The 909813-nt window shown below is 71.7% G+C and carries 850 protein-coding genes, 4 tRNA genes, 1 other RNA gene, 5 pseudogenes and 2 riboswitches (2 of these 862 running past the window's edge); of the genes and pseudogenes, 517 read left to right on the plus strand and 343 right to left on the minus strand.

Going from position 1 to position 909813, the window contains the following annotated elements; all coding sequences use genetic code 11:
- Together AC0NZQ_RS12645 and AC0NZQ_RS12650 are read right to left on the minus strand one after the other, a co-directional pair.
- On the minus strand, positions 1–167 hold the beginning of the coding sequence (locus AC0NZQ_RS12645; protein WP_474530197.1) for an Ig-like domain repeat protein. 2902 nt of this gene lie to the left of the window's left edge; the window shows 167 of its 3069 coding nt (coding positions 1–167); the start codon lies at positions 165–167; its stop codon lies off the left edge, out of view.
- 123 nt (positions 168–290) lie between these two features.
- Positions 291–911, minus strand: coding sequence for a TetR/AcrR family transcriptional regulator (locus tag AC0NZQ_RS12650; protein WP_474530198.1), 621 nt, complete (start codon positions 909–911; stop codon positions 291–293).
- A gap of 121 nt (positions 912–1032) precedes the next feature.
- On the opposite strand from AC0NZQ_RS12650, the gene AC0NZQ_RS12655 reads away from it, so the two are divergent.
- Complete coding sequence (locus tag AC0NZQ_RS12655) at positions 1033–2622, plus strand: serine/threonine-protein kinase (protein WP_474530200.1); 1590 nt, start codon at positions 1033–1035, stop codon at positions 2620–2622.
- Between the two features lies 1 nt (position 2623).
- On the opposite strand, the gene AC0NZQ_RS12660 is transcribed toward AC0NZQ_RS12655, so the two are convergent.
- Entirely contained in the window at positions 2624–3268 is a 645-nt protein-coding gene (locus tag AC0NZQ_RS12660) for a M15 family metallopeptidase (protein WP_474531386.1), read from the minus strand.
- Between the two features lie 179 nt (positions 3269–3447).
- Here AC0NZQ_RS12660 and AC0NZQ_RS12665 point away from each other — a divergent pair, with 179 nt between their 5' ends.
- Entirely contained in the window at positions 3448–3918 is a 471-nt protein-coding gene (locus AC0NZQ_RS12665; protein ID WP_474530202.1) for a hypothetical protein, read from the plus strand.
- Here the strand turns inward: AC0NZQ_RS12665 and AC0NZQ_RS12670 are convergent.
- Positions 3915–5489, minus strand: coding sequence for a long-chain-fatty-acid--CoA ligase (locus AC0NZQ_RS12670; RefSeq protein WP_474530203.1), 1575 nt, complete (start codon positions 5487–5489; stop codon positions 3915–3917). The genes AC0NZQ_RS12665 and AC0NZQ_RS12670 overlap by 4 nt on opposite strands.
- 55 nt (positions 5490–5544) lie before the next feature.
- Here AC0NZQ_RS12670 and AC0NZQ_RS12675 point away from each other — a divergent pair, with 55 nt between their 5' ends.
- Together AC0NZQ_RS12675 and AC0NZQ_RS12680 are read left to right on the plus strand one after the other, a co-directional pair.
- Positions 5545–6372 (plus strand): PIG-L family deacetylase, encoded by an 828-nt coding sequence (locus AC0NZQ_RS12675; RefSeq protein ID WP_474530205.1) that lies wholly within the window; start codon positions 5545–5547, stop codon positions 6370–6372.
- Positions 6373–6486: 114 nt separating this feature from the next.
- On the plus strand, positions 6487–7824 hold the full coding sequence (locus AC0NZQ_RS12680; protein WP_474530206.1) for an HNH endonuclease signature motif containing protein: 1338 nt from the start codon (positions 6487–6489) through the stop codon (positions 7822–7824).
- A 2-nt stretch (positions 7825–7826) separates the two neighbouring features.
- On the opposite strand, the gene AC0NZQ_RS12685 is transcribed toward AC0NZQ_RS12680, so the two are convergent.
- Positions 7827–8420 (minus strand): DinB family protein, encoded by a 594-nt coding sequence (locus tag AC0NZQ_RS12685; protein WP_474530207.1) that lies wholly within the window; start codon positions 8418–8420, stop codon positions 7827–7829.
- A 52-nt stretch (positions 8421–8472) separates the two neighbouring features.
- On the opposite strand from AC0NZQ_RS12685, the gene AC0NZQ_RS12690 reads away from it, so the two are divergent.
- From AC0NZQ_RS12690 to AC0NZQ_RS12740, 11 genes are all read left to right on the plus strand, one after another.
- The gene (locus tag AC0NZQ_RS12690; RefSeq protein WP_474530208.1) at positions 8473–9309 is read left to right on the plus strand and encodes an acyl-CoA thioesterase; all 837 of its coding nucleotides are present in this window, start codon (positions 8473–8475) and stop codon (positions 9307–9309) included.
- A gap of 30 nt (positions 9310–9339) precedes the next feature.
- Complete coding sequence (locus tag AC0NZQ_RS12695; RefSeq protein ID WP_474530209.1) at positions 9340–10596, plus strand: alpha/beta hydrolase fold domain-containing protein; 1257 nt, start codon at positions 9340–9342, stop codon at positions 10594–10596.
- A 64-nt stretch (positions 10597–10660) separates the two neighbouring features.
- Positions 10661–11452 (plus strand): Abi-alpha family protein, encoded by a 792-nt coding sequence (locus tag AC0NZQ_RS12700; protein ID WP_474530211.1) that lies wholly within the window; start codon positions 10661–10663, stop codon positions 11450–11452.
- Positions 11449–11916, plus strand: a complete 468-nt coding sequence (locus AC0NZQ_RS12705) for a MaoC family dehydratase (RefSeq protein ID WP_474530212.1) — start codon at positions 11449–11451, stop codon at positions 11914–11916. Before AC0NZQ_RS12700 ends, AC0NZQ_RS12705 begins: the two co-directional genes overlap by 4 nt.
- A gap of 50 nt (positions 11917–11966) precedes the next feature.
- Positions 11967–12563, plus strand: coding sequence for a SigE family RNA polymerase sigma factor (locus tag AC0NZQ_RS12710; protein ID WP_474530213.1), 597 nt, complete (start codon positions 11967–11969; stop codon positions 12561–12563).
- Positions 12560–13105 (plus strand): hypothetical protein, encoded by a 546-nt coding sequence (locus tag AC0NZQ_RS12715; protein WP_474530214.1) that lies wholly within the window; start codon positions 12560–12562, stop codon positions 13103–13105. The genes AC0NZQ_RS12710 and AC0NZQ_RS12715 overlap by 4 nt, the downstream gene beginning before the upstream one ends.
- Before the next feature lie 110 nt (positions 13106–13215).
- The gene (locus AC0NZQ_RS12720) at positions 13216–13671 is read left to right on the plus strand and encodes a hypothetical protein (protein ID WP_474530215.1); all 456 of its coding nucleotides are present in this window, start codon (positions 13216–13218) and stop codon (positions 13669–13671) included.
- Positions 13668–14339 carry a class F sortase gene (locus AC0NZQ_RS12725; protein ID WP_474530216.1) on the plus strand — a complete coding sequence of 224 codons (672 nt, stop codon included), beginning with the start codon at positions 13668–13670 and terminating at the stop codon, positions 14337–14339. The genes AC0NZQ_RS12720 and AC0NZQ_RS12725 overlap by 4 nt, the downstream gene beginning before the upstream one ends.
- A gap of 111 nt (positions 14340–14450) precedes the next feature.
- Entirely contained in the window at positions 14451–16175 is a 1725-nt protein-coding gene (locus AC0NZQ_RS12730) for a PAS domain-containing protein (protein WP_474530217.1), read from the plus strand.
- A 71-nt stretch (positions 16176–16246) separates the two neighbouring features.
- Positions 16247–16702: a MaoC family dehydratase gene (locus AC0NZQ_RS12735; protein ID WP_474530218.1), complete on the plus strand. Its 456-nt coding sequence runs from the start codon at positions 16247–16249 to the stop codon at positions 16700–16702.
- Positions 16703–16747: 45 nt separating this feature from the next.
- Complete coding sequence (locus AC0NZQ_RS12740; RefSeq protein ID WP_474530219.1) at positions 16748–17755, plus strand: hypothetical protein; 1008 nt, start codon at positions 16748–16750, stop codon at positions 17753–17755.
- Between the two features lie 7 nt (positions 17756–17762).
- Here AC0NZQ_RS12740 and AC0NZQ_RS12745 read toward each other — a convergent pair whose 3' ends face one another.
- On the minus strand, positions 17763–18269 hold the full coding sequence (locus AC0NZQ_RS12745) for a flavin reductase family protein (RefSeq protein ID WP_474530220.1): 507 nt from the start codon (positions 18267–18269) through the stop codon (positions 17763–17765).
- A 100-nt stretch (positions 18270–18369) separates the two neighbouring features.
- On the opposite strand from AC0NZQ_RS12745, the gene AC0NZQ_RS12750 reads away from it, so the two are divergent.
- Both AC0NZQ_RS12750 and AC0NZQ_RS12755 read left to right on the plus strand, forming a co-directional pair.
- A complete protein-coding gene (locus tag AC0NZQ_RS12750; protein ID WP_474530221.1) occupies positions 18370–18576 on the plus strand; it encodes a hypothetical protein in 207 nt (68 codons plus the stop codon).
- Between the two features lie 7 nt (positions 18577–18583).
- Complete coding sequence (locus AC0NZQ_RS12755) at positions 18584–18976, plus strand: HNH endonuclease (protein WP_474530222.1); 393 nt, start codon at positions 18584–18586, stop codon at positions 18974–18976.
- 38 nt (positions 18977–19014) lie between these two features.
- Here the strand turns inward: AC0NZQ_RS12755 and AC0NZQ_RS12760 are convergent, their stop codons facing one another.
- From AC0NZQ_RS12760 to AC0NZQ_RS12775, 4 genes are all read right to left on the minus strand, one after another.
- On the minus strand, positions 19015–19995 hold the full coding sequence (locus AC0NZQ_RS12760; protein WP_474530223.1) for an NAD-dependent epimerase/dehydratase family protein: 981 nt from the start codon (positions 19993–19995) through the stop codon (positions 19015–19017).
- 28 nt (positions 19996–20023) lie between these two features.
- A complete protein-coding gene (locus AC0NZQ_RS12765; RefSeq protein WP_474530224.1) occupies positions 20024–20497 on the minus strand; it encodes a cupin domain-containing protein in 474 nt (157 codons plus the stop codon).
- Positions 20498–20533: 36 nt separating this feature from the next.
- Positions 20534–21013 carry an RrF2 family transcriptional regulator gene (locus AC0NZQ_RS12770; protein WP_474530225.1) on the minus strand — a complete coding sequence of 160 codons (480 nt, stop codon included), beginning with the start codon at positions 21011–21013 and terminating at the stop codon, positions 20534–20536.
- Between the two features lie 69 nt (positions 21014–21082).
- Complete coding sequence (locus AC0NZQ_RS12775; RefSeq protein ID WP_474530226.1) at positions 21083–22366, minus strand: DUF1906 domain-containing protein; 1284 nt, start codon at positions 22364–22366, stop codon at positions 21083–21085.
- A gap of 321 nt (positions 22367–22687) precedes the next feature.
- On the opposite strand from AC0NZQ_RS12775, the gene AC0NZQ_RS12780 reads away from it, so the two are divergent.
- Positions 22688–23137 carry a hypothetical protein gene (locus AC0NZQ_RS12780; protein WP_474530227.1) on the plus strand — a complete coding sequence of 150 codons (450 nt, stop codon included), beginning with the start codon at positions 22688–22690 and terminating at the stop codon, positions 23135–23137.
- Positions 23138–23151: 14 nt separating this feature from the next.
- Entirely contained in the window at positions 23152–23361 is a 210-nt protein-coding gene (locus tag AC0NZQ_RS12785; protein ID WP_474530228.1) for a hypothetical protein, read from the plus strand.
- Between the two features lie 62 nt (positions 23362–23423).
- Here AC0NZQ_RS12785 and AC0NZQ_RS12790 read toward each other — a convergent pair whose 3' ends face one another.
- Complete coding sequence (locus AC0NZQ_RS12790) at positions 23424–26879, minus strand: bifunctional proline dehydrogenase/L-glutamate gamma-semialdehyde dehydrogenase (RefSeq protein WP_474530229.1); 3456 nt, start codon at positions 26877–26879, stop codon at positions 23424–23426.
- 89 nt (positions 26880–26968) lie between these two features.
- Between AC0NZQ_RS12790 and AC0NZQ_RS12795 the strand changes: the two genes are divergently transcribed.
- Complete coding sequence (locus AC0NZQ_RS12795) at positions 26969–27874, plus strand: LysR substrate-binding domain-containing protein (protein WP_474531387.1); 906 nt, start codon at positions 26969–26971, stop codon at positions 27872–27874.
- On the opposite strand, the gene AC0NZQ_RS12800 is transcribed toward AC0NZQ_RS12795, so the two are convergent.
- Positions 27871–28113, minus strand: a complete 243-nt coding sequence (locus tag AC0NZQ_RS12800) for a hypothetical protein (RefSeq protein ID WP_474530230.1) — start codon at positions 28111–28113, stop codon at positions 27871–27873. The genes AC0NZQ_RS12795 and AC0NZQ_RS12800 overlap by 4 nt on opposite strands.
- A 151-nt stretch (positions 28114–28264) precedes the next feature.
- Between AC0NZQ_RS12800 and AC0NZQ_RS12805 the strand changes: the two genes are divergently transcribed.
- The 5 genes from AC0NZQ_RS12805 to AC0NZQ_RS12825 all read left to right on the plus strand — a co-directional run bounded on the left by AC0NZQ_RS12805 (position 28265) and on the right by AC0NZQ_RS12825 (position 30915).
- Positions 28265–28459 (plus strand): ferredoxin, encoded by a 195-nt coding sequence (locus AC0NZQ_RS12805; RefSeq protein ID WP_474530231.1) that lies wholly within the window; start codon positions 28265–28267, stop codon positions 28457–28459.
- 1 nt (position 28460) lies between these two features.
- Positions 28461–29414: a glucosyl-3-phosphoglycerate synthase gene (locus tag AC0NZQ_RS12810; RefSeq protein WP_474530232.1), complete on the plus strand. Its 954-nt coding sequence runs from the start codon at positions 28461–28463 to the stop codon at positions 29412–29414.
- Positions 29408–30271, plus strand: a complete 864-nt coding sequence (gene folP, locus AC0NZQ_RS12815) for a dihydropteroate synthase (RefSeq protein ID WP_474530233.1) — start codon at positions 29408–29410, stop codon at positions 30269–30271. The genes AC0NZQ_RS12810 and folP overlap by 7 nt, the downstream gene beginning before the upstream one ends.
- 67 nt (positions 30272–30338) lie before the next feature.
- Complete coding sequence (locus AC0NZQ_RS12820) at positions 30339–30527, plus strand: helix-turn-helix transcriptional regulator (protein WP_474530235.1); 189 nt, start codon at positions 30339–30341, stop codon at positions 30525–30527.
- Positions 30520–30915, plus strand: a complete 396-nt coding sequence (locus AC0NZQ_RS12825; protein ID WP_474530236.1) for a DUF2178 domain-containing protein — start codon at positions 30520–30522, stop codon at positions 30913–30915. Before AC0NZQ_RS12820 ends, AC0NZQ_RS12825 begins: the two co-directional genes overlap by 8 nt.
- A gap of 13 nt (positions 30916–30928) precedes the next feature.
- Here the strand turns inward: AC0NZQ_RS12825 and AC0NZQ_RS12830 are convergent, their stop codons facing one another.
- Entirely contained in the window at positions 30929–31723 is a 795-nt protein-coding gene (locus tag AC0NZQ_RS12830; RefSeq protein ID WP_474530237.1) for an Fpg/Nei family DNA glycosylase, read from the minus strand.
- A 119-nt stretch (positions 31724–31842) separates the two neighbouring features.
- Between AC0NZQ_RS12830 and AC0NZQ_RS12835 the strand changes: the two genes are divergently transcribed.
- The 7 genes from AC0NZQ_RS12835 (at position 31843) to AC0NZQ_RS12865 (ending at position 38989) form a co-directional block, all read left to right on the plus strand.
- Positions 31843–31916: transfer RNA gene (locus AC0NZQ_RS12835), tRNA-Pro, on the plus strand.
- A gap of 225 nt (positions 31917–32141) precedes the next feature.
- The gene (locus tag AC0NZQ_RS12840; RefSeq protein WP_474530238.1) at positions 32142–32588 is read left to right on the plus strand and encodes a GNAT family N-acetyltransferase; all 447 of its coding nucleotides are present in this window, start codon (positions 32142–32144) and stop codon (positions 32586–32588) included.
- A gap of 119 nt (positions 32589–32707) precedes the next feature.
- Positions 32708–34069 (plus strand): trigger factor, encoded by a 1362-nt coding sequence (tig, locus tag AC0NZQ_RS12845; RefSeq protein WP_474530239.1) that lies wholly within the window; start codon positions 32708–32710, stop codon positions 34067–34069.
- Positions 34070–34212: 143 nt separating this feature from the next.
- Positions 34213–34791: an ATP-dependent Clp protease proteolytic subunit gene (locus AC0NZQ_RS12850; RefSeq protein ID WP_474531388.1), complete on the plus strand. Its 579-nt coding sequence runs from the start codon at positions 34213–34215 to the stop codon at positions 34789–34791.
- Between the two features lie 23 nt (positions 34792–34814).
- Positions 34815–35471, plus strand: coding sequence for an ATP-dependent Clp protease proteolytic subunit (locus AC0NZQ_RS12855; protein WP_474530240.1), 657 nt, complete (start codon positions 34815–34817; stop codon positions 35469–35471).
- 181 nt (positions 35472–35652) lie between these two features.
- Positions 35653–36939 carry an ATP-dependent Clp protease ATP-binding subunit ClpX gene (gene clpX, locus AC0NZQ_RS12860; protein WP_474530241.1) on the plus strand — a complete coding sequence of 429 codons (1287 nt, stop codon included), beginning with the start codon at positions 35653–35655 and terminating at the stop codon, positions 36937–36939.
- A gap of 106 nt (positions 36940–37045) precedes the next feature.
- Positions 37046–38989, plus strand: coding sequence for a M3 family metallopeptidase (locus AC0NZQ_RS12865; protein WP_474530242.1), 1944 nt, complete (start codon positions 37046–37048; stop codon positions 38987–38989).
- Positions 38990–39066: 77 nt separating this feature from the next.
- On the opposite strand, the gene AC0NZQ_RS12870 is transcribed toward AC0NZQ_RS12865, so the two are convergent.
- The 4 genes from AC0NZQ_RS12870 to AC0NZQ_RS12885 all read right to left on the minus strand — a co-directional run bounded on the left by AC0NZQ_RS12870 (position 39067) and on the right by AC0NZQ_RS12885 (position 43053).
- Positions 39067–40164 (minus strand): transglycosylase SLT domain-containing protein, encoded by a 1098-nt coding sequence (locus AC0NZQ_RS12870; RefSeq protein ID WP_474530243.1) that lies wholly within the window; start codon positions 40162–40164, stop codon positions 39067–39069.
- 14 nt (positions 40165–40178) lie between these two features.
- Entirely contained in the window at positions 40179–41399 is a 1221-nt protein-coding gene (locus tag AC0NZQ_RS12875) for a CHAP domain-containing protein (RefSeq protein ID WP_474530244.1), read from the minus strand.
- Positions 41400–41608: 209 nt separating this feature from the next.
- Positions 41609–41866 (minus strand): hypothetical protein, encoded by a 258-nt coding sequence (locus AC0NZQ_RS12880; RefSeq protein ID WP_474530245.1) that lies wholly within the window; start codon positions 41864–41866, stop codon positions 41609–41611.
- Positions 41867–42063: 197 nt separating this feature from the next.
- Entirely contained in the window at positions 42064–43053 is a 990-nt protein-coding gene (locus AC0NZQ_RS12885) for a helix-turn-helix transcriptional regulator (protein ID WP_474530246.1), read from the minus strand.
- A gap of 89 nt (positions 43054–43142) precedes the next feature.
- On the opposite strand from AC0NZQ_RS12885, the gene AC0NZQ_RS12890 reads away from it, so the two are divergent.
- The 13 genes from AC0NZQ_RS12890 to AC0NZQ_RS12950 all read left to right on the plus strand — a co-directional run bounded on the left by AC0NZQ_RS12890 (position 43143) and on the right by AC0NZQ_RS12950 (position 57051).
- Positions 43143–45734 carry a valine--tRNA ligase gene (locus tag AC0NZQ_RS12890; protein WP_474530247.1) on the plus strand — a complete coding sequence of 864 codons (2592 nt, stop codon included), beginning with the start codon at positions 43143–43145 and terminating at the stop codon, positions 45732–45734.
- 58 nt (positions 45735–45792) lie between these two features.
- Entirely contained in the window at positions 45793–47079 is a 1287-nt protein-coding gene (locus AC0NZQ_RS12895; RefSeq protein ID WP_474530248.1) for a PepSY-associated TM helix domain-containing protein, read from the plus strand.
- On the plus strand, positions 47076–47435 hold the full coding sequence (locus AC0NZQ_RS12900; RefSeq protein ID WP_474530249.1) for a hypothetical protein: 360 nt from the start codon (positions 47076–47078) through the stop codon (positions 47433–47435). The genes AC0NZQ_RS12895 and AC0NZQ_RS12900 overlap by 4 nt, the downstream gene beginning before the upstream one ends.
- Positions 47432–47887 (plus strand): hypothetical protein, encoded by a 456-nt coding sequence (locus tag AC0NZQ_RS12905; protein ID WP_474530250.1) that lies wholly within the window; start codon positions 47432–47434, stop codon positions 47885–47887. The genes AC0NZQ_RS12900 and AC0NZQ_RS12905 overlap by 4 nt, the downstream gene beginning before the upstream one ends.
- Positions 47888–47898: 11 nt before the next feature.
- A complete protein-coding gene (locus AC0NZQ_RS12910; RefSeq protein WP_474530251.1) occupies positions 47899–49260 on the plus strand; it encodes a bifunctional folylpolyglutamate synthase/dihydrofolate synthase in 1362 nt (453 codons plus the stop codon).
- Between the two features lie 37 nt (positions 49261–49297).
- Positions 49298–49720 carry a DUF4233 domain-containing protein gene (locus tag AC0NZQ_RS12915; protein ID WP_474530252.1) on the plus strand — a complete coding sequence of 141 codons (423 nt, stop codon included), beginning with the start codon at positions 49298–49300 and terminating at the stop codon, positions 49718–49720.
- A 46-nt stretch (positions 49721–49766) separates the two neighbouring features.
- Positions 49767–50198: a nucleoside-diphosphate kinase gene (ndk, locus tag AC0NZQ_RS12920; RefSeq protein ID WP_474530253.1), complete on the plus strand. Its 432-nt coding sequence runs from the start codon at positions 49767–49769 to the stop codon at positions 50196–50198.
- A gap of 184 nt (positions 50199–50382) precedes the next feature.
- The gene (gene mreB, locus AC0NZQ_RS12925) at positions 50383–51399 is read left to right on the plus strand and encodes a rod shape-determining protein MreB (RefSeq protein ID WP_474531389.1); all 1017 of its coding nucleotides are present in this window, start codon (positions 50383–50385) and stop codon (positions 51397–51399) included.
- A gap of 6 nt (positions 51400–51405) precedes the next feature.
- Positions 51406–52353: a rod shape-determining protein MreC gene (gene mreC, locus AC0NZQ_RS12930; RefSeq protein ID WP_474530254.1), complete on the plus strand. Its 948-nt coding sequence runs from the start codon at positions 51406–51408 to the stop codon at positions 52351–52353.
- On the plus strand, positions 52350–52883 hold the full coding sequence (locus AC0NZQ_RS12935) for a hypothetical protein (RefSeq protein WP_474530255.1): 534 nt from the start codon (positions 52350–52352) through the stop codon (positions 52881–52883). Before mreC ends, AC0NZQ_RS12935 begins: the two co-directional genes overlap by 4 nt.
- Complete coding sequence (locus tag AC0NZQ_RS12940) at positions 52828–55002, plus strand: penicillin-binding transpeptidase domain-containing protein (protein ID WP_474530256.1); 2175 nt, start codon at positions 52828–52830, stop codon at positions 55000–55002. Before AC0NZQ_RS12935 ends, AC0NZQ_RS12940 begins: the two co-directional genes overlap by 56 nt.
- Positions 54999–56249 (plus strand): FtsW/RodA/SpoVE family cell cycle protein, encoded by a 1251-nt coding sequence (locus AC0NZQ_RS12945; protein ID WP_474530257.1) that lies wholly within the window; start codon positions 54999–55001, stop codon positions 56247–56249. The genes AC0NZQ_RS12940 and AC0NZQ_RS12945 overlap by 4 nt, the downstream gene beginning before the upstream one ends.
- A 136-nt stretch (positions 56250–56385) precedes the next feature.
- Complete coding sequence (locus tag AC0NZQ_RS12950) at positions 56386–57051, plus strand: hypothetical protein (protein ID WP_474530258.1); 666 nt, start codon at positions 56386–56388, stop codon at positions 57049–57051.
- Positions 57052–57055: 4 nt separating this feature from the next.
- Here AC0NZQ_RS12950 and AC0NZQ_RS12955 read toward each other — a convergent pair whose 3' ends face one another.
- Positions 57056–57949 carry an EamA family transporter gene (locus AC0NZQ_RS12955; RefSeq protein WP_474530259.1) on the minus strand — a complete coding sequence of 298 codons (894 nt, stop codon included), beginning with the start codon at positions 57947–57949 and terminating at the stop codon, positions 57056–57058.
- A 93-nt stretch (positions 57950–58042) separates the two neighbouring features.
- Here AC0NZQ_RS12955 and AC0NZQ_RS12960 point away from each other — a divergent pair, with 93 nt between their 5' ends.
- The 7 genes from AC0NZQ_RS12960 (at position 58043) to AC0NZQ_RS12990 (ending at position 67789) form a co-directional block, all read left to right on the plus strand.
- Entirely contained in the window at positions 58043–59449 is a 1407-nt protein-coding gene (locus tag AC0NZQ_RS12960; protein WP_474530260.1) for a M1 family metallopeptidase, read from the plus strand.
- A 25-nt stretch (positions 59450–59474) separates the two neighbouring features.
- Positions 59475–60884: a M1 family metallopeptidase gene (locus AC0NZQ_RS12965; RefSeq protein WP_474530261.1), complete on the plus strand. Its 1410-nt coding sequence runs from the start codon at positions 59475–59477 to the stop codon at positions 60882–60884.
- Between the two features lie 21 nt (positions 60885–60905).
- Positions 60906–62819, plus strand: a complete 1914-nt coding sequence (locus AC0NZQ_RS12970) for a TIGR03960 family B12-binding radical SAM protein (RefSeq protein ID WP_474530262.1) — start codon at positions 60906–60908, stop codon at positions 62817–62819.
- A 178-nt stretch (positions 62820–62997) separates the two neighbouring features.
- On the plus strand, positions 62998–63267 hold the full coding sequence (locus AC0NZQ_RS12975; protein ID WP_474530263.1) for a metal-sensitive transcriptional regulator: 270 nt from the start codon (positions 62998–63000) through the stop codon (positions 63265–63267).
- Between the two features lie 79 nt (positions 63268–63346).
- Positions 63347–65560 (plus strand): MMPL family transporter, encoded by a 2214-nt coding sequence (locus AC0NZQ_RS12980; protein ID WP_474530264.1) that lies wholly within the window; start codon positions 63347–63349, stop codon positions 65558–65560.
- Between the two features lie 26 nt (positions 65561–65586).
- The gene (locus tag AC0NZQ_RS12985; protein WP_474530265.1) at positions 65587–66054 is read left to right on the plus strand and encodes a DUF302 domain-containing protein; all 468 of its coding nucleotides are present in this window, start codon (positions 65587–65589) and stop codon (positions 66052–66054) included.
- Positions 66055–66292: 238 nt separating this feature from the next.
- Positions 66293–67789 carry an alpha-L-arabinofuranosidase B gene (locus tag AC0NZQ_RS12990; RefSeq protein ID WP_474531390.1) on the plus strand — a complete coding sequence of 499 codons (1497 nt, stop codon included), beginning with the start codon at positions 66293–66295 and terminating at the stop codon, positions 67787–67789.
- 74 nt (positions 67790–67863) lie between these two features.
- Here the strand turns inward: AC0NZQ_RS12990 and AC0NZQ_RS12995 are convergent, their stop codons facing one another.
- Complete coding sequence (locus AC0NZQ_RS12995) at positions 67864–70515, minus strand: MSCRAMM family protein (RefSeq protein WP_474530266.1); 2652 nt, start codon at positions 70513–70515, stop codon at positions 67864–67866.
- A gap of 127 nt (positions 70516–70642) precedes the next feature.
- On the opposite strand from AC0NZQ_RS12995, the gene AC0NZQ_RS13000 reads away from it, so the two are divergent.
- From AC0NZQ_RS13000 to AC0NZQ_RS13035, 8 genes are all read left to right on the plus strand, one after another.
- Complete coding sequence (locus tag AC0NZQ_RS13000; protein WP_474530267.1) at positions 70643–71449, plus strand: TIGR03936 family radical SAM-associated protein; 807 nt, start codon at positions 70643–70645, stop codon at positions 71447–71449.
- Between the two features lie 174 nt (positions 71450–71623).
- Positions 71624–74662, plus strand: a complete 3039-nt coding sequence (locus AC0NZQ_RS13005; RefSeq protein ID WP_474530268.1) for a translation initiation factor IF-2 N-terminal domain-containing protein — start codon at positions 71624–71626, stop codon at positions 74660–74662.
- A 121-nt stretch (positions 74663–74783) separates the two neighbouring features.
- Positions 74784–75095, plus strand: coding sequence for a 50S ribosomal protein L21 (rplU, locus tag AC0NZQ_RS13010; RefSeq protein WP_474531391.1), 312 nt, complete (start codon positions 74784–74786; stop codon positions 75093–75095).
- A gap of 12 nt (positions 75096–75107) precedes the next feature.
- Positions 75108–75353, plus strand: a complete 246-nt coding sequence (gene rpmA / locus AC0NZQ_RS13015) for a 50S ribosomal protein L27 (protein ID WP_474530269.1) — start codon at positions 75108–75110, stop codon at positions 75351–75353.
- 79 nt (positions 75354–75432) lie between these two features.
- Positions 75433–76932, plus strand: coding sequence for a GTPase ObgE (obgE, locus tag AC0NZQ_RS13020; RefSeq protein ID WP_474530270.1), 1500 nt, complete (start codon positions 75433–75435; stop codon positions 76930–76932).
- The gene (gene proB, locus AC0NZQ_RS13025; RefSeq protein WP_474530271.1) at positions 76929–78020 is read left to right on the plus strand and encodes a glutamate 5-kinase; all 1092 of its coding nucleotides are present in this window, start codon (positions 76929–76931) and stop codon (positions 78018–78020) included. Before obgE ends, proB begins: the two co-directional genes overlap by 4 nt.
- Positions 78021–78058: 38 nt before the next feature.
- Positions 78059–78331, plus strand: coding sequence for a LapA family protein (locus tag AC0NZQ_RS13030; protein ID WP_474530272.1), 273 nt, complete (start codon positions 78059–78061; stop codon positions 78329–78331).
- 20 nt (positions 78332–78351) lie between these two features.
- Complete coding sequence (locus tag AC0NZQ_RS13035; protein ID WP_474530273.1) at positions 78352–79611, plus strand: glutamate-5-semialdehyde dehydrogenase; 1260 nt, start codon at positions 78352–78354, stop codon at positions 79609–79611.
- A 38-nt stretch (positions 79612–79649) separates the two neighbouring features.
- Here AC0NZQ_RS13035 and AC0NZQ_RS13040 read toward each other — a convergent pair whose 3' ends face one another.
- Together AC0NZQ_RS13040 and AC0NZQ_RS13045 are read right to left on the minus strand one after the other, a co-directional pair.
- Positions 79650–80279, minus strand: coding sequence for a superoxide dismutase (locus AC0NZQ_RS13040; RefSeq protein WP_474530274.1), 630 nt, complete (start codon positions 80277–80279; stop codon positions 79650–79652).
- A 90-nt stretch (positions 80280–80369) separates the two neighbouring features.
- Positions 80370–81584, minus strand: a complete 1215-nt coding sequence (locus AC0NZQ_RS13045; protein WP_474530275.1) for an MFS transporter — start codon at positions 81582–81584, stop codon at positions 80370–80372.
- Between the two features lie 63 nt (positions 81585–81647).
- Here AC0NZQ_RS13045 and AC0NZQ_RS13050 point away from each other — a divergent pair, with 63 nt between their 5' ends.
- On the plus strand, positions 81648–82556 hold the full coding sequence (locus tag AC0NZQ_RS13050; protein ID WP_474530276.1) for a LysR family transcriptional regulator: 909 nt from the start codon (positions 81648–81650) through the stop codon (positions 82554–82556).
- 55 nt (positions 82557–82611) lie between these two features.
- Entirely contained in the window at positions 82612–83595 is a 984-nt protein-coding gene (locus AC0NZQ_RS13055; RefSeq protein ID WP_474530277.1) for a sulfotransferase family protein, read from the plus strand.
- On the opposite strand, the gene AC0NZQ_RS13060 is transcribed toward AC0NZQ_RS13055, so the two are convergent.
- Complete coding sequence (locus AC0NZQ_RS13060; protein WP_474530278.1) at positions 83511–84425, minus strand: hypothetical protein; 915 nt, start codon at positions 84423–84425, stop codon at positions 83511–83513. The genes AC0NZQ_RS13055 and AC0NZQ_RS13060 overlap by 85 nt on opposite strands.
- A gap of 102 nt (positions 84426–84527) precedes the next feature.
- On the opposite strand from AC0NZQ_RS13060, the gene AC0NZQ_RS13065 reads away from it, so the two are divergent.
- From AC0NZQ_RS13065 to AC0NZQ_RS13085, 5 genes are all read left to right on the plus strand, one after another.
- The gene (locus tag AC0NZQ_RS13065) at positions 84528–85010 is read left to right on the plus strand and encodes an OsmC family protein (protein WP_474530279.1); all 483 of its coding nucleotides are present in this window, start codon (positions 84528–84530) and stop codon (positions 85008–85010) included.
- 149 nt (positions 85011–85159) lie between these two features.
- A complete protein-coding gene (locus AC0NZQ_RS13070; protein ID WP_474530280.1) occupies positions 85160–87172 on the plus strand; it encodes an SDR family oxidoreductase in 2013 nt (670 codons plus the stop codon).
- Positions 87173–87252: 80 nt separating this feature from the next.
- Positions 87253–89112, plus strand: a complete 1860-nt coding sequence (locus AC0NZQ_RS13075; protein WP_474530281.1) for a MinD/ParA family ATP-binding protein — start codon at positions 87253–87255, stop codon at positions 89110–89112.
- Between the two features lie 36 nt (positions 89113–89148).
- Positions 89149–90831 carry a signal peptide peptidase SppA gene (sppA, locus tag AC0NZQ_RS13080; RefSeq protein ID WP_474530282.1) on the plus strand — a complete coding sequence of 561 codons (1683 nt, stop codon included), beginning with the start codon at positions 89149–89151 and terminating at the stop codon, positions 90829–90831.
- Positions 90828–91265: a DUF5313 family protein gene (locus tag AC0NZQ_RS13085; RefSeq protein ID WP_474530283.1), complete on the plus strand. Its 438-nt coding sequence runs from the start codon at positions 90828–90830 to the stop codon at positions 91263–91265. Before sppA ends, AC0NZQ_RS13085 begins: the two co-directional genes overlap by 4 nt.
- Before the next feature lie 48 nt (positions 91266–91313).
- Here the strand turns inward: AC0NZQ_RS13085 and AC0NZQ_RS13090 are convergent, their stop codons facing one another.
- Both AC0NZQ_RS13090 and AC0NZQ_RS13095 read right to left on the minus strand, forming a co-directional pair.
- Positions 91314–91706: a hypothetical protein gene (locus AC0NZQ_RS13090; RefSeq protein ID WP_474530284.1), complete on the minus strand. Its 393-nt coding sequence runs from the start codon at positions 91704–91706 to the stop codon at positions 91314–91316.
- A gap of 68 nt (positions 91707–91774) precedes the next feature.
- Entirely contained in the window at positions 91775–91939 is a 165-nt protein-coding gene (locus tag AC0NZQ_RS13095; protein WP_474530285.1) for a hypothetical protein, read from the minus strand.
- 491 nt (positions 91940–92430) lie between these two features.
- On the opposite strand from AC0NZQ_RS13095, the gene AC0NZQ_RS13100 reads away from it, so the two are divergent.
- Complete coding sequence (locus tag AC0NZQ_RS13100; protein ID WP_474530286.1) at positions 92431–95079, plus strand: SpoIIE family protein phosphatase; 2649 nt, start codon at positions 92431–92433, stop codon at positions 95077–95079.
- On the opposite strand, the gene AC0NZQ_RS13105 is transcribed toward AC0NZQ_RS13100, so the two are convergent.
- The 8 genes from AC0NZQ_RS13105 to sfnG are packed head-to-tail and all read right to left on the minus strand — an operon-like array spanning position 95030 to position 101802.
- Positions 95030–95881, minus strand: coding sequence for a glutathione S-transferase C-terminal domain-containing protein (locus AC0NZQ_RS13105; protein WP_474530287.1), 852 nt, complete (start codon positions 95879–95881; stop codon positions 95030–95032). The two genes, AC0NZQ_RS13100 and AC0NZQ_RS13105, sit on opposite strands and share 50 nt — an antisense overlap.
- Positions 95878–96351, minus strand: coding sequence for a flavin reductase family protein (locus tag AC0NZQ_RS13110; protein WP_474530288.1), 474 nt, complete (start codon positions 96349–96351; stop codon positions 95878–95880). The genes AC0NZQ_RS13105 and AC0NZQ_RS13110 overlap by 4 nt, the downstream gene beginning before the upstream one ends.
- Positions 96348–96836 (minus strand): NADPH-dependent FMN reductase, encoded by a 489-nt coding sequence (locus AC0NZQ_RS13115; RefSeq protein WP_474530289.1) that lies wholly within the window; start codon positions 96834–96836, stop codon positions 96348–96350. Before AC0NZQ_RS13115 ends, AC0NZQ_RS13110 begins: the two co-directional genes overlap by 4 nt.
- A complete protein-coding gene (locus tag AC0NZQ_RS13120) occupies positions 96833–98002 on the minus strand; it encodes an LLM class flavin-dependent oxidoreductase (protein WP_474530290.1) in 1170 nt (389 codons plus the stop codon). Before AC0NZQ_RS13120 ends, AC0NZQ_RS13115 begins: the two co-directional genes overlap by 4 nt.
- 17 nt (positions 98003–98019) lie before the next feature.
- The gene (locus AC0NZQ_RS13125; protein ID WP_474530291.1) at positions 98020–99237 is read right to left on the minus strand and encodes an SfnB family sulfur acquisition oxidoreductase; all 1218 of its coding nucleotides are present in this window, start codon (positions 99235–99237) and stop codon (positions 98020–98022) included.
- Positions 99238–99296: 59 nt separating this feature from the next.
- Entirely contained in the window at positions 99297–100556 is a 1260-nt protein-coding gene (locus AC0NZQ_RS13130) for an acyl-CoA dehydrogenase family protein (protein WP_474530292.1), read from the minus strand.
- Positions 100557–100597: 41 nt separating this feature from the next.
- On the minus strand, positions 100598–100672 hold the full coding sequence (locus tag AC0NZQ_RS13135; protein ID WP_474531392.1) for a putative leader peptide: 75 nt from the start codon (positions 100670–100672) through the stop codon (positions 100598–100600).
- Positions 100669–101802 (minus strand): dimethylsulfone monooxygenase SfnG, encoded by a 1134-nt coding sequence (gene sfnG / locus AC0NZQ_RS13140; RefSeq protein ID WP_474530293.1) that lies wholly within the window; start codon positions 101800–101802, stop codon positions 100669–100671. Before sfnG ends, AC0NZQ_RS13135 begins: the two co-directional genes overlap by 4 nt.
- 155 nt (positions 101803–101957) lie before the next feature.
- On the opposite strand from sfnG, the gene AC0NZQ_RS13145 reads away from it, so the two are divergent.
- The 4 genes from AC0NZQ_RS13145 to AC0NZQ_RS13160 all read left to right on the plus strand — a co-directional run bounded on the left by AC0NZQ_RS13145 (position 101958) and on the right by AC0NZQ_RS13160 (position 106807).
- Positions 101958–102950, plus strand: a complete 993-nt coding sequence (locus tag AC0NZQ_RS13145) for a LysR family transcriptional regulator (RefSeq protein WP_474530294.1) — start codon at positions 101958–101960, stop codon at positions 102948–102950.
- Between the two features lie 74 nt (positions 102951–103024).
- Entirely contained in the window at positions 103025–104341 is a 1317-nt protein-coding gene (locus AC0NZQ_RS13150; RefSeq protein WP_474530295.1) for a L,D-transpeptidase, read from the plus strand.
- Between the two features lie 53 nt (positions 104342–104394).
- Positions 104395–105297 (plus strand): polyphosphate kinase 2, encoded by a 903-nt coding sequence (ppk2, locus tag AC0NZQ_RS13155; protein ID WP_474530296.1) that lies wholly within the window; start codon positions 104395–104397, stop codon positions 105295–105297.
- Positions 105298–105325: 28 nt separating this feature from the next.
- Entirely contained in the window at positions 105326–106807 is a 1482-nt protein-coding gene (locus AC0NZQ_RS13160; protein WP_474530297.1) for an MFS transporter, read from the plus strand.
- A gap of 23 nt (positions 106808–106830) precedes the next feature.
- On the opposite strand, the gene AC0NZQ_RS13165 is transcribed toward AC0NZQ_RS13160, so the two are convergent.
- Both AC0NZQ_RS13165 and AC0NZQ_RS13170 read right to left on the minus strand, forming a co-directional pair.
- Positions 106831–110502 carry a helicase-related protein gene (locus AC0NZQ_RS13165; protein WP_474530298.1) on the minus strand — a complete coding sequence of 1224 codons (3672 nt, stop codon included), beginning with the start codon at positions 110500–110502 and terminating at the stop codon, positions 106831–106833.
- Between the two features lie 352 nt (positions 110503–110854).
- Positions 110855–112180, minus strand: coding sequence for a cytochrome P450 (locus tag AC0NZQ_RS13170; protein WP_474530299.1), 1326 nt, complete (start codon positions 112178–112180; stop codon positions 110855–110857).
- Between the two features lie 88 nt (positions 112181–112268).
- Between AC0NZQ_RS13170 and AC0NZQ_RS13175 the strand changes: the two genes are divergently transcribed.
- The 10 genes from AC0NZQ_RS13175 (at position 112269) to AC0NZQ_RS13220 (ending at position 129772) form a co-directional block, all read left to right on the plus strand.
- Complete coding sequence (locus AC0NZQ_RS13175) at positions 112269–113723, plus strand: glutamate synthase subunit beta (RefSeq protein ID WP_474530300.1); 1455 nt, start codon at positions 112269–112271, stop codon at positions 113721–113723.
- 42 nt (positions 113724–113765) lie between these two features.
- Positions 113766–114548, plus strand: coding sequence for a siderophore-interacting protein (locus tag AC0NZQ_RS13180; protein ID WP_474530301.1), 783 nt, complete (start codon positions 113766–113768; stop codon positions 114546–114548).
- A 17-nt stretch (positions 114549–114565) separates the two neighbouring features.
- Positions 114566–115144 carry a nicotinate-nucleotide adenylyltransferase gene (nadD, locus tag AC0NZQ_RS13185; RefSeq protein ID WP_474530302.1) on the plus strand — a complete coding sequence of 193 codons (579 nt, stop codon included), beginning with the start codon at positions 114566–114568 and terminating at the stop codon, positions 115142–115144.
- Between the two features lie 36 nt (positions 115145–115180).
- On the plus strand, positions 115181–115585 hold the full coding sequence (rsfS, locus tag AC0NZQ_RS13190) for a ribosome silencing factor (RefSeq protein ID WP_474530303.1): 405 nt from the start codon (positions 115181–115183) through the stop codon (positions 115583–115585).
- Entirely contained in the window at positions 115582–116253 is a 672-nt protein-coding gene (locus AC0NZQ_RS13195) for a histidine phosphatase family protein (RefSeq protein ID WP_474530304.1), read from the plus strand. Before rsfS ends, AC0NZQ_RS13195 begins: the two co-directional genes overlap by 4 nt.
- 479 nt (positions 116254–116732) lie before the next feature.
- Positions 116733–119591, plus strand: a complete 2859-nt coding sequence (gene leuS / locus AC0NZQ_RS13200) for a leucine--tRNA ligase (RefSeq protein WP_474530306.1) — start codon at positions 116733–116735, stop codon at positions 119589–119591.
- Positions 119592–119594: 3 nt separating this feature from the next.
- A complete protein-coding gene (locus AC0NZQ_RS13205) occupies positions 119595–120449 on the plus strand; it encodes a DegV family protein (RefSeq protein ID WP_474530307.1) in 855 nt (284 codons plus the stop codon).
- A 152-nt stretch (positions 120450–120601) separates the two neighbouring features.
- Positions 120602–121558, plus strand: a complete 957-nt coding sequence (locus tag AC0NZQ_RS13210; protein ID WP_474530311.1) for a ComEA family DNA-binding protein — start codon at positions 120602–120604, stop codon at positions 121556–121558.
- 578 nt (positions 121559–122136) lie between these two features.
- Complete coding sequence (locus tag AC0NZQ_RS13215) at positions 122137–127734, plus strand: RHS repeat-associated core domain-containing protein (protein ID WP_474530313.1); 5598 nt, start codon at positions 122137–122139, stop codon at positions 127732–127734.
- A gap of 872 nt (positions 127735–128606) precedes the next feature.
- Positions 128607–129772 (plus strand): IS3 family transposase gene (locus AC0NZQ_RS13220; RefSeq protein WP_474530315.1). Its coding sequence is split into 2 segments (ribosomal slippage): positions 128607–128880 and positions 128880–129772, totalling 1167 coding nucleotides; the frame shifts between segments, so codons are not numbered across the junction.
- Here AC0NZQ_RS13220 and AC0NZQ_RS13225 read toward each other — a convergent pair.
- From AC0NZQ_RS13225 to AC0NZQ_RS13235, 3 genes are all read right to left on the minus strand, one after another.
- A complete protein-coding gene (locus AC0NZQ_RS13225; protein ID WP_474530316.1) occupies positions 129773–130903 on the minus strand; it encodes a tyrosine-type recombinase/integrase in 1131 nt (376 codons plus the stop codon). It lies immediately after the preceding gene.
- A gap of 68 nt (positions 130904–130971) precedes the next feature.
- Positions 130972–131202 carry a helix-turn-helix domain-containing protein gene (locus tag AC0NZQ_RS13230; RefSeq protein WP_474530317.1) on the minus strand — a complete coding sequence of 77 codons (231 nt, stop codon included), beginning with the start codon at positions 131200–131202 and terminating at the stop codon, positions 130972–130974.
- Positions 131203–131248: 46 nt separating this feature from the next.
- The gene (locus AC0NZQ_RS13235; protein WP_474530319.1) at positions 131249–131434 is read right to left on the minus strand and encodes a transcriptional regulator; all 186 of its coding nucleotides are present in this window, start codon (positions 131432–131434) and stop codon (positions 131249–131251) included.
- A gap of 275 nt (positions 131435–131709) precedes the next feature.
- Here AC0NZQ_RS13235 and AC0NZQ_RS13240 point away from each other — a divergent pair, with 275 nt between their 5' ends.
- Positions 131710–134238 (plus strand): ComEC/Rec2 family competence protein, encoded by a 2529-nt coding sequence (locus AC0NZQ_RS13240; RefSeq protein ID WP_474530320.1) that lies wholly within the window; start codon positions 131710–131712, stop codon positions 134236–134238.
- Positions 134133–135104, plus strand: a complete 972-nt coding sequence (gene holA, locus AC0NZQ_RS13245; protein WP_474531393.1) for a DNA polymerase III subunit delta — start codon at positions 134133–134135, stop codon at positions 135102–135104. Before AC0NZQ_RS13240 ends, holA begins: the two co-directional genes overlap by 106 nt.
- 290 nt (positions 135105–135394) lie before the next feature.
- Here holA and rpsT read toward each other — a convergent pair whose 3' ends face one another.
- From rpsT to AC0NZQ_RS13265, 4 genes are all read right to left on the minus strand, one after another.
- Complete coding sequence (rpsT, locus tag AC0NZQ_RS13250; protein WP_474530321.1) at positions 135395–135655, minus strand: 30S ribosomal protein S20; 261 nt, start codon at positions 135653–135655, stop codon at positions 135395–135397.
- Positions 135656–135804: 149 nt separating this feature from the next.
- Positions 135805–136182 (minus strand): hypothetical protein, encoded by a 378-nt coding sequence (locus AC0NZQ_RS13255; RefSeq protein WP_474530322.1) that lies wholly within the window; start codon positions 136180–136182, stop codon positions 135805–135807.
- Positions 136183–136312: 130 nt separating this feature from the next.
- A complete protein-coding gene (locus AC0NZQ_RS13260) occupies positions 136313–137305 on the minus strand; it encodes a ribose-phosphate diphosphokinase (protein ID WP_474530323.1) in 993 nt (330 codons plus the stop codon).
- Between the two features lie 9 nt (positions 137306–137314).
- Positions 137315–138790 carry an ankyrin repeat domain-containing protein gene (locus AC0NZQ_RS13265; protein WP_474530324.1) on the minus strand — a complete coding sequence of 492 codons (1476 nt, stop codon included), beginning with the start codon at positions 138788–138790 and terminating at the stop codon, positions 137315–137317.
- A gap of 152 nt (positions 138791–138942) precedes the next feature.
- On the opposite strand from AC0NZQ_RS13265, the gene lepA reads away from it, so the two are divergent.
- Genes lepA through AC0NZQ_RS13280 form a run of 3 tightly spaced genes read left to right on the plus strand, consistent with a single transcriptional unit; the run spans position 138943 to position 142546 of the window.
- Positions 138943–140781, plus strand: a complete 1839-nt coding sequence (gene lepA, locus AC0NZQ_RS13270) for a translation elongation factor 4 (RefSeq protein ID WP_474530325.1) — start codon at positions 138943–138945, stop codon at positions 140779–140781.
- Positions 140782–141762: an endonuclease/exonuclease/phosphatase family protein gene (locus tag AC0NZQ_RS13275; RefSeq protein ID WP_474530326.1), complete on the plus strand. Its 981-nt coding sequence runs from the start codon at positions 140782–140784 to the stop codon at positions 141760–141762.
- Between the two features lie 10 nt (positions 141763–141772).
- Positions 141773–142546 carry a hypothetical protein gene (locus tag AC0NZQ_RS13280; protein WP_474530327.1) on the plus strand — a complete coding sequence of 258 codons (774 nt, stop codon included), beginning with the start codon at positions 141773–141775 and terminating at the stop codon, positions 142544–142546.
- 66 nt (positions 142547–142612) lie between these two features.
- On the opposite strand, the gene AC0NZQ_RS13285 is transcribed toward AC0NZQ_RS13280, so the two are convergent.
- The 6 genes from AC0NZQ_RS13285 to AC0NZQ_RS13310 form a co-directional block, all read right to left on the minus strand.
- Positions 142613–143077 carry a YbaB/EbfC family nucleoid-associated protein gene (locus AC0NZQ_RS13285; protein ID WP_474530328.1) on the minus strand — a complete coding sequence of 155 codons (465 nt, stop codon included), beginning with the start codon at positions 143075–143077 and terminating at the stop codon, positions 142613–142615.
- The gene (locus tag AC0NZQ_RS13290; protein WP_474530329.1) at positions 143074–144213 is read right to left on the minus strand and encodes a hypothetical protein; all 1140 of its coding nucleotides are present in this window, start codon (positions 144211–144213) and stop codon (positions 143074–143076) included. The genes AC0NZQ_RS13285 and AC0NZQ_RS13290 overlap by 4 nt, the downstream gene beginning before the upstream one ends.
- 3 nt (positions 144214–144216) lie before the next feature.
- Positions 144217–144516 (minus strand): hypothetical protein, encoded by a 300-nt coding sequence (locus AC0NZQ_RS13295; RefSeq protein ID WP_474530330.1) that lies wholly within the window; start codon positions 144514–144516, stop codon positions 144217–144219.
- Between the two features lie 109 nt (positions 144517–144625).
- Positions 144626–145594 carry a zinc-binding dehydrogenase gene (locus tag AC0NZQ_RS13300; RefSeq protein WP_474530331.1) on the minus strand — a complete coding sequence of 323 codons (969 nt, stop codon included), beginning with the start codon at positions 145592–145594 and terminating at the stop codon, positions 144626–144628.
- Between the two features lie 20 nt (positions 145595–145614).
- Complete coding sequence (locus AC0NZQ_RS13305) at positions 145615–145881, minus strand: DUF6295 family protein (protein WP_474530332.1); 267 nt, start codon at positions 145879–145881, stop codon at positions 145615–145617.
- Positions 145881–146618 carry a dienelactone hydrolase family protein gene (locus tag AC0NZQ_RS13310; RefSeq protein ID WP_474530333.1) on the minus strand — a complete coding sequence of 246 codons (738 nt, stop codon included), beginning with the start codon at positions 146616–146618 and terminating at the stop codon, positions 145881–145883. Before AC0NZQ_RS13310 ends, AC0NZQ_RS13305 begins: the two co-directional genes overlap by 1 nt.
- A 32-nt stretch (positions 146619–146650) precedes the next feature.
- Between AC0NZQ_RS13310 and AC0NZQ_RS13315 the strand changes: the two genes are divergently transcribed.
- Both AC0NZQ_RS13315 and hemW read left to right on the plus strand, forming a co-directional pair.
- Positions 146651–146788 (plus strand): hypothetical protein, encoded by a 138-nt coding sequence (locus tag AC0NZQ_RS13315; RefSeq protein ID WP_474530334.1) that lies wholly within the window; start codon positions 146651–146653, stop codon positions 146786–146788.
- Positions 146789–146850: 62 nt separating this feature from the next.
- Positions 146851–148089 (plus strand): radical SAM family heme chaperone HemW, encoded by a 1239-nt coding sequence (hemW, locus tag AC0NZQ_RS13320; protein WP_474530336.1) that lies wholly within the window; start codon positions 146851–146853, stop codon positions 148087–148089.
- Here hemW and AC0NZQ_RS13325 read toward each other — a convergent pair.
- Positions 148067–148603: an ATP-binding protein gene (locus tag AC0NZQ_RS13325; RefSeq protein WP_474530337.1), complete on the minus strand. Its 537-nt coding sequence runs from the start codon at positions 148601–148603 to the stop codon at positions 148067–148069. The two genes, hemW and AC0NZQ_RS13325, sit on opposite strands and share 23 nt — an antisense overlap.
- 16 nt (positions 148604–148619) lie before the next feature.
- Positions 148620–148949 (minus strand): type II toxin-antitoxin system VapB family antitoxin, encoded by a 330-nt coding sequence (locus AC0NZQ_RS13330; protein WP_474530338.1) that lies wholly within the window; start codon positions 148947–148949, stop codon positions 148620–148622.
- 55 nt (positions 148950–149004) lie between these two features.
- Between AC0NZQ_RS13330 and hrcA the strand changes: the two genes are divergently transcribed.
- The 15 genes from hrcA to AC0NZQ_RS13405 all read left to right on the plus strand — a co-directional run bounded on the left by hrcA (position 149005) and on the right by AC0NZQ_RS13405 (position 163776).
- Positions 149005–150027, plus strand: coding sequence for a heat-inducible transcriptional repressor HrcA (gene hrcA, locus AC0NZQ_RS13335; RefSeq protein ID WP_474530339.1), 1023 nt, complete (start codon positions 149005–149007; stop codon positions 150025–150027).
- An 84-nt stretch (positions 150028–150111) separates the two neighbouring features.
- Positions 150112–151254, plus strand: coding sequence for a molecular chaperone DnaJ (gene dnaJ, locus AC0NZQ_RS13340; protein ID WP_474530340.1), 1143 nt, complete (start codon positions 150112–150114; stop codon positions 151252–151254).
- Positions 151255–151266: 12 nt separating this feature from the next.
- A complete protein-coding gene (locus AC0NZQ_RS13345) occupies positions 151267–152007 on the plus strand; it encodes a 16S rRNA (uracil(1498)-N(3))-methyltransferase (protein ID WP_474530341.1) in 741 nt (246 codons plus the stop codon).
- Between the two features lie 98 nt (positions 152008–152105).
- Entirely contained in the window at positions 152106–153101 is a 996-nt protein-coding gene (locus AC0NZQ_RS13350) for an iron-containing redox enzyme family protein (RefSeq protein ID WP_474530342.1), read from the plus strand.
- Positions 153098–153319 carry a CDGSH iron-sulfur domain-containing protein gene (locus AC0NZQ_RS13355; RefSeq protein WP_474530343.1) on the plus strand — a complete coding sequence of 74 codons (222 nt, stop codon included), beginning with the start codon at positions 153098–153100 and terminating at the stop codon, positions 153317–153319. The genes AC0NZQ_RS13350 and AC0NZQ_RS13355 overlap by 4 nt, the downstream gene beginning before the upstream one ends.
- Complete coding sequence (locus AC0NZQ_RS13360) at positions 153316–153939, plus strand: RsmD family RNA methyltransferase (protein WP_474530344.1); 624 nt, start codon at positions 153316–153318, stop codon at positions 153937–153939. Before AC0NZQ_RS13355 ends, AC0NZQ_RS13360 begins: the two co-directional genes overlap by 4 nt.
- A gap of 103 nt (positions 153940–154042) precedes the next feature.
- A complete protein-coding gene (locus AC0NZQ_RS13365; RefSeq protein WP_474530345.1) occupies positions 154043–155761 on the plus strand; it encodes a S8 family serine peptidase in 1719 nt (572 codons plus the stop codon).
- A 620-nt stretch (positions 155762–156381) separates the two neighbouring features.
- Entirely contained in the window at positions 156382–158313 is a 1932-nt protein-coding gene (locus tag AC0NZQ_RS13370; RefSeq protein WP_474531394.1) for a putative bifunctional diguanylate cyclase/phosphodiesterase, read from the plus strand.
- Positions 158314–158353: 40 nt separating this feature from the next.
- Positions 158354–158698 carry a histidine triad nucleotide-binding protein gene (locus tag AC0NZQ_RS13375; RefSeq protein ID WP_474530346.1) on the plus strand — a complete coding sequence of 115 codons (345 nt, stop codon included), beginning with the start codon at positions 158354–158356 and terminating at the stop codon, positions 158696–158698.
- Positions 158699–158852: 154 nt separating this feature from the next.
- Positions 158853–159815: a PhoH family protein gene (locus tag AC0NZQ_RS13380; protein ID WP_474530347.1), complete on the plus strand. Its 963-nt coding sequence runs from the start codon at positions 158853–158855 to the stop codon at positions 159813–159815.
- Positions 159796–160341 carry an rRNA maturation RNase YbeY gene (gene ybeY / locus AC0NZQ_RS13385; RefSeq protein WP_474530348.1) on the plus strand — a complete coding sequence of 182 codons (546 nt, stop codon included), beginning with the start codon at positions 159796–159798 and terminating at the stop codon, positions 160339–160341. Before AC0NZQ_RS13380 ends, ybeY begins: the two co-directional genes overlap by 20 nt.
- Positions 160338–161693, plus strand: coding sequence for a hemolysin family protein (locus tag AC0NZQ_RS13390; protein ID WP_474530349.1), 1356 nt, complete (start codon positions 160338–160340; stop codon positions 161691–161693). The genes ybeY and AC0NZQ_RS13390 overlap by 4 nt, the downstream gene beginning before the upstream one ends.
- Entirely contained in the window at positions 161690–162010 is a 321-nt protein-coding gene (locus AC0NZQ_RS13395) for a cytidine deaminase (RefSeq protein ID WP_474530350.1), read from the plus strand. Before AC0NZQ_RS13390 ends, AC0NZQ_RS13395 begins: the two co-directional genes overlap by 4 nt.
- Before the next feature lie 278 nt (positions 162011–162288).
- Positions 162289–162885, plus strand: a complete 597-nt coding sequence (locus AC0NZQ_RS13400; RefSeq protein ID WP_474530351.1) for a TetR/AcrR family transcriptional regulator — start codon at positions 162289–162291, stop codon at positions 162883–162885.
- Between the two features lie 18 nt (positions 162886–162903).
- Positions 162904–163776 carry a metal-dependent hydrolase gene (locus AC0NZQ_RS13405; RefSeq protein ID WP_474530352.1) on the plus strand — a complete coding sequence of 291 codons (873 nt, stop codon included), beginning with the start codon at positions 162904–162906 and terminating at the stop codon, positions 163774–163776.
- A 23-nt stretch (positions 163777–163799) separates the two neighbouring features.
- Here AC0NZQ_RS13405 and AC0NZQ_RS13410 read toward each other — a convergent pair whose 3' ends face one another.
- Positions 163800–164666 carry an alpha/beta hydrolase family protein gene (locus AC0NZQ_RS13410; RefSeq protein WP_474530353.1) on the minus strand — a complete coding sequence of 289 codons (867 nt, stop codon included), beginning with the start codon at positions 164664–164666 and terminating at the stop codon, positions 163800–163802.
- Between the two features lie 31 nt (positions 164667–164697).
- On the opposite strand from AC0NZQ_RS13410, the gene era reads away from it, so the two are divergent.
- From era to recO, 3 genes are read left to right on the plus strand one after another with little or no spacing between them, the layout of a single operon-like run.
- Positions 164698–165579, plus strand: coding sequence for a GTPase Era (gene era, locus AC0NZQ_RS13415; protein WP_474530354.1), 882 nt, complete (start codon positions 164698–164700; stop codon positions 165577–165579).
- Between the two features lie 8 nt (positions 165580–165587).
- A complete protein-coding gene (locus AC0NZQ_RS13420) occupies positions 165588–166796 on the plus strand; it encodes an MFS transporter (RefSeq protein WP_474530355.1) in 1209 nt (402 codons plus the stop codon).
- Positions 166797–166811: 15 nt separating this feature from the next.
- Positions 166812–167573, plus strand: a complete 762-nt coding sequence (gene recO / locus AC0NZQ_RS13425; protein ID WP_474530356.1) for a DNA repair protein RecO — start codon at positions 166812–166814, stop codon at positions 167571–167573.
- Positions 167574–167846: 273 nt separating this feature from the next.
- On the opposite strand, the gene AC0NZQ_RS13430 is transcribed toward recO, so the two are convergent.
- On the minus strand, positions 167847–168347 hold the full coding sequence (locus AC0NZQ_RS13430; protein ID WP_474530357.1) for a hypothetical protein: 501 nt from the start codon (positions 168345–168347) through the stop codon (positions 167847–167849).
- Between the two features lie 109 nt (positions 168348–168456).
- Here AC0NZQ_RS13430 and AC0NZQ_RS13435 point away from each other — a divergent pair, with 109 nt between their 5' ends.
- The 5 genes from AC0NZQ_RS13435 to dusB are packed head-to-tail and all read left to right on the plus strand — an operon-like array spanning position 168457 to position 173281.
- On the plus strand, positions 168457–169284 hold the full coding sequence (locus tag AC0NZQ_RS13435) for an isoprenyl transferase (RefSeq protein ID WP_474530358.1): 828 nt from the start codon (positions 168457–168459) through the stop codon (positions 169282–169284).
- The gene (locus AC0NZQ_RS13440; protein WP_474530359.1) at positions 169281–169598 is read left to right on the plus strand and encodes an antibiotic biosynthesis monooxygenase; all 318 of its coding nucleotides are present in this window, start codon (positions 169281–169283) and stop codon (positions 169596–169598) included. Before AC0NZQ_RS13435 ends, AC0NZQ_RS13440 begins: the two co-directional genes overlap by 4 nt.
- A gap of 8 nt (positions 169599–169606) precedes the next feature.
- On the plus strand, positions 169607–170755 hold the full coding sequence (locus tag AC0NZQ_RS13445) for a phosphatase PAP2 family protein (RefSeq protein ID WP_474530360.1): 1149 nt from the start codon (positions 169607–169609) through the stop codon (positions 170753–170755).
- On the plus strand, positions 170698–172101 hold the full coding sequence (locus AC0NZQ_RS13450; protein ID WP_474530361.1) for a glycine--tRNA ligase: 1404 nt from the start codon (positions 170698–170700) through the stop codon (positions 172099–172101). The genes AC0NZQ_RS13445 and AC0NZQ_RS13450 overlap by 58 nt, the downstream gene beginning before the upstream one ends.
- Before the next feature lie 49 nt (positions 172102–172150).
- Positions 172151–173281 carry a tRNA dihydrouridine synthase DusB gene (gene dusB / locus AC0NZQ_RS13455; RefSeq protein ID WP_474531395.1) on the plus strand — a complete coding sequence of 377 codons (1131 nt, stop codon included), beginning with the start codon at positions 172151–172153 and terminating at the stop codon, positions 173279–173281.
- A 69-nt stretch (positions 173282–173350) separates the two neighbouring features.
- Here the strand turns inward: dusB and AC0NZQ_RS13460 are convergent, their stop codons facing one another.
- From AC0NZQ_RS13460 to AC0NZQ_RS13475, 4 genes are read right to left on the minus strand one after another with little or no spacing between them, the layout of a single operon-like run.
- The gene (locus AC0NZQ_RS13460) at positions 173351–173785 is read right to left on the minus strand and encodes a hypothetical protein (protein WP_474530362.1); all 435 of its coding nucleotides are present in this window, start codon (positions 173783–173785) and stop codon (positions 173351–173353) included.
- A 29-nt stretch (positions 173786–173814) separates the two neighbouring features.
- The gene (locus tag AC0NZQ_RS13465; protein WP_474530363.1) at positions 173815–173997 is read right to left on the minus strand and encodes a hypothetical protein; all 183 of its coding nucleotides are present in this window, start codon (positions 173995–173997) and stop codon (positions 173815–173817) included.
- An 18-nt stretch (positions 173998–174015) separates the two neighbouring features.
- Positions 174016–175257, minus strand: coding sequence for a fatty acid desaturase family protein (locus AC0NZQ_RS13470; protein ID WP_474530364.1), 1242 nt, complete (start codon positions 175255–175257; stop codon positions 174016–174018).
- 48 nt (positions 175258–175305) lie between these two features.
- Positions 175306–176412 carry a ferredoxin reductase gene (locus AC0NZQ_RS13475; RefSeq protein ID WP_474530365.1) on the minus strand — a complete coding sequence of 369 codons (1107 nt, stop codon included), beginning with the start codon at positions 176410–176412 and terminating at the stop codon, positions 175306–175308.
- 151 nt (positions 176413–176563) lie between these two features.
- Here AC0NZQ_RS13475 and ppdK point away from each other — a divergent pair, with 151 nt between their 5' ends.
- Entirely contained in the window at positions 176564–179242 is a 2679-nt protein-coding gene (gene ppdK / locus AC0NZQ_RS13480; protein WP_474530366.1) for a pyruvate, phosphate dikinase, read from the plus strand.
- Positions 179243–179315: 73 nt separating this feature from the next.
- Here ppdK and AC0NZQ_RS13485 read toward each other — a convergent pair whose 3' ends face one another.
- Positions 179316–180344, minus strand: coding sequence for an NAD(P)-dependent oxidoreductase (locus AC0NZQ_RS13485; RefSeq protein ID WP_474531396.1), 1029 nt, complete (start codon positions 180342–180344; stop codon positions 179316–179318).
- On the opposite strand from AC0NZQ_RS13485, the gene AC0NZQ_RS13490 reads away from it, so the two are divergent.
- From AC0NZQ_RS13490 to AC0NZQ_RS13505, 4 genes are all read left to right on the plus strand, one after another.
- Entirely contained in the window at positions 180238–180720 is a 483-nt protein-coding gene (locus AC0NZQ_RS13490; protein ID WP_474530367.1) for a YbjN domain-containing protein, read from the plus strand. The genes AC0NZQ_RS13485 and AC0NZQ_RS13490 overlap by 107 nt on opposite strands.
- Before the next feature lie 41 nt (positions 180721–180761).
- The gene (locus AC0NZQ_RS13495) at positions 180762–182021 is read left to right on the plus strand and encodes a deoxyguanosinetriphosphate triphosphohydrolase (protein WP_474530368.1); all 1260 of its coding nucleotides are present in this window, start codon (positions 180762–180764) and stop codon (positions 182019–182021) included.
- Between the two features lie 150 nt (positions 182022–182171).
- A complete protein-coding gene (gene dnaG / locus AC0NZQ_RS13500) occupies positions 182172–184046 on the plus strand; it encodes a DNA primase (protein ID WP_474530369.1) in 1875 nt (624 codons plus the stop codon).
- A complete protein-coding gene (locus tag AC0NZQ_RS13505; protein ID WP_474530370.1) occupies positions 184046–184552 on the plus strand; it encodes a hypothetical protein in 507 nt (168 codons plus the stop codon). Before dnaG ends, AC0NZQ_RS13505 begins: the two co-directional genes overlap by 1 nt.
- Here the strand turns inward: AC0NZQ_RS13505 and AC0NZQ_RS13510 are convergent.
- On the minus strand, positions 184533–184814 hold the full coding sequence (locus AC0NZQ_RS13510) for a hypothetical protein (RefSeq protein WP_474530371.1): 282 nt from the start codon (positions 184812–184814) through the stop codon (positions 184533–184535). The genes AC0NZQ_RS13505 and AC0NZQ_RS13510 overlap by 20 nt on opposite strands.
- Positions 184815–184942: 128 nt before the next feature.
- Here AC0NZQ_RS13510 and AC0NZQ_RS13515 point away from each other — a divergent pair.
- Positions 184943–185018: transfer RNA gene (locus AC0NZQ_RS13515), tRNA-Asn, on the plus strand.
- Positions 185019–185681: 663 nt separating this feature from the next.
- Here AC0NZQ_RS13515 and AC0NZQ_RS13520 read toward each other — a convergent pair.
- Genes AC0NZQ_RS13520 through AC0NZQ_RS13530 form a run of 3 tightly spaced genes read right to left on the minus strand, consistent with a single transcriptional unit; the run spans position 185682 to position 188444 of the window.
- Positions 185682–187874: a heavy metal translocating P-type ATPase gene (locus AC0NZQ_RS13520; protein WP_474531397.1), complete on the minus strand. Its 2193-nt coding sequence runs from the start codon at positions 187872–187874 to the stop codon at positions 185682–185684.
- 38 nt (positions 187875–187912) lie between these two features.
- Entirely contained in the window at positions 187913–188119 is a 207-nt protein-coding gene (locus AC0NZQ_RS13525; protein ID WP_474530372.1) for a heavy-metal-associated domain-containing protein, read from the minus strand.
- Positions 188120–188144: 25 nt separating this feature from the next.
- Positions 188145–188444, minus strand: coding sequence for a metal-sensitive transcriptional regulator (locus AC0NZQ_RS13530; RefSeq protein ID WP_474530373.1), 300 nt, complete (start codon positions 188442–188444; stop codon positions 188145–188147).
- A gap of 109 nt (positions 188445–188553) precedes the next feature.
- Here AC0NZQ_RS13530 and AC0NZQ_RS13535 point away from each other — a divergent pair, with 109 nt between their 5' ends.
- Positions 188554–188733, plus strand: coding sequence for a hypothetical protein (locus AC0NZQ_RS13535; RefSeq protein WP_474530374.1), 180 nt, complete (start codon positions 188554–188556; stop codon positions 188731–188733).
- Positions 188734–188737: 4 nt separating this feature from the next.
- Here AC0NZQ_RS13535 and AC0NZQ_RS13540 read toward each other — a convergent pair whose 3' ends face one another.
- The 3 genes from AC0NZQ_RS13540 to thiE are packed head-to-tail and all read right to left on the minus strand — an operon-like array spanning position 188738 to position 191057.
- Positions 188738–189742 (minus strand): SMP-30/gluconolactonase/LRE family protein, encoded by a 1005-nt coding sequence (locus AC0NZQ_RS13540; RefSeq protein ID WP_474530375.1) that lies wholly within the window; start codon positions 189740–189742, stop codon positions 188738–188740.
- 29 nt (positions 189743–189771) lie between these two features.
- Positions 189772–190380, minus strand: a complete 609-nt coding sequence (locus AC0NZQ_RS13545; RefSeq protein ID WP_474531398.1) for a hypothetical protein — start codon at positions 190378–190380, stop codon at positions 189772–189774.
- A 23-nt stretch (positions 190381–190403) separates the two neighbouring features.
- Positions 190404–191057 (minus strand): thiamine phosphate synthase, encoded by a 654-nt coding sequence (thiE, locus tag AC0NZQ_RS13550; protein ID WP_474530376.1) that lies wholly within the window; start codon positions 191055–191057, stop codon positions 190404–190406.
- 48 nt (positions 191058–191105) lie between these two features.
- On the opposite strand from thiE, the gene AC0NZQ_RS13555 reads away from it, so the two are divergent.
- The 3 genes from AC0NZQ_RS13555 to AC0NZQ_RS13565 all read left to right on the plus strand — a co-directional run bounded on the left by AC0NZQ_RS13555 (position 191106) and on the right by AC0NZQ_RS13565 (position 193752).
- A complete protein-coding gene (locus tag AC0NZQ_RS13555) occupies positions 191106–191570 on the plus strand; it encodes an SRPBCC family protein (protein ID WP_474530377.1) in 465 nt (154 codons plus the stop codon).
- 42 nt (positions 191571–191612) lie between these two features.
- The gene (locus AC0NZQ_RS13560; RefSeq protein WP_474530378.1) at positions 191613–192593 is read left to right on the plus strand and encodes a sulfotransferase family protein; all 981 of its coding nucleotides are present in this window, start codon (positions 191613–191615) and stop codon (positions 192591–192593) included.
- A 157-nt stretch (positions 192594–192750) separates the two neighbouring features.
- On the plus strand, positions 192751–193752 hold the full coding sequence (locus AC0NZQ_RS13565; RefSeq protein WP_474530379.1) for a helix-turn-helix domain-containing protein: 1002 nt from the start codon (positions 192751–192753) through the stop codon (positions 193750–193752).
- 10 nt (positions 193753–193762) lie between these two features.
- On the opposite strand, the gene AC0NZQ_RS13570 is transcribed toward AC0NZQ_RS13565, so the two are convergent.
- Both AC0NZQ_RS13570 and AC0NZQ_RS13575 read right to left on the minus strand, forming a co-directional pair.
- Positions 193763–194749 (minus strand): hypothetical protein, encoded by a 987-nt coding sequence (locus tag AC0NZQ_RS13570; protein WP_474530380.1) that lies wholly within the window; start codon positions 194747–194749, stop codon positions 193763–193765.
- Complete coding sequence (locus AC0NZQ_RS13575) at positions 194746–195219, minus strand: MarR family winged helix-turn-helix transcriptional regulator (RefSeq protein WP_474530381.1); 474 nt, start codon at positions 195217–195219, stop codon at positions 194746–194748. The genes AC0NZQ_RS13570 and AC0NZQ_RS13575 overlap by 4 nt, the downstream gene beginning before the upstream one ends.
- Positions 195220–195327: 108 nt before the next feature.
- Here AC0NZQ_RS13575 and wrbA point away from each other — a divergent pair, with 108 nt between their 5' ends.
- The gene (gene wrbA, locus AC0NZQ_RS13580; RefSeq protein WP_474530382.1) at positions 195328–195930 is read left to right on the plus strand and encodes an NAD(P)H:quinone oxidoreductase; all 603 of its coding nucleotides are present in this window, start codon (positions 195328–195330) and stop codon (positions 195928–195930) included.
- A gap of 184 nt (positions 195931–196114) precedes the next feature.
- A complete protein-coding gene (locus tag AC0NZQ_RS13585) occupies positions 196115–196912 on the plus strand; it encodes a VOC family protein (RefSeq protein WP_474530384.1) in 798 nt (265 codons plus the stop codon).
- A 10-nt stretch (positions 196913–196922) separates the two neighbouring features.
- Here the strand turns inward: AC0NZQ_RS13585 and AC0NZQ_RS13590 are convergent, their stop codons facing one another.
- Positions 196923–197255, minus strand: coding sequence for a VOC family protein (locus tag AC0NZQ_RS13590; protein WP_474530386.1), 333 nt, complete (start codon positions 197253–197255; stop codon positions 196923–196925).
- 4122 nt (positions 197256–201377) lie between these two features.
- Positions 201378–201451: transfer RNA gene (locus AC0NZQ_RS13595), tRNA-Ile, on the minus strand.
- Positions 201452–201542: 91 nt separating this feature from the next.
- Between AC0NZQ_RS13595 and AC0NZQ_RS13600 the strand changes: the two genes are divergently transcribed.
- Entirely contained in the window at positions 201543–202556 is a 1014-nt protein-coding gene (locus AC0NZQ_RS13600) for a zinc-binding alcohol dehydrogenase family protein (RefSeq protein ID WP_474530387.1), read from the plus strand.
- 431 nt (positions 202557–202987) lie between these two features.
- Here the strand turns inward: AC0NZQ_RS13600 and AC0NZQ_RS13605 are convergent.
- Positions 202988–203779 (minus strand): annotated as a pseudogene (locus tag AC0NZQ_RS13605) (MFS transporter); the annotation flags it as partial.
- A 43-nt stretch (positions 203780–203822) separates the two neighbouring features.
- Between AC0NZQ_RS13605 and AC0NZQ_RS13610 the strand changes: the two are divergent.
- A complete protein-coding gene (locus AC0NZQ_RS13610) occupies positions 203823–204446 on the plus strand; it encodes a TetR/AcrR family transcriptional regulator (protein ID WP_474530388.1) in 624 nt (207 codons plus the stop codon).
- Positions 204447–204460: 14 nt separating this feature from the next.
- On the opposite strand, the gene AC0NZQ_RS13615 is transcribed toward AC0NZQ_RS13610, so the two are convergent.
- The 3 genes from AC0NZQ_RS13615 to AC0NZQ_RS13625 all read right to left on the minus strand — a co-directional run bounded on the left by AC0NZQ_RS13615 (position 204461) and on the right by AC0NZQ_RS13625 (position 208400).
- A complete protein-coding gene (locus AC0NZQ_RS13615) occupies positions 204461–206209 on the minus strand; it encodes an ABC transporter ATP-binding protein (protein WP_474530389.1) in 1749 nt (582 codons plus the stop codon).
- Complete coding sequence (locus AC0NZQ_RS13620; RefSeq protein ID WP_474530390.1) at positions 206206–207882, minus strand: ABC transporter transmembrane domain-containing protein; 1677 nt, start codon at positions 207880–207882, stop codon at positions 206206–206208. The genes AC0NZQ_RS13615 and AC0NZQ_RS13620 overlap by 4 nt, the downstream gene beginning before the upstream one ends.
- 98 nt (positions 207883–207980) lie before the next feature.
- Complete coding sequence (locus AC0NZQ_RS13625) at positions 207981–208400, minus strand: VOC family protein (RefSeq protein ID WP_474530391.1); 420 nt, start codon at positions 208398–208400, stop codon at positions 207981–207983.
- Positions 208401–208522: 122 nt separating this feature from the next.
- On the opposite strand from AC0NZQ_RS13625, the gene AC0NZQ_RS13630 reads away from it, so the two are divergent.
- On the plus strand, positions 208523–208918 hold the full coding sequence (locus AC0NZQ_RS13630; protein ID WP_474530393.1) for a hypothetical protein: 396 nt from the start codon (positions 208523–208525) through the stop codon (positions 208916–208918).
- A 58-nt stretch (positions 208919–208976) separates the two neighbouring features.
- Here AC0NZQ_RS13630 and AC0NZQ_RS13635 read toward each other — a convergent pair whose 3' ends face one another.
- The 4 genes from AC0NZQ_RS13635 to AC0NZQ_RS13650 all read right to left on the minus strand — a co-directional run bounded on the left by AC0NZQ_RS13635 (position 208977) and on the right by AC0NZQ_RS13650 (position 212720).
- The gene (locus AC0NZQ_RS13635) at positions 208977–209324 is read right to left on the minus strand and encodes a hypothetical protein (RefSeq protein WP_474530394.1); all 348 of its coding nucleotides are present in this window, start codon (positions 209322–209324) and stop codon (positions 208977–208979) included.
- 32 nt (positions 209325–209356) lie between these two features.
- Positions 209357–210784, minus strand: coding sequence for an HNH endonuclease signature motif containing protein (locus tag AC0NZQ_RS13640; RefSeq protein WP_474530395.1), 1428 nt, complete (start codon positions 210782–210784; stop codon positions 209357–209359).
- A 373-nt stretch (positions 210785–211157) separates the two neighbouring features.
- Positions 211158–211691, minus strand: a complete 534-nt coding sequence (locus AC0NZQ_RS13645) for a HEAT repeat domain-containing protein (RefSeq protein ID WP_474530396.1) — start codon at positions 211689–211691, stop codon at positions 211158–211160.
- A gap of 6 nt (positions 211692–211697) precedes the next feature.
- A complete protein-coding gene (locus AC0NZQ_RS13650) occupies positions 211698–212720 on the minus strand; it encodes a GDSL-type esterase/lipase family protein (RefSeq protein WP_474530397.1) in 1023 nt (340 codons plus the stop codon).
- Between the two features lie 147 nt (positions 212721–212867).
- Here AC0NZQ_RS13650 and AC0NZQ_RS13655 point away from each other — a divergent pair, with 147 nt between their 5' ends.
- Genes AC0NZQ_RS13655 through AC0NZQ_RS13670 form a run of 4 tightly spaced genes read left to right on the plus strand, consistent with a single transcriptional unit; the run spans position 212868 to position 216548 of the window.
- Positions 212868–214091, plus strand: coding sequence for a glycosyltransferase family 4 protein (locus tag AC0NZQ_RS13655; RefSeq protein WP_474531399.1), 1224 nt, complete (start codon positions 212868–212870; stop codon positions 214089–214091).
- An 11-nt stretch (positions 214092–214102) separates the two neighbouring features.
- On the plus strand, positions 214103–214819 hold the full coding sequence (locus AC0NZQ_RS13660; protein ID WP_474530398.1) for a class I SAM-dependent methyltransferase: 717 nt from the start codon (positions 214103–214105) through the stop codon (positions 214817–214819).
- Positions 214816–215925 (plus strand): prenyltransferase/squalene oxidase repeat-containing protein, encoded by a 1110-nt coding sequence (locus tag AC0NZQ_RS13665; RefSeq protein ID WP_474530400.1) that lies wholly within the window; start codon positions 214816–214818, stop codon positions 215923–215925. The genes AC0NZQ_RS13660 and AC0NZQ_RS13665 overlap by 4 nt, the downstream gene beginning before the upstream one ends.
- Entirely contained in the window at positions 215922–216548 is a 627-nt protein-coding gene (locus AC0NZQ_RS13670; protein ID WP_474530401.1) for a class I SAM-dependent methyltransferase, read from the plus strand. The genes AC0NZQ_RS13665 and AC0NZQ_RS13670 overlap by 4 nt, the downstream gene beginning before the upstream one ends.
- Before the next feature lie 57 nt (positions 216549–216605).
- On the opposite strand, the gene AC0NZQ_RS13675 is transcribed toward AC0NZQ_RS13670, so the two are convergent.
- Both AC0NZQ_RS13675 and AC0NZQ_RS13680 read right to left on the minus strand, forming a co-directional pair.
- Positions 216606–217079 carry an OsmC family protein gene (locus AC0NZQ_RS13675; protein ID WP_474530402.1) on the minus strand — a complete coding sequence of 158 codons (474 nt, stop codon included), beginning with the start codon at positions 217077–217079 and terminating at the stop codon, positions 216606–216608.
- A 104-nt stretch (positions 217080–217183) separates the two neighbouring features.
- Positions 217184–217498, minus strand: a complete 315-nt coding sequence (locus tag AC0NZQ_RS13680) for an ANTAR domain-containing protein (RefSeq protein ID WP_474530403.1) — start codon at positions 217496–217498, stop codon at positions 217184–217186.
- A 168-nt stretch (positions 217499–217666) separates the two neighbouring features.
- On the opposite strand from AC0NZQ_RS13680, the gene AC0NZQ_RS13685 reads away from it, so the two are divergent.
- Complete coding sequence (locus AC0NZQ_RS13685; RefSeq protein ID WP_474530404.1) at positions 217667–218686, plus strand: helix-turn-helix transcriptional regulator; 1020 nt, start codon at positions 217667–217669, stop codon at positions 218684–218686.
- A gap of 13 nt (positions 218687–218699) precedes the next feature.
- On the plus strand, positions 218700–218891 hold the full coding sequence (locus tag AC0NZQ_RS13690; RefSeq protein ID WP_474530405.1) for a hypothetical protein: 192 nt from the start codon (positions 218700–218702) through the stop codon (positions 218889–218891).
- A gap of 21 nt (positions 218892–218912) precedes the next feature.
- Here the strand turns inward: AC0NZQ_RS13690 and AC0NZQ_RS13695 are convergent, their stop codons facing one another.
- The 4 genes from AC0NZQ_RS13695 to AC0NZQ_RS13710 all read right to left on the minus strand — a co-directional run bounded on the left by AC0NZQ_RS13695 (position 218913) and on the right by AC0NZQ_RS13710 (position 223717).
- Positions 218913–219800, minus strand: a complete 888-nt coding sequence (locus tag AC0NZQ_RS13695; RefSeq protein ID WP_474530406.1) for a PfkB family carbohydrate kinase — start codon at positions 219798–219800, stop codon at positions 218913–218915.
- An 11-nt stretch (positions 219801–219811) separates the two neighbouring features.
- Entirely contained in the window at positions 219812–220732 is a 921-nt protein-coding gene (locus AC0NZQ_RS13700) for an NAD(P)H-binding protein (protein WP_474530407.1), read from the minus strand.
- Positions 220733–220776: 44 nt separating this feature from the next.
- Positions 220777–221208 (minus strand): MarR family winged helix-turn-helix transcriptional regulator, encoded by a 432-nt coding sequence (locus tag AC0NZQ_RS13705; RefSeq protein WP_474530408.1) that lies wholly within the window; start codon positions 221206–221208, stop codon positions 220777–220779.
- A gap of 379 nt (positions 221209–221587) precedes the next feature.
- Positions 221588–223717 (minus strand): DEAD/DEAH box helicase, encoded by a 2130-nt coding sequence (locus AC0NZQ_RS13710; RefSeq protein ID WP_474530409.1) that lies wholly within the window; start codon positions 223715–223717, stop codon positions 221588–221590.
- 294 nt (positions 223718–224011) lie between these two features.
- On the opposite strand from AC0NZQ_RS13710, the gene AC0NZQ_RS13715 reads away from it, so the two are divergent.
- On the plus strand, positions 224012–224725 hold the full coding sequence (locus tag AC0NZQ_RS13715; protein ID WP_474530410.1) for a hypothetical protein: 714 nt from the start codon (positions 224012–224014) through the stop codon (positions 224723–224725).
- Positions 224726–224738: 13 nt separating this feature from the next.
- On the opposite strand, the gene AC0NZQ_RS13720 is transcribed toward AC0NZQ_RS13715, so the two are convergent.
- A complete protein-coding gene (locus AC0NZQ_RS13720; protein WP_474530411.1) occupies positions 224739–226916 on the minus strand; it encodes a heavy metal translocating P-type ATPase in 2178 nt (725 codons plus the stop codon).
- 7 nt (positions 226917–226923) lie between these two features.
- The gene (locus AC0NZQ_RS13725) at positions 226924–227235 is read right to left on the minus strand and encodes a DUF1490 family protein (protein ID WP_474530413.1); all 312 of its coding nucleotides are present in this window, start codon (positions 227233–227235) and stop codon (positions 226924–226926) included.
- Between the two features lie 166 nt (positions 227236–227401).
- Here AC0NZQ_RS13725 and AC0NZQ_RS13730 point away from each other — a divergent pair, with 166 nt between their 5' ends.
- Positions 227402–228754 carry a PP2C family protein-serine/threonine phosphatase gene (locus AC0NZQ_RS13730; RefSeq protein ID WP_474530414.1) on the plus strand — a complete coding sequence of 451 codons (1353 nt, stop codon included), beginning with the start codon at positions 227402–227404 and terminating at the stop codon, positions 228752–228754.
- Here the strand turns inward: AC0NZQ_RS13730 and AC0NZQ_RS13735 are convergent.
- On the minus strand, positions 228694–230022 hold the full coding sequence (locus AC0NZQ_RS13735; protein ID WP_474530415.1) for a choice-of-anchor P family protein: 1329 nt from the start codon (positions 230020–230022) through the stop codon (positions 228694–228696). The genes AC0NZQ_RS13730 and AC0NZQ_RS13735 overlap by 61 nt on opposite strands.
- Positions 230023–230355: 333 nt before the next feature.
- On the opposite strand from AC0NZQ_RS13735, the gene AC0NZQ_RS13740 reads away from it, so the two are divergent.
- The 5 genes from AC0NZQ_RS13740 to AC0NZQ_RS13760 all read left to right on the plus strand — a co-directional run bounded on the left by AC0NZQ_RS13740 (position 230356) and on the right by AC0NZQ_RS13760 (position 236246).
- On the plus strand, positions 230356–232350 hold the full coding sequence (locus tag AC0NZQ_RS13740; RefSeq protein WP_474530416.1) for a purple acid phosphatase family protein: 1995 nt from the start codon (positions 230356–230358) through the stop codon (positions 232348–232350).
- 266 nt (positions 232351–232616) lie between these two features.
- On the plus strand, positions 232617–233708 hold the full coding sequence (locus tag AC0NZQ_RS13745) for a DNA topoisomerase IB (RefSeq protein ID WP_474530417.1): 1092 nt from the start codon (positions 232617–232619) through the stop codon (positions 233706–233708).
- Positions 233709–233779: 71 nt separating this feature from the next.
- A complete protein-coding gene (locus AC0NZQ_RS13750) occupies positions 233780–234781 on the plus strand; it encodes an ABC transporter ATP-binding protein (RefSeq protein WP_474530418.1) in 1002 nt (333 codons plus the stop codon).
- The gene (locus tag AC0NZQ_RS13755) at positions 234778–235566 is read left to right on the plus strand and encodes an ABC transporter permease (RefSeq protein WP_474530419.1); all 789 of its coding nucleotides are present in this window, start codon (positions 234778–234780) and stop codon (positions 235564–235566) included. Before AC0NZQ_RS13750 ends, AC0NZQ_RS13755 begins: the two co-directional genes overlap by 4 nt.
- On the plus strand, positions 235563–236246 hold the full coding sequence (locus AC0NZQ_RS13760) for a fructosamine kinase family protein (RefSeq protein ID WP_474530420.1): 684 nt from the start codon (positions 235563–235565) through the stop codon (positions 236244–236246). Before AC0NZQ_RS13755 ends, AC0NZQ_RS13760 begins: the two co-directional genes overlap by 4 nt.
- An 87-nt stretch (positions 236247–236333) precedes the next feature.
- Here the strand turns inward: AC0NZQ_RS13760 and AC0NZQ_RS13765 are convergent, their stop codons facing one another.
- On the minus strand, positions 236334–237206 hold the full coding sequence (locus AC0NZQ_RS13765; protein ID WP_474530421.1) for an oxidoreductase: 873 nt from the start codon (positions 237204–237206) through the stop codon (positions 236334–236336).
- 108 nt (positions 237207–237314) lie between these two features.
- Here AC0NZQ_RS13765 and AC0NZQ_RS13770 point away from each other — a divergent pair, with 108 nt between their 5' ends.
- Positions 237315–238175: a helix-turn-helix transcriptional regulator gene (locus tag AC0NZQ_RS13770; protein ID WP_474530422.1), complete on the plus strand. Its 861-nt coding sequence runs from the start codon at positions 237315–237317 to the stop codon at positions 238173–238175.
- Between the two features lie 46 nt (positions 238176–238221).
- Here the strand turns inward: AC0NZQ_RS13770 and AC0NZQ_RS13775 are convergent, their stop codons facing one another.
- Positions 238222–238989 (minus strand): class I SAM-dependent methyltransferase, encoded by a 768-nt coding sequence (locus AC0NZQ_RS13775; protein WP_474530423.1) that lies wholly within the window; start codon positions 238987–238989, stop codon positions 238222–238224.
- 47 nt (positions 238990–239036) lie between these two features.
- Between AC0NZQ_RS13775 and AC0NZQ_RS13780 the strand changes: the two genes are divergently transcribed.
- The 3 genes from AC0NZQ_RS13780 to AC0NZQ_RS13790 all read left to right on the plus strand — a co-directional run bounded on the left by AC0NZQ_RS13780 (position 239037) and on the right by AC0NZQ_RS13790 (position 242202).
- On the plus strand, positions 239037–239618 hold the full coding sequence (locus tag AC0NZQ_RS13780) for a helix-turn-helix domain-containing protein (protein WP_474530425.1): 582 nt from the start codon (positions 239037–239039) through the stop codon (positions 239616–239618).
- A gap of 85 nt (positions 239619–239703) precedes the next feature.
- The gene (locus AC0NZQ_RS13785; protein ID WP_474530426.1) at positions 239704–241416 is read left to right on the plus strand and encodes a GAF domain-containing SpoIIE family protein phosphatase; all 1713 of its coding nucleotides are present in this window, start codon (positions 239704–239706) and stop codon (positions 241414–241416) included.
- A 27-nt stretch (positions 241417–241443) separates the two neighbouring features.
- Positions 241444–242202, plus strand: a complete 759-nt coding sequence (locus AC0NZQ_RS13790) for an isocitrate lyase/PEP mutase family protein (RefSeq protein WP_474530427.1) — start codon at positions 241444–241446, stop codon at positions 242200–242202.
- Here AC0NZQ_RS13790 and smpB read toward each other — a convergent pair.
- On the minus strand, positions 242162–242677 hold the full coding sequence (gene smpB / locus AC0NZQ_RS13795) for an SsrA-binding protein SmpB (protein ID WP_474530428.1): 516 nt from the start codon (positions 242675–242677) through the stop codon (positions 242162–242164). The genes AC0NZQ_RS13790 and smpB overlap by 41 nt on opposite strands.
- Before the next feature lie 91 nt (positions 242678–242768).
- Here smpB and msrB (AC0NZQ_RS13800) point away from each other — a divergent pair, with 91 nt between their 5' ends.
- The 3 genes from msrB (AC0NZQ_RS13800) to AC0NZQ_RS13810 all read left to right on the plus strand — a co-directional run bounded on the left by msrB (AC0NZQ_RS13800) (position 242769) and on the right by AC0NZQ_RS13810 (position 245161).
- Positions 242769–243224, plus strand: a complete 456-nt coding sequence (gene msrB, locus AC0NZQ_RS13800) for a peptide-methionine (R)-S-oxide reductase MsrB (RefSeq protein ID WP_474530429.1) — start codon at positions 242769–242771, stop codon at positions 243222–243224.
- The gene (msrA, locus tag AC0NZQ_RS13805; RefSeq protein ID WP_474530430.1) at positions 243221–243733 is read left to right on the plus strand and encodes a peptide-methionine (S)-S-oxide reductase MsrA; all 513 of its coding nucleotides are present in this window, start codon (positions 243221–243223) and stop codon (positions 243731–243733) included. The genes msrB (AC0NZQ_RS13800) and msrA overlap by 4 nt, the downstream gene beginning before the upstream one ends.
- 75 nt (positions 243734–243808) lie before the next feature.
- On the plus strand, positions 243809–245161 hold the full coding sequence (locus tag AC0NZQ_RS13810; RefSeq protein ID WP_474530431.1) for a PQQ-dependent sugar dehydrogenase: 1353 nt from the start codon (positions 243809–243811) through the stop codon (positions 245159–245161).
- Positions 245162–245319: 158 nt separating this feature from the next.
- On the opposite strand, the gene AC0NZQ_RS13815 is transcribed toward AC0NZQ_RS13810, so the two are convergent.
- On the minus strand, positions 245320–245883 hold the full coding sequence (locus tag AC0NZQ_RS13815) for a TetR family transcriptional regulator (RefSeq protein ID WP_474530432.1): 564 nt from the start codon (positions 245881–245883) through the stop codon (positions 245320–245322).
- Between the two features lie 86 nt (positions 245884–245969).
- Between AC0NZQ_RS13815 and AC0NZQ_RS13820 the strand changes: the two genes are divergently transcribed.
- Entirely contained in the window at positions 245970–246872 is a 903-nt protein-coding gene (locus tag AC0NZQ_RS13820) for an SDR family oxidoreductase (protein ID WP_474530433.1), read from the plus strand.
- A 13-nt stretch (positions 246873–246885) separates the two neighbouring features.
- Here the strand turns inward: AC0NZQ_RS13820 and AC0NZQ_RS13825 are convergent, their stop codons facing one another.
- The gene (locus AC0NZQ_RS13825; RefSeq protein WP_474530434.1) at positions 246886–247821 is read right to left on the minus strand and encodes a hypothetical protein; all 936 of its coding nucleotides are present in this window, start codon (positions 247819–247821) and stop codon (positions 246886–246888) included.
- Between the two features lie 53 nt (positions 247822–247874).
- A complete protein-coding gene (locus tag AC0NZQ_RS13830; RefSeq protein ID WP_474530435.1) occupies positions 247875–248633 on the minus strand; it encodes an endonuclease/exonuclease/phosphatase family protein in 759 nt (252 codons plus the stop codon).
- A 95-nt stretch (positions 248634–248728) separates the two neighbouring features.
- On the opposite strand from AC0NZQ_RS13830, the gene AC0NZQ_RS13835 reads away from it, so the two are divergent.
- The 4 genes from AC0NZQ_RS13835 to AC0NZQ_RS13850 are packed head-to-tail and all read left to right on the plus strand — an operon-like array spanning position 248729 to position 251666.
- Positions 248729–249391, plus strand: coding sequence for a peptidoglycan recognition protein family protein (locus AC0NZQ_RS13835; protein WP_474530436.1), 663 nt, complete (start codon positions 248729–248731; stop codon positions 249389–249391).
- A 28-nt stretch (positions 249392–249419) separates the two neighbouring features.
- Entirely contained in the window at positions 249420–249635 is a 216-nt protein-coding gene (locus AC0NZQ_RS13840; protein WP_474530437.1) for a hypothetical protein, read from the plus strand.
- A 37-nt stretch (positions 249636–249672) separates the two neighbouring features.
- On the plus strand, positions 249673–250650 hold the full coding sequence (locus tag AC0NZQ_RS13845) for a nitrilase-related carbon-nitrogen hydrolase (protein ID WP_474530438.1): 978 nt from the start codon (positions 249673–249675) through the stop codon (positions 250648–250650).
- The gene (locus tag AC0NZQ_RS13850; RefSeq protein ID WP_474530439.1) at positions 250647–251666 is read left to right on the plus strand and encodes an agmatine deiminase family protein; all 1020 of its coding nucleotides are present in this window, start codon (positions 250647–250649) and stop codon (positions 251664–251666) included. Before AC0NZQ_RS13845 ends, AC0NZQ_RS13850 begins: the two co-directional genes overlap by 4 nt.
- Positions 251667–251708: 42 nt before the next feature.
- Here the strand turns inward: AC0NZQ_RS13850 and AC0NZQ_RS13855 are convergent, their stop codons facing one another.
- Complete coding sequence (locus AC0NZQ_RS13855; protein WP_474530440.1) at positions 251709–252092, minus strand: MmcQ/YjbR family DNA-binding protein; 384 nt, start codon at positions 252090–252092, stop codon at positions 251709–251711.
- Between the two features lie 35 nt (positions 252093–252127).
- On the opposite strand from AC0NZQ_RS13855, the gene AC0NZQ_RS13860 reads away from it, so the two are divergent.
- Positions 252128–252976 (plus strand): alpha/beta fold hydrolase, encoded by an 849-nt coding sequence (locus tag AC0NZQ_RS13860; RefSeq protein ID WP_474530441.1) that lies wholly within the window; start codon positions 252128–252130, stop codon positions 252974–252976.
- Here the strand turns inward: AC0NZQ_RS13860 and AC0NZQ_RS13865 are convergent.
- From AC0NZQ_RS13865 to cysD, 7 genes are all read right to left on the minus strand, one after another.
- Positions 252951–254960 (minus strand): potassium transporter Kup, encoded by a 2010-nt coding sequence (locus AC0NZQ_RS13865; protein ID WP_474530442.1) that lies wholly within the window; start codon positions 254958–254960, stop codon positions 252951–252953. The genes AC0NZQ_RS13860 and AC0NZQ_RS13865 overlap by 26 nt on opposite strands.
- 30 nt (positions 254961–254990) lie before the next feature.
- Positions 254991–256004 (minus strand): potassium channel family protein, encoded by a 1014-nt coding sequence (locus AC0NZQ_RS13870; protein ID WP_474530444.1) that lies wholly within the window; start codon positions 256002–256004, stop codon positions 254991–254993.
- Between the two features lie 10 nt (positions 256005–256014).
- The gene (locus tag AC0NZQ_RS13875; protein WP_474530445.1) at positions 256015–257796 is read right to left on the minus strand and encodes an AMP-dependent synthetase/ligase; all 1782 of its coding nucleotides are present in this window, start codon (positions 257794–257796) and stop codon (positions 256015–256017) included.
- 109 nt (positions 257797–257905) lie between these two features.
- Entirely contained in the window at positions 257906–258430 is a 525-nt protein-coding gene (locus tag AC0NZQ_RS13880) for an STAS domain-containing protein (protein WP_474530446.1), read from the minus strand.
- 154 nt (positions 258431–258584) lie between these two features.
- The gene (locus AC0NZQ_RS13885; protein WP_474530447.1) at positions 258585–259403 is read right to left on the minus strand and encodes a 3'(2'),5'-bisphosphate nucleotidase CysQ; all 819 of its coding nucleotides are present in this window, start codon (positions 259401–259403) and stop codon (positions 258585–258587) included.
- 4 nt (positions 259404–259407) lie between these two features.
- Entirely contained in the window at positions 259408–261279 is a 1872-nt protein-coding gene (gene cysN, locus AC0NZQ_RS13890) for a sulfate adenylyltransferase subunit CysN (protein WP_474530448.1), read from the minus strand.
- Complete coding sequence (gene cysD, locus AC0NZQ_RS13895) at positions 261279–262196, minus strand: sulfate adenylyltransferase subunit CysD (protein ID WP_474530450.1); 918 nt, start codon at positions 262194–262196, stop codon at positions 261279–261281. Before cysD ends, cysN begins: the two co-directional genes overlap by 1 nt.
- A 250-nt stretch (positions 262197–262446) precedes the next feature.
- On the opposite strand from cysD, the gene AC0NZQ_RS13900 reads away from it, so the two are divergent.
- From AC0NZQ_RS13900 to AC0NZQ_RS13910, 3 genes are all read left to right on the plus strand, one after another.
- The gene (locus AC0NZQ_RS13900) at positions 262447–263481 is read left to right on the plus strand and encodes a cation diffusion facilitator family transporter (protein ID WP_474530451.1); all 1035 of its coding nucleotides are present in this window, start codon (positions 262447–262449) and stop codon (positions 263479–263481) included.
- A gap of 12 nt (positions 263482–263493) precedes the next feature.
- Positions 263494–264330: an NAD-dependent protein deacetylase gene (locus tag AC0NZQ_RS13905; RefSeq protein WP_474530453.1), complete on the plus strand. Its 837-nt coding sequence runs from the start codon at positions 263494–263496 to the stop codon at positions 264328–264330.
- A gap of 63 nt (positions 264331–264393) precedes the next feature.
- Positions 264394–265014 (plus strand): LysE family translocator, encoded by a 621-nt coding sequence (locus AC0NZQ_RS13910; protein ID WP_474530455.1) that lies wholly within the window; start codon positions 264394–264396, stop codon positions 265012–265014.
- Positions 265015–265026: 12 nt separating this feature from the next.
- Here AC0NZQ_RS13910 and AC0NZQ_RS13915 read toward each other — a convergent pair whose 3' ends face one another.
- Positions 265027–266295 (minus strand): NAD(P)/FAD-dependent oxidoreductase, encoded by a 1269-nt coding sequence (locus AC0NZQ_RS13915; protein ID WP_474530456.1) that lies wholly within the window; start codon positions 266293–266295, stop codon positions 265027–265029.
- Between the two features lie 210 nt (positions 266296–266505).
- On the opposite strand from AC0NZQ_RS13915, the gene AC0NZQ_RS13920 reads away from it, so the two are divergent.
- Positions 266506–267000 carry a DUF3145 domain-containing protein gene (locus AC0NZQ_RS13920; protein WP_474530457.1) on the plus strand — a complete coding sequence of 165 codons (495 nt, stop codon included), beginning with the start codon at positions 266506–266508 and terminating at the stop codon, positions 266998–267000.
- 166 nt (positions 267001–267166) lie between these two features.
- Here the strand turns inward: AC0NZQ_RS13920 and AC0NZQ_RS13925 are convergent, their stop codons facing one another.
- The 6 genes from AC0NZQ_RS13925 to AC0NZQ_RS13950 form a co-directional block, all read right to left on the minus strand.
- Positions 267167–268582, minus strand: a complete 1416-nt coding sequence (locus tag AC0NZQ_RS13925) for an acyl-CoA carboxylase subunit beta (protein ID WP_474530458.1) — start codon at positions 268580–268582, stop codon at positions 267167–267169.
- 1 nt (position 268583) lies between these two features.
- Positions 268584–269831, minus strand: a complete 1248-nt coding sequence (locus tag AC0NZQ_RS13930) for a beta-ketoacyl-[acyl-carrier-protein] synthase family protein (RefSeq protein ID WP_474530459.1) — start codon at positions 269829–269831, stop codon at positions 268584–268586.
- A 1-nt stretch (position 269832) separates the two neighbouring features.
- Complete coding sequence (locus AC0NZQ_RS13935) at positions 269833–270075, minus strand: acyl carrier protein (RefSeq protein WP_474530460.1); 243 nt, start codon at positions 270073–270075, stop codon at positions 269833–269835.
- Positions 270076–270133: 58 nt separating this feature from the next.
- Positions 270134–271102, minus strand: coding sequence for a beta-ketoacyl-ACP synthase III (locus AC0NZQ_RS13940; protein ID WP_474530461.1), 969 nt, complete (start codon positions 271100–271102; stop codon positions 270134–270136).
- On the minus strand, positions 271102–272277 hold the full coding sequence (locus AC0NZQ_RS13945) for an acyltransferase domain-containing protein (RefSeq protein WP_474530462.1): 1176 nt from the start codon (positions 272275–272277) through the stop codon (positions 271102–271104). Before AC0NZQ_RS13945 ends, AC0NZQ_RS13940 begins: the two co-directional genes overlap by 1 nt.
- Positions 272278–272432: 155 nt before the next feature.
- Positions 272433–273626 carry a PucR family transcriptional regulator gene (locus AC0NZQ_RS13950; protein ID WP_474530463.1) on the minus strand — a complete coding sequence of 398 codons (1194 nt, stop codon included), beginning with the start codon at positions 273624–273626 and terminating at the stop codon, positions 272433–272435.
- On the opposite strand from AC0NZQ_RS13950, the gene AC0NZQ_RS13955 reads away from it, so the two are divergent.
- Genes AC0NZQ_RS13955 through AC0NZQ_RS13965 form a run of 3 tightly spaced genes read left to right on the plus strand, consistent with a single transcriptional unit; the run spans position 273625 to position 276290 of the window.
- Complete coding sequence (locus AC0NZQ_RS13955; RefSeq protein ID WP_474530464.1) at positions 273625–274716, plus strand: PHP domain-containing protein; 1092 nt, start codon at positions 273625–273627, stop codon at positions 274714–274716. The genes AC0NZQ_RS13950 and AC0NZQ_RS13955 overlap by 2 nt on opposite strands.
- The gene (locus AC0NZQ_RS13960; protein WP_474530465.1) at positions 274713–275309 is read left to right on the plus strand and encodes a pirin family protein; all 597 of its coding nucleotides are present in this window, start codon (positions 274713–274715) and stop codon (positions 275307–275309) included. The genes AC0NZQ_RS13955 and AC0NZQ_RS13960 overlap by 4 nt, the downstream gene beginning before the upstream one ends.
- Positions 275310–275327: 18 nt before the next feature.
- Complete coding sequence (locus AC0NZQ_RS13965; protein WP_474530466.1) at positions 275328–276290, plus strand: aldo/keto reductase; 963 nt, start codon at positions 275328–275330, stop codon at positions 276288–276290.
- 3 nt (positions 276291–276293) lie between these two features.
- Here AC0NZQ_RS13965 and AC0NZQ_RS13970 read toward each other — a convergent pair whose 3' ends face one another.
- The gene (locus tag AC0NZQ_RS13970) at positions 276294–276614 is read right to left on the minus strand and encodes an antibiotic biosynthesis monooxygenase family protein (protein WP_474530468.1); all 321 of its coding nucleotides are present in this window, start codon (positions 276612–276614) and stop codon (positions 276294–276296) included.
- Between the two features lie 144 nt (positions 276615–276758).
- Here AC0NZQ_RS13970 and AC0NZQ_RS13975 point away from each other — a divergent pair, with 144 nt between their 5' ends.
- Complete coding sequence (locus tag AC0NZQ_RS13975; protein ID WP_474530469.1) at positions 276759–277703, plus strand: DUF559 domain-containing protein; 945 nt, start codon at positions 276759–276761, stop codon at positions 277701–277703.
- Between the two features lie 61 nt (positions 277704–277764).
- On the opposite strand, the gene aceE is transcribed toward AC0NZQ_RS13975, so the two are convergent.
- Positions 277765–280515, minus strand: coding sequence for a pyruvate dehydrogenase (acetyl-transferring), homodimeric type (aceE, locus tag AC0NZQ_RS13980; protein ID WP_474530470.1), 2751 nt, complete (start codon positions 280513–280515; stop codon positions 277765–277767).
- Positions 280516–280619: 104 nt separating this feature from the next.
- Between aceE and AC0NZQ_RS13985 the strand changes: the two genes are divergently transcribed.
- Positions 280620–281099: a DUF3052 domain-containing protein gene (locus AC0NZQ_RS13985; RefSeq protein ID WP_474530471.1), complete on the plus strand. Its 480-nt coding sequence runs from the start codon at positions 280620–280622 to the stop codon at positions 281097–281099.
- Positions 281096–281551 (plus strand): peroxiredoxin, encoded by a 456-nt coding sequence (locus AC0NZQ_RS13990; RefSeq protein ID WP_474530472.1) that lies wholly within the window; start codon positions 281096–281098, stop codon positions 281549–281551. Before AC0NZQ_RS13985 ends, AC0NZQ_RS13990 begins: the two co-directional genes overlap by 4 nt.
- On the opposite strand, the gene AC0NZQ_RS13995 is transcribed toward AC0NZQ_RS13990, so the two are convergent.
- Together AC0NZQ_RS13995 and AC0NZQ_RS14000 are read right to left on the minus strand one after the other, a co-directional pair.
- Positions 281538–282143: a class I SAM-dependent methyltransferase gene (locus tag AC0NZQ_RS13995; RefSeq protein ID WP_474530473.1), complete on the minus strand. Its 606-nt coding sequence runs from the start codon at positions 282141–282143 to the stop codon at positions 281538–281540. The genes AC0NZQ_RS13990 and AC0NZQ_RS13995 overlap by 14 nt on opposite strands.
- 2 nt (positions 282144–282145) lie before the next feature.
- Positions 282146–283057 carry an SURF1 family protein gene (locus AC0NZQ_RS14000; RefSeq protein ID WP_474530474.1) on the minus strand — a complete coding sequence of 304 codons (912 nt, stop codon included), beginning with the start codon at positions 283055–283057 and terminating at the stop codon, positions 282146–282148.
- A gap of 60 nt (positions 283058–283117) precedes the next feature.
- Between AC0NZQ_RS14000 and AC0NZQ_RS14005 the strand changes: the two genes are divergently transcribed.
- Positions 283118–283189 (plus strand) — tRNA-Val (locus AC0NZQ_RS14005).
- On the opposite strand, the gene AC0NZQ_RS14010 is transcribed toward AC0NZQ_RS14005, so the two are convergent.
- Both AC0NZQ_RS14010 and AC0NZQ_RS14015 read right to left on the minus strand, forming a co-directional pair.
- Positions 283149–283976 carry a GNAT family N-acetyltransferase gene (locus AC0NZQ_RS14010; protein ID WP_474531400.1) on the minus strand — a complete coding sequence of 276 codons (828 nt, stop codon included), beginning with the start codon at positions 283974–283976 and terminating at the stop codon, positions 283149–283151. The two genes, AC0NZQ_RS14005 and AC0NZQ_RS14010, sit on opposite strands and share 41 nt — an antisense overlap.
- The gene (locus AC0NZQ_RS14015) at positions 283960–285639 is read right to left on the minus strand and encodes a methyl-accepting chemotaxis protein (RefSeq protein WP_474530475.1); all 1680 of its coding nucleotides are present in this window, start codon (positions 285637–285639) and stop codon (positions 283960–283962) included. Before AC0NZQ_RS14015 ends, AC0NZQ_RS14010 begins: the two co-directional genes overlap by 17 nt.
- Positions 285640–286374: 735 nt before the next feature.
- Here AC0NZQ_RS14015 and AC0NZQ_RS14020 point away from each other — a divergent pair.
- Positions 286375–287004 (plus strand): flavodoxin family protein, encoded by a 630-nt coding sequence (locus tag AC0NZQ_RS14020; protein ID WP_474530476.1) that lies wholly within the window; start codon positions 286375–286377, stop codon positions 287002–287004.
- A gap of 239 nt (positions 287005–287243) precedes the next feature.
- On the opposite strand, the gene AC0NZQ_RS14025 is transcribed toward AC0NZQ_RS14020, so the two are convergent.
- Positions 287244–288323 (minus strand): peptidoglycan-binding protein, encoded by a 1080-nt coding sequence (locus tag AC0NZQ_RS14025; RefSeq protein WP_474530477.1) that lies wholly within the window; start codon positions 288321–288323, stop codon positions 287244–287246.
- A gap of 285 nt (positions 288324–288608) precedes the next feature.
- Positions 288609–289043: a PLDc N-terminal domain-containing protein gene (locus AC0NZQ_RS14030; protein WP_474530478.1), complete on the minus strand. Its 435-nt coding sequence runs from the start codon at positions 289041–289043 to the stop codon at positions 288609–288611.
- 90 nt (positions 289044–289133) lie between these two features.
- On the opposite strand from AC0NZQ_RS14030, the gene AC0NZQ_RS14035 reads away from it, so the two are divergent.
- The 3 genes from AC0NZQ_RS14035 to AC0NZQ_RS14045 are packed head-to-tail and all read left to right on the plus strand — an operon-like array spanning position 289134 to position 292103.
- A complete protein-coding gene (locus tag AC0NZQ_RS14035; RefSeq protein ID WP_474530479.1) occupies positions 289134–290279 on the plus strand; it encodes a Nif3-like dinuclear metal center hexameric protein in 1146 nt (381 codons plus the stop codon).
- The gene (locus AC0NZQ_RS14040; RefSeq protein ID WP_474530480.1) at positions 290276–291013 is read left to right on the plus strand and encodes a zinc ribbon domain-containing protein; all 738 of its coding nucleotides are present in this window, start codon (positions 290276–290278) and stop codon (positions 291011–291013) included. The genes AC0NZQ_RS14035 and AC0NZQ_RS14040 overlap by 4 nt, the downstream gene beginning before the upstream one ends.
- A gap of 10 nt (positions 291014–291023) precedes the next feature.
- A complete protein-coding gene (locus AC0NZQ_RS14045; protein ID WP_474530481.1) occupies positions 291024–292103 on the plus strand; it encodes a bifunctional RNase H/acid phosphatase in 1080 nt (359 codons plus the stop codon).
- On the opposite strand, the gene AC0NZQ_RS14050 is transcribed toward AC0NZQ_RS14045, so the two are convergent.
- From AC0NZQ_RS14050 to AC0NZQ_RS14060, 3 genes are read right to left on the minus strand one after another with little or no spacing between them, the layout of a single operon-like run.
- Entirely contained in the window at positions 292104–293249 is a 1146-nt protein-coding gene (locus AC0NZQ_RS14050; RefSeq protein WP_474530482.1) for an LCP family protein, read from the minus strand.
- Between the two features lie 44 nt (positions 293250–293293).
- Positions 293294–294535: an SLC13 family permease gene (locus tag AC0NZQ_RS14055; RefSeq protein ID WP_474530483.1), complete on the minus strand. Its 1242-nt coding sequence runs from the start codon at positions 294533–294535 to the stop codon at positions 293294–293296.
- A 37-nt stretch (positions 294536–294572) separates the two neighbouring features.
- Positions 294573–295088 carry a VOC family protein gene (locus tag AC0NZQ_RS14060; protein WP_474530485.1) on the minus strand — a complete coding sequence of 172 codons (516 nt, stop codon included), beginning with the start codon at positions 295086–295088 and terminating at the stop codon, positions 294573–294575.
- A gap of 112 nt (positions 295089–295200) precedes the next feature.
- Between AC0NZQ_RS14060 and rnpB the strand changes: the two genes are divergently transcribed.
- An RNA gene (gene rnpB / locus AC0NZQ_RS14065) (RNase P RNA component class A) lies at positions 295201–295583 on the plus strand.
- Between the two features lie 65 nt (positions 295584–295648).
- Here the strand turns inward: rnpB and AC0NZQ_RS14070 are convergent.
- Positions 295649–296071, minus strand: coding sequence for an ATP-binding protein (locus AC0NZQ_RS14070; RefSeq protein WP_474530486.1), 423 nt, complete (start codon positions 296069–296071; stop codon positions 295649–295651).
- Between the two features lie 240 nt (positions 296072–296311).
- On the opposite strand from AC0NZQ_RS14070, the gene kdpF reads away from it, so the two are divergent.
- From kdpF to AC0NZQ_RS14095, 5 genes are read left to right on the plus strand one after another with little or no spacing between them, the layout of a single operon-like run.
- Positions 296312–296401 (plus strand): K(+)-transporting ATPase subunit F, encoded by a 90-nt coding sequence (gene kdpF, locus AC0NZQ_RS14075; RefSeq protein ID WP_474530487.1) that lies wholly within the window; start codon positions 296312–296314, stop codon positions 296399–296401.
- Positions 296401–298062, plus strand: coding sequence for a potassium-transporting ATPase subunit KdpA (gene kdpA / locus AC0NZQ_RS14080; protein ID WP_474530488.1), 1662 nt, complete (start codon positions 296401–296403; stop codon positions 298060–298062). The genes kdpF and kdpA overlap by 1 nt, the downstream gene beginning before the upstream one ends.
- Positions 298062–300173 (plus strand): potassium-transporting ATPase subunit KdpB, encoded by a 2112-nt coding sequence (kdpB, locus tag AC0NZQ_RS14085; protein ID WP_474530489.1) that lies wholly within the window; start codon positions 298062–298064, stop codon positions 300171–300173. Before kdpA ends, kdpB begins: the two co-directional genes overlap by 1 nt.
- Positions 300174–300175: 2 nt before the next feature.
- Entirely contained in the window at positions 300176–301039 is an 864-nt protein-coding gene (locus AC0NZQ_RS14090; RefSeq protein WP_474530490.1) for a potassium-transporting ATPase subunit C, read from the plus strand.
- 51 nt (positions 301040–301090) lie between these two features.
- Positions 301091–302209 (plus strand): hypothetical protein, encoded by a 1119-nt coding sequence (locus AC0NZQ_RS14095; RefSeq protein WP_474530491.1) that lies wholly within the window; start codon positions 301091–301093, stop codon positions 302207–302209.
- Between the two features lie 162 nt (positions 302210–302371).
- Here the strand turns inward: AC0NZQ_RS14095 and AC0NZQ_RS14100 are convergent, their stop codons facing one another.
- Genes AC0NZQ_RS14100 through AC0NZQ_RS14110 form a run of 3 tightly spaced genes read right to left on the minus strand, consistent with a single transcriptional unit; the run spans position 302372 to position 305395 of the window.
- On the minus strand, positions 302372–303226 hold the full coding sequence (locus AC0NZQ_RS14100) for a hypothetical protein (RefSeq protein ID WP_474530492.1): 855 nt from the start codon (positions 303224–303226) through the stop codon (positions 302372–302374).
- Entirely contained in the window at positions 303216–304214 is a 999-nt protein-coding gene (locus tag AC0NZQ_RS14105) for a DUF5666 domain-containing protein (RefSeq protein ID WP_474530493.1), read from the minus strand. Before AC0NZQ_RS14105 ends, AC0NZQ_RS14100 begins: the two co-directional genes overlap by 11 nt.
- A gap of 38 nt (positions 304215–304252) precedes the next feature.
- Entirely contained in the window at positions 304253–305395 is a 1143-nt protein-coding gene (locus AC0NZQ_RS14110; RefSeq protein ID WP_474530494.1) for a CvpA family protein, read from the minus strand.
- Between the two features lie 99 nt (positions 305396–305494).
- On the opposite strand from AC0NZQ_RS14110, the gene AC0NZQ_RS14115 reads away from it, so the two are divergent.
- Both AC0NZQ_RS14115 and AC0NZQ_RS14120 read left to right on the plus strand, forming a co-directional pair.
- Positions 305495–306202, plus strand: coding sequence for a response regulator transcription factor (locus tag AC0NZQ_RS14115; RefSeq protein ID WP_474530495.1), 708 nt, complete (start codon positions 305495–305497; stop codon positions 306200–306202).
- Positions 306199–307686, plus strand: coding sequence for a sensor histidine kinase (locus AC0NZQ_RS14120; RefSeq protein WP_474530496.1), 1488 nt, complete (start codon positions 306199–306201; stop codon positions 307684–307686). The genes AC0NZQ_RS14115 and AC0NZQ_RS14120 overlap by 4 nt, the downstream gene beginning before the upstream one ends.
- Before the next feature lie 51 nt (positions 307687–307737).
- Here the strand turns inward: AC0NZQ_RS14120 and AC0NZQ_RS14125 are convergent, their stop codons facing one another.
- A complete protein-coding gene (locus tag AC0NZQ_RS14125; RefSeq protein WP_474530497.1) occupies positions 307738–308703 on the minus strand; it encodes an ATP-binding protein in 966 nt (321 codons plus the stop codon).
- Here AC0NZQ_RS14125 and AC0NZQ_RS14130 point away from each other — a divergent pair.
- Entirely contained in the window at positions 308702–309628 is a 927-nt protein-coding gene (locus tag AC0NZQ_RS14130) for a histone H1-like repetitive region-containing protein (protein ID WP_474530498.1), read from the plus strand. The genes AC0NZQ_RS14125 and AC0NZQ_RS14130 overlap by 2 nt on opposite strands.
- A 97-nt stretch (positions 309629–309725) precedes the next feature.
- Here AC0NZQ_RS14130 and panB read toward each other — a convergent pair whose 3' ends face one another.
- The gene (gene panB / locus AC0NZQ_RS14135; RefSeq protein WP_474530500.1) at positions 309726–310562 is read right to left on the minus strand and encodes a 3-methyl-2-oxobutanoate hydroxymethyltransferase; all 837 of its coding nucleotides are present in this window, start codon (positions 310560–310562) and stop codon (positions 309726–309728) included.
- A 283-nt stretch (positions 310563–310845) separates the two neighbouring features.
- Here panB and AC0NZQ_RS14140 point away from each other — a divergent pair, with 283 nt between their 5' ends.
- From AC0NZQ_RS14140 to glnA (AC0NZQ_RS14150), 3 genes are all read left to right on the plus strand, one after another.
- Positions 310846–312645 (plus strand): CocE/NonD family hydrolase, encoded by a 1800-nt coding sequence (locus AC0NZQ_RS14140; RefSeq protein ID WP_474530502.1) that lies wholly within the window; start codon positions 310846–310848, stop codon positions 312643–312645.
- A 181-nt stretch (positions 312646–312826) separates the two neighbouring features.
- Positions 312827–314083 carry a L,D-transpeptidase gene (locus tag AC0NZQ_RS14145; protein ID WP_474530503.1) on the plus strand — a complete coding sequence of 419 codons (1257 nt, stop codon included), beginning with the start codon at positions 312827–312829 and terminating at the stop codon, positions 314081–314083.
- 45 nt (positions 314084–314128) lie between these two features.
- Positions 314129–315484, plus strand: coding sequence for a type I glutamate--ammonia ligase (glnA, locus tag AC0NZQ_RS14150; RefSeq protein ID WP_474530504.1), 1356 nt, complete (start codon positions 314129–314131; stop codon positions 315482–315484).
- A 6-nt stretch (positions 315485–315490) separates the two neighbouring features.
- Here the strand turns inward: glnA (AC0NZQ_RS14150) and AC0NZQ_RS14155 are convergent, their stop codons facing one another.
- The gene (locus AC0NZQ_RS14155; protein WP_474530505.1) at positions 315491–316081 is read right to left on the minus strand and encodes a helix-turn-helix domain-containing protein; all 591 of its coding nucleotides are present in this window, start codon (positions 316079–316081) and stop codon (positions 315491–315493) included.
- Between the two features lie 66 nt (positions 316082–316147).
- On the opposite strand from AC0NZQ_RS14155, the gene AC0NZQ_RS14160 reads away from it, so the two are divergent.
- The 3 genes from AC0NZQ_RS14160 (at position 316148) to AC0NZQ_RS14170 (ending at position 317869) form a co-directional block, all read left to right on the plus strand.
- The gene (locus AC0NZQ_RS14160; RefSeq protein WP_474530506.1) at positions 316148–316792 is read left to right on the plus strand and encodes a class I SAM-dependent methyltransferase; all 645 of its coding nucleotides are present in this window, start codon (positions 316148–316150) and stop codon (positions 316790–316792) included.
- On the plus strand, positions 316776–317240 hold the full coding sequence (locus AC0NZQ_RS14165) for a mycothiol transferase (protein ID WP_474530510.1): 465 nt from the start codon (positions 316776–316778) through the stop codon (positions 317238–317240). Before AC0NZQ_RS14160 ends, AC0NZQ_RS14165 begins: the two co-directional genes overlap by 17 nt.
- A gap of 137 nt (positions 317241–317377) precedes the next feature.
- Entirely contained in the window at positions 317378–317869 is a 492-nt protein-coding gene (locus tag AC0NZQ_RS14170; RefSeq protein WP_474530511.1) for an FBP domain-containing protein, read from the plus strand.
- 19 nt (positions 317870–317888) lie between these two features.
- Here AC0NZQ_RS14170 and AC0NZQ_RS14175 read toward each other — a convergent pair whose 3' ends face one another.
- Positions 317889–318254 carry a DUF2256 domain-containing protein gene (locus AC0NZQ_RS14175; protein WP_474530512.1) on the minus strand — a complete coding sequence of 122 codons (366 nt, stop codon included), beginning with the start codon at positions 318252–318254 and terminating at the stop codon, positions 317889–317891.
- Positions 318255–318293: 39 nt separating this feature from the next.
- Between AC0NZQ_RS14175 and AC0NZQ_RS14180 the strand changes: the two genes are divergently transcribed.
- Complete coding sequence (locus tag AC0NZQ_RS14180; protein WP_474530513.1) at positions 318294–318620, plus strand: DUF3140 domain-containing protein; 327 nt, start codon at positions 318294–318296, stop codon at positions 318618–318620.
- Positions 318621–318623: 3 nt separating this feature from the next.
- On the opposite strand, the gene AC0NZQ_RS14185 is transcribed toward AC0NZQ_RS14180, so the two are convergent.
- Positions 318624–319643, minus strand: coding sequence for a DeoR/GlpR family DNA-binding transcription regulator (locus AC0NZQ_RS14185; protein WP_474530514.1), 1020 nt, complete (start codon positions 319641–319643; stop codon positions 318624–318626).
- Between AC0NZQ_RS14185 and AC0NZQ_RS14190 the strand changes: the two genes are divergently transcribed.
- Genes AC0NZQ_RS14190 through AC0NZQ_RS14215 form a run of 6 tightly spaced genes read left to right on the plus strand, consistent with a single transcriptional unit; the run spans position 319609 to position 325432 of the window.
- Positions 319609–320280 carry an HAD-IA family hydrolase gene (locus AC0NZQ_RS14190; RefSeq protein WP_474530515.1) on the plus strand — a complete coding sequence of 224 codons (672 nt, stop codon included), beginning with the start codon at positions 319609–319611 and terminating at the stop codon, positions 320278–320280. The two genes, AC0NZQ_RS14185 and AC0NZQ_RS14190, sit on opposite strands and share 35 nt — an antisense overlap.
- Entirely contained in the window at positions 320277–321497 is a 1221-nt protein-coding gene (locus AC0NZQ_RS14195; protein ID WP_474530516.1) for a sedoheptulose 7-phosphate cyclase, read from the plus strand. Before AC0NZQ_RS14190 ends, AC0NZQ_RS14195 begins: the two co-directional genes overlap by 4 nt.
- Positions 321494–322303, plus strand: coding sequence for an O-methyltransferase (locus tag AC0NZQ_RS14200; RefSeq protein ID WP_474530517.1), 810 nt, complete (start codon positions 321494–321496; stop codon positions 322301–322303). Before AC0NZQ_RS14195 ends, AC0NZQ_RS14200 begins: the two co-directional genes overlap by 4 nt.
- Entirely contained in the window at positions 322300–323091 is a 792-nt protein-coding gene (locus AC0NZQ_RS14205) for a TauD/TfdA dioxygenase family protein (protein WP_474530518.1), read from the plus strand. The genes AC0NZQ_RS14200 and AC0NZQ_RS14205 overlap by 4 nt, the downstream gene beginning before the upstream one ends.
- The gene (locus AC0NZQ_RS14210) at positions 323088–324422 is read left to right on the plus strand and encodes an ATP-grasp domain-containing protein (RefSeq protein ID WP_474530520.1); all 1335 of its coding nucleotides are present in this window, start codon (positions 323088–323090) and stop codon (positions 324420–324422) included. Before AC0NZQ_RS14205 ends, AC0NZQ_RS14210 begins: the two co-directional genes overlap by 4 nt.
- Positions 324422–325432, plus strand: a complete 1011-nt coding sequence (locus AC0NZQ_RS14215; RefSeq protein WP_474530522.1) for a D-alanine--D-alanine ligase family protein — start codon at positions 324422–324424, stop codon at positions 325430–325432. The genes AC0NZQ_RS14210 and AC0NZQ_RS14215 overlap by 1 nt, the downstream gene beginning before the upstream one ends.
- Positions 325433–325490: 58 nt before the next feature.
- On the opposite strand, the gene katG is transcribed toward AC0NZQ_RS14215, so the two are convergent.
- From katG to AC0NZQ_RS14230, 3 genes are all read right to left on the minus strand, one after another.
- Positions 325491–327668, minus strand: a complete 2178-nt coding sequence (katG, locus tag AC0NZQ_RS14220) for a catalase/peroxidase HPI (protein WP_474531401.1) — start codon at positions 327666–327668, stop codon at positions 325491–325493.
- Positions 327669–327728: 60 nt separating this feature from the next.
- Positions 327729–328163 carry a Fur family transcriptional regulator gene (locus AC0NZQ_RS14225; RefSeq protein WP_474530523.1) on the minus strand — a complete coding sequence of 145 codons (435 nt, stop codon included), beginning with the start codon at positions 328161–328163 and terminating at the stop codon, positions 327729–327731.
- A 66-nt stretch (positions 328164–328229) separates the two neighbouring features.
- Positions 328230–328664, minus strand: a complete 435-nt coding sequence (locus AC0NZQ_RS14230; RefSeq protein ID WP_474530524.1) for a YdeI/OmpD-associated family protein — start codon at positions 328662–328664, stop codon at positions 328230–328232.
- Between the two features lie 55 nt (positions 328665–328719).
- Between AC0NZQ_RS14230 and AC0NZQ_RS14235 the strand changes: the two genes are divergently transcribed.
- The 3 genes from AC0NZQ_RS14235 to AC0NZQ_RS14245 all read left to right on the plus strand — a co-directional run bounded on the left by AC0NZQ_RS14235 (position 328720) and on the right by AC0NZQ_RS14245 (position 330642).
- Complete coding sequence (locus tag AC0NZQ_RS14235; RefSeq protein ID WP_474531403.1) at positions 328720–329739, plus strand: LLM class flavin-dependent oxidoreductase; 1020 nt, start codon at positions 328720–328722, stop codon at positions 329737–329739.
- Between the two features lie 181 nt (positions 329740–329920).
- A complete protein-coding gene (locus AC0NZQ_RS14240) occupies positions 329921–330274 on the plus strand; it encodes a hypothetical protein (protein WP_474530525.1) in 354 nt (117 codons plus the stop codon).
- Positions 330271–330642, plus strand: a complete 372-nt coding sequence (locus AC0NZQ_RS14245) for a VOC family protein (protein ID WP_474530526.1) — start codon at positions 330271–330273, stop codon at positions 330640–330642. Before AC0NZQ_RS14240 ends, AC0NZQ_RS14245 begins: the two co-directional genes overlap by 4 nt.
- Positions 330643–330707: 65 nt before the next feature.
- Here AC0NZQ_RS14245 and AC0NZQ_RS14250 read toward each other — a convergent pair whose 3' ends face one another.
- Positions 330708–331727 (minus strand): LLM class flavin-dependent oxidoreductase, encoded by a 1020-nt coding sequence (locus tag AC0NZQ_RS14250; RefSeq protein ID WP_474530527.1) that lies wholly within the window; start codon positions 331725–331727, stop codon positions 330708–330710.
- A gap of 42 nt (positions 331728–331769) precedes the next feature.
- Positions 331770–333197: an aminotransferase-like domain-containing protein gene (locus tag AC0NZQ_RS14255; RefSeq protein WP_474530528.1), complete on the minus strand. Its 1428-nt coding sequence runs from the start codon at positions 333195–333197 to the stop codon at positions 331770–331772.
- Between AC0NZQ_RS14255 and AC0NZQ_RS14260 the strand changes: the two genes are divergently transcribed.
- From AC0NZQ_RS14260 to AC0NZQ_RS14270, 3 genes are read left to right on the plus strand one after another with little or no spacing between them, the layout of a single operon-like run.
- Positions 333196–334140, plus strand: coding sequence for a DMT family transporter (locus AC0NZQ_RS14260; RefSeq protein WP_474530529.1), 945 nt, complete (start codon positions 333196–333198; stop codon positions 334138–334140). The genes AC0NZQ_RS14255 and AC0NZQ_RS14260 overlap by 2 nt on opposite strands.
- Before the next feature lie 30 nt (positions 334141–334170).
- Positions 334171–335046: a type 1 glutamine amidotransferase gene (locus AC0NZQ_RS14265; RefSeq protein WP_474530530.1), complete on the plus strand. Its 876-nt coding sequence runs from the start codon at positions 334171–334173 to the stop codon at positions 335044–335046.
- 3 nt (positions 335047–335049) lie between these two features.
- Complete coding sequence (locus AC0NZQ_RS14270; RefSeq protein ID WP_474530531.1) at positions 335050–338121, plus strand: bifunctional [glutamine synthetase] adenylyltransferase/[glutamine synthetase]-adenylyl-L-tyrosine phosphorylase; 3072 nt, start codon at positions 335050–335052, stop codon at positions 338119–338121.
- A 48-nt stretch (positions 338122–338169) separates the two neighbouring features.
- On the opposite strand, the gene AC0NZQ_RS14275 is transcribed toward AC0NZQ_RS14270, so the two are convergent.
- The 8 genes from AC0NZQ_RS14275 to AC0NZQ_RS14310 form a co-directional block, all read right to left on the minus strand.
- The gene (locus AC0NZQ_RS14275) at positions 338170–339024 is read right to left on the minus strand and encodes a phosphatase PAP2 family protein (protein WP_474530532.1); all 855 of its coding nucleotides are present in this window, start codon (positions 339022–339024) and stop codon (positions 338170–338172) included.
- A gap of 81 nt (positions 339025–339105) precedes the next feature.
- The gene (locus tag AC0NZQ_RS14280; RefSeq protein ID WP_474530533.1) at positions 339106–340095 is read right to left on the minus strand and encodes a hypothetical protein; all 990 of its coding nucleotides are present in this window, start codon (positions 340093–340095) and stop codon (positions 339106–339108) included.
- A gap of 13 nt (positions 340096–340108) precedes the next feature.
- Positions 340109–340468, minus strand: coding sequence for a hypothetical protein (locus AC0NZQ_RS14285; RefSeq protein ID WP_474530534.1), 360 nt, complete (start codon positions 340466–340468; stop codon positions 340109–340111).
- Positions 340465–341211 (minus strand): HAD family hydrolase, encoded by a 747-nt coding sequence (locus AC0NZQ_RS14290; protein WP_474530535.1) that lies wholly within the window; start codon positions 341209–341211, stop codon positions 340465–340467. The genes AC0NZQ_RS14285 and AC0NZQ_RS14290 overlap by 4 nt, the downstream gene beginning before the upstream one ends.
- An 18-nt stretch (positions 341212–341229) precedes the next feature.
- Positions 341230–342288 carry a cobalamin B12-binding domain-containing protein gene (locus tag AC0NZQ_RS14295; RefSeq protein WP_474530537.1) on the minus strand — a complete coding sequence of 353 codons (1059 nt, stop codon included), beginning with the start codon at positions 342286–342288 and terminating at the stop codon, positions 341230–341232.
- Positions 342285–343640, minus strand: a complete 1356-nt coding sequence (locus tag AC0NZQ_RS14300) for a PP2C family protein-serine/threonine phosphatase (protein ID WP_474530538.1) — start codon at positions 343638–343640, stop codon at positions 342285–342287. Before AC0NZQ_RS14300 ends, AC0NZQ_RS14295 begins: the two co-directional genes overlap by 4 nt.
- Positions 343641–343762: 122 nt before the next feature.
- A complete protein-coding gene (locus AC0NZQ_RS14305; RefSeq protein WP_474530539.1) occupies positions 343763–344269 on the minus strand; it encodes an ATP-binding protein in 507 nt (168 codons plus the stop codon).
- Complete coding sequence (locus tag AC0NZQ_RS14310; RefSeq protein WP_474530540.1) at positions 344266–344727, minus strand: STAS domain-containing protein; 462 nt, start codon at positions 344725–344727, stop codon at positions 344266–344268. Before AC0NZQ_RS14310 ends, AC0NZQ_RS14305 begins: the two co-directional genes overlap by 4 nt.
- Positions 344728–344953: 226 nt before the next feature.
- On the opposite strand from AC0NZQ_RS14310, the gene AC0NZQ_RS14315 reads away from it, so the two are divergent.
- The 4 genes from AC0NZQ_RS14315 (at position 344954) to AC0NZQ_RS14330 (ending at position 349661) form a co-directional block, all read left to right on the plus strand.
- Positions 344954–347239 (plus strand): SpoIIE family protein phosphatase, encoded by a 2286-nt coding sequence (locus tag AC0NZQ_RS14315; protein ID WP_474530541.1) that lies wholly within the window; start codon positions 344954–344956, stop codon positions 347237–347239.
- A 63-nt stretch (positions 347240–347302) separates the two neighbouring features.
- Positions 347303–347704: a hypothetical protein gene (locus tag AC0NZQ_RS14320; protein WP_474530542.1), complete on the plus strand. Its 402-nt coding sequence runs from the start codon at positions 347303–347305 to the stop codon at positions 347702–347704.
- 84 nt (positions 347705–347788) lie between these two features.
- On the plus strand, positions 347789–349090 hold the full coding sequence (locus tag AC0NZQ_RS14325) for an HNH endonuclease signature motif containing protein (RefSeq protein WP_474530543.1): 1302 nt from the start codon (positions 347789–347791) through the stop codon (positions 349088–349090).
- Positions 349091–349223: 133 nt separating this feature from the next.
- Positions 349224–349661, plus strand: coding sequence for a VOC family protein (locus AC0NZQ_RS14330; RefSeq protein WP_474530544.1), 438 nt, complete (start codon positions 349224–349226; stop codon positions 349659–349661).
- Positions 349662–349676: 15 nt separating this feature from the next.
- On the opposite strand, the gene AC0NZQ_RS14335 is transcribed toward AC0NZQ_RS14330, so the two are convergent.
- Positions 349677–350363: a hypothetical protein gene (locus AC0NZQ_RS14335; protein ID WP_474530545.1), complete on the minus strand. Its 687-nt coding sequence runs from the start codon at positions 350361–350363 to the stop codon at positions 349677–349679.
- A gap of 53 nt (positions 350364–350416) precedes the next feature.
- On the opposite strand from AC0NZQ_RS14335, the gene AC0NZQ_RS14340 reads away from it, so the two are divergent.
- The 14 genes from AC0NZQ_RS14340 (at position 350417) to AC0NZQ_RS14405 (ending at position 364101) form a co-directional block, all read left to right on the plus strand.
- Complete coding sequence (locus tag AC0NZQ_RS14340; protein WP_474530546.1) at positions 350417–351085, plus strand: septum formation family protein; 669 nt, start codon at positions 350417–350419, stop codon at positions 351083–351085.
- Between the two features lie 61 nt (positions 351086–351146).
- Positions 351147–351533, plus strand: coding sequence for a DUF4280 domain-containing protein (locus AC0NZQ_RS14345; RefSeq protein WP_474530547.1), 387 nt, complete (start codon positions 351147–351149; stop codon positions 351531–351533).
- A 197-nt stretch (positions 351534–351730) separates the two neighbouring features.
- Positions 351731–353302 carry a phage tail sheath family protein gene (locus AC0NZQ_RS14350; RefSeq protein ID WP_474530548.1) on the plus strand — a complete coding sequence of 524 codons (1572 nt, stop codon included), beginning with the start codon at positions 351731–351733 and terminating at the stop codon, positions 353300–353302.
- 50 nt (positions 353303–353352) lie between these two features.
- A complete protein-coding gene (locus AC0NZQ_RS14355; protein WP_474530549.1) occupies positions 353353–353829 on the plus strand; it encodes a phage tail protein in 477 nt (158 codons plus the stop codon).
- 42 nt (positions 353830–353871) lie between these two features.
- A complete protein-coding gene (locus AC0NZQ_RS14360; RefSeq protein ID WP_474530550.1) occupies positions 353872–354363 on the plus strand; it encodes a hypothetical protein in 492 nt (163 codons plus the stop codon).
- 13 nt (positions 354364–354376) lie between these two features.
- Complete coding sequence (locus AC0NZQ_RS14365; RefSeq protein WP_474530551.1) at positions 354377–354550, plus strand: DUF6760 family protein; 174 nt, start codon at positions 354377–354379, stop codon at positions 354548–354550.
- Positions 354551–354583: 33 nt separating this feature from the next.
- Positions 354584–355105: a phage tail protein gene (locus AC0NZQ_RS14370; protein ID WP_474530552.1), complete on the plus strand. Its 522-nt coding sequence runs from the start codon at positions 354584–354586 to the stop codon at positions 355103–355105.
- A gap of 19 nt (positions 355106–355124) precedes the next feature.
- Positions 355125–357764, plus strand: coding sequence for a hypothetical protein (locus AC0NZQ_RS14375; RefSeq protein ID WP_474530553.1), 2640 nt, complete (start codon positions 355125–355127; stop codon positions 357762–357764).
- Entirely contained in the window at positions 357764–358462 is a 699-nt protein-coding gene (locus AC0NZQ_RS14380) for a CIS tube protein (RefSeq protein ID WP_474530554.1), read from the plus strand. Before AC0NZQ_RS14375 ends, AC0NZQ_RS14380 begins: the two co-directional genes overlap by 1 nt.
- A gap of 15 nt (positions 358463–358477) precedes the next feature.
- Positions 358478–360244: a phage baseplate assembly protein V gene (locus tag AC0NZQ_RS14385; RefSeq protein ID WP_474530555.1), complete on the plus strand. Its 1767-nt coding sequence runs from the start codon at positions 358478–358480 to the stop codon at positions 360242–360244.
- Positions 360245–360257: 13 nt separating this feature from the next.
- Positions 360258–360710, plus strand: coding sequence for a GPW/gp25 family protein (locus tag AC0NZQ_RS14390; RefSeq protein ID WP_474531404.1), 453 nt, complete (start codon positions 360258–360260; stop codon positions 360708–360710).
- A gap of 9 nt (positions 360711–360719) precedes the next feature.
- Positions 360720–362675, plus strand: a complete 1956-nt coding sequence (locus tag AC0NZQ_RS14395) for a putative baseplate assembly protein (RefSeq protein WP_474530556.1) — start codon at positions 360720–360722, stop codon at positions 362673–362675.
- Positions 362672–363262 carry a phage tail protein gene (locus AC0NZQ_RS14400; protein ID WP_474530557.1) on the plus strand — a complete coding sequence of 197 codons (591 nt, stop codon included), beginning with the start codon at positions 362672–362674 and terminating at the stop codon, positions 363260–363262. Before AC0NZQ_RS14395 ends, AC0NZQ_RS14400 begins: the two co-directional genes overlap by 4 nt.
- On the plus strand, positions 363259–364101 hold the full coding sequence (locus tag AC0NZQ_RS14405; protein ID WP_474530559.1) for a hypothetical protein: 843 nt from the start codon (positions 363259–363261) through the stop codon (positions 364099–364101). Before AC0NZQ_RS14400 ends, AC0NZQ_RS14405 begins: the two co-directional genes overlap by 4 nt.
- Before the next feature lie 79 nt (positions 364102–364180).
- Here AC0NZQ_RS14405 and AC0NZQ_RS14410 read toward each other — a convergent pair whose 3' ends face one another.
- The 7 genes from AC0NZQ_RS14410 to AC0NZQ_RS14440 all read right to left on the minus strand — a co-directional run bounded on the left by AC0NZQ_RS14410 (position 364181) and on the right by AC0NZQ_RS14440 (position 379104).
- Complete coding sequence (locus AC0NZQ_RS14410) at positions 364181–370039, minus strand: carboxypeptidase regulatory-like domain-containing protein (RefSeq protein ID WP_474530560.1); 5859 nt, start codon at positions 370037–370039, stop codon at positions 364181–364183.
- On the minus strand, positions 370036–372774 hold the full coding sequence (locus tag AC0NZQ_RS14415; RefSeq protein ID WP_474530561.1) for a carboxypeptidase regulatory-like domain-containing protein: 2739 nt from the start codon (positions 372772–372774) through the stop codon (positions 370036–370038). The genes AC0NZQ_RS14410 and AC0NZQ_RS14415 overlap by 4 nt, the downstream gene beginning before the upstream one ends.
- Complete coding sequence (locus AC0NZQ_RS14420) at positions 372774–375239, minus strand: carboxypeptidase regulatory-like domain-containing protein (protein WP_474530562.1); 2466 nt, start codon at positions 375237–375239, stop codon at positions 372774–372776. Before AC0NZQ_RS14420 ends, AC0NZQ_RS14415 begins: the two co-directional genes overlap by 1 nt.
- A gap of 7 nt (positions 375240–375246) precedes the next feature.
- A complete protein-coding gene (locus AC0NZQ_RS14425; RefSeq protein ID WP_474530563.1) occupies positions 375247–375813 on the minus strand; it encodes a Pvc16 family protein in 567 nt (188 codons plus the stop codon).
- 556 nt (positions 375814–376369) lie between these two features.
- The gene (gene glnA / locus AC0NZQ_RS14430; RefSeq protein WP_474530564.1) at positions 376370–377794 is read right to left on the minus strand and encodes a type I glutamate--ammonia ligase; all 1425 of its coding nucleotides are present in this window, start codon (positions 377792–377794) and stop codon (positions 376370–376372) included.
- Positions 377795–377902: 108 nt separating this feature from the next.
- Entirely contained in the window at positions 377903–378334 is a 432-nt protein-coding gene (locus tag AC0NZQ_RS14435) for an RDD family protein (RefSeq protein WP_474530565.1), read from the minus strand.
- The gene (locus AC0NZQ_RS14440) at positions 378331–379104 is read right to left on the minus strand and encodes a DUF4191 domain-containing protein (protein ID WP_474530566.1); all 774 of its coding nucleotides are present in this window, start codon (positions 379102–379104) and stop codon (positions 378331–378333) included. The genes AC0NZQ_RS14435 and AC0NZQ_RS14440 overlap by 4 nt, the downstream gene beginning before the upstream one ends.
- A 100-nt stretch (positions 379105–379204) precedes the next feature.
- On the opposite strand from AC0NZQ_RS14440, the gene AC0NZQ_RS14445 reads away from it, so the two are divergent.
- Positions 379205–379663: a C40 family peptidase gene (locus AC0NZQ_RS14445; protein ID WP_474530567.1), complete on the plus strand. Its 459-nt coding sequence runs from the start codon at positions 379205–379207 to the stop codon at positions 379661–379663.
- A gap of 93 nt (positions 379664–379756) precedes the next feature.
- Here AC0NZQ_RS14445 and lipA read toward each other — a convergent pair whose 3' ends face one another.
- Together lipA and lipB are read right to left on the minus strand one after the other, a co-directional pair.
- Positions 379757–380677, minus strand: coding sequence for a lipoyl synthase (gene lipA, locus AC0NZQ_RS14450; protein ID WP_474530568.1), 921 nt, complete (start codon positions 380675–380677; stop codon positions 379757–379759).
- Positions 380678–380684: 7 nt separating this feature from the next.
- Positions 380685–381320 (minus strand): lipoyl(octanoyl) transferase LipB, encoded by a 636-nt coding sequence (gene lipB / locus AC0NZQ_RS14455; RefSeq protein ID WP_474530569.1) that lies wholly within the window; start codon positions 381318–381320, stop codon positions 380685–380687.
- 120 nt (positions 381321–381440) lie between these two features.
- Between lipB and AC0NZQ_RS14460 the strand changes: the two genes are divergently transcribed.
- Positions 381441–383693, plus strand: coding sequence for an MMPL family transporter (locus tag AC0NZQ_RS14460; RefSeq protein ID WP_474530570.1), 2253 nt, complete (start codon positions 381441–381443; stop codon positions 383691–383693).
- Here AC0NZQ_RS14460 and AC0NZQ_RS14465 read toward each other — a convergent pair whose 3' ends face one another.
- Positions 383694–384431 (minus strand): Type 1 glutamine amidotransferase-like domain-containing protein, encoded by a 738-nt coding sequence (locus AC0NZQ_RS14465; protein ID WP_474530571.1) that lies wholly within the window; start codon positions 384429–384431, stop codon positions 383694–383696.
- Positions 384432–384533: 102 nt separating this feature from the next.
- Between AC0NZQ_RS14465 and AC0NZQ_RS14470 the strand changes: the two genes are divergently transcribed.
- Complete coding sequence (locus AC0NZQ_RS14470) at positions 384534–386381, plus strand: serine/threonine-protein kinase (RefSeq protein WP_474530572.1); 1848 nt, start codon at positions 384534–384536, stop codon at positions 386379–386381.
- 89 nt (positions 386382–386470) lie between these two features.
- Here AC0NZQ_RS14470 and AC0NZQ_RS14475 read toward each other — a convergent pair whose 3' ends face one another.
- Genes AC0NZQ_RS14475 through lpdA form a run of 3 tightly spaced genes read right to left on the minus strand, consistent with a single transcriptional unit; the run spans position 386471 to position 390310 of the window.
- Positions 386471–387358, minus strand: a complete 888-nt coding sequence (locus AC0NZQ_RS14475) for a TIGR01777 family oxidoreductase (RefSeq protein ID WP_474530574.1) — start codon at positions 387356–387358, stop codon at positions 386471–386473.
- A gap of 28 nt (positions 387359–387386) precedes the next feature.
- Positions 387387–388850 carry a 2-oxoglutarate dehydrogenase, E2 component, dihydrolipoamide succinyltransferase gene (sucB, locus tag AC0NZQ_RS14480; protein WP_474530576.1) on the minus strand — a complete coding sequence of 488 codons (1464 nt, stop codon included), beginning with the start codon at positions 388848–388850 and terminating at the stop codon, positions 387387–387389.
- A 56-nt stretch (positions 388851–388906) separates the two neighbouring features.
- Positions 388907–390310, minus strand: coding sequence for a dihydrolipoyl dehydrogenase (gene lpdA, locus AC0NZQ_RS14485; protein ID WP_474530579.1), 1404 nt, complete (start codon positions 390308–390310; stop codon positions 388907–388909).
- A 124-nt stretch (positions 390311–390434) separates the two neighbouring features.
- Here lpdA and AC0NZQ_RS14490 point away from each other — a divergent pair, with 124 nt between their 5' ends.
- Entirely contained in the window at positions 390435–390746 is a 312-nt protein-coding gene (locus AC0NZQ_RS14490) for a hypothetical protein (protein ID WP_474530580.1), read from the plus strand.
- A 5-nt stretch (positions 390747–390751) separates the two neighbouring features.
- On the opposite strand, the gene AC0NZQ_RS14495 is transcribed toward AC0NZQ_RS14490, so the two are convergent.
- The gene (locus AC0NZQ_RS14495) at positions 390752–392224 is read right to left on the minus strand and encodes a leucyl aminopeptidase (RefSeq protein WP_474530581.1); all 1473 of its coding nucleotides are present in this window, start codon (positions 392222–392224) and stop codon (positions 390752–390754) included.
- 325 nt (positions 392225–392549) lie between these two features.
- Between AC0NZQ_RS14495 and gcvT the strand changes: the two genes are divergently transcribed.
- Positions 392550–393659 (plus strand): glycine cleavage system aminomethyltransferase GcvT, encoded by a 1110-nt coding sequence (gene gcvT, locus AC0NZQ_RS14500; RefSeq protein ID WP_474530582.1) that lies wholly within the window; start codon positions 392550–392552, stop codon positions 393657–393659.
- A gap of 3 nt (positions 393660–393662) precedes the next feature.
- Here the strand turns inward: gcvT and AC0NZQ_RS14505 are convergent, their stop codons facing one another.
- Both AC0NZQ_RS14505 and AC0NZQ_RS14510 read right to left on the minus strand, forming a co-directional pair.
- Positions 393663–394865: an AI-2E family transporter gene (locus AC0NZQ_RS14505; protein ID WP_474530583.1), complete on the minus strand. Its 1203-nt coding sequence runs from the start codon at positions 394863–394865 to the stop codon at positions 393663–393665.
- Complete coding sequence (locus tag AC0NZQ_RS14510; RefSeq protein WP_474530584.1) at positions 394862–395767, minus strand: nicotinate-nucleotide--dimethylbenzimidazole phosphoribosyltransferase; 906 nt, start codon at positions 395765–395767, stop codon at positions 394862–394864. Before AC0NZQ_RS14510 ends, AC0NZQ_RS14505 begins: the two co-directional genes overlap by 4 nt.
- 120 nt (positions 395768–395887) lie before the next feature.
- A riboswitch (cobalamin riboswitch) is annotated at positions 395888–396021 on the plus strand.
- An 85-nt stretch (positions 396022–396106) separates the two neighbouring features.
- Here AC0NZQ_RS14510 and AC0NZQ_RS14515 point away from each other — a divergent pair.
- Genes AC0NZQ_RS14515 through AC0NZQ_RS14540 form a run of 6 tightly spaced genes read left to right on the plus strand, consistent with a single transcriptional unit; the run spans position 396107 to position 404483 of the window.
- Positions 396107–399115, plus strand: coding sequence for an Ig-like domain repeat protein (locus tag AC0NZQ_RS14515; RefSeq protein WP_474530585.1), 3009 nt, complete (start codon positions 396107–396109; stop codon positions 399113–399115).
- Entirely contained in the window at positions 399112–400053 is a 942-nt protein-coding gene (locus AC0NZQ_RS14520) for a hypothetical protein (protein WP_474530587.1), read from the plus strand. Before AC0NZQ_RS14515 ends, AC0NZQ_RS14520 begins: the two co-directional genes overlap by 4 nt.
- Positions 400050–401204 carry a CbiQ family ECF transporter T component gene (locus AC0NZQ_RS14525; RefSeq protein WP_474530588.1) on the plus strand — a complete coding sequence of 385 codons (1155 nt, stop codon included), beginning with the start codon at positions 400050–400052 and terminating at the stop codon, positions 401202–401204. The genes AC0NZQ_RS14520 and AC0NZQ_RS14525 overlap by 4 nt, the downstream gene beginning before the upstream one ends.
- Positions 401201–402808, plus strand: a complete 1608-nt coding sequence (locus tag AC0NZQ_RS14530; RefSeq protein ID WP_474530590.1) for an ABC transporter ATP-binding protein — start codon at positions 401201–401203, stop codon at positions 402806–402808. Before AC0NZQ_RS14525 ends, AC0NZQ_RS14530 begins: the two co-directional genes overlap by 4 nt.
- A gap of 47 nt (positions 402809–402855) precedes the next feature.
- Positions 402856–403593, plus strand: coding sequence for an ECF transporter S component (locus AC0NZQ_RS14535; RefSeq protein ID WP_474531405.1), 738 nt, complete (start codon positions 402856–402858; stop codon positions 403591–403593).
- Positions 403590–404483, plus strand: a complete 894-nt coding sequence (locus tag AC0NZQ_RS14540; protein ID WP_474530591.1) for an ABC transporter substrate-binding protein — start codon at positions 403590–403592, stop codon at positions 404481–404483. The genes AC0NZQ_RS14535 and AC0NZQ_RS14540 overlap by 4 nt, the downstream gene beginning before the upstream one ends.
- A 292-nt stretch (positions 404484–404775) precedes the next feature.
- On the opposite strand, the gene AC0NZQ_RS14545 is transcribed toward AC0NZQ_RS14540, so the two are convergent.
- On the minus strand, positions 404776–405204 hold the full coding sequence (locus tag AC0NZQ_RS14545; protein WP_474530592.1) for a DUF5994 family protein: 429 nt from the start codon (positions 405202–405204) through the stop codon (positions 404776–404778).
- A gap of 97 nt (positions 405205–405301) precedes the next feature.
- Positions 405302–405766: a DUF5994 family protein gene (locus AC0NZQ_RS14550; protein ID WP_474530593.1), complete on the minus strand. Its 465-nt coding sequence runs from the start codon at positions 405764–405766 to the stop codon at positions 405302–405304.
- A gap of 377 nt (positions 405767–406143) precedes the next feature.
- On the opposite strand from AC0NZQ_RS14550, the gene AC0NZQ_RS14555 reads away from it, so the two are divergent.
- Both AC0NZQ_RS14555 and AC0NZQ_RS14560 read left to right on the plus strand, forming a co-directional pair.
- Complete coding sequence (locus tag AC0NZQ_RS14555; RefSeq protein ID WP_474530594.1) at positions 406144–407520, plus strand: serine hydrolase; 1377 nt, start codon at positions 406144–406146, stop codon at positions 407518–407520.
- A 21-nt stretch (positions 407521–407541) separates the two neighbouring features.
- Positions 407542–407742: a hypothetical protein gene (locus AC0NZQ_RS14560; RefSeq protein ID WP_474530595.1), complete on the plus strand. Its 201-nt coding sequence runs from the start codon at positions 407542–407544 to the stop codon at positions 407740–407742.
- A gap of 25 nt (positions 407743–407767) precedes the next feature.
- Here AC0NZQ_RS14560 and AC0NZQ_RS14565 read toward each other — a convergent pair whose 3' ends face one another.
- Positions 407768–408352, minus strand: a complete 585-nt coding sequence (locus AC0NZQ_RS14565) for a phosphoribosyltransferase family protein (protein WP_474530596.1) — start codon at positions 408350–408352, stop codon at positions 407768–407770.
- A 139-nt stretch (positions 408353–408491) separates the two neighbouring features.
- Here AC0NZQ_RS14565 and AC0NZQ_RS14570 point away from each other — a divergent pair, with 139 nt between their 5' ends.
- Both AC0NZQ_RS14570 and AC0NZQ_RS14575 read left to right on the plus strand, forming a co-directional pair.
- The gene (locus AC0NZQ_RS14570; protein ID WP_474530597.1) at positions 408492–409619 is read left to right on the plus strand and encodes a sensor histidine kinase; all 1128 of its coding nucleotides are present in this window, start codon (positions 408492–408494) and stop codon (positions 409617–409619) included.
- The gene (locus AC0NZQ_RS14575; protein WP_474530598.1) at positions 409571–410218 is read left to right on the plus strand and encodes a LuxR C-terminal-related transcriptional regulator; all 648 of its coding nucleotides are present in this window, start codon (positions 409571–409573) and stop codon (positions 410216–410218) included. The genes AC0NZQ_RS14570 and AC0NZQ_RS14575 overlap by 49 nt, the downstream gene beginning before the upstream one ends.
- A gap of 28 nt (positions 410219–410246) precedes the next feature.
- On the opposite strand, the gene AC0NZQ_RS14580 is transcribed toward AC0NZQ_RS14575, so the two are convergent.
- A complete protein-coding gene (locus tag AC0NZQ_RS14580) occupies positions 410247–410816 on the minus strand; it encodes a TetR/AcrR family transcriptional regulator (RefSeq protein WP_474530600.1) in 570 nt (189 codons plus the stop codon).
- Between the two features lie 84 nt (positions 410817–410900).
- On the opposite strand from AC0NZQ_RS14580, the gene AC0NZQ_RS14585 reads away from it, so the two are divergent.
- A complete protein-coding gene (locus AC0NZQ_RS14585; RefSeq protein ID WP_474530601.1) occupies positions 410901–411785 on the plus strand; it encodes an SDR family oxidoreductase in 885 nt (294 codons plus the stop codon).
- Between the two features lie 23 nt (positions 411786–411808).
- On the opposite strand, the gene AC0NZQ_RS14590 is transcribed toward AC0NZQ_RS14585, so the two are convergent.
- Complete coding sequence (locus AC0NZQ_RS14590) at positions 411809–412708, minus strand: PAC2 family protein (protein ID WP_474530602.1); 900 nt, start codon at positions 412706–412708, stop codon at positions 411809–411811.
- Positions 412709–412798: 90 nt separating this feature from the next.
- Entirely contained in the window at positions 412799–413284 is a 486-nt protein-coding gene (locus AC0NZQ_RS14595) for a MarR family winged helix-turn-helix transcriptional regulator (RefSeq protein ID WP_474530603.1), read from the minus strand.
- A 41-nt stretch (positions 413285–413325) separates the two neighbouring features.
- Here AC0NZQ_RS14595 and AC0NZQ_RS14600 point away from each other — a divergent pair, with 41 nt between their 5' ends.
- Both AC0NZQ_RS14600 and AC0NZQ_RS14605 read left to right on the plus strand, forming a co-directional pair.
- Positions 413326–414330, plus strand: coding sequence for a DMT family transporter (locus tag AC0NZQ_RS14600; RefSeq protein WP_474530604.1), 1005 nt, complete (start codon positions 413326–413328; stop codon positions 414328–414330).
- Between the two features lie 52 nt (positions 414331–414382).
- Positions 414383–415828 (plus strand): MFS transporter, encoded by a 1446-nt coding sequence (locus AC0NZQ_RS14605; RefSeq protein ID WP_474530606.1) that lies wholly within the window; start codon positions 414383–414385, stop codon positions 415826–415828.
- Positions 415829–416081: 253 nt separating this feature from the next.
- On the opposite strand, the gene arr is transcribed toward AC0NZQ_RS14605, so the two are convergent.
- The gene (arr, locus tag AC0NZQ_RS14610; RefSeq protein ID WP_474531406.1) at positions 416082–416489 is read right to left on the minus strand and encodes an NAD(+)--rifampin ADP-ribosyltransferase; all 408 of its coding nucleotides are present in this window, start codon (positions 416487–416489) and stop codon (positions 416082–416084) included.
- Positions 416490–416627: 138 nt separating this feature from the next.
- Here arr and AC0NZQ_RS14615 point away from each other — a divergent pair, with 138 nt between their 5' ends.
- Positions 416628–416951: a hypothetical protein gene (locus AC0NZQ_RS14615; RefSeq protein WP_474530607.1), complete on the plus strand. Its 324-nt coding sequence runs from the start codon at positions 416628–416630 to the stop codon at positions 416949–416951.
- Positions 416951–417931, plus strand: a complete 981-nt coding sequence (locus AC0NZQ_RS14620) for a glycosyl hydrolase family 18 protein (RefSeq protein ID WP_474530608.1) — start codon at positions 416951–416953, stop codon at positions 417929–417931. Before AC0NZQ_RS14615 ends, AC0NZQ_RS14620 begins: the two co-directional genes overlap by 1 nt.
- A gap of 3 nt (positions 417932–417934) precedes the next feature.
- Here the strand turns inward: AC0NZQ_RS14620 and AC0NZQ_RS14625 are convergent, their stop codons facing one another.
- Entirely contained in the window at positions 417935–418375 is a 441-nt protein-coding gene (locus AC0NZQ_RS14625) for a VOC family protein (protein WP_474530609.1), read from the minus strand.
- A 172-nt stretch (positions 418376–418547) separates the two neighbouring features.
- Here AC0NZQ_RS14625 and AC0NZQ_RS14630 point away from each other — a divergent pair, with 172 nt between their 5' ends.
- The gene (locus tag AC0NZQ_RS14630; protein WP_474530610.1) at positions 418548–419726 is read left to right on the plus strand and encodes an FAD-dependent monooxygenase; all 1179 of its coding nucleotides are present in this window, start codon (positions 418548–418550) and stop codon (positions 419724–419726) included.
- A gap of 169 nt (positions 419727–419895) precedes the next feature.
- A complete protein-coding gene (locus AC0NZQ_RS14635; protein WP_474530611.1) occupies positions 419896–422481 on the plus strand; it encodes an immunoglobulin domain-containing protein in 2586 nt (861 codons plus the stop codon).
- Between the two features lie 139 nt (positions 422482–422620).
- Here AC0NZQ_RS14635 and AC0NZQ_RS14640 read toward each other — a convergent pair whose 3' ends face one another.
- Positions 422621–423562 carry an HNH endonuclease gene (locus tag AC0NZQ_RS14640; RefSeq protein ID WP_474530612.1) on the minus strand — a complete coding sequence of 314 codons (942 nt, stop codon included), beginning with the start codon at positions 423560–423562 and terminating at the stop codon, positions 422621–422623.
- Between the two features lie 320 nt (positions 423563–423882).
- Here AC0NZQ_RS14640 and AC0NZQ_RS14645 point away from each other — a divergent pair, with 320 nt between their 5' ends.
- Entirely contained in the window at positions 423883–424392 is a 510-nt protein-coding gene (locus AC0NZQ_RS14645) for a DUF3291 domain-containing protein (RefSeq protein WP_474530613.1), read from the plus strand.
- A 26-nt stretch (positions 424393–424418) separates the two neighbouring features.
- Here AC0NZQ_RS14645 and AC0NZQ_RS14650 read toward each other — a convergent pair whose 3' ends face one another.
- From AC0NZQ_RS14650 to AC0NZQ_RS14660, 3 genes are all read right to left on the minus strand, one after another.
- Positions 424419–425315 carry an NAD-dependent epimerase/dehydratase family protein gene (locus AC0NZQ_RS14650; protein ID WP_474531407.1) on the minus strand — a complete coding sequence of 299 codons (897 nt, stop codon included), beginning with the start codon at positions 425313–425315 and terminating at the stop codon, positions 424419–424421.
- A 48-nt stretch (positions 425316–425363) separates the two neighbouring features.
- Positions 425364–425594 carry a hypothetical protein gene (locus tag AC0NZQ_RS14655; protein WP_474530614.1) on the minus strand — a complete coding sequence of 77 codons (231 nt, stop codon included), beginning with the start codon at positions 425592–425594 and terminating at the stop codon, positions 425364–425366.
- Between the two features lie 71 nt (positions 425595–425665).
- A complete protein-coding gene (locus AC0NZQ_RS14660; protein ID WP_474530616.1) occupies positions 425666–426631 on the minus strand; it encodes an SDR family NAD(P)-dependent oxidoreductase in 966 nt (321 codons plus the stop codon).
- 50 nt (positions 426632–426681) lie between these two features.
- Here AC0NZQ_RS14660 and AC0NZQ_RS14665 point away from each other — a divergent pair, with 50 nt between their 5' ends.
- Entirely contained in the window at positions 426682–427230 is a 549-nt protein-coding gene (locus AC0NZQ_RS14665) for a TetR/AcrR family transcriptional regulator (RefSeq protein WP_474530617.1), read from the plus strand.
- Between the two features lie 48 nt (positions 427231–427278).
- Here the strand turns inward: AC0NZQ_RS14665 and AC0NZQ_RS14670 are convergent, their stop codons facing one another.
- Positions 427279–428127: an aldo/keto reductase gene (locus AC0NZQ_RS14670; RefSeq protein WP_474530618.1), complete on the minus strand. Its 849-nt coding sequence runs from the start codon at positions 428125–428127 to the stop codon at positions 427279–427281.
- A 252-nt stretch (positions 428128–428379) separates the two neighbouring features.
- Positions 428380–429123 carry a hypothetical protein gene (locus tag AC0NZQ_RS14675; protein WP_474530619.1) on the minus strand — a complete coding sequence of 248 codons (744 nt, stop codon included), beginning with the start codon at positions 429121–429123 and terminating at the stop codon, positions 428380–428382.
- 672 nt (positions 429124–429795) lie between these two features.
- On the opposite strand from AC0NZQ_RS14675, the gene AC0NZQ_RS14680 reads away from it, so the two are divergent.
- The gene (locus AC0NZQ_RS14680) at positions 429796–432606 is read left to right on the plus strand and encodes an HD domain-containing protein (protein ID WP_474530621.1); all 2811 of its coding nucleotides are present in this window, start codon (positions 429796–429798) and stop codon (positions 432604–432606) included.
- Positions 432607–432948: 342 nt separating this feature from the next.
- Here AC0NZQ_RS14680 and AC0NZQ_RS14685 read toward each other — a convergent pair whose 3' ends face one another.
- The 3 genes from AC0NZQ_RS14685 to AC0NZQ_RS14695 form a co-directional block, all read right to left on the minus strand.
- A complete protein-coding gene (locus tag AC0NZQ_RS14685) occupies positions 432949–434586 on the minus strand; it encodes a long-chain fatty acid--CoA ligase (protein ID WP_474531409.1) in 1638 nt (545 codons plus the stop codon).
- Positions 434587–434664: 78 nt separating this feature from the next.
- Positions 434665–435282 (minus strand): DUF3043 domain-containing protein, encoded by a 618-nt coding sequence (locus AC0NZQ_RS14690; RefSeq protein WP_474530622.1) that lies wholly within the window; start codon positions 435280–435282, stop codon positions 434665–434667.
- Positions 435283–435305: 23 nt separating this feature from the next.
- Positions 435306–436031, minus strand: coding sequence for an SDR family oxidoreductase (locus AC0NZQ_RS14695; protein WP_474530623.1), 726 nt, complete (start codon positions 436029–436031; stop codon positions 435306–435308).
- Between the two features lie 77 nt (positions 436032–436108).
- Here AC0NZQ_RS14695 and AC0NZQ_RS14700 point away from each other — a divergent pair, with 77 nt between their 5' ends.
- Positions 436109–436684 (plus strand): TetR/AcrR family transcriptional regulator, encoded by a 576-nt coding sequence (locus AC0NZQ_RS14700; protein ID WP_474530624.1) that lies wholly within the window; start codon positions 436109–436111, stop codon positions 436682–436684.
- A 61-nt stretch (positions 436685–436745) separates the two neighbouring features.
- On the opposite strand, the gene nadA is transcribed toward AC0NZQ_RS14700, so the two are convergent.
- The gene (gene nadA / locus AC0NZQ_RS14705) at positions 436746–437921 is read right to left on the minus strand and encodes a quinolinate synthase NadA (RefSeq protein ID WP_474530625.1); all 1176 of its coding nucleotides are present in this window, start codon (positions 437919–437921) and stop codon (positions 436746–436748) included.
- A gap of 97 nt (positions 437922–438018) precedes the next feature.
- Here nadA and erpA point away from each other — a divergent pair, with 97 nt between their 5' ends.
- A complete protein-coding gene (gene erpA / locus AC0NZQ_RS14710) occupies positions 438019–438402 on the plus strand; it encodes an iron-sulfur cluster insertion protein ErpA (protein WP_474530626.1) in 384 nt (127 codons plus the stop codon).
- A gap of 98 nt (positions 438403–438500) precedes the next feature.
- Positions 438501–439472 carry a carbohydrate kinase family protein gene (locus AC0NZQ_RS14715; RefSeq protein WP_474530627.1) on the plus strand — a complete coding sequence of 324 codons (972 nt, stop codon included), beginning with the start codon at positions 438501–438503 and terminating at the stop codon, positions 439470–439472.
- 1 nt (position 439473) lies between these two features.
- On the opposite strand, the gene asnB is transcribed toward AC0NZQ_RS14715, so the two are convergent.
- The 3 genes from asnB to AC0NZQ_RS14730 all read right to left on the minus strand — a co-directional run bounded on the left by asnB (position 439474) and on the right by AC0NZQ_RS14730 (position 442844).
- Complete coding sequence (gene asnB, locus AC0NZQ_RS14720; RefSeq protein ID WP_474530629.1) at positions 439474–441381, minus strand: asparagine synthase (glutamine-hydrolyzing); 1908 nt, start codon at positions 441379–441381, stop codon at positions 439474–439476.
- A 22-nt stretch (positions 441382–441403) separates the two neighbouring features.
- Entirely contained in the window at positions 441404–441625 is a 222-nt protein-coding gene (locus tag AC0NZQ_RS14725) for a sulfurtransferase TusA family protein (protein WP_474530630.1), read from the minus strand.
- A gap of 91 nt (positions 441626–441716) precedes the next feature.
- Positions 441717–442844 carry a cysteine desulfurase family protein gene (locus AC0NZQ_RS14730; RefSeq protein ID WP_474530631.1) on the minus strand — a complete coding sequence of 376 codons (1128 nt, stop codon included), beginning with the start codon at positions 442842–442844 and terminating at the stop codon, positions 441717–441719.
- 151 nt (positions 442845–442995) lie between these two features.
- Here AC0NZQ_RS14730 and ctaC point away from each other — a divergent pair, with 151 nt between their 5' ends.
- Both ctaC and AC0NZQ_RS14740 read left to right on the plus strand, forming a co-directional pair.
- Positions 442996–443979 (plus strand): aa3-type cytochrome oxidase subunit II, encoded by a 984-nt coding sequence (gene ctaC, locus AC0NZQ_RS14735; RefSeq protein WP_474530632.1) that lies wholly within the window; start codon positions 442996–442998, stop codon positions 443977–443979.
- A gap of 1 nt (position 443980) precedes the next feature.
- Positions 443981–444424: a cytochrome c oxidase subunit 4 gene (locus tag AC0NZQ_RS14740; protein ID WP_474530633.1), complete on the plus strand. Its 444-nt coding sequence runs from the start codon at positions 443981–443983 to the stop codon at positions 444422–444424.
- Between the two features lie 10 nt (positions 444425–444434).
- Here the strand turns inward: AC0NZQ_RS14740 and AC0NZQ_RS14745 are convergent, their stop codons facing one another.
- The 6 genes from AC0NZQ_RS14745 to ctaE form a co-directional block, all read right to left on the minus strand.
- Positions 444435–445130 (minus strand): DedA family protein, encoded by a 696-nt coding sequence (locus tag AC0NZQ_RS14745; RefSeq protein ID WP_474530634.1) that lies wholly within the window; start codon positions 445128–445130, stop codon positions 444435–444437.
- A gap of 132 nt (positions 445131–445262) precedes the next feature.
- Complete coding sequence (locus tag AC0NZQ_RS14750; RefSeq protein ID WP_474530635.1) at positions 445263–446486, minus strand: LCP family protein; 1224 nt, start codon at positions 446484–446486, stop codon at positions 445263–445265.
- Positions 446487–446630: 144 nt separating this feature from the next.
- A complete protein-coding gene (gene qcrB / locus AC0NZQ_RS14755; protein ID WP_474530636.1) occupies positions 446631–448262 on the minus strand; it encodes a cytochrome bc1 complex cytochrome b subunit in 1632 nt (543 codons plus the stop codon).
- Complete coding sequence (qcrA, locus tag AC0NZQ_RS14760; RefSeq protein WP_474530637.1) at positions 448259–449389, minus strand: cytochrome bc1 complex Rieske iron-sulfur subunit; 1131 nt, start codon at positions 449387–449389, stop codon at positions 448259–448261. The genes qcrB and qcrA overlap by 4 nt, the downstream gene beginning before the upstream one ends.
- Positions 449386–450231 carry a cytochrome bc1 complex diheme cytochrome c subunit gene (gene qcrC / locus AC0NZQ_RS14765; protein WP_474531410.1) on the minus strand — a complete coding sequence of 282 codons (846 nt, stop codon included), beginning with the start codon at positions 450229–450231 and terminating at the stop codon, positions 449386–449388. The genes qcrA and qcrC overlap by 4 nt, the downstream gene beginning before the upstream one ends.
- 121 nt (positions 450232–450352) lie before the next feature.
- Positions 450353–450976, minus strand: coding sequence for an aa3-type cytochrome oxidase subunit III (gene ctaE / locus AC0NZQ_RS14770; protein WP_474530638.1), 624 nt, complete (start codon positions 450974–450976; stop codon positions 450353–450355).
- Positions 450977–451145: 169 nt separating this feature from the next.
- Between ctaE and AC0NZQ_RS14775 the strand changes: the two genes are divergently transcribed.
- From AC0NZQ_RS14775 to AC0NZQ_RS14785, 3 genes are read left to right on the plus strand one after another with little or no spacing between them, the layout of a single operon-like run.
- Positions 451146–451544 carry a response regulator gene (locus AC0NZQ_RS14775; protein WP_474530639.1) on the plus strand — a complete coding sequence of 133 codons (399 nt, stop codon included), beginning with the start codon at positions 451146–451148 and terminating at the stop codon, positions 451542–451544.
- Between the two features lie 2 nt (positions 451545–451546).
- Entirely contained in the window at positions 451547–452620 is a 1074-nt protein-coding gene (gene trpD / locus AC0NZQ_RS14780) for an anthranilate phosphoribosyltransferase (protein WP_474530640.1), read from the plus strand.
- 42 nt (positions 452621–452662) lie between these two features.
- Positions 452663–453781, plus strand: coding sequence for a cytochrome c oxidase assembly protein (locus AC0NZQ_RS14785; protein ID WP_474530641.1), 1119 nt, complete (start codon positions 452663–452665; stop codon positions 453779–453781).
- Between the two features lie 6 nt (positions 453782–453787).
- Here AC0NZQ_RS14785 and AC0NZQ_RS14790 read toward each other — a convergent pair whose 3' ends face one another.
- Both AC0NZQ_RS14790 and AC0NZQ_RS14795 read right to left on the minus strand, forming a co-directional pair.
- The gene (locus AC0NZQ_RS14790) at positions 453788–454066 is read right to left on the minus strand and encodes an Lrp/AsnC family transcriptional regulator (protein ID WP_474530642.1); all 279 of its coding nucleotides are present in this window, start codon (positions 454064–454066) and stop codon (positions 453788–453790) included.
- 57 nt (positions 454067–454123) lie between these two features.
- Positions 454124–455890 carry a DEDD exonuclease domain-containing protein gene (locus tag AC0NZQ_RS14795; RefSeq protein WP_474530643.1) on the minus strand — a complete coding sequence of 589 codons (1767 nt, stop codon included), beginning with the start codon at positions 455888–455890 and terminating at the stop codon, positions 454124–454126.
- A gap of 69 nt (positions 455891–455959) precedes the next feature.
- On the opposite strand from AC0NZQ_RS14795, the gene AC0NZQ_RS14800 reads away from it, so the two are divergent.
- From AC0NZQ_RS14800 to AC0NZQ_RS14820, 5 genes are all read left to right on the plus strand, one after another.
- Positions 455960–457297: an NYN domain-containing protein gene (locus AC0NZQ_RS14800; protein ID WP_474530644.1), complete on the plus strand. Its 1338-nt coding sequence runs from the start codon at positions 455960–455962 to the stop codon at positions 457295–457297.
- Positions 457298–457428: 131 nt separating this feature from the next.
- Complete coding sequence (locus AC0NZQ_RS14805) at positions 457429–457716, plus strand: hypothetical protein (protein WP_474530645.1); 288 nt, start codon at positions 457429–457431, stop codon at positions 457714–457716.
- 176 nt (positions 457717–457892) lie between these two features.
- Positions 457893–458058, plus strand: a riboswitch (cyclic di-AMP (ydaO/yuaA leader).
- Positions 458059–458071: 13 nt separating this feature from the next.
- Entirely contained in the window at positions 458072–459100 is a 1029-nt protein-coding gene (locus tag AC0NZQ_RS14810; protein WP_474530646.1) for a C40 family peptidase, read from the plus strand.
- Between the two features lie 62 nt (positions 459101–459162).
- Positions 459163–460500: a hypothetical protein gene (locus tag AC0NZQ_RS14815; protein ID WP_474530647.1), complete on the plus strand. Its 1338-nt coding sequence runs from the start codon at positions 459163–459165 to the stop codon at positions 460498–460500.
- Positions 460497–461627, plus strand: a complete 1131-nt coding sequence (locus AC0NZQ_RS14820; RefSeq protein ID WP_474530648.1) for a glycosyltransferase family 4 protein — start codon at positions 460497–460499, stop codon at positions 461625–461627. Before AC0NZQ_RS14815 ends, AC0NZQ_RS14820 begins: the two co-directional genes overlap by 4 nt.
- A gap of 122 nt (positions 461628–461749) precedes the next feature.
- Here the strand turns inward: AC0NZQ_RS14820 and AC0NZQ_RS14825 are convergent, their stop codons facing one another.
- Positions 461750–463540, minus strand: a complete 1791-nt coding sequence (locus tag AC0NZQ_RS14825) for an AMP-dependent synthetase/ligase (RefSeq protein ID WP_474530649.1) — start codon at positions 463538–463540, stop codon at positions 461750–461752.
- A 145-nt stretch (positions 463541–463685) separates the two neighbouring features.
- Between AC0NZQ_RS14825 and AC0NZQ_RS14830 the strand changes: the two genes are divergently transcribed.
- The 6 genes from AC0NZQ_RS14830 to AC0NZQ_RS14855 are packed head-to-tail and all read left to right on the plus strand — an operon-like array spanning position 463686 to position 468143.
- Positions 463686–464132 (plus strand): SRPBCC family protein, encoded by a 447-nt coding sequence (locus tag AC0NZQ_RS14830; protein WP_474530650.1) that lies wholly within the window; start codon positions 463686–463688, stop codon positions 464130–464132.
- Positions 464129–465430 carry an ArsA family ATPase gene (locus AC0NZQ_RS14835; protein WP_474530651.1) on the plus strand — a complete coding sequence of 434 codons (1302 nt, stop codon included), beginning with the start codon at positions 464129–464131 and terminating at the stop codon, positions 465428–465430. Before AC0NZQ_RS14830 ends, AC0NZQ_RS14835 begins: the two co-directional genes overlap by 4 nt.
- Positions 465427–465786, plus strand: coding sequence for a hypothetical protein (locus AC0NZQ_RS14840; RefSeq protein ID WP_474530652.1), 360 nt, complete (start codon positions 465427–465429; stop codon positions 465784–465786). The genes AC0NZQ_RS14835 and AC0NZQ_RS14840 overlap by 4 nt, the downstream gene beginning before the upstream one ends.
- A complete protein-coding gene (locus AC0NZQ_RS14845) occupies positions 465783–466742 on the plus strand; it encodes an ROK family glucokinase (protein WP_474530653.1) in 960 nt (319 codons plus the stop codon). Before AC0NZQ_RS14840 ends, AC0NZQ_RS14845 begins: the two co-directional genes overlap by 4 nt.
- A gap of 22 nt (positions 466743–466764) precedes the next feature.
- Positions 466765–467430, plus strand: coding sequence for a hypothetical protein (locus AC0NZQ_RS14850; protein ID WP_474530654.1), 666 nt, complete (start codon positions 466765–466767; stop codon positions 467428–467430).
- Positions 467427–468143 (plus strand): hypothetical protein, encoded by a 717-nt coding sequence (locus tag AC0NZQ_RS14855; protein ID WP_474530655.1) that lies wholly within the window; start codon positions 467427–467429, stop codon positions 468141–468143. The genes AC0NZQ_RS14850 and AC0NZQ_RS14855 overlap by 4 nt, the downstream gene beginning before the upstream one ends.
- A 9-nt stretch (positions 468144–468152) precedes the next feature.
- Here the strand turns inward: AC0NZQ_RS14855 and AC0NZQ_RS14860 are convergent, their stop codons facing one another.
- Complete coding sequence (locus AC0NZQ_RS14860; RefSeq protein WP_474530657.1) at positions 468153–468911, minus strand: hypothetical protein; 759 nt, start codon at positions 468909–468911, stop codon at positions 468153–468155.
- Positions 468908–469660, minus strand: a complete 753-nt coding sequence (locus AC0NZQ_RS14865; protein ID WP_474530658.1) for an alpha/beta hydrolase — start codon at positions 469658–469660, stop codon at positions 468908–468910. Before AC0NZQ_RS14865 ends, AC0NZQ_RS14860 begins: the two co-directional genes overlap by 4 nt.
- Positions 469661–469763: 103 nt before the next feature.
- Between AC0NZQ_RS14865 and AC0NZQ_RS14870 the strand changes: the two genes are divergently transcribed.
- From AC0NZQ_RS14870 to AC0NZQ_RS14895, 6 genes are all read left to right on the plus strand, one after another.
- A complete protein-coding gene (locus tag AC0NZQ_RS14870) occupies positions 469764–470519 on the plus strand; it encodes a lysophospholipid acyltransferase family protein (protein WP_474530659.1) in 756 nt (251 codons plus the stop codon).
- Complete coding sequence (locus AC0NZQ_RS14875; RefSeq protein ID WP_474530660.1) at positions 470516–470989, plus strand: polyadenylate-specific 3'-exoribonuclease AS; 474 nt, start codon at positions 470516–470518, stop codon at positions 470987–470989. Before AC0NZQ_RS14870 ends, AC0NZQ_RS14875 begins: the two co-directional genes overlap by 4 nt.
- A gap of 261 nt (positions 470990–471250) precedes the next feature.
- Entirely contained in the window at positions 471251–472276 is a 1026-nt protein-coding gene (locus AC0NZQ_RS14880; protein ID WP_474530661.1) for a 6-phosphofructokinase, read from the plus strand.
- A gap of 43 nt (positions 472277–472319) precedes the next feature.
- Positions 472320–473666, plus strand: coding sequence for a class II 3-deoxy-7-phosphoheptulonate synthase (locus AC0NZQ_RS14885; RefSeq protein ID WP_474530662.1), 1347 nt, complete (start codon positions 472320–472322; stop codon positions 473664–473666).
- A complete protein-coding gene (locus tag AC0NZQ_RS14890; RefSeq protein WP_474530663.1) occupies positions 473663–474670 on the plus strand; it encodes a threonine aldolase family protein in 1008 nt (335 codons plus the stop codon). Before AC0NZQ_RS14885 ends, AC0NZQ_RS14890 begins: the two co-directional genes overlap by 4 nt.
- Before the next feature lie 23 nt (positions 474671–474693).
- A complete protein-coding gene (locus AC0NZQ_RS14895) occupies positions 474694–475365 on the plus strand; it encodes a hypothetical protein (protein ID WP_474530664.1) in 672 nt (223 codons plus the stop codon).
- A 3-nt stretch (positions 475366–475368) separates the two neighbouring features.
- On the opposite strand, the gene aroF is transcribed toward AC0NZQ_RS14895, so the two are convergent.
- The 4 genes from aroF to pknB all read right to left on the minus strand — a co-directional run bounded on the left by aroF (position 475369) and on the right by pknB (position 480383).
- Complete coding sequence (gene aroF / locus AC0NZQ_RS14900; RefSeq protein ID WP_474530665.1) at positions 475369–476400, minus strand: 3-deoxy-7-phosphoheptulonate synthase; 1032 nt, start codon at positions 476398–476400, stop codon at positions 475369–475371.
- Between the two features lie 59 nt (positions 476401–476459).
- On the minus strand, positions 476460–477350 hold the full coding sequence (locus AC0NZQ_RS14905; RefSeq protein ID WP_474530666.1) for a hypothetical protein: 891 nt from the start codon (positions 477348–477350) through the stop codon (positions 476460–476462).
- Between the two features lie 114 nt (positions 477351–477464).
- On the minus strand, positions 477465–478316 hold the full coding sequence (locus tag AC0NZQ_RS14910; RefSeq protein WP_474530667.1) for a deoxyribonuclease IV: 852 nt from the start codon (positions 478314–478316) through the stop codon (positions 477465–477467).
- Positions 478317–478328: 12 nt separating this feature from the next.
- Positions 478329–480383 carry a Stk1 family PASTA domain-containing Ser/Thr kinase gene (pknB, locus tag AC0NZQ_RS14915; RefSeq protein ID WP_474530668.1) on the minus strand — a complete coding sequence of 685 codons (2055 nt, stop codon included), beginning with the start codon at positions 480381–480383 and terminating at the stop codon, positions 478329–478331.
- Positions 480384–480473: 90 nt separating this feature from the next.
- On the opposite strand from pknB, the gene AC0NZQ_RS14920 reads away from it, so the two are divergent.
- Genes AC0NZQ_RS14920 through AC0NZQ_RS14940 form a run of 5 tightly spaced genes read left to right on the plus strand, consistent with a single transcriptional unit; the run spans position 480474 to position 483094 of the window.
- A complete protein-coding gene (locus AC0NZQ_RS14920) occupies positions 480474–481328 on the plus strand; it encodes a spermidine synthase (RefSeq protein ID WP_474530669.1) in 855 nt (284 codons plus the stop codon).
- The gene (locus tag AC0NZQ_RS14925; RefSeq protein ID WP_474530670.1) at positions 481329–482090 is read left to right on the plus strand and encodes a class I SAM-dependent methyltransferase; all 762 of its coding nucleotides are present in this window, start codon (positions 481329–481331) and stop codon (positions 482088–482090) included.
- A complete protein-coding gene (locus tag AC0NZQ_RS14930; protein WP_474530671.1) occupies positions 482060–482422 on the plus strand; it encodes an Rv2175c family DNA-binding protein in 363 nt (120 codons plus the stop codon). Before AC0NZQ_RS14925 ends, AC0NZQ_RS14930 begins: the two co-directional genes overlap by 31 nt.
- A 1-nt stretch (position 482423) precedes the next feature.
- Complete coding sequence (locus AC0NZQ_RS14935) at positions 482424–482762, plus strand: lycopene cyclase domain-containing protein (protein ID WP_474530673.1); 339 nt, start codon at positions 482424–482426, stop codon at positions 482760–482762.
- Positions 482759–483094 (plus strand): lycopene cyclase domain-containing protein, encoded by a 336-nt coding sequence (locus AC0NZQ_RS14940; protein ID WP_474530674.1) that lies wholly within the window; start codon positions 482759–482761, stop codon positions 483092–483094. The genes AC0NZQ_RS14935 and AC0NZQ_RS14940 overlap by 4 nt, the downstream gene beginning before the upstream one ends.
- Here the strand turns inward: AC0NZQ_RS14940 and AC0NZQ_RS14945 are convergent.
- On the minus strand, positions 483018–484010 hold the full coding sequence (locus AC0NZQ_RS14945) for a phytoene/squalene synthase family protein (protein WP_474530675.1): 993 nt from the start codon (positions 484008–484010) through the stop codon (positions 483018–483020). The genes AC0NZQ_RS14940 and AC0NZQ_RS14945 overlap by 77 nt on opposite strands.
- Positions 484007–485500 carry a phytoene desaturase family protein gene (gene crtI / locus AC0NZQ_RS14950; protein ID WP_474530677.1) on the minus strand — a complete coding sequence of 498 codons (1494 nt, stop codon included), beginning with the start codon at positions 485498–485500 and terminating at the stop codon, positions 484007–484009. Before crtI ends, AC0NZQ_RS14945 begins: the two co-directional genes overlap by 4 nt.
- A 413-nt stretch (positions 485501–485913) precedes the next feature.
- Here crtI and metF point away from each other — a divergent pair, with 413 nt between their 5' ends.
- The gene (gene metF, locus AC0NZQ_RS14955) at positions 485914–486798 is read left to right on the plus strand and encodes a methylenetetrahydrofolate reductase [NAD(P)H] (RefSeq protein WP_474530678.1); all 885 of its coding nucleotides are present in this window, start codon (positions 485914–485916) and stop codon (positions 486796–486798) included.
- A 1-nt stretch (position 486799) separates the two neighbouring features.
- On the opposite strand, the gene AC0NZQ_RS14960 is transcribed toward metF, so the two are convergent.
- The 6 genes from AC0NZQ_RS14960 to AC0NZQ_RS14985 form a co-directional block, all read right to left on the minus strand.
- The gene (locus AC0NZQ_RS14960; RefSeq protein WP_474530681.1) at positions 486800–487846 is read right to left on the minus strand and encodes a glycosyltransferase family 2 protein; all 1047 of its coding nucleotides are present in this window, start codon (positions 487844–487846) and stop codon (positions 486800–486802) included.
- Positions 487843–488625 (minus strand): carotenoid biosynthesis protein, encoded by a 783-nt coding sequence (locus AC0NZQ_RS14965; RefSeq protein WP_474530682.1) that lies wholly within the window; start codon positions 488623–488625, stop codon positions 487843–487845. The genes AC0NZQ_RS14960 and AC0NZQ_RS14965 overlap by 4 nt, the downstream gene beginning before the upstream one ends.
- Positions 488622–489182 (minus strand): GNAT family N-acetyltransferase, encoded by a 561-nt coding sequence (locus AC0NZQ_RS14970; RefSeq protein ID WP_474530685.1) that lies wholly within the window; start codon positions 489180–489182, stop codon positions 488622–488624. The genes AC0NZQ_RS14965 and AC0NZQ_RS14970 overlap by 4 nt, the downstream gene beginning before the upstream one ends.
- A 58-nt stretch (positions 489183–489240) precedes the next feature.
- The gene (locus AC0NZQ_RS14975; protein WP_474530687.1) at positions 489241–489927 is read right to left on the minus strand and encodes a phosphoadenylyl-sulfate reductase; all 687 of its coding nucleotides are present in this window, start codon (positions 489925–489927) and stop codon (positions 489241–489243) included.
- 14 nt (positions 489928–489941) lie between these two features.
- Entirely contained in the window at positions 489942–491636 is a 1695-nt protein-coding gene (locus AC0NZQ_RS14980; protein ID WP_474530689.1) for a nitrite/sulfite reductase, read from the minus strand.
- Between the two features lie 83 nt (positions 491637–491719).
- A complete protein-coding gene (locus AC0NZQ_RS14985; RefSeq protein WP_474530690.1) occupies positions 491720–491842 on the minus strand; it encodes a hypothetical protein in 123 nt (40 codons plus the stop codon).
- A 101-nt stretch (positions 491843–491943) separates the two neighbouring features.
- Between AC0NZQ_RS14985 and cobA the strand changes: the two genes are divergently transcribed.
- Positions 491944–493134 carry a uroporphyrinogen-III C-methyltransferase gene (cobA, locus tag AC0NZQ_RS14990; protein WP_474530692.1) on the plus strand — a complete coding sequence of 397 codons (1191 nt, stop codon included), beginning with the start codon at positions 491944–491946 and terminating at the stop codon, positions 493132–493134.
- Between the two features lie 16 nt (positions 493135–493150).
- On the opposite strand, the gene AC0NZQ_RS14995 is transcribed toward cobA, so the two are convergent.
- Both AC0NZQ_RS14995 and AC0NZQ_RS15000 read right to left on the minus strand, forming a co-directional pair.
- Positions 493151–494194, minus strand: a complete 1044-nt coding sequence (locus AC0NZQ_RS14995; RefSeq protein ID WP_474530694.1) for a CU044_5270 family protein — start codon at positions 494192–494194, stop codon at positions 493151–493153.
- Positions 494195–494196: 2 nt separating this feature from the next.
- A complete protein-coding gene (locus tag AC0NZQ_RS15000; RefSeq protein ID WP_474530696.1) occupies positions 494197–494754 on the minus strand; it encodes an RNA polymerase sigma factor in 558 nt (185 codons plus the stop codon).
- Between the two features lie 347 nt (positions 494755–495101).
- On the opposite strand from AC0NZQ_RS15000, the gene AC0NZQ_RS15005 reads away from it, so the two are divergent.
- The 4 genes and pseudogenes from AC0NZQ_RS15005 to AC0NZQ_RS15020 all read left to right on the plus strand — a co-directional run bounded on the left by AC0NZQ_RS15005 (position 495102) and on the right by AC0NZQ_RS15020 (position 498620).
- A complete protein-coding gene (locus AC0NZQ_RS15005; protein ID WP_474530698.1) occupies positions 495102–495500 on the plus strand; it encodes an SAV_6107 family HEPN domain-containing protein in 399 nt (132 codons plus the stop codon).
- A 116-nt stretch (positions 495501–495616) separates the two neighbouring features.
- The gene (locus AC0NZQ_RS15010) at positions 495617–496384 is read left to right on the plus strand and encodes a class I SAM-dependent methyltransferase (protein ID WP_474530700.1); all 768 of its coding nucleotides are present in this window, start codon (positions 495617–495619) and stop codon (positions 496382–496384) included.
- An 18-nt stretch (positions 496385–496402) separates the two neighbouring features.
- Positions 496403–497533: pseudogene (dinB, locus tag AC0NZQ_RS15015) on the plus strand (DNA polymerase IV); the annotation flags it as partial.
- A gap of 679 nt (positions 497534–498212) precedes the next feature.
- Positions 498213–498620 carry a DUF3040 domain-containing protein gene (locus AC0NZQ_RS15020; protein ID WP_474530704.1) on the plus strand — a complete coding sequence of 136 codons (408 nt, stop codon included), beginning with the start codon at positions 498213–498215 and terminating at the stop codon, positions 498618–498620.
- 319 nt (positions 498621–498939) lie between these two features.
- Here the strand turns inward: AC0NZQ_RS15020 and AC0NZQ_RS15025 are convergent, their stop codons facing one another.
- Genes AC0NZQ_RS15025 through AC0NZQ_RS15035 form a run of 3 tightly spaced genes read right to left on the minus strand, consistent with a single transcriptional unit; the run spans position 498940 to position 503655 of the window.
- Entirely contained in the window at positions 498940–501357 is a 2418-nt protein-coding gene (locus tag AC0NZQ_RS15025) for a transglutaminase TgpA family protein (RefSeq protein ID WP_474530705.1), read from the minus strand.
- Between the two features lie 7 nt (positions 501358–501364).
- On the minus strand, positions 501365–502648 hold the full coding sequence (locus tag AC0NZQ_RS15030) for a DUF58 domain-containing protein (RefSeq protein ID WP_474530707.1): 1284 nt from the start codon (positions 502646–502648) through the stop codon (positions 501365–501367).
- Between the two features lie 41 nt (positions 502649–502689).
- Positions 502690–503655 (minus strand): AAA family ATPase, encoded by a 966-nt coding sequence (locus AC0NZQ_RS15035; RefSeq protein WP_474531411.1) that lies wholly within the window; start codon positions 503653–503655, stop codon positions 502690–502692.
- Positions 503656–503966: 311 nt separating this feature from the next.
- Between AC0NZQ_RS15035 and mraZ the strand changes: the two genes are divergently transcribed.
- The 18 genes from mraZ (at position 503967) to AC0NZQ_RS15125 (ending at position 525846) form a co-directional block, all read left to right on the plus strand.
- Entirely contained in the window at positions 503967–504398 is a 432-nt protein-coding gene (gene mraZ / locus AC0NZQ_RS15040) for a division/cell wall cluster transcriptional repressor MraZ (protein WP_474530709.1), read from the plus strand.
- 179 nt (positions 504399–504577) lie between these two features.
- Positions 504578–505585 (plus strand): 16S rRNA (cytosine(1402)-N(4))-methyltransferase RsmH, encoded by a 1008-nt coding sequence (rsmH, locus tag AC0NZQ_RS15045; RefSeq protein ID WP_474530711.1) that lies wholly within the window; start codon positions 504578–504580, stop codon positions 505583–505585.
- The gene (gene ftsL / locus AC0NZQ_RS15050; RefSeq protein WP_474530712.1) at positions 505585–506241 is read left to right on the plus strand and encodes a cell division protein FtsL; all 657 of its coding nucleotides are present in this window, start codon (positions 505585–505587) and stop codon (positions 506239–506241) included. Before rsmH ends, ftsL begins: the two co-directional genes overlap by 1 nt.
- Before the next feature lie 155 nt (positions 506242–506396).
- Positions 506397–508478 (plus strand): peptidoglycan D,D-transpeptidase FtsI family protein, encoded by a 2082-nt coding sequence (locus AC0NZQ_RS15055; protein ID WP_474530714.1) that lies wholly within the window; start codon positions 506397–506399, stop codon positions 508476–508478.
- Position 508479: 1 nt separating this feature from the next.
- Positions 508480–510006: a UDP-N-acetylmuramoyl-L-alanyl-D-glutamate--2,6-diaminopimelate ligase gene (locus AC0NZQ_RS15060; RefSeq protein ID WP_474530717.1), complete on the plus strand. Its 1527-nt coding sequence runs from the start codon at positions 508480–508482 to the stop codon at positions 510004–510006.
- A complete protein-coding gene (locus tag AC0NZQ_RS15065; protein ID WP_474530719.1) occupies positions 510003–511436 on the plus strand; it encodes a UDP-N-acetylmuramoyl-tripeptide--D-alanyl-D-alanine ligase in 1434 nt (477 codons plus the stop codon). The genes AC0NZQ_RS15060 and AC0NZQ_RS15065 overlap by 4 nt, the downstream gene beginning before the upstream one ends.
- Positions 511433–512524, plus strand: coding sequence for a phospho-N-acetylmuramoyl-pentapeptide-transferase (gene mraY / locus AC0NZQ_RS15070; RefSeq protein ID WP_474530720.1), 1092 nt, complete (start codon positions 511433–511435; stop codon positions 512522–512524). Before AC0NZQ_RS15065 ends, mraY begins: the two co-directional genes overlap by 4 nt.
- Positions 512517–513857 (plus strand): UDP-N-acetylmuramoyl-L-alanine--D-glutamate ligase, encoded by a 1341-nt coding sequence (murD, locus tag AC0NZQ_RS15075; protein WP_474530721.1) that lies wholly within the window; start codon positions 512517–512519, stop codon positions 513855–513857. The genes mraY and murD overlap by 8 nt, the downstream gene beginning before the upstream one ends.
- Positions 513854–515323, plus strand: a complete 1470-nt coding sequence (gene ftsW / locus AC0NZQ_RS15080; RefSeq protein ID WP_474530722.1) for a putative lipid II flippase FtsW — start codon at positions 513854–513856, stop codon at positions 515321–515323. Before murD ends, ftsW begins: the two co-directional genes overlap by 4 nt.
- Positions 515320–516468, plus strand: a complete 1149-nt coding sequence (locus AC0NZQ_RS15085) for a UDP-N-acetylglucosamine--N-acetylmuramyl-(pentapeptide) pyrophosphoryl-undecaprenol N-acetylglucosamine transferase (protein ID WP_474530725.1) — start codon at positions 515320–515322, stop codon at positions 516466–516468. Before ftsW ends, AC0NZQ_RS15085 begins: the two co-directional genes overlap by 4 nt.
- Positions 516469–516478: 10 nt before the next feature.
- Entirely contained in the window at positions 516479–518014 is a 1536-nt protein-coding gene (murC, locus tag AC0NZQ_RS15090; RefSeq protein ID WP_474530727.1) for a UDP-N-acetylmuramate--L-alanine ligase, read from the plus strand.
- A complete protein-coding gene (locus AC0NZQ_RS15095; protein ID WP_474530728.1) occupies positions 518011–518751 on the plus strand; it encodes a cell division protein FtsQ/DivIB in 741 nt (246 codons plus the stop codon). The genes murC and AC0NZQ_RS15095 overlap by 4 nt, the downstream gene beginning before the upstream one ends.
- 260 nt (positions 518752–519011) lie before the next feature.
- The gene (ftsZ, locus tag AC0NZQ_RS15100) at positions 519012–520187 is read left to right on the plus strand and encodes a cell division protein FtsZ (protein WP_474530729.1); all 1176 of its coding nucleotides are present in this window, start codon (positions 519012–519014) and stop codon (positions 520185–520187) included.
- Between the two features lie 21 nt (positions 520188–520208).
- Positions 520209–520922, plus strand: coding sequence for a YggS family pyridoxal phosphate-dependent enzyme (locus tag AC0NZQ_RS15105; RefSeq protein WP_474530730.1), 714 nt, complete (start codon positions 520209–520211; stop codon positions 520920–520922).
- Positions 520923–520969: 47 nt separating this feature from the next.
- Positions 520970–521482, plus strand: a complete 513-nt coding sequence (locus AC0NZQ_RS15110; protein WP_474530731.1) for a cell division protein SepF — start codon at positions 520970–520972, stop codon at positions 521480–521482.
- An 87-nt stretch (positions 521483–521569) separates the two neighbouring features.
- The gene (locus AC0NZQ_RS15115) at positions 521570–521860 is read left to right on the plus strand and encodes a YggT family protein (protein ID WP_474530732.1); all 291 of its coding nucleotides are present in this window, start codon (positions 521570–521572) and stop codon (positions 521858–521860) included.
- A gap of 162 nt (positions 521861–522022) precedes the next feature.
- On the plus strand, positions 522023–522958 hold the full coding sequence (locus tag AC0NZQ_RS15120) for a DivIVA domain-containing protein (protein WP_474530733.1): 936 nt from the start codon (positions 522023–522025) through the stop codon (positions 522956–522958).
- A 161-nt stretch (positions 522959–523119) separates the two neighbouring features.
- Positions 523120–525846: a hypothetical protein gene (locus tag AC0NZQ_RS15125; protein WP_474530734.1), complete on the plus strand. Its 2727-nt coding sequence runs from the start codon at positions 523120–523122 to the stop codon at positions 525844–525846.
- 72 nt (positions 525847–525918) lie between these two features.
- Here AC0NZQ_RS15125 and ileS read toward each other — a convergent pair whose 3' ends face one another.
- Positions 525919–529065: an isoleucine--tRNA ligase gene (gene ileS / locus AC0NZQ_RS15130; protein WP_474530735.1), complete on the minus strand. Its 3147-nt coding sequence runs from the start codon at positions 529063–529065 to the stop codon at positions 525919–525921.
- A 400-nt stretch (positions 529066–529465) separates the two neighbouring features.
- Here ileS and AC0NZQ_RS15135 point away from each other — a divergent pair, with 400 nt between their 5' ends.
- From AC0NZQ_RS15135 to AC0NZQ_RS15150, 4 genes are read left to right on the plus strand one after another with little or no spacing between them, the layout of a single operon-like run.
- Complete coding sequence (locus tag AC0NZQ_RS15135; RefSeq protein ID WP_474530736.1) at positions 529466–530803, plus strand: TraR/DksA family transcriptional regulator; 1338 nt, start codon at positions 529466–529468, stop codon at positions 530801–530803.
- A 46-nt stretch (positions 530804–530849) separates the two neighbouring features.
- Entirely contained in the window at positions 530850–531434 is a 585-nt protein-coding gene (gene lspA, locus AC0NZQ_RS15140) for a signal peptidase II (protein ID WP_474530737.1), read from the plus strand.
- Positions 531431–532351, plus strand: coding sequence for an RluA family pseudouridine synthase (locus AC0NZQ_RS15145; protein ID WP_474530738.1), 921 nt, complete (start codon positions 531431–531433; stop codon positions 532349–532351). The genes lspA and AC0NZQ_RS15145 overlap by 4 nt, the downstream gene beginning before the upstream one ends.
- A 20-nt stretch (positions 532352–532371) precedes the next feature.
- Positions 532372–533817, plus strand: coding sequence for an alpha,alpha-trehalose-phosphate synthase (UDP-forming) (locus AC0NZQ_RS15150; protein WP_474530739.1), 1446 nt, complete (start codon positions 532372–532374; stop codon positions 533815–533817).
- Between the two features lie 43 nt (positions 533818–533860).
- Here AC0NZQ_RS15150 and AC0NZQ_RS15155 read toward each other — a convergent pair whose 3' ends face one another.
- A complete protein-coding gene (locus AC0NZQ_RS15155) occupies positions 533861–534934 on the minus strand; it encodes an alkene reductase (protein WP_474530740.1) in 1074 nt (357 codons plus the stop codon).
- A gap of 116 nt (positions 534935–535050) precedes the next feature.
- Complete coding sequence (gene otsB, locus AC0NZQ_RS15160; RefSeq protein ID WP_474530741.1) at positions 535051–535833, minus strand: trehalose-phosphatase; 783 nt, start codon at positions 535831–535833, stop codon at positions 535051–535053.
- Positions 535834–536217: 384 nt separating this feature from the next.
- On the opposite strand from otsB, the gene dnaE reads away from it, so the two are divergent.
- The 3 genes from dnaE (at position 536218) to AC0NZQ_RS15175 (ending at position 541808) form a co-directional block, all read left to right on the plus strand.
- On the plus strand, positions 536218–539799 hold the full coding sequence (dnaE, locus tag AC0NZQ_RS15165) for a DNA polymerase III subunit alpha (protein ID WP_474530743.1): 3582 nt from the start codon (positions 536218–536220) through the stop codon (positions 539797–539799).
- Between the two features lie 296 nt (positions 539800–540095).
- Positions 540096–540857 carry a methyltransferase domain-containing protein gene (locus AC0NZQ_RS15170; protein ID WP_474530744.1) on the plus strand — a complete coding sequence of 254 codons (762 nt, stop codon included), beginning with the start codon at positions 540096–540098 and terminating at the stop codon, positions 540855–540857.
- Between the two features lie 72 nt (positions 540858–540929).
- On the plus strand, positions 540930–541808 hold the full coding sequence (locus tag AC0NZQ_RS15175) for a class I SAM-dependent methyltransferase (RefSeq protein ID WP_474530745.1): 879 nt from the start codon (positions 540930–540932) through the stop codon (positions 541806–541808).
- Between the two features lie 67 nt (positions 541809–541875).
- On the opposite strand, the gene AC0NZQ_RS15180 is transcribed toward AC0NZQ_RS15175, so the two are convergent.
- A complete protein-coding gene (locus AC0NZQ_RS15180) occupies positions 541876–543207 on the minus strand; it encodes a DUF6716 putative glycosyltransferase (protein WP_474530746.1) in 1332 nt (443 codons plus the stop codon).
- Positions 543208–543409: 202 nt separating this feature from the next.
- On the opposite strand from AC0NZQ_RS15180, the gene AC0NZQ_RS15185 reads away from it, so the two are divergent.
- The 8 genes from AC0NZQ_RS15185 (at position 543410) to AC0NZQ_RS15220 (ending at position 550987) form a co-directional block, all read left to right on the plus strand.
- Positions 543410–544384, plus strand: coding sequence for a glycosyltransferase family 2 protein (locus AC0NZQ_RS15185; RefSeq protein WP_474530747.1), 975 nt, complete (start codon positions 543410–543412; stop codon positions 544382–544384).
- Positions 544381–545739: a polysialyltransferase family glycosyltransferase gene (locus AC0NZQ_RS15190; protein WP_474530748.1), complete on the plus strand. Its 1359-nt coding sequence runs from the start codon at positions 544381–544383 to the stop codon at positions 545737–545739. Before AC0NZQ_RS15185 ends, AC0NZQ_RS15190 begins: the two co-directional genes overlap by 4 nt.
- 79 nt (positions 545740–545818) lie before the next feature.
- Complete coding sequence (locus AC0NZQ_RS15195) at positions 545819–547012, plus strand: cytidylyltransferase domain-containing protein (protein WP_474530749.1); 1194 nt, start codon at positions 545819–545821, stop codon at positions 547010–547012.
- On the plus strand, positions 546981–547883 hold the full coding sequence (locus AC0NZQ_RS15200; RefSeq protein ID WP_474530750.1) for an N-acetylneuraminate synthase family protein: 903 nt from the start codon (positions 546981–546983) through the stop codon (positions 547881–547883). The genes AC0NZQ_RS15195 and AC0NZQ_RS15200 overlap by 32 nt, the downstream gene beginning before the upstream one ends.
- A gap of 73 nt (positions 547884–547956) precedes the next feature.
- Complete coding sequence (locus tag AC0NZQ_RS15205) at positions 547957–548970, plus strand: hypothetical protein (protein ID WP_474530751.1); 1014 nt, start codon at positions 547957–547959, stop codon at positions 548968–548970.
- A 38-nt stretch (positions 548971–549008) separates the two neighbouring features.
- Positions 549009–549455 carry a DUF427 domain-containing protein gene (locus AC0NZQ_RS15210; protein WP_474530752.1) on the plus strand — a complete coding sequence of 149 codons (447 nt, stop codon included), beginning with the start codon at positions 549009–549011 and terminating at the stop codon, positions 549453–549455.
- A 57-nt stretch (positions 549456–549512) separates the two neighbouring features.
- Positions 549513–550136, plus strand: coding sequence for a hypothetical protein (locus tag AC0NZQ_RS15215; RefSeq protein WP_474530754.1), 624 nt, complete (start codon positions 549513–549515; stop codon positions 550134–550136).
- On the plus strand, positions 550133–550987 hold the full coding sequence (locus tag AC0NZQ_RS15220; RefSeq protein WP_474530755.1) for a hypothetical protein: 855 nt from the start codon (positions 550133–550135) through the stop codon (positions 550985–550987). The genes AC0NZQ_RS15215 and AC0NZQ_RS15220 overlap by 4 nt, the downstream gene beginning before the upstream one ends.
- On the opposite strand, the gene AC0NZQ_RS15225 is transcribed toward AC0NZQ_RS15220, so the two are convergent.
- Positions 550898–551578: an LON peptidase substrate-binding domain-containing protein gene (locus AC0NZQ_RS15225; protein ID WP_474530756.1), complete on the minus strand. Its 681-nt coding sequence runs from the start codon at positions 551576–551578 to the stop codon at positions 550898–550900. The genes AC0NZQ_RS15220 and AC0NZQ_RS15225 overlap by 90 nt on opposite strands.
- A 63-nt stretch (positions 551579–551641) precedes the next feature.
- On the minus strand, positions 551642–553723 hold the full coding sequence (locus AC0NZQ_RS15230) for an acyltransferase family protein (protein ID WP_474530757.1): 2082 nt from the start codon (positions 553721–553723) through the stop codon (positions 551642–551644).
- A gap of 282 nt (positions 553724–554005) precedes the next feature.
- Here AC0NZQ_RS15230 and AC0NZQ_RS15235 point away from each other — a divergent pair, with 282 nt between their 5' ends.
- The gene (locus tag AC0NZQ_RS15235) at positions 554006–556834 is read left to right on the plus strand and encodes a bifunctional glycosyltransferase/CDP-glycerol:glycerophosphate glycerophosphotransferase (protein WP_474530758.1); all 2829 of its coding nucleotides are present in this window, start codon (positions 554006–554008) and stop codon (positions 556832–556834) included.
- A gap of 100 nt (positions 556835–556934) precedes the next feature.
- Here the strand turns inward: AC0NZQ_RS15235 and AC0NZQ_RS15240 are convergent, their stop codons facing one another.
- Entirely contained in the window at positions 556935–558062 is a 1128-nt protein-coding gene (locus tag AC0NZQ_RS15240; protein WP_474530759.1) for an FkbM family methyltransferase, read from the minus strand.
- A 160-nt stretch (positions 558063–558222) separates the two neighbouring features.
- On the opposite strand from AC0NZQ_RS15240, the gene hisD reads away from it, so the two are divergent.
- The 9 genes from hisD to AC0NZQ_RS15285 all read left to right on the plus strand — a co-directional run bounded on the left by hisD (position 558223) and on the right by AC0NZQ_RS15285 (position 567549).
- Positions 558223–559521: a histidinol dehydrogenase gene (gene hisD, locus AC0NZQ_RS15245; RefSeq protein WP_474530760.1), complete on the plus strand. Its 1299-nt coding sequence runs from the start codon at positions 558223–558225 to the stop codon at positions 559519–559521.
- On the plus strand, positions 559518–560603 hold the full coding sequence (locus tag AC0NZQ_RS15250) for a histidinol-phosphate transaminase (RefSeq protein WP_474530761.1): 1086 nt from the start codon (positions 559518–559520) through the stop codon (positions 560601–560603). The genes hisD and AC0NZQ_RS15250 overlap by 4 nt, the downstream gene beginning before the upstream one ends.
- Positions 560600–561193 carry an imidazoleglycerol-phosphate dehydratase HisB gene (gene hisB, locus AC0NZQ_RS15255; protein WP_474530762.1) on the plus strand — a complete coding sequence of 198 codons (594 nt, stop codon included), beginning with the start codon at positions 560600–560602 and terminating at the stop codon, positions 561191–561193. Before AC0NZQ_RS15250 ends, hisB begins: the two co-directional genes overlap by 4 nt.
- A complete protein-coding gene (gene hisH, locus AC0NZQ_RS15260; RefSeq protein WP_474531412.1) occupies positions 561193–561798 on the plus strand; it encodes an imidazole glycerol phosphate synthase subunit HisH in 606 nt (201 codons plus the stop codon). The genes hisB and hisH overlap by 1 nt, the downstream gene beginning before the upstream one ends.
- Before the next feature lie 298 nt (positions 561799–562096).
- Entirely contained in the window at positions 562097–562429 is a 333-nt protein-coding gene (locus tag AC0NZQ_RS15265) for a hypothetical protein (RefSeq protein ID WP_474530764.1), read from the plus strand.
- Positions 562430–563149: a bifunctional 1-(5-phosphoribosyl)-5-((5-phosphoribosylamino)methylideneamino)imidazole-4-carboxamide isomerase/phosphoribosylanthranilate isomerase PriA gene (gene priA / locus AC0NZQ_RS15270; RefSeq protein WP_474530765.1), complete on the plus strand. Its 720-nt coding sequence runs from the start codon at positions 562430–562432 to the stop codon at positions 563147–563149. It begins immediately after the preceding gene.
- Between the two features lie 3 nt (positions 563150–563152).
- On the plus strand, positions 563153–564013 hold the full coding sequence (locus AC0NZQ_RS15275) for a 1,4-dihydroxy-2-naphthoate polyprenyltransferase (RefSeq protein WP_474530766.1): 861 nt from the start codon (positions 563153–563155) through the stop codon (positions 564011–564013).
- Between the two features lie 110 nt (positions 564014–564123).
- Positions 564124–566079 (plus strand): hypothetical protein, encoded by a 1956-nt coding sequence (locus AC0NZQ_RS15280; protein ID WP_474530767.1) that lies wholly within the window; start codon positions 564124–564126, stop codon positions 566077–566079.
- A gap of 72 nt (positions 566080–566151) precedes the next feature.
- The gene (locus AC0NZQ_RS15285) at positions 566152–567549 is read left to right on the plus strand and encodes an APC family permease (protein WP_474530768.1); all 1398 of its coding nucleotides are present in this window, start codon (positions 566152–566154) and stop codon (positions 567547–567549) included.
- Here AC0NZQ_RS15285 and AC0NZQ_RS15290 read toward each other — a convergent pair.
- Entirely contained in the window at positions 567542–568828 is a 1287-nt protein-coding gene (locus AC0NZQ_RS15290) for an MFS transporter (protein WP_474530769.1), read from the minus strand. The two genes, AC0NZQ_RS15285 and AC0NZQ_RS15290, sit on opposite strands and share 8 nt — an antisense overlap.
- Positions 568829–568904: 76 nt before the next feature.
- Here AC0NZQ_RS15290 and hisF point away from each other — a divergent pair, with 76 nt between their 5' ends.
- From hisF to trpC, 8 genes are all read left to right on the plus strand, one after another.
- Positions 568905–569690, plus strand: a complete 786-nt coding sequence (gene hisF / locus AC0NZQ_RS15295) for an imidazole glycerol phosphate synthase subunit HisF (RefSeq protein WP_474530770.1) — start codon at positions 568905–568907, stop codon at positions 569688–569690.
- Between the two features lie 67 nt (positions 569691–569757).
- A complete protein-coding gene (locus AC0NZQ_RS15300) occupies positions 569758–570327 on the plus strand; it encodes a hypothetical protein (RefSeq protein ID WP_474530771.1) in 570 nt (189 codons plus the stop codon).
- 146 nt (positions 570328–570473) lie between these two features.
- Entirely contained in the window at positions 570474–571196 is a 723-nt protein-coding gene (locus AC0NZQ_RS15305; protein WP_474530772.1) for a response regulator transcription factor, read from the plus strand.
- Between the two features lie 6 nt (positions 571197–571202).
- The gene (locus AC0NZQ_RS15310) at positions 571203–572759 is read left to right on the plus strand and encodes a sensor histidine kinase (protein ID WP_474530773.1); all 1557 of its coding nucleotides are present in this window, start codon (positions 571203–571205) and stop codon (positions 572757–572759) included.
- A 47-nt stretch (positions 572760–572806) separates the two neighbouring features.
- Positions 572807–573169, plus strand: a complete 363-nt coding sequence (gene hisI, locus AC0NZQ_RS15315) for a phosphoribosyl-AMP cyclohydrolase (protein WP_474530774.1) — start codon at positions 572807–572809, stop codon at positions 573167–573169.
- A 50-nt stretch (positions 573170–573219) separates the two neighbouring features.
- Positions 573220–574665 carry an anthranilate synthase component I gene (locus AC0NZQ_RS15320; protein WP_474531413.1) on the plus strand — a complete coding sequence of 482 codons (1446 nt, stop codon included), beginning with the start codon at positions 573220–573222 and terminating at the stop codon, positions 574663–574665.
- Between the two features lie 10 nt (positions 574666–574675).
- Positions 574676–575362 (plus strand): TIGR02234 family membrane protein, encoded by a 687-nt coding sequence (locus tag AC0NZQ_RS15325; protein WP_474530775.1) that lies wholly within the window; start codon positions 574676–574678, stop codon positions 575360–575362.
- 95 nt (positions 575363–575457) lie between these two features.
- Entirely contained in the window at positions 575458–576270 is an 813-nt protein-coding gene (gene trpC / locus AC0NZQ_RS15330) for an indole-3-glycerol phosphate synthase TrpC (protein WP_474530776.1), read from the plus strand.
- Here the strand turns inward: trpC and AC0NZQ_RS15335 are convergent.
- On the minus strand, positions 576267–576860 hold the full coding sequence (locus AC0NZQ_RS15335; RefSeq protein ID WP_474530777.1) for a class I SAM-dependent methyltransferase: 594 nt from the start codon (positions 576858–576860) through the stop codon (positions 576267–576269). The genes trpC and AC0NZQ_RS15335 overlap by 4 nt on opposite strands.
- Positions 576857–577729: a hypothetical protein gene (locus tag AC0NZQ_RS15340; RefSeq protein ID WP_474530778.1), complete on the minus strand. Its 873-nt coding sequence runs from the start codon at positions 577727–577729 to the stop codon at positions 576857–576859. The genes AC0NZQ_RS15335 and AC0NZQ_RS15340 overlap by 4 nt, the downstream gene beginning before the upstream one ends.
- A gap of 186 nt (positions 577730–577915) precedes the next feature.
- Between AC0NZQ_RS15340 and trpB the strand changes: the two genes are divergently transcribed.
- Both trpB and trpA read left to right on the plus strand, forming a co-directional pair.
- Complete coding sequence (gene trpB / locus AC0NZQ_RS15345; protein WP_474530779.1) at positions 577916–579184, plus strand: tryptophan synthase subunit beta; 1269 nt, start codon at positions 577916–577918, stop codon at positions 579182–579184.
- A complete protein-coding gene (gene trpA, locus AC0NZQ_RS15350) occupies positions 579181–579978 on the plus strand; it encodes a tryptophan synthase subunit alpha (protein WP_474530780.1) in 798 nt (265 codons plus the stop codon). Before trpB ends, trpA begins: the two co-directional genes overlap by 4 nt.
- Before the next feature lie 59 nt (positions 579979–580037).
- On the opposite strand, the gene AC0NZQ_RS15355 is transcribed toward trpA, so the two are convergent.
- Together AC0NZQ_RS15355 and AC0NZQ_RS15360 are read right to left on the minus strand one after the other, a co-directional pair.
- Positions 580038–580748 carry a lysozyme gene (locus AC0NZQ_RS15355; protein WP_474530783.1) on the minus strand — a complete coding sequence of 237 codons (711 nt, stop codon included), beginning with the start codon at positions 580746–580748 and terminating at the stop codon, positions 580038–580040.
- Between the two features lie 90 nt (positions 580749–580838).
- Positions 580839–581813 (minus strand): quinone oxidoreductase family protein, encoded by a 975-nt coding sequence (locus AC0NZQ_RS15360; RefSeq protein ID WP_474530784.1) that lies wholly within the window; start codon positions 581811–581813, stop codon positions 580839–580841.
- Between the two features lie 31 nt (positions 581814–581844).
- Here AC0NZQ_RS15360 and lgt point away from each other — a divergent pair, with 31 nt between their 5' ends.
- From lgt to fabG, 8 genes are read left to right on the plus strand one after another with little or no spacing between them, the layout of a single operon-like run.
- Complete coding sequence (gene lgt / locus AC0NZQ_RS15365; RefSeq protein WP_474530785.1) at positions 581845–582804, plus strand: prolipoprotein diacylglyceryl transferase; 960 nt, start codon at positions 581845–581847, stop codon at positions 582802–582804.
- Positions 582788–583534: a VIT1/CCC1 transporter family protein gene (locus AC0NZQ_RS15370; RefSeq protein WP_474530786.1), complete on the plus strand. Its 747-nt coding sequence runs from the start codon at positions 582788–582790 to the stop codon at positions 583532–583534. Before lgt ends, AC0NZQ_RS15370 begins: the two co-directional genes overlap by 17 nt.
- A gap of 45 nt (positions 583535–583579) precedes the next feature.
- Positions 583580–584596 (plus strand): phosphotransferase family protein, encoded by a 1017-nt coding sequence (locus AC0NZQ_RS15375; RefSeq protein WP_474530787.1) that lies wholly within the window; start codon positions 583580–583582, stop codon positions 584594–584596.
- An 11-nt stretch (positions 584597–584607) separates the two neighbouring features.
- On the plus strand, positions 584608–585843 hold the full coding sequence (locus AC0NZQ_RS15380) for an acyl-CoA dehydrogenase family protein (RefSeq protein WP_474530788.1): 1236 nt from the start codon (positions 584608–584610) through the stop codon (positions 585841–585843).
- Positions 585840–586442, plus strand: coding sequence for a TetR/AcrR family transcriptional regulator (locus AC0NZQ_RS15385; protein ID WP_474530790.1), 603 nt, complete (start codon positions 585840–585842; stop codon positions 586440–586442). Before AC0NZQ_RS15380 ends, AC0NZQ_RS15385 begins: the two co-directional genes overlap by 4 nt.
- Complete coding sequence (locus tag AC0NZQ_RS15390) at positions 586439–587401, plus strand: LLM class F420-dependent oxidoreductase (protein ID WP_474530791.1); 963 nt, start codon at positions 586439–586441, stop codon at positions 587399–587401. Before AC0NZQ_RS15385 ends, AC0NZQ_RS15390 begins: the two co-directional genes overlap by 4 nt.
- On the plus strand, positions 587401–588180 hold the full coding sequence (locus AC0NZQ_RS15395) for an SDR family oxidoreductase (protein WP_474530792.1): 780 nt from the start codon (positions 587401–587403) through the stop codon (positions 588178–588180). Before AC0NZQ_RS15390 ends, AC0NZQ_RS15395 begins: the two co-directional genes overlap by 1 nt.
- Before the next feature lie 28 nt (positions 588181–588208).
- Positions 588209–588973 (plus strand): 3-oxoacyl-ACP reductase FabG, encoded by a 765-nt coding sequence (fabG, locus tag AC0NZQ_RS15400; RefSeq protein WP_474530793.1) that lies wholly within the window; start codon positions 588209–588211, stop codon positions 588971–588973.
- A 173-nt stretch (positions 588974–589146) separates the two neighbouring features.
- Here fabG and AC0NZQ_RS15405 read toward each other — a convergent pair whose 3' ends face one another.
- Positions 589147–589935 carry an SGNH/GDSL hydrolase family protein gene (locus AC0NZQ_RS15405; RefSeq protein WP_474530795.1) on the minus strand — a complete coding sequence of 263 codons (789 nt, stop codon included), beginning with the start codon at positions 589933–589935 and terminating at the stop codon, positions 589147–589149.
- A gap of 107 nt (positions 589936–590042) precedes the next feature.
- On the opposite strand from AC0NZQ_RS15405, the gene ffh reads away from it, so the two are divergent.
- From ffh to AC0NZQ_RS15450, 9 genes are all read left to right on the plus strand, one after another.
- Entirely contained in the window at positions 590043–591575 is a 1533-nt protein-coding gene (ffh, locus tag AC0NZQ_RS15410; protein WP_474530797.1) for a signal recognition particle protein, read from the plus strand.
- A 132-nt stretch (positions 591576–591707) separates the two neighbouring features.
- Positions 591708–592349, plus strand: a complete 642-nt coding sequence (gene pgsA, locus AC0NZQ_RS15415; RefSeq protein WP_474530798.1) for a phosphatidylinositol phosphate synthase — start codon at positions 591708–591710, stop codon at positions 592347–592349.
- Positions 592349–593308 carry a phosphatidylinositol mannoside acyltransferase gene (locus tag AC0NZQ_RS15420; RefSeq protein ID WP_474530800.1) on the plus strand — a complete coding sequence of 320 codons (960 nt, stop codon included), beginning with the start codon at positions 592349–592351 and terminating at the stop codon, positions 593306–593308. The genes pgsA and AC0NZQ_RS15420 overlap by 1 nt, the downstream gene beginning before the upstream one ends.
- Before the next feature lie 5 nt (positions 593309–593313).
- Positions 593314–594447 carry a glycosyltransferase family 4 protein gene (locus tag AC0NZQ_RS15425; protein WP_474530801.1) on the plus strand — a complete coding sequence of 378 codons (1134 nt, stop codon included), beginning with the start codon at positions 593314–593316 and terminating at the stop codon, positions 594445–594447.
- Positions 594448–594456: 9 nt separating this feature from the next.
- The gene (locus tag AC0NZQ_RS15430) at positions 594457–594996 is read left to right on the plus strand and encodes a LemA family protein (RefSeq protein WP_474530802.1); all 540 of its coding nucleotides are present in this window, start codon (positions 594457–594459) and stop codon (positions 594994–594996) included.
- A complete protein-coding gene (locus AC0NZQ_RS15435) occupies positions 594993–596036 on the plus strand; it encodes a DUF3048 domain-containing protein (RefSeq protein WP_474530803.1) in 1044 nt (347 codons plus the stop codon). The genes AC0NZQ_RS15430 and AC0NZQ_RS15435 overlap by 4 nt, the downstream gene beginning before the upstream one ends.
- 21 nt (positions 596037–596057) lie before the next feature.
- On the plus strand, positions 596058–596963 hold the full coding sequence (gene pdxS / locus AC0NZQ_RS15440) for a pyridoxal 5'-phosphate synthase lyase subunit PdxS (RefSeq protein ID WP_474530804.1): 906 nt from the start codon (positions 596058–596060) through the stop codon (positions 596961–596963).
- Between the two features lie 28 nt (positions 596964–596991).
- Entirely contained in the window at positions 596992–597450 is a 459-nt protein-coding gene (locus AC0NZQ_RS15445; RefSeq protein ID WP_474530805.1) for a TM2 domain-containing protein, read from the plus strand.
- Positions 597447–597887: a DUF2752 domain-containing protein gene (locus AC0NZQ_RS15450; RefSeq protein WP_474530806.1), complete on the plus strand. Its 441-nt coding sequence runs from the start codon at positions 597447–597449 to the stop codon at positions 597885–597887. Before AC0NZQ_RS15445 ends, AC0NZQ_RS15450 begins: the two co-directional genes overlap by 4 nt.
- Positions 597888–597893: 6 nt before the next feature.
- On the opposite strand, the gene AC0NZQ_RS15455 is transcribed toward AC0NZQ_RS15450, so the two are convergent.
- The 3 genes from AC0NZQ_RS15455 to AC0NZQ_RS15465 are packed head-to-tail and all read right to left on the minus strand — an operon-like array spanning position 597894 to position 601950.
- Positions 597894–599315 (minus strand): hypothetical protein, encoded by a 1422-nt coding sequence (locus AC0NZQ_RS15455; RefSeq protein WP_474530807.1) that lies wholly within the window; start codon positions 599313–599315, stop codon positions 597894–597896.
- Positions 599315–600676 carry a WS/DGAT/MGAT family O-acyltransferase gene (locus AC0NZQ_RS15460; RefSeq protein WP_474530809.1) on the minus strand — a complete coding sequence of 454 codons (1362 nt, stop codon included), beginning with the start codon at positions 600674–600676 and terminating at the stop codon, positions 599315–599317. Before AC0NZQ_RS15460 ends, AC0NZQ_RS15455 begins: the two co-directional genes overlap by 1 nt.
- Positions 600670–601950, minus strand: coding sequence for a hypothetical protein (locus AC0NZQ_RS15465; protein ID WP_474530810.1), 1281 nt, complete (start codon positions 601948–601950; stop codon positions 600670–600672). The genes AC0NZQ_RS15460 and AC0NZQ_RS15465 overlap by 7 nt, the downstream gene beginning before the upstream one ends.
- 292 nt (positions 601951–602242) lie before the next feature.
- On the opposite strand from AC0NZQ_RS15465, the gene AC0NZQ_RS15470 reads away from it, so the two are divergent.
- From AC0NZQ_RS15470 to AC0NZQ_RS15480, 3 genes are read left to right on the plus strand one after another with little or no spacing between them, the layout of a single operon-like run.
- Positions 602243–602803 carry a TetR/AcrR family transcriptional regulator gene (locus AC0NZQ_RS15470; RefSeq protein WP_474530812.1) on the plus strand — a complete coding sequence of 187 codons (561 nt, stop codon included), beginning with the start codon at positions 602243–602245 and terminating at the stop codon, positions 602801–602803.
- A gap of 49 nt (positions 602804–602852) precedes the next feature.
- Positions 602853–603446, plus strand: coding sequence for a pyridoxal 5'-phosphate synthase glutaminase subunit PdxT (pdxT, locus tag AC0NZQ_RS15475; RefSeq protein WP_474530813.1), 594 nt, complete (start codon positions 602853–602855; stop codon positions 603444–603446).
- Between the two features lie 44 nt (positions 603447–603490).
- Positions 603491–604246, plus strand: coding sequence for a YebC/PmpR family DNA-binding transcriptional regulator (locus AC0NZQ_RS15480; RefSeq protein ID WP_474530814.1), 756 nt, complete (start codon positions 603491–603493; stop codon positions 604244–604246).
- 29 nt (positions 604247–604275) lie between these two features.
- On the opposite strand, the gene AC0NZQ_RS15485 is transcribed toward AC0NZQ_RS15480, so the two are convergent.
- Together AC0NZQ_RS15485 and AC0NZQ_RS15490 are read right to left on the minus strand one after the other, a co-directional pair.
- Positions 604276–604749, minus strand: a complete 474-nt coding sequence (locus AC0NZQ_RS15485) for a hypothetical protein (RefSeq protein WP_474530815.1) — start codon at positions 604747–604749, stop codon at positions 604276–604278.
- Positions 604750–604834: 85 nt separating this feature from the next.
- The gene (locus AC0NZQ_RS15490) at positions 604835–605674 is read right to left on the minus strand and encodes a site-2 protease family protein (RefSeq protein ID WP_474530816.1); all 840 of its coding nucleotides are present in this window, start codon (positions 605672–605674) and stop codon (positions 604835–604837) included.
- A gap of 96 nt (positions 605675–605770) precedes the next feature.
- On the opposite strand from AC0NZQ_RS15490, the gene ruvC reads away from it, so the two are divergent.
- The 10 genes from ruvC (at position 605771) to AC0NZQ_RS15540 (ending at position 615942) form a co-directional block, all read left to right on the plus strand.
- On the plus strand, positions 605771–606286 hold the full coding sequence (gene ruvC / locus AC0NZQ_RS15495) for a crossover junction endodeoxyribonuclease RuvC (RefSeq protein WP_474530817.1): 516 nt from the start codon (positions 605771–605773) through the stop codon (positions 606284–606286).
- A complete protein-coding gene (locus tag AC0NZQ_RS15500) occupies positions 606283–606840 on the plus strand; it encodes a hypothetical protein (protein WP_474530818.1) in 558 nt (185 codons plus the stop codon). The genes ruvC and AC0NZQ_RS15500 overlap by 4 nt, the downstream gene beginning before the upstream one ends.
- Positions 606837–607451 carry a Holliday junction branch migration protein RuvA gene (gene ruvA, locus AC0NZQ_RS15505; RefSeq protein WP_474530819.1) on the plus strand — a complete coding sequence of 205 codons (615 nt, stop codon included), beginning with the start codon at positions 606837–606839 and terminating at the stop codon, positions 607449–607451. The genes AC0NZQ_RS15500 and ruvA overlap by 4 nt, the downstream gene beginning before the upstream one ends.
- Positions 607448–608494, plus strand: coding sequence for a Holliday junction branch migration DNA helicase RuvB (gene ruvB / locus AC0NZQ_RS15510; RefSeq protein ID WP_474530820.1), 1047 nt, complete (start codon positions 607448–607450; stop codon positions 608492–608494). Before ruvA ends, ruvB begins: the two co-directional genes overlap by 4 nt.
- Before the next feature lie 41 nt (positions 608495–608535).
- Positions 608536–608895 (plus strand): preprotein translocase subunit YajC, encoded by a 360-nt coding sequence (gene yajC, locus AC0NZQ_RS15515; RefSeq protein ID WP_474530821.1) that lies wholly within the window; start codon positions 608536–608538, stop codon positions 608893–608895.
- Between the two features lie 111 nt (positions 608896–609006).
- Positions 609007–611148: a protein translocase subunit SecD gene (gene secD, locus AC0NZQ_RS15520; protein ID WP_474530823.1), complete on the plus strand. Its 2142-nt coding sequence runs from the start codon at positions 609007–609009 to the stop codon at positions 611146–611148.
- Positions 611148–612338 carry a protein translocase subunit SecF gene (secF, locus tag AC0NZQ_RS15525; protein WP_474530824.1) on the plus strand — a complete coding sequence of 397 codons (1191 nt, stop codon included), beginning with the start codon at positions 611148–611150 and terminating at the stop codon, positions 612336–612338. The genes secD and secF overlap by 1 nt, the downstream gene beginning before the upstream one ends.
- Complete coding sequence (locus AC0NZQ_RS15530) at positions 612335–612874, plus strand: adenine phosphoribosyltransferase (RefSeq protein WP_474530826.1); 540 nt, start codon at positions 612335–612337, stop codon at positions 612872–612874. Before secF ends, AC0NZQ_RS15530 begins: the two co-directional genes overlap by 4 nt.
- A gap of 78 nt (positions 612875–612952) precedes the next feature.
- The gene (locus AC0NZQ_RS15535) at positions 612953–613351 is read left to right on the plus strand and encodes a peptidase inhibitor family I36 protein (RefSeq protein WP_474530827.1); all 399 of its coding nucleotides are present in this window, start codon (positions 612953–612955) and stop codon (positions 613349–613351) included.
- A 119-nt stretch (positions 613352–613470) separates the two neighbouring features.
- Positions 613471–615942, plus strand: coding sequence for a RelA/SpoT family protein (locus AC0NZQ_RS15540; protein WP_474531414.1), 2472 nt, complete (start codon positions 613471–613473; stop codon positions 615940–615942).
- An 83-nt stretch (positions 615943–616025) separates the two neighbouring features.
- Here AC0NZQ_RS15540 and AC0NZQ_RS15545 read toward each other — a convergent pair whose 3' ends face one another.
- Together AC0NZQ_RS15545 and AC0NZQ_RS15550 are read right to left on the minus strand one after the other, a co-directional pair.
- Positions 616026–616877, minus strand: a complete 852-nt coding sequence (locus AC0NZQ_RS15545; RefSeq protein ID WP_474530828.1) for a peptidylprolyl isomerase — start codon at positions 616875–616877, stop codon at positions 616026–616028.
- Positions 616877–617602, minus strand: coding sequence for an FKBP-type peptidyl-prolyl cis-trans isomerase (locus AC0NZQ_RS15550; protein WP_474530829.1), 726 nt, complete (start codon positions 617600–617602; stop codon positions 616877–616879). The genes AC0NZQ_RS15545 and AC0NZQ_RS15550 overlap by 1 nt, the downstream gene beginning before the upstream one ends.
- Before the next feature lie 123 nt (positions 617603–617725).
- On the opposite strand from AC0NZQ_RS15550, the gene AC0NZQ_RS15555 reads away from it, so the two are divergent.
- The 5 genes from AC0NZQ_RS15555 to AC0NZQ_RS15575 all read left to right on the plus strand — a co-directional run bounded on the left by AC0NZQ_RS15555 (position 617726) and on the right by AC0NZQ_RS15575 (position 622895).
- On the plus strand, positions 617726–618385 hold the full coding sequence (locus AC0NZQ_RS15555; RefSeq protein ID WP_474530830.1) for an MBL fold metallo-hydrolase: 660 nt from the start codon (positions 617726–617728) through the stop codon (positions 618383–618385).
- Complete coding sequence (hisS, locus tag AC0NZQ_RS15560) at positions 618386–619717, plus strand: histidine--tRNA ligase (RefSeq protein WP_474530831.1); 1332 nt, start codon at positions 618386–618388, stop codon at positions 619715–619717.
- Positions 619714–621492, plus strand: coding sequence for an aspartate--tRNA ligase (gene aspS, locus AC0NZQ_RS15565; RefSeq protein ID WP_474530832.1), 1779 nt, complete (start codon positions 619714–619716; stop codon positions 621490–621492). The genes hisS and aspS overlap by 4 nt, the downstream gene beginning before the upstream one ends.
- Entirely contained in the window at positions 621485–621919 is a 435-nt protein-coding gene (locus tag AC0NZQ_RS15570) for a nitroreductase family deazaflavin-dependent oxidoreductase (protein ID WP_474530833.1), read from the plus strand. Before aspS ends, AC0NZQ_RS15570 begins: the two co-directional genes overlap by 8 nt.
- A gap of 76 nt (positions 621920–621995) precedes the next feature.
- Positions 621996–622895 (plus strand): SseB family protein, encoded by a 900-nt coding sequence (locus AC0NZQ_RS15575; RefSeq protein ID WP_474530834.1) that lies wholly within the window; start codon positions 621996–621998, stop codon positions 622893–622895.
- 17 nt (positions 622896–622912) lie between these two features.
- On the opposite strand, the gene AC0NZQ_RS15580 is transcribed toward AC0NZQ_RS15575, so the two are convergent.
- Positions 622913–624409: a potassium/proton antiporter gene (locus tag AC0NZQ_RS15580; RefSeq protein ID WP_474530835.1), complete on the minus strand. Its 1497-nt coding sequence runs from the start codon at positions 624407–624409 to the stop codon at positions 622913–622915.
- 228 nt (positions 624410–624637) lie between these two features.
- Here AC0NZQ_RS15580 and AC0NZQ_RS15585 point away from each other — a divergent pair, with 228 nt between their 5' ends.
- The 12 genes from AC0NZQ_RS15585 (at position 624638) to AC0NZQ_RS15640 (ending at position 636458) form a co-directional block, all read left to right on the plus strand.
- Complete coding sequence (locus AC0NZQ_RS15585; protein ID WP_474530836.1) at positions 624638–625657, plus strand: IPT/TIG domain-containing protein; 1020 nt, start codon at positions 624638–624640, stop codon at positions 625655–625657.
- Positions 625658–625984: 327 nt separating this feature from the next.
- A complete protein-coding gene (locus tag AC0NZQ_RS15590) occupies positions 625985–627256 on the plus strand; it encodes a replication-associated recombination protein A (RefSeq protein ID WP_474531416.1) in 1272 nt (423 codons plus the stop codon).
- Between the two features lie 66 nt (positions 627257–627322).
- Positions 627323–627727, plus strand: a complete 405-nt coding sequence (locus tag AC0NZQ_RS15595) for a DUF948 domain-containing protein (protein WP_474530837.1) — start codon at positions 627323–627325, stop codon at positions 627725–627727.
- A gap of 2 nt (positions 627728–627729) precedes the next feature.
- Positions 627730–627993 (plus strand): DUF6167 family protein, encoded by a 264-nt coding sequence (locus AC0NZQ_RS15600; protein ID WP_474530838.1) that lies wholly within the window; start codon positions 627730–627732, stop codon positions 627991–627993.
- Positions 627994–628094: 101 nt separating this feature from the next.
- Positions 628095–629360 (plus strand): HNH endonuclease signature motif containing protein, encoded by a 1266-nt coding sequence (locus tag AC0NZQ_RS15605; protein WP_474530840.1) that lies wholly within the window; start codon positions 628095–628097, stop codon positions 629358–629360.
- An 87-nt stretch (positions 629361–629447) separates the two neighbouring features.
- Positions 629448–632147 carry an alanine--tRNA ligase gene (alaS, locus tag AC0NZQ_RS15610; protein ID WP_474530841.1) on the plus strand — a complete coding sequence of 900 codons (2700 nt, stop codon included), beginning with the start codon at positions 629448–629450 and terminating at the stop codon, positions 632145–632147.
- A 10-nt stretch (positions 632148–632157) separates the two neighbouring features.
- The gene (gene ruvX / locus AC0NZQ_RS15615) at positions 632158–632652 is read left to right on the plus strand and encodes a Holliday junction resolvase RuvX (RefSeq protein ID WP_474530844.1); all 495 of its coding nucleotides are present in this window, start codon (positions 632158–632160) and stop codon (positions 632650–632652) included.
- A gap of 2 nt (positions 632653–632654) precedes the next feature.
- Positions 632655–634028 (plus strand): endolytic transglycosylase MltG, encoded by a 1374-nt coding sequence (mltG, locus tag AC0NZQ_RS15620; protein ID WP_474530845.1) that lies wholly within the window; start codon positions 632655–632657, stop codon positions 634026–634028.
- A complete protein-coding gene (locus AC0NZQ_RS15625) occupies positions 634025–634822 on the plus strand; it encodes a shikimate dehydrogenase (protein ID WP_474530847.1) in 798 nt (265 codons plus the stop codon). The genes mltG and AC0NZQ_RS15625 overlap by 4 nt, the downstream gene beginning before the upstream one ends.
- A gap of 30 nt (positions 634823–634852) precedes the next feature.
- Positions 634853–635662 (plus strand): formate dehydrogenase accessory sulfurtransferase FdhD, encoded by an 810-nt coding sequence (locus AC0NZQ_RS15630; protein ID WP_474530848.1) that lies wholly within the window; start codon positions 634853–634855, stop codon positions 635660–635662.
- A gap of 108 nt (positions 635663–635770) precedes the next feature.
- The gene (locus AC0NZQ_RS15635) at positions 635771–636070 is read left to right on the plus strand and encodes an STAS domain-containing protein (protein ID WP_474530849.1); all 300 of its coding nucleotides are present in this window, start codon (positions 635771–635773) and stop codon (positions 636068–636070) included.
- A gap of 109 nt (positions 636071–636179) precedes the next feature.
- Entirely contained in the window at positions 636180–636458 is a 279-nt protein-coding gene (locus tag AC0NZQ_RS15640) for a hypothetical protein (protein WP_474530850.1), read from the plus strand.
- A 38-nt stretch (positions 636459–636496) separates the two neighbouring features.
- Here AC0NZQ_RS15640 and mobA read toward each other — a convergent pair whose 3' ends face one another.
- Entirely contained in the window at positions 636497–637078 is a 582-nt protein-coding gene (gene mobA / locus AC0NZQ_RS15645; RefSeq protein ID WP_474530851.1) for a molybdenum cofactor guanylyltransferase, read from the minus strand.
- A gap of 18 nt (positions 637079–637096) precedes the next feature.
- Here mobA and AC0NZQ_RS15650 point away from each other — a divergent pair, with 18 nt between their 5' ends.
- From AC0NZQ_RS15650 to AC0NZQ_RS15690, 9 genes are all read left to right on the plus strand, one after another.
- Positions 637097–637771, plus strand: coding sequence for a prepilin peptidase (locus tag AC0NZQ_RS15650; RefSeq protein ID WP_474530852.1), 675 nt, complete (start codon positions 637097–637099; stop codon positions 637769–637771).
- A gap of 19 nt (positions 637772–637790) precedes the next feature.
- Positions 637791–639197: a glucose-6-phosphate dehydrogenase gene (locus AC0NZQ_RS15655; protein ID WP_474530853.1), complete on the plus strand. Its 1407-nt coding sequence runs from the start codon at positions 637791–637793 to the stop codon at positions 639195–639197.
- Positions 639198–639235: 38 nt separating this feature from the next.
- Entirely contained in the window at positions 639236–640435 is a 1200-nt protein-coding gene (gene aroC / locus AC0NZQ_RS15660; protein WP_474531417.1) for a chorismate synthase, read from the plus strand.
- A 7-nt stretch (positions 640436–640442) separates the two neighbouring features.
- Complete coding sequence (locus tag AC0NZQ_RS15665; RefSeq protein ID WP_474530854.1) at positions 640443–640964, plus strand: shikimate kinase; 522 nt, start codon at positions 640443–640445, stop codon at positions 640962–640964.
- Positions 640961–642028, plus strand: a complete 1068-nt coding sequence (gene aroB / locus AC0NZQ_RS15670) for a 3-dehydroquinate synthase (protein WP_474530855.1) — start codon at positions 640961–640963, stop codon at positions 642026–642028. Before AC0NZQ_RS15665 ends, aroB begins: the two co-directional genes overlap by 4 nt.
- Positions 642025–642468, plus strand: coding sequence for a type II 3-dehydroquinate dehydratase (aroQ, locus tag AC0NZQ_RS15675; RefSeq protein WP_474530856.1), 444 nt, complete (start codon positions 642025–642027; stop codon positions 642466–642468). The genes aroB and aroQ overlap by 4 nt, the downstream gene beginning before the upstream one ends.
- A gap of 43 nt (positions 642469–642511) precedes the next feature.
- Entirely contained in the window at positions 642512–643459 is a 948-nt protein-coding gene (locus AC0NZQ_RS15680; protein ID WP_474530858.1) for a sulfite exporter TauE/SafE family protein, read from the plus strand.
- Between the two features lie 109 nt (positions 643460–643568).
- A complete protein-coding gene (locus AC0NZQ_RS15685; protein ID WP_474530859.1) occupies positions 643569–644801 on the plus strand; it encodes an ROK family transcriptional regulator in 1233 nt (410 codons plus the stop codon).
- Positions 644802–644838: 37 nt separating this feature from the next.
- On the plus strand, positions 644839–648069 hold the full coding sequence (locus tag AC0NZQ_RS15690) for a TIM-barrel domain-containing protein (RefSeq protein WP_474530861.1): 3231 nt from the start codon (positions 644839–644841) through the stop codon (positions 648067–648069).
- 94 nt (positions 648070–648163) lie between these two features.
- On the opposite strand, the gene AC0NZQ_RS15695 is transcribed toward AC0NZQ_RS15690, so the two are convergent.
- Positions 648164–648865: an HAD family hydrolase gene (locus AC0NZQ_RS15695; RefSeq protein WP_474531418.1), complete on the minus strand. Its 702-nt coding sequence runs from the start codon at positions 648863–648865 to the stop codon at positions 648164–648166.
- Positions 648865–650460: an ABC-F family ATP-binding cassette domain-containing protein gene (locus AC0NZQ_RS15700; RefSeq protein ID WP_474530863.1), complete on the minus strand. Its 1596-nt coding sequence runs from the start codon at positions 650458–650460 to the stop codon at positions 648865–648867. The genes AC0NZQ_RS15695 and AC0NZQ_RS15700 overlap by 1 nt, the downstream gene beginning before the upstream one ends.
- A gap of 122 nt (positions 650461–650582) precedes the next feature.
- Between AC0NZQ_RS15700 and AC0NZQ_RS15705 the strand changes: the two genes are divergently transcribed.
- Positions 650583–651038 carry a hotdog fold domain-containing protein gene (locus tag AC0NZQ_RS15705; RefSeq protein WP_474530866.1) on the plus strand — a complete coding sequence of 152 codons (456 nt, stop codon included), beginning with the start codon at positions 650583–650585 and terminating at the stop codon, positions 651036–651038.
- A 3-nt stretch (positions 651039–651041) separates the two neighbouring features.
- Here AC0NZQ_RS15705 and AC0NZQ_RS15710 read toward each other — a convergent pair whose 3' ends face one another.
- Entirely contained in the window at positions 651042–651908 is an 867-nt protein-coding gene (locus tag AC0NZQ_RS15710) for a crotonase/enoyl-CoA hydratase family protein (RefSeq protein ID WP_474530868.1), read from the minus strand.
- Between the two features lie 33 nt (positions 651909–651941).
- On the opposite strand from AC0NZQ_RS15710, the gene efp reads away from it, so the two are divergent.
- Together efp and nusB are read left to right on the plus strand one after the other, a co-directional pair.
- Positions 651942–652505: an elongation factor P gene (efp, locus tag AC0NZQ_RS15715; RefSeq protein WP_474530869.1), complete on the plus strand. Its 564-nt coding sequence runs from the start codon at positions 651942–651944 to the stop codon at positions 652503–652505.
- Positions 652506–652943 (plus strand): transcription antitermination factor NusB, encoded by a 438-nt coding sequence (gene nusB / locus AC0NZQ_RS15720; RefSeq protein WP_474530871.1) that lies wholly within the window; start codon positions 652506–652508, stop codon positions 652941–652943.
- A gap of 168 nt (positions 652944–653111) precedes the next feature.
- Here nusB and AC0NZQ_RS15725 read toward each other — a convergent pair whose 3' ends face one another.
- Both AC0NZQ_RS15725 and AC0NZQ_RS15730 read right to left on the minus strand, forming a co-directional pair.
- A complete protein-coding gene (locus tag AC0NZQ_RS15725; RefSeq protein ID WP_474531419.1) occupies positions 653112–653717 on the minus strand; it encodes a biliverdin-producing heme oxygenase in 606 nt (201 codons plus the stop codon).
- Between the two features lie 246 nt (positions 653718–653963).
- Positions 653964–654506: a helix-turn-helix domain-containing protein gene (locus tag AC0NZQ_RS15730; RefSeq protein WP_474530873.1), complete on the minus strand. Its 543-nt coding sequence runs from the start codon at positions 654504–654506 to the stop codon at positions 653964–653966.
- Positions 654507–654709: 203 nt separating this feature from the next.
- On the opposite strand from AC0NZQ_RS15730, the gene pyrR reads away from it, so the two are divergent.
- The 8 genes from pyrR (at position 654710) to pyrF (ending at position 664700) form a co-directional block, all read left to right on the plus strand.
- On the plus strand, positions 654710–655297 hold the full coding sequence (gene pyrR / locus AC0NZQ_RS15735; RefSeq protein WP_474530875.1) for a bifunctional pyr operon transcriptional regulator/uracil phosphoribosyltransferase PyrR: 588 nt from the start codon (positions 654710–654712) through the stop codon (positions 655295–655297).
- Complete coding sequence (locus tag AC0NZQ_RS15740; protein WP_474530878.1) at positions 655294–656232, plus strand: aspartate carbamoyltransferase catalytic subunit; 939 nt, start codon at positions 655294–655296, stop codon at positions 656230–656232. Before pyrR ends, AC0NZQ_RS15740 begins: the two co-directional genes overlap by 4 nt.
- Positions 656229–657524, plus strand: coding sequence for a dihydroorotase (locus AC0NZQ_RS15745; protein ID WP_474530880.1), 1296 nt, complete (start codon positions 656229–656231; stop codon positions 657522–657524). Before AC0NZQ_RS15740 ends, AC0NZQ_RS15745 begins: the two co-directional genes overlap by 4 nt.
- A complete protein-coding gene (gene carA / locus AC0NZQ_RS15750; protein WP_474530882.1) occupies positions 657524–658621 on the plus strand; it encodes a glutamine-hydrolyzing carbamoyl-phosphate synthase small subunit in 1098 nt (365 codons plus the stop codon). Before AC0NZQ_RS15745 ends, carA begins: the two co-directional genes overlap by 1 nt.
- Positions 658621–661917: a carbamoyl-phosphate synthase large subunit gene (gene carB / locus AC0NZQ_RS15755; RefSeq protein WP_474530884.1), complete on the plus strand. Its 3297-nt coding sequence runs from the start codon at positions 658621–658623 to the stop codon at positions 661915–661917. Before carA ends, carB begins: the two co-directional genes overlap by 1 nt.
- An 88-nt stretch (positions 661918–662005) precedes the next feature.
- The gene (locus AC0NZQ_RS15760; RefSeq protein WP_474530885.1) at positions 662006–662863 is read left to right on the plus strand and encodes a dihydroorotate dehydrogenase electron transfer subunit; all 858 of its coding nucleotides are present in this window, start codon (positions 662006–662008) and stop codon (positions 662861–662863) included.
- A complete protein-coding gene (locus tag AC0NZQ_RS15765; protein WP_474530886.1) occupies positions 662863–663879 on the plus strand; it encodes a dihydroorotate dehydrogenase in 1017 nt (338 codons plus the stop codon). Before AC0NZQ_RS15760 ends, AC0NZQ_RS15765 begins: the two co-directional genes overlap by 1 nt.
- On the plus strand, positions 663876–664700 hold the full coding sequence (gene pyrF, locus AC0NZQ_RS15770) for an orotidine-5'-phosphate decarboxylase (RefSeq protein WP_474530887.1): 825 nt from the start codon (positions 663876–663878) through the stop codon (positions 664698–664700). Before AC0NZQ_RS15765 ends, pyrF begins: the two co-directional genes overlap by 4 nt.
- Here the strand turns inward: pyrF and AC0NZQ_RS15775 are convergent, their stop codons facing one another.
- A complete protein-coding gene (locus AC0NZQ_RS15775; RefSeq protein WP_474531421.1) occupies positions 664701–666065 on the minus strand; it encodes an MDR family MFS transporter in 1365 nt (454 codons plus the stop codon). It lies immediately after the preceding gene.
- Positions 666066–666184: 119 nt separating this feature from the next.
- Complete coding sequence (locus tag AC0NZQ_RS15780; protein WP_474530888.1) at positions 666185–666679, minus strand: molybdenum cofactor biosysynthesis protein; 495 nt, start codon at positions 666677–666679, stop codon at positions 666185–666187.
- A 222-nt stretch (positions 666680–666901) separates the two neighbouring features.
- Here AC0NZQ_RS15780 and lanKC point away from each other — a divergent pair, with 222 nt between their 5' ends.
- The 4 genes from lanKC to AC0NZQ_RS15800 all read left to right on the plus strand — a co-directional run bounded on the left by lanKC (position 666902) and on the right by AC0NZQ_RS15800 (position 673656).
- Positions 666902–669496, plus strand: a complete 2595-nt coding sequence (lanKC, locus tag AC0NZQ_RS15785; protein ID WP_474530889.1) for a class III lanthionine synthetase LanKC — start codon at positions 666902–666904, stop codon at positions 669494–669496.
- 546 nt (positions 669497–670042) lie between these two features.
- Entirely contained in the window at positions 670043–670180 is a 138-nt protein-coding gene (locus AC0NZQ_RS15790) for a hypothetical protein (RefSeq protein WP_474530890.1), read from the plus strand.
- 168 nt (positions 670181–670348) lie between these two features.
- Positions 670349–671632: an MFS transporter gene (locus AC0NZQ_RS15795; RefSeq protein ID WP_474530892.1), complete on the plus strand. Its 1284-nt coding sequence runs from the start codon at positions 670349–670351 to the stop codon at positions 671630–671632.
- The gene (locus AC0NZQ_RS15800) at positions 671629–673656 is read left to right on the plus strand and encodes a prolyl oligopeptidase family serine peptidase (protein WP_474530894.1); all 2028 of its coding nucleotides are present in this window, start codon (positions 671629–671631) and stop codon (positions 673654–673656) included. The genes AC0NZQ_RS15795 and AC0NZQ_RS15800 overlap by 4 nt, the downstream gene beginning before the upstream one ends.
- A 12-nt stretch (positions 673657–673668) precedes the next feature.
- Here AC0NZQ_RS15800 and AC0NZQ_RS15805 read toward each other — a convergent pair whose 3' ends face one another.
- The 3 genes from AC0NZQ_RS15805 to AC0NZQ_RS15815 all read right to left on the minus strand — a co-directional run bounded on the left by AC0NZQ_RS15805 (position 673669) and on the right by AC0NZQ_RS15815 (position 679574).
- Complete coding sequence (locus AC0NZQ_RS15805; RefSeq protein ID WP_474530896.1) at positions 673669–676566, minus strand: helix-turn-helix transcriptional regulator; 2898 nt, start codon at positions 676564–676566, stop codon at positions 673669–673671.
- A 111-nt stretch (positions 676567–676677) separates the two neighbouring features.
- Entirely contained in the window at positions 676678–676860 is a 183-nt protein-coding gene (locus AC0NZQ_RS15810; RefSeq protein ID WP_474530897.1) for a hypothetical protein, read from the minus strand.
- The gene (locus AC0NZQ_RS15815; protein WP_474530898.1) at positions 676857–679574 is read right to left on the minus strand and encodes a type 2 lanthipeptide synthetase LanM family protein; all 2718 of its coding nucleotides are present in this window, start codon (positions 679572–679574) and stop codon (positions 676857–676859) included. Before AC0NZQ_RS15815 ends, AC0NZQ_RS15810 begins: the two co-directional genes overlap by 4 nt.
- 319 nt (positions 679575–679893) lie before the next feature.
- On the opposite strand from AC0NZQ_RS15815, the gene AC0NZQ_RS15820 reads away from it, so the two are divergent.
- On the plus strand, positions 679894–680853 hold the full coding sequence (locus AC0NZQ_RS15820; RefSeq protein WP_474530899.1) for a hypothetical protein: 960 nt from the start codon (positions 679894–679896) through the stop codon (positions 680851–680853).
- Entirely contained in the window at positions 680850–681005 is a 156-nt protein-coding gene (locus AC0NZQ_RS15825; RefSeq protein ID WP_474530900.1) for a hypothetical protein, read from the plus strand. The genes AC0NZQ_RS15820 and AC0NZQ_RS15825 overlap by 4 nt, the downstream gene beginning before the upstream one ends.
- Before the next feature lie 186 nt (positions 681006–681191).
- On the opposite strand, the gene lanL is transcribed toward AC0NZQ_RS15825, so the two are convergent.
- The gene (gene lanL, locus AC0NZQ_RS15830; RefSeq protein ID WP_474530902.1) at positions 681192–683939 is read right to left on the minus strand and encodes a class IV lanthionine synthetase LanL; all 2748 of its coding nucleotides are present in this window, start codon (positions 683937–683939) and stop codon (positions 681192–681194) included.
- 404 nt (positions 683940–684343) lie between these two features.
- On the opposite strand from lanL, the gene AC0NZQ_RS15835 reads away from it, so the two are divergent.
- Positions 684344–685183 (plus strand): 2OG-Fe(II) oxygenase family protein, encoded by an 840-nt coding sequence (locus AC0NZQ_RS15835; protein WP_474530903.1) that lies wholly within the window; start codon positions 684344–684346, stop codon positions 685181–685183.
- 57 nt (positions 685184–685240) lie between these two features.
- On the opposite strand, the gene AC0NZQ_RS15840 is transcribed toward AC0NZQ_RS15835, so the two are convergent.
- Positions 685241–686185, minus strand: a complete 945-nt coding sequence (locus AC0NZQ_RS15840; RefSeq protein ID WP_474530905.1) for an aldo/keto reductase — start codon at positions 686183–686185, stop codon at positions 685241–685243.
- Between the two features lie 79 nt (positions 686186–686264).
- Between AC0NZQ_RS15840 and gmk the strand changes: the two genes are divergently transcribed.
- Complete coding sequence (gene gmk / locus AC0NZQ_RS15845) at positions 686265–686855, plus strand: guanylate kinase (protein WP_474530907.1); 591 nt, start codon at positions 686265–686267, stop codon at positions 686853–686855.
- Here the strand turns inward: gmk and AC0NZQ_RS15850 are convergent.
- The 9 genes from AC0NZQ_RS15850 to AC0NZQ_RS15890 all read right to left on the minus strand — a co-directional run bounded on the left by AC0NZQ_RS15850 (position 686839) and on the right by AC0NZQ_RS15890 (position 696789).
- Positions 686839–686982 carry a hypothetical protein gene (locus AC0NZQ_RS15850; protein ID WP_474530908.1) on the minus strand — a complete coding sequence of 48 codons (144 nt, stop codon included), beginning with the start codon at positions 686980–686982 and terminating at the stop codon, positions 686839–686841. The two genes, gmk and AC0NZQ_RS15850, sit on opposite strands and share 17 nt — an antisense overlap.
- Before the next feature lie 49 nt (positions 686983–687031).
- Positions 687032–690238: a BTAD domain-containing putative transcriptional regulator gene (locus AC0NZQ_RS15855; RefSeq protein ID WP_474530909.1), complete on the minus strand. Its 3207-nt coding sequence runs from the start codon at positions 690236–690238 to the stop codon at positions 687032–687034.
- Positions 690239–690324: 86 nt separating this feature from the next.
- Positions 690325–691041, minus strand: coding sequence for a hypothetical protein (locus tag AC0NZQ_RS15860; protein ID WP_474530910.1), 717 nt, complete (start codon positions 691039–691041; stop codon positions 690325–690327).
- Positions 691042–691524: 483 nt separating this feature from the next.
- Complete coding sequence (locus AC0NZQ_RS15865; RefSeq protein ID WP_474530912.1) at positions 691525–691704, minus strand: hypothetical protein; 180 nt, start codon at positions 691702–691704, stop codon at positions 691525–691527.
- 74 nt (positions 691705–691778) lie between these two features.
- Entirely contained in the window at positions 691779–692201 is a 423-nt protein-coding gene (locus AC0NZQ_RS15870) for a transporter substrate-binding domain-containing protein (protein WP_474530913.1), read from the minus strand.
- 24 nt (positions 692202–692225) lie between these two features.
- Positions 692226–693683, minus strand: coding sequence for a Re/Si-specific NAD(P)(+) transhydrogenase subunit beta (gene pntB / locus AC0NZQ_RS15875; RefSeq protein ID WP_474530914.1), 1458 nt, complete (start codon positions 693681–693683; stop codon positions 692226–692228).
- 7 nt (positions 693684–693690) lie between these two features.
- Positions 693691–695220, minus strand: coding sequence for a Re/Si-specific NAD(P)(+) transhydrogenase subunit alpha (locus AC0NZQ_RS15880; protein WP_474530916.1), 1530 nt, complete (start codon positions 695218–695220; stop codon positions 693691–693693).
- A 76-nt stretch (positions 695221–695296) separates the two neighbouring features.
- Complete coding sequence (locus AC0NZQ_RS15885) at positions 695297–695947, minus strand: 4'-phosphopantetheinyl transferase family protein (RefSeq protein ID WP_474530917.1); 651 nt, start codon at positions 695945–695947, stop codon at positions 695297–695299.
- On the minus strand, positions 695944–696789 hold the full coding sequence (locus tag AC0NZQ_RS15890; RefSeq protein ID WP_474530918.1) for a metallophosphoesterase family protein: 846 nt from the start codon (positions 696787–696789) through the stop codon (positions 695944–695946). Before AC0NZQ_RS15890 ends, AC0NZQ_RS15885 begins: the two co-directional genes overlap by 4 nt.
- 146 nt (positions 696790–696935) lie before the next feature.
- On the opposite strand from AC0NZQ_RS15890, the gene rpoZ reads away from it, so the two are divergent.
- The 6 genes from rpoZ to AC0NZQ_RS15920 all read left to right on the plus strand — a co-directional run bounded on the left by rpoZ (position 696936) and on the right by AC0NZQ_RS15920 (position 703077).
- Positions 696936–697220 carry a DNA-directed RNA polymerase subunit omega gene (gene rpoZ, locus AC0NZQ_RS15895; RefSeq protein WP_474530919.1) on the plus strand — a complete coding sequence of 95 codons (285 nt, stop codon included), beginning with the start codon at positions 696936–696938 and terminating at the stop codon, positions 697218–697220.
- A gap of 195 nt (positions 697221–697415) precedes the next feature.
- Positions 697416–698642, plus strand: coding sequence for a bifunctional phosphopantothenoylcysteine decarboxylase/phosphopantothenate--cysteine ligase CoaBC (gene coaBC / locus AC0NZQ_RS15900; protein WP_474530920.1), 1227 nt, complete (start codon positions 697416–697418; stop codon positions 698640–698642).
- A 75-nt stretch (positions 698643–698717) separates the two neighbouring features.
- Positions 698718–699917, plus strand: coding sequence for a methionine adenosyltransferase (gene metK, locus AC0NZQ_RS15905; RefSeq protein WP_474530921.1), 1200 nt, complete (start codon positions 698718–698720; stop codon positions 699915–699917).
- A gap of 171 nt (positions 699918–700088) precedes the next feature.
- The gene (locus tag AC0NZQ_RS15910; RefSeq protein ID WP_474530922.1) at positions 700089–700871 is read left to right on the plus strand and encodes a GAF domain-containing protein; all 783 of its coding nucleotides are present in this window, start codon (positions 700089–700091) and stop codon (positions 700869–700871) included.
- Positions 700872–700915: 44 nt separating this feature from the next.
- Positions 700916–701089: a hypothetical protein gene (locus AC0NZQ_RS15915; RefSeq protein ID WP_474530923.1), complete on the plus strand. Its 174-nt coding sequence runs from the start codon at positions 700916–700918 to the stop codon at positions 701087–701089.
- Positions 701089–703077, plus strand: a complete 1989-nt coding sequence (locus AC0NZQ_RS15920) for a primosomal protein N' (RefSeq protein WP_474530924.1) — start codon at positions 701089–701091, stop codon at positions 703075–703077. The genes AC0NZQ_RS15915 and AC0NZQ_RS15920 overlap by 1 nt, the downstream gene beginning before the upstream one ends.
- Positions 703078–703214: 137 nt before the next feature.
- Here the strand turns inward: AC0NZQ_RS15920 and AC0NZQ_RS15925 are convergent, their stop codons facing one another.
- Positions 703215–703394 carry a hypothetical protein gene (locus AC0NZQ_RS15925; RefSeq protein ID WP_474530925.1) on the minus strand — a complete coding sequence of 60 codons (180 nt, stop codon included), beginning with the start codon at positions 703392–703394 and terminating at the stop codon, positions 703215–703217.
- A gap of 54 nt (positions 703395–703448) precedes the next feature.
- On the opposite strand from AC0NZQ_RS15925, the gene AC0NZQ_RS15930 reads away from it, so the two are divergent.
- Positions 703449–703940, plus strand: coding sequence for a metallophosphoesterase family protein (locus AC0NZQ_RS15930; RefSeq protein ID WP_474530926.1), 492 nt, complete (start codon positions 703449–703451; stop codon positions 703938–703940).
- 15 nt (positions 703941–703955) lie between these two features.
- Here the strand turns inward: AC0NZQ_RS15930 and AC0NZQ_RS15935 are convergent, their stop codons facing one another.
- Positions 703956–705824 carry an MFS transporter gene (locus AC0NZQ_RS15935; RefSeq protein WP_474530927.1) on the minus strand — a complete coding sequence of 623 codons (1869 nt, stop codon included), beginning with the start codon at positions 705822–705824 and terminating at the stop codon, positions 703956–703958.
- A 67-nt stretch (positions 705825–705891) separates the two neighbouring features.
- On the opposite strand from AC0NZQ_RS15935, the gene def reads away from it, so the two are divergent.
- The 16 genes from def to AC0NZQ_RS16015 all read left to right on the plus strand — a co-directional run bounded on the left by def (position 705892) and on the right by AC0NZQ_RS16015 (position 719890).
- Positions 705892–706440, plus strand: a complete 549-nt coding sequence (gene def, locus AC0NZQ_RS15940) for a peptide deformylase (RefSeq protein WP_474530928.1) — start codon at positions 705892–705894, stop codon at positions 706438–706440.
- Between the two features lie 4 nt (positions 706441–706444).
- On the plus strand, positions 706445–707371 hold the full coding sequence (fmt, locus tag AC0NZQ_RS15945; protein ID WP_474530929.1) for a methionyl-tRNA formyltransferase: 927 nt from the start codon (positions 706445–706447) through the stop codon (positions 707369–707371).
- On the plus strand, positions 707364–708752 hold the full coding sequence (locus AC0NZQ_RS15950; RefSeq protein ID WP_474530930.1) for an RsmB/NOP family class I SAM-dependent RNA methyltransferase: 1389 nt from the start codon (positions 707364–707366) through the stop codon (positions 708750–708752). Before fmt ends, AC0NZQ_RS15950 begins: the two co-directional genes overlap by 8 nt.
- Positions 708753–709081: 329 nt before the next feature.
- Complete coding sequence (gene rpe / locus AC0NZQ_RS15955) at positions 709082–709750, plus strand: ribulose-phosphate 3-epimerase (protein ID WP_474531422.1); 669 nt, start codon at positions 709082–709084, stop codon at positions 709748–709750.
- 47 nt (positions 709751–709797) lie between these two features.
- Entirely contained in the window at positions 709798–710844 is a 1047-nt protein-coding gene (ribD, locus tag AC0NZQ_RS15960) for a bifunctional diaminohydroxyphosphoribosylaminopyrimidine deaminase/5-amino-6-(5-phosphoribosylamino)uracil reductase RibD (RefSeq protein WP_474531424.1), read from the plus strand.
- A gap of 23 nt (positions 710845–710867) precedes the next feature.
- Entirely contained in the window at positions 710868–711485 is a 618-nt protein-coding gene (locus AC0NZQ_RS15965; RefSeq protein WP_474530931.1) for a riboflavin synthase, read from the plus strand.
- Positions 711482–712741, plus strand: a complete 1260-nt coding sequence (locus AC0NZQ_RS15970; protein WP_474530932.1) for a bifunctional 3,4-dihydroxy-2-butanone-4-phosphate synthase/GTP cyclohydrolase II — start codon at positions 711482–711484, stop codon at positions 712739–712741. The genes AC0NZQ_RS15965 and AC0NZQ_RS15970 overlap by 4 nt, the downstream gene beginning before the upstream one ends.
- Entirely contained in the window at positions 712738–713214 is a 477-nt protein-coding gene (gene ribH / locus AC0NZQ_RS15975) for a 6,7-dimethyl-8-ribityllumazine synthase (protein ID WP_474530933.1), read from the plus strand. Before AC0NZQ_RS15970 ends, ribH begins: the two co-directional genes overlap by 4 nt.
- A gap of 98 nt (positions 713215–713312) precedes the next feature.
- The gene (locus tag AC0NZQ_RS15980; protein WP_474530934.1) at positions 713313–713759 is read left to right on the plus strand and encodes a universal stress protein; all 447 of its coding nucleotides are present in this window, start codon (positions 713313–713315) and stop codon (positions 713757–713759) included.
- Positions 713760–713764: 5 nt separating this feature from the next.
- Positions 713765–714910, plus strand: coding sequence for an adenylate/guanylate cyclase domain-containing protein (locus tag AC0NZQ_RS15985; protein WP_474530935.1), 1146 nt, complete (start codon positions 713765–713767; stop codon positions 714908–714910).
- Between the two features lie 22 nt (positions 714911–714932).
- The gene (locus AC0NZQ_RS15990) at positions 714933–715196 is read left to right on the plus strand and encodes a phosphoribosyl-ATP diphosphatase (protein ID WP_474530937.1); all 264 of its coding nucleotides are present in this window, start codon (positions 714933–714935) and stop codon (positions 715194–715196) included.
- A 39-nt stretch (positions 715197–715235) separates the two neighbouring features.
- Positions 715236–716081: an ATP phosphoribosyltransferase gene (hisG, locus tag AC0NZQ_RS15995; protein ID WP_474530938.1), complete on the plus strand. Its 846-nt coding sequence runs from the start codon at positions 715236–715238 to the stop codon at positions 716079–716081.
- A gap of 49 nt (positions 716082–716130) precedes the next feature.
- Positions 716131–716625, plus strand: coding sequence for a PH domain-containing protein (locus AC0NZQ_RS16000; protein WP_474530939.1), 495 nt, complete (start codon positions 716131–716133; stop codon positions 716623–716625).
- 48 nt (positions 716626–716673) lie between these two features.
- Entirely contained in the window at positions 716674–717420 is a 747-nt protein-coding gene (locus tag AC0NZQ_RS16005) for an SDR family oxidoreductase (RefSeq protein ID WP_474530941.1), read from the plus strand.
- A gap of 99 nt (positions 717421–717519) precedes the next feature.
- Entirely contained in the window at positions 717520–719490 is a 1971-nt protein-coding gene (acs, locus tag AC0NZQ_RS16010) for an acetate--CoA ligase (RefSeq protein WP_474530942.1), read from the plus strand.
- Between the two features lie 46 nt (positions 719491–719536).
- The gene (locus AC0NZQ_RS16015) at positions 719537–719890 is read left to right on the plus strand and encodes a hypothetical protein (protein ID WP_474530944.1); all 354 of its coding nucleotides are present in this window, start codon (positions 719537–719539) and stop codon (positions 719888–719890) included.
- Here AC0NZQ_RS16015 and AC0NZQ_RS16020 read toward each other — a convergent pair.
- The 3 genes from AC0NZQ_RS16020 to AC0NZQ_RS16030 form a co-directional block, all read right to left on the minus strand.
- Positions 719877–720704, minus strand: coding sequence for a DUF72 domain-containing protein (locus AC0NZQ_RS16020; protein ID WP_474530945.1), 828 nt, complete (start codon positions 720702–720704; stop codon positions 719877–719879). The two genes, AC0NZQ_RS16015 and AC0NZQ_RS16020, sit on opposite strands and share 14 nt — an antisense overlap.
- A 66-nt stretch (positions 720705–720770) precedes the next feature.
- On the minus strand, positions 720771–721427 hold the full coding sequence (locus AC0NZQ_RS16025) for a DUF429 domain-containing protein (protein ID WP_474530946.1): 657 nt from the start codon (positions 721425–721427) through the stop codon (positions 720771–720773).
- A complete protein-coding gene (locus AC0NZQ_RS16030; RefSeq protein ID WP_474530948.1) occupies positions 721424–722056 on the minus strand; it encodes a GNAT family N-acetyltransferase in 633 nt (210 codons plus the stop codon). The genes AC0NZQ_RS16025 and AC0NZQ_RS16030 overlap by 4 nt, the downstream gene beginning before the upstream one ends.
- 24 nt (positions 722057–722080) lie before the next feature.
- Between AC0NZQ_RS16030 and AC0NZQ_RS16035 the strand changes: the two genes are divergently transcribed.
- The 4 genes from AC0NZQ_RS16035 (at position 722081) to rny (ending at position 726363) form a co-directional block, all read left to right on the plus strand.
- Positions 722081–722272 (plus strand): DUF3046 domain-containing protein, encoded by a 192-nt coding sequence (locus AC0NZQ_RS16035; RefSeq protein ID WP_474530949.1) that lies wholly within the window; start codon positions 722081–722083, stop codon positions 722270–722272.
- 233 nt (positions 722273–722505) lie between these two features.
- Positions 722506–723552, plus strand: coding sequence for a recombinase RecA (recA, locus tag AC0NZQ_RS16040; protein WP_474530950.1), 1047 nt, complete (start codon positions 722506–722508; stop codon positions 723550–723552).
- Between the two features lie 2 nt (positions 723553–723554).
- Positions 723555–724103 (plus strand): regulatory protein RecX, encoded by a 549-nt coding sequence (locus AC0NZQ_RS16045; RefSeq protein WP_474530951.1) that lies wholly within the window; start codon positions 723555–723557, stop codon positions 724101–724103.
- Between the two features lie 439 nt (positions 724104–724542).
- The gene (rny, locus tag AC0NZQ_RS16050) at positions 724543–726363 is read left to right on the plus strand and encodes a ribonuclease Y (protein WP_474531425.1); all 1821 of its coding nucleotides are present in this window, start codon (positions 724543–724545) and stop codon (positions 726361–726363) included.
- A 13-nt stretch (positions 726364–726376) separates the two neighbouring features.
- Here rny and AC0NZQ_RS16055 read toward each other — a convergent pair whose 3' ends face one another.
- The gene (locus tag AC0NZQ_RS16055; RefSeq protein ID WP_474530952.1) at positions 726377–727378 is read right to left on the minus strand and encodes a serine hydrolase domain-containing protein; all 1002 of its coding nucleotides are present in this window, start codon (positions 727376–727378) and stop codon (positions 726377–726379) included.
- A 55-nt stretch (positions 727379–727433) separates the two neighbouring features.
- Here AC0NZQ_RS16055 and miaB point away from each other — a divergent pair, with 55 nt between their 5' ends.
- Positions 727434–728843: a tRNA (N6-isopentenyl adenosine(37)-C2)-methylthiotransferase MiaB gene (gene miaB / locus AC0NZQ_RS16060; RefSeq protein ID WP_474530953.1), complete on the plus strand. Its 1410-nt coding sequence runs from the start codon at positions 727434–727436 to the stop codon at positions 728841–728843.
- Positions 728844–728858: 15 nt separating this feature from the next.
- Here miaB and AC0NZQ_RS16065 read toward each other — a convergent pair whose 3' ends face one another.
- Both AC0NZQ_RS16065 and AC0NZQ_RS16070 read right to left on the minus strand, forming a co-directional pair.
- Entirely contained in the window at positions 728859–729380 is a 522-nt protein-coding gene (locus AC0NZQ_RS16065) for a limonene-1,2-epoxide hydrolase family protein (protein ID WP_474530954.1), read from the minus strand.
- A 50-nt stretch (positions 729381–729430) separates the two neighbouring features.
- Positions 729431–730630 (minus strand): DUF349 domain-containing protein, encoded by a 1200-nt coding sequence (locus tag AC0NZQ_RS16070; RefSeq protein WP_474530955.1) that lies wholly within the window; start codon positions 730628–730630, stop codon positions 729431–729433.
- Positions 730631–730688: 58 nt separating this feature from the next.
- Here AC0NZQ_RS16070 and AC0NZQ_RS16075 point away from each other — a divergent pair, with 58 nt between their 5' ends.
- From AC0NZQ_RS16075 to AC0NZQ_RS16110, 8 genes are all read left to right on the plus strand, one after another.
- Positions 730689–731252, plus strand: a complete 564-nt coding sequence (locus tag AC0NZQ_RS16075; protein WP_474530956.1) for a class III extradiol ring-cleavage dioxygenase family protein — start codon at positions 730689–730691, stop codon at positions 731250–731252.
- Positions 731245–732162, plus strand: a complete 918-nt coding sequence (miaA, locus tag AC0NZQ_RS16080; protein WP_474530957.1) for a tRNA (adenosine(37)-N6)-dimethylallyltransferase MiaA — start codon at positions 731245–731247, stop codon at positions 732160–732162. Before AC0NZQ_RS16075 ends, miaA begins: the two co-directional genes overlap by 8 nt.
- A complete protein-coding gene (gene dapF / locus AC0NZQ_RS16085) occupies positions 732159–733022 on the plus strand; it encodes a diaminopimelate epimerase (RefSeq protein WP_474530958.1) in 864 nt (287 codons plus the stop codon). Before miaA ends, dapF begins: the two co-directional genes overlap by 4 nt.
- Positions 733019–734440 carry a GTPase HflX gene (gene hflX, locus AC0NZQ_RS16090; protein WP_474530959.1) on the plus strand — a complete coding sequence of 474 codons (1422 nt, stop codon included), beginning with the start codon at positions 733019–733021 and terminating at the stop codon, positions 734438–734440. The genes dapF and hflX overlap by 4 nt, the downstream gene beginning before the upstream one ends.
- Before the next feature lie 105 nt (positions 734441–734545).
- Positions 734546–734866: a Sec-independent protein translocase subunit TatA gene (gene tatA / locus AC0NZQ_RS16095; protein ID WP_474530961.1), complete on the plus strand. Its 321-nt coding sequence runs from the start codon at positions 734546–734548 to the stop codon at positions 734864–734866.
- A gap of 20 nt (positions 734867–734886) precedes the next feature.
- Positions 734887–736131, plus strand: coding sequence for a S8 family serine peptidase (locus AC0NZQ_RS16100; RefSeq protein ID WP_474530962.1), 1245 nt, complete (start codon positions 734887–734889; stop codon positions 736129–736131).
- Complete coding sequence (locus tag AC0NZQ_RS16105; RefSeq protein WP_474530963.1) at positions 736128–737591, plus strand: S8 family serine peptidase; 1464 nt, start codon at positions 736128–736130, stop codon at positions 737589–737591. Before AC0NZQ_RS16100 ends, AC0NZQ_RS16105 begins: the two co-directional genes overlap by 4 nt.
- Before the next feature lie 52 nt (positions 737592–737643).
- Complete coding sequence (locus tag AC0NZQ_RS16110) at positions 737644–738882, plus strand: S8 family peptidase (RefSeq protein WP_474530964.1); 1239 nt, start codon at positions 737644–737646, stop codon at positions 738880–738882.
- Between the two features lie 421 nt (positions 738883–739303).
- Here the strand turns inward: AC0NZQ_RS16110 and AC0NZQ_RS16115 are convergent, their stop codons facing one another.
- From AC0NZQ_RS16115 to eccB, 7 genes are all read right to left on the minus strand, one after another.
- Positions 739304–740638, minus strand: a complete 1335-nt coding sequence (locus tag AC0NZQ_RS16115) for a WXG100 family type VII secretion target (protein WP_474530965.1) — start codon at positions 740636–740638, stop codon at positions 739304–739306.
- A 5-nt stretch (positions 740639–740643) separates the two neighbouring features.
- Positions 740644–741009 carry a hypothetical protein gene (locus AC0NZQ_RS16120; protein WP_474530966.1) on the minus strand — a complete coding sequence of 122 codons (366 nt, stop codon included), beginning with the start codon at positions 741007–741009 and terminating at the stop codon, positions 740644–740646.
- Between the two features lie 6 nt (positions 741010–741015).
- Positions 741016–741297, minus strand: a complete 282-nt coding sequence (locus AC0NZQ_RS16125) for a WXG100 family type VII secretion target (protein ID WP_474530969.1) — start codon at positions 741295–741297, stop codon at positions 741016–741018.
- Between the two features lie 13 nt (positions 741298–741310).
- On the minus strand, positions 741311–741622 hold the full coding sequence (locus tag AC0NZQ_RS16130) for a WXG100 family type VII secretion target (protein WP_474530972.1): 312 nt from the start codon (positions 741620–741622) through the stop codon (positions 741311–741313).
- A 92-nt stretch (positions 741623–741714) separates the two neighbouring features.
- Complete coding sequence (locus AC0NZQ_RS16135) at positions 741715–742002, minus strand: WXG100 family type VII secretion target (RefSeq protein WP_474530973.1); 288 nt, start codon at positions 742000–742002, stop codon at positions 741715–741717.
- 49 nt (positions 742003–742051) lie between these two features.
- Positions 742052–742363 (minus strand): WXG100 family type VII secretion target, encoded by a 312-nt coding sequence (locus AC0NZQ_RS16140; RefSeq protein ID WP_474530974.1) that lies wholly within the window; start codon positions 742361–742363, stop codon positions 742052–742054.
- 155 nt (positions 742364–742518) lie between these two features.
- Positions 742519–743922: a type VII secretion protein EccB gene (gene eccB, locus AC0NZQ_RS16145; protein WP_474530975.1), complete on the minus strand. Its 1404-nt coding sequence runs from the start codon at positions 743920–743922 to the stop codon at positions 742519–742521.
- Positions 743923–744016: 94 nt separating this feature from the next.
- Between eccB and AC0NZQ_RS16150 the strand changes: the two genes are divergently transcribed.
- Together AC0NZQ_RS16150 and AC0NZQ_RS16155 are read left to right on the plus strand one after the other, a co-directional pair.
- Complete coding sequence (locus AC0NZQ_RS16150) at positions 744017–745120, plus strand: type VII secretion protein EccE (protein ID WP_474530977.1); 1104 nt, start codon at positions 744017–744019, stop codon at positions 745118–745120.
- Entirely contained in the window at positions 745117–745803 is a 687-nt protein-coding gene (locus AC0NZQ_RS16155; RefSeq protein ID WP_474530978.1) for a hypothetical protein, read from the plus strand. Before AC0NZQ_RS16150 ends, AC0NZQ_RS16155 begins: the two co-directional genes overlap by 4 nt.
- Before the next feature lie 59 nt (positions 745804–745862).
- On the opposite strand, the gene eccD is transcribed toward AC0NZQ_RS16155, so the two are convergent.
- Positions 745863–747257, minus strand: coding sequence for a type VII secretion integral membrane protein EccD (eccD, locus tag AC0NZQ_RS16160; protein WP_474530979.1), 1395 nt, complete (start codon positions 747255–747257; stop codon positions 745863–745865).
- Positions 747258–747385: 128 nt separating this feature from the next.
- Here eccD and eccCa point away from each other — a divergent pair, with 128 nt between their 5' ends.
- On the plus strand, positions 747386–751435 hold the full coding sequence (gene eccCa / locus AC0NZQ_RS16165; protein ID WP_474530980.1) for a type VII secretion protein EccCa: 4050 nt from the start codon (positions 747386–747388) through the stop codon (positions 751433–751435).
- A 23-nt stretch (positions 751436–751458) separates the two neighbouring features.
- Here the strand turns inward: eccCa and lexA are convergent, their stop codons facing one another.
- The gene (gene lexA / locus AC0NZQ_RS16170; protein ID WP_474531426.1) at positions 751459–752142 is read right to left on the minus strand and encodes a transcriptional repressor LexA; all 684 of its coding nucleotides are present in this window, start codon (positions 752140–752142) and stop codon (positions 751459–751461) included.
- Between the two features lie 403 nt (positions 752143–752545).
- Between lexA and AC0NZQ_RS16175 the strand changes: the two genes are divergently transcribed.
- The 3 genes from AC0NZQ_RS16175 to AC0NZQ_RS16185 all read left to right on the plus strand — a co-directional run bounded on the left by AC0NZQ_RS16175 (position 752546) and on the right by AC0NZQ_RS16185 (position 756885).
- Entirely contained in the window at positions 752546–753061 is a 516-nt protein-coding gene (locus AC0NZQ_RS16175) for a LysM peptidoglycan-binding domain-containing protein (RefSeq protein ID WP_474530981.1), read from the plus strand.
- A gap of 316 nt (positions 753062–753377) precedes the next feature.
- Entirely contained in the window at positions 753378–753878 is a 501-nt protein-coding gene (nrdR, locus tag AC0NZQ_RS16180) for a transcriptional regulator NrdR (RefSeq protein ID WP_474530982.1), read from the plus strand.
- A gap of 127 nt (positions 753879–754005) precedes the next feature.
- Complete coding sequence (locus AC0NZQ_RS16185; protein ID WP_474530983.1) at positions 754006–756885, plus strand: vitamin B12-dependent ribonucleotide reductase; 2880 nt, start codon at positions 754006–754008, stop codon at positions 756883–756885.
- 179 nt (positions 756886–757064) lie between these two features.
- Here the strand turns inward: AC0NZQ_RS16185 and AC0NZQ_RS16190 are convergent, their stop codons facing one another.
- On the minus strand, positions 757065–762197 hold the full coding sequence (locus tag AC0NZQ_RS16190) for a hypothetical protein (protein WP_474530984.1): 5133 nt from the start codon (positions 762195–762197) through the stop codon (positions 757065–757067).
- A gap of 220 nt (positions 762198–762417) precedes the next feature.
- On the opposite strand from AC0NZQ_RS16190, the gene AC0NZQ_RS16195 reads away from it, so the two are divergent.
- The gene (locus tag AC0NZQ_RS16195; protein ID WP_474530986.1) at positions 762418–763206 is read left to right on the plus strand and encodes an HTH domain-containing protein; all 789 of its coding nucleotides are present in this window, start codon (positions 762418–762420) and stop codon (positions 763204–763206) included.
- A 128-nt stretch (positions 763207–763334) separates the two neighbouring features.
- On the opposite strand, the gene AC0NZQ_RS16200 is transcribed toward AC0NZQ_RS16195, so the two are convergent.
- Complete coding sequence (locus AC0NZQ_RS16200) at positions 763335–764765, minus strand: toll/interleukin-1 receptor domain-containing protein (protein WP_474530987.1); 1431 nt, start codon at positions 764763–764765, stop codon at positions 763335–763337.
- Between the two features lie 338 nt (positions 764766–765103).
- On the opposite strand from AC0NZQ_RS16200, the gene AC0NZQ_RS16205 reads away from it, so the two are divergent.
- Positions 765104–765736: a hypothetical protein gene (locus AC0NZQ_RS16205; protein ID WP_474530988.1), complete on the plus strand. Its 633-nt coding sequence runs from the start codon at positions 765104–765106 to the stop codon at positions 765734–765736.
- 29 nt (positions 765737–765765) lie between these two features.
- On the opposite strand, the gene AC0NZQ_RS16210 is transcribed toward AC0NZQ_RS16205, so the two are convergent.
- From AC0NZQ_RS16210 to AC0NZQ_RS16220, 3 genes are all read right to left on the minus strand, one after another.
- The gene (locus AC0NZQ_RS16210) at positions 765766–766569 is read right to left on the minus strand and encodes a 1-acyl-sn-glycerol-3-phosphate acyltransferase (RefSeq protein WP_474530989.1); all 804 of its coding nucleotides are present in this window, start codon (positions 766567–766569) and stop codon (positions 765766–765768) included.
- Between the two features lie 72 nt (positions 766570–766641).
- Positions 766642–767565 (minus strand): amidohydrolase family protein, encoded by a 924-nt coding sequence (locus AC0NZQ_RS16215; protein ID WP_474531427.1) that lies wholly within the window; start codon positions 767563–767565, stop codon positions 766642–766644.
- A 38-nt stretch (positions 767566–767603) separates the two neighbouring features.
- A complete protein-coding gene (locus tag AC0NZQ_RS16220; protein ID WP_474530990.1) occupies positions 767604–768296 on the minus strand; it encodes an SDR family NAD(P)-dependent oxidoreductase in 693 nt (230 codons plus the stop codon).
- 72 nt (positions 768297–768368) lie between these two features.
- Between AC0NZQ_RS16220 and AC0NZQ_RS16225 the strand changes: the two genes are divergently transcribed.
- Positions 768369–768938: a TetR/AcrR family transcriptional regulator gene (locus AC0NZQ_RS16225; RefSeq protein ID WP_474530992.1), complete on the plus strand. Its 570-nt coding sequence runs from the start codon at positions 768369–768371 to the stop codon at positions 768936–768938.
- Positions 768935–769267, plus strand: a complete 333-nt coding sequence (locus AC0NZQ_RS16230; RefSeq protein WP_474530993.1) for a DUF1330 domain-containing protein — start codon at positions 768935–768937, stop codon at positions 769265–769267. Before AC0NZQ_RS16225 ends, AC0NZQ_RS16230 begins: the two co-directional genes overlap by 4 nt.
- 140 nt (positions 769268–769407) lie before the next feature.
- Here the strand turns inward: AC0NZQ_RS16230 and AC0NZQ_RS16235 are convergent, their stop codons facing one another.
- The 7 genes from AC0NZQ_RS16235 to AC0NZQ_RS16265 form a co-directional block, all read right to left on the minus strand.
- Positions 769408–769671 carry a hypothetical protein gene (locus AC0NZQ_RS16235; protein ID WP_474530994.1) on the minus strand — a complete coding sequence of 88 codons (264 nt, stop codon included), beginning with the start codon at positions 769669–769671 and terminating at the stop codon, positions 769408–769410.
- A gap of 38 nt (positions 769672–769709) precedes the next feature.
- On the minus strand, positions 769710–769928 hold the full coding sequence (locus AC0NZQ_RS16240) for a hypothetical protein (protein WP_474530995.1): 219 nt from the start codon (positions 769926–769928) through the stop codon (positions 769710–769712).
- Between the two features lie 141 nt (positions 769929–770069).
- Complete coding sequence (locus AC0NZQ_RS16245) at positions 770070–770855, minus strand: bestrophin-like domain (RefSeq protein WP_474530996.1); 786 nt, start codon at positions 770853–770855, stop codon at positions 770070–770072.
- 5 nt (positions 770856–770860) lie between these two features.
- Positions 770861–771664 (minus strand): hypothetical protein, encoded by an 804-nt coding sequence (locus AC0NZQ_RS16250; protein WP_474530997.1) that lies wholly within the window; start codon positions 771662–771664, stop codon positions 770861–770863.
- The gene (locus AC0NZQ_RS16255) at positions 771661–773694 is read right to left on the minus strand and encodes a hypothetical protein (protein ID WP_474530998.1); all 2034 of its coding nucleotides are present in this window, start codon (positions 773692–773694) and stop codon (positions 771661–771663) included. The genes AC0NZQ_RS16250 and AC0NZQ_RS16255 overlap by 4 nt, the downstream gene beginning before the upstream one ends.
- 66 nt (positions 773695–773760) lie before the next feature.
- Positions 773761–773985: a hypothetical protein gene (locus AC0NZQ_RS16260; protein ID WP_474530999.1), complete on the minus strand. Its 225-nt coding sequence runs from the start codon at positions 773983–773985 to the stop codon at positions 773761–773763.
- Positions 773986–774067: 82 nt separating this feature from the next.
- Positions 774068–774637, minus strand: a complete 570-nt coding sequence (locus tag AC0NZQ_RS16265; protein ID WP_474531000.1) for a helix-turn-helix transcriptional regulator — start codon at positions 774635–774637, stop codon at positions 774068–774070.
- A gap of 321 nt (positions 774638–774958) precedes the next feature.
- Here AC0NZQ_RS16265 and AC0NZQ_RS16270 point away from each other — a divergent pair, with 321 nt between their 5' ends.
- On the plus strand, positions 774959–776287 hold the full coding sequence (locus tag AC0NZQ_RS16270; RefSeq protein WP_474531001.1) for an aspartate aminotransferase family protein: 1329 nt from the start codon (positions 774959–774961) through the stop codon (positions 776285–776287).
- Positions 776288–776297: 10 nt separating this feature from the next.
- Positions 776298–776723, plus strand: coding sequence for a PPOX class F420-dependent oxidoreductase (locus AC0NZQ_RS16275; RefSeq protein WP_474531002.1), 426 nt, complete (start codon positions 776298–776300; stop codon positions 776721–776723).
- A gap of 6 nt (positions 776724–776729) precedes the next feature.
- Here the strand turns inward: AC0NZQ_RS16275 and AC0NZQ_RS16280 are convergent, their stop codons facing one another.
- On the minus strand, positions 776730–778199 hold the full coding sequence (locus AC0NZQ_RS16280) for an MFS transporter (RefSeq protein WP_474531003.1): 1470 nt from the start codon (positions 778197–778199) through the stop codon (positions 776730–776732).
- Between the two features lie 52 nt (positions 778200–778251).
- Here AC0NZQ_RS16280 and AC0NZQ_RS16285 point away from each other — a divergent pair, with 52 nt between their 5' ends.
- Positions 778252–778803: a winged helix-turn-helix transcriptional regulator gene (locus AC0NZQ_RS16285; RefSeq protein WP_474531004.1), complete on the plus strand. Its 552-nt coding sequence runs from the start codon at positions 778252–778254 to the stop codon at positions 778801–778803.
- Positions 778800–779054 (plus strand): DUF2630 family protein, encoded by a 255-nt coding sequence (locus AC0NZQ_RS16290; protein ID WP_474531005.1) that lies wholly within the window; start codon positions 778800–778802, stop codon positions 779052–779054. Before AC0NZQ_RS16285 ends, AC0NZQ_RS16290 begins: the two co-directional genes overlap by 4 nt.
- Before the next feature lie 28 nt (positions 779055–779082).
- Here AC0NZQ_RS16290 and AC0NZQ_RS16295 read toward each other — a convergent pair whose 3' ends face one another.
- From AC0NZQ_RS16295 to AC0NZQ_RS16315, 5 genes are read right to left on the minus strand one after another with little or no spacing between them, the layout of a single operon-like run.
- Positions 779083–779937: a WcbI family polysaccharide biosynthesis putative acetyltransferase gene (locus tag AC0NZQ_RS16295; RefSeq protein WP_474531007.1), complete on the minus strand. Its 855-nt coding sequence runs from the start codon at positions 779935–779937 to the stop codon at positions 779083–779085.
- Entirely contained in the window at positions 779934–782147 is a 2214-nt protein-coding gene (locus tag AC0NZQ_RS16300) for a glycosyltransferase (RefSeq protein WP_474531008.1), read from the minus strand. Before AC0NZQ_RS16300 ends, AC0NZQ_RS16295 begins: the two co-directional genes overlap by 4 nt.
- A complete protein-coding gene (locus AC0NZQ_RS16305) occupies positions 782144–784003 on the minus strand; it encodes a glycosyltransferase (protein ID WP_474531010.1) in 1860 nt (619 codons plus the stop codon). Before AC0NZQ_RS16305 ends, AC0NZQ_RS16300 begins: the two co-directional genes overlap by 4 nt.
- Positions 784000–784986 carry a glycosyltransferase gene (locus AC0NZQ_RS16310; RefSeq protein WP_474531011.1) on the minus strand — a complete coding sequence of 329 codons (987 nt, stop codon included), beginning with the start codon at positions 784984–784986 and terminating at the stop codon, positions 784000–784002. Before AC0NZQ_RS16310 ends, AC0NZQ_RS16305 begins: the two co-directional genes overlap by 4 nt.
- Positions 784983–786170, minus strand: a complete 1188-nt coding sequence (locus AC0NZQ_RS16315; RefSeq protein ID WP_474531013.1) for a glycosyltransferase — start codon at positions 786168–786170, stop codon at positions 784983–784985. Before AC0NZQ_RS16315 ends, AC0NZQ_RS16310 begins: the two co-directional genes overlap by 4 nt.
- Positions 786171–786314: 144 nt before the next feature.
- Here AC0NZQ_RS16315 and AC0NZQ_RS16320 point away from each other — a divergent pair, with 144 nt between their 5' ends.
- Positions 786315–787550, plus strand: a complete 1236-nt coding sequence (locus AC0NZQ_RS16320) for an MFS transporter (protein ID WP_474531014.1) — start codon at positions 786315–786317, stop codon at positions 787548–787550.
- A gap of 69 nt (positions 787551–787619) precedes the next feature.
- Here AC0NZQ_RS16320 and AC0NZQ_RS16325 read toward each other — a convergent pair whose 3' ends face one another.
- On the minus strand, positions 787620–788471 hold the full coding sequence (locus AC0NZQ_RS16325) for a helix-turn-helix transcriptional regulator (RefSeq protein ID WP_474531015.1): 852 nt from the start codon (positions 788469–788471) through the stop codon (positions 787620–787622).
- A gap of 97 nt (positions 788472–788568) precedes the next feature.
- Between AC0NZQ_RS16325 and AC0NZQ_RS16330 the strand changes: the two genes are divergently transcribed.
- The 3 genes from AC0NZQ_RS16330 (at position 788569) to AC0NZQ_RS16340 (ending at position 791714) form a co-directional block, all read left to right on the plus strand.
- Positions 788569–789348, plus strand: a complete 780-nt coding sequence (locus tag AC0NZQ_RS16330; protein ID WP_474531016.1) for an SDR family NAD(P)-dependent oxidoreductase — start codon at positions 788569–788571, stop codon at positions 789346–789348.
- 131 nt (positions 789349–789479) lie between these two features.
- Positions 789480–790754, plus strand: a complete 1275-nt coding sequence (locus AC0NZQ_RS16335) for a DUF445 family protein (RefSeq protein WP_474531017.1) — start codon at positions 789480–789482, stop codon at positions 790752–790754.
- A gap of 63 nt (positions 790755–790817) precedes the next feature.
- Positions 790818–791714, plus strand: a complete 897-nt coding sequence (locus AC0NZQ_RS16340; protein ID WP_474531019.1) for an Abi-alpha family protein — start codon at positions 790818–790820, stop codon at positions 791712–791714.
- Between the two features lie 6 nt (positions 791715–791720).
- Here AC0NZQ_RS16340 and AC0NZQ_RS16345 read toward each other — a convergent pair whose 3' ends face one another.
- The gene (locus AC0NZQ_RS16345; RefSeq protein WP_474531020.1) at positions 791721–792356 is read right to left on the minus strand and encodes a flavin reductase family protein; all 636 of its coding nucleotides are present in this window, start codon (positions 792354–792356) and stop codon (positions 791721–791723) included.
- 63 nt (positions 792357–792419) lie between these two features.
- On the opposite strand from AC0NZQ_RS16345, the gene AC0NZQ_RS16350 reads away from it, so the two are divergent.
- On the plus strand, positions 792420–793127 hold the full coding sequence (locus AC0NZQ_RS16350; protein WP_474531021.1) for an alpha/beta fold hydrolase: 708 nt from the start codon (positions 792420–792422) through the stop codon (positions 793125–793127).
- On the opposite strand, the gene AC0NZQ_RS16355 is transcribed toward AC0NZQ_RS16350, so the two are convergent.
- On the minus strand, positions 793098–793928 hold the full coding sequence (locus AC0NZQ_RS16355) for a phosphatase PAP2 family protein (RefSeq protein ID WP_474531023.1): 831 nt from the start codon (positions 793926–793928) through the stop codon (positions 793098–793100). The two genes, AC0NZQ_RS16350 and AC0NZQ_RS16355, sit on opposite strands and share 30 nt — an antisense overlap.
- Before the next feature lie 36 nt (positions 793929–793964).
- Between AC0NZQ_RS16355 and AC0NZQ_RS16360 the strand changes: the two genes are divergently transcribed.
- A complete protein-coding gene (locus tag AC0NZQ_RS16360) occupies positions 793965–794891 on the plus strand; it encodes a DMT family transporter (protein WP_474531428.1) in 927 nt (308 codons plus the stop codon).
- A 52-nt stretch (positions 794892–794943) separates the two neighbouring features.
- On the opposite strand, the gene AC0NZQ_RS16365 is transcribed toward AC0NZQ_RS16360, so the two are convergent.
- The 3 genes from AC0NZQ_RS16365 to AC0NZQ_RS16375 form a co-directional block, all read right to left on the minus strand.
- A complete protein-coding gene (locus AC0NZQ_RS16365) occupies positions 794944–795585 on the minus strand; it encodes a VOC family protein (protein ID WP_474531024.1) in 642 nt (213 codons plus the stop codon).
- 63 nt (positions 795586–795648) lie between these two features.
- Positions 795649–796440, minus strand: coding sequence for a peroxide stress protein YaaA (gene yaaA, locus AC0NZQ_RS16370; RefSeq protein WP_474531025.1), 792 nt, complete (start codon positions 796438–796440; stop codon positions 795649–795651).
- Between the two features lie 9 nt (positions 796441–796449).
- Positions 796450–796947, minus strand: a complete 498-nt coding sequence (locus AC0NZQ_RS16375) for an NUDIX hydrolase (RefSeq protein WP_474531027.1) — start codon at positions 796945–796947, stop codon at positions 796450–796452.
- Positions 796948–797063: 116 nt separating this feature from the next.
- Here AC0NZQ_RS16375 and AC0NZQ_RS16380 point away from each other — a divergent pair, with 116 nt between their 5' ends.
- The 3 genes from AC0NZQ_RS16380 to AC0NZQ_RS16390 all read left to right on the plus strand — a co-directional run bounded on the left by AC0NZQ_RS16380 (position 797064) and on the right by AC0NZQ_RS16390 (position 799183).
- Positions 797064–797213, plus strand: a complete 150-nt coding sequence (locus AC0NZQ_RS16380; protein WP_474531029.1) for a hypothetical protein — start codon at positions 797064–797066, stop codon at positions 797211–797213.
- Positions 797210–797872: a hypothetical protein gene (locus AC0NZQ_RS16385; protein ID WP_474531030.1), complete on the plus strand. Its 663-nt coding sequence runs from the start codon at positions 797210–797212 to the stop codon at positions 797870–797872. The genes AC0NZQ_RS16380 and AC0NZQ_RS16385 overlap by 4 nt, the downstream gene beginning before the upstream one ends.
- 171 nt (positions 797873–798043) lie before the next feature.
- Positions 798044–799183: a DUF4192 domain-containing protein gene (locus AC0NZQ_RS16390; RefSeq protein WP_474531031.1), complete on the plus strand. Its 1140-nt coding sequence runs from the start codon at positions 798044–798046 to the stop codon at positions 799181–799183.
- 35 nt (positions 799184–799218) lie between these two features.
- On the opposite strand, the gene AC0NZQ_RS16395 is transcribed toward AC0NZQ_RS16390, so the two are convergent.
- The 5 genes and pseudogenes from AC0NZQ_RS16395 to AC0NZQ_RS16415 all read right to left on the minus strand — a co-directional run bounded on the left by AC0NZQ_RS16395 (position 799219) and on the right by AC0NZQ_RS16415 (position 803864).
- Entirely contained in the window at positions 799219–799911 is a 693-nt protein-coding gene (locus AC0NZQ_RS16395; protein ID WP_474531032.1) for an iron-dependent transcriptional repressor DtxR, read from the minus strand.
- A gap of 48 nt (positions 799912–799959) precedes the next feature.
- On the minus strand, positions 799960–801300 hold the full coding sequence (gene sigB / locus AC0NZQ_RS16400; RefSeq protein WP_474531033.1) for an RNA polymerase sigma factor SigB: 1341 nt from the start codon (positions 801298–801300) through the stop codon (positions 799960–799962).
- Between the two features lie 219 nt (positions 801301–801519).
- Positions 801520–801750 (minus strand): annotated as a pseudogene (locus AC0NZQ_RS16405) (D-aminoacyl-tRNA deacylase); the annotation flags it as partial.
- Positions 801751–802101: 351 nt separating this feature from the next.
- A pseudogene (locus tag AC0NZQ_RS16410) lies at positions 802102–802263 on the minus strand (D-aminoacyl-tRNA deacylase); the annotation flags it as partial.
- On the minus strand, positions 802260–803864 hold the full coding sequence (locus tag AC0NZQ_RS16415; RefSeq protein WP_474531035.1) for a DUF7782 domain-containing protein: 1605 nt from the start codon (positions 803862–803864) through the stop codon (positions 802260–802262). The gene AC0NZQ_RS16415 and the pseudogene AC0NZQ_RS16410, both read right to left, overlap by 4 nt.
- A 125-nt stretch (positions 803865–803989) precedes the next feature.
- On the opposite strand from AC0NZQ_RS16415, the gene AC0NZQ_RS16420 reads away from it, so the two are divergent.
- Positions 803990–804328 carry a DUF3099 domain-containing protein gene (locus AC0NZQ_RS16420; protein ID WP_474531036.1) on the plus strand — a complete coding sequence of 113 codons (339 nt, stop codon included), beginning with the start codon at positions 803990–803992 and terminating at the stop codon, positions 804326–804328.
- Between the two features lie 45 nt (positions 804329–804373).
- A complete protein-coding gene (locus AC0NZQ_RS16425; protein WP_474531037.1) occupies positions 804374–804595 on the plus strand; it encodes a DUF3039 domain-containing protein in 222 nt (73 codons plus the stop codon).
- Here the strand turns inward: AC0NZQ_RS16425 and AC0NZQ_RS16430 are convergent.
- Entirely contained in the window at positions 804574–805590 is a 1017-nt protein-coding gene (locus AC0NZQ_RS16430) for a YihY/virulence factor BrkB family protein (protein ID WP_474531038.1), read from the minus strand. The genes AC0NZQ_RS16425 and AC0NZQ_RS16430 overlap by 22 nt on opposite strands.
- Before the next feature lie 232 nt (positions 805591–805822).
- Between AC0NZQ_RS16430 and AC0NZQ_RS16435 the strand changes: the two genes are divergently transcribed.
- Together AC0NZQ_RS16435 and AC0NZQ_RS16440 are read left to right on the plus strand one after the other, a co-directional pair.
- Positions 805823–807532 carry a DEAD/DEAH box helicase gene (locus AC0NZQ_RS16435; protein WP_474531040.1) on the plus strand — a complete coding sequence of 570 codons (1710 nt, stop codon included), beginning with the start codon at positions 805823–805825 and terminating at the stop codon, positions 807530–807532.
- A gap of 257 nt (positions 807533–807789) precedes the next feature.
- The gene (locus AC0NZQ_RS16440) at positions 807790–808017 is read left to right on the plus strand and encodes a DUF7455 domain-containing protein (RefSeq protein ID WP_474531041.1); all 228 of its coding nucleotides are present in this window, start codon (positions 807790–807792) and stop codon (positions 808015–808017) included.
- A gap of 83 nt (positions 808018–808100) precedes the next feature.
- On the opposite strand, the gene AC0NZQ_RS16445 is transcribed toward AC0NZQ_RS16440, so the two are convergent.
- The 3 genes from AC0NZQ_RS16445 to ppgK form a co-directional block, all read right to left on the minus strand.
- Positions 808101–808343 (minus strand): DUF2510 domain-containing protein, encoded by a 243-nt coding sequence (locus AC0NZQ_RS16445; RefSeq protein ID WP_474531042.1) that lies wholly within the window; start codon positions 808341–808343, stop codon positions 808101–808103.
- Positions 808344–808575: 232 nt separating this feature from the next.
- The gene (locus AC0NZQ_RS16450) at positions 808576–809865 is read right to left on the minus strand and encodes an RNA polymerase sigma factor (protein ID WP_474531044.1); all 1290 of its coding nucleotides are present in this window, start codon (positions 809863–809865) and stop codon (positions 808576–808578) included.
- Between the two features lie 208 nt (positions 809866–810073).
- Entirely contained in the window at positions 810074–810886 is an 813-nt protein-coding gene (ppgK, locus tag AC0NZQ_RS16455; RefSeq protein WP_474531045.1) for a polyphosphate--glucose phosphotransferase, read from the minus strand.
- Positions 810887–810963: 77 nt separating this feature from the next.
- Between ppgK and AC0NZQ_RS16460 the strand changes: the two genes are divergently transcribed.
- Positions 810964–811842, plus strand: coding sequence for an inositol monophosphatase family protein (locus AC0NZQ_RS16460; protein ID WP_474531046.1), 879 nt, complete (start codon positions 810964–810966; stop codon positions 811840–811842).
- A gap of 27 nt (positions 811843–811869) precedes the next feature.
- Here the strand turns inward: AC0NZQ_RS16460 and AC0NZQ_RS16465 are convergent, their stop codons facing one another.
- Positions 811870–812466, minus strand: a complete 597-nt coding sequence (locus tag AC0NZQ_RS16465) for a LytR C-terminal domain-containing protein (protein WP_474531047.1) — start codon at positions 812464–812466, stop codon at positions 811870–811872.
- Between the two features lie 353 nt (positions 812467–812819).
- On the opposite strand from AC0NZQ_RS16465, the gene AC0NZQ_RS16470 reads away from it, so the two are divergent.
- Positions 812820–813128 (plus strand): DUF4193 domain-containing protein, encoded by a 309-nt coding sequence (locus AC0NZQ_RS16470; protein ID WP_474531048.1) that lies wholly within the window; start codon positions 812820–812822, stop codon positions 813126–813128.
- 135 nt (positions 813129–813263) lie between these two features.
- On the opposite strand, the gene AC0NZQ_RS16475 is transcribed toward AC0NZQ_RS16470, so the two are convergent.
- The gene (locus tag AC0NZQ_RS16475) at positions 813264–814064 is read right to left on the minus strand and encodes an SDR family oxidoreductase (RefSeq protein ID WP_474531050.1); all 801 of its coding nucleotides are present in this window, start codon (positions 814062–814064) and stop codon (positions 813264–813266) included.
- Between the two features lie 31 nt (positions 814065–814095).
- A complete protein-coding gene (locus tag AC0NZQ_RS16480; RefSeq protein WP_474531051.1) occupies positions 814096–814596 on the minus strand; it encodes a DUF3093 domain-containing protein in 501 nt (166 codons plus the stop codon).
- Between AC0NZQ_RS16480 and dut the strand changes: the two genes are divergently transcribed.
- The 4 genes from dut to AC0NZQ_RS16500 all read left to right on the plus strand — a co-directional run bounded on the left by dut (position 814595) and on the right by AC0NZQ_RS16500 (position 817061).
- Positions 814595–815155, plus strand: a complete 561-nt coding sequence (gene dut / locus AC0NZQ_RS16485) for a dUTP diphosphatase (RefSeq protein ID WP_474531052.1) — start codon at positions 814595–814597, stop codon at positions 815153–815155. The genes AC0NZQ_RS16480 and dut overlap by 2 nt on opposite strands.
- Entirely contained in the window at positions 815155–815790 is a 636-nt protein-coding gene (locus AC0NZQ_RS16490; protein ID WP_474531053.1) for a DUF3710 domain-containing protein, read from the plus strand. Before dut ends, AC0NZQ_RS16490 begins: the two co-directional genes overlap by 1 nt.
- A 117-nt stretch (positions 815791–815907) precedes the next feature.
- The gene (locus tag AC0NZQ_RS16495; RefSeq protein WP_474531054.1) at positions 815908–816312 is read left to right on the plus strand and encodes an OB-fold nucleic acid binding domain-containing protein; all 405 of its coding nucleotides are present in this window, start codon (positions 815908–815910) and stop codon (positions 816310–816312) included.
- Positions 816309–817061, plus strand: a complete 753-nt coding sequence (locus AC0NZQ_RS16500; RefSeq protein ID WP_474531055.1) for a DUF3159 domain-containing protein — start codon at positions 816309–816311, stop codon at positions 817059–817061. Before AC0NZQ_RS16495 ends, AC0NZQ_RS16500 begins: the two co-directional genes overlap by 4 nt.
- A gap of 57 nt (positions 817062–817118) precedes the next feature.
- Here AC0NZQ_RS16500 and AC0NZQ_RS16505 read toward each other — a convergent pair whose 3' ends face one another.
- Both AC0NZQ_RS16505 and AC0NZQ_RS16510 read right to left on the minus strand, forming a co-directional pair.
- Positions 817119–817790, minus strand: coding sequence for a potassium channel family protein (locus AC0NZQ_RS16505; protein WP_474531056.1), 672 nt, complete (start codon positions 817788–817790; stop codon positions 817119–817121).
- A complete protein-coding gene (locus AC0NZQ_RS16510; RefSeq protein WP_474531058.1) occupies positions 817787–818452 on the minus strand; it encodes a potassium channel family protein in 666 nt (221 codons plus the stop codon). Before AC0NZQ_RS16510 ends, AC0NZQ_RS16505 begins: the two co-directional genes overlap by 4 nt.
- A gap of 87 nt (positions 818453–818539) precedes the next feature.
- On the opposite strand from AC0NZQ_RS16510, the gene AC0NZQ_RS16515 reads away from it, so the two are divergent.
- From AC0NZQ_RS16515 to AC0NZQ_RS16535, 5 genes are all read left to right on the plus strand, one after another.
- Complete coding sequence (locus AC0NZQ_RS16515; protein ID WP_474531060.1) at positions 818540–820627, plus strand: APC family permease; 2088 nt, start codon at positions 818540–818542, stop codon at positions 820625–820627.
- Positions 820620–821879: a class I SAM-dependent RNA methyltransferase gene (locus tag AC0NZQ_RS16520; RefSeq protein ID WP_474531061.1), complete on the plus strand. Its 1260-nt coding sequence runs from the start codon at positions 820620–820622 to the stop codon at positions 821877–821879. The genes AC0NZQ_RS16515 and AC0NZQ_RS16520 overlap by 8 nt, the downstream gene beginning before the upstream one ends.
- A 338-nt stretch (positions 821880–822217) precedes the next feature.
- On the plus strand, positions 822218–824185 hold the full coding sequence (dxs, locus tag AC0NZQ_RS16525; RefSeq protein ID WP_474531062.1) for a 1-deoxy-D-xylulose-5-phosphate synthase: 1968 nt from the start codon (positions 822218–822220) through the stop codon (positions 824183–824185).
- Entirely contained in the window at positions 824166–824864 is a 699-nt protein-coding gene (locus AC0NZQ_RS16530; protein ID WP_474531065.1) for a response regulator transcription factor, read from the plus strand. The genes dxs and AC0NZQ_RS16530 overlap by 20 nt, the downstream gene beginning before the upstream one ends.
- 61 nt (positions 824865–824925) lie before the next feature.
- Positions 824926–826122: a sensor histidine kinase gene (locus tag AC0NZQ_RS16535; protein ID WP_474531067.1), complete on the plus strand. Its 1197-nt coding sequence runs from the start codon at positions 824926–824928 to the stop codon at positions 826120–826122.
- Between the two features lie 65 nt (positions 826123–826187).
- On the opposite strand, the gene AC0NZQ_RS16540 is transcribed toward AC0NZQ_RS16535, so the two are convergent.
- The 4 genes from AC0NZQ_RS16540 to AC0NZQ_RS16555 all read right to left on the minus strand — a co-directional run bounded on the left by AC0NZQ_RS16540 (position 826188) and on the right by AC0NZQ_RS16555 (position 829240).
- The gene (locus AC0NZQ_RS16540) at positions 826188–827036 is read right to left on the minus strand and encodes an HAD family acid phosphatase (protein ID WP_474531068.1); all 849 of its coding nucleotides are present in this window, start codon (positions 827034–827036) and stop codon (positions 826188–826190) included.
- A gap of 86 nt (positions 827037–827122) precedes the next feature.
- A complete protein-coding gene (locus AC0NZQ_RS16545; protein WP_474531069.1) occupies positions 827123–828382 on the minus strand; it encodes an HRDC domain-containing protein in 1260 nt (419 codons plus the stop codon).
- Between the two features lies 1 nt (position 828383).
- On the minus strand, positions 828384–828962 hold the full coding sequence (locus AC0NZQ_RS16550) for a DUF3000 domain-containing protein (RefSeq protein WP_474531431.1): 579 nt from the start codon (positions 828960–828962) through the stop codon (positions 828384–828386).
- A 59-nt stretch (positions 828963–829021) separates the two neighbouring features.
- Positions 829022–829240 carry a hypothetical protein gene (locus tag AC0NZQ_RS16555; RefSeq protein ID WP_474531070.1) on the minus strand — a complete coding sequence of 73 codons (219 nt, stop codon included), beginning with the start codon at positions 829238–829240 and terminating at the stop codon, positions 829022–829024.
- Between the two features lie 320 nt (positions 829241–829560).
- Here AC0NZQ_RS16555 and hemE point away from each other — a divergent pair, with 320 nt between their 5' ends.
- From hemE to hemQ, 3 genes are read left to right on the plus strand one after another with little or no spacing between them, the layout of a single operon-like run.
- Entirely contained in the window at positions 829561–830619 is a 1059-nt protein-coding gene (hemE, locus tag AC0NZQ_RS16560; protein ID WP_474531071.1) for a uroporphyrinogen decarboxylase, read from the plus strand.
- Positions 830616–832082 (plus strand): protoporphyrinogen oxidase, encoded by a 1467-nt coding sequence (hemG, locus tag AC0NZQ_RS16565; RefSeq protein ID WP_474531072.1) that lies wholly within the window; start codon positions 830616–830618, stop codon positions 832080–832082. Before hemE ends, hemG begins: the two co-directional genes overlap by 4 nt.
- Positions 832079–832810, plus strand: a complete 732-nt coding sequence (gene hemQ, locus AC0NZQ_RS16570; RefSeq protein WP_474531073.1) for a hydrogen peroxide-dependent heme synthase — start codon at positions 832079–832081, stop codon at positions 832808–832810. The genes hemG and hemQ overlap by 4 nt, the downstream gene beginning before the upstream one ends.
- A 1-nt stretch (position 832811) precedes the next feature.
- On the opposite strand, the gene AC0NZQ_RS16575 is transcribed toward hemQ, so the two are convergent.
- Genes AC0NZQ_RS16575 through AC0NZQ_RS16585 form a run of 3 tightly spaced genes read right to left on the minus strand, consistent with a single transcriptional unit; the run spans position 832812 to position 835016 of the window.
- Positions 832812–834266, minus strand: a complete 1455-nt coding sequence (locus tag AC0NZQ_RS16575; RefSeq protein ID WP_474531074.1) for a serine/threonine-protein kinase — start codon at positions 834264–834266, stop codon at positions 832812–832814.
- Positions 834267–834284: 18 nt separating this feature from the next.
- Complete coding sequence (gene msrB, locus AC0NZQ_RS16580) at positions 834285–834725, minus strand: peptide-methionine (R)-S-oxide reductase MsrB (protein WP_474531075.1); 441 nt, start codon at positions 834723–834725, stop codon at positions 834285–834287.
- Between the two features lie 27 nt (positions 834726–834752).
- Positions 834753–835016, minus strand: coding sequence for a hypothetical protein (locus AC0NZQ_RS16585; protein ID WP_474531076.1), 264 nt, complete (start codon positions 835014–835016; stop codon positions 834753–834755).
- Positions 835017–835052: 36 nt separating this feature from the next.
- On the opposite strand from AC0NZQ_RS16585, the gene AC0NZQ_RS16590 reads away from it, so the two are divergent.
- A complete protein-coding gene (locus AC0NZQ_RS16590) occupies positions 835053–836171 on the plus strand; it encodes a polyprenyl synthetase family protein (protein WP_474531077.1) in 1119 nt (372 codons plus the stop codon).
- 129 nt (positions 836172–836300) lie between these two features.
- Positions 836301–837329 carry a non-homologous end-joining DNA ligase gene (gene ligD, locus AC0NZQ_RS16595; protein WP_474531078.1) on the plus strand — a complete coding sequence of 343 codons (1029 nt, stop codon included), beginning with the start codon at positions 836301–836303 and terminating at the stop codon, positions 837327–837329.
- A 3-nt stretch (positions 837330–837332) separates the two neighbouring features.
- On the opposite strand, the gene AC0NZQ_RS16600 is transcribed toward ligD, so the two are convergent.
- Positions 837333–837563 carry a PASTA domain-containing protein gene (locus AC0NZQ_RS16600; protein ID WP_474531079.1) on the minus strand — a complete coding sequence of 77 codons (231 nt, stop codon included), beginning with the start codon at positions 837561–837563 and terminating at the stop codon, positions 837333–837335.
- Here AC0NZQ_RS16600 and AC0NZQ_RS16605 point away from each other — a divergent pair.
- Positions 837556–837831 (plus strand): hypothetical protein, encoded by a 276-nt coding sequence (locus AC0NZQ_RS16605; RefSeq protein ID WP_474531080.1) that lies wholly within the window; start codon positions 837556–837558, stop codon positions 837829–837831. The genes AC0NZQ_RS16600 and AC0NZQ_RS16605 overlap by 8 nt on opposite strands.
- A 127-nt stretch (positions 837832–837958) precedes the next feature.
- Here the strand turns inward: AC0NZQ_RS16605 and AC0NZQ_RS16610 are convergent, their stop codons facing one another.
- A complete protein-coding gene (locus AC0NZQ_RS16610) occupies positions 837959–838543 on the minus strand; it encodes a hypothetical protein (protein WP_474531081.1) in 585 nt (194 codons plus the stop codon).
- Positions 838544–838845: 302 nt separating this feature from the next.
- On the opposite strand from AC0NZQ_RS16610, the gene AC0NZQ_RS16615 reads away from it, so the two are divergent.
- The gene (locus tag AC0NZQ_RS16615; protein ID WP_474531082.1) at positions 838846–840171 is read left to right on the plus strand and encodes an HNH endonuclease signature motif containing protein; all 1326 of its coding nucleotides are present in this window, start codon (positions 838846–838848) and stop codon (positions 840169–840171) included.
- Positions 840172–840194: 23 nt separating this feature from the next.
- On the opposite strand, the gene AC0NZQ_RS16620 is transcribed toward AC0NZQ_RS16615, so the two are convergent.
- A complete protein-coding gene (locus AC0NZQ_RS16620) occupies positions 840195–840353 on the minus strand; it encodes a hypothetical protein (protein ID WP_474531083.1) in 159 nt (52 codons plus the stop codon).
- 64 nt (positions 840354–840417) lie between these two features.
- Here AC0NZQ_RS16620 and AC0NZQ_RS16625 point away from each other — a divergent pair, with 64 nt between their 5' ends.
- Genes AC0NZQ_RS16625 through AC0NZQ_RS16635 form a run of 3 tightly spaced genes read left to right on the plus strand, consistent with a single transcriptional unit; the run spans position 840418 to position 843523 of the window.
- Complete coding sequence (locus AC0NZQ_RS16625; RefSeq protein WP_474531084.1) at positions 840418–840909, plus strand: TfoX/Sxy family protein; 492 nt, start codon at positions 840418–840420, stop codon at positions 840907–840909.
- A gap of 25 nt (positions 840910–840934) precedes the next feature.
- Positions 840935–841927 carry a Gfo/Idh/MocA family protein gene (locus AC0NZQ_RS16630; protein ID WP_474531085.1) on the plus strand — a complete coding sequence of 331 codons (993 nt, stop codon included), beginning with the start codon at positions 840935–840937 and terminating at the stop codon, positions 841925–841927.
- A 54-nt stretch (positions 841928–841981) separates the two neighbouring features.
- The gene (locus tag AC0NZQ_RS16635; protein ID WP_474531086.1) at positions 841982–843523 is read left to right on the plus strand and encodes an adenylate/guanylate cyclase domain-containing protein; all 1542 of its coding nucleotides are present in this window, start codon (positions 841982–841984) and stop codon (positions 843521–843523) included.
- Between the two features lie 120 nt (positions 843524–843643).
- On the opposite strand, the gene AC0NZQ_RS16640 is transcribed toward AC0NZQ_RS16635, so the two are convergent.
- Positions 843644–844531 (minus strand): LysR family transcriptional regulator ArgP, encoded by an 888-nt coding sequence (locus tag AC0NZQ_RS16640; RefSeq protein ID WP_474531087.1) that lies wholly within the window; start codon positions 844529–844531, stop codon positions 843644–843646.
- A 70-nt stretch (positions 844532–844601) separates the two neighbouring features.
- Here AC0NZQ_RS16640 and AC0NZQ_RS16645 point away from each other — a divergent pair, with 70 nt between their 5' ends.
- The gene (locus AC0NZQ_RS16645; protein ID WP_474531088.1) at positions 844602–845420 is read left to right on the plus strand and encodes a LysE/ArgO family amino acid transporter; all 819 of its coding nucleotides are present in this window, start codon (positions 844602–844604) and stop codon (positions 845418–845420) included.
- Positions 845421–845431: 11 nt separating this feature from the next.
- Here AC0NZQ_RS16645 and AC0NZQ_RS16650 read toward each other — a convergent pair whose 3' ends face one another.
- The 5 genes from AC0NZQ_RS16650 to AC0NZQ_RS16670 form a co-directional block, all read right to left on the minus strand.
- The gene (locus tag AC0NZQ_RS16650) at positions 845432–846265 is read right to left on the minus strand and encodes an EamA family transporter (protein WP_474531089.1); all 834 of its coding nucleotides are present in this window, start codon (positions 846263–846265) and stop codon (positions 845432–845434) included.
- A 16-nt stretch (positions 846266–846281) separates the two neighbouring features.
- A complete protein-coding gene (locus AC0NZQ_RS16655) occupies positions 846282–847553 on the minus strand; it encodes a class I SAM-dependent methyltransferase (RefSeq protein ID WP_474531090.1) in 1272 nt (423 codons plus the stop codon).
- Positions 847554–847589: 36 nt separating this feature from the next.
- On the minus strand, positions 847590–848297 hold the full coding sequence (locus AC0NZQ_RS16660) for an alpha/beta hydrolase (protein ID WP_474531091.1): 708 nt from the start codon (positions 848295–848297) through the stop codon (positions 847590–847592).
- Positions 848285–849871, minus strand: coding sequence for an alpha/beta hydrolase (locus AC0NZQ_RS16665; RefSeq protein ID WP_474531092.1), 1587 nt, complete (start codon positions 849869–849871; stop codon positions 848285–848287). Before AC0NZQ_RS16665 ends, AC0NZQ_RS16660 begins: the two co-directional genes overlap by 13 nt.
- A gap of 64 nt (positions 849872–849935) precedes the next feature.
- The gene (locus tag AC0NZQ_RS16670) at positions 849936–850910 is read right to left on the minus strand and encodes an Abi-alpha family protein (RefSeq protein ID WP_474531093.1); all 975 of its coding nucleotides are present in this window, start codon (positions 850908–850910) and stop codon (positions 849936–849938) included.
- Between the two features lie 230 nt (positions 850911–851140).
- Here AC0NZQ_RS16670 and AC0NZQ_RS16675 point away from each other — a divergent pair, with 230 nt between their 5' ends.
- Positions 851141–852241, plus strand: coding sequence for an ATP-dependent DNA ligase (locus tag AC0NZQ_RS16675; RefSeq protein WP_474531094.1), 1101 nt, complete (start codon positions 851141–851143; stop codon positions 852239–852241).
- A 34-nt stretch (positions 852242–852275) separates the two neighbouring features.
- Here AC0NZQ_RS16675 and AC0NZQ_RS16680 read toward each other — a convergent pair whose 3' ends face one another.
- Complete coding sequence (locus AC0NZQ_RS16680) at positions 852276–853013, minus strand: pyrimidine reductase family protein (protein WP_474531095.1); 738 nt, start codon at positions 853011–853013, stop codon at positions 852276–852278.
- Positions 853014–853084: 71 nt separating this feature from the next.
- On the opposite strand from AC0NZQ_RS16680, the gene AC0NZQ_RS16685 reads away from it, so the two are divergent.
- The 3 genes from AC0NZQ_RS16685 to AC0NZQ_RS16695 are packed head-to-tail and all read left to right on the plus strand — an operon-like array spanning position 853085 to position 855247.
- Positions 853085–854278, plus strand: coding sequence for an AI-2E family transporter (locus AC0NZQ_RS16685; RefSeq protein ID WP_474531096.1), 1194 nt, complete (start codon positions 853085–853087; stop codon positions 854276–854278).
- 16 nt (positions 854279–854294) lie between these two features.
- A complete protein-coding gene (locus AC0NZQ_RS16690) occupies positions 854295–855014 on the plus strand; it encodes a hypothetical protein (protein ID WP_474531098.1) in 720 nt (239 codons plus the stop codon).
- Positions 855015–855043: 29 nt separating this feature from the next.
- Positions 855044–855247 (plus strand): hypothetical protein, encoded by a 204-nt coding sequence (locus AC0NZQ_RS16695; protein ID WP_474531099.1) that lies wholly within the window; start codon positions 855044–855046, stop codon positions 855245–855247.
- A gap of 49 nt (positions 855248–855296) precedes the next feature.
- Here the strand turns inward: AC0NZQ_RS16695 and AC0NZQ_RS16700 are convergent, their stop codons facing one another.
- Entirely contained in the window at positions 855297–855746 is a 450-nt protein-coding gene (locus AC0NZQ_RS16700) for a hypothetical protein (protein ID WP_474531100.1), read from the minus strand.
- A 123-nt stretch (positions 855747–855869) separates the two neighbouring features.
- Positions 855870–857585: a malto-oligosyltrehalose trehalohydrolase gene (gene treZ, locus AC0NZQ_RS16705; RefSeq protein WP_474531102.1), complete on the minus strand. Its 1716-nt coding sequence runs from the start codon at positions 857583–857585 to the stop codon at positions 855870–855872.
- 107 nt (positions 857586–857692) lie between these two features.
- On the opposite strand from treZ, the gene AC0NZQ_RS16710 reads away from it, so the two are divergent.
- The 3 genes from AC0NZQ_RS16710 (at position 857693) to AC0NZQ_RS16720 (ending at position 859937) form a co-directional block, all read left to right on the plus strand.
- Positions 857693–858181, plus strand: coding sequence for an SRPBCC family protein (locus AC0NZQ_RS16710; protein ID WP_474531103.1), 489 nt, complete (start codon positions 857693–857695; stop codon positions 858179–858181).
- A 17-nt stretch (positions 858182–858198) separates the two neighbouring features.
- On the plus strand, positions 858199–859023 hold the full coding sequence (locus AC0NZQ_RS16715; RefSeq protein WP_474531104.1) for a PPK2 family polyphosphate kinase: 825 nt from the start codon (positions 858199–858201) through the stop codon (positions 859021–859023).
- A gap of 116 nt (positions 859024–859139) precedes the next feature.
- On the plus strand, positions 859140–859937 hold the full coding sequence (locus tag AC0NZQ_RS16720) for an Rv0361 family membrane protein (RefSeq protein ID WP_474531105.1): 798 nt from the start codon (positions 859140–859142) through the stop codon (positions 859935–859937).
- A gap of 13 nt (positions 859938–859950) precedes the next feature.
- Here the strand turns inward: AC0NZQ_RS16720 and treY are convergent, their stop codons facing one another.
- The 3 genes from treY to AC0NZQ_RS16735 form a co-directional block, all read right to left on the minus strand.
- A complete protein-coding gene (gene treY / locus AC0NZQ_RS16725) occupies positions 859951–862224 on the minus strand; it encodes a malto-oligosyltrehalose synthase (RefSeq protein WP_474531106.1) in 2274 nt (757 codons plus the stop codon).
- Positions 862221–864326, minus strand: coding sequence for a glycogen debranching protein GlgX (gene glgX, locus AC0NZQ_RS16730; RefSeq protein WP_474531107.1), 2106 nt, complete (start codon positions 864324–864326; stop codon positions 862221–862223). The genes treY and glgX overlap by 4 nt, the downstream gene beginning before the upstream one ends.
- Before the next feature lie 309 nt (positions 864327–864635).
- Positions 864636–865361, minus strand: a complete 726-nt coding sequence (locus AC0NZQ_RS16735; RefSeq protein WP_474531108.1) for a hypothetical protein — start codon at positions 865359–865361, stop codon at positions 864636–864638.
- Between the two features lie 136 nt (positions 865362–865497).
- On the opposite strand from AC0NZQ_RS16735, the gene uvrB reads away from it, so the two are divergent.
- From uvrB to AC0NZQ_RS16750, 3 genes are all read left to right on the plus strand, one after another.
- Entirely contained in the window at positions 865498–867687 is a 2190-nt protein-coding gene (gene uvrB, locus AC0NZQ_RS16740) for an excinuclease ABC subunit UvrB (protein ID WP_474531109.1), read from the plus strand.
- Positions 867688–867697: 10 nt separating this feature from the next.
- Complete coding sequence (locus tag AC0NZQ_RS16745) at positions 867698–868645, plus strand: hypothetical protein (protein ID WP_474531110.1); 948 nt, start codon at positions 867698–867700, stop codon at positions 868643–868645.
- Between the two features lie 196 nt (positions 868646–868841).
- Positions 868842–869678, plus strand: coding sequence for an SDR family oxidoreductase (locus tag AC0NZQ_RS16750; RefSeq protein WP_474531111.1), 837 nt, complete (start codon positions 868842–868844; stop codon positions 869676–869678).
- Here AC0NZQ_RS16750 and AC0NZQ_RS16755 read toward each other — a convergent pair.
- Positions 869651–870466, minus strand: a complete 816-nt coding sequence (locus AC0NZQ_RS16755; protein WP_474531112.1) for an IclR family transcriptional regulator — start codon at positions 870464–870466, stop codon at positions 869651–869653. The genes AC0NZQ_RS16750 and AC0NZQ_RS16755 overlap by 28 nt on opposite strands.
- Positions 870467–870549: 83 nt before the next feature.
- Here AC0NZQ_RS16755 and hutU point away from each other — a divergent pair, with 83 nt between their 5' ends.
- From hutU to hutI, 4 genes are all read left to right on the plus strand, one after another.
- Entirely contained in the window at positions 870550–872238 is a 1689-nt protein-coding gene (hutU, locus tag AC0NZQ_RS16760) for a urocanate hydratase (RefSeq protein ID WP_474531113.1), read from the plus strand.
- Positions 872239–872518: 280 nt separating this feature from the next.
- Positions 872519–873721, plus strand: coding sequence for an allantoate amidohydrolase (locus AC0NZQ_RS16765; RefSeq protein ID WP_474531114.1), 1203 nt, complete (start codon positions 872519–872521; stop codon positions 873719–873721).
- Complete coding sequence (locus AC0NZQ_RS16770; protein WP_474531115.1) at positions 873718–875025, plus strand: formimidoylglutamate deiminase; 1308 nt, start codon at positions 873718–873720, stop codon at positions 875023–875025. The genes AC0NZQ_RS16765 and AC0NZQ_RS16770 overlap by 4 nt, the downstream gene beginning before the upstream one ends.
- Positions 875013–876179 carry an imidazolonepropionase gene (gene hutI / locus AC0NZQ_RS16775; protein WP_474531117.1) on the plus strand — a complete coding sequence of 389 codons (1167 nt, stop codon included), beginning with the start codon at positions 875013–875015 and terminating at the stop codon, positions 876177–876179. Before AC0NZQ_RS16770 ends, hutI begins: the two co-directional genes overlap by 13 nt.
- On the opposite strand, the gene AC0NZQ_RS16780 is transcribed toward hutI, so the two are convergent.
- The gene (locus AC0NZQ_RS16780) at positions 876122–877675 is read right to left on the minus strand and encodes a serine/threonine-protein kinase (RefSeq protein WP_474531118.1); all 1554 of its coding nucleotides are present in this window, start codon (positions 877673–877675) and stop codon (positions 876122–876124) included. The genes hutI and AC0NZQ_RS16780 overlap by 58 nt on opposite strands.
- Before the next feature lie 143 nt (positions 877676–877818).
- Between AC0NZQ_RS16780 and AC0NZQ_RS16785 the strand changes: the two genes are divergently transcribed.
- A complete protein-coding gene (locus AC0NZQ_RS16785; RefSeq protein ID WP_474531119.1) occupies positions 877819–878553 on the plus strand; it encodes an LmeA family phospholipid-binding protein in 735 nt (244 codons plus the stop codon).
- On the opposite strand, the gene AC0NZQ_RS16790 is transcribed toward AC0NZQ_RS16785, so the two are convergent.
- From AC0NZQ_RS16790 to thiD, 7 genes are all read right to left on the minus strand, one after another.
- Positions 878550–879422, minus strand: coding sequence for a carbohydrate kinase family protein (locus AC0NZQ_RS16790; protein ID WP_474531121.1), 873 nt, complete (start codon positions 879420–879422; stop codon positions 878550–878552). The genes AC0NZQ_RS16785 and AC0NZQ_RS16790 overlap by 4 nt on opposite strands.
- A complete protein-coding gene (locus tag AC0NZQ_RS16795; RefSeq protein ID WP_474531123.1) occupies positions 879422–880342 on the minus strand; it encodes a pseudouridine-5'-phosphate glycosidase in 921 nt (306 codons plus the stop codon). The genes AC0NZQ_RS16790 and AC0NZQ_RS16795 overlap by 1 nt, the downstream gene beginning before the upstream one ends.
- Positions 880343–880352: 10 nt before the next feature.
- Positions 880353–881747 (minus strand): purine-cytosine permease family protein, encoded by a 1395-nt coding sequence (locus AC0NZQ_RS16800; RefSeq protein ID WP_474531124.1) that lies wholly within the window; start codon positions 881745–881747, stop codon positions 880353–880355.
- 116 nt (positions 881748–881863) lie between these two features.
- On the minus strand, positions 881864–882652 hold the full coding sequence (locus AC0NZQ_RS16805; RefSeq protein ID WP_474531125.1) for a thiazole synthase: 789 nt from the start codon (positions 882650–882652) through the stop codon (positions 881864–881866).
- Between the two features lie 4 nt (positions 882653–882656).
- Positions 882657–882857 (minus strand): sulfur carrier protein ThiS, encoded by a 201-nt coding sequence (gene thiS, locus AC0NZQ_RS16810; RefSeq protein ID WP_474531126.1) that lies wholly within the window; start codon positions 882855–882857, stop codon positions 882657–882659.
- The gene (thiO, locus tag AC0NZQ_RS16815; RefSeq protein ID WP_474531433.1) at positions 882854–883984 is read right to left on the minus strand and encodes a glycine oxidase ThiO; all 1131 of its coding nucleotides are present in this window, start codon (positions 883982–883984) and stop codon (positions 882854–882856) included. The genes thiS and thiO overlap by 4 nt, the downstream gene beginning before the upstream one ends.
- Positions 883985–884145: 161 nt before the next feature.
- Positions 884146–884961, minus strand: coding sequence for a bifunctional hydroxymethylpyrimidine kinase/phosphomethylpyrimidine kinase (thiD, locus tag AC0NZQ_RS16820; RefSeq protein WP_474531127.1), 816 nt, complete (start codon positions 884959–884961; stop codon positions 884146–884148).
- Positions 884962–884991: 30 nt separating this feature from the next.
- Here thiD and tenA point away from each other — a divergent pair, with 30 nt between their 5' ends.
- The gene (gene tenA, locus AC0NZQ_RS16825; RefSeq protein WP_474531128.1) at positions 884992–885669 is read left to right on the plus strand and encodes a thiaminase II; all 678 of its coding nucleotides are present in this window, start codon (positions 884992–884994) and stop codon (positions 885667–885669) included.
- Positions 885666–886100 carry a VOC family protein gene (locus AC0NZQ_RS16830; RefSeq protein WP_474531129.1) on the plus strand — a complete coding sequence of 145 codons (435 nt, stop codon included), beginning with the start codon at positions 885666–885668 and terminating at the stop codon, positions 886098–886100. Before tenA ends, AC0NZQ_RS16830 begins: the two co-directional genes overlap by 4 nt.
- Positions 886101–886117: 17 nt before the next feature.
- Here AC0NZQ_RS16830 and AC0NZQ_RS16835 read toward each other — a convergent pair whose 3' ends face one another.
- A complete protein-coding gene (locus AC0NZQ_RS16835) occupies positions 886118–886555 on the minus strand; it encodes an SRPBCC family protein (protein ID WP_474531130.1) in 438 nt (145 codons plus the stop codon).
- Between the two features lie 92 nt (positions 886556–886647).
- On the opposite strand from AC0NZQ_RS16835, the gene AC0NZQ_RS16840 reads away from it, so the two are divergent.
- The 4 genes from AC0NZQ_RS16840 to AC0NZQ_RS16855 are packed head-to-tail and all read left to right on the plus strand — an operon-like array spanning position 886648 to position 890336.
- Positions 886648–887772, plus strand: a complete 1125-nt coding sequence (locus AC0NZQ_RS16840; RefSeq protein ID WP_474531131.1) for a L,D-transpeptidase family protein — start codon at positions 886648–886650, stop codon at positions 887770–887772.
- Positions 887773–887797: 25 nt separating this feature from the next.
- Positions 887798–888685 (plus strand): L,D-transpeptidase family protein, encoded by an 888-nt coding sequence (locus tag AC0NZQ_RS16845; protein WP_474531132.1) that lies wholly within the window; start codon positions 887798–887800, stop codon positions 888683–888685.
- Positions 888686–888735: 50 nt separating this feature from the next.
- Complete coding sequence (locus tag AC0NZQ_RS16850; protein WP_474531133.1) at positions 888736–889497, plus strand: GAF domain-containing protein; 762 nt, start codon at positions 888736–888738, stop codon at positions 889495–889497.
- Positions 889498–889526: 29 nt separating this feature from the next.
- Positions 889527–890336, plus strand: coding sequence for an alpha/beta fold hydrolase (locus AC0NZQ_RS16855; protein WP_474531134.1), 810 nt, complete (start codon positions 889527–889529; stop codon positions 890334–890336).
- A 31-nt stretch (positions 890337–890367) separates the two neighbouring features.
- Here the strand turns inward: AC0NZQ_RS16855 and AC0NZQ_RS16860 are convergent, their stop codons facing one another.
- Together AC0NZQ_RS16860 and AC0NZQ_RS16865 are read right to left on the minus strand one after the other, a co-directional pair.
- Complete coding sequence (locus AC0NZQ_RS16860) at positions 890368–891780, minus strand: amidase (RefSeq protein WP_474531135.1); 1413 nt, start codon at positions 891778–891780, stop codon at positions 890368–890370.
- Between the two features lie 11 nt (positions 891781–891791).
- Positions 891792–892754, minus strand: coding sequence for a lysylphosphatidylglycerol synthase transmembrane domain-containing protein (locus tag AC0NZQ_RS16865; protein ID WP_474531136.1), 963 nt, complete (start codon positions 892752–892754; stop codon positions 891792–891794).
- Between the two features lie 105 nt (positions 892755–892859).
- Here AC0NZQ_RS16865 and AC0NZQ_RS16870 point away from each other — a divergent pair, with 105 nt between their 5' ends.
- Entirely contained in the window at positions 892860–893453 is a 594-nt protein-coding gene (locus AC0NZQ_RS16870; protein WP_474531137.1) for a TetR/AcrR family transcriptional regulator, read from the plus strand.
- Positions 893454–893587: 134 nt separating this feature from the next.
- On the opposite strand, the gene AC0NZQ_RS16875 is transcribed toward AC0NZQ_RS16870, so the two are convergent.
- Genes AC0NZQ_RS16875 through AC0NZQ_RS16885 form a run of 3 tightly spaced genes read right to left on the minus strand, consistent with a single transcriptional unit; the run spans position 893588 to position 897061 of the window.
- Positions 893588–894370, minus strand: coding sequence for a succinate dehydrogenase/fumarate reductase iron-sulfur subunit (locus tag AC0NZQ_RS16875; protein WP_474531138.1), 783 nt, complete (start codon positions 894368–894370; stop codon positions 893588–893590).
- Positions 894367–896313 (minus strand): fumarate reductase/succinate dehydrogenase flavoprotein subunit, encoded by a 1947-nt coding sequence (locus tag AC0NZQ_RS16880; RefSeq protein ID WP_474531139.1) that lies wholly within the window; start codon positions 896311–896313, stop codon positions 894367–894369. Before AC0NZQ_RS16880 ends, AC0NZQ_RS16875 begins: the two co-directional genes overlap by 4 nt.
- A 1-nt stretch (position 896314) precedes the next feature.
- Positions 896315–897061: a succinate dehydrogenase cytochrome b subunit gene (locus AC0NZQ_RS16885; protein ID WP_474531140.1), complete on the minus strand. Its 747-nt coding sequence runs from the start codon at positions 897059–897061 to the stop codon at positions 896315–896317.
- 99 nt (positions 897062–897160) lie between these two features.
- Between AC0NZQ_RS16885 and AC0NZQ_RS16890 the strand changes: the two genes are divergently transcribed.
- Positions 897161–898057: a LysR family transcriptional regulator gene (locus tag AC0NZQ_RS16890; protein WP_474531141.1), complete on the plus strand. Its 897-nt coding sequence runs from the start codon at positions 897161–897163 to the stop codon at positions 898055–898057.
- A 16-nt stretch (positions 898058–898073) separates the two neighbouring features.
- Here the strand turns inward: AC0NZQ_RS16890 and AC0NZQ_RS16895 are convergent, their stop codons facing one another.
- Positions 898074–898943 (minus strand): aldo/keto reductase, encoded by an 870-nt coding sequence (locus AC0NZQ_RS16895; protein WP_474531142.1) that lies wholly within the window; start codon positions 898941–898943, stop codon positions 898074–898076.
- Positions 898944–898994: 51 nt separating this feature from the next.
- Between AC0NZQ_RS16895 and AC0NZQ_RS16900 the strand changes: the two genes are divergently transcribed.
- A complete protein-coding gene (locus tag AC0NZQ_RS16900; protein ID WP_474531143.1) occupies positions 898995–899201 on the plus strand; it encodes a hypothetical protein in 207 nt (68 codons plus the stop codon).
- Between the two features lie 116 nt (positions 899202–899317).
- On the opposite strand, the gene AC0NZQ_RS16905 is transcribed toward AC0NZQ_RS16900, so the two are convergent.
- Entirely contained in the window at positions 899318–900448 is a 1131-nt protein-coding gene (locus tag AC0NZQ_RS16905) for a low temperature requirement protein A (RefSeq protein ID WP_474531436.1), read from the minus strand.
- 72 nt (positions 900449–900520) lie between these two features.
- Here AC0NZQ_RS16905 and AC0NZQ_RS16910 point away from each other — a divergent pair, with 72 nt between their 5' ends.
- The 3 genes and pseudogenes from AC0NZQ_RS16910 to AC0NZQ_RS16920 all read left to right on the plus strand — a co-directional run bounded on the left by AC0NZQ_RS16910 (position 900521) and on the right by AC0NZQ_RS16920 (position 903751).
- Positions 900521–900991, plus strand: a complete 471-nt coding sequence (locus tag AC0NZQ_RS16910) for a helix-turn-helix transcriptional regulator (RefSeq protein ID WP_474531144.1) — start codon at positions 900521–900523, stop codon at positions 900989–900991.
- Positions 900988–901400: pseudogene (locus AC0NZQ_RS16915) on the plus strand (VOC family protein). Before AC0NZQ_RS16910 ends, AC0NZQ_RS16915 begins: the two are co-directional and overlap by 4 nt.
- Positions 901397–903751 carry an ATP-binding cassette domain-containing protein gene (locus tag AC0NZQ_RS16920; protein ID WP_474531145.1) on the plus strand — a complete coding sequence of 785 codons (2355 nt, stop codon included), beginning with the start codon at positions 901397–901399 and terminating at the stop codon, positions 903749–903751. Before AC0NZQ_RS16915 ends, AC0NZQ_RS16920 begins: the two are co-directional and overlap by 4 nt.
- Positions 903752–903759: 8 nt before the next feature.
- Here AC0NZQ_RS16920 and AC0NZQ_RS16925 read toward each other — a convergent pair whose 3' ends face one another.
- Positions 903760–904272, minus strand: a complete 513-nt coding sequence (locus AC0NZQ_RS16925; RefSeq protein WP_474531146.1) for a MarR family winged helix-turn-helix transcriptional regulator — start codon at positions 904270–904272, stop codon at positions 903760–903762.
- A gap of 120 nt (positions 904273–904392) precedes the next feature.
- Here AC0NZQ_RS16925 and AC0NZQ_RS16930 point away from each other — a divergent pair, with 120 nt between their 5' ends.
- Positions 904393–905640, plus strand: a complete 1248-nt coding sequence (locus AC0NZQ_RS16930) for an MFS transporter (RefSeq protein ID WP_474531147.1) — start codon at positions 904393–904395, stop codon at positions 905638–905640.
- On the opposite strand, the gene AC0NZQ_RS16935 is transcribed toward AC0NZQ_RS16930, so the two are convergent.
- On the minus strand, positions 905624–906520 hold the full coding sequence (locus AC0NZQ_RS16935; RefSeq protein WP_474531148.1) for a DNA-methyltransferase: 897 nt from the start codon (positions 906518–906520) through the stop codon (positions 905624–905626). The genes AC0NZQ_RS16930 and AC0NZQ_RS16935 overlap by 17 nt on opposite strands.
- A 313-nt stretch (positions 906521–906833) precedes the next feature.
- Between AC0NZQ_RS16935 and AC0NZQ_RS16940 the strand changes: the two genes are divergently transcribed.
- Positions 906834–909813 carry the 5' portion of a Pls/PosA family non-ribosomal peptide synthetase gene (locus AC0NZQ_RS16940; protein WP_474531149.1) on the plus strand. It continues 992 nt past the right edge of the window, so 2980 of the gene's 3972 nt are visible here — the first part of the coding sequence; it begins with the start codon at positions 906834–906836; its stop codon lies beyond the right edge, outside the window.

The following is a 909813-nucleotide window of genomic DNA, read 5'->3' on the forward strand; positions in this document are numbered from 1 at the left end:
TCGGTGGCGTCGGTGACGTCGAACCTGACCTGGCAGCGCCCACCGCCGCAGCTGACCGGACCGGCATCCGCCTGCGCGGGGTCGGCTCCGACGGCAAGCACCGCCCCGGCGGCGAGAAGCGAGCCGACGACGCCGAGGGCGGCGGCAGAGCGGGAGAAGGGGTGCACGAGGCCACCGACCAATGCATGTGGTTTCGGTTAGGTACTGCCCCGCAAGCTCAGTTTGGCCGGGGAGGGGGTTCGGTGCAAGCACCCGGCAATCGGTTCACGTGAACCGATGTCGCCGGTTCGTCATCCGGCCGCGCAGACCCCGGCGATGATGCGGTCGACGACCAGCTCGGCGAGCGCGTGCACGGTCGAGCCGGGCTGATCGTGCAGCGGGCCGCGGGTGGCGAGGTCGGCCAGGCCGTGGACCGCCGACCAGCACGGCCACTCGGCGTTCTCCCGGCGCGCCGGAGCCAGCACCCCGGCGGCGACGAGTCCGTCCAGCGCCTCGACGAGCAGTCGGAAGGGAGGGGGTTCGGCAGCCTCGGGCCCGCGGACGAACTGCTGGTGCGAGCGGAAGGCGAGCTGGAACAGGCCCGGCTCGGCGCGGGCGAACTCGATGTAGCCGAGACCCACTCCCCGTAGCCGGGCGATCGCACGCCGACCGGGGTCCGTCTCCGCGGAGGCCATGTGCGCTGCCATGGTCTCCGCGACGAGGCTCTGCGCGCGGCCGGCCACCGCGAGCACGAGTGCTTCGCGGTCGGCGAAGTGCCGGTAGGCCGCGTTCGGCGTCACACCCACGGCGCGGGTCACCTCCCGCAGCGTCAGCGCGTCCGGACCGCCAGAGCGCGCGAGCTCCAGCCCGGCCTCGACCAGGGCGGCCTTGAGATCGCCGTGGTGATACGGCTTCGCGCCGGCGTCGGCCATGTCGACACCGTAGACACCGGGCGCGGCCGGTTCACGTCACAGTCCGCTGTGGAGGATCCGGTGCCGGGCTCGAGACCCGGGTAAGTTCGTTCGGTCATCGACGGCGAAGGGGGAGTGTCCGGTGTCCGACGGGCGACGGATCGGGGGCCGCTACCTGCTGCGCCGCCAGATCGCCGCCGGCGGCATGGGCACCGTGTGGCTGGCACGGGACGAGACGCTCCGGCGCGATGTCGCGGTCAAGATGCTCCACCTGCAGCCCGGCGTCGCTCCGGCCGAGCGCGACCAAGCCGTGGAGCGCGCGATGCGCGAGGCGCGGATCGCGGCGCGGTTGCACCACCCCAACGCGGTCCAGGTCTACGACGTCGTCGACGACGACGGCGGGCCCTGCCTGATCATGCAGTACGTCCCGTCCCGCAGCCTGGCCACCGTGGTCAGCGAGGACGGTCCGCTCCCGCCGCACGAGGTGGCCCGCATCGGCACCCAGGTGGCGGCGGCGCTGGCAGCGGCGCACCGGGTCGGCATCGTCCACCGCGACGTCAAGCCCGGCAACGTGCTCATGGCCGACGACGGCACGGTGAAGATCACTGACTTCGGCGTCAGCCACGCCTTCGACGACGTCACTGTCACCTCGACGGGCATGGTCACCGGCACCCCCGCCTACCTGGCGCCCGAGGCGGCGCGCGGCGAGGACTCCACCGCCGCCGGTGACGTCTACTCGCTGGGCTCGACGCTCTACTTCGCCGTCGAGGGACGGACCCCGTTCGGCGACGACGGCAACCCCATGGCGGTGCTGCACCGGGTCGCCTCCGGCCACCCGGAACCGGCGCAACGAGCCGGCATGCTCGCGCCCGTCCTGGCCGAGATGATGGCACCGGCCCCGGCCGACCGTCCCACCATGGTCGACATCGCCAGCCGGCTGCCCGATCTGCACCCGCTGACCGCGGACGGTGGCGCCCCCGACACCGCCGCGACCACTGTGCTCCGAACGCAGTCCGCACCGACCGGTGAGGGCCGCACCGCCCCGGTGCCCGTCACGCCGATGCCACCGGTGCGGCCGCCACGGCGTGAGGAGGCCCCCGCCGTCGGTCGGGCTCCTGCCGACCGACGTGAGGCCGACCGTCGGCGCTTCGTGCTCCCCGTTCTCGCGGCCGTGCTCGTCGTCGCTCTGGCCGTGGTCGCGGTGGTGCTGGTACTGCGCCGCGGCACCGACAGCGGCCGCACGGCCAGCGGCTCCGACACCCCGCTCGTCTCCTCGCCCAGCGTCTCCCGCTCGGCGCGCTCCACGCCCTCGACGGCTGCCTCGTCGTCGGCGTCGGCCACGAGCAGCAGTGCGTCGGCCACCACCCCGACGACACCGCCGCCCAGCTCGTCGAGCCGCGCCACCACGTCCCCGGCGACGGCGGCGCCGACCGCGGACGAGCTCACGTCGGCCGTCGAGCAGTACTTTCAGCTCGTCCCGGACGACCTCGATGCCGGGTGGGCCCGGCTGACGCCGTCGTTCCAGCAGGGGCGTGCCGGCGGTCGGGACAGCTACGACGAGTACTGGGACAGCGTCGACAGCGTCGACGTGATCAACCCCCGCGGCGACGCCCCGCGCACCGTGACGGCCCTGCTGGTCTACCGCTACTCCAACGGCAACGTCGTCCGGCAGCAGACCACCTTCCGCCTCGTCCGGCAGGACGGCGTCCTCAAGATCGACGGCCAGTCCTGACTCAGTAGACCGGCGCCCGGAGGAAGGGTCGGTCGCGATCGGCGCCAGGGCCGTCGAAGTGCCACCACTCGCCGGCGTAGACCCGGAGCCGGCCGGCGCGCATGACCTTCCGCAGCAGGGCGCGGTTCCGTTCCGCCTTCGCCGAGACGCCCCTGGTCGCGTACGCCGTGGCGCGGGCGGTGAAGGCGTCGAAGCCGGTGCCCATCTGCAGGTGGCGGCCGTGCCGGGCCAGGGTGACGTCCACCGAGCGGCCGGCCTCGTGGCTGCGGGCATAACGTCCCGGCCGTGCCACCCACGCGGGGTCGGGGACGATGCGAAACATCCGCACCTGCACCGCGTGCGGCCGGTAGCAGTCCCAGAACACCAGCTGCAGGCCTGCCCGGCGTGCTGCCCGCCCCGCCGCGGCGAGGCCCTTCGCCAGGGAGGAGTGGATCAGGCAGCGGGCGTTGCGCGGGTAGAGCCTGGTCTTGGTGAAGTTGTCCTTGGTGGCGTACCGCAGGTCGATCACCGCGTCGGGGACCACCGTCCGCACGTCGCGCAGCCCCGCCTTGCGGGCCCGTGCCGACACCGCCGGCAGCGACGACGGGGAGCGCTGCGCCTCCTTGCCGGTCGCCGGCGCGGGTGCCGTTGTCGGTGCGGGCGTCACGGTGGCGACAGCGCTGGTCGTCGTTGCCGTCGCCGTCGTCGGGGAACCCGGCGTGGCCTGCGAGCCGCCGTCGCCGCCGCAGCCGGCGAGCAGCACCGCGCCCGCAGCCAATCCGGCCACGAGCGCCCCGGTCGTCCTCACGAGCCGATCTTGTCACCCTTCGGGTCCAGGATGGGGTCATGAGCTACGACGCGTGGTCCGGACCGGCCCGAACCCTCGCGCGCACGGTCGACGCCGCCGTCCGCGCGGCGATCGCCGAGGACGCCGAGACCTTCGCCGAGGCGACCGGCGAACTGCGGCGTGTGGAGCCCGAGGTCCTCGCCGTCCTGCTGGGGACGCTCACTCAGGATCTTGTCGAGCGCACCCATCCCGACGGCCTGGACTCCGACGACGCCGAGGCCGTGCTGGCTCGGTGCGGTGAGGCCGCGCGTTGGCATCGGACCTACGTCGACGACCACGCGACCATCGCACTGCTCGGCGCGCTCGGTCTCCTCGACCCCGAGCAGGCGCCCCGGGCAGACCCGGCCTCGGTGACCGCGCACGGGCTGATCCTCATCGCCGCGCTGCTGCCCGCTCCCGGCCAGCTACCCGGCCTGGTCGAGTCCGCGCTGCGCGAACTCCACCGGGCGCAGACCGTCGAAATGCCCTAGACCGTTCGGCGGTCGCGGCCGTCCCAGTACGGCGCACGGAGGTCGCGCTTGAGGATCTTGCCCGTGGGGTTTCGGGGCAGCGCCGCGAGGATGTCGACCGAACGCGGGCACTTGAACCTGGCGAGGTGCTCACGGGTGTAGTCGATGATCTCCTCCTCGGTCGCTGACGCGCCGGGGTGCAGGCTGATGACAGCCTTCACGACCTCGCCCCACCGCTCGTCCGGGACCCCGATGACGGCGACCTCCATGACGGCGGGGTGTTCGGCGAGGACGCGCTCGACCTCGGGGGAGTAGATGTTCTCGCCGCCGGAGATGATCATGTCCTTGAGGCGGTCCTCGACGTAGACGTAACCGTCGGCGTCGATCTTGCCGAGGTCACCGGTGCGGAACCAACCGTCATCGGTGATGGCGGCCGCGGTGTCATCGGCACGGCCCTTGTAGCCCTTCATCAGCTGCGCCGTCCGCATCCAGAGCTCGCCGTGCTCACCGACCCCGACATCCGTCAGCGTCACCGGGTCGACGATCTTGAGCTCGACGCCCGGCAGGGCCTTGCCGGCCGAGACGAGCCGTTCCGGGTGCTCCGGGTCGCGGTGCTCCGGCGGCATCAGGTGCGTGGCGACGCCGCAGACCTCGGTGAGGCCGTAGACCTGGATGAAGTCGGTGTCCGGCCAGACCTCGATGGCCTTGCGCAGCAGCGGCAGCGGCATCGGCGCGGCGCCGTAGGTGTACGTCTTCAGCCTGCCGAAGACGGCGATGGCCTGCTCCCCGGACTGCAGCACCTGCGCCAGCACCGCCGGCACCAGGAAGGTCCGGTTCGCGCCGGCCATGATCGCGCCGGCGAGCGAGGCGCCGTCCGGGTCGCGGGTCATGATGCTGTGGATGCCGTCGTGGATGCTGAACATGACGTAGGACGACCCGCCGACGTGGAAGAGCGGCATCGCCACCAGGTTCTTGTCGCCGGGATCGAAGCCCCAGCCGTCGTGGGCCGCCACGGTGTGCGCCTGCACGTTGCGATGCGTCAGCATGACGCCCTTCGGCAGCCCGGTGGTGCCGGAGGAATACATGATGAGCGCGACGTCGTCGGGCTCGACATCGGCCGAGCGGGGCCGCGGTTCGGCGGCGGCCAGCACGGCCTCGTACTCGTCGTCGCCCTCGGGAGCGACCTCGATGACGTGCTCGACGTTCGGCAGCCGGTCGCGTATCGAGTCGATCAGCGGCATCAGCTCGCGGCCCACGAACAGCACGGTCGCGCCGGAGTCGTTCACCGCGTGGTCGACCTCCGCGCCCGCCAGCCGGAAGTTCACGATGGCGTTCGCCGCGCCCAGCGACGACGCCGCCAGCGTGGTCTCGACACAGGCGACGTGGTTCTTGTCGAGGAAGGCCACCACGCCGCCCCGTCCGACGCCGCGCTCGGCGAGGGCACCGGTCAGCCGCCGCACCCGGCCGTGCCACTGCGCCCAGCTCCAGGTCCGCCCGAGGTAGGTGACGGCATCGGCGTCCGGGGTCTGCTCGGCCCAGTGGGCGAGGCGGTCGTCCAGGAACACGGCGGGCGGCGCGGCCAGAGCTGTCATGCGCGTCACTGTGGCACAGGCCACGTCGTCGGACCATGAAAGTAGCGTGTGAGTCATGGCCGATCCGCTGACCCTCATGGTGGTCCACGCGCACCCCGACGACGAAGCGACCGGCACGGGTGGGGTCTTTGCGAAGTATGCGAGCGAGGGTGTCCGCACCGTCCTCGTCACCTGCACCGACGGCCGCTGCGGTGACGGTCCCGGCGGGGTCAAGCCCGGCAGCGACGGTCACGATCCCGAGGCGGTCGTCGCCATGCGGCGGGGCGAGCTGGAGCGCAGTGCGTCGATCCTGGGCGTGACCCATCTCGAGCTGCTGGGCTACCACGACAGCGGGATGATGGGCTGGCCGAACAACGACGAGCCCGGTGCATTCTGGAACACCCCTGTCGACGAGGCCGCCGCACGGCTCGCCGACCTCATGCGTCGCTACCGCCCGGACGTGGTCGTCACCTACGACGAGTACGGCTTCTACGGCCACCCGGATCACATCCAGGCGCACCGCATCACCATGGCGGCGGTCGCCGAGACCGGCATCCCCGCCAAGGTCTACTGGACCACCGTCCCGCGCTCGCAGTTCGAGGCCTTCGGGGCGCTGATGCGCGAGCTCGGCGCGGACTGGGACGAGGACGAGGCGCCTGACCCGGATGCCCCCGAGATCGGACTGCCCGACGAGGAGGTCACCACATGGGTCGACACTTCTGCCCACGGTGACCAGAAGTTCGAGGCCCTGGCCGCCCACGCCAGCCAGGAGGAGAACATCTTCTTCCTGCGGATGGGCCGCGAGCGCTTCGTCGAGCACATGGGGACGGAGACCTTCGTCCGGGTGCAGGACTCGACCGGCGCCGCCCTGCCGGAGAACGATCTCTTCGCCGGGCTGCGCTGACCCCGCCGCTTCGTCCACAGATCGTCCACTGCTCCTGCTCTGTCCACAGCGTCGTCCACAGCCCGTGAGGCCGTCTGACAGAAGTGTCGTGGCGCGCCCATACCGTCCGCTGGCATGACAGCCCGCGCCGATCGACCCGTCCTCCAGCTCGTCGACACCGACGATCCCGTCGACGTGCTCGGCGCCCGGATTGTGGCCCTCTCCGGTCGTCTGGCCGCCGCCACCTGCCGCTGGTTGCTCCTCGTCGCCGAGTTCGACGCGGCCGAGGGCTACCGGCGCTTCGGGGTGATCTCCACCGCCCGCTGGCTCGGCCACACCTGTGGCCTCACCGATCGCACCGCCACTGACCACGTCCGAGTCGCCCGCGCCCTCGCCGCTCATCCCCGCCTCGTCGAGGAGATGTCAGCCGGTCGACTCTCGTACTCCCACGTGCGTGCCATCAGCCGCGTCGCTCGTCCCGACGAGACCGACCTCGTCGCCGGCTTGATCAACGCTGCCGAGCACGGCACCGTGCGACAGCTCGAGGCGATGGTCCGCGGCCTGCGCACTGTCCGCGACGACGCTGAGAACGGCGCCGGGCCCGAGGAGTCGGTGACGTTCGGCTGGACGCAGTCCGCTCAGTGGCGGTTGTCGGCTCGGCTCGACCCCGAACGCGGCGCCGTCGTGGCCCGCGCGCTGCGCGAGCTCGCCCGAGCACTGGAAGTGACGCAGACTGAGGCGCTCATCCGGCTCGCCGAGATCGGCCTCACCACTCTCGCCGACGACGCTGACGCGCCTCGGCCACTGCGCGGCGACGAGCGCGCCGCTGTCGTGATCCACATCGACGAGTCCCGCGTCGCCGCCCTCAACGGTTCACGTGAACCGTCCGCAGGGTCGACCTCGCCGCCGGCGCGTCCGTACGGTCGGATCGCCGATGGCCCGGGCCTGCCCGACTGGGTCGTCGAACGGCTGCTCTGCTCCGGCCGCATCCGGACCGCGGTCCACACCGGACCGATGCCCTACGACGAGATCCTCGCTCTCGGCCGCAGTCGACGGCTGGTTAACGACAGGCAGTTCCGAGCCCTCTTGCTGCGTCACGACGGGCACTGCGCGCACCCCGGCTGCCGGAACCGTGCCCGCCTCGACGCCCATCACGTCCGGGCCTGGTTGCGCGGCGGTCACACCACCATGGACAACCTCGTGCTGCTCTGCGAACCACACCACCTGGCGCTGCACGAGGGCGAGTTCACCATCGCGCCGACCGAGCGCCGCGGCCGCTTCCGATTCGCCCGCGCCGACGGGCTCGAGCTGACGGAGCACTCCGATCCGCCCGCCGCCGGGGCCAGTAGTGATCCCGTGGAGGGCGAGCACGGTGACGTCGCCGCCGGGGCCGCGCGGACGCGGTGGCGCGGTGAACGGCTGGACCACGGGTACGCCGTGGGAACGTTGGCGCAGCACCTGCGTCCGGCCTGAACTCAGCGGAAGCGCTGCGCCGTCTGCTCCAGCCGCTCGACGTAGGGCGGCCAGCCGTCGGCGTTCTCCCACAGGTTGCTCCGCTCCCGGCGGAGGCCGGCCGCGCCGTCGATCGACTCCCGCACGATGTCGGCGTGGCCGGCATGCCGGTGCGTCTCGGTGACGATGTGCACGAGGATGCGATGCAGGGTGACCTCGGCGCGGTCGGGCGGCCACCACGGCACCCGGCCGACGGTGTCGAGTGCCAATGCGTCGACGGTCTCGTCCGAATGCGCCCACACGCGCTGGTAGAGGTCGACGATGCTCTCGCGAGTCTCCTCGGCCGTGGCCCACAGGTCGTCGTTCGGCGCCGCGTCGTCGGCGAACCACGGCAACTCGTCCGGGAACGGTCGGCCGAAGGTCTCGCCGAGGTAGACCGACTCCACGCTGGCCGTGTGCTTGACGAGTCCCAGCAGGTTGGTGCCGGTTGGCGTCATCGGCCGCCGGATGTCGTACTCGCTCGCGCCTTCGAGCTTCCAGACAAGCGCCTCACGAGCGGTCTGGAGATAGCCCAGTAGGTCCTGCTTCGCGTGCTGCGGCGTGGTGTCGTCGGTCATGCCGCGACCCTGCCACCGGCCACCGACATCCGTCGACCGGTATCAAGTACGGGTGAGTGCTCCCGACCCCGAGGCCGTCACCCGCCGGTGGGACGATCCCGACCTCCGCCTGACCGAGCTTCTCGAGCTCGAACGGATCGAGCTGGATCTTTTCCGCGCCAACACCGTCTTCATCGAGCAACCCGGCTGGCGGGGCGAGCCGATGGTGTCGCTCTACGGCGGTCAGGTCGCTGCGCAGGCCCTGCTCGCCGCGGGAGCGACGGTCGACGCGGACCGCAGCCCACACTCCCTGCACGGCTACTTCCTGCGCCCCGGTGACTCCCGGGTGCCGACCGTCTTCAAGGTCGAGCGGGACCGTGACGGCAGGTCCTTCTCGGCGCGCCGAGTGGTGGCGGTCCAGCACGGCAAGGTCATCTTCAACATGGCAGCGTCGTTTCAGGTGCCGGACGATCAGCCCGTGCAGCAGGTCGAGACGATGCCCGAGTGCGAGGCGCCGGACCAGCTCGCCGACGTCCCGTTCCCACGGCTGTTCTCCATGACGTGCCGCGTGCCCTCGCCGCCGTTCGGGGACCGTGCCCTCTGGCCGACCCGCTTCTGGGGCCGGTGCGATGCCGAGATCGTCGACGATCCGCTGCATCACGCCGCCGTCCTCACCTATCTCTCCGACATCAGCACCGGGATCCTGCCTGCGCCGGAGGGCGGTGCCATGCCCGGCCCGAGCCTGGACCACGCGCTGTGGTTCCACGCCCCGGCCGACACCTCCGGCTGGGTGCTCTCGGAGTACGAGCCGAGGACCACCGGCCACGGCCGCGGCTGGTACACCGGTTCGATGTTCGACGAGTCCGGCCGGCTGGTGGCGTCCATCGCGCAGGAGGCGCTCTTCCGCTGAGGGTTACTCGTCGGTACTAGCGTGGGACCGGTGCGGCTGCGTACCGATGATCTCGTCCTGGGCCTCAACGCGCTGGCGGCGGTGAATGCAGCCAACGCCGTGCGGCCGTTCGACCGGCATCATCAGCTCTCCGTGCCGTGCTTCTTCGCCGGCTGGCCGACCTCCGAGCTGCCGCTGCAGACCCTCGCGCTGCACGCCGGTCTGAATGCCGCGGCGCTGGCCCACGGCGACATCCGGGGCCGACGGGGTGCCTTCGGGGTGGGCCTGTCCGTCGCCTCGGCGGCCGCTCTGCTCGCGGTGCATCGACAGGCCAAGACCGCGGGGGACGTCTACGAGCGGGCGCTGTCCGAGGTGCTGGGCGCCGGCTACGAGGCAGATGTCGTGCTGCCGGAGCATCCCGGTGCCGACCCCGCCGACGCGCACGTCTTCGGCCCGGCCCGGATGCTGCGGGTGCGGCGCCGCTTCGCCCGGCACGCCGACATCCCCTACGGGCCTGCGGGGCGTGCCAACCACCTCGACGTCTGGGTGCGCGACGACCTGCCCCGTGAGGCCAAGGCCCCGGTGCTGCTGCAGGTGCCCGGCGGGGCGTGGATCAGCGGCAACAAGCAGGGGCAGGCCTACCCGCTGATGAGCCACCTCACCGAGCGGGGCTGGATCTGCGTGGCCATGAGCTACCGGCTCAGCCCGAGAGCGACATGGCCCGATCACATCGTCGACGTCAAGCGCGCGCTGGCCTGGATCAAGGAGCACATCGCCGACTACGGCGGCGATCCGGACTTCGTCGCCATCACCGGCGGGTCGGCCGGAGGCCACCTGAGCTCGCTCGCTGCGCTCACTCCGGACGAGAAGCAGTGGCAGCCGGGCTTCGAGGAGGTCGACACCTCCGTGGCGGCGGCAGTCCCGTTCTACGGCGCCTACGACTGGTACGACGCCGAACACGTCGGCCATCACGGGCTTCCCGGCCTGGTGGGCCGCTACGTCACCAAGACGCGTCGCCGTGACGATCCCGAGCTGTACCGGCAGGCCTCGCCGATGTATCGCGTCCGAGCCGATGCGCCGCCGTTCCTCATCTCCCACGGCAGCAACGACTCGCTCATCCCCGTCGAGCAGGGACGCGCTTTTGCGCGGAAGCTGCGCGAAATATCCACGTCGCCGGTGGTCTACGCCGAGCTGCCCGGCGCCCAGCACGCCTACGACGTCTTCGGCTCGGCGCGCGCAAATCTCAGCGCGCGGTCGGTCGCGCACTTCCTCGGCTGGGTGTACGGGCGCCACCGGTCGGGAGCCTGACTCGTCGTAGCGAGGGTGACGGCGGTCGCGGCCAGCGGGCCGGGATGTCAGGTAGAACAGCGCGGTGAGCTCTGACGAGGTCGTGCTGCGCCGCTCCCGCCCGCCGGGGAGCCGGCCCCTGCCCGGGCCGGGCCTCGTCCGGCCGACGACACCGCCACCGGGGCCGTTCGAGACCTGGGCACAGCTCGACCCCACCGGTGTGATGCCCCGGCTGGTCCGGGCCGCGCGAGGCGTTCCGGGAGTCTCGGCCTTCGAGCAGCGCGTGGTCGCGCCGCTGGAGAGCCGTCTGCTCGAGATCGCCGCGGCCCGGGCGAAGGCCCTGCTGGCTCCCGGACCACCTCCGCCACCCCCGCTCCGGCCCACGCCGCAGACCGCGCTGCGCGGCATCGTGGAGGACGCCGTGGACCGCACGCCCGACGACAGCCGGGACCAGCTGTACGTCGCGCTGCTGGATCGGCTCGTCGCCGACGAGGTCCGCATCCTGGCTGCCCTCGCCGAGCCGCGGGCCTACCCGGTGATCCACCTCTCGGCCTCGCGGCGTTCGCAGGACACCCCGCTCGTGCGCAACGCCTCCACCGTCGGGACAGCCGCCGGCGTGACGGTGCCCGAGCGGACGCCCCACTTCATCGCCAACCTGGTCCATCTCGGCCTGGCCCGGCTCGATCCGGAGGAGGCGAGCCTCGCCGACGGCTACCGGCGGCTGCTCGCCGCGCCGGAGCTGGTGGCCGCCCGGACCGGGGCGACGGGCTCCCGCTGGCGCCGCCTCAGCGTGCAGCGGCGGACGCTGCGCATCACCGACTTCGGTCGTGAGCTGTGGCAGGCGGCCCAGCCGCTCGCCGTTACCGTGACGGAATGAGCGAACCCGTCACGTACTCCTCGATCGCCGACCTCGAGGCCGCGGTCGGCGTCGAGGTCGGCCCCACCGACTGGCTCACCATCGACCAGTCCCGGGTCGACGGCTTCGCCGCGGACACCAACGACCACCAGTGGATCCACGTCGATGTCGAGCGCGCCAAGGCCGGCCCCTTCGGCGGCACCATCGCGCACGGCTTCCTGACGGTGTCGCTCGTCCCGTTCTTCAACGCCCAGCTCCGCCGGTTCGAGAACCTCCGCATGGGGGTCAACTACGGTATGAACAAGGTGCGGTTCCCGAGCCCTGTGCGGGTGGGCTCGCGGCTGCGCGCGCGGCTGACGCTCGTCGAATGCGACCGTATCGGCGACGACGCCGTCCAGCTGGTGACCCGCGCGGTCGTCGAGATCGAGGATGTCGACAAGCCGGCCTGCGTGGCCGATCTGGTGAGCCGCTACTACTTCGGCTGACAGATTTCTCGCGGCGTGCAACACGACGCCGTCGACAGACGTGTCAGCACGTGACCGGTGAGCTGTGCATCGAGCGGGGGCGGGCCAACGTGAGGGTCGGCGGGCGCGGGGAGTCCGCGTCGGTGGTCGCGCTCCACGCAGATCCCGCGGACTCCTTCGACAGCTATGTCGCCCGACGCCAGGCGGGTCTGGTCCGCTACGCCACCCTGCTCTGCGGCTCGCCGCAGCTTGCCGAGGATCTCGTGCAGGACGTGCTCATCCGGATCTACCCGCGCTGGACGGCGATCACCGCCCGCGACGATCCGCACGCCTACGTCCGGCGCAGCGTCACCAACGAGTTCCTCTCCTTCCGGCGCCGGTGGGCGACCCGACACGTCCACGTCGCGCCGGACAGTGCCTTCGCCGAGCTGCCGGATCGCGTCACCGCCGATCCCGCGCAGCGCGACGGTGCCGACCCGGAACTCTGGGCCCGACTGATGCAGTTGCCCCGCCAGCAGCGCGCGGCGGTCGTGCTCCGGTACTACGAGGACCTGGACGACGACGAGATCGCGGACGTGCTCTCGTGCCGGCCAGGAACGGTGCGGGCGCACGTCAGCCGCGGTCTCGCTGCGCTGCGTCTCGCCCTCGATGGGGAGGAGCACCGATGACTGACCCCCGAAACGACGAGCTCGACGAGCGGCTGCGGGCCATGTTGGGCGCCCGCGCCGACGCCGCCGACCCGCGACTGTCGGGGCCGCAGCTGCGGCGCGCGGCCGAGACGCGTCGGCGGCACGTTGGCGGACGCCGCGTGGCAGCCGTCCTCGCCACGGCGGCAGCCGTCGCCGGCGTCGCGGTCGGCGCCGCTCTGCTCGCCGGCGGCCACGAAACCCCCCGTCCGGTGCCGCCCGGCGGACCGGGCACGGCCGGGTCGAGCTCCGCCTCGATCGCCTCGACGCCTGCCACGCCACCGCCGATCGTCCCGACGTTCGCGCCGTCGACGGTCCCGACGCCCGCGGCCACCTCCCCGGCCATATCCCCGGCGACGCCTTCGGCGGCGACGCCCGCCGTCCCGCGCAGCCGGCCGTCGACCTCGCGGACCGGGCTGGCCACGCCGCGCACGGTGCCCCCGCCGACACGCAGCCTCGGACCGTCCTCGACGCGCAACGTGGCGCCAGCGCTCTCGAGGGAACCGGGCACCACCCGACGCTGAGGCGGGACTGTGACGGGGCAGCGCCGGTGCAACGTCGGCGGCTCCGGCCGCATGGAAGGCAGTGACAGGACGGCGCGACCCGCGCCGCCCGCGATCCTCCGAGGAGCCCCATGTCCAGCGTCTCTCCGTCTTGCCGCCCCGCCCGCCGCCCCGCTGCCGCCGTCGGTCTGGCCCTGGTCGGTGTCACCGCGGGTCTGGCGATCGGCGCGCCGGCTGCCGTCGCCGCGCCGGCCGCCACCTCAGCTGCCACACCGGCGGCAACGCCGTCCCCCGTCTCGACCCCGGCCACGACCCCGGCCGCCCCCTCGCTGAGCGCCGCTCCGGTGTCGACCGCCGGCGCCCCGTCGTCGAGCGCGGCGCCCGCCGCCCCGACGCGGGCACAGACCGGGGGCCGCATCGCGGTGCCGGCGGGACGTGCCGACGTCCACGGCGATGCCGGTGGCAGCGCACCGGCCGTGACAACCGGTGACAGCACCGCTGCGGTGACCGCCGTCGCGCTCGCCGGGGTAGGGGCCCTGCTCGTCGCAGGCGGAACCGTGCTCGTCGTGGCGCGGCGCCGGTCGTGACCGCGGTGCGGCTGGGTCGGGTCGCCGTCGCGCTCGGCCTGGCCGCGCTGCTCGCGGGCGCGCTGGTGGCGGTCTTCCTGGTCGCCGACTCGACCGCGGGCACGAGGCGGACTCCGCTCGTGGCATCGTCGTCCGGCGCAGAGCCGATCGCGCTGCCTGCCGCCGCCGGACGGATCGACGGAACCCCGCGGCAGCAGGTCGCGCCGGTCGCCGTCCGGCCACCCGGCCCCGGAGCCCGGCTGCGGATCCCGCGCCTCGGAGTGGATGCCGAGGTGGTGCCGGTGCGCGTCCGCGACTCGGTGATGCAGGTGCCGCGGGACCCCCGCGTCGTCGGGTGGTGGCGGGCCGGTGCCGTCCCCGGTGCCACGCGCGGATCGGCGGTGCTCGTTGGTCACGTGAACTACGACGGCACGGCCGGGGCCTTCGGGGCGTTGCCGCGTGCCCGACCCGGTGACGCGGTGGCGCTCACCGACGGCGGCGTGCGCTTTCGGGTGACGGCGGTCCGGGTCTACCCCAAGACCTCGGGACTGCCCACCGCGATCTTCGATCGATCCGGTCCGCCGCAGCTGGTCCTGATCACGTGCGGGGGGCCGTTCGATCCGACTACCGGCAACTACGAGGACAACATCGCCGTCTACGCGACGCGAGTGGGAGCGCGGACGGGATAGCCCCCTTACCCGTCGACGTCACGCGACATTCACGCCTTAAGCGCCGCCGCAGCGGGACTTAGGTACCGGGCGCCAGCCCGCCCAATTTGTGAGACTCGTGTTATGTCGATCATGAGTGCGTCGAGTGCCCGCCGGGGGTCGGCGGCGCACGACGAAGCCGACCGGATCGCGCGCCTCGCGCTCGGTCTGACGGCGGCGCGCTTCGCCGCCGTGGTGGTCGACGACGTGATCGGCACGGCACGGTCCGGCCGCCTGGACGACGGGACCGCCGACGCCCTGCACCGCCAAGCCCGCGCCCTCTGCGTGGAGACGCTGGCCGATGGCGTGCTGCGGGTGGTGCCCTCCGAGCCCGGCCTCGCGGCCACGCTCGGCGGCGACGACGTCGAGGCGAGTGGCTGCGACACCGCGCACATGTGCATCCCGGTCCGGGGTCATGGCAGCCGCGAGGGGACCGACGTCGGCGCCATCTGCGTCCTCGACGACCGCCAGCGTTCGTGGGCGAGCGACCACGTCACGGCGGCGATCGACCTTGCCCATCTGGCGGCCGCGGGCCTGGCCATGCAGGATCTCGCCGCGGAGCGCGAGCAGGCCCGGGTCGCGCTCGAGGACGAACGCGCCTTCCTCGAGGGCATCCTGGAGAACCTCACCGATGGGGTGGCGGCCTGCGACGCCGACGGACGGTTGGCCTACTTCAACCCCGCGTTGCGACAGATCCACGGCCTCTCCGAGCAGCTGTTGGCCACCGCCGAGTGGGCCTCGACCTACAACCTCTACGACGCCGACGGCGAGCGTCCGCTGCGTCCCGCCGAGGTCCCGCTCGCCCGGGCCTTCCACGGTGAGGTCGTCCGCGGCCAGCACATCGCCGTGCGCGCCGATCACCGCGACGTGCAGCACTTCCTGGCCACCGGATCGCCGATCACCGGTTCCGAGGGACGCAGGCTGGGTGCCGTGGTGTCGATGCACGACATCACCGCCGACGTCCGGCGGCGGCGCATCCGGATGGCGCACCTCGCCGTCGCGACCGCCCTCGCTGACGACCCGACCCCGGGCGAGGCCATCGCGACCGTCACCCATGAGCTGCGGGAGGCGCTGGCTGCCACCACTGTCGCGGTGGTGCTGAGCGGAACCGTCCCCGACGTCGACATCGACGAGCGGGTGGTGGCGGCCGTGCTGCGTTCTGGCGCGCCTCGTCAGGCCGCGCTGGCGCAGCCCCGCGACGGCTACGTGGTCTGTGCGCCGGTTCGCGTCGCGGCCGACGTGACCGGCGTGGTCTATCTCGCCGGCGGCAGCGCCGACCTGCTGGACGATCCGACCGGCGCCGCCGTCGAGGGCGTCGCCGGCCTGCTCGGACGCTTCTTCGAGCGAGAGCGGGCCGAGCGGCTGGACCGTGAGCTGCGCGCCACGCGCTTCGACCTGGAGCGGGTCATCCGCCACGCCCGGGACTTCGTCTGGAGCCTGGAGCTGGCGCCGCCGGGGGTGCCGGGCTCGGTCGTGTCGCTGCGGCTCACCTCCTCGCCCCGCGGCGTCCTCGGCGGTGCCGACGAGCCGGCGTCGGGGGAGTGGGGCGCGATGCTCGCCGACCGGGTCCATCCCGACGACCTGCCGCAGCTGCTGGCGTGGCGCGACGCGCTCGTCGCGGGTCGCCCCGGCGAGTTCACCTGCCGGGTGCGAGGCGCCGATGGGCTGGTCCGGCTCGTGCGGACCCGCTGCACGATCCGCACCGAGGACGGCCGCCGCTTCGTCGACGGCATCAGCAGCGACGTCACCGGGACCGGCCGCTTCGAGCCCGCCCGCGGCCCGCGCGCCGGCGACAGTGATCCGAAGGTGCCGGTCTGACCCTCCGTCCGCCCCCGGACGGCCACCGGCAAGACTGTGGCAGGACGGGAACGATCGATCAGGAGGACAGCATGAGGACGTTCGCATCGGTGGACGAGCTCGCCGCGATCGTCGGCGAGAGCATCGGACACAGCGACTGGATCACGGTGTCCCAGCGCGAGATCGACCTCTTCGCCGAGGCGACCGGGGATCACCAGTGGATCCACGTCGACCCGGAGCGCGCCAAGAGCGGCCCCTTCGGCACCACCATCGCCCACGGCTTCATGACGGCGTCGCTGCTGCCGCGGCTGTGGCAGGCGATGTACAGCGTCGAGGGCGTGAAGATGGGGATCAACTACGGCCTCAACAAGGTCCGCTTCCCCGCGCCGGTGCCGGTGGACTCGCGGCTGCGCGCCGCGTCGACTGTCGTCTCGGTGGACGACCTCGGCAACTCCACGTACCAGCTGACGCTCGCCACGACGATCGAGATCGAGGGTGCGGCCAAGCCGGCCTGCGTGGCCGAGAGCGTCGTACGCTACCTGGTCTGACCCGCGGCCGGGCGGCGGGTCTCACGGTCGGCCACAATGCAGGTCATGAGTCCCGACAGCGACCTCTCGCAGCGCCTGCTGGACGCCCACACCCGCTTCCAGGTCGAGCAGCTGCGAGGGGACGGCTTCGCGGCCCTCGTCGCCGACGAGGTCGATCATGCGCTCATCGCGGCCGAGAGCTTCCGCCTCGAGGAGGTCGTGGCGCGCACCGATGTCGTGGACGTCGCGGTGAAGTACGTCGCGCAGTTCCGCCTCCCCGGCGCGATTCCCGAGCTCGCCGGCGACATCGCGATGCGGGTGCGGACCCACCGGGCCAACGACACCCCGCTGGCCGAGGTCGTCCACCGTCGGCACGTCGACGCCGTCGTCGGCAAGATCATCGAGATGCAGGACGTCCGTGCCCGCATCGCCGATCGGCTCGCCGAGAATCCGAGTGTCCAGCTCTGGGTCACCGATCTGCTGCACTCGCTGGCCACCGGGGCGGTGGCCTCGAACCGGCGGCTCGCCGAGCGGATCCCGGGGGTCGCGTCCGCCCTGTCGATCGGCGACCGGCTCGCCGGGGGTGCCGTCCGCGAAGCCGACAAGATCGGCCGGGCCGCCGCCGAACGAGCGGCCCGCGGCATCCTCAACCGCTGGCGTGACGCCATCGCACAGCCGGCCGACGACGACCTCGTCGACACCGTCATGGACGTCTGGGACGACGCGGCCGCCCGCTCGGTCGGTGAGCTGCTCGACACCGTCGAGGACGACGACCTCATCGACCTGCTGGCGATCGGGTACGAGTTCTGGCTCGATCTGCGCGAGAGCCCCTACCTGCACACCGTGATCGCCACCGGCGTGGACTACTTCTTCGACACCTACGGTGACTTCACGCTCGCCGGGCTGCTCGAGGAGTTCGGCCTCGGCCGCGACGACCTCATCGAGGAGGCGATGCGCTTCGCGCCGCGTGCCATCGCCGCCCTGGACGAAGCAGGGGTGCTGGAGCAGCTGGTGCGTCGGCGCCTCGCGGCCTTCTACGAGACCGACGAGGCCCGCGCGCTGCTGGGCGGCTGACGCCGCGTCACTCCGGGAACATCAGCTGGCGGAACTCGCTGCCATGGAAGACCAGCGGCGGCCGCAGCGGGAAGTTGCGCAGTCGCTGCACTTCCAGCAGCGCGATGACGTGATCACCAGCGGGGAGCTCGTCGGACAGCGTGCACTCCAGCCAGAGGCAGGCGTGGTCGATGAGCACGGCGCCGCTGTCCCAGGTGTCGGCCCGGACCGCGGCGAAGCGGTCGGTGCCGCGGGCGGCGAACTGCCGGGCGAGGAGGTGCTGGTCGTCGGCGAGCACGCTCACCCCGACCCGCTCGCCGTCGCGCAGCACCGGCCAGGTCGACGAGGTCCGCGCGATGCAGACGGAGACCAGGGGCGGGGCGAGCGACACCGACGTGAACGAGCTCGCCGCCATGCCCACCCGCTCACCACCCCGGACGGCGGCCACCACCGTGACACCGGTGGGGAAGGCACCGAAGGCGGTGCGCAGCTCCCCGTCGTCGAAACCCGCCGCCGGCGCGTCCGCTTCGCTCATGGGCGTCATTGTTCCGCACCGATGTCGCGATTGTTCTGCACGGCCGTTCCGCAGGCCGTCGCGCCGACCTCGGTGACCACCCGCGTGGAACACTGACCAGGTGGGTGAGCAGGTGCATGTGGGGGCGGTCGGCACCGTCGTGCGGGCCATTCGCGGCGGTCGGATGCCGGGGGAGATCCGGGTGATCGACGGCGGCGAGATCGTGCTGCTCATGGCCTACTGCACCGACCCGATGTCCGAAGGGCGTCGGGTTCGCGTGACCCACAGTCGCGGGTCCAGGCAGGTCGACGTCGATCCGTGGCCGTGACGGGTCCGTGACCGCCGCCTGCTCGTCGCAGCCCGGCCGCGCCGAGCGGCTGGAGCTGATCCTGCAGCGCGACGGCAACGCCTGTGTCTGGTGCTCGCGCACCTTCACCGAGCTCGTCGTCGCGACCACGGAGCACCTCGTCCCCCGGGTCAAGGGTGGGCCGTCCTGGCTGGACAACGAGGTGGCCGCCTGCCGGCGCTGCAACGGCCAGCGCGGGCACGCCACGCCGGCCTGGTGGCTGGAGGAGTGCCGGCGCCGCGGCTGGGAACCGGATCTCGGCCGGGTGCGCTGCGTCCTCGCCGCCCTCGATCGGACGATCGCCGAGCGGGGCGGTCAGCGGCGCGCGCGGCCCTATGTCGCGGCCCAGCGGCGACGGCTGGCCCGCATCGACGAGCGCTGAGCGTGGCTGACGGGGGCCGATAGCCGTCCCGCAGCAGTTCAGTGTTTCGGCGTGCGGGCGAAGTAAGGGTCCCGGTCCAGCTCGTCGCGGCGCGATGCCGGAAGGGCTACGAGCTCGCGAACGGCCGCCTGCACCGTGGCTGCGTAGTCACCCACGGGCCGGTAACCCATCTCGTCGGCCGCGCTCGTGTCCAGGAAGAACGGCGGCCAGGTGTTCCACGGTGACCAGGGTGACGTGTCCGGCTCGGCGTCGGCGATCGTGATGTCGAGAGACATCGCAGCTGCGATGGCGCGGACGATCTCCCCTGCCGTGGGAGTGCCGGGGTCGGCACTGTTCAGGACACGATGACCGGGATTGCGCGCACATGTGAGTACGAGACGTGCGAGATTGACGGAGGCAGTGGGGTGGTTCCCGGTGCGTCCGGCACGGTCCAGGACGACCGACCGCACCCCATCCAGCAGCTGACGCACCACCCACCATTCGCGGGGCCGCGCGCTCCCGGTCCCATGGATACGAGATGGGCGTAGCACCGACACCGGTACCGGCGCTTCACGCAGCACACTCTCCATCGCGACCTTGTTGGCGCCGTACCCCGTCGCCGATCGATAGTCACCGGAGAAGTCGGGAGTCATCAGTCGCGTCTCCTCGGTGACTGGCCCGCCGAAATCAGGCGGATCAGAGGTGTTGGAGTGTCGACCGAGGGCGTCGACATAGACCGCCTTGCTGGAGAGCGCAACGACGGACCCGATGCTGCCGGATGCCGCGAGCAGCATCCGAGCGTGCTCAGCGGTGTAGGCGACGCAGTCGACGACGACGTCCGCACCGGCACCAACCGCGTCGATGACGCCTGCCGGGTCATGGCGATCAGACGTCAGGAATCGGACGCCGATCTCGTCCAGAACCGTCGGGAACCGTTGCGCGGAGCGTCCCGTTCCCACGACCTCGAAACCTGCCATCGCCAGCTCCGACGCGATGGAACGTCCGGTGAGGCCGTTGACTCCCAGCACCACAGCTCGCATGGGGTCACGATAGGAGGTGCTCCCGCGACTAGCCCCGCGCTGACCAGACGGGGCTTGCGACGTAGTGGTTGTCGAACCGGGGGCCCGAGGCCGCGATGTCGGCGACGGCTGCCTGGCCGTGGTGGACACGCTGGAGCAGGCGGTAGTAGTCGAAGCGGGGCGGGCCGTCGCTGAAGATCACCAGCAGTTCGACGGCGTTGCCCGGCGTGGGGGCGAAGGCGTGCGGGATGCCCGGCGGCACGATGGCGACGTCGCCGGGGGCGAGTTCGTGGACGGTCTCGTCGAGGAGCACGTGCGCCCTGCCCGCCAGGACGTAGAGCAGCTCGGTGGCGTCGTGGTGGCAGTGGGGCGGCGCGCCGGGGGAGCCCACCTGCAGGCTGGCCCGGTTGACGGTGAGCGGCAACGACGTGTCGCGGTCGGCGAGCAGGGTGATGCGGCTGGTCGGCCCGTCGTCGAGGGTCTCGGCGTCGGATTCGCGGACGATGGTCGGGGTGGCAGGCATGGAAGCTCCGGTTCTGGGATGGGTGGGTCGCCGCGCTCAGGCCGGCAGCGAGTAGAACCACTCGCGGGTGTGCGCTGGGGTGCCGGGGAAGCGCTTCTCGACGGTGCGGCGGATGTCGTCGAGGGTTGTGCCGGCCAGTTCGCGCCGCCAGGCGAGGCTGGCCTTGGCCATCGCCTGCGAGAGGACGCAGGACTCGACGTAGTCGACCGCGTCCGATCCGCCCGGCCCGGCACGCAGGATCTCCGCGCAGGCGAAGGCGGGGTCCGCGCCCTCGATCGCCACCACGATGTCCAGCAGGGTGATCGAGGTGGCCGGCCGGGCCAGCCGGAAGCCGCCGGCGGGACCGGGCACCGAGGTGAGGACCCCGGCGCGGGTCAGCGCCTGCAACTGCTTGACCAGGTACACCGGGGGCAGCTGGTAGAAGGCCGCGAGCTGGGCGCCCTTGACCGCCGCGCCGTCCTCGACCCAGGTGAGGTTCAGGCAGCTGTGCAGCGCCCACTCGACGCCTTGGCTCATCTTCATATCCTGGATACTAAATATCCTGGATAACAAATGCAAGCGTCGGAGGTGGCCGGGGGAGCCGAATCAGCGGGTGGTGACGTGCGGTGTGCAGTCGAGCTTGCTGTGGCAGTCCGCGGTCTCGACGGGCGCCGGCCCGGTCTCGGCCCCGACGCCGGGTGCGAGGGACCCGACGCGGCGGGCAGAGCTCAGGCTGAAGTGCCTGCCGTCCTCGGTGCGGTACGTGAGCAGTCGGGAGGCCGCCCCGCGATGCTCGGTGACGGGCACGAGCAGCGAGCCGTCGGGCTGCACCGTCGGCGTCCCGACCGTGGGCGTCGTCGGCGTCGCGTCGTGGGTGACGAGCGCCAGGCCAGGCAGCCGCACCAGGCGGGTCGTCGTGCCGTCCAGGCGCTGCAGCTGGCCGTCCAGCGGACCGCCGGCGCGCCACCGGCTGCCGTGCCAGGCGACGCCGGATTCCGCGACCGCGAGCATCCGGCGGGCCGAGGACGTCGCGGTAGCGGCCAGGGTCCGCGAGCAGGCCTGGGTAGTGCTCAGCCGGCTCGCCGCGCCGTAGACCTGGCCGTCCGCGCAGCGGCTGTCGATGTTGAGGGTGACGCCGTTGTAGGTGGCGTTGTGGCCGCCCTGGTACTGCTTGTGCCGCTGGTGGTTCGTCCAGTGCGAGGACGAGACGCAGCTGATGCTCCCGGTCGACGGGGTGCCGTCCCAGTCCGCGGCATCGATGAAGTCCGGCTTGTTGGCGATGGTGGAAAAGTCGTCGAGGTAGCCGGCGCAGGCCGACGAGTACACCCCGGCCTGCTGCGCCGGGGCGACGTGCAGCTGCGCGACCCAGCCGTTGACGAAGGCCTTCGCCGCGGCGCGGCAGGTGGCGGAGTTGCTGGTGGGTGCCTCGAGGTCGTAGGTGATCGGCACGTCGCTGGCGCTCGACAGTGCCGTCCACTTGTCGTACGCGGCCTTGGCCTCGGCCTTGCCCTGGCTGTAAGCGGTGGTGGTGTTGGTGCTGAAGTAGACGGCCTGGTTCGCCGTGCACGGATTCTGCGGCCCGACCCACAGCGGCAGCAGATCCCATCCCATCGCGAGCATGTCCGACACCCAGGTGCGGGTCAGGTTGGGCTGCGAGCAGGCGCGGTCGCCGCCGCCGATGTAGATACCCCAGTAGGAGTAGGGCGTGTTGTTCCAGAAGGCGCGCATCTGCGCCTCGCTGGGCGCGGTGCAGGAGTCGGCGCCGTAACCGGTGAGCTTGACCGTCCCGGCCGCACGCGCGGGGGACGCCGCCGGGGCAGCGGCGAGACCGGTGACGAGGGCGGCAACGGCGAGGATGAACAGGACACGGCGGGGGAGCGTGAACGGCACCGCCGGAATCTAACTCCGAATCGGTCAAAAGGGGACGGAAAGCGCGAAGATTTCGTTCGTTGGCCCGGGTCGGGTCGTTCCTTCTGTTGGGCGGGGAAGCTGTCGGTGCCCGCCACTAGCCTTTGCCCATGATGGTGGCCGTGATGAGCTCGGGCTGATAGTCGGGTCGATGGGTGAGCGACGATGAGTTCTGAGGCCTTCGCGACGTGGGTCGGGGCAGCTCAAGATCAGCTGGACCAGTTGGAGCGCATCCATCGAGACGCCACAGGCGCGGGTCGGGGTCGCCGCTGGGGCACAACGCAACTCAATCGGAGCCTCCTCGTGGCGCTCGTCGGCCAGTTCCAGGGCTACTGCCGTGGACTTCACGACGAGGCAGTGGCCGTGCACGTTGCCCATGCGGCTGCCGGACAGGGGCCGCTCTTGCAGATCCTCCTCACGCAAGGGCGCAAGCTCGACACCGGCAATCCGCGGAAGGCGACGCTGGGCGCCGACTTCGGCAGGCTCGGTTTCACTTTCATCGACAGCGTGAAAGCAGGACATCGGGATGCGGCCGAGCATCTCGACGATCTCGAGGCGCTGATCGACTATCGGAACGCGGTCGTCCACAACAACGAGTCCGAGATCGAGTCGATCGAGGCGCGGGGAGACATCCGGGCGACGCTGGGCGCCTTCCGGACTTGCCGCAGGACGCTGAGCAGGCTCGTGGCTATCGTGGACCAGACCGTGTCGGCCGAGTTGGCCAAGTTGCTGTCCATTCCCGCGCCATGGTGAGAGGAGATCGACAGATGCAGGACGCTCCGAGCTACGGCGAGATCGTGGATGTCGACTGGGGTCTGACCAACGTCGTCGGGCGGGTGGTTCGCGTCTACGGCCCGCCGCTGCGACTGCAGGTCACGGTGGAGCTGAGCCCGGAACTCAGCTCCTACGTGGTGTCCGAGCCGACGGAGGTCACGGTTCCGTTGGGAGCGGTCCACCGCCGCGCAGCGACCGTCTGATCCGGGTCAGCCAGCTTCGAAGCTGAGGCCGCAGTACGGCCACCCAGCACGGCGACGCCGGTTCACGACGTCGCCGGCAGCACCTCGTCGCTGAGGTGATCCGGGGTCCCGAAGCGGTGGGCGGTGATGCTGATCGCCTGCTCGCGCAGGAACGGCAGCAGCTCGATACGGCCCGCCTCGGTGACGGGCTGCGCGTAGACGGCGATGTCGGGTCGCCCGTCGACGGCGTCGTAGACCGCCGCGGCATCGCCGCCGACCAGCCGCACCCGCCCCCCGTCCAGAGCCCGGAGGCGCCGGTCGAAGGCGGCGTCGTCCTCGACGACCAGCTGCACGCCGTGGGCGGCGAGGACGTCGGCGCCGGGCAGGGCTTCGGAACTGGAGACGGTCACGGCGGCACCGGTGATCATGCCCGCGGCGGCGACGCGCACGGCGTCGAGCGCCGGGCCGCCGGCGTGACGGACGAGGACCGGGTGCGGCAGGTATCGCAGCACGTTGCGCTCGATGCCGAGGGCGGAGACGTCCCTGGCCACGGCGAACTCGGTGGTCCATGCCGCGGCGTCGGAGGCCAGTGCCCGCCGCAGTGCGGCGTCGTCGACCGCCGCGACCAGCCGCCGCTGCGCGGGCAGCAGGGCCGCCGTCGAGGTTGCCGCCGTCGGCTCCCAGGCCGAGAGCCCCACCAGGTAGTTCGGGCCGCCCGCCTTGGTACCGGCACCGACGGCCGACCGCTTCCAGCCGCCGAAGGGCTGGCGCCGGACGATGGCACCGGTGATGCCGCGATTGACGTACAGGTTGCCGGCCTCGACGCCGTCGAGCCAGCGGCCGATCTCGGCTGGGTCGAGCGAGTGCAGTCCCGCGGTGAGGCCGTAGGCCACGGCGTTCTGCAGTGTGATGGCCTCCTCGAGGGTCGTCGCCGTCATGATGCCGAGGACGGGGCCGAAGTACTCGGTGAGGTGGAAGGCGGAGCCGGCGACCACGCCGGTCTTCACGCCGGGGGACCACAGCTGTCCGGTCTCGTCCAGCCGTCGCGGCGCCACCAGCCAGCTCTCGCCGGCGGCCAGTGTCGTCAGCGCCTCGTGCAGCTTGCCGGCGGCGGGCTCGACGAGGGGTCCCATCCGCGAGGTCGCGTCGGCCGGCGGACCCACCTTCAGCGACCGCACCGCGTCGACGAGCTGGTTGCGCAGTCGGGCCGACTGCCCGGCCGATCCGACCAGGATCACCAGGGAGGCGGCCGAGCACTTCTGCCCGGCGTGGCCGAAGGCCGAGGCGACGATGTCCCGGACGGCGAGGTCGTAGTCGGCGCTGGGGGTCACGACGATGGCGTTCTTGCCGCTGGTCTCGGCCAGCAGGGGCAGGTCGCGGCGGAACGAGCGGAAGAGCTCGGCCGTCTCGTAGGCGCCGGTGAGGATGACGCGGTCCAGGCGCGGGTCGGCCACGAGCTCACGGCCGAGACGACCCTCGTCGACGTCGGCCAGGCGCAGCACGTCGGCCGGGATGCCGGCTGCGTGCAGTGCGTCGACCATGATCGCGGCGCAGCGCCGGGCCTGCGGGGCGGGCTTGACGACGACGGCCGAGCCGGCCGCCAGCGCCGCCAGCGTCGAGCCCGCGGGGATCGCGACCGGGAAGTTCCACGGCGGCGTCACCAGGGTCAGCCCGACGGGGCGATGGTCCGCGCCGTCGACCTCGGCCAGTTGCTCGGCGAGCTCGGCGTAGTAGTTGGCGAAGTCGACGGCCTCGGAGACCTCGGGGTCGGCCTGGTCGATCGTCTTGCCGCACTCGCTGGCCATGACCTCGATGAGCGAGGCACGGCGCCGCTCCAGCTCGGCCGCTGCAGCGCGCAGCAGCTCGGCGCGCGCGGCGTGCGGACGTGAGCCCCAGGCCTCGCCGGCGGCCCGGGTCTCGCGCAGCAGCGCGTCGAGTTGCGCCGGCTCGGTGACGGCGGCGGCGACGACGAGGTCTCGTCCCAGCGTGCTGCCGGGCACCCGGTGCAGGATCTCGCGACCCCACTGCTCGTTGGCGCGGACGGCGGGATCGGTGTCGGCGGTGTTGGCGAAGCCGCCGCTGCGCGGCGTCGGCTCCTCGGTGGCGCGGTTCTGGTTGCGATGCGGTGCCGGGACGTGCCGGTCCAGCGCGGCGAGGGAGGCGACGAAGCGGTCGTGCTCGCGGGCGAAGAGCTGCTGGTCGCGGTGCACGTCGAAGACGGCGGACATGAAGTTGTCCTGGCTGGCGCCCTCCTCGAGCCGTCGGACGAGGTAGGCGATGGCGACGTCGAACTCACCCGGGTGGACGACGGGGGTGTACAGCAGCAGGCGTCCCACGTCGCGACGGACCGCCTCGGCCTGCCCGGCCGCCATGCCCAGCAGCATCTCAAAGTCGACGCCGGAGGTCACGCCGCGGTGTTGCGCCAGCAGCCAGGCGAAGGCGACGTCGAAGAGGTTGTGACCCGCCACGCCGATGCCGACATGGGCCAGCCGCTCCGGGCGCAGCGCGTAGTCCAGCAGTCGCTTGTAGTTGGTGTCGGAGTCCTGCTTGCTGTGCCAGGTGGCGACCGGCCAGTCGTGGACGGCGGCCTCCACGTGCTCCATGGGCAGGTTCGCGCCCTTGACGACGCGGACCTTGATCGGGGCGCCGCCCGCGGCCACCCGCTCGGCGGCCCACTGCTGCAGCTCGATCATGGTGGCGAGGGTGTCGGGCAGGTAGGCCTGCAGCACGATGCCGGCTCGCAGCTCGCGGAACTCCTCGAGGTCCAGCAGCCGCCGGAAGACCGCGACGGTGAGCGCCAGGTCCCGGTACTCCTCCATGTCGAGGTTGACGAACTTGCGCGGCGAGGCGGTCGCGGCGACCCGGAACAGCGGGGTGAGCGAGGTGACGATGTGATCGACGGCCTCCTCGAAGGCCCAGGGGCTGTGCGGCGCCACCGTGGACGAGACCTTGATCGAGACGTAGTCGACGTCGTCGCGTTCGAGCAGGCGCTGCGTGCCCGCGAGCCGACGGGCGGCCTCGCGCTCACCGAGGACCGCCTCGCCGAGCAGGTTGATGTTGAGGTCGACACCCTTGCCGCGCAGCCGGGCGATCGCCTTGGTGAGCGGCCGCGGCCGGGCGTCGATGACGAGGTGGCCGACCATGTGGCGCAGCACCCGACGGACCACCGCGATGACCGGAGCCGGTGCGACGAGGCCGGCCACGGCGCCGAGCCGGACGGCCAGGCGCAGGTGCCAGGGGAGGAAGCGCGGCACCCGCCGGCCCAGGGCGGCGAAGTTCCGGGCGGCGACCCTGGTGTCCTCGGGGCGGATGACGCCGTCGACGAAGCCGACGGTGAAGTCGAGCCCGGCGGGGTCCTTGAGCATGGCGGCCAGCCGGGTGGCGGCGGCGTCGGCCGGGATGGCGGCCGCGACCTCGAGCCAGCGCCGCACCGTGGCGGTGACCTCGGGCTCGAGGGCCCGCAGTTCCGCCAACTCGGTCTCGTCGGTTCGCGAGGGTGCGTCCGGGACGTCGGATCGCGGGGTGGTCGCTGCGCTCATGTGTTCAGTGTCGGATCACCGAAGCGTCAGGTAAAGCGACGAAAACTGCGGCATAATCGTCAGTTCTGCTGATGCTTTCCGGAGGCGCGATGCTGGACGTCCGACGCATGCGACTGCTGCGCGAGGTGCACGTGCGGGGCACGATCGCGGCAGTGGGGGCGGCGCTGCACCTGAGCCCGTCGGCGGTGTCGCAGCAACTGAGCCAGCTCGAGTCCGAGGCCGGTCATCCGCTGCTGCGCAAGGCAGGCCGACGGTTGCAGCTCACCCCGCAAGGCGAGGTCCTGGTCGAGCACGCCGGCCGCATCCTCGACCAGCTCGAGCTCGCCGAATCCGAGCTGCAGGCATCGCTGGACGAGGCGAGCGGCTCGATCCACATCGCCATCTTCCAGTCTGCGGCCCTGGCGTTGATGGTGCCGATGCTCGGTTCCCTGGCGCGGAGCCACCCGCGGCTGCGGATCACGCTGGCGCAGCGCGAGCCGGAGACCGCGCTGCTGGAGACCTTTGCCCGCGACTTCGACCTGGTCGTCGCCGAGCAGTACCCGGGTCATGCCGCGCCGTGGCACGACGGCACCGACCGCGTGGTGCTCACGCACGACGCGATCCGGCTCGCGGTCCCGCGGGACAGGGCGCAGGTGAGGTCCCTGGCCGACACCGCGACCATGCCGTGGGTCGTCGAGCGGCACGGCGCCGCCTCGCGTCACTTCGCCGAGCAGGCGTGTCGCCAGGCGGGCTTCGAACCCGACGTCCGGTTCGAGACCGACGATCTACAGGCGCACGTGGCGCTGATCCGATCGGGCAACGCCTGCGCGCTGGTGCCGGATCTGATGTGGCAGGGCCGCACGGCGCCGGTGCGGCTGATCGACCTGCCCGATGCTCCCCGTCGGACGATCTTCACCGCCACCCGGCGCTCCATGAGCGACCGGCCGTCGGTCATCGCCGTGCGGCAGGCGTTGGCCGAGGCGGTGGCCGTGACGGCGGTGGTGTCGCAGGCCTAACGCGCGGGGTCGACCCGGTCGACGCCGCCGATGCCGCCGATGCCGTGGCGGGTGTGCAGCACGAAGGTGGCGTCGAGGCCGTAGGCGCGCTCGACCACGATGGGTGCGTCGTCGACCCGGTAGAGCCAGACGAAGTCGCAGCGCAGCGCGGGCAGATCGCCCAGCACGAACCGCTCGCTGCGCTTGCCGTCGGGGCCGATCATGGTGAGCTCGTCGCCGACCTGGATGGTGTGGATCATGAGGTTCATCGTCATTCCCGTCCCGTGAGATGCCGACCTGATCAACGAACCGGTCATGCCGGCGTTACGCCGACCGGGCCGGTGTGACGTGCGTCGTCTGCGGCGGGTCGTGCTCGGTACGGTGAGGGGACTTCGAGACGAGGAGATCCGGATGCGAGTGAGCGTCGACAACGCCCGGTGCGAGGCGCACGGCCAGTGCGAGGCCGTGGCGCCGGACTTCTTCACCCTCGACGACGACGGCTACAGCAACATCGGTCGCGACAAGGAGGTCCCCGCAGCGCTGGTCGACGACGTCCGCGACGGGGTCGCCGCCTGCCCGATGGTGGCGCTGTCGATCGACGACTGAGGTGCATCCGGCGGCAACCTCCTGGTTCTCCCGCCGCACCTACGCCGCCGACGACTTCGGCGTGGCAGGTCTGCGGCAACGACGACGGGAGCTGGGGCTACGGGTCAGCGTCGTCGTGCCCGCGCGCAACGAGGCGGCGACCGTGGGTGATGTGGTTACCCGGATGTGCGCGGAGCTGCGGGAGACCGGAGTGGTCGACGAGGTCGTCGTGATGGACTCGCTCTCCACCGACGACACCGCGACGGTGGCGGCCGCGGCGGGGGCTCGGGTGCACAGCGTTGCCGAGGTCCGACCCGACCTCGGGGTGTGGCCGGGCAAGGGCGAGGCGCTGTGGAAGTCGCTCTTCGTGACCTCCGGCGACATCAACGTCTACGTCGATGCCGACCTCACCGAGTGGGGCACCCACTTCGTCACCGGCCTGCTCGGCCCGCTGCTGGCCGAGCCCGGCATACGCCTCGTCCGCGGCTTCTACGACCGTGTCCTGGACGACGGCCGTGGCCGCAGCACCGAGGGCGGCCGCGTCACCGAGCTGGTGGCGCGACCGCTGCTCGCGAGCCGGTGGCCGGCGCTGGGTGCGGTCGTCCAGCCGCTCGCCGGTGAGTGGGCCATCCGGCGCGAGCACTTCGCGCAGCTGCGGGTGCCGACCGGGTACGGCGTCGAGTTCGCGACGCTGGTGGACACCGTCGCCCTCGCCGGTGCGGACGCAGTCGCCCAGGTCGATCTCGGCAGCCGGGCCCACCGGCACCAGAACGTCCACGACCTCGGTGCGATGGCGTTGGAGATCCTGGCCGTCGCCGACCGGCGCTCCTTCGGCGTCGGACCGGAAGGACCCGCCGTCATCGCGCAGTACGACCGGACCGCGTCACCGCCATGGCGCGAGCGCAGTGTGCCGACCGACGAGCGGCCGCCGGCGGCGTCGATCCCGTCCCTGCCGGCGGCGGTGTCGACGTGCTGACGCTGCGCACGCGAAGCTATCCGCCCGGCAGCTTCGGGATCATGGCGATCGTCAACCGCACCCCGGACTCCTTCTACGACCGCGGCGCCACCTTCGGTTTCGACACGGCGATGGCGCGGGTGCACACCGTGGTCGAGCAGGGCGCCGACATCGTCGACATCGGCGGGGTGAAGGCGGCGCCGGGACAGGAGGTGTCGGCCGCCGAGGAGATCGACCGGACGGCCGCCTTCGTCCAGGCGGTCCGGTCGGCCTATCCGAACCTGGTGATCAGCGTCGACACCTGGCGGCACGAGGTCGGTCGCGCGGTCTGTGCCGAGGGTGCCGACCTGCTCAACGACGCCTGGGGTGGTCACGACCCGCGACTGGCGGAGGTCGCCGCGGAGTTCGGGGTGGGGTTGGTCTGCACCCACGCCGGGGGTGCGGAGCCCCGAACCCGACCGCATCGGGTGGCCTACGACGATGTCATGGCAGACGTGCTGTCGCGCACGCTGGCGCTGGCCGACCGTGCCGTCGAGGTGGGCGTCGACCGCGACCGGGTGATCATCGACCCGGCCCACGACTTCGGGAAGAACACCTACCACTCGTTGGAGGTGACCCGTCGTCTCCCGGAGATGATCGACACCGGCTGGCCGGTACTGGTCTCGTTGTCGAACAAGGACTTCGTCGGCGAGACGCTGGGCGGGCTGCCGCCGGGGGAGCGGCTCGTCGGCACGCTCGCCACCACAGCGATCTGCGCCTGGCTGGGTGCGGTGGTCTATCGCGTCCACAACGTCGTCGAGACGAAGCAGACGCTGGAGATGGTGGCGTCGATCAAGGGAGACCGCCCGCCGTCCCGGACGATTCGCGGGCTGGCTTGATCGCGTCATCGCAGGCAGTGTCAAGCACGCTTGACAAGCGTTCACAGTGTCAAGCACGCTTGTCATCGTGCAGAACGACGTCCGAGCGCTGCGGCAGGAACGTGGGCTCTCCCAGGACGCGCTCGGCAAGCTGCTCGGGGTCTCCCGGCAGACGGTGAACGCGATCGAGACGGGCCGCTACGACCCGTCGCTGCCGCTGGCGATCAGGATCGCCCGGCACTTCGACTCGACAGTGGAGGCGATCTTTCATGTCTAGCTCTTCGCGGACCGGCGGCGCCGAGGTGGGAATCGTCGGGGTCCTGGTGGGCGCCGTCTACCTCGTCATCGGCGTCGCGCGTGGCCGGGTCGACGAGGGCGTGAGCGGTGCGGTGATCATCGCCCTCGGGGTCGCGCTGGCCATCGGACTGCGGCGACGGTCCGAGACTGCGCAGCTGCTCAGCGGTGCGCCGAGCGACGAGCGGCAGGCCGCGATCGTGACCAGGGCGTCGGCGCTCACCGGCCAGGTGCTGCTGATCGTGCTCGTGGTGTCGTGGCTCGTGGCGCTCTCGGTCGGCAGCGCCTCCGCCGCCACGCTGGGGTGGCTCTGCGCGGCGGGCGGCGCGACCTTCGGCCTCGCAACGGCCTGCTGCACTCGCCGAACCTGATCCGCCTCCGCGCTCAGTTCGAGGCTTGGCAGGACGGACACCAGAACAGGTTCCGGGCGACGAGCTCGGCGGTGGCGATCGGGGTCGAGCAGATGCGGCACGGCAGGCCGGTGCGGCGGTAGACGTAGTACGCCTTGTCACGGGTGACGCGCCCGCCCGGTCGGTCGGCGGGCTCGGTGGTGACGATCCGCCCCGCTCGCACGCCGGCTCGCATCAGCACGACCAGGTCGTCCCAGATGTCGAGCCAGATCCGTTCGGGGATGTCCCGGCCGGGCCGCAGCGGGTCGAGGCGGGCTCGGAAGAGCACCTCGGCGCGATAGACATTACCGACGCCGGCGAGCACGGACTGGTCCATCAGCAGGGCGCCGATGGGCGTCCGACTTCGCGCAATTCTGCGATAAGCCTTCGTCGGATCCTGCCTCGGTCGCAGCGGGTCGGGTCCGAGCCGGGCCAGCAGGCTGTCGACGGCCTCCGGCGTGACGAGCTCGCAGGCAGTCGGTCCGCGGAGGTCGGTCCAGGCCGTCTCGTTGACCAGCCGCAGCCGCAACGCGCCGCGTGGTTCGGGTGGCTCGCCGCTGCCGGTGGTGAATTTGCCGTAGAGGCCGAGGTGGACGTGCAGGATGCGCTCGTTGCCGTAGTGGTGCAGCAGGTGCTTGCCGTAGGCCTCGGTCCTGATCAGCTGCTCTCCGTCGAGTTCGGCGGCGCCCGCGGCGAAGCGCCCCTGCGGACTGCTGGCTGTGACGACGGTCCCGCCGAAGGTCCGCTGCTGATCACGGGCGAGCCGGTGCAGCGTGTGGCCTTCGGGCATCCCTCGGATGCTACGGATGGGCACGCAGCCAGTGGCGGGCACAGTCGGTGGGGCTGGAACCTCGCCGATCGATCGGTGGGCGAATCCGGTGTCCGCGCGGGCTACCCTCAGGACAGCCACGGGGTGTGGCGCAGCTTGGTAGCGCACTCGCTTTGGGAGCGAGGGGCCGCAGGTTCAAATCCTGTCACCCCGACGAGCAGCGAGCGGAGACCGAGCTTGCTCGTGTCTTCCGAGCGCGAGGAAGGGGTTGACCGAGCGTCAGCGAGGGAGCACCCCGACGAGCAGCGAGCGGAGACTGAGCGCCCCGCTGCGCCGGGGGTTGGCCCCGGGTGAGCGCGGCGGATCTGCGCCGCCAGCCGCGCCCGCGTGGGGCCAACCGCGCAGCCGTGGCGCCAACCGGTGCGGGCAGACTGCGTCCATGACCTCGATCCGCCGCCTGCGCCCCGGGGACCGCGACCAGTGGGAGCACCTCTTCCGGGGATACACGACCTTCTACGGCCGGGACGACCCGCAGCCGATGTACGACCGCGCGTGGGAGCGGCTGTTGGCCGACGAGCCGATCCACGGCTTCGGTGCCGAGCTGGACGGCCGGCTGGTGGGGCTCGTCCACTACCTGTTCCACCCGAGCACGACATCGCGTGACCTCTGCTACCTCGAGGACCTCTTCGTCAGCGACGACGTCCGGGGCCGCGGGGTGGGGCGAGCGCTCATCGAGGCGGTCACGGACGTCGCTCGGGAGCGGCGCTGCGACCGCGTCTACTGGCACACCCAGACCACGAACGCGACGGCGCGACGCCTCTACGACGCCGTCGCCCAGGACCGCGGATTCATGGTGTACCGGCTGCCGCTGTACCCCGCCGACTGACGCCCCGCCAGTCCGGCCCGGCTACGCGGATAGACTCGACGGTCGGACCTGATGCCGGGCCACCCGTGCGCGCGTCCCGCAGACCAGTCAACCCGCAGTCGACCGAGGAGTACCCGCACGTGAAGAGCACCGTCGAGAACCTGAGCCCGACCCGCGTCCGGCTCGCCGTCGAGGTGCCCTTCGAGGCGCTGCAGCCGAGCCTGGACAAGGCCTACAAGGCCATCGCCCAGCAGGTCCGGGTGCCGGGGTTCCGGCCGGGCAAGGTCCCGGCGCGCGTCATCGACCAGCGCGTCGGCCGCGGCACGGTGCTGCAGGAGGCCGTCAATGAGGTGCTGCCGCAGCTGTACACCGACGCTGCCCGCGAGCACGAGATCACCCCGCTCGGCCAGCCCGAGATCGACATCACCAACCTCGACGACGGCGAGTCGCTCAGCTTCACCGCCGAGGTCGACATCCGCCCCGAGATCACGCTGCCCGACCTGGACGGCATCGCCGTCACGGTCGAGGACACCGAGGTCACCGACGCCGACGTCGACGAGCAGGTCGAGGAGCTGCGCAAGCGCTTCGGCTCGCTCAAGGGCGTCGAGCGCGCAGTCGAGGACGGCGACTACGTCTCCCTCGACCTCAGCTCGAAGGTCGACGGCGAGGACGTCGAGGGCGGCTCGGCCACCGGCCGCTCGTACGTCGTCGGCAGCGGCGAGTACATCGACGGCCTGGACGAGGCGCTCGCCGGCAAGTCGGCAGGTGACACCGTCACCTTCACCGCCCCGCTGCGGCACGGCGAGAAGGCCGGCCAGGACGCCGAGATCACCGCGACGATCAAGTCGGTCAAGGTGCAGGAGCTCCCGGAGCTCGACGACGACTTCGCGCAGCTGGCCAGCGAGTTCGACACCGTCGAGGAGCTGAAGAGCGACCTGCGCGAGCGTCTCGGCCGCATGCGGGTCATGGAGCAGGGCGCCCAGGCCCGCGACCGGGTGCTCGAGCAGCTGATCGAGACCGTGGATTTCCCGCTGCCGGAGTCCGCGGTGAAGGCCGAGGTCGACTTCCGCGAGCACGAGATCGTCCACCAGCTGGGTCACGACGACGCGCAGTTCCAGGCCTACCTCGACTTCCAGGGCAAGACCCGCGAGGAGTTCGACACCGAGATGCGCGAGAGCGCGGAGAAGTCGGTGCGGGCCCAGTTCCTGCTCGACGCCGCGGCCGACAAGACCGACGTGCAGATTGGCGACAGCGAGCTCACCGAGTACCTGGTCCGCCAGGCGCAGCAGTACAACATGGCTCCGCAGGACTTCGCCAACCAGGTCGTGCAGAACGGCAACCTGCCGCTGCTGGTCGCCGACATCCGCCGCAACAAGGCGCTCGCCGAGATCCTGGAGAAGGCGACCATCACCGACGCGTCGGGCAACGCGGTGGATCTCGCCGCCCTCGACAACCCGTCCTCCGAGGAGGACGGCGCGTCGGCGGAGGACAGCGACAGCTGACCCGTCGTCACGCCCTGAGCGAACGGACGGCCGGTCGGGAGTTCTCGACGGCCGTCCTTCGTTAGGGTCGACGTACATCACCGAATCGAAAGGGTGGTTCCCCCGTGAACCATGAGGTCGTGAACCGCGCCGCCGGCGCCGGCATGACGTTGAACGACTCCGTCTACGACCGGCTGCTGCGCGACCGGATCATCTTCCTCGGTCAGCAGGTGGACGACCAGATCGCCAACCAGCTGTGCGCGCAGATCCTGCTGCTCGCGGCCGAGGACCCTTCGCGCGACATCAACCTCTACATCAACTCGCCGGGCGGCTCGGTCACCGCGGGCATGGCCATCTTCGACACCATGCAGTTCGTCGAGTGCGACATCGCCACCTACGCCATGGGCATGGCCGCGTCGATGGGGCAGTTCCTGCTCTCTGCCGGCACCCCCGGTAAGCGCTACGCCCTGCCGCACGCGCGCATCCTGATGCACCAGCCCTCGGCCGGTATCGGTGGCACCGCCGCCGACATCGCCATCCAGGCCGAGCAGCTGAAGTACGTGAAGCAGGAGATGGCGCAGCTCATCTCCGAGCACACCGGTCAGACGGTCGACAAGATCCAGGAAGACTCGGACCGCGACCGCTGGTTCACCGCCCAGCAGGCGCTGGAGTACGGCTTCGTCGACCACGTCGTCAGCCGCGTCGCCCAGGTCGGCAACGGCAGCGCGCCGGATCCGGCCTGAGTCCCGAGAGAAGGACACATCTCATGAGCGAGCTCTACCGTCCCACCGGGATCGCCGCGGGTGCCCACCTGCCGCAGAACCGCTACGTCCTGCCCTCGTTCGTCGAGAAGACGAACTACGGGATCAAGGAGTCGAACCCGTACAACAAGCTCTTCGAGGAGCGCATCATCTTCCTCGGGGCCCCGATCGACGACGTCGTGGCCAACGACGTCATGGCGCAGCTGATCGTCCTGGAGTCGACCGACCCCGACCGCGACATCCAGATCTACATCAACTCGCCCGGCGGGTCGTTCACGGCGCTCACCGCCATCTACGACACGCTCCAGTACGTCCGGCCCGAGATCCAGACGATCTGCATGGGTCAGGCCGCCTCTGCCGCCGCGGTCCTGCTGGCCGCCGGCACGAAGGGCAAGCGGTTCGCGCTGCAGAACGCCCGGATCCTCATTCACCAGCCCTCCGGCGAGGGCCAGGGTCAGGTCTCGGATCTCGAGATCCAGGCCAACGAGATCCAGCGGATGCGGGTGCTGCTCGAGGAGATCCTGGCCAACCACACCGGCCAGTCCGTCGAGCAGGTCCGCAAGGACATCGACCGCGACCGCATCCTCACGGCCGACCAGGCCAAGGAGTACGGCATCGTCGACGAGGTCATCACCAGCCGCAAGCTGGTTCCCTCCGTCTGACGGACGTCCCGCCTCGGGCAGTCGCCCGGATCGATTGCGTCGTTCCCGGCGCGTTCTCCGGCGACTTCCCGAGGTTTTGCGGGTAACGTGCGAAGTCGCCGTCGGCGCACCTGCGGTGTGCCCGGACGGTCACCAAAGCCCCCACATCAGTTGACGAGCAGTAATCGAGGGAGTGTCGCGCGTGGCACCACGAGTCGGCGAGACCGGCGACCTGCTCAAGTGCTCGTTCTGCGGGAAGAGCCAGAAGCAGGTCAAGAAGCTCATCGCCGGTCCGGGCGTGTACATCTGCGACGAGTGCATCGACCTCTGTAACGAGATCATCGAGGAGGAGCTGGCCGAGACCAGCGACTTCAGCTTCGACGAGCTCCCCAAGCCGAACGAGATCTACGAGTTCCTCAACGGCTACGTGGTCGGCCAGGACGTCGCGAAGAAGACCCTCGCCGTCGCCGTCTACAACCACTACAAGCGCGTCCAGGCCGGCGGCGACAGCAAGCCCCGCAACGCCGACGCCGCCGTCGAACTCGCCAAGTCGAACATCCTGCTGCTCGGCCCCACCGGGTCGGGCAAGACGCTGCTGGCGCAGACGCTGGCCCGGATGCTCAACGTCCCCTTCGCCATCGCGGACGCCACGGCGCTCACCGAGGCCGGGTACGTCGGCGAGGATGTGGAGAACATCCTGCTGAAGCTGATCCAGGCCGCGGACTACGACGTCAAGCGGGCCGAGACCGGCATCATCTACATCGACGAGGTCGACAAGATTGCCCGCAAGGCGGAGAACCCGTCGATCACTCGCGACGTCTCCGGCGAGGGCGTGCAGCAGGCGCTGCTGAAGATCCTCGAGGGCACGGCCGCCTCCGTACCGCCCCAGGGTGGTCGCAAGCACCCGCACCAGGAATTCATCCAGATCGACACCACCAACGTGCTCTTCATCGTCGGTGGCGCCTTCGCCGGGCTCGACACTCTCATCGAGAACCGGGTCGGCAAGAAGGGCTTGGGCTTCGGTGCGGAGCTGCACACCAAGTTCGACAAGGAGACCAAGGACGTCTTCGGCGACGTCATGCCCGAGGACCTCATCAAGTTCGGGCTCATTCCCGAGTTCATCGGCCGGCTCCCGGTCATCACCTCGGTTCGCCCGCTCGATCGGGACGCCCTCGTCCAGATCCTCACCGAGCCCAAGAACGCCCTCGTGCGGCAGTACTCGAAGATGTTCGAGCTCGACAATGTCGAGCTGGAGTTCACCGAGGACGCCCTCGAGGCCATCGCCGACCAGGCCGTCATGCGCGGTACCGGTGCCCGTGGCCTCCGCGCGATCATGGAGGAAGTGCTGCTGTCGGTGATGTACGAGGTGCCGTCCCGCGAGGACGTCGCGCGCGTCGTCATCACCCGCGAGTCGGTGCTCGACAACGTTTACCCGACCCTGGTCCCCCGAGAGCAGGCCAAGCGCCCGCCGCGGGAGAAGTCGGCCTGACCGCTGTCGGCACGCATCCTGGACCGTAACGCCGAATTGTTCGGCGTGTCGGTCCACGATCGGGCTCTCCGCAAAAGTGTCAGCGGGGCTGGCTAGGGTCGGTCAGGTGAGCGACGTGACCACCCCGCAGCCCCTGTCCCTGCCCGCCGCCGACTGGCGCCGCTGGCTCGACGAGCGCGTCGATTCCGGGTTGGCGGCCGCCGAGCAGGCGCTCGCCACGCTGAAGGACGGCACCGAGCGGGATGCGGCAGCCGTGCTCGAGCTGTGGAACGACGCCGACATTGCCTTGCGCGGCGCCGACTCGGTCGCCGGCCTGCTCAGTGAGGTTCACCCCGACGCCGACGTCCGCGAGCTCGCCGAGCAGCGAGCGCAGCAGTTGGCGAAGGTGCGGACCGAGCGGGGGCAGGACGCCGCGCTCTTCGCCGCGATCGAAGCCACGGACCCGGCGCAGCTCGCCGACGACCACGACGCACTGCGCTTGCGGGAGCACGTCCTGCGGGACTTCCGCCGCAGCGGGGTCGACCGCGGTGAGGAGGTCATGGCGCGGCTCCGCGAGATCTCGGAGCGACTCACCGTCCTGGACCAGAACTTCTCCCGCACCATTCGTGACGACGTCCGTTCCATCACCGTCACTCCCGCACAGCTCGCGGGTCTCCCCGAGGACTACGTCGCCGCCCACCCCGCCGACGCCGAGGGTCGCGTGACGATCACGACCGACTACCCCGACTACCTGCCGTTCCGCACCTTCGCCCGTGACGCCGACGCCCGGCGCGAGCTGGCCACTGCCTTCCTCAACCGCGGCTGGCCGGACAACGACGCCGTCCTGCGCGAGATGTTCGCCCTCCGGCACGAGCACGCGCAGCTGCTCGGCTACGACAGCTGGCCCGACTACGACGCCGAGGTCAAGATGATCGGCAGTGCGGGGGCCATCGCCGACTTCGTCGCGAAGGTCGCCGACGCGGCCGAGCCGGCCGGCCGGCGGGACGCGGCCGTCCTGCTGGAGCGCCGCCGCCGTGACGAGCCCGACGCCGACGCCCTGGACGCCGCCAGCACCGGCTACTACAGCGAGCTGGTCCGGCGGGAGAGCTACGACGTCGACTCGCAGCAGGTGCGTCGCTACTTCGCGTTCGACAAGGTCCGCGCCGGTCTGCTCGACGTCACCGGCCGGCTCTTCGGCGTCGAGTACGTCGCGGTGGATGGCGCCGCCTGGCATCCGGCCGTCACCTCCTACGACGTGGTCAAGGACGGCGTCCGGCTGGGGCGCATCCACCTCGACCTGCACCCGCGCGAAGGCAAGTTCAAGCACGCCGCGCAGTTCGACCTGGTCGGGGGTATCCGCGGCCGGCTGCTGCCCGAGGGCGTGCTGGTCTGCAATTTCCCGACCGGGCTGATGGAGCACAACGACGTCGTCACGCTCTTTCACGAGTTCGGGCACCTGGTGCACCACGTCCTCGGCGGCGACCAGCGCTTCGCCCGCTTCTCCGGGGTCGCCACCGAGTGGGACTTCGTCGAGGCGCCGTCGCAGATGCTGGAGGAATGGGCCTGGGACGCAGACGTGCTGCAGACCTTCGCCTCCGACGAGGACGGCACGCCCATCCCGCGCGATCTCGTCGAGCGGATGCGGGCGGCCAACGACTTCGGCAAGGGATTGTTCGTCCGCAATCAGCTCTTCTACACTGCGCTGGCGTTCGAGGTGCATCGCGATCGGCCGGATGACCTCACCGAGCGGGTGAAGCAGCTGCAGGAGCGTTACGACTTCAACCGCTACCTGGAGGGCACGCACTTCCACGCGGCCTTCGGTCACCTCGCGGGCTACACCTCGGCGTATTACACCTACATGTGGTCGCTGGTCATCGCCAAGGACCTCTTCTCCGCCTTCGACCGCGACAACATGTTCGACGCCGAGGTTGCGCACCGGTACCGCGACCGGATCCTCGCGCAAGGTGGTCGTCGGGACGCCGCCGACGTCGTCGCCGACTTCCTCGGCCGGCCCTTCGGCTTCGACGCCTTCGCCGCCTGGCTCGACCGGGCGCCCGTGCCCACGACCTGAGCCCCGTTCACCCACCTGACCGCCACGGCCGGACGGCCGCGGCGGTCAGGTCGTGCTGCTCCCGACAGGTGTCTCCTTCAGAGTGTCTTGCAGGTGGTGTCGCCGTTGGTGGTGGTTCCGGCGCCGGCGTTGAGGGGGGTGAGGCAGACGCGGGTGGCGCCGGTGGGGATGCCGAAGGTGCCGGTGAGGCCGTGGTTGGGGCCGTAGTCGGGGTAGGCGTTGGCGATGTCGGCGCGGGGGGTGTTGGCGGGTCGGGTGGTGCTGGCGAGGGTGGTGCCGGTGTTGTTGATCATGCTGATGAGGACGTTGCTGGGGGAGTGGAGGTCGGGGTCGATGGCCCAGCCGGTGAGGGTGACGGTGTTGTTGGTGTTGGTGGTGGCGTGGTCGAGGTTGCCGACGGGTTGGCCGCCGACGAGGGATTGCAGGTCGCCGAGGCGGGTCCAGGTGCCGGTGACGGGGTCGCGGGCGGCGAGGTAGCTGGTGGAGCGTTCGGGGCTGGAGGGGACGCCGTAGGTGATGGTGTAGCCGTGGTTGCCGTGGCTGGTGGTGGGGTCGTCGGCGGTGATGGTCTGGCTGGCGTTGTTGACGGTGATGCGGACTTGCAGGGGTGTGCTGGTGTGGTCGGGATCGAGGGCGTAGCCGGTGACGGTCCAGCGGCCGGGGCCGCTGTGGGTGTAGGTGGCCGTCCCGGTCGGCGGCGTCGAGGTCGTGGTGAAGACCTCGTCGACCGCGGCCCGCGCGACTGCGAGCTGCTGCTCGTAGTCTTTGCCCCAGTAGGTGACCCACGGTGACCAGTCCGCTCCACCGGCAGAGATGGCGTAGGTCGCCGTGGCTGCAGTGGCAGGGTCGAAGGCCTCCACGTCGGAGACGTCCGGGTGGGCTTGGTCGTTGATCTGCCAGACGCCGCGGTCCCTGCTGCAATCCCCGTTCACGTGAACCGTTCCGGTCCAGCCGGAGCTCTCGGCCAGCGCGACCGCGACCGCGGTGACGTCCGAGTCGTGATCGAAGCCGGCGGCCTTGCCGTACCGGGCGATCTGGGTGGCGGTCAGCTTGCTGCCGCCGTACTGCGAGGACGGCGAACAGGAGTCCGCCCCGGCAGGCGCGGCGAGCACGGCGAGTGAACCGGCGGCCGCCACGGCGACGGTCACGCCGGACAGCAGAAGATGTCGTCTCATCGGTGTCGTCCTCATCAGAGTGTCTTGCAGGTGGTGTCGCCGTTGGTGGTGGTTCCGGCGCCGGCGTTGAGGGGGGTGAGGCAGACGCGGGTGGCGCCGGTGGGGATGCCGAAGGTGCCGGTGAGGCCGTGGTTGGGGCCGTAGTCGGGGTAGGCGTTGGCGATGTCGGCGCGGGGGGTGTTGGCGGGTCGGGTGGTGCTGGCGAGGGTGGTGCCGGTGTTGTTGATCATGCTGATGAGGACGTTGCTGGGGGAGTGGAGGTCGGGGTCGATGGCCCAGCCGGTGAGGGTGACGGTGTTGTTGGTGTTGGTGGTGGCGTGGTCGAGGTTGCCGACGGGTTGGCCGCCGACGAGGGATTGCAGGTCGCCGAGGCGGGTCCAGGTGCCGGTGACGGGGTCGCGGGCGGCGAGGTAGCTGGTGGAGCGTTCGGGGCTGGAGGGGACGCCGTAGGTGATGGTGTAGCCGTGGTTGCCGTGGCTGGTGGTGGGGTCGTCGGCGGTGATGGTCTGGCTGGCGTTGTTGACGGTGATGCGGACTTGCAGGGGTGTGCTGGTGTGGTCGGGATCGAGGGCGTAGCCGGTGACGGTCCAGCGGCCGGGGCCGCTGTGGGTGTAGGTAGCCGTCCCCGTCGGCGGGGTCGAGACTGGCGCGTCGACGACATTCGGCGGGCTCACGTATCCGGAGATGTGGACGTCGTCGCTGCCGGCCGTCGCGGTCACCGGATCGATGTGGCTCTTCAGGTGAACGGTGTTGTCGCTCGGCCGCGGCCCACTGCCCCAGTCGCCATCGACCGTGGTGATCGTGCCGTCGCTGTTGACGGAGTAGACAATCGAGACGTGTCCGCCCGTGGCGCCGTCCGGAGGCCCGTAGACCACGACGTCGCCGACCTCGGGGTTGCCGCGTCCGCCGTCCGGCCGGGCCTTGAAGAGTCCCCGGTCGACGCCCCACGCGCCGACGCCTCGCGCGACTGACGTGGTGGGTACCGGAGTGACACCGACCTGTCGCCACACCCAGTTGGTGAAGTCGGCGCACCACCACTCGTAGCTGTCGCATCCGGCGCCGCCGTCAGGCGCGTACGTCGCGCACTCACCGCCGAGCTGGCTGTACGCCAGTTGTGCTATCTGGCTCCGGGTCGGTGCTGCGGCGGAGGCCGGAGACGCGGTCAGGACGGCGGCGAGGACGGAGCTGCCCAGGGTGCTTGCGAGGAGAGCGACAACGAGCAGGAGCCTCCTCATCCGTCGGGGGCGGCGGCGGTCATCGTCAGTACTGCCGATCGGGGTGCTTCCGGGCATGGCGAAGCCACGCTCCTTTCTTCGAGGGTGTTGTTCCGGCACGGCACCATGGCCGCTTCGGCGGTGAAGTGCGCGCCGCGGGCAGGCGCGCGTGAGCATCGGCGCTCGGAGCGCCGAGCAGGGGTCGTCGCGGCCGGGGCTACGGCGGTCCGTCAGTTGACGGGGCGGTCGCACCACTCCCAGCCGCCGACGATCGTCCCGGCGCCGTTCGTCGGGTTGATCGGGCACGGGGTCGGGGTGGGTGCGGGCCGGGGGGTGGGGTGGGTGCTGCCGCCGGCAAGCGAACCGGCGGCGACGGTTCCGCCAGTCATCAGCGCGCTCGCCGCGAGCGCAAGCCCGGCGAGGCCGGCGGAGAAACGTGATGCGCGACGAGCCTTGCGCCGCGGGTGGCGATCGGGCGTAGTGCTCATGGGTTGCGATTCCTCATTCCACGGGTGTCGGTCAATTGCCCGTTATGGGCTCGATCCCATTCAACGAAGAGGGCATTCGGGCGGCAATGCGAAGTCGTGACAGCTTGCGGACCCTCCCTGATCAGCAAGAGGACGTGTCTCGCGGCCAATTCCGGCAATACCGGCTAAAACGTCTCCGCGCCGGGAGGGACTGGCTTTCACACCCAGCCGCGGCGCGCCGCGAGGACTCCCGCTTCGAAACGGCTGCCGGCCTCCAGCTCCTGCATCAGCCGCGCGATGCGCCGGCGCAGGTGGCGCACCGAGACGCCCACCTCCCGCGCGATGGCCTCGTCGGTGTCACCCTCGGCCAGCAGTGACAGCACCCGCCGGTCGTCGTCGGTGAGCTCGAAGTCCGCGGGCTCCGCCGCGTCCCACACGATCTCGTGGGCGTCGTCCCAGACTCGACGGAACAGCTCGCCGAGCGCCGCGACCAGCGCCGGGTGCCGAACCACCAGTGCACTGCGGCTGCCACCGAGCGGATCAGCCGGGAGGATGGCGACCTCGTCGTCGACGACGATGAGTCGCGACAGCGGCGCGTCCGTCACGCGGATGTCGGCACCCAACAGTGACAGTTCGCGAAGGTAGGCGCGGTTCAGCTCGTCGTCGAGACGCGAGCGCTCGTGGACGATTCGCGCGTCGATCCTGCGCCGCCGCCCTCGCAGGTCGAGGGCACGGCTCGCCTCGAGTGTCTCCTTCGGCTGCGGCCCGCCCGGCTGGAGCGAGAAGACGCTGCGCCGGCTGTGGAAGGACAGCTCGTCCAGGCGTTCGCGGATCTCGGCCAGCTCGTCGATACGTTCCAGGAGGAGCTCGTCACTCGCCTCCCGCTCGCGGTTGCCGCGACGGAAGAGCGCGTCGAGCTGAACGGCATCCTGGCGCAGGCTCGACACTCGCCGCAGCGCGGCGAGCAGATCCTCTTCCCGCGCCTCGATCAGCGCGCCGAGGGCGCTCGCCGGCGCCAGCACCGCGTAGCCGGTCGGGCCGAGGGTGAGCAGCCCGGACTCGGTCATCGCGGCGAGGGCGGCCGTCGCCTCCGGCGCGCTCGTCCCCGCCGCGCGCGCCAGCTCGTCGGTGTCGGTAAAGGCGCCCGCCACGAGCAACCGGTAGAGCCGCTCCTGCAGAGCGGTCAGGCCGAGCCCGTCGAGGGACATCAGACGTGGTCCCTCCACCGCGGCATGCGCCGACCGTACCGCCCGACGCCACCCGGAACCGGTGCGGCGCCGCTCCCTAGAATCGGTTCGTGACCGACACCGCGACCTCCGAGCCCAGCCTGCCGAGCCAGTACCGCCCGGCCGACGTCGAGGGTCGGCTCTACGAGCGGTGGGTCGAGCGCGGCTACTTCACCGCCGACCCGAGCAGTGACAAGCCGCGGTGGTCGCTGGTGATCCCACCGCCCAATGTCACCGGCAGTCTTCACATCGGCCACGCCCTCGAGCAGTCGATGATGGACGCGCTGTCGCGTCGCGCGCGCATGCAGGGCTTCGACACGCTCTGGCTGCCGGGCATGGACCACGCCTCCATCGCGGTGAACAACCTCGTCGAGCGCCATCTGGCCGAGACGCAAGGCAAGTCGCGCAACGACTACACCCGCGAGGAATTCCTGCAGCACGCCTGGGACTGGAAGAACACCTACGGCGGCAAGATCCTCGGCCAGATGCGGCGGCTCGGCGACGGCGTGGACTGGTCACGTGAGCGCTTCACCATGGACGACGGGCTGTCGGCCGCGGTGCAGACCATCTTCAAGAAGCTCTACGACGACGGCCTGATCTATCGCGCCGAGCGCATCATCAACTGGTGTCCGCGCGACCTCACCGCGCTCAGCGACGCCGAGGTGGACCACGCCGACGAGCCCGGCGAGCTGGTGAGCATCCGCTACGGCGAGGGCGAGAACTCCATCGTGGTGGCGACGACCCGCGCCGAGACGATGCTCGGCGACACCGCGGTGGCCGTCCACCCCGACGACGAGCGGTACCGGCACCTCGTCGGCACCGAGGTGGCGTTGCCGCTGACCAACCGGCGCATCCCGATCATCGCCGACGAGCACGTCGACCCTGCCTTCGGCACCGGTGCGGTGAAGGTGACCCCGGCGCACGACCCCAACGACTTCGAGATCGGCCGGCGGCACGACCTGCCGATGCCGACGATCATGGACGAGCGCGGCGCCATCACCGCCCCCGGCCCGTACCAGGGCTTGGACCGCATGGAGGCCCGCTTCGCCATCGTCGCGGCGCTGCGCGAGGACGGCCGCATCGTCGCCGAGAAGCGTCCCTACGAGCACGCCGTCGGACACTGCTCGCGCTGCGACACCGTCATCGAGCCGCGGCTGTCGCTGCAGTGGTGGGTCCGGGTCGAGACGCTGGCCAAGGCCGCCGGCGACGCCGTCCGGGACGGCCGCGTGGCCATCGAGCCCGCCTCGATGCGGTCGCGCTACTTCCAGTGGGTGGACGGCCTGCGCGACTGGTGCATCAGCCGCCAGCTCGTCTGGGGCCACCGCATCCCGGTCTGGTACTCGCCCGACGGCGACGACATCTGCGTGGGTCCGGGGGAGACCCCGCCGGCCGGCTGGACGCAGGACGAGGACGTCCTCGACACCTGGTTCTCGTCCGCCCTCTGGCCGTTCTCGACCCTCGGCTGGCCCGAGCAGACCGAGGATCTCAAGGCCTACTACCCGACCACGGTGCTGGTCACGGGCTACGACATCCTCTTCTTCTGGGTCGTGCGGATGATGCTCTTCGGCCTTTACGCGATGGACGGCGAGGTGCCGTTCAAGACCGTCCTGCTGCACGGTCTCGTCCGCGACGCCAGCGGCAAGAAGATGAGCAAGTCGCGCGGCAATGTGGTGGATCCGCTGCTGTGGATCGACGAGTACGGCGCCGACGCCGTCCGGCTGTCACTGCTGCAGGGGGCCAACCCCGGTGCCGACCAGGCCATCAACGAGGAGTGGGTGGTCGGCGCCCGCAACTTCTGCACCAAGCTCTGGAACGCCACCCGCTTCGCGCTGATCTCCGGCGCGACGGTGGCCGGTGACGTGCCCGCGACCGTCGAGGGCCCGGACGCCTGGATCCTCTCGCGGCTGGCCGCGGTCAACGCCGAGGTGGACGCCCTCTACGAGCGCTTCGAGTTCGCCAAGATCGCCGACGTGCTTTACCACTTCGCGTGGGACGAGGTCTGCGACTGGTACATCGAGCTGGCCAAGCTGTCGCTGTCCGGACCGTCGGCCGACACCACTCGCCGCGTGCTCGGCGAGGTGCTGGACACGCTGCTGCGGCTGCTGCACCCGATGATCCCGTTCGTCACCGAGGAGCTCTGGACGGCGCTCACCGGCGACGAGTCGGTGGTCGTCTCCGCTTGGCCGACCCCGGACGCGACCCGCGACGACCCGGCTGCCACGAAGGACGTCGAGACAATTCAGGCGGTGGTGACCGAGGCGCGGCGGTTCCGCTCCGACCAGGGGGTCAAGCCGTCGCAGCGGGTCCCCGCCCGGGTGGCGGGCGCGTCGCAGACGGTCGAGCCCGCGGTGCGCTCGCTGCTGCGGCTCACCGAGCCCGCCGACGACTTCACCGTCACCGCCTCGATCACCACGGCACCGGGCGTGACCGTCGAGTTCGACCTCTCCGGTGCGGTGGACGTCGTCGCCGAGCGGGCTCGGCTCACCAAGGACCGGGCCGCCGCGGAGAAGGAGCGCGCCGTCAACGCCGGCAAGCTCGGCAACGAGGCCTTCACCGGCAAGGCGCCGGAGGCGGTCGTCGCCAAGGTGCGTGATCGGCTCGCCGCCGCCGAGGCCGATCTCGCCCGTATCGACGCCGCTCTCGCCGCCCTTCCGCAGGGGTGACGTTCCGCTCACAGCTGGCTCTTCTCTTCTAGGTTAGGTAAGGCTAACCTCATCGTCCGTGACGATCGAGACCACGGCCGCACCGAGCCGACCTGTCCGCCGACCCGTTCGCCGCCCCGGGCAGTCGCGCGGTCGCCGCTGGTGGCGTCGCCGTCCCTTCTTCCGCGCCCAGGTGCTGCTTCACCGCTGGCCCGCCCTGGTGCTGGGACTCTTCCTGGTCCTGGAGACGACGTCCGGGGCGGTGCTGCTGTACCACGGCGAGCTCTACCGCGCGACGAGCGGCGACCTCTACCGGCACACGAGCTCGGCGAGCCCGATCACGGCCGAGCGGGCACTGCAGATCGTGACGCGGGCGCAGCCGTCCTACGGCGCGAGCTGGGTCGCGACGGACGACGGCGTGTACGTCGTCGGCAACGCCGGATACAAGGACCTCTACTTCGTCGACCCTGGCACCGGCCGGATCAACGGCCACGACAACACCGACGACGGCTTCCTCGGCTGGCTGGTGAACCTGCACGACTGCGCCTTCACCTGCGAGGGCTACCCCTGGTACTCGTCCTGGCTCGCGCATCCGGTCTGGGAGGGCGGGCCGAGCTTTCTCACTGGCCTGCACTGGGGCGGGCTGCTGCTGGGCGTGCTGGGCCTGTGCCTGCTGCTCCTCGTCGTCACCAGCCTGCGCATCTGGTGGCCCGGCCGCAGGCGCCTCGGTAGCCGGTTCACCGTCCGTCGGGGCAAGGGCCGCTTCGCCCGCGACTACGACCTGCACAACCTCATCGGCGCGATCGCGCTGCCCTTCCTGCTGATGTGGGCCGTCACCGGAGCCGCCTTCGAGTTCCCGGGCGTGGAGAAGGCGTGGCTGGCGATCACCGGCGGCGAGGCCGACCGTCCCGACCCGGTCTACGCCGTGACGCCACGGCAGGTCGCCCCCGGCACCCCCGCACTGAGCTTCGACCAGGTCGTCTCGATCGCGCTGGCCAAGGCGCCGGGGACGGTGGCCTCGGTGACCGTCCCGACCAAGGAGGTCGGCTACTGGGAGGTCGACATCGAGAGCGGTTACGGCTCCTACGCTCACCGGGCGATCTACCACGGCGACACCTACGTCTACGTCGATCCGCACGTCGCCGACAACGTCACCGTCGTCGACACGGCCCGCGACGCGCCGCTGGCCAATCGCTTCTACGACAAGTACCTGGAGCCGACCCACTTCGGCTGGCAGGTCAACGGCTGGTGGCGCATCGCCTGGCTGCTGCTGGGGCTCAGCCCGTTGCTGCTCATGATCACCGGCATCTCGACCTGGCTCCATCGCCGCGGGGTGAGGCGGCGCCGCGCCCTGGCCCGCGCATGATCGACTCGCTCGCGCTGACCATCACGCTGGCCTGTCTCGCCGCGGCGGCGGGGACCGCGGTCGCGACGCTGCGGGGCCGGTTCCGCGGCGACGCCGTCGCTCGCGGACTGCTGGTCCTGGAGGTGGCGCTCATGGTGCAGGCCGTCCTGGACGTGGTCGGGTTGGTCCGCGGACATCGGCTGCCGGAGCCCGCCACCCATCTGGCCTATCTCGCCTTCTCGCTCGTCGTGCTGCCGGTGGCGACGGCGCAGGTGAACGGCGCCACCGGACGCTGGGCCGGCGCCGTCGTCGTCGCGGCACTCGTCGTGCAGGCGGTCGTGGTGGTCCGATTGCAGACGACCTGGCGTTCGGCGTGACGGCGCCCGCACCGCCGCCCCTGCCCGCCGTCCCGGCCGAGCCGGCCTCCCGCACGGTCGGTCCCGAACGGCTGCTGGTGCTCGGCTACGGCCTGCTCGTGGTGGCGGCCGGGGCGCGCAGTGCGGTGCAGTTGGCGACCGACGCCGCCCGGGCGCCGGTGGCCTACTCGCTCTCGGCTGCGGCGGCCGTGGTGTATCTGGCCGGCTTCCTCGCGCTCCGGCGGGCGGCGCGCGCGGGTGCGGACGCCGAGCCCCGGCTGGCGGCCCGGACCCTCGCGGGCGTGGTGGCCGTCGTCGAGCTCGCCGGCGTGGCCGCGGTGGGTAGCGTCAGCGTGGTCTGGCCGGCGGCGCTCGGCGCGGCCAGCGTCTGGTCGTCCTTCGGGGCCGGCTACCTCTTCCTGCCGCTGGTCCTGCCGGTGGCCGTGCTCGGGTGGCTGCGCCGCCGTCCGTAGGATCAGAGCCCGTGGCAGGCGGCAGAGTCGACTTCGCGGCGGAGCTGCGCGCGATCGAAGGCGAGATCTTCGGGCGCCGCGGCGAGGGGCACATCCATCCCACCAACGAGCGGATGCAGGCGCTCGTCGACCTGCTCGGCGATCCGCAGCGTGCCTTCCGGGCCGTCCACCTCACCGGGACCAACGGCAAGACGAGCACGGCGCGCATGATCGACGAGCTGCTGCGCGCCTTCGGCATCCGCACCGGCCGGTACACCAGTCCGCATCTGACCAGCGTCACCGAGCGCATCGTCGTGGACGGCGAGCCGGTGAGCGACCAGCGCTTCGTCGAGGGTTACCGCGAGATCGAGCCCATGCTGCGGCTGATCGACGAGCGATTCGACGTCCCGCTCTCCTTCTTCGAGATCGTCACCGCGCTGGCCTTCTCCCTCTTCGCCGACGTCCCCGTGGATGTCGGTGTGATCGAGGTCGGCCTCGGTGGCACCTGGGACAACACCAACGTCGTGGACGCCGAGGTCGCCGTCGTCACCCCGATCGGCCTGGACCACACCGAATACCTCGGCGACACCGTCGCGCGCATCGCCACCGAGAAGGCCGGGATCATCAAGCCCGGTGCCACCGCGGTCCTCGCGCTGCAGCCGGCCGAGGCGCAGCAGGAGCTGCTGCGCCGCATCGTCGAGGTGGAGGCCACCGTCGCCCGCGAGGGCATGGAGTTCGGCGTCGTCGATCGGCAGATCGCCGTCGGCGGACAGTCGATCTCGATTCAGGGCCTCGGCGGCGTCTACGACGAGATCTTCCTGCCGCTGCACGGGGCGCATCAGGCGCAGAACGCGGCGGTGGCGCTCGCCGCCGTCGAGGCGTTCTTCGGCGCCAGCCGGTCGTCCGGCCCCATCGACGCCGACGTCGTCCGCGAGGCGTTCGCCGGGGTCCGCTCGCCGGGACGTCTCGAGCCCATCCGCTCGGCGCCGACGATCCTGCTCGACGCCGCCCACAACCCGTCGGGGATGGCGGCGACGCTCGGCGCCATCGGCGAGGCATTCTCCTTCCGTCGGCTCGTCGCCGTCGTCGCCGTGATGGCCGACAAGGACGTCACCGGCATGCTCGAGCAGCTCGAGCCGGTCGTGGACGAGATCGTGGTCACCGAGGTGTCGGGCAGCCGCCGCATGGACGTCGACGACCTCGCCGCGCTCGCCGAGGACGTCTTCGGTCGCGACCGCGTCACCACCGAGCCCCGCCTGGACGACGCGATCGAGTCGGCGGTCCGGTTGGCCGAACTCAGCGACGACCCGGTGATCTCCGGGGCCGGCGTCCTCGTCACCGGTTCGGTGGTGACCGTCGGCGAGGCGCGGGTCCTGCTGGCGCGGCAGCGATGAGCGACGCTTGCGGAGCGAGCGGTCGGGGCGAGGATCGATGAGCGAGCAGACCAACCCGGCCGCCGCGGACCCCGACGAGCCCACCCCGGAGCAGTACGAGGCGCGAGCGCGGCGCGCGAACAAGGCCACGCGGGGCGCCCTGGCCGGCGTGCTGGCCCTGGAGGCGCTGGTCATCCTGCTGGTGCCACGGGCGATCAAGTTCACCAGCGGGCTGGGCACCACCCGCACCGTCGTCCTCTTCGTCATCGTGGCGCTGCTGGTCGTCGGTGCGGCGTCGACGCGACGGTCCTGGGGGATCGGCTACGGCTCGGCGATGCAGGTGGTCTTCACCGCCACCGGCTTCTTCCTGGTCTCGCTCTTCCTGGTCGGGGCGATCTTCGCCGCCATCTGGCTGCGGTTGCTCATGCTGCGGCACGAGATCGTCGGCACCGCCGGCAACTGGCGGATGCTCGTCGAATGAGCCGCCGGTCGAACGGTGCCGTACCGGGTCGGTAGGGTCCGTGCACGTGACTCAGAGCGCGACCGAACGCACCCTCGTCCTCGTCAAGCCCGACGGCGTGGCCCGCGGCCTGACCGGCGAGGTGATCCGGCGGATCGAGACCAAGGGCTACCGCGTCGTCGCGCTGCAGCTCGTGCAGGCCACGCCCGAGCTGCTGGCCCGGCACTACGAGGAGCACCAGGGCAAGCCCTTCTACGAGCCGCTGGTCGAGTTCATGCTCTCCGGTCCCGTGGTGGCGCTCGTCGCCGAGGGACAGCGTGTCATCGAGGGTTTCCGGTCGCTGGCCGGCACCACGGACCCGACCGGCGCCGCTCCCGGCACCATCCGCGGCGACCTCGGCCGGGACTGGGGACTGAAGGTGCAGCAGAACATCGTGCACGGCTCCGACTCCCCGGAATCGGCGGCACGCGAGATCGCGCTCTGGTTCCCCGCGGGCTGACCCCACCCGGCTGAGGTCGCCGGCGGACGGCTGAGGCGGTCCTTAAGCGTCGCCACACAAGTAACATCCGTCCCGCGCGTCGCAGCGGGTTGTGGCGTGTCGGCGACCCTACGATCCGGTGGTGACCTTCACTCCGTTGGCGAAACGCGCTGTCGTCTCGCGCGTGACCCAGCGCGGTGGGGACCTGCTCGGCGGCGATCTGGCGATCGATCTCGGCACCGCCAACACCCTCGTCTACGCGCGTGGCCGCGGCATCATGCTCAACGAGCCGTCCGTCGTCGCGGTCGACACCTCCAGCAACTCCGTAGTCGCGGTGGGCGCCGAGGCCAAGCGCATGATCGGCCGGACGCCGGATCACATCCGCGCGGTGCGGCCGCTGCAGGACGGCGTTATCGCCGACTACGACGTGACGTCGGAGATGCTGCGCTACTTCGTGCGCAAGGTGCTGCGTCGCCGCGGCGCCTTCACCGGACCGCGCATCGTCGTCTGCGTGCCGTCGGGCATCACCGGGGTGGAGCAGCGCGCCGTCAGCGAGGCCGCCTACGCCGCCGGCGCCCGCAAGGTGCACATCATCAGCGAACCGATGGCCGCCGCGATCGGCGCCGGCCTGCCCGTCAACCAGCCGGCGGGGTCGATGGTCGTCGACATCGGCGGCGGCACCACCGAGGTCGCGATCCTCGCCCTCGGCGGCATCGTGGCGGCCACCAGCGTGCGGGTCGCCGGCGACGCCCTGGACCTCGCCATCGTCGACCACGTCCGGTCGGAGTTCTCGCTGCTCATCGGTGAGCGGACGGCCGAGGAGCTGAAGATCTCCGTCGGCTCGGCCTTCCCGACCTCGGGTCCGAAGAGCGCCGAGATCCGCGGCCGGGACGTCGGCTCCGGACTGCCGCGCAACGTCACCATCTCCGGCGACGCGCTGCGCAAGGCCATGGACGCGCCGCTGGCCCGCATCGTCGCCGCCGTCCGCGCCACCCTGGACCGTTGCCCACCCGAGCTCGCCGGCGACCTCGTCAGCCGCGGCATCGTCCTCACCGGCGGCGGCGCGCTGCTGCGCGGCCTGGATGCCAGGTTGCAGCACGAACTGGGTGTCCCGGTGCTGGTCGCCGAGCGGCCGCTGGACTCCGTGGTCCTGGGCACCGCCACCGTCGTCGAGCACTTCGACCAGCTGCAGAAGGTCGTCGTCGACGGCCACCGACGCTAGGCCGCCATGCGCTCGCTGACGCGCCGGCAGCGCACGGCCGCGATCGTGCTCGCCGTCGTCGCCCTCGGCTTCCTCACCCTGGATCTCGGGGGCGGCAGCCTCTCGAACGCGCACAGCGGCGTGCGCGGCTTCTTCGGGTCGCTCTACCGCGGCACCGACGCCGTGCTCGGGCCCGCGCGTCGCTGGGTGCAGGGGGTGCCCTCGGCCGGGACGAACGAGGCCACGATCCAGGACCTGCGCGCCGAGAACGCCACGCTGCGTGGCCGGCTCGCCGCGCAGGCGGCGGACGCGCGAACCGCCCGGCAGCTGGCCCGGCTCAAGCTCGCCGCACAGGACGGCCGCCGGGTGCTGCCGGCCCGGGTGATCGCCTACGGTCCGGGGCAGGGCTTCGACTGGACGGTCACGCTCGATGCCGGTCGGGGCGACGGGGTGCGGACCGGGCAGAGCGTCACCGACGGCGCCGGTCTCGTCGGTCGCGTCCTCACGGTCGACGCCGACAGCAGCGTGATCCTGCTCGCCGCCGATCCCGGCTCGGGTGTGGGCGTCCGCGACACCCGCTCCGGCGAGCTCGGCATCGCCACCGGCGCCGGGAGCGACGGCTTCAGCTTCAGCCCGCTCGACCCCGGCGCGGCGATCAAGGTCGGGGACCGGCTGATCACCGGTCCGGTGGGGTCGAGCAGCTTCGTCGCCGGACTGCCGGTGGGGACGATCGCCACCGTCCGTCGGTCGGCGGACGGCACGGTCACCGCGACGGTGCGCGCCGCCACCTCGCCGACCGCCGTCGACGTCGTCGGCGTCATCACCGACGTCCCGACGAGCACCGCCGGACGCGAGCCCCTGGCGGGGGCCGAGCCGTCGTCGAACCCCACCGGCACCTCGCCGTCCGGCCGGTCCACCGCGACCACCCCGCCGACGACGCCCCGGGCGCCGGCTGCCACGGACAGCTCGCGATGACGCGCGCCCGGGTCGCTGCCGCCGTGGCCGTGATCATCACGTCGCTGCTGCTGCAGGCCACGGTGGTGGGGCCTGCCTTCGGTGCCTGGCCGGTGAGCCTGCCGGCGCTGGTCGTCGCCGCGGTGGCGCTGGTGGACGGCCCCGCCGCCGGCATGTCCTTCGGCTTCGCGATGGGTCTGGCCGCCGACCTGGCGTCCCGGCATCCGGCGGGCGTGCTCGCGCTCTGCTGGCTCGGGCTCGGCCTCGTCAGCGGAATGCTCGGCGAGCACGCGAGGCTGCCGCGCACTGCCCTCACCGCCGGCGTCGGCGCGGCCGTCGCCGCCTCGGCCGCCACGCTGCTGCTGGCCCTCACCCACCGGGGCGGCACGGCCTCGGATGCCGTCACCGAACTGGTCCCGGTGGCGCTCGTCGGCAGCCTGCTCGCGCTGGCCGTGGTGCCGCTGGCCCGTCGCATGCTGCACACCGAGTACCTGCGTGCCCCGCATCCGGTCTACACCGAGCTCGTCCTGGAGCCGCACCGTGGTCGGTGAGCCGCTGCTGCAGCCGGGTCCGGGCCCCGTCCGCCGCGGGGCACCGCCCAGCCGGCGACGGCTCGCACTCGTCGTCGGTCTCGTCGCCTCGCTGATGCTGACCCTCTTCGCCCGGCTCTACTATGTGCAGCTGCTCGACCCGAACAAGCCGGAGCAGACGGCCTTCGCCACCCGCGAGGCACCGATCGTGCTTCCGGCGCCGCGGGGACTGATCGTCGACGCCCTGGGCCGCGTCCTCGTCGGGAACACCGCGGTGCGGCAGGTGACGGTGAGTCGGGAGACGCTGCTGCAGCAGCCCGACAAAGGCCGTGCCGTGCTCCGGCGACTCGCCGGGCTGCTGCAGACCTCGGCCGACCAGCTCGGTAAGAGCATCACGCCCTGCTCGCCGAAGGTCCCCGCTCCCTGCTCGACCGGCGAGCCCTACGCGCCGGTGACGGTCTCGAAGAACGCCTCGACCGACGTGGTGCTCGCCATCAGCGAGCGGCGCGAGCAGTTCCCCGGTGTCGCGGTGCGCACGGTCAGCCAGCCGGTGTATCCGCGGGGCACCCTCGCCGCCCACCTGCTCGGCTACACCGGGCAGATCACCGAGGCGGACAAGAAGCGCAACCCCGATCTCTACGACGTCGACACCATCGGCACGGCCGGTCTGGCCGAGCAGTACGACAGCGTGCTGCGCGGTGTCGACGGCAAGCAGTACGTGGACCTCAACCCGCAGGGGTACGCCGTCGGCGACGGCCGCTACGTCGCGCCGGTCCAGGGCGACACCCTCGTCACCAGCATCGACGCCCGGTTGCAGGCGCTGGCGGAGAAGTCACTGGCGCAGCAGATCCGCGACTCGCGCAAGGCGGGCAAGCCGGCGCCGTCGGGCTCGGTGGTGATCATGGATCCGCAGACCGGCCGTGTCGTGGCCTCGGCCAGCTATCCCACCTACGACCCGAGCCTGTTCACCGGCGGGATCTCGAACGCCGACTACCGCACGCTGACCTCCACCGCCGCGAACGTCCCGCTGCTCAACCGCGCCACGCAGGGGGAGTACGCGCCCGGTTCGACCTTCAAGCTGATCACCTCGTCCTCGCTGCTGGAGCACCGGCAGATCAACACCCGCGACGACTACCCCTGCCCCGGTTCGCTGAGCGTCGACGGCCGGGTCAAGACGAACTACGACAGCGAGTCGCTCGGACCGATCGATCTGCGCAACGCATTGGGCTACTCGTGCGACACCTTCTACTACCGTCCGGCCGCCGACGAGTACTACGCCGACCAGCGTCGTATCGCCAAGGGCAAGAAGCCGAACGAGTGGCTGCAGGCCATGGCCCGCGAGTTCGGCGTCGGCACCGCGCCGGGCGTGGATCTCCCCGCCGGCGAGCAGGCCAGCGGCAGCTACGCCGATCGGGAATCCCGGCTGGCGCGCTGGAAGGCCAACCGCGCCGAGTACTGCGCGGCCGGGCGCCGTGGCTACCCGGAGGTGAAGGACGCTTCGCAGCGGGCGTACCTCACCCTGCTGGCCAAGGAGAACTGCACCGACGGCTGGCGCTACCGCGCCGGCGACAATGCCGACCTCTCCATCGGTCAGGGCGAGACGACGATGTCGCCGCTGCAGCTCGCGGTCGCCTACAGCGCCCTGGTCAACGGCGGGCGCATCTTCGCGCCGACGATCGGCAAGGCCGTCGTGGACGGCAAGGGCAAGGTGGTGCGGACCATCGACGCGAAGGTCCGCAACACCATCGACCTGCCCCAGAAGTACTTCGACTACATCGCCAAGTCGCTGAACTTCGGCCGCGGTTACGCGGTCTCCGGGGCTTTTGCCTACATCGGCGCAAAGTACGCCTCGCGCATCGGCGGCAAGACCGGCACGGCCGAGGTCGAGGGCAAGCAGGACACCTCGTGGCTCGCCACCTGGGGGCCGACCTACCAGCAGGGCGGCCACGTCCGGGCCCGCTTCGTCATGGTCGGCATGGTCGAGCAGGCCGGTACCGGTGCGACCGCCGCCGGACCGATGCTCAAGCGCATCTGGGACGGCGTCTTCGGCGCCGACGGCAAGGCGCCCGTCGTCGCGGGGGAGCGGCCGCAGACGGCGCTGCCGCGGATCTCGCCGCAGGTGAGGGTGAGCGGACGATGACCGACCTGCTGCGCCGCCCCGACGTCACCCCACCGGCCGCCGTCGAGCCGCCACGTCCGCCGGTGCCCCGGGCCCGCGACCCGCGCGCGCCCTTCCCGATGGCGCGGACCGTGCTGCCAGCGCGGCGCCGGATCCGTGGCTACGACATCCCGTTGGCCGCCCTCGCGCTGGTGCTCGCCCTCATCGGAGCGCTGCTGGTCTGGGCCGCGACCCGGCAGCAGCAGGTCTCGGCGCACGCCGACCCGCAGGCCTTCCTCTACCGGCACCTGATCAACATCGTCATCGCCTGCGGGCTCATGATCCTCGCCTCGCGCCTGGACGCCCGGCTGCTCCGACTGCTCGGCCCGGTGCTGTACGTGGCGAGCGTGTTGGGGCTGCTCCTGGTCTTCGTGGCGGGATCCACCATCAACGGCGCCCACGCCTGGATCGTGCTCCCCGGCGGCATGGAGGTGCAGCCGGCGGAGTTCTGCAAGCTCGGTCTGGTCGTCGGCATGGCCGTGCTCTTCACCTCCCGCGACGACAGCGCGACCGACGACGGGGAGCTGAACCCGACCAACCGCGAGGTCCTGCGCGCCGTCGGGCTGCTGGCGGTGCCGGGCGCGTTGATCATGCTGCAGCCCGACCTCGGCTCCACCATGGTGCTGGCCTGTGCCGGTCTCGGCGTGCTGGTGACTGCCAACGTCAAGGCCCGGTGGACGGTGGGGCTGCTGGTGGCGGGCATCCTCACCGCGGTCATCGCGATCCACGCGGGGGTGCTGGCGCAGTACCAGCTCGACCGCTTCGCCAACTTCATGCATCCGATGTCCGATGTGCAGGGCGCGGGCTACAACTACCACCAGGCCTGGATCGCCATTGCCCACGGCGGGCTCTGGGGCACCGGCCTCTTCCGGGGGCCGCAGACCACCGGCGGCTTCGTCCCCGAGCAGCAGACCGACTTCGTCTACTCGGTGGCCGGCGAGGAGTTCGGCCTCGTCGGCGCGGGCCTGATCATCGTGCTCTTCGCGCTGCTCTGCTGGCGCGGCCTGCGCATCGCCCGCGAGGCCGACCCGGTGGGCCGCCTGGTCGCCGCCGGCGTGGTCTGCTGGATCGCCTGCCAGGCCTTCCAGAACATCGGGATGAACCTGGGACTCACCCCCATCACCGGCGTACCGCTGCCGTTCGTCTCCTACGGCGGATCCTCGATGTTCGCGCAGGCGCTCGCGCTGGGGTTGCTGCAGGCCGTCCATCGCCGTGCGACCGTGGACTGACCTCGCCTCGACAGCGGGGGTGGTCGGCCGTTCGCCGATCCGTGGCCGTTTCGTGATGCGGTGCTGCAACGCCGCGGTGGCGCAGACCGTCACAGCTGCAGAGGGCCCACTCGGGGCCCGTCCGGGAGGACAGCTCATGAGCACCACACCCAAACCCGACCGCCGCCGGCCCCTCGGCCTGATGATGGCCGTCCTGGCGATGGCCGCCGCGGTGGCCGGCGCCATCGCCCTCGTCGGCGCCTCGTCGGCCGGCGCCGCGACCGACACGCGACGGGTCGTCGTCCGTCCCGTCACCGCGAGCGGACATCCGGCGCCGGGCTGGCGGGTGACGACGCAGTCGCGGTCGGTCTCCTGCGACGGCGCCTCGGCCGGCGCCGTGGACGACGGCATCGCCTTCTGCGGTGTCAGCGCCGACTACACGGTGGCGTGCTGGCACGCCGCCGACCGCGGCCGGGTGCTCTGCCTCGCCGACCCGATCAAGCACCGCCTGGACAGCATCACGCTCATCGGCCGGTTCCCGCCGGTCCACGCGCCCCGGCACCCGGCACCGCAGGCGCTGCGCACCGCTGTCGGCGGCTACTACACCGTCCGGGACGGCGGTACCGGTCCGGTGCTGACCCACCACCGCAACTGGGTGCTCTTCTACTACGGCAGCGACGGTCGGTTCGTCGCCGGCCCGCAGTCCTCCGACGGTGTCAACCGGCGGCACGCGCAGTGGTTCGTCACCACCTTCGCCACTGCGAAGCAGCAGGGGCTGCGCCAGAGCGTCGCCACCGCCTACTTCGTGGGCACCGCGCGCTGAGCGCTCAGGTCCCGTCGCCGACCGGCACCGGCCGGCGACGGGACGTCAGCGTCGAGCCGACACTTGCCGTGACGACCATGAGCAGCGCGAGGCCGAGCGCCAGGCTCGGATGCTCGCCGAGCACGACGACGCCGGCCAGGGCGGCGACCGCGGGCTCCAGGCTCATCAGCAGCCCGAAGACCGCGGTGGACAGCCGCCGCAGCGCCACCAGCTCCAGCGAGTAGGGCACCAGCGAGGAGAGCACCGCCACTCCGAGACACGCCGCCAGGACGCCCGGCTGCAGCAGGTCGGCCCCGCCCTGGACGATGCCGGCGGGAGCCACGAGCAGCGTCCCCACCGCCATGCCGATGGCCAGCGCCTCCAGGGCGCCGAAGGACTGGCCCACCCGCTTGGCGAGCAGGATGTAGCCGGCCCAGCAAGCCGCCGCGACGAGCACGAAGACGATCCCGATGGCCTCGATCCCGTCGTCACCGCCGCGGGTGGCGAGCAGCGCGACGCCACCCCCGGCGAGCAGGACCCACAGCCCGTCCACCGGACGCCTCGAACCCGCCACCGCCACCGCCAGTGGTCCGGTGAACTCGATGGTCACCGCCACGCCGAGCGGCAGGTGGTCCAGCCCCTCGTAGAAGCTCCAGTTCATCCCCGCCAGGGCGAGGCCGTACGCCGCGACCAGGCAGAGCTCCCGTCGGCTGCGGCCCGCCAGCCGCGGGCGCACCGTTACCAGCAGGACGGCCGCGGTGAAGAACACCCGCAGAAACGCCACACCGCCGGGGCCGGCAGAGTCGAAGATCGTGTCGGCAAAGGCGGAGCCGAACTGCACCGAGCAGATCGCGACGAGCAGCAGCAGCTGCGGTGGCGCGGCACCGATCCGGTCGGCCGGCGTCCGCGTCCTCGTCACGGGCTGATCACGCTGCGAATCCTAGGCAGCGCGCGGTGGCCCGAGGTCGTCCGGCCCCTGGAAGATCATCGGCCCAGCTGTCACGATCTGCGCATGCGACGCCCCCGTCTCGCGCTGTCCCTGGCTGCCGTGCTGACCCTCTCCCTCGCTCCGGCCGTCTCGGCGGCCGCCCCCGCCCCGAGCGCGGGCGCCACCGGCGCGGGAGACCGCTACTACCCGCGGCAGGGCAACGGCGGCTACGACGTCTCGTCCTATGCGCTGGCGCTGAGCTACGCCACCAACCCCAAGCGCCTCTCGGGGACCGCGACGATCCGGGCCCGCGCGACGCAGGCGCTGTCCCGGTTCTCGCTGGACCTGCGCCGCAACCTGCGCGTCAGCTCACTGACCGTGGACGGTGTCCCGGCGTCGCTGTCGCGGCCGAAGTCGCTGGTGCAGGAGCTGCTCGTCCGACCCCGGACGGCGCTGCCGCGCGGCAAGGCCTTCACCGTCGTCGTCCGCTACGCCGGCAAGGTCGCCGCGCTGCGGGACCCCAACGGCTCGCTGGACGGCATGGTCACGACCAAGGACGGCGCCGTCGTGGTCGCCGAACCGCAGGGCGCGCCGACCTGGTACCCGGTCAACGACACTCCCCGGGACAAGGCGACCTACAGCGTCACGATCTCGGTGCCGAAGTCCCTCGTCGCGGTCTCCAACGGCGTCTATGGCGGTCGCACCACCGCCGGTGCCCGGACCACGTACCGGTGGGCACAGACCCAGCCCGTCTCGAGCTACCTGGTGACGCTCGCGATCGGGAAGTTCGCCGTGCGTACCGGCAAGACCGCCTCGGGCATCCCGTACTTCAACGCCGCCGACCCGACCCAGCGCGGCGCTCTGAAGCGACTCGCCGGGACGCCGAAGATCATCGAGTACTTCGCCTCGAAGTTCGGCCGCTACCCGTTCTCGGCGACCGGCGGCATCGTGGAGAACGCCTCGTTCCTCGGCTACGCGCTCGAGACGGCGTCGCGTCCGGTCTACGACCGCACCCCGTCGGTGCAGACGCTGGCCCACGAGCTCGCGCACCAGTGGTTCGGCGACAGCGTCACCCTCAAGCGCTGGCGCGACATCTGGCTCAACGAGGGTTTCGCTCAGTTCGCCATGTGGCTCTGGGACGAGCACCGCGGGGTGAAGTCGGCGCGGACCTACTACCGGCAGCTCATGGCCGTGCCCGCCTCGAACACTCGGGTCTGGAATCCGCCACCGGGCAATCCGCGATCGGCGGCGAACGTCTTCGCCGGCTCGGTCTACAACCGCGGCGCGGCCACCCTGCAGGCACTGCGCCAGAAGGTCGGCGACAGGGTCTTCTTCCGCATCCTGCGTGGCTGGGCCGCCGCGCACCGCTACGGCAATGCCAGCGTGCCGCAGTTCACCGCCTATGCGGCGAAGGTCTCCGGACGCAACCTCACCGGCTTCTTCCGGGAGTGGCTCTACCGCTCCGGCAAACCCCGCCAGGGTCACAGATAGCTCCTACGTAGGGCATGATCGGGCGATGCGGACGAAAGCTGCTCTCGTCGTCATCTCCGTTGCTGCCACCGCTGTCGCCCTCGCTCCGGCGGCTGAGGCCCGGGGCTACGCCGGCGGTCCCGTCGCCGGCTCCGGGGGAGGCGGCGACAGCTACTTCCCCCGTCAGGGCAACGGCAGCTACGACGTCTCGTCCTACCGGCTCGCCATCGGCTACACCCCCGCGTCGAAGCGGCTGACGGGCACGGCGCACGTCACGGCACGGGCCACCGCGACGCTGCGCAGCTTCCACCTGGACCTGCGGCGCAACCTGGTCGTCTCGTCGGTTCACGTGAACGGCCGCAAGGCCCACTTCTCGCAGCCCGCCGCGCAGGTGCAGGAGCTGGTGATCCGTCCCGCGACGAACCTCCGCAAGGGGCACCGTTTCACCGTGACCGTCCGCTACGCCGGCACCGCCAAGCCCGTCACGGACCCCGACGGCTCGCTGGACGGCTTCATCCCCACCGACGACGGCGCCTTCGTCGCCGGGGAGCCGCAGGGGGCCCCGACCTGGTATCCGGTCAACGACACCCCGCGGGACAAGGCGACCTACCGTGTCGCCGTCACCGTGCCGAAGGGTTTGGTCGGGGTGTCGAACGGTCGCCTGCTCGGTCATCGCAGCCACGCCGGGAAGACGACCTGGTCCTGGCGCCTGGACAAGCCGGTCTCCAGCTACCTCGTCACCGCCTCGATCGGGAAGTTCCAGCTGACTCGGGGGCGCACGCCGCGGGGAGTGCCGTACCTGATCGCCGTCGACCCGACCCAGGCGGCGAAGTCCGCGCCGGTGCTGGCCAAGCTGCCGAGCGCGCTGGACTGGCTGACCTCCGTCTACGGCCGCTACCCCTTCGGTGAGAGCGGCGCCATCGTGGACAACGCCCCGCAGGCCGGCTACGCGCTCGAGACGGCCACCCGGCCGGTCTTCGACCGGGCCCCGGATCTCGACACCCTCGTCCACGAGCTCGCCCACCAGTGGTTCGGCGACGACGTCACCGTCGCCGCGTGGCGCGCTATCTGGCTCAACGAGGGCTTCGCCGAGTTCTCGTCCTGGTACTACGACGAGACCCACGGCGGCGACTCGACCGCGACCCACCTCGCCGCGCTGCTCGCCAAGCCGGCCAGCGACACCGACGAGTGGAACCCGCCGCCCGGCAACCCCGGCTCCGGCGCCGGGATCTTCGCCGGTTCGGTCTACGACCGCGGGGCCGGCACCCTGGCGGCGCTGCGGCAGAAGGTCGGCGACCGGACGTTCTTCACCATCCTGCGCGGCTGGCTGCGGCAGCACCCCTACGGCAACGCCACCGTCGGGCAGTTCACTGCCTACGCCGAGCGGGTGGCGCGGCAGGACCTGACGCCGTTCTTCTTCCAGTGGCTCTACAAGAAGGGCAAGCCGAGCGCCTGAGGACACGTACACTCGGTCGACGTGTCCGTCGAGTCGCTCTTTCCCCGCCTGGAACCGCTGCTCCCGCTGGTGAGCAAGCCGATCCAGTACGTCGGTGGCGAGCAGAATGCCCGCAGCAAGGACTGGGACTCGGTCACCGTCCGGTGGGCGTTGATGTACCCCGACGCCTACGAGGTCGGCCTGCCCAACCAGGGCGTGCAGATCCTCTACGAGGTCCTCAACGAGCGTGACGACGCGCTCGCGGAGCGAACCTACGCCGTCTGGCCGGATCTCGAAGCGCTGCTGCGCGAGCACGGCCTGCCGCAGTTCACGGTCGACGCCCACCGTCCGGTCGGCGCCTTCGACCTGCTCGGCGTCTCGTTCTCGACCGAGCTCGGTTACACCAACCTGCTCACCGCGCTCGACCTCGCCGGCATTCCGCTGCACACCTGCGACCGTGGCGTCGACGACCCGATCGTGGTCGCGGGCGGCCACGCCGCCTTCAACCCCGAGCCCGTCGCCGAGTTCGTCGACGTGGCGGTGCTGGGCGACGGCGAGCAGGCCGTCGGGATCATCACCGAGGTCGTGAAGACCTGGAAGGACGAGGGGCGCCCCGGCGGCCGGGACGAGGTGCTGCTGCGGCTGGCCGCCACCGGTGGCATCTACGTCCCCCGCTTCTACGACGTCAGCTACCTGCCGGACGGCCGCATCGCCGCCGTGACACCGAATCGCGAGGGCGTTCCCGAGCGGGTCAGCAAGCACACAGTCATGAACCTCGACGAGTGGCCGTACCCCAAGACACCGCTGGTCCCGCTGGCCGAGTCGGTGCACGAGCGGATGTCGGTGGAGATCTTCCGCGGCTGCACCCGCGGCTGCCGGTTCTGCCAGGCCGGCATGATCACCCGTCCGGTGCGGGAGCGCAGCATCGACGGCATCGGCGAGATGGTGCGGCAGGGGCTCGCGGCCACCGGCTTCGAAGAGGTCGGGCTGCTGTCGCTCTCCTCGGCCGACCACTCCGAGATCGCGCCGCTGGCCAAGCAGCTCGCCGACCGGTACGAGGACCAGAAGGTCGGCCTGTCGCTGCCCTCCACCCGGGTCGACGCCTTCAACATCGACCTGGCCAACGAGTTCTCCCGCAACGGCCGGCGCTCCGGGCTCACCTTCGCCCCCGAGGGCGGTTCCGAGCGGCTGCGTCGTGTGATCAACAAGATGGTCTCCAAGGACGACCTGATCCGCACCGTCTCGGCCGCCTACGGGCAGGGCTGGCGGCAGGTGAAGCTGTACTTCATGTGCGGCCTGCCGACCGAGACCGACGAGGACGTGCTCGAGATCGCGGAGATGGCGCACGACGTCATCCGCGCTGGCCGCGAGGCCGCCGGGCACAAGGACATCCGTGCGACCGTCTCGATCGGCGGCTTCGTTCCCAAGCCGCACACGCCGTTCCAGTGGGCGGCGCAGGCCTCGCCCGAGGTCGTCGACTCGCGACTGGCCAAGCTGCGCGCCGCCATCAACTCGAACAAGTCGCTGGGCCGCGCCGTCGGCATGCGCTACCACGACGGCGAGCCGTCCATGGTCGAGGGACTGCTGTCGCGCGGCGACCGTCGCGTCGCTGCCGTGATCGAGCACGTCTGGCGGGCGGGTGGTCGCTTCGACGGCTGGTCCGAACACTTCAGCTACCAGCGCTGGCTCGACTCGTGCGTGGCCGTCGGCATCGACATCGGCTGGTACACCACGCGCGAGCGCGATGGCGACGAGGTGCTGCCCTGGGATCACCTCGACTCCGGCCTGGACAAGCAGTGGCTCTGGGACGACTGGCAGGACGCGCTGGAGGAGTTCGAGCAGGACGACTGCCGCTGGACGCCCTGCTTCGACTGCGGGGTCTGCCCCAACCTCGGCACCGACATCCAGGTGGGGCCGACCGGGCGCTCGCTGCTGCCGCTGGCCGCGAAGTCGTAGCAGTCCGTGGCTTTGGGCAGCTCGTTGTACGCCCAGCGGGCCGGCGCAGCCGTGCGGCGCCGTCAATGGCGCGACTCGACCCGGCAACAGGTCGCAGGGGGGCCTCGCTGGCGCTCGGGTTTCGCCGGCCGGGGGTCGCGCTTGCTGGATACCCCATGGGGTATGTACGGTGCGAGTTGTGAAGATCGAAGCCGAGGCGACGGACGCCGTCGTCAAGCGACTGCGCCGAATCGAGGGTCAGGTCGGCGGCATCATCAAGATGCTGGAGGACGGCCGCGACTGCGAGGAGGTCGTCACCCAGCTCGCGGCGGTCAGCCGCGCCCTGGACCGCGCCGGTTTCACCCTGCTCTCGACCGGCATGCGCCAGTGCATGACCGCCGTGGCCAATGGCGAGTCGGAACCGATGAGCCCCGAGCGCATGGAAAAGCTCTTCCTCTCTCTCGCCTGACCTGCGCAACAGTCCGACCGCCGTCGATGACGTCGGTTCATGACATACCCTGCCCCGTACCGCATAGTGGAGCGACACGATGACCTCGACCCGAACCCGGCCGACCGCGGACCTTCCGTCTGCCACGGACCAAACCCCGAGCCTGCTCGGCCGCCTCGGACGCTGGACTGCGACGCACCTGCGTGCGGTGCTGCTGATGTGGTTGCTGGTGGTGGCGGTCTTCGGCGCGTTCGCGCCGCAGGTGCAGTCAGCGCTCTCCGGTGCGGGCTGGGTCGACTCCGGTAGTCAGTCCGTCGCCGCCCGCGAGGTGATCCAGCGCGAGTTCGGCGGTCAGGGCGCCACCGCGTTACAGGTGGTCGTCCACTCCGGTGCCCGGCCCATCGCCGAGGACCCGGCAGCTCGACGCATCGTGCAGCGAGTCACGCAAGTGCTGACGGCGGATCCGAGGGTGTCGTCGGTAGTCGCCCCGATGCCCGGCGCCACGCTGTCGAAGGACGGCCGGACCGCTGTCGTCCAGGGCGGTGCGGCGGCGGACGCCAACGGCATGGTCCGCGCTGCCGACGATCTCAAGGACCCGTTGGCCGCGCTGGCGACCAAGACGGTGTCAGTGAATCTCACCGGCGACAGCGCGCTGTGGTCGGACTTCAACGCCGTCAATCACGAGGCGATGATTCGCTCCGAGGTGCTCTCCTGGCCGGTCACGATGCTCGTGCTCGTCCTCGCTTTCGGCAGCCTCCTCGCCGCCGGACTGCCGCTGATGCTGACCCTGGTGGGGCTGCTCACCGCGGCGGGTGGGCTCGTCCTCGCCACTCACATCGCTCCGGTCAGCATCTGGGCGCTGAACTTCGCGATGATGTTCGCCCTCGCCCTCGGCATCGACTACGCCCTGTTCCTCGTCGTCCGATTCCGCGCTGCGCTGGCCCGCCGCGGGGCAGGTGGTGACCGACAAGCCGTCGTCGACGCGGTCGCCGAGACCATGGCCACGGCAGGCAAAGCGATCGCATTCTCCGGTATCACCGTGCTGGTATCGCTGTCGACCGTCCTCCTCGTCCCGTCCCCGGCATTCCGGTCCATGGCGCTGGGCATCATGCTCGCCGTCGTCGCCGTGCTCGCTGCCACCCTCACCCTGCTGCCCGCCGTGCTGGGACGGCTCGGCACGAAGGTCGACAAGGGCCGCGTCCCCACCGTGCTCGCGCGCCTGCGTCCCGCGCGCGCCGGGAGTTCGGCTGCTGCCGTTGAGCGCCGCGGCATGGAGCGGCTACTGCACCGCTGGGGCGCAGCGCTTCACCGCCGCCCGTGGCTCGCTGGCGCCCTGGCGCTGGTCGTCCTCGCTCTCGTGGCGGCACCGGCGCTGTCACTGCGAACCGGGATGCCCTCCATCGCGATCGTCCCGGCCGATCAGCAGGCCCGCGCCGGATACCAGGAGATCGTCACAGCCTTCGGCCCCGGTGTTCCCGGCACCCTGCAAGTCGTCACCGACACCCGCGACGCCGACGTCACCCGGCAGGCGCTGCGCAGTGACCCCGGCGTCGCGGCCGTCATGCCCGCGGGCAGAAGCGGCGAGCGCACCATGTTTTTGGCCATCCCCACCACCGACGCCTCCGCGCCGGCCACCGGAGACACTATCGATCGGCTTCGCACGGAGGTGCCGGCCGGGACGCTCATCGGCGGTGCTGCCGCGGAGAACCACGACCTGGAATCCGTGCTGTCGGCGCGAACCCCGCTCGTCTTCGGCCTGCTCGTCGGACTCGGATTCCTGTTGCTCCTCATCGCGCTGGGAAGCCCGCTGGTGGCCTTCGTCGGCAGCGTCACCAACCTGGCCTCGATCGCGGGCGCCTTCGGCGTCGCCAAGCTGATCTTCCAGGACGGTCACCTTTCCGGGCTGTTGCACTTCGAGCCGCAGGGGTTCGTCGACGCATGGGGACCGTTGTTCTTCGGCGCCATGCTCACCGGCGTCGCCATGGACTACACCCTGTTCCTGCTCTCCGCCGTCCGCGAGCACTACGACGCGACCGGCGATCCTCACGAGGCCATGCGTGAGGCGCTGCGAACCTCGGGCAGGGTCGTCGTCGCCGCAGCCGGAGTCATGGTCGCCGTGTTCCTGACCTTCGCTCTCTCCGGGCCGCTGGCCCCGAAGGAGATGGGGGTCGTCCTCGCCGTCGCCGTCTTCCTCGACGCGCTTCTCGTTCGGCTGGTGCTCCTGCCTGTCATCCTCCGCGTCGCCGGCCGCGCCGCCTGGCATACACCGCACTGGCTCGACCGGGCTCTCCCCACAGTCCGCTTCAGCCATTGACCGCGATTCGACCACGAAGAGGAACCATGAACGACTACGGAATGCGCACCACACTCGCGACCGACCTCGCAGCAGCCCGTCCGCTCGTCGAAGCTGCCCTGGCCGCACAAGGCTTCGGCGTCCTGACGGAGATCGACGTCGCCGCCACCATGAAGCAGAAGCTCGACCTGGAGGTGCCCGGCCAACTCATCCTCGGCGCCTGCAACCCATCGCTGGCCCACCGCGCCCTCGGCTCGGAGGAGTCGATCGGGCTACTGCTTCCCTGCAATGTCGTCCTCCGTGACACCGGCACTCCCGACACGCCGTGTACAGCGGTCGAAGCCATCGACCCGGCGGTCATGGTCCGCTTCACCGGAAACACCGAGCTCCAGCCCGTCGCCGACGAAGCGGGTGAGAAGCTGGCCGCAGCCCTCAGGACGCTGGACAGCGCCTTCGCGCCGCCGGAGGTCGTGCCCGAGTCCGCGGGAGGCTGCCGCTTCCCGCGGATGCTGTAGAGCGTTCACACACCGATAGGTGGGGCGTCGCCGAGGCCCGAGCCCGGCGTAAATGAAGCCCGTGATGCGGGTAGATGTCGGAATTGTTTCTTGACTCACTCTTATGTGAGCGATAACACTATTGGGCGCTGTGTCGCCCGACACAGCGCCCACCGCAGATCGGAGTGGACGCGTGGAACAACGTTCGGCAAGCAAGGTCCGGCGCAGGTTCGCCGTGCTCGTCTCGACCGCCCTCGGAATGGCGGCGGCTGCCGCCGTCGCCGGCGTGACCGGTGCCGTACCCGCTGGCGCGGCGACCCAGGGTCCGTGTGACATCTACGCCTCGGGCGGCACGCCCTGCGTGGCGGCGCACGCCACCACGCGGGCGCTCTACGCCAGCTACAACGGTCCGCTCTACCAGGTCCGACGGGCCTCGGATCAGGCGACGCGCGACATCGCCCCGGTCGCGGCCGGCGGGGTCGCCAACAGCGCGACGCAGGACAGCTTCTGCGCCAACACCAGCTGCGTCATCACCAAGATCTACGACCAGTCGGGGCGCGGCAACACGCTGACGCAGGCCCCGGCCGGCGGCTTCAACGGCCCCGCCGCCGGTGGCGCCGACAACCTCGCGCCCGCTGCGGCCGCGCCCGTGACCCTCAACGGAGCCAAGGTCTACGGCGTCTTCGTGGGCCCCGGCACCGGCTACCGAGACAACACCACGAACGGCATCGCCACCGGTGACGACCCCGAGGGCATGTACGGCGTGTTGGACGCCACCCACTACAACGGCGCCTGCTGCTTCGACTACGGCAACGCCGAGACCGACAGCCGCGACGACGGCAACGGCACGATGGAGGCCATCTACTTCGGCAACAACACCGTCTGGGGTCGCGGTCCCGGCGACGGCCCGTGGGTGATGGCCGACCTGGAGAACGGCCTCTTCTCCGGCGCCGACCCGAAGTACAACCCCAACAACCCGTCGATCACCGGTCGCCGGTTCCAGACCGCTCTCGTCAAGGGCGGCGCGAACCAGTGGGCGATACGCGGCGGCAACGCACAGAGCGGCTCGCTCGCCACCTACTGGAACGGTGCGCGCCCGACCGTCGGCGGTTACAACCCGATGGCCAAGCAGGGCGCCATCATCCTCGGCATCGGCGGCGACAACAGCAACGGCGCCTCCGGCACCTTCTACGAGGGCGCGATGACGCGGGGCTACCCGTCGGACGCCACGGAGAACGCGGTCCAGGCCAACCTCGTCGCCGCGAAGTACGCCGCCCCGGCGGCGACCACGCTCACCGCGGGATCCACGGTGTCGCTGCGCGCCACGACCGCGTGCTGCACCTCCGACTACATCCAGCACAGCCAGAGCGACGACTCGGTGTCCATCGCCACGGCCACGACGTCGGCGACGAAGGCCGCCTCCAACTGGGTGGTGCGTGCCGGTCTGGCGAATTCGAGCTGCTACTCCTTCGAGTCGGCCGACAAGCCGGGCAGCTTCCTGCGGCACTACGCCTACCAGGCGCACCTGCAGCCCAACGACGGATCGTCGCAGTTCGCCGCCGACGCGACGTTCTGCCTGCAGCCGGGTAACTCCGGTCAGGGCACGTCGCTGCGCTCCTGGAACTACCCCGACCGGTACCTGCGGCACTACAGCTTCACCGTCTACCTCGCCGGCAACTTCGGCGGGAACGGCGGCGACAGCCTGTCGAACTTCCCCGCCGACTCCTCGTTCGTCATCGGCGGCAAGCTGAGCTGAACCATCGCTTCCCGGTGTCGAGGTCGACGTCGTCCGACGAGGTCGACTCGGCGCCGGGAAGCGTCCGGTCCTGGTCAGCGCAGCTGGACCCCGGTGATGTCGACGTGGGTGTCGGCACCGGACGTCACGGTGACGCCCGGGCTGGCCGCGCAGGTCTCGTCGAACCGAGCGGGGCCGTTCCAGGGGCGGTAGACCCGCGCGTCCTCGGCACAGACCGACCACGTGCCCGGCCGCACGCCGATGATGGTGAAGCGACCGTCGGCGTCCGTGCCGCTGCCCGAGGACGCGTTGGGCAGCGCGGGCTCGAAGCGGACGTAATAGGGGTCCCGCGGGTATCCGGGGAATCCCGGGTACCGCGGCGTGTCAGTCGCGGCGGCACCGGGCACCACGATGCGGCTGTCCGTGACGCCGTTGCCGTGCACGTCCGTCACCCGGCCCGAGATCGTTCCGCCGGGCTGGAGCGTCATGGCAATGGCGGTGGTCTGCTCGGCGGCGACGGTGACGTCGAAGACCCCGTGGCACGCGTCGGCGTAGCCGGTCGGCGAGCCACCGGAGACGGTGGTGCCGAAGACCGAGAAGAGGCAGACGGTGTACGCGCCCGGTCGGACGACGGTCAGCGACGCATGACCGGCAGCGTCGGTCATGGCGGCGGTCACCGTGGTGAACGAGGTGCCGGGCAGCAGCGGCGAGATGTTGCAGCCGGGTTCGTTGCAGGGTGCCAGCGCAACGGCGTCCACTCCGGAGACCGGCTCGCCGGCGGTGTCGCGGACCTCGACCGCGATCGCGGTCGGGGACGGCCGCACCAGTGTCGGCGCGCGTGTGACCTGACCGCGGCGGACGGTGACCGGGTCGACGCAGCCGGTGACATCCACGTCATCCCCGTCTGTGGTGAAGAGCGGGTCGCCGGTGGCGATGCAGACATGCCATCGTCCCGACTCCAGGCTCGGGAGGCGGAACTCGCCGTGGGAATCCGTCGTGTTCCAAGCCCAACGGCCACTGCCGTCGTCGGAGTAGGCGGCGACGTAGCCGCCGGCCGACGGCCGGCCGTCACGGGTGACGACATGGCCGGTAACGGCACCGGCACTCGGCATGGCGATGTCGATGCCGGACCTGATGCGTTTGCCTCGCAGTGCGAAATCGCGACCGGCTCGCCAGCAGGCATCGCCGACTCCGGAGGCCGGCGTGGTGACGGCAGTGCCGAGGGCGCACGCGCTATAGGTGCTCGCAGCCGGCAGGCCGGTGATCCGGAACTGGCCGCGTGCATCGGTGGTGGCAGTCCCGGAGCCCTGCGGGTGACGGGGGTTGCTGTCGTCGGTGTAGACGCGCACCGAGGCGCCCACCACGCGTCGACCTCCCGGACCGGTGACGGTGCCGGTGGCGGCGGCGCCACGTGCCAGCTTGAGGACGCCGAGTGACGTCGCCGAACCGCCGATCGTCAGCTTCGACGGCGCGCACGCAGGGACCCAGCCCGTGCGGGACCCGGCGCTGGTGGCAGGAGTGGCGCAGACCTGGTAGCGGCCAGGCGTGACCCCGACCAGCCGGTACCTCCCCCGCGAGTCGGTGGTGGCGGAGACCTCGTGGAAGGCGCGGCCGTCGGTGGCGTTCACCGTCCCGCGCAGCGGCCGGCCGTCGGCGTCGCGGAGCGTGCCGCTGGCCACGGTGCCGGTGCCGGGTGCCATCGTGATGTCGGCCAGGGCTCCCGCCTGTCCGGCCGCCACCGTGGCGGCTCGGGACGCGCAGGCCGAGTACAGATCGGTGGGTCGCCCCGCGACCCGGGCGTCGATGCCGAGGGCGCAGGGGACGATGGCGTCGCCGGGGTGCATGCCCTTGAAGACATAGCGGCCGTCGGCGTCCGTGTGCGGGCCGTCGCCGGCCACGGTGGGGGAGATGATGGGGCCCCAGTTCAGGACATAGGGCGTGGGCGGCGCGAAGACGTACGGCCTGGCGCCGGCGACCGGCCGGCCCGCGGTGTCGACGACACGGCCGGTGACCATGCTGCCGGCCGGGAGTCGGAACGAGCGGGTGTCGGTACTGGCGCTGCGGATCGTGACGGCGGCATCGCTGAAGGTGTAGCCCGTGGTGTCCGAAACGCCGCCGGTAGCGCGGGCACCGGACGCGCGCAGCTGCCACGTCCCGGTCGGCAGGCCCAGGACGTAGGAGCCGCTGGCGTCGGTCGTGGTCCGGTAGCCGGGGTCGGTGCTGCCGTCGGCCGTGGCAGCGAGGTCTGCACCGGCGAGCGGGTGCCCGTCGGCGTCCGAGACGATGCCCCGCAGCACGCCACGCGGGCCCGGCTTGACGACTGCGGGCGTCGTGAACCGCGCGACGGCGGGCTTCGACGCGCGCCCCGCGCGGTTGACCGCGAAGATCGACACCGCGTAGGTGGTGTCGCGGGCGAGCCGCGACAGCGTGACACTGTGCGCCCGGCGGGACGCCAGGTGCACACCGTGACCGCGGTGCAGGGTCGCCGGTGCCACCGGGCCGCGGGCGTAGCGCACCACGATCTTCCGGTAGGTCGCCGCGCGCGGGTTCGTCCACGCCACGATCTCGGTGGCCCGGCTGCCGTGCGGCGTCGCCTCGTAGCTCAGCGGCGAGCGGGGAGCTGCGGGTCGCGCGACGGCTGCGGCGCGATGACGCTTGTGCGACGGCGCGGTCGCGGTGGCGGGCACGACCGAGACGACGAGTCCGGCGACGGCGCTCGTCACCGTGACGGCAGCGATCAGGCGCACAGCGTCCTCCCCGAGAAACAGCCAAGAATCTCGCACCGTATACCGCGGCAGACCCCCCGACCGCAGGTCGAAGGTCACGGACGAGGCCTCCACAGGCCGCCGAGACGGGTGCGGCAGACTCGCAGTCATGGCACGCCGCGTCCCCGAAGGCCCACCGCCACCGCCGGTGGTGCAGCGGCTACGGCTGCGGTACGCCAAGCGGGGCCGACTGCGCTTCACCTCGCACCGTGACTTCGCCCGGGCCTTCGAGCGGGCACTGCGCCGCGCCGAGGTCCCGATGGCCTACTCGGCGGGCTTCTCGCCGCACCCCAAGATCAGCTACGTCGGCGCCGCGCCGACTGGGGTCGCCAGCGAGGCCGAGTACCTGGAGATCGGGGTCGCCCGCGAGGTGGATCCTGCCCAGCTGCGGGAGGCACTCGACACCGCCCTGCCGCCCGGCCTGGACGTCGACGAGGTCGTCGTCGCCGGACCGGGGTCGCTCGCCGAGCGGATGGACGCCTCGGTGTGGCAGGTCGAGCTCCCCGGCGTGACGGAGGCCGAGGCGCGCCGTGCACTCGACGCCTTCCTGGCCTGCGAGGAGGCCGGGGTGGAACGGCTGACCAAGAGCGGACGCCGCGTCGTGGACACCCGTGGCCCGGTGCTGCGGGCCTCGGTGTCGCAGGCTGCGGCATCGCCGCCGTCGTCCTCGGAGCCGCCCGTCGGCGCGGCTGCCGGCACCCCGGAGACCGGGCGTGCGATACTGACCATGGTCGTACGGCAGGTGACCCCCACCGTCCGACCCGACGATGTCGTAGCCGCGCTGCGCAACGTCGCCGGTCTCGCCCCGGCCGGTCCGCCCATCGCGGTCCGCTTGGCGCAGGGACCGCTCGGCGACGACGGCGCGGTCGGTGACCCACTGGCCATCGACCGGAACTCGGCCACGCCGACGTCGTGAGCACCACGTAGCACAGGCACCACCCCACCGGGCCGACGGCAGACGTCGACCCGAAGCAGACTTCGCGGGATCCGCGGCCGGCCCGACCGGCAGCGGAATTCGCCACAAACCGCCTCTGTGCGGCCGCGGTCCACGTCCGACGTGAACGCGCCCGGAGGCCGATAGGAGCACGTTTTGCCCGGCAAGATCAGAGTGTCAGCCCTGGCCAAGGAACTCGGGATCTCCAGCAAGGAGACCCTGGCCGCCCTCGCCGAGCTCGGCGAGACCGTCAGCAGCGCCTCGTCCTCGGTCACTCCCGAGGTCGCCGACCGCGTCCGCGCGACCGTCCCGGTCATCCCGACGCTGGACGTCGCCGAGACCGCCGCCGAGACCGCCGCCGGCTCACCCGGCGTCCCGGCCGCCGAGGCCGTCGAGGAAGTCCCCGCCGCCGCACCGGCGAAGAAGGCGGCCCGCAAGCGGGCACCGCGCAAGGCCACCGCGCCGGTCACCGATCCCGCAGCCCGGCAGCCGGCCGCAGCGGTCGAGGCCCCGCTCGACTCCGCGGCCGAGCGTGCCGCCGAGACCGCTGCCGGCGGCCCCGCCGACGCGGAGCAAGCGCCGGCGCCGGCGAAGAAGACCGCCCGGAAGCGGGCCGCCAAGAAGGCCGCCCCTGCGGCAGACGCCGAGGCTCCGGCGGGCACCGATGGCGAGGCGCCCGCGACGGCGGCTCCCGGCGTCCTGTTCCTGGCGCCGGACGAGGCCGCCCCCCGGCGCAGTCGTCGCCGCGGCGGCAGGGCGGCGGCCGCCACCGACGAGGCCGCGGTGCCAGAGACCACCGACACGGCCGAGGCCCCCGCCTCGGACAGCCGCGCAGCCGGTCCGGACGGCGCCATCTCGTCCGGGACTGCCGAGAGCGCCGAGAACGCCGAGACCGACGCCGACGAGGTGCGCGAGGTGGCCGCCGAGCAGGCCTCTGGTGCGCGCCGTCGCCGTCGCCGTGGTCGGCGTGGTCGGGGCGGTGGCAACTCCGGCGGTGGTGACGAGACCGGCAACGAGGACGCCGACGCCGAGTCGCACGACAGCGGTGCCGACGAGGCGGAGAGCTCGACCGACACGGCCGAGGACACCGAGACCGGCGAGGACTCCGGCGAGGCCGCGGAGGGCGAGCAGAGCTCGAGCAGCCGCCGCCGTCGGCGGCGCCGGCGCTCCGGTTCCGGCGGTGACAGCGAGTCGCGTGAGGACGGCGGCGAGACCGACGACCCACCGAACACCGTCACTCACGTCCGCGAGCCCAAGAAGAAGAGCAAGGGCGGCGGCGACAGCGACGACGACGGCGTCCGTGGCGTCAAGGGCTCGACCCGCCTGGAGGCCAAGCGGCAGCGCCGCCGGGACGGCCGGGACACCTCGCGTCGCCGGGCCCCGATCCTCACCGAGGCGGAGTTCCTGGCCCGCCGGGAGGCCGTCGATCGGGTGATGGCGGTCCGGCAGAACGGTGACCGCACCCAGATCGCGGTGCTCGAGGACGACGTCCTCGTCGAGCACTACGTGACCCGTGCCAGCGCCACCTCCTACGTCGGCAACGTCTACCTCGGCCGGGTGCAGAACGTGCTGCCCTCGATGGAGGCCGCCTTCATCGACATCGGCAAGGGGCGTAACGGCGTCCTCTACGCCGGCGAGGTCAACTGGGACGCCGCCGGCCTGGAGGGCAAGTCGCGCGCCATCGAGCAGGCGCTGAAGTCCGGGGACTCCGTCCTCGTGCAGGTCACCAAGGACCCCATCGGTCACAAGGGCGCCCGCCTCACCAGCCAGATCTCGTTGCCCGGACGCTTCCTGGTCTACGTCCCCGGTGGCGGCATGACCGGCATCAGCCGCCGACTGCCCGACACCGAGCGGCACCGGCTCAAGGCCATCCTGAAGAAGATCGTCCCGGAGGACGCCGGCGTCATCGTCCGCACCGCGGCCGAAGGTGCGAGCGAGGAGGACCTCACCCGCGACGTCGAGCGGCTGCAGCAGCAGTGGGAGTCGATCTCGGCCAAGGCCGAGACGAAGAAGTCCGCTCCGGTGCTGCTGCACGGCGAGCCGGACCTGGCCATCCGCGTCGTCCGCGACGTCTTCAACGAGGACTTCACCTCGCTCGTGGTCGAGGGTGACGAGGCGTGGACCACCGTCAGCGAGTACGTCGAGGGTGTCGCCCCCGATCTCGCCGAGCGGGTCAGCCGGCACACCAAGGACACCGACCTGTTCCACGACCTGCGCGTCGACGAGCAGCTGATGAAGGCGCTGGACCGCAAGGTCTGGCTGCCCTCCGGCGGCTCGCTCGTCATCGACCGCACCGAGGCGATGACGGTCGTCGACGTCAACACCGGCAAGTTCGTCGGCTCCGGCGGCAACCTCGAACAGACGGTGACCCGCAACAACCTCGAGGCCGCGGAGGAGATCGTCCGGCAGCTGCGGCTGCGCGACGTCGGCGGCATCGTCGTCATCGACTTCATCGACATGGTCCTGGAGTCCAACCGGGAGCTGGTGCTGCGGCGCCTCACCGAGTGCCTGGGCCGCGACCGGACCAAGCACCAGGTGGCCGAGGTGACGTCGCTGGGCCTGGTCCAGATGACGCGCAAGCGCGTCGGCGAGGGACTCCTGGAGGCCTTCAGCGAGCCCTGCGAGCACTGCAAGGGGCGCGGGGTCATCGTCCACGGCGAGCCCGTCGACGAGCACGCCTCGGGCGGCTCCGGCCAGCACGGCTCCGCGCAGCAGGGTTCGGCCGGTGGCGCCGGCGACGATGACCGGCCCAGGGGCAAGCGACGTCGCGGCCGCGGCGGCAACGGTGCCGCGGCGGAGCCCGTCGAGGCCCTGCCCGAGACGAACGACGAGCAGCGTCGCGCCGCCTCAGCCGCCATCGCCGCCATCCACCGGGCCGCGGCAGGCGAGCAGGAGGCCGACGAGCCGACCGACGGCGACGCGTCGCAGGGGGAGGGGAAGGTCGCCGAGCTGGCCACCGACCTCGTCCAGGCGGTCATGGCTGTCGAGGAGGCGGAGGCGACGAGCACGCCGGCCGTGACGTCGCACTCGGAACCAGCCCACGGTGAAACGTCGCACCCTGAACCTGAGATCGATGTTGTCGAGCCGCCTGCTGCGCAGTCGAACGGTGCGTCTTCCGGCGGCGGGACAGGCCGGCGCCGGCGCCGGGCCGCGAGCCGCCCGGCGGGACCACCGGTCCCGACGAGCACGTCCTGACCACCCCGGCCGGACGGGGCGAGGACGTCACTTTGCCTCGGCCGGGCCGGGTGCCGTAATCTGTACGACGGCCCATCACGCGGTGGGCCACTTGCACGTGAACCGAGGAGTTGGAGTCGTGGTGTACGCCATCGTCAAGACCGGCGGCAAGCAGTACAAGGTCGCCGAAGGCGATGTGATCGAGGTCGAGAAGCTCGACGCCGAGGCCGGCGCCCAGGTGTCGCTGGCGGCGATCCTGCTCGTCGACGGTGACTCGGTCACCCACGAGGCCTCGCAGCTCTCGGCCGCCAAGATCACCGCCGAGGTCGTGGACCAGGTCAAGGGTCCGAAGATCCGCATTCACAAGTTCAAGAACAAGACCGGCTACCACAAGCGCCAGGGTCACCGTCAGAAGCTGACCCAGCTGCGCATCACCGGCGTCAGCGCCAAGTAAGGGAGACCCGCCATGGCACACAAGAAGGGCGCATCCAGCTCCCGCAACGGCCGCGACTCGAACCCGCAGTACCTCGGCGTGAAGCGCTTCGGCGGCGAGAGCGTCAAGGTCGGCGAGATCATCATCCGCCAGCGCGGCACCAAGTTCCACCCGGGCACCGGCGTCGGCCGCGGCAAGGACGACACGCTCTTCGCCCTGGCTGCCGGCAGCGTGCAGTTCGGCACCTCGCGCGGCCGCAAGACCGTCAACATCGTCTGAGAAGTACCTCTCGAGGGGGCGGCGCCGGGTCACCGGCTGCCGCCCCTCGTGACTTAAGCACCGAAGGGAAGCGTCCGGCGTGGCCAAGTTCCTCGACCGCGTCATCCTCCACGTCACGGCGGGCAACGGCGCGCACGGCGTCGCCTCGATCCACCGCGAGAAGTTCAAGCCGCTGGGGGGCCCCGACGGTGGCAATGGTGGTCACGGCGGGGACGTGGTCCTGCTCGCCGACACCAACGTCCACACCCTGCTGGACTTCCATCACCACCCCCATCAGCGCGCCGGCAACGGCGGCCAGGGCGCGGGCGGCCACCGCAACGGCGCCAACGGCACCGACCTGACGCTGCGCGTCCCCGAGGGGACGGTCGTCCTCGACGCCGACGGCGAGGTCCTGGCCGATCTCGCGACGCCTGGCATGTCCTTCGTCGCGGCGCAGGGCGGCCGTGGCGGGCTGGGCAACGCGGCGCTGGCGACCGCCAAGCGCAAGGCACCCGGCTTCGCGCTGCTCGGCGAGCCCGGCGAGAGCCGGGACATCGTCCTGGAGCTCAAGAGCGTCGCCGACGTCGGGCTGGTCGGCTTCCCGAGCGCGGGCAAGTCCTCGCTGGTGGCGGCGCTGTCGGCTGCCCGTCCGAAGATCGCGGACTACCCGTTCACCACCCTCGTCCCGAATCTCGGCGTCGTCGCCTCGGCGGGCACGACCTTCACCATCGCCGACGTCCCCGGCCTCATCCCCGGTGCCGCGGCGGGGAAGGGGCTGGGGCTGGACTTCCTGCGCCACGTCGAGCGCTGCGCCGTGCTGCTCCACGTGCTCGACTGCGCCACCCCCGAGCCCGGCCGCGACCCGCTCAGCGACCTCGACGCCCTCGAAGCCGAGCTCGCCCAGTACGAGGGCACCTTCGGCGCGTTGCTGAGCAAGCCACGCCTCGTGGCACTGAACAAGGTCGACGTCCCCGAGGCGCGAGAGCTCGCCGAGATGGTCCGCCCCGAACTGGAGGCACGCGGTCTGGCCGTCTACGAGATCTCCGCCGCCGCCCACCTGGGCCTGCGCGAGCTCACCTTCGCCCTCGCCGCCGCCGTCGAGGCCGACCGCGCCGACCGGGCCGTCCCCGACACCGCCCGCATCGTCCTCACGCCGCGCGCCGTCGACGAGCAGGACTTCACCGTCAGCCCCGACCCGGAGGAGCCCGGCGGCTTCATCGTCCGCGGTGCCAAGCCCGAGCGCTGGGTCAAGCAGACCGCCTTCGACAACGACGAGGCCGTCGGCTACCTCGCCGACCGGCTCGCCCGCCTCGGCGTGGAGAAGAAGCTGGCCGAGCTCGGGGCGGTCCGCGGCGCTGCCGTCACCATCGGGGACGTCCAGTTCGACTTCGAGCCCACCGGCGGCGTCGATGTCGAGGAGTACGTCGAGTTCTCCGGTGCCCGTCGTGGCGCGGACCTCCGGCTGGAGAACGACACGCGCTCGCGGGCCAGCGACCGGCTCGCGGCCAAGCGGGCGCGCCGCGACGGTTTGAGCTGGCAGGACGGCGAGTGGCAGCCCGAGCCCGAGGGCAGCGGCGGCACGGGGGACGCGGACCGGTGAGCCGGGCTGCCGTCGCCGGCGCCGAGCGCACGGTGGTGAAGGTGGGGTCGTCGTCGCTCACGACGGCCGGGCAGCTCGCACCCGCGCGGCTCGACACCGTGGTGGACGCCATCGCCGCCCGCGTCGCCGGCGGCCAGCAGGTGGTGCTCGTCTCGTCGGGGGCGATCGCCGCGGGCATCGCTCCGCTGGGGCTCACTTCGCGGCCGCGCGACCTCGCGACGCAGCAGGCGGCGGCCAGCGTCGGTCAGCTGCTGCTGGCCGAGCACTACGCTGCGGCCTTCGCCCGGCACGGGCTCCGGGTGGGTCAGGTCCTGCTCACCGCCGACGACCTGCACCGTCGCGGGCACTACCGCAACGCCGTGAGCACGCTGGAGCGGCTGCTCAGCTTCGGCGTCGTCCCCATCGTGAACGAGAACGACACCGTCGCCACCCACGAGATCCGCTTCGGTGACAACGATCGGCTCGCCGCGCTGGTGGCGCACGTGGTCCATGCCGACGCCCTGGTGCTGCTCAGCGACGTCGACGGCCTGTACACCGGCAAGCCCGGCCGCCCCGGCTCGCGCTTCATCGCCGAGGTGGGCTCGATGGCCGAGCTGGCCGACATCGACGTCAGTCGCGCCGGTAGCCACGTCGGCTCCGGCGGCATGGTCACCAAGATCGACGCCGCCGCCATCGCCACCAGTGAGGGCATCCCGGTCGTGCTGGCCGACGCCCCTCACATCGCCGAGGCGCTGGCGGGGACGGCCGGCACGCTGTTCCGGCCGGCGGGGGACCGCAGCGCCTCGCGACTGTTCTGGCTGCGGCACGCCACCTCCCCGCGCGGCCGGCTGGAGCTGGACGCCGGGGCGGTGACCGCGGTGGTCCGCCGGCGCAAGTCACTGCTCCCGGCCGGGGTGACGGCGGTGAGCGGCGAGTTCTACTCCGGCGAGCCGGTCGACCTGGTGGGGCCCGACGGTGCGGTCGTCGCCCGCGGACTTGTCGGGTACGACGCCGCCGACCTGCCGCCGCTGCTCGGACATCGCACCAGCGAGCTCCCGCACGAGTTCCGGCGTGAGCTGGTGCACCGGGACGATCTCGTTGTGCTCTAGCTGGTTGTTTACGTCGTAATCTCGGGTATCCCGTCGGCATGACACAGACCCACAACGGCCCGGTTCAGCCGGCCGCCACCCCGGCCCCGTCGAAGAAGAAGCGGAACGTCTCGGTCGGCCAGATCCTGGCCGGCGTGCTGCTCGTCCTCGTGGTGGTCTTCATCGCCGAGAACACCCGCAGCGTCCCGATCCGGTTCATCGCCGGCCCCGAGGTGGACGTCCCGGTGTACCTGGCGCTGCTCATCGCCGCCGTCGTCGGTGCGCTGGTGGGCAGCCTGATGCGGTTCCGGCGTCACCGCAACCACGGCTGAGCCCTGGTTAGGCTGATGCGGTGACCGCCACCGCATCAGCCGACGAGGTCCGCGCCTGCGCGAGCCGGGCACGGGACGCCGCCGCCGAACTTGCTCCGCTGCCGCGCTCGGTGAAGGACGGCGCCCTGCTCGCCATGGCGGAGGCCCTCGTCACCGGTGCCGCCGAGGTCTTGCGCGCCAACGAACGGGACGTGGTCGCAGGTAGCGCCGCGGGTCTCGACGACGGCCTGCTTGACCGGCTGCGACTGACCCCCGAGCGCATCGACGCGATGGCACAGGGTTTGCGCGAAATCGCGCAATTGCCGGACCCGGTCGGCGAGGTGGTCCGCGGCTACACCCAGCCCAACGGGTTGGAGATCCGTCAGGTGCGGGTCCCGTTCGGCGTGGTGGCGATGATCTACGAGGCCCGTCCGAACGTCACCGTCGATGCCAGCGGACTGGCTCTCAAGAGCGGCAACGCGGCCCTGCTGCGGGGGTCGGCCTCGGCGTACGAGACCAACGTCGTCCTCGTCGACATCCTCGCCACGGCGGCGGAGAAGGCGGGCCTGCCCCGTGACGCCGTCCAGCTCGTCCCCGGCACCGATCGCTCCTCGGTGCTGCACCTGCTGCGGGCACGGGGACTGGTGGATCTGGTCATCCCGCGTGGTGGCGCGGGGTTGATCAACCACGTCGTGGCGAACTCGGTCGTGCCGGTGATCGAGACCGGGGTGGGCAATGTCCACGTCTATGTCGACGCGGCGGCCGACCTCGACGTCGCCGAGCGCATCGTGGTGAACTCGAAGACGTCGCGGGTCAGCGTCTGCAACTCGGCCGAGACGCTGCTGGTGCATCGTGCCGTCGCCGAGCAGTTCCTGCCGCGCATCACCGGTGCGCTGCAGGGCGCAGGCGTGGTGCTGCACGGCGACGAGCACTTCGCCAGGCAGCCCGAGGTGCTGCCGGCCACCGACGAGGACTGGGAGCGGGAGTACCTCTCGCTGGACATGGCGGCGCGGGTGGTCACCGACATCGACGAGGCCATCGCGCACATCCGTCGCTGGTCGTCCGGTCACACCGAAGCGATCGTCACCCGCGATCTCGGCGCTGCCCGTCACTTCGTGGCGCGGGTCGACTCCGCCGCGGTCATGGTCAACGCCTCCACCCGGTTCACCGACGGCGGTGAGTTCGGCTTCGGCGCCGAGATCGGCATCTCGACGCAGAAGATGCACGCCCGTGGCCCGATGGGGCTCACCGAGCTGACCTCGACCAAATGGGTCGTCACCGGCGACGGACAGGTGCGGTGACCGCCCGTCGCCGGTGAGCCGGCCAGTCCCGGCGGGTGTCAGGCCGTGGAGGCGCTCGGCGCGAGGCCGGCAGCCCGGGCCGTGGCGAAGCGCCGGGTGACGTCGGCCCAGTTGACCAGGTCCCAGAGCCGGCCGACGTAGTCCGGTCGAACGTTGCGGTACTGCAGGTAGTAGGCGTGTTCCCAGGCGTCGAAGACCAGCAGCGGTGTCGAGCCGAGGCCGACATTGCCGTGGTGGTCGTAGAGCTGCTCGATGATCAGCCGGCCGGAGAGCGGCTCGTAGCCGAGCACGCCCCAGCCCGAGCCCTGGACCCCGGTGGTCGCCGTCGTCAGCCGGGTGCGGAAGGCGTCGAAGGAGCCGAAGTGCTCGTCTATGGCCGCGGCGAGGTCGCCGTCGGGCTTGTCGCCGCCGTCGGGGGAGAGGTTCTGCCAGAAGATCGAGTGCAGGACGTGGCCGGAGAGGTTGAAGGCGAGGGTCTTCTCGAGCCCGACCGTCGCGGTGGGCGAGGCTGACTCGCCCACCTCCGCCAGCTGCTCCAGGGTGTCGTTCGCTCCCTTGACGTACGCGGCGTGGTGCTTGCTGTGGTGCAGTTCGAGGATCTCGCCGGACATCGCCGGCTCCAGCGCGCCGTAGTCGTAGGTCAGGTCGGGCAGGGTGTACGCGGCCATCGGGCCTCCTGTCGTATCGCAAAGAGTTCGCAATAAGACCGTAAACCCCCGAGCGCCCGGTGAGGCAACCCTTATTGCGACATCTTCGCTTTAGGAGCTTGCGCGGGTCGCGGTGTCGTGGAGACCGATCACCAGGGTGGCTGCCGCCAGGTAGCAAGCCCCGACGGTGGCGACCGTCGCCGACCAGCCGCCGGCGGTCCAGGCCAGCCCGATGGCGGTGCCCCCCAGGCCGGAGCCCAGGTAGTAGGCCATCAGGTAGAGCGCGGCGGCATGCGACTTGTGCGTCGCGGCGCGGGCCGAGGTCCAGCCGCTGGCCACGGCATGGGCGCCGAAGAAGCCGGCGGTGAAGATCACCAGGCCGACCAGCAGCACCGCCGGATTCTCGGAGAGGGTGAGGAGCAGCCCCGCCAGGGCGACCCCGATCGAGGCCAGGACCACCGGCCGGCGGCCGGCGCGGCTGGCGAGACCAGCGGCGGCGGTCGAGGTCACTGTCCCGGCGAGGTAGGCGAGGAAGACCAGCCCCACCACCGACGGGGAGAGGTGGAACGGTGCCGCCGTGAGCCGGTACGTCAGGTAGTTGTATGTCCCCACGAAGCCACCCATGAGCAGCAGTGCGAGCAGGCAGAGCCGGACGATGCCGGGGTCGCGCAGGTGCGCGCGGACGGCACCCTGCGCCGGCATCCGACTGCCCGTGTGGCGTCGTCCGGTGGTCAGTCGGCCGAAGCCGACCGTCCCCAGCGCGCCCACGACGGCGAGCGCCGCCATCGCCCACCGCCAGGAGGCGAGCTCGCTCACCGCGGCCGGGACGAGCCGACCGAGCAGGCCGCCGAGCGTCGTCCCGGAGACGTAGACGCCGATGGCGGAGCTGGTGGCTGCGGGTTCGACGACGTCGCCGATGTGGCCCACCGCGACGGCGACCACGGCGGCGAGGGCGAGGCCGTCGGCGGCGCGCAGCAGGAGGAGCAGCCACAGGTTCGGCGCGGCGGCACCCAGCAGCACCGTGACACAGGCGACCGCGAGGCCGGTGGTCATGACCCGGATGCGGCCGAACCGCTCGGCGAGGGCGGACATCGGCACGACGGCGAGGGCCAGGACGCCGGTCGTCACCGAGACGGTGAGGCTCGCGACCGTGGCCCCGACGCCGTAGCTGCGCCCCACGTCCGGCAGCAGCGCCTGGGTCGCATAGAGCAACGCGAAGGCCGAGATGCCAGCTGCCAGCATCGCCCCTCGCAGTCGCCGGAGCTCGGGCGAACCGGCGGCGATGCGGGGCGGGGCAAGGTCGGTCGAGGCGGTCGAGACGGTCACCACGCCACGGTAAGCAGCCGCGCATCCATACCTGAAGCTCGATCGGCGTCGTAGATTCATGCTATGGCGTATGAGACGGCCGGCCTGGCGCCGGGGCTGGAACAGCTCGTCGCAGTGGCGGAGACGGGCAGCATGACCGCGGCAGCCGCGCGACTCGGCTCGCCGCAGCCGACCATCAGCCGCGCGCTGGCGCGACTGACCCGCGAACTCGGCACCGAACTGGTGGTCCGGGAGGGTCGCGGCATCCGGCTCACCCGGCAGGGCGAGCTGCTCGCCGACCACGGTCGGCGGGCGCTGCGAGAACTGCGTGACGGCGTGGCCGAGCTGCGCTCCGACGCGAGTCCGGAGACCGGCCGGGTCGTCCTCGGCTTCCTGCACAGCATGGGACCGCGGGCCGTCCCAGAGCTGCTGCGCAGCTTCCGTCGCTCCCATCCGGGCGTCCGGGTGGGGCTGGTGCAGGATGCTGCCGCTGTCGTCCTCGACGGTGTCGCGGCGGGCCACGTCGACCTGGCCCTCGCCTCGCCGGTGGCGGCCCGTCCGGAGCTCGGCCATCGCGTCCTCGCCCGGCAGCCCCTCGTCGCCGTCGTCCCGCGGGGCCACCGGCTCGCCACCCGAGCCAGGGTGCGGGCCGCCGACCTCGCCGGCGAGGCGGTCATCACCATGCGTCCGGGATACGGCGTCCGCACCATCACCGACGAGCTGCTGCGCGCCGCCGATGTCGCTCGCGACTACGAGTTCGAGACCGACGAGATGACCACCATCGCCGGTCTGGTCGCCGCGGGCTTCGGGGTGTCGGTACTGCCGCGCGGTGCGGCCGCCGGCTCCGACGTCATCGAGCGCCCGCTCGTCGGGCGGCAGAACCACCGGGCCATCTCACTGGCGTGGTCCGCGCGGCGCACCCTCACCGCACCGGTGGCGGCGCTGCGTCATCACCTGCTCGAGCACGGCCCGGCCGAGCTTGCCGCCGCCTGACCAGTTGCCGCGACCAGTACACCTTGTCTACTGATTCGGTGGGTAAAGTACCGGCATGGCTCTGCCGGACTTCTTCCTCGTCGGGGCGCCCAAGGCGGGTTCCACGGCCCTGCACGCGGCGCTACTCGGCCACCCGGGGCTGTTCCTCTCCGATCCGAAGGAGCCCAAGTACTACCTCACCGGCGGGCGTCGCCCGCGGCGTGACGCCCAGCGCGGCCCCGGTGATGCGCACAGCGCGCAGGAATGGGTGTGGCGGCGCGAGCGCTACGAGCAGCTCTTCGACGCCGCACCGTCCGGGACGCTGCGCGGGGAGAGCACGCCGTTCTACCTCTGGGATCGCGACGCCCACCAGCGGATCGCGGCGGACGTGCCCCACGCTCGGCTGATCGCGGTGGTCCGCGACCCGGTCGATCGCGCCTACTCGAACTGGACGCACCTGCGGGCCGACGGCCTCGAGCCCGAGGCGGACTTCCTGCGGGCCTGCGACCTGGAGGAGCAGCGCGCTCGTCGCGGCTGGGCGCCGTTCTGGCGCTACGTCGGGCTCGGGCGATACGGCGAGCAGCTGCAGGCCCTCTACGAGCATTTCCCGCGCGAGCAGGTGAGCGTGGTGCGCTACAAGGAGCTGATCGACGCCCCGGCCGAGACCCTCGACCGGCTGTGCCGCTTCCTCGGCGTCGAGGCGGGCGTCGTGCGCACCATCCCCGGCTCCAACCTCTCCCGCTGGGCCGCCGACGGTGCGATGAACTCGGGGCTGCGTGCCGTGGTCCGGGGCGGCGCCTTCGCCGGTTCGTTCGTCCCGCCGCAGGTGTGGCGGCGCACATCGCGCCCGTTGCTGGCCGCACTGCACCGCGGCGGACATCCGCGCCCGCGACTGGACGTCGCCGTGCGGCGTGAGCTGGTCGGTCGCTTCGCCGACGACGTCGCGCTGCTGGAGTCGCTGACCGGCCGCTCGTTTCAGGACTGGCTGGGCGATTCGGGCCGCGGCACGTACGCGGTCAGGAGCGCGTTGGCGCCGTCGGAACGGGATGCCTCCCAGTAGTACCGCGTCCCCAACGGGGATTCGGCGAGGCTGACGTAGCGGACGGTGCGACCCTCGGGGGTGGGCCCCGCCACCGCGGTGAAGGCGTCGGGTCCGGTCCCGGTGGCGATGCCGGTGCGCTCGAACCAGTTCTCCGCCGCCGACGCGCGACCGTCGTAGAAGGCGACCCATTCGGTGCCGCTGCGGACCACGCTGGTGATGCGCGCGCCGCGGGCGTCCCAGCTGCCGGCGGTGGGGGCGAGGGCGGTCGAGACCTCGGTCCAGGCCAGGCCGTCGCCGCTGGTGAGGTAGACGCTGGTCATGCGGTCGGCCTCGTCGTCGCCCCCGTCCAGGGGATGGCGGCAGGCCCACATCTGCCAGTCCGGACCGCTGCGCCGGACCACGATGTCCTTCCACGCCGTCGTCTGCTCGTCGCCGGGCAGCACGACGGTGCGGCGTCCGGACGACAGCCCCGCCGGGGTCTCGGCCTCGATCGCCTCGACCCACCAGTGCTTGGAGTTCTCCGTCGAGCACGACACGTAGAGCCGCCAGCCGCCGTCCGGCAGCGGGACGAGGGCCGGCCGCTCCAGCGAGGCGCAGCCGAACTGGTCGCTCGTCACCGTCGCGACGGTCTCGAAGTGCTCGCCGTCGTCGGAGCGGGCGACGACGTTGGCGTAGCCGCGCCCCTCGCTGACCGGGCGACGGAGCCGGTAGGCGAGGAAGAACGCACCGTCCTGCCACACTGCCGACGGTCCGCCCGCCCAGTAGCCGGTGCCCTCGCCGGGTGGGGCCACGACGACGGTCGCGTCGGGATCGGCGATGAGCTCGAGCAGCGCGGCAGGGTCGGTCACGTCCTCATCCTGGCAGCCCGCCCGCCCGGTTGTGGCGGCAGCCGACCGGATATGAGCGTCCGCCGCCAAAAACGGTGGGGGGAGGGGCTTAGCCTCGGCGGCGTGACCCGCGAACACCGCTTCCGGACCGAGCTCGCCTGGTCGGGGACCACCGCGGACGGCTACCGCGGGTACGACCGCACGCACCGGGTGGGCGTCCCGGCGGCCGGCCTGCAGCTCATCGCCAGCGCCGACGCTGCGTTCCGCGGTGATCCGGCGCAGGTCAACCCCGAGCAGCTCGTCCTGGCGGCGGCGAGCTCGTGCCAGCTGCTGTCGTTCCTGGCCGTCGCCGCGCGCGAGGGGATCGTGGTGCTGGACTACCGCGACAGCGCCGAGGCGGTGATGCCGGTGACGCGGGAGCCGATGTCGATCACGCGGATCGTGCTCCGTCCCGTCGTCACGGTCGCGGCCGGCACCGATCACGCCGCGGTGGTGCGGGCCGCGCGGCAGGGTCATGACGAGTGCTTCATCGCCAACTCGCTGCGCAGCGAGATCGTCGTGGCGGTGACCGTCCGCGAGCCGGAGGAATCGTCGACCGCGTCGTGACCCGACGTTCGTCAGCGCCGGCAGGCACTCCGTCGCCGCGGGCTCGTCGCAGCCGGCCCGATCCGCGGAGCGATCCTGCCGCGGGCGCGTCTCGGCTGACCGGCCCGGTCCGGGTGGCTTATCTGTGACAGTTCGGCGAGGATGCCGACATGGGGTACTTCGTGACCGGCGCGACCGGCTTCATCGGACGGTTCCTTCTGGCCGAGCTGCTCGACCATCGCGAGGGCCCGATCTACTGCCTGTGCCGGGCCTCGTCGCTGGACCGGATCGACGACCTCAAGGCGCGCCTAGGTGACGGCGACGGCGGCGACGAGCGCATCATCCCCATCGTCGGTGACGTCACCAGCGAGCGGCTGGGCGTCTCGGCCGAGGACGTCGACCGGCTGCAGGGGCAGGTCGAGCATTTCTTCCATCTCGCCGCCATCTACGACCTCACTGCCGACGCCGAATCGCAGCGGGCGGCGAACGTCCTGGGGACGCGGCATGCGCTGGCGATCGCCGGCGCGGTCGGGGCCGAACACTTCCACCAGATGAGCTCCATCGCTGCCGCCGGTCTCTACAAGGGCGTCTTCACCGAGGAGATGTTCGACGAGGCGCAGGACGTCGAGCACAACCCCTATTACCTGACCAAGCACCAGGCCGAGGCCGAGGTCCGCACGAGCAGCGGCGTGCCCTGGCGCATCTACCGTCCCGGCGCGGTCGTGGGGCACTCCGAGACCGGGGAGATCGACAAGGTCGACGGGCCCTACTACTTCTTCAAGACCATTCAGCGGCTGCGCGGGGTCACCCCGTCGTGGTTCCGCGGCATCGGCATCGAGGGCGGCGAGATCAACATCGTCCCCGTCGACTACGTCGTCAAGGCCATGGACCACCTCGCCCACCTACCTGACCTGGACGGCAGGACCTTCCACCTCACCGACCCCGAGCCGCTCACGGTCGGCGGCCTCTTCAAGGCGCTGACCAAGGCGGCGAAGGCGCCGCAGCCGACCGTCAACCTCGACGCGCGGGCGCTGGACGCGCTCCCGGCCCGGCTGACGTCCACGCTGTCGCGGCTCCCCGTCGCCCGGCAGCTCACCGATCTGGCGCTGGCCGAGCTGGGTATCCCGCGCGAGTCGTTCGCCTACCTGACCTACCCGACCCACTTCGACTCCACCTACACCCGCGACCTGCTCGCTGGTTCCGGCATCGAATGCCCGAAGTTCGCGATGTACGCCCAGCATCTCTGGGAGTACTGGGAGCGGACGTACAGCCCCGACCGGCGCAAGGACAAGCAGCTCGCCCGCGCCATCAAGGGCAAGACGGTGATGATCACCGGGGCCTCGTCGGGCATCGGCCGCGCGACGGCGCTGCGGGTCGGCGCCGCCGGCGGCCGCGTCGTCCTCGTCGCCCGCGGTGTGGAGAAGCTCGAGCAGACCCGCGTCGAGATCGAGGATCTCGGCGGCACCGCGTTCGTCCATCGCTGCGACCTCGCCGACCTCAGCGACATCGAGCGGATGGCCAAGGAGGTGCTGCAGGAGCACGGCCGCATCGACGTGCTGGTCAACAACGCCGGCCGCTCGATCCGGCGCTCCATCGCGCTGAGCTACGACCGCATGCACGACTTCGAGCGCACTATGCAGCTGAACTACTTCGGCCCGGTGCGGCTGATCCTGTCGTTGCTGCCCATCATGCGGCAGACCTCGCCGGACGGCCGCAAGGGCGGCCACATCATCAACGTCAGCTCGATCGGTGTGCAGACCAACATCCCGCGCTTCTCGGCCTACGTCGCGTCGAAGGCGGCGCTGGACGCCTTCTCCCGTTGCATCGCCTCGGAGGTGATCGACGACGGCGTGCACCTGACGACCATTCACATGCCGCTGGTCCGGACGCCCATGATCGCCCCCACCAAGATGTACGACCGGTTCCCGACCATGACGCCGCCCGAGGCCGCGGACATGATCTGCAAGGCCATGATCCGCAAGCCCAAGAAGGTGGGGACGCCGCTGGGCAACGCCGGCGCGCTGGCCTACCAGGTCGCGCCGAAGGGTGTCGATGTCGTCCTCAACGCCGGGTACAAGCTCTTCCCCGACTCGCACGCCGCCAAGGGCGGCAAGAACAAGAACGATCAGCCGTCGACGGAGAGTGTCGCCTTCGCTCATATCCTGCGTGGCGTCCACTGGTGACCTGGTACCCGATGATCGTCATCGGGCATGGTCTGGGGCGGTGATCCGGGCGTGAGGCCCGGCCGTCGGGAGGAGCGAGGGTGAGCAGCGAGAACGACGAGCGGCGCGACGGCGACCGGGACGAACCGACCTACGTCGGCGACCCCTACGAGACCAGGCCGGCGCCGCCGGAGGAAGGCACCGCCCCGCCGGCCGACCGCGCGACCGGTGAGGCCGACGACGGCGGGTACCCGCGCCCGCCGACCTTCGTCGAGTCCGGCGACTGGTCGAACCCGTCCTACGCCGAGTCGCCGTCGGACACCGAGCCCCCGCCGTGGCAGCAGCCGCAATGGCAGCAGCCGCCGGCCGAGTGGCAGCAGCCGCCGGCCGAGTGGCAGCAGCCGCCGGCCGAGTGGCAGCAGCCGCCGGTCGGGTCGGAATGGCAGCAGCCTCCCGCTGAGTCGCAGTGGGAGCAGCCGCCGGCCGAGGCGCAGTGGCAGCAACCGCAATGGCAGGAGCCGCCAGCAGAGTCGCCGTGGGAGCAGCCGCAGGCCGAGCAGCCGACAAGCGGGCAGCCGACAAGCGGGCAGCCGACAAGCGGGCAGCCGACAAGCGGGCAGCCGACAAGCGGGCAGCCGACAAGCGGGCAGCCGACAAGCGGGCAGCCGACAAGCGGGCAGCCGCAGTGGGGGCAGCCCCCGACTGGCTACGCCGAGGCGGACTCCGGCGACCAGCACGGGTGGGCGCCGAGCAGCGAACCGGCCACCGGGTCGTCCCCTGAATTCCCCGCCGAGTCGAGTCCTGCCGAGGAGTCCGGACCAACGCACGCGGCGCCGCCGTGGCCGCCGGCCGGGCAGCAGCCCGTCCCGCCGCCCGCCGCGGCGCCGTCGCAGTCCGGTCTCCCCGCAGACTTGCCGCCGCAGCCCCCGCCGGGCGCGCCCGTCGCGGCGCCGGTGGGGTACGCCGGGGCTTACCCGCCCGACCGGCAGCCCCGCCCGGAGGATCTGCTCGTCGTCACCGCCACGGACAGCGCGGCGGCGCCGGCCAGCTGGGGCTGGCGTGGCCGTCTCAACCGGGCCAGTGGCGGCCTGATCAAGGCCAAGGCGGCACCGGCCGAGGTGGCCGCCCGGGAGGCGATCAAGCGGATCCAGCGCAGCTTCTCCCGTCCCATGACGGTGGTGGTGGTCCAGCCCAAGGGCGGGGCCGGCAAGACACCGACCACCATCTGCCTCTCGGCGGCCTTCGGCGCACACCGCGGCGGGTACGTCGTCGGGTGGGACGACAACGAGACCCGCGGCACGCTCGCTGTCCGGGTGCGCAACCCCGACAATCAGCAGGCCACCGTCTGGGATCTGCTCAGCGACCTCGACGCCTTCGAGCGTTCCGATGCGCGCGTCGGCGACCTGAGTTACTACGTACGTGCGCAGCCGGATGCCTACTTCGACGCGCTGGTCAGCGACGACAACCCCGGCAACATGGCGCAGATCGGTGACGCCGAGTTCAACCGGCTGCACCGGGTGCTGCAGCGCTTCTACCGCATGATCGTCATCGACACCGGCAACAATGTCCGCTCCGCCAACTGGCAGGCAGCCGTCAATGCCGCGGACCTCGTGGTCGTCGTCTCCACCTACCAGCGAGACGTCGGCTTCAGCGCCTCCTGGGTGCTCGACCACCTCGCTCAGACCGGCCGCGAGGAGCTGGCACGCAACGCGGTCACCGTGCTCACCGCCGCCGATCCCACCTCGGACAAGCAGGTGCGCGAGGAGCTGCTGCAGCACTTCTCGCAGCGCACCCGCGCGGTCGTGGAGATCCCCTACGACCAGGAGCTCGCCCACGGGGGGCCGATCAGCTGGCTCGCCATGCAGCCGGCCACCCGCAACGCCTGGGTGGAGGCCGGCGCAACCGTCGCCGACGCGCTGAGCGAGATCGAACAGCGGGCGCTGCAGGCACGACGCGCGTGACCGGGGCGGCGCCGAGCCGCTGAGTAGCGTGGCCTCATGGCCTCCCTCCCGATCCCCGGCCGCCGCGCGTCGGTGCTGCTCGAACTCGACCTCACCGCCGAGCCGCTGGAGGTCGAGCCGGACGATCTGATCGGCAAGCTGCGGACGCGACACCAGCCGCGACTGCGGGCCGTGCTGCGCACGCTGCACGAGGCGGGCCGGGACGACGCCGTCCGCGGCCTCGTCGTGAAGGTCGGCGGCGGGCTGCCGTGGGCGACGGTCCAGGAGTTGCGCTCGGGGTTGCTGGCCTTTGCCGCGAGCGGCAAGCCCACGTTGGCCTGGGCGGAGTCGCTGGGGGAGAGCGGCGGCGGGACGGCCGACTACGTCCTGGCGACGGCCTGCGGCGAGATCTGGCTGCAGCCCTCCGGCGAGGTCGGCCTCACCGGCGTCGCCGCCGAGACGACCTTCCTGCGTGGCGCCCTGGACAAGCTGGGCATCGAACCCCAGCTCGACAAGCGCTACGAGTACAAGAACGCCGCCGACCGCATCACCCGGAGCGACTTCACCCCTGAGCACCGCGAGGCCATGGACCGGATCGTGGCCTCGACCTGGCAGTGGGCCGTCACCGCGATCGCCGCCGCGCGACGCCTCGACCCGGCCGAGGTGGAGCGTCTGGCCACCGTCGCCCCGCTGGGTGCCGAGACGGCACGCGACGCCGGTCTGATCGACCGGCTCGGCTATCGCGACGAGGTCTATGCCCACCTGCGCGAGACCACCGACGCGGCGGCCGAGCTGCTCTTCGCCGATCGGTGGACGCCTCGCCCGCGTCCGGCCGCGACGCTCGTTTCCCGTCGGCGCGGCCATGTGGCGCTGGTCGAGGCGCACGGCGACATCGTGCCGGGCCGCAGTCGGCAGAGTCCCCGCGGCCATCAGGTCGGCAGTGACTCCGTCTCCGCAGCGCTGCGCGCCGCCCGCCGCGACGAGCGGGCTCGCGCCGTCCTCTTCCGGGTCGACTCGCCGGGTGGCTCCGCGGTCGCCTCGGACACCATCTGGCGCGAGGTGGAGCTCGTTCGCCGTGCGGGCAAGCCGGTGATCGTCTCGATGGGGGCGGTCGCGGGTTCGGGTGGCTACTACATCGCCTGCCCGGCCGACGTCATCGTCGCCCAGCCGGGGACGATCACCGGCTCCATCGGCGTCCTCGGCGGCAAGGCCGTGGTGAGCGGCCTGCTGGAGCGCCTCGGCCTGGGGACGGGGGCGGTCGAGCACGGTGGCTCGGCGCGGATGTTCTCGGCGCGCCGGGGCTTCAGCGACGACGAGCGCGAGCGGCTGGGGCAGATGCTCGACCGGATCTACACCCAGTTCGTGCAGAAGGTCGCCGACGGCCGCTCGATGTCCTACGACGCCGTGCACGAGGTGGCGCGCGGGCGGGTCTGGTCCGGCAGCGACGCCGTCGGCAACGGGCTCGTGGACGTCCTCGGCGGGTTGCGGGACGCCGCCGCCATCGCCCGCGAGCGAGCCGGCCTGGCAGATGACGCACCGGTCCGTCCGGCGCTGCAGCTGCCGCCGCTGGCCCGGCTGGGACGACCGCGCTCCAGCGAGGACCCGCGGGCGCTGGCCGCCTCGACGACGCTGTCCCTCGCCGGGCTGGGTGCCGAGGCCGCCGAGCTGGCGATCAGCGCGCTGGCCGACTCGGGACTGCCCGGCGGGGCACTGCGCATGCCGGGGATCCGGCTGCGATGACACCGCCGTCGGCCGCCGCCTCGGCGCCGCGGCCGCGGCCGGGACCGTGGCGGTGGCTGCGGTACGCGCTGTGGTTCCCGCTGCCGCCGCGCTACCGCGAGTGGGTGCTCTACGACTGCACCTGCCGGACCTGGGTGCTGCGGCATCTGGCGCGGACCCTCGCGCTCGCCGTCCCGCCGATCGCGGCCATCGTGCTGTTCCTGCCCGCCAGTGCCGGACTGCGCGGTCTCACCGCCTTCGTCGCGACGGCCTGCGCCATCCTCTTCGTCACGCTCTACGTCAACGAGGCGACCGAGCACCGGCTGGGTCAGGCCGGCTATCCCTGGGGGACGGGGGAGCGAGTCCGGATGCAGCGCAGCGAGGTCGCCGAGTTCAACGCCCGGGTGGCCCGATACGAGCGACGGCAGCGGCGCTCGAACCGGCACCGCCGCTGAAACGTCGGTCAGAAGACTGAAACGTCGGTCAGAAGACTGAGGCGTCGGTCAGAAAACGACGTCACCCGGCTCGTGTGGGACGGTCAGCTTGGGCACGCCGCCGAGGCCGAGGTTGTAATGCACGGCGCCGGGGTACTCGGCCAGCTTCTCCCAGAGCACCGCATGCGCTGCCCAGGGCAGCGGCTCGTCGCCGTCGCGCCATCGCTCGCCGAAGGTGATCCAGACCAGCGTCCAGCGCTCGGCGTCGTCCCAGGCGCCGTTCTTGGCCTCGATGAGCGAGCGGCGGATCTGGAAGGCGAGGCGTCGCGGGTCGGGGAAGATCGTGGTGGTGTGGACGAGCCAGACGCGCAGGTCCTGCGACATGAGGTCGAGCTCGAAGTCGGGCAGCACGTCGGGGTCGACCAGAACGGTCGCGACGTTGTCGAATCCCTGCGGTCTCATCGCCGTCGATGGTACGAAGGCAGACCGACAGCGGGTAGCGGTCGACCCGGAGGCCGACGCGAGCGAACTCAGACCAGGCAGGCGTCGAGGATCCGCTCGCGGGTCGCGCGGACGGCGTCGGCGAGGGTGTCGGTGCGCTGCAGATAGCCGAGGAACATGGCGACGATGACGCGGGCGGAGATGCCGGGGAACTCCGAGGTCAGTTCTTCGAGGGCGCGGTCACGCTGGGACATGAGTGTCTCCGGGGGTGAGACGGGTACCGGTCGCCACGAGGTGGGGGGCGTGTCGATCGGCCTGGCGGGGTGCTCACAGCGAGGGTGGGGGTCACGCTGCGTGGTGCTTGATGCCTAAATCAAACCAGAGATAGCGGCGCCGGCAAGACTCACGGGACAGGTGACGGCAATGCCCGATATTACCGAGAAGGACGACACTTTCCGACAATGCCCATGCGCTCAGCGTCCTTTCATGCCGGGCCAAACGGACGAATGCCGCGAGGAGGATGGCCGACCCGGCTGATCCGCGTCCGAGGTCGGCGATGTCATGGCACGCGGCCACCGGCTCGCTGGCGTGAGATGGACGTAAAGGTGTGGTGGCTGCGATCCGCATCGACGACGGGCGCGCGCGACCTGGTCCGCTTCGGGTGGAATGATCACAGCCGCGGTGACGGGTGCCACGTCGCACCCGCCGCCCGTCGAACGTCGCATCGGCAACGGCAGGGGCAGCGGTGAGCACGGACGGGGCGCGCGCTCCCGGCGCGGACGTCGGCGTCGCCCTCGGCGGCGACTCCTTCGGCGGGATCGTCGACAACTTCGGCGTCGGCTTCGTGCTCGTCGGCCGGAACTGGCGGATCCTGCGGATGAATCTCGCCGCCGAGCAGATCCTGGGCCGGGACGCGGCCGAGCTGCTGGACACCGACCTGTGGCAGCAGTTCCCGGGCGCCCGCGAGCTCGAGTTCGGTCGCGTGTACGAGCAGGTGATGACCACGCGGCAGCCCGCGGCCTTCCAGGCGTACTACCCGGGGCTGCAGTCCTGGTTCGAGCTGCGCGTCCAGCCGGCCGAGGAGGGCATCGGCTGCTTCTTCCTGGACGTCACCGACCGCCACCTTGCCGAGGAGCGTGCCGCCGTCGCGGTCGCGCGCGCCGAGTTCATCCGCGAGGTCACCGACGCCCTGTCGTCCAACCTGGACGTCGTCTCGAACGTCAACCGGCTGGCCCGGCTGGTGGTGCCCCATCTCGGCACCTGGTCGATCGTCTCGATCGCCGAGCCCGACGGCACCCTCGTCGACACCGCATGGTGGCACCCCGATCCCGCGCGGCTGCGGCTGGTGGACCGCTACGTCGAGGTCCGGCAGCAGGCCATGCCCGGCACCATCGCCGACGAGGCGCTGCAGGAACGGCGCCCGGTCGCCCTGCTGGCCGACGCCCACGTGCGGATCCGGAGCAGGCTCGAGGGCGAGGCGCTGGCCCGCTTCGACGAGCTCGCGCCGGTCGGTTCAGCCGTCCTGCCGATGGTGGCGCGCGGTCGCACCATCGGTCTGCTGTCGCTCTACAGCGACGAGGTGCTCACCGAGGAGCAGTACGAGACGGCCAAGGACGTGGCGGCCAGGGCGGCGTTGGCCCTGGACAACTCGTTGGCCTACGGCCGGGAGTCCGCCGCTCGGGCCGACGCGGAGTCGGCGCGCGCGGCGGCGGTGGCGGCCACCGGCCGACTGGCCCTGCTGGCCCGGGTCGGCGAGGCGCTGTCGGGAGGCGAGCACCCCGACGTCGCAGTGGGGAGGCTGGCGAGGCTGGTGGTCCCGCAGCTGGCCGACTGGTCCATCGTCACCGTCGTCGACGACGAAGGCGAGGCGCGCAACATCGGCTCGGCCCACCGCGACCCCGAGCTGGAGCCCCTGGTCGTGGCCTACGCCGCCCGCCGCTCGGCGAGCCTCACCGAGGAGTCGCCGCTGCGGACGGCGCTGCGCAGCGGGCAGACGTGGCGCTCGGACGCGGTGGCGGAAGAGTTCGTCCAGCGAGTGCAGCCGGATCACGACGCCATCGGGCTGCTCGACCGGCTGCACCCGCACGGTGTCGCCGTCATCCCGTTGACCGCGCGGGGCCGGGTCTTCGGCGCCCTGACTCTCGTCACCACCCACGAGCGGGGCAGCCACACCGCCGACGAGCTCGCGGTCGCCCAGGAGGTCGCCCGGCGGGCGGCGCCGGTCCTGGACAGTGCCCGCTCGGCCCACCGCGCGCGCCAGCTGGCCGAGGTCGTGCAGCGCAGCCTGCTCTCGGTACCGGCGGTGCCGCCCGGCCTGGACATCGCCGTCCGGTACCGCCCGGCCCAGGCCGACAACGAGGTCGGCGGCGACTGGTACGACCACTTCGACCTGCCCGACGGCTCCACCTTCGTCGCGATCGGCGACGTGATGGGGCACGACATCGACGCCATTGCCGCCATGGCCCAATTGCGCACCCTGATGCGCGCAGCAGCCTGGACGGCGCGCCGCTCCCCGGCCGAGGTCGTCACCGACACCGACAGCGCCAACCGTGCGCTGGGTCCGGGCATGCTGGCGACCTGTCTGGCCGCCGTCCTGGAACCGCAGCAGGACGGCACGGTCGCCATGCGGTGGTCCTCGGCCGGCCACCCGCCGGCGCTGGTGGTGGAGCCGGACGGGTCGGCGCGCCTGCTCGACGACATCGAGCTTGATCCGCCGCTGGGCGTGCGCACTATCGTGCCGCGCCGGGACCACAGCGCCACGTTGACTCCCGGCGCGACGCTGGTGCTCTTCACCGACGGTCTGGTCGAGCGGCGCGGACGGCTGCTGGACGACGGTCTGGCCGAGCTCTGCCGTGTCGCGGTCGAGCACCGCCACCTGGACCTCGACGGGCTGCTCGACGGACTCTTCGCCCGGCTCGCGCCCTCGGGGTCCCGGCACGACGACGTGGCGGTCCTCGCGCTGCGGGTGGCCCCCGTCGCGGCCGGGAGCGGGGATCGGCTGCTCGTCCGGCTGGTTCCGGACACCGCGGCACCGGCGACGGCTCGTGATCACCTGCGCGCCTACACGCGTGGCATGCCCGACCAGCTCGTCCAGGACGCCGCGCTCATCACCTCGGAGCTGGTGACGAACGCGCTGCGGCACGGCGCCCCGCCGATCACCCTCGACATCCGCCGCATCCCGGAGGGCGTTCGCGTCGCGGTGAACGATCGCAGTGACGACTACCCGGTGCTGCCCGGCCGCGACCCGGCCACCACCTCGACCTCGGGCCGGGGTCTGCTGCTCACCGACCTGCTGGCGACCTCGTGGGGGATCGACCCCGCCCCGGCGGGCAAGACCGTCTGGTTCACGATGATCGGCGAGGCCAAGGTGGTAGATCTGCAAGCGGTGCGCTGAAGCGCGTGAAGTCGGTCGTCGTGGCGAAGGCGTCGAGCTCCCAGAGCCGCTGCGCCCAGGCCCAGAGGCCGGGCAGGCGGTCCAGCCGCGGGCCGATGGCGTTGTGGGCGTTGGCCCCGGCGTCGTAGCGGACCAGCTGCACCCAGAGCCGGACGTCAGCGTCGGTGAGCTGCCCGCCCACCAGGTAGGTCCGGGAGCGCAGTTCGTCGTCGAGGTCGGCCAGCGAGCGGCGCAGGGTGGCGGCGGCAGTGCTGCGGTAGACCGCGCAACCGAGCTGCGCCTCCACCTCGGTCGCCACCCGGCGGGTCATGGCGTCCAGCTCCGGGACGAGCGCGGCCGGGCGCAGGCCGCTGTCGCCGAAGGCGCCGATGAGGTCCAGGCCGATGCTGACCGGGGAGTTGCTGCGGACGCCGGCGACGGCGCGATCCCAGAGCACGGGGACGCTGACGGCACCGCCGTAACCGGGATCGGTGGCGAGGTAGGCCTCGGCGAGCAGGGTGAAGCCGTTGACCGGGTCGGCGCCCGTGTCCGGCCGGAAGGCCCAGCCGCGACCGTCGCGCAGGGTGTCGACGTAGGACATCGACACGACGTCCTGCAGGCCGGCCAGCTGCCGCAGGATGGCCAGCCGGTGCGACGCCGGGCAGGCCCAGCCGCCGTAGAGGTGGAAGCGTCCGGGCACGACCTCGGCCGGGGCGATGCGGCCGGCGAAGGTCGGTGCGACCCGGGCAGGACGGCGGTACTCGCCCCACGCCGCGGCGTCGACGTCGGTGGCGAAGGTCGAGGCGAGGGCGACGGCGGTCATGCGAGCTCCCGATACGTGCTGGCGTGGAAGACGAGCGGCGCGATGTGCTCGGCGACGTCGAGGTCGTGGACGGCGAAGACCACGATGTCGTGGTCGCCGGCCCGGACCTGCTGCGCCACCGAGCACTCGAACCAGGCTGCGGCGTCATCGAGCAGGACGGCGCCGCCGTCGCGGCGTTCGTACGGCACCCCGGCGAAGCGGTCGGCACCCTTGGCGGCGAACTGGCGGCTCACCTGGCCCTGGCCGGCGGCGAGGACGCTGATCCCGATTCGCTCGGATTCGCGCAATACCGGCCAGGTGGCCGATGAGTGGGCCACGCAGACCGAGACCAGCGGGGGCTCGAGCGAGACCGAGGTGAAGGAGTTGGCCGCCATGCCCACCGGCGCGCCGTCGACCACCGCGGCGAGGGCGGCCACGCCGGTCGGGAACGCGCCGAAGACCCGGCGCAGGTCGAGTCCGGTGGCGGTCATGAGGTCTCCAGTCCCAGCGTGCGGCGGGCGGTGCGGACCCAGTCGTCGAGCTCCGTCGACGCCTGCCAGTCGCTGTCGAGCAGGAAGAGGCCGGGCGTCGGCGTCGCCGCCCCCAGCTCGGCCAGCAGCGGCTTGAGGTGCAGTTCGGCGGCGAGGGCATGCCGCCAGTGACCGCCCAGCATGAGCGCGACGGCGGGGAGGCCGTCGAGGGCGCCGCCACCGATGCGGTCCAGGAACAGCTTGAGCAGTCCGGTGTAGGTCGCCTTGTAGGTCGGACTCGCGACCACCAGCAGGGAGCTGTCCTGCACCCGCTGGACGGCGTCGGCGACGGCCTCGGAGGACCAGTCCAGCAGTGCCGGACCGAAGCTGGCGAGGTCGATGTCGACATCGGCGGGGCGACCGGTGAGTCGTTCGGCCACCAGGTGGGCGGCCTGCCAGGTCCGCGACTGCGGCTTGGGGTTGCCGACGACGACGACGGTGCTCACGACGACGCCGCCGGGAGGAAGGCGTTGTGACCGGTGCCGGCGGTGGCCGTCCCGGTGAAGAGTCCACGCTCGACCAGCTGCGGGATGACGCCCTCGCCGAACCAGTAGAGCTCTTCCAGGTGCGGGTAGCCGGAGAGGACGAACTCGTCGATGCCGACGGCGACGTACTCGGCCATCCGGTCGGCGACCTCGGCGTGGCTGCCGACCAACGCCGTCCCGGCGCCGCCGCGGACCAGCCCGACGCCGGCCCAGAGATTCGGTGCCACCTCCAGGTTGTGCGGGTCGCGCCAGGAACCGCTCGCGCGGGCGTTCTCGTGCAGTGCCCGCATCCGCGCCTGTCCGGTCGACTCGCTGCGCGCCAAACCCTGCTGGGCGGAGGCGACGACGTCCTCGCCGAGGGCGTCGACGAGCTGCCCGGCCTGCCGCCACGCCTCCTCGGCGGTGTCGCGGGTGATGACGTGCAACCGGATGCCGAAGCGCACCTGCCGGCCCTCGGCCGCGGCCAGGCCCCGGATCCACTCGATCTTGCGCTGCACCGCCGCCACCGGCTCGCCCCACGTCAGGTAGACATCGCTGTGACGCGCCGCCACCGGGCCGGCGGCGGGGGAGGACCCGCCGAAGTACAGCGGCGGGACCGGGTCGGGCAGCGTGGGCAGGTGGGCGCTGTCGATGTCGAGGTGGGTGCCCCGGTGGGTGACGGTCTCGCCGGCCCAGAGCCGTCGAACCACCGAGAGGAACTCGTCGCAGCGGGCGTAGCGCTCGTCCTTCGAGAGGTGGTCGCCGTAGGCGCGCTGCTCGTGTGCCTCGCCGCCGGTGACGACGTTGAGCAGCAGCCGTCCCGGCGCGTGGGTGGTGAAGGTCGCCGCCATCTGCGCGGCGAGGGTGGGGGAGACGAGGCCGGGTCGAAAGGCGACGAGGAAGGCGAGCCGCTCGGACTCGCGGGCGAGCATCGCGGTGGTGAGCCAGGCGTCCTCGCACCACGCCCCGGTCGGGGTGAGCGCGCCGGTGAAGCCGAACTCCTCGGCGGCCCGTGCCAGCGAGGAGAGGTATCCGATGGAGGCGCGCCGGTCCCCCGAGGCGACGCCGCGGGGCAGGCCGTGGCCACCGCCGACGATGAAGCGGGAATCCCCGTAGGTCGGCAGGAACCAGTGCAGCTGCAGTGTCATAAGTGAGCAGATCTCCTCTAGAGCAGGCCGTGCCGGGGTGGCGGAGTGCCGTCGATCACCCAGCGGCCGACGTGGTGGACCTTCCACCGTGACGGGTCGTGCAGGGTGTGGGTGCGGGCGTCACGCCAGAACCGGGAGAGGTTGAGCGCGCCGGCGGCGGCGCGCGTCCCGCCCAGCTCGAAGAGCGCCGAGGCGACCTGCGTCGCGGCCCGGTCGGCGGCCACCTTGGCGACAGCGGTCGCCACCGAGGCCGCGGCCGTGGTGGTGTCGGTGAGGTCGGCCTCGGCAGCGTCGATGCTCTCGGCCGCCGCGCGCAGCAGTGACTCGGCGCCGCGGACCGCGATCTCCAGCTCACCGGCCTGCTGCACGAGCAATGGATCGTCGGCGGCCCGTTCGACCCCGGCCTCGAACCAGGGCCGCGCCTTGGCGACGGCGGTGACGCCCGCCTCCAGCGCGCCGCGGGCGATGCCGGTGTCCAGGGCGGCGTGCAGCAGCTGCGCCCGACTGCCGTAGGTCTGCGGCCCGTCGAACAGGGATGAGTAGCCGACGACCGCGTCCGCCGGGACCTCGACCTGCTGCAGCCGGGTGGTGCCGCTGGCCGTCGTCCGCTGGCCCATGCCGTCCCAGTCGTCGGCGACGGTGACGCCGGGGGTGTCGCGCGCGATGAAGGCCAGCGCCTTCGGCTGAGCGCCGGAGGGCAGGGCCGGGGCGTCGGCCAGCGTCGCGCGGACGACCAGCCAGTCAGCGAAGAGCGCTCCGGTGCAGTAGAACTTCTCGCCGTCGAGGACGAAACCGGTGTCGCTGCGGGTCAGCGTGGTGGCGTCCTCGGCGATGGTCCGCGTGCCCCGCTCGGACTGCGCGTTGGCGAAGCGCCTGCCGGCCAGGGCGTCGGCGAAGAAGCGCTGCTGCTGTGCCGGGCTGCCCTGTCGGCGCAGCGCGTCCAGGAAGACCACGTGGCTGTGCGGGATCTGCGCCATCGAGGCGTCGGCGGTGGCCAGGACGCGGAAGATCTCGACCAGGGTCGCCACCGACACCTCCGCCCCGCCGAAGCGCTGCGGGACGGTGACCCCGAGCAGCCCGGAGGCCGAGAGCTCGTCGAGCTCCGCGGCGGGAAGTCGCCGGTCCCGATCGCGGTCGGCGGCACCGACGGCGAAGGAGGCCGCGAGCTTGCGCGCGACCTCGATCGCCTCGCCGTCGGAACGGATCGGTGGGGTCGAGCTGGTCGGGTGGGCCATGGACGTCCTTCCGGTGCCGGCGGCTCGACGCGGGTCATCGCATCGAGCCGCCGGACCTGTCAGCGGTAGAGCGAGAACTCCGGTGCACGCCGGTTCAGCGTCCAGTCGCCGACCTCGCGAGCCTTGTAGGCGACCGGGTCGTGGACGGTGTGGGTGCGCAGGTTGCGCCAGTGCCGGTCGAAGCCGTACGCGCTGGTGGTGGCCCGGGCGCCCTGGATCTCGAAGAGCCGGGACGCGGCGTCGAGCGAGACCTTGGTCGTCAGGTACTTGGCCTCGTAGATGGCGATGGCGGCCTCGGCCCGCTCCTCGGCGGTGAGCGAGGGGCCGGTGTCCAGCGCGGCCTGCAAGGCGTCGCCGGCGCGATCGGCGAGCAGCGTCGCCGCCCGGATCTCGCTCTGCAGTTCACCGACGGTCTGCAGGATGTAGGCGTCGTCGGTCGCCCGCTCCACGCCCGAGGTCTCCCAGGGCCGGGCGTGCAGCCGGGTCCAGTCCAGGGCCTCGTCGAGCGCCCCCTCGGCAGTCCCGATGTAGAAGTTGACGAAGGCCAGCTGCCAGTGCGGCGTGACGAGGGTCTGGTACGGGGTGGGAACCCCACCGGTGAAGGGCGGCTCGCCGAGGATCTCGGTGGAGTCGACGCGCGCGTTGTCGAAGACCACGCCGCCGGAGTCGGTGAGGCGCTGGCCGATGTTGTCCCAGTCGTCGAGCGCGACGAAGCCCTCCCGGCCGGCGGGCAGCGAGACGAAGACGAGCTCGCCGTCCAGGGTGGCCGTCACCGACAGGTGGTCACCGAGGCTCGCACCGGAGGCGAACGACCGGCGCCCGTTGAGCCGGTAGGCGTCCCCGTCGCGGGTCAGGACGAGGTCCGAGCCGCCGCGCGGATTCTGCACGCCGCCCCAGAAGAGCCGCTGCTCGCCGTTGCGGCGGGAGAGCGCGTCAGCCTGCTCCGGAGTGCCGAAGAGCGTGGCGATCCGGGTCTGGGCGTAGTGGTAGCCGAGCAGGTGCGCGATCGAGGTGTCGCCGCGGGCGATGCGGCGGGTGATGAGCGAGGCCTGCGCGTAGTTCAGGCCGGAGCCGCCGTACTCGACGGGCTCCTGGACCTGGAGCAGGTCGTGCTCGCGCAGCAGCTCCACCTCGGCGCGGGGCGCGGCGTTGGCGCGGTCGCGTGCCGCGGCGGTGGTGCGCAGCTGATCGGCGACGAGGTCGGCGCGCCGCAGCGCGTCGGCGAGGCGGGCGGTGGTGTCGGCGGTCGTGGCGGTGCTGGTGTCCGTGCTGGTGTGCGTGTCCGTGCTGGTGTGAGTGCTGGTGTCCGTGCTGGTCATGGCTGGTCTCCTCTGCTGGTGAATGGGTGTGGGCAGCGCGCTCAGCGACAGAGCGCGCTGCCGACCCGCAGCAGGTCGACGTGCCGACGACGGGTGAACATGGGGACCTCGGTCACGAGGCCAGGTCGGTGACGTCGCCGCGGCGCAGCGCCTCGGCCTCCAGCTCGCGCACCAGCGGCAGCACGCGGGAGCCGAAGTACTGCACCTCCTCGTGGTAGTGCAGGAAGCCCACGAGGCTGAGGTCGACGCCGCGCTGCTTGTAGGCGAAGAGGCGTTCGGCGATCTGTTCGGGCGTGCCGATGAGCTTGGTGCGGAAGCCGTCGTTGTACTGGACGAGATCCTCGAAGGTGCTGTCCTGCCACATGCCGGTCTTGTCGCCGGTGGACTTGCCGGCCTGCGTCACGGCCGAGCCGAAGCCTTCCACGGCCTCGCGGTCGGCCTTGGCCACGATCTCGCGCAGCGTCTCCTTCGCCTCGGCCTCGGTGTCGCGGGCGATCATGAAGCCGTTGAGGCCGAAGCGGACGGTGCGGTCGTGCTTGGCGGCCTCGGACCGGACGTCGGCGATCTGCTCGCTGATGCCGTCGAAGTCCTTGCCGTTGCTGAAGTACCAGTCCGAGACGCGGCCGGCCATCTGCCGGGCCGCCGTGGAGTTGCCGCCCTGGAAGATCTCCGGGTGCGGCCGACCGGCGACCTCGGCCGGCTTGGGCTTGAGGTCGAAGTCGTGCAGTCGGTAGAAGTCACCACTAAACTCGGCGTGCTCGCTGGTCCAGATCTCGCGGACGTAGCGGATGAACTCCTCGCTGCGGCGGTAGCGCTCGTCGTGCTCGAGCCACGGTTCGCCGAGCTTGGTGAACTCGTCCTTGAACCAGCCGCTGACGACGTTGATCGCGGCGCGTCCCCCGGAGATCTGGTCGGCGGTTGCGATGAACTTGGCCAGGACACCGGGCTGCCAGAGGCCGGGGTGGACGGCGGCGATGACCTTCAGCCGTTCGGTGGCCAGCAGCAGCGCGAGGCTGAAGCCGGTCGACTCGTGCTGGTAGGCCGCGCCGTAGGAGGCCATGTAGCGGACCTGGCTGAGTGCGTACTCGAAGCCGTTGTTCTCGGCGAGCTGCGCCAGGGTCTTGTTGTACTCGTAGCCCCAGTCGGTGCGCTGCTCGATGGTGCTGACGACCAGTCCGCCGCTGACATTGGGGACCCAGTACGCGAACTTCAGTTCGTCGACGCTGGTCGGGGTGCGCTGGGGCATGGCGGTGCGGTGCTCCTCGGCTCGACGGCATTCTCTACTATCTCTGTGGAGATTACCTACAGTGCCGAGCCGGGCCGCATCCCGTCAATGTGGTCTTGGCGACCGCCCTCTAGGCACAGCCTGTCAGCAGCATCAGGAGAGGACCGTCGACCGACATGCGCATCGAGCAGCTGCTGTACCTCGACGCCGTGATCCGTCACGGCTCCATGCGGCGGGCCGGTGAGGAGCTGCACCTCTCGCAGCCCGCGCTGTCGGAGTCCGTGCGCAATCTCGAACGCGAGCTCGGCGTCACGCTGCTGGAACGGCGGCGATCCGGTGCCAAGATCAGCGACGCCGGACGGGAGCTGCTGCCGCTGGTGGGGGAGGTGCTGGCGGCCGTCGACCGGTTGAAGGCGGCTGCCGGCGATCACGAGCGGTCGGTGCGGACGGTGCGGATCGGCACGGTCCATGCCGCAACGGTGGCGATCGTGGCCCCGGCGATCCGGGACCTGCACCAGCAGCACCCCGACGCGCAGGTCGAGGTCCGCACTTGCCAGCAGGACGAGATCCGGCAGGGCCTGCTGGACGGCAGCCTGGACCTGGGCCTGGTGAACCTGCTCGCCGGCGAGGTGGCGGGAGCCGCCGCGGAGCCCGGCCTGGTGCAGGCCGAGCTGCGCCGCGGGCACGCCGTCGTCTGCTGCCGGGCCGACGCCCCGCTCGCCGCCCGCGCCGAGGTGAGCGCCGCCGACGTGCTCGTCGAGCCGTTCGTCTTCATGCGACCGGGTTACGTCATGCACCGGTTCGTCCACGGTCTCTTCGGCGACGCGGCGCCCGCCGTCGCCTACTACGCCGACGGGGCCGAGATGGGCAAGACGATGGTGGCCGAGGGGCTGGGCGTGACCGTCCTGCCCGACTTCAGCATCGTCGGTGATCCGCTGGTGCGGGCCGGCCTGCTCACCCATCGGCCGCTGGTCGCGCGTGACACCGAGGTGGTCCTGGTGCTGCAGGGGCGTCGCTCGCGTCACCGCTCCACGGCGGTGCAGGCACTGGAGCGGGCCCTGGTGGAGCGCGCCGCGCGAAATGACGTCTTCGCAAACGGCGATCCGACGGCAGAGATCTGCCCCGCACGGGTAACGCCTGAATCACGAATCCTGTGGACTGGCAACTGAAGCTGCCGGTTGGGCGTCTTTCCTTCAGAGGGCGTGGGAACGTGTAGGCAACGCGACGGTGTGGAGGACGACAGGTGCGCGGAACGGCAATGCTCGCCCGGCTGAGGGTGGTCACCCGCCGGGGTGACCGTCGCAGCCGGCGCCTCGGCGGGGCGTCGGTGACGATGGTGGCGGCGACGCTACTCGCCTCGTGCACCGCCACCGACGACGGGTCGTCGACGCCGTCGACGGCCTCCGCGACCGGCGGGAGCAGCGCGTCGAGCAGCGGCGCCGCCACGTCGTCGAACCCGGCCGCGCCGGCCGCCGTCATCACCACCTCGGCCTCGGCGGAGAAGCCGATCAGCCCGAGCGAGCCCGTCACCGTCGCCATCGCCCACGGCAGCCTCACCACCGTCTCGCTGCTCAACCCGGCCGGCAAGGTCGTCAAGGGCGCGCTGGCCGCCGACCGGAAGTCCTGGCGTACCGCCGAGCCACTGGGCTACGGCCGCACCTACCGGTTGACCGCCACCGGCACGAACGCCGACGGCGTCGCGGTCACCCGGAAGTCGTCCATCGCGACCGTGCAGCCGGACAACTTCACCATGCCGAGCATCACCGACGCCTACGGCACGGCCATCGGCACGGGCAACACCTACGGCGTCGGCATGCTGGTGCGGGTCCACTTCGACGAGGTCGTGAACAAGAAGGCGGCGCAGCGGGCGCTCACCGTCAAGACCACGCCGTCGGTCACGGGCAGCTGGTACTGGCGCGACGGCCAGAACGCCTTCTGGCGGCCGAAGACCTACTACCCCGCGGGGACGAAGGTGTCGGTGACCGCCGCCGCCTACGGCAAGAAGCTCGGCGACGGTCTCTACGGGCAGGACGACCGCTCCGCCGCCTTCACCATCGGTCAGAAGCGCATCTCGATCGCCAGCGGCAAGACCCACGACGTCAAGGTCTACTTCGACGACAAGCTCGTGCGGACGATGCCGACCTCGATGGGCAAGGGCGGCTACGAGCCCGGCAACTCCTCGATCAACTACTGGACGATGAAGGGCAACTACACCGTCATCAACCACGAGAACCCGGCGATCATGAGCTCGTCGAGCTTCGGGGTGGAGAAGGGCTCGCCCAACTTCTACGACAAGCTCAAGGTCCCGTACTCGACCAAGGTCAGCACCGACGGGATCTACCTGCACGAGAAGAACGACACCGCCTGGGCGCAGGGGCACCAGAATGTCTCGCACGGCTGCCTGAACCTGGTGCACAAGCACGCGAAGTGGTTCTTCGAGCACACCCGGGTCGGGGACGTCGTGACGATGGTCAAGACCGGCGGGCCGACGATCACCTTCGACCAGGGTGGCCAGTGGTCCGTGCCGTGGCAGGAATGGCAGGCCGGCAGCGCCCTGTAGCCGTTCGGCGGCCGGCCACCGTCCGTTCACCAGGGGTCCCTAGCGTCGCGCGCGTGCGCAACGACGTGGCGGCGCGGGTCGCCGAGTACCTGGACCGGCTCGAGATCAGCGGTCACAGCATCACCGGAGACCACGACGACGATCCCGTGCTGCTGGATGCCCGCGGCGTCCCGGTGGACACCTGGCGGGAGAACTACCCCTACGACGAGCGCATCGCCCGAGACGTCTACGACGAGCAGAAGTACCTGCTGCAGATCGAGCTGTTGAAGTTCCAGACGTGGGCCACCGAGACCGGCCGCAAGCACGTCATCCTCTTCGAGGGGCGGGACGCCGCCGGCAAGGGCGGGACGATCAAGCGCTTCATGGAGCACCTGAACCCCCGCTACGCCCGTGTCGTCGCATTGGCCAAGCCGACCGAGCGCGAGCAGGCGCAGTGGTTCTTCCAGCGCTACGTGGCCCACCTCCCCACCGCGGGCGAGACGGTGCTCTTCGACCGGAGCTGGTACAACCGCGCCGGTGTCGAACGGGTGATGGGCTTCGCCTCGGACGCCGACTACGAGCTGTTCATGCGGCAGGCGCCGGAATTCGAGCGGATGCTCGTCGAAAGCGGCGTCCACCTCACCAAGTTCTGGTTCTCGGTGACCCGCTCCGAGCAGCGCACCCGCTTCATCATCCGGCAGGTCGATCCCGTCCGGCAGTGGAAGCTCTCACCCATCGACCTGCAGTCGCTGGACAAGTGGGACGCGTACACCACCGCGAAGGAGGAGATGTTCCGGCGCACCGACACCGACATCGCGCCGTGGACGACGGTGAAGTCCAACGACAAGAAGCGGGCCCGGCTCAGCGCGATGCGCGCCTTCCTCTGCCAGTTCGACTACGAGGGACGCAACGACGACGTCGTCGGACGCCCGGACGCGCTGCTCGTCCAGCGGGGCATCGACGCCGTCGGCGACTGAGCAGTCGGGCAGGAGCACACTGGATGGAGTGAGCGCCGCCGAGACCGTCCCGCAGACGGCCACGGCGACACCCGATCCGCGCCGGTGGTTCGTGCTGGCCGTCTGCCTGTCGGCGCTGTTCATGACGCTGCTGGACGCCACCATCGTCAACGTCGCGTTGCCGACGATCGGCTCCTCGCTCGGCGCGGATGCCGCGGAGCTGCAGTGGGTGGTCTCCGGCTACGCACTCGGCTTCGGCATCGTCCCCATCATCGCGGGCCGGTTGGGTGACGACCGCGGCCGGCGCACCATGCTGCTCATCGGCATCGGCGGGTTCGTCGTCACCAGCCTCTTCGCCGGCCTCGCGCCCGTCCCCGGCGTGCTGCTGGCCGCACGCGTGCTGCAGGGACTCTCCGGTGGTCTGGTGAACCCGCAGGTCTCCGGGCTCGTGCAGCAGATGTTCCCGGTCCCGGAGCGCCCCCGGGCCTTCGGGCTGCTCGGCCTCAACGTCGGTCTGGCGCAGGCGCTGGGACCGGTCCTGGGCGGGCTGATCATCGCCCTCGGCGGGGAGGAGTACGGCTGGCGACTGACCTTCCTCATCAACGTCCCCGTCGGCACCCTGGCCTTCGTGCTGGCGTGGCGGCTGCTGCCTCGCGACCGCCGGGCGACGCAGCCGCGGCGTCTCGACCTTCCCGGTGCGGGGCTGCTCGCCCTCGGCCTGGCCGGCGTCCTCTACCCCGTCGTCGAATACGACGCCGACCGTGATGCCACCCGCCTGGTGCTCATCCTCCCGGCGCTGGCCGTCCTCGCGGGTTTCTTGTGGTGGGAGCGAGGCCCGGCGCGCCGGCACGGTTATCCGCTCATCGACACGGCGCTGTTCCGCGTGCGGTCGTACTCCGACGGGTTGGGTCTGGCGCTGCTGTACTTCGCCGGCTTCACCGGTACGGCGCTGGTGCTCTCGCTCTTCCTGCAGGACGGCCTCGGCTTCTCCGCCCTGCAGTCAGGGCTCACCGCGTCGGCCTTCGCGGCGGGACTCGCCATCGGTGCCCCAGTGGCGGGCCGGTTCGTCGCCAGCCGTGGCCGCGGGGTGCTCGTCGTCGCGCTGTCGCTCTTCCTGCTCGGCATCGTGGCGACGCTGGTCGTCGCACGCCTCACCGCGGGGCACGTGAGCAACGGCGAGGTCGCGTTGGCGATGGCACCCTCTCTCTTCCTCGCCGGCCTCGGCGGCGGCGGCGTGATCACGCCCAACCAGTCGCTGTCCCTGGCCGAGGTCAACGTCGCCGGCGGATCGACCGCGGGCGGCATGCTGCAGACGGCGCAGCGCATCGGCGCCGCCGTCGGCGCGGCGAGCCTGACTGCCGTCTTCTACGGCCAGCTCGACGGCGTCTCGCCCACGGGCGCGGCCGACCGGGCCCGTCACTACGGCGACGCCTACTCCACCGCCTTGCTCGTCACCGTCGTCATGGCCGCGCTCGCGCTGCTGCTCGCCATTCGCGAGGTCCGGCGTACGCGGCGGTTGCGGACGACCTGACCGGCCGGGTTCCGTGGCGTCGGTCAGGCCGCGCTGGGACGTCCGCCGCCGGCGGAGGCCTCGAGGGCGGTGGTGATGCGGGCGAGCCGGGCCTCGGCCTCGGTGAGCTCGTCCTGGCGCTCGAAGCGGTGCTCGTCGATGAGGCGGCGTGCCTGTTCGGCCGTGTCGTAGGCCTCGCCGGCGGCGCGGCCGACCTCGGCGATCCGCTCGTCGAGACGATCGGACCACCGGGCCAGCCGGGTGCGGACGGTGGTGACGGCGGCGGCACGGCTGCGGCGCAACAGTGCCAGCGGCAGCACGTCGGCGTCCACCCGGCGGTGGTCGAGCGTCCAGCGCAGCTGCGCCTGATCCGTCGCGGCGCGCCATCCTCCGGCCGGGATCAGCTCGATCCCGAGACCACGCCAGCGCGCCCGGACCGGTGCCGGATCGGCGAGGGCGGCCGCCGGTTCGGACAACCGGTCCAAGAATGTCGCGACCAGCTCCGGCACCGGGTCCGCGGTCGGTGGGGCGAGACGGAGGTGGGCGGCCTGCAGCATCCGCTCCTGCTGGACGAGGCGGTACCGGTCCTGGTCGGCAGCCGCGAGCTGCTGCCGCGCGGCGGTGACCTGTTGCGCGGCGAGCGACCGCAGGATCTGCAACCGGGCGACGGTGGCCTGGAGCTCGGCCTGCTCCAGCAGCAGCTCGTTGCCTGTGGCCAGTGCCTTCACCTCGGCATAGTCGAGGACGGCGTCGCCCAGATCGGCGACGGTTCGCTCGCCGTGGCCGGGATCGGTACGGCGCAGCTGCTCGATGAAGGCGGCTTTGCGCTGCAGCGTCTGCCACATGTAGGCGTCGAAGGTGCGCCGAGTGACGTAGCGGACGATCTCGACCTCGCCGCAGCGGTTGCCCGGACGCAGCGCCCGTCCCTCGCGCTGCTCGATGTCCGAGGGCCGCCACGGCGCGTCGGCATGATGGATCGCGCGCAGCCGGGTCTGGATGTTGGTACCGACCCCGAGCTTGTCGGTCGAGCCGATGAGCACGGCGACGGCGCCGTCGCGGCACGCCTGGAAGAGGGCGGCTCGTTCGGCCGAGGTGCGGGCGTCGTGGACCCAGCGCACCCGCTCGGCCGGCACGCCACGCTCGGCCAGCGCGCGGCGCAGCCGGCCGTAGGTCTGCGGCCCCTCGGCGCCGGGGGTGCCCTGGTCGCAGAAGATCACCTGCAGCACGCCGGGGGCGTCACTGCCCTCGAACCGGTCACCGGCGTGGCGGTGGTGCAGCCGGGCCACCTCGTCGGCCACGGCTGCCACCTTCGGCGAATCCTCCGCCACGCCGACCAGGCGCGGATCCAGCGCGGCGCGTCGGCCGTCGCCGCAGACGGCGAGCATGTTGTCGTCGCCCGGCCGCAGCGAACCGCCGCGGACCCGTTCCCGGCCGATCTTGTCGACACGGGCGCCGAGGCTGCCGATGTAGTCGCGCTGACCCGGCCCCGGCTCGCAGACGACGGTCCGCTCGCGGTGCCGGGGTCGCTCCAGGTCGAGATCCTCCTGCCGGAGCACGTCGGCCGACCGGGCCAGCATGCGTCGCAGCTCCGGGACGTTCGCGATGCGCGAGGGCCGCTGCGTCAACCGGATCCCGGAGGAGTCGGGTGTCACCTCGACGTGCGTCTCGTACTCGACGAAGACTGCCGCCCAGGCGTCGAAGTGCTCGATCCCCGCCGCGGCGAGGACGTCGGGTTGCACGAAGCTCTGCCACACGAAAGTCTCGGCGACGGTATTGGACCACGGCGTCCCCGTGAAGAGGGCAAGCGACGGGTACTCACCGCGGCGCGACCGCAGCAGCCGCGCCTTGAGCATGAGATCAGCCGCCCGTTGGGAGGACCCCAGCGAGACGCCGGCCATCCGCGAGACTACGGGCAACCGCTTGAAGTAGTGCGCCTCGTCCACGAGCAGCAGGTCGACGCCCAGGTCGTCGAAGGTGACCGGTGGCCGCGGCGCCGTCCGCAGCTTCGCCGCCCGTTCGGCGAGGGTGGCGGCCTGCCGCTGCAGCACGCGGCGGCCCCACCGGCCGCCCTTGCCCGCCTCGGTCTGCCGCCGCAACGCCGCCACGTCGGCCTCGAGCGCACCCGCCTCCACAGCGGGGTCCACCGGCAGAGCCGACAGCGTCCCGTGCGAGACGATCACGGCATCCCAGTCGCCGGTGGCGCAACGCGCCGCCAGCGCCGCCGTCGTGGCCGTCTCGGGTCGGCCGCCGACGAGGAATCGACCCCGTGGATAGGCCTGCACGGCCTCGCGCGCCGTCTGTTCCAACAAATGGGTAGGCACCGCGATCATCGGCTTCGCGGCACGACCCAGCCGCCGCGCCGTCACCGCCGCGCAGACCATCGCCCGCGTCTTGCCGGCACCGACGGCGTGGGCGCAGAGGGTCGCCGGGGAGGAGACGATCTGCGCCACGATGTCGCGCTGCCAGGGCCAGAGGTCGACGCCGTCGGCGAGGCCGGGGAAGGTGAGCCTCGACCCGTCTCGCCGCGGGAGCGCGCTGCTGTTGAGCATGCGGTTGTACTCGCGGCAGAGCCGCAGCGTGCGTTCCTCGTCCTCCCAGAGCCAGGTGCGGAAGCGGTCCTGCAGTGCCGCGAGCATCTCGTGCCCGGCGAGGCTGTCCTCGACGTTGCGCACCCGCAGCCGACGCCCCGGCACCTCGACGGTGTCGAAGACGACGGGGGAGCGTCGGTTGAGGCCGGCCGAGAGCAGGTCGTAGGGACCGAGCCGGGCCGTACGGTAGCGCGTCACCGGTACCCGGCCGGTGGGCACGACCTTCCACATCGCCGCCGACGGCAGGTGCCAGACCTTGACGCTGCCGCCGAGCACGTCGCGGACGAAGTGCTCGATGTCGCTCGCGGCCACCCACGGCGCACCCAGCGACACGGAGATCTCCACCGGACCGACATCGTCGGGCAGGGCTTCGGTGAGCACCCGGACATTGCGCTCGTAGCGCGGCTCGTCGGCGGCGGCCGCCCGGGCCTCGGCGAGGCGCGCGCGCAGGTCGCCGGAGAGGTACCGGTGTGCGGTGACGGGGGCTCCGTCGGCCGCCGGGTCCCGGAAGAGGGCATCGCCCAGCTCCCGCTCGGCCGCCGCGGCGTCGGGCAGGCCGACGAGCTCCGCGATGCGCTCCAGGTCGATCGTCTCACCGCAGGCCAGCAGCGCCTCGTGGACGTTCGCCACTCGCGGCGAGGGCATGCGCCCGTGCACCCGGTGTCGCAGGATCGGCGCCGGCTCGGCTCGGCCGGTGCCGGGGTCGTAGACCTCCAGCGCCATGACGGTGAGGTAGTGCGCGTCGTCGCGGAAACCACCGAGGTCCGGGCGCCGCAGGACGAGCTCCGGCTCGCCGGTCTCCGGGTCCCGGCGGCCGCCGCGTCGCTCCCGCAGTTCGGCGCGGTTCAGCGGGCCGAAGGTGGCGACGTACGCCTCGTAACAGGCGGCGGTCCGCTGGCGGAGTGCCTCCGCTGTGTCGTCGCCGGGGGTGTCGTCGTCGGGGATGTCGTGGTCGGGGGTGACGTGGTCGGGGATGTCGTGGTCGGGGGTGACGTGGTCGGCACCGTTCGCAGGCTCGTCGACGGCGAGCGCGGCGTCGGCACGCAGCAGCGCCAGCGCGAGGTCGCGCAACCGCTGGAGCATGGCGAGCTCCTCGGCGACGGACGCGGCGGCGGAGACTGCGGGCACGCCGCCATTGTGGACCGCGGCTCGGACAGTTTCGGCCCTCCGGGTCACCGGCGACCGGGTCATCGGGCACCGGAGCCGACCCCGCGGTGGCCACCGGCGTACGGGTGGGGTGATACGCCGGGGCGTGCGACCGCGGGGTCGGACTACCGCGCGCGGCGCGGCGGGACAGCATCCCACGCAGCCACGGCCACGGTCCGACCGCCCGATCGCCGATTGGGGGGAGCGGCGACTGGGCCGCGCCGACGGGCCCGTGGTTTGGAACCGCCGACGCACCCCTGACACTAGATGCATTGTGTGCAATGAAAGTTCGGCAAAGGTCGCCGACCGGGGCCCCGAAGGTCCCGAAGATCGATTAGGACAGGCGCACCGGCAGCTCGTCGAGGCCGTGCACGATCGACAGCTCGCGATACTTCAGCTCCGTCGGCGCCACCGCCAGCCGCATCTGCGGGAAGGCCCGGACCAGGGCGGGATAGGCCAGGCGCAGCTCCAGTCGCGCCAGCTCCGCCCCCACGCAGCGATGCAGGCCATAGCCGAAGGCCAGGTGACCGGTGGCGGGCCGGGTGTGGTCGAAACCGTCGACGCCCACCCCGGCGCCGAGTGCGCGATCGCGGTTGGCCGCAGCCAGGGACGGGATGACGACATCGCCGGCGAAGAGATCCTTGCCCGCGACGGTGACATCGCGGACCGCGAAGCGCGGGAAACCCACCTGCACGACGCTCAGGTGCCGCAGCAGATCCTCGACGCAGGTGTCGACGTGCTCGTCGCTGTCGCGCAGCGACTCCCACGCCGCACGATGCTGCAGCAGCACCACCGCGCCGAGCGACAGCATGCTCACCGTGGTCTCGAGGCCGCCGACCAGCACGCCGTCGGCGAGGCCGGCCAGCTCCACGTCGTCGATCTCGTCGCCGAACTCGGTGAGGATCGAGCCGATGAGTCCCGGGCCCGGGGAGCGCCGCTGCTCGGCGACGATCTCGCGCAGCAGCCGGATCGACTCGGTGATCGTCTCGAACGATGAGGTCGCCCCGTCGGAGAAGTTGAAGCGCACCGTGCTCAACCGGTGGAACTCGCTGCGGGCGTCCTCGCGGATGCCGAGCAGCTCCATGATCACGCGGGACGGGATCTGCAACGCGAAGTGACGCTGCAGGTCGACCACGGCCCCGTCCGCGCCGGCGGCACGGACCTCGGCGACCGCGGCGTCGACGATCTCGCGGATCCGAGGTGCCTGCTGGGCCAGCGCCCGCGTCGTGAAGTGCGGCTGCAGCAGCTTGCGCAGCCGGGTGTGGGCGGGCGGATCGGCGAAGCCGAGGCCGCCGGGGTCATCCTCGGCCGCGATGCCCACCTTGCCGATCATGTGACCGAAGTCATTGCTGAAGGTATCGACCGGCGCGGCCAGCACCTCGCGGGACTCGGCGAGGCCGGTGAGGAGCCAGCCGCGCAGTCCCAGGGGCATCTTCAGCCGGCTGACGGGGTCGCGTTCGCGCAGCGCCTCGAGCTCGGGAACGGGGTCGACCCCCCGGCGACGCAGCGGCAACAGCGCCTCGTCGGGGAATCGCTTGATCAGTGAGGAGGGGTCGGTGTTGTCACCGGGCAGCTTCATCAACAGTCCCAGCAGGGACCTGCGCGCCCGGCTTGCCGCCTTCGCGCCCCTCCGCCGCATGGTCTGCTGCACGCCCGACATCGTAGGGGGAGCAGAACATCTAGGATGTCGGGGTTCGGGTCGACAGTGCTGTCAGACCAGCCGAGACGACTGGTAAGGGTGGTGGCTCGTGGGCGACCCGCAGGGCTTCCTCAAGCACAGGACGCGCGAACTGCCGAAGCGGCGGCCCGTCAGTGTCCGCATCCGCGACTGGCACGAGGTCTACGAGGACTTCGACGACGCCGCGCTGCGTGACCAGGCCAGCCGCTGCATGGACTGCGGCATCGCGTTCTGTCACGGCGGCTGTCCGCTCGGCAACCTCATCCCCGAGTGGAACCACCTCGTCTACAAGGACGACTGGCGCAAGGCCATCGATCGGCTGCACGCCACCAACAACTTTCCGGAGTTCACCGGCCGGCTCTGCCCCGCGCCGTGCGAGGCGGCCTGCGTGTTGGGCATCAGCCAGGACCCGGTCACGATCAAGCAGGTCGAGGTCGAGATCATCGACCACGCTTTCGCCAACGACTGGGTGCAGCCGGTCCGGCCCCGCGAGCAGACCGGACAGAAGGTCGCCGTCGTCGGCTCCGGCCCTGCCGGGCTGGCCGCCGCGCAGCAGCTGACCCGCGCGGGCCACGCCGTCACCGTCTTCGAACGCGACGACCGCATCGGTGGCCTGCTGCGGTACGGCATCCCCGAGTTCAAGATGGAGAAGCGGCACATCGACCGCCGCCTGGAGCAGATGCAGGCCGAGGGCACGCAGTTCCGGGCCGGCGTCAACGTCGGTGTGGACGTCACCGTCGAGCAGCTCCGCGCCGATTACGACGCCGTCATCCTGGCCGGTGGCGCCACCATCGCCCGCGACCTGCCGATCGAGGGCCGCGACCTCGAGGGCATCCACCAGGCCATGGAGTACCTGCCGTGGGCCAACCGGGTGCAGCTCGGCGATCTGGAGACCTCGCCCATCGACGCCAAGGGCAAGAAGGTCGTCATCATCGGCGGCGGCGACACCGGCGCCGACTGCCTCGGCACCGCGCACCGCCAGGGCGCCGAGAGCGTGCACCAGTTCGAGATCATGGCCCGGCCGCCGCAGGAGCGTGCCACCTCCACGCCGTGGCCGACCTACCCCCTGATGTTCCGCGTCAGCTCGGCCCACGAGGAGGGCGGCGAGCGCGTCTTCGCCGTCAACACCGACAAGTTCGTCGGGGCCGATGGCAAGGTCACCGGGCTGGCTGCGTACGAGGTCGAGTTCACCGACGGCCGCTTCCAGAAGGTCGAGGGGACCGAGTTCGAGCTCGAGGCCGACCTCGTCTTCCTGGCGATGGGCTTCACCGGCCCGCAGCGTGAGGGGCTGCTCGACCAGCTCGGGGTGGAGCTCGACCAGCGCGGCAATGTGGTGCGCAACGCCAAATACGAGACCTCCGTGCCGGGGGTCTTCGTCGCTGGCGACATGGGGCGGGGGCAGTCGCTCATCGTCTGGGCCATCGCCGAGGGACGCGCGGCGGCGGCACACGTCGACGAGTTCCTGGTGGGACAGACGGCCCTGCCGGTGCCCATCGAGCCGACCGCGGTGGCACTTCGGGCCTGACGGCGTAGGCTCCCGAGTTAGGCAAACCTAACTCGGAGGTTCATGGTGCCCGATCGGACGCCCCTACAGGTGGTCGTGACGCGGACCCAGCGGCTCAGCGAGTCGCTGGTCCGCGTCGTGCTGACCGGCGATTCGCTGGCCGGGTTCGATCCCGGCCACGCCGACTCCTACGTCAAGCTGTGCTTCCCCGACCCCGCCGGTGATCGGCCGCGGATGCGGACCTACACCGTTCGTGCCTTCGACGCCGCGACCCGCGAGCTGACGCTGGACTTCGTCGTGCACGGTGATGCCGGCCTCGCCGGACCCTGGGCGGCGACGGCGCGGCCGGGGGACGAGGCGCTGCTGCTCGGCCCCGGTGGCGGGTACTCACCCTCGTCCGCGGCCGACTTCCACGTGCTCGCCGGTGACGAGAGTGCGCTGCCCGCGATCGCGGTGGCCCTCGAGCGGGTGCCGGTGGGTGTGACCGTCCGGGCCTTCATCGAGGTCCACGGCCCCGGCGACGAGATCGAGCTGGCCCGCCCGCAGAACGTCACCTGGCTGCATCGGGGCGCCGATCCGATCGGGTCGCGGCTGGTGCCGGCGGTGACCTCGATGGTGGTTCCCGAGGGTGCCGGGCACTGGTTCGTTCACGGTGAGGCCGGGGTGGTGAAGACGCTGCGTCGCCATCTGCGCATCGAGCGCGGGGTGCCGCTGGCGGAGCTGTCGATCAGTGGGTACTGGCGCCTCGGCGTGGACGACGAGGGCTGGCGCGCGGTGAAGCGCGACTTCAACGCCGAGGTCGAGCAGGCCGAGGCGGCCGAGTTGGCCGGGGCAGCGGCGGGCTGAGCGGTACGCTCCGGCCCATGGCGCGGCTCGGGATCATGGGTGGCACGTTCGACCCGATCCACCACGGCCACCTCGTCGCGGCGAGCGAGGTCGCGGCGCTCTACGCGCTGGACGAGGTCGTCTTCGTCCCTACCGGCGAGCCGTGGCAGAAGTCCGAGCGGCAGGTCAGCACGGCCGAGCACCGCTACCTGATGGCCGTCATCGCGACCGCCTCCAATCCGCGGTTCTGGGTGAGCCGGGTCGATATCGACCGCACTGGGCCGACGTACACCGTCGACACCATCCGCGACATCGCCGACCAGCGCCCCGACGACGAGCTCTTCTTCATCACCGGTGCCGATGCGCTGTCGCAGATCCTGTCCTGGAAGGACGCCGAGGAGGCGCTCAAGCTGGCCCGCTTCGTCGGCGTCACGCGGCCCGGCTACACGCTGTCGGACGAGCACCTGCCGCACGACTCGGTGACGCTGCTCGACGTCCCGGCCCTCGCGATCTCCTCCAGCGCCTGCCGGGAACGCGTCGCCGACGGCCGGCCGGTCTGGTACCTGGTCCCCGACGGCGTCGTCCAGTACATCAACAAGCACCGGCTCTACAGGTGAGTACGGCGTGACCGGGGCCCGTAGACTGGGCGGCAAATGACTGCCACCGACGACGCCATCGACCTCGCGCAGCGCGCCGCGCAGGCCGCCGCGGACAAGCTCGCCACCGACCTCGTGCTCATCGACGTCAGCGAGCGTCTCGCCATCACCGACGTCTTCGTCATCGCCACCGGCTCCAACGAGCGGCAGGTCGAGGCGATCGTCGACGCCGTGGAAGAGCAGCTGCGGGCCACGGGACACAAGCCGATCCGGCGTGAGGGGCAGCGCGACGGCCGCTGGGTCCTCATCGACTACGGCGACATCGTGGTCCACGTGCAGCACTCGGAGGAACGCACCTTCTACGCGCTCGAGCGGCTCTGGAAGGACTGCCCCTTCCTGCCGTTCACCGACGCCGCCGAGGCGGCGCACCGCGCCGAGCGCGCCGAAGCCGACTTGGCGTGACCGCCCGCCGGCTCATCCTGCTGCGCCATGGCCGCACCGCGTGGAACGCCGAGGGTCGCTTCCAGGGTCAGGCCGACCCGCCGCTGGACGAGGTCGGGCGCGCGCAGGCCTACGAGGTCGCGCACATCATCGCCGCGCTGAGCCCCGATCTGATGGTCAGCTCGGATCTGCAGCGGGCCCGGCAGACCGCCGAGATCATCTCGCACGTGACGGGTCTGCCCTTCACCGTCGACGCCCGCTTCCGTGAGCGTGGGCTGGGCCTGTGGGAAGGGCTGACGCGCGACGACGTCGAGCGGCAGTACCCCGAGGAGTTCGCCGAGTGGGTCGCCGGGCAGGACGTCCAGCGCCGTGGCGGCGAGACCCGCGACGAGGTGGCGGGGCGGTCGCTGGCGGGCATCGCGGAGCTGCCCGACGTGCCGACCACGGTCGTCGTCTCGCACGGTGCCACGGCGATGGCGACGGTCAACGGTCTGCTCGGCATCGAGCAGCGGGTGCACCCGCTGACGGCGCTGTCCAACTGCCACTGGACCGAGCTCGTCCGCAACCCGCAGAACTCCTACGACGCGATGTGGCGGGTGCGCGGCCACAACCTCGGTGCGCCCGGTGCGGTGGTCCCGCTGCCGTCCCACCCGGTTGTCGCCGAAGCGACGACCGACGCCGACGCCTAGGACCCGCAGACCCGCAGACCGTCGCGGCGCAGGCAGGACCAAAGCCCCCGGTTCCGGCCGCCAGCCGGGCCGGGGTCCCGCTTTGTCGGGCTTGGTCGAAGTTCTCACGCCATCGTGACCGACGGCACAGCGCGTCACGGCGTCCCGAAAGCGGTTTCGGTCCTAGTCTGACAGCAGGTGCCCCCGCGTCCGGCGGCGACGGACGGCGGGCGCGGGGCGCGCACCTGGACGGGTCCACCGGCCCACCGTGACGACACCGGTGGCGTCAGGCTCGGGGCGTGATCGTCTTGCCGGTCGGCGACCCGGCAGCCCCGCGACAGCCGGGCGGTAGGCTGTGGCCATGAGTACGGGTCGCCTGCTCCTTATCGGGCCGCGCTGACGATCTTCCGGATCCGCAGCGCGGCCGAGCCTCTGCCCATCGGCAGGGGCTCTTCGTCTGCTCGGGCACGCACCCTCTCGTCGATCAAGGAGCAACGGATATGACCACCCCCGGTCCCGCGACCGCAGCCGCCGGCGACGTCCCCGCGCACCGCTACACCGGCGCGCGAGCCAACGAGCTCGAGGTCGCGTGGCAGCAGCGGTGGTCCGACAACGGCACCTTCGACACGCCGAACCCCACCGGTCCGCTGGACGCCGGCTTCGACCGCGTCGCCATCCGGCCGCAGTCCTACGTCATGGACATGTTCCCGTACCCGTCCGGGGCGGGGCTGCACGTCGGCCACCCGCTCGGCTTCGTCGGCACCGATGTCTACGCCCGCTACCTGCGTATGCGCGGCGACAACGTCCTGCACACGATGGGCTTCGACGCCTTCGGCCTGCCCGCCGAGCAGTACGCGGTGGAGACCGGGCAGCACCCGCGGGTCACCACCGAGAACAACATGAAGATCTACCTGCGCCAGCTGCGGCGGCTGGGTCTGGGTCACGACGAGCGACGCCGGATCGCCACCATCGACCCCGACTACTACCGCTGGACGCAGTGGATCTTCCTGAAGATCTTCAACGCCTGGTACGACGTCGACCGCGACAAGGCCCGGCCGGTCGCCGAGCTGATCGCCGAACTGGATGCCGGCGAGCGTCGGCCGAACGAGGGGACCAACCCGTTCGGGGTGGAGTGGTCCGAGCTGGACGAGCTGCAGCGACGCCAGGTCATCGACAACCACCGGCTGGCCTATCGGACCGAGTCGATGGTCAACTGGGCGCCCGGTCTGGGCACGGTGCTCTCCAACGAGGAGGTCACCGCCGACGGGCGCAGCGAGCGCGGCAACTTCCCGGTGTTCCGGCGTCCGCTGCCGCAGTGGATGATGCGCATCACCGCCTACGCCGATCGCCTGGTGCGCGACCTGGACCACATCGACTGGCCCGAGAAGGTCCGCTCGATGCAGCGCAACTGGATCGGGCGCTCCACCGGCGCGCACGTCCGCTTCGCCACCGCGGCGGGGGACCTGGAGGTCTTCACCACCCGTCCCGACACGCTCTTCGGCGCGACGTACATGGTGGTCGCCCCCGAGCACCCGATGATCGACGAGCTGGTGGCCGAGGCGTGGCCCGACGGCACCGACGAGGCGTGGACCGGCGGCGCGGCCTCGCCGCGCGAGGCAGTGGACGGCTACCGGCTGGCGGCCTCGCGTCGCTCCGAGTTGGACCGACAGGCGGGTGACAAGGCCAAGACCGGCGTCTTCACCGGTGCTTTTGCGCAGAACCCCGTCAATGGCGCTCAGGTCCCGGTCTTCGTGGCGGACTACGTGCTGATGGGCTACGGCACTGGCGCGATCATGGCCGTCCCGTCCGAGGACGAGCGCGACTGGGATTTTGCGCAGGCTTACGCATTGCCCGTCGTTCGCACGGTGCAGCCGCCCGAGGGACACGAGGGTGCCTACACCGGCGACGGTCCGCGGATCAATTCCGGCTGGCTGGACGGGCTGGGCGTCGCCGAGGCCAAGGCGAAGATCATCGAGTGGCTGGAGCAGGAGGGCCGGGGCCGCGGCGCTGTCACCTACCGGCTGCGGGACTGGCTGTTCAGCCGGCAGCGGTACTGGGGCGAGCCGTTCCCCATCGTCTTCGACGAGACCGGCATGCCGGTCGCGCTGCCGGAGGAGATGCTGCCGGTCGTCCTGCCCGAGACCGACGACTTCTCGCCCACCTCGTTCGCGCCGGACGACGTGGAGTCCACACCGGAGCCGCCGCTGGGCCGGTTGACGGACTGGGTCGAGGTCGAGCTGGACCTGGGCGACGGGCCGAGGAAGTACCGGCGTGAGACGAACACGATGCCCAACTGGGCCGGCTCCTGCTGGTACGAGCTGCGCTACCTGGATCCCACCAACAGCGAGCAGCTGGTCGACCCCGCCATCGAGCGCTACTGGATGGGCCCGAATGCCGACCGGCCGCTGGGCGGTGTCGACCTGTACGTCGGCGGCGTCGAGCACGCGGTGCTGCACCTGCTCTACGCCCGGTTCTGGCACAAGGTGCTCTTCGACCTGGGCTATCTGACCTCGTCCGAGCCGTTCCACCGGCTGGTCAACCAGGGCATGTTGCAGGGCTACGTCTACCGCAACGCCGACGGCTTCCCCGTCCCCGCCGCCGAGGTCGAGCAGGTCGGGGGAGGTTACGTCTACGACGGCGCCCCGGTGACGCAGGAGATCGGCAAGATCGGCAAGTCGCTGAAGAACGTGGTGACGCCGGACGAGATCGTCGACGAGTACGGCGCCGACACCTTCCGCATGTACGAGATGTTCAGCGGTCCCCTGGAGCAGTCGCGACCGTGGGACGCCAAGGCCATCGTCGGCCCGTTCCGGCTGCTGCAGCGAATCTGGCGCGTCGTGGTGGACGAGGCCTCCGGCGCGGCCCATGTCTCGGACGAGGCACTGCCCGACGAGCTGAACCGCCTGCTGCACCGGACGATCGACGCGGTCCGCGACGGCTACGAGACGCTGCGCTTCAACACCTCGATCGCCCGCATCACCGAGCTGAACAACGCGGTGACGCAGGCCTACCCCAACGGTGGCACGCCTCGACCGCTCGCCGAGGCGCTGGTGCTGATGCTGGCGCCGCTGGCGCCGCACATCGCCGAGGAGCTGTGGTCCCGGCTGGGGCACGGCGAGTCGCTGACCTGGGAGCAGTTCCCGGTGGCCGATCCGGCGCTGCTGGTCGACGAGACGATCGAGATCCCGGTCCAGATCAAGGGCAAGGTGCGTTCCAAGATCTCGGTGCCGGCCGATGCCGACGCCGCGGCGATGGAGGCAGCGGCCCGCGCCGACGACAAGATCGCCGCGGCGCTCGAGGGGCAGCAGGTGCGTCGGGTCATCGCCGTACCGGGCCGCCTGATCAACTTCGTCGTCTGACCGATGTCGGACCGGGTAGCGATCGTCACCGACTCGACGTCGTGCCTGTCGCCGTCGCTGCTCGACCGCTTCGGCATCACCACGGTGCCGCTGCGGGTGACGCTCGGGGCGCGCACGGCCGTCGACGGGGTGGACGTCACCTCGGCCGACGTCACCCGCGCCCTGCGGGACCGGCGCCCGGTGGGGACGTCCCGCCCGGCGCCGGCGGAGTTCGCGGCGGCGTATCGCTCGGTGCTCGACGCCGGGGCGGACCGTGTCGTCTCGGTGCATCTGTCCGCCGCGCTCTCGGGGACCTGGGAGTCTGCGACGCTGGCGGCGCAGGACTTCGGCCACGGCGTAGTCCGCGTCGTCGACTCCCGCTCCACGGCGATGGGGCTCGGCTTCGCCGTGCTCGCCGCCGCGGAGCGGGCGGCCGACGGCGGTAGCGCGGCGGCGGTCCAGGGGGCGGCCACCGAGGCGGTCGACGCCACCCGGACGCTGTTCTATGTCGACACGCTGGAGCATCTGCGGCGGGGCGGCCGGATCGGCACGGCGGCGGCGCTGCTGGCCACGTCGCTGTCGGTGAAGCCGCTGCTGCAGATGGTCGAGGGACAGATCGTGCCGCTGGAGAAGGTGCGGACGTCGTCTCGCGCGGTGGCGCGCCTCGCCGAGCTCGCGGTCCGGGGTGCGGGCGTCGGACCGGTCGAGCTGGCAGTTCACCATCTCGCCGCCGCCGACCGGGCGCAGGCGCTGGCCGATCGGCTCTGCGACGAGATCCCGCAGGTGCGCGAGTGCCATGTGGCCGAGCTGGGCGCTGTGATCGGTGCGCATCTCGGTCCCGGTGTGCTCGGCGTCGTGCTCCGCCGCCGCGCCGACTAGGGCGTATCCGACAATCCCATGCTCTGAATTGTCAGACCCGCCGTAGCCGAGGTCACCGACAGGTCGCCGGGCATCATCCACAGCGCGGCGTGTCGTCCACAGCGAATGCTGTCCGGCTCACCGTGACGTGATGGCTGCCTAGCGTCGGGCGAATGGTCCTGGATGGGCGACGGCAGGCGCCCCTGCGCGGTGAGGCCGCGCGGGTGGCCGAACGTGTACGCGCGGTGGTGGCTGCCGCGCACGAGCGGTCCGGGGTCACCCACCACGAGCGAGCCGCAGGAACTCTCGATCTCGATGATGCCGACAACCTCGCGTCGGAGCGGGTGTGGGCGGGTGGGACGAGCGCGCCGGTCGATGCCGACGACGACGATCGTGGCGGGCCGGCCCGTGGTCGGCGCGGTCGGGAAGTTATCCGCCTGGACCCGGGGCGTCGGTCGGTGGTGGCGCTGGCGGTGGTGGTCCTGGTCGCGGCCGGACTCGCCGCGCTCTGGCTCTTCGCCTCCCGCCCGCAGGCGCAACCGGTCGACGCGACGTCGGGGCTCGGCGACGCCTCCGCGCTCGCTGCGTCGCCGTCCGGGGGTTCCGGTGGTCCGCCGACGCGGTCGGCCGCGTCAGCGAACCTGTCACCGGCGGCCACCGCGCCGTCGGCCACGGTCCTGGTGGTGGATGTCGCAGGCAAGGTTCGCCGCCCCGGCGTCTATCGGCTACCGGTGGGATCGCGGGTCGACGACGCCCTGACGGCGGCCGGTGGTGCCCTGCCGCGCGTCGACCTGAGCTCCCTCAATCTTGCCGCGCTGTTGGGGGACGGTCAGCAGGTGGCGGTGGGCCGCCCCGGTGCCGCCGGACCCGTCGGGGGTGCTGCGCCGATTCCTGTGGCCGGCGGGGCGGCGAGCCCGGCCGCCGCCGGGTCACCTGCGGGCCTGGTCAATCTGAACACCGCGACGCTGGAGCAGCTCGACGCGCTGCCGGGCATCGGACCGGCACTGGCGCAGCGCATCCTCGACTATCGCTCGGAGCACGGCAGCTTCAGCAGCGTCGACCAGCTCGACGACGTCTCGGGCATCGGCACCGTCATCTTCGCCCGGCTGAAGCCGCTGGTGACGGTGTGAGGGCGGGCGTGACCGGACGGGACAGCGGGTCGGGGCTTCGGGAGCGGGAGGATGCAGCCGGACCGGGTCGGGAGTTTCTTGGCGGTGACGTTGTTCGAGCGGGGGCCGCCGCAGCTGCTGGGTCGGCCGCCGTGGTGGCAGCGCGTAGCGGGTCACGTGCGCTCGGCGTTGCGGCAAGCGGTGCGGGTGCTGCCCGATCAGGAGCGGGGGTTGCTGCCGGGGCTGGTCGATGGTGATACCGCGAACCTGGATCCGGTGCTGGCCGACCACTTCCGCACCGCCGGTCTCACCCACCTCGTCGCCGTCTCGGGCGCAAGGGCGACATGGAGAGTGTCTTCAACGGTGGACGTGGAGAGGATCGCGGGACGCGGACTAGAGGCGGCCCCGCCCCCTTGCCAGGCAGCGGACTCCCGGACGTTCCCTCCCGTAGGCGGACAAATGAGCCAGTCGATGGTCCCGTGAATGTAAGAACCTGGCCAGAAAGCAATAAGTAGCGGATATGTTCGCGGCCGGGAATCGTCGGCTGCTTCTGCGGTTGACGGCGCCCGATGTTGTCTGCTTCTCGGGAGGGTTTAGACGTGCTGTTCGTAAATCGTGTGTCGCTGCGCAGGTTGCTGTCGGTGTTGGTGACGGTGGCGGTGGTGTCGTCGTTGACGGTGGCCGTGCAGGTGGTGGTGGCCCGGTCGGCGTCTCGTGCGTTGGCGGCGGCGACGGCGGGGACGTCCGGTGTGTTTGTGCCAACGCAGGGTCGGATTCTCGATACTCGGCCTGCGTACGAGGTGAGCGCCAACCCGTACACGACGCCTATGCAGGCAGGGTCGTGGCGCAAGGTCACGGTTGCCGGAACGACGATGACCGACGGCTCGACGTTGCCGTCGAACATCTCGGCCGTGACGGTGAACTTTGGGGTGATCAACCCGGCTGGCGCGGGCTACCTCAACGCGGACAAGGACGAGGCGACGCCGAACGCGTCCATTGCCTATATGCGCTTCCTCGCCGGCGACAACCAGTCGAACACGGCGACGATCGCCGTGGCATCCGACGGCAAGATCCAGGTCAAGTCCAGCCAGAACGCAGATTTGTTCATCGATGTCGAGGGCTACTACACCGCCGACGAAAGTGTCGCTGCCGGCGGATATGTCCCTGTGACACCCAGGCGGATCATCGACACCTCTAACGGCATCGGCATCGCGAAGGCGAAGCTGGTCGGTGGTAGCACCACCAAGATCGCCGTGGTGGGCTCTACGACGGGTGTGCCGATCGGAGCCTCGGCAGCGATGATCAACATCACGACGTTCAATCACAACTCCACCGCGAACCACTACTACACGCCATACGCGGCCGACGTCCCGCAGCCGCCGAAGGTCGGCACCTACTTCGCGACGAGCCAGACCGACGCCACGCAATCGCAGGTAGCGCTGGCGACCAGCGGCTCGAGCGCCGGAGCGTTCAAGTTCTACCTCTCCGTCGGTAGTTACACCGTTGACGTCCAGGTCGACGTCCTCGGCTACTTCGCTGCTGGAAGCGCCAGCGGCGCGTTCACCCCTGCGGCCACCCGCGTCTACGCCACCGGAACCTACGACTCCAAGTCACCTGCCCGGAGCACCATCGCCGCCGGGGCGACCACGCAGGTCCAGGTCGCAGGAATCAGTGGCATCCCGCTGGCCGGTTCCGGGATCAGCGCCGTCGCCGCACATCTGAGCGTTTTTGACCACGGCACCAACGGCGGCTACACCGCGATGTGGGCCAGTGGCACACCACGCCCCACGCCGTACAGCTCCGTCAACCTGGCCCGCAACGCGCTGTTCGGCAACATGGTCACCACCCAGCTCGGCGCCAACGGAGCCGTCAGCATCTACAACGGCAGCCAAGACACCATCGATGTGATCGTCGATATCGAAGGCTGGTACACCAACACCGGCTACGCGATCAGCAACGGCCAGACCGACACCCAACAGTCGGTCACGCTGCAGGCCGATCCGAACGGTGGCGGGTCCTACGTCACCTATGAGTACCGGACCGGGACGACGGCTGCGTTCAGCAACGTGCCCACGGCCAATGTGAAGGACAAGGACGGCAACTCGCCGTCGGCATGGCCGGTCGCCAAGAGCAGCGGCAGCAGCGGCACGTTCACGCCGTACGTGTGGAACATCCGCGACACCCTGGCCGGGTTGTCGGGCAACAATGGCATCGCCCCGGACTCGCTGGTCCAGGTGCTGGCCTGCTTTGGAACGAGCAGTAGCGACAGCAACCCGGCCTGCGGCATGCCGAGCAACGTCACCCTCTCCCAGACCGACGACGGCGACGCGTCCACCGAGATCGGGCCCGGATCGGTATCGGAGCTGACCGGCGACTTCGAACTCTCGGCCACCGACGCCGACGCGGGAGCATCGCTGGGCGGGCTCGGGGTGAGCCGCACACTGTCGACGCTGCACCCGGCGGCGGCCAGCGGCGCGGCAGGGGTCTTCGGCCCCGGCTGGACAGCCGGACTGGACGGCAACGGCGCCGGCGACCTGACCCTGACTGATCACGTGGCCGACGGCTACCTGCTCTTCACCGACACCGATGGCAGCGTCAGCGTCTACCAGACCAACGACACCGCCTACCCGATGACGTTCCTCGGCTCGGGTGACTCGGCCGGGGACGGCGTCACCGTCGTCAAGACGAACGCGTCGGCCATCACCTCGACCGACGGGTCGGGCACGGTGACGACCTGGACGAAGCCGTCCAGCGGGCCGTGGCAGGTCACCAGCGTCAAGCAGCCGGGATCGAACTCGACGACCAGCTACAGCTACAACGGCGCCGGCCTCGTCACGCGCATCCTCGCCCCGGTGCCTTCCGGAGTGAGCTCAACTGGCAATCCGGACACCACCCCCGGCTACCGGTCGCTGATCCTGAACTACACCGGCAGCTCTCCGACGCGGCTCTCCTCGGTCGATCTGTCCATCCCGCAGGTCTCCGGAACCGCGAAGAAGGTCACGGTCGCCCAATACAGCTATGACAGCAGCAACCGGCTCGCAGCCGCGTGGGACCCGCGAATCAGTCCTTTCTTGAAAACGACGTACACCTACACCTCGGCCAGTCGGCTAGCCACGCTCACACCGCCGGGCCTTGCCACGTATTCGTTGACTTATGACGGAGCGAACCGGCTGTCCACGGTGACCCGTCCCGACCCGTCGGGGCAGACGGCCACGAGCACCGTCGTCTACGACGTGCCGACCACGACCGGCAACGGTGGTCCGGTCGCGCTGGGCGCGTCCACGACCGCGACCTGGGGCGAGACCGACGACCTGCCCGTCACCGGCACGGCCGTCTTCGACCCCGACCGGGTCCCGGCCGGCACCACCCCGGGCAGCGTTGCCTCAGCCGACTGGCCATATGCCTCGATCGACTACCTCGACGTCAACGGCCGCACCGTCAATACCGCCAGCTACGGCGCGGGGCAGTGGTTGGTCGACACCACCCAGTACGACAGTGACGGCAACGAGTCGTGGACGCTGACCGCGGGCAACCGGGCGCAGGCGCTAAATCCCACCGGCGACACGGACAGCTACGTGGCCGGGAAGTCCAGCAACGTGGACCGCGCCGCGCTGCTGAGTTCAACGACTAGTTACGACCCGCTCAACCCGGGCCAGGTCACCGACACGTACGGCCCGACCCACCCGGTCACGCTGGCCGACCAGAGCGTCATCCACGCCCGCACCCACGTCGCCACCACCTACGACGAAGGTGCTCCCAACAGCGATCACAACGTGTTCAATCTCCCGGACGGCACGTCCATCGATCTGGGGCCCTACAACTTGCCGACAACAGTCACCACGTCGGCATGGCAGCCAGCCGCCGGCGCTGACACCGGCTGGCCGGACCAGTCCGTCACCCACACCGGGTACGACGCGGTGGCCTCTAACGACACGAGCGGTTGGAGCCTGGGGGCGGCGACCAGCAGCACTGTGCAGATGGGCGCGACCGCCTCGAGCGCGGATCTCACGACCTACACCCGTTACGACGCCAACGGCCGCACCATCGAGCAGCGTCTGCCCGGTGACGCCAACGGCACAGGTCCCCGCACCACCCAAACCACGTACTACACCGCCGGCGGCAGCGGCGCCTGTGCTGATCCGACCAAGGTCGGTTTGGTCTGCAGCACGGCCCCGGCGGGTCAGCCCGGTAGCGGGATGCCGCTGCCGACGGTCACCTACGGCTACGACGCCTACGGCAACCCCACCACCAAGACCGAGACCTACGGCACCGGCTCCACTGCAGTCGTCCGCACGACGACCACCGGCTACGACAGCGCTGAACGACCTGTCACCCGCTCGATCGCGGTAACCCCGGCCAGCGCCGGCGGCACCGCCCTGCCGACTGTCACCACCGGCTACGACTCGGCGACCGGGTTGCCGACCACCGTCTCCACGACCGACAACGGAACCACGACGAGCCTGACCACCGGGTACGACAACCTGGGTCGCAAGACCGACTACACCGACGCCGGTGGCGTGCACAGCACCACCAGCTACGACCTCGCCGGGAACGTGGTGAGCGCCAACGACGGCAAGCACACCGTCACCTACACCACTGACTCGAGTAGCGATCATCGTGGCGTCGTCTCTGGTGAGGACATCGGCATCTCCGGGTCACCGTCGACCTTCGCCGCGTCATATGACACAGCGGGCAACATGGCGGTCGAGCAGTACCCGAACGGGCTCACCGCAACCCGGTCCTACGACAACGCCGGCAACCTCACCAAGCTCGTCTACGCCAAGGACGGCAGCACCTGGATGACCTTCACCCAGGACGTCAACGCCCTCGGCCAAATCGCCGACCAGACCAGCCCGCAATCCAGCCAACGGTTCAGCTACGACCCTGCCGAGCGCCTCACCACAGTGCAGGACACCTACCAGAACTCCTGCACCACCCGGACTTACGGCTTTGACTCCCACTCGAATCGCACCAGCCTGAAGAGTTATCCCGAAACCAGTGACAACAAGTGCACGACGACAACTACGCCAACGCCAATTAATTACCAATATGATGCCGCGGACCGCCTTTCCGCGGACACCACAGACGGCACAAGCAACACATTCGGATACGACACTCTTGGCCGTACAACGACAGTACCTGCAGCAGACGCCCACGCCGCGGCCGCGTACGCGAACATCGCTGGTGACCTTGCAATTGGGTACTTCGTTAACGACTTGGTCGCAACACAAGCGCAGGGCGGCAAGAGTGTCGCGATCACGCTCGATCCGTTACAGGACCGGGAGAGCATGAGGACCGAGGACGGGGCCTCCACCGTCAGCCACTACGCGAATGACAACGATTCGCCGTCTTGGATCGCGCAAGGAACAGGGACGTCGGCGACTTGGATCTCTTATACCGCTGATCCTGCTGGCCTCCTTGCGGTGACCTCAGACCAAGCCGGAGGTGTCAATCTTTCTCTGACGAATCCTCATGGAGACGTAATCGCAACATGTCCGGACCTCGCGAGCGCATCCAGCCCTAGTAACTACAACGAGTCCACCGAGTATGGGATGACGCGGGACGTCCACGCTAATCTAGGAAAATATTCTTGGCTCGGATCGCACCAGCGGTCTAGCGACAATCTCGGCGACCTCGTCCAGATGGGCGTTCGAGCATATATACCTGCGACGGGAACATTCGCATCGAGAGACTTCGCCGCAGACACGCCGTACGCCGGGCCAAACGATTACAGTTACTCCGGTGCAGACCCGGTCAATACAACTGACCTGCAAGGATCATCCTCAGTAGTTACTTGTGTACTGACGGTGAGCGATCCGCACCAATCGTCTCATGACCGCCACAAGGGTCGTGTCGGCATAAACGCTTCCGCGAAAATCAAATGCACTACAATGGCGGGCTTTCAGCTAAGAAGTGTTCAAATGGTTAAGCTTCGCCTGAAAGTGACACTGTACCTGTTCGAGAAATTGCCAAGTCAGTTTGGCGAGCGTGGCTACGTAGCCGTTGGCAACGGAAAGATGCGGAAAGGCGACGGAAATGATCAGGTGAAGGCAAATTCGGCCATGGCGGGTTGTAAGGTGGGTTCGTATCAAGCGATCGCGCATGGTTATGAGGTTGCTCCGCCGGGGTATCGGCCGCGCCATGCGAGCCCCGAGGGTGCAAGCCACGTTTGGTTTACCGACTGCAATTTCCATTGAGGGCCAAAGATGCGATTTCTTTACGAGGAAGATTCGTTATACCCAATTGGGCCGACTAATGACTGCCCAGAGTATAGGGTGAGTTTCTGGGAAAACGCCCATACTGAATCGTGGGCCGTAATCGCAGACGCTGACGTTGAAGATGTTCTTCGTTGGGCCGAGACTCAAGCCGACGGTCGTTATTACGCAGTCTACGCTCGCTCGGTTACTATACGCATGGACGGGAGTACTGACGTCCTGGAAATCCGGCTCTCGGGTGCCGATGCCGCCGACCGGAGTATAGATTGGGAGGCTCTTCCCTGGGCGCGGAAACCGAAGTGACTGGACGATTGGTAGATTTGGTTTATTGAAACCCTTACCGAGCATCCGAACACCTAAGTTGGCGCATGGCCTGAGCTTGAGGCGGTGCTCGACCCTGCCGATGCCGCTTGGGTGGAACGGCAGGCATGGCTGCTGGACTTGGAGATATGTCAGATCGAGCCTGGCGAAGCAGCCTGAGACGGTCGATCTGCTGCGCCGAGAGTGGCGGGGCCTTCGCGACGAGCTCAGTGACGTACTCATCCAGGGCATCCCGCGGAGCGTCCGGTTCGGGCTGGGGCTGGTGTTGTGCCGTCATGGCTGGTCGACTGATGCGGCTGGCTGACGGCTACAGATGACGGCAGCACCGCCGAGCAACTGCACATACAGCCGCATGCGGGCGAGCACCGCCACATCGGTGAGGGTTGCGGGACCAGCGTAGGTGGAGCCCCTTTTAGGCAGGGTGTCGTGGGTTCGAGTCCCACTGGGCCCTCCAACTAACCCCTGTAAGGGTTTGCTGTCGGTTTGGTTGACATCTCTTACGAGGCTTGAAGGTCCTCGGGAAGGATGTTGCTATGCCGAAGAGGTACCCGCCGGAGTTCAAGCGCGACGTGGTCGCGGTCGCCCGCCGCGGTGATCTGAGCGTCCCGGAGATCGCGATCGACTTCGACATCGCGCCGGAATCGGTGCGCCGTTGGGTCAAGCAGGCCGACATCGACGACGGACTCGTGGAGGGTCAGACCAGCAGCGAGCAGACCGAGCTGGTGCAACTGCGCCGCAAGATGCGCAGGTTGGAGATGGAGAACGAGATCCTGCGCCGGGCGGCGGCCTACTTCGCGCAGGGGTCGCTCCCAAAATGAGTTACCCGCTGGTCCGTGAACTGGCCGCCGAGAAGATCCCGGTGCGGCTGGCGTGCGGGGTGCTCGGCTTCAGCGCGCAGGCCTACTACGCGTGGTTGGCCGCACCGATCAGCACCCGCGACCTCGAGGACGCCTACCTAATCAATGCCTTGATCGACGCCCACGGTGATGATCCGGAGTTCGGTTACCGATTCTTGGCCGACGAGCTCGAACGCGTCGGCCTGGCCGCCGGCGAACGCAGGGTCTGGCGGCTGTGTTCGCAGCATCGGCTGTTCTCGACCACGGTCCACAAAGGCCGTCGCGGCAAGGCAGGACGCCCCGGACCGGCCGTCCACGATGATCATCTGCGGCGGGATTTCACCGCGGTCGCGCCGAATCGCAAGTGGGTCACCGATATCACCGAGCACCCGACGATGACCGGCGGCAAGGTCTACTGCTGCGCGATCAAGGACCTGTTCAGCAACCGGATCGTCGGCTACGCCATCGACGAGCGGATGACCGCCCAACTGGCCGTCAACGCGTTGCGCGCCGCGATCGCCCGCCGCCAACCCGACGGGGTCGTGATCGTCCACGCCGACCGCGGGTCGCAATTTCGTGCACGGAGTTTCCGGGCCGTGCTCACCGCCGCCGGGCTGCAAGGCTCGATGGGCCGAGTCGCCTCCGCCGGCGACAACGCAGCGATGGAATCGTTCTGGGCCCTGTTGCAGAAGAACGTCCTCAACCAGCGCCGCTGGCGCAGCCACGACGAGCTGCACTACGCGATCGTCGCCTGGATCGAACACACCTACAACCGCCGCCGAAGACAACGCGGACTCGGCCGACTCACTCCGGTCGAATACGAGCTAGCCTTCGCTCCAGATCAGACCGCCACCGCAGCCTGATCACTCACAACCGCTGTCAACCAGACCGACAGCAAACCCTAACGCGCGGATGAAGAGTCGGCGCTGTTTGCGTTGACGGCTTATGTGACGGCTATTGAGCCCGGCGGCGCCGACAACAAGGTTTTCGAGACCGGTGAGGGCGTCGCGGCGGTCGTTGTCGCTGGTGTGCTGGTAGATGGTCTGGGTGGTGATGGGGCTGGCGTGGCCGAGGATGGCTTGGGCGTCGCGGACGGGAACGCCGAGTGTCTTGAGCATGGTGGCGGCGCCGTGGCGTAGCGCGTGCAGCCCGTTGGGTGGGAGGTCGGCTCGTGTGCGGATGCGGGCGAGTGCGGCGCCGAGGCGGTGTGGCTTGATGGGTTCGCCTTCGGGTGTGAGGAAGACGAAGCCGGTCGGGCCGGACGTCTGCCGGAGGCGGTCGAATACCCGTTGGGCGAGCGGCAGGAGCGGTAGGTCCCGGTTCGAGGCGCGGGTCTTGAGGGGTCGCACCAGGCGCTGGTCGCCGACGGACTGGAGTTGGCGTCGGATGCGGATGACGCCTCGTTTTTCGTCGATGTCTTCCCAGCGCAGCCCGACGATCTCGCCGCGGCGTAGGCCGTAGAGGGTGAGGATGACGAAGGCCGGGTAGTAATGATCGTCTCGGGCGGCTTCGAGGAAGAGGCCGATTAGGCGCGGTGTCCAGGGGATGACCTCGGGCGGGTGATACGCCGCGATGCGTGTCAGCCGTGCGGGGTTGCGGTCGATCAGTTCTTCGCGCTGGGCCTGCGTGAGGGCGGCGCTGAGCACCTTCTTCATCTCGGCCACCATCCGGACGGTCACACCGTCGACATCGGCCTGGTCGAAGGCCGCCTGCACGGTCCGGACACCGAGTCGGCTGAGCTGCTCGTTCCCGAGCCGGGGGATCAGATAGTGGTTCACGACGCGGGTGTAGAGCTCGATGGTCTTGGGCGCGCGGGTGCTCTGCGCCGAGGTCTTGAGCCACTCGCCGAGATAGTCGCCCACTCGCCAGGCTGTGTCGGCGACGGGTCTGCCTGCGTCTTCGCGCATCACGATCGTGCGGAGCTTCTGCTCACACTCCCGCTTGGTCTTGGCGTAGCACCTCACCCGACGACGCTGACCGTTCAGCGTCGTCACGTAGGGGGCGCCCTCGAACCGGCCGTCAGCCCGCCTGTAGACAGTGCCGCTGCCCTTGCCCCGACGACTCATCGCACCGTCTCGTGACGGCGATGCTCGATGAAGGCGTCGAGGTCGGCTGCGTGGATCAGGCGGCGGCTGCCGATCGAGATGGTAGACAGCTCGCGGCGGTTGATCAGCTGGTAGAGCGTCCAGCGGCTGACGCGCAGCAGGCGGCAGGCTTCCGGCACGGTGTAGAGCCGCGGCGCGTCCGGCTGGTCGGGTGACGGTGCCTGAGTGGTGTGCTGGCTGGTGATCATGAAGATGCCTCCTTTCTGGTGAGGGATGGGGTGCGTGCGGCGCCGGTTACGAGCCGTGCTGCTGGGTGACCGCAGTCAGGCAGCTGGCGGCGTCGGCAAGCTGGGCGTCGTCGAGGTCGGGGTACTTGGCCCGCAGGTAGGTGACGAGGCTGGGTAGCTCGGCGGCGGGTAGCCAGCCGGCGGGCGTGAAGAGGTGGATCGTCCGGATGTCCAGTGTGCTGGCCGGCAGCATGAGGGTGTCGCCGTGGAATGGCAGCGCTTCGCTGGCGGCTGGTTGCGGTTGTCCACAACCGGGCGTGTCGTCCACAGCTGTTGCTGTCGGGTCTGCGGTCGGAGTCGTGCTTCCTAGCGTTGGTGTGTGCGTGGTGAATGTCGAGGACCCGAGCTGACGTTGGATGCCGGCCGTTCGTGGGGGCGGAGGTGAGCGGCGGGGCTGCTGACCTGCGGTCAGGCGTGCGGGAGCCGTGGGATGTGCGGTTGGTGGTGGGGGCCGCGGCGGCGTGGTTGGTGACGTTTCTGCTGGGGTCGTCGGGTTCGCCGGTGGTGGTGGGGGTGTGTGGGCTGGCGGGGGTGGTTTTGGCGGTGGTGCTGCTGTGGTGGCGTCGCTTCTCGGGTGGGTCGGTCGGGCGGGTGGTGGCGTTGGTGGGGTGTTGTGTGGGGTTGGTGGTGGTGCCGTTGGCGGTGAGGTTGGCCCATGGGCGGGATTCGCCGTTGCATGGGCTGGCGGTGCGGCATGTGGGGGTGACGCTGGAGGTGGTGGTGACGGCGGATCCGCGGGTGTTGGCGGCGAAAGGTCCGGCGGGGGGTGCGCGGGTGGCGGTGGAGACGCGGGCTGAGCGGGTGCGGGTGGGTGCTGCGGTGCGGGCGGTGGATCTGGCGGTGTTGGTGCTGGGTGATGCCGGGCCGTGGCGTGAGGTGTTGCCGGGGCAGCGGGTGCGGGTGAGCGGGTCGGTGCAGCCGGATCTGGACGGGAGCCTGGTGGCGGTGACGTTGTTCGAGCGGGGGCCGCCGCAGCTGTTGGGGCAACCGCCGTGGTGGCAGCGCGCAGCGGGTGAGGTGCGCTCGGCGTTGCGGCAAGCGGTGCGGGTGCTGCCCGATCAGGAGCGGGGGTTGCTGCCGGGGCTGGTCGATGGTGACACCGCGAACCTGGATCCGGTGCTGGCCGAGCACTTCCGCACCGCCGGCCTCACCCACCTCGTCGCCGTCTCGGGAACCAACTGCAGCATCGTCATCGGCGCGGTGCTGCTGGTGCTGCGCCGGATGCGGATACGGCCGGCAGTCTGCGCGCTCGTCGGCGCCGCCGTCCTCGTCGTCTTCGTCATCGTCGCCCGGCCGTCGCCCAGCGTGCTGCGGGCGGCACTGATGGCGTCGGTCGCGCTCGTCGCCCTCGCATCGGGACGTCCGCGGTCGGCTCTGCCGTCGCTCTCTGCCGTGGTCCTACTGCTGTTGCTGTGGGATCCGACGCTGGCCGGCAGTGCCTCGTTCGCCATGTCCGTGCTGGCGACCGCCGCTCTCATCGTGCTCGCGCCGGGGTGGGCCCAACGGCTGCGAAGGCGCGGCGTCCCGGTGGGCCTCGCCGAGTCGATCGCTGTTGCGGCGGCGGCCCACCTCGTGACCATGCCTGTCGTCGCCGCGCTCTCTGGGCGGATCAGCGTGGTCGCCGTTGCGGCCAACGTGCTGGCCGAACCGGTGGTGGCCGTGACAACGGTGGCGGGATTCCTGGCCGCGGTCACGGCACCGCTGTGGCTCCCCGCCGGGGAGCTCTTCGCGTGGCTCGCCGGCTGGCCCTGTCGTTGGCTGGTGACGGTGGCGGACTACTTCGGCGGGTTGCAGGGCGCCACCGTGCCCTGGCCGGGCGGGACCACGGGTGCGCTGCTGATGCTGCTCCTCCTCGCCCTTCTCGGGATCGTCGCTCGACGAACCAGGGTCCGTCACGCCCTCGCTGCCGCGCTCGTCGCCGCTGTGGTCGTCTTGTTGCCGGTGCGCGCCGTGACATCCGGCTGGCCACCGACGGGATGGATCTTCGTCGCCTGCGACGTGGGGCAGGGTGACGGGTTGGTGCTCAACGCCGGTGACGGCAGGGCCGTGCTCGTCGACGCCGGTCCCGACCCGGTGCCCATCGATCGCTGCCTGCGTCAGCTCGGTGTGGAGTCGCTGCCCCTGATCGTCATCAGCCATCTGCATCTCGATCACGTCGGAGGACTGGCCGGGGCAGTCCGCGACCGGCCCGTGGGCGAGGTGATCACCGGCCCGCTCCCGGAACCGGCCGGCGGCCTCCACCTCGCGGTGCAACAGGCCGCCCGGGTGCACCGGACGGTGCGCACCCCGCGCGACGGCAGCGTCATCACGGTCGGAGCGGTGCGGCTGGAGGTGCTGGGACCGATAGCGAGCTTCCACGGCACCCGCTCCGACCCCAACAACTCTTCTCTCGTGCTGCGGGCGACCGTGCGCGGCGTACGCATCCTGCTGCCCGGCGACGCCGAGATCGAGGCGCAGCGCGCCCTGGAACGCAGCAGTGTCGACCTCACCGCCGACGTGCTCAAGGTGCCGCACCACGGCAGCGCCTACAGCGACCCGGCGTTCCTTGCTGCCGCGCACGCTCGGGTCGCGGTGGTCTCCGTAGGGGTGGACAACGACTACGGGCATCCGTCACCGGTACTGCTGCGAGAGCTCCACCAGCTCGGATTGCCGCTGCTGCGCACCGATCGCGACGGCGACGTGGCAGTCACCTCGATGGACGGCACGCCGGCCACGGTGGTGCACGGGGTGGCAGCCAGCGAGCGCCCGGCCGCGCTCCCCGCGCCGAGGGGGCCGGACACGGCAGCACTGCCGGCAGGTACGAGCGACGTGGCGCTCGCGGTGTCGGGTGGCGGTGCGAGGATGGCGGCATGCCCGCCCGCACCGTCGGCATCGACGACCTGCCCGACCCGTTGCCGCCGCTGCTGCTCCTCACCGGTGACGAGGACCTGCTCGTCGACCGGGCCGTCAGCGCGATCACCGCCGCGGCGCTGCGCGGGGATCCCGAGCTGGCGGTGACCGAACGCGCCGGCTCCCAACTCGAGGGCCCGGAGCTGCACGAGCTGCTGGGACCGTCGCTCTTCGGCGAGGCGCGGCTGATCGTGGTCCGCACCGCGCAGGACGTCCGGGTAGCCGCGCTGACCGTGCTGACGCCCTACCTGTCCGGGCTGGCCGAGGGGACAGTCCTGGTGCTGCAGCACGCCGGGGGAGCGAAGGGCAAGGCCGTGCTCGACGCCGCGCGGAAGGCCAAGGCCCTCGAGATCGGCTGCGCCAAGCTGACCCGGGCCGAGGAGCGCGTCGATTTCGTGCGGCACGAGATCCGTCGCGCGGGTGGACGGATCGGCCCCGACGCGCTCTCGGTGCTCATGGACGCCGTCGGTAGCGATCTGCGCGAGCTCGCGGGGGTGGCACGCCAGCTGGTGAGCGACTCGGGCAACGGTGAGGTCGGTCTGGAGCTGGTCCGCACCTTCCACAAGGGCCGCGCCGAGGTGAGCGGCTTCGCCGTCTCCGATCTGGCCGTCGTGGGCCGGAGCGGACCGGCGCTGGAAGCGCTGCGGCACGCGCTGGCGATCGGGGTCCCGCATGTCGTCATCGCCGACGCGCTGGCCGATGGGGTGCGGTCGGTGGCGCGGGTGCTCTCGGCGGGCCGCGGCAGCGAGTACGAGTTGGCCAAGCAGCTCGGAATGCCGCCGTGGAAGGTGAAGCGGGCCCGCAGCCAGGGGCGGGAATGGACCGAGGCCGGCCTGCGCGACGCACTCGGCGTGGTGGCGGCGCTCAATGCCGACGTCAAGGGCGCGGCCGTGGATCCCGGCTACGCGCTGGAGCGCGCCGTCCGGTTGCTCGGCACCGCCAAGTCCGGTGGACGAGCCCGCGCCGGGCGGTGAGTCGCTCGGTGGGTGGGGGAGTCGCTCGCGAAATGAGTCGCGCCGGGCGGTGAGTTGCGCCTGGCCGTGAGTTGCGCCGGGCGGTGAGTTGCGCCGGGGTGGTGAGTCGCGCCGGGGTGGTGAGTCGCTCGGTGGGTGAGTCCGAGTCCGTCAGTCCGAGACGGTCGACCGGGCGCTGGCTCCTGCTCGCGGCTCACCGAGACCTCCGAGTACCCGACCCGCTGGACGCAGACGAGCCGTGCGACCGGAATGGTCACACGGCTCGGCGGGTGGAGCGGAAAGTCAGCCTGTTAGAGCGCGTTGGCGCGCTGTGCCATCGCCGACTTCTTGTTCGCGGCCTGGTTGGCGTGGATCACGCCCTTGCTCGCGGCCTTGTCGAGGTCGCGCGATGCGCGCTGCAGAGCGACCAGGGCCTCGTCCTTGTTGCCGGCGTCGGCGGCCTCGCGGAAGCGGCGGATCGACGTCTTCAGCTCGGACTTCACGCTCTTGTTGCGAAGTCGCGCGATCTCGTTGGTGCGGATGCGCTTGATCTGGGACTTGATGTTTGCCACGGAAGAAATGCCTCGAGTCGTAGACGGATGAACGGCGTTGGCTGCCGCGGGGCGACCTGCGGGCAACCCTGCGAGGATAACAGCGGCACCGGGGGCGACCCAAATCCGGTGCCGGGCCGGCCTCGCAGCGCCGGCCGGACAGGGGTGGGTCAGGCCTGAGCGGCCCGGATGCTCACCAGCTCGAACTTGGTGAACAGGTAGGTGCGGACCCCGTTGCTGCTGCTCACGACGTCGGCGACGGGACGGTCGTCGTCCTCGTCGTCGCCGTAGATGGTCGGCGTGCCGTCGTCGGCGAAGTAGACGCCGCCGTCCACCGGAGCGAGATCGGTGAGCTGCACGACGACGTAGCGACCGTCGAGGGAGTCCACCAGCCCCTGGATCTCGGTGCTGCGGGCATCGGCGGACGTCCGGTAGACGCCGAGCACCTCCTGCCAGTCGTCCTCGCCGGGGGTCGTGTTGACGAGGTCCCCCTTGCGCAGGTCGGCGGCGGGAATGCGGATCTCGACGGCGGCACGCGGGTCGGTCATGGCGGCCATCCTGCCGGACGGATCCCGCGACGGCTCAGCCGGGGATGGCCGGCCTCTCAGCCCGTCGTCCCAGCCATCTCCGCGGCCGCAGTCTCAGCCCGTCGTCCCAGCCATCTCCTCAGCCGCCGTCTCAGCCCGTCGTCGCGAACGGCAGCTGCGGCTGCGGCGGTCCGTGGGTGGGGTCGACGCCGTCGAAGAGGCTGCTGATCGACTCGCCGCCGTGGATGCGGGCGATGGCCTCGGCGAAGAGCGGGGCCACCGAGCGGACGGTCAGCTCCGGCCAGTCCTCGGCCGGTGGCGGCACAGTGTCGGTCGTGACCACCTCCGTCACCAAGGGGTGCTCGCGCAGGCGCTGCACCGCCTTGCCGGCGAACAGACCGTGGGTGCAGGCCACGGCGGCGTCAGGACAGCCCTGCTCGGCCAGCTTGCCGAGCAGCTCAATCATCGACCCACCGGTGGCGATCTCGTCGTCGAGCACGATGACGCGCTTGCCCGCGACGTCGCCGACGATCGAATCGATGACGACCCGGTCGTCGGCCAGCCGCTGCTTGGACCCCGCCGCCACCGGGAGTCCGAGCAGCCGCGCGAACTGCGTCGCGGTCTTGGCGTTGCCGAGGTCGGGGGAGACGACGACGGTGTTGTCGAGGTCCCGGCGGCGGAAGTGGTCGGCCAGCTCTCCGATCGCGGTCAGATGATCGACCGGCACCGAGAAGAAGCCGTGCACCTGCGGCGCGTGCAGTGTCATCGTCAGCACCCGGTCGGCGCCGGCGGTGGTGAGCATGTCGGCGACGAGACGCCCGGCGATGGAGATGCGCGAGGCGTCCTTCTTGTCCGAGCGGGCGTAGGCGTAATGCGGGATGACCGCCGTCACCTGCCCGGCCGAGGCGCCGCGGGCGGCGTCCAGCATGAGCAGCAGCTCCATGAGGTGCTCTTGCGTCGGCGGGACGAGCGGCTGCACCACGAAGACGTCGCGCTGGCGGCAGTTTTCCTGTAGCTGGACGTAGAGGCAGTCGTTGCTGAAGCGCCTGATCTCCACTGGCGACAGCGGCACGCCGAGGGCGTCGCAGATGCTTCGCGCGAGGGGGACGTGGGCGCTGCCGGAGAAGACGACCACCTCGCTCATGCGAGCAGGCTAGCCGGAGGCCCCCGGCCGCGTCCCGCCGCCGAGCAGGGCGAGCAGGTGCTGGTGGCCGAAGAACTCGGCCCAGCTGGCCGCGTCGGCGTGGAACCGGGCGTCCGTCACGGTCGGGTCGGCGCCGAGGGCGAGCAGGCGCGTGACGAGACCGCCGTCACCGGCGGCGACGGCGGTGTGCAGGGCGGTCTGCCACGGCTCGTCCAGCGGAACGTCGTCCCGGCCGCGGGCATCGACGTCCCAGCCGTGTTCGACGACGAGCTCGACCGCCTCACCGTGGCCGACGGCCGCCGCCCAGACGGGCAGCCCCGGCCGCGCCGACCGGGCCTCGGCCAAGGCAGTCGGCGGCAGCTCCGCCACGCCGGACCGGTCCCCGGCCAGCAATGCCGCCACCGCGGCGTCCGCGCCGGTGAGCTCGTCGGACGGGGCTCCGGCTGCCACCAGCTGCGCGGCGAGTTCCCGGTGTCCGTTGACGAGGGCGGCGGCGTGCGGTGTACGGCCCGAGGCGGGCAGCCCGGGTAGCGACGCGGCGAGGTCGACGCCGTGCCGGGCCAGCAGAGCCACCCGGTCTCGCTGGTCGTGCACCACCGCCCACGCGAGCAGCCGGCGCAGCAGCTCGGCGGGGGCGGGGGTGAGGTCGGGCAGGCGGCGTCGCCACGGTCCGCCGTCACCCGTGCCGAGCCCGGCCGGGAGCAGCACCCGCAGGAACGAGTCGTCCGGGCCGAACTGCCGGTTGTAGAGGGTCTGCGCATCGTTCGGGTCGGCGCCGGCCCGCAGCAACAGGTCGGCGAGCTCGGCCTCGTGCAGGTGCGGCGGCTCGTCCCCCTCGCCGCCGCCGAAGACGCCCGTCAGCACGGTGAAGGGTGTCGGGTAGCCGGCGAAGTAGCGACCGGCGTTCGGGTCGGCCCCGGCGCGCAGCAGCGCTTGCGCCGTGGCGAGGACGTCGTCGCGGCCAGCGGGCACGCGGCTGTACGCGAGGTACATCAGCGGCGGCCAGCCGAAGGGGCCGCAGAGGGTGTCGGCAGCGACGCCGGCGGCCAGCGCGGCGCGGATCGCCGCGGCGTTCGCCGTCGTGGCCGCGAGGGCGAGACCGGCGCCTGCGCCCTCAGCGCCGGACGCCTCCTCGCCCGCGCCCCCGGCGCCGGCCACCGCCGTGCCCGCAGATGCCGCGGCCCCCACCTCGGCGGCGAGGTCTGCGGCGGCGGCCGGGTCGAAGGCGGCGTCGCTGTAGGTGAGGCAGGCCAGCCGGACCACGCGATCGCCGGCCGGCTCGTCCGCGACGGGCGCCGGAGGCGACCAGGTCCGCTCGGCCAGGGCGTCGACGTGGGCGGCCAACCGGGGCCACGAGGCGAAGCCGTAGTGCCGGGCGAGGTCGAGCTGTGCGATGTGCAGCGGGATGCCGGACTCGCGCCGGCGGTCGCGGGCAAGCTTGCGCAGCTGCTCGGGGTTCGGACGTTCGGGCAGGGATGCGGCCACGACGGGCTCCTCTCGTCTCCCCGTGGTCCGCGACCGGGGCGAAAGGAGTGAAGGAGTTCCGATCGCATGCCGACGAGCAGCAGGTGGGCTCAGCCCTTCCCGCGGACCCGGGGGCGTCCCTGCGGCGCCGGGCTCCACCGTACCCTGGGCGGATGACCGCAGCCGGCCGCACCGACCCGGCGATCATCCGAAACTTCTCGATCATCGCGCACATCGACCACGGCAAGTCGACCCTGGCCGACCAGATGCTGCGTCTGACCGGCGTGCTCGACCCGCGCCTGGCCAAGGCCCAGTACCTCGACCGCATGGACATCGAGCGCGAGCGCGGCATCACCATCAAGGCGCAGAACGTCCGGATGCCGTGGACGAGTCGGGAGACCGGCGTCGAGCACGTCCTGCACATGATCGACACACCGGGCCACGTCGACTTCACCTACGAGGTCAGTCGTAGCCTCGCCGCCTGCGAAGGGGCCCTGCTCCTCGTCGATGCCGCGCAGGGCATCGAGGCGCAGACGCTGGCCAACCTCTACCTCGCCCTCGAGAACGACCTGCAGATCATCCCGGTGCTCAACAAGATCGACCTGCCCGCAGCCCAGCCCGACCTCTACGCCGCCGAGATCGCCCACATCATCGGCTGCGAGCCCGAGGACGTGCTGCGCGTCAGCGCCAAGACCGGCGAGGGCGTCGAGGCACTGCTGGACCGCATCTGTCGCGACGTGCCGGCCCCGATCGGCGACGCCGACGCGCCGGGCCGGGCGATGATCTTCGACTCCGTCTACGACATCTACCGGGGCGTCATCACCTACATCCGCGTGGTGGACGGCGAGTTCGTGCCGCGCGAGCGGATCAAGATGATGTCCACCGCCGCTACGCACGAGCTGCTCGAGATCGGCGTCATCTCGCCCGAGCCGAAGCCGACCGACGGCCTCGGCGTCGGCGAGGTCGGCTACCTCATCACCGGGGTGAAGGACGTCCGGCAGAGCCGTGTCGGCGACACCGTCACCGACGCCCAGAAGCCCGCCACCGACAGCCTCGGCGGCTACCGCGACCCGCGACCGATGGTCTATTCCGGGCTCTATCCGCTGGACGGCTCGGACTACCCGATCCTGCGCGACGCCTTGGACAAGCTGCGCCTCAACGACGCTGCCCTGGTCTACGAGCCGGAGTCCAGCGCCGCGCTCGGCTTCGGTTTCCGCTGCGGCTTCCTCGGTCTGCTGCACCTGGAGATCACGCGCGACCGGCTGGAGCGGGAGTTCAACCTCGACCTGATCAGCACCGCCCCCAACGTCGTCTACCGGGTCGACCTGGAGGACGGCAGCGAGCACGTCGTCATCAACCCGTCGGACTGGCCGAGTGGGCAGAAGATCGCCGACACCCACGAGCCGGTGGTGAAGGCGATGATCATCGCGCCGAGTGAGTACATCGGCGCGATCATGGAGCTCTGCCAGGACCGCCGCGGCAACCTCGGCGGCATGGACTACCTCTCCGAGACCCGCGTCGAGCTGCGATACACGCTGCCGCTCGGCGAGATCATCTTCGACTTCTTCGACCAGCTGAAGTCCCGGACCCGCGGCTACGCCAGCCTGGACTACGAGCTCGACGGCGAGCAGACCTCGGATCTGGTGAAGGTCGACATCCTGCTGCAGGGCGAGGCCGTCGACGCCTTCAGCGCGATCGTCCACAAGGACAAGGCCTACGCCTACGGCACGTCGATGACGGCCAAGCTGCGCAAGCTCATCCCGCGGCAGCAGTTCGAGGTGCCGATCCAGGCCGCGATCGGCTCCCGGGTGATCGCGCGCGAGAACATCTCCGCGATCCGCAAGGACGTGCTCGCCAAGTGCTACGGCGGTGACATCACCCGCAAGCGCAAGCTGCTGGAGAAGCAGAAGGAGGGCAAGAAGCGCATGAAGATGGTGGGCCGGGTCGAGGTGCCGCAGGAGGCCTTCATCGCCGCCCTCTCGACGTCCGACGCCGAACCCGCCAAGAAATAGGTGCGCGCCGCGCTAAGGCTGCGCCGTGAGGGCGACGGCCGGGGGAGGGTGGCGCTCACCGTCGTCACGGCGCTGCTGACCGCGGGTGTCTGGTTCGCCCTGCTGCTCCGTGCCGGGACGTGGACGGCGCAATACCTGCTCGTCGCGGCCGCGCTGGTCCACTACGCCCTCTGGTCGGCGCCGCTGGCCGCCGTGCTCGCGGCGCTGAACCGTCGCCTCGTCACGGCGGTGATCGCGCTGGCGGCCACCGCGGTGGTCCTGGTGGTGCAGGTGCCCGCGACGGTCGCCTCCGACGTCCCGTCCGGCCGTACCGTCACGGTGCTGCAGGCCAACCTCAAGATCGGCGGCGCCGACCCGCGTGCGCTCGTCCGCCTGGTGCGGGAGAACAAGGTGGATCTGCTCGCCACCGAGGAGCTCACCACCGGCGCCGTCCGTGGGCTCACGGCGGCAGGGCTCTCCTCCCTGTTGCCGTACCGCTATCTGCGACCGCTCGCGAGTGGAGGCAGCGGCACCGGGATCTGGAGCCGCTGGCCGCTCTCCGGGCAGCGCGACGTCCCCGGCTTCTGGCTGTCGACGGTCCGGGCGCGGGTCGCCGCCCCCGGCGGGGTGCTGACCTTCGTCGCGGTTCACCTGACCCCGCCGTGGCCGTTCCCGGCGCGGCGGTGGTTGGCGGAGCTGCCGCGGTTGCGCGCGCTGCTGCGCGACCAGCCGCGTGACGGCGCCGTGATCGCCGCCGGCGACTACAACGCGACCACCGACCATGCCCAGTTCCGGGACCTGCTCACCGGCGGCTACCACGATGCGGCCATCGACGCCGGCGCCGCGTATCTGCCCAGCTATCCCAACGACCGCTGGTACGGCCCGGTCATCGGCATCGACCACGTGCTGCTGCGCGATGCGGGGGGTCGGTCGGCCCGTACGCTGGATCTGCCCGGTTCCGATCATCGCGCGCTGCTGGTGCGCGTCGGCACGGGTGGGTGAGGATGGTCCGGTGCGGAACCCGCAGCAGGACGTCCCCGATCACGCCCTGATCGTCGCGACCTTCGCCCGCTCGACCGTCGCCCGTTCGACCGTCGCTGCGCCGGCGCCACCCGGCGCGGTAATGCGACTGAGCGGGACAGTGGCCCCCGCCGGCGGGGCGCCGCTCGTCGCGCCGTTGTCGGGCCGCCCCTGCGTCTGGTTCCGCAGCATCACCGAGCACGGTCCGTCGCTGGTCGAGTCCTCGCTCACCGGTGAGGGACGCGTGGTCGCCACACCGCATCGCTTCGTCCGCTCCGACATGCGCGTCGCCCACGATCCGCGCGCCGAGGATCACGAGAGCGACGCCCCGGTCCTGGTCCGTGACGCCGCCGGGAACGAGGTGACCGTCGAGCTGCGCGGGGCCGATGTCGACGCCACCGAGATCAGCGTCGACGTCGTCGAGGAGGCGGCGGACGGATCGCGGATCGCGCGCCGGGAATGGATCGTCGAGCCCGGTGCGGCCGTCTTCGTGCTCGGCGAGGTGGTGGCGCCGGGTCCGGTGCTGCGTGCCACCCCGACTACGGCGGCGGTGCTGAGCACTCATGACGAGGCCGCCGTCTACCAGCGCTCGCAGGGCTACCTCGCCGCCGGCGGCCCGGCCGGGACCGCCACCGCGCCGCCGGGTTCGACCTCGGCCTCTGGTCGGACGGGGTTGCTCGGCCCGTCCCGCGCGCTGCTCGTCACCGTCGGCGCGGTGGCGATCCTGGTCGTCGTGGTGGTGCTGGTGGTCCTTCTCGCCAGCTGACGCCCCGCCCGCGCGTTCGTGGCGGCAGCGGCCATCATGTGAGCCTCTACCGCCACAACCGGGGGATCAGCGGGTACGACCCCGCAGCTGCGCGGCCCGGCCGATGTCGGCGGCGGCGGTCCGCATCGCGGCGGTGAAGTCGCGCTGCGCCTGCTCGAAGTCCCGCCGCGCCTCGGCGCGGGTCGCGCTGAGTGACTCCGGCGTCGGCAGCGCACCGTGCTCGGCCAGCGCGGTGGTCACCTTGCTGCGGAAGTCCGCCGTCGCGTCCGCCAGCGCCTGCTTGATCTCGGTGGCGAGGTCGGCCGCCGGGAGCTTCATGGCGCGCGGATTGATGGTCAGCTCCCGCACGCCCTGACCGGCCACCTCGACGTGGACGTAGCCGTCGGCGGCGTCGGCCTCGCCCACCACCTCGGCCAGCACCTCGTGCAGGCCGGTGAGCGTGTCGAGACGCGCGGTGGCCTCCCGCATCCGCGTCTCGACCTCGTCGACCTGCAGGTGCAGCGCCTCGGTCGGGTCCTGCGGGCTCGTCATACCGGCTCTCCGTTGATGTCGGCTCCCTGCGGGATCACCGTCTCGTCGTCGACGGGGACGGCCTCGACCGGGCCGCTGCCCGCGTTCGGGATCGGCACGACGTGGGGCTCGCCCGTGGCGGGCGGCAGCGGGATCACCGGCGGCTGCGGGACAGGCGGCGGGGGCAGCTCGTACCGGTCCTCGGTGTGGTCGTTGGGCGGGTCGTCGTCGAGACCGAGCACGTCCTTGCCGGCATCGATCTCGTCCCCGAGACCCGTCGCGTCACCGAATGCGCCGCCGAGGTCGCCCTCGGCGAGGTCCTTGCCGGCGTCGTAGAAGCCGCCGAGCCGCTCGGCGAGCTTGTCGGTGGCGAGGTCGCGGACGAACTTCTCCTCCAGCGTCCGGGCAGCGGGTGAGCCGGCGAAGGCGTTGCCGGCCATCTTCTTGGTCAGCGCGTCGACCGCCTTCCCCTCACCGAATTCGAGCAGCCCCACGACCTCCGCCTGGGCGAAGTTGCCGGCCGCGGAGGTGTCGCCGTGCTCGCCCTGCTCGTGCGCGTCGACACCGCTGCCGATGGTGAGGGCGGCCGACGCGGCGGTCATGGCGGCAGCAATGCCCCAGACGGTGCCGGTCATGACCTCCAGGCAGGTGGCGGCGGTTGTGCAGCCGACGGCGAAGGCCGCCTCGGAGGCGCCCAGGTTGCCGACGACGCTGGCCACCGCGGTCTCGAAGGCGATGAGGTCGGCGATGAGGAAGGCGGCCATCGTCACGCACATCGGACCGACCGCCAGCAGTGGCGCGCTGAGCCCGGCCAGCCCGGCGCCGACGGCCTGCGCGTAGTTCGCCGCGATGTCCAGCTGCTGCGAGAGCTCGCCGACCTTGCGGTCGAAGGCGTCACGGTCCGAGCCGGACCAGACCTCGGGGCCGATAGCGGTGGCGATGCTGGTGAGCGCCTGGTTGGCACGCTGCAGAGCCGAGCCGCCGTCGATCCAGCTGGAGGCGCCTTCGAGCAGACTGCCCGGATCGCCCTTGGCTCGCGGCATCATCCGGCTCAGCGGCAGCGCGGGCGGGAACACCGAGCAGGTCAGCACCGCGAACGACGATCCCGTCACCGCAGCGTCGGTCATCTGGTCCAGACCGTAGCCGAGGGCTCCCATCGCTCACGCCTCCCGGACGGTGCTGTCGGACTCGGCGGCGGCCCAGAGCTTCGCGCTGGCGGCCATGTTGTCGGTGATCGCGCGCAGCTGGTCGTGCTTGGACTCGGCGTCGGCGATAGCCCAGTTCTGGGCGCCGGGATAGGCGACGGCCATGGCGATGCCGACCTCGGTGAACGAGCCGCCGTCGATGTCGGCCGCCTCGAAGGCGGCCTTCGCGGCGTCCAGCTCCGGTCCCGCCGCCTGATCCAGTTCGTTGGCGAACTGGATCAGCACCTCGGGGACGATCGTCTCCCGGTCTGCCATCAGGTGTCCCTTCCCTCGTCCGGCCTCGGTTCGATCGTCACCGATCGGGGCGTCGGATGCGAGCCGGGAGGACGGGGAGGGGTCCCCTCCCGTTGCGGCAGAACGCGGCTCAGACCTCGAGGACGATCTTGCCGACCAGGTCACCGGCGGCCATGGCGGCCAGCCCGTCCCCGGCGCGGTCCAGGGGCAGGGTGCTGTCGATGAGGGGACGCAGCCCGGTGCTGTCCAGGAAGCGGATCATGTCGGTGAGTTCGTCCCGCGTGCCCATGGTGGAGCCGACGAGCTGCAGCTGCAGGAAGAAGAAGCGGTTGAGGTCCGCCGGCGGATTGGGTCCGGAGGTCGCGCCCGAGATGACGATGCGCCCGCCCGGCTTGAGCGACTTCGCCGAGTGGGAGTAGGTGGCGTCACCGACCGTCTCCATCACCGCGTCCACCTTCTCGGGCAGCCGGGCACCGGACTCGAACGACTCGTGAGCGCCGAGCTCGAGGGCTTTTGCGCGCTTCTGCTCAGTGCGGGCGGTGGCGTAGACCTTGAAGCCCGCGGCCCGCGCCATGCTGATGCAGGCGGTGGCGACACCGCCGCTGGCGCCCTGCACCAGCACCGACTGGCCGGGGCGGAGCCCGGACTTGGTGAAGAGCATGCGGTACGCCGTCAACCACGCCGTGGAGAGACAGGCGGCCTCGGCGAAGGAGAGGTTGGCCGGCTTCGGCACCACGTTGCGCTTGGGGACGATGACGTACTCGGCCAGCGAGCCCTGGTGCCGTTCGGAGAGCAGCGAGCGCTTCGGGTCGACGGTGTCGTCGCCGGTCCAGCCGTCCTGGTTGATGACGGCGTGGACGACGACCTCGTCGCCGGTGGACTCGTCGATGCCGGCGGCGTCGCAGCCCAGGATCATGGGCAGCTGCTCGGCCTTGATGCCGACGCCGCGCAGTGTCCAGAGGTCGTGGTGGTTCAGGCTCGCGGCCTTGACCGCCACCCGCGTCCAGCCTGCCGGCGGCTCGGGATCGGGCCGCTCGCCGATCACCAGACCCTTCAGCGGGTCGTCGGGGTTGAGGGACTCGGCGTAGACGGCGCGCATGGGCCCGACCCTAGTGCGGTTCAGGCGGTCATGTCCGGCGGGGCGGAGTCCAGCGCGGCCTGGATCGCGGCGACCAGCTCGCGGGCCGAGGCCGCGGTGAGCTCCACCGCCACCCGTGCCGACGGGCCCCGCGACGGGTCGGTCAGGTCGATGTTCAGCGTGTGCTCGGCCATGGCATGGACGGGATGGTCGAAGTAGACGGTGGCGTCGGTCACGTGGAACCAGGAGCCGCCGGCGTTCTTGGCGCTGCCGTCGACCGGCGTCCGGACGGTGAGGTAGGTGCACATCACAGATACCGTGCGAAGAAGTCGGCGACGCGCTCCCAGCCGTCGTTGGCGGCGGCGACGCGGTAGCTCGGCCGGTCGACGGCGAAGAAGGCGTGACCGGCGTCGTCGTAGCGGTGGAACTCGTAGTCCTTGCCGTGCTCGCGCAGCAGCGCCTCCAGCTCGTCCACCGCCTCGGGGGAGGGGTGTTTGTCCTCGTCGCCGAAGAGGCCGAGCAGCGGGCAGGCGAGCTCCGGCACCCGGTCGCGCAGGTTGCTCACCTCGATCGGGAAGTCCGGCGGCGTCGGCTCGGTGACGAACGCGCCGTAGCAGTCGACAGCCGCCTGCAGGTCGACGGTGCAGCCGGCGAGGACGGCCTGCCGACCGCCGGAGCAGTAGCCGATGGCGCCGACCTTGCCGTTGGCAGTGGGCAACGCCCGCAGGAAGGCGGCGGCCGCCGCGACGTCGCCGGTCAGCCGCCCGTCGGGGACGCCACCGGCGGCCCGGTTCGCGGCGGCCGCGTCGTCGGCGTCGGCACCCGGAGCCTCGCGGTAGTGCAGGTTCGGGCAGAGGGCGTCGTAGCCGAGCTCGGCGAAGCGACGCACGATCTCCTTCGTCGCCCGGTCGAAACCGGGCATGTGGTGGATCACGACGACGCCCCCGCGAGGCGCGTCGCCCGCAGGACGCGCGAGGTAGGCCTCGATCTCGTCACCGCCGTCTCCGGTGAGGGTGATGATCTCCGCGGTGAGTGCGTCCGGCATGCCTCGATGCAACCACAGCTAGGGTCGGCTGCGTGCGCCGTGGTGTCCGTCGTCCCCTGCTCGCCCTCGTGGCGCTGGTGGTGGCGCTGGCCGTGGGCTACGCCGTCCGGGCTGCGAACTCCGACGACGACGCGCCCCACCCGGTGCCGAGCAGCAGCACGTCGCGCTGAGCCTGACCGACGCCGCCGCGGGTCGGCGTCCCCGGCGATCACGCGCAGCGCACACTTGAGGGGTGCCAGCCCTCCCGTCCGGTGACGCCGCCCCGCGTGACGGGCGGCTGCCGCAGGCCGCCCTGGATCGCGCCCGGGGCGTGCCGTTCGGCGTCTACGTCCACGTGCCGTTCTGCCAGACGCGCTGCGGTTACTGCGACTTCAACACCTACACCGCCACCGAGCTCGGGCCGGGCGTCAGCCGGCACAGCTACGTCGACACCGTGCTGCGGGAGCTGCGCCTGGCCGCCTCGGTGCTCACCGACGGCGACGCCTTCGGCGACCGCGTCCCGCCGGTCTCCACCATCTTCTTCGGCGGCGGCACCCCGACGCTGCTGCCGGCCGAGCACCTCGGTGCGGTCGTCGACGAGATCGGCGCGCGCTTCGGGCTGGCCGACGACGTCGAGGTGACCACGGAGGCCAACCCCGAGACCGTCACCCCGGCCTACCTCGAGCGACTGCGCAGCGCCGGCTTCACCCGGGTCTCGCTCGGAATGCAGTCGGCGGTGCCGAAGGTGCTGGCCGTGCTGGACCGGGTCCACCGCCCGGATCGGCCGATGCAGGCCGTCGCCGAGGCGCGGGCGGCCGGGTTCGAGCACGTCAACCTGGACCTCATCTACGGCACGCCGCACGAGACGGACGCCGACTGGCAGGCGACCCTGGCCGCGGCGATCGCCGCGGAGCCGGACCATCTCAGCGCCTACGCCCTCGTGGTGGAGGAGGGGACGGCCTTGGCGCGGCAGGTGGGCAGCGGCGTCGTCCCCGCCCCGGACGACGACGTGCTCGCCGACCGCTATGTCATCGCCGACGAGACGCTGCGCGCGGCCGGATACGACTGGTACGAGATCTCCAACTGGGCCCGCGACGAGGCCGCGCGCTGCCGCCACAACGACCTGTACTGGACCGGCGGCAGCTGGTGGGGCCTCGGTCCGGGCGCGCACAGCCATGTCGGCGGGGTGCGCTGGTGGAATGTCAAGCACCCGGTCCGCTACACCGCCATGATCGACGGCGGCGGCAGTCCGGCGGCCGGCCGGGAGACCCTCGACGACGACGCCATGCTGCTGGAACGGGTGATGCTGGCCGTCCGGCGCCGGGAGGGGCTCTCGGTGCTGTCGCTGCCCGAACGGGCGCGTGGCGTCGTCCCCCAGCTCGCCAACTGGGGGCTGGTCGACCGCTTCGGCGTCGACGGCGGCCGCATCGTGTTGACCCAGCGCGGCCGGCTCATGGCCGATGCCGTGGTCAAGGAGCTGTTGGCCGCCTGACCGTGAGCCGCCCGTCGGCGAGGCGGTGCCGGAGCAGCGCCGCGCTCTCGGCGGCCGAGGCGGGGGCGTCGGTGATCACGTGCCGGGCGTCGAGGTGGGCGGCGGCGAACTGCCGGTGTAGCAGCCGGGTCGCCTCGGCGTCGGCGAAGCTGTGGCCGGCGCGGCCGGCGACCCGGTGCAGGCAAGTCTCGACATCGGGCAGCAGCACCGCGTAGTCCAGCTCCGGTATCCCGCTCGCGGTGTGGAAGACCGGCAGGAAGGCGGGATCCAGGACGCCCTCGAAGACCACGTGGAAGTCGCGCGCCAGCCGCCCGGCCGCTGCGGCCGCGGCCTCGACGACGGCGGTGTTCTGGGCATGGGCCTCGGGGCGCCAGGGATCGATGCCACCGCGGTGCAGGAAGCCGAAGAAGGCGTCGCCGGGCACCAGCATGCTGGGGCTCGCGTCGCGGGCCAGCATCGGCGCGACGCTCGACTTGCCGGCGCCGGGCGGACCGGTGACGACGAGCAGGCTCATGGTCGGCCCACCAGCCTCAGGCGGGTGGGCCCAGCGGGCTGTCGGCGCGGAAGGCGTCGAGGTCCAGGATCCGGACGTGCAGCGTGTTGCGTCCCTGCAGCGCGGCCCGCAGCGCCCGGTGGACACCGTCCTCGAGATAGGTCTCGCCCCGCCACAGCACCGCGTGCGGGAAGAGGTCGCCGTAGAAGGTGGAGTCCTCGTCGAGCAGGTGGTCCAGCTTGAGCTCGCGCTTGGTCGTGGTCAGCTCGTCGAGCCGGACGGTGCGGGGCGCCACGTTGGCCCAGTCGCGGGCCGACAGGCCGTGGTCGGGGTAGGGGCGCCCCTCGCGCACGGCCTTGAAAATCACGTCCAGCACCCTACGTCACGAGCGGTCCGGTCCCGTCGCGATTAAGCTGGCAGGCGTGGGAGTCGAGGAGCGCAAGCTGGAGGTGCTGCGCGCCATCGTCGCGGACTACATCGCCACCAACGAGCCCGTGGGCAGCAAGGGACTGGTCGACCGCCACAACCTGGGCGTCTCGTCGGCGACGGTCCGCAACGACATGGCCGCGCTGGAGGAGGAGGGGCTGATCGTCCAGCCCCACACCAGCGCCGGCCGCGTGCCCACCGACGCCGGGTACCGGATGTTCGTCGACCGGCTCACCGAGATCAAGCCGCTCTCCGGGGCCGAGCGCCGCGCCATCACCGCCTTCCTCGACGGCGCCGTGGACCTCGACGACGTGCTGCACCGCGCCGTCCGGGCCCTGGCGCAGCTCACCCGCAACGTGGCGGTGGTCCAGTACCCGTCGCTGTCGCGCAGCCGGGTGCGGCACCTGGAGCTGGTGACGATCTCCACCACCCGGCTGATGCTGGTGCTCATCACCGACACCGGGCGGGTCGAGCAGCGCCTGGTGGAGCTGCCGGCGCCGGTCGCCGAGAACGACGTCTTCGACCTGCGCGGCACGCTCAACCAGCGGCTGCGCGACCGGCCGCTGGCCGAGACCCCGGCGATCGTGGAGCAGCTCCCCACTCAGGTCGACCCCAAGCTACGCGGCCTGCTCGCGACGTTGACGACCGTGCTGCTGGAGGTGCTCGTCGAGCCGTCCAGCGACCGGATCGTCCTCGGCGGCACCGCCAACCTCAACAACCAGACCCTGGACTTCCCGGCCATCCGGCCGGTCCTCGAGGCGCTCGAGGAGCAGGTGGTGCTGCTGCGCCTGCTGGACCAGTCGCTGACCTCGTCGCCGAACCTGGTGGTGCGCATCGGCAACGAGACCGAGCACGAGGCGCTCGCCGGCGCCGCGGTGGTCGCCGGCGGGTACGGCCTGCACGGCGCCGCGGTCGGGGGTGTCGGGGTGCTCGGCCCCCGCCGCATGGACTACGGCCACACCATGGCACGAGTGGCCGCCGTCGCACGTTACGTCGGCAGCCTGCTCGAGGAGCGCTGACCTACACTGGCACTCGGCGCCCGCGAGTGCCAAGGCAGCCGCCGAGGCGTCTGCCACGACCTGCTTCGAGGACGGAACTGACTGGTGGCTGAGGCTCCCCGCGACTATTACGGCCTGCTCGGCGTCGGCAAGGGTGCGACGGCCGAGGAACTCAAGCGTGCCTACCGCAAGCTGGCACGTCAGCTGCACCCCGACGTGAACCCCGACCCGGCGGCGGCCGATCGGTTCAAGGAGGTCACGACCGCCTACGAGGTGCTCTCGGACCCCGAGAAGCGCCGCATCGTGGACCTCGGTGGCGACCCGCTGCAGCAGGGCGGGGGCGGCGGCGGTGCCGCGGGCTTCGGTGGGTTCGGCGGTTTCGGCGACGTCTTCGAGGCGTTCTTCGGCAACGGTGGTCCGATGGGCGGCGGTCGTGGCCGCCGCAGCCGGGTGCGGCCCGGCGCCGACGCGCTGCTGCAGGTCTCGCTCACCCTGGACGAGACCGCCTTCGGTACCCGGCGCGAGATCCCGGTCGAGACCGCCGTCCTCTGCGACACCTGCCAGGGCGCGGGCTGCGCGCCGGGGACCTCGCCGCGGACGTGCGCCACCTGTGCCGGCGCCGGGGAGATCCAGACGGTGCAGCGCTCCTTCCTGGGCCAGGTCATGACGACCCGCGCCTGCTCGGCCTGCGGCGGCACCGGTGAGCAGATCCCCTCGCCGTGCCCGACCTGCGGCACCGAGGGGCGCATCCGCGCCCGCCGCACCAAGACCGTCGACATCCCGGCCGGCATCGAGGACGGGATGCGCATCCGGCTCGCCGGCCAGGGGGAGGTGGGCCCCGGTGGCGGTCCGGCCGGCGATCTTTACATCGAGATCTCGGAGATCCCACACGACACCTTCACCCGTGAGGGCGCCGATCTGCACTGCACCATCGGCGTGCCCATGACCTCGGCTGCGCTGGGCAGTGACCTCGTCCTCACCACCCTCGACGGCGAGGAGAAGATCGAGATCCGGCCCGGCACGCAGAGCGGCGCGGTGCTGCACCTGCGCGGCAAGGGCGTCCCGAAGCTGCGCAGCTCCATCCGCGGCGACCTCTACGTCCACGTCGAGGTCCGGACGCCGACGCGCCTGGACGACGAGCAGGAACGCCTGCTGCGCGAGCTCGCGACCCTGCGCAACGAGGACGTCTCGGTGGCCCATCGCGGCTCCGGGCTCTTCGGCAAGGTCCGCGACGCCTTCCGGCCGTAGTCCGGGCCGGGCATGACGCCGCCGCTGTTCCTGCTCGATCCCGTTCCCGCGGTCTCCGACGGCGGGGACCTGCTGCTCAGCGGCGACGAGGGGCATCACGCCGCCCGAGTGCGACGGGTGCGGCCGGGGGAGATCGTCCTGGTCGCCGACGGTCGCGGGACGCTGCTGCGCTGCACCGTCCGTGCCGTCGCCGGCGAGAACGTCACCCTGCACGTGGACGCCCGCGAGCTCGTCGCCGAGGGGCAGCCGCGGCTCGTGGTGGTCCAGGCCCTGCCCAAGGGGGAGCGGGCCGAGCTGGCGGTCGAGACGATGACCGAGCTCGGCGTCGACGCCATCGTCCCCTGGGCGGCGAGCCGGTCGGTGACACAGTGGCACGGGGCCCGTGGCGAGAAGGCGCTGGCACGGTGGCGGCGCACGGCGGCCGAGGCGGCGAAGCAGAGCCGCCGGGCTCGCGTCCCGGAGGTCACCGGTCTCGCCGGCACCACCGACGTCGTCGGACTGCTCGGGGCCGCGGCGCTCGGCCTGCTGCTGCACGAGGACGCCGAGCTGCCGCTGCGGGGCGCGCCGCTGCCGCTGGTGGGCGACGTGGTCGTGGTCGTCGGCCCGGAGGGCGGCCTCAGCCCCGACGAGCTCGACGCCTTCGCCGCGGCCGGGGGACACCCGGTGCGGCTGGGCCCGACGGTGCTGCGGACCTCGACGGCCGGTGCGGCTGCCGTCTCGGCGCTCTCGCTGCTGCTGGACCGTTGGGGCTGAGCCGCGGGTCGCTCAGCGGCCGGGCTGGTTACCGGCGCCGGGGTCGGGGTACCGACTGCAACAGTGCAGAGCAGCGCTGATCGACCCGAGGAATTGTCTTGCGCCTGCCCCGACCGAACGGTCCGCTGTCGGCCGATCTCGTCTCCGCCCTCCGGGAACGCCGCCCCGATGCCGTCCCCGCGCTGACCGATCCGCCGGCCGACCCGCTCGCCGACGACGACCTGCAGCTCGCGCTGTGGATCTGCTTCGAGCTGCACTACCGCGGCTTCGACGAGGTGCCGGACCGGTGGGAATGGGAGCCGGCGGTGATCGCGCTGCGTCGCGATCTGGAGGACGTGCTCCTCGCGGCGCTGCGCAGCGCGATCGACGTCCCTCTGAGCGACGCCCGCCTCGGCGACCGGCTGCGTGATTTGGTCGAGAGCGACGACGGTCCCTCGGTGGCACGGTTCGTGCAGCGGGAGGCCACCATGGCCCAGTTCCGCGAGTTTGCGCAGCATCGCTCGATCTATCAGCACAAGGAGGCGGACCCGCACACCTGGGCCATCCCGAGGCTGAGCGGGCGGGCCAAGGCGGCCCTCGTCGAGATCCAGACCGACGAGTACGGCGGCGGCGAGGTCGGCCACATGCATGCGGAGCTCTTCCGGGTGCTGCTGCGCGAGGTGGGCCTGGACGACGGCTACGCCGCCTACGTCGAGGAGGTTCCCGGCATCGCGCTGGCCATCGGCAACGTCATGTCGCTCTTCGGGCTGCGGCGTGACCTGCGTGGTGCGCTCGTCGGCCACCTCGCGGCCTACGAGATGACCTCGTCGGCTCCCTGCCGGCGCTACGCCAAGGGGCTGCGACGCCTGGGCGGCAGCGAGGCAGCCTGCGCCTTCTACGACGTCCACGTCACCGCCGACGCGCTGCACGAGCAGGTCGCCGCCTACGACCTCTGCGAGGGGCTGGCCGAGACCGAGCCCGACCTCACCGAGGACATCGCCTTCGGCGCAGCAGCCTGCCTGCACGTCGACGACCGCTTCGCCCGACACGTGCTGGCGGCCTGGACAGCGGGGGAGTCGTCGCTGCGCCGGCCCCGTCTGGCGGTGGCGTCGTGACGACGAGGATCACCGCCTACCCGGACGGTCCGCTGATCGTGCGGGGGGACTTCGTCGTCGACGACGTCGACGGCGCCGAGGTGGACATCCCGGCCGCCACCGGCGGTCCCGGCTCCACGGTGGCGCTCTGTCGCTGCGGCCGGTCGGCGCTCAAGCCGCTCTGCGACGGCAGCCACAAGATCGCGCGCCGCCGCACGCCGGGAGGCGAGGCGTCGTGACGACCTGCGTCTTCGGTCCGCTCACCCTCGACTACGACGAGCGGGTGCTGACCCCGCGGCCATGGACCCTGCTGCAGAGCGAGTGGGCCGCCGAGCTCGCCGCCGACGCCGGGCCGGGGCCGCTGCTGGAGCTCTGCGCCGGCGCCGGACACATCGGGCTCGCGGCGGCCGTGCTGAGCGGGCGGTCGCTGGTGCAGGTGGAGCTGGATCCGGTGGCGGCCGCCTTCGCTACCGGCAACGCCGCCGCGGCCGGCGTCGCCGACCGCGTCGAGATCCGTAACCGCCGGCTGCAGGACGCGGTGCGCCCCGCCGAGAGTTTCCCGGTCGTCGTCGCCGACCCGCCGTACCTGCCGACGCACCAGGTCGCGCGCTGGCCCGAGGATCCCGTGCTCGCCATCGACGGCGGCACCGACGGTCTGGACGTCGTCCGCGCCTGTCTGCAGCTGGCCGGCCGGCACGTAGATCGCGGCGGCGCGGTCCTGCTGCAGGTGGCCGGCGACCCGCAGGTCAATGCCGTCACCAGGCTGCTCCTCGACGAACCCGGCTACCGGCTGCGGGTCGCCGACGTCCGGCGGCACGACCCGGAACGGGCCGTCATGCTGCTGCGGCCGGCGACCTGACGCCGTCGCGCAGCACCGACGAAGACTGCCGCCGGAAGGTGGCTTGGCAAACCTGAGCTTGCATGTAAGATTCTCGTTAGGTCACGGATGACTGGAGAACTGCATGGATCGCGAGCTCAACGCCTTCCGCACGCTCAAGTGGACTACCACGGTCACCCTCGTCGTCGGTGCCGCCCTGGCCTGTTCGGTGCCGGTGGTCGGGCCGGCAGGGGTGAGTGCGTCATCGCCGAGCGCGGCATCGCATGCCGCCGCGCGGGACTATTCCACGCTGCAGTGGGGTGATCATGGCGCCGATGTCGACGCGCTGATCAACGGCAAGAACGCGGCCAACCGGGACCCGGGCTCGTTGTACAGCGTGACCAAGGCCATCGGTGCCCGCAGCACGTGGGACCGTCGGGACTCGAGCGGGCAGCCGATCACCGGACAGAACGTCGGGGTCGCCGTCCTGGACTCCGGGGTGACTCGGGTTCCCGGTCTGGACGGCCAGGGCAAGGTCACCTACGGCCCTGACCTGTCGATCGAGGGCAACGGCGACCTGACGAACACGGACACGTTCGGTCACGGCACGTTCATGGCCGGCCTCATCGGTGCCCGGGACACCAGCGTCTCCTCGGCGGACCTCGCCGCCGTGTCGCCGGACGTCCCCCTCGGCGTGGCCCCGGACGCCGACCTGCTGCCGATGAAGCTCGCCACCACCGACGGCAGCACCGACGTCAGCCAGGTCATCGCCGCGCTGGACTGGGTGACGCAGCACCCGGTCATGCCCGACGGCACGCCGATCCGGGTCGTCAACCTCTCCTACGGCACGCTCTCGCGGCAGGACTACCGTTCCGACCCACTCGCCGCCGCCGCCGAGAACGCCTGGCGGCACGGCCTGGTCGTCGTCACGTCCGGCGGCAACGAGGGCAACCAGAGCAACGGTCTCACCGACCCGGCCACCGACCCGTACGTCCTCGCGGTCGGCGCCGCCGACAGCGGGGGCCGGACGGACTGGAACTCGCGGAGCACGACCCTCGCCTCGTTCTCCAGTGTCGGCACGGCACAGCGACACGTCGACCTCGTGGCACCCGGACGTTCCCTGGTGTCGCTCCGTGCGCCGGGCTCGACGATCGACACCGACAATCCGCAGGGGCTGGTCGACGGCGACAGCACGGGACGGCTCTTCCGTGGCAGCGGCAGCAGCCAGGCGGCGGCCGTCGTCTCCGGCGCGGTCGCGCTGCTGCTGCAGGCCTACCCGTCGCTGACGCCCGACCAGGTCAAGGCGGCGCTGGTGCAGTCCGCCAGCGCGGTGAGCGGCTCGACGACTCAGGTCGGCGCGGGGCTCGTCAACGTGCAGGGCGCCCTGAATGCGGTTCCCGGCATCCTGCAGCGCGACAAGCTCGCCGGGACGGTCAAGGCCTCACCCGTGGGCGGCCTGATCTCTACTGTCAGCAGCACCCAGAACTTCCCGCTGGCGACCGGTCGGGGATCGATCGATGCCGCCCGCGGCGGTTCGGTGCTCGTCGACGCCGACGGCAACGAACTGTCCGGTGAGATCGACGTCATGGGCACGCCGTGGAACCCGGCCGCCTGGTGGTCGGCGACCTCCTCGTTGAGGGCGTGGTCCGGCGGGCAGTGGCTCGGCGCGACCTGGACCGGCTCGGGCTGGCAGCCCGACGAATCCGGCCTCGCCTCGGCGCGGTGGTCGTCTGCTCGCTGGTCGTCGGCGCGGTGGTCGTCCGCGGACTGGTCGTCGGCGCGATGGTCCTCGGCGCGGTGGTCGTCTGCTCGCTGGTCGTCCGCGCGCTGGTCGTCCGCGCGCTGGTCGTCGAACGACTGGTGATCATGCGCACGATCGCGCGCCCGGTCAGTGCCAGCGTCAAGACAGCTGCGCTGACCGGGGCGCTCGCAATCGCTGCCGCGGGACTGAGCTGGTGGTCCGTGGTGCGCGAGCCGCAGGTGGCCGTGGTGACCGATCCGGCTGTCGTCCTGGCCCTCACGGTGGCGTTCTTCCTGGGTGAGCAGTACCTGGTCCACGTCGAGTTCCGCCGGCAGTCGCACTCGTTCACGGCCGCCGGTGTGCCGCTCGTGCTCGGCATCCTGCTGCTGCCGGCTCACGAGGTCGTCGTCGCCCGGGTGGTGGGGTCGGTGCTGGCCCTCATCGTCCAGCGCATCAGCGTCGAGAAGATCGCCTACAACGTCAGCGCCTTCGGTTTCGAGGCCGCCCTGTCGGCCACCCTGGTGCACCTCTGGCTGCCGGCGGCAGGTCAGTTGACGCTGGCCGACGTCGTGCCGCTGCTGCTGGTCGTCGCTGTCGTCGACCAGCTGATGAGTCTGCTGGTGCTGGTCGTCATCCGGATGCACAACGGTCCGCTGAGTCGCGCGGACGTCGCGGAGGTGTTGATACCGGCGCTGCTGCTCAGCTTGATCACCGCCACGCTGGGCATCGCGATGCGGCTCCTCATGCTGCAGGGCACCCTCGGCTACCTCCTGGTGGCCGTGCTGTCGGGCGTCGTCGTCGCCTGTTACGCCGGGTACGCGGCCTCGAGCCGGCGGCACCACTCGCTGCGGACGGTGCACGACTTCGTGGCCACCGGTGTCGGCGCCGAGTCCGTGGCCGAGCTGGGGCTGCAGTCGTTGCGGCGCGTCCGCACCGTGCTGCGGGCATCCTCGGCCGAACTCGTCATCGCCACCGGTCCGGACGATCGCGGCCTCGACGGGATCCACGGCGACCCGACGTGGCTGCGCATCGACGAGGAGGACCGGCTCACGTCGCACCGTGCCCCGTTGAGTCCCCGAGACTGGGTGCGGGCCAAGGCGCTCTACCACGGCGAGGCGACGCGGGCCGCGCGCGATTCGAAGGACCGGGCGGTCAGGAAGTGGCTCGACGCCTCGGCTGTCGGCGACGCGATCGTGGTACCGCTCGCGGCCGGAACCGAGTCGCTGGGCTCGCTGGCGGTGCTGGACCGCCTCGGCGACACCACCACCTTCACGACTGACGACGCCGCGCTGCTGCAGACCCTGGCCAGCAACCTCGCCGTGTCGATCCGCAGCGCCCAACTGGTCGAGCGGTTGGCCTACGACGCGACCCACGATCCGCTCACCGGCCTGGCGAACCGGGCGCATCTCGCGGCCTGCATCGACGCCATCGCCGAGGACGCCGAGCAGCCGGCAGCGGTGTTGCTGCTCGATCTCGACAGGTTCAAGGAGGTCAACGACGTGCTCGGGCACGACGTCGGCGACCGCCTGCTCTGTGTCGTGGCCGATCGGTTGCGGGCGTGCATGCCGGGCTCGGCCACCATCGCGCGACTCGGCGGCGACGAGTTCGCCGTCCTGCTGCCCGAGCTGGGTCCCGACCCGGAGGTCGCCGCGACGACCGCTGCGCACCGGGCCGCGGCGGAGCTGTCCCGACCGGAGCGCTTGGACGAGGCGATCATCACCCCGGTCGCGAGCGTCGGGGTCGCGATCGGTCCGGGGCCCGGTCGCCGCGACCTGCTGCGACAGGCCGACACCGCCATGTACGAGGCCAAGGCCGGCGACGATTCGGTCGCGGTGTACTGCGCGGAGATGGACCGTGGCCGGGCAGAGCGGCTCGCGCTGATCGCCGACCTGCGGGTCGCGGCGACCGCGGACCTGCACCAGCAGTTCGCCGTGTACTACCAACCGAAGATCGACGTCCGCACCGGCGCGGTGATCAGCGCGGAGGCGCTGCTGCGCTGGAACCATCCGAGCCTCGGCGTGGTCCCGCCCGACCAGTTCATCCCGCTGGCCGAGACCACCGGGCTCATCGACACGCTGACCGACTTCGTGCTGGCGACGGCGCTCGACGACTGCGCCCGGTGGCACCGGGGCGGGCACCGCCTCAGCGTCGCGGTCAATCTCGCGTCCCGGAACGCCACCGACACGGAGCTGCCGCAACGCGTGTCGACGCTGCTCGCGCGCAGTGGCGTCGAGGCTCGTCAGCTGATCCTCGAGATCACCGAGACCAGCATCATCGCCGATCAGGACAGGGCCGTGCCGGTGCTGCGCCGACTCTCCGACGCGGGAGTCTGCATCTCGCTGGACGACTTCGGCACCGGGTACTCCAGCCTCTCCTATCTGCAGCAGTTGCCGGTCTCCGAGGTGAAGATCGACAAGTCCTTCGTCGCGGGCCTCAGCGGGGACAACGCCGGACACGCGGCCGCGCTCGTCCGCAGCATCACGGCGCTGGCAGACAACCTGGAGTTGCGTGTCGTGGCCGAGGGCATCGAGACGCAGGATCAGCTCGAGCAGGTCCGCGACTTCGGTGCTCGCGTCGGCCAGGGCTACCTCATCAGCCGCCCGATGCGCGCGATCGAGTTCGACCCGTGGCTCGACGGACAGCGCGGCACGGCGCTGCGGCTCGTCACGGCCTGATCCCGCCCGTCGCGACCGGAGTCCCAGTAAGGTCTCGGTCGTGGCTGCCGACGCCGAGTGCCTGTTCTGCAAGATCGTGGCGGGGGAGATCCCCGCGACGGAGGTCTACTCCGACGATCAGGCCTACGCCTTCCGTGACCTCAACCCGCAGGCGCCCACCCACATCCTGGTGGTGACGCGGGAGCACTTCACCGACGTCGCCGACACCGGCCGGGACGCGACGGCGTCGGCGGGCCTGCTCGCCGGCGTCCGAGCCGTGGCCGAGCAGGAAGGCCTCTCGGACTTCCGCACCGTCTTCAACACCGGCGCCGGAGTGGGGCAGACGGTCTTCCACGTCCATGCGCACGTCCTGGCCGGACGTCCGCTGGGGTGGCCGCCCGGCTGAGCGGGGGTAATTCGCGCCGGACGTCGGTACAGTGGAGACGTTCCGCACCCGAGCCAGAAAGCCCGCCTTGACCGAAAGAACCGATTCCGCTGCGCAGTCAGATCGTGCAGTTCCGTCCGAGCAGGAAGCGGGTCGCGTCTCGACGACACTCGTCGTGCCGGGCGAGCAAGCCATGGTCGCGCTGCTCGGATCGCGGGACGAGCTGCTGCGGGTCATCGAGCAGTCCCTCGACAGCGACATCCACGTCCGCGGCAACGAGATCACCATCACCGGCCGCGCCAGCGACAACGCCACCGCGGTCCGACTCTTCGAGGAGTTGCTGGCGCTCGTCAAGGCCGGCCAGACGCTGACCTCGGACTCCGTGGCCCGGGTCCTCGGCATGCTCACCGCCGACTCGACCGAGCGCCCCGCCGAGGTCCTGAGCCTCAACATCCTCTCGCGGCGCGGCAAGAACATCCGTCCCAAGACGCTGAACCAGAAGCGCTACGTCGACGCCATCGACAAGCACACCATCGTCTTCGGCATCGGCCCCGCCGGTACCGGCAAGACCTACCTGGCCGTGGCGAAGGCGGTGCAGGCGCTGCTGAACAAAGAGGTCACCCGCATCATCCTGACCCGTCCGGCCGTCGAGGCCGGTGAGCGGCTCGGCTTCCTGCCCGGCACGCTCTTCGACAAGATCGACCCGTATCTGCGACCGCTCTTCGACGCCCTGCACGACATGCTGGACCCGGACTCGCTGCCGCGGCTGATGCAGGCCGGCACCATCGAGATCGCTCCGCTGGCCTACATGCGGGGCCGGACGCTGTCGGGCGCCTTCATCATCCTCGACGAGGCGCAGAACACGACGCCCGAGCAGATGAAGATGTTCCTGACCCGGCTCGGCTTCGACTCCAAGGTCGTCGTCACCGGTGACGTGACCCAGGTGGACCTGCCCGGCAACTCGCGCAGCGGTCTGAAGGTCGTGCGGGACATCCTCGGCGAGGTCGAGGACGTGCACTTCGCCAACCTGACCTCCACCGACGTCGTGCGACACCGGCTCGTCGGCGAGATCGTCGACGCCTACGAGCGGTTCGACGCGCAGCACGGCGGTGATGGCCGTGTCCGTCGAGGTCAATAACGAGTCCGGCGTCGACGTCGACGGCGTCGGGTTGGCCGAGCTCAGCCGGTTCGTGCTCGAGGCACTCGGCATCGACCCGCTCGCGGATCTGTCGGTGCTGCTCGTCGACACCGACACCATGGCCGCACTGCACCAGCAGTGGATGGACCTGCCGGGTCCGACCGACGTGATGGCCTTCCCGATGGACGGGGCCGACGGTGGCGTGGGGGAGCGGGTGGACCCGTCCGCTCCGCCCGGCACGGACGAGAACCCCGGCGAGACGATGCTCGGCGACGTCGTGCTCTGCCCGACGGTGGCCGCCGACCAGGCCGCCTCGGCCGGTCACTCGCTGACCGCCGAGCTGCACCTGCTCTGCACCCACGGCATCCTGCACCTGCTCGGCTACGACCACGGCGAGCCGGACGAGGAGCGCGAGATGTTCGAGCTGCAGGCTCGGCTCACGCGGGAGTGGTCGGCGCGCAGCGGCGTCGGGGAGATCCGTTCGCCGCTGCCCGGCACGGCCGGTGAGGTGCGGGGCACGTCATGACCGGTGGTGCGGTGATCGCGCTGCTGGTGGCGATCCTGCTCGTCCCGATCGGCGGCCTCTTCGCCTGTGTCGACGCCGCGCTGGCGCGGGTCTCCAAGGCGCGCGTCGACGAGTTCGTCCGCGAGGAGACCCCCGGTGCGAAGGCGCTCTCGGCCGTGGTGGCCGACCGTCCCCGCTACACCAACCTGCTGCTGATGCTGCGGGTGGCCTGCGAAGTGACGGCCACCGTGCTCGTCGCCATCGTCGCCCGCTCGCTCTTCGGCACTCGCTGGCCGGTGGCGCTCGTCGTCGTCGTGATCATGATCGTCGTCATCTACGCCGTCATCGGCGTGGGGCCGCGCACCCTCGGCCGGCAGCACCACAACCGGGTGGCGCTCGCCTCCGCGCCGGCGGTCCGGGCCCTGGGCCGGCTCTTCAACCCGTTGGCCGCCCTGCTCATCCTGCTCGGCAACGCGATCACGCCGGGCCGCGGCCTGCGCGACGGACCGTTCGCGACCGAGGTCGAGCTGCGGGAACTGGTCGACATGGCCGAGGAGCGCGGCGTCGTCGAGGCCGACGAGCGGCAGATGATCCAGTCCGTCTTCGAGCTCGGCAACACCATCGCCCGCGAGGTGATGGTCCCGCGCACCGAGGTCGTCTACATCGAGAAGATCAAGACGGTGCGGCAGGCGCTGGCGCTGGCGCTGCGCAGCGGCTTCTCCCGCATCCCGGTCGTCGGCGAGAACGCCGACGACGTGGTGGGGGTGGTCTACCTCAAGGACCTCGCCCGCCGCGCCCAGGACGCCGAGCGAGCCCGGACGACCGTCGTCGCCGACGTCATGCGGACCGTCACCTACGTGCCGGAGTCCAAGCCGGTCGACGCGCTGCTGCGCGAGATGCAGGCGGCCCGGTCCCACATCGCCATCGTCATCGACGAGTACGGCGGCACCGCCGGCCTCATCACCATCGAGGACATCCTGGAGGAGATCGTCGGCGAGATCACCGACGAGTACGACGTCGAGCGGCCCCCCATCGAGCGGCTGGCCGAGGACGACGACCAGGTCAATCTCGCCCGCGTCACCGCCCGGCTGGCCGTCGAGGACCTCGCCGAGCTCTTCGACGTGGAGATCCCCGACCGCGACGACGTCGAGACGGTCGGCGGGCTGCTCGCCGAGGCGCTGGGACGCGTCCCGATCGCCGGCTCCACCGCGGTGGTCCACGGTTTGCAGCTGCGCGCGGACGAGATTGGCGGGCGCCGCAACCGGGTCGACTCCATCCTCGTCACCCGCGTCACGCCACCCGACGAGAACGACGACGGCGCGGTCGGAGACGATGAGCGGGAGACTGCGCACGCGAGCCAAGGACGGTCATGACTTCGCTTCACCCCGAGGACGCCAAGCTGGTCACCCTCGCCCGCTCGGCCCGCGCCCGCACCGGCGCCGCCCAGGGCGCGGCGGTCCGGGACGGCGACGGCCGGACCTACGTGGCGAGCACGGTGGCGCTGCCCTCGCTGCAGCTCTCGGCCCTGCAGGCCGCCGTCGCGATGGCGGTCTCGTCCGGGGCCGATGTGCTCGAAGCCGCGGTGGTGCTGGGCGAGGACTCCGACGACGACGCCGGCACTGCCGCGGTCCGCGATGTCGCGCCCGCCGCGCCCGTCCTGCACGCGGGACCCGACGGCTCGCTGCGCTGACGTACCGGACTGACGCACCACACTGACGCGCGGCACTGACGCCTGCGTCCCTCCCACAGCCCCGCGAGTGGTCGATTTTCGCACCCGGTGGTCGATGGTACGGCGACCACTGGACGCGGAAAACGACCACTCGCGGTGATCGGGCATCCGCGGTGGTCGGGCATCCGCGGTCATTGGGCATCCGCTGTGGTCGAGCACCTGCGGCGATCGGACATCCGCTGTGACGCCAGCCACAACAAAAGAGGCAACCCTGCCTGTTTGGGGTTACGGTGGCCGGCATGACCAGGGCGGTGACCCAGCGGCGGGCCGAGCGGACCCAGGACGCGCTGCTCACCGCCACCATCGAGTGCCTGGTGCGTGACGGGTACCGCGAGATGTCCACCAACGACGTCGTCCGCCAGGCGGGGTCGTCGCGGGGAGCGCTGGCGCACCACTTCCCGACCAAGGCAGACCTGGTGCGGGCGGCGGTGACCCGACTCGTCGACCTGCGGGTCGCGGAGTTCCGGCTGCGGCTGGCCGGCATCCCCGAGGGTGACCGGACGCCGGCCGGCGCCGCCGAGATCCTCTGGTCCTTCGTCGCCGACGACTCCTTCCACGCCCTGCTGGAGCTGCTCGTCGCCGCGCGCCGTGACGACGACCTCCGTGCCGTCCTGCGGAGCTTCCCGGAACGGGTCAACGCCGAGGCGCTGGAGGCGTTCGGCGAGGCCTTCCCTGACATCGTGTCGCGGCCGCACGCGGAGTCCATCCTTCGCGCGATCGTCGCGCTCTTCATCGGCCAGGCCGTGCAGCAGGGCCTGGACGGTGACCCCGAGGGCCGCAACGCCGCGGTCCGCGACCTGCTCGTCGACGCGCTCGTGCTCATCCCTCGCGACTGACCCGAAGGAGATCGACAGATGGCTGCTCCCAAGACCTATCCGCACCGCGAGGTCCGCACCCGCCGGGTGCGGTTCACCTATCCCGACGGCCGCCGCCACCAGCACTACGTCCGCGGCGACCTGGTGATGAGTCACGTGGTGGCGGTGCTCTCCGGCATGTTCCCCGAGGGCGAGGACTTCTTCGTCCGCTCGGTGCGCGCGCACGCCGACGTCATCACCGACCCCGAGCTCAAGGAGCAGGTCAAGGGCTTCGTGGGGCAGGAGGTCACCCACGGCCGCGAGCACCGGGAGCTCAATGAGAAGCTCGCTGCCATGGGGTACGCCAGCCTGCGCGTCGACCGCATGACCAAGGCCGGGCTGCGCCGGCAGGAGCGCCTCCTGACGCCGAAGCACAATCTCGCCACCACCGCCGCGCTGGAGCACTACACCGCGACGCTGGCCGAGGTCCTGCTCACCGACCCGCGCGCGCAGGAGCTGCTCGGCGGCTCCGAGGTCCGCGAGATGCTGCTCTGGCACGCCCTGGAGGAGTCCGAGCACAAGTCCGTCGCCTTCGACGTCTTCCAGGAGGCGGTCGGCGACGAGAAGCTCCGGGTGCGGATGATGCGGGTCACCCACGTCACCTTCCTGGTCGCCGTCACGCTGCACTCGCTGGTGTCACTGGCGACCGACCGGGCGGCGTGGCACCCGGTCCGGCTGATCAAGAGCCTGCTCGCGCTGCGGCACTCGCCCTTCCTGTCCCGGTCGGTCATACGGCGGCTCCGTGCCTACACCGAGCCCGGTTTCCATCCGGACCAGATCGGCAACGACCAGCTGCTCGAGCAGTGGCGCGCCGAGCTCTTCGGCCCCGAGGGTTCGCTGGCCGATCACCTGGTCACCGGCAAGTCGGCGTGAGCGCCGTGTCCGGACGGCTGGCGTCAGCCGGGCAGGCGGCCGTCCAGTAGCTCGGGCAGCGCGTCGCGGGCCGCGGACCAGGCGCTCGTCGAGGTGTCGATGAGGGTGAAGTGATCGCCCTCGGTCGTGGTCAGCCGGGCGCGACCGCCCGCCTTCGTCGCCGCGGCCACGTAAGCCTCGCTCTGCGCGTAGGGGACGTTGGCGTCGCCCCGGGCGTGCAGGCACAGCACGGGCGCGGCGAGCGGCACCCGGACGATCGGGTCGGCGATCCGGTACCGGTCCGCGACGGCGTCGGGTTCGCCGCCGAGGAACGCCTGTGGGGCGCCGTCCCCGACGCCCTGTCGGGCGGCGGTGGCGAGGTCCAGGACGCCGGCCTGTGACACGACGCCGGTCAGCCGCACTGTCGGCTCCGCGCCGGGATCACCTGCGGCCAGCCCCTGCCGACCGGCCGCCCAGACCGCGAGCTGGCCGCCGGCCGAATGGCCGATAGCCACCACGCGTCGCGTCTCGACGTCCAGACCGGCCAGCCGGTCGATCCCGGCGGCGACATCGGCCAGCGTCGCCGGCCATCCGCCACCGTTGCCGACGCGGCGGTACTCCAGGTTCCACGTCGCGTAACCGCGCCGGACGAGGTCTGCGGCCAGCGGACGCCCCAGCTCGAGGCCGTACTGCGCGCGCCAGAACCCGCCGTGGATCACCACGACCGTCCCCTTGGCCGACCCCGCCGGCAGGCTCAGCTCGCCGAACTGGGACGCGTCGTCGCCGTAGCTGATCTTCCGGGGATCGGGCACGTCGTCTCGCTTTCCGGTCGGGGAGCCGCAGGCCGCCAGTCCGCTCGACCCGAGGAGTGCGGCGGCCAGGAACGTCCTGCGGGTGGGCACGCCGACCATGGTGTCACCCGGCTGATGGGACACTGGTCCGGTGACGTTCCGCTCGGGCTTCTGCTGTTTCGTCGGCCGCCCCAACGCCGGCAAGTCGACGCTGACGAACGCGCTGGTCGGCAGCAAGATCGTCATCACCAGCGACAAGCCGCAGACCACCCGCCACGCCGTCCGCGGCATCGTCACCCGCGAGGACGCGCAGCTCATCCTCGTCGACACCCCCGGCCTGCACCGGCCGCGCACGCTGCTGGGGGAGCGGCTCAACGACGTGGTCCGCTCGACGCTGGCCGAGGTCGACGTGATCGGTTTCTGCATCCCGGCCGGCGAGCGCATCGGACCGGGTGACCGCTTCATCGCCGCCGAGCTCGCCGAACTGAAGGCACCGGTCGTCGCGATCGTCACCAAGACCGATGTCGCCTCGAAGCAGCGGGTCGCCGAGCAGCTGCTGGCGGTCTCGCAGCTGGGTGACTTCGCCGATGTCGTCCCGGTCTCCGCGGTGAGTGGCGACCAGGTCGAGCTGCTCGCCGGCCTGCTCACCGGGCACCTCCCGGAGGGCCCGATGCTGTATCCGGACGACGTCGAGACCGACAACGACGTCGAGACCCGCATCGCCGAACTGGTCCGTGAGGCCGCGCTGCAGGACGTCCGCGACGAGCTGCCGCACTCCATCGCGGTAACCATCGACGAGATCCGGCGTCGGGAATCCGGCCTGCAGGAGGTCTTCGCCACCATCCACCTGGAGCGGGACAGCCAGAAGGGCATCGTCATCGGCCCGAAGGGCAGCCGCCTCAAGCGCATCGGCATCCAGGCGCGGGCCGGCGTGGAGGCCCTGCTCGGCGAGAAGGTGCACCTCGCGCTGCACGTCGCTGTCGAGAAGGAGTGGCAGCGGGACCCGAAGAAGCTCGACCGGCTGGGGTTCTGAGCCCGCGCATGCTCGACGTCTACCGCGCGGTGTTCAAGGCACCGGGCTCCGCCTCGTTCTGCGCCGCCGCCTGGGTGATGCGGCTGCCGATCGCGATGTACCCGATCGGGCTGGTGCTCATCGTCTCGGCCCGCGACGGCCGGTACGGCTTCGCCGGCGTGCTGAGCGGCATCTACGTCGTCGCCAACGGCATCGGCAACCCGGTGCTGGCCCGGGTCACCGACCGGCTCGGGCAGCGGCGACTGCTCGTCCCGGTGTCGCTGGTGCACGTGGCGGCGACGGTCGCGGCCGCCGTCGTCGTGACCAGCCACCTCCCCGATGCGCTGCTGGCCGTCGCGACCGCCGTCTGCGGCTTCACCTTCCTCTCGGTGGGCTCGCTGGTGCGGGCCCGATGGTCCTACGTGCTGGCCGGCCGGCCCGAGGTCAACACCGCCTACTCCCTCGAATCGACCCTGGACGAGACGATCTTCGTGTTGGGTCCGCTGCTCGCGACCGTGGTCGCCACCCAGCTCGAGCCGGTGCTCGTCCTCTACGGCGCCGCGGCGCTGGTGCTCGGTGGGGCGTGCTGGCTCAGCACCCTGCGCGACTCCGAACCGCCGGCCCGGACGGGGCCGTCGCGACGCCGGCCGGCCGTCCTGGACCGCGGCATGCCGGTGCTGGTGCTGGTGACCGTCGCGATGGGGGTGATCTTCGCCAGCGCCGAGGTCACCATCGTCGCCTTCTGCGACGAGGCGGGAGTGAAGGGCGTCAGCGGGGCGGTGCTGGCCGCCTTCGCCGGGGGCAGTGCGACCTCGGGATTTCTCTACGGGGCGCGGCGCTGGACCTCACCACTGCTGGATCGCTTCCGGTTGCAGGCGGTCGTCTTCGGCGTCCTGCCGCCGGTCTTCCTGCTCGCCACGAACGTCGGGGTGCTGGCGGTCTGCGCGTACGTCGTCGGATTCGGTATCGCCCCCACGCTCACCACCGCCTTCGGTCTGGTGGAGCGGTTCGTGCCGGCGGCCGCGCTCACCGAGGGTCTCGCCTGGCTCGTCACCGGGCTGAGCGTCGGGTACGGCGCCGGTGCTTCGCTGGTGGGTGGCATCTCCGATGCGCACGGCGCCCGCGCCGCCTTCGGCGTGACCATCGCGGCCGGGGTGCTCATGGCGCTCGCGGCCGTCGTGCTGCACCGCCGGATGCGCCCGCGGGACGCGTCGCGACCGGCCGTTGTCGGTGGCTGATGCCAGACTGGGGACGTGCCGCTCTACCGTGACGACGCGGTCGTGCTGCGGGTCCACAAGCTCGGCGAGGCCGACCGCATCGTCACGCTGCTGACTCGCCGTCATGGTCGGGTCCGTGCCGTCGGCAAGGGCGTGCGCCGGACGTCCTCGCGCTTCGGTGCCCGGCTGGAACCGGGCAGTCACGTCGATGTCCAGCTCTACGCCCGGCTGCCCGAGGGGCAGGCGGCGCCCGGCGGACGGCGGGGGCTGGACGTGGTCCAGCAGACGGAGTCCCACGACGCCTTCGGGGCTCGGCTGGCCCACGACTACGGCCGCTGGACGGCACTGTCGGCCATCTGCGAGACCGCCGAGCGGCTGACCGAGGAGGGCGAGCCGGCGCTGCGGCTCTACCTGCTCGTGGTCGGGGCGTTGCGGGCGCTGGTCGAGGGCGTCCACGACGCCGGCCTCGTCCTGGACGCCTTCTTCATCCGGGCGATGTCCCACGCGGGATGGGAGCCGGCGCTGCGCGACTGCGCGAAATGCTCCGCGCCGGGACCCCACGTCGCCTTCAATGTGGCCGCCGGCGGCGCCGTCTGCGATGCCTGCCGCCCCGCCGGGTCAGCCCGTCCGGCACTGCCGACGATCGAGCTGATGATCGCCCTGCTCGGGGGTGACTGGAGCATCGCCGACGCCAGCGCCCCCGGCCCCCGGCGCGAGGCCAGCGGCCTCATCGCCGCCCACCTGCAGTGGCATCTGGAGCGCGGGCTGCGGTCCCTGCCGCTGGTCGACCGCGCCTGACGCGCCCCCGCTGACCTGGCCGCGTCGGGTCGCGCCCCAGCGACCTGCACTGGCCACGCTGCGCGGGGTTGGCCCCATGCACCGTGTGGGGCTGCCCCCACGCTGTGCCGGGTTGGCCCCACAGCAGCGCGGTGCGCGGCGACGATTCACCGCGCCGGGATGGGGCCAACCGCGCCGGCGTGGGGCCAACCCCGGCGCAGCCGGTGCGCGGGATGGGGCCAACCGCGCTGGCGTGGGGCCAACCCCGGCGCAGCCGGGCCGCAGGCGGGGGGATCAGTAGTACGTGATGTCCCAGTGACTGCCCTCGTCGCAGTAGATGTTGCCCGAGGCGGCGCGCCACTGCGGGTAGCCGTCGCCCCGGTTGCCGATGCGCTCGAAGCTCGTGGTGATGTAGTTGCCGATGCAGCTGTACTTGCTGATGTCGACCTTGTAGCCGTTGTAGTGGCTGTAGGTGCCGCTGGCGTGACCGACCTCGGTCCCGCCGGTGATGTTGACGGCGCAGCCGCTGGCCCGCTTGAGCGTGATCACGCCGTCGACGGTGGACTGGTTGATCTGGTCGAACGAGGTGCAGCTGGAGTTCGACCGGGTGGTGCAGCCGCCCGAGGAGGACCAGGTGATGCCGGCGGCGGAGAGCTGCGATGCCGCTGCGGACTGGCTCAGCTTGGTGACGGCGAGCGCGTCGGGGGCGAGGGCGACCCCGGCCGTGGTGGCGAGGGCGGCGGCGGTGGCGACGGTGGCGAGCCGGAGGCGGTTCCGGCGCAGGAGAGTGGTCATGGCCCAGGACCGTATCGTGGCTTTTGCCCGTTTTGAAGGTCTAGACCACGAGATTCTCGGTGTTCGCCGTCGTGACGTCCCCTCATCACCCGGCCGATAACCTGACGCGATGACCGCGCCCGCCCGCTTCCGCCGCGGTGGCACCGCCTGGCCCGCGCCGCCGCCCCATCCGTCGGGGGCGACCCCGCCGGCGATCCCGGCGAACCTCGTTCCCCGCCACGTCGCGATCGTCATGGACGGCAACGGCCGCTGGGCGCACGCGCAGGGACTGCCCCGCATCGAAGGCCACCGCGCCGGCGAGGCCAGCCTGATGGACGTCCTGCACGGGGCGATCGAGCTCGGCGTCGGCACGGTGAGCGCCTACGCCTTCTCCACCGAGAACTGGCGCCGCTCCCCGGAAGAGGTCCGCTTCCTCATGGGGTTCAACAAGGACGTCATCCGCCGCCGCCGTGACGAGCTCGCCGCACTCGGCGTCCGGATCCGCTGGGCGGGTCGGCGTCCTCGGCTCTGGCGCAGCGTGATCAGCCAGCTCGAGGACGCCGAGCAATACACCCGCGACAACGACCGCCTCACCCTGCAGTTCTGCGTCAACTACGGCGGCCGGGCCGAGATCGTGGACGCGGTGCGCGCGCTGAGCAGAGACGTCAAGGACGGCCGGCTCAACCCGGCCAAGATCGACGAGCGGACCATCGAGCGCTACCTCGACGAGCCGGGACTGCCCGACGTCGACCTCTTCATCCGGACCTCCGGTGAGCAGCGGACCTCCAACTTCCTGCTCTGGCAGTCCGCCTACGCCGAGCTCGCCTTCGTCGACACGCCCTGGCCGGACTTCGACCGGCGCCACCTCTGGCAGGCCTGCCTGGAGTACGCGCAGCGGGATCGCCGCTTCGGCGCCGCCGGTCCGGTCGCCGCCCCCGAGACACCGGACCCCGCATGATCGCGCTGACCCACTTCGACGACGCCAGCCCGGACTTCGAGCCGCGGGCCCGTGCCGCCCTCGCCGCCCTCGCTGCCCGGCCCGGCTACCTGCGCGGCACGCTGGGTCGCTCGACGGACGACCCGACGGCCTGGCTGCTGCTGACGGAGTGGGAGAACGTCGGTTCGTACCGTCGCGCGCTCGGCAACTACGAGGTCAAGCTGCATGCCACCCCGCTGCTCGCCACCGCGCGGGACCTCCCCGGCGGCTTCGAGGTGCTGCTCGACGCGGCCGCCGGCGGCGAGATCGTCACCCGCGCCAGCGACCGGGCCTGATCGCGCCGATGAGGGGGACGGCCGAGCGGATCGGGCAGGCGTGGACGCGCTGGGTGGGCCGGCGCCGGCCGTCCTGGCTCACCGACGACGTCCTCGCCGGCGTCCGCTGGGGGCTCACCGGCGTCTGGCTCTTCGCCTTCTGCTGGCAGGTCTTCGTCCTGGACGGGGTGCCGTGGCTGCGCTCGGACGTCCTGGTCTGGATCGCGGCGCTGCTGCTGGCCCGCAGCGTCGGCCGCCGGTCGGTGCTGAGCGTCGTCGTCGACTTCCTGCCCTTCGCCGCCGTCCTGGTGGCCTACGACTACCTGCGCGGCTTCGCCGACACGATGGGGATGCCGACCTGGTGGCATCCGCAGGTAGACGTCGACGACTGGCTCTTCCTCGGCAAGAACCCGACGGTGTTGCTGCAGGAGCACCTGAAGTTCCCGCAGCCCCGGTGGTGGGACGTCGCCGTGGCCCTCTGCTACTTCTCCTTCTTCTTCCTGCCCTACGTCACCGCCGGGGTGCTGTGGCTGCGCAACCGCGCCACCTTCTACCGCTGGTCGCTGCGCTTCGTGGCGCTCTCCTTCGTCGGCTTCGGCTTCTTCGCGCTCATCCCCGCCGCGCCGCCATGGGCCGCGGCGAAGTGCTCGCCGGCCGATGTGGCGGGCCACCCGCACGCGCCGGACTGCATGTACACCGGTTTCGCGGGGCCGGGCGGCCTGCTCGGTCCCTTCACCACCTCGCGGCCCGGCGCGGCCCCGTGGGTGGAGCGAATCTCCACGCGAGGCTTCGAGGAGCTGCACCTGCACTTCGCCGGTGCGGTGATCCGGGCCGGCCAGACCAGCGCCGACAACGTCGCCGCCGTTCCCTCGCTGCATCTGGGCGGGACGCTGCTCTTCGTCCTCTTCATGTGGCCGCGCGTGAACCGGTGGTGGCGGCCGGTGCTGGCGGCCTATCCGCTGCTCATGACGTTCTCGCTCGTCTACTCCGGCGAGCACTACCTCGCCGACTGCCTCGCCGGCGCCCTCGTGGCGACCGCGGTCCATCTCGGCGCGAACAGGTTCGAGCGTCGGCGCAACGCCCGGCGAAAGCCAGCCGGGGACGTCGATACCCTGGAGGGATGCCAGCCCTCGACCCTGCCCGGGCCGCCAAGCGCAATGACGCCGTCGTCAACCTGAGCAAGCGGCGCGGTTTCGTCTTCCCCTCCAGCGAGATCTACGGCGGTACCCGCTCCGCGTGGGACTACGGTCCCCTCGGCGTCGAGCTGAAGGACAACGTCCGCCGGCAGTGGTGGAAGGCCGTGGTCCAGGGCCGCGACGACGTCGTCGGCCTGGACTCCGCGGTCATCCTCGCCACCGACGTGTGGCGCGCCTCGGGTCACCTGGACGTCTTCACCGACCCGCTCATCGAGTGCCTCAACTGTCACAAGCGACACCGCGCCGACCAGCTCGAGGAGGCCTACGAGGGCAAGCACGGCAAGGCGCCGGAGAACGATCTCGCCGACATCCCGTGCCCGGACTGCGGCACCCGCGGCCGCTGGACCGAGCCGCGGGACTTCAACATGATGCTGAAGACCTTCCTCGGCCCGGTGGAGTCCGACGAGAACGTCCACTACCTGCGTCCGGAGACCGCGCAGGGCATCTTCGTCAACTTCCTCAACGTGCTGAACACGTCCCGACGCAAGCCGCCGTTCGGCATCGCGCAGGTCGGCAAGAGCTTCCGCAACGAGATCACGCCGGGCAACTTCATCTTCCGCACCCGCGAGTTCGAGCAGATGGAGATGGAGTTCTTCGTCCCGCCGGGCTCGGACGACGAGTGGCACGAGTACTGGCTGCAGCAGCGCTGGGACTGGTACGTCGATCTCGGCATCGACCCCGAGAACCTGCGCCGCTACGAGCACCCGAAGGAGAAGCTCAGCCACTACTCGAAGCGGACCGTCGACATCGAGTACGCCTTCGGTTTCGGCGGCTCGCAGTTCGCCGAGCTCGAGGGCATCGCGAACCGCACCGACTTCGACCTCTCGACCCACTCGAAGCACTCGGGCACGGACCTGTCCTACTTCGACCAGGCCAACAACGAGCGCTACACGCCCTACGTCATCGAGCCGGCGGCCGGCCTCACCCGCGCGGTGCTGGCCTTCTTGCTCGACGCCTACAGCGAGGACGAGGCCCCCAACGCCAAGGGCGTCATGGAGAAGCGGACGGTGCTCAAGCTGGACCGCCGGCTCGCGCCGTTCAAGGCCGCGGTGCTGCCGCTGTCCCGCAACACCGACCTGTCGCCGAAGGCGCGCGAGCTGGCGGCGACGCTGCGCAAGCACTGGAACGTGGACTTCGACGACGCGCAGGCCATCGGCCGCCGCTACCGGCGTCACGACGAGATCGGCACGCCGTTCTGCGTGACGGTCGACTTCGACACCCTCGACGACAACGCCGTCACCGTCCGGGAGCGCGACTCCATGCAGCAGGAGCGGGTCTCGCTCGACCGCGTCGAGGGCTACCTGGCGGCACAGCTGCTGGGGTGCTGATCGGGGTGCCGTCGTGACCGTTCTGGAGACCGCCGTCACGGGCGGGGCGCTGGCCGCGCCGCTGCGCCTGGCCGACGCCGTCGTCGCCGATCCTCCGGTGGTCCTCGCCCCGATGGCCGGCATCACCAACACCGCCTTCCGGCGGCTGTGCCGCGAGCAGATGGGCGAGACGCCGGGCCTGTTCGTCAGCGAGATGATCACGACCCGGGCCCTCGTCGAGCGGAATCCCAAGACGCTCCAGCTCATCGAGTTCCAGCCCGACGAGTCGCCGCGCTCGATCCAGCTCTACGGCGTGGACCCCGAGGTCGTCGGGGCCGCGGCGCGCATGATCGCCGAGGAGGATCTCGCCGACCACATCGACCTCAACTTCGGGTGCCCGGTGCCGAAGGTGACCCGCAAGGGTGGGGGAGCGGCGCTGCCCTGGCGCATCGAGCTCTTCGACGACATCGTCCGGGCCGCGGTGCGTGAGGCGCGCGGACTGCCGGTGACGGTGAAGATGCGCGTCGGCATCGACGCCGAGCACCACACCTTCCGCGAGGCTGGACTCCGGGCACAGGACGCCGGGGTCAGCTACGTCGCGCTGCACGGCCGCACCGCGCTGGAGTACTACGGCGGCCACGCCGACTGGGAGCGCATCGCCGAGCTCGTCGAGCTGCTCGACGTCCCGGTGCTGGGCAACGGCGACATCTGGGAGGCCGACGACGCGGTCCGGATGGTGCGCGAGACCGGCTGTGCCGGCGTGGTGGTGGGACGCGGCTGTCTGGGACGGCCGTGGCTCTTCGCCGACCTGGCGGCCGCCTTCGCCGGACGTCCGGAGCGGGTGCGGCCCGACCTGCGCACGGTCACGCAGACCATGCTGCGGCACGCCACGCTGCTCGCCGACTGGCTCGGCGAACAGCGCGGGGTCACCGAGTTCCGCAAGCACGTCGCCTGGTATCTCAAGGGTTTCGCCGTCGGCGGTGAGCTGCGGCGGTCGCTGGCCATGACCTCGTCGCTGGCCGAGCTGGCCGACCGCATCGGCGAGCTGGAGCTGGACCAGCTCTTCCCGGAGGTGGTGCTGGGACAGCCGCGTGGCCGCACCACCGCCGGGCGCAGCGTCTCGCTGCCCGAAGGATGGCTGACCACGCGGGCGTCGCGCGACGTCCCGGTGGGCGCCGAGGTCGAGGGCAGCGGCGGCTGACCGCCACTTCCCCTGTGGTGTGGTCGATTCCCGGCCCGGGAATCGACCACACCACAGGGGAAGGCGGGGTCAGTCGTCGGCGTCCTGCCGGTTGGCGACCTTGTTGCCCTCTTCGTCGACCAGACCGTCCCCGCCGGCCTTGATGTCGGCCAGCGCGGCGTTCACCTGTTCCTCGGAGGGCTGGTCGGGCAGCTCGGAGTCGCCGCCGTGGACGAGGGTGCCTGAATAGAGACCCTTGTCGGGGTCGAAGTCGATCTTGTCGCGATCGACGTAGCCCTGGTCGTCGTCCTCGCCATAGGCCGGGACGTCGGGAACCTCGGGTTCGGGCACATCCTCGATCGGCATCGAGCTGAAGTCCGGCTCGTCGTCGGCAGTGTCGCCGGCGCCATCAGTGGTATCCGGCTCGTCCGACCCGGGAGCTGTGGCGGTGTCGTCCTGTGGCGCGGGACGGTCGGCCGCCTCCGCCGATTCCTCGTCGTCGGCGTCCGACCGTCCGTGCGTCACGTCAGCGTCCCCTCGTCCGAATCAGGTGGTCAGGCAGCGTTCTCGCTGCGGATGTCCCAGTCGCTGCTGGCGGTGGCGGCCGAGACCCCCATGGCCAGCGACGACACGAACAGCAGGAAACCGAAGCCGCGCCGTAGCTTGCGCGGCCAGCTCAGCTCCGAGGTGGGCGTCGGGGTGAGCCGTCGCTTCAGCTCGCTCGTGACCGATGACATGTCGTGATCCTCCGATGGTTACGGGAAGGCGGGGACGCGCTGCTCGGCGCGGGCCTTGAGGGCCTTCTCCTCCGGCGACATCTCGTACGGGCCCGGCTTGGGCCGCGGACCGCCGCCGGGGAAGGCGAGTCGCAGGATGGTGCGCTGCACCGAGCCCCACTGCTTGCGCAGCGGGCCGGTGTTGTACGGCAGGCCGTAGCGCTCGCAGATCTCCTTCACCCGCGGCGCGATCTCCTGATACCGCGAGCTCGGCATGTCGGGGTACAGGTGGTGCTCCACCTGGAAGGAGAGGTTCCCGCTCATGATGTGGAACAGCGGGCTGCCGTCGATGTTGGCCGCCCCGATCAGCTGCCGGACGTACCAGGCACCGCGGGACTCGTCCTTCACCTCGTCCTCGGTGAAGGTGAAGGTCTGGTCCGGGAAGTGCCCGCAGAAGATGATCGCGTTGGACCAGATGTTGCGGACGATGTTGGACGTGAAGTTGGCCCAGAACGTCGCCTTGTAGGTCTCTTCGGCGGCGTCGGCCCAGTTCTTCGGCCCGTTGATGGCGACGGCGGCGGCGGTCGAGACGGCCGGCCAGCCGACGTAGTCCTTCATGATCTGGCGGCGCGCCTTGGTGCCGATGGCCTTGAGCTCGTCCCAGAGCTGCTTCTTGGACTTCTCGCCGGTGTGGATGCGCGGGAAGTCGAGGTCGTGGATCGCCACGCCCCACTCGAAGAACGCGGTCAGCAGCAGGTTGTAGACCGGCTGGAACAGGTAGGAAGGCTTCCACGGCTGGCGCGGGTCGATCCGCATGATCTCGTAGCCGACGTCCTTGTCCTTGCCGATCACGTTCGTGTACGTGTGGTGGACATAGTTGTGGCTGTGCTTCCACGCCGCAGCGGGCGAGGCGGTGTCCCAGTCCCAGGTGGACGAGTGGATGTTGGGGTCGTTCATCCAGTCCCACTGGCCGTGCATGACGTTGTGGCCGATCTCCATGTTTTCCAGGATCTTGGCCACCGAGAGGCCGGCGGTGCCGACGACCCACGCGGGCTTGTATTTGCTGAAGAGCAGCACCAGCCGCGAGGCCAGGACGAGCCGGCGCTGGAAGGTGACCATGTTGCGGATGTAGGCGGCGTCGGGGTCACCGAGATCGTCGTAGATCTCGTCGTGCAGCGCGTCGAATTCCTTGCCGAGGTCCTCGAGCTGCTGCTCGGTGAGCTTGTAGAGCGGATTGTCCTTGTTGGGCGGGACGATCTTCGGGTCGGACGTCGTGGTCATGGTGCTCCCTGGCGATGGTTGCGGGTCGTGCGTGGGTGGTACCGGCGTTCAGAGGTCGATCTCGACGTGGCCTTCCGGGGCGTTGACGCAGACGCGGATCATCTGGCCGTTGGCGTTCTCGACGTTGCCGGTGCGGATGTCGCGGACCGCGCCGTCCTGCAACCGCCCGACACAGGTGTGACAGATGCCCATCCGGCAGCCGTAGGTGAGGTTCAGCCCTGCCTCCTCGCCGCCGACGAGGATGGAGACACCGGGCCCGCACTCGGCCTCGGCGTCGGAGACGCGGTAGTAGACGGTGCCGCCCGAGCCGTCGCCGCCGCCGTTGCCGATGACGGGCTGGAAGCGCTCGGTGTGCAGCCGGTCGGCGAGCTCCTCGTTCTCGAAGCGCTCCTCGACGGCGTCGATGAGCTCCTTCGGGCCGGACAGGAACGTCTGCCGTTCCTTCCAGTCGGGGCAGTGGCGGTCGAGGTCGTCGGGGGTGAAGCGATCCTCGTGCTCGGTGTGGACCTCGATGAGGCGGTAGCCCTGGCGGCGGTCGGCAAGCTCGCGAAGCATCGTGCCGAAGATCATCTCGTCCTTGTTGCGCGAGCTGTGCACGTGGATGACCTCGCCGTCCGCGGTCATCCGGTCGCGGCGGTCCAGCTCGCGCAGCATGCTCATGATGGGCGTGATGCCGCTGCCGGCGGAGATGAAGAGCATGCGGTCGGGCAGCGGGTCGGGCAGGCAGAACTCGCCCTCGATCATGCCGAGGTAGACCCGCTGGCCGGATCGGACCCGGCCGTTGAAGACCGGCGACATCTTGCCGCCGGGGGTGTTCTTGACGGTGATGCTGAGCAGCCCCTCCGGGTGGTCCGGGTCGGAGGTGAGCGAGTACGCACGCCAGTGGCGGATGCCGTCGATCTCGAGGCCGATCCGCAGGTACTGCCCGCTGGTGTGCCGGTCGACGGCGAAGTTGGGCTTGATGACCACCGTGGTGGCGTCCCCGGCCTCGGGCCGGATGCGGACGATGGTGCCCGTCAGCTCCCGCGTCGAGAAGTTCGGGCTGGCGAGGGCGAAGTAGTCGTCCGGGAGCAACGGGCTGGTCAGGATGCGTCCTACACGGGAGATCTGACGCCGAACGAAGGACACCTTGGGGGTGGCGCCGGTCTCGACCATGTCGCTCCTCGGGTTCGCGGGCCTTGCTCCGACGGAACCATTTCAGTGAACAAGTGTCAACTCAAAATGTGACCTGCATCCCGTCGGTCTCGTCAACCTTCCCGGGGAATACGCTTCTCGAACAATCCCGCCCCACGGACGGAGAATCGCCATGTCTGGACCCGCCACGAAGTACGTCTACGACTTCGCCGAGGGCAGCAAGGACATGAAGGATCTGCTCGGTGGCAAGGGTGCGAACCTCGCCGAGATGACCAACCTGGGGCTGCCCGTCCCGCCCGGTTTCACCATCACCGCCGAGGCCTGCCAGGCCTTCCTGCGATCCGGCCACGAGCCCGAGGGGCTGGCCGCCGAGGTCAGCGAACACCTCGACGCCCTGGAGCGCACTATGGGCAAGCGGCTGGGACAGTCCGACGACCCGCTGCTGGTGTCGGTGCGCTCCGGGGCGAAGTTCTCGATGCCGGGGATGATGGAGACCGTCCTCAACATCGGGCTCAACGACCAGTCGGTGCGCGGGCTGGCCAAGCAGGCCGACAACGAGCGGTTCGCCTTCGACTCCTACCGCCGACTGATCCAGATGTTCGGCAAGACGGTGCTGGGCATCGACGGCGAGCACTTCGAGGAGGCGCTGGACGAGGCGAAGCGGGGCCGGGGCTCGGACAACGACCTGGACCTCGACGCCGAGGACCTGCGCAAGCTGGTCGAGACCTACAAGGAGGTCGTCGTCGAGCGGGCCGGCCGGTCGTTCCCGCAGGACCCGCGCGAGCAGATGGACCTCGCCGTCCGCGCCGTCTTCGAGTCGTGGAACACCGAGCGTGCCGTCATCTACCGGCGGCAGGAGCGGATCCCGTCCGATCTCGGCACAGCGGTGAACATCTGCTCGATGGTCTTCGGCAACCTCGACATGGAGTCCGGCACCGGCGTCGCCTTCACCCGTGACCCGGCCTCGGGTGCGCAGGGCATCTACGGCGACTACCTGCAGAACGCCCAGGGCGAGGACGTGGTGGCCGGCATCCGCAACACGGTGCCGCTGGCCGACCTGGAGCAGATCGACAAGTCGTCCTACGACGAGCTGCTGCAGATCATGCAGACGCTCGAGCAGCACTACAAGGACCTCTGCGACATCGAGTTCACCATCGAGCGCGGCAAGCTGTGGATGCTGCAGACCCGCGTCGGGAAGCGGACCGCCGCGGCCGCGTTCCGCATCGCCACCCAGCTCGTCGACCAGGGCCTCATCGACATGGACGAGGCCACCTCCCGCGTCTCCGGCGGGCAGCTGGCGCAGCTGATGTTCCCGCGCTTCGACGACGGCGCGGAGAAGTCCCTGATCGCCAAGGGCATGAACGCCTCACCCGGCGCGGCCGTCGGCAAGGTGGTCTTCGACTCCTACACCGCGGTGAAGTGGTCACGCTCGGGCGAGGACGTCATCCTCGTGCGCCGCGAGACCAACCCCGACGACCTCAACGGCATGATCGCCGCCCGCGGCATCCTCACCAGCCGCGGCGGCAAGACGTCGCATGCCGCCGTGGTCGCCCGCGGCATGGGCAAGACCTGCGTCTGCGGCGTCGAGAGCCTGGACGTCAACACCAAGCAGCGCGTCATCCGGACCCGAAAGGGAGAGGAGATCCACGAGGGCGACGTCATCTCGATCGACGGCACGTCCGGCGAGGTCTTCCTCGGCGAGGTCCCGGTGGTGGACTCGCCGGTGGTGCGCTACTTCGAGACCGGTGAGGTCCAGTCCCAGGACGACCTCGTGGTGGCCGTCGACCGCATCATGAAGCACGCCGACGGGGCGCGGCGGATGTCGGTGCGTGCGAACGCCGACACCGCCGAGGACGCCGCCCGCGCCCGCCGCTTCGGCGCGCAGGGCATCGGCCTGTGCCGTACCGAGCACATGTTCCTCGGCGACCGGCGGGCCCTGGTGGAGCGCCTCATCCTCGCCGAGGACGACGACGAGCGGGACAAGCAGCTCGCCGAGCTCCTGCCGCTGCAGCGCGACGACTTCGAGGGCATCCTCGAGGCGATGGACGGCCTGCCCGTCACCATCCGGCTGCTCGACCCGCCGCTGCACGAGTTCCTCCCCGACATCACCGAGCTGTCGGTCCGGGTCGCCGTCGCCGAAGCTCGCGGCGAGCCGCGGGAGAACGATCTGCGCATGCTGCAGGCCGTGCACAAGCTGCACGAGCAGAACCCGATGCTGGGCCTGCGCGGGGTACGGCTCGGCGTCGTCATCCCCGGCCTCTTCGAGATGCAGTCCCGCGCCATCCTGGAAGCCGCCGCCAAGCGCATCCGGTCCGGCGGCGTCCCGCGCGTCGAGATCATGGTCCCGCTGGTCGCCAACGTCCAGGAGTTCGAGACCGTCAAGCACAACATCATCGAGGTCGCCCGCGAGGTCCGCGCCGAGACCGGCGTCCACCTGGAGTTCCTCGTCGGCACCATGATCGAGCTGCCCCGCGCGGCCCTGACCGCCGACCAGATCGCCGAGGCCGCCGAGTTCTTCTCCTTCGGCACCAACGACCTCACCCAGACCACCTGGGGCTTCAGCCGCGACGACGTCGAGGCCGCCTTCTTCTCCGCCTACCTGGAGAAGGGCATCTTCGGCATCAGCCCCTTCGAGTCGCTGGACGTCGAGGGCGTCGGCGAGCTGGTCCGCATCGCCGCCGAGAAGGGACGGTCCCGCCGCCCCGGCCTCAAGCTCGGCGTCTGCGGCGAGCACGGCGGCGATCCGGACTCTGTGCACTTCTTCGAGCGCACCGGCCTGGACTACGTCTCCTGCTCGCCGTTCCGCGTCCCCGTCGCCCGGCTCGAGGCGGGACGCTCGATCGACGCCTGACCCGAGCCGACGCCTGATCTGATCGCCGGAGCGCGAGTTCCGCTCAGCGGGCTCGGCGCTCCGGCGATGGTGGTCAGGTGAAGGCGCGGTAGACGGCGGCGAGGTCCTCGTCGCCGCCGCCGAGTTCCGAGGCCCGGCCGTAGAGGCGCCCCAGGGCGTCGAGCAGGTCGGTCGGCACCCGGTTGTCCTTCGCGGCGGCGGTGATGAGGGCGAGGTCCTTGCGGCCACCGTCCAGCTCGAAGGACGGGGTGAAGTCGCCCTCGATCACGGCGCCACCCTTGAGCTGCAGGTACGGGCTGTCCGCGGCGCCGTCGGCGACGGCGTCGAGGACGAGCTGCGGGTCCAGGCCCTGGGCGCGGGCCAGCGCCAGCGACTGTGCGGTGGCCGCGGTGATAGCAAGCACCCAGGCGTTGCAGGCCAGCTTCAGCGCGCTGCCCGCTCCGACGGCCTCGCCGGCCACGATCGTCTTCGAGCCGATCGCGTCGAGCACCGGCCGGGCCCGCTCGATCAGGGCGGTGGCACCGGAGACCAGCGGCACCAGCTTCCCCTGCTCGGCGGGTGCATTGGTGCCCAGGACCGGCGCGTCGAGCAGCGCGGTGGCCCCCCGCTCGCCGACGGCCTCGGCGATCCGGGCGATGCCGTCCGGGCCGACGGTCGCCGACTGCAGCCAGACGGTCTCCGCGCCCAGCGCGGCGACGAGCTCGTCGGCGACGGCCAGCACCGAGTCGGCGTCGAAGAGCATGGTGATGACGACGTCGGCCCCCGTCACCGCCGCGGTCACCGAGTCGGCCACCTCGATGCCGTCGGTGGCCAGCGGGGCGGCGCGCTCCGCGGTCCGGTTCCAGACGGCGACCTCCAGCCCCTCGCGCTTGGCCGAGCGGGCCATGCCCGCCCCCATCGTCCCCGTGCCCAGTACTGCCACTCGCATCGCGTCATGCTCCTCGTCTGTCGTCGTGAGTCGGTGCGCCGTCGGTCCACGCGAGTAGGTTCGTCTCGTGTTCCTGCGTCGTTTCCGTTCCGAGCAGTCCCCGGTCGCCGACCTACGCGCCTCCCGGCGTGATCGTGACGGCGGGACGCCGGTACTGCCGTCGGTCGCGTTGATCGGGCAACTGCTCGACGAGTTCGGTCTTACCCACTCTCTGGACGCCGACGGCGATCTGCTCGTCCGGTGGGAGAAGAGCTCGATCTACTTCTTCTTTTACGGCGAGCAGGACGAGGTGGTCCAGGCAAGGCTGTACCTCAATCGCAGGTTCAGCGTCGAGGACCGCGGCTCGTTGACCCTGCTGCTCGACGAGTGGAACCGGACCAGGCTCTTCGGCAAGGCGTACACGATCCTCCCCGACGACGGCATGGTGGCGATCTGCGCCGAGGAGGCGCACGACTTCGAGGGCAGCACCCGCGCGCAGCTCAAGTTCACGGTCGCCACCTGGATCGACTCGCTGCTGCGATTCGCCGACTGGGTGGACGAGCAGGTCTAGGCGGTACGGGAGCCGGACGACGCGCCGGTAACGTCTGCGCCGTGCCCGGCCGCGCAAGCTACGACGACGTCGATCGGGAACGGTGGATCGTCGAGCCGCCCAAGCGGGCCGGAGCACAGCGGGGTGCCCTCGACCGTGGTGACTTCGCCCGGGACCGGGCCCGCGTCCTGCACTCCTACGCCTTCCGCCGGCTGGCCGACAAGACGCAGGTGGTGGTGCCGGGCGAGGACGACTTCCCGCGCACCCGGCTGACCCACTCCCTCGAGGTCGCGCAGATCGGTCGCGAGATCGCCGCGGCACTCGGCTGCGACCCCGACATCGTCGACGCCGCCGGTCTCGCGCACGACATCGGCCACCCCCCGTTCGGACACAACGGCGAGGCAGCGCTGGACGCCGTCGCGGCGGAGTGCGGCGGCTTCGAGGGCAACGCGCAGACGCTGCGGGTGCTGACCCGCCTCGAGGCCAAGGTGGTGCACCCGTCCGGTCGGCCGGGCGGGCTCAACCTCACCCGGGCGACCCTGGACGCCACCTGCAAGTACCCGTGGCCGCGGCGGGAGGACGGGGGGAAGTTCGGCGTCTACGCCGACGACCGTCCCGCCTTCGACTGGCTGCGCCACGGCCGTGACGACGAGCGCCGCTGCCTGGAGGCGCAGGTCATGGACTGGGCCGACGACGTCGCCTACTCGGTGCACGACGTCGAGGACGGCATCCACGCCGGCATGATCCGGGTCGCCGAGATCGACGAGTCCGCCCGCGAGGAGGTCTGCCGGATCGCGGCCCGGTCCTACTCGACGCGACCGGCCGCCGAGCTGGCGCCCGTCCTGGACGACCTGCTGGCGCTGCCCACGCTGCGTGACCTGGCGCGCTACGACGGGTCCTACCGGGCCCAGGCGCTGGCCAAACGGGCCACGAGCGAGCTGACCGGCCGGCTCTCGGCCGCCGCGGTCAGCGCCACCCGTGAGGCAGCCGACGGTGGCGCGCTGTCGCGGTACGACGCCGACCTGGTCGTCCCCGACCGGATCGCCGCCGAGTGTGCGCTGCTCAAGGCGGTGGCCGTCCGCTACGTCATGCAGCGACCCGGCACCGAGGAGCGGCAGGCTCGGCAACGCCGGGTGCTGACCGAGCTCGTCGCCGCCGTCGCCGACGGAGCGCCGGGAACCCTGGACCGGGGCCAGGCGCCGATGTGGCTCGCCGCGGAGACGGACGCCGAGCGACTGCGCGTCGTGGTGGACCAGGTCGCCCAGCTCACCGACTCCTCCGCGCTGGCCTGGCACGAGCGCCTGACGTCCCCGCGTCGGTGACCCGGCCACGCTCAGCAGTGATCACCTTGTCCTTCCCGTCGTCCCGGTGACGGAAAGGACAAGTCGATCACGATGGCCGGCGGCGTCAGGTGAGACGGGGCCGCTGGGCAGCCGTCGGCGACGGTCGGACCCCGCGCCTAGAATCGACGCGTGGCAGGGCGCATCAAGGACGAGGACATCGCACTTGTCCGCGAGAAGTCGCCCATCGACGAGGTCATCGGCGAGCACATCCAGCTCCGGAATGCCGGTGGCGGCAATCTCAAGGGACTCTGCCCCTTCCACGACGAGAAGTCGCCGTCGTTCAACGTCACCCCGGCCCGCGGGCTCTATCACTGCTTCGGCTGCCAGGCCGGCGGGGACGTCATCCGCTTCGTCCAGGACATCGAGCACGTCGACTTCAGCGAGGCCGTCGAGAAACTGGCCGCCCGGGCCGGCGTCCAGCTGCGCTACGACGAGGGCGGCGCTCCGGGGGCCGGCCATCACCGCGGACAGCGGCAGCGCCTGGTCGAGGCGCACGCCGCGGCGATGGAGTTCTACGCCGAGCAGCTGCGCGGCGCCGAAGCCGCGCCTGCCCGCGACTTCCTCAGCCAGCGCGGCTTCTCCTCCCTCGACGCGGCCCGCTACGGCTGCGGCTTCGCGCCGTCCGGCTGGGACGCGCTGACCCGGCACCTGCTCGCGCGGAAGTTCACCGCTCAGGAGCTCACCCTGGCCGGACTCTCGCGCGAAGGCGGTCGCGGCGGCCTCATCGACCGCTTCCACCGGCGGCTGCTCTGGCCGATCCGGGAGGTCAACGGCGACGTCGTCGGCTTCGGCGCCCGGCGGCTCTTCGACGACGACCGCATCGAGGCCAAGTACCTCAACACTCCCGAGACGCCGATCTACAAGAAGAGTCAGCTGCTCTACGGCGTGGATCTCGCCAAGAAGGAGATCGCGCGCAAGCATCAGGCCGTCATCGTCGAGGGATACACCGACGTGATGGCGTGCCACCTCTCCGGCGTCACCACTGCCGTCGCCACCTGCGGCACCGCCTTCGGCAGCGAGCACGTCTCGGTCATCCGCCGGCTGCTGATGGACTCCGACACCTTCACCGGCGAGGTGATCTTCACCTTCGACGGCGACTCGGCCGGCATGAAGGCCGCCGAGCGTGCCTTCGGTGACGACCAGAAGTTCATGGCGCAGACCTTCGTCGCGATCGAGGCCACCGGCCTGGACCCCTGCGACCTGCGACTGAAGTCCGGGGACGCCGCCGTCCTGGATCTCGTCGCCCGACGCATCCCGCTGGTGGAGTTCGTGCTGCGGGCCACCACCGGCCGCTTCGATCTCGACACCGCCGAGGGACGGACCGCGGCGCTGGACCGCTGCATCCCGCTCGTGGCGCGGATCAAGGACCACGGCCTGCGCGACGAGTACGCCCGACGGCTGGCCGGACTCGTCGGCACCGACGATCCGATGCGGGTCGTCAGCCGGGTCCGCGGCATGATCAAGTCCGACGAGCGCCGCGCCGAGCCGGCCCCGGCGGCGGCCGCTCCCGAGCCGAAGCGCGAGCAGGTGGACGAGGCCATCGCTGCCGTCGAGCGCGAGGTGCTCAAGGTCGCGATCCAGCTCCCCGGCGTCGCCGGACCGGAGTTCGACGCCCTCACCCCCGACGCCTTCCTCGTCGAGCGCTACCGCGCCGTCTGCAGCGCGATCGTCGCCGCCGGCGGCGCGGCCAAGGGCACCGGCGGGCCGGCGTGGACAGAGGCGATCAGCGGGCACATCGCCGACGAGCGCATCCGCAACGGCGTCAACGCGCTGGCCGTGGAGCCGCTGCGGGCCGGGGTCGAGGCCCGGGAGCGCTACGCCGGTGCCGTGCTGGCACGGATGCACGAGATCGTCGCCGGGCGTCAGATCGCCGCGATCAAGGGACGGTTGCAACGCATGAACCCCCAAGACGAGCCCGACGAGCACGCCCGCCTCTTCGGCGAGCTGATCGCGCTGGAGAGCTACCGCCGGGGTCAGCGCGAACGTGCGATCGGGGACGCCTGATGCCGCTGTTCGGCCGGCGTGACAAGCCACCGGCCGCGCTGACGGAGCTGCTCGAGCCGGGCGAGCGGGTGGTGTCGTGGGCCGACACCTCCACCGATCAGGTCGTGGCGGCCAGCACGCTCGGGCTCTGGTGGCCCGACCGGGACGGGCTGCGGCGCATCGCGTGGCAGTACGTCGACAAGGTGGTGTGGCAGGCCGACGTGCTGTCGGTGACCGAGGCCCAGGTCGGCGAGGATCGCCTCATCGTCGACAAGCCGGCGGTCCACGCCAGGATCACCGTGGCTCGCGACCTGCCGCCGACGGTGCGCAAGCGGGTGGAGCAGAACATCGTCCGCTCGGAGCTGGCGACGGTGACCGGGGGAGCGGTGCGCTTCGTGGGACGCCGCGTGCCCGGCCACGACGGCGTCACCTGGTGGGCTCGGCTGGAGCCCGGCACGCCCGACACGGTGACGGTCCGCTCGGCGATCGCCGCGCGGTTGGAGCGGCTCAGCGCGGGTGGTCGTTGACCGGCAACGTCGGCGGCTGCTTGCTGCGATTGGCCGCGCCGGTCGGCGCGGCGGGCGGACCCGACAGCCGGGCGGTCACGGCACCGCGGGCCCGGCGGATGCGTGCGTCGAGGTTCGCCTGCACGACCCCGGCCGTCGCCTGCACGGTCTGGCTGCCGGTGACCCGGCGCGCCACCCGGACGATCGCGTCGTAGCGCTCCCGCCCGGCGCGCGCGCCCAGGGTGTAGCCGATCGCGGCGTAGGCGAGGTTCGACAGCTTCACTGCTCGACTTCCGTTCGTCTGCAAGGTCCGTAGCAACCCTAACCCGGCATCGGGACGACGTGCCGACGCGCGAGGGGTATCCCGGCGGCGCGCACCTCCGGTCGTGGGCTATCGTGGCAGCCGAACGATCTCCCGTAGCTCAATTGGCAGAGCATCCGACTGTTAATCGGACGGTTACTGGTTCGAGTCCAGTCGGGAGAGCCACTGTTCCGAGGCCTCCGTCGCGTGCGACGGGGGCTTTCGTCGTCCGGGGCGCGACGTGGTCACGAGGCGGTCCGAGGCGCGGCCGCGAGTGTGGTGACGCGCCCGGGCAGGCAGGACGTAAGGGCGGCCCGGCGTCTCCGCCGGGCCGCCCTCGGCCGTTGTCCGATCCTCGCCCCCCGAGCGAGGTCCGCCCGGCGGCCACCGGGGATCTGACCGGCAACCGGTCCCCGGATGTCTACCGCCGGCAGACCCCCGTCCAAACATTAATTGGACACGACCCAATAGGGCCCCGGACATACCGGTACGAAGCAGGTGGGGCGGTCCGGTCGGTGGGACCGGACCGCCCCGTGGCCGTGCCGTCCCCATCCCCCGAGTGGGGCCGCCCGACGACCGGCGGGCCGGCCGACGAGCGGCCAGGTCATGTCTGTCGAACGGTCGGCACGCGGCCGGCGAAGTTGAGCCCCGGACCGAACGTGGCGCCAGAAGTGGTCAAGCTCGCAGCTGAGCCCCCCACCTTGTGGGTGAGTCGCGATTGCGGCAGATAGCCCCGCTTCGGTGCGCCGAGGCGGCAGTCGGTCGGCCGGGATGCCGCAAGTTGATGTAGCCGGGCAGGATCGCCGATCCTCAGCCGGTACCCGGCTACCGGGCGGTGCTACCGCAGGATCAGCGGAACCGGCGCAGCCGCAGGCTGTTGCCGACCACGAAGAGCGAGGACGCCGCCATCGCCGCTCCGGCGATCATCGGGTTCAGCAGGCCGGCGGCGGCGAGCGGGATCGCGGCCACGTTGTAGCCGAAGGCCCAGCCCAGGTTGCCCTTGATCGTCGCCAGCGTGCGCCGGGAGAGCCGGACGGCGTCGGCGGCCACCCGTAGGTCGCCCCGCATCAGGGTGAGGTCCGCGGCCTCGATGGCGACATCGGTGCCCGTCCCCATCGCGATGCCGAGGTCGGCCTGCGCGAGCGCGGCGGCGTCGTTGACACCGTCGCCCACCATGGCGACGACGCGCCCTTCCCGCTGCAGCCGGCGGACCTCGTCGAGCTTGCCCTGCGGCAGGACCTCGGCGATGACGTCGGCCGGCTCGATACCCACCTCGGCCGCCACCGTCGCCGCCACCGCGGCGTTGTCGCCGGTGAGCAGCATCGGCCGCAGCCCCAGCGAGCGCAGCTGCCGGACGGCTTCGTTCGAGGTCGGCTTCACCTCGTCGGCGACGACGAGCACGCCCCGGGCGAGACCGTCCCAGCCGACGACGACAGCCGTGCGTCCCGCCTCGGCGGCGTCCCGCATCGCCGCGGCGAGCTCCGAGGGCAGCGGCGTCTCGCTCACCAGCGACGGCCGGCCCACGACCACGTCGCGACCGGTCACCCGGCCCCTGGCCCCCAGGCCGGCGACGGCGGTGAAACCGGTGACCTCCGGCAGCTCGCCGGCGCCGCGTGCGGCGTCGGCGATCGCCACCGCGAGGGGGTGCTCGGAGGCCGCCTCGAGGGCGCCGGCCAGCCGCAGTACCTCGTCCCGGTCGACGCCGCCGGCGGGGACGACTCCGGTGAGCGCCATCCGGCCGGTGGTGACCGTCCCGGTCTTGTCGAGGACGACGGTGTCGACGGTCCGGGTCTGCTCCAGGACCTCGGGTCCCTTGATGACGATGCCCAGCTGCGCGCCGCGGCCGGTGCCCACCATCAGCGCAGTGGGCGTCGCCAGGCCGAGGGCGCAGGGGCAGGCGATGATCAGGACGGCGACGGCGGCGGTGAACGCGGCGGTGGCGCCGCCACCGGTGACGAGCCAGCCGGCGAGGGTGAGGACGGCCAGCGCGATCACCACCGGCACGAAGACAGCGGAGATCCGGTCGGCCAGCCGCTGCACGTCGGCCTTGCCGTTCTGCGCCTCCTCCACCAGCCGTGCCAGCTGGGCGAGCTGGGTGTCCTTGCCGACCCGGCTGGCGCGGACGACCAGTCGGCCCCCGGCGTTGACGGTGGCACCGGTGACGCTGTCGCCGGGACCGACCTCGACGGGGACCGACTCCCCGGTGAGCAGCGAGGCGTCGACCGCGGACGAGCCGTCGACCACCTCGCCGTCGGTGGCGATCTTCTCGCCGGGACGGACCACGAAGTGCTCGCCGACGGCGAGCTCGGCCACCGGCACCCGGACCTCGCGGCCGGAGCGGAGCACGGCGGCATCGCGGGCGCCGAGATCCAGCAGGCTGCGCAGCGCCGCCCCCGCCCGGCGCTTGGCTCGCGCCTCGAAGAAGCGGCCGGCGAGGATGAAGGTGGTGACCCCGGCGGCGGCCTCGAGATAGATCGCGTCGCTGCCCGCGGTCCGTTCGACGGTGAAGGCGAACGGGTGGGCCATGCCCGGCTCGCCAGCGGTGCCGAGGAACAGGGCATAGAGCGACCAGCCGAAGGCGGCGAGGACGCCGAGCGACACCAGCGTGTCCATGGTGGCCGCGCCGTGGCGCAGGTTCGTCCAGGCCGCGCGGTGGAACGGCAGCGCGCCCCAGACGGCGACGGGGGCGGCGAGCGTCAGCGAGAGCCACTGCCAGTGCATGAACTGCAGCGCCGGGACCATGCCCAACAGCACGACCGGCACGCTCAGCGTCAGGCAGACCAGCAGCCGTTGCCGCAGCGCCGCCGCCGGGTCGTCGGCGTGCGGGTCACCGGCGTGCGGATCACCGATATCGGCGGCCGGGGCGCGGGGCACCGAGGCTCCGTAGCCCGCGGCCTCGACGGTGGCCACCAGCTCGCCGGGGTCCATGTCGGCCGGATGCTCGACGCGGGCCTTCTCGGTGGCGTAGTTGACCGTGGCGGTGACACCGGGAAGCTTGTTCAGCTTGCGTTCGATGCGGTTGGCGCAGGAGGCGCAGGTCATCCCGGTGAGCGCCAGCTCGACGCTGCTGGTGTCGGTGGTCACGACAGCTGGTAGCCCGCCTCGTCCACGGCGCGGGCGACGACGGATTCGGGGAGCGGCTGCTCGCTGGTGACGGTGACGGCACCGGTGCCGAGGTCGACCTCGACCGACGAGACGCCGTCGAGCTCGCCGATCTCCTCGGTGACCGAGGCGACACAGTGCTCGCAGGTCATTCCGGTGACGGTGTAGTGGGCGATGGTGGGCATGGTGTTCCTCTCGACGGTGGGGTTCTCAGGCGCGGACGAGGCGGGCGATGGCCTCCGAGGCCTCGCGGAGCTTGACCTCGGCCTCGGGACCGCCGGCACGGGCGGCGTCGACGACGCAGTGGGACAGGTGGTCGTCCAAGAGGCCGAGCGCCACCGCTTGCAGGGCCTTGGTGACGGCGGAGACCTGGGTGAGGACGTCGATGCAGTACTTGTCCTCGGCGATCATCCGTTCGATGCCCTTGACCTGCCCCTCGATCCGGCGCAGTCGACGGCCGAGGGCCTCCTTGCGCTCGGTGTAGCCGGGAGCGGCGGCGTGCTCGTGCATACCTCCAACATACCCCCCAGGGGTATCTAATGCCACGTCGTCGTGGCGCACGCGACCCTCGCCCGCGGATTCGTGCCGTCGTTAACCTGCGCCCCCTATCGTGCGACTCATGCAGCACGAGCAGCCCGAGCAGCCCGAGCAGGTCACGGATCAGGCAGCCGCCCGCATCGACGAGGCGCTGTCGCAGACGCAGCGACTGGAGCGGGAGGAGTTGCAGGCCGCTCTCGAGCGCCAGCGGGCCGCCGACGAGCGGGTCGTGGCGGCGCTGGCCAAGCACCAGTCGGACTGAGGTCCTACAGCTCGAAGGCGGCCACGGCGCCGGCATGCAGGCTGCCGAGGTAGACCGTCCCGTCGTGCTCGACGGCCGAGGTGACCATCGAGAAGTCAGCGTGCCAACCCTGCCGGTCGTGGACGATCTCGCCGTCCCAGTCGACCGCGACGGCCCACACCGTTGCCGGCGGGGTGGGGCGCAGCCGCTCAGGCAGCACCCAGGACAGCTGGCGCAGCACGCCCGGCAGCGGCAGCAGCCGGTCCAGGATGGGGTTGCGCGCGCTCGGCAGTGAGATCCACAGCAGCCCGTCGCTGCCGAGTGCCATGTTGTCCGGGAAGCCGGGCAGGTTGTCCAGCAGTGGCTCGCTGGTGCCGGCGGTCGGGCCGGTGAGCCAGTACCGGGTCACGCAGTAGCCGGCGGTCTGCGCGACGACGATGCTGCGACCGTCCGGTGCGAGGACGACGCCATTGGCGAAGTCGAGGCCGTCCAGCAGCGTCTCGACCCCGTCCTCGCCGGCGCCGGGCGGCAGCCGGAAGAGCCGGCCGGTGCCGGAGTGCTCAAGCAGGTCGCCGGTGTAGTGCTCGAGGTCGTGGCGCCGGCAGGAGGCGCTGAAGTAGATCGTCCCGTCCTCGGCGCGGACGACGTTGCTGGCGAAGTTCAGCGGCACGCCGCCCACCGAGCCGACCAGCACCGTCACCTCGCCGTCGGGGTCGATGCGCAGCAGGCCGCGACGGCTGTCGCAGCAGAGCACCGACCCGTCCGGGCAGGCCTCGAGGCCCAGCGGACGGCCGCCGGTGTTCGTCAGCTCCGTCCACTCCCCGCTCGCGGGCTCGATGGCCACGACCCGGCCGTCGGAGAGCCCCGTCAGCAACCGGCCGCTGCCGTCGACGACGACGTCCTCGGGACCGGGTGCCGGCACCGGCAGCAGCCGCAGCTCGGGCAGCGGGACCTCGCTGCGCTCCTCGCGGGCACGGGCCGGGGCGGCCGGCGGTCGCCAGCGGCGGGGGCGGAGCAGCTCCAGGGGCATGGGGAGGGTCTACCACCGACGCGGCGCGGCTACTCGGCGCCGTCCCGGATGACGGTGGTGACCCGCACCCGCGAGGGGCGCCGGGGCGTCGAGCCGAACCCGAACCGGACCGGCGGGTCGATGTCGCTGAGCCGACCCTGGTCACGGCCGTCCCACACCGCCCGGACGGCGAGCACGCGGTGCTCGTCCAGGCCGCAGTAGCGCTCCTCCCGCCCACCGCCGGCGGTCCCGATGACGTGGACCCCCGGACGCAACGCCGCGGCGACGGGGTCGATCAGCCGGCACCACCAGCGGGCCCGGGCCAGGCGCCGGGGCACTAGCCGCAGCAACTGTCCGATCGGGGTGCGTCGGCCGATCAGCACCTGCAATTGCAGGCTGGGGGAGTCGAGCCGCCAGAGCGCGCCACCGCGGACCAGCGTCACCGGCTCCACCCGCACCTCGTCGAAGCCGTAGGTCTCGGCGATGAAGTCGCCGACCCGGCGGCTCGGCGCCAGCAGTGTCCGGTGGCCCGCCGCGGTCTCGACCATGACGTCGGTGATCGGGCCGAAGGGGGTGTCGGTCCAGGCGCCGAGCACGAACCGGGTGCCCGAGCTCGTCCCGAGGCCGGTGATCGTCCCGTCGAAGCGGCCGGCGCTGATCCTCACACCGGGCCGGCGTCTTCTCACACCGGGCCGGCGTCGCGGAGCCGGTCCCGGAAGGCCCGGGCCGCCGCCGCGGGGTCGTCGGCCTCGGTCAACGCCCGGACCACCACGGCCCGCCGGGCGCCCCGGCCGATGACCTCGTCGAGCCGGGCGAGCGACTCGATACCGCCGATTGCGAACCAGGGCCGGGTATCGGCGTGGGCGGCGGCGTGCTCGATCAGCTCCGGTCCGGCGGCGGGACGTCCCGGCTTGGTGGGGGTGGTCCAGGTGGGACCGCAGCAGTAGTAGTCGACGCCGGCCTCCACCCGCGCGGCGTCGGCCTGCGCGGGGGAGTGGGTCGAGCGACCGATGAGCACCTCGGGACCCACGATCTCCCGCGCCACCGGCACCGGGAGGTCGTCCTGGCCCAGGTGCAGCACGTCCGCCCCGGCGGCCCGGGCGATGTCGGCCCGGTCGTTGACGGCGACGAGAGCGCCGTGGCGCCGCGCGACGGCGGTGACGGTCTCCAGCAGCGCCAGCTCGTCGCGGGCCTCGAGCCCCTTCTCCCGCAGCTGCACGATGTCCACCCCGTTGCCGAGCACGGCATCCAGGAACGGCTCCAAATCGCCCTGCCGGCGTCGGGAGTCGACGCAGAGGTAGAGACGGGCGTCGAGCAGCCGGTCGTTTGCGCTCATGTGCGCAAACGTACGCGTTCGTCCGGTGAGATGGGTAGGAGACTCCACATGACCACCACGGATACGTCAGTGACCGTCTCCCGCACCCTCGACGCGTCGGCCAAGGCACTCTTCGACGTGCTCTCCGACCCGCAGAACCATGCTCGGTTGGACGACTCCGGTTTCGTCCGCAGCGACGAGAAGAGCGACCGCATCACGGCCACCGGCCAGGTGTTCCGGATGAACATGACCGGCGAGCACATGGGCGGCGACTACCAGACCGACAACACCGTCACCGGCTACGACAAGGACAAGCTGCTGGCCTGGCAGACCGTGCCTGCCGACACCGAGCCGCCCGGCTGGGAGTGGGTGTGGCGGCTCACGCCGCAGGGTCCGGACAGCACCGAGGTCACCCTCACCTACGACTGGTCACGGGTCGACAAGGCACTGGTGCAGAAGGTGGGCTTCCCGCTGGTGACCGAGCACCAGCTCGAGGCGTCGTTGGCGAAGCTGGGCGAGGCAGTCAGCGGCTGATCGGGCGCCTCGCACATCGTCCGGTGATAGAAAGTTCCTTCAATGGATGACAACCGGCCGATCTTCATCGTGGGCTGTCCGCGCTCGGGCACCACGCTGCTGAGCACGATGCTGCACGCGCATCCCCGGATCGCCATCCCGCCGGAGACCCGGTTCCTGCTTCCGGTCTATCACGAGCGGGCGTCGTTCGGGGACCTCCGCGTCGAGGCGAACCGGCGTGCGCTGGCGCAGCGCATCACCCGCAAGGGAGCGAAGTTCAAGGATCTCGGTCTGAGCCGCAAGGCGACAATCGCGAAGATCGTGGCCGGCCCGCCGACCCTCGGGTCGGCGGCCGGCATCATCTGGCGCGAGTTCGCCCGTAGCCGGGGCAAGGTGAGGTGGGGGGAGAAGCGGCCCGCCTACTGGCGTGAGATGGACGTCGTCCTGCGCCTCTTCCCGGACGCCCAGATCGTCCACCTGGTGCGCGACGGCCGGGCCTGCGTTGCCTCGCTCAACGAGGTGGACTGGTGGGGCCGCAGCTCGCTGGGCTCGATGACGACCTGGACGCTGGCCGACCAGCAGCTGCGCAGCCTCGGACGGCGGCTGCCGGCCGACTCGTACCACTACGTGCGCTACGAGGATCTGCTCGCCGATCCACGGGGGCGCCTCGCCGAGATCTGCCGCTTCCTCGGCGAGGAGTTCGACGAGTCGATGATGCAGCGGGAGCAGGCCGTGGCCGACATCCTCCCCGAGCGCAAGACGTGGCACGACCGGGTCCGCGGTGATCTGGACCCCACCCGCATCGAGGCCTGGCGGCGCACCCTGAGCCCTCGGGAGATCGGGCTCTTCGAGAAGGTCGCCGCCCGCCCGCTGGCCGCCAACGGTTACGAGCCCTCGGGAGCCGGCACCGAGCCGAGCAGCCGGGACGTCGCGGCGTACTGGCAGCAGTACCTGCTGCGCCGGGCCAATCTCGGCAGGATGCGGGCGCAGGACGCGCTGCAGCGGCGGCGCGAGAAGGTCGAGCTGGCCGACCAGGGCGACTGACTCGATCTTGTCGCCGAAGGTCCCGGCATGGTCCCGCGATGGTTGCGGCCGGGTTGCGGCCCTTCTACGGTCATGACGCAGGTTGTTCAAGTCGAAACCGCGGCTTGACACAGAAGCGACGGGACGGGTGGTCCGGCGCGCAAGCCGGAGGAGAAGGATGGTCGAGGCCACTCGCACCACGCCGCCACGCACCGAGGCGCCCGCTGCCGCGATCGCCTGGTTGGACGTCTCCGCCGACAACCCCGACACCTGGACGGGACGGCTCCGCACCGGCCCCCTCGGCCTGCAGATCGCGCCGATGCGCAACGGCCGCGCGCCGTACTTCTTCAAGGGCGCCCGGCTGCGCGGCACCCGCTGCATCTGGTCCGCCTCGACCGTCAGCGGGACCGAGCTCTACCGGCCCGCGCGCACGGCGGTGCCGCCGCCGTTCGACGCGAGCGTTCAGATCGTCGCGCGGGTGGACGTCGACGGCAGCGTCTTCGACCCGATGTCGGCCGCCCCGGCGTCGGCGTCGATGCGGGTCTGCAGTCCGCTGGACGAGCTGACCGAGCAGTTCTCGGGCAATGCGCATCTCTTCACGCTGAGCGTGCCGCACGCGGTGATCGGCATGGAGGCGGCCGCGCTGCAGACCATGGCCGGCAACGTCTACCGGCTCTCGCCGTTCCAGCGGCAGCTGCTCCACTCGGCGGCGGGGCTGCTCACCGCCGGGGGCGAGGAGTTCGAGTCGACCGCAAGCCTGGTCGGTGTCGACCGCTACCTCGCCGGCCTGGCCGGGTTGCTGCTACGGACCGCGGTGGCACGCACCGGCCCGGACCTGGTCCACGCCGAGAACATCCGGGTACGCACCGACGCCATCATCTTCGAGCAGTCCTCGGACCCGGAGCTGACGCCGGCAGCCATCGCCGCGCAGCTGTCCATCTCGCTGCGGCAGCTCTATCGGGCCTTCACCGGCACCGAGAGTCCCGCCTCGCGCATCCGGCGCCGCCGGCTGGAGCGGGCAGCCGAGATCCTCGCGACGCGCAGCGGTCCCGGCCACGTCGAGCGGGTCGCCTCGGAGTGCGGCTTCGCCTCGGCGGAGTACTTCTCCCGTGCTTTCCGCCGCGAGTTCGGCCTGAGCCCGCGCGCGTACCGCTCGGCGCATCGCGACATCGCCCGCTGAGCGTCACGGCTCACGGCGTGTCGTCGGCCTGACGTTCAGCCCGGTCCAGCGCCGAGCGGGCCTCGCGGCGCGCCGTCTTCGCGCGCCGCGCCGCCTTGCGTGCGGTCTCCAGCTCCCGCTTGGCGGTGTCGAGCTCCCGCTGCAGCTCGGCGAGCTCGTCACCGAGCCGGGTGACCTGCTCGTGGGCTCGCTGTTCGGCGGATTCGGCCGCCCGGTGCCGCTCATCGGCGTCGCTGAAGGCGTCGCGGGCCTTGGCCAGGGCCCGCGCCAGCCGGCGGGATGTTGCCGATCGCGACGGCGTCGCCGGTTCCGGCGCTGACGGTGTCGCCGGTGTCGCCGGTGTCGCCGGTGTCGCCGGTGTCGCCGGTGTCGCGGCAGGCGGGGTCGCGTCGGTACGCGTCGTGCCGTCCGGGCCGGATGCCGCCGTGCCCCGCCGGCCCCCGGCGGACTGCTTGGCCGCGCGGCGCCGGGACGGGGACGACCCGCCCCGGACGAGGGTCAGCTCCGGTCCCGGCACCACGCCGAATCCCGAGAAGTGCTCGGGTCGCAGCAGCCGTCCCAGCCGCCGGGCGACGTCGGGATCGGCGACGGCGGCGTCCAGGCTCGCCACCACCTCGTCGCGCAGCGCCGGCGGCGCATCCTCCCGCTCGGCGAGGCGCAGCGCGGCGTCGGCGAGCTCGGCGACCAGGCCGCGTCGCTCGGTCGTGAGCTCGCGCAGCTCGGCCGCCGCCAGCTCCCGATGGGCGCGGCGCAGCCGGTCGCCGAGCTCGGTGAGCCGGGCGACCTGCTCCGGGTGCTGCAGTGCGAACCGGTTGACGACGGCGGCCGGGGCGGTGGGCTTGCGCAACCGGGTGATGGCCTTCGCGCGCTCGCCGTCGCCCTCGGCCTTGGCGGCCTTGGCCAGCTCGTCGCGCCGGCCGACGAAGTCCTCGACCGGCACCCCGTAGAGCTCGTCGGCGGCAGCCTCGAGGGCGGGGTCGGCGGCGTCCTCGGTCACGGGGTCTCCGTCCCGAGCGGCGCCAGACCGTCGAGGATCCGGGCGCTGATCCGCTCCAGCGCCGCCAGCTCGTCGGCGTCCAGGCGCTCGAAGACGAGACGCCGGACGGTGTCGACGTGCGCCGGTGCCGCCTCGACGAGGCTCGCCTGCCCCGCGGCGGTGAGGACGACGAACGAGCCGCGGCGGTCGTCCGGGCACTGCTCGCGCGCGATCAGGCCGCGCCGCTCCATGCGTCCGAGGTGGTGGGACAGCCGGCTCTGCTCCCACTGCAGGATCCGACCCAGCTCGCCCGGCCGCAGGCGATGCCCCTCGGCGTCGCCGAGATTGACCAGGACGCCGTAGTCGGCCAGCGACAGGCCGTGGCCGCGCAGCAGCTCGCGGCTCATCGTCGCCGACAGCTGGGCCTGCATCGCCAGGAAGAGCCGCCAGGTGCGCTGCTCGTCGTCGCTCAGCCAGCGTTGCCCGGTCACGCAGCCCAGCGTATTGCAGGGTCAATGACGTGTCATGTAACTTCGGAGACGAGACACGATCCGCACGTAATGCCCGGCCGACCGCGCGGGCAGACCGAAGGAGAGCGAATGAGCGTCAAGCTGGCAGTCGTCTACTACTCGTCGACCGGGACCCTCCACGCCATGGCCGATCGCCTTGCCGAGGCCGGGGAGCGGGCCGGTGCCGAGGTCCGACTGCGGCAGGTGGCCGAGCAGGCGCCGGACGAGGCGGTGGCCTCCAACGACGCGTGGCGCAAGCACGTCGACGCCACCAAGGACGAGCCCAAGGCCACGGCCGAGGACGTCGTCTGGGCCGACGCGGTGCTCTTCGGCACGCCGACCCGGTTCGGCAACGTGGCCAGCCAGCTCAAGGCCTTCATCGACTCGCTCGGCCCGCAGTGGAGCCAGGGGCAGCTGGCCGACAAGGTCTACGCCGGCTTCACCGCCACCCAGACGGCGCACGGCGGGCAGGAGTCCACGCTGCTGGCGCTCTACAACTCGCTGTACCACTTCGGCGGGATCATCGTCCCGCCCGGTTACACCGACGCCCTCAAGTTCGCCGACGGCAACCCCTACGGCGTCTCGCACGTCACCGGCGCCACGAACTCCGACCCGCTCACCGATGTCGAGTTCGCCGCGCTGGACCACCTCGCCTCCCGCGTGATCACGATCGCCGGGCGGCTCGCGGGCTGATCATCGCCCTTGATCGACCGCTGCGCGACGGCGGACGAGCTGATCCGTGATGTCGCCGACGGCGCGACCGGCCTCTTCGGAGGCTCCGGTCGCGCCGTCTGCTTTCACGGCGGCAGGTCGTCATGGCGGCTGCCGGCTGCGCGGGCTTGCAGGTGACGCGGCGTCAGCTTCTACGGTCGTGCCCGTGGAGATCACACGCCCCGACGACGCCGGCTGGCGGGTCGGTCAGCTCGCCGAGCTGACCGGCGTCACCGTCCGGACCCTGCGTCACTACGACCAGACCGGCCTGCTGCGCCCCTCCGGACAGACGGCGGGCGGACACCGGCTCTACGACGAGGACAACGTCGCCCGGCTTTACCGCATCCTGGCGCTGCGGCGGCTGCGGTTCAGCCTCGCCGAGATCCGCTCGCTGCTGGACGACGACGGCTGGGACCTCGCCTCGATGGTGACGCGTCACGCCGAGGCGACCGACCGCGAGGTCGCGGCCGCGACGAGGTTGAGCGCGCACCTGCGCGCGATCACCGGTGAGATCACCCGCTCCGGCGACGCCTCGCCGGAGCAGCTCTTCACGATCATGGAGGAGATGACGATGCTCGACGCACCCGTCCGCAGCACCACCACGCTGCTCGTCTACGACGATCTTCGTGCCGCCCACCGGTACCTCGCCGAGACCTTCGGCCTCACCGCCGGCCCGCTCGAGATCACCGATGACGGCCGCGCCGTGCACGGCGAACTCTTCGCCGGCGACCAGTCGATCTGGCTGCACCCCAGCGGTGACGTCTATCGCTCGCCCCGCTCGCTGGGCGGCGTGAGCAGCATGGTCGTCGTCGGCGTCACCGATGCCGACGCGCACCACGCCGCCGCCCGCGATCGCGGCGCCGACATCCTCACCGCGCCGGTGGACCAGCCGTACGGCGTCCGCGAGTACGGCGCCCGCGACCTCGAGGGTCACCTCTGGTACTTCCACAGTGCATTGAGCTGAGCCGGCTCCCTTACCGAGAGGTGTCGACGACGCAGAAGTGGTTGCCGGCAGGATCCGCGAGCACGACGAAGTCGGCGTCGTTCGGGTAGTCCTGGTCCACGCGCCGAGCGCCCAGCGACAGCAGCCGGGCCACCTCGGCCTGCTGTTCTTCCGGACTGTCGGTCCACAGGTCGAGATGCGTGCGATCCTCGTCGTCGAGGTGCAGCCGCGTGCCGGCCGTGCCCTCCGGCGGGCGAAGGAAGGCCGGGTTGGTCTCGGCTTCGTAGCTCAACGCCGCGGACCAGAAGTCAGCCGCCTCGGGGAGGTTGGGGGCGTTCAGGACGACGGCTCCGATACGGATCATGGTCCGGGTCTACCACTAGTAGCGTCGGTACCGCCGCCGCCGAAGTCCGGCTGCCGCTTCGTTACTCGGGGTCTCGCTCCCGATCGAGTTGACGTGCATGTCGCCAATCTCGGGGTCTTCGAGTGGCTCACATCGCTGCCGGGCGCATTTTGATCATTCATCCGGGGCTGCGACATCAGCGGGTGTCCATGCTGTCGTGCTGACGGTCATCGGCTGATTGCGTGGCACGTAGATGCTCGGCCCCGGCACGCTCAACGTGCAGCGGACGCCAGAGAACGTCACGCGGACGAACACACCGGCAATGACATGAACTTCTGTGCCGTTGGCGACGTCCCGCCCGAGCTGTAGCTCGAAGCTGGCGCTCGGCGATGGTGTGCTGTCGACGGGCTCGACTGTGACCGAACCGTGTGACCGTCCTTGCCCGTGCACCCTCGTGGCGATGGGCTTCCCCGGTGCGGACGATCTGAACACCTCAATCGTGGGGTGGCCGGAGACCCGGACAGCTGTGGTCGAGCGATTCACCAGCTCGACGTCCCCCGAGAAAACCCCTGTGGAGAAAGCAGCGCCCAACTGCAGAGCCATGCCCGGCCGATCGCACCGGTTGGGCGCCCTCGGCGCAGCAGAGTGCGCTGACGGAGTGCGAAAGGAATCGAGGGTTCGGGGCGGCTGGGTGGACCCGCACGCAGCGAGAACCATCGCCCCCACGAGTCGCGTCGCGATGCGGCGGTGCCGTGCCCAGCGGTTGCGTCCCACGCGTCGGACTCTAGACGCCCGGCCGCTCGATCCTCGGTCGCGTGAAACACCTGCCCGTGCTCGGGGAGGCTAAAGATCTTTTCCAGCCCTTGCCGCGCAGTCGGTCCACCGGCTGCAGATTGGCGTGGGAGGTCCGCTCAAGCCGCGCAACCAGTCGCGAGATTCGGTTTTGAATTTCCCATGTTAGTAGAGGGGAATCCGACGTCAAAAGGACGCCGAATTATATCCTTTGTCGCGTCGCAACGGTCAACTTGTGTTAGCTGGTGAATTTCTCAGAATTTAGCATCCAGGACGCTTATACGAAGCCAAATTTCCTGCGGGCGATGTCAGGCGCGCCTGGAAGTAGGTTGAATTTTTGTTGACTAGATACACGTTGTAGAAGTAATTCACCCAGGCATCAGCTTCGAAGGTATTGTAGCCACTGAGCGAACCGGTGCAGCTGCTGCTTCGATTATCCTGAATCCAGCCCTGCTGGCCAGGGAACCTATTGTCCTGCCCGGCGACGAAGCTACCGTCCCCGGAGAAGGTCCCGTAAGTGCTAAATCCGTTAGTAACGTCCCCGACTGTGATCTGAGTGTAAGTACCTGTATTTCGAAGACCGCGAAGAAGCCCGTTTGTCGCCTCCTGCATCCACTCATATTGGCTGACATACTGGACGGTGTTACTACCACCCGGGGGGTAAAGGTATGTGACGTAGAAGCGACCGCACCCACTGTCGCCGCAAATAGTCGCAGCTTCGGCCACCTTGGGTACCGCGATGCAGGTCGTGAGTCCAGCAATGGTCGCAATGATGCCACTTGCGAAGCTTTTGAGGTTTGAGCGCAAGGGGACTGAGGCCTCCTGGGTGATGCCGACGGTCGAATGCCGAGGCAGGCTTGGTGGGCACCTATGGATACACCGACGGTGGAGTGTGTTGCAAGCGCTATCTGTCGTGAGAAGACGGCCGCGCGGCGCCCGAACGCTCTCGCGATGCGCGCAGTTCGGGACTCCAGCATGGATCCGAGGAGTGTCATTTGTGATAATTGGCCGACAAGCGTCAAAGCGGTCGAATCTGGTGGGGCGTGGCGTAGGCCGTGTCCGTTGTTGGCCGCGCGCCTCGTGCGGTGTGGACGCAGGACTGCTTCTCAGGTTCACGTGACATGTACCGATGGCCCTTTCGAGGCGATCGATGCGCGGCGGGACAGAGCGTCATCGCTGCACGGAGCGGGCGCGACGCCAGCTTCGAATCGGCTGTTCTACACCGGTGTCAGGGTCAGGGTGCGCGACATCCGGCGCTGAGTCGCAGCGGTGGCAAGTGCGCGAAGCTGTGCGTGGCTTCCTCACCGACCTGAAGAGCTGAACGTGACCCAATCTGATGGATGCCGGGATTACGCCGCTGTGTCAGGTTCGTGGAGTGTCTTGGTCGCACGGAAGTCGACGGCTCGTCGGTCCGGATTCAGCCCGGCGCCGGGTGGCCAACGATCTTCACTGCCCCTGTCTGGCGCACCTACGGTTCCGACGCGGCATCCATGCGGAGCAAGGACGGCGCGGGCACGCCGGCGTCGGAGCTGTAGGACTAGCTGTGTGACCGACACGTTGTTGTCAGGCGATGAGCCGGCCGATGGGTGGTTGCCTGCCGAGGCGGCTTGGAGTGTTGTGCGGTGGAGCGAACGAGGAAGCCGTCAAGGGCGGGGGTGGCGGGCAGTGATATGGGCCAGACGCGGGCGTAGGCCTGCTCGGTGGACAGGGTGCGGTTGAACCGCTTGGCTTGGCTGTCGGTCCAGGGGCAGCGGGGCGTGGTGAAGCGACGTTCGACTTACCGGCTGGTGCAGGCGACGGTCGATTCGCTGCCGTGGCGAGAAACCGTGGCGTTGTGGCTCAGGAGGCGGTCGGCGGTGAGGCCGTGGGCGGCGAATCAGGTCGCGCGGTGCAGGAACCCGTCATTCGTGACGTCTTTCTCGTCGTCGTGGCCCCCGGGAAAGGCCAGGCGGGTGTGCTTGTCGATCGCGTTGTGGGCAAGGTGGTAGCCGATGCCGCGGCACCGGACTGCTTCGCTACGGCTATGGGCGCCTCCAGGCGCTGGCCCGGATACGGCGTTCTGCTGCTCTTAAGGTTTCACCCCTGGGCGGGACCTAGCATCCTGGACGCTTGTAGAATGATAGATTTCCCGCGGGCGATGTCAGGCGTGCCTGATAATAAGTCGAGTTCTGCTTGACAAGTGCCACGTTGCTAAAATATTTCACCCACGCATCCGCTTCGCTGGTGTTGGTGCCGCTGAGCGAGCCGGTGCAGCTGGTACGCCTATTATCTTGAATCCAGCCGGGCTGGCCATCGGAGCTACCCACCCCTCGGTCAGCGGCGAAACTCCCGTCCCCGTAGAAGAAGGCCTGGACGTTGAATCCATTAGTGACGTCCCCGACGGACATATCACTGTACTGGCTTGTGCTGCCGAGACCTCGAAGGAGTCCGCTAGTTGCCTCCTGCATCCATTCGTATTGGCTCACGTACTGGACGGTCGTTGTGCCACCTGCCCGGTAGTCGTACGTCACGTAAAATCGGCCGCAGCCACTATTGCCACAGTTGGTGGCGGCTTCGGCTGCTTGGTCAAGGGAGCTGCAGACAGTCAGTCCGGCCACGATCGCAACGACGCCCCTTGTGAACCTTCTGAGTTTCGGTTGCGAGGATATTGTGCCCTCCCGGAGGTGATGCCACCGGTCGAATGCGGAGGCAGGTGTGTGATCGGCCTCCCTGTGTACACCGGTGGTGGGTCTGCTGGCAAGGGCACACAGTCCCGTACGGACCCGCCGTTTCTCCGCCGCATGTACGAGCGGCATGACTTCGTTTCGACCTTGACGCCGATCCTCGAAAAGCTGCGGTCGGGATGTCAGTCAGGGAAGGAGTAGTGGGTAGGGTCAGATTCACCACGTGATTCGGGGTGCGTAAACACAAAACCGATCGCGAGACGGATACCGAATATTAGACGAGTAGCCCCGTTACTCGTTCGCGGTCTTGGCAACGAAGGTGCAGGCGCATCCCCCCTCGCTGGGGCGAACGCGACCTGCTAATCAAAAGTCAACGTTGTTTATCGTGCAGCTGCAAAGGCTTGCCGGCGCGCATGCCCGTGTCGTGCACGAGACGTAAATTCCCCGAGTCGCGACGGTGTGTCATTGCAGGTGTCCGTCAGCCTGGCCAGGGCAGGGTCGGCGAGCACGAGGGCCGCATGATCGGGCACGGTGGGCGGTGTCATCCTGGTCATCGGCGAGCCGCTCAACTCGACCTCCTCGGGAGACAGGCGAACGGTTGCCGCAGCGAGCAGTAGTGCATGGCAGCGGTCTGTGTGGGATAAGAATCTGCTCTGACGGCGCTACAGGCCCCGGAATTAGGGAGGTGTGGGGCGGGTCGGGCTCGAACCGACGACCCAGGGATTATGAGTCCCCTGCTCTAACCTGCTGAGCTACCGCCCCGGAGAGGGCCAACCTACTGGGTGTGCCGTCGTCGCGTCGGCGCGGCCGCTCCGCAGCCCATCTGCGATGTCCCGTGGGTAGGTCAACAGCTATGAGTACCGCAACCAGCACGACGGCCATCGCCTCCCTGCGTCCGGGCGGGGTGGACGACGCCGATTCCTTCGCCGAGATCGAGCTCCCGCTGCCGCCGCTGCCGGCAGGCGAGGTGCTCGTCGAGGTGCGAGCGGTGTCGGTCAACCCGGTGGACTACAAGCTCCGGCAGTTCTTCGACCCCGCCGACGGACCCAAGGTGCTGGGCTTCGACGCGGCCGGAATCGTCCGTGAGGTGGGCGAGGGCGTCACGGACCTCGCCGTCGGGGACGAGGTCTGGTATTCCGGGTCGTCCATCGACCGGCCGGGGAGTAACGCGCGGTTGCAGCAGGTCGAGGCGAGGGTCGTGGCCCGCAAGCCGACGAGCCTGGACTTCGGCGAGGCGGCGGCGCTGCCGCTGACCGCGATGACGGCGTGGGAGTGCCTCTTCGACCGGCTGGGTCTCGGACCGGAGAGCACCGGCACGCTGCTCGTCGTCGGCGGCGCCGGGGGAGTGGGCTCGGTGATCACGCAGCTGGCCCGCGCCCGCACCGGACTGACGGTGATCGCCACCGGCGGACGTCCGGAGTCGGCGCGGTGGGCCACCGAGATGGGTGCCCACCATGTCGTCGACCACCACGATCTCGTCGCCGCGGTGCGGGAGGTCGCCCCCGACGGCGTCGACTACGTCTACAGCGCACACTCCAGCGGCAATGCCGAGGCCTACGCCGAGCTGCTCCCCGTCCATGGCCAGGTCGTGGCGATCGACGACCCCGAGGGCCTGGACCTCATGCCGCTGAAGCCGAAGAGCCAGACCTGGCACTGGGAGTTCCTCTACTCCCGCCCGATCCAGCACCCGTCCGACCGGCACCACCGAGAGATGCTCGACCAGCTCGCTGCCATGGTCGACGCCGGCGAGCTGCGGACCACCGTCACCACCCGCCTCGGGCGGCTGGACCCCGACACCCTCCGCGAGGCGCACCGCCGGATCGAGTCCGGCACGGTGGTCGGCAAGATCGTCCTCACCGTCGAGTAGGTCAGCCGGTCACCCAGGCACTCCGGCCGGGTGAGCGTGCGCCGCTGCAGCACGAGCCCGGCGCCGGCCAGCGCGGCCAGGACCACGACCGCGAGGCCGTACTCGGTCGCAGTGCCGACCACGTCGGCGTTGTGCACCGCGAGCAGACCGCCGAGCATGGCGGGGACGCCGAGAGCCAGGTACGACACCACGTAGACCACCGACATCAGTCCGGCCCGCTCGTGTGCGCGGGCCAGCGGCACGACGCTGCGGACCGCGCCGGGGAAGGCCGCACCGAAGCCGAGCCCTGCCACCGGGATGGTGAGGCAGAGCAGCAGGGCCGAGTCCAGCGCCACCGCGCCGAGGCTCAGGGCCGTCCCGAGCGCCATGCCGGCGGTGCCCAGCGCCATCACCCGCGTCGGCTCGGCGTTGCGCAGCGCGATGGTCGAGACGGTCGCGCCGAGCGCCACGAGGAACAGCGGCAGCCCGCCGAGCAGGACGTCGTCGGAGCCGGAGAGGGATCGCATCAGCGACGGTCCGAGCGAGGCGAAGAAGCTCGGCAGTGCCCAGGCGGCGATGAGTGCGGGCGTCGCCACCACGACGGCTCGTCGCGCCCGGGGCGGCAGCGCGATCTCCGGTCGCAGCGACCGCAGGGCCCCCGACGCGGGGGAGACGGTCTCGCGCATCAGCAGCAAGCCGGCGAACTGCACCGCGAAGATCGCCAGCAGCAGCACGTAGACCAGCTGGGTCGGCGCGGGGAGGAACTGGACCACGAGCCCGGCACCGATCGCGCCGAGTCCCGTCCCCGCCGGCGTCACGATGGTGTTGGCCAGCACGCCCCGCCGCGGGTCCACGTCGATCAGCGCCGCGGCGATGGCGCCGGAGGCGGCGCCGGTGGCGATGCCCTGGACCACGCGAGCGACGACCAGGCCCGCGACGCCGCCCGCCACCAGGAAGCCGGCGGTGGCCAACAGCTGCAGGGCGATCGCCGCGAGGAGGACGGGGCGCCGTCCGACGTGATCGGAGAGCCGGCCCAGGACGAGCAGCGACACCAGCACGGCCAGGGCGTAGACGCCGAAGACGATGGTGGTCGTCATCGCCGAGAAGTCCCACTCCGCGGCGTAGGTGCCGTACAGCGGGGTGGGCGCGGCCGAGGCGCCGAGGAAGGAGATCGGCAGCGTGGCGAGCAGCCAGAAGCTGGCGCGCGACGAGAGAGCGGGCTTACTAGACAGAGCTGTCTGCATGCCGGTCACGCTAGACAGACCTGTCTGTTAGAGTCAAGGCATCATGACCGAGACCGCCGCCACCACACGTTCCACCCAACGTGCCACCACAGGTGCCACTGCCCGTCCGTCGGCGAGGCAGCGGCTGCTCGACGCCGCCGGCGAGCTCTTCTACGCCGAGGGCGTCCACACCGTCGGCATCGATCGTGTCATCGAGCGGGCCGGCGTGGCCAAGGCCTCGCTGTACTCGACCTTCGGCAGCAAGGACGCGCTCGTCCGCGCCTACCTCGAGGAGCGACACGAGGTGGTCCGGGCCCGCGTCGAGGCGGTGCGCGAGCGCTGGCAGAGCCCGCGGGACCGGCTCGTCGGCGTCTTCGTCACGCAGGGCGAGGCGATGTTGCGCCCCGGCTACTGCGGCTGCCCCTTCATCTCCGCGACGTCGGAGAACGGCCCGGAGAGCGGCGCCTGGCAGGCCAGCGCCGCGCACCGGACGTGGTTCCTGGGCTTCCTCGCCGAGCTGCTGCGGGAGGCGGGTGTGGCAGATGACCGGGCCGAACCGCTGGCCCGGCAGCTCTACATGATCTACGACGGGGCGACGCTGTCGTTCCGGTTGGACGGCAACCCCGCCGCCGCCGAGATCGCCCGCGACGCCGCCGCCAACCTGCTCGACGCCGTCCTGCCGAGCTGACGAGATCGGGCGTCCTACCCGCTGCCGGACCAGGCCCGCCACAGCCGGGCATAGCGACCGTCGGCGGTGACCAGCTCGTCGTGGGTGCCCTGCTCGACGACCCGTCCGCCGTCGAGGACGAGGATGCGGTCGCAGGCGGCGGCCTGGGTGAGCCGGTGCGCCACGACCAGGGCGGCACGCCCGTCGATGGCGGCGAGGGCGGCACGGTCCAGCTCGCGGGCCCCGGCTGAGCCGGCCTCCGCGGTGGCTTCGTCCAGGACCACGACGCGCGGGTCGGCCAGCACGATCCGGGCGAGCGCGAGCTGCTGTGCCCGCGCCGCCCCCAGCGCCGTGCCGTGCTCCCCGACCACGGTCTGCAGGCCGTGGTCCAGGGCGTCGACCCAGCCCCGGGCCCCGACCCGGTCGAGGGCGTCGTGGAGCTGCTCGGTGGTGGCGTCCGGACGGGCCAGCGTGAGGTTGTCGGCCAGCGTGCCGGCGAATACGTGCAGCTCCTGGCTCACCACGCAGACGTGCCGGCGCAGGGTGGCCTCGGTGATCGTGGCGGTGTCGCGGTCGCCGAGCAGCACCCGTCCGGAGGTCGGAGCCAATTGCCCGGCGGCGATCGCGCCCAGCGTGGTCTTGCCCGCCCCGGTCGCACCCACCAGCGCCACCGTCTCGCCGGGGGAGAGGGTCAGGTCGATGCCGGTCAGCACCGGACGCTCGCGGGTGTACTCGTGGCCGACGCCCTGCAGCCGCAGTGCGGCCTCCGGCGGAGCCGGTTCCGCCGAGCCGTCGGGCATCGGCAGCGACACCACACCGGCCATGCGTGCCAGCGAGGCGCCGCTGGCCTGGATCTCGTCGAAGGAGAAGAGCAGCCCGGCGATGGGGTTGAAGAGTCGGTGGAAGTACAGCGCGGCCGCCGTCGCCTCGCCGACGGTCCCGGCCCCGCTGCGCACGAGCAGGAAGCCCGCGCCCAACACCAGGACCAGCCCGACGAGCTCGCTGCCGTTGCACCGCGCGCCGAAGCGGAGCAGCACGGTGAAGACCTCGACGGCCAGCTCCGCGGCGTGGCGGGAGTGCCGCCGCACCCGCTGCAGATGCCCCTGCTCCAGGTGCAGCGCCCGCAGCGTCTGCGCCCCCTGCAGCCCGGTGACGAGGGCCTCGGCGCGCTCACCCTGCGCGATCCGCTGCCGCCGGTACATCGGACCGGAGCGGCCGAGGTACCACCGCAGCGCCAACAGGTAGCAGGGCACCGCGGCGAGTCCGGCCAGGCCGAGACGCCAGTCCAGCGCCAGGAGTCCGGCACCGGTGAAGAGCGTGATCACCAGCGAGTTCAGCAGCTGCGGCACCACGTCGTTGAGTGCCGTCGTCACCTGCCGCACGTCGTCGCCGACGCGGGAGAGCACGTCGCCTGCCCCGGCCGCCTCGAGGCGCTGCGTGGGCAGGTGGACGGCGTGGTCCAGGACGTCCTCGCGGAGCTCGGCCAGCGCCGGAGCGGTCACCCGGCTGAGCGCCGCCGTCGAGAGCGCCGTGAAGACCCCGCCGAGGACGGCCGCAGCCGCGATGACGACACCCAGCGTGGTGATCCGATCCGGGTCGGCGCCGTCGCGGACGGCGTCCACGATCAGCCCGAGCGCCCACGGCGCCACCAGCGCGCAGGCGCCGGAGCCGAGGAAGGCGGCGACGGTGAGGACGAGCGCCAGCGGCCGGCGGCGCAGGGCGTCCCACAACAGCCGCGCGGTCTCGCCGGCCGGGGCGATGCGCAGGATGTCGCGCTCGGTCACCGCAGCACCGTCACGGCGTAGGCGGGGTCGCTGCCGAGCAGGTCCCGGTGCGTTCCGACGGCGGCGACCCGGCCGTGCCGGATCACGACGACCTCGTCGGCGACGTCCAGGAAGGCGGGACTACTGGTGAGGACGACGGTGGTGAGCCCGCCGCGGCAGCGCCGGACCCCGTCGGCGACGTCGCGTTCGGTGACGGCGTCGACGGCGCTGGTGGGGTCGTGCAGCACGAGCACCGGACTGCCGGTGGCCAGCGCGCGGGCGAGGGCGAGTCGTTGCCGCTGCCCGCCGGAGAGGGTCCGGCCCGCCGCCGTCACCGGTGCGGCGAGGCCGCCGGGCAGGGCGGCGACGACGTCGGCCGCGCCCGCCGCGCGCAGGGCGTCGTCGAGGTCGCGAACCGGCAGCCGTCCGGTCGGGTCGACGTTGTCGCCGACAGTGCCCTCGAAGAGGTGGGCGTCGTGCGGGCTCACGACGAGCACCCGGCGTCGGGCGTCGGTTGCCAGCTCGGCCAACGCCACACCCCCGAGCCGGACGGAGCCGGACTCGGGCGTTCGTTCCCCGGCGAGCAGGGCGATGACCGCGTCGGCGGCGGCGGGGTCGTCCACGGCCACCGCGGTGAGACGCCCGGGGCTCGGCTGCAGGGTGACGCCGCGCAATGGACCGGCGTTGACATCGCGCAGTTCCAGTTCCATGCCGTCGGGGCGCGCCTCGCCCGCCGGGATGAGCCGCCCCGCGGCGAGGTAGCGGGCGATGCGGCCGGCCGAGGCGTGGGCCGACGCGCCGAAGGCGCTGATCTCACCGAGCGCGGAGACCGGCTCGGCGAGGAACTGGGTCAGCCCGACCACGGCGATGAGCTCGCCGAGGGTGATGTCGCCGTCCAGCGTCAGCCGTCCCGCCACCAGCGCCACGACGGCGAGGAAGACGCCGCTCAACGCGGTGGAGGCGCCGAAGAGGTAGCCGTGCGCGCTGGCCGTGCTGATCCCGGCGTTGCGGGCCCGGCGGCTCGCCCGCCGGTACCGGGCCAGCCCCGCGGCCTCGCCGCCGATGCCCTTGAGCGGACGCAGGCCGGTGAGCAGGTCGGTGGCGACGCCGGTCGCGCCGGCGATGGCGTCCTGCTGCCGGTCGGTGCGCCGCGACACCAGCGGGCTCGCCAGCTGCACCAACCCCAGCACCACCGGCACGCCGAGCAGAACGAGCAGGCCCAGGCGCAGGTCGATCGCGAGCAGGTACACCGCGGTGACGACGATGCCGGTGAGCGCCGCCGACGCGAAGGCGAGCAGCCGCAGCAGCAGGCCGACCTGGTCGGCGTCGGTGGTGGCGAGGGAGAGCGTCTCGCCGGGCAGCTGCGAGGTCGCCACGCCCTGCGGATGCAGCGCGTGGGCGGCAATCTCGGCCCGCAGCTCGTGGGCCTCGAGCTCGGCCGCCCGCGCACCCACCCGAGCCCCGAACCGGTAGCCGTAGCTCAGCACGATCATGAGGGCGGCGAGCACGCCTAGCCAGAGCGCGAAGGCCCCGCCGTCACCGGGGAGGATGCCGTTGTCGATCACCGCGCCGATCACGACGGGGACCATGGCCTCGCTGACCGCCCAGACCGCATGCAGCGCGTAGGACGCGGCGAGCGCTCGCCGTCGCCGCAGCACCATGCGGCGCAGCACCGACCACGCCGACCAGCGCACCGGACCTCCCTGTTAGGCATGCCTTACTTGGCAGCTTAGGGCCTGGTCCGGGGCCGTCGACGACGGGGACCCGAACCGGCGGGTGGCCCGGCGCGGGATCAGCTGGCCCGCGACGAGATCTGCTGCACCGCCCAGCCGTTGCCGTCGGGATCGGAGAAGAAGAGGAAGCCGACGTTGTCCAGCGGGTCCGGGGTGGGGAAGGGGTTCTCACCGAGGACCTGGACGTCGCCCGTGGCCACACCCCGCGCCAGCAGCTCGTCGCGCGCCGCCCGGATGTCGGGGACGACCAGCTGCAGGCCGCGCAGCGATCCCGGCGTCATGTCGTCGGCGCCGAAACCGCGTCCGATGACGATGGAGCACCCCGAACCCGGCGGCGTCAGCTGGACCAGCCGCATGCCCGGTCCGTCGGGCTCGCCGATGTCGTGATCCACGACGAAGCCGAGCTGCTCGCTGTAGAAAGCCTTGGCCCGGTCGACGTCCGAGACCGGGACCACGACCACCTCGAGTGTCCATCGCATCCGGGCACCGCAGCCCGTCACGCGGCGGGGCAGTGGACTCTCGTCACCCGTGCCGACGGTGGGTGCAGCGGCATGGGCGTCCTTGATCGACGGCGGGACCGCCCTGCCACCACAATGCCCGAGTGACTCCGCTTGCGCGCCGGAAGCTGCTCTCCGATGCCGTCGACTGGCGATTCGACGCCCAGGGCGGCTGGCGGGCGTTCACGACGCGCCACCAGCCGTGGGCCACCACCACGTTCCGCTCGGCGGGCGGTACGGAGTGGATGGTCACCGTTGCGCGGCCGACCGGCCTCGGACATCTCACGTCCGCCGCGAAACCCCTCTCGGACGCCACCGGCGGTCCCGGTCTCTCCACCAACGGGTCGAGCTGGCTGGTGCAGGCGGCTCACCCGCCTGCAGGCTGGCGTTCCACGCCACGGACCGTGCTTCGCGAGTACGTCGGCTGGGACGCCCTGGTCATTCCCATGGTCAACGCCCTGGTCGCCGCGCTGCTGGCGGACGTCCCGCTGCCCGACTAGCGCTGCCACCGGCCCACCGCGCCCCTGGTGACGCCGAACTGCCGATGAAGCTGGCAGCTCAGTCGAGCTGGCCCGTTCTTTCCGTGCCGGTGTCGAAGTAGGCGGTGAGGTAGTCGGTCGTGGCGAGCGAGCTGTCGCGCAGGAGCGAGAAGACCTCGGAACCCTCACCCGGTGGATCGACCATGGCGTACGCCTGCGCGAGACCGGTGTAGCGCACGTCGAGGTCGCCGGCATATTCCTCGGCCTCGGCTTCGGCGAGCTCGATGGCCTGCTCGAAGCCGGTGGCCCGCCAGATGGTCACGCGCTCCTCGTAGCGCGTGACGGCGACGGCCGCCGACCCTGTCTCGGCGTCCACCGTCCCCAGGTCGAAGACACAGCGAACGCCGAACCATCCCGATGACCTCATGGTTCCAGTGTGGCGGCCGGGCGCGGGGGATATCAGCGAAGGCTGAGGGGGTGGTGGGCGTGGTTGTGGTGTGGGGTTTGGGTGGGGTCGAGCCAGGCTGGTGGGGTCCAGTGGGGTCGTTGGTTGATCATGGTGACGGTCCAGCCTTGCCGGTCTTTTTCGCGGTGGTGGTGTCGGCAGAGCAGGTGACCGTTGTTGATGCTGGTGGGGCCGCCGTCGGCCCGGGCGGTGAGGTGGTCGGCTTCGCACCAGAGGGCGGGCGTGGTGCAGCCGGGGAAGCTGCAGCCGCCGTCGCGGGCGGTGAAGACGAGTCGCTGGTTCTGGGTGAAGAGCCGCTGGGATTGGCCGTAGGCGGCGACCGGGCGGACGGTCCGGAAGATCGTCGAGACCTCCGGCGGCCAGGTGTCGGGTGCGGCATCAGGTGGGCCGCCGGGTGGGCCGCTGGGTGGGTCGTCGGGTGGGTCGTGGGGTGGGTCGTCGGTGTCGAAGAGGACAGGCAGGAACCTGGCCTCGCCGCCGGCGATGCGGCTGGCGTCGCTGGTGGGGACGAGGGCGCCGTGACCGGTGCGGACCAGGCCGTGTCCGTCGCGCCACTGCTCGGTGGTGGCGGTGAGGATCACGGTGGCGACGACCCCGTTCACGGTGGGCAGTTCCCCGGCCCGCAGCACCAGCCGCAGCGCGTCGGCGAGTCCGTCGTGCTGCCGCTGCTCCAGCGTCCGGCCATCAGCGACACCCTCGGCTGCCGGTTTCGGCGCGGCGGTGGCGTCCAGCACCGTCAGCAACAGCTCGCCCAATTCAGCCGTCCCCTCGAAACGACCGGTCACTGATCCGTCCGGACGCTGACGCATCGTCAGGCTGCGGCGTCGGTCCCGATACTCGACGTCACGCAGGGTGCCGTCCGGGTCGAGGGTGTCGACCAGCCGGCGGGTCACCGTGGCCAGCGTGTCGGGGGTGAACTGGCGGGCCTGCTCGACCAGGAACGCCTCGATCTCGGCCATCCGACCCGCCCCGCCAGCCACCTGACCGGTCTCGTCGACCGCATCGGGGAGCCGATCGAGGGCATCGGCGATGACGGCGGCATGCCGCGGTGAGATCTGTCCTGACTGCTGCGCGGCGGCCACCTGCGGAAGCAGTGCCGGCAACACCTCACCGCTCAGCGCCTGCCGTGGCGTGAACCGGTCGGCCGCCCTGACCCGCGCCGTGGCCTCGCTGCGCGACAACCGCAGCAGCTGCGACAACAGCACCGACGTCTTCGCGCACCCGTATGCGAACGCGACCCCACGCCGGTCCACCTCGGCCGCGACCCGCTCCTGCACCGGCGCCACCCGCCGCGCCACCGTCTCGACCTCCCGCGCAAACTGCAGCGTCTCCTCATCAGACAACCCGTCCAACGCCACATCGCCCAGCGCGTCGAGGGCAGCGTGCAACCGAGCCAGCGCCTCGCCGATACCCTCCTCCATACAATCGAGCATATTCGAACATGCCAGTCATAGCAGTACATTCCGCGTTGGATTCACACCGCGAGCCGGTCGAGGTTGGCCCCATCAGGACGCGCCCACCGCGGCCACATCGCCGCGCTCTCATGGGGCCAATCCACCGCGACAGGGACCGACCCCGGCGAATCGCCGCGCTCCCGTGGGGCCAACCCGCGGCGGCGTGGGGCCAACCCGCGGCGGCGTGGGGCCAACCCAGGGCGGGCGCGGGCCCACCCACGGCCGCGCGGGCCCACCCACGGCCGCGCGGGCCCACCCACGGCCGCGCGGGTCAACCCGCGGCGGCGCGGGGCTGACGCTCGCTCCCGTGGGGTCAACCCACGACGCCGGAACCGGACGCTCAGCCCCCCGCCCCCAGCTCGGACAAGCGCTTCCCGGCACGCCGCGAGACGGAGGCGCGGGGATCGTCCTGCAGGCCGACGAGGACGGGGATCAACCACGCCCGCAGGGCGTCGTCCGAGCGGGACCACCGCGTCAGGACATCCATGGTGACGTTCCGGACGATCCAGTCCGGTGAGCCGGTGAGGTTCGACTGCAGCCGTCCGACGGCGCGCTCGTAGTCAGCAGCCGTGAGCGAGTCGTGCAGATGGTCGAGCAGCTGCGCCACGTGCCACTGCACCGAGGGCTGCTCGATCGGGCCGAGGTCGTCCAGGATCTGCGTCACCCGCGGCACGAACCACTCCGGCCGGTCGCGGCAGATCTTCTCCAGCGCGTCGCCCACCCGCATCCGGACCACCGGGTCCGGGTCGTCGATGGCCGCGAAGAGCTCCGGCAGCCGCGACTCGTCGGCGAGCACGAGCGTCACGACATCGGCGGTCCGACCCAGCGAGTTGGGGTGACCGCCGGACAGCAGCGAACCGAACGACTCGCTCACGGGGTGTCAGCGCTTCGGCAGCTTCGCGACGACGAGGTTGGCGATGATCGCGTACCCCTGCGTGCGCGGGTGGATGTCGCGGTACTGGCAGAAGTAGGTCAGCGAGCAGACCTTCGCGACCGCGACCGGAACGGTGCCGTAGGGAGCCAGCGTCGTCGTCTGCGTCTTCGGCGTGTAGGCCCCGGTCGCGGTGGTGACATCGGCGAAAGCGGCGCCGGCCTTGGCATAGGCCTGCTGCAGCTGCGGGTTGATGAGACTGCGGAAGGCGAAGACCGAGAGGTCGGCGAGGCTCCGGCGGTCGGCGTCGCCGGAGAGCGCCTCGCCGAGGAAGACGTCCGGGTAGGTGATCCCGACGATGCGGGTGGCCGGACCTGCGGCCGCCCGCAGCTGCCTGGCGATAGTGGTCAGGGCTGCGGTGATCTCGCCCAGCGCGGTGCTGACGCAGCTCGTGGCGGCGGCCGTGGTGGTCGCGGCGGCGCACGAGGTGATGTCGTTGCCGCCGAGCACGACCGTGATCAGGCCGACCTGACCCCGGTGCGCCTCGAGGTAGTCGACGGCGGCCGTGATCTGGGGCTTGTCGTAGCTCGGCGCGCCGGGGGCGCGGTTGCGGTCCCGGCACCCCGGCGTGGTCAAGGCCGACGTCGTCGTCGCGCCGCTGCAGCCGAAGTTGACCAGCTTCAGGTCGTAACCCTTCGCCTTGGCCTTCGAGACCACCTGGTAGGCGAAGCCGTTGCGGGTGGTGGCGCCCCGTCCGCGGCCGGTCGGCTGGTAACCCGCGGCGTACGAGTCGCCGACCGAGACGTAGGTCTGCTGGTCGGCGCTGAGCGCGGGCTGGCTCGACCCTGCTGTCCCCGAACCGGCCGTGGCCGCCGACGATCCCGACGATCCCGACGATCCCGACGATCCCGACGAGCGCGGGGACGACGAGGGGGCGTTCTCGGATCCGTCGGAGGAGCCGGTGCAGGCGGCGAGGGCGACGACGGCGGTGGTGAGAGCAGCGACGACGCCGGCGCGCCGGAGGGCGATCATGGCCCCACTCTAGGGACGCACGACCGGCCGGGTTGCGAGCGCGGTCGAACCGGAAGGCGGGGCTCGGCATATAGTTCCGGGACGACGACACGCCGCATTTCCGGCGTCCGAAGGGAGCCGGCCACGGTGCAGCGCGAGGACACGCCGTTGCGCATCGCGCTGACCTCCTATCGCAGCAAGCCGCACTGCGGCGGACAGGGCGTCTACGTCCGCAACCTCAGCCGCGAGCTCGTCGCGCTCGGGCACAGCGTCGAGGTCTTCTCCGGCGAGCCGTACCCGGACCTCGATCCGGGGGTGGCGCTCACGAAGGTGCCGGGGCTCAACCTCTACGACGACGCCGACCCGTTCCGACGGCCCCGGCGCAGCGAGTTCCACAGCCCGACCGACGTGCTGGAGTACGGAATCATGTGCACCGCCGGCTTCCCCGAGCCGCGGACCTTCAGCCGCCGGGTGGTCCCGCTGCTCGCCCGCCGCGCCGCCGAGTTCGATGTCGTCCACGACAACCAGACCCTCGGTTCGGCGCTGCTGCGGCTGCCGGCGACGCTGCCGCTGGTGGGCACCGTCCACCACCCCATCTCCGTCGATCGCGCGCTGGACCTCGCCGCCGCCGCCGGCTGGAAGAAGCGGGTGTCGCTGCGCCGCTGGTACGGCTTCGTGGCGATGCAGGCACGGGTCGCCCGGCGGCTGCCGGTGCTGATCTCGCCGTCGCGCAACAGCGTGGACGACACCGTCCGGGACTTCGGGGTGCCGCGCGAGAAGTTCCGCGTCGTGCCGGTTGGTGTCGACGTCGACCACTTCCACCCCCGCGGCGAGCGGGTGCCGGGACGCATCGTGACGATGTGCAGCGCGGACGTCCCTCTGAAGGGACTCTCGGTCCTGCTGCACGCACTGTCGCGGCTGCCCGAGGACGTCACCCTCACCGTCGTCTCCAAGCCCGAGCCCGGCGGCCGGACGGAGAAGCTGGTCGCCGAGCTCGGCGTCGGCCACCGGGTGGCCTTCGTCTCGGGGCTGAGCGACGACGCGCTCGCCGACCTGCTGGCCTCCGCCGAGGTGGCTTGCGTGCCGTCGCTCTACGAGGGTTTCTCGCTGCCCGCCGTCGAGGCGATGGCCTCTGGCACCCCGCTGGTGGCGACCGAGGCCGGGGCGCTTCCCGAGGTCGTCGGGCGGGACGGCAGCTGCGGCACGCTGGTGCCCGCCGGCGACGCCCCGGCGCTGGCCCGTGCGCTCGCCGAGCTGCTCGCCGATCCCGCGCGCCGCGCTGCCATGGGTGCTGCCGCCCGCGAGCGTGCCGCCACCCGCTTCAGCTGGTCCGCCTGCGCCCGGGCGACCGTCGACGTGTACCGCGAGGCACTCGCCCGCACCGCCATCTGAGGAGCAGTTCCGTGCTGACCATCGACTTCGACCGTCTCGGCCTGCGCGAGGGCGAGCGCTTCATCGACATCGGCTGCGGCGCCGGCCGGCACACCTACGAGGCGCTGCGCCGCGGTGCCGACGCCGTCGCGCTGGACCAGAACGCCGAGGATCTGCGCGGCATCGACGAGATGGTCGAGGCCATGGCCGAGGCGGGCGAGATCAAGCGTCCCGACGGCCCCGTCACGCTCAACGCCGATGCGCTGGCGCTGCCCTTCGCCGACGGCCACTTCGACCGCGTCGTCGCCTCGGAGATCCTCGAGCACATCCCGGACGACCGCGCCGCCATCGCCGAGATCGCGCGCGTGACCCGCCCCGGCGGCACGGTGGCCGTCAGCGTGCCCCGCCGCTGGACCGAGCAGATCTGCTGGGCTCTGTCCGACGAGTACCACGAGGTCGAGGGCGGTCACGTCCGCATCTACCGCGGCAGCGAGCTCGTCCGGCTGCTCTCCGAGGCGGGGCTGCGTCCGCTCGGGCAGCACCACGCGCATGCGCTGCACTCGCCGTTCTGGTGGCTGCGCTGCGCGATCGGGGTGGACGTCGAGACCGACGCCAACCTGCTCACCCGCTCGTACCACAAGCTGCTGGTCTGGGACCTCATGAAGCGCCCCTGGCTCACCCGGACCGCCGAGCGGATCCTCGACCCGGTCCTCGGCAAGAGCCTGGTGCTCTACCTGGCCAAGCCGTGACGGCGGTCCCGGAGCGGCGATGGTCGCTGCCTCACCTGCCCGGCGTCCTCTCCGCCGACGAGATCGAGCAGACCATCGACCACATCGCCGGCGAGCAGCAGGACGACGGTCTGCTGCCCTGGTTCACCGGCCACCACGCCGATCCCTGGGACCACGTCGAAGCCGCCATGGCGCTCGCCGTCGGCGGCAGGCTCGACGCCGCCGAGGCGGCCTACCGCTGGAGCGCCGAGCAGCAGCGCGCGGACGGCAGCTGGCCGATGGAGATCGTCGGCACCGAGGTCCGCGAGGCCGCGGGCGATGCCAACCAGGCCGGCTACCTCGCCGTCGGTGTCTGGCACCACCAGCTCATCACCGGCGACGACCGCTTCGCCCGGCAGCTGTGGCCCGCCGTCCGCGCGGCGCTGGACTTCGCCGTCGGACTGCAGCGCCCTGACGGCGCCATCGCCTGGGCCCGCGACAGCGACGGCAACCCGGCCGAAGAGGCGCTGCTGACCGGTAGTGCCTGCCTCGTGCTCTCGCTGCGCTGCGGACTGGCGCTGGCCGCGCATCTCGACGAGCCGCAGCCGCACTGGGAACTGGCTCTCGCGCGGCTGGCGCACGCCGTCGCGGTCCACCCCGACGGCTTCGCCGACCGCAGCCGGTTCTCGATGGACTGGTACTACCCGGTGCTCGGGACCACGGTGAGCGGCCCGAGCGCGCGCACCCTGCTGGCGCGGCGCTCGGACGAGTTCACCGTCGCCGGCCGCGGCATCCGCTGTGTCGCCGACCGGCCGTGGGTGACCGCGGCCGAGACCTGCGAGTTCGTCCTCACCCTCGACGCGCTGGGGGAGCGGGCCCGCGCCATCGCGCTGCTGCGGGACGTGCAGTTCCTGCGAGACCCGGCCACCGGCGGTTACTGGACGGGATGGGTCTTCCCGGAGGAGGTGATCTGGCCGCAGCAGCAGACCACCTGGACTGCCGCCGCGGTCGTCCTGGCTGCTGACGCCCTCACCGACACCACCAACGCCGCCGGTCTGTTCCGGGGCGAGTCACTGCCGGCGCTGCCGGAGGTGTCTGTCTGCGACGCGGACTGCAGCGGCAGCCGCGACCAGGCGCTGCGACCGTGACCGATCCGCTCGCCGTCGCCGACGCGGCGAAGGGGTTCCTGCCGGCGGACGAGGCGAGCGCGCTGCGTGCCGCCGCGGCCACCGCGTCACCCGGCTGCTGGCTGGAGATCGGCACCTACTGCGGCAAGTCGACGGTCCACCTCGCCACCGTCGCGCGGGAGCGCGGCGCCCGGCTGGTGACGCTCGACCACCACCGCGGCTCGGAGGAGAACCAGCCCGGCTGGGAGTGGCACGACACCTCGCTCGTCGACCCGCACGTCGGCCGGCTCGACACGCTGCCGTCCCTGCGCCGCACGCTGTTCGACGCCGGGGTCGAGGACGTCGTCGACGTTCTGGTCGCCACCACCCAGCGAGTGGCGAGCTGGTGGACGACGCCGCTGACCTTCCTGTTCCTGGACGGCAACCACACCGAGGACGTTGCCCAGCACGACTACGCCGGCTTCGCCCGGCATGTCGTGGCCGGGGGTCTGCTGGCGGTGCACGACGTCTTCCCCGACCCCGCCGACGGCGGTCAGCCGCCGTGGCACGTGGTGCAGCGGGCGCTGTCGTCCGGGGCCTTCGCGCAGGTCGGCGAGACCGGGTCGTTGCGGGTGCTGCGACGCACCGACGCCGCCTTCGGCTGACCAGCCACAGACGGCCCGGCACACCGTAGCGGCGCGCCGGGCCGTGACCGCTCCAGGTCAGACGCTGACGGGCAGCGCGGCCTTGGTCCACCGGTTGTCGAACTTCAGACCGCTGCGCTTGTAGAGCTGGGTGACGGGGCAGCGGCGCTCGGTCTCGCTGACGAGACGGGCGAACTGCTCGTCATTGGCGTCGGTCTCGACGCTGGCGCGGACGGTCACCTTGTCGAAGTTGGCGTTGCCCTCCTCGCCGTTGACGAGGACGGCGGTGTCGAGATCGCCGACGACCTCGAAATTCCAGGCGCCGAGGCTGATGCCGAGATCCTTCGCCACGAGCGCGGCCGTCACCTGGTTGCAGGAGCTCAAGGCCGCCAACGCGTAGAACAGCGGGCTCGGGGCCTCGTCCTTGCCGCCGAAGGCGGGGTAGGCGTCGGTGGCGAAACGATGGCCGCCGGCCTCGAGGGACTGGGCGACGCCGCTGCCGGTGCCGGTCACGGCGAACGGGACGACGGTGGCCTTCGGGGTGATGCTCATGCGGGCTCCTTCTGGTCGCGGTGTCAGTGGTGCACAACCAGACATTACCTACCGGACTAATAGAGATAGCAGCAGGGCCGCTCGCGAAGCTCTGTCGGCCGGTCTCAACGCCGGTGCTCGGCGTTGACCTTCGCGACGATCTCGTCCGCGACCTCACGCACAGTGCGGCGGTCGTGCCTCGCCATCGCCTCCACCAGTGCGACGGCGTCATCCTCGGCGAGGCCGCACCAGGCCATGACGATGCCGGTCGCCATGCCGCAGCTGCGGGCGTCCTGCAGCTCGGCCCGCAGCCGCGTCGAGCGGGCCCTCGCTACGGCCAGGGCAGGCGTCCCGCCGTGACGTGGCGGCGCGGACCGGGGTTCCGCAGCGGCCGTCGCCGCGTCCTGTCGGGCCTGGCCGGGTGCGGCCGTGTCGGTCATCTGCGCTGTCGTCGCCTTCGATCCCGCTGCGAGAGAGACGACCAGCTCAGCGCAACTCGTCCGATGGCGCTATGCCGGAAAGCGAAGGGCGTCCTAGCCGAAAAGCGCAGCGCGGCGCCACACTGGCGTCGATCCGCCAGCGGCCGACCCATCGACGGGAGGACGGGCATGCACGCGCCGGTGCGCTCCCGCTTCACCACCACCGACAGGGACGAGGGTGAGGCGCTGGTGGCCGCGGCCTACGTCGGCAACCGGTTGACGGTGCGGGGCAACGTCGCGGACTTCCGCATGTCCCAGGAACGCCTCGACATCGGCGAGGTCGCCTTCGACGGTTACCACAGCACACTGCGGCACGACTTCGATGTGGAGCCGCTGCCGCGGCTGGCTGTCATCCGCATGATCGACCGGACGGTCGAGATCGAGTCGGCGACGCAGTCCGTGACGGTGTACCCCGGTGACGTGAAGCTGGTGACGCTGCCGGGGGAGCGGCACCACACCCGGGTCGACGGTGCGCGAGTGCAGAGTGTCTCGCTGGACTTCGGGCTGCTCGACCGCGTCAGCGACGAACCGGGTGCCGCGACCACCCGGCAGTTCCGCACGCAGCCCGTCGAGGCCACAGCCGCGCACCAGTGGCAGCGGACCGTCGACCACCTCACCGGTTCGGTCCTGGCGACGGGCGCAGCCGTCACCCCGCTCATCCTCGGCGCCGCCGGCCAGCTGCTGGCCGCGACCTTCCTCGCGGTCTTCGACCCGGCCGCCGCCGAAGCCCGGTCCGGTGACGGCCGCGATGCCACACCCGCATCGGTGCGGCGCGCCGTGGCCTACATCGAGGCCAATCCGGACCTGGACCTCAGCGTCGCCGACATCGCTCGGGCCGGCCGCATCTCCGTCCGCGCCCTGCAGCTCGGCTTCCGCCGTCATCTCGACACGACGCCGATGCGCCACCTGCGCCGGGTCCGGCTGCGGGCGGTCCGCGAGGAGCTTCGCGGCGCCGCCGACGGCGACCGCACCGTCACCCAGATCGCCGCCCGGTGGGGCTTCCACAACCCCGGCCGCTTCGCCGCCGACTACCGCGCCGAGTTCGGCGAGGTGCCCAGCGCGGTGCTGCGCCGGGCCGCCGGCCAGCGGCCCGCTGCCCCCGACGATCCACACCAACACGACGCAGAACGCGACCGAGAAGCAGGGTGAGCGGACGGATGCCATGACCACGAGAGCCGCGCACGACATCGTCCGCTCGCCCGCCGCGTGGGGTGCCGTCGGCATCCTCGTCGCCTCGCAGTGCTGGCATCACGATGCCGCGCTGGCGGCGCTCTGTCGTTGCGCGAAACACCTCGGCGTCAGCGTGGACGACGTGGCGGCCTACGTCGAGTGGCACGGCGTCCTGCCGAGCTGACCTCGCTCGACGACGTCTCGGTCACCGCGCGCCGCGGCGGGTGACGGCCCGAGCAGCCGCCCGGTTGGCCTCGACGGCGGCGGCGTGGAGGTCGTCGCCCGCGGCCAGGCGAGCGGCAAGCGTGCCGGTGACGGTGTCGCCCGCCCCCGTGGTGTCGACGACCTCGACCGCCAGCGGTGCCACGGTCATCTCGTCACCGTCCGCTCCCACCACGAGCAGGCCGTCGCCGCCCAGCGTCACCACCACCGGACGGCCGGTGTACTGCGCCAGCGACGTCGCCGCGCCGCGGACGCTGTCGGCGGGCAGTCCGGCCAACCGGGCGAGGTCGCGGCATTCGCCGGCGTTGGGCGTGAGGATCGGAGCCTCGGCCAGTGCCACCTCGATCCCGGCGGCCACGGGCGCGGCATCGAGCACGCACGGCACCCCCGCCGCGCGGGCCGCCGACACCGCCGCGAGGGTGGCGCCGAGGGCGATCTCCGTCCCGACCAGCACGCAGCCGGCCCGCGGCAGCAGCTCTCGCAGCGCAGCGAGCACCTGCGACGCGGAAAGCGCCGCGTTGGCTCCGGCGCCCACCGCGATCTGGTTCTCGCCGTCGGCGGCGACCACGATGAGGGCCGCGCCGGTCGCCTCGCCCGCAAGCTCGACGAGATGATCGACGGCGACGCCCTCGTCCGCCAGGTCGGCGCGCGCCTGCTGACCGAGATCGTCTGTGCCCACCGCGCCGACGAAGGCGACCGCGGCCCCGGCCCGCGCCGCGGCGACGGCGGCGTTGGCGCTCTTGCCGCCACCGTGGCGTTCCAGCTGGCGCCCGATCACGGTCTCGCCGGGGCCGGGAAGCTGCTCGGCGCGGACGACGAGGTCGACGTTGACCGAGCCGACGACCACGACGAGGCCGTCGCGATCAGTCACGAACGGAGACCCTAGCGGCGACCGAGTTCGGCGGCGTGATCCCGGACGAAGGCCGCGAGGTCGATCGGCTCCCGGTCGAGCAGCTCGGCCAGCGCCGTCGAATGCACCCGCACCCCGTCCAGGCCTCGGCGCACGACCTGCCGGAACTGCGCGACCATCCCGCGGGCCTCCCAGTGCGGGCTGCCGCCGGCGCGCATACCCAGGTACAGCAGCGGGCCCGCGACGGGGAGCGGGCGGACGCGCTGCCCGAGCACGTCGGTCATGATCGTCGCGAGCTGCGGGAAGGAGAGCGGCTGCGTCCCGGTGAGCAGGTGGACGCGTCCGTCGGCTCCGGCACCGCCGCGGACGGTGGGATCGGTGAGGACGCGGCCGGCGGCCCCGGCGACGTCACGAGGATCGATCCAGGCCGTCGCGCCGTGCTGGCTCGGATTGGGCAGCAGGCCCCGCCGGATGAGTGGAGCCATGCCGAGCAGGTTGGTCATGAAGGCGCCGGGGCTCAGCCGCGTCCACGGCAGGCCGCTCTCGGCGAGGAGGGCGTCGGAGCGGGCATGGTCCCGCGCCCAGGGCACCGCGGAGGCCGGGTTGGCGTCGGACGCCGACACCTTCACCACGTGACCGACCCCGGCTGCCACGGCGGCGTCGATGGCGGCGCGGTCGCGCGCGAGCTGGTCGAACTCGTTCGGCCCCACGGGGGGCAGCAGGAAGAGCAGCTCGCGACCGGCGAAGGCGCGGCGCAGGCCGGCCGGGTCGCTGAAGTCGCCGAGCGTGGCAGCGACACCTCGGGAGCGGAACGACTCGACCTGGTCCGGTCGCCGGCTCATGGTGGCGAAGTCCGCGCCGCGACCGGCGAGCTCGGCGACGAGCGCGCGGCCGACGGCCCCGGTGGCTCCGGTGACGAGGATGGGTGCGGAGTCATGCGCAAGAGCGGTCATACTCGCTAAGTACCAGGATCCTGATTCTTTGAAACAGGATCCTGCTAAAAGTGGTCGCCGATCACACGATGCAGCACGTCGTTGGCGGCACGCAGTTCGGCCTTGGTGCCGAGCTCAGGTGGCGGATCCGCCGCCGTGAACGCCGACCAGGCCCGTGCCAGCATCGCCTCCCCGGCCCTGGTCAGGCTGATGTCGCTGCGCCGCCCCCGCCCGCGGGCGCCGGACCTCGTCACCAGCTCGCGATCGGCCAGGCCGTCCACCACAGCGGTCATGGTCTGTGGCCGCACCTCGCACCGCCGGGCGAGCTCGGCATTCGTCAAGGCCGCTTCCGCGCCCAGCTGGACGAGCACCCCGAACTGCACCGGAGTGAGCCCGTACTCACCGAAGAGTCGCGTGAGATCGGCTTCGATGCGGTGGGCGGCGCGGATGACCGTCCACCGGAACTGGGCGTCGATGTCGGCGCGGGTGATCTCCACGCAGCACCACCCCTCCGCTCGCGAGCCGCCACCGCCGACGGTATCCCGGGCGCCGAGGCCGGGTTGGCCCCATCCGGGCGCGGTGATGCCGGTGCTCCCACCGCGCTAGCGTGGGGCCAACCGCGGCAGGGTGGGTCCAACCAGCGGGGACGCGAACACGATGTCCCGCTCGTGGCGAGCACCCGATGGACCTAGGGCGTGTCTGACAATCCCGTGCTCTGCTGCGCGACGCCCGGGCACGCACGCTGCCGCGTTGTCGTCGTCGGCCGTAGCACGCTACGGCCGTCCTCCTCCGCCTCGCATCGCGCGCACCCGACCGCCGCTCGCGGCGAGCGGGAATTGTCAGACACGCCCTAGTCGACCAGCTGTGCCCCACTCGTCATCGCAGCGCCGGATCGCGTCGCTTGGCCGTCAGGGCGTCGGTGAGCAGCTCCACCAGCGCCTGATGCTGGACGTCGGCCGACGAGGCGATCTCCTCGTCGCTGCCGTCCAGGGCGCGGGCGGCCAGGCCGGCCTTGCTGTCGATCAGGCCGGCGATCCGGCTGTCGATGGTCTGCGCGGCGAGCACGCGCCACGCGGTGACCGGCTCGCTCTGGCCGATGCGATGGCTGCGGTCGATGGCCTGGGTCTGCTCGGCGTTGGTCCAGGAGAGCTCGGCCAGCACGATGTTCGAGGCCACCTGCAGGTTGAGCCCGACCCCCGCGGCGGTGAGCGAGCAGACCGCGACGGCGACCTCGGGGTCCTTGGTGAAGTCGTCGATGTTCTGCTGCCTGACCTTGGGTGTCTGGTCGCCGCGGATCGAGGCGTAGCGCAGCCCCTGCCGCTCGAAGGTCTCCTCGGCGACGTCCATGACATCGACGTGCTTGGCGAAGAAGACGACCTTGCCCGCCGAGCGGGCGACCTGGGCGGCGTAGTCGGCCGCGAGACCGGCCTTGGCCTGCCCGATGCGTCGCATCATGCTGAAGACGTTCTCGCCGGTCGTCGACGAGTTCGCGTCCTTGAGCTCCCAGGTCGCGACCTGGCGCACGAGATCGGGGTCGATGCCGTCGTAGGCACCCGAGACCCGGTTGGCCATCGCCGTCTCGTACCGGGAGACCAGCCGCGCGGCCAGCTCCCGCTCCGCGGCGCGGATCGAGCGGCTGTCCTTGTCGTCGAGCTCGACGAGCATGTCGGCGATCCGCCGGGCCGGGATGTCGGCCGCGACGTCGATCTTGCGCCGCCGCACGATGCCCATGTCGATCACCGCTTGCCGGGCCGCGGCGTGGAAGCCCGGATCGGACGGCACCAGCCCGGTCTCTTCCAGCCGGTCCATCAGCTCGGCCGTCGGCTCGCTGTCGTCGATCCACCCCAGGAACTGCCAAATCGCGCGGAAGTCGTCGATGTCGTTGATCAGCGGCGTGCCGGTCAGCGCCATGAGCAGCGGTCGCACCGTCCGCTCCCGCACCCGTGCGGCGATCTCCAGGACGTGTCGCGAGCGCTGCGAGGTCTTGTTCTTGATGAAGTGCGCCTCGTCCACGACCATGCCGCGGAAACCGAGGGTCGACAGCCACGCCACGTGCCGGTCGAGCAGCTCGTAGTTCACGACGACGATGTCGGCGAAGCCGTCGATGTCGTCGCCGTTGCCGTGGACGACCGTCGCCGTCCGGTGCGGGACCCACATCCCCGCCTCCCGGGCCCAGTTCGTCTTGACGACGCTCGGGACCACCACGAGCAGCGGATAGGCCTCGGCCGCCTCGGCCGCCAGCAGCGACTGCGCCGTCTTGCCCAGACCGGGTTCGTCGGCGAGCAGGAAGGTGCGGTGACCCTCCTGCGCGGCGGCGACGAGCTGGGCCTGGTGCCGCATCAGCTGCCGCCGGCCGGGGACGCGAAGCGTGGTGGGCTCGGGAAGCTCCATGCAGGCGGGACGGCCGTCCGAGGCCCGCTCGAAGGAGGTGAAGAGCGGGTTGAGCAGCTCCCAGCCGCCGAGCCGACGGGGGAGGGAGGGCGTGCGGACAGCCGAGTAGTCGGGCGCGAGGAAGATGTTGGTCATCTGCCGGGCCACGATGGAACGCGGCACCACCTGGCGCTCGGGCTCGAAGGTGACGGCGGTGGGCTCCGGCTCGTCGGGCTCGTCCGGTGGTGCCTCGATGCCGACCTTGCGCAGCATCTCCCGGCGCCGCTCCTTGGCCGCGTCGGAGACCTTCGCGTCGTCGGCGAGCAGCGCGAGCAGGCCGGGGTCCCGGACCGCGGTCTTGGCCAGTGCGGTCGCGATGCCGTCGAGGCGCTTGAGCTGGCGCGACTCGCGTCCCCGGTCGGGCTGCTCGGCCTTGGCCTTGGCGTGCTCCTCGCGCACCAGCAGCGCCACGGCCTGGAACTTCGCTCGCACCGAGGGCGAGACGCGACGGCGGTCGACCGCCGCCTCGACGTCGCCGAGAGCGCGGACGAGCACGGAGATGACGTCGCCCGGGCCCTCGCCGTGCCCCGAATGATCGGAGCGGCGATTGCCCTGGCGCCGGCCTGACTGAGCCAACGATCCCTCTTTCTGCACTGCGTCACCGGTGCAGCTCTGCACCGCGTCGTCGGCGCACCGACGCCGGACGGAGCCGGATCGGACGAGCCGGGTCGGCGTGCGGAGCGGCCGGACGCGCAGCCTCGCGCGATCGGACACCACGCCGACGGATGTCACCGCGTCACGGACGGCCTCGCGGGCCGCGCATCGCGCGGTATGGCACCGATCGTAGCGCCGTCACGCCCGGACCGTCGCCATCGGTGCGGCGGTCGCGTCGAACGGCGCCCTTATGCTGACCTCGCCACACTCGTCTGCGTGACGACACGGACGCGAGCGCGGCCGGCGCAGTGGGGTGAGCCGACGCTGCGTCGGTCCGGCCAGAGCAGCACCCGCCGGCCCGTCAGCCGGTCCGCCCGCCGCCGCCGGCTGCGTCGCGCCGGCGCGCTGGTCGCCGTCCTGGTGCTGGCGGCGCTGGGTCTGCGAGCGCTCGCGCCGGGCGCGGACCCCCGGCCGGCGCCCCCGGCGGGCTGCCATCGTGCGTCCTGCACGGGCGAACCCGGTGTCATCGGGGCGCCGCTCAGCCGGGCCGAGGTCGCCGGCCGGGCGCGGTACTGGCTGGCGGACGCGACCATCCGGTACTCGATGACGCAGGGCCACGACGGGCCGGGCGGCTGGGGGTGGTACCGCCGGGACTGCTCCGGGTTCGTCTCCATGGCGCTCCGGCTGCCGGACGACAACGGCGGTGCCAGCACCGTCGGCCTCGCCGAGGTCGTCACCCGGATTCCCGCGCGCCAGCTGCGCCCGTACGACCTGGTGGGTCGGCTGGGACCAGGTACCGGCGGCGAGGGCGGGCACGTGCAGCTCTTCCTCGGCTGGGGTGATGCCGCCCGCAGCCGGGTGCGCGTCCTGGAGCAGGGCAGCCTCGGCGGCCGGGTGCCGTGGCCGCACGAGACCACCTACGCCTGGCCGGAGCGGATGGCCGACGGCGCCGTGCTGCGTGCCTACCGCTACACCGGCATCCGCGACTGAGGCGCGCTCCGGCTCACCCCCGGCCCTCGTCGGCCAGCCGGTAGCGCGTGGTGCGCGAGGAGTTGAGGACGACCGCGACCGACGAGGCGTTGTGCAGCACGGCCGCCACCACCGGCGACAGCGCACCGGCGGCGCCCACGGCGAGTCCGACCGCATTGACGGCGATCGACATGCCGTAGTTCTGCCGGATCGTGCGGACGCTGCGCCGGCTCAGGTCGCGCAGGTCCACCAGCCGGGCGAGGTCGTCGCCGGAGAGCGCGACATCGGCGGTCTCCACCGCGACGTCGGTGCCGTTGATCCCCATGGCGATGCCGATGTCGGCCAGCGCGAGGGCGGGGGCGTCGTTGGTGCCGTCGCCGACCATGGCGACGCGGTGCCCCTCGGCCTGCAGGTCGCGCACGATCTGCTGCTTGTGCTCGGGCAGCACCTCGGCCCGCCACTCGGTGATGCCGAGCTCGGTCGCCACCGCCCGCGCCGTGATCGGGTGGTCGCCGGTGAGCATGACGATGCGGCGGACGCCGTCGGCACGCAGTCGCGCCAGCACCTCGGCCGCGCCGGGACGGACGGTGTCGCGCAGGCTCACCAGCCCGGTGAGGACGCCGTCGACGGCGAGCAGCAGCGGGGTCTCGGCCTGGTGCTGCAGCCGGGAGACCCACTCGTCGGCGTCGGGATCGGTGGCGACCCCCTCGCTGGCCAGCAGGTGCGGGCTGCCGAGCAGCAGTGTCCGGCCGTCGGCACGGGTGCGCATGCCCAGGCCGAGCAGCACCTCGCACTCTTCGTGCGGCGGGATGTGGATCCGCCGCTCCTCGGTCGAGCGGATGACCGCCTGCGCCAGCGGGTGCCGCGAGTGGATCTCCGAGCTCGCGGCGTAGGCCAGTACCTGCTCCGGTGTCCAGTCGTCGCGGAAGGAGACCACGTTGGTGACGACGGGTCGGCCCAGCGTGAGCGTCCCGGTCTTGTCGAAGACGACGGCGTCCACGCCGCCGGCGGCCTCGAGATGGGAGCCGCCCTTGACGAGCATGCCGCGGCGGGCACCGTTGCCGATCGCGGCGCTGATCGCGGTGGGCGTCGAGAGCCCCACCGCGCAGGGGCAGGCCACCAGCAGCATCGTCATCGCCCGCCGGGGATCGCGGGTGACGATCAGGGTCGCCGCGGCCAGCGCGAACGACGCCGGCACGAAGCGGCGCGAGAAGGACTCGCCGACGGTCTGGATCGGCGCCCGGTCGTGCTCGGCCTGCTCGACGCGGGCGATCACTCGCCCGATCGCCGTCTCGGCGCCGACCGCGGTGGCGCGGACGACGAGCCGCCCGCGCATCACCACGCTGCCGGCGTGGACCCGGTCGCCGACGGCGAGCGACACCGGCAGGGTCTCACCGGTGATGGCCGACTGGTCGACCACGGCATCGCCTTCGACGACGATCCCGTCGACCGGTAGCGCGACCTGCTCGTGGGCCACCACCTCGTCGCCGACCACGAGGCCGCTGATGTCGACCTCCTGTTCGACCTCCGAGCCGGCGCTGCCGTGCCGCACCCAGACTGTCGTCTGCGTCCCGGTGAGCAGGCTGCGGATGGCGCGGCGCGTGCGCCGCAGGGTGAGGTCCTGCAGGTACTCGCCGATGTTGAGCAGCCACAGCACCGTCAGCGCCACGACGTTCTCGCGCAGCAGCAGGCTGGCGACCGTCGCCGCCGAGACCAGCGTGTCGGTGCCGGGGGAGCGGCGGCCGAGCAGGCCACCGACAGCGCCGCGCAGGAAGGGGTAGCCGCTGAAGATCGTCACGCCGGTGGCGAGGGCGCGCGACCGCGGGCCGAGGGCGGCGGGGCGTCGCAGGCCGTAGCGGCGGACGCCGAGCAGGGCCAGCACGGCACCCCCGGCGGCGATGCGGACGACCTCGGCCGACGAGGTCTCGGCCGAGTGGGGGGCGCGCTCGACGTCGGCGCAGGCTGCGGTGGCGAGCCCGGCCGCGAGCGCGGACTCGAGCTCGTGCCGGTCGCAGCGGGCCGGGTCGTACCAGACCACCACCGACGCCGTCGCCGGATAGGCGCGGGTGGCCCGGACACCGGGGACGGCGTCGACGGCGTCCTCGATCGCCACGGCTCGGGCCACGGAGTGCCGCAGCCCGGCGCAGACGAATCGGGCCCGTCCCGCCGCGTCGGAGACCAAGCGGGGCGCGGCGGCCTCGGCTGCGGTCATCGTCGGGTCAGTGATCGTGGTCGTGCGCGTGGGCGCCGATGTCCTGGCCGGGCGGCGGTGCCTGCTCGCCGACGCGGGCGCGGGCCTCGGCGACGATGTCGCCGCCGGCCAGGCGCGCCTTCTCGGCGCCGGTCTCGACGTGGCGGCGGCCACGCAGGGCCCAGGTCGTGGCGGTGACGGCGCCGTTTCGGACGCTGCCGCGGCGCGCCGCTGCCCGGGCCGCGTCCACGGCGACCACCCCCACGACGCCGGTCGCCACCACGCGTCCGGCCCGGCCGAGGAGGCCGGTCACCCCGCTCTTGCTGCTCTTGTCGCTCATCGTCGCCCCGTCTGCTTCGGATCGATAATCATTGTCATGCTAGCGGGAGCATGTCGAGGTGTCGGCACTGGGTGGCGCGCAATGAAAATGCCGCTAGGGTCCGAAGTGGACCGCTGCACGCCCGGAGACCACCGGGACCAGCAACCCCCGGACGGAGGCTGCGGCCGTGTTGTCGGCGTTGAGCCAGGAGCAGCTCGTGGCCGTCTTCGAGGCGACCCCCGTCGCGCTGCTGGTCTTCGACCCCGATCTGGTCATGGTCCATGCCAACAGCGCCTACCTGCGGGCCACCGACAAGTCGCTGGACGACATCGCCGGCCGCTACATCTTCGACGTCTTCCCCAACAGCCCGATGCGCGACGACCTGGACCAGGTCACCTCGCTGGAGGCGGTGATGCGGCTGGCCGTCCGGACGGCCGAGACGCAGAGCGTCACCGCCTACCGCTACGACATCCCGCTCTCGGACGGGACCTTCGAGGTCCGGTACTGGAATGCCAGCGAGATCCCGGTGACCGACGCCCGCGGCCGCGTCACCCTCGTGCTGCACTACACTGAGGACGTCACCGAGCTGATCGTCGAGCGCGAGGCCCGCGAGGCGACCGGACGGGCCAACGCCGAGCTGCAGCAGCGCGTCACGCTGGCGCAGGCGGACCTGCGCCGCCGCGCCGACGAGCTCGAGGTCCTCAACGAGCGGCTGCGTCGGGTCAGCGAGCACGATCGCTCGGTCGCCGAGGCGCTGCAGCAGGCACTGCTGACGACCCTGCCCGACGTGGAACCGCTGCGGCTGCACGCCCACTACCGGGCGGCTGCCGCCTCGGACCGGGTCGGCGGCGACTGGTACGACGCGATCCGGCTCCGCGACGGCGGGGCGGCGGTCATGATCGGCGACGTCGTGGGGCACGACATCGGCGCCGCCGCACTCATGGGTCAGCTGCGCAGCATGCTGCGGGCCTTCGCCTGGGCCTCGGACCTGCCGCCGTCGACGGTCATGGGTCAGCTCGACCGGGCGATGCGCGATCTGGCGTTGCGAACCTTCGCCAGCGCGGTGCTTGCCACCTTCAGTCAGCCCGCCGAGGCGGCCGAGTCCGGGGCGTACCTGATGCGCTGGACGAACGCCGGCCACCCCGCGCCGATCCTGGTGGAGCCGGACGGCAGGACGCGGTTGCTTGCCGCGGCCAGCCCCACGGTGCTGCTCGGCGTCCTGCCCGAGACCGAGCGTCCGGACCTCGAGATCACGCTGCTGCCCGGCTCGGCCGTCGTCTTCTACACCGACGGCCTCATCGAGGCCAGGGGAGCGGACCTCGGCGGCCGCCTCGAGCAGCTGCAGCAGCTGCTGCGCGAGCATCGCGATGTCGCCGCGGACGACCGCATCGAGCAGGTCATCGACGCGATGGTGGGGCCGCAGTCCGACGACGACGTCGCCGTCCTGGTCGTCGAACTGCGGCCCGACCGGCGGGGGAGTCAGGACGCCGAGGCCCGCGCGGACGCCACTTCGATCCGGGCACCGGCCGGCAGGCCGTAGGCCGCGGTGCTCAGCACGATCACCAGCGCGCGCACCTGGATGGCCGACGCCGTCCGGATCTGCTGATTCACCGTCACCGTCGCCAGCGAGCCGAGCCTGATCGTGGTGTTCGGCGCCGCGTCCACCGCGATGCGTTGCCCGCCGATGGTGAGGTTCGCGATCGCCGCGCTGCCGGTGACCGTGGCGGCGCTCCGGCCGGCGGCGCCGCTGACCTCGGCGCTCGCCCGCAACGCGGTCGCCGTCACCGCGCCGCCCAGCAGGTTGACCCCGGCCACCGTGTTCGAGGTCGCGGCGCGGTAACCCCGGCTGGTGTTGCTGCCGGTGGCGGTCGAGCGCACCGCCCCGATCTTGAGGGCGGAGGCGAGGTTCACCGCCGCGATGCTGTTCTCCTTCGTCACGCCCTGCGTGCCGAGGGCGCCGAGCCCGATCGGTGCGGTGGGGTCGGAACGCACGCCGGCCAGCGAGCCGACGTCGGCGCGGACCGACGTCCCGTAGGCCTCGCCGCCGAGATAGTGACCGGAGTCCGGGACCCGGATCGGGGCGAGCGCGGCGTAGGTCGGGCTGATGGCCAGCTCGGCACCGATCGCGTTGGCGCCGCGGGGCTTGAGCAGGCTGACGTAGAGCCCGATACCGAGGGTGGCCGCGGAGGCCCGTTGCACGCCGCCCTGCGCGTAGTTGATCGCGACGGTGGCGACGCCGGGGATCCGGATGGTGAAGTTCTTCGGCACCGACACCGGGATGGCGCGGCCGGCGACCTTGAGCCCGAGCAGCTTCGTGGCGGTGTCCTGGCTCGCCACGCCGTTGACCACCGAGGCCGTCGAGGTCGTCTCGACGCCGCTCGCGGTGATGGCCCCGCCGAGCGCGGAGATGCCCGCGGTGCGGGCCGTGGAGACGACCCGGTAGCCGCCGGCGATGGTCTCGGTGCGGACCGAGGTCGTGACGGCGCCGGCCGTCACCAGGCTCGCGACCGTGGCGGAGGCGGCGTCGTTGCTGGTCGAGAGCGGGCTCGCCGGTGTGTTGAGGGTGCTGGCGGCGGTGAGCGCGGAGGTCACCGTGTTGTTCGCGGCGCGGACGGACGTGCCGCCGGCGTAGCCGACGAAGCTGGTGTCCGTGACGACCGGGGTCGCGCCGGAGCTCGCCGACGGGGCGACGACGACCACGCCGGCGACGGCCGCGGCGGCGGCGGCGAGGCCGACGACGCCACGCGCCATGCCGCTGCGGTGCCCATCACGCCGCGGCGTGCTGGCAGGGGCGGGGGAAGGGGACAAGCCGACTCCTCGAAGACGAGGGACGTCGGCACGGGACGTGGACTTCACCCTGGCAATCGCCCGTGCGTTCCCCCGCACCGCGGCCGGTCGTGCGCAGGCACCACCCGTGCCTGTGTCCGTGTTGGGTCAGTGGTTGTGTCGCCGGAGCGTATGACCGAGTTGCCCGATCCGCCCCCCGGAATCGTCCTCCGTCCGTTCCGCAACGCAATCTGGACGGCAATCCGGATACATCGGAACCACACTCCTAACCCGTACATACAGTTCACCTGGCGTTCGTCACTCGGTCACACCATGCCGCGCCGGCAGTCACGGGCGATTGCGGAACTTGAGGACATGACCATCACCTCGAACCGGCCGCTGACGGTCGACGAGTACACCGAATGGAACAACTCCCAGCTCGCGCGCAACGGCGTCAGCCGACGCAGCGTGCTCAAGGCGGTCGCGGCCGGGGCGGGCGGCATCGCGCTGGCCCAGTTCGGCCTGGCCAACGCCTCGTTCGCCGCTGCGGGCGGCACGCCGGGCACGAGCGGCGTCGTCGTCTCGGGACGCCACCTCTCCTTCGTCAACGACGCCGGTGGCCGCCCCGAGTCCGCGATGGCCGTCACCGCCCAGGTCGTGAGCAAGACCGGCTCGCTGCCGCGCGGGCTGCGGGCCTTCGTCGACGTCGGCACCGAGCCCGGCCGCTACGGCCACCGGGTGGACGCCGAGATCGTCCACCTGGTCGGGCAGTACGCGATCCCCAGCGGCCCGGTCGGCAACCAGTTCTACGTCAAGGCCCGCATCACCGGCCTGGGCGCGAGCCAGGTCTACCACTACCGCATCCGGCTCTCGGACGGCACGACGACCGGCGACGCCTACTTCACCACCGCTCCGACCCGCAGCATCGGCCGCCACAGCCGGGTGCCGGAGGAGTTCACCTTCACCGCCTTCGCCGACGTCGGCACCAACACCGCCCCGACCGACCCGACGTTCGCGTGGGGCAATGACCCAGCCACCGTCACCGGCAACGGCGGGACCTGGCCCAAGGGCGCCTTCGACAACAACTACTACTCGGCCACCGACCCCATCGCCGGCACGAGCGGTACCGATCTCACCCCGGCGCGGACGCAGACCCTGCTCATGGGCTCACAGCGTCCGGTCTTCACGCTGCTCGCCGGCGACATCTGCTACGCCGACCCCTCCGGCTCGGGCCTGCCGGCGGACGACACGCAGCCCACCCCGGCGGGGAAGAACGCCTACAACCCCTACGTCTGGGATGTCTTCCTCAACCAGATCGAGAGCCAGGCCGCCTTCACGCCGTGGATGTTCGCCACCGGCAACCACGACATGGAGCCGCTCTACGGCGCCACCGAGTTCCTCGGCGGCAGCCCCACGCACGGTTACGGCGGCCACGTGAAGCGCCTCGACCTGCCGAAGAACGGTCCCCGCACCTGCCCGTCGGTGTACAGCTTCGTCTACGCCAACGTGGCGGTCATCTCGGTCGACGCCAACGATCTCTCCGCCGAGATCCAGACCAACACCGGCTACTCCGACGGCGCGCAGCTGAAGTGGCTGGAGGAGACGCTGAAGGAGTGGCGCACCAACCCGCACGTCGCGCCCGGCATCGACTTCGTCGTCGCCTTCTTCCACCACTGCGCCTACTCGACGACGAACAACCACGCCTCCGACGGTGGTGTGCGCAAGGCGCTGGACCCGCTCTTCAGCAAGTACCAGGTCGACCTCGTCGTCCAGGGACACAACCACCTCTTCGAGCGCACCGACCCCATCAAGTACGGCAAGAAGACCAAGGACGCCCCCGACGGCTCGACCATCAAGCCCGCCGAGGACGGCGTCACCTACGTCTGCGCCGGCTCCGGCGGACGTCCGCGCTACCCGTTCCGTCCCGCGCCGTCGGCTACCGCGCCGGCCCCCGCCGGGGTCACGCCGTCGGGCCCGCAGGCGCTGCCCGAGGGTCAGCGGTACCGGGGCTACCAGCCGCCGGGGGGCACGAACGCGACCGAGAACAACACCGAGAACGTGCTCAACAGCTACGTCTGGTCGTCCGAGGGCACCGCGGTGAACTCCTCGGGCTACCCGGCGGGGACGAAGGTGCCCGAGACCGTCGACTGGTCGCAGGTGCGCTACGACGCCTACGCCTTCATCGCCGTCGACGTGAAGCCGGCCGCGCCGGGTCGCACCACCACCTTCACCATCCGCACCCTGGCCGACGCGCTGCCCGGCACCAACGAGCCGTACAGCGAGATCGACCGCATCACGCTCCGGCGGACCGCCGGTGCGGGCGCCATCACCCACCGCCCCGGCCGCCCCGGACACCACCCGCACCACTGACCCGTCCACCTGACCCGTCCACCTGACCCGTCCACCTGACCCGTCCACTGACCCGCACCACCTCACCCGTCCACGCCGAGTGGTCGATTTCGGATGCCAGTGGTCGCCTTCCGAGCGACCACTCACCGTCCGAATCGACCACTCGGCGTGGTGGACGGGGTGGTGGACGGGGTGGTGGACGGGGTGGCGGGGCGGGCGTGGTGGACGGGGTGGTGGTGGGCGTGGTGGCGCGCATCGCAGGGGCGTGTCGCGGGTAGGACATCGGCGTGTCGTCCACCGCCACCCCTGCGCCGTCCAAGGCCGCGCTGCTGATCGCGACGCTCCACGACGATCCGCAGGAGTGCGCCCGTATCGCGAAGCTCAAGTACGTCAGCCCGGACGACCCGGGGCTGACCCGCAGGCGCAGCGGCAAGGGCTTCACCTACAAAGACGCCAAGGGCGTGACGGTGGTCGACGTCGAGGTCCGCAACCGGATCAAGAAGCTGGCCATCCCGCCGGCATGGCGTGACGTCTGGATCTGCCGGACGCCGGACGGGCACATCCTCGCCGTCGGTGAGGACGAGCGCGGCCGGCGCCAGTACATCTACCACGAGCGCTGGCGCTCGCTGCGCGATCAGCTGAACTTCTACCGGCTCATCGGCTTCGCCGCGGCGCTGCCCGCGATCCGCGACGACGTCGCCGCCCAGCTGCGGCGCCGCACGCTCGACTACGACCGCGTGCTCGGCGCCATGCTCCGCATCATCGACGTCGCCGGGCTGCGCGTCGGCAACGAGGCCTACGCCGAGGAGAACGAGAGCTACGGGCTCACCACCCTGACGAAGAAGCACGTCCGTGTCCGCGGCAGCAAGATCGACTTCAGCTTCCCTGCGAAGTCCAACAAGAAGTCCGAGCTGACCATCGACGACGCCGGCGTCGCGCGGGTCGTCGGCGCCCTGGCCGAGCAGCGCAGCCGGCGGCTCTTCGTCGTGGACGGCACCGCGATCGACTCCGACGAGATCAATTCCCGGCTCGCCGAGCTCTCCGGGGCGCACCTCACCGCCAAGGACTTCCGCACCTGGAACGGCACCCTCACCGCGTTCCGCCATCTGCGCCAGCACCTGCCCGCCGACGACCAGGCCGGGGACCATGTCCTGGCCGCGATTGACGCGGCTGCGCTCAAACTCAACAACACCCGCTCGGTGTGCCGGGCCCACTACGTCCATCCGGCGGTGATCGAGGGATACACCTCCGGTGACCTGGAGCGCTTCCTGCGAGGCAAGCCGGATCGCGGCGGCAACTGGCTCGACGCCGACGAACGACTGTTGACGAGCTACCTCGCCGACACCCTCGACGCGCGAGCCGGCGAACTCTTCAGCTGAGTCCGCTCTGGGCGAAATCCGACGAAAGTCGGTACCGGCACCCGGCTGCGAGGGGTCACAATGACCCGGCCATGACCACTTTCGAGCCCGACATCGCTGCGCATGCCGCCGTCGTCGACGGCCTCGTCAAGCGCTACCGCAAGAACCCGGTGCCGGCCGTGGACGGCATCACCTTCGCCGTCCGTCGGGGTGAGGTCTTCGGCCTGCTCGGGCCCAACGGAGCCGGCAAGACGACGACCATCGGCGTGCTCACCACCAGGGTGCTGCCGACGGCGGGGCGGGCCTCGGTCATGGGCGTCGACGTCGTCGCCGACCCGGTGGGCGCGAAGCGCCGGCTGGCGGTGGTCTCCCAGCGCAACAACCTCGACCGCTCGCTGTCGATCAAGCAGAACCTCCTCTTCCACGCGATCTATCACGGTGTCGGCAAGCGGGAGCGCCTCGCCCGAGCCGACGACGTGCTGACGCGGTTCGGCCTCGGGGACCGGGCGGACGAGCGGGTCGAGATGTTCTCCGGCGGCCAGATGCAGCGGGTGATGATCGCCCGCGCGCTCATGCACGCCCCGGACGTGCTCTTCCTCGACGAGCCGACGACAGGCCTGGACCCGGCGGCCCGCCTCTTCCTCTGGGAGCAGATCCGCGGGCTGCGCGGCGAGGGGCGCACCGTCGTCCTCACCACCCACGACATGGAGGAGGCCGCCTCGCTCTGCGACCGGGTCGGCATCGTCGACAAGGGCAGGCTGCTCGTGCTCGACACCCCGGACGCGCTGCGCCGGTCGCTGCCCGGCGAGGGCGGCCTGGACATCGGCGTCAGCACCGACGACGAGGGGTCACGTGGGGCCACCCTCGCCGCGGTCGGCGAGCTGCCGGCCGTCGAGCGGGTCGAGGTGTTGGGCGCCGACCCGCTCTCGGCCCACGGCTTCCGCGCCCGCGTCTACGTCAGCGGCGACGCCGCGGACCTGCTCGCCACCCTGCCCGTCGTCGTCCCCGCGCCGGCCCGGCTCACCGAGCTGCGGACCGTCACGCCGAGCCTGGAGGACGTCTTCCTGCATCTCACCGGAAGGCTGCTGCGATGAGCGCTCCCGTCCTCGCCTCACCGGCCAAGGTCTTCTGGGCGGTGCTGCGTCGCGACCTGTTCGTCACCGGACGCGACGCTCCGGTCTTCTTCGCCCAGGTGATCCTGCAGCCGCTGTTCCTGCTCTTCGTCTTCGGTCGCGTCCTCGCCGACCTCGGCTTCACGACCGGCGGGTACAGCGAGCTGCTCTTCCCCGGCATCGTCGCCTTCACCGCCGTGCTCACCGCGCTGCAGAGCACCTCGTTCCCGCTGGTACTGGAGTTCTCCTTCACCAAGGAGATCGAGGACCGGCTGCTCGCCCCGATGCCGACGGCGTGGGTCGCCCTGGAGAAGATCGTCTACGCCACGCTGCGGGCCCTCGTCGCCGCCGGCGTGATGTTTCCCATCGGCGTGCTGGTGCTCGGCGAGATCCCGTGGCGGGCCAGCGGCGTGGCGCTGCTGATCGCCGTCGTGGTGCTGGGCTCGCTGACCGGCGCGGCGATGGGGATGGTGCTGGGCACCTTCGTCCCGCCGAACCGGATGAATGTCGTCTTCGCGCTGGTGCTCACGCCGCTGCTCTTCACCGGCTGCAGCCAGTACCCGTGGCCCTCGCTGCACCACCTGCGCTGGTTCCAGGTCGTCACCACGCTCAACCCGCTGACCTATGTCAGTGAGGGGATGCGCGCCGCGCTGGCGCCGGGGGTCGGCCACATGCCGGTCTGGGTCTGCCTGCTCATGCTCGTCGTCTTCCTGGTCGTCCTCACCCGGCTGTCGATCATCGGCTTCCGCCGCCGGGCGATCGATTGAGGACGTTCGTCAAACGCGACCCGACGCCGCTCGAGGCCGCCGGGCTGCGGTGGCTCGCCGAGGCCGGCGCGCGGGTGCCGGCGATCGTGGCCGACGAGCCGACGCGGTTGGAGCTCGAGTACGTCGAAACCGGCCGCCTCGACGCCGCGGGGGCCGAGGAGCTGGGCCGGATGCTTGCCACGATGCACTCCGCCGGTGCCGCTCACGTCGGCACGTTGCCGGGCACCGGCCGCTTCCTCGTCGGCCGCTGCGAGCTCGACTCACCCGAGGGCGAGGACTGGAACGAGTACTACCTGCAGCATCGCTGCCTGCCGCTGGCTCGCCGGGTGGGCCTCGAGGCGGCGGTGGCCGCGGTCCGCGTCGATGCTCCGGCCGAGCCCGTCGCCCGGCTCCACGGTGACCTGTGGACGGGCAACGTGCTCGCCGACCCGTCCGGACGGCCGTGGCTGATCGACCCGGCTGCCTACGGTGGGCACCGCGAGATGGACCTGGCCATGCTCGACCTCTTCGGCACCGTGCCGGACCGCACCGTCGCCGCCTACCACGAGGCCGCGCCGCTGGCCGATGGCTGGCGCGACCGCATCGCGCTGTGGCAGCTCTTCCCGCTGCTCGTCCACGCCGTCCTCTTCGGCGGCGGCTACGCCGAGCAGGCGCGGCTGGTGGCGCGGCGGTACTCCTGAGACCCGGCTACCGGGGGTTGGCCCCACGCGGGCGCGGTGGCCGGCGGAGCTGCGCCGCGCCGTCGTGGGGCCAACCCCGCACGCGAGTCAGCTGCCGATCGCGTTCAGCTCGGCGACGGCGTCCTCGGGCAGCTGCAGCGAGGCTGCGGCGACATTGGCGCGCAGGTGCTCGATCGACGAGGTTCCGGGGATGAGCAGGATGTTGGGCGAGCGCTGCAGCAACCAGGCCTGTGCCACCGCCATCGGGGTCTCGCCGAGCCGCTGCGCCACCCGGTCCAGGACGGCGGACTGCACCGGCGAGAAGCCGCCGAGCGGGAAGAACGGCACGTAGGCGACACCGTCGCGGGCGAGCCGGTCGACGAAGTCGTCGTCGCGCCGGTGGGCGATGTTGTAGAGGTTCTGGACGCAGACGACCGGGGCGATGCCGCGAGCCTCGTCGAACTGCTCCGGGGTCACGTTGCTGACGCCGAGGTGCCGGATCAGACCCTGCTGCCGGAGCTCGGCCAGCGCGCTGAAGGGCTCGGCGAGGGAGCCGGCCTCGGGGGAGTCGACGCCACCGACGCGGAGGTTGACGACGTCCAGGGCCTCCAGTCCGAGGCGCTCCAGGTTGCCGTGGACCTGCTCGCGCAGCTCCTCCGGGCTGCGGGCCGGCGGCCAGTGCCCCTCCTCGTCGCGCCGGGCGCCGACCTTGGTGACCAGATGCAGCTCGTCGGGGTAGGGGTGCAGGGCCTCGCGGATGATCTCGTTGGTCACGCGGGGCCCGTAGAAGTCAGAGGTGTCGATGTGGTCGATGCCGAGCTCGATTGCGGCGCGCAGCACCGCCACGGCGGCGGCCCGGTCCGCGGGGGGACCGAAGACGCCCGGACCGGCGAGCTGCATGGCGCCGTAACCCATGCGGTGGACGGTGAGGTCGTCGGCGAGCCGGAACGTGCCGGCCAGGGTCGTGTCGCTGGTGGTCATGTCTCGAGCGTGCCCGCCCCGCGCCCCGGCCAGCCAGCCTCCCGCCGAACCCGGGGCCGGCAGGACCAGGCTGCGCGGCCGTGATCGTCCTACGGTGAGGAGGTGGCCGTGAGCAACGCCCTGGGGGAGTACCTGCGCGCCCGACGCGAGCTGATGGATCCGGCCGCTGTCGGGCTCAGCGTCACCGGCGTGCGACGCACGCCCGGCCTGCGCCGCGAGGAGGTCGCCACCCTCGCCGGCATCAGCGCCGACTACTACCTGCGGCTGGAGCAGGGCCGGGACCGTCACCCCTCCCGGCAGGTGCTCGAGGCGCTGGCCCGCGTCTTCTGCCTCGACGACACCGCGACGGCGTACCTGCTCGGGCTGGGGGCCAAGCCGCACCGCCGGCGGGAGCGGCGGGAGAAAGTTCCGGCCGGCATCCTCGATCTCGTCGCCGCCATGCCCATGCCCGCCTTCGTCGAGAGCCGGACCTTCGACATCCTCGCCGCCAACGCGTACGCCACCGCGCTCTTCGGCTCGCTGGTCGTCGGCGGCAACCGGATGCGCAGCATCTTCCTCGACGCCGCCGAGCGGGCGATGTACCCGGACTGGGACGCCGTCGCCGCGAGCCTGGTCGCCTCCTTCCGGGCCTCGATCGGAACGGCCGTCGACGACCCGCGTGCGGTCCAGCTGGTGGGGGAGCTCTCCCTCGGCAGCGAGGCGTTCCGCCGGCTCTGGGCCCGGCACGACGTCAAAGCGCTCGCGGGCGGGATGGTGCCACTGGATCACCCGACGGCCGGACGCCTGGAGCTGCGTCGCGAGAAGCTGCCGCTGGCCGACACCGACGGCCAGCTGCTCGCGATCTACCACGCGGTGCCGGGTTCGGCCTCGGAGCAGGCGCTGCGTCGTCTCGTGGCCGAGGCCGGCGCGGCCGGGGCAGGCACCGGGACCGGCGCCTTGCCGGTACCGGACGACAGCACGGGGGCATGACGCCGACTCGATCACCTCTGCCCGGGTTGCGTCGCCCGGTGTCGTCCTAGGGCCGGCGGCCGATCGCCAGCTGCCGCTCGCCGTGCAGGTGCAGCGCGTCGGGGTCAGCGCCGGCGATCAGCCGGTCGAGCGCCTCGCGATCCGCCGCCGGGAACGAGTCCGCCCCGGCGTGGCGCAGCCGGGACAGCCAGAGCACGGCGTAGCGGGATCCCGACCGGTCCAACGGTGCCGGACGGTCGATGACGTAGTCGGCCGTCTCGATGATCTCGAAGCCGGCGGCCTGCAGCCGGCTGGGCCAGTCCGCCGCGAGATCGGGCATCGGGTGCCCGTGCCGCAGGGCCGCCAGGCAGCGCACCTCGAGGCCGTCGAGGTAGTCCTCGCGCAGCACGCGAAGCGGTTCGCGGAACTCGGCCGCGGCCACGATCCCGCCGGAGCGTGTCGCGGCGGCCAGCTGTCCCAGCGTGGCGGCCGCGTCACCCAGGTGGTGCAGCGACATCGACGCGAAGGTCACGTCGATGTCGCTTAGCTCGGTGGGCCAGCCATCGTCGAGGTCGGTGAGGACGGGCCGGATGCGTGGGTCCGACGCCGCCAGCATGGCGAGCAGGTCCGCGTCGGAGTCGAGCGCGACGATCTCCGCCTCGCCGAAGCGCGCGACGAGGCCGCGGGCTCCGTTGCCCGTCCCGCTGCCGAGGTCGACGACGCGACGGACCTCGTGGCCGTGGGCTGCGTCGCGCACCCGGTCCAGCGCGCGATTCCAGTAGTCGGCCGCCACCACGGCGTCCAGGGTCAGCATCTCGGCGACGTCGTCACTCATGCCGCCAGATTAGGGAGATCATGCGCGGAACGCATACAGTCTTGCCGATGACGCAAGATTCGGTCGACTCGGTGATCCGGGCCCGTCTGCGGGGACTGCGACTGGCGAGGGGCTGGTCGCTCGATGCGCTCGCCGCGCGCTGTCAGCTCAGCCCGTCCACGCTGAGCCGGATCGAGACCGGACAGCGGCGGATCTCGCTGGATCAGCTCGTCCCGCTCGCGCAGGCCCTCGGCACCACCCTCGACGAGCTGGTCGAGGCCAACGACGACGAGGACGTGGTCATCCGGCCACAGCGCAACGCCGGGCAGGGACAGACGGTGTGGCTGCTGTCGCGCCCGGACGGTCCGCAGGGCCTCACCGTGGCGAAGATGCGGCTGACTCGCCGCCGCCCCGACGGACCGCTCGGCGTGCATCCCGGCCGCGACTGGTTCACGGTGCTCTCCGGGACGGCGCGGCTCTACCTCGGGGAGCGGGTCATCCTCGTCGAGACCGGGCAGGCGGCGCAGTTCAGCACGATGACGCCACATGCGATCTGCGCCGACAGCGGCCCCACGGAGATCCTCACCGTCCTCGACCAGCTCGGTCACCGGGCGCACCTGTCGACTGTCGACCTCACCGGCGTCGGCTGACCGTGGGCGCGGCATGGTCGGGGCCTCTCTAGGATCAGGGTCGGTGCCGGCCGCGGCACCGACGAGCGACGGGAACACGGTGTCCATGAACAGGCCGCTGCCCGACCGCGCGCTCATGGCACCGGTGCCGGACGACGCCTTCGACCGCATCGCGAACCTCGTGCGCAGGGTCGTCGGGGTGCCGGTTGCCCTGGTGTCCCTGGTCGACGTCTCCCGCCAGGTCTTCCCCGGCGCCGCCGGGCTGCCGCTGCCGTGGGCGGAGTCCCGCCAGACGCCGCTGAGCCACAGCTTCTGTCAGCACGTGGTGCGCTCCGGTGAGCCGCTGGTGATCGCCGACGCCCGCCTCGATCCGCGGCTGCGGGACAACCTCGCCATCGGTGACATCGGCGTCATCGCCTACGCCGGCTATCCGCTCGTGCTGCGGGACGGATCGGTGGTCGGGTCGCTCTGCGCCATCGACAACGAGCCGCGGGAATGGACCGAGCGCGAGCTGCACCTGCTGGCCGATCTTGCCGCGGCCTGTGCCGCCGAGCTGCAGCTGCGGGAGGCAGCGGCGATGGCCGACCGGGACCGCAGCCGGGCCCGCACGCTGCTGGAGTTCGCGGAGACCCTCGCCGCCACCGAGACCCTCGTCGACATCGGGTCGGCGGTGTCGCTGCTGGCGACCACGCGCCTCGGCGCCTTCTTCGGCGGCATCACCATCGTCGAGCTGGGCGGGCTGTCAGTGCGCTACGTGGACGTCTCGGTGCTGCCGGCACAGATGCGGACGAAGTACCGTTCGTCGTTGCTGACGCGCGACGCGCCGTCCCCCCACGTCGCGCGCACCGGCGAGCCCCTCTTCTTCGACACCCTCGACCAGCTGCGGCGGCAGTTCCCGCAGGCGGCGGCCGACATCGCCTCGACCGGGGTGGCGGCGAGCGCCTTCCAGCCGATCCGGCTCACCGGACCCCCGCTCGGCAACCTCACGCTGCTCTGGCGCGAGGAGCGCAGCTTCGACGACGACGACCGGGAGCTGCTCGCCGGACTGGCGCGGTACGCCGCGCAGGCGGTGGTCCGGGCCCGGCTGCTGGAGGATCGTCGCGCCGTCGCCGAGACCCTGCAGGGGGCGATGCTGCCGACACTGCCCGACGTCGCGTGGCTCGAGCTCTCCGGTCGCTACCTGCCGGCGCGGGCCACCGACGCGGTGGGCGGTGACTGGTTCGACGCGGTACCGCGCCCCGACGGCTCGGTCGTGCTCTCCGTCGGCGACGTCGAGGGCCACGACACCACGGCGGCGGCCGTGATGGGACAGCTGCGCTCGGTGCTGCGCGGGCTCACCTTCGCCTCGCCGGGTGATCCCGCGGCCGCGCTCGGCGCGCTGGACGACCTGCTCGCGACCTTCCCGCCCGAGCGGTACGCGACCTGCGTCCTGGCGACCCTGCGCCCCGCCGCCGTGCCGGGCGAGGGTGTCCACGTGCAGTGGTCCAATGCCGGTCACCCGCCGCCGGTCGTCCTCTGCGAGGGTGAGCCGCCGCGACTGTGGGAGACGGCGGCGCAGCTGCCCATCGGCATGCCCTTCCGGCGGGAGCGGCGCTCCGACGAGCTGTCGCTGCCGCCCGGCGCCGTGGTGCTCTTCTACAGCGATGGTCTGGTGGAGCAGCCCGGCATGGACCTTCACGAGGCGTTGGCCGGGCTCTGCGACGTGGTGGCCCGGCACCGGGAGCTGCCACTGCCAGAACTCGCCGACGCCGTGCTCGGCGACCTCGTCGACGAGCGACATGTCGACGACGTGCTCCTCTTCGGGGTCCGCATCCGCTGAGGTGGCGGCGCGCCTAGGGTCGAGGTCATGGACACCCACTCGCTCCGGACCCGCGCCGAGACGCTCGCCGAGCTGCACGCCGCCCACACACCCCTGGTGCTGCCCACCGTCTGGGACGTCTGGTCGGCCCGCACCGCCGTGGCCGCCGGCTTCGAGGCGCTGACCATCGGCAGCCACCCGCTCGCCGACTCCCGCGGCGCCGCCGACAACGAGGGGCAGAGCTTCGAGGAGGTGATCGAGGCCGTCCGCTCGATCATCGCCGCCGTCGACGTCCCGGTCTCGGTCGACCTCGAGGCCGGCTACGGCAAGGAGCCGGCCACCCTCATCGACGGCCTGCTCGACGCCGGCGGCGTCGGCCTCAACATCGAGGACACCGTCCACTCCGAGAACCGCCGGCTGCGCAGCACCGACGAGCACGCCGCCTACGTGGCCGGGCTGCGGCAGGCGGCCGACGCCGCAGGTGTCCCGGTGTGGATCAACGGCCGCACTGACGTCTTCCTGCACGCCGAGGACAAGCAGGCCGTCCTGGACGACGCCATCGCCCGGCTGCAGGCGTTGGTCGCGGCCGGTGCGAACAGCGTCTACCCCGTCCGCATCCAGGACGACGACGACCTCATCACCGCCGTCGTCGGGGCCGTGCCGGTGCCGGTGAACTGCACGGCGCATCCGGTGAAGCACGACCTCGCCCGCTTCGCCCGCCTCGGCGTCGGGCGGGTCACCTACGGCCCGCTGCTGCAGGCCGCCCTCACCGACTCGATGCGCGAGATGATCTCCGCGTGGCGCTGACCTCGATGGCGCCCTTGGCGTAGCGCGACATCGCTCGCTCGATGTCGCGCTGCGCCTCGCGCTCGGCGAGGTCGTGGCGACGGTCCCAGGTCTTCTTGCCGCGGACGAGCGCGAGCTCGACCTTGACCCGGCCGTCGCTGAAGTACATCGACAGCGGGACGAGCGACAGCCCGCTCTCGTGCACCCGCTGCTCCCACTTCTCGATCTCGACGCGGTGCAGCAGCAGCTTGCGCTTGCGGCGGACCTGGTGATTCGTCCAGCTGCCCATCGCGTACTCGGCGATGTGCAGGTTGTGCAGCCACACCTCGTGGTCGTCCACCACGGCGAAGGCGTCACCGAGGGAGGCCCGGCCGAGCCGCAGGCTCTTCACCTCGTTGCCGACGAGCACGATGCCCGCCTCGACGGTGTCCAGCACGGTGTAGAGATGGCGGGCCCGCTTGTTCGTGGCGATCGCCTTGCGCCCGCGCTCCTTCACGCCGACGACTGTAGGCGTCTCGCCGGGGGAACATCGGCACCGTCGTGGAGGTTGTACGCGGTGTTGTCGACTCCCTGAGGAGGACATGCGCATGACCACCTATCGCAAGGATCCCGACGCCGTCGCCCGGCTCACCCCCGAGCAGTTCGACGTCACCCAGAACAGCGCCACCGAGCCGCCGTTCCAGAACAGGTTCTGGGATCACGACGAGCCCGGCCTGTACGTCGACATCGTCTCCGGTGAGCCGCTCTTCACCTCGCTGGACAAGTTCGACAGCGGCTGCGGCTGGCCCAGCTTCACTCAGCCCGTGACCGAAGAGAACGTCGACGAGCGGCTGGACGACAGCTACGGCATGCGCCGCGTCGAGGTCCGGTCGGTCAACGCCGACAGCCACCTGGGCCACGTCTTCCCCGACGGTCCCGCCGACCGGGGTGGGCTGCGCTACTGCATCAACTCGGCGGCGCTGCGGTTCGTCCCCGTCGACGAGCTCGCCGAGCAGGGATACGAGCAGTTCCTGCCTCTCTTCGAAGGAGTCACCCAGTCATGACCGCGACCCGTGCCGTCCTCGCCGGCGGTTGCTTCTGGGGCATGCAGGACCTCATCCGCCGCCAGCCCGGAGTCATCTCCACCCGGGTGGGCTACACCGGCGGCAGTGTCCGCGACGCCACCTACTACCACCACGACGGCCACGCCGAGGCCATCGAGATCACCTTCGACCCGTCGGTGACGAGTTACCGCGACATCCTGGAGTTCTTCTTCCAGATCCACGACCCGACCACGCGGAACCGCCAGGGCAACGATGTCGGGACCAGCTACCGCTCGGCGATCTACTACGTCGACGACGAGCAGCGGCAGGTCGCGCTCGACACCATCGCCGACGTCGACGCCTCCGGACTGTGGCCGGGCAAGGTCGTCACGGAGGTCGAGCCGGTCGGCGAGTTCTGGGAGGCCGAACCCGAGCACCAGGACTACCTGCAGCGGTACCCGAACGGCTACACCTGCCACTTTCCGCGGCCGGGGTGGCGGCTACCGAAGCGCGAGAGCGTCGCCGGCTGATCATGGGGGGGCTGACGGTCAGCCCCGCGGCACGTACGGTGGCCTTCGAGAGGCACTCACCCCCCGGAGGCCACCGTGTCCTTGCGCCGTCTCACCCTTCCCGCCGCTGCTGTCCTCGCCGCCGTCACGGCGGCGGGCTGCGCCTCGGCAACGCCGAGCTCCAGAAGCGCACCGCACGCCGCGACGCAACGGGCAGCGTCGGCGGCCGCGACCACGCAACGGGTCACCGTGGCGGTCCCGGCCGGACGCGGCGGCGCCCCCTTCGACCAGCGCCGCACCGTGACGGTGCCCAAGGGCTGGAAGATGTCGGTGTGGGCGCGGCTCGACTCACCGCGGCTCGCCCTGTGGACCGCTGACCGGAGACTGCTCGTCTCCCGTCCGGAACACGGCGACGTGATCGTCCTGTCGAATCGCACGGGTAAGGCGCCACTGCAGCGCACACTGGTCCGTGGCCTGCGGCAACCGCACGGCCTCGCGCTGCGCGGCAGCACCCTCTACGTCGCCGAGAGCAACCGCATCGACGTCTTCGGCTACCGCGACGGGAAGGTGGGCGCCCGCCGCACGTTGATCGGCGGGCTGCCCGACGCGAAGAGCCCGGAGCTCGGCGGCCAGTACGCGCACGCGTTGAAGAGTGTGGCGGTGGCCAAGGACGGCACGGTGTACCTCTCGATCGGCAGCACCGGCAACGTCTCGGCCGGCGACCGCAGCGCCAACCCGCAGCGCGCCACGATCATGACCTGGTCGCCGAAGACCAAGAAGCTGCGGGTCTACGCCCGTGGCGTCCGCAACGGCACCGGCTTGGCGCTCGACCCGGCCGGCGCGGTCTGGACCGCCGTCAACAACCGTGACCAGATCGCCTACCCGTACCACCGCGACTACGACGGCGACGGCAGCGACGACTACGGCAAGGTCATGCAGTCCTACGTCAACGATCACCCGATGGAGGCGATGGCCAAGCTGCGGTCGGGTCGCGACCTCGGATGGCCGTACTGCCAGCCCAGTCCGGACGTCACCGCCGGCAAGCGCGGCACGGCGTTCGACTACAGCGACCGTCCCTTCGTTCGGGACGTGCAGCTCAACCCCACGGGCTCGCGGCTGAACTGCGCGAAGCTGCCGCGGCTCGAGGCCGGTTTCCCCGCCCACTCCGCACCGCTGGGGCTGAGCTTCGCCACGGTCGGCGGCTTGGGAACGGTGGCGCTCGTCGGCACCCATGGCTCGTGGAACCGGACGCCGCCGCGCGCACCGACCGTCACCTACTTCCGCTGGAGCAAGGGCGCCCTCGGTGCGCGGCGCGTGCTGGTGAGCGGGTTCCAGAACGCCGACGGCTCCCGCTGGGGCCGGCCGGTCGCGGCGGTCCGGGGTCCGGACGGTGCCGTCTACATCACCGACGACTCCGCGAACGCGATCTACCGGCTGGTGAGGGGCTAGGGCGTGTCTGACAATCCCGTGCTCTGCTGCGCGACGCCCGGGCACGCACGCTGCCGCGTTGTCGTCGTCGGCCGTAGCAGGCTACGACCTGCCTCCTCCGCCTCGCATCGCGCGCACCCGACCGCCGCTCGCGACGAGCGAGAATTGTCAGACACGCCCTAGACCCCGCCGGCCAGCTCGCGCATCCTGGCCAGGGCAGCGCGCACCGCGGCAGCGAGACTCTGCTCGGGCGGCGCCTGCAGCCAGGAGTCGAAGCCCACCCGGAAGGCGGCGACCCCGGTCTCGGCGGCGAGGTCAGCCGTCAGCGGGTCGTCACCGCGATCGCGCAGCGCGGTCGCCAGTGACCGCGACCAGGACGCCAGCTTGATCAGCTCGCGCTCCTGCAGGTCCGGGTTGGCCCCGATCACCGCGGCGCGGCGGCGGGAGAAGTCGCGGTCGACTCCGATGATCTCGCTGACGGCCTCCAGGGCGGCCGCCACTGCCGCGAGCGGGGGCTGCCCGGGGCGTGCGGCCACACTTTCGACGAGGGTGTCGAGCAGGGTTTCCGCCCCGCCGAAAAGGACCTCGCGCTTGTCGGCGTAGTGACGGAAGAAGGTCCGCGCCGTCAGCCCGGCGCGGCCGGCGATGTCGGCCACCGTCACCTGCTCGAAGCCGCGCTCGTCGAAGAGGTCCAGGGCCGCGGCAGCGAGACGCTGCTGCGTGTCCGGTTGCCAACGGGCCATGCCCGCAGTCTAGTGATGTCATGATGTGACATGGCGGTGCTATGGTGATGTCACATCATGACATCGCATCGCCTGTGGAGGTCACCATGCGCATTCTCGTCACCGGAGCATCCGGCTGGATCGGTTCCGCCGTCGTCCCCGAACTGCTCGGCGCCGGTCACGACGTCATCGGCCTGGCGCGCTCGGACCGGGCCGCGGGGATCGTCGACGGACTCGGCGCCAGCGTCGTCCGCGGCTCGCTGGCCGACGTCTCGTCGCTGCGCGCCGCGGCGAAGGGAGCCGACGGCATCGTCCACCTCGGCTACCACCACGACTTCTCGCAGATGGCCGAGGCGGCCGAGATGGACCGCGCCGCCATCGAGGTCTTCGCCGACGAGCTCGCTGGCGGGGACGGTCCGCTCGTCGTGGCGGCCGGGTTGCTCGGCCTCACCGCCGACGGCACGCCGGGGACGGAGGCCGACCTGCCCGACCCGGCGCTGCACGCCCGCAGCGGCACCCAGCAGGAGGTCATCGCCCTCGCCGGGCGGGGCGTGCGCAGCGTGCTGGTGCGGTTCGCGCCGACCGTCCACGGCGCCGGTGACCGCGGCTTCATCGCTACCCTCGCCGAGCACGCACGACGGACCGGCGTCTCCGGCTACGTCGGGTCGGGGGAGAACCGGTGGTCCGCGGTGCACCGCCTCGACGCGGCGACGCTGGTGCGGCTCGGTGTCGAGAAGGCGCCGGCCGGCAGCGTGCTCCACGCGGCCGCCGAGCCGGGCATCCCGACCCGCGACATCGCCGCCGCGCTCGGCGCCGCCTTCGATGTGCCGGCGGCAGCCGTGTCCGCCGACCACTTCGGCTGGATGGGTGGGTTCTTCGGCGGCAACTGCGCCGCGAGCAGTGACCGGACCCGCGAGCTGACGGGATGGCGACCGACGCAGCCGGGCCTGCTCGCCGACATCGCGGCCGGCAGCTACGCCGACCCGGCGCCGGCGGCCCGGCTGGGCTGAGGCGCCGGCAGTCCTACCAGCGGTCGTACCAGCGCAGCACGCGCAGGGCGCGCAGGGTGTTCCAGCGGCTCGGCTCGCCGTCGGCCTCCATGACGGCGTGGACGACGCCCGGAATCGTCCGCTCCAGCAGCCAGCGGCCGTCCGGGCCCCCGTGCTGGCGGAGGATCTCGATCGCCTCGTCGAGCCGATGGTCCGGTCGTTCCCCGACGGCGGCGAAGTATTCGAGTGCCCGCAGCACGTCGTACTGCCAGCGGGGCGGGAAGGCGAAGCGCAGGTAGTCGGGGTCGATGACCTCCCCGGTGCTGCGGCGCCGGAACAGGCTTCGCTGGAGCAGGTACTGCTCGCCGCTGCTCCGCGCTTCGGCGACCGCGGGATCGCCACCGACGGCGAGCTCGTAGGCGAAGAGGCCCTCGAGGACGCAGAGCGTGCTGGCGGTGGAGGAGACGATGGTCCCGAACTCGGCCTCGCAGTTCCACCCGCCGTCGGCCAGCCGGTCGTCGAGGAGGCGGGTGACGACCGGCGCCATCTCCTGGCCGAAGTAGACGCCGTTGGCGACGAGCTGGCCGTTGATGCAGGGCTCCACCTCGCCGTCGAAGTACGGCTGGCCGTCGTGCTCCCACCGGCTGTTGGCGCGGATCTGCGCAATCACCTGCGCGACGGTCTCGTCCGACGGATCGACGCCGAAGAGTCGCAGCAGCGTCAGCGAGTGCGAGGTGGCGGTCCAGGGCTGCGCGTCGTAGCGGCCGGGCGCCATGTCCGCGGGGAAGTGCGCGCCCCCGGCCCACTGGCCGTCCGGGTCGCGCGCGGCCAGCAGCTGCGCGCCCCAACCCTCGGACGCGACCCGGGCGCGCTCCGCCTCGACCGCCGCGGTCTCCGCGCCGGCGATGTCACGCAGCGCCTGCCAGCGGATCGCGGGGTCGCCGTCGAGCAGCCAGTCCAGCGCCGTCATGAGCCGACCCTAGCCCGGTTCGGCGCTGGCGGGTCGACCGGCGACGTGCCCGGTCAGGACAGTCGCAGGTCCGCCACCACCGGCCAGTGGTCGCTGGGGAGGCGGTCGTGCGATCGGGTGTGGTCGACCCGGGCGGAGGCGACCTCGACGCCCGGGCCGGCCAGCACGAAGTCGATCCGCGTCCGGCCGACGTCACCGGTGAAGCCGTGCTCGGTGCCGGTGTTCTCGGCCGCGGCGTCGGTGAGCGTGTCGGCGAAGCCGGCATCGACGAGCGTCCGTACCGCCGGATCGTCGGGCTGGGCGTTGAGATCGCCGGTGATCACCCACGGCCGGTCCGCCTCGGCGTGCAGCCAGGAGGCGAGCAGGTGCGCGCTCTGTTCCCGCGCGGTGGAGCGGGAGTGGTCGAAGTGGGTGTTGGCGATGCCGAGACGGTGCCGGCCCGAAGTGAGTCGCACCAGCGTGACGACGCGCGGGTGCTCGGCACCCCAGCCGAGCGAACCGGCGACCTCCGGTGTCGGCGAGAGCCAGCGGGTCTCGCACGACTCCACGTGCCACGAACCCCGTCGGACGAGGACCGCGGCGTGCTCCCCGCCGCCGCTGGCATCGCGCCCCGCCCCGAGCATCGCGTCGTCGGGGAATGCCCGCCGCAGGTGGCGGAACTGTCCCGGCCTCACCTCCTGCAGGCCCACCACATCGGCCTCCAGCCTGCGGATGGCGGCTACGCAGGCGCGGCGGCGGAGCAGCCAGTGGTTGCGGCCGTCCAGGCCCCGCGAGGTGCGGATGTTGAAGGAGGCGACGCGCAAGGTGCTCACATCCGCCGACCGTAGTTCGTTGACAGCTCCGACCTCGACTGGTCGGATATCCCTTGAAAAGGTACATACCTCTCGAAAGGTTCGGTATGGGCGGGATGACACGGCGCGGGTTCCTCGGCATGGCCGGTGCCGCGACGGCGGGCGCGGCGCTGGGTTCGACCCGGATGAGCCCGGCCGCAGCGGCGGACTACGTCCGACTGGACTGGCTGGCCGACGCGCTGCGGGCCGAGGGCTGCACCGTGATCGAGCAGGGCGACTGGCTCTCGCGCGGCCGCCCGAGCTCATCGGGGGACTTCGATCCGTACGCGGTACTGCTGCACCACACCGCCGGCGGCACCGACGCGAGCAGCAGCAACCCGGCGCCCACCCTCGACACCGTCATCAACGGGCGGAGCGATCTCGCCGGACCGCTGTGCCACATCCTGCTCGACTACAACGGTGCCTGCCGGCTGATCGCGGGAGGCCGGGCCAATCACGCCGGCGAGGCGAGGGCGAGCGGCCCCATGCCGGCCGGCGACGGCAACGCCCTCTACGTCGGCATCGAGATCGACTACAACGCCACCGGCGTCGACACCGGTCAGCGTCCCAGCGACGCGCAGCGGACCGCCGTACCGAAGGCGGCGGCGGCCATCGTGCGCCACTTCGGCGTCGACGGCGCGCATGTGCGGGCGCACCGGGAGACGAGCGTGACGGGCAAGATCGATCCGTCCTTCTTCGACATGGACGCCGTGCGCAGCGCCGTCGACGCGCGGCTCTGACCTGCGGCATCCCCGTTAGCGTGAGGGTGTGCCGACGACCTACCGCCCGCGCGCGAGCCGCTGCAGCCACTGCGGGGACGTGGTCCTCGTCGTCGAGCAGAGCGCGGGATCGTTGCTCGGCCTGCGGCTGCGTCGCCGGTCGGGCGCGCCACCGGGGATCCGGCTGGAGCACGCCGACCCCGGACCGGACGGCGAGGTCTTCGACGGCGTGGACCGGGACTGTCGACGCAGGCCTGTCGGCTGACGCATCGACGACCGACGGCGAATGACATCCTGGGGCGATGTCGAACGTCCGCGTCATCGAGGCGCCTGCCGTCCCGCCGTCGCTCGCCAGGGTCCACCAGCCCTCCCGTGAGCCGGTGCGGATCGGCGTGGTGCAGCACGCTTGGTCCGCCGACGGGCTCACCGAGTGGCTGACGGCGGCGATCGCCGCCGCGGCAGAACGTGGCGCGCAGCTCGTCTTCCTGCCGGAGGTCACGCTGTCGCGCTATCCGGCGGACACGCTGCCCGAGGGTGACGCCAGCGCCACTGCCGAGGAGCTGGAGTCCGGGCCGACGGTCTCCTTCGCCCGGGCCGCCGCGGCGGCAGCCGGGGTGCACGTCCACACCTCGCTCTACCGCAAGGCCGACGGTGGCGACGGGCTCGGCCTCAACACCGCGGTCGTGGTGGCGCCCGACGGCGAGATCGTCGCGCTCACCAACAAGCTGCACATCCCGGTGACGGCCGGTTACTACGAGGACAAGTACTTCCGTGCCGGTCCGGCAGGGCCGGATGCCTATGCCGTTCGGGAGGTCGCCGGCCTGCGGCTGGGGATGCCGACCTGCTGGGACGAGTGGTTCCCGGAGGTGGCGCGGGCGTACTCGCTGGCCGGCGCCGAGGTGGTCGTCTATCCGACCGCGATCGGTTCGGAACCGGATCACCCCGACTTCGACACGCAGCCGCTCTGGCAGCAGGTGATCGTCGGCAACGGCATCGCCAACGGCCTGTTCATGGTCGTGCCGAACCGGACGGGCAGCGAGACCCGCCCCGACGGCACGCCCGGCAACACCTTCTACGGCTCGTCCTTCGTCTCCGACCCCTACGGCCGGGTGCTGGTGCAGGCGCCGCGCGACGAGCCGTGCGTGCTCGTGGCGGACCTCGACCTCGACCAGCGCCGCGACTGGCTGGACCTCTTCCCCTTCCTGCGCACCCGACGTCCGGACACCTACGCCGCGCTCACCGAGCCCGTCGACCCCGAGCACCCGTACGGGGCGTCATGAGCTGGGTGATGCCGCACGAGGGGGAGCGGCAGGAGCGGCTCTGGCTCGCCTGGCCGAGCAAGGGCTACACCCTCGGCGACACCGAGGCCGAGGCCGACGAGGCCCGTCGCACCTGGGCCGCCGTCGCGAACGCCGCGAGCGAGTACCAGCCGGTGAGCGTGGTCGCCTGCCCGCAGGACGTCGCCGTCGCCCGGCACCATCTCGCGGCCGCGGTGGAGCTCCGTGCCCGCGACATCGACGACGCCTGGATCCGCGACAGCGGCCCCACCTTCGTGCGCGGCGCGGACGGCGCGCTCGGCGCCGTGACCTGGACCTTCAACGGCTGGGGACAGCAGGAGTGGGCGACGTGGGACCTCGACGCCACCCTCGCGCCCGCCGTCGCGGAGTGGGCCGGTGCACATCGGGTCGACAGCGACCTGGTCAACGAGGGTGGCGGCATCCACGTCGACGGCGAGGGGACGGTGCTGGTCACCGAGACCGTCCAGCTGGACCCCGGTCGCAACCCCGACCTGACCCGCGGCGACGTCGAGATCGAACTGGCACGCACGATCGGCGCGACGCAGGTGGTGTGGCTGCCGCGCGGACTGACTCGGGACTCCGACACCTTCGGCACCCGCGGTCACGTCGACATCGTCGCCACCTTCCCCGCCCCCGGCATGCTGCTGCTGCACGATCAGCGCGACCCCGATCACCCCGACCATGCCGTCACGGCGCAGATCCGGGCGGTGCTGCGCGACGCGGTGGACGCGAACGGGCGGGAGTTCGAGATCGTCGATCTCCCCGCGCCGCGGCAGCTGCGCGACGCCGACGGCCCGGTCGACTACAGCTACGTCAACCACGTGCTCGTCAACGGCGCCGTCATCGCCTGTGCCTTCGACGACCCGCACGACGCCGACGCCGTCGCCATCCTGCGGGACGTCTATCCCGGACGTGAGGTGGTGACCGTCGACGCGCGGCCGCTCTTCGCCCGGGGCGGCGGCATCCACTGCATCACGCAGCAGCAGCCGGCCCGCTGAGCAGGCTGCGTGTGCCGACGCAGCAGAGCGACTCGCCGTAGGTCACCCTGCAGTCTCGCCAGGCACCGGCGATGGCGGCGCCACGGTGGCCCACGCGTCCTCGATCAGTTCCGCCAGTGCCGACCTCGACACGACGTCGAGCCGGACCAGGACGATCGGGTGGCCGTCCAGGTGCGCGATGTCGAACACCGCCTCGTGCGCGGCGAGCACGGCCGCCTTGTCGCCGAGGTCCTCGACGACGAGCGCGAGGATGTCACCGCCCGGCACCGGCGCGTCCCCGAAGCGGCGGAGGTCAGCCTTGGAGAACGGCCGTTCCCACGCGAACTTCGCCTTGCCCGCGAACCAGGCCCGGTGGCCGTAGCTGGTGCCTTCGCGGACGCCGGGCAGGGCCGAGGCGAGCGCGGCGGCGTCGTCGATCGTCGGCACGTCCAGCACTGTAGGCCTCGTGCCAGCATGGTGACGTGCCCGAGGCCGATCACCTGTCATGTCGCTACGAGTGGCGTGGGCGGACGGTGCCGTGGGGACGGATCGGTGCCGGCCCGCCGTTGGTCTTGCTCCACGGGACACCGTGGTCGTCGGCGTTGTGGCAGCCGGTCGCGCGGACGCTCGCCGACAGCTTCACCGTCCACTACTTCGACATGCCGGGGTACGGTGCGGCGTCGAAGCACGCCGGCCACGCGGTCGATCTCGGTGTGCAGGGGGACCTCTTCGCCGACCTGCTCGACCACTGGGGCCTCGTGGCGCCGCACGTCATCGCCCACGACATCGGCGGAGCCGTCGCGCTGCGGACGCGGCTGCTCCACGAGCGCCGCTTCGCCTCGCTCTGCCTCGTGGACGTCGTGGCGCTGCGGCCGTGGGGGTCGCCGTTCTTCCGTCTGGTGCAGCAGCACGCCGACGTCTTCACGCAGCTCCCGGCGGCGATCCATCGGGCAGTGGTCGAGGCCTACGTCGCCGGCGCCGCGTTCCGTGAGCTGCGAGCCGACGACGCGACGATGCTGGTGGCGCCGTGGCTGGGCCCCGAGGGGCAGCCCGCGTTCTACCGGCAGATCGCCGAGGCCGACGAGACCTTCACTGCGCAGTTCGAACCGCTGCTGTCGCGGCTCGACGAGCCGGTGCACATCGTGTGGGGCGCCGAGGACCGCTGGATCCCCGCGGACCGCGCCGAACGGTTGCGCGCGGAGATCCCGCACGCGACGCTCCGCCTGCTGCCCGGCGCCGGGCACCTCGTGCAGCTCGACGCGCCGGCCGAACTCGCCGGGGAGCTGACTGCCTGGACGGCTGCTGTCAGAGATCCAGGTGCGCACCCATGACGACGGTGCGGTCGATGGGCAGGTTGAAGTTCAGCGCGGGATTGGCCGCATTGTGCGCCAGACCGATGAAGAGCCGCTTGCGCCAGGTGGCCATGGTCTCGTCGTCGCCGCGCTCGATGTCGAGCCGGGAGAGGAAGTAGTAGCAAGCGCCCGGATCGAAGTCGAGCTCGTCGGTCATGCCGACGGCGAGGCGCAGCATCTCGGGGATGTCCTGCTCGTCCTGGAAGCCGAAGCGCACGTCGATGTGGGTGATGCCGTCGTCGCTGAACTTCAGCGGGTCGACGGTGATGCGCTGATCGGGCGAGACGTACGGGACGTTCTCCGAGGTCACCGTCACCAGGATGACCGTCTCGTGCAGCACCTGGTTGAACTCGACGTTCTGCCGCAGCGCCAGCGGGGTCGTCTTCTTGGTGGGGTGGGGGAAGACGGCGGTGCCGGGAACCCGCGGCATGTTGCGGTCGTGCAGCTCGTCGACGAAGTCCTGCAGCGGGCCCTCGAGCTCGGTCCGGCGGCGCGTGACGATCTGCCGGCCCGCCTGCCAGGTCAGCATCGCGGTGACGATGAGGATGGCGATGAGCAGTGGCAGCCAGCCACCGTGCAGCACCTTGGTGACGTTGGCGCCGAAGAAGGCCAGCTCGGCGATGCCCAGCACGATGCCGAGGGGGACGAGCTGCCACAGCGGCCAGCCCCAGATGGTGCGCGCCACGATGAGGAAGAGCGCCGTGGTGGTGAGGAAGGTGCCGGTGACGGCGAGGCCGTAGGCCGTGGCCAGCTTCTCCGAGGACTCGAAGGCGATGATCAGGACCACCACGCTGCCGTAGATCAGCCAGTTCACGGCCGGCACGTAGATCTGACCGCTCTCGCGCGTCGAGGTGTGACGGACGGTGAGGTTCGGCAGATAGCCCAGCCGCACCGCCTGCCGGGAGACCGAGAAGGCGCCGGAGATGACGGCCTGCGAGGCGATGACGGTCGCCAGCGTGGCCAGGACGACGAGCGGGATCCGCGACCAGCTCGGCACCATCAGGTAGAAGGGGTTGCTGATCGTCTTCGGGTTGTTGAGGATCAGCGAGCCCTGGCCGAGGTAGTTGATCATCAGGCAGGGGAAGGCGACGAAGAACCAGGCGAGCCGGATGGGTCGGCGGCCGAAGTGGCCCATGTCGGCGTAGAGCGCCTCGGCACCGGTGATGGCCAGTACCACCGCACCCATGGCGATGAAGGTCAGGTACGGGTGGTCGGCGACGAAGCCGATGATGTGGTGCGGCGAGAGCGCCCCCAGGATCTCGGGGCGCTTGGCAATCTCGGGGACGCCGGCCAGACCGATGGCCAGGAACCAGACGATCATGATGGGCCCGAAGAACCGGCCGACCAGATGCGTCCCGAAGCGCTGGACGACGAAGAGCACGGTGAGGATCGTCAGGCCGATGGGCAGCACCGCATCGCTCAGGCTGGGGGAGACGACCTTCAGGCCCTCCACCGCCGACAGCACCGACACCGCCGGTGTGATGACGCTGTCGCCGTAGAACAGCGACGCCCCGATCACGCCGAGGATGAGCGCTGTCCCCACCAGCGCCCGACGACCGCGGACGTGCTGACGCACCAGCGCGGCCAGCGCCATGACGCCACCCTCGCCGTCGTTGTCGGCCCGCATGATGAAGACGACGTACTTGAACGACACGATGAGCGTGACGGACCAGAAGACGAGCGAGATGACGCCGTAGACGTCGCCGCGGGTCGGTTCGACCGCGCCGTTGTCGATCGAGAAGACCGTCTTGATGGCGTAGAGCGGGCTGGTGCCGATGTCGCCGAAGACGACGCCGAGGGCGCCCACGGCCAGGCCGACCACTCCGGCGCCGCGCGCCGCGGGGTGCGAGGCGATGCCGCGTGCGTTGGGCGCGTTGCCCTCCGCGTCACCGGAGCCGTCGGCTCCGGTCTCGTCGGGCGTCAGCGACGCACCCTCGATGGTGGTCTCGTTGTTCTCGGACACGGCGACCAGTGTGAACTGTGCCCGATCCGGTCACGCACCCGACACGGTCACGGCGTGGACGATCCGATCCCCGGACCGCAGGGTTGCCGCGTCGGCGTGGTCGTAGGGCAGTACCCGGCCGTCGCGCAGGACCGCCAGCACCGGGACGTCCAACCCCAGTGGCGGGCGGCCCGCCTCGTCCGGCCGGATCTCCCGCTCGGCGATGTCCAGGCCGACGCCGAAGGCGAGCAGGTCCTCTACGACGGCCACGGACTCCGGGCTCGTCGGCGCCAGCCCGAGCAGCCGGCCGGTCGTCTCGGAGGTCACGATGACCTGGTCCGCTCCGCTCTGCCGCAGCAGGTCGGCGTTCTGGGACTCGCGGGCCGCGGCCACGATGGTGGCTGTGCTGTTCACGCGTCGGACGGTGAGCGTGGTGAGGATGGCGGTGTCGTCCCGGTCGAGGGCGAGGATCACCGCCCCTGCCCGCTCGATCAGGGCGCGCCGGAGGACGTCCTCGTCGGTCGCGTTGCCCTGGACCGCGACGTGCCCGGCGGCGGTGGCTGCGGCGACGGCGCTCGAACGGCTGTCGACCACGACGACGGCGTCCGGGCTGGCGCCCTTGAGGATCAGCGCGCGGACGGCGTTGCGTCCCTTGGTGCCGTAGCCGAGCACGACGGTGTGGTTGCGCACGCGCTTCCTCCAGCGGGCCTGCCTGATCTCCAGCCGCGACTGCGACGTCAGGGCGTTGATGGTGGTGCCGACCAGCAGCACGACGAAGACCAGTCGCAGCGGGGTCACGACGAGCGCGTTGATGACGCGGGCGCTGGTGGTCACCGGCGTGATGTCGCCGTAGCCGGTCGTGGAGAGCGTGACGGTGGTGTAGTACAGCGCGTCAAAGACCGAGACGGTCTTGTCGTAGCTGTCGCGGTAGCCGTTGCGCTCGATGATCACCATCAGCCAGTTGACGACGACGATCGCGAGCGCGATGCCGAAGCGGATGGTGATCTTGGCCAGCGGACTGCGGACCGTGCCCTTGGCGGGCAGGCGGAGCGTCGGTCGGGCCACCCGCCAGACGCTAGCGTCCCGAGCCGTACAGCTCCTCGATGCGGTCGGCGTACTTGCCGGCGATGGGCTTGCGCTTCAGCTTCATCGTCGGGGTGATCTCGTCGCCGCCGGGCTCCCAGACGTCGGGCAGGATCGCGTACTTCTTGATCTGCTCCACCCGTGACAGCCGCTGGTTGGCCGTCGCGACGGCGTCGTCCAGCGCGGCCCGCACCGCGGGCTCGGCCGCCAGCGCCTTCGGTGACGGGTCGGTGAGGCCGTGCTGCTGAGCGAAGGCTGCGGCGGCGTCCGGATCGAGGGTGAGCAGCGCGACGACGTAGGGGCGGTCGTCACCGATCGCGACAGCCGAGCCGACCAGCGGCGAGCTGACCTTGAGCGTGCCCTCGATGTTGGCCGGGGACATGTTCTTGCCGGCCGCGTTGATCATCAGCTCCTTCTTGCGGTCGACGATGCGGACGTAGCCGTCGGCGTCGATGGAGGCGATGTCGCCGGTGTGCAGCCAGCCCTCGGCGTCGATGGCCTCCGCCGTCTTCTGCGGCTCGTTGCGATAGCCCTTCATCACCAGCGGACCGCGGACGAGCAGCTCCCCGTCCTCGGCGATGCGCAGCTCGGCGTTCGGCAGCGCCCTGCCGACGGTGCCGATGCGGATCGCCTCCGGCGGGTTGATGGTGGCCGCGCACGACAGCTCCGACATGCCCCAGATCTCGCAGCAGGGCAGGCCGAGGGCGAGGACGAACTCCAGCGCCTCGGGGTCGATGGCGGCGGCGCCGGTGGCGGCGAAGCGGACGCGGTCCAGTCCCAGCTTGGCGCGCACCTTCGAGAAGACGATCTTGTCCGCGAGCTCGGCCCGGATGGCGAGCGCACGCGGCACCGGGGCACCGTCCGAACGCAGCCGAGCCCGCCGGCGGCCGACATCGAAGGCCCATCCCGCCAGCTTCCGCTTCACCGGCGACTTCTCCGCCGCGAGCTGGGCCTCGATGCCGGCCTTGAGCTTGTACCAGACCTGCGGCACCGCGCCGAAGAGCGTCGGACGCACCTTCGGCAGCACCGCGACCATCTGCTTCATGTCCGGCAGCGCCACGATCTGCATGCCGCTGGCGATGCTGGTGTAGTGGGCACCCCACCGGTTCGCGATGTGGGCATCGGGCAGGTAGCTGATGATCACGTCACCCGGCCCCGGCTGCGACACCGGCAGGGTCGAGGAGAGCTCGGCCATGAGGTTCGCGTGGGTCAGCTCCACGCCCTTGGACGGCCCCGTCGTCCCGGAGGTGTAGATGATCGTCAGCACGTCCTCGGGCTGCACCGCCCGCCAGCAGGCCTCGAAGTCGAAACCCTCGGCCGTGCGACTCTCCAGCTCGTCGAACCCGATCGTCCCCTCCGACGCGCCGTCCAGGACGACGAGGTGCTCCACCGCCGTCTCCCCGTGCTCGATCGCGGCGCGGATCTGCGGCAGGAACTGTGCCTCGCAGACCACCACCCGGTTGCCGGCATTGCCGAACAGATGCGCGATCTGCTCGGGGGCGAGGGTGTTGTAGATCGAGAAGGGCGTGCCGCCGGCGTGCAGTGTCGCGGTGTCGACGAGGTGGAATTCGACGCGGTTGGTGAGCATCAGCCCCACCGTCTCGCCGCGGTTGACGCCGAGGGAGGCCAGCCCCTCGGCGAGGTTTCGTACGCGCGCGGCGTACTGCCGCCAGGTCAGTCGCACCGAGTCGTCGGGGCTGCTCAGTGCCAGCGCGTGTGGATGCGCGGCGACGGTGTCCTGGAACGCCTGGGTGAAGGTGGGCGCGGTCGGCATGGGCGGATCCTGGCTCCGGGCTCTGTGAATGGCATGGGTCACACGTTTGCCCGCGACCCTAAATCTGACAACGGTCGTCGTCAATTACGGCCGACGGCCGGTCGAGCGCTCAGACCAGATGCAGCGGGGAACCGGCGTCGGGCTGGTCGGCGAGGGCGGCGCTGAGGTCCCGCGCATGCTCGGTGTCACGGTCGGCGCGGGGGCCACCGACGAAGAGCACCTCGTCCAGGCCGGTCATGCGCAGCACGCGGGCGACCAGATCCCGGACGCCGTTGACGACGAGCGTCCCGCGGGCGGCCAGGAGCCGGTCGTGGACGGAGACGATGCCGGTGAGGGCGGTGGCGTCGAGGAAGGTCACGCCGGACATGTCGAGCCGCACGAAGCGGCGGCCGGCGCGCAGGTGGCTGTCCAGGACGGCCCAGAGCGGCGCGGAGGTGCCCATGTCCAGTTCGCCGCTGACCCGGACCTGCGCGCTGATGGCGTCCAACTCCACGGTGTCGACGCTCATCTGCGTCGCCCTGTCGGCCTCGATGCGTGCCGGGCGCCGCTGGCCGCCGCCAGCAGGGCGCGCGTCGTAGAGGGCCGGCGGCTGATCCGGCTGGCTGCCGCCCGCCGCGGCGTCGGTTGCGGTCACGTCACTGCTCCCCGGGCGGCGAGAGCCGGCCCCTGGTGGGCTCGCCACAGGCTTGGGCGAGCTGATGCACTGACGAACCTAACCCGAGCCACCGACAGCGGCACCGCGAATTCGGCTGCACATCGACACCACAGGTTGCTCGCGCAACGGATTCTCAGTGCCCGGACGCGGTGGCGATCTCGGCGAGGACGGCCTCGGCCAGCTCGGGCCGGCAGATCACGAGATCCGGCAGGTAGGGGTGCTCGCGGTTGTACAGCAGCGGGGTGCCGTCGATCCGGCTGGCGTGCAGGCCGGCGGCCAGCACGACCCCGACGGGCGCCGCGGAGTCCCACTCCCACTGCCCGCCGGCGTGCAGGTAGCCGGCCGCCTCGCCCCGCAGCACGGCCATCGCCTTGGCTCCGGCCGACCCCATTGGGGTCAGCTCGCCGCCGAGGGCCGTGGCGACGGGGGCGGCCCACGCCGGCGGGCGGCTGTCGCTGACCAGGAAGCGAAGGGCGTCGCCGCCGGTGCTCGCCCCGGTGTCGCTGACGGTGTCACTGGCTGTATCGCTGGCTGTATCGCTGGCTGTATCGCTGGCTGTATCGCTGGCGTAGACGACGTCCAGGGCGGGCTGGGCCACCGCGGCGTCGGTGATGCCGTCGGCCTTCCCGTCGCGACCGCGCTGCCACAGTGCCACGTGCACCGCCCAGTCCGGCCGCCCCGGCATGCCGTACTCGCGGGTGCCGTCCAGCGGGTCGATGATCCACACCCGGTCGGCCGAGAGCCGCGCCGCCGAGTCCGCCGACTCCTCGGAGAGGACGGCGTCGTCCGGACGGGCCGCCGCCAGCTCGCGCAGCAGCAGCTCGTTGGAGTCGCGGTCACCGCGGGCGCCGAGCTCCTTGCCGGTCAGCCCCGAGCTGCGCTGCAGCTGCAGCAGCAGCGCCCCGGCCTGCTCGGCTAGCCGGGCCGCCAGCCGCACGTCGGACTCGCTCACCGGCTCAGTCCAGCCGCTCGATGACGTCGAGGACGAGCGCGGCCTGGGCCGCGGCGTCGCCGTCCTCCGGCCGCAGCCGCAGGTGCGGCGAGTCCGGCGCTTCGTAGGGGTCGTCGATGCCGGTGAAGTTGCGGATCTCGCCGGCGCGGGCCTTGGCGTACATGCCCTTGGGGTCGCGCTGCTCGCAGACGGCCAGGGGTGTGTCGACGAAGACCTCGACGAAGGTGAGGCCGGCCTCGGCGTGCGCGGCGCGGACCCGTTCCCGGTCGGCGGCGTACGGGCTGACGAGCGAGACGACGGCGACCAGACCGGCGTCGGCGAAGAGCTTGGCCACCTCGCCGGTGCGGCGCACGTTCTCGGCGCGGTCGTCGGCGGAGAAGCCGAGACCGGCGTTGACGCCGTGGCGCAGGTTGTCGCCGTCGAGCAGGTACGCCGGCCGGCCGGAGGCGACCAGGCGCCGCTCGACCTCGGCGGCCACGCTCGACTTGCCCGACCCGGAGAGCCCGGTGAGCCAGACCGTCATGCCCTTGGTGGCTCGCTCGTCACGCTGCACGGAACCGCTGTGCCAGACGACCTGCGAGTTCTGCTGGCTCGGCCCGGTGATCATGCCGGCGGCCACGGTGTTGTTGGTGGCCTCGTCGACGAGGATGAAGCTGCCGGTGTCGCGGCTGCGGCGGTAGGCGTCGAACATCAGCGGCTGCTGCGTGCGCAGCCGGATGCGCCCGATCTCGTTCAGCTTGAGCGAGGTGGCGGCCTCGTCGCGATGCAGGGTGTTGACGTCCAGGCGGTAGTCGAGGTCCCGGATCACGCCGCGGGTCGAGCGCGACGTGTGCTGGACGACGTAACGAGCACCCGGCGTCAGCTCGGACTCGCCGGTCATCCAGGTGACGAGCGCGTCGACGTCCTGACCGACGTGCGGCCGGTTGTGCGGCCGGCAGATGAGGTCGCCGCGGGCGATGTCGATGTCGTCGGCCAGCTCCAGCGTGACGGCCTGCCCCGCGCTCGCCTCGGCCAGCGGTCGGCCGCCGGGGGCCCAGACCTTGGTGACGGAGGTCGTGAAGCCCGAGGGGAGGACCGTCACCTCGTCGCCGGGACGGATGACACCGCCGGCGATGGTGCCGGCGTAGCCGCGGAAGTCGTGCAGGTCCACCTCGCCGTGAGCGCCGGCGGTGCGCGCGGTCTGCTGCGGCCGGATCACGTACTGGACCGGGAACCGCACGTCGATGAGGTTGCGGTCGGAGTCGATGTGGACGTCCTCGAGGTGGTGCAGCAGCGAGGAGCCGGTGTACCAGGGCATCGCGGCGCTGCGCTCGACGACATTGTCGCCGGTGAGCGCCGAGATCGGGATGAACTGCAGGTCGCTGACCTCGAGCTTGGTCGCGAAGCGCTGGAACTCCGCCCGGATCTCGGTGAAGCGTTCCTGGGAGAAGTCGACCAGATCCATCTTGTTGATGCAGACGATCAGGTGCGGGATCCCCAGCAGTGCGGCGAGGAAGGCATGCCGGCGCGACTGCTCAAGGACGCCGTTGCGCGCGTCGATGAGGATGATCGCGACATCGGCCGTCGAGGCACCCGTGACCATGTTGCGGGTGTACTGCGTGTGTCCCGGCGTGTCGGCGATGATGAATTTGCGCTTGGGCGTCGCAAAGTAGCGGTACGCCACGTCGATGGTGATGCCCTGCTCGCGCTCGGCGCGCAGCCCGTCGGTGAGCAGCGCGAGGTCCGGTGCCGCCTGGCCCCGGGACTCGCTGGTCTTGGCCACCGCCGAAAGCTGATCCTCGAAGATCGCCTTCGAGTCGTAGAGCAGCCGTCCGATGAGGGTCGACTTGCCGTCGTCCACCGAGCCGGCGGTGGCCAGCCTCAGGAGTTGGCTCATTAGAAGTAACCCTCCTTCTTGCGGTCTTCCATGCCGGCCTCGCTGATGCGGTCGTCGGCGCGGGTGGCGCCACGCTCGGTCAACCGCGCGGCGGCGACCTCGGCGACGACGTCCGCGGCGGTCGCGGCGTCGGACTCGACGCACCCGGTGCAGGTCGCGTCACCGATCGTGCGGAACCGGACGGTGGCCTCGTAGGGCTGCTCGTCGCCGGTGGGGGAGATGAAGCGGTTGACGGCGAGCAGCATGCCGTCGCGCTCGACCACCTCGCGCTTGTGCGCGTAGTAGAGGTCGGGCAGCTCGATCCCCTCGGCCTCGATGTAGGACCAGATGTCCAGCTCGGTCCAGTTCGACAGCGGGAAGACGCGGATGTTCTCGCCCTTGCGGTGCCGGCCGTTGTAGAGGCTCCACAGCTCCGGACGCTGGTTGCGGGGATCCCACTGGCCGAACTCGTCGCGGAAGCTGAAGACCCGCTCCTTGGCCCGTGCCTTCTCCTCGTCACGGCGGGCGCCGCCGAAGACGGCGCCGAACTCGTTCTCGGTGATGCCGCGGAGCAGGCTCACCGTCTGCAGCTGGTTGCGAGGACCGAGGGGGCCGCCGATCTCGGTCACCCGGCCGGCGTCGATGTCGTCCTGCACCTTGGCGACGATCAGTCGCAACCCGTGCTGCTCGACGGTGCGGTCGCGGAAGGCGATGACCTCGTCGAAGTTCTGCCCGGTGTCGACGTGCATCACCGGGAAGGGCACCGGCGCCGGCCAGAAGGCCTTCACCGCCAGGTGCAGCATGACGACCGAGTCCTTGCCGCCGGAGAACAGCAGCCCCGGCTTCTCGATGGTCGCGGCGACCTCGCGGAAGATGTGGACGGCTTCGGACTCGAGGCGGTCGAGGTGGGACAGCTCGTAGCCCGGGGCGGAGCTCATCTCGTGGGTCCTCCTGCGGCGGGACGGGACGGACGGGCAGGTCGTGCGGTGAAGCCACGGGTGCAAATGCCGCGTGACCGCGGAGCATTCCGCTGCGAGGCGAAGCGCACAGCCTATTCAACCGGGCCGGACCCACCGACGACCCCCGATACCGGCGTGACGACCGGCTCTTGCCGGGTTCTCGGGCGACACCGGGTCCGGGCACATCCGACACGGGTAAGCGCGGCAGCAGGCAGGGCAACCTGCGCAGGTGAGTCAGCGTGAATCGTCGTCGTCCAGCGCCATCGAGGCGCCGGTGGCGCCGAACGAGTCCGACCAGGGCGAGAGCTCGCTCACCGTGCTGCTCGCACTCGCGGCCAACGCCGGTGTCGGCATCCTCAAGCTGGCCGCCGGTCTCATCAGCGGCTCCAGCGCGCTGCTCTCCGAGGCGGCGCACTCGGTCGGCGACTGCATCACCGAGATCATGCTGCTCGTCGCGCAGAAGCGCTCGGCCAAACCCGCCGACCGCAGCCATCCGTTCGGCTACGGCAAGGAACGCTACTTCTGGTCCCTCATCGCCGCGGTCGGCATCTTCGTGGCAGGGGCCATCTTCTCCTTCTACCAGGGCTACGAGACCATCACCGGTCCCGAGGAGAGCACCGGCGACCTCTGGATCAACTACCCGGTGCTGGCGCTCGCCGCCGTGCTGGAGGGCATCTCGCTGCGGCAGGCGGCCAAGCAGATGCGCGGCGAGACCCGTCGGCTGAAGCTCTCGCTCACCGACTACGTCCGCACGCCGCGGGACCCCACCGTCAACAGCGTGCTGCTCGAGGACAGCGCCGCGATCACCGGGCTCGCCCTCGCCGCGATGGGCGTGGCGCTGCACCAGCTCACCGGCAACGAACTCTGGGACGGCCTCGCCTCGATCGCCATCGGCCTGCTGCTGCTCACCGTCTGCCTGACGCTGGCGCGGGCCTGCGAGAGCCTGCTCGTCGGCAAGCAGGCCGACCGTCGCTTCGTGCGGCAGGCCGAGCTCTGGTTGGAGGAGCAGCCCGAGGTCGACGATGTCGTCGACGTGCTCACCATGCTCACCGGTGTCGACAGCGTCCTGCTCTGCGCCCGGGTCGACTTCGTCGACACCACCACCGGCGGCCAGATGGAGCTGGCGTGCGGGCGGCTCGACCGCGACATGCGGGCCAAGTGGCCGTTCCTGGACGAGATCTTCATCCAGCCGGCGTCGCGCAGCGACGAGGCCCTGCGCAAGCGGGTGCAGGACCGCTACGGGCGAGTGCTGGCCGACGAGTAGCACCATGGTGTGATGCCCGACGTCGTGACCACCCCGACCGACCAGTTCGCCGCGCTGCGCGAGCTGGTCCACGCCGGTGGCGTGGTCGTCCTCTCCGGTGCCGGGCTGTCCACCGAGTCGGGCATCCCGGACTACCGCGGGCCGACCGGCGCGACCCGGTCCGGTGAGCCCATGACCTACCAGGCCTTCGTGGGCTCGGCCGAGGCGCGGCAGCGTTACTGGGCTCGCAGCCACCTCGGCTGGCGGCAGATCGCCGACGCCCGGCCCAACGAGGGGCACCGCGCCGTGGCCCGGCTGCAGCAGCGCGGCCTGCTCGACGCCGTCATCACGCAGAACGTCGACGGCCTGCATCAGGCCGCAGGCGCCCGTGACGTCATCGAGCTGCACGGCGGCCTGGACCTCGTCGTCTGCCTGGCCTGTGGGCTGCGCGAGACGCGGGCGTCCTTCGGGGATCGGTTGGCCGAGGCCAACCCCGGCTTCGTCGCCGGTGTCGCGCGCATCAACCCCGACGGCGACGCCGAGCTCGCGGACGCCGAGGTCGAGACGTTCCGGATCGCGCCCTGCGCCCGGTGCGGATCCGATCTCGTCAAGCCTGATGTGGTCTTCTTCGGTGAGAGCGTGCCGAAGCCGCGGGTGGAGCTCTGCTTCGGCCTGGTCGAGCGCGCTCGCGCGGTGCTCGTCCTCGGCTCGTCGCTGACCGTGATGTCCGGGCTCCGCTTCGTCCGGCGCGCGGCCAAGCTGGCGATCCCGGTCGCCATCGTCAACCAGGGCGAGACCCGCGGCGACCCCCTCGCCGAGCTGAAGCTCGAGGCACCGCTGGGACGGGTGCTGACCGCGCTCGCCGACTGACTCCCGACCGACGGGGGACCGACGACCTCGAAACCGGGCTGACGGCGCACCTATCGTGAGCTCATGCTCGTCGCCGTCGGCTCCTTCACCCTCGCCGCCGCCTTCCTGGTGCTGCTGCCGGGGCCGGACACCCTCGTGATCATCCGCAACATCGTCCGGGGTGGACGCCGGCTGGGCGTGGCGACCGTGCTCGGCATCCAGACCGGGCTCGCCGTCTGGATCACCGCCGCCGTCCTCGGTCTGTCGGCGCTGCTACGGGCCAGCGAGGTCGCCTACACCACGCTGCGGATCGTTGGCGCGGTCTATCTCGTCTGGCTCGGGGTGCAGTCGTGGCGGTCGCGCGGCTCCGTGCTCGACGCGGCGGACGAGCCGGCGCCGCGGCGTCGGTTCGGCGCCTCGGGCTACTGGGCCGGGCTGCTCAGCAACCTCTTCAACCCCAAGGTGGGCGTCTTCTTCGTGACGTTCCTGCCGGCCTTCGTCCCGGTCGGCGCCCCGGTGACGGCGACGCTGCTGCTCTTCGGCGCTATCTTCATCGCGCTCAACCTCGCCTACCAGCTGCCGCTGGTGCTGCTGGCCGGCAAGGTGACCGAGCTCTTCTCCCGCGAGCGGGTCAAGCGACGTCTCGACATCGTCGCCGGCACCGTCCTCATCGGTTTCGGCATCCGGCTGGCGACCGAGAGCTGACGCCAGTCGCGCTCAGGCGGCCACGTCGGTGAGCGCGACCTCCGGATCGGCGAGCTTGTCGACGTCCACCGGCGTCCCGTTCGCGATGAGCGGCTTGATGTCGTCGCCGACGTCCCAGACGTTGACGTTCATCGCCGCGAGGATGCGGTCCCCGGCATCCAGCCAGAAGGCCACGAACTCCCGGCCCGGCAGGTCGCCGCGGACGATGACGCGCGCGTAGCTGCCGGATTTCGCCTCGCCGACGTACTCCATGCCGAGGTCGAACTGGTCGCTGTAGAAGTACGGCAGCCGGTCGTAACCGCCGTCCTTCGTCTTCCCTGCGATCTGCTCGCCGACGAACGTGCCCTGGTTCTGCGCGTTGGCCCAGTGCTCGACGCGCACTCGCCGGCCGAGGACGGGGTGGTCCTGCTCGGCGATGTCGCCGACGGCGAAGATGGACGGATCGCTGGTGCGCAGGGACGCGTCGACGAGGACGCCGCTGCCGGTCTCCAGCAGGGCCGAACGCGCGACGTCGAGCCGGGGACGGGCGCCGACGCCGACCACGACCGCGTCGGCGTCCAGCTGCTCGCCGTCGGCCAGCCGAACCCCGACGGCCCGGTCGTCGGTGGTCAGGATCTCCGCGACCTCGGCGCCGGTCCGCAGCTCGACACCGTTGTCCCGGTGCAGCTCGGCAAAGACCGCGGCCATCTCCCGCCCGAGGACGCCGAGCAGCGGGAACTCGGCGGATTCCAGGACGGTCACCTCGGCACCGGCCCCGCGCGCGGCAGCCGCGACCTCGAGACCGATCCAGCCGCCACCGACGACCACGACCCGCTTGCCCTCGCCGAGCACGTCCTTCAGCTTGTCGGCGTCGGCGTGGGTGCGCAGGTAGAGCGCGGATCCCGCGCCGGGCAGGGGCGGGACGGCCGGTTCGGAGCCGGTGGCGAGCACCAACGATCCGTAGGGCAGTCGGGAACCGTCGGCGAGCTCGACCTCCGAGGTGTCCCGGCGAACCGCGACGACCTCCGTCCCCGTCCGCAGGTCGATCTCGTGCTCGGTGTACCAGTCGCGGTCGTGGACCACCGCGTCGGCGAAGCCGCCCTTGCCGGCGAGGTAGTCCTTCGACAGCGGCGGTCGCTCGTAGGGGAGCTCGTCCTCGGCCGCGAGGAGGGTGACGGTTCCCGTGAAGCCGTTCTCGCGGAGGGCCTCGGCCGCCTTCGCGCCGGCGAGACCACCTCCGACGATGACGACGGAGTCGGTGGACGAGCTGTTCTCGGGCACGGCGTTTCCTCTCGCGGACATGGTGCGTCCCTGGTGGCCTACCCGTTCGGCTCGCGGCCGCACCGCGAAGGTCCAATTCACATCGATCACACCTTGCACTGGCGCATCACAGGGCGCATGGGTCACAATGGGGTCTCGCACCTCTCACGAAGTCGGACCGCTGGGGAAGGCGTCGCCGTCGAGTTAGGGAGGTGTGCGATGTCTGTTGCCCGCACCGGGTCGGGTTCTGCCATGCCGAAGACGCGTGGCGTCGTCTTCATGCACTGCTGCCCTTCTGCGCTCGCGCCGCACGTGGAATGGGCGCTGGCCGGCGTCCTCGACCGGCCCGTCCGCCTGGAATGGGTGGGGCAGCCCGCTGCCCCGTCGCACCTGCGCGCCGAGCTCACCTGGTCCGGACCGGTGGGCACCGCCGCCAAACTCGCGGCGTCGCTGCGGGCCTGGCCGATGCTGGTCTTCGAGATCACCGAGGACGCGACCTCGATCAGCGACGGCGAGCGACTCGCCTTCGTCCCCGGCCGCGGCTTCCACCGCAGCGCCGTCTCCGCCTCCGGGGACGTCGTCGTGGGGGAGGAGCGCCTGCGCGGCCTGCTGAGCCGCGCCCGCACCGTCGAGGACTACCGCCACGGCCTCACCGAGCTGCTCGGCACCGCCTGGGACGCCGAGCTCGAGCCGTACCGCCTCGGCGGCGACGGCGCCCCGGTGACGCTGCTGCACCACGTCGGCTGACCATCGGCGGCGACATCAAGTCCGAGGCAAAGGCAGCCGCCCTCCCGCCTGCAACCGTTCTCCCGCCGTGATCAACTCCCACTTTCCGCCGTGCCAGCGACGGAAAGTGGGAGTTGATCACATCTCGTAGGCGAGCAATCGCCACTGCGAGGACGACAGCGGGGATCTACAGCGGGATGTTGCCGTGCGCGCCCCGGGCCGACGGGGCGGCGGCGAGGGCTTCGGCGAGGGCCGCGCGGGTGGTGGCCGGGTCGATGAGCTGGTCGACGACGCCGAGCTCCATGGCGCGGCCGACGCCGCCGGCGATGCGCTCGTGCTCCGCGGCGAGTTCGGCGTGCAGCGCCTCGCGCTCGCCGGGCGGGGCCGCCGCCAGCTTCTTGCGGTGCAGGATGCCGACCGCGGCCGACGCGCCCATGACCGCCACCTCGGCGCCGGGCCAGGCGAAGACGCGGGTCGCGCCGAGCGAGCGGGAGTTCATGGCGATGTAGGCGCCGCCGTAGGTCTTACGGGTCACCAGCGTCACCCGCGGCACCACCGACTCACCGAAGGCGTGCAGCAGCTTCGCCCCGCGTCGCACGATGCCGTCCCACTCCTGCCCGACGCCGGGCAGGTAACCCGGCACGTCCACGAGGACGACGAGCGGCACGCCGAAGGAGTCGCACATCCGGACGAAGCGTGCGGCCTTCTCCGCCGACGGGGAGTCCAGGCAGCCGCCGAGCCGGAGCGGGTTGTTGGCGATGACGCCGACGGTCCGGCCGGTGAGGCGTCCCAGCCCGGTGACGATGTTGGGCGCCCACTTGGCGTGCAGCTCCAGGAAGCCGCCCTCGTCGAGGATGGAGGCGACGAGCGGGTGGACGTCGTAGGCCCGCTTCGGGTTCTCGGGCAGCAGTGCGCTGAGGTCCTGACCGGGTCCGACCTGCGCGATGTCGAACGAGCCCTGTCGCGCCAGCAGCGAGGTGGTGGACTGGGCTGCCGCGATCGCGGCGTCCTCGTCGTCGGTGACCACGTGGACGACACCGCTGCGCCGACCGTGCGTGTCGGGACCGCCGAGGGACTCCATGTCGACGTTCTCGCCGGTGACGGAGCGGACCACGTCCGGCCCGGTGACGAAGACACGACCGCCGGTGGACATGATCACGATGTCGGTGAGCGCGGGACCGTAGGCGGCGCCGCCGGCGGCGGGGCCGAGCACGACCGAGATCTGCGGGATGCGACCCGACGCCCGGATCATGGCCTGGAAGACCTGGCCGACGGCGTGCAGGGCGAGCACGCCCTCGGCCAGCCGGGCACCGCCGGAGTGCCACAGCCCGATGACCGGCACACGCTCGCGCAGCGCGGTGTCGATGGTGTCGACGATGTGCCGGCACCCCTCGTCGCCCATGGCACCGCCCATGACGGTGGCGTCGGTGCAGAACGCCGTCGCGGGCGAGCCGTTGACCCGACCCCGCGCAGCGACGACACCGCTGCTGTCGCGGGGTCTGAGCAGCTCGACAGTGCCGGCGTCGAAGAGCTTCTCCAGACGCAGGACGGGATCGCGCGGGTCGATCTCGGGCGGACTGGGGGTAGTGGCAACAGCGGTCATGTCAGGCCTTCCGGAACACCAGGGACGCGTTGTGGCCACCGAATCCGAAGGAGTCGTTGATGGCAGCCGTCACCGACATCTCGCGCTTCTCGCGCGGGACGTCGATCTTCAGCTCGTCGTCGGGGTCGTCGAGGTTGATCGTCGGCGGGACGACGTCGTTCTTCACCGACAGGACGGTGGCGATGGCCTCGATGGCGCCGGCAGCGCCGAGCAGGTGGCCGGTCATGGACTTCGTGCTGGTGACGACGGTGCCGCTGCCGAAGAGCTCGGCGATCGCGGTGGCCTCACCCATGTCCCCCACCGGGGTGGAGGTGGCGTGCGCGTTGACGTGGACGATGTCCTCCGGGGTGAGCCCGGCGCGGCGCACGGCGATCTCGAGCGCCCGGATCTGGCCGTTCTTGTCGGGCTGGACGATGTCGTAGGCGTCGGAGGTGATGCCGGCGCCCGCGAGGACCGCGTAGGGCTCGCGGCCCCGGGCACGCGCGGACGACTCGCGCTCCAGCACCAGCACGCCGGCGCCCTCCCCGAGCACGAAACCGTCGCGTCCCTTGTCCCAAGGGCGCGAGGCGGCCTGCGGATCGTCGTTGCGGGTGCTCATAGCGCGCATCTGCGCGAAACCGGCGATGTTGAGCGGATGGATGCAGGCTTCGGTGCCGCCGACGACGACGACGTCGGCGCGGTCGAGCTGGATCAGGTCCAGGCCGTGGGCGATCGCCTCGGCGCCGGAGGCGCAGGCGCTGACGGTGGTGTGGACGCCGGCCTGCGCGCCGAGTTCGAGGCCGACGTAGGCGGCCGAACCGTTCGGCATGTTCATCGGGATGAGCAGGGGCGAGACCTTGCCCGGCCCCTTCTCCTTGAGCACGTCGTACTGGCTCAGCAGCGACGTCACGCCGCCGATGCCGGTGCCGATCACGACGGCGACGCGGGTCGGGTCCAGGCCGGCGTCGGCCGCCTTGCCCTCGAAGCCGGCGTCGGCCCACGCCTGGCCGGCGGCGACCAGGGCGGCCTGCTCGCTGCGGTCGAGGCGGCGCGCGCGGACGCGGGGGATGATCTCGGTGGGGTCGACGGCCATCGGCGCGGCGATCCGCACCGTCAGGTCGGCCGCCCAGTCGGCGGTGATCGCGGCGACGCCGGACCGGCCCTCGAGCAGGCCGGCCCAGAACGTCGCCACGTCACCGCCGAGCGGAGTGGTGGCGCCCAGACCGGTGACGACGACGGTATCGGCAGCGGTGTGTGCGCTGGAGGTCATGTCAGCCGTTCGCCACGATGTAGTCGACGGCGTCCTTGACGGTCTTGAGATCCGAGAGCTTCTCGTCGGGGATCTTCACCCCGAACTGGGTCTCGGCCTCCATGGCGACCTCGACCATCGACAGCGAGTCGACGTCCAGGTCGTCCACGAAGCTCTTGTCGTCGGAGACGTCCTCGGGCTTGACGTCGGCGACCTCGGCGAGGATCGAGGCGAGTCCGGTACGGACCTCGTCGGCACTGGGCACAGCGGTGGTTCCCTTCTGATGGATAAACGCGGACGTGCTCAAACTAGGGGGTGGTGCCTCACGGGCAGCGGACGACCTGGCCGGCGTAGGCCAGTCCCGAGCCGAAGCCGAGTAGCAGCACCGGCGCTCCGGAGGCGACCTCGCCGTGCTCGATCATGCGGGAGAGCGCGAGCGGGATGGTGGCCGCCGAGGTGTTGCCCGAGGTGACGATGTCGCGGGCGACGACGGCGTTCGGCAGGCCGATCCGGCGGGCGAGCGCCTCGATGATGCGCAGGTTGGCCTGGTGCGGGACGAAAGCAGCGATCTCGGCCGGGTCCACGCCGGCGCGGGCGCAGGCCTCCAGCCCGACGGGGGCCATGCTGCCGGTGGCCCACCGGTAGACGGCCTGTCCTTCCTGGCGGAAGAAGCGCGACTCCTCGTCGATGGAGACGGTGTCGAACTGGTCGCCGGCGCTGCCCCAGACGACGGGGCCGAAGCCGGGCTCGTCGGCGGGACCGACCACGGCGGCCGCGGCGGCGTCGCCGAGGATGATGCAGGTCGACCGGTCGGTCATGTCCAGCCAGCCGGAGAAGCGCTCGGCGGCGACCACGAGGACGTGCCGCGCCTGCCCGCCGCGCACCGCCGCCGAGGCGGCGTTCAGTGCGTAGACGAATCCGGAGCAGCCCGAGTTGACGTCGTAGGCGCCGGGGGAGCGGATGCCCAACCGGTCGGCCAGCTGCGGCGCCGCGGCGGGGACGGGGGTGGGCATGGTGCAGGTGGCGACCAAGACGAGGTCGACCTGGTCGGTGGCGACGCCGCTGGCGGCGAGGGCCTTGGCGCCTGCCTGCTCGGCCATGTCGACGACGGTCTCGTCGGGGTCGGCCCAGCGCCGCTCGCTGATGCCGACCCGGGTCTTGATCCACTCGTCGTCGGTGTCGACGCCGCGGGCGATGAGGTCGTGGTTGGTGATGACGTTGCGCGGTCGGTAGTGACCGAGCCCCAGGATGCGGGTGTGCTCCGGGCCGGTGGTGGTCAGCAGCGTCGCCATCAGGCGTCGACCCCGTTCGAGAGGCGGGCGACGGGGAGGCCGGCGGGGACGATGTCGCCGTCGTGGCGGAGCCATTCGGTGAGCCGGCCGGCCCTCGGCGCGATGACGACGTGCTCGTCCTGGTTGGTGCGGATGGTGCCGAGCTGCGCGCCGACGGTCACGACGGCGTCCTCGGCGACTCCCTCGGCACGGGTGAAGACGCCCTTGACCGGTGCCACCACGACGCGGAACTCCGGCGTGTGCTCGCCCTGACCGTGCTGCGGCCGGCTGGCCACCAGGTCGCGACCGCGTTCGAGGTCGTCCGGCGTCTTGATGGCGAGCAGCTCGACGTCCTTGAGCTCGCGCTTGGCGATGTTGGTGAGCACGCCGCCGGGAGCGAGCTCCAGCGCCGCGGTGACGCCGAGGTCGGCGCAGGAGCGCAGGCAGAGGTCCCAGCGCACGGGCAGGGTCACCTGTCGTACCAGGCGGGCGATGAGGTCCGGGCCGGTGGTGACGGCGGCTCCGTCGGCGTTGGAGAGCAGGATCGGCCGCGGATGCCGGACCGCGACGCCGCTGACGAAGGCTTCGAGCGCCTCGGCGGCCGGTGCCATGTAATGGGTGTGGAAGGCGCCGGCGACGGCGAGCGGCTTCACCGAGCGGGCGCCGCCGGGCTTCTCGGCGGCGAGCTTCGCGAGGTCGTCCAACGCCCCGGCCGCGACGATCTGACCGGCGCCGTTGCGGTTGGCGGGCGTGAGACCGACCGCCTCGAGGCCGGCGACGACCTCCTCGGCGTCGCCACCCAGGACCGCGGACATGCCGGTGGGGGTGAGGGCGCAGGCCGCGGCCATCTCGGCGCCGCGGCGGGCGGCGAAGGCGACGGCGTCACGCGGGGTGAGGGCGCCGGAGACCGCGGCGGCGGTGAGTTCGCCCACGCTGTGGCCGGCGACGACGCGCTCGCCGGGCTGGTCCAGCCCGAGCTGCCGGGCCGCGATCACGCCCAGCGCGACGAGCAGCGGCTGCGTCACCGCGGTGTCCTTGATCTCGTCGGCGTCGGCAGTGGTGCCGAGGCGTACGAGGTCCAGGCCCGTGGCCTCGCTGAAGTCGGCCAGCTCCGCTGCCACGCCGGGCAGCTCCAGCCAGGGGGCGAGCATGCCGGGCGACTGGGAGCCCTGGCCGGGCGCGAAGACGGCGATCACCCCGTCAGCATCGTCCTCCCGGGCCGGCCGTGGCGACCGCGACACCCACAGGGATGCCCCATCGCAGTTGTAGGAATCCTGCAAATGTCACGGAAACATTGCCGCCCGGATGTCGCATTTGGTTGTCAGTTAACTCAGCGTTTCACGCAACGGGGTCACTCCAGCCCGAGGCGGCCGAGGGCCAGCGCGAGGCGCAGGGCCAGCGCCCCCCGTGGATCGGTCGGTGATTCCCCGCAGACCTCGGCCACCCGCTTGAGCCGGTACCGAACCGTGTTGGCGTGGACGTAGAGGGCCCGCGCCGTGGCCTCCAGGGCACCGCCGGCGTCGAGGAAGGCGGCGACCGTGTCGACCAAGGAGCTGCCGGCCTCGACCAGCGGCTCGTAGACGTCGTGCAGCAGCTGCGCCCGGGCGTCCGCGTCGCCGGCCAGCACGCGTTCGGGAAGCAGCGCGTCGGCCTGCACCGGTCGCGGGGCCGCCGGCCAGGCGGCGACCGCCCGCAGTCCGCTCAGCGCGGCGCGGGTGACGGTGGGGGCGTGTTCGATGTCCGGGGCGTGCGGACCGATGACGACCGGACCGTCGCCGAAGGCCGGGAGCAGCTGCGCGGCGATGGCGGCGGTCCCCTCGGCGTCTCCGACGCCGCCGACCACCACGACCAGCCGGTCGCCGTGGATACCGGCCATCAGATCGGCGCCGAAGCGGCGGGTGCGCGAGTGAGCGGCGGCGAGGATGAGGTCCGACGGTCCCTCCGGTGCCGCGCCGACGATGGCGAAGATTGGCCCTGTCTCGCGCCAGCCCAGGGCGGCCAACTGGGTCTGCAACGGATCGCCGACCACGGTGCCGCTGACCAGGTTGTCGATGACGAGCGCCTCGAGCCGGCGGTCCCAGGAGCCGCGGTTCTCCGCCGCCGTCGCGTAGACGCGGGCGGCGGCGAAGGCGATCTCGCGGCTGAAGCGCAGCAGCTCCTCCCGGACGAGGTCCACGTCGGCCGGGTCGGCGAGCGTCGGCAGGTTGGCCTCGGCCACGGCGATCGCGGTGCGGACGAGCTCCACCGTCTGCTGCAGCGTCACCGACCTCGCCATCGCGGTGGGTGCGGCCGAGAAGACCCCGCCGGAGAGGTGCAACACGTCGTCCGGGCTGCGGAGCCACTCGACGAAACCCTGCAGTCCCGACTGCGCCACCAGCGTCACCCAGGAGCGCTGGTCCGAGGGCAGGGCCCGGAACCAGGCGAGCTGCTCGTCCATCATGGCCACGCTCTGCGTCGCGAGCCGGCCGGTGGCCTGCTCGATGGCGCGGATGGAGGACGGCCGGATTCCGGCGCGCCGCGTCGCGGCCGGGGTATCGGCGTCCATGACCACGACGGCCAGCGTGCCACGTCGGGCTAGATTCGACGGCGTGGCGCGAGACCCGGTGGCCGATCTGCGCGAGATCGCCTTCCTGCTCGAACGCGCCCGCGAGCCCACGTACCGGGTCAAGGCCTTCCGCACCGCGGCCGCTGTCGTCGCCGATCTGCCGGCCGGCGAGGTCGAGTCCCGGGCGGCCGAGGGGACGTTGCAGCAGCTCACCGGTGTCGGCAAGGTGACGGCGCTCTGCGTCACCGAGTCGCTGCAGGGCGAGGTCCCGGTGTACCTGCGCCGGCTGCAGGCGACCGAGGACCAGCCGTTGGACGAGGCCACCGCGGCGATCCGGGCCGCGCTGCGCGGTGACTGCCACACCCACTCGGACTGGTCCGACGGCGGCTCACCGATCGACGAAATGGCCGAGACGGCGAGGCGGGTGGGTCACGAGTACGTCGTGCTGACCGACCACTCACCGCGGCTGACCGTGGCCAACGGGCTCTCGCCCGAGCGGCTGGAGCAGCAGCTCGACGTGGTGGCCGGGCTCAACGAGCGCTACGCCGCGGAGGGGAGCGACTTCCGCATCCTCACCGGCATCGAGGTCGACATCCTCGACGACGGCACGCTCGATCAGCGCCTCGACCTGCTGGAGCGGCTCGACGTGGTCGTGGCCAGCGTCCATTCGAAGCTGAAGATGCCGGCCGACGAGATGACGCCGCGGATGGTGGCGGCGGTGGCCAACCGGCACACCGACATCCTCGGCCACTGCACCGGACGCCTCGTCACCGGCGGCCGGGGGACCCGTCCCGAGTCGCAGTTCGACGCCGAGCTGGTCTTCGCCGCCTGCGCGCAGTTCGGGGTGGCCGTGGAGATCAACTCCCGACCCGAGCGTCTCGACCCGCCGAAGCGGCTGCTGCGCCTGGCCGTCGAGGCCGGGTGCCTGACGTCCATCGACACCGACGCCCACGCCCCCGGCCAGCTCGACTGGCAGGCCAACGGCTGCGAGCGCGCCGCGCGCTGCGGGGTGCCGGTCGAGTCCATCGTCAACACCTGGTCCCGCGAGCAGCTCCTTGCCTGGACCGCGGACCACGCGGTGCGCCCGTGAGCCTCCGTCGCGACGAGCGGGGACGCTCCGAGCAGCCGGGCATCTCGTCGCGTCATGTGCTGTCGGCGGGTCCGTTCTACGACCCCGACCTGATCTCCTTCGGGCCGGTCATCGGGGTGGACGAGCACCTGGTCGCGCCGGGAGCGGGATTCGACTGGCACGCCCATCGCGGCGTGCACATTGTCAGCTGGGTTCTAGAGGGAACCCTGCGTCACGAGGACACCCACGGCGAGGTGCGCCTCGTCTCGCCCGGCACGGCCCTCGTCCAGTCCACCGGCGACGGGATACGGCACACCGAGACGAACGCGTCGGACTCCGACCCGCTCCGGTTCCTGCAGATCACCGTCCTCGGGGAAGCGACGCCCTCGGTGAGCACCACGTCGCTGCCCGCCGTGGTGGCCGGGGTCGGTGTCGACGTCCGTCGGGCTGCCCCGGTCTGCGGACCGGCGCTGTTCCTCGCGCTGCGCGACGGGTACTCGATCGAATCCACCGACCCGCTGCTCGCCGGAGCCTGGCTCGAGCTCGACTCGGACGATCAGCTGAGCATCGACGCCGACCCCGAGGCGCTCGGGCTCGTGCTGGAGTGGCGCTGAAGGCCTACCGTCGATGTCATGAGCATCCCCACCACCGAACTGGCCCCCGGCCTCACCGTCTCCGCGCAGGGTCTGGGCTGCATGGGCATGAGCCAGAGCTACGGCAAGGGCGACTGGGACACCTCGATCGCCGTGATCCACCGGGCCCTGGACCTCGGCGTCACCTTCCTGGACACCGCGAACATCTACGGCGTCGGGCACAACGAGGTGCTGGTCGGACGGGCAATCGTCGGCCGCCGCGACGAGGTGCAGCTCGCCACCAAGTTCGGCATCGACCTCACCCTGGGCTGGGACCAGCGCACCACGCGCGGCACGCACGGCTACGTGAAGAAGGCCTGCGAGGACTCGCTGGTCCGCCTCGGCGTGGACCACATCGACCTCTACTACATGCACCGCCCGCCGGCCGATGCCGAGATCGAGGAGACGGTGGGAGCCATGGCCGAGCTGGTGGCCGAGGGCAAGGTCGGTCACCTCGGGCTGTCCGAGGTGGACGACGACCTGCTGCGACGTGCCGTCGCCGTCCACCCGATCGCGGCGGTCCAGAGCGAGTACTCGATCTTCACCCGTGACCCCGAGACGACGGTGCTGGGCGCGATGCGCGAGCACGGCGTGGGGCTCGTCCCGTTCTCGCCGCTGGGACGTGGTTTCCTCACCGGGACGCTCGACCGCTCTTCGCTGCCGACGACGGACTTCCGCGCCCGCAACCCCCGCTTCACCGGCGCGGCCGGCGACACCAACGAGCAGATCGTCGCTCGGGTGGTGGCGGTGGCCGATCGGCTCGGGGTCAAGCCCGGTCAGGTGGCGCTGGCTTGGGTGTACGCGCAGGCCGATCGCCTCGGCGTCCCGATCGTGCCGATCCCCGGCACCAAGCGGACGGCCTACCTGGAGGAGAACGTCGCCGCGCTGGAGGTCAGTCTCGGTGCCGAGGACCTCGCCGAGCTCGACCCGCTCGGCGAGCAGACCGCCGGCGCGCGCTACTGAGCCTCAGTTGGTGACGGCGATCTCGTAGTTCCAGACCTCGCTGCTCACGCCGACCGGTTTCGGGGCGTCGCCGCCCTGACGCTCCTGCTCGCTGCGGTGGCCGTGGCCGAATGCGGGGGAGGCGAGCCACGCCTGGAACGACTCCTCGTCGCGCCAGCGGGTGACGACCAGCCACTGCGTCCGCTCGTCGGTCGGCTTGAGGAGCTCGAAGCCCTCGAAACCCTCGGCGCCGTCCACGGCGCCGGCACGCTTGGCGAAGCGGTGGGCCAGCTCGTCGCCGCTGCCGGCCTCGACGGTGATCGCGTTGATTTTGATGACGGTCATGTCGCCATCGTGCCCGGTCTGACCCGCCTTCCCCTGTGATGTGGTCGATTTCCGGGCGCAGAACTGACCACACCGCAGGGGGAGGTGGAACCGGGACTGTGGACAACCGTCTCAGGGCGTCGCCGGGGACGCAGCATCGGTGCCGTGACCGCTCTGCTCCCCGCCGCGGCGTGGCGGCAGTGGTGGCAGGAGCGACCCGGCGACGACTCGCTGGTGCAGGTGGCCGCCGAGCAGGGGTTCGTGCTGGCTACCGCGGACCTGCCGGCGCTCGGCGCCACCAGGTCCCGGGCGCGGACGGCCGTCCGGCGGGGCCGGTGGGCCGTCGCCGCGCGCGGCTACATCAGCCCGGTCGACCTCCGCGACGCCGACCAGCACCTCGAGCGTCGTCGTCGGCTCTCCGTCGCGGCCGCGGCAGCTGTCCTCGGGGCCTCCCGCCACGTCGTCTGCGGGCCGACGGCGGCGGTCCTGCACGGATTGCCGACGATGGTGACACCGGAGCGCCCGACCTCGACGCTGTCCGGCGCCGCCAATCTCGGGATCGGACCGGCACGCCACGTCTTCGGCGCCGCGCTCTCGCGTGACGAATGCGACGACTGGTTCGGCATCCGGTTGACCGACGTCGCCCGGACCGCGGTGGACGTCGCCCGCCATGACCGCCGCAGCGGCCTGATGATCGCCGACGCCGCGTTGCGGGAAGGGCTCACCACCGCCGCACGTATCGAGGCCGCGCTGGCCCGCAGCGCCGGCTGGCCGGGAGTGCGGCAGGCGCGCGAGGTCCTGCGGCTGGCCGATGCCCTCGCCGAATCAGCGCTGGAGTCCATCACCCGGCTGGCGCTCCACGACGACGGCTTCCCGCCGCCCCGACTCCAGCTCCGGGTAGGTCCCTACCGCGCGGACCTGGCCTGGCCGGAGCGTCGGCTGGTGCTCGAGGCGGACGGCCGCGTCAAGTACACCGCCGAGGAGCGGTGGGCCGAGAAGACGCGCGAGCAGTACCTCCGCCGGGAGGGGTGGGCGGTGGAGCGGGTCGTCTGGGGCGACGTCACGCGAGGCTGGGACCGGACCCGGCTGATCCTGCGGTCGTACTTCTGACCCTCCCCTGTGGTGTGGTCGATTTTCCGGCTCGGGAATGACCACACCACAGGGGAAGGGACTAGGCGTCGCCGCCGACAGTGCCCGTTCCGGCAGCCTCGATGGAGGCGAGCTGGTACTTGTCGAAGGCCTCGCGGGCCAGCTCGGGCTTGACGTCGCCGGCGAGCGCGAGCCGCTCCAGGGCCGCGACCACGATCGACTCGGCGTCGACGTGGAAGAACCGCCGAGCCGCACCACGGGTGTCGGCGAAGCCGAAGCCGTCAGTACCGAGTGAGACGTAGTCGTTGGGGACCCACCGGGAGATCTGGTCGGGGACGGCGCGCATGAAGTCCGAGACCGCGACCACCGGACCGGAGGTTCCCTGCAGCTGCGAGGTGATGAAGGGCGTCGGGGCGTCCTCGCCCGGGTGCAGCAGCGCGTGCTGCTCGCACTCGACCGCGTCGCGGCGCAGCTCGTTCCAGGACGTCACCGACCAGACGTCGGCGTCGACCCCCCAGTCCTCCGAGAGCAGCCGCTGCGCCTCGACGGCCCACGGACCGGCCACGCCGGAGGCGAGCAGCTGCACCCGCGGCCGGTCGGACTCCGGAGCCGCGGCGAAGCGGTAGATGCCCCGCAGCAGCGCCTGGACGTCCAGGTCGGCCGGCTCGGCCGGCTGGATCACCGGCTCGTTGTAGATCGTGAGGTAGTAGAAGACGTCCCGGTCGCTGACCTTCGGCGAGTCGTAGGCGCCGACGCCGTACATCCGCGCCAAGCCGGCCCGGACGATGTGCGCGATCTCGAAGGCCCACGACGGGTCGTAGGCGACGCAGGCCGGGTTGGTGGCAGCCAGCAGCAGCGAGTGTCCGTCCGCGTGCTGCAGCCCCTCACCGGTCAGCGTCGTCCGGCCCGCGGTGGCGCCGAGGACGAAGCCTCGGCCCAGCTGGTCGGCGAGCTGCCAGAACTGGTCGCCGGTGCGCTGGAAGCCGAACATCGAGTAGAAGATGTAGAACGGGATGGTCGGCGCGCCGTGGGTCGAGTACGAGGTGCCGGCCGCGATCAGCGACGCCATGGACCCGGCCTCGCTGATGCCCTCGTGCAGGATCTGCCCCTGCTGGCTCTCCTTGTACGACAGCAGCAGCTCCCGGTCGACAGCCTCGTACTCCTGGCCGTGCGGCGAGTAGATCTTGGCCGTCGGGAAGATCGCGTCCAGACCGAAGGTGCGCGCCTCGTCCGGGATGATCGGGACGAAGCGGTGGCCGATCTCCTTGTCCTTGATGAGGTCCTTGAAGAGCCGGACCGTCGCCATGGTGGTGGCCACCTGCTGCTTGCCCGACCCGCCGCGGAACTCCGCGTAGACCTTGTCGCCCGGCTGCGGCAGCGGCTTGGCCCGCACCACGCGCTTGGGCAGCGCGCCGCCGAGGGCCGCCCGCCGCTCCTTCATGTACTGGATCTCGTCGGACTTCTCGCCCGGGTGGTAGTACGGCGCGTAGTCGGCCTCGAGCTCCTTGTCCGAGATCGGCAGGTAGAGCCGGTCCCGGAAGGCCTTGAGGTCCGCGACGGTCAGCTTCTTCATCTGGTGGGTGGCGTTGCGTCCCTCGAAGGACTCCAGCGTCCAGCCCTTGACCGTCTTGGCGAGGATGACCGTCGGCTGCCCGGTGTGGTTGCGCGCCGCCTCGAAGGCCGCGTAGACCTTGCGGTAGTCGTGGCCGCCGCGCGACAGCTTGCGCAGCGCGTCGTCGTCCATCTCCTCGACCATCTTGCGCAGCCGCGGGTCGCCACCGAAGAAGTGCTCGCGGATGTAGGCGCCGCTCTCGACGGTGTAGGTCTGGAACTGCCCGTCGGGCGTCTGGTTCATCTGATTGACCAGGACGCCGTCGCCGTCGGCGGCGAGCAGCGGATCCCAGTCACGTCCCCAGACGACCTTCAGCACGTTCCAGCCGGCGCCGCGGAAGTAGGCCTCCAGCTCCTGGATGATCTTGCCGTTGCCGCGGACCGGACCGTCGAGCCGCTGCAGGTTGCAGTTGATGACGAAGGTGAGGTTGTCCAGCTCCTCACGTGCCGCGACGCCGATGGCGCCGAGGGACTCGACCTCGTCCATCTCGCCGTCGCCGAGGAAGGCCCAGACGTGGGAGTTCGAGGTGTCGGCGAGGCCGCGCGCGTGCAGGTAGCGGTTGAAGCGCGCCTGGTAGATCGCGCCGATCGGACCCAGGCCCATCGAGACGGTCGGGAACTCCCAGAACTCCGGCATCAGCCGCGGGTGCGGGTAGGACGACAGCCCGTTCGGGGCCATCGAGACCTCCTGCCGGAAGCCGTCCAGCTGGGTCTCGGTGAGGCGTCCTTCGAGGAAGGCGCGGGCATAGATGCCGGGGGCGGCATGGCCCTGGAAGTACACCTGGTCGCCCATGCCGGAGGCGAGGTCCTTGCCGCGGAAGAAGTGGTTGAAGCCGACCTCGTAGAGCGAGGCGGCCGAGGCGTAGGTGGCGATGTGACCGCCGACGCCGACCTTCTTGTTGGCCCGCGACACCGCGACCGCCGCGTTCCAGCGGATGTAGGCGCGGATGCGGCGCTCGATGTCCTCGTCGCCGGGGAACCAGGGCTCCCGCTCCGGCGGGATGGAGTTGATGTAGTCGGTGCTGCGCAGGCCGGGGACGCCCACCTGGCGCTCACGCGCGCGCTCGAGCAGCTTGAGCATGAGGAACCGGGCGCGGGCGCGGCCGTCGGAGTCGATGGCCGCGTCCAGCGACTCGAGCCATTCGCGGGTCTCGTCGCGGTCTATGTCCGGCAGCTGGTTGGGTAGGCCGTCGGTGATGATGCTGAATCGGTCGCGGGTCACGCGAGCTCCTTGTCGTTCGCACGCCGTGCAGTGATGTGGTCTGCGTCGCTTCCAGTGTCCACCCTGTCCGACCGATAGGGTCGACGGAATAGTTACCTGTTGGTATGCAAGAGCTAATTTCCTCAATCGATCTGCGGGAGGACGTCGTCGTGAACACGGGAGCCCAGCCGGGAAAGGGCGTGGGCATCGCCGAGCGGTTGGGCCTCAAGCCCGGGGACATCGTGATGGAGATCGGCGTCGACGACGACGCCGATGAGGATCTTCGCGACGCCATCGTCGAGCGCATCGGCGAGGAGATGGTGGACGAGGACTCCGACGAGGTCGTCGACGTCGTGCTGCTGTGGCACCGCGACGGTGACGGCGACATCGCCGACGCACTGGTGGACGCGATCGCACCGCTGGCCGATGACGGTTACATCTGGTTGCTGACTCCCAAGCGCGGCCGTGACGACTACGTCGAGCCCTCCGACATCGCTGAGGCCGCCTCGATCGCGGGGCTCTCCCAGACATCCATCACCACCGTCGGCGAGGATTGGTCAGCAGCACGACTCGTCGGACGCAAAGCAGCAGGAGGCAAGCGATGATCGCCGTCGGTGACGAGGCTCCCGACTTCGTCCTCAAGGACCAGAACAACGAGGAGGTCCAGCTGTCGTCGTTCCGCGGTGAGAAGGCGGTCTTCGTCGTCTTCTATCCGCTCGCCTTCACCGGCACCTGTACCGGTGAGCTGCAGGCGCTGCGCGACAACATCGACTTCTATCAGAACGACGACGTCCAGGTGCTGACCATCAGCGTGGACTCGGCGTACACGCACAAGATCTTCGCCGAGCGGGAGGGCTTCCCGTTCCCGCTGCTGGCCGACTTCTGGCCGCACGGCGAGGTGGCGCAGCGCTACGGCGTCTTCCTCGACGCCGCCGGCATCGCCAACCGCGGCAGTTTCCTCGTCGACAAGCAGGGCATCGTCCGCTTCGCCGAGATGAACGGACCGGGCGAGGCGCGCAACCCGGCCGACTGGGAAGCAGCCATCACGTCGCTCTAGGCGCGACAGCCCGGACGAGGCAGTCGATCGCGGGTCGGTCGGCGCCCTCGACCGGGCGCAGCGCCTCCTCGGCCCGCTCGATCTGCATGCCGAGCGGGTCGAGGTCGTGGACGACGTCGAGGGCGCTGTAGAGCACCTCGGCATCCTTGGGCCCACCCGTGCCGTCGCGCAGGTTGCGTCGGTCGTGGCCGACGACGACGAGCGTGCCGCCCGGAGCCAGCGCGCTCGCCGCGTTGCGCAGCGCCGCCCGTCGCGGTGAGGGCGGCAGCTGCAGGTAGGCCACGATCACCAAGTCGACGGGGGAGGGGCACCGGAAGTCCAGGACGTCGTCCAGGACCCAGGTCACCCGTCCCGTCCGGTCCCGGGCGGCGCCGCGTTCCAGAGCAGCGGCGGCGAAGTCGACGGCCAGGACGTCCCAGCCGCGTTCGGCGAGCCAGAGCGCGTTACGACCCTCGCCGCAGGCGAGGTCCAGGGCGGTGCCGGCAGGCAGGTCGGCACACTCCTGCTCGACCCAGCGGTTCGGCGCGCTGCCCCAGACCGACGCCGAGGCGCGGTAGCGGGCGTCCCAGGAACGGGCGTCGAAGCCGGTCATGCTCAGTGGACAGGTCGGCCGTAGCGGTCGGCGAGCTTGTCGGCACGGGCATCGGCGACGACGCTCGTGGTCTCCTCGCCGGCGAGCTGGTCGTCCAGCGACGGTGGCGGAGCCTCGTCGGCGAAGCGCTCGTCCTCGCCGTCGTCGCGCCGCTTGGTCTCGGCCCGGGCCATGACGAACGGGGCGGCCAGCGCCAGCCCGGCGAAGAGGAACCACTGGATCACGTAGGCGAAGTGCTGCGGTTCCAGGGCGCCGCCGGCGGGGTTCGAGAGATCCGGCCGCGGCAGGTCGCGCAGCCCTTCGCTGCCGGCCTGGCCCGCTTCGAGCTCGGCGTAGCCGTTGTAGAAGGGACCGCCGATGCGTGCGGCCTGCTCGGTGGGGTTGATGGCGCTCACCTGCCGGTCGTCGAGCTGCGCGAACTGGTCGCCGCGCGTCTCGGGCACCTGCGCCCGGACCAGGACGCTGACCCGACCCTCGGGGGGCGTCGGCGCGGCCGGGATCGCCCCGGAGGTCGGCTGGCTGACGAAACCCCGGACCACCAGCAGGGTCGCCGCCGCGGTCCGCAGCGGCGTCAGCACCAGGAACCCGGTGTCGTCACCGTCGGTGCGGTTGCGCACCAGGGTCTCGCGAGCGGCGTCGTAGCGCCCGGTGGCGCGCAGCTGCCGGAACTCGACGTCGTCACGCGACGGCGCGGGACCGCGACCCACGAGCGGCAGCAGGGCATCGGCCGTGGTCACCGGTCGGGCCGCATTGCGTCGCAGCGCCTGGTTCTCGTCGTGCTTGCTCTCGTAGCGGAAGATCTGCCAGACGCCGCAGCCGACGCAGACCACCGCCACCACGAGCATCAGTGCGCCGAGGGCGGCGTAGCGCGGCTGGCGGAGCGTGGTGAAGACGCCGGCAGCACGATCGGGCACGAGGCCACGGTACGGCGCGAAGCTGAGGCCGGCCGACGCGGCTTGTAGTCTCGTCGATCGGGGCGTTTAGCTCAGCGGGAGAGCACTCGGTTTACACCCGAGCGGTCACTGGTTCGATCCCAGTAACGCCCACGTCCAGGATGACCTCCCATTCTCCGAAGCGGGTGAAGCCGGCCGCTCGCGCGAGCGCGACGGAGCCGGCGTTGTCGAGCTGGCACCGGTACTGCGGCTCGTACCCCCGCCGGAGTGCGGCGGCGCTGGTCGCCCGGACCGTCGCCACGCCCAGTCCGCGGCCGCGGAACTCGGGCAGGGTGATGACGCCGAGGTCGGCGAGCCGGGTGCCGTCCCACGGGTACATGCTCGCGGCGCAGACCAGCCGGTCGTCGACGACGGTGCCGAAGACCAGCCAGTGGTCGAGGGCCACGAAGGCCTCGTCGAGGTCGTCGCCGGGTGCGTGAGCGGTGAAGTCGTCGAAGAGCCCGGCGTCGGCTGCGGTGAGCTGCCGCGTCCGGGTGGCCGGGACTTCGGCTCGGAGTGTCGCCCGGGCGGGAAGGGTCAGATAGAAGAGATGGTCGGGGTCGTTGAGGATGATGCCTGCGCCCTCGATCCGCGCCGACACCAGCGCTGCGTCGACGACCTCGCCGTGGGTCAGCTCGAGGTCCGTCGCCCGCGCCGGCGACAGCGACAGCACGGCAGGCCCGTCCGTCACTCGCACCAGCGCGACCGAGCGCGTCGCCGGCAGTGTGCCGTCGACCCGGACCATGACCCCGCCGTCGCTCGCGTCGTCCGCAGCGCCAGGAATCCACCGGGACGTCACGAGCGAGGAGAACATGACGGACCTCCGTCCCGGCAGCTGACGACTCGGCCCGGGATCCCACCCCCGGACGCGCGCATTCCTTGGGTCAGTGGCGAGCGGCATCGTCCAGTGTGAAGCCGGCGATGGTGGTCCGGAGCTCGGTGGACATGTGGGCGAGCTCGTCGATGGCGACGCGGGTCTGGGACAGCGCGCTGGTGGTGGAGTCGGCGGCTGAGGCGACGTGGCTGATGTTGTCGGCGATCTCGCCGCTGCCCGAGGCGGCTTCTTGGACGGAGCGGGACATCTCGTTGGTGGTGGCGGTCTGTTCCTCGACGGCGGAGGCGATGGTGAGCTGGTAGTCGTTGATCTGGCGGATGACCTCGCTGATGCGGGCGATGGCGCTGACAGCGTTGCTGGTCTCGTCCTGGATGGTGTGGACGCGGGCGGCGATGTCCTCGGTGGCTCGGGCGGTCTCCTGCGCCAGTTCCTTCACCTCGCCGGCGACGACGGCGAATCCCTTACCGGCTTCGCCGGCGCGGGCGGCCTCGATGGTGGCGTTGAGGGCGAGCAGGTTGGTCTGCTCAGCGATCGAGGTGATGGTCTTGACCACGGCACCGATCTGTTCGGAACTCTCGCCCAGCTGCGCCACGGTCGCGTTGGTGGCCTCGGCCTCCTGGACCGCTTCGGCGGCCACGCGGGCGGCGTCGGCGGCGTTCTTGCTGATCTCCAGGATGGAGGCGCTCATCTGCTCCGAGCCGGCGGCGACGGTGGTGATGCTGCGGGAGACCTCCTCAGCGGCGCTGGTGACGACACCGGACTGGGCAGAGGTCTCCTCGGCTGACGAGGCGATCTGGGTCGAGGTAGCCGACAGCTCTTCGGCCGAGGCGGCGACCGAGTCGGCGGCCCGGGCCACGCCGCCGAGGACGCCGCGCAAGTTGGTCACGGCGGTGTCCAGGGCGGCGCCCATGCGACCGAGCTCGTCGCTGCTGTCCAGGCCTGCGCTGCGGGTGAGGTCACCGTCGGCCAGCGCGCTGGCGACGGCCTGCACCCGCCGGGTGGCGGCGACGATGCTGGCGGCGACGAACCAGCCACCGAGCAGGCAGACGGCGATGCCGACCACCAGCAGCGCGATGGCCAGCGCGCGCTGGGCGTGATAGCTGTCCTCGATCTGCTGACGGACCTTTTGCGCGGAGGCGGCCTCCAGCCGTTGCAGGGTGCCGACGGCGGCGGTCATGCGAGTGGAGAAGGGAAGGGCCTGCGCCGCGTTCACCGTGCCCCACGCTGCGTAGGAGTTCGTTCGCGCCAGCGGGTCCAGCTTGGTCTCCACGACGTCCTCCCAGCGTCGGGCGTTGTCGGTGATGACCTTCACCTGACGCTCGGTCCCACCGTTGACACCGGTGCCGACATAGGCGGCGATGGCGCGGTTCAGGGTGGTGAAGAGCGCCGGCTGCGCGGCCAGCTTCGCTTCAGTGCCCTGCTTGTCGACCGACAGCAGCGCGTCGCGGATGTTGACGCGCAGGTTCTGCAGCGAGTTCTCGATGACGCCCGCCCGCTGCACGCCGAGCAGATTGCTGCGATACATCGCGGTGGCCTGGCCCGAGGCCGAGCCCAGGGAGGTCAGCCCGACCACACCGATGACCACGCTGGTGACCGCCCCGAGCAGCACGACGGCGAGGATCTTCGTCCGGACGGAGGCATTCACCCACATCGTTCGGGCCCGGCCCCGCCTGGTCGGTGAGTCTGCTCGGGTGGCGCCGTTGCCGTCGTACATTCGGATGACCTCCATCAGCGGTGTCCGCAACCGAGTGGTGCGCGTTGGGTCCACCATCGACCAACCTGGGAATCAGTTAAGCCCGTTCGTGTTCAGGTTGATCCGGAAGCTGCAGGCGTCCGGTTGGGGATGTCTTCTCCTCCCGTGTGCTGACGACGGTTGTCGATCGCCGGCGGCCGTGAGGAACGGTCGGGACCAAAGACCTGCGGAAAGCGGCTGACAGCTGGGCACGATGCGGATGCTGTGCCGGTCAGTACGCGAGGGCCGTCCCCGACGGCGAAATCCCCCGGTTCCCTTTCGGGGCGGCCCCGCACGACCTCCGGCGGCATTGATTGCCCCGCTGTCGCCTGACCTCCGGCGCACGTCGGCGACAGTGCGAGGTGGTGCGCACCTGTCCGCGGCGCCGGGACGGAACGACCCGGCGTGAGCATCGCCGGGTCGCCCCTTGCCGTTTCGGAGAATGGCTTCCTCGTTACCGACCGACCGACAGTCGCCGGGAAACCACGAAAGGCGGCATCGAGGACGGTACGGCGATCGACGTTCTCGGGACCGGCCCCGGCACGCAGGGGCAGGGCGCCCTCAGCGGCGTATCACCGGGCCCCGTCCGGTAATTCCGTTGCGCCGGAAAAGGCGTGGACAATTCACTCAGCGAAACGCCGCTTGTCTCACGACGTGACATCACCGGCCGGGCACGCAATGGTCATCCGCCCGCCGTGATTGTCCGGCGCGGGGTCGGGGTACCCGCGTGAGATGACCGATACGCCGGGACCGTCGCTGCACGCGCTCGCCCTCGTCTGCACCCTCAACCCGTCGCCTGCGGAGTCAAGCTCCGAGCTGATGGCTCGGCAGCTGCTCGACGCCTTGGCCGAGCACGACGTCAGCGGTGAGGTCGTCCGCGTGGTCGACCACGACGTGAAGCCCGGCGTGCTGGTCGACATGGGGGAGGGTGACGCGTGGCCGCGGATCCGGCAGCGGCTGCTCGCCGCTGACATCCTGGTCTTTGCGACCCCTACCTGGATGGGACAGCACACCAGCGTCGCGCAGCGGGTGCTGGAGCGACTGGACGGCGAGCTCTCCGAGAGCGACGACGAGGGTAGGCAGCTGACCTACGGCAAGGTGGCGGTGGCTGCCGTGGTCGGCAACGAGGACGGCGCCCACCACATCGGCGGCATCCTCTTCCAGGGTCTCAACGACGTCGGCTTCACCGTGCCGGCCTCCGGGCAGACGTACTGGAACGGCGAGGCGATGAAGGGTCAGGACTACAAGGATCTCGACGAGACGCCCGAGGCCGTTGTCACCACCACGGCCACCGTCGCGCGCAACGCTGCTCACCTCGCCCGCCTGCTGGCGTCGGCCAACTACCCGGCGCCGCCGTCCTGAGCAGCCGGTGACGACGGGGGACCTTCGGTCCGTGACGGGCGGCCCTTCGGCAACTGCGCGCCAGCTCGCCCGCCGTTTACATTCTCTTCACAAGGGAAGTCGGGGGACACACCGTCAGGTGTGCGACTTCAGGCGATCACCTCGGGGGACGTGATCGTCGCGGGCCCGCCCGTGCGTTCCGGGACGACGCACGAGGCGGGCCTCGCGCTGTCCGGAGGTCGTGCCGGCGACGCCACCGCTCAGCGGTAGGCGCCGACCCAGGCCAGCCGCCAGGTGTTCGGGCCCAGATACCCGTTCGGCACCAGCCCGTTGAGCTGCTGCAGGCGCTTGACCATCCGTTCGGTGTTGGGGCCGTACTCGCCCGTCCCGACCGGGAAGAAGCCGCGCTTGTGCATCTGGTCCTGGAAGGTCTTGATGTTGCGGTTGGTCTCGCCGCGGACGTACCAGTGCGAGCCGCCCGGGAAGGCCGGGATCGTCGGCGCCGAGCCGCTGCCCGGCGTCACGTACCGGCCCTTCCAGGCCAGTCGCCAGGTGTTGGGACCGAGGTAGCCGTTCGGCACCAACCCGTTGAGACGCTGTAGCTGCTTCACCATCGCCAGCGTGTTGGGGCCGTAGTCGCCGGTGCCGACGGGGAAGTAGCCGCGCTTGTGCATCTGGTCCTGGAAGGTCTTGATGTGCCGGCTGGACTCGCCCGGCACGTACCAGTGCGACCCGCCGGGGAAGTCGGGGACGCCGGAGGTCGTCCCGCCGCCACCCCCGTTCGATCCGCCGGACCCACCGCTCGACCCGCCGGACCCACCGCTCGACCCGCCCGAGCCGCCGCCGTTCGAGCCGGGCACCGGGATGTCGCCGTAGCGACCGCTGCGGGCATCGGAGTCCTCGCGCAGGCCGAGGATGGAGGCGCACTCCCAGGGCTGCCAGCCCCGCTGTCGATAGAGCCGCAGGGCGCGGTAGTCCTGCTCGGCCTTCGAGTTCTGGTTCGGGTAGCCCGAGCCGCCCACGCTGCGCCAGGTGGCGAGGTCGAACTGGTAGGCACCGTAGTAGCCGTTGCCGGTGTTGATCTTGTAGTTGTTGGTCGACTCGCACATGCGCAGCCGGTACCAGGTGTTGGCCGACGGGTCGGCCTGCGCCGATCCGCCCGGCGCGATCAGGGTGCTGACGGCGAGGCCCAGGGCGGTGACGGCGGCCGCCGCCATGCCCCAGTTGCGCGGACCGCGGGACTCCCGGACCCGTGCGGCCAGTGAGGGTCGGCGGGCGTTCTCCGCCGTCCACTCGGTGAAGAAGGGTGCGGCGGAACCCGGCCCGGGGACAGTGGCCATCGGTGTGCAGACCTTTCGGCGGGCGGGCCGACGGACCCGCCTTGGGGTGCGCGTCGACGCCGCGGTCGCGCCGCGGACGTGGGGTTCCGGCGGCGTCTCAAGTGCCTCAACCGTCACACACGCAACAGTGATTGACAAGCGCAACGGGAGAAAAGGCGAGACTGATTGCGGCGTGTCGCTGCCCGATGCGCCATTCGCCCTGGTAATGCGGCCGAACTACACAGCTGTCATTCGGCGATGTGATTCGGTGGCGTCAGCCAGCGCAGGGCAGGCGGTGGTGGGATGTCAGCCGATCGGCTGCGGACCCTCGTCGCGGCTGCTGCCGCCGGGCTCGTCACCGGACTTGTCACCGGGCTTGTCACCGGGCTTGTCGTGGGGTCGGTCGGTGCGCTTGGCCAGGCTGGCGAGCCACTCGTCGTCGTCGTCCGGGCTCAGCGGCCGCGACGGCGTGCGCCGAGCCGACGTCGCGGACATCCCGAGACCGGCCGAGCCGCCGCCGGCTCGCGCGGCACCGCCGGGTGTGGTCGCCCGGGCGTTCCAGGGCCTGCCGGCGAAGAGCCATGCGATCGAGCCGATGTCGATCAGCAGGACGACGATGGCGACCCACGCCAGCTTGGGCAGGGTGCGGACCTGGTCGCTCGGCGTGGTGATCGCGTCGATGATGCAGAAGATCCACACCCCGAGGGCCAGCAGACCGAGAGCGCCACCGAACAAGATCACGTGCGCCTCCGGAAGGTCCGCCGAACACCTGCCGAATCGACGGTACGCGCCGAATCTGTGCATCGCTGCGGCGCGTGTAGGTTCGCCTGCGTGCCGCGCCTCGCCGACGTCATCGCTGTCCTGGACGGCTGGTTCGACCCCCGCACGGCCGAGTCCTGGGACGCGGTGGGACTGGTCTGCGGTGATCCGGCCGAGGAGGTCGACAGTATCGTCCTGGCCGTGGACGCGGTCCCGGCCACCGTGGACGAGGCCCTCACGCTCGGCGCGCAGCTGCTCGTCACCCATCACCCGCTGCTGCTCTCCGGGGTCCACGGCGTCCCGGCCGACGATCCGAAGGGGGCGCTCGTCCACCGCATGATCCGGGGTGGCCTGGCCCATCTGGTGGCGCACACCAACGCCGACGTCGCCGCTCCCGGTGTCTCCGACGCGCTGGCCGGGCTCTTCGAGCTGCGCGACACCGTCCCGCTGGACCCGATCCCCGATCCGCCGCTGGACAAGATCGTCGTCTTCGTCCCGGTCCCGCAGCGTGAGGTGCTCGTCGACGCGCTCGCCGCCGCCGGGGCCGGCCGGCTCGGCGACTACGAGCGCTGCGCCTGGTCGGTGACCGGGGACGGCACCTTCCGTCCGCTGACCGGTGCCAGGCCCGCCGTGGGTGTCGTGGGCGAGATCGAGCAGGTGGCCGAGGCGCGGGTCGAGATGGTGCTGCCGCCGTCACGGCGAGCCGCCGTGCTGGCCGCCCTGCGCGCCGCGCACCCGTACGAGGAGCCCGCCTTCGACCTGCTGTCGATGGCGCCGCGTCCCGGCCCCCGCGGCACCGGCCGGATCGGGACGTTGCCGGAGCCGACCACCCTGCGCGAGTTCGTCGAGCGTGCCGGCCGGGTGCTGCCGGCGACGGCGCGGGGCGTGGCCGGCGCCGGCGACCCGGACCGCCGCGTCGAGCGGGTGGCGGTCTGCGGTGGCTCCGGGGGCGGGTACGCCGACCGCGCCCGCGCGGCCGGGGCGGACGTGCTGCTCACCGCCGATCTGAAGCATCACCCCGCCGTCGAGGCCGTCACCGAACGAGGTGCCGGCGCGATGGCCCTGGTCGACGCCGCCCACTGGGCCACCGAGGCACCCTGGCTGGACACCGTGGCGGCCGCACTGCGGGAACGGTTCGGCACTACGGTGGACGTCCGGGTGTCGCGCATCGTCACCGACCCCTGGACCCTGCACGCCGGCCATCGAGGGAGCTTGTGAACGCCGACCCCACCGTCCAGCAGCGTCTGCTGGATCTGCAAGCCGCGGACACCGCGCTGGCCCAGCTGGCGCACAAGCGCCGCACCCTGCCCGAGCTCGCGGCCATCGCCGAGCGCACCAAGGCCGCCGCCGCGGTGCACGACGAGGTCGTCGACGCGCAGACCCGGCTGGCCGACATCGAGCTGGAGCAGAACCGGCTCGAGGCCGATGTGGAGACCGTCCGCAATCGCGCCGCACGAGACGACGCGCGCCTGCAGGCCGGCGGGCTGCCGTCTCGGGAGCTGGAGAGCCTGCAGCACGAGATCGCCTCGCTCGCCCGGCGGCAGTCCACCCTGGAGGACGAGCTGCTCGACGTCATGGAGCGCGCCGAGGCAGCCACCGCCGAGCTGGCGGACGCGACCGGACGGTACGACGCGATCGTCGCCGAGCGCAGCGAACTCGAGGCCGCCCGCGACGCCGCCTTCGCCGACATCGACACGGCCGCCGCGCAGCGGACCCCGCAGCGCGACACCATCGCGGCCGCGGTCCCGGCCGACCTGCTCGCGCTGTACGAGAAGGCCCGTGCGCAGAGCGGTCACGGCGCCGCCCTGCTGCGGCAGCGGCGCTGCGAGGGCTGCCGGCTCGAGCTCTCGGGCAGCGACCTCAACGCGGTGCGCAAGGCGGCGCCGGACGAGATCGTCCGCTGCGACAACTGCCGCACCATCCTCGTCCGCACTGCCGAGTCCGGGCTGTGACCGGCGCCAGATGAGCCTGCACGTCATCGTCGAGGCCGACGGCGGCTCCCGCGGCAATCCCGGTCCGGCCGGTTACGGCGCGGTGGTCTTCGACGCCACGTCCCGCGCCGTCCTTGCCGAACGCAAGGAGAGCATCGGCACGGCCACCAACAACGTCGCCGAGTACGGCGGCCTCATCGCCGGCCTGCGGGCGGCGAGCGAGCTCGGCGCCACCACTGTCGACGTCCGCATGGATTCCAAGCTCGTCGTGGAGCAGATGTCCGGTCGCTGGGCGGTGAAGCACCCGGGACTGAAGGGGTTGGCTCGCGAGGCGCAGGCGTTGCGCCGCGACTTCGAGTCGATCACCTTCTCCTGGATCCCGCGCGAGAAGAACAAGCACGCCGACCGGTTGGCGAACGAGGCCATGGACGAGGCGGCCGGGATCGCGCCGAAGCCGGCGCGCGTGCCCGCAGCGCCCGCACCGGCGTGGGTCCCGCCGTCGGGGCCGCCGACCCGGCTCGTCCTGCTGCGTCACGGCAACACCGTGCACTCGGCGGAGCGCCGCTTCAGCGGACGCAACGACCTGCCACTGACCGACGAAGGACGCCGGCAAGCCGCCGCGCTCGCCGCCCGCGGCTACGGCGAGGTAGCCGCGGTGGTGAGCTCGCCGCTGCGCCGCACCCGCGAGACCGCGGAGGTCGTCGCCTCGTCCCTGGGCCTGCCGGTGACCACACACGACGACCTGATGGAGCTGGACTTCGGCGACTGGGAGGGGCTGACCTTCGGCGAGGTCCGCGAGCGCGCCGCCGCCGCCCTCGACGCCTGGCGGGGCTCGCCGGACCTCGCCCCGCCCGGTGGCGAGTCCTTCACCGCGCTGGCCCGCCGGGTGCGTCGCGCCCGCGAGGAGATCATCGCGGCCCACCCCGGCGCGACGGTCCTGGTGGTCTCGCACGTGACGCCGATCAAGACGCTGGTCCGGCTCGCGCTGGACGCGCCCCCGGCGGCGATGTACCGGCTGCACCTGGACACCGCCTCGGTCTCCGCCGTCGACTACTGGGACGACGGGAACTCCTCGGTCCGTCTCGTCAACGACACCAGCCACCTGCGCTGATCAGTACGTGCACGTCCGCGCCGACGGGCGGGATGCGCGGGCCGGCGTCGTGGTGCGAGGTCGCGGCTGCGTCGTAGCGGAGCCGGCTGTGCCGGTGCTCCCGCGTGTCCCGTCGAACTCGCGGGCGACGAACGCCCGCACCTTCGCCGGGTCGACGCCGAGGACGTCCTGCCCGTCGATCGTCTCGAAAGAGGTGGGGATGGTCGCGCCGCGAATCTTGTTCGCGCTGAGCGACTGGACCTGGCGGGCGAGGTCGAGGGTGTTGAAGGCAGGGTCGAGGTAGAGCGAGGTGCGGAGTGCATCGCCGAGCTCGCGCAGTTGGAACAGCACGCCCACCGAGGCCACCTTGCCGAAGGCCGCCGTGAGGAAGTACTGCTGCCGCCTGACTCGGTCGAGGTCACCCATCCCGTCGGGGAAGTTGTAGCGCTGCCGGACGAACTGCAGCGCCTGCTTGCCGTCCAGGGTGTGCCTGCCTTTTGTGGCCGTGAAGCCGGACTTGGGGTCACGGACGTCGGCGCAGAGTGTGACCGGGACGCCGTCCAGCGCCTTCGCGATCCGGTAGAAGCCGAGCAGGCCGATCTGGGCGTAGTGGTCAATGGTGAGGCCGGTGAGCCGGCGCACTGTCTCGATGAGCAGGTTGGCGCCGGCGGTCACCTTGTCGTTCTCCGGACCCCTGGCGCCGAGGTAGCCAGTGACGAAGGCGTTATTGAGCCGGTTCTTGCCGTGACCGGGAATGGTGACCCAGGAGTCGCGCGGCAGTGACAGCAGCGTGGCTCTCGAACCGTCCGCGGGCAGGTGGACGATCATCATGGTGTCGGTGGCCTTGCTGCCCTGGCCGGGGCCAACGTGCAGGTCCTCCTGCTCAGTGCGCGTGAGATTGCTGCGGTCGTCGTTGCCGACGAGCAGGATGTTCTGTTCCCTCGCCGGTCGGGGCGCGGAGCTGACCCCCGGTGGTGCCTCCCCGACGCGGACACCGCCGAGACGGGTCAGCCCGTCGTCCACCGTGCGGTACGACAGCCAGAACCAACCGCTGGCCACGAGCAGCGAGACGGAGACGAGCGCGCCTATTGCCCGTCCGACCGGCCGGGCAACGGCAGGCGCAGGCGAGGCGGACCGGGATGAGAGATGGCGGCCGACGGTCGTCATCGCCGGATACTACGAAACGATAACGGAGAATTCCCGGAGAGCGGTCAGGTTCCCACGGTGCTGATACCGAGCCAGAGCGCAGCCGTCGCGAGCACGATCAGCACCGGCACCGTCAGCAGGCCCAGCAGGTGGAACTCCCCGGCCTTCGGCTTGGCGTCGGCCGGGAGCAGGCGTCGCCACAGCAGCGTGGCCAGCGAGCCGGGGTAGGTCGCATTAGGGCCGACATTGACCCCGATGAGGACGGCCAGCACCAGCGCCGGGTTGCCGGTCGCGATGGGCAGCAGCGCGAGCGTCGCCGGGAGGTTGTTGACGACGTTGGCCAGCACCGCGGCCAGCGCCGCGACGCCCAGCAGGGCCGGGAAGCTCGTCCCGCTGGGCAGCAGGTCGGCCAGCTCGCGTCCCAGGCCGTGCCTGGTGACACCGACGACCACGACGGCCAGCGCCAGGACGAAGAGACAGAAGCCGGGGGAGGCCTCGCGCAGCAGTCGCAGCGGCTTGATCTCACGGGGCTTGACCGCCAGCAGCGCCACGCAGCCGGCCAGCGCCGCCCAGAACGGCTCGATGTCCACGGCGGAGGTGACGACGAAGAGCGTCACCGTCACCGCCAGGACGATCAGCGCGTAGCGGGGCGCCGGCGGGAGCTCGTCCGGACCGGCGCCCGCCGGTTCCTGCAGGTCACGCCGGAAGAAGGTCCGCAGCGCGAACCACTCGGCCACGCACATGGCCAGCCAGGGCAGCAGCATGAGCGCGGCGAAGCGTCCGAAGGAGAGCCCCGAGGCGGTGAAGGCGAGCAGGTTGGTCAGGTTCGAGACCGGCAGCAGCAGCGAGCCGCCGTTGGCCAACCGGGTGCAGGCGTAGGCGAAGGGCCGCGCCGGGAACTCGAGTCGCGCCGTCGTGGCCAGCACGACCGGCGTCAACAGCACCACGGTGGCGTCCAGGGTCAGCGTCGCCGTCGTCAGAGCCGCCAGCGCCACCACCAGGACGAGCAGCCGGCGCGGGTTGCCCCGGCTCAGCCGGGCGGCGAGCGACCCGAGGAAGGTGAAGACGCCAGCATCGGCGCAGAGGTGTCCGAAGACGAGGATGGCGGCGAGGAAGGCCACCGTCGGTCCGAACCGGCCGAGGGTGTCCACCGCGTCGTGCCAGGGCACGATGCCCAGCACGACGACCACGATCGCCGCCGGCAGTGCCACCACGGCCTCGTTCAGCCCACGGGGCCGAACCACGGCGAAGGCGAGTGAGGCGAGGAGGAGGACGACCGCAACGGTTTCGGCGGCCGCGCCGGTCATCGACCGGTCACAGCGGGACTGATCGGAGCTCGCCTCGTCACAGCAGGACGGCGCCTTCGAAGTGGCCCAGCACCTCGCGGTAGAGCTCGATGCCCATGCCGTTGGGGTCGCGCAGGTACAGGCTGTCCTCGACGCCGCGGTCGGGGCCGAGGTACTCGACGCCGGCGGCGTCGAGCTTCGCCTTCGCCGCCTCGAACTGCTCCGACGTCACCGAGATGGCCAGGTGCTGCAGCGCGCCGATGGTCTCGCGGTACGGCTCCTGCTCCAGACCGGGGAAGTCGAAGAAGCCGAGCAGGTTCGCGTTGCCCAGGTCGAAGAAGAAGTGGCTCGAACCGGCGTAGTCCCGGTTCTCGACCAGCTCGACGAGGGGAAAGCCGAGGAAGCCCTGGTAGAAGCCGATCGTCTCCTCGACGTCCCGGCAGACGAAGGCGGCGTGATGGATCCCGCGCGCGGTCGTCGCCGGCCGCTCGCCCTTCGCGACGAGGTACTTCTCGCGCAGCTGTTCGCGGCGCTCGCGGATGGCGGCGAGCTCGGCGCCGGTCGGTTCGGGCATGGCCTGAGCGTATCCAGCACCGCCGACGTCGTACCGCCGTCCTGCCGACGTTCTGCCAGGCGACCGGATGCGCCGCGGCTGCGCTCGTCCGTATGCTCGTCGACGCGGCGGACGAGCCGACCGGACGGCCGCGTCACGAGCAATCGTGCCGAGGAAAGTCCGGACTCCACAGGGCAGGGTGGTTGCCAACGGCAACCCGGGGTGACCCGCGGGACAGTGCCACAGAGAACAGACCGCCGGGGTCGAGACATGGTCGAGGCCCCGGTAAGGGTGAAACGGCGGTGTAAGAGACCACCAGCGTTGCGGGTGACCGCAGCGGCTCGGTAAACCCCACCCGGAGCAAGGTCAAGAAGAGTCGGTTCGCCGGCTCGCGCAGGCGTTCGAGGGCGGCCCGCCCGATGCCTGCGGGTAGACCGCGTGAGCCTGTCGGCAACGGCAGGCCTAGATGGATGGCCGTCTGCAAAACAGAATCCGGCTTACAGGTCGACTCGTCCGCCGCCCCTTCGATTCGGGAGCGCTGGTCCCGCTCAGCGGGACCAGCGCTCCCCGATCGCGGGCGGTCAGGTGCGGACGGAGGCCCAGACCGCCTTGCCCGACTCCCCGCGCAGCGGATCGACGCCCCAGCTCTCGGACAGGGCCTCCACGATGGCCAGGCCGCGACCACCCTCGCTGTCCAGACTCGGCGGCGCGACGGAGGTCGAGGGCAGCTCGTCGTTGCCGTCCAGGACGGCGACGTCCACGGCGAACGGTTCACGGCGCAGCCGCAGCCGGATGATGGGCTCGCCGTGCCGCACGGCGTTGCTCACCAGCTCGGTGACGATGACCTCCAGGTCCGACAGGACGGGTTCGGTCAGATCGGGACACTGCTGCTGCACGTAGGCACGCGCGGTGCGGGACGACTCCGGCCGCGAGGGCAGCGTCATCTCCAGCACGCCGTCGCGGGACTCGACCACGGAGCGCGGGTCGACGAAGGGACGTTCCACGCAGGCAAGGTGCCCGGAAGAGCTCGCGGCCTACCGGGCCGGGCCGGTGCGGCGTCGCCGACGGAACCGTTCGGCAATCGTGTGAACGCCCCGCGAGGAACGCGTGAGGACGTCCCGATCGAGGCGACACCGTCCCCGCGCGCGACTGAGACTCGCCGACGTGAACGATTTCTGGGCGGTCCTGGTCACCGTCGGCGCCTTCCTGCTCCTGTCCCTCGTCGCAAGGGGCACCGAGAAGCTGTGAGTACCACGAACGTCATCGGCCTCGTCCTGGCCGTGCTCTTCGCGATCTTCCTCGTGATCGCCCTGCTCTACCCCGAGAAGTTCTGATGTCCGACACGCTGGCCACGGTCCTCTTCGTCGCGACCCTGGCCGCGGCGCTGGCTGCGCTGCACAAGCCGCTCGGCGACTACATGGCCCGGGTGCTCACCAGCACCCGCCACCTGCGCGTCGAACGTGTCGTCTACCGCGTCGCAGGCGTGGACCCCGACGCCGAGCAGACCACCGGACGCTACGTCCGCTCGGTGCTCGCCTTCGGCTTCGTCTCGGTGGTCGTCCTCTACGTGCTGCTGCGGGTGCAGCAGCACCTCCCCGCGCCCTTCGCCGTGCCGGGCATGCCCGCGAGTCAGGCCTTCAACACCGCCACCAGCTTCGTCACCAACACCAACTGGCAGAGCTACTCGGGCGAGTCGGCACTGGGCTACCTCGCGCAGATGCTCGGCCTGGCGGTGCAGAACTTCGTCTCGGCCGCCGTCGGCATCGCGGTGGTGGCCGCGCTCGTCCGCGGGTTCGCGCGCAACCGCGCCGAGACCCTCGGCAACTTCTGGGTCGACCTCACCCGGATCAGCATCCGGGTGCTGCTGCCGATCTCCTTCGTCGTCGCCCTCGTCTTCGTCGGCGCCGGCATGATCCAGAACTTCCACGACTACGTCTCGGTGCACACGATCGCCGGCGGCACGCAGACCATCACCGGTGGTCCGGTCGCCTCGCAGGAGGCGATCAAGGAGCTCGGCACCAACGGTGGCGGCTTCTACAACGCCAACTCGGCCCACCCCTTCGAGAACCCGACCGCGTGGACGAGCTGGCTGCAGATCCTGCTCATCCTCGGCATCGGCTTCTCGCTGCCGCGGACCTTCGGTCATCTCATCGGCGATCACCGGCAGGGTCGCGCGATCCTCGCCGTGATGGCGACCATCGCGGTCGTCTCGATCGTGCTGACGGTGGTCTTCCAGGGCATGCACCACGGCACGGTGCCCACCGCCGTCGGTGCCGCCACGGAGGGGACCGAGTCCCGGTTCGGGGTACCCCAGTCCGGGGTCTTCGGGGCGGCGACCACGCTCACCTCCACCGGCGCGGTGAACAGCTTCCACGACTCCTACACCAGCCTCGGCGGCGCCATGACGCTGCTGAACATGATGCTGGGCGAGATCGCTCCCGGCGGTACGGGATCCGGCCTGTACGGGATGCTCGTGCTGGCCGTCATCACCGTCTTCGTCGCGGGGCTGATGGTGGGACGCACCCCGGAGTACCTCGGCAAGAAGCTCGGCGGCCGCGAGATCAAGTTCGCCTCGCTCTACCTGCTGACGACGCCGGCGCTCGTGCTGACCGGCACGGCGATCGCCATGGCGCTGCCGGGGGAGCGGGCCGCGATGCTCAACAGCGGTCCGCACGGGCTGAGCGAGGTGCTCTACGCCTTCACCTCGGCGGCGAACAACAACGGCAGCGCCTTCGCCGGCCTCTCCGTGAACACCGTCTGGTGGAACTACGCGCTCGGACTGGTCACGGTCCTCGGCCGCTACCTGCCGATCGTCTTCGTCCTCGGCCTGGCCGGCTCGCTCGCGCGACAGAAGCCGGTACCCGCCACGGAGGGCACCCTGCCCACCCACAAACCCTTGTTCATCGGGATGTTGCTGGGCGTGACCGTCGTCCTCGTCGCGCTCACCTACTTCCCGGCCCTGGCCCTCGGGCCGCTCGCAGAGGGACTGCACTGATGACCGTCACCACCGAGACCGCACCCCGGCACGACTCCGCCAAGGGATCGGTCTTCTCACCCGCCCAGCTCGTGCAGGCTTTACCCGAAGCCCTGCGCAAACTCGATCCCCGCACGCTTTACCGCAACCCGGTGATGTTCCTCGTCGAGGTCGGGGCTGTCTTCACCACCGTCATCGCGGTGACCGACCCGTCGGGCTTCGCCTGGGCCATTGTCATCTGGCTCTGGCTGACGACGATCTTCGCCAACCTCGCCGAGGCCGTGGCCGAGGGGCGCGGAAAGGCGCAGGCGGACGCGCTGCGCCGCACCCGCACCGACACCGTGGCCCGTCGACTCACGTCGGCGGGCGCGGAGGAGGCGGTCCCCGCCCCGGAGCTGCAGCGCGGTGACCGGGTGGTCTGCGAGGCCGGCGACATCATCCCCGGTGACGGCGACGTGGTGGAGGGCATCGCCAGCGTCGACGAGTCCGCCATCACCGGCGAGAGCGCGCCCGTCATCCGCGAGAGCGGCGGCGACCGCAGCTCGGTCACCGGTGGTACCAGGGTGCTCAGCGACCGGGTCGTCGTCGAGATCACCCAGCAGCCCGGCGAGAGCTTCATCGACCGCATGATCTCGCTGGTCGAGGGCGCGAGCCGGCAGAAGACGCCCAACGAGATCGCGTTGAACATCCTGCTCGCCTCCCTCACCATCGTCTTCCTGCTCGCCACCGTCACGCTGCAGCCGCTGGCGATCTTCGCGAAGGCCAACCAGCCCGCCGTCGCCGACAGCGCGGCGCTCGACGGCAACGGCATCACCGGCATCGTGCTGGTGTCACTGCTGGTCTGCCTCATCCCCACCACCATCGGCGCGCTGCTCTCGGCCATCGGCATCGCCGGCATGGACCGCCTCGTGCAGCGCAACGTGCTGGCCATGAGCGGTCGCGCCGTCGAGGCCGCCGGGGACGTCGACACGCTGCTGCTGGACAAGACCGGCACCATCACGCTGGGCAACCGGCAGGCCTCGCAGTTCGTCCCGGTGGCCGGCGTCTCGGTGGACGAGCTCGCGGCGGCGGCCCTGCTCTCCTCGCTGGCCGACGAGACCCCCGAGGGTCGTTCGATCGTCCACCTGGCGCGGTCGGAGCACGGGCTGCGCGAGCAGCAGGTGGCCGGGGCGAGCTTCGTCCCCTTCACCGCGCAGACCCGGATGAGCGGGGTGGACCTCGCCGGCCGGGAGATCCGCAAGGGCGCCGCCGGTGCCGCGCTGCGCTGGGTCCGGGACCACGGCGGTCCGCTGCCGGACGACGTGAGCGGCATCGTCGACGGCATCTCCGCCGGCGGCGGCACGCCCCTGGTGGTGGCCGAGCGCAGCGCTCCCGACGACGGCGGCACCGCCCGGGTCCTGGGCGTCATCCACCTCAAGGACGTCGTCAAGGCGGGCATGGCCGAGCGCTTCGCCGAGCTGCGCCGGATGGGCATCCGCACCGTGATGATCACCGGCGACAACCCGCTGACGGCGAAGGCGATCGCGGACGAGGCCGGTGTCGACGACTTCCTCGCCGAGGCCAAGCCCGAGGACAAGATGGCGCTGATCAAGCGCGAGCAGGACGGCGGCAAGCTCGTCGCGATGACCGGCGACGGCACCAACGACGCGCCGGCCCTCGCCCAGGCCGACGTCGGTGTCGCGATGAACTCGGGGACGTCGGCGGCCAAGGAGGCCGGCAACATGGTCGACCTCGACAGCGACCCCACGAAGCTGATCGAGATCGTCGAGATCGGCAAGCAGCTGCTCATCACCCGTGGCGCGCTGACCACGTTCTCCATCGCCAACGACATCGCCAAGTACTTCGCGATCATCCCGGCGATGTTCGCCGCGGTGTATCCGGGGCTGGACACCCTCAACATCATGCGATTGCACTCACCGCAGTCGGCGATCCTGTCGGCGGTGATCTTCAACGCGCTGGTGATCGTCGCGCTGATCCCGCTCGCCCTGCGCGGCGTCCGCTACAAGCCCGCGGGGGCGGCCGCGATGCTCCGCCGCAACCTCTGGATCTTCGGCCTCGGCGGCATCGTCACGCCGTTCGTCGGCATCAAGATCATCGACCTCGTCGTCTCGCTCATCCCCGGGATCGGATAGTCATGCGCAACCTCGGCACCTCCCTGCGTCAGCTCTCCGCGGCGCTGCGGATCCTGCTCGCCTTCACCGTGTTGCTCGGCGTTCTCTACCCGCTCGGCGTCTGGGCGGTGGGACAGGTCCCCGGCCTCGCCCACCGGGCCGACGGCTCGATGCTCAGCCGCAACGGCAAGCCGGTCGGCTCGGCGCTCGTCGGCCAGAGCTTCACGGACGCCAAGGGCAACCCGCTGCGGCAGTACCTGCAGTCGCGACCGTCGGCCGGCAACTACGACCCCACCGCCACCGGTGCCTCCAACCTCGGTCCCGAGTCGATCGAAGACGCCGGCCCCGACAAGCGTTCGCTGCTCAGCACGGTCTGTGCCCGCAGCAAGGCCGTCGGGGAGCTCGAGGGCGTCGACGGCAGCCGTCCGTACTGCACCAGCACCGGTGTCGGTGCCGTCCTCGCCGTCTTCTTCGCCGAGCCAAGCTACCGGGGCGCCGTCACCCGCGTCGTCAGCGTGGACCAGTTCTGCCCGGCGACGCCCTTCCTGGCCTCCTACCGTGGCGTTCGGGTCGAGTGCGCGCGAGCCGGGGCGGACTACAGCCGGGGGAAGCTGGTCCCGATCCGGGGCGACGCGCCGGCGCACCCCGCCGTCCCCGCCGACGCCGTGACGGCGAGCGGTTCCGGCATCGACCCCGAGATCTCGATGGCCTACGCGCAGCTGCAGGCGCCCCGGATCGCCCGGCTGCGCGGGGTGAGCACGGCGCGCGTGCGGGCCGTGATCGACCGCGTCGCCACCGGCCGCGACCTCGGGTTCATGGGCGAGGAGAAGGTGAACGTGCTCGAGGTCAACCTCGCCCTCGATCGCGACTTCCCCTACCGGGACTGAGGCGGGGCAGGCGCACCTGTTCCCCGTCCCCTTCCCGTCCCGGAGTCCCTCATGACCGGTCCCGCCGTCCTCGGCGACGAGCCCACGCTCGTCGTCGACCTCCCCGCCTTCCGCTCCGCCGCGCTGCGAACCGGCTGCTTCCTCGACGCCGAGGGGCACGGCGAGCTCGCCGCCGCAGCCGCAGCAGATCTGCCGGAGGAGGTGCTGGTGCGTCATGCGCCGCCGCGCACCGCTCCGGTGACGGGGCGTTGGGTGGTCGGTGACGCGGCCCGGTTGCGCGCCCTGGAGCGGGTGTCCAGCGTGCGCACGCCGGCCGGCGTGCTGCTGCACGTGACGTCGCCGGGTCATGGCGGCACTCGCGGATTCGACCCGTACCGCCGCGCCTTCTGCGATGCACTGCGGACGATTGCGGCGAGTCCCCGGCTGCGGGCCGACGGCCTGTACCTGCGGACGGGAGAGGACGGCGACGCCGCCGCCGCGGTGCGTCGAGCCTGTCGGACGGGGGTCGAGCTCGCCGCCGCGGTCCAGCAGCTCTCCGGGGCGGAGCTGCCCGCGCTGTACGTGCGGCGCGAGACGACCGCCGGTCTCGCCGGCACCCGGACCACTGCGGCCGCCGAGGTGAGCGTCGAGGACGTAGCCGCGCTCACCGAGGCCGCCCGGGAGGAGGTGGCGCGGCACTGCCGTGCTCTCGGCTCCCGGCCCCCGGTGGTGCGACTCGACGCCGGGCCGGAGACCGGCCCGACGTGCCACGAGGCCCGGGTGCCGGTGCTGGCCATCTCGGCCACGTGCGTCACGCTGGATCTGCCCGACGAGGAGATCAGCTCGCTGGCCGGGGCATGGGGGCCCACTGCTGGGGTGCTGCCCAGCCTCGTCATGACGGCGTCACCGCCGCCACTGGTGCAGGCAGCTCCACCGGTGCGCCGTGACCTCGGGTCGCGGCGAGGCCGGGTCGTCGTCACCGGTGTGGCGCTGCCGGCTTCGCTGCGTCCCGGAGACGTCCTGCGGTTCCCGCTGCCCGGACGCATCGCGCTGGCGGCGGCCGGGCACTACCGGCTGGTGGCCGTGGACCATCGTCTCGGTGCGTCGCGCGAGCTGCTCGCGGGACTGCCGGGGGCCGCCGCCCGGCACCGACGCCATGCAGAGCTGCTGGCCCATCGACCCACGGGCTGAGCCACCGGCGCACCGACCCGCCCCCGGCCGGCTCCCTGGTTGCCGGGTGGCCTCGGCGCGCGATCCCGGGCCCTGCGAGGGCCCCCGTGTCCGCGGAGCGACGAGCCGAGGCCGGGTCCGGTGGCGTCCGGACCCGGCCTCGCTGGTCGAGCTGTGCTGCGGTCAGTCCTGCGTGCCGCCTGCCTGGCCCGCCGGTCCGCCGGCCGGTGGCTGCGGTGCCTCACCCCCGCTGGGTCCGGCATCCGGCCCGGCTGCGGGGCCGCCGCCGGACTGCTCGTCCGACCCGGTGTCCGAAGCGTCGCCCGAAGTGCTGCCCGGGGCCGGGGGAGCGTCGTGGACGCGCCCCTTCGCCGGGCCGGCCGGAGCGCCGTGCCGCTTCGCGCCGGGCCCGCCGGCCTCGCCACCCGGTCCGGCCGGCGGGGCCGCCGCCGGACCTGCCGACGGCTCCGAGGACGGTATCGACGACGGCACCGACGACGGCACCGAGGAGGGGCTGGTCACCGCCCCGCCCGAGCCGGTGGTGTCCCGCGAGGAGTCACGGCTGCCGGTCGCCGTCGATCCGGAGGTCGAGCCGGCGCCGGCCGAGCTGCCGCCCCCGGAGGAGGATCCGCCCTCGTCCGAGCCGAGCAGCCCCTTTGCCGGACCGACGCCCGCCGCGGCCAGACCGCTGACGATCAGCGCTGCTGCCAGCAGCCCACCGCCGACCAGCACCCCGGTGCCGAGCCGCCGGGAGCGGCGCTCGGAGCCGCCGAGGTCCTCGTGCGGTTCGGCGGCGGGGGAGCCGGCCGAAGCCCCGAGGGGCCCGCCGGCGGCGGTGCCGCCGACGGAGCTACCGGCTGTGCCGCCGACGGACCTACCGATGGGGCCGACGTGCACCGTTCCGTCCGCGGGTGCAGCCGGGACGGCCGGGAACTGCGCGGTGTCGCCGTCGTGCTCGCGCCACTCCCGCCACCGGGCGAGCTGCTGGGTCGGGTCCTCCGGGTCGCGGCCCGATCCGTCATGCCGGTCAGGAGCCACTGCTCGCGCCCCCCGACGGGGCGTTGCTCGGCGCCGACGGAGCGTTGCTCGGCGCCGACGGGGCACCGGAGGGAGCCTTCGGCGGCGTGGGGGCACCCGAGGGGGCCTTTCCGGACGGAGCCTTTCCCGACGGGGCCTTCACCGAGGGAGCCTTGCCAGTGGGCGCCTTCGGTGCGCCCTTCGGGGCGCCCTTGCCCGGCGCCACCGCCGGTCCGCCCGCGGGGCCGCGACCGCCCGGCGCCCCGGGACCCTGCCCCATCGGGCCGGCGGGACCGCCCGGCCCGGCCGGAGCCTTGGTGTGGATGTCGACACGGGTCGCGTCGAGCGTGGTGCCGTCGGCGGCGACGCTGCCCTCGGCGTCGATCACGCTGCCGCTGCCGAGCGCGTCACGGCTGGACTTGGCGCCGTCCTTGGTGAAGGTGGTGCCGTCCGAGAGCGTGATCTTGCGGGTGAAGCCGTCGTGGTCGGTGACGGTGACGGCGTCGCCGCTGACGCCGGTGACGACCCCGCCGATGTGCGCGGGCCGGATGTCGACGTCCTTGGCGACGTAGTCCGATCCGGACTTCGCGCCGCGGATCGCGACTCGCTGCCCGACCTCGAGCGACGACGACGAGACCTTCGACGCGCCGCGGTGGACGGTGGTGCTGTCGTTGACCGTGTACGTGCGGGAGGTGCCGAAGTCGTTGCGGATCGTCACCGAGCCCGAGCCGGCCGCCGTGACGGTGCCCGCCAGGTCGTTGGCGCTGGGTGCAGCAGGCGGACGCGGGGCGTTGGCCGGGGCGCTCGCCGGCGGTGTCGCCGTACCCGATCCCGAACCGCCCGATCCACCCGAGGCGAAGGCGCCCTCGGCGGCGAGGAAGCCGCCGGTGGCGATGCCGGCCGTGACGAGGGTGGCGATGGTGATCTTGCGGCCGCGGCTGAGCTTGGGAGCCGCCGCGGGCAGGTCGGTCGAGGTGGCCGACTGGTCGTGCTGTGGTGCGTCGTACATGGATTTTCCTTCCGGTCGGATGCTGCGGTGAGTGCGGTTCAGGTGCAGGCGCCGGTGCTGACCGGCGCGGTACGGCCGGCGGCGGCGGCGAGGGCGGCGCGCAGCTCGTCGAGCGAGATGGCATAGCCGGTGTCGCCGTCGGTGCCGGCGAGGGCGTTGACGACGCCGACCACGCGGCCGCCGGTGTCCAGCAGCGGACTGCCGCTGTTGCCGTGCCGGATCTCGGCACGGAGTCGATAGGCCTGGTGCAGGCTCGCGCCGTCGGCCAGGCCAGGGTTGGGGATGGGCATGCGCTGCAGGACGGTCGCCGGGACCGCGGTCCGCGGGCCGCCGCCGGGGTAACCGACGACGACCAGGCCGGCGCCGTTGGCCGCGTCGGTGGGGGCGAGGGTCAGCGGCGCTGCGGTGAGACCGGGGACGTGCAGGACGGCGAGGTCGGCGCGGCGGTCGTTGCGGACCACCGTGGCTGCCAGACCGCCGACGGTGACGCTGTCCGCGCCGGCGACGACGTGGGCGTTCGTCACCACGGTCTGGTCGGCGGCGACGAAGCCGGTCCCGACCGCACCGGAGCCGCAGCGCCGCACCGAGACGAGCAGCACCGAGTCACGGACCGTCGCGTCGACGGCGTCGAGCTGCGCCGCGGAGGGGGTGGCCAGGTCGGTGGCGGGCAGCAGTGCGGCCAGGTCGCCCGGCGCCGCGGTGGTGATCAGCCGCGCCATGCCCGACCACACCTCGCCGGCGACGGGGATGTCGGCGGCGGTGTCGGGGCCGAGCGCGCTGGCGCGGACCGCGGCGGACCAGGAGGCCGGCCCGTAGGCCCCGACCAGGCCGGCGAGCAGGCCGCAGACGACGAGGGCGACGCTGCCCCGCACTGCCACGCCGAGGACCCGGTCCGGCACGGTGGGCGGACCGTGACGCAGCGCGGCGGTGAGGCGGCGACCGAGGGCCAATCCGAGCACCAGGCCGCCGACGGCGCAGGCCGCGCCGAGCACGACGTGGCCGACGGGGGAGAGCGACGAGCTGAGCAGCCGAGCGCACCACAGGCCGGCCAGCAGACCGGCGAGCATCGCGGCGATGCGGAGGGCGGGGCCGACACCGCCGGTACGCCAGCCGCGCAGGGCGGCGAGCGCGACGACGGCGAGGACGACGAGATCCACGACGAGGGGCGTCAGTTGGGGCACGAGACGACCGTGACCTGCCAGTCTGAAGCCAGCCTGAAGCGCGCTGCGGCCGCGCGCTTCTTCAGGATCACTTCAGACGGCCGGGAAAGACTGGATGCCGTGACCCGCTCCCGCCACGCCGCGTCCGCCGGTGCCCGACCCGCCGCGCCGGCCCGCGTCCTCATCGTCGAGGACGAGGCGCCGATCCGCGACTCGCTCGCAGCGGCGTATCGCGCCGCAGGTCACGACGTCAGCGCCCTCGCCGACGGCAGCGGCTTCGAGGAGCACGTGGACGCCTTCCGGCCCGACCTCGTCGTCCTCGACGTGATGCTGCCCGAGCGGGACGGCTTCGCGCTGGCCCGGGCGCTGCACGAGCGGGCCGAGGCGGCCGTGCTCTTCCTCACCGCCCGCGACGACCTGGACGATCGGCTGCGCGGCTTCGAGGCCGGCGCCGACGACTACGTGCCCAAGCCCTTCGCCATCGAGGAGGTGCTCGCCCGCTCCTCGGCGGCGCTGCGCCGACTCGGCCGCGTCGCCAGCACCGTCCAGGTGGGTGACCTGGTGCTGGACGAATCGGCGTCGCTGGCCAGTCGCGACGGCACCCTGCTCGATCTCACCGCCACCGAGTGGCGGCTGCTCTCCTACCTCGCGGCCAACCGCGGCCGGACGCTGTCCAAGACGCAGATCCTCACCCAGGTCTGGGGTTACGAGGACTACGACCCCAACCTCGTCGAGGTCCACGTCAGCGCGCTGCGGCGCAAGACCGAGGCGCTCGGTCCGCGCATGATCCACACCGTGCGGGGCCTGGGCTACGTGTTGCGCCCGTGAGCCGGTGGCGTCCCCGGCCGGCGTCGCTGCGGGGCCGTGTCGTGCTCGGCACGCTCACACTGCTCGCCGTCCTGCTCAGCGCGCTGTTCGTCACCGTGGACGTGCTGCTCTCGGCTCGGCTGCACAGCGATCTTCGCACCCGGCTCACGGATCGGGTCTCGCTCGCCGACCAGCTCGACGGCGCGTTGTCGCCGCAGCAGCTGGTCGACCGGCTCCGCGGGGACGGCGTCTCGGCGCTGCTCTGCTCGGACTCCGGGTCGGGGTCGGGATCGAGCTCGGGATCGAGCTCGGGATCGAGCTGCGTGCAGGCCGATGGTGCCGCGCCCGCTCCGCCCAACGCCTCCGCCGGCCGCGGCCAACAGCAGCGTCCCGGTCGACCCGGTAGCCGCCCCTCCGGTGGCCCGGCGGCAGGTGGCCCGGGCACGCCGCCGAAGGTCGCCGAGAACACGGTCCAGTCGTCGGGCTCGGTGCTCTTCCTGCGGACGACGCTGCCCTCGAGCGGGCAGGTGCTGACCCTCTCGGTGGACAGCAGCCAGGTCGCCTCGACGCTGCGCGGACTGATCCTGCTCGAGGTGATCGGGGGTCTCGCCCTGCTGCTGGTTGCCGGGCTGCTGCTGGTGCGTGTCGTCGGGGTGGCGCTGCGCCCGCTGGACCACATGACCTCCCTCGCCCGCCAGATCGCCGCCGGCGACCGGGGCCGCCGCCTCAACACCGGCCGACCCGACACCGAGCTGGGGCGGACGGCCGGGGCCTTCGACGACATGCTCGACGAGCTGGAGTCGGCTCTCGCCGCGGCCGCCGCCGCTCAGAACCGGCTGCGTTCGCTGCTGAGCGACGTCTCGCACGAGCTGCGCTCGCCGCTGGCCGGTCTCGCTGTCACCACCGAGACGCTGCTGCGCGACGAGCCCGACCGTGCCGAGCGCGAACGGGCCTACGTGACGCTGGTGCGTGAGACCCGTCGCGCCAACCGGCTCGTCGACGACCTGCTCACCATGACCAGGCTCGACACCGGGATGACGCTGACGACCGCTGCGGTCGATCTCGTGGACGTACTGAGTCAGGAGCTGGAACGGCTGCGGCTCCTCGCGCCGCAGCTGCGGATCGAGATGGAGGCACCCACGGTCGCACCGGTGCTCGCCGACGCCACCCGGCTCGGTCAGGTCTTCGGCAACGTCCTCGGCAACGCGCGCATCGCCGCCGGTCCCGCCGGGACGATCACCGTCTCCGTCGCACGACACGACGACACCTGGCAGGTCGACATCGTCGACGACGGCCCGGGTGTCCCGTCCGGCGACGAGGAACGGATCTTCGAGCGCCTGGTCCGGTTGGACGAGTCACGCTCCCGCGACCGCGGCGGCTTCGGCCTCGGCCTGCCCATCGCCCGCGCCCTTGCTCGCGCGCACGGCGGGGACGTTCGCTGCGTCCCGAGACCCGCCGGGTCGGGCGCCTGCTTCCGGATCACGCTGCCGGTGCGGCTGTCCTGACACGCAGGCGGCGACGACCACCGGCGCCCGTGATCTCACGGGCTCGCCGTGTCAGCGGTCGCAGCTGAAGGTGGGCGACGCAGCCGGCATGGTCGCGGGTCGGTCGTCCAGCGGATCGAGGGTGAACCGCGTCCAGACGGTCTTCTCGCCGTCGCACGGCGAGATGCCCCACTCGTCAGTCAGCGCCTCGACGATCTGCAGGCCGCGACCGGAGGTCGCGTCCGGGGCGGCGGTACGACGCTGCGGCGACCCGGGGGCGTCGTCGGTGGTGGCGATGACCAGCTCGCCGCGGTGCGCGGTGAGGGTGACCGTGAGCTGGTGCGCGTCGGCTCGGACGCAGTTGGTGACGAGCTCGGAGACCGTGAGCGTCGCGTCCTGCACGAACTCCTCGTCGAGGTTGGCGTAGAGAGAGATAAGTTGATCCTGCAACCATTCCCGGGCCACGCGGACCGCGGCCGGGTCGCAGGAGATCGACGTCCGGACGGTGTGGCACATGGGTGCCTCCGGTCGGTGAGCGGCGGGTGTGGAGTGAGCGGGCATCCGTCCACGGCGTACCCACCAGCAGGGCCGTTTCCACGTCCGCGTGCCGGCATCACCCCGACCGCCCGGGAGCGAGGGGAGGTGCTGCGTGGCGACGGTGACCTGCGGGTTCCGCGTCGGCGACGATGCCGACATGCGTCGCGGTGTGCCCACGTGATGGGGCCACGTGATGCGCCGGCGCGAGGCGCCACGGCTGCGGTCCTGTCGGTGACACGATGCGCAAAAGTCGAGAACTGCGCAAAATTCGCCGCGAACTCGTTGCGAGAGGCGACGGATGGCATCGGCGATGCCGGATCGCCTGTGGGGTAGGCGATGTGACTCGTCAACGGCAGTGACCGTGCCGGATTGCGCCGGCAGTAGCACGGGGTGAGCAGATCGTGGGCTCGGCGCGCCGTGTTGACGCGGGTGCAGGGTCAACGTCAACTTTGTGTCAACGACGACGTGGTCGTCGACAGTCGCCGAGGAGGCACCACGCATGACCGCACCTGCGAAGAAGGCTCCGGCCACGAAGGCCGCAGCGAGGAAGACGGCCGCCACGAAGGCGCCGGCGAAGAAGGCAGCGGCCAAGAAGACCACCGCGAAGAAGGCCGCGATCAAGACGGTCGCCGCGGCGAAGAAGACAGTCGCCACCAAGGCGAGTGCCGCGAAGAAGGCTGTGGCCACGACGGCGGCGGCCGCGAAGAAGACCGCCGCAAAGACCGCCGCAACGAAGACTGCGGCGACGAAGGCGCCGGCCACGAAGGTTGCGGCCACCAAGACTGCGGCGAAGAAGGCGCCGGCGAAGAAGGCGTCGGCGAAGAAGGCGTCGGCGAAGAAGGCGTCGGCGAAGAAGGCGCCGGCGAAGAAGGCGCCGGCGAAGAAGGCGCCCGCGAAGAAGGCGCCCGCGAAGAAGGCGCCCGCGAAGAAGGCGCCCGCGAAGAAGGCGCCCGCGAAGAAGGCGCCCGCGAAGAAGGCGCCCGCGAAGAAGGCGCCCGCGAAGAAGACTGCCGTCACGAAGGTTGCGGCCACCAAGACGGCGGCAAAGAAGACTGCCGCCACGAAGTCGACTGCTGCGCGCACGACGGCTGCGAAGAAGGCCTCTGCCACGAAGGCGCCGGCGAAGACCGCGGCGAAGACGACCGCAGCGAAGAAGGCCGCAACGAAGACCACGGCCGCTCGCACGACGGCTGCCAAGAAGGCACCGGCCACGAAGGCGGCAGCCAAGAAGGCGCCGGCCACGAAGACGGCCGCCGCGAAGAAGACCGCCGTGAAGAAGGCCGCCGTGAAGAAGGCCGCCGCGAAGAAGACCGCCGCGAAGAAGACCGCCGCGAAGAAGACCGCCGCGAAGAAGGCTGCGGTGACGCAGGCGCCGGCCCGGAAGACGGCCGCCCGTAAGAGCGCGGCCCGCAAGGCCACGGGCTGAGCCCGGGACCACTCACGACGACGACCGCCGGGCACCTGTTAGCGCGATAACGCGCAAACGTGGTGCCCGGCGGTCGCCGTTCGACGGGCGGTACGGGTCAGCTGTACTCGTGCTCCGGCGCGGGGTAGCTCCCGCCACGGACCTCGTCGCCGAAGCGGGTCGCGGCGTCCCGCAGCACGCCGCCGACATCGGCGAACTCCTTGACGAACTTGGCGGGCTTGCCGCCGCCACGCAGCCCCGCCATGTCCTGCCAGACGAGCACCTGCGCGTCGCAAGACGGTCCGGCGCCGATGCCGACGGTCGGCACGAGCAGTGCCGAGGTGACCTCGGCGGCGACCTCGGAGGGCACGACCTCCATCACCACGGCGAAGGCGCCGGCCTGCTGCAACGCCTTGGCGTCCTGCAGCAGGCGGTGCGCCGCCTCGTCACCGCGACCCTGCACCCGGTAGCCGCCGAAGGCGTTGACCGACTGCGGGGTCAATCCGATGTGCGCCATGACGGGGATGCCGGCGTTCACCAGAGCCTCGACCTGGGGGGCCACCCGAGCGCCGCCCTCGAGCTTGACGGCCTGGGCGCCGCCCTCCTTCATGAACCGGGCGGCACTGTCGAGGGCCTGCTGCGGGGAGGCCTGGTACGTCCCGAAGGGCAGGTCGGCGACGACCAGGGCGCGGGAGGTCCCTCGGACAACGCCGCGGACCAGGGGCAGCAGCTCGTCGATCGTCACCGGCACGGTGGTGTCGTAGCCGTAGACGACGTTGGCGGCCGAGTCACCGACGAGCAGGACAGGGATCCCGGCCTCGTCGAAGACGCGTGCCGTGGAGTAGTCGTACGCGGTGAGCATCGGCCAGCGCTCGCCGCGCTCCTTGGCCAGCTGCAGGTCACGGATGGTGACGCGGCGCGAGGAGATGCCGCCGTACAGGGAGGTGGTGCTCATGTCGGTGCCTCATCTTCGTTCCTCGAGGCCGGTCCGGCCGGTCCCCGGGCGTGTAATGCGGACGTGACAATGCTGCAACCTACCGGCCGGTAAGTCAGGAGCACGGCGCTGAGACTCCGGTCACCGACAGCTCGAATGCCGTCATACCGGGCATCGGCGCCGGATCGTGCGGCGATTGCGTGTCGTCCCGGCCGGAACGCGAAGCGGTCGTGAGCGGAGCGTGACCCGGACCACAGCGGCTCGTTGGATCGGACGGCTCGTCGTCCCGACCCCAGGAGCAACCGTGACCCTCACCCGCCTCGCTCGGGCCCTCGCCGTCGCGACCGTCGCCGTCTCCGCTGCAGCCCTCGGTGTCACTCCCGGTGTCGCCGTCGGCTCGGCGAGTGCCGCCAGCCCGGCGTACACGGTCCGGTCGCTGCACTTCGCGGTGGCCGTCGGTCCCGACCGGAGCACGAGCTGCGACGTCGTGGGCGACCTCTACCTGCCGGCGGGCGCCACGTCCCGCGCCCGGGTCCCGGCGATTCTCACCACGAACGGCTTCGGCGGCTCGGCGGCAGACCAGCAGCCCTTCGCCGAGCGCTACGCCACCGCCGGCTATGCGGTGCTCTCCTACTCCGGGCTCGGTTTCGGCGGGTCCGGCTGCAAGATCACGCTCGACGACCCCGACTACGACGGGGTGGCGGCGAGCCGGCTCGTCAGCTATCTCGGCGGCGCACCGGGCATCGCCTTCGCCGACGCGAAGCACACCGTCGCCGCGCCCCGGCTGGACGTCGTGGTCCACGACTCGCGCGACCACCGCGGCCGGGCGCAGCCCTACGATCCGAGGGTCGGGATGTGGGGCGGCAGCTACGGCGGGCAGGTCCAGTTCGCCGCGGCCGCCGTCGACCCGCGCATCGACGCCCTCAATCCGCAGATCACCTGGAACGACCTCTCCTACTCATTGGGGCCGAACAACATCACTGCGCCCGGTGACGTCAGCCCGGCCGAACCCGGCGCCACCAAGATCACCTGGGGGCTGCTCTTCTCCACCGTCGGCATCCTGGACGGGCTGCAGTACGCCAGGGACGATCCGTCCCGTCTCGTGGGCTGCCCCAACTTCGCCGACTTCGTCTGCCCGGCCCTGGTCTCGGCGGGGACGACCGGCTACTTCCAGCCGGCTGCCGTCACCGCGCTGCGTCACGCCTCGGTCGCCTCGTACCTCGACAGGATCCGCATCCCCGTGCTGCTGGACCAGGGGCAGACCGACACCCTCTTCAACCTCAACGAGGCGATAGCCACCTACCGGTCGCTGCGGCGTCAGGGCACCCCGGTCACCATGCTGTGGCGCGAGCAGGGGCACTCGGGCGGCACCCCGTCCGCCGCCGGGCTGGCCTACGAGGACGGCCGGGTCCGCGCCTGGTTCGACCATTACCTCAAGGGCTCGTCGGTCGGCACGGGCTCCGGTTTCGCGTACTACCGCGACTGGACCGGGACGTGGGCCGAGTCGGCCGGCTACCCGGTCGGGGCCGCGCGCAGCTACTACCTCTCCGGAGCGACGGACCTGGAGGCCACGGCGACGCGCGTGACGGCCGGGACGCAGACCTTCCTCACCACCGCGGCCGGCCTGCCGACGGGTCTCGCCGACCCCGACGCCTTGGGCAACCGGCTCCCGGCGGGCACCAACCTGGACCTCCCGGACGCCGACCTGCCCGGCACCACGGCGAGCTGGCAGACGCCGGTCCAGTCCTCGGCCACCGATGTCGTGGGGGCGCCGACCCTGGACCTCCGCGTGAGTGCCCCGTCGGCCGCCCTCACCTCGAGCACGCCGGCGGGACGCCTCGTCCTGGTCGCGAAGCTCTACGACGTCGGGCCGGACGGGACGGCGTCCCTGATCAAGGGTCTGGTCGCACCGGTCAGGGTGACGGACCCGACCAGGGCCTTCCGGGTCACGATGCCGGCTATCGCGCACCGCTTCGGGGCGGGGCACCGCATCAGGCTCGTCGTGGCCGGGGGAGACGTGAACTACCGCGGCGGCCTGGTGGCCACGCCGGTCACCGTCACGGGGTCGACCGCCAACGTCCTGCGGCTGCCCGTCGTGCGTTAGCGATCCGATCGGAGCGACCATTCGCCGCGCCCCGGCGAATGGTCGCGACGAGTTGTGAAAAGGCTGCGAGTGCTCCCGGCCGTCTCGGATTCGTCGTGCACACTGGAATCGGACTTGTGTGTTTTCTGCAGTTTCTCGGAGGCAATCTGTGCATCGGGTCGGTACCGTTCGGCGTCGCAGCGTGGCGACCGCAATCGCAGCCCTGTCCGTCCTGGGCCTCGCGGCCTGCACGGCGCAGTCAGGCTCGGACGATCCGTCCTCGGGTGCTCCGTCCACGGCCACCGGCAGCTCCGGTGCGCCCTCGTCGGCTGCGGGCAGCACGAGCAGCAGCCGTCCCGCCAGCGAGGCCGACATCTCGGTCTCGGCTGTCGGCGGCAAGGAGAAGGCCAATCCGGCGCAGCCGGTCACGGTCAAGGTCCAGGACGGCACGCTCGCCTCGGTGACCCTGACCAACGCCGCCGGCAAGGTAGTCAAGGGCGCACTGGGCAGCGACAAGGCGTCCTGGAGCAACACCGAGCCGCTCGGGTACTCCAAGACCTACACCCTTACGGCGAAAGCCAAGGACTCCGACGGCGCCGAGGTCGTCAAGAGCGAGAAGATCACCACGCTCACGCCCGGCAACATGACGATGCCGTACTTCAACACCACGAACGGCACCAGCATGACCGACGGCGCCACCTACGGCGTCGGCATGGTGTCGATGGTCTACTTCGACGAGCCCATCCCGGACAAGGCCGCCGCGATCAAGGACCTGACGGTGACCACCTCGCCGAAGGTCGAGGGTGCCTGGTACTGGCAGGACGACCAGCGGGTGCTGTGGCGGCCGAAGTCGTACTACCCCGAGGGCACCAAGGTCCGGATCGATGCCAAGGTCTACGGCAAGGATCTCGGCCAGGGCCTCTACGGGCAGTCCGACGCCTCCACCTCCTTCACCGTCGGCGAGAAGCACGTGACGATCGCCGACGCCAAGACGCACCGCGTGAAGGTGTACTTCGACGACAAGCTCGTGAAGAACTACCCCACCTCGATGGGACGCGGCGGTTACATCGAGGGCGGCAAGATCGCGCTCTGGACCCCGCCGGGCACATACACGGTCATCACCCACGAGAACCCGGCCAACATGAGCTCGAGCAGCTACGGCCTGCCCGCGGACTCGCCCTACGGCTACAAGAACCTGATCGTGCCGTGGGCGACCAAGATCAGCACCGACGGCATCTACCTGCACGAGCTGAACTCGACGGCCTACGCCCAGGGCAACCAGAACGTCTCCCACGGCTGCCTGAACCTGACGACGGCGCGGGCCAAGTGGTTCTACCAGCACTCGCGCGTCGGTGACGTCGTCACCGTCGTCCACTCCGGGGGGCCGAAACTCAAGCTCTGGCAGGGTGGCGCCTGGAGCATTCCGTGGAGCGAATGGTCCTCCGGCGGCATCAGCTGATCCGGCGGCCTACCCGGGCCGCGGTCGGCAAGTAGCATTCCCGGCGTGGACAGGCAGCAGGAATTCGTCCTTCGGACAATCGAGGAACGCAACATCCGCTTCGTGCGGTTGTGGTTCACCGATGTCCTCGGCACGCTGAAATCGGTCGCGGTGGCGCCGGCCGAGCTGGACGGTGCCTTCGAGGAGGGCATCGGTTTCGACGGCTCGGCCATCGAGGGCTTCAGCCGGGCCAGTGAGAGCGACATGCTCGCCCGACCCGATCCGGCGACGTTCCAGATCCTGCCGCAGAACGACGGCACGACCGATGCTGCGCGGATGTTCTGCGACATCCAGATGCCGGACGGGTCGCCTTCCTGGGCCGACCCGCGCTACGTGCTGCGACGGCAGCTCTCGAAGGCGGCCGAACGAGGCTTCACCTTCTACACGCATCCGGAGATCGAGTTCTTCCTGCTGAAGAACCGGCCGAGCGACGGCAGCGAGCCGCTGCCCATCGACAACGGCGGGTACTTCGACATGACGAGCCACGACGTGGCGCACGACTTCCGCCGTGCCGCCGTCGGGGCGCTCGAGGGCCTCGGCATCTCCGTCGAGTTCAGCCACCACGAGGTCGCGCCCGGTCAGCAAGAGATCGACCTGCGCTACGCCGACGCGCTCTCCATGGCCGACAACCTCATGACCTTCCGGCACGTGATCAAGGAGGTCGCCATCGCCCACGGCGCGCATGCGACCTTCATGCCCAAGCCCTTCAAGCACCAGCCGGGCAGCGGCATGCACACGCACCTGTCGCTCTTCGAGGGCGACCAGAACGCCTTCCACGACCCGGACGACGAGCTCAACCTCTCCAAGACCGCCCGTGCCTTCATCGCCGGGCTGCTGGTGCACGCGCGCGAGATCACCGCCGTCACCAACCAGTGGGTGAACTCCTACAAGCGGCTGTGGGGCTTCGGGTCGCCCGGCTCCATCGTGGAGGCCCCCACCTTCGTCTGCTGGGGACACGCCAACCGCTCGGCCCTGGTCCGCGTGCCGCGCTACAAGCCCGGCAAGGCCAACTCGACGCGGGTCGAGCTGCGCTCGCCCGACACCGCCTGCAACCCCTACCTGGCCTTCGCCGTGATCCTGGCGGCAGGGATGAAGGGCATCGAGGCCGGCTACGAGCTGCCGCCGGGCGCGCAGGACGACGTCTGGTCGCTGTCGGACGTCGAGCGTCGCGCCCTCGGCTACGACGAGCTGCCCCACAACCTCGCCGACGCGCTGCGGGCCATGGAGCAGTCCGAGCTGCTGGCCGAGACGCTCGGCGAGCACGTCTTCGACTTCTTCCTCCGCAACAAGCGCGAGGAGTGGATGGAGTACCGCGCCGAGGTCAGCCCCTTCGAGCTGCGGCGCTACCTGCCGATGCTCTGAGGTCCGTCACCGGCTGCGGGGGCGGGCGCGCAGGTGAGCGCGCTCGCCTTGCTGGCCGAAGAGGATGAGCAGCTCGACCGCCTTCCCGTCGGCCGTACCGAGCCAATGCGGCTTGGCGGTGTCGAACTCGGCCGCCTCGCCGGCGCCGAGCTCGAGGTCCAGCTCGGCGAGCACCAGCCGTAGCCGGCCGTCCAGGACGTAGAGCCACTCGTAACCCTCGTGGGTCTGCAGCTGCGGCTCGTTCCGTCCGCGGCGCGCCGGGATCACCATCTTGAACGACTGGATGCCACCGGCGCGTCGGGTGAGCGGCACGAAGGTCATGCCGTGGCGGCGGATCGGCTTGAGGTGGAGGCGGGGGTCGCCGGTGCGGGGCGCCCCCACCAGGTCGTCCAAGGGGACGCCGTAAGCCTCGGCGAGGGGCAGCAGTAATTCCAGCGTCGCTCGGCGCTGACCGCTCTCCAGCCGCGACAGCGTCGAGGACGAGATGCCGGTGCGCTCGGTGAGCTCGGCCAGGGTGATCTCACGCTGCCGTCGCAGCATCCGCAGGCGGGGACCGACGGCTGCCAGCAGGTCACCGGTGTCGCGGCTCGGCGTCATCGGCTCAGTTTGCCGCTTCGGCAAGCTGGCGTGCCGTTCGGGGGTCGGGCGGTCCACGCTGTCGTCATGACGTCACCGCAGCCAGCCGAAGAATTCTGGGACCAGCACTACCGCAGCCGCGGACCGGACCCGGCGCGGCCGAACCCGCTCCTGACCGAGGTGGCCGGCCGATTGCCCGCCGGCGACGCCCTGGACATCGCCTGCGGCGCGGGCGGGGACAGCCTCTGGCTCGCCGAGCGGGGCTGGCGCGTCACCGCCGTCGACATCGCCGCCCGCGCGATCAGCCGGCTGGCGGAGGCGGCGGCGCGGGCAGGAGTCGCCGAGTACGTCGACGCCCGCCGGCTCGACCTCGTCGCGGACTTCCCTGACGGGACCTTCGATCTCGTCTCGGCGCAGTACTTCCACACCCCGTTCGAGGTCGACCGTGCCGCGATCCTGCGCCGCGCCGCCCGGGCGCTCCGGCCCGGCGGACTGCTGCTCGTCGTCGACCACGGGTCGGTCGCGCCCTGGTCGTGGAACCGGGACCCGGCGGCGTCCTTCCCGACCGCGCACGAGATCGCGTCGGGGCTGCAGCTGGACGACCGCTGGCAGGTGCAGCGGGCTGACCGTCCGCGCCGGCTGGCCACCGGACCCAGCGGAGAACAGGCCGAGGTGGCCGACACCGTCCTCGTCGTCCGTCGCGGGGTGAGTGACGATGCCAGGGCGTCGTGACACGCCCCCGCCGCGCGCCGGGGGCGGCGAGCGCGACGTGCTCACCGGTTTCCTCGCCTATCTCCGCGACGGCGTGGTCCGCAAGCTCGCCGGCGCGCCGGAGCCGCAGGTGCGGACGCCGGTCGTTCCGTCGGGAACGACGCTGCTCGGCCTGGTGAGGCATCTGACGGCAGTTGAGCGCTCGCTGTTCTGCGGGGCGACGGTGCGGAGCTGGCCCGCGACCTTTCGGCCCGACCCGGCCGACACTGTCGCCTCCATCCAGGCCGACTACCGCGCCGCCGCCGCCGAGGCCGATGCCGTCATCGCCGCCGCCGACCTCGACAGCCCGCTCCGCTCCGGCGGACCGACGCTGCGTTGGGCTCTCACCCACATGATCGAGGAGACGGGGCGTCACGCCGGTCACCTCGACATCCTGCGGGAGCTCGCCGACGGCGCCACCGGACGCTGACCCCTCGCCCAGGAGACAGAAATGGTGTTGCTGCAGCGGCGGATGATGGCAGGCATGACCTCGTGGCAGCCGATGGAAGTGACGGGCTGAGCCCAGCCCCGTCCTCGTCCGAGCACCACATCACCCGAGGTCTCCTCATGCGGTCCCTGACCACGTCCGACATCACGCGCGCCTTCGTCAACGCCACCAAGGGCGAGACCAAGGCCATCACCTTCCCCACCGGTTTCGACGACACCGACTTCGCCGCCCTCGACTTCTACGGGTGGCGTGACCCTCGATTCGACCGGCGCGGTTATCTCGTCGCCGAACGCGGCCCGGATCTCGTCGCCGTCCTGCTGACCACCCAGGCCACCGGCGCCGGCACCCGTCGCAAGGCGATGTGCACGATCTGCCGGGCCGTCGACGACGGGAGCAATGTCGCCCTCTTCGCGGCTCGACGCACCGGGCCCCTGGGCCGTCGCGGCGACACCCTCGGCACCTACGTCTGCGCCGGTCTCGACTGCTCGGCGCAGCTGCGGTTCCCCATGCACCGGGCGGGCCGGAGCCAGCTGGCTGATGGTCACGCCTCCGACGACGAGCGGGCCGCCGCGATGCTGGAACGGCTGCAGGCTTTCCTGGAGTCGATCTAGGGGCGGGTGCGGCCGGGCCTCACGGCCGCGAGGTGCGCCGCAGTTCGAACGCGCCGCGGGCGGAGCCGGCATCGACGATCCGGCCGTGCTGGACGATGTCGGCCTCGCCCGTGGCGGCGATGCGTCGTGCCGCCCGGCGGGCAGCTTCGCGTCGGCCAGCGGGGTCGCGGCCGGTGGCGGCGCGTGCGGCCTCGTCCGGGTCGGCTCGGCCGGCGGTTCGCAGCGAGGTGCGCAGCATCTCCTCCAGGGCACGATCGGTGTCGTCCACCCGGCGCCGCCGACAGGCGTCGCTGCAGTAGCGGACCTCGTCCCAGTGGCGCTCCCACTTCTTGCGCCAGGAGAACGGCCGGCCGCAGCTGGCGCAGATCTTGTCCGCCGGTGTCACCCGGTCGATCTACCCGTGCAGACGGGTAAGGCTCACGTCATGAGCCACAGCGACGTGCACGCCGAGTTCTCCGAGGCCGTGAACATGACGAGGTCCGAGCTGCAGAAGTGGCTCGACACCGACGAGTCGAAGGCGGCGGGCCAGCACAAGGACGGTGGTGAGTCGACCGGCCACGAGTCGGGACGCAAGATCGTCGCCATCCTGGCGAAGAAGAAGGCCGACCTCACCGAGGCCGACGAGAAACACATGAGCAAGGTGGTCGGCTACGTCAAGCGACACTCCCGGCAGCGGCCGAAGGGCGATGTCGAGGACACCACCTGGCGGCACTCGCTCATGAACTGGGGACACGACCCGCTGAAGAAGTGACACTCAGCCGGCGACGACCACCTCGGGGCCGGCGGCGCGGATCTGCTCGAGCAGACCGCTCGGCGCCCGAGCGTCGGTGACCAGCGTGTGCACCTGCTCCATGCGTGCCAGCAGGGTTGGTCCCCGACGGCCCAGTTTGGAGGCGTCGGCCAGCAGCAGCAGCCGGTCGGCGTGATCGAGCATGCGGTGGTGGTAGCCGGCCTGGACGACCTTCGCGCCGGTGACGCCGCGGCCGGGGTCGATGCCGTACGCCCCGCCGACCATGACGTCGACGTGCAGGTCGGCCATGGACGCCTCGCTCAGCGGTCCCAGCAGCGTCATCTGATCGCGGTGCAGGTAGCCGCCGAGCATGACCAGCGTGACGTCGTGCGCCCACTTCAGGCCGTGGGCGACCTCCAGGCTGTTGGTGATGACTGTCAGCGAACGGTCGACCAGGTGGGGGACGAGGGTCTGCGTCGTCGACCCGCCCAGGATCATGATCGTCGACCCGTCACCGGGGAGCAGGCCGGCCGCCGTCGCTGCAATCCGGGCCTTCGCGCGGTCCTCGGCCGATGACGCCGCCGGCCGGCGGGCCCCGTCACCGGCGCGCACGACGGTCGCGCCGCCGTGCGTCCGGGTCACCTGACCCTCGTTCTCGAGCTGAGCGAGGTCCCGTCGGACCGTCCACGCGCTGACGCCGAGCTCGCTCACCAGCGCCTGCACCGAGGCGCTGCCGTGTTCACGCACGTACCCCAGGACACGGCGTCGGCGGTCTGGTCCCAGCATCTCGACCTCACAGTGACCGATAACCGGCGGCTTGGGGGCGGCGACACCCGCGAAACGTCCAACGGGCGAAGATCGTGCAGAAGTTCTGCCCGTTTCTGCTCGACTGTGCACAATCTTGTGTAGAACGGGGTAGGGAGTCGTCGAGCGCGTACCCCGCCCCGGGGCCACGCCCGCGGTCGTCATCACCGGCCGCACGTCTGAGACCACGACGGAGAAGACAGACATGCCCGTATTGATCTTCGGTTCGATCAGCGTCATCGCCGACACCTCGGAGCTGCAGCGGGGCGCCTTCAACGACGCCTTCGCCCGCCACGGCCTGGACTGGACGTGGGAGCGCGATTACTACCAGGGTCTGCTGCTCTCCAACGGCGGCGCGCAGCGCATCGCGGACGAGGCCGACAAGCGCGGCGAGACGGTGGACGCCGAGGCGGTGCACCACAGCAAGTCCGAGCGCTTCCGCGAGCTGCTCGGCACGGTTCGCACCACCGCGCGACCGGGCGTCCGCGACACCATCGACGCCGCCAAGGCCGCCGGCTGGCAGGTGGCGTTCGTGACCACCACGTCGCCGGAGAACGTGCCGGCGGTGCTGCAGGCGACCAACGACACCGTCACCCTCGACGATTTCGACCTGGTGACGGACGTCAGCGACGTGGCGAAGGCCAAGCCCGACCCCGAGGTCTATCGCCTCGCCCTCGACAAGCTCGGCGTCGCCGCCGATGACTGCATCGCCGTCGAGGACAACGTGGGGGGCGTGGCGGCAGCGGACGCCGCGGGCATCCCCGTCGTCGCCTTCCCCAACGAGAACACCGTGACCCACGACTTCGGCGAGACCACCTGCGTGTACATGCTCTCCTTCGACGAGCTGGCCGCCCACGTCTCGGCCGGCCGCCGATGACCGCCCTCGCCGAGACCGCCGTGCCCGCAGCGGGACTGACCGCGTCGCCGACCGCCTTCGAGATCGACGCCTACGAGCGGGTGCGGTATTCGCTGCGCTTCGTCGACGGCGTCTTCGACCCGTCGAACACCGAGCTGGCCGAGATCTACGCGCCATGGGGTCGCTGCCTCATGATCGTGGACCACCACGTCGCCGATCACTACGGCGACGCTGCCCGCGCCTACTTCGCTGCACACGGCATCGAGCTCACCCTGGTCCCGTTCGTCATCAACGAGGCCGACAAGACGATGCGCACTGCGGAGCGCATCGTCGACGAGTTCGGTGCCTTCGGCCTCGTCCGCAAGGAGCCGGTGCTGGTCGTCGGCGGCGGACTCATGACCGACGTCGCCGGCTTCGCCTGCTCGATGTTCCGCCGTGCGACGAACTACGTGCGGATCCCCACCACGCTCATCGGTCTCATCGACGCCAGCGTGGCCATCAAGGTCGCGGTGAACCACGGCAAGTACAAGAACCGGCTCGGCGCCTTCCATGCCTCGCAGCAGGTGCTGTTGGACTTCGGCTTCCTGCGCACCCTGCCGCTGGAGCAGGTGCGCAACGGCATGGCCGAGCTGATCAAGATCTCGACGGTCGGCAACCGAGAGATCTTCGAGCTGCTGGAGAAGTACGGCGAGGACCTCATGACCACGCGGTTCGGTCACCTCGACGGCACACCGGAACTGCGCGAGATCGCCGACCATCTCACCTACCAGGCGATCAAGACCATGCTCGAGCTCGAGGTGCCCAACCTGCAGGAACTCGACCTGGACCGCGTGATCGCTTTCGGCCACACCTGGAGCCCCATCCTGGAGCTGACCCCGGAGCAGCCGTACTTCCACGGGCACGCCATCAACGTGGACATGGCCTACTCGACCACCGTGGCCGAGCTGCGCGGTTACCTCTCGGCCACCGATCGCGACCGGATCTTCGGTCTGATGAGTTCGTTGGGTCTGTCGCTGGACAGCCCGCATCTCACTCCTGAGCTGCTCGCCCGCTCCACCGAGGCGATCGTGCAGACCCGCGACGGTGCGTTGCGTGCGGCGGTGCCCCGGCCCATCGGCACCTGCTACTTCGTCAACGACCTGGACGCGGACGAGATGTCCGAGGCGCTGGCGGCGCACCGGCAGCGTGTCGCGGGATACCCGCGGGGCGGCATCGGCCTGGACGTCTTCCGGCCGTGAGCACCGGCGCCACCCCGAACTCACCGGCCGCGGCACCGGCCCCGCCGCGGCCGGTGACCCCAGCCGACATCCTGGCCGAGCGACTCCTGGACCTCGCTCACGTGGCCGCCGGGGCGCCCTTCGCCGCCGAGGTCCGGCAGCTCGCCGACCTGGCGGCGGGGCTCTCGCAGTATCCGGGCCGGTACACCAGCGACGAGTCGCCGTCGCTGGCTGCCCTCGCCGCCGCGACACGGCACGCGCCGTGGTCGGGCGGTCTGGAGCAGGAGATGCTCTCCGGCCACGTCGAGGGGCGGTTCCTCGCGATGCTCGTCCACGCGCTGCAGGCGCGGCGGGTGCTGGAGATCGGGATGTTCACCGGGTACTCGGCCCTGGCGATGGCCGAAGCCCTGCCGGCCGAGGGCGTCGTCGTCGCCTGCGAGCTGGATGCCGAGGTGGCGGACTTCGCGCGTGCACAGTTCGCCACGTCGCCGGTGGCCTCGCGAATCGACATCCGGGTCGGCCCGGCCGACGAGACGCTGGCCGACCTCGCCCGAACCGGGGAAGGCTTCGACCTCGTCTTCGTCGACGCCGACAAGGCGGGGTACGAGGGCTATGTCCGCACCGTCCTGGATCACGAGCTACTGACCCCGCACGGCCTGCTCTGCATCGACAACACATTGCTGCAGGGCGAGCCCTGGCTCGGCGCGTCGAGCGGCCCCGGCGCCGCCATCGCGCGCTTCAACGACTACCTGGCCGCCGAAGCGCGGGTCGAGCAGGTCGTGGTGCCGTTGCGCGACGGGGTCACGCTCGCACGGCGGGTCTCGTGACGAGCACCGCCCTGCACCCGCTCGGGCTGGAGCTCACCGATGTCGACCTGCGCCGGCTCGGTCCGGTCGCCCGACTCCGCAGCCTGCTCGGCGATCACGGCGTCCTCGTCGTCCGGGACCAGCACGAGATCGACGACGACAGTTTCGTCGACTTCCTGCGCGGCTTCGGGGAGCTGATGTTCACCGTCGGCGAGGACCCGCTGCCGGGTCAGCCCGACCTCAATGTCATCAGCAACGTCGGCCGGAGCACGCCGCCTCGCAGCGTCTTCCATGTCGACACGAGCTATGTCAGCTTCCCGCCCGCGTACACCGCCCTGCGGGCGGTGGCCATCCCCGCCGCGGGCGGGCAGACCGTCTTCACCAATCAGTACCGCGCCTACGACACGCTGGCCCCCGACCTCCGCCGGCGACTGGCGGGGCGCCGCGTCAAGCACGAGGTGACCGGTGTCGACCCCGGCTCCGTGCAGGAGCGCGAGGCCTGGCATCCCGTCTTCCGGGAGCATCCGCTCACCGGACGCCGGTCGCTCTACCTGTCGACGCCGCAGCGCTGCACGGCGATCGAGGGGCTCGACGACGACGAGGCCCGCACCGTCATCGCTGCGCTCTACGAGCACTCGACGGTGCCGGCCAACTGCCTGCGCCACAGCTGGCGCGCCGGCGACATCGTGATCTGGGACAACGCCTGCGTGCTGCACCGGGCCGACCACAGCACGGTCTCCGGTGATCGCGTGATGCACCGCGGCATGGTCTCCGGCGAGACCGGCTACGGGCTGGCGGCGGCCTCGTGACGGGCCGCAGGCGCGGCCCTACCGCGGCCCGGCTGAGGACGCTGGCGACGCTCGGACTGCTGACCGCCGTTGCGCCGCTCAACGCCGCCGTCACCGCCGTGGCACTGGTGACGTCGCGGCTGCGCCCGGCCACGCCGGCGCCGGTCTCCGGGGAGCGCCGGACGGTGCTGATCTCGGGCGGCAAGATGACCAAGGCGCTGCAGCTGTGTCGGTCGTTCCACGCGGCAGGTCACCGGGTCGTCCTGGTGGAGACCGCGCGCTACCGCTTCACCGGGCACCGCTTCTCCTCGGCGGTGTCCGCTTTCCACGTCGTGCCGGAGGTCACCGACCCCGGCTACCCGCAGGCGCTGCTGGAGATCGTCCGCGCCGAGGGGGTCGACGTCTACGTGCCCGTCTGCAGCCCGGTGGCGAGCTACTTCGACGCCCGCGCCGCGGAGCTGCTGGCCGGACACTGCGAGGTGATCCACGCCGACACCGAGACCGTGCGCATGCTCGACGACAAGGACGAGTTCGCACGTCATGCGCGCAGTGTGGGCCTCGGGGTCCCGGAGACCCACCGGATCACCGACCCCGAACAGGTGGCGGGCTTCGACTTCGTCGGCGAGGCCAGCTACGTGCTCAAGCACCTCGCCTACGACCCCGTCAACCGGCTGGATCTGACCCCGCTGCCCCGGCCGACGGCGGGGGAGACCGCCGCCTTCGCTCGTTCCAAGACCATCTCCGAGGACGACCCGTGGATCCTGCAGGAGTTCGTCCGCGGCACCGAGTACTGCACCCACAGCACCGTGCGTGACGGCGTCATCACCGTCTACGCGTGTTGCCGGTCCTCGGCGTTTCAGATCAACTACGAGATGGTCGACCAGCCTGCAGTGGAGAAGTGGGTCCGGGGCTTCGTGGAGCCGCTCGGACTCACCGGGCAGGTGAGCTTCGACGTCATCGTGGATGCCGCGGGCGAGGTCCGGGGCATCGAGTGCAACCCGCGCACCCACTCGGCCATCACCATGTTCCACGACGAACCCGCTCTGGCCGCCGCCTATCTCGGCGAGCGCGATCCGTCCGCCCCGCCGCTGACGCCCCGCCCCGGCAGCCGCCCGACGTACTGGCTCTACCACGAGGTCTGGCGCCTGCTGACCAGCGACGGACGTCGGGAGCGGCTCCGCACCATCCTGCGGGGCAAGGACGCGATCTTCGCCCGGCACGACCCGCTGCCGTTCCTGCTCGTCCACCACCTGCAGATCCCGTCGCTGCTGCTGCGCAACCTCTGGCAGGGCCGCGACTGGGTCAAGATCGACTTCAACATCGGCAAGCTCGTCGAGGCCGGCGGCGACTGATGCGCGTCCTGCACCTGGCCGGGTCGCCGAGCAGCAACTTCTTCGCCGACCTCTCGCGGCTCTACGCCACCGGCGCGCTCGCGGCATTGGACCCGGCCGGCGAGCACGTCGTCGCCTGGGTCGCGCCCGGCGGGGGCTGGCGCTTCCCGCTCGATCTCTCCGGCGCCGCCATCGCCGCGGCCCCGGAGCTCTCGACGGCCGAGGCGCTGTCCTTCCTCGCCGAGTTGCAGCCGGACCTCGCGTTGCCGCAGCTGTTCTGCCTGCCGGGCATGACCTCGTACCGTGCGTTGCTCGACCTCGTCGGCATCCCGTTCGTCGGCAACCGCGCCGAGACCATGGCGCTGGCCGCGTACAAGCCGCATGCCCGCGCCGTGGTGGCGGCGGCCGGGGTCGCCGTCGCCGAGGCGCAGGTGCTGCGGACCGGGGAGCGGTTGACGCTGCCGTTGCCGGTCGTGGTCAAGCCCGCCGCCGCCGACAACTCCACCGGGGTGACCCTGGTGCGCCGGGCGGCCGACGTCGAGGCCGCGCTGCGTACCGCCTTCGAGCACGGCGACGAGGTGCTCGTCGAGCAGTACGTGGAGCTCGGTCGCGAGGTGCGCTGCGGCGTCCTGGAGGTCGACGGTGAGCTGCAGTGCCTGCCGTTGGAGGAGTACGCGGTCGACGCCGAGACCAAACCCATCCGCGACGAGGCGGACAAGCTGCGCCCGGCCGCCGCCGGGGGACTGGAACTCGTCGCCAAGGACGCGGCCCACGCCGCGATCGTGCCAGTCGACGACCCCGTCACCGAGGCGGTCTGGGCAGCCGCCCGGGCCTGCCACCGGGCGCTGGGTTGCCGCGATTACAGCCTCTTCGACTTCCGCGTCGACCCGCAGGGACGGCCGGTCTTCCTGGAGGCGAGCCTCTACTGCTCGTACTCCCCGTCCAGCGTGCTGGCCGTGATGGCGGCCGCGGCCGGGATGGACGTCCCCGAACTCTTCGCGCGCACCGCGCGACGCGCGCTGGGCCGATAGACGACGCTGCCCGCGCCGGCACGAGGCCGACGCGGGCAGCGGAGGGTGCGACGGACGCTTACGCGTGCAGGTCGTAGCGGTCCAGGTTCATCACCTTGTGGAACGCGGCGACGAAGTCGTGGACGAACTTCTCGGCGCCGTCGTCACTGGCGTAGACCTCGGCGACGGCCCGGAGCTCGGCGTTCGAGCCGAAGACCAGGTCGTTGCGGGTGCCGGTCCAGCGGACGGTGCCCGCGTCGTCCTTCGCCTCGAAGAGCGCCTGCTCGTCGTCGACCGACGACCAGGTGGTCTCCATGTCCAGCAGGTTGACGAAGAAGTCGTTCGTCAGCTGCCCGACCCGGTCGGTGAGCACGCCATGGTTCGAGCCGCCGGCGTTGGCGCCGAGGACGCGCAGACCACCCACGAGGACGGTCATCTCCGGCGCGGTGAGATCGAGCAGGTTGGCGCGATCCACGAGCAGGTACTCGGCCGGCAGCCGCTGTCCCTTGCCGAGGAAGTTGCGGAACCCGTCCACCGCAGGCTCCAGCGCGGCGAACGACTCGACGTCGGTCTGCTCCTGGCTGGCGTCGGTGCGCCCCGGCGAGAACGGCACGGCCACGTCGTAACCGGCGTCCTTGGCTGCCTTCTCGACGGCCGCGACGCCGCCGAGGACGACGAGGTCGGCGATCGAGACCTGCTTACCGAAGCCCTCCTTGACACCGTCGAGGGCGCGCAGGGTCTGCGCGAGCTCGTCGGGGTCGTTGACCTCCCAGCCCGCCATCGGCTGCAGCCGGATGCGGCCGCCGTTGGCGCCGCCCCGCTTGTCGCTGACGCGGAAGGACGAGGCCGACGCCCACGCCGCCTTGACCAGCTGCGAGACCGACAGGCCCGTCGCGAGGATCTGCTGCTTCAGCGTGGCGACGTCGGAGTCGGAGAGCGTATAGCCCTCGGCGGCGGGAACCGGGTCCTGCCAGAGCAGCTCCTCCGACGGCACCTCCGGGCCGAGGTAGCGCTCCTTCGGCCCCATGTCACGGTGGGTCAGCTTGTACCAGGCGCGACGGTAGGCCTCGGCGAACTCGTCGGGGTTCTCCAGGAAGCGGCGCGAGATCTGCTCGTAGCTCGGGTCGAAGCGCAGCGCCAGGTCGCTGGTGAGCATGGTGGGCTTGCGCTTGTTCGGCGTGCCGTCCGGATCCGGGATGGTCAGCTCGTCGGTCTTGGCGACCCACTGGTTGGCGCCGGCCGGGCTCTTCTCGAGCTCCCACTCGTACTTGAAGAGGTTCTCGAAGTAGCCGTGCGACCACTGCACCGGCGTCGAGGTCCAGGTGACCTCGAGGCCGCTGGTGATGGCGTCGGCGCCCACGCCGGAGCGGTAGCTGTTCTTCCAGCCGAAGCCCTGCTCGGTGAGGTCGGCCGCGGCCGGCTCGGGTCCGACGTACTCGTTAGGGTCGGCGGCGCCGTGGGTCTTGCCGAAGGTGTGACCACCGGCGATGAGGGCGACGGTCTCCTCGTCGTTCATGGCCATGCGACCGAACGTCTCGCGGATGTCGCGGGCCGAGGCCAGCGGGTCGGGGTTGCCGTTCGGGCCCTCCGGGTTGACGTAGATCAGACCCATCTGCACCGCGGCGAGCGGGTTCTCCAGCTCGCGGTCACCGGTGTAGCGCTCGTCGCCGAGCCAGGTGGTCTCGGGGCCCCAGTAGACGTCCTCGTCGGGCTCCCAGACGTCCGGACGGCCGCCGGCGAAGCCGAACATCGGCAGGCCCATCGTCTCGTGGGCGACGTTGCCGGCCAGGATCATGAGGTCAGCCCAGGAGACCCGCTTGCCGTACTTCTTCTTGACGGGCCAGAGCAGGCGACGGGCCTTGTCGAGGCTGGCGTTGTCCGGCCAGCTGTTGAGCGGAGCGAAGCGCTGCATGCCCGCGCCCGCGCCGCCGCGGCCGTCGGCGATCCGGTAGGTGCCGGCGCTGTGCCACGCCATGCGGATGAAGAGACCGCCGTAGTGACCGAAGTCCGCCGGCCACCAATCCTTGGAGTCGGTCATGACCTCGGCAAGGTCGGCCTTGAGCTCGGCCAGGTCGACGGTCGCGAACTCCTTCGCGTAGTCGAAGTCCTTGCCCATCGGGTTGGCCTCGGCCGGGTGCTTGCGCAGGATCGACAGGTTGAGCTGCCGTGGCCACCAGTCCCGGTTGCCGGCACCCTCGGTGGGGTGGTTCAGCTCGCCGCTCGAGAACGGACAGCCGCCGGCGGCCTCCTTGTCCATGTCGCCGACCTTGGCGTCGTGTTCGATCGTCACGGTGATCCCTTCTGGTTTCGGTGATCTTCAGTGCTGGGTGGGGGTGGTGGCGCAGCCGGGGCACAGGCCCCAATAGATGACCTCGGCCTCGTCGATGCGGAAGGCGTGGTCGTCCGCGGCGGCGAGGCAGGGCGCCTCGCCGACCGCGCAGTCGACATCGCCGATGGTGCCGCAGGAGCGGCACACCACATGGTGGTGGTTGTCGGCGACGCGGGTCTCGTACCGGGCGACGTGTCCGGACGGCTGGATGCGGCGCAGGATGCGCGCCGAGGTGAGGGCGGCGAGGACGTCGTAGACGGCCTGCCGGGAAACGTCCGGCAGCTCGTGACGGACGGCGGTGATCACCGACTCGGTGTCGGCGTGCGGGTGCTCGGCCACCGCGGCGAGGACCGCCAGTCGCGGCTTGGTCACACGCAGGTCGGCGCTGCGGAGCAGCTGCTCGGCCTGGTCGGTGGGAAGCACAGGGCCACCGTGCCGAATAATCTGGACTGAGTCAAGAAAGCTGCGGCGTGTCGCGCCGGCTGATCCTCAGCCGAGGTCGGCGAGGACCTTGGCGATCCGGCGGTCCCGGGTGGCGTCGGCCTTGGCGTCGGCAACCTGTCGCGCGTGCTCCTTGCGCCGGGACGGTGCGAGCCGGTCGAAGGCCTCGGTCAGCCCGGCCTCGGCGAGCGCGTGGCGTAGCTCCGTCGGGACGGGCACCTCCACCGGCGCGGTGTCGAGTGCCAGCGTGACCGTGATGGGTTGGTCGGCAGTGAGACCGGAGGCGTCCCGGTGTGCCTTGCTGAACGCGATCATCGCCGCTCCGCCCATCCGCCCGACGGTGGCGCCGAACTGGTAGCCGTTGACGTCGACAGCCAGACGCGGACGCCCGCCGCCGCCGAGCTCGGTGAGGACCTCGGCGGGGACCTCGATGCCGGTGTTGTTGCCGTTGGCGCGCAGGGTGGTGTCGTAGGTGACGGTCACGGGCGGTGATGGTAGCGGCGGGAACATCGTGCGTGCGACGATGGTTGACGTGTCCATGAAACGCATCGGCTTCCTCTCCTTCGGTCACTGGACGCCCTCGCCGCAGTCGCAGACCCGCTCGGCGTCGGACGTCCTGCTGCAGTCCATCGATCTCGCCGTCGCCGCCGAGGAACTCGGCGCCGACGGTGCGTACTTCCGGGTGCACCACTTCGCCCGGCAGCTCGCCTCGCCCTTCCCGCTGCTGGCGGCCGTCGGGGCGCGGACGAGCCGCATCGAGATCGGCACCGGTGTCATCGACATGCGCTACGAGAACCCGCTGTACATGGCCGAGGACGCCGGCGCCGCGGACCTCATCAGCGGTGGCCGACTGCAGCTCGGCATCAGCCGGGGATCGCCCGAGCAGGTCATCGAGGGGTACCGCTACTTCGGCTACTTCCCGGCCGAGGGCAGCGACCACGCCGAGATGGCCCGCGACCACACCCGCGTCTTCCTGGACGTCATCGAGGGGCATGCCTTCGCTGAGCCCAACCCGCGGCCGATGTTCCCCAACCCGCCCGGCCTGCTGCGGATCGAGCCGCAGTCCGAAGGGTTGCGCGAGCGGATCTGGTGGGGTGCGGGCACCCGCGCCACCGCCGAGTGGACGGCGCAGCAGGGCATGAACCTGATGAGCTCGACCCTGCTCAGCGAGGACACCGGCGTGCCGTTCCACCAGCTGCAGGCCGAGCAGATCGAGCGGTTCCGCAAGGCCTGGGCCGACGCCGGCCACGACCGTGAGCCCCGCGTGTCGGTCAGTCGCAGCATCTTCCCGATCGTCACCGACCTCGACTTCGCCTACTTCGGCCGCGACGGCGGCTCCAGCGACCAGGTCGGCTACCTCGACGGCGGGAAGGCCCGCTTCGGCAAGACCTACGCCGCCGAGCCGGACCGGCTCGTCGAGCAGCTGGCGCAGGACGAGGCGATCGCCGCGGCCGACACGCTGCTGGTGACGATCCCGAACCAGCTCGGGGTGGAGTACTGCGCCCACGTGCTGGAGTCGCTGCTCACCCACGTCGCCCCGGCGCTCGGCTGGCGTTGAGGCCGGGGGCCCGGCTCACGTGATCGAGAGGCTGAGGCGGCCGCGACAGCGACCGCTTCGGCCTCTCAATCACGGTGCGGGCGGGCGCGGTGCGGCTGGTGCCGGCTCGTGATCAACAGGCGCTTTCGGTTGCAGGGACGGCCGAAACCGCCTGTTGATCACGGTGGGTGACGGTCGAGGCGTGGCACAGTGGCGAGATGAGGCCGAAGCGATGAACCCGCTGACGGGGATGTCGACCGAACCCGCCGAGATCGCGCGCCGGGTGTCGGTGCTCCTCGAGGAGGATGCCGTCCTGGGCACGGCGGTGGTCTTCGACCTGCTGGCGTCCGAGCCACGGGTGAAGCCGTCCCGTGGTCTGCTGATCGATCCCGACGACACGGTGCGCCGTCGGTGGGAGTGCCGGGTGGCTGCGGTGGCCGCGCTGCTGGCGTCACCGGCCTCCGCCCGCGTGGCAGGGGAGTTGGCCGAGGAGCTCGCCCACGATCCCATCTTCGCCGCAGACGTCCACGCCGCGCTTGCCGGGAGCTCGCCGTGAGCGCGAGCTTCGGCGCCGTCGTCCTGGGCTCGCCGCGACCGCGGGAGCTGGCCCGGTTCTACCGGGAGCTGCTCGGCTGGGAGACCGTCGCCGTGGACGACGACTGGGTCCGGCTACGCGACCCGCAGCGGGAGCGGCCGGGGCTGAGCTTCCAGCTCGAAACGTCGTTCATCGCCCCGGCCTGGCCGACCGGCGAGGGCGCCCCGATGCACATGCACCTCGACCTCCTCGTCGACGATCTGGACGCCGAGGTCGAGCGTGCCGTCGGTCTCGGCGCACGCGTGGAGGCCGTCCAGCCACAACCGGGCGTCCGGGTGATGCGAGACCCGCACGGCCAGCTCTTCTGCCTCTTCGTCGACGGCGCCTGACCGCTCTCCACCCGACCGGTTTTGGCGGCCTGACTTGGTATCCCAAGCCAGGGCGCCAAAACCGGTCAGGCGACGCGGGGGGCGACCTCGCCGAGCAGCTCGATGCCCCGCAACAGGTCGGTGTGGGCCAGCCGCGGGTTCGTCATCTGGATCGACACCCGGTCGACGCCGCCCAGCTGCTCGGAGACCCGCTGCAGCTTAGTGGTGATGGTGTCCGGGTCGCCCATGAAGAAGGCGCCGTCGGGCCCGCTGGTCGCGTCGAACTGCGCGCGGGACGGCGGGGCGAAGCCGCGCTCGCGCGAGACCTTGGTGAACATCTCGTGCCAGCCGGGATAGATGGTGTCGGCGGCGGCCTGCACGCTCTCACCGACGTAACCGAAGACGTGCAGACCGACTTTGAGCTCGTCCGCGCTATATCCGGCCTCCGCGCCGGCGCGCCGGTAGAGATCCACCAGCGGTGCGAATCGCCGCGGCTCGCCGCCGATGATCGCCACCATCAGCGGCAGTCCCAGCAGGCCGGCGCGGACGAACGACTCCGGGGTGCCGCCGACGCCGACCCAGATCGGCAGCGGGTCCTGCAGCGGGCGCGGGTAGACGCCCTGGCCGGTGAGCGCGGGACGGTGCCGTCCCGACCAGTGGACCTCGACGTCGTCGCGCAGCGCGAGCAGCAGGTCGAGCTTCTCGGCGAAGAGCTCGTCGTAGTCGGCCAGGTCCAGGCCGAAGAGCGGGAACGCCTCGGTGAACGAGCCGCGGCCGACGACGAGGTCGATCCGTCCCTTGGAGATGAGGTCCAGGGTGGCGAACTGCTGGAAGACGCGGACCGGATCCGCGGCGCTCAGGACTGCCACCGCGCTGCCGAGCCTGATGCGAGAGGTGCGCGCGGCGGCCGCGGCCAGCAGCACCGGCGGCGCGGAGTCGTAGTACTCCTCGCGGTGGTGCTCGCCGATGCCGAACGAGTACAGCCCGACCCGGTCGGCGAGCTCGATCTCCTCGAGCAGGTGCTCGATGCGCTGCTCGGGCCCGATGACCTGCTCGGTGACCGGATCGGTCACCGCTGCGACGAAGCTGTCGATACCGACGTGCACATGTCCTCCAGGGTGTCGCCACCACGGTAGGCCGCGACGACGTCAGCCCGACAACGTCCCGGCCAGTACCCGTCCCAGGATGCGCGCGCCGTCGGCGTAGGCCGCGGGTTCCGGGCCGGCGAAGTTGACCCGCAGGAAGGGCCCGCTGGGCTCGGCGGGGAACCAGTCGTCGCCGGCGGCCAGCAGCAGTCCCTCCCGCTCGCAGGCGCGCGCCACCGCGCGGGCGTCGGCGCCGTCGGGTAGGCGCAGCCAGAGATTCAACCCGCCGGCGGGGACGTGATCGAGGCGGGCCTGCGGTGCGTACCGGCGCAGGACGTCGATCATGAGGTCGCGACGGGTGACCAGCTGACGGTGCGTGTGGCGCAGGTGGGTCCGCCACGCCGGCTGTGTCACGACGTCGAGGGCGGCGGCCTGCAGGGTTGCGCTCACGTACAGCGCGTCCGCGCCGCGCTCGGCCAGGATGCGGTCCCGCGCCGGGCCGCGGGCGACGAGCGCGGCGACCCGCAGCGCGGGCGAGACGCACTTGGTCAGCGAGCGCAGGTACACGACGTGGCCGGCGTCGTCGCGCGCGGCGAGGGGTCGGAAGGTCGAGAAGGTGGTGGCGTCGAGGGAGAAGTCGCGGGCCCAGTCGTCCTCGACGACGAAGGCGCCGTGGCTGCGGACGATCTCCAGCACGGCCTCGGCGGTCGCGTCACCCCACTGCGCACCGGTCGGGTTGGCGAACCGCGGCTGGGCGTAGAAGACGCGCGCCCCGGTCTCGGCGAAGGCGCGATCCACCGTCGCCGGATCCGGCCCGTTCGAGCCGCTGGGCACCGGCACCACCTCGACCCCCACCTTGGCCGCGGCGAGGATCGCGCCCCAGTAGGTCGGCGATTCCATGATGACCGGACGGCCGGCACCGGCCAGCGCCCGCAGCATGGAGGCCATCCCGCTCTGGCTGCCGGGCAGCACGACCACGTCGCGCCCGGTGACCGGGTTGATGTCGGCGGGTGTGACCTCGGCGAGCTCGGCGGCGAACCAGCTCCGCAGCTCGGCCAGACCGGCCGCCGGCGGCACCGTCAGCGCCGCGTCGCCGCGCGCCACCCGGCCGAGGGCGGCGCGCACCAGGCGCACGGGCAGCAGCGCGGACTCCGGGTAACCGGCGTGCCAGGCGATGCTGCCGCCCGGCCCGTCGTGCGAGGCGACGGCCGGCGCACGCGCCGTCGACAGCGGGGTGCCCAACGCCGCGGTCTGCCAGCTGAAGTCCGCGGCGCGAGCGGTGCGGGGCGCGCGCACGAAGGTCCCGGCGCCGGGCCTGCTCTCCAGCAGTCCCTCGGCGGCCAGCGTGCGAAGCGCCTGCTGCACCGTGAGCGGACTGGCCCGGTGCTCTGCGACCAGCGAGCGGGTGGAGGGAAGCCGGGCGCCGGGCGACGCGGCGGCGATGGCCGCACGCAGCGCGGTGACGATGCGCTCGCTGCTATCGTCGGGCATGAGAGGGAACGATAGCGCTACTGGCAACGCCACGACATCGTTATCCGCGGTGGGTTGGGGATTCGTCGGCGTCCTCTGCTTCTCCATGACGGTGCCGTTGACGAAGGTCGCCACCCGGGGCCTCGATCCGTGGCTCGTCGGGGCCGGCCGGGCGGTCGTGGCGGCCGTCCTCGCCGCGGTCGTTCTCGCCGTGACGCGGCAGCGGCTGCCGGACCGGCGGCAGTGGCGTCGGATCGCCGTCGTGGGCGGCGGGGTCGTGGTCGGTTTCCCGCTGCTGACGACCTTCGCGCTGACGACGGCTCCCGCGGGGCACGGCGCGGTCGTCATCGCCCTGCTGCCGGCGGCGACCGCCGTCACGGCGGTGCTGCGCGCCCGGGAGAACCAGCCCACCGCGTTCTGGGCCATGGCGGCCACCGGGGCGCTCGCTGCCGTCGGTTTCGCGGTGGTCCAGGGCGGTGGCCTCTCACACCTGCACGGGTCGGACGCGCTGCTCTTCGGCGCGGTGGCCCTCGGCGCCGTCGGCTACGCCGAGGGCGGGTTGCTGGCGCGCGAGCTCGGCGCGTGGCAGACCGTCTCCTGGGCCCTGGTGCTGTATGCCCCCGCGCTGGCGGTGCTCACCGCGTTCTCGCTCTGGCGGCAACCGGTCGGCGGCAGCGCGTCGCAGTGGTTGGCCTTCGCCTACCTCGGGGTGGTCAGCGCCTTCCTCGGCTTCGTCGCCTGGTACCGCGGTCTGGCCCTCGGCCCGATCGCCCGCGTCAGCCAGGTGCAGCTCGTGCAACCGGTGTTGAGCATCGCCTGGGCGGCGCTGCTGCTTCGTGAGGAGCTGACGCCGGCGCTGCTGGTCGGTGGGCTCGCCGTCGTGGCCTGCGCGGCCGGCGCGATCCGGGTGCGGACGGCAGCGGTCGCCGCCGCACAGCCGAGCGTGACGAGCCTGCCCGGATAGGCCGACAGCCCTGCTCACTACCATCGAGTCGTGCCGTCGTCCCGCCTGCTGGTGCTCGAACTCGATCACGCCGATCCGCCGGGCCGGCTGGCCGAGTGGCTCGTCGCCGCCGGTCTGGAGGTCGAGGTCTGCGACCTCGCCGGCGGCCAGCAGCTGCCCCCCGACGTCACCGGCGAGTACGGCGGCCTGGTGGTGCTCGGCGGCAAGATGAGCGCTGCCGACGACGCCGAGCACCCCTATCTGGCCGACGTCCGAGCGGTGCTGCGGGCTGCGGTTCGCGACGAGCTGCCGACGCTGGCGATCTGCCTCGGAGCGCAGCTGCTCGCCGCTGCCCACGGCGGCCAGGTGATCGAGAACCCCGACGGTCCCGAGCTGGGCGCGCAGCTGATCGCCAAGCGCGCTGCAGCCGCCACCGATCCGCTCTTCGGGCCGTTGCCGATCACCCCGGACGTCATCCAGTGGCACTACGACACCGTCACCCGGCTGCCGGCCGGTGCCGTCCAGCTGGCCTCGTCGCCGGTCTGCGAGAACCAGGCCTTCCGGCTGGGACGTCTCGCCTGGGGCATCCAGTGGCACATCGAGACCACGCCCGACGTCGTCACCGGCTGGGCACGCTCGGATGCCGCTGCGCTCGCCGAGGATTACCCGGCGCTGGATCAGGACCGGCTGCTGCGGCGGGCCGTGGCCGTCCACGACGACGTCGCCGAGGTGTGGCAGCCGTTCGTGGCGTCCTTCGCCGCGGTGGTCCGGGACCCGGACACGGTGAAGGCTCCGCACGGCCCCCGCACGTCGACGGCTGCCCCGGTCACCGATCCCGCCGCGATCCGCGCCGCCCTCGCGCAGGAGATGGGCGCCGCCCGGGTCAACCCGCTGCCGATGCCCTCCTTCCCGCCGCGGGAGGACTGAGGGGTGAGCGAGGCGCCGTCACGGACCCCGTCCCGGCTGTCCCGCTTCTCCTTCGCCGACGCCGCCCGCGCCGGTGAGTTGCTTGCCGCGCCGCCGCTGTCCTGGTGGGACGCCGAGACGAGCCAACCGGTGGACGACGGGGGAGCGGTCATCGTCGCCGCCCTCGCCCGGACAGCCGATCCCGACGCGGCCGTCGAGGCCCTGGCGCAGCTGCTCGCCGCCCCCGGAGCCGACGGCCTGCGCGAGGAGCTGGTGGCCCGACCGGAGCTCCGCGGCCGCCTGCTGGGGCTGCTCGGCGTCTCCGACGAGATCGCCGCGCATCTGGTCGAGCACGCCGAGCAGTGGCGGGTCCTGCTCGACCCGCTCGACGCCGCCGGGGTGGCGCAGCGGCTGCACGAGGCGGTCGGCGCCGACCCCGACGACCCGGTGACCGGCACGGCGGGAACCCGGGCGACGGTGACCGGACCCGAGGCGATCGACGCCCTGCGCTGCGCCTACCGGCGCGAGGTCGTGGCCATCGCCGGTCGAGACATCGCCGGTGACCTTGACGTCCGTGCCGTCACCGAGATGCTCGCCGACCTCGCCGGACACACGCTGCAGGCCGGTCTCGCGCTCGCCGCGACCGCGCTGCCCGACGACGCCGCCGGCTGCCGGCTCGCCGTCATCGCGATGGGCAAGACGGGGTCGCGGGAGCTGAACTACGTCTCCGACGTGGACGTGGTCTTCGTGGCCGAGCCGACCGAGGCCGACGCCGGGGTCGAGCCGGCGCTGGCCACGGCGAGCCGGCTCGCCGCCGAGCTGATGCGGGTCTGTCGGGCCGTGGCCTGGGAGGTCGACCCCAACCTGCGGCCCGAGGGCAAGGACGGGCCGCTGGTCCGGACGCTGGCCAGCCACGAGGCGTACTACAAGCGCTGGGCCAAGACCTGGGAGTTCCAGGCGCTGCTCAAGGCCCGTCCCGTCGCCGGTGATCTCGCCCTCGGTCAGGCGTACTCCGACGTCATCTCGCCCCTGGTCTGGACCGCCGCCGAGCGTAAGGACTTCGTCGCCGACGTCCGGGCCATGCGCAGTCGGGTCGTCGCCCACATCCCGCAGGCGGTGGCCGAGCGGGACATCAAGCTCGGCCGCGGCGGCATCCGCGATGTCGAGTTCGCCGTGCAGCTGCTGCAGCTGGTCCACGGCCGCGGTGACGAGACGCTGCGGGCGGCCGAGACACTGCCGGCTCTCGACGCGCTGCAGGCCGGGGGTTACGTCGGGCGGGACGACTCGGTGAGCCTGATCGACGCCTACCGGTTCCTGCGCACGGTCGAGCACCGGCTGCAGCTGCGCCGGCTGCGGCGCACGCACATCCTCCCCGACGACGACGACGACCTGGTGTGGCTGGCCCGCTCGATGGGCTACCGTCCCGACCACCGCGGCACCGCCAAGGACGTCTTCGACTCCGAGTACCGGCTGCACGTGCGTGAGGTGCGTCGGCTGCACGAGAAGCTCTTCTACCGACCGCTGCTGGAAGCGGTGGCGCGCGTGCCCGCCGACGGGCTGCGACTCACCACCGCCGAGGCCGGCCGTCGGCTGGAGGCCCTGGGCTTCGACAACCCGGAGGCCGCGCTGCGCCACATCGAGTCGCTCACCAGCGGGCTCAGCCGCCGAGCCGCCCTGCAGCGCGGCCTGCTGCCGGTGCTGCTCGCCGACTTCGCGACCGCGCCGGCGCCCGACGCGGGCCTGCTCGCCTATCGCAAGCTCTCCGACGAGCTGGGGACGACGCCGTGGTACCTGCGGCTGCTGCGCGACGGCGACACCGTCGCGCAGCGCCTCGCCTTCATCCTCGGCACCAGCCGCTACGTCGCGCCGATGCTCGGCCGCGCCCCGGAGGCACTACGGCTGCTCGGCTCCGACGACGCGCTGCAGCCGCGGGACCCCGCCGAGGTGTTGAGCGCGATGAACGATGTCGCAGCCCGGCAGAGCGACCCGAGTGCGGCGCTGCGCAGCATCCGCGCCGTCCGGCGGCAGGAGCTGCTGCGGACTGCCTTCGCCGACCTGCTCGGCCGGACCGAGGTCGAGCAGGTCTGCGCCGCGCTGAGCAACACCCTCGAGGCGACCCTCGAGACGACGCTGCGGGTGGCGCTGCGAGCGGTGGCCGCGGCGCGCGGGCTGGATGCGCTGCCGGTCCGGTTCGCGATCATCGCCATGGGACGCCTCGGCGGCGCCGAGGTCGGGTACGGCTCGGACGCCGACGTCATGTTCGTCTTCGAGAACGCCGGGAGCGAGAGCCCGGACGAGGTCGAGCTCGCCGCCAACGTCGCCCGCGACGTCGCCGGCAAGATCCGGGCGCTGCTCGGCGCCTCGTCCTCCATCGACCCGCCGCTGACGGTGGACGCCGACCTGCGTCCCGAGGGTCGCAGTGGAGCGCTGGTGCGATCGCTGGCCTCCTACCGTGCCTACTACGCGCGGTGGTCCTCGGCGTGGGAGGCGCAGGCGCTGCTGCGGGCTCGCCCGGTCGCCGGCGACACCGACCTCGGTCGCCGCTTCGTCGAGATGATCGACCCGGTGCGGTATCCGGAGGGCGGTGTCGCGGCCCACGACCTGGTCGAGATCCGCCGGCTCAAGGGACGGATCGACAGCGAGCGGCTGCCCCGCGGCGCCGACCCGACCACCCACACCAAGCTGGGTCGCGGTGGTCTCGGCGACATCGAGTGGACGGTGCAGCTGCTGCAGCTCATGCATGGCCACGAGGTGCCCGAGCTCCGCACGACGCGCACCCTCGACGCGCTCACCGCCCTCGCCGGCGCCGGGCTGCTCACCGGCGAGCAGGCCGAGACGCTGGCCGCGGCGTGGCGGCTGGCCACCCGCACCCGTAACGGCATGGTGCTGGTCCGCGACAAGCCCACCGACCAGCTGCCGAGCATGGGACCGGAGCTGGTGGCGCTGGCGCGGGTCACCGGATATCCGGCCGACAGCGACCCCGGCCAGCTCGTCGACGACTACCGCCGAGCTGCCCGACGCGCCCGGCGGGTCGTCGAGGAGGTCTTCTACGGCGGGCCGGCGACGGGTCCCAGCGGTGGTCCGCCACCGCACTGAGCGCCGGTGCGCCTCAGCCCTCGGTGCTTCTCAACCCTTTGGCGCGGCTCAGCCCTTCGCGCGGCTCAGCGGGGTGGACGGGTCCGGCAGGCCGTGGTCCGGGGCATCCGTCGGCGGCGTGTAGGCACCGCGGCCGGACATCAGGTACTGCACGCCGTAGCCGAGGGCGACGACGACGGCACCCGCGACCGCGTCCAGGATGAAGTGGTTGGCGGTGCCGACGATCACCACCAGGGTGGCGAAGGGGTAGGCGAGCCCCAGCAGCCGGATCCACCGGTGCTGCGCGCAGACGAAGATGGTGATGCCGCACCAGAGCGCCCAGCCGATGTGCAGGCTCGGCATGGCGGCGAACTGGTTGGAGTGGTGCGCGATGTCCGGATCGGCGAACGAGCCCCACGTCTTGAACTTCACGATGGTGTCGACGTAGTCGTAGCCGGGCAGCAGCCGCGGCGGCGCGCACGGGTACAGGACGAAGCCCAGCAGCGCGATCAGCGTGGTGGAGACCAGGACGGTCCGGACGCCGCGGTAGACGTGCGAGCGCTTCACGAACAGCCAGATCATGACGCCGGGCGTGACGATGAAGTGCAGCGTCGAGTAGTAGTAGTTCATCAACTGTGCCAACCACTCCTGGTTGGCGACGAGGTGGTTGAACGACAGCTCGAAGTTGAGGCCGAGCGCGTCCTGCAGGTGCTGCACGCTGCGGCCGTGCCGCATGGCGATGGATTCCTGCTCGGGGATCGCGTTGCGCCCCAGCGAGTACATCCAGTAGCCGAAGGCGATGATGGCGACCTCCTGCCACCACACCGGCCGGCGCCACCGCAGCATGCGTCGGGGCAGGAGTCCACGGAAGCGTCGCCGCCCGGTCGAGGCGTGCGTCGCCTCCACCGCATCGGTCGCGACCATCAGGCCATCATTGCACCGACACGGCGACGAGGTACGACAGGCGCACGGCACGCGCTCAGAACCGTCGCCGCCGGCGGGGCGTCAGTCGCACGCGCCGCCCTGGATGGGGGCGGGCGCGGTGCCGACCGGCCGGGGTGCGCCGGGCTCACCCGAGGCCGAGACCGTGACCGTCCCGAGCCGGGCCCCGCGGGCGACCACGAGCAGGTCGTCGTCGGCGAAACAGACGGGCTGCCAGCCGCGGGCCAGCTCGTAGGGCCGGCCGTTCGGCGCCGCGAAGACCCGCGCCGGAGTGCCGCCGTCCTGGCTACTCACCGCGATGGCGTCGTCGCTGCCGGCCAGCGTGGCGGCGTCCGCGGCGGCCCCGATCAGGCCGGGTTGCAGGTTCCTGGCCGGGCCCTTGCCGTCGGGGTAGGTGATGAGCCGACCGGTCTCACCCGTCGTGACGGCGGCGACGAGGTCGTCGTCGCGCCAGGCGAGGGCGAGGACGGAGTCGCCCGCGGCCAGCGTGCCGACGCTACGGTCCCGGCCGGTCAGACTCTCCCGGACCCGGATGCTCACCCCGCCGGGTTTGGAGATGCCCGGCGTGGTGCTCGCACCGAGCACGGCGTAGGCGAGCGCACCGTCCCCGGAGAGCGCCGGGGCGAAGCCGGAGCGCAGGCCGATGCTGCGCAGCGCGCCGCCCCGGAGCTGCTCCACGGTCTCGGCCGACCCGGTGTCGCGCCCGACGACGACCGCGTCGTCGCCGGCGGCGACGGTGCTGATCCCGCGAGCCGCGACGGCCGGGACCAGCCGGCCGCCAGCGACGCGGTAGAGGAGCGCAGCCTCCGGTTCGGACCCTGCCAGCAGGTAGGCGCCGTCGAGGGCGGCGAGCCCGGACGAGCCGGGGGCGCCGGTGCCGGCGGTCGACGTCGACGAGGAGGTGGTGGGGGTCCCGCTCGGTGACGAGCTCGCCGGCGGTGTCGCGCTCGGCCCGCCGTCGCCCGACGAGGTGCACCCGGCGAGCACGGCGGTGGCGAGGCAGGCGGCAGCCGTGGCACCGGGACGGAGGCGGCGGGTGATCATGAGGCCCATGGCAGCCATCGTGTCACCAGGTGAAGCCGTGAGTGGCGAGCTCGGCCTCGGCCTGTAGCCGGGTGGCGCCGACCAGCGGGGTGCCGGGGAGCTCGACGTGCAGGATCTCGGCCGCCCGTCGCAGCGTGTCGTCGTAGGCGAGCTCGACGGCCCGCAGCCGCTGCGCCCGGCCGGGGACATCGGCCCGCGTCAGCCAGTCGTGCTCGTGGCCCAGACGTCGCAGATCGGTGGCGAGGCCGTCGAGCTCGGCCACCGGATCGGCCGCTCTCGGCCTCGGCCCGTCGTAGCGCACCAGCCAGTCGAACCCCCGCGACAGCACCCAGAACGCGGCGACGGGCAGCAGGCAGACGACGACGAGCACGACGACGGTCACCCCGGTGCCGCCCCCGACCACACCGGTGCCAGCAGCGCGGTGAGCGTTCGCTCGCCCCGGAGTCCGGGGTCGGCGGCGATGGGCTCGAAATGGATGCCGAGCGCGGTGCAGCCGCCGTCGGCGTGCGGGTTGTCGCCGATCATCAGGCAGCGTCGCGGGTCGGCGCCCAGGCGTTCGCAGGCACGCCGGAAGATCTCCGGATCCGGCTTCATCACGCCCTCCTCGTCGCTGAGGACGAGCACGTCGATGTCGACGTCCACGCCGTAGCGGGAGAGCACCGGCCGGGGATTCCAGCCGATGTTGCTGACGACGGCGACCGGGACGCCACGCTCGTGCAACCGGCGCAGTACCGCGACCGTGTCGGGATAGGGATGCCACGCCTCGGGGCGGATGCCGCGCTCGTAGAGCGCCTCGGCCTGCTCGTCGTCGAGCCCGGCGTGCCGGGACAGTCCGGAGTAGGCGGCGCGGTGGGCGGCGGCCGACAGGTCGCGGGTGCGCCACACCTCGGCCAAGTGGTCGGGCAGCTCGGCCGGCTCGCTGCTGCCGTTGATCGCGCCGAGCTCGGCCAGGCGCGGCGCGAGCGGGACGGCGTCGGGGCCGAGCGCGGCGAGGACGGCCTGTGCGGCGGACTCGATGGCGAAGAGCGTGCCGGAGAAGTCGAAGAGCACCGCCTCGATCGCGGTGGTCGGTGCGCTTCCGGAGTGCGGGGGACCCACGGAGCTCGACGGACTCACGGAGCTCATGACCTCGGCCTCATCAGCTCAGCCTGACAGGCGGAGCTCCCCGACCGCATCCCGGCCGGCCGCGAGGATCGTCGCGGCGCGCGGCAGCTGTCCGCAGTGCGCCACCACGGCGTCGGCCACGATCTCGATGCCGCGGCTCACGGTCGACGGCGGGACGTTCCGAGCCGCCAGCAGCGGGGTCAGCCAGCCGACGAAGTCGGTGAAGACCTCGGCGTCGTCGACGAAGAGCGCTGCGGCCAGGTAGTCGAGGATGAAGTCGACATCCTCCTCGGTCCGGGCCCGCTGCCGCTCGTCGTAGCCGGCGACGTCGGAGAGCTGCACCGACATCTGCTTCAGCGCCATCTCCGCGATCGGCCGGCGGTCGGCGCGCAGCCGCGTCAGCGCGTCGTCCGGGGCGGGTAGCGGCGGGGCCGGTTCGGTGAAGGTCGGCACCGCGGTGCCGTCGGCGAGCCGCCGCAGGGTGGTCCGGGAGTCCGGGGCCCAGCCGTCCGCGCCCAGTGCCAGACCCCACCGGCCGTCGGGGCCGAAGCCACGGCCACCGACCAGGACGGGGACGCCCGCCGCCCGGGATGCCTCGATGACCTCGCGGGCGCGGAAGAAGCGCAGCGGCAGCGCGCAGGAGAGCAGCGTGGCGTCCGGGCCGACATCGTGGAGCAGCGCCGAGAGGTGGCGGGTGGGGACCGAGGCCCCGAGGTAGGTCACCTGCCAGCCGGCGTGCCGCAGTGTCGCGGCCAGCACTCGTGACGGCAACGAGTGGAACTCGCCGTCGGCACAGGTGATCACCAGCTCGCCCCGGGTCGCGGGCGTGCCGTCGTCGGCGCGGGCCGACAGCGCCGCCACCGCCTCCTCGCTGATGCTGGTGGCGCGGTGCTCCTGCGCGACGTTCCACTCGTTGGCGGCCCACCGCATGCCCACCTCGGCCTGGGCGGCGCAGACGACGTCCTCGAGCAGGTCGGGCAGGGGACTGCCCGCGTCGAGGGCCTCGACCACGGTGCCGACGGCGGTCCGTGCGTCGCCGAGGGCCAGCGCGCGCCAGTAGCGCGTGTAGGTGTCGGTCACGCTCCCGGGATCGGTCATGACGGGGGCTCGGCGCGGACGGCGAGGACGGCGATGTCGTCGGCGGCGGCCTCGACCCCCGCCTGGGCGGTGTATTCCACGACGAGCTGCAGTACCCGTTCGGTGACGGCCTGCGCGGTGAGGCCCTCGCAGTCGGCGAGCAGATCGACGACGGGGACCACGCCCAGCTTGGCGTCGTCCGGACCGGGGGCCTCGAGCACCCCGTCGGTGAACATGAGCAGCGTGTCGCCGGGAGCCAGGTGCAGGTCGACGGGAACGAATGCCACGTCGTCCAGCATGCCCACGATCGTGCCACGCACCTCCACCACCTCGACGCGATCGCCCCGGAGCACCAGCGGCGGTGGATGCCCACCGGAGCCCAGCCGGATGGCCACGCCGTCCGCCCCGGCACGCAGCGTGCCCTGCAGCACGGTGACGAAGGTGCTGCCGTCGCCGGTGAGCAGCGTGTCGTTGACCAGTCGGAGCACCTCGGCCGGATCGTCGGTGACGCGGCACGCCGTCCGCAGCGACTGCCGCACCTGTCCGGTGAGGACGGCGGCGTCGACCCCCTTGCCGCAGACGTCGCCGATGCTGATCGACCACGCGCCACCGCCGGCGGGGAAGACGTCGTAGAAGTCGCCGCCGAGCTGGGCCGCCTCGCGGGCCGGGCGGTAGGAGGCGCCGAGCTGCACGCCGGGGATGCGCGGCAGGGGAGCCGGCAGCAGCGCCGCGCGCAGCCGGTCGGCGAGGACCGACCGCTGCTCGAAGATCCGCGCCGCCGAGAGCGCGGCCGTGCCGCGTGTGCCCAGGGCGGCGACGGCCGCCGGGTCGGGCGCCTCGGCCGGATCGGAGCGGACCGCCAGCACGCCGTCGATGCCGGTGAGCGGGTCGTGGAGCGGGACCGTCGTCAGGACGGCGAGCTCGGCGGGCTCCTGCCTCCCGGCGAGACCGAGCTCGGCCAGCGCGGGGTCGTCACCGAGCAGCAGTCGCCGCGACGCGGGCGCGGCGGCGCGGGCGGCGACCGTCTCGGCCGACGGGGGCTCGGCCGGGGCGGCGGAGCGTCCGCTGCGGGCGAGGCGGACCTCGCCGTCGATGACGGCCACCACCGCGGCGGCTGACCCGAAGCGCGGGACGGCGAGGTCGGTGAGCCGGCCGAGGGTGCGTCGGACGTTGAGGGTGCGCGCCAGCGCGTCGGCCGCGGCCAGCGAGGCGGTGAGTGACGCGATCGACCGCTCGGCGTCGTCCCGCGGTGGGGTGGGGATGCGACAGCGGAGACCGTCCGAGAGCACGAACTCCGCACCATCCGCCTCGGTCGCAGCAGGCCCCGGACCACCGGATGGTCGCTCGGCGGCTGCCGTCTCCGCGGGTGGCACGGCGTGGACGATGCGGCCGTCCGGCGCGACCACCACAGCGCCGGCCGGAAGCAGCGCGCGCAGGTCCGCGGGGAGCTCGGGACGGGCCCGGTCGGTGGTGGTCTGACCGGACGGGACGGCGGTCAGCTCGCCGACCGCGCCTGCTCGACGCCGGACGCGCGGCGATTCTCGGCCACCTCGGGGACGCTGCCCCGGTGGCCGGACATCGACAGCACGTCGGCATCGGAGGTGCGCGATCCCTCGCCGGGCAGCGGCAGGCGGAACCAGATGACCTTGCCGGCTCCGTCGGTACGCACGCCCCAGGCCACACTCACCGCGGCCACGATGTGCATGCCGCGGCCGCTGGTGGCCTCCAGCGGTGCCGCGACCGCGGGCTGCTGCGGGACCATCGTCGGCACGCCGTCGTGAACCTCGACCAGGACGGCATCGTCGTCGCGTCGCACGCTGATCGCCACGTCGGTGCCGGCGTGGCAGACGGCGTTGGTGACGATCTCGCTGACGCAGAGCTGGGCGTCGTCGACCAGCTGCTCGAGATCCCAGTCCAGCAGCACGTCCCGGACGAAGTGGCGCCCGCTGCGGACGCTGCCGAGGTCCGCGGCGAAGTTGCCGGAGCGTTCGTGTCCGCTCATGTCGGTGCGCCCCCGTGCCGATGGGTTCCGCCCGGCCGGGTGGTGCCGGAGCGTCGCCGTGCCGCTGCGCCCTCGCGCAGCTCGCCGTAGCTCGACTCGTCGTCCGGGCGCAGCGCCGACGGCGAGCCGCGCAGCGCCGCGTCCAGCGAGGTGTACTGCGGCAGCGCGTCGGTCAGGCCGCAGATGACGATGACCCGACGGATCAGATGGTGCGTGTAGACGACGCGCAGCCAGCCGTTGCCGGCCACCACCGATCGGTAGGCCTTGACCAGGGCACGGACGACCGACGAGTCGACGAAGGAGACGCCCAACATGTCGACGACGATGTGCCGGTGACCGTCGCCGACGGCGCGGTCCAGGTCGGCTGCCCAACCCTCGTCGGAGGCGTCCAGCTCGCCGTCGACGACGATGACGACGGGCGTGCCGTCGTGACCGTCGTGGTCGGTGCCGGAGTCCATACCCCCGACTCTAAGGGGTCGTCGGCGTTCCCGTGTCCCCGAGCGGCCGGGGCGGCATGGATGCGGCGGGAAAGCGCTGACCGCCGGAGCCCCTGCGCGTCCGGGCCCCGCGAGCGATCGGTTGTGCTTGACTTGTGCGTCCAGCGTGAGGAAAGCCACGTAGAGGGGGAGTCGTGTCGACGCAGGCCACCCGACCCCAGCGGGCCGCCGGAGCGGGCGCCGCGGCGTGAGCGGACCCCTACCGCCGGGGCCGATCCCCGTCGCCGGTGACGTCTCGGGCGCCGACGCCCTGGTCGCCCCCGGCACCCCGATCGACCTGGACAACTGCGCCCGCGAGCCGATCCACGTGCCGGGCAGCATCCAGCCCCGAGGCGTGCTGCTCGTCCTCAGCGAGCCGGATTTCGTCGTCCGGCAGGTGAGCGTCAACGTTGCCGAGCTGCTCGGCTGCCCGGTCGAGCAGGCGCTGCAGGCGCCGGTGGAGGTCGTGGTGGGGCCAGGCCCCGCGGCCGAGATCCGCCGCTTCGCCGCCTCGTTCAGTGACCTGCGCGCCCGCAACCCCCTCGAGCTCATCGTCTCGGTGGGGGATCGGCCGGAGTCCTTCGACGCCATCCTGCATCGCGACGGCCAGGGGATGCTCTTCGTGGAGCTCGAGCTGGCCGACGGTCCGCGCCCGTTCTCCTTCCCGAACACCTACCAGGCGGTGCGGGACGCGGTCGCGGACCTCAACAACACCGTCGAGACGCTGGCCCTCTACGAGCTGACGGCCCGGACGGTGCGCGAGCTCACCGGCTTCGACCGGGTGATGGTCTATCGCTACGACGAGGACTACAACGGCGAGGTCGTGGCCGAGGCGAAGCGCGACGGCCTCAACTCCTTCCTGGGGCTGCACTACCCGGCCAGCGACATCCCGGCGCAGGCCAGGGCGCTGTACGAGAAGAGCTGGCTGCGGCTCATCTCCGACGTCGGCTACTCGCCGTCGCCGATCGTCCCCACGCTGAACCCGGTGACCGGCGCTCCGCTCGATCTCACGCACGCGACGCTGCGCAGCGTCTCGCCTGTCCACATCGAGTACCTGCAGAACATGGGCGTGAGCGCGTCGATGTCGATCTCGCTGCTGCGCGACGGCGCGCTGTGGGGGCTGATCGCGTGCCACCACTACTCGGGACCGCATCTGCCGCCCTACGGCACGCGCGCGGCGGCGGAGTTCCTCGGTTCGACGCTGTCGCTGCGCCTGGTCGACCGCATCAACGACGACGAGTTCCGCGCCCGGCTGGAGTCCCAGGCCGTCCTCGCCAAGTTGACGGCGGCGACGGTCGACGACACCGAGACCCTGGGGACGGCGTTGGGCGGTGCGCCGGACGTCCGTGACCTGATTGCGGCTGACGGAGCCGTCATCTCCGTCAGCGACGAGCAGCACCTGCTGGGGCGCGTCCCCTCCGCCGAGGAGGTGGCCGCCGTCGTGGCGTGGGCGCGCGAGAGCGGGAACGGCGTCGTCACTACCGACCACCTGCGGGACGTGCTGGGCGAGGCGGCGCCGGCGCCGGAGCTGGCCAGCGGCGCCATGGCCGTGCTGCTGCCCGACGATCGTCATCTGGTGTGGTTCCGGGCCGAGGCCCACCGCTCGGTCGACTGGGGCGGCGACCCGCACAACAAGGCCATCGCGGTCGCCGAGGGCGACGAGGTGCGCCTGAGCCCCCGGAAGTCCTTCGAGCGGTGGAGCGAGGTCGTCCGCGACCGCAGCCTGCCGTGGACGGCGCAGGAGCGCGAACTTGGTGAGCAGCTGCGCCGGGTGACGGTCGAGGCGATGTACCGGCGGGCCCGCAGCGAGCTGCGGCTCGCCGAGAATCTGCAGCACAACCTGCAGCCGCGGTTGCCGGTGGTCCCGGACTGGGACCTCACGACGCACTACGAGCCGGCCGAGGGTGGACGCGTCGGTGGCGACTGGTGCGACGCCGTCGTCCTGCCGGGGGAGCGGCTCGCGGTGGTGCTCGGCGATGTCGCCGGCCATGGCCTGCCGGCGGCCGGGACGATGGCGCAGCTGTCCAACGTGCTGCGGGCGTACCTCTTCGACGGCCACGACCCCGCGACGGCGATCGACAAGACCAACGACTTCACGGTCCGGCTGCTGCCCGGTTCCTTCGCGACGCTCTTCGTGGCCACGGTCGATCTCGCGAACGGGGAGGTCTCGGCGGTGAGTGCGGGGCACCCGCTGCCCTTCGTCGGACGCACCGGACTGCCCCGCTCCGCCCCGCTGCACATCTCGCCGCCGCTCGGCGTCCAGGGTGCGGTCTATCGCGCCAGCTCCTTCGCCATCGAGCCCGGCGAGGTCATGGTCCTCTTCTCCGACGGTCTCATCGAGCGCCGTGGGGAGGCCATCGACGTCGGACGGGACCGGCTGGCTACCGCCCTCAGCACGCTCTACGCGCCGGCCGCCGCCGACGTCCGCGCCGCCGTCAGCCGGGACAGCTCCATCGACGACGCCACCGTTGTCGCACTGCGCCGTCCGCTCTGATCCGATCGGCTGAGCCGCGTAAAAGGATTGTCCGGGCCCGACCGTCTCGTGGACCCTGTGGTCGTGACCAGGCGTCGTCCGGAGTCGTTCGCGCAGACCGTCGCGCGGGTGACGGCACAGCCGAGCCGGGCGCCGCGGGTGCCCGTCGGCCGACATGCCGGAGTCTGGGGCGACCCGGCCGGGACGGCCTACGCGATCGTCGACGCGGAACTCGCCCCGGCGGCGGCGCTGCGGTTGGCGCGGCAGGGGGCGCGGGTCGTCTTCGACGCCTGCGGCTGCGGCGGCACCGAGTGCCGGTTGGACTGGCTCTCGGACGACGACGTGCGCCGGCTCGCCGCCGGTGGTGTCGCGCCGGTCCGTCATGGCGCCCCGCACGGTCGCGCCGAGCTGGAGCACTGGCGCAGTGAGACCGGCCGGGACCTGATCGTGACCGCGGTCGACGTCTCCTGGGGCGACCGCATCTGAGGTCTGGTCGCCGGGGTTGGTACGTGGGTGGTCTTGCGGCTGCCACGTCCGGAATTGTCGTACTCCTGTTCGATAATCGTGGGTATGACGACAGCGGCGGTCTGTGACGGGTTGTCGCTGTCGGCTGCGCAGGGCGAGGTCGATGTGCTGTTGGACGCGGAGTTGTCGCTGGTCTGCACTGACGAGTTGTTGGGGTCGTGGCGTGAGCTGGAGCGGTTGCGGAATCGTCTTGCTGCGGTGGAGCACCGGTTCGTGGTCGAGGCGGAGTCGCGGGGGTTGCCGTGGGAGTTCTCGGCTCGGGACATGGCGGGGTTTGTGCGTGGTCTGTTGCGGGTGGATCCGCGGGAGGCGGCGGGTCGGGTGCGGGCGGCGGAGGCTGCGGCGGGTCGGGTCTCGTTGACGGGCGACCGGGCGGCCGCGCCGTTCCCGCTGGTGGCGGCAGCACAGGCTGAGGGGAGCATGTCGCCACGCCATGCCGCGGTGATCACCCGGTGCGTGGACGGGTTGCCGGCCGAGGTGCAGGCCGTGCACGGGGCGCAGGTCGAGGCTGATCTGGTCGGGTTCGCCCGAGACTTCGATCCGCACGAGCTGGGTCGGTTGGCGGCCCGGACGAGGGCGTTGCTGGATCAGGACGGGGCGCTGGTCGACGTGGCGTGTCGGGAGCGGCAGCGGGACTTCACGATCCGGCAGCGTCCGGACGGGTCGGCCTCGATCAGCGGGGAAGCGACTGCGGAGCTGGCCGAGCGGCTGCTCACGGTCCTGGATTCGCTGGCGCGTCCGAAGCCCGCAGCCGACGGGGTGAAAGACCCCCGTCATGCCGGGCAACGCCACCACGACGCGCTGCTGGACGTGCTCGGGCTGGTGGCGCGGGCCGAACTGCTCCCCGACGTCGCCGGGATCACCACCACCGTGCTGTTGACCATGCCCGCCCGGGCATGGGCCAGCGGTGACGGTGCCGCCGTCACCGGGCACGGCGCGATCATCCCCGCCCCGGAAGCCAGAAGGATCGCCGGCGGCGACGCCCGGGTCATGACCATCACCCTCGACGAGCACGGCGCCCCGGCCGGCCGGACCGACACCCGCCGCCTCTTCACCGAGAACCAGCGCCTCGTCATCGCCGCCCGCGACGGCGGATGCACGTTCCCGGGCTGTGACGTGCCGATCGCCTGGTGCCAGGTCAACCACATCACCCCCTGGGCACGAGGCGGCCGGACCAGCATCGACAACGGCGCCCTCCTGTGCGGCCACCACCACCGCACCTTCGAAAGCCAAGGCTGGCAAGCCGTCATGATCAACAACCGGCCCGGCTACCTCCCCCCACCCTGGATCGACCCCCAACGCAGACCCCGCTACAACCATCGCATCCGGCCTCCGGATCGCCAATAGCGCTGTTCTGCGCAAAAACGGTGGTCGTGTGGAGCCGTGTCCGTTGTGTTGCGGCAGCGGCCCGCGATCAGGGCAATCGAGGCGGTTACTCGACCGCGGATTGCGCACAACTCAGGTGGGGTAAGGCTGAGGCATGGCACTCGTGAACAGCTCTGGCTATGCCCATGTCCGTCTGACCGTCACCGACATCGCGGTGTCGAAGGCGTTCTACGACGACATCTTCGGCTGGCCTGCGGCAGTCGACGCCTCCGACCGCGTCGACGAGCCAGGGGTGCGCGAGTCGCAGCAGGACTTCTACGGCGGGACCGTCTACCAGACGCCGTCGGGCGCTCTCTTCGGTCTGCGCCCCGTGGCTCCGGCGGGCCAGGCCTTCGACTCCGAACACACCGGGCTCGACCACGTCAGTTTCCTGGTCGACTCGCGGTCCGACCTCGTCACCGCGCGCGACGCCCTGGACGCCAAGGGAGTGCCGCACGGCGAGGTCACCGACTTGGCCGACGCCGGGATCGCGATCCTCTCGTTCAGCGACCCGGACGGCGTCCACCTCGAACTCACTGCGCCGCTGGACTGATGGCGGGCTGGCGCCTCAGCTCTTGCTGTCGTCGCCCAAGTCCGCGAACGGATCGTCGCTGCTGTCGGACGCGGTGTCGCTGGTGAGGTCGGCGAAGGGGTCGTCGTCCGTGCTGGTGTTGGACGCGCTGTCGCTGGTGAGGTCGGCGAAGGGGTCGTCGTCCGCGCTGTCGCTGGTGAGGTCGGCGAACGGATCGTCGCTGGTGTCGGTGGAGCTGGTGAGGTCGGCGAACGGGTCGTCGTCCGTGCTGTCGCTGGTGAGGTCGGCGAACGGATCGTCGCTGGTGTCGGTGGAGCTGGTGAGGTCGGCGAAGGGGTCGTCGTCCGAGCTGCTGGCGTCCGAGCTGGTGAGGTCACCGAACGGGTCGTCGTCCGAGGACGAGCTGGCGTCGCCGAACAGGTCGTCCGACGACGAGCTGTCGGAGTCGTCGTCGAGGTCGAAGGACGACGACGAGTCGTCGTCGCCGAAGCTGAAACCGCCCGAGTCGTCATCGTCGTCGGACTTCTCGGAGATGACCTCGACATAGTCGTCGACGTGCACCGAGAGCCAGTTGCCCGAGCCGTAGAGCGCGAGCAGCTGCGGTTTGGCGGAGATGATCGACAGGTCGCCACCCTCGACGTTGAACTTCACGCCCTGGGCGTAGACCTCGCGCGTCGACGGAGCCCCTACGTCGTCGCGACCTATGACGACGGTGATAGCCATGGCGCGCATACTAGCCACGCCTCGGAGCGGTAGGACAGACTCCGGTCGCCAACATGGCAAGCCCTCGAGAGCAGGACGACGAACGCGTGATCACCTCCCGAACCACCGACGTGCGCCCCCGGCGCACCCGCCGGCAGGTGGTCCGCAGGCCCCTCCTCGCGGCGGTCCTTCCCCTCGTCGTCGCCCTCGTGGCGACCGGGTGCAGCGGGGACGACGGCACCGAGGACATCTCGGTGTTCTCGGTCAAGGCCGGGCAGTGCTTCACCGCGCCCCCCTCGGTCAAGGTGCAGCTCTCGTCGCTGCAGCGGACCCCCTGCGACAAGCCGCACACGCTGGAGGCCTACGCCGTCGCGCAGTACATCCCCGCCGGGGCGAAGGCGCCGTCACGGCCGCGGACCTCGCTGCCGGCCGTACCCACCGCGGTGCCCTCGAAACTGCCGACCGCCAAGCCGACCAAACCCTCGTTGGCCGCGCCCTCGGCCTCGTTCGCGACCGACGGCAACTACCCCGGCGAGGACGTGCTGAGCAAGTTCGCCGACGGCACCTGCGCGCAGCGCTTCGGCGAATACGTCGGCGTCGACTACCTGGACTCCAAGCTCTTCTTCACCTACCTGCTGCCCTCGGCCCGCAGCTGGGAACAGGCCGCCGACCGCAACGTTCTCTGCTTCGTCACGACGACGGGCGGCAAGCTCTCGGCATCGGTCAAGGGATCCAAGCGCTGAGTTCGCGTCGGGGGACCCATGGTCCCTGGACACCGCCGCGGCGGGGGAGTAGTCACTGACCATGCCGATCAATGTCACGCAGACCGCCATGCTGACCTGTTCGTTCGGCATGGCGCCCGCGACGCTCTCGCCGCTGCCGACCTCGCGGGTGATGATCGAGGGAAAGCCGGCAGCGACGATCATGGACTCGGCGCCGGTCGTCAACATCCCGCCCTTCGGCATGTGCTCGACGCTGTCGAACCCCACGGTGGCGGCGGCGACGACAGCCGCGCTCGGCGTCCTCACGCCGATGCCGTGCGTCCCGGTGACGACGCCGTGGTCGCCGGGCGCGCCGACGACCATGATCGGCGGCAAGCCGGCGCTGGCCGCCGGCTCGGTCTGCAATTGCGCCTGGGGTGGCGTGATCACGATCAGCTTCCCCGGTGCGGTCCGCACGCAGTCCAACTGAGTCCGCGCCCGCCCTGGCGGGGGCCGCTCGCGGTGGCCGAAAGTCCCGAATAATTCCGTCGCCCCCCGGAACGCGGGTGCCCTGGAAATTGGGGGCTTCCGAGCCTGCCGAAAAAGCGGCGAACCGGTATACCCTTCGGCCGCATCGACCAAACTTTGCACGGTCTTAACTGTCGAACCGCCAGATCGGAGTAGCCCATGCCCACGTATGCCGCGCCGGGTGTGTACGTCGAGGAGGTCCCCTCCTCTCAGAAAGTCCTGACTGCGTCACCCACCGCAATCGCGGCGTTCGTCGGTTTCACCGCGAGCTTCCCGACTGACGACCCCAACGACCCGCAGGGTGTCGCCCCGCGCCTGGTCACCAGCTGGTCGCAGTTCGAGGCGCTCTACGGTGGCTTCGCGCCGAACTGCGTGTTGCCGATGTCCGTCTACGGCTACTTCGCCAACGGCGGCTCCATCGCCTACATCTGCCGCATCCCCAACACCGACCCGTCCGGGGAGCCCTCGCGCCTGGCGCTGCCGGCCTCCGACCGCGCGCTCGGCTCGCCGCTGCAGGTGGAGAGCGTCGACCCCGACGCCGACCTGGCGATCATCGTCGAGACCGACGACAACGACGACCCCGAGGCCGAGGGTCCCGCCACCTTCACGCTCTCGGTCGTCGAGAACAACGAGGTCGTCGAGCAGTACCCCGGCCTGACCTTCGGCGGCAGCAAGGACGCCAAGGCCGTCGTCAACAAGACCTCGACCAAGGTCAAGGTCGACCTGGACCTCGACAAGGGCGCCGACGTCAAGAATCAGCTCGAGCTGCTCAAGCCGGGCCGCTACACCCTGGAGAAGGCCGCGCCCAAGCCGGTCGAGGTCTCGGGCCGCAAGTTCGCCGGCTCGGAGTCGGCCCGTGCCGGCATCAACGGCCTGGCCATCGCCGAGGACGTCACCATGGTGATCGTCCCCGACCTGGTCACCGCCGCCACCAAGCAGGACGGCTCGGTCGACCTGAACATGTGGAAGGCCGTCCAGACCGCGCTGATCTCGCACTGCGAGCAGAACGGCAACCGCATGGCCGTCCTCGACGCGCCGCCCGGCATGACGCCGCAGCAGATCAAGGAGTGGCGCTCCGACGTCGCGATGTACGACTCGGCCTACGCCTCGCTCTACTACCCGTGGATCAAGGTCGAGAACCCGATCGGCAACAACGGCAACGCCGAGGTCTTCATCCCGCCGTCGGGCCACGTCGCCGGCGTCTGGGCGCGTACCGACGAGGAGCGCGGTGTCTGGAAGGCCCCGGCCAACGACACCATCCGTGGCGTCCTGGACATCGAGCGTGCCGTCACCCAGAACGAGCAGACGCTGCTCAACCCCATCGGCATCAACTGCATCCGGCCCTTCGGCACCCGCGGCATCCGCATCTGGGGTGCCCGCACCCTGTCGTCGGACTCCGACTGGCGCTACCTGAACGTCCGTCGCCTCTTCAACATGGTTGAGACGACGATCTCCGAGGGCACCCAGTGGGCCGTCTTCGAGCCGAACGACATGACGCTGTGGGAGGGCGTGAGCCGCACCCTCACCGGCTTCCTGCAGGGACTGTGGTCGGCGGGCGCGCTCGCCGGCGCCACCGCCGAGCAGGCGTTCTACGTCAAGTGCGACGCCGAGACCAACCCGCCGGAGTCGATCGACAACGGCCTGCTCGTCGTCGAGGTCGGCATCTCGCCGGTCAAGCCCGCCGAGTTCGTGGTCTTCCGCATCAGCCAGCAGAAGCAGTCCGCGGGCTGACGTCCGCTCCGTCCCCTCTCCCGCCCTCCTCCTGAAGATGGAGCCCGCTCGTGCCTAACGAACTCATCAGCAGCGACCCGATCGTCGCGCGCAACTTCTACCTGGAGATCGACGACGTCAAGCTCGTCCTCTCCGGCGTCTCCGGCCTGGAGATCGAGCTCGACGTCGTGCCGATCGCCCAGAACGGCCAGTTCGGCCGCCAGCAGCACATCAAGACCCTCGGCGGCCAGCTCAAGGCCAACGACATCACCATCACCCGTATGGCGCCCACCAGCGCCAAGGACGACGCGCTGTGGAAGTGGTTCCTGCGCATCCGTGCCGCGGGCATGAAGGCGACCGGCCGCGCGCTCACCCGCAAGAACGGCTCCATCGTGCTGTACGACAGCGCCTACGACGAGGTCGGTCGCTTCAACTTCTTCAACGGCTGGCCGAGCAAGATCGCCACCAGCGAGCTGAGCACCGACTCCAACGACCCGATGAAGGAGACCATCACCCTGGTGGTCGAGCGGGTCGAACGGATCAAGTAGTCCCCGTCCTGCCGTCTCGAGAGTTGAGCTGACACCGAATCGATGAGTGCTCTGAAGACCCGCTACGAGTTCACGCTGCCGCGTGGCTACGTCGACCAGAACGGCAACGTGCACACCACGGGCACGATGCGTCTGGCGACCGCCCGCGACGAACTGGACCCGCTGCGGGACCCCACGGTGTCCGGCCCGGACGACCCCCGGCTGACGATCCTCGTCCTCACCAGGGTCATCGAGTCGCTCGGGACGCTGGAGATGGTGACCTCCCACGACGTCGAGAACCTCTTCGCCGTCGACCTCGCCTTCCTGCAGGACTTCTACGGAGTGATCAACTTCGGCAGCCAGGCGGAGTACGAGGAGCTCATGCGGACGCAGGCGCAGACCGATCTGGTCGGTGGCGGGGGCCCTGCCCCCGCCACCGTCCCGGCACCGGAGCCCGCAGAGCAGCGGACCGACGGTGACGACGGCGGCTACCAGCCGCCGGAGCGGCCGCGGGTTCGGGCTGCGGTCGAGGAGATCCGACGCGAGTCGCAGTAGGTGACCGACCGTGATGCGCTATCCCACCGACGCGATCTGGCAGGAGATCGCCTATCTGGCCTATCACCTGCACTGGCCGCTGGAGACACTGCTCGACCTCGAGCACATGGATCGGGTGCGGATGGTGCGGGCCGTCGTCTCGTTGAACGAACGGGCCTGGCAGGCGGTGCGTGAATATGCGCAGTAATGCGCACAGCAGCGAGCGGGGAGGTGCCCGGTAGTGGCCGGCAAGAACATCACCGAGTACGACAAGGCCTGGCGTGCCAGCGTCCCCAAGCAGGCGACGCTGCTCAACGGCGGCGAACCCGCGGTCGCCAACAGCTTCCTGCTCGAGGTCGACAATGTCGAGATCGGGATCTTCAAGGAGGTCAAGGGCCTCGAGTTCTCGGTCGAGACCGACACCTTCACCGAGGGCGGCCAGAACAACTACCAGCACCGCTTCATCAAGCGGTTGACCTGGACCAACATCACCCTGCGCCGCGGGATGACCCAGGGCGACGCCCTCTTCCAGTGGGTGTCGCGGACCTCCGGCACCGGCTTCGCCGGCAAGGGCAACAAGCTCACCCTCTGCACCGGGGCGATCACGGCGATCAGCTACAGCGGCGACCGGCTGCGGGCCTGGAACTTCAAGGGCGCGGTTCCGGTGAAGTGGACCGGCCCCGAGTTCGGCGTCGAGAACAAGAACTCGCTCGAGGAAATGATCGAGATCGCCCACCAGGGCTTCACGAGCAAGACGTACTGAGCGCGGAAACGACCTGTCGATGACCGTCACGGACGACGCGACCCCCGACGCCGCCACCGGCGACGGGGGCGAGGGCGCACCCGGCGACGTCCTGGGTCCCGGCATGCTGCACCGGCTGCGGCTGCCCGGTCCGCCGGGGCGTGGCGACGGGGCGGGGCGGCGCCCGGCTCGGATCGGCAGCGTGGCCTCCGCCTCGTCGCGCTTCGCGACGGGCCTCGTCCGCTCGCCCGAGTCGCGCAGCCGGCTGCGCGGTCCGCAGACCGCCGAGGTCCAGACGATCCGGAGCGTCGCCGCCGCGCCGCCCCGCTGGTGGCATCCCGACCTGGTCCCGCAGGCGGCCGAGCAGGCTCCCGCGCCGCTGCCGCCCCGCGGGCTGCCCCGTGCCGTCCACCAGGTGCAGAACGAGGGCAATCGCATGCCCGGCGGCATCCTGGGCAGCCTGGTCTCCACGGTGGTCCCGGTACGGCGGATGGACGCCGTCGTCGCCGCCGGCCCGATGCTGACCTCGCACGACCGGCAGAAGCTCTCCGCCGCCGGCATCGGCCGCAGTGCGAGCGCCCCGCCGCCGCCAGCCGCGGGCTCGCCGGTGGGCTCGGCGGGCAGCGCCATCCGTCCTGCCGCGGTCCCGGTCCCCGCCCGCTCGACCGGGGCAGCGGAGGCTCCCGCCGGTCCGCCGCCGCCGCGGGCGGCCGCCGCCGAGCCCGCAGCCGCCGCAGCGCCACCCGCCGCGTCGACGCCCGCCGCCACGACGTCCGCCACGACACCCGCCACGTCGAGCGAGCCCGCGTCCTCGTCACAGGCGTCGGACGCCACCATGGCGGCGGCCCCGAGTCCGGTGGCGGTCGCCCCCGCGGACGCCGTGTCGTCGGGGGTCACCACGGCCGGGAGCGACGGCGCCGACGGCCCCGGTACTGACGGCCCCGGTGCCGCCGCGACCTCGCTGCTCACCCCGCGGTTCCGGCCGCAGCGGATGTCCCGGTTGGCGTCCGTGCGGGGGAGCGGGTCACTGCCGCGCAGTGTCGGCGCCCTGGCGCTGGCCGGCGGCGAGCCGCTGCCCAAGCCCACGAGCTCACCGTCGCCCGACGCCGCCCCGCACCTGCGCCCGCTGCCCCGGATGGTCGGCGGCGGCCACGCCGTGGCCACTGCCTCCCCGGCCGCCTCGGCCCCGGCGACCGGGATGCCGATGTGGTTCGGCGCGGGTCGTGCCGCCGGTGAGGCGTCGGCTGCAGAGATCACGCCGCTGCCTGCGCGTCCGGCGACGCCGGCGGCGACCGGGATCGGACGTCACCGAGCGGCCATCGAACTGCCGGGCGCTGCCCCGGAGGCAACGGCGGCCCAGGCGCCGGGCACGGCGGAGCCTCCGACGGCCCTCGCCGACTCGACTCCCGCACCGACCAGGTCGCCGGCCGACACCGACGCGGACACCGACCCAGCTGCCAGCGGCACTGTCGCGGGCGGGGCCACGGCCTCGCCGTCGAACTCCACCTCCCGCCGGCGCCGTCGCCGTGTCAGCGAACCGTTCGGCATCGGCCTGGCCACGGCCCGCGCCTTCCCCGCGGCGACGCAGGGTGGGGCGTCGGTGCGACCGGCGCTGGCGGCGGCCTCGCTGCCGGCGGTGTCCGGTGGCGGCAGCGCACTGGCCGGCCTCACCGGTGGCGTCGCGAGCCCGGAGGCTCCGCGGGTGCCCGGAGCCGTGGGCGGCTCCCGGCTCGCCTCGGCCCTGGCGCTGCCCGGCGGCCTCCCGCAGCGCGGCGCCGACGCGGCGGCGCCGACGGGTATCGCCACGCTCGCCGGCCGCAGCCGCGGGCTGAGCATGGGCGACCTGCTCGCCACCGCCCGCGGTCTCGACACCGCGGACCCCGCCGATGCCGGTGGCGAGGCCTCATCGCGCGCGCCGCTGGCGACGGCTTTCGGCACCGCCGAGCCGATAGTCCCGGCGGGTGCCGCTGCCGCTCCGGCACCCCCGCCCGCCGCCGCCGTGGACCCCGCCGGGGCCGACGACGACGCCGCTCCGACCGGAGCCTCCTCGCTGCTGGGTGCCGCACGCCGCCGCGCCGGTGCCCGGGCCGCCGCCGTCCCCGGCCGGGCCGCCGCCGCGGGCGCCGCTCTCGGCAGTGTCGCCGCGCCGGCCGGCAGCGCGGCCGCGCAGCTGCTCGCGCAGGGTCTCGGCGGTGCCATCGGAGGCCCGGCCACGCTCGGCTCGTCCGCCGCCGCGCTGGCGCAGCTGCCGGCGCCGCCGCCGGTGAGCATCCGCGCCGGCTCCGACGCCGCAGCGGCGGCGCTGCCACCGGCCCGCTCCGCGGCAGCTCTGGCGCGGCCGGGCGACGGCGGCCTGAAGCGGTCCCTCATCGACATCACGGCGGGTATGTTCGACGCCCTGCCCGCCGCAACCGACCCCATGTCGGGAGCAGGCGCGGCGGGTTCCGCGGCGGCCGCACTCTTCAGCGGAGGAAGCGACATGAGCGAGATGCAGCGGCACCTGCAGTCGGTGCGCGACGGCGGCCCGCCGGTCCCCGCCTCGGCCACGGCGGCGGTGTCGCCGCTGGACGACCCGGCGGTGATGAGCGAGCTCGTCGACCAGGTCGTCGAGCGGATCGAGGCCCGCGTGATCGACGAGCTGGAGCGGCGTGGACGCCGCCACACCCCCGGAGTGTTCTGATGGCCGATCCCGAGAAGGCGTATCTGAAGTTCGAGGACGGCGTGCGCATCCCGTGCATGTTCAACCCCGAGAAGTTCACGATCACCAAGACCAACAAGTGGCGCGCGGCCGGCGGCGGCGACCCGAGCATCCAGACCGAGCCGGGTGCGCCGGCGCGCCCCAAGGTCGCCCCGCTGATGGAGTTCGAAGGCGCCGAGTCCGCCAAGATCAGCAATCTTGAGCTGTGGTTCGACACCACCGACACCGGCCGACCGGTGACGCAGTACACCGACAAGATTCTCGGCCAGATGGAGATCAGCAAGAAGCTCTCCGGCCGCAGCCGCGCCAAGGGCAACGAGCGACCACCACTGGTCGTCTTCGGCTGGGGACAGATGACCTCCTTCCCCTGCGTGGTGAACTCCGCGTCGGTGTCGTTCGAGTTCTTCTCCAGCTCCGGGACGGCGCTGCGGGCCAAGGTCACGCTGGACCTCTCACAGGCCCGGCCGGTGGACGGCTACAAGCGGCAGAACCCGACCTCCGGCACGCCGATGCCGCACCGGCTGCACCGGGTGCAGCGCGGCGAGACCCTCGACCGCATCAGCGCCCAGTACTACGGCGACTCGACCCGGTGGCGCATGCTCGCCGCGGCCAACGGGATCGAGGATCCGCTGGGGCTACGTCCCGGCTCGCTCATCAGCGTGCCGGAGCTGGGCGCATGAGGGTGAGGTCGCACCGTGCCCAGTGACCTCTTTCCCGTCATCAAGAAGGGCGGCTCGGTCCTCAACGCCGCCTGGCTGAGCTCGCTGACCCATCTGCGGGTCGAGCGCGGGGTCGGGTTGGTCGGGCGGGCGACGCTGCGCTTCCTCGACACCGGGTACTCGCTGTCGGCCAGCAACACCTTCGCCCTCGGCAGCAGCGTGACCATCGAGGAGCCGGACTCCGGGTCGCTGCTCGAGGGCACGGTCACCGGCGTCAACCTGGAGCTCAACGCGGCGCAGATCCCGCAGCTGGTGGTGGTGATCGACGACGCCGCCTACAAGCTCATGCGCGGCACCGAGATCGCGACCTACCTCAACGGCACCTACACCTCCGTGCTGCAGAAGATCTGCTCCCGTCACGGGCTGCGCCCGGAGCTGCAGACCAGCTCGCTCACCATGGAGTACGTGCTGCAGGCCGGCACGGACATGGCCTTCCTGGACACCGTCTGCGAGCGCCTCGGCTACAGCTGGTTCGTCGACGACGGCAAGAAGCTCGTGGCCAAGAAGCTCAAGACCGGCTCGCCGGCCGCGACGCTCACCTTCGGCCTGGACCTCGACAGCTTCTCCGTCCGTGCCTCCGGGCTGCGGCCGACCGAGGTCAGCGTCCACGGCTGGGACCCCGACCAGCAGCGCGAGGTGACCGACACCAACCCGGCCACGCCGCCGTCCCGCCCGCCGGCTTTTCTCGCCGACTACGCCGGCAGCAAGCCGAGCCGGTCGCTCACCAAGTCGGCCACCTCCGTCGCCGACCGGCCGCCGCTGACCACCAGCGAGGCCAAGATGATGGCCGACGCGTACTTCGACGACTGGTCCGCGGCCGCCGTGGTGGCCCGGGGTCAGACCGACGTCGACGCCGACATCAAGCCCGGCGCGACGGTCCGGATCAAGGACGCGGGACCCACCTCCGGCGACTACCTGGTGACCTCGGTCGAGCACATCTGGACCCGGGGCGGCTTCATGACCCGCTTCGAGTGCGGTCCCCGCCGCCCCGCCGGGCTGGTGGACACCCTGGGACCGCGGCAGGCCGACCCCGGTTTCGCGATCTCGGGTCTGGTCGTCGCCGTCGTCACCGACGCCAACGACCCGGACACCGCCGGCCGGGTGAAGGTCCGCTACGCCGGCATCAACGGCCAGGTCGAGAGTCCGTGGGCGCGGGTGGTGACGCTCGGCGGCGGCAACGCCCGCGGTGCCGTCTTCAACCCCGAGGTCAACGACGAGGTGCTCGTCGGCTTCGAGCACAGCGACACCCGGCGTCCGGTCGTCCTCGGCGGGCTCTTCAGCAAGCGCAACACCCTGCCCAAGGGCGAGAGCTACGTCGCCAACGGCAAGGTCAACTACCGCCGCATCACGTCGCGGCTCAACCACATCGTCGAGCTCGCCGACGGCACCTCGCCGACGACGTCGCACATCCTGCTCAAGCACGGGACGGAGACCACGCACCGGCTGCGGCTCGGTGCCGACCGGTTCGACATCGAGGTCGGCTCGGGCAAGCCGCTGACGATCAAGGCGGGCACCGCCAAGTTCGACATCAGCAACTCCGGCGATGTCACCATCGAGGGCAACAACATCACGATCAAGGCCAAGGCGAACATCACCGTCGAGGGCGGGGCCAAAGCGACGGTGAAGGGCAACGCGTCGACCTCGGTCGAGGGTGCCTCGGTCGAGGTGAAGGCGAGCGCGAAGGCCTCGCTGGAGGCCGGTGGCATCACCACCGTCAAGGGCGCCACCGTGATGATCAACTGATGGGCGCGTGTTGATGAGCGACAACTTCCCGATGCGCCACGAGCCCGGTTCCTACCCCGGCCGGAGCGACTCGTCCTTCCTCGGCCGGGGATTCAGCTGGCCGCTGGAGGTCGACCACACCGGCTCGATCCGGATGACCTCGACCACCGAGGACATCGAGCGCTCGATGCGGATCATCCTCATGACGGCGCCGGGGGAGCGGGTCATGCGGCCGCGTTTCGGCTGCGAGATCTGGGACCTCGTCTTCGAGCCGGTCACCCCGAGCCTCTTCGGCCAGATCGCCAACGCCGTCTTCGAGGCCCTTGGCCAGTGGGAGCCGCGGGTCGAGGTCGACACCGTCACCCCACTCGGTGACGAGCAGGACTCCTCGCTGGTGCACGTCATGATCGAGTACCGGCTGCGGGACTCCAACGACCCGCGCAACCTGGTCTTCCCCTTCTACGTCATCCCGCACGAGTCGGAGTAACGAGCCGTCATGCCCCTTCCCGCACCCGACCTGGACGACCGCAAGTTCCAGGACATCGTCGACGAGGCCAAGCGGCTCATCCCGCGCTACTGCCCCGAGTGGACCAACCACAACGTCTCCGATCCCGGCGTCGCGCTCATCGAGCTCTTCGCCTGGATGAGCGAGATGGTGCTGTACCGGGTCAACCAGGTGCCCGAGCGGCTCTACGTCCACTTCCTCAACATGATCGGCATCGAGCCGTTCCCGCCCTCGGTCGCCCGGACCGACATCACGTTCTGGCTCTCGGCCGTGCTCGAGACCCCGGTCGTCGTCCCCGAGGGCACCCAGGTCATGACGACGGCCGGCGCCAGCAGCGGCTCGGGCGAGGCGGTCGTCTTCACCACCTCGCAGGACCTGGTGATCTCGCCACCCAAGCTGACGGGCGCGATGACCACGACCGTTCACGGCGACCGCGCCACCGACGTCTGGGACGGCATCCGCTACGACCCGCGTGGCGTGGCCTGCTTCGCCTCGCCGCAGCTCACCCCCGGCGACGCCTTCCTGCTCGGCTTTGCCGAGAGCCTCGCCGGCACCGCGCTGCGGCTGGGCATCGAGGCCGAGGCCGAGGGCATCGGTGTCGACCCCCGCAACCCGCCGCTGATCTGGGAGGTCTGGAACGGCGAGGCGTGGCTGGTCTGCCAGGTCACCGAGGACACCACCGGCGGCCTCAACCGTGGCGGCGAGGTGGTGCTACTCGTCCCGGTGGAGCACGAGCTGCTCACCGTGGGCAACCAGGCCGCCTACTGGCTGCGGGTGCGGCTGCTCAGCCCGGAGCAGGGCCAGCCCACCTACGCGGTGTCGCCGCGGGTCCGGACCATCGTCGCCGAGACCCTCGGCGGCACCGTCACCGCCGAGCACTCGGAGAACATCCCCGCCGAGATCGTCGGTCGCAGTGACGGCCGGCCGGGGCAGGCCTTCGAGGTCTCCCACACTCCGGTGCTGCCGCGGCGCGACGGCGAGCACCTCACCGTCACCGACCCCGACGGCACCGTCACCTGGACCGAGGTCCAGAACTTCGCGGCCTCCGGCCCGGACGACCTGCACTACGTCTGGGACTCCGGCAGCGGCATCATCCGCTTCGGGCCGCGGGTCCGCTACGCCGACGGCTCGGTACGCCAGCACGGACGCATCCCGCGCGACGGCGCCGAGATCACCGTCAGCGGCTACCGCCACGGCGGTGGTCAGCGCGGCAACGTCGGGGCGCGCACCCTCACCGTCATGCGCTCCACGGTGCCCTTCATCCGCACTGCGGTGAACCTGGCGCCGGCTCTGGGCGGTGTGGACGCCGAGACCACGGCCGAGGCGCGGGTCCGGGCGCCGCTGACGCTGCGCACCGGTCAGCGGGCCGTCACCGGCGGGGACTACGAACGGCTGACGCTGGAGAGCTCCGTGGAGGTGGCGCGGGCTCGCTGCCTGACCGCGTCGCGGGGCAACGGTGCGGTGCGGATGCTCGTCGTGCCGCAGGTGCGCGGCGATGCCACCACGCACGTCATCGACGACTTCGCGATCGCGCCGCCGCTGCTGCGCCGCATCGGCGAGCACCTCGACCAGCACCGCCTCGTCGGCACCTCGATCGAGATCGGCACGCCGTTCTACCAGGGCGTCTCCGTGGTCGGGCTGGTCCATGCCGGGCCGGGTCGGCCGGCGGCGCTGGTGCGGCAGCGGGTCATGGACGCGCTGGCCCGCTTCATCAACCCGCTCACCGGTGGTCCGGACGGCGCCGGCTGGCCCTTCGACGCCGACCTCAACAGCGCCGTCGTCTCGCAGCTCATCGAGACGGTGGAGGGTGTGGAGCGCATCGACGAGGTGCTGCTCTTCGAGTACGACCTGCGGACCCGGCAGCGGCTCGGCGTCGCCAAGGACGTCATCCGGCTGGACCAGCACTCGCTGTTCCTCTCGGCCCCGCACCAGATCGTCGTCCGATGACGAGTCTGGTGCCCCGCGGCAACTCCCCGGCGCTGCGGTCCGCCCCGCGCAGCCCGCACTGGATGCTCGACCAGCTGCCGGTCGGCATGCTCGACGGCGACTTCTTCGTCCGCTTCGTCAGCATCTTCCAGGAGCTCGGCACCAGCCTGCTCGAGGACGCGGACAACGTCGACAACGTCGCCGACGTGACCGTCGCCCCCGACGCGATGGTCCGCTGGCTGGGGTCGTGGATCGGTGGCGGCACCATCGACCCGTCCCTGCCGGTGGAGCTGCAGCGACGGGTCGTGACCAGCGCGGCGAAGACGCTGACCTGGCGGGGGACGGCGCACGGGTTGGCGCAGTTCCTGGAGCTGGCCAGCGGCGGTCCGGTCGATGTCCGTGACGGCGGCGGGGTCTGGGTCGACGGCGACGCCCCCACCGACACCGCGTGGGTGGTGATGGCCGTGCAGTCGACGGGCTGGATGCCCGAGGCCGACTTCGTCGCGCTGGTGCGCGACGAGGTCCCGGCGCACGTGCGCGCCGAGCTGTACGTCGGCGAGCGCCTGGTGTGGCAGTCCGACGCCGAGGACGCGGGAGACGGGTCATGACCGAACCGAGCACCGGGTCCTGGGGCACCTCGTCGTGGGGGGCATCGGCCGACGCCACCGACGAGACCGTCACCATGCCGGCCGTCCCCGCCGCGGAGCCGGGGCGGCACGCCCAGCTGCCCGACGCGCAGCCGGCGCAGCAGCAGACCAGCTACGGCACCATGTTCGAGCACCCGCCGTATGCCACCGAGGAGGCCCCGATGACGGTCGACGTCCCGGAGCAGGCGCCGCCGCGGCCGTCGCCGTACCCCGCCGCCGACGCCGGGCCCACGGCGGGGGAGTCGCCCGCGGCCCCGTCGGTCCCGGCGGCGTCGCCCAGCTACGCGAGCACCGGGTATGCGACCGAGTCCGCGCCGGCTCCGGTGGCCCCGCCACCGAGCGGGTCGGGGTCGAGCGAGACGGTGACCTGCCCCGAGTGCGGCGCGTCGCAGTTCGTGAACCTGAACCGCCGCGACGCCACCGACTTCTGCCGCCGGTGCGACTTCCCGCTCTTCTGGACGCCCTCGCGCGTCAGCCGGGAATGGAACACCAGCCGCAACGGTGAGTCGCTGCGCCGCCTGCCCGGCACCGGCGGCGCGACCCGGCTGGCCTCGCTCGCCTGCCCGCACTGCGCCGAGCGCAATCCGGCCACCGCCGAGCTCTGCGCCCGCTGCGGCCGGTCGATGCACCTCGAACCGCCGCCCCCCATGCCGGTGCCGGTCTACGTCCCGCCGCCGGCCCCCGCACCCGAGCCGGAGCCGAAGGCCGGCATCCCCTACTGGGTCTGGGTCATCGCCGGGGCCGCCGCCGCTGGCATCGCCTTCCTGGTGCTCTTCCTCGTGGGCGTCATCAGCTTCTGACGCGCACCCGGCTCTGCTGCCGGCAACGACGAACGCCGCCGCCTGATCACAGGCGGCGGCGTTCGTCGTCAGGAGCGGCTCAGGGGAAGTCGATCACGAGCGTCTCGCTCGTGCTGTCGATGTCGACCTGGTTGCTGGTCTTGGTCACGGTCACCGGCGGATCGCCGGCGTCGGCGCCGGGCTTGGTGCCGGAGAACGTGGCGGTGACGTTGTCGTAGTACGGCACCACCGTGAAGGTCACGTCGCCGTTGGCGCTGACCGTCTGTGTCGCGGGGGTGCCGGTGGCGGAGTTCGGCAGGTTCAGCGTGACGGATCCGCTCGCACCTGTCGGCAGGTCCTTGACCGTGACCTTGACGGTGGCGCTGCGCTGGGTGAGCACGACGTTCTGCGTGGCAGCCGTCGAGGTCAGCGTCACCGCCGAGGCCGACCAGCGAGCGTCGATGTTCGACGGCGTGACGGTGTAACTCGACCCGGTCGCGCCGAAGAGCGAGATCGAACCGGGCGAGTTCGGGCCGACCGTCGTGCTGCGGTAGACGGTCGTCCCGCCGGTCGCGATCGTCAGCGTCAGCGCGGTCTGCGGCGTCTGGCCGGAGGAGCTGTCGGTGGTGACCGGGACGTTGGTCACGCCCGTGGCCATCGCGTACTCGTCGAGCTTGTAGTTCCGGCTCACCCCGGTCGTGGTGTCGGCGCCCGAGACCGTCACCGTGGCGCTGAAGGTGCACGTTCGCGCTGGCGCCTGGGCGGTGCTGTCGTTGCTGCAGATCTGCGTCACGGAGCTGCCGTCGCCGGCCGTGACGGTGCCCAGGTGTCCGGCGGGCAGGGACACCCGCAGCGTCCAGTCGTTGCCGAACGGCACCGCCAGGAACGTGTAGCTCATGGTGTTGCCCGTCGTCGTCGGACCGCTGCCGAGCAGGTCCTGCCCGTAGCTGGCGGACTTGAGGTGCCAGGCCACCGAGCTGTAGTCGATGCTCGAGTTGACGGCCAGATTTACGGTGACGTCACGGGTGACACGGTCGAGCTGGGTGGTTCCGTAGGGGTTGTCGACGCCGCTGTTGATCCGTCTCGGATCGCTCGAGCGGTACTGCCGGTAGCCGTCCAGGCGGCTCACCGTGCCGTTGTACCGGACGAAGTAGAAGTTGCCGTCCGGAACCCCGTCGATGAACCAGCGTCCGTCCTGGCCGGAGATGGTCTTCGTCGTGGTCGTCATCGGGGTGGTGTTGTCCTCGGCCGTCGCGACCTGGAAGTTGCCGCTGCCGTCGAGCGTCCCGAGCTCCACGGGCACGCCGTTGAGGCCGACCGCCGTGGTCTGCGAACCCTGCAACCCGGTCACCTGTCCGCTGGCCGTGGAGACCTGGACGTTTACCGGCAGGTTGAAGGTGACGTTGGCGGTACTCGCGCTGGTGTTCCGCGCGAGCGGGGCATCGCCGAAGGTGTAGTTGAAGTTGCTGCCGAAGGCCTCGACCCGGTAGGTGGCCGGCGAGAGGCCGGTGAAGACGAAGGTGCCGGAGGCCTTCGCGTCGGAGGTCTGCGATTCGCCGGTGTCGAGCCGGGTGATCTTCACCTGACACGACTTGTTGGTGCAGCCGTAGTTGACCGGCGGGGTGGCGTTGCGCTGCAGCTGGACTGTCAGCTGCACCGACTTCAGGTGCATCGCCTGCGAGGCGTCGGCGTCCGTTCCGCTGGCGATCGTGACGTTCTGCGACTCGGGCTTCCAGCCCGACGCGGAGTAGCTGACCGTCCAGACGGTGCCCGGCGTGAAGGTGCGCGTCGAGCCGAACGAGAGCTGGCCGGAGCTGGAGACCGTGGCGGTGACGGTGCCCTTGCCGGCACAGTCCGTGGCCGGGGACGTGCAGGAGGCGGTCACGCTGAGGCCGGCCGGCAGCTCGGTCGGATAGGGGTTGCCGTTGCCGGCCGTCGAGCCACTGGTGCTGAGGTAACCGGTGACGGTGCCGCCGATGCCGCCGAGGGCGGTCAGGACAGGGGCGGTGGTGAAGCTGCAGCCGGCGGTCGTGGTCTGCAACGGGCAGTCGACGACGCCGGTGGCGCTCTGGAAACCGGCACGGGTGACGGTGACGTCGTAGGTGCCCGGCCAGGCCTGGCCGGGGGTGCCGATGTGCGAGTCGGTCCAGCTGAAGTTGCCGTTGTTGTCCACGCTGCCGGTGGTGACGGTGCCGGCGCCGTAGGAGCTCCCCGAGCGTGGGGTCACGGTCACGGTCGCGCCGCCGACATTCGACCCCGCCGGCGTGGCGGTGATCTGCAGCGCGGACGTGCTCGCGGGCAGCGGCTGCACCGTGATCGCGGGCCCGGAGGAGGCCAGCGCGTACGAGCCGTCCACCTGCCGGAAGGCTGCGGCTGTCGAGGTGACGGACTGGACCGCCACCTTGGCGCTGACCAGCTGCACGTTGGTGGCGAGCGGGGTGTCGGCCGTCCCGGTGTCGGTCACGGTGCCGCCGCACGCGCTGACCGAGCTGGCCGAGGTGTCGGTCACGGCGAAGCAGCCGTTGGCGTCCGTGGTCACGGTGATCGACTGCTGCTTGGTCGTCCCGGTGGTGTCGTCGTTGACGACACCGGTGAGCTGCAGCCTGACGTTGCCGAGCGGCGTCTGGTTCTGGCTGCGGTAGGACGTGACGAGCCTGCCGGCGACGATGCCCACCGGCTGGGTCAGCACCAGCGGGCCGGCGGAGGTGTCCTGCTGATCGCTGACGCGGCCGACATCGATGCTGCGCGGCGCGTACCCGTCGGCGGTGACGGTGCAGGTGACGTCGGCGGCAGCGTCGACACCGTCGATGATGACGTTGCCGCCGCCGTCGAGCGTCGACAGGTCGCCCGCGGACTGGTCGGCGGTGGGCCCGCACGTCGCGCCACCGGTGAGGCCGGCGGCCGTCTGCCGGTTGCCGTCGCTGTCGAGAGTCTGCAGCTGCAGGACGACACGGCCGTCGCGCAGGATCTCGGGGGAGAAGATGCCGGTCTGCCCGCGGAACAGCGTCTGCTGCGCCGGGCCCGTTGTCGTGACGTACCAGGGGTTCTCGGTGACGGCGTAGATGTTGTAGGTGCCGTCGCAGAGGCCGGTCATCGTGTACTGCTGGTCCTCGTCGAGTTTGGCGACCTTCTGCTGCGGGTCGCCGCGCGTCTTGCAGACATCGACGGTGGGCGGGGTGAAGTCGCAGGCCGTCGGCGCGGGCGAGGTGTCGGAGACCGGCCGCGCGACGATGCAGCTGACGTAGCCGTCTGGTGACGGCGCGGCCGGGCCGTCCTTGGCGAGGTTCGACCCCACCGACTTGACCGTGCCGGTCAGGCCGTTGGTGGGGAAGAGCGACACGGTGGGCGCGTTGGCGATCGTGTTCGCCGGAACGCGAATGGTGACGGTGCCGGGCAGGTAACCCTCGACGTAGACGGTGAGCCGGTAGATGCCGGCCGGCAGGCCCTGGTAGGCGTAGAGCGAGTACGCGGTGGGTGCGTTGTCGGCGATCGGGACCGTCGGCGCCGGGGTCACCTGGTACTTCGCCGGGTCGGTCGAGTCCTCGGTCGCGATCGGCACCTCGATGCCATTGGTGTTGCGCAGCGTGAAGCTGACCGAGCAGGTCGGGTCCACGGCCTTCTGGCAGGTCAGCGCACCGGAGGGGTCGGTGGCGCTGGAGACGAAGCCGGTGATCGAGGAGGCGTCCTTGTTGCTCGCGACCGGCAGCGACAGGGCGCCGTCCGGGACGTTCACGGGGATGCCCGCCTTGACGTCGACATCGGTGTAGGCGGTGCCGAGCCCGGCGAACTCGGCGCTCAGCACGTAGCTGCCGGGCGCGACCCCGTCCAGGCGGAACGCGCCGTCCTCACCGGTCGTCACCTTGTACTTGTTGGCCTGCGAGGTCAGCGTGATGCCGGCGCCGTCCACCGGACCGGTGATCGGCTGCTTGTCCTTGTCGGTCTTGACGCTGCCGTCGTCGTTGAACTGCGCGCCGCTCACGGTGCCGCGCACGACGGTCGTCGCGGACGTCATCGAGATGGCCTGCTGCCGGGTGCGCTGGTTCAGCTTGATCGTCACGGCGCGGGTCTGGGTGACGTAGCCGGGCGCCTGCGCCGTGATGACGTACCGGCCGGCGGGCAGGTTCGGCAGCAGGTACGTGCCGGTCTGCGAGCCGGTCGTGATGGTCGTCGAGGTGCGCTGCGTGTCCGATGACGTGGCCGTCACCGAGACGTTGCCGAGCGGCTCCGCGTCCCCCTGCGAGGTCGGGCCGGTGACCGAGCCGGTCAACGTGGTGGCGTCGTCGTCCAGCTTCAGGTTGACCGTGCCGCTGCCGCCGGCGCCGAGCGTGACGATCCGCGAGTCGGTGCTGAGTCCGTCCTTGTAGGCGGTGACGAGGTAGGTGCCGGGCGTCGAGAGGCCGTCGACCGACCAGTCGCCCTTGTTGCGGCCGCTGGAGTCGGAGCTGGAGGCGACCGTGGTCGTGCCGTCCGACAGCGTCAGGGAGGCGCCCCCGACTGCGCCGTCCGGACCGGTGACGACACCGCGCAGGACGCCCTTGCCCGGCACGAGCGTGACCTTCATCGGTTCGGTGGCGGCCGCGCTGGATGCGTCTAGCACGTAGCGCTGTGTCTGGAAGCCGGCCTTGGCGAAGGTGACGAGGTAGTAGCCGGGAGCGGTGACACCGGCGAAACCCCACGAGCCGTCGGCCTTGGTGACGAGGTTGCGAGCCGGATTGGCGAGCGTGACGGCGCTGCTGCGGTCGGCGAGCGCTGCCTCCGGGATCTTGCCGAGGCCGCGGAAGAGGTCGGAGTTGACGCCGCGACCAGTGGCGCCCTGCGCGTCCTCGTCCACGAGCGAGGTGGGCTTCATCGACACCGTCACCCCGGCAGGGATGTCGTTGTCGACGGTGCCGCTGAACTGCACCTTCTGTGCACCCGCGCTGTCGGAACCGGAGCTGCCCGAACCCGAGCCGCCCGAACCTGAGCCGCCCGAACCCGAGCCGCCCGAACCCGAGCCGCCCGAACCGGAGCCCCCGGAGCCGCCTGATCCCGAGCCGCCCGACCCCGAGCCGTCACCGGAGGCGCCGGCGGACGGCGTGGCGGTCTGCGTCGTGCGCAGCTTGTCCAGCGCCTTGTCCCGGGCGCTCGCGACCTTGTCGCGGCTGGAGCCGCTGTCGGAGTCGTTGGCCATGTTGACGATCTTCGGGATGAAGACGATGGCCAGTCCGGCCCAGAGCGCGACGACCGCCAGCAGGGCGAAGAACTTCGGCGCGGTGTTGCCGAAGAGCGCCTTGGTGGTGACGGCGGCGTCCGCGCGCCGGGGGGCGCCCCGGCCGCGGGCGGTGACGGTGTAGCCGTAGCGCGTGGGGCGGCCGAAGGCCTGTGTCGCCACCTTGACCCTGGCCGGGACGGTCGCGCTGGTGCCGGGGGCGAGCTCGACGACATCGGCCGACGGGATGACCCGTGCGGCGTCGTGGGAGCTCACGTCGAGCCGCACCGACTCCGGGGTACTTCCCACGTTGCTGACGACGATGCGCACGGAGCCGCGCCGGCGGCGACTGATCTCGGCCGGGGCGATCGACACCTCGAGCCGTCCCGCCGCGTCGACGGCGAGGGCGTAGTCGGCGATGGCCGCGCTCGAGGTGGCCTTGCCCGACGCGGGGTCGATGGCCTGCACCGTGATCGCGAAGGGGTACTTCGCGGCGAGGGTGCCGACGGCGGGGTGCAGCGTGAAGTCCATCGGGACGGTCTCGCCGGGCATCAGCACCCGGCTGCGGCTGGCCTCGGGCAGCCAGTCGGCGTCGACCCCGAGGAAGGTGACGGCCATGATCCGCGGCTCGGGCGCCCGGTTGGTGACGAACGCCCGACCGCCGACGCTGCTCCCGGCGGCGGTGCGGATCGTGGCCTCACCGTCGGCGGTGACCGCGGGCGGGAGGTCGTCGGCGTAGCCGCCCGAACGGGGCGGGGGCGGCGTCGTCATTGGCCTACCTTGATGTTGGCCCCGGTGTACTGCCTGCTGGGACGCACGGTGATGGTGAGGGTGTTGGTCGCCGCGGCCGGGTCGCTGGTGGGGCCGGTGGCCAGCGTGTAGGTGCCCGCGTCCACGTCGTCGAAGGTGAACGTGCCGGCCAGGCTCCGCCCGCTGGCGTCCCGGTCGTCCGACGTCCGCGTCCGGGTGCGGTCCAGCACCGTGGTGGCGTACTGGTCGCGCAGGTAGAGGAAGACGTACCAGTTCTCGCGCGGGCCCGTGTTGGTGGAGGTGCTGCCGGCGTTGCAGCACGACACCGAGCCGTTGATGGACGCCGGGCGCGGCAGCTCGATCACCTTGTCGTCGATGCGTTGCCCGGCGATCAGGGAGATCACCTCGGATCGTGGCGTGGTGCCGCTGCGACTGCTGGCCGTCAGCGTGTACGTGCCCGGCGGGACGTTCTCGAAGCTGAAGGCGCCACATTCCGGCGCCACGGATGCCGAGGTGACGGTGTAGGTCGAGGCTCCGGTGCTGAGGGTCACCGTCGCCTCGCCGAGATTGTCGCTGCCCGAGCCACAGGTCGTCGCTCCCGGCTGCCGCACGGATCCGTCGAGGATCGCCGTCGCGGACTGCATCTGCACCTGCAGCGTGTTGTTCGATCCGACGCGGGTGCCCACCGAGCCCTGCGTGACGCGGCCGGCGGAGTCCAGCGAGACCGAGATGGTCTGTGACTGGAGGTCGGCGCGGGAGAAGGTGGCGGTGTACGTGCCGGGCACGGCGAGACCGGCCAGCGACCAGCGCCCCTGGTCACCCTTCTCGCTGCCGGTGACGGTCTGGATCGAGGAGCGGCCGTTGGTGAAGGTGACGCTGACGCCGGGCGCGGGATCGTTGCCGGGCAGCTCGGTGACGGTGCCGGAGAGCGCGGCCGAGGATCTGGTCATGGTGATGTCGACGCCCGTGAGGCTCTGGGCGTTGGAGAGGCTGAGGCTGATCGTCTGCGACGCGTAACCGGCCCGCGTAGCGACCACGGTGTAGGAGGCCGGCGTCGAGAGCGTCCGCAGCGTGAAGGTGCCGGCGTTGGCACCGGATTGCGTGACCGTGCTCGCCGACGACGTGCCGGTGGTCGCGGTGATGGTCACCTGGTCCAGCCCGGCCGAGCCGTCGGTGACGCGGCCGCGAATCTCGCCGTCGCCCTTGACCAGTCGTAGCGAGACGCCCTTGCGGGTCTCGCCGGCGCCGACGTCCACGCGCTGCGTGGCCGTGGCGTAGCCGGCCTTCACCACGACGAGGTCGTAGGTGCTGGGGGAGGGGACATTGCTCAGCGTGAACGAGCCGTCCGAACCGATGGGAACCTGCTGCACGACGGCGCCGCCGTTGTCCGGTGGCGTCACGGGTGCGCCCGGTGTGGCCGGCGCCCCCAGCGGGGAGCTGCCCGCGGTGTTCGTGCCCGGCGCTGTCCCGGTCGGCGCGGCCGCGTTGACCCCGCTCGGCAGCGTCTCGAGGAAGAGCGTGGACGCCCCCACGTCGTCGCCGACCACGTTGCCGGTGATGGTGGCGGGCACGCCGCCGAGGGCGACGTCGAGCTTGCCCTTCGTCTGGCCGGCGTCCAGCGAGACGGCGGTCGCGTCGTCCGCGGTGGTGGCGCCGGGATACCAGAGCTGGTTGAACCCGGCGCCCCGGAAGCTGATCTTGTAGGTGCCGGCCGCGAGCTCGGCGACGCTGTAGCCGCCGCGCTGGTCGGTGACGGTGGTGGCGACGGCCTCGGCGGTGTCGGAGTCGGCGTAGACGCTGACGGCGACACCCGGTACCGGCGTGCCCGACGTCAGCTGCCGGACCGTTCCCGAGACCCCCGAGGTGCCGGTGGTCGCGGCGCCGGAGTCCTTCGCCGCGGCCACCTGGAGGGCGAGGTTGCGGTCGGCCGTGCTCTGCGCGACCAGGCGGGACAGTGCCAGCGTGATGACCAGGGCGAAGACGGTGGCGGCGAAGAGCAGCCCGAACAGCGACAACGCGCCGCGCGCCATCACCGACTTCTGGATGAAGGTGGCGTTCGCCAGTGCCGTGCGCTCGTCGGCGTCGTCGTCCTCGACGGTGCCGCCCGCGACCGCGGCGCCGTCGTCGGCATGGTCGCCGCGTCGCCTGGTGACGGTGGCCGCCAGCGGGGGGTGGTCGTCGAGAAAGACCGAGAGCGTGCGCACCGTCGGCATGCCGAAGAACGAGCGCTTGGCCGCTGCTCGCATGTCGACCACGGCGTGCTGGCCCGGTTGCAGATCGACGTGGGCGGGCTCGAAGCCGAACCTGACCTGGCTCTCGGGATCGTCGCCGGCGAGGTATCCGACGAGGTTCGTGTTGCCGGTGTTCTCGACCAGCACGCTGAAGCTGGCCCGCTTGCCGGCGGTGACGACCATCGGGTCGACGCGAAGCTGGGTCATCGGCGCCTCGGGCACCGAGAGGTCGATCTCGCTGATCGTGCTCGCGTACGGCTCGGTCAGCTCGCGCACCTGCACGGCGAGGCGCCGGTTGCCCGCCGGCATCCCCCGCGGCGGGTCCACGGTGATCTCGACGACCCGGGTCTCGTCCGGGAAGAGCGAGAGGTGCTCGGTGGGCAGCTCGACCCAGCCGGGGTCGGCGCCGAGCACGCGGATCGAGTAGCCGGCGATGATGGATTCGGTGTTCGTCACGGTCAGGATGACCGGCTGACCGATGCCGGGGGTCAACTCGAGGGACGAGGGGGCGAGGTCGACGCGCATCAGCTCGTCGCCTTCAGCGAGATGTTCTGCTTGACCGGCTTGCCGTCGGTCTCGTCGGGGATCCGTACGAGGGCGGTCCGCTGGCGGTAGCCGTCGGCGACCACGGTGACGCTGTAGCTGCCCGGTGCGAGGTCGTCGAAACGGTACTTGCCGGTCGAGCTGGTGGTCGTCGTCGTGAAGCTCTGCTGTCCGTTGGTGGCGGTGACGGTGGCGCCGCCGACAGCCGTGCCTTTGCTCGTCACAGCGCCGCGCACGCTGCCCAGCCGTTGTGCGAGTCGGATGACGGTCTGGTTGTCGGCCCCCTGCGGCAGGGTGACGGGGACGCTCGCGGTGGCGTACTGGCCGCTGGTCGCGCTGAGGGTGTACGACCCCGACCGCAGCCCGTTGATGATGAAGCGGCCGGTGTCGCCGGTGGTCAGCGTCGTGGTGGTCGGGGGCGCTCCGGACGTCGCCGCCCCGCCGACCGTGACGGTCACACCGCCGAGGCCCTTGCCATCGGGGCCGATGACCTTGCCGGTGACCGAGCCGGTGCCGCCGGCGAGATTGACGTCCGCGCTGGCCTGGCTGGCGCCCGCCTTGAGGTCGACGACCTTGGTCACCGAGCCCCGTCCCGGCGCGGAGACGGTGACGATGTAGGTGGCCGGCGTCGGGAGGTTGCTCAGCACGTACGCACCGACCTGGCCGCTGGTCGGCGTGCCGACGCTGACGGTCTGGCCGCCGACCGTGGTCGTGACGGTGGCGCCGCCGAGGGCCTGCCCGTCCGAGCGGACCGTTCCCGAGATCTGGCCCGCGGCAGCGCCGAGTGTCACCGTCGGCTCGATGCGCGAATCGGCGCCGCTGACCGAGTCGATCAGCGTGCTGGACTGGTAACCGGGGGTGGTGAAGTTCAGCTGGTAGCTGGCCGGCGCCGGCAGATTGCGCAGCGTGTACGAACCGCCGCTGGTCGTCGCCGTCGCCACGACCTTGCCGGCCTTGTTGCCGAGCAGCGAGCGTGCCGTCACCGTGGTGGCGACCGTGCCGCCGTCGTCGCCGGCGTCCACCTTGCCCGTGATGCTGGCCGGCTTGCCGGTGACGACCTCGTTGATGTCCTCGGTCTTGCCCTGGGCGATGGCGACGATCTTCTGGGCCGTGGTGCTGGTCGGCTGGTTCGGGAACCAGCTGTCGACGAAGCCGGCGCGGGAGAACTTGACGACGTAGGACGTCGGGAAGAGGCCCGCCAGCGTGTAGGTGCCGTCGGTCTGGGTGGCGGCGGAGCTCATCTCCAACAGACCGCTGCGTCCCTGCCGGTAGGCAGTGACGAGGATGCGCCCCACCGGCTGCTGGTCCACGGCGCCGACGACGGTGCCCGAGATGGTGCCGCCGGTGCCGGGCGGCACCTGTCCGGACTTGCTCAGCGCGCCGGCGGGTGCGGCGTCGGCCGCGTCGCCGCCGGCGCCGTTGGCTGAGCCGCCCGAGCCGCCCGAGCCGCTCTTGACGGCGCCGTTGGCGTCGGAGCCCGCGGTGCTGGCGAAGAAGGAGGCCGGTGCCTGCTTGGTCATGGGATCGCCGGCGAAGACCTTGCCCAGGCCGAGCAGGAATGCCGCGGCCCAGAGGGCAATGATGCTCAGCAGGATGAGAACGGTGAGCAGGCCGCGGCTCACCGTCGGCTTCTGCCGGAGTCGCACCGAGGTTTGGCGCACCAGTTCGACTGCGGCGCCCTCGTCCTCGGTGTCGGCGACGGGGTCCCCGCCGGGGTGCGCCTCCGGGTCGGCCGGGGGAGCGAGCAGGGCGGTGCTGCCGTTGGCCACGATGGCGGCGTCGGATTCGAGGTCGGCCGGCAACGGCGCGAACTCCTCGGTGCGGTCTTGGGCGTTCGGGTTCCGGCCGGCGGTCCATGCCGGACGGGCGACGGCCTCGACCGAGACGATGCGGTCGATCTCGGCGCCGGTGAACATCCGCGGCCCGCGGACCTGCATGAGGACGGGGGCGACGGTGTTCGGTTCGAGCCGCCGTGTCTCGGGCGTGAAGGCGATCTCGGCGAGCCGGTCGGGGTCGGCTCCGGAGAGGCGGACGTCCAGCGGAACGTTGCCGGTGTTGGTCAGCTCGATGACGAAGCGGCCGGCGCGGCGGGCACGCACGATCCGCGGCTTGACCGCCATCCGCAGGCCGGGGTGCGCGGCGACCTGCAGGTCGACGTCGATGTAGTCCGGCGGTCCGTCGGTGCCGTGGGAGACGACCTCCACGGTGAGCGGGTGCCGGCCGGCGGGGTGCGCCGCGGGGACGTTGAGGCCGACGTGCACCTTGCCGGCAGCGTCCGGGAAGAGCGGCAGCAGCTGCGGCTGCGACGAGACGTACTCGGTGGCCAGGCCGATGACGTTGGCGCTGATACCGGCGATGACGGCATCGGTGTTGACGACTTCGAGGGTGAGCCCGGTCGAGGCGCCCGGCTCGACGGCGAGCAGGGTCGAGTCGGCTACGACGCGCACGAGGCGCTCACTCGGCGGTCCCGGTGTCGCCGGGGCGTCGCGTGTAACTGGCGATGCCGGTGACGGGGGCGGGCTCGACGGTCCAGCCGAAGGTGTCGGCCGCGACGGTGCAGTGCATCGAGAAGCCCGCCTGCAGGCTGTTGTTGGCGCCGGCCCAGATGTCGCGCGCGCGGTGGCGGTCGTCCTCGACGAAGGAGAGCAGGATCGAGGAGGTCAGCGCGGGCGTCGTGTACTCGGCCGGCACCATGTCCAGGCCGGCGATGCGGCTGATGACCTCGCCGAGCAGCTGATGCGACTCCACGACGTCGTTGCCGACCCAGGCGCTGACCATGTAGTTCAGCTCGATCATGGGCTGCGGCGCCCGCCGCTCGCCCTTGCCGTTCGCATCGACCCGGCGCACCGGTGCGCGGTTCGGCACCGAGCTGCGGGTGATGTCGAAGAGGAAGAGGTTCACCGTCGGGCGGGTGATGCCGCCGGACCACTGCGAGCTGGGGATGTCGAAGCTGATGTCACCGATCTCGCGGGGAAAGGGCAGCTCGGTGCGCAGCATGAGCTCGAGGCTCTCGTCCACCATGCGGATGAACATGACGTCCCGTCGGATCGAACCCACTGTCGCTGGATCGGTGCGGCGGGCCGGGACCATCTTCGCCTAACGCCGGTTTAGCGGTCAACGCGAACGGGCATACTCGCGCCCTTTTCGGGCCCTTTTCGCCAGGGCAGAGGACGTTGAGTCAACGTTGCGGGACCAACGTCCCGCAACGGCGCAAAAGGGTCGCCTGACAGCAGCGACGGCCTGGTGCCACAGCGCGGACTCGACGTCGATTTTCGTCCCCGTGTTCTGCACCCGAATACGCGTGCAGAACACGGGGAGGTCGAGACGACCCCGCCGCTTTCTTCGGGCGGCGGGTGAGGGGCCGGAAAACGCCACGAGGCCCCGGCGAACCGGGGCCTCGTGGGTCAGGACGACTCAGACATCGTGATCGCCGCTGCGCGGCGCAGCGACGTCGTCGTGATCGCCACTTCGCGGCTCAACAGCGTCGTCGTCACTCGGAAGCACAAGCAAGCTTGGCTTCACTCGCTCCTAGACGCTGTCACTCGGAAGCTTGAGCAAGCTCGGCTTCGCTCGGCTCCTAGACGTCGTAGTACAGCTCGAACTCGTGCGGGTGCGGGCGCAGCCGGATCGGGTCGATCTCGGCGGTGCGCTTGTAGGTGATCCAGGCCTCGATGAGGTCCTCGGTGAAGACGCCGCCCTCGGTGAGGTACTCGTGGTCGGTCTCGAGGCGGTCGAGCACCTCGCCGAGCGACCCCGGCACCTGCGCGATCGAGGCGAGCTCGTCCGGCGGGAGCTCGTAGAGGTCCTTGTCCACCGGGGCGGCCGGCTCGATCTTGTTCTTGATGCCGTCCAGGCCCGCCATCAGCATCGCCGAGAAGGCGAGGTAGGGGTTGGCCGACGGGTCGGGCACGCGGAACTCGATGCGCTTGGCCTTCGGCGACGAGCCGGTGATGGGGACGCGGATGCAGGCGGAGCGGTTGCCGGCCGAGTAGACCAGGTTGACCGGCGCCTCGTAGCCCGGCACCAGCCGGTGGTAGCTGTTGACCGTCGGGTTGGTGAAGGCCAGCAGCGACGGCGCGTGGTGCAGCAGGCCACCGATGTAGTAGCGCGCGAGGTCCGACAGGCCGGCGTAGCCGAGCTCGTCGTAGAACAGCGGCGAGCCGTCCTTCCACAGCGACTGGTGGCAGTGCATGCCCGAGCCGTTGTCGCCGAAGAGCGGCTTCGGCATGAAGGTGGCGGTCTTGCCGGCGGCCCAGGCGACGTTCTTGATGATGTACTTGAACTTCTGGACGTCGTCGGCTGCCTTCTGCAGCGTGTTGAACTCGTAGTTGATCTCGGCCTGACCGGCGGTGCCCACCTCGTGGTGCGCGCGCTCGAGCTTGAGGCCCGCGTTGATGAGCGCGGTGCTCATCTCGTCGCGCAGGTCGGCGTAGTGGTCGACCGGCGGGACCGGGAAGTACCCGCCCTTGTAACGCGTCTTGTAACCGCGGTTGCCGCCCTCCTCGATGCGTCCGGTGTTCCAGGCGCCCTCGATGGAGTCGATGTGGTAGAAGCCCTCGTTCTGGGCGGTCTGGAACCGCACGTCGTCGAACACGTAGAACTCGGCCTCGGGGCCGAAGAAGGCGGTGTCGGCGATGCCGGTGCTCTTGAGGTACTCCTCGGCCTTGGCCGCGACCTGACGGGGGTCGCGCTCGTAGGGCTCACCGGTGCGGGGCTCGACGATGGAGAAGTTGAGGTTCAGCGTCTTGGCCTTGCGGAACGGGTCCACGAAGGCAGTCTCGGCGTCGGGGATGAGCTTCATGTCCGACTTGTGGATCGCGGCGAAACCGCGGATCGAGGAGCCGTCGAACATGGCGCCCTCGGTGAAGAAGTCGTCGGGCAGGGTGGCCGCGGGCACGTTGAAGTGCTGCTGCTGGCCGGGCAGGTCGGTGAAACGGACGTCGATGAACTCGACACCCTCGTTCTTCACGAAGCTCAAGACCTCGTCGGGACTGCTGAACATCCGTCCTCCGTTGACAGGTATGGGGAATCGGCGGCGACGCTACGTCGGCATTGTTTCAGGCCGGTTGCGCGGCTGTGGCGCGGGCACCGGGTGCGGCCGGCGCCGCGCTCAGTTGCGGACCACGGCGGTGTCGGTGAGCCGCTCGTGCATGCCGCGGCCGTCCCGGTCGAAGACGACGGCCGGGATGAGGATGCAGAGCAGCGCCGTCCGGGCGAGGATCCGACCCGGTCCGATGGCCGCGTCCCGGTCGACGCGGATGAGGCGCAGGCCGGTGAGGTACATGCCGAGCGTCCGGCCCGCGAAGAGCACCCCGAGAACGTAGATGAGCACGAACGGCACGTAGCTCCACAGCTGCGGCAGGGCACCCTCGACACCCTTCCCGCTGCCCCGGACGAAGAGCGAGGCGACGAGGCCGGAGGCGACGATGTCGATGAGGAAGGCACCGAGCCGGACCCCGCCGGTGGCGAGCGAGCCGCGCCCGGACTCGGGCAGGCCGATGGCCTCGCCGCGGTACTTCTGCGGGCGCTGCGGGGCCGTCACGACTTGCGGCGGACCGTGCGCTGCATGCTGCGCATCTTCGCGCCCTGCGGCATCGGACCCTGCGGCAGCGGCGACTTGGCGCCGCCGAGGGCGGCGAGCCGCTTCTCCAGCGCGCCGACCTGGTCCTTGGAGAGGTTGGCCGGCAGCTTGAGCAGATAGCGGTTCAGCTTGCCGAGCCGGATGTCGCCCTCACCGGTGCCGACGGTGATGTCGTAGATGGGGGTGTCGCCGACGACGCGGGCGGTGCGCTTCTTCTCCTGCGCGATGAGCCCCCGCAGCCGGTGCGGCGCCCCCTCGCCGACGAGGACGACCCCCGGCCGTCCGACGAGACGGTGGACGGCGTCGAGTTGGGTGGTGCCCGCGACGGCCTGGGTGAGGCGCCAGTCGCCCCGCAGCTGCTGCTGCAGCATCCAGCCGGCGGCGCCGGCCTGTCCTTCGGCCTGGGCGAACATGGACCGTTGCGCCCGCCGGGAGAAGAAGAGCATGCCGACGAAGACGGCCATCAGCAGCGCGAGCGGGATCGGGAAGACGAACGAGTCCGTGACCAGGAACGCCAGCGCGAAGACCACCGCCGCGACCACGACCATGACGGCGATCAGCGTCGGCAGGAACTTCGGGTCGTTGTTCTTGGTGATGACGAACGCCTGGCGCACGTTGCGCCAGGTCTCCCGCCGCTTTTCACGCTTCGCGGTGCGCAGCGCCTTCTTCTCCTCGCCGCTGAGCTTGACCTTGGGTGCTTTGCCGGCCTTGCCGCGCGCGCCTGTCGCCATACCGTCGAGGATAGTTGGCCCCGTCACGGACGCGCAGCCGTAGGTTCCTTGTGAGGTCTGCGTTTGGTGTTTACCGATCCGTTATGCATACTCGGTCCCCGTGCCTGCTCTTCGCCGCCTGACCGTCGCCCTCCTCGCCGTCGCCGCCTGCGCGCTCTCGCTGCTGGTGGCCACGCCGGCCGAGGCTGCCACCTCGCCGGCGGCCAAGCGGATCATCTCGATCGCCAAGTCGTTCGTGGGCCACGCCCGCTACGCCGAGGGCGGCAACTCGCCCCGTCGCGGCTTCGACTGCTCCGGATTCACCCAGTACGTCTACGCCAAGGCCAAGGCCGGGAAGCTGCCGCACAACGCCGAGGGGCAGCGCCGGATGAAGCACATGAAGCGCGTCTCGGCTCGCAAGGCCCGTCCCGGGGACCTGGTCTTCTACAGCAAGCCGGCCTTCCACGTCGCGATCTACGCCGGCCACCACAAGCAGTACGCCGCCGCCACGCCGCGCGACGGCATCCGCTACCAGCGGATCTGGAGCTCCGACGTCACGTACGGACGGTTGGTCAAGTAGCGCCCACGGCTCTTCCCCTGCGGTGTGGTCATATCCGATGCGGAGAATCGACCACTGCACAGGGGAAGAGGCGGTGTGCGACTACTAGCCCCGCTACGCTCGCCTCGCCTGCCGGTACAGCCGACCGGCGCGGTAGGACGACCGGACCAGCGGGCCGGACATGACGCCGGCGAAGCCGATCTCCTCGGCCTCTTCGCGCAGCTCGACGAACTCCTGCGGCTTGACCCAGCGCTCGACCGGATGGTGCTTCGGCGACGGGCGCAGGTACTGCGTGATGGTCACCAGCTGGCAGCCCGCGTCGTGCAGGTCCTGCAGCGCCTCGCTGATCTCCTCGCGGTTCTCGCCCATGCCGAGGATGAGGTTGGACTTGGTGACGAGTCCGAAGGCCCGGGCCTGCCGGATGACGTCCAGCGACCGCTCGTAGCGGAACCCCGGCCGGATGCGCTTGAAGATGCGTGGCACCGTCTCGACGTTGTGCGCCAGCACCTCGGGGCGGCTCTCGAAGACCTGCGTCAACAGCTCGGGGATGCCGTTGAAGTCCGGGACGAGGTTCTCGACACCCGTGCCCGGGTTCAGCTCGTGGATCTGGCGGACGGTCTCGGCGTAGAGCCAGGCTCCACCGTCGACCAAGTCGTCACGGGCAACGCCGGTGATGGTCGCGTAGCGCAGCTGCATCGTCTTGACGCTCTCGGCGACACGGCGCGGCTCGTCACGGTCCAGTGGCTTCGGCCGGCCGGTGTCGATCTGGCAGAAGTCGCAGCGCCGGGTGCACTGGTCGCCACCGATGAGGAACGTCGCCTCCCGGTCCTCCCAGCACTCGTAGATGTTGGGGCAGCCGGCTTCCTGGCAGACGGTGTGCAGGCCCTCGGACTTCACCAGCGACTTGAGCTCGGTGTATTCCGGACCCATCTTGGCGCGGGTCTTGATCCACTCGGGTTTGCGCTCGATCGGCACGGCGCTGTTGCGCTGCTCGATGCGCAGCATCTTGCGGCCCTCGGGCTGGACGGCGGTCATACGGACATCACGAGACCACGGTACTGCCGTGCAGCGCGGCCGGCAGGTGACGCTCGACCAGCGGCAGCACGTCGGCGACCGTGACGTCCCGGCCGGTCTCCTGCGACAGTGAGGTGACAGCCGCGTCGGGGATGCCGCACGGGACCATGTTGGCGAAGAAGCGCATGTCGGGGTCGCAGTTGAGGGCGAAGCCGTGCAGCGTGACGCCACGGGCGACACGGATGCCGATCTGTCCGAGTTTGCGGTCCGGAGTGCCGGCGACCCAGGCGCCCGAGCGACCCTCCACCCGTCCGGCGGTAACGCCGAACTCGGCGCAGACGTCGATGAGCATGCCCTCCAGGCGGCGCACGTAGGCCACGACGTCGACCGGGTCGGGGAGCTTCACGATCGGGTACCCCACCAGCTGGCCGGGGCCGTGCCAGGTGATCTTGCCGCCCCGGTCGACGTCGATGACGGGGGTGCCGTCGAAGGGCCGTTCGTGCGGTTCGGTGCGCTTGCCCGCGGTGTAGACGGACGGGTGCTCGAGCAGCAGCACCGTGTCCGGCGCCGTGCCCTCCACCACCTGCCGGTGCAGCTCACGCTGCCGGTCCCACGCCTGCCGGTAGTCGACGGTCCCGGCGCGGACGATCTGCACGTCGCTCACACCCTCCACGGTACGACCCGGACGGTGATGCGAAGTAGGGGTCTCGTCTGACGAATGTCAGGGGTGATTGGGGGCAAAACCCCATCGAGTCCTGTCGGTCTCCACCGCTACGGTTCTGCCGTGACCATGACCGATACCCCGCCGTCCCCGGCGTCGGACCCGACGTCCGAGAAGCCCGCGAAGCCCAAAGCCGTCTGGGTCGTCCTCGCCCTCGGCATCATCATGTTCCTCGTCGGCGCGGCCGGCGGCTCCTACGAAGGCAAGCTCGGCGAGGTGCAGAAGAACGACAGCTCGTCGTTCCTGCCCGACTCGGCCGACTCGACCAAGGTCGCCAATGCCACGCAGAAGTTCGTGGGCAGCCAGTCCATCCCCGGCTTCGTCGTCTACAAGCGCGCCGGCGGTCTCACCGCCGCTGACAAGACCAAGATCAGCTCCGACATCGCCAAGTTCCGCTCGGCGAAGGGCGTCTCGGCTCAGGAGATCCCGCCGGCGGCCGCGGTGAGCAAGGACGGGACGGTCGCCTCGGTCTCGGTCCCGCTCATCGGCAAGAAGGCCAACGGCGACAGCCTCGACGGCACCCAGCTGGTCGACAACGAGAACGCGGTCCTCGACATCGCGAAGAAGGGCGCACCGGACGGGCTGAAGGTCTACAGCGCCGGTGCGACGGGCCTGCTCGTCGCCTTCATCGACGCCTTCGACGGCTTGGACACCAGCCTGCTCCTCGCGGCAGGCATCGTGGTCATCGTCCTGCTGCTGTTCGTCTACCGCAGCCCGGTGCTCTGGTTCTTCCCGCTCTTCAGCGCGGTGCTGGCCCTCGGTGCGTCGGCCCTCGTGATCTACCCGCTGGCCAAGAACGGGGTGATCACGCTCAACGGCCAGAGCCAGGGCATCCTCTCGGTGCTCGTCATCGGTGCCGGTACGGACTACGCGCTGCTGCTGATCAGCAGGTACCGCGAAGAGCTGCACGTCTACGAGAGCCGGCTGCACGCGATGGTCGCGGCCTGGAAGGGTGCCGCCCCCGCCATCGTCGCCTCGGCGATGACCGTCATCCTCGGTCTGATCTGCCTGTCCTTCGCGGAGCTGAACTCGACCGCCGGGCTCGGCCCGGTCTGCGCGATCGGCATCGCCGCCACCGTGCTGGTCATGCTGACGCTGCTGCCGACGCTGCTGGTGATCTCGGGCCGCTGGATCTTCTGGCCGAAGCGACCGAACTTCGATCGGCAGGCCGACCTGCTGAAGAACCACGGGGTGTGGGGTCGCTTCGCCGAGAAGGTCGCCGGCAACGCCCGGCGCAGCTGGATCGGCGCCGCGGTCGTGCTCATCGCCTGTGCCTTCGCGGTCATCGGGCTCAAGACCGAGGGGCTCTCCACCCAGGACGGTTTCACCAGCAAGCCGCAGGCCGTGGTGGGTCAGGAGATCTACGACGCCGCCTTCCCGCAGGAGAAGGGTGCCGGTGCACCGGCACAGATCCTCGCCAACGACGACAAGGCCGACGACGTCATCGCCGCGGCCAAGCGCGTGGACGGGATCTCCTCGGCGGGCAACGGTGTCTGCGTCGCCCTGGACTACGGGAAGATCACCTCGCTCTCCTCGGCGCAGCGGGCGCAGTTCGTGGCGGCGCAGGCGCGGCAGCAGTGCCCGCCGTCGTCCGTGCAGGCCACCCCCCGGGACGGCAAGATCCTCATCAGCGCGCAGCTGACGTCCAGCTTCGACTCGACCGCGGCCTACCAGACCGTGGACCGGCTGCGGACGGCGCTGGACAAGGTGAGCGGTGCCGACGCGCTCGTGGGCGGGCAGTCGGCGTCCAACCTCGACGTCCAGGACGCCTCACGGCACGACCGCAACCTGATCATCCCGATCGTGCTGGCCGTGATCCTCGTGGTGCTGGCGCTGCTGCTGCGGGCCCTGCTCGCCCCGATCATCCTGATCATCACGGTGGTGCTGTCGTTCCTCGCCTCGTTGGGGGTGAGCGCGATCTTCTTCAACCACGTCTTCGACTTCGCCAACGCCGATCCGGGTTACCCGCTCTTCGCCTTCGTCTTCCTGGTGGCGCTGGGCATCGACTACAACATCTTCCTCATGACCCGGGTACGTGAGGAGACGGTGCGCCACGGCACGCGACAGGGCATCACCCGCGGTCTCGCCGTCACCGGTGGCGTGATCACCTCGGCCGGCCTAGTGCTGGCGGCGACCTTCGTGGTGCTCGGGGTGCTGCCGATCGTCTTCCTGGCCCAGATCGGCTTCACGGTGGCCTTCGGCGTCCTGCTCGACACCTTCGTCGTCCGCTCGATCCTGGTGCCGGCGCTGGCCCACGACATCGGCAAGAAGATCTGGTGGCCGTCCAAGCTGGCGGCGGCCGGCGCGAAGGACTGATCAGAGCCTGCGGGTCTCCAACGGGGTCTCGACGGCAGCCTCGCTGCTGCCGCCGGGGCCCCGTTCGACGTGGTAGGCGAGCTTGCCGTCGCGCTCGGTGACGGCCTCGACGAAGTCCGTGCCGCGATAGAGCACGCCGGCCCCGTCGTCGGTCGCGTAGCCGGCGGGCAGGGTGCCGTCGGCGATGAGGCGCTGGAAGAGCGGCCGACGCTGCTCCTCGGAGTCGTAGTGGACGCCGTTGCTGAACGGGACGAGGCCGAGGCCGTTCGTCACCGGTCGCAGGTCGGGACCGAAGGAGTCGGTGGTGCCACCGGCATGCCAGCAGATCGACCCGGCCGACACCCCGGTGAGGACGACACCGGCCTCCCACGCGGCGCGCATCGCCTCGTCGACGCCGTGCAGTCGCCACATCGCGAGGAGGCCGGCGACGCTGCCGCCGCCCACCCAGACGACGTCCTGGTCGAGCAGGTGGGCGGCGATGTCCGGGATGTTGGGCATCGGGAAGAGCGCTAGGTGCGAGGCGTCGAAGCCGGCCACCCGCGCGGCGTCGTAGAAGTTGACGATGGTGGCGTCCTTGTCGCCCTGGGCAGTGGCGAGCAGGCAGACGCGGGGCGCGCGGCCGGTGACGCCGGCGAGGTCCACGGCGAAGTCGATCAGCCGGTTGAACTCCCACGTCGTGCTGCGGCCGGCCTTGAGCCCGCCGGACGTCGCGAGGATGGTGGGGGAGTCGGCAACCATGCCCCGACCCTAGTGAGTGGACCGCGGCGCGCTGCCGCAGCTGCTCGGATCCGCCCTGTGGACAACGCCGATTCCGACCGCGGGCGCGCCTAGCCTGCAGTCGTGGCCGGATGGAAGCTACGGGGATACACCGTCGAGCAGCTGCTCGGCCGTGGCGCGTCGAGCGAGGTGTGGCGTGCCCGTGTGGCCGGCAACGGCGAGCCGGTCGCGCTGAAGCGGCTGCTGCTCACCGACGCCGACCAGGTGCGGCGCGCCCACGGCGAGGCGGCGCTGCTGAGCGTCCTGGATCACCCCAACCTGGTGCGGCTGCACGACGTGGTGTCGACGCCCGATGCCGCCGTCCTCGTCCTCGATCTTGCCGACGGCGGCTCGCTGGCCGACCTCCTCGCCGCGCGGGGGCGTCTGACACCGGGCGAGACGATCACGGCGCTGGCGCCGGTGGCGGCGGCGCTGGCCTACGTCCATCGTCATGCGGTGGTTCACGGCGACGTCTCACCTGCCAATGTCCTCTTCACCCGGGGCGGGGTGGCCTTGCTGGCGGACCTGGGCGTCAGCCGGCTGACCGGCGACGAGTCGAACGCCGAGAGCACCCTGGCCTACCTCGATCCCGGCGTCGCCGTCGGCGGGGCGCCCACCACCGCCAGCGACGTCTACATGCTCGGCGCGGTGGCGCTGCATGCCCTCACCGGCGAGCCGCTGTGGTCCGGGGGGAGCGTGGCTTCACTACTGGCCGCCGCAAGTCGCGGTGACACTTCGGCTGCGCTCGCGCGCCTCGCCACCGCCGGGGTGCCGGACGGGATGGCAGCCGTCATCCGTCGCGCCCTGGACCAGGACGTGCCGCGCCGTGGCACCGCAGCCGACTTCGCGCTCGACCTGCGGCACAGCGGGACCCCGGTGGCCGTCGAGCTGCGGGCCGGACGTCCGCTGCTCGCGCCGGACCACGGCGGTGCAGTCATGGGCGGCGGGGCGGTCACGGGCGGTGGGGTTGTCATGGGTGGGGCGGCCGTCACCATCGGCGGGGACGAGCCGCCGCAACCGGGGCAGACCTCGCCGAAGCTGCGACGCGGCGGCGCCGGTCCGCCGTACGCGCCGCGACACGCGGCCGGGTCGATGGCGGCGCGGCGCGTGGCCGCCGTCGCCGACCGCGCCGGTCCGCGCGGGAGCGCCGTCTGCGCTGCGAGGGTCGGTGAGCCGGACCTGCATTCTGCCGGAACCGTGGGGCAGTCCGCCGCGCCGCGCGTCGCCGCTGCGGCGAGGGTGGGCAACCCGGCGCTCCGTGCCGCCGGAGCCGCCGGAGCCGCCGGAGCCGGGGGAGCCGCCGGAGCCGGGGGAGCCGCCGGAGCCGCGGGGGAGCCCGCAGCGCCGCGACGGGGACGGTTGCCCCCGACGATCGCGGTGCAGCGCGCCCGCCCCGAGCTGCCCGTGCGTGCCGGCCGCCGCCCCGGCAGGTGGACGGCCCGCCGAGCCACCGTCTTCGTCGCGGTGGTGGTCCTGCTGGCGGCGGCGCTGATCGCGGGTCTGCGGCTGGTGAGGTCGGACGGTGACATGCGCCAGACCGCAGCTCGCGTCGACTGGCCGGCCGAGCTGCGGTCGGTGGACCGGCTCCGTGCCCGCGCCTACGCCGAGCGCGACCCGGGCCTGATGTCCCGCGTCTACCCGGCCGGGCCGCTGCGCCGCGAGGACGCCGCCCGCCTCCGGCTCATCGTGCCGGTCGGCTGCTCGCTACGGGGTGCCGGCACCCGCTACAGCAACGTCAGTGTGACACCACGGCCACGCGACGGGGCGACCGCGCGGGCCAGCCTCCGAGCGACGGCACGCATCCCCGCCGCGCTGCTGCACTGTCCCGGCCGCACCGACCGGCGCCTCGCCGCCGTCGGCCCGACCAGACTCCGTATCGAGCTGGTGCGGGACCGATCGGGCGCTCGCATCGTCGCCCTCGCCCCGGTCTGACCGGCCGACGGCTCGGTGACGGTGTGCCGGGTCGGCGGCCACGGTCCGGGTCAGCGGCCACGGTCCTTGGGCGGCGGCCCCGTGCCGGGTCAGCGGCCCAATTCGGCGCGCAGCGCGGGCTCGAGGTCGGGGTAGCGGAACCGGAACCCGGCGTCGAGCAGCGCCGTCGGCACCGCGTTCTGCCCGGTGAGCGCGTTCCACGCAAACTCGCCCAGCACGAGCTTCGCCGCGAAGGCGGGCACCGGGAAGACCGTTGGCCGGTGCAGCACGCGACCGAGGGTCTTGGTGAACTCGGCATTCGTGACCGGTCGCGGCGCGGTGAGATTCACCGGGCCCGAGATGTCGTTGTCGATGGCGAAGCGGATCGCAGCGACCTCGTCGTCCAACGCGATCCACGGGAAGTACTGCCGTCCGCTGCCGAGCCTGCCGCCGATGCCGGCCTTGGTGACCAGGGACAGCGGCTTGAGTAGCCCGCCGCCCTTGGCCAGCACGAGCCCCGTCCGCAGATGCACCACCCGGCTCCCGGCCTCGCGCGCGGGAGCGGCGGCATCCTCCCAGAGCTGGCAGACGCCGGCCAGGAAGGAGTCGCCGACCGGTTCGGTCTCGTCGATCTCCCGGTCGCCGGTGTCGCCGTAGTACCCGACGGCGGAGGCGCAGACCAGCGGCGTCGCCCGTCCCGCCGCCGCTACTGCCCGGGCCAGGGTGCCGACGCTGTCGACCCGGCTACGGACGATCTCCTGCTTGTAGGAGCCCGTCCAGCGCTTGTCCGCAACGCCGACTCCGGAGAGGCAGACCACGACGTCGGTGCCCTCGAGCAGGCCGGGATCGAGCTCGCCCGCGGCCGGTTCCCAGCGCGCCTCGCCACTGCCGGACGGGTCGCGCCGCACCAGTTGCAGCACGTCGTGCCCGTCGCGACGCAGGGACTCCAGCAGCGGCTGTCCGATGAGCCCGGAGGCCCCGGCGAGAAGAATCTTCACGCCGGGGTCTTACCCGTTCCGGGACGTCCTACGACAGGCCGAGTGACCGCTCGAAGGCGCCGGCCTCCAGCCGCTGCTTCATGGTGGTGAGGAAGCGGGCCGCGTCGGCGCCGTCCACGACCCGGTGGTCGTAGGAGAGCGCCAGATAGACCATCGAACGCACGGCGATCGTCTCGCCGAGGTCCTCGTCGTCGATGACGACGGGCCGCTTGACGACCGCCCCGGTGCCGAGGATGCCCACCTGCGGCTGGTTGATGATCGGGGTGTCGAAGAGCGCACCGCGGCTGCCGGTGTTGGTGAGCGTGAAGGTGCCACCACCCAACTCGTCCGGGGCGACCTTGTTGTCCCGCGTCCGCGCCGCCAGGTCGGCGATCTTGCGCGCGAGGCCACCCAGGTTCAGGTCACCCGCGTCGTGGATCACCGGCACCAGCAGGCCGCGGTCGGTGTCGACCGCGATCCCCAGGTGCTCGGCGTCGTGGAACGTGATCGTCTTGTCCTCGAGGTTCACCGAGGAGTTGACGACCGGGTGCGCCTTGAGCGCCTCGATCGCCGCCACGGCGAAGAAGGGCAGGAAGGAGAGCTTGACGCCCTCGCGGGCCTCGAACTCCTCCTTGGCCCGCTCGCGCAGCCGCGCGATACGGGTGACGTCCACCTCGACGACGGTCGTGAGCTGCGCTGAGATCTGCAGCGACTCCACCATGCGGGCGGCGATGACCTGCCGCATCCGCGACATCTTCTCGACCTTGCCCCGCTGCTGAGTAGCGGTCGCCACCGCCGTGGCGGCGGCGTCGGGCTTGTCGCTGGCGCCGGCGGCGGCCCGGTCAGCCGTGCCGGAGCTCGCGGCAGGCGCCGAGGCGACGGCGTCGCGGGCCTGCTCGGCCGCGGCGAGGACGTCGGACTTGCGGATGCGCCCACCCACGCCGGTGCCGGTGACGGTGCTCAGGTCGACGTCGTGCTCGCTGGCGAGCTTGCGGACGAGCGGCGTGACGTAAGCGCCGGCAGACTCCTCCTCGGCCGCGGGGGCCGGGTCGGCAGCCGACTCACCGGGCTGCTGCGCCGGTGCCGGGGCAGCAGCCGGCTTGGGGGCCGGCTTGGGCGCGGGACGCGGGGCCTCCTCGGCCTTGACGGGCTCCGGCTCGGGCTGCGGTTCCGGCTGGGGCTGGGGTTCCGGCTCGGGCTGGGGTTCCGGCTCCGGCTCGGGCTCCGGCTCCGGCTCGGCCTCGGCACCGCCGCCGGACGAGCCGCCGTCCTCGCCGGCGTCACCGATCACGGCGAGCTCGACGCCGATCTCGACGGTCTCGTCCTCCTGGACCTTGATCGACAGCAGCGTGCCGGAGGCCGGCGAGGGCACCTCGGTATCGACCTTGTCGGTCGAGACCTCGAGCAGCGGCTCGTCGGCATCGACGTGCTCGCCCTCGGCCTTGAGCCAGCGGGTCACGGTGCCCTCGGTGACGCTCTCACCCAGGCGCGGCATGGTCACGGACGTCGACATCGGTGCGGGTACTCCCTGTGTGTCAGAAGGCTGCGGTTGCGGAGGCGGACGGGGCGTCAGTCGTGGACGTGAAGGGGCTTACCCGCGAGAAGCAGGTGCGCCTCGCCGATCGCCTCGGACTGGGTGGGGTGCGGGTGGATCAGCTGCGCCACCTCGCCGGGGAGGGCTTCCCAGTTGTAGATGAGCTGCGCCTCGGCGATCAGCTCGCCCACCCGGTCACCGACGATGTGAACACCGAGGACGGGGCCGTCCTTCTCCGCGACCAGCTTGACCGCGCCCTTGGTGTTAAGGATCGCGCTCTTGCCGTTGCCGGAGAGGTCGTAGGTGACGGTCTTGATGTTGTCGGCGCCGTGCCGCTCGACGGCCTGGGCCTCGGTGAGGCCGACGGAGGCGACCTCGGGCTGGCAGTAGGTGATGCGCGGGACGCCGGCGTAGTCGATGGGCGCGACCGGCAGCCCGGCGATGTGCTCGGCGGCCTGGATGCCCTCGGCGAAGCCGACGTGGGCCAGCTGCAGGTGGGGCTGGGAGTTGATGCTGATGAGGTCACCGACGGCGTAGACGCCATCCACCGAGGTACGCAGGTACTCGTCGGTGACGACGAAACCGCGTTCGATGGTGATGCCCTGCTCCTCGTACCCGAGACCCGCCGAGACCGGACCGCGGCCGACGGCCACGAGCAGCAGCTCGGCCTGGAGCGTCTCGCCGCCCTCGAGGGTGACGGTGACGCCGGAGTCGCTCGTCTCGACCTTCTCGAACCGCTTGCCGAGCTTGAAATCGATCTTGCGGCGGCGGAAGGCGCGCTCGAGCTGCTTGGAGTTGGCCTCGTCCTCGAGAGGGACGAGGTGCGGCAGTGCCTCGACGATCGTCACCTTGGTGCCGAAGGACGTCCACGCGGACGCGAACTCGCAGCCGATGACGCCGCCACCGAGGACGATGGCCGACTCGGGCACCGACTCCAGCTGGAGCGCGCTCTCGCTGGTGAGCACGCGGCGGTGGTCGACCTCCAGGCCGGGCAGCGAGCGGGAGTACGAGCCGGTGGCGAGCACGACGTTGGTCCCGGTGTAGCGGTCTCCGCCCTCACCGCCGACCTGGACCGTCCTCGGCCCGACGAGCTTGCCCTCGCCCTCGACGGTCTCGATTCCGCGCGCCTTGATCAGGCCGGCGAGACCCTTGTGGTTCTTCGAGATGACGCCGTCCTTGTACTTGTTGACGCCGGCCATGTCGATGCCCTCGAAGGTGGCGTTGACGCCGAACGTCGCGCTCTCGCGGGCGCTGTCGGCGACCTCACCGGCGTGCAGCAGTGCCTTGGTGGGGATGCAGCCGCGGTGCAGGCAGGTGCCACCCACCTTGTCCTTCTCGATGAGGACGACCGACTTGCCGAGTTCGGCCGCCCGCAGGGCCGCGGCGTAACCGCCACTGCCGCCGCCGAGGACCACGAGGTCGACGTCTTTGTCTGCCACTGCTGTACTCCCTTGGTACCGGCTCACCTGCTGGGGACCGGTCCGAGCGCGACCGGCTGTGTCCATCTTGGCACTGTCGGTCATTCACTGCTGATGCCGGACCGGCAGTGCGAGGATGCGCGCCATGGGACTGTTCAAGCGCAAGCAGCGCGCAGGGACGCAACGCACCGGATCCTCGACCGACCTGGACCACCTCGCCGACTTCCTGCAGACGCGGACCGGGGTCGAGGCCTTCGTCGAGCCGCGGACCGCGGTCACCGACACCACCGTGGTCCTGGTGGCCCACGACGGCGAATGGACCCGCCGTCGCGTCAACGGTCCCGACGGTGCCGCCGACTTCGCCAAGAAGCACGCTCTGCCGCTCTACGACGCCGTCAAGGTGGGCTACCCGCAGCGCATGCGGGAGTGGACGGAGCGCAACCGCACCTCTCGCTGAACCGGCTACTCGGCGAGCAGCTCGGCGGCGGCGACCATGGTGCGCACCGCGGCGCCGGTGCCGCCCTTGGGGGTGTAGCCGAACGGGCCGCCCTGGTTGAAGGCGGGCCCGGCGATGTCCAGGTGCACCCACGGCAGCCCGGCGGGGACGAACTCGGCCAGGAAGTGGCCGGCCACCAGCATGCCGCCGAAGCGGTCGTTGGCCACGTTGACCAGGTCGGCGACGGGGGAGTCCAGACCGCCGCGCAGCTCGGCCGGCAGCGGCATCGCCCAGGCCGGCTCGCCGGCGGCGTTGGCGGCGGCGACGACCCGGTCGCGCCAGCCCGGCTCGCCCATCGCGCCGAGGGTGCGGCTGCCGAGCGCCACGAGCTGCGCCCCGGTGAGGGTCGAGGCCTCGATGAGGTAGTCGGGGGAGTCCTCGCCGGCGCGGACGATCGCGTCGGCCAGGATGATCCGTCCCTCGGCGTCGGTGTTGCCGATCTCGACGGTGCGACCGTTGTACATGGTCAACACGTCCGAGGGCCGGTAGGCGGTGCCCGACGGCATGTTCTCGGCCATCGGCACCGTGGCCGTCACCGAGACCGGGAGCTTGAGCTGGGCGATGGCGGCGATCGCGCTGACGGCGGCGGCCGCGCCGCCCATGTCGGACTTCATCCACGTCAGGTTGGCGGTCTTGAGGTTGATGCCGCCGGTGTCGAAGGTGATGCCCTTGCCCACCAGCGCGAGGTGCGCCTTGGCGCGGCGGGGGCGGTAGCTCAGCCGCACCAGCCGCGGCGGCCGGACGCTGCCCTGCCCTACGCCGAGGATGCCGCCGTAGCCGCCCTTCTTGAGCGCCTTCTCGTCCAGCACCTCGACCTCGAGGCCCCGCTCGCTGCCCAGCGCCCGGGCACGCTCGGCCAGGGCCTCCGGGTAGAGGTCGTTCGGTGGGGTGTTGACGAGGTCGCGGGCCGTCGAGACGGCGCCGGCGACGACGGCTGCGCGCTTGAGCTCCGCCTTCGCGGCGGCCGCCGTGGCGGCGGGCGTCTCGATGGCGACGGTGCGCAGCGCGCTCTTGCGCGGCGAGGACTTGTAGTCGGTGAAGGCGTAGCTGCCCAGCAGCGCCCCCTCGGCCAGCGCGCCGGGGGCACCGTCGATGGCGACATGGACGCGCTTGAGGTCGGTTCGCGACGCCAGCGACCGCAGCGCCGCCCCCGCCGCCCGGCGCAGCGCCTCGGCGTCGGTCGCGTCGTCGCCGACTCCGGCGGCCACGATCAGCGGCACCTCGGCCAGGCCGAGGGTGGGGACCTTGTGCACCTCGTCGCCGCGGCCATGGGCGCCCAGCGATCGCAGCGCCGCCAGCAGCCGACCCCCCAGCGCCTCGTCGACCGGCCCCGCGCCGCCGACCAGCTCCGGTCCGTTGGCCGTCCGCCGGAGGCCGACGACCACCGCGTCGGCCTTGGCGAGTTCGGACGGGTCGGCGACGGTGACGGTCAGCGGCATGGGTCGATCCTAGGTAGCGCTCTCACGGTCGGGTGTTTTGCACCCGTTTCCGGGTGCAGAACACGGGACGGTGGGAAGGGCGCTGCACTCGTTTCCGGGTGCAGAACACCGGACGGTGGGAAGGGCGCTGCACTCGTTTCCGGGTGCAGAACACGGGACGGTGGGAAGGGCGCTGCACCCGTTTCCGGGTGCAGAACACCCGACCGCGGGAAGGGCACTGCACCCGTTTCCGGGTGCAGAACACGCGACCGCGGGAAGGGCACTGCACCCGTTTTCGGGTGCAGAACACCCGACGGTGACGAGGAGACCCGCTAGGTTCGTCGGCGTGAGCGAGCTGCTGCAGTCCCCGGTGCACGACAGGCACGTCGCCCTCGGGGCGAAGCTGGCCGACTTCGGTGGCTGGCTGATGCCGATCGAGTACGCCGCCAGCGGGGGTGGCGTCCTGAAGGAGCATGCGGCGGTGCGCGAGGCGGTCGGCGTCTTCGACGTCTCGCACCTGGGCAAGGCCACCGTGCGCGGCCCCGGCGCCCGTGCCTTCCTGGACCGCTGCCTCTCCAACGACCTGGGCCGCATCGCCCCCGGCAAGGCGCAGTACACGCTCTGCTGCGACGAGTCCGGTGGCGTGGTCGACGACCTCATCGCCTACCTGGTCAGCGACGACGAGGTCTTCCTCGTCCCCAACGCGGCGAACACCGCCGAGGTCGTCCGCCGGCTGAGCGCCGCCGCGCCCGCGGGCATCGAGGTCACCGGGCAGCACCGCGACTTCGGCGTGCTGGCGGTGCAGGGACCCAAGGCGGCCGACGTGCTCGCCGCGCTCGGCCTGCCGGTACCCGAGCACTACATGGCCTACGCCGACGGCAGCTGGCAGCAGGGTCCGGTCCGGATCTGTCGCACCGGCTACACCGGCGAGCTGGGGTACGAGCTGGTCCCGGCCTGGCAGGTCACCCCCGCGCTCTGGGACGCGCTCGTCGAGCAGGTCCGCGCCCACGGCGGCCTCCCCGCCGGCCTCGGTGCCCGGGACACGCTGCGGACAGAGATGGGCTATCCGCTGCACGGCCAGGACCTCTCGCTCGCCATCACCCCGGTCCAGGCCGGCTCGGGCTGGGCGGTCGGCTGGAAGAAGGACGAGTTCTGGGGTCGCGAGGCGCTGACGGCCGAGCGGGCGGCCGGGCCGTCGCGGCGGCTGCGCGGGATCGAGGCCTTGGACCGCGGCATCCCGCGGGCCCACATGCCCGTCCTGGACGCCGAGGGCAACCAGGTCGGCGAGGTCACCAGCGGCACCTTCTCGCCCACCCTGCGCAAGGGGATCGGCCTGGCCCTGATCGACACCGCCGCCGAGGTGGCCGAGGGGGCCGAGCTCGCCCTGGACCTGCGCGGCCGACGCAGCGCGGTCCGGGTGGTCAAGCCGCCGTTCGTCCCGTCGCACGTGCGGTAGCGCTCAGGAGCGGCCCTCCGCCTCGCCCTCGGCCTCGGAGACCTCGGGCGGATCCGCGGAATCGGAGGCGTCGGCGAGGTCGACGGGCTCGCCGCCCACACTCGTCCTCGTCTGCACCGGGAAGCCGGAGTCGCCGATCGGCAGGACAGGGTTGTCCCGCAGCGCGTGGATCGTCGCGTTGAGGAAGGCCACCAGCGGCACCGCGAGCAGGGCGCCGACGATGCCGGCCAGGACCGTGCCGGTCAGCACCGCCAGCGCGATGGCCAGCGGATGGACCTCCACGCTGCGGCTCATGATGAACGGCTGCAGGAAGTGGGCCTCGAGCTGGACGAGCACGATGATCGCCACCGCAACCACGATCGCCGCGCCGAGGCCGTCCTCGAGCAGGGCGACGGCGACGCAGAGCGAGCCCGCCACGGTGAGGCCGACGAGCGGGATGAAGGACCCGAGGAAGATCAGCACGCCGAGGGCGCCGGCCAGCTGCACGCCGAGGATGAGCAGGATGATTGTCACGCTGACGCCGTGGAACAGCGCGATCAGCACCTGGCCGCGCATGTAGCCGCCGAGGGTCTTCCACCCGACGTGGCCCGCGGCGTCGAGCCGGTCGCGCGCGGCGCCGGGGAAGAGCCGCAGCGTCCACTGCCAGATCTGCTCGCCGTCGCGGAGCAGGAAGAAGGTCGAGAGCAGGATCAGCAGCAGCGCGCCGAGCAGCTCCACCACGGTCCGGACGGTCTCGATCGCGCCGCTGATCAAGGCGTCCTGGTGATCCTGGATGGTCTTGGTGATCTCGGTGGTGATGTTGTCGAGATCCTTGGACTTCAGCTTCAACGGGCCGTCCTGCAGCCAGTTCTTGGTCTGGTCGACCAGATCGGAGAGCTGCTTGCCGAGGTCGGCGGAGTGGGCGTTGATCTGCCAGGCGACGAAGTAGCCGATCCCGGTCAGCAGCGCGATGCCGATGAGGACGGCCAGCCCGGCCGAGACCGATCTCGTCCCCGGCACCCGGCGCAGCCACCGCTCCAGCGGGTGCAGCACCGCGGTGAAGAAGAGGGCGAGGACGAAGGAGAAGGCGACCAGCTCGATGCGGAAGAAGATCTGCGCCAGCAGGTAGAGCCCGACACCGATGACCAGCAGGCGCCACGTCCACGCGGCGGCGACGCGGACCGAGTACAGGACGGCGTCTTCCGGATTCCGCTGGGGGGAGGTCACGCCTGCGACCCTTCCGCGCCGAGGGCCGCGCGTATCAGGTGGACGGCGAGCAACCCGGTCGTGCCCGGTGCATTGGTGACGCCGAGGTCGAGCAGCGGCGTGCGGCCGGACTCGTCGGCGGCCCGGGCGTGGACGGGGTCGGCGAGGGTGTCGGCGACCTGCCACCAGCGGGCGGCGCGCGAGGCGAGGTCGGCGACGACGAGACCGGCGACGGTGGCCGTGACCCCGTCCAGGACCAGCGGTGTCCGGCGGCTCACCGCCTGCAGCACGATGCCGGTGGTGACGGCCAGCACGGGATCGCCGAGGTGAGCCAGCAGCGCCGCCGGGTCCCGGCGGAGGTTGGCGACGTGACGGCGCAGGTCCCGGACCCGCTCGGCACGGTCGATCCAGGCGGCGGTGTCCACGGCGGCGGCACCCCGCGGCAGCAGTGCGGTCGGCTCGGCGGTGGTGAGCAGGCTGGTCACCACCGGCAGCGTCTCGCCGGGGGTCCCGGTCGCGACGACGAGCAGGTCCGTGCCGCCGTCGACCTCCTCGTCGGCGATCGTCATACCGACGGCGAGCCCCTCGTGGCTGCCGACCCCGACGCCGGGTCCGACGCCGGGCTCAGTCCCCGCGCCGGCCTGCGCTCCGGCTTCGGTGCCGCCATTGGCGACGATCCGCACCCCGACCTCGGCGGCGGCGGCCGACACCGCGACGTGCGCGTCGCCGGTACCGACGAGCAACAGTCGCGGCCGGGCCGGCGGCGGGGGCGGGAAACTGCCACGGGCCGCGGCGTACCACTCGCGCAGCTCCGCCAGCCGTCCTGCCGGGCCCACGCTCGAGCGGGCGGCGGCCGCGGCCTCGGCGTCGGGCCATTCGATCCTGGCCGCGAGCGCGTCGAGGGAGGTCGCGGCGCCGGTCACCGGCAAAGTATGACCCGTTCGTCCCGGCTCGGGCCGCCGACGCACGGTCGCGGTGTGACCTGTCGGCGTCCCGTCCGGCGTCGTTTGACCCCCGTTCGCGGCGGCGGATACCGTTCCTCGACTGCGGCAGCCGCCGCGGTCGTTGCTCCAGTTCGGTGCAGGGGAAGCCGGTGTGAGTCCGGCGCTGACCCGCAGCCGTGTGCCACGTGACGAACGTGGTGAGTCGGAATGCCTGCCCGAACTGGTTGGACAGTGTCTCGTCGTGGTCGCGGGACGGTGCCCGGCCGACACCGGTCGACGCCGTTCGCGAAGCGGGACACCCCGAACGAACGGACATCGATGACCTCTCGGCCGCCGCGGCTGTTCGCCGCCGCCACCGCCCTGCTGCTCGCGACCGGGGTGGCCACCGCCGTCCCGGCCGATGCCGCCCCGAAGCCCCGCGCCACCACGACGGCGGTGACCGCAGGACGTGCGATGGCCGGCGCCAGGGTCACGATCACCGCCTCGGTGTCACCCCGGGCGGCCACGGGAGCTGTCGGCTTCACCGCGGGCCGCAGCACCCTCCGCGGCTGCGCGAAGGTGACCGTGCGCGCGGGCAAGGCCCGCTGCACCACGACCTTCGCCACTGCCGGCAAACGCACCGTGGTCGCGACGTACCGCGGGGCGAAGGGCAGCTACCGGGCGTCGACGGGGAAGCGGACCGTCGCGGTCGCCGCCAAGCCGGCGGCGCGGAGCACGACCCCGGTCGGCGACACGGGGACTTGCACCACCTCCTCCGGCGCGCTCGTCGCCGTCGACTTCGCGACGTGGAAGGGTCCGCTCGTCCGTGGCTGTGCCACCGACCTGGCCTCGGGGCGGACCGCGCTGACGTCGGCCGGCTTCACCGCGACCGGCACGCAGCGCTTCCCCTCCTTCGTCTGCCGGCTCGCCAGTCCGCGGTTCGACAGCGGACGTCCGCGGCCGACCGCGGCCGAGACGCCGTGCGTCAACACCCCGCCGGCCAGCGCCTACTGGTCGTTCTGGACCGCGGCCAAGGGCGTCAACACCTGGACCTACAGCAGCCGGGGCGCCGACGCCGACAAGCCCGCCGCCGGTTCGGTCGAGGCGTGGGTCTTCGGCGGTACCGACACCGGTGGGACGACGGGTAAGCCCACCTTCACCCCGAACCAGGTCCGCAGCGGGCTGCCGGCCTCCCGCGCAGCGCTGCGCTCGGCGCAGGCGCGGAGCCTCGCCGCCCCCGGCACCCCGGATCTCGCCGCGGCCACCGACTACCTGGTCGGTGAGCTCACCGACGGCACCCACTACGAGCCCTTCGGCGTGCCCGACTTCGGCCTCACCATCGACACCGCGCTCGCGCTGGCCGGGGTCGGGACGCGGGACGCCACGCTGCGCGACATCGTCGGTTACCTCGCCGCCCACGCCGAGGACTACACCCTCGCCGGGACGCAGTACGCCGACGGCGGCAGCAGCGGCAAGCTCGCCCTGCTGGCCGAGGCGTCCGGGGCGAACCCGCGCAGCTTCGGCGGCGTCGACCTCATCGCGTCCCTGCGACAGGTCACCTGCGCGAAGGCCGACGAGCCCACCCAGTGCGGCGGCAAGGGCGCGTTCCGCTACACCCCCTCGCTCTTCGGTCACGCCCTCGGCGTGCTGGCGCTGCTGCGCGACGGCGCCGACGCGACGACGCAGGTGCGCTACCTGCTCTCGCAGCAGGCCTCGTCCGGCGGCTTCTGGACCGACGCGACCAGGACCCGGACCGAGACCGACACCACCGCGATGGCCGCCATGGCGCTGGCCCTGGTCCCCGGTACTGCCGCGCGCACGGCGCTGGCCAAGGCGCTGCGCTGGCTCGCCGGGCAGCAGGCCGCAGACGGCGGCTTCCCCGGCGCCGCCGGCAACTCGGTGAACTCCGCCGCGCTGGCGCTGCAGGCGATGACGCTGGACGCGGAGACCTACGCCCGCCAGATCGCGAAGGCGCGGGCCTTCCTCGGCGCGGCGCAGAACGCCGACGGCGGCTTCGACATCGCCGCCGGCGAGGACGGCTCGGACATCCGGGCCTCGGCCCAGGCGCTCTCGGGGGCCGCGATGGTCCCCTTCGGCTCGGTACTGCGTGACCTGCGCTCGCAGGACGACGCCGCCGCGGGCGCGGAGTACCTCGTCGACCAGCTCACCGACGGCGACCACTACGAGACCACCTTCGACGGTGTCGCCTACCCCGACCAGGGGCTCACCGCGGACGCCCTCTTCGCGCTGCTGGCCACCGGTGACCACGAGGAGAGCGTCGCGGCCATCACCACCTACCTGGAGGGGCAGGTCTCGGCGTACGCCGGCTTCGCCGATCCGGAGGGTCCCTACAGCGGCAGCCTCGCCAAGCTCGCGCTCGTCGCGGAGGCGACCGGCGGCGACCCGCACGACTTCGGCGGTACGGATCTGCTGAAGCTGCTGCGTGAGAAGGTCTGCACCAAGGCCGTCCAGGGCCAGTACGGCGCTCTGTGCACCGCGCCGGGCGACTTCTACTACGCCAGCAGCCAGATCTCGCAGGCCCTCGGCGTCCTGGCGCTGCAGGCCTCACCGCAGGCGAGCGACCACCTCGGCTTCGACAGCGCGCCGGTCGTCCGGCTGCGGCAGCTGCAGTGCGCCGACGGTGGCTTCACCCCCGAGCTGATCACCGGGAAGGCGAAGTGCGTCTCGACGCCGGACGCCACCGGCTTCGCCATCCAGGCGCTCGCCACCGTCCCGAACACCGACGCGGTGCTCGGCAGGGCACAGCATTACCTCGAGAATGCGCAAAAGAGCAGCGGACTGTACGTCGGCGAGGCCAAGGACAACTCCAACTCCACCGCGCTGGCCGCGACCGGACTGCAGACGCTGGTGACCGCGCTGCACTCCGAGACCGTCGACCCGCCCGGTCCCAAGACCATCGCGCCGATCAGGTTCTGGCAGCGGTCGTTGGCCGGGCTGCACTCACTGGCGATCGCCGATGGCGGTTACGCCCTCAACCCTGGTGACACGACGGCCAACCTGCGCGCCTCCGCCCAGGCCGTCCTCGCCGCCGCGCAGGGCACGCTCGTGACGCTCTCCGGGGCTCGCATCGCCTCGACGCCGCGCGACGCGGCCGTCCCGGACCCCGGCACCCCGCCGCCGGGCGGCACCCCGCCCGCGAGTGGCTCCGGTGGTTCCGGCGGCGGGTCGCAGCCGGCCGCCGGCGGCGCGCAGCCGGTCGCCGCCACCGGCGTCACCACCGCCGCGCAGCTGTGGTGGGCACTGGCGCTGCTGCTGGCGGGCGCGGCGCTGGTCTACGCGGGCCGGCGCCGGGCCGTGGTCGTGGCCGGGCGGCACCGGTCACGATGAGCCGACTCCGTCGACTCGTCCTCGCCTCGGCCCTCGCCGTGGCGGGGACGGTCGCGCCGGCGGCGGTCGCGGCAGGGGGCCTCGGGGCGGCGCAGGCGGCCCCGGCTTCGTCATGCTCGACATCGTCCGGGGTGCTCGTCGTCGTGGACTTCCGCGCCCTGGGCGGCAATGTCCAGCGCGGCTGCGACCCGTCACCCACCACCGGGTACCAGGCGCTCGAGACGGCGGGCTTCACGCCGACCGGCACGCAGCAGGACGGTCCCGCCTTCGTCTGCCGGATCGACGGGTTGCCGACACAGCGGCAGGAGGCCTGCGTCCGGACACCACCGGCCTCGGCGTACTGGTCCTACTGGCACGCGAACGCCGGCCAGTCGTCCTGGAGCTACAGCACCCGCGGCGCCATGAGCTACCAGCCCCGGCCCGGCAGCATCGACGCCTGGGTCTTCGGGGCCACCGACACCGGCGGGACCACCGGCGGTCCGTGCTTCAGCCCCGCGGACGCTCGTGCGGGCCGGGCCCGTGCCTGCGCGTCGAGCGCGCCGACGAGGACGACAGCCCCGACGCGCCCGGGGGCTTCGCGCACCACCGTCGAGCCGCGACGCAGCGCCACCCCCGCCGTCGCTCCGCCCGCCCGGACGGCCGGATCCGACGCGGCACCGAGCTCGACCGGCACCCCGACGAGGACGTCCACCACTGGCGCGTCCCGCCGTGCCACGCCGTCGACGTCGGTCACGGGCAGCATGACCACGCAGGCCGCGCAGCCCGTCGCGTCGTCGGCCCCGTCCATCGTGGACGCCGCACCTGCGGCGGCCCGACCGAAGGCCGGCGGTGGTTCGGCGCTGCCCGTCGTCCTCGGCGCGGCGCTGGCGCTGCTGCTCGCCGCCGCCGCTGGCTGCACCGCACTGCGCCGTCGCAGGGCGGAGGCGGACGGGTCATGACCCGCGCGACGGGTGGCCGCGTGCCGCGCACGCTGCACCCCGTCGCCTGGTGGATCTGGGCGGTGGGGCTGGCTGTCGCCGCCAACCGCACCACCAACCCGCTGCTGCTCGTCCTGCTGCTGGCGGTGCTCGGCTTCGTCGTGGCGAACCGGCGCAGTGACTCGCCCTGGGCGCGGGCGTTCCGGTTCTACCTGATCATGGCCCTGGTCGTCATCGCGATCCGCGTCGTCTTCCGCTCTATCTTCGCCACCGGCATCACGCCCGACGACCACGTCCTGTTCACGCTGCCGACGATCCACACCCCCGACTGGTACGCCGGGGTGCGGCTCGGCGGACCGGTCTCGCTCGAGGCGACGCTGTCGGCCGTCTTCGACGGGCTGCGGCTCGGGACGCTGCTCTGCTGCATCGGCGCGGCCAATGTCCTGGCCAACCCCAAGCGTGCGCTGCGGGTGCTCCCCGGCGCGCTCTACGAGCTGGGCGTCGCCGTCGTCGTCGCCCTCACCGTCGCGCCGCAGCTGGTCGAGAGCGCACAGCGCGTCAACCGGGCCCGCAAGTTGCGCGGTGGCGGCGGCAAGGGGTTGCGGGTGCTGCGGTCGGTCGCCGTCCCCGTCCTCGAGGATGCCTTCGAGCGCTCGCTGCGGCTCGCCGCCGGAATGGACTCCCGCGGTTACGGCCGCGCCGGCCGGGCGAGTCGGGGCAGCCGCCGCCTCACCGCGGCGTTGCTGCTCGCGGGGATGGTCGGGCTCTGCCTCGGCGTCTACGGCCTGCTGGACGGGACCACCCCCGCCCTGCTCGGCTATCCGGCGCTGGCGCTCGGGACGGTGCTGTGCCTGCTCGGCTTCGTCGCCGGCAGCCGTCGCGTCACCCGAACCGCCTACCGCCCGGATCCCTGGCGCGCCCCGGAGTGGATCGTCGCCACCGGCGGCGTGCTCTGCGCCGTCGTCATGTTCCTCACCGTGGGCTACGACCCGGCGCAGCTGAACCCGGACCTCTACCCGCTGTCCTGGCCGCAGCTGCCGCTGCTGCCGGTCCTCGGCATCCTGCTCGCCGGTGCCGCCGCGCTGGCCGCGCCGCCGCCGGTCCGCCGCCGCCCTGCTCCGCCGCGCACCTCCTCGCCGACCGGCGCCCGGCAGCCGGTGAGCGTCTCATGATCGACTTCGACCGCGTCACCGTCACCTACGACGGCAGCGACGCACCCGTGCTGCGTGACGTCGACCTGCACATCGACGAGGGCGAGCTCTGCCTCGTCGTGGGCCGGACCGGGTCGGGCAAGTCGACGCTGCTCGGCGCCATCAACGGTCTCGTCCCGCACTTCACCGGCGGCACGCTCGCCGGGAGCGTGCGGGTGGACGGCCGCTCGACCGCCGATCACCCGCCCCGCGAGCTCGCCGACCTCGTCGGCGTCGTCGGGCAGGACCCGCTCGCCTCCTTCGTCACCGACACCGTCGAGGAGGAGCTGGCCTACGGCATGGAGCAGCTCGCGGTGCCGCCGGAGGTGATGCGCAAGCGGGTGGAGGAGACGCTGGTGCTGCTGGACCTCACCGAGCTGCGGCACCGGGCACTGCACGAGCTCTCGGGCGGGCAGCAGCAGCGGGTCGCGATCGGCGCCGTCCTCACCGCGCACCCGAAGATCCTCGTCCTCGACGAGCCGACCTCGGCGCTGGACCCCACCGCGGCCGAGGGGGTGCTCGCTGCCATCACCCGGCTGGTGCACGACCTCGGCGTGACGGTGGTGGTGGCCGAGCACCGGCTGGAGCGCGTGGTCCAGTACGCCGATCGGGTCATCCACGTCCACGGTGACGGCACCGTCACCGACGACGAGCCGGCCGCCGCCTTCGAGACGACCACGGTGGCGCCGCCGGTGGTCGAGCTGGGTCGCCTTGCCCGCTGGTCGCCGCTGCCGCTGTCGGTGCGCGACGCACGACGGCGGGCGCCTTCCCTGCGTGCCGAGCTGGCGGGTCGTCCGGTGCCGCCGCCGCGGCTGCTGCCCGCCGCGCCCGGCAGCCCGGTGCTCGTCGCGCGCGGGGTCGTGGTGCGCTACGGCGAGGTGCTGGCCGTCCGCGGTGTGAACCTCACCCTCACCTCCGGGCGGGTCGTGGCGCTGATGGGGCACAACGGGTCGGGCAAGTCGTCCCTGCTCTGGGCGCTGCAGGGCTCGGGTCCCCGACAGGACGGCCGCGTCGACGTCGCCGGCCGGGACCCCGGCACGCTGCCGCCGGCCGAGGCGCGCCGGCTGGTCGGGCTGGTGCCGCAGACGCCGGCCGATCTGCTGTACCTGCCGACGGTGGGTGCCGAGCTCGCGCAGGCCGACCGCGAGGCCGGGGTCGCGGGGGAGCCGGCGCGCTCGCTGCTGGACCGGCTCGCGCCGGGTATCCCCGACGAGCTGCATCCGCGTGATCTCTCCGAGGGGCAGCGGCTCTCGCTGGTGCTGGCGATCCAGCTGCGCGCCGCCCCGCGGGTCGTCCTGCTCGACGAGCCCACCCGCGGCCTGGACTATCCGGCCAAGCAGGCGCTCATCGGCATCGTGGACGCACTGGCGGCCGAGGGACGCGCGGTCGTCATCAGCACCCACGACGTCGAGTTCACCGCCGCCGCAGCCGACCGCGTCGTCGTCCTGGCCGAGGGGGAGATCGTCGCCGACGGCCCCACCACCGAGGTGGTCGTCGCCTCGCCCGCCTTCGCGCCGCAGACGGCCAAGATCCTCGCCCCGCTGCCGTACCTCACCGTCGCCCAGGTCGAGGCGGCCTTGCCGTGAGCGCGCGGGCCGTCCGCCTCCCGCACCGCAGCGTGCTGGCACTGACGATGGCGTCGTTCATCGGCCTCGTGGCCTTCCTCTGGCCGTTCGTGGTCGATCCCGGCCGGCTGGACGACCGCACCCTGGCGCCGATCCTCTTCGGCGGACTGCTGCTGCTGGTGCTGGCGGTGGTCTTCAGCGAGATCGCCGACGGTGGCATCGACGCCAAGGCCGTCGCCATGCTCGGCCTGCTCTCCGCGGTCAACGCCGCCTTGCGTCCGCTCGGGGCGGGGACGGCGGGCGTCGAGACGGTCTTCTTCGTCCTCGTCCTCGCCGGCCGGGTCTTCGGCCCCGGTTTCGGCTTCACCCTCGGCTGCACGTCGCTGTTCGCCTCGGCGCTGCTCACCGGTGGTGTCGGGCCGTGGGTGCCGTACCAGATGTTCGGCTGCGCCTTCGTCGGTCTGCTGGCCGGGCTGCTGCCGCGCGCCCGCGGACGGGCCGAGATCGTGCTGCTGGCGGTGTACGGGGCGATCTCGGGCTACGTCTTCGGCTTCCTGCTCAACCTGTCGTTCTGGCCGTTCTCGGTGGACCCGAACAGCTCGTTGGCCTACCTCCCCGGCGCGGACTTCGGGGAGCAGTTCCATCGCTACCTGCTCTTCGACATCGCCACGTCGCTGGGCTGGGACACCGGCCGCGCCGTCACCAACTTCCTCGCCATCCTCGTCGTCGGTCCGGCGGTGCTCACCGTCTTCCGCCGGGCGGCGCGCCGCGCGCGGTTCGAGGCGCCGGTTACCTTCGCGCCATGAGGATCGTGTCGCTGCTGCCGTCGGCGACGGAGATCGTCTACGCCCTCGGCCTGGACGACCAGCTGGTGGGTGTCACCTTCGAGTGCGACGAACCGGCCGACGCGCGGACCCGGCACGCCGTCGTGGTCGGCGGCCGGGACACCTCGGCGATGACGCCCGGCGAGATCGACGCCTATGTCCGCGAGCAGGCGGCGGCCGGGGCGGATCTGTACACCCTGCACCGCGACGCGCTCGCCGGCCTGGACCCCGATCTGGTGCTGACCCAGGACCTCTGCCGGGTCTGCGCGCTGCCGGCCGACACCGTGGCAGCGGCGCTGCAGCATCTGGGCTGCTCGGCCGATGTCGTCACGCTCGACCCGTACACGCTGCCCGAGGTGCTCGGGACCATCGCGACGGTGGCGGTGGCGGCGCAGGTGCCCGAGCGGGGCGACGCGGTGATCGCCGGCCTGCTGCGACGCCTCGACGACATCGCGCTGCGGGTGCGTCGCCGGCCCGCCCCGCGCGTGGCCGTCGTCGAATGGGTGGAGCCGCCTTTCGCGGCCGGCCACTGGATTCCCGATCTGGTCCGGGCCGCCGGCGGGGACCCGGTCGCCGGCACGCCGGGGCAGCGGTCCCGACCCACGACCTGGCAGGCCCTGCGGGACGCCGACCCCGAGGTCGTCGTGGTCGCCCCCTGCGGCTTCGGCCTGGACGGCGCCGCCGAGCAGGCCGCCCTGGTGGCGCAGCAGCTGCCCGATGTCCCGGTCTGGGCCATCGACGGCAATGCGCTCATCGTCCGGCCGGGGCCCCGGCTCGTCGACGGCGTCGAGGCCCTCGCCGGCATCCTGCACCCCGACCACATGTCCGACGATGCGCCCGGACGTGCGGCGGTGGTCCGCCGGGTGGGCTGAGGTCCGCCCGGGCTGGGGTTGGTCCGGGCTGGGTTGGCCCCGGGCTGGGGTTGGCCCCGGGCTGGGGTCGTGCCCGGGCTGGGTTGGCCCCGGGCTGGGGTCGTGCCCGGGCTGGGTTGGCCCCACCCCTGCGCGGCGGGGACGGACCGCTGACCGCGCCGGGATGGGGCCAACCCCGTCTCGTCCGGTGCGGGACGGACAGCTGACCGCGCGGGGATGGGGCCAACCCCGTCTCGTCCGGTGCGGGACGGACCGCTGACCGCGCTCGGATAGGGCCAACCCCGCCAGCAGCTCAGTCGGAGCGGGCCTCGGTGAGGATCTCGCCGGGGCGCCGTGTACTGCCGCTCTCCGCGGCGAGCGCCAGGATCCGCTCCGCGATCTCGGGTTCGGTCTCCGGGGCGACGAGGACCAGGTCGAGGCGGACTCGTCCCCGGGTGTCGGACAGCCGCACGGTGTGCGGCTCGCCGGTGCGGTACCCGCTCAGCCTGACCTTGCGACCAGCGACCATGAGTTGGCGCGGCGCGGGGTCCCACTCGGCCAGGTGGTAGGTCACTCGAGTGACCTCGCGATCCCCGAGGGCCGGGAGGCTCAACAGCGCCGGCACCTCGACGGTCAGGTCGTGGCTGCCGGGCCACCAGGCGCCATCGACGAAGCCGTCGCTGGATCGGGGTTCGCGCAGTTGCATGCGGGCACGGGACGAGGTGGGGTGGACGATGTCCATGAGAAGGCCTCACTGGGCCGCGTAGCGGCCCACGGTGTCGTTCGCCGAGGGCGAGGCCGGCAACGGTGGCCGGCGTGCGACAGAGCCTCAGTACCGCTCACACTACGCCGACATCGGACGGCGGCTGACCAGTCGGCGGCGCGGCGGCGACCTGGTGGCGGGCCAACTCCAGGACCTCGGTCGTGGAGCTGGCGTTCCCCGGCGTGGTTGCCAACAGCATCGCGGCGTGAGCGAGTTCCTCGTCCGTCTCCGATGGCAGGGCCAGCAGCACCCATCGAGTCTGCGGCGCGCAGTGCAGTACCGCCAACCACGGTTGGTCCAGGCCGTACCAGTTGAGGGCCGGACTCTGAACGGGCAGGGCCTTGAACATCAGCGGTGCGTTCGGCCACTCAGCCCGGTTGAGGGTGACGCCGTGCACCGGCCGCAGCGCCGGTGGGACGGCGGCGAGCAACAGCGGCAGCTCACGGACGAGGTCGGCCGATCGCGGCCACCAGGCACCGTTGAGGCGATCACGTCGCGCGACGCGACTGGCGAAGACGACCCGAGCCGGTGCGTCCGTCACGCGGTGGTGCCGGCTGCCGTGAGACAGAATGGTGGGTGCATGGGACGACCCGATCTGGCCGGCGAAGCGACCCAGAGACGATCGTCAGGGACTGAGGCCGGCAGCGAGTGTCCGGCGTGCGATGCGTCCCTGACTCGGCCCACGCTACCGCCGCGGACGAGGCCGCTCGGCTCGTCGCGACCATGGCGGGCAGCGTGGAGACTCAGCCTCGGCCTGCAGAAGCCCGCGCCCGCGCTGGGGTTGGCCCCACCCCGGCGCGGTGGGGACGGACCGGTGACCGCGCTCGGATGGGGCCAACCCCGCCGCGGCCGGGATGGGCCAACCCCGCCGCGGCCGGGTGCGCGACAAACCGTGGTGAATCGGACAGGATGGCCTTCGTGCGTCTCCGTCGTCTCACTGGTGTCCTCGTCGCGCTGCTGATCCCGGTGGCGCCCGCCGCCACCGCCACGCCCGCGCCGAGCCGACCGCAGGATCGCTCGACCGTGCTGGCGCAGCAGCTGCGCCACGCGCTGCGGGACGTCCACCTGGAACGCGTCCTGGACACCGACCCCGTCACCGCCCCGCAGCGGAGGCTGGTCGACAAGCGGCAGGGACGACCCGCGAGAGCGAGGGCGGTGGCCGCGGCTCGCCCCATCGGTCAGCAGCCGCAGGTCGACGCGACCGTCCTGGAACTCGACCGGAGCGGCCACCCGGTCGCCGCCGCGAACGTTCTGATGAGCCCGCAGTACCCGCGCGGCGTGATCGTCCCGCTGACGCGCGACCTCGGTGGCGACGCCGTCCGCTACCGCGAGTGGGACGACGACGGCTGGTACCTCGACCACGGCCGGGGCAGCGTCGACATTGTCGCCGGCCGCGAGCACGCCCCGCTGGACTTCATGAGCCCGTACCCGGCGTCGCTGATCAAGGTCATGGCCACCTTCGGGGTGCTCCGGCTGGTGGACTCGGGAAGCGTCCGCCTGGACCAGCTCTACGACTACCGGCCGGTCGTCCTGAACTCGCTCTGCGGCGACGCCTCGACGGCGACGGTGCGGACCCTCATCGACAGGGCCATCACCGAGTCGTCCAACGCCTCGGCCTGCGCGCTGATCAAGCTGTTGTGGGATCACGACGCCGTCGACCCGCTCAATGCGACGTTCCGGGCGCTCGGCCTGCCCACGCTCCGGCTCGCCGGCACCGATCCGCGCAACGGCGGGAACTGGACGAACTCGCTGACGATGTCCTCGCTGGACACCGCCAAGCTGCTGGCTCTCATCGGGGGCGCGCCCCGCGATGCATGGCGCACGCCCGGCGGGAAATCGGTCGGCGCCCCGCTGCGGGAGAGCAGCCGCCGCTTGTTCCTCGCCACCCTCGGGCAGCAGGGTTGGAACGACCAGCTGACGACCTCGAACTGGTGCGGTCGCAGCTACCCCGCCGCCGGCATCCCCTCCCGGATCGCGCCGCGCTGGATCGCGGGCGACGGCACCGTCACCGTCGAGGGCAAGGACTTCGGGCAGGACGTCCGCCCCTGCAACGCTCACGCGGAGGTCACCTTCGCGCACAAGACCGGCTGGGTGAGCAACTCTGCCAACGACGCCGGCATCGTTCGCGCGCTGCCCGGCCACGGCGGCAGGCACTACGTGGTGTCGGTCTTCACCAATCTGGGCACCCAGTACGTTGACGCCGAACGGCCGGCGACGACACCCACCGTGGATTACACGCAACGTCTCGCCCGGCTCGGTCACCGCATCGACGACATCGAGCGCGCCGCCCGCTGACGCGCCGGGAAGGAAACCCCCATGACCTGGACCTGGCGGCTGGAACAGTCCGACGGAGCGGTGGCGACTGAACCGGAGTCGCCGCAGCACGGCAACCAGTCCGACGCCGAGAGCTGGCTGGGGGAGAACTGGCGCGAGCTCGCCGACGCCGGAGTGGCCCAGGTGACGCTGCTCGACGGCGAGGACGTCGTCTACGGGCCGATGCCGCTGTCGGAGCAGTAACCACTTCGGAAGGACGCCGCCGGTCTCACGACAGGTCGCGGAGCCGCAGCAGCGAGCCGATACCGAGGTCTCGCCGCAGCCGGGCGTCGGCCAGAGCGTCGACGACCACGGCCGCGCCCAGCCAGGTCGCGCCCGTGCCCTCGACGAGGGACTTCACGCCAGTGGCCTGGCCGCCGGTGTCCACCCACTCGTCCACGAAGAGCAGGCGGCGTCCCGCGCCCAGGTGTTCCTGTCGGGCGCTCAGTCGGAGCGTCCGGTCCCGGTAGTCCGGCGGGGTGAAGGCGGTCGCCCAGCGCTCGCTGTCGGCGAACGGTTCGTGATCCTTGAACACCTCGACGAGGCCGACGCGCAGGTGCGCGGCGACGAGAGCACCGAGCAGCGTGCCGCGGGACTGAACGCCGATGACGGCATCGGGGCGGATGGCGCCGAGGCGGCCGAGGGCAGGCCCCAGCCGGTTGAGCAGCGACGGATCGGCCCACCATCCGGTCGGGTCAGCGGCGTACGACCGGTTGGTGGCGTCGCCGCGCCAGCGGAAGTGTCGACGCAGGTCCGCCACGAGCTCGGCGGCGGGGTCAGGTTGCGGCCGCGGACCCCGATCTTTCGCTCCCACCGTCTCATCCTCCCGAGCCGCACCAACCGACATCGGTTCACGTGAACCGATGGCGACCTGCCCGCGCGGGTCTCCGGTGCCGCCACACCGGGGAGGTAGGTCCACTGTCGGGGGTGGCGGTATCGGCGAGGATGGAGCCGTGATCAACCCGCTGCGTCGCCGTGTCGACGCCCTGCTGTGGGCGCTGCGATCACTGCTGCTGGCGGTCTGCAGCCTCGTGCTCGTGGTCCTCGCCGTGACGTCGCTGCCGCTCGTGGCGGTCTGGATCGGCATCCCGCTGACGATCGAGGTCGCCACGCTCACCCGGCGGACGGCGTCGTACCGGCGCCGCCTCGTCGGGGTGGACGAGTCGCCGTACCTGCGCATCGAGGGTCACCTGCTGACGCAGTTCGGTCAGGTGGTGCGTGACCCCGCCTCCCGCCGTGACCTCTGGTGGCTGCTCGTGGACGGTGTCCTCGGCCTGGCTCTGGCCTGCGTCGCGGTGGTGGAGGCGCTGCTCGACCTGCTCTTCTGGTGGCTGCCGGTGGGGCTGGCCGGGCGCCTGCACCGGCGCCTGGACGTGGCTCTGCTCTCGGTGTCGGCGAAGAGCCGGCTGGCATTGCGGGTGCAGCAGCTCACCGCGTCTCGCAACGAGACCGTGGACACCAGCGCCGCCGAGCTGCGTCGCATCGAACGGGATCTGCACGACGGCGCGCAGGCCCGGCTGGTCTCCCTGGGCATGAGCCTGGCCCTGGCCGAGGAGCTGCTCGCGCACGACCCCGAGACCGCCCGCACATTGCTCGCCGAGGCGCGGACGGCCGGCAGCGACGCCCTGGCCGAGCTGCGCGACCTGGTGCGCGGCATCCATCCGCCCGTCCTCGCCGATCGGGGTCTGACCGGGGCGCTGAGGGCACTCTCGCTGAGCTCGGTGCTGCCGGTGGAGCTGGAGTTGCACATCCCCGGACGGCTACCCGACCCCGTCGAGTCGGCCGCCTACTTCGCGCTCGTCGAGCTGGTCACGAACGCCGCCAAGCACGCCGGTGCCAGCCGGGTCACCGTCCACGTCGCGCACGAGGACGACCTGCTCACCGCGCGTGTCGTCGACGACGGTCGCGGTGGCGCCGACGCCTTGCTGGGCTCGGGTTTGCGCGGAATCGCGCGAAGACTCGCCGCCTTCGACGGAACCCTGGATGTCATGAGCCCGCCGGGCGGGCCGACCGAGATCGTGATGGTGCTGCCGTGCGCGTCGTCCTCGCCGAAGACCTCGCCCTCCTCCGCGACGGGCTGATCCGGCTGCTCGAGGCTCACAACCTGGAGGTCGTCGAGGCCGTCGACAACGGACCGTCCCTGCAGCGGGCTCTCGCGAGCCACCGCCCCGACATCGCGGTGGTGGACGTCCGACTGCCACCGACCTTCACCGACGAGGGTCTGGTAGCGGCGATCGCGGCGCGACGCGAGCAGCCGGGACTGCCCGTGCTCGTGCTCTCGCAATACGTCGAGCAGCTCTATGCGCGCGAGCTGCTGGCCGACCGATCCGGCGGAGTGGGATACCTGCTCAAGGATCGTGTCTTCAACGTCGCGCAGTTCGTCGACGCCGTCCGTCAGGTCGCGGCCGGCGGCACGGCCATGGATCCCGAGGTCGTCTCCCAGCTGCTCTCGCGACGCTCGACCGCCGGCGGCCCGCTCGCCACGCTCTCGCCGCGCGAGCGCGAGGTGCTCGGCCTCATGGCCGAGGGACGCTCCAACGCCGCGATTGCCGCCGCCATGGTGATCACCGAGAAGGCGGTGAGCAAGCACACCGCCGCCATCTTCACCAAGCTCGGACTGCCACCGTCGGAGGACGACAACCGGCGCGTGCTGGCCGTCCTTGCTTTCCTCAACGGCTGACCCCCGCGCGATCGGGGAACAGTGGCGCTCAGAGTGAGGCGCTGGCCTCGCGCAGCTCACGCAGCGCGGTGAGGGTGTGCGGGGCCAGCTCGCCGTCGTCGGATCCCTCGGACCACGCCGCGTAGCCGCGCTTGAAGGCCAGCACGCCGAGCTCGCCGGCGAGCTGCGCCGTCGGGTCCGGGACGCCGCGGGCCACCAGCGCCTCGCGCATCGCCGCGGCCAGGCCCACGCTCTTGAGGGCGTCGCGCTCCTGCAGCTCGGTGCTGGCCGCGACGGCGGCCTTGAGGCGCGGCCCGAGCTCGCGGTTCTGCGGTCCCATCAGCGACGATGCCCGCTGCAAGCCCGCGGCGACCGCGTCGAGGGGGCTAGCGCCCTCCGGCGTCTCGGCGATGCCCTCGCGCAGCAACTGGCACAGCGATTCCTGCCCGGCGACGAGGAGTTCGCGCTTGTCCGAGAAGTGCCGGAAGAAGGTGCTCTTGGTGACGCCGGCCCGCTCGGCGATCTGCGCGACCGTCGTCGCGTCGTAACCCTGCTCGGTGAAGAGGTCGACCGCGGCCACGACCATGCGGTCACGTGCTCCCGGTTCCCACCGTCCCATGCGCCCAGTCTAAGTGATGGGACACTTGTCCCGTGACGGTGCTACGGTGACGGGACAACTATCCCATCACTTCTGGAGTATCCCTTGCGCGTCTTCGTCACCGGCGGCACCGGCCTCATCGGGTCGGCCGTGGTGGCCGAGCTTCTCGGCCACGGTCACACCGTCCTCGCCCTCGCTCGCTCTGACTCCTCCGCCGAGGCCCTCACTCGTGCCGGTGCCGAACCCGTCCGGGGGAGCCTCGCCGATCTCGATGTCCTGGCCCGGGCGGCGACCGAGGCCGACGGCGTCGTCCATCTCGCCTTCGACCACGACTTCACCACGATCGAGTCCATCGAGCGGGCCGCCGGTGAGGAGGTGGCCGCCATCGCGACGCTGGGCGAGGCGTTGGTCGGCAGCGGCAAGCCCATCGCCGCGGTGTCGGGTACCCCGCAGACGGGCAGCCGGCCGTCCACCGAGGACGACCCGACGCCGGTCATCGCCGGTTCGCTGGCCGGACGGGGACACGCCATCAACGCCCTGCTCGCCCTGGCCGACCGCGACGTACGGGTGTCGGTGGTGCGCATGCCGCGGACCGTCCACCACGAGGGCAGGGGTGGCTTCGCCGGGCTGATGGCCGACCTCGCGCGACAGTCGGGGGTGGCGGCTTACCCCGGCGACGGCGAGCAGCGCTGGCCGGCCGGCCACGCGCTCGACGCCGCCGCGCTGTTCCGGCTGGCGCTGGAATCGGCGCCGGCAGGGACCTGCTGGCACGCCGTGGACGATGAGGGAGACCGGGTGGTCGACATCATGACGGTGATCGGGCGCCGCCTCGGCCTGCCGGTCCGGGCCATGTCGCTGGAACACTTCGGCCCGCTCGGCCCCGTCTTCGCCATGGACCAGCCGTCATCGAGCCGTCTCACCCGGCAGCGGCTCGGCTGGACGCCGACCCACCCGCGGCTGCTCGCCGACCTGGAGAACCTGCAGCCCTGAGATGAGCGCGGGTGGGGGGCGGCTCAGGGCTGGTCGCCGCGGGATTCGTCGGCCAGGAAGCGCTCCAGCTCGGCGCCGAGTTCGTCGGCACTGGGCAGGCTGCCTTCGTCCAGCGTCTCGCGGGTCGCGGCGGCGGTGGAGTCGTACTGCTCCTCAAGGGCGGCGACCATCGTCTGCAGCTCATCGGAGGCCGCCACCTGCAGTTGGATGGCCTTGCGGTTGATCTCCTCCGCCGCTTCGAGGGAGGAGGTGTCCAGGCGCAGTCCGGTCCGGGCGCCGACCTCGCGCAGCAGCGCGATCGACGCGGTCGGGAACTCGGTCTGGGCCAGGTACGGCGGGACGGGCGCGGCAATCCCGAGCGCATCCGCGCCGGCCTGGCCGAGGCGGTGTTCCACGAGGTGGGTGGCGCTCGCCGGCACCATGATCTGTCCCAGCCAGGCGCGGTAGTCGGCGAAGAGCTCACGCCGTGAGCCGTGGATGATGATCGGGGTCGGCCGGGTGTGCGGGACGGACATCGGGAAGGCGTCCAAGCCGACGACGAGACGGACGCCGAGACGCTCGACGAGCAGGGCGACCGCGGCGGCGTAGCGCTCCCACTGGACGTCCGGTTCCGGTCCGGTCAGGACGAGATACGGCGTGTCGTCGCCGTCGTGCAGCAGGTGGACCGCGAGCTGCGGGGTGTCGTAGTCGGCCCAGTGGTCGACGTCGAAGCGCATGACGGGGCGCCGGGCGCGGTAGTCGAAGAGCTGGTCGATGTCGAAGCGCGCCACGACTGGCGCGTCGTCGTCGAGCAGGGTGCGGCGCACGAGCTGCACCGCGGCACCGGCGTCGACGAAGCCGTCGAGCATGTGCAGCAGCACCGTCCCGGAGAGGTCGGGACGGTCGGCGTCGAGTTCGAAGAGCTCCTCGGGATCCAGCGTCACCCGCCCATCTTCCCCTCCCGGCGCCTGTGGTGGGGCAGTGCCGCGGTTCGCCGGCGGCGAACGTCACGTCGACGGGCTGCGGCTGCAGGCCTACTGCAGTGCGTCGCCCCAGGCCCGCAGCAGGGACGCCAGCTGCTCGCGCTGACGGGTCGGGAGCGCCTCGAGCAGCCGATGCTCGCGGGCGATGTGTGCGGTGAAGGCCTCGTCGATGAGCCGACGGCCGGCCTCGGTGAGCCGGACGATCTTGCCACGGCCGTCGACCTCGCTGGCGCGCCGCTCGACCAGGCCGGCGCGCTCGAGCCGGCCGAGCCGCTTGGTGGCGGCCCCGCTGGTCACCATCGTGTACCGCGCCAGCTCCGACGGGGCCATCTCGAACGGCTCGCCGGCTCGGCGCAGCGCGGCCATGACGTCGAACTCGCCCTCGCCGAGGCCGAACTCCGCGTACCCGGCGATCAGCTCGTCGCGTAGCCGGTCGGCGAGCCGGTGCAGCCGGCCGAAGACCGCCTGCGGGCTCACGTCCAGATCGGGCCGCTCGCGGCGCCATGCAGCCTGGATCTCGTCGACGCGATCAGCCATCCTGCGATGTTAGCTTCCATGGAAGCGATATAGTTGCTTCCGTGGAAGCTAAATGGCATGCCGTCACCGCGGTCGCACCGATCGCCTGGGGCGCGAACTACGTCGTCACCCGCGAGTGGCTCCCCGCGGACTCGCCGCTGTGGGGATCGGCGCTGCGCGCGCTACCGGCCGGGCTGCTGCTGCTCGCGCTCACGCGACGGCTGCCCCGCGGCTCGTGGTGGTGGCGGGCGGCCGTGCTCGGGCTGCTCAACGTGGGTGCGTTCTTCCTGCTCGTCTACCTCGCCGCGCAGCTGCTGCCCTCCAATGTGGCCGCCTCGGTGATGTCGCTGAGCCCGGTCGCGCTCGCCGGGTTCGGCTGGCTGCTGGCCGGCGACCGGCCCACCGCTCGGATCGGCGTCGGGGCGCTCGCCGGGGTCGTCGGCGTCGTGCTGCTCGTCGGCGGCGCGTCGGGAGAGCTGCCGCCGCTCGGCATCGCGGCCTCCCTCGCCGCCCTCGTCCTCTCCTCGGTCGGCGCGGTGCTGGCGACGCGGTGGCGCGGAGAACTGCCCGTGCTCGCCACCACGGCGTGGCAGCTGGTCGCCGGCGGCGTCATGTTGGCTGTCGCCGCGATCGCTGTCGAGGGCGAGCCGCCGCGACTGTCCCCGAGCGGTGTCCTGGCGATGGTCTTCTGCGCCGTCGTCGCCACGGCGGTGGCCAATGTCTGCTGGTTCGCCGGGCTGAGCCGGCTGCGGACGGGAACCGTCGGCGTCATCGGCACCCTCAACCCGCTCACCGGCGTCACCCTGGGAGCGCTCGTCGCGGGGGAGGGGCTCACGTGGGAGCAGGGTGCGGGCATCGCCCTGACCCTCGCCGGGATCGCCGTCGCGACGCGCTCGTCGGGCCGGCCGGGGGCGCTGCGTCGGTCGGGGGCGCTGCGTCGGTCGGGGGCGCTGCGTCGGTCGGGCGCGCTGGGCCGACCGCCGCTGACAGCGGCTGTCAGCGCGCAGGTTCCCGTGCCAGCGCTGTGCACGTGCGGTGCCAGCGCCCCGGTCGAACCTTCCCGGTAGGTACTCCGGCACCGCCCGCACGGGCACCGCCGCCCCACCCGGAGGGCAGCTCATGACCACCGCACTCACCCCGGCCGCCACCGCGGCCCCCGACCCGTCCGCGGGCTCGACCCGCAATCCCGTCCGTTGGCTCGTCTTCGCCGTCGTCGTCATCGCCAACGTCATGGACCTCATGGACGCGACGATCGTCAACATCGCCGGCCCGTCCATCCGAGCCGAGCTCGGCGGCAGTGACAGCACGCTGCAGTGGCTCAGCGCCGGCTACACGCTGGCGTTCGCCATCTTCCTCATCACCGGCGCCCGGCTCGGCGACATGGTCGGCCGTCGCCGGATGTTCCTCATCGGCTCGGCCGGCTTCACGCTGATGTCCGCGGTCTGCGCCGTCTCGCCCGACATCGCCGTCCTCATCGTCTGCCGCGTGCTGCAGGGCGCCTTCGGGGCCGCCCTCATCCCGCAGGGCATCGCGCTCATCAAGGAGGCCTTCGACGAGGACGAGATGCCGAAGGTCTTCGCCTTCTTCGGGCCGATGCTGGCGCTCTCGGGCCTGGTGGCGCCGCTGCTGGCCGGCGTCCTGGTCGAGGCCGACCTCTGGGGCACCGGCTGGCGCCTGGTCTTCCTCATCAACGTCCCCATCGGCGTCGCCGGCTTCCTCGGCGCCCTGAAGGTCCTGCCCCGCACGATCTCGCACCCCGGCATGAAGCTGGACGTCGTCGGCATGCTGCTGGTCGGCGGCGCGCTGACCGCGATCATCTACCCGCTCATCCAGGGCCAGTCCGAGGGCTGGCCGGCATGGACCTTCGTCCTGCTCGGCGTCGGCGCCGCGCTGCTCGCGGCCTTCGCCCTCTGGGAGCGGCGCCGCACCAGCGACCCGCTCATCGAGCGCAGCCTGCTCGGCAACCGCGTCTACCTCAGCGGCCTCACCGTGCTGCTCAGCTTCGGCGCGGCCTTCGGCGGCCTGATCCTCTGCGTCGGCCTCTTCGCCCAGCTCGGCATGGGCTTCTCTCCCGTGCACGCCGGGCTCACGCTGATGGCGATGATCGCCGGCATGATGGCCGGGATGTTCGGTTCGATGTCGCTGACTCAGCGACTCGGCCGACACCTGCTGCACATCGGCTTCACCCTCATCGCCGCCGGCACGATCGTGCTCGCGCTCACCGTCACCGGCACGCTCACCGCCTCGACCCTCGCGCTGTCGCCCGGACTGGCCCTCGTCGGCATCGGCGCCGGCTTCGCCGCAGGGCCGATGTTCGACTTCATCATCGCCTCCGTCGCCGACCACGAGGTCGGCTCCGCCTCCGGCGTCCTGGAGGCGGTGCAGCAGCTCGGCACCGCCGTCGGCGTCGCGGCGCTCGGCACGATCTTCTTCGCCGCCTTCGGGCCGCACCTGTCGACGCACGCCCTGGCCGTCACCGCCTGGGCCTGCCTGGTGCCGGTCGCGCTGGGCTTTCTCTTCACCTTCATGCTGCCGATGAAGGCGCGGGCCGACGCCGCCCACTGACCGGCGTGGCCCACTGACCGGCGTGGCCCACTGACCGGCGTGGCCCACTGACCGGCGTGGCCCACTGACCGGGCGCGGTCGACTTGCCGGCCGCGGCCCGAGCCGAGGCCCACGGACGGTCGCCCTACCCGTCCCGTGTTCTGCACCCGTATTCGGGTGCAGAACACGGGACAGAAAAATGCCGGCGCCGCAGCGCCTACCGAGGGCGCCCCGAGCCGGGCGTCCTCGGTGCGCTGCGACTCAGTCGTAGATGTCAGTCGTAGATGACGGCCCGGCCCTCGGCACGCAGCGTCTCCAGCCCGGCGAGCATGGCGGCGAGTGCCTCGGCCGGATGTGGCGTCCAGTCGGTGACCTCACGGACCACCCGCAGCGGCTCGCGGGTGCGGTAGGACTCGGTGGGATTGCCGGGGAACTTCTTGTCCGTGACGTTCGGGTCGTCCTCGAACGGGCCGGTCGGGACCACCTCGTAGACGTGGCCTCGGTCGTCGAGTCCGCCGAGCGCGGCGGCGAGCTGCGCGCCCCAGGCCGCCGTCTCCATCCGCGTCGTGAAGTAGACGTTCTTCATGATCCGGCCGGCCTCGAAGTTGGACTCGCGACCGGCGACGATCTCGTCACCGGGTCGGAGCTCGGCGCGCGTCCCATGCAGGAACGGACCGCGGATCTTGCCGCAGTTGTCGACGGTGACGGCGACGCGGGGCTCGGCAGGTTCGGTCACGGACCGCGACACTAGGGCCTTCGCGCGCCGCGTGCGAGCACGACGGCCAGCATCGAATCGTCCGGCGGGCGTAGCGTCTGGGCCATGGCGCGCCACCGTTCCTCCACCCCCACTGCCCCCATCGTCGCGGCGGGCCTCGTCGGCGGATTCGCCGCCGCCCGCTACAGCGGCCGGCGCGAGCTGGGTGGGGTCGTCCTCGCCGGTGCCGGCGCCTGGAGCGCGCGGTCCTGGCTGCGCTCCTCCGGGCCCGGCGTGATGGGCGTCCTGCTCGGCACCTATCTCGGTGCCTTCGGCGGCTCGCACGGGTTGGCCAAGAAGATCGGTGCGTGGCCGTCGGTCCTCGCTGTCACCGCGGTCGCCTCGGGCGCGGCCTACGCCCTCGCCGACCGCAGCGACACCTCGTTCTGATGAGCCCGCTGCGGCGCTGGCCCGTTCTCGCGGTCGTCCCGCTGCTGGTGCTCTCCGGCAGCCTGCCCGCCGACGCCGCCCGGCGCCTCCCCGTCACCGCCTACCAGCTCGCCGGTGACCGGCCGTCCCTCATCAATCGCAGCGCCGCGGCGATCTCGGTCGTCGGCGTGGACGGGGTGCTCGTCGCCGAGAACGGCGCGACGGTCGGGCGGCCGGACGCCGACGCCGAGAAGCAACGGGTGCGGGCGCATCGCAGGCACCTGCGTGCCGAACTGCTGGTCAGCAATTACTCCGAGCGGATCGGGGACTTCAGCGAACCCGTCGCGCACCGGCTGCTCGCCAGCGCGCGACATCGTGCGGCCGTCGTCCGCTCGCTCGCGGCCGATGTCGTGCGGCGCCACTGGGACGGCATCGCCGTCGACCTCGAATCGCTCTCCCGACGGGACACCGCCGGGCTCACCGCCTTCGTCCGTGCCCTGGCGACGTCACTGCCGAAGCGGGCGAGTCTCTCCATTGCCGTGATGACCTCGACCAGCCGCGCCGGGTACCGGGCCAACGGCTACGACCTGCGCGCGATCGCCAAGCACGTCGACCGGGTGACGTTGATGGCCTACGACCAGCACGGACCGTGGGAGGACACCCCGGGCCCCATCGGGGCCCTCGGCTGGCAGCGCGCCGGTCTGGCGGCGCTGGTTCGCGACGTGCCGCGTCGCAAGATCGAACTGGGCGTCGCCGGATACGGCTACGCCTGGCGACCGCACGAGAACGTCCAGCTGTCGGTGGCGCAGGCACGGTCGCTCGCGGGCTCGCGTGCCCGCTGGAACGCTCGCGCGGGGGAGTGGACGGCGCGGCTGGCCGACGGCTCGACGCTGTGGTGGTCGGATCGGCGCTCCTGGACCGAGCGCGTCGCGCTCGCCCGCTCGCAGCGCCTCTCCGGGCTCGCGCTCTGGGTGCTGGGACTCTCGGACCGACTGCGCTAGCGGTCAGGAGATCCGCTCGGCGATCGAGACGATGAGGCCCTCGGGGCCGCGGATGTAGGCCATCCGCCAGATGCCCTCGTACTCGCCGATGCCACCGACCAGGCCGTAGCCCGATGCGGCGACCCGCTCGACCGCGCCGTGCAGGTCGACGACCTCGAAGCAGACGTTGCGCAGGCCGAGGACGTTGGGCATGGCGTCGGGGTCGCCTGGCTCGTGGTCGGGGCGCTCGAACTGCGACAGCTCGAGCTTGGCGCCTTCGCCCGGCGCGGTGAGCATGACGATGTTGCAGCGAGAGTCCGGGATGCCGCAGACGGTGTCGACGAAGTCGCCCTCGACGGTGTCACGCCCGACGACCTCGAGGCCCAGGTCGACGAAGAAGGCGATCGCGGTCTCCAGGTCGGCCACGGTCACGCCGACGTGGTCGAAGCGCTTCACGAAGGTCACAGGTGCATCCTGCCCCCGATTGCTGTGACGCGCCGTCATACTCTCGGCGCGTCGCCTGCAGGCCCAGCTCGCCCCTGCCGTGACGGTGAGGTGGCACGATTCCCGCGGCCCGTGTTGATCCGGCCGCTCGCCGATCGACGCAAGGTCAGGACCGATCGAGGAGAGGTAGCGGATGGCTGAGGCGAGGGTGCTGATCGCGGGCGCGAGCATCGGCGGCCCGGCGCTGGCGCACTGGCTGCAGCGGCGTGGCGCCGAGGTGACGGTGGTCGAGATCGCCGACGGACTGCGTCCGGGCGGACAGGCGGTGGACGCCCGTGGGGTGGCCAAGGAGGTCATCAGGCGCATGGATCTCGACGCCGAGGTCCGTGCCGCGTGCACCGACACGGCGGGCGGGCACACCGTCGCGGCCGACGGGACGGTGCTGCAGACCTACCGCGCCGAGGACAACGACGGCGACGGCTACATCGCCGAGATCGAGATCCTGCGGGGCGATCTCTCCCGGTTGCTGTACGACGACACCCGCGATCACGTCGAGTACGTCTTCGGCGACCGGATCGCGTCGGTGCAGCAGGACCCGTCCGGCGTCGACGTCGTCCTGGCGAGCGGCACGCAGCGCCGCTTCGACCTCGTCATCGGTGCCGACGGCCTGCACTCGCAGCTGCGGTCGCTGGTCTTCGGGCCGCGGGAGCGGTTCGTCCGCCATCTCGGCATGGCGCTCGCGTTCTTCACCGTGCCCAACGAGTTCGGCGTCGACCGCTGGCTGCTCGACCACCAGGACGGTGGCCGATCGGTGGGACTGCGCCCGCTGCCGAACCCGGAGCAGGCCATGGCGTTCCTGTCGTTCCCCGCTCCTGACGGTGCCATCGACCATCGGGATGTCGCCGCCCAGCAGTGGCTCGCGCGCGAGCAGCTGGCCGGACTCGGTTGGGAGACTTCGCGCATTCTCGCGCATATGGAGGCGGCGCCGGACTTCTACCTCGACCAGGTCGCGCAGGTGATCATGGACCGCTGGTCGTCCGGGCGCATCGGGCTCTTCGGTGACGCCGCCTTCTGCGCGTCGCCGATGTCCGGCGGTGGCACGGGCATGGCGCTGGTCGGTGCCTACCTGCTCGCCGGCGAGCTCGCCGCCGCCGACTGGGACCCGGCCGTCGGCTACGCGCGGTTCGACAAGCGCATGCGCCCCTACGTCGAGGCGAACCAGCAGATGGGACGCCTGCACGTCGAGATGCTCACCGCCGCCGACCCGGCGCCACCGACGGAGGAGGAGATGGCCGAGATGATGCCGATCATCGAGGTGGCCGTCGGTGGGCCGGAGCTGCCGGACTACGCCGAGGTTTCGGACCGCCGATAGCCGCCAGCCGGGACTTTGTTCCCTCTTGCGCACCGACTTAGAGATTCGATGTGAATTCGACCTATAGTTCGGACGAATCATCGGGCGCGCCAGCGCAGCTGTCGGGAGTGGATCGTTGAGCAGGTTCGTGCGTTTGGGCGGGACGATCCGCGCCGATGGTGTGATGCGCATGAGCATCGCTTCCTTGCTAGCTTTCGCACTCTTGTGCGCGGTTGCCGTCGATCTCTCGGCTGCTGCTGCGGCGGCGCGGACATCTCCAGTCGCGACGGTTATCGATCCAGTCTCGGCGAACCCGTCGCAGATCGCATGCGCGACGAGCATCTGTCTGGTCGTTGACGGCACCGATCAGGCGAGGGTCCGCAGCGGCGGTCGATGGAACATCGAGACGGTGCCCAGCGGTGCAGCCGGGTCCGGCATGCTCGACGCAGCATGTTCCGTCAGTGGCATGTGCGTGGCGGTTGGGGGCAACGACGCCACCGTCCGTGCCACCGACGGGACCTGGCGGCGCTTCCCCGACGTGCTCGACGCCAGCACTAGCCAGGACGACTCCGTGACCTGTGCTTCCAACAGCTTCTGCGTGTTCATCCACGACTGGCGCTACTCGATCTTCGACGGAACCGACTGGACTCCAGCTGCGAACCTAACTTCGGACGACTCGACGGCGGGTCAGATCGATTCGATCTCGTGCCCGAGCACGACCTTCTGCGTCGCAGTTGACACGGTCGGAAGTGTCCTACGGTGGGACGGCTCGGCGTGGACCCTCGGTCGTGACGTCTTCGCCAGAACGAATAGCGCGGTTTCCTGCCCGGACGAGGCCCACTGCACCCTGGTTGCCGGCGACGAGATCCGAACCATGACCGGAACAAGCTGGCCAATCGCCAAGCAGATAGCGAACGTCGCACTGTCGTTGGTGTCCTGTGAGAGCGCGACGAGCTGCACCGCCGTTGGAGCGGACCTCGATCCGGCAAGCTCGCCGCGCGGCGTCGCGGTGACATGGGACGGAGTGGCGTGGTCCTCCCCGGCAGTCGTGGACCCCCACCTGGCGCCCGTCGGGCTTTCGTGTTCTCGAAGCGACTGCACGACCGTAGATCGACGCGGCTTCGCCGTGCGACGCGTCGACGGAGCGTGGGGCAAGCCGGAGCTCATCGAGCACGTCACTGGCTACATGACCGCGCTTGCCTGTGTCGGCGATGGCAGTTGTCTCGCCGTCGACGCCAACGGCAACGCGGTGCGGTCGAGCGGGGCGCAATGGGCGGCTCCACAGCTCATCGACGCCGACACGGGCTTCATGGACGTTTCCTGCGGCGCGGCGGACAGTTGCGTCGCCGTCGGCAGTGAGCTGCGTGGTCGTGGCTACGGCGGCGTCGTCGCGCGATGGGATGGCGTGCGTTGGACGACTGCCGACGAGGACTGGGTATCGAGTTCGGTTTCCTGCCCAACCACCCACTTCTGCATGGCCATCACCACTGACGGGCGCTACGCCACCTCCGGCGGCGCGACCTGGGTGGTGCGCAGCGCACCCAACACTCTCTACGGCGGCGTGGACTGCACTTCAGCGACCTTCTGTGTCTCCGGCGGCTGGCGGTATGACGGTGCGACGTGGACCTGGACTGTGCGCTCCGACCAGACCGAGCCGTCAAACGGTCAACCGTCGTGTGTGAGCAGCGCCTTCTGCGCCGTGCCGGATACCAATCACATGGATCTCTGGAACGGGACGGGCTGGGTACACGGGCTGCGGTGGCCTTGGTCCTCCGACGACCGGATCGACTGCCCGAGCGTCGGGTTGTGCATCACCGCGGGCATCGTCACCGGCATCAGGGCAGTGGTGGCCGGCCGGTTCAGCGAGCCCCTCGACGGTGCCCCGATGCCCGAGGGGGATCGGCTTCGCGACGTCGCCTGCGTCACGGTGAGTCGCTGTGTGGTGATCTCCGACAGCACGGCGACGAGCATCGTCCTCGCCGCGCCGCACGTGACCTCGCAACCAGCGGATGTCGTCCTGACCAATGGTGATGACGCCACTTACTCGGTGGCATGGACGGGCAGCCCGGCGCCGGCGATCCAGTGGCAGTCCAGTCAGGACAAGACGACCTGGACGGACCTGGAGTCGGCCACCAAGTCCTCGGTCACCGTGGCGCCGCGCTCGGCAAGGTATGTCCGTGCGCGTCTGCTCAGCGCAGCCGGCATCGTGTACAGCCGGGTGGCGACGGCCGTCACCGCCACGATGCCCGTGTTCACTATTCAGCCGATCTCGCACGGAGCCGTGACCGGTCACGCGACCAGCTTCACCGTCAGGGTCCGCAGCACACCGGCACCGACCATCGTATGGAGGCGCAGCCTGGACGGTGGACAGAGCTGGGCCGTCGTGGGGAGCGGAGTTCGGCTCCCGGTCATCGCCTCCCACGCCGCGCTGTACCACGCCACGGCTTACACGCGTGCAGGCGAGGTCGTGAGCCGAACCGCCAAGCTGACACTCTGGACCGCACCGAAGATCACCCGGCAACCCGCGGCGCGCGCGGTACGACCCGGCCGGCGTGCGGTATTCACGGCCGCGGCCTCCGGCTCGCCGGTCGCAACGATCCGGTGGCAGGTCAGCCGAGACCGTGGGCGCCACTGGAGCACGCTCGCCGCAGCGACGAGTACGCGGCTGATCGTCACGGCCACCCGGTCACGGGACGGCAACCGTTACCGGGCCTCGTTCTCGAATGTGGCTGGCATCGTCGTGTCCCGTGCGGCAGCACTCTGGGTCAGAAGGTAAAAGGGCGGTCATTTTGCGGCGTAGACACATTCCCCACCAGGTGCGGCGGGCGATCAAAAGGCTCGTGATCGACGTGATGCCGCCCTCACGGCGGCCCTCGTCGTCCTGACCATCGGTTCGACAACGGGGGCTGGCGGATTTACGCGGGTACCCTGGCAGCCTTCGTCCGGTTGCACCGCCAGCACAGCGTCTGCAGGTTCGTCGCCGTGGACATTCCGCCACGCGAGACCGGGATGATGTGGTCAACCTCGAGCAGCAGGTGGGGCTCGTCCTTCAGTGAGACGCGGCACTGCCGACAGGCGAATCCGTCCCGTGCCTTGATCGAATCGCGGAGCCTGGCGGTCATCAACGCCCGCTGTCCCGCCGCGCTCTTGCGCCAACGGATCTTCTGCGCAAGCGTCTCGACGAGGGCGTCGATGGTGGGGGAGTCGAGGGTGACGCTGGTGCGCTGTGAGCTGTTGCCGCCGGCACTGACGTACTCGAACGAGTACGTCGGGTACGGAACCGAGATCGGCGAGAGGGTGACGCCGACCTGCGCCATGAACTGCGCTTCGTAGTGCTTGAGAATGAAGCGAGGCGGATTGACCGCCTGCGTAATGCTGGCCTCGCGGGCGCGGAGATTGCTCACTGCGCTCTCCAGTCGTGTGATGTTCTCGCCTAGCCGCTCGACCTCGGCCAGGGTGGCCTCCTCTGCCTTGATATGGAAGTACTTCATCACGTACTTCAGTGGATCCGCGCTCGCATTACGAACCACTTGGAGCGAGCAGTTGTGAACGTTGCGCGCCCGGTACGTCGCGAGATTGCGGTCTCGCCGATAGTTCCACTGGCTCGTGTTGTGGAAGGTCGCGAGGTGCGCGTGAGCGCCGCTGGATGAGGCGCCCACCTGGAAGTCACCACGGTTGCGCAGATCGGTCGTGTAGATCTCGATGTCATTGTGCTCGCGGACGAAGTGCGCCAACGCCGCCTTGTGCGCCAGGAACTCGGGGCTGCCGAAGTAACGCTCCTTCCGGACGTACCTGACTATCCGAATGGTCGCCCACGCGGCAAACCAGAGGAAGAGAATTGCGAGAATCGTGCCCATCTGGCCCTCCGGAGGCGCGTGGCCGGCACATGCGGCGAGAACGTCAACGTAGCGGTTGAATGCTGCGGTTGGCGACTGCGGGAGGGGTTAGTCGATAGCGATCAGCACACGCCGCGAAATGTCTCGGTCATGCGGGGACAGGAGCGTTCGACGCCGCATCCGACGGCGCTCGCCGTCGTCAGGGTTCCATGCGTTCCGTCCCTTACAGTCGTCTCACCGGACAGTATGGGGTACGGTGCGCTTCTCGATACCTCACAAGGAAACGCTCGTGCCACATGTGATCGGCTCCGGACGGGGTGCCGGTGTCGTAGTCTCCGGCCATGAGCTTCGAGCTGGCCCAGGTGAATGTGTCACGGCTGCTGGCACCGCTGGACTCGCCGCTGCTGGCCGACTTCATGGCCGCACTGGACGAGGTCAATGCCGAGGGCGAGGCGTCACCCGGCTTCCGTTGGCGGCTGCAGACCGAGGACGGCAACGCCACGGCGGTCCAGGCCTTCGGCTGGGATGTCGCGGACAGCTACGGCGTCATCCTCAACCTGACCACGTGGTCGTCGGTGGAGGCCCTGGCCGACTTCGTCTTCTCGGGACGCCACCTGCAGGTGATGCGCCGTCGGCGGACGTGGTTCCAGCGGGCCGCCGAACCGATGACCGCGCTCTGGTGGGTGCCGGCGGGCTACCGTCCGACCACCGCTGATGCCGAGGAGCGGGTGCGTCACCTGCGCCGTCACGGCCCCACCGCCGAGGCCTTCACCTTTCAGGCACCGTTCCCGAATCCCGGGCTGCCGAACGCTTCCGTGCGGGTCGAGGACGGCTGGCACTGCCCGCTCTGAACGCCTGAGCTGACAACCTGCGACCTTCAGGCGCCGGGGTCGGTGAGGACGTCGCGCCATGAGTGCTGCGGCTCGAAACCGACCAGCTCGCGCGCCTTGTCGATGGCGTAGAAGGTCTCGTCGCGCCCCAACTCGCGGCGGACCTCGACATCGTCGTAGAAGCGGCCGATGATCTCGTCGGTGGTGGCGGCGACGGACATGTCGGCGTTGGCGACGTTGAAGACCTCGTACCCGAGACCGTCGGTCTGCAGGCAGCGGTGCACCATCTGGCCCAGGTCGCGGACGTCGATGTAGGCGAAGAGGTTGCGCCGCCGCAGCGACGGGTCGGCGAGGAAGGCGGGGAACATCTCGGCGTACTCGTGCGGCTCGATGACGTTGTTGATACGCAGGCCGTAGATGTCGGAGCCACTTCGGGCGTGGAAGGAGCGGGCCGTCGTCTCGCTCGCCACCTTGGACATCGCGTACGAGTCCTCGGGGACGGTCGGGTGCTCCTCGTCCACCGGGATGTACAGCGGTTTGCGCTGGCCTTGCGCAAAACAGACGCCGTACGTCGTCTCGGACGAGGCGAAGATGATCTTGCCGATGCCGAGCCGGGTGGCCGCCTCGAGGACGTTGTAGGTGCTGAGCACGTTCGTGGCGTAGGTCGCCGAGTCGGGTCGCAGCAGGATCGCCGGGATGGCGGCGAAGTGGACCACCGCGTCGTAGCTCGGCTTGCGGGGCAGGTCCAGCTCGGCGTGCGTGGCCGTTCCCGCCAACGCGGAGTACGTCTCACCGGCGTCGGTGAGGTCGACGCGAAGATCGGCAACGTCGGGGTGCCCGAGCGGGGCGAGGTCGGCGTTGGTGACCTGATGGCCCTGCTCGGCGAGATAGGGGGCGACGTGTTTGCCGGCCTTGCCGCTGCCGCCGGTGAAGAAGATGCGCATGCTCATCGTCCTACCCGGGGCGGTGCGGCGGACAGCGCCCGGGGGTGGCTAACTCTTGGCGGCAGACGCTGCGCGCTTCGGCGCGGCAGAGGCAACCTTGCGGACCGAACCGCTCACGAACTTGCCGGACGCGGCACTGCGCTGGACGAGCGACGTCGCCGCCGCCTTCTGCGCCCTGGTCACAGTGACCTTCTTGGGCGTCGCCATCGTCCGCTCCTCCTGAGCTTCGAGACGCCGGGCTGCGCTGCTCGGGATCTGGCTGACCAACATGTCGGCCATTCCGCTCACCGACCTGGGACGCGAACGCCTTGGTACCGACGCCGGCGGCCGGTCGTAGGCCTGCCCTGGCATCAGCTTCGGACGAGGTCGGCCGAGACCTGCCACAGCCGAGCCGCGCTGTCGGGATCGAGGGCCCACTGCTTCACGCCGTGCGGATGGTCGGCCATCTCGGCGTCGTCCGGCACGGGGTAGGCCTCTCGGCAGTCGTCGAGGTAGTGCCCGCCCGAGCGGGCGAAGGCGGGATGAACGGCGGCGACGAGGGTGGTCGCGGCGCCCTGCGGGATCGTCTTGTAGGTGAAGACGCCGGCGGCCTCGGCCGCGTCCAGCGACTGGCGCTGCCACGGGGTGAAGTTGCGCTGCAGTCCGGTGGCGATCCCGCCGGGGTTGACGGCGTTGGCGACGATGCCGTCGTCGGCCCAGCGTCGGGTGGCCGCCACGGCGAAGAGGCTGTTGGCGGTCTTCGACTGGGCGTAGGCCTGCTGTGGATCGTAGGGACGCCGCTCGAAGTGCAGGTCGTCGAAGGTGATGCCCGCCCGCATGTGGGCCGTCGAGCTCAGGGCCACGACCCGCGCTCCGTCGCCCTCCGCGGCGCCCCGCGCCAACGCGTGGTGCAGGCCGTCGGCGAGGGCGAAGTGCCCGAGGTGGTTGGTGGCGAACTGCAGCTCCCACCCCTGCGCGGTGCGCTCCAATCCGCCGGTCACCAGCCCGGCGTTGTTCACCAGCAGGTGCAGCGGGCCGTGCCACTGTGCGACGAAGCGGGCGACGGATCCCTGATCGGCCAGGTCGAGGTGGCGTGTCTCGACCCGGTCGTTTCCGGTGGACATCCGGATCCCATGCGCGACCGTCTCGCCCGCAGCGGTGTTCCGCACGGCGAGGACGACCGCCGCGCCGGCCGAGGCCAGTGCCCGGGCGGTCTCGACACCGATGCCCGACGATGCGCCTGTCACCACCGCTCGCCGGGCGCTGAGGTCGACGCCGCGGACGACGTCGTCGGCCGTGCTCTGCGCGGTGAACTCGGTGGTGATGAGGCTGCCCATCCGACCACTGTACAAAATTACAGATCATGTTCAGTAGGTACAGTATGGTCATGGAACCTGACGGCACCTCGACGGACGACCGTCGTGCCGCCGTCCTGGACGCAGCGCTGCTGACCTTCGCCCGCTTCGGCTACCGCCGGACGTCGATGGATCAGGTGGCTCGGGACGCCGACATCTCCCGCCCCGGCCTGTACTTCCTCTTCGCCTCGAAGCAGGCCCTCTTCCGCGAGGCCGTGGAGCGCTCGCTGCAGCGCGATCTCGCCGCCGCCGAGTCGGCGCTGACTGCGTCCGAGGGATCTTCGCAGGAGCGGCTGCTGCGCGCCTTCGATCACTGGACCGGCCGCTACCTCGGCCCCCTGACCCGGGACGTCGCCACCGTCGTCGAGGAGAACCCCGATGTCCTGGGGCCGGTCGTCCAGCGCGCGCCCCAGCGGTTCGCCGAGCTCGTGGTCCGTGCCCTCTCGACCGAATCGGACGTCGCGGCCGAGGCCGTGGCGCAGACGCTGATCAGCACCTCGATCGGCATCAAGCATCAGGTGGACGACCGTGCCGCCTACCTGGACCGACTGCGCGTGGCCATCGGCCTGCTGCTGCCGTGACGGCCGAATCGGTTCACGTGAACCGATTCGGCCCGGCCGGGCCGCCCCTCAGAGGACGTCGAGCGGCTGTTTGCTCGTCGGTGGTGGGTAGTAACGGTCGAGCTCGGCGAGCTCCGCGGCGTCGAGCTCGATGTCGAGTGCCACGTAGTTCTCCCGGACGTGTGCCGGGGTCGAGGCCTTGGCGATGGCGAAGACCTGCGGCAGCCGCAACACCCAGGCCAGCGCGAGCTGCGCCGGCGTGACTCCCTTGGCCGCCGCCATGACCTGCAGCGCGGGGTCGTCGAGGAGTCGTCCGTGGTCGACGGGGGAGTAGGCCATCAGCGGCACGCCCATCCGGTCGCACTGCGGGATCAGGTCGTACTCCGGACCGCGCCGGGCGAGGTTGTAGAGGACCTGGTCGGTCTGCAGGCGGTTCCCGCCGGCCACGGACCGCAGCTTGTCCACGTCGTCGACGTCGAAGTTGCTCACGCCCCAGCGTCGGATCAGGCCGTCATCGACGAGTTGCTCGAAGGCGGCGACGGTCTCGGCGAGCGGTACCGAGCCGCGCCAGTGCAGCAGGTACAGGTCGAGGTGGTCCGTGCCGAGGCGCCGCAGGCTGGCCCGGCACGCCGCGGCCGTGCCCTGACGGCTGGCGTTGCGGGGGAGCACCTTGCTGACGAGGAAGACCTCGTCCCGGTGCCCGGCGATGGCCTCGCCGACCAGCTCCTCGGCTGCCCCGTCGCCGTACATCTCGGCGGTGTCGATCAAGGTCGGGCCGACGTCCATGCCGGTGCGCAGGGCCCGCAACTGCTCGGCGTGCTGGTCGGGGTGCTCACCGAGGTACCAGGTGCCCATGCCGAGCCGAGGAACCGGCGTTCCGTCGGCCAGCGTCACCGTGCGGTCTGTGGGTGCGGTCATCATCAGCTCCTTTCCGCAAGCCTGCCCCAGCGTCGCTGTCACGCCCATCGGCAGTCCTGCCGATACCTGGCCGTCACTCGCACAGCGATGAGTCGGGTGCCAGGGGCTGTCCGTTCTGCGCCGTGACCGAGGGGATGTCCACCCCCGGCGCTTCGGGGGTAGGCCGCCCGGGACCGTCCTGGTGTACGACCCGCGGCCGGTGAAATCGGTTCACGTGAACCGATCACGGCGCGTAGACCGGCGTGGCTCTGCTCAGGGGAGGCGGTGGCTGTCGAGGACGGCTTCGATGCGCGCCAGTTCGGCGCGCAGCTCCTCGGCGCGGGCCTCGGCCTCGACACGCGCGGCGTCGTTGACGGCGGCCACTGCTTCCTCAAGCGAGGGGACGTCGAGCAGGCCGGCGACCGCGGAGACGACCCCGGGGTTGACGTCGATGTTCTTGGCGATCGACTTCGCGCCTCGCTGCACGCTCACCGCCCACGAGGTGCCGGCCGATTTCAGCGTGATCGTCACCGAGGCGCCGGGAGCGGCTTTGCGCCCACCACGCTTGGACGGGGCGTCCGGTGCGGGCGGCCTGGCTGCCTTGGCCGCGGGCGTTGGTGTTGCGGGCGCCGGGGCCGGGGCGGCTTTTCGCGCTGGCCGGGCCGGACGCGCGCCAGCTTCTGGTTCCGGCGTGTTGCTCGTAGCCGGCGCCGTCTTGCGCGGCCTTGCCGGCGTCGCGCCGGTGTGAGTCTGGGCGGGTGACTTCTTGGCCGGCCGCTTCGCGGGCGCTTCCCTGCCACGCGACAGCTCACGAGGCGCGAACCGCAGGTCGTCCGTCACCCCGTCGACCTTGACCCGCACGGTCACGAAGTCCTCGCCGTCGACCGCCGAATCACCCACCGAGCGGACCACGCCGCTGTCGAACTGCGCCCCGGCGATCCGCACCCGCGGCGACATCCCCGCGGTCACCTCGTCGCGCAGCTGCGCGACCTGCTCGTCGGTCAGTCCTGGCGCCATGCCGCTCAACCTAGATCAGCCCGCCGACATTCTGGCCTGGGAAGTACCAAGAAGCGGCCGCTTGTTGGGTATCCGGATGAAGGTCGTTTGGCAATAATTCGCCGCGTAACAGACACGCCGGTGCGCTTAGGTGATCAATAAATCGCGTCAGCGTAGATGCTAGGTTTCCGGCCGCGCCATGTGCGACTAGCAGGGCGCACGCGACCCACAGGCAAAGCCACTCGCGATGTCGCAAGCGGGTTTCGACCACGCGACAACGGGAAGTTGGCTGATTGTGCGGCCGTTCGATAGTCTGCCCGCAAGTTGATCTTGCGCCTCGCGTTTCACGCGACCGACGTCCACGTTCGGGCGCGAGGGAAGACCAACCCATTCCTGCGACGAACACTAGGGCGGTCCGCAGGCAACGTGTAGTCCGTGTGTCCATAGACTCGTGGCGTCTGCAGGTGCCGGCTCTGACACGAACGTGGTTGTGGCTGTGGCGCTGCGACCTCACGCGGTACTCACACGGACACGCCCTGGCCATCCACGCGTTCTGCCCGGACCGCAACACTCCCGTGCTGGTCGAATTGAATTGGGGCCCACTTGAGGCGGTCGCGGCACTCGGACGCCGGGCATGCGAGATAGATGGCATGAAGTATTGCATCGATCAAGCCCGACCCGACAGGATGTACTGTGCGGCAGCAGGAAGACAGGTATGGGATCAACCATGGGTCCGAGGTAGCCCGACGCGTCGTTGCTGACTGGGCCGAAAAACTACAGAAAGCGATCGGAATGACCTCGTATCAGCAGAGTCCTCTGTATGCAGAAACTTTCGGAAATTCTGACGGTTCCCAAAAGGAGAACGTCGACCGTCTTGTTGCTGCGTTTGAGCAATTCCGCCGCCACGTTAAGCCGCTCGCGGCTGAGATCGCTTTAAGTGTTCCCGGATACACGGACCATTCAGTGACCCACTCCGACGCACTTTGGGACATGGCCGGAATGTTGATGGGTGATGGACTAAAACTAAACCCAGCTGAAGGTTTTGTATTAGGGGGCGCTTTCCTGGTTCACGATCTTGGAATGGGCCTCGCAGCATATCAGGAGGGGCTTGCGGGGATCGTCAACTCCGAGGCTTGGAAAGATTTGCTCTGGTCTCGCGCTCCATACCAGGCCGAGGAAATTCAGGCCGATATGGAAAGGGATGTCGAGGCGAATCCGACGTGGGACGGGCTCACAAGTCAGTTAGGAAAAACACTGCTGACTCTTCACTTGAGGGAAGCGCACGCCCTGCAAGCGGCGAAAGTGCTGGGCCAGCAGTGGCAACTCTCTAGCGGTGAGCCATTCTTTCTTCTAGCTGACACAGAGCTTCGCCACTGGTACGGCGATGTAATCGGCAAGATTGGTCGTAGTCATTGGCTCGGCGTCAACGAACTGGTTGATTATCTCCCGCACGAGATGGGTGCGCCCTCGGGCTTTCCCGTTGAGTGGTCGGTCAGTCCGGTAAAGCTTGCCTGCGCACTTAGGCTGGCCGACGCTGCTCAGGTTGATGCGCGTCGGGCCGAACCTTTGCACACTCCCTTCCGTCAGCCCCAAGGCGAGTCTCGTGATCACTGGCTATTCCAAGAACGCATGCTTCATCCGCGAATGAGGGGCGACCGCCTCGTCTACACAAGTGTTGGGGAATTCGGTGTCGAGAACGCTGATGCGTGGTGGCTTGCCTTCGACGCAATCCAGATGATCGACCGTGAGCTTCGGATGGTTGACGCCCTATGTGCGGACATAGGGTTACCGCGTTTCGCGGCGAGAGGTGTAGCAGGCGCTGAAGACCCTTTGCGCTTCGCGACCTTCGTGTCTCCTGGTGATTGGGAGCCCATTGACGCCCGCCCGCAAATTCCGAACGCACCCTATGTCATTCGATCTTTGGGTGGGTCGGCCCTTTATGGAGGCAATTCAACGGTTGCCCTTCGTGAAATGCTGGCCAATGCAAGCGATGCAACTCGCGCTCGCAGGTTTGCTCACGGAGAGACTGAACTAAAAAATATTTGCGTTTCTTTCACGGAAGGAGAGCAGCAGGATTTTTTAGTGGTACGTGATTTCGGAATTGGAATGTCGGCGCAAGATATGGCCGACTTCTTGTGCGGCTTCGGTGTGAGCGGGTGGCGAAGTCAGCGACTTCGGGGAGAATACCCCGGCGCGCTCAGTCAAGGATTTTCATCGACGGGTCAGTATGGCATTGGCTTTTTCTCCGTCTTTATGGTCGCAGATGAAGTTAGGGTCACTTCGCGCGCTCTCCATGCCGGGTGGGAGGACACCTCCGTGTTGGACTTTCGCCACGGCCCGGACGGTCGGCCAATCTTGCGGCGGGCTGAGCGTAGCGAGCGGCTGACGGAGCCCGGCACAGAGATTCGCCTTACGCTTCAGGATAAAATCTTTGGAGATTTTGGAATAGTTGGACCGCATCGTGGTCACAGTGGCATCATGGCACAAATGCACCTAATTCGCAGAATAGCTATGATGTCTGACGAGCCTATCGATGTACTCCTGTCCGACGGTCAGCGGTTCGTCGGTATAGCCGGTCACAGTTGGCAAACTATGACAACCGATGAGTTACTCGAATGCGTTAACCCGGAAGATGGTTTCTCCAGGCCGCTAGCTACCGTTCGCTCCGATGCCCGGGCGTACCTCTCGAAGATGCTTGCGCCACTGACTGACGACAATGGACGTTGTATTGGCCGGTTGGCCTTCAATGCGGAGCGTGCAAATTTAGTTCCCGCGGCCGCTTACTGTGGTGGATTTTTTGCTAGCGACATACCGCATTTTTGCGGCGTAATAGAGGGTACGCCACTTCGTGCTGCCAGAGATCGCGTTCATATTGAGACTTCGGCGGCTCAGTTCTCGGAGTGGTCGTTTGACCAATGGAGTAGATCATCGCAGGTTCCACTCACGGATCGGGAAAAGCTGCAATTACAGGCTCTCACGCGGTCTTTCGGCTACCGTCATGAACCGGCTCCGATATGCATTGGCGCCGCGGGTTACATGAATGCGGGGGAGTTCGGAGAGTGGGTTCGTCACAAGTCGCAATTTTACGTTCACATGATGGATCCGAGTATGCTTTTCCCTCAGCCTGGAACAGATCGTTTAAGCATATTTCGCCTCTCGGATGGGAGCTTTCGTCAGGTTCCCGACTCTCTAATAATTGTCCCGGTGATTACCCGTAATCCAATGGACGGGCTGCCGATAGCTGAACCCGTCATCGATATTGCGCTTCCCGAGAGGACCTTGGAAGCGGTTTTCGTCCCGGAAGTATGGTGGCAAAATTATCATTACGAATTAGAGGGGGATGTGGTTCAGGAGGCTGCAAAAGCTTGGAACGCCGATCTCGAGCAGACTATTAAGAGCCTCAGTTTTGACACGGCGCCCGACGAGGAAGTTTCAACAATGCTTCGCGATAGCGATTCGGATGAATCAGATCGAGTGCTCATTGTGCGCAAGCCCGGCGCATGATGTCGGGGCTACTGCGTGGCGTTGCCGATGCAAACTCGGCGCTCGCTTTTTCGAAGGTATGATTGATGCAAGTTGACCCTTCGTGCCTGTGCGCTGTCATAGCGTGTCGTCGGGCGGTTGCGAGGCGCGGCGACCCCCACCCGCGTGCGGCGTCCGTAGAGCCCTTATCTAAGAGAAGCCCGAGAGACCCGCCGACCAGGAACACGAGCACCTTCGTAGCCATAGCTAGGACCGTGTTCCCGACGACCCGGATCGTGACGGTTTATCGGTTCTGAGGGTAGGACATGATAGCGACGCGCAGCATTATGTGCCCGATCACGGCAGCCCGCCTGGGGCCCGCGATTACTTCGTCCGCAAGACCTCGTAGTCCCCGTCCGCGTGGTGGGCCCGGATGACCTTCTTGTCGAACTTCCCGACGGTGGTCTTGGGGACCTCGTCGATGAACGTCCAATTTTCCGGGACCTGCCATGCCGCAACTTTCCCTTCCAGGAAGGAAGCCAGCTCGGCAGGTGAAGCCTCGCCGGACAGAACCACCGCAGCCAGCGGGCGCTCGGTCCACTTCTCGTCCGGGATGCCGATGACGGCGGCCTCGGCGACGGCGGGGTGGGCCATGAGCAGGTTCTCCAGCTCGACGGAGCTGATCCACTCACCGCCGGACTTGATGACGTCCTTGCTGCGGTCGGTGATCTGGAAGAAGCCGCGGCGGTCGATCGTGCCGATGTCGCCGGTGCGCAGCCAGCCGTCGTGGAACTTCTCCGGCACATCGGCGTTGTAGTACGCGCCGGTGATCCACGGGCCGCGGACCTCCATCTCGCCGACGGCCTTGCCGTCCCAGGGCAGCTCGTCGCCGTTGTCGTTGACGATCCGCATCTGGACACCGGGGATGATGCGGCCGGACTTCATCCGGTACGGGATCTCCTCCGGCGAGCCGAGCTCGACATCGGCCGGCGGGTGGGCCATGCCGCCCACCGGCGAGGTCTCGGTCATGCCCCAGCCCTGGATGATGCGCACGCCGAAGTTGTCCTGGAACGCCTCCAGCAGCGACTGCGGGATGGCGGCACCGCCGGAGGTCCCCATCCGCAGCGAGGACAGGTCGACCTTGTCGCCGGCCGCCTTCGCGTACTGGGCGATGCCGCCCCAGATCGTCGGGACGGCGGCCGCCAGCGTCGAGCGCTCGGTGCGGATGAACTCGCAGATCGGCTCCGGCGTCATGTGCGGGCCGGGGAAGTGCAGCGTCGCGCCGCAGAGGAAGGCACCGAAGGGGATGCCCCACGCATTGACGTGGAACATCGGCACGAAGGTGAGGATCTTGTCGCGCTCGGTGAAGCCGGTGACGCCCGTGGCGATCGTCGCCAGCGCGTGCAGGTACGTGGAGCGGTGCGAGTAGACGACGCCCTTCGGCTCGCCCGTCGTGCCCGAGGTGTAACACATCGAGGCCGGGGCCTTCTCGTCCAGCTCGGGCCAGACGAAGCCCGGCTCCTCGGCGGCGACGATGTCGGCGTAGGTCACGACCTTCGCGCCGCCCGCCGCCAGCTTGTCGGCGTGCTCGCTCTCACCGATGACGACGAAGGTCTCGACCGTCTTCAGCTCGGCGGCGATCGGCGCCAGCAGCCCGACGAGGGTGGCGTCGACGATGATGACGCGGTCCTCGGCGTGGCCGACGATGTGGACGACCTGCTCCGGGGTGAGCCGGATGTTCAGCGTGTGCAGCACCGCGCCCATGCCGGGGACGGCGTAGTACGCCTCGAGGTGCTCCTGGTTGTTCCAGCAGAAGGTGCCGACCCGGTCGCCGGTCTCCACGCCCAGCGTGGTCAGCGCGGCCGCCAGCTTCTCGGCATTCACCGCGATCTCGGCGAAGGTGGCGCGGCGGGCGCCGCCGCCGGTCCAGGTGACGCATTCGGAGTCGGGATAGACCCGCGAGCCGTGCTGCAGGATCTGCGTGACGGTGAGTTGGACGTCGTCCTGCATCGTGCTCTGGATCAAGACAGCTCCTCCGGCGTTGGGGTTACCGGGAAGTATTACTCCACCTGTGTGAGCGGCGCCTCAGGGGAGGGGTGCTCAGATCTCGTCGCCGCGCTCGACCTGCGGGCCGGGGAGGCGCCACTTGCGCGGCAGGTAGGCCCGGCTGCCGGCGTAGAAGCCGATGGACATGTTGCCGCCGTCCGCCTTGCCGAAGCGCTCGGTCGCCAGCGCGCGGATCCGCATGCCGGTGACGTACCACTCGAAGACCAGGCCGAAGAGGACCGCCAGCACGACGATCTGGACGGCGGCCAGGGCGGGGATGAACGACGCCGCGATCATCAGCGGGAAGAGCAGCAGCAGGTAGTTGGAGAACATCCGCTTCGAGTCGACCCAGTCGCGGGCCAGCTTGCGGGTCGCGCCCTGGTCGCGGCGGGGGAGCGCGGAGGGGTCGCCCCGCTTGAGCGCGGCGCGCTGCTCGGCCACGGACCGCGGTTTGGCCAGCTTCGCCGCCGCTCGCTGCTCACGGGCCTGCTCCTTCTGCCGGGCGTAGGCCTCCTTGCGCGTCTTCGGCGCCGTCACCGGACCCCGCCGCCCCTGCGCGTCGCGGCGCTTGGGTGTCGGGCGACCCTTGCGTCCGGTCTCGACGGTCTCGTCCTCGGCCGTGTTCTCGGCGATCTCGGAGGCGGCGGCGCTGTCGCGCTTGGTGAGCTTCACGGCGGCGATGATACGTCCCGCCGCTAGGCCTCGAATCCGGCCAGCTGCTCGTGCAGCCACGGGTAGAGCTGTTCCGCGGGCAGGTTCAGCTGGGACTTCAGCCCGCGGGTGCTGTCGTCGGCCAGGACCTCGAGCGCCCCCGCGGCGATCCCGTCATAAGCCTGGGCGACGACGCTCTCGGCGCTCACCTTCGGCACGTCCCACCGGCTCGACATCGGGGTATCGACCATCCCGACGAGCAGCCCGACGACGTGCGTGCCCTGCCCGCCCAGCTGCAGGCGCAGCGCGTTCGTCGCCGACCACATCGCGGCCTTCGACGCGCCGTAGGCGGTGGGGACGCTGATCCACGCCGCGGCCGACAGCACGTTGAGCAGGGTGCCGCCGCCGTTGCGGGCGAGCACCGGGCTGAAGGCGTTCGCGACGCGCAGGTTGCCGAAGAAGTTGGTCTCGAACACCCGGCGCAGCGCGTCCTCAGGCCCGCTGATCGAGTCCCCGGCCGGCGCGATGGCGGCGTTGTTCACCACGAGGTCCACATCGCCGGCGTCGACGGCCGCCCTTAGGACGGCGTCCGGATCGGTGATGTCGAGCGGCAGCGGGATGACCCGCGCATCGGCCCAGTCCTTCGGCGACCGCGCGGCGGCGTAGACCTTCTCCGCGCCGCGGTCGAGGGCCTGCTCGACGAACTGGCCGCCGAGCCCGCCGTTGGCACCAGTCACCAGGACGATCCGGTGCTGCAGAGACGCTGTCATCTAGACTCCTCCATCAAGTGGGGACGATCCCCGCATCGACTTTATGGGGAGTGTCCCCACTTGTCGAGGAGGGAGTGATGAGCGTGGGTGCAGCGTCTGCTCAGCCACGACGCGCGGACGCCCGGCGCAACCGGGACGCGATCCTCGCCGCGGCCCGCGAGACCTTCGAGGCCGAGGGGGTGCTGGCCCCGCTCGACGGCATCGCGGTACGGGCCGGCGTCGGCAACGCCACGCTCTACCGCAACTTCCCGACCCGCGACGACCTGCTGAGCGCCGTCATGGCCGCCGAGATCGAGGCCGCGTCGGCCGAGGCCGACACGCTGGCCCGGGACCTCAGCCCCCGCGACGCGCTCGCGGAATGGCTGGTTCGGCTCACCTGGCAACTGCGGATCTGGCACGACCTGCCCTACTGCGTCGCCGCATCGCAGGCCGATCCGGAGTCGCCGGTGGGGGCCGCCTGCCACCCGCTGCTGGTCACCACGCGTCGCCTGCTGCAGGCCGCGAAGGAGGCGGGGGAGGTCGGTCCGTCCGTCACCGCCGAGGAGGTCTTCGAGCTGGCGACGACGCTGTCCTGGGGGGTCGACCGCTACGGCGACGACGAGGCCGCCGCGCGCCGCCGGGTCGGTATGGCGACGGCCGGCATCTTCACCTGAGGCTGCGCGCGCCTCAGGCTGTGCCGATCCCGGCCGTCCCGGCTCACCCGACCGCGAGCGGTCAGGGCAGGGCCAGCATCCGGTCCAGCGCGATGCGGGCGTTCTCGGCCATCCGCGGTTCGACGGTGATGCGGTTCATGACCTCGCCCGCGGCCAGCGACTCCAGCTGGCGCACCAGGTGCGGGAGGTCGATGCGGTTCATCGTCGAGCAGTAGCAGACAGTCTTGTCCAGGAAGACGATCTGCTTGTCCGGGTGGGCGTTGGCCAGCCGTCGGACGAGATTGAGCTCGGTGCCGACGGCCCAGGCCGAGCCGGCCGGGGCGGCGTCGAGGGTCTTGATGATGAACTCGGTCGAGCCGACGAGGTCTGCGCCGAGGACGACCTCGTGCCGGCACTCGGGGTGGACCAGCACGTTCACGCCGGGGATCCGGGCGCGCACCTCGTCCACACTGGCGGAGGCGAAGCGGCCGTGCACCGAGCAGTGGCCGCGCCACAGGATCATCTTGGCCTCGCGCAGCTGCTCGCGGGTCAGCCCGCCGCCCGGCTTGTGCGGGTTGTAGACGACGCAGTCGTCCAGCGAGAGCCCGAGCTGCAGGACGGCGGTGTTGCGTCCGAGGTGCTGGTCGGGCATGAAGAGCACCTTCTCGCCCTGCTCGAAGGCCCAGCGCAACGCCCGCTCGGCATTGGACGAGGTGCAGACCGTGCCGCCGTGCTCGCCGGTGAAGGCCTTGATGGCGGCCGTCGAGTTCATGTACGTCACCGGGACGGTCACGTCGGCGACGCCCGCCTCGCGCAGCACGTCCCAGCAGTCGAGCACCTGCTGGTAGTCGGCCATGTCGGCCATCGAGCAGCCGGCGGCGAGGTCGGGCAGGACGACGGCCTGCTCCGGCTTGGTGAGGATGTCGGCGGACTCGGCCATGAAGTGGACGCCGCAGAAGACGACGAACTCGGCCTCCGGACGCGCCGCGGCGTCGCGGGCCAGCTTGAACGAGTCGCCGGTGACGTCGGCGAAGCGGATGACCTCGTCGCGCTGGTAATGGTGGCCGAGGACGAAGGCGCGCTCGCCGAGCGCGGCACGGGCCGTCTCAGCCCGCTCGATCAGGCGCGGGTCGGAGGCCGGTGGCAGCTCGCCGGGGCAGTCGACGCCACGCTCCGAGGCCGGGTCGCTGCCCCGGCCGAGCAGCAGCAGGGCCAGCGGCGAGGAGCCGGGTTCGGTGAACGACTCGGTCGTGGTCACGAGCCACAGCGTAATCCGGCGGCTACCATGGAATGGAGGCCGCCGACGCGCGGTTGCAGGCACTACATCGTCGAACCCGATTTCCTGGGGAGCACATATGACCAGCACCGAAACGCCCGTCGAGCTGACCACGGCCCCGGCCGAGGCGCCGAGCAACGACCTGCAGCTGACCGAGGCGGCGGCGTCCAAGGTCCGCGCGCTGCTCGATCAGGAAGGTCGTGACGACCTCCGCCTCCGCATCGCCGTGCAGCCCGGTGGCTGCTCGGGTATGCAGTACCAGCTCTTCTTCGACGAGCGCTCGCTCGACGGCGACGTCGAGCTCACCCCGCACGGCGTCCCGGTCGTCGTCGACCGCATGAGCGCGCCGTACCTCGGTGGCGCGGTGGTCGACTTCACCGACACCATCGAGCAGCAGGGCTTCACCATCGACAACCCGAACGCCCAGGGCGGCTGCGCCTGCGGCAACTCGTTCTGCGGGTAGTCCCCTCACCCGCCTGATGCGGGTGATCTCGGACCGTCAGGGGCGGCGCCGTGCGACTTGTCGCGCGGCGCCGCTTCGCTTTGGGTAGCGTTTGTCCAATGCCGACTCTCGTTGCCGGGTCCATCGCGTCGGACCACCTGATGCACTTCCCGGGCAAGTTCTCCGACCAGTTGCTGGCCGACCACCTGCACAAGATCTCGCTGTCGTTCCTGGTCGACGAGCTGGACGTCCGCCGCGGCGGGGTCGCCCCCAACATCTGCTACGCCATGGCGCAGCTCGGTGCCTCCCCGGTGCTCGTCGGCAACGTCGGCAAGGACTTCGACGAGTACCGCGCCTGGCTCGAGCGGGCCGGCGTCAACTGCGACCACGTGCGAGTCTCGGAGACCAAGCACACCGCCCGTTTCGTCTGCACCACCGACGAGGAGCTCTGCCAGATCGGCTCGTTCTACGCCGGCGCCATGGGCGAGGCCGTCGACATCGACATCGCACCCATCTGGGACGCCGCCGGTGCCGACCTCGCCGTCATCAGCGCCTACGACCCGACCGCGATGGTCCAGCACTCGGCCGAGTGCCGCGACAAGGGACTGCGCTTCGTCGCCGACCCGTCGCAGCAGATCACCCGCATGGACGGCGACGCCCTCAAGGGCCTCATCGAGGGTGCCGACCTGCTCTTCACCAACGACTACGAGAAGCAGCTGCTGGAGTCCAAGACCGGCTACACCGAGGCCGACGTCGCCGCGCAGGTGAACGTCCGGGTCACCACGCTGGGCTCCCAGGGCGTCGAGATCGTCGGCAAGGACGTCGAGCGCGTCCACGTCCCGGTGGCCAACGAGCGCTCCAAGACCGACCCGACCGGTGTCGGCGACGCCTTCCGCGGCGGCTTCCTCACCGGCCGCGACTGGGGTCTGGACTGGCAGCGCGCCGCCGAGGTCGGCAGCCTGCTCGCCACCATGGTCCTGGAGAGCGTCGGCACGCAGGAGTACACGGTCGAGAAGACCGAGTTCCTCGCCCGGCTGGACGAGTCCTACGGCTCCGACAGCGCCGCCGAGGTGGAGAAGTACCTGGCCTGACTCAGAGCCGGACCGGGTACACCGGCTCCGGCGGGGTGATCGCGATCCGCTGCTCGACGAAGATGCCGTGCCAGAGCAGGAAGACCAGCAGCGTCCAGATCTTGCGCGAGTAGTCGTGCGGGCCGGCGCGGTGCGCGTCCAGCAGCTGCAGCGCCCGGTCCTTGTCGATCAGCTCGTCGGCCTGCGACTCGGTGATGATCGCGCGGGCCCACTCGTACATGACGTCCTTGAGCCAGTGCCGGATCGGCACCGGGAAGCCCAGCTTCGGCCGGTTGATGACGTGGGCCGGGACGATGAGCTCCAGCGCGCGCCGCAGCGCGTACTTCGTCGTCTCCTTGGTGAGCTTGAGGTCCGTCGGCACCGATGACCCCATCGCGAAGACCTCGGTGTCCAGGAACGGCACGCGCAGCTCGAGCGAGTTCGCCATCGTCATCTTGTCGGCCTTGACGAGGATGTCCCCGCGCAGCCAGGTGAAGAGGTCGACGTACTGCATGCGAGTCGAGTCGTCCAGGTGCGTCGTGCGCGCGTAGAGCTGGCGCGTCACGTCCATGTAGGAGACGGTCGGGTCGAAGCCCTTGAAGAGCCCCTGCATCTCGTCCGGACGGAAGATGCGGGCGTTGCCGTAGTAGCGCTCCTCGATGCCGATCGCGCCGCGGCGCAGCAGGTCCTTGCCGCGCTTGCCCTCGGGGATGCGGGTCGAGAGCCGGCCGAGGCCACGCCGCACCCCCTTGGGCAGCTTCTCGAAGGGACGCAGCGAGATCGGCTCCTTGTAGATCGTGTAGCCGCCGAAGAGCTCGTCGGCGCCCTCGCCGGAGAGCACCGCCTTGACGTGTTTGCGCGCTTCCCGCGCAATGAAGTACAGCGGGACCAGCGCCGGGTCGGCTACCGGATCGTCGAGGTACCAGACGATCAGCGGCAGCGTCTCCATCATCTCCTCGGCCGTGACCACCTTGGTGATGTGCCGGACGCCGATGGCGGCAGCGGACTCCGCGGCGACGTCGATCTCGCTGTAACCCTCCCGCTCGAAGCCGGTGGTGAAGGTCAGCAGATCGGGCTTGTGGCGCTGCGCGAGCGCGGCGACGGCAGTGGAGTCGATGCCGCCGGAGAGGAACGATCCGACGGTGATGTCCGGGTCGACGCGCATGTGCTTGGCGACGGAGTCCTCGAGGGCGTCGGCGATCTTGCGGTAGAGCTTGTCTGCGTCCGGCACCGGCTTGATGGCGAAGTCGGGGTGGAAGTAACGGTGGACGCGCAGCTCGTCGCCGGGCTTCATCGTGAAGTAGGTGCCGGACTCCACCCGCCTGATCGCCGTGTGCATCGAGGCGGGCTCCGGGACGTACTGCAGCGTCAGGTACTGCTGCAGCGAAGTGGTGTCGACGCCGCCGCGCTCGGTGTCGGAGGCGAGGTCCAGCAGCGACTTCTTCTCGCTCGCGAAGAAGGTGCCCCGCTCGTCGGACATCGTGTAGAGCGGCTTGATGCCGAACCAGTCACGGGCGCCGAAGAGCACCCGCTCTTGGGAGTCCCAGATGAGGAAGGCGAACATGCCGCGCAGTTCGCGGACCACCTTGGGGCCGAGGAAGTGGTAACCGGCGACGATGGCCTCACCGTCGCCCTCGGTCTCGAACTGCGCGCCGAAGTCGCGGGCCAGCCGCTCGCGCAGCTCGAGATAGTTGTAGATCTCGCCGTTGAAGATCAGCTGGTAGCGACCCGCCAGCCACGGCAACGGCTGGTGCGAGTGGTCGAGGTCGATGAAGGCCAGCCTGCGGAAGCCGATGGCGACGTCCTTGTCGTTCCAGACGCCGCCCTCGTCCGGGCCCCGGTGCCGCATCGAGGGCAGCGACCCCTCGACGGCCGGCGCCACCGTCGCCGCGTCGCCGTTGCCCGACAGGAACCCGATCAGCCCGCACATGGCATCCAGTATCCCGGTCGGCTCACCGGGAGCGGCGCACCGTGTAGGCCGGTGTGCCGTCCGCCGCGGTCGTCTCGCCGACGTACTCGTGGCCGCGCATCCGGCACCAGGCGGCGATGTCCGGGCGTGCCGCCGGGTCGTCCGCCTCGACCGTGACCGTCTCGCCGACCGCCACGTCGCCGACGTGGCGGGCGAGGTCCAGGATCGGCAGCGGGCAGCGCCGGCCGCGGCAGTCCAGGATCACAGCACCCACTCCGGTTTGCACCCGGCGGCGCTGCTAACGCCGCCGCAGGCGGCGCGATAGGCGCGCCGCCGGGTGCAAACGGGGAGGGGGATCACAGCCCCGCCGCGCCCAACTCGGCCCTGACCTCGGCGACCGCGCCGGGCAGGACGGCGAGGAATTCGTCCACCTCGGCCTCGGTCGTCGCCTCGTGCAGCGAGACGCGGACGTTGCCCGAGGTGAGCGCCCCCATCGCGACGAGCACGTGGGACGGCTCCAGCGTCGAGGAGGTGCACGACGAGCCGGACGACACCGCGAAGCCGTGGCGGTCCAGGACGGTGAGCAGCGCCTCGCCGTCGACGTAAAGGCAGGAGAAGGTCACCAGGTGGGGGAGCCGGCGCTCCGGGTCGCCCTGCAGCTCGACGTCGGGGACGGTCGCCGCCACCCCCGTGCGGATCCGCTCGACCAGGGACCGGTGTCGCGCCGCGACCTCGACACGATCGGCCTCGACCGCCCGCAGCGAGGCCGCCGCCGCCACGATCGCCGGCAGGTTCGGCACCCCCGGCACCCGACCCCGCTCCCGATCGTCGGCCGGGACGAAGGAGCGCCAGCGGACCCCGGTACGGACCGCGAGGACGCCGGCCGTGCCGCCACCCCAGGTTCGGGCGTCGGCGGCGAGGACGTCCCACCCGGCCGGCAGGTCGGCATGCCCGACGGTCTGGGTGGCGTCGACCACCAGCGCGGCGTCGACCCGGCCGGCCACCTCCGTCACCGGCTGCAGCGTCCCCACCTCGTGGTTGGCGGCCTGCAGTGCGACGGCGGTGGCGTCCGCCGACGCGGCGACCAGGGCCTCGACGTCGACGCGTCCACGGCCGTCCACCCCGATGGACACGACCCCACCGCCCCGGCCGGCGTGCCACTCGGCGGCATGCAGCACCGCCGAGTGCTCCACCGCGCTGTGGACCAGGGCCGCCTGCGGGGTGCGCAGCGCCCCGAGGACGGCTGCGTGCAGCGCGGCGGTGCCGTTCGCGGTGAAGCTGACCTCGTCCGGCCGGGCCCCGAGGGAGTCGGCGATCGACTCGCGGGCGGCGTCGAGCAGGGCGGCGGCGCGTCGGCCGGCGCCGTGCAGCCGCGCCGGATCGGCCCAGCCGTCGTCCAGGGCAGCGAGGAGCGCCTGCCGGGCCACCGGGTGCAGCGGCGCACCCGAGGCGGCGTCGAGAAATCCGGAGCGAGAACCGGGCACGCCGGAACGGTAGCCCGGACCGGGTCCGGGCCAGGCGGTCCAGTAGGCTCGGGTCGTTCGTTGCACGTGTCGAGAGGCGGAATCTGTGCGGCAAAGTCGTTTCACACGTCGGTGGTCTCGAGGCGGCCGGATCGGCCTGCTTCTGGCCGGCGTGGCGCTGCTGCTGACCGGGTGTTCGGCCCAGGACTGGGAGCGGAACCTGCGTTTCGGCTTCCCGACCGGCGTCACCAAGCAGGCCGAGCGCATCCGTGTGCTCTGGACCTGGTCCGGCGTCGCCGCCCTCGCCCTCGGCGTGGTGGTGTGGGGCCTGATTTTCTGGTGCTGCATCCGCTACCGCAAGCGCAACGACGAGCTGCCGCGCCAGACGAAGTACAACTTCCTCGTCGAGGTCGTCTGCTTCACCTTCCCGTTCATCGTCATCGCCGTGCTCTTCTACCGCACCGTGATCGTCGAGGACTACGTCAACAAGACGACCGCGAACCCGGACGTCCTCGTCCAGGTCGATGCGTTCAAGTGGAACTGGGAGTTCGAGTACCACAGCTACCGCGGCGTCGAGGCGAACAAGTCCGAGAAGCCGGAGCAGCTCACCTACACCGACTCCAGCGGCAAGACGCGCAAGAACCCGGAGCACGCGGCCGTCCCGTACTACCTGAACACCGTCGGTGACTCGAACACGATCCCGATCCTGGTCATCCCGGTGAACCAGACGGTCCAGGTCGTCGAGCACTCCTTCGACGTCAACCACTCGTTCTGGGTGCCGGAGTTCCTCTTCAAGCGCGACGTCATCCCGTACGAGAAGCCGGGCGCCGACGAGAACCAGGACGACTACGACACCAGCCGCGACAACCGCTTCGAGTTCACCGCGACCAAGACCGGCAGCTACGTCGGCCGCTGCGCCGAGCTCTGCGGCACGTACCACTCGCAGATGAACTTCGAGGTCCGGGTCGTCCCGCAGCAGACCTTCGTCGCCTACGTCCAGGCGCTCAAGGCGATCAGCCCGGACAACCCGAACCGGCAGGCGCAGGCGCTGAAGAAGGCCATGCCGAACCAGAGCCCGTACGCCACCACCACGTACCCGCTCGACACGGACCGCACCTACAAGGGTCCGTCCGAGCCGCAGAACGGGGACAACTGACATGAAGGTCGAGGCCCGGCTCTTTCTCGGCGTCGCCGTCTTCTGCTGGCTCGCCGCCATCGGTTACGGCATCTGGACGGACCTGCCCAACAGCTTCACCAAGGGGCACATCGAGCCCGTCGGCATCGCCGCGCTCATCCTCTCCGGCGGCCTGTTGGCGATCCCCGGCTCGTTCTTCTACTTCGTGGGCCGGCGTATCGACCCCCGCCCCGAGGACCGCAACGACGCCGAGATCGCCGAGATGGCCGGCGACTACGGCTTCTTCAGCCCCGCCAGCTACTGGCCCTTCGGCCTGGCCCTCTCGGCCACCGTCACGGGTCTGGGACTGGCGTTCCTGCAGATCTGGCTCGTCATCGTCGGCGTGGTCATGCTCTTCTACACGATCGGTGGCCTGCTCTTCGAGTACTACACCGGTGGCCGGCGCGAGTCGCCCGGCGGAGCCTGACGGCTCACCCTCAGCTCGTCCCGACGCCCGTCCGGTCCTCGACCGGGCGGGCTTCGTCGTTCCCGCGGCCGCTGCGGGCCTGGCGGCGGCTGCGAACTCGACGGACGGCCCAGACCGCCACGGTGAGCAGCAATGCAGCCAGCACGATCCTGCTGACGGTGCCGGCGTAGGGCTCGACTCGGTGCCACTGCGACCCGAGCGCGTATCCGGCCAGGACGAACGCGGTGTTCCAGAGGGCGCTGCCGGCGGCGGTGAGGGCGACGAAGCGGGGTAGCGGCATGCGCGAGACACCGGCCGGCACCGAGATCATGCTGCGCACCAGCGGCACCATGCGGCCGAAGAAGACGTAGGCGCCGCCGTGCCGTGCGAAGGCGGCGGTGGCCCGGTCGATGTCGGTCGCGCTCAGCAATGGCACCCGGTCGGCGATCCGGCGCAGCCGGTCGAGCCCGAGCCAGGCACCGAGGGCGTAGAGCAGCAGGGCACCGGCCGTGGAGCCGGCGGTGGTCCAGACGATGGCCTCGACGACGCCGAAGCGTCCCTGTCCCGCGGCGAAACCGGCCAGCGGCAGGACCGCCTCGCTCGGGATCGGTGGGAAGAGGTTCTCCAACCCCACCACCAGCGCCGCGCCGGCGGCGCCGAGTCCGTCCATGACGGTGAGCGCCCACCCCGCCAGGCCGCCGGGGTCGGTCACGCTGTCGCTGCTCACGCACCACGACGTTACGTCCGATCGCTGTGCCGTTCGTGGGAGGAGACCGGGTGACGGCTGGGTGGTGCCGGGCGGCGTACGGATCGCGACCGGACGATCAGCGCGGCGCTCCGACGCTGACGGCGGCGTCGGTCAGTTGATGCACTTCGAGTCGATCGCCGCTCGGGTCGTGGAGCTCGGCGCGCTGGTGGTTCCGGTCGCGTGGTGCGGGGCGCTCGAGTGCGGCGATGTCGACGATGTCGACGATGTCGACGACGTCGAGCCGGTCGGCGGGTTGATGAGGTTGGCGATGAAGCGCTTGACCTTCGCCGGGTTGGTGGTGAGGCTGCCGTCCGCTTGAACGGTGGTCGGGATCGTCTTGCCGACGATGTTGTTGGCCGACAGGTTGTTCATCTGGCGAGCCAGGTCGACGAGGTCCAGGCCGTCGTCGAGGAAGACCGACCGCTTCAGCGCATCACCGAGGGAATTGAGCTTGAAGAGGATGCCGACGGAGGCGACCTTGCGGAAGGCGGCGGTGAGGAAGTACTGCTGCCGGCGGACGCGGTCCAGGTCACCGTTGGGCAGGTGATGACGCTGCCGGACGAACTCCAGCGACTCCAGCGCGGTGAGGACGTGGCGGCCGGCGCTCATGTGGAACCCGGAGCCGCCGTCGGAGCCCTCGGCCACGTTGGTGCTGTGCCGGTCGTCCACGCTGTGACAGAGGTTCACCGGGATGCCGCCGATGGCCTCGGCCAGCCGGTAGAAGCCGAGCAGGTCGACCTGCACGTAGTGGTTGATCGTCAGCCCGGTGAGGTTGGTGACGGTCTTGATGAGCAGGTTCGCGCCGGCCTTGCGGGCGTCGGCGACGCTGCCGCCCTGCTGGATGGTCTGGCTGTAGGCGCTGGCGTAGGGCGAATTCAGCTTGTTCGGCGACTGATAGCCGTCCGGGATGTCGACCTCGGTGTCACGCGGTAGCGAGATCAGCGTCGCCCGCGACCCGTCCGCCGGGATGTGCACGATCATCATGGTGTCGGTGGCGAGGCTGCCGCCGTCGCGCCCGACCTTGAGTTCCTTGACCTCGGCATTGGTCATGGTGGAGCGGTCGTCGTTGCCGACGAGCAGGATGTTCATGTCCTTGCCGTCGATGTCCTTCTCGGTGCCGGTCGGCTTGGCGTCGACGGCGACCTGCAGCCGCTGCACGCCGTGGTCGATGCCGCGGAAGGTGTAGTAGAAGTAGCCGGCGGCGACGAGCAGCGTGATGGAGAGGATCGACCCGACGAGCCGACCAAGCGGGCGCCAGCTATGGCGGGCCGGGGCGCTGCCGCCGCGGTGCCGGCCTCGCGGGTCAAGATAGCTCGGCAGCTCCTGATCGCTCACGCGCCGAAACGTAGCTCGTCGATTCTGAGAAGCGATCGACCTGCAAAGCGCCTCGCCAGGCAGCGACGGTGGGGGAGGGGGGAAGCAGCGAGGCCGCCACCCCGATGGGGTGGCGGCCTCGTCGTGCCGATGACCGTGCTCAGGTCAGTCGGTGAGCTGCTTCTGGTCCTCGGCCCGCGCCGACTCCGAGGAGTCCAGCTCGTCGAGCTTCTGCTGGATCTCGGGCTTCTCGGTGACCGGCCAGAGGAACCCGCGCACGGCCTTGATCGGGTTCGCAGCCCCCAGGTGGTTCATCCGCTTGGGCACCGGGGTGCTGGCGTAAGAGAGCTGGCCATGGCCGTGCTCGTCCACCGGGCCGAGCGGCTGGTGGACCTCGATGAACTCGCCGGACGGGAGCACCTTGATGACGCCGGTCTCGATGCCGTGCTCCAGGACCTCGCGGTCGTGGCGCTGCAGGCCGAGGCAGATCCGGTAGGCGAAGAGGTACGCCACCGGCGGCAACACGAGCAGGGCAATGCGGCCACCCCACGTCATCGCGTTCAGCGAGATGTCGAAGGTGTGGGCGATGATGTCGTTCGCTCCGGAGAGGAACAGCACGATGTAGAACGTGATCGCCATGACGCCCAGCGACGTGCGGACCGGAACATCGCGCGGCCGTTGCAGCAGATGGTGTGTCGCCTTGTCCTTCGTCATCTTCGCTTCGATGAACGGATAGGCACCGGCGAGGGTGAAGAGGATGCCGGGGAGCACCACTGTCGGCCAGAAGACGGCCGGGACGGTGTGGCCCCAGAGCCTGATCTCCCAGGACGGGAAGAGACGCGTCGAGCCGTCCAGGAACATCATGTACCAGTCGGGCTGCGAGCCGGCCGAGACGTCCGAGGGCTTGTACGGGCCGAAGAGCCAGATCGGGTTGATCTGGGCCAGACCGCCCAGGGCGGCGGTGATGCCGGCGACGATGAAGAAGAAGCCGCCCGCCTTGGCCGCGTAGACGGGGAAGACCCGCTCGCCGGTGACGGTGTCCTCGGTACGACCGTGGCCCGGGAACTGGGTGTGCTTCTGCCGGACCACCAGTGCCAGGTGGGCGCCGATGAGGGCGGCCAGGATGGCCGGGATCAGCAGCACGTGGGCGATGTAGAGCCGGCCGATGATCAGCTCGCCGGGGAACTCGCCGCCGAAGACCAGGAACGACACCCAGGTGCCGATGACCGGGATCGACAGCATGATCGCCTCGGCGATCCGCAGGCCGGTGCCGGAGAGGCCGTCGTCCGGGAGTGAGTAGCCGGCGAAGCCCTCGATGATGCCGAGCGCGATGAGGCCCAGACCGATGAGCCAGTTGAGCTCACGCGGCTTGCGGAAGGCGCCGGTGAAGAACACCCGGAACATGTGGATGAGCATCGCCGCCAGGAACATCAGCGCGGCCCAGTGGTGGATCTGCCGGATGACGAGGCCACCGCGGACGTCGAAGCTGATGTTCAGGGCGGACTCGTACGCCTTGGACATTGGGATGCCCTGCATCGGCACGTAGGTCCCGTGATAGACCGTCTCGGCCATCGACGGGTCGAAGAAGAACGTCAGGTACGTGCCGGTGAGCAGCAGGATGACGAACGAGTAGAGGGCGATCTCGCCCATCATGAAGGACCAGTGGTCCGGGAAGACCTTGTTCAGCTGCTTGCGCATGGGGCCGGCCAGCTTGAGCCGGTCGTCCGCCCACGTGCCGAGCTTGCCCTGCGGGGTCCGGGGCGCGCTGCCGCGACGCGGAGTCTGTACCGATGTCATGGCCGCTCCCAGAATGCGGGTCCGATGGCTTCCTTGTAGTCGCTCAGCGCGACGAAGTACTGCTGGCCGTTCGCGTCGGTCTCCACACCCAGCGGGAGCTTGGGCAGGCTGCGGGACGCCGGTCCGAAGACGGGCTTCGCGTCCTCCAGCACCTCGAACTGCGACTGGTGGCACGGGCAGAGCAGACGGGTGGTCTGCTGCTCGTACAGCGAGGCCGGGCAACCGGCGTGCGTGCAGATCTTGGAGAACGCGACGTACTCGGGGTTCTGCGACGGCCAGCCGAAGCCGGCCTGACCCTTGCGGGCCCTGACCTTCTGGCCGGGACGGAGCCGGATGAGCAGGGTCGGCGAGGAGGCGCTGTTGACGCCGTTCTTGCCGTCCACCTCTTCGCGGACGCCGGGGAAGACGGTGAGCAGGCCGCCGGGCTCGAGGTCGTTCGGCCCCACGCGCTCGAAGTTCTCGACCACGAGCGGGACGTGCTTCATGCCCTCGGGCGCCCACTTGGGGTCGAAGAGGGTGTGGAAGAGCTTGTCGCCCGGCTTCTTGATCATGGCGCCGACGATGGCCACCAGCGGGACCGTGGCCAGCGCGCCACCGGCCAGGCCGAGGGTGCGCAGGATCAGCGAGCGCCGCGGCAGGCCGGTGTCGTCCAGGCCGGAGAGCAGCGTGGCCTCCGTGAGGAGCTTGTCCTCTTCGGTGGTCGGGTCGTCGTGGCGATCCTGGACCGCCTCTTCCTCGGGCATGAGCCACTTGGCCCACAGCACCATGCCGACGCCGATGAAGAGCAGCAGGATGGCGAGCAGCCCGCCCAGGGCCGGGGTGTAGAAGCGGAAGTTCTGCGGCGTGCCGGGCAGGTGCCAGTGATACGGCAGGGCCACGAAGGCAACGATGAAGCCGACGCCCGCGAGCGCGGCGAAGGCGAAACAGGCCGCGACGGCGCGCTCGGCGCGCTTCTCGGCCTTGGTGCCGCGGACCGGGAAGCGGTCGCGGCGGTGGACGATGTGGATGTCGTCGGCCTCGGCGCCGGCGATCATCGCCTCGTGCGGATCCATGGCGCGGATCTCGTCCGCGGTCAGCGGCTCGCGCTGGGCGTGGCCCGCGGTGACGTCCTTGTCGGTGGTGCTCATCGGGTGCGGGCTCCGATCCACAGGATCGCGACCATGAGGGCGCCGACGCCGGCGACCCAGATCACGACGGCCTCGGAGACCGGGCCGATGCGGGCGATGCCCTCGCCGCCCGGGTCCTGGGAGGCCTTCAGCGTCTGGATGTAGGCGATGATGGCGCGCTTCTGGTCAGGGGTGATGGTGTTGTCGCCGAAGACGGGCATGTTCTGCGGCCCCGAGAGCATGGCCGTGTAGATCTCTTTGTCCGTGGCCGGGTAGAGCGACGGCGCGTACTTGCCCGCCGACAGCGGCGCGCCCTTGCCGGTGTTGCCGTGGCACGAGGCGCAGTTCTGGCGGAAGATCGCGCCGCCCTCGGCGATGGAGTCGGAGTTGCCCCGGACGTCGCCCTCGGGCACCTGCGGCCCGCCGCCGACGGACTGGACGTAGGCCGACAGCGCCTCGGTCTCGGCCTCGTCGAACTTGGGGGTCTTACGCGCGATCTGCGCGCCCTGTGCCGCGACGGGCATGCGGCCGGTGATGACCTGGAAGTAGGTGGCGGCACTGCCGACACCGATGAGCGACGGGCCCTGGCCCTGGACGCCCTGCAGGTTGGAGCCGTGGCAGGTGATGCAGCTGTTGGCGTAGATCCGCTGACCGGCCGCGACCTTCTGGGCGGTGTTCTCGGTGCTCTCGGCACCGGAGGAGGTCGCGAACGTCGCGTAGGCGGTGCCCATCACGCCGAGGGCGCCGAGCAGCACCACGCCGCTCGTCAGCTTGCGGCGCAGGCTGTTGCGGCGGCCCTTGCGGCGAGCCGGGGTGGTCGCGTCACGGCGGCTACCGCTCGTGCTGCCACCGGTCGCCGACACGGCCGGCTCGAAGCCGATCTCGTCGGCGGCGTCGGTGTGGTCGTCCTTCAACGGATGCCCTTTCGCGCTCGGCGGGTGGTGCTGGAGCCGGGACAGTAAAGACGTGCCCGGAGAGCGGGACTCATCTGATGATGTAGATGACGGCGAACAACCCGATCCAGACTACGTCGACGAAGTGCCAGTAGTAGGAGACGACGATCGCCGCGGTGGCCTGGGCCGGGGTGAACTTGCCCAGCGTGGTGCGGATAAGGAAGAAGACGAAGGCGACGAGGCCGCCGATCACGTGGAGCCCGTGGAAACCGGTCGTGAGGTAGAAGACCGACCCGTAGCCCGTGGCCGAGATCGTGTTCCCCTCGCCCACCTGGATCCGGTACTCGTTGGCCTGCCCGAGCACGAAGACCAGGCCCATCAGCAGCGTGATGACGAACCAGCGGCGCAGCTTGAAGACGTCGCCCCGCTCGGCGGCGAAGACGCCCCACTGGCAGGTGAAGCTGGAGGCCACCAGGATCACGGTGAACGGCGTCGCATAGGCCAGGCTCAGCTCGATCTCATGGCCGTCGGCCAACCTCATGGGCCAGTCGGCACCGTTCACCGAGCGCACCGTGAAGTACATGGCGAAGAGGCCGGCGAAGAACATCAGCTCGCTGGACAGCCACACGATGGTGCCGACGCTGACGATGTTCGGACGGGTCAGCGAGTGCACCTTGCTGGACTCGAAGCGAGGTGTCGCGGCGGTCGATGTCACGTCGCCATTGTGCCCTGCCCTGCCGACAACGCAGCCGCAGGGGGTGCCCGTGTTGCACGACTGTTGCAGCCGTGGCTGTGGGGCCGCCGGGTCGTCACAGCGACGCCGATACGATCACCCCACAGTGCCGTAGGGAAAAGGGGCAGCGATGTCGGTGGTTCCGGACCGCGTGACGGTTCTCGTGTACAGCAATTCCGCCGAGGTACGGGCTGCGCTGCGCACCGCCGTGGGCCGCCGTCCGGCCCCGGACACCGGGCGGATCGACTGGGTGGAGTGCGAGACGGGCTCCCAGGTCGTCACCGAGCTGGACCGCGGCGGCATCGATCTGCTCGTCCTCGACGGCGAGGCCCAGCCCACCGGCGGCATGGGGCTGGCGCGGCAGTACAAGTTCGAGGTCGACGACTGCCCGCCCATCGTCGTACTCATCGCCCGCCCGCAGGACGGCTGGCTGGCCAGCTGGTCGCTGGCCGACGCCGTCATCAACACCCCGATCGACCCCGTCGAGAGCGCGGGTGTCGTGGCCGAGCAGCTGCGCAAGCGGCACTCGGGCATCCCCGTCGTCCGCTAGCGGTGGCCGAGAGCACGACGGCCACCGCACCCAGCTGGCGCGGCGTCCTGACCGAGCTGAGCGCCGGACGCGACCTGGGCTCGGACGAGACGGCCTGGGCGATGGACGAGATCATGTCCGGCAACGCGTCGCCGGCACGCCTGGCGGCCTTCGCGGTCCTGCTGCGGGCCAAGGGCGAGACGCCCGACGAGCTGGCGGGTCTGGTGCGGGCCATGCTCGACCACGCCACCGTCCTGGACGTCGACCCCACCGCGGTGGACATCGTCGGCACCGGCGCCGACCGGGCCCACACCGTCAACATCTCCACGATGGCGGCGCTGGTGGTGGCGGGCTCGGGTCGCCGGGTGGTCAAGCACGGCAACCGGGCCGCGAGCTCGCAGTGCGGTTCGGCCGACGTCCTGGAGGAGCTCGGCGTCGTCATCGACCTGCCGCCGGCGGCCATCGCCCGCACCGTCGAAGAGGTGGGCATCGGCTTCTGCTTCTCCCGCACGTTCCACCCCGGCATGCGCCACGCCGGCCCGGTCCGGGCGGAGTTGGGCATCCCCACCGCCTTCAACTTCCTCGGTCCGCTCACCAACCCCGGTCGGCCGCGGTCGGGGGCCATCGGCTGCGCGGACCCGGCGATGCTGCCGAAGATGGCGGCGGTGCTGGCGGCTCGGGGCGACACCGCGCTGGTGTTCCGGGGCGACGACGGCCTCGACGAGCTGACCACCACGACGACGTCGCAGGTTCAGGTCGTCTCGGGCGGACGCACCGAGGCGACCGTCGTCGATCCGGCCGTCCTCGGCATCCCTGCTGTGGCATCGGAGGTCCTGCGCGGCGGTGACGCCGCCTTCAACGCGCAGGTGGTCCACGACGTGCTGGCCGGTGGCGCGCCCGGCGTCCGGGAGGCCGTTCTGCTCAACGCGGCCGGTGCGATCGCCGCCCACGACGGCATGGCCTCCGGACTCGTCGCCGCCGAGTTGCACGAGGCGCTGCGCGCGGGCCTGGCCGTGGCCACCGACGCCGTCGACTCCGGCGCGGCGGCGAGCCTGCTGCAGCGCTGGGTCGAGGTGAGCCGGGCCGCCGCCGGCTGACCTCGGTGGGCTGAGGCAACGCCGGCGCGGATACTGGAGCACGTGAGCTCCCCCCGGACCCCGCGCATACCCCGACTGGCCCTCGCCGCCTGGGCGATCGCGGCCGTGGTGGTGGTGCTGCTCGCCGTGGCGGTGGCCCGCTTCCTTGCCGCCGGCGAGATGCACATGCACGGCACCGCCGACGCGCTGACCCGCGGCGGCGGCAGCGGCGAGCTCACCCGACCGCTGCATGAGGTGATCTTCACCGCGTGGTCGCTGGACGCCACCGCGGTGGCGGTGCTGGTCGTGCTGGCGGCGCTGTACCTGACCGCGGTGGCGCTCGTGCCCGTCCGTCGCCCCGGCGAACGGTGGCCGCTGCGGCACACTGTGTTCTTCCTCGCGGGCCTGCTCGTGGTGGCGTTCGCCACCAACGGCAGCATCTCCGTCTACGACCAGGTGCTCTTCAGCGCGCACATGGCCGGGCACCTGGCGCTCGTCATGGTGGCGCCGGCGCTGATCATGTGGGGGCGTCCGCTGCGGCTGCTCGTCACGGCGACGCGACCGGAGCGCAGTGCCCGCATCGAGCGCCTGCTGCAGGGACGCGTGATGTCGCTGCTCACGGCGCCGCCGGTCGCCCTGGCCTGCTACGCCGTCGTCATCGTGGGCACCCACCTCACCGGCCTGATGAACCTGTTCATGCGCAACACCTGGGCCGGCCAGGTCGAGCACCTGATCTACCTGCTCGCCGGCTGCCAGTTCTTCGCGCTCATCCCCGGCGACGAGCCGCTCCGCTGGCGGTTGGGCACCCCGGCGCGCTGGGTCATGCTGGCGTTGGCCATGGCCGTCGACACCTTCACCGGGATCGTGCTGATGCAGCAGACGACCCCGATCGAGCTGCTCCCGGCCGGCTTCGCCGTCGACGCCCAAGGCGACACGGTCACCGGCGGCGCCATCATGTGGTGGGCCGGTGACGGCATCATGGCCGTCGTCATGTTGGTGCTGGTGATCGACTGGCTGCGCAATGTCGACACCGCCGCCCCGGACCGTGGCTGGCTGGAGCAGGCACGCTCGGCGACCTTCAGCTCGCACACCGGGTCGACGGAGTCCTCCGCCGCGGCGATGGACTCCGACGAGGCGGCTCGCGAGGCCTACAACAAGTGGCTGGCCCGCATCAACGAGTGAGGCGCGTCAGTCCAGGCCGATGCTGAAGGTGCTCTCCAGGTCGTGCTTGCTGTAGGCGCGGAAGGCGACGTGGGTGTCGGTGGCCAGGACGCCGGGCACCTTGGAGAGCCGTCCCGCGATGACCTCGGCGATGGCCTCGAACTCCCGGACACGCACGATGGCGATGAGGTCGACGTCGCCGGCGACGGAGTAGACCTCGCTGACGCCGTCGATCGCGGCGATGGCCTCGGCCACCTCGGGGATCTTGTCGGACTCGACGCTGACCATGACGATCGTGGTGATCACTGCGGCGACCTCCGGGTGCGGAAAAATGCTGTCTGGCGACCCTAGCCGCCGTCCGGGTCAGGCCGTGGCGCGGGCCGGACGGGCCGCCATCGGCAGCCGTCGGCGGTCGGCGAACGGATCCACGGTGTCGCGGCGACCCGAGCCGCCGAGGTAGCGGGTGAGGCAGCCGGCGCCGAACGCCGGCATCGTCCAGCCGTCGCTGGCGTCGGCCAGCCGGGTGCCGGGCTCCTCCAGCCAGCGCAGGATGCACTCGGTCTCCTCCGCCAGCGGGACGTGGGACGGGTCGACGACGTCCGCGGTGGCGCGGAGCGCCTCGATCACCGGCCACGGCGGCACGCCGCGCGCTGCGACCCCGGCCGCGGCGAGCCGGCCCGAGCGGATCACCGCAAGCTCCCACCCGCCGTCGCCGTCCGGGCGCGCGCCCACGAGCTCGGCCACCCCGCGGAGCGAGGAGAGGCGCTGCATACGGGCGATGGCGCGGACGACGGTGGTGATCCGGTCCCGGACGACCCCGGCCTGCTCGTAGCGCTGGGCGCCGGCCAGCTCCGCGAGCTTGGCCTCGAGCGGGGCGACGAGCGGTCGGACGTCCCCGGTCCACGCCGAGGCGACCAGCCCGACGAGCGACGCGTACTGCTCGGGGCTGGTGCCGCCGCTGAGGGTCTCGCATGGTGCACCGCACCGACCGATGCCGGCGAGGACGCAGGCCGCCCGGACCACGCGCCGCAGCGAGAGCCGGTCACTGCACTGCCGCAGCGGGACGGCGTCGTGAATGGCGTCCCGGACGATCTCGGCCTGCCGCTGGTTGCGCAGCGGGCCGAGGTAGGAGGCGCCGTCGGCGCGGGCGGCCCGGACCACCGACAGCCGGGGGAAGGGTTCCACGGTGAGCTTCAGCCACGCCGCGCGCTCCGGGAACTTGGACCGTTTGTTGTACCGCGGTTTGTGCGCGGCGATGAGGCGCAGCTCGCGGATCTGCGCCTCGAGGGCGTGTGCGCACTCGATCGGGTCGACCCGCTCGGCCAGCCCGATCATCTCGCCCATCCGCGAGCGGGTCTCGCTGGCGACGAAGTACTGCCGCACCCGCGAACGCAGGTTGCGGCTGGTGCCGACGTAGAGCGGAACGCCGTGGGCGTCCCGGAAGATGTAGACGCCGGGTCGGGACGGCATGCCGTCGGCGAGGTGGCGCTTGCGCCGCTGCGCCTCGGAGACCTGCGCGGTGAACGAGCGGAGCTCCGGCAGCGAGTGGACGCCGAGGTTGCCGAGCCGGCCGATGAGACCGTGCAGCACGTCGACCGTGGCGCGGGCGTCGTCCAGGGCGCGGTGCGTCGGGGTGGTGGCGGCCCGGAAGAACGGGGCCAGCGTGCCGAGCTTGCAGTTGGGCACCTCGTCGCGGGTCAGCACCCGCCGGGCCAGCACTGCGGTGTCGACCACCGCGAAGCCGGGCCACGGCAGTGCCAGCTCGGCGCAGGCGGCCTTGAGGAAGCCGACGTCGAAGGGCGCGTTGTGCGCGACGAGGACGCAGCCACGGGCGAACTCCAGGAAGGAGGGGACCACCTCGGCCGGATCAGGGGCCCGCACCACCATCGCGTCGGTGATGCCGGTGAGGACGCTGACGAAGGCCGGGATGGTGCGCCTCGGGTTGACCAGCGTCTGGAACTCGCCGAGCACCGCGCCGCCGCGGACCTTGACGGCGCCGACCTCGGTGATCGCGTCGCTCTGGGCCGCGCCGCCCGTCGTCTCGAGGTCCACCACGACGAAGGTGGTGGCGTGCAGTGGTTCGCCGAGCTCGTCGAAGCTCAGCTGCGCGTGCCGGGGGAGCGCCGTCATGATCGGCACGCTAGGACGGGGGTACGACGAAACCGGATCGCGACGCGCGCCGTTACGTACCGTGGGGCCGTGAGCGCGGACGGACGACAGGGCCCGATCGGGCTGGTGGAGCCGGCCCGCGTCCGGTTGCTGGACGTCGCGGACGAGGTGCTGGGTCGGCTCGCCGTCGACGAGGTGCCGGCGAGCCTGCGTGCCGTCGCTCGCTTCGTCCCGGCCAAGCGCAGGCGGCTCGGGGCCACCGCCCTCACCGGGGTGCTGGAGACCGACGCGGACTTCCGCGACCGCGTCGCGGCGGCGGCCGAGCACGCCGCTCCCGAGCTGGCGGCCGCGGTCCGGGCCGGTGTCGGGGACGCGGCCGCGACGGCGGCGAGCGACCCGCTGGACGTCGCCGTGCTGGCCTACCTGCTGCGCCCCGACGGCTGGGAGCAGCTGCTCGCGGCCGCGACCCGGCGCTGGCAGGTCGAGAGCGCCGCCGACGACGACGCCACGGCGGAGGTCGGCCGGCTGCGGGCCGAGGTGGCCGAGCTCCGCGCCGCCGCCAAGGGCGAGGCCGGCCGAATCCGCGAGGCCGTGCAGCGGGCCGCGGCCGAGGCGGTCGCCGACGTGCAGGACGAGGTCGCGACGCTGCGCCGGACCGTGCGGGACCGCACTCGCGAGCTCCGGGCCGCCGAGCGGGAGCGGGACGCCGCGCTGGTGGCGCTCCGCGAGGCGGCCGGATCGGCGCAGCGGGAGATCGAGCAGGCCCGGGCGGCCGCGGCCGCCGATCGCGACCGGCTGCAGGATCAGCTGACGCAGGCCGGGCGAGCGGTCGAGGCGGCCCGGCGGGGCAGCCGCACCGAACGCGAGCTGGACGACGCCCGGCTCTGGCTGCTGGTGGACACCGTGGTCCGGGCGGCGACGGGACTGCGGCGTGAACTCTCCCTCGCCCCGCCCGCGATCGCCCCCGCCGACACCGTCGCCGGTGCGGGCGGCCCCACTCGTCCGGCCGGGCGCGTGGTCGCGGACACGGCGGCGCTGGACGGTGTGCTGCAGCTGCCTCACGTCCATCTCGTGGTCGACGGCTACAACGTCACCAAAGCCGGTTATCCCGACCTCGCGCTGGCCGACCAGCGAGCCCGGCTCGCCGGCGCGCTCGCCGCACTCGCCGGCCGGACCGGCGCGGAGGTGACCGTGGTCTGGGACGGCGCGGCCCGCCCCGTGGTGCAGCCGCCGGCGCCGCGCGGGGTGCGGGTGCTCTTCAGCGCCGAGGACGAGATCGCCGACGACCTGATCAGACGGTTGGTGGCCGCCGAGCCTGCGGGCCGTCCGGTCGTCGTCGTCACCAGCGACCGCCAGATCGTCCGTGACACCGCCCGGGACGAGGTCTGGTCGGCGGCGTCCGCGCTGCTGCTGCAGCGGCTCGCCTGACGTCCCGGGTCCGCCGGCGAGGCGGCCGTGGCCGTCGGCGTGCGAAAACTGTCGGACCCGGCTCCTACCGTGCGCGCAGGACGGCATCCCTGCCGTCGGTGACTGCGGCGTAGGCCGCTGAGGAGCACCCGATGTTGATCGACTGCACCACCTGTGTCGCGCGTGACATCGCGTGCGGCGACTGTGTCGTCTCGATGCTGCTGTCGTCCGCGCCGCCGATACCGGCCCACCGCCACCGGACCGGGCCCGGCCACGACGCGGTCACCCTCGACGACGACGCCTTCGCCGCCCTGGGCCACCTCGCCGACGCCGGCCTGGTACCTCCGCTGCGTCTGGTCGAACCGCTGGCTGTCAGCGACTGGGGTGACGGGGGTGGTGATACCGACGAGCTGCCGGGGAAGTGTCGCGGCATCGCCTAGGACGCAGCTGCGGCGCGGGACATTTCAGACATGTCACCCGCATCGCCTCGACACGCCCACACCCCGCGTTGCACCGGGTCGGGGGCGCGTCGTAACCTTTCCGAGACCTAAACGGTTGCAGGCGGTCGTCCGGCCGTCGCCGTGCAGGTTCCGCCGAATTACAACCACACGACGACGCGCGTTCCGCACCGGAATCGGCACGTCATCGGTAAACCGGGGACCCAATCAGTACCGGGGTGAATCGGTTCGTCGACGGGCGCATCCTTGCCCGCCGCCGCACCGTAGGGCTACTTCCTGGCCCGAACCCGTCAGCTAACCCGGTAGGCGGCCGAGGAAGAAGGAGCTCCGCCGAATCGTGGCGAACCGTTTCACTCATCGAGCCCGTCCCGCGATCGTCGTCGCGGCACTGGCTGCCGGGGCCGCGATGGCCCCCGGTATCGCGTCGGCCACGCCGACTGCTCCGCACCGCGAGCCGACCGTCGCCGACGTCCAGAAGACGCTCGGCAAGCTGGCCCTGCAGAACTCGCAGCTGGTCGAGCGCTACGACTACGCCCGGGTGCAGGTCGGCAAGCGAGACAAGGCTGCGTCGGCCGCCCGTGCCGCCGCCGCCCGCGCCGAGACCGCGTACCACGCCGCGAACGTCGCCTTCGCCCGCAACGTCCAGGCCGCGTACACCGCCGGGTCGCTGGGTGCGGCCGGGGCGCTGCTGGACAGCGACAGCGGTCCGAACTACCTCGACCGCCTCGACACGCTGAGCCTGATCTCCAACTACGACGCCGACGTGGTGTCCCGGCTGCAGACCGCCCGCGAGACCGCCACCTCGACGTCGGCGAAGGCCGCCTCGCTGCTGGCCGCCGCCAAGCGCGAGCGCGACGGCATCGCCGGCAAGAAGGACGCCGTCGAGAAGCAGATCTCGAAGTACCGCACGCTGCTCGGCACCCTCAACGCCCGCGAGCGGGCCGCGTACAACCGCAGCACGAACCCGACGGTCGACGTCAGCAAGATCAAGGACCTGCCCGGTGGCGTGAGCGCCGCCGCCAAGCGTGCCGTCGAGTTCGCCATCGCCCAGGTCGGCAAGCCCTACGTCTTCGGTGCCGAGGGCCCCGGCGCGTACGACTGCTCCGGCCTGACCATGAAGGCCTGGCAGGCCGGCGGCGTCAGCCTGCCCCACTCGGCCGCGGACCAGTACAACTACGGCAAGCACGTGGGGCTGGACTCGCTGAGCCCGGGTGACCTCATCTTCATGTACCAGCCCATCGGTCACGTCACCATCTACATCGGCGACGGCATGATGGTCTCGGCTCCCACCGAGGGTCAGCCCGTCACCGTGGTCCCGGTCAGCCGGTTCAGCGGTGACATCGTGGGTGCCACCCACCTCGGCTGATCCCTGAGTTCCTGCGCGCACCGGCGGTCCCGGCCACCGGACGCCGACGGCATACTGCGCAGGTGACGGTTCGACACCACGCCGCGGTGCGCGAGAGCGCACCGCGGCGTCGTCGTCTCCGGGTCGCGATCGTCATGGTCTTGCTGCTGGTGGCTGGCATGGCGGCCGCCTGTTCCGGCGACGACGACGCCGGCCGTCCGCCGACGCGTGCCGAGGTCGCCGCACTGCTGGTCCGGCACGCTGCCGCCCTGCGCGACCGAGATCGTGGCGCCTTCCTCGCCGATCTCAGCGGTGCGTATCGAGACCGGCAGGGCACGGTCTTCGGCAATCTCGCCGGGGTCCCGCTGGCGTCCTGGTCGTACAGCCTCGGGCCTCGGGTGGACGATCCCGACGCCCAGCGCCAGGCCCGTCGGGAGCACGGTGACAGCGCGGTGATCATGCGGGTCTCGCTCGGCTACCGGTTGCGAGGAATCGACACTGCCCCCGACAGTCACGAGCTCTGGTGGACCTTCGTGCGCCGCGGCTCCGGGGTGGCGGTCGTCTCCGACAGCGACCTGGCCGATGCCGGGGGACAGAGCTGGCGCGGGCCGTGGGACTTCGGTCCGGTGGTGGTCCGGACCGGAGGCTCGACCCTCGTCCTCGCTCACCCCGAAGTGACGGCGCTGCTGCCCCGCATCGTCGCCGATGTCGACAGGGCCGTGCCGCGGGTGACCTCCGTGGTGGGAACCGGCTGGAGCCGGCGGGTGGCGGTGGTCGTCCCGGCCAGCAGCGCCGAGCGTGCCGCCTCGCTGGCCTCGGCCGCTGATGGCTCGGCCGACGGCGGGTCGGCTGACGGCTCGGCTGACGGTGGTGCTCGGGTGGCCGCGCTGGCGGTCTCCTCCGGCACGGACCCGCTGAGCGGTGCTCTCCTTGGTCAGCGGGTGGTCGTCGATCCCACGCAGTTCAGTCGGCTGAGTGAGACCGGTGGCCGACTGCTGCTGCAGCACGAGATCACCCACGTGGCCATGGCGCGCGCCACCACCACCTCGACGCCCACCTGGCTGGTCGAGGGCTTCGCCGACTATGTCGGCTACCTCGGCAACGAACGCCCGGTCCGGGCGGCGGCGGCCGAGCTGGCAGCTCTCGTCCGCCGCTCGGGGGTACCGGCGTCGTTGCCCGACAGTGCGTCGTTCGCCTCCGCGGGGACGGCGGCGGCCGCCTACGAGCTCTCCTGGCTGGCGTGCCGGCGCGTCGCCGCCGATCACGGGCAGGCTGCGCTGGTCCGTCTCTACCGGGCCGTCGGCGCCGAGGCCGTCCCGAGCGACGAGGCGGTGGCCGCTGCGGTCCGCTCGGTGCTGGGGGAGACGCCGGCCGTGTTCCTGGCCCGTACGCGCGCGTACGTCCGGGCGGAGCTGTCGTGAACGCGCACCGGCGCACGCTGGTGGTCACCAACGACTTCCCGCCGCGGCAGGGTGGCATCCAGTCCTTCGTGCACCAGCTCGCGGTCCGGCAGCCGCCGGGTTCGCTGGTCGTCTTCGCCAGCGACCACGAGGGGTCCGCCGAGTTCGACGCCGAGCAACCCTTCCCGGTGGTCCGCCACCCGACCGGGATGCTGCTGCCGACGCCGCGGGTCCGGCATCGTGCGGTCGAACTGCTGCGCGAGCACGGCTGCACCGCGGTCTGGTTCGGTGCCGCGGCGCCCTTGGGAGTGCTGGGCCCGGCGCTGCGGGCGGCCGGGGCCGAGCGCGTCCTCGCCATGACCCACGGCCACGAGGCCGGCTGGGCGATGCTGCCCGGGGCACGGCAGGCCCTGCGGCGTATCGGCAACGGCGCGGACGTCGTCACCTACCTCGGTGAGTACTTCCGACGGCGGTTGAACGGCCCGCTCGGTACCCACCCAGAGCTGGTTCAGCTCACACCTGGAGTTGACGTCGAGACTTTTCATCCCGACATCGACTCAAGGCAGCTTCGGTCCCGGTACGGGCTCGGTGACCGGCCGGTAGTCGTCTGCGTCTCCCGCCTGGTGCCCCGCAAAGGACAGGACACCCTCGTCGAGGCACTGCCGCTGCTGCGGCGCGCCGTGCCGGAGGCTGTCCTGCTCCTCGTCGGAGCCGGTCCCTACCGCACCAAGCTCGAAGCGATGGCGCGTCGGGAAGGGGTGGCCGCCGACGTGGTCTTCACCGGCAGCGTCCCGTACGCCGAGCTGCCCGCACACTTCGCCGTCGGCGACGTCTTCGCCATGCCCTGCCGCACCCGGCGCGGCGGACTGGACGTCGAGGGCCTTGGCATCGTCTATCTCGAGGCCTCGGCCGCGGGACTGCCGGTGGTGGTCGGCAACTCCGGCGGCGCCCCCGACGCCGTCCGCGACGGCGAGACCGGGTTCTTGGTCGACGGCCGGCGGCCGAGCGAGGTCGCGTCGGTCCTCGCCACCCTGCTGCGCGACCCCGCCTTGCGGGCCCGGATGGGCGCCGCCGGACGGCAATGGGTGGCGCGGGACTGGAACCGTGACGTCCTCGCCGCGAAGCTGCGGTCCCTGCTCGACGCCTGACCCCCGGTTTTGGCGGATCACGCTCACATCCGAGCCTCAGCCGCCACAACCGGCGAGGGAGTCGAGACGGTTGTGGCGGGCTGACTTGTCATACCAAGTCAGCCCGCCAAAACCGACAGTGGTCAGCCGTAGAGCGCGGCGATCTCGTCCGCATTCTCCTTGTGCACGACATTGCGCTTGACCTTCAGCGACGGCGTCATCTGGCCGCCCTCCTCGGTCCAGTCCTCGGGGAGCAGGACGAACTTGCGGATGGACTCGGCCTTGCTGACGGCCTTGTTGGCGGAGTCGATCGCGCCCTGGACCTCTGCGCGCAGTGCCTCGTCGTCGACCAGGTCGGCCATCGGGGTGTCCGCCGGCTTGCCCTGCTTCTCCAGCCAGGCCGGCAGCGCCTCCGGGTCGATGGTCACCAAAGCCGCGATGAACGGCTTCTGGTCACCCACCACGAGGCACTGGCTGACGAGGTGATGGGCGCGGACCCGGTCCTCCAGGACGGCGGGGGCGACGTTCTTGCCGCCGGCGGTGACGATGAGCTCCTTCTTGCGACCGGTGATGCGGACGAAGCCGTCGTCGTCGATCTCACCGATGTCGCCGGTGTGGAACCAGCCCTCGTCGGTGAGCGCCTCCTTGGTGGCCTCGGCGTTCTGCCAGTACCCGGTGAAGATGTGGGGCGCCTTGAAGAGCAGCTCGCCGTCCTCGGCGACCCGGACCGTCGTGCCGCCGACGGGACGGCCGACCGTCCCCACCTTGAAGGCGTTCGGACGGTTGACGGTGACGCCGGCGCAGGTCTCGGTGAGGCCGTAGCCCTCGTAGACCGGCACGCCGATGCCGCGGAAGAAGTGTCCCAGCCGGGCACCCAGCGGGGCGCCGCCGGAGACGGCCGCCTCGCACTCGCCGCCGAGGGCGGCGCGGAGCTTGCCGTAGACCAGCTTGTCGAAGAGCGCGTGCTGCAGCCGCAGCAGCAGCGGGGCCGAGCCCGTCGAGGTGGCCTCCGAGTACTTCACGGCCACGGCCTCGGCGAGGTCGAAGATCTTGCCCTTGCCGTCGCCGTGGGCCCGCTGCTTGGCGGTGTTGTAGACCTTCTCGAAGACCCGCGGCACGGCGAGCACGAAGGTCGGCTTGAAGCCGCCCAGGTCCTCGACGAGGTTCTTCACGTCGGGCGTGTGCCCCAGCGTGCAGCCGGTGGTGATGGAGCCGATCTGGATGACGCGGCCGAAGACGTGCGCGATCGGCAGGAAGAGCAGCGTCGAGGTGTCGGCGTTGAAGAAGTCCTCGAGCAGGTTGCGCAGCTCGACGGCCTCGACGACGAAGTTGCGGTGCGTCAGGCTGCAGCCCTTGGGACGTCCGGTGGTGCCCGAGGTGTAGATGATCGAGGCCAGGTCGTCGAGGGTGACGGCGGTGCGGCGCGCCTCCACGTCGGCGTCAGCGATCTCGGCGCCACCGGCGACGAGTTCGTCGATGGCGCCGGAGTCGATGGTCCAGACGTGCTCCAGCTTGTCCAGGCTGTCGCGGACCTCGGCCACCACGCCGGCGTGCTCGTCGGTCTCGACGACGATGCCGCGGGCGCCGGAGTCGCTGACGATCCACTCCACCTGCTCGGCGCTGGAGGTCTCGTAGATGGGGACCACGACGGCCCCGGCGCTGAAGAGCGCGAAGTCCAGCAGCGTCCACTCGTAGCGCGTCTTGCTCATCACCGCGACCCGGTCGCCCGCCGCGATGCCCGCGGCGATCAACCCCTTCGCGACGCCGACGACCTCGGCGGCGAAGTCGGCGGACGTCACGTCGCGCCACTCGCCGTCGACGCGGCGCCGCAGCGCGACGTGGTCCGGTCGCGAAGCGGCGTTGTCGAAGACGAAATCAGCGGTGTTGGTCTGGCTCAGCGTCGAGATGGTGCTCGCGACATGCAGTTCCTGCACGCGTCCGGCTTCCTTTCGGCGAAGGGTCCGGTCGCGCGGGTGACACCGGACGGTGCCTGCGACCGGGTGTCAACGCTAATCGGTCGATGTCAGCGGCGCGACAGGGACGTCGCGCAGGACACGTGCGGCGGTAACCTCTGGACCCATGCCCGACGAGTCGACGCAGTCGATCGCCATCGACGCCGACCCGGCGGAGGTCATGGCCGTGATCGCCGACTTCGCCCATTACCCGCAGTGGGCCGAGTCGGTGAAGTCCACCGAGGTGCGTGAGAGCGGTCCCGACGGCCGCGCCCGCCGGGTCGCCTTCGTGCTGGACGCCGGCATCGTCCGCGACCGCTACGAGCTCGTCTACCGCTGGCAGGGTGACGAGCGGGTCGAGTGGGAGCTGGTCAGCGGCCAGATGATGAAGGCGCAGCACGGCTCGTACGTCATCCGCGCAGACGGCCCCGGCCGCAGCACGGTCACGTACACGCTCTCGGTGGATCTCGCGATCCCGATGCTGGGTCTGCTCAAGCGCAAGGCCGAGCGGGTCGTCCTGGACACCGCCCTGAAGGAGCTCAAGAAGCGGGTCGAGTCACGGCGGGCGGCGTGAGCACGCCGACGGGGTCGGCGGCGTCCGGTCCGCGCATCGTCCTCTTCACCGGCAAGGGCGGTGTCGGCAAGACGACCACCGCGGCCGCCACCGCCTACCGCCTCGCCGACCTCGGCCACCGGACGCTGCTGCTCTCCACCGACATCGCCCACTCGCTGGCCGACGCCCTCGGCGCACCGCTCGGCGACGAGCCCACCGAGGTGGCGCCGTCGCTGTGGGCGGTCCAGATCGACACGCAGAACCGTTTCGAGCTGGCGTGGCGTGACGTCCAGGCGTTCCTGATCGACATGCTGACCCGCGGCGGCGTCGACCCGATCACCGCCGACGAGCTGACGGTGCTGCCCGGCGTCGACGAGGTGTTGGCGCTGCTGGCCGTCCGCGAGTACGCCGTCACCGGGGAGTGGGACCGCCTCGTCGTCGACTGCGCCCCCACCGCCGAGACACTGCGGCTGCTGGCCCTGCCCGAGGCGCTGGGTTGGTACCTCGAGCGCGTCTTCCCGGCGCAGCGTCGCATCGCCCGCTCGATGCGCCCGATCGCCACGGTCCTGGGTCGCGGCGACGCCATCCCGCCGGACGACATCTTCGCCGCGCTGCTGCGCCTCAACGACGAACTCGCCGCGGTCCGCGCGCTGCTGGGGAATCCGGCCGTGACGTCGGTGCGGCTGGTCCTCACTCCCGAGGCCGTCGTCGCGGCGGAGGCGCGCCGGACCTTCACCGCGCTCGCGCTCTACGGCTACTCGGTGGATCTGGTCATCGCCAATCGCGTCTTCCCGGCCGGCGAGGACGAGTGGCGCAACGCCTGGGCGCAGGCGCAGGCTCGGCACCTGGCGAACATCCGCGAGTCCTTCGGCGGGCTGCCCGTCCGGGAGGTCGGCTACCGAGCTGCCGAGCCGGTCGGGGCTGAGGCGCTGCGCGATCTCGCCGCCGCGCTCTACGACGAGTTCCCCGGCACCGACCCGCTGCCCGAGGCCGACAACTCGCAGCTCATCACCGTCACCGCCACCGCCGAGGGCTTCGAGCTGCGCATGACGCTGCCGCTGGCCGAGCGTGCCGCGGTCGAGGCGGCCCGCGCCGGTGACGACCTCATCGTCACGGTCGGGGCCTACCGGCGCGTGCTGACGCTGCCCAGCGTGCTGCGGCGCTGTGCCGTGCTGGGGGGTCACTACGACGGCCGGGCCCTCTTCGTCCGTTTCAAGCCCGATCCCGCCAAGTGGCCGACCAACCGTCCCTCGCCGTACCGGCGGCCCGCGCCGCCGGCAGGTGACTCGTCCGGCGCAGCCCCCGGGACCGCGCCGTGACCACCCCACCTCAGCCCGACCCGCCACCGGAGCCGGAGGGTCGCTCGCTGCTGGAGCTGGTGCAGCAGTGGGCACAGCGCAACCTGCCCGCGCCGGAGTCCGGGCACGGTGGTCCGGAGTGCCAGTGGTGCCCGCTGTGCCAGCTCGCCAGCATGCTGCGCGGCGAGAACCCCGATGTCGCCGACCGGCTCGCCGAGGCCGGGACGGCGCTGCTGGCCGCCGCCCGGACGCTGCTGGACGGCACCGGTACCGCGACGCCGCGACCCCGTCCCCGGCCGCGTCCCGAACCCGGTCCGCGGGTGCAGCAGATTCGGCTGGACGACCGGACCGACGGCCACGAAGGAGATTCCCGGTGAGCTATGCGATCGGGGTGGACATCGGCGGCACGAAGGTCGCCGCGGGGCTCATCGACGAGTCCGGCGCCATCGTCGACCGGGAGCGTGCCGAGACGCCGGGCGGCGTGGCCGAGACCGAGCAGGTGATCGTCGAGGTCACCACGGCGTTGATCGACCGCGCCGACGGCGAGGTCAGCGCCGTCGGCATCGGCGCGGCGGGTTGGATCAGCAACGACCACAACACCGTTCTCTTCTCCCCGCACCTCGCCTGGCGCGACGAGAAGCTCCGCGACTCACTCGCCGACCGCATCCCGGTGCCGCTCATCGTCGAGAACGACGCCAACGCCGCCGCCTGGGCCGAGTACCGCTTCGGGGCAGCCAAGGACGAGCCCGTCGTCGTCTGCGTCACTCTCGGCACCGGCATCGGCGGCGGCCTGGTCGCCAACGGCACCGTGTACCGCGGCGCCTACGGCGTCGCCTGCGAGTACGGCCACATGACCCTCGTGCCGGACGGCCGCTTCTGCGCCTGCGGCAACCGCGGCTGCTGGGAGATGTACGCCTCGGGGCGGGCGCTGGCCCGCGATGCGAAGGAACTCGCGCACGAGTCGCCGATGGCGGCCGAGCAGATGGTGGCGCGCGCCGGCTCGCTGGAGGCCCTCACCGGGATCGTGGTCACCGAGGCCGCGGCCGCCGGCGACCCGGCGGCGACCTCCATCTGCACGACGGTCGGTCGCTGGCTGGGCCGGGGGCTGGCCAACCTGGCGGCGGTGATCGACCCGTCGGTCTTCGTCATCGGCGGCGGCGTGATCGCGGCGGGGGAGTTGCTGCTCGGACCGGCACGGGAGGAGTTCGCGCACACCCTCACCGGCCGCGGCTTCCGTCCCCGGGCGCGGGTCGCTGCCGCGGCTCTCGGTCCGGACGCCGGACTGGTCGGTGCCGCGGATCTCGCCCGCCGGTACGCCCGACCTGCCTCCTGACGAGGTGGGGCAGGATGCGGGGGTGCCGTCTCTGCGCCTGCTCGCCGTCAACGCCGACACGCTGCCGGTGGACCGGCACGGGGCCGCCCGCCTGATCGCCGAGCTGCAGCCGGACGTCGCCGTGGTCCACGGTGCCCCCAGCCTGCTGCGGTGGCGCTCGGCCTGCGCCGCGCTGGCCCGCGAGGCCGGGCGCGTCGTCGTGGCCGGGGGACGGACCGGCGGTGGCAACCTGCTGCTGTCCAGCCTCGGCGTGGACGTCGAGGCCACGCGCGAGATCGCCTTCAGCGGTCGTCGCGGCCCCCGCCCGCCCGGTGCGGCGGTGGCGGCGCTGCGGCTGCTCGGCGCGCCGTTCGTGCTGGGGGGTGCGCGCCAGCTGGGGGCGCCGTCGGAGCGGGCACGGCAGAGCGTCGAGCTGCTGGCCGCCCTGGACGAGGTGTCGCTGCAGCGCCCGCCGGCCATCGTCAGCGTCGCGGGGCTGCGACCCGGCTCGGTGGCCGCCGACGCGCTGGCCTCCGGCTTCACCGCCCTGCCCGGCGGCGTCTTCGTCCACCCGACGATCACGGTGGTCGACGCCCACGAGACCCGGGGCGGGGCAGTCCGGGCCGAGCTGACGCTGGCCCCGGTCGGGACCCCGGAGACCCCGGAGACCCCGGAGACCCCGGCGGCCCCGGCGAGCCCGGCCCGATGAGCCGGTCGCGTCGCACCCTGCTGGGTCTCGGCCTGGTCGTCGGTGGCGTCCTCTGCGGCCTGCTCGCCCTGACTGCGCTGCCGTGGTTCCGCAACAGCCTCGGCGGGGTCTACCTCTTCGGGACGAAGGTCAGCGAGCTGCGGACGACGATCTCCGGGCTGCAGTCCTCCGATCGCTACGGCGTGCTGAGCTTCGGGATCTCGCCGCTCTACTTCCGCTGGTTGGCCGTGGCCGTCCTCATCGTCGCCGCCCTCGCCGCCGCCGCAACCGTCGGCTTCGACGAGAAGGCCTCGCGCCTCACCTCGGGCGTGGCGGCGGCGATCAGCCTCGCCGGACTGGTGCTGACCGCGCTCTCGATCCGGGTCTTCAGCGTCGACGCGGCGAAGCTGGAGCGGGTGACGGGCCGGGCCTCCAACCCGCCCGACTACCTGGACTACCTCAAGGCGACCGGCATCGGCGCCTGGGCGATGGTGCTGGGTTACCTCGCCGTCGGGGTGGGCGCGCTGCTGGCCGCGGGCGGTCGGCAGGCGCTGCGCGAAGCCCTCGCCGACGAGCCGGACGACGAGCCCGTGGACGAGCCCGTGGACGAGACGAACCGGCCGGACGAGGTCGGCGAGCGAGCCGGCATCAAGCCGGACACGACCGCAGAGCCAGCCGTGGACGTCCCGCCGGAGCCGGTCGAGCCCGAACGGAGACGCCGGGAGAACTGGTAGCGCCGGCGCTCAGAGGGCCGCGCCGTCGTCGTCCTCGTCACGACGGTGGGTGCTGATCCGCAGGAAGAGCATGGTGCCGCCGAGCAGCAGCCCGACCAGGCCCAGCACGAAGGCGAAGTTGGCAGCGAGGCCGATCTGGCCGCCGAGCCCCAGAAGGACCACGGAGACGGCGAGGACCACCATCGCCATCACCGTCGGCGCCGCGAGACGGGGCAGCGGCGGGGGTGGCGGCGGCACGTAGTGGTCGTCGTCCAGCCAGACCGGCTCGGCGGCGTCGTCGCCGGCACCCTCCTCGGTCGGCGCGGCGGACCGGTGCAGCCGTGCGCGCCACTCGGCGTCCTCTCGGCGCAGGTCCCGCTCGGCCTCGCGGACGGCAGCGTGGGTGTCGACGTGCCAGTCGGCGACGAGCGCGTCGAAGGCGGAGTCGGTGTCGATGCCGGCCAGCGGATCGTCCGGGAGCGGAGTGACCGCCGGCGCCGAGACCCTCTCGTCGCCGCCCAGGGCCCGCACCGCGGCCGCCACGATGGTGCGGGCATCGGTCCGCTCCTCCGAGGCGACGAAGAGCCGCTCCCGCCTGTCGGCCGGGGTGGCCTCGGTCAGGTAGGCGGCGATGCGGGCACGGCCCAGCGCGGTCAGCAGGTGCTGCCCGACATCGGGCTCGACATCGGTGAGCGGGACGTACGCCGGCGCCCGCAGCCCGTTGTCGCGGCGCGGCGGCTCCGCCGGGGGACCGGAGGAGGCGTCCGGCGGTTCCGGGGTCAGCGTCATCGTGCGTCCGGCACGAGGTCGCGGACGAAGTCGAGGCTGCCGGCGAAGATCGTCTCGGCGTCGTTGTCCAGGGTGGCCACGTGGTAGCTCTCCTCGAGGACGACCTCGCGCACCTCGGTGTTGACCGCGCCGGCGCGCAGCAGCTGCGCCGAGAGGTCGTCCACGACGTGGTCCTCGCGCGAGCGGTACATCAGGATCGGCGCCCGGACCTCGGCAAGGTCGGCCACCGTCACCTTCCACAGCTGCTGCAGCGAGGCGAAGGCGATGACCGGGGTGCGGTCGCCGGCCGGCTCGGCGACGCCGGGCTTCTTGATGTCGCCACCGATGGACGGCCGCGACCGGATGAGCCGGCCGAAGAGCGGCGCTAGCTTGGCGTCCAGGCGCCGCGTGCCGTAGGCCGGGTTGACGAGCACCAGGCCGGCGAGCTCCGGCTGCCGTTCGGCTAGCCGCGTCACCAGCGTCCCGCCCATGGACAGACCCATCGCGAAGACCGTGTCGCAGCGCTGGCGCAGGTCCAGGTAGGACGACTCGATCGCCTCGTACCACTGCGGCCAGCGGGTGCGGTTGGTCTCCTGCCAGGTGGTGCCGTGGCCGGGCAGCAGCGGCAGCCGTACCGACAGTCCGGCCGCGGCCAGATGCTGCGCCCAGGGCCGCATGCTGGCGGGGGTTCCGGTGAAGCCGTGGCTCAGCACGACGCCCACCGGACCGCCGTCGGCGACGAAGGGTTCGCTGTCGGAAGGCTGCAGCACGGCACCATCATGCCTGCCGTCTCTGGCCGGGGCGAGGATGCACGACTAATGTGCTGCGCAGAACGGTCACGGCACGGCAACGGCGAACGGACGAGGTGCAACGGTGGGTTTCTGGCTCGCCAAGTTCATCTTCCTGGGGCCGCTGCTGCGGTTCCTCTGGCGGCCGTGGATCGAGGGCCGGGAGCACATCCCGGACGACCGTCCGGCCATCCTGGCCTCCAACCACCTGTCGTTCTGCGACTCCTTCTTCATGCCGCTGCTCATGCCGCGCAAGGTGACCTTCCTGGCCAAGGCCGAGTACTTCACCACCCCCGGCATCAAGGGTTTCTTCTCGCGGATGTTCTTCTCCGGTGTCGGGCAGGTGCCGATCGACCGAGAGGACAAGGACGCGGCCCGCGCCGCGCTCACCACCGGCGTCCGCGTGCTCGGCGGGGGCAACCTGCTCGGCATCTACCCCGAGGGGACCCGCTCGCCGGACGGCCGGCTGTACCGCGGCAAGACCGGCGTCGCCCGGCTGGCACTCGAGTCCGGCGCCGTCGTCATCCCGTGCGCCATGGTGAACACCGCGGTCATCCAGCCGCCCGGTCGGCTCTTCCCCAAGCTGCGGCCGCGCCCCGGCGTCCGCGTCGGCAAGCCGCTGGACTTCTCCCGCTACGCCGGCATGGCCGGCGACCGCTTCGTCGAGCGCTCGATGACCGACGAGATCATGTACGAGCTGATGCAGCTCTCCGGCCAGGAGTACGTCGACCAGTACGCCGCCAAGGTCAAGAAGTCGACCGGCAGCGACACCGGTTTCGGCTCCCGCGAGCGGGACGCCCGCTCGGTGGGTTCGCGCGTCCCCGACAGCCGGGCGTCGTGAAGTTCTTCTACGACTGCGAGTTCATCGAGGACGGCACCACGATCGACCTGGTGTCCATCGGGGTCGTCGGCGAGGACGGCCGGGAGTTCTACGCCGTCTCCACCGAGTTCGACCCCAGCCGGGCCATCGACTGGGTACGGCGCCACGTCCTGGACAAGCTCCCCTCGCCGGCCGACCCCGCGTGGCGCTCGCTCGAGCAGATCCGGACCGATCTGCTGGCCTTCCTCACCGAGCCCGGCAGCAAGATCGAGCTCTGGGCCTGGATGGCGGCCTATGACCACGTCGCGCTCTGCCAGCTGTGGGGCGACATGCGAGCCCTGCCCCGCGAACTGCCCCGGTTCACCCACGAGCTGCGGCAGAAGTGGGAGGACGCCGGCTCGCCGCCGCTGCCGGCCGCCCCGCCCGACCAGCACGACGCGCTGGCCGATGCCCGGCACAATTACTTGCGCTGGGTAGCGATCCTCGGCTGACCCCCTCGCTGCGCTCGGCGGCCTCACCTCGGATCGCTGCGCGAGCTTCCTCGCTGGCGCTCGGATCGCGCCCAGCGGCTCGGAGCTGCCGCCATCGTCGCCCCGGGGGCTCCTCGGCGGCACTCCTTCGCTCGTGGTGGTGGCGTTTCTGGTGGTCACCTTGGTTCTGTCGCGTCGGGGGCTCCTCGGCGGCACTCCTTCGCGTTGTGGGTGCGTTGCGGGTGCTCACGTTTCCACTCGGCACGCCGCTAGGGTCGGGGCATGCGAGTTGGTGTGCTGACCGGTGGGGGCGACTGCCCGGGACTGAACGCGGTCATCCGGGCGGTGGTCCGCAAGGGAGTGGGCGTCCACGGCCACGACTTCGTCGGGTTCCGGGACGGCTGGCGGGGCCCGCTGGAGAACCTGACCATGCCCCTCGGCGTCCCCGAGGTCCGCGGCATCCTGCCGCGGGGCGGGACGATCCTCGGCTCGTCGCGCACCAACCCGTTCGGCACCGACGGCGGAGTCGGCAAGGTCATCGACACGCTGCACACCCTCGGCATCGACGCGCTCGTCGCGATCGGCGGCGAGGACACCCTCGGTGTCGCCACGAAGCTGCACGAGCAGGGCGTCAACGTCGTCGGTGTCCCCAAGACCATCGACAACGACCTCAACGCCACCGACTACACCTTCGGCTTCGACACCGCGGTGAACATCGCCATGGAGGCGATCGACCGGCTGCACACCACCGCCGAGTCGCACCACCGGGCGCTCATCGTCGAGGTCATGGGGCGTCACGCCGGCTGGATCGCGCTGCACGCCGGCGTCGCGGGCGGTGCCAACGTCATCCTGCTGCCGGAGTTCCCGTTCTCGGTCGAGCGGGTCTGCGCCTACGTCGAGTCGCGGTTCCAGGCCCACTACGCGCCGATCATCGTCGTCGCCGAGGGGGCCACTCCGGACGGTGGCGAGAACGCCACCCTGGACAAGGGCACCGACGCCTTCGGCCACGCCCGTCTCGGTGGCATCGGCGAGTGGCTGGCCAGCGAGATCGAGCACCGGACCGGCAAGGAGGCCCGGACGACCGTCCTCGGCCACATCCAGCGGGGCGGCACCCCCACCGCCTTCGACCGGATGCTCGCCACCCGCTTCGGCCTGCACGCCATCGACGCGATCACCGACGGCGACTTCGGCAAGATGGTCGCGCTCCGCGGCACCGACATCGTCCGGGTGCCGCTGGCCGAGGCCACCACCGAGCTCAAGACGGTGGGTCCGGAGCTCTACGCGGAGGCCGAGGTCTTCTTCGGCTGACGTCGGCCCGCAACCGTTTTCCGGCGGCGAATACCCTGGTGCGGTGACCGCAACACCCGACGAGCTGGACCACCTCGACCACTGGCGGACGCTGACCGCCGCGCAGCAGCCGAAGTGGCCCGACGAGGTCGCCGTGCGCGAGGTCGCGCTGACCCTGGCGGGCATGCCGCCGCTGGTCGTCGCCTCCGAGGTGGACCAGCTGCGCGAGCGGCTGGCCATGGTGGCGCGCGGTGAGGCGTTCCTGCTGCAGGGCGGCGACTGCGCGGAGACCTTCGCGACCAGCTCGCAGGCCGACATCGCCGGCAAGGTCCGGGTGCTGCTGCAGATGTCGGTCGTGCTGACGTACGGCGCCTCCATGCCGGTGGTCAAGGTGGGCCGGATGGCCGGCCAGTACGCCAAGCCGCGCTCGTCCGACCTCGACGCCAGCGGTCAGATGTCCTACCGCGGCGACATGGTCAACGAGCTGCACGGTGAGCGGACCCCCGACCCCCGGCGCATCCTGCAGGCCTACTCGACAGCGGCCTCCACGCTGAACCTGCTGCGCGCCTACGCCGGCGGTGGGCTCGCCTCGCTGGATCGCGTCCACGCCTGGAACACCGCCTTCGCCGCCACCACCCACACCGGGGCGCGGTACGACAAGATCGCCGCCGAGATCGACCGTGCCGTCCGCTTCATGCGGGCCTGCGGCGTGGACGACGCCGCGCTGGAGGGCGTCGAGCTCTACGCGTCGCACGAGGCGCTGATCCTCGAGTACGAGCGGGCGCTGACCCGGGTGGAGGACGGTCGCGCCTACGACCTCTCCGGCCACTTCGTCTGGGTGGGGGAGCGGACCAGGCAGATGGACGGCGCCCACCTGGACTTCGTCTCGCGCATCGCCAACCCGATCGGCGTCAAGCTCGGTCCGACGACTACGCCGGAGTTCGCCGCCGAACTGGTGGAGCGCCTCGACCCGGACAACACGCCGGGACGGCTGACGCTGATCAGCCGGATGTCCAACACGAAGGTGCGCGACGTCCTGCCCGCGATCGTCGAGAAGGTCAGCTCCACCGGACACCTGGTGGTGTGGCAGTGCGATCCGATGCACGGCAACACCGAGGAGACGGCCGACGGGGTGAAGACCCGCCACCTCGACCGCATCATCGACGAGGTGGACGGCTTCTTCGACGTCCACTCCGCCCTCGGCACGCACCCCGGTGGCCTGCACGTCGAGCTCACCGGTGACGACGTCACCGAGTGCATCGGCGGCACCGCCGATCTCACCGCCGGCGACCTCGGCCGGCGCTACGAGACGGCCTGCGACCCCCGCCTCAACATCGAGCAGTCGCTCGAACTCGCCTTCCGCGTCGCCGAGCGCCTCGTCGCCGACCGGCGGACCCGGTCCGGTTCATGACCGACTCGCTGGTCGACCTCCGCTCGGACACCGTCACCCGCCCCACGCCGGGTATGCGCTCGGCCATGGCGGGTGCGGACGTCGGCGACGACGTCTACGGCGAGGACCCCACCGTCAACGCCCTGGAACAGCGGGTGGCCGATCTGCTCGGCCACGAGGCGGGACTCTTCACGCCGTCGGGGTCGCTGGGCAACCAGCTCGGGCTACGGCTGCACGCCGGGCCGGGGCAGGAGATCGTCTGCGACCAGACCGCCCACATCGCGCGGGCCGAGCTGGGAGCCGCGGCCGCCTTCAGCGGCATCACCTTCCGCACCTGGCCGGCGACGAACGGGCGCCTGGACGTCGAGGCCGTCGCCGGACTCGTCGCCCCGGATGCCGGCCCCTACCTCGTCTCGACGACCGCGATCGCGGTCGAGAACACCCACAACTTCGGCGGTGGGACGGTGCAGCCGGCCGATCAGCTCGCCGCCGTGATCGAGCTGGCCCGCTCCTGCGGTCTCGGCCTGCACCTCGACGGGGCGCGGTTGTGGAACGCTCACGTCGCCAGCGGCACCTCGCTGGCCGACCTGGCGTCCCCCTTCGACACCGTCTCAGTGTGCCTGTCCAAGGGTCTCGGCGCGCCCGTCGGCTCGGTCCTGGTGGCGTCGCGGGAGCGGATCGCCGAGGCGAGGATCTGGCGCAAGCGCTACGGCGCGGGGATGCGGCAGGCCGGCATCCTCGCCGCGGCCGGTCACTACGCCCTGGACCACCACATCGAGCGTCTCGCCGACGACCACGCCCGCGCGAGCCGCATCGCGGCAGCGCTCGGCGTCCCGACACCGGACACCAACATCGTCGTGCTGCGGGTGTCCGACGCCGCGGGGGTCGCGGTGAAGGCCGCCGAGCAGGGCGTCCTGGTCTCCGCGCTGGGGCCGACCTTCCTGCGGCTGGTCACGCACCTCGATCTCGACGACGCGGCCACCGACACCGCGATCGAGGTACTGGCGCCTCTGGTCGCCGGCTGACCGGTCACGGCAGACTGCGGGGCATGAGCCAGCCACCGCCGCCGCCTGCCTACGGTCCGCCGCCCGGCCAGCCCTACGGGCAGCCCTATGGCGCTCCGGTACCACCGTCGAACGGCAAGACCCGGCTGCGAGGACGGATCCCGCTGATCCTGGCGCTCATCTTCGGTGTCGTAGGCATCGTGGCCATCTCCATCGGCGCCGTCGTGTTGGCCAACGGTTCCTTCAACAAGATCGACGACTTCACCCGCGCCGATCTCGGCTCGCAGGTGCAGACGGTGCGTTTCGAGCGCGCCGGGAAGTTCATCGGGTATCTCGAGACGCCGAGCGACGGCAGCCACCGCGCCGACGTCCGGCTGGCGCTCGCCACCACCGGCGACGACGAGATCCCGGTCAGGCTCTACCGCAACACGCTCACCTACGACTTCAACGGCCGCTACGGCGAGGCGCTCTTCACCTTCAGCATCCCGAAGGCGGGCGAGTATCAGCTGCTGGCCCGCAGCGACGACGCCCCGACCGGTGCGCGCATGGCCTTCGGCGAGTCCGTGGCCGGCGGGATCGTGGCCGGAGTGCTGCTGATCATCCCCGGCATCATCTTCGTCGTGGTCGCCGTCATCCTGCTCATCGTCGGCCTGGTCCGTCGCAGCGGGCACAAGCGCGAGCTGCGCGACTACTGGCGGCGCAACCCCGGTTACTGAGTCTCAGCCGGCCAGGTGAGCGGCGCTGGTCCGTCCCAGCAGCGGCGGCAGCGTCGCCACCACCTGGCTGAGCTCCGCCAGGGTCTCGCCGGTGAGCGCCTGCGCGCCGTCGCAGAGAGCGGTCTCGGGGTGGGGGTGCAGGTCGACCATCACGCCGTCCGCGCCGGCGGCGATGCCCGCGCGGGCCAGCGGCACGACGAGGTCCCGGCGGCCGGCGGCGTGGCTGGGGTCGACGATGACCGGCAGGTGCGACAGCCGCTGCACCATCGGCACCGCGGAGACGTCGAGCATGTTGCGGATCGCGGGCTCGAAGCTGCGCACGCCACGCTCGCAGAGCACGATGTCGAGGTTGCCGCGCTGCGCGATGTACTCCGCGGCCATCAGCCACTCCTCGTAGGTCGCGGTGAGGCCGCGCTTCAGCATCACCGGACGTCCGGCGCGGCCGACGGCCTGCAGCAGCCCGAAGTTCTGCATGTTGCGGGTGCCGATCTGCAGCATGTCGGCGTGCTCGGCCACGACGTCCACGTCGGCGGCGTCGACCACCTCCGTGACGACCGGCAGCTGCACCTCGTCCCGGATCTCGGCGAGGATTCGCAGGCCGGCCTCACCGAGGCCCTGGAAGGCGTACGGGCTGGTGCGGGGCTTGTACGCGCCGCCACGCAGCAGCGTCGCGCCCGCGCTCTTGGCCATCTGAGCCGCCGCCAGCGTCTGCTCCGGGGTCTCGACGGCACAGGGACCGGCGATGAGGGTGAAGGTGTCGGGACCGATCGGGACGCCCCCGACCCGGATCGTGGTGCGGTGCGCGTGGTTCTGGGCCGAGACCAGCTTGTACGGCGCCGTGATCCGCATCGTCTCGACGACGCCCGGCAGGCCGCCGGCGTCCAGGGTCTCCAGGACCTCCTCGGTCCCCACCACCCCGACGATGGTGCGCATCACGCCACGGCTGACGAACGCTCTGCCGCCGTGCGTCTCGATGTGCGTGACGACGTCGGCCACGTCGTCGTCCGTCGCGCTCGGTGCCATCACGATGACCATGGCGAGCAGGCTATCGGGCCGACCGATAGTGCATCCGAGGGTCCGGGCACGCGGCAGGCCTATCGGATCCGCAGGGCGCGGCGCAGCTGGTCCAGCACCACGGACGGGCGGGTGCGGACGACGACGCTCGGGTAGCGCAACACGAGTGCATCGGCCAGGGCCAGCTCGTTCTGTCGCTCCTGGTCGTCCCACCAGCGTCGCTGGGACAGGTGCAGGGCACCGTCCACCTCGACGACCACGAGCCTGCCGTCACTCCGTCGCCACGAGGCGTCCAGGTACCGGCGGCGGCCACCCGGACCGCGTCGCACCGCCTGCCGTACCGGGGCCGGCAGTCCGTTGCGTCGGCACAGCCGGACGAAGTCGATCTCCGACAGCGCCTCGGATCCTTGGGCGATGTCGAGGACGGCGAGTCGCAGCAGCCGTCGGTGTCGCACCCTCGTCTGGGCCGCGAGGGTGGCGGCGAGCTCGTCGGCACGCACGATGCGTTGCTGCACCCCGGCGGCGAGGATGCCGCAGGCGGGGCGTGCGTCGGCGAAGGTGCCGGCTGCGACGACCAGGGCCTGAGCAGCGACCTGCACCGGACCGCTGCGATAGGTCCGCACGGTGTCCCAGTGCCGCGTCCGGTGCAGCTGCATCGGCACGGGACAGCGCGGGGATCCGGTCGTGCCGAGCGCGGCGAGGACGTGCACGATCTGTCGTTGCCAGCCGGTGAGCCCGCGGGCCTCGACGGCGGTGAAGGCAGTCAGCACGGCGTTGGTGCCGCCGTGGGCCCGCGCGACGAACCACTGCTCGCGACGCGAGAGCGGTCCGTTGTGGAGCGCGATCGCGTACCCCCATCGTCGCCAGCGGCGTGCCGCGAGCTGGGCGGCGATGCGGTCCGGGCTCACGCCCCGTCGACGGAGCGCGGCATAGGTGCCGATGGTGGGCTCGTACCAGAGTGCGGCGCGCATGCCGCCACTGTCTCGGGAACGGACCGGCCACGTGGCCGTCCTGTGGCGACCTGTGCACGACCGACCGATTCCGGCGACCGATAGTGGATACGAGTGCCGGAGCCCGCGGATGTGCTATCTGTCGGCGGCGTCCCGGAGCGCGACGAGGGTGGCGATGTCGGCGGCGTGCTCGGTGTCGTTGGTCTCGACCACCATCGGCACCGCACGGGTGATCGGGGACGTGAAGAGCGCGGCGAAGGCATTCGGGCCGATGCTGCCGCGGCCGATCGCCTCGTGCCGGTCCCGCTTGGACCCCACCGGGTCCCGGCTGTCGTTGACGTGGATCAGCCCGATGCGGCCGTCGCCGGCAGCCCGGCCGTAGGCGTCCAGCGCGGTGGCGAACGACGCGGGATCGGCGAGATCGTGTCCGGCGGCGTGCATGTGACAGGTGTCGAGGCAGACGGCGAGCCGCTCGTCGCGCCCCAGCGCGTCGAGGTACGCGGCCAGCGACGCGGCGTCGGAGGCGAGCGCGCCGCCGCCGCCGGCAGTGGGTTCGATGAGCAGCGGCGGGGCGTCCGGGACGGTGTCGAGGACGGCGAGCAGGGACGCCCGCACCTGGACCATCGCGTCCTCCCAGCGGTTGCCCAGCACCGCCGAACCGGCGTGCAGCACCACACCGCGGGCCCCGATAGCGGCGCCGCGGGTCAGGGAGAAGCGCAGCGCGTCCCCGGACTTGGCCAGCGTCTGCGGTGACGGTGAGCCGAAGTTGATCAGGTACGGGGCGTGGACGAAGACCGGCCGGTCGCAGGCATCCCGGAACGCGGCGTCACCGTCCGGATCCGCCGCCGGTGGTGCCCACCCGCGGGGGTTGGCCACGAAGACCTGCAGCGCCTCGGCCCCGACGGCGTCGGCGCGGGGCAGCGACTTGAGCAGGCCGCCGGCCGCCGAGACATGGGCGCCGACGGGCGCCAGGGGAGCAGCGGGCATCGGTGAAGCGGCTCAGCCGAAGACGTAGAGGGTGATCGTCGAGCCTGCACGCACCTTGCGGGCCGAGGTCCCGTCGCTGGCCGAGGGCGACTGCAGCACGACCCGGCCGCGGTCACCGAGGCCGGGCAGAGACCGCACGTTCGGCACCAGGTTGACGGCGCGGATCCGCTGCTGGGCGTCGTTGACGTCGAGCCCGGTCACCGAGGGGACCTCGACCATCTCCGGCCCGCGCGAGACCGTGATGGTGATGGTGCTGAACTTGGTCGCCTTGTCCGACGGACTCACCGAGATGACGTCACCCTCGGCCACGTCGTCGCTGTACTGCTCGACGGTGCGGGTGTCGAAGTCGGCGTCCTTGAGCTTGCTCCGCGCGTCGGCCAGTGAGGTCCCGGCCGGGATCGAGGGCACCGAGACCACCGGGGGTCCGAGCGAGACGATGAGCGTGACCGGCTGGTCGTTGGTGACCTTGCTGCCCGCCGCCGGCGAGGTCCCGATCACCACGCCGCGGGCGATCTTGTCGTCGTAACGTTGCTGCGGGGTCTGCTTGACGCTGAGATCGCCGGCCGCGCGGAGCGCGACCAGGGCGTCGCCCACCGACTTGTTCCGGGTCGCCGGCACGGTGTAGGTCTGCTTGCCACCCGAGAGCGTCAGCGTCACCGTGCTGCCCGTGGCCAGCCTGCTGCCGGGGTCGGGGTCGGCGGACAGCACGTGCCCGGCGGGCACGGTGTTGCTGTACGGCTTGCCGTCGTTAACCCGCACCTTGTAGCCGGCGTCCTCGAGGTCGCTCCGGGCCTCGGCCAGCGACGCCCCCTGGATCTCTGGCACGTGCGCGAAGCGCCACTCGATGAAGGCCTTGGCGCCGAAGAACGCCCCCACCCCGAGGGCGAGGACGATCAGCGTGACGACGAGGGTGCGGCGGCGGCGGCGCTTGCGTCGGGCCGCCTCGCTCTGCGGTCGGGTAACGACGGGCGGGGGCGGGGCGTCGGCCTTCACCGGCCGGCCGCGCTCGTCGAGCCGGTCCGTGCCGCCGGGGCCGTTCGCGCCCGGTCGGCGACCGTCGACCATGACGGTGTCGTGCCCGGACGTCGGGGCGATCGACCCGGTGGTGGCCGCCTCGGTGGGACGGGTTCGGTGATCCTTACGGGGGGCGCGGGGAGCGCGGTCGCGGCGGCGGGGCGGCACCGGCACGACCGGCAAGGCGAGCTCGGCCCGGATGTCGGCGAGCTCGGCCAGCAGCGCGCCGGCGTCGCTCGGCCGTCCGGTCGGGTCGCTGTCGGTGGCGGCGACGACGATCTCGTCGATCTCGCTCGGGATCTCGGCGAAGGGTTTGATCCGTGACGACGGCGCCGGGACCCGGCTGTGCACGTGCTGGTACGCGACGTTCATCGCCGACTCACCGGAGTACGGCGGCTTGCCGGTGAGCAGTTCGAACATCACGATGCCGGCCGAGTAGACGTCGGAGCGGGGATCGGCCTCACCGCGGGCGATCTGCTCGGGGGCGCAGTAGGCCACCGTGCCCATCATCAGCCCGGTGCGGGTCGCGGCGGGATCGGTCTCGACGGCGCGGGCCAGGCCGAAGTCGGCCACCTTCACCACACCCTCGTCGGAGAGCAGGATGTTCTCGGGCTTGACGTCGCGGTGCACCAGCCCGGCACGGTGCGCCGCGGAGAGCGCGCTGAGCACCGGCTCCATGATCGACACCGCCTCGGCGGCGGAGAGCCGGCCGCGCTCGCGGATCAGCTCGCGCAGGGTGCGCCCCTCGACGAGCTCCATGACGAGGAAGACGTGGTGGCCGTCCGGGCCGATCTCGTGACCCTGGTCGTAGACCGACACCGCATTGAGGTGGGTGAGGCGGGCTGCCGCGCGGGCCTCGCGGGCGAACCGGTCGGAGAAGGCCGGATCTGCGGACAAAGCGGACGACATGACCTTGACGGCGACCATCCGGTCGAGCCGCTCGTCGACGGCGGCGTAGACCGTGGACATCCCGCCGCGGGCGACGCGGTCCAGGATCCGGTACCGACCCTCGAGCTTGCGGCCGACCAGCACATCCTTGGCCGCCGTCTGCACGACCGCGAGTCTACGGTCGTTCCGCTGTGCGCCCCCGTTTAGTCCCGGTGAGTCGGCGTGCCGCACCCGGTGACTGCCTAGGCTGAAGCGGTGACCAGCGCGCCGGACCGATCGCTCGGCGCCGTCGAACTGCTGGCCGACGCGGACCGTCCCGGTGGCTGGCTGCTCACGGTCGACCGCATCCGCCAGTCCTACGTGGATCTCGACGATCCGACCTACCTGGACTTCGAGTACGTCCAGGCCTTCGCCGATGTCGTCGACGCCCTCACCCCGGACGAGCCGACGCGGCCGCTGGCGGTCACCCACGTCGGCGGCGGGGCCTGCACCCTGGCGCGCTACGTCGCCCACGTCCGACCGGGCTCGCCGCAGATCGTGCTGGAGCCCGACACTGAGCTCACCCGACGCGTCCGGGAGCAGCTGCCCTTCGCCCGCTCGGTCCGGGTGCGGATCCGACCGGTGGACGGTCGCACCGGCATCGCCGCGCTGAAGGCGGGAAGCGCCGACGTCGTCGTCCTGGACGCCTTCCACGGCGGCCGGGTGCCGCCGGAGCTCACCAGCGCCGAGTTCGTCGCCGAGGTGGCGCGGGTGCTGCGGCCCGACGGCATCCTGCTCGTGAACGTCGCGGACGGCCCGCCGAACACCTACACCCGCCGCCTGGCCGCGACGCTGGCCACCGCGCTGCCGGAGACGCTCGCGGTCGCCGATCCGTCGGTGCTCAAGGGCCGTCGCTTCGGCAACGTCGTGCTGGTGGCCTCGCGGGCGCCGCTGCCGGTCACCGAGATCTCGCGGGCTGCCGCCCGGGCCGCGTTCCCGCGGACCGTCCACGCCGGGACGGCGCTGCGGCGCTACACCGGGGGAGCGGCGCCGCTGACCGACGCCGATCCGATGCGCTCACCCCAACCCCCCGACGCGCTGTGGCGGGTCGGGGAGTGGGACGGTGAGTGAATGAGGGAGCTTCGCGAGCAGCGCGGCCGGGCACTGTCCTTCGGATCGGTCGCCGATGCCTACGACCGGGTCCGGCCGACCTACCCCGAGGCGATGATCCGCGACCTGCTGATGACCGACCCGCACGACGTCCTGGACGTCGGCTGCGGCACCGGCCGGGCGGCCCGGCTCTTGGCGGACAAGGGCTGCCGGGTGCTCGGTGTCGAACCGGACCCCGGCATGGCCAGCGTGGCCCGCGGCCACGGCATCGAGGTCGAGGTCGGCACCTTCGAGGAGTGGGACGACGCCGGCCGCCGCTTCGACCTGCTCGTCAGCGGTCAGGCGTGGCACTGGGTGGACCCGGTGGCCGGGGCGGCCAAGGCCCGCTCCGTGCTGACCGCGGGCGGCAGTGTCGCGCTCTTCTGGAACATGGACAGTCTCCCGGCCGAGCAGCGTGCGGTGCTCGACGCCGCCTACGAGCCCATCGCCCCGCAGCTGGTGAGCGGCAAACGGTTCTACGGCGGTTCCCGCGGCCCGCGCACGTCCGTCACGGACGGGCTCGCCGCGGCCGGCCTGCTCGAGATCACCGAGCGGCAGTACCCGTGGCAGCGGCACTTCACCGCCGCGGACTACGTCGAGCTCATCTCCACCCAGAGCGATCACATCCTGCTGCCGGCCGAGCAGCTCCGAGCGGTGCTCGACGCCGTCGGCGCGGCGGTGACGGAGCTGGGCGGCCTCGACGTCAGCTACGAATGTCTTCTCCTCACCGCTGTGGCAACGTAAGCGACGTGGATCTGCTCTCGTTCCCGGAGGTCGCCGAGGCGCTCGGCGTGCCGATCACCCGCGTGCACCAGTACGTCCGCGACGGCCAGCTCGTCGCCACCCGCTCCGACAGCGGCGCCCGCGCCATCCCGGCCGCGCTGGTGCAGGACGGGGCGATCGTCAAGTCGCTGCCCGGTGTGGTGACGCTGCTGCGCGACGCCCACTACAGCGACGACGAGATCGTCGAGTGGCTGCACCGACCCGACGAGAGCCTGCCCGGCACGCCCATCGCGGCGCTGCGCGCCAACCGGGGCACCGAGATCAAGCGACGCGCCCAGGCCGCCGGCTTCTGACGTGCACCTGGCCTACCTGGGGATCCTCGCCGGCTGCGTGCTCGGCACGCTGCCGCTGGAGCTGTGGCTCGGTGCGCGGGTCTACCGGCGCTGGCCCCGGCTGCTGGTGGCGGTGGTCCCGGTGGTGGTCGCCTTCGGCGGCTGGGACATCCTGGCCATCCGGGCCGACTGGTGGGACTACGACCCGCGGCTGACCACCGGCATCGTCCTGCCCGGTCCGCTCCCGCTGGAGGAGCTGCTCTTCTTCGTGGTGATCCCGATCTGCGCGGTGCTCACCCTGGAGGCAGTGCGCGTCAGACGACCGCACTGGGTCGTCGGCGACGAGGACGCTGCCCGGTGACGTACACCTTCAGCGCGGCCTTCGCCGTCGGCTTCGTCGTCGCCTTCGATCTCTGGGTCAGCCGGCGCCGGCTGATCACGCGACGGGTCTTCTGGACCTCCTACGCGATCATCGTCTTCTTTCAGCTGATCGTGAACGGTCTGCTGACCGGCTTCGAGATCGTCCGCTACGACCCGGCGCGCATCATCGGCGTCCGGTTCGTCTTCGCCCCCGTCGAGGATCTGCTCTTCGGCTTCGCGATGGTTCTGCTGACGCTCACGCTCTGGGTGTGGGCGGGTTCGGCTCGGGCACCGAGTGCCGCCGCGCCCGGCGCGCCGCGCGCAGGCCGCTGAGGCCCACCGCCACGCGCCGCCCGGTGCCGACGTGTGCCCGCCGACCGAAGACGTCGTAGTCGTTGTGCTCCACCTCGTCGAGGATCTCGCCGTAGAGCGTGAAGGCGGCGCGCAGGCAGTCCTGCGAGGCCGGATGCACCATCGCGATGCCGGGGCGCGCCTCGGCGTAGAGACGTCGGGCGCGTTCGATCTCCCACGCGAGCAGGCCACGGATCGACTCGTCCACCACCCGGCGCCGCAGCCGCTCGGGGGTGACGCCGAATTGCTCGAGCGACTCCAACGGCAGGTAGATCCGGCCGCGGTCGAGATCCTCGCCGACGTCCCGGATGAAGTTGGTCAGTTGGAAGGCCAGGCCGAGCTTGATCGCGTGCGACTCCAGGACGTCCCAGCGCACCTCGTCACCGCGCCGGCCGAGGATGGGCAGCATCTGCAGCCCGACGACCGCTGCCGACCCCCACATGTAGGTCTCGAGATCGGCATAGGTCGGGTAGGTCGTGACGACGAGGTCCGAGCGCATCGAGTCGACGAAGTCGGTGAGGTAGGACGTCGGGATGTCGAAGCGGCGCACCGTGTCGATCACCGCGCGGCCGACGGGGTCGCTGGTGCTGCCCCACTCGAGGTCGGCGAGCAGGTCGTCGGTCCAGCGCCGGACGTGCTCGGAGCGTCGCTCCAGCGGCACGCTCGCGTCGTCGACGATGTCGTCCACGAACCGCGCGAAGCCGTAGAGGGCGTGGACGAAGGGTCGCTTGGCCGGCGGCAGCAGCGCGGTGGCGAGGAAGTAGGTCTTGCCGTGGGCGGCGTTGAGCTCACGGCAGCGCAGGTAACCGGCGCGCAGCGCCGCCCCCTCGATGCCCGCGGCGTCCAGCTCGCGCCGCGCGATGGGATGGCGGGACCGGGTCATCTCGCCGCTGGTCACCGCGCCATTGTGGTGCCTGTGACGCGTTCGGCGGCGAGGCGCCCCGACACCAGCACCATCGGCACCCCGACGCCGGGCTGGGTGTTGGAGCCGCAGAACACGAGCCCGCCGATGCGGCGGTGCAGCGTGGTGGGGCGGAACGGTCCGGTCTGGACGAAGGTGTGGGCGGCGGCGAAGGGCGCCCCCATGGCCATGCCCTGCGCACGCCAGTCGGCGGGCGTGGTCAGGTGCTCGGCCTCGATCTCGTCGCCGAAGCCGTCGTAGCCGCGCTTCGCCAGCGTCTCCAGCATGTGGTCGCGGTAGCGCTGCCGTTCGCCGACCCAGTCGACCGAGCCCGCCAGGTTGGGGGCGGGGAAGAGGACGTAGTGCGTCTGGCGACCCGCCGGGGCCAGCGAGGGATCCGTGCGGGTCGGGTTGGTGACGAGGAAGGACGGGTCGCTCATCACCCGGCCGCCGTCGATGATGTCGTCGAAGGTCGAGTCCCAGGACGCGCCGAAGTCGATGGTGTGGTGGGCGGCGTCCGGGTGCGCGTAGGCCGAGCCGGTGTGAAGGACCACCGCCGACGGCGAGTACCGCAGCCGCCGCAGCCGCCGCGGAGCCGCGTCCGGCGGGAGCAGCTCGGCGTAGGCGGTGGGAAGATCGGCGTTGACGACGACGACGTCGGCACCGATGCGCTCGCCGGTGTCGGTGATGACTCCGCGGGCCCGGCCGGCGCGGACGTCCACCCGGCTCACCGTCGTGTCGTAGCGGAACTCGACGCCGTGCCTGGCCGCGACGTCGGCCATCGCGCGGGGGACGGCATGCATGCCACCCTGCGGGAAGTAGACGCCGCGCACGGAGTCCATGTAGGTGATCACCGCGTAGATCGCGAGCGCCTGCGCGGGTGCCAGTCCGGCGTACATCGCCTGGAACGAGAAGAGCCGGCGCAGCCGGTCGTCGGCGAAGTATTGCGCGACCTTGCGCGAAAGGCTGCCGAAGCCGCCCATCCCGACGAGCCGCGCCAGCGGTGCGCCGACGAGCTGCAGCGGCGAGTCGAGGTTCCGGTCGATGAAGTGCGGCATCTCGACCCGGTACAGCTCAGTGAGGAAATCGACGTAGCGGCGGTACCCGTCGGCGTCCTTGGCCGAGCAGGTCGCGGCGATCTCGGCCGCCATGGCCTCGTGGTCGGCGCGGACGTCGATGACGGTGCCGTCGGCGAACCGGGCGCGGTAGTAGGGGTCCAGCCGGTGGAGCGTCAGATGGTCGGCCAGCGTCTCGCCCACCGCGGCGAAGGACTGCTCCAGCAGGTCCGGCATCGTCAGCACGGTGGGACCGGTGTCGAAGCGGTAACCGCCGTCGGTGATCAGCCCGCAGCGTCCGCCGGGGACGGACTCGCGCTCGACGACGGTGACCCGGCGTCCCGCCCCGGCCAGGTGGAGCGCAGCGGACAGCCCGCCGAGCCCCGCTCCCACGACGACGACGTGATCGGTGGGGCCTTCGACGGTGCGCACCCCTACGACGGTAACCGGGTGTGGCGGGGCGCGCCCGTCTCCGCGCCCGGTTTCAGGCCAGGCTCCGTTCCGGGCGCGATGGTGACTTGACAGCAGATCCGGGTCAGACCGGTTTCCGGGCGTGATGGTGACTTGACAGCAGATCCGGGTCAGACCGGTTTCCGGGCGTGATGGTGACTTGACAGCAGATCCGGGTCAGACCGGTTTTCGGGCGTGATGGTGACTTGACAGCAGATCCGGGTCAGACCCGCCCAGACGCTCTTGACCCACTTCTGGTGTCAACTCACCATCGCGTGCGACGGTCGGTCTGACTCGTCCGAGGTCACGTCACCGTCGCCTTCATCAGCGACGTGAACCGTCCGCGCGCCTGCGCCGGCGCGCGAGGCGCCGGCCGAGTCACTACCCTGAGCGGCATGCCCCGTACGGTCCGTGAGGCCCTCGCCGAGTCCGGCCCGACGTTCTCCTTCGAGTTCTTCCCGCCGAAGAGCGAGGACGAGGAGAAGATCCTCTGGAAGACGATCCGGGAGCTCGAGCCGCTGCACCCCTCCTACGTCTCGGTGACCTACGGCGCCGGCGGGTCGACCCGTGAGCGCACCATCGAGATCACCGAGCAGATCGCCACCGACACCACGCTGATGCCCGTCGCGCACCTCACCGCCGTCGGGCACTCGGTGGCCGAACTCCGGGGCATCGCGGGGAACCTGGCCGCTGCCGGCGTCCTCAACGTCCTGGCCCTGCGGGGTGACCCGCCCGGCGACCCCGAGGGGGAGTGGATCAAGCATCCCGACGGGTTGGAGTACGCCGCCGAGCTGGTCGAGCTCATGCGCGCCCACGGCGACTTCTGCGTCGGCGTCGCGGCCTTCCCCAACGGCCACCCGCGCTCGGCGAGCCTGGAATCCGACACCGAGCAGCTGGTGGCGAAGTTCGCCGCCGGCGCCGAGTACGCCGTCACCAACATGTTCTTCGTCGCCGAGGACTACCTGCGGCTGCGGGACCGGGTGACCGCGGCCGGATGCGAGGCGCCGATCATCGCCGGGCTCATGCCGATCACCAACTTCGGACTCATCCGCCGTTCGGAGCAGCTCACCGGGGCACCGTTCCCCGAGCAGCTGGGCAAGCGCTTCTCCGCCGTCTCGCACGACCCGAAGTCGGTGCGCGCGATGGGCATCTACGAGACGTCCAAGCTCGCCGAGCGCCTCCTCGAGGAGGGCGTGCCGGGCATCCACTTCTACACGATGAACCGGTCCAAGGCGACGCGTGAGGTGTGGGCCAACCTGGCCCTCGGCGCCCGCGTCTGAGTCAGACGCGCCGCCCCTTCCAGGACGACGCACCTCGCCGGTGCCGGCGGATGGAGCGGACGGTCAGCTGCGCGAACGCCAGCACCGAGACCGGGTGGGCGAGCGCGTCCACGAGGCGGTCACCGGCGAGCCGGGCGGCGAGCAACCGGGAGGCGACACCCGCCGCGTATCCGACGGCGCCCCACCGCGACCCGCGGACGGCCGCGACCGCCGGCAGCACCCACACCACCAGGGCCCCGGCGCAGACGGCGAGCCCGCCCGCCGGGGAGCCGAAGGCCGTCCAGAGCGACTTGCCGTAGCCGTCACGAAGCTCGTCCCAGCCGTCGTACATGCGAGTGGTGGCGAGGTGCCGTCCGCCGAGGACCCGGACCCGGCCACCCGACCGCTTGACCGCGCGAGCCAGCGCGAGGTCGTCCAGGACCGCGCCGCGCACCGCCTCGAACCCGCCGGCCCGCTCCAGGGCAGCGCGCCGGACGAGCAGGAACTGCCCGCAGGCGGTGGTCAGCGACGGCCGGGACGACCGTGCGGCGAGGCCGACGGGCAGCGTCGCCAGCCAGGTCCAGGAGACCAGCGGCTGCACCAGCCGTTCGCTGCCGGCGGCGAGTTGACGCGGGAAGGCCGAGGCGAGGTCCACCCCGGTCATGGCCGCGAGCGCCGCGGCTACCGCTCCCGGTTCCAGCCGGACGTCGGCGTCGACGAAGACCAGTACCTCGTCGCCCACCTCGTGCAGCTGCCGCAGCGCCCACGCCTTGCCGGTCCAGCCCTCGGGCGGCGGCGAGCCGGCAATGACCTCCGCCCCCGCCGCGGCGGCGAGGCTCGCAGTGCCGTCGCGGGAGCCGTCGTCGAGGACGACGACGCGGGTGGCGCAGGCGAGGGCCGCGCGGACGCAGTCGGCGATGTGGCCCGCCTCGTCCCGCGCCGGGATCAGCACGGTGACGTCTGCCCGCGCCGGGGTCGGCACCGGCCGGCAGAGCCGCCGGGCGTTGTGCCAGGTGAGCGCCGCACTTGCGACGGCGGCGAGCGAGCCGGCCCGGACCAGCCGGCTCACGCGCGCCACCGCCGGCTCCACCGCACCAGCAGCGGCACCGCCACGACGCCCATGCCAACGGCACCCCACGCCGCAGCGGCGGGGCGGTCCTCGAAGCCGGCCAGCGCGACCGTCCAGCCGAGCCACAACCAGGCATAGAGCGCCAGCGGTACGCGATCGTCGGCGCCGATATCGGCGGCCGGCGTGCCGTCCAGCACCCGCTGCAGCAGGAAGGACAGCAGCAGGGCGACGAGCAGCCAACCGCCGAGGTTGCTCAACGGGACATCCGGCACGCCCGGCAGGTGCGGTTCGGGATGCCGCCAGGTCCAGTAACCGCCCGCCACCAGCTGCGGGTCGAGGAAGAGGTCGGCAGCGGTGAGCGCCCACGCGCCGACGAGCACGCGGCCGGCGCGGCCCGCGACCAGGTAGCGGGCGACGAGAGCGGCGGGCCAGGCCAGCATCGTCCACGCCAGGGCCACCACGAGGGGCACGCCGAGCAGGCGGGGACCCAGCGGGCCGGTGTAGGCATAGTCGCCGAAGGGCAGCCCGGTGTGCACGCCCAGGACCTCGGCGGCCAGCGCGGGCAGGGCGGTCACCGCCAGCAGCGCCAGGGCGGTGCGTCCACCCCGCGATACCGCAGCATGGACCACCGCAGCCGCGGCGACGAGCACGACGACGGCAACGGTGAGCAGATCGCGCAGGCTGCCGTCACTGAGCGGGTAGGCGATCTGGACCGCCACGCCCACGCTCGCGACCACACCGGCCAGCGGGCGGGTGCGCGTCCGCAGCTCGGCGGTCACGACAGCGGCAGCCGTGCCCCGAGGACAGCGAAGGGGCGGGCGTCGCCGGGGAAGAGGTAGTTGCGCGCGAGGTCGACGAAGCCCAGGTTGCGGTAGAGGCGGAAGGCGCGGGTGTCGGAGTCCGGCGTCGAGAGCAGCACGGCGCGGTGCGGCAGGCTACCGGCCAACGACAGCAGCACCTGCCGGCCGAGCCCCTCGCCCTGGAACCGCGACAGCACGTGCAGCTCGGAGAGCTCGAAGGCATCGTCGAGCCAGCCCTGATGCTCTTCGCGGACCAGCGCCCGGTGCACCAGATCGTGCCACCACTGGCCCGGCCGGGTGGTGTAGCCGTAACCGAAGCCCACCAGCTCGTCGTCGACGAGCGCGACCCGGCACGCGAAACCCTCGTTCGTCACGTGCTTGCGGGCGCTGACGGCCCGTTGGGTGCCGGTGTAGTCGGCGTACCCCATGGCTTCGACGTAGATCGACATCGCCTCGTCGACCCGCTGGGCGAACTGCGCCCCGCTCCAGGAGACGATGCGCGCGCCGGTCGTCGACGGACGTTCGGCGGAGCGCATATGCCGATCGTGCCTCACCGGGCGCGGCAGCGCGATGCCCGACCCGCCGGAGCCGGGTTCAGTGGATGCCGCACTCGATCTTGTTCGACCCCGACCAGCGGCCGGCGCGGGCGTCCTCACCCGGCTTGATCCGGCGGGTGCAGGGCGCGCAGCCGACCGAGCCGTAACCGTCGAAGAGCAGCGGATTGACCAGGACACCGTTCTCGGCGATGTAGCGGTCCACGTCGTCCTGCGTCCAGGCCGCGATCGGATTGAGCTTGACCATGCCGCGCCCGTCGTCCCATTCGACGACCTTGGTGTGGCGCCGGGTGGCCGCCTCGTCACGGCGCAGTCCGGAGGCCCAGGCGGTGTAGTCCTTGAGCGCCTTGCGCAGCGGCATGACCTTGCGCAGCGCGCAGCACTGGTCGGGGTTGCGCTCGTAGAGGCGCGCGCCGAAGGAGACGTCCTGCTGCTCGACACTCTGCGCCGGCTCGATGGACCGGATCGTCACGGGCAGTGTCGCCGCGACGGCGTCGCGGGTGCCGAGCGTCTCGGCGAAGTGGTAGCCGGTGTCGAGGAAGAGGACGTCCACGCCCTCTCGGACCTTCGAGGCCAGCGACGGGACGACGGCATCGGCCATCGACGACGCGACCGCCCAGGAGGTGCCGAACTGCTCGTCGGCCCAGCCCAGGACCTCGAGCGCCGACGCGCCCTCCAGCTCGTCGCCGGCCCGCTCGGCCAGGGCGCGCAGGTCCTCGCGTGACATCGTCTCTCGTGTGCTCAGAGCAACCATGATTCTTCCGCTCGCGACACGTAGGCCGCGAACGGCTCGCCCCCTTCGCGACGTTCGAGGTAACCGGTGAGGACGCGCTCGATGTAGTCCGGCGCCTCTTCCGCTGTCACCTTCAAACCGCGAAACTTGCGGCCGAATTCCGCGTCGGTGCCCATCTGTCCGCCGAGGTGCACCTGGAAGGACTCGACGTCGCCGCCGTCGCCGCCAGTGCCCTTGCTCACCATGCCCTTGAAGCCGATGTCGGCCACCTGGAAGCGCGCGCAGGAGTTGGGGCAGCCGTTGACGTTGATGGTGATCGGGGTGTCGAAGTCGGGCAGTCGCTGCTCCATCTCGGTGCGGATGGCGTCGGCGCGGCCCTTGGTCTCGACGAGGGCGAGCTTGCAGAACTCGATGCCGGTGCAGGCGATGGTGCCGCGGCGGAAGGCCGACGGACGGGCCTCGTAGCCCAGCTCGCGCAGACCCTCGACGACGGCCTCGGTGTTCTCCGGCGCCACGTCCAGCACGACAACGCCCTGCTGTGCGGTGAGCGCGATCCGTCCACCCGTGCTGTAGCGCTCGGCGAGCTCCGCCAAGCCGGCGAGCGCGTCGCCGGAGGTGCGGCCGGCCTTGGTGGTGGCGCCGACGGCGACGAGTCCGTCGACCTGCTCCTCCACACCGACGTGGTCGCGGTGCGACGGCGACGGCGCGGCCTCCGGGCCGTCCGGCAGGGACCGCTTGAGGTACTCGGTCTCGAGCTTGTGCCGGAAGTACACTGCGCCCCAGTCGGCGAGCAGGAACTTCAGGCGGGCGTGCGTCCGCGATCGGCGGTAGCCGTAGTCGCGGAAGATCGAGACGATGCCCTCCCACACCTCGGGCACCTCCTCGGACGTCACGAAGACGCCCAGGCGCTCGGCGAAGCGGGGGTTGGTGGAGAGCCCGCCCCCGACGTAGACATCGAAGCCGGGGGTGCCATCGGCGCCGATGACGCCGACGAAGGCCACGTCGTTGATCTCGTGGTTGACGCAGTGGCGCGAGCAGCCCGAGATCGACGTCTTGAACTTGCGCGGCAGGTTGGAGAAGCGCGGGTCGCCGAGGTACTTGTCGACGGTCGCCTGCAGTGCGGCGCGGGCGTCGAGGACGGCGTCCTGCGCGACGCCTTCGAGCGGGCAGCCGAGCATGACGCGCGGGCAGTCGCCGCAGGCCTCGGTGGTGGACAGGCCCACCGCCTCGAGCTTCTCCCAGATGGCCGGGACGTCCTCGACCCGGATCCAGTGCAGCTGCACGTTCTGCCGGTCGCTGACGTCGGCGACGCCGCGTCCGTAGGTCTGCGAGATCTCGGCGACGACCCGCAGCTGCGCGACGCTCAGCGCGCCGCCGTCGATCCGGATCCGCATCATGAAGTACTCGGCGTCGAGTTCCTCGGGCTCGAGCGTGGCGGTCATGCCGCCGGGGATGCCCTCACGACGCTGGGTGTAGAGCCCCATCCAGCGGAACCTGGCCCGCAGGTCGCCGGGGTCGATGCTGTCGAAGCCCTGCTTGCTGTAAATGTCGAGAATCCGCTGGCGGACGTTGAGCGGGTTGTCGTCCTTCTTGCCCTGCTCGTTCTTGTTCAGCGGCTCGCGGTAGCCGAGGGCCCACTGGCCCTGGGCGCGCTTGGGGATCGAGCGGGGTTCAGGAGCAGCGGTGGTGTCGCTCGCCGGCATGCGGCGGTTCCCTTCGAGAGGAGTGGTCGGCGGACGGCCGGGCGCGGCGTCGTTGCACGCGCCGGAACGCGCTCGAGGGCGCGTCAGCCGTGACAGGCCGCGGTGACCACCCGGAGGAGGTCGATGTGACGGCGCTCGGTCAGCCGCGGATCCCGCGGCGCCGGGACGACACCGACACGCGAGGCGTGTGCAGTGGCGGCCGTCATCCCTCGATCGTCCCACACCGGTGGTGCCCGATTCACCTCGCGCCGCGGTGTCTCACATGCCTACACGCCTTATAGACAAGGGGTTCGGCAAGAATGTCCGGATGACATCGCCCGCCGGTCTGCCGTTGCTCCTGGACGTCGCCGGCCGCCGGGCCGTGGTCGTGGGAGCCGGTGCCGTCGCCGCACGGCGGGTGAGATCCCTGCTGGACGCGGGCGCCGAGGTCGTGGTGGTGGCGCCGGCCGTCACCGTCGATCCCGGCGTGGCGGTGCAGCGACGCGAGTTCCGCTCCAGCGATCTCGACGGCGCCTGGCTGGCGATGGCCTGCACCGACCGCCCCGAGGTGAATGCCGCCGTGGCCGCCGCCGCGGCGGAGCGCCGGGTCTTCTGCGTCCGCGCCGACCAGGCCGCGGCCGGGACCGCGCGGGTCCCGGCCGTGGCTGCGCTGGACGAGGTCACGGTCGCCGTCAACGGCGGCGACGATCCCCGCCGGGCCACGGCGTTGCGGGACGCGATCGTCGCCGCGCTGGAGGCCGGCGACCTCCCGCTTCGCCGGCACCGGCGAGGTGGGGGACGGGTCGCGCTGGTGGGCGGCGGGCCGGGAGCCGCCGATCTGGTGACGGTGCGCGGGCGACGTCTCGTGGCCGACGCCGACGTGGTGGTGGTGGATCGGCTGGCGCCGCGTGACCTGCTGGCCGACCTGCCCGACGACGTGGAGATCATCGACTGTGGCAAGTCCTCGCACCGGCACAACCTCACCCAGGATCAGATCAACGACGTTCTCGTCGATCGGGCCCGCGCCGGCAAGCTGGTGGTCCGGCTCAAGGGCGGTGACCCATTCGTCTTCGGCCGCGGCGGCGAGGAGTGGCTCGCCTGTGTGGCCGCCGGGGTCCCGGTCGAGGTGGTGCCGGGGCTGAGCTCGGCCCTGGCGGGGCCGGCGCTCGCCGGGATCCCCGTGACGCACCGTCGGGTCGCCGCCGACTTCACCGTGGTCTCCGGTCATCTCGATCCCGGCCGGCCCGCCGACTCGGGGGTGGACTGGCCGGGGCTCGCCGTGCACGGCGGGACGCTCGTGATCCTCATGGCGATGGACCGGCTGGGGCTCATCACCGCGGAGCTGATCCGGCACGGTCGGGCCGCCGACACCCCGGCGGCGGTCGTCCATCGCGCCACGCTGCCGGAGCAGCAGCTGGTCCGCGCGCCGCTCGCCGAGATCGCCGACGCCGCGGAACGCGCCGGGATCGGCGCGCCCGCGGTCGTCGTGATCGGTGAGGTCGTCGACGTCCTGCGCTGAGGTCGGCAGGCTGACCTCAGCAGCGGGGGAGGTCCGGCGGGGCGTTCACGACGCGAGTCGCGAGTACGACCCCGGAGGCGTGGTACTTCCCGTCGCGAGCGGTGTACCGGGTCCCGAGCACCGTTGACGTGGTCGGGTCGAAGAGCAGGGTCTCGACGCCGAACTTGCCCGGGTCGTCGACGGCGGTGGCAGGCCGTGCGCGGTCGTCGCGGACCGAAGTCCGAACGGTGAGGCCGGGGGTGTCGGCCAACACCCGCAGTGCCGCCGCCCGCAGCCGTGGCGAGGCCAGGCCGGACCGGACCAGGTCGCCGGCGATGACGAAGCGGTTTGTGGCGCCGCGGTTGTCGCCGGACGGGTGCTCGTCGAGGAAGGCCGCGAGACGTCCGGGGTCGGTGGGCAGGGACGCCAACTGCCGGGCGGTGAGGCCCTCGTAGTCGCCGCGGATCGCGGAGGCGCGGTCGTAGACGCCGCGGCCTGCGCAGGCCTTCTTCCCGACACGGATGTAGGTCAGGCCCGAGGCAGCCACCCACTTCTCGATGATCGGTTGCCGGTCGACGTCGTCGACGCGGGTGTCGCCGGGAGCCGGGGGCGCCGCCGGGTCGTCGACGGTCTGCTCCCTGACCTGTGCCGTGTAGGCGAACTGACCGGGACCGACGGTGGCGCCCTGCTCGCCGGCCACCACGGCCAGCCGCCGCAGCTCCGCCGCCGCGGCGGGGTTCGGACCGCCGGGGGAGCCACCGGGCAGGACGAGGGACGCCACGGCGACGGCCGCCGCACCGGCCGCGACGAGCCCGATCGCGACACGTCGTCGGGGCAGATGTCGTCGGGGCTGATGCCCTCGGGTCAGATGTCGACGGGGGAGATACCGCACCCCGGGCTCGTTCCGGTTGAGGTGCCGGTCGAGCGGGGAGTCGTCACCCCCGGCGTCACCGACTGTCAGGCGGGCGAGGAGGTCACGTCGCAGCGCGTGGCGCTCGGTAGCGGGCCACGCGTCGGCGAGGGCGTTGTCGTCGGGGCGCAGCGCGGTCAGGGCCGTCAGGGGATCGGTGTGGTTCGTCATGGTCAGCTCCCGGGGGTGCGGGTGGACATGGGCGCCGCGCTGTCGAGTTCGCGCTCCAGGCGCGCCCTGGCGCGGGAAAGGCGGACCTCGAAGGCCCGCACGGAGCAGCCAGCGACCGCGGCGGCATCGCGATTGGCCAGGCCGTCCCAGGCGACGAGCAGTAGGGCCTCGCGTTCGAGTTCGGTCAACGCGGCGACGGCGGCGAGCAGTTCGGCACGGTCGACGACAGCCTCGTCGGCGCCGCGTGAGGAGGCCAGCCGGTCGAGCGTGCCGACGAGATCGTCGTCGGCCACGGGCTGCCGCCGCCGGGCCCGGCGAAGGTTCGCGATGGTGTTGCGAGCGACGACGAGCAGCCACGGCAGGGTTTCGGCGGGGACGATGTCCAGGCGCCGCCAGGCAACGAGGAAGGTGTCGCTGACGACGTCGCGGGCGTCGTCAGCGCCGACGTGACGACGGGCGTAGGCGAAGATGCGCGTCGCATGCTCGTCGTACATGCGGGTCAGCCGCGCGGCGCGCTCGGCACTCGCGTCTGCTGTGTCGGGTGGGTCGCTGCTGGGCACGGCGGCTCCCGATCTCGGTCTCAGGACGGTGTGGGTCACACCTCGTACTGTCGGCGGGCGCCGCATTCTCACGGCAGGCTCGAAGACTGCCGTCGACGGGGTGCTCGCCGCGAGGACGTGGAGGCGTCAGGAGCTGCCGGCGTCGGCGCGCATGCCGATGAGTCCCGCCCCGCGTCATCCTTCTCGATCGCTTCGAGGTCGCGACCCTGTACTGAGGTCTTGCTGAGGGTGCGTCGGGCCTGTGCTCGGAACTGTCAGACCCCGCGCGCATCGTCGCTCGCATCAGGCCGGCCTGGTGACAGATTCGAATATCTGTACTAATGTCGGATGCGACGAGGGGAGTAGTCATGGCGACACAACTGGTAGGGGCTTCGCGGGACTCGGCATACACCCTGCTCCAGCACGCTCGCACCGTCCTGCTCGACGCCGCGGCCACCGCCGACGCCGGCGAGCGCTTCCGCCTGGCCCAGCTGTCGGCGCTGCGAACCGCCGCTGCGGTGGCTGCCGAGCGGGGCCGCCCGGCGTCGGTGCGGCGGCGGATCATGAATGTGTGGGTCCTGCTGGAACGGGTCGCCCCCGAGTACGGCGAGTGGGCCGCCCTCTTCTCTGCCGGCGCGCCGCTGCGCGCAGCGATCGAGGCCGGGGCAGTCGCGGTCGTGACCGATCGCGCAGCTGACGATCAGGTCCGGGCCGCCGCCGAGTTCCTCGGCCTGGTCGAGGACAGCCTCGGGCTGCTGGCAGCCTGATCTCCGTCGAGTGCGCTTCGGTCGATCGATCAGTCATCGCCACGACGGTCGTGAGCATGACGCCGCCTCGACGCTGGCGCCCCATGCTGTCGGAGGCGGCGGCTAGGGTTGGCGCCGTGCAGACCGACACCCGACGTGACCGCTCCGGCGGCAGCCGGGTCGCACTCGTCATCGAGAAGCTGACCGAGCAGCTGCAGGCTGCCCGTGCCGGAGCGCCGCAGGCGGTTCCGGGGCCTGCCCGGGTCCTCGACTGCGGCGGCGGGAGCGGCGCCTACGCCGTTCCGCTCGCGTCGACAGGGGCCGAGGTCACGGTCGTCGACATCAGCGCCGACGCGCTGGCCACGCTGCGTCGCCGCGCCGAGGAGGCCGGCGTCTCGTCCTCGGTCCACGCGCAGGCCGGTGACGTCGAGAATCTGGCCGCGCTCGTCGGCGAGACCCGCTTCGACGCGGTGCTGGCGCACGGCATCCTCGACACCGGCGACGCCGTCTCGTCGGTGGCGGAGACCTTCGCCGCCATGGCAGCGGTGCTGGCCCCCGGCGGGCTGCTGAGCGTCCTGGTCGCCAACCCCGCCGCCGCCGTCCTGGCGCGGGCGCTCGCCGGTGACCCGGTCGCGGCGCTGGCCGAACTCCGACGGCTGGAGACTCCCGCCAGCTCGGCGCGGGTCGACACCGATGCCATCGTCGGATTGGCCGAGCAAGCCGGGCTGACGGTCGTGGGGCGCTACGGCATCGGCGTCTTCAGTGATGTGGTCCCCGGCTCGGCCGGCGACACCAGCGGCGCCAGGCAGGCTGTCCGGGAGCTCGACGCCGCCGCGGCGTCGCGGTCACCGTTCGCCGAGATCGCCGGTCGGATTCACATCCTGCTGCGACGCGCACCGGTCTAGGAAGTCAGCCCCGACGTCATGGGCCGTAGCCACGAGCTGCCTCGTACCGCGGGCCGCTTCGACGGGGACGACACCGGCTGCACGGTGCTCCATGTCGACATGGACGCCTTCTTCGCCAGTGTCGAGATCAAGAAGCGGCCCGAGCTGGCCCACCGTCCCGTCGTCGTCGGCGGCAGCCACCGGGGCGTGGTCGCCGCCGCCTCCTACGAGGCGCGCCGGTACGGGGTCCGGAGCGCCATGCCGATGACGCGGGCACTGCGACTCTGCCCGCAGGCAGTGGTGCTGCCACCGGACCGCGCCGCGTACACCGCCGCCTCGGCGCAGGTCATGGCGATCCTGCGCGACGTGACCCCGTTGGTGGAGCCGCTCTCGCTAGACGAGGCCTTCCTCGACGTCGCGGCCGCGGTGCGTCGTCAGGGTCGACCCGGTGTCATCGCCGCCGCGATCCGCGCCCGGGTCCTCGCGGAGCTCGGCCTCACCTGCTCGGTGGGGGTGGCGCCGGTGAAGTTCGTGGCCAAGCTGGCCTCGGCGCGGTGCAAGCCCGACGGCATGCTGGTGGTCCCCGCGGCCCGCCTGCTCGACTTTCTGCACCCGCTGCCGGTCACCGCGCTCTGGGGCGTGGGGGAGCGGACGGCGGAGTCGCTGCACCGGCTGGGGCTGCGCACGGTCGCCGACCTCGCCGCCACACCTCGCGACACCCTGCGACACGCTGTGGGCAACGCTGCCGCCGAGCATCTGAGCGCGCTCGCCGACGGTGTCGACCCGCGTCCGGTGCAGATCGATGAGGTCGAGAAGTCCATCAGCTCCGACCGTACCCTGGAGCGGGACCTCAGCGCCGCCGAGGACGTGCGCCACGAGCTGCTGCGGCTGGCCGAGGACGTGGGCACCCGGCTGCGCTCGCGTGGCTTCGTCGCTCGTACCGTCGGCATCAAGATCCGGTTCGCCGACTTCCGCACCATCACCAGGGTCCGCACGTTGCCGGTGGCGACCGACAGCACTCGGGTCCTGCACCAGATCGCCTTCGAGCTCTACCAAGCCCTCGACCTGGAGGATCCAAAGATCCGGCTCGTCGGCGTCAAGGCCGAGAATCTGGTCGACACCGCCACCGCGACCGAGCAACTGACCCTGGATCTGGCGGCTGGCGAGCCACCTTCCCGGTCATCCGGTGCGGGCTCGTCGGGGGCGGGCTCGTCGGGTGCGGGCTCGCCCGGCGGTCGCCCGACGCCGACCGGCCCGACGCGAGCCGTGCCCGGACCGGTCGGGTCCGGGGTTCCGGCCGGTGCAGTGCCTGCCGGCGGGGCGGCGGCCTCGGATGTGGCGGCCTCGGATGTGGCGGCCTCGGATGTGGCGGCCTCGGATGTGGCGGCCTCGGATGTGGCGGCCTCGGATGTGGCGGCCTCGGATGCGGCGGAACCGCAAGCGGCATCCCTGGTTGCGGCGCGCCAGGCGAGACCGCGGTCCGCGGCCGGCGCGGCGCGTCCCGGGCAGGGCATCGACCGCATCATCGACGCCGCACGGGCACGCTTCGGCGCCGGCGCGGTGACGCCCGGCTCGCTGCTGGCCGCTCCGGGGCGCGGGGCGTCACCACCGCCGCACGCCGGCGGTCGCGCCCGGCCGCCAGCGGAGCGACAGCATCGGGATCTCACCGGCGACACGGAGACCCGCGGGTCGTCCGGCGATCCATGAGCAATTCCTTCGAGGTGAAACTTTCGATCCTGTCGTTCGGCTCGTATGCTCGAATCAGGCACGTTCAGTTACGGACGTCGCCGCATCCATCGCTATAAGCCGCCGGCCGCCCCCCGCGACCGGGCAACGAAGGAGGGCCCAGGTGCCGCTCTCCGAGCACGAGCAGAAGCTGCTGGACCAGATCGAGCAGGCGCTCTACGCCGAGGATCCCAAGTTCGCCGCCTCCGTGCGTTCAGCACGGGCCAAGTCCCGCGCTCGCCGGGCCCTGACGCTGAGCGTGCTCGGCGTCCTCGTGGGTCTCGGGCTGGTTCTCGTGGGGCTGGTCTCCCAGATCATCTGGCCCAGCGTGATCGGGTTCGTGCTCGTGGTGGGTGCCTGCGGGTTCGCCGTCACCGCTGTCCGTGGTCGTGACCAGAGCCGGACGCCGGACACCGTCGAGGACGCGACGCGTCCCGACAGCCGAGGCCGTCCTGCCAAGCAGGGCAACAACAGCGGCCTGCGCGGTCGCATGGAAGACCGTCTGCGTCGCCGTTTCGACGACCAGAACTGACGGACCGCGCCGGTAAGCGCGACGATCGAGGCCGAGCCCGCGGGCTCGGCCTTCGTCGTCTGCGTGGGAACGGTGACCGGCCGGTGATCAGCCGTGACGACGCCGTCTCCGGAGTGGCCCGGAGCCGGCAGTACAGGCGCGCCTGACCTGCTGCGTCGGGCCGCCAGCCCGGTGTCGGCTCCGCGCCGGGTGTCGGCTCCGCGCCGGGTGTCGGCTCCGCGCCGGGTGTCGGCTCCGCGCCGGGTGTCGGCTCCGCGCCGGGTGTCGGCTCCGCGCCGGACGTCGGGTCAGCCGGGCGTCGGGTCAGCCGGGCGTCGGCTCAGAGCTCACGCCGGCCGCGCCCGCCGCCGAGTCCGCCGCCGAGACCGAGTCCACCGAGTCGGCCGAGCCGGGCCGTCCAGCCCAGCGAGGCCGGCCAGAGCCGGGCGCGCAGCCGGGTCCGGGTGCTGCGGCGGTCCCGCAGCTCGCCGGTGACGTCGCCCAGAGCCCGGACCGCGACCTCGACGCCGGCCGGGGCTGCTCCGCCCGCCCCGCCGGCGTACCGGGTCCGTTCGACGGCGTCGGCCAGTGCCCGCAACGCATCCTGCGCGCCGGGCGCCTGTGGTGCGAGCCAGGCGGCGACCTGACGAGGCGAGCGCGCCCGCGACCAGACGTAACCCAGGTCGACCGCGGTGTCGGTCAGCTCCGCCCACAACGCCTCGGCGTTGCCGTCACGCCGTGCCGCGAGGTAACGCTGCCGCCGGCGCGACGACCGCAGCGCGGCCGGCGAGAGCGCCACTCCCAGCGCCAGCACCAATGCCGCCGCGAGCAGCCAGCCGGTGTCCGAGGAGGGCGACCTCTTCACAGCCTGCGGGGCGGTCTCGGAGGTGGTCGAGGCGGCGGCGGCCGACGAGGGTGCGGTGGTCGTGGACCGCGTCGTCGGAGCGGCCGAGGTGGAGCCGCTGGGGCCGGAGGTCTCGTTGTCACGCGGTGCCCACGCCAGCGTCCCGCCGCCACCGGGCAGCCCCGAGGCCGGGGTCGGGTCGAAGGGCACCCAGCCGATGCCGCTGAACCACGCCTCGACCCAGGCGTGCGCGTCGCGGGTGGTGACGTCGAAACGGCCGTCGCCGTCCGGACCGGAGTTCAGATAGCCCAACACCACCCGGGCCGGGACGTCGGCCACCCGGAGCATGACGGCCATGGCGGCCGCGTACTGCTGACAGAAGCCCTGCCGCTCTTGCAGGAAGGTCACGAGGTCGTCGTCGGAGTCGCCGTCCTTCGTCTGCAGGCTGTAGGTGAAGCCGTTGTCCGGGTTGGCGAAGAAGTCGCTCAGCCGGCGGGCCTTCGCATAGGGCGTGGTGGCGCCGGCAATCTGGTCGCGGACCAGATTGCGGACGTAGTCGGAGAGATCCCGGGGGACCTCGAGCTGCGAGCTCACCTCAGGGGCGATGTCGCCCGGCGCTTCGCGCAACTGCTGCACCGTCGGGTCGGGCTGGGCGAAACGCACCGTGTACTGGTCGCCGTCGCGCAGCTGCACCGACTGCAGCAACTGGTCCTGGCGGCTCCACCGCGCGCCGTCGAGCCCGGTGATCGAGGTGGGATAGTTGAAGACGCCCGGCTCTCGCAGTCCGGTGACGTCGATGCGCGCGGCCAGACTCACCGACTCGGGACTGCCGCCGGCCGCGACCGGGAAGTCACCGTCGGAGATGTCCGACAGCTCGCCGTGCGAGCCCTGGCGCCACCCCTTGTCGGTGAACTCCGACAGCACGTTGGTACGCAGGTAGTACGGGTCGACCTCACCGCGGCCCAGCATCTGCACCCGCGCGAGCGTCCTCGTCGTCCGCTCGTTCAGCTGTCCCTTGAGGTTGGCGAAGGGGCTGATCCGGCCGCCGCTGCCGTCGCCCGATCCCCCCGACCCGCTGCCGCCGTGGAAGGCGTTGGCGAGCAGGTTCCGGGACTCGCCGGGGACGACCAGCGGCAGCAGCACCGCCACGAGGACGGCGATCACGGCGATACGCGGCGCCGTCACCGCGAGCGCGGAGCCGCCCCTGTTCCGGCCCCTGTTCCGGCCGCTGCCCCGTCGGCCCGGCGCGCGGACCCGGCGTCCCCACTGCTCGTGCTCGTCGCCGGCGTCGACGGCCAGCAGCAGCAGGAAACCGGCGGCGGCGACGGCGAACCACGGCCAGGCCACCGGCTGCCGCGGCACCGCACCGGAGACGGTGAAGACGATGAGCAGCGGCACCCCCGCCAGGGCGCCTCGCCGGCCGACGACGGCGATGAGATCGACCAGGGCGGCCAGCAATCCGACCAGGGCGCACAGCACCAACCGGACCGCGACCGTCGTGTGGATCGGGGCGACCTCCTCGCGGGTGGTCTCGTGCAGCCGGGACATCAGCGTCGACAGCGCGGACCACGTCTGCCCGGTGGGCACGATGCCGGCGAAGGCGGTGTCGCCGAGGAACCGCAGCGTCAGCCACGGGACGAGAAGCACGATCCCCGGCCAGATGTCCAGCGCGCCGGGCGGGCGACGCAACCGAAGCAGGACGGCAGGCCCCACCACGACCACGGCGCTGAACCAGACGTCGAGCAGCCAACCGGAGTCGGTGAAGAGGCTCTGCAGCGGCACGACGCCGAGGCAGGAGGCCAGCAGGGCGAGCAGGGTGCGTCGGACCGCCGGGTGCGCCTGCCGGCGCGGCGGCGTCGGACGCCGGCCGTCGGTGGACGATGCGCGTCGCGGGGGAGCGGTGCCGAGGCTCATCGCATGCTCACCCCCGACCCGTCGGCTGACCGGCGCCGGCGGTGAGCAGCTGCCACGCCCGCGGGACCCCGAGCTCGGCCGTCACCGCGATCGCGCGCCAGCCGGCGGCGCGCAGCACCGTGACGACATCGGCGGCGGCGACCGTCGTGTCGTCGCCGGCCGTGTCGTGCCAGGTCGGGGTGTCGAGCACGAGAGCCAGCGCGGGAGCGGAGCGGCCGCGCGGCTGTGCCCCGGCCAGCTGGCGTAGCGAGCTCGCGTCCAGCCGCCCCAGGATCGCGACGAGGGCCGAGTCACGCGCCGCGGTCCGGATGGACCCCGCGAGCGTGGCGAGCGTCGGTGCCTCCGACGGCTGCGCCGTGGCGAGATGGGTGGCGAGGTGGTCGCGGCCGGAGAAGCGCACCGGCTCGGCCCGGTGGGGGTCGCCGAGCAGCCCGACCTCGCGACCGGCGCGCAGCGCCTGCGCGGCGATGCCGGCGGCGGCGCTCACCGCCCACTCGAAGCTGTCGGTCTGCCGGGGATCCCGGCCGGGCTGTCGGGGCCCCGCGGCGTGGGCGGCGGCCCGCTGGTCCAGGAAGACGGTGGTCTGCGACCGCCAGGGCCGCTCCTCCTGGCGCACCATCAGCGAGCCGGTCCGCGCCGAGGAGCGCCAGTGGATCTTGCGCAGGTCGTCGCCGATCCGGTACTCGCGGGTGGAGGCGTCGTCGGCGCCGTGCGAGCCGACGGAGTGGCTGCCCGCCCCGTCGCCCATGTCGTCGCTGCGCGGCGGCTCGGCCGGCGGCAGCTCGTCCAGGGCGGGGTAGACGAGGAACTCGGTGGTGGCGGTGAAGGACCGGGTCAGCTCGATCAGCTTGAAGGGGTCGTTCAGCCGGACGTGCAGCGGACCGATCCGGTACCGGCCGCGGCCGAGGTCGGGGAGCCGGTAGGAGACGGTCCGGGCCTCGGCGCGCTCGAGCGGATCGAGGACGAAACGGGCGCGGCCGCTGAAGCTGGCGGGCAGCTGGTCCTCCAGCATGAGCGTCCCGCTGGGGAGCGCCGCGCGGTTGGTGAGGGTGAGATGGACCGTCACCGCCTGCCCGGCGGCGACCTGGCGCGGCTCGACGGTGCGGCGGCTGGCGATGCGCAGCTGCGAGCGGTGGACGACCGCGGCCGCCACCAGCGGGATGGCCGCGGCCAGGACACCGGCGCGGAGCAGGTCGGTCTCGCCCAGCACCACGCCGCAGAGGACGGCGGTGACGCCGGCGGCGAGCAGGCAGCTCGCGCGGGTGGTGAAGCCGATGCGACGCGACCTCATGCCGCGGGGGAGGCGGGCCGGAGTGCGCTGCGGGTCACGAGTCAGTATGACCCGGATACCGCGGCGCCGGGTATCGGCGTCACCTGTGCGATCCGGGTCAGCAGGTCGGCGGTCGAGCGGCCGGCGACGTGTGCCTCGGCGGTCAGCAGCAGCCGGTGCGCGAAGACGGGCACCAGCAGGTACTGCAGGTCGTCGGGGATGACGTAGTCGCGTCCCGTGATCGCCGCCCGCGCCTTGGCCGCGCGCAGCAGCTGCAGCGTGGCCCGCGGTGACGCGCCCAGACGGATCTCACCGGCCCGGCGCGTCGCCTCGGAGAGGTCGACGGCGTACTCCTTGACCGGATCGGAGACGTACACGGTCCGGACCGCCGCGATCAGCGCCCGGATCTCGGTGGCGTCCGACACCGGCCCCAGGGCGTCCAGCGGGTCGAGGGCAGCGTGCTCGCCGAGCATGGCGACCTCGGAGCGACGGTCCGGATACCCCATCGAGATGCGGGCGGTGAACCGGTCGCGCTGCGCCTCCGGGAGCGGATAGGTGCCCTCCATGTCCACCGGGTTCTGCGTGGCCAGGACCATGAACGGTGCCTCGAGGCCGTAGGTCTCGCCGTCGACGGTGACCTGACGCTCCTCCATGCACTCGAGCAGCGCCGCCTGCGTCTTGGGCGAGGCGCGGTTGATCTCGTCGCCGACCACGAGGTTGGCGAAGACCGGCCCCGGCTTGAACTCGAAGTCGCGGTCGTCGGCGTTGTAGACGCTCACTCCGGTGACGTCACTGGGCAGCAGGTCGGGCGTGAACTGCACCCGGCGGACCGAGCAGTCGATCGAGCGCGCCAGCGCCTTGGCGTACTTGGTCTTCCCCACGCCGGGAACGTCCTCGATGAGGAGGTGGCCCTCGGCGAGCAGCACCGTCAGGCCGAGCTCGACGGCGGTGTGCTTGCCCTCGATGACCCGCTCGATGTTTCCGGCGATGCGGGCGCAGGCGTCGTGGACCGCGGCCACCGGCAGCACCGGTGCCGGTTCGGCCTCGGGTCCGGCGTGACGGGCCGGGCGGCCGGTGTCCCCGACCTCGGGGGAGTCGTGCAGGTCGTCCACGTGAGGGGTCCTGTCGCAGGCGGCGGAGCACGCGCGGGCGCGTGCGAGATCGACGTTGTCGAGTATGCCGAGCTTGCCCGGGACCGGGCACGTTCAGCCCTCGGTCCGCCTCCGAGAAGTGGATCTGACACGCCGTCTTCGGCGTTGACCGTGGCATGAAGTGGGTTACAGTGGGGGAGAGTGGGGAGCAAGGGCGTGGATGCCCGCCCCAGTGGAGGTGAGTGCCGGTGTTCCTCGGTACTCACACGCCACGGCTCGACGACAAGGGACGGCTGGCGCTGCCGGCCAAGTTCCGCCCCGAACTGGAAGGAGGCCTGGTGATCTGCAAGGGACAGGACCGGTGCCTCTACGTCTTCCCGGTCACCGAGTTCGGCCGCGTCACCGACGCGCTGCGGACCGCTCCGGTCACCGACCGCCGCGTCCGCGACTACAGCCGCGTCCTCTTCGCCAGCGCCTCCAACGAGACCCCGGACGGCCAGGGCCGGATCACCGTGCCCCCGACTCTGCGGGCCTACGCGGGTCTGACGAAGGACTGCGTCGTCATCGGTGCCAACACCCGGATCGAGGTCTGGGACGCCGCCGCGTGGCAGGAGTACCTGGACGCCACCGAGCCTGCCTTCGCCGACATCGCCGAGGAGGTGCTGCCCGGCGTCCTCTGAGCACAGCTGCCCCGAACCTGAGTTCCGGCCTCCTCCCGTCCGCCTCCTGACGTCACTTCCCCGGCGCCAGGCGGGACGGGCGGGGACCCGAATGCAGGTCCGCCCCACCCGCTTCCCCACTTCGCCCCACCCCGCGGCCCACCCCCGAGGCCGCACCCCCGAGCGAGAGAGCAGCGCGCATGGACGAGACGCCCCGCGGCACCGGCCGTCTCGGCGGCGACGCCGCAGGCGCCACAGCCGGCGCGGTGCACGTCCCGGTCCTGCTGGAGCGTGTGCTCGCCCTGCTGGCCCCCGCCCTCACCGATCGCCCCGCCGTGGCCGTCGACGCCACCCTCGGCCTGGGCGGGCACGCCGAGGCCCTGCTCACCGCGCACCCGCAGCTGACCCTGGTCGGCCTCGACCGCGACCCGGCGGCACTGGCCCGTAGCCGCGAGCGGCTGGCCCCCTTCGGCGCGCGGGTGCACCTCGTCCACGCCGTCTACGACCGGATGCCGGAAGTGCTGGCCGACCTCGGCATCGACGGCGTCGACGGCGTCCTCTTCGACCTGGGCGTCTCGTCCATGCAGCTCGACGTCGCCGAGCGCGGCTTCTCCTACGCCCAGGACGCGCCGCTGGACATGCGGATGGACCAGACCGCGGGCACCACCGCCGAGACCGTCGTCAACACCTACACCGTGCCGGAACTCGCCCGCGTGCTGCGCGAGTACGGCGAGGAGCGATTCGCGCTGCGGATCGCCCGAGCGATAGACCGCGAGCGCCGGGTGGCCCCGCTGCGGTCGAGTGCACGACTGGCCGAACTGGTGCGTGACGCGATTCCCGCGGCCACGCGCCGGCACGGGGGCCACCCAGCCAAACGGACGTTCCAGGCGCTGCGGATCGAGGTGAACGGTGAGCTGGACGCGGTCCGCGACGCCGTCCCCGCCGCCCTGGACGCGCTCACGGTAGGTGGCCGGATCGTGGTCCTGGCCTACCACTCGCTGGAGGACCGGATCGTCAAGCAGGCCTTCGCCGAACTCGCCACGGACACGACGCCGGAGGGACTTCCGGTGTCGCTGCCGGGGAGCGGACCCCAGCTGCAGCTGCTGCGCCGGGGCTCCGAACCCGCCTCGGACGGCGAGATCGCCGCGAACCCGCGGGCAGCCTCGGTGCGGCTGCGCGCCGCCGAACGGATCAGGGAGGCGAGCTGATGCTGTCACCCCTCGACATCGTCCAGCGGGCCCGCGAGGCCACCGGCTTCGGTGACGTTCCGGCCCACGCCGACGGCCGACCTGGGCAGGCTGCGCGCCCCCGCGCCCGGCGGGTGCCGTTCGTGCTGCTCGTCGGCGTGCTGCTCGTCGGTGGCCTGGCGCTGCTGCTGTTCCTGAACACCGTCTCGGCAGCCAACGAGCTGCGCCGGCACGAACTCGTCCAGCAGGACAACGCCGTCGCGGCCAAGCTGCAGGACCTCAGGATGAAGATCGCCGTCTCCTCGGCGCCGGAGAACCTGGCCCGCGCCGCGGCCGAGCTCGGCATGGTCCCGGCCGGCAACCCCGCCTTCGTGGTGATCGACCCGGACGGCAAGGCCCGGGTCATGGGCAAGCCGAAGGCCGTCACCGCCCCGCCCGTCCCGGTCGCCCCGAAGCCGAAGCCGAAGCCGAAGCCGACTGCCACCCCCACAGCCACGCCGACCGGTACCTCGACGAGCACGTCGAGCCCCGGTCGCGGCACCGCGAGCCCGACCGGGCGGACATCGTCCCGGCCGGGGGCCACGCCGACCCGTTCGCCGAGCGGCACGCCGTCGGTCCGCCCGACCCCGACGCCCACCCCGACCCCCGTCGTCACCCTTCCGGGAGGAACCCGATGACCGATCGCCGGCAGCCGTCGCGAGGACGTCCGCCGGTGGATCCCCGGAGCGCTCCGGGCCGACGTGCGGGAGCGCCGCGGGGGGTTGCTCCCGCCGCCGGACCTCGTGCCGCCGCGAGCGGCCGAGTCCGGCAGCCCGGACAGCCGCCGGCCGGCGTGCGTGGTGGTCAGCCACCGCGGGGGAGCGCCGGCCGGCAGGCTCCGGGCGCCTCGCAGCACCCCCGGCAGCAGTCCCGCCCGCCGCTGGGCCAGCCGCAGCAGCCACCGCGGCAGCAGCAACAGCAGCGACCCGCCGCCCGCCCCGCGGCACGAGGTCCGTACGCCGCCGCCGGCTCTGCACCTCGTTCTGCACCTCGTTCTGCACCTCGTTCTGCACCGCATGCCGACCAGCGCAGCCGCCCGGCCGCCGTCACCCGCCCCGTCCGTCCCGCGCGTCCGCCGCGGCGCAAGCGCACGCTGCGACTCGGCGCGGTCGAGGGTCGGCTGCGCTACGGCTTCGCCGCCGTCTGCACGCTGCTGCTCATCATCGGCGGCCGCATGGTGCAGCTGCAGGGTGTCGACCACAAGGACTACGCCGGCGCCGCGGCGGCCCAGCGCGTCAGCACCATCACCCTGCACGCGCTGCGCGGACAGATCGTCGACCGGGACGGCACCCCGCTCGCCTACACCTCCGAAGCGCAGGACATCACCGCCGACCCCAGCCAGGTCGATCCCGCCAAGCGGGAGCTCTACGCCGAGAACCTCGCCACGCTGCTGGGCCGCTCGCAGGCCGATGTCGTCGCCGCCCTCTCCAAGCCGGGCAAGTACGCCGTCCTGGCCACCGCGCTCGCGCCGAGCCGAGCCGCGAAGATCACGGCTGTCACCGACAAGCTGAACCTCCCCGGCATCTACACGCAGGCCACCACCCAGCGCGAGTACCCCGGCGGCACGACCGCGGCCAACATCGTCGGCACCGTCCACGGCGACGGCACCGGCGCCGCCGGGATCGAGTCGGAATACCAGAAGCTGCTCGCCGGCCACGACGGCAAGCAGACCTACGCCATCGACAACATCGGCAACGTCAACCCCAGCAGCCGGGCGACGATCGACCCCGCCCGCAACGGCGCCACCATCGCCCTCACCATCGACCAGAACCTGCAGTACACCGCGCAGCAGCTGCTCGACAGCGACGTCAAGCAGTCCGGTGCGCGCGGTGCGACGATGGCGGTGCTGGACACCAAGACCGGACAGGTGCTCGCGCTCGCCTCCTCGGGCACCTTCGACGCGAGCAACCCGAACACCATCGACCCGGACAAGCCGATCAACCCCCCGGTGATGTCGGCCTTCGAGCCGGGGTCGGTGCAGAAGTCGATCACCTTCGCGGCCGCGCTGCAGGAAGGCGTGATCACGCCGCAGACGGTGATCAGCACCCCGGACAGCCTGCGCATGGGCGGCGTCACCGTCCGGGACGCCTGGACGCACCCGACGCAGAAGTACACGGCCACCGGCATCCTGGCGCAGTCGTCCAACGTCGGCACCCTCAAGATCGCCGAGAAGCTCGGCCCGCAGCGCTGGCTGGCCTTCGAGAAGAAGTTCGGCGTCGGCACCAAGACCGGCATCGAGCTCCCCGGTGAGAGCAGTGGCTACCTGCCGCCGTACAAGGACTGGTCGGCCTCCACCTTCGCCAACCTCCCCTTCGGCCAGGGGCAGTCGATGACGGTGCTGCAGCTCGCCTCGATCTACCAGACCATCGCCAACGACGGCGTCCGCGTCCCGCCGCGCATCGTCAGCTCGATCACGATGTCGGACGGCACCACCAAGCGCACCGCGACACCGGCCGGCATCCGCGTCGTCACCCCGCAGACGGCCCGCACGGTCCGCACCATGCTGGAGTCGGTGGCGATGCCCGGTGGCACGGGCGTGAAGGCGGCCGTCCCCGGTTACCGCGTCGCCGGCAAGACCGGCACCGCGCAGCAGCCCGACCCGAACAACGGTGGCCGGTACTCCAACTCGATGTACTGGGACACCTTCGCCGGCATGGTCCCGGCGGACGATCCGCAGTTCGTCGTCGCCGTCATGGTCGACAACCCGGCGCACGGCCTCGAGGGCGGCGACGTGGCGGCGCCGCTGTTCCACCATATCGCCGCCTACGAGCTGCAGCGGGCGAAGGTCCCGCCGACGGGCTCGGAGCCCAAGCACGTGCCGCTGATGGTGTGCGCCGGACAGGACCGCCGGTACCTGCCCGCTAACGTGTGCTGACGTGCCCGCCAGTTCGTCCGGAAATCCGCACGAGGCCGCCCCGCGTCCGGTACGCACCGATCCGCTCCCGCTGAGCGAGGTCGCCGCCGTTGCCGAGGGGCGGCTCGTCGGCGACGACGAGTACGTCACGGGCGTCACCGCCGCGAGCGGTCTGGTGCGCCCCGGTGACCTCTTCGCGGCGCTGCCCGGCAGCAACGCCCACGGGGTGATCTACGCCCCCGACGCGATCGGGCGCGGGGCGCGCGCCGTGCTCACCGACGAGGCCGGCGCCGCCCGGCTCGACCCGTCCGTGCCGCGGGTGCTCGTCGCGGACGTCCGCGCCGCGCTCGGCCCTGTCGCGTCGCGGGTCTACGGCCATCCGGCGCGGCGGCTGACGATGCTCGGCGTCACCGGCACGAGCGGCAAGACGACGACGACCTTCCTGATCCGGGCCGGGCTCGCCGCCGCCGGCCACACCGTCGGCGTCATCGGCACCGTGGCCACCATGATCGGCGACGAGACCCTGGCGGCAGGCTTCACCACCCCCGAGGCTCCCGAGCTGCACGCCCTGCTTGCCGTGATGGCCGAGCGGGGCGTCGGGCCGGTGGTCATGGAGGTCTCCAGTCACGCGGTGGCGATGCGGCGTACCGACGGCGTGGACTATGCGGTCTCCGGGTTCACGAACCTGTCGGAGGACCACCTGGACTTCCACCGCGACATGGACGACTACTTCGCCGCCAAGCTGCGCTTCGTCCGGTCGGCGCCGCGGGCCGTCGTCGTCGTCGACGACGAGTGGGGCCGCCGGGCCGCGGAGGTGACGCGGCAGCACAACGTCACGGTGAGCACGTCGGCCGAGCCTGCCCACGTCCGCGCGGTCGACGTCACCGAGCACGCCGACGGCACCAGCGCCTTCACGCTGCTGGGCCCGTGGGGCTCGCAGTCGCTGCGCTGCGCCATCCCCGGCCGTTACAACGTCGCCAACGTCGCGCTGGCCTGGACCGTCCTGGACCTGCAGGACGTCCGCGGAGGCGCGGTCGCCGAGGCGGTCGGCGCGGCGCAGGTGCCCGGTCGGATGGAGCGGGTGGAGGCGGGCCAGGACTTCCTCGCCGTCGTGGACTACAGCCACAAGCCCGCTGCCGTCGACGGGGCGCTGCGGGCGCTGCGGCCGCTGACGCGCGGCAGGTTGATCATCGCGCTGGGCTGCGGTGGTGATCGCGACCGCGGCAAGCGGCCGCACATGGGCGAGATCGCCGCGAGGGGGGCCGACGTCCTGGTGGTCACCGACGACAATCCGCGATCGGAGGAGCCCGGAGCCATCCGGCGAGCGATGCTGGCCGGTGCCGCGTCGGTGCCGAGCGGGCAGCGCGGCGAGGTCGTCGAGATCGGCGATCGGGGCGAGGCCATCGCCGCCGTGGTGGCCATGGCCGAGGCCGGCGACACCGTGCTCATCGCGGGCAAGGGCCACGAGACCGGGCAGGAGGTCGCGGGCACCGTGCACCCCTTCGACGACCGGCTCGTGCTGCGGTCCGCCCTCGAGGCGCGGTCATGATCGAGCTGACGCTGGGCGAGGTCGCGCAGCTCGTCGGCGGCGCCCTGAGCGGGGCCGACCCGGCGGTCCGCGTCACCGGCACCGTCGAATTCGACTCCCGCCAGATCGGCCCCGGAGGGCTCTTCGTCGCCTTCGACGGCGAGCAGGTGGACGGGCACGACTACGTCGAGGCCGCACTGGCGGCGGGCGCGGTGGCGGCCGTCGTCACCCGTCCGGTCCCCGGTCCGGTGATCCTGGTCGACGACGCCCTGCAGGCGTTGGCCCGGCTCGCCGCCGCGGTGGTCCGCCGGCTGCCCGAACTCACCGTCGTCGGCATCACCGGCTCGTCGGGCAAGACCTCCACCAAGGACCTGGTCGCCCAGCTGCTCGCGCCCAGCGGTCCCACCGTCGCCCCGCCGGGGTCGTTCAACAACGAGCTCGGCCACCCCTGGACGGTGCTGCGGGCCACCGCGCAGACCCGGTTCCTGGTGCTGGAGAAGAGCGCGCGCGGCGTCGGGCACATCCGCTACCTCACCGACATCGCTCCGCCGCACATCGCCGCCGTCCTCAACGTGGGCAGCGCCCACCTGGGGGAGTTCGGCTCCCGGCAGGCCATCGCGCAGGCCAAGGGCGAGCTGGTCGAGGCGCTCCCGCCCGGCGGCGTGGCGATCCTCAACGCCGACGATCCGTTCGTGATCGGCATGCGGCCCCGGACGGCGGCGCGGGTGGTCACCGTGGGCCTGGCCGCCGACGCCGACCTGCGGGCCGGCGACGTCAGCCTCGACGCCGTGGGGCGGCCCCGCTTCACCATGCTGCGCGGTGGCGAGCGGGCCGATGTCGCACTGCAGGTCGTCGGCGCCCACCAGGTCGGCAATGCGCTGGCCGCCGCGGCCATCGCCCTCGAATGCGGCGTCGATCTCGCCGAGACCGCCCGCCGGCTCTCGGCGGCGACCGCCGCCAGCCGTTGGCGCATGGAGCTCACCGAACGGGCCGACGGCGTCCTCGTCGTCAACGACGCCTACAACGCCAATCCCGAGTCGATGACCGCGGCGCTGGAGACGCTCGCCCGCGTCGGGGCCGAGCGGACGGGGACGACCCGGGCCGTGCTGGGGCCGATGGCCGAGCTGGGACCGGACGCCGAGGCCGAGCACGCCGCCATCGGCCGCCGCGCCGTGGAGCTGGGTATAGCGCACGTCCTGGCCGTCGGTGAGGCAGCCCGCCCGATCCGTGACGCAGCCGCTCTGGAAGGCTCTCGGACCGGTGGAGCTGCCATCGACGCCCGCTGGGTGCCCGACGTGGCGGCGGCGCTGGAGCTGCTCGCCGACGAGGTGGGCTCCGGGGACGTCGTCCTGGTGAAGGCATCGCGCTCGGCGCGCCTCGAGCGGATCGCGGCAGCGTTGACCGAGGGTGAGCCGGGCGGGTCCGGTCAGCAGAAGGGAGAGCCGCGGTGAGGACGATTCTCGTCGCAGCGATCTTCTCGCTGATGACGTCGATCCTGCTCACGCCGCTGGTCGTCGTGTACTTCCGGCGCCGTGGCTTCGGGCAGGAGATCCGCCTCGACGGCCCGCAGACCCACCTGGTCAAGCGCGGCACCCCCACCATGGGTGGCGTCGCCATCATCGCCTCGACGGTGATCGGCTACACCGCGGCGCACATCGTCCGGGCCTTACAGGGCTACGGCGGGCCGCAGGCCTCCGGCCTGCTCGCGCTCTTCCTCATGGTGGGCCTCGGCGCCGTGGGCTTCCTCGACGACTTCATCAAGATCCGCCGCCAGCGCAGCCTGGGACTGCGGGCGCGGGCGAAGTTCCTTGGCCAGCTCTTCGTCGGCGTCGCCTTCGCGGTCATGGCGCTGATGTTCAAGAACCAGTTCGGGCTGACGCCGGCCTCGACGCACCTGTCCTACCTGCGCGACATCGGCGCCATCGGACTGGGCGTGGTCGGCTTCGTCATCCTGGCGTACCTGATCATCTCGGCCACCTCGAACGCCGTGAACCTCACCGACGGGCTGGACGGCCTCGCCGCCGGAGCCGCAGCCATGGTCTTCGGCGCCTTCACGCTGATCTCCTTCCTGCAGTCGCGCAACCAGTGCCTCGGCGACCCGGTCGCCGGCTGCTACTACGTGCGCGACCCGCTGGATCTGGCGATCGTGGCGGCCTCGGCGATGGCGGGCTGCTTTGGCTTCCTCTGGTGGAACGCCTCGCCGGCGCAGATCTTCATGGGCGACACCGGCTCGCTCGCCCTCGGCGGGCTCATGGCGGGGCTGGCCATCCTCACCCGTACCGAGCTGCTGCTGATCGCGCTCGGCGGGCTCTACGCCGCCATCACGGTCTCGTCGATCATCCAGACCGGCTGGTTCAAGTTCACCCGAATACGCACCGGCACGGGCAGACGTGTCTTCCGGATGGCGCCCCTGCACCATCACTTCGAGCTGGCGGGCTGGGAGCCGACGACGATCATCGTCCGGTTCTGGATCGTCGCCGGGATGGCCGTCGCCTTCGGCGTCGGGTTGTTCTACGCGGACTTCCTCGGAAATGGCTGATCCTGCCCAGCTGAGCGGCCGCCGCGTGCTGGTCTGCGGATTCGGGGTGGCGGGTCGCAGCGCCACGGCCGCGCTGGCCGAGGCCGGCGCGCTGGTACGCGTGACGGGCGATTCGCCGATCGCCGAGCGCCCCGACGCCCTCGTCGGCCTCACTACGGTTCCGGCAGACGTCGACCTCGTCGTCGCCTCGCCCGGCTACCCCCCGCACCACCCACTGCTGGCCGACGCGCTCGTTCGTGGTGTCGAGGTGTGGGGCGAGGTCGAGCTGGCCTGGCGGCTGCGCGGCGAGGGCGCCGCGCCGTGGCTCGCGCTCACCGGCACCAACGGCAAGACGACGACCGTCCACATGCTGGAGGCGATCCTGCGCGCCGCCGGGCTGCGCGCGATCGCGGTGGGCAACGTGGGAAAGTCGCTCATCGACGCCGTCCCGGGCGACTTCGACGTCCTCGCCGTCGAGCTGTCCAGCCAGCAGCTGCACTTCGCGCCGTCGGTCCGCCCCGCGGCCGGCGCGCTGCTCAACCTGGCCCCGGACCACCTGAGCTGGCACGGCTCGCTCGAGGCCTACGAGCAGGCCAAGGCCGGAGTCCTCACCGCCGATGTCGCGATCGCCAACGCCGACGACCCGCGCGTGATGGCGTTGGCCCCCGAATCCGCGGTGACGTTCACCCTGGACGCCCCGGCGGCGGGCCAGCTCGGCGTCAGCGGCGGGCAGCTGCTCTCGCGGGCCTTCGGCGACGACGGTGCCGTGCTGGCGGCGGTGGGCGAGGTCCGTCCGGCCGGCCGGCACAACGTCGCGAACGCCCTGGCCGCGGCCGCCCTGGCCCGGGCCGCGGGGGTGCCCGCCGAGGCCGTGGCCGCGGGGCTGCGCGCCTTCGTCCCCGACCCGCACCGCAACGCGCTGGTCGCGGTCCACGACGGCATCACCTGGGTCGACGACAGCAAGGCCACCAACCCGCACGCCGCCGACGCCTCGATGTCGTCCTACGAGCGCATCGTCTGGGTCGCGGGCGGGCAGCTGAAGGGCGTCGACATCACCGACCTGGTGCTCAGGCACCGGCAGCGACTGGCCGGCGCGGTGCTGCTCGGAGCGGACCGTGCCGAGATCGAGGCGGCACTTCGGCGACACGCGCGTGATGTTCCCGTGATCACGCTCGATTCCCGCGACGATGGGGTCATGGTGGACGTGGTGCGCGCAGCGGCCGGGCTGGCCCGGTCCGGGGACACCGTGCTGCTGGCGCCGGCGGCCGCCTCCTACGACATGTTCGCCGGCTACGGCGCACGGGGCGACGCCTTCGCCGACGCGGTCCGGGCGGCGATCGGGTCGGGGTCGTGAGCCCGGCGGCCGCCCGCGCCGTCGAGACCCCCGGTTCGGCCGCGCGCACGCGGACGGCGGTCCGCTCGTTCCTCGACCGGCCGTACGCGTCGGTGCAGCTGCTCATCCTGGCGGGCGTCGGTCTGGTCGGGTTCGGCATCCTCATGGCGGTCTCGACCACCATTGCCGCGGCCCGCGACAACGGCGGCACCGGCTCGATCTGGAACCAGGCCGTCAAGACCATGGTCTTCGTCCTGGTGGGCCTGGTCGTCTTCACGCTGGCCATGCGCAGCTCGCCCCGTACCTTCCGGCTGATCGCCTATCCGGTGCTGGGGCTGGCGGTGCTGTCGCTGATCGTCGTCCTCATCCCGGGCATCGGCGTCGGCGTCTACGGCGCGCGGCGCTGGATCGACATCGGCCCGCTGCAGCTGCAGCCCTCGGAGTACGCCAAGCTCGCCATGCTGCTGTGGGCCGCGGACCTGCTCTCGCGCAAGCAGCAGCTGGGGACGCTGACGCGGGCACGGCATCTCTTCGTCCCGCTGCTGCCGGGCTTCGCGCTGGTGGTCGGTCTCGTCATGCTCGAGCCGGACCTCGGGACGTCGCTCTGCTTCATGCTGATCCTCCTCGGCGTGCTCTGGATGGTCGGCATGCCGATGCGCTACTTCGCCGGACTGGTCGGCCTGGTCGCCGCGGCCGTCACCGTCCTGGCCATCACCGAGCCCTACCGGCTCGAGCGGCTCACCACCTTCATCGACCCGTGGAAGGACCCGAGCACCACCGGCTATCACACCGTCGAGGGCCTCTACGCCCTCGCCTCCGGGGGCATCTTCGGAGTGGGGCTGGGGCAGGGGACGTCGAAGTACGGGTGGGTCCCCAACGCCAACTCCGACTACGTCTTCGCCATCATCGGCGAGGAGCTCGGCCTCATCGGCTGCCTGGCGGTGCTGCTGCTCTTCGGGCTGCTCGCCTACGCCGGCATGCGGGTGGTGCGGCGCAGCGCGGACCCGTTCGTCCGGATCGCCGGCGGCGGCGCCACCATCTGGCTCGCCGGCCAGGCCGTGATCAACATCGGTTACGTCAGTGGTCTGCTGCCGGTCACCGGCATCCCGCTGCCGCTCATCTCCGCCGGTGGCACGTCGCTCGTGGTCACCTTCTTCGTCATCGGCATGCTCGTCTCGTTCGCGCGCCACGAGCGCGACGCCGTCAACGCCGCCCGCCGGGCCCAGCGCCTCGGCCGCCGATCCCGCATCGAACGCTGGTGCCGCATCCCCGTCCCCAAGATCTACGCACCCCCGCGCACACGAGCGAACGTGCAGCGCAAGCCGGCGACCACTCACGCGATGAGCGCTCGCGCGACGAGCCCCGCCGCACGTGGGGCTTCCCAGCGCACCCCCGGTGCCGGAACTCGGCAACGCGCGGGCGATGAGCGCTGCCGCGACGAGCGATCCGCCCGCGATGCGGCGCGGGCGAAGCGGGCGTCAGCGTGACGCGCCGGTCCGAGCGCAGCGAGCAGCCTGCATCTCACGCTGAAGGCGGAGCGAGGATCGTCGTCGCCGGTGGTGGCACGGCCGGGCACATCGAGCCGGCCATGAACCTGGCCGACGCGGTGCGACGGCTGGACTCCTCGACCGAGGTGACCGCCCTGGGAACGACAAAGGGCCTGGACACCACGCTCATCCCGCCGCGCGGGTACCCGCTGGAGCTGGTGCCGCCGGTGCCCCTGCCCCGCCGGATCAACGGTGATCTGTTCCGCACGCCGGGTCGGGTCCGCGCCGCGGTGTCGGTGGCGGCGGAGGTGTTGCAGCGCACCGGTGCCGAGGTGGTCGTCGGATTCGGCGGCTATGTCGCGGTCCCGGCCTACCTGGCCGCCCGTCGCCTCGGCCTGCCCATCGTGGTGCACGAGGCCAACGCCAAGCCGGGGCTGGCCAACCGGGCCGCGGCGCGCATGACGACCCATGTCTTCACCGCGTCGACGGCGGGCTCGCTGCCGCACGCCACGCCCATCGGAATCCCGCTGCGACCGGCGATCTCGCAGCTGGACCGGGCCGCCCTGCGCACCGAGGCCCGCGAGCGGTTCGGACTGCGTCCCGACCTCCCCACGCTGCTGATCTTCGGCGGCTCGCAGGGGGCGGAGTCGATCAACCGGGCCGCGGCCGGTGCCGCCGCCGGGCTGCGCGAGGCCGGTGTCCAGGTGCTGCACGTCATCGGCCCGAAGAACGACTGGCGCATCGACAGCGACCCCGCGGTGCCCTTTGTCGTCGTGCCCTACGTGGAGCAGATGCAGTACGCCTACGCCGCCGCCGACTTCGCGCTCTGCCGCTGCGGGGCGATGACCTGCGCCGAGCTGGCCGCGGTGGGGCTGCCGGCCGCCTATGTCCCCTACCCGGTCGGCAACGGCGAGCAGCGTTACAACGCCATGCCCATCGTCACCGCCGGGGGTGGTGTGCTGGTCGAGGACAAGCAGCTCGACGCCGAGTGGGTGCTGCGCGAGGTCGTCGCCCGGCTGGTCGATCCGGCGACGGTGGCGCACATGTCTGCTGCGGCGTCACATGCCGGCGCACGTGACGCGGACGTCGTGTTGGCCCGCCACGTGCTCGCCGTGGCCGCCGAGCATCGTAGGTTCGCGCCATGAGGTGCCACCGATGACCCGACCCACGGCCGACCACGCCGGCGACCGCCCCGAGAACTGGGAGGCACCCGGTGCCGCCCTCGTCCGCAGCGCGGCCACCGACGTCATCCCGCCGCTGGCCTCGCTCGGCCGCGTGCACATCATGGGCATCGCCGGTTCGGGGATGAGCGCGCTGGCCCGCATCCTGCTCGACCGGGGTGTCGCGGTCAGCGGCTGCGAGGCTCGGGAGTCGCTGACCGTGAAGGGACTGCGGGCACTCGGCGCCGAGGTCGCGATCGGCCACTCGCCGCAGCACGTCACCGACGCCGACACCTTCGTCTACACGACTGCCATCAACCCCAAGCACGAGGAGTACCTCGCGGCCAAGGCGGCCGCGGCCGACGGCCGGAAGTTCTTCCTGCGTCGGGCCGCCGCCCTCGCCGCGGCGCTGGAGGACAAGCGGACCGTCGCCGTCGCCGGCACCCACGGCAAGACGTCGACGACGTCACTGCTGGTCGTGGCCGCCCAGGCGTGCGGGGTGGACCCCTCCTTCGCCATCGGCGGCAACCTCTACGAGACCGGCAAGAACGCTCACCTCGGCTCGGGGGACATCGCGGTCGTCGAGGCCGACGAGAGCGACGGGTCGTTCCTGCTGACGCGGCCGGCCTCGGCCGTCATCACCAACGTCGAGGCCGACCATCTGGAGAACCACGGCGACCTCGAGGGCATCTTCCGGGCCTTCGAGCAGTTCGTGGACCGGATCGATCCCGACGGCGCGCTGCTGATCTGCGCCGACGACCCCGGCGCGGTCCGGGTGGGGGACTACGCCCGGGCGCAGGGACGTCGGGTGCGCAGTTACGGCACCTCCGGGACGGCCGACGTCACGGTGAGCGAGATCGTCACCCGTGCCGACGCGGTCGAGTTCACCGTCGACGGGGCGGGCATCGGCCACCGCCGGGTACGGGTCGGCTCGCTGATCGGCACCCACATGGCCCTCAATGCCACGGCCGCGCTCGTCCTCGCCGCCGAGCTGGGTCTGGACCTCGATACCGCCGCCGGGGCGTGGGCCGGCTTCGGCGGCGTCGCGCGGCGCTTCGAGTACTACGGCGAGGGTGGGGGAGTGCGGGTCTACGACGACTACGCCCACCACCCGACCGAGATCGCGGCGTCGCTGAGCGCGGCACGGCAGGCCCTGGCCGGCACCGGGCGTCTCGTCGCGGTCTTCCAGCCGGGCACCTACAGCCGCACCCAGACCTTCGCCCGCGAGTTCGCCGAGGCGATGGCGCTGGCCGATGTCGCCGTGGTCATGGACATCTTCCCGGCCCGCGAGGAGCCGATCCCCGGTGTCACCGGTGCCACCATCAGCGACATCATCGCCTCACCGGCGGCCGACGGCCGTCCGGTCCAGGTCGTCTACCAACCGCACTACGAGTCGGTGCCCGAGACCGTCGCCGGCCTCGCCCGGCCCGGCGACCTCGTCGTGACGATGGGGATCGGCAACGTCTACCTGCTCTGTAAGGGCATCGTGGCCGCCTGCGCCCAAGGCGTGACGGGCCAGGACGTGCCGTGACGGCGACCGCGACGCGTCCGCTCGCCGGATCGTTGCTGCCGCCGCCGGGTCGGCGGCGTCGGCGGATCGCGCTCGTCGTCGCACTCGTCGTGGTCTTCGCCGTCTTCGCCACCTGGCTGGTCGCCTTCTCGCCCGTCTTCGGCATCCGTTCGGTCGAGGTGCACGGCGTGCGGACGTTGCGGACCACCACCGTCGAGCAGGCGGCCCGGGTCGACTACGGCGAGCCGATCGTCCGCGTGGACACCGCCGCGATCACCGAGCGGGTGGAGCAGTTGCCGCAGGTCGAGTCGGCCGAGGTGAGCACCTCGTTCCCGGGCACGCTGCGGATCGACGTCACCGAGCGAACCCCGGTCGGGTACGTGATGCTGGCCGGTCGGCGGATGCTCGTCGACCGCACCGGCCGGCAGTACATGGGCGTGGACACCGCACCCAAGCTGCCGAGGCTCGTCGTCCCGTCCGGCACCGACCGGAACACCACGGGCGGCGCTGTCGCCGTGGTCGCCGCCTCGCTGCCTGCCGACCTGCGCGCCGACACCCGCTCCATCGAGGCGATGGATCCGAACTCCATCACCGTCGTCCTCCGCGGCAAGGGCAGCGGCTCGGACATCCTGGTGCAGTGGGGGAGCGCGCAGCGCAGCCGGGAGAAGGCCGACGTGGTGGACGTGCTCCGCACCCGCAAGCACCCGCGGCCGAGCCAGATCGACGTCACCGACCCGACCCGGCCCTACACCCGCTGACGTCCCCGGCGATCGGGGAGTGCTGGTCCCGCTCAGCGTGATCAACGCTCCCCGATCGCGCGAAGCTCGGACGCAATCGGCGTGTCGCCCGGCGCGCCTGCGACGGTTCGCCGGTCGCGCGTTCTAACTTCGGGTCACACACCCCAGGTTGACATAACTATAACCGTGTACTTGAGGGTGAGGGTTGAGACCCAGCCCGGCAAGGCTCGTACCAGCGCTCGCAGCGACCGAGCACCGACCACGCAATTGCAGGAGTAGCCATGACAGCACCGCACAACTACCTGGCGGTCATCAAGGTCGTCGGTGTCGGCGGCGGCGGCGTCAATGCCGTCAACCGGATGATCGAGCACGGGCTCAAGGGCGTCGAGTTCATCGCCGTCAACACCGACGCGCAGGCACTGCTGATGAGCGACGCCGACGTCAAGCTCGACGTCGGTCGGGAGCTCACCCGTGGCCTGGGCGCTGGCGCCCAGCCCGAGGTCGGCCGCAAGGCCGCCGAGGACCACCGCGACGAGCTGGAGGAGGTGCTCAAGGGCGCCGACATGGTCTTCGTGACCGCCGGCGAGGGTGGCGGCACCGGGACCGGTGGCGCACCGGTCGTCGCGGCCATCGCCCGCAAGCTCGGGGCGCTCACCATCGGCGTCGTCACCCGGCCGTTCAGCTTCGAGGGCAAGAAGCGGGCCACGCAGGCCGAGGAGGGCATCGAGGCGCTGCGCAACGAGTGCGACACCCTCATCGTCATCCCCAACGACCGGCTGCTGCAGATCAGCGAGCAGACCGTCTCGGTGATGGACGCCTTCCGCGCTGCCGACCAGGTGCTGCTCTCCGGTGTCCAGGGCATCACGGACCTCATCACCACCCCCGGCCTGATCAACCTCGACTTCGCCGACGTCAAGTCGGTGATGAGCGGTGCCGGCTCGGCGCTGATGGGCATCGGCGCCGCCCGCGGCGACAACCGCGCCCGGCAGGCCGCCGAGATCGCGATCGCCAGCCCGCTGCTCGAGGCGAGCATGGAAGGCGCGCACGGCGTCCTGCTCTCGATCTACGGTGGCTCGGACCTCGGCCTCTTCGAGATCAACGAGGCGGCGACGCTCGTGGCCGAGGCCGCGCACCCGGACGCCAACATCATCTTCGGCGCCGTCATCGACGACACCCTCGGCGACGAGGTCAAGGTGACCGTCATCGCCGCCGGCTTCGACTCCGGCCAGCTGCCCTACAAGAAGGTGGACATCCGTCGCGAGCCCAGCGCGCAGACGCGGAGCTCGGCCACGAGCGCCCCGGCCGCAGCGCCGGAGGCGACGTCCTCCTATCAGCCGCCGTCGCAGCGCGTCGAGCAGCCGGAGCCGGTCGCGGTCAACGGTGCGGGTCACGGCTCGCGTCGCAGCAACGCCCTGGACCTCGACGACGACCTCGATGTCCCGGACTTCCTGAAGTAGCCAGATGCAGAGACCCGTTCCGTGACCCCGCACGGCGGCGAGCGCGACGCCGAGATCGTCTCCGCGCTGGGTTCGGTTCGTGCACGTATCTCCCGCGCCTGCGAGGCGGCCGGACGTGATCCGCAGTCGGTGACCTTGGTGGCCGTGACCAAGACGCGTCCGGCCTCGGACGTCGCGCTGCTGGCGCGGCTCGGCGTCCTCGACGTCGGCGAGAGCAAGGACCAGGAGGCGACCGCCAAGATCGCCGAGCTGGGACTGCCCGAGCTGCGGTGGCATCTGGTGGGCCGGCTGCAGACGAACAAGGCCAAGAGCGTGGTGCAGTACGCGCACGCCGTGCATTCGGTCGATCGTCCCAAGCTCGCGCGGGCGCTGGCCGACGCTGCCGCGGACCGGCGGGAAGGGCCGCTGGACGTCTTCGTCCAGGTCAGCCTGGACGACGATCCCGACCGCGGCGGCGTCGCCGTCGCGGACCTCGCCGAGCTGGTCGACGTGGTCGCCGGTCGCGCCGAGCTGCGGCTGCGGGGCCTGATGGCGGTGCCGCCGATCGGCAGCGACGCCGCCGAGGCCTACGCCCGCCTCGCCGAGCTCGGTGCCCGGGTCCGTGCCGAGCATCCCGGCGCCGACGCCGTCTCGGCCGGGATGAGCAACGACTTCGAGACCGCTATCGAGCAGGGCGCGACACATGTTCGTGTCGGCTCGGCGTTGCTCGGCCGACGTGAGCCGGAATTCGGCTAGCGTCCGATATCGCAGTGACCACACAGGGTTCGTCTGGAGGACCACCAATGCCCGGAGCTATGCACCGCATGGGCGTCTACCTCGGCCTCGTCGAGGACGACGAGTACGCCGACGCCGACGGTTACGGGCAGGCCGCCGACCGCGCGCCGGCCCGACGCGAGGACTATGCCGAGCCGCGCTACACCCAGCGCGAGACGCAGGCGCACCGCGAGGCGCCGGCCGCCTACGCCGGTGACTACGCCGACGACGCGCAGGTCGGCTATGCCGACGACTTCGCGCCGCCGTCGTACCAGATCACCGCGCTCCACCCCCGCACGTACAACGAGGCGCGGACCATCGGCGAGCACTTCCGCAAGAACACGCCGGTGATCATGAACCTCTCCGAGATGGACGACGCCGACGCCAAGCGGCTCGTCGACTTCGCCGCCGGCCTCACCTTCGGCCTGCACGGCCGGATCGAGCGCGTCACCGCCAAGGTCTTCCTGCTCAGCCCGAACAACGTGAGTGTGACGGCGCAGGACAAGGAGCGCATCGAGAGCGGCTTCTTCAACCAGAGCTGACGCTCGCGCAGAGACTTCCGGCGGCCTGGCACCATGGACGGTGCCGGGCCGTCGTCCATGACCGCCCACCGACGAAGGGACCGATCGATGGCGCTGCTCTGGGGCGTCGTCGGCTACGTCCTCTGGGTCTACATCCTGCTGGTGCTGGCCCGGGTCTGCGTCGAGTGGGTGCGCCAGTTCGCCCGCCGGTGGCGTCCGGCCGGGACGGCGGCGGTGGGGGTCGAGCTGATCTACAGCACGACCGATCCACCCATCCGTGCCCTGCGGCGATTGGTGCCGCCGTTGCAGCTGGGTACTGTAAGCCTCGACCTGAGCGTCATCATCCTGCTCATCGCCCTGATCGTGCTTCGGCTGGTGGCGCTGACGTTCGCGGTCTGACGGTCATGTCGCTGCCGGATGTGCGACGCCTAAGATCGTCGGGGAACCGCACCACCCGTACCATCCGTACGCACTCGTAACACCAGGACCATCCCGCTCCACCCCGCCCGCACCACGACCAGCGCTCGCGATCGGCTCGCGACAAGCACATGAGGTGACCGAATGCCGCTGACTCCCGCCGAAGTTCACAACGTCGCGTTCAAGAAGCCGCCGATCGGCAAGCGGGGGTACGACGAGGAGGAGGTCGACGCCTTCCTCGACATCGTCGAGGTCGAGCTCGCCCGCCTCATCGAGGAGAACAACGACCTCCGCGCCCGTGGCGGCGGCGGTGCCCAGGCTCCCAGCCCGCAGGGCGGCGGCGCCGACCCGGCCGAGCTCAACGCCGCGCGCGAGGAGGCCAACCGCGCCCGCGAGGAGAATCAGCGGCTGCAGAACCGCATCGGCGAGCTGGAGCGGGCGCTCAACCAGGGCAAGAACGGCGCCCAGCAGCAGGTCGTGCAGCTGCAGCAGCAGATCGCGCAGCTGGAGCAGCAGCTCGCGGAGAACCGCGGCCAGCTCGAGCAGGCGCAGTCCCAGCTCGCCGAGGCCCAGCAGGCCGCCGCGGCGCCGGCCAACCTGAGCAAGGAGGCGCCGGCCGAGGCGTCGCCGCAGTCGGCCGACCACCACGTGCAGGCCGTCCAGATGCTCGCGCTTGCACAGCAGACGGCCGACCAGCACTTGGCGCAGTCCAAGGCCGAGGCCGAGCGGCTCGTCACCGAGGCGCAGGCGCTGGCCCAGTCGACCGAGAGCGACGCCAACGAGCGCGCCACCCGTCAGCTCGCCGAGGCCGAGGCCCGCGCCAAGCAGCTGGACGAGGAGAGCACTGCTCGCGCCCAGCAGACCGTGCAGGACGCCGAGCAGCGTGCCACCGCCATCACCAACCAGCTCGAGCAGCGCCGTACCGCCCTGGAGCGGCGGCTGGAGGAGCTGCGCACCTTCGAGCGCGAGTACCGCACCCGCCTCAAGAGCTACCTCGAGTCGCAGCTGCGTGACCTCGACGCGAGCGGCAAGGCAGAACCGGCCGGCAACAGCGACATGGCCGACGCCCAGCAGGGCTGACCCACCGGGTTCTCCCAACCCTTCGACCGCGCCCGGCCGCTTCGGCGGCCGGGCGTCGTCATCCCCGCGTCCTCTCGCCGGTGCGCTGCCGCGAGGGGTCGTCCGCTCTCGGGTACGGTCCCGGGTGTCCGTGTGCACCGAGCGATCTGGAGTAACTCTCGATGGTGCTCATCGCCCTGCTCGCCGTCGCTGTGGTGTTCGTCGTCGTCGGCGTCCTCACGGCCAAGGCGGTCTGGCTGATCATCTCGCTGGTCGCGAGCGTCCTCGCGGCCGGCGTGCTGGTGAAGTCCTACCTGGACATGCGCAAGAAGCGGGGCGCAACGGCTGCTCCCGACGCGGCCGCGCCGCCGGTCGACAGCGGTGGTGACGTCGATGTCGAGGTGGTCGACGGCCGCCCGGACTACCACCGTGCCGGCTGCCGGGCGACCTCCGGCGCCGAGACCATCGCCATCCCGCTCTCGCAGGCGCTCGAGGACGGCTTCACCGCCTGCGAGCGGTGTGCGCCGCCGACGACGGTCACCTCACCACCCCCGGCAGTGGCCGGCGCCGGCGAGCCTGCCGCCGCCGCGACCACGGCCGCTCTGCCCGCCACGGATCCCGGCGCTGCCTCGACCGCCGACGACCGCGACGTCTGGGTCGTCGACGGCCGACCGGAGTTCCACGCCCGGACCTGCACGACGACCTCCGGCGCCGAGACCATCGCCATCCCGCTGACGCAGGCCGTCGCGGACGGCTTCGTCGAGTGCGCCGTCTGCACGCCGACGGCCGCCGCCGCTGTCCCGAGCGCGGCTCCCACCGAGGACGTGACGGTCTCGTTCGCCAAGCAGCCTGCGGCGAACACCACGGCGTCGTCGGCACAGGTCTGGGTCGTCGACGGCTATCCCGAGTACCACCTGGAGGGGTGCGGCGAGACCTCGGGACAGGACGCCGAGGCGATCCCGTACGAGCAGGCCGTCGAGGACGGCTTCCAGCCCTGCGTCGTCTGCAATCCCGACAGCGTCTTCGGTGACGGCGCCGCTGCCTCGGTGCCGCCCGCGGCGACGGGTGCGGCCGCGGCCACCGACGAGGTGTGGGTGGTGGACGGCTCCCCGGAGTACCACCTCGCGGAGTGCAGCGAGCTCACCGGACGTCCCGGTGAGGCGGTGCCGCGCGAGCAGGCCGTCGAGGACGGCTTCGAGCCCTGCACGGTCTGCCGTCCCGAGACCACGGGTGACTCGTCCCCGGCCGTCCCGGATGTTCCGGCCGCGGTGACGCCGGAGGACGCCGGGTCGGTCTGGGTGGTCGACGGCTACCCGGAATACCACCGCGAGCAGTGCCGGGAGCTGCAGGGTCTGAACGCTGAGCCTGTCCCGCACGACCAGGCCGTCGAGGACGGCTTCGAGCCGTGCGCCGTCTGCCAGCCCGACCTCGCCGGGGTGCCGGCCATCGCCCCCGAGCCGGTCATCCTGGCCGATGCCACTGCTGACGGCGAGTCGGCCGCCGACGAGCCGGGGGCCGGGGACCGGGTCTGGGTGGTGGACGGCTTCCCGTCCTATCACCGCGCCGAGTGCCGCGAGATCGCCGGTCTGGACGGCGAGCCCATCGCCCACGAGCAGGCCGTCGAGGACGGCTTCACCCTGTGCGGCACCTGCCGTCCCGACGCCGCCGAGGCGCCTCCGGCTCCGGCTGCGCCGACTGGCGAGGGTGCCCGCGACGTGTGGGTCGTCGACGGCTTCCCGGACTACCACCGCGAGAGCTGCGCCGTCCTGACCGGCCTGTCCAGCGAGGCGGTTCCCTTCGACCAGGCCGTCGAGGACGGCTTCGCCGCCTGCGCCACCTGCCGTCCGGACCTGCCGGCCGACGAGGCGCCGGCACCGGTGGAGCCTGCGCCCGCGGCGACCGAGTCGCGGGAGGTCCTGGTCGTGGACGGCTTCCCGGACTACCACCTCGCCGGCTGCGCGGTCCTCGTCGGTCTCGCCGAGGTGCCGGTGCCCTACGACCAGGCGGTCGAGGACGGCTTCGCCCCGTGCGCGCTCTGCCGACCCGACGGCGGCGAGGACACCGCCCCGGACCACGGGCTCTCCCTCGTGGCCGATCTCCCGTCACCTGCTGAGCCGGTAGTGGCGGAGCCGGTAGTGGCGGAGCCGGTGGTCGAGGCGGAGCCGGTCGAGGAGCCGGTCGAGGAGCCGGTCGAGGGGCCAACCGAGGAGCCGACCGAGGAGCCAACCGAGGAGCCGACCGAGACGGACGGCGGCCGCGAGGTCATCGTGGTCGACGGGTACCCGGACTACCACCGTCCGGGATGCTCGGAGCTCGAAGGCCTGCACCCCGAGCCGGTCCCGCACGATCAGGCCGTCGAGGACGGCTTCGCGCCCTGCGCGGTCTGCCGTCCCGAGGACGAGCAGGGCGCCGTCCCGGTCGCCGGACCCGGTGACACGTTGGCGTCCCCGCCCGAGCCGGAGCCGGAGGTCGCGCCGGAGCCGGAGGTCGCGCCGGAGCCGGAGGTCGCGCCGGAGCCCGAGGTCGCGCCCGAGCCGGAGCCCGAGCCCGAGGTTGCGCCGGAGCCGGAGCCCGAGCCCGAGGTTGCGCCGGAGCCGGAGCCGGAGCCGGAGCCCCAGCCGGAGCCGGAGCCCCAGCCGGAGCCCCAGCCGGAGCCGGAGCCCGAGGTTGCGCCTGAGCCCGAGCCCCAGCCGGAGCCCGAGCTTTCGCCGGAGCCAGAACCCGAGCCGGAACCCGAGCCGGAGCCCGCAGTCACGGGTCTCGCCGCCAAGCAGGTCTGGGTGATCAACGGCCGGCCGCGGTACCACGCCCGCGACTGCCTGATCATCAAGGGACAGGACGCCTCGGCGATCGAGGAGCCCGAGGCCGTCGCCGACGGTTTCCTGCCCTGCTCGCTCTGCCAACGCTGATCCCGCCCCCGCTTCCCCTGTCGTGTGGTCGAAATCCGGACCGGATTTCGACCACAGCGCAGGGGAAGCGGGTCAGGCGCGGCGCAGCCAGATCGTCAGGCCGTGCTCCTCGTCGGTGACCGTGTAGGCCTCACCTGACGGCTCACCCTCGGTGAGGCTGGTGGCCAGCACCTCACCGGCCAACTGGTCGGCGTGAGCGCGGATGGCCTCCGCCGGCTCCGGCGAGCCGCCGACCCGCCACCACAGCTCGATCCGGTCGGTGACCTCGAGGCCGGCGTTCTTGCGAGCGTCCTGGACCGTGCGAACCACCTCGCGCGCCAGACCTGCCAGCCGCAGTTCATGGGTCAGCTCGAGGTCGAGAGCGACGGCGTCGGCACCGTCGGCCGCCACCGCCCAGCCGGAGCGCGGCGTCTCGGCGACGGTGATCATGTCGCCGGCGATGGGCAGCGTCTCGCCGTCCACCTCGACCGTCATGGTGCCCTGCCGGAACCGGCCCACGAAGGCCTCGACGTCCTGCCCCGCGGCCGCGTTGATCGCGTTGGCGACAGCCTGGGTGCGCTTGCCGAAGACCTTGCCGAGCTCGCGGAAGTTAGGCTTCACCGCCAGCTCGACCAGCTCGCCCGCGTCACCGAGGTTGGCCAGCTCGACGACGTTCAGCTCGTCGCGCACCTGCTCGCGCAGCTCCTCGGGCAGCCCGGCCCAGCCGGGCGCCGAGATGAGCGCCTGCGCCAGCGGCTGCCGCGTCTTCATCTTGGAGTCCGCGCGTGCCGAACGCCCCAGCTCGACGAGTCGACGCACCAGCGCCACCTGCTCCGAGAGGGTGGGGTCGACCGCGGTCGCGTCCGCCGCCGGCCACGAGGACAGATGCACCGAGTCGACCCCCCCGGTGGCGGCGAAGAGCGACTGCCACACCTGCTCGGTGACGAACGGGACGAACGGCGCCAGCAGCCGGGTCAGGACGTCCAGGCACTCGTGCAGCGTGCTCAGGGCGGCGGCATCGCCGTCCCAGAACCGCCGCCGGGAGCGTCGCACGTACCAGTTGGAGAGGTCGTCGATCACCTCGGCCAGGGCCCGACCCGCCCGCGCGGTGTCGAACTGCTCGAGGGCGTCGTCCACCTCGCCGGCGGCGCGGTGCACCTCCGACAGCGCCCACCGGTCCAGGACGGTCGCCTCGCCGGTGGCCGAACCCGGCGTCCAGTCGTTGGCCCGCGCGTACAGCGACTGGAACGACGCGATCGACCAGAAGGTCCGGATGACCTTGGAGGCGATCTCGTCCAGCACCTTGTGCCCGACCCGCCGCGAGGACCACGGCGAGCCGCTGCAGAGCATGAACCAGCGCAGCGCGTCGGCGCCGTGGCGCTCCATCAGCCCGATGGGTTCGAGGATGTTGCCGAGGTGCTTGCTCATCTTGCGGCCGTCCTCGGCGAGGATGTGCCCCAGGCAGACCACGTTCTTGTAGGACGACTGCCCGAAGACGAGCGTTCCGACGGCCATGAGGGAGTAGAACCAGCCGCGGGTCTGGTCGATGGCCTCGCAGATGAAGTCGGCCGGGTAGGCGGTCTCGGCCGCCTTGGCGTTGCGGTAGGGCGCGCCGAACTGCGCGAACGGCATGGACCCGGAGTCGAACCAGGCGTCGATCACCTGCGGCACGCGCCGGTACTCACCGGGCTCCCCGTCGACGGTGAAGCTGACGTCGTCGACGAAGGGACGGTGCGGGTCGTCCAGGGTGACACCGGAGCGCTCGGCTAGCTCGGCCAGCGAGCCGATGCAGATCTCGGTGCCGGACTCGGTGTTGCGCCATACCGGCAGCGGGGTGCCCCAGTAGCGATCGCGCGACAGCGCCCAGTCGATGTTGTTGTTCAGCCAGTCGCCGTAGCGGCCGTGCTTGATGGTCGCCGGGAACCAGTTGGTCGCCTCGTTCTGCGCGAGCAGCTCGTCCTTGGCGGCGGTCGTCCGGATGTACCAGGACGGCAGCGCGTAGTACATCAGCGGCGTGTGGCAGCGCCAGCAGTGCGGGTACGAGTGGGTGTACGGGACGTGCCGGAACAGCAGCCCGCGCGCCTCCAGATCGCGGACGAGGATCTCGTCGGCGTCCTTGAAGAAGACGCCGCCGACGAGGGGGAGTCCGGCCTCGAAGTGGCCGTCGTCGCCGATCGGGTTGACGATGGGCAGTCCGTTGGCCTTGCAGAGTGCGAAGTCCTCGGCGCCGAAGGCAGGTGCCTCGTGGACGACACCGGAGCCGTCGTCGGTGGTGACGAAGTCGGCGTGCATGACGGTGTGGACCGGGCCCTCGTCCGGGAACTCGACGAAGTCGAAGGGACGGGTGTACGGCGTGCCGACGAGGTCGCGGCCGGGAAGCGTCTCCAGGATCTCGCTCTCCTCGCCGAGCACCTTCACGCGCAGCGCCTCGGCGACGACGAGCACCTCACCGTCGGCCGTCCGGGCCACGACGTAGTCGACGTCGGCGTTGACGGCGCTCGCGGTGTTGGAGACCAGCGTCCAGGGGGTCGTCGTCCAGACCAGCAGGGCGACGCCGGGGTGACGCTCGGCGAGCGGGCCGGAGGCGACCGGGAAACGGACGAAGACCGACGGGTCGGTGACGTCCTCGTAGCCCTGCGCGACCTCGTGGTCACTGAGGCCCGTGCCGCAGCGCGGGCAGTAGGGGGTGACGCGGTAGTCCTCGACGAGCAGGCCCTTGTCGTAGATCGTCTTCAGCGCCCACCACACCGACTCGACGTAGTCGGGGGTCATCGTCCAGTAGGCGTGCTCGTAGTCGGCCCAGTAGCCCATCCGCTCGCTCATGGCGAGGAAGGCGTCGACGTGGCGCTGGACGTTCTCGCGGCACTTGGCGTTGAACTCGGCGATGCCGTAGCGCTCGATGTCGGGCTTGCCGGTGAAGCCGAGCTCCTTCTCCACGGCCAGCTCGACGGGCAGGCCGTGGCAGTCCCAGCCGGCCTGGCGGGGGACGTGGTAGCCCTTCATCGTGCGCCAGCGGGGAAAGACGTCCTTGAAGACGCGGGCCTCGACGTGGTGGGTGCCGGGCATGCCGTTGGCGGTGGGCGGACCCTCGTAGAAGGTCCAGGCGGGGCCGTCGGCGGTCGCCTCCAGGCTGCGGCGGAAGACCTGCTGCTCGTTCCAGCCCGCAATGATCTCGCGGTCCAGGGCGGCGAGGTCGACGTGCGGGGCGAGCGCGCGGTAGCCGGGGCGGGCGGTGGTCATGGGCGGGGCTCCTCGAGTCGTGACAACCCGAGGGACGACGCCTGCGCCGCGGTACCACCCTCGTTGACGTCCCGCCGGGACGCCCGCTCTTGCCGTACGGGTCCGGTTCTACTGAGCCGCCGAAGCGTCCGTTCTTCCGGTGCTCGGAGGTGATTTCGTGCCCGGGCCCGCCTCCCGGGCTCACACCGTCCCCGGGTCGCTGCTGGCAGGTGGTCCGGGACTACTCGTCCTCGTCTGCGCGGCTCCACTGTAGTCGGCGGCGACAAGCCGGAGGATGGCCGGTTGCCACGAGGCCCGGCGTGGATCGTGACATTGGCGTGGTCTTGCTCATATTCTGGCCGCCTTTGCGGTCGCACTTCGGACACCCGTCACGAAACGGCCGGACGCGAGGGAGATGCAGATGGCGGCAGTCGGACGTCTCGGTCGGGCCCTGCGTCGTGTGAGTCCCGGCGGTCGCACGGCGGGTGCCGCCAAGAAGGCGGCCACCAGCTCGGCGGCGCCTGCGGCGAAAACCACCAAGCAGGCCGGTGGACGCGCCGCCGCCGACCCCGCCGTCGCCGTAGCTGTGTCCGCGAAGGCGGCCCCGGTCAAGAAGGCGACCCCGGCCACGAAGGCGGCCCCGGTCAAGAAGGCTCCCGCCAAGAAGGCGGCCCCGGTCAAGAAGGCTCCCGCCACGAAGACGGCCCCGGTCAAGAAGGCTCCCGCCACGAAGACGGCCCCGGTCAAGAAGGCTCCCGCCACGAAGACGGCCCCGGTCAAGATGGCTCCCGCCACGAAGGCGACCCCGGTCAAGAAGGCTCCCGCCACGAAGACGGCCCCGGTCAAGAAGGCTCCCGCCACGAAGACGGCCCCCGCCAAGAAGGCGACCCCGGTCAAGATGGCTCCCGCCACGAAGGCGGCCCCGGCCACGAAGGCGGCCCCGGTCAAGAAGGCTCCCGCCAAGAAGGCGGCCCCGGTCAAGAAGGCTCCCGCCAAGAAGGCGGCCCCGGCCAAGAAGGCGGCCCCGGCCAAGAAGGCGGCCCCGGCCAAGAAGGCGGCCCCGGCCAAGAAGGCTCCCGCCAAGAAGGCTCCCGCCAAGAAGACGGCCCCGGCCAAGACGACCCCCGCCACGAAGACGACCCCCGCTACGAAGGCCCCGGCGAAGAAGGCTGCCGTCGCGAAGACGACAAGCCCGGCGAAGAAGGCCACCCCGGACAGCCGGCCTGAGAAGGCGGCGAAGAAGATCACTCCGGCCCCTGTTATCGGCGATGCGGATTCGGTGAAGACCTCTGCACCTGCCGCGGCACCGCCCGCGGCCCCATCGGTACAGAAGGCAGCACCCGTGACCCAGACAGCCCCCGCACCCAGCAACGACGTCGCCGTCCCCGAGGGCTCGGACTGGACCCAGTCCGAGCTCGCCGAGGTCCGTGCGCAGCTGGTCAGCGAACTCGCCGAGATGCACAGCGCCTACGACGTCTCCATGCGCGACCTCGACGACCTGCAGCGGCAGAGCAACGACGGCGCCGGCGACGACCAGGCCGACGCCGGCAGCAAGACCTTCGAACGCGAGCAGGAGCAGTCCATCGCGGCCAACCGCTTCGACCTGATGGCGCAGATGGAGCGTGCCGTCGAGCGGATCGACAACGGCACCTACGGGTTCTGCGAGCGCTGCGGCAAGCCGATCCCGAAGGCGCGGCTGCAGGCATTCCCCGCCGCCACCCTCGATGTCGCCTGCAAGCAGCGCGAGGAGCGCCGCTGACCTACCGCTGCGCCGTCCCGGTGTGCCGATGCGGGACACTGGGACGGTGAGCGCCGAGCAACCCGTCCCGACGCCGCCGTCCGGCGAGCGACACCGTTCCGGCCGGATCTGGCTCTTCGCCGCGGCCGCGGTCGTCGTCTACCTGCTCGACCTGACCTCGAAGCTGATCGTGGTCGCCACCATCGAGCCCGATGCCATGCCGCACCGGTTGCTCGGCGGCGTCATCTACCTGCAGCAAGCCCGCAACTCCGGCGCCGCCTTCTCACTCGGCACCGGCTTCACGGTGATCCTCACGGTGATCGCGGTGGTCATCGCCGTCGTGCTCGTCCGCATCGCGTCGCGACTGCGCTCGACCGCCTGGGCGCTGGCCTTCGGACTGATCCTCGGCGGCGCCCTGGGCAACCTGACCGACCGCTTCTTCCGCGCGCCGGGCATCGGCCGCGGCCACGTCGTGGACTGGATCAGCGCCTTCGGTCCCAACGGTGACGTGTGGCCGATCTTCAACCTCGCCGACTCCGGCATCGTCGTCGGCGCCGTCCTGGCGGCCTGCCTCGCCTTCGCCGGCGTGGACTTCGACGGCAGACGCGAGCGCAACAAGACCCCTGAGACGCGCCCGGACGAGAAGGCATGAGCAGGCTGCTGCCCGTCCCGGACGGCCTCGACGGCCTCCGGCTGGACGTCGCCGTCTCGCGGCTGCTCGGCTACTCCAGGACGGCTGCGGCCGACCTCATCGACGCCGGCCACGTCAGTGTCGACGGTGTCGAGGCCGCCCGCAGCCTCCGCGTGCGTGGCGGCTCGCTGCTGGGCATCGACGAGCCGGCGGCCGAACCCGTCGCGCCGCCGCAGCCGGTCGACGGGCTGGTCGTGCTGTACGAGGACGACGACCTGCTCGTCGTCGACAAGCCGGTCGGCGTGGCCGCCCACCCCAGCCCCGGCTGGACCGGCCCCACCGTCACCGGCGGCCTGGCCGCCATGGGCTACCGGCTGGCGGAGTCCGGTGCGGCCGAGCGGCAGGGCATCGTCCACCGGCTGGACGTCGGGACCACCGGCGCGATGGTCGTCGCCAAGAGCGAGCGGGCGTACTCAGTCCTCAAGCGGGCCTTCAAGGAGCGGACCGTCGACAAGCGCTACAGCGCTCTCGTCCAGGGCCATCCCGATCCGTCGCGCGGCACCATCGACGCGCCCATCGGCCGCCACCCGGGATCGGCGTACAAGTTCGCGGTCGTCGCCGGTGGCCGGGCCAGCGTCACCCATTACGAGACCGACGAGGCCTTCCGCGCCGCCAGTCTGCTCGACGTCCATCTCGAGACCGGCCGCACCCACCAGATCCGTGTCCACATGGCGGCCGTCCGGCACCCCTGCGTCGGGGACCTCACCTACGGCGCGGACCCGACCTTGGCCCAGCGGCTGGGCCTGTCTCGACAGTGGCTGCATGCGCGGGAACTGGCCTTCGCGCACCCGGCGACGGGGGAGGAGCTGCGGGTGGTCTCACCCTTTCCGGATGATCTTGATCATGCGCTGCGGCTGCTGCGCGACGAGTCGGTGTGAGACGGGGTAGGACAGCCCACATGGTCTCACCGTCTGGCACCGCCCCCCTCGTCGTCGCCTCCAACCGGGGCCCGCTGCAGATCGTCGCCAGCGAGGAGACCCACGACGACGAGGTGCGCCGTGGCAGCGGCGGGCTGGTCTCGGGCATGCAGACCGCACTGGCCGCCACCCCGGACGCCGTCTGGGTCAGTGCGGCGATGAACGACCGGGAGCGGGTGCTGGCCCGTCGCTCTCCCGGCGGCCGGATCTCCGAGGTCCCACTCGTGGCCGAGGCGCTCCGAGGCGACTTCGAGGTGCGCATGCTCCCCATCGATGCGACCACGTTCCGCAACGCCTACAACGGCATCGCCAACTCGACGCTGTGGTTCGTCCTGCACCGGCTCTACGACCTGCCGACCCAGCCCGCCTTCGACGCCTCGTGGCGCCGGCAATGGGCAAGCTACGTCCGCCTCAACCAGGCCTTCGCCGACGCGCTCGCCGAGACCGCGGCGCCGGGTGCCCGCGTCATGATCCAGGACTACCACCTCTTCCTCGTCCCGCGGATGCTGTGGCGCCAGCGAGACGACGTCCGGATCAGCCTCTTCACCCACACCCCGTGGGTGAACCCGTCGGACTTCGGGGTGCTGCCCGACGACGTGGTCCGCGACCTGGTGGACGGCATGCTGGGCGCCGACGTCCTCGGCTTTCATACCGAGCGCTGGGCCGGCCTCTTCCGCGAGACGGCGCAGACGGTGCTCGGCCGTGACGCGCCGGGTGTCCGCGTCTTCCCGCTCGGCACCGACGCCGAAGAGATGCACGGTCTGGGCGACCGGCCCGTGGTGGACAACCGGCTCCGCACGCTGGAGGAGGTCGTCGGCGATCGCCTGCTCATCGGCCGGGTGGACCGGACGGAGCTGAGCAAGAACGTCTACCGCGGCCTGCTGGCCTACCGGGAGCTGCTACGCACCCGTCCGGAGTGGCGCGGCCGGGTCGTCCACGCCGTCTACAACAACCCGTCCCGCGAGGACGTGCCCGCGTACCGCGAGTACACCGCCCGGATCGAGCGACTGGCCGAGGAGATCGTCGACGAGTTCGAGACCGACGACTGGACGCCGCTGCTCTTCGACATCGGCGACGACTACCCGACCGCCCTGGCCATCCTGCGACGCAGCGACGTCGTCTTCGTCAACTCCATCCGGGACGGGATGAACCTGGTCGTGCTGGAAGGTGCCGTGCTCTCCGAGCGCAAGCCCGCCGTCGTGCTCTCCCGCGACACCGGGGCCGCCGAGGTGCTGGGTGAGGACGCGCTGCTCGTCAATCCCTTCGACGTGGCGACGACGGCGCAGACCCTGGTCGAGGCGTTGATCATGCCGCCGGCCGAGCGAGCTGCCCGGGCCGAGCGGATGCGCGAGGCCGCCGTCAGACTGCCACCGGCGGCCTGGTTCCAGGCCCAGTTGGACGAGCTGGAGCAGACGGCCGCGAGCTGACCTGTGCCCGTCCGACACGGACACAGGTCAGCCGTGATCAGCTCTACCGGGCCAGGGTGGGGTAGTCGATGTAGCCCTCGGCTCCGCCGCCGTAGAAGGTGTCGGAATCCGGCTCGTTGAGCGGGGCATCCTGCCGCCACCGCTCGACGAGATCGGGATTGGCGATCACGGGACGGCCGACGGCCACGGCGTCGGCCTGCCCGGCGTCGAGGATGGCCTGCGCCGACTCCTTCGTCGTCACCTCGCCGAAGCCGCTGTTGCCGATCCAGACGCCGTCGTAGCGGCGGCGCAGGTCGGCGATCAGCTCGCTGGCGGGGTCGGCGAGGTAGGAGACGTAGGCGATGCCGACCGGAGCGATGCCGTCGATGAGCGCGGCATAGGTGGCGGCGGTGTCGTCGGCGTCCTGCTCCAGGACGCCCTGGATGTCGTGCGCGGGTGAGATCCGGATGCCGACCCGCTCGGGGCCGATCGCCTCGGCCACGGCGTGGACGATCTCGATGGCCAACCGCGCCCGGTTCTGCGGCGTGCCGCCGTAACCGTCGGTGCGCACGTTGGACGACGGCGCCAGGAACTGATGGATCAGGTAGCCGTTGGCCGCGTGCACCTCGATGCCGTCCAGACCGGCCTCGATGGCGGTGCGGGCGGCGTGGACGAACTCGCCCACCACACCGGCGATCTCGTCGGTCGCCAGCGCCCGGGGAGTGGGGTGGTCCCTCGGGCCCTCGGCCGTGATCATCGTGCCCGGTGCGGCGATGGCGCTCGGGGCCACGATGTCGGCGACGGACTTGTTGTCCGGGTGCCCGACACGGCCGGCATGCATCAGTTGGACGACGATGCGGCCGTCGCGGGCGTGGACGGCGTCGGCCACGGCGCGCCAGCCCTCCCGCTGGGCGTCGGTGTGGATGCCCGGCGTGTTCAGGTAGCCCTGGCCGACGGCACTGGGCTGCGTCCCCTCGGTGATGATGAGGCCGGTACCGGCGCGCTGGGCGTAGTACTCGACCGCGATCGGTTGCGGCACCATCCCCTCGCCGGCGCGGTTTCGGGTGAGCGGCGCCATCACGATGCGGTTGGGCAGGGACAACTTGCCGACGGTCAGGGGTTCGAACAGGCTGGGCACGGTCTCTCCTTGTTGATCAGACAACTACTGATCCCAAGGCGGAAGGACGCCCTGCCACTTCCCGGTTGTGAGATCCCAGACGCGGGCGGCAGAACCGGCTCGTCGGCGGGTAGCGGTCAGCGCGCCAGGGCGGTGAGCAGGGCCACGCACGCCACGGCGTCAGGCACCCGGACGTCCGCCGCGGCGACCGCGGCATCGACGGCCGACGACTCCACCGCCACGCTCCAGGCTGCCCGGCCCGCCGCGCGCAGCTCGGCGATCTTCTCGAAAGCGGGAATGTCGCCGAGGTCGTCGCCGAGATAGAGGACCGCCGTCGGCTCGTGCGCGGCGACCAGCCGATCGATCGCCCCGCCCTTGTCGAAGCCGGGCAGTCGAAGCTCGAGGACGCCGCTGCCGGGATGGACCTCGAAGCCGAGGGTGTCGGCCAGCTCGCGCACGGCGGGGGAGATCGCGGCGAGCGCCTCGCCGGGGTGAGCCGCCCGGCGGGCGTGCACCACCAGGGAGAGGCGCTTGTCCTCGATCCAGACGGCCGGGTCGGCCGGGACTGCTGCCAGCACGGCGGGGAGCTCCTCGCGGAGTCGTTCGACTGCCTCGGGTGTCTCGGGGCTGGTGAGCTCGCCGTCGCGCCAGGTCTCGGCGCCGTAGATGCCGGCCACCTCGAGGCCGGGAACGTCCGCCAGCCCACCCAGCCGGACCACCGTCCGGGCGTCCCGTCCGGTGATCACCGCCACCGTCGCGCCCGCGGCGGTGAGAGCGGTGAGGGCATCGACCGTGCCGGCGACCGGACGCGACGCCTCCGGGTCGACCTGGAGTGGGGCGAGGGTCCCGTCGAAGTCGGTGGCGACGAGCGCGCCGCTCACCAGGGGACGCAGGACTTCGAGCAGCTCGTCGGGATGCACCACCTCATCCTCGCCGATGTCGCCGACTGGCCCCGGGTTGGCCCCGGGTTGGCCCCAGCTGAGCGCGGTGGTTGGCGCCGGCTGGCCCCGGGTTGGCCCCAGCTGAGCGCGGTGATCGGCGCCGGCTGGCCCCGGGTTGGCCCCAGCTGAGCGCGGTGATCGGCGCCGGCCAACCGCGCTGGGGTGGGGCCAACCGCGCCAGGGTGGGGCCAACCGCGCCCGGAGGGTGCGCCGAGTAGTTCGACCTCGACCTGAGGTCGAGATATTGCTCCTGACACGCCTGCGGCGACACGCCGAACGTTGTCCGAACCTGATGTGAGAATCGATCCCGTCGAGCCGGGTGACCGGCCGGCGAGGTCGATTTCGCAGGGAGCAGCAACAGCCGTGACAGCAGGACACACCGATCAGTTCGTGCACCTGCACGTGCACACCGAGTACTCCATGCTCGACGGTGCGTCCCTGCTCGACGGTCTCTTCTCCCGCACCGCCGAACTCGGCATGCCGGCCATCGCCATGACCGACCACGGCAACCTGCACGGCGCGTACGACTTCTGGTCCAAGGCCCGCAAGTACGGCGTGAAGCCGATCATCGGCATCGAGGCCTACCTGACGCCGCAGACCAAGCGCCAGGAGCGGGTCCGCGTGAAGTGGGGACGGGGCGGCTCGGCCGAGGAGGGCGGCGACGACGTCGCCGGCGGCGGCGCCTACACCCACATGACGATGTGGGCCGAGAACACCGTCGGCATGCACAACCTGTTCCGGCTCTCGTCCCGCTCCAGCCTGGAGGGCTACTACTACAAGCCCCGTGCCGACCGGGAGCTGCTCCACGAGCACCACGAAGGGCTGATCGCCACCACCGGCTGCCCGTCGGGGGAGATCCAGACCCGGCTGCGGCTCGGACAGTACGACGAGGCGAAGAAGTCCGCGGCCGAGTTCCAGGAGATCTTCGGCAAGCAGAACTTCTTCCTCGAGCTGATGGATCACGGCATCGACATCGAGCGGCGGGTCCGTGACGACCTGCTCCGCCTCGGCCGCGAGCTCGGCATCCCGCCGGTGGCCACCAACGACTCGCACTACAACCACCCGGACGACGCCGCCGCGCACGACGCGCTCATCTGCGTGGCCTCGGGCAAGCGGCTGTCGGACACGAACCGGCTGAAGTTCGACGGTGGCGGCTACTACATCAAGTCGGCCGCCGAGATGCGGCAGCTCTGGGACGAGAAGTTCGACATGCGCGAGGCGTGCGACAACACGCTGCTCATCGCCGAGCGCTGCGAGGTCGAGTTCACCGAGTCGACCGGTGGCTACATGGCGCGGGCGGACGTCCCCGAGGGGGAGTCCGAGGAGTCGTGGTTCCGGCAGGAGGTCTGGCGCGGCATCGAGTTCCGCTACCCCGGCGACAAGCTCACCGCCGAGGTCAAGGACCGCGTCGAGATGGAGCTGGCCGTCATCGCGGCCAAGGGTTACTGCGGCTACTACCTCGTGGTCGCCGACTTCATCCAGTGGGCCAAGGACAACGGCATCCGCGTCGGTCCGGGGCGTGGCTCGGGCGCGGGGTCGATCGCGGCGTACGCGCTGCGCATCACCGACCTCTGCCCGCTGCAGCACGGCCTGATCTTCGAGCGGTTCCTCAACCCCGAACGTCCGTCGATGCCCGACTTCGACATCGACTTCGACGAGCGTCGGCGGGCCGAGGTCATCCGCTACGTCACCGAGAAGTACGGCAGCGACCGGGTCGCCTACATCGCCACCTTCGGCCGGCTCAAGGCGAAGGCCGCGATCAAGGACGCAGCCCGCGTCCTGGACTACGACTTCAAGATGAGCGACACCATCACGAAGGTGCTGCCGCCCGACGTGATGGGCAAGGGCATCAAGCTGCCCGCGCTCTACGACACCACGCACGAGCGTTACGGCGAGGGCGGGGAGTTCCGCGACCTCGCCAGCTCCAACCCGGACGTCAAGAAGATCTACGAGACGGCGCTCGGCCTCGAGGGGCAGATCCGGAACTGGGGCGTGCACGCCGCCGGCGTGATCATGTCCAGCGCGCCGCTCGTCGACGTCGTGCCGATCATGAAGCGCGAGCAGGACGGCGCGATCATCACCCAGTTCGACTACCCGATGTGCGAGGCGCTCGGGCTGGTCAAGATGGACTTCCTGGGGCTGCGCAACCTCACCGTCCTGGGCGACGCCGTCGACAACATCAAGGCCAACCGCGGCATCGACCTGGTGTTGGAAGAGCTCTCCTACGACGACAAGGAGACCTACGAGCTGCTCTGCCGGGGAGACACGCTCGGTGTCTTCCAGCTCGACTCCGGGCCGCTGCGCTCGCTGCTGCGGTTGATGCAGCCGGACAACTTCGAGGACATCTCGGCCGTCATCGCGCTCTACCGGCCGGGCCCCATGGGCGCCGACAGCCACACCAACTACGCGTTGCGCAAGAACGGCCGGCAGCCGATCGAGTACATCGACCCCGAGCTCACCGAGGCGCTCACGCCGATCCTCGGCACCACCTACGGCCTGATCATCTATCAGGAGCAGGTGATGTCGATCGCCCAGGAGCTCGCCGGCTTCACGCTCGGACAGGCAGACAACCTGCGCCGCGCGATGGGCAAGAAGAAGCGCGAGGTGCTGGAGAAGGAGTTCGTCGGCTTCGAGGCCGGGATGATCGCGCGCGGCTTCACCAAGCCCGCGATCAAGAAGCTCTGGGACATCCTCGTCCCCTTCGCCGACTACGCCTTCAACAAGGCGCACTCGGCCGCCTACGGCGTCATCTCCTACTGGACGGCCTACCTCAAGGCGCACTATCCGGCCGAGTACATGGCCGCGCTGCTGCAGTCGGTCAAGGACGACCGCGACAAGATGGCGCTCTACCTCGGCGAGTGCCGGCGCATGGGGATCAAGGTCATGCCTCCCTGCGTGAACGAGTCGGCAGCGATGTTCACCGCCGTCGGCCCCGACATCCGCTTCGGCCTCACCGCGATCCGCAACGTGGGCGCCAACGTCGTCTCGGCCATCGTCCGCGCCCGCGAGGGGGAGCAGGGTGCCTTCGTCGACTTCGGCGACTTCCTGAAGAAGGTCGAGGCGGTGGTCTGCAACAAGCGCACCATCGAAGCCCTCATCAAGGGCGGTGCCTTCGACTCCCTCGACCACCCTCGCCGCGGCCTGATGAACGTCTTCGAGAGCGCCGTCGACGCTGTCCTGGACATCAAGCGGAACGAGGCAAACGGTCAGTTCGACCTCTTCGCCAGCCTCGGCGGCGGTGAGGGCGACGCGCCGGCCGCAGCCGACGACGACGTCTTCGCCGTCCGGGTCGCCGACGTCGAGTGGGACAAAAAGGTCGAGTTGCAGTTCGAGCGCGAGATGCTCGGGCTCTACGTCTCGGACCATCCGCTCTTCGGCCTGGAGCACGTGCTGGCCAACGCGGCGGACGGCAGCATCGCCTCGGTCCAGGCCGAGGGTCAGGCCGAACCGCAGACGATGACGTTGGCCGGGATCCTCACCGGCGTCAGCCGGCGCGTCACCAAGGCCGGTGCCGCCTGGGCCAGCGCGCAGCTGGAGGATCTCGACGGCTCCATCGAGGTGATGTTCTTCCCCGCCACCTACGCGCAGGTGGCGCTGAACGTCGCCGAGGACGCCATCGTCTCGATCAAGGGCAGGACGGACGCCCGCGAGGACACGGTCAAGTTCATCGCCAGCGATCTCAACGTGCTCGACACCACCCAGGCCGACGGGAACTTCGGGCCCGTCACGGTGACGCTGCCGGCGCTGAAGTGGACACCTCCGGTGCTGGAGCGGTTCAAGGACGTCCTGGCCCAGCACCCGGGGACCGCCGACGTCCATCTCAAGGTGCTCACCAACGACGGACCGCTCGTCCTGCGACTCGACGACCGGTTCCGGGTCACGCCGTCGGCCGCGCTGATGGGGGACCTGAAGGCCCTGCTCGGTCCGAACGCGCTGGCTGCCTGAGCGGACGACGCCTCGCCGGGGCTGCTCCTTTCGGTTCGGCGTCTGTCGGTTCGGCGTCTGTCGGTTCGGCGTCTGTTGGTTCGGCGTCTGGTTCGGCCTCTGTTGGTTCGGCGTCTGTTGGTTCGGCGTCTGTTGGTTCGGCGTCTGTTGGTTCGGCGTCTGTCGATCCGGCGCCGGTCGGTCAGGAGGGCGTCCCGATCTGCCCGGTGTCTCGTCACCTGCCGTCCATCTGCGCGACGACGGGCCGTTGCCGCAGCATCGGACGACGGTCAAGGCACGTTCGTACGTTCGCCGACATGGCCAGTCCCACGTCAGACCAGCGGCAGCAGCAGTCGAGGGGCTCGGCGCGCCGGATTCCGCGGGGCCTCGCCCGGCGCGGCCGGCGCGTAGCGGAGGCAGTCACGGACCTGACCGACAGTCGCGCCGCCGCCGAGGCCAAGCAGCACGTCGCCGAGCTCGCCGCGTTGGAGTCGTCCTACAAGAGCGCGAAGATCCGCGACGAGCGGATCGACGACCACCTGCACCGACTGCTTGCCGCCGCGGGGGTCCGCGGTGGCCGGGTGCTGGAGATCGGCGGCCGGATGCATCCGCGGGGCCGGCTCTTCGACGAGATCGCGCCGGGGGCCTTCAGGTACCAGAACCTGGACCTCGAGCACTCCGACGAGCAGACCGTCGTCGGCGACATCACCGGCTGTCCCGAGATCGCCGACGGCAGCTACGACGTCGTCGTCTCGGTCGACGTCTTCGAGCACATCGACCGGCCCTGGCTCGCCGCGGCCGAGATCGGTCGCATCCTCGCGCCCGGCGGGCTCGCCTACACCTCCACCCTCTTCAGCTGGCGTTACCACCCGTGCCCCATCGACTTCTGGCGGTACACCCCGGACGCGCTGGAGTTCCTCTTCGCCGACCTCACCACCCTGGAGAAGGGTTTCGACAGCACCGAACGGCGCCGCGACGTGCGCAAGCGTGCCAAGGACGACCCCTTCGAGCCGGACGCCCTGGGCGGCTGGCGAGAGAACGTCCGCGTCTTCCACGCCGGGATCAAGCCCGCGCCGTGACGCTGCGCTGGACCGGCCCCATGACCCGCTGCGACCGCGGCGGGCAGAATCGAAAGGCTGCGGTGACCTGCCGTGCGTGACACCACCAAGGCGATGATCGCCCATTACATCGAGCAGGCAGACCTCTCCGGCGACGTCCTGGAGATCGGCGGCCACCGGCTCGCCCAGTGCGCGATCGAGCACTTTCCCGAGCCCCGGTTCCGCTATCACGACCTGAACCTCGAGCAGTCCGACATCCCCAACACGATCATCGCCGACATCACCGGGTGTCGTGACGAGATCGCCGACGAATCCTTCGACGTCGTCTTCAGCTCCGACGTCTTCGAGCACATCGACCGACCCTGGCTCGCCGCCGAGGAGATCACCCGCATCCTGCGGCCGGGTGGCGTCGCGATCACCCAGACGCTCTTCTCGTGGCGCAATCACCCCTGCCCGATCGACTACTGGCGCTACAGCGCGGAGTGCCTGGAGTTCCTCTTCGGTGGACTGGAGCTGCTGGAGAAGGGCTACGACCTCTCCGAGCGGCGCCGCGACCAGCCCGGCTTCTGGCCCAGCGGTGCCGACTCGGTGCCGGTGGACGCCTTCGGCGGCTGGCGCGAGCACTGGAGCGTCTACGTCGTCAACCGCAAGGGCGGCGGCGCCCCCGTCGCCCGCTTCAAGGACTCCGACCATCCGCTGGCCAAGCACCTGCGCCGCGATACCCAGGGTGTCGTCACGAACCCGCGGATGCTCAAGCAGACGCCGCCGGCGCAGGTCGACGCCGACCTGCTGCGCCGTGTCGGCGAGCTGCAGTCCGGGGTCGAGCGGCTGCAGTCCACCGTCGACCGGCTGCAGCGCAGCGTCGGCAAGCTGGACAAGCAGCTCGCCGGCCCGGCTCGTCCGCTGTCGACGCGGATCTACCAGCGGGCGCGACGTGAGGTGCGCAGAGCCAGATTTGCGCGCTCCGCGTGACGCCCGCGATCGGCTCGATGTCTCCGACGCTCGATGTCTCCGAGGTCTCCGAGCTGCGCGGTCCGTCTCAGAGCTGCGCGATCCGCTTGATGCGCGGCTCGACGACGTCCACGCCGTAGCGGTACATCTTGCGGGCCGCGCGCTTGGCGACCCGGCGGGCCAGCGGCGGCCGGGTGCGCGTCGTCGCCGCCTTCACGGCGGCCGGCGCGGGCCGGGCCTCGGCGTCGAGGCCGTAGCGGGCGAGCAGCCGCGGCAGGTAGTCCCCGGCGCGATCGGGGCTGAGCCAGGGCCGTAGCGGAGGCAGCTCCGGGCCGAGGGCCACCAGCTCGGCCAGCCGGTCGGCGGCGCGGGCATAGGAGTCCGGACCGGCATGCACGCCGTGCGCGGCTGCCCACTCCGAGGTGAGCGTCGGGACCTCGTCGCGCAGCAGGGCCGGCCAGGACGTCATCACCCCGGAACCGAGGAAGAGCGCGTTCCCGATCGCCTCGCGCAGGCCGTAGTCGGTGAGCACGGCGGTGGGGATGCCGCGATGCATGGCCTCCACGGCCGCCGTCGAGCTCACCGTGACGCAGAGGTCGGTGCGGTCGAGCACCGGGGCCATGGCGCCGTAGACGAACGAGACGTTGGCCGGGATCCGCTCGACGGGCAGCAGGGCGGTGTAGTGGTACGGCTCGACGTGCGTGGTGCGCTCGCCGGGGCGGGCCCGCAGCTTGAAGACGACCTCCCGGTCGGGGAAGCGGTGGGCGTAGGCGATGGCCTGCTCCAGCACGTGCCGGCGTTCCCGCTCGGACTCCGGGACGCCGGGCTGGGTCACGAAGGTCAGCGTGTACGGCCGGCTGCGACCGGCGGCCGTCGCGTCGTAGGGCGCGCCGCCGAGGAAGGGCAGCGCCGTCCCGACCACCGACTTCGGGTCGGCCCCGAGGCCGGCGAAGACCTCGCCGAAGTGCGCCGCATCGGCGTCGCAGTTGGCCAGCACCAGATCGGCGCCGGCCCGGTTGACGAGACCGTCGATGATCTTCTCGTAGACGAGGCCGACGTAACCGGTGACGACGACTGGGCGTACCCGACGGCCGGCCCAGACGCGGCTCAACGCCTGCATCAGGGACTGGACGCAGCCGCCGATGCAGGCCAGCACCACGACCTCTGCCTCGGTGTCACGCAGCCGCTCGATCGTCTCGGCGATGCTGGCACGGCGGACCGAGGCCGGGACGATGCCGACGTCGTCGAACTGCTGGTCGTTGGGCACCGAGCGGCCGAGCAGCAGCGTGGCGTGGATCGCCGCCGGACGATCTCCGACGAGGTGCGGCACGAGGCTCGCGCCCCACTTCCACCGGCTGTCGGAATCGGCGATCACCTCGACGGCCCAGCCGGTGTTCGGTGAGGTCCCAGCGTCCGTCATGCCACGAAACTAAGAAGGCCGCTTTTCCGGGTCACGACCCGTATGCAACCACGACATGGAGTGCAGGTTAACCGGAGGTGGCGCACGCCGTCCGGCCTGGCGACCGGAGTCGCCGACCGCGTCACCGACGCGCAACCTGCCGGCCGCGCGTCGTCCACCTCGCCCTCACTGCCCGGTCGTCCCTGCTGGTCAGCATCGCCGCATGACCAGCGATCCCACGCTGAGCGTGGTCCTGCCGGCGCGCAACGTCGCGCGCTACCTGCCGGACACGCTCACGTCGCTCGAGCTCAACGACGAGGTCGGGCTGCAGGTGATCGTCGTCGACGACGGCTCCGACGACGCGACGCCCGAGGTCATCGAGTCGTTCGCGTCGCGGGTGGGATGGCTCGAGGTGGTGCGGCACGACCAGGCGGTCGGCCTGGCGAACGCCCGCAACGTCGGCCTGGCCAAGGTGCGCGGCCGCTACGTCATGTTCCTCGACGGCGACGACTGGCTGGCGCCGGGCTACCTCGTCCAGCTCACCGAGGCCATCGAACGGCTCGGCTGTGACTTCGTCCGGGTGGATCACGTCCAGGTCCACGACCGGGACCGCGTCGTCCACCTCGCGCCGGAGGCCCGGCGCAACACGGTGCTCGATCCCCGCTCGGGCATCCTGCCGATCAGTCGGCGCACCATGATCGACTACCCGTACGCCTGGGCCGGGATCTTCCGCGCCGACCTCGGTGACCTGCTCCGCTTCCCGGCGGGGCTGCACACCGCCGAGGACCGGCCCTGGATCTGGCGGCTGCACCGTGAGGCAGACAGCTACGCCGTCGTCTCGCTGGCAGGGCTCTTCTACCGGCGCCTGGTGCTGGACTCGCTGACGCAGATCGGCGACGAGCGCCAGCTGCACTTCCTGGACGCCTACGAGATGGTGCTGCGCCAGGTCCGCGACGACAGCGGGCAGGCGGCCAAGGCGCTGCGACAGTTCCTCGCCGTGTTGGCCCACCAGGTGCAGTCGGGGGAGGAGCGCTTCACCCCCCGGCTGCAGGCGGAGATGGCCGAGCGCGCCCGCCTGATGCTCGCCGGGCTCGACCCCGACCGCCTCTCCGAGGCGCTGCCCAACGACACCCGCCGCGAGCGGCTGGCGCCGATGCTGCCGCCGGGCGTGCTGGCCGACGGGCTGGTGGCGTCATGACCCGCGTCTTCTACGCCTCCACCCTCTTCGGCGCGCTCAGCCTGGCGGCCGCGCTCGACGAGGGCGTCTTCGGCGGCCGCGACGAGCGCCGGCTGCTCATCACGTCGAACAACGTCGCCATCCCCGAGCTGTCGCGGTCCTTCGACCGGACGCCCGCCTTCGCGACCATCCGGGACCGCTTCGACGACCTGGTCCACTGGAACGACCTCATCGCCCCGCTGCACCCGTCGCGGTGGAGCCCGCGCGCCGGTGAGCTGCCGATGCTCGCCCGGCTGGTGACCGAGCGGCTGGGACTGCAGGACGGCGTCCGCGAGCTGGTCCTGGAGTCGGTGGCGGTGGCGCCGTCACGGACCATCGGCTCGCTGATCCGCGAGTGTCCGGTCTCGGTCTACTCCGACGGCCTGATGAGCTACGGACCGACGCGCGACGACCTCCCCGCCGGCATCGGTCGGCGCGCTGGCCGGCTGCTCTACCTCGACCTGGTCGATTCGCTGACCCCGCTGCTGCTGCGGGAGTACGAGACCACGCCGCTCCCGATGTCCGGGCAGGCCTTCGGTCGGGTCATCGCCGGGCTGGGGCGGCCGGAGGTGGGGCAGGACGCGACCTCGCCGGTGATCCTGGGGCAGTACCTCTCGCAGCTGGAGATCCTGGAACCGGCGGAGGAGATCGCTCTCCACGACGAGATGCTCGACGGACTCGTCGCCCGCGGCCACCGCCGCATCGTCTTCCGGCCCCACCCGGCCGCCGCCCAGGCGCACGTGCAGCCGCTGCGTCGCCATGCCGCCGAGCGGGGGGTGGAGCTGGTCGTCCCCGATGACGGGCTGCCCGCGGAGTCCTGGTTCGCCGCCGCGAAGCCGTCACTGGTCGTCTCGTGCTTCAGCACCGCCCTCTTCAGCGCCCGCACGCTCTTCGGTCTCGAGGTCGCCACCATGGGGACGTCGACGGTGCTGCAGCGGCTCGTCCCCTACGAGAACAGCAACCGCATCCCGGTCACCATCTGCGACGCGATGCTGCCGCGGTTGCAGCGCGACGGCACCCTGCAGCCCGGTGCGTTGCCCTCCGACGACGTCGCCGAGCTGGTCCGGGCCGTCGGCTTCTGCATGCAGTCCAACCGGCTCTTCGACCTGCGCGAGACGGCGGTGAGCTACCTGGCAGCCCACGGCCACGAGCGCTACTTCAAACGCCGCCGGCTCGAGGCTGTCGGGTTGCTGGCGCCGCCGCGGCGACGGGGTCAGACCACGACGGGACGTCGCCTCGTGAGCGCTGCCCGACGCCGTGCCGTCGCGGCCACGGAGCGGGTCCGCCGCGCCGGTGCCGAGGACGTGACCGCTGTCGCACCGCCGCGTGCTCGTTAACCCATACGTTGCCCTGCTGACCGACGACATCCACTTGGCGAACGGCTTGTGGTCGTGCGGCATCCATAACTTCGTCGACATGAGTTCGCGCGTGGTGGCTGTCATCCCGGCCCGGGGCGGCTCCAAGGGCGTGCCCGGCAAGAACGTCACCGAGGTCGGCGGTCTGCCGCTGGTGGCCCGTGCCGTGCTGGCCGCCCGCACCTCGCGTCACATGGACCGCGTCCTCGTCTCCACCGACGATCCGTTGATCGCGAGCGCGGCCCGCGACGCCGGCGCCGAGGTCGTCGAGCGGCCGGCGCAGCTCTCCGGGGACACCGCCACCTCGGAGTCGGCACTGCTCCATGCCCTGGACACTGCTGCGCCGGAGGCAGAGATCGTGCTGCTGGTGCAGTGCACCTCGCCGTTCCTCACCGCAACCGACGTCGACGCCGTCGTCGCCGCCGTCCTCGACGGTCACGACAGCGCCTTCACCGCCGCCCCGTCGCACGGCTTCCTCTGGCGGCCGGACGGCACCGGCGTCAACCACGACCCGGCCTCCCGGCCGCGACGCCAGGACCGTCCCGTCGAGCTGCTCGAGACCGGCGCCGCCTACGCGATGCGCGTCGACGGCTTCCGGCGTGCCGGTCACCGCTTCTTCGGTCGCATCGCCCCCGTCGAGGTCGATCCGGCCCGCACCCTGGAGATCGACGAGCCCGGCGATCTTGCCCGGGCGCGGCTGCTCGCGCCGCTGCTGGACCACACGACCAGCATCGGGCTGGACGACATCGACGCGCTGGTCGTCGACTTCGACGGCACCCTCACCGACGACCGCGTCACCGTCGACCAGGACGGTCGTGAGTCGGTCACCGTCCACCGCGGTGACGGCCTCGGCATCGCCGCGCTGCGTCGGGCCGGGCTGCCGGTGATCATCCTCTCCACCGAGGTGAACCCGGTCGTCAGCGCACGAGCGCGCAAATTGAATATCCCCGCGCTGCAGGGCATCGCGGAGAAGGGGTCGGCCCTCGCGCAGTGGTGCGCGGAGAACGGGCACGACCTCGCCCGCACGGCGTACGTCGGCAACGACGTGAACGACCTGCCGTGCTTCGACATCGTCGGCTGGCCGATCGCGGTCGCCGACGCCCACTACTCGGTGCGGGCGCGTGCCCGCATCGTCACTGCCGCCGCCGGCGGCCACGGCGCGATCCGCGAGGTCGCGTCGCGACTGCTGGGCAAGGCCAACACGAATGCAAAGGAAGGCCGAGATGGATCTGACTCGCTTGCGCTACATCGGTGATCGGCCGGTCGGCCCCGACCACCCGGTCTACGTGACCGCCGAGATCGGCATCAACCACAACGGCAACCTCGAGGACGCCCTCGCGATGATCGACGTCGCGGTGGAGGCCGGCTGCGACGCGGTCAAGTTCCAGAAGCGGACCCCCGAGATCTGCGTCCCGAAGGACCAGCAGAGCATCGAGCGGGACACCCCCTGGGGTCGGATGACCTACCTGGACTACCGGCACCGGGTCGAGTTCGGCCGCGACGAGTACGAGGCCATCGACCGCTACTGCGCCGACCGCGGCATCGACTGGTTCGCCTCGCCGTGGGACGTTCCCAGCGTCGACTTCCTCGAGCTGATGAACCCGCCGGCACTCAAGATCGCCTCCGCGTCGCTCACCGATGACGAGCTGCTGGTCCGGGTCCGCGAGACCGGCCGCACCGTCATCCTCTCGACGGGCATGTCCACCACCGACGAGATCCGGCACGCCATCGAGGTCCTCGGCCGCGAGCGGCTCATCCTCTGCCACACCACCAGCTCCTACCCGGCCCCGGCCGAGGAGCTGAACCTGCGGATGCTGCACACGCTCATGCACAACTTCCCCGACGTCCCGATCGGCTACAGCGGACACGAGATCGGCCTGCAGACCACGGTCGCGGCGGTCGCGCTGGGCGCTACCTTCGTCGAGCGGCACATCACCCTCGACCGCGCCAACTGGGGCTCGGACCAGGCGGCCTCGGTGGAGCCGGCCGGCCTCAAGCGTCTCGTCCGCGACATCCGCGTGGTCGAGAAGGCGCTCGGCGACGGCGTCAAGAAGGTCTACGACAGCGAGCTGTCGGCGCGGGCCAAGCTGCGCCGCACCACGTCGGTCGACGCGCCGGCGAGCTGAGGTCCCGGCCGACTCCGCGGTCAGGAAGAGAACACCCCACAATGAGGACGTGGTCGGCAATGGCGGTCGGACGATGAGCGTCCTGCGCACGCTCGCGCTCGTCGAGAGCGCCACCCAGCTGCTCAACGTCGTCGAGTGGGCGCACACGACGGGGGAGCACGGCGATCTGCGGGTCGCCGTGCTCTGCCCGAAGGACTCGCCGACCCGTGGCCAGCTCGACGAGGTCGCCGGGTTGGCGCGCGGCGCCGGCCTGGACGTCGAGATCGTCAACATCCGGGCGCTCGGATCGGGCGGGATGCTCGGCGGCGTGCGGCTCACCCGCTCGCTGGCGACCGCGCGGCGGGTGGTGATCGGCGACCCCTTCTCCGGTCTGATCCAGACGCTGCTGCCCTTCGCCCGGGCCGAGCACGTCGTCGTCGTGGACGACGGCACGGCGACGTGGGAGTTCGCCTCCTGCATCACCCGCGGCACACCGCTGATCCGCTGGCGGCTCGAGGCGAAGGGGGCCAGCCCGCGGGCGGCGCGGGCGACCCGCTTGCTCTCGCCGAGCGCGAACCGCACGCTCACCGTCTTCAGCTGCCTGGCCGATGCCACCCCGCCGGGCGCGATCGGCATCGTGAACAGGTACGCCTGGACCAAGTCCTGGCAGACGCCCACCCTCGTCACCGACGAGGTCGATCTGCTCGGCGCCTCGCTCGTCGAGACCGGGATGGTGGACCGGGGCGCCTACCTCGGCGCCGTCCGACACCTCGCCCACCGGTACGGGCCGCTGCGCTACCTGGCGCACCGTCGTGAGTCCGAGGAGCGGCTCGCCGAGCTCGAGACCGTTCCCGGCGTACGAGTACAGCGCGGCCGGCTCCCCGTCGAGCTGACGCTGCGCGAGGGTCCGGTGGCATCCCACGTCATCACCTTCCCGTCGACCGCGGCGCACACGCTGCCGGTGGTGCTCTCCGACATCGCCACCCGCATCGAGGTGCGGCGCATCGACGAGGCGTGGTTCACACCGGGGACCTCGGCGCGGGCCCGGGAATTCGTCGACCGGATCAGCGCCGACGCGCCGGCCCGCCCGCTGCTCGAACTGGCCTGAGGCGGAATGCGGCGCTGGCCGCGCTGGTTGATGCCGTCATGACCGACGCAGGCGTCTCCGCCACGAGCGCGGCCGAGTCGACCGCCACCGAGTCGACCGCCACCGAGCCGACCGGCTACGACTCCCGCCCCGACTACCGCGTCGACCTGCTGTGGCGGCGTAACCGCGTCCGGGTGACGCACGACGGGCGGGTGCTCGCCGACACCACCAGCAGCATCCTCGTGGACGAGCAGGATCACGGGCTGGTCGTCTACGTCCCGGCCGGCGACATCGACTGGTCGCTGCTGGTCGCCACCGACGACAGCACGCGCTGCCCCTACAAGGGGGTCGCCAACTACTGGCGCCTCGCCGACGGCGGTGGTCCCGTGGCCTGGGGTTACCGGCAGCCGTACGCGCGGGTGGCGCCGCTGCGTGATCACGTCGCGTTTTACCAGGACCGCGTGCAGGTTCAGCTCGGCGTCGCCGATCCGGCCGTCTCCGGCTGAGATCGGCGAGCACCACGCACAGCCGTAGGACGCGGTTGCCCGGGTAGTGTCGGGCGCATGCAGCCACCGCTTCCGGCGCGCCGTCCCGACGATCCCGGCCGGGGCCAGGGTGACGACCCCTTCGGTCAGTCGGGCGCGGCCTACGACGTCGGGGAGTTCCCGCAGGGCTCGCCGTTCAGCCGGTGGGCGCTGGCCCGCTACCTGGTCGGTCGGGTGTTGCTGGAGCGGGTGAGCTGGTCGCTGCTCGCGGTCGCCGTCGTGCTCTTCGCCCTCGCCGCCGTCTCCCAGTTCGTGCTCCACCTCACCGTGCTCACCGTCCTGCTGGTGATCGTCGCCGTCATGGTGCTGCTCATGCGCTTTCTCATGCTCGCCGTGCTGCGCCGGGTCATGGGCGCCGGCCAGTACGGCCCGCTGGAGGACCGCCTGGGCGACCTCGTCTCCGACACCGGGAAGGACGTCTTGGCGGAGCTGCGCCGCGTCGGGTTGCCGTCCCGCACGCTGACGCTGCCGCTCATCGCCGTCCGGCTCGCCACCCGCCGGCGCCGCGACACCATGGACCGGCTGCGACGTTTCGAGGTGGAGCGTGCCGTTCCGCGCAGCCGCCTCGACGAGCTGCACATGCTGCTGCGCCAGGCCACCGGGGCGGTCCCGCCCGTGCCTCCGGCCGGCGGACCGGCATGACCGCGGGACAGCCGGTCGCGACCGACCCCGCGCCGGCGCGGAGCCGACGCCCCGTCCTCGGCGATCTGCGGGCAGGCATCTCGATCGTGCTCGCGCTCGCCGTGATCGGCGCGCTGCTCGGGCTCGTCTGGGCCGCATGGAGCCCACCCGGTTCGGCGGCGCGGATCACGCCGGCCGGGCGGCTGCAGGACGAGACGGAGGCATGGATCGCCGAGGACGGACGCTTCCTGGTCCTCGCCGCCGTCGCGGGACTCGTCGCCGCACTCGCCGCCTGGCGGCGGACCGAGCGCCGGGGTCCGGTCGTGCTGGGCGCCCTGGCCGCCGGCGGCATCATCGGTTCACTGCTCATGTGGTTCGTGGGCTGGCTCGCCGGCGGCGGCAGCGACACCGGCCAACAGGGTGGCTTCATCCCGCGGCAGCGGCTGACGGTGCACATCGACGGGCTGCTCTTCGTCCAGGCCGGGGTCGCCGTCCTCTGCTACGCCCTGCTGGTCGCCTTCGCAGCCCGCGACGATCTGGGACGGCCGGACGAGGAGCGGGATCGCCTGCTCGCGCAGGTCGGCGCGGGGGGCTACCCGCCGCCCTACCCGCCACAGCCGTACCCACCTGCCGGATACGCCCCGCCACGGTTCCCACCGGAGGGTACGCCGCCTGCGGCGTACCCGCCGCCGCCGTACTCACCCCCGCCGTACCCGTCCCCGGCGTACCCGCAGGTCGAGGCGACGGACGCGCCCGGCGGGAGCCGGCCGCGTCCGGGACCGTCAGTTGGACCCGGCGCCGAGACGCAGCACGGCGGGGGAGACGGCGATGCTGCGGGTCCGCTGCAGCAGCGCGATCTCCCGCCGCAGTAGCCGCCCCAGACGCATCAGCCGGTCGGCCGTGGTCTCGTCGCCCAGCAGCGCCTGCTTCTCCTCCGGAGGCAGGGGCAACCGGGCGGCGAGCTGGTAGGAGAGCTGATTGGCGTCGGTGGGGAGCTCGGTGCCGGTACCCCGGCCTGCCAGGCGCAGCAGCATCGCGTCGTAGACGTCGATGAGCTCCCGCGAGCGGTTCTCGAGCTCGGCGGTGAGCGCGCCGTCCGGTTCGTCGAGGTAGTCCACCTCGGCGCGCAGGTACGGCTTGCCGGTCACCACCAGCTCCCGCACCCGGAACCGGCGGCTGCCGACCGAAAGCAGGTCCGACGAGCCGTCGGGCGACGTCTCCACCTCGAGGATCTCGGCGAGCGTGCCGATGGCCTCGACGTCCGGTGTCGCCCCGTTCCGCACGTGCGGAGTCATCGCCTCGGTGCCGGCCCGCAGCGTCACCACACCGAAGACGGGACCCGCCGGTGCGTCGCCGATGTCGGTGAGCAGCTGCCGATACCGCTCCTCGAAGATGTGCAGCGGCAGCGGCATGCCCGGCAGCAGCACGTGGCTCAGCGGGAAGAGCGGGATGGTCGCGGCCACGCCCGCCAGATTAGCCGCGCGATCCGGTGCGATGCGCGATCGACCCGGCCGATGACGTGCCGGTCAGCCCGGCCCGAGCGCGCGAGTGATCCGCTGGACGAGCACCGGTCCCAGGGTGCGGCTCCAGGTGGAGGTGATGTGACCGTAGGTGTCCCGGTAGACCAGGACATTGCCGATCACCGCCGGACACGACGTCCGCCGGCAGTACAGGTCGGTGAGATCGACCGTGCGGAGCCGGCGGGTGCGCTCTGCGGTGTCGGCCATCCGGTCGGGGTCGGCCAGGGCGGCCTTGCGGGGCGTCGCGCAGCTGCGGACGTCGCTGGTCACTCGCTGGATGCAGGAGAGGGTGTCGGCGGTGAGGCCGGGGTTGTCACGGACGACGACGACACGGGTTCCGCGCGCCAGCACCGGCCGCCACGCGGCGCGGAACTGCGCGGCGAGATTCGGGCCGGTCTGGAACTGCCGGTCGCTGGTGGTGATCACCAGGTCGTAGCGCAGGCCGCTCGCCAGCCGCGATCTCGTGCTGTCCATGCCGGGACAGGTGCCGGGGTCGCCGGTCCGCCAGACGCAGCCGTAGCCGACGTAGGTGTCCAGGCGCCACTTCAGGCGGGTCAGCTGTGCCTTCAGGCCGGGCAGCAGCATCGCGGCGTGACTGTCGCCGATGAGGGCGACGCGGTAGGCGCTCCCGCTGCGCGATCCGTAGCTACACGTCCTCGTCGGCTGGTCGCGGCCGGACCAGCAGCTGAAGGCGCCCTTGGAGTCGCTCGCGAAGTCGTCCACGCTCGGGCGGACGGCGAGCCGATCGCTGATCCGGCAGTCGGTGTAGCGGACCTCCGCGGCGGCACCGAGGCAGATGTCGCCCGCGGCCTGCAGCGCCGGGTCGGGGCGGTCGGCGATCCGCACCGCAGCAGAGCCGGCGACGAGCGGCAGCAGGAGGGCGACGGCGACGACGAGCCACCCGGACCGGCGGCGTCCGGGACGCCTCCGATCACTCGCTCCGGCGGTGACACGTGACGTCGGGGAGAGCCAGCGGGAGCGACGGATCGGGTTCTCCACCACCGCGTAGGACAGCGCCGCAAGGGCAAGCATCGCCACCACGGCGACGAGGTAGTAGGCGGCCGTCCCGTCGGTCATGACCGCGGTCAGCAGCACGACGACGGGGAAGTGCCAGAGGTACAGCGAGTAGGAGATGTCGCCGAGGTAGTTGCTGACCCTGTTGGTCAGCGGCCACAGCCAGGACGCCGGCGTCGTCGCCCCGGCCACCAGCAACAGCGCGGTCGCCAGGACAGGCAGCGCGGCCCCCGGCGCCGGGAAGAGCGGGCCGTCGGTCACGACGAAGGGCGAGACCACCATCCCCGCCAGACCCAGCAAGCTCAGCCAGCGCGCAGCTCGCGTCGGCAACGGCGGCCAGATCCGGGCGGCGATGACCGCCATGGCACCTACGCCCAGCTCCCACCCGCGCGTGAGCGTGGAGAAGTACGCGACCGACTGGTCCGTCCTCGTCTGGATCAGGGCGAAGACGAGCGAGGCGAGGGTGAGTGTGGTGATGGCGACGAAGGCCGCGACGTGCTCGGCGCGGCCGACCCGGCCGCGGCGGCGCACCACGACGAGGAGGGCGAGCATCAGCCACGGCCAGACGAAGTAGAACTGCTCCTCGACCGCGAGGGACCAGAAGTGTTGGACCGGGGACGGCGTCAGACCCTGCTGGAAGTAGTCGGTGCTGGTCTCCACGAAGCGCCAGTTCGCGGCGAAGAGACTGGCCCAGCGTGCGTCGCTCACCACGTCGAGCATGCGCGCCCGGGGCAGCAGGGCCGCCGCGACCAGGACGGTGGTCACCAGCACGAGCACCGCGGCGGGGAGGATCCGCTTCGCGCGGCGCGCGTAGAACGAGATCCAGCTGATGGTGCCCGTCCGGTCGTACTCGCGCAGCAGCAGACCGGTGATCAGGTAGCCGCTGACGACGAAGAAGATGTCGACCCCGACGAAGCCGCCGGCCGGCCAGCCGGTGAGATGGTCCAGCACGACCGCGGTGACGGCGATGGCGCGGACGCCCTGGATGTCGCGCCGCAGGTGCCCGGCCCCGCCCGCCGGACCGGGGGCCGGGGCACCCGTGCGGTCGCCGCCGGCTCCGGCCGTGCCGGTCACTCGATCTGGGGGTGCGATGGTCCTCGTTCCTTTCCGACGTGCTCGAAACCGTCGCGGATTCTACGGCTCGCGGTGACCAGGTCCGGCCGCCGCGCTTGAGCCGACGGTGAGGCCGGGACCTTCGCCGGCGTTTCGCTGAGGTTAGGGTGAGTGCCCTGGGCGGAGGTCTTCGCCGCGGCGCGCTCCCGCCTCCCTGCGCGGCGCGCGCGCCTCGTCACCGCGGCCCGGTGCCTCGGGCATGCTTCTGGAGGCGTCGTCAGAACTGAGGAGTAGAACATCGTGATGAGCCGACACTCCGGTGATCGAGCGCGGTTCTCCATCGTCTCGGCCGTCTACAACGTCGCCGCGTACCTGCCGGACTTCATCGCCAGCATCGACGAGCAGAGCTTCGACCTCGACGACGTCGAGGTAGTGATGGTCGACGACGGCTCGACCGACGAGTCGCCCCGGATCCTGGCGGAGTGGGCCGAACGCCGGCCGCATCTGGTGACGGTGCTGCACAAGCCCAACGGCGGTCAGGCCTCGGCGCGGAACATGGGAATCGACCACGCCACCGGCGAGTGGGTCACCTTCATCGACCCGGACGATTTCGTGGCGAAGTCCTACCTGCGCAACGTCGACAAGTTCCTGCAGCGCCACCCCTCCACCATGATGGTGGCGGCGCGGCGCCGGGTGCACTTCGACAAGACGGGCAAGCGCGCCAATCACCCGCTCCACTCGCATTTCTCGCGGGAGAACCGGCTGCGTGACCTGAACTACGACAGCACCTACTTCCACGGGCACGCGCCGTGCGCCTTCTTCCGGCTCGACGAGATCCGGCGCCAGCAGCGCTACTTCGACGACCGCATCAGGCCGACCTTCGAGGACGTCCACTTCTGCTCGTGGTACCTGCTGGACGCCCCGAGGCCGTTGATCGGGTACGTCCGCACGGCCCAGTACTTCTACCGGAAGCGGGCCGACGGCAGCTCCACCCTGGACGCGAGCTGGACGCATCCCGGCCGGTGGGACACGGTGCCGGAGCTCGGCTACCTGCCGCTGCTGCGGGAGGCTGCCCGGCGGCACGGGTCAGTGCCGGCATGGCTGCAGACGATGTTCCTCTACGAGCTGTCCTGGTACTTCCGCGCCGCGGACGCCGTGCCGGAGGTCGAGACGGCGGCGCACGGCGAGATCGCGGAGCGCTTCAACACCCACCTGGCCGAAGTCGCCAGCTACCTGGACCCGCGTTCGGTCGCCGCGTACGGGGCCCGCCGCCTCACCCGGGTGCACCGGGACATCCTGCTGCACTCCTTCACCGACGAGGCGTGGCGCAGCGAGACGCTGGTCCTGGACAAGCTGGACTCCCGGCAGCGGTTGATGCGGGCCAGGCTGCGGTTCACCGGCTCCCGGCCCGACGTCTCCTTCTTCGTCGACGGCGCGGCGGTGGACCCCGTCTATGCGAAGGTCCGCGATCTGGTCTATTTCGAGCGGGTCGCCCTGCACGAGCTGCTGGCGTGGATCCCGGTCGGCACCCTCCGGGTCCTGGTCGACGGCAAGGAGGTGGACGTCAGCCTCTTCGAGCCGGATCACCCCGAGCACCTCGTCCCCGAGTCGGCCATCCGCAGCGAGCTGGGTACCACCGTCCCCGAGCCCAAGCCGGCGTACCCCACCCCGCGCCGCCGGGATCGGCTGGTGACGAAGGTCGGCCATTCCCGCGTCGTCAACAAGATCTTCCGGCGGGCGTGGGTGCTGCAGGACCGGATCTACAACGCCGACGACAGCGCCGAGCACCTCTTCACCTACCTCCGCGCCGAGCACCGGTCGGTCAACGCCTGGTTCGTGCTGTCGAAGGAGTCGCAGGACTGGGCACGGTTGAAACGCCACCCCGCTCGCCGTCGCGTGGTGGCGCACGGATCGTTGCGCTGGAAGCTGCTGATGCTCAACTGCCAGCACTTCATCTCCTCGCACGCCGACGTCCGGGTGATGAACCCGCCGGAGATCCGCCCGCTGATGCCGCGGCCGCGCTGGCGCAAGGTCTTCCTGCAGCACGGCGTGACGAAGGACGATCTCTCCAACTGGCTCAACACCAAGAACTTCGACCTCTTCGTCACCAGCACCCCGGCCGAGTACCGCTCGGTGGTGGCCGACCACACCAGCTACGCGTACACCGAGCGCGAGGTCATCCTCTCCGGGCTCCCCAGGTTCGACCTGGTGCGGGAGGCCGGCCTGAAGTACCCGCCGGAGCGGCGCGACCTGCTGCTCGCCGCCCCCACCTGGCGTCGCTGGCTCGCGGCCGATCAGGACGAGGCCGACGGTCAGAAGCACATCGACCCCGAGCACTTCCGCGCCTCGGAGTTCGCGCAGCAGTGGGTGGCCGTGCTCGCCTCGCCGGAGCTCAAGCAGCTCGCCGACGCTCATGGCCTGCGCATCGCAGTGCTGCCGCACCCGGTGCTGCAGCGGGTGAGCTCCGCCTTCGACCTGCCGGACTACGTGGAGCGCCTCACCTTCGCCGACGGCGAGGTGCGCGACCTGTTCGCCCGTGCCCGGGTCTTCGTCACCGACTACTCGTCGATGTTCTTCAATGCCGCCTACATCGACAGGCCGATCGTCTACTTCCAGTTCGACCGCGACCGCGTCCAGAGCGGTGGACACCTGGGCCGCGCCGGCTACTTCGACTACGACCGTGACGGCTTCGGTCCGGTGGCCATGGACGCGCCGGCGGCTCTCACGGCCATCACCGAGGCAGTGGTGCAGGGTCCCGAACCGCAGCCGCTCTACCGACAGCGCATCGCCGAGGCCTTCCCCGTCCGCGACGGCAAGTGCCGCGAGCGGGTGTACGAGGCGATCCTCGACTCGACCGAGCCGCGGGCGCCGCGCCGGCTCCCCGTCGTCCCCGAAGACGAGATCGATGGGGACGAGATCGACGGCGACGAGATCGGCGGGGACGGGATCGGCGGGGACGGGATCGGTGGGGAGGCGGACGTGACCGCCGAGGTCATCGAGGGGGCGCCGGAGGCGTCGGCCGAGGCCGCCGACGGAGTGCCGGGCGACGCGGGCTCGGCTCGCACCAGCTCGACGATGCGAGAGACCGAGGCGGAGATCGCGGAGGAGAGCGAGGCGCTGGACCGGCGCTGAGTCCCGCACCACGACGCGGCCGCGAGGCAGCCAGCACGGCGCGACGTCCCAGCGCTCGGCCGGGGGCCGCTCGGCCGGGCGCCGCTCGGTCAGGTGTCGCTCAGAAGAGCACCTTGCGCAGGGTGCCGTCCTCGTTGCGTCGGTCCGGGAGCGAGTCGGCGCGCACCAGGGTGCAGTCGTACTCGATGACCCTGCCGTCGGGCTCGCGGGAGACGGGGTAGCAGCCGGTGACCGCGAAGCCGGCCGCCTCGTACACGCCCAGGGCCTCGGCGAGCCGGGGCATGCCGTCGTAGATGGCCAGCAGCGCCAGCTCCGACTGCATCGCCACGACATCGGCGGCACGGTCGCCCAGGCCCGAGAACGCCTGGACGTCGTAGCCCTGGGTGTCCATCTTCAGGTACACCCGCGGATGCTCGACTCCGCTCGCGCGCACCGGGGCCAGCAGCTCGTCCCAGATGGTGTCCAGGCGCCGGAGCGGGACATCGATCTGGTCGGTGTCGGCGAACTGGTCCAGCGTGCCGAAGCGCTCCCGGCCGTACGCGGTCGCCTCGAGCACCGAGCTGAAGGTGCGCTGCACGCGCATCGGGACAGTGCCTTCGGTGGCGCCGAGGGCGTAACGATGCACCGACCAGCGTTCGTCGTCGGCGGCATGCCGCTCGGCTTCGTCGGCGAAGGCCGGCACGGGCTCGATGGAGGCGATGTGACCGTCGAAGCCGTTGGCGCGCAGCGACTGCGCGAACTGCCCGACGTTGGCGCCGACATCGATGACGCAGTCCACCTGGTACCGCCGCAGCAGCCAGGAGATGTGACGCTCACCGAGCGCCTTCATGGTGTGCGTCTCGAAGAGCGGTTCGGCCTCGACGGCGTCGTTGGTGCGGTTGATCAGCCACCCCCCGTTGCCCACCGGATCCGCGTGCAGCTTGCGATCATGGCCCTCGCCGACGCGGATCAACCACTGGTCGCGGGCGAGCTTGGTGCTGCGCACCCGCTCCCCGGTGCCGTTGGCCAGGACCAGGCCGGTGCGCAGATGGACGTTGCGGACGCCTCGCTTGCCCCGCTTGACGACGACGAAGGCCGAACCCGAACCCACCGGCTCGACGTCGAAGGCGGCGGAGCGGCTCAGCAGCGCGACACCCGGTCCCAGCTCGGTGACGTTGAGTCCCCACCGCTGCGCCAGTCGCAACAGGCGGCGGGCGGCGGTGGTCTTCCGGCCCTGAGCTCGGGTCATCTGCAGATCCTCTCCGGTAGGTCGTCGAGTCGGGCGCACCCGAGGCAGGGTGGGGGTCGATTGCCCGAAAGGTGTGATGGACCCTACTCGCCGGGCTTTCGTCGTCGGCCCCGCTCGACGGTCGGCGGGCGCACCCTGCCGGCCCCGTAAACTCGGGCCCATGATCCGTCGCGTCGATCTGACCTCCGCCGCCGACACCGACCTGCGCCGCGCCCTGCCGCGGGCGAAGGTCGACGTCCATGCGGCGGTGTCGACGGTCGCGCCGCTGCTGGCAGAGGTGAAGGAGCGCGGCTACCCGGCCGTCCGCGAGGCGACGCTGCGCTTCGACGGTGTCGACGTCCCGACGCCTCGCGTCGAGGCCGACGCGCTGGCGGCGGCCCTCGACGAGCTGGACGGCGACGTCCGCGCCGCGCTCGAGGAGTCGATCCGGCGCGCCCGGATCGTGCACGAGGCGCAGCGCCGCGAGACCGTCGACGTCCAGGTGGTCCCCGGTGGGCGGGTCAGCGAGAAGTGGGTGCCGGTCTCGCGGGTCGGGCTCTACGTCCCGGGCGGGCTGGCCGTGTATCCGTCCAGCGTCGTCATGAATGTCGTCCCCGCCCAGGTGGCCGGGGTCGACTCCATCGCCGTCTTCAGTCCGGCGCAGAAGGAGTTCGGCGGCCGGCCGCACCCGACGATCCTCGCCGCCTGCGCGCTGCTCGGCGTGGACGAGGTCTACGCCGTCGGGGGTGCCCAGGCCGTCGGGCTCGCCGCCTACGGCGACGCCGACCTCGGCATCGAGCCGGTGGACGTCATCACCGGCCCCGGCAACGTCTACGTCGCCGCGGCCAAGCGGCTCGTGCAGGGCGTCGTCGGCATCGACTCCGAAGCCGGTCCCACCGAGATCGCCGTCCTCGCCGACGCCTCCGCCGACCCGGCGCACGTCGCCGCGGACCTCATCAGCCAGGCCGAGCACGACACCCTCGCCGCGTCGGTCCTCGTCACCGACTCCGTCGAGCTGGCCGACGCCGTGGACGTCGAGCTCGACAAGCAGGTCGCCGCCACCAAGCACACCGAGCGGGTGCGCACCGCCCTCGGCGGCGAGCAGTCGGCGATCGTCCTGGTGCGGGACCTCGAGCAGGGTCTGGCGGTCGTGGACTTCTACGCCGCCGAGCACCTCGAGGTGATCACCACCGATGCCCGGCAGTGGGCCGAGCGGGTCCGCAACGCCGGCTGCATCTTCGTGGGCGCGCACGCGCCGGTGAGCCTCGGCGACTACTGCGCCGGCTCCAACCACGTGCTGCCGACCGGCGGCACCGGACGGCACGCCTCGGGGCTGTCGGTGCAGTCGTTCCTCAAGGGCATCCACCTCGTCGAGTACGACGCCGCTGCGCTGGCACAGGTCGCACCCCACGTCATCGCGCTCGCCGAGGCCGAGGACCTCCCCGCGCACGGTCAGGCCGTCGCGATCCGCACGACATGACCTCCATCGAGGAGCTGATCCGTCCCGAGCTGCGCGGTGAGGTGCCCTACGGCGCACCGCAGCTCGACGTCCCGGTCCAGCTCAACACCAACGAGAATCCGTACCCGCCGTCGGAGACGGTGGTGGGCGCCATGGCCGCCGCGGTGGCCGACGCCGCCAGGCGGCTGAACCGGTACCCGGACCGCGACGCCGAGGCATTGCGCGCCGAGCTCGGCGCCTACCTGGCACGCGACACCGGCGTCGCCCTCGGCGTCGAGCAGATCTGGGCGGCCAACGGCAGCAACGAGATCATGCTGCAGCTGCTGCAGGCCTTCGGTGGACCGGGTCGCACCGCGCTGTCGTTCGCACCGACGTACTCGATGTATCCCGAGTACGCCCGCGACAGCCACACCGCGTGGGTGACCGGTCGGCGCGCCGCGGACTTCGCCGTCGACCGTGAGCACGCTGTCGCGCTCATCGCCGAGCAGCGTCCCGCGGTGGTCTTCCTCGCCTCGCCCAACAACCCGACAGGGACGGCGCTCGCGCCGGCTGACATCGAGGCCATCGTCGAGGCGGCACCGGGCATCGTCGTGGTGGACGAGGCCTACGGCGAGTTCCGTCGCGCGGGTGTCCCGAGCGCGGCCACGCTGTTGCATCGTCACCCGCGCCTGGTCGTCACCCGCACCATGAGCAAGGCCTTCGCCCTCGCCGGGGGGCGGCTGGGCTATTTCGCCGCGTCACCGGAGATCGTGGACGCGGTCCGCGTGGTCCGGCTGCCGTACCACCTCTCGGCCACCACGCAGGCGGTCGCCCGCGTCGCGCTCGCGCACGCCGACGAGCTGCTCGGCGCGGTGGGGGAGCTGCGCGCGGAGCGGGACCGCACCGTCACGTGGCTGCGCGAGAACGGCTGGCGCGCCGCCGACTCCGACGCGAACTTCGTGCTCTTCGGCACCTTCGACGACCGGCATGCCGTCTGGCAGGGCCTGCTCGACCGCGGCGTGCTCATCCGCGAGACTGGACCCGACGGCTGGCTGCGCGTCTCCATCGGCACCGCCGCGGAGATGACGGCGTTCCGCACCGCACTGGAAGAGGTAACCGCATGAGCAGGACCGGCCGCATCGAGCGGGCGACGAAGGAGACGAAAGTCCTGGTCGAGATCGACCTCGACGGCGCCGGGCGCACCGACGTCTCCACCGGCGTCGGCTTCTACGACCACATGCTCACCTCCTTCGGCAAGCACGGCCTCTTCGACCTCACCGTGCAGGTCGAGGGCGACCTGCACATCGACGCCCACCACACCGTCGAGGACACCGCCATCGCGCTCGGCCAGGCCTTCGCGCAGGCCGCCGGGGACAAGGCCGGGACCCGCCGCTTCGGCGACGCCATGATCCCGATGGACGAGTGCCTGGTGCAGGCGGCCGTCGATCTCTCCGGCCGGCCCTACCTGGTGCACACCGAACCCGACGGCGCCCCGCCGATGATCGGGACGCAGTACGCGACGACGCTGACGCGACACGTCTTCGAGTCCTTCGTCTACCACGCCGCGATCGCGCTGCACGTCACCGTCCACGCCGGCCGCGACTGGCACCACGTCACCGAGGCGCAGTACAAGGCCGTGGCCCGCGCACTGCGCGCCGCCGTCGAGCACGACCCGCGGGTGCAGGGCGTGCCGTCCACGAAGGGCGTCCTCTAATCGCAGCCAAGATCACGATCCTGGACTACGGCTCGGGCAACCTCCGCTCCGCGCAGCGGGCGTTCGAGCGCGCCGGGGCCGAGGTCACCGTCACCGCCGACCGGGCCGCCGCGGACAACTGTGACGGCCTCGTGGTGCCCGGCGTCGGCGCCTACGCCGCCTGCATGGCCGGGCTGCATGCCGTCGAGGGCGAGCTGATCGTCCAGTCGCGGGTCGCCTCGGGACGTCCGCTGCTCGGCATCTGCGTCGGCATGCAGGTGCTCTTCGACGCCGGTGTCGAGCACGGTGTCGAGTCCACCGGACTCCGCGTGCTGCCGGGCCGGGTCGAGGCGCTGCACGCGCCGGTGGTCCCGCACATGGGGTGGAACACCGTCGAGGCGGCGGCAGGGACGACGCTCTTCGCCGGCATGCCCGCCGACACCCGCTTCTACTTCGTCCACTCTTACGCTGCGCACGAGACGTCCGGTCACGTCACCTACGCGACGCACGGCGAGCGTTTCGTCGCCGCCGTGGAGAGCGGCAGCGTCAGTGCGACGCAGTTCCACCCGGAGAAGTCCGGCGACGCCGGCGCCACCCTCATCGAGAACTGGATCGCGACCCTCTGACGGGCCGGGCCGCTCCTCCGGGCCGGCAGGCCGAACCCGCCGGACGTCACGAACCCGCCGGCAGGCCGAACCCGCCGGACGTCACGAACCCGCCGGCAGGCCGAACCCGCCGGCTGATCGAACCCGCCGGACGTCACGCGAGTGGTCGAATTCGGGTGCGAGTGGTCGGTTCGGGAGCGACCACTGGACCTCGAAATCGACCACTCGGCGTACAGCAGCGGACCAGCAGCGGGACCGGCAGCGAGACCGGCAGGGGAAGTGGCTACAGCAGCGGGACCGGCGGCGAGAGAGGTGGGACGTGAGCAAGGAGCGGCAGCGGGCGCGCGCGGAGCGCGAGGCGGTGGCGGCGCGCCGGGCCGAGGAGCAGCGCGCCGCGCGAGAGCGTGAGGCGGCGGCGCGGCGCCTGCGTGAACGTCGCGCGCTGCGCTGGCGCCGACTGCGGCTGTGGTCGAACGCTGGTCAGCGTCGCGATACCCGCGAGCGGGTCGCCGCGCTGATCCTGCTCATCAGTGTTGCCCTCGTCCTGGTGTACGTCCTGACCCGCTCGACGGCCGCGACGGTCGGCACTGGGATCATCGCCCTGATCGGGCTCCCGGTCCTGGTGATGCTCTTCTTCGAACGGAGACGGTGAATGACGCTCGAGTTGCTGCCCGCGGTGGACGTCGCGGACGGTCAGGCGGTGCGGCTGGTGCAGGGTGCCGCGGGCTCGGAGACGTCCTACGGTGACCCGCTGGAGGCGGCGCTGCAGTGGCAGCGCGACGGCGCCGAGTGGATCCACCTCGTCGACCTCGACGCCGCCTTCGGCCGGGGTGACAACCGCGCCCTGCTCGCCGAGGTGGTGGGGCGCCTCGACGTCGCCGTCGAGCTCTCCGGCGGCATCCGCGACGACGCCTCGCTCGAGGCCGCGCTCGCCACCGGCTGTAGGCGCGTGAACCTCGGCACCGCGGCCCTGGAGTCGCCGGAGTGGGTCCGCTCGGCCATCGCGCGACACGGCGACAAGATCGCCGTCGGTCTGGACGTCCGCGGCACCACGCTCGCCGCGCGCGGCTGGACGCAGGACGGCGGGGACATCTGGGAGACGCTGGCCCGCCTGGACGCCGACGGCTGCGCCCGCTACGTCGTCACCGACGTCACCAAGGACGGCACGCTGAAGGGCCCGAACCTGGAGCTGCTGCGCGAGGTCTGCGCGCGGACGGACAAGCCGGTGGTGGCCAGCGGGGGAGTCTCGTCGCTGGACGACCTGCGTGCCATCGCCTCGCTCACCGACCTCGGCGTGGAGGGCGCCATCGTGGGCAAGGCGCTCTACGCCGGTGCCTTCACGCTGCCGGACGCCCTCGCCGCCGTGCGCTGACGGGTGGCCCGTCTCGCGGAGTGGCTCGAAGGTGCGCGGCCGCGCACCCTGCTGCTCGCGCCCGCCCCGGTCATCGCCGGGGTCGGCGTCGCCGCGCACGACGGTGACGTCCGGTGGTGGCGTGCCGTGTTGGCGCTGCTGGTCGCGCTCGCACTGCAGGTGGGCGTCAACTACGCCAACGACTACAGCGACGGCGTGCGCGGCACCGACACCGACCGCGTCGGACCGCTGCGGCTGGTCGGCTCGGGTGCGGCGTCGCCGCGCGCGGTGCTCGCCGCGGCCGCCGCCTCGTTCGCGGTGGCCGGCGTGGCCGGCCTGGTGCTGGCGCTGCTGGCCGCCTGGTGGCTCGTCCCGGTAGGGCTGGTCTGCATCGCCGCGGCCTGGAGCTACACCGGCGGTCGGCGGCCCTACGGCTACCGCGCCCTCGGCGAGGTCGCGGTCTTCGTCTTCTTCGGGCCGGTCGCGACGGTGGGGACGGCCTTCGTCCAGACCGGACGGATCACCGGTAGCGGCCTGCTCGCCTCGTTGACGCCGGGACTGCTCGCCGTCGCGGTGCTCGTCGCCAACAACCTGCGCGATGTGGGTGGTGACACCCTCGTCGGCAAGCGGACGCTCGCCGTGGTGCTGGGGGAACGTCGCACCCGCGCGCTCTACGTCGGCTGCCTCGTCGCCGCCCTCGTGCCCCCGGTCCTGCTCGGGGCCAACTGGTGGACGGAGCTCCTGCTCCTCGGCGCCGGCCTCGCCGCCCGTCCGGTCGTCTCGGGCGCCACCGGCCGCGCGCTCATCCCGACGCTGCGCACGACCGGTCAGCTTGCCGTGCTTGCCTCGGTTGTGCTGGCGCTCGGCCTCGCCGACGTCGTCTGACGTGACACCGGTCGGGATCTTGGTCCCGGCCGGACCGGAGCCTGCGAACGTTAGGCTGACGCGCCCGGCGTTGCGATGATCGCGGTGCGGGTTTATCGGGAGGGAAACCGATGACGTTCCGTCGTGCTTGCACGCTCATCACGGTGGCGGCGCTTGCCACCGTGTGTGCCGCCGTCCTCGCTGCTCCGGCCGCCGTCGCTGCGCCGGTGACAGTGCAGGTCGGGACGGTGGCTGACGGGCTCACGACCGTCGCCGGGCAGCTCGTCCTCGCCGGGAGCACCGGCGTCGACACCGGCCCCGCCGCCGGACCTTATGAGTCGCGAATCATGATCAGCGGTATCGCCGCTGCGTCCTCGCTGGCCGAGGCAGGCGGCGGGACCGTCTACGCCAGTGGCAGCGCCGGGCTCTTCTCGTTCACCGAGGACAACGCCACGGCGATCGACACCGGGCCCTACGGCTGCCTCGGCGACGTCGCCGCGACACGGGCGGCAGTGTGGGTGGTGTCGAGCTGCGAGGACGGGAACCCCACGGACCCGCGAATCGTCTCGATCAGCACCGGCGAAGCTGGCGGTACGGCTCCTGCGATCACCGCCGACGCGATCTCTGTGGGGTCCGGCGGCCAGGTTCGACTGGCGAGCGTGCCCGCCGCACCCGACTTCCTCGCTGTCGCTGACGAGACAGCGCCGCCGTCCAGCGACACCGACGGCGTGCCGACACGGCGTGCACGGGTCTTCGACATCGGGGCGGGATCCGCCACGCCGTCGTACACGTCGGATTTCGGTGCCGGGGACGGCGTGCCGGTCCTCGCGCTGTCGCCGGACGGGACCCGGTTGCTCGCCGGTGCCGGCTACTCGACCTCGGTCTTCGATCTGGTCAACCAGCGTTACCTCGCCGACCTGTCCTACTTCACCGGCCACAACGACATGATCAAGGACGCCGCCTTCACCGCCGACGGCCGCCACGCGGCGGTCGCGTGGTCCGGCGACGACGGTCGGGGCGGGGTGACCACGTATGACGTGGCGGCCGCGGGTCGTGCCGCGCGCTTCACGTCCTATCCCGATAGCGCCGTGCCCGTCGCGGTCGCCTGGGACGGGAGCAGCCTGCTGGCCGCGGTCCCGCATGCCGGCGGCGATGTCCTCCGGTCGACTTCCCGGGCCTACCAGGGGGCGGTGACCGCGATCCTGCGCCCACCCACCTACCCCGTGGCGTGGGGCGGCAGGGTGACCATCGTCGGCACCCTCGCCGCCGCCTCCGGCGCGGTACTGCCCGGAGTGACCGTGAGCGTCACGCGCTCCGGACCCGGCGGGACCGTCGCCCTCCCGTCTCGCACATCCGACGCCGACGGCGTCTTCACGATCGCCGACACGCCCACGCAGCCGGGGCGTTACGGCTACTCCGTTACCCGTGTGGCCGACGATGAGTTCGCCGCCGTCGCGACCACCCTGGCCCTCACGATCCGGCCGCGGCCGAACTCGCTGAGCCTCCGCTTCGACCGCGCGAGCTATGAGGCCACGCAGCCGGCTATGGTCACGATCCGGCTCGGTCACTGGACCAGCAACCGGACGGTGCGCCTCTACGGCGAGGCCTGGCACGTCCCGCGACAGCTGATCCGGACCGGCACCGTGGACCGAAGCGGGGTGTTCCGGACGAAGATCTACATGCCCTTCACCAGTCGCTTCACCGCGACGTACAGCGGGGACAGCCAGTATGCGGCGGCCTCAGCCGGGGTATCGCGCACCGTCGGCGTCCGGGCCTTCGCCTCGACGAGCAAGCCCCTGGCCACGAAGGGCAGCTACCGCGTCTTCCGCGCGAGGAAGCCGATGGCGATCGCCGCCAACGTCACCCCGTGGGTGCGTAGTGCCCGGGTCAACTTCGTCGTGCAGGCGTTGCACGGCAAGCGCTGGCGGTCCTGGGGCTCCGGTGGCGCATCGGTGGACGACGACGGCTGGTCGGTGCTGCGTTTCACCGGCGCGCGCGGCGAGCGTTACCGGTTCCGGGCCACCATCGGCGACAGCCCACTCGCGCGGGGCGCGACCACCGCGTGGCGCTACCTCTCCTTCCGCTGACTTCGCGGCTGTGTAACGCATCCATATGCGTCACACAGCCGCGAACCGGGTCGAACCCGGCAACGTAGGCGCATGGCGACCACGGATGCAGTGCAGACATCGACGGACGGTCCCGAGCTCAAGCGCGTCCTCGGCCCGGGACTGCTGCTGCTCTTCATGATCGGCGACATGCTCGGCGCGGGCATCTACACGCTCACCGGCAAGGTCGCCGGCATCGTCGGCGGCGCGGTCTGGATCCCGCTGCTGGTGGCGTTCGTCATCGCCACCATCACGGCCTGCAGCTATCTCGAGCTGGTCACCAAGTACCCGAAGGCCGCCGGCGCTGCGCTGTACACGCACAAGGCCTTCGGCATCCATTTCCTCACCTTCATCGTCGCCTTCGCCGTGCTCTGCTCCGGCATCACGTCGGCGTCGACGGCGTCGCGGTCGTTCGCCGCCAACTTCGCCGAGGCCTTCGACATCACGCTGAGCGAGGGCTTGGGCATCACCCTGGTCGCGCTGGCCTTCCTGCTCGTCATCGCCGCGATCAACTTCCGCGGCGTGGGGGAGAGCGTGAAGCTCAACGTGGGGCTCACGATCATCGAGGCGAGCGGGTTGTTGATCATCCTGCTCGTCGGGGCCTGGGCGCTCGGTGGCGGTGACGGTGACTGGAGTCGCGTCACCGACATCAACCTGCCCGAGGGCAAGAGCGCCTTCGCCGCCATCGGCAGCGGGACCGCGCTGGCCTTCTTCGCCCTCATCGGCTTCGAGGACTCGGTGAACATGGCGGAGGAGACGAAGAACCCCGCCAAGATCTTCCCGCGGATGATGCTCACCGCGCTGGCCATCGTCGGCACGCTCTACATCGTCATCGGCATCATCGCCGTGGCCCTCGTGCCCCTGGACCAGCTCTCCTCGGGCAGCACGCCGCTGCTCCAGGTGGTCGAGGCCGGCGCCGCCGGCTTCCCGCTCTGGATCTTCGCCTTCATCACCATGTTCGCCGTCTCGAACACCGCGTTGATCAACATGCTCATGGCGAGTCGGCTCGTCTACGGCATGTCCCGCGAGCGGGTGATCCCGAAGGCGCTGGGGCACGTCCACCGCAGCCGGCGCACGCCGTGGGTGGCGATCGTCTTCACCACCGTCCTCGGCCTCACCCTCGTCGGCTTCGTCAACGAGATCACCTCGCTGGCCGACACCACCACGCTGCTGCTGCTGGCCGTCTTCAGCGTCGTCAACGTCGCGGTGCTCGTCCTGCGCCGGGACCGTGTCGAGCACGACCACTTCCGGACGCCGACGCTGCTCCCGATCGTGGGCGCGATCGTCTGCGTCTACCTGGTGACCCCGGCCATCGACCGGGACGCCGAGGTCTACAAGACAGCAGGCATCCTGCTCGGCCTCGGCGTCCTGCTCTGGATCGCCAATGCGATCCATCGGCACGCCGGCGACGCCAACGCCTCGCGGATCGAGGACCCGGCGAAGCTCAGCTGACGCCGACGGGCTCGCGCGGACTCTCGCCCCGGGCGAGCTCGCCACCGCGTGCCTCCTTGCCGAGCAGGGCGAGGACGGCGACGGCGATGAAGACCGGGATCATGGTCGCGGTGAGCGCGAAGGTGTAGCTGTGCGTCTCGGCCAGGTGCTCCTGGATCGGCAGGTTGAAGGCGGCCAAGCAGTTGCCGAGCTGGTACGTCACGCCGGGGTAGAAGCCCCGGATCTCGGCGGGCGACAGCTCGGTCAGGTGTGCGGGGATCACACCCCAGGCGCCCTGGACGACGAACTGCATGAGGAACGAACCGAGGCAGATCATCCCCAGCGTCGTCGAGGCCGCGAAGAGGGGCAGGATCGGCAGTCCCAGCACCGCGCAGAAGACCACGACGGCGCGCCGGCCGTACTTCTCCGACGCCGCTCCCATGATCGTTCCGCCGATGAGCGCGCCGACGTTGTAGAGGATCGCGATGTAGAGCGCGGTGTTCGGCGCGAAGCCCAGCCCCTCCTTGAGGAAGGTCGGGTAGACGTCCTGCGTGCCGTGGCTCATCCAGTTGAAGGCGGTCATGAGCAGGATCAGGTAGCCGAAGCGGCGCAGCACCTTGCCATCGGACATGACGTCTCGGAAGCGGGTCTTGTTCTTGACGACGTTGGCGCGCGTCTCCTGCCAGACCTCGGACTCCGAGACCTGCGTGCGGACGAAGAGCGACACCAGCGCGGGTAGCACCGAGAAGGCGAAGAGCCCGCGCCAGCCCCAGGTCGTGAGATTCTCGATGAGCAGATAGACGACGGCGGCGAACATGTAGCCGATCGCGTACCCCTGTTGGACGATTCCGGAGACCAGACCGCGCTTGCCCGGCGGCACCTTCTCCATCGCCAGCGAGGCGCCGAGACCCCACTCGCCTCCCATGCCGATGCCGTAGAGGAGTCGCAGCACCAGCAGGTAGGTGTAGTTCGGCGCGAAGGCGCAGAGCAAGCCGACGACCGAGTAGAAGCTCACGTCGATGACGAGCACCTTCTTGCGGCCGACGCGGTCCGCCCACGCGCCGAAGATCGCCGCCCCGACCGGACGCATGAGCAACGTCGCGGTGGTCAGGAACGCCATGCGCTCGAGCGAGACGCCGAGGTCCTTGCCGACCTCGGCGTAGACGAGGACGACCACGAAGTAGTCGAAGGCGTCCATCGCCCAGCCCAGGGTCGCCGCGGCGACGGCCCGGATGTCACCCGCGGTCATCTGCTGCGGTGCGCTCGTGTCGCTCACATCCGCCTCCGAGAATTCGCTCATTCAGCTCTTATGACTCGCTCACGACACCGTATGCCCGCCCGCGGCGCAGCTGAATCAGTCTTGGCAGACTGACCCGGTGACCACCGCCGCGACGCTCGCCGTCCGCGTCATCCCCTGCCTGGACGTCGACGCCGGTCGGGTCGTCAAGGGCGTCAACTTCACCGGGCTGCGGGACGCGGGTGACCCCGTCGAGCTCGCCCGCCGATACGACGAGCAGGGCGCCGACGAGCTCACCTTTCTCGACATCACGGCCTCCTCGGGTGGGCGGGAGACGACGTACGAGGTCGTGCGCCGGACCGCCGAGCAGGTCTTCATCCCGCTGACGGTGGGCGGGGGAGTCCGGACCCCCGACGACGTCGACGCGCTGCTGCGCGCCGGGGCGGACAAGGTCGGCGTCAACACCGCTGCCATCGCCCGGCCCGAGCTGATCGGTGAGATCGCCCGCCGTTTCGGCAACCAGGTGCTGGTGCTCTCGGCCGACGCCCGACGCGTGCCCGAGGGCGGGACGCCCACGCCGAGCGGCTTCGAGGTCACCACCCACGGCGGCCGGCGCGGCACCGGCATCGATGCGCTGGAGTGGATCGCCCGCGCCGCCGACCTCGGTGCCGGCGAGATCCTGCTCAACTCGATGGACGCCGACGGCACCAAGGACGGCTTCGACCTGGACCTCATCAGACTCGCCCGCGCCGCGGTCGACGTCCCCGTGATCGCCAGCGGGGGAGCGGGGGCCCGTGAGCACTTCGCCCCGGCCGTGGCGGCGGGGGCGGATGCCGTCCTCGCCGCGTCGGTCTTCCACTTCGGCGACCTCACGGTCGGCGACGTCAAGGCCGACCTGCGGGCCGCAGGGGTGGTGGTCCGGTGACGGGCCGCCGGCGTGAACTCCGCGTAGGATCACCAACCGCCCATCGCAGCCGGACCCCGGAGTGACCATGCGCGAGCGCAGGCGCGTCCACCGCGACGACGACGTCGAGCACGAGACGCCGTCAGCCGTCGTGGGCGCCGTGTCGATCGGGACGGCGCCCCTGCCGTTCCTCGCCGTCTACGCCACGCTCTTCCTGATCCACGGGACGATCGCGCCGGCCCACCCGCCGGCGATCACCTCCAGCCAGGACGGCGAGCTCGTCGCCGGCATTGTCGCGGTGGTCATCTTCCTCGCGCTGTCGGCCACGCTGTGGCTCTTCCTCAACGGCAGGCTCCGCTGGCCCTTCCTGCTCGGCCAGGTCGTCGTGCTCGCCACGACCGTGTGGTTCCTCGTGGACGAGACGGTGGGCGGTCGGGCGGTCTCGCTGCTGGTGCTGGTGACGAGCCTGGTCGCGCTGGTGCTGGGTCTGGCTCCCGACAGCTGGCGCCACGTCGGACGGACCCCGCCGGCCGCGCTGCTCCGGCTGTTCAGGCAGGCCCCGGCGCCGGCCGCGGGCGATCCGCAGCTGCTCCCCGGCAGCGGGGCGCCGACCATGGTGGAGCCGGCATCGCTGCGCCGCCGGTCGGGCACCGACTGATCCACCCGGAGCGATTCAGCACCTACCCTGCTCACAGGTTTCGCCCATGTTTGGCTCAGGGTAACCGCTCAGGATGGACACAGCACGGACCAAGACCGCACCTGGTCAGTGATCCTGACGAGGCTCAATCCGGGAGATCCAACGAAATGAGCGCAGCCACCGTCGTGTCCAGCAGCCCCCTCACCAAGCGCCGGGTCCTCGTCGTCGACGACGAGGACAACGTGACGCACCTCGTCTCCTCCGCGCTGCGCTTCGACGGCTTCGAGACCGTCACCGCCGACAGCGGAACCGCCGCACTGGCCAAGGTCGCCGAGACCGACCCCGACCTCATCGTCCTCGACGTCATGATGCCGGGTCTGGACGGTCTCGGCGTGCTGCAGAACCTCCGCGCCGCCGGGTCGCAGGTGCCGGTCATCTTCCTCACCGCGCGCGACACCGCCAGCGACCGCATCGTGGGCCTGCGCTCCGGTGCCGACGACTACGTCGTCAAGCCGTTCAGCATCGAGGAGCTGCTGGCCCGGGTGCACGCGGTGCTGCGCCGTTCCGCGCCGGACGCCGGCCGCGAGGGCGTGCTGCGCGTCGCCGACCTGGAGCTGGACGAGAACAGCCACGAGGTCACCCGCGCGGGCCAGGAGGTCCACCTCACCGCCACCGAGTTCGAGCTGCTGCGCTACCTCATGCGCAACGAGCGGGTGGTGCTCAGCAAGACCCAGATCCTGGACCGCGTCTGGAAGTACGACTTCCAGGGGCAGTCGAACATCGTCGAGCTCTACATCGGTTACCTGCGCAAGAAGATCGACAACGTCGAGCCCAAGCTCATCCACACGATCCGCGGCGCCGGCTACGTGATCAAGGCTCCGCGTAGCTAGCCCACCTTGAGCACCTCCCACTACACCCCGCCTCCGCCGACGGCACCGCCCCCGCCGGAGGACTCGGGACCCGTCGACCCGCCGGTTCACCCTCCCGAACCGGCGGGTCGTCGCGTCCGGCGCGGGCCGCGCAGCCTGAACTCGAAGATCACGATCTTCGTGGTGTCGCTCGTCGTCGTCCTGGTGACGATCATCGGGGCGGCCACCTACTACTCGCTCCGCGCGTTTCTCTCCAGCAAGCTCGACCAGCAGCTGCAGACCACCCTCGGCCAGGCCGGCAGCGTCAACGACATCTTCCGCGACTCCGCCAACGGTCCCGCGCCGCTGGAGGTCTTCGCCGTCGCCCTGGACCCCGGCGACGGCAGCTTCATCACCTACCCGCCGGCGCAGAGCACCAACCTGGAGCCGATCCGGCTGCGGCCGGACGACGCCCGTCGCCTGGTCAGCTACGCCGGCGCCGGACCGCTCACCATCCGCACCACCGACGGCCACGAGCTGCGGGTCAGTGTGCAGTCCGAGACGGTGCTGCTCTCCAACGGCGAGCGGATCCGAGCCCTGGTCGTCATCGGCCTCAGCACCGCCGACGAGCGGCAGACGTTGCGCCAGCTGCTGGTGCTGGAACTCGTCATCGGCGGCGCCGCCGTGCTGATCGCGCTCTTCGCCACGACCGCCGGCGTCCGCTTCAGCCTGCGACGGCTGCGCCGCGTCACCGTCACCGCGCAGGACGTGGCCACGGAGCTCTCGCCCGAGGGCGCCGGCCTGGACCGACGCGTCCCCGACGACGAGCCCGACACCGAGGTCGGCCAGCTCGCGACCTCGTTCAACACCATGCTCGCGGCGGTCGAGACCCAGTTCGCGGCCCGCGTCGAGAGCGAGCAGCGGATGCGGCAGTTCCTCGCCGACGCCTCGCACGAGCTCCGCACGCCGCTCACCTCGATTCGCGGTTACGCCGAGCTGGCGCGGATGCAGCGCGCGATCGGCGACAACAACGAGGACAACCTGGACCGCATCGAGTTCGAGGGCACCCGGATGTCCCGGTTGGTGGAGGATCTGCTGCTGCTGGCGCGGGGCGACGGCAGCGGCGACGACCGGCCGATGGAGCGGCAGCTCGTCGACGTCGCCGGGCTCATCGACGACGCGGTCGCCGGTTCTCGCGCCGCCTTCCCGCAGCGCGAGATCATCGTCGAGGACATCGACGCGGACGCCTACGTCGTCGGTGACCCGGACCAGCTGCTGCGCGTCGTTCGGAACCTCGTCACCAACGCGGCCGTCCACACCGCCGCCGAGCGACCCATCCGGGTCGCGGTGGACTCCGACGAGGTAGGCGTGGCCATCAAGGTCATCGACGGCGGGCCCGGGCTGCCACCGGAGGAGGCCGCTCACGTCTTCGAGCGCTTCTGGCGGGCGGACAAGGCGCGGACCCGGGCCCGGGGTGGCAGCGGCCTCGGTATGTCGATCGTGGCCACCATCGTGCGCCGCCACGGCGGCAGCGTCCGCTTCGACAGCACCGTCGAGCACGGCAGCACCGTCACGGTGTGGCTGCCGGGGGTGCAGCCGGGCTGAACCGGTGCCGGGCAGGTCGGATCGCGGGCTGCGGCACAATTGGCGCCATGCCGCCCGGAGACCCCTCCGCGCTCGACCCCGCCGTGGCCGAGCGTCTCAAGCGCGACCCCGCCGGTCTGGTCGCCGCGATCGTCCAGCAGTACGACACCGGAGAGGTGCTCATGCTCGGCTGGATGGACGACGAGGCGCTGCATCGCACCCTCACCACCGGTCGCGGCACGTTCTGGTCCCGCAGCCGGCAGGCGTACTGGGTCAAGGGCGAGACCTCGGGCCACACCCAGCAGGTGAAGTCGGTGGCGCTGGACTGCGACGGGGACGCGCTGCTGGTCAAGGTCGACCAGACCGGCCCGGCCTGCCACACCGGCGACCACAGCTGTTTTGACGCCGGCGACCTGCCGGTGCGCGCGTGAGCACCCCGCTGGGCCGCGCGGACCTCGACCGGCTCGCGCGGACGCACCGGATGGTGCCGATCACCCGCACCCTCTTCGCCGACTCCGAGACGCCGGTGGGGGTCTATCGCAAGCTCGCCGCCGGTCGTCCCGACACGTTCCTGCTCGAGTCGGCCGAGCCCGGCGCGTCGTTCTCCCGCTGGTCGTTCGTGGGCGTGAACGCGCTGGCCAAGCTCTCGGTCGTCGACGGAGAGGCGGCCTGGAGCGGGAACGTCCCCGACGGACTGCCCCGCGACGGCGACCCGCTGGCCGTGCTGCGCGACTCGTGGCGGGCGCTGCGGGCACCGCGGCTGCCCGGACTGCCGCCGCTGACGGGGGGCTTCGTCGGCTATCTGGGCTATGACGTGGTGCGCCGGCTGGAGCGGCTGCCCGACAAGGCCGACGACGATCTCGGCCTGCCCGAGCTGACGATGCTGCTGATGGGTGACGTCGTCGCCGTGGACCTGCACGCCTGCACTGTCACCCTCATCGCGAACGTCGTGGTGGCCCCCGGCATGACCGGGGCGCAGCTGGACGACGCCTATGCCGACGCCGTCCACCGCCTGGACGTGATGCAGGCAGGTCTCGCCACACCGACCCCCCCGACCGTCGCGACGGTGGCGAGCGTCGGTCCCAAGGAGGCGGAGTCACGCACCGAGCCCGGCGGCTACCAGCGCGCGGTGCGGGCAGCCATCGAGGCGATCCGGGCCGGCGAGATCTTCCAGATCGTGCCGGGCCAGCGCTTCGGGGTGGCGACCGACGCCGACCCGCTCGACGTCTACCGGGTGCTGCGCACCCTCAACCCGTCGCCCTACATGTACTACCTGCACCTCGACGACCTGGACATCGTCGGCAGCAGCCCGGAGGCGCTGGTGACGGTGCACGAGGGCGAGGCGACGATCCACCCCATCGCCGGCACCCGGAAGCGGGGCGACACCCCCGAGCGGGACGCCGAGCTGATCCACGAGATGGTGAACGACCCCAAGGAGCGCGCCGAGCACGTCATGCTCGTCGACCTGGCGCGCAACGATCTCGGCCGGGTCTGCGTGCCGGGCAGTGTCAGCGTCGTCGAGTTCGGCGCGGTGGAGCGCTACAGCAACGTCTCCCACATCGTCTCGACGGTGACCGGTACCGTCGCCGACGGGGTCGACGCCTTCGACGTCTTCGCCTCGGCCTTCCCGCACGGCACCGTCACCGGTGCGCCGAAGGTCCGCGCGATGGAGCTCATCGACGAGCTCGAGCCGGTCCGGCGGGGCATCTACTCCGGCGCGCTGGGCTACATGGACCTCGCCGGTGACATCGACATGGCGATCTGCTTCCGCACCGCGATCATGACCGGCGGGATGGCCTACGTGCAGGCGGGGGCGGGGGTCGTGGCCGACAGCGACCCCGACTCCGAAGACCTCGAGACCCGTAACAAGGCCCGGGCCGTGCTGCAGGCGATCGCGACCGCCGAGACGCTGCGCACGGTCACGTGAGGCGGTCGGAGTGACGCGGCACCGCCCGCTGGCGCTGGCGCTGCTGCTGGACCTGGTCGGGGCCGGTGCGGCCCTGCTCGTCTCGATCCAGACCTGGCAGCGGCTGACCGCGACCCGGGAGGGTCCCTTCCCGGCGGCGCGGGTGGAGCTGGTGGGTCGCGAGGTGGAGCCCGCGGTGACGGCGCTCGCTCTCGTCGCGCTCGCCGGCGTCGTGGCGGTGCTGGCCACCAAGGGACGCTGGCGCCGCCTCGTGGGGGCGGTCGTCGCCCTCGCCGGGGCCGGCGTGGTGTGGCGCGCGGCGACCGCCTTCGGTCCCGTCTCCGAGCGGCGCGCCCTCGACGTCATCGCCGACAAGCGGGAGACCTTCAATCCCGGCGCCGCCGGCCGCGTGGCGATCACGACGCTGCCCGCCTGGCCGGCGGTGACGATCGGCTGCGGGGTGGTGGTCCTCGTCGCGGGCCTGCTGGTCGCCGTTCGGGGTGGCCGGTGGGAGGGGATGTCGGCGCGCTACGACTCCACCGCCGCGCAGGCCGCCGCGGCTCGGCCCGGCAGCGCCGAGGATCTCGCCGCCGACGAGGCACGGGCGGCGGCGGCGATGTGGTCCGCGCTGGACCGCGGTGAGGATCCGACCCGCAACTCGGGATCGGCGTCGGGCACGGCAGCATCGGACCCGGCTGCCGACCCGCGCGACCCGTGACACCGCCGAGTCGTTACCCTCATTCCACGGCACGTGTGAGCTGCACAGTGTCGGCAGCACGACGATCTCCGTCCACGACGCAGGGGGGTGACCCGGTGGCGAGCGTTCTCGACGACATCGTCGCTGGCGTCCGTGAGGATGTCGCAGCCCGTGAGGCCGCCCGGCCGCTGGCCGAGGTCAAGGCCCGCGCCGCCGACGCCCGTCCCGCCCGTGATGCGCACGCAGCGCTGCTCGAACCCGGCGTCGGCGTGATCGCCGAGGTCAAGCGCAGCAGCCCGTCCCGCGGCGCGCTCGCGACCATCGACGACCCGGCCGGGCTCGCCGCGCAGTACGAGGCCGGCGGCGCCCGCGTCATCAGCGTGCTGACCGAGCAACGCCGCTTCGGTGGCAGCCTCGCCGATCTCGACGCCGTCCGTGCCGCGGTGGACATCCCGGTGCTGCGCAAGGATTTCGTCGTCGGCAGCTATCAGGTGCACGAGGCGCGCGCTCACGGCGCCGACGTCGTCCTGCTCATCGTCGCCGCGCTGGAGCAGAACGTCCTCATCGGACTGCTGGAGCGGGTGGAGTCGCTCGGGATGACCGCGCTGGTGGAGGTGCACACCGAGGACGAGGCCTCGCGCGCCCTCGACGCCGGCGCCCGCGTCATCGGCATCAACGCGCGCAATCTCAAGACCCTCGACGTCGATCGCTCCACCTTCGAGCGCATCGCCCCCGGCCTGCCGAGCGGCGTGGTCAAGATTGCCGAGTCCGGTGTCCGCGGCCCGCGTGACCTCATCGAGTACGCCTCCTGCGGCGCTGACGCCGTGCTGGTGGGCGAGTCGCTGGTGCTCGGCGCCGACCCGCGGCAGGCCGTGGCCGATCTCGTCACCGCCGGCGCCCACCCGGCGACCCCGCGCGCGGCGCGCTAGCGTCCCTCGGGCAGCCGCAGCACGGTCACGGCCCAGTCCGCGGCCTCGTGCCAGCCGGTGAGGTCCCAGCCGGCAAACCGGTGCTCCCGCACGAGACCGGACGCCGCGGCGTCGGCGTCGAAGGCGGCCAGCGTGTATGCGCGATCCAGCGCAAAACCGGTGACGACGCGCCCACCCGGCCGGACGTGTGCCGCGATGTGGTCCAGCACGGCACCCTCGGAGCCGGGAGCCAGGTAGACCATCACGTTGCCGGCGAGGACGGCCAGGTCGAACGGCTCGGCGTCGAGGTCCAGGGTGGCGAGGTCCGCGTGGACCCAGCGGGGACCCGGGTGGTCGGCACGGGCCGCGGCCAGCAGCACCTCGTCGACATCCACGCCGACGACGTCGTGGCCGCGGGCGTGGAGGGCCGCGGCGATCCGTCCCGGCCCGCAGCCGGCGTCCAGCACCCGTGAGCCGGGTGGGACCAGCGCGTCCACCAACCGGGCCTCGCCGGTGAGGTCCGCACCTTCGGCGGCGAGGCGCCGGAACCGCTGCACGTAGGCCGCGGAATGTCCGGCGGCGGTGTCGGTGAACCAGCGCGGGGTGCTCACCGGCTCTCGATCCTGGCGCGGAGCTCGCGGGTGGTGGCCGCGGCCTGCGCCGGGGTGACACCGCCGCCGACGAGGGTCAGCGCGAAGGCCGACTCGTCACCCCACGCGCACGCCGTCACCGCCTCGCCGGAGGTGGTGCCGCTGGCGCAGCGCAGGAAGCCGCCGAGCGGACCGGCGGAGTGCGCCGTCGTCCGGCCACCGCCCCCGAAGCTGCGGGCGGCGGCGCCGAGGAAGAACTTCAGGCTGGACTCCACGCCGTCGCGGCGGACCTGGCTACGCAGCGACCGGATGTCACGCAGTGCGATGCCGATGACGACGACGCGGTCGCCGCTGGAGACCTGCTCCAGGACCGCCACGGCGGCGTGCCGGACGACCTCGTCGGGGTCGTCGCCGTCGCGGGCGAGCCGCTGACCCAGATCGGCCTTGAGATCGTCGGCGTCGACGCCGGCGACCGGCCGGTAGCCGGCAATCCGCGCCGGCACGGCCAGGCTGCGGCCGCCGGTGCCGCGTGCGTCGGTGACGTCGCTGTCGGAGAGCACCGCCAGCAGCGTTCCCACCACGGCCGCGACCACCACGACGACCGCGACGGCGATGACGGCCGGGTGCAGCCGCCGGCGGGGCGGCGTCACCGGTGGCGGCGGACCGCCGGGGTAAGGGCTCCAGGCGGAGTAGGGCTGGCCGGGCTGCTGCTGACCCGGCTGCGGGTAGGCCGGCGGCGGATAGCCCGGCTGCTGCTGACCCGGCTGCGGATAGCCGAGCTGCTGCTGACCCGGCTGCGGATAGCCCGGCGGGGGAGAGGGCTGCCGGTACGGGTCGTGGGGCGGATGGTGGTGCGGGTCGTAGGCCTGCCCGTCGCCGTGGTCGGTCACGATCCTCCTCCTGCTCGCACTGCCGATCGGAGCCTACGCAGTCGGCGAGACGGGCAGCTCCCGGTATCGTCGGGGTCATGGCGAACCTGACGATGCTGCCGACGGCGGTGCCGACCGCGGCCGGCGGGCGATGGCGGGGCTGACCGCTCCCGTCCGCTCATCCCTTCGCCCTTCCGGAGTACGACCATGACCTCCACCCGTCCCGCCACGCCCGCCACCGTCCCCGATCCGACCGGCCACTTCGGCCGTTACGGCGGACGCTTCGTCCCCGAGGCGCTCGTCGCCGCGATCGACGACCTCACCGCCGCCTTCGAGCAGACGCAGGCCGACCCCGCCTTCCGCGCCGAGCTGGCGCGGCTGCACCGCGACTACAGCGGACGCCCGTCGCCGCTCACCGACGTCCCGAAGTTCTCGGCCCACGCCGGGGGAGCGCGCATCCTGCTCAAGCGCGAGGACCTCAACCACACCGGCTCCCACAAGATCAACAACGTTCTCGGCCAGGCGCTGCTCACCAAGCACATCGGCAAGAAGCGGGTGATCGCCGAGACCGGTGCCGGGCAGCACGGCGTGGCCACGGCCACCGCCGCCGCGCTGCTGGACCTCGACTGTGTCGTGTACATGGGCGAGGAGGACACCCGCCGGCAGGCCCTCAACGTCGCCCGGATGCGGCTGCTCGGGGCGGAGGTCGTCCCGGTCACCACCGGCTCCAAGACGCTCAAGGACGCCATCAACGAGGCGATGCGGGACTGGGTCACCAACGTCGACACCACCAACTACGTCTTCGGCACCGTCGCCGGGCCGCACCCGTTCCCGCTGATGGTGCGCGAGTACCAGCGGATCATCGGCGACGAGGCGCGCGAGCAGATGCTGGCGCGGGTGGGCCGGCTGCCGGACGCCGTCGCGGCGTGTGTCGGTGGCGGCTCCAACGCGATCGGCATCTTCACCGCCTTCGTCCCCGACGCCGACGTGCGGCTGATCGGACTCGAGGCCGGCGGCGACGGCGTCGAGACCGGCCGCCACGCGTCGTCCATCACCGGAGGGACGCCCGGCGTGCTGCACGGTGCGCGCTCCTACCTGCTGCAGGACGACAACGGCCAGACCGTCGAGTCGCACTCCATCTCGGCCGGCCTGGACTACCCCGGCGTCGGGCCCGAGCACTCCTACCTGCACGACATCGGGCGCGCCGAGTACCGCCCCATCACCGACTCGCAGGCGATGGACGCCTTCTCGCTGCTCTCGCGGACCGAGGGGATCATCCCGGCCATCGAGTCGGCGCACGCGTTGGCCGGCGCCCTGGACCTCGGCCGCGAGCTCGGTCCCGACGCGGTGATCCTGGTCAACCTCTCCGGACGCGGTGACAAGGACGTCGAGACCGCGACCCGGTGGTTCGGCATGGATCTCGACGAGCAGCTGGCCGAGCCCGCCGCGGCGAAGAACCCCGAGGCGGCGTCGTGACCGCCGTCGGCGAGGCCATCGCCAAGGCGAAGGCGGACGGCCGCGCCGTGCTCGTGGGCTACCTCCCGGTCGGCTACCCGGACGTGGCGACGTCGATCGCGGCGATCGAGGCCCTGGTGGCCGGTGGCTGCGACATCGTCGAGGTGGGCATCCCCTACAGCGACCCGGTGATGGACGGCCCCACCATTCAGCGGGCGACCGAGCCGGCGGTCCGTGCCGGGGTCGGTATCCCGGACGCGCTGCGGGCCGTCGCCGCGGTGGCCGAGGCCGGCGCCGCCGCCGTGACGATGGGGTACTGGAACCAGGTCGAGCGGTACGGGGTGGAGCGCTTCGCCGCCGACCTCGCCGCCGCGGGAGGGTCCGGGGCCATCACGCCCGATCTCATCCCCGACGAGGCCGCCGAGTGGATCGCGGCCAGCGACAGCCACGACCTGGACCGCATCTTCCTGGTCGCGCCGTCCTCGACCGACAGCCGCATCGTCTCGACGGCCGCCGCGTCCCGCGGTTTCGTCTACGCCAGCGCGGTGATGGGCGTGACCGGGGCGCGGACCTCGGTCGGCGCGGCCGCCGGGACGTTGGTGTCCCGCATCCGGGAGCTGGCCCCCGAGACCGACGTCTGCGTCGGGCTGGGTGTCTCGACCGGTGAGCAGGCCGCCGAGATCGCCGCCTTCGCCGACGGCGTCATCGTCGGGTCGGCCCTGGTCAGGTGCCTGCTCGACTCACCCGACCAGACCGGGGTGGCACGGGTCCGCGAGCTGACCCGCGAACTGGCCGCCGGCGTCCGGCGCCGCTGACAGCGATTCGGGAGTGCTGATCCCGCTCAGCGGCATCAGCACTCCCGAATCGTGGAAGTTCAGCCGGTGGCGATGCGCTGCAGCTGCGAGTAGTCGCCGTTGAACTGGTCCTGGTCACCGGGGAACTGCCCCGAGTCCGCGTTCTGCCAGAAGGTGTAGTAGCTCCAGCCGGACGGGAGGGTGCCGGCGCTGGAGCTGTAGCGCGCGACCCAGAGCGGGTTCGTCGAGCCGAAGCTCCCCGCGGAGCCGACGCACTGGTTCCACCACGAGGTGGAGGTGTAGATCGTCGGGTAGGCGCCGGTCGCGGAGTGGTAGGTGTTGCTGAACGAGCTCACCCACGAGGCCATCGCCGACTGTGACAGGCCGTAGCAGGTCGCGCCGGAGGGGTTGTACTCCATGTCCAGCGCGCCGGGGAGCGTCTTGCCGTCGCTGGACCAGCCGCCGCCGTGGGCCAGGAAGTAGTTGGCCTGCGTCGCACCGCTGGAGGAGTCCGGGTGGGCGAAGTGGTAGGCACCCCGGATGAAGCCGGCGTTGTAGGAGCCGTTGTAGTTGGCGCTGAAGTTCGGGTCGGTGTAGCTCGTCCCCTCGGTCGCCTTGATGTAGACGAAGCGGGCACCGGCGCTGTACTGGGCGCCCCAGTTGATCGAGCCCTGGTAGTGGGACACATCGAAGCCGTAGACGACTCCGGCGGCCGAGGCCGGGGTGCTTGCGACGGTCAGTCCCAGCCCCGCGGCGAGGGTGGCCAGCAGGGCTACGAGTACACGTTTCACGGCAGCATCTCCAGTCTGCGATTCGGACAGAACGCCCAAACTCTTGCAGATGCTGTGTATCTCGTAAATAGGGAGGACTAGACCAATTGGTTACGGTTGGATGAGCAACTTGCCCGTCGTGCGGCGACCTTCGAGATCGGCATAGGCGCGCCGGACCTCGGCCAGGGGGTACTCGCCACCGATCTCGACCCGCAGCCGGTGCTCGATGACACCGGCGAAGACGTCGTCGGCGCGACCGAGGAGCTCGCTGCGCTCCGCGGCGTAGTGAGCCAGCGTCGGTCTCGTGACGAAGAGCGAGCCCCCGGAGTTCAGGCGCTGCAGATCCAACGGGGGCACCTGACCGCTGGCCGCCCCGAAGAGCGCGAGCGTGCCGCGGGGCCGCAGCGAGGCGAGCGAGGCGTCGAAGGTCGCCTTGCCGACGCCGTCGTAGACCACGTGCACCCCGGCGGGGACGAGGTCGTGGACGGCCGCGCTCAGTGCCTCGCCGGCGAGCTCGTCGGTGCGCAGCACGTGATCGGCGCCGGCATGCCGAGCCACCGCGACCTTGCCCTCGCTGCCCACGGTGGCGATGACCGTTGCCTGCTGGGCCTTGGCCATCTGGATGAGCAGCTGCCCGACGCCACCGGCTCCGGCGTGGACCAGGACGGTGTCGCCGCTGGTCACCGTGTAGGTCGAGTGGACCAGGTAGTGGGCCGTCATGCCCTGCAGCAGCACGGCCGCGGCCAGCTCCGGGGTGAGCCCCGCGGGCACCGGCACGGTGCGCTCGGCGCGGACGAGGGCGTGCGTGGCGTGCGCACCCTGCGCATCGGTGGTGGCGACGACGTCGCCGGCCGCGACCTCGGTCACCCCCTCGCCGAGTGCGACGACGCGGCCGGCGCACTCGTCGCCCAGGACGAACGGCGGTTCCTTCGGGTAGATGCCCTCGCGCATGTAGACGTCCTTGAAGTTGACGCCGCTGGCCGCGACCTCCACCAGCACCTCGCCGGGACCCGGTGTCGGGTCCGGGAGGTCCTGCACCTCGAGGACGTCGCCATCGCCGTGCCTGGTCACCACCACTGCGCGCATGGGGACATTCCTACCCGGCTACCGTGTCGTCGTGACTGCCCTGGCCTCGATCCCGAGCCCGACGCAGAGCGTGTGGCACCTGGGTCCGTTCCCGGTGCGCGCCTACGCCCTCTGCATCATCGTCGGCATCGTCGTCGCGTTGTGGCTGACGCTGCGGCGCTGGCGGGAGCGGGGCGGCAACCCCGACAACGTCTGGGACGTGGCGGGGTGGGCCATCGTCTTCGGCATCATCGGCGGCCGGCTCTACCACGTTCTCACCGATCCCGAGCTCTACTTCGCCGAGGGCAAGCACCCGATCGACGCGCTGAAGATCTGGGACGGCGGTCTCGGGATCTGGGGTGCGATCGCTCTGGGCGGGGTCGGCGCCTGGATCGGCTGCCGGCGCCACAACCTCAGGCTCGCCGTCTTCGCCGACGCCGCGGTGCCGGGCGTGATCTTCGCCCAGGCCATCGGCCGGCTGGGCAACTGGTTCAACAACGAGCTCTACGGCGCCCCGACCACGTTGCCCTGGGGTCTGCAGATCCACGACATCCGCGTCGAGGACGGCAAGGCCGCAGCCTGCACCTTCGGCGACATCGGTGCGAGCGTCTGCGGCACCTACCAGCCCACCTTCCTCTATGAGCTGCTCTGGGACGTGGCGATCGGTGTCGCGCTGCTGCTGATCGACCGGCGGCTGCGTCTCGGCAACGGCACGGTCTTCGCGCTGTACGTCATGGGCTACACCGCGGGTCGGGTCTGGATCGAGCTGCTGCGCCGCGACGACGCCAACCACATCCTGGGGCTGCGGCTCAACGTCTGGACCTCCGTCATCGTCTTCCTCGTCGGCCTCGCCCTCTTCCTGCGCCGCGGCGGGTTCGCAGCTGAGCGTGAGCCGAATCCCTATCGGGGCGACCCACCCGCGACGGGGGAAGAATCGTCGGCGACGGACAACGCCGACGGTGAGAACGCCGATGAGGACGAGGTGACAGCACGGGATGGGCACGACGACTGAGGCAGCGGACCTGGCGGGGCTGCCCGACCTCCCCGACGCCGAGATCCACCACGAGCACCGCGACGTCAGCGGCGGCTGGCTGCGTCCCACCGTCTTCGGGATGATGGACGGCCTGGTCTCGAACTTCGCGCTCATCGCCGGCATCGCCGGGGCGTCGTCCGGCAGCACCGAGATCGCCCTCGCCGGGTGGGCGGGTCTGGCCGGCGGCGCCTTCTCGATGGCCGCCGGTGAGTACATCTCGGTGCGTAGCCAGAACGAGTCGACGGAGGCCGAGGTCGCCGTCGAGCGGCGCGAGATCATCCACAACGCTGCGGCCGAGCAGGCCGAGCTCGCCGAGATGTACGTCGCCCGCGGCGTCGACCGGGACGTGGCGGAGAAGGTCGCCGAGCAGCTGTCGCGCGATCCCGACCAGGCCGTCCTGGTGCACGTGCAGGAAGAGCTCGGCGTCGACCCCAAGCAGCTGCCCAGCCCGGTGACGGCGGCGATGTCGTCCTTCGCCGCCTTCAGCGTCGGCGCGTTCCTGCCGCTGCTGCCCTACCTCTTCGGGTCGACGACGCTGGTGATCTCGGCGGTGCTGTCGGTGGTCGCGCTCTTCACCGCCGGCGCGGTGACCTCGCGGTTCACGGTGCGTCGCTGGTGGTTCGGCGGGCTGCGCCAGCTGGCGTTCGGCCTGCTGGCGGCGGCGGTCACCTACGGCGTGGGTTCGCTCTTCGGCGCGACGGTCGGCTGACCCGGTCCTTGACCGACCGACCGGTCGGTCTCTAGGGTCGGCCGGGTGAGCGAGCTTCCCGGAGTCGATCTTGCCGCGCTGTCCCGCTGGCTCGACGAGGCCGTCCCCGGCCTGCGGCAGGGGGAGCTCGCCGGCGAGGTCATCGCCGGCGGTAAGTCGAACCTGACGTACCGCATCACCGATGGGACGAGCACCTGGGCGCTGCGTCGTCCGCCGCTGGCGCACGTGCTCCCCACGGCCCACGACATGGTGCGCGAGTATCGCGTCATCAACGCGCTGCAGGGCACGGCGGTGCCGGTCGCCACCACCGTCGCGCTCTGCGAGGACGCCGACGTCCTCGGCGCGCGCTTCTACCTCATGGGCTTCGTGGACGGGGCGGTCTTCGATCGTCCGGAGGTGCTCGCCGCCGCGACGCCGGAGCAGGCCCGCCGGGCCTGCGAGCTGCTCGTCGACACCCTCGTCGACCTGCACGAGGTGGAGCCGGCCGCGGTCGGTCTCGCCGATTTCGGCCGTCCCGAGGGGTTCCTGGTCCGCCAGGTGAAGCGCTGGACGCAGCAGTGGCAGGCCTCCGAGACCCGGCCACTGGCCGAGCTCGCCCGCACCGTCGAGCTGCTCACCGCCACCATGCCCGAGCAGTCCGCGCCGTCCATCGTCCACGGCGACTACCGCCTCACCAACGTCATGTTCGACCGCTCGCTGCAGCGCATCGCCGCCGTCGTCGACTGGGAGATGGCGACGTTGGGGGACCCGCTCACCGACGTCGGCCTGCTGGCCGTCTATCAGGGGTTGGCGGCCGAGGACGACACCGTCATGCCGCTGATGTCGCCGGCCGACGGGTACCTCACCGCCGAGCAGCTGCTGGCCCGCTACGCCGCGCGGTCACCGCGCGATCTCTCCAGCCTCGACTGGTACACCGCCTTCGGCTTCTTCAAGCTCGCCGTCGTCTCCGAGGGCATCCACAACCGCTACCTCGCCGGCAAGACCGTCGGCGAGGGCTTCGCGCAGTTCGGTGAGCGCGTCCCGCAGCTGCTGCAGCGGGCCCTCACCCTGCTGTCCGGCTGAAAGGACCACCCATGGACTTCGCCCCCAGTGAGCGCAGTGCCGACCTGCAGCAGCAGGTGCAGGCCTTCCTCGACGAGCACATCTATCCGGCCGAGCAGACCTTCCACGAGCAGGAGAACGCCCACCGGGCGGCAGGCCGTCCGTTCGACACCCCCGAAGTGCTCACCGGGCTCAAGGCCGAGGCGCGCAGCCGGGGACTGTGGAACCTCTTCCTGCCGAGCAGCATCTCGGCCGAGCTGGGCGCCGGGCTCACCGTCCTGGACTACGCCCCGCTGGCCGAGCTGTCGGGTCGCTCGATCGCCCTCGCCCCCGAGGCGATGAACTGCTCGGCGCCGGACACCGGCAACATGGAGCTGCTGGCGATGTTCGCCAGCGAGCAGCAGCGGGAGCAGTGGCTGCACCCGCTGCTGAACGGCGAGATCCGCTCCTGCTTCTCGATGACCGAGCCGGACGTCGCCTCCTCCGACGCCACCAACATCGCCACCACCATCACCCGCGACGGCGACTCCTACGTGGTGAAGGGCCGCAAGTGGTGGTCCACGGGGGCGATGCGGCCGGACTGCAAGGTCGCGATCGTCATGGGCGTCAGCGACCCGGACGGGCCGCGGCACGCCCGGCACTCGATGATCCTGGTCCCGCTCGACGAGCCCGGCGTCACCATCGAGCGCTCGACCACCGTCTACGGCTACGACGACGGCGCCCACGGCGGCCACGGCATCATCGACTACGACGTGCGGGTGCCGGCGGAGAACCTGCTCGGCCCGCAGGGCGGTGGCTTCATGATGGCCCAGGCCCGGCTCGGTCCGGGGCGGATCCACCACTGCATGCGCAGCCTCGGCATGGCCGAGCGGGCGCTGGAGTTGATGTGCACCCGCACCTCCTCGCGCTCCACCTTCGGCCAGCCCATCGCCTCGCACGGTGTGGTGCAGCAGTGGATCGCCGAGTCGCGGCTGGCCATCGACCAGGCCCGGCTGCTCGTGCTGAAGGCGGCCTGGATGATCGACACGGTCGGCGCCAAGAACGCCCGCACCGAGATCGCCGCCATCAAGATCGCCGCACCGCGGGCGGCGTCCTACGTCGTGGACCGTGCCGTGCAGGCGCACGGCGGGGCCGGCGTCTCCGGTGAGACCCCGCTCGCCGCGATGTGGGCCCAGCTGCGGACGCTGCACCTGGCCGACGGTCCGGACGAGGTGCACCAGCGCTCGATCGCCCGAGACGAGCTGCGTCGGCACGCGCCGCGGTCGTGAGCGCTCAGCCGGAGACTGGCTCCGCGCGGGATCGGGTGCTGAGCGCGGCTGTCGACCTCTTCGCCGAACGCGGTTACGACGGCACCTCGGTGTCGCAGGTGGTGGCGCGAGCGGGGGTGGCCAAGGGCGGTTTCTACCACCACTTCGCCTCCAAGGAGGAGCTGCTCTACGAGGTCTACGGCGACCTCATCGACCGGCAGCTTGCGAGCATGTCCGAGATCCTCGGCCGGGGCCTGGAGCCGGCGCAGGCGCTGCGGGCGCTTATCGACGACCTGGTGGTCTCCACCGCCGCGAGCGCGCGACCCGCACTCGTCTTTTGGCGCGAGATCAGTCGCCTCGGCGACGAGCGGACCGCCCAGTACCGGCGGCAGCGGCGTCGCTATCACGATGCCGTCCGCCGGCTGATCCGTGAGGGTCAGGCCAGCGGGCACTTCTCGCGGGTCGCCTCCGCCGACACCGTCACGTACACCATCTTCGGCGTGGTCAACGAGCTGCCGGTCTGGTTCAAGCCGGGGGGACGGACCAAGCCCGCCCAGTTCGCCAGCGAGCTCGCCGACTTCGTCCTCGCCGGCCTGTCCCCGAACGAAGGAGAGTCATGACCCGCTGGGGCCTCACCGTGCCGCTGATCGGCGTGCCGCTCACCGAGCACGCCGACATCGTCCGTGCCCTGCCCGACCTCGGCTACACCGACGTCTGGTCCTCGGAGACCAACGGCACCGACGCCTTCGTCCCGCTGGCGCTGGCCGCGACGTGGGAGCCGACGCTGCGGCTGGGCACGGCGATCGTGCCGGTGTTCACGCGCGGTCCGGCGCTCATCGCGATGTCGGCCTCGACCATGGCGCAGGTCGCGCCGGGCCGGTTCGTCCTCGGCCTCGGCGCCTCCAGTCCGGCCATCGTCGAGAAGTGGAACGGGCTGGCCTTCGACGAACCCTTCCGGCGTACCCGCGACGTGCTGCGCATCGTCCGGGCCGCCCTGGCGGGGGAGCGGGTGGACGGGCGCTTCGACACCGTCACCATTTCGCGCTTCGCCATGGACGGTCCGCCCGCCGAGCCGCCGAAGATCGTCCTCGCCGCCCTGCGCGCGGGGATGCTCAGACTCGCCGGCCGGGAGAGCGACGGCGCGATCCTGAACTGGCTGGCCTCCTACGACGTGGCGCAGTGCGTCGCGGCGATCGAGAACCCCGACGCCGACGTGGTCGCCCGCATCTTCGTCTGCCCCACCACCGACGTCGAGCACGCCCGCGCCGTCGGCCGCTTCATGATCAGCAGCTACCTGACGGTGCCGGCCTACGCGGCCTTCCACGACTGGGTGGGTCGCGGCGAGAAGCTCAAGCCGATGCACGAGGCGTGGGCCGCCGGCGACCGCAAGGCCGCACTCGCCGCGGTCCCGGACGACGTGGTCGACGACCTGGTCCTGCACGGGACTCCGGAAGAGTGTCGGGAGAAGGTGCAGGCCTACGCCGACGCTGGTGTGAAGACGCCGGTGATCGCGCTGGTGCCGACGCCGGACGGTCCGCCGGACCTCGACCTGCTGCGGCGGCTGGGACCGGTGCGCTGATGCAGATCCGGGACGCCGTCGTCGTCATCACCGGCGCGGGCAGCGGGATCGGTGCCGCGCTGGCCCGGCGCTTCGCCGCCGACGGGGCGGCACACGTCGTGGTGGTCGACCTCCGCGGAGCCGAGGCGGTGGCGGCCGAGATCGGTGGCACCGCCGAGACCGTGGACGTCACCGACGCCGCCGCCGTGCAGGCGCTGGTGGACCGCACGCTGGCCGCGCACGGCCGCATCGACCTCTTCTGCTCCAACGCCGGCCGGACCACCGGCGTCGGCGTCGACTCGCCGGAGCTCTGGGCAGCGGCGTGGGAGCTCAACCTGATGTCCCACGTGCACGCCGCTCACGCGGTGCTGCCGTCGATGCTGGAGCGAGGCAGCGGTCACCTGCTGCAGACGGCGTCGGCCGCCGGGTTGCTCACCTCGCCCGGTGACGCTCCGTACGCCGTCACCAAGCACGGCGCCGTGGCCTTCGCCGAGTGGCTCGCCGTCACCTACGGCGACCGGGGGATCCGGGTCAGCGTGCTCTGCCCGATGGGGGTGGCCACGCCGTTGCTGATGGATCCGCTGGCCGCTGGTGACGCCGGGGCGCAGGCGGTGGCCGCCTCCGGTGACATCGTCACCGCCGAGCACGTCGCCGAGATCGTCGTGGCCGGGCTCGCGCAGGAGCGGTTCCTGCTGCTGCCGCATCCCGAGGTCGGTACGTTCTGGGCACAGAAGGCCTCGGACCCCGATCGCTGGCTCGCCGGCATGCGCCGGCTGTTGTCCGCCGATCGCCCCCGCTAGAAACCACGCAGAAGGAGAAGGTAATCGCATGACTGGAGTACAGGACCGCGTCGCGCTCGTCACCGGCGGCGCGCAGGGCATCGGCGCCGGCATCGCGGCGCGATTGGCCGCCGGCGGCGCCAAGGTCGCCGTGGTGGACCTCAACAAGGACGCGGCGCAGGCCACCGTCGACCAGATCACCGGCATCGGCGGCACCGCCATCGCCGTGGGTGCCGACGTCACCGATGCCGCGCAGGTGCAGGCGGCGGTCGACCAGGTCGTCGGCGAGCTCGGCGGGCTGCACATCCTCGTCAACAACGCGGGCGTGCTGCGCGACAACTTGCTCTTCAAGATGAGCGAGGAGGACTGGACCACGGTCATGAACGTCCACCTCAAGGGCGCGTTCCTCTGCACCAAGGCCGCGCAGAAGCACATGGTCGAGGCCAAGTTCGGCCGCATCGTCTCGCTGTCGTCCACCTCGGCCACCGGCAACCGCGGCCAGGCCAACTACTCGACGGCGAAGATGGGGCTGCAGGGCTTCACCAAGACCCTGGCCATCGAGCTGGGTCCGTTCGGCATCACCGCCAACGCCATCGCCCCCGGCTTCATCGAGACGGCGATGACGAAGGCGACGGCCGAGCGCATCGGCATCACCATCGAGCAGATGCGTGAGGCGGCCGCGCAGGCCAACCCGGTGCGTCGCGGCGGTGTCCCCGCCGACGTGGCCAACGTCGCCGCGTTCTTCGCCGCCGAGGAGTCCGGTTACGTCACCGGCCAGGTCGTCTACGTCGACGGCGGCAGCGAGCTGGTGTAGCTGTCCCACCCCGCCCCCTCTGGTTGAGTGGGCAGAAATCCGTCGAGTGGGCCGAGATATCGGCCCACTCGACGTTTAACGGCCCACTCAACGGACGTGGGGCGGGGCGGACGGACGTGGGGCATGGCGCGGCGGGGTGGGGCGGACGGCGCCGCCGACCGTCAGCGGACGGGTCAGGCGGCGGCGTTGAAGGTGGGGTAGTAGGCGTCGGCGTGACCGTCGGCGGTCGGGTGGTAGCTGATGCCGAAGTCGGCGAAGTTCACCGAGTGCAGCCACCGGTTGTCATCGCAGATCTCGTGGCCGGCGAAGGCGGGCCGGACGTCGGCGAAGGTCGCCCCCGCGCGCGAAGCCGCGGCCGAGAGCACGGACGACAGCACGTCGATGCCCTCGTTGATCTTGGTGCGCTTGGTCTGGCTGAGGCCGACGCAGTCGCTGTTGAGGTCGTAGAAGTGCGGGTAGTTCAGCACGACCAGCTTGGCGCTCGGTGCGCGGCTGGTGATCTTGCCGAAGAGGCTGTCCAGCTTGCCGGAGAGCGTGCTGCGGGCATCGGCCTCGGCGGCGTTGATCTCGCTGACGCAGGTGGAGTCGCTGCCGAGGTTGCAGTCCTTCATCACCCCGGCGAAGTTCTCGTCGTTGCCGCCGATGGTGATGCTGACCAGCGTCGTCGACGACGTCACCGCCGAGAGCTGGTTGTTCACGACGTCGGAGGTCGTGGCCCCAGAACAGGCCACGGAGGTGTAGGACGCCGGCGAGTGCGCGTTCGCCCAGAGCTGGCTGTAGGCGTTGGTGCTGCGGTCGCAGTCACCGCTGCTGGAAATGTAGTCGTCGGCGCCCACGCCGGAGGAGTACGAGTCCCCCAACGCCACGTAGCGCACGCCGGCGGCGGATGCGGGGGAGGCCAGCGCGAGCACGAGGCCCGCGACGGCCAGCAGAAGGGTCAGGACTGATGAAACGCGGCGCACGGGACCTCCGGGTTGTGCGTATTGTCACTTTCTGTCCGGGTTGTTCTATCGCGTTCGCCGCCGCCTCGCCAGGGGGAGCAGGTGAACGGAGCACGTAGGCTGGGCGCGTGTTCGACACGCTCTCCGACCGGCTCTCCGGGGTCTTCGCCAACCTGCGCAGCAAGGGACGGCTCTCCGAAGCCGACATCGACGCCACGACGCGCGAGATCCGCATCGCGCTGCTCGAGGCCGATGTCGCGCTGCCGGTGGTCCGGCCCTTCATCGCCCGCATCAAGGAGCGCGCGCGCGGCGAGGAGGTCTCGAAGGCGCTGAACCCGGCGCAGCAAGTCATCAAGATCGTCAACGAGGAGCTCGTCGGCATCCTCGGCGGCGAGACCCGCCGGCTGCGTTACGCCAAGCAGCCGCCGACGGTGATCATGCTCGCCGGCCTGCAGGGTGCCGGCAAGACGACGCTGGCCGGCAAGCTCGCCCGCTGGCTGCGCGAGCAGGGGCACACCCCGCTGCTGGTGGCCTGTGACCTGCAGCGCCCCAACGCGGTCAACCAGCTCAAGATCGTCGGCGAGCGCGCCGGGGTCGCCACCTATGCCCCCGAGCCGGGCAACGGCGTCGGCGATCCGGTCGCCGTGGCCCGCGACTCCATCGAGATCGCCCGCCGGCAGCAGCACGACATGGTCGTGGTCGACACGGCCGGCCGGCTCGGCGTCGACGCCGAGATGATGCAGCAGGCCGCGGACATCCGCGCCGCCGTGGATCCGCAGGAGGTCCTCTTCGTCGTCGACGCCATGGTCGGTCAGGACGCCGTGACCACGGCCGAGGCTTTCCGTGACGGTGTCGGCTTCACCGGCGTCGTCCTCACCAAGCTCGACGGCGATGCCCGCGGTGGTGCCGCGCTGTCGGTGCGCGAGGTGACCGGCCAGCCCATCATGTTCGCCTCCAACGGCGAGAAGCTGGAGGACTTCGACGTCTTCCACCCCGACCGGATGGCCTCGCGCATCCTCGGCATGGGCGACATGCTCACCCTCATCGAGCAGGCCGAGAAGCACTTCGACGAAGCCGAGGCCGAGCGGATGTCGGCCAAGCTGCTCGGTGGTGACAACTTCACCCTCGAGGACTTCCTGGAGCAGCTGCAGGCGATCCGCCGGATGGGTCCGATCGGCAACCTGCTCGGCATGATGCCGGGCATGGGGCAGATGAAGGACGCCCTGTCCCAGGTGGACGACAAGGACCTCGACCGGACGGCCGCCATCATCCGCGGCATGACCCCCGCCGAGCGGGAGAACCCCAAGATCATCAACGGCTCGCGGCGGCTGCGGATCGCCAACGGCTCCGGGGTGAAGGTCAGCGACGTCAACCAGCTCGTGGACCGCTTCTTCGAGGCCCGCAAGATGATGGGTCAGATGGGCAACATGATGCCCGGCATGCGCAAGCGCAGCGCCACCAAGTCCTCGAAGAACCAGCGCAAGAACAAGAAGGGCAAGAAGGGCGGGCAGAGCCGAGGTCCGTCGCAGCCGCGCATGCCGGCCGGCTTCGGGCAGGGCATGGGCGGAGCCGGTTTCGGCGGTGGCCAGCAGCTGCCGCCGGGGCTTCCGCCCGGCATGCAGATGCCGGACCTGTCGAAGCTGAACCTGCCCAAGGAGTGACGCTCGTCCCGCCCGGTCGGCGGCGAGGCGGGTCACGGCGGGTCACCGAGGGGTGCCTGCGGGCGGTTATCGTGAGCCGACGACCCGTCCGCCCACTCGTCCGACGACCCGATAGGACCCGCTGAGGCCCTCGTGCTCAACATCCACGCCCGTGCCACGGTCTCGCGTGCCCTGGAACCGCTCGGTGCCGCCCTGGCCCGGGCCAGGGTCACCCCGAACTCCATCACCGTCGTCGGCACCGTGGGCGCGGTGGCCGCGGCGGTCGGGCTGCTGGCCACCGGTTGGATGCTGACCGGCACGCTCGTCATCACGTTCTTCGTCCTGCTCGACATCGTCGACGGAGCCGTCGCGCGTGCCGGCGGGACCTCGTCCGTCTTCGGCTCGGTGCTGGACTCCAGCTGCGACCGCATCGCCGACGCGGCCATCTTCGGTGCGGTGGCCTGGTACTACGGGCTGCACGGGCAGCGCTGGATGCTGCTCGCCGCGCTGCTGTGCCTGGTGCTCGGCTCGCTCACCAGCTACATCCGCGCCCGGGCCGAGGGCGCCGGCCTGACCGCCACCGTCGGCATCGCCGAGCGGGCCGAGCGGCTCATCCTCGTGCTCGTCGGCACCGGTCTCACCGGCATCGGGGTGCCGTTCGTCCTCGCCGGAGCGCTCTGGCTGCTGGTCGCGGCCTCCACCATCACCGTCTACCAGCGCTTCGCCACGGTGTGGGCCCAGTCGAAGGCGCTCGAGCGGCAGGGCGCCCCCGCCGCGCACCAGAGCGGCGCCTGATGTTCGAACGCACCCGCGAGCGGCTGAGCGGGTACGGCTACACAGCCGGCTGGAGCATGGTCAAGTCGCTGCCGCGCGGGGTCTCCGACCGCGCCTTCCGCGTCGCCGCCGACGCGGCCGCGGTGCGCAACGGCGGCGGTGCCCGGCAGCTGCGCAAGAACCTGCGGCGGGTCGTCGGGCCGGAGCTCTCCGAACTGCGCATGGACGCCCTCGTCGGTGCCGCGCTGCGCTCCTATTCGCGCTACTGGCTCGAGACCTTCGTCCTGGAGACGATGGACCACGACGCCGTGGTGGCCAGTTTCGATCGCACGATGGTGGGCAGGGAGCACCTCGAGGCAGCGCTGGAGGCGGGCAGGGGAGCGGTCGTGGCGCTGCCTCACTCGGGCAACTGGGACGCCTCCGGACTCTGGCTGGTGCACCATCACGGCAGCTTCACCACGGTGGCCGAGCGGCTCAAGCCCGAATCGGTCTTCGATCGCTTCGTCGCCTACCGGGAGTCCATCGGCATGGAGGTGCTGGCCCTCACCGGGGGCGAGCGACCGCCGATGACGGTGCTGAGCGAGCGGCTGAAGCAGAACAAGGTGGTCTGCCTGATGGCCGACCGCGATCTGTCGCGCAAGGGCATCCAGGTCGACTTCTTCGGTGAGCCGACACGGATGCCGGCCGGGCCGGCGCTGCTCGCCGCCACCACGGGCGCCGCGCTGCTGCCCGCGCACTCCTACTACCCCGCCGACGACGAGTGGGGCCACAGCATCTCCCCGCCGATCGAGCCCCGCGGGGAGCGGCTGCGCGAGCAGGTCCAGAGCGCTACCCAGGATCTCGCGGACCGCTTCGCCGCCTCGATCCGGACCAAGCCCGAGGACTGGCACATGCTGCAGCGGTTGTGGCTGGCCGACCTGCCGCCCCGCCCCGGCCAGCCGGCGCCACCGATCAGCCTCGCCGACCAGCTCGCCGGGTAGTGGCGATGCGGATCGGGATCGTCTGCCCCTACTCCTGGGACATCCCCGGCGGTGTCCAGGCGCACGTCAGGGACCTCGCCGAGAAGCTCATCGAACTCGGCCACGAGGTCTCGGTGCTCGCGCCGGGGGACGAGGAGATGCTGGCGCGCCACGGCAGCCCGCCTTATCTCGTCGTCGCCGGCAAGGCCGTCCCCATCCCGTACAACGGCTCCGTCGCCCGGCTGCAGTTCGGCATGCTCTCCGCGGCGCGCGTGCGTCGCTGGCTGCGCGACGGCGCCTTCGACGTGGTCCACGTGCACGAGCCGGCGCCGCCGAGCTTGTCGCTGCTGACGTGCATGATCCACGACGGTCCACTGGTGGCGACCTTCCACGTGGCCACCGTCAAGTCGCGCTTCCTGTCGATGTTCGACACCGTGCTGCAGCCGTTCCTGGAGAAGATCTCGGGCAAGATCGCCGTCTCGCCGGCAGCGCGGCGGGTCATCGTCGAGCACTTGGGGGGTGACGCCGTCGTCATCCCCAACGGCGTGGCGGTAGACCACTACGCCGACGCCGGCACGCTGGACGGCTACCCGCGCGACGGCGGCACCATCGGCTTCGTGGGTCGCTTCGACGAGCCCCGCAAGGGCATGGAGACGCTGGTCGAGGCCCTGGCGATCCTGGCGCCGCAGCGGCCGGAGCTGCAGGTGCTGGTCGCCGGCCGCGGCGACGAGGCGGAGTTCCGCGAGGAGCTGCCGGCCGGGCTGTCGGAGCGCTTCGTGATGCTCGGCCAGGTCAGCGAAGAGGACAAGGCCCGCATGCTGCGCAGCGTGGACGTCTACTGCGCGCCGAACACCGGCCAGGAGAGCTTCGGCGTCATCCTGCTCGAGGCCATGGCCGCCCGCACCGCGGTCGTGGCCAGCGACATCCCCGCCTTCACCCGCGTCCTCGGCGCCGGTGCGGCGGGGCGACAGTTCGCGGTCGGGGACGCCCGGTCCCTCGCCGACGCGCTGGCCGACGTCCTCGACGACGCCGAGCTCCGGTCCCGGCTGGTCGAGGCCGGAACACGGGTCGTCGAGCCCTTCGACTGGTCGGTCATCGTGAGCGACGTCCTGCGTGTCTACGAGCTGGCCATCGCCGGTGCGGGCACGCCGCCCGGCTAGGGTCCAGAGGTGCTCGCGATCGGCTGGTTCGTGGCGGCGCTCGTCGTCGCGGTCCTGCTGACCATGTGGTTCACCTTCACCCTGACCCGCCTCGACCGGCTGCACGCCCGGGTGGACGCGGCCCAGGCCGCGATGGACGCTCAGCTCGTCCGGCGGGCGGCGGCCCTGCAGCACGTCGCCGAGGCTCCGGACAGCCGCGTCCCCGAGGCCGAGCGCCGGCACTACGAGGCGGTCGCCCGCCGAGCCCTCGCCACCGGGCAGGACGTGGCGGCCGAGGGGGCCGACCGGGAGCACGCGGAGAACCTGGTGGGCCGGGCCGTGGTCGAGCTGGCCGAGCGCCCCGACTGCGCCGCCACCGAGGCCGTCGCCGAACTCCGCGAGGCGGCCGCGCGCGTCCTCATCGCCCGTCGTTTCTACAATGACGCGGTCCGTGACACGCGATCGCTGCGTGCCCGCCGCCTGCCGCGACTGTTCCGCATGGCCGGGCGGCGCGAGATGCCGCAGTTCTTCGACATCGACGACACGCTGCCAGAAAAGGAATCCCGATGACCCGGATGTCCCGCCACGCCCGAGTGCTCGCCGTCGGTCTCACCGGCACGCTGCTGATGGGCACCGCCGCGTGCAGCGGCAGCGACGACAAGCAGACCTCCTCGACGACGCCGACGACCCCGCCGCCGTCGTCGAGCACGTCGGCCACCACCCCGGCGCCGGCCCCGGCCCGCGACCCGCTCACCGGCGGCGCGGTGAGCCGCAACGGCGTGGTCGCCGTGAAGATCGACGACACGGCCAACGGCCGGCCGCAGCGCAACATCGACAAGGCCGACATCGTCTACATCGAAGAGGTCGAGGGCGGGCTCACCCGGCTCGTCGGCGTCTTCCACAGCAGGCTCCCGGTCGTCGAGTCGGTCCGCAGCACCCGCCCCGCCGACCCGGAGCTGGTGAGCCAGTACGGCAAGATCGCCTACGTCGCCTCCGGTGGTGCCCGGGTGCCGCTGCGCATCCTGGACCGCTCCTACCTCAAAACCAGCATCAACGACCGCGGCGGTCCGGGCTTCCAGCGCGAGAGTGACAAGCCGGCGCCGTACAACCTCAGCGCCAACCTGAAGACCATCGCCCGTGCGCTCAAGGCGCCGCGAGCGCGCAGCGTCGGCTTCACCTGGAGCGCGTCGGGCTCGCAGCTGGGCGGGGCCGCCGCCGGCAGCCGGGTCGAGACCATGGTCGGCGGCACGCCCGTCGAGTTCCGGTACAACACCAAGACCAAGCGCTACGTCCGCTACATCAACGGCACCGCGCAGCGCACCGCGGCGGGGACCGCGATCACCACGCCGAACGTGCTGGTGCAGCTGTGCAAGGTCGAGCCGTTCCCCGGCGACACGGACGTCAACGGCAACCCGAACCAGTACACGCACACCATCGGCGCCGGCACCGTCGTGCTCTTCCGGGACGGCAAGCGCATCACCGGCACCTGGAAGCGCACCAGCATCGCCGGCGGCACCACCTTCGCCGACGCCAAGGGGCGACCGCTGCTCTTCAAGCCCGGCGGTGCCTGGGTCGTGCTCACCAAGAAGGGGCAGCGGGTCGGCTCCTGACGGGCTCGTAGAATGGGCGCCATGTCCGAGCAGACCCCTTCCGAGCCCACCGTCGGCACCGCGCGCGTCAAGCGCGGGATGGCCGAGATGCTCAAGGGCGGCGTCATCATGGACGTCGTCACCGCCGAGCAGGCCAAGATCGCCGAGGACGCCGGCGCCGTCGCCGTGATGGCCCTCGAGCGCGTCCCGGCCGACATCCGGGCCCAGGGCGGCGTGTCGCGCATGAGCGACCCGGACATGATCGACGGCATCATCGAGGCCGTCTCCATCCCCGTCATGGCCAAGGCGCGGATCGGCCACTTCGTCGAGGCGCAGGTGCTGCAGTCGCTGGGCGTGGACTACATCGACGAGTCCGAGGTGCTCACCCCGGCCGACTACGCCAACCACATCGACAAGTGGCAGTTCACCGTCCCCTTCGTCTGCGGTGCCACCAACCTCGGCGAGGCGCTGCGGCGCATCACCGAGGGCGCGGCCATGATCCGCTCGAAGGGGGAGGCGGGCACCGGCGACGTCTCCAACGCCACCACCCACATGCGCTCGCTGCGCAAGGAGATCAACCGGCTCCGGTCCATGGAGCCCGACGAGCTCTTCGTCGCGGCCAAGGAGCTGCAGGCGCCGTACGAGCTCGTGGTCGAGGTCGCCCGCAACGGCAAGCTGCCGGTGGTCCTCTTCACCGCCGGCGGCATCGCCACGCCGGCCGACGCGGCCATGATGATGCAGCTCGGTGCCGAGGGTGTCTTCGTCGGCTCCGGCATCTTCAAGTCCGGCAACCCGGCGCAGCGGGCGGAGGCGATCGTCAAGGCGACCACGTTCTACGACGACCCGGACGTCCTGGCCAAGGTGTCGCGCGGCCTCGGTGAGGCCATGGTCGGCATCAACGTCGACGAGATCCCGCAGCCGCACCGGCTCGCCGAGCGCGGCTGGTAAAGCCCCGCCCGGCCCGACCCGGGCCATGATGTGCGGCGTGAGCGAACCCAGCGGCGACCACCTCAACTTCGACAAGTCCGGCCAGGACCCGTCGGCCAACCAGCAGTACGGGCAGCCGGCCGGTGCCGGGCAGCAGCCCTACGGCCAGCCTTATCCGGGCTACCCCGCGGCGCCGGGTCAGCCGGCCGGGTACGCCCCCGGCTACCCGCCGCCTCCCGGTTACGGCTTCCCCGATCCGTCGGCCCCGTACGGCCGTCACCCGCTGACCGGCGAGCCGTACTCGGACAAGACCAAGCTCGTCGCCGGGTTGCTGCAGCTGTTTCTCGGCTGCTTCGGCGTCGGTCGGTTCTACATGGGCAACACCGGGATGGGCATCGCGCAGCTCTTCACCTGCGGCGGGCTGGGGGTCTGGGCCCTCATCGATGCCATCGTGATCCTGGCCGGCAGCCCACGGGACAGCCGGGGACGGCTGCTGCGCGAGTCGTGACGCTTCTCGATCGGTCGCGGCCGGCGGGTGCTCGCGCCGTCCGGTTCAGCCGGCGCGGCCGCCTCGCCCTGGTCGCGAGCACGATCGCCGTGGGTACGGCGGGGCTGGGCTACCTCGGGGTGGCGAATCCGCACGATCCCGGTGCGCTCATGCCCGCCTGCCCGTGGCACGCGCTCACCGGCCTCGACTGTCCCGGCTGCGGCGGCCTGCGGATGACCCACGACCTGCTCCGAGGCGACATCGGCTCGGCCTTCGCCGACAATGCCGTCCTCCTTATCCTGGCGCCGCTGCTGCTCTTCCTGCTCGGCCGGGCCGCGGTGCGCTGGGTGCGCGCCGCGCCGGTCGCGCGCCGGGGACGGTTCGAGGTGCGGGGCGTCCTCGGCGTCACGCTCGCCGTCGTGGGGATCGCCTGGGCCGTCGTCCGCAATCTCGCCTGAGCCGGATCAGCGCAGCGCGTTGGTCAGCTCCCAGGCCCGCAGCTCGTCGGTGAGGACGTCCTGCACGGTGCCGAGCGGTCCGAGCCGGGCCGGGTCGGCGACGACCCCGAGCGTGACGCGACCGTCCGCGCAGCCCAGGCAGGCGGCCAGATCGTTGCGCAGTGGGCTGGCCAGCGGGAAGGTGAGGTCCGCCTGCCGGGCCCCCAGCCGACGGACATGCGCCGGGAAGCGGCCGACGTTGGTGGCGACCCCGTCGACACCGGCCTGGACGCGGCGTGCCAGCAGGTCGGTCCACGAGGCGGGGAGCAGCTTCATGGCGTCGATGACCCCGGGCGGATGCGGTGAGAAGTCCGCCCCCTCCGTCGCCAGCATGGCGCGGATGGCGTCACCGATCTGGGCCTGCAGCTGCAGCAGGCCGCCGGCGGGCACCGGCGCGGCGAGCGAGACGACCGTCGCGGAGGCGGCGTTGACGGTCAGCGGGGTGCCGGCGCCACTGCGCCGGGCGCGCATGTCGACCGGGACCAGCACCCGGACGGGGTCGGCGATCTCGTCCCCGCGCGCCCGGCGCGCGGCGAAGAGCAGGTTGGCGGTGATGGCCACGAGGAGGGTGTTGCTGCGGCCGCCGTGTCGCTGCGCCGCCGTCTCCCAGGCCTGCTCGTCGATGGCGGCGAAGCCCGCGACCCGGCTCGTCGAGCGGCCACCGACGCCGGGGCGGCCGGAGGCGCGCGCGGCGGCGAGGGTCGGGACCAGTCGGCGCACCTCGCCGTGGAGCGCCCGGTCGCGTCCGCTGCGGACGAGGTCGAAGGCGAGCCGTCGGGTGCCCCACGCCCCGCTGCGGATCCGTTCGGCGAGATCGGCGGCGTCGTCGCGTAGCGACAGCGCGTCGGCCACGGAGCCGGCGCCGGCGTCGACGACGTGCTCCTCGTTGAAGCCGCAGGTGAGGATGCTGTGGCCGTCGCCGTAGGCGTGGTGCAGCCAGACGACCACGACGGTGTCGCCGGTGGCGGTCGGCACCACGCTGATCTGCCAGCCGTCGCCGTCGCGCGGATCGAGTCGCCGGCTGATCTCGATGTCGACCTGGTCGCGCAGCGCGAGGTGGTCCACGGCTCGCGGGACGAACCGCACCGGCGGGATCTCGGTCCGCGCCCCCCACTGCGACCGCGCACCGGGGACCCGGGCCGAGCGGACGTAGCGGCCCAGGCCGTCGGTGTTGGCGGCTAGCGACGCGGCGTACCGGCGGATCTCCTCGGGTGGGACGGAGCCGCGGAACCAGCGGACGACGCCGATGCACGGCAGTCCGGTCCCGCGGGCGGTCGTCCCGACGTACATCGAGGCGTGGTGGTCCAGCCGCGAGGACGACGCGCGGGGCGGCGCCGATGTCGGTGCCGAGGCCGGTGTCGGTGTCGAGGTGGTGAGGCTGTCGGTCATCACCACACCTGCCCGTCGACGTCCCAGCGGACGACCTCGTCGCCGAGCCACTCGCGCAGGTCCCCGCCGCCCAAGCGGGCCGGATCGGCGACGACGCTGACGCTGACCCGATCGCCGTCGCGCATGAGCGTCGCGATCATCTCGTTGCCGATCGGGAAGCCGAGGGCGACCGCACGGTGGGCCCGATGCTCGCCCAGCTGCAGCAGTCCCGGTGGCAGCTGGCCCGGATTGGTGGCGCAGCCGTCGTTGGCCTCCGCCGCGACGACGGCGGCACGCAGCGCCACCCGTTCGGGGACCAGCCGCATCACGTCACCGAGGATGGAGGCCCGGGTCTCGGTCGCCGCCCGGAAGGCGGCCTTGGTCATGGCGCGGATGTCTCGCAGATCTCCGTAGGACGGATCCCCCCCGGGCAGGATGAGCGGCGCGGTCGTGAGATCGAAGATGGGTGTGGACGACCGCAGCCGGCCCGGTGGCTCGGGCGCCGGCGGCAGCTCCACCGGCAGGATGAGGCGCAGGCTGCGGGCCGGGTCGCCGCCGCGGGCGATGCGGGAGCGTCGGAGCAGGTTGGCCAGGACCGCGGTGAGCAGGGTGTTGCCGCTGCCGCCGAGCCGTGTCGCCGCCTCGTCCCAGGCGCCGTCGGGCAGGTCGAGCATGGCGGCGATGCGCCGGTCGGAGTTCGGCGGCCGGCTGCGGTCGCGGCCGCGCGGTGGCGGCGGGCCGGTGCGCAGCGCGGCCGCGGCACGTTCACTGCGCAGGTCCGCCGGGAGGTGTCGCACCGCGCGGGCACCGAGCGCGAACCGTTCGGCCAGGCCCCGCAGCTCGTCGCGCACCCCGTAACGGCTCGCGTCGTCCAGCGCGCGGCCGGTGGTGCCGCTCCACGGTGGCTCGTCGCCGCCGTAGAGCGCGTTCCAGACCCCGCGTGCCGTGCCGAAGACGTGATGCATGACGAGCAGGACGGCCGTCCCGCCGTCGTCCGTCGTCACCGCCCAGAGTCGCCAGCCGGCGCCGTACTCGGGGTCCAGGGGGAGTGAGATGTGCTCGTCCACCCAGCTGCGCAGCCCGTCGCGGTCCAGCCCCTCACGGGCCAGCCGCACCGGTGGCGGTGGGGTGGTCGCCGCGACCCAGCGCGGGTGCGCACCCGGCACCCGTGCCGGCACCAGACGGCGCCCGAGCCCGTGCGGCAGGCCGTTGATCCGCTCGGCCTCGGCGTCGAGCTCCTTCTGCTCGATCGCGTCGGGGAAGCAGGTCAGCCACGCCATGTGGGGCAGGTACGGGCCGGTGCGGCCACCGCGGACGGCCATCGTGCCCCAGTCGACCAGCGGCACCGCGGCCTCGGTGCGGCGGCGGGTCCGGCTCACCATGTCCGTGCCTCGAGTTCCCAGTCGGCCAGCTCGGCGCTCAGTCGCTGTGGCAGCGGCGGCCCGGCGCCGAGCCGGCTCGGATCGGCCACCACGCTGAGGAAGACGTCGCGGCCGTCGGTGCCGCTGCAGACGCTGAGATCGCTGCCCAGCGGGTAGGCGAGCAGGAAGACCGCGGCGGCCGGCGTCCCGGCGATCCGCAGCAGCCCCGGCGGCACCGTCCCGACCAGCGACGACGCCCCGTCGTAGGTCTCGTGGACGGCGAACATGGCGCGGGCGGCCAGCGAGTCGGGCAGCAGCTGCATCGCGTCGACGACGCCGGGTGCCACCGGGATCCGGCCGGCGCGGGCCACCTCGTCACGCGCGTCGGCGTAGGCCTGCTTGAGGGCGACCCGCAGCTCGCTGAGGTCGCCGTGGTCCGGGGGACCACCCGGCAGCGTCACGCAGGCACTCGTCAGCTCGATCTCGCCCACCGTGGCGTCGGCCCGCGCCGGCAGGTCCCGGTCGGCGAGGTCGACCGGCACGATCAGGCGGATGTCGCGCGCCGGGTCCGCGCCGCGGCCCCGGCGCGCCCGGCGCACCAGATTGCCGACCACCGCGTTCTGCAGGACGCCCGGCGTCGCCCCGCGACTGGCGGCGGCCTCGCCCCAGTCGGCGGCCCGCACCCGGGCCAGCGCCGTCACCCGGCGACCGGAGGGGCGGCCCCGGGTGGGGTCTCGGTGACGGCGAGCGGCCAGCACGGCGGCCAGGTCTGCGATGTCACCGACCGCACCGCCGGAACGCAGCGAGTCGCGTGCCGAGCCGGCCAGTCGCCGGAGGCCGATCGCTCCGGCGCCGAATCGTGCCGCCGCGTCGCCCAGCTCGCGACGCAGCGGCGGTGGGGACGAGGCGACGACGGTCTCCGGGGCGGCCGCGTCACCGAAGGCGGCGGCGATGAAGTCGCGGCCCGTCCCGTAGAGGTGGCTCATCGTCAGCGCCACGTAGGTCGCGCCGTCCGGGCAGACGAAGGCATCCAGGCGCCAGCCGCTGCCGTCGGCAGGGTCGACGGGGCGGCTGACGCGATCGTCCAACCAGGGTTGCAGCGCCGTCGTCGGACGGCCGGTGGTGACCTCGACCGGCGGCACGGTGGCGTCGGCGTACCAGCGGGGGCGTGCGCCGGGCACTCGCGGGGTGGAGAGGCGCCGGCCGAGACCGAAGACGGTGCCGGCCAGTCGCGTCGCCTCTGCGGTGAGCTGCTCGCGCCCGAGCGGACTCTCCACCCGGAAGACGAGAGCCATGTTCGGGAGCCGACCCGGCTGCCGGGATCCTGCCAACAATTGCGGGCCGGGGGTGGGGAGGGGGAGGTGGCGGGCGGACGTCGATTTCACGAGTTCTCCCGGAGGATCGGTAGGCCAGCAAGGCATGCTCGACCGCGTCGTCGACCTGCTTCCGAAACCGGACAAACCGGTCGAAATCAGTTGACTGAGTCTTTACAGGGTTGACAATCGCCGTCAAGACCGTCAAAGCGACCTGCGCTGCGATATGGGTCTCAGCTCGCGCCTCGGTACCTCGCCGCCAATACTGAGAGGTATGGAGGTCCGCGAGCGCATCCTGCAGGCGGCCGTCGATCGACTCGGCGCCGTGGGTGTCGACGGGCTCACCATCACCGCGGTCGCCGCCGGTGCCGGGGTCTCCCGCCCGACGGTCTACGCCGCCTTCGGAACCCGCGAGCAGCTCGCCTCGGCGGCAGTGCTGCACGCGGCCACCGAGGCGCTCGTGCGCATCACCGACCGTGCCGCCGCCGCCCGGACGGCAGCCGACTACCTCGTCGAGGTGCTGGTGGCGGCCACCGAGGAGTTCCGGCGGTCGCCGGCGTTGGTCCGGGTCGCCAGCGGCAGCGAGGCGGGGCTGCCGGGCTTCGGCGAGCCCTTCGGTCCCGAGTCGATGGCCCGCGCGACCTCGTTCCTCGCGCCGATGCTCGCGCTCGAACCCGAGCTGGCCGACGATCTGCCCGAGATCGCGGAACTGAGCAGCCGGCTGCTGCTCTCCCTGGTGATGTTCGACAGCGAGATGTCGACCTCGGCGGCAGCCCTACGCGCCTTCCTGCATCGACGGGTTGCCTCGCTGCTGGGGTCGGCTGTCTGCACCTGACGGGTGGGCCGGTCCCGGCGTGGCCGCGGGCGCACTAGGCTCAGACGTCGTGCCGACGATCGGAATCCTCGCCCTGCAAGGAGACGTGCGCGAGCACGCCAGGGCCCTCGAGGCCGCCGGCTGCGCTGCTGTCCCGGTGCGGCGTCCGCGGGAGCTCGCCGCGGTCGACGGGCTGGTGTTGCCGGGTGGGGAGTCGACCACGATGGTCAAGCTCGCCCGCACCTTCGAGCTGCTCGAACCGCTACGCGAGCGGATCGGCGCGGGCCTGCCCGTCTACGGCTCCTGCGCCGGCATGATCCTGCTCGCCGACCGGGTGGACTCCGGCGGCGACCAGCTGGCCGAGACAATCGGCGGTCTGGACATCTCCGTGCGCCGTAACGCCTTCGGCCGGCAGGTGGACTCCTTCGAGGAGGACGTCGCCATCGACGGCGTCGACGGCGGACCGGTCCGCGCCGTCTTCATCCGGGCCCCGTGGGTGCACCAGGTCGGTCCGCGGGCCGAGCCGCTCGGCACCACCAGCGGCGGTCACGTGGTGGCGGTGCGGCAGGGGCCGCTGCTCGCCACGTCCTTCCATCCGGAGGTCACCGGCGACGGCCGCGTGCACGCCTACTTCTGCCGCATGGTCGCCGAGGCCGCCAGCTAGACTCGTCTGTCGGATCACCGGCATCAGCAGACAGGAGCGCCGACGTGTCAGGCCACTCCAAATGGGCGACGACCAAGCATCAGAAGGCCGCGAAGGACGCCAAGCGCGGCAAGCTGTTCGCCAAGCTCATCAAGAACATCGAGGTCGCGGCCCGCAGCGGTGGCGGTGACCCGGACGGCAACCCGACGCTCTACGACGCGATCCAGAAGGCGCGCAAGAACTCGGTCCCGATCGACAACATCGACCGTGCCGTCAAGCGCGGCTCCGGCGCCGAGGCCGGCGGTGCCGACTGGCAGACGATCATGTACGAGGGCTACGGCCCCAACGGTGTGGCCGTCCTCATCGAGTGCCTCACCGACAACAAGAACCGCGCCGCCATGGAGGTCCGCACCGCCATGACGCGCAACGGCGGCAGCATGGCCGACCCCGGTTCGGTCTCCTACATGTTCAACCGCAAGGGCGTCGTGGTCGTCCCCGACAACGGCCTGGACGAGGACGACGTCCTCGCCGCTGTGCTGGACGCCGGCGCCGAGGAGGTCAACAACCTCGGGGGCGCCTTCGAGGTGGTGAGCGAGGCGACCGACCTCGTCCCGGTGCGGACGGCGCTGCAGGAGGCGGGCATCGAGTACGACTCGGCCGACTCGTCGTTCCTGCCCAGCGTCCAGGTCGAGCTGGACGAGGAGGGCGCCCGCAAGGTGCTCAAGCTCATCGACGCCCTCGAGGATCTCGACGACGTCCAGAACGTCTTCGCCAACTTCGACGCCAGCGACGAGGTTCTCGAGGCCGTCGGCGCCGGGTAGTCCGTCGGAGGGGGTCGGGGGTCGTCCCGTCAGAGGTCGGCGGCGATCTTCTTGGCCAGGGCGAGGTTCTGGTCGTCGAACTCGGCGAGCTTGGACTCCTGCACGCTGGTGCCGAGCGTCTGCACGGCGAAGAGCACGTCGCCCTGCTGCACGGTCAGCGTGTGCAGCTGGTCCTTGATGGCGGCGTCGCCCACCTGGACAGAGGTGAAGGCGATGTCGTTGTCCTTGGCCTGCTTCTTGTACCGATCGAGGTCGCCGTCGAAGAGGTAGACGTTGACCGTCCCCTTGGCGAAGCTGTAGCTGCAGTTGCGGCTCTGGCCGGGCTTGCCGGCACTCGCGCCGGGGAAGACAGACGCCACCGTCGCCTGGTCGGTGACGTCGCAGGGTGTCTCAGGACCGCCGCTGCCGCCGCTGGCCGAGTCGGCATCCGAGCCGCAGGCGGTGAGCAGTCCGGTGACGAGTCCGGTGACGAGGAGAGCGGCCGCTGCGCGGGAGAGGGTCATGGCGATCCTTGGGTCCGGGAATGGTGCGCCCAGGCTGGGGGATCGCGCTTCGGGCAGCCTTAAAAGCTGTCGGCGGCCGTGCCGCTCAGAGCGCTGGGTGCTGCCAGAACTGGAAGAACGTTCTGCCGGCCCGCCAGAGCAGCTCGTTGGCACCGGTGAGGCCGCTGAGGTTGTCGACGAGGTCGAAGAAGGCGTCGTTCAGCGGCTGGAAGACGATCAGCAGCACGATGACGCCGAGCATGCCCCAGGGCTTCACCTTGTCGCCGTACTGCTGGGTCTGCGGGTCGAGGTAGGGCTCGATGATGGCGTAGCCGTCCAGGCCCGGCACCGGCAGCAGGTTGAGGACGGCCGCCGTGATCTGCAGGAAGCCGAGGAAGGCGACGCCGGACCAGAACCGCGCGTGGTTGTCCGGCGACACCCCGTCGCTGAGATAGAGCGCGAGGTCGCCGATGTGAGACTTCGCGAGCAGCAGCAGCACGACGCCGAGCACCAGGTTGGTGAGGGGTCCCACGGCGGCCGCGACGCTCTGCATGGCGCGGCTGCGGAAGGCGTGACGGTGCAGGTAGACGGCGCCGCCGGGCAACCCGATGCCGCCCTGCAGGATGAAGAAGAGCGGCAGCACGATCGACAGCACCGGATGGGCGTACTTGAAGGGGTTCAGAGTCAGGTACCCGGCGGCCTCGACGCTGCCGTCCCCGGCTCGGTAGGCGGCGTAGGCGTGCGCGAACTCGTGGAGGCAGACCGAGACGACCCAGCCGCCGAGGACGAAGATCGTCACGCCGATGTTGCCCAGCGTGGAGCCGGCGGCCGTCGTGACCCATGCCAGGGCGCCGCCGGCCGCCGTCACGGCGACGAAGACCAGGAAGAGCGGGCTGGGTCGCCGGTTGGCGCTGCGGCGGCGGTTGCCGAGGTTGTAGACCGACACGCTGCGCACGGTACGGGAGCAAGCCGTGCCGGTGACCTAGGCTCAGCGTTCGAACGACCGTTCGACCGGCGGCCAGGGCAGCGAGGAGGCACCGCGGTGCGCGTGCTCGGTATCGACCCCGGTGTCACCCGCTGCGGTATCGGCGTCGTCGACGGCGCGCCGGGACGGCCGCTGAGCCTGGTGCACGTGGCGGTCTCGGCGACGGCCCCGGACGCCGAGGCCGGCGCACGTCTCGTCGCCCAGGCCGATGCGATCGCCGAGGCGATCGCGATCCACCGGCCCGACATCGTCGCGGTCGAGCGGGTCTTCAGCCAGCACAACGTCCGCACCGTGATGGGCACCGCGCAGGTCGCGGGGCTGGCCATCGTCGCGGCGACCCGGGCCGGTGTGCCGGTGGCACTGCACACGCCGAGCGAGGTCAAGGCCGCCGTCACCGGATCGGGTACCGCCGACAAGGCGCAGGTCGGCGCGATGGTGGCGCGACTGCTGCGTCTCGGTGCGGCCCCGAGGCCCGCCGACGCCGCCGACGCCCTCGCGCTGGCGATCTGTCACGTCTGGCGCGGCGGGGCGCAGCGCCGGATGTCCGAGGCGCTTGCGAGAGTGAAGGCATGAGCGAGCCGATCGAGCTGCCCGAGATCAGCTACGACCCCGAGACGCTGCGTGAATCGTTCCGCCAGGACGTTGCCGGCCATCGTGACCGGCTGCGCGGCGAGATCCGGAACGCGCCGGACGAGACCGGCGAGCTGCTGGCCCGCGGCGACCTGGTCGACCTGCTGCGCATCGAGGGCGAGCTGGACGAGGCGCTCGACGAGGCCAACGCCGCCGTCGACCGTGCCGAGATCGACGGCACCGCCGCCCAGCAGCACCTGGCCCGGCTCCGGCTGGCGCGGGTGCACCAGTGGCGCGGCGACTTCGTGGACTCCAACCCGCTCTACACCGAGCTGCTGGCCGCGGCCGACCAGTTCGGTCCGGTGGTCGAGGCCTTCACCCACCAGCACGCCGGCGAGAACGACTACGACCAGCAGCACTGGGACGACGCCGTCGAGCGCTTCACGAAGGCCCTCGAGCTGCGTGCCCGGCTCGAGCTGGACGACGCCGGCCTGTCCCGGGCCGCCCTCGCCGCCGCGAAGCGCCACGCGGAGGCTCAGCCGGAGGCCGGGTCGTGATCGCCAGCGTCCGGGGCACGGTCGCCGCGGTGGCGCCGGACGGGGCCGTCGTCGAGGTCGGCGGCGTCGGGCTGGCGGTCTCCTGCTCGCCCGGCACCATCGCCCGGCTGCGGGTGGGGGAGCAGGCCCGGCTCGCCACCTCGCTGGTCGTCCGGGAAGACTCGCTGACGCTCTACGGCTTCGCCGACGACGACGAGCGGGCGCTCTTCGAGCTGCTGCAGACGGCCAACGGCGTGGGTCCGAAGCTGGCGCAGACCATGCTGGCGGTCCACCCGCCGCGCGAGCTGCGCCGCGCCATCGCGACGTCCGACTTCGCCACCCTGGTCAAGGTGCCAGGCATCGGGCGCAAGGGGGCCGAGCGCATCGTCATCGAGCTGCGCGACCGCATCGGCGCGATCGACGGTTCCGACGACGCCGTGCAGGTGGGGGGAGCGGTCGCCGCCGTCGCGCCCTGGCGGGATCAGCTCGCGCACGCGCTGGCCGGGCTGGGCTTCTCGGCGAAGGAGGCCGGCGACGCCATCGAGGTCGTGGCCGCCGACGTCGCCGACGGTCCGGCGGACGTCTCGGCCCTGCTGCGGCGCTCCATCCAGATGCTGGGCCGGACCCGGTGAGCAACCCCGACATCGACATCGTCGACGCGGCGGTGCTGCCCGAGGAACGCGAGATCGACGCCTCGCTGCGGCCGAAGGGGCTCGCCGAGTTCGTCGGCCAGCCGAAGGTGCGAGAGCAGCTGGAACTGGTGTTGGAGTCGGCGATGCGCCGTTCCCGGCCACCGGATCACATCCTGCTCTCCGGCCCGCCCGGGCTGGGCAAGACCAGCCTCGCCATGATCGTCGCCGCCGAGCTCGGGGCGCCGATCCGGGTGACCAGCGGGCCCGCCATCGAGCGGGCCGGGGACCTCGCCGCGCTGCTGACCAGCCTCACCGAGGGTGAGGTCCTCTTCGTGGACGAGATCCACCGCATCGCCCGGCCGGCCGAGGAACTGCTGTACATGGCGATGGAGGACTACCGCGTCGACGTCGTCGTCGGGAAGGGTCCCGGCGCGACGGCGATCCCGCTCGACCTGGCCCCGTTCACGCTGGTGGGCGCCACCACCCGGGCCGGGCTGCTCACCGGCCCGCTGCGCGACCGGTTCGGCTTCACCGGGCACATGGACTTCTACGACGCCGGCGAGCTGGAGCAGGTGCTGACCCGCTCCGCCTCGCTGCTCGGGGTGCCGCTGCACGCGGACGGCGCCGCCGAGATCGCCGGACGCTCCCGCGGCACGCCGCGCATCGCGAACCGGCTGCTGCGCCGGGTGCGGGACTACGCGGAGGTCCGCGCCGACGGGATCGTCACCGAGACGGTCGCGCGGGCGGCGCTGGCCGTCTACGACGTCGACGACCTCGGCCTGGATCGCCTCGACCGCGCCGTGCTCGACGCGCTGGTACGTCGTTTCGGCGGCGGTCCGGTCGGCGTGGGGACCCTCGCCGTCGCCGTGGGCGAGGAGGTCGAGACGGTGGAGGACGTCGCCGAGCCCTTCCTCGTCCGCGCCGGACTGCTGGCCCGGACGCCGCGGGGTCGGGTCGCCACGCCCGCCGCCTGGGAACATCTGGGGCTGCCCGCCCCCGCCGACGCGGCGCGTTCACAGGGGCCGACCCTCTTCGACGCGTAGGGTGTGCGCGGACCTGACCTCGACCCCCGGGACACCTCCGAGTGGAATACCTGCCGCTGATCGCCTTCGCCGCGATCATCATCGTCTTCATCACCTACGCCGGGCGCCAGCGTCGCAAGCAGCAGGCGGCACAGCTCGCGCTGGCTGAGGCCATCGGCGTCGGCACAGAGGTCATGACGACCTCCGGCCTCTACGGGACCGTGGTCGCCAAGCACGAGGACGACACCGTCGCACTCTCGATCGCCCCCGGTGTGGAGGTCCGCTGGGAGCTCGCCGCCCTACGCGATGTCGGCACGCTGCCGGGCCGGTTCCAGGGACGAGCGGGCGTCTCCACCACCGACGAGGCGCCTGGTGTCGACGTCGACAAGGGCGAATCGGACAATCGTGGCGGGCCCCGCTAGGCGTTCCGTCCGCTCGTCACGCTCGCCCGTGACCCAGTTCCCGGGCACCGTCGGTCATACTGACCGGCGGCCCGCACCGATGCGAAGACCATGACCGAGGAGTAAGTCACCGTGGCACCACCGCCGGGAACCATGCGCGTCTCCCGCTACTTCACCGCGCTCGGGGTCGTCCTCGGCCTGCTCTACCTCCTCGTGCTGCTGCCGGGCAACGCGAACACGCCGAAGCTGGGCATCGACCTCGTCGGCGGTATCCGGGTCATCTTCACCGCGGTCCCGCCGGCCGGGAAGACGGTCACCTCCACCTCCATGGAGCAGGCGCGGCAGATCATCGAGGATCGCATCAACTACACCGGTGTCACCGCCTCCACGGTGCAGATCCAGGGCGACGACCAGCTCGTCGTCTCGATCCCCGGCGGCACCGACACCGACGTGCAACGCCTGGGACAGGCCGCGCAGCTCAACTTTCGTCCGGTCATCGCCCCCGCCATCCCCAACAGCTGCATCTCCTCCTCGGGCAAGGGCTCCGGCTCCGCCAGCCCCTCCGGCAGCAGCTCGCCCAGCGTCGGCAACTCGCCGAGCTCGGCTCAGGGCGCCTCGGCGGGGCCTTCGGGGGCAGCGAGTTCAGGCGCGCGCTCGACCTCCGCCGCGCCGAGCGGGTCCAACGCTCCCAACGGGCTCAACCAGCGTCCGCTCACCGCGCCGACCTCCGCCAGCGCGACGGCCAGCCCGTCCGGAACCGCCACCCGTGGCGCGGCGACACCGACCGGGACCGCCTCCGGCACCGCCACACCCTCCGCACCGGCGTCACAGGCGCCGCAGCCGTGCGTCTTCAACGCCGTGGGCAAGTTGGCCGCTTCGGCCAAGATCACCATCCCGACGACCGAAGCCGGCTTCACCAAGCTCTCGCAGACACAGCAGCAGCAGATTGCCGCAGCGTTGGCCACGACCGACTGCGACCAGACCAACCGGGTGGACGACAACCCGAAGAGCTACTACGTGGCGTGTGGCGATCTTGGTGGTCAGCGATATGCCTATCTCCTCGGCACCGTCATCATCAGGGGCACGCAGGTCACCGAAGCCAACGCCATCGCGCCGTCGACGGGCCAGGGCGGCAGTCAGCAGTGGACGGTCTCCCTCACTCTCAACGACTCCGGTCAGACCGCCTGGGGCAACTGGACGACCGCCCACAACACCGGCAAGCAGGACGGGAGCCCGCAGCAGTGTGGGACGGCTGCGGGCGGACTGCCGTGCAACGACTTCGTCGCCTTCACGCTGGACGGCAATGTCGTCTCCGCGCCAGCCACGAACGAGCCCATCATCGGGCAGGCGACCCAGGTCTCGGGCAACTTCACGCCGGACGAGGCCAAAACGCTCGCCAACCAGCTGAAGTTCGGCGCGCTGCCGCTGTCCTTCAACACCGACTCCAACGAGCGGGTGTCGGCCAGCCTTGGGGTATCGCAGCTCAACGCGGCGCTACTCGCGGGTGGCATCGGCCTGGTGCTGGTCGTCATCTACTCGCTGCTCTACTACCGAGGCCTGGGCCTCGTCACCATCGCCTCGCTGGTCGTCTCCGGCCTGCTCACCTACGCGATGCTCGTGATCCTGGGCCAGCAGATCGGCTTCACCCTCGACCTCGCCGGCATCGCCGGGCTGATCGTGGCGCTGGGTATCACCGCCGACTCGTTCGTCGTCTTCTTCGAGCGAATCAAGGACGAGGTACACGAGGGACGCAGTGTGCGCGTCGCCGTGCCCCGTGGCTGGGTCCGGGCCCGACGCACCGTGATCTCGGCCGACATCGTGTCGTTCCTCGCCGCGATCATCCTCTACATCTTCGCCTCGGCCGACGTGAAGGGCTTCGCCTTCACCCTGGGACTCTCGACGATCCTCGACCTCTTCGTGGTGGTCGTCTTCACCCATCCGATGGTGGCGCTGCTGTCGCGGAGCAAGGCCTTCGGGTCGCCTCGATTCACCGGCCTGAACAGCGTCCGGGGGGGCGGCATCACGCCCGACAAGGACGAGCCGAAGGCCAAGGGTGCGGCGGCGCGGGCAGCCCAGCGCCGCAGCTCGACGGTGGTCCTGGACAAGGACGACGAGCCGGCGGACGACCGCGCCACCGGTACGGACGCGGTCGACGACACGGCCGACGAGGCACCCCGGCGTCGCAGCAACCCGCAGGGCGGCACGGCGGCCGAGCGGGCAGCGGCCCGGCGAGCGCGACAGCGCGAGCAGCGTGACGAGAAGGGCGACCTGTGATGGCCGACAAGAGCAACCTCCCCGACCCCACGCCGCCGGACGACGCCACTGCGGCCGACCCGGACGCTACGACGACGGTCGCGACGCCGAAGCCCACCGGCAAGAAGATCTCGATCTTCACCCAGCTCTATCGGGGCGAGACCCGCATCGGGTTCGTCCACGCGCGGAAGAAGTGGTACATCGCCTCGGCGCTGATCATGCTGATCTGCATCGGCAGCCTGGTCTTCCGCGGCTTCAACTTCGGCGTCGCCTTCGCCGGCGGCACGACGTTCCAGATCTCGACGAACGACACCTCGATCTCCGCCGACGACGTCAACAAGGCGTTCGTGGACGCGGGCGTGGAGCCCGACGGTGCGACGACCGAGGTGGGTGACTCGTCCAACCGACAGCTCGTCACCAATATCCCGGCTCAGAGTCCGTCCGAGCAGGACCGGGTCGAGACCGATGTCGCGAAGACGCTCGGCATCGGCAAGGGCACGTTCACCGTGACCTCGATCAGCAGCTCGTGGGGCCGCGACACCACCGTGAAGGCGCTGCAGGGCCTGATCATCTTCCTGGTGGCGGTGACGGCCTACATCGCGATCTGGTTCCAGTGGCGGATGGCGGTCGGCGCGATGACCGCGCTGATCTTCGACCTCATGATCACGGCCGGCATCTACTCGATCATCGGTTTCGAGGTGACGCCGTCCACGATCGTCGGGTTGCTGACCATTCTCGGTTTCTCGCTGTACGACACCGTCGTGGTGTACGACAAGGTGCAGGAGAACGCGAAGGACATCCTGGCCGGGTCGCGGACCACCTACAGCGACGCGGCCAACCTCGCCGTGAACCAGACACTGATGCGCTCGATCAACACCTCGCTGATCGGTCTGCTGCCGGTCGCCGGACTGCTCTTCGTCGGTGCGGGCGTGCTGGGCGTCGGCACCATCAAGGACCTCGCCCTCATCCTCTTCGTGGGTCTGGCTTCGGGTGCCTACAGCTCGCTGTTCCTGGCGACGCCGATCGTCGTCGACCTCACCGAGCGCGACCCGAAGTACAAGGCGCTCACCAGGCGGGTGGAGGCCAAGCGGGCCAGTGACGCCAAGCGCGGTGAGTCCGGTGAGCTCGTCGGCGCGGGAGCGCCCGCCCGTCGCGGTGGACCCGCCCCCGCCCCGAAGGTGGGCGCCCGGCCGCAGCGACGGAAACGGTGAGCAGCAGCCGCAAGGCCCACCTGGCCGCCCGCATCGACGGTGCCCTGCGGGACGTCGAAGACTTCCCGACACCGGGCGTGCTCTTCAAGGACATCTCACCCCTGCTCGCCGACGCCGCGCTCTTCGAGGCGGTCGTCTCCGGGCTCGGGGAGGCGGCTCCGGACGAGGTGGATCTCGTCGCGGGCGTCGAGGCGCGGGGATTCGTCTTCGCCGGCGCGCTCGCCGTCGAGCTCGGCTGCGGCGTCGTCCCGGTGCGCAAGGCCGGCAAGCTGCCGCCGCCCACCGTCAGCCGCAGCTACGACCTGGAGTACGGCAGCGCCGAGATCGAGGTCCCGACCGGGCTGTTGGACGGCAAGCGCGTCCTGCTCGTCGACGACGTGCTCGCCACCGGCGGCACGCTGCGGGCCGGGGTCGACCTGCTCGCCGCCGCCGGCGCGGAGGTCGTCGGCATCGGTGCCGTGATCGAGCTGAGTTTCCTGGACGGCCGGGCCCGCCTCGCCGACGGACCGCCGCTGCACACGCTGCTCACGATCTGACGCACCGGCGTATCCAGGCCGTCGTGCGAACGTCTGACTCTGGTATTTTGTCCCTCCATCATCCATTGGGAGGGTTTTATGACGAAGATTCCGACTCGTCTGGTACTGCTCGGGGCAATGATCGCGGCGTTGATGGTCGCGTCGCCCATGAGCTCGGCCTCGGCCAGCGGGGGCGCCCCCGCCTTCTGCCAGTCGGGCAATGTCTGCGCGTTCGAACTGTCCAACCTGCAGGGTTGCCAGATGAATTTCGCTACGCCAGACACCAACTTCGCGAATAACAACTATCACAAGGGTCTATCGGGCTGTGAAAATCGACCCGTCAATGACTCGATCAGCTCGATCTGGAACGACTCGAGCTATACGGTCTGCTTCTACCTGAACAAGGATTACAACTCTTTCGGCGAGAAGATCGGTCCGAAGAAGGTCGTCAACTACGTGAAGTACAACGAGGCCTACAGCTCGTGGAAGCGTTGCTGACGGACGCTGGGGTTGTTATCTGACGGAGTGGGCCTCGGCGTCGCCGGGGCCCACTCCCGTGCGTGCGCATCTGGTGCGGACGTACACTCGCACTACCTGCGAGGTGAAAGGGGTCGGCGCTGACAACCGATGCCGGCACGCGGCAGCCGCCGCCACGCAAGACTGACACGCCCGCATCCGGCGCGCCGCCAGCTCCGTCCGAGCAGCCGCAGACCGCACCTGACCCGACTCCCGCCGCCGCGAGTCCCACTGTCGCGAAACCCGCCGCGCCGGCGAAGAAGGCCCCGTCCGCCGCCACGCCCCGGGCCCGGCCGGCGGAGAAGCCCGAGTCCGGTGAGCTGCACCGGCGCCGGGTGCGCGACCGGCTGGCACGGCGCATCGTCACCACCGGCCGGCAGTCGACGGTCAAGCCGGTGCTGGAGCCGCTCTTCGCCATCCACCGTGCCGCGCATCCCAAGGCCGACGCGCGGCGGCTGCAGCGTGGCTACGACGTCGCCGCGGAGTGCCACCAGGGACAGCTGCGCAAGAGCGGTGACCCGTACATCACCCACCCGCTGGCCGTGGCGACCATCCTGGCCGAGCTGGGCATGGACACCACCACGCTCATCGCGGCGCTGCTGCACGACACCGTCGAGGACACCGGCAAGACCCTCGAAGCGGTCCGTGCCGAGTTCGGCGACCAGGTCGCACATCTGGTCGACGGCGTCACCAAGCTCGACAAGGTCAAGTACGGGCAGGCGGCCGAGGCCGAGACCATCCGCAAGATGATCGCCGCCATGGCCCGCGACCCGCGGGTGCTGGTCATCAAGCTCGCCGACCGGCTGCACAACATGCGCACGCTGCGCTTCCTCCCGCCGGAGAAGCAGGAGAAGAAGGCCCGCGAGACTCTCGAGGTGCTCGCCCCGCTGGCCCACCGGCTCGGCATGAACACGATCAAATGGGAGCTCGAGGACCTCGCCTTCGCCACGCTCTACCCGAAGCGCTACGACGAGATCGTGCGGCTGGTGGCCGAGCGGGCGCCGAGCCGCGACACCTACATCAGCGAGGTCATCGAGCGGATCACCACCGACCTGCGCGCGAGCAACATCAAGGCCGAGGTGACCGGCCGCCCCAAGCACTACTACTCGATCTACCAGAAGATGATCGTCCGCGGCCGCGAGTTCACCGACATCTACGACCTCGTCGGCATCCGCGTCCTCGTCCAGGACGAACCGGCCTGTTACGCCACCCTCGGTGTGATCCACGCGAACTGGCAGCCGGTCCCCGGCCGGTTCAAGGACTACATCGCCATGCCGAAGTTCAACATGTACCAGTCACTGCACACCACGGTGATCGGTCCCGGCGGCAAGCCGGTCGAGCTGCAGATCCGGACCAACGGCATGCACCGCACCGCCGAGTACGGCATCGCCGCGCACTGGAAGTACAAGGAGCGCAAGGATCTCGACGTCGCCGACCCGGCGGGGATGTCCGACGAGATGGGGTGGCTGCGGCTGCTGCTGGACTGGCAGCGCGAGTCACAGGACCCCGACGAGTTCCTGGACAACCTGCGCTACGACCTCAACGCCAAGGAGGTCTACGTCTTCACCCCCAAGGGTGACGTCGTCCCGCTGCCGGCCGGGTCGACACCCGTCGACTTCGCCTACGCGGTGCACACCGAGGTCGGCCACCGCTGCATCGGGGCCCGGGTGAACGGCAAGCTGGTCGCACTCGAGAGCGTCCTGGACAACGGTGACCGCGTCGAGGTCTTCACCAGCAAGGCCGAGAGCGCCGGGCCGTCACGCGACTGGCTGGAGTTCGTCAAGTCGCCGCGCGCCAAGAACAAGATCAAGTCCTGGTTTGCGCGGGAACGGCGCGAGGACGCGATCGACGCCGGCAAGCAGGCATTGAGCAAGGCGATGCGCAAGGCGTCGCTGCCGCTGCAGCGGCTGCTCGGCGGGGACCACCTGCTCACCCTCGCCCACGACATGCACTACGCCGACGTCTCGGCCCTCTATGCGGCCATCGGGGAGAACCACGTCTCCGCGCAGTCGGTGGTGCAGAAGCTGGTGGCGCAGTTCGGCGGCACCGAGGGCTCGGTCGAGGACATCGCCGAGGTCGTGCTGCCGACGGTCGAGCCGACGACGTCGCGTCGCACCACCAGCGATGTCGGAGTCGTGGTGAAGGGCGTCAGCGATGTCTGGGTGAAACTCGCCCTCTGCTGCACGCCTGTGCCCGGCGACGAGATCCTCGGGTACGTCACGCGGGGCGGTGGCGTCTCCATCCACTGCACGACCTGCACCAACGCCTCATCGCTGCTCGCCCAGCAGGAGCGGCTGGTCGACGTCGAGTGGGCACCGTCGACCGGGTCGTCCTTCGTCGTCTCGGTACAGGTCGAGGCGCTGGACCGGCGCGGTCTGCTCTCGGACATCACCAGGGTGCTGTCGGATCAGCGGGTGAGCATCCTCGCGGCGAACGTCACCACCAACCGGGACCGCGTGGCCATCAGCCGTTTCACCTTCGAGATGGCCGAGGCCATGCATCTGGACAGCCTGCTGCGCTCCATCCGGGGCGTCGAGGGCTGCTACGACGTCTACCGGGTGCACGCCAACTAGGTTCCACTAGCTTCCGAGCCACCTTCCCCTGCCGTGTGGTCGATCTGCGGCCCGCGGATCGACCAGACGACAGGGGAAGCGGGTCAGCGGGTGACGGCCAGCTTGGTCAGCGTGATCGGCAGCTTCGGCTTGCCGTCCGTGCTCGAGCCCGGTGTCCCGCTGTCCGGTGTCGTCGCGACACCGCCGGCCGCCACCTTGTCGACGACCGACAGTCCCGACGTCACCTTGCCGAAGACGGTGTACTGCAGCTGACCGAGGTTCTGCCGAAGGCTGGGGGAGTCCTTGTAGACGATGAAGAACTGGCTGCCGCCGCTGTGGGGCTGTGCCGAGCGGGCCATCGCGATGGTGCCGGCGGGGTACGACTCACGGCCCGTTGCCTCGTCCGGGATGGAGTAGCCCGGTCCGCCGGTGCCCTGGCCGGTCGGGTCACCGCACTGCAGGACGTAGATCCCCTCGGTGACGAGGCGGTGGCACGGCGATTTGTCGTAGTAGCCCTGCTTCACGAGCGAGACGAAGCTCGCGACGGTGCAGGGTGCCAGTGCGCGGTTCAGTGTGAAGCTCATGGCACCGCGGTTGGTGCGGACGCTGACGTCCACACTGCCGGTCTTCGGCGGTGTCGTGGTGGTCGGCGCGACGATGCCGGACTTGACCGAGGTCTGCGCCTTGGTCCAGTCGCACGGATACGTCGGGGTGCGGGCCGCGGTGGAGGAGGCGGCTGACCTGCTCGGCTGGCCGGAGTCGGCCGCCTGCTTGTCGTCGTCGCTGCCGCTCGTCCCGGCGATGAGCGCGATCACCCCACCGACGACCACGATGACGGCGACGATCGAGATGATGAGGTTCGTCTTCTTCCGCCGGGCCGCCTGCTCCCGTCGCTTGTCGGCCTGGCGCTGCAGCTTGCGGCGCTCGGCCTCCCGGCGCTGCTTCTCGGTCGGCATCAGCTGGTCTTGACGAGGTCGATGACGAAGACGAGGGCGGTGTTGGCCGGGATGGTGGGCGGGCTGCCGGTCGCGCCGTACCCGAGTGCGGACGGCAGGATCACGATGCGACGACCGCCCACCTTCATCGGCGGGATCTTCGCAGCGGAGTTGCCGCCGATGCCCTGAGTGAAGCCGGGGACGACCTTCTGCAGCGAGAACTCCGCCGGCTGTCCGCCGCGGGCCCAGGAGGAGTCGAAGGCGGTCCCGGCGCGGTACAGGACACCGGCGTACTGGACACTCACCGTCGAGGTCAGCGAGGGGGTCTTGCCCTTACCGACCACGAGATCCTTGTACTCGAGCTTCGTCGGGTCGGTGGTGCCGGCCGAGCAGACCTTCGGCTCGGCCTTGAGGTTCGTCGGATTGCCGACGGTGACGCCCTGGAAGGTGACCGCACCCTTGGCCTGCTTGGCCGTGGTGCAGTCGGCCGGCTTCTCGGCACTCGACGAGCCCGACGGCGAGGACGACGGCGAGGGACTCTGCGTCGCGGCGGCATCGTTCTTCTTGTCGTCACCGCCGGTGGCGGCGACGACGGCCAGGACGACCGCCACGATCACGACGAGGGTCCCGACCACCGAGCCGATGAGCACGACCCGCTTCTTCGTGGCCTCCCGGGCCCGGCGCTCTTCGAGCTGTCGCTGCAGCCGCAGCCGTTCGGCATCCCGGCGCTGCTTGTTCGTCGCCACCCGAGGTCCTCTCCTGTCAGGGCAAAACCTCGGGCAGTCTACGGAAACAACCTGCGCGTTCCCGGTGGAGGCTGCTCGGTAGGGTGGACCGAACCGTCGTCGATTCGTCAGGAGTGCGCGGACGTGCTCATCGCGGGCTTCCCGTCCGAGGCCACCGCCACCAACTGCTACGTCGTCGCGCCCGGTCCCGGTGAGCAGTGTGTCGTCATCGACCCGGGCGTCGGCGTGACCGGACAGCTGGACGAGATCATCGCCGAGCATCGGCTGCACCCGGTAGCGGTGCTGCTCACCCACGGGCACTTCGACCACACCTTCTCGGTGCTTCCGGTGTGCCAGGCGCGGGACGTCCCGGCGTGGATCCATCCCGGCGACCGGCCACAGCTCGCCGACCCGTGGTCCGGGGTCGGCATGCCGAAGGGCACGCCGCTGTTCGGGATGCTCACTGCCGCCGAGCCGGACGACGTCCGGGAGCTCGCCGACGGAGCGACGGTCCCGCTCGCCGGCCTGGAGTTCGGGGTCAGGCACGCCCCGGGTCACAGCCTCGGTTCGGTCGTCTTCGATCTGCCGACCGAGGACGAGCCGGTGCTCTTCGCCGGCGACGTCCTCTTCGCCGGCTCGATCGGGCGCACCGACCTGCCCGGCGGGTCGATGGCGGACATGACGCGGTCCCTCCAGCGCGTGATCCTGCCGATGGCCGATGCCACCGTCGTGCTGCCCGGCCACGGACCGCAGACCTCCATCGAGCGCGAACGCGCCACCAACCCATATCTGCAGGATCTCTGAATGCCCATCTCCGGATTTCCCGAGCTGCTGCCGTCGCAGCGCTTCGCCGAACTCGCCGCCCTCGACGCGCTGCGGCGGACCTTCGAGCTGCACGGCTTCGCGCCGCTCGAGACCCCCGCGGCGGAGTCGCTGGAGACCCTGCTGCGCAAGGGCGAGATCGACAAGGAGGTCTACGTCCTGCGGCGGCTGCAGGCCGAAGAGGACGCCTCCGACTCCGGTCTCGGCCTGCACTACGACCTCACCGTGCCCTTTGCGCGGTACGTGCTCGAACACGCCGGGCACCTGGAGTTCCCGTTCCGGCGCTTCCAGATCCAGAAGGTGTGGCGCGGCGAGCGGCCGCAGCAGGGGCGCTACCGGGAGTTCACCCAGGCCGACATCGACATCGTCGCCCGCGACACCCTGCCCTTCCACCACGACATCGAGATCGCCCGGGTCATGGCCGAGGCGCTCGGCGCGCTGGACTTCCTGCCTGCACTCACGCTGCAGGTCAACAACCGCCGCCTCATCCAGGGCTTCTACGAAGGGCTCGGCGCCAGGGACGTCGCCGCCGTGATGCGCGCCATCGACCGGCTGGACAAGGTGCCGGCCGCGGTCGTCCGCGACGAGCTGCGGGGCACCGCGGGCCTGGACGAGAAGCAGGCCGACCTCTGCCTCGCCCTCGCCGAGATCAGCGCCACCGACACCTCGTTCGTCGAGCAGGTCCGCGCCCTGGGCGTGGAACACGACCTGCTCGACCAGGGGCTCGAAGAGTTGGCCGCCGTGATCGACGGCTGCGCCTCGATCGAGGGCGTCACCGTCACCGCCGACCTCCGCATCGCCCGCGGCCTGGATTACTACACCGGCACCGTCTTCGAGACCCGGATGGCCGGGTGGGAATCCCTCGGCTCCATCTGCTCCGGTGGCCGCTACGAGGCGCTGGCCTCGGACGGGAAGAACAGCTATCCCGGCGTCGGCATCTCGCTCGGCGTGACCCGGCTGCTCATGCCGCTGTTCCAGTCCGGGGCGCTGAACGGCTCGCGGGCCGTCCCGTCGGCCGTGCTCGTCGCGCTCTGGGACGAGGAGTCACGGCCGGCCTCGGACGCGATCGCCACGGCGCTGCGGGCCCGCGGCATCGCCACGGAGGTCGCCGCGACGCCGCAGAAGCTCGGCAAGCAGATCCGCTACGCCGAACGGCGGGGAATCCCGTTCGTCTGGTTCCCGGCTCGTGAGGAGTCCGCGCACCGGGTGAAGGACATCCGCTCCGGCGACGAGGTGACGGCCGATCCCGCCACCTGGACGCCCCCTGAATCCGACCTGCGACCGCAGGTCATCGCCACGAAGGTTGAGTCATGATCCGCACCCACGACGCCGGCACGCTCCGCGCGTCCGACGCAGGCAGCACCGTCACCCTCGCCGGCTGGGTCGCCACGCGGCGGGACCACGGCGGTGTCACGTTCCTCGATCTGCGCGACGCCTCGGGTGTCGTGCAGGTGGTGGTCCGCGAGGACGACACCGTGCACGGCCTGCGCAACGAGTGGGTGCTGAAGGTGACCGGCGAGGTCCGCACCCGCGAGGCGCAGAACGTCAACCCGAACGTTCCCACCGGCGAGATCGAGGTCGTCGCGGGCGAGATCGAGGTCCTCAACGAGGCGAGTGCGCTGCCCTTCCAGCTCGACGCGCACGCCGAGGTGGGGGAGGAGGCGCGGCTGAAGTACCGCTACCTGGACCTGCGCCGCGCCGAGCCCGCCGCCGCGATCCGGCTGCGGAGCAAGGTCAACGCCGCGGCCCGCAACGTCCTGCTCGAGCGTGACTTCGTCGAGATCGAGACGCCGACGCTGACCCGGTCGACCCCCGAGGGTGCGCGCGACTTCCTGGTCCCGGCACGGCTGCGTCCCGGCAGCTGGTACGCCCTGCCGCAGTCGCCGCAGCTGTTCAAGCAGCTGCTCATGGTCGCCGGGATGGAGCGGTACTTCCAGATCGCCCGCTGCTACCGCGACGAGGACTTCCGTGCCGACCGGCAGCCGGAGTTCACGCAGCTCGACATCGAGATGAGCTTCGTCGACCAGGACGACGTGATCGCGCTGGCCGAGTCCGTGCTGCGTGCGCTGTGGGCGCTGATCGATGTCGAGATCGGCGACATCCCGCGGATCAGCTACGCCGAGTCGATGCAGCGTTACGGCACCGACAAGCCCGACCTGCGCTTCGATCTGGAGCTCGTGGAGTGCACCGAGTTCTTCGCCGAGACCCCGTTCCGGGTCTTCCAGGCGCCGTACGTGGGTGCGGTCGTCATGGCCGGCGGTGCCTCGCAGCCGCGGCGCACGCTGGACGCCTGGCAGGAGTTCGCCAAGCAGCGCGGTCACCGCGGGTTGGCCTACATCCTCGTCGGCGAGGACGGTGAGCTCGGCGGCCCGGTGGCCAAGAACCTCTCCGACGCCGAGCGGGCCGGGATCGTCGAACACGTCGGGGCCCAGGCCGGCGACTGCATCTTCTTCGCGGCGGGCCCGGCGTCCGGGGCGCGGGCGCTGCTCGGCGCGACCCGGCTGGAGATCGGCAAGCGGCTCGGCCTCATCGACGAGTCGGCGTGGTCGTTCCTCTGGGTCGTGGACGCCCCGCTGTTCGAGCCGTCCTCGGCCGCCGTCGCCTCCGGTGACGTGGCCGTCGGGGCGGGGGAGTGGACGGCCGTCCACCACGCCTTCACCTCTCCCAAACCCGAGTCCATCGACAGCTTCGACACCGACCCCGGCTCGGCGCTGGCCTACGCCTACGACATCGTCTGCAACGGCAACGAGATCGGCGGCGGGTCGATCCGTATCCACCGTCGCGACGTGCAGGAGCGGGTCTTCAAGGTCATGGGCCTGTCGCAGGAGGAGGCGCGCGAGAAGTTCGGGTTCCTGCTCGACGCCTTCAGCTACGGCGCCCCGCCGCACGGCGGCATCGCCTTCGGCTGGGACCGCATCTGCGCGCTGCTCTCCGGCGCCGACTCGATTCGCGACGTGATCGCGTTTCCGAAGTCCGGTGGCGGGTACGACCCGTTGACGGCGGCGCCCGCGCCGATCACGCCGGAACAGCGCAAGGAAGCCGGCGTGGACGCCAAGCCCGAGTCCGAGGAGGACGGCAACAATGTCTGATTGGAACCAGCAGATCATCGACGAGTTCCACACCAAGAACGGTGTGGTCGGCGGTCAGTTCGCCGGAGCCAACATGGTGCTGCTGCATCACGTCGGCCGCTCGTCCGGCAAGGGCTACGTCACGCCGGTCGTGTGGTTCGAGGGCGCGCCCGGCACCATCTACGTCGTCGCCTCGGCCGCGGGCGCCCCGGAGCACCCGCAGTGGTACCACAACCTGGTCGCCGCCGAGCGGGCCAGCGTCGAGGTCGGCCGCGGTGACGGTGTCGGCGGTATCGACGTCCACGACGTGACCACCACCGAGCTCGAGGGCGAGGAGCGCGACCGCGTCTACGCCGAGATCGTGAAGCAGGCGCCGGGCTTCGGTGAGTACGAGAAGAAGACCGAGGGCATCCGCACCATCCCCGTGCTGGCGTTGACGCGCGCATGAGCGAGGCTTGCCGAGCGAATCAGAGTCATCGCGCGCGTGGAGGCTCGTGCGCGCCCGGAGCGAAGCGAGGACGCGCATGAGCGGACCCGCCGACATCCCGCGTTTCGGCCCGTCTCAGCCGGCCTCGCCGCCCGCCGACGAGCCCGAGGAGACCGGGGTCCGCAACGACCTCGTCCGGGCCGCCATCGAGGCGGTCGCCGAGCAGGCCGGTCAGGGCTCCGGCGAGCCCGCCGGCACCGTGACGACGATGCACGTGCTGCGGCACTGCCTGCACGGCTTCCTGCTGCTGGACGTCACCGGCTCCGAGCTCGAGGTCGACGACAACGGCCAGATCGCCGAGGGCTCGACCATCAGCATCCGTGGCGGCGAGGGTCCCGACGGCGAGTCGGCGATCTTCGCCTTCACCTCACAGCAGCAGCTCGCGCTCATGTACCCCGACGACGGGGCCGCCGAAGGGGTCCAGGTGCAGTCGCTGGTCCAGGAGGCCGCCGGCGTCCTGGAGCTGGTGCGGGAGCAGGAGGCGTCCTGGCTGCTACTGGATGCCGGTGGCCCCAGCGTGGCGCTGTCCGCCGACGACATCGAGTTCGCGCTGCGCGTTCCCCGCAACGACGCGATCCGGGCCGCAGTGGATCCCGGCGTGCCGCGCGAGGTGCTGCTCGAGGCGCTGCGGCAGCCGGGTCCGCTGTCCCTGGCGGTCGACTCCCCGGAGCTCGAGCCCGGCGAGCAGCAGCGGGAGAACACCCCGGTGCGCGTCCGCACCGTCGACGCCCCGGACGGCAACGGCCAGGCGCTGGCGGTCTTCACCTCCGGCCCGGAGGTCATCGCCCTCTCCCCGGACGACCGCATCGCCACCCAGGACGCCACCGAGCTGGTCGCCCTCGCCGCCAACGGTGACTTCGGGGGTCTGCTGGTGAACGCGGCCGGGCCCTGGGCTTACGTCACCGTCGAGGAGCTGAAGGGGCTCTCCGGGGCGTGACATGTCCGGCAGCGTGATCAGCGGGGCTGTCCGTTCTCGCCGAACCAGCGCGCCAGCGCGCCGCGTCGGCTGACGGCCCGCAGGCGCTGCTCGGTCTCGTCCCGCTCGCCGCGGTTGGTGACGATGAGCATCTGGTCGCCGGTGCGGAGCCGGGTGGCGCGATCGGGGACGAAGCTGCGGGCATCACGCAGGATCAGCGTGATCACGCTGCGGGACGGCAGCCGCAGCTCGAGCAGCGACACCGAGTCCAGCCGTGACCCCGGCTGGATTGTGACGGTGAGCAGCTCGGCGTCGAGCACGTCCAGCGGCGCGGCCTCGACGTCGATGTGGCGGGCCGCCTCCCGCGGGGCCAGCCGGAGCAGCCGGGCGAAGGGCGCGAGCGACGGCCCCTGGATGAGCGTGAAGACCACGACGAGGACGAAGACGATGTTGAGCACCCGCTCGCTGCCGGCCACCCCCTCGACGATGGGGAAGGTGGCGAGCACGATCGGCACGGCGCCGCGCAGGCCGGCGAAGGAGAGATAGAGCTGCTCGCGGATCGGCACCCGGAAGGGCAGCAGCGACGCGAAGACCGAGGCGGGCCGGGCCAGCAGCAGCAGGACCACCCCGGCGACGATGCCGGGCACCAGCTGCGCCGGGAGCTCGGACGGATCGACGAGCAGGCCGAGCAGGACGAAGAGCCCGATCTGGGCCAGCCAGCCGAAGCCCTCGGCGAACGACCGGGTGGCGGCGCGGTGCGGTAGTCCGGTGTTGGCCAGGACGAGAGCACTCAGGTAGGCGGCGAGGAACCCGCTGGCGTGGGCGGAGCCTGCCGCGGCGAAGGCCACCATGCCGAGACCGAAGATCGCGAGCGGGTAGAGCCCGGAGGCGGGCAGGGCCAGTCGCCGCAGCGCCCAGGACCCGGCGAAACCCAGGGCGAGACCGATCCCGGCACCGGCGGCGAGCTCGTAGAGCAGTTCCAGGACGAAGTGCACGCCGTCGACGTGGAACGGGACCGCGGCGAAGAGCGTCACCAGGATCACCGACGGGGCGTCGTTGAAGCCGGATTCGGCCTCCAGCAGGCCGGCGACCCGTTTCGGCAGCGGCACGACCCGCAGGATGGCGAAGACCGCGGCGGCGTCGGTCGAGGAGACGATCGCGCCGAGCAGTAGGGCCAGCTGCCAGTCGAAGCCGAGCAGCAGGTGGGCGCCGGCGGCGGTGATCAGGGTGCTGACGCCGACGCCGAGCGTCGCCAGCAATCCGGCCGGCGCGAGCACCGAGCGGACCTCGGACCAGCGGGTGGTGAGACCACCCTCGACGAGGATGACGGCCAAGGCTGCCGTGCCGAGGTCCTGGGCCGCCTGCGCGTTGTCGAACTTGATGCCGATGACGTCCTCGCCGAGGACCACACCGAGGCCGAGGAAGAGCAGCAGGCTGGGCAGACCCACCACGGTCGCGAGCCGCGTCGCGCCGATACTGACCAGGACGACGACGCCGCCGACCAGCAGCACGAGGTAGAGCTGCTCCAGGGTCACGCGTGAGATCTCCTCCCGTCGCCGAAACATCCAGCCTAGAGGTCGAGTGGTGCAGAGAGGGCATCTCCGGCGCCGCTCGAGCGAGTGGAGCGAAGCGCGAGAAGAATTCTCTGCCGCGGGCTCAGGTGCTGCCGCCGGTTGCCGATAAGGACTGCTAGCCGCACGGATGCGGCGGTCGCGGCCGGAGACTCCGGCCGTTGTTCCCCCCGACTCACGGAGGAGTACTCCATGTCCCGAACCGTCCTGCCTCGTCGGCTTCTTGCCGCGGGTTGCGCGATCGCGGCCGGTCTCGGCGCCGCGGTCCTGGCCGGTGGCACCGCCGCTGACGCCGCCGGCACGATGACCATCACCTCGATCAACGTCCACCGGCTCCCGGCGCTCACCGCGAAGCAGACCCTGACGATCACCGGCACCAACTTCGACGAAGACTCGATCAGCAGCGTCGCCATCGCCGGCTGCACCGCCGGCACCTACTTCGTCTCCAGCGCCACGTCGCTGGTCTTCAAGACCGACAACACCTGCGCGGTCGGGACCAACGCGGTCATCACCATCACCCCGGTCTCCGGCTCCAACGTGGTCACCACGCCATCCACCAACACCAAGCAGGCGCTGGACTTCGTCGCGGCGCCGACCCTGGCCGCCAACAACGGCACCACCTTCCCGGTCGTCACCTCCGGGACCGCCAGCCAGACCACGCCGACCCGCACCGCTTCGGTCAGCGGCGGCACCGGCATCCGCGTCACCGCCGGGGCGACGAAGTTCGTCAACAGCGCCACCTACCCGCTGTCGGCGACCATCAACGGCGTCAAGGTCACCAACGTGGTCATGAAGACCGGTGGCGACTGGTTCACCGCGACGCTGCCGGCCCTGGCCGCCAGCTCCGCGCCGGTACTGCGCATCACCAGCAACGGCGTCTCGAAGTCCTTCAACTACGCCGCCGCCTCGTCGTCGGCCACCGTCGCGGACAGCTTCCAGTTCGTCATCGCCGGCGTCGGCATCACCGTCGCCCCGGTCTCCGGCCCGATGGACGGCGGCAACGTCATCACCGTCAAGGGCACCGGTTTCGACTCGACCACCACCGCGACCGTCGGCGGCACCAGCTGCCCGAAGACCGGCACCACCACCGCCACGACCTTCACCTGCACCGTGCCGGCTGCCACCACCGCGGGCCCGGTCAGCGTGGTGACGACCACCGGCTCCGTCACCAGCGTCGTCACCGCGGGCAGCACCTACACCTACGTCTCGTGATCTGACGCGCACCACCCGGCGGCGGTGGCGTGATCTCCTCGGAGGTCCCGCCACCGCCGCTGTGCTGTCTCCGGCGTCCCGCTTCTCGCGGGCAGGTGCCGTGATCGCCAGCCGATGACCTTGGGCGTGGCATGACCATCGGGACGAGCGCGTCTTGCTGTCGCGACCATTGGTGGAGGGAAACGGACTTACTCATGGAGCGAGGCCGGCGTCGGAGGCAACGCCTAGGCTGATCCGGTGACGCTGTTCGGGACGGGATCGGACGCCGACCCCGGCGATGCCGCTCCCGGCGCGACGGTTGACGCCGCCGCGCCGCTGGCCGCGCGGATGCGACCGCGGACGCTCGACGAGGTCGTCGGGCAGCAGCATCTGCTCGCCGCGGGCTCGCCGTTGCGTCGACTCGTCGAGGGCGACGCGCCGATGTCGCTGATCCTCTTCGGCCCGCCCGGCACCGGCAAGACGACCCTGGCGCTCATCGTCTCGTCCGCGACGAACCGCCGCTTCGAGCAGCTCTCTGCTCTCAACGCCGGGGTGAAGGACGTCCGCGAGGTCATCGCCCGGGCGAAGGTCGAGCTCAACCATCACGGCCGGCAGACCGTCCTGTTCATCGACGAGATCCACCGCTTCAGCAAGACGCAGCAGGACTCGCTGCTCGCCGCCGTCGAGGCGCGGCAGGTCACGCTGGTGGCGGCGACGACGGAGAACCCGTTCTTCTCGATCGTCTCGCCGCTGCTGTCGCGCAGCCTGCTGCTCACGTTGCAGCCGCTGGACGAGGCGGCGGTGGGGCAGCTGGTCGACCGCGCACTCGTCTCCCCTCGCGGTCTGGACTCGGCCGTCACGCTGGCCGACGACGCTCGCGCCCACCTGCTGCGACTGGCCGGCGGGGACGCGCGGCGGGCGCTCACCGCGCTCGAGGCCGCGGCCGGGACGACGATCGCCGAGGGGCGTGCGGTGATCGAGCTGAAGACCCTCGAGCAGGCCGTGGACAGTGCGGCGGTCCGCTACGACCGCGACGGCGACCAGCACTACGACGTCATCAGCGCCTTCATCAAATCCATCCGCGGCTCCGATCCCGACGCGGCGGTCCACTACCTGGCTCGCATGCTGGAGGCGGGGGAGGATCCGCGCTTCATCGCGCGCCGGCTGGTCGTCCACGCCTCCGAGGACATCGGTCTGGCCGACCCCACGGCGCTGCTCGCCGCGACGGCCGCGGCGCAGGCCGTCCAGCTGATCGGGCTCCCGGAGGCCCGGATCAACCTCGCCCAGGCGACGCTGCACCTGGCGTTGGCGCCGAAGTCCAACGCGGTGATCGCCGCCATCAACGCGGCGCAGTCCGATGTCCGCGGCGGCCTCGCCGGCGCCGTCCCACCGGCGCTGCGCGACGCGCACTACAGCGGGGCGAAGAAGCTGGGGGCGGGGAAGGCCTACCGCTATCCGCACGACCATCCCGACGGGGTCGTCGCGCAGCAGTACCCGCCGGACGAACTGGTGGGCCGGAACTACTACGAGCCGGCCGACCGCGGCGCGGAGCGCCATTTGCGCGAGCGGCTGGACAGACTACGCAACGTCATCCGGGGCCGTGGGGGCGGCGCTGGCTGACCAGATAGGGTCGGTTCAGGGTTTCATGTGATCGTTTCCGGGTTGCCGTAGCGGGGAGAGTCAGACATGTCCGGTGGCGCCATCGCCGCGTTGATCGCTGCGGGTGCGTTCGTCCTGCTCGTGCTGCTGCTCGCCATTCCGCTGCTCAAGCTCGGGCGCACGCTGGACGAGGCGACCCTCGCGGTCCGCAAGACCCACGAGGGCGTCGCGCCGATCATGACCGAGGCGCAGTCCACGGTGACGCAGCTCAACGCGCAGCTCGTCCACATCGAGGGCATCGCCAAGAACGTCAACTCGATGACGACGAACGTCGCGGCGATGACCGCGGTGGTGTCGTCCACCCTCGGCAGCCCCATGATCAAGGCCGCCGCCTTCACCTACGGTGTCCGCAAGACGGTCTCGAACCGTCGCGACGAAGAGGCGATCAAGGCCGCCCGTCGCAAGCACCGCGCCAGCCGACGGGGGCGCTGACCATGCGTCGCCTCTTCTGGCTCGTCATGGGCATCACCATCGGCGTCCTCGTCGTCCGCAAGCTCTCGGCTGCGGCGCAGCGCCTCACCCCCAAGGGCATGGCGGAGACGGTCGGCTCCGGACTTGCCGAGCTCTCCGCCGCGATCCGCGACTTCGGCACCGACGTCCGTGAGGCGATGGCCGAGCGGGAGGCCGAGCTGCGGGAGTCCACCGGGCTGGACGGGCAGCTGGGGCACCGACCGGGACGCGACGCCGATCCTGCTTGATCCCGGCGTGACAGTCGTCGCCTGGCTCGACCTCGGGCCGGGAGCGGCTCGTGGCCGAGTGAGCTCGAAAACTGTCAGACCCTGCTTCTAGCGTCGCGGTCATGTCGGGGGACGTGGCCAGTGCGGACGAGCTCATGCGGTGGGCTGCCTCTGCCGCGGTGCCGGCCGACGAGGCGCTGCTGACGCCGTTCGGATTCGTGGACGTGCCGGCCCTCTCCGAGGCGGGGCGCGTCGATGCGCTGGTAGCGCTGGAGCGGTTGCGGTCCTGGGTGGACGCGCAGCAGTCCCGGGTCTTCGCGGCATGCGCCGCGGCCGATTCTTCTGAGGAGCAGTGGAGCCGGGACGAGATCGCGGCGGCGCTGCACCTGTCGCGACGGGCCGTGGACGAGCGGCTGCACGCCGGCCAGGAGCTGGTCGAGCGTCTGCCGGAGACGCTGGGCCTGCTGCAGGACGGGACGTTGACGTCGCGCCACACCCGCTCGCTGGTGGATGCCGTCCTCCCGCTGGACGACGCGACGACGGCGGCGGTCCAGACGCGTGTGCTGGGGCGGCTGCGTGAGCAGGTCGCGGCCGGGGGAGCAGTGCCGACGCCGGCGGTCTTCGCGCGTGCGGTGCGTCGTGCCGTCGTCAGCACCGATCCCCGTTCCGCCGAGGTCCGTCACCGCCAGGCCGCTCAGCTGCGTCGGGTGGTGGTGACCGACCAGCCCGACGGCATGGCCGAGCTCTGGGCGCTCCTCCCCGCCGACGGGGCGGCGACGCTCTTCACCGCGCTCACCGCCGCGGCGGCGAAGCAGGTCGACGGCGACGACCGCAGCGTCGACCAGCGACGTGCCGACGCGCTGGTCAACCTCGCCGCGCAGACGTTGGACGACCCCGGCCTGCCGCGCTGGCAGGGCCGGCGCCCGCGCGTGCAGGTGACGGTCGCGGCGACCACCCTGCTCGGACTCGACGACGAACCGGGCCACCTGGAGTCGCTCGGCCCGATTCCGGCCACGCTGGCCCGGCAGATCGCCGCTGACCCATCGGGCACTTGGCGGCGGTTGCTCACCGACGAGGCCGGCGTGCTGATCGACTCCGCCCAGACCTACCGGCCGCCGGCCGACCTGGGCGAGTTCGTCCGAGCCCGCGACCGTCGGTGTCGCTTCCCCGGCTGCTCGCAACCGGCCCGCCGTTGCGAGATCGACCACCAGCAGCCGTGGGAGGACGGCGGGCGCACCGAGCCAGCCAACCTCGAGTGCCTGTGCCTGCGGCACCACCAGCTCAAACACCGCGCCGGCTGGCACGTCACCGGTGATCCGGCCGAGGTCCTGACCTGGACCAGCCCCACCGGTCACGTCTACCTCACCTTCCCCGACCCCTACGACTAGCGGGGTGCGCCGCCGGAGTGCGGTGGTCCGAGATCCCTGCAGCAGGCGTGCGGGAATACATCACTGCCGGTCTGGCAGCATGGCGGGGTGAGATCAGCCGACATCCGGGCCCGCTTCCTCGGGCACTTCGAACGCAACGGCCACACTGTCGTCCCCAGCGCCCCGCTGCCCTTCGACGACCCCAACCTGCTGTTCGTGAACGCCGGCATGGTCCAGTTCGTGCCCTACTTCATCGGGCAGCAGACGCCGCCGTGGAACCGCGCGACCAGCGTGCAGAAGTGCATCCGTACGCCGGACATCGACGAGGTCGGCAAGACCACCCGGCACGGCACGTTCTTCCAGATGAACGGCAACTTCAGCTTCGGCGATTACTTCAAGGCTGACGCGGTGCGCCTGGCCTGGGAGCTGTCGACGAACTCGGTCGCCGACGGTGGCTTCGGCCTCGACGGCGACCGCATCTGGGCCACCGTCTACCTCGACGACGACGAGGCCGTGGACATCTGGCATCGGCAGATCGGCCTGCCGATGGATCGCATCGTCCGCAAGGGCATGGACGACAACTTCTGGTCCATGGGTATCCCCGGTCCCTGCGGCCCGTGCAGCGAGCTCTACTACGACCGCGGTTCGGATTACGGCCTCGAAGGCGGTCCGGCCGTCGACGAGGACCGCTACATGGAGTTCTGGAACCTCGTCTTCATGCAGAACGAGCGGGGCGCGAATACCGGTCCCGGCAAGTCCGAGTACCCAGTGCTCGGCGAGCTGCCGAAGAAGAACATCGACACTGGTATGGGCATGGAGCGCATGGCGACGCTGCTGCAGGGCGTCGACAACATGTACGAGATCGACGAGACCCGTCCCGTCCTCGATCGGGCGGCTGCTCTGTCGGGGAAGGTCTACGGCGCCCACTCCGGGCACGCGGCGAGCCAGAGCCATCCCGACGACGTCCGGCTGCGTGTGGTGGCTGACCACGTCCGCACCGCGCTGATGCTCATCGGGGACGGCGTGACGCCGTCCAATGAGGGTCGCGGTTACGTGCTGCGGCGCATCATGCGTCGGGCGATCCGCTCGATGCGCCTGCTCGGTGTGCAGGAGCCCGTCATGCCCGAGCTGCTGCCGGTGAGCCGCGACGCGATGTCGCCGTCCTATCCGGAGCTCGCGACGGACTTCGGCCGCATCTCGATGGTGGCCTACGCCGAGGAGGAGACCTTCCTGCGCACGCTCGCCTCCGGCACCACCATCCTCGACACCGCAGTAGCGCAGACGAAGCAGCAGGGCGGCAGCCAGCTCTCCGGGGCGAGCGCGTTCCAGCTGCACGACACCTATGGCTTCCCGATCGACCTGACCCTGGAGATGGCCGCCGAGCAGGGTCTGGCCGTGGACCAGGAGGGTTTCCGGACCCTGATGGCCGAGCAGCGGCAGCGGGCCAAGGAGGACAGCCGCAGCAAGAAGACCGCGCACGCGGACCTGTCGGTCTTCCGGCAACTGCGCGACCAGGGCGAGACCCCGTTCACCGGTTATGAGGAGCTCGAGACCGAGACGACCGTCCGCGGCCTGGTGCGAGACGGCGCCCTCGTCCGTGATGCCCAGCCGGGCGAGATCGTCGAGGTCGTGCTGGACCGGACCCCCTTCTACGCCGAGTCCGGCGGCCAGATCGCCGACGAGGGCCTGATCCGTGTCGGTGACGCCACGCTGCAGGTGCTCGACGTGCAGAAGGCGGTCAAGGGTCTGATCGTGCACCGCGCGATGGTCCGTGACGCCGAGGTCGTGAGCGGGGCCGGTGCCGTCGCGACGGTCGACCCCGAGTGGCGCACCGGCGCCCGGCAGGCGCACTCGGGGACGCACATCGTGCATGCCGCGTTGCGTCACGTCCTCGGCCCTTCGGCGCTGCAGAGCGGCTCGTACAACAAGCCCGGCTACCTGCGCTTGGACTTCGCGTGGGGCAAGGCACTGGACGCGCAGACCCGCACCGACATCGAGGACGTCGCCAACCAGGCGCTGCGCCGCGACCTGCCGGTGGGAGTGAAGTACGTCCCGCTGGCCGAGGCGCGCGAGATGGGTGCGCTGGCGCTGTTCGGCGAGACCTACGACGAGATCGTCCGTGTCGTGGAGATCGGCGGCCCGTGGTCCCGCGAGCTCTGCGGTGGCACCCACGTGTCGCACTCGTCCCAGGTGGGGGCGATCACCGTCGTCAGCGAGTCGTCCGTCGGTTCGGGACTGCGCCGCGTCGAGGCGTACACCGGCATCGAGGCGCTGCGCTATCTCGCGACCGAACGTGCTCTGGTGGCCGGGCTCGCCGAGACGCTGAAGGTGCCCAGCGACCAGGTGCCCGACCGCGTCGCGGCGCTGCTCGAACGGCTCAAGACCGCCGAGCGCGAGCTGAACCGGCTCCGCGCGGCGGCGGTGCTCTCCAGTGCCGGCGACCTCGCGGCCAAGGCCGAGCAGGTCGGCCGTGCGAGCTTCGTCGTCGCAGAGGCGCCCGCGGGCGTCTCCGGCGGGGACCTGCGCTCGCTCGCGCTGGACGTCCGCAACCGGCTGCCCCACGGCGAGCCGGCCGCGGTCCTGCTCGCCTCGCCCGACGACAAGGGCGGCGCCGCGTTCGTGGCGACCGTCAACGACGCCGGACAGCAGGCCGGGTTCAAGGCCGGCGACCTGGTCAAGGCCTTCGCGCCGGTGCTCGGCGCCCGCGGCGGCGGCAAGGCCGACGTCGCGCAGGGCGCCGGGGGAGAGGCCGGCAAGCTGCCGGACGCCTTCGCCGCAGCCCGGACCTATGTCGCCGGCGTGGTCTGACGAGTCACCGGTGAGCGAGCAGACGGCCGGGCGCACGGCACACGACACGCCCGGCGTCTGGTTCGCCGTCGACGTGGGCACGGTCCGCGTCGGGGTCGCCCGCTGCGACCCGGCGCAGACCCTGGCCCTCCCGGTGACGACGCTGGCGCGCGACCGTCGCGCCGATCGCGACATCACCGAGTTGGCGGGTCTCGTGGCCGAGTACGAGGCCGTCGGCGTCGTGGTCGGGCTGCCACGGACCCTCTCCGGGGACGAGGGACCGGCGGCGCAGATGGCGCGCACCTACGGCGAGCAGCTCGCGGCTGCAGTGGCTCCGATTCCTGTGCAGTACCGGGACGAGCGGCTCACCACGGTGACGGCGGCGCGTAAGCTCGCGCAGAACGGCGTCCGGACCAAGGCTGGCCGGGCCGTCATCGACCAGGTCGCCGCGGTCGAGTTGTTGCAGAACTGGCTCGACGCGCAGCGGCGACACCGTCCGGACGACATCACCCCGGGGAGCGACTGAGAGTGGCGCGACGCGATCGCGAGTCGGTCTACGACTCCGACACGCACGACCTGCTCTTCGGCGACGACGGCGACCACGCCGACGACGGCGACCACGCCGGCACCGGTCACGGCGACGGCACCGTCGATCCGACGCACGACGATCCGCGGTCGGCCGGTCGCTTCGGCGACGGCGGCCACGGCAGTGACAGCTGCAGGGGCAGCGGCGACCGGCGTCCCCGCCCCACCGGCGGCCGCTCCCGACTCGAGGCGCGACGCGCCGAACGCAGTCGCCACCGTGGCCGGGTCCTCGGTGTCAGTGCTGTCGTTCTGCTGCTGGTGCTCGCCGCGGCGGTCTACTTCATCGGCGTCCCGGTGTACCGCTACCTGAACCCGGCCGACTACGACGGCAGTGGTTCCGGCTCGGTGGTCGTCACCGTGCACGCCAACGACGGCGCCAGCCAGATCGGCGACATCCTTGAGCGTGCCGGCGTGGTGGCCAGCGACCGCGCCTTCGTCGACGCCGCCGACAACGACGACCGTTCGCAGAACATCCAGCCCGGCTCGTACCGGCTCCGCAAGGGAATGGCCGCCGAGCGGGCGCTCGCGCTGCTGCTGAACCCGTCCTCGCGCGTCAACTCCGACACCGTGGTCGCCGAGGGCGCCAACATCTTCCGCGTCGAGCAGATCCTCTCGGCTCCCCGCTGCAACTCCGGCGCGCGTACCGGTGTCACCTGCGGCATCGGCGCCTCCAAGGCGGAGATCGTCAAGGTTCTCAAGGACGTCGGCAATCTCGGCATCCCCACGGACTACCTGCCGGGCGGCAAGAACCCGACCACGGCCGAGGGATTCCTCTACCCGGCGACCTACAGCTTCGACGACGAGACGACGCCGACCGAGGCCGTACAGCAGATGGTCGGCAAGTTCACCGACGTCGCCCGGAGCAACCGCTTCTCCACCGCGGCGAAGGCCCTCGGCCTGACGCCGTACCAGGCGCTGACCCTGGCCTCGATGGTCCAGGCCGAGGCGAAGTTCCCGCAGGACATGCCAAAGGTGGCACGCGTGATCCTGAACCGCCTGGCGAAGAAGACACCGTTGGCGATCGACGCGGCCAGCGTCTACGCCGCCGAGCTCGCCGGGGTGGACCCCAAGACGGTGAGCTACGCCCGCATCGACAGCCCGTACAACACCTACCGCAACGCCGGCCTGCCCCCCACGCCGATCAGCAACCCCGGCGCCGAGGCTCTCAAGGCGGCCGTGACGCCGGCGCAGGGCAACTGGACGTTCTACGTCAACGGCGATGCGCAGGGACACCTCTTCTTCACCAACAGCGAGAGCGAGTTCATCAAGGCGCAGAAGCGGTGCGCCGACAGCGGTTGGGGCTGCGCGCAGCCGTGACACGCTCGGCCGCCGTCCTCGGCCGACCGATCGGCCACTCGCTCTCGCCCGCCCTGCACCGGGCCGCCTACGCCTCGCTCGGCCTGGACTGGACGTACGAGGCCCTCGACTGCGGCGTCGCGGAGCTGCCGGAGCTGCTGGCGGCCCGCCGGGACTGGGCCGGTTTCTCGTGCACGATGCCGCTCAAGCACGCCGCCCTGGACGTCGCGGCCGAGGTGCTCCCCACCGCCGCCGCCGTCGGATCGGCGAACACCCTGCTGCCGGGTTGCGAGGGCTGGATCGCCGAGAACACCGACGTGGACGGCATCCTCGGCGCGTTGACCGAGGCGGACGTTGCCGTCGCCGGCCGGGACGTCGCGATCCTGGGGGCCGGCGGCACTGCCCAGGCCGCGCTCGCGGCGGCGGTCCGGGCCGGCGCCGGAGGTCTCACCGCGCTTGTCCGGGACCGCGCCCGCGCCGAGGCTCTGCAGCAGACCGCCGAGCGGCTCGGGGTGGAGCTCGTGCTGGCGCAGCTGGACGTCGGGGCCACCGCGCTGGCGGCGCCGCTGGTGATCTCGACGCTGCCCGCCGGCGCCGCCGATCCGCTCGCCGGGCGTGGCTGGCGCGCCGGTCAGGCTCTGCTCGACGTGGTCTACGCCCCCTGGCCCACCCCGCTTGCCGCCGCTGTCCGGGCCGTCGGCGGCACGGTCGTTGGCGGTCGCGCCATGCTGCTGCATCAGGCAGTCAGGCAGGTGGAGCTGATGACTGGTCGGACGGCGCCGGTCGAGGCGATGCGGGCCGCGCTGCCGGGATAGCCGCGGCCGTCGCGCGGTTACGCTCGAGGCATGGCGGTGAGCACGACGCGGCGCGCAATCGTGCGGCGGCGCACGGGTGCTGACCCGGCCAGGACGCCGGACGACCTCGCCGTCGAGTCTCCGCTGGTGCTGGGTCTGGACAGCCGTACCGGGCCGAGCGAGACCCTGGCGACGCTCATGCGCACGCCCGGTCACGACATCGAGCTCGCCGCGGGGTGGCTGGTCGTCGAGTCCGGAGTGCGCCGGGCCGAGGACGTGGTCATGCTGCGCACCTGCCGCGAGGACGACACCGACCGCGTGCACGTCACGCTCGCGTCGGGTGTCCGTCCGCCGCGGGCCCGGGCCTATGTCACGAGCGCGGCCTGCGGCGTCTGCAGCGCGGACGTCCTGGACCTCTCCCTGCTCGCCGGCTCGCCCCCGCACACCGCGAACTGGACGGTGGCGGCCGACGTGCTGGCGACGCTGCCGGACCTCATGCGGCAGCGGCAGCGCGCCTTCGACCGGACCGGCGCCGTCCACGCTGCGGCCCTCGCCGACAACACCGGCGAACTCGGCCCGGTGCGTGAGGACGTCGGTCGCCACAACGCCGTCGACAAGGTCGTCGGTCATGCCCTGCAGCAGGGCCTGCTGCCGGCCACAGACCGGCTCCTCGTGGTCTCCGGCCGGGTCTCCTTCGAGATCGTGCAGAAGGCGGTGGCCGCGGGGGTGGCCGGCATCGTGGCGGTCTCCGCCCCGTCCAGCCTGGCGGTCGACCTCGCCCGCGATCAGGGGCTGTTGCTGGCCGGCATGGTCCGAGGCGGCCGGCTCAACCTCTACGCCGGCGACGAGCTCGTCATCTGATACCGGCGCTCACGGCCGCATGGTCACTTTGCGTGACGAGACCCGGTCATATGGTGACGGACCGTTAGACCCTTTCGCTCCCAGCTCACAGCCGGTGACGATGAAGGGGTGACAGGCGGGGGCCGGATCGAGGTGAGTGTCGGGGAAGCCGACGTGCTCATCACCATGATCGGCGACGTCGACTATCTCGTCACCGCCGAGTTCGACATGGTCAGCGTCCTCGACCCCGCCCGCGGCCGTCCGGTCCGCTTCGACCTCGGCGGCGTCACCTTCTTCGACTCGCGCGGTATCGCCGAGCTGCTCACCGCCCGCAACTTCGCCCATCACGTGGAGCTGGTGAACACCCCGCCGGACGTCCGCAAGCTGCTCGAGCTCACCGGGGTCATCGGCCTCTTCGACCAGGCCTGACGACTCGCAAGCCCGGCCGCGCAGACCCGGCGCCTCTGACCCGGCCCCTCTGACCCGAAGCGTGCGGCCGCGAGGCCCGGTCGCGCGGGGACGCCGTAACGTTCGCCCCATGCGCGGCGATCAGTTGACCTGGCACTGGCAGGTCCCGGACTCCCATCCCTTCGCCTCGGGGATCGAGCACGGCTTCAAGGAGGGCTTCGCCGGGTCGAAGCCGCCGAAGGCGGAGTCCCATGCAGCCGCCTCGGCCTACGAGGCCGGCGTCCGCGCCCGTGACGAGGTCCGCGACGAGTCGCGCCGTTTCACCGAGCTGCGCGTCTACCTCGCCGACGACGAGCATGTCGGCTACGAGCTGACCCGGGGCGACGCCCCGGTCGAGGACGGCGACTGACCGAGGACGGCGACTGAACGACCCCGGCGGCCGCGCCCTCAGCGAGGGTCGCGCCCCCGATGCTCGATCCGGGCCCGATCGGCGTCGGCCCAGGTGTCAACGTCCCGTCCCCAGCCGCCGGCATCCGGGACCTCGACGACCGTCACCTCCTGGAGCAGAGCGCGCATCGGAGCGCCCCGTGGCTCGTCGACGGCGTGCAGTGCGGCGCGCAGCGAAGCCGTCCGCCATGCGGCGGCCAGATGCTGGCGACGGCCGTCTGCCACCAACAGCGCCACACCATCGTCGGGGACCGCATCCCGCAGCAGCGGCAGGGCCGGTCCCACCCGCGGCAGGTCGGCGGCCAGGACCAGCGTCACCGGTGCCGACAGCAGCGGCAGCGCCGCCGCCAGCCCCGCCACCGGACCACCGCCGGGGGGATCCTCGCGCGCCCAGGCCAGGGTGGCGCCGGCAGGAACGCTGACCGGCTGCGGTGGGCCCACCACCACGAGCCGCCCCGTCCCGCCGAGAGCGGCGGCGACCCGGTCCAGCAGCGTGATGCCGCCGATCTCGACCTGCGGCTTGACCACGCCACCGAGCCGCGACCCGGTGCCCCCGGCCAGGACGACGGCATCGAAGCTCACCCCTGGAAGACTAGAGCGGTGGCTTCCCCGGTGCTCGGCGCGGTGATCGGCGCCGTCGCCGTCGTGGCGGCGTCGCCCTACCTGGCGCGACTCAACCTCACCGTCCCCGACGCCGAGGAGCGGCGGTGGTGGCGCGGTCGACCGGCCTCGCCTGCGGCCACGGCGGTGACAGCGGCGGTCGGCGCCGTCCTCGGCGGCCTCGCTGGCTACGCGGCCGGGGCGAGCCTGCAGCTGCCCGCCTTCGTCCTGCTCGCCCTGCTCGCCACACCGCTGCTCGTCATCGACTACCTGCACCACCGCCTGCCCAACCGTCTCGTCTTCCCGCTCGCCCTCGGCGCGCCGCTGCTGGCCCTGCTGCCCGCCGGGCTGGACCACCGCTGGTCGGACTACGGCCGGGCGGCCGCCGGTGCCGCCGCGGTCTTCGCCGTCCTCTTCGCGCTCGCCTACGCCGTGCCCCGGGCCTTCGGCTACGGCGACGTGAAGCTCGGCGCCGTCCTCGGCGGCTACCTCGGCTGGTTCGGCTGGGCCGAGGTCTACTACGGCATCTTCGGCGGCTTCGTCTTCGGCTCGATCGTGGCTCTGGCGCTGCTGGCCACCGGCAGGGCGCGCATGAAGACGGCCATCCCGTTCGGACCTATGCTCGTGCTGGGAGCGCTCGTGGTGTTGGCCTTCGATCTGGTGCCGCGGCTCTGAAATCGGGTACGTCGCAGTCGTGACATCAGACGCGCGCCCCGGCCCCACCCTCTTCATCCTCTACGGCGCCACCGGCGACCTCGCCAAGCGCATGGTGCTGCCCGCCTTCTACACCCTCGCCAAGGAGGGGCTGCTGCCGCGCGACTGGATGCTGGTCGGCAACGGCCGCGGCGACGTCTCCCACTACGACTTCCGCAAGCACGTGGAGCAGGTGCTCACCGACAGCGGCGAGGACCTCTCCGACAGCACCTGGAGCGAGTTCGAGAAGCGGCTGCGCTTCGCCGGCGGCGGCTTCGCCAAGGACGACCCGGGCAGCCTGCTCGACGTCATCGCCGAGTCCCGCAAGGAGGTCGGTGACGACGCGCAGCTCGTCCACTACCTCGCCATCCCGCCCTCGGCGTTCCAGCGCATCACCGAGGGCCTCGGCGAGCACGACCTCGCCGAGGGCAGCTACGTCGTCTACGAGAAGCCGTTCGGGACGTCGGCCGAGAACTTCCGCGAGCTCGACCGCATGGTCCACGAGGTGCTGGACGAGAAGCAGGTCTTCCGGATCGACCACTTCCTCGGCAAGGAGGCGACGCAGAACCTGCACGTCACCCGCTTCGCCAACGGCCTCTTCGACGCGGTCTGGTCGCGCGAGCACATCCGGGCGGTCCAGATCGACGTCCCCGAGACCCTCGGCATCGCCGACCGTGCCGTCTTCTACGACGAGACCGGCGCCGTGCTCGACATGCTCGTCACCCACCTGTTCCAGCTCGCGGCCGAGGTCGCCATGGAGCCGCCGACCAACCTCACCGCCGAGAACCTGCAGGCCGCCCGCGAAGAGGTCATCGGCTGCTTCCGCAAGCTCGACCCGGCCGATGTCGTGCTCGGCCAGTTCGAGGGCTTCACCGAGACCGAGGGGGTCCGCAAGACCTCCAAGACCGACACCTTCGTCGCGGCCAAGCTCTTCATCGACAACGACCGATGGCGCGACGTGCCCTTCCTGCTGCGCACCGGCAAGCGGCTGCATGCCTCCGCGCAACGGGTCAGCCTGATCCTGCGCGAGCCCGCCGGCACCCTCGAGGGCGTGCCGAAGAACGGCAACGTCCTCACCTTCGACCTCGCCGGCAACGGCGCCATCGACCTGCGGCTGGTGACCAAGCGCCCCGGCCCCGAGGTGGACCTCGACGCCGCCGACGTGACGCTGCACCTGGACGCCGACCCCGACTCCGATCCGCTGCCGCCCTACGCCCGCCTCATCCACGACGTGCTCTCCGGCGACCGGTCGCTCTTCACCCGCCCGGACGGCCTTGCCGCCGTCTGGGAGGCGGCCGGCCCGCTGCTGGACAACCCGCCGCCACTGCACCGCTACGCGCCCTCGTCCTGGGGGCCGAAGCAGGCGGCGAAGCTCGCCGAACCGGACGGCTGGCTGCTGGGGGAGTAGCGCCGAGCAGAGTCGCTTCTGGGAGACTGGCCCGCGTGTTGCGTTGGATCACCGCCGGCGAGTCGCACGGCCCTGCCCTCGTCGCCCTGATCGACGGCCTGCCCGCCGGTATCGGCGTCACCACCGCCGACATCGCCGGCGACCTTGCCCGGCGGCGCCTCGGTTACGGTCGCGGCGCCCGGATGAAGTTCGAGCAGGACGTCGTCGAGCTCACCGGCGGGGTGCGGCACGGTGTGACGATGGGCGGGCCGGTCGCGGTCCGCGTCGGCAACACCGAGTGGCCGAAGTGGGAGCAGGTGATGTCTGCCGACCCGGTCGACGAGGACGTCCTGGCCGAGCTGGCGCGCAACGCCCCGCTGACCCGGCCACGCCCCGGCCACGCCGATCTTGCCGGCATGCAGAAGTACGACGTCGCCGACGCCCGTCCCGTGCTGGAGCGTGCCAGCGCCCGCGAGACCGCCGCGCGGGTCGCGCTCGGCACCGTGGCCCGTGCCTTCCTGCAGCAGTCGTTGGGAATCCGCATCGTCAGCCATGTCGTCGGTATCGGATCGGTGACCGCACCCGCAGGTGTCGTCCCGACGCCGGAGGACGCCGAGGCGGTCGACGCGTCGCCGGTGCGCTGCCTGGACGCCACTGCGAGCGCGGCGATGGTGGCCGAGATCGACGCCACCCGCAAGGACGGCGACACCCTCGGTGGCGTCGTCGAGGTGCTGGCCTACGGTCTGCCGCCGGGCATCGGCAGCTTCACCCACGGTGACCGTCGCCTGGACGGCCGGCTCGCCGCCGCCCTCATGGGCATCCAGGCCATCAAGGGTGTCGAGGTCGGCGACGGCTTCGAGCTGGCCCGCATCCGCGGCTCGCTGGCGCACGACGAGATCGTCAACGCCGACGGGGTCATCCGCCGCGTCTCCGGGCGTTCGGGGGGCACCGAGGGCGGCATGACGACCGGTGAGGTGCTGCGGGTCCGCGCCGCCATGAAGCCGATCTCCACCGTGCCGCGGGCGCTGCGCACTGTCGACACCGAGACCGGTGAGGCCGCTGTCGCCATCAACCAGCGCTCGGACGTCTGCGCCGTCCCGGCCGCGGGCGTCGTCGCCGAGGCGATGGTGGCGCTGGTGCTGGCCGAGGCCGTCCTGGAGAAGTTCGGCGGCGACTCGGTCGACGAGACCCGCCGCAATGCCGAGAGCTATCACAAGCGGCTGGTCGAGCGCGGGCTCACCCCCGCCAGCCGGGAGTGACGCCGAGATGACACCCAAGGCGGTGCTGGTCGGACTGCCGGGGGCGGGCAAGAGCACCACCGGACGCCGGCTGGCCAAGATCCTCTGCGTCGGGTTCGCCGACTCCGACGACCTGGTCGAGGCCGCCACCGGACGCAGCGTGGCCGAGCTGTTCGCCGAGGACGGCGAGGCCGCGTTCCGTGCCGCTGAGGCGACGGCGGTGACGGCTGCGGTGACCGGCTTCGACGGCATCCTCTCCCTCGGCGGCGGTGCGCTCACCACCCCGGCCGTCCGTGCGGCCCTGGTGGCGTGCGGCGCGCCGGTGGTGCTGCTGCGGGCCTCGCTGGCCACGCTCGGCGACCGCGTCGGCGCCGCCCGGAGCCGGCCGCTGCTCGCCGACGACCCCGCCGAACGGCTCGCCACGCTGGCCGCCGAACGCGCGCCGCTGTACCGCGGCGCCGCGACCATGACCGTCGACACCGACGGCAAGACACCGGGCCAGGTCGCCGCGACCATCGCGGCCCGGTTGCACGAGCGGAGTCGCACATGACCACCACCACGATCCAGGTCGCCGGACCGCAGCCGTACCCGGTGCACGTCGGTCACGACGTCCTCGGCGAGCTCCCGGCGCTGCTGCCGGGGGTGACGCAGGTGGCCGTGATCCACCAGCCCGTCGTCGAGACGGTGGCGCGCGGCGTCGCGGACGCCCTGCCGGGCGCGAAGGTCCACCTGCTGCCGGTCCCGAACGGCGAGGCGGCCAAGACCACCGCCGTCGCCGCGGGACTCTGGGACGAGCTGGGGGAGCGTGGCTTCACCCGCTCCGACGCGATCGTCGGTGTGGGGGGCGGCGCCGCCACCGATCTCGCCGGCTGGGTCGCCGCCTCGTGGCTGCGCGGGGTCCGCGTCGTCCACGTCGCCACCACGCTCGCCGCCATGGTCGACGCCGCCGTCGGGGGCAAGACCGGCGTGAACACCGCGCGCGGCAAGAACCTGGTGGGTGCCTTCCACCCGCCGGCCGGCGTGCTCTGCGATCTCGCCACCCTGGTGACGCTGCCGCCGGCGGACTACCTCGCCGGACTGGCCGAGGTGGTCAAGAGCGGCTTCATCGCCGACCCCGTCATCCTCGACCTCATCGAGGCCGATCCGGAGGCTGCGAGCATCGCCGGCAACGCCGTCGAGCGCGAGCTGGTGGAGCGGACGATCGCGGTCAAGGCACGCGTCGTCTCCGAGGATCTCACCGAACAGGGACTGCGCGAGATCCTCAACTACGGCCACACTCTCGGCCACGCCATCGAGCGCGCCGAGAACTACCGCTGGCGTCACGGCGACGCTGTCTCGGTGGGGCTCGTCTACGCCGCGGCGCTCGGCCGTCGGCTGGGACGGCTGGACGACGCCACCGCCGACCGCCACCGCAGCCTGCTCACCGCGCTCCGGCTACCGGTGGGCTACCGCGCCGACGCCTACGACGAGCTGCTCGCCTCGATGCGCATCGACAAGAAGGCCCGCGGCAACCGGCTGCGCTTCGTCGTCCTCGACGGCCTGGCCCGGCCGGTCTCGGTCGACGAGCCCGACGCCGACATCCTGCTCGACGCCTACTCGGAGGTCGCCCTGTGAGCACCCGTGTCCTCGTCCTCAACGGACCCAACCTGGGGCGGCTCGGTCGCCGCGAGCCGGCCGTCTACGGGACGACCACCCATGAGCAGCTCGCCGCGCTCTGCGTCCGCGGCGGAACCGAGCTGGGGCTGGACGTCGAGGTGCGGCAGACCGACAGCGAGGCCGAGCTGCTCGGCTGGCTGCACGAGGCCGCTGACAGTGAGACCCCGGTGGTCCTCAACGCGGCGGGACTGACCCACACCTCGGTGGTGCTCGGCGACGCCTGCGCCATGCGGACCGCGCCGCTGGTCGAGGTGCACCTGTCCAACGTCCACGCCCGCGAGCCGTTCCGCCACCACAGCTACGTCTCGGCGCACGCCGACGGCGTCATCGCCGGCCTCGGCGTCGAGGGGTACGTCCTCGCGCTCTCCTGGCTCTCGTCCCGGTTGAACGAGGGATAGCCGCAGTTCAAGGGTTTTCCTATCGGCCGGGTACGGTTTTGCCGTGGGCTTCGACTGGACGCTGGCGATCGCGGCGCTGGGCATCGGCGTGATCGTCGGCCTCACCGGCATGGGCGGCGGGGCGCTGATGACACCGGTGCTCGTCCTCTTCTTCGGCGTGCCGCCGCTGGCGGCGGTCTCGAGCGACTTGGTCGCGAGCGCGGTAATGAAGCCGGTGGGCTCCATCGTCCACCTGCGCAACGGGACGGTGCGCCTCGACCTCGTGAAGTGGCTCTGTCTGGGATCCGTCCCTGCCGCCTTCGCCGGCGCGTGGATCATCAGCCTGCTGCACGGCGGCGCCGGGGTAGACACCGCGATCAAGCGTGCATTGGGCGTCGCCCTCGTCATCGCGGCGGCGGGGCTCTTCGTCCGGGCCTACCTGCGCCTTGCCGAACGGGCGGGCGACCGGCACGGCCGCCGGGACGCCGACCCGCAGGGGCCGCCCGATGTCGTCGTCAAGCCCGTGCCCACCCTCCTCGTCGGAGCACTCGGCGGGGTCATCGTGGGCATGACCTCCGTGGGCAGCGGCTCGCTGATCATCATCGCGCTGATGTTCCTGTACCCGACGCTGCGGGCCAGCTCGCTCGTCGGCACCGACCTCGTGCAGGCGGTGCCGCTCGTGGCCGCCGCCGCGGCGGGTCACCTGCTCTTCGGCGACTTCGAGCTCTCGGTGACCGGGGCGCTGCTGGTCGGGTCGGTGCCGGGCGCCTATCTCGGGGCGCAGCTGTCGTCCCGGCTGCCTGGGGCGCTGATCCGGCGCGCGCTCGCCTTCGTACTACTCGCCTCCGCCCTCAAGCTGCTCGACGCGTCGAACCTCGTGACCGCGGCCGTCCTCGGCACGCTGCTGGTCGTCGCGGGGCCGATCTGGATGGTGCTGCGTCGCCTCCACGGTTTCCCGGCGTTGCCGTGGCGCGACCGCGCGGCGCCGCCACCTGTCTCCGCGGGGCACTGACCTCGTCGCGCAGCCGAAATCGCGCAATATGTCGAAGTATTGACACAAAACCGTCTCGGAGAGCAGGTTGCTCTTCGCCCCACCCGAGACGAAGACGAGGCCCCGACGCGTGACCCGACAGGTGCAGCCGACCAGCGGAGTCCTGCGAGCCGCCAACCGCGCCAGCGTGGTCCGGGTCCTTCGCGGTGCCGGCTGGGCCACCCGTGCCGAGCTCGTCCGCCACACCGGACTGTCCCGGGCGACGGTGAGCAGCGTCCTCTCCGAGCTGCGGGAGCGCGGTCTCATCGCCGAGCGCAGCGTGGCCCCGTCCGGGTCGCGGGGCCGCCCCGCCAGCCAAGTGGCGCTGGACCGCTCGGCGGGGACGGCGATCGCGGTGGACATCGGGGTGCGGCACGTCGCCGTGGCCGTCGGCGACCTGTCGCACAGCGTGCTGGCCGAGCGCTGGGTCTCCGTGCCCCGCGGGCACACCGCCGCGCGCGGCACCCGCTTGGTCCTGGACAGCATCGCCGACGCCCTCGAGCAGGCTGCCGTCGATCCGGACGACCTCGTCGGCGCCGCCATCAGCGTCGCCGCGCCGGTGACCACCACCGGCGGCGGCTTCGCCGTCCCCGGCGTCCTGCCCGGCTGGAACGAGTCCACGCTGGCCGAGCTCGTCGCCGACCGCTGGGCCATCCCGGTCGTCACCGAGAACGACGCCAACCTCGGCGCGCTGGGGGAGTGCGTCGCACGTCCGCCCGAGACCGACGGCGACGTCCTCTTCGTCAAGATCGCGAGCCGGATCGGCCTCGGCTCGGCGCGCGGCCAGCACATCGTCCGGGGCCGCCACGGCTTCGCCGGCGAATTCGGTCACGTCACCGCGAGGCCGGACGGCGGCCGCTGCTGGTGCGGTCGCCGCGGTTGCCTCGAGCTCTACGCCGGCGGCGACGGCATGCTGGCGCGCCTGGCCGGACGCCGCGACGTCCTCACCCTCACCGGCCTCGTCGAGCTCGCGGCCGCCGACGACGAGGTGCGCGGCGTGGTGACCGCCGGCGTCCGGGCGCTGGCCCGCGCGCTCACGGACCTGGTCGTCGTGCTGGACCCCGCGCGCCTGGTGCTCGGCGGCGAGCTCACCGCGCTGGGGCCGCTGCTGGTCGAGCCGATCCGCGCCGAGCTGGCCGCCCTGCCCTTCGGCTCACCCGTCGAGCTCACCGTCTCCCCGCTGGGCGAGCGGGCCTCGCTCGTCGGCGCGCTGAGCCTCGTGCTCACCCAGCCCGGCCGCTTCGCCGACCACTCGCACCAGCGGGCGGCCGTCCCCGCCACGACGACCCCTCACGTGCCGCTCCAGCCCCGGGCGAGCGCATGACCCACCACCCCGTTTCCCGGACGAAGGAGTCCAGCTCGTGAGACGTCCCCCGCATGGACCGGCACGGCGCAGTCTCGCCGTCGGCGCCGTGATCACCCTCGGCGCGGCCCTGCTCGCCGCCCCGTCCCCGGCGGCGGTCGCCGCCCCTGCGAGGACGGCGGCCAGCCGGGCCGTCGTCTCGGGGAACGCCCGCTTCGAGGTGCTCTCGCCCACCCTCATCCGCACCGAGTACGCCGGCGACCGGCGGTTCCTGAACGCGGCGACCTTCAACGCGGTGGGGCGGGACGGATTTGCCCGCGCCCGGTTCACGGCCAAGACGGTCCGGGGTTGGCTCACCATCGACACCGACGCCGTGACGCTGCGCTACAAGGTCGGCTCCGGCCCCTTCACCGCGAAGAACCTCACGCTGGCCGTGGACAACGGCGGCCAGCAGGTCCTCGCCGCGCCGTGGGGGCAGCAGTCCGCCAAGGGCTGCGCGCCGGGGGTGCGCTGCGAGGCCGAGGACCTCAGCACCTCCGGACTGTCGGTCGCCACCAACCACGCCGACTACAGCGGGCGCGGCTTCGTCGCGGGCTTCGAGAGTCAGGGCAACTCGCTGGCCTTCACCGTGGACGTCGCCACCGCCGGGACCTACGACGTCGCCCTCCGCTACGCCAACAGCCAGGGCGGGGACGGCCAGATCACCACCCGCACCCTCGGCGTCGCCGCCGACGGCGGCACGGCAGCCACCCTCTCGCTGCCGCCCACCGCCAACTGGGACACCTGGCAGACCGCGTCGGTCCCGCTGACGCTCTCGGCGGGCAGCCACACCGTCGTCGTCTCACGTCGGGCCTCGGACTCCGGCGACGTGAACGTCGACAACGTCGCGCTGCTGGCACCGGGCGCGGCCTACCCGCCGGTGGCGACACCGGCCCCGACACTGTGCGGCTTCGGCACGGTCTGCGAGGCCGAGGGCGGCCAGCTCTCCGGCGGCGCCCGGCCAGCCTTCGACCACAACGGCTTCTCCGGCGACGCCTTCGTGGGAGGCCTCGAGCGGGCCGGTGCTGCGGACACGGTGACCGTCACCGGCGTCCCGGCGGCCGGCACCTACCGGCTGCAGCTGCGCTACGCGAACTTCAAGGCCGGCTCGCAGCCGGTGCAGGCGCGCGACGTCAGCGTCACGGTCGGCTCGGCAGCGCCGACCACCGCCACGCTGGCGCCCACCAGCAGCTGGGACGCCTGGCGGACGGTCTCGATCCCGGTACGCCTGGCCCGGGGGACGAATGCGGTCACGCTGGGTTGTCCTACTGACGCCAGCTGCAACGTCAACGTCGACACCGTCGCGGTGGCCCGGCCGCAGGCGCCGCTGCTCGCGCCGCACGCCCCGCTCGGCGGTTACCGCCGCAGCATGGACAACGTCGGCGGCGACGCCCTGACCAACCCCGGTCTGCTCTACGCCGACGGCTGGTCGCTGCTGGACGACACCCCGTCCGCGATCTATGACGCAAGACTGCGCAAAACCACACCGCGGCCGTCGCATGACGGCGAGCCTTACCAGGACGGCTACGTTTTCGGCTACGGCAAGGACTACCCGCAGGCGCTGCAGGACCTCTCCACCCTCACCGGTCCGGCCACGCTGCTGCCCCGCTGGGCCTACGGCACCTGGTACTCCGAGTACTACGACCGCACCGCCGCGGACTTCCAGTCGATCGTCGAGCGCTTCCGCAGCGAGGGCGTCCCGCTGGACACGCTCGTGATCGACACCGACTTCAAGGCGCCCAACCAGTGGAACGGCTGGGAGATCGACCCCGCCAAGTTCCCCGACCCGAAGGCCTTCTTCGCGTGGGCGCACGCGGAGGGTCTGCACACCTCTCTCAACCTGCACCCCAGTATCGAGAAGTCCGACCCGCAGTTCGCCAGGGCCCAGCAGCTCGCCAAGGGCAAGTTGCAACCCGGCTCGTGTGGCGGCGGCGCCGTCGACTGCTACGTCTTCGACTTCGGCGACGCCGACCAGCTCAAGGCCTACCTCGCGCTGCACGACGAGATGCAGGCCGACGGCAACGACCTGTGGTGGATGGACTGGTGCTGCGACGGTTCGACCATGTCGCGCCCCGGCGTCACCGGTGATGCCTGGGTCAACCAGGCCTACGCCGACTACACCGGCAAGACGGTCGACCGCGGCTTCGCCTTCTCCCGCGCCTACGGGACGCTCGAGGCCGGCGGCTACGGCAACATCACGCCGTCCCCGACCGGGCCGTGGGCCGACAAGCGGACGACGCTGCACTTCACCGGCGACACCATCTCGAACTGGGACACGCTGGCCTACGAGGTCGGCTACACGCCGGGTGAGGCCGCCGCGACGGGCCTGCCGTCCATCAGCCACGACATCGGCGGTCACACCGGCGGGCTGCAGGAGCCCGGCAGCGAGAAGGGTTCGACCAAGCTGCCGGACGACCTCTACGCCCGCTGGGTGCAGTTCGGCACCTTCCAGCCGATCGACCGGCTGCACTCCAACCACAGCGACCGACTGCCCTGGCAGTACGGCGCTGCCGCGGACGCCTCGGCGACCAAGTTCCTGAACCTGCGTGAGCGGCTGGTGCCGTACACCTACACGCTGGCCCAGCAGGCCCGCGCGACGGGCACGCCGATCACCCGGCCGCTGTACCTGCAGTACCCGGACCAGCAGGAGGCGTACGCGCAGGCCGATGCCGAGTACCTCTACGGGCCAGATGTGCTCGTCGCCCCCGTCACCACGCCGGGGACCTCGGCCACGACCTCGGTGTGGTTCCCGGCCGGCAGCAGCTGGACGGACTGGTTCACCGGCAAGACCTACCGGGGTGGCACCACCGCGACGATCACCACCGATCTGGGCAGCATGCCGGTCTTCGTCCGCTCCGGTGGCATCGTCACCACTCGGACGAACGACGTCAGCGGGGACGTCAAGCACCCGCTCGACGCCGTCACGGTGACGGTGGCACAGGGGGCGAGCGGCTCGCGGACGCTCTACGAGGACGACGGCACCACCACCTCGACCCGGCACAGCAGCACGAGGATCAGCCTCGAGGGGAACAGGGTGACGATCGCACCGACGCAGGGGTCGTACCGAGGTCAGCTCGCCCGGCGTACCTGGACGGTGGCCTTCACCGCCGCCACGGCGCCGACCGTCGTCACCGTGGACGGCCGCCGGGTCTCCGCGGCGTCGTGGTCCTGGGACCGGACCACCCGGACCCTCACCGTGACCGCGGGCAGGCGCAGCGTCCACGACCGGGTGAGCGTCAGCTACCGCTGAGCAGGGTTGGCCCCACGTGCGCGCGGCTGTCCGGTCCGCCGGACCGCGCGCCCGTGGGGCCAACCACCGGTGCGTGCAGCAGAGCCGGGCTGCGTCAGAAGAGGCGGGGCAGCTCGGCCAGCGAGGCGACGGTGACGATGCGCTCGTCGTCGGGGTCCAGGTCGGCATGCTCGTGGGCCCAGGTGTTCGGATGCGGCACGAAGACGGCATTGAGACCGGCGGCGCGGGCGGCGACGACGTCGGAGCGGGGCGAGTTGCCGATCATCCAGCTGCGGGCGGCGTCGAGACCCCGCCGGGTGACGATCTCGCGGTAGGTGTCGGGGTCCTTCACCGGGACGATGTCGACCGCCGCGAAGTGGTGGGCCAGCCCGGAGGCGTCGATCTTGCGCTGCTGCTCCGCCGGCACGCCCTTGGTCACCATGAGCAGGTCGTGCCGGCTGCTGAGCTCGGCCAGGACGTCGGCCACCCCCGGCAGCAGCTCGACGTGCCCCGCGGCGAAGACCGCGCCGAAGTCGGCGATGCGGCGCCGGTCGTCGTCGCTCAGCGGCCGCTCGGTGATCAGGCTGAAGGCGTCCGCGAGCGAGCGCAAGAAGATCCTGCTGCCGTAGCCGTGCGTGACGATGTTCGCCTCCTCGACGTCGGCGATGATCGCGCGGATCCGCGCCGGGTCGAGGGTGGGGTGGGCCAGCCACTCGATGTAGTCGTCCACGACGCGCTCGAAGTAGACGTTGTTCTCCCACAGCGTGTCGTCGGCGTCGAAGATCAGGGTCTGGCGATCGGTCGGCACGGCAGCGATCATGCCGTGCTCGTCACCTCGGTCGGCAAGCCGACGTCCCGGACCTCCCAGCGGCGCGTCACGCCCAGGTCGGCGAGGAAGGTCTCGTCGTGGCTCACCACGATCAGCGCCCCGCGGAACGCCTGCAGCGCCGAGACGAGTTGTGCCACGCTGTCGAGGTCCAGGTCGTTCGTCGGCTCGTCGAGCAGCAGCAGCTGCGGCGGCGGCTCGGCCAGCAGCAGCGACGCCAGGGCCACCCGAAACCGCTCGCCACCGGACAACGTCCCCACCGGCCGATCGACGGTGTCACCCCGCAGCAGGAACCGCGCCAGCCGGTCGCGGATCTGCTGCGGGGTCGCGTCCGGCGCCACGGCTCGGACGTTGTCCCGGGCGCTGGCGGCGTCGTCGAGCAGGTCCAGACGCTGCGACAGCAGCCGGGTCGGGACGGCAGGCGCCGTCACCGGTCCCGCCGGGTGCGGCCGCCCTTCGGCCAGGGCCTGCAGCAGCGTCGTCTTCCCCGCGCCGTTGCCGCCGGTGAGTGCGATGCGTTCCGGGCCGCGGATGGCGACCGCGCCGATCCGGACCACGTCCCGACCCGCCGGCAGTTCGGTGCCGGGGAGGTCGATGTGGATGGTGTCGTCGTCGCGGACGCGCTCGGCTGCCTCCGCCAGCGCGGTGCGGGCGTCGTCGAGCCGTCCCGCCTGCACATCGCGATACTTGGCGGCCGAGACCTGCGCCGACCGCTTGTTGCTGTTCATCTTGATCTTGGGCTCGCGCTTCTCGCGGTAGGCCTTGTCACCGGTCCGCTGCCGCCTCGCCAGCGTGATCTGGGTGGCGACCCACTGCTGCTTCTCGCGGGCGAGCTCGCCCTCGGCGTTGCGCACCAACCGTTCGGCGGTCTGCTGTTCGGCCGCCAGCACCGCCTCGTACGTCGACCAGGGGCCGCCGAAGGTGCGGGCGTGACCGTCGCGCAGCTCGACGATCGTCTCCACCCGCTCCAGCAGCTCGCGGTCGTGGCTCGCGACGATCAGCACGCCCGGCCAGCTGCCGATCGCATCGTGGACGACCGTTCGCGCCCGGCGGTCCAGATTGTTGGTCGGCTCGTCGAGGAGGGTGATCGCGGGCTGCCGGACGAGCAACCCGGCGACGCCGATCAGCACGGTCTCGCCACCGGAGAGCGTCGTGACCGGACGGTCGAGCGGCTCCGGCACCCCGGTGAGGACGCCGAACCGGTCGAGGATCTCCCTCGCCCTGGCCTCGACGTCCCAGTCGTCGCCGAGCACCTCGAAGTGCGCCGGATCGGCGTCACCGGCCTCGATGGCTTGCAATGCGCGTCGGGACGCCGTGATACCGAGCAGGTCGGCGACGACGCCGTCCCGGCCGGGGCGTTGCGGGAGGTACCCGACGTCGCCGGTGACGCTCACCCTGCCGCGATCGGGGACGAGGTCGGCCGCGACGAGGCGCAGCAGCGTCGACTTGCCGCTGCCGTTGCTGCCGACGAGGCCGGTGTGGCCGGGGCCGAAGCTGACGTCCAGGTCGGTGAGGGCGGGGGTGCCGTCCGGCCAGGCGAAGGACAGCTGGTCGCAGACGACGGTGGGCAGGATGGCCGAACTCATGGAGGTCTCCGGGGAACGGTGCCGACAGGGGGCAGGGCTCGACCTCAGAAGTCCACGTTGCCACGCTAGCGCCGGCCGCCAGCCGATTTCCGGATAAGTTACCGACGAGTAGCATCCCCGCCATGAACGTCCTGGACCTCTACGGTCGTGCCACCAAGCTGCCGCTCGGCAAGGGGGCTTTCTCGCTCGCCTTCGCGCTGCAGGCGCCGTACTTCCTCACGATCGCGCCGTCGCTGGTCGAGCTGCGGCCGAACCATGCCACCGTCCGGGTGCGCAAGTGGTGGGGCGTGCACAACCACATCGGCACCGTGCACGCCATCGCGGTGGCCAACGGCCTGGAGATGGCGATGGGGGCCCTCGCCGAGGCGACCATCCCGGACGAGCTGCGCTGGATCCCCAAGGGGATGGAGCTGGAGTACCTGGCCAAGTCCACCTCGACACTGCTCGCCACCGCCGACACCGACCCGACCGACTGGGAACAGCCGGGCGAGATCAGGGTCCGGGTGCAGGCCACCCGGGACGACGGCACCGCGGTGGTCCGCGGCGTGATCCGACTGCATCTCAGCGCGAAGAAGTAGCGGCTACCCCCGCGTCACGCGCTGCCGGAAGGACGGCAGCGCGTCGCGCGACAGTCCGGCGCGACGGGCGATCTTATGGTTCGCGCCGGCCATGAGTCGGGCCTGCAGGACGGTCTCGGCCCAGAGCGCGCGGGCCGGGGAGACCGTCCAGGTCCGGTGGAAGAGTCGCTTGCTCAGGGCGACGGCGTCGGGGGAGCGGGCGGCCAGCTGCGCCACCAGGTCCTCCGCTGCCGCGAGCGGATTCTCGGCGACCTCGGTGACCAGCCCGTAGCCGTGGGCCCGCTCGGCGTCGATCACCTCAGCCGTCATGGTGAGCCGCTTCGCGACGTCCATGCCGACGAGTTCGCGCAGCGTCACCGATCCGGTCATGTCGGGGATGAGCCCCCACTTGCCCTCCATCACCGACAGCTCGGCGCCCGGAGCGGCGAAGCGGAAGTCCGCGGCGAGGGCGAGCTGCAGTCCGCCCCCGAAGCAGGCCCCGTGCAGCACCGCGACGACCGGCACCGGGAGCTGACGCCACGCCCAGCAGGCTCGCTGGAACAGGTTCGCCCGCCCCGGTGCCTTGAGGAAGGCCAGCGCGGTCGGCAGCGGGCCGGACCGGGCGACGGCGGCGAAGTCCAGCCCCGCACAGAAGGCCGGGCCGGCGCCCTGCAGGATCACCGCGCGCACCCCGCGATCAGCGGCGATGCGCTTCGGCGTCTCGGCCAGCGCGCGGAGCATATGCAGGTCCAGACCGTTGCGCTTCTCGGGCCGGGCCAGGGTCACATAGGCGATGCGGACGCCGTCGCGCTCGCGGATCTCGAGCACGAGCCGGTCCCGGACGGAGGTCCCGGTGGCATCGCTGGGCGAATCGGTGGTGGCATCGGTCACCGGCCCAGGGTAGGGCGACTAGACTCGCCCCTCGTGGCTACCACCAACGACCTCAAGAACGGCCTGGTCCTGAACCTGGACGGCCAGCTCTGGACCGTCACCGAGTTCCAGCACGTCAAGCCCGGCAAGGGTGGCGCCTTCGTGCGCACCACGCTGAAGAACGTGCTCTCCGGCAAGGTCGTCGACAAGACCTTCAACGCCGGCACCAAGGTCGAGACGGCCAACGTCGACAAGCGCGCGATGACCTTCCTCTACAAGGAGGGCGCGGACTTCGTCTTCATGGACAGCGACACCTACGACCAGATCCCGGTCTCCGGTGCGGTCATCGGCGACGCGGCGAACTACCTCCTCGACAACGCCGAGGTGGCGATCGCGGTCCATGACGGCAACCCGCTCTACATCGAGCTGCCGACCAGCGTCGAGCTCGTCATCAGCCACACCGACCCCGGCCTGCAGGGCGACCGGAGCACCGGCGGCACCAAGCCCGCCACGCTCGAGACCGGCGCCGAGATTCAGGTGCCGCTGTTCGTCTCCACCGGCGAGAAGGTCAAGGTCGACACCCGCGACGGCCGCTACCTGGGCCGCGTGAACAGCTAGTTGTCCGCACGCTCCAAGGCGCGTAAGCGCGCCCTCGACGTCCTCTACGAGGCCGACGTCCGGGGCACCGACGCCCTCACCACGCTGGCCGACCGGGTGGCGCTCGCCGAGCCGCCGGTGAACGACTACACCATCGAGCTCGTCGAGGGCGTCGCCGCCCACCGTCGCGACATCGACGGCATCCTCGCCGAGTACGCCGAGGGCTGGTCGGTCGACCGGATGCCCGACGTCGACCGTGCCGTGCTGCGCCTCGGCGTCTACGAGCTGCTCTGGCGGGACGACGTCCCCGACGCCGTCGTCATCGACGAGGCCGTCGAGCTGGCCAAGACGCTCTCCACCGACGACTCGCCGAAGTTCGTCAACGGTGTGCTGGCGAAGGTGCTGCGCGAGGGACCGCCGCGGTCCCCGGACGCCGCCGGCGCCGCCCCCACCAGCTGACGTCGCACCCCGGCGCGCCGGGGTTGGCCCCAGGTCCGCACCCCGCGTCCGGTGGGTTGGCCCCACGCTGGCGCGGTCCGAACGGCCCGGCCACCGCGCTCGCGTGGGGCCAACCCCGAGCGGACCGCGGGCGGGCAGGGCGCGACGCCGGGACCGAGGGCGCAGCCGTCAGGCGCGGTAGGACGGCAGCTGCTCGTCCAGCTCGGCGAAGATCGCGCGGTTGAGCTCGAAGGCCACCCGGACCTCCGCGACGAGGGCGAGGCGCTCGCCCGAGGAGAGTCGCAGCGCGTCCAGTCGGGTGCGGTAGGCGTCCTTGTACGGCTTGACCTTCGGGATGGCGAAGTCGAAGAAGGCGACCGCCGCCTCGGGGCCGTAGCTGTGCCGCAGCGCCCAGGCGATCGCCTGGCCGCCGGAGAGGTCGCCGAGGTAGCGGGTGTAGTGGTGCGCCACCAGCGCAGCGGGAGCGGCCGAGAGCAGGCGGTCGACGTAGGCGTCGGTCGCCGGCGACAGCACGTGCTCGGGATCCGCTCCGCGGGCCCAGAACTCCAGGTCGGCGTCGATGGCGGCGACCCGCTCCAGGACCGGGTCGCGGACCGCCGCGACCGTCGGGTCGTGCGCCGTGGCCCGCACCGAGGCCTCAAGGGCGGCATAGACCCGTCGCAGTCGGAGCAGCAGCTGGGCGTAGGCCGTGGGCCGCAGCCCTCCGGCCAGCAGCTCGGCGACGAACGGTGACTCCTCGGCCGCCCGGTGCTGGGCCGCCGACCCCTCCCGCATCGCCACCGACAGCGGCACCGACTCTGTCAGCACAGAGAAGCTGCTGAGTTGGACGGTGTCATGCTGGGAAACCGTAGTCGATGGTGATCGGCACCGAGCAAGTTCGTCGACGAGCCCTCCGGGCGAGGAGGCGAAGCTTGCGAGCGCCGGCGCGTCGCCGAACGGAGTGAGGCGAATGCGCGCGGTGGCCGAAGGACGGCCCCGAGCGGAGCGAGGGTCACCCGAGGGCGCGTGCCCGGCGGATAGTCACGGCTCGCCGTCGACGATGACGCTCTCGGGGGCCAGCACCTGCCAGCGGACGAGGCGCTCGGTGAGCTGCTCGATGGTGGTGTCATACATCAGGGCGAGCGTGCGCAGGTCCTCGTGGCGGACGGGGAGGGTCCGGGCGCCGAGATCGCCGCGCTGCCGCAGGATGGAGCCGACGAAACGTCGCAGGATGTCTGCCTGCGGATCGGCCAGCCCGTTGACCTTCTCCAGGTTGAGCACGATGCGCGACAGCGGCGTACCCGAGGGTGCGCTGGTCGCGAAGGGGGTGTCCTCGGGCGGCAGCAGGTCGCCGACCGCCACCCCGTAGAACTCGGCGAGCTCGGCGAGCCGCTGCACCGACACCGCGCGGTCGCCGCGCTCGTAGGAGCCGACGACGACAGCCTTCCACTTGCCCCCGGACTTGCGCTCCACACCGTGCAGCGAGAGATGCTGTTGCGTCCGGATCGTGCGCAGGCGGGCGCCGAGGGCCTTCGCGTAGCCCTCGTTGGCAACCGTCTCGCTGTCGATGGCTCGTCCTGTCATCTCGTCCCCGTCGCGCACGTGGCCGCCGTCGTGTTGATCACATCCGTCGGACCCTAGGGACCCAAGTATGCCGGAATCAGCGGGCGGCGCGGGCGTCATTCCGGCAACGGGCGTGCCGCGGTGCGCTGCTAGGCTGGCCTCGGTCTGATCGACCGCTCCTTTAACGGACCGTCCCGCGAGGCGGACAAGGAGGCGTTGCTGCCGTGCCCGAACCTCTCACCACCCGTCGACCGCCCGTCCTGGGCGCGTCGGACGTTGCGCGGATCACCGATCGCATCGCGCACCAGATCATCGAGAACGTGGCCCGCTCCGGCTTCGACGCCGTGCTGCTGGGCATCCCCACCCGGGGCGTGCCGCTGGCCCGCCGGCTGGCCGACCGGATCAGGGTCTTCGCCGAGGTGGAGCTGCCGGTCGGCTCCCTGGACATCACCCTCTACCGCGACGACCTGCGGCTGCGCGGGGTACGTCCGTTGGGGGCGACCGTGGAGCCCGCCGGCGGCATCGACGGCCGGCTGGTGATCCTCGTCGACGACGTCCTCTGCTCGGGTCGCTCCTGCCGCGCGGCCCTCGACGCGCTCACCGAGCTGGGACGGCCGCGCGCCGTCCAGCTGGCGGCGCTGGTCGATCGTGGGCACCGGGAGCTGCCGATCCGCGCCGACTACGTCGGCAAGAACCTCCCCACGTCGCCGTCGCAGAGCGTCCGCGTGCTCATGGCCGAGGTGGACGACGAGGACGCCGTCTACGTCGACGAGCCCGAGGCGAGCCCGGAACCGGCGGAGGCGAGCGCGTGAAGAATCTGCTGTCGGCTGCCGACGTCAGCCGGGACGAGGCCACCGCGATCCTGGACACCGCCGAGCGGATGCACCAGGTGCAGACCCGCGAGGTGAAGAAGCTGCCGCCGCTGCGCGGCCGCACCGTCGTCAACCTCTTCTTCGAGGACTCCACCCGCACCCGGTCCTCCTTCGAGATCGCCGGCAAGTGGCTGTCGGCCGACGTGATCAACGTCAGCGCCAAGGGCTCCTCGGTGAGCAAGGGGGAGAGCCTGCGCGACACCGTCCTCACCGTCGCCGCGATGGGGGTGGACGCCCTCGTCGTGCGCCACAACGCCTCCGGCGCCGTCCACCGCATCGCCACCTGGGTGGACTGTCCGGTGGTGAACGCCGGCGACGGGACCCACGAGCACCCCACCCAGGCGCTGCTGGACGCGTACACGCTGCGCTCGCGGCTGGGGGAACTCGACGGCCGCCACGTCGTGATCGTCGGCGACATCACCCACAGCCGGGTCGCCCGGTCCAACGTCCTGCTGCTGCGCACCCTCGGCGCGCGCGTCACCATCGTCGCGCCGCCGACGCTGATGCCCTCCGGCGTCGCGAGCTGGCCGTGCGAGACGAGCTGGGACCTCGACGCGGTGCTCTCGGGCAAGGCGTTCGGCGATGTCGACGCGGTGATGATGCTGCGGGTACAGCGCGAGCGGATGAGCGGCGGTTACTTCCCGACCGGCCGCGAGTACGCCGTCGGCTACGGCCTGTCTCCCGACCGGGTGGAGCTGCTCGGTCCGGACGTCCCGATCCTGCACCCGGGACCGATGAACCGCGGGCTCGAGATCTCCTCCGTGGCCGCGGACGACCGGCGCTCGGTGGTGCTGGACCAGGTGAAGTCAGGGGTCTCGGTGCGGATGGCGGTGCTGTACCGGCTGCTGGCCGGCGCGGAAGAGGTGGGCATGTGAGCGTGGTGATCACGGGCGCGCGACCCCTGGGCGGCGATGCCACCGATGTCCTGATCGCGGACGGGGTGATTGCGCAGATCGGCGCAAACCTGTCGGGCGACGAGGTGGTCAGGGCCGACGACCTCGTCCTGCTGCCCGGCTTCGTCGACCTCCACACCCACCTGCGCGAGCCCGGCCGGGAGGACACCGAGACCATCGCCACCGGCTCGGCCGCGGCAGCCCTCGGCGGTTTCACCGCCGTGCACGCCATGGCCAACACCGACCCCGTCGCCGACACGGCGGAGATCGTCGAGCAGGTCTGGGGGCGGGGCCGGGAGGTCGGGCTCGTGGACGTCCGGCCGGTAGGCGCGGTCTCCAAGGGCCTGGCCGGCGAGACCCTCGCCGAACTCGGGGGCATGGCGCGCTCGGCCGCCGGCGTGCGGATCTTCAGCGACGACGGCCGCTGCGTCCACGACGCTCGCCTGATGCGCCGGGCGCTGGAGTACGTGAAGCCGTTCGGTGCGGTGGTGGCGCAGCACGCGCAGGATCCGCGGCTGGCCGACGGCACGGCCTGCTGCCACGAGGGGGAGATCAGCGGCAGGCTCGGCCTCGCCGGCTGGCCGCCGGTGGCCGAGGAGTCGATCGTGGCGCGCGATGTCCTGCTCGCCGAGCACGTCGGCTCGCGGCTGCACGTCTGCCACGTCTCCACCGCCGGGACCGTTGAGGTGATCCGGCGCGCCAAGGAGCGCGGCGTGGCCGTCACCTGCGAGGTGACCCCGCATCACCTGCTGCTCACCACCGACCTGCTGGAGAGCTACGACCCCGTCTTCAAGGTCAACCCGCCGCTGCGGCCGGCCGAGCACGTGCAGGCGCTGCGCGAGGCGCTGGCCGACGGCACCATCGACGCCGTCGCCACCGATCACGCCCCGCACGCCGCGCACGACAAGGACCACGCCTTCGGTGACGCCGCCTTCGGCATGCTCGGGCTGCAGACGGCGCTCGGCGTGGTGGCCGAGACCATGGTCGCCACCGGCCTGCTCGACTGGGCCGGGGTCGCCGACCGGATGTCGGTGCGGCCGGCCGCCGTCGGTGGCCTGGCCGACCAGGGTCGCCCCGTCGCAGTGGGTGAACCGGCCAACCTCGTCCTCGTCGATCCCGACGGCAGCTGGACGGTCGACCCGTCCGGGCTGGCCTCGAAGTCCAAGAACACCCCGTTCGCCGGACGCACCCTGCCCGCCCGGGTCGTCGCCACGATGCTGCGCGGACGCTGGACCGTCCGCGACGGCGTGATCACCGAAGGAGCACTCCGCTGATGGCCCTGCTCGTCCTCGAAGACGGCCGGACGTTCTCCGGCGAGGCGTACGGCGCCTCCGGTGAGACGTTCGGCGAGGCTGTCTTCAACACCGGCATGACCGGCTACCAGGAGACGCTGACCGACCCGTCCTACCACCGTCAGGTCGTCGTCCAGACCGCGCCGCACATCGGCAACACCGGGGTCAACGACGAGGACGCCGAGTCGCGGCGCATCTGGGTCGCCGGCTACGCGGTGCGCGACCCCGCGCGTCGGGCGTCCAACTGGCGCTCCCGGCGGTCGCTGGACGAGGAGCTCGCCGCCCAGGGCATCGTCGGCATCAGCGGCATCGACACCCGCGCGCTGACCCGCCACCTGCGCGAGCGCGGCGCCATGCGCTGCGGCATCTCCGCCACGCTGGACCGCGAGGCGCTGCTGGCGCGGGTGCTCGACTCGCCGCCGATGGTCGGCAGCGACCTCTCCGCGGAGGTGACGACGCCCGAGCCGTACCGCGTGGACGCGGTCGGCGAGCACCGCTTCACCGTCGCCTCCCTGGACTACGGCATCAAGACCATGACGCCGGTGCGGATGGCCGAACGCGGCATCACCAGCCACGTGCTGCCCTCGACCGCCAGCGCCGAGCAGGTCGTCGCGACCGGTGCCGATGCCGTCTTCCTCGCCAACGGACCAGGCGACCCCGCCACGGCCGACGCTGCCGTCGAGACCGTGCGCGAGCTGCTGCGGCGCGAGGTCCCGGTCTTCGGCATCTGCTTCGGCAACCAGGTGCTCGGCCGCGCCTTCGGCTTCGGGACCTACAAGCTCGGCTACGGCCACCGCGGCATCAACCAGCCGGTGCAGGACCGCCGCACCGGCAAGGTCGAGATCACCGCGCACAACCACGGCTTCGCCGTCGACGCGCCGACCGACCGCGTCAGCGACACCGAGTTCGGCGCCGTCGAGGTGAGCCACGTCTGCCTCAACGACGGCGTCGTCGAGGGCCTGACGGCGCGCGACGCCAATGCGTTCAGCGTGCAGTACCACCCGGAGGCGGCGGCCGGTCCGCACGATGCCGCCTACCTCTTCGACCGTTTCGTCGAGCTGCTGGAGGGACGTCGCTGATGCCCAAGCGCACGGACATCAACCACATCCTGGTCATCGGCTCCGGCCCGATCGTGATCGGGCAGGCCTGCGAGTTCGACTACTCCGGCACGCAGGCCTGCCGGGTGCTGCGCGACGAGGGCTTCCGCGTCAGCCTGGTCAACTCGAACCCGGCGACGATCATGACCGACCCCGAGTTCGCCGACGCCACCTACGTCGAGCCGCTGACGCCCGACTTCGTCGAGCGCGTCATCGCCAAGGAGCAGCCGGACGCGATCCTGCCCACGCTCGGCGGGCAGACGGCGCTGAACCTCGCCATCACCCTCTTCGAGACCGGCGTGCTGGAGAAGTACGGCGTCGAGCTCATCGGTGCCGACGTCGACGCCATCCAGCGCGGCGAGGACCGGCAGCGATTCAAGGAGATCGTCCGCAAGATCGGCGGCGAGGTGCCGTCCTCGCTGGTCTGCAAGACGCTGGACGAGGCGATCGAGTTCGCCGAGACCGTCGACAACCGGGTCGTCATCCGGCCGTCCTACACGATGGGCGGGCTGGGGTCCGGTCTTGCCCACGGCGCGGACGAGGTCAAGACGATGGTCGCCCGCGGCCTGGCCGCCAGCCCGGTGCACGAGGTGCTCGTCGAGCAGTCCGTGCTGGGGTGGAAGGAGTACGAGCTGGAGCTGATGCGCGACCGCAACGACAACGTCGTCATCGTCTGCTCCATCGAGAACCTCGACCCCATGGGCGTGCACACCGGCGACTCGATCACGGTCGCGCCGTCGATGACGCTCACCGACCGCGAGTACCAGCACATGCGCGACATCGGCATCGCCGTGCTGCGCGAGGTCGGCGTCGACACCGGCGGCTGCAACATCCAGTTCGCCATCAACCCCGCCACCGGCGACATGATCGTCATCGAGATGAACCCGCGGGTCTCGCGGAGCTCGGCGCTGGCCTCGAAGGCCACCGGCTTCCCGATCGCCAAGATCGCCGCCAAGCTCGCCGTCGGCTACACGCTGGACGAGATCCCCAACGACATCACCCGCAAGACGCCGGCGGCCTTCGAGCCGACGCTGGACTACGTGGTGGTGAAGGTGCCGCGCTTCGCCTTCGAGAAGTTCCCCGGCGCCGACCCGGTGCTGACGACCCACATGAAGTCCGTCGGTGAGGCCATGGCGATCGGCCGCAACTTCACCGAGGCCTTCGGCAAGGCGCTGCGGTCCATGGAGACCAAGGCGGCCGGCTTCTGGACCCGACCGGACGAGGAGCTGCCGACGGCCGAGCTGCTCGCCCGTGCCGCCGTCCCCACCGACGGCCGGCTCTACTGGGTCGAGCAGGCGCTGCGCAGTGGGGCCTCGGTCGAGACCGTGGCCGAGGCGACCGGCATCGACCCGTGGTTCGTCGACCAGATCGCGCTCATCTCCGAGACCGGGGCGACGCTGCGCGAGGCGCCGACGCTCACCGAGCCGCTGCTGCGGCTGGCCAAGCGACACGGCATCTCCGACCGGCAGATCGCGGCGCTGCGCCCCGAGCTCGCCGGCGAGGACGGGGTCCGCACGCTGCGCCACCGGCTCGGCATCCGGCCGGTCTTCAAGACCGTCGACACCTGCGCCGCCGAATTCGAGGCGGCGACGCCGTACCACTACTCGTCCTACGACGAGGAGTCCGAGGTCTCGCCGCAGCCCGACCGGGAGAAGGTGATCATCCTCGGCAGCGGTCCGAACCGGATCGGTCAGGGGATCGAGTTCGACTACTCCTGTGTGCACGCCGTCATGGCGCTGCGGGCCGCCGGCTTCGAGACCGTGATGATCAACTGCAACCCCGAGACGGTCTCCACCGACTACGACACCGCCGATCGGCTCTACTTCGAGCCGCTCACCTTCGAAGACGTCCTCGAGGTCGTCCACGCCGAGCAGCAGTCGGGCACCGTGAAGGGCGTCATCTGCACCCTCGGCGGCCAGACGCCGCTCGGTCTCGCGCAGCGGCTGAAGGACGCCGGCATCCCGGTCCTGGGGACGCAGCCCGAGGCCATCGACCTCGCCGAGCACCGCGGTGCCTTCGGCCGGGTGCTCGCCGACGCGGGGCTCCCCGCGCCGAAGCACGGCACGGCGACCTCCTTCGAGCAGGCCAAGCGGGTCGCCGACGGCATCGGCTACCCGGTGCTGGTGCGGCCCAGCTACGTGCTCGGCGGCCGCGGCATGGAGATCGTCTACGACGAGGCGCACCTGAGCGACTACATCTCCCGCGCCACCGAGATCACCGACGACCACCCGGTGCTGGTCGACCGCTTCCTCGACGACGCGGTCGAGATCGACGTCGATGCCCTCTTCGACGGCGAGGAGCTCTACCTCGGCGGCGTCATGGAGCACATCGAGGAGGCCGGCATCCACTCCGGCGACTCGGCCTGCGCGCTGCCGCCCATCACCCTCGGCGCCGGTGACATCGAGGCGGTGCGCCGCTCCACCCTCGCGCTGGCCCGGGGTGTCGGCGTCCGGGGTCTGCTGAACGTCCAGTACGCGCTCGCCGGTGACGTGCTCTACGTGCTGGAGGCCAACCCGCGGGCGTCCCGGACGGTGCCGTTCGTCTCCAAGGCGACGGCGGTCCAGCTGGCGAAGGCCGCGGCCCGGATCGCGGTCGGGACGTCGATTGCGCAACTGCGCGCAGAAGGCCTGCTGCCCGCCGACGGCGACGGCGGCGAGCTGCCGGACGACGCCCCCATCGCGGTGAAGGAGGCGGTGCTGCCCTTCCACCGGTTCCGCACCCCGGCCGGCGACCAGGTCGACTCGATCCTGGGCCCGGAGATGAAGTCCACCGGTGAGGTCATGGGGCTGGACACCACCTTCGGCACCGCCTTCGCCAAGTCGCAGGCCGCCGCCTACGGCTCGCTGCCGACCTCGGGCACCGTCTTCGTCAGCATCGCCGACCGGGACAAGCGTGCCTCCATCTTCCCGGTGAAGCGGCTCTCGGACCTCGGCTTCGCGATCCTGGCCACCGCCGGAACCGCGCAGGTGCTGCGGCGCAACGGGGTTCCGGTCGAGGTCGTCGGCAAGTTCAGCGACGGTCCCGGCAACATCGTCGAGCGCATCCTGGCCGGCGAGGTGGATCTCGTCCTGAACACCCCCTGGGGTTCGGGCGGACCGCGGCTGGACGGCTACGAGATCCGCACCGCCGCCGTCACCGCCGGCATCCCGTGCCTCACCACCACCCAGGCCTTCGCCGCGGCGGTCCAGGGCGTGGAGGAGCTCATCCGCGGCGACATCGGCGTGCGAAGTCTGCAGGAGGTCCACGCCGCCATCCGTCCCGGCGGGGCATCCCGATGAGTGGGCCATTCGGCGTTCAGTGGGCCGGCATCTCGGCCCACTCGCAGGGTTTACGGCCCACTCAACGCGTGAGGACGGGGGCTGTCGCGTGACGGCGTTCCAGGAGAAGGCGGAGATCTTCTCGGTCACCAAGGCCGGGGAGTACGTGCAGTTCACGGTCATCGCGCCGCAGATCGCGGCCGGGTTCAAACCGGGCCACTTCGTCGCCGTCGCCGTCGGCGGCGAGAACAGCGCGATGGGGCTGCGGCGGGCTTTCGCGATCGCCGGCGCCACCCCCACCGGGACCTTCGCGGGCACGGTCCAGTTCGTGGTGGCCGAGCACGGCGCCGGCACCCGGTGGCTCACGCAGCGGACGGCCGGTGAGGTGCTCGACATCGTCGGCCCGCTGGGCACGCCCTTCCCGCTGCCGAACGGTCAGGCCAACGCGGTGCTGGTCGGGGGCGGGTACGGCGCGGCGCCGCTCATCCCGCTCGCGCAGGCGCTGCTGGCCGGCGGCTCGCAGGTGGAGTTCGTCCTCGGCGCGGCGACGGCGTCGCGCCTCTACGGCGAGCTGACCGCCAAGCGCACCGCGGGCCAGGTCACGGTCACCACGGACGACGGCTCGGCGGGGGAGCGGGGCCTGGTCACCGACGTCCTGCCCGCCGCCATCGAGCGGATCAACGCCGAGGTCGTCTACGCCTGCGGCCCGATGCCGATGCTGCAGGCGGTCGGCGCGATCGCGCAGAAGCACGCGATCCACGCCGCCGTCGCCGTCGAGGAGTCGATGGCCTGTGGCATCGGGGTCTGCATGACCTGCGTGCTGCCGGTCCGCGGTGACGACGGCAAGACCCGGTTGGTCCGCTCCTGCGTCGAGGGTCCGGTCTTCGACGCCGCCCGAGTGCGCTGGAACGACGTCGGGCACCTGCCGGCCGACCTCGTCGGCGCGGACGCCATGAGGGGGCACTGATGACTGCCACCACGCCGACGACGGACATGACGGCCCGGTTGGGCAGTGTCACCCTGCCCAACCCGGTGCTCACCGCCTCGGGCTGCGCCGCCGCGGGGCGCGAGCTGCACCAGTTCTTCGATGTCGCCGACCTGGGCGCGGTCGTCACCAAGTCGATCATGACGCGCCCCCGCTCGGGGCGGCCGACGCCGCGGATGGCCGAGACGCCCAGCGGCATGATCAACTCGATCGGATTGCAGGGTCCGGGCATCGACTCCTTCATCGAGAACGATCTCGCCTGGCTCGCCGAGCACGGCGCGCGGACCGTGGTCTCCATCGCCGGCGGTCACACCGACGAGTTCACCGAGCTCGCCCGAAGGCTCTACGGCAACCCCGCGGTCGCCATGCTCGAGGTCAACATCTCCTGCCCGAACGTCGAGTCGCGGGGGCAGGTCTTCGCCTGTGACCCGTTCGCCTCCGCGCGGGTCATCGGCGCCGTGCGCCGCGCCGCCGACCCCGCGCAGCCGATCTTCGCCAAGCTCTCGCCCGACGTCACCGACATCACCGCCATCGCCCGGGCCTGCGCGGACGCCGGTGCCGACGGCTTCTCGCTCATCAACACCCTGCTGGGCATGGTGATCGACACCGACACGATGGCACCGGCCCTGGGCGGCATCACCGGCGGGCTCTCCGGTCCGGCCATCCGACCGGTGGCGGTGCGGTGTGTCTGGCAGGTGCACCAGGCGCTCCCGCACCTGCCCATCCTCGGCATGGGCGGGATCCGCTCCGGCCTCGACGCGCTGCAGTTCGTCCTCGCCGGGGCCGCCGCGGTCTCGGTCGGGACCGCCGTCTTCGGCGACCCGTCCGCGCCGGTGCGCATCCTGGCCGAGCTGGAGCAGGCGCTGGCCGAGCGCGGCTTCGCCTCGCTGCGCGACGCCGTCGGCTTCGCCCATCTCAGCGCCCCCGCACGCGTCGGCCGGCTCCGGGCGGCGACCACGGACCAGGTCGCCCGCGCCGGCGAGGTGGCGACGCGATGAGCTTCGGCGCCCGCCTCGACGCCGCGCTGGCTGCGCGGGGCTCGCTCTGCGTCGGGATCGACCCGCACCCCGCCCTGCTCGCGGCGTGGGGGCTCAGCGACGACGCCACCGGCCTCGGCCGCTTCGCCGACGCCTGCGTCGACGCCTTCGGCGCGACGGCGGCGATGGTGAAGCCGCAGTCGGCGTTCTTCGAGAGCTACGGCTCGGCCGGCGTCGCCGTGCTCGAACGCACCGTCGCCGGACTCCGCGACGCCGGCGCGCTCGTCCTGCTGGACGTCAAGCGCGGCGACATCGGCTCGACCATGACCGCCTACGCCCGCGCCTACCTCGACCCCGCGTCGCCGCTGTTCGTCGACGCCATCACCGTGAGCCCCTATCTCGGCGTCGGCTCGCTGGACCCCGCCTTCGAGCTGGCCGGCCGGCACGACGGCGGCGCCTTCGTCCTCGCCGCGACGTCCAATCCCGAGGGGCCGCAGTTCCAGCACGCGCGCACCAGCAGCGGCACGAGCGTCGCCCAGGCCGTCGTGGACGACGTCGCCGCGCGCAACGCCGGCGCGGCCCCGCTCGGATCCTTCGGTGTCGTCGCCGGCGCGACCATCACCGACGCACCCGACTTCGGCGCGCTCAACGGCGCCATCCTGGCCCCCGGCGTGGGTGCCCAGGGCGGGACCGCCGACGACGTCCGTCGGCTCTTCGGCGCAAGTCTGCGCAATGTCGTGCCGAGCGTCTCGCGGGAGGTGCTCAAAGCCGGCCCCGCCGCCCCGGCGCTCCGGGACGCCGTCGAGCGGCTGGTCGGCGACTTCGCCTTCCTGCGGGCCTGATCAGCCGGCGACAGGCTCGGGGGCTGCGACGGCCTCGGTGAAGGTCTTCGGCATCACCGCGACCATGACGGCCATCGCGACACACACGACGAAGACCGCGACGAAGACGTGGTGGACGGCGGTGTTCAGCACACCGGGATCGCCGTTGCTGTCCGCCCCGGCCGCCGTCGCGACGGCGCCGAAGACGGCCACGCCGAGCGCGCTGCCGAGCGAGCGGCAGAACAGGTTCGTGCCCGTCACCAACCCGCGCTCGGCCCACAGCACGCTGGACTGCGCCGCGATCAGCGTCGGCGCGGCGGTCAGTCCCATGCCCAGGCCGACGACGAAGCAGTACGCCCCGATCTCGACCACGCTGCTGTCGCGTCCCACGAGCAGCAGCAGCGCACTGCCGACGAGGACCAGGACGATGCCGATCAGCGCGCAGGTGCGCACCGACCAGCGCAGGTAGATCCGTCCCGCCTGCGACGCCGAGATGGGCCAGCCCAGCGTGAGGGTGGCCAGCGCGAAGCCGGCCACCAGCGGGCCATGACCCAGCACGTCCTGGACGAAGGTCGGCACGTAGGAGGTCAGGCCCAGGACCACCGCCCCCACGCCGAACGAGACGAGCGAGGTGGTGAGCAGCAGCCGGCGGCCGAAGACCCACAGCGGCATCACCGGCTCGGCGACGCGCCGCTCGACCGCGACGAAGGTCGCCAGCAGCGCCGCACCCGCGCCCAGGACCACGAGGCTCGGTGCCGACAGCCAGGACCACGCCTGCCCACCCTCGAGGACGCCGAGCACGACCAGCGCCAGACCAGAGGTGAGCAGGACCGCGCCGCGGACGTCGATGGCGGGGCGACTGCGGGTGATCTGCTCGCGGAACCGCCGCTGGATCATGTACGCCGCGATCAGGCAGAACGGGATGTTGACGAAGAAGATCCAGCGCCAGCTGACGTACTCGCTGAAGACCCCGCCGAGGGTGGGCCCGACCACCGACGAGACACCCCAGACGCTGGCCACGTAGCCCTGGACCTTGGCGCGCTCCTCCAGGGTGTACAGATCGCCGACGATGGTGAGGCTCATGGGCTGGATGGCGCCGGCGCCGAGTCCCTGCACGGCGCGGAAGGCGATGAGGACCCAGATGTTCCAGGCCAGTCCGCACATGACGGAGCCCGCCAGGAAGAGGCCGATGCCCAGCAGCATCACTGGCCGGCGACCGACGATGTCGGCGAACTTGCCGTAGAGCGGCACTGTCACCGCCTGCGCGAGCAGGTAGATGGAGAAGAGCCACGGGAACTCGGCGAAGCCGCCGATGTCGGCAACGACTGACGGCACGGCGGTCGCGATGATCGTCGCGTCCAGGGCCACGAGCGCGGTGGCCAGCATGATGGCCAGCAGCACCGGCCCTCGCTCGGATCGCAGCCCCACCGACGAGCGGGTGGGGGCGGCGGTCGCGGTCACGGCGTCGGCGGGCACTCGGGAGGCAACGGGGGCGGGAGAGCGGGTTATTCCCGATCCGTCCAGCGCGCCGAGACCGCTCCGAGCCGCAGCACGCCGTCCGACAGGGGCGTGCAGCGCACCCCGCCATGGCCGCGCAGGCCACGCCAGGCGCCGGGCGCGACGGCGAGGTCCAGCCAGCGGCAGGGGTGGGCGGCCCGGTTGACCGCGAGCCGGACGGGCCCGTCACCGCTGTCGAGCACGAGGGTCCGACCGATCCCGGCGTCGACGTCGACCCCGCGGAGCAGCACGTTACGACGCGTCTGCGCCAGGCCGGTGTGCCAATCGGCCAGCGCCTCCGCGGCGAGGAGGGTGACCGCGGCGTCGCGGTGGGCGGGCCGGTTGAAGTAGCGGTCGCCGACGATGCCGAGGCCCGCGCGGAGCTCGATCTGCCCGACCAGCTCGGCGGTGTCGGCCGTCGCCAGCGCCGGGTCGGGGCGGCCGTCCCACCGGTGGCGGGGCGAGACCAGCAGCTCCACGATCTCGGCACCGGGCGCGTCCACCCCGCCATTGTCCCGGTGCCGGTGCCGCGAACCGCCGGCGTCGTCCGGTACGGGGCGACCCGGTGCGGACGGTCGTCGGGAAGCCACCTGGAGCGGCCGCATCCGGACGCGGCCGGCGTCCGCAGCAGGACGCGCGGGCCGATGGTCCCGGCGACCGCGGGACGAGAGTCTTGTGCCACGGCACGAACGGGCCGGACGAGACGAGACGAGAGGGGCGAGGAGATGGCGATCGATCTGTCGGACACCATCGCCGATAGGGACTTCTACGCCCCCATCGACACCGCCGACCCGGCCACGGTCTACGCCCCGGCCGACATGCCGACGACCTGGACGGCCGAGCGATCGGGTGTCTGGACGGTATGGACGGCACCCGGCATCGAGCTCGTCGAGACGGGGTGGAAGGTCCACGTCTCGGCCGCCTTCGAGCACGCCGAGGAGGTGCTCGACATCGTCGCCCGGCGCTGCGTCGCCCACGGCGTGATCTTCAAGCACCTGCGGGGCAGCCGCTTCTACGGCTTCCTGCACGGCAAGCACTCCTCCCGCGCGCAGAGCGGCAAGTTCGTCGCCGCCTACCCGGCCGATGTCGACGCTGCGCGGGCGCTGATGACCGATCTCGAGCGGGACCTCACCGGCTTCGAGGGGCCCTACATCCTCACCGACCGGCGCTTCGGTGACAGCCGCTGCGTCTCGTACCGCTACGGCGCCTTCCGCGGGCACCGCCGGCTCAGCGCCGACGGCACCAGCCGGTGGGTGATGCTGGCCGAGGACGGCCGCGAGCTGCCCGACGACCGGCAGCCGGCCTTCGCCCTGCCCGACGGGCTCAGCGACCCGTTCGTCGCCACCGACATGACCGAGCCGGACGGCGACCCGCTGATCAACGGTTACCGCTTCGTCCAGGTGCTGCGTCACGCCAACGGTGGGGGTGCCTACCGTGCGGTCGCGCCGGACGGCCGGACGGTCTTCGTCAAGGAGGCGAGGGCCCACAACGGCTACACCCACCGCGAGAACTCGCAGCAGCGGCTCGCGACCGAGCACGCCACGCTACGGCGGCTGCAGGTCGAGGCGCCCGGCTTGGCGCCCGAACCGATCGAGCTCTTCCGCTCCTGGGAACACGACTTCCTCGTCACCGAGTTCGTGCCCGGCGTCAGCCTGCGCAAGTGGATGACCCAGCGCACCCCGGTGATCGCGCCGGAGGCGACCCACGAGGAGATCACCGCCTATCTCGGCGATTGCGCATCGCTGCTCGAAAGGCTGCGGCAGCAGCTCGACCGGCTGCACGAGCTGGGGCTGGCCTTCGTCGACCTCTCGCCGGACAACGTCCTCGTGCAGGACGACGGCACGCTGCGATTGATCGACTTCGAGGCCACCCAACCGGCCGACCAGCCGCTGCGGCTGCTCTTCACCCCCAACTTCGCCCCGCCGCAGATCCTCACCTCACCGGAGTACCGGGCCTCGGTGCCACCGCTGAGCGTGGACGAGTACGCGCTCTCGGCCATCGCCCAGTTCCTCGTCTTCCCGCTGCATCCGGTGGCCGAGCGGAATCCCAACGCGCTGGATCACCTGCGGGCCGAGCTCGACCGTCGCGGCGACGTCCCGGAGGCGCTGTGGCGGCGGGTCGTGCGCAATCACCCGGCCGACGGCAACCCCGGCACGATCTCGCCCGCTCGCGTCGACCGGGACCCGGTGGGGTCACTGCGTCGACTGGCGCGACGCACCGACGACGTCCTGCTGTCCGACCTGCAGGGACCGTTCCGTACCTCATCCACCGGCTTGCGGACCAATCAGCGCTGCATTGCCCACGGCACCGCAGGCGTGCTGCACGCGCTCCGGCTCACCGGCAACCCGATAGACCCGGCCCTGGTGACCCGGTTGCGGGACGACTCGTTGCGGCTGCGCGATGTCACCCCACCCGGCCTGATGAGCGGCAACGCCGGCATCGCGCTGGTGCTGCGCGACCTCGGCGAGACCGACGCCGCCGACGAACTGCTGCGTCACGCCACCGACGATCCGCTGCTGGCGGAGTCGGCATCGTGGGCCACCGGGCGGGCCGGCGTCGCGCTGGCCCGGCTCGCCGCGCATCGCGCCACCGGCGACGAGGTCCACCTCGACCACGCCGCCAGACTGCTCGCGGTGGCGCTGCCCGACCAGCTCCCGGCCGGTCTCGCCGCCGGCAGGGCCGGGATCGCCCTGGCCCGCCTCTACCTCGGCCGGGCCACCGGTGACGAACGACAGCTCGACGACGTGGAGCGGCTGTTGCGCGCCGAGCTCGACGAGCACGGCGCCCCGCTGGGTCCCCGTGCCCTCGGGATGCGGGTGAGCGCCCGTGACGGCCGCCGGATGCCCTACCTGTTCTGCGGCAGCGCCGGGTACGCCCTCGTCCTCGGCCGCTATCTCAGCCTCCGTCCCGACCCGGAGTGGGCCGACGTGCTGGAGCGCTGCCTGCTCGCACTCGGGACCCGGCACACCGTCTTCGCCGGACTCTTCCAGGGGATGGCCGGCTTCGCCGCCGTCCTCGCCGACCTCGGTGACCTGCTCGGCCGGCCCGAGCTCACCGACCGGGCCCGCGACGCGGCCCGCGCACTCTTCCAACACGCAGTGCCCCACGAGTCCGGCGTCCGCTGGCTCGGCGACCCGGGTCACCGGTTCAGCGCCGACCTGTGGAGCGGCTCGGCAGGTGTCTCGCTGGCCCTGCACCGGGTGCTGCACGAAGTTCCCGACCCGCTGTTCACGCTCGACGCCGGCACGCGGAGCCCCTCACGGGGCGCACTCGTCGGCGCGGCCACAGCCCCCGCTGCTGACCGGGCATCCGGTCACTGATCGTCACCGTGAGGAGGTGAATTCCATGACCAACATCCTGAAGCTCTCGGTCGCCGGTGGCGACGAGGACGCCGCCTCGGCCGGCCAGGAGATGGGCTCGACCGTGAGCCTCGCCGCCTGCGCCTGAGCCGCCACCTGTCCGACCTGTCGTTCGACGTCACCGTGAGGAGGTGAATCCCATGACCAACATCCTGAAGCTCTCCGTCGCCGGTGGCGACGAGGACGCCGCCTCGGCGGGCCAGGAGCTGGGCTCGACCGTGAGCCTCGCTGCCTGCGCCTGAGCGACACCGAATCTGCTTGTCCGCAGTGATGTCACCCGTGAGGAGGTGAATCCCATGACCAACATCCTGAAGCTCTCGGTCGCCGGTGGCGACGAGGACGCCGCCTCGACCGGCGAGGAGCTGGGCTCGACCGTGAGCCTCGCCGCCTGCGCCTGAACCGCACCGCACGTGCCCGCCGGGTGGGGTGCGCCGCCGCTCATCGCGGCCGCACCCCACCCGGCACGAACCCCGCACGAACCCTGCACCAGAGAAGAGAGAGACCGCCATGGACGACGTCCTCGCCCTCGCCCTCGAGGAGCCCGACGACACCGCTGACCAGGGTGCCTACCACCCCGACGCCTGGGACGACGCGCCGCTGAGCGCGCTGTCGCTGGTCACCTGCGGCGACGCCTTCTTCGGCTGACCCGCCCGCACCACCTGCCCGAACCATCCCGCCCCCTTCTCGAGGTGCTCGAATGAACTCGTTCCGTCACGAGCGCGACGCCCTGATCCTCGACAGCATCGACGACGGCGCCCGCGCCGGCGTCGCCTCCGGCAGCTGCCTGCCGGGACGGTCCCGCCGGGCCTGGCGATGACCAGCCAGACGGCCCCCACGGCCACGGCCGGGCGCAGCGACTTCCGGCTCTTCCTCGTCGGGCAGTCGGCGTCGATGTTCGGCAGCACCATGACCTCGGCCGCCCTGGCCATCGTGGCGGTCGCCCACCTGCACGCCGACGCCCACGAGGTGTCGCTGATCCTCTCCGCCGGCCTTCTGCCGTCCCTGCTCTTCGGTCCCGTCGCCGGCACCCTGCTCGATCGCGTCACCCGGCCCCGCGCCGTGCTCGTCGTCACCGACCTCGTCGCCGCGGCCGCCACCGCGCTCTGCTTCCTGGCCGCGGCCACCGACCGGCTCGGCCCGGCCGGGCTGGCGGCTCTCGGGATCGTCCTGGGGTGCGCGCAGGTCGTGGTCCACTCGCTCTACTTCAGCCACCTGCGCACCCTCGGGCTGCCCGACCTCGCCGCGGCGCGGGGACGGTTACAGGCCAGCGAGATGGCCTCCCGCTCGATCGCGGGCGCCTGCGCGGGCGCGGTCGTCGCCGCTGTCGGCGCCGCCCTGCTCTTCGTACTCGACACCCTCACCTACCTGCTCAGCGCGCTGTGCCTGCTGCTGCTGCGCGCACCCGATCACCGGGAAGTGACTGCCGGGCAGCGCTCGCTGCGCGTGGAGTTCGCCGAGGGCGTGCGGGCGGTCGTCGCTCATCCGACGCTGCGGGCCTTCACCCTCTTCCTCGTCGTCTCCGGCGCCGGCTCGGCGGCCGTGACCGCAGTGCGCGCCAACTACCTGCTCGACGAGCTGGGACTGCCGCCGGCGCTCTTCACCGTGCCGACGGTGGCCGGCACGCTGCTGGGTGCGCTGGGCGCGCTGGCGGCGGCGCGGCTGCTGCCCCGCCTCGGCGGTCCGCGCCGAGCGCTGGCTGTCTGCATGCTCGCCGCCACCTCGGCCGGCGTCTTCCTCGCCGTCGCGGCCGGGCCGGTGGCTCTCGTCCTCGTCCTGCTGTCGGCCGGGACGGCGCTGCCGCTCTTCTTCGGCGCGATCGGCAACCTCGCGCTCGTCTCGGTCATCAGCGACGACCTCGGCGACGCCTTCTTCGCCCGGGTCACGACCCTGCTCAGCTTCCTGGGCACCGTGGCCTCGCTCTCCGGCATGCTGCTGGGCGGCTGGGCCGCCGGCGTCCTCGGGCTGCGCGGCGCCATCACCGCGGCCGTCGTCGCCAGCACCCTGGCCGCGCTGCGGCTCACCCTGCGGGTGACGCGGCCCGTCACCCGTCCCGCCCCAGCGCCGCGGCGCCCCGATCTCGTGAGCGAGCCGGCATGACCGCCCTCTCCCTTCCCGCGCCCGCCCCGGCGACGGCTGACGACCCGGACCGCTGGCTCGAGGACGCCACCGACCCGCGTGTGCAGGAGTGGTCCGCCCGGCAGCACGAGGCCAGCCTCGCCGTGCTCGGCGAGCTGCCGGGGCGTGACGCCGTGGTCCGCACCCTGCGGGGGCTGCTCACCCGACCGCCGGCCTCGGCCCCCAAACGGGCCGGCGACCGCCGCTTCCGGGTCGCCCGGGTCGCCGGCGGCGCCTCGTACTCGGTGGAGATGCGCGAGGTCGTCCACGGCGCCCCCGGCCCGTGGCGCGAGGTCGTCGGCGCCGCCCAGCTGCCGGAGCACAGCATGGTCAGCCGCTGGGTCCCCTCACCCTCGGGACGTCGGCTCGCCGTGCAGGTCGTCGTCCGCGGCCTGGAACGGACCACCCCGTTGCTCGTCGTGGACGTCGACACCTCGACAGTGCTGGAGACGATCGAGCTCTGCCGCTACGCGCCCGTGGAGTGGCGTGGCGGCGACGAGCGCTTCTTCTACGTCCGGCGCCACCTCGTCGGCACCGGCCACGGGGTCTACGAGCACCGCGTGGGCACTGATCCCGCCAGCGACGAGCTGCTCGTCGGCGACGACGACCCCATGGGGCGCTATGCCCTCTCGCTCTGGCACGACCGCTGGCTGGACGTCTCGCGCCGGCGCGGCACCGGCCCGGTGAGCTCCCGCACGCTGACCGATCTGCACGCCGACGACGGCCCGATCGACATCGGTGCCTCCGGCGCCACGATGCTCGTCGACACCGCCGGCCGGCTGTTGCAGGTCGCCGAGCGCCGCCCCGTCGGTGGGACAGCCGACCAGCAGCGCGAGCAGGGGATCGTCCAGGTGGCCGACACCGCCACCGCGGCCGCTGCCGGACAGTGGCGCGAGCTGCTCGCCACCGATTCGGGGGTGGTGCTGCGCTCGATCACCTTCGTCCCCGACGACCTGTTGGCGGTGCTCTGCACCCGCGACGCCGTCAGCTCGATCGACATCGTGGCGGCCGCCGACGGCACGCTGGTGAGCCAGGTGCAGCTGCCGGGGGAGGGGACGGTGGCCGCCCTCAGCGCCGGGGAGGAGCCGGAGAGCATCGTCGTCGCCTACACCGACTGGACCACACCGCTCTCGCTGTGGCACGTCGACGCCCGCACCGGCCGCTGCCGGCCGCAGGACGCCACCGTGGTGCCCCGCCAGGACATCACCGTCGTCCGCGGCACCTATCCGGCCCCGGACGGCACGCCGATCCCGGTCACCGTGCTGCACCGCAGCGACGACGACGTCAGCGCCCCCGCGCCGCTGCTGCTGACCTGTTACGGCGGCTTCGGCATCACCGTCAACCCGAGCTTCCAACCCGACAGCCTGGCGTGGATCCTCTGCGGCGGACGCATGGCGATCGCGGGCATCCGCGGTGGCGGCGACCGCGGCCGGTCCTGGCATCGCGCCGGGTCGGGGCGGCACAAGCCCACCGCCTTCGCCGATCTGCACGCCGCGGGGGACTGGCTGGTGGACTCCGGCTGGACGCGGCGCGACCAGCTCGCCCTGCTCGGCGGCTCCAACGGCGGGATGATGGTGGCCGGCGCGGTGGCCCAGCGCCCCGGCGCCTACGCCGCCGTCGCGGCGGTCGGGGCCCCGCTGGACATGGTCCGCTACCCGCTCTTCGGTCTGGGACGGGCGTGGCTCGCCGAGTACGGCGACCCGGAGGATGCCGCCGCCCTCGACGTCCTGCTCAGCTTCTCGCCGTACCACAACGCCACCGCCGGCGGCCTGCGCTGGCCGGCCGCGCTCTTCTCGGTGGGCAGCAACGACACCAGAGTGGATCCACTGCACTCGCGCAAGATGGTGGCGCGGCTGCAGCGGGAGGCCGACGGCCGCGGCCCGGTGGTGCTCAAGGTGGTCGACGGCAGCGGACATGTGAGCGTCCTCAACGCCGACACCGAACGTCTCGCCGGCGAGCTGCTCGCCTTCCTGGCCAAGCACACCGGACTCACGCTGCGCGGGTGAGCCGGCTTCGGCTCACTCGCCGCCGGCGAGGATGAGGGAGTCCCGGCTGTCGACGCCGTACTTGGCCAGCAGGCTGGCGATGTGCTTCTCGACCGTGCGGGGTGAGATGTGGAGCCGCTCGGCGATGGCCTTGTTGCCGTGCTTGGAGAGCACCAGCCGGTACACCTCGAACTCGCGGACGGTGACGCCGCGTCGCCGGACCTCGGCGGGGATCTCGTCAGCGCCCTCGCGGCGCTGTCCCACCTGGGCGCCGAGGCGGCGCAGGATGGCGCGACAGGCCCGCGCGGCCGTCTCGAGCTGGCGTTCGTGGAACCACGACTCGGCCTCGCGCAGCCACGCCACCGGCTCGCCCCAGCCCTCGGCGGCGGCCCGTTCGGCGACGAGCCGGGCGCCGAGGTGACGCGCCAGCGGGTAGGGCTCGGCCGCCTGCCGGGCTCGTCGTGCCGCGGCGCCGGCGGCGGTGAGGTCGCCGTCCCGGCCCGCGGTGACGGCCAGCGCCAGCTCGGCGAACTGCCGGTTCCAGCGCATCCGCCCGCAGGTGTCGCGCAGCAGGGCCTCGGCGGTCTCGCGCTCCAGCTCGCCGGCCACGGCGTCGAGCAGCGGCAGCAGTCCGGAGGTGCCGGTCAGCTGGAAGAGCGACCGCTGCCCCTCCTCGTCGGCGGCGACGGCGCGGAGCGTGGCCCGCGCCCGCGCGTCGTCGGACTCCAGCAGGTCCAGGACGGCGACCCCCATGCCGTCGGCCAACCGGCGGACGGTGTCCGGCTGCGACCTCGACTCGTCGATCCGGTTCAGGGCGGCCGTCAGCTCGTCGCGACGGCCGGCATGGGCGTGCAGCACGGCCTCGGCGGTGGTGGCGTAGGTGACCAGGCCGTGGTTGCCCAACCGGGTGCTCTCGGCGAGTACCCCGGCCAGCGCGTCGGCCGCCGTGGTGAGGTCGTCGCGCAGCACCGCGTCCAGCGCGAGGTTGGCCGCGACCGCCAGCGACAGCTGCACCGCGCCGTCGGCGTCGGCCTGGCGCCGGGCCACCTCCAGCGCCGCGGTCTCGCCCTCGCCCAGCCAGGCGTTGCCGGCCAGGCCGATGAGGCCGAGGACGACCCATCCCCGCAGGCCGTGCCGGCGCGCCAGCTCCACCAGTCGCTCGAAGGACCGGGAGGACTCCGCCAGATCCCGCAGCCGGGTCACCCGGGCCACCGCATGCCAGGCACGGCAGGCCGCCTCGTGTGCGGCGACCTCCTCGGCCCGGGCGACGGCACGACGTGCCAGCTCTTCGGCCTGCGCGGGGTGTCCGACGCCGTTGTCGTCGAGGGCGAGGTTGGCCTCGACGGCATCGAGGTTCGCCACCCGGTGGTCGTCGGCCGGTCCCACCAGCCGGGCCGCCGCCAGCTCGTCGCGGGCCGTCGCCGACCGTCCGGCCAGGTGACAGGCCCAGGCCAACGCCAGGTGCGCCTCGGCCCGCGCCGCCGGATCGCGGATCGCGGTCACCAGGCTGCGGGCCCGGTCCAGCCGGCCGACGTCGACGAGGGCGTGGACCAGCAGCGAGTGCACCGTGACGGCGGTGCTCTCGTCCAGCCCGGCGTCGTCGGAGTCGGAGTGCTCCAGTACCTGGTCCAGCAGGCTCACCGCCTGCGCGGGGTCGCCGCGGTCCAGGGCGCGCCGCGCCGCGGAGAGCAGCATCGCGATGGCCGGCCGCGCACGTCCCGCGGTGACGTAGAGCTGGGCTGCGACCTCGCGCCAGCCGTCGGCCAGCCGCGGTCGCAGCTCGACGACGGCGTCGGCGAGGTCCAGGGCGAGCCGTCGGCGCAGCTCCGGCGGTGACCAGCGCAGCGTGACGTCACGGATCACCGGGTGGGCGAAGCCGTACCAGTCCGGCCGGTCGGCGGCGGCGAGCAGCTGGGCGCGGATTGCGGACTGCAGCCGCTCGAAGAAGTCGCGCTGGCCGAGCTCGGTCGCGCGGTGCAGCAGCTCGGCGGGGAAGGTCTCACCCAGCAGGGCCGCGGCGGTCAGCACCCTCACCACGTCCGGGTCGAGGCCGTCCAGCCGGGTCCGCAGCGATCGTTCGGCGCCGTCGGCGACGCCGGGCGGTGCCTCCCCGACCAGCTGCCACCGCCCGTCGGCGACCAGCAGCCGGCCGGATTCGATGAGCTCGAAGAGCAGCTCCTCGACCTGCAGCGGGTCGCCGGCCGTGGCATTCCAGACGAGCTCCGAGACCTCGAGGGGAATGTCGGCGACCGGATGCCGGTCGTCCCCGCCGAGACAGGAGGCGACGAGCGCGTCGGCCTCGCCGCGGGTCAGCGGCGCCAGCCGGACCGTCTCGACTGCGCTGCGGCGCTGCAACCCGTCCACGAAGCCCGACGCCGGCGTGGCACCGTCGCGCAGCGTGACCACGACGGCGGCGGGCACGTCGGTGAGGTTGTCGACGAGGTACTCCAGCACGGCCAGCGTCTCGTCGTCGGCCTCGTGGACGTCCTCCAGGACCAGCAGGCAGCCGGTGCCGGAGCCGGTGTGCAGCAGCACCCGCAGCATCGCCTCGGCGAAGGCGATGGACGACTCCGGGAGCCGGGTGGTGTCCGGCGCGGCGAGATCGGGGAGCACCCGGCCGAGGACGGTGTGATAGCCGGCGAGCAGCTCCGGTCCCGGCAGCGCACCGCGGCGCTGCAGGGCGGCGAGGGCCTCGCTGAACGGCCGCAGCGGCGCCACCATGCCGGTGGCGCTGGCCCGGCCACGGAGCACCGGGATGCCGTCGGCGAGCGCCTCGCCGGCCAGTTCGGTGACGAGGCGGGTCTTGCCGACCCCGGCCGGGCCGCGGACGACGACGACGGCGCCGCTGCCGTCACGGGCGCGGGTCAGCGCCTGACGGAGCAGTCTGGTCTCGGACGAGCGACCGATGAGGGTCGCCGACCTGGTACGCACCGCCGTACGTTATCCACCACTCGTGTCCGGCAGAAGTCCACCGGCCGATATCGCCGTGGCGGTCGACCGCGCGCCGCCGAGCCCGCGGGCTCGATGCGGGTCAGATGCGGGTCAGATGCTGACGATGCTGGTGACCGTGGTGGTCGGGTCGCCGCCGGTGGTGGAGAGTCCGCGCAGCACGTCGCCGGCCTCCGGGGTGGTCGAGGCGGACGGCAGCCGGAGCTCGCCGATCGCGCCGAGGGCGCGGTCGTCCAGCGGGGTCTGGCCGGCGTGGGGGAAGCGGTGGTCGGTCACGTGCTCTCCTTCGGGGTGGGACGCTCCGGCCGGGTGGCGCGGAGCAGGTCGAACGACGGAACCCGGACATCGCCGGGAGTGCAGGCGGCCGCCTGGTTGATCAGGCCCAGGCCGATACCGGCCAGGCCGTGCAGCAGGCCGGGGGTGCGGACGGCGGTGCCGGTCCCGCAGCGGACGCCGCGGGCGACGATCTCGCCGAGCAGTGCCGCCAACCGGGCGCGGCGCAGGCTCTCGACGGCGGCATCCAGGTCCGCGGCGGGGTCGGGACCGGCGTCGCCGACCAGTCGGCTGAGCCGCAGCGTCTCCAAGACACCGAGCTCGCCGTGACACAGGCTGTGCTGCTCCAGCGGTCCGACGGCCCGGACGCGGGCCAGCAGCCGGGCTGCGTCGGCGCCGCGGCTGCCGGCCGTGACCAGCGCCGGTACGCCGAGGCACCAGGTGGCGTCGCGTCCGGGCGACGGCGGGTCGACGGGCGGCAGCGAGCGCCGCAGCTCGGCGCAGCGGTCGCGCCAGGCCGCCGCGGCGGGGAGGTCCATCGCGTCGGCGAGGTGGGCGAAGGCGGTGTGCATGCCCGCCAGCCCGGTCAGCGGGTCGTCGCCGACGGCGAGCGCCAGCTCCGGCCGGGCCTCCAGCCGGTCCAGCAACCCGTCCACCGGGGTGAGGGCGGCCAGCGCGTGGTCGTGATACCGACTGATGCCGGTGGCGTTGCCGAGGTCGGCCAGGAAGACCGCCACGCCGGTGTAGCCGTCGGCCAGCCCCGCTCCCATCGGACGGAGCTCCCAGTGGCGGCCGTCGGTGAGCTCCACGCCGACCCAGTTCACCCGGCCGCCGACGTCGCCGCGGCTGGTGGAGAGCAGCTCGTCGCCGAGGGCGCTCGCCTGCGACAGCAGGTGCTCCGGGTCGATGGGGCGCGCCCCGGCATGCGGGCCGCGACGCGGCACCGCCTGGTGGACGATCGCCTCGCCGCGGCCGGCGAAGCTGGCCTCGAGGTACCAGAGCTGGCGCTGCAGGTCAGCGGCGTCGATGCCGGCCAGGCGGCGCCGCGCCCGGTCGATGCCCGAGATCGGGAGCAGCGCCGGCGTGCTGCCCGGTTCGCTGCCCCGCACCTCGAGCTCGCCGGCCCGCACCGCGAAGAGCGGGACGTCGCCGCGCCGCAGGTCCGCGGCCTCCGCGGCGGCGAGCGCACGCAGCACGGGGTGGTCGTGCTCGTCACCGATGCCGGCCAGCGCCTCGGCGTAGCGCACTGGGTCGCGCATCAGCTCGGGGTGGGTCACCTCGTCGAGCAGGGTCGCGTACAGCTGCGTGGGGCGCAGGACGACTCGCACCTCGTCCGGTGCGCAGGCGGCGACCAGGGCCGACAGCTCCTCGCGGCAGGCCATGATCTCCAGGTAGGCCGCGCGGAACCCGGCCGCGACCGCTCGCAGGTGAGCGGCGTCCGGCTCGCACGGCGCGCCGTCGCGGCCGCGGCCGACGTTGCCGGCCTCGGGCAGCTGGCCGCGTGTCCGCTCCAGGCGCATGCGGGAGGTGCCGGCGTCGCGGAACCGCACGACATCGGCCACCGTGCGGGCCGTCCGGCCCCCGCAGAGCGCCGACAGGTCGAGCAGGCCGTGCTCGCCGCGGACGAGCAGTGGGAGCAGTCCGGTGCGCAGCACCGAGTCGCGATGGTCGACCGCGGCCGGGTCGGCGGCCACCTCGTCGGTCACCAGCGTGGGGTGGAAGAGCGTCTCGGCATCGATGACGGTGGGGAACTCGCCGTCGGCGATGACGTTCTGGCAGTGCAGGTCGGTGGCGTCGAGGACGTACATGAGCGCGAGCAGCGCGCCGTGACGGACGTAGAAGCGGACCAGCGCCGCGTCGTCGTCGCACGGCGCCGGGGCGACGAAGCGCTCCCAGCCGTAGCCGTCGCGGCACAGCGGCTGCGGTGCGCGCAGCGCGAGATCAGGCCGGCGGGAGGCCAGCAGCGCGAAGAAGCCCGCGACCCGGCCGGCGGCCTCGAGCGGGCGCGGCTTGTAGACCACGGTGCCACCGGCGAGCCGGACCATCGCCACGCTCCGGCCGCCGCGGTGCGCGTCGCCCGAACCGGGCCGGATCTCCAGCACGGTGAGGTCCACAGCCTCGCCCGGCTCGTCGCCGGCGGGCAACAGGTCGCCGAGGGCGGCGCGGTCGGCGTGGAGCCGCTGGGCCAGCTCGGCGAGGGCGGCCACGGTGTTCTCGGCGGCTGCGCCCAGCCGCTCGGCCAGCACCGGGTAGGACGTAAGCAGCGCGCGCAGGCCGGCCGGGGTGGCGGTCCGGTCGAGGAAGGCGGCGAACTCCAGACCCGAGGCGTGGAGCTCGTAGACCAGGGTGCGGGCGGCGGTCCGGGTGAGCTGCCGGGCCAGGCTCCGGCGCAGCGCCCGGCGGGCCGCGGCCGCGATGTCCTCGTCGAGGCCGGCGGTGCGGGTGATGACGGCCCGCTCGGCCGCGTCGAGCAGCAGCACCAGCGCCGGGAGGAGGCAGTCGGTGTCGGCGGCCTCGGCGTCGACCGCGGCCGGGTCGCCGGTGAGGTCGTCGGTGGAGACCGCGGTGATCTCGTCGGTGGAGACCGCGGTGACGTCCTCGGCGACGGGCGCCGCGGCGAGGGCGTCGGCGAGGGGGGCGGCGAGGGCGTCGGCGAGGATCGGGGCCCAAGCTCCGGGCAGGCGGGCGGCCTGCTCCTCGAGTCCCGTCGCGCGCATGCCCACACGCTGCACCCCCGGCCGCCGGCGGGCATGGGTGCTCAGCCCCCACATTCGTGTCGCAGCCGTCTCCCACGGTCGTCGGCGAAGCGCACCATGCCGGGCCGCTGTGCGGCGGCGGTGCCCTTGCTGTGTCCGCCACGGCCCCGGATTCCGGTGGTCGCCCCCGTCCGACCGGGCCCGCAGCGTGCCGCGGGGAGCCCGGGGGCGGGCGGGCGAGGCGAGCGAAAGCGGGTGTTCTGCACCCATCCGCCGGTGCCGACCGCCGGGACATCGTGTGCAGGTCGACAACCGGCCGTCTCGCGTCGCGGAGGTGCTCATGAGTCTGTCCGCCATCGGACTGTCCGAGGCCCACGAGGCCCTGTACCGGGCCGCGCTGGACCGTCCCGAGGGTGTTCCCGCCGAGACGATGGTCGGCCTCGCCGACGGGGAGCGCCTGCTGGCCGACCTCCGCGGTCTCGGTCTACTCGAGGGTGTCGACGTCGTGCGGGCCAGCTCGCCGACGGTGTTGGAGGATCTCGCCGACCGACTGGCCGACGATCTCGCGGCCCGGCAGCGTGCGGTGGCCCGGAGCCGGGCCGAGATCGCCGATCTCGCCCGGACCTTCGAGCGCCGCACCCTCGGCGGCGTCCCCGCCGACTGCGGAGCCGGGGTGGAGTTCGTCCCCGGCGCCACGGCCGTCCGCGACCGTATCGACGAGCTGTCCTTCTTCGCCCGTCGCAGCATCGTCTCCGTCCAGCCGCTGCCCCCGTCGGGCACCGGATCGGGGACCGCGACGGGCGGCGGGTCGGGGCCGGGCGACCGCCCCGGCGCGCCGCCGCGACGGTCCCGCGAGGACGAGCGCGCCCTGCGGCGCGGCCTCGACGTCCGTGTCATCGTGGACCGGCCGGTGGCCGGGGTGGCCGGGATCCAGGTGCGGGTCTCGCCGGTCCGGCTGCAGCGGGTCATCGTCATCGACGACGAGGTCGCCGTGGTCGCCTCCGGGCAGGACGGCGGCGCGCTCGTGGTCCGGCAGGCCGGGCTGCTCGCCGTCGTCCTGGGTTATGTCGAGCAGCTGTGGCAGCTGGCCGGCGACGCGCAGCCCCGGCCGCAGCCCACCGACGCCGAGCGCGAGGTGCTCGCCCTGCTCGCCGGGGGAGCGACCGACGAGGCGATGTCGCGGGCGCTCGGCGTCTCCAGCCGCCAGGCGCGGCGCCGGGTCGCCCGGCTCATGTCGACGCTCGGCGTCGACTCCCGATTTGCCGCCGGTGCCGAAGCGGCCCGGCGGGGCTGGCTGTGAGCAGGTGGAAGGAGGTGGACAACATGCAGGACGGCATGACTCGAGAGGCGGTCGTCGACTCGCTGGTGGCGATGGTCGACGTTCGTGAGGCGACACCGGATCTCCCGTTCCCGGGCATCTTCACGTGGGACGGTCTGGAGTGTGGCCAGTGACCGGCCGGGAGTGAACCCCGGAATGCCGACGGGCCCGGTCGCAGGAGATGTCCTGCGACCGGGCCCGTCCGGTCTGCATCAGTTGTAGGTGACGCCGGTCCAGCTGCACGTCCAGGTGCAGGTCGACTCGGACACCGCCTGCTGCGCGGGAAGCTGCGCGAGAGCGTCGAGGGTCGCCATGGTTGTTCACCTCCTCCCGTCGGAGACGAGGACGCCCGCGGTCGCGGCGTCGGGGTAGAAGAGGCGGTCGCCGCCGAAGCGCCGCCTGAGGAGCAGATCCAGTCCGCCGGCCACGCCGGTGCCGTAGCCGGCGATGATCCGCAGTCCCGACTCGTCGGGCAGCAGCAGCCGACCGTCGCGGCGGGCGTGCCGTGAGAGCAGCACCGCCACCAGATCGTCGGCCAGGTCGGGACGGCCGGCGTCGAGCAGGAACTGCGCGTCTCCGGCGAGGCCGTGGCAGGTGGCGGTGCCCGCGCTCCAGCGGGATCGGTGGACCGCCACGGCGGCACCGGCCAGGAGGGCCCGCCACTGCTCGGTCGGGGCCTCCCGCTCCACCCGGACCAGGAAGCTGCCGATGCCCGAGGCGCCGCTGCACCAGTGTCGACGCATGTCCTGCGGCGACGGCGGTCGCAGCCGGTCCGGGCGCCAGGTGACCTCACCGGTGCCGAAGTCGTGCTCGGCGGCGGTGGCGAGGGTCCGTGCTGCGGCGAGGGCGAGCTCGCGATACCGCTCGTCACCGGTGTGGTGCGACGCCTCGAGCAGGAACGCGCCCACCCCGGCGACGCCGTGACCGAAGCCAAAGTGCCAGGCACCGGCCAGCCGCGAATCGGCGTCGTCAGGCACCGGCCAGAAGACACCGTCGTCGTGATGTCGTGCGGTGGCGAGGAGGTGCTCGGCCGCGGCGACCGTCCGTTCGGAGTCCCCCAGGGCGAGGGCTGCCAGGCCGGCACCGGCGGTGCCGTGACAGACGTCGGGGTTCGGCATCGTGCGGGGCAGTCGCGCCAGCAACGAGGTGGCGGTGGCCTGCAGCATGTCGTCGTCGAGCAGGGTCGCGGCCTCGGCGAGTGCGACGGCGGTGCCGCCGCGGCCGAAGTGGAGACCCGGCAGCAGTCGCGGCGCGGCGGTCGCCCGGTCGGCGATCCAGCGCGCGACCGTCGCCACGTCGGCGTCGCTCACCAGGCCGGCCCGCGCGGCCCGGACGAGGACGGCCAGCACCCCGGCCGCCCCGTACTGGACGTTGAGGGGATCGGTCCCGCTGCCGAAGGCGCCCGCGGGCCAGAGCCAGGGTTGCTCCGGTCGCCGAGTCGCCAGCAGGTAGGCCAGGCCGTCGGTGAGGACCCGGTCGGCCAGCCCCTCGTCGTGGCCGACTACCTGCCGCACTCCCGGGCCAGCGGCGGTGGCGGGACCGGCGGTGGCGGGATCGGCGGCGTCGGCGGCGAGGAAGGCGGCGGCGCGGGCCGGCGACCACCGCTGCGCGGGATCGTGGCGGGTGAGACCCACCAGCAGCTCGTGCCAGCGACGGGCCAGCGGGCGGTCCCCCGCGGCTGTCGCCAGCTGTTCGGCGACGCGGTCGTGACTGCGCCGTGCACTGTCGACACTGTAGGCATCGTTGTCGGCACCGTGGTCGGCACTGTCGTCGTCGCGCAGCAGCATCGGGGGCGCACCGAGCGCCAGCGAGACCAGGCAAGCGCCGAGCGCGAAACAGTCGGCGGCGGGTCCGGGTGCCGGACCGTAGACCGATCCCTGGGTGACCTCGGGCGGGGCGAAGCCGGGGGTCACCGCCCGCTGCACGATCTCGCCCGGGACGGCGGCGTACTCCGGATCGATGAGCACCAGCTCGCCGTCCGGGCGCACCATCACGTTCGTGGTGGAGAGGTCCCGCAGCACCCAGCCCCGGCGATGGACCTCGGTGACCAGGGCCACCAGCGCGGTGGCGATGCGCCGCGCCTCGACGATCGAGCCGGTCGGGTCGGGGTCGATCTCGGCGGCGAGATGGTCGGCCAGCGACTGGCCGGGGACGAACTCCTCGACGAGGAAGTGGTCCTCGGCGACGACGACGCGGTCCACCACCCGCGGGGTCAGCGGCGCTAGTGCGGTCAGCACCTCGGCCTCGTGGTCGAGCTGGTGCCGGGCGTCGCGGGCGTCGCGACGACCCCCGATGTGCGGCCGCGCTTGTTTGAGGACGACCTCGGCGCCGTCGCGCAGGTCGCGGGCCCGGAAGACTCCGCCGCGGGCGCTGTGACGCAGCGCCGCGAGGATCTCGTACCGGTCGGCGAGCACCGGGCGGCCCTGCGGCGACACTGTGCCGCCGTCCCCGACGGGCAGCGACGGCAGGCCGTCGGGCAGCTCGGCCCAGGACGGTGGCGCGAACCACGGCAGTCGCTGGTCGGCGATCAGGTCGCCGTCGGGGGAGCGCAGCCGCGCCTCGAAGCCGCCGTCGTCGGTGAGGGTGGGGACGCCGCGGAAGGCGCCGTAGCGCAGGTGGACGATGCTGCCGGCCCGGAACGGACGGTCGGAGAGGATGCGTGGGCCGGGCAGCAGCAGCGTCGCCTCGTCCAGCCGGCGAGCCAGGACCAGCAGCTGGTCGTCGTCGGCGGGGTAGGCGGTGACGAACTTGCCGGCCTGGGCGCGGTCCGCCCGAACCGAGGTGAGCTCCTCGACCTGCCTGAGGTCGGTCGCGAACTTGAAGGGGCAGCCCTCGGCGATCAGCAGCCGCGCCGCGGCGGCGAGGACCAGCGGCGCCGACAGCGGTGTGGCCGACAGATGCAGCTTCCACCCCTGGATCCGCTCGGTCGCTGGCTCCGGACCGACGTGACACCAGGTGGCGCCGGGGCGCACCGACCAGCCGGCCGGCGCGGCATGCGCCAGCGCGGTCGCGGCGATGCCGTGGAGCAGATCGTCGGGTAGGGCGGTCTGCGCACTGTCCGTCGTCATCTCTGCACCTCCCACTGCGTCCGGTGTCGCCCCGCGGTTGCGCGGCTGCCGTCGACACTGCCGGGACGAGCCGGTGGGCGGGGCGCGTCACGGAGTCCGGATAGGGCCCCGACGGCGTCCGGTTCCGGCCGCCGAACCGCGCGAGTCAGCCGTGAAAAAGGCGTGAGTTCTGCCCGAAAGTCCCGGTAGGAGCGTCCCGTCCCGTGTCACGATGGTTCGGTAAGCGCTTGCGGGCGACGTGCGACACGTCGAGTCGGAAAACGCTGGCAGAAGGCCCCGTCCTCACAGCGGGGCTGGACTTCGCTAGGTAGGGTTCGCGCGGGCTGTGGCCCACCTCCGCTGCCGACCGGTCCGCGGAGTTCGTGCAGAACGCTTGCTCTCGTTCCCCACAGGGAAGGCCAAACATGACCAACACGCTCACCCACCCCGCCGTGGCGCAAGCCGCCGCCGACATCATCGAGCGCGGCTACGCCGTGGTGAAGCTCGGGGACCTCGGCGCCGCCACGCTGCAGAACGCGATCGGCACGGCGGTGGACTTCTTCCAGCGCCCCCTCGAGGACAAGATGTCCCACGGCAGCGCGGACCACAACTACGGCTACCGGCCCTTCGGCATCGAGTACTCGATCTCGCCCGAGCGCCCCGACATGAACGAGTGCTTCACGCTCTGGTCGAGCCGGCTGGACCTCATCCCGCACCGGGACGACATCCCCGAGCTGACCGGGGCCTTCCTGGACTACCGCGACACCCTCGCCCCGCTGGTGCAGGGCATCCTGGACGAGATCGCGCGCCACTTCGGGGCCCAGGCCGCGCCGTCGTTCGAGAAGGCCGCGTACCTGCAGATCAACTACAGCATCCCGGCCCCGGCCGAGCGCGAGTTCCTGCAGGACAAGCACGAGGACGGCCACATGGTGACCGTGCTGCACCCCAACGCACCGGGCCTGGAGATCTACGCCGAGGGGGAGCAGAGCGACGCCGTCCGGGCGATGCTGCCCGAAAGCGACGAGATCGTGATCATGCCCGGTTCGGTGCTCACCGCCCTCACCGACGGTGCGATCCAGCCGCTGTACCACCAGGTGCGCAACCACGCCCTGGACAGCCGCCAGTCGATCATGTACTTCGTCAACCCGGAGATCGACGAGCCGCTCTACAGCTGGGTCGAGACCGGCGGCGAGAAGGTCGACCTGCGCGAGCAGGTCCGCAACGCCCCGTCGATGTTCGGCCTGCCGGACGTCGAGGTCCTCTGACCCTGGCAATCGTGGACCGAAACGCCGACATCGTCGGCGTTTCGGTCCACGATTCGGTTAACCGGCAGTGAGCTCGTCCAGCTCGGCGAGCTCGTCCAGGGTCGGCTGCCAGTTGCCGGCCGCAACGTTGCGCTCGACCTGCTCGCGGGACGTCGCCCCGGCGATGACCGACGCCACGGCCGGCTGCGCGGCCAGGCCGCCCATCGCGACATCGAGCAGCGTGATGTCGCGGGCCGTCGCGAACGACTCCAGCGCCTCCACCACGTCGAAGGCCTCGTCGGTGAGGGCGGATTCCCGCCCCCAGGCCTGGATCCGGCTGCCCTCGGGCGCCGCCTCGCCCCGGCGGTATTTGCCGGTGAGCAGCCCGCTGGCCAGCGGGAAGTACGGCAGCAGGCCGATGCCGTAGTGCTCGAGCGCGGGGACGATGTCGGTCTCGATGCCGCGTTCGAGCCAGCTGTACTCGTTCTGCGCGCTGACGAAGCGCTCGAACCCGCGGGTGCGCGAGGTCCACTCGGCGTCGGCGATCTGGAAACCGGTGAAGTTGGACGAGCCGAGGTAGCGGACCTTGCCGGCCCGGACGAGGTCGGTCAGCGCCGACAGCGTCTCCTCGATCGGCGTCGCCTCGTCCGGCCGGTGCAGCTGGTACAGGTCGATCCAGTCCGTCCGCAGCCGGCGCAGCGACGACTCGACGGCCTTGACGATGTAGCGCCGCGAGCCGCGGGCGCCCCAGTCCTCGCCGTTGTCGTGGCCGCGGGCACGGACGTCGCCGCCGAACTTGGTGGCGAGCACGACGTCGTCCCGCTTGCCCTGCAGCAGCTCGCCGAGCCGCTCCTCCGAGGCGCCGTAGACGTCAGCGGTGTCGAAGAGGGTGATGCCGGCGTCGAGCGCGGCGTGGACGACCTCGCGGCTGCCGTCCATGTCGAGCTTCATGCCGAGGTTGTTGGTGCCGAGGCCGACCACGGAGACCGCGAGGCCGGAATCGCCGAGACGTCGGAACTGCATGTCGGATGTGCCGGGTGATGTGCTCGAAGAAGCCATACTCCCGACAGTAGGACGATCCGGCTCCGGTAACTTTCGCGGGATGAGCGAGACGCGCGAGACGGTCGGCGGCGAGTGGCAACCGGCGCGGCTCACAGTGCTCAGCGGGCCGTCCGGGGTCGGCAAGGGCACCGTGGTGGCCGAGCTGCGCCACCTGGTGCCCCATGTCTGGGTCTCGGTGTCGGCGACCACCCGCGAGCCGCGACCCGGCGAGATCGACGGGGTCTCGTACCGCTTCGTCGACCGCGACGAGTTCGAGCAGATGGTCGCGGCCGGGCAGATGCTCGAGCACGCCGAGTTCAGCGGCAACCGCTACGGCACGCCGCGCGAACCGGTGACGCAGCACCTGGCCGAGGGCGTGCCGACCCTGCTGGAGATCGAGCTCGAGGGCGCCCGGCAGGTCCGCGCCGCCATGCCCGAGGCGCGCTTCGTCTTCCTGGCGCCGCCGTCGGCCGAGGAGCTGGCGCAGCGGCTCTCCGGACGGGGGACCGAGTCGCCGGCCGACCAGGCGCTGCGGCTCGAACGCGCCCACGTGGAGATGGCCGCCGCCGCGGAGTTCGACCACGTGGTGGTGAACCGGGACGTCGCTGCCGCCGCGGCCGAGGTCGCTGCCCTCGTCATCGGTCCGGACTGAGCGGTCGCCCGGCGCCTTCCGGAGTGCCGCCGTCGATCTCGGCGCCGATGAAGACCTCGTCCAGGACGGGATCGGTCGGCGCGGTCTTCTCCTCGCCCCCGGCCGGGACGAGCGCGTCTGGGTTCATGACGCGAGCATCGCGCGCCACCCTTCGGGAATCCTTCAGCCCGCGACGCTCAGCGGGCGATCGTGCTCGGCTGCGGGAACGCCGCGGGCTCGATCTCCAGTTCGGCCATCCGGTCGAGATAGGTGCGGTAGGCCCGGCGGGCCTCACCGTGCCGCCCCGCCTTCACCAGAGCGCCGACGAGCCGCAGGTGAGTGCGTTCGTCGTAACCGTCGAGCGCCAGCAGCGACAGCAGCCGCGGCACGACGTCGTCGTGCCGTCCGGCCCGCAGCAGCAGGTCGGCCAGCGCGTTGAGGACCTGCTGGTGCCGGGCCCGCAGCTCGTCGCGGGTCTGCCCCGCCCACGCCTCGTAGGGGTCCTCCTCGCAGAAGTCCCCGGCGTAGGCGGCGACGGCGGCCTCGAGCAGCGGCACCGCGGTGGAGACCGCCGCGCCGAGGGCGTCGTCGGAGAGCGCCACGTAGTCCTCGATGTCGACGGCGACGGTGCGGGTGTTGAGCCGGACCGCGTCCCGATCGGCGACGATGACGTGGTCGGCCGGGTACGACTTGGCCGGGTCGAAGACGGCCCGGGCCGTCGACAGCGCCACCGACAGCTTGTTGCCCGAGGTGTCGGCCGCCTCGGGCCAGAGCAGTTCGGCGAGACTGTCACGGGGGATCGGCTTGCCCAGCCGGGTAGCGAGGATCTTCACCAGGTCGCGTGCCTTGCGCGACTGCCAGGCCGAGGCTGCGACGACCTCGTCGCCCAGCTCGACGGCGAAGCCGCCCAGGGTGCGGATGCGGATCGCGCCGCGGTCCCGCTCGTGCAGCACCGCCAGCGGGCCGGCGACGAAGGCGGCGCTGTCCCGGACGCCGAGTGCCCGTAGCCGGCTCCGGGCCGTGGCCGCGGCGCGCCGCTCACCCCGCAGCCGGGCGTCGACGACATCGAGCTCGGCCTGCGCCACCACGTCGCCGATCTCCTCCGCCAGCGCCCGCGCCTCGCTGAGCCGTGCGTCGTGCGCGCCGGCCGTCGGCGTGGCGAGCAGCTCCAGCATTAGTGCCTGCACCAGTGCAGCCGGGTCGTCGCGCCGGCCGGCCTGCGCTCGGGCGTCGGCGGCGTCGGTCCGTGCGGTGTCGAGGTCGCCGCGGTGCAGCGCGACCCAGCCATGGGCGAGGACGGCGGGCAGCGTGCCGAGCGCGGCCGGCTCGGCGACCGCCGCTTCGGCGAGGTCGGCGGCGCGGTCGGGATCGTCGACGATCAGGCAGCGGGCGAGCCAGGCCGAGGCCGGGGCCAGCGTCTGCGCATCGTGCTGGTCGCGGGCCGCCGCCACCGCGGCCCGAAAGGCGCTGGCGGCCCGGGTCCGGTCGCCGCGTCGGGCCAGTACCTCGCCCCGCAGCTGCTGGGCGTAGGCAGCCATGGGCGAGTCCAGGTCGGTCCAGAGCGCCAGCGCCGCGTCGGCGTCGAGCAGCGCCTCGTCCAGCTGCCCGAGTCCGAGTCGAGCCTGCCCCTGGTTGAGCCGGGCCAGCGCGGTGCGGGTGCGCTGGCCGGTGGCCTCGGCCAGCCGCAGCGCCTCGTCCAGCTCCACGAGGGCCTCGCGGTGCCGGCCGGTCTCGGTGAGGTGCGATCCGAGATTGCAGCGGATGCGCAGCTGGGTGAGGACGTCGCGGCCGGCGGTGGCGTGGGTCAGCGCAGTGGAGTAACAGCGCGCGTTGCGGACCAGATCGCCCTCCGAGGCGGTGACCAGGGCCTGCGCCACCCAGGCGGCACCGAGCGCGGCGTCGTCGCCGGAGGCACGCGCCCGGGCGAGCGCGTCGTCCGCGGCGGTGCGCGCGGCCGGGCCGTCACCCCGGCCCCAGGCCAGCGTGGCGCGCATGGTGGCGAGCTGGGCGGCGTCGACCGTGCCCGCCGGGGCCGGCTCGGTGACCGCCACCGCGCGCTGCGCCCCGGCGGCGTCGCCGTGCATCCACAGCGCCGAGGCCAGCCGCCAGCCGAGACGGGGTGGATGGCCGGCCCCGGTGTCGTCGATCGGTGCCAGATGCGCCCGGGCCCGGCCCATGTCGCCGCGCAGCGCGAAGTAGGAGGCCAGCACGCTGTCCAGCTCGGCCTCGCCGACCGGCACCGGCAACCGATCGGCGGCGGCGGTGAGCGCGTCGCTGCCGCTGTCCAGCAGTCCTGCCCCGGTCCGCGCCAGCGTGTCGCGGACGAGGTCGGTCCCGCCGTGCCGGGCGGCCCAGCGCAGCGCCGGTTCCGGACAGTCGGCCTCGAGCGCCATGGCGACGCAGTCGGCCAGCACGCGCGCCTCGGTATCGGCGTCGACGGGCATGGCGCGGTCCACGGCGTAGCGGGCCAGCGCGGTCAGCGACCACCCGTCCTCGTCTGCGGTCACCAGCAGTCCCCGCTCGGCCAGCGCGTCCAGGCGCAGCGCCGACTCGGGACTGCGGGCGGTGACTGCCCGCTCGACCCGCCCCAGCACGGTGAGCGCGCTGATGGTGCCGCGGCTGGCGTCGTCCAGGTCGCGCAGCGCGACCTCGGCGAGGAACTCCGGGGCCGCGGACGAGCCGAGCCGCTCGGTCAGCCGGGCGATGTCGCCGGGGCCGTCGGTGAGGGCGGCCTCGACCGCCAGCCGCAGTCCGCCCGCCCAGCCGCCGCAGGCCTCGGCGATCGCCTCGGCCTGGGCGAGGTCCAGCGACACCCCGCTGGCGGCGAAGAGCTCGGCCGTCTCGTGGGCGTCGAAGCGCAGGGCGCGGGGGGCGAGCTCGCCGTACTCCCCGGCGGCGGCGAGGCGCCGGACCGTGAACGGGGGCACCGACTGCGCCAGCAGCAGCGTCCGGACGGTGCGGGGGTGCAGCCGCACCAGGTCGGCGACGAAGGCCTGCCCCGCCGGGTCCCGGATGGTGTCCAGGTCGTCGAGGACCAGCGTGAAACCTGCGGGGGAGCGGTCCGCCCACGCGGCTGCGAGAGCGGCGGCGAGGACGCCCGGCAGGTCGGCATCGTCGTCGCTGCCCGTCCGGCGGGAGTCCAGCTCGGGGGCGAGCTGCTCGGCGATGCCGGGGCAGAGCGTGGCGGTGGCGGTGACGAGCGCGGCGAACAGATCGCGCGGGCCGTCGTGTCCCTCGACAGGAATGAGGAGCGCATACCGTTCGTCACGGCCGGCCAGCCAGTGCGCGACGGCCACGCTCTTGCCGCTGGCCGCGTCGCCCGGCACGACGACCAACCGCCGTCCGGCCAGGGAGTCGAGCAGCGCCGAGACCCGGCTGCGGACGACCAGCGGATCGCGGGGCACGGGGAACTTCTACACGAGAACCGCGCGATCGGGGAGTGCTGATGCCGCTGAGCGGCACCGGCACTCCCCGATCGGTGGGGTTCTGGTCAGCTGGCGGGGGTGATGACGGCCTCCACCGAGCAGCGCGTCAGGAACGGGTTGAACGAGCCGGCGTCGGCTGGGTCGGCGGTCAACCGGAATGAGACCTGCTGGTCGGCGTTGTCACCGATGACCGTCAGCGACGCGGCCCGCGACCGGGAGGTCTGCTGGTTGTTGGCCGTGATGCTGGTGGTCGCCGAGGCGGCGCTGGAGGTCGAGACGACGGTGCCGAGCTGGTTGTTGTCGGCGCCGCCGAAGACGACACCGTCGAGGGCGACGTCCTGTCCGGACGGTGCGGTCACCGTCAGCGAGGTCTTGACGACCCGGCTGTTCCCGGTGCCACCGGTGACCTCGCAGCTGCCTTGCCAGGTGTAGCCGCCGACGGTGAGCGAACCGGTGTTGCCGAGCAGGCCGGTCGAGTAGCGGTAGGTGACGATGCCGGGGCCTCGCACGCCCTGCTTGCCGGTCGCGCCGGTCTTGCCGGTGGCCCCGGTCTTGCCGGTCGCCCCGCGCGGACCCTGCTTGGCGATGGTCACCTTCTTGTAGCCCTTGGCGCACTTGTTCTTGCTGCTCGTCAGGGCGAGGCGGCCCTTGCTGTTGGCGCAGGCGGTGACGCCGCCGGCCGACGCGCCGGCGGCGTAACTGACCGTGGAGACGGCACCGACGGTGACGAGACCGGCGACGGCGGCGAGGGCGACGGCCTTGCGGCTGAGGGTGAGGGTCATGGGAGGGTCCTGTCTGTCCGGGCGACCGTGTGGTCGAGCTGTCGCCGCGCAGCCTGGTCCCCGCCCGTTCGGGTTGCCTTAAAGCCGCCGTGAACCCCCGGTCCGGGCGCGTTTCTCGGGTTGGCCCCATCTGGGCGCGGCGCGGTTCGGGGTTGGCCCCATGTGGGCGCGGCGCGGTTCGGGGTTGGCCCCATGCGGGCGCGGCGCGTTTCTCGGGTTGGCCCCATGTGGGCGCGGCTGCTGACTGCGGTTCACCGCGCCGGCGTGGGGCCAACCGCCGCCTCGGCGGGGCGGAACGGGGCGCCGCGAGAAATCCGTGAGGACGGCGTGGGGACACCGCACGACGAGCTGACGGTCGCGCCCGGCGATGGTGGGCTGGAGGCATGTCCGAACTGCTGATCGTCTTCCTCGTCGTGGCGGCGCTGTGGGTCGCCGGCTCGATCGTTCTTGCATGGTCGGTGCGGGAGCGTCCCGACGGCGAGCTCAGGTTCGCGGCGGCGCGACCTGCGCGCCCTGTTGGCCCGACTCCTGCAACCATCGCGCGATCGAACCGTCCCTGACACAGCGTTCGACGATTGCCTCGATCGTCGCGACGACGACGCCGGGTTGGGCGCGGCTCACCGCGACGGCCTGCCGGATCTGCATGAAGGGCTCGTCGATCACACGTTGACCGGGCCGTGTGGCCGCCACGCGGCTGACCGGGCCGCGCAGGCCGGCGCCGGCGTCCAGGCTCTCGGTCAGGAGACGTCGACGCCATCACCATCGCCGCGGACGACCTCGGCCCGAGTCAGCGTTCGGGTGAGGTGGAGGTCGTAGGCAGAGCCCCGCTTCACCCCGACCCGGATGTCGTCGCGATCGACGTCGGCGACCGACCGGATCGGTGAGTCGGTCGGCACGACAAAGACCCCGTCGATGAGCAGGTACGGCGAGGTGAAGGCGATCCGGTCGGCGCGGGAGGGATCGTCGGCCAGGAAGGCGACATCGACACGATCGTCGAGCAGCGCCCGGAGCGCGTCGCGGGCGGCGTCGACGCAGACGAGCTCGAGCTCGTCGCCCAGTTCGTCGGCGATCACCCGGGCCAATTCGACCGACACGCCGCGGGGCACGGCCGTCGTCCCGGACGCGAGGACGGGATTGCCGAGGTTGATCACCGCGCGCATACCGTCCACCTTGGCAGACGGCCGTCAGAGCGCCTTGAGGATGTCCTCGACCCGGGCCTTCGCGTCCCCGAAGAGCATCTGGCTGTTCTCCCGGAAGAAGAGCGGGTTCTGGACGCCGGCGTAGCCCGCCGCCATCGAGCGCTTGAAGACGACGACGTTGCTCGCTTCCCAGACCCGCAGCACCGGCATGCCGGCGATGGGGGAGCTGGGGTCCTCGGCCGCGGCCGGGTTGACGGTGTCGTTGGCGCCGATCACCAGGACGACGGAGGTGTCGGCGAGGTCGTCGTTGATCTCGTCCATCTCCAGGACGATGTCGTAGGGCACCTTCGCCTCGGCCAGCAGGACGTTCATGTGGCCGGGGAGGCGCCCGGCGACCGGGTGGATGCCGAAGCGGACGTCGACGCCCCGCTCACGCAGCCGCTTGGTCAGCTCCGCCACCGGGTACTGCGCTTGCGCCACCGCCATGCCGTAGCCGGGCGTGATCACCACCGAGGATGCGTCCTTGAGCAGTTCGGCGGTCTCCTCTGCGGTGATCTCGCGGTGCTCGCCGTAGTCGGTGGCCTCGGCCGGACCGGCCTCGATGCCGAATCCGCCGGCGATGACCGAGACGAAGGAGCGGTTCATCGCCTGGCACATGACGTAGCTGAGATAGGCACCCGAGGAGCCCACCAACGCGCCGGTGACGATGAGCAGGTCGTTGTCGAGCAGGAAGCCCGAGGCGGCGGCCGCCCAGCCGGAGTAGCTGTTCAGCATCGACACCACGACCGGCATGTCGCCGCCGCCGATGGAGGCGACGAGGTGCCAGCCCAGCGCCAGCGACAGGATGGTCACCGCGATGAGCAGGCCCAGGTTCGGCGAGGCGACGAACCAGATCGTCAGCGCCACGAAGAGCGCGAGCGAGCCGAGGTTGATGAAGTTCTTGCCCGGCAGCATCAACGGGGCGGACTTGATCTTGGCCGACAGCTTGAGGTTCGCCACGATCGAGCCGGTGAAGGTGACGCCACCGATGAAGATGCCGATGAAGACCTCGGCGTGGTGGATGTTGAGCAGCGTGTTGTAGTCGTCGATGGCCCGCTGAATGTCGGCGCTCGAGCCCTGAGCGCTCGCGAACGTCTCGCCGCCGGCCCCGTGCCCACCCTCGACCTCGTAGTAGCCGTTCCACCCGACGAGGACGGCGGCGAGACCGACGAAGCTGTGCAGCAGCGCGATGAGCTCCGGCATGCCGGTCATCTCGACGATCCTGGCCCGCCAGAGCCCGATCGCGCCGCCGATGAGCACGGCGAGGACGAGGAGCAGGATCGAGACGGCCTCGGCGTCCTTCGTGACCACGCCGACGGTCGCAGCCAGCGCGATGACCATGCCGGCGATGCCGTAGACGACACCGAGCCGGGACGACTCGTGTTTGCTCAGCCCGGCCAGGCTCATGATGAAGAGCAGGAAGGCGACGATGTACGCCGCGGTGGCGATGCTGTCTGCGGTCATGGTGCGCTCAGCCCTTCGAGAACATCGACAGCATGCGGCGGGTCACGGCGAAGCCGCCGAAGACGTTGATCGAGGCGAGCAGGATCGCGACGAACGCCAGCACCCTGATCACGGTGTCGTCCATGCCGATCTGCAGCATCGCGCCGACGACGATGATGCCGCTGATCGCGTTCGTCACCGACATCAGCGGTGTGTGCAGGGCGTGGTGGACCTTGCCGATCACGTAGTAGCCGACGACGACGGCGAGGACGAGCACGGTGAAGTGCTGCGCGATCGTCCCCGGGGCGAAGGCGTTCACCAGGAAGAGCGCGAGCACCCCGACGCCGATCAACGTCAGCTTCCGAGCGGCGCTCATCGGCTGCTTCGGAGGTGGCGCCTCCTTGGGAGCTGCCGGTGCCGCCGCCGGGGCAGCCGACACCTGGACCGGCGGTGGCGGCCACATGTTCTCGCCGTCCTTGACAACGGTGATGCCGCGCTGGACGACGTCGTCCATGTCGAGGACGAGCTGCCCGTCCTTGCCCGGCGTCAACAGCTTCATCAGGTTCACCAGGTTGGTGCCGTAGAGCTGCGAGGCCTGGGCGGGGAGCCGTCCGGCGAGATCGGTGTAGCCGATGATCGTGACGCCGTTGTCGGTGACGACGACCTCGCCGGCCCGTGAGCCGGCGACATTGCCGCCCTGGGCGGCGGCCATGTCGACGATGACGCTGCCGGGCTTCATGATCGCGACGTCCTCGGCCGTGATCAGCTTCGGCGCGGGACGGCCGGGGATGAGCGCGGTGGTGACGATGATGTCGACGTCCGCGGCCTGCTCGGTGTAGATCTCCGCGGCTCGGCGGTCGTAGTCCTCGCTGGTGGCGGTGGCGTAGCCGGTCCCGCTCTGCTCCTGCTCGACGTCGACGCTCAGGAACTCACCACCGAGCGACTTCACCTGGTCGGCGACCTCGGGACGGGGGTCGGTGGCGCGGACGATGGCGCCGAGCGAGGAGGCCGCACCGATGGCGGCGAGGCCGGCCACGCCGGCGCCGGCGACGAGCACCTTGGCCGGCGGCACCTTGCCGGCCGCCGTGACCTGTCCGGTGAAGAACCGGCCGAAGACGTGGGCGGCCTCAACGACGGCGCGGTAGCCGGCGATGTTGGCCATCGAGCTGAGCACGTCCATCGACTGGGCGCGCGAGATGCGGGGGACGGCGTCCATCGACAGCGCCGTGATCTGTCGACCTGCCAGGCGTTCCACCAGCGCGGTGTCGAAGCGGGGGTTGAGCATGCCGATGAAGACGGCGCCGTCGCGGAGCCGACCGAGCTCGTCGTCGTTCGGCGCGTTCAGCGAGAAGACGATGTCGGCGGCGAGGGTGTCCTCGCGCGAGCCGATGGTCGCGCCCGCGGCGGCGAAGGCGTCGTCGGCGAAGCTGGACTGGTCACCCGCACCGCGCTCGACCACGACGTCGTAGCCGAGGCCCCGCAGCTGCTCGACCGTCTTCGGCGTGGCGGCGACGCGGGTCTCGCCCGCCGTCGATTCCTTCACGACCCCGATCAGCACAATCGCACTCCCGTCTCGACACTTCGGCGAAACCTAGCGAACACCCGTACTCCGGCGCGCGATCTCGTGGGACTGGTCACGCCGCGTCGAGCGCGATGGCGGTGACCAGCAGGCCGCGCTCGGCGCGCCACCGCCCGGCGAAGCTGCCCTGCTCCCGCCCGGCCACCACCGGTCCCGTCACCAGCAGGCGGGCGGTGAAGGTGCCGGCCGGGTCGAAGGTGACGACGGCCTCCTCGAAGCCCAGCCACCGACGGGTGAGGGGGAACCACGTCTTGTAGACCGATTCCTTCGCGCTGAAGAGCAGGCGGTCCCAGGCCACGCCGATCGCCGGCAGATCGCGCAGTCCGGCGAGATCCTCGTCGCGGGCGATGGTCTCCAGGACCCCGTCGGGGAGGGCGTCGTTCGGTTCGGCGTCGATCCCGACGGAGGCGATGACCGAGCGGTCGGCGACGGCCGCAGCGCGGTAACCGGCGCAGTGCGTCATGCTGCCGACCACGCCGTCGGGCCAGCTCGGTGCCCCGCGCTCGCCGGGGACGAGCGGGACCGGTGGCTGGCCCAGCGCGGCCAGCGCGTCCCTGGCGCAGGCCCGCGCCGAGACGAACTCCGATCGGCGTTTCTCGACCGCGCGGGCGATCGCCGCCGCCTCGGCGGGGAAGAGCTCGATGTCCGTCCGGTCGACGAAGGTCTCGACGGCGTGGACGCCGGCCGGCAGCGCCTGCTCGATCACGGGGTGGTCCCCGGCAGGATCAGCTTGGCGAGGTCGTCGCGCAGCCCGTACTTGCGCCACTCGCGCGGGTAGCCGATCGACACCTCCTCGAAGCGGACGCCGTCGTAGCTGGTGGTCCGCGGGATGTGGAGGTGGCCGTAGACGCAGACCTCGGCGCCGAAGCGGACGTGCCAGTCCGCGGTCAGCTCGGTGCCGCACCACTGCGGGAACTCCTGGTACGTCATCACCCGGGTCGGCTCCCGGACCAGCGGCCAGTGGCTGACCAGGACCAGCGGCAGCTCGCCGGCGACCTCGCTCAGCCGGCCCTCGGTGTAGGCCACCCGGGCCGCGCACCACTCCCGGCGCGATTCGTAGGGGTCCGGAAAGAGGAAGTGCTCGTCAGTGCAGACCACGCCTGCGGCATAGGCGGCGGCGAGCGACTCCTCGCGCGTCGTGGTGCCGGGCGTGAGGAAGGAGTAGTCGTACAGCAGGAAGAGCGGTGCGATGCGGACGTCGCCGGCCGCTCCCGACCAGACCGGGTACGGGTCCTCGGGAGTGAGGATGCCGCGCTCGCGGCAGAACGCGACGAGGTGGTCGTAGCGCTGGACGCCTCGCAGCGGCCGGGTCTCGCGGGTCATGGTCCACAGCTCGTGGTTGCCCGGCGCCCAGATGACCTTCGCGAACCGACCGGCGAGGGTGTCCAGGACCCACTCGATGTCGTCGAGCAGCTCGCCCACGTCGCCGGCGAGCAGCAGCCAGTCCTCATCCGTCCCCGGCCGCAGCCGTTCCACGATGGCCCGGTTGTCGGCGTAGGCGACGTGCAGGTCGCTCACCGCGAGCAGGTTCCCGCCGGCTCCCGTCATGGCGACGACCCTATCGGCCGTCCGACGCGCGCGGCCCGCGGAATTGGCCGGTTCGCCGTCGCAATTGGTATCGTGGCGGGTCGGGGCCAGCCGACGGCGAGACGCCCGGCCCGCCCTATCCGCAATTCGCTACAGAGAGCTGAGTCGTGTCCTCACCCGAAGGCATCACCAACCCGCCCATCGACGAGCTGCTCGACCGCACCCAGTCGAAGTACGCGCTGGTGATCATCGCCGCCAAGCGGGCGCGCCAGATCAACGCCTACTACAGCCAGCTCGGCGAGGGCCTGCTCGAGTACGTGGGCCCGCTCGTCGAGACCGCGCCGCAGGAGAAGCCGCTCTCCATCGCCATGCGCGAGATCAACACCGACCTCATCGAGTTCAAGCCCAGCGCCCCGCCGGTCGACCCCGCGGACGCCCCCGCCGAAGCCTGATCCGAACCGTCTTGGTCTGACTCTCGGCCGACCCCGCTCGCTTCGCTCGGGGGCCTAACCTCGAGCCAGCGCTCGCCTCGCGGCTCGCCCGCAAGCGGACTTCGTTCACGCGGCGACGGGCTCTTCGCGCGAGCGCTCATCGCGTGCCAATCATCTCAGGGGCACTCGCCTTCCGCTCTAGGCAAGGATGACGCTGTGGCTCGGATTGTCTTAGGCGTGGCCGGGGGCATTGCTGCCTACAAGGCGGCTGACCTGCTGCGCAAGCTCGTCGAGGCGGGCAACGACGTGCGGGTGGTACCGACGGCCTCGGCGCTGGAGTTCGTGGGTGCCCCCACCTGGGCGGCGCTCTCCCACCACCGGGTGGCCTCCGACGTCTGGACCGACGCCGACGAGGTGCCGCATGTCCGGCTCGGCCGCGAGGCCGAGCTGGTGGTGATCGCGCCTGCGACGGCTGACCTGCTCGCCAAGGCCGCGCACGGCCTGGCCGACGATCTGCTGACGAACACGCTGCTCACCGCGCGCTGTCCGGTCCTCTTCGTCCCCGCGATGCACACCGAGATGTGGGAGCACCCGGCGACGGTCGACAATGTCGCCACGCTGCGGCGCCGCGGCAGTGTCGTGCTCGAACCTGCGACCGGACGGCTCACCGGGGCCGACACCGGCAAGGGACGGCTGCCCGAGCCCGCCGAGATCGCGCGGCTGGTCGAGCTGCTGCTGCGCCGTCCCGATGCCGTGCCCTTCGATCTGGCCGGACGGCACGTCGTCGTCAGCGCCGGCGGCACGCGTGAGGCGCTGGATCCGGTGCGCTACCTGGGCAATGCCTCCTCCGGTCGCCAGGGCTTCGCTCTCGCCGCCGTCGCCGCCGCACGCGGGGCCCGCGTCACGCTCGTCGCGGCCAACGCCGATCTCGCCGTGCCCGCCAATGTCGACGTCGTCCCCGTGGTGAGCGCGCTGGAGCTGCGCGACGCCGTGCACGCGGCGGCGGCCGACGCCGACGCGGTGATCATGGCCGCCGCCGTCGCCGACTTCCGGCCGGCCGCGACGGTCGGCCACAAGATCAAGAAATCCGACCAGCCGCCGGCGGCCATCGAGCTGACCGAGAACCCGGACGTCCTGGCCGAGCTCGTGGCGCGGCGTCGACCGGGGCAGGTGCTGGTCGGTTTCGCCGCCGAGACCGGCGACGACACCGCCACCGTCCTGGACCATGGCCGCGCCAAGCTGGCGCGCAAGGGCTGCGACCTGCTCGTCGTCAACGCCGTCGGTCCGGGGGTGGCCTTCGGCCAATCGGACAACGCCGGTGTGATCCTCGGCGCCGACGGCAGCGAGGAGGTCGTCGATTTCGGACCCAAGGCCGTTCTCGCCGCCGCGGTCTGCGACGCCGTAGGACGCCGCCTCGACAAGACGAGCGGGACGTCCGGCTGACCTTCAGCGGGACCATTGTCGACCTGGCCGCTAAGCTTCGAGCGGAATCCATTCGTCCCAACCCGCGGAGATTTCGTGTCCCGTCGCCTCTTCACGTCCGAGTCGGTCACCGAAGGCCACCCTGACAAGATCGCTGACCAGATCAGCGACAGCATCCTCGACGCCCTCCTCGAGCAGGACCCCGCCAGCCGCGTCGCCGTCGAGACGCTGATCATGACCGGCCAGGTCCACGTGGCCGGCGAGGTCACGACCTCGGCGTGGGCCGACATCCCCAAGCTGGTCCGCGACCGCATCATCGAGATCGGCTACGACTCCTCGCGCAAGGGCTTCGACGGGGAGTCCTGCGGCGTCAGCATCTCCATCGGCGCGCAGTCGGCCGACATCGCGCAGGGCGTGGACACCGCCTACGAGAAGCGGGTCGAGTCCAGCGAGGACGAGATCGCCTCGCAGGGTGCGGGCGACCAGGGCCTCATGTTCGGCTACGCCAGCGACGAGACCCCCGAACTCATGCCGCTGCCCATCTGGCTGGCCCACCGCCTCTCCGAGCGGCTCACCGAGGTCCGCAAGAACGGCACCGTCCCCTACCTCCGCCCGGATGGCAAGACCCAGGTCACCATCGAGTACGTCGACGGCAAGGCCGTCCGGCTCGACACGGTGGTCCTCTCCACCCAGCACGCCGACGACATCGACCTCGACACGCTGCTCAAGCCCGACATCGAGGAGCACGTGATCCGTCCCGTGCTCGAGCGGGTCAAGGACCAGTTGGACATCGCCGACTACCGGCTGCTGGTCAACCCCACCGGTCGGTTCGTGATCGGCGGCCCGATGGGCGACGCCGGTCTCACCGGCCGCAAGATCATCGTCGACACCTACGGCGGCATGGCCCGTCACGGTGGCGGTGCCTTCTCCGGCAAGGACCCGTCGAAGGTCGACCGTTCGGCCGCGTACGCGATGCGCTGGGTCGCCAAGAACGTCGTTGCCGCCGGCCTGGCCAAGCGTTGCGAGGTCCAGGTCGCCTACGCGATCGGCAAGGCCGAGCCGGTGGGTCTGTTCGTCGAGACCTTCGGCACCGAGACCGTCGACGTCGACAAGATCGCCGACGCCATCACGCAGACTTTCGACCTGCGCCCCGCCGCGATCATCCGCGACCTCGACCTCAAGCGGCCGATCTACGCCAAGACCGCCGCCTACGGTCACTTCGGCCGCGAGGACGCCGACTTCACCTGGGAGCGCACCGACCGCGCCGAGCAGTTGGCCAAGCTGGCCAACGGCTGACAGCTCGACCTCGCGAAGGGGACGGCCCGCCCGGGCCGTCCCCTTCGTCGTCGGTGCCAGCGACCCGCATCCGGTGTCGCGCCGTGGCCGGGGTGTGGCCGGGGTGTGGCAGCGGGCCGGTGAGACACCCGGTGCCACGAAACTGTCGGCGCGCCCTGATAGACACGCGGCATGAGCACCCCCGCCCCCACTCCGCGCCGTCCCGGCCCGCGGGTGTGGGCGGCTCTGAACTACGCCAGCGCCGCGGCGATCGTGATCCTGGGCGCCTTCGGCGGTGCCAGCCGCGGTGTGGTGCAGTGGCTGTTGGTGGCGGCGGCCGCGGGCGTGGCCGTCCTGCAGCTGGTGGCGCAGCAGCGCCGCGAACGCGCGGCGAAGGACATCGCCGACGAGACCCGCACCGTCACCGCGAACGCGGCCTCCAATGCCTTCGCGCCGCTGCTGGGCCTGCTGGTGAAGCTGGCCGAGGCGCGCACCCCGCAGGCCCGCCGAGTGATCCGCGCGCAGGTGACCAGGTCGGTCGCCTACGCCGCGTCGTACGCCATCGGTCCCGACCAGGGCGTCCGGTCCTGCGTCTTCCTGCTCGCCGAGGGGGGTCGGGAGCTGCGCTGGACCGGCGTCCACGCCGGCCGGCCGGACGAACCGCACTCGGTCTTCACCGCCGGCACGGTGCGCGGCGATCAGGCTCTGGCCATGCTCGCCGACGACGGGCTGGTGTACTGCGACGACACCGAGACGAACCCGCCGCCGGGGTGGTCGGACGACCACCCGCACCGGTACCGCACGTTCCTCGCCGTGCCGGTGCGGGCAGCGGGACGGGCCTGGGGCATGCTCACCGTCGACTCGCTCACCGCGGGCGATCTCGACCCGGAACGCGACCGGCCGATCCTGGTCGTGCTCGCCCACATCCTCGCCGTCAGCCGCGCCTCGGCGGACGCCGATGCCGCGCTCGGATGACGCCGCCACCGCTACGATCGACACGAGACGGAAGGACCACAGCCATGAGCAGCGAGACGACGTGGGTGAGCGTGACCGTCGCACCCTCGCCGGCCGACCGGCAGGTGGAGGAGATGCTCGCCGATCCGGCGAGGTACTTCGTCCGGGCGCGACAGCAGGCCAAGCAGGAGGCCCGCCGCTACGTCGCGCGCCGGATGCGGCAGACACGCGTGGCGTAGTGACTGCACGCCGCACCGCACCTCCGGGTGCGCGGCGCCCCGCGACGACGCTGCCCGTCGCGCGACTCTTCGTGGACGTGCCGCTGCCGCATCTCGACCGGCCCTTCGACTACCTCGTCACCACCGAGCTCGACGAGCTGGTGACGGCCGGTTCGCGGGTCCGGGTCCGCTTCGCCGGCCGCCTGGTCGACGCCTACGTGCTGGAGCGGCGCGAGCAGTCCGATCACGACGGCACGCTGGCCTTCCTGGAACGGGCGGTCGGTGCCGAACCGGTGCTCACCGCCGAGACCATGACCCTGTTCCGAGCCGTCGCCGACCGGTGGGCCGGCAACTTCGTCGACGTCGTCCGGCTCGGCGTGCCCGCCCGCCACGCCCGTGCCGAGGCGTCGGTGCCGAAGCCGCCGGGGGAGCTGCCCGGGCCGGCCGCCCCCGGTTTCGAGCGCTACCGTGCCGGGCCGGCCTTCCTCGCCGCCGTCGCCGCGGCCAAGGCGGCCCGTGCGGTCTGGTCCGTGCTGCCCGACGAGGACTGGCCGGCACGGCTGGCCGAGGCGGCGCGCACGGCCCTCGATGCCGGTCGGGGAGCGGTGCTCGTCGTCCCCGACGCCCGCGATCTCGCCCGAGTGGACGCGGCGCTCACTGTCGCCCTCGGTACCGGCCGTCACGTCGCCCTCTCGGCCGACCTCGGTCCCGCCGAGCGGTACCGCCGGTGGCTGGCGGTCCGCCGGGGCGTCGTCCGCGTCGTCGCCGGCACGCGCGCCGCCGCCTACGCCCCGGTCGCCGATCCGGGCCTGCTCGCCATCTGGGACGACGGCGACGACCTGCACGCCGAGCCGCGTGCGCCCTATCCGCATGCCCGCGACGTGCTTGCGCTGCGCTCCGCGCAGACCGGTGCGGCGCTGCTGCTGGCCGGCCACAGCCGGACGGCCGAGGCCCAGCTGCTCGTCGAGTCGGGGTGGGCGCACGAGATCGCCGCCGACCGCGCCCGGCTCCGCAGCGTCGCGCCGCGGGTCCGCCCCACCGGCGACGACGTCGAGGTGGCCCGCGACCCCGCGGCCGCGGCGGCCCGGCTGCCGAGCCTGGCCTGGCGCACCACGCGCGAGGCGCTCGCCACCGGACGTCCCGTGCTGGTGCAGGTGCCCCGCCGTGGCTATGTCCCGGCGCTGGCCTGCGCCCGGGACCGGACCCCCGCCCGCTGTCCGATCTGTGCCGGACCGCTGGCCGCCCGCAGCGGCCACGAACTGCCCGCCTGCCGCTGGTGCGGCCACCCCGCCGGCGACTGGAGCTGCCCGGTCTGCCACGGGCGCGCGCTGCGTGCCAGCGTCACCGGCAGTGGCCGCACCGCCGAGGAGCTGGGCCGCGCCTTCCCCGGTGTCCCGGTGCGGACCTCCGGCGGTGACCGGGTACTCGACGACGTCCCGCCCGAGCCGGCCGTGGTGGTTGCCACGCCGGGCGCCGAACCGGTCTGCGCCGGCGGCTACGGCGCAGTGCTGCTGCTGGACGGCTGGGCGCTGCTGTCGCGTCCGGACCTGCGAGCGGCGGAGGAGACGCTGCGGCGCTGGTCGAACGCGGCGGCGCTGGTCCGTCCGGCCGGCCCCGTCGTGGTGGGTGCCGACGCCGGCATCCCCGCGGTGCAGGCGCTGGTCCGCTGGGACCCCGCCGGCTTTGCCGCCCGCGAGCTGGCCGAACGCGCCGAGCTGCACTTCCCGCCCACGAGCCGGATGGCGGCGCTGAGCGGACCGTCGAGCGCCGCCGGCGAGCTGGTGGCCGCCGCGTCGCTGCCGCTGTCGGCCCAGGTCATCGGCCCGGTGCCGGTGCCGCCGAGCGGCGCCGACCCCGGCGGGGGACCGGCCGAACGGATGCTGATCCGTGTCGACCGGGCCGACGGCGCCGAACTGGCCTCCGCGCTGCACGTCGCTGCGGCGGGCCGCTCCGCCCGCCGCAGCAACGAGCCGGTGCGCATCCAGCTCGACCCGCTGGACGTGCTGTAGTCATCCCTGCGGGACGGACGGCCGGACGAACGAGGCAGGCCCAGTGGACGCCACGGCGAAGGCGGTGTCATGGCGATCGGCGTGCGGGCCGCAGGCGAGACGGAAAATCGCCCGGGCCGGCGGGCCCGGGCTGCGCGCTACGGCGTGGGTGGGACGCCCCACCGCAGGTCGACGCTGAGGTCCCCTCCGCGCAGCGGGCGGTGCCCGACCAGTTTCTCGGTGTCGCGGCGCGCGCGTCGCAATTCGGCGGCGACCTCACGCGAGCTCTTCAGCGGTGTGCGGGCGGTCCGCCGCCGCAGCCAGGTCGCGATCCGCATGCTCTCGATTGTGCGCCCGGCTGTGAGTCACGGGCAACAGAGAGACTGAGAGGCATGCGGATCGCCGTCGTCTCCGACACGCACTCGCCCCGGTTCTGGAAGGCCTGCCCGCCGGCCCTCGCGCGGCGGCTGGAGGGGGCCGACGCGATTCTGCACGCCGGGGACGTCTGCCGGGTCGAGACGCTGGACGAGCTGGCGGCCTTCGCGCCGGTGCACGTGGTGCTGGGCAACAACGACGGGCCGGACGTGGCCGCCTGGGGCGCGCCCGAACGGCTCGAGCTGGACCTTGGCGGCCTGCTGGTCGGGATGGTCCGCGACAGCGGCCCCGCCCGCGGCCGCGCGCCCCGGCTGCGGCGGATGTTCCCGGCCGCCTCGCTGGTCGTCTTCGGCCACTCGCACATCCCGTGGGACGAGACCGTCGACGGGCAGCGGGCCCTCAATCCCGGTTCGCCGACCGACAAGCGGCGACAGCCCACGGGCACGATGGCCGAGCTGGTCGTCGAGGACGGTGCCCTCGCGTCGGCCCGGATCGTGCCCGTGGGCTGATCGGCTACGCGTGTGTCAGCGGCGGTGCCGCCCGCCGGCCACGGCGTCCTCGTAGGCGGCCTCCTCGCCGAGGATGGCCGGGGTGGCGAGGGCGGCACCCTCGCGGGCCAGGCCGTCCTCCATCCGCTCGACGACGGTCTCTCCGGCGGCGCCGGCCGTGCCGTCACTGTCGGCGTGGACGAACTTCTTGCCCCGCATGAGCGACGCGCCGGCTGCGATGAGCAGCATGACGATCGAGGCGGTGAAGGCGATGGCCAGGCCGTGCCGGAACGGGTCGGAGATGAGGTCCGGGAAGAACGAGCCGCTGTAGATCTTGTCCGCCACCTGCGGGCTGGCGTCGGGCACCAGCTCCTTGATCGGGTTGCCCCCGAGGAAGGCGGCGAAGAGGATCCCGACGGGGGAGGCGTGTGAGACGGCGTCGGCCTGTCCCACGGGAACCCCGGCCTGAGCCAGTCCGGAGCTCATGGCTCCGGGCAGCCGGCTGGCCAGACCCACCGCCATCAGCGTGAAGAACCCACCCATGGAGAGCACCATGCCCGCGTTCATGCCGGTGGCCCGGATGCCCGAGGCGGCGCCACGGGAACTGGCAGGCACGGCATTCATGATCGCCGCGGAGTTCGGCGCGGACATCAGACCCATGCCGATGCCGTTGAGGGCGATCAGCGCAGCGAAGAGCACGTAGTTGAAGTTCGCCGGCAGCAGGATGAGGCCGAGGAAGGTCGCCGCGGTCAGCAGCAGGCCACCGGTGGCGAAGGCGCGCGCACCCAGCCGATCGGAGAGCGCCCCCGAGGCCGGTCCCGCGATGAGGAAGCCGAGGGTCAGCGGCACCATGTAGATGCCGGCCCAGAGCGGGGTGTCCTCGAACTTGTAGCCGTGCAGCGGCAGCCAGATGCCCTGCAGCCAGATGATGAGCATGAACTGCAGGCCACCGCGCGACATGGAGGCCAGCAGGTTCACCGTCTGGCCCGCGGCGAAGGCGCGGATCTTGAAGAGCTTCATGTCGATCATCGGGTCGGTGACGCGGTTCTCGATCATGACGAAGGCGACGAGCAGCACGATGCCCGCGATCACGCAGGAGAGCACCATCGGCGACGTCCAGCCCATGGTGTGGCCGCCGTAGGGCTGCAGGCCGTAGGTGACGCCGACGAGCAGCGCGATGAGGCCGACGCCGAAGGCGAGGTTGCCCCACCAGTCGATGACGACGCGCTTGGTGGCGTCACGCGGCTTGTCGTGCAGCGTCTTGTAGCCCATGTACGTGCCCCACAGGCCGATCGGCACCGAGACCCAGAAGACGGCGCGCCAGTCCCACTCGGAGAGGATGCCGCCGATGATGAGGCCGAGGAACGACCCGGCCAGGGCCGCCACCTGATTCACGCCGAGGGCGAAGCCGCGGCGGTTGGCCGGGAAGGCGTCGGTGATGATGGCCGTCGAGTTGGCCATCAGCATCGCGCCGCCGACGCCCTGCACAACACGCCACAGGATGATCTCCAGCGCACCGGCTGCGCCGCCGTTCGGGACGAGCGCGCAGCCGATGGAACCGGCCGTGAAGATGGCGAAGCCGAGGTTGAAGAGCTTTGCGCGCCCGTACTGGTCGCCGAGCCGGCCGAAGGTCACCACCAGCACGGCCGTGACGAGCAGGAAGCCCATCAGCATCCACAGCAGGTAGGAGATGTTCTCCGGCGCCAGCGGATTGAGGCCCAGCCCGCGGAAGATCGCGGGGAGCGAGATGAGCAGGATCGACGAGTTCAGCGTCGCGGCGAGGATGCCGACGGTGGTCACCGACAGTGCGGTGCGGCGCTCGTGCGCGGCGCGACGCTCGCGCTGGGCGGCGTCGCTCTGGTCAACGATGTGGGACACGGATTCAACCCTTCTTTCGTTAGCCATGCTAACTACTTATCCGGTACCCGGGAACCAGGCAGGGCAGTGCGACACGCCACTTAGACTCAGACGTGTGACGGTGCAACCCATCCGGCTGTTCGGCGACCCGGTCCTGCGCACACCCGCCGAGGTGGTGACGACCTTCGACAAGGAGCTGCGCGTCCTGGTCGCCGACCTCGCCGAGACGATGATGGACGCGCCGGGGCAGGGGCTCGCCGCACCGCAGATCGGCGTCGGGCTGCGGGTCTTCACCTATCACATCCGCGACGGCGGCGGCACCGGTCACCTCGTCAACCCCGTGCTGCACTTCCCGAGCGACGAGGAGCAGGACGGCCCCGAAGGCTGCCTCTCCATCCCCGGCCTGCAGTTCGACTGCGTCCGCAAGGAGCACGTCGTGGCGCACGGCCAGAACATGTACGGCGACCCGGTCACCATCGAAGGCAGCGCCATGCTGTCGCGGGCGATCCAGCACGAGACCGATCACCTCGACGGCGTGCTCTTCGTCGACCGTCTCGACCGCGAGGCGCGCAAGGCCGCCATGAAGGCGATCCGCGAGGCGGAGTGGAACGGCGAGGCCGTCCCGACGTTCAAGATCAGCCCGCACGACTCCGGGACGCGATAGCCCGATGCGTCTCGTCTTCGCCGGCACTCCCGCGCCGGCCGTCCCGACCCTGTGCGCGCTGCTGGACGCCCCGCAGCACGACGTCGTCGCCGTCGTCACCCGGCCGCCGGCCCGTGCCGGCCGGGGCCGGCGCGCCACCGAGTCGCCCGTCGCCGCCACCGCCGCCGAGGCCGGCATCCCGGTGCTGACCCCGGCCCGACCCGGCGACCCCGATTTCCTGCGCGAGCTCGCCGAGCTCGAGCCCGACTGCTGTCCGGTCGTCGCCTACGGCGCGCTGCTGCCGCCGGCCGCATTGGACGTGCCGCGACACGGCTGGGTCAACCTGCACTTCTCGCTGCTGCCGGCGTGGCGGGGCGCGGCTCCGGTCCAGCATGCGGTCCTGCACGGCGACGACGTCACCGGCGCCTCCACCTTCCTCATCGAGCAGGGGCTGGACACCGGCCCGGTCTTCGGTGTCGTCACCGAGAGCATCCGGCCCGGTGACACCTCCGGCGACCTGCTCGACCGGCTCGCGACCAGCGGCGCCGGACTGATGGTGGCCACCATGGACGGCATCGCCGACGGCTCGCTCGTGCCGGTGCCGCAGGCCGCCGACGGTGTCTCCTTCGCCCCCAAGATCACCGTCGCCGACGCACAGATCGACTGGACACAGCCGGGACGACACGTCGAGCGGCTGACCCGCGCCTGCTGGCCGGCGCCCGGGGCCTGGACCACCTTCCGCGATGACCGGCTCAAGCTGGGTGCGGCGGCGGTCCGGGCGGGCAACGACCTCGCCCCCGGTGAGCTGCGGGTAGCCAGGGACACCGTCCTCGTCGGCACCGGCAGCCTGGATCTCGCCCTGGGCGACGTTCAACCGCCGGGCAAGAAGCCGATGCCGGCCGCCGACTGGGCGCGGGGCGCCCGGCTCGAGGCGGGGGAGCGACTTGGCTGAGCAGCAGGGGCGCCGTCCGCCGTCGGGGCGTCGCCGGCCGTCCGGACCCCGGCGTCCCGCCCGCCCCGCGGCCCCAGCGGATCCGGCCCGACAGGCGGCCTACGACGTGCTGCGGGCGGTCTCGGCCGACGACGCCTACGCCAACCTCGTGCTGCCCAAGCTGCTGGCCGACCGCGGCATCACCGGCCGGGACGCGGCACTGGCCACCGAGCTGGGCTACGGCACGCTGCGCAGCACCGGCACCCTCGACGCCGTGCTGGCCCGCTGCGTGGACCGTCCGCTCGGCGAGGTCGACCCCGCGGTGCTGGACCTGCTGCGGCTGGGCAGTTACCAGGCGCTGCGCACCCGCGTCCCCGCCCACGCCGCAGTCGCGACGATCGTCGACCTCGCCCGCGCCTCGGGGCAAGGCCGCGCCTCGGGCTTCGTCAACGCGGTGCTTCGCAAGACGACCCGGCACGACTGGGACGGCTGGCTGGCCGAGCTCACGGCCGAGCCCGGCCTCGATCCGCTGGCGGCCGTGGCGCTGCGCACCGCCCACCCCCGCTGGATCGCCGAGGTCTTCGCCGCTGCGCTGGGCCACGACGCCACCGAGACCGAGCGCGCGCTCGCGGCCGACGACGAGCGCCCGGTCACGCACCTGGTCGCCTGGCCGGGACGCAGCACCCGCGACGAGCTGCTCGGCGAGCCGGCCGCGCAGCCCGGCCCCTACTCGCCGTACGCCGTCCGGCTCGCCGCGGGCGACCCCGCGGCGATCGCGGCGATCCGCGAGCGACGCGCCGGGGTGCAGGACGAGGGCAGCCAGCTCTGTGCGCTCGCGCTGGCCGCTGCGCCGCTCGACGGCCCCGACGAGACCTGGCTGGACGCCTGCGCCGGCCCCGGCGGCAAGGCGGCGCTGCTCGCGGCGCTCGCGGCCGGACGCGGGGCCCGGCTGGTGGCCAACGAGGTCCGGGACCACCGCGCCGATCTCGTCCGGCGGGTCACCGCCCCCTGGGACGTCGAGGTCCGCGTCGGCGACGCCCGCGAGCTGACCGGACAGTTCGACAGGGTGCTCGTGGACGCCCCCTGCACCGGCCTCGGCGCACTGCGGCGACGTCCGGAGGCCCGCTGGCGCCGCGACCCCGCCGATGTCGCCGCGCTCACCGTCCTGCAGCGCGAGCTGCTCGATCACGCGCTGCGGCTGACCCGCCCCGGCGGCGTCGTCGCCTACGTCACCTGCTCGCCGCATCCGGCCGAGACGGTCGAGGTGGTCGCGGGTCGGGAGCTGATCGACGCCCGCCCCCACTTCGCCGGAGTCGACCACCTCGGCGACGGGCCCACCGTGCAGCTCTGGCCGCACCGGCACGGCACCGACGCGATGTTCTGCGCCCTCATCCGGGCCTGACCCTCACCCCGCCTCACCCACGTCACCCCGCCTCACCCGTGCGCGCTCTCGGTGCCGAGTGGTCGATTTCCGCGTCGAGTGGTCGCGGCGCCAGCGACCACTCGACGCGGAAATCGACCACTCGCGCGGGAGGAGGGGGCGGGGGAAGCTGGGGAGGGCGCCGGGGAAGCGGGGAGGACGCGGGGAAGCCGGGGTGAGAGCGGGGCGGGGAAGCGGGGGTGAGAGCGGGGTGGAGGTGCAGGTTCCGGGGCCGGCGGAGGCCCCGCCCTAGACTCGGCACCGTGTCCCGTGCCGTCCCCTCCACCTCCGCCGCCGGTGGCGCCGAACCGATGATCGCGCCGAGCATCCTCTCGGCCGACTTCGCCCGTCTCGCCGAGGCGGCCGACTCCGTCGATGCCGCCGACTGGCTGCACGTCGACGTCATGGACAACCACTTCGTCCCCAACCTCACGCTGGGCCTGCCGGTGGTGAAGAGCCTGTACCGCGCCTCGGGCGTGCCGCTGGACTGCCACCTCATGATCGACGACCCCGGCCGCTGGGCGCCGGGGTACGCCGAGGCCGGGGCGAGCAACGTGACCTTCCACATCGAGGCCGCCGGCAGTGACGAGGTGGCGATCCAGACGGCGCGGGCGATCCGCAAGGCCGGCGCGCTGGCCGGCCTGTCGGTCAAGCCCGGCACCCCGCTGGAGCCGTACCTCGACGTGCTGCGCGAGTTCGACACGCTGCTGGTGATGACCGTCGAGCCCGGTTTCGGGGGCCAGGCCTTCATGGCCGAGGTGCTGCCGAAGGTGCGGCTCGCTCGCGAGCACGTGCGCGCCGGCCACCTGCGGCTCTTCGTCGAGGTCGACGGCGGCATCGCCCCGGAGACCATCGAGGCCGCCGCCGAGGCCGGCGCCGACGTCTTCGTCGCGGGGTCGGCGGTCTTCGGCGCCGACGATCCCGGCCGCGCGGTCGCGGCGCTGCGCGAGCAGGCCCGGGCCGCCATGGCGCGTTCGTGAACGAGCGTCCGGAGCCGGCCCTCGCCTCCGAGGCCGAGGTGGCGGCGATGCACCGCGCCCTCGCCCTGGCCGAGACCGTGCGCGGTCACACCGCACCCAACCCCGCGGTGGGGGCCGTCGTCCTGGACGCCGACGGCGCGCTCGCCGGCGAGGGAGCCACCGCGCCCGCCGGCGGTCCGCACGCCGAGGTGGTGGCGCTGGGTCACGCCGGCGACCGTGCTCGCGGTGGCACCGCCGTCGTCACCCTGGAGCCCTGTGCGCACACCGGTCGCACCGGACCCTGCGCCGAGGCGCTGCTCGCCGCCGGCATCAGCCGGGTCGTCTACGCGGTCACCGACCCCAACCCGGAGGCCGCCGGCGGCGCCGCGCGGCTGCGGGAGGCCGGCGTCCGCGTCGTCGCCGGGGTGGAGGAGCACGCCGCGGCCAGCGGCGCGCTGCGTCCCTGGCTGCACGCGATGCGCACCGGTCGCCCCTTCGTGACGTGGAAGTACGCCGCCACCCTGGACGGCCGCGTCGCCGCGGCAGACTGGTCGGCCCGCTGGATCTCCTCGGCGATCTCACGCGCCGACGCGCACCGCATCCGGGCCGTGGTGGACGCCATCCTCGTCGGCAGCGGCACCGTCCTGGCCGACGACCCGCACCTGACGGTGCGCCCCGACCCCGGTGGCGTCACGGCCGACGGCGAGCCCGAGGCCCGCGTCGCGGTGCTGCGGCAGCCGCTGCGCGTCGTGCTGGACCGTCGCCGCCGGGTACCCGACGACGCGCGGGTTCTCGACGACGCCGCCGAGACCCTCGTCCTGGACACCGCGGTGCCCCAGTTCGCGCTCAAGGCGCTCTTCGACCGGGGCGTGCGGCACGTCCTGCTCGAAGGCGGACCGACGCTGGCGGGGGCCTTCGTGGAGGCGCGCTGCGTCGACGAGATCGTCGTCTACCTCGCGCCCAAGCTCCTCGGCGCCGGGCCCGCCGCGTTGGGGGACGCGGGCATCGGAACAGTGGCGGACGCCGCGACGTTGGACATCGAGTCGGTCAGCAGGCTGGGCGACGACATCAAGGTGGTGGCCCGGCCGAGCTGGGCCGAGCACACCACGGACTGACAGACCGAGGCAGGGGACAACAGGTGTTCACCGGGATCGTGGAAGAGGTCGGCGAGGTCGTCTCGCTCGACCAGCCGGCCGAGTCGGCCGTGCTCACCGTCCGTGCGGCGCGGATCACCGACGACATCAGCCACGGCGCCTCCATCGCCGTCAACGGCGTCTGCCTGACGGTCGTCGGGTGGGAGGCTGCCGGTGACGCCACCGCCACCGACCTGCGGATCGCCTTCGACGTCATGGGGGAGACGCTCAAGCGCTCCTCGCTCGGCGGGCTCGCCGCGGGCGACCGGGTCAACCTCGAGCGGGCCGTCCGGGCGGACAGCCGCCTCGACGGCCACGTCGTCCAGGGTCACGTCGACGGCACCGGGGTGGTGCTGAGCCGCACCCCCGGTGACGTGTGGGAGACGGTGCGCTTCGGCCTCGGTCCCGATCTGGCCCGCTACGTCGCCGAGAAGGGCTCGGTCGCCGTCGACGGCGTCTCGCTCACCGTCTCGGCCGTCGGACCGGACTGGTTCGAGGTGGGCTTGATCCCAGAGACCTTGCGAGCCACCACCCTCGGCGGCAAGGCTGCCGGGAACCCCGTGAATCTCGAAGTGGACGTACTCGCGAAGTACGTCGCCCGATTGGTGGAGACGCGCTCATGATCAGGCTGGACTCCATCGAACGCGCCATCACCGACATCAAGTCGGGCAAGGCGGTCGTGGTCATCGACGACGAGGACCGCGAGAACGAGGGCGACATCATCTTCGCCGCCGAGCTCGCCACGCCCGAGCTCGTGGCCTTCATGGTCCGCTACACCTCGGGCTACATCTGCGTGCCGGTGCAGGAGACCGACGCCGACCGGCTCGACCTGCCGCCGATGTTCCACACCAACCAGGACCGCCGCGGGACGGCGTACACCGTCACCGTGGACGCCCGCGAGGGCGTCTCGACCGGCATCTCGGCCGCCGACCGCGCCCACACCATCCGGCTGCTGGCCTCGCCCGACTCCAACGCGGCAGACTTCTCCCGCCCCGGCCACGTCGTCCCGCTGCGGGCCAAGGACGGCGGCGTGCTCCGTCGCCCCGGTCACACCGAGGCCGCCGTGGACCTCGCCCAGCTCGCCGGGCTGCACCCGGCCGGTGTGCTCTGCGAGGTCGTCAGCGAGAAGGACCCGGCGGGCATGGCGCGCGCCGACGAGCTGCGCGAGTTCGCCGACACCCACGATCTGGCACTGATCTCGATCGCCGACCTCATCGCCTACCGTCGCCGGTTCGAGAAGCTGGTCAAGCGCGTCGCCTCGGCGCGGGTGCCGCTGCGCTACGGCGCGTACACCGCCTTCGGTTACAGCTCCAGCTACGACAACCGGGAGCACCTCGCCTTCGTCTACGGCGACCTCGCCGACGGCGAGGACGTGCTGGTCCGGGTCCACTCGGAGTGCCTCACCGGCGACGTCTTCGGCTCGCTGCGCTGCGACTGCGGTCCGCAGCTGGACGCCGCGCTGGCGGCCATCGCCGACGAGGGGCGCGGGGTCGTGCTCTACATGCGCGGTCACGAGGGGCGCGGCATCGGCCTGCTGCACAAGCTGCAGGCCTACCAGCTGCAGGACGCCGGCGCCGACACCGTCGACGCCAACCTCGAGCTCGGCCTCCCCGCCGACGCCCGCGACTACGGCACCGGGGCGCAGATCCTCGTCGACCTCGGCGTCCACTCGATGCGCCTGCTCAGCAACAACCCCTCCAAGCGCGCCGGCCTGGAGGGCTACGGGCTGCGCATCATCGGCCGGGAGCCGCTGCCGGTGCACGCCAACCCGGAGAACCTGCGCTACCTGCAGACCAAGCGCGACCGGATGGGTCACGACGCGGACTTCTTCGACGACCCGGACCCTGTCTCGAGCGGCGCCGAGGAGGCGTCCTCGTGAGCGGGCACGGCTCACCGGAGCTGCAGGTGGCGGGGGCCGAGAAGCTGCGGGTCGTCGTCCTGGCCAGCCAGTGGCACGAGCAGGTGATGAACGGCCTGCTCGACGGTGCCCGCCGCGCCCTGGCCGATGCCGGCGTCACGGCGGTCACCGAGCTGCGGGTGCCCGGCACCTTCGAGCTGCCGGTCGCTGCCTCCCGGCTGGCCGGGTCCGTCGATGCGATCGTGGCGCTCGGCGTGGTCATCCGCGGCGGGACGCCACACTTCGACTACGTCTGCCAGGCCGCCACGCTGGGTCTCACCACCGTCGCCGAGCGCACCGGGGTCCCGGTGGGCTTCGGCGTGCTGACGTGCGACGACGAGCAGCAGGCCCTGGACCGTGCCGGCCTGCCCGGCTCGGCCGAGGACAAGGGTTACGAGGCGACCGCCGCCGCGCTCGCGACGGCGGTCCTGCTCGCCGACCACCCGCGAGGGTGACCTCCGTCGAGTGCCGTGCCTGCCGGCCGCGGTCCCGCTAGGGTCGACACCGGTACCAGGTAACTCTCCGGCACTGGCGACGGAAAGGCAGAACAGCGATGGGCTCCTACCAGACCGTGGTCGTCGGCACCGACGGCTCCGAGACCTCCTTCAGGGCCGTGGAGCGTGCCGCCGAACTGGCACGTGACGCCGGCGCGACCCTGCTCATCGCCTGCGCCTACGAGCCGGGCAAGGCCGACACCGCCGCGATGGACGTCCTCGGCGAGGACGCGGCGTATCAGGTCGTCGGCTCCGCCCCGGCCGAGGACTCGGTCCGCACCGCCCGCGAACGCGCCACCGCCGCGGGGGCCACCGCGATCGAGACAGTCGTCGTGCAGGGCAAGCCGGCCCAGACCCTGCAGCGGATCGTCACCGACCGCAACGCCGACCTCTGCGTCGTCGGCAACCGGGGACTGAACACCCTCGCCGGCCGGATCATCGGCTCGGTGCCGCAGGACATCATCCGGCACATGCCGATCGACGTCCTGGTCGTGCACACCACCTGAGCGACGTGAGCGACGACGCCGCCGCGGGGCCGGCCGGTCCGGAGAGCCCTGATCGGGAGGGCCCTGATCCGGACGGCCCTGATCCGGACGGCCCTGATCCGGAGGGGCCGGCCATCGCCGAGGCGATCGTGCAGGCGCCGGCCGATCTCGACATCGGTCGGCTCTTCGAGCGGGTGGAGCAGACCTTGCTCGGTGGTGAGCGGCACTACACCCCGGAGCAGGTCGCCGAGCGCAGCGGCGCCTCGCGCGAGGAGATCCGCCTGCTCTGGCGTGCCCTCGGCTTCGCCACCGGTGGCGACGACGAGGCGGTCTACACCGACGGTGACATCGAGGCCGTCCGCACCATCGGCGAGCTGCGCGACCTCGGCTTCGAGGACCCCGACGTCATCGCGGCCATGACCCGGCTCTTCGGTCAGACCTTCTCCCGGTTGGCGTCCTGGCAGGGACAGCTGATGCTCGAACTGCTCGCCGCCCGGCCGGAGCTGCTGCGCTCCGAGGACGCCCTGCTGGAGCTGCTCGAGCAGATCGGGCCCCGGATGGAGAGCCTGCAGGCCTATGTCTGGCGGCGGCAGCTGGTCGCCTTCTTCGCCCGCGCCGCGTCCCGGGTCGAGGCCCCGGCCGACGGCGCCGAGGCGCCAGGGATGTCGGGGTCGCTGGCCACCGACCTGGCCATCGGCTTCGTGGACATGTCCGGCTTCACCGCGCTGACCCGGCGGGCGAGCGAGGCCGAGCTGCGCGCCCTGCTCGACCGCTTCGAGACGCTGGCCACCACGATCGTCGGCGAGCACGGCGGCAGGATCGTCAAGACGATCGGCGACGAGGTGCTCTTCCAGGCCGACGCTGCGGCCGATGCCGCCGAGATCGCCCTGGACCTCGTCGAGCGGGCCGCCGCCGACGACACCATGCCGCAGCTGCGGGGCGGCGTGGCCTACGGTCCGGTGGTGAGCCGGCTCGGCGACGTCTACGGCTCCACGGTGAACATCGCCAGCCGGCTGGTGTCGATCAGCCGACCGGGGACGGTCCTGGTCGACAAGGTCATGCGGGAGCGGCTGCAGGGCGACAGCCGGTACTACCTCAAGACGGTCCGGCCGGAGTCCGTGCGTGGCTTCAGTCACCTGCGGCCCTGGCGGCTGCGCCGGGCTGAACGCTGAGCCCGATACGCTGACGTCCGCCATGAAGACCTTCGATCAGCTCTTCGCCGAGCTCACCGACCGGCAGCGCGACCGGCCGGCGGGTTCCGGCACCGTCGACGCGCTCGACGCCGGCGTCCACGCCCAGGGCAAGAAGGTGGTCGAGGAGGCCGCCGAGGTGTGGATGGCCGCCGAGCACGAGTCGGTGGACCGGACCGCCGAGGAGATCAGCCAGCTGCTGTACCGGATCCAGGTGATCATGCTGGGCAAGGGCGTGTCGCTCGAGGACGTCTACCGACATCTGTAGGTCGTGCCGTCCCGTCCCGACTCCCCGATAGGCCCCGTCATGCTCCGCATCGCCGTTCCCAACAAGGGATCACTCTCCGAACCCGCCAGCCAGATGCTCGTCGAGGCCGGCTACCGCCAGCGCAGCGACAGCCGTGAGCTCGTTCTGCAGGACGCCGACAACGACACCGAGTTCTTCTTCCTCCGCCCGCGTGACATCGCCGTCTACGTCGGTTCGGGACAGTTGGACGTCGGCATCACCGGCGAGGACCTGCTGCTCGACTCCGGCGCCGCCGCCGAGGCCGTCCTGCCGCTCGGCTTCGCCGGCTCCACCTTCCGGTGGGCCGCCATGCCCGGAACGCTCGCCTCGCTGGCCGACCTGCCCGGCAAGCGCATCGCCACCGCCTACAGCGGCGTGGTCGAGGCCTGGCTGCGCGAACGCGGCATCAGCGCCGAGGTGATCAAGCTCGACGGTGCCGTCGAGACCTCGGTGAAGCTCGGCGTCGCCGACGTCATCGCCGATGTCGTCTCCACCGGCACCACGCTGCGCAACGCCGGTCTGGAGATCGTCGGCGAGCCGTTGCTCACCAGCCAGGCGGTGCTCATCCGCCGTCGGGGTGCCGCGGAGTCACCGGTCGTCGACCAGCTCGTGCGACGGCTGCAGGGCGTCATCATCGCCCGGCAGTACGTCCTCATGGACTACGACATCGAGCAGGATCTCGTCGAGCGGGCCGTCGCCATCACGCCGGGCTTCGAGTCCCCGACGGTGTCACCGCTGAAGACCGAGGGCTGGTGCGCGGTGCGGTCGATGGTGAAGAAGCGCGAGACCAACGCCGTCATGGACCAGCTCTGGGATCTCGGTGCCCGCGCCATCCTGGTGACCCCGATCGCCGCCTGCCGGCTCTGAACGGGTCGCTGTGACGGGGTCTCAGGGTGAGGGGCGCACAATGGCGGGCGTGACCGAGCCGACGTCCCCCGATACCGGCACCGCCTCCGCCACGTCCGGCACCGGCGTGGTCGTGCAGGCGCGTCCGCTCAAGACCGCCCGCATCGCCAACGCCTGCGCGGCGGTCGCCGTCATCGTCTTCGTGGTGGTGGCGCTGGTGATGAAGCGGGACAACGCCGGCGCGTACTTCGCCCAGACCGACCAGATCTTCACGGTCGTGCTGGGTCTCATCGTCGCCGGCGGGCTGCGGCTGCCGGCCCGTCCCCGCCTCTACGCCGACGCCGAGGGGGTGCGCACCAAGGGTTACCTCGGCAACTGGCGCAGCATCCCCTGGGAGGCGATCGTCGCCGTCGAGTTCCCCAAGTCGGTGCGCTTCGCCCAGCTGCGGCTCCCGGCCGACGAGCGACTCGCGGTCTATGCCGTGCAGCGTCTGGACGGCGAGCACGCCGTCGCCGCCATGCGCGGGCTGCGCGCACTGCACGCCGCGAGCCGCGCCGACGCCTGATCGAACGCCGGAAACCCCGCTGTGACACGGAGGGGCCATGGTGCAGCGATGTTCGATCTGACAGGACGCCGCGCGCTCGTGACCGGATCGGTGCGCGGTCTGGGTCTGGAGATGGCGCGCGGTCTCGCGCGCGCGAAGGCGACCGTGTGGCTCAACGGCCGCGACGCGGTGACGGTGGCGCAGGCCGCCGCGTCGCTGCGCGGCGACGGGCTGGACGTGCGGGCGGCGGCGTTCGACGTCACCGACATCGACCGTGCGCCCGAGTGGCTGAGCGGCCTCGGCGAGCTGGACATCCTGGTGAACAACGTCGGCCACCGTGACCGTCGGGGCGCCGACGCTGTCGCGCCCGCCGACCTCACGCGCATGCTCGACGTGCACGTCGTCGCGGCGTACTGCCTCTCACGCCGCTTCGCCACCGAGCTGGCACGCCGGTCCGCCCCCGGCCGGATCGTCAACATCTCGTCGGTCATGGGTCGTCTCGGCCGCCGCGGCGATGTCGCCTACCCGGTCGCCAAGGCCGCGGTGGAGGGGATGACCCGCGCGCTGGCGACCGAGCTGGGCGGTGACGGGATCACGGTCAACGCCGTCGCGCCGGGAACCTTCGCCACCGACGTCAACGCGCAGCTGGCCGACGACCCCGACTGGCTGTCCTGGCTGGACACCCGCACGGCGCTGGGCCGCTGGGGGCGTGCCGAGGAGATCGCCGGGGCGGTGGTGTTCCTCGCCTCCGACGAGGCCTCGTTCGTCACCGGGCAGACCCTCGCCGTCGACGGTGGTCTGCTCACCACCTTCTGACCTCCCGTCGCCGGGGTGCGACCCTGCCGCTGTCACCGCGGCGAGATGCAGCGGGAATGCAGCGTTTACGTCGCGGGGTGCCGCGGTTAGGTTCAGATCATGGCCGAGAGCACGCTGTCGAACCTGTCCAACGAAGAGCGCCGCTACGAGCCGTCGGCCGCATTCGCCGCCGGCGCCAACGTCGGGGCCGACGCCTACGCCGAGGCCGACGCCGACCGGCTCGCGTTCTGGGCCAAGGCTGCCGAGCGTTTGAGCTGGGCCCAGCAGTGGGACGAGGTCCTCGACTGGTCCGACAAGCCCTTCGCCAAGTGGTTCGTCGGCGGCAAGCTCAACGTCGCCTACAACTGCGTCGACCGGCACGTCGAGGACGGCCACGGCGACCAGGTCGCGATCAACTGGGAGGGCGAGCCCGCCGGCGACGCACGGACGATCACGTACAGCCAGCTCAAGGACGACGTCTGCCGGGCCGCCAACACGCTGGTCGAGCTCGGCGTGCAGACCGGCGACCGGGTCGCCATCTACATGCCGATGATCCCCGAGACGATCGTCGCCATGCTGGCCTGTGCTCGGCTCGGCGCCCCGCACACCGTCGTCTTCGGCGGCTTCTCCTCGGCGGCGCTCTCGGACCGCATCACCGACTGCGAGGCCCACGTCGTCATCACCGCTGACGGTGGCTACCGGCGCGGTGAGCCGTCCGCCCTCAAGCCGGCCGTGGACGAGGCGCTCACCAAGTGCCCCGACGTCCGCTCCGTCCTCGTCGTCAAGCGCACCGGCCAGGACGTCGACTGGACCGAGGGCCGGGACGTCTGGTGGCACGACACCGTCGAGCAGGCGAGCACCGAGCACGAGTGCGAGTTCTTCGACGCCGAGCACCCGCTCTTCGTCATGTACACCTCCGGCACCACCGGCAAGCCGAAGGGAATCCTGCACACCTCAGGCGGCTACCTGACCCAGGCGGCCTACACGCACTGGGCCGTCTTCGACCTGAAGCCGGAGTCGGACCTCTACTGGTGCGGGGCGGACATCGGCTGGATCACCGGCCACAGCTACCTGGTCTACGGACCGCTGGCCAACCGGACGACCTCGCTGGTCTACGAGGGGACGCCGAACTACCCGGACAACCACCGCTTCTTCGACATGATCGAGCGGCACAAGGTGACGATCCTCTACATCGCGCCGACGCTGATCCGGACCTTCATGAAGTGGGGACCCGAGATCCCCGCCGCGCACGACCTGAGCTCGCTGCGGCTGCTCGGCTCGGTCGGCGAGCCGATCAACCCCGAGGCGTGGGTCTGGTACCGCGAGAACATCGGCGGCGGCACCGCCCCCATCGTCGACACCTGGTGGCAGACCGAGACCGGCGCGCTCATGATCAGTCCGCTGCCGGGCGTCTCGACGCTCAAGCCGGGGTCCGCGATCGGGCCGCTGCCCGGCATCGGCGCCGACGTCGTCGACAACGACGGCAATCCGGTGGGCGACGGCAACGGCGGCCTGCTCGTCCTCACCGAACCCTGGCCGGCCATGACCCGGGGCATCTGGGGGGACCCGGAGCGCTTCAAGGAGACGTACTGGGACCGCTTCAGCGAACAGGGCTACTACTTCGCCGGCGACGGCGCCAAGCTCGACGACGATGGTGACTACTGGCTGCTCGGCCGGGTGGACGACGTCATGAACGTCTCGGGTCACCGCATCTCGACCACCGAGGTCGAGTCGGCGCTGGTCTCACACCCCAAGGTCGCCGAGGCCGCCGTCGTCGGCGCCTCGGACCCGACGACCGGGCAGGGCATCGTCGCCTTCGTCATCCCACGGGGCACCGGCGAGGGCACCGAGGGCGACGACTTCGTGCAGGAATTGCGCAATCACGTCGCCAACGAGATCGGCAAGATCGCCAAGCCGCGACAGATCATGGTCGTCGCCGAGCTGCCGAAGACCCGGTCGGGGAAGATCATGCGCCGGTTGCTGCGCGATGTCGCCGACCACAAGGAGCTCGGCGACGTCACCACGCTCACGGACTCCTCGGTCATGGATCTGATCCAGCAGAAGTCCGCGGACGCGCCGCAGGAGGACTGAGCAAGCGGCCACCTGGTGCCCACCGGGTGGTGGCACGATGAGCCGCATGGACACAGGCGCACTCTTCCGGCGCGTGGCGGCCGGGGCGAACAAGGCGATGCTGCCGCTGCTGCGGACCGGCCCCGCGCAGAAGCTCCTCGGTTCGTCCTTCGCCACGCTCACCTACACCGGCCGCAAGTCGGGGCGGCAGATCACGCTGCCGGTGAACTACCGCCGCGATAAGGCCACCGGTGACGTCCTGATCCTGGTCGCCGTGCCTACGGCCAAGACGTGGTGGCGGAACTTCACCGGCCCCGGTGCCCCCGTCGATGTCACCCTCGGCGCTACGCAGCATCGCGGCCATGCCGTCGCCACGCAGAACGCCAAGGGTGGCGTGACGGTGCGGGTCAGCCTCGGCTGACACCCAGCCGCGCGGCCAGGGCCATCGCGTCGAACGGCGCGTGCACCTTCACGTCGTTGTCGAAGTGCACCTGGACGTCGTGCCCGGCATCTCGCCACGCGGCGATCCGGCGGGCCCAGCCGTCCAGCGCGGCGTCGGTGTATCCGCTGGTGTACAGCTCGACATCCCCGTGCAGCCGAACGTAGGCCAGGTCGCTCGTCACCTCGTCGAAGCGCGGCCATCGGCCGGCCGTGTCGGCGACGACGAGCGCGATGTGGTGTGCGCGCAGCAGCGCCGGAAACGCCGGGGTCTCGAAGCTGCGGTGCCGCACCTCGAGGGCGTGCCGCAGCGGCCGACGGGTGATCTCGTCGAGGAAGGCGCGTCCGGTCATGCGCTCGTCGTGCCGCCGTGCCAGGACGACGGCCTCGTCCGTACTCCGCGGCAGCAGGCTGAAGAACTCCGCCAGCCGGTCGGGATCGAAACCCAGGGTGGGCGGCAGCTGCCACAGCATCGGCCCGAGCTTGTCGCCGAGGGCGAGCACCCCGGAGGCGAAGAAGTTCGCCAGCGGCGTCGCGACATCGCGCAGCTTCTTCATGTGGGTGACGAAGCGCGGTCCCTTGACGGCGAAGCTGAAATCCGGTGGCGTATCGACGGCCCAGCGGCGGAAGGACTCGGGCTGCTGGAGCGAGTAGAAGGTGCCGTTGATCTCGACGGAGTTGACCTTGCCCGACAGGTACTCCAGCTCCCGGCGGTGCGGCAGCTCCTTCGGGTAGAAGACGCCGCGCCACGGCGGGTACAGCCAGCCGGACGTGCCGATGCGGATCTCACCGCTCACGCCTCGAGCCTGCCCCGCCGACGCGACTGATAGCGGATCCGCGCGCCGGGACCCGCGTAGCCACCATCAGATGACGATGCGTGGTGCCTGCGTCGCATGCTCGGGCAGCGTCAGGTGGACGCTGCGTGCGTACCTGGCGGCGCTCCAGGCAGCGGCGGCGGCGTCGAGGAGGTCGTCGACGGGGACGTCGGCCGGCGCCTCGGCCAGATCGAGGTCGAATTCACGCGCCAGGGCGCGAAGTCGTTGCCCGGCGCCGCGGCCCGTCTTCTTCGAGGCGAGGCCGATGCGCTCGTCCATCGCCCGGAACGAGCACTCCGGGTGGACCTCGACGACGGTGGCGTCGGGGGTGAGCGCGTCCCGGACCTCGACGATCTTGGCGACGAGATGCCACGCCTGGATGGACGTGCCGGGCACGTCACCACGCTGCGCCATCGCCTCGGCGTGGCTGAGCCCGGCCTCGAAGGCGGCGACGGTGCCGGTGGTGGGGGAGAGGAAGATCGACTGCCACGGTCCGTTGTGCTCACGTAACCACTGCCGCGCCGCCGCGTCGGTGTCGCGCGGACCGTCGGTCGTGGCGATGGGCATGTCGACCCCGACGACAAGGCCGGGCCAGTCGGCGAGGATTTCGCCGAAGGTGTCGCGGAGGTGCCAGTCCAGCCGACGGCCCGCCGCCACCGCGACGACCCAGCGTCCCTTCCAGCCGTCGACGCCCAGGACGGTCATCCCCGGGCGAGCCGGTCGGTCAGCCGCTCGCGGACGGCGGGCCAGTCCTCGTCGGTCATCGAGTACTGGACGGTGGTCCGCCAGGAGCCGTCCCGACGGATGCGGTGCTTGCGCAGCTCGCCCTCGCGGGTGGCGCCGAGCCGGGCGATGGCGGCCTGCGACCGCTCGTTGTAGATGTCGGTGTGCCAGACCACGCGCGCTGCCCCCAGCGTCTCGAAGGCGTGGGTCAGCAACAGCAGTTTCGACTCGGTGTTGTGGCCGGTGCGGCGGTAGTCGCGGCCGAGCCAGGTGTGACCGATGGCCAGGGTGCGCAGGACGGGATCCACCTCGTAGCAGGACGTGGTGCCGGCGAACCGGCCGGTGGCCGCCTCCAGCTGGGCGTAGGCGAAGCGCTCGCCGCGGCCGCGCGCGGCGAGGGCGGTGAGGACGTCGGTCCGGGCGTCCTCGACCGTGGCGATCATGCCCGTGGCACGGGCGCCGGGGGTGTTGATCCACCGCAGCAGCTCCGCGTCGTCACGGGCGGCCTCGAAGTACCCGTCGACGTGTTCGACGGTGAGCGGCTCGAGGCGGATCAGACGACCGGTGAGGACGGGCATGGCGAACCAGAGGTCGGGGGGAGCGGCAGTCACGGCACAGATCGTATGGTGGACGTCGTGCGACTTACCGAGTTCCGGGGCCGGCTCGAGGAGCGGTTCGGCGTGGCGTATGCCGCCAGCCTGGCCGCCGACTACCGGCTGCCCGGCGTCGGCGCGACCATCGACGAGGCACTGGCCAACGGCGTCGACACCAAGGAGATCTGGCGCGCGGTCTGCGCCGAGTTCGAGATGCCCGCGCACCTGCGGTGAGCCGCCCCGGCGGGTCGCAGATCCGCCCGGCGACACGCGCGTGTCGTCACCGCTGTCGAACAGGTGTTCGGCTAGAGTCGCTCCGTGGCAGGGGGCGGACGTCGTCCACAGGCCCGGATGTACGGGTGAGCTGACGGAGCAGTTGTCCACAGCTTGCCGGCGCCGCCGGATTCTGTCGGTACCTCGTTCTAGCGTCGCCGTTGACAGCTTCGCAGATGACCTAAGGGGTTCACATGGCAACGACCTTCGACCGGGAGAAGGCGCTCGACGTCGCCCTGGCCCAGATCGACAAGCAGCACGGCAAGGGCGCGGTCATGCGCCTCGGCGACCGGGTGGCGGCGCCGATCGAGGTCATCCCGACCGGCTCGATCTCGCTGGATGTCGCGCTCGGCATCGGCGGGCTCCCGCGGGGCCGCATCATCGAGGTCTACGGGCCGGAGAGCTCCGGTAAGACGACGGTGGCGCTGCACGCCGTCGCCAACGCCCAGGCCGCTGGCGGTGTCGCCGCCTTCATCGACGCCGAGCACGCGCTCGACCCCGACTACGCCCGCGCGCTGGGCGTCGACACCGACTCGCTGCTGGTGAGCCAGCCCGACACCGGCGAGCAGGCCCTCGAGATCATGGACATGCTGATCCGCTCGGGTGCCCTCGACATCATCGTCGTCGACTCCGTGGCCGCCCTGGTGCCCCGCGCCGAGATCGAGGGCGAGATGGGCGACAGCCACGTCGGCCTGCAGGCCCGGCTGATGAGCCAGGCCCTGCGCAAGGTCACCGGTGCCCTCAACAACTCCGGCACCACCGCCATCTTCATCAACCAGCTCCGCGAGAAGATCGGCGTCATGTTCGGTTCGCCCGAGACCACCACGGGTGGCAAGGCGCTGAAGTTCTACGCCTCGGTTCGGTTGGACGTCCGCCGGATCGAGACGCTGAAGGACGGCACCGAGGCCGTCGGCAACCGCACCCGCGTCAAGGTCGTCAAGAACAAGGTGGCGCCCCCGTTCAAGCAGGCCGAGTTCGACATCGTCTACGGCGAGGGCATCAGCCGTGAGGGCTCGCTCATCGACGTCGGCGTCGAGCAGGGCCTGATCCGCAAGTCCGGTGCCTGGTACACCTACGAGTCCGATCAGCTCGGCCAGGGCAAGGAGAACGTCCGCAACTTCCTGCGCGACAACCCCGACCTCGCCGACGAGATCGAGAAGCGGATCAAGGAGAAGCTGGGCATCGGTGCCAGCGTCGCCGACGGCGCCGTCGAGCCGCTTCCGGCGCCGGTCGACTTCTGATCATGGCGGCGGCGGACGAGCAGCCGAGTGACGTCGAGCGCGAAGGCCCCCCGGGTGATCCCGAGGCGGTCGCCCGCATCGTGTGTCTCCGGCTGCTCGACCGCCGGGCCCGCAGCCGTGGCGAGCTCGAACAAGCGCTGGCCACGCGCGGCATCCCGGATGATGTCGCGACCTCGGTCCTCGATCGCTTCGCCGATGTCGGCCTGATCGACGACAGGTCGCTGGCGGAATCGATCGCGGGTGCGCAGCACCGCGAGCGGGGCCTGGCCCGCCGGGCAGTCGCCGAGAAGCTCCGGCGCCGGGGCTTCGACGACGAGACGGTCGCCGACGCCGCCGCGACCATCGACAGTGAGGCCGAGCGCGAGCGTGCCGAGGCGCTGGTGGCCAAGAAGCTGCGCAGCCTCCAGCGACTTCCGATGGAGGTCCAGACCCGGCGCCTGGTCGGGCTGTTGGCTCGCAAGGGATATTCCAGTGCCGTCTCCTACGAGGTGGTGCGGGCAGCGGTGGCCGGCGCCGCCGACCTCGTCGACAGCGAGGACGCCCTCGGCTGAAAGCCGGACGTCGCGAGCCCGGCGCGTCCCTGACCGTGCCTGTTCGCGCCGAGCGTGCCCGGTCTGTCGGGAACGGCGCTCGGGACGCGCCGGTCGGAGCCGCCATGCTTGCGCTGTCTGCCTGGCGTTCATACTGTCGACAGAATCAGGTAGCACCGCCACTGCTCGTGCCGCGGGTCCGGTCCTCATGAGTGACCGCTGTCGGCGCGTCCATACAGTCCCTGTTCGCCCGAGGAGAGGAAGCCCGCCAGTACCGGCCGCGAGGCGGCCATGTGAGCGTTTCGCCGTGCAGTCGCCACCGGGCGACCGCACCGGACGCGGTGCTGCTGCCTGAACGACGGTGCCCGGACGTCCGGGTCCGAACAGGACGGAGCACGCCATGGTCGGGGTCTGGTACGCAGCGATCGGCGCGGGCTTCCTGCTGGGCCTGCTCTTCGTCATGGCGTATGCCCGGCGCGCTCAGGCGCCATCCGGCCGTCACGGCGCCGCCGGACGCGGGGGAGCCGACGTCGGACTTGCAGCCGGCTCCGGACGTACATCCGAGGCCGGACGTACAACCGACGCCGGACTTTCAGCTGACGCCGGACTGGCGACCGACGGAGGCCGGTCAGCCACGGCCGAGGTTGCGTCGGCACCCGCCGAGGCCGCGGCCCAGGTCGAGGCCGAGCGCCTCCTGGCCGCCGCGCGTGCCGAGGCCGAGCAGCTTCGCGCGGAGGCTCGGGCGGAGGCCGACAGGCTCAGGGACGCCGTTAGGGTCGACGTCGACCGGGAGCGGGACACGGCCCGCGCCGCCGCCCGGGCCGAGGCTGACAGATCGGCGTCGCAGGCCCGTGAGCAGGCGGCCGCCGTCATCGCCGAGGCCCGCCGCGACGCCGCTGAACACGCTGAGCGACTCACCGCCGACCTGCAGCGACAGCAGTCCGGCTACACGGCGCGAGCCGCCCGGCTCGACGAGACCGAGGCCCGTCTGGACAGCCAGGTGGCCCGCCTGGAGCAGCGAGCCGAGGAGGTGCAGCGACGCTCCGACGAGCTGGATGCCCGTCGCGACGAGCTGAAGCAGCGCGAGCGGGAGCTCGCGGAGGCCACCGCGCGCCTCACCGAGGCCGAGACCGCGCAGCGTCGCGAGCTGGAGCGGATCGCCGGCCTCAGCAGCGACGACGCGCGCGCCGAGCTGCTCACCGCCGTCGAGACCGCCAGCCGTCGCGACGCCGCGACGCTCGCCCGCAGCATCGAGGACGAGGCCCGCGCCGAGGGGACCGAACGCGCCCGGGCGATCGTCGTCGAGGCGGTGCAGCGGGTTGCCTCGGCGCAGACCAGCGAGGCCGTCGTCAGCGTGCTGCACCTGCCCGGCGACGAGATGAAGGGCCGCATCATCGGCCGGGAGGGGCGCAACATCCGCTCCTTCGAGGCGGTCACCGGCGTCAACGTCATCATCGACGACACCCCCGAGGCGGTGCTGCTCTCCTGCTTCGACCCGGTCCGCCGGGAGATCGGGCGACTGACCCTCGACAAGCTCGTCACCGACGGCCGGATCCACCCGCACCGCATCGAGGACGCCTACGAGCAGAGCAAGGTGGAGGTCGACGAGCTGTGCCTGCGGGCAGCCCGTGACGCGGTCGCCGAGGTCGGCGTCGGCCCCGTCGACGAGCGGCTGCTGCCGACGTTGGGACGGCTGAAGTACCGCACCAGCTACGGCCAGAACGTGCTCGCCCACCTGATCGAGACGGCCCACGTCGCCGGCATCATGGCCGCCGAACTGGGTATCGAGCCCGCCCTGGTCAAGCGCTGCGCCTTCCTGCACGACATCGGCAAGGCGCTCACCCACGAGGTCGAGGGCAGCCACGCCATCGTGGGTGCGGAGCTGCTGCGCAAGTACGGCGAGGACGAGGCCGTCGCCCACGCCGTCGAGGCCCATCACAACGAGGTCCGGCCGCAGACCATCGAGGCGGTGCTGACCCAGGCCTCCGACACCTGCTCGGCGTCCCGGCCGGGGGCCCGGCGGGAGTCGGTCGAGGCGTACGTCAAGCGCCTGGCCCGGATCGAGGAGATTGCCCGCGAGCGCGAGGGCGTCGACAAGGTCTTCGCCATGCAGGCCGGCCGCGAGGTGCGGGTCATGGTGCAGCCGGGCGAGGTCGACGACCTGGCCTCGGCGGTGATGGCCCGCGAGATCGCCAAGCAGATCGAGGACGAGCTCACCTACCCCGGACAGATCCGCGTCACCGTGGTCCGAGAATCGCGGGCCAGCGAGGTCGCCCACTGAGCGGCGCGGCGCATCAGCGCAGCAGCTCGTCCAGCCTCCGGGTCACCGGCCACGCGCCGCGGGTGGTGTTGGCGAGCACCGTGTGGGTGCGTCCCGACGTGGGGTCGTGCACGGACCGGAACGAGACCCCGGCGTCGCAGCCTTCCAGCATGACGGCCGGTCCGGTGGCGTGCAGCCAGAAGCCACGCCCGTACCGCTTCCCCTCCTCGGGGACGCTCGTCCGCGGCCGGATCAGCTCATTGACGCGGTGGCGCGGCAGGATCCGTTCGTCGAACAGCGCTGTCCAGAAGCGCCTGATGTCCGCCGCCGTCGAGTACGCGCCGCCGTCACCGCAGCCGCGGACGGGCAGGTGCAGCGTGTTGCTCCGGCCGTCGCCGACGTAACCCACGGCCGCGTTGCCCGGTAACCGGTCGCCGCGCAGGAACGCGGTGCTCCACATCTCGGCCGGCGCGAAGACGTGACGTCCGACGAGACCGGGGAAGGGTGCCGAGGCCACCCGTTCGGCGAGCAGGGCGAGCAGGACGTAGCCACTGTTGCTGTAGCTGAATCGGGCACCGGGAGCGAACTGCTGGGCGTGTCCGTCCAGCACCCGCACATAGCTCTCGGTGTCCGCGAGCAGGTGGACCGGGACCCGCAGCGCGTAGTCGTCCGGGTCGGTCTCCGGTCCCTCGACGAGGTAGTCGCCGATGCCCGAGGTGTGGGCGAGCAGGTGGCCGACGGTGACGTCGGGATGCACGAGCGGAAGGTCGCGGCCGAGGACGGAGCGCGCCGTGGTGGCGAGTGACAGCGCACCGGCGCCGATCAGCGCCGCCACCGTCACGGCGGTGAACGCCTTGGTGCCGCTCGCGATGCCGAACCGGGTGTCGACGGTGGTGGGCACCTTGTGGGCCCGGTCGGCCAGCCCGTAGGCCGCCTCGAACTCGACCTGCTGACCCCGGCTCACCGACACCACGCCACTGAAATCGGCGGTCACCTCGCGCAGGTTGGTCGCGAGCTCGGAGCGGACGGCGGTCACCGGTCCATCTCACCACGCAGCGCAGGACCCGGGCACCCGTATCCTCGACCCCGTCATGAGCGCGCGCACTTACGAGATCCGCACCTACGGGTGCCAGATGAACGTCCACGACTCGGAACGACTGGCCGGCCTGCTCGAGGACGCCGGCTACCAGCGTGGAGCCGACGGCGCCGCGGCGGATCTCGTCGTCTTCAACACCTGCGCGGTCCGCGAGAACGCGGACAACCGGTTGTACGGCAACCTCGGCCACCTCGTCCCCGCCAAGCAGGCCAACCCTGACATGCAGATTGCCGTCGGCGGCTGCTTGGCGCAGAAGGACCGCAGCCGCATCGTCGAGCGTGCGCCGTGGGTCGACGTCGTCTTCGGCACGCACAATCTGGCCAGCCTGCCCGTCCTGCTGGAGCGCGCTCGCCACAACCGGCAGGCCGAGGTCGAGATCGTCGAGGCGCTGCAGAACTTCCCCTCCGACCTGCCCAGCCGTCGCGACTCGGCGCACAGCGCCTGGGTGTCGATCAGCGTGGGCTGCGACAACACCTGCACCTTCTGCATCGTGCCGTCACTGCGTGGCACCGAGACCGACCGCCGCCCCGGCGACGTGCTCGCCGAGATCCGGGCGTTGGTCGACTCCGGGGTCGTCGAGGTGACGTTGCTGGGACAGAACGTCAACTCCTACGGCCGCTCGTTCGGCGACCGGGAGGCCTTCGCCAAGCTGCTGCGTGCCTGCGGCGAGGTGGACGGACTCGAACGCGTGCGCTTCACCAGCCCGCACCCGCGCGACTTCACCGACGACGTCATCGCCGCCATGGCCGAGACGCCGAACGTCATGCCGCAGCTGCACATGCCGCTGCAGTCCGGGTCCGACGCCGTGCTGAAGGCGATGCGCCGCTCCTACCGGCGCGAGCGGTACCTCGGCATCATCGAGCGCGTCCGGGCCGCGATGCCGCTGGCGGCGATCAGCACCGACATCATCGTCGGCTTCCCCGGCGAGACCGACGCCGACTTCGAGCAGACCCTGGATGTCGTCCGCGCCGCCCGCTTCGCCAGCGCCTTCACCTTCCAGTACTCCCAGCGCCCCGGCACCCCGGCGGCGCAGATGGCCGAGCAGGTGCCGCAGGCTGTCGTCACCGAGCGCTACGACCGGCTCATCGAGGCGCAGGAGGCGATCTCCCGCGAGGCCGCGACCGCGCTGGTCGGCACCGAGGTCGAGGTGCTCGTCAACACCGTCGGTGGTCGCAAGGACGGTGCCACCGGACGCGTCACCGGACGGGCCCGCGACGGCCGGCTCGTCCACGTCGCCGGAGAGGCAGGCCCCGGTGACCTCGTCACCGCCAGCGTCACCTACGCCGCACCCCACCATCTCGTCGCCGACGGCGGCATCACCGCGCGGCGGCCATGGCGTGGTGCCGTCGCCGCGCCCGCCGCGCCGGTCAAGCCGCTGCTGACGATCGGCAGGCCTCCGGCGTAGGTTCTCCCGGCCGGCTCAGCGGGCGCGGCCGGAGTGGCGGCCGGGGACGGCATTCGCCGCAACCGGGGCCGCCGGCGCCAGCCACGGCAGTGCGATGGCGGCGAGGCCGCGCATCGAACCGCGCATCACGTCGACGAAGTCGAAGGAGTCGCGCCAGAGGGTGATCATCCCGTCGACCACGTCGAAGCGGCCGGTCACCCAGAACTGCGCCCGGAAGCGCCAGAGCGCGAAGACGTCCGTGCGTTCGGTGAGGACGGTGGGCCCGTCGGCGGAGATCGCGTGGACGTAGACCTCCAGCGAGGCGGCGGCGCGATCGAGCAGGCTCAGCGTCCGCACCACGTTGTCCCGGCCGGCGACCGAGGGCAGTCCGACGTTGCAGTAGACGACATCGTCGGCCAGTAGCTCGGCGGCGCGCTCCAGATCGGTGTCGGCGAGCGCGTCGAGGAACTCCTCGACCACCAGCCGCGGGTCGCTGGGAACGAGCAGCGGGCTGCGCTCGGTCGGCGGTGCCGGTGGTGGCAGAGGGGGCACGGCCATCCCGCGAGACTAGGCCATCTCCGGCAGTTGCGTACCCCCTCGGGCGAAGATCAGGAGGTGCTGTCGGGCAGCAGCGCCCGCCGCTGCTCGACCTCGTCCTGCGCCTTGCGGATCCGGGCCTCGTCACCGGCGGCGCGGGCGCGCTCGAGCTTGGCCTCGGCCTCGGCGAGGCGCTCGCGCATCGCGGTGAGGAACGGGTTGGACTCCGCGCTGCCCTGCCGCCACTGTGCGTCGACAGCGTCGCGCACGCGCTGCTCGGCGGCGCGCATCCGGTCGTCCAGCCGGCGCATCGCGTCGCGCGGCACGTGGCCGATCTCGTCGAACTGGGACTGCAGGTCGCGCAGCTGGGACTGGGCCTGCTGCGGATCGGTCAGATCGATCGCCGCCGCCTTGGCGATGATCTCTTCCTTCAGCCTCTGGTTGCCCACCTGCTCGGCGTCTCGCTCGGCGAAGGTCTCCGACCGTCGGGCGAAGAAGGCGTCCTGGGCGGCGCGGAAGCGAGCCCAGAGGGCGTCCTCCACGTCGCGACCGGCCCGGCCGGCCGCCTTCCACTCGTCCATCAGCTCACGCATGGCCGCGGTCGTCTCACGCCAGTCGGAGGACGCCGACAGCTCCTCGGCCCGGGCGATGAGGCGTTCCTTGACCTGCTTGACCTGACCACGCTCGGCGTCCAGCTGGGCGAAGTGCTGGCCCCGGCGCCGGCCGAAGGCGTCGCGGGCCGCGGCGAACCGCTTCCACAGCGCGTCGTCCGTCTTGCGATCGATGCCCTTGATCTGGCGCCACTCGTCGACGATCGCGCGAAGCCGGTCACCCGAGGCCTTCCAGGACGTCGCCGACTCGGCGATCGTCTCGGCCTCGGCCACCAGCGCCTCCTTGGCCGCGACGGCGTCGGCCCGCTGCTGCGCCCGCGCGGCAGCCGCCTCGCCCGCCTTCTCCTCGGCGGTGGCCAGCAGCGCGTCCAGGCGTGTCTCCAGCGCGGCCAGATCGCCGATGGCCGCCGCGGTCGCGAGCTTCTCCCGCAGACCCGCCGCCGCCGCGCGCGTCGCCTTCGGGTCGCCCGCGCCGGAGGAGAGCCGCTTCTCCAGCAGCGTGACCTCGGTGGCGAGGTCGTCGTAGCGCAGCCGGTAGAACGCCAGGCCCGCCTCCGCGTCGCCGGCCTGCCATGACCCGATGGGGCGTTCGCCCTCGGCTGTCCGGACGTAGACGGTGCCGTCGTCGTCGATCCGACCCCAGGGAGCAGCCTCACTCATGTCGAGCATTGAACACGATGCGCGTGACCGGGGCACACGACCACTAGCCTGAACGGCTGTGATCACCGGTGTCGCCTTCGTCCCGCAGGCCCCGGCGCTGGATCCTGAGGTCGGCCGCGGTCTGGACGTCGAGCTGGGGCCGCTCCGCCAGGCCTGCCGTGCTGCGATTCGCGGCGTCGGGCAGCAGCGCGGCGATGTCGTGGTCCTCGCCGACGCCGCTGGCGCGGGGATCGGGCGCTGGCTGGTGGCCGATGCGCTCAGCGATGCGCTCGGATCCGAACCGGTGACGATCGCGCCCGGCGCCAGCCGTCCGCAGCCGATCGGGACGCTCGTCGTGGTCGGTGACGGCAGCGCCCGGCGCACCGAGAAGGCACCCGGCTATCTCGACCAGCGCGCGGCCGGCTTCGACGCGAGCGTCGCGGCCGCGCTCGCCGGCGGCGACGCCGCCGCGCTGGCCGGTCTCGACGAGACCCTGGGCGCGGAGCTGCTGGCGGCGGGTGTCCCGGCCTGGCGGACCGCCGCCGCGTGGCTGGCCGGGACCAGCTGGCACGGCCGACTGCTCTACGACGACGCCCCCTTCGGCGTCGGCTACCTCGTCGCCGTCTGGACGCCTCGTGCCTGACCTCGGTACCCGGGTCGTCGCGGTGGTCGGCCCTACCGCTACCGGCAAGAGCGATCTGGCGGTGGCGCTGGCGCAGCGGCTGGACGGCGAGATCGTCAACGCCGACTCGATGCAGCTCTATCGGGGCATGGACGTCGGCACCGCCAAGCTCCGCCCCGAGGAGCGCGGGGGAGTACCGCACCACCTGCTCGACGTCTGGCCGCTGGCCAAGTCGGCGGCGGTGGCGCAGTACCAGGCGATGGCCCGCGACGTCATCGACGAGATCGCCGGTCGCGGGAAGGTCCCGGTGATCGTCGGTGGTTCCGGTCTGTACCTGCGCGGCGCCCTGGACAAGCTCGAGTTCCCCGGCGAGTCGCCGGCGCTGCGGGCCGGTCTCTACGCCGCCCTGGACGAGCAGGGTCCCGAGGCCCTCCACGCCAGGCTGGCCGAGCGCGATCCGGTGGCGGCGGCGGCGATCCTGCCCTCCAACGGGCGGCGCATCGTCCGGGCGCTGGAGGTCATCGAGCTCACCGGTCGCCCCTTCGTCGCACGGATGCCGGGTTTCGAGTCGGTCTACGACACCGTGCAGCTGGGCCTGGACCGCGCCGACCTGCGGGATCGGGTCGCCACGCGCGTGGACCGCATGCTGGCCGGGGGACTGATCGAGGAGATCCGCGGCCTGCTCCCGGCCGGGCTGCGCGACAGTCCCACCGCGGGCAAGGCGCTGGGGTATCAGCAGCTGCTCGCCGTCATGGCCGACGACGGGACGATCACCGGTGATCTGGCCGAGGCGACCGAGCTCACCGTCCTCGGCACCCGCCGCTTCGTGAAGCGGCAGCGGACCTGGTTCCGCCGCGATCCACGCGTCCACTGGCTCGACGGCGCCGATCCGGGGCTGCTCGACGCTGCGATCCGTAGGCTGGAATCGTGAAGCTGACGAAGGGGCACGGCACCGAGAACGACTTCCTCGTCCTCGCCGATCTCGACGGCGCGATCGAGCTCACCCCGGCGGCCGTGGCCGCCCTCTGCGACCGCCGCGCCGGCTTCGGCGCCGACGGCGTGCTCCGGGTCGTCCGCAGCGAGAACGACCCGGAAGGCAAGGAGTTCGCCGGCGAGGCGGAGTTCTTCATGGACTATCGCAACGCCGACGGCAGCGTCGCCGAGATGTGCGGGAACGGCGCGCGAGTTTTTCATCGATACCTTCTGCACCACTCGCTCGTTGAGCAGTCAGCGGCGGTGGCGACTCGCGGCGGGATTCGACGTGTGCGAGCCCGCGGGGACGGAAACGTCACTGTGTTGATGGGCTTGCCCCGGGTCCTTGCCGACCGGCCGATCGCCACCGCCGCTCCCAGCGCCGACCGTCCCGGCTTCGCCGCCGAGGGCACCGCGCTGACCATCCCGAATCCGCACGTCGTCGTGCCGGTGCCGGACATCGCGACCCTCGACGCCCTGGACCTCTCCCGCCCGCCCGAGGTCGTGCCACCGTTGCCCGAGGGGCAGAACGTCGAGTTCGTGGTCCGGCTGGGTCCGCGCCACCTGCAGATGCGGGTGCACGAGCGCGGCTCGGGGGAGACACGCTCCTGCGGCACCGGGATCTGTGCCGCCGCTGTCGCCACCGCGCTGGACGACGGTGTCGGGGCCGACGGCGTCCCGTGGCGCGTCGACGTGCCGGGTGGCAGCTGCGAGGTCGTCTGGCGCACCGACGACGTCGAGCTCACCGGCCCCGCAGTGCTCGTCGGCGAAATCGAGGTGGACGAGGGCTGGTGGCGTGGGATCATCGAAGGACGATGACTGACGACTTCCGTGACAACCCCCGCGACGACTTGCGCGATGCCGACGGCGACTTCGTCCTGGACGAACGGTCGGCGCTGCGCCGTGTGGCGGGCCTGTCCACCGAGCTCCAGGACGTCACCGAGGTCGAGTACCGGCAGCTCCGGCTGGAGCGGGTGGTGCTCTGCGGCGTCTGGACCACCGGCACCCTGGCCGAAGCCGAGAACTCCCTCACCGAGCTCGCCAAGCTGGCCGAGACTGCCGGTTCGCAGGTGCTCGACGGCGTGATCCAGCGCCGGGACAGGCCCGACCCGGCCACCTACCTCGGCTCCGGCAAGGCCAAGGAGCTCCGCGACATCGTGCTGGCCGAGGGTGCCGACACCGTTGTCTGCGACGGTGAGCTCACGCCGGGCCAGCTGCGTCAGCTGGAGGGTGTCGTGAAGGTGAAGGTCGTCGACCGGACGGCACTGATCCTGGACATCTTCGCCCAGCACGCCCGCTCCAAGGAGGGCAAGGCGCAGGTCGAGCTGGCCCAGATGCAGTACATGCTGCCGCGGTTGCGCGGCTGGGGTGAGTCGCTGTCGCGCCAGGTCGGCGGTCGGGCGGCCAACGGCGTCGGCATCGGCGGCCGCGGCCCCGGTGAGACGAAGATCGAGATCGACCGCCGCCGGATCAACTCCCGCATCGCCAAGCTGCGCAACGAGATCAAGGAGATGAAGACCGCCCGCGACGTGAAACGTTCGCAGCGGGCGACGCGACGGGCGCCGAGCGTCGTCCTGGCCGGCTACACGAACGCCGGCAAGTCGTCGTTGCTGAATCGCCTCACCAACGCCGGTGTCCTCGTCGAGAACGCCCTCTTCGCCACCCTCGACCCCACCGTCCGGCGGGCCGAGACCGGGGACGGCCGCGAGTACACGCTGGCCGACACGGTCGGCTTCGTCCGGCACCTGCCCACGCAGCTCGTCGAGGCCTTCCGGTCGACGCTGGAAGAGGTGGCCGACGCCGACCTCATCGTCCACGTCGTCGATGCCGCCGACGCCGATCCCGAGGCGCAGATCCGCGCTGTCCGTGAGGTCATCGCCGACATCCCCGGCACCGCCGACATCGCCGAGCAGATCGTCTTCAACAAGTCCGACGCGGCCGAGCCCGAGGTGCTGCTGCGGCTGCGGTCCCTGGTGCCCGACGCCGTCTTCGTCTCAGCGCGGACCGGCGCCAACCTCGCCGAGCTGCGGCAGCGCATCGACTCCCGGCTGCCCCGCCCGGACATCGAGGTCACCGTCCTGGTCCCGTACACCCGTGGGGATCTGGTGGCGCGGCTGCACGAGCGCGGCGAGGTCCTGGCGACCGAGCACACCGGCGGCGGCACGCTCGTCCATGCCCGCGTCGACGCTGCGCTCGCCGAGCTGCTGCGGCCCTTCGCGTCGGCCGGCGTGCCCTGAGTCGGCCGTCGTCCACCTGTGCGCCACCCGTACGACGCCGCGGGGTCGCTCCGGACCGCGTAACGTAGGTGCCGTTCGCTCGTCATCGCCCCCGAGGAGGCAGCCGTGGGTGCAATCTCCATCTGGCACATCGTGGTGGTCGCCGTCGTGGCCGCGTTCCTGTTCTTCGGCTGGAAGCAGCTGCCCGACATGGCCCGCTCCTTCGGCCGCTCGCTGCGCGTCTTCAAGACCGAGATCAAGGGCATGAACGAGGACGACGCGGCCCGCGAACACGCCCGGGAGGCCCGCGACGAGCCGGCCGAGCCCAAGCAGCTCGCGCCCCGGCCCGCCCCGGCGCGCGAGATCCCGCGGGCCGAGGTCGTCCGCAACCCCGACGCCGCCGGCTCGCGTCCCCGTCCGGCGCCGGGCCCCCGCGTCAGCCGCTGACTCAGGTCCTGCCTGCCGTCGTGACCGCGCGCGCCCTCACCGCGGCGCTGGCGGCGTGCCTGCTGGTGGTCCTGACGTCGCTGCTGCCGAGCCCGGCGGCAGCCGCGGGCCGTCTTGCGCAGGCACCGACCTTCGATCCCGACTCCTGCAAGCGCACCCCGGGCAGCAGCGCCCCCCGCTCCACCTGGGCGCTGCAGCGCCTCGACCTGGCTCGGACCAGTTCGTTCGCCACGGGACGTGACGAACGCACCGGTGCCGGCGTCCCGGTGGCGGTGGTCGACAGCGGCTTCGACGGCACCAACCCGCAGCTTCGAGGGGCCGACGTCGCCTCGCAGCGCAGCTCGCTGCGCAACGACCCCGGCCGTCGCTACAAAGACTGCATCGGTCACGGCACCAAGGTGTCGGCCATCATCGTGGCCCAGCCCGATCAACGACACCCCGACTTCGTCGGCGTCGCGCCGCGGGCGCGGCTGGTGCCGATCAAGGTCACCAACGGCGAGCAGGTCACCACCGCGGACGTAGCCCGCGGTATCGACCTTGCCGTGGCGGCCAAGGTCAAGATCATCAACGTCTCGCTCGCGCTGCCGGTGGACGTGCCGGTGCTGCGCGCCGCGGTCCAGCGGGCCCGCGACGCCGGCATCCTCATCGTCGCCGCCGCCGGCAACGACCAGCAGAACGCCAACGGGCTGCCGGTGTATCCGGCCGCCTACGCCTCGCGCTTCGACAACGTGGTGGCGGTCGCGGCCCTGAAGCAGGACAACACCATCGCGCCGTACTCGAGCTCGCGCTCCTCGGTCGGTATCGCGGCGCCCGGTGACCTGGTCCAGACGGTCGCCCTCGACGGCGGGTACCTCGTCGAGTCAGGCACCAGTTACGCCGCGCCCTACGTCTCGGGCGTGGCCGCCCTGGTGCTCGGCGAGAACCCGGGCCTTACCGCGAGTCAGCTGCGGGACCGGCTCGAGGCCACAGCCGAGGCACCGCCGGCCACCGTCCCCAGCCCCAGCTGGGGCTACGGCGTCCTCGACCCGTACCTGGCGGTGACCTCGCTGCGCGCCGCGCTGCCTGCCCGTGACGACAGCGCGCCGCGGCCGTCGGCCGTCGCGGCCCCGGTGCCGCCGGTGGCGCCGGACCACACCGCTCGCAACCGCACGCTCGCCCTCGCCTTCGGGTTCTTCGGCCTCACGGCGCTGGTGATGGCGGCGGCTGCCGTGCTCCGTGGCCGTCACGGGCAGCACGGGACGGCCGTCCCGCCGGCGGCGGGGTGAGACGGGCTGCGGCCGGACTCGTCGCCCTGCTGCTCGCCGCGACGACGCTGCCGGCACCGGCCGGCGCCTATCCGAACGACTCGTGGTGGTACCGCTACTACGACCTGCAGGGCGCGCATCGCATCAGCACGGGGACGGGCATCACCGTCGGCGTCGTCGACACCGGGGTGGAGGCGGCGCTCGGCGACCTCACCGGCCGCGTCCTGCCGGGCAAGTCCTACGTCGGACGAGGCGACGCCCGCAGCGACGTCGCCGATCCGTCCTCGACGATCGTCGGCCACGGCACCGAGGTTGCGGCGCTCATCGGCGGTACCGGCAGGGGCGCCGGCATGCTGGGGGTCGCGCCGGGCGCGAAGATCCTTCCGGTCGGCGTCTCGGCCGACGGCAAGGCCTTCGACACGGCGGCGATCGGCCGGGGCATCATGTGGGCCGTCGATCACGGCGCCGGGATCGTCAACGTCTCCGCCGGCGAGGCCGGGCGCTGTCCGGCGGCACAGCAGCGCGCCGTCGACTACGCCAACCGGCACGACGTCATCGTGGTGGCCGCGGTGGGCAACACGCCGGGTGGCCCCACCAACCATCCGGCCAACTGCGTCGGGGTGATCGGCATCGGGGGACTGGCGGCGTCGTCGACCCTCACGTCGTGGCGCGGGCAGACGACCGGAGCCGACATCGACTTCGTCGCGCCGGCGCAGAATCTGCGGGCGCTGCTGCTCACCGATCAGCTCTCCAACCCCGACAGCAGCGGCACCAGCGAGGCCGCTGCGCTCGCCTCCGGGGTCTTCGCGCTGCTGCGCGCCCGCTTCCCGCGGGCCTCGGCCCGGCAGATCGTCACCCGCGCGATGTACACGGTCCAGAGCGGCGCCGGTCGGGACAGGTACGGCACGCGTGTCGATGACCGGATCGGCTACGGCGCGCTGCTGCCGCGCTTCGCCCTCACCGAGGCCCCGCCGCCGGACGCCCGCAACCCGATCTACGACCAGATCGATCGGCGGCTCGGCCGGCCGGCGGCTGGCGGCGCAAGCACGCCGTCCCGGGCTGCCGCGGCGAGCACACCACCGGCGGGCGAGGCGTCCCGGCCGCCCTCGGATGCCGCGTCGGATGCGACGTCGGACGACGGTTCGGACGGCGGTTCGACCGCGGCCCCGGCCGTTGCCGCGGGGTTGGCTGGCGCGGCCCTGCTCGCGCTGCTCGTCGCCCTGGCTGCTCGCCGACGGCAGCGTCGGCGTGATGTCCGGCCGGTCGCTGCCACCGAGCCGTCCGTCGAGCCGCTCACCGAGCCGTTCGTCGACCAGTCCGTCGAGCCGCTCACCGAGCCGTCCGCCGGGCCGCTGACCGAGCCGTCCGCCGAGCCGTCCGTCGAGCCCTTCGCCGACCCGTCCGTCGAGCCGCTCAGCGAGCCGTCCGCCGGCGTCGTCGGCCGACCCCGACCCGCGCCCGGCCGCCCGCGACCTCGCTGAGGTCGGGTGGCAGGTGTCCGATTCGTGCCGCTCGGCTCGTTAGGGTGAGTCCGTGCGAGCCACCGCAGCGCGCCGAGCCGGCGCCGTGATCACCACTGCCGTCCTCACCGCCGCGGTCGCGGCCAGCGGAACTCCCGCGTCCGCGCTGCCCGCCGGGCAGTGGTGGTACGGCAAGCTCGAGATTGCCAAGGCCAACGCGGTAAGCACCGGCAAGGGCGTCACCGTCGCCGTGCTGGACACCGGCGTCAAGGCCAGCCTGCCCGACCTCGCCGGGCGAGTCGTTGCCGGCGCCTCGTACCAGGGCGGCGGGGACGGTCGCACCGACCAGCCCGACGGCGCTGCCTACTTCGGCCACGGCACCTCGATGGCAGGCTTTATCGCGGGAACCGGCGAGGGTGCGGGGATGCGCGGGGTCGCGCCGGACTCGAGAATCCTGCCGGTGGTGGTCGGGTCGAGCGACCGCATTCCCGACGAGAACGTCGCCAAGGGAATCCGCTACGCCACCGACCGTGGCGCCGCCGTGATCAACATGTCGCTCGGCATCACCGGTGGCTGCTCGAGCGCGGTGCAGCAGGCCGTCGACTACGCCGTGCGCAAGGACGTCATCCTCGTCGCCTCCAGCGGCAACGACGGCGCCGGTCAGGTCGACTCCCCGGCGTCGTGCGTCGGGGTGCTGGCGGTGGGGGGACTGGCCAAGTCCGCCGGGCTGGTGCCGTACTCGCGCAGCAACTACGGCCCGCAGGTCGATTTCGTCGCCCCGGCAGAGGGCATGACGTCGCTGTTCTTGAACAACACGCTCTCCGCCTCGGACGCGCAGGGGACAAGCATCGCGTCGGCCATCGTGGCGGGTTCTTTTGCGCTGATGCGCTCGAAATTCCCCGACGACTCGGCGCGTCAGATCGTCACCCGCGCGCTCTACAACGTGTCGAACAAGCTGGGCGGCAAGATCTTCGCGAAGCGGATCGACGACCGGCTCGGCTACGGCGAGTTCCTGCCCCGTTACGGCCTCACCGACGCGCCGCCGGCGGGGGCGAAGAACCCGATCTACGACGAGATCGAGCAGCATCTCCGCGCGGCGGGTCCGAGCAGCGGCACCACGGTTGCCCCGACGACGGCCCCGAGCACCGCGCCGACGTCGTCGAGCGCCACGGGCCGGCAGGACACCGGCGGCTTGTCGTCGTCGGTTAAGGCCCTGCTCGCCGCCGTCGTGATCGTCGTCGTCATCGGATTCGTCCTGCTGGCCACCCGAGCGCGTCGCCGACCGCGGGGACCGGTTCCGCCAACGAGCTGATCCGGCCCCCGTCCCGCCCCTGCTTACCCGTGATGCCTTCCCGCGCCGACCGGCCCGTTACGGAGCGGAGTGGCCCATCACGGAGCCGAGTGGTCGATTCCGAAGTGGAGTGGCCCATCACGTAGCCGAGTGGTCGATTCCGGGGCCGAGTGGCCCATCACGTAGCCGAGTGGCCGATTCCGGGGCCGAGTGGTCGCACACGGTGCGACCACTCGGCCGAAGAATCGACCACTCGGCGCAGACGGGGCCGAGGCGGACCGACCACTCGGCGCAGACGGGGCCGAGCGGAATTGACCACTCGGCGCAGACGGGGCCGAGGCGGATCGTCCACTCGGTGTAGACGGGGCCGAGGCGGATCGTCCACTCGGTGTAGACGGGGCCGAGGCGGATCGTCCACTCGGCCCAGACGGGGCCGAGGCGGTCAGTGGATGACGCCGGGCAGGTTCTCCTCGGCGCCCCAGATGTCGTCGTCCTCGGAGAGCCAGGTGGTGCGCTCCCGCTCGTCGTCGTCGCCGCCGTGCTGGCCGTGCATCGGCATCATCATGCCGCGCCCGCCCACGCCGGCCGCGCCGCCGGCCGTCCCACCGGCGCCGGGACCGAAGCCACCGGCACCGCTGCCGGCCCCGAGCGCGCCGTTGGCGCCGCCGCCGAGACCCGCGCCGGCGCCCGCACCCGCGGCGTTGGGGTCGAGCCCGCCGAGGCCGGCACCGCCCGCGCCGCCGCCGAGCGCGCCTGCTCCGCCGCCGAGCCCGGCCAGCGAGCCGTCGGTGTTCAGACCGGCGCCACCGGGACTGATGCCCGCGCCACCGCCGGAGTAGTGCGAGGGGTCGTAGCCGGACGGGTCGTAGGACGACGGGTCGTACGGGGTGGGGGTGTAGTCGTTCCGACCCGGGTCGGTGATCTCCGGACGGGTCCCGTCGATGTCGTCGTCGTTGCGGTCGGGATGCGTCAGGGTGCTGTTGTTGTCCAGCTCCGGCGGCTTGCCGATGGTCGGCGACGTGGGGCCCCCCACATGGGCCGCCGAGCCGGGGCCACCCATCGACGGGGCGCCGCCGGGCGAGCCGAGGCCCGGCGTCGCCGCGCTCTGGCTGGAGCCGTACTGGCCGTCGACCTTGATCTCGGAGGGCACCGTGTCGGGCATGACGTCCATGTCGGACTTGAATGCCTGCAGCAGGGAGTTGTAGTCGTGCGCCGCGGCGCGGTCGTCCCCGCCGGTGACGGAGTTGCCGATGAAGCCGGCCACGCTCTGGCCGTGACCGTAGGTGTTCTTCATCGAGGTCATGTTCTGCGCCATGTTCTGGAAGGCGCTCTGCATGCGAGCCGCGTTCGAGACCTGTCGAGCCATCGTGGCGTGCAGCCCCCGCATGATGGGCAGCGCCGTGTCGGCGTCGTCACCCTCCCATGCGGACTCCAGCTTGCTGATGGCCGAGGCGAGGGCGACCTGATGGTTGTCGGCCGCGGTGCGGACGTTGCCCCAGGCCGTCGCCATCTGGGTCAGCTGCTCGGGGTTGGCCTGCGACATGGCGTCGTGGACCTTGTCGAAGGCGCCGGACCCGATCATGTCCATGATCATTCCGCCGCCGACGCCGACCAGCAGGTCGCGGCCGGCGCTCTCCACCGCCGACGGTGCGTCGAGCGAGCCGCCGACCTGCCCGCCGCCGGCGCCGTGGATGATGCCGGGGTCGTAGTACTTGGGGTTGCCGGGGAAGCCGCCGCCGATCCCGCCGCCACCGCCGTCGCTCGCTGTCAGAGCCATGACCGTCAGCCCTTCCCGTCGCCGGTGCTCGCGCCGCCGCCGCTGGTGTCGGTGCCGTCGGCGGCCTGCCGGTGACTGTTCTCGTTGGTCTCGTAGTTGGTGATCGTCGTGCTCAGCAGCCCGATGACGGTGCCGAGGCCCTGGCCGGAACGCTGGAAGACCCCGCGGATCGCCTCGGTGCGGGCGTCGACGTACTGGGCCAGGCTCGCGCCGGCGTTGTCCACCAGCGGTCCCAGACCGCTACGGATGGAGGTGATGTCGCCCATGTGGGCCGCCGCGCCGGAGGACTTGCCCATCTCGCTCTGCAGGTCGTTCAGGTCGTCCAGCACGCTCTTGAGCGTGTCGAGCTCGACCTTGGTCAGCTTCGTCATCTCCGGTCACGCCCACATCTGCGCGTTGGTGGTGACGGTCTTGCGGTAACCGTCGTGCGCGTCGCGGGTGACGTCCTTGATGCTCTTGAGGAGGTTGTTCAGGTCGCGGGACGCCTTCTCCCACGCGGCCTTCTTCTCCACGTAGAGCACCTGGGCCGAGCCCTCCCAGCCGGCGACCATGGGGGCGAGATCCGCCTCGAGCCGGTCCAGGATGCCTTCGAGGGCGTCGTGCCGCTTGCCGAAGTCCTGCGCGGCGGCGTCAAGCTTGTCGTGGTCGACGTAGATCATGTCGTTGCCTCCCTCAGGCCTGGATCTGGCTGGTCATCAGGGTGTGGTCGCCAGTCTGCTGCGACTCCTGCCCGGTGTAGATCGCGTGGGTCCGCAGCAGCGCCGCGCGCATCTCGATCAGCGAGTTGCGGATGGTCGCGGCGTCGTTGCCGAAGCGCTCGTGCATCTTCGCGTGGGCGCTCGCCGCGTCACCCGACCACGCGCTGAGCATGGTGCTGACGTCCTTGCCCAGCAGGTTCAGCACGGTGTCGATGTCGTCGAGGGCGTTCTGGATCTTCGACGCGCCCGCGGCGATCAGTTCGGTGTTGACGCGCAAGATGGTCATCTCCCCAAGTCCTTCCGGCGAGGCGTGGCGTGCCCCGCGGACCGTTCACCCACCGCGGACCGGTCTCGTTTGCGACCGGCCCGCCGGCGGGATCACGACCAGTTGTTGGCAGCCGCGTTCTCGGCGGCGCGGTAGTTCTCGTGAGCCTTGCCGACGGCCTGACCGATGTTGTTCAGCACGACCGACAGCGCCTGCGCGGCGTCGTCCCACTGCTTCTTGCACTGCAGGTAGGACTCCTGCGCCTGGCCGGACCAGCTGTTGATCATCGGCTGCAGGTCGCTCTCGAGCTGGTCGAGGGTGGCGGTCAGCTTGGCGTAGTTGTTGCGGATGCCCTGCTCACCGGTGGCCAGGGACTCGAACTGGACCTTGATCTCGCTCATGATGGTTCCTCTCGGAAAAGAAAGTCGGTGGGTGCCGGAGTGCGGCGGGTCAGCCGTTGATCTGGCCGGCGAGGCCGGTCATCGTCGAGGTCTCGTCGGCTTCCTGCGTGCCGTAGGTGCGGTGGGTCGAGACGAGGGCCTCGTGCATCTGCCGCAGCGCCTGGTTGATCTTGTTGGCCTGCTGCTCGAAGGCCTGGTGCACCCCGGTGAAGGCGTTGGAGGCCTCGCCGCGCCAGCCGCCCATCATGGTCTCGACCTCGGAGCGCAGGTTCTGGATGTGCCCCTGGATCTGGTTGGACGCGTCGTCGACCTTGGTCGCGCCCTGCTGCATGGCTTCCTGGCTGGTAGTGAACTGGCTCATGCCGTTCCCCTCTCACGCGTGTCGTTTCCTGCTGGTGAAATGACCATACGAAGGGGCCTGCGGGCACGCCAGTGGAACGCGTGGGGACTACTTCCCCTGTCGCTGCCCGGGCCCGGGGAGGAGTCCCCGTCACCGGGGATGGACCCCGGACCAGGTCAGCTGCCGACGCGCCGCAGCGCCTCGCGCTGGCTCAGCGCCGGACCGGACCGCAGCAGCGCGAGCAGCGCGGCCGGCACCTTGGTGACGTCGTCGCTGCTGTAGCCGAAGCCCGCCAGGATGGCATTGGACGAGGCCGCGAACTTCGTACCGGAGTCGCCGACGAGGTAGACGGTGGGGGAGGTCCCGATCGCGCCGAGCAGGGCCGCGCGGCCGGGCGGGACGACGACGTCGTCGGCGAGGCCGCGTTGCGACTGCGCGCTCTCGCTGACGGCGGTCACGCGGAACGAGGGCAGCCGGCTCGGCGGCACCGCGAGGCGGGGTTCGTCCGACCCGGCCCGGAACTGCGCGCAGATCCCGCCACTGCCGGCGGGGGCGGCGGCGATCACCGGGATGGTGCCGGGCAGCCCACTCAGCTGGTCGGTGACGATCGACTGCCACTGGCGGCTCGGCTGCGAGAGCACCGTGCTCTCCGAGGCCGACACCGGGTCGAGCAGGGCGCCGTTCGGTCCGAGCGGCAGCGTCTGCAGCAGCGCCCGCTGCACCGGGGTGACCGCGGCCAGGCCGTCCGGCATCGCCACGAAGTAGCGGCCGCTCGAGGTGCGGACGAGCTGCCCGACGACGGCGTCCACTCCCGTCCGCCGAGCCGACGAGCCGGCGCCGGGCAGGCTCGGCGGAGCCAGCGCCGGTCCCTGCGGGATGGTGTCGAGGAAGGCCCGTCCCACCCGCAGCGGCTGCTCGTCGGCGTAGCCCAGCGACGTGGCGACCCGACCGGCGGGGACAGCGAGGCGGTGGCCGTCGTAGAGCAGGTAGCTCTGCGACCCGCTGCCGGTGTCGACGAGGACGGCCTGCGAGGCCGGCAGCGTCCGGGCCCCGACGTCGTCGCCGAGGTGGACGGTGACCTCGACGCCGACCTGGCCGGGGGAGGTGACCTGCTGACGCGAGCAGGCGGTGAGCGGAGAGCTGATCAGGTCGTCGGCGTCGGGCAGCGACTCGGGCAGGCCGATCACGCCGATCTGCGGCTCCCGCGGGACGCCGGCGATATCGCTGCTGTCGACCTTGACGATCCTGGCGCGCTGCGTGCCGCCGAGGGCCAGCACGCCGGAGGTGTAGTTGGCGATCGAGTGGAGCTTGCCGTCGATGTAGACGTAGTTGGTGCCGGTGTCGACGTCGACGATGATCGAGCCGGCCTCCTTCCACGAGTCGCCGGCCTTCGGGCGGATGAGTCCGAAGACGGTGAAGCCGACCGTGACGAGGACGGCGATCATGATCCCGGAGATCGTGGTGATGGTCAGCCGCCGCATCGGCGGGTCGACGATGTTGGGCTCGCCGGTGATGAGCGCCGCCAGCGCCCGACGACTCTGGAACCGGTACGCCTGCAGCTGATCGCGTCGGGTCTGCACGGGTGCCGGTCCTTCCTGCCCCGGCCGGGGCGTCGGTTTCCGAGACGGTGCGTCGAACAATACGGTGCACGTGGGACCGCGGGGAGGAGAGCAGATGCCGAGAGCCACCATGACGCAGCTGGTGCTGGTCGAGGCTGCGGCGGCCGCCGTGCTCGGCGGCCACGCGCTCGGGCCGGCCTGGTACTACGCCGGCATCGTGGCCGCGGTCGTGCTGTTGCCGCTGGCCCTCGTGCCCCGCGACCGCCGCTGGCTGTACCAGGTGGCGGTCTCGCGGTGGGGGTTGCTGCGACGCACGCGCCGGCTGCGGGGTGTCGCGGGGACGGGGTCGGCGCCGCTGGCCGGGCTGCTGGGCGACTATCGCATCGAGCGTATCGAGGGCAGCCGCGGCGGCAGCGATGTGGCGGTGGTCCGGGCCGGCACGACCTGGACGCTGCCGCTGGTGCTGACCCTCGACGGCGTCACCAACGACGATGCCGCCGTCCCGCTGGACCTGCTCGCCGGGCTGTTGGACATCGAAGGGGTGCCGATGTCGAGTGTCCGGCTCTTCACCCTCGCCACGCCGGCGGCGACGGTCGGCCAGGCACCGGCCGGCCCCGCCGCCCCGCTGCCGCGGCTCGTGGCGCGGTACTGCCTCATCACCCTGGACACCCGCCGCGCCGCCGCGGCCATCGCCGACCGCGGCGCCCCGGATCCGGCCATCAGGCAGATCATGCGGCGCTGCGCAGTGACCACCGAGCAGGTGATGGCCACCGCGGACGTCGCCGTGCGCCGCCTGGACGAGGACGGTGTCGCCGGCCTCTTCGGCACCTGGATGGGACCGGTGGCCGAGCGCACCGGCCACCGTCCCGACCCGGTCAGCGAGGGGTGGCGCGACGTCCGGGTGGGTGGCACCTGGTCGAGCACCTTCGCGGTGTCGGGCCGCGGTCCGGACATCGCCGAGCGGGTGGCCCAGCTGGCCGCGGCGGCGCCGACGCCGGTGGTCGGCACCTGCCTGGTGCTGCGTCCCGGTCGTCGGGGCGCGGTCGAGGCCACCATGCTGGTGCGGATGAGCGCACCGGACGACCGCCCGCCCACCGACGCCTACGCCTCGCTGGCGGTGCTCGCGCCGGCCTACGACCTCACCATGCAGCGCGCCGTCGGCGAGCAGGCCGAGCTGCTGCGCGCCACCACGCCGCTGGGTCTCGGGGAGCGGGTGTGAGGAACGGGATCGTCTCGCTGGAGTGGCAGCCCGGCGCGCGCGTCGAGGCTCCGGCCTCCGGCGTGCGCTTCGGCCGGGGTCCGGACGGGCCGGTGACGCTGCGACTCTTCCGCGTCGGCGGCACCCGGGTCGTGGTCGCAGCCCGGGTTCTCCCGGCCCAGCTCGTCGTCGTCCGGGCGGCCGCCGCCGGTGTCCCGGTACAGGTGGTGACGAGCCGGCCGCAGCTGTGGCAGCCGCTGGCGGCCGGCCTGCCGGGCAGCCGCGTCCTGCCCGGCGCGGACGAGTTGCGTCCCACCGGCGGTCCGGGGCTGATCGTGGACGACCGCCCCGTCGAGGGACGCACGCCGATCGAGATCAGGCCGTGGCAGTGCCGGCTGGACATCCGCTCGCAGTGGGCGCCGTCGGAGCTGTCGTCGCTGGCTCGCTACGACCTCGCCGTCTTCGGTGCCGTCGCCGCCGAGACCACCCGCGCCCTCGCTGCCGGCTTCGGCCTCCCGCGCGGCGGCGCCGAGCCGCTGGCCCGCCTCGACGCGTCGTCGTTCGCGATCCTGCGTCGCCGCGGTGCCCCCACCGGTCCCGGCAGCGGTGTGGCGGTGGTCTCGCTGGATCCGACCTCGGCCGAGGCCGCGCTGCTGGAGCGGGCGCGGGGCTTCGGCTCGCCAGGTGCGAGGGTGCTGCCGTAGCTCCGCCCCGGCGAGCGCGGACGGGCGAGAGCGGCGTCGCAGGCGGGCGCCGATCGGTCTCAGGGCTTGGGCAACCCGCGGGCCGCGCCGTAGACACCCATGACGGCCAGGCCCAGCGGGATCACCGAGAGCACCAGCAGGGATTCGAGGATGTCGGCGGCGCGACCGATGCCCGGCGTGTACCGGCGGCCGGGCAGCGTCACCGCCAGCCCGACGAGGACGAGGGCGAGCGCGGCGGCCGGGGCCAGGTAGCCGAGCAGGCGGGCGTTGCCGGTGGCGTCCGCGGTGGCGGTCACGAGGACGGCGAGCAGCGCCACCGCGCCCGCCGCGAGCAGGGCGATCCGCTGCGCGCGCCCGGTGAAGAGGCGGGCGCGCAGCAGCGTGATGAGGCCCAGGATGACGGCGAGGATCTCCTCGGTGATCCCGTGGCCGGCGATGACCACCGCCGAGCCCGCGATGGCGGCGGCCACGCCGGAGATCAGCCCCGTGAGGTAGGAGTCGGCACGGACTGCCTGCGCCAGGATCTGCTGCGAGTCGACCGTTCCGGTATCGCGGCGCAGGTCGGCGGCGTCCTGCGGGATGGTCGGCAGCGGCAGCCGGGAGAGCCGGAACGACAGCGCCGGCAGGAACGGCGAGAAGGCCAGCGCGACGGTGGCGACGATGGCCGCGGTGGCCGGACCGGAGAGGGTCGTGGCCGTGGCGATGGTGGTGCCGACAGCGCCGAGCACGCCCAGCGTGACGACGCCGACGAAGCCGGCGACGCCCACGCCCAGCACGGCGAGCAGGACAGCCGCCACCAGGGTCGCCGCCCCGGAGGCGACGAGGACCTGCGGCGCGCCGAAGTCCAGCAGCGACCGGTCGCCACCGACGCCGACGGCGCCGGCCGCCGCGGCGTAAGCGACTGCGAAGCCGCCGGCGGCCAGCGCCGGGACGCGGCGGCCGTAGAACCTGGCCACGGCGATCGCCGCCAGCGCGAAGAGGGCCGCGGCGACACCCGCCACGACCGTCGGCAGCAGCCAGCCCGGGCCGCTGCCCAGCAGCCCCAGCAGGGTGACCGCGACCAGGACGCCGGCCAGGCTCGCCGCGGCGCGCATGGTGTGCTCCGGGCGCCACCGCACGGTACGGGTGAGCACCCCGGTGGCGACGGCCTCCAGCACGTCGTCGAAGGCGAGCTCGGGCAGGTGGCTGGCGCGGGTCCGCAGGTGCAGCGTGTCGCCGTCGCGCAGCTGGCTGGCGGCGAGCGTGGTGCCGGGGTCCAGCGGGCTCTCGCCGGCGCGCTGCAGCACCCAGCCGCCCTCGGCGGCGCCCTGGTCGGCGGTCTCGCGGCCGAGACTGCCCACCACGATGGTGAGCAGTTCGGCCACCGACAGCTGCAGCGGCACGGCGAGGTCCACCCGCAGGTGCGACGAGATGATCGTCAGCCGGCAGCTGTTGGCGACCACGCTCGCGGACATCGCCCCTCCTCGAACCCGGGTGTGCGGACCGACGAGCCGCGTGCGGCGGGCCCGTCCGGTTACGATCTCGACCATCGACGCCGGCGCGGCAGGCGCTACGGCAGTGATCACCGTAACGGAGGGCACGGTTGGGCACCGAGCTGTTCCGTCGCCCGGCTCGCCGGCAGGGTCCGCTGGAGCCGCGCGGGGAGATCGTCCTGGAGTCGCCACCCGAGCTGCCCGAGACCGTCGCCGGCGGCGGCGCCGGGCAGGTGCTCACCTACTTGCCGATGCTCGCCGGTGCCGGCGCCACCGGGCTCTTCGTCACCGGTTCCGGCGGTACCCCGATCACCTACCTCGCCAGCGGGATGATGGCGCTCTCCATGGTGGGCATGGCCGCCGGCAGCATCGGTCGCAGCTCCGGGGAGAAGCGGCGCCGCCTCGACGGCGACCGGCGGGACTACCAGCGCTACCTGGAACAGGTCCGTCGGCGGGTGCGCCGGGCCGCCGAGCAGCAGCGCGCAGCGGCGCTGTGGCACCACCCCGATCCGGACACGCTCTGGTCCGTCGTGCTGGGTAGCCGGATGTGGGAGCGGCGACCTGGTGACGAGGACTTCCTCGTGGTGCGCACCGGGCGTGGTCCGCAGCGACTGGCCGTCTCGCTGGTGACACCGGAGACCAAGCCGGTGGAGGATCTCGAGCCCATCTCGGCGCTGGCGCTGCGCCGCTTCGTCCGCACGCACGGGACTGTCGCCGACCTCCCCGCTGCTCTGGCGTTGCCGTCCTTCGGGCGGCTGGTGCTCACCGGCCCGCGGGAGGAGTCCAGGGCGATGGCGCGGGCCATGGTGGCCCAGCTGGCCACCTTCCACACCCCCGACGACCTGCTCGTCGCCGTCTGCGCCAGTCCCGTGGCGGCGGCGCAGTGGGAATGGCTCAAGTGGCTGCCGCACTCGCTGAGTCCGGACGCCTACGACGCCGTCGGCCAGGTGCGCATGATCGGCGACGATCTCGTCGCCGTCGAGAACCTCTTCGGCGACACCATCACCGGCCGGCCCCGCTTCGGCGGCGGCACCTTCGACGGGCCGCATCTGGTGATCGTCGTCGACGGCGGCCGGGTGCCGGGGGAGTCGCAGCTGCGCGGCAACCTGCTGCAGGGCGTCACCGTCCTGGACCTCGACCACAGCACCGGCTCGGATTCCGGGGCCGGGGTGCTGCGGCTGGACATCCGGCACGACGCCCGCGACGGTCGTCAGGGCGAGCGCGCGACGAGGCAGCTGGACATCGTCCGCCGCGACCGGACGGGGCAGGAGACGCGCACCTACGTCGGCGTCCCGGACGCCTTCTCCGTCGTCGAGGCGGAGGTGCTGGCCCGGCAGATGAGCCCGCTGCGGGTCTCGACGGCGAGCGCCGAGCCGACCGACGCGCTGGCCGGCGACCTGACGCTGCCGGAGCTGTTGCGCATCGGCGATCCGCGCAGCGTGGACCCCGCGGTGACCTGGCGGCCGCGGGCGCCGCGGGACCGGCTGCGGGTGCCGATCGGCATCGGTCCGGGCGGGCAGCCGGTGGATCTGGACATCAAGGAGTCCGCGCAGGGCGGCATGGGTCCGCACGGTCTGGTCATCGGCGCCACCGGTTCGGGCAAGTCGGAGCTGCTGCGCACCCTGGTGCTGGGACTGGCGCTGACGCACTCGTCGGAGACGCTGAACTTCGTCCTCGTCGACTTCAAGGGTGGCGCGACCTTCGCCTCGCTGGACGTCCTGCCGCACACGTCGGCGATCATCACCAACCTCGAGGACGAGCTGATCCTCGTCGACCGGATGAAGGACGCCATCCAGGGCGAGATGGTGCGCCGGCAGGAGGCGCTGCGCGCCGCTGGCAACTACGCCTCGCTCCGGGACTACGAGAAGGCCCGCGAGCAGGGGGCGCCGCTGGAGCCGATGCCGTCGCTGTTCATCGTGGTGGACGAGTTCAGCGAGCTGCTGTCGGCCAAGCCGGACTTCATCGACCTCTTCGTCATGATCGGCCGCCTCGGCCGGTCGCTCGGGGTGCACCTGCTGCTCGCCTCGCAGCGGCTGGAGGAGGGCAAGCTGCGCGGCCTGGACACGCACCTGTCCTACCGGGTCGGGCTGCGCACCTTCTCGGGTATGGAGAGCCGGGTCGTGCTCGGCGTCCCGGACGCCTACGAGCTCCCCGCCGCCCCCGGCAACGGTTACCTCAAGGAGGCCACCGAGGGGCTGGTCCGCTTCAAGGCCGCCTACGTCTCCGGCGCGTACACCGCGACCACCACGCAGGGCCCGGATGTCGGCGAGGGGCCGCGGCGCCAGATCCTGCCCTACCAGCTGGACTACCTCGCCCCGCGCGAGGAGAGCCGGGGTGAGCCGGCGCCGGAGGAGACCCCCAAGCCGGACGACCGGGCCGGCCCCGGCGACACCATGCTCGACATCCTCGTCGGCCGGCTCGAAGGGGCTGGCGTCCCGGCGCGCAAGGTCTGGCTGCCGCCGCTCGACGTCCCGCCCACCCTGGACGAGCTCCTGCCGCCGCTGGGCGAGACCGAGTTGGGGCTGCGGCCGGCCGACTGGGATCCGGCTCCCTCGCTGGCCGCGCCGATCGGGCTCATCGACCGCCCCTTCGACCAGCGCCGCGACCCGCACTGGGTCAACCTCGCCAGCTCGCACTTCGTGGTGATCGGCCGGCCGCAGAGCGGCAAGTCGACGGTGCTGCGCTCGCTGATCGCCGGCCTGGCGCTGACCCACACCCCGGAGCAGGTGCAGTTCTTCTGCCTGGACTTCGGCGGCGGCACGCTCACCGGGCTCGCCGACCTGCCGCACGTCGGTTCGGTGGCCACCCGGCTCGAACCGGACCGGCTGCGCCGCACCATCGCCGAGGTCAACACATTGCTGACCCAGCGCGAGGAGCTCTTCACCGAGCACCGCATCGACTCGATGGCCAGCTACCGCCGCGCGGTGGCGCAGGGACGCATTCCGCGGGACGGTTTCGGTGACCTCTTCCTCGTCGTCGACGGCTGGGGGACGGTACGCAACGACTACGAGGCGCTGGAGACCGCGATCACGCAGATCGCCGGACGAGGTCTGGGCTACGGGGTGCACGTGGTGCTCTCGATCCAGCGCTGGATGGAGCTGCGGCCGGCGCTGAAGGACCTCATCGGCACCCGGTTGGAGCTGCGACTCGGTGATCCGACCGAGTCCGAGTTCGACCGCAAGGTCGCCCGGGACATCCCCGAGGCCAGTCCCGGCCGGGGACTGAGCCCGCAGAAGCTGCACTTCCTCTCTGCGCTGCCCCGCATCGACTCGCGACCCTCGGCCGAGGACGTCGTCGACGGCGTGGCCGACCTGGTGCAGCGGGTCGCCTCGGCATGGTCGGGGCCGGTGGCACCGCCGGTGCGGCTGCTGCCCGACGAGCTCGGCTACGACGAGCTGCCGCCGATCGATCCGACGCGCGCCGCCGTGCCGATCGGGGTCGACGAGGACGTGCTGCAGCCCGTCTTCGTCGACTTCGACGCCGAACCGCACTTCGTCGTGGTCGGCGATGTCGAGTCGGGCAAGTCCAACCTGCTGCGTGCGATCGCCAAGGGGATCACCACCCGCTGGACGCCGAAGGAGGCGAAGGTCATCACCTTCGACTACCGGCGCGGCCTGCTCGGGGCGATCACCACGCCGCACCAGATCGGCTACGTGATGAACTCCGTCGCCGCGCCCGAGACGGCGAGCAACATCGTGGCGGCGCTGCGGGACCGGCTCAAGGGCATCCAGGTCGACCCGTCGGCCGGCGAGGTCCCGACCTGGAACGGACCGAAGCTCTTCCTGCTCATCGACGACTACGAGTCGCTCACCGGTGGCGCGGGGCCCAACCCGATGCACGGCCTCATCGAGTTCCTGCCGCAGGCCCGCGACATCGGCCTGCACGTCGTGCTGGCGCGCTCGGCCGGTGGCGTCGGGCAGGGGATGTTCGAGCCCTTCATGCGCAATTTGCGCGACATGGGGACGCCGGGACTGCTGCTCTCCGGAACGAAGGACGAGGGCGCCGTGCTCGGTTCGCAGAAGATGGAGCCGTTGCCGCCGGGACGCGGCAAGCTGGTGCACCGCCGGCACGCGCCGGTGCTGGTGCAGACGGCGCGACTGGCCGCCGAGACCCCGCCGCCGGTGAGCGAGCCGGGTCCGGAGCCTGCTCCGGCGAGCTGACCTGCTCGCCGGAGCAACGTGGCTCAGACCTTGCGCAGCACCGTCACGACGCGGCCGAGGATGGTCGCGTCGTCGGCCGGGATGGGGGAGTAGGCCGCGTTGTGCGGCAGCAGCCAGGCGTGGCCGTCGCGCCGCTGCAGCGTCTTTACCGTGGCCTCGCCGTCGATCATGGCGGCGACGATCTCGCCGTTCTCGGCGTCCTGCTGCTGCCGGACCACCACCCAGTCACCGTCGGCGATGGCGGCGTCCACCATCGAGTCACCGACGACCTTGAGCAGGAAGAGCGTGCCGTCGCCGACCAGGGACTTCGGCAGCGGCAGCACCTCCTCGATCATCTGCTCGGCGAGGATGGGGCCGCCGGCGGCGATGCGACCCACCATGGGGACGAAGACCGGTGCCTCGCCCCGCGGCGCGTCGTCGGAGACCGCGACGGCGCGACGCGCCGCCTTGCCACGGCCGGGAGCCGAGGACGGGCCGGCCGGCTGCTCGCGGACATCGACGGCGCGGGGACGGTTCGGGTCACGGCGCAGGTAGCCCTTGCGCTCCAGCATGGCCAGCTGGTGGGCGACGCTGGAGGTCGAGGCAAGCCCGGCCGACTCGCAGATCTCGCGGATGCTGGGCGGGTAGCCGCGACGCTCCACCGAGTCGCGGATGACGTCGAGGATGGCCTGCTGGCGCCTGGTCAGCCCGGTGACGGGGTCGGGCATCTCGGTGACCTTGGGGCGTCCGGGGCCTCGCCGCGGCGCCGGCACCTCGGCCGCAGCCGCCGCGGGATCGCTCCCGCCCTGCGCCGCGTCGGTGTCGGACGTCGGTGTCGACGCCGATCGGGCTGACTTCTTGGCTGCCACCGTTCGTGCCTCCCCATCGAGGTGAGCCGTCCGCCGATCGGTCATCGGCGACCCGGTTCGATCATCAGTTCGATGGGCCGACCGTAGCCCTCGCGACGAGTCGGATCAAACACGTGTTCGAACGACACGCCGGGTCCGCGTAGAAATTGTCAGACCCCGCTGGTACACATTCGAATAAGCGTTCGTTCGAATGCCCGTTCGAACCGTGTTCGACTCTCGCCCCCACCCGGGGACGAGCACCGATGACCACCGGAGGTCCCAGATGTCGGCCGCTACCACCCTCTTCGCACCGGGCTTCGACGACACCGACGACGCCGAGTTCCCGGGCTCGTTCGATTCGTCGCTGCCCCGCCGTCGGCACCTGGCGGCGGTCCCGTCGGCGCCGGTCGCCGGCCCCCGGAGGATGCGCGGCACGGTGCTGGCGCCGTCCCGTCCGGCTGTCGCCGTCGCTCCCGTCGCGGTGCTCCTCGCCCCGGAGCGCGAGGCCGCGCCGGTCCGGCTCACGCGCCGGGGCGTGGTCGTGCTCTCCGTCCTCGTCGCCGCCGTCGGCGGCCTGCTGGTATGGCTCGCGGCGGCCTCGGCGCCGTCGGAGGCCGCCGGTCCGGCTACCGGTTCGGTCCCGGCAGTGGTGACGGTGACCTCGGGGGAGACGCTGTGGTCCATCGCCTCGCGGATCGCGCCCGACGCGGACCCGCGCGCCGAGGTCGAGCACCTGCGCACGCTCAACCACCTGGACGATGTCGCGCTCGAGCCGGGTCAGCAGCTGCGCACGCGCTGATCGGTTCGACCGGAACGCCCCGACCTGTGCCGGGTCTCGGGGCGTTTGGCGACCCCACGACGGGGCGGTGACGGCGTCACCGAGTGACGAACTGCACGACACGCCCCGGGTGGCCCTTGCGGAACATCGTGGTCGGCCTTAGCGTTCACCCCAACATCTAGTAGTTACAACGATGTGCTTCGTCCACAAGTTGGGGTTCGGTGTCCACAGGGCGCCGGGTTCGTCCACAGGTCGGTCCCCAAGTTGTCGACAGGTTCGTCCACAGCGACGAGCGTTGGGCACGCCGCTGTTCCGGGACACGAGAAGGGGAGAACAGGTGCGCTGTCCGTACTGCCGTCACCCGGATTCCCGCGTCGTCGACTCTCGGGAGCACGACGAGGGCCAGGTCATCCGGCGTCGCCGGTCCTGTCCCGAGTGCGGGCGGCGTTTCACCACCGTCGAAGAGGCGACGCTGGCTGTCATCAAGCGCAGCGGCGTCACCGAGCCCTTCAGCCGCGCCAAGGTGGTGAGCGGTGTCCGCCGCGCCTGCCAGGGCCGTCCCGTCGGCGACGACGACCTCGCCCAGTTGGCCCAGACCGTCGAGGAGGCGATCCGGGCCACCGGCGCCGCCGAGATCGACAGCGACGAGATCGGCCTGGCCATCCTGCGGCCGCTCCGGCGGCTGGACGAGGTGGCGTATCTCCGCTTCGCGAGCGTCTATCAGGCCTTCACCTCGGCCGAGGACTTCGAGAAGGCCATCGTCGACCTCCGTCACGACCGCGACAGCGCACCGGCGAACGACGCCGGTGCTGCCGACCAAGCCGGCGCCCCTGCCTGAGCGCCTGGAACCCCGACATCCCCACATCGTCACCACCCCACCGCGCCACACCGTCTCCGGATCAACGGCGCCACCACAGCATCCGCACCTCCCACCCCCGGCACGCAGTCCCAGGAAGGACATGTTCATGACCGAAGCCGACATCTCCCGCACGAGTGAGACCGACACCGCCTCCGAAGCCAAGGGCCACTACCCGGCCGACGGCCTGCGCGTCGAGCGCGTCTACACCTCCGAAGGCGTGCACCCCTACGCCGAGGTGAGCTGGGAGCGTCGCGACGTCGTCATGACCAACTGGCGTGACGGCTCGATCAACTTCGAGCAGCGGGGCGTCGAGTTCCCCGACTTCTGGTCGGTCAACGCCGCGAACATCGTCACCACGAAGTACTTCCGCGGCGCCGTCGGCAGCGATGCCCGCGAGTGGTCGCTGCGCCAGCTCATCGACCGCGTCGTCAGCAAGTACGCCGCCGCGGGTCGCGAGCACGGCTACTTCGCCTCGCCCGCCGACGCCGAGATCTTCGAGCACGAGCTCACCTGGATGCTGCTGCATCAGGTCTTCAGCTTCAACTCGCCGGTGTGGTTCAACGTCGGCACGACCTCGCCGCAGCAGGTGAGCGCCTGCTTCATCCTCTCGGTCGACGACACCATGGACTCGATCCTGAACTGGTACCGGGAAGAGGGGCTGATCTTCAAGGGCGGCTCGGGCGCCGGGCTGAACCTCTCGCGCATCCGTTCCAGCAAGGAGCTGCTCTCCTCCGGTGGCACCGCCTCCGGTCCGGTGAGCTTCATGCGAGGTGCCGACGCCTCGGCCGGGACCATCAAGTCCGGTGGCGCCACCCGTCGCGCCGCGAAGATGGTCGTCCTCGACATCGACCACCCCGACATCGAGGAGTTCGTCGCGACGAAGGCCCGCGAGGAGGACAAGATCCGCGTCCTGCGCGACGCCGGCTACGACATGGACCTCGGCGGCGCCGACATCACCTCGGTGCAGTACCAGAACGCCAACAACTCCGTCCGTGTCAGCGACGAGTTCATGCGCGCCGTGGACGAGGGCAACCCGTTCGGCCTGCGCTCGCGCAGCACCGGTGAGGTCATCGAGACCGTCGACGCCAAGAACCTCTTCCGCCAGGTCGCCAAGGCGGCGTGGGAGTGCGCCGACCCGGGCATCCAGTACGACGACACGATCAACGACTGGCACACCAACCCCGAGACCGGCCGCATCACCGCGTCCAACCCCTGCTCGGAGTACATGAGCCTGGATAACACCTCCTGCAACCTGGCGAGCCTGAACCTGCTCACCTTCCTCGAGCCGGACAACACCTTCGCCGCCGAGCGCTTCGTCAGGGCCACCGAGCTGATCATCACCGCGATGGACATCTCGATCTGCTTCGCCGACTTCCCGACCGAGTCCATTGGCAAGAACACCCGCGACTACCGCCAGCTGGGCATCGGCTACGCCAACCTCGGCGCGCTGCTCATGGCCTCGGGCCTGGCCTACGACTCCGACGGCGGCCGCGCGCTCGCCGGCGCCATCACCTCGTTGATGACCGGTGTCGCCTACCGTCGCTCGGCCGAGCTCGCCGGCATCGTCGGCCCGTACGCCGGCTTCGCCCGCAACGCCGCGGCCCACGCCCGCGTCATGCGCAAGCACGCCGCCGCGAACGACTCGGTGCGCACGCTGCACGAGAACGACCGCACCGTGCTGGCGCTGGCCACGCAGGAGTGGCAGCGCGGCAACAAGATCGGCGAGAAGAACGGCTGGCGTAACGCGCAGGCTTCGGTGCTCGCCCCCACCGGCACCATCGGCCTGATGATGGACTGCGACACCACCGGTGTGGAGCCCGACCTGGCGCTGGTCAAGTTCAAGAAGCTCGTCGGCGGCGGCTCGATGCAGATCGTCAACCAGACGGTGCCGCGCGCGCTGCGCATCCTCGGCTACCAGGAGGAGCAGGTCGAGGCGATCGTCGAGTACATCGCCGAGAACGGCCACGTCATCGACGCGCCGGGCCTGCGCCAGGAGCACTACGAGGTCTTCGACTGCGCGATGGGCGCCCGGGCGATCCGCCCGATGGGCCACGTCCGGATGATGGCCGCGGTGCAGCCGTTCCTCTCCGGCGCGATCAGCAAGACGGTGAACCTCCCGGAGTCGGCGACCATCGAGGACATCGAGGACGTCTACTTCCAGGGCTGGAAGCTCGGCCTCAAGGCGCTCGCCGTCTACCGCGACAACTGCAAGGTCGGCCAGCCGCTGTCGGCGGGCAAGGAGGCGAAGAAGGACGAGAAGGCGACGGCCACGGCCGAGCCGGAGAAGGTCGTCGAGTTCCGCCCGACCCGCACCCGGCTGCCGAAGTCGCGCAACTCGCGCACCACGTCCTTCGCAGTCGGCGGTGCCGAGGGCTACATGACCGCCGGCACCTACGACGACGGCGCGCTCGGTGAGGTCTTCCTCAAGCTGGGCAAGCAGGGCTCGACCCTGGCCGGTGTCATGGACGCCTTCTCCATCGCGATCTCCATCGCGCTGCAGTACGGCGTCCCGCTGGAGACCTACGTCCAGAAGTTCACCAACATGCGCTTCGAGCCGGCCGGTCTCACCGACGACCCGGACGTGCGCATGGCGCAGTCGGTACTGGACTACGTCTTCCGTCGCCTGGCGCTGGACCACCTGCCCTTCGACGAGCGCTCCGCGCTGGGTATCCACACCGCCTCGGAGCGGACCCGCCAGCTCGAGACCGGCTCCTACGCCCCGGTGGAGGCCGACGAGGACCTCGAGACGATGGCCCAGTCGGTCCCGGTCGAGACCGCCCCGGCCGCCGAGGTCTCGGACGAGGAGGTCGTCGAGGAGACCGCCGTCGCCGCCCCGGCCAAGGTCCACAGCTCCACCGAGCTGCTGGAGACGCTCATGGGCAGCTCCGCCGACGCCCCGCTCTGCATGAACTGCGGCACCAAGATGCGCCCCGCCGGCTCCTGCTTCGTCTGCGAGGGCTGCGGCAGCACCAGCGGCTGCAGCTGATCCGCTGAACACTGACGAGGGTCGGGCCCCACGGGGTCCGGCCCTCGTCGTGGTTTTCGGAGCGGCGTCGTCCGCGCCTATCGCCGAATACGCGTGTCACGGCTCATTGCTAGGCGTGTCGTTACGTGCGTTGGGGTGCCTCGCTGAGGTGCGGAGCGCGCGGAGGAATTGGACAAAGATCAATTCCTGACCGCGGGGTGTGCTGTCAGGGTGACCGCCGCCGTACGCGCGGACCGTTCGACCCCGGTGAACGGATCATGGACCACCACATCTGGGTGGATGCTCGTGAGCGTGTGCCGGGCTATCGTCGCGGTGGTCCCGTCGAGCAGGCCGGCGTGGTCGAGAACCGTTGCCAACAGATACGACCGTTGCGAGTTGATTACCGGCTCGCTGATCTGCTCGGCCTTGGGGGCCTGCGTCCAGATCGGGGTGCTGGTATCCAGGGAGGTGGGGTCCTGGATCGCAGATCGAAGCGCGGCGACCGCATCCGAGTCGTGGCGGAGTCTCCGCAACAGCGGGCCTGTAAGCAGGATGAGGAGGTCGGCGGCGTCTCGGAGCACGATCTGGCGGTGTGCTCGCTCGACGATTCCAGGCAAGACGCTCGCTGGTGACGACCGGACGGCTACCGCGAGCGAATCGATCCATTCGCGACGATCCCGAGGATCGTCGCCGCGGAACCAGGCCTCCAGGTCGGTGAACATCGCGCGACTGCGTTCGTCGAGTGGGAACAATTCGCAGTACAACGCCCGTAGTCGTGGATTGGTGTCTAAACCGGGCTGCCGCGTCAGTGTGTCGCGGAGCCTGTCGGCGGGGATCTGCCACGAGTCCAGGTCGACCAGCAGGTCGTAGACCTCGTCCGTCTCTCGCCGACTTGAAATGGAGGAGCCCGCGCGTGTCAGGCAGGAGACGAAGAAGTCGAGATCGCGGCGTCCATCGCGATGGGACCAGAGGAGATATTCGGCGCTGTTGCGAAGCTGAGGGTTCGCGTCCGCCTCCGCACGGATGAGCTCGCGGATGGCGGGGTGCGGTGACGAGCTGGTGCTGAGCTGGCCAAGTACGTTTGCTCGAGCTTCCTGGCGTACGTCTCTCGCGTTCGAGGCCGAGAGCAGGGCGAACACGTCGTCGCCGAAGTGGGAGGACACCTCGTCCCACTTGGCGTTGAGCAGGTCGACCAGCTCCCGGTCAACACCTCCGAACAGGTGCCGAAGGTGTACTCCCGGTCGGGTGGGTTCCCCAATGGTCTCCCGGAGCCCGTCGTGCAGCCCGAGCTCGCCGAGCAACAGCATCCCAACCCATCCGTTCTGCCGGCGATCTTCGAGAGTTGGGCCGTACCCGCAGAGTTCGGCTCGGACCTGTGCGCGCAACCAGTCAGTGGCCTCCTCGGTCTGCGTGTGGTCGGCGTTCGGTGAGATCCGGTACCGCTCGACGCGCCGGATCAGGCCAGTCAGTGCAGTGCGCTGCACCCAAACGTCCGGGTCCTCACGCCAGTCCCCGAGCAGGTCGCACAGGGTGGCAGGGGTCAGATCGGAGCGGGTTAGGGCATCTACGAGTACCTCCCGCAATTGCGGCGGGAGGTAGGTGAGCTGATCGAGAACTGCATCCATCATCATGTTCGCGGTCGCGTCGGCGCGGGTGCCGTACGCGCGCACGACCGCCGGAGGCGCCGGGTCGTGGATGCCGCTACTGATGTACCGAGGGTGCCGAAGAGCCTGCAACGCGAACGCAACGACCGCCTCGTGCGCCGGCCAGGCGGCGATGATCGATCCGACATGCCAGGTGAGGTGTCCGGTCCCGACGGCGGTGCAGCGTATCGCGAGTTCGTCCGAATCGTATTCGCGCAGGATCGCGGTGCACTCCGGGTCCTCCGCCGTACTGGCGAACCGCGCCCAGGCATCGGCAACGGCCATCGCCAGCAATACCCGCGCTTCCCTGTCGCCCTCTTCGGCCGAGGACCGCAACAGCGCGACGAGAACCCGGAAACCCTCCGCTCTACCGAGCGCCTCCAGCGCGAGCGGTGCGAGCGGTGCCGCCGACTCCAGGGATCCATGCAGGCGGTCGTCGAAAACCTTGAGCACTTCAGGACGCTGCCCAAAGCGTTGCAGAAGCGCTGCCCCGACACGGACGGGACGCCACGAGTCCAGAGCGGGCAGGAGTACGTCGAGCGCCTCGTCGTCAGGCAACGATTCAGCGAGGGCGATGACACCGTCGTTGAACGGAGGTTTTGAGGCGCCTTCCCGAATAGTCGCGGCGGCGCGGCGTGCGAAAGCGGGGTCGGCGCGCCACGACTCTGGAATGAGTGCAAGGGTGTGCAGCACGAGCCCGTTGCGGTCGGGGTGTTCCAACTCGTCGGCTACCCAGTCCTTGATCGCGTCGTTGTCGCTGAACGTGGTGCAGGCCAGCAGCCACGCCATCGATCGGTTGCCACCATTCATGCCGTTTCCGGACAGGGTCTCCAGCACGAACAGAGCGGCTTCGGGCCGCTCGGACAGCGCGTGCTGCACGAACGGGATGGCGAGATCCATCCAGTGCTCCCGCGGCCGCAGACCCTCACGACGGAGGAATCCCCCGAACCACTGCTTTTCTGGGGCGGTGAGGTGGTCGAACTGCCCTCCCGCGGCTTCCCGCAGCAGGTGCAGAGCGCAGACTCGCAGCTCCGGGGTGATCTGCACCCTCGCCCACTCGAGAAGGGCCGGCAGCTGCGGCCAGTCCGGCCACCCCGTCCCCAGGCAAAGAAGCGCGAAGGCCTGGCCAATGGCGTTCGCCCCATCGCGGACGCTCGTTTCGATGCGGGCACCAACCGTAGCGTCGCCGGCGTACCGAATGGCTATGGCATGAGCGGCGTTCAGCTGTACCGCGTCGTCCTCGTGCCGCAGCCCCCACAGCAGCGCAGGAAGGACCCCCGTCTCCGCGACCGCGGTATCTCGAAGCATCCATAGCGGTGACATCGGCTCGGGGTGCGCGGCGTTGAGCCATCGTGTGAAGGTCGTAAGCAGCAGCGGTCGCAGCGAGGCGTGTTTGGTCATCGATGCCAGCGATGCGATCAGCGTGGCCCGGTGGGCGGTGTTCGCATGCTCGTTGACTCGGTCGAGGATCTCTGCCACCCATTGGGATTGTTTCGCCGTGGTGATCGCTACGTCGGAGGCGATAGCGTCGGCGATCAGCTCGTACTTACTGACCGGGTCCACGTCATTGTGCTCGCTGAGCCGGGTGAGCAGCGACGTGTTGACGTGCGCATTGACCTGCGTGGCGAGCCCGGCGATAAGCACATCCCGCCAGGTGGGGTCACCCGCCCGGGCGATCAGGGCACTTTCCTGGTCGTCGGGCGCGAGGGTGGCCAGGTGCTCGCCGGCAAGCTGATCAAGCAGCACCCGATGCAAGAACCCGACCATGCCGACGCCCTGCGGGACAAGCAAACCGTACTCGTCCTCCGCCTGCGAAAGCACCGCCGCTGCGACCCGGGCCGCGTCGGCCGCCGCGTACGCCAGACCATCGTCGCGGCGAAGCTCCGCCCGAAACTGTCGCTCCATCTCCTGCCGTGGTCGAATGGTCGAGCCGCCCTCAACCCGAGCACGGTAGGCAACGCCACGCAGAACTGTGAGCATGTCGGCAGTGGAGAACTCGGACCCCACCGCCGAGGAGGCCCGGCGGCGCATTTGCGGATGCTTGTCCACGAGAAGCTGGACGAGCGCGGAGAACAGCTGGAACCGTTGCGGCGGCAATGACTCACCACGCCACGACTTAGCCAGCAGGACGAGGAACAGTGGTGTACCTAGCAGGGGGCTCAACGCCGACACCTCGGTCAGTTCAGCCAGGAACGACTCCGCCTGCGGGCTGGACGGACCGTCGCCACCGATCATGTCGGAGTCGAACAGCACGCGGGTGACCAGATCGACCTGTTGAGCGCGGGTGAGCGGTGCTAAGACCGCTTTCGCCCACGGCTCCACCCAGTTCAGCCGCTCCACCGCGTACGGACGGGCGGTCAGGATCGCGCCGATGTGCCGTTGGGAAACGAACGACTCGATCAGCCCGAGCGCGTACTCCGCAGACGCGAGGTCGTTCCACTCGTCGACGCCGTCGACGAGCAGGACGGCCCGCTCGTCGTCGAGAGCCGGCTGCGTGAGATCCCAAGCCGACGGTCCACCCTGCTGGGTGACCCAGGCTTGAATGGCCGAGATAACCGAGTTCGTAGTCGATTCGTCAATGTGACGACACAGAAATCCGAACGGCAGCCACAACGGTAGGTCGCCGCCGTGCGCTCGCTGCAGTGCCGCGGACTGCGGCTCGGCAGCGAGGATATCCGCGGCGGTGAACATCAGGAAGCTGGACTTTCCCGAGCCGGGCGCGCCGATGAGCAGCCGAAGGCGCGCGGACTCGGCCCAATGGTCTACAGGAATGCGTGCCCGACCAGCCTCCGCTGTACCGACTGGGTCTCGTCGCGCAGGCCGACGAATGCGGCGGCGCATCATCCGGGCCGTTCCCGCGTACTCCTCCGTCGGCAGGACCGACGCCGGCGGCTCCGTCTGCTCCGGCTCGACAGCGGTCGCCCGCGCGGGCGCGTCCTCGGACACCGGTTGTGTATCGAGGATCAGATACGGGAGCCCCAGAGTGTGTGCGCCAGTGACCGTCGGCGAGGCACCATGCGCCCGGAACGCGGCCCGGTAGAGGCCTCCGAGCGCGGCGCGGGCCGCGCGTGCCCGTTCGGGGGTGATCCGCCGCGAGAGCTCCGCAGCGCGGTCCTCTCCGCAGAAGGCGGCCACCCAGGCTCGGCCGAAGAAGTCATCCACCAAGCGAGGGTGATCGCGGAGCCGAGAGGCGACCTCCTCCGCTCCCCACGGAACGAACTCGATGCCCCTCTCCGCGAGCGTGCAGTGCGCGGTCCGGACGGCCGCATCCAGCTTGGTGTCGCGAAGCGAAGAACTCGTGGCGTAATAGAAGCGAGAGCATCGGTCCGCCCACTCGCCGGCGAGGAAGTCCGTGACGGCCGAGGAGATCGCCGGGGCAGTGAGGCCCTGCACCCGACGTGACTGCAGCGCCACGAAGTTTCTCCCCGCCGTGGCGGCGGCGTCGAGCGAGGGTGCCGTTCGCGCGTACACGTCGATTCCTGCCTGCGCCTGCCCGGGCAGCCCGTACAGGGACGCGTGCTCGATGTGTGCCTGGGTCTCCAGCAGGCGCGTAAACAGACGCTCCGCGTTCTCTGGGGTCAAGTCACCCACGGGAAGCAGCGCCGGCCTAGTCTGCACCGGTGGGTCCGGCCACGGACCGTCCGGGACGGACCACAGCGTCGCCGGCAGATCGAGTTGATTCGTCTTCACGCCGCCATTCTCCAATCGAAATCGACCTAGCGCCTGCTTGATCGCTGCTTGCCGTCAAGTGGTGCGCCGACGACCTGGACCGACCTGGCAGGCCCGACCGATTCATGTGCGCGCCTCGCCAGCGACAAGGAGGGCGAGCAGAGCGACGACTCTCGCGCGAGTCGACGAGTCGGGCAGGAGCGGCCGCCGCCTGTGCTGGCACACTGCGACTGTGTCCACGATGACCTGGGTCGAGGCAGTCAGGCGCGTTCTGCAATCGGCGGAGACGCCGATGCACTACACCGAGATCGCGCAAGCGGTAATTGACAACAGATACCGCACCGATCTCGGCGCCACGCCGAGCGCGACCGTGGCGGCCGTGTTATCTCAAGAACCGCTTCGTCGCGAGGTTGAGCGGGTGGAGCGCGGCGTGTATCGATTGGCGCCAGTCGAAGGCGCCGGCCCGGCCGTCGTCGATGGCACACAGGCTGCAGATCCTGCGAAGATCTTGGCAGATCCGACCTCAGAAGAGGTGGGTAGCGGCCTCATCAATGCCTTCGGCATCTTCTGGCGCCGCTCCAATGTGGACTGGGCATCCGGAAGCGTGAGATTGCTTGGCTCTCAGATCTCGGGCAGTTCCGTCATCGATTTCGGACAACAGGCTGGCGTGTACTTGCTGTACGACGGGTCTCGCCTGGTCTACGCGGGGCAGGCCAGCGAAGGGCGCCTTGCCTCGCGCTTGTGGGATCACACGCGAGACAGGCTCACGGGGCGGTGGGATCGCTTCTCGTGGTTTGGTCTCCGCCCCGTTCAAGCCGATGGCGCGTTGGGTGCCACTCCGCGAGGGGTAGGGAGTGTTGATGTGTTGATCAACACTCTCGAGGCCCTGCTGATTGAGGTACTAGAGCCGCCACAGAATCGCCGGCAAGGTGATGGATTCAAGGGTCTTGAGTTTATACAGCAGATCGACCCGGGAATCGAGAAACGTCGCAAGCGTCAGGTGTTGGACGAACTCAAGGCCGGACTGTAGGCACCGCCCGTCCCCAGCGATCTCTCTGCGCGCTCTTTCGACGAGGCCTGCCGAGCAGATCGAGGCCTCCGTGCGGCTTCTTCCCGCCTCCTGCGACTGAGGCATCGCGGCCGTCAGACCCAGCTCCGTCATAAAGGCAGCGGGAGATGTTCGAGGGGTTCCGGTGGATCTACCGGTGACGCACGGAAGGCGGACTTGAAGAAGCGCATGGCGTCGCCGAGGTCCTGCCGGCGAATGTGCACGCCAAGTTGCGCGCTGATGGTGTCTGCCAGGTCTCCGAAGATCTCGTCAATTTCGTCGTCCGAGCCGAAGTGGTTCATCAAGACATCGCCGACCGCGTCTTTCGCGCCGAAAATCGTCAGCGGCGGGACGACGATCGGGTAGGTCGACTTCTTGAGTGCCCATGCCGCGCCGAGTTCTAAGAGACACATGGGGCGCTGAAGGAAGGTCGGCGTAAGCAGCTCGATGACGAGGCCCGAGTCAGCCAACTGCTCACGCAAGTGCTGCCGAATGTCCTTGCCGGCAGGCACGCCAGTCGACCGCTGGGACGAGAAGAATATGCGATCCCGCGGGACCCCAGCGAGTATCAACGCGTTTTTCAACGCCCCTGCCAGCTCGCGATCTGCCCATGCGTGACTGATGAAGATGCGCAAACCGTTCACTGCTGTGCCTCTCGCCGGGTTTCTCGGTCGCGCGTGAACCGCCTCAGGAGCAGGAGCTTCGGCAGTCGGCTCGACCATGTCTCGCGCTCGAACGAGGATCTCATCGACGTTGCCTTCTCGTTCAGCCTCAGCGAGCGCGGCGTTGATGTGGGCCTTCTTGCTACTGCCATGTCCCGCGGATTGATACGCCGCGTCAAGGCCGAACGCCGCAAAGAAAGCGCGACTGTCCGACCCAGCCATTTTGGCCAGCTGGCTCACGATCGAGAGGCGCTCAGTCGGGCTGATCGCTGATTCGCCCGCCACCGTAAGCTCCTCGGATGTTGGTTCGGTTGCGTCTGAACCGTAAATCCTAGAGATGTAGTCGGCGACATCCACGACACCGCGGAACGCGCGAACTCGTCGGTCAACGGTGAAAGTCCAGTCGAGCCCAGCAGATGCGCTTGACCAGCCCCATTGTTCGTTCTGCAGTAGTGCATGTAGGCAACGCAGGACGCCATCGCGACCAGTCGCTGGCATCTGGATTACTTGTGGCAGCGTCGCGCCCTTGAATGTCGCATCCTCGGTCGCCTCGACAGGGGGACCTGACCATGTTCGATGTAGTTCCGCGGCGTAGCGGACGACCGCCACGAACAGGTCGAGCAGCTCATGGCTGCCCGGCACGTAAGCCGCACCGGCGATCGTTACCCCAATCGTGTCCGAGTCGCTCGGTGTTCGCGTGCCGTAGATGAGGCCGTCGGGCATCGACTGAACGATCCCGAACGCGTCGAGCCCTAGGTCGTTGTCGATACGCCGATCGAGCTGCCGGAACGTCGGGAATGCATTGCATTCGATGAAGAGCCGCCAGATGGCCGATAGAACGGCGACCTGATCATCGCTAACCGGGCGCGGGATGGGCACGGCGCGAGTATGCCACCCCGACCCCTACGCGAGAGCACGGCAGGCTGATCAACTCGCAACCCTGACAAGCCGACTGAGAAGTCGATCGCCGCCCGTCTAGTCCTGACCGTTGGCCGATCATCAGCTGCGAGCGCCAATCGCCCTGGAGTCAGATCGATTCATCTGCGTGGGACCTTAACGCACCGCGCGGCGCCCAGATCGACGGATAGCGCGCGGCCAACTGGCCGTCCACGACAGTCACCGTCGTCCTGTCCGCAAAGCGCCCGACGGCCGGCGTTGATGCAGTTACCCTCAGAGCCTCTGTCAGCCTCACGGGACCCGGCACCTACGCCCACGCCATGAATGAGCTTCAGCTTCGCTACCACGTCGATGACGATCAACTGACCCTGCGGCCGGTCGTCGACGGCCACGACCTGCTCAGCGATCACCGCAACGATCACGGGCTCGACCCCGACAAGCTCCTCCCGCCGATGTCGTCGGTGCTGCTGCCGATCCGCAGCGGCAACGTCGCGATCATCGGCTGCTGCGGATGCGGTGAGACAGGGTGCGGGTCGTTGACGGTGCGAGTTGTGCGGAGCGGGTCCGAGGTGATCTGGGAGGCCGAGCAGCATCCCCACTACGAGACCCTGGCCCGGACCTACCGCTTCGATCTTCGGCAGTACCTCGATGCCCTCGACGACGCAGCCGGCGATCCCCCGCAGGGCGAGGGACGAGGTCGACGAGTCGGCCGCGCCGTCCGGTTGGCCCTCGGGCTCTACGACCAGACTTACGCCTCTCTGGCGGCCTTTCGCTCTGGCACCGTCGACTGGGTGGGCGCGTGGCCGTGGACGAGCGATGTCGTGACGGTCTCGATCACCAGCGATGGCCGGCAACAAGTCCACGAGTACGCGGCAAGACCCAACGAATCCGAGTCCGAACTCGCAGCTCGGGTCGCGGCTGACATCCGCAGGCGGTTGCTGCCGCGCGACTGACTCGGAAGCCCGTTGGTCGGTGGTGTTCCTCAGCCGATCACCGGCCGCCGGTCGGCGGTCATCTCGGTGAGCGCGCCCTGCATGGCACCGACGACCCGGCGGGCCAACACGTCCGGCGCCTCGCCCGAGCGAGCCGGGAGCGGCGCCAGGACCCGGGTCGTCAGCTTGGTCGGCAGCGGGACATAGGGGAGGAGGCCGACCACGCCGACGCTCAACCCCCAGGGCACGGAGAGGGAGACCGGCAGGGCCTTGAGCCGCAGCGGCGTCCGTTCGAGTCGCAGCCACCGCGCCAGGGGGCGACCGTCGCTCAGCACCAACAGCGACTCGCCTGCGCCGGCGGTGACAACAGGGACGATCGGCACCCCATGCTCCAGCGCCACCCGCGCGAAGCCGGTGCGGTGGCCGAAGACGATGGTGTTGCGGTCGCGGAACGACTTGCCGGCGTCGATGTCGCCGCCGGGGAAGACGAGCAGGTGGTGCCCCTCGGCGAAAGCCTCGGCTGCGGCGGTCGGGCTCGCCGGCCGGGCGCCGAGCGGCTCCAGCAGCGGACCGACGCCGAGGGTCCAGGCGAGCTGGTGCACGAGGATCGTCACCGGCCGGTCGAGCTGCAGGCGGTCGAGTGCCGCGAGCGCGGCGAAGACGTTCAGATCCACGATGCCGCCGAAACCGTGATTCGCGACGAAGAGCGCGGGACCGTCCAGCCGCTCGGCACGGGAGGTGTCGATGTCCAGCCGGTGATAGCGCCGGACCAGCTCCACCCCGGCCTGCCGCGCCGCCTGCACCGCAGCCACGAGGGGCGACGCGGGCTTCCCGGTCGGACGTGGCCACCGCACGCCCCGACCCTAGGGGAGCGGCTACTGTCCGGCCCGCGGACGGGTCGCGCCGCCCGGTCCGACGCGTCCCGTTCAGAGCCCGAACAGCCGCTCCGCATTCCTCCCGGCGAACCCGGCCCGGTCGGCAGGGTCCAACTCGTCCAGCAGGACGCCGATCTCGTCTGCGGTGGGCTGCTGGAAGGGGTAGTCCGTCGAGAAGAGCAGTCGGTCGGCGGTGGTGACCGACAGCGCATGCCGCAGCAGCGCCGGGTTGAGCATCCCCGACGCGGTGATGTGCAGGTTCGACCGGACATAGTCCGAGACCGGGCGGGGGAGACCCGCGATGCGGGAGAGGCTGTCGGCGCGGTCCAGCCAGAAAAGGAGTACCTCGCCCCAGTGGCCGAGGATCAGCTGCAGGTCGGGGTGCCGTTCGAAGGTGCCGCGCAGGATCAGCCGCAGTGCTGCCAGGCCCGCGTCGATGTGCCAACCCCAGCCGAAGGTCGCGAGCGCCAGCTCGGTGATCTCGTCGAAACCGCGGTAAGCGGCGTCGCGCTGCGCCGGTGACGGCAGCTGCGGGTGCAGGAAGACCGGCTGCTCCAGCCGCTCGGCCGCGGCGAAGAACGGTTCGTACGCCGGATCGTCCAGCAGCAGCGGACCGGAGCGGCCGTAGACCATGACGCCGACGTGGCCGAGGTCGGTGGCCCGCTCCAGCTCGGCCACCACCTGCTGCGGCGCGGACATCGGCAGCGTGGCCAGCGCGCGCAGCCGGTCCGGGTGCCGCGCCACCGCTGCGGCTGCCTCGTCGTTCGCAGCCCGGCTCCACCGGACGGCCTCCTCGGCCGGCAGCACCTGCGTTCCCGGCGGCGTGAGGGCGATGACCGACAGGTCGATGCCCTGCGCGTCCATCGTCGCCAGCCGTCCGTCATCGAGATCAGCCAGCCGCGACCCGTGGTCGCCCCTCTCGTTGAAGGCCAGCGACTCGTCCCGTCCGGCCAGCGCGGTTGCGAGGTCGTGCATCCAGTGCTCCTCGATGCCGATGACCCTGCTTCCCGCGATCACCACGCCACCGTCTCGCCGAGGTAGTCCAGGTATTGCAGCCCGCCGTGCCCGCGCTGGGCCTCGACCACCGAGACCAGCCGCGGGATGCTCTCGCCGATCGTCAGCTTCGCGCCGGGGCCGCCGAGCTCGGTCTGCACCCACCCCGGTGCCATCAGCAGCAGCGTGCGGGGGTCGTCGTGGTGGCGCGCCGCGTAGCTGCGCATCAGCTGGTTCAGCGCCGACTTGCTGGCCCGGTAGATCTCGAAGCCGCCTCGCTCGTTGTTCGCGACACTGCCCTGCCCCGAGGACATGATCGCGATGGTGCCGTCGGACGGGACCAGCTCACCGAGCGTCTCCACGGCCCGGAGGGGGCTCAGCGCGTTGGTGACCATCACCGCGGCGAAGACCTCGGTGTCGATGGTGGCCGGGGTGTCGCCCGGCTCGTGCGTGATGCCGGCGTTGACGAAGAGCAGCTCGAAGCTGCGGCCGGCGAGCCGGTCGCGGAGCGCCTGCAGCTGCGCCGGTTCGGTGATGTCGACCTGCTCGATCTCGAGCCGGCCGCCGGAGCGTTCTGCGAGGTCGTGCAGTGCGGTGCGGCCTTGGCCGCGGACGGTAGCGACGACGTGCGCGCCGCGGTCGACGTAGGTCTCGGCGATGGCCAAGCCCAGTCCGCGGGAGGCGCCGAGCAGCAGGACGCAGGAGTGAGTCATGGTGGGTCTCCTTTCGCTCATTCCCTGTTGAGCGAATCTAGCCTCTCGCTCAACAGTTGTAGAGTGAAGTGCGTGACAGCGTCCACGAGCCGGGCCGCCAAGCGGGCCGCCACCGCCGGGAAGATCCTGGCCGCCGCCCGCGCCGAGTTCGGCGAGCGCGGCCTGGAGGCGACAACCATCCGGCAGATCGCGGCACGTGCCGGCGTCGATCCGTCGCTCGTGCTGCAGCACTACGGCTCCAAGGCCGAGCTCTTCGCGGCCGCCATCGAGCTGCGCGCGGTCGGGGCGGGCGGCGATGTCCACGAGCACCTCGCCGACGTCCTCGCCGCGCGGTTGGCGGAGCCGACGCCACAGACCCGGGCGCTGCTGCGGTCCATGCTCACCGCCCCCGAGGCGACGGCCGTCATGAGGCAGTTCTTGGATGACCGTGCCGCGGAGATCGCCCGCGACCTCGACGGTCCGGACGCGGAGCTGCGCGCCGCGCTGACCGTCACGAACCTGCTCGGGCTGATCCTGGCCCGACACTTCCTGCACCTCGACGGGCTCGCCGAGATCACCGATCGGCAGCGTGACGAGATCGTCGGACCGTGGCTGCGCGCGGCTCTCGGCGGAGCCGGGCAGGCGGGCAGGATGGCGGAATGACCGACGGACCTGTCTACGCGCTCAATCTCTTCGACCTGGCCGACAACGACGAGTACCTCGAGTACGCGCGGCGCTCGCCGGCGGCCGTGGCCAAGCACGGCGGCTCGGTCGTCGCGCTCGGCCGGCACGCCGCCACCGTCACCGGGGACGTCGCGGCCCGGCAGGTGCTCGTCCTCGTGCAGTGGCCCGATCGCGCCGCTTTCGACGCCTACCGCGACGATCCCGAACTGGCCGACCTGCACCCGCATCGGGAGGACGGCACGACCCGTTACGTGTGGCAGCTCTTCGACCGCCTCGAGGATCTGCGCCCGGTGCTCAAGGACCGGTGAGATGCCGTCGGAGCCCGACTTTGTCGAGAACTGCGCCAAAGGATTCGGGGTTCCGGAACCGCTTCGTGACCCATGACGGCCGACGGGGGTGGTGCGGACGCCGTGACGCGTCCGCACCACCCATCGTGCCGGCTGCCTGACTACGAGAACGCGGTCAGCTGTCCGTTGCGGAACACGTGCGCGGTGTGCAGGTGGGTGTTGCCGTTCCACACCTCGACGGTCAGGTGCTGGCGGCCACCGTCCTCGTGCCAGCCGGCTGTGACGACGGCGCGGCGGGGCGCCGCCGCGTTCGCGAACGAACGGACGTCGACATCGTCGTCGATGTCGTTCTCCAGGAACAGCTGGACGGTGCCCCGCTGGTTGGCCGGCACCGGATTGCGGCGCTCCCTGAATTCGACGGTCATGATCATCTTCTCCTTGTGTCGGGTCGGGATCGGTGGCCTCAGCTGGCCCGGACGGACCAGTCGGCGGGGTTGGCGCGGACGTGCTTGGCGAGCACGTCCGCGGCCTGGTGGTCGGTGAGGTCGGCGTCGACGACGACCGTGCAGTGCAGGTTGTCGCCGTCGCAGCGTTGGACGCGGTGGCCGGCGAAGGCCTGTCGCACGGTCTCCGCGTCGGGAACGCGGCGCTTGCCCTTCTCGATGTCGATCGTGGTGCTCATGGGTTCTCCTCTGGGGTGGTCCGGCGTGATGCCGGAGCTGATAGGGGTCGTGCCGGGCTGGTGGGAGAGTCCGGGTCGCCGAGGGGGGCGAGCGCGCCACGCCGCTGGACCGGCGCGCGGTCGGGAGCGGGACAGCGGTGGTCACCGGGACCCCACGACGGAGGCGAGGATGCCGCGGTGGAAATCCTCGGGGGAGACATGCACCGAGCCGGAGAACGGGTACTCCAGCAGCAGCGCGAGCAGCAGGGTGAGTGCGAGCACCTCGGTGACCGCGACGACGACGAAGGCGTCGAGCCAGCGTGACTCGCCGGCCACCAGGATCAGGCAGAGGTAGACGGCACCGGCGCTGACGAGGATCAGCACCTCCAGCGCCAGCGGGATCGCGGTGGTGGCGTCGCTGCCGCGGGTGCGGTTGTCGTCCGTGAGCTCGGTGAGCAGATGGGTCATCTCCTGGTATGCGGCGTCCTGTGCCTCGCCGTGCGGGCGGATGCTCGCCACCGCGGCGTAGACGGCAGTGAGCTCACCCGCGCCCGGGTCCCTGCCCTGCTGCATCGCCGGCCAGGCTCTGGTGTCGAGATCGGTGACGTAGGCGCGGGCCGCGGTGTCGATCCGTCGCTGGGCCCCGGCGTCGAAGCCGACCCGCGTCATCCGGGTCAGCTGTGCCAGGGTCGTCGCCTCGTGCGAGACGTTCTCGGCCGCCTGGTCGTAGCTGGTCCAGAGCGTCACCACGACAAGGCCGAGCAGGATGCCGTACACGCCGGCGATGAGTGTCAAGGTCAGGGTCAGCGACTCGCGTCGGGAGCCGAGATCACCGGGCAGCAGCTTGCGCACCGCGATCATGACGCCGATCGCGACGCATTCGACGCCGACACCGAAGAGCAGGAAGAGCTGCCAGGTGGGCAGATGGACGAGCAGCCAACGGTCCACGTCCATCACCCCGTCCCGTCGCGCCCGGCGAGACGCGCGCGCGAGACGACGGCGCGGTCGTCGTCGGACGAGGCCCCCTGGCCAGAGGTGCCGTAGGAGCCGCCGCGGGACTGGACGAGCGTCCCGAGCAGCGCGATCAGGCTCGTCATCACGCTGTACACCAGTTCCGCGGAGAAGCCGCCGAGCAGGGCGAGCACCGGCTTGCTCAGCGACTCCGAGTCGCCGTCGCTGAGCGGGATGACCTCGGCGAGGACCAGGCCCGCGATCAGTCCCAGCAGCAGCCGCGCCCAGTAGGTGGGCTCGTAGCGCGGCTCGTAGGTGAAGGACGAGACGTGCACGTTGGCCTTGAAGAGGCCGGCGAAGGAGGCCCCGATGCCGGCGGCACTGAGCAGGAACACCTCGTTGACGGCGGTGTCGAAGCCCGTGCTGGCGAAGATGTCGCCGCTGCCCCGGCTCACGTGGGACGAGGTCGCCGTCACCGTGAACGTGACCATGAAGATCACGCTCGCCGCCATGAGGCGACGCACCAGCGGGACGCCGAGACCCCACGTCGTGGTGTGCGCCGAGCCGGTCTCGCTGAGATAGCGCAGGCTCATCGGGCTCGCCGGACGCACCGCCTGGCAGAGCAGCCAGTGGTCGGCGAGGCAGTCCGCGACGAGGTCGTCGTCGAGGACTTCCGACGCGCCCCCCGACGCCGGGCAGAGCCGGGAACCGACCTGCGGCGGGATCTCGAGCCCGCGCGCCAACAGGTAGGCGATCATGAGCTGGTTGTCCGCGCGAGCGACGTCGACGGTGAGCGGCGCGGTCATCGCAGCCCGCCGGGGCCCGCGCCGAGCGGGCAGGAGGAGAACCGGCCGGCGGCGGAGCCGTCGCTGCGCCAGCCGAAGACGACGAGCTGACCACCGTCGCGCAGCACCGCTCTCGTCCCCGCGGGCAGCGGCGCGGTGGTCCGGTCGGTGAGCGGGGTGACGGCGACGGGATTGCCGTCGGCATCGAAGACGACGAGCCGGAACGCGGTGAGCCGCTCGGGTCCGCTCGGCCCGGCGGTCCAGCCGGGGGTCCAGCGCGCGGCGGCGACGAGGCGGGGACCGGCGCCGTGCTCGGCCGCGACGCATCCTGCCCGGATCGCGGTGTCACAGCCACCGCCGGGGGCGAGGACGGAGCCCTGCCGCTCGGGTGCGCAGGTGCCGTTCGGGCGGGGCAGGAGCCGGGCGAGCAGCTGCGGCAGGCTCGTGACGCGACCCGCCACGATCGTGCGCAACAGACCGCTCGCTCCCCGAGGCGCCCAGCCCGCCGCCGGGTCGCCGAAGGCCAGACCGAAGAGGGTCCGCTGCACCGTGAGCTCGTCGTCCGGACCCCGGCCGGGGAGCGCTCGTTCCTCGCGGGCGACGGAGTAGGTGATGGGCGGCGAGACGTCCTCGGTGTCGGTGTAGTCGTCGTCGCCGACCGCGGGGATGTTCAGCACGCCGGCGTCGGTGACGCGTTGGACCGCCACCGCGAACCAGGTCGCGAATCCCTCGGACCAGGCGAGCTGCTCGCCCTTCGTGATGCCGTGGGCGGCGGCCTGTCCCTGCCCGATGACGTGGCCGCCCTGCACGCCGGCGGTGAGCCCGAGGGACTCCTCGACGAAGTGCCCGAACTCGTGCTGGACCACGTCCCAGTCGAAGCGATCGCCACGCAGCACGTGGAGCAGGCCGTCGCCACCGGGGTTGAAGCTGGAGGTCAGCCGGGTCGTCGGGTAGTCCACCACCAGGGGGCGCAGCTCGGGCAGGCCCAGCGTCGACAGGCCGGCGTGCGCGGTGACCAGCGCGTCGCCCACCGAGAAGGCGGTGTTGTTGTCGGCGACGCGATTGGCCGTCAACCGCACCTCGACCCGGCCGGCTCGGCGAAGGTCCAGAGCACGGGTCTCGATACCCCAGGGCAGCGAGTCGACGAGGTCCTGCACGGTGACGCCGGGGTAGCTCGTGACGACGCGGAGACGGCAGGCCAGGCAGCGGGCGCGGGCGGCGGCGGGGATGTCGAGCTGGAACCGCCCCGATCCGTCGGTGGTGCCCCGGTACTCGGTCTGGGCCGCGGGATTGACGAGGGCCACCCGGGCGAAGCGGACGGGATGCGCTCGGCCCCTGGCGTCGAGGTAGGCGGCTCGGCCGTCGACGGCGAGGTTCGTCCCGGCGTGACCGACGGTCGCCACCGACGACCCCGCGCCGCCGAGCCGGACGCGCTCGACCTGGCGGTCGTAGATCCGGACCTCCTCCCCGGCGCGGCGTCGTCGGGCCACCTCGAGGGCGAGTTCGGCGGGCCCGGACGAGCTGCTCAGCACCGAGCCGGACTCCTCGGCGAGGTACAGCACACGCCGCACGGTCTCGGCCGCCCCGTGGGGTCCGGTCAGGACGGCCGAGGCCGTCAGCGAACCACTGACCCGGCTGCGGACGCGGACCGAGAACGAGACCTCCACGCGGGGATCGGCGGCTCCGACGGTGAGGTCGACCGGCGGTGCCGCGGCGACGACGATGCCGGCCGACGGATGCAGCACCACCTCGGTGACCCGGCTGCCGGCGGCGGCGTCGACGACGACTGAGACCGGCGTCGGCCGCCCGGTCACCCAGTCCCGCGGTGGCCGTACGTCGATTCCCCGGGGCTCGGTGGCGGCGGGCCGGCTCCGCGGCGTCGTCCCGGCCGGGGAACCGGAGGCCGAACCGGAGGCGGAGCCGGGTGCGGCCGCCGCCACCGAGCGGTCGGGGGCGGGACCGAAGGCGACGCAGCTGAGGGTCAGGACGGTGCCGGCCACGAGTGCCGCCAGCAGGGCCGCCAGCGGTACGGACACAGGTGAGGTGCGCATGCGAACTCCGTTCGAAGGGTGAACCGGCCGGCGCCGTCGGGGGAGGGCGACGCCGGCCGGTGTCGGTCAGCCGGTTCCGAGAACCGAGTCGGCGAGCTCGCCGAGGGTCCCGAAGAGACCCTTCTGCGCACCGGAGAGGGCGTCCTTGAGCTCCGCCTCGGTCACGTCGTAGTTCTGCTTCTTGGCGTCGGCCACGAAGTCGGCGAGGCGCGGATTGGTGTCGTCGGCGATCTCCTTGGCGCGCTCGGGGTTGAGCTGGGCCACGTAGGCCGCGGCGTCTTCCTGCGACATGGCGATTCTCCTTCTTTCTCGATATGCGACATCGGGCGATGTCGGCGAGCACAATGCTCGATCGGCACCGACGGGGAAGGCATCATCGAAATTGATGAAGATCGATGCGTGGATCCCGGCACGCGCGATGCGCCATGGCCACTGCGGCGGGCTGAGAGGTCACCTGCAGCTTGGTGAGAATGGCCTGGATCTGGCTTCGGACCGTCGCCATCGAGACGGTGTGGAGGGCTGCGATCTCTGCCGCCGTCCGGCCGGTGAGAAGGTGCGTGAGAACCACGCACTCGCGATCGGACAATGCCTCGAAACGCCGTGCCTGCGACTCGATCGCGGCCAGTCGCGCGATCGTGGCGACCCGATCCGCCGGGCTCGGCGGCCTGAGCAGCAGCCGATGGATCTGCGCCGCCGCGGTGCCGATGTACTGATCGAGGTCGACCGAGGCGCCGGCCCCGAAGCGCAGGCCGGCCAACAGCAACGGCCGGGTGAGTCGGGTGCCGGCGAGAACGACCGAGAGCGAGAAAGATCCAGCTGCTGCCGGGTCGTGGAGCGGCGCGCTGTCACTCATCGCCACCAGGAGTGGGTCGCGCGCGGAACGAGCGACGGAATCGGCGGGTTCGACAATCCAGCCGAGGGTGGTGAGTGCGCTCTGCAGCACGTCGATGAGCAGGGGATCGCCGCAGAGAAGTCGCAGCCTCACATCAGGCGACGACTCCGAATGCCATTCGGCTGCACGAGGCGCCCTCCGCGACTCAGCGACAACAGCTGCCGCCGCTCAGCTGGTGTCGCCGTTTTCGCCACCGCGCCGATGCTCGACTCGTGATGGTCAGACGGAATTATGCAGTCGGCCGCGCATTAGTCACGGTAATGCGTGGTATTCGGCAAAAGCGTGTCGGTTCGGGTCGGGATGGTCCCGGACATTCGGCAGCGGCGCGGCGTCGTCGTGGACGCCGCGCGGCAGGCCTTCTAGCGTGTGCGCATGACGATCTCCGCGCCGGGCAGCGCCCCCTCGACCTCCGCCTTCTGGGACAGCGCCGATCGGCATCTGGTCCGCTACTTCGGTCACGGCGGCTTCACCCGCGAGATCATCGAGTCGGCCTCGGGGAGCTTCCTCACCACCGCGGACGGGCGGCGGCTGCTGGACTTCACCTCGGGTCAGATGAGCGCCATCCTGGGCCACTCGCATCCGGAGATCGTCGCCACCGTGCAGCAGGGTGTCGCCACGCTGGACCACCTCTTCAGCGGCATGCTCAGCCGGCCGGTCGTCGAGCTCGCCGAACGCCTGGCGGGCTCGCTGCCCGAACCGCTGGAGAAGGTGCTGCTGTTGACGACGGGCGCCGAGTCCAACGAGGCCGCGATCCGCATGGCCAAGCTCGTCACCGGCAAGCACGAGATCGTCTCGTTCGCGCGCTCGTGGCACGGCATGACGGCCGCCGCGGCCAACGCGACCTACAGCTCGGGCCGCAAGGGTTACGGCCCGACCTCGCCCGGCAACTTCGCCATCCCCGCGCCGAACAGCTACCGTCCCGACTTCACCACCGCCGACGGCGAGCTGGACTGGCAGCGGCAGCTGGACTTCGGCTTCGAGCTCGTCGACGCGCAGTCCGTGGGCAGCCTCGCCGCCTTCATCGCCGAACCGATCCTCAGCTCCGGCGGCGTCCTCGAACCGCCGCCCGGCTACTTGGCAGCACTCGCGCGCAAATGCCGGGAGCGGGAGATGCTGCTCATCCTGGACGAGGCGCAGACCGGTCTCTGCCGGACCGGGAGCTGGTACGCCTTCGAGCGCGACGGCATCGTCCCGGACATCCTCACCCTCTCCAAGACGCTCGGTGCCGGACTGCCGCTGGCCGCCCTGGTCACCTCGGCCGAGATCGAGGCCACCGCACACGAGCGCGGTTTCCTCTTCTTCACCACGCACGTCTCGGACCCCCTCGTGGCCGCCGTCGGCAACACCGTGATGGACGTCCTGGAACGCGACGGTCTCGATGCGCGGGCCCGGCATTCCGGCGATCGACTGCTGGCGGGACTGCGCGAGCTCGCCACCCGGCACGAGGTGATCGGCGACGTCCGCGGTCGTGGCCTGCTCGTCGGCATGGAGCTCGTCACCGACCGCACCACCAAGCAGAGCTCCGACGAGCTCGGTGCCGCGGTCACCCGCCGCTGCCTCGAGCTGGGGCTGCACATGAACATCGTGCAGCTGCCCGGCATGGGTGGGGTCTTCCGGATGGCGCCACCGCTCACCGCCACGGACGAGGAGATCGACCTCGGGCTCGGCATCCTGGACGAGGCGCTCGGCTCGCACGGGTAGGACGAGGGGTATGAGCGACTTCGATCCGCATGCCCTGCTCGCCGAGGCCCGCCTCGGCGTCCTCGCCACGCTGAAGGCCGACGGGCTGCCCCAGCTGTCGCCGGTGACGCCGTTCTACGACCGCGCCACCGGCGTCATCCGCGTCTCGATGACCGAGGGGCGGGCCAAGACGCGCAACCTGCGGCGCGACCCGCGAGCCGCGATCGAGGTGACCAGCGCCGACGGACGCTCGTGGGCCACCGCCGAGGGCAGCGTCGAGCTCGTCGGGCCGGGGGAGGCACTCGATGACGCCGCCGTCGACGCGCTGGTCGAGTACTACCGGGCAGCAGCGGGGGAGCACCCCGACTGGGCCGAGTACCGCGCCGTGATGGTCCGGGACCGCCGCGTGCTCATGACGATGCAGGTCGCCAAGGTCTACGGCCAGTCGATGGGCTGAGCCGCCTCAATGCGCGGTCGGGACCGCGTCGGCAGATGCCGGGTCCGTGGCCGTCGCCGTCCCGGCGGACCGCACTCCTCGGGCGGCGCGGTCGGAGTGCGGCGTCATCGCCGGCGCGAAGAGCGCGGCGAGGACGGCGACCGCGGACAGCGCCCACCAGGCATTCCGGAACGCGTCGTGGGCCGCCGCGTACCCCACCGGTGTGCCGACGATCGCCACCACCAGGCTCACCCCGAGGACCATGCCGAGCTGCCGGGTCATGCTCACCACGGCGCTGCCGGTGGCGGCACGGTCGGCCGGCAAGTCGACGGTGGCCGACGACAGGATCGCCGGCAACGCCAGGCCGACGCCGATGCCGGCCAGCAGCCAGCCGGGCAGCACCTCGGCGAGGTACTCCGGCGTCGCGTCGACGCGCAGTGAGGTGAGCAGGGCGCCGGCGCCGAGCAGGAGGCAGCCGAGCGCCACCACGACGCCGATCGGCACCCGGCGCGCCAGCCGGTGGGCCACCGCGGCGAAGACCGGCACCATCAGCGGGCCGGGTGCCACCGCGAAGCCGACCCGGATCGCGGAGTAGCCCCAGACCTGCTGCAGCCAGAGGATCAGCACGAGCAGGCCGGCGGCGAAGGGGATGGCGAAGAGCATCGCGGTGGCGTTGGCGAAGGCGAAGGGGCGCACCCGCAGCAGGGCGGGCTCGATCAGCGGCGCAGGATGCCGCCGTGAGCTGAGCACGAAGGCGCCGACGCCGAGGGCGGCCACCAGCCACGCGGTCGTCGTGCCCGCAGCGGTCCAGCCCCAGTCAGGTCCCTCGACCAGCCCGAGGGTCAGCGCGGCGACGCCGAGCGCGAGAGCGGCAGCACCGGCGAGGTCGGGCAGCCGGGAGACGGTGACGTCCCGGGAGCGGGTCAGCAGCTGCGCGGCCGCCGCCATCGCCACCACGCCGATGGGGACGTTGACGAGGAAGATCCACCGCCAGTCGGCTGCCACGAGCAGGCCCCCGACCGCCGGACCGAGGGCGGCGGCGACGGCGCCGGTGGCCGCCCAGATGCGTACCGCCCGCGCCCGCTGATCGGGACGGGCCGTCGCCACCACCAGGCCCAGGCTCGCCGGCGTCAGGATCGCCGCACCCACCGCCTGGATCACCCGGAAGCCGACGAGCCACCAGACCCCCGGACTCGCCGCGCAGGCGGCCGAGGCGGCGGTGAAGAGCGCCAGCCCCAGGATGAAGCCGCCCTTGCGGCCGTAGCGATCGGCAAGCCGTCCCGCCGGGATGAGCAGGGCGGCGAAGACGATGGCATAGGCGTTGAGCACCCAGGACAGCGACGAGAGATCCGTGCCGTGGAAGTTGGCGCCGATGGCGTCGAAGGCGACGTTGACGATGAAGACGTCGAGGCTCGCCATGAATGCGGCGAGCGAGAGGACGGCGAGGGCGAGACCGCGACGGCCGGGCGCGTCACCGAGCTGACTAGGCAAAGGCATAGCCAGACCATACGGCCCCTGGCTCTGCTTTCGTCAAGCTAGGATGGGTGACATGACCAACGACGCCACCTTCCCCGGCACGGTGGAGCTCGCCGGGGTCCTGGCCGACCGCTCGGCCTGGTCGACCGACGCCTGTCCCGCGGCGGCGGCGCTGGAGGTGATCGGGACCCGCTCGGCGCTGTTGATCCTGCGTGAGGCGCTCTACGGGACGACCCGGTTCGACGACTTCGCGGCCCGCGTCGGCATCACCGAGGCGGTTGCCGCCACCAGGCTGCGCGAGCTCACCGCCGCCGGCCTGCTGCAGCGCGTCCCGTACCGGGAGCCGGGGCAGCGCACCCGTCACGAGTACCGGCTCACCGCCGCCGGCAGCGACGCCGCACCGGTCGTCTTCGCCCTCTTCGCCTGGGGCGCGGCTCATCTGAGCAGGGACGGCCGGGCCCCCATCGACTTCACGCACCGCGACTGCGATGCGCCGGTCCACGTCGAGACCGTCTGCGACCAGGGGCATCGCGTCGCGCCGGCGCAGATCGTGGGGCGGGCGGCCCGCGGTGCGGCGGGGCGTCGAGCGCGCTTGGCCCCGTCGCGGGGTAGAACGACCTCATGACAGAGACCAGCGGTGCGACCGACAAGACGATCCTGCATCACATCGACGAGCTCATCGCCGAGGAGAAGACGCTGCGTGCCACGCCGGGCGGCCCCGACGAGCAGGGCCGCACGAGGCTCCGGCAGCTCGAGGAGCAGCTCGACCAGGCGTGGGACCTGCTGCGCCAGCGGCGCGCGCAGGAGGAGATCGGCGGCGATCCCGACACCGCCCACGAGCGCTCCGTCGGCGAGGTCGAGGGCTACCGGCAGTAGCCGCGAGGGCAGCGGCGGCCGGTCGCCGTCACCGGACGCCCAGCAGCTCCAGCCGTGGCGCATTGCGACGCAGCGTCGCGGTGACGACCTCGGGACGGTCGCGGTAGAAGGCGAGCTGCTCGTCGACCAGCAACCGCTCGTCGACGGCGACGCCGTCCACGATCCAGCTGCCGCGACCGTCGGGCAGGTCCCAGCCGCGGGCCGCGGCGACCTCCGCCGCCAGCGGGGCGCGGCGCTGCCCGAGGTACTCGCGCTCGGGCGCCCGGACCTCGCCGGCCAGGCCCACCGCGGCGAGGATGCGGCGGGCCAGCTCGGCGAGCACGTGATTGGTCGGGTGGGTCATGGTCCAGAGCGCGGTCGGTGTAGCCACGAGGTCGGCGGCAGCCACGTCGAGGCCGGCCTCACGCCGGCGCAGCTCGGCCGCGGACGCCGCGGCCACCGCGCGCAGCCGCTCGGCCGGGACCTCCGGCAGGGCACGTCCCGCCGCGGCGAGCACGGTGCGGAGGTCGTGGTAGTCGGTGACCGGGGCGTCGACACGGCCGATGTCGTCGTAGCCGCGGACCTGGAACGGGAACGCACCGACGTCGTAGACGACGGGAAGGCGGACCAGCCGCGCCCGCGGCGGCAGCAGGGCGGCGAGCTGGTTCGTCCCGCAGCCCGGTACGCGGTACTCGTCGGAGACCGGCTGACTGACCAGCAGTGCGCATTCGCGCAGTTCCGCGCGAATCCGGCCGAGGTCGGCCTCGTCGATCAGGTAGACTGGCGGCACCGGCACCACCTGCAGGCCGTGCCCGGCGAGTGGGTCCCGCAGCAGATCAGCCAGCGCCGGTGCCTGGCAGTTGCCCCAGACCACCACCTTCGTCGGAGCGGGTCGGGGTGTCATCGCCGTCCCACCAGCCAGCCGGCCAGATCGTCGACGCGGGCCGGGGCGGGCGCCGACCGGTCGTGGCGGCCGAAGAGCTGCGCCTGCAGCGCCTCGTCGCCGCCGGCTCGCGTCACCCTGCCGTCGGCGCGGGCGGCCACGAGGTCCAGTGCCGGCGTGACGACCCGGCCGTGCCGCTCGGCGAGCGCGGCGCAGGTCATCAGCTCGCTCAGGTCGGCGGGGGCGACCAGCCGGGCGTGGCACCACGCCCGCGCCAGGACATCGGGGCCGGGCCGACCCAGCGACACTGCGGGGTCGGCGAGGACGAGATCGCGGCGCGGTCCGGTGATCTCGTCGAACCAGAACGCGCAGTCCGCACCGCCGGCCGAGCGGACGGTGGCGAGCACGTCGACGTCGCTCATCACGCCACCGCGGACGACGACCGACGGGTAGGGCGCCCAGCGCCCCGGCCCGCGGGCGTCGGGATCCGGCAGCAGCGCGGCGAGGATCGCGGTCTCGGCGTTCTTGGCCCGCGCGCGCTTCGCCGCATCGCCACGCCCGGCCCAGTCCGGACCGTCGTGCCACGCCACGGCGTCGGGGACGTGCGCGAGCACCCCACCGGCGCAGCGCAACCGGTGCGCCAGCTCCCAGTCCTCGCCGCCGTAGCCGACGAAGCGCTCGTCAAAGCCGCCCACGGCGTGGAAGAGGGCGGCCGGCATCGCCAGCAGTGCGCTGATGAGGAAGCGGTAGCTGCGCCGGTCGGCCCGGAGCAGGTCGGCGGTGGCGGCGTAGTTGTCGCGCAGCCATGCCGGCTCGGGCAGCTCGTCGCCGGAGTCCGGCTCGCGATGCCGCCTGCGCCCGACGGTCACCACGTCCGGGCTCGTCAACGGCAGGCGGGTCAGGGCGGCGACGAACCCCGGCTCGGGGACGGTGTCGGCGTCCAGGAAGAGCAGGACGTCACCATTCGCCGCCGCGGCGCCGAGATTTCGCGCGCGCGCCGCGCGAAAGCCCCGGTCGTCCTGCCGGACCAGCGAGACGGGGACGTCACCGGCAGCGTCGAGGCGGGGTGGCGCGGGGGAGCCGTCGTCGGCGACGACGATCTCGTCCGGTGGCCGGGTCTGAGCCGCCAGTCCGGCCAGGACGCGGTCGAGTGCGGACTGCGCGTCGAAGTACGGGACGACGACGCTCACCGTGCCGGCTCGCGGCGCGACGCCGGCGAGCAGGTCCCAGCGGTTGTCCGGGACGATCGCGCCGCGCTCGGTGATCAGCGCCGCCGGTGGTGCGCAGGCGGCCAGATGGTGCTGGTAGTCCCGGCCGACGTCGGCCAGGGTCGGACCGCGCTCGACGCTGTCGGCGAGACGGGTCAGCGCCGGGTCCGCGAGGGCTGCGAGGAGGTGACCGGGCAGCGTCTGCGGCGTGTAGCGGGTGATCGCACCGGGCCGGGCGGCCTCCAGCTCGCGGGCGTAGGAGGAGTCCGGGACCAAGGGGCGGCGGCCGTGGGCGATCCAGGTGTTGATCGAGGCCGACGCCGTCACCCGACCGTTCGGTGCGATCGGCACCGCGGCGGCGGCGAGCTCGCGGGGCAGATCGGCCTCCGGGACGTAACCGGTGCAGTGCCAGCGGTCACCGGCCGCCGCCGCGTAGCGAGCCGGCAGCTCCTCGTGGCCGTCGGCGGCCCGACCGATCGCGGTGAGGTGTGCCCCCTCGGGCAGTGCGGCGAGGACCTCGTCGTAGCCACGGTCAGGGAAGACGAAGCCCAGGACGGCGACCCGTCCGGCGACGACGGCGGCGTCGACCGGCGTGGCGGCGTGCACCGGCAGCGGGATGAGGCGCAGCGAGTGGACACCTTCGGCGGCGTCGCCGACCAGTCGCAGCTCGACGTGGCTGTTCACCACGACGCCGCGGGCCAGCGCGATCACCTGCTCGTAGCCGACCCGCCGTCGCCGCTGCAGCGGACTGTCGTCGTGCGGGACGTCGTGCAGCGTCACCGAGAGTGCGGCTCCCCGTGCCGCGACGCGGCCGGCGAGCTCGGTGAACGCCGCGACCGCGGCCTCGACGGTGGCTCCGAAGAGACGGTCGGTGAAGGGGACGTGGACGACGTCTCTCGCGCTGACCCGGTCGACGTCGGTGACGTCGCGGCCGATCTCGTGCCCGCAGGCGCCGCCGATCTCCAGACCGTGCCGGACGACACCGTGCTCGGCCGGGCCGAGCACCAGATGCAGCACGGTCACGTCCGCGCCCCGTCATCGACGTGATCAGCCAGCTCGCGGTCGGTGTCGCGGGCCAGCTCGCGATACATCGTGTCGTGCCACGCCCGGACCAGATCGCGCTCCGCCGCGCGCGCGGTGCGATCGGCCGGCAGCGGCGGCGGGACGGCACAGGCGGTCGCGACGGCGCTGCGCAGGCTGGCCTCGTCGAGGCCGGCGGTCTCGTTGTTGCCGTAGCTGCGGACCTCGTCCCACTGCGCCGCGTAGTGACCGCAGTCGGGCGCGACGACCGCGGTCCCGGTGTCTCGGGCCAGCTCGATCCAGCCCGAGTGCGTCCCGAAGCGGTACGGCAGCACGAGGGCGTGGGCGCGGGCCACCCGTCCCACGAGATCGTCGTGCGGCAGCCGCGGGGTGACGTCGAGGGTCACGTGCGGGATCTGGTCCAGGCCGGCGAGGTCGTCACGGGCCAGCGCGGCCGGCTCCACCAGCACCCGCACCCGACCGCCGGCATCTGCCGCCCCCGCCGCAGCGGCGCGGACGACCGCCAGCGGGTCGCGGACGTTGCCCCGCACCGACTTCAGCGGCACCAGCACCTCTCCGATCGAGGTGGGGACCGTCGGCACGGTGTCGACGAGGCTCGGATGCACGACGACCTCGGGGCGGCGACCGAAGCGACGGGCGCACTCCCGGGCCGCGGACTCGGTGAGTGTGAGGGCGCGATCGGCGTGACCCAGCAGCAGTCGCAGCTGCCGCTCGTGTCGGGTCGGGGTGGGGTGATGCGGGTTGCGCAGGTCGTGGACGGTGACGACCAGCGGCACGGCGGCGCGTCGCAGCGCCGCCAGCCAGATCGCCAGTGCCGCCTCGTCGAGGTGGTCGTAGCCGAAGTGCACGTGGACGACGTCGATTTCGTCGCGCAGCTCGAGGAGGGTCTCGGCCGCCAGCAGCGGATCGGGCTCCCAGCCGGCGACGCGATCGGTCCGCACCCGGTGGATCGTGGGGGGCAGCGCCGCGTCGAGATACTCGTGCCGGGCCGGGATCGTCGCCACCCGGACGGCGTCGGTGCGACGGGGCGGCAGCGCGTCACGCTCGACGAGACCCCCGGCGGCGAACTGCTCGAGCCAGCCGGTCATCGGCAGCCGGCCGTGCCGCCGGGCGAAGACGGCGGCGTTGCGGACGATGTCGTCGACGTGCTCGACCGGGGGCCGGCTCACCGGATGGTGCTGGTGGTAGGCGTCGGCGCCGCCGACCATGATCATGTCCACGCCGCGCGCGTCGGCGACCGCGGCGAAGTCGGTGTCCTCACCGCCGTAGCCGACGTAGCCGGGGTAGAAGCCACCCAGGTCGCGCCAGAGGTCGGCCGAGAGCGCGAAGGAGAGCGACCAGAAGAGCTCGGCCGGGAGCAGCTCCGACGTGCCCGGCGCCGGGTCGGGACGGGCCGGGTGCGGCGCGCGGGCGGCGGCGAGAGTCGTCACCGACCAGCCCTCGGCCGGGGTCGGCGGCAGATAGGTCACCGGACCGCAGGCGATGGCCTCGGGGCTGGCGGTGACGGCGTCGCGGTACGTGTCGAGCAGCTGCGGGGCGGGGATGCAGTCGACGTCGAGGAAGACCAGCAGCTGGGCCCCCGCCTCGATCGCCGCGGCGGCCCCTGCGTTGCGTGCGGCAGCGACGGGGAGCCCGGCGGCGTGGGTGGGCAGCGAGACGAGCTCGGTGGGCAGGTCCGCCTCGTCGACGACCGCGGCCGCGGCGGGGTCATCGAGAGCGACGACGACGTGCCGGACACCCTCCCCGGCGCAGGTCGCGAGGTGCGCGCGCTGGCGCCGCAGGTGCTCGTGCCGTCCCGCCACCACGGTGACGACGGCGAGCAGCGGCCGCGCCGTCACGCCGCAGCCAGGGTCTGGGTCAGCAGCGTGGCGATCCGCGCGGCGCCGCCGCCGTCGTTCCAGCGACACCAGCCGGCCCCACCGAGCGCCAGCGCCCGGTCGACGGCGTCGGGGAGCTCCGCCGGCTGACGGACCGAGACCGCGATGCCGGCGGCGGCGAGCGCGGCTGCCGTCGTCGCCTGCTCGGCGAAGGGGCGCTGCTGCGGGACCACGACGGCGGGCCGGCGCAGTGCGGCGACCTCGGCCAGGGCGTTGGTGCCGGCGTGCGTCACCACGACGGTCGCGGCGGCCAGCTCGGCGCCGACATCGTCACTCCATCGGCCGGCGCCGACAGCGCGGTAGCTCCAGCCACGCTGCTCCGCCACGGCCTGCAGGGCGGCGTCGTCCAGGGCGCCGCCACCGGAGCCGGTGAAGGCGAGCAGGCGTGGCGCGGCCGATTCCGGTGCTGTCGCGGTGCCGTCCGCGCCGTCGAACCGGGAGACGGCCCCGGCGAAGCAGACCCGGTCGCCGAAGTCGCGCAGGTGCGGCGGGTCGTAGACCTCACGCGGCCAGGGCGCCACGATGCGGGCGGCGAGGCGGTAGGCCAGCAGGTGTGCGGCGTCGTCGCGGCGGCCGGGCAGCGTCATGACCACCACGGGGACCCCGGCGAGGCGCAGCAGCGCCGCCACCTCGACCGAGAGGTCCACCACGACCGCATCCGGCGTCGCCGCGGCGCACCACTGCACCAGCTGATGCATCCGCCGGGCATAGCCGGGCGAGTTGAGCGGCGCCCAGTGCAGCGTCCCGCCCGCCTCCGGATCCTCCGGCTGCGACAGCGCAGGATCGGCGGCCAGCTGCACCCAGGCCGCGAAGGGGTGGGGCCGTGGTGGCTCGGGCAGCGACGACAACCCGACCACCGGCACGGCGCTGGCGCGGGCGATCACGCCGGCCCGGGCGAGGTGGCCGCTGCCGTGGTGGTGGACGTAGTAGCCGAGCAGACTCACCGACGCCCGTCCGCGACGACCGCCGGTGCGGTCTCCCGACGACGACTCCGAACGAGGTCGTGCTGCAGGCTCAGCTCGACGTCACCGGTGATGCTCGGCGCCGCCCCGCAGACGTCGGCGAAGAGCTCCTCGTAGGCGTCGACCATCCGCTCCAGCGAACAGTGCGACTCGGCGCGAGCGCGGGCGTCGGCCCGGCGCAGCGTCACCGCCTCGTCGATGGCGCTCGCCAGCGCGGCCACGCTCTCGTCCTCGGTGCTCCGGTCCGACACCAGCCGGGCGCAGCTCGCGTCCACGATCTCGGGCATGCCACCGCGCGCGAAGCCGGCCACCGGCGTGCCGGAGGCCAGCGCCTCGGCGACCACGAGACCGTACGGCTCGTTCCACCGGGGCGTGACGAGGGCGGCAGCGCTCGTCCCCACGAGTCGCGAGAGCTGCCGCTGCTCCAGGTGGCCGGCGTAGACCGCGCGCTCGTCCAGCAGCGGCTCGACCTCGTCCTTGAAGTAGTCCCGGTCGGCCATCGGCCCGGCCAGCACGAGCCGGCGACCGGTGCGCGCCGCCGCCCGGATGGCGAGGTGGGGTGCCTTCTCCGGGACGAGCCGCCCCGTCCACACCAGGTCCGGGCCACCGGGCCCCGCCGGCCAGCGACGCAGGTCCACGCCGTTGCGGATGACCCCGACCGGGCCGAGCAGCGGCTCCCAGCGGCGGGCGGTGTCCGCGCTGACGGCGGCGTACCGCACCCCGGTCGCGTCCCCGGCCTGCACGGCCGACTCCAGCCACGGGGTCGGGGGCGTGTGCAGCGTCGTCACCATCGGGGTCGCCAGGTTCCGTGCCATGGCCAGCGGCAGGTAGTGCAGCGACTGGTTGTGCACCAGGTCGAAGCGGCCGGGCAGATCCGCCAGCCGCAGCATGACGCTGAGGTACGCGTGGTGCTCGCGGATCGCCGGATCGGACGGCATCGAGACGTCCATGACGGCGTCGTCGGAGAGCCGCAGCCCGGTGAGGTCCAGGTCGACGTGCGGCAACCGGGCGTCCGTGCCGGGAGGCGCAAAGAGCGTCACCTCGTGGCCGCGGTCCAGCAGCAGCCGGGCCAGCCACCAGACGTGGGCGGCCTGGCCCCCGGAGAACGGCTCGACGATGGGCGAGTGCGAGGGCGCGAGGACAGCGATACGCAGGCTGCGGAACACAGGACTCCGATTTCGACGACGGGCACGCACCGTTGTCTCGATGCGGAGTCGGTTCCATGCAAGCACACCGGTCCGACAATGCGGTGACCGCTGCGGGAGAACGACGTCCGCGAGCCGACCGTGGCGGACGGAGATACTGGCCCGATGAGTACCCCAGCCGACGACGTCCCCGGCTCGGTCGGGACCCCCGCCGCCGTCGCTGCCGTCCGTCCCGAGGTGAGGCGCGGGACGCGGGCGACCGCCATCGCCTTCGCCGGCTCCGGTTTCGCCTTCGCCTCCTGGGCCGCGCGCATCCCGCAGTTCCGCGACCACCTCGGTCTCACGCCCGCGCAGCTGGGGCTGGTGCTGCTCTCGCTGGCGGCGGGCTCGGTGACGGCGCTGCCGCTGTCCGGAGCGCTCGTGGCCCGGATCGGATCGCGGCGCACGGTCCGGCTGATGGCGACGCTGCTCGGCGGGGCACTCGTCCTCGTCGCCGCCGGGTACCACGTCGGGACGCCGCTGGTCGTCGTCGCGCTCTACCTGCTCGGCTTCGGCAACGGGGCATGGGACGTCGCGATGAACGTGCAGGGTGCCCTGGTCGAGCGCGAGCTGGGACGCTCGATCATGCCCCGCTTCCACGCCGGGTTCAGCGTCGGCACGGTGGCCGGGGCGCTGTCGGCCGCCGGGCTCGTCGCACTCGGGGTGCCGCCGTCGCTGCATCTCGCGGTCGTCGGAGTTCTCGTCATCGCGGTCGTCGTCGCCTCGGTGCGCGACTTCCTCCCCGACGCCGCCGCGGACTCACCGGAGGTGACGACGCTGTCGATCGGCCGGGCCTGGCGCGAGCCGCGGACCCTGCTCGTCGGGCTCTTCGTCCTCGCCTTCGCCTTCGCCGAGGGCACCGGCAACGACTGGATCAGCGTCGCCGTCATCGACGGTTACGACACCGCCGACGTCTTCGGGGTACTCGGCTTCGCCACCTTCCTGGTGGCCATGACGATCGGGCGATGGTTCGGACCGCACCTGCTGGACCGTTACGGCCGCGTCGTCGTGGTCCGGGGGCTGGCGGCGGTGGCGGTGGCCGGCTCGCTGCTCTTCGTCTTCGGCCCGTCCGTGGAGACGGCCTTCGTCGGCGCGCTGCTGTGGGGACTCGGGGTCTCGCTCGGCTTCCCCGTCGGCATGAGCGCGGGCGCCGACGACCCCACCGGCGCGGCGGCGCGGGTCAGCGTCATCGCCTCCATCGGCTATTGCGCTTTCCTCGGTGGGCCCCCGGTGGTGGGCTTCCTCGGCGAGCACAGCACCGTGCTGCGGGCCCTGATCGCGGTCTCGGTGCTCCTCGCGGTGGCGGCGATGCTCGCCTTCTCGGTCCGGCCGCCGGCCGCTGCCGACGGACGGTCGCGCTGAGCCCCACCGTCAGCCCCACCGTCAGCCCCGCCGTCAGCCCCGCCGTCAGCCCCGCCGTCAGCCCCGCCGTCAGCCCGGCACGTCGAGCCGCTGGGTGCCGATGACGGCCAGCAGCCGCAACGCCTGCGCCTCGGGCGAGCCCGGCGCGGCGGTCCAGACGATGACCCGCTGGTCCCGGCCGGGGACGTCCAGGGTCTCGCCGGTGAGCGCGAGGTCCCCGACCTGCGGGTGTCGGAAGGTGGTGCAGGTGCGGGGCCGGTCCAGCACGTCGTGGGAGTCCCAGAGTTCGGCGAACTCGCTGCTCCCCGCGAGGAGCTCGCGGACGAGCGCGGCCAGCTCCGGATCGTCCGGGTAACGGGCGGTGACGCCGCGCAGGGCGAGCACGGAGGTCCGGGCGAACTCGTCGGCGTCGGCCATCCCGTAGAGCCGGCCGGACGGGCCGGGAGGGCCGAGGAAGGCGCGGCGCAGCAGGTTGCGGTCACGCCGCGGCAGCGCGCCGAAGTCCTCCAGCACCGCGGCCGCCAACCGGTTCCACGCCAGCACCTCACCGTCGGCCGAGAGCACGATCACGGCGGCGTCGCTGAGCCGGTCGACGAGGTCCAGGGTGCTGGCCCGGACCTCGCGGGACAGCCCCGGCTGCGACGGTGGCGCCTCGCCGGCGAGCAGGCGCAGATGTCCGGCCGCCGCCGCATCGAGTCGTAGGGCGCGGCTCAGTCCGGTCAGCACCTCGGGGGAGGGGCGTGGTCCGTGGCCCTGTTCGAGGCGGGTGTAGTACTCGACCGAGATGTGCGCCAGGCGGGCCACCTCGTCGCGTCGCAGCCCCGGCGTGCGCCGGCGGGGTCCGACGGGCAGGCCGAGGTCACCGGGGGCGATCCGTTCGCGCCGAGACCGGAGGAAGCGACCGAGCTCCTGCCTGTCCACCCGGCCAGTCTGACAGTCCGGACCGGGCTCGCGGGGGCCGCAGCCTGGTACCGGTTGTGCCTGGCTGGCGGCGCGCCGGCGACCCAGGGTCGAGGACATGACCTCTCCCACCCACCACGCCGGCATGCTCGCCGGCAAGACCGCCTTCGTCACCGGTGCCGGCCGCGGCATCGGCGCCGCCGCCGCACGACTCTTCGCCGCCGAGGGGGCGCGCGTCATGCTCGCCGCCCGGACCGAGACGCAGCTCGCCGCCGTCGCCGAGGAGATCCGGCGGGACGGCGGGAGTGCGGCGTACGTGCGCTGCGACCTCGCCGACGCCGAGAGCATCCGCGCTGCCGTCGCCCGGACGGTGGAGATCTTCGGCGGCCTGGACCTCGCCTTCAACAACGCCGCGGTCATCGCCCCGCCCGGCCCGCTGGACCGCGCCGAGGTCGCCGACCTCGACCGGGTGTACGAGGTGAACCTGCGCGGCACCTGGCTGGCCATGGTGGCCGAGGTGACGGCCATCCGCGGCAGCGCCGGTACCGGCGCCATCGTCAACACCGGCAGCGTCGGTGGGCTCGGCGCGAACCCCGACCTCCCCGCCTACGGCGCGCTGAAGAGCGCGGTGCATCAGCTGACTGCCACGGCCGCGGCGACCTGGGGACCGGAGGGCATCCGGGTGAACACGCTGGCGCCGGGAAGCACCCTCACCGAGCTCATCGGAGAGTGGGAGGCCGCCTCACCGGGGGTCATCGAGGCGCTGCGACAGCGCATCCCGCTCGGCCGGTCGGCCCAACCGGCCGAGATCGCGGAGGCGGCGGCGTGGCTGCTCAGCGACCGCGCCTCCTTCGTCACCGGTGCGTTGCTGGTCGCCGACGGCGGGATGACCGCCTGAGTCAGGGGGTTCGGCGGCCGTCGCGGGCCCGCGTGATCGCGATGTGAGCTGCGTGCCCTCGATTAGGCAGGGACCCGCCGTACACGAGAGGATGGTGCGTCGCGGCGGGGCGGCCGAGCGGAAGGCGGGCGATGGACAGCAAGCTGGTGCTGGAGCTCATCACGGTCCCGCTGTTCACCGGTGTCATCGGCTACATCACCAACTGGACCGGCGTGCTCATGCTCTTCCGGCCCATCAGGTTCCACGGCGTCCGCGTCCCCGGCCTGCGCATCCTCTTCCCCTACCTGCCGCGGCGGGTGCGCATCCTGCCGCTGATCCGCTACGACGGCCGCATCGGCTGGCAGGGGATCGTGCCGTCGCGTGCCGACAAGATGGCCAGCATCAGCGTCGACAAGGGGCTGGCCAAGCTCGGCAGCATCAACGACTTCTACCGCGAGCTGGAGCCGGACAAGATCGCCGAGCACCTGGCGGCGGTGGCGCAGGCCGAGATCCGCGACGTCGTCGAGCAGATCATGGAGCAGGAGAACCCGCAGCTCTGGCACGACCTCCCGCCGGTCATCAAGGAGGCCGTCTTCACCCGGGTGCGGGCGCAGCTGCCCGGCATCATCAAGAGCATCACCGACGAGATCGGCGAGAACGTCGATCAGCTCATCGACGCCAAGCTGATGGTGATCCGGTACTTCGTCGAGAACCCGGAGCTGCTCAACGAGCTCTTCCTCATCATGGGGCGCAAGGAGCTGCGGTTCATGCAGAACTTCGGCTTCTACTTCGGCGTCCCGATGGGGGTGCTGCTGGTCGGCGTGCTGCAGCTGGCCCACTTCTGGTGGGTGCTGCCGATCGGCGGCGTCATCATCGGCTGGGTGGTGAACTGGATCGGCATCACCATGATCTTCGAGCCGGTCTTCCCCAAGTGGTACGTCCCCTGGAAGCAGGGGCTGATGCTCAAGCGGCAGGACGAGGTCACCGAGAAGTACTCGCAGATGGTGGCCGACCGCGTCGTCACACTGCAGAACATCGGCAACGAGCTGCTCACCGGCCCGCGCAGCGACCGCACCCTGCAGATGCTCGAGGACTCGCTGCGCCCGGCCGTCGACAAGGCCGTCGGGCCGGCCCGCGCCGCCGTCCGGGTGGCGATCGGCACCAAGGAGTACGACCACATCCGCTCCTCGGTCGCGGCCGAGGCCACCGCCTTCGCGCCCATCGCCTTCAACGACGCCGAGTTCAGCCAGCGGCAGTCCGGTCGCATCTACTCCTACATCTCCACGCAGATGAAGGCGATGGGCCCGGACGACTTCGTGGAGATGCTCCGATCGGCCATCAAGCAGGACGAGTGGCTACTGTTCGTCCACGGTGGCGTGTTGGGCTTCTTCGCCGGATTGCTGCACCTCGCGATCTTCGGTGTCTGACCGGCGCGCCGTGGACGCTGACGCAGCCGGTGGTCCACCGGCGGGATGTGGGGGAGTGATCACGTGACCGACGAGGTCAGCCGTCCGGTGCCGGGACAGGCCAGGACGGTCGCCCGCCGGCGGCCACGGCCGCATCTGCGGCCCCTGCCGGGTGGATCACGCCTGGTCCGCAACAGCCCGACGGTGGTCCGGGCCGCGCCCGGCATCGCCCGGGTGGCCGCGATCTCGGCGCTGCACGTCGCGGGCTGGACCGTCGGCGCCACCGTCGCCGGGGCCAACTACGTTGCCCGGCGCGCGGTCGCCGGCGAGCCGGCCACCGCCATCCTGCAGGAGGCGGCCAACGACCTGCGCAGCTTCGCCTGGCGGGCGCTCGGACTGCAGGGCAACCTGGTCCCGCCCGCCCCGACGCCGGAGCCCACCTACGTCCAGGGCGCGACCTCGGCCGACCTGCAGCGGCGCGGCAGCGACCTGCTGCGCCGCAGCAACGACGTCCGCGTCGTCGAGGACACCCATCCGGCCTTCGCCCGCATCCTCTCCGAGATCACCCCGGACGAGGCGCGCATCCTGCGCTTCGTCTACCTCGAGGGGCCGCAGCCGTCGATCGACATCCGCACCAACCGGCCCTTGGGCATCGGCTCGGAGCTCGTCGCCGCCGGCATGAACATGATCGCCGAGCACGCGGGGCTGCGGAACATCGAGCGGATCGACCAGTACCTCACCAACCTGCGGCGCCTGGGGCTCATCGACGAGAGCAAGGAGCAGGTCAGCAACCCTTCCCGTTACCAGGTGATCGAGGCGCAGCCGAAGGTCGTCACCGCGATGAAGGCGGCCGGCCGGGCCCCCAAGATCGTGCAGCGCAGCATCCGGCTCAATTCCTTCGGCGAGGAGTTCGTCCGCACCTGCCTGCCGCTCAACGGCCGGGTCGTCCCGCATCGCGAGGTGCGACCCCGGCCGCGGTGAGCGATCTCAGCTCTCGGTGCGGCGCCCGGAGGTCCACTCGTCGTAGGTGATGCGCTCCAACTCGAAGACCTCGCCGAGGTAGGACCACTCGCTGCGTCCCAGCCGGGCCAGCGGCGCCACCGCGGTGGGATCGGGCAGCCCGTCCTCGGCCAGGACGTCGCGTCGCGCCGCGATGTGGACGATCTCGCCGAAGACCGTCGTGCAGTTTCCGACGGCGTACTCACCGGTGACGCGGCACTCGAAGGCGACGGGCGCGGCGGCGACCCGCGGGGGCCGGACCTTCGCGCTGGGCTCACGTTCGAGCCCTGCCTCGTCGAACTCGCTCAGCTCCGCCGGCAGCGGCGTGGCGGAGTCGTTCATGGGGTGCAGCAGCTCGGCCGAGCCGATGTTGAGGACGAACTCGCCCGTGGCGCGGGCGTTGCGCAGCGTGTCCTTCTCGCCGACGGAGACGAAGCAGAGCGTGGGCGGGTCGATGCCCGCGACGGTGCAGAACGAGTGCGGCGCGACGTTGTCGACGCCGTCCTCGTCCACGGTCGAGACCCACGCGATGGCCCGGGGGATGAGCGAGGCCGTCAGCCACGGGTAGGTCTGCCGGCCGAGGTCGGCCGGGGTGGTCTCGAACCGGTCGGGTGCGGATGCCATGAGGTCAGCTAACCCGGTGGGGCCGCGGGACCGCGTCGCGGGGGGCGTGCGAGGGTGGTCGGCATGACCGACGTGGTGCTGGTGCACGGGCTCTGGCACGGCGGCTGGGCCTGGGACGGCGTCGCCGCCGGACTGCGTGAGCAGGGCATCGTCGTCCACGCACCGGACCTCGCCATGCGGTCCCTCGCCGGGGACGCCGCGACGGTCCGGGCGGTGCTGGACGCTGCACTGGACACCGCGACAGCCCCGGTGCTGCTGGTCGGGCACTCCTACGGGGGCGCGGTGATCACTGCGGCGGGCGACCACCCGGCGGTCGCGCGGCTGGTGTACCTCGCTGCCTTCGCCCTCGACGAGACCGAGAGCATCTCCCGTGTCGCGGTCGGGCAGTACGACGCCGCTCCCTACCCGGCGGCGCAGGAGATGTTCGTCGTCGACGGTGACGAGGTCTCGATGAATGCCGAGCGGGCCGTCGACGTGCTGTACCCGCAGTGCCCCGCCGCGGCCGCGGCGTCGCTGGCCCGCGTTCGGCCGGTGGGCCGGGGATTGTTCCGGGAGCGGCCGGGGTCGGTGGCGTGGCGGCAGCGGCCGGCGTCCTACGTCGTCTGCGCGGACGACCGCATGGTCGAGCCGGCGCTGCAGCGGGTGATGGCGCATCGGTGCAGCCGCGATGTGCGGGAGTGGAGCAGCGATCACAGCCCGCAGGCCAGCCATCCTGACGAGGTCGTCGCGCTGCTGGCCGAGCTACGGGACGGACTCGGCGAGCGGGGCTGAGGCCGACGCGGGGCGCCTCGTGGTGAGTCGCGCCAGAGCTCGTTCGGCGGCCCGGCAGGCGAGCGCGCTCACTCCCAGCACCGCTACCGCGACGATGCCGTCAGCCCAGAAGTGGTTCGCCGTCGCGACCACCACCAGCACGGTCACCACCGCATGCGCCGGCCCCAGCCAGCGCCACGGCCCCGATCCGATCCGCCACACGGCGACACCGACGAGCACCGCCCAGGCGACGTGCACCGACGGCATCGCCGACAGCTCGTCGGCGCCGAAGACGTTGCCGCCGTAGACGGACTGTCCGTAGCGGGCGGCGGTGTCCACGTAACCCGGCAGCAGCCGGGGCGGCGCCACCGGCAATAGCTGGATCACCAGGCAAGCGAAGGTCGTCAGCGCAAGAACCCGACGCACCGGGCGGTAGCGGTCGCGGTGGCGCAGGAAGAGCCAGAGCAGGAAGACGAAGAGCCCGCCGAAGTGCATGGTGGCGTAGTAGAGGTTGAGACCCTGCGCGACCAGGTCGTTGCCGGTGAGGGCGCGCTGCACCGACGCCTCGGCAGGCAGGTGCAGCGAGTGCTCGGTCCGTTCGATCCACTCGGCGCGGGCCAGGGCGCCGGAGGTCCCGAGCAGTGACAGCGTCCCGGCGAGCTGCCACAGCGTGTAAAGCGCACCGATGATGGTGGCCTCGCGGGCGATCGGGGCGGCGATGCGGAGCCGACGGGACCGCGCGACGCTGAGCCCGGCCGCCGCGAGTCCCAGGCCAGCGGTCAGCACCGCGGCCTGCTGCCAGTCGAGGGCCAGACTCTGCACGGGCTCACTATGCCGTGCCGCTAGCGTGGTTGCGTGATGCGCCGCCCGTGGTTGTTGTTCGCCGCGATGTGCGTGATCTGGGGCGTGCCGTACCTGCTGATCCGGGTCGCGGTCCGGGACGTCACGCCGGGGACGCTCGTCTTCCTGCGGACGGCCATCGGTGGGCTGGTGCTGCTGCCCTTCGCGCTGCGGGCGGCCGGGACCGCGGGCTTCCGGGCGGTGTGGCGGCACTGGCCGGCCCTGGTCGGCTTCTCCGCCCTGGAGCTGGCCGGACCCTGGCTGCTGCTCGGCGAGGCCGAGCAGCAGCTGTCCAGTTCGGTGACGGGGCTGCTCATCGCCGCGGTCCCGCTGGTCGGGCTCCTCGTCGCGGTGGCCCTGCGCTCGGACGACCGCCACGGCGGCCCGCTGCGTTGGGCGGGGTTGCTGCTGGGGCTGGTCGGTGTGGCGGTGCTGCTCGGCCTGGACCTGGGCGACCTGCATCCCGGGGCGCTGGTCGAGGTGAGCCTGGTGGTGATCGGTTACGCGACCGCGCCGGTGATCCTGTCGCGCTACCTCGCGCAGCTGCCGAGCCTGGCGGTGATCTGCTCGTCGCTGCTGCTCGTCGCGGTGAGCTACCTGCCCTACGCGGCGCTGCGCATGCCGCCGTCGGTGAGTGCGCAGTCGGCCGCCGCGATCGTCGCGCTGGCGCTGGTCTGCACGGCGCTGGCCTTCGTCGTCTTCTTCGCCCTCATCGACGCCTGGGGGCCGTCGCGTGCGACGGTCTTCACCTACGTCAACCCGGCGGTGGCGCTGCTGCTGGGCATCGCCTTGCTGGACGAGCCGTTCACCCTCGGCATCGCCGTCGGCTTCCCGCTGATCCTGATGGGATCGGTCCTCGCCACCCGCGGTGCGGGACGGCGCGCCGAGGTCCTGCTGCCGGTCACCACCGGCGAGGCCGGGCTCGCCGCGACGGTGACCGACTGATACCTACCCGACAGGGTCATCCGTGACCTGACTGCCTGACCGGTCGCCCGGTTCAGTCGATGCGGACCTCGCCGCGCGGGGTGCTGAAGGTGGCGGCGACGAGGCCGCTCTCACCCTCGAAGGGCGAGAGCCATTCGACGGCGAGACCATCGAGCGGCTGCCGGGCCGAGGTGCCCAGGTAGGCATCCACCGCCGATTCGACGCCGGCGATCTCCAGGCCGGTGAGCCGGATCGCGGAGCCGCCGAAGGCGGGGTGCTCGCGTTCGTCGATGTCCCACTGCGCGAAGAAGGGCAGCTGCGGGTCGTCGGCGACGTCGTTGAGGCCGATCTGGCGCCACCGCAGGTCGAAGCCGTCGGGACGTCGCCGGTGCCCCTGGGCCGCGGGGCGACCCAGCCGCTCCTCGACAGGGGCGATGTCGTCCACGCGGATGGCCCAGGCCAGCCAGCCACCGCCGGTGGCGGCGCGGTCGCGGACGGCCCGGCCGAAGGGCGCACGGTCGACGGCTGGGTGGTCCAGCGGCGCGACGATCTCCAAGTAGGTCATGTCCGCCAGCGGGAGCACGACGTTGCGGGTGCCGAACGACGGGTGCAGGCCGCCGTCGGTGAACCCGGCGCCCAGCGTGGAGCCCAGTCGCTGCATGCAGCCAGCCAGACCCTCGGGGCCGGCGACGTAGGAAAGATGGTCCAACCGCATGGCGAACATGGTGACCCACCGCACCGACGTCCTCGCACCCACCCCCGGGCCCCCGGTCGGCGGTCAGCTGGTGTACAGGTCCAGGGCGGCGGGTCGGCTGCCCGTCGCGGCGACGAGCTCGGCGCCGACGCCGCCACACTCCGCCCACGCCGCCGCGATGTCGTCCGCGTCGTCGACCCGGCCGCCGGCGACGACCCGGCGGACGAGCGCGGCGGCCAGCTGCCCCTTGCTGAGCTTGCTGGTGTAGCTGATCACCGCGTGCCCGCCGCGCGGCGCGGGGGAGAGCACCCGCACCGTCACCGCGCGTGCCGAAGTCTCCCCGCGCGGACGCCACATCGCCTGGTAGTCGCTGGAGCGGAGGTCCACGATGGTGCCACGGAGCAGCACGGTGGGCAGCACCTCGTCCAGCACCGGTCGCCAGAACGTCCCGGCGACACCGAGGCCCGGCAGCACGGCCTTCGCCGGGACGCGATAGTCCGGGACAGGCTCGTCGCCGCGGAGCACCCCGAAGAGGCCGGAGAAGATCCAGGTGCTGCGTGCGGCCAGCCGCTGCTCGGCGGCGGTGAGCGAGCCTACGTTGTAACCGTCGTACACCACGCCGGCGTAGCGCTGCAACGCCGGCATGGTGCGGCTCTCCCGGACGGCGGCGTCGGCGGCGATCGCCTCGACCGCGGCCGAAGGCGGCAGCAGCAGCGCCGTCGCGGCGGCGTCGGCGTCGCCGGTCACCAGCTCTCGCAGGGCCGTCGCCGCGCGGTCACGCGCTGCGGCCAGGGGCCCGGCATCGTCACGGTCTCCCAGCGGACGGCCCCGTCCGCCGGGGTTCTTGGCCTCGCTCGGCGGCAGCAGCAGGTGCACCGCGGCAGGCTACGGCAGGCTGCGCGCGGCCCGATCCGTCGGGCCGTCGAGCTCGGAGAGCCGCTGACGGACCGTCGGCCATGTCAGGGCGAAGCCGTAGTGCAGGGGCAGCGTGGCGACCTCGTCGAGCGGCCACCACTGCAGCGCGTCGCTCTCGGCATTGTCGGGATTGCGACCGACCTCGGGCCGGGCGGCGACCTCGGCCAGGACGGTGGTGTACGACCAGGGACCGTGATCGTCGACCAGCTCGGCGAGGACGGTGACCTCGTCCGGGTCCAGGGTGGTCTCCTCCCTGGTCTCGCGAAGGGCGGCGACGACGGCGGTCTCGTGACCGTCCCTCGCGCCGCCGGGAAGCGCCCAGGTGCCGCCGTTGTGGGTCCAGCCGGCCCGCAGCTGCAGCAGCACCGAGCCCTCGCTGTGGACCAGCAGGCCGGCCGCGCCGTGCCGACCCCAGTGCGTCTTGCCGCAGGCGCAGCGCACCCAGCCGTTGCCGTCGCCAGCGGGCACGCCTTCACCCTTCGTCACGGGGTGCGCGGATCGCGCGGAAGTTGTGGTGACGCCGACCCGCCAGGTCGCCTCTCGGCAAAAGGCCGCTCGTGGCGGCAGTTGTGGGACCGGGGGCCATGGATCGGGCCGACGCCGTGCTCCACGGTACCGACTGCACCACCGGGGTTGCCACGGCCGGTTCGCCGACGCGCCAGGTCGTGCCGGAACGTATCGTGGAGGCCGTGCTTTTCCAGCAGGGACCGACCGACGCCGGCGTGTGCGCGTGAGCGGCGGTGACGCGCCGCGGCCGCATCGTCCCGCGCTCTTCGCCGACCTCACCGAGATGATCGACGCCGCCGGTGGCGATGCCTCGCCGAGCGCTCGCGCGGAGATCGCCGCGGCGACCGCGGCTGCGCTCGTCGATGCGGGACGGACCCCCGGCCCCGATGCCGCGTCAGCTGAGGATCGCTTCGTCGCGCTGGCCGACAGCGTGGGGTTGGACACGCTCGCGGCGTTGTGGCGGGACAGCGATCCGGTCAGCCTGCCGGGGGCGCTCTGGGCGCTGTACCTGCTGCGCCAGTGGTGCCGCACCGACACGGCCACGGTCACCCGGCTCTGGCGGGCCGGCGAGCCGCTCGCCGGCGCAGAGGCCGCCGTGGCCGGCCTGCCGGCCTACGCCGACGACGAGGCGGTCCGGGCCTTCGCTGACGCCGTCCTGGCGGGCATCTTCCAGCGTGACCTGGCCGTGGCGCTGGAGCGGGCGGCGGCGTTCTTCCGCGTCGTCGGCGCCGGACGTCGCGCGACCGGTCCGAGCCCGGCACCGGAGCCGCGGGGCGGGCGTGCGGACTCGGCGGTGCCCGAGGACGCGCTCGCGGAGCGCAACGACCGCACCGCCGCCGCCCTCACCGCGGCCGCCCGGTCGTGGCGTCGCGGCGAGCTGCACTAACGCGTCACCGACAATCCTCGCTCGCCGCGAGTGGGGCGCGGCTGCGGGTGGGCTCGGTCGATTAGCACACCGGTCGGACGAATCCGATGCGCCGATCCACATCCCGACGTGTCGTCCACAGGCCGAGCCGGACGGGCCGACAGGACGCCTGCCGGCGGCAGGCTGCGGGGTATGACGACTCGATTCGCCGGTGGTGCCGCCGGTCGCGACGGACCCGGTAGCGACCTCGCGGGCGCGCGGATACGCATCAACGGACCTGCCGAACTCGTGCAGGCCGTCCCCTACATGCTGGGCTTCCATCCGCGCCGCAGCCTGGTGCTGGTGGGGCTGCGCGACGACGGTGGGCATCGGGTGACCGCCCGCCACGACCTCGCCGACCTCACCATGGGCCCCTACGCCGGACTCACGCCCGACGGTGCGGCGATGATCGCGACGGTGGCCGAACGCATGGCGGAGGCGGAGGTCCAGAGCGTGGTCGCCGTCGTCTACCACGACGAGGCCGCGGCCGGTGGGCGTGCGTCGCCGGCGTGCAGTCGCGTCTCTCGCGACGACGACGGTCGGCTTCCCTACGACATGGTGGCGCTCGCGCTACCCGACCTCGTCACGGGGACCACCGCCGTCGGACTGTCGGAGGGGGTGGTCCTGCTCGACGCGCTGCTCGTGGCCGATGGCCGCTGGTGGTCCTACGACTGCGTGGCGACGCAGTGTTGCCCCGACGAGGGCTCACCGTTGCCCGAGGCTCCCTCGGACTACGCCACCGACGCGGTGGTCCGCGGCGTGGTGCCGCTGGCCGACCGGGAATCCTTCGCCCGCCTGCTCGAACCGCTCGCCGACCGGGAGCGGCTGGCCGCTCACCTCGCCGCGGCCGAGGAGGCGGCGATGACCGCCGGCGTGGACGGCGACGGTCGGCGGTATCGGCGGGCTGTCGTCCGCGCCCTCTTCGCCGCCGCCCGGGCCTCGGCGGAGCCGTCGTGGCTGCCCCCGGACGCCCCCACGGTCGCCAGGTTTGTCGCGGCGCTGGGATCGCTGGCAGTGCGTGACGCGGTCTGGATGGGGGTCGAGTCAGGCCGCATCGACGGCCGGCCGCTCTGGCGGCACCTGGCTCGCCACGCCCCCGAGCCCTACGACGCCATGCCCCTGTTCCTCTACGGCTGGGCGAGCTGGCGTGACGGCGACGGAGCGTCGGCCAGCATCGCTGCGGAGCGGGCCGTCGTCAGTGACCCGGGCTGCAGCGCCGCCGACCTGTTGCTGGCCGCGCTGTCGCAGGGCGTGGACCCGCGGACGTTCCCCCGGCTGCGGAAACCGTCGTGACCACTCGGGCAATCCCCGGGTCGGACGACCGCGGGTCAGGCGACCCGGACGAAGACGTAGTCGGCGATGTCGCGACCGAAGCTGGTCCGCGGCCCCTCGTCGTGCCAGACCTCGACGCCCTCCGACGACGGCGCGACGTTGATCTTGTGGCCCGGTCGCATGCCCGCCTCGCTCAGTCGGTGCAGCAACTCCGCGTCGGGCTGCAGGATCTCACCGATCCGCTCCACCTCGACGAGGCCGCCGCTGCCGGCCGCGACTGTCAGCGTCACCAGGCGCCGGCCGTCGTCGTCGCCGGTGGTGATGCCCAGTTCGTCCAGACCGGGGATGGGGCTGCCGTGGGGGCAGACGAGCGGACGTTCGAGGAGCGCGACGATGCGTCGCTCCACCGCCTCGCTCATGACGTGCTCCCAGCGGCAGGCCTCGATGTGGACGTCCTCCCAGTCCAGCCCGATGATGTCGACCAGCAGCCGCTCGGCCAACCGGTGCTTGCGCATCACGGCCACAGCCTCGTGCCGGCCGAGGTCGGTGAGCTGCAGGTGGCGATCGTCGGCGACGTGCAGCAGCCCGTCCCGTTCCATCCGGGCGACCGTCTGGCTGACGGTGGGGCCGCTCTGCGACAGCCGCTCGGCGATGCGCGCCCGCAGCGGCACGATGCCCTCCTCCTCGAGTTCGTACACCGTCCGCAGGTACATCTCGGTGGTGTCGATGAGCTCGGAGTGGTGACTCACTGGTCCGCCTCTCGTCCGTGCCCGGATCGTGCGCGGGCTGAGGGAACTCTAGTCGAGGTAGTCACGCAGGACCTGCGAGCGCGACGGGTGGCGCAGCTTGGCCATGGTCTCGCGCTCGATCTGCCGGATCCGCTCCCGCGAGAGCTTGAAGGTCCGGCCGATCTCGTCGAGGGTCTTCGGCTGGCTGCCGTCAAGGCCGTAGCGCATGCGCACCACGGCTGCCTCGCGTGCGTCCAGGGTGTCGAGCACGTCCTGCAGGTGGGCCCGCATGAGGCCACCCTCGACCACGGTCTCGGCGGCCGAGGAGGAACGCTCGTCGGCGATGAAGTCGCCGAGGGAGGCGTCGTCGTCGGTGCCGACGGTCTGGTCCAGGCTCACCAGGTCGCGGGAGAGATCGATCAGCTCGCGCACCCGCTCCTCGGTGATGTCCAGCTCGTGGGCCAGCTCCGCGTGGTCGGCTTCGCGGCCGAGCTGCTGGCTCATCTCACGCCGAATGCGCTGAAGCTTGTTGACCTGCTCCACCAGGTGGACGGGAAGCCGGATCGTGCGCGACTGATCGGCCATGGCCCGGCTGATCGCCTGGCGGATCCACCACGTGGCGTACGTCGAGAACTTGAAGCCCTTGGCGTAGTCGAACTTCTCGACGGCGCGGATCAGCCCCAGGTTCCCCTCCTGGATGAGGTCCAGGAACGGCATGCCGTGACCGGTGTAGCGCTTGGCCAGCGACACCACCAGGCGCAGGTTGGCCCGCAGCAGGTGATCCTTGGCGCGCTCACCGTCGATCATCACGGCCCGGAGGTCCCGGCGCCGGGCAGGGGTGAGGCCGTCGTCGGTGGCGAGCAGGTGGCTGGCGTACAGGCCGGCCTCGATGCGCTTGGCGAGCTCCACCTCGTCCGCAGCGGTCAGCAGCGCGACCTTGCCGATCTCGTTGAGGTAGACGCGGACCAGGTCCGCCGACGCCGCGACCTCGTCGAGGTCCAGGGTGCCGCGGACCGGCTTGGCCGTCCCGGCAGCGTCGTCGCCGTCGGCCGATGCCGCCGCAGTGGTGGCGGTCGCCTTGGCCGCCGTCTTCTTCGCCGGCGCGCGGCGGGGCTTGGCCTTCGAGCCGGGGGCGGCGACGCCGTCTCCGGACGGGGCCTCGGCGGTCATGCCGGTCTCGGCGGCGTTCTCGACCGCGGCCTCGGCGGTGACCTCGGCGGTGGCCTCGGCGGTGGCGCGGCGGGCGCTGCGGTGGCCCCGCGCGGTGACGGCGGAGTCGCCGCTGCGGCCCGCGGCCGGCCGGGTCTTCTTCGCCGGCTGCTGGCCGGTCTGATCTGCGGCGGCCGAGACGGCGCCGCTCTGCTCGGACGTGGTCTCGGGGGTCGTCGGGGTCGTTATGGACGTCGTCACTGTGGACCACCTCGTGTTGCTCGGAACGTGCGATCCCGGTCGTGGCGACCGGGTCGCTGTCGGCGACCTGCCTCGCGTACTCAACAGGTTGCGCGCTGTCAAATGTTCGAACGTGCGAGCGGGGGTCTGGTGTTCCCGCCGATAGGGCGCCCTGTGATGATGCTCAGGGAGAACTCAGCGACGGGCACCACCGCGGTCGGTGACGCCGCGGTACCGGCCTCAGATCTCGATCATGACTGTGATGGGCCCGTCGTTGACGAGTCCTACCCGCATGTCGGCGCCGAAAACCCCGGTCTGGACCGGTATGCCGGTGTCGCGCAGCGAGTCGACGAAGGCCCGGAAGATCGGCTCGGCCACCGGGCCGGGTGCTGCGGCCGCCCACGTGGGCCGTCGCCCCTTGCGGGTGTCGCCGTAGAGCGTGAACTGGCTCACGGCGAGGACGGCCGGGGGAGGGGCGGCCCCGTCCTGCTCGGCGCCGTCCTGCTCGGCGCCGTCCTGCTCGGCGCCGTCCTGCTCGGCGCCGTCCTGCTCGGCGCCGTCCTGCTCGGCGCCGTCCTGCTCGGCGCCGTCCTGCTCGGCACCGTCCTGCTCGGCGCCGTCCTGCTCGGCGCCGTCCTGCTCGGCGCCGTCCTGCTCGGCGCCGTCCTGCTCGGCGCCGTCCTGCTCGGCGCCGTCCTGCTCGGCGCCGTCCTGCTCGGCACCGTGATCGGCAGCCGGGTTGGCGGCTACGTCGTGGCTCCCGTCAGTGTTACGAGCAGCCGAGTCGGGCACGCCGTCGGAGACGCTGCGCTCACCCCGCAGGATGCGCAGTCCGGCCACCTTCCGCGCCACCTGTGCCGCGGTCGCCTCGGTGTCGGTGTGCGTGACACCCACGAGGACGAGCAGTCCCGGGCCGATCGTCGCGACGACCTCGTCGGCGACCGTCACCGACGCCGACGTCACGCGCTGGACCAACGCCCTCATGCCGCACCGCCGCTCGCGGCGCGGGCGCCGAGAGCAGGGCTCGGGTCGAGCGGGAGCAGCAGGCCCCGCTGGACCAGATCACGCAGCACCGGGGCGAAGTCGACGGCCAACCGCTGGGGGTCGTCTCCGCTGGTCGCGGCCAGCAGCTCCAGCGCGGTCTCGGGAGTGGCACCGAGGTCGCAGGCCGACAGGACGCCGGAGACGGCGTCATCGGCCTCGATCTCCCAGCGCATGCCGTGGCTTTGCCGAAGCCGCTGGCGCACGGTGCGCCAGCCGCCCTCGGGGCCGACGAGGTCGTCACGGCTGCGGACCAGGTCAGGGGCGACACCGAAACGACCGCGGAGCAGCTCGTCGTCGCCGACCTGCCGCAGCAGGCGGTACCGGTCGTGCCATGCGGCGATCTCCGCGCCGATCGGCTGGGCGTGCGCCTGCGGCACGTCCTCGATGACCACGTTCGGGTTGCGGCCACCGTCCGGCGCAGGCACGGGCTCGTCCTCGGTTCGCCACAGCGTGATGAGACCCATCCCCACGGCCACCACGCCCTGGCGTGCGAACCAGTCCAGCCAGGCGTCGTACCGGCGGGTCCACTCCGCGGTGCCGGGACGGTGCCCGGCGTCGCGGAGCCACAGCGCCACGTACTCACCGAGCTCGGCGGTCTCGCGCTGCCAGACCCAGGCGTCGACCCCGCGGGACGGGAACCAGCCGGCCAGCCTGTCGCGCCACCGGCCGTCGGCCGGCACGATCCAGTTCGCCAGCAGCTGGGCGGTGCCGCCGGGGGCGAGGACGGACGGCAGCCCGCCGACCAGCTGCCGGCAGAGCGCGTCGCCGGCCATCCCGCTGTCGCGGTACTCGTGCTCGCGCTCACCCGGTGACACCACGAACGGCGGGTTGGCCACCACCAGGTCGAACTGCTCCGAGGCGACCGGCTCCAGCAACGATCCTTGCCGCAGCGCCCACTGCGTTCCGCTGAGGGCGGCGGTCGTGGCGGCGCAGCGCAGCGCGCGGTGGCTGATGTCGGTGGCGGTCACCGCGTTCGCATGCCGGCTCAGGTGCAGCGCCTGGACCCCACAGCCGGTTCCCACGTCCAGTGCGCGCCCCACCGGACCGCGCGGGGTCGCCTGCGCCAGGCTCAGGGCGGCGTTGCCGATGCCGAGCACGTGCTCGTGGCGTAACACCCCCGGTCGGACGTCCGACCCGAGGTCGGAGACCACCCACCAGCTCGATGCGTCCCCGGCCTCGGCGTACGGGCGGATCTCCCATCCGGCCCTGGCCCCGTCGCCGTCGGCGGTCTCGACGAGTCCGGCCGCCAGCGCGGCAGCCATCGGCAAAGGGTGCAGCGCGCGGCCGACAACGTCGAGCGGAACCACCTCGCCGAGGAGGAACAGCCGGATGAGGGCCGTGACGGGGTCGCTCCACGTGGCCCGGTCAGCTTGCAGGGTCCGAGCGACGCCGGCGAGATCGCCACGCTCATGTGCCGCGCGGCCGACGATCCCGAGGCGCTCATGGACGCCGTCGGTCGTGTACTCGGCGAGGGCCTGGCGCAGCAGGTCCAGGCCGCCGGCGTCGAGCAGGGGAGCAGGGGAGAGTCCGGGGCCGGGCATGGGCCCATCGTCTCGCACCCGGCAGCCGTGGCCACCAGTCCCGCAGAGTGGGACCTCATTCGGTTGCGCGAAATTGGTCCGCGCGCAGACGAGCATTTCGGACACCGCGGTGCGACGATGGATTCATGCGGCGTTCTCAGTCAGCTCCCCACGCGGCACAGCCTCAGCTCATCACCAGCGCGCCCGAGAGCAGCGACGACGAGTTCGACCGCCGCAAGAAGAAGTACGCGATCATGATGTCGATCCGTGCCCTCTGCGTGATCCTGGCGGCGACCACCTACCAGGTGTCGATCCTGCTGGCGCTGGCCTGCGTCGTCGGCGGCATGGTGCTGCCCTGGTGCGCGGTCATCATCGCCAACGACGGCCCGGTGAAGAAGAAGGTGCCGCCGCCGGTGTACCGGACCCCGCTGACCACGGAGCGCGCGCTCACCGCCGGCGACCGGGACCGGACCATCGATCTCTGAGCCGGTCCGGGCTCGCGCCCGGCCTCGGTGCGGCACACTGTGCGCATGTCCGACACGCAGGTTCTCGAGAAGCCGAGCACGTCCGATACGGACACCGGTCCCGAGATGTTCCACTACGTCCGCAAGAACAAGATCGCCGAGAGCGCGGTCATGGGCACCATGGTCGAGGCCCTCTGCGGCGAGGTGTTCCCGGTGACGAAGAGCCCGAAGCCCGGCTCACCGGTCTGCCCCGCCTGCAAGGAGATCTACGAGAGCTTGCGCGCCTGAGGCTCCCGCCGACCGGCGGACGCCGGATCGTCGGCGGCAGGCTCGTCCCGTACCCGGCGATCGACGCTGGCCGCGGGCTCGTCGACGACCGGCAGCGGGCCGGAGAAGCGCTGCCAGTGCCGCGGGTCCAGCACCCGCGGGGCGCGCTTCTTGGCAGGCTTCTGCGCCTCGACGACGGCGTTGAACTCCGCCCCCAACAGGACCCCCAGGGCCAGGACGAAGAAGAAGAGCAACGCCGCGATGGGGGCAGCGAGTGTCCCGTATGCGTGGTTCTGGTCGAGGATGAACGCGATGTACTCGCGCAGCGCGGCCGACCCGCCCAGGAAGACCAGCAGCGCCAGCGTCGCTCCGGGCAACCCCCGGTGCCACGGCATGCGCCGCGGTGGGGCCAGCTTGTAGAAGGTCGTCAGCCCGAACATCAGCAGCAGGATCAGCACCGGGTAGTAGCCGATGTCGATGAAGGTGCTCACCGTCTCGCGCCGGTCGGCCGGGAAGACCCGACGCAGCAGGTCCGGACCGAGGACCAGCATCGGCAGCAGGAAGACCCCGAGGATCACCGTGCCCAGGAAGAGCCACAGCGCGAGCAGCCGACTGCGGATCGGACCGCGCAGGTCGCGCTGGCCGTAGGCGATGGTGATGGTGTTGACGAAGGTCGCCGTCGCCGACGATCCGGCCCAGAGCGCCAGGATGAAGCCGATGCTGATGACATCGGCACGATCGCCGCGCAGCACCTCCCGCAGGATCGGCGCGATCACCTCCGAGACGACCTCCTGGCTGAAACCGCGGGCCAGGGTGTTCTCGATCTGCTGCTCGGTCCGGTCGACCGTTCGCGCGCCGAACCATCCCGAGACGTAACCGAGCGAGGCGACGAGGGCGAGGAAGAGCGACGGCAGGCTGAGCATCTGCCAGAAGGCGGCCTCCGCCGAGAGCCCCAGCACCCGGTCGTGCCAGGCCTTGGCCACCGCGCGCTTGAGCAGCACGGGGGTCAGGCGCACGGCACGCGCGACGCGACGGACAGGGGGCACGGTTCCTCAGTGTCCACGTCCGGACCGGCGCACGCTGTGGCGGCGCGCGGTCGATGTGCTCGATCCATCATTTCCGGCGCGCCGGAGCCACGTGCCGGTCGGTCGCCGACTAGCGTCGTGGGTCGATGCCCTGAGGTGCCGGCGCGCACGCACTCAGGGCATCGTCACGCGCAGCACCGGCATCACAGGAGGACCCGCGACGGTGGCAGCACCACACCCGTCCCCGGCTGGGCAGACCCCGCGTCTGCGCGCCTGGCAGCGCGCGGCCCTCACCCGCTACCGCGAGGAGCCGCGCCGACGCGACTTCCTGGTGACGGCGACGCCCGGTGCCGGCAAGACCACCTTCGCGCTGGCCCTGGCCCGCGGTCTGGTGGACGAGCGCATCGTCGACCGCGTCATCGTGGTCTGCCCGACCGACCACCTGCGCACGCAGTGGGCCGAAGCCGCCGAGGCCCTCGGCCTGCCCCTGGATCCGACGTTGAGCAACGCGGTGGGTCCGGTCCGTCCCGACCTGCGCGGCTACGTCACCACCTACGCCCAGGTCGCGGCGAAGCCGGCGCTGCACGCGGCCCGGACGTCGGCCAAGCGCAGTCTCGTCATCCTCGACGAGGTGCACCACGCCGGCGACGGGCTGTCGTGGGGCGATGCGGTCGCCTCGGCCTTCGATCTCGCACCGCGGCGCCTCTGCCTCACCGGAACACCGTTCCGAACACGACCCGACGAGCGCATCCCCTTCGTCCGCTACGACGAGGACGGCGCCGGCGGCTTCCGCAGCAGCGCCGACTTCACCTACGGCTACCGGGAGGCCCTCGCCGACGGCGTGGTCCGGCCCGTCGTCTTTGCCGCCTATACCGGGACCTCGCGGTGGCGCAACAGCGCCGGCGAGGTGATCGCTGCCTCGTTGTCGGAGCCGAACACCAAGAGCGTCGAGACCACGGCATGGCGGACGGCGCTCAATCCCAAGGGCAAGTGGGTGCCGCACGTCCTCGCCGCCATGGACGAGCGCATCACCCACCTGCGGGCCACCGGCATGCCCAACGCCGCGGGACTGGTGCTCGCCTCGGATCAGGACGACGCCCGCGCCTACGCCGAGATCGTCGAGCAGGTGACCGGCGAGGCACCGGTCGTCATCCTCTCCGACGACCCCAAGGCGAGCGAGAAGATCACCGACTTCACCCACGGCATGCAGCGGATCGCGGTCTGCGTCCGGATGGTCTCCGAGGGCGTGGACGTACCCCGCGCCGCCGTCCTGGCGTGGATGACCTCCTACCGGACCCCGCTCTTCTTCGCGCAAGGTGTGGGGCGCGTGGTGCGGTCCCGGGGACCGGGGGAGTCGGCGACGGTCTTCCTCCCGGCGGTCCGGCCGCTGCTTGCGCTGGCCGCTGAGCTGGAGCAGGAACGCAACCACGTTATCCCGCCACCGGCGCGGCAGGACGAGACGATCCTCGATGTGGAGCCCGTCGAGCCGGCCGAGAGCCGCGAGCGCGAGACCAACGAGCTCGTCGACGCCGACGCCGCCTTCGCCCACGTCCTCCACGGCGGTCGTGCAGTGGTCGCCGCTGCGCGGGAGCTCACCGACGACGACGAGGACTTCCTCGGCCTGCCCGGCATCCTCACCCCCGAGCAGACCGCCGATCTGCTCGCACGGCGTGACTCGCACGCACGGCAACGGGCCGCTGGAACGATCGCCCCGCAGCCCTCGGCAGAGACGACCGCCTGGCGGGCGGGCGCCGAGCTGCGGCGCGAGGTCAACCGGATGGTCGCGGTCCTGTCGGCCCGGACCGGGACACCGCACAGCCGCATCCACGCCGATCTGCGGCGAGCTGTCCCCGGACCCGCCTCGGCCGCGGCGAGCACCGAGGTCCTCGAGCAACGACGTGACCACCTGATGCAGCTCCTCGGCACCGGCTGAGCGGCTCCTGGAGGCGTTCGCGGTGGGCGAAATCACCCGTGGCGGTTTCGGGAATCCCGGGCCGGGTATCAGTCGTTGGGAGGGGTGCAAGCAGCAGTAACCAAGTGGAACCTTGTCAGTCACGTCGGCACGATGTTGCGAGCAGGTTTCTCTTCCAGGGTGTCGCCACCGCACAGCTCAGTTCGATGGTTTCCTGGACGTTAGTAAGTGACGATGGGCCGCCACAGGGCGGTTCACCAGCAGAAACGAGGTGTCCCGTGACTCCGACCATCACAGCGACCCCGCTCAGCGCGCAGGACCGGTGCGATCGCTGCGGGGCCCAGGCCTACGTACGCGCGACCATGGAGTCCGGCTTCGACCTGCTCATGTGCGCTCACCACTTCCACGAGAACGAGGGGCGTCTCCGCGAGATCGCCGTCTCGATCCACGACGAGACCGAGCGGCTCTCCGTCGTCCCGGGAACGGCGAGCGCCGACGAGCGGTAATCCCGCCCGCGACGCCACATAGTGACGAACGGCCCCGTCCCGCCAGGGACGGGGCCGTTCGTCGTCCTTGGGGATGGTTGCCGTCAGCTGCTGGTGCTGAGGACCTGCAAGCCGGCCAGGAGCAGTCCGGTCAGGAGCAGCAGGCCGAGGAAAGACACCCAGGCCTTGATGATCCGGACGTCGTGGGCAGCCCGCTCGGCGTACTTCGCCTGCTCCGCGGCGTAGTGCAGCGCGGCGGGACGGTAGCGATCGGTCCACTCGTTGCCGTCCCAGTAACGGGCACGGTCCTCGTCGCCGTCCACGAGGTGCCATCCGGCGTCGTCCATCCCTGATTCCCTCCCGCTGCGCTCGCGCCTCACGAGCAACGCTCCGACGGACCGTAGCGGTCGGCCCGTCGGACGGCCGCCGACGCGCGGACAGGCCACCAGAGACGCCGACGGCCCCTTCCCGGTGGGAAGGGGCCGTCGGCGTGGAGTGGGTCGAGGTGATCGGGGCTTCGCCCCTCAACCTCGACGTCGTCGCTCGGGAGACACGAGCAAGCTCGGTCTCCACTCGCTCCTAGTCGAGGTAATCCCGGAGGACCTGGGAGCGCGAGGGGTGGCGCAGCTTCGACATCGTCTTGGACTCGATCTGACGGATCCGCTCGCGGGTCACGCCGTAGACCTGGCCGATCTCGTCCAGGGTGCGGGGCTGGCCGTCGGTGAGGCCGAAGCGCAGCTTCACCACACCCGCCTCGCGCTCGGAGAGCGTCTGCAGCACCGACTGCAGCTGATCCTGCAGCAGCGTGAACGACACCGCGTCGACGGCCACGACGGCCTCGGAGTCCTCGATGAAGTCACCGAGCTGGCTGTCACCCTCGTCACCGATGGTCTGGTCGAGGCTGATGGGCTCACGCGCGTACTGCTGGATCTCCAGCACCTTGTCCGGCGTGATGTCCATCTCCTTGGCGAGCTCCTCCGGGGTGGGCTCGCGCCCGAGGTCCTGGAGCAGTTCGCGCTGGATGCGGCCGAGCTTGTTGATGACCTCGACCATGTGCACGGGGATGCGGATGGTGCGGGCCTGGTCGGCCATCGCGCGGGTGATCGCCTGGCGGATCCACCAGGTGGCATAGGTCGAGAACTTGTAGCCCTTGGTGTAGTCGAACTTCTCGACGGCACGGATGAGGCCGAGGTTGCCCTCCTGGATCAGGTCCAGGAATGCCATGCCGCGGCCGGTGTAGCGCTTGGCCAGCGAGACGACGAGGCGGAGGTTGGCCTCGAGCAGGTGGTTCTTAGCGCGCTCGCCGTCGCGGACGATCCAGCGCAGGTCGCGGCGCATCTGGGTGGTGAGCTTCTCGCTCGCCTCGTCGGCCTGCCGGATGCGCTCGGCCGCGTAGAGACCGGCCTCGATCCGCTTGGCGAGGTCGACCTCCTCCTCGGCGTTGAGCAGCGCGACCTTGCCGATCTGCTTGAGGTACGCGCGGACCGAGTCGGCCGACGCCGTCATCTCGGCGTCCTTGCGGGCCTGACGCAGGGCCTCGGACTCCTCCTCGGCCTCCTCGTCCCAGGAGAACTCGCCCTCGGCGCCCTCGGCGCTCGGGTTCTCGGCGTCCTCGTCGGTCGCCTCGTCCGAGCCGTCGGCAGCCTTGGCAGCGGTCTTGGCTGCCGCCTTCTTGGCCGGTGCCTTGCGCGCCGTCTTCTTGGCGGGGGCGTCGACGGTGGCCGTTGCGGTGCGCTTGGTGGCGCTGGCGGCCGAGACGCGGGCGGTGACCGAGCCGGTCACGGAGTCGACTGCCGTGTCAGGGACGGGAGACTCTTCGGCCGAAGCCTGCTTGCTGGATACCACTGATGACCTTTCACCACTGAGCACTGGTCACACACAGACCGGTGACCGTGCGCGGGATGGAGCCGCTGGGCGCGGGCGAGCGTGTCGGGGTCGCAGGCCGTCTGTTTGTCGGCTCAGAATCGAGTCCAGTACGTGCGCAGTTCCCTGAGTCACTAATTGTACTGACGCTCGGCCAACTCGCTAACGCAACACCCGTCGGCGGGACGAAGTACTGCCGCGACACGGACTCTCGTCACGATCCGGCTGGCAGCCGGGGCTCGCGCGGCAGCGCACTGGGACTCTCCAGCGCGGCGATGGCGGCGCCGACGATGCCGGCGTCGTTCAGCAGCTGGGCCGGTTCGACCGGCGTGTCGAGCTCGAGCAGCGGCACCCACTTCTCCGACCGCTTGCTGATCCCGCCGCCGACGACGAAGAGATCGGGGCTGAAGAGTCGCTCGACATGCTGCATGTAGGCGTTGACCCGCTTGGCCCAGTGCTTGTACGACATGCCGTGCTCGTCGCGGACCGATGCCGCCGCCCGGGTCTCGGCGTCGTGGCCGTCGAGTTCGAGGTGCCCGAGCTCGGTGTTGGGGACGAGCCGGCCGTTGATGATGAGCGCGCTGCCGATGCCGGTGCCGAAGGTCAGCAGGATGACCAGGCCGTCGACGCCCTTTGCCGCACCGAAGCGGTCCTCGGCGATCCCGGCGGCGTCGGCGTCGTTGAGGACGCTCACCTCGCTGCCGCCGCCGATGGCTGCGGTGAAGACCTCGTCGGCGTTGGTCCCGATCCAGGAGCGGTCCACGTTGGCCGCCGAGCGGGCGACGCCGCTCTTGATGACGGCGGGGAAGGTCGCCCCCACCGGCCCGGTCCACCCGGCGCCCGTGACCAGCTGCGCGACGACCCCGGCGACGGCGTCCGGCGTCGCGGGCTGCGGCGTGGGGATGCGGACGCGTTCGGTGATCAGCGTGCCCGTGGTCGTGTCCACCACGGCGCCCTTGATTCCGGTGCCGCCGATGTCGATGCCGAAAGCGTGTGTGGACGACTCCGGCGCGCCCGTCCCTGTCATGTCCGCAGACCCTAGTACGGCGCGCCCGGGGAGCTGGCGGGATCCCGGTGTTCACCTGCCCGTGGTGCGATGAGGTCATGACGGCAGAGGGTGCGGACCTGACCGCGACGCAGTTCGAGGCGCTCGCCGTGGAGCTCGCCGAGGGAGCCGCGCGGCTGGTGCGGACCGAGCGTGCCAAGGGGGTGCCGGGGGCCGGCGCCGCCGGTGAGGCGGCGCTCGGGATCGAGCACAAGAGCAGCGACACCGACCCGGTGACCGACCTGGACCGCCGGGCCGAGGCGTGGCTGCGGGCCGAGATCGGGCGACGCCGTCCGGGCGATGCCGTGCTCGGCGAGGAGGCCGGGCAGACCGGTGGTGGGACCGCGGCCGACAGCACCGTGCGGTGGGTGCTGGACCCTATCGACGGCACCGTCAACTTCGTCCTCGGCATTCCGCACCACGCGGTCTCCGTGGCTGTCGAGGTCGACGGGGTCGCCGTGGCAGGTGCGGTCTGCGACATCGCGTTGGGGGAGACGTTCCGGGCGTCGTTGGGCGGTGGCGCGCAGCTGTCCAGCCCGCTCGTCGGGGAGGTGCCGCTCACCGGCCCCCGGCCCATTCCGCTGGCGAGGGCCGTCGTCGGCACGGGCTTCGGCTACGACACCGGCCTGCGGGCCCGGCAGGCGGCCTCCGCGGCGCGTTGGCTGCCCCGCGTCGCCGATCTGCGCCGGCTGGGCTCGGCCGCGCTCGCGCTCTGCTACGTCGCGGCCGGACGGCTCGACGGTTACGTCGAGGCCGGGCTGAACCACTGGGACCACGCCGCCGGTGCGCTGATCGCGCACGAGGCCGGGTGCGTCGTCCACGGCGCCGACGGCGAGCCACCCTCCCCGCGGCTGGTGCTGGCCGCCGCGCCGGACCTCGCGCCCGAGCTGTACCGGCTCATGGTCGAGACCGGAGCCGACCGGGTGCTGCCCGGTTGAGCCGTCAGCAGGTCGGCGCCTGCGGCGTCAGCAGGTCGGCGTCGAGCCCGCCGAGGGGGAGGACGCGGCAGGCGAGGTGGTCGGTGTCGGGGTGGCACTGCTGACCGTGACCCGGTCACCCCGCAGCGCGGCGGTCACCGCGGCCCGGGAGGCGATGCCGTCGTACTTGGTGCCGAGGGCCACCACGACCGTGGCGCTCGTGCTCGTCGTCGGCACCAGTCGCGCGCCGGGCAGGTAGTAGCGGACCAGCGCGGCGGCCTGCCGTCCCGCCGGACCGAAGCGCAGCTGGGCCACGGCGTTGTTCGCCGTCGTCACCGGGTCGTTGGCCGCCTTGGCCGGCACCTGGAAGCCGCGTTTGATCAATTCGGTGCGGGCGGTCCCGGCCAGTCCCTGCTTCGAGGTCGAGTTCACGACCTGCAGCACCACGCTCGCCGGTGCCGGCAGCGCAGCGCCGGAGGTGGTCGGCGTCGCCGACGGGGAGTTCGAGGTGGGACAGCGCGGCGCGGCGTCGGAGGAGGTGTCGTCGCGGTTGACGACGCGCCACCAGACGATGCCGGTGAGCAGCAGCAGCGCGAGCAGCGAGATCAGCGCCGGCAGTGGCCGGCGGATCGTCGTGCTCGCCATGCGCCTGTCCCTTCTGTCCGGTTTCGGCCCCGGTGGCCGACCCGCGCGGACGGCCGATCCTCCGGCGCGTCGCGGAGGGCAAAGCGTAACGGCGCGGACACCCGGAATGTGTTCGGCGGGCCGTGCGTTGCGGGAGTTCCCCGACGCGGTACCGTTCCGCGGCCAGCCTCATGCACACGTGGTGTGACGCAACCCTCGAATGCCTCCGCGTCGGGCGGGCACAAAACCAAGGTGCGGGACGTTCCAGCGGCGAACGGAACCGCAACCGTTTACAACGCAGAAGTCCGGGCCCGAGTACATCTGGACCCGGCTGCTCGACCGTGGGCCACCCCCACCAAGGAGTTGACGACCGCATGGCGACCGACTACGACGCTCCGCGTCGGGGAGATGTCGACGAACTGAACGAGGATTCGATCGAAGAGCTGAAGGCGCGTCGCGCCGAGGCTCAGTCCGGCTCGATCGACGTGGACGAGACCGAGCTCGCGGAGTCCCTCGAGCTGCCCGGTGCCGACCTCTCCAGCATGTCCGGTGAGGAACTCACCGTGCGCGTGCTGCCCAAGCAGAGCGACGAGTTCACCTGCTCGTCGTGCTTCCTGGTGCATCACCGCAGCCGGCTTGCGCGCGAGCGCAAGGGCCAGCCCATCTGCCGCGACTGCGCGTAAGCCGCGTAGCGCGGTGGGCAGCCCGCCCGCCGGCACTGCCACCCTCGCATCCCCCGACCCACACGCCCGGTGCCACACGCTGGCACCGGGCTTCGTGTCTTCCCGGGCCGGCTGCAGGACAGCGTCCGGTGAGCGTCAGAGCGTCACGGCGAGGCCTGCCCCGCCGTCGACAACCAGCGTCTGTCCGGTGATCCACCCGGCGTCGCTGCTGGCGAGGAAAGCGGCGACGGCACCGATGTCCTCGCCGACACCGAGGCGTCCGAGCGGGTACTTCGCCGCGGCGGCCGCCTCGTCCCGCTCGTACAGGGCCGCCGCGAACCGGGTCTTGACGACCGCCGGCGCGACCGCGTTCACCCGGATCGCCGGCGCCAGCTCGGCGGCGAGCTGGGTGGTGAGGCCGATCAGCGCGGCCTTGCTCACCCCGTAGTAGGCGATGCCGGGGGCCGGTGACAGGCCGGCCACCGAGGCCATGTTCACGACCGCGCCGGCCCCGTCGGCGCCGAGACCGGCCGCCGTGGCGTCGCGGGTCCACTGCAGCGCGGACAGGACGTTGACCTCCATGATCTTGCGGGCGGCGTCGGGGTCGACGTCCAGGATCGGCCCGTACACCGGATTGATGCCGGTGTTGTTGACGAGCACGTCCAGCCGGCCGAAGCGCTCCCGCGTCGTCGCGATCGCCTCGGCCCGGTGAGCGTCGTCGTCGGCCCGTCCGGCGACGGTGACGACGCGCGCGGCGTCGGTGTCGGGGAAGGAGCGGACGGCCTCGGCGAGCCCCTCCGGCTTGCGGGCGGTGATCACCACGCTGCCGCCCTCGGCGACGATGCGCTGCGCGACGGCGAGGCCGATGCCGCGGCTGGCGCCGGTGACGAGGGCGACGCGGCCGGCGAAACGGCGTCCGGCGGAGGCGGCGGGGAGGTCGGGGACCGGTGAGCTCATGGCTCGAACCTAACGCCGAGCTCCGCGGCGGTCAGTCCTGGCGTTGCGCGACCGCCGCCCGCAGCACCGCCACGACCCGGTCGGGGTGACGGGTGCTGATCACCCAGTAGGGCGTCGGGTCGTCCTCGTCGTCGAGCCACACCTGGACGCCGGGGCTGACCCACGGCCGGATGGAGACGAAGGCGGCGGGGTCACCCTCGCGCCCGACGACCAGGCGCAGCGTGCGCTGGTCGAGGGCGACGGCGCCGGAGACGTAGCGCAGCGGCAGGTGCGCGCCGCGGACGTAGAGCTCGCCGTCGCGGATGTCGACCCGGCTGCGCCCGAGCCACCAGACGATGACCGCCGCCAGCGGCACCAGCGCGGCGAACGGGATCCACACCGTCGCCTCGAGCCCGGCGACGCGGAACTCGGCGGCGAGGATGCCGGCGACGATGGCCGCGATGACGTACCACCACCACGGCGTGTACAGCCGCTCGCGGTAGCTGATGACGCCGGTCGCGCCCTCGACGGGACTGTCGCTGCCGGCGCTCATGGCCCCGAGGGTAGCCTCAGCCGCTGTGAGTGAGGCCGGCAGCGACGGGACCGTCGTCGAGCGACCTCGGGTCCTCGTCCGGCGCCTCGACCCCGAGCTGCCCCTGCCGGCCTACGCCCTGCCCGGCGATGCCGGCGCCGACATCGTCGCCGCCTGCGACGTCGTGCTGGCGCCGGGGGAGCGGGCGGTGCTGCCGACCGGGTTGGCCATCGCGCTGCCGCCGGGACACGCGGCGTTCGTCCACCCCCGCTCCGGGCTGGCCGCCCGGGCCGGGCTGGGGCTCGTCAATGCACCGGGGACCATCGACGCCGGCTACCGCGGCGAGATCAAGGTCATCGTCATCAACCACGACACCGCCGCCCCGCTGCGCCTCGGACGGGGCGAGCGCATCGCCCAGCTCGTGGTGCAGCGGGTGGCGCACGCCGAGTTCGTCGAGGTCCGCGAGCTGCCGGATTCCGAGCGCGGCGTCGGCGGGCACGGTTCCACCGGCGGCGCGGCCGCGCTCGCCGCCGCATCGCAGGAGGGCCAGAGCATGTTCCATCGGGAAGGACACCAGTAGTGCCGGGACGACGTAGGCAGAAACGGACCGAGGCGTCCAAGATCGACGCCACGCCGCCGTGGGAGCAACGGGTGCGCGCTGAGCCGGACGCCACCACCGGCCCCTTCGACGAGCGCGACGCACCCGAGGACGAGATCGCCCGCGTGGACCTCGGGGCGCTGCGGGTGCCGGTCGACGACGACTTCGACGTCCGCGTGGACATCAACGAGCAGCAGCAGGTCATCTCGGCGACGATCGCCGGCGCCGAGGGCACCATGCAGCTCGGCGTCTTCGCCGCGCCGCGCAACGAAGGCATCTGGGACGAGGTCCGGGGCGAGATCGCCGACTCGCTGAACCAGCAGCGTCGCAACTCCGCCACCGAGCAGGACGGCCCCTTCGGCACCGAGCTGCTCGGCTCGGTACCCGACGAGACCGGCCGGGGCAGCGTCCCGGTGCGCTTCGTCGGCGTCGACGGCCCGCGCTGGTTCCTGCGGGCCATGTTCGCCGGTGCCGTCGCGCAGGACAGCGCCAAGGCCGAGCGCTTCGAGGAGGCGCTGCGCCAGGTGATCGTGGTCCGGGGCGTCGAGCCGCTGCCGGTCCGTGAGCCGGTTCCGCTGCAGCTGCCCGACGGTGTGGAGCTCCCCGGTCAGGGCTGAAATCCGTCCGGAGGTTCGCACGCCCGGGCGGTGGCACGGAGGCCGGTCGCAGGCCGCGAGACGACCGACGCGGACGGGTGGGCGGCGAGGCATGGCCAGGGCGTTTACCCTGGCCGCGTGGGACGCCGAAACTCGCTGCTGCGCCGCCTGACCGCGAGCGCCCAGTCGCTGGATGCCACCGACCTGCAGGAGGCCGTGGAGGAGCGCTCGTGTACCTCGGTCTGCGACCTGAGCCGCGGCACCTCCGTCAAGGTCGTCGGGCGGTTGAAGTCGGTGGTCTACACCCCGAGTGAGACCGTGCCGACGCTCGAGGCCGAGCTCTTCGACGGTTCGGCCTCGCTGGACCTCGTCTGGCTGGGCCGGCGGCGGATCGCCGGCATCGAGCCGGGCCGCCGGGTGATGGCCCGCGGCCGCGTGGGGGTGCACAACGGCCGGCTGGCGCTCTACAACCCCTGGTACGAACTGCTGCCGGCCTCGGCCCCCAGCGGCGCTCCTGCCGGCGCCGAGGCGACCTCTGCATGACCGCCGGCAGCCCCCGCGAGGACGGTCCGCCCAGCGGTGAGGCCAACCGTGAGGCGATCGACGTGACCGACGGGGTTTCCGATGAGGGCTCCGGCGAGGTCTGCGAAGAGGAGACCGGCACGGACCGCCGGGCGGCCTACCGCGACCAGATGATCGCCTCGATCGGCGGTTGGCAGGGCGCGCTGATCACGGCGATCCCGACCACCGTCTTCGTCATCGTCAACGTCTTCACCACCCTGCGTCCGGCCATCATCGCCGCGGTCGGCACCGCGGTGGCCCTCACGCTGTTCCGGCTGGCGCGCAAGCAGTCGACGCAGCAGGCGCTCTCCGGACTCTTCGGCGTCGTCATCGCGGCGGTGATCGCCTCCCGCACCGGCGAGGCCCGCGGCTACTTCCTGCTCGGGATCTGGACGAGCTTCGTCTACGCCGTCCCCTTTGCGATCTCGCTGCTCGTCCGACGTCCGCTGATCGGCCTGCTGTGGGAGTTCCTGGACCCCAGCCCGTCGGTGGACGCCGACCGGCCCTGGTACCGGCAGCGGCCGCTACTGGTGGCCTACAGCTGGGCGACGCTGGCCGCGGTGGTGGTCTTCTTGTCCCGCGGGTTCGTGCAGCTGCACCTCTACGGCGACAACGCCACCGGGTGGCTGGCCTTCGCCCGTATCGCCATGGGCTACCCGCTCTTCATCGCGGCGGCCGGGCTGAGCTTCTACGTCGTCCGGCGGGCGCGGCGGCAGCTCGCGGCCGGCTGAGCCGCCACAGCCGTCACGGCCGCCGGGTGGTCGGACCCGCGGGGATCCGGACGGGGGTCAGCTCACCGGGTTGGGCGGCAGGATCACGCGGCGCAGCTCGGGCTCGGCCTCGGGGAGGGTGACGAAGAGCAGCTCGTCGCCGGCCTCCAGCGGCTCGTCCGGCCCCGGCGCGATGACCCGGCGGCCGCGAACGATGCCGACCAGGGTGGTGTCGGTGGGCAGGTCCAGGCTGCGCACCGGACGTCCCGCCACGGCCGAGTCCTCGGGCAGCGTCACCTCGACGAGGTTGGCCTGCCCCTCCCGGATGCCGAAGAGGCGCACGACATCGCCCACCTCGACGGCCTCCTCGACCAGCGAGGCGAGCACGCGTGGCGTCGAGACGGCGACGTCGACGCCCCACGCCTCGGTGAAGAGCCACTCGTTGGCCGGGTGGTTGATACGCGCGACGACGCGGCGGACCGCGAACTCGGTCTTGGCGAGCAGCGAGACGACGAGGTTGACCTTGTCGTCACCGGTGGCACCGACCACGACGTCGCAGTCCTGCAGCTGCGCGTCCTCCAGGTTGTCCACCTCACAGGCGTCGCCGTGGAGCCACTCGGCCCCCTGCACCCGCTCGGGCTTGATCTTGGCGACGTCCTTGTCGATGAGCAGCACGTCGTGGTTCTTGCCGATGAGCTCGCGGGCGATGGAGCGCCCCACGGCGCCGGCCCCGGCGATCGCGACCCTCATTCGGCACCCCCGGGCGCGCGGCCGGCCAGCTCTCGCAGACGCGGGGCGGCGGCCTCGTCGGCGAGCATGTAGAGCTTGTCGCCGGACTGGATGACGGTGTTCGGCGTCGGCAGGGCGCCGGCACCGAAGCGGTTGTACAGACCGGCACGGGCCCCGGTCGCGGCCTCGAACTCGCTGACCCGGCGTCCCACCCAGCCCTCGTGCGGGGCGACGACGACCATGGCGATGTCGCCGCTGGGGTCGCGCCACGCCTCGGCCGTCCGCTCGCCCAGGACGGCCTTCATCAGCCGGGTCGAGGTCCACGGCACCGTCGCCACGGTGGGGATGCCGAGCCGCTCGTAGACCTCGGCGCGGCGGGGGTCGTAGATGCGGGCGACGACGCGGGTGACGCCGAAGGTCTCGCGGGCCACCCGGGCGGCGATGATGTTGCTGTTGTCGCCGCTGCTGACGGCGGCGAAGGCGCCGGCCTGCTCGATGCCGGCCTCGATGAGGGTCTCGCGGTCGAAGCCGACGCCCTTGACCATGCGGCCGGGGAAGTTCTCGCCGAGGCGCCGGAAGGCGAGCGGGTCCTGGTCGATGACGGCCAGGGTGTGGTCCAGCGGGGCCAGTTGCAGCGAGAGCGCCGCACCGACGCGTCCACAGCCCATGATGACGATGTGCACGGGTGCGCACTGTCCTTTCGGTGATGGGGAGCCGGACGTACGGGGACGGTACACAACCCGGGTCGGTGCGCCCGTACTCTTCCCCCCGTGGCGCTCATACCCCGCGTACTTAAGCGGATCGTCATCGGTAGCCCGATGTCGTCCGAACAGGCGGGTCACACCCTGCTGAAGAAGCGCCTGGCGCTGCCCATCTTCGCCAGTGACGCTCTCTCCAGCGTGGCCTACGCCACGCAGGAGATCCTCATCGTGCTCACCATCGGCGGCACGATGTTCCTCTACCTCGCGCCGTGGATCGCGGTGGCGGTCGTCGTTCTCATGACGACGGTGGTGCTCTCCTACCGACAGCTGGTGCGTGCCTATCCCACCGGCGGCGGCGACTACGAGGTCGCGACGAAGAACATCGGCCGCGCCGCCGGTGTCGTCGTCGCCAGCGCGCTGCTCGTGGACTACGTCATGACGGTGGCGGTGTCGGTGAGCTCCGGTGTCGACAACGTCATCTCGGCGGTGCCGTCGCTCGGCGAGCACCGGGTGCTCATGGCGCTGGCCTTCGTCGTGCTGCTGGCGGCGGTGAACCTGCGCGGCCTCAAGGAGGCCGGGCTGACCTTCGCCGCGCCGACCTACCTCTTCGCCACCGGTGTCTTCGTCATGATCGGGACGGGCCTGTTCCGGACGATCGTCGGCGACGCCCCGGTGGCCGAGAGCGCCAAGTACGGCATCGAGCCGCACGCGGGCTACGGCAACCTCGGCGTGCTGGCGCTGATGTTCTTCACGCTGCGGGCCTTCTCCTCCGGCTGCACCGCCCTGACCGGGGTGGAGGCGATCGCCAACGGCGTGCCGGCGTTCCGGCCGCCGAAGGCGCGCAACGCTCAGATCACCCTCGCGGCCATGGGGGCGATCGCGGTCTCCATGTTCGTCGGCCTCACCGCCCTGGCGCTCATCAGCAAGGTCCGGATCACCGAGGACACCACCAACAGCTGCGACTTCACCAACATTTCCCGCACGGTCTGCGAGGACCGGCCGCAGCGCACCGTCATCGCCCAGGTCGCCGGGGCCGTCTTCGGCGGTCCGCACTCGGTGGGCTTCTTCTTCATCCAGGCGACGACGGCGCTGATCCTGGTCCTCGCCGCCAACACCGCCTTCAACGGCTTCCCGCTGCTGGGCTCGATCCTCGCCCGCGACAAGAACCTCCCCGCGCAGCTGAACAACCGCGGCGACCGGCTGGCGTACAGCAACGGCATCCTCGCCCTGGCCATCGTCGCCGGCGCGCTGATCTGGATCTACGACGCCAATGTCACCCGGCTCATCCAGCTGTACATCATCGGCGTCTTCACCTCCTTCACCCTCGGCCAGAGCGGCATGGTCCGGCACTGGAACCGGGCGCTGCGCACGGAGCGTGACCCTGAGGAGCGCAAGCGCATCATGCGCTCGCGGGCCATCAACGCCTTCGGCGCCTCGCTCTGCGGGATCGTGCTGGTCATCGTCATCCTGACGAAGTTCACCAAGGGCGCGTACCTGGTGCTGATCGCGATGCCGATCCTCTACGCGATCATGCGCGGCATCAGCAAGCACTACTCCCGGGTGGCGGCCGAGCTGGCCACCGAGGACACCGGCCTGATCATGCCGTCGCGCAACCACGTCATCGTGCTGGTGTCCAAGGTGCACAAGCCCACGCTGCGGGCCCTCGCCTTCGCCAAGGCCACCCGGCCGGACACCCTCACGGCGCTGACGGTGAACATCGACGACGAGACCACCCGCGAGCTGCAGGCCGAGTGGGAACGCCACGACCTGCCGGTGGCCCTCACCGTCGTCGAGTCGCCGTTCCGCGAGATCACCCGGCCGGTGCTGGACTACATCCGCAAGCTGCGCAAGGACCGGCCGCGGGACCTGGTCAGCGTCTTCATCCCCGAGTACGTCGTCGGGCGCTGGTGGGAGCAGCTGCTGCACAACCAGTCGGCGCTGCGGCTGAAGGGACGACTGCTCTTCCAGCCCGGCGTGATGGTCACGAGCGTCCCGTGGCAGCTGGACTCCTCGGCCGTCAAGGCGGACAAGCCGCTGCGCCCGGACGGCCCCGCCGCCCCCCGTCGCGGTGCCCCGGTGCGGACGGCCGCGGCCGTCCCCGGCCGGAACCCCACCGCCGGTGAGACCAGCGACGACTCGCCGGTCACGAGTGGCTGAGACGCCGGGACCGCTGCTGGGCCGCGTCCTCGAGGTGACGGTCGGCGGTCCGGCGCACGGCGGTTCCTGCGTCGCGCGGTACCCCGACCCGGACGGCCGTGCCGTCTTCGTTCGGCATGCGCTGCCCGGCGAGCGGGTACGGGCCCTCGTCACCACCGACCGCGGCGGCTCGTACTGCTTCGCCGACGCCGTCGAGGTGCTGGTGGCGTCTGCCGACCGGGTGAGCCCGCCCTGCCCCCACGCCCGACCGGACGGCTGCGGCGGCTGCGACTGGCAGCACGCCGACCCCGCCGCGCAGCGCCGGCTCAAGGCGACGGTGGTCCGGGACCAGTTCGCCCGGCTCGCCGGTCTCGACGTCGCGCATCTGCTCGGTGACGTGGTCGAGGCGCTCCCCGGTGGATCGCTGGGGTGGCGTACCCGCAACCTCTACGCGGTGCGGGGCGAGCGGGTGGGGCTGCGCAAGCACGGATCCCACGAGGTCGTCGAGGTGGAGCACTGTCCGCTCGCCGTCGACGGCGTCTCCGACGTGCCGGCGGCACCTGCCGGGGTCACCGGGGTCGAGTTCGCCCGCGGCGACGACGGCGCCGTGAGCACCCTGGCGCACCGCCCCGGTCGCGGTCGTCAGGCGCGAGGACGCCGTCCCCCGGACCGCGTCCAGGTGATCGCCGGGCCGCGGCGGCTGCGCCACGACGCGCTGGGGCGCCGTTTCGAGACCGCCGCCGACGGCTTCTGGCAGGTGCATCCCGCCGCGGTGGAGACCTTCGCGTCGGCCCTGCTCGACGTGCTGGCGCCGCGGGCGGGGGAGCGGGTGCTCGATCTCTACGCCGGTGCCGGGTCGCTGACCGCGGCTCTGGCCGTGGCGGTCGGCCAGACCGGGACGGTGCTGGGCGTCGAGTCGTCGCCGACCGCGGTAGCCGATGCCGCGGGCAACCTCGCCGACCTGCCGCAGGCAGAGGTCCGGCAGGGGCGGGTGACGGCCGAGATCCTGCGGGATCTCTCGGTCGGCCCGGAGGTGGTCGTCCTGGATCCGCCTCGCGCCGGCGCCGGTCGTGAGGTGATGTCGGCCATCCTCGACCTCGCTCCGCGGGCCATCGGCTACGTCGCCTGCGACCCGGCGGCGCTGGCGCGGGACACCAGGGTCGCCCTCGATCGCGGCTGGCGGCTGGACCGGCTGCGGGCCTTCGACGCCTTCCCCATGACGCACCACGTCGAGTGCGTCGCGCTGCTGCTGCCGCCCGCCGCCGACGGGTGACCAACGCCGCTCGGACGTGCTCTCGCGGTTCCCGTGTTCTGCACCCGAATGTGGGAGCAGAACACGGGGAGGTGTACTGCACCCGAATACGCGTGCAAAACACGGGGACGTGTACTGCACCCGAATGTCGGTGCAGAACACGGGGACGTGTACTGCACCCGAATGTGGGAGCAGAACACGGGGACATGTTCTGCACCCGAATACGGGTGCAGAACACGGGGACGAGAAGAGCAGTCCCCGAGGGAGCCGGGCGAGAGCGTGGGGCCCGCCGTGTCGCGGCAGGGGCGAGCCTCGGGCGTCTGGCTGCCGGACGTGATCACAGTACGTAGGATCGGGGCGTGACTCGGGTTCTGGACGGCATCTCCGGTCCGGCCGACCTGCGGCGGCTGGGCACCGACGATCTCGCGGCCCTGGCCGCCGAGATCCGAGATCTGCTCGTCGCCACCGTCGCCCGCACCGGTGGCCATCTCGGACCGAACCTGGGCGCCGTCGAGCTGACGATCGCACTGCACCGCAGCTTCGACTCGCCGACCGAGCCCATCCTGTGGGACGTCGGCCACCAGGCTTACGTCCACAAGATCCTCACCGGCCGCGCCCGGCAGATGCCGACGCTGCGGCAGGGCGGTGGCCTCTCGGGCTACCCGAGCCGAGCCGAGAGTCCGCACGACTGGATCGAGAACTCGCACGCCTCGACGGCGCTCTCCTACGCCGACGGGTTGGCCAAGGCCCACGCCGTCCGTGGCGAACGCCGCCCGGTCGTGGCCGTCGTCGGCGACGGGGCCCTCACCGGCGGGATGTGCTGGGAGGCGCTGAACAACATCGCCGCCAGTGACCGTCCCGTCGTCGTGGTCGTCAACGACAACGGCCGCTCCTACTCGCCCACCACCGGTGGCCTGGCCCGCCACCTCGACGGCCTGCGCCTGTCGCCGAACTACGAGCGGACGCTGAAGCAGGTCCGCGAGACCCTGGAGCGGACGCCCGTCGTCGGGCAGCCGCTCTTCGACGCGCTGCACGGCGTGAAGCGCGGCATCAAGGACCTGCTGCAGCCGCAGGGCATGTTCGAGGACCTCGGCCTGAAGTACGTCGGCCCCATCGACGGCCACGACATCGCCGCCCTCGAGGAAGCGTTCCGCCACGCGCGAGGCTTCGACGGCCCGGTCATCGTCCATGCCGCCACCCGCAAGGGGTACGGATACGGTCCGGCCGAGAACGACGAGGCCGATCAGATGCACCAGTCCGGCGGTTTCGACCCCGGCACCGGTCTGGCGCGCAAGGTCACCGGCCGCTCGTGGACCAGCGTCTTCGGCGAGGAGCTCGTCGCCCTCGGCGAGCGACGTGACGACATCGTCGCCATCACCGCCGCGATGTGCGAGCCCACCGGCCTCGGCGCCTTCCTGCGGCGCTTCCCGGAGCGCACCTACGACGTCGGCATCGCCGAGCAGCACGCGATCACCTCCGCGGCGGGCCTCGCCTCGGGTGGACTCCATCCGGTGGTCGCCGTCTACGCGACCTTCCTCAACCGGGCCTTCGACCAGCTGCTCATGGACGTCGCGCTGCACCGGCTCCCCGTCACCGTGGTCCTCGACCGGGCCGGCATCACCGGTCAGGACGGCGCCAGCCATAACGGCATGTGGGACCTCGCCCTGCTCGGCATGGTGCCGGGGCTGCGGATCGCCGCGCCGCGGGACGAGCCGACGCTGCGCGAGCTGCTGCGCGAGGCGGTCGCCGTCGACGGGCCTACCGTGCTGCGCTTTCCCAAGACGCCGCTCGGTGCCGAGCTGCCCGCGCTGCGGCGTGAGGGTGACACCGACGTCCTGGCCGAGCCGGCGCCCGACGAGCACGTCGACGTCCTGCTGGTGGCCTACGGTGCGGTCGCCGAGGACGTCGTCACCGCAGCTCGTGCCGTCGAGCGGGCCGGTTACACCGTCCGCGTCGTCGCGCCGCGATGGCTGCAGCCGGTGGACCCCGGCCTGCTGGCCCTCGCCGGCCGCGCCGGTCTGGTCGTGAGCATCGAGGACGGTGTCGAGACCGGCGGTGCGGGGTCGCGGCTGTCCCAGGTGCTGCGCAACACGGGCAACGACGTTCCTACCCGAGAGGTCGGCGTACCGGTACGGTTCCTCGAACACGGCAGTGTGGCGGACGTGAAAGCGTCCGTCGGGCTGACGGTGCAGGACATCGGGCGACGTGTCGTCGAATGGGCGGCGTTGGCCATCGGCGAGATCGACGCGGATCCCGCCCGATCGGGCGGGACCGCCGCACACGGGGGATACACACAGGAGGTCGAGGATGAGAATCCTCGTCGTTGAAGACGAAGTTCAGCTCGCCGAGGCCGTCGCGCGCGGCCTGCGACGCGAGGGCATGGCGGTGGACGTCGCCACGGACGGTGACGAGGGCTACCGCAAGGCGGCGTTGACCCGCTACGACGTGGTCGTCCTGGACCGTGACCTCCCCGGCATGACGGGTGACGAGATCTGCCGCAAGCTGTCGGACGAGGGTGTCCTCACCCGCGTCATGATGCTGACGGCCAGCGGCACCGTCGAGGACAAGGTCTCCGGCCTGGCGCTCGGCGCCGACGACTACCTCGCCAAGCCGTTCGCCTTTGCCGAGCTGGTGGCGCGGGTCCGGGCACTCGGCCGGCGCACCACGCCCGCGGCGCCGCCCGTCCTCTCCGCCGGCGACATCGAGCTGGACTCGGCCAAGCGCACCGTCACCCGTAAGGGCGAGCTCATCGACCTGACCCGCAAGGAGTTCGGCGTCCTGGAGACGCTGATGATGGCCGACGGCGCCGTCGTCAGCAGCGAGGAGCTGCTGGACCGGGTCTGGGACGAGAACGCCGACCCGTTCACCACCACCGTCCGCGTCACGATGATGACGCTGCGGCGCAAGCTCGGCGAGCCGGGTGTGATCGACACCGTGGTCGGCTCCGGCTACCGCATCGACCCCAACGTCCTGGCCGAGGTCGAAGGAGCCGGATCGCACCAGTGAGCGGGTCCGGCGCGGCGCACCGGGGACGGGTGGTCCCCGGTAGCTCGGGTGGAGCGGAGGCGTGAGATTCCTCCGCCCCACGCTGCGCGTACGCATGGCGTTGCTCTACGGCGGTCTGATCTTCCTCGTCGGCATCTCGCTGCTCTTCACCTGCGCGATCCTGATCAACAACGCGATCAGTGACCTGCCGGTCTACAACAGCAACCAGCCCGTCTTCACGCGCGACCCGGCCACCGGCGCCTACACCCAGATCCCCATCCAGGCCGCCGGGCAGGACGCCCAGGACAAGGCGCTGGAGTACCTGCTGCACTCCGGCCTGCTCTACTTCGCGATCATCGTCGTCATCGGCACCACCGGCGGCTACCTGCTCGCCAAGCAGGCGCTGCGGCCGATCGCCAAGCTGACCCAGACGGCCAAGGCGCTCTCCACCGAGACGCTGGACCAGCGCATCAACCTGGGCGGTCCGGACGACGAGCTGCGCGAGCTGGCCGACACCTTCGACGAGATGCTGGCCCGCCTGGACGCGGCCTTCGACAGTCAGCGGCTCTTCGTCGCCAACGCCAGCCACGAGCTGCGGACACCACTGTCCGTGATCAAGACCGAGCTCGAGGTCACTCTGGGTGACCCCGACGCCGACGGCGAGGAGCTCCGTCGCATGGGCTCGGTGGTCGCCAGCGCCACCGATCGCGCCCAGCGGCTGGTCACCTCGCTGCTCAGCCTGGCGCGGCTGCAGGCCGTCGGCGGCGGCGAGCTCGAGGTGAGCGAGACCGTCGACCTCGCCTGGCTGGTCCCGGCGGCGCTGCACGCCGTGGCTCCGGAGGCCGACGAGAAGGGCATCCGCATCGAGACCGAGGTCGAGGCGGCCACCACCGCCGGCGATCCCCGGCTGCTGGAGCGGCTCATCGGCAACCTGGTCGAGAACGCGATCCGGCACAACGTCCCGGACGGCTGGCTGCGCATCACCACCGGTCAGAGTGCGGAGAAGGTGTGGCTGCACGTCGCCAACGGCGGCACCGTGATCCCCGGCGGCGACGTCGACCGGCTCTTCGAGCCGTTCCGCCGCGGCGGTCGGATGCGGACGGCGACCCGCGGCGCCGGCCTGGGGCTGGCGATCGTCCGGCTCATCGTCGAGGCGCACCGGGGCAAGCTGCAGGCCGCGGCGCCGCCCTTCGGTGGCTTGGCCATCCGGGTGGAGCTGCCTCGGGTCCAGGACGATCCCGCCCGCGCCGGCTCCACCGACGCCCGCGCCCGCGTCTAGTCAGTCGGTTTTGGCGGCAGAAGCTCGCATCCGAGCCTCCGCCGCCACAACCGAACGGGGCTGGGTCAGGGCAGGTAGTACATCGGGTTCGGAAGCTTGAAGGTCTTGTCCGCGTAGCCGCCGATGAGGTCGCTGTACTGGTCACCGAAGTTGGCGACCAGGTCGTAGCCCTTGGCCTCGATGGACTTCCGGGTCAGCGACTTGTACTGGATCGTGGTGCAGGTCTTGTTCTGCGTCGGCTGGTAGCACGACGAGTACAGCGGCTTGGTGAGGTCCTTGAGGTAGATCCGGTTCGCCGGGACGGCCGGGTAGCCCACCTTGGTCAGGTTCGTCGTGGTGCCGTCGCGCTGCGCCTCGGGACGGCCGGTGAGGTAGAAGACGGTGTAGCCGTGCTTCGTGGCGAAGTCGACCAGCGTCGGCATGGACGGCACCGCCGGGAACGAGGCCGCGTTCACGAAGGCCGCGTTCGTGGTCGGGTTGTAGACGAAGTTGGCGTAGATCTCGTAGTTGTACGTGTTGAGCGAGGTGTCGTCGACGTCCAAGACGATCGCCTTGCGCTTGCCGCGGTCGGCCTTGGCGTGGGCAAGGTAGCGCTGCGCCTTGCCGGTGAGGCGGGAGACCTCGGTGGCGTAGCTGCCGGTGGGGGAGAAGGTGTGCAGGTCCTTCGCGCCGGTCACCGGGTTGACGGTGTTCGGGTCGAGGGTGTCGCCGTAGTAGCCCTTGATCGCGGTCTTGACCTGGTCGATGTTCTGGATCTGGTCGGCGCGGGTCGGGACGGCCGGGGGCGCGGGCACCGGACGGCCGCTGCGGTCGGCGATCGCGGAGCCGGAGGCCGTGAGCGCGGTGGCGCCGACGGCAGCGGTGGCGAGCGCGACGGCGGTGACCCGCGACCAGCGGGTGGTGAGCTGGAGCATCAGAGACGGACCTTTCGTGAGCCGGGAACGTCCCGACTCTGACAAAAGGTGGGCCTGTGTGCCAATTAAGCGATCTGTGCGGGGACTCAGGACGACGAGGTGTCGTCGCCGAGCGGCACCTCGGCCAGGGCTGCTGCCAGCGGGTCGGCGGTGAGCTCGACCTGCCACGGCCGCGCCCCGAGCTCGGCCAGTCGTTCGCGGACGGTGTCGCCGTCCAACCGCTCGGGCGGGGTCCAGCAGAGCCGGCGGACGACGTCCGAGGCGAGCAGGTTCTGCGCGAGCACCTGATGCTGCTCGCCGAGGGCGTTCACGACGTCGCGGGCGGCGGCCAGGCGCGCGGCGGCGGCGGGGTCCCGATCGCGCCAGCGTGACGGCGCGGGGATGCCGTCACCGCCGCCGCCGGTGACCGGCGGGAGTTCGCTGTCGGGCAGGGCGCGGGCCTCGGCCAGCGCGCCGAACCAGCGGTCCAGCCGGCGGCGCTGTCGCGGTCCACCGAAGACCGGCAGCGCCGCCAGCTCCGCCGGTCGCGACGGGTTGGCGCGGGCACCCTCGATGATGGCGGCGTCCGGCAGCACGCGTCCGGGGGCGATGTCACGCTCCGCGGCGTACTGATCGCGTGCCGTCCACAGCGCGCGGACGGCGGCCAGCTGCGAGCGGGACCGCAGCTTGTGGATGCCGGAGACGCGGCGCCAGGGGTCCTGCCGGGGGGGCGTCGGCGGAGCGAGCCGCACGGCCTCGAACTCCTGCCGCGCCCACTCCAGCTTGCCGGCGGCGTCGAGGGCCTCGGCGAGCGCGTCCCGCAGCGGGACGAGCAGCTCCACGTCCAGGGCGGCGTAGACCAACCAGTCGTAGGGCAGCGGACGGGTCGACCAGTCCGCGGCCGAGTGGCCCTTCTCCAGGCTCAGTCCGAGATGCTTGGCCGTCATGGTGGCCAGGGCCACCCGCTCGTCGCCGAGGAGCCGTCCCGCCAGCTCGGTGTCAAAGAGCGAGGCCGGCCGCAGCCCCAGTTCGGCCAGGCAGGCGAGGTCCTGGTTGGCGGCGTGCAGGATCCACTCGCACGGGCCGATGGCGTCGTTGAGCGCCGAGAGGTCGGGCAGCGCGATGGGGTCGATGAGGACGGTCCCGACGCCGGCTCGGCGCAGCTGGACGAGGTAGGCGCGCTGGCTGTACCGGTAGCCGGAGGCCCGCTCGGCGTCAATGGGGAGCGGACCGCGGCCGCCGCGCATCCGCTCGACCAGCTCGGCGAGCTTGGCCTCGTCGGCCAGCGGTTCCGGGACGCCGTCACGGGGTTCGCGCAGGACCTCGATCGGGTCGTCCGGCGCGGAGTCTGCCTCGGGCTCGGTCACCTCAGGCCGGCGACAAGATCGTGACACCCTCCGGCGGCAGGCCGGCGGCGGTGCAGAGCAGGTCGACGAAGCCGAGCAGGTGCGGTCCGAGGTCGGCGCTGTCGGCGGTCCAGGAGGCGCGCAGCTCCATGGTCACCGAGGTGCTCGGACCGGCGACGTCGCCGAAGCGGGTGGAGGTCGTCTGCGTGACCGTGCCGCCGGCGGCCCGATAGGCGGCGTGGTGCTCGTCCAGGGCCCCGGTGAGCCAGCTCCAGCCCACGCTGGGCAGCATCGGGTCGATGCCCATCGCCTCGTCCAGCTCGGCCGAGGCGTAGGCGACCAGGCGCAGCACGCCGTCCCACGCCTCGTGACCGGCGGGGTCGTGCAGCAGCACCAGCCGGCCGGTGGCGACGTCGAGGCCGGCGGAGGAGCCGGTTCCGGTGATCTCCGCGCTGAGGGCGTAGCTGTACGGAGCCAGCCGCTGCGGCGGACGCAACGCCTCCACCCGGACCTCGGGACGCACGCGGGTGCCGGTCAGCGACGCGACCGCGGCGCGGAAGACCTCGGGGACGGCTGCGGCGGGGGCTTCGGGCTCGGTCATCGTCACCTGGCCGGGGAGGGGCTCGACGGGGGACAGCGGCGAGAGCGGAGTGAGCATGATCAGGCCGCGTGCCGGGAGTGCAGGGTGGGACGGGCGGGCTCGGGCGTCACGAGGCTCACCAGTTGGGCGTCGAGCAGCAGCGCGGTGCCGCAGGCGACGCAGGCGCGGTCGGGACACTCGCCGGCGGCGACGTCGTGGCCGTCCAGGCAGGGCGGGACCTCGGCGAGCTCGTCGCGTCGGCACTCCGGGCAGTAGAGATACATCGGTTCCGTGGTCACGACGGGCTCCCTTCTCCGGGCCGGACGGGGCGCGCAGCACGCTCCTGTGCGCTCAACCTGACATGCCCGAGCAGACTTCGGCGCGAGGCGCGCCGAGACGGATTCGCGCAGAGGTTCGGCTCGCCGCCGTCCGATCGGGCCCGCGCCCTCGCCCGGTTGGCCCCACGCCCCCGCCCGGTTGGCCCCACGTGGGCGCGGCCCGCAAGACCCGATCGCCGCGCTGAGGTGGGGCCAACCAGCAGGGACCCCCGCGCTGAGGTGGGGCCAACCAGCAGGGACCACCGCGCTGAGGTAGGGCCAACCAGCGGGGGAGCACCGGCATGCACCGTGGGACCATGGGGGTGATGAACGAGCAGCCGTCCCCCGAGTCGTTGCTGGTGCGTGCCGCGCGCGGGGAGCCCGGCCCCCGGCCGCCGGTGTGGTTCATGCGCCAGGCGGGGCGTTCGCTGCCCGAGTACCGGGCGCTGCGCGAGGGCACGGCGATGCTCGACGCCTGCCGTGACGCCGCCACGATCACCGAGATCACACTGCAGCCGGTGCGCCGGCACCACGTCGACGCCGCCATCTTCTTCTCCGACATCGTGGTGCCGCTGGTGGCGATCGGGGTGGGCATCGACATCGTCCCCAACGTCGGTCCGGTGGTGGACAAGCCCATCCGCAGCCTCGCCGACCTGGACGTGCTGCGCCCGCTCGAGGCCGGCGATGTCGGTTACGTCACCGAGGCGATCCGGGCACTGACCGGCGAGCTGGCGGGGACGCCGCTCATCGGCTTCGCCGGCGCACCGTTCACGCTGGCCAGCTATCTCGTCGAGGGTGGCCCCTCCAAGGACCATGCCCGCACGAAGGCGCTGATGCACGGCGACCCGCAGCTGTGGCACGAGCTCTGCTCGCGGCTGGCCGTGATCGCGCGGGAGTTCCTGACCGTGCAGATCGAGGCGGGGGCGGCGGCGGTCCAGCTCTTCGACTCCTGGGCCGGGGCACTGTCGCTGGCCGACTACGAGCAGTTCGTGCTCCCGCACAGCCGCGATGTGCTCAGCCCGCTGGCCGGACGGGTGCCGCGCATCCACTTCGGGGTCGGCACCGGTGAGCTGCTGGGTGCGATGCGGACCGCCGGCGCCGACGTGGTGGGCGTCGACTGGCGCGTCCCGCTGGACGTCGCGGCGCGTCGCATCGGCCCTGGCGCGGTGGTCCAGGGCAACCTCGACCCGGCCCTGCTCGGTGCCGACTGGCCGGTCGTCGAGCAGGCCGTCCGCCGCGTCGTCACCGAGGGCCGCGCGGCAGCCGGCCACATCTTCAACCTCGGCCACGGCGTCCCGCCGAACACCGACCCGGACGTGCTGACCCGCATCGTCGAGCTCGTCCGCTCGCTGGAATCGTGACCCGGCTGGCCGTTGTCGGGGGCGGCATCGCCGGCCTCGCCGCAGCCTGGTTCGCCGCCGAGGCCGGGCTGGACGTGGTCGTCCTCGAGGCGTCCTCGCGGGTCGGCGGCAAGCTGCACGCCCTGGAGCTCGCCGGGGTCCCGGTCGACGTCGGCGCCGAGGCGATGCTGGCCGCCCGTCCGGAGGGGCCGGCCCTCGCCGCCGCGTTGGGGCTGGGTGACGAGCAGATCGCGCCGCTGACCACGGCGGCGCGCATCCGGGCGGGAGGCCGGGCGCATCCGCTGCCGCGTCGCACCATGCTCGGCATCCCCGCCGACGTCGCTGCCCTGCGCGAGTCCGGTGCGCTGAGTCCGGCCGCGGTGGACGCCGTCGCCGCCGAACCGGACCGTGAGCCGCTGCCGCCGCTCACCGGGGACGTCGCCGTCGGGGCGCTGGTCCGCGAGCGCTTCGGTGACGAGGTGGTGGACCGTCTCGTCGAGCCGCTGCTCGGTGGTGTCTACGCCGGCACCGCCGATGCGATCTCGCTCCGTGCCGCCGTCCCCAAGCTCGCGGCCGTTCTGGCCGATGGCGGGTCGCTGCTGGCCGCCGCGGCCGCCGTCACCGGTGCCGGGACGCGGGTCACCACCGCCGAGGCGGGGGCGGCACGGGCGCCGGGTGCGCCGCCGGCGGGAGCCGTCTTCACGACGCTGCGCGACGGGCTGGGACGGCTGCCGGTCGCGCTCGCCGGTTCGGGCCGCTTCGAGGTCCGCACCGGCGTGACGGTGCGGCGCATCGAGCGCAGCGGCACGGGCTTCATGCTGGACTGCGGCGCGGTGCCGGCCAGTGAACGCCTCGGCGCGGACGCGGTCATCGTCACCGCACCGGCGCCGAAGGCGGCGCGGCTGCTGGGCCCGCTCGCCCCCGCTGCGGCCGCCGAGCTGGCAGGCATCGAGTACGCCAGCATGGCCGTCGTCTCCTTCGCCTTCGCCGACCCGGACGACGACCTGCTGCCGGAGGGCAGCGGGGTGCTCGTCGGCGCCCGGGAGCGGCTAGCGACCAAGGCGGTCACGATGACGAGCCGCAAGTGGCCGGTGACGGCCGCGCGTTCGGCCGGTCTCGCCGTCCTGCGCGGCTCGGCCGGACGGCACGGCGACCCGGCGGCGCTGCGGCTCTCCGACGCCGACCTCACGCAGGTGGTCCGCGGCGACCTGGGCGTCCTGCTCGGCGGCCGGTTCGCCGACACCCGGCCGCCGGAGCCGGTGGCCGCGCTGGTGACCCGCTGGGGCGGCGGACTGCCGCAGTACCTGCCCGGACACGTCGCGCGGATCGAACGGGTGCGTTCAGCCCTGGCCGGGGTGCCGGGGCTGGACGCCTGCGGCGCCGCCTTCGACGGCGTCGGGGTCCCGGCCTGCATCGCCAGCGCCCGGGCGGCCGTGGACCGGGTGGTCGGCGACCTCGGCGCGGCGAGGACACTGGAGTCATGAGTGCTGACGACACTGCTGACACCACCGAGGGCAACCCGGTGGCGCGCCGCGCCCGGGAGCTGAACGACACCATCCGCTACACCGCCTGGTCGGTCTTCAAGGCCGTCCGCCCGCTCGGTGACGGCGACCGGGCCGCGCTCGCCGGCGAGGTCGACGAGCTCTTCGAGCAGCTCGCCGCCAAGGACGTCGTCGTCCGCGGCGTCTACGACCTCTCGGCGCTGCGGGCCGACGCCGACGTGCTGGTGTGGTGGCACGCCTCGACCGCCGACGAGCTGCAGGACGCCTACTCCCGCTTCCGGCGCACCCGGCTCGGCACGCACCTGGAGCCGGTCTGGTCCAACATGGCGCTGCACCGCCCGGCCGAGTTCAACAAGAGCCACGTGCCGGCCTTCCTCGCCGACGAGGAGGCCCGCGGCTACGTCTGCGTCTACCCCTTCGTCCGCAGCTACGAGTGGTACCTGCTCCCCGACGCCGAGCGGCGGGCGCTGCTGGCCGAGCACGGCCAGATGGCCCGCGACTACAAGGACGTGCGAGCCAACACCGTGGCCTCCTTCGCCCTCGGCGACTACGAGTGGATCCTCGCCTTCGAGGCCGACGAGCTGCACCGCATCGTCGACCTCATGCGGCACCTGCGCGGCTCCGGCGCGCGCCGGCACGTCCGGGAGGAGATCCCCTTCTACACCGGGCGCAAGCGCCCGGTGACCGAGCTGGTCGACGCGCTGCCGTAGCTCACGGCGAGGCGCTGGCGGCCGACCCCGAGACCGGCGCCTCCGCGGCACCGGCCGGCACCGAGTCGGTGACGACCGGCAGCGAGGGCGACGGCGCGCTCGACGAGGTCGTCTGCTGCGTGGTGCTCGGCTGGCTGGTCGGCGTGGTCGGCGCCTGCTCGGTCTGCGTCTCGGTCCGGGTCTCGGTCTTCGTCGGCGGCGCCTCGCTGGTCGGCGCGGCCGAGGTCTGCGGCTGCGAGCTCGACGAGCGGGTCCGGGTCGGTGTTGGGGTGGCCGAGGTCGACTCGGTGGTGGTCGTGCCGGGGCTGTTGTCGTCGTTCCCGCCGGTGGTGGCGGCGATGATGAGCCCGCCCAGCAGGATCAGCACGGCGGCCAGGACGAGGCCGACGATCAGACCGGTCCGGGACTTCCGCTCCCGCTCCTCGGGGACGGGGGCGTACTCCTCCTGCTCGTAGCGCCGGACCGGCGGCATCGCGCCGGTGGGCGGGATGACGGTGGTGGCGCCGGTGGCCCCGGCGGCCGCCGCCAGACCCGCGCCGGCCAGACCGGCCGCGGGGGCGAGGAACTGGGTGGTGCCGCCGCCCCGCAGCGCGTCTGCCACCTGCCGGGCGGTGGGCCGTGCGGCGGGATCGCGATGCGTCATCGCCGCGAGCAGGTTCGGCCACGGCTGCGGCAGGTGAGCGGGGATGTCGGGGTCACGGTCCAGTCGGGCCACGACGGCCTCGATCGGGGTGGGACCGTCGAACGACCGGACACCGGTGAGCGCCTCGATGAGCGTCAGTCCGAGCGCGTAGACGTCGGCGGCGGGCCCGACGGCCGAACCGCGGGCCTGCTCGGGGGCCAGGTAGGAGGCAGTCCCGAGGGTGGAGTCCGCCTGCGTCAGCCGCTCGGCGCCGATGAGCCGGACGATCCCGAAGTCCGACAGGCGCGCCCGCACCTGCTCGGCCCCGGTGCCCGCGCCCAGCAGGATGTTGGCCGGCTTGATGTCGCGGTGGACCATGCCCTGGTCGTGGACGTAGGCCAGCGCGTCGGCGATCTGCGCGCCGATGACGCGGGTCTCGGCCTCCGACGGCAGCGGTCCCCGGTCGATGCGGTCGCCCAGGTTGGGTCCCTCGACGAGCTCCATGACGAGGTAGGCCTTGGCCTCGGGGTCGTCCGGACCGCCCACCGCGCCGTCGTAGAGGGTGATGAGGTTGGGGTGATTCAGCCGGGCGAGCGCGTGCAGCTCCGCGCGCTGCCGCTCGGCGCCGGCAGCGGTGTCGGCGCCGGCCGCCACGCTGCGGAAGACCTTGACCGCCACGTCACGGTTCAGCAGCTCGTCGTGAGCGCGGAAGACGTCGGCCATGCCGCCGGAGCCGAGGCGGTCGACGACGCGGTAGCGGTTGCCGATGACCCAGCCGTTCCCTGCGGGTCCGGGGGACGGGAAGGCCTGGGTCGGGTCGAACGTGTCGGGCACGAGGTGAATCCTGCCCGATCAGGCGCCTTCGTCGAACGTCATGGAGATGGAGTTGATGCAATACCGAAGATCGGTGGGGGTGTCGTACCCCTCGCCGGAGAAGACGTGGCCGAGGTGGCTGTGGCAGTTCGCGCAGAGCACCTCGGTGCGGGCCATGCCCCAGCTGCGGTCGGTGCGCTCGATGATCCGGTCGCCGGCGAGCGGGGAGAAGAAGCTGGGCCAGCCGCAGTGCGACTCGAACTTCTGCTCGTTGCGGAAGAGCTCGGCGCCGCAGGCGCGGCAGCGGTAGACCCCGACCCGCTTGTTGTCGGTGTACTCACCGGTGAAGGCACGTTCCGTGCCCGCCTGCCGGAGGACCTGGTACTCCTCGGGCGTCAGCTGGGCGCGCCACTCCTCGTCGGACTTGGTGACGGGAGCGTCGGGGAGCTCCTGCTTGTCGCTACGGGAGAAGAGGCTCATGGCTTCGACGGTACCCGGGTCGGGCCGTCACCAGTTCCGGACGATGGCGGCGGCACCGACGATGAGCGTGAGGGAGATGCCGATGAGGATGAGCCACACCACGGTCTTGGCCGCGGCGCGCTTCGGTCCGGAGAGCCGCGTCAACCCGGCGCCGAAGGCGGCGATGTTCTGCAGCTCCCCGTCCGCGGTGTTCGGATTGGCTGTCCGTCCCCACGCACCGTCGACGTACGGCGCGCCCGGATCGCGGTCCCACGGCGGGTCCTCGTCGCGGGTCGTGTCCTCGGTGCGCATGCGCCCAGGGTAGGCGCGCCGGGTAGGTTTTTCGTGGTGAGCCGACCACATCGTGCGTCGATCGCCACCGGCAAGCACGACGGAGGGGGACGGGCGCGTATGGCCGAATCGGCTGCCGACGCGTCGACGGCACGGCCCCGGCCGGCCACCCCCGCCGCCCTCGCCGCGGTCCGGGAGTTGCTGGACCCGGCACTGCACGCCGCCCTGGACCGCATCACCGACGAGCGGATGCGTCGCGTCGCCGGCTACCAGCTCGGGCTGTGGGACGCCGACGGCGAGGCGTCACCCGAGGCGCGGGGCAAATCGGTCCGGCCGGCGCTGGCGCTGCTCGCCGCGCGGGCGGTCTGCGGCGACCCGGCGCCAGGGGTGCCCGGCGCGGTGGCGGTCGAGCTGGTGCACAACTTCTCCCTGCTGCACGACGACATCATGGACCGCGACGTCGAGCGCCGGCACCGACCCACCGGCTGGGTCGCCTTCGGCGAGGGGCAGGCGATCCTGGCCGGCAACGCGATGCTGACGACCGCGATCGAGGTGATCGTGGCCGACGATCCGCAGCATGTCCGGTCGCTGCCGGCGCTGCTGGCCAGCGTGCAGCGGCTGGTGAACGGACAGTCGGCCGATCTCGCCCTGGAACAGGACGACGACGCTGAGATCGCGGACGTGCTGGCGATGGAGGAGGGCAAGACCGCCGCCCTCATCGCCGGTTCGCTGGAGCTCGGGGCGCTGGCCGCCGGTGCCGGGACGGCCGCCGTGGCTCGGCTCGCCGAGGCCGGACGGCTGGCCGGGCTCGCCTTCCAGCTCGTTGACGACATCCTCGGCGTCGTCGGGGACGCCACGGTGACGGGCAAGTCGTCCTCCTCCGACGTCCGTGCCGGCAAGCGGTCGGCGCCCGTGGTGGCGGCGCTGCGCGCCGGGACGCCGGCGGCCGGGGAACTGGCCGAGCTGCTGTCCGCCGGTCCGCCGCAGAGCGAGGCCGACGTGGCGCGGGCGGTTGCGCTGGTCGACGCCGCCGGCGGGCTCTCCTGGGCGCGGGACGAGGCCGAGCGGCTGCTCGCGGCGGCACTGGACTCCCTCGATGCCGCGGCGCTGCCGGACGCCGCCGGGGCGCGGGACCTGCGTGAGGTCCTGGAGTTCCTCGTCCGCCGCGACTTCTAGTGGAGTTGACCTACGCCGAGGTGGGCGCGACGGCAGGACCGGATCACCTCGCGCTACCTTCGCGCGCTGGACGAGGTCTGAGCGCGCGTCGTCGCCGGGGTGTCGGTGGGGAGCGCTAGCGTTCGCGCCATGGCGTCCACGCCCGCCGAGGAGATCCAGGTCGGTCCGCACGCGGTGCGGATCAGCAATCCCGACCGGGTCTACTTCAGCGCCCGCGGCGAGACCAAGCTGGATCTGGTCGAGTACTACCTCTCGGTCTCCGACGGCATCGTCCGGGCGCTGCGGGAGCGGCCGTGCATGCTGCACCGGTACCCGACCGGCACCGACGGCGAGAAGATCTACCAGAAGCGGCTGCCCAAGGGCGCGCCGGAGTGGGTCGAGACCGTCGAGGTGAAGTTCCCCTCCGGACGGACGGCCGACGAGCTCTGCGTGACCAAACCGGCGGACGTCGCCTGGGCGGTGCAGATGTCCACGGTCGAGTTCCACCCCTGGCACTCGCGCCGGGCCGACACCGAGAAGCCCGACGAGTGGCGTATTGACCTCGACCCCGGCCCCGGTGCGGGTTTCGCCGAGTGCCAGGCGGTGGCGGCGATAGTCCACGAGGTGCTCGACGAGCTGGGCGCGGTCGGCTGGCCCAAGACCTCGGGGTCGAAGGGCGTTCACGTCTACGTCCGGATCGAGCCGACCTACGGCTTCCGCGAGGTGCGTCGCGCCGCGCTGGCCTTCGCCCGCGAGGTGGAGCGGCGGGTGCCGGGACAGGTGACGACGAACTGGTGGAAGGAGGAGCGCCCGGACGAGGCGGTCTTCCTCGACTACAACCAGAACGCGCGCGACCGCACCATCGCCGCCGCCTACTCGGTGCGGGGGTCGCCGCTGGGTCTGGTCTCGGCGCCGGTCACCTGGGACGAACTGCCGGCCGTGGCGATGCAGGACTTCTCGATCGCCACCATGCCCGCCCGCTTCGCCGAGCTGGGGGACCTGCACGCCGGTATCGACGACGCGGCTTGGTCCATCGAGCCGCTGCTGGAGTGGGCCGACCGGGACGAGCGCGACCGCGGCCTGGGTGACGCGCCCTACCCGCCGAACTACCCGAAGATGCCGGGGGAGCCGCCCCGGGTGCAGCCGTCCCGGAAGAACGCGGCGAACTGGGGCGAGTAACGGTCAGGGGCAGGTCTCGTCCTGTTTGACGACCTTGAAGGTGATGCGGTCGCCCTTCCTGATCGTGGCCCCCGGCTCCGGGTCCTGGGAGCAGACCTTCCAGTCGTGGTCCAAGATCTGGTATCGGCCTTCCCCGGTGGCGTCCTCGCTGTACGTCTTGAAGATCGCGTAGAGCGTCAGGTGCTGGATGTGATTCTGGGCGTCCTGCAGGTCGTTGCCGACCTCGTTGGTCATCTTCCACGACGTCGCTGCACCGCCGTCAGCATCGTCGCTGTCGCCGATCACGGACGGGACGGCCCTGCTCGCCGAGGATGAGGATGGGCTCGTGGCGGCGGCCGTGCCGGTGATCCTTGTTCCGGTTGCGGGTGAGGTCGGCGGCGGCGTCAGGTCGTCGGTATCACCACCGCTGGCGCAGGCGGTGATCGACCCGAGCACCAAGGCGGCGCCCAACGTGCTGAGAATGACGGGGCTCATCGACAAGGACTTTTCCCGTGTGTCATGACGTCGGTCCACATTGGTCCTGTATTCGCCGTCTGTCGCACTCGACGGCCCTGCGTGTTTCGGAGCAGAGCCCGGAGTGCTCTTCCGCTTGCGGCGGCAGAAGTTGGAGACTCGCTTCTTAGACCGAGTTAACGTTTTTCCCACGTGCAGCCTCCGTCCAGTTCGAGGTATTGGCCCTTTCGAACGTCGACGATCTGCTGGCCGGTAGAGCTGCCGTTCTCGATGATGTCGCTGCCGTTCGCGTCAGAATTGACCGAGAAGTAGCAATCGTTGCCACCCGGCGTGCGGTAGCGCCCACTTTCGATATCCCGACCCACTTCGTACGTGCCGTCCTCGATTGACTGCCGGACCGGCGGGGTATACGTCACGGTCCGAACGCGCGTCTTGGTCGCGACGATTCGGTTCACCGATGTCGTCACGTTGGTGCGCACGACTGTGGGCTGCAGAGTCCTCGTTCCGGCTGGCAGGGGCGTGGCCGTGACGGTGGCACTGAGGGTGGTCGTGGGCCCGGCGACCTGCCTCTCCTTTTTGGCGCTTTGGCCGATGCCCGTGCCGATGAGCAGCGAAACGACGGCCACGCCGGCGATCACCACGCCGTGCCGCTTGAACCAGGGAATCTGCTTTGCGTTCGCGGCCCCGGTGTGCGGGGCGGGCGAAGGATAGTTGTGTGGCGGGTAGCTGGGTGGCGGGTAGTGCGGCGGTTGATTGCTCATGCGATCCCCCCGAAGGCGCATTGGTCCGCATGATCTTGCGGGGAGCTGTCCGCGTCCGCAATCGGCAAAGGTCCCGCGTGCGCGTCATGCTTGTGCATTGACCATTCCCGCGCATCTGTGAGTGGCGGGAGGCTTACACGTCGAACGCTGGCCTCGCTACCGAGGCCACGTCCGGATATGCCTTGCCCCCTGGAGTAACTGCCGCACGCCTAGCTCGAAGGTTCCATTACTCGCCCGAGCGATGGACGCCGGGTGTGCGAACTGGGCTAGAAATGTCAGACCCTCGCTCTACTGTTTGAATCATGACGGGGAGCGCGGCGACGGCGCTGGCGAAGGTGCGCGCAGGTGTCGATGCGCTGCTCGGCGCGTCCCTCGACGAGCTCTCCGGTGTCGAGATCGCCGACCTGCTCGACGCCCTGGAAGTCGAGCGGCGCCGTCTGGAAGCGGTAGACGCTCGGGTGGTCGCGGCCGCTGAACTGCGGGGCGTTGCGGGGGAGTTCGGGCGGACCTCGATCACTGATCTGCTGACGACTCGGCTTCGGCTGGACAATCGCGAGGCCAGGCAGCGGGTCGAACGAGCCCGCGCGCTCGGTCCGCGCACTACCCTGACCGGGGAACCCCTGCTGCCGCTGCTCCCTGCTACGGCGAGTGCGCTGGCCAACGGTGAGGTCTCCGGGGCGCATGTGTCGGTGGTCGTGGCCGCGATGGCAGCCGTGGACCACCTCCCGTCCGCAGCAGAGGCCGCCGGTCCGGTCGAGGACTGCCTCCTCGAGGCGGCGCGCCACGAGAACCCGCGAGCGCTGTCGCGGAGCGTCGCTCTCATGATCGCGCGGCTGGATCCGGACGGGGCCGAGCCACGCGAGGCCAGGGCGCGGCGCCGTCGCGGGGTCACGATCGTCGCGGACCCGGCGTCCGGTGACGCGACGCTGACCGGTCGACTCACCGGAGAGTGCGCGGCGGTCTGGCAGACGATTCTCGACGCCCTCTCGGCGCCCGAGCCGACCGGAACGGTGCTCGACGACCGCTCCCCGATCCAGCGGCGCCACGACGGTCTCCTCGAGGCCGGTCTGCGCATCCTGCGCTCGGGAAGCCTGCCCGACTCGGGCGGCGTCCCCGTCACCGTGCTGGTGACGACGACCGATGCGGAGCTCGAGCTACCCGGTGGTCTCGGACGCTCCGAACACGGAGCCATGGTGAGCCTCAGCGGCATGCTCGGCCTCGGCGACATCGAGATCAACGCCGTGCGCATCTCCGCGTCGGGTCAGGTGCTCTCGCTGGGACGCGAGCGCCGGCTCGCTCAACCCGCGCAGCGCCGAGCCCTCGCCGCCCGCGACGGCGGCTGCTGCTTCCCCGGGTGCACCCGTCCGTCGTCCTGGACGCAGGCACACCACGTCGTTCCGTGGTCCGAGGGCGGAGGCACCGACGTCGACAATCTCTGCCTCGTCTGCACCCATCACCACCGACTGTTGGATCGTGACGACTGGCGCGTACGGATGCGAGCCGGTCTCCCGGAGTGGATACCGCCGCCGTGGGTCGATCCGCACCGGCAACCGATGCGCAACACCTTTAACCACCTTCCGGAGATCCCTTTCGACAGGCGTGTGGTGACGGCGGAGTGCCGTCGATGAGGACGTCTGCGACGGACGTGTCGTCAGGCGCCGTGCGCGATCGCGGCTTGGGCTTGCTTCACCGCCTTCTCGCGCGCCTGTTCCCGAGACGTCTTGTCGTTGGCCGTGTAGTGGTAACGCTTGCCGCGCTCACCCCACTGGTAGTACGGACCGTCCTTGTCCTTGCCACGCTCGATCGGCACGCCGACTCCTCGTCTCGTCGTCGAGGGCTTACCCACGGTTGCCGGCAGCGGGACACTGCACCTCATGACGCACGACGCGAACCTGGCTGCCGCGATCCGCGACCTGCTCGTCGACGAGCGCGATGTCATCGAGAAGCGGATGTTCGGGGGCCAGGCATTCCTCATCGGCGGAAACCTGGCGGTGGCGGCGAACAGCCGGGGCGATCTCATGGTGCGTATCGACCCGGCTCGGGCCGACGAGCTGACGCAAGACCCGCGCGCGTCACGGATGGTCATGCGGGGTCGCGAGCTGGACGGCTGGCTCAACGTCCGGATCGAGGGGAACGGCGACACGGACGCCAGGGACAGCGCGGACGCCAGGGACAGCGCGGACGCCAGGGACAGCGCGGACGCCAGGGACAGCGCGGACGCCAGGGACAGCGCGGACGCCAGGGACAGCGCGGTTGCCAGGGAAGACGTGGTTGCCAGGGACAGCGCGGGTGGCAGCACCGGCAGCGAGCTGGCCCGCTGGGTGCGGCTTGGCGTCGAGTACGCGGCCTCGCTGCCGCCGAAGTGAGGACCGCCTGCGCGAGGATGGAGCGATGACCGCACCCGTGCGCTGGGGCCTCATGGCCACCGGCGGAATCGCCCGCACCTTCGCCCGAGACCTCGCCCTGGTCGAGGGCGCGGAACTCGTCGCCGTCGGCTCGCGCAGTCAGGACTCCGCCGACGCCTTCGCCGACGAGTTCGACATCGCGCACCGCCACGGCAGTTACGAGGCGCTCGCCGCCGATCCGGACGTCGACGTCATCTACGTCTCGCCGCCGCACCCCTTCCACCGCGATGCCGCGCTGCTGGCGATCGAGGCGGGTAAGGGCGTGCTCGTCGAGAAGCCCTTCGCCATGGACCGCGCCGAGTCGCAGCAGATCGTCGACGCGGCCCGCGCGAACGGAGTCTTCGCGATGGAGGCGATGTGGACCCGCTTCCTGCCGCACATGGTGCGACTGCGCGAGATCCTCGCGGCCGGCACCCTCGGCGACATCGTCTACCTCACCGCCGAGCACGGTCAGTGGTTCGAGCAGGACGCCTCCCACCGGCTCTTCGCCCCCGACCTCGGCGGCGGTGCGCTGCTCGACCTCGGCATCTACCCGATCTCGTTCGCGCACATGGTCCTCGGCGCACCCGCCAAGATCACCGCTGTCTCCACCCCCGCCTTCACCGGCGTCGATGCGACGACCTCGGCCATCGCCGAATACGACAGCGGGGCGCAGGCCGTCCTCACCACCTCGCTCGCCGCCAAGTCGGGCAACCCCGGCGCGGTCTACGGCACCGAGGCCCGCGTCGAGATCGAGGGTTGGTGGTACTTCCCGACCTCGTTCCGGGTCGTCACCCACGACGAGGAGGTCATCGAGACCTACCAGACGCCGCCCGGCGGCCGGGGCATGGAGCACCAGGCGGCCGAGGTTGTGCGCTGCCTGCGGGCCGGCGAGACCGAGAGCCCGCTGCTACCGCTGGACGAGACGCTGGCGATCATGGACGTCCTCGACGAGATCCGCGCGCAGATCGGCCTCGACTACGGCCGCCTCAGCGGCTGAGCCCGCGCGCGTCCGCCGCGCCGGCGTGCACCGGCCCTGGCAGGATCACCGGCTGTGAGCCTGTCACTGCGATCGGTGCGCGCGGTGCTGGGCGGTGAGAGCCGGCGCGAGGCCCTCGTCGAGAACGCCGGCGCCGCACGCCTGCTCATCCTCGTCGCGATCATCGCCTCGAACATCGTCGGGGCCGCGATCGTCGTCGTCCTGCTCGGGGTGATCCTGCCGCTGCCGCCCGAGGCGCGTGAGGGCAAGGCCTTCGGTGGCATCAAGGGCTTCGCCACCGTCGCCGCCACCGGCTACGTCGTTGCGGCCGTGCTGGTCGGGGCGGTCGTCGGCCTGCGGATCGCCGCCCCGGTCATCGCCTTCTACCGCTCGGGTCGGCCCGCGGACGAGGCCGACCGGCGCGCGGTGCTGCGCCTGCCACTGCGACTGCTCGTCGTCCAGGGGGCGCTCTGGGCGCTCGCGGTGCTCGTCTTCGGCGGCGCCGCGCTGACGACCTCCGGCCTCTACGGCTTCGAGGTCGCCATCACCACCTTGCTCGGCGGTATCCCGACCGCCTGCATCGCCTACCAGCTGGTGCAGCGGCTGCTCCGCGGCGCGATCTCGTCGGTACTGGTGGACGCCCCGCCGCGCATCCGCGAGGTCCCCGGCGTCCTGCCCCGTAGCCTCTTCGCCTGGGCACTCGGGGTGGTGCCGATCGGCGGTGTCCTCGCCATCCTCGGCTTCTCGCTGGTCAACGACATCGAACGCAGCGAGCTCGTCCGCTCGGTAGCCGTGCTCTGCGCGGTCTCGATCCTGGTCGGACTGTTGGCTGTGGTGACCTTCTCGCGCTCGGTCTCCGAACCGCTGCAGCAGCTCCGCGACGCCTTCGAGCGGGTCGAGGCCGACGACTTCGACGTGTCGGTGCCCGTCTTTGACGCCACCGAGGTCGGCTACGCCACGGCCAGCTTCAACCGGATGGTGGCGGGGTTGCGGGAACGGGAGAAGCTGCGCGATCTCTTCGGCCGCCAGGTCGGCACCGACGTCGCCCGGCAGGCGCTGGAAGAGGGGGTGACCCTCGGCGGCGAGGAGCGCGAGGCGGCAGCGCTCTTCGTCGACGTCATCGGCTCGACCTCCTTCGCCGCAGACCGGCCGCCCACCGAGGTCGTCGAGGCGTTGAACGAGTTCTTCGACGCCGTGGTCGCCGCCACGCAGCAGCACGGCGGACTGGTCAACAAGTTCATCGGCGACGCCGCGCTGTGCATCTTCGGCGCGCCGCTCGCGCAGGAGAACCCCGCCGCCGCGGCGCTGGCCGCCGCCCGGGACATGCGCGACCGGCTGCGGCACGCGCGCCTGGAGGCCGGCATCGGCGTCGCGGTCGGCACCGTCGTCGCCGGCAACGTCGGCAGTGCCGAGCGCTACGAGTACACCGTCATCGGCGACCCGGTGAACCAGGCCGCCCGCATCACCGAGCTCGCCAAGGAGCGCGCCGGCCGGTTGCTCGCCGCAGGCGGGGCCGTCGCCGCCGCGGGGGAGTCCGAGGCACGCCACTGGCGGCAGGTCGACGAGGTGACCCTGCGCGGCCGCAGCACCGCCACCGCGCTGGCCGAACCCCGCTGAGCCGGCCGCGGCGTGCCGGGCCACCGTGACGCTCCGGAGCCCGACGCCGCAGCCGACGCCGCAGCCGACCCCGCAGCCGACGCCGCAGCCGACGCCGCGAGAAGAGCCAGCAACAGGCCGTCAGTCCAGGCTCTCGCGGGCGGCCTCCCTGACCGCCGCAGCGACGCGGTCCAGCACGGCCGATCGCAGCCGCCACTGCTGCCAGTACAGCGGGACGTCCACCACCCGACCGGGGTCGAGGTCGATCACGGCTCCGGACGCCAGCAGCGCAGCGGTCTGCTGATCGGGCAGCATGCCCCAGCCGAGACCCAGCCGCACCGCCTCAACGAAGGCGTGCGAGCCGGGGACGTGATGCCGCGGCGGATCCAGTCGGCGCCGGCTGCGGCGGCGCAGGTAACGATCCTGCAGGTCGTCGCTGCGGTCGTAGACGACCACCGGAGCGGCAGCGAGGCTGTCCGGACGCAGCCCGCCGGCGAACCACCGCTCGGCGAAGGCGGGTGCGGCACAGACCCGGTAGCGCATCCGACCCAGCCGCTGCGCCGAGCAGCCGGTGACCGGTTCGGCCACCGAGGTCACGGCCGCCATCACCGTGCCCTGTCGCAGCAGCTCGACCGTGCGCTGCTGGTCGTCGCGCCGCAGGTCGAAGACGACGGTGCCGTCACCACCGGCCGCCGACCCCAGCGCGGGGAGCAACCAGGTGTCGATGCTGTCGGCGTTCACGGCCAGCGGGACGACCACCACGCCGTCGGTGCCGCCGTCGATCTCGCGCAGCGTCTCGCTCGTCAGCACGTCGAGCTGGCGGGCCAGCCGCAACACCGCCTCGCCGGACTCGGTCGGGGTCACCGGCTTGACGCGACGGACCAGGGTCCGCCCCACCGCATTCTCGAGCGCCTTGACCCGCTGGCTCACCGCCGACGGCGTCACGTGCAGCCGCCGCGCAGCGGCATCGAAGGTTCCCTCGCTGACGACCGCGGCGAGAGCGGCCAGCTGGGCGGTGTCGAGCGACATGAAGCGATGCTAATGGCGATGCAGAAAGATGAGCTGGTCTGATGATGTCGCATCGTCCAGGCTGATCGTCATGCTCACCCCGACCGGCCTCGCCGGTGACCTCGCCGCCGGTGTCGTCTTCGGCCTGTCGCTCATCGTGGCGGTCGGCCCGCAGAACACCTTCGTGCTGCGCCAGGGCATCCGCCGGGAACACGTCGCGCTCGTCGTGACGGTCTGCACCGCATCGGACGTCCTGCTCATCGGGGCCGGGACGGCCGGTGCCGGCGCGGTGCTGGACGGCAGGCTCTGGCTAGTCCGCGTCGTCGGCGGCATCGGGGTGGCCTTCCTGCTCGGCTACGCCGCCCTCGCCGCCAGACGAGCGCTGCGCCCCGCGTCCGCTCAGCCCGCGTCCGCTCAGCCCGCGTCCGCTCAGCCCGCGTCCGCTCAGCCCGCGTCCGCTCAGCCCGCGTCCGCTCAGCCCGCGTCCGCTCAGCCCGCGTCCGCTCAGCCCGCGTCTGCCCAGCCGACGTCCGACCAGCCCCTTCCTGGCTCCGCCGAGCCGGCGCAGTCAGGTGAGGCCGGCGTCGCCGTCACCACGGCTCCGCCGAGTTCGCGCCGCGGCAGCCGCGCCGCCGCCCTCGCCGCCTGCCTGGCCTTCACCTGGCTGAACCCAGCGGTGTACCTCGACACCGTCGTCGTGGTGGCCCCCGTCTCGCAGTCCCACGGTGACGGCCGCTGGTGGTTCGCTCTCGGCGCCGGGGTCGCGAGCCTGCTCTGGTTCACCGCACTCGGCTTCGGCGCCAGGGCGGCGGCGCCGCTCTTCGACCGGCCGAAGGCGTGGCGGGTGCTGGACGCCTCGGTCGCGGTGATCATGCTGATCACGGCCGTCCGGGTGGCGGCGAGCCTCTGACCGCTGCTGCCTCACACCGTGATGAGGACGACCGCCCCCGCCGCCAGCGCCAGGCCGACCCGCTGGATCCCGGTCGTCCGCTCGTGCAGCAGCCAGACGGCGAGCACCACCGTCGTCGCGGGATAGAGCGAGGTGAGGACGCTGGCCAGCGAGAGCAGTCCCTCGCGCGCCGCCAAGAGGAAGAAGAGGTTGGCCAGGGCGTCGCAGACCCCGGTGAGCACCAGGATGCCGAGAAGTCGGCCACGCACCCGGCGGGCCGCGTTCCGCGCCCGTGCAGCCGGGATGACGATGAGCGCCGCCCCCAGCCGGGAGACCACCAGCGGCCAGAGTCCCGAGGTCTCACCGGCGCGGTCCAGGAAGACGAAGTAGAGCCCGAAGCCGAGACCCGAGACGATCGCGAGTGCCAGCACCCTGATCCCGATACGGCCGTGCGGGTGGTCCTCCCGGGTCCGCGACACCAGGACCACCGCGAGCAGGCCGAGGGCGATCCCCGCCCACGCCAGCAGGTGCGGCCGCTCGCCGGTGACCACCCCCACCGCCACCGGCACCATGGCCGCGAGCACCGCCGTCACCGGTGACACCACATTGATGGGGGCGACGGTCATCAGCGAGTAGAGCACCATGATGCCGAGCAGTCCGGCCATGCCGCCGAGCAGACCGAAGAGCAGGACGCGTCCGCTGAACTCGCCGGGCAGCAGCGGCAGCAGCGCGATCACCAGCAGCGCACCGACGACCTCGCTGTAGAGCACCACCGTCACCACGTCGACGCGCCGCGAGCCGAGGCCGCCGGTGAAGTCGGCGGTGCCGTAGAGGATGGCCGCAATCAGGCCGAAGAGGACCGTCATCGCGGTCGGCCCGGCGTCACCTCTTGGTCAGGGTGAACTGCTGGACGTCCAGGTAGCCGGTGCGGAAGCCCGCCTCGGAGTAGGCGAGGTACAGCGACCACATCCGCCGGAACGTCTCGTCGAAGCCGATCGCGGCGACGGCGTCGGCCCGCGCCTCGAAGGTCTCGCGCCAGCGGTGCAGCGTCTCGGCGTAGTGCCGGCCGAAGCTGAACCGCTCGGAGACCCGCAGCGCCGTGTGCTTGGCCAGCGTCCGCTCGATCGCCTCGACCGAGGCGAGCTGCCCGCCGGGAAAGATGTACTTGCGGATCCAGGTGTAGGTGTCCTTCGTGGCCAGCACCGTGTAGTCGTCCTGCAGGATTGCCTGCAGCCCGACGCGTCCGCCGGGGGTGAGCACCCGGTCGATCGTCTCGAAGTACGTGTTCCAGTGGTTCGCGCCGACCGCCTCGATCATCTCGACGCTGACAACCGCGTCGTAGCGCCCCTCCACTTCGCGGTAGTCCTGCAGCCGGATCTCGACCAGCTCGCTCAGTCCGGCCGCGGCCACCCGCTCCCGGGCGAGGTCGGCCTGCTCGGTCGAGATGGTGAGGCTGGTGACGTGCGCCCCGCGCGCAGCGGCGCGCAGGCAGAGCTCGCCCCAGCCGGTGCCGATCTCCAGCACCCGCGACCCGTGGGTGACGCCGGCGGTGTCGAGCAGCCGGTCGATCTTGCGGTGCTGCGCGGTGGTCAGGTCCTCGGGGTTGCCGGCGGGCTCACCGTCGAAGATGGCCGAGCTGTAGGTCAGTGACTCGTCCAGGAAGGTCGTGAAGAGGTCGTTGGAGAGGTCGTAGTGCTGGTGGATGTTGGCGCGCGCGCCCTCGATGGTGTTGTCGTGATGCCCCGGCTGGACGCTGAGCACCGCATTGCGGAGCTTGTGCAGCGCCGGCGGGATCATGTCCTTCATGTTCGCCGCGAAGGCCGACAGCACCCCCGGCAGGTCGTCGGTGATCCAGTCGCCGGCCATGTAGGCCTCGCCGAAGCCGATGGTGCCGGTCGCACCCAGGCGGTGGAAGAAGTCCTCGGGCCGCTCGAGGCGCATCACCGGGTCGGTCCCCGTACCGGCGCCGCTCCAGCGCTCGCCGGGCTCGACGACGCGCAGCGGCAGCCGGGCGATCGCATGACGGAACAACCGACGCGCGATCGCCGCGCGCACGGGGGAGTGCGGGACGACGGCGATGTCGGGCCAGCGATCGGGGTCGACGCCCGCTCGACTGAGCCGCGTGGTGCTGCGTCCGCTGTCCGTGACCGTCATCTGTTCTCCTTCACAGCGTGCGCCGGGGTGACGTCCTCACACTACGACGGGGCCCTGCCCTGCCGACGCTCTCGTCACGATGTTCGCAGCGGCGTCGCCAACGGTTTCGCGGGGTGGCACACCGAGCAGCGACTCGACGGTGAAGCCGGCCGCCAGCCGATGCCACAGCCCCGGTCGCTGCAGCATGGCGTGCTTCGCCCCGCGCAGCGAGACGTAGCCCACCGGGGTGCCGGCGGCGGTGAGCTCGCGGGCGAGCCGCAGCGACTCCGACGGGCTCGTCATGCGGTCGGCGTCACCGTGGACGACGAGGATGTCGCGGCCGGCGAGCTGGGCCGACGGGTCACCGGGCTCGACCCAGGGCGCCAGCCCCACCACGCTGCGGACCGTCGGGTACCCGCCGGCGAAGATCGCCGTCCGCCCGCCCATGGAGTGTCCGACCAGCCCGACCGGGAGCTCGCCGAAGCGCTCGGCCAGCTCGCCGAGGGCCTCGGTCGTGTCGCCGACGGGGGAGCGCTCGTCGTCGTTCCAGCCGCGCAGCCGGAACCGCAGCCGGGCCACCACCAGGCCGTGCGCGGCGCCGGCGGTCGCGAGCGCCGTGGCGATCGGCCGCATGCGCAGCACGGCCAGCTGCAGCGGTCCGGTGGCGGCACGGCTGCGTTCCCGACCACCGTGCAGCACCAGCGCGACGGCGCGGGGCGTCTCGGGAACGGTGTCGAGGTCCAGCCGTGGGCTCAGTTTCGGCATGTCGTCCCCTGCGCCGGAAGGGTGCCGCGCACCAGGTACGCCTCGACCTTGTCGTCGATGCAGGTGCTGCCCTGCAGGAAGGAGGTGTGCCCCTGCCCGACCCAGGTCAGCAGCCGGGCGTTGCCCATGACGCGGGTCAGGTCCTTCGCGCCCTGGTAAGGCGTGGCGGGGTCGTTGACGTTGCCGACCACCAGGACCGTCTTGGCGGTGGCGGCCCGTGGCCGCGGGAGCGGGGTGCGGTCCGGTTGCCACTGCTGGCAGCTGAACAGCGACGGCGCCGACCAGAGCCCGAAGATCGGGAAGCGGGTGGCCCAGGACCGTGCCGTCACCCGGATCGTCGTGTCGCTCGGCCCGGGTTTCGAGTCGTTGCAGTTGATCGCCGTGTTCGCGTCGGAGATGTTGGTGTACTTGCCGTCCTCGCGCTGGTTGTACTCGTCGCCCAGCTGCAGCAGCTGCCGGGCGTCACCGTCGAGGCCGGACTGCAGCGCCGTCGCCAGCGTCGGCCAGAGGCTGCGGGAGTAGAGCGCCTGCAGGATGCCGAGGTAGACCAGCGAACTGGTGGCTCGGCGCGAGTCGGTGGGGTCGGAGCTGGGGATGGGGGAGCGGTCGGCGCGGCTGGCGAGGGTGGCCACCGCCCGCCGCGGGTCACCGAGGGACGAGCACGGCGCGGTGGTCCGGCAGTAGGCCGCGAACTGGTCGAAGGAGTCCTCGAAGCCCTTGAGCTGGTCGGCGAAGGACGTGACGTCGCTGGTGAGCGGGTCCACGGCGCCGTCGAGCACCAGCGTGCGGACCTTGGCCGGGAAGAGCCGCGCGTACTGCGCGCCGAGCTCGGTGCCGTAGGAGAAGCCGAGATAGTTCATGCTGCTGTCGCCCACCGCGGCGCGGATGCGGTCCATGTCGCGGGCGGTGTTGATCGTGTCGAACTGCGCCAGCGCCGAGCCGTACTTCTCCGAGCAGCCGCGGGCGACGCCCGCCGCGTCCGCCTTGGCCTTGGCGAAGCCCGCCGCGGTCCGCACGTCGTAGGACGCCGCGTTGAGGCGGTCCTTGGTGGCGTCACTGATGCAGCGGATCGGGGTGGAGAGGCCCACGCCGCGGGGATCGAAGCCGATGATGTCGAAGGCGCCGAGGACGTCGTCGGAGAGCTGTGCGGCCAGTGACACCGCCAGCTCGATCCCCGAGGCACCCGGCCCACCGGGGTTGACCAGCAGGCTCCGGCGAGGCCCCGGCGCCGCGTCGCTGTGGATCCGCACGAGCTGCAGCGCGATCGTCCGGCCGCCCGGCTTGCGGTAGTCCAGGGGGACGTCGAGTCTCGCGCAGTCGACCGACAGCTGCGCCTTGCGGCCGGCGGGGAAGGGCAGCGCACCGAGGTTGAAGGCGTCTCGGCAGTCGGTGAACGAGGCCCGTTCGGCGCTGCGGGGCGGATCGCCGGGGCTGCCGGGGCTGCCGGAGGTGCCGGGGCTGCCGGAGGTGCCGGGGCTGCCGGAGGTGCCGCGGCCGGCGACGGTGGTCGTGCAGGCCGACAGGAGCAGGGCGGGGACGACCGCGAGCATCGCTGCGGTCCGGAGCGCCTTCACCCCGGCGACGCTACCGATCCCACCTGATGAGCGTCGGTGGGCGCGTTCCCGAGCGGGGAGGTGCTCAGGAGCGACCGGGCGCACAGGCGGCCCAGAACTCCCGACCCAGCTCGGAGAGGGTGACGCTCTTCCGCGTGATCTTCACCGTGCCCAGCCGACCGCGCTCGATGCGCGACTGCGCGGCCCGCACCTGCTTGTCCCGCTCCAGGGCGCGGTACTGCCCGTCGAGGTCGTCGCTGGGGCGACCGAAGTGCAGCAGCCCGTAGCCGTCCAGCCGGGTGAGGTAGGTGCCGACGTTGTCCGGCAGCGAGACGCCCGCGGCCGAGCCGACGGTCGAGACGTTGGCGGCGATGGGACGGCTGATCGAGCGACCCTTGGCCAGCACGTCCACGACCGCGAAGGTGCGGCCGGTGCCGAGTGCCGCGAGGATGCGGGCCTCGTCGGGGACGAGCTGGCTGACGATGGTGCCGAAGAGGTAGTCGCGGCTCTGCGCGCCGCTGGCCTCGGCGGAGCGGTCCAGCAGCTCGGTCATCGCCGAGCGCAGCGGAGCCGTGTCGCTGGCCCCGCGGGCGGCGAGGCGGGCCGCGCGAAGCTCTTCGCGGCTGGGGCCGGCGGAGGTGGTCGGCGCGTCGAGAAGGCGGAGCAGCTCGCTGCGGGCGGTGTCGCGCAGCCGCTTGCCCTGCTGCTCGACGAGGGCGACACCCGGCAGCTGCCGCGCGGCGCGCCAGCCCGAGCGGCCCAGCAGCCGCCCTACCCGGGCCGCGGTGACGATGGCCGACCCCGCCGCGGCGACGACCTGACCGGGCTGTGGCTCGGGAACGGTGAGGGCCCGCGATGCCGAGCGTGCCCGCTGCCGGGGCGCGCGGCCGGTCCGGCGCGACGGCCGTCCCACCGCGCTCGTCGCGATCTCGTCGCGTCCGGACGCCGCGTCGCCCGCGACGACGGTCTCGCCTGCCGAGACCACGTCGCCCGGCTCGGCGCCGTCCTGCCGGGGGTGCGGGCGGGGCCGCGGGCGAGGCGCGTCGGGACCGTCGGCCAATGTCGCTCCCCGGAACGGACTGTCTGTGACGCGACGAGGATAAGCGGTGCCGTCCCGCCCCTGCCGGGGGGTCGCGTCCGGGTGCGGTCCAGTCCCGAACTCAGTAGCGGAACTGGCCGACCAGCGACTGCACCTCGCGGGCGATGGTCGTGAGCTGCGCGGCCGAGCTGCGCCTCGATCCGGCACCCGAACGCGCCGCCTCGGATGCGGGACGCTGCCAGACTGGGCCGATGCAGCTGCCCGTCATGCCCCCGGTCGCACCGATGCTCGCCAAGGCGGTGCCGGCCATCCCGCCGGGCGCCTCCTACGAGCCGAAGTGGGACGGGTTCCGCTCGCTCATCTTCCGCGACGGCGACGACGTCGAGTTCGGCAGCCGCAACGAGAAGCCGATGACCCGCTACTTCCCCGAGTTGGTCGCGGCGGTGAAGGCCGAGCTGCCGGAGCGCTGCGTGCTGGACGGGGAGATCGTCATCGCGACCGACACCGGCCTGAACTTCGAGGCGCTGCAGCAGCGCATCCACCCCGCGGTGTCGCGGGTGACGAAGCTGAGCGAGCAGACGCCGGCCTCGTTCATCGCCTTCGACCTGCTCGCGCTCGGCGACGAGGACTACACCGGCCGGCCCTTCGCCGAGCGCCGTGCCGCGCTGGAGCGGGCGCTGGCCGACGCTCGGGCCCCGATCCACCTGACGCCGACGACGACGGACCTCGCGACCGCCGAGCGGTGGTTCACCGAGTTCGAGGGCGCGCACCTCGACGGGGTCATCGCCAAGCCGCTGACGGGCACGTACCAGCCGGACAAGCGCGTCATGTTCAAGATCAAGCACGTCCGCACCGCCGACTGCGTGCTGGCCGGCTTCCGCTGGCACAAGACCTCCACCGAAGAGCAGCCGTTGGTCGGATCGCTGCTGCTCGGCCTCTACAACGACGAGGGCAGGCTGCAGCACGTCGGGGTGGTGGGCGCCTTCACCGCCAAGCGTCGCGCCGAGCTCGTCGAGGAGCTGGCGCCGCTGCTGCTCGGCGACGGCGAGGACCATCCCTGGCAGGAGTGGGCCAGTGCCGAGGCGCACCAGGGCCAGCGGCTGCCGGGCAACGTCAGTCGTTGGAACGCCACCAAGGACCTCTCCTTCGTGCCGCTGCGTCCCGAGCGGGTGCTGGAGGTCAAGTACGAGCACATGGAAGGCACCCGCTTCCGCCACCTGGCGCACTTCGTCCGCTGGCGCGACGACCGGACGCCGGCCTCCTGCACCTACGAGCAGCTCGAGCAGCCGCTCACCTACGCGCTGGACGACATCGTCCCCGGACTCACGCGAACGACGATCCGGGAGGGCTGATCCCGGTCAGCGGGACCAGCGCTCCCCGATCCGGTCACGAGGTCCGGTAGCGGCAGAAGAGGGCGCCGTCCTCCTCCAGCAGGCCGACGAGGGTCAGCGGGAGCGGGTCGCCCCACCCGTCCTCGCCGCCGAGGATCCGGCCCGGTCCGGGGCCGGCGAGCAGCGGAGAGACGCTCAGGCAGAGCTCGTCGATCACGCCCTCGCGGGCGAACTGGCCGAAGACCGAGGGTCCGCCCTCGGAGAGGATGCGGGTCAGCCCGCGGGCTTCGAGGGCCTCGCGCGCGAGCGCGGGCTCGACGGCCTCGTCCCCGCAGTCCACGACGTCGGCGACCTGCTTGAGCAGGCGGCGCTGCTCCGCGTCGGCCGCCGCGCAGGTCAGCACCAGCGTCCGGGCGCCGGGAAGTGCCTCGGTGAAGAGCTCGGCCGTCGGATCGAGGCGCAGCGAGGTGCTCAGCACGGCGACCGGCAAGCTCTCGCTCAGCCCGTGGTCGCGTCGCACGGCCTTGCGACGTGCGGTGAACGACACCGGGCCGTACTGCTCGGCACGCGCCGTCCCCGACCCGACGAGCACGACATCGGCCAGGTCGCGCAGCGCGGCGAAGACCGTGTTGTCACCCGGTGTCTGCAGCCCCTTCGAGACACCGGAGGCAGCGGCAGCACCGTCGACCGAGGCGACGAAGTTGACGCGGACGCCACCCCGGTCGAGCCAGCCGGCGGCGTAGTAGGCGTGGACGTCGACATCGTCGACCGGGCCGGGGAGCAGGGCGCGCACCCGGTCATCCCATCATGTCCGCCACGGCCGGCCCGCCGCCGTAGGGTGATCCCACCTGTGAGGAGGTGTCGATGGCCGACCGCGATCCCGAATCGGTGACTGATGCGGTGACCGATGCGGTGACCGAGTCGGACGCCGATGCTGCCGAGCGGCCGACCCCGCCCTCCGCTGGCGGCCTGCGTCCGTCGGCACCCCACCTGGACCGCGAGATCGTGGCCGTCCCGCCGGGACCACCGCTGCGGCGCGACGCGCCGTTCTACCGCGGGTTCTTCTGGACCGCCGGGGCGATCGCCGCCGTCATCGCGGTGCTGGCCGTGAACGAGGCCGCGTCGATGCTCACGCTGGTGCTCATCGCCGGTTTCCTGGCCGTCGGTTTCGAGCCGGTCGTGGGCTTCGTCGGGCGCCGTGGGGTGAGCCGGCCGGTGGCGGTGCTCGGCATCGGCGTGGGGGTCTTCGTCGTCTTCGGCTCGGTCGCCTACGTCCTGGGCACGACGCTGCAATCGCAGATCTCGTCCCTCATCGACAACGCCCCCCAGTTGCTGGAGGAGCTACGTCGCAACCGCACCATCCGCGCCCTGGACAACCGCTTCGCGATCATCGACACGATCGACAAGAAGGTCACCGACCCCGACTTCACCAGCAGCGTCGTCAGCGGCGCCTTCGGCTTCGGCCTGTCGCTGGTCACGTTCGTCGTGGACGCCGTGGTCGTCTACGTGCTGATGCTCTACTTCCTCGGCGCGCGGCCGCACATCACCCGGGCGCTGTACTCGCTGGCCCCGGCGAGCCGGCGGGAGCGGGTGAGTGCGCTCGGCGACGAGATCCTGCTCCGCGTGGGCCGCTACGCCATCGGTGCCCTCGCCGTGGCGCTGATCGCCGGCACGGTCACGGCGATCTTCTGCGTGAGCGCCGGCCTCGGTGCCTACGCGCTGCCGCTGGCGGTGCTGGTGGCGCTACTGGATCTCGTCCCGCTCGTCGGCGCCATCCTCGGTGCGGCGTCGGTCTGCCTGGTGGGGCTGGCGACCTCGACGACGACGTTCTTCGTCTGCGTCGGCTTCTACATCGTCTACGAGATCATCGAGGGTTACGTCGTTTATCCGCGGGTGATGCGGTCGTCGGTGGACGTGCCGGAGTACGTGACGATCATCGCCGTCCTCGTCGGCGGCGCCATCGGCGGCATCGTGGGCGCGCTGCTCGCGCTGCCGGTCGCGGCGGCCATCCTGTTGCTGACGCGCGAGGTATGGGTACGCCGACAGGACACGTCCTGACGAGAGGAATCTCCGCGTGGCCAAGCGCAGCATGTCGTCGCGTCTGCTGTCCAAGGTGCCTGTCCCCAAGCGGGTGGAGCAGACCCTGGACGAGGCCCTCGACAAGGCGCTGGCCGTTCAGCGGCCGGTCGTCCAGCGCTACCTGGCACGGCTGCGGGACAAGCAGCCCGGCCTCACGCCGGCCGACACCGTCTCGCTGCTGGAGAAGCGTTACAAGCAGGCAGTGATGGCCATCGGGGGCGCCTCGGGCGCGAGCGCCGCGGTCCCCGGCATCGGCACCGCCGCGAGCGTCGCCACCGGTGCGGCCGAGATCACCGGTTTCATCTCGGCCACCGCGATGTACGTGCTGGCCCTGGCCGAGCTGCACTCGATCCCGGTGAGCGACCCCGAGGTCCGCCGGGCGCTGGTGATCGCCGTCCTCGTCGGTGAGGGCGCCCGCGACGTCATTGCCGGGACGACCACCGAGTCCGGTCACTGGGCACAGATGATCGGCAAGGCCGCTGCCAAGGACGAGGCCAAGAAGGGTGGCATCAACAACCGCCTGATGCGGATGCTGCTGACCCGTTTCGGCGCGCGTCAGGGGGCCCTCGTCTTCGGTCGCGCTCTGCCACTCGGCATCGGTGCGGGCGTCGGTGCGGTCGGCAACGCCGCCCTGGCTCGCGGCATCATCAGGACCGCTCGCAAGGCGTTCGGACCGGCGCCGTCGACGTTTCCCGGCGCCGTCATCGACGCCTGACATCCACCCCCACCCCCGGAGGAGCAACCGTGTTCGTGGTCGTCCTGACCGACGAGGGACAGCAGCTGGTCGGCCCCCGTGCCGTCGGCCCGTTCGAGGACTTCGACGCCGCGCAGCAGTCGGCCAACGCGCTGCGCGAGCAATGGCAGGTGGAGTCGGGCGACGCCCCGACGGCCACGGTCGTGCGGGTCGAGGCGCCCATCACCGGCGTCGTCGTCGGCGAGATGCAGTAGCGCTCCCGCCGACGACCACGCCGCTTCAGGGCCGGCCTCGGCGACCGGCTCAGTACGCCGGAGTGGTGCCGACCGCGTCGTGATAGCCACCGGACGTGCTGTCGGAGGCGTAGAGGTCGACGTCGCCGTGCGCCTTGGCCGTGTACGGGCTCAGGTCGTAGAGCCAGCCCGTCCGGCAGTCCTGTTCGTTGAGGGCCACCGAGCAGGTCTTGGAGACGTCGGCACCGACCCGCTTGATCGTGCCCCAGGCGCCGTGTGAGTCGCCGGGGACGGCCTTGTAGATCGAGTGCACGTGGGCGCGCGCCGAGTGACAGGCGGTCGAGTACTCCAGGTCGACGTAGCCGTAGGTGCGGCCGCTGTAGGTGAGCGGCGTGTGGTACACGACCGTCGGGCTGGTGCAGGTCGCCGCCGACGCGGCGGGGGCGGCAGCCAGCGCTACGGCGCCGGCGGCACCGAGCAGGGTGGCGGCGGTGGCAGCGCCAGCGAGAACTCGTCGCATCACAGGGTGGTCCTTTCGTCGGGGACGGCGCGGTCTTGCGCCGCCGCCGACGGTGTCACCCACCCCGCTCACATCGGGCGAATCAGCCCGATCTGACAACACGGCTGACGGATCTGACAGCGATCAGGTACGGATGACGGCCGCCGTCTCCGCAGGAAGGACCACGCCGACATCGGTGAGCGTGGCGGCACCGGTGGCCAGGACGACCTCCGCCCCCGGCGTCGGAACCGTCTGCTCCCGCTCGGCGAGGTTCACCGCCACCCGGAACGCACCCCGGTGGATCACCGCCCACTGCGCGTCCTCGTCGAAGTCGACCGAGACCCGCCGCAGGTCCGGGTCGCGCAGGTCGGGTTCGGCCGCCCGCAGGGCCAGCAGCCTGCGGTATAGCTCCAGGACGGCGGCGTGGTCGTCTCGGCCGACCTCGTCCCAGTCCAGGATCGCCTCGCGGTAGGCGGCGGGATCCTGCGGGTCGATCATCTGCGAGACATCCCAGCCGTGGTCGGCGAACTCGGCCACGCGGCCCTCGGCCGTGGCCTTGGCCAGCTCCGGTTCCGGGTGCGAGGTGAAGAAGGGCCAGCGGGTGGAGGCGGCCCACTCCTCACCCATCCAGAGCATCGGGGTGAACGGCGAGGTCAGCAGCAGCACCGCGCCGACCCGCAGCCGGCCGGGGGAGCAGAGCTCGGGGAGCCGGTCGCCGACGGCGCGGTTGCCGACCTGGTCGTGGTTCTGCAGGCAGACCACGAACTGCCAGCCCTGCTCGCGGGACGGTTCGATCGGCGCCCCGTGGTTGCTGCCGCGGAAGGTGGAGTACGTGCCGTCGTGCAAGAAGGCCTTGGTGAAGACCTTCTCCAGCACCGCCAGGGTGCCGAAGTCGCAGTAGTACCCCTGCGTCTCCCCGGTGAGCAGCGAGTGCAGCGCGTGGTGGACGTCGTCGTCCCACTGCGCGGCGATGCCTCGCCCCGCCGGGCGCTCGCGGATCATGATCGGGTCGTTCAGGTCGGACTCCGCGATGAGCGTCAACGGTCGGCCGAGCTCGCCGGAGAGGTCGTCCACCTCGCGGGACAGCTGCGCCAGGATGTGCTCGGGCGAGGAGTCCTGCAGGGCGTGGACGGCGTCCAGCCGCAGCGCGTCGACGTGGAAGTCGCGCAGCCACATCAGCGCGTTGTCCACGATGAAGCGCCGCACCGCCGGCTCCTCAACGTTGACGAGGTCACCCCAGGTGTTGCGTCCGCTCTTCAGGTACGGCCCGAACTTCGGCAGGTAGTTCCCGGACGGCCCGAGGTGGTTGTAGACGACGTCCAGGACGACCGCCAGGCCCCGCCCGTGGGCGGCGTCGACGAAGCGCTTGAGGCCGTCGGGACCACCCAGCGGCTGATGCACGGCGTACCAGTCGACGCCGTCGTAGCCCCAGTTCCACACGCCGTTGACGGCGTTGACCGGCAACAGCTCGACGTGGGTGACGCCGAGCTCGACGAGGTGGTCCAGCCGCTCGATGGCAGTGTCGAAGGTGGCGCCGGGGGTGAAGGTGCCGACATGCAGCTCGTAGACGACGGCGGCGGTGAGGTCGCGTCCGCCCCAACCGGTGTCGTGCCAGCGGTAGGCGTCCTGGTCGTAGCTGCGGCTCGGCCCGTGCACGCCGTCGGGCTGCCAGCGCGAGGCCGGGTCCGGGATGAGGTCGTCGACGTCGTCGAGGAGGAAGCCGTAGTCGGTGCCGGGGGCGAGGTCGGGGCCCTCCCACCAGCCTTCGCCGGCGCTTCGCAGGTCGACGTCGTCACCCGATCCGGGTGTGCGCAGGCGGAGACGGGAGGCGGCGGGGGCCCAGACACGTACGGTGCTCACCCGCTCACCCTGCCCGCCGGAGGCCGCTGATAACGCTTCGGGAGGCGGGAATCGCCGGGGCGCGTCCGTCGCGTGCGGCACACCGCCGGAATGGGCAGGATCAGGCCGTGACGATCGTGACCGTGGGCGCCAAGGGCCGCGTCCCCCCGGACGAGGTGTGGGACCGCTACGCCGACCTGAGTCGGTGGACCGAGTGGGCGCCGCAGCTCACCCGCGTCGACGCCACCGACGACCACCTCACCTTCGGCGTGACCGGCAAGGTGTACGGCCCCCTCGGCGTGCGCGCCTCCTTCACCGTCGACTCGGTGGACGAGGCGGCCCGGCGGTGGAGCTGGACGGTGCGTCGCTGGCCGGTGACGGTGCGCCTGGAGCACGCGGTGCACAAGCAGGGGGGTGGGTCGGCGACCTCGCTGCGCATCGACGGACCACTGGCTGTGGTGGTCGCCTATGCACCGGTGGCCCGGCTCGCGCTGCAGCTGCTGGTCTCGAAGGACCCGCCGTCGCAGCAGACGGCCGATCGCGACGTCCACGGCAACCTCAAGGCCGAGATGGGCACCGACGGCGAGACGGCCGGCGAGCAGGAGCGTGGGGCGTGAGCGGCAGGGGCGCCAGCATGCGGGACGCACTCCGGGTGCCCACCGGCAGTGTCGTGCTCGCCGGCTTCGACTCCTCGGCGCGGCCGCTGGCGCCGGCGGGCGTCCGGAACCGCGATCTCGTTAACGACACCGACCGGATGCGTGACCTGCAGGCCAAGCTCTGGGCCGAGTCCACCGCCGGCGGCCGGCGCAGCATCCTGCTGGTGATGCAGGGCATCGACACCGCCGGCAAGGGCGGTGTCACCAAGCACGTGGTCGGCACCTTCGGCCCCATCGGCGTGCAGTACACCGGCTTCAAGGCGCCGACCGAGGAGGAGCGGCAGCACGACTTTCTCTGGCGTATCCGCAAGAAGCTGCCGCCGCCGGGCGTGGTGGGGGTCTTCGACCGGTCGCACTACGAGGACGTCCTCATCGTCCGCGTGCACGACCTCGTCCCGCAGTCGGAGTGGGAACCCCGCTACGAGCAGATCAACGAGTTCGAGAAGGAGCTCGTGGACAACGGGACCACCGTGCTCAAGTGCTTCCTGGACATCAGCTTCGACACCCAGCGCGAGCGGCTGCTGGCCCGGCTGGACAACCCGGAGAAACACTGGAAGTTCAACGAGGCCGACCTGGAGGAGCGCGCCCGCTGGAGCGACTACGAGGTGGCCTTCGAGGCGATGCTCGAGCGAACCAACACCGATCACGCGCCGTGGTATCTCGTCCCCAGCGACCACAAGAAGTACCGCAACTGGGCGATCGGTGAGTTGCTGCGGGAGACCTTGGAGGACTTGGCGCCCACCTGGCCCACGCCGCCGCTGGACGTCCCCGCGTTGAAGGCGCGGTTGCAGCCGCCGCACTGACCCGCGGGCCCGGGTACCTGTCCCCGTCCGCATCGGTCGCGACACCGCGGCCCTCCCGGGTAGCTTCGCCTCGCGACGAGATCACGACCGGCACGGTCGAGGCGAAGGGGAGGACCATGAGCAACCCGGGTCAGGGCGGAGAGTGGGGCCCGCCGCACGGCGGGTACGGCCAGGGCGGGTACGGCGCCCCGCAGGGGTACAGCCCGCCCCAGGGGTACGGCCCGCCGCAGGGGTACGGCCCGCCGCAGGGGTACGGCGCGCAGGGTCAGTACGGCCCCCCGCAGGGTTACGGCTCCGGCGGATACGGCCCGCCACCGAGGCGGGGCAACCGAGGGCTGCTCCTCGGCCTCGGTGTGGTGGTCCTGGCCGGTCTGGTGGTGCTGACGCTCTTCCTCACCGGCGTCTTCGGCGACGACGCCGAGGGTGGCTCACCGGCGGCCGCGGTCCGGGCCACGCTCGCGGCGGCGAAGGACAAGGACGTCGAGGCCGTCAAGGCGAATCTCTGCAGCCAGGACAGGAACCGCTTCACCGGCTCCACCACCGCGCAGACCCTCCAGACCGGTATTCAGAGCTACTCGGTGGGGGCGACGTCGAAGCAGACCGACGACCGGGCACTGGTCTCGGCCACCATCGTCGTGCAGGGCCGGTCGTACACCCGCCAGCTCACGACCGTGAAGCAGGACGGCGACTGGAAGGTCTGCTTCAGCGAGAGCGGCTCCGACGTCGGGGACTCCGGTGCCACGTCAGGCTCGGATGACTCCGGCAGCAGCGGCTCGGACGCCGGGAACGTCCCCGTCCCCGTGCCGAGCTATCAGTTGCCGTCCGGCCTGCCGAGCCCCGGCGGCACCTACACCCTCCCCGGCGGCGGCACGGTGACGCTGCCGAACTTCCCGACCTACGGCGGCACCCCGTGACGCCACCGGCCGGCTACCCGGCGAGCAGGGCCACCGGGTAGGTGGCGAAGAGCTCGGCGAGCGGCACGGCACCGGCACGAGCGACTCCCGTCAGCTCGTCGCGGGTGTCGTGTGGCAGCTCCAGCACGGTGTCGCGCCAGCCACCGTCGCGCGCGAGCGTCGCCGGCAGCCGGGTCGCGGCGGTGATCACCCCGCCGCGATCGAAGGCGACGAGATGCTCGGCCGCCGGACCCCGGGCGGTGAGCGGGCGGTAGCCGTCCAGCCTCCGCTCACGGCGCAGCCGTAGCGTCCGCGAGACCAGCCACAGCTTCGCGGCGCCGTCGGCGCCGATCGGCGGGGGAGCGTCGTCGGCGTCGAGGCGCGCCAGCAGCGACCGCCTGACGTCGAAGTCGACACGCCGCCGGTTGTCCGGATCGACCAGCGAGTCCTCCCAGAGCTCGGTGCCCTGGTAGACGTCCGGAACGCCGGGCATCGTCAGCTGCACCAGCTTCTGCGTCAGCGAGTTCGACCAGCCATAGGGCGTGATCTGCTCGACGAGGCCGGCCAGGGGTTCCCGAACGCCGGCGTCGTCGTAGGCGGCGTCGACGGCGCGGTGGACGGCCGCCTCGAACGCCTCGTCCGGGCTGGTCCAGGTCGTGCTCTGCGCTGCCTCGCGCATGGCCTTCTCGGCGTAGGCGTGCATCCGGTCGCGGGCGATGTGCCCCACCCCGGCGAAGGTCTGCCACAGCAGGTAGGCGAACGAGGCGTCCGGGATGGGGGCGTCGCGCAGCAGTCCACGGACCACGGACCCCCACTCGTCGGGGAGCTCGGCGAGGACGGCCAGCCGGGCGCGGACGTCCTCACCGCGCTTGGTGTCGTGGGTCGACAGGGTGGTCATGGCTCGCGGCGCGTCGGCCAGCCGCTGCTGCTGCGCCGCGTGGAAGGCCGGCACGTCGAGGCCAAAGGAGGACGGGTCCCCGCCGACCTCGTTGAGGGCGACGAAGCGGCTGTAGCGGTAGAACGCGGTGTCCTCGACGCCCTTGGCCATGACAGCGCCCGAGACCTGCTGGAACCGCAGCGCCAGCTCGTCGCCGGCGTCCCGCAGCCGGGGCAGCAGCGCCTCCAGCGGCGCGACGAGGTCGGGACGCTCGGCCCGGACCCGGCTGACGGCGGCGTCGAGGTCGGCCACCCCGCCGGGCAGGTACGACCGGTAAACCCCGAAGGCGACGGCGAGCTCGCTGAGCGCCTCGTCGGCCGCCGGGACTTCCGGGCAGAGCCGCACCAGGCGGTTCACCTCGGCGCGCAGGATGCTGGTGATGATCTCGCGCTTGCCGATCGCGATGTGCTCGGCGCTGGTCTTCTCGTCGCCGACGAGCTCGCGGAAGAGCGCGTCGAACACCGACTCCGCGGCGGGATCGATCAGCACGCCGGTCGCCTCGGCGAGCGCGTCGTAGCCGGTGGTGCCGTCCACCGGCCAGTCGGCGGGGAGCTTCTCCCCGTGCTCGAGGATCTTCTCGACCAACAGCCAGGCCTCCTCGCCGGCGAGGTCGCGCAGCCGTTCGGCGTACTGCTTGGGGTCGACGAGGCCGTCCGGATGATCGACGCGGAGCCCGACGATGCCGTCGGCGACCCAGCGCCGGATCTGCTCGTGGGTGGCGTCGAAGACCGCCTCGTCCTCGACCCGCAGGCCGGCGAGCGTGGTGACCGCGAAGAAGCGTCGATAGTTCTGGTCGGTGTCGGCGCGGCGCCAGTTGACCAGCTCGTAGTGCTGCCGGTCGTGGACCTCGGCCGGTGTGCCGCCGAGGGTCCCCGGCGCGATCGGGAACCGGTTGTCGTAATAGCGCAGCTCCGCGCCATCTGCGCCACCGGTCTCGTCGATCGACAGCTGCGACGCCTCGAAGTCGTCGCCGAGCACGGGGAGCAGGATGCGTCCGCTCGCCCACTCGATGTCGAACCAGTCGCCGTGCTCGGCCTCACGACCATGCTTGAGCACGTTCCACCACGCGGCGTTCTGCGCCGCGTCGGCCACTCCTGCGTGGTTGGGGACGATGTCGATGAGCACGCCGAGGCCGGCCGATCGAGCCTCGGCGAGCAGTCGTGCCCAGCCGTCGGTGCCGCCTCGCTGCGGGTCGACGGTGTCCCAGCCGACGACGTCGTAACCGTGGTCCGAGCCGGTGGCCGAGGGCAGCAGCGGCGAGAGGTACACCGTGCCCACGCCGAGCGCGGCCAGGTAGTCGCAGACCGCGGCTGCGGCGTGCAGGTCGAAGTCCGGGCTGACCTGCAGCCGGTAGGTGGAGCTGGGGATCATCCGCGAGCCTGCTGCAGCACGACGATCGAGCGCGGCTCGATGGCCAGCGACGACCCGGCCTCGGCGTGCCGGTCGTCCTCGGCGGCGCTGTCGCTGTTGGTGTCGATCACGACCTGCCAGGACGGGCCGTACTCCTCGCCGGGGAGGGTGTAGTCGACCGGCTCCCAGTGACTGTTGAAGACGAGCAGGAAGGAGTCGTCGACGAGCCGCTCGCCGCGGGCGTCGCGCTCGGCGATGCCGTTGCCGTTGAGGAAGACCGCGATGGTGCCGACACCGGCGTCCCAGTCTTCCTCGGTCATCTCGCTGCCGTCCGGGGAGAACCAGCCGATGTCCGGCAGTCCACCCCGACGTCGCGTCGGGCGGCCGTCGAAGAAACGGCGTCGGCGGAACACCGGGTGCGCGTGTCGCAGTGCCGCCACCGTGCCGGTGAAGGCGAGCAGGTCGTCGTCCTGGTGCGCCCAGTCGATCCAGGTGAGCTCGTTGTCCTGGCAGTAGCCGTTGTTGTTGCCCTGCTGGGTGCGGCCCAGCTCGTCGCCGTGGCAGAGCATCGGCACGCCCTGGCTCAGCAGCATGGTGGCGATGAAGTTGCGCTGTTGCCGGGCGCGCAGTCGCAGGATCTCGGGGTCGTCGGTGTCGCCCTCGACGCCGCAGTTCCAGGACCGGTTGTGGCTCTCGCCGTCGTTGTTGTCGTCCTGGTTGGCCTCGTTGTGCTTGTCGTTGTACGAGACCAGGTCCCGCAGCGTGAAGCCGTCGTGGGCGGTGACGAAGTTGATCGAGGCGACCGGCCAGCGGCCCGAGGAGGCGTAGAGATCGGCCGAGCCGGTGATCCGGGCCGCGAACTCGCCGACGGTGCCCTGCTCGCCGCGCCAGAAGTCGCGGACGGTGTCGCGGTACTTGCCGTTCCACTCCGTCCACTGGGGCGGGAAGTTGCCGACCTGGTAGCCGCCGGGTCCAACGTCCCAGGGCTCGGCGATGAGCTTGACCTGACTGACGACCGGGTCCTGCTGCACCAGTTCGAAGAAGGCCGAGAGGCGGTCGACGTCGTAGAATTCGCGGGCCAGCGTCGAGGCCAGGTCGAAGCGGAACCCGTCGACGTGCATCTCCAGCACCCAGTAGCGCAGCGAGTCCATGATCAGCTGCAGCGAGTGCGGATGGCGCACGTTGAGCGAGTTGCCGGTGCCGGTGTAGTCCATGTAGTACTTCTGGTCGTCCTCGACCAGCCGGTAGTACGCCGGGTTGTCGATGCCCCGGAAGCTCAGCGTGGGACCGAGGTGGTTGCCCTCGGCGGTGTGGTTGTAGACGACGTCGAGGATGACCTCGATGCCCGCCTCGTGCAGCGTGCGCACCATCGTCTTGAACTCCTGCACCTGGCCGCCGGGCGAGGTGCTGGAGGAGTACTTGTGATCGGGGGAGAAGAACCCGATCGTGTTGTAGCCCCAGTAGTTCGACAGTCCCTTGTCGATGAGGGTCGAGTCGTTGGCGAAGTGGTGTACCGGCATCAGCTCGACGGCGGTCACGCCGAGCTTGGTCAGGTGCTCGATCATCACCGGGTGCGCGATGCCGGCGTAGGTGCCGCGCAGGTCGTCCGGGATGTCGGGGTGGGTCTGGGTCATGCCCTTGACGTGCGTCTCGTAGATGACGGTGTCGGCGTACGGACGCCTCGGGGCGCGGTCACCGCCCCAGTCGAAGAACGGGTTGATGACGACACACTTCGGCAGGTGGGCCGCCGAGTCCTCGTCGTTGATCGAGTCCTCGTCGCCCCAGTGGTAGCCGAAGAGTGACTCGTCCCAGTCGATCTGGCCGTCGATGGCCTTGGCGTACGGGTCGAGCAGGAGCTTGTTGGGGTTGCAGCGCAGGCCGTTGGCGGGGTCGTTGGGGCCGTGCACGCGGTAGGCGTAGCGCTGGCCGGGCTCGACGCCGGGCAGGAAGCCGTGCCAGACGTAGCCGTCCACCTCGTGCAGCTGGACGCGGGTCTCGGTGCCGCCGGCGTCGAAGAGGCAGAGCTCCACCCGCTCGGCCACCTCGCTGAACAGCGCGAAGTTGGTGCCGGAGCCGTCGTAGGTGGCTCCGAGGGGATAGGCGCTGCCCGGCCAGATCTGCATGGACTCACCCTGCCAGTCAGGCGATGTCGACGTTGTTTCCACCCCGCGTGGTTACCCCGGCGCGGTGCCACCTATCACAGCCCGGCGCATGACCGCCGAAAGCGCTTCACGGGAGCGTCCGCGGTGACCTCGTCCGCCCGGCGGAACGCCGGGGCATACACCGCCAAGGGGATGAAACGGTGCCGAGCACCCGAACCGCGCCCGGGCTGCACTCGTGTCCGCAGCGTCGCCCTCGCCTTCCCGGCCGTCCGGGTCACCCGTCGCCGGGGCGCGCTGTGACCTGCGGCGCGAGGGGTTCGCGAGCTCCGATCAGCCGAGGACCTCGTCGTCGTGGTGCGCCACCGGCTCGGGTGGCGCCGTCGTCTGGTCGGCCGGGCTCGACGTTGCGGTCGTCGCCGTTGCGGGCGCCGCGGCGCGGGCGATCACCGCGACGAACAGCAGCAGGGCGGCCCCGAGCCCGCACCACACGAAGCCACCGGGGGACCAGGACACGTCCGTCGACCGGGTGGCGCTGTCCTGGTAGTCCGGCGAGCGCAGGATGACGCGGTAGTTGTCGACGCTGGACAGGACGTTCAGGACGGTCGCGGCCACGGTCGACACCAGGCCCCCCGCTGCGACGAGCAGGAGGCTGCTGCCCAGCCGGGCGCTGCGCGGCCCGGCCCGGCGGCGGTCCCGACCGAACCACAGCACCAGTGCGATCAGGACCAGCGCCGCCGCCACGCAGCAGGCGATCCCGAGGCGCGGGCCGTGCTGGCCCGCGCCGACGCCCGGTGGCAGGTGTACTCGTCCCCAGCCGTCCGGGGTGTTCTGTGCACCGCCGGCAACCTCGGGAAGCCGGATCCGGGAGGTCTGGTGGAACGGTGCGTCAACGGCCAGGGCACCACCCACCGCGGCGGCGACCGCGGCGACGGCGCGGAGTCCGGCGCCCCGCTCGGCGGTACCCGGTGCGGGCGCGATGTCGGCCCGGCTCCCGTCGCTGCCGGCGTCGCCGTTGCTGCCATCGCCGTCGGGATCGAGCAGTTCCACGTCCGTCACGACGACAGTGTGCCGACCGGGCGCCGGTTGTCGTAGCCCTCTCGTACCGTGGAGGCATGAGCGAGGCGCGCCGAGCGAATCGGTGTCACAGCGAGCCACGAGTCTCGTGCGCGTCCGGAGCGGAGCGAGGACGCGCATGAGGGTGAAGTCCGACATCGTGCCCAGCACGGGCAAGTTCGAGGTGGTCTCGGAATTCGAGCCGTCCGGCGACCAGCCGACGGCGATCGAGGCCATCGACACCAAGCTGCGCAACGGCGACAAGAACGTCGTGCTGCTCGGCGCTACCGGCACCGGCAAGTCGGCGACGACGGCGTGGGTGATCGAGCGGCAGCAGCGGCCGACGCTGGTGATGGCGCCGAACAAGACGCTCGCCGCCCAGCTGGCCAACGAACTGCGCGAGATGCTGCCGAACAACGCGGTCGAGTACTTCGTCAGCTACTACGACTACTACCAGCCCGAGGCCTACGTCCCGCAGACCGACACCTACATCGAGAAGGACAGCTCGGTCAACGACGAGGTGGAACGGCTGCGCCACTCGGCGACGATGTCGCTGCTGACCCGGCGTGACGTCGTCGTGGTGGCGACCGTGTCCTGCATCTACGGCCTGGGCACCCCGCAGGAGTACGTCGACCGCTCGCTGCGGCTGCGCGTGGGGCAGGAGATCGAGCGCGAGTCGATCCTGCGGCGGCTCGTCGACGTCCAGTACACCCGCAACGACCTGGCCTTCACGCGTGGCACCTTCCGGGTGCGGGGCGACACCGTCGAGATCTTCCCGGTGTACGAGGAGCTCGCCGTGCGGGCGGAGATGTTCGGTGACGAGGTCGAGCGGCTCTACTACCTCCACCCGCTCACCGGCGAGGTCGTGCGCGAGGTGGACGAGGTCTTCATCTTCCCGGCCACCCACTACGCCGCCGGTCCGGAGCGGATGGAACGCGCCATCGCCGGTATCGAGAAGGAACTGGAAGAGCGGTTGGCCGAACTCGAGAGTCAGAACAAGCTGCTCGAGGCGCAGCGGCTGCGCATGCGCACCACCTACGACATCGAGATGATGCGGCAGGTCGGCTTCTGCTCCGGCATCGAGAACTACTCGATGCACATCGACGGCCGTAGCCGCGGCAGCGCCGGCAACTGCCTGCTCGACTATTTCCCCGAGGACTTCCTGCTCGTCGTGGACGAGTCGCACGTGACCATCCCGCAGACCGGGGGCATGTACGAGGGCGACATGTCCCGTAAGCGGATGCTGGTCGACCACGGTTTCCGGTTGCCGTCGGCGATGGACAACAGGCCGCTCAAGTTCGAGGAGTTCACCGATCGCATCGGGCAGACGCTCTACCTGTCGGCGACACCCGGCGACTACGAGATGGCGCTGGCCAAGGGCGAGTTCGTCGAGCAGGTCATCCGGCCGACCGGGCTGATCGACCCGGAGATCATCGTCAAGCCCACCAAGGGTCAGATCGACGACCTGGTGGGTGAGATCCGCGATCGCACCGAGAAGAACGAGCGCGTCCTGGTCACCACGCTGACCAAGAAGATGGCCGAGGATCTCACCGACTACCTGCTCGAGCAGGGCATCCGGGTGCGCTACCTGCACTCCGAGGTCGACACGCTGCGCCGCGTGGAGTTGCTGCGCGAGCTGCGCATGGGCGAGTACGACGTCCTCGTCGGCATCAACCTGCTGCGCGAAGGGCTGGACCTGCCAGAGGTGTCGCTGGTCGCCATCCTCGACGCCGACAAGGAGGGCTTCCTGCGCTCTGGTCGCTCGCTGATCCAGACCATCGGCCGCGCCGCCCGCAACGTCTCGGGCCAAGTGCACATGTACGCCGACACCATCACCCCCTCGATGGCGCAGGCGATCGAGGAGACGAGCCGCCGCCGCGAGAAGCAGATCGCCTACAACGCCGAGCACGGCATCGACCCCACCCCGCTGCGCAAGCGGATCGGCGACATCACCGACCTGCTTGCCCGCGAGGCCGCCGACACCGAGGAGCTGCTGGGCACGCCGCAGGGCGGCTCCGGGCGATCGCAGTCGCGCGGCAAGGGTCCCAACCGGCAGAAGTCGCCGGCGCCCGGCAAGGGCGGCCGGGGTGCGGCCGGCGGGGCCGGGGTCAGCGGCGGGGTCGTCGGTGTCGGGCAGAACGCCAGCGGTGGCCTGGACGTCGCCGAGATGCCGCGGGCCCAGCTCGCCGACCTCATCCAGCAGCTCAACGACCAGATGCTCGGCGCCGCACGCGAGCTGCAGTTCGAGGTCGCGGCCCGGCTGCGAGACGAGATCGGCGAGCTGAAGAAGGAGCTCCGGGGCATGGACGCCGCCGGGGTCGGGGCCTAGGCGGGCGGTAGTGATCGGCTGGCACGACCCGCTCTACGTCCCGCGCACCACCCTGCCGGGGACCGGGACCGCAGTGACGCTGGCGGGCGTCGCCGTCGAGCTCGCGATCACCGACACCGCGCCGGACGTGATCGAGTCGCAGTGGATGGACGACCGGGAGGTGACGCTGCAGCTCACCGATGTCGGCTCCGATGACAGCACCGATGACAGCTCCGGGGACGGCGCCGACGGCGTGACCGGGGACGGCTCGTCCGAGGCGTTCGCCCGCCTGCTCGAGCGTTTCACCGTGCACGCCACGGAGCTGGCAGACCGACCCACGACGGCGGGCTTCGCCCTGCCGAGCCGGGACGTGGTCCGCGGCCGCATCGCTCGCGAGGCGGGCTACCTGCCGGCGTCGGTGCTGGCCGTCGCAGATCTGCGTCGCCCGGCCGACGACGCGACCGGATTGGCCGCTGCGGCCTGCGTCGTCCGAGACGCCGCCCCGAACGACGCCGCCGCGCTGGCCGCGCTCTGGAACGAACAGGCCGAGTTCGAAGCGGCCATCGGCACCCTGCGCACCTCCGCCGCGATCCGCCGCGCCATCGAGGAGAAGGCCGCCGCCTGCATTACCGGCCCGGCCACCGTGCTCGTCGCCGAGGCTCCGACCGGGGTGGGGGATGGCCTCGTCGGCGCGGTCGTCGCCGATGCCCCGGCCGACTCCGCGTGGGCGGCCACCCGGCTGACGCTGCAGCCCACGAGCTACCTGAGCATGGCCTCGACCTCGGCCGGCGTCCGGTCGCGGGGGATCGGGGCCGCGCTGGTGCGCGAGCTGCATCGCCGCCATCGCGATGCCGGGCTCGCCGCCAGCACCCTGCACTACAGCGCCTTCAACCCGCTCTCGGTGCCCTTCTGGTCCCAGCGGGGCTACCGGCCGCTGGTGACGATCCACGCCCGGCGCATCCGCTCGGCCCGCGACTGACTCGGCTCCGCTCGGCCCGCGACTGACCCGGGTCCGACCCGGCCAGCGACTGACCCGGCGACTGACCGGCGATCGTCATTGCCGGGGGCGGCGGCCGATCCCTCGCCTTCTCCGGCCGAACGTGACAGTATCGCTGTCATCGACAACGACCGTTGTCAGATGTGTAGGTGTCTCCGAACGGCGAAGGGCCACTCTCATGGCGAAGGCAGCAGCGGGAACGGTGCGGGACAAGGTCGTGGTGATCACCGGCGGCGCGCGAGGCATCGGCTTCGCGACGGCTCGACGACTGATCGCCGACGGCGCGAAGGTCGCCATCGGTGACGTCGACGCGCAGGCGCTCAAGGACGCCGTCGGAGAGCTCGGCATCACCGCCTACCGGCAGCTGGACGTCACCGATCCCGACTCCTTCGAGCAGTTCCTCGACCACGCCGAGGACGTGCTCGGTCCTGTCGACGTCGTCGTCAACAACGCCGGCATCATGCCCTTGGGGCCGCTCGCCGACGAGACCGACGCGACGAGCAAGCGGCTCATCGAGATCAATGTCCTCGGTGTCATCTACGGCACCAAGCAGGCCCTGAACCGGATGCTGCCGCGGCGCAGCGGGCACATCATCAACATCGCCTCCATCGCAGGCGAGAGCTACGTCCCCGGCGGCGTCACCTACTGCGCCAGCAAGCACGCCGTGAAGGGGTTCACCGAGTCCGCCCGGCGCGAGTACCGCAACTCCGGCGTCCACCTGTCCCAGGTGCTTCCCACCTTCACCAACACCGAGCTGATCGCCGGCACCAAGGGCACCAAGGGCATGCGCAACGCCGAGCCCGAGGAGGTCGCCGATGCCGTGGCCTCGCTCATCGTGCGGCCGCGGCCCACGGTCCATGTCACCCGCTGGGCCGGCATCGTCGCGGCGTCCCAGGCCTACGTCCCGCGCCGGGTCGCGGAGTTTCTCGCCCGCGCCGCCGGCGCCGAGAAGTCCTTCGTCGAGATCGACGACACCGCCCGCAAGGACTACGAGGACCGGGTCCGCAGCGCCTGAGCAGGATCGCCGGCCGGGCGGCGCTCGACGGGCTCGCCACCGATGCGGCGGCTGAGCAGGTCGGCGGTGCGCCGGACCCGGCCGGCGATCTCCTCGCGGCGCGTGGCCGGGGTCGTGGTGGCCGGGAAGGTCACCGCGACGCCGGCGACGGGGTGACCGGAGTGGTCCACGACGGCTGCGCCGACACTGGCGAAGCCGGCGCTCACCTCACCGTCCTCGTCGGCGTGACCGGTGCGGCGTGCCTCGACCAGCAGCGCCCGGAGCGCCGAGAGCGAGCGCGGTCCCACGCCCGTGCGCAGCACGAAGGCAGCCGGATCGGGGTAGAGCGCCCGCAGCTGCGGTGCGGGCAGCCCCGCCAGCATCGCCCGTCCGCTGGCAGTGAGGGCGGCGGGGAGCCGGACACCGACATCGGTCACCAGCGGTGGCCGGCCGGGGGCGCGCTCCTCGATGACATAGAGCACCTCGCGGCCGTGCAGTACGGCCAGGTGCGCCGAGTGTCGGGTCCGGTCGGCGAGCTCGGCCACCGGGACGCGCGCGACCCGCCCGAGCGGCGCCTGCCGGCTGTACCCGGTGCCGAGCTCGTACGCGGCAAGCCCGAGGGCGTAGCGACGCTCCTCGGGCAGGTGGGTGACGAAGCCGTGGTCCACCAGCGTCTGCAGCAGGTGATAGACGGTCGAGCGGGGCAGGTCGAGGTCGCGCACCAGGGACGCTGCCGGCACCGGGCCGGCCTGCCGACTGAGGTACCCCAGGATCTCCAGCGTCTGCCGCGCGGCCGGGACGATCGCCATGACCGGCAGCCTAGTCTGGTATCTCAGACACCGGTCACAGCCGAGACATCCCGTGGCGGCGCGGACGGGTGTGCAATGGGCGCATGGACGGATCCCGACCCGTGACCTCGCCCCGTGGCACCACGCTGACCGCCGGCTCGTGGCAGACCGAGGCGCCGCTGCGGATGCTGATGAACAACCTCGACCCGGAGAACGCCGAGCGCCCCGACGACCTGGTCGTCTACGGCGGCACCGGCCGGGCGGCACGCAACTGGGCGTCCTACGACGCGCTGGTCCGCACCCTGACCACGCTGCGCGACGACGAGACGATGCTCGTGCAGTCCGGCAAGCCGGTCGGCGTGATGCGCACCCACGAGTGGGCGCCCCGTGTCCTGCTCGCCAACTCCAACCTCGTCGGCGACTGGGCGAACTGGGACGAGTTCCGCCGCCTCGAGCAGCTCGGCCTCACCATGTACGGCCAGATGACCGCCGGGTCGTGGATCTACATCGGCACGCAGGGCATCCTGCAGGGCACCTACGAGACCTTCGCCGCCGTGGCGGCCAAGCGGTTCGGTGGCACGCTGGCCGGCACCATCACCCTCACCGCCGGACTCGGTGGCATGGGCGGCGCGCAGCCGCTGGCCGTCACCATGAACGGTGGCGTCGCCATCTGCATCGAGTGCGACGGCTCGCGGATCAAGCGCCGTATCGACCACGGTTACCTCGATGTCGAGGCATCCTCGGTCGCCGACGCGCTGCGGCTGGCCGAGGAGGCGAAGGCCAAGCGCGAGCCGCTGTCCATCGGGTTGCTCGGCAACGCGGCGTCGCTGGTGCCGCAGTTCCTCGCCAACGACGCGCCGATCGACATCGTCACCGACCAGACGTCGGCCCACGACCCGCTGAGCTACCTGCCCGTCGGGGTCGAGTTCGACGACTGGCACGAGTACGCGCAGCGCAAGCCGGAGGAGTTCACCGGCCGGGCGCAGGCGTCCATGGCCCGCCACGTCGAGGCGATGGTGAAGTTCCAAGACAAGGGCGCCGAGGTCTTCGACTACGGCAACTCGATCCGGGGTGAGGCGAAGACGGCCGGGCTGAGCCGCGCCTTCGACTTCCCCGGCTTCGTCCCCGCCTACATCCGACCGCTCTTCTGCGAGGGGAAGGGGCCCTTCCGCTGGGCGGCGCTCTCCGGCGACCCCAAGGACATCGCCCGGACCGACCAGGCCGTCCTCGACCTCTTCCCGGAGAACGAGTCGCTGCACCGCTGGATCAAGATGGCGCAGGACAAGGTCCACTTCCAGGGCCTGCCCGCGCGGATCTGCTGGCTCGGCTACGGCGAGCGCGACCGCGCCGGCGTCGAGTTCAACCGCCTCGTCGGCAACGGCGAGCTGAGCGCGCCCGTCGTCATCGGCCGCGACCACCTCGACTGCGGCTCGGTGGCCTCGCCCTACCGCGAGACCGAGGCCATGCTCGACGGTTCGGACGCCATCGCCGACTGGCCGCTGCTCAACGCCATGGTCAACGTCGCCAGCGGCGCCACCTGGGTCTCCATCCATCACGGCGGCGGCGTCGGCATCGGGCGCTCCATCCACGCCGGCCAGGTCTGCGTCGCCGACGGCACCGACCTCGCCGCCCAGAAGATCGAGCGCGTCCTCACCAACGACCCCGGCATGGGCGTCATCCGTCACGTCGACGCCGGCTACGACCGCGCCGAGGACGTCGCCGCCACCCGCGGCGTCCGCATCCCGATGCAGGAGACTGCCCCCGCTGCCGACGCCCCCGCCCCCACCCGTTGAGTGGGCCGACTCTCGTTGAGTGGGCCGACATTTCGGCCCACTCAACGGATAACTGCCCACTGAACGGGGGGCGAGGGGACGTAGCGCGAGGGGACGCAGCGCGAGGGGACGCAGCGCGAGGGGACGCAGCGCGAGGGGACGCAGCGCGAGGGGACGCAGCGCGAGGGGACGCAGCGCGAGGGGACGCAGCGCGAGGGGACGCAGCGCGAGGGGACGCAGCGCGAGGGGACGCAGCGCGAGGGGACGCAGCGCGAGCGGACGAAGCGCGAGGAGACGCGGGATGACCGGGGCGGCGACGAGCGCAGCGGCGAGCTTCGATGCGATGTGGGACGAGCTCGCGCCACTGGGACGTCATCCGGGCACCGGTGGCTACCGGCGCTACGCCTGGACGCGCGAGGACTACGAACTCAGGGAATGGTTCGCTGGGCAGGCGGCGGCGCGCGGCCTGGACCTGACGATCGACCGGGCCGGCAACCAGTGGGCGTGGCGGGGCGACCCGGACCGTGACGGCCCCGGCATCGTGATCGGCTCCCACCTGGACTCGGTGCCCGACGGCGGCGCCTACGACGGCCCGCTGGGCGTGGTCAGCGCCTTCGCTGCGCTGGATGCCCTCACCAGCAGCGGAGCAGCAGCCGAGGACGCGCCGTTGGCGATCGTCAACTTCGGCGACGAGGAGGGCGCGCGCTTCGGCGTCGCCTGCGCCGGTTCCCGGCTCATCACCGGGGCCCTGGACGCCGACCGGGCCCGCGGCCTGCGTGACGCCGACGGTGTGAGCATGGCCGAGGCGAGCCCCTACGCGGCCGGCCTGGGTCGCGACGACGAGACGCTGCGCCGGATCGGCACGTTCGTGGAACTGCACGTCGAGCAGGGACGCGACCTCGTCGACCGCCATGCAGCGATCGGGGTGGCGAGCGCTATCCGGCCCCACGGTCGGTGGCGCATCGAGCTGCCGGGCGAGGCGAACCATGCCGGGACGACGGCGCTCGTCGACCGTCGGGACGCCGTCCTCGCGCTCTCCCACGTCGTCATCGCTGCCCGTGCCGCGGCTGAGCGCCACGGCGGCGTCGCGACCGTGGGCCGGGTCGCCGTCCAGCCCAACGGCGTCAACGCCATCGCCTCCCACGTCACGGCGTCGCTGGACGCGCGCGCACCGAAGAATGCGCAGGTCCGCGCGATCGTCGCCGATATTGCGCAGCTCGCGCGCGAATACGGCGGCGACGTCATCGACGAGTCGTGGACCGACGTCACCCCGTTCCCGGTCGACCTGCGGCAGCGGCTGGCCACGGTGCTGCAGGTGCCCGTCCTCGACACCGGCGCCGGACACGACGCCGGAATCCTCGCGCAGGCCGGGGTGCCGTCGGCGATGATCTTCGTCCGAAATCCCACCGGGATCTCGCACTCCCCGCTGGAGCACGCGGAGCGCTCGGACTGCCACGCCGGCGTCGCCGCCCTGGCCGCCGTCTTGACCGAGCTGGGCGCATGACGGCGTACTTCGCCGAGCACGCGCTGCTCGAGGACGGCCCCGCCGAGCGGGTCCGGTTCGAGGTCGCCGCCGGCCGGTTCACGGCCGTCACCGCTGACGGTGATCCGGCCGGTGCCACGCGGCTGCCCGGCGTCGTCCTGCCCGGCCTGGCCAACTGCCACAGTCACGCCTTTCACCGGGCACTGCGTGGCCGCACCCACGACCGCGGCGGCACCTTCTGGACCTGGCGCGAGCGCATGTACGCCGTCGCCGGACAGCTCGACCCGGACCGGTACCTCGCCCTGGCTCGCGCCACCTACGCCGAGATGGCGCTGGCGGGGATCACTGCGGTGGGAGAGTTCCACTACCTGCACCACGCGCCGGGCGGCCGACCCTACGACGATCCCCGGGTGATGGGCGAGGCGCTGCGCCAGGCGGCACGCGACGCCGGCATCCGGCTCACCCTGCTGGATGCGTGCTATCTCGCCGGTGGGCTCGGTCCCGGCGGCCACCTGCCCCTCGACGAGGTCCAGCGCCGATTCGCCGACCGCGACGCCGACGCCTGGGCCAGCCGGGTGGCCGGGCTCGCCGACGACGACACCACTCGCATCGGCGTCGCCGTCCACTCCGTCCGGGCGGTGCCGCGGGACGCCGTTCCGCACGTGGTGGCGGTGGCCGCGGGTCGACCACTGCACGCCCACCTCTCCGAGCAGCCGGCGGAGAACGAGGCCTGCCTGGCCGCGTACGGGCTCACCCCCACCGCGGTGCTCGCCGAGAGCGGCGCCCTGGGCCGGAACACCACGGCGGTCCATGCGACCCACCTGACCAACGCCGACATCGCCGCCCTCGCGCCGGTGACGGTCTGTATCTGTCCGACCACGGAGCGTGACCTTGCCGACGGGATCGGCCCGGCCCCGGCACTCGCCCGTGCCGGTGCGCGCCTGTCGCTGGGCTCGGATCAGCACGCGGTGATCGACCTCTTCGAGGAGGCCCGCGGCCTCGAGCTGGACGAGCGGCTGAGCAGCGGGCAGCGGGGCACCTTCCGGCCCGACGAGCTGCTGCGCGCGGCCACCCGTCACGACAGCATCGGCTGGCCGGACGCCGGCGTGCTCGCCCCCGGCGCTCGTGCCGATCTGGTGGCCGTCCGCCTCGACTCGGTGCGCACTGCCGGGACCGATCCTGCGCAGGTGCTCTTCGCCGCCGCGGCCCCCGACGTGGAGACGGTCGTCGTCGACGGCCGGGTCGTGGTGCGCGACGGCGAGCACGTAATCGGCGATGTCGGGCGACTGCTGCACGACGCGATAGGAGCACTGTGGCCGTCCTGATCACCGGCATCGCCGAACTCGTCACCAACGACCCGACGCACGACGGGACACCGCTCGGCATCGTCCGTGACGCCGCCGTGGTCGTCACCGACGCCCGCGTCAGCTGGGTGGGGCCGGCGAGCGCGGCCCCGGCCGCCGACACTCGTCGCGAGCTCGGTGGACGGGCCGTCGTCCCCGGCTTCGTGGACAGCCACACCCACCTGGTCTTCGCCGGGGACCGTGCGGGGGAGTTCGCCGCCCGGATGGCGGGGGAGCGCTACGACGGCGGGGGCATCGCCGCCACGATGAGCGCGACGCGCGCCGCGAGCGACGACGAACTGCGGCGGCTGCTCGCGGGACGCCTCGCCGAGGCCCGGGCGCAGGGCACGACCACCGTCGAGATCAAGAGCGGCTATGGCCTCGACCTCGGCGAGGAACAGCGTGCCCTGCGGCTCGCTGCCGAGTTCTCGGCCGAGACCACCTTTCTCGGTGCCCACGTCGTCCCTCCGGGCACGGAGCGTGACGAGTACCTACGGAACGTAACCGGACCGATGCTGGCCGCCTGCGCGCCGCACGCTCGCTGGATCGACGTCTTCTGCGAGCCGGCGAGCCCGCACGCCTTCGATGCGGACGAGGCCCGAGCGGTCCTGACGGCCGGAGCCGCCGCGGGCCTGGGCCTGCGGGTGCACGGCAACCAGCTCGGTCCCGGTCCCGGTGTCGCGCTGGCAGTGGAGCTCGGCGCGGCGAGCGTGGACCACTGCACCTACCTGACCGACACCGACGTCGAGGCGCTCGCCGGGTCGCAGACCGTGGCCACGCTGCTACCGGGGGTGGAGTTCTCCACCCGGCATCCCTATCCGGACGCCGCGCGGCTGCTCGCGGCGGGTGTCACGGTGGCGCTGGCCACCGACTGCAATCCGGGCACCTGCTACAGCTCGTCGATGCCGTTCGTGATCGCGCTGGCCGTCCGCGAGCTGGGGATGACACCGGCGCAGGCCCTCTGGGCCGCGACGGCCGGTGCGGCGCGGTCCCTGCGGCGCGACGACATCGGTCGGATCGTGGCCGGAGGGCCGGCAGATCTCACCGTGCTGACCGCGCCGACCTACCTGCACCTGGCCTATCGGCCGGGAGTGCCGATCGCCACCGCGCTGGACCTCACGCCGCGCTCCGGCTGAGCGGCGACGACGGCGCGCCGCTGCACCGTCGCGAGGTCGTCGCGGGCGACGACGGCGGTGGCGCTCCGCGCTGCGTCCGGATCCCCGTCACCGCTCGTCGCGACGACGACGGCGATGATCGCGGCGATGACCACGGCGACGGTCACCGCGATCATGACGATCAGCGCGCGGTTGTCGGTCGGCGGGGCCGGCCGCGGTGGGACGGAGTGGTGCGGACCGGAGTGGTGCGGCCCGGAGTGAGGCGGCCCGGAGCGGGGCGGTCCGGCCGGCGGGGACGAGTCGCGGTGCGGCCCGCCCGAACGGGGCGGCTGGGAGGTGGAGGGCCCAGCGTACGGCGGCTGGGAGGTTGAGGGTCCCGCGTACGGCGGCTGGGAGGTTGAGGGTCCCGCGTACGGCGGCTGGGAGGTCGACGGCCCCGCGTAGGGCGCTCGGTGCCCCGCCGCGGCGGGAGGGAAGGAGTGCGGCGGTCCCGAGCGGGGTGGGAATGACGGCCCCTGCACCCCCGAGGGCGCCTGCGGTCCGGCATACCCCGCCTCGCCGGCGGCCCGTACCGCGTCAGCCGCCGACGAGCCCGGCTGTCCCTTGACGAGCGGCACCGGCCCGAACCCCGCCGCCGGCCCGACCGGACCATCGCGACGCACCCCGCCGCTGCGCGTCGCCGCCTTCACGGCGGCGGCGAACTCCCCGACCGTCTGGAAGCGGTCGTGCGGCTTCTTGGCCATGCCGCGCCGGACCGCGGCGTCCAGACCCGGCGGGACCTGTGGCGCCCGCTCGGTGGCCGAGGGCGGGGCGTTGTTGACGTGCGCGAAGAGGACCTGTAGCGCCTCGCCGGTGTACGGCGCCTGCCCGGTCAGGCACTGGAAGAGCAGGCACGCCAACGAGTAGATGTCCGAGCGGGCGTCACCGGAGGATCCGCTGATCCGCTCCGGCGCCATGTAGGCGACGGTGCCGAACCAGTCCGTGGTCGAGGTGAGCGCCGTCCCCTCGTTGCCGATGGCACGGGCGATGCCGAAGTCGACGAGATAGGCGAAGGGGCTGGTGCGGTCCGCGGCGGTGACGCCGCTGATGAGGACGTTCGACGGCTTGATGTCGCGGTGCATCAGCCCGGCCTGGTGCGCCGCCGACAGCGCCGCCGACACCTGGACGATGAGATCGACGGCGAGGTCGACATCGAGCCGGCCGCCCTCCTCGGCGATCAGCTTGCCGAGGTCGAGACCCTCGACGAGCCGCATGTCGAGGAAGAGCTGACCGTCGTGCTCGCCGAAGTCGTGGATCGGGATGATGTGCGGCTCGTTGAGCCGGGCGGCCAGCCGGGACTCCCGGCGGAACCGGGCCTGGAAGTGCTCGTCCTCGGCCAGCTCCCGCGGCAGCCGCTTCAGCGCGACGACGCGGTCCCGCCGGGTGTCGTAGGCGCGGTAGACGACACCCATGCCACCGCGCCCGATGACCTCCTCGAGGAGGTACGGGCCGAACTGTTCGCCCGACTGCTCGGCCACTGCGACGACGTCCCTTCACCGGTCCGTGGGGGTGCTGTGCCGGCGGCGGGCACCGGAGTTCACATCCTAGGCAACGGCGGGGTCGAAGGCCGGTCGAGGCCGCGCCCCGGTGCGGGACAGCCGGTCGTGACACCATCGACGTCATGGTCGACACCGCACCCGGTCAGGGTCACGTCCGGCGGCGACCGCGGCGTGGCCTGCGCATCCTGCTCGTCGTCGTGCTGTCGCTGCTGGTGCTGGCGCTGATTGCCGACCGCGGTGCCGATCTCGTGGCCGAGAATCTCGCGGCCGAGAAGCTGCAGTCGTCGCAGAACCTGCCGAACGAGCCGGACGTCGACATCAACGGCTTCCCGTTCCTCACGCAGTTCGCCTCGGGTCGCTACGACGACGTCACCGTCACCGCCACGGACATCCCCGTCGGGGGCCAGACCGGGGCCGCGTTGACGCTGTCGAAGGTGGTCGTGGACCTTCGCGACACCACCGTCTCGCGCGACTTCACCCGGTTCCACGTCGACAGCGCCACCGCGGTGGGGACGATCTCCTACGCCGATCTCGGCCAGCGGCTGGGTCTGCAACTGCGCTATGCCGGCGACGGCCGGGTTCGGGTGAGCAAGAAGATCACCCTCTTCGGGCAGACGATCGAGCCCACCCTCACCGCGAAGGCGTCGGTGGCCAATGGCCTGCTCACCTTCGCCGCGACGCAGGCGAACGGACTCGGCCCGCTCGCCGGCGAGCTGGCCCGTGTCTCCAGCCAGATCTTCGGCGACTCGATCCCGCTGCGCGGCATCCCGTTCCAGGTGCGGGTGCAGGAGGTCTCACTCCAGCCGGACGGGCTGCAGCTCAAGCTCACCGGCACCGACCTCACCTACAACCGCTAGCGCGGCCGGGCACCCGCCTGCTGCACCGCCCGGGCGGCGAGCCGGGTCCCGGACGTGAGGGCGGCGGCGATCTCGCCGGACGCGGCGAGGAAGCCGGCCGCGAAAGCGTCCCCGGCGCCGGTCGAGTCGAAGACGCGGACCTCGTCGGCCGGTACCGACCGCACGCCCGTCCCGTCGGACCAGACCGCACCGGAGGCGCCGCGCTTGACGATGGCGTGGCCGCAGCGCAGCGCCAGCTCCTGCGCGGCGGCGGCCGGCTCGTCGTGTCCGGTGAGGACCCGGGCCTCGTCGGAGTTGGCGAAGAGCAGGACGTCCTGCCCGACCCACTCCAGGAAGGTCTCCGGGCCGGCGGCCGCCAGCGGGGCAGCGGAGGCGGCGTCCACCGCGATGGACCACTGCCGCTCACGGGCGAGCTCCAAGCACGCCAGAGCGAACGGACGGGACCCGGCCCCGAGCAGCGCGTAACCCGAGACGTAGAGCCAGTCCGCCTCCGCCGGGACCAGCGAGATGTCCGGCGAGCCGTTGTTGGCGCCGGTGGAGGGCACCATCGAGCGCTCGCCGGTCTCGTCGACGAGGACCAGGCAGATGCCGGTGGCCCGGTGGGGGTCGATCTCCACCACCGGAGTGACGCCGGCCGTGGTGAGCTCGTCGACGGCGCGCAGCCCCTCGGGGTCGTCGCCGATCCGGCCGACGAAGGTGGCCTGCGCTCCGGCGTGTGCCAGCCAGGCGGCGACGTTGGCCGCGGCGCCGCCACCGAAGATCTCGACGTCGGCCGGCGTGTCGGAACCGAAGGCGAGCGGTCCGGGCAGCCGGGCCACGAGGTCGACCATGACGTCGCCGACGCAGACGACGTGCAGCGGCGCGGGCATCAGGCAGCCGGGGTCGGGTGCTGCTCGCAGTACGCCGAGGCGACCTCGGCGGCGAGCCGGGCGTTGCCCAGGACGAGCGCGACATTCGCCGCCAGCGACGCCCCGTGCGTCTCGCGGTGGAAGAAGTCGAGCAGGAACGGGGTGACGTCCTTGCCGCTGACCTCGGCATCGGCGGCGGCGGCGAGCCCGGCGGCCAGCGTCCGATCGTGCAGCCCTCGCTCCAGCTCGTCGGCGTCGGCGATGGGGTTGGCGAGTACGAGGCCGTAGCCGGCGGTGCCGAGCTCGTCCTGGCCTCGGAGCACGGCCGCGACGTCGGCGGGGGAATCGGCCCGCCACCAGAGCTCGTGACCGGAGTCGCGCAGGTAGAAACCGGGGAAGCGGTCGGTGCGGTAGCCGAGGACACCGACGTTCAGCGTCTCCAGGCGTTCCAGCGTCGCGCCGACGTCCAGGATCGACTTCACGCCGGCGCAGACCACCAGCACCGGCGTCCGCGACAGCGTGGTGAGGTCGGCCGACTCGTCCCAGGTGTCGCGCGCCTCGCGGTGGACGCCGCCAAGGCCGCCGGTAGCGAAGACGCGGATGCCGGCGCGAGCAGCCAGGTGCGCCGTCGAGGCGACGGTGGTGGCGCCGGTGCGACCCAGCCCGGCCGCCACGGCGATGTCGCGCACGCTCACCTTCACGACGTCGGGGTCACCGGCCACCCGGGCCAGCGCCTCGTCGTCCAGACCGATCCTCGCCTGGCCGTCGACGACGGCCACCGTGGCCGGGACGGCACCGCCCTCCCGGACCGCGGTCTCAATTTCGCGGGCAATGCGCAAATTGTCCGGCCGGGGGAGGCCATGGCTGATGATCGTGCTTTCGAGCGCGACGACGGGACGGTGACTGGCGATCGCCTCGGCGACCTCGGGGTGGACGAGCACTCGCCGAAGTTTACGGCGCGGTCACGCTCGGCCGGAGGGCGCGGTCGAGCAGACGCACCGGGAGTGTCACGAGGGCGGCGACGGCGAAGGAGAGCAGTGACGCGCTCATCCACGGCTGCGGCTCGAACGGCCGCAGGTCGGTCCAGAAGCGCGCCCACCAGGAGACGTAGCCGGGGTTGATCAGCTGGTAGGTGACGAAGCCGAGCAGCCATGGCAGCAGCATGAGCGTCCGGGACCGGCTGCGTTCGCCGAGGTCCCAGGTGCGCTCACCGCGGCCGGCGAAGTAGTCGACGGCGAGGACGCCGAGGAGCGGGACGAAGAGCGAGCCGATGAGCACCAGGAAGTTGGTGTAGTCGGCGATGTCCAGTGCCAGCGTCAGCACCGTGGCGACGGTGCCGACGGCGACGGCGATGATGCGCCGGTCCGTCCGGGGTGCGAGGTTCTGCACCGACACCGTCGCCGAGTAGGTGTCGACGAAGGACTGGTCGACCTCCCGCACGGCGAGGACGACGAAGGCCAACGTGCCGACCGGGACCGCGATGATCGCCCCGAAGACCTGGTTCGGGTCGCCCGCGGCGACGCCGACCAGCGCGATCATGCCGACGAGGTAGCAGCCGATCTGGGTGATCGAGTATCCCGCGAAGGTGCCGAGCACGGTGGCGCGCACCGAGGTGGAGTGCCGGGAGTAGTCCGCCGCCACCGGCACCCACGAGACCGCCACGCTGACAACGGTGTCGACGGCGATCCAGAAGCCGCTCCACGAGCCTTCGCCGAGCTGCAGCGGCTGGCGCAGCAGCTGGATGCCGATCCAGATCATGGCCGCCAGCACCAGCACCGTCACGTACTTGCGCAGCACCCGGATCCAGCCGAGCGGCCGGAGCGACAGCACCGTCGTGATGACGCCGCCGAGCAGCACCCACACCCAGCGCGGGACGCCGTCGACGACCTGATCCAGGGCGGTGCTGATGGTGACGAGCTCGAACGTGGTCCACCCCGTCAGCTGCACGATGTTGAGCACCGTCGGCAGCCAGGACCACCGTGCCCCGAAGAGGCCGCGGAGCAGAACCATGGCCGGGGCACCGGTCTGCGCACCCGGGATCGCGGCGACCGCCACGGCGGCGGTGCCGAGGACGGTGCCGACGACCAACGCCACCACCCCGGCGGTGAAGGCCAGCGTGACCCGCCCGGTCCCGGCGGGATCGAGCAGGACGATCGCGCCGGTGAAGCCGAGCAGGCTCACCCCGAGATTGCCCCACATCCCGAACTGGTCGAGCAACCCCAGCGAGCGGGTGGCGGGTCCCTCCAGCGTGAGCGGGGCCTCGTCCGATGCCGATGTAGATGCCGATGCCGATGTCGATGCCGACGTCGACGGTGCCGGCTGGTGCGGTTGCTGCAGTGAGGTCATGCGTCTTCTCTCCCTACGCCGGCATTACCCGGACAGGTTCTGCGGTCGGCGCGATGCCGCAACGCTGCGGCGGCGCCCTCTCAGCCCCTCGTCGGAGCTCCCGCGGATGGGTGGGCTTACAGGACGGCCATCCCCTCGGTGGGGGAGGAGGCGCGGGCGTGGAAACGGCGGGGGATGCGCCCGGCACGGTGGGCCAGGCGGCCGGCGCGGACGGCGAGCCGCATCGCCTCGGCCATCGCCACCGGGTGCTGCGCTCGGGTGACGGCCGAGGCCAGCAGCACGGCGTCACAGCCGAGCTCCATGGCCAGTGCGGCGTCCGACGTCGTGCCGATACCGGCGTCCAGGATCACCGGGACGCTCGCCTCGCTGACGATCAGCTCGATGTTGTGCGGGTTCCCGATCCCGAGCCCGGTGCCGATGGGGGAGCCCAGCGGCATGACGGCGGCGCACCCGGCCTGCTGCAGCCGGCGGGCCAGCACCGGGTCGTCGTTGCTGTACGGCAGCACCGTGAAGCCCAGCGACACCAGGGTCTGTGCGGCGTCGAGCAGTTCCACCGGGTCGGGCAGCAGGGTGTGCTCGTCGGCGACGACCTCCAGCTTCACCCAGTCGGTCTGCAGCGCCTCCCGTGCCAGCTCGGCGGTGCGCACGGCCTCGCGCGCCGTCTGACAGCCCGCCGTGTTCGGCAGCACCCGCACGCCGAGCTCGTCGATCACCGACAGCACCGAGCCACTGGTCGCGGCGTCGACGCGCCGCATCGCGACCGTGCAGAGCTCGGCACCGGAGGCGCGCAGCGTCTCGTCGATGACCTGCAGGCTGGGCGCCCCACCGGTGCCCATGATCAGCCGGGAACCGAAGGTGACCCCGCCGATGCGCAGGGGGTCGCGGTCGATCACGTCGCCGGTCATCTGCTCAGCCTCCTTGAACCGCGGTGACGATCTCGACGTCGGCGCCCGCGACGACGACGGTGTCGTCCCACTCGCTGCGGGGGACGACGCTGCCGTCCAGGACGATGGCGCTGCCGCGGTGGCCGCCGGCGACCTCGGTGAGCAACCGGGCGACCGTGGTACCGGACGGGATGTCGTGGGGCTTGCCGTTGAGGGTGATCGTCACGCCGGAACCTCCCGGAGGCGGGCCGAGAAACGGGCGGGGGTGTGCTCGGCGATCTCCGGCGGTACCAGGCCGGTGGTCACCACCGCCGCGATCGCATCGGCGGTGAGCGGGGTGAGCAGGACGCCGTTGCGGTAGTGACCGGTGGCATGGACCAGACCCGGCTCCGCCGGGCCGAGCGACGGCGCGTTGTCCGGGGAGCCGGGGCGCACCGCGGTGCAGATCTCCTCCAGCACGGCTTCGCTCAGTTCGGGCATCAGCGCCTGCGCGTCGCGCAACAGGTCGTAGACGGCGCCGGCGCGGGGGGCGAGGTCGAAGCCGGCCTCCTCGGTGCTCGCCCCCACCACGATGCGCCCGTCGGCGCGCGGGACCAGATACACCGGATTGCCCCGCACGATGCCGCGCACGACATGTGAGGCGCGGGGCTCGGTGCCGAGCCGCAGCCGCAGCGTCTGGCCCTTGACCGGCCGCACCGGGACCTCGGCGAGCCGGCCGGACCACGCCCCGGCGGCCAGCACGACCACGTCCGCGCCGAGCAGCCGGCCATGGGCCAGCTGTACACCGGAGACGGTGCCGTCGACCTCGCGCCGCAGCTGCCGGACCTCGGCCGGTGAGAGGGTCACGCCGAGCCGTTCGCAGGCCACCAGCAGCGCGCGACGGACGAGGCGCGGGTCGACCTGGTGATCGCCGGGGGCGAGCAGACCGCCCGGCAGTCCCGCCGCCAGCACCGGCTCGACGCGGCGCAGCTCGCGTCCGGTGAGCAGCTCCACCTCGATGTCGAGGCTCGTGGCGAGGGTGGCGAGCTCCCGGAGGTTCGCCAGGTCGGCACCGTCGCTCGCGGCGACGACGGTCCCGGTCTCCCGCAGTCCGGTGGGCAGATCACTGGCCGACGCGAGCTCGGCGGCGAAGGCCGGCCACCGGCCGAGCGAGGCCAGGTTGAGGCGCAGCAGTGGGGTCTCGGTGACGTGCAGCTCGGTGACCGGTGCGAGCATGCCCGCGGCGGTCCGCCAGGCGCCGCGGTCGGGGTCCGGGTCGACGACGGTGACGGTCGCGCCCCGCTGCGCGCAGCGCCAGGCGACGCCGAGGCCGATGATGCCGGCTCCGACGACGACGACGTGCTGCGACTGCATCTGCTCCCTCACGCCGGCATGACCCGGATCAGGTTCGACGGTCGGCGTGGTCCGCCCTCTCAGCCCCGGCCGGGGCTCCCGTGCGCGTCCAACCTACTCCGTCGTGGCGGTGACCCTCTCGTGTGGCGCCGCAGCGAGTCACGGTCACGGCGTTGACGCGGTCAGCCCTCCGGCCACGGTCGAACCCGCCAGAAGTGGCCCACGGGGCCGAGCCCCGAGCCGAGTGGGAAGGAGCCGGCTACGGCACCGGAGATGAAGGCCTTGCCGTCCCGGACCGCCTCGACCAGCGAGCGACCACGGGCCAGCGACGCGGTGATGGCCGAGGCGAGGGTGTCGCCGGAGCCGTGGGTGTGATCGGTGGCGTGCCGCGGCGCGGTCAGCTCGATCGCCTCGGTGCCGTCGTGCAGCAGGTCGACGGACTCCGGACCCGCCAGGTGCCCGCCCTTGACGATCACCGCACGGGGGCCGAGGGCGAGCAGGGCAGCGGCGGCCTCGTCCATGTCGGCCCGGCTGCGGACCCGCACGCCCGTCAGCAGTGCGATCTCGCCGAGGTTGGGGGTGATCAGGTCGGCCAGCGGGATGACGACGTCGCGCAGCGTCGCGACGGCGTCCGGGTGCAGCAACGGGTCGCCGTGCTGGGACGCACAGACCGGGTCGACGACGAAGGGACGGATGCCGAGCCGGGTCACCGTCTCGGCCACCGCGGTCATGATCGCCGACGACGCGAGCATGCCGGTCTTGGCGGCGCCGACGCCGATGTCCGTGGCCACCGACTCGATCTGAGCGGCGACCAGCTCGGCCGGGATCTCGTGGAAGTCCGACACCCCGAGCGAGTTCTGCACCGTCACCGCGGTGATCGCGGACATCCCGTGCACCCGGCAGGCGAGGAAGGTCTTGAGGTCCGCCTGCACCCCGGCACCACCGCCGGAGTCGGAGCCTGCAATGGTGAGCGCGGTCGGGACAGCGGTGGCCGGCATCGCGCCAGTATCGGGCAGGGAGTGCAGCGCGTGGACAGCAGTGCCGGAACCGGCAGCCTCACCACCCGACTCTGGGACGCCGCCGCCGACGTCTACGCCGCGATCCTGGACCACCCGTTCGTCTCCGGTCTGACCGACGGGACGCTGCCGGCCGAGAGCTTCGCCTTCTACCTGGCGCAGGACGCCCACTATTTGCGCGACTATGCGCGAACGCTGGCGGTGGTGGCCGCGAAGGCGCCGACCCATGCCGCGACGGCCCTGCTGACCCGTCACGCGGCCGAGACCGCCGAGGTCGAGCTCGCCCTGCACGAGACCCTCCTGCCGCAGCTGGGGCTGGACCCGGCCCGGCTGGCGACGGTGCCGGCCTCGCCGACCACGACGGCATACACCTCGTACTTGCTGGCAACGGCCTACGGCGGCACCTTCGCCGAGGGGCTCGCCGCGGTGCTGCCCTGCTACTGGATCTACCAGCGGGTGGGGGAGGCGCTCGTGGCGCAGGGTTCCCCGGACGCCCGTTACCAACAGTGGATCGACACCTACGCCGGCGACGACTTCGCGGCTAGCGTACGAGCTGTGCTGGCACTCACCGACGAGCTCCGACCCGGCACCGTCACGGAGGCCGCCATGCGCAGGCACTACGTCACGACCTCCCGCTACGAGTGGATGTTCTGGGACGCCGGTTGGCGCCGCGAGGGGTGGCCGGTATGACCACCGGACCGCTGCGCGGGGTCGAACCCGGCCCCGGCGCCGACCTGGACAGCGTCACCATCGTCGCCTCGGACGTCGCCGCCAGCATCGCCTTCTACGAGGCCGCCCTCACCGCGCTCGGCCTGGTACGCACCCACGAGCTGGTGGACGAGGAGGAGGACGACGCCCAGATCGAGGCCGCTGGCTGGGGTCCGCCCGACCGCGCAGCGCGCATCTGGGTCGTCACCGGTCCGGTCCCGACGGCCGAGGTCCACCTGCGCCTGCGTGCCGCCGAGCGGTTGGACGTCGAGGAGTTCCACGCCGCCGCACTCGCCGCGGGCGGAACCGAGCATGCGGCGCCGCGGCGCTGGACGCCCTACCGGCGCGGGGAGTTCAGCGCCGTGGTGCGGGACCCGGACGGCAACCTGGTGGAGGCCGTCGCTCCCGAGTGAGCGCCCGGAGGCGAGCGTTACAGCTGCGCGGTGAGGGTCCGGACGAGCTGGGCGACGGTCTCGTCGGCGATGGGCTCGAAGCGGCGCCGGAGCAGTGGTTCGAGGGCACGGACCCAGCGCTTGAACCGGAAGTGCGCCCGGTAGGTGATCACCGTGGTCTCGCCGCGCGCGGTGAAGCTCATGTCGTCGGTTGCCTGCACGGTGCGGTTGTCGCCGGTGAAGGTGAGCCGGGCGTCGGGCTCGAGACGGACGACGCGGTAGTCCAGTTCGGTCACCCGCCGGCCGAACCTCGACGTGTTGTGGAACGACGATCCCACTCGCAGCGGTCCGCTGTCGGTGCGCGTGGTGCGGATCGTGCCGGGGTCCCACGCCTCGGTGTGGGTGAAGTCAGAAAGGTAGGCGAAGACGGCAGGCAGGGGACGCGCCACCTCGACGGTGCGCTCGACGGTGATCACCACCTCAGCCTCCCGGGCCGCGACGACCCGGTGGCGGCCGGGACACGCCAAATCACTGGATTCACACCAGTCACACCTGGCACACTCGTCACATGTCAGCAGGACGCGTCGTCGGGACGCTGCTCTCGTGCACGGTCGTCGCCGGCTGTGCCGTCGTCGTGGTCGGAATGACGCGGGCCGCCACCGGACCACGTCCGGACGAATCCCCGGTGGCTGCTGCCAGCGCGCCGGGGTACGAACCGCGCCTGCCGACGCTGCGCGACGACGAGGGCGCGGCGGCAGGGCCTGCAGCCCTCTCGCCGAGCCCGGCCGCGTCGACCTCGAGCAGCTCCCCGGCCGGGGCCCGGACGGTCCCGGTACCGCCGAGCAGAGCTTTGAGCAGAGCTTCGACCGCAGTCTCGAGCGCAGTCTCGAGCGCAGCCCCGAACGTCGCCTCGACGATCGTCACGACTGCTCCGGCGGCCGTCGTCCCTGCCACTACGGCCGCGCCGGCTCCGCGGGTCGCGCGCCGGACCAGCACACCCCCCACCGCCGCACGCCACCCTGCGCCGCGAACGACGGCACCGCGGTCGGCCCCCCGAGCCGCTCCGCAGCCCGCTCGGCCCGCCGTCGTCGGTCAGCGGCTGCCGCTGGGTTACACGACCGGCAACGCCACCAAGGTCGTCACCGTCACCGCCGGGTCGAGCCGCAGCACGACGGCGACGCTGCAGGCGTGGGTCAAGGTCGCGGCCGGCCGCTGGAAGAAGTCCGGCAGCGCGATCCGGGCCCACGTGGGCTCCGACGGCATCGGCAAGGCCAGCGAGACCCGCTCCAAGACACCCGCCGGCAGCTGGACGCTCACGCAGGCCTTCGGTCGTCGCAGTGATCCGGGCACGGCGCTGCCATACGTCAAGACGACGCCGTCGGACTACTGGATCAGCTCGCCGGGCCGGCTGTACAACACCCGGCAGCGCTGCGGCAGCTGCGGCTACAACAACGGCGTCAACGAGCGGCTCTACTACGTCACGCCGCAGTACGACTACGCCGCCGTCATCGACTACAACACCCGCAACGCGCCGGGCGGCGTGAAGCAGGGGCGGGGCAGCGCCTTCTTCCTGCACGTCACCGACGGCACCGCCACGGCGGGTTGCGTCGCCATCAGCCAGTCCCGGCTCGTCAGCCTGTTGCGATGGCTCACCCCGAAGTCGCACCCGCGGATCCTCATCGGCGTGACCTGATCCTCACGGGTACATTCGGGAGGTCATGCGTGCGAATCGGACCAGCGGTGCCCTCGCCGGAGCGTTGACGGCGGCCCTGCTGCTGGCCGGCTGCGGCGGCGGCACCGAGCCCACCGCCTCATCGACCGCCGCCTCCTCCGGCACGACGACGACAGCTCCGCGGTTGGCCACCACCCCCGCCACCGCCCCGACTTCGACGACGGCTCAGCCGAGTCGGACCAGCGCTGCCCGGTCGACCCCGGTGATCCGATCCACCGCCCCCGCGCGCCGCACCACCGTGACGCCCACACCTCGCCGCTCCTCGGCGGATGCCGGGCGCCGTCTGCCGCTCGACCTCCGCACCGGCAGCGCCACTCAGGTGATCACCGTCGTCACCAGCTCGGGCTCGGACACCACCGCCACGGTGCAACGCTGGACCAAGGCGGGCTCCCGCTGGCGAACGGTGGGTCGGGGCGTCACCGGCTACGTCGGGGCCTCCGGCGTCGGCAGGGCCAGCGAGGGCAGCAGCACGACCCCGGCCGGCAGCTTCACCCTCACGCAGGCCTTCGGTCGGGACGGCGACCCCGGCACCCGGTTGCCCTATGTCACGACGACGAACGACGACTACTGGATCAGCTCGCCCGGCCCGGACTACAACACCCGCCAGCGGTGCGGCTCCTGCGGCTACGACAACGGCGTCAACGAGCACCTGCACGCCATCACGCCCGAATACGATCAGGCGGTCGTCATCGACTACAACACCCGCAACGCACCGGGCGGCGTCCGGCAGGGCAGGGGCAGCGCGTTCTTCCTGCACATCACCAACGGCGAGCCGACGGCAGGCTGTGTCGCCGTGCCCCGCGACGACCTGCTCCGCATCATGCGGTGGCTGCGTCCGGCTGAGCACCCTCGGATCCTCATCGGCGTCGCCTGACCCAGACGCACCTCACGTGAATCACACGTCCGGTTTGACATTCTCTTCACGTGAACTGCACGGGGGAGCCGGTCACCACCGTTGACGACGGTGCCTGGTTGGCCCTGGCCCAGCGTCTGGGCAACGGCGGCCGGCGTACCACCCAGCAGGTCCTCGACGACATCTGCGCCACCGGAGTCTGCGACCTGGTGGCAGTCGTCGTCCCGGACGGCCCCGACACCGTCCGGATCCCCGCCGCTGCGGGGGAGACGGCACCCGACTGGCGCGGCAGGACCGGTCCCGCCGACGGGCTGCGGATCGCCGCCGTGCTGCGCGACGGGCGCAGCCGCCTCATCACCGATGCCACCGAACGCCTCGACTCCAACGTCAGGCCGCTGCTGCGGGTGCGCAGCGCCGTCTTCGCCGCCCTCACCGACGCCGACGGAGAGGTCTGGGGCGTGCTCACCCTCGGCCGCTACCCCACCTCGCCCCGCTACGGCGAGGCCGACCTCGCCCTCGGGACCATGCTGGCCCGCCTCGTCCCGCCACCGGCGAATGAGACCCGACCCGAGGAGTTCCCGCCCGGCATTGCCGACGCCGAATCGGACGCCCCGCAGCTCGACGAGGCCGTCGCGCGCAGCGACGAGCGGGACCGCATCGCCCGCGCGCTCAACACCGAGGCGATCGGGCAGATGTTCGCGCTCGGCATGCGGCTGCAGTCTGCTGCGGGGGAGGCGCCGGAGCCGCTGCGACAGATGCTCGCCGCCAGCTCCGACGACATCGACGACGCCGTCAAGTCGATCCGCGGCGCCGTCTACGGGCTGGCCGACTGATCGCCGTGGGCACTGGCTAGCCTGATCCGGTGCCGCACCTGCAACACGGCTCCGCCGCGCTCTTCTGGGACCGCCGCGGCCACGGCGATCCACTGCTGCTGATCCAGGGCATGGCCGGCCATCACCGCATGTGGGGCGAGGCGCTGCTGGGTCGGCTGGAGGACGACTACGAACTCGTCCTGTTCGATCATCGCGGCGTCGGTCCGGGCGCCGACCCCGCTGCCGCCGACTTCAGCGTCGCCGATCTGGCCGACGACGCCGCGGCGGTGCTGGACGTCGCCGGCCACGACAGCGTGCACGTGCTCGGTATCTCCCTGGGCGGCATGGTCGCCCAGGAGCTGGCGCTCCGGCACCCGCACCGCGTCCGCAGCCTCGTCGTGGGCTGCAGCTACCCCGGCGGTCCCGGTTCGACGCTCGCCGCACCGGGGCCGCTGCGGATGATGCAGGCGATGGAGCTGGCGACCCGGACCGGCGACGTCGACGCCGCTCTGCGGGTGGCCTATGAAGCCAACCTCTCGCCCACCTTCCGCGCCGCCGAACCGGCCGGCTTCGACGCGTTCCGGGCGGCGGCGCTCGCCGTGGTCGTCCCCGTGCCCGTCGTGCTGCAGCAGGCCCGCGCCGCGTTCGCCCACGACGCCAGCGAGCGGTTGCCGGGGCTCGACGTCTCGACACTCGTCGTCCACGGAACCGCCGACGAGATGCTCCATCACCGCAACGGTGAGCTCCTCGCCGGCCTCGTCCCCGGCGCCCGGCTCGAGTCGTTGGACGGGATCGGCCACCTCTTCTGGTGGGAGCAGCCCGAACGCACCGCGCAGCTGCTGCGGGAGCACTGTCGCTGACCGCGCGACCCGAAGGCTGACCGCGGCCGGCTCAGCGCTCGATCCGGGGGAACGGGTGCGCCTGCTCCAGCAGGAAGGCCAGCTCCAGCAGGGTCCGCTCGTCGGCCGGGCCGGCGGAGAGCATGACGCCCACCGGCAGGCCGGCCGCCGAGGTCCCCATGGGCAGGGAGATCGCCGGCGTCCCGGCGATGTTGTTCAGCGGCGTGTACGCCACCCACGTCATCAGGCGCTGGATCAGCTCGTCGTAGGGCAGCGTCGGGCTCAGGTAGCCCAGCTCCGGCGTGGTGTGCGCGAGGGTGGGGGAGAGGACCACCTCGTGCCGCGCGAACATCGGCGCGCAGTCGGCGAGCGTGCGGCGCAGCCGTCGTAGCGCTCCGGGGGTGCGGTGCAGGTTGCGGCGGTGATGCCGACGCAGCCCCAGGGTGAGGCCGTCGGCGCGCGAGGCGTCGAACCCGCGGTCCAGCATGATCTTGGCGGTGTCGACGGCGAGCTCGGCCAGCAGCGCCCAGTACTGGACGAAGTCCGCGGCGAACTGCTCGGTGACCGGCAGCGCGACAGGCTCCACCACGTGGCCGGCCCGCTCCAGCAAGGACGCCGTCTGCTCGACGGCACGGCGGGTGTCGTCGTCCGGACCACCGGCGCCGGTCACCGACTCGAGTACGACACCGATCCGCAGTCGACGCTGCGCCGGGCCCGTCACCAACCCGATGGGCGGCAACGTCGGGTTGCGCCACTGGTCCTCCGCGGCGGCGACGAAGGCGGCGGTGTCCCGGACCGTCCGCGTCACCACGCCCTCGGAGACCATGTTGATGGGCAGGTGCGCGGCCTGCTCGCCGTCGAGGTGGCGGCCGCGGGTGGGTTTGAGACCGACCAGCCCGGCGCAGGCCGCGGGGATGCGGATGGAGCCGCCGCCGTCGTTGGCATGCGCGATCGGGACGACGCCGGCTGCCACCATCGCCGCCGACCCGCCCGAGGAGGCCCCGACGGTGTGCGCGAGGTGCCACGGGTTGTGCACGGCCTCGCCGGTCATGAACTCGGTGGAGGCGCTGAAGCCGAACTCCGGCAGGCGTGACTTGCCGAGCACCGTCATGCCGGTGCCGAGGTACTGCCGGGCGTAGGCACCGTCGCGTCTGGCCGGCCGCGCCCGGTACGCCTCGCTGCCGTGATTGGTGGGCATGCCGGCGACATCGGTGTTGTCCTTGACGAAGGTCGGCACCCCGTAGAGCGGGGCCTGCGGTTCGTCGCCGTAACGGGGGGTATCGAGCGCGTCGAAGGCAACCGCGTGCAGCTGTCCCTCGACGGCCCGCGATCGGGCGGCCGCAGCGGCGGCCAGCTCCTCCCGGCTCACCTCGCCGCGCCGGATCAGGTCGGCCAACCCGACCGCATCGTGCTCGCCCAGGGCGTCGTCGGTGAAGGCGTGTACCCGCGTCACGGCGTCGGTCATGACCCCGGAGGTTACCCGCCGGTCACTTCCACCGGCATCGGTGTCGTGCCGGGCGCGACGGCTGCCGTGACCGTCTCTGTCCTGTCCGTGGCAACCGGACGGCGGTTCGCCCGGCGCAGCGCGTACCAGCAGCCCCAGCCGGCGGCCACCACCAGCGCACAGCTGATGAGGCGATACGTGACGACGATGGCGAGAGCGGGGCCGGCGGCGACATGACCGGCGCCGCTGAGCGCGGCCAGCATCGCGCCGTCCACCACGCCGAGGCCGCCGGGGAGCAGGGAGATGCTCGACGCCGACATGCCGACGATGTAGGTGATGACGAGCAGTCCGGTGTCCCGGACGTCGATGCCGAGCGCCTGCACGCAGGCGTAGAGGCAGAGCAGGTCGGCCAGCCAGTTGCCGGTGGCGAAGGCCAGGCCGAGCAGCCAGTCGCGACGGCGGGGACGGATGGCGACGAGCTCGGCGACGAAGCGGCGGACGGCCGCGCGCACGGGGGCGGGGTCGCGGCGGACGAGGCGGACCACCGCGCCGGCCAGGCGCCCCAGCCGGTCGGCGAGGGCCGGTACCGCACCGGGGCGGCGACGCAGCACGACGAGGGCAGTGGCGGCCGTCAGCGCGGCCGCGACGGCGATGACGGCGCCCGTGGCGCCCGGCCCGCCGGCCGCGCTGCCGGCCACGGCGAGGACGGCGAAGGCGGCGGCGCTCAGCACCCCGGAGGCGGCGACGGTGAAGCCCGCAGCAGCGGTGGAGGCACCCCAGCGGCGCAGCTGGGTGGCGACGTAGCCGGCTGCCACCGCGGTCCCGCCGGGGAGGGTCCAGTTCAGGGCGTTAGAGGCCAGCCGCAGCTCGACCATCCGGGCCACCGAGAGCCGCGTTCCCGCGGCCTGCAGCATGCGTCGCTCGACGCGGGCCAGCATGGCCATGGAGGCCAGTGCGGCGACCACCGCCACGAGGAGCCAGACCAGCCGGATCATGGCACCTCCCGAGCGAAAAAGAACGGACGTTCTTTGTCGCTCCACCGTCCTCCTCATCAGTTACACAGTCAAGGCGAACATTCGTTTTTGTTGTACGGTCCACTCGTGCCCAAAGTGAGCCAGCAGTATCGGGACGAGCGCCGCGCGCAGATCCTCGAGGCTGCGCGCCGCTGCTTCGCCCGCGACGGGTTCCATCAGACGTCCATGCAGGATCTCTTCGCCGAGGCCGATCTCTCCTCCGGGGCGGTCTACCGCTACTTCCCGAGCAAGGCGGCGATGATCGTCGCCATCGCCGAGGAGAACATGCGCGGCTTCGCCGCCATGCTGCACGGCGCCGTCGCCTCCCCGGAGGAGGACGAGCGAGGCCTCGGCGAGCTCGTCGCCGACGTGCTGGACGTCGTCCGCGAGCGCCACCGCAGCAGCTGCGTGGGCGGGATCGCCCTCACCGTCTGGGCCGAGGGCGTCCGCGACGACGAGATCGCCTGTGCCCTGGCCAGCGCCGTGGCCGGCGTCCGCTCCGAGCTCTCCGCGCTGGTGCGGCGCCACCAGGAGGCCGGCCGCGTGCCGCGGTCGGTCAGTGCCGAGGGGGTCGCCGCGACCCTGTTGGCCCTGGTGCCCGGTTACATCGTGCAGCTGACGCTCTACGGCGAGGACGCCGTCGCCGACGTTTCCGCCACGGTCCGCACCCTCTGGCGCTGAGCCCCCGCCCCCTTTAAACCGCCGCGAGTGGTCGATTGTCGGTGCCAGTGGTCGCTTGCAGGGCGACCACTCGGCACCGAAATCGACCACTCGGCGACCGGTGTTGCGGGAGCCCCGGCGCAGGGCCGGTACGGCTACTTGCCGCGCAGCGCCTTGCGGTACTCCCGGTTCATCTCGACGATGCTGAAGAAGGGGATCTCCTTCGGGCAGGAGGCGACGCACTGACCGACGTTGGTGCAGCCGCCGAAGCCCTCCTCGTCCATCTGCTCGACCATGCCGAGCACCCGGGCGGTCTTCTCCGGCTGGCCCTGCGGCAGCGCGTTGAGGTGCGCCAGTTTGGCCGAGGTGAAGAGCATCGCCGAGCCGTTGGGACAGGCGGCGACGCAGGCCCCGCAGCCGATGCAGGTCGCGTTGGTGAACGCCTCGTCGGCCACCGCCTTCGGCACCGGGATGTTGTTGGCCTCCGGGGCCGATCCCGTGGGCACCGAGATGTAACCGCCGGACTGGATGATGCGGTCGAAGGACGACCGGTCCACGACGAGGTCCTTGATGACCGGGAAGGCCGAGGCACGCCAAGGCTCCACCTCGATGGTGGCGCCGTCGGCGAACTCCCGCATGTGCAGCTGGCAGGTGGTCGTCTGCACCGGACCGTGGGCCCGGCCGTCGATGCACATGCCGCAGGAGCCGCAGATGCCCTCACGGCAGTCGTGGTCGAAGGCGACCGGGTCCTCGCCCTCCAGGATGAGCTTCTCGTTCAGGACGTCGAGCATCTCCAGGAACGACATGTCGTCGCTGACCTCGTCGACCTGGTAGTCGACGAAGCGACCCTCGGTCTCGGGGCCGGCCTGCCGCCAGACCCGGACGGTGATCGTCTTCAGCTTCTCGTCGGTGGGACGTTCCATCTTCATAGTGCTCATGCGTAACTCCGCTGTGCGAGGTGCACGTTCTCGAATTCCAGTGCTTCCTTGTGGAGCACCGGGCTCTTGCCGACGCCGGTGTACTCCCACGCCGCGACGTAGGAGAAGTTGTCGTCGTCGCGCTCGGCCTCGCCGTCGGGCGTCTGGTGCTCCTCGCGGAAGTGGCCGCCGCAGGACTCCTCCCGCGCCAGCGCGTCGAGACACATCAGTTCGGCGAACTCAAGGAAGTCGGCGACCCGGTTGGCCTTCTCCAGCTGCTGGTTGAGCTCCTCGCCGGTGCCGGGCACCTTGACGTTGGTCCAGAACTCCTGCCGCAGCTCCGGGATGCGGGACAGCGCCTTGCGCAGCCCCTCCTCGTTGCGCGCCATGCCGCACATGTCCCAGACGAGCAGGCCCAGCTCGCGGTGGAACGAGTCCACCGTCCGGTTGCCGTTGATGGCCAGCAGCTTGTCGATCCGCTCGCGAGTCTCGGTCTCGACCTGCGTGACGGCCACGTCGTCGGGGCGGACGTCGCCCAGCTTCGCCGTGGCGAGGTAGTCGTTCAGTGTGGGCGGCAGCACGAAGTAGCCGTCCGAGAGCCCCTGCATGAGAGCCGAGGCGCCGAGGCGGTTGGCGCCGTGGTCGCTGAAGTTCGCCTCGCCGATGGCGAAGAGGCCGGGGATGGTGGTCTGCAGGTCGTAGTCGACCCAGAGTCCGCCCATCGTGTAGTGCACGGCCGGGTAGATGCGCATCGGCACCTCGTACGGGTTCTCGGCCGTGATGCGCTGGTACATGTCGAAGAGGTTGCCGTACTTGGCCTCGACCGCCTCGCGTCCCAGACGCTGGATCGCGTCGGCGAAGTCGAGGTACACGCCCAGCCCGCCCGGTCCGACGCCGCGGCCCTCGTCGCACTGGTTCTTCGCGGCGCGGGAGGCGATGTCGCGGGGGACCAGGTTGCCGAAGGACGGGTAGATCCGCTCCAGGTAGTAGTCGCGCTCGTCCTCGGGGATCTCGTTCGGCGGACGCTCGTCGCCACGCTTCTTCGGCACCCAGATGCGGCCGTCGTTGCGCAGCGACTCGCTCATCAGCGTCAGCTTGGACTGGTAGTCGCCCGAGCGCGGGATGCAGGTCGGGTGGATCTGGGTGAAGCACGGGTTGGCGAGATAGGCACCGCGCCGGTGCGCCCGCCAGATCGCCGAGGCGTTCGAGCCCTTGGCGTTGGTCGAGAGGTAGAAGACGTTGCCGTAACCGCCGGTGGCCAGGACGACGGCGTCGGCCAGGTGCGTGGTGATCTCACCGGTCACCAGGTCGCGCGCGACGATGCCGCGGGCGTGACCGTCGATGACGATGAGGTCGAGCATCTCGGTGCGCGGGTGCATCTCGACGTTGCCGGCGTCGATCTGGCGCGAGAGTGCCTGGTACGCGCCGATCAGCAGCTGCTGGCCGGTCTGGCCACGGGCGTAGAAGGTGCGCTGCACCTGGACGCCGCCGAAGGAGCGGGTGTCGAGCAGGCCGCCGTACTCGCGCGCGAAGGGCACGCCCTGCGCGACGCACTGGTCGATGATCTGACGCGAGATCTCGGCGAGCCGGTGGACGTTGGACTCGCGGCTGCGGAAGTCGCCACCCTTGACGGTGTCGTAGAAGAGCCGGTGCACCGAGTCGCCGTCGTTGCGGTAGTTCTTGGCGGCATTGATGCCACCCTGCGCCGCCACCGAGTGGGCGCGACGCGGCGAGTCCTGGAAGCAGAACTGGATGACGTGGTAGCCCTGCTCGGCCAGCGTCGCACCCGCCGAGCCGCCGGCCAGGCCGGTGCCGACGACGATCACGCGGTGCTTGCGCCGGTTCGCGGGGTTGACCAGCTTCGCCTCGAACTTGCGGGTCTCCCAGCGGTCCTCAATGGGACCGGCAGGGGCCTTCGTGTCGGCGATGGGGTCGCCGACGGTGAAGTCGGTGTAGTCACTCATGTCAGCTCACGATTCCTGTCATCACGGCGACGGGGACGAGGATGAAGCCGCCGGCGATGACCACGGCCAGGGCGCTTCCCACGGCCTTGATCGCCTTGTCCCGGCGCGGGTTGTTGATACCCAGGGTCTGCGACGCGCTCCAGAACCCGTGGTTGATGTGCAGGCCGACGGCGATCATGCCGACGATGTAGATGACGTTGACCCACCAGACCTGGAAGTCCTGCTCCACGTTGTCGTAGACCTGGCCCTCCTTGAAGGTGCCCTGGTGCGTGGTCCCGACGGTGAGGTCGAGGATGTGCCAGACGATGAACAGCAGCAGGATGACACCGCCCCAGCGCATCGTCCGGGTGGCGAAGGTGGCCTTCACCGGCCGGTTGGCGCGGTACTTCACCGGACGCGCCTTGATGTCGCGGCGCGACAGCTGAGCCGCGGCGACGACGTGCAGCACGAGGGCCACCACGAGGATCGTCCGCACGATCCAGAGGAACCAGGCGCCGTGCAGCAGCGGCTCACCAACGGTGCGCAGCCAGTGCGCGTACTCGTCGAAGTCCTTGGGACCGAAGAAGATCTTCAGGTTCCCGAGCATGTGCACGAGCAGATAGGCGAGCATCACCAGGCCGGTACCGGCCATGACGAACTTCTTGCCGATGTTGCTCTGCCAGAGGGCGAGCAGGCCCTGCCGGTGTCGCTTCTTGGGGGTGGCGGGCGCGCGTCCGGGCCCGGCCTTCTTGGTCTTCGGCTGTGACATCACCACAAAAGCCGACCGTAGTCCGAATCCTTCAGAGAGGAAACAGATGAGTTCACTGCTGCCGATAGATAATTGCTATGACGCGCGTACTGTAAGCGTGTGCAGTTGCATCAGCTCGACTACTTCGTCGCCGTCGCCGAGGCTCGCCACTTCACCCGCGCGGCCGAGGCTCGCAACGTCGCGCAGCCGACGCTGTCGCAGCAGATCGCGGCGCTGGAGCGCAGCCTCGGCGCCCGGCTCTTCACCCGCGCCCCAGGAAATATCGAGCTCACAGCCGCCGGACAGGAACTGCTGCCTATCGCGCGGCGCATGCTCGCCGAGGCCGACAACGCCCGGCGGGCGATGCGCGAGCTCACCGATCTCAAGCGTGGTCAGGTCCGGCTGGGTGCCACGCCGAGCCTCTGCACCGGGCTCGTCCCCGACATCGTGGGGGAGTACCACCGACGCCATCCCGGTGTGGCGATAGTCATGACCGAGAGCGGCTCGCGGGACCTGCAGTCCGCGCTGGCCAACGGCATGTTGGATCTGGCGCTGCTGGTGGACTCCCGCGCGCAGGACGATCCGGGGCTGGTCACCGAGCCGCTCTTCGTCGAGGAGCTGGTGGTGATCAGCTCGCCCGACCTTCCCGCGCCGACCGGCCGCGCGCGGATGCGGATCAGCGAGCTGCGCACCAAGCAGCTAGTCATGTTCCGTGAGGGCTACGACCTGCGCGAGACGACACTGCGCGCCTGCCGGGCCGAGGGATTCGAGCCCACCTTCGCCGTCGAGGGCGGTGAGATGGACGCCGTCCTCGGTCTGGTCGCTGCCGGGCTCGGCGTCGCCGTGGTGCCGAGCACCGTGGTCGGCGACCGCTTCCGGGTGACGCCGCTGGCCTCGCCGGGCCTGGCCCGGACGGTGCAGGTGGCCCGGCGCAGCGGGGTGGAGCTGTCCCGCGCTGCGGCCGAGCTCGCCGATGCCATCGCCGCCTACACCGACACCGCGCTGACGGCGGTCTGATCTGACCGCGGTGTGATCAGTCTGCGTTCAGCCGGGCCAGCTGGTCGTCGCTGAGCTCCAGCTCCGCAGCGGCGGCCGAATCGGTGATCGAGGAGGGCCGCTTGGCACCGGGAATGGGGATGACGTTCGGCGCCTGTGCCAGCTCCCACGCCAGCGCCACCTGCTGCGCGCTGACGCCGAGCTCGTCGGCGACGTCGGCGAACGCGGGGTGCTTGTCGGCGAGCTCCTTGGCGTCCCCGAGACCACCCAGCGGGCTCCAGGGCAGGAAGGCCAGGCCGAGCTCGGCGCAGACCTCGATCTCGGCCGCGCTCGACCGGAACGCCGGCGAGAACTGGTTCTGCACGCTGGCCAGGTGATCGCCCAGGACGGCGTGCGCGTCGCGGATCTGCTGCGGGTTCGCGTTCGACAGGCCGATGCGGGCGACCTTGCCGCTGTCGGCGATCTCCTTCAGCGTGCCGATGACCTCGGCGTAGTCGACCTTCGGGTCCGGACGGTGGTGCTGCCACAGCGCCAGCTGCTCGACGCCGAGGCGCTGCAGGCTGTCGTCGACGGCCCGGTGCAGGTGCTCGGCGGAGCTGTCGGTGTCCCAGCCGCCGCCGTCGGTCCGCACGTGGCCGCCCTTGGTGGCGAGCAGCACGCGGTCGCGAACGCCCAGCTCGTCGAGCAGCGAGGCGATGAGGCGCTCGTTCTCGCCCTGGGCCTGTGCGCCCTTCTCGTCACCGGGGCCGTAGGCGTCGGCGGTGTCGAAGAGGGTGACGCCGGCGTCGAGGGCGGCGCGGACGGTGTCGAGCAGCTGGTCACGGGGCTGGGTGCCGGTCTGGTCGAAGGTCATCAGGCCCAGTCCGATCGCGCCGACTGTTGCGTTGCCGATCTGTCGTGTCTTCATCCTGGTGTCTTGCCCGTTGCGGCGTGGCGCTTCCCACCCGGCGCTGGCCGGGTGACGATGGTGCACGACAGCCGGGGACGAGCGGGGGACACCGTGACGGCACTGCGTAACGCAAGGCGAAGCCGGGCTCGCCGTCCGCGGCCGCGACCCCGGCGGCACCACGTCGCCCTCGCCACCGTCGCGGCCGTCGTCACCCTGGCGCGGGCCTTCGCACGCCGGACGGTCGGCGCCGCACTCGGCGCGCTCGCCGCCGCCTGACCCGGTCGCCGCCGCTCGGAGATCGAGCGGACGGTTCCCGTGTGGCGACGCAGCATGGCTGCGCCCGCGTGTCGACCCTGCCCGTCGCCACACGCCGAGCCAGCGCGAGGCAAGGATCAGTGCTCGGAGCCGGCCACCGGTGGATGCCGGACCAGGACGACCACGATCAGGGCCATGATCACCGCGGTGAGGGTGAAGGGCACCGGGATGACCGGGTCCAGGAGCACCAGCACGGCACCCAGCGGGACCGCCACGTTGACGACCCGGTCCGCGTTCTCGCGCAGCGCGATCCACCAGGTGCCGAGCACGAAGATCGCGATGGGGACGGTGACGGTGAACGAGGCGGCGACGTCGCCGAGCCTGCTGTGATCGGTGAGCACGTCGATCTCCACCTCGATCCCGGCCGAGAACGCCCCGGCCGCAGCGAAGACGAAGTAGTGCACGTAGCCGTAGCGCAGCGAACGGGCCAGCGTGGTGATGGCGTGATGATGCGGTGGCCAGAAGTAGATCCACCACAGGGCGGCGGTCACCACGAAGGCCAGCACCGAGACCGAGACGAGGGGACCGAGCGCTTCGTCGTCGTGAAACGCCTCGATGATCGCGTTCGCCGAGGCCAGCAGGCTCTCGCCGAGCACGATGAGCGTGAAGAGTCCATAGCGCTCGGTGATGTGGTGCGGGTGCCACGGCGTCTGCCCGCCCACATGCTCGGCGAGGGCGGGAATGGAGATCTCCACCGCGACCAGCACGACGAAGACGACGATGGCCGCCGCACCGTGCAGCAGCAGAAAGGCGAGCCACAGCACCTGGACCACCGCGATCGCGCCGGCGTAGATCCGCGCGGTGCGTCGCAGCGGTCCCGCGGCCGCCGAGGCCCGCAGCCACTGCGCGATGAGCGCCAGCCGCATGAGGACGTAGCCGGCGACGACGACGCCGTAGTGGTGGTGGAAGGCATCCTCGACGCCGGCGGCGAGGACCAGCACACCGGCCATCTGGACGAACGTCAGCACCCGGTAGAGCCAGTCGTCGGTGGCGAACGACGTGGCGAACCAGGTGAAGTTCATCCACGCCCACCAGATGGCGAAGAAGACGAAGGCGTAGCCGAGGACGCCGTCGGCCACGTGCGCCCCGGTGAGCTGATGGTGCAGGTTCACCGCGGCGATGCTCACGGCGACGACGAAGACCAGGTCGAAGAAGAGCTCCAGCGGGCTGGCCGTACGGCCGGGCTCGTGCGGGTCGCGCGGGCGCATGGGACTGAGCCGGAACGAAGTGACCACAGCGGCACGGTAGTGCCCGGGCACGACTGGTGGGAGCATGCCGCGGTGACGAGTCGACCGGAGCCGACGGCCCGGCTGCGCGAGCTCGCACTGCTGCGCCGCGTCCGGGACCGCATCGACCGCGACTTCGCGCAGCCGCTGGACGTCGAGGCGCTGGCGCGCGGGGTGCATCTGTCGGCCGGTCACCTCAGCCGCGAGTTCCGCCGCGCTTACGGCGAATCGCCCTACAGCTACCTCATGACGCGTCGCATCGAACGGGCCATGGCCCTGCTGCGGGTGGGGGAGCTGTCGGTGACCGAGGTCTGCTTCGCGGTGGGGTACGGCTCCCTGGGGACCTTCACGACCCGCTTCACCGAGCTCGTCGGGATGTCGCCGGGCCGGTACCGCGATCGCGCGGCGACCGCACCGGGCCAGTTGCCACCCTGCGTCGCCAAGCAGGTCACGCGCCCCGTCCGGCGGTCGGTCAGGAATGGAGAAGTGTCCGACGTGGCCGGCGTCCTACCGTCTCGATCATGACACTCACGATCGCCTACAGCTTCCTCGCGCACGACGACCCCGAGGCCTCGCTCGCCTTCTACCGCGACACCCTCGGCTTCGAGGTCCGCCAGGACGTCGGCAGCGGCACCATGCGCTGGCTCACCGTCGGACCCCCGATCAGCCCGGTACGGCGATCGTCCTCGCCCCGCCCGGCGCGGACCCCGGCGTCACCGACGACGAGCGGCGGGTGATCGCCGAGATGATGGCCAAGGGCACCTACGCGATGCTCGCGCTCGCCACCGACGACCTCGACGCCACCTTCGCCACGCTGCAGGCGGCCGACGTCGACATCGTCCAGGAACCGACGCAGCAGCCCTGGGGTATGCGTGACTGCGCCGTCCGCGACCCCGCCGGAACCCTGATCCGTATCAACGAGGTGCGTGCATGACGGCAGCCGACGGCCACGACGTGATCCGCGTCCACGGCGCGCGGGTGAACAACCTGCGCGATGTCAGCATCGAGCTGCCGAAGCGACGGCTGACCGTCGTCACGGGCGTCTCCGGGTCCGGGAAGAGCTCGCTGGTCTTCGGCACCATCGCCGCCGAGTCGCAGCGCCTGATCAACGAAACCTACAGCGCCTTCCTGCAGGGCTTCCTGCCGACGCTGGCCCGGCCGGACGTCGACGTCCTGGAGGGACTCACCACGGCGATCGTCGTCGATCAGGAGCGGATGGGCGGCAATCCGCGCTCGACGGTCGGCACCGCCACCGATGCCTATGCCCTGCTGCGCATCCTCTTCAGCCGGCTCGGCACCCCACACCTCGGCTCGCCGCAGGCGTTCTCCTTCAATGTCGCGTCGGTCAGCGGTGCGGGGGCCGTGACGACGACGAAAGGCGGCCGCGAGGTCAAGCAGCGCCGGAGCTTCAGCGTCACCGGCGGCATGTGTCCGCGCTGCGAGGGGCGGGGCCTCGTCAGCGACGTGGACCTTGCCGCCGTCTACGACGGGTCCAGGTCACTGCGTGAGGGGGCGCTGCTCGTCCCCGGCTACAGCATGGACGGCTGGTACGGCCGCATCTTCGCCGGCGCCGGGTTCCCCCTGGATCGACCGGTCGACAGTTTCGGCAAGCGCCAGCTCGACAAGCTGCTCTACGGCGAGGCCACCAAGATCACCTTCGAGGGCGTCAACCTCACCTTCGAGGGCGTGATCACCAAGCTCCGCAAGACGATGCTGGCCAAGGACGTCGAGTCGCTGCAGCCGCACGTCCGGGCCTTCGTGGAGCGGGCGGTGGTCTTCGGCACCTGCCCTGAGTGCGACGGCACCCGGCTCACGGCGGCGGCGCGGTCGTCGCTGATCGACGGGGCGAGCATCGCCGACGTCTGCGCGATGGAGATCCGCGACCTCGCGCGCTGGGTGCGGCGGCTGGACGAGCCGTCGGTCGCACCGCTACTGGCCGCCCTCGGCGACACCCTCGACTCCTTCGAGCGGATCGGCCTGGGCTACCTCACCCTCGACCGGCCCGCCGGCACGCTCTCGGGGGGCGAGGCCCAGCGCACGAAGATGATCCGGCATCTCGGCTCGTCGCTCACCGACGTCACCTACGTCTTCGACGAGCCGACGGTCGGGCTCCACCCGCACGACATCGCGCGGATGAACGAGCTGCTGCTGCAGCTGCGCGACAAGGGCAACACCGTGCTGGTGGTCGAGCACAAGCCCGAGGCGATCGAGATCGCCGACCACGTGGTGGACCTCGGCCCCGGCGCGGGGCGCGAGGGCGGCGAGATCGTCTTCGCCGGCTCGCTGGCGGGGTTGCGTGCCTCGGGGACGCTGACCGGCCGACACCTCGACGACCGCGCGCAGCTCAAGGACGCCGTCCGCACCCCGACCGGGACACTGCCGATCCGCGGCGCCTCGACGAACAACTTGCGTGACGTGGACGTCGACCTGCCGCTCGGTGTCCTGGTCGTCCTCACCGGCGTGGCGGGCTCGGGGAAGTCGTCGCTGATGCGCGAGGTCGTCGGCCGTGAGGACGTCGTCGCCATCGACCAGGCTGCGATCAAGGGTTCACGCCGGAGCAATCCGGCGACCTGGACCGGACTCCTGGAACCCGTCCGCAAGGCCTTCGCGAAGGTTAACGACGTCAAGCCGGCGCTCTTCAGTGCCAACTCCGAGGGTGCCTGTCCGAACTGCCAGGGCGCAGGCGTGGTCATCACCGACCTCGCCGTGATGGCCGACGTCGCGATGCCGTGCGAGGTCTGCGAGGGCAGGCGCTTCGATGCCGCCGTCCTGGACTACCGCTTCGGCGGGCTGGACATCAGCGAGGTGCTGGCACTGTCGGCCGACCGGGCGAGGACCTTCTTCGCCCCGGACGGCGACGGCGCGCTCCCGGCGGCGTACCGGATCGCCGAGCGCCTCGTCGATGTCGGCCTGGGCTACCTGACCCTGGGCCAGCCGCTGACGACGCTCTCCGGCGGGGAGCGACAGCGACTGAAGCTGGCGAGCCGGCTCGGTGAGAGCGGCGGGGTGATCGTCCTCGACGAGCCGACCTCCGGCCTGCACCTCGCCGACGTCGGTCAGCTGCTCGGGCTGCTCGACCGCCTCGTCGACGGCGGCCGCTCCGTCATCGTCATCGAGCATCACCAGGCCGTGATGGCGCACGCCGACTGGATCGTCGATCTCGGCCCCGGCGCCGGTCAGGACGGCGGCACCGTCGTCTTCGAGGGGACTCCTGCCGACCTGGTCTCGGCGGGCGAGACGCTCACCGGACGGCATCTCGCGGCCTACGTCGGCGCGGCGGCGTAGCCGGGTCGTCAGCGGCGGTGGCCGCGCCGGGGCGTCCCGCCGGCCAGCGCCTTCTCCAGCAGCTGCGCAAGGGTGGCCCGCTCGGCGTCGGTGAGGGGGGCGAGGATCTCGGTCTCCTCGGACTCCACCTCCAGCACCGCGGTGCGGAACAGCTCCCAGCCACTACGGGTCAGCGACACCAGCGAGCGGGTGCGGTTGCTGGGGTCCGGTTGCCGCTCGATCAGGCCACGCTCGACCATGCGGTCGAGCCGGTGGGTCATGGTCGAGGCCGAGACGCCGGCCGCCTCGGCGAGGGCGGAGGGATGCGACGAGCCGTTGCGCCCGGCGACGGCGAGGCTCTGCAGCACCGGCCACTCGGTGCGGGCGATGTCGATCTCGTCGAAGCGCTCGGAGTAGAAGACGTCCAGACGTCGGGACAGGCGTGAGATAGCGGTGACGATGCGCTGCACCGTCTCGGCGGCGCCGGCCTCGGTGTAGACGCGGACAGCGCGCTCGTACTCCGCCCACGGGGTGCGTGCCATGCAGGCACCCTACGGCGCGTGAGCGTGGTCACCCGCCGTCGCGGCGGGAACAACCGGCGCGGCGCGGATGCTTACTCTTTCGATATCGAAGTTCGATCTGCAAATATTGATTGTCGAAGTGTGAGTTCCGCTGTGCGTTCCGTCCCCACCCGTCTCGTCGTCCTGCTCGTCGGCGCCTCCCTCGGCTCGGTCGGCTGGGGTGCCGTCCTGCCCTTCCTCTACGCAGACCTGGCCCAGGCCCGCGGGCTGGGCCCGTCCGTGGCGGCGCTGGTCTTCACCGCCTTCGCCGTGGGCTCGCTCGTGGCGGCGCCGCTCGCCGGCCGCCTGGCCGACACCCGCTCGCCGGTCGCCGTCGCGACACTGTCGCGATTGGCGATGGTGGCCACCATCGTGGTGCTCATGGCCGCCGGCGGTGCGCCCGTCCTGGTACTCGCGGCAGCCGGCTACGGCGCCTCGCTCGCCGTCATCCAGCCGGCTGTCTCGGTGATGGTGCTGGAGCTGACGCCGCTGGTTCGCCGTCGCGACGTCTTCGCCTGGCAGTTCATCGGTCTGAACCTCGGCCTCGCCCTCGGCGGAGTGGTGGGCGGACACGTGGTCGACCTCACCACGCGCCACGGTGCCGCGCCGGCGTACGCCTTCGCCGCGCTCTGCTGCGTGCTCTCGGCGCTGCTCGTCGCCGCCGCCGGGCGGGGCACCTCGCCGGCCGCCGCCGTCAGGCCGGGGGAGGCCCTCGTGGCCGACGGCGTGCGCTACCGCGCCGTGCTGGCCGCGCCGGGGGTGCGCTGGCTGCTCGCCGTCACCGTCCTGCTGACCCTGGCCTGTTACGCGCAGTTCGACTCCGGCCTGCCCGCCTATGCCCTGAGCGTGCTGGACGTCGCCCCCGCCACCCTCGGGTCCGCCGTGGCCCTCAACGCCGTCCTCGTCGCGATCCTCACCGCCCCGGTCGTCCGACTGACCCGCCGGGTCGCTCCGGCGAAGCTGCTGGCGCTCTGCGGCGTGCTGTGGGTCGGGGTGTGGCTCGTCCTCGCGCTGCCGCTGTTCCACGCCGGTCTCGCCTCGACGGTGATCGTCGCCGGGTACGCGCTCTTCAGCGTCGGCGAGACCATGCTGGCCCCGGTCCTCACGCCGCTCGCGGCCGCGCTCGCGCCCGAGGGCGCAGTCGGACGCACGCTCGCCGCGCTCACCGGCGCGCAGACCTTCGCCACCGCGGTGGGCCCGGGCCTGTCGGGGCTGCTGCTGGGCCTGGGCGCACCCGCCGTCTTCATCGTGCTGCAGGTCCTCTGCTGCGCGCTGGCCGTCGTCGGCGCGAAGCGCCTGCACCATGCGGTCGGCCACCTGCGCCGCGCGGAGCTCAGCCTGGCTCGCTGAGCCCGTCCGCGGTCGGCGGGAGCGCGACGAACCGCGGGCCGTCGCCGAGGCGGGCGCGCATCACGGCGATCGCCTCGGCGTTGCTGTCGACCAGCACGTAGCGCCGACCGTGATCGGCGGCGACCTTGCCGAGCGTGCCGCTGCCGGCGAAGAAGTCCAGCACCCAGTCGCCGGGACGCGAGGAGGCCTGCACCATGCGGCGCAGCACGCCCTCGGGCTTCTGGGTCGCGTAGCCGGTCTTCTCCCTGCCCGTCGGCGAGACGATGGTGTGCCACCAGACGTCAGTGGGGAGCTTGCCGCGCGCCGCCTTCTCCGGCGTCACCAGGCCGGGCGCCATGTAGGGCTCGCGGTCGACGCTCTCGGCGTCGAAGTGATAGCGCTTCGGATCCTTGACGTAGACGAGGATCGTGTCGTGCTTGGCCGGCCACTTCGAGCGTGACCGGGCACCGTAGTCATAGGCCCAGATGATCTCGTTGAGGAAGCACTCCCGGCCGAAGAGCGCGTCCAGCAGCACCTTGGCGTAATGCACCTCGCGGTAGTCCAGGTGCAGGTAGAAGGTGCCCGTCGGGGCCAGCAGCCGCCAGGCGTGCTCCAAGCGCGGCTCCAGGAAACCCCAGTAGTCGGCGAAGGCGTCGTCGTAGCCGGTCACCACACCCTTGACCGTCTCGTAGCTGCGGCCGTGGAACCCCACGCGGGTTCCCGTCGCCGAGCGCACCGTGCTGATCGACTGCCGGCGCTGTGGCCGGCCGGTGTTGAAGGGCGGGTCGACGTAGATCAGCTGGAAGAACCCGTCCGGCAGGAGCGGCAGGATCTCGTCGTTGTCGCCGTGGACGACGAGATCCGGACCCGCCGCGTCCACGGTGATCGACGGCGAGGTCATGGCGACACGCTAGCCGCCGGCGGCCGGGGCCCTCCCGGCACCGGATTCGGGGCGGTCCGAGGCTATGTGCCGGGTGTGAGAATCCGTCGCCTCGGCGTCCGCAGCATGCCTCGAACCTGGTGAATGTCCGCATTTTACTCACGCAGAGTAGTCAGATATCACGCAGCGTGATCAACCTGCGTACGGGCTGATGAGGAGCTGACGGAGCGCTGGGGGAGCAGTGGCATCGCCACAGCCAACCGGGTCGAGCATCCGTCTCGACGGCGCTGCTCCACCCCGGACGCGGCGCGACGAGTGGGTCTCGGAGGCCACGGTGACGTCCACGCCGCTGCGCGACGATGCGCGGATCCTTGTCGACACCGCCGGTGACCAGCGCAGCCGCTGGTGCGACGGACAACGCCTGCACGACGTGCTGGCCGGCGCGCTCGCCACCCACGCCGACCGGGTCGCGCTCGATCACGGGGAGCGCCGCACCACCTTCGCCGAGCTCTCCCGCCACGCCGACCGGCTGGCGCATCGGCTGCTCGAGCACGGCGTCACGGCCGGCGACCGGGTGGCGCTGCTGCTGGACCGTGCCGAGGAGTCGCTGCCCGCGATGCTCGCGGTGAGCCGTCTCGGGGCGGCCTACGTGCCGCTCGACACCGGCTTCCCGGCCGATCGCATCGCCTACATCTGCACCGATGCCGCCGTCGCGGTCGTGCTCACCACCCCGCAGCTGCGGGAGCCCACGAGCCGGATCGTCGACACGGCTGTCGTCGACACCGGTGACCTGCCCGCGGCCGTCGAACAGCTTCCCGATCTTCCCCGAGCCGGGATCGACGAGCCCGCGTACGTCATCTACACCTCCGGCACCACGGGACGACCCAAGGGCGTGCAGGTGGCCCACTCGGCCATTGCGAACTTCCTGCTCGTGGCGAGCGAGTGCTACGGCTACCGGGCCGGCGACCGGGTGTACCAGGGCATGACCGTCGCCTTCGACTTCTCCGTCGAGGAGACCTGGGTCCCGCTGCTCTGCGGCGCCACCCTCGTGCCACGGCCGGCCGGGGGAGCCCTCGTCGGCGAGGACCTCACCGATTTTGCGCAGGAGCGCGGTATCACCGCGATCTGCTGCGTGCCGACGCTGCTGGCGACCCTCGACGAGCAGCGGCTGCGCGACCTGCGGCTGGTGCTGGTGTCGGGAGAGGCGTGCCCGCAGGACCTGGTCACGCGCTGGGCTCGACCGGGTCGCCGCATGCTCAACGTCTACGGCCCCACCGAGGCCACCGTCACCGCGACCTGGGCGGTCGTGGACGCCGCCCGACCGGTGACGCTGGGCCGACCGCTGCCGACCTACACCATCGTGCTGCTCGATCCCGAGGCCGACGCCCTTGCCGCGCCCGGTGCCGACGGCGAGATCGGCATCGCCGGCCCCGGCCTGGCCCTCGGCTACCTCGACCGCGACGACCTCACCGCCCGGGCCTTCGTCCCCGACTTCGTCGGGCTGCCGCACAACCCGTCCGGGCGCATCTACCGCACCGGTGACCTGGGGCGCATCGATGCCGACGGCCTGCTGCACTACCTCGGCCGCATCGACACGCAGGTGAAGATCCGCGGCTACCGCATCGAGCTCACCGAGATCGAGTCGGTGCTGCTCACGGTCCCCGGCATCGCGGCAGCGGTCGTCGACACGTGGGAGTTCGCCGCCGGGCTGACCGAGCTCGTCGCCTACTACACGGTGCGCGCCGGCGCCGTGGCGGTCACCGAGGACGGCATCGCCGCGGCGCTGCGGGAACGGCTGCCGAGCTACATGGTGCCGTCCTGGTTCGAGCAGCTCGACCGGATCCCGCTCACGACCAGCGACAAGATCGACCGGCGTGCGCTGCCCGCTCCGACGGGACGGCGCCGCGTGACGGGCGACCACGTCCCGGCCGCCACCGCGACGGAGGCGGGTCTGGCCCGCGCGCTGGCCGACGTGCTGGGGCTGCCGCAGGTGTCGGTCACCGCCCACATGATCACCGAGCTGGGCGCCAACTCGCTGTTGCTGTCCCGGTTCTGCGCGCTGTCGCGCGACACCGGGGTGCCCGTCTCCATCCGCGACGTCTACCGGCTGCCGACCATCAGGGCGCTGGCCGATCAGCTCGACGCCGGCGGGGGAGCGGTCGCCGCGGTGCCGACCGTCCGTCAGCGGGCGCCGCATCGCGCCACCACGGCTGCCTTCGCGCTGACCGGCTGCGCGCAGCTGCTGGCGGTCGCGGCCTACGCCTGGCTCGTCGCCATCGTGGCGGGACTCGGCTACGACCTGCTCGGTGAGGCGTCCGGTGGTGCCGTGCTGCCCAGCCTGGTCGGCGTCGCGGCCGGCGGCCTCGTCGCCAACACCGTGCTCCCGATCGTGGTGAAGTGGCTGCTCGTCGGACGCTGGCGAGCCGGGGAGATCCGGCTCTGGTCCCCGGCCTACCTGCGCTTCTGGATCGTCCGCACCGCCATCCGCTCCAGCGTCGTCGGTCTCGCCGCCGGGACACCGCTGCACAGCGCCTACCTGCGGCTGCTCGGCGCCAGGATCGGACCGCGGGCGCTCGTCCTCACCCGCCACCTGCCGGTGGCCACGGATCTGCTCACCATCGGCGCCGACGCCGTCATCGGCCGCGACGCCCATCTGGCCGGCTATCACGCCGAGGCGGGCCGGCTGCGGCTGGACCGCATCTCGATCGGCGAACGGGCTTTCGTCGGCGAGAACAGCGTGCTGGACGTCGACACCGAGCTCGGTGCGGACGCCGAGCTCGCCCCGAGCTCGGCGCTGCTCGCCGGACAGCGGGTGCCGGCGGGTTCGGTCTGGCACGGCTCGCCGGCCGAAGCGGCCACCGGGGTGACGAGCTATCGCGGCACGGTCCCGACCGCGGCCGCGGGCCGATACCGGTGGCGCGGCCGGGTCGGCGCCGTGCTGCAGGCGGTCGGCCTGCTGATGGTCGTCACGGTGGCGCTCGCCGTCGACGTCGGCCTCGCCGACCCCTTCGCGCACGTCTCCGCAACGGTCGGGACGCTGCTGCTGCTCGCAATGGCGGCAGGGGTCGTCCTGGTGACCGTGATCGGCTCCTTCGGGCTGGCGCTGCTGGCCTCCCGGCTCGGCCGCCGGCTGCAGCCCGGCGTGGTCTATCCGACGGTCGGACGGCATCGCGCGCTGCTGCGCTTCGTGGACATCGCGAGCAACCGGCCGTTCCTCGTCTCCCTCCTCGGGGACAGCGAGCTCGTCACCGGTTACCAGCAGCGACTCGGGTGGCAACTCGGCACCATCGAGCAGACGGGGTCCAACTTCGGCA

Source organism: Jatrophihabitans sp. sgz311053 (genome assembly GCF_056135305.1).

Bases quoted from the DNA above. Each gene is read 5' to 3' on its own strand.
- AC0NZQ_RS12650 (WP_474530198.1), bottom strand. From the start codon at position 911: ATGGCCGACGCCGGCGCGAAGCCGTATCACCACGGCGATCTCAAGGCC.
- AC0NZQ_RS12665 (WP_474530202.1), top strand. From the start codon at position 3,448: ATGAGCTACGACGCGTGGTCCGGACCGGCCCGAACCCTCGCGCGCACG.
- AC0NZQ_RS12670 (WP_474530203.1), bottom strand. From the start codon at position 5,489: ATGACAGCTCTGGCCGCGCCGCCCGCCGTGTTCCTGGACGACCGCCTC.
- AC0NZQ_RS12675 (WP_474530205.1), top strand. From the start codon at position 5,545: ATGGCCGATCCGCTGACCCTCATGGTGGTCCACGCGCACCCCGACGAC.
- AC0NZQ_RS12680 (WP_474530206.1), top strand. From the start codon at position 6,487: ATGACAGCCCGCGCCGATCGACCCGTCCTCCAGCTCGTCGACACCGAC.
- AC0NZQ_RS12685 (WP_474530207.1), bottom strand. From the start codon at position 8,420: ATGACCGACGACACCACGCCGCAGCACGCGAAGCAGGACCTACTGGGC.
- AC0NZQ_RS12705 (WP_474530212.1), top strand. From the start codon at position 11,449: ATGAGCGAACCCGTCACGTACTCCTCGATCGCCGACCTCGAGGCCGCG.
- AC0NZQ_RS12715 (WP_474530214.1), top strand. From the start codon at position 12,560: ATGACTGACCCCCGAAACGACGAGCTCGACGAGCGGCTGCGGGCCATG.
- AC0NZQ_RS12720 (WP_474530215.1), top strand. From the start codon at position 13,216: ATGTCCAGCGTCTCTCCGTCTTGCCGCCCCGCCCGCCGCCCCGCTGCC.
- AC0NZQ_RS12730 (WP_474530217.1), top strand. From the start codon at position 14,451: ATGAGTGCGTCGAGTGCCCGCCGGGGGTCGGCGGCGCACGACGAAGCC.
- AC0NZQ_RS12735 (WP_474530218.1), top strand. From the start codon at position 16,247: ATGAGGACGTTCGCATCGGTGGACGAGCTCGCCGCGATCGTCGGCGAG.
- AC0NZQ_RS12740 (WP_474530219.1), top strand. From the start codon at position 16,748: ATGAGTCCCGACAGCGACCTCTCGCAGCGCCTGCTGGACGCCCACACC.
- AC0NZQ_RS12745 (WP_474530220.1), bottom strand. From the start codon at position 18,269: ATGAGCGAAGCGGACGCGCCGGCGGCGGGTTTCGACGACGGGGAGCTG.
- AC0NZQ_RS12760 (WP_474530223.1), bottom strand. From the start codon at position 19,995: ATGCGAGCTGTGGTGCTGGGAGTCAACGGCCTCACCGGACGTTCCATC.
- AC0NZQ_RS12765 (WP_474530224.1), bottom strand. From the start codon at position 20,497: ATGCCTGCCACCCCGACCATCGTCCGCGAATCCGACGCCGAGACCCTC.
- AC0NZQ_RS12770 (WP_474530225.1), bottom strand. From the start codon at position 21,013: ATGAGCCAAGGCGTCGAGTGGGCGCTGCACAGCTGCCTGAACCTCACC.
- AC0NZQ_RS12785 (WP_474530228.1), top strand. From the start codon at position 23,152: ATGCAGGACGCTCCGAGCTACGGCGAGATCGTGGATGTCGACTGGGGT.
- AC0NZQ_RS12790 (WP_474530229.1), bottom strand. From the start codon at position 26,879: ATGAGCGCAGCGACCACCCCGCGATCCGACGTCCCGGACGCACCCTCG.
- AC0NZQ_RS12795 (WP_474531387.1), top strand. From the start codon at position 26,969: ATGCTGGACGTCCGACGCATGCGACTGCTGCGCGAGGTGCACGTGCGG.
- AC0NZQ_RS12800 (WP_474530230.1), bottom strand. From the start codon at position 28,113: ATGATCCACACCATCCAGGTCGGCGACGAGCTCACCATGATCGGCCCC.
- AC0NZQ_RS12805 (WP_474530231.1), top strand. From the start codon at position 28,265: ATGCGAGTGAGCGTCGACAACGCCCGGTGCGAGGCGCACGGCCAGTGC.
- AC0NZQ_RS12825 (WP_474530236.1), top strand. From the start codon at position 30,520: ATGTCTAGCTCTTCGCGGACCGGCGGCGCCGAGGTGGGAATCGTCGGG.
- AC0NZQ_RS12830 (WP_474530237.1), bottom strand. From the start codon at position 31,723: ATGCCCGAAGGCCACACGCTGCACCGGCTCGCCCGTGATCAGCAGCGG.
- AC0NZQ_RS12840 (WP_474530238.1), top strand. From the start codon at position 32,142: ATGACCTCGATCCGCCGCCTGCGCCCCGGGGACCGCGACCAGTGGGAG.
- AC0NZQ_RS12850 (WP_474531388.1), top strand. From the start codon at position 34,213: ATGACGTTGAACGACTCCGTCTACGACCGGCTGCTGCGCGACCGGATC.
- AC0NZQ_RS12855 (WP_474530240.1), top strand. From the start codon at position 34,815: ATGAGCGAGCTCTACCGTCCCACCGGGATCGCCGCGGGTGCCCACCTG.
- AC0NZQ_RS12870 (WP_474530243.1), bottom strand. From the start codon at position 40,164: ATGAGACGACATCTTCTGCTGTCCGGCGTGACCGTCGCCGTGGCGGCC.
- AC0NZQ_RS12875 (WP_474530244.1), bottom strand. From the start codon at position 41,399: ATGAGGAGGCTCCTGCTCGTTGTCGCTCTCCTCGCAAGCACCCTGGGC.
- AC0NZQ_RS12880 (WP_474530245.1), bottom strand. From the start codon at position 41,866: ATGAGCACTACGCCCGATCGCCACCCGCGGCGCAAGGCTCGTCGCGCA.
- AC0NZQ_RS12885 (WP_474530246.1), bottom strand. From the start codon at position 43,053: ATGTCCCTCGACGGGCTCGGCCTGACCGCTCTGCAGGAGCGGCTCTAC.
- AC0NZQ_RS12900 (WP_474530249.1), top strand. From the start codon at position 47,076: ATGATCGACTCGCTCGCGCTGACCATCACGCTGGCCTGTCTCGCCGCG.
- AC0NZQ_RS12915 (WP_474530252.1), top strand. From the start codon at position 49,298: ATGAGCGAGCAGACCAACCCGGCCGCCGCGGACCCCGACGAGCCCACC.
- mreC (WP_474530254.1), top strand. From the start codon at position 51,406: ATGCGCTCGCTGACGCGCCGGCAGCGCACGGCCGCGATCGTGCTCGCC.
- AC0NZQ_RS12935 (WP_474530255.1), top strand. From the start codon at position 52,350: ATGACGCGCGCCCGGGTCGCTGCCGCCGTGGCCGTGATCATCACGTCG.
- AC0NZQ_RS12945 (WP_474530257.1), top strand. From the start codon at position 54,999: ATGACCGACCTGCTGCGCCGCCCCGACGTCACCCCACCGGCCGCCGTC.
- AC0NZQ_RS12950 (WP_474530258.1), top strand. From the start codon at position 56,386: ATGAGCACCACACCCAAACCCGACCGCCGCCGGCCCCTCGGCCTGATG.
- AC0NZQ_RS12960 (WP_474530260.1), top strand. From the start codon at position 58,043: ATGCGACGCCCCCGTCTCGCGCTGTCCCTGGCTGCCGTGCTGACCCTC.
- AC0NZQ_RS12965 (WP_474530261.1), top strand. From the start codon at position 59,475: ATGCGGACGAAAGCTGCTCTCGTCGTCATCTCCGTTGCTGCCACCGCT.
- AC0NZQ_RS12980 (WP_474530264.1), top strand. From the start codon at position 63,347: ATGACCTCGACCCGAACCCGGCCGACCGCGGACCTTCCGTCTGCCACG.
- AC0NZQ_RS12985 (WP_474530265.1), top strand. From the start codon at position 65,587: ATGAACGACTACGGAATGCGCACCACACTCGCGACCGACCTCGCAGCA.
- AC0NZQ_RS12990 (WP_474531390.1), top strand. From the start codon at position 66,293: ATGGCGGCGGCTGCCGCCGTCGCCGGCGTGACCGGTGCCGTACCCGCT.
- AC0NZQ_RS13000 (WP_474530267.1), top strand. From the start codon at position 70,643: ATGGCACGCCGCGTCCCCGAAGGCCCACCGCCACCGCCGGTGGTGCAG.
- rpmA (WP_474530269.1), top strand. From the start codon at position 75,108: ATGGCACACAAGAAGGGCGCATCCAGCTCCCGCAACGGCCGCGACTCG.
- AC0NZQ_RS13030 (WP_474530272.1), top strand. From the start codon at position 78,059: ATGACACAGACCCACAACGGCCCGGTTCAGCCGGCCGCCACCCCGGCC.
- AC0NZQ_RS13040 (WP_474530274.1), bottom strand. From the start codon at position 80,279: ATGGCCGCGTACACCCTGCCCGACCTGACCTACGACTACGGCGCGCTG.
- AC0NZQ_RS13050 (WP_474530276.1), top strand. From the start codon at position 81,648: ATGGCGTATGAGACGGCCGGCCTGGCGCCGGGGCTGGAACAGCTCGTC.
- AC0NZQ_RS13055 (WP_474530277.1), top strand. From the start codon at position 82,612: ATGGCTCTGCCGGACTTCTTCCTCGTCGGGGCGCCCAAGGCGGGTTCC.
- AC0NZQ_RS13070 (WP_474530280.1), top strand. From the start codon at position 85,160: ATGGGGTACTTCGTGACCGGCGCGACCGGCTTCATCGGACGGTTCCTT.
- sppA (WP_474530282.1), top strand. From the start codon at position 89,149: ATGGCCTCCCTCCCGATCCCCGGCCGCCGCGCGTCGGTGCTGCTCGAA.
- AC0NZQ_RS13085 (WP_474530283.1), top strand. From the start codon at position 90,828: ATGACACCGCCGTCGGCCGCCGCCTCGGCGCCGCGGCCGCGGCCGGGA.
- AC0NZQ_RS13090 (WP_474530284.1), bottom strand. From the start codon at position 91,706: ATGAGACCGCAGGGATTCGACAACGTCGCGACCGTTCTGGTCGACCCC.
- AC0NZQ_RS13095 (WP_474530285.1), bottom strand. From the start codon at position 91,939: ATGTCCCAGCGTGACCGCGCCCTCGAAGAACTGACCTCGGAGTTCCCC.
- AC0NZQ_RS13105 (WP_474530287.1), bottom strand. From the start codon at position 95,881: ATGACCGCCGTCGCCCTCGCCTCGACCTTCGCCACCGACGTCGACGCC.
- AC0NZQ_RS13110 (WP_474530288.1), bottom strand. From the start codon at position 96,351: ATGACCGCCACCGGACTCGACCTGCGCCGGGTCTTCGGCGCGTTCCCG.
- AC0NZQ_RS13120 (WP_474530290.1), bottom strand. From the start codon at position 98,002: ATGACACTGCAGCTGCACTGGTTCCTGCCGACCTACGGGGATTCCCGC.
- AC0NZQ_RS13125 (WP_474530291.1), bottom strand. From the start codon at position 99,237: ATGGCCCACCCGACCAGCTCGACCCCACCGATCCGTTCCGACGGCGAG.
- AC0NZQ_RS13130 (WP_474530292.1), bottom strand. From the start codon at position 100,556: ATGACCAGCACGGACACCAGCACTCACACCAGCACGGACACGCACACC.
- sfnG (WP_474530293.1), bottom strand. From the start codon at position 101,802: ATGCCCCAGCGCACCCCGACCAGCGTCGACGAACTGAAGTTCGCGTAC.
- AC0NZQ_RS13145 (WP_474530294.1), top strand. From the start codon at position 101,958: ATGCGCATCGAGCAGCTGCTGTACCTCGACGCCGTGATCCGTCACGGC.
- AC0NZQ_RS13170 (WP_474530299.1), bottom strand. From the start codon at position 112,180: ATGTCGGGCGTGCAGCAGACCATGCGGCGGAGGGGCGCGAAGGCGGCA.
- AC0NZQ_RS13180 (WP_474530301.1), top strand. From the start codon at position 113,766: ATGGTGCCCGATCGGACGCCCCTACAGGTGGTCGTGACGCGGACCCAG.
- nadD (WP_474530302.1), top strand. From the start codon at position 114,566: ATGGCGCGGCTCGGGATCATGGGTGGCACGTTCGACCCGATCCACCAC.
- rsfS (WP_474530303.1), top strand. From the start codon at position 115,181: ATGACTGCCACCGACGACGCCATCGACCTCGCGCAGCGCGCCGCGCAG.
- leuS (WP_474530306.1), top strand. From the start codon at position 116,733: ATGACCACCCCCGGTCCCGCGACCGCAGCCGCCGGCGACGTCCCCGCG.
- AC0NZQ_RS13205 (WP_474530307.1), top strand. From the start codon at position 119,595: ATGTCGGACCGGGTAGCGATCGTCACCGACTCGACGTCGTGCCTGTCG.
- AC0NZQ_RS13210 (WP_474530311.1), top strand. From the start codon at position 120,602: ATGGTCCTGGATGGGCGACGGCAGGCGCCCCTGCGCGGTGAGGCCGCG.
- AC0NZQ_RS13230 (WP_474530317.1), bottom strand. From the start codon at position 131,202: ATGATCACCAGCCAGCACACCACTCAGGCACCGTCACCCGACCAGCCG.
- AC0NZQ_RS13235 (WP_474530319.1), bottom strand. From the start codon at position 131,434: ATGCTGCCGGCCAGCACACTGGACATCCGGACGATCCACCTCTTCACG.
- AC0NZQ_RS13255 (WP_474530322.1), bottom strand. From the start codon at position 136,182: ATGACCGACCCGCGTGCCGCCGTCGAGATCCGCATTCCCGCCGCCGAC.
- AC0NZQ_RS13260 (WP_474530323.1), bottom strand. From the start codon at position 137,305: ATGAGCGAGGTGGTCGTCTTCTCCGGCAGCGCCCACGTCCCCCTCGCG.
- lepA (WP_474530325.1), top strand. From the start codon at position 138,943: ATGACCGCAGCCGGCCGCACCGACCCGGCGATCATCCGAAACTTCTCG.
- AC0NZQ_RS13285 (WP_474530328.1), bottom strand. From the start codon at position 143,077: ATGACGAGCCCGCAGGACCCGACCGAGGCGCTGCACCTGCAGGTCGAC.
- AC0NZQ_RS13290 (WP_474530329.1), bottom strand. From the start codon at position 144,213: ATGGGAGCCCTCGGCTACGGTCTGGACCAGATGACCGACGCTGCGGTG.
- AC0NZQ_RS13295 (WP_474530330.1), bottom strand. From the start codon at position 144,516: ATGGCAGACCGGGAGACGATCGTCCCCGAGGTGCTGATCCAGTTCGCC.
- AC0NZQ_RS13300 (WP_474530331.1), bottom strand. From the start codon at position 145,594: ATGCGCGCCGTCTACGCCGAGTCCCTCAACCCCGACGACCCGCTGAAG.
- AC0NZQ_RS13305 (WP_474530332.1), bottom strand. From the start codon at position 145,881: ATGTGCACCTACCTCACCGTCCGGACGCCGGTCGACGGCAGCGCCAAG.
- AC0NZQ_RS13310 (WP_474530333.1), bottom strand. From the start codon at position 146,618: ATGCCGGACGCACTCACCGCGGAGATCATCACCCTCACCGGAGACGGC.
- AC0NZQ_RS13325 (WP_474530337.1), bottom strand. From the start codon at position 148,603: ATGAGCCTGCTCGTCGTCACCGGTCCGCCCGGCGCCGGCAAGTCGAGC.
- AC0NZQ_RS13345 (WP_474530341.1), top strand. From the start codon at position 151,267: ATGACGCCGCCGCTGTTCCTGCTCGATCCCGTTCCCGCGGTCTCCGAC.
- AC0NZQ_RS13365 (WP_474530345.1), top strand. From the start codon at position 154,043: ATGGATCGCGAGCTCAACGCCTTCCGCACGCTCAAGTGGACTACCACG.
- AC0NZQ_RS13370 (WP_474531394.1), top strand. From the start codon at position 156,382: ATGCTGCAGGGCACCCTCGGCTACCTCCTGGTGGCCGTGCTGTCGGGC.
- AC0NZQ_RS13390 (WP_474530349.1), top strand. From the start codon at position 160,338: ATGACCGGTGGTGCGGTGATCGCGCTGCTGGTGGCGATCCTGCTCGTC.
- AC0NZQ_RS13395 (WP_474530350.1), top strand. From the start codon at position 161,690: ATGACTTCGCTTCACCCCGAGGACGCCAAGCTGGTCACCCTCGCCCGC.
- AC0NZQ_RS13400 (WP_474530351.1), top strand. From the start codon at position 162,289: ATGACCAGGGCGGTGACCCAGCGGCGGGCCGAGCGGACCCAGGACGCG.
- AC0NZQ_RS13405 (WP_474530352.1), top strand. From the start codon at position 162,904: ATGGCTGCTCCCAAGACCTATCCGCACCGCGAGGTCCGCACCCGCCGG.
- AC0NZQ_RS13410 (WP_474530353.1), bottom strand. From the start codon at position 164,666: ATGGTCGGCGTGCCCACCCGCAGGACGTTCCTGGCCGCCGCACTCCTC.
- AC0NZQ_RS13420 (WP_474530355.1), top strand. From the start codon at position 165,588: ATGCTCGACGTCTACCGCGCGGTGTTCAAGGCACCGGGCTCCGCCTCG.
- AC0NZQ_RS13430 (WP_474530357.1), bottom strand. From the start codon at position 168,347: ATGACCACTCTCCTGCGCCGGAACCGCCTCCGGCTCGCCACCGTCGCC.
- AC0NZQ_RS13435 (WP_474530358.1), top strand. From the start codon at position 168,457: ATGACCGCGCCCGCCCGCTTCCGCCGCGGTGGCACCGCCTGGCCCGCG.
- AC0NZQ_RS13440 (WP_474530359.1), top strand. From the start codon at position 169,281: ATGATCGCGCTGACCCACTTCGACGACGCCAGCCCGGACTTCGAGCCG.
- AC0NZQ_RS13445 (WP_474530360.1), top strand. From the start codon at position 169,607: ATGAGGGGGACGGCCGAGCGGATCGGGCAGGCGTGGACGCGCTGGGTG.
- AC0NZQ_RS13450 (WP_474530361.1), top strand. From the start codon at position 170,698: ATGCCAGCCCTCGACCCTGCCCGGGCCGCCAAGCGCAATGACGCCGTC.
- AC0NZQ_RS13465 (WP_474530363.1), bottom strand. From the start codon at position 173,997: ATGTCATCGGTCACGAGCGAGCTGAAGCGACGGCTCACCCCGACGCCC.
- AC0NZQ_RS13470 (WP_474530364.1), bottom strand. From the start codon at position 175,257: ATGACCACGACGTCCGACCCGAAGATCGTCCCGCCCAACAAGGACAAT.
- AC0NZQ_RS13475 (WP_474530365.1), bottom strand. From the start codon at position 176,412: ATGGTCGAGACCGGCGCCACCCCCAAGGTGTCCTTCGTTCGGCGTCAG.
- ppdK (WP_474530366.1), top strand. From the start codon at position 176,564: ATGTCTGGACCCGCCACGAAGTACGTCTACGACTTCGCCGAGGGCAGC.
- AC0NZQ_RS13505 (WP_474530370.1), top strand. From the start codon at position 184,046: ATGCCGCTGTTCGGCCGGCGTGACAAGCCACCGGCCGCGCTGACGGAG.
- AC0NZQ_RS13520 (WP_474531397.1), bottom strand. From the start codon at position 187,874: ATGACCTGCGCCTCCTGCGCCAACCGCATCGAACGCAAGCTGAACAAG.
- AC0NZQ_RS13525 (WP_474530372.1), bottom strand. From the start codon at position 188,119: ATGCCCACCATCGCCCACTACACCGTCACCGGAATGACCTGCGAGCAC.
- AC0NZQ_RS13530 (WP_474530373.1), bottom strand. From the start codon at position 188,444: ATGCACGAGCACGCCGCCGCTCCCGGCTACACCGAGCGCAAGGAGGCC.
- AC0NZQ_RS13535 (WP_474530374.1), top strand. From the start codon at position 188,554: ATGCAGCACGAGCAGCCCGAGCAGCCCGAGCAGGTCACGGATCAGGCA.
- AC0NZQ_RS13540 (WP_474530375.1), bottom strand. From the start codon at position 189,742: ATGCCCCTGGAGCTGCTCCGCCCCCGCCGCTGGCGACCGCCGGCCGCC.
- thiE (WP_474530376.1), bottom strand. From the start codon at position 191,057: ATGAGCGCAAACGACCGGCTGCTCGACGCCCGTCTCTACCTCTGCGTC.
- AC0NZQ_RS13555 (WP_474530377.1), top strand. From the start codon at position 191,106: ATGACCACCACGGATACGTCAGTGACCGTCTCCCGCACCCTCGACGCG.
- AC0NZQ_RS13560 (WP_474530378.1), top strand. From the start codon at position 191,613: ATGGATGACAACCGGCCGATCTTCATCGTGGGCTGTCCGCGCTCGGGC.
- AC0NZQ_RS13565 (WP_474530379.1), top strand. From the start codon at position 192,751: ATGGTCGAGGCCACTCGCACCACGCCGCCACGCACCGAGGCGCCCGCT.
- wrbA (WP_474530382.1), top strand. From the start codon at position 195,328: ATGAGCGTCAAGCTGGCAGTCGTCTACTACTCGTCGACCGGGACCCTC.
- AC0NZQ_RS13590 (WP_474530386.1), bottom strand. From the start codon at position 197,255: ATGATCCGTATCGGAGCCGTCGTCCTGAACGCCCCCAACCTCCCCGAG.
- AC0NZQ_RS13600 (WP_474530387.1), top strand. From the start codon at position 201,543: ATGAGTACCGCAACCAGCACGACGGCCATCGCCTCCCTGCGTCCGGGC.
- AC0NZQ_RS13610 (WP_474530388.1), top strand. From the start codon at position 203,823: ATGACCGAGACCGCCGCCACCACACGTTCCACCCAACGTGCCACCACA.
- AC0NZQ_RS13625 (WP_474530391.1), bottom strand. From the start codon at position 208,400: ATGCGATGGACACTCGAGGTGGTCGTGGTCCCGGTCTCGGACGTCGAC.
- AC0NZQ_RS13635 (WP_474530394.1), bottom strand. From the start codon at position 209,324: ATGAGGTCATCGGGATGGTTCGGCGTTCGCTGTGTCTTCGACCTGGGG.
- AC0NZQ_RS13640 (WP_474530395.1), bottom strand. From the start codon at position 210,784: ATGGAGGAGGGTATCGGCGAGGCGCTGGCTCGGTTGCACGCTGCCCTC.
- AC0NZQ_RS13650 (WP_474530397.1), bottom strand. From the start codon at position 212,720: ATGATCGCCCTCCGGCGCGCCGGCGTCGTCGCTGCTCTCACCACCGCC.
- AC0NZQ_RS13675 (WP_474530402.1), bottom strand. From the start codon at position 217,079: ATGAGCATCACCCCGAAGGCCACCGTCGTCCCGTTCGCCGTGACCGGC.
- AC0NZQ_RS13680 (WP_474530403.1), bottom strand. From the start codon at position 217,498: ATGACCGACACGGCCGCACCCGGCCAGGCCCGACAGGACGCGGCGACG.
- AC0NZQ_RS13685 (WP_474530404.1), top strand. From the start codon at position 217,667: ATGCACGCGCCGGTGCGCTCCCGCTTCACCACCACCGACAGGGACGAG.
- AC0NZQ_RS13690 (WP_474530405.1), top strand. From the start codon at position 218,700: ATGACCACGAGAGCCGCGCACGACATCGTCCGCTCGCCCGCCGCGTGG.
- AC0NZQ_RS13700 (WP_474530407.1), bottom strand. From the start codon at position 220,732: ATGACCGCTCTTGCGCATGACTCCGCACCCATCCTCGTCACCGGAGCC.
- AC0NZQ_RS13720 (WP_474530411.1), bottom strand. From the start codon at position 226,916: ATGACCGCAGCCGAGGCCGCCGCGCCCCGCTTGGTCTCCGACGCGGCG.
- AC0NZQ_RS13725 (WP_474530413.1), bottom strand. From the start codon at position 227,235: ATGAGCGACAAGAGCAGCAAGAGCGGGGTGACCGGCCTCCTCGGCCGG.
- AC0NZQ_RS13740 (WP_474530416.1), top strand. From the start codon at position 230,356: ATGACCATCACCTCGAACCGGCCGCTGACGGTCGACGAGTACACCGAA.
- AC0NZQ_RS13750 (WP_474530418.1), top strand. From the start codon at position 233,780: ATGACCACTTTCGAGCCCGACATCGCTGCGCATGCCGCCGTCGTCGAC.
- AC0NZQ_RS13755 (WP_474530419.1), top strand. From the start codon at position 234,778: ATGAGCGCTCCCGTCCTCGCCTCACCGGCCAAGGTCTTCTGGGCGGTG.
- AC0NZQ_RS13765 (WP_474530421.1), bottom strand. From the start codon at position 237,206: ATGACCACCAGCGACACGACCCTGGCCGGCACGTTCCGGCTCGCCGAC.
- AC0NZQ_RS13775 (WP_474530423.1), bottom strand. From the start codon at position 238,989: ATGAGTGACGACGTCGCCGAGATGCTGACCCTGGACGCCGTGGTGGCG.
- AC0NZQ_RS13780 (WP_474530425.1), top strand. From the start codon at position 239,037: ATGACGCAAGATTCGGTCGACTCGGTGATCCGGGCCCGTCTGCGGGGA.
- AC0NZQ_RS13785 (WP_474530426.1), top strand. From the start codon at position 239,704: ATGAACAGGCCGCTGCCCGACCGCGCGCTCATGGCACCGGTGCCGGAC.
- AC0NZQ_RS13790 (WP_474530427.1), top strand. From the start codon at position 241,444: ATGGACACCCACTCGCTCCGGACCCGCGCCGAGACGCTCGCCGAGCTG.
- msrB (WP_474530429.1), top strand. From the start codon at position 242,769: ATGACCACCTATCGCAAGGATCCCGACGCCGTCGCCCGGCTCACCCCC.
- msrA (WP_474530430.1), top strand. From the start codon at position 243,221: ATGACCGCGACCCGTGCCGTCCTCGCCGGCGGTTGCTTCTGGGGCATG.
- AC0NZQ_RS13815 (WP_474530432.1), bottom strand. From the start codon at position 245,883: ATGGCCCGTTGGCAACCGGACACGCAGCAGCGTCTCGCTGCCGCGGCC.
- AC0NZQ_RS13820 (WP_474530433.1), top strand. From the start codon at position 245,970: ATGCGCATTCTCGTCACCGGAGCATCCGGCTGGATCGGTTCCGCCGTC.
- AC0NZQ_RS13825 (WP_474530434.1), bottom strand. From the start codon at position 247,821: ATGACGGCGCTGGACTGGCTGCTCGACGGCGACCCCGCGATCCGCTGG.
- AC0NZQ_RS13835 (WP_474530436.1), top strand. From the start codon at position 248,729: ATGACACGGCGCGGGTTCCTCGGCATGGCCGGTGCCGCGACGGCGGGC.
- AC0NZQ_RS13845 (WP_474530438.1), top strand. From the start codon at position 249,673: ATGTCGAACGTCCGCGTCATCGAGGCGCCTGCCGTCCCGCCGTCGCTC.
- AC0NZQ_RS13850 (WP_474530439.1), top strand. From the start codon at position 250,647: ATGAGCTGGGTGATGCCGCACGAGGGGGAGCGGCAGGAGCGGCTCTGG.
- AC0NZQ_RS13875 (WP_474530445.1), bottom strand. From the start codon at position 257,796: ATGCCGACCGCGCCCACCTTCACCCAGGCGTTCCAGGACACCGTCGCC.
- cysN (WP_474530448.1), bottom strand. From the start codon at position 261,279: ATGAGCCAACTCCTGAGGCTGGCCACCGCCGGCTCGGTGGACGACGGC.
- cysD (WP_474530450.1), bottom strand. From the start codon at position 262,196: ATGAGCTCCGCCCCGGGCTACGAGCTGTCCCACCTCGACCGCCTCGAG.
- AC0NZQ_RS13905 (WP_474530453.1), top strand. From the start codon at position 263,494: ATGCCCGACGTCGTGACCACCCCGACCGACCAGTTCGCCGCGCTGCGC.
- AC0NZQ_RS13910 (WP_474530455.1), top strand. From the start codon at position 264,394: ATGCTCGTCGCCGTCGGCTCCTTCACCCTCGCCGCCGCCTTCCTGGTG.
- AC0NZQ_RS13915 (WP_474530456.1), bottom strand. From the start codon at position 266,295: ATGTCCGCGAGAGGAAACGCCGTGCCCGAGAACAGCTCGTCCACCGAC.
- AC0NZQ_RS13920 (WP_474530457.1), top strand. From the start codon at position 266,506: ATGCCGAAGACGCGTGGCGTCGTCTTCATGCACTGCTGCCCTTCTGCG.
- AC0NZQ_RS13925 (WP_474530458.1), bottom strand. From the start codon at position 268,582: ATGACCGCTGTTGCCACTACCCCCAGTCCGCCCGAGATCGACCCGCGC.
- AC0NZQ_RS13930 (WP_474530459.1), bottom strand. From the start codon at position 269,831: ATGACCTCCAGCGCACACACCGCTGCCGATACCGTCGTCGTCACCGGT.
- AC0NZQ_RS13940 (WP_474530461.1), bottom strand. From the start codon at position 271,102: ATGGCGACGCTGCTGACCACCACCGGCCCGGAGCACACCCGCATCCTG.
- AC0NZQ_RS13955 (WP_474530464.1), top strand. From the start codon at position 273,625: ATGACCACGACGGCCAGCGTGCCACGTCGGGCTAGATTCGACGGCGTG.
- AC0NZQ_RS13950 (WP_474530463.1), bottom strand. From the start codon at position 273,626: ATGGACGCCGATACCCCGGCCGCGACGCGGCGCGCCGGAATCCGGCCG.
- AC0NZQ_RS13965 (WP_474530466.1), top strand. From the start codon at position 275,328: ATGAGCATCCCCACCACCGAACTGGCCCCCGGCCTCACCGTCTCCGCG.
- AC0NZQ_RS13970 (WP_474530468.1), bottom strand. From the start codon at position 276,614: ATGACCGTCATCAAAATCAACGCGATCACCGTCGAGGCCGGCAGCGGC.
- AC0NZQ_RS13985 (WP_474530471.1), top strand. From the start codon at position 280,620: ATGCAAGAGCTAATTTCCTCAATCGATCTGCGGGAGGACGTCGTCGTG.
- AC0NZQ_RS13990 (WP_474530472.1), top strand. From the start codon at position 281,096: ATGATCGCCGTCGGTGACGAGGCTCCCGACTTCGTCCTCAAGGACCAG.
- AC0NZQ_RS13995 (WP_474530473.1), bottom strand. From the start codon at position 282,143: ATGACCGGCTTCGACGCCCGTTCCTGGGACGCCCGCTACCGCGCCTCG.
- AC0NZQ_RS14010 (WP_474531400.1), bottom strand. From the start codon at position 283,976: ATGCCGCTCGCCACTGACCCAAGGAATGCGCGCGTCCGGGGGTGGGAT.
- AC0NZQ_RS14015 (WP_474530475.1), bottom strand. From the start codon at position 285,639: ATGGAGGTCATCCGAATGTACGACGGCAACGGCGCCACCCGAGCAGAC.
- AC0NZQ_RS14020 (WP_474530476.1), top strand. From the start codon at position 286,375: ATGACCGATACGCCGGGACCGTCGCTGCACGCGCTCGCCCTCGTCTGC.
- AC0NZQ_RS14025 (WP_474530477.1), bottom strand. From the start codon at position 288,323: ATGGCCACTGTCCCCGGGCCGGGTTCCGCCGCACCCTTCTTCACCGAG.
- AC0NZQ_RS14045 (WP_474530481.1), top strand. From the start codon at position 291,024: ATGAGCCTGCACGTCATCGTCGAGGCCGACGGCGGCTCCCGCGGCAAT.
- AC0NZQ_RS14050 (WP_474530482.1), bottom strand. From the start codon at position 293,249: ATGACGACCGTCGGCCGCCATCTCTCATCCCGGTCCGCCTCGCCTGCG.
- AC0NZQ_RS14055 (WP_474530483.1), bottom strand. From the start codon at position 294,535: ATGACCGGCGCGGCCGCCGAAACCGTTGCGGTCGTCCTCCTCCTCGCC.
- AC0NZQ_RS14060 (WP_474530485.1), bottom strand. From the start codon at position 295,088: ATGCCCGAACCGACCGGCGCCGAGCTCGCCGCCATCCGCGAGCGCCGC.
- kdpA (WP_474530488.1), top strand. From the start codon at position 296,401: ATGTCCGACACGCTGGCCACGGTCCTCTTCGTCGCGACCCTGGCCGCG.
- kdpB (WP_474530489.1), top strand. From the start codon at position 298,062: ATGACCGTCACCACCGAGACCGCACCCCGGCACGACTCCGCCAAGGGA.
- AC0NZQ_RS14090 (WP_474530490.1), top strand. From the start codon at position 300,176: ATGCGCAACCTCGGCACCTCCCTGCGTCAGCTCTCCGCGGCGCTGCGG.
- AC0NZQ_RS14095 (WP_474530491.1), top strand. From the start codon at position 301,091: ATGACCGGTCCCGCCGTCCTCGGCGACGAGCCCACGCTCGTCGTCGAC.
- AC0NZQ_RS14105 (WP_474530493.1), bottom strand. From the start codon at position 304,214: ATGTACGACGCACCACAGCACGACCAGTCGGCCACCTCGACCGACCTG.
- AC0NZQ_RS14130 (WP_474530498.1), top strand. From the start codon at position 308,702: ATGACCGCACCTGCGAAGAAGGCTCCGGCCACGAAGGCCGCAGCGAGG.
- AC0NZQ_RS14125 (WP_474530497.1), bottom strand. From the start codon at position 308,703: ATGCGTGGTGCCTCCTCGGCGACTGTCGACGACCACGTCGTCGTTGAC.
- panB (WP_474530500.1), bottom strand. From the start codon at position 310,562: ATGAGCACCACCTCCCTGTACGGCGGCATCTCCTCGCGCCGCGTCACC.
- AC0NZQ_RS14155 (WP_474530505.1), bottom strand. From the start codon at position 316,081: ATGACGCCGAGCCGCGACACCGGTGACCTGCTGGCAGCCGTCGGTCCC.
- AC0NZQ_RS14160 (WP_474530506.1), top strand. From the start codon at position 316,148: ATGACGTCACCGCAGCCAGCCGAAGAATTCTGGGACCAGCACTACCGC.
- AC0NZQ_RS14165 (WP_474530510.1), top strand. From the start codon at position 316,776: ATGCCAGGGCGTCGTGACACGCCCCCGCCGCGCGCCGGGGGCGGCGAG.
- AC0NZQ_RS14170 (WP_474530511.1), top strand. From the start codon at position 317,378: ATGCGGTCCCTGACCACGTCCGACATCACGCGCGCCTTCGTCAACGCC.
- AC0NZQ_RS14180 (WP_474530513.1), top strand. From the start codon at position 318,294: ATGAGCCACAGCGACGTGCACGCCGAGTTCTCCGAGGCCGTGAACATG.
- AC0NZQ_RS14190 (WP_474530515.1), top strand. From the start codon at position 319,609: ATGCCCGTATTGATCTTCGGTTCGATCAGCGTCATCGCCGACACCTCG.
- AC0NZQ_RS14185 (WP_474530514.1), bottom strand. From the start codon at position 319,643: ATGACGCTGATCGAACCGAAGATCAATACGGGCATGTCTGTCTTCTCC.
- AC0NZQ_RS14195 (WP_474530516.1), top strand. From the start codon at position 320,277: ATGACCGCCCTCGCCGAGACCGCCGTGCCCGCAGCGGGACTGACCGCG.
- AC0NZQ_RS14215 (WP_474530522.1), top strand. From the start codon at position 324,422: ATGCGCGTCCTGCACCTGGCCGGGTCGCCGAGCAGCAACTTCTTCGCC.
- katG (WP_474531401.1), bottom strand. From the start codon at position 327,668: ATGGACAAGGAGGCCGCCGGCGGCTGTCCGTTCTCGAGCGGCGAGCTG.
- AC0NZQ_RS14235 (WP_474531403.1), top strand. From the start codon at position 328,720: ATGAAACGCATCGGCTTCCTCTCCTTCGGTCACTGGACGCCCTCGCCG.
- AC0NZQ_RS14260 (WP_474530529.1), top strand. From the start codon at position 333,196: ATGAGAGGGAACGATAGCGCTACTGGCAACGCCACGACATCGTTATCC.
- AC0NZQ_RS14255 (WP_474530528.1), bottom strand. From the start codon at position 333,197: ATGCCCGACGATAGCAGCGAGCGCATCGTCACCGCGCTGCGTGCGGCC.
- AC0NZQ_RS14275 (WP_474530532.1), bottom strand. From the start codon at position 339,024: ATGGTCGCGACCGATGCGGTGGAGGCGACGCACGCCTCGACCGGGCGG.
- AC0NZQ_RS14280 (WP_474530533.1), bottom strand. From the start codon at position 340,095: ATGGGCCTCATGATCACCCGCCGCCTCCGTCCCGGTGCCACGGCTGCC.
- AC0NZQ_RS14290 (WP_474530535.1), bottom strand. From the start codon at position 341,211: ATGAGCTCCGTGAGTCCGTCGAGCTCCGTGGGTCCCCCGCACTCCGGA.
- AC0NZQ_RS14295 (WP_474530537.1), bottom strand. From the start codon at position 342,288: ATGACCGATCCCGGGAGCGTGACCGACACCTACACGCGCTACTGGCGC.
- AC0NZQ_RS14305 (WP_474530539.1), bottom strand. From the start codon at position 344,269: ATGAGCGGACACGAACGCTCCGGCAACTTCGCCGCGGACCTCGGCAGC.
- AC0NZQ_RS14310 (WP_474530540.1), bottom strand. From the start codon at position 344,727: ATGGACTCCGGCACCGACCACGACGGTCACGACGGCACGCCCGTCGTC.
- AC0NZQ_RS14325 (WP_474530543.1), top strand. From the start codon at position 347,789: ATGACGACAGCGGCGGTCTGTGACGGGTTGTCGCTGTCGGCTGCGCAG.
- AC0NZQ_RS14330 (WP_474530544.1), top strand. From the start codon at position 349,224: ATGGCACTCGTGAACAGCTCTGGCTATGCCCATGTCCGTCTGACCGTC.
- AC0NZQ_RS14335 (WP_474530545.1), bottom strand. From the start codon at position 350,363: ATGGCTATCACCGTCGTCATAGGTCGCGACGACGTAGGGGCTCCGTCG.
- AC0NZQ_RS14340 (WP_474530546.1), top strand. From the start codon at position 350,417: ATGGCAAGCCCTCGAGAGCAGGACGACGAACGCGTGATCACCTCCCGA.
- AC0NZQ_RS14345 (WP_474530547.1), top strand. From the start codon at position 351,147: ATGCCGATCAATGTCACGCAGACCGCCATGCTGACCTGTTCGTTCGGC.
- AC0NZQ_RS14350 (WP_474530548.1), top strand. From the start codon at position 351,731: ATGCCCACGTATGCCGCGCCGGGTGTGTACGTCGAGGAGGTCCCCTCC.
- AC0NZQ_RS14360 (WP_474530550.1), top strand. From the start codon at position 353,872: ATGAGTGCTCTGAAGACCCGCTACGAGTTCACGCTGCCGCGTGGCTAC.
- AC0NZQ_RS14365 (WP_474530551.1), top strand. From the start codon at position 354,377: ATGCGCTATCCCACCGACGCGATCTGGCAGGAGATCGCCTATCTGGCC.
- AC0NZQ_RS14375 (WP_474530553.1), top strand. From the start codon at position 355,125: ATGACCGTCACGGACGACGCGACCCCCGACGCCGCCACCGGCGACGGG.
- AC0NZQ_RS14380 (WP_474530554.1), top strand. From the start codon at position 357,764: ATGGCCGATCCCGAGAAGGCGTATCTGAAGTTCGAGGACGGCGTGCGC.
- AC0NZQ_RS14390 (WP_474531404.1), top strand. From the start codon at position 360,258: ATGAGCGACAACTTCCCGATGCGCCACGAGCCCGGTTCCTACCCCGGC.
- AC0NZQ_RS14395 (WP_474530556.1), top strand. From the start codon at position 360,720: ATGCCCCTTCCCGCACCCGACCTGGACGACCGCAAGTTCCAGGACATC.
- AC0NZQ_RS14400 (WP_474530557.1), top strand. From the start codon at position 362,672: ATGACGAGTCTGGTGCCCCGCGGCAACTCCCCGGCGCTGCGGTCCGCC.
- AC0NZQ_RS14405 (WP_474530559.1), top strand. From the start codon at position 363,259: ATGACCGAACCGAGCACCGGGTCCTGGGGCACCTCGTCGTGGGGGGCA.
- AC0NZQ_RS14410 (WP_474530560.1), bottom strand. From the start codon at position 370,039: ATGACGACGCCGCCCCCGCCCCGTTCGGGCGGCTACGCCGACGACCTC.
- AC0NZQ_RS14415 (WP_474530561.1), bottom strand. From the start codon at position 372,774: ATGCGCGTCGACCTCGCCCCCTCGTCCCTCGAGTTGACCCCCGGCATC.
- AC0NZQ_RS14425 (WP_474530563.1), bottom strand. From the start codon at position 375,813: ATGGTGGACGAGAGCCTCGAGCTCATGCTGCGCACCGAGCTGCCCTTT.
- glnA (WP_474530564.1), bottom strand. From the start codon at position 377,794: ATGTTCAGCAGTCCCGACGAGGTCTTGAGCTTCGTGAAGAACGAGGGT.
- AC0NZQ_RS14440 (WP_474530566.1), bottom strand. From the start codon at position 379,104: ATGGCGACAGGCGCGCGCGGCAAGGCCGGCAAAGCACCCAAGGTCAAG.
- lipA (WP_474530568.1), bottom strand. From the start codon at position 380,677: ATGACCGCCGTCCAGCCCGAGGGCCGCAAGATGCTGCGCATCGAGCAG.
- AC0NZQ_RS14465 (WP_474530571.1), bottom strand. From the start codon at position 384,431: ATGGTTGCCGACTCCCCCACCATCCTCGCGACGTCCGGCGGGCTCAAG.
- sucB (WP_474530576.1), bottom strand. From the start codon at position 388,850: ATGTCGACGTCCGTGACCATGCCGCGCCTGGGTGAGAGCGTCACCGAG.
- AC0NZQ_RS14490 (WP_474530580.1), top strand. From the start codon at position 390,435: ATGGGACTGTTCAAGCGCAAGCAGCGCGCAGGGACGCAACGCACCGGA.
- AC0NZQ_RS14495 (WP_474530581.1), bottom strand. From the start codon at position 392,224: ATGCCGCTGACCGTCACCGTCGCCGACCCGTCCGAACTCGCCAAGGCC.
- AC0NZQ_RS14515 (WP_474530585.1), top strand. From the start codon at position 396,107: ATGACCTCTCGGCCGCCGCGGCTGTTCGCCGCCGCCACCGCCCTGCTG.
- AC0NZQ_RS14520 (WP_474530587.1), top strand. From the start codon at position 399,112: ATGAGCCGACTCCGTCGACTCGTCCTCGCCTCGGCCCTCGCCGTGGCG.
- AC0NZQ_RS14525 (WP_474530588.1), top strand. From the start codon at position 400,050: ATGACCCGCGCGACGGGTGGCCGCGTGCCGCGCACGCTGCACCCCGTC.
- AC0NZQ_RS14530 (WP_474530590.1), top strand. From the start codon at position 401,201: ATGATCGACTTCGACCGCGTCACCGTCACCTACGACGGCAGCGACGCA.
- AC0NZQ_RS14535 (WP_474531405.1), top strand. From the start codon at position 402,856: ATGGCGTCGTTCATCGGCCTCGTGGCCTTCCTCTGGCCGTTCGTGGTC.
- AC0NZQ_RS14540 (WP_474530591.1), top strand. From the start codon at position 403,590: ATGAGGATCGTGTCGCTGCTGCCGTCGGCGACGGAGATCGTCTACGCC.
- AC0NZQ_RS14545 (WP_474530592.1), bottom strand. From the start codon at position 405,204: ATGGACATCGTCCACCCCACCTCGTCCCGTGCCCGCATGCAACTGCGC.
- AC0NZQ_RS14560 (WP_474530595.1), top strand. From the start codon at position 407,542: ATGACCTGGACCTGGCGGCTGGAACAGTCCGACGGAGCGGTGGCGACT.
- AC0NZQ_RS14580 (WP_474530600.1), bottom strand. From the start codon at position 410,816: ATGGGACGGTGGGAACCGGGAGCACGTGACCGCATGGTCGTGGCCGCG.
- AC0NZQ_RS14595 (WP_474530603.1), bottom strand. From the start codon at position 413,284: ATGGCTGATCGCGTCGACGAGATCCAGGCTGCATGGCGCCGCGAGCGG.
- AC0NZQ_RS14605 (WP_474530606.1), top strand. From the start codon at position 414,383: ATGACCACCGCACTCACCCCGGCCGCCACCGCGGCCCCCGACCCGTCC.
- AC0NZQ_RS14615 (WP_474530607.1), top strand. From the start codon at position 416,628: ATGGCGCGCCACCGTTCCTCCACCCCCACTGCCCCCATCGTCGCGGCG.
- AC0NZQ_RS14620 (WP_474530608.1), top strand. From the start codon at position 416,951: ATGAGCCCGCTGCGGCGCTGGCCCGTTCTCGCGGTCGTCCCGCTGCTG.
- AC0NZQ_RS14630 (WP_474530610.1), top strand. From the start codon at position 418,548: ATGGCTGAGGCGAGGGTGCTGATCGCGGGCGCGAGCATCGGCGGCCCG.
- AC0NZQ_RS14635 (WP_474530611.1), top strand. From the start codon at position 419,896: ATGAGCATCGCTTCCTTGCTAGCTTTCGCACTCTTGTGCGCGGTTGCC.
- AC0NZQ_RS14640 (WP_474530612.1), bottom strand. From the start codon at position 423,562: ATGGGCACGATTCTCGCAATTCTCTTCCTCTGGTTTGCCGCGTGGGCG.
- AC0NZQ_RS14645 (WP_474530613.1), top strand. From the start codon at position 423,883: ATGAGCTTCGAGCTGGCCCAGGTGAATGTGTCACGGCTGCTGGCACCG.
- AC0NZQ_RS14650 (WP_474531407.1), bottom strand. From the start codon at position 425,315: ATGCGCATCTTCTTCACCGGCGGCAGCGGCAAGGCCGGCAAACACGTC.
- AC0NZQ_RS14655 (WP_474530614.1), bottom strand. From the start codon at position 425,594: ATGGCCGACATGTTGGTCAGCCAGATCCCGAGCAGCGCAGCCCGGCGT.
- AC0NZQ_RS14660 (WP_474530616.1), bottom strand. From the start codon at position 426,631: ATGGGCAGCCTCATCACCACCGAGTTCACCGCGCAGAGCACGGCCGAC.
- AC0NZQ_RS14665 (WP_474530617.1), top strand. From the start codon at position 426,682: ATGGAACCTGACGGCACCTCGACGGACGACCGTCGTGCCGCCGTCCTG.
- AC0NZQ_RS14670 (WP_474530618.1), bottom strand. From the start codon at position 428,127: ATGACCGCACCCACAGACCGCACGGTGACGCTGGCCGACGGAACGCCG.
- AC0NZQ_RS14675 (WP_474530619.1), bottom strand. From the start codon at position 429,123: ATGGCGCCAGGACTGACCGACGAGCAGGTCGCGCAGCTGCGCGACGAG.
- AC0NZQ_RS14695 (WP_474530623.1), bottom strand. From the start codon at position 436,031: ATGACAGCGTCTCTGCAGCACCGGATCGTCCTGGTGACTGGTGCCAAC.
- AC0NZQ_RS14700 (WP_474530624.1), top strand. From the start codon at position 436,109: ATGAGCGTGGGTGCAGCGTCTGCTCAGCCACGACGCGCGGACGCCCGG.
- erpA (WP_474530626.1), top strand. From the start codon at position 438,019: ATGACCAGCACCGAAACGCCCGTCGAGCTGACCACGGCCCCGGCCGAG.
- AC0NZQ_RS14715 (WP_474530627.1), top strand. From the start codon at position 438,501: ATGCCGACTCTCGTTGCCGGGTCCATCGCGTCGGACCACCTGATGCAC.
- asnB (WP_474530629.1), bottom strand. From the start codon at position 441,381: ATGTGCGGGCTGATCGGGTTCCTGTCGGGCAACGGCGACGCGGCGACG.
- AC0NZQ_RS14740 (WP_474530633.1), top strand. From the start codon at position 443,981: ATGAAGGTCGAGGCCCGGCTCTTTCTCGGCGTCGCCGTCTTCTGCTGG.
- qcrB (WP_474530636.1), bottom strand. From the start codon at position 448,262: ATGACATCGGTACAGACTCCGCGTCGCGGCAGCGCGCCCCGGACCCCG.
- qcrA (WP_474530637.1), bottom strand. From the start codon at position 449,389: ATGAGCACCACCGACAAGGACGTCACCGCGGGCCACGCCCAGCGCGAG.
- AC0NZQ_RS14795 (WP_474530643.1), bottom strand. From the start codon at position 455,890: ATGACGGCGCTCCCCCGGCACGCGCAGCTGAGCTTCGACGAGCTCGGC.
- AC0NZQ_RS14805 (WP_474530645.1), top strand. From the start codon at position 457,429: ATGTTGATCGACTGCACCACCTGTGTCGCGCGTGACATCGCGTGCGGC.
- AC0NZQ_RS14830 (WP_474530650.1), top strand. From the start codon at position 463,686: ATGCCCGACGAGTCGACGCAGTCGATCGCCATCGACGCCGACCCGGCG.
- AC0NZQ_RS14855 (WP_474530655.1), top strand. From the start codon at position 467,427: ATGAGCCGGTCGCGTCGCACCCTGCTGGGTCTCGGCCTGGTCGTCGGT.
- AC0NZQ_RS14860 (WP_474530657.1), bottom strand. From the start codon at position 468,911: ATGACGCTGACCCCGGAACCGCCGGACGCCTCCTCCGGTCCCCCGGCG.
- AC0NZQ_RS14880 (WP_474530661.1), top strand. From the start codon at position 471,251: ATGCGAGTTGGTGTGCTGACCGGTGGGGGCGACTGCCCGGGACTGAAC.
- AC0NZQ_RS14890 (WP_474530663.1), top strand. From the start codon at position 473,663: ATGACCGACTCGCTGGTCGACCTCCGCTCGGACACCGTCACCCGCCCC.
- AC0NZQ_RS14895 (WP_474530664.1), top strand. From the start codon at position 474,694: ATGAGCCAGCCACCGCCGCCGCCTGCCTACGGTCCGCCGCCCGGCCAG.
- aroF (WP_474530665.1), bottom strand. From the start codon at position 476,400: ATGGTCATCGTGATGGCACCGAGCGCGACGGACGACGACGTGGCCGAC.
- AC0NZQ_RS14905 (WP_474530666.1), bottom strand. From the start codon at position 477,350: ATGCGCGCCGCACTCTGGTACGAGCCCACCATCGGCACCTATGCCGCG.
- AC0NZQ_RS14910 (WP_474530667.1), bottom strand. From the start codon at position 478,316: ATGCCCGCTGCTCCCCTGGCGCCCGTCGGCGCCCATGTCTCGGCGGCC.
- AC0NZQ_RS14925 (WP_474530670.1), top strand. From the start codon at position 481,329: ATGAGGGAGCTTCGCGAGCAGCGCGGCCGGGCACTGTCCTTCGGATCG.
- AC0NZQ_RS14930 (WP_474530671.1), top strand. From the start codon at position 482,060: ATGTCTTCTCCTCACCGCTGTGGCAACGTAAGCGACGTGGATCTGCTC.
- metF (WP_474530678.1), top strand. From the start codon at position 485,914: ATGCCCCGTACGGTCCGTGAGGCCCTCGCCGAGTCCGGCCCGACGTTC.
- AC0NZQ_RS14970 (WP_474530685.1), bottom strand. From the start codon at position 489,182: ATGCGCTCCGCCGAACGTCCGTCGACGACCGGCGCGCGCATCGTCTCC.
- AC0NZQ_RS14975 (WP_474530687.1), bottom strand. From the start codon at position 489,927: ATGTCACGCGAGGACCTGCGCGCCCTGGCCGAGCGGGCCGGCGACGAG.
- AC0NZQ_RS14980 (WP_474530689.1), bottom strand. From the start codon at position 491,636: ATGCCGGCGAGCGACACCACCGCTGCTCCTGAACCCCGCTCGATCCCC.
- AC0NZQ_RS14985 (WP_474530690.1), bottom strand. From the start codon at position 491,842: ATGACGGCCGCCACTGCACACGCCTCGCGTGTCGGTGTCGTCCCGGCG.
- cobA (WP_474530692.1), top strand. From the start codon at position 491,944: ATGACATCGCCCGCCGGTCTGCCGTTGCTCCTGGACGTCGCCGGCCGC.
- AC0NZQ_RS14995 (WP_474530694.1), bottom strand. From the start codon at position 494,194: ATGACGAACCACACCGATCCCCTGACGGCCCTGACCGCGCTGCGCCCC.
- AC0NZQ_RS15005 (WP_474530698.1), top strand. From the start codon at position 495,102: ATGGCGACACAACTGGTAGGGGCTTCGCGGGACTCGGCATACACCCTG.
- AC0NZQ_RS15025 (WP_474530705.1), bottom strand. From the start codon at position 501,357: ATGAGCCTCGGCACCGCTCCCCCGCGACGCGCATCGTCCACCGACGGC.
- AC0NZQ_RS15030 (WP_474530707.1), bottom strand. From the start codon at position 502,648: ATGAGGTCGCGTCGCATCGGCTTCACCACCCGCGCGAGCTGCCTGCTC.
- rsmH (WP_474530711.1), top strand. From the start codon at position 504,578: ATGGACGAGACGCCCCGCGGCACCGGCCGTCTCGGCGGCGACGCCGCA.
- ftsL (WP_474530712.1), top strand. From the start codon at position 505,585: ATGCTGTCACCCCTCGACATCGTCCAGCGGGCCCGCGAGGCCACCGGC.
- AC0NZQ_RS15065 (WP_474530719.1), top strand. From the start codon at position 510,003: ATGATCGAGCTGACGCTGGGCGAGGTCGCGCAGCTCGTCGGCGGCGCC.
- murD (WP_474530721.1), top strand. From the start codon at position 512,517: ATGGCTGATCCTGCCCAGCTGAGCGGCCGCCGCGTGCTGGTCTGCGGA.
- murC (WP_474530727.1), top strand. From the start codon at position 516,479: ATGACCCGACCCACGGCCGACCACGCCGGCGACCGCCCCGAGAACTGG.
- ftsZ (WP_474530729.1), top strand. From the start codon at position 519,012: ATGACAGCACCGCACAACTACCTGGCGGTCATCAAGGTCGTCGGTGTC.
- AC0NZQ_RS15110 (WP_474530731.1), top strand. From the start codon at position 520,970: ATGCCCGGAGCTATGCACCGCATGGGCGTCTACCTCGGCCTCGTCGAG.
- AC0NZQ_RS15115 (WP_474530732.1), top strand. From the start codon at position 521,570: ATGGCGCTGCTCTGGGGCGTCGTCGGCTACGTCCTCTGGGTCTACATC.
- AC0NZQ_RS15120 (WP_474530733.1), top strand. From the start codon at position 522,023: ATGCCGCTGACTCCCGCCGAAGTTCACAACGTCGCGTTCAAGAAGCCG.
- AC0NZQ_RS15125 (WP_474530734.1), top strand. From the start codon at position 523,120: ATGGTGCTCATCGCCCTGCTCGCCGTCGCTGTGGTGTTCGTCGTCGTC.
- ileS (WP_474530735.1), bottom strand. From the start codon at position 529,065: ATGACCACCGCCCGCCCCGGCTACCGCGCGCTCGCCCCGCACGTCGAC.
- AC0NZQ_RS15135 (WP_474530736.1), top strand. From the start codon at position 529,466: ATGGCGGCAGTCGGACGTCTCGGTCGGGCCCTGCGTCGTGTGAGTCCC.
- AC0NZQ_RS15145 (WP_474530738.1), top strand. From the start codon at position 531,431: ATGAGCAGGCTGCTGCCCGTCCCGGACGGCCTCGACGGCCTCCGGCTG.
- AC0NZQ_RS15150 (WP_474530739.1), top strand. From the start codon at position 532,372: ATGGTCTCACCGTCTGGCACCGCCCCCCTCGTCGTCGCCTCCAACCGG.
- AC0NZQ_RS15170 (WP_474530744.1), top strand. From the start codon at position 540,096: ATGGCCAGTCCCACGTCAGACCAGCGGCAGCAGCAGTCGAGGGGCTCG.
- AC0NZQ_RS15180 (WP_474530746.1), bottom strand. From the start codon at position 543,207: ATGACGGACGCTGGGACCTCACCGAACACCGGCTGGGCCGTCGAGGTG.
- AC0NZQ_RS15185 (WP_474530747.1), top strand. From the start codon at position 543,410: ATGACCAGCGATCCCACGCTGAGCGTGGTCCTGCCGGCGCGCAACGTC.
- AC0NZQ_RS15190 (WP_474530748.1), top strand. From the start codon at position 544,381: ATGACCCGCGTCTTCTACGCCTCCACCCTCTTCGGCGCGCTCAGCCTG.
- AC0NZQ_RS15195 (WP_474530749.1), top strand. From the start codon at position 545,819: ATGAGTTCGCGCGTGGTGGCTGTCATCCCGGCCCGGGGCGGCTCCAAG.
- AC0NZQ_RS15200 (WP_474530750.1), top strand. From the start codon at position 546,981: ATGGATCTGACTCGCTTGCGCTACATCGGTGATCGGCCGGTCGGCCCC.
- AC0NZQ_RS15205 (WP_474530751.1), top strand. From the start codon at position 547,957: ATGAGCGTCCTGCGCACGCTCGCGCTCGTCGAGAGCGCCACCCAGCTG.
- AC0NZQ_RS15210 (WP_474530752.1), top strand. From the start codon at position 549,009: ATGACCGACGCAGGCGTCTCCGCCACGAGCGCGGCCGAGTCGACCGCC.
- AC0NZQ_RS15215 (WP_474530754.1), top strand. From the start codon at position 549,513: ATGCAGCCACCGCTTCCGGCGCGCCGTCCCGACGATCCCGGCCGGGGC.
- AC0NZQ_RS15220 (WP_474530755.1), top strand. From the start codon at position 550,133: ATGACCGCGGGACAGCCGGTCGCGACCGACCCCGCGCCGGCGCGGAGC.
- AC0NZQ_RS15235 (WP_474530758.1), top strand. From the start codon at position 554,006: ATGAGCCGACACTCCGGTGATCGAGCGCGGTTCTCCATCGTCTCGGCC.
- AC0NZQ_RS15240 (WP_474530759.1), bottom strand. From the start codon at position 558,062: ATGACCCGAGCTCAGGGCCGGAAGACCACCGCCGCCCGCCGCCTGTTG.
- hisD (WP_474530760.1), top strand. From the start codon at position 558,223: ATGATCCGTCGCGTCGATCTGACCTCCGCCGCCGACACCGACCTGCGC.
- AC0NZQ_RS15250 (WP_474530761.1), top strand. From the start codon at position 559,518: ATGACCTCCATCGAGGAGCTGATCCGTCCCGAGCTGCGCGGTGAGGTG.
- hisB (WP_474530762.1), top strand. From the start codon at position 560,600: ATGAGCAGGACCGGCCGCATCGAGCGGGCGACGAAGGAGACGAAAGTC.
- priA (WP_474530765.1), top strand. From the start codon at position 562,430: ATGACGCTCGAGTTGCTGCCCGCGGTGGACGTCGCGGACGGTCAGGCG.
- AC0NZQ_RS15280 (WP_474530767.1), top strand. From the start codon at position 564,124: ATGACGTTCCGTCGTGCTTGCACGCTCATCACGGTGGCGGCGCTTGCC.
- AC0NZQ_RS15285 (WP_474530768.1), top strand. From the start codon at position 566,152: ATGGCGACCACGGATGCAGTGCAGACATCGACGGACGGTCCCGAGCTC.
- AC0NZQ_RS15290 (WP_474530769.1), bottom strand. From the start codon at position 568,828: ATGAGCGAATTCTCGGAGGCGGATGTGAGCGACACGAGCGCACCGCAG.
- AC0NZQ_RS15300 (WP_474530771.1), top strand. From the start codon at position 569,758: ATGCGCGAGCGCAGGCGCGTCCACCGCGACGACGACGTCGAGCACGAG.
- AC0NZQ_RS15305 (WP_474530772.1), top strand. From the start codon at position 570,474: ATGAGCGCAGCCACCGTCGTGTCCAGCAGCCCCCTCACCAAGCGCCGG.
- hisI (WP_474530774.1), top strand. From the start codon at position 572,807: ATGCCGCCCGGAGACCCCTCCGCGCTCGACCCCGCCGTGGCCGAGCGT.
- AC0NZQ_RS15320 (WP_474531413.1), top strand. From the start codon at position 573,220: ATGGTGCCGATCACCCGCACCCTCTTCGCCGACTCCGAGACGCCGGTG.
- trpB (WP_474530779.1), top strand. From the start codon at position 577,916: ATGACCTCCACCCGTCCCGCCACGCCCGCCACCGTCCCCGATCCGACC.
- AC0NZQ_RS15360 (WP_474530784.1), bottom strand. From the start codon at position 581,813: ATGCGCGCAGTGGTGGTGACCAGGCACGGCGATGGCGACGTCCTCGAG.
- AC0NZQ_RS15370 (WP_474530786.1), top strand. From the start codon at position 582,788: ATGGGCACGACGACTGAGGCAGCGGACCTGGCGGGGCTGCCCGACCTC.
- AC0NZQ_RS15380 (WP_474530788.1), top strand. From the start codon at position 584,608: ATGGACTTCGCCCCCAGTGAGCGCAGTGCCGACCTGCAGCAGCAGGTG.
- AC0NZQ_RS15390 (WP_474530791.1), top strand. From the start codon at position 586,439: ATGACCCGCTGGGGCCTCACCGTGCCGCTGATCGGCGTGCCGCTCACC.
- AC0NZQ_RS15395 (WP_474530792.1), top strand. From the start codon at position 587,401: ATGCAGATCCGGGACGCCGTCGTCGTCATCACCGGCGCGGGCAGCGGG.
- fabG (WP_474530793.1), top strand. From the start codon at position 588,209: ATGACTGGAGTACAGGACCGCGTCGCGCTCGTCACCGGCGGCGCGCAG.
- AC0NZQ_RS15420 (WP_474530800.1), top strand. From the start codon at position 592,349: ATGTTCGAACGCACCCGCGAGCGGCTGAGCGGGTACGGCTACACAGCC.
- AC0NZQ_RS15425 (WP_474530801.1), top strand. From the start codon at position 593,314: ATGCGGATCGGGATCGTCTGCCCCTACTCCTGGGACATCCCCGGCGGT.
- AC0NZQ_RS15435 (WP_474530803.1), top strand. From the start codon at position 594,993: ATGACCCGGATGTCCCGCCACGCCCGAGTGCTCGCCGTCGGTCTCACC.
- pdxS (WP_474530804.1), top strand. From the start codon at position 596,058: ATGTCCGAGCAGACCCCTTCCGAGCCCACCGTCGGCACCGCGCGCGTC.
- AC0NZQ_RS15445 (WP_474530805.1), top strand. From the start codon at position 596,992: ATGTGCGGCGTGAGCGAACCCAGCGGCGACCACCTCAACTTCGACAAG.
- AC0NZQ_RS15455 (WP_474530807.1), bottom strand. From the start codon at position 599,315: ATGACCGACAGCCTCACCACCTCGACACCGACACCGGCCTCGGCACCG.
- AC0NZQ_RS15460 (WP_474530809.1), bottom strand. From the start codon at position 600,676: ATGGTGAGCCGGACCCGCCGCCGCACCGAGGCCGCGGTGCCGCTGGTC.
- AC0NZQ_RS15465 (WP_474530810.1), bottom strand. From the start codon at position 601,950: ATGGCTCTCGTCTTCCGGGTGGAGAGTCCGCTCGGGCGCGAGCAGCTC.
- AC0NZQ_RS15470 (WP_474530812.1), top strand. From the start codon at position 602,243: ATGGAGGTCCGCGAGCGCATCCTGCAGGCGGCCGTCGATCGACTCGGC.
- AC0NZQ_RS15485 (WP_474530815.1), bottom strand. From the start codon at position 604,749: ATGACCCTCTCCCGCGCAGCGGCCGCTCTCCTCGTCACCGGACTCGTC.
- AC0NZQ_RS15500 (WP_474530818.1), top strand. From the start codon at position 606,283: ATGAGCGAGCCGATCGAGCTGCCCGAGATCAGCTACGACCCCGAGACG.
- secF (WP_474530824.1), top strand. From the start codon at position 611,148: ATGGCCGACAAGAGCAACCTCCCCGACCCCACGCCGCCGGACGACGCC.
- AC0NZQ_RS15535 (WP_474530827.1), top strand. From the start codon at position 612,953: ATGACGAAGATTCCGACTCGTCTGGTACTGCTCGGGGCAATGATCGCG.
- AC0NZQ_RS15545 (WP_474530828.1), bottom strand. From the start codon at position 616,877: ATGCCGACCGAGAAGCAGCGCCGGGAGGCCGAGCGCCGCAAGCTGCAG.
- hisS (WP_474530831.1), top strand. From the start codon at position 618,386: ATGCCCATCTCCGGATTTCCCGAGCTGCTGCCGTCGCAGCGCTTCGCC.
- aspS (WP_474530832.1), top strand. From the start codon at position 619,714: ATGATCCGCACCCACGACGCCGGCACGCTCCGCGCGTCCGACGCAGGC.
- AC0NZQ_RS15570 (WP_474530833.1), top strand. From the start codon at position 621,485: ATGTCTGATTGGAACCAGCAGATCATCGACGAGTTCCACACCAAGAAC.
- AC0NZQ_RS15575 (WP_474530834.1), top strand. From the start codon at position 621,996: ATGAGCGGACCCGCCGACATCCCGCGTTTCGGCCCGTCTCAGCCGGCC.
- AC0NZQ_RS15585 (WP_474530836.1), top strand. From the start codon at position 624,638: ATGTCCCGAACCGTCCTGCCTCGTCGGCTTCTTGCCGCGGGTTGCGCG.
- AC0NZQ_RS15590 (WP_474531416.1), top strand. From the start codon at position 625,985: ATGCGACCGCGGACGCTCGACGAGGTCGTCGGGCAGCAGCATCTGCTC.
- AC0NZQ_RS15595 (WP_474530837.1), top strand. From the start codon at position 627,323: ATGTCCGGTGGCGCCATCGCCGCGTTGATCGCTGCGGGTGCGTTCGTC.
- AC0NZQ_RS15600 (WP_474530838.1), top strand. From the start codon at position 627,730: ATGCGTCGCCTCTTCTGGCTCGTCATGGGCATCACCATCGGCGTCCTC.
- AC0NZQ_RS15605 (WP_474530840.1), top strand. From the start codon at position 628,095: ATGTCGGGGGACGTGGCCAGTGCGGACGAGCTCATGCGGTGGGCTGCC.
- AC0NZQ_RS15630 (WP_474530848.1), top strand. From the start codon at position 634,853: ATGGCGGTGAGCACGACGCGGCGCGCAATCGTGCGGCGGCGCACGGGT.
- AC0NZQ_RS15640 (WP_474530850.1), top strand. From the start codon at position 636,180: ATGCGCGGCGATCAGTTGACCTGGCACTGGCAGGTCCCGGACTCCCAT.
- AC0NZQ_RS15665 (WP_474530854.1), top strand. From the start codon at position 640,443: ATGACACCCAAGGCGGTGCTGGTCGGACTGCCGGGGGCGGGCAAGAGC.
- aroB (WP_474530855.1), top strand. From the start codon at position 640,961: ATGACCACCACCACGATCCAGGTCGCCGGACCGCAGCCGTACCCGGTG.
- AC0NZQ_RS15700 (WP_474530863.1), bottom strand. From the start codon at position 650,460: ATGAGTTCGGCCATCCTGCCCACCGTCGTCTGCGACCAGCTGTCCTTC.
- AC0NZQ_RS15705 (WP_474530866.1), top strand. From the start codon at position 650,583: ATGAACGTCCTGGACCTCTACGGTCGTGCCACCAAGCTGCCGCTCGGC.
- AC0NZQ_RS15725 (WP_474531419.1), bottom strand. From the start codon at position 653,717: ATGCGGGAGGGGTCGGCGGCCCAGCACCGGGCGGCCGAGGAGTCACCG.
- AC0NZQ_RS15730 (WP_474530873.1), bottom strand. From the start codon at position 654,506: ATGACAGGACGAGCCATCGACAGCGAGACGGTTGCCAACGAGGGCTAC.
- carA (WP_474530882.1), top strand. From the start codon at position 657,524: ATGGCCCTGCTCGTCCTCGAAGACGGCCGGACGTTCTCCGGCGAGGCG.
- carB (WP_474530884.1), top strand. From the start codon at position 658,621: ATGCCCAAGCGCACGGACATCAACCACATCCTGGTCATCGGCTCCGGC.
- AC0NZQ_RS15765 (WP_474530886.1), top strand. From the start codon at position 662,863: ATGACTGCCACCACGCCGACGACGGACATGACGGCCCGGTTGGGCAGT.
- pyrF (WP_474530887.1), top strand. From the start codon at position 663,876: ATGAGCTTCGGCGCCCGCCTCGACGCCGCGCTGGCTGCGCGGGGCTCG.
- AC0NZQ_RS15775 (WP_474531421.1), bottom strand. From the start codon at position 666,065: ATGCTGGCCACCGCGCTCGTGGCCCTGGACGCGACGATCATCGCGACC.
- lanKC (WP_474530889.1), top strand. From the start codon at position 666,902: ATGGCGATCGATCTGTCGGACACCATCGCCGATAGGGACTTCTACGCC.
- AC0NZQ_RS15790 (WP_474530890.1), top strand. From the start codon at position 670,043: ATGGACGACGTCCTCGCCCTCGCCCTCGAGGAGCCCGACGACACCGCT.
- AC0NZQ_RS15795 (WP_474530892.1), top strand. From the start codon at position 670,349: ATGACCAGCCAGACGGCCCCCACGGCCACGGCCGGGCGCAGCGACTTC.
- AC0NZQ_RS15800 (WP_474530894.1), top strand. From the start codon at position 671,629: ATGACCGCCCTCTCCCTTCCCGCGCCCGCCCCGGCGACGGCTGACGAC.
- AC0NZQ_RS15815 (WP_474530898.1), bottom strand. From the start codon at position 679,574: ATGCGCGCGACGGGACTCGAGGAGCAGGCCGCCCGCCTGCCCGGAGCT.
- AC0NZQ_RS15820 (WP_474530899.1), top strand. From the start codon at position 679,894: ATGAGTCTGTCCGCCATCGGACTGTCCGAGGCCCACGAGGCCCTGTAC.
- lanL (WP_474530902.1), bottom strand. From the start codon at position 683,939: ATGACGACGGACAGTGCGCAGACCGCCCTACCCGACGATCTGCTCCAC.
- AC0NZQ_RS15835 (WP_474530903.1), top strand. From the start codon at position 684,344: ATGACCAACACGCTCACCCACCCCGCCGTGGCGCAAGCCGCCGCCGAC.
- AC0NZQ_RS15840 (WP_474530905.1), bottom strand. From the start codon at position 686,185: ATGCAGTTCCGACGTCTCGGCGATTCCGGCCTCGCGGTCTCCGTGGTC.
- gmk (WP_474530907.1), top strand. From the start codon at position 686,265: ATGAGCGAGACGCGCGAGACGGTCGGCGGCGAGTGGCAACCGGCGCGG.
- AC0NZQ_RS15850 (WP_474530908.1), bottom strand. From the start codon at position 686,982: ATGAACCCAGACGCGCTCGTCCCGGCCGGGGGCGAGGAGAAGACCGCG.
- AC0NZQ_RS15860 (WP_474530910.1), bottom strand. From the start codon at position 691,041: ATGACCCTCACCCTCAGCCGCAAGGCCGTCGCCCTCGCCGCCGTCGCC.
- AC0NZQ_RS15870 (WP_474530913.1), bottom strand. From the start codon at position 692,201: ATGCGCGCGGTGATCAACCTCGGCAATCCCGTCCTCGCGTCCGGGACG.
- pntB (WP_474530914.1), bottom strand. From the start codon at position 693,683: ATGACCGCAGACAGCATCGCCACCGCGGCGTACATCGTCGCCTTCCTG.
- AC0NZQ_RS15890 (WP_474530918.1), bottom strand. From the start codon at position 696,789: ATGACGGGAGCCGGCGGGAACCTGCTCGCGGTGAGCGACCTGCACGTC.
- AC0NZQ_RS15910 (WP_474530922.1), top strand. From the start codon at position 700,089: ATGAGCACCCCCGCCCCCACTCCGCGCCGTCCCGGCCCGCGGGTGTGG.
- AC0NZQ_RS15915 (WP_474530923.1), top strand. From the start codon at position 700,916: ATGAGCAGCGAGACGACGTGGGTGAGCGTGACCGTCGCACCCTCGCCG.
- AC0NZQ_RS15925 (WP_474530925.1), bottom strand. From the start codon at position 703,394: ATGCGGATCGCGACCTGGCTGCGGCGGCGGACCGCCCGCACACCGCTG.
- AC0NZQ_RS15930 (WP_474530926.1), top strand. From the start codon at position 703,449: ATGCGGATCGCCGTCGTCTCCGACACGCACTCGCCCCGGTTCTGGAAG.
- AC0NZQ_RS15935 (WP_474530927.1), bottom strand. From the start codon at position 705,824: ATGGCTAACGAAAGAAGGGTTGAATCCGTGTCCCACATCGTTGACCAG.
- fmt (WP_474530929.1), top strand. From the start codon at position 706,445: ATGCGTCTCGTCTTCGCCGGCACTCCCGCGCCGGCCGTCCCGACCCTG.
- rpe (WP_474531422.1), top strand. From the start codon at position 709,082: ATGATCGCGCCGAGCATCCTCTCGGCCGACTTCGCCCGTCTCGCCGAG.
- ribD (WP_474531424.1), top strand. From the start codon at position 709,798: ATGCACCGCGCCCTCGCCCTGGCCGAGACCGTGCGCGGTCACACCGCA.
- AC0NZQ_RS15970 (WP_474530932.1), top strand. From the start codon at position 711,482: ATGATCAGGCTGGACTCCATCGAACGCGCCATCACCGACATCAAGTCG.
- AC0NZQ_RS15980 (WP_474530934.1), top strand. From the start codon at position 713,313: ATGGGCTCCTACCAGACCGTGGTCGTCGGCACCGACGGCTCCGAGACC.
- AC0NZQ_RS15990 (WP_474530937.1), top strand. From the start codon at position 714,933: ATGAAGACCTTCGATCAGCTCTTCGCCGAGCTCACCGACCGGCAGCGC.
- hisG (WP_474530938.1), top strand. From the start codon at position 715,236: ATGCTCCGCATCGCCGTTCCCAACAAGGGATCACTCTCCGAACCCGCC.
- AC0NZQ_RS16005 (WP_474530941.1), top strand. From the start codon at position 716,674: ATGTTCGATCTGACAGGACGCCGCGCGCTCGTGACCGGATCGGTGCGC.
- acs (WP_474530942.1), top strand. From the start codon at position 717,520: ATGGCCGAGAGCACGCTGTCGAACCTGTCCAACGAAGAGCGCCGCTAC.
- AC0NZQ_RS16015 (WP_474530944.1), top strand. From the start codon at position 719,537: ATGGACACAGGCGCACTCTTCCGGCGCGTGGCGGCCGGGGCGAACAAG.
- AC0NZQ_RS16025 (WP_474530946.1), bottom strand. From the start codon at position 721,427: ATGACCGTCCTGGGCGTCGACGGCTGGAAGGGACGCTGGGTCGTCGCG.
- recA (WP_474530950.1), top strand. From the start codon at position 722,506: ATGGCAACGACCTTCGACCGGGAGAAGGCGCTCGACGTCGCCCTGGCC.
- AC0NZQ_RS16045 (WP_474530951.1), top strand. From the start codon at position 723,555: ATGGCGGCGGCGGACGAGCAGCCGAGTGACGTCGAGCGCGAAGGCCCC.
- rny (WP_474531425.1), top strand. From the start codon at position 724,543: ATGGCGTATGCCCGGCGCGCTCAGGCGCCATCCGGCCGTCACGGCGCC.
- miaB (WP_474530953.1), top strand. From the start codon at position 727,434: ATGAGCGCGCGCACTTACGAGATCCGCACCTACGGGTGCCAGATGAAC.
- AC0NZQ_RS16065 (WP_474530954.1), bottom strand. From the start codon at position 729,380: ATGGCCGTGCCCCCTCTGCCACCACCGGCACCGCCGACCGAGCGCAGC.
- AC0NZQ_RS16070 (WP_474530955.1), bottom strand. From the start codon at position 730,630: ATGAGTGAGGCTGCTCCCTGGGGTCGGATCGACGACGACGGCACCGTC.
- hflX (WP_474530959.1), top strand. From the start codon at position 733,019: ATGACTGACGACTTCCGTGACAACCCCCGCGACGACTTGCGCGATGCC.
- AC0NZQ_RS16115 (WP_474530965.1), bottom strand. From the start codon at position 740,638: ATGGCTCTGACAGCGAGCGACGGCGGTGGCGGCGGGATCGGCGGCGGC.
- AC0NZQ_RS16120 (WP_474530966.1), bottom strand. From the start codon at position 741,009: ATGACGAAGCTGACCAAGGTCGAGCTCGACACGCTCAAGAGCGTGCTG.
- AC0NZQ_RS16125 (WP_474530969.1), bottom strand. From the start codon at position 741,297: ATGATCTACGTCGACCACGACAAGCTTGACGCCGCCGCGCAGGACTTC.
- AC0NZQ_RS16130 (WP_474530972.1), bottom strand. From the start codon at position 741,622: ATGACCATCTTGCGCGTCAACACCGAACTGATCGCCGCGGGCGCGTCG.
- AC0NZQ_RS16135 (WP_474530973.1), bottom strand. From the start codon at position 742,002: ATGAGCGAGATCAAGGTCCAGTTCGAGTCCCTGGCCACCGGTGAGCAG.
- AC0NZQ_RS16140 (WP_474530974.1), bottom strand. From the start codon at position 742,363: ATGAGCCAGTTCACTACCAGCCAGGAAGCCATGCAGCAGGGCGCGACC.
- AC0NZQ_RS16150 (WP_474530977.1), top strand. From the start codon at position 744,017: ATGCCGAGAGCCACCATGACGCAGCTGGTGCTGGTCGAGGCTGCGGCG.
- eccD (WP_474530979.1), bottom strand. From the start codon at position 747,257: ATGTCCGCGAGCGTGGTCGCCAACAGCTGCCGGCTGACGATCATCTCG.
- lexA (WP_474531426.1), bottom strand. From the start codon at position 752,142: ATGCCCGACCCCGTCACCGGGCTGACCAGGCGCCAGCAGGCCATCCTC.
- AC0NZQ_RS16175 (WP_474530981.1), top strand. From the start codon at position 752,546: ATGTCGGCCGCTACCACCCTCTTCGCACCGGGCTTCGACGACACCGAC.
- AC0NZQ_RS16185 (WP_474530983.1), top strand. From the start codon at position 754,006: ATGACCGAAGCCGACATCTCCCGCACGAGTGAGACCGACACCGCCTCC.
- AC0NZQ_RS16195 (WP_474530986.1), top strand. From the start codon at position 762,418: ATGACCTGGGTCGAGGCAGTCAGGCGCGTTCTGCAATCGGCGGAGACG.
- AC0NZQ_RS16205 (WP_474530988.1), top strand. From the start codon at position 765,104: ATGAATGAGCTTCAGCTTCGCTACCACGTCGATGACGATCAACTGACC.
- AC0NZQ_RS16215 (WP_474531427.1), bottom strand. From the start codon at position 767,565: ATGCACGACCTCGCAACCGCGCTGGCCGGACGGGACGAGTCGCTGGCC.
- AC0NZQ_RS16220 (WP_474530990.1), bottom strand. From the start codon at position 768,296: ATGACTCACTCCTGCGTCCTGCTGCTCGGCGCCTCCCGCGGACTGGGC.
- AC0NZQ_RS16230 (WP_474530993.1), top strand. From the start codon at position 768,935: ATGACCGACGGACCTGTCTACGCGCTCAATCTCTTCGACCTGGCCGAC.
- AC0NZQ_RS16235 (WP_474530994.1), bottom strand. From the start codon at position 769,671: ATGACCGTCGAATTCAGGGAGCGCCGCAATCCGGTGCCGGCCAACCAG.
- AC0NZQ_RS16240 (WP_474530995.1), bottom strand. From the start codon at position 769,928: ATGAGCACCACGATCGACATCGAGAAGGGCAAGCGCCGCGTTCCCGAC.
- AC0NZQ_RS16250 (WP_474530997.1), bottom strand. From the start codon at position 771,664: ATGACCGCGCCGCTCACCGTCGACGTCGCTCGCGCGGACAACCAGCTC.
- AC0NZQ_RS16255 (WP_474530998.1), bottom strand. From the start codon at position 773,694: ATGCGCACCTCACCTGTGTCCGTACCGCTGGCGGCCCTGCTGGCGGCA.
- AC0NZQ_RS16260 (WP_474530999.1), bottom strand. From the start codon at position 773,985: ATGTCGCAGGAAGACGCCGCGGCCTACGTGGCCCAGCTCAACCCCGAG.
- AC0NZQ_RS16270 (WP_474531001.1), top strand. From the start codon at position 774,959: ATGACGATCTCCGCGCCGGGCAGCGCCCCCTCGACCTCCGCCTTCTGG.
- AC0NZQ_RS16275 (WP_474531002.1), top strand. From the start codon at position 776,298: ATGAGCGACTTCGATCCGCATGCCCTGCTCGCCGAGGCCCGCCTCGGC.
- AC0NZQ_RS16280 (WP_474531003.1), bottom strand. From the start codon at position 778,199: ATGCCTTTGCCTAGTCAGCTCGGTGACGCGCCCGGCCGTCGCGGTCTC.
- AC0NZQ_RS16285 (WP_474531004.1), top strand. From the start codon at position 778,252: ATGACCAACGACGCCACCTTCCCCGGCACGGTGGAGCTCGCCGGGGTC.
- AC0NZQ_RS16290 (WP_474531005.1), top strand. From the start codon at position 778,800: ATGACAGAGACCAGCGGTGCGACCGACAAGACGATCCTGCATCACATC.
- AC0NZQ_RS16295 (WP_474531007.1), bottom strand. From the start codon at position 779,937: ATGACACCCCGACCCGCTCCGACGAAGGTGGTGGTCTGGGGCAACTGC.
- AC0NZQ_RS16320 (WP_474531014.1), top strand. From the start codon at position 786,315: ATGAGTACCCCAGCCGACGACGTCCCCGGCTCGGTCGGGACCCCCGCC.
- AC0NZQ_RS16330 (WP_474531016.1), top strand. From the start codon at position 788,569: ATGACCTCTCCCACCCACCACGCCGGCATGCTCGCCGGCAAGACCGCC.
- AC0NZQ_RS16335 (WP_474531017.1), top strand. From the start codon at position 789,480: ATGGACAGCAAGCTGGTGCTGGAGCTCATCACGGTCCCGCTGTTCACC.
- AC0NZQ_RS16345 (WP_474531020.1), bottom strand. From the start codon at position 792,356: ATGGCATCCGCACCCGACCGGTTCGAGACCACCCCGGCCGACCTCGGC.
- AC0NZQ_RS16350 (WP_474531021.1), top strand. From the start codon at position 792,420: ATGACCGACGTGGTGCTGGTGCACGGGCTCTGGCACGGCGGCTGGGCC.
- AC0NZQ_RS16360 (WP_474531428.1), top strand. From the start codon at position 793,965: ATGCGCCGCCCGTGGTTGTTGTTCGCCGCGATGTGCGTGATCTGGGGC.
- AC0NZQ_RS16365 (WP_474531024.1), bottom strand. From the start codon at position 795,585: ATGCGGTTGGACCATCTTTCCTACGTCGCCGGCCCCGAGGGTCTGGCT.
- AC0NZQ_RS16380 (WP_474531029.1), top strand. From the start codon at position 797,064: ATGGATCGGGCCGACGCCGTGCTCCACGGTACCGACTGCACCACCGGG.
- AC0NZQ_RS16390 (WP_474531031.1), top strand. From the start codon at position 798,044: ATGACGACTCGATTCGCCGGTGGTGCCGCCGGTCGCGACGGACCCGGT.
- AC0NZQ_RS16415 (WP_474531035.1), bottom strand. From the start codon at position 803,864: ATGCCCGGCCCCGGACTCTCCCCTGCTCCCCTGCTCGACGCCGGCGGC.
- AC0NZQ_RS16420 (WP_474531036.1), top strand. From the start codon at position 803,990: ATGCGGCGTTCTCAGTCAGCTCCCCACGCGGCACAGCCTCAGCTCATC.
- AC0NZQ_RS16425 (WP_474531037.1), top strand. From the start codon at position 804,374: ATGTCCGACACGCAGGTTCTCGAGAAGCCGAGCACGTCCGATACGGAC.
- AC0NZQ_RS16445 (WP_474531042.1), bottom strand. From the start codon at position 808,343: ATGGACGACGCCGGATGGCACCTCGTGGACGGCGACGAGGACCGTGCC.
- ppgK (WP_474531045.1), bottom strand. From the start codon at position 810,886: ATGACAGGGACGGGCGCGCCGGAGTCGTCCACACACGCTTTCGGCATC.
- AC0NZQ_RS16460 (WP_474531046.1), top strand. From the start codon at position 810,964: ATGACGGCAGAGGGTGCGGACCTGACCGCGACGCAGTTCGAGGCGCTC.
- AC0NZQ_RS16465 (WP_474531047.1), bottom strand. From the start codon at position 812,466: ATGGCGAGCACGACGATCCGCCGGCCACTGCCGGCGCTGATCTCGCTG.
- AC0NZQ_RS16470 (WP_474531048.1), top strand. From the start codon at position 812,820: ATGGCGACCGACTACGACGCTCCGCGTCGGGGAGATGTCGACGAACTG.
- AC0NZQ_RS16475 (WP_474531050.1), bottom strand. From the start codon at position 814,064: ATGAGCTCACCGGTCCCCGACCTCCCCGCCGCCTCCGCCGGACGCCGT.
- dut (WP_474531052.1), top strand. From the start codon at position 814,595: ATGGCCCCGAGGGTAGCCTCAGCCGCTGTGAGTGAGGCCGGCAGCGAC.
- AC0NZQ_RS16480 (WP_474531051.1), bottom strand. From the start codon at position 814,596: ATGAGCGCCGGCAGCGACAGTCCCGTCGAGGGCGCGACCGGCGTCATC.
- AC0NZQ_RS16500 (WP_474531055.1), top strand. From the start codon at position 816,309: ATGACCGCCGGCAGCCCCCGCGAGGACGGTCCGCCCAGCGGTGAGGCC.
- AC0NZQ_RS16505 (WP_474531056.1), bottom strand. From the start codon at position 817,790: ATGAGGGTCGCGATCGCCGGGGCCGGCGCCGTGGGGCGCTCCATCGCC.
- AC0NZQ_RS16530 (WP_474531065.1), top strand. From the start codon at position 824,166: ATGAGAATCCTCGTCGTTGAAGACGAAGTTCAGCTCGCCGAGGCCGTC.
- AC0NZQ_RS16540 (WP_474531068.1), bottom strand. From the start codon at position 827,036: ATGCTCCAGCTCACCACCCGCTGGTCGCGGGTCACCGCCGTCGCGCTC.
- AC0NZQ_RS16550 (WP_474531431.1), bottom strand. From the start codon at position 828,962: ATGACCGAGCCCGAAGCCCCCGCCGCAGCCGTCCCCGAGGTCTTCCGC.
- hemE (WP_474531071.1), top strand. From the start codon at position 829,561: ATGCACCGTGGGACCATGGGGGTGATGAACGAGCAGCCGTCCCCCGAG.
- hemQ (WP_474531073.1), top strand. From the start codon at position 832,079: ATGAGTGCTGACGACACTGCTGACACCACCGAGGGCAACCCGGTGGCG.
- msrB (WP_474531075.1), bottom strand. From the start codon at position 834,725: ATGAGCCTCTTCTCCCGTAGCGACAAGCAGGAGCTCCCCGACGCTCCC.
- AC0NZQ_RS16585 (WP_474531076.1), bottom strand. From the start codon at position 835,016: ATGCGCACCGAGGACACGACCCGCGACGAGGACCCGCCGTGGGACCGC.
- ligD (WP_474531078.1), top strand. From the start codon at position 836,301: ATGGCGTCCACGCCCGCCGAGGAGATCCAGGTCGGTCCGCACGCGGTG.
- AC0NZQ_RS16600 (WP_474531079.1), bottom strand. From the start codon at position 837,563: ATGACCAACGAGGTCGGCAACGACCTGCAGGACGCCCAGAATCACATC.
- AC0NZQ_RS16610 (WP_474531081.1), bottom strand. From the start codon at position 838,543: ATGAGCAATCAACCGCCGCACTACCCGCCACCCAGCTACCCGCCACAC.
- AC0NZQ_RS16615 (WP_474531082.1), top strand. From the start codon at position 838,846: ATGACGGGGAGCGCGGCGACGGCGCTGGCGAAGGTGCGCGCAGGTGTC.
- AC0NZQ_RS16625 (WP_474531084.1), top strand. From the start codon at position 840,418: ATGACGCACGACGCGAACCTGGCTGCCGCGATCCGCGACCTGCTCGTC.
- AC0NZQ_RS16630 (WP_474531085.1), top strand. From the start codon at position 840,935: ATGACCGCACCCGTGCGCTGGGGCCTCATGGCCACCGGCGGAATCGCC.
- AC0NZQ_RS16640 (WP_474531087.1), bottom strand. From the start codon at position 844,531: ATGTCGCTCGACACCGCCCAGCTGGCCGCTCTCGCCGCGGTCGTCAGC.
- AC0NZQ_RS16645 (WP_474531088.1), top strand. From the start codon at position 844,602: ATGCTCACCCCGACCGGCCTCGCCGGTGACCTCGCCGCCGGTGTCGTC.
- AC0NZQ_RS16650 (WP_474531089.1), bottom strand. From the start codon at position 846,265: ATGACGGTCCTCTTCGGCCTGATTGCGGCCATCCTCTACGGCACCGCC.
- AC0NZQ_RS16655 (WP_474531090.1), bottom strand. From the start codon at position 847,553: ATGACGGTCACGGACAGCGGACGCAGCACCACGCGGCTCAGTCGAGCG.
- AC0NZQ_RS16660 (WP_474531091.1), bottom strand. From the start codon at position 848,297: ATGCCGAAACTGAGCCCACGGCTGGACCTCGACACCGTTCCCGAGACG.
- AC0NZQ_RS16675 (WP_474531094.1), top strand. From the start codon at position 851,141: ATGCAGCTGCCCGTCATGCCCCCGGTCGCACCGATGCTCGCCAAGGCG.
- AC0NZQ_RS16685 (WP_474531096.1), top strand. From the start codon at position 853,085: ATGGCCGACCGCGATCCCGAATCGGTGACTGATGCGGTGACCGATGCG.
- AC0NZQ_RS16700 (WP_474531100.1), bottom strand. From the start codon at position 855,746: ATGCGACGAGTTCTCGCTGGCGCTGCCACCGCCGCCACCCTGCTCGGT.
- AC0NZQ_RS16715 (WP_474531104.1), top strand. From the start codon at position 858,199: ATGCGGGACGCACTCCGGGTGCCCACCGGCAGTGTCGTGCTCGCCGGC.
- AC0NZQ_RS16720 (WP_474531105.1), top strand. From the start codon at position 859,140: ATGAGCAACCCGGGTCAGGGCGGAGAGTGGGGCCCGCCGCACGGCGGG.
- treY (WP_474531106.1), bottom strand. From the start codon at position 862,224: ATGATCCCCAGCTCCACCTACCGGCTGCAGGTCAGCCCGGACTTCGAC.
- glgX (WP_474531107.1), bottom strand. From the start codon at position 864,326: ATGCAGATCTGGCCGGGCAGCGCCTATCCCCTCGGAGCCACCTACGAC.
- uvrB (WP_474531109.1), top strand. From the start codon at position 865,498: ATGAGGGTGAAGTCCGACATCGTGCCCAGCACGGGCAAGTTCGAGGTG.
- AC0NZQ_RS16750 (WP_474531111.1), top strand. From the start codon at position 868,842: ATGGCGAAGGCAGCAGCGGGAACGGTGCGGGACAAGGTCGTGGTGATC.
- AC0NZQ_RS16755 (WP_474531112.1), bottom strand. From the start codon at position 870,466: ATGGCGATCGTCCCGGCCGCGCGGCAGACGCTGGAGATCCTGGGGTAC.
- hutU (WP_474531113.1), top strand. From the start codon at position 870,550: ATGGACGGATCCCGACCCGTGACCTCGCCCCGTGGCACCACGCTGACC.
- AC0NZQ_RS16765 (WP_474531114.1), top strand. From the start codon at position 872,519: ATGACCGGGGCGGCGACGAGCGCAGCGGCGAGCTTCGATGCGATGTGG.
- AC0NZQ_RS16770 (WP_474531115.1), top strand. From the start codon at position 873,718: ATGACGGCGTACTTCGCCGAGCACGCGCTGCTCGAGGACGGCCCCGCC.
- AC0NZQ_RS16785 (WP_474531119.1), top strand. From the start codon at position 877,819: ATGGTCGACACCGCACCCGGTCAGGGTCACGTCCGGCGGCGACCGCGG.
- AC0NZQ_RS16790 (WP_474531121.1), bottom strand. From the start codon at position 879,422: ATGCCCGCGCCGCTGCACGTCGTCTGCGTCGGCGACGTCATGGTCGAC.
- AC0NZQ_RS16800 (WP_474531124.1), bottom strand. From the start codon at position 881,747: ATGACCTCACTGCAGCAACCGCACCAGCCGGCACCGTCGACGTCGGCA.
- AC0NZQ_RS16805 (WP_474531125.1), bottom strand. From the start codon at position 882,652: ATGACCGGCGACGTGATCGACCGCGACCCCCTGCGCATCGGCGGGGTC.
- thiO (WP_474531433.1), bottom strand. From the start codon at position 883,984: ATGCAGTCGCAGCACGTCGTCGTCGTCGGAGCCGGCATCATCGGCCTC.
- thiD (WP_474531127.1), bottom strand. From the start codon at position 884,961: ATGCCGGCCACCGCTGTCCCGACCGCGCTCACCATTGCAGGCTCCGAC.
- AC0NZQ_RS16830 (WP_474531129.1), top strand. From the start codon at position 885,666: ATGACCACCGGACCGCTGCGCGGGGTCGAACCCGGCCCCGGCGCCGAC.
- AC0NZQ_RS16840 (WP_474531131.1), top strand. From the start codon at position 886,648: ATGTCAGCAGGACGCGTCGTCGGGACGCTGCTCTCGTGCACGGTCGTC.
- AC0NZQ_RS16845 (WP_474531132.1), top strand. From the start codon at position 887,798: ATGCGTGCGAATCGGACCAGCGGTGCCCTCGCCGGAGCGTTGACGGCG.
- AC0NZQ_RS16860 (WP_474531135.1), bottom strand. From the start codon at position 891,780: ATGACCGACGCCGTGACGCGGGTACACGCCTTCACCGACGACGCCCTG.
- AC0NZQ_RS16865 (WP_474531136.1), bottom strand. From the start codon at position 892,754: ATGATCCGGCTGGTCTGGCTCCTCGTGGCGGTGGTCGCCGCACTGGCC.
- AC0NZQ_RS16875 (WP_474531138.1), bottom strand. From the start codon at position 894,370: ATGAGCACTATGAAGATGGAACGTCCCACCGACGAGAAGCTGAAGACG.
- AC0NZQ_RS16880 (WP_474531139.1), bottom strand. From the start codon at position 896,313: ATGAGTGACTACACCGACTTCACCGTCGGCGACCCCATCGCCGACACG.
- AC0NZQ_RS16885 (WP_474531140.1), bottom strand. From the start codon at position 897,061: ATGTCACAGCCGAAGACCAAGAAGGCCGGGCCCGGACGCGCGCCCGCC.
- AC0NZQ_RS16895 (WP_474531142.1), bottom strand. From the start codon at position 898,943: ATGAAGACACGACAGATCGGCAACGCAACAGTCGGCGCGATCGGACTG.
- AC0NZQ_RS16905 (WP_474531436.1), bottom strand. From the start codon at position 900,448: ATGCGCCCGCGCGACCCGCACGAGCCCGGCCGTACGGCCAGCCCGCTG.
- AC0NZQ_RS16920 (WP_474531145.1), top strand. From the start codon at position 901,397: ATGACGGCAGCCGACGGCCACGACGTGATCCGCGTCCACGGCGCGCGG.
- AC0NZQ_RS16925 (WP_474531146.1), bottom strand. From the start codon at position 904,272: ATGGCACGCACCCCGTGGGCGGAGTACGAGCGCGCTGTCCGCGTCTAC.
- AC0NZQ_RS16935 (WP_474531148.1), bottom strand. From the start codon at position 906,520: ATGACCTCGCCGTCGATCACCGTGGACGCGGCGGGTCCGGATCTCGTC.